At 44.4% G+C, this 922,746-nt stretch carries 912 protein-coding genes, 3 tRNA genes, 1 other RNA gene, 3 pseudogenes, 11 riboswitches and 8 other annotated features (2 of these 938 only partly in view); of the genes and pseudogenes, 243 read left to right on the forward strand and 676 right to left on the reverse strand.

What is annotated here, in order from left to right:
* The 17 genes from ilvE to BLT53_RS11000 form a co-directional block, all read right to left on the reverse strand.
* Positions 1–743 carry the 5' portion of a branched-chain-amino-acid transaminase gene (gene ilvE, locus BLT53_RS10925; RefSeq protein WP_090234809.1) on the reverse strand. It extends 163 nt beyond the left edge of the window, so only the first 743 of its 906 coding nucleotides appear in the window; its start codon is at positions 741–743; its stop codon lies beyond the left edge, outside the window.
* Between the two features lie 298 nt (positions 744–1,041).
* Positions 1,042–1,118 (reverse strand) — tRNA-Arg (locus BLT53_RS10930).
* A 178-nt stretch (positions 1,119–1,296) separates the two neighbouring features.
* A tRNA-Gly gene (locus BLT53_RS10935) sits at positions 1,297–1,370 on the reverse strand.
* Between the two features lie 189 nt (positions 1,371–1,559).
* Entirely contained in the window at positions 1,560–1,691 is a 132-nt protein-coding gene (locus BLT53_RS25625; RefSeq protein ID WP_280138802.1) for a hypothetical protein, read from the reverse strand.
* A gap of 138 nt (positions 1,692–1,829) precedes the next feature.
* A complete protein-coding gene (locus BLT53_RS10940; RefSeq protein WP_090234811.1) occupies positions 1,830–2,345 on the reverse strand; it encodes a metallophosphoesterase family protein in 516 nt (171 codons plus the stop codon).
* A 13-nt stretch (positions 2,346–2,358) separates the two neighbouring features.
* Positions 2,359–2,949: an XTP/dITP diphosphatase gene (locus BLT53_RS10945; protein WP_090234813.1), complete on the reverse strand. Its 591-nt coding sequence runs from the start codon at positions 2,947–2,949 to the stop codon at positions 2,359–2,361.
* Complete coding sequence (rph, locus tag BLT53_RS10950; RefSeq protein ID WP_090234815.1) at positions 2,946–3,701, reverse strand: ribonuclease PH; 756 nt, start codon at positions 3,699–3,701, stop codon at positions 2,946–2,948. The genes BLT53_RS10945 and rph overlap by 4 nt, the downstream gene beginning before the upstream one ends.
* A gap of 120 nt (positions 3,702–3,821) precedes the next feature.
* A complete protein-coding gene (locus BLT53_RS10955; protein WP_090234818.1) occupies positions 3,822–4,871 on the reverse strand; it encodes a GerMN domain-containing protein in 1,050 nt (349 codons plus the stop codon).
* A 147-nt stretch (positions 4,872–5,018) separates the two neighbouring features.
* Positions 5,019–5,825 (reverse strand): glutamate racemase, encoded by an 807-nt coding sequence (gene racE / locus BLT53_RS10960; protein ID WP_090236830.1) that lies wholly within the window; start codon positions 5,823–5,825, stop codon positions 5,019–5,021.
* Positions 5,826–6,035: 210 nt separating this feature from the next.
* The gene (gene ptsP / locus BLT53_RS10965; protein ID WP_090234819.1) at positions 6,036–7,748 is read right to left on the reverse strand and encodes a phosphoenolpyruvate--protein phosphotransferase; all 1,713 of its coding nucleotides are present in this window, start codon (positions 7,746–7,748) and stop codon (positions 6,036–6,038) included.
* Positions 7,748–8,014: a phosphocarrier protein HPr gene (locus BLT53_RS10970; protein ID WP_090234822.1), complete on the reverse strand. Its 267-nt coding sequence runs from the start codon at positions 8,012–8,014 to the stop codon at positions 7,748–7,750. Before BLT53_RS10970 ends, ptsP begins: the two co-directional genes overlap by 1 nt.
* A gap of 22 nt (positions 8,015–8,036) precedes the next feature.
* A complete protein-coding gene (gene ptsG, locus BLT53_RS10975; RefSeq protein WP_090234824.1) occupies positions 8,037–10,073 on the reverse strand; it encodes a glucose-specific PTS transporter subunit IIBC in 2,037 nt (678 codons plus the stop codon).
* Positions 10,074–10,273: 200 nt separating this feature from the next.
* Entirely contained in the window at positions 10,274–11,107 is an 834-nt protein-coding gene (gene glcT / locus BLT53_RS10980) for a glucose PTS transporter transcription antiterminator GlcT (protein WP_090234827.1), read from the reverse strand.
* A gap of 144 nt (positions 11,108–11,251) precedes the next feature.
* The gene (locus tag BLT53_RS10985) at positions 11,252–11,476 is read right to left on the reverse strand and encodes a helix-turn-helix domain-containing protein (RefSeq protein ID WP_007202417.1); all 225 of its coding nucleotides are present in this window, start codon (positions 11,474–11,476) and stop codon (positions 11,252–11,254) included.
* A 214-nt stretch (positions 11,477–11,690) separates the two neighbouring features.
* A complete protein-coding gene (gene sdhB / locus BLT53_RS10990; RefSeq protein ID WP_090234828.1) occupies positions 11,691–12,449 on the reverse strand; it encodes a succinate dehydrogenase iron-sulfur subunit in 759 nt (252 codons plus the stop codon).
* Positions 12,450–12,452: 3 nt separating this feature from the next.
* The gene (gene sdhA, locus BLT53_RS10995; RefSeq protein WP_090234830.1) at positions 12,453–14,216 is read right to left on the reverse strand and encodes a succinate dehydrogenase flavoprotein subunit; all 1,764 of its coding nucleotides are present in this window, start codon (positions 14,214–14,216) and stop codon (positions 12,453–12,455) included.
* A 16-nt stretch (positions 14,217–14,232) separates the two neighbouring features.
* Entirely contained in the window at positions 14,233–14,841 is a 609-nt protein-coding gene (locus BLT53_RS11000) for a succinate dehydrogenase cytochrome b558 subunit (RefSeq protein ID WP_061972564.1), read from the reverse strand.
* A 317-nt stretch (positions 14,842–15,158) separates the two neighbouring features.
* On the opposite strand from BLT53_RS11000, the gene BLT53_RS11005 reads away from it, so the two are divergent.
* A complete protein-coding gene (locus tag BLT53_RS11005; RefSeq protein WP_090234831.1) occupies positions 15,159–15,641 on the forward strand; it encodes a YslB family protein in 483 nt (160 codons plus the stop codon).
* Between the two features lie 48 nt (positions 15,642–15,689).
* On the opposite strand, the gene BLT53_RS24715 is transcribed toward BLT53_RS11005, so the two are convergent.
* The gene (locus BLT53_RS24715; protein ID WP_139168393.1) at positions 15,690–16,028 is read right to left on the reverse strand and encodes a hypothetical protein; all 339 of its coding nucleotides are present in this window, start codon (positions 16,026–16,028) and stop codon (positions 15,690–15,692) included.
* A gap of 94 nt (positions 16,029–16,122) precedes the next feature.
* Between BLT53_RS24715 and bioB the strand changes: the two genes are divergently transcribed.
* Positions 16,123–17,112 (forward strand): biotin synthase BioB, encoded by a 990-nt coding sequence (bioB, locus tag BLT53_RS11015; RefSeq protein WP_090234835.1) that lies wholly within the window; start codon positions 16,123–16,125, stop codon positions 17,110–17,112.
* Positions 17,113–17,149: 37 nt separating this feature from the next.
* Here the strand turns inward: bioB and BLT53_RS11020 are convergent, their stop codons facing one another.
* The 9 genes from BLT53_RS11020 to BLT53_RS11060 form a co-directional block, all read right to left on the reverse strand.
* The gene (locus BLT53_RS11020; RefSeq protein WP_090234838.1) at positions 17,150–18,385 is read right to left on the reverse strand and encodes an aspartate kinase; all 1,236 of its coding nucleotides are present in this window, start codon (positions 18,383–18,385) and stop codon (positions 17,150–17,152) included.
* 185 nt (positions 18,386–18,570) lie between these two features.
* A riboswitch (Lysine riboswitch) is annotated at positions 18,571–18,761 on the reverse strand.
* Between the two features lie 76 nt (positions 18,762–18,837).
* Positions 18,838–20,559 (reverse strand): excinuclease ABC subunit UvrC, encoded by a 1,722-nt coding sequence (gene uvrC, locus BLT53_RS11025; RefSeq protein WP_425284701.1) that lies wholly within the window; start codon positions 20,557–20,559, stop codon positions 18,838–18,840.
* 195 nt (positions 20,560–20,754) lie between these two features.
* Positions 20,755–21,066, reverse strand: coding sequence for a thioredoxin (gene trxA, locus BLT53_RS11030; protein ID WP_061972561.1), 312 nt, complete (start codon positions 21,064–21,066; stop codon positions 20,755–20,757).
* A gap of 259 nt (positions 21,067–21,325) precedes the next feature.
* Positions 21,326–21,466, reverse strand: a complete 141-nt coding sequence (locus tag BLT53_RS11035) for a histidine phosphatase family protein (protein WP_090234843.1) — start codon at positions 21,464–21,466, stop codon at positions 21,326–21,328.
* Between the two features lie 90 nt (positions 21,467–21,556).
* A complete protein-coding gene (locus BLT53_RS11040) occupies positions 21,557–22,534 on the reverse strand; it encodes an electron transfer flavoprotein subunit alpha/FixB family protein (protein WP_090234844.1) in 978 nt (325 codons plus the stop codon).
* Positions 22,535–22,547: 13 nt separating this feature from the next.
* On the reverse strand, positions 22,548–23,318 hold the full coding sequence (locus BLT53_RS11045; RefSeq protein ID WP_090234846.1) for an electron transfer flavoprotein subunit beta/FixA family protein: 771 nt from the start codon (positions 23,316–23,318) through the stop codon (positions 22,548–22,550).
* Between the two features lie 20 nt (positions 23,319–23,338).
* On the reverse strand, positions 23,339–24,109 hold the full coding sequence (locus BLT53_RS11050) for an enoyl-CoA hydratase (protein WP_090234847.1): 771 nt from the start codon (positions 24,107–24,109) through the stop codon (positions 23,339–23,341).
* A 40-nt stretch (positions 24,110–24,149) separates the two neighbouring features.
* Positions 24,150–24,743, reverse strand: a complete 594-nt coding sequence (gene fadR, locus BLT53_RS11055; protein WP_090234850.1) for a fatty acid metabolism transcriptional regulator FadR — start codon at positions 24,741–24,743, stop codon at positions 24,150–24,152.
* 144 nt (positions 24,744–24,887) lie between these two features.
* Entirely contained in the window at positions 24,888–26,594 is a 1,707-nt protein-coding gene (locus BLT53_RS11060; protein WP_090234851.1) for an AMP-binding protein, read from the reverse strand.
* A gap of 183 nt (positions 26,595–26,777) precedes the next feature.
* Between BLT53_RS11060 and BLT53_RS25715 the strand changes: the two genes are divergently transcribed.
* Complete coding sequence (locus tag BLT53_RS25715; RefSeq protein WP_170834314.1) at positions 26,778–26,945, forward strand: DUF6254 family protein; 168 nt, start codon at positions 26,778–26,780, stop codon at positions 26,943–26,945.
* A 383-nt stretch (positions 26,946–27,328) separates the two neighbouring features.
* Here BLT53_RS25715 and BLT53_RS11065 read toward each other — a convergent pair whose 3' ends face one another.
* The 5 genes from BLT53_RS11065 to zapA all read right to left on the reverse strand — a co-directional run bounded on the left by BLT53_RS11065 (position 27,329) and on the right by zapA (position 32,754).
* Positions 27,329–27,733, reverse strand: coding sequence for a DUF350 domain-containing protein (locus BLT53_RS11065; RefSeq protein ID WP_090234853.1), 405 nt, complete (start codon positions 27,731–27,733; stop codon positions 27,329–27,331).
* Between the two features lie 13 nt (positions 27,734–27,746).
* Positions 27,747–30,116 carry an endonuclease MutS2 gene (locus BLT53_RS11070; protein WP_090234854.1) on the reverse strand — a complete coding sequence of 790 codons (2,370 nt, stop codon included), beginning with the start codon at positions 30,114–30,116 and terminating at the stop codon, positions 27,747–27,749.
* Between the two features lie 28 nt (positions 30,117–30,144).
* Positions 30,145–31,866, reverse strand: coding sequence for a DNA polymerase/3'-5' exonuclease PolX (polX, locus tag BLT53_RS11075; protein WP_090234856.1), 1,722 nt, complete (start codon positions 31,864–31,866; stop codon positions 30,145–30,147).
* A gap of 66 nt (positions 31,867–31,932) precedes the next feature.
* On the reverse strand, positions 31,933–32,472 hold the full coding sequence (locus BLT53_RS11080) for a CvpA family protein (protein ID WP_090234860.1): 540 nt from the start codon (positions 32,470–32,472) through the stop codon (positions 31,933–31,935).
* Positions 32,473–32,754, reverse strand: a complete 282-nt coding sequence (gene zapA, locus BLT53_RS11085) for a cell division protein ZapA (protein ID WP_139168394.1) — start codon at positions 32,752–32,754, stop codon at positions 32,473–32,475.
* Between the two features lie 140 nt (positions 32,755–32,894).
* Here zapA and rnhC point away from each other — a divergent pair, with 140 nt between their 5' ends.
* Positions 32,895–33,839, forward strand: coding sequence for a ribonuclease HIII (rnhC, locus tag BLT53_RS11090; RefSeq protein WP_090234865.1), 945 nt, complete (start codon positions 32,895–32,897; stop codon positions 33,837–33,839).
* Positions 33,840–33,897: 58 nt separating this feature from the next.
* Here the strand turns inward: rnhC and pheT are convergent, their stop codons facing one another.
* The 3 genes from pheT to BLT53_RS11105 all read right to left on the reverse strand — a co-directional run bounded on the left by pheT (position 33,898) and on the right by BLT53_RS11105 (position 38,491).
* Positions 33,898–36,327: a phenylalanine--tRNA ligase subunit beta gene (pheT, locus tag BLT53_RS11095; RefSeq protein ID WP_090234868.1), complete on the reverse strand. Its 2,430-nt coding sequence runs from the start codon at positions 36,325–36,327 to the stop codon at positions 33,898–33,900.
* A gap of 14 nt (positions 36,328–36,341) precedes the next feature.
* The gene (gene pheS / locus BLT53_RS11100) at positions 36,342–37,376 is read right to left on the reverse strand and encodes a phenylalanine--tRNA ligase subunit alpha (RefSeq protein ID WP_090234869.1); all 1,035 of its coding nucleotides are present in this window, start codon (positions 37,374–37,376) and stop codon (positions 36,342–36,344) included.
* A gap of 39 nt (positions 37,377–37,415) precedes the next feature.
* Positions 37,416–37,655 (reverse strand) — a binding site (T-box leader).
* A 71-nt stretch (positions 37,656–37,726) separates the two neighbouring features.
* Positions 37,727–38,491, reverse strand: a complete 765-nt coding sequence (locus BLT53_RS11105; RefSeq protein ID WP_090234871.1) for a TrmH family RNA methyltransferase — start codon at positions 38,489–38,491, stop codon at positions 37,727–37,729.
* A gap of 133 nt (positions 38,492–38,624) precedes the next feature.
* Between BLT53_RS11105 and sspI the strand changes: the two genes are divergently transcribed.
* Positions 38,625–38,831: a small acid-soluble spore protein SspI gene (sspI, locus tag BLT53_RS11110; protein ID WP_053357619.1), complete on the forward strand. Its 207-nt coding sequence runs from the start codon at positions 38,625–38,627 to the stop codon at positions 38,829–38,831.
* A gap of 34 nt (positions 38,832–38,865) precedes the next feature.
* Here sspI and BLT53_RS11115 read toward each other — a convergent pair whose 3' ends face one another.
* Together BLT53_RS11115 and BLT53_RS11120 are read right to left on the reverse strand one after the other, a co-directional pair.
* Positions 38,866–39,351, reverse strand: coding sequence for a dUTP diphosphatase (locus BLT53_RS11115; protein ID WP_090234872.1), 486 nt, complete (start codon positions 39,349–39,351; stop codon positions 38,866–38,868).
* Positions 39,352–39,451: 100 nt separating this feature from the next.
* Positions 39,452–40,042 carry a TVP38/TMEM64 family protein gene (locus tag BLT53_RS11120; RefSeq protein ID WP_090234874.1) on the reverse strand — a complete coding sequence of 197 codons (591 nt, stop codon included), beginning with the start codon at positions 40,040–40,042 and terminating at the stop codon, positions 39,452–39,454.
* A gap of 159 nt (positions 40,043–40,201) precedes the next feature.
* On the opposite strand from BLT53_RS11120, the gene BLT53_RS11125 reads away from it, so the two are divergent.
* Both BLT53_RS11125 and BLT53_RS11130 read left to right on the forward strand, forming a co-directional pair.
* Positions 40,202–41,548 (forward strand): cytochrome ubiquinol oxidase subunit I, encoded by a 1,347-nt coding sequence (locus BLT53_RS11125; protein WP_090234876.1) that lies wholly within the window; start codon positions 40,202–40,204, stop codon positions 41,546–41,548.
* Positions 41,549–41,568: 20 nt separating this feature from the next.
* Complete coding sequence (locus BLT53_RS11130) at positions 41,569–42,594, forward strand: cytochrome d ubiquinol oxidase subunit II (RefSeq protein WP_090234878.1); 1,026 nt, start codon at positions 41,569–41,571, stop codon at positions 42,592–42,594.
* A gap of 5 nt (positions 42,595–42,599) precedes the next feature.
* Here BLT53_RS11130 and BLT53_RS11135 read toward each other — a convergent pair whose 3' ends face one another.
* The 28 genes from BLT53_RS11135 to BLT53_RS11270 all read right to left on the reverse strand — a co-directional run bounded on the left by BLT53_RS11135 (position 42,600) and on the right by BLT53_RS11270 (position 70,035).
* Complete coding sequence (locus BLT53_RS11135; RefSeq protein ID WP_090234880.1) at positions 42,600–42,857, reverse strand: DUF1294 domain-containing protein; 258 nt, start codon at positions 42,855–42,857, stop codon at positions 42,600–42,602.
* A gap of 67 nt (positions 42,858–42,924) precedes the next feature.
* Positions 42,925–43,284: a 50S ribosomal protein L20 gene (rplT, locus tag BLT53_RS11140; protein WP_090234882.1), complete on the reverse strand. Its 360-nt coding sequence runs from the start codon at positions 43,282–43,284 to the stop codon at positions 42,925–42,927.
* A gap of 33 nt (positions 43,285–43,317) precedes the next feature.
* Positions 43,318–43,521 (reverse strand): 50S ribosomal protein L35, encoded by a 204-nt coding sequence (gene rpmI / locus BLT53_RS11145; RefSeq protein WP_090234883.1) that lies wholly within the window; start codon positions 43,519–43,521, stop codon positions 43,318–43,320.
* 25 nt (positions 43,522–43,546) lie between these two features.
* Positions 43,547–44,050, reverse strand: coding sequence for a translation initiation factor IF-3 (gene infC / locus BLT53_RS11150; RefSeq protein WP_090234885.1), 504 nt, complete (start codon positions 44,048–44,050; stop codon positions 43,547–43,549).
* A 65-nt stretch (positions 44,051–44,115) separates the two neighbouring features.
* Positions 44,116–44,241, reverse strand: a sequence feature (ribosomal protein L20 leader region).
* A gap of 193 nt (positions 44,242–44,434) precedes the next feature.
* Positions 44,435–46,366: a threonine--tRNA ligase gene (gene thrS, locus BLT53_RS11155; protein ID WP_090234888.1), complete on the reverse strand. Its 1,932-nt coding sequence runs from the start codon at positions 46,364–46,366 to the stop codon at positions 44,435–44,437.
* Between the two features lie 75 nt (positions 46,367–46,441).
* Positions 46,442–46,670: a binding site (T-box leader), on the reverse strand.
* Positions 46,671–46,723: 53 nt separating this feature from the next.
* Positions 46,724–47,563: a sporulation protein YtxC gene (gene ytxC, locus BLT53_RS11160; protein ID WP_090234890.1), complete on the reverse strand. Its 840-nt coding sequence runs from the start codon at positions 47,561–47,563 to the stop codon at positions 46,724–46,726.
* A gap of 109 nt (positions 47,564–47,672) precedes the next feature.
* Positions 47,673–48,329 carry an amino acid ABC transporter permease gene (locus tag BLT53_RS11165; protein ID WP_090234892.1) on the reverse strand — a complete coding sequence of 219 codons (657 nt, stop codon included), beginning with the start codon at positions 48,327–48,329 and terminating at the stop codon, positions 47,673–47,675.
* A gap of 26 nt (positions 48,330–48,355) precedes the next feature.
* Complete coding sequence (locus BLT53_RS11170) at positions 48,356–49,117, reverse strand: basic amino acid ABC transporter substrate-binding protein (protein WP_090236831.1); 762 nt, start codon at positions 49,115–49,117, stop codon at positions 48,356–48,358.
* A gap of 183 nt (positions 49,118–49,300) precedes the next feature.
* Positions 49,301–50,407 (reverse strand): cyclic dehypoxanthinyl futalosine synthase, encoded by a 1,107-nt coding sequence (gene mqnC, locus BLT53_RS11175; RefSeq protein ID WP_090234894.1) that lies wholly within the window; start codon positions 50,405–50,407, stop codon positions 49,301–49,303.
* Positions 50,408–50,557: 150 nt separating this feature from the next.
* A complete protein-coding gene (locus BLT53_RS11180) occupies positions 50,558–51,346 on the reverse strand; it encodes a glucose-1-dehydrogenase (protein WP_090234896.1) in 789 nt (262 codons plus the stop codon).
* A 15-nt stretch (positions 51,347–51,361) separates the two neighbouring features.
* Entirely contained in the window at positions 51,362–52,213 is an 852-nt protein-coding gene (locus BLT53_RS11185) for a GRP family sugar transporter (protein ID WP_090234897.1), read from the reverse strand.
* Between the two features lie 115 nt (positions 52,214–52,328).
* Positions 52,329–53,267: a primosomal protein DnaI gene (gene dnaI, locus BLT53_RS11190; RefSeq protein WP_090234899.1), complete on the reverse strand. Its 939-nt coding sequence runs from the start codon at positions 53,265–53,267 to the stop codon at positions 52,329–52,331.
* A gap of 15 nt (positions 53,268–53,282) precedes the next feature.
* The gene (locus tag BLT53_RS11195; RefSeq protein WP_090234901.1) at positions 53,283–54,653 is read right to left on the reverse strand and encodes a replication initiation and membrane attachment family protein; all 1,371 of its coding nucleotides are present in this window, start codon (positions 54,651–54,653) and stop codon (positions 53,283–53,285) included.
* A 92-nt stretch (positions 54,654–54,745) separates the two neighbouring features.
* Positions 54,746–55,207: a transcriptional regulator NrdR gene (gene nrdR / locus BLT53_RS11200; RefSeq protein ID WP_090234903.1), complete on the reverse strand. Its 462-nt coding sequence runs from the start codon at positions 55,205–55,207 to the stop codon at positions 54,746–54,748.
* Between the two features lie 75 nt (positions 55,208–55,282).
* Positions 55,283–55,678: a hypothetical protein gene (locus tag BLT53_RS11205; RefSeq protein WP_090234906.1), complete on the reverse strand. Its 396-nt coding sequence runs from the start codon at positions 55,676–55,678 to the stop codon at positions 55,283–55,285.
* Between the two features lie 89 nt (positions 55,679–55,767).
* Positions 55,768–56,151, reverse strand: coding sequence for an adenosylmethionine decarboxylase (gene speD / locus BLT53_RS11210; RefSeq protein WP_061972525.1), 384 nt, complete (start codon positions 56,149–56,151; stop codon positions 55,768–55,770).
* 310 nt (positions 56,152–56,461) lie between these two features.
* Positions 56,462–57,499 (reverse strand): glyceraldehyde-3-phosphate dehydrogenase, encoded by a 1,038-nt coding sequence (locus tag BLT53_RS11215; protein WP_090234909.1) that lies wholly within the window; start codon positions 57,497–57,499, stop codon positions 56,462–56,464.
* Positions 57,500–57,632: 133 nt separating this feature from the next.
* Complete coding sequence (coaE, locus tag BLT53_RS11220; RefSeq protein ID WP_090234912.1) at positions 57,633–58,223, reverse strand: dephospho-CoA kinase; 591 nt, start codon at positions 58,221–58,223, stop codon at positions 57,633–57,635.
* Between the two features lie 17 nt (positions 58,224–58,240).
* Positions 58,241–58,873, reverse strand: a complete 633-nt coding sequence (gene ytaF / locus BLT53_RS11225; protein WP_090234915.1) for a sporulation membrane protein YtaF — start codon at positions 58,871–58,873, stop codon at positions 58,241–58,243.
* Between the two features lie 59 nt (positions 58,874–58,932).
* Positions 58,933–59,754, reverse strand: a complete 822-nt coding sequence (mutM, locus tag BLT53_RS11230; protein WP_090236832.1) for a DNA-formamidopyrimidine glycosylase — start codon at positions 59,752–59,754, stop codon at positions 58,933–58,935.
* 62 nt (positions 59,755–59,816) lie between these two features.
* Entirely contained in the window at positions 59,817–62,456 is a 2,640-nt protein-coding gene (gene polA, locus BLT53_RS11235) for a DNA polymerase I (RefSeq protein ID WP_090234917.1), read from the reverse strand.
* A 216-nt stretch (positions 62,457–62,672) separates the two neighbouring features.
* The gene (gene pnpS, locus BLT53_RS11240) at positions 62,673–64,412 is read right to left on the reverse strand and encodes a two-component system histidine kinase PnpS (RefSeq protein WP_090234919.1); all 1,740 of its coding nucleotides are present in this window, start codon (positions 64,410–64,412) and stop codon (positions 62,673–62,675) included.
* Positions 64,412–65,122, reverse strand: a complete 711-nt coding sequence (locus BLT53_RS11245) for a response regulator transcription factor (protein ID WP_090234921.1) — start codon at positions 65,120–65,122, stop codon at positions 64,412–64,414. Before BLT53_RS11245 ends, pnpS begins: the two co-directional genes overlap by 1 nt.
* A gap of 181 nt (positions 65,123–65,303) precedes the next feature.
* On the reverse strand, positions 65,304–65,780 hold the full coding sequence (locus BLT53_RS11250) for a MaoC/PaaZ C-terminal domain-containing protein (RefSeq protein WP_090234925.1): 477 nt from the start codon (positions 65,778–65,780) through the stop codon (positions 65,304–65,306).
* Positions 65,781–65,866: 86 nt separating this feature from the next.
* Positions 65,867–66,808, reverse strand: a complete 942-nt coding sequence (mdh, locus tag BLT53_RS11255) for a malate dehydrogenase (RefSeq protein ID WP_090234927.1) — start codon at positions 66,806–66,808, stop codon at positions 65,867–65,869.
* Between the two features lie 87 nt (positions 66,809–66,895).
* A complete protein-coding gene (icd, locus tag BLT53_RS11260) occupies positions 66,896–68,167 on the reverse strand; it encodes an NADP-dependent isocitrate dehydrogenase (RefSeq protein ID WP_090234928.1) in 1,272 nt (423 codons plus the stop codon).
* A 104-nt stretch (positions 68,168–68,271) separates the two neighbouring features.
* Complete coding sequence (gene citZ, locus BLT53_RS11265; protein WP_090234930.1) at positions 68,272–69,387, reverse strand: citrate synthase; 1,116 nt, start codon at positions 69,385–69,387, stop codon at positions 68,272–68,274.
* A 189-nt stretch (positions 69,388–69,576) separates the two neighbouring features.
* Entirely contained in the window at positions 69,577–70,035 is a 459-nt protein-coding gene (locus BLT53_RS11270; RefSeq protein ID WP_090234932.1) for a DUF441 domain-containing protein, read from the reverse strand.
* 46 nt (positions 70,036–70,081) lie between these two features.
* Between BLT53_RS11270 and ytvI the strand changes: the two genes are divergently transcribed.
* A complete protein-coding gene (gene ytvI / locus BLT53_RS11275) occupies positions 70,082–71,209 on the forward strand; it encodes a sporulation integral membrane protein YtvI (RefSeq protein ID WP_342027854.1) in 1,128 nt (375 codons plus the stop codon).
* 110 nt (positions 71,210–71,319) lie between these two features.
* On the opposite strand, the gene BLT53_RS11280 is transcribed toward ytvI, so the two are convergent.
* The 8 genes from BLT53_RS11280 to BLT53_RS11315 form a co-directional block, all read right to left on the reverse strand.
* Positions 71,320–71,715 carry an FxsA family protein gene (locus tag BLT53_RS11280; protein ID WP_090234933.1) on the reverse strand — a complete coding sequence of 132 codons (396 nt, stop codon included), beginning with the start codon at positions 71,713–71,715 and terminating at the stop codon, positions 71,320–71,322.
* 76 nt (positions 71,716–71,791) lie between these two features.
* Positions 71,792–73,543, reverse strand: coding sequence for a pyruvate kinase (pyk, locus tag BLT53_RS11285; protein ID WP_090234935.1), 1,752 nt, complete (start codon positions 73,541–73,543; stop codon positions 71,792–71,794).
* 42 nt (positions 73,544–73,585) lie between these two features.
* Positions 73,586–74,545, reverse strand: coding sequence for a 6-phosphofructokinase (gene pfkA / locus BLT53_RS11290; protein ID WP_090234937.1), 960 nt, complete (start codon positions 74,543–74,545; stop codon positions 73,586–73,588).
* Positions 74,546–74,661: 116 nt separating this feature from the next.
* On the reverse strand, positions 74,662–75,639 hold the full coding sequence (locus tag BLT53_RS11295) for an acetyl-CoA carboxylase carboxyltransferase subunit alpha (RefSeq protein ID WP_090234938.1): 978 nt from the start codon (positions 75,637–75,639) through the stop codon (positions 74,662–74,664).
* 2 nt (positions 75,640–75,641) lie between these two features.
* Positions 75,642–76,496 (reverse strand): acetyl-CoA carboxylase, carboxyltransferase subunit beta, encoded by an 855-nt coding sequence (gene accD / locus BLT53_RS11300; protein ID WP_090234939.1) that lies wholly within the window; start codon positions 76,494–76,496, stop codon positions 75,642–75,644.
* A gap of 32 nt (positions 76,497–76,528) precedes the next feature.
* Positions 76,529–77,158 carry a FadR/GntR family transcriptional regulator gene (locus BLT53_RS11305; protein WP_090234941.1) on the reverse strand — a complete coding sequence of 210 codons (630 nt, stop codon included), beginning with the start codon at positions 77,156–77,158 and terminating at the stop codon, positions 76,529–76,531.
* A gap of 25 nt (positions 77,159–77,183) precedes the next feature.
* Positions 77,184–78,422, reverse strand: coding sequence for an NADP-dependent malic enzyme (gene ystJ, locus BLT53_RS11310; RefSeq protein ID WP_090234942.1), 1,239 nt, complete (start codon positions 78,420–78,422; stop codon positions 77,184–77,186).
* 167 nt (positions 78,423–78,589) lie between these two features.
* Positions 78,590–81,979: a DNA polymerase III subunit alpha gene (locus BLT53_RS11315; RefSeq protein ID WP_090234944.1), complete on the reverse strand. Its 3,390-nt coding sequence runs from the start codon at positions 81,977–81,979 to the stop codon at positions 78,590–78,592.
* 117 nt (positions 81,980–82,096) lie between these two features.
* On the opposite strand from BLT53_RS11315, the gene BLT53_RS11320 reads away from it, so the two are divergent.
* From BLT53_RS11320 to BLT53_RS11330, 3 genes are all read left to right on the forward strand, one after another.
* Entirely contained in the window at positions 82,097–82,426 is a 330-nt protein-coding gene (locus BLT53_RS11320; protein ID WP_061972504.1) for a YtrH family sporulation protein, read from the forward strand.
* A 1-nt stretch (position 82,427) separates the two neighbouring features.
* The gene (gene ytrI / locus BLT53_RS11325) at positions 82,428–82,931 is read left to right on the forward strand and encodes a sporulation membrane protein YtrI (protein ID WP_090234945.1); all 504 of its coding nucleotides are present in this window, start codon (positions 82,428–82,430) and stop codon (positions 82,929–82,931) included.
* 122 nt (positions 82,932–83,053) lie between these two features.
* Entirely contained in the window at positions 83,054–83,236 is a 183-nt protein-coding gene (locus tag BLT53_RS11330; protein ID WP_061972502.1) for a YtzJ family protein, read from the forward strand.
* Positions 83,237–83,342: 106 nt separating this feature from the next.
* On the opposite strand, the gene BLT53_RS11335 is transcribed toward BLT53_RS11330, so the two are convergent.
* Complete coding sequence (locus BLT53_RS11335; RefSeq protein WP_090234946.1) at positions 83,343–84,293, reverse strand: DHH family phosphoesterase; 951 nt, start codon at positions 84,291–84,293, stop codon at positions 83,343–83,345.
* A gap of 96 nt (positions 84,294–84,389) precedes the next feature.
* Between BLT53_RS11335 and BLT53_RS11340 the strand changes: the two genes are divergently transcribed.
* Positions 84,390–84,692: a YtpI family protein gene (locus tag BLT53_RS11340; protein ID WP_090234948.1), complete on the forward strand. Its 303-nt coding sequence runs from the start codon at positions 84,390–84,392 to the stop codon at positions 84,690–84,692.
* Between the two features lie 45 nt (positions 84,693–84,737).
* On the opposite strand, the gene BLT53_RS11345 is transcribed toward BLT53_RS11340, so the two are convergent.
* The 3 genes from BLT53_RS11345 to BLT53_RS11355 form a co-directional block, all read right to left on the reverse strand.
* The gene (locus BLT53_RS11345; protein ID WP_090234949.1) at positions 84,738–86,054 is read right to left on the reverse strand and encodes a DRTGG domain-containing protein; all 1,317 of its coding nucleotides are present in this window, start codon (positions 86,052–86,054) and stop codon (positions 84,738–84,740) included.
* 85 nt (positions 86,055–86,139) lie between these two features.
* On the reverse strand, positions 86,140–86,397 hold the full coding sequence (locus BLT53_RS11350) for a hypothetical protein (protein WP_139168395.1): 258 nt from the start codon (positions 86,395–86,397) through the stop codon (positions 86,140–86,142).
* Between the two features lie 58 nt (positions 86,398–86,455).
* The gene (locus BLT53_RS11355; RefSeq protein ID WP_090234952.1) at positions 86,456–87,133 is read right to left on the reverse strand and encodes a metal-dependent hydrolase; all 678 of its coding nucleotides are present in this window, start codon (positions 87,131–87,133) and stop codon (positions 86,456–86,458) included.
* Positions 87,134–87,328: 195 nt separating this feature from the next.
* Between BLT53_RS11355 and BLT53_RS11360 the strand changes: the two genes are divergently transcribed.
* Entirely contained in the window at positions 87,329–88,429 is a 1,101-nt protein-coding gene (locus BLT53_RS11360) for a M24 family metallopeptidase (RefSeq protein WP_139168428.1), read from the forward strand.
* Between the two features lie 53 nt (positions 88,430–88,482).
* Here the strand turns inward: BLT53_RS11360 and ald are convergent, their stop codons facing one another.
* The 5 genes from ald to BLT53_RS11380 all read right to left on the reverse strand — a co-directional run bounded on the left by ald (position 88,483) and on the right by BLT53_RS11380 (position 93,429).
* Positions 88,483–89,604, reverse strand: a complete 1,122-nt coding sequence (gene ald / locus BLT53_RS11365; protein WP_090234954.1) for an alanine dehydrogenase — start codon at positions 89,602–89,604, stop codon at positions 88,483–88,485.
* 93 nt (positions 89,605–89,697) lie between these two features.
* Entirely contained in the window at positions 89,698–90,459 is a 762-nt protein-coding gene (locus tag BLT53_RS11370; RefSeq protein ID WP_090234957.1) for an SDR family oxidoreductase, read from the reverse strand.
* 151 nt (positions 90,460–90,610) lie between these two features.
* Positions 90,611–90,775 (reverse strand): hypothetical protein, encoded by a 165-nt coding sequence (locus tag BLT53_RS25045; protein WP_170834315.1) that lies wholly within the window; start codon positions 90,773–90,775, stop codon positions 90,611–90,613.
* Between the two features lie 75 nt (positions 90,776–90,850).
* Positions 90,851–92,224 carry an argininosuccinate lyase gene (argH, locus tag BLT53_RS11375; protein WP_090234958.1) on the reverse strand — a complete coding sequence of 458 codons (1,374 nt, stop codon included), beginning with the start codon at positions 92,222–92,224 and terminating at the stop codon, positions 90,851–90,853.
* Positions 92,221–93,429: an argininosuccinate synthase gene (locus BLT53_RS11380; RefSeq protein ID WP_090234961.1), complete on the reverse strand. Its 1,209-nt coding sequence runs from the start codon at positions 93,427–93,429 to the stop codon at positions 92,221–92,223. Before BLT53_RS11380 ends, argH begins: the two co-directional genes overlap by 4 nt.
* Before the next feature lie 224 nt (positions 93,430–93,653).
* Here BLT53_RS11380 and BLT53_RS11385 point away from each other — a divergent pair, with 224 nt between their 5' ends.
* Complete coding sequence (locus tag BLT53_RS11385; protein ID WP_090236835.1) at positions 93,654–93,968, forward strand: hypothetical protein; 315 nt, start codon at positions 93,654–93,656, stop codon at positions 93,966–93,968.
* Between the two features lie 73 nt (positions 93,969–94,041).
* Here BLT53_RS11385 and BLT53_RS11390 read toward each other — a convergent pair whose 3' ends face one another.
* Positions 94,042–94,878: an EcsC family protein gene (locus BLT53_RS11390; RefSeq protein WP_090234963.1), complete on the reverse strand. Its 837-nt coding sequence runs from the start codon at positions 94,876–94,878 to the stop codon at positions 94,042–94,044.
* Positions 94,879–95,030: 152 nt separating this feature from the next.
* Between BLT53_RS11390 and BLT53_RS11395 the strand changes: the two genes are divergently transcribed.
* The gene (locus BLT53_RS11395; RefSeq protein WP_090234964.1) at positions 95,031–95,912 is read left to right on the forward strand and encodes an AraC family transcriptional regulator; all 882 of its coding nucleotides are present in this window, start codon (positions 95,031–95,033) and stop codon (positions 95,910–95,912) included.
* Positions 95,913–95,960: 48 nt separating this feature from the next.
* On the opposite strand, the gene BLT53_RS11400 is transcribed toward BLT53_RS11395, so the two are convergent.
* From BLT53_RS11400 to BLT53_RS11420, 5 genes are all read right to left on the reverse strand, one after another.
* Positions 95,961–97,148 (reverse strand): acetate kinase, encoded by a 1,188-nt coding sequence (locus BLT53_RS11400; RefSeq protein WP_090234966.1) that lies wholly within the window; start codon positions 97,146–97,148, stop codon positions 95,961–95,963.
* 190 nt (positions 97,149–97,338) lie between these two features.
* Entirely contained in the window at positions 97,339–98,334 is a 996-nt protein-coding gene (locus BLT53_RS11405) for a class I SAM-dependent methyltransferase (protein WP_090234968.1), read from the reverse strand.
* A gap of 123 nt (positions 98,335–98,457) precedes the next feature.
* On the reverse strand, positions 98,458–98,955 hold the full coding sequence (tpx, locus tag BLT53_RS11410; RefSeq protein WP_090234970.1) for a thiol peroxidase: 498 nt from the start codon (positions 98,953–98,955) through the stop codon (positions 98,458–98,460).
* A 153-nt stretch (positions 98,956–99,108) separates the two neighbouring features.
* Entirely contained in the window at positions 99,109–99,564 is a 456-nt protein-coding gene (gene ytfJ / locus BLT53_RS11415; protein ID WP_090234972.1) for a GerW family sporulation protein, read from the reverse strand.
* Positions 99,557–100,237 (reverse strand): DUF2953 domain-containing protein, encoded by a 681-nt coding sequence (locus BLT53_RS11420; protein ID WP_090234974.1) that lies wholly within the window; start codon positions 100,235–100,237, stop codon positions 99,557–99,559. The genes ytfJ and BLT53_RS11420 overlap by 8 nt, the downstream gene beginning before the upstream one ends.
* A gap of 132 nt (positions 100,238–100,369) precedes the next feature.
* Here BLT53_RS11420 and BLT53_RS11425 point away from each other — a divergent pair, with 132 nt between their 5' ends.
* Positions 100,370–101,173, forward strand: coding sequence for an NAD kinase (locus BLT53_RS11425; RefSeq protein WP_090234975.1), 804 nt, complete (start codon positions 100,370–100,372; stop codon positions 101,171–101,173).
* Between the two features lie 42 nt (positions 101,174–101,215).
* Here the strand turns inward: BLT53_RS11425 and BLT53_RS11430 are convergent, their stop codons facing one another.
* The 6 genes from BLT53_RS11430 to ezrA all read right to left on the reverse strand — a co-directional run bounded on the left by BLT53_RS11430 (position 101,216) and on the right by ezrA (position 109,211).
* A complete protein-coding gene (locus tag BLT53_RS11430; protein WP_090234976.1) occupies positions 101,216–102,811 on the reverse strand; it encodes an amidohydrolase in 1,596 nt (531 codons plus the stop codon).
* A gap of 113 nt (positions 102,812–102,924) precedes the next feature.
* Positions 102,925–104,511, reverse strand: coding sequence for an acyl-CoA synthetase MbcS (mbcS, locus tag BLT53_RS11435; RefSeq protein WP_090234979.1), 1,587 nt, complete (start codon positions 104,509–104,511; stop codon positions 102,925–102,927).
* Between the two features lie 135 nt (positions 104,512–104,646).
* Complete coding sequence (locus BLT53_RS11440; RefSeq protein WP_061972481.1) at positions 104,647–104,844, reverse strand: alpha/beta-type small acid-soluble spore protein; 198 nt, start codon at positions 104,842–104,844, stop codon at positions 104,647–104,649.
* Positions 104,845–104,960: 116 nt separating this feature from the next.
* A complete protein-coding gene (thiI, locus tag BLT53_RS11445) occupies positions 104,961–106,166 on the reverse strand; it encodes a tRNA uracil 4-sulfurtransferase ThiI (RefSeq protein ID WP_090234982.1) in 1,206 nt (401 codons plus the stop codon).
* Positions 106,167–106,172: 6 nt separating this feature from the next.
* A complete protein-coding gene (locus BLT53_RS11450) occupies positions 106,173–107,312 on the reverse strand; it encodes a cysteine desulfurase family protein (RefSeq protein ID WP_090234984.1) in 1,140 nt (379 codons plus the stop codon).
* A gap of 207 nt (positions 107,313–107,519) precedes the next feature.
* Positions 107,520–109,211 (reverse strand): septation ring formation regulator EzrA, encoded by a 1,692-nt coding sequence (gene ezrA, locus BLT53_RS11455; RefSeq protein WP_090234985.1) that lies wholly within the window; start codon positions 109,209–109,211, stop codon positions 107,520–107,522.
* A 274-nt stretch (positions 109,212–109,485) separates the two neighbouring features.
* Here ezrA and hisJ point away from each other — a divergent pair, with 274 nt between their 5' ends.
* Positions 109,486–110,325 (forward strand): histidinol-phosphatase HisJ, encoded by an 840-nt coding sequence (hisJ, locus tag BLT53_RS11460; protein WP_170834316.1) that lies wholly within the window; start codon positions 109,486–109,488, stop codon positions 110,323–110,325.
* Here hisJ and refZ read toward each other — a convergent pair.
* Entirely contained in the window at positions 110,290–110,976 is a 687-nt protein-coding gene (gene refZ, locus BLT53_RS11465; RefSeq protein ID WP_170834317.1) for a forespore capture DNA-binding protein RefZ, read from the reverse strand. The two genes, hisJ and refZ, sit on opposite strands and share 36 nt — an antisense overlap.
* A gap of 154 nt (positions 110,977–111,130) precedes the next feature.
* Between refZ and BLT53_RS11470 the strand changes: the two genes are divergently transcribed.
* Complete coding sequence (locus BLT53_RS11470) at positions 111,131–111,616, forward strand: GAF domain-containing protein (protein WP_090234989.1); 486 nt, start codon at positions 111,131–111,133, stop codon at positions 111,614–111,616.
* A 45-nt stretch (positions 111,617–111,661) separates the two neighbouring features.
* Here BLT53_RS11470 and megL read toward each other — a convergent pair whose 3' ends face one another.
* Complete coding sequence (gene megL, locus BLT53_RS11475) at positions 111,662–112,867, reverse strand: methionine gamma-lyase (RefSeq protein ID WP_090234991.1); 1,206 nt, start codon at positions 112,865–112,867, stop codon at positions 111,662–111,664.
* Positions 112,868–113,221: 354 nt separating this feature from the next.
* Between megL and rpsD the strand changes: the two genes are divergently transcribed.
* A complete protein-coding gene (gene rpsD / locus BLT53_RS11480) occupies positions 113,222–113,824 on the forward strand; it encodes a 30S ribosomal protein S4 (RefSeq protein ID WP_090234994.1) in 603 nt (200 codons plus the stop codon).
* Between the two features lie 267 nt (positions 113,825–114,091).
* Here rpsD and tyrS (BLT53_RS11485) read toward each other — a convergent pair whose 3' ends face one another.
* Complete coding sequence (gene tyrS / locus BLT53_RS11485; RefSeq protein WP_090234997.1) at positions 114,092–115,351, reverse strand: tyrosine--tRNA ligase; 1,260 nt, start codon at positions 115,349–115,351, stop codon at positions 114,092–114,094.
* 58 nt (positions 115,352–115,409) lie between these two features.
* Positions 115,410–115,624, reverse strand: a binding site (T-box leader).
* Positions 115,625–115,766: 142 nt separating this feature from the next.
* On the opposite strand from tyrS (BLT53_RS11485), the gene BLT53_RS11490 reads away from it, so the two are divergent.
* Positions 115,767–118,649, forward strand: a complete 2,883-nt coding sequence (locus BLT53_RS11490; RefSeq protein ID WP_090234998.1) for a transglycosylase domain-containing protein — start codon at positions 115,767–115,769, stop codon at positions 118,647–118,649.
* A 29-nt stretch (positions 118,650–118,678) separates the two neighbouring features.
* Here the strand turns inward: BLT53_RS11490 and acsA are convergent, their stop codons facing one another.
* On the reverse strand, positions 118,679–120,394 hold the full coding sequence (acsA, locus tag BLT53_RS11495) for an acetate--CoA ligase (protein ID WP_090235001.1): 1,716 nt from the start codon (positions 120,392–120,394) through the stop codon (positions 118,679–118,681).
* A 170-nt stretch (positions 120,395–120,564) separates the two neighbouring features.
* On the opposite strand from acsA, the gene BLT53_RS11500 reads away from it, so the two are divergent.
* Genes BLT53_RS11500 through BLT53_RS11510 form a run of 3 tightly spaced genes read left to right on the forward strand, consistent with a single transcriptional unit; the run spans position 120,565 to position 123,056 of the window.
* Positions 120,565–121,197: a GNAT family N-acetyltransferase gene (locus tag BLT53_RS11500; protein ID WP_090235004.1), complete on the forward strand. Its 633-nt coding sequence runs from the start codon at positions 120,565–120,567 to the stop codon at positions 121,195–121,197.
* A 54-nt stretch (positions 121,198–121,251) separates the two neighbouring features.
* Complete coding sequence (locus tag BLT53_RS11505; RefSeq protein ID WP_090235006.1) at positions 121,252–121,899, forward strand: acetoin utilization AcuB family protein; 648 nt, start codon at positions 121,252–121,254, stop codon at positions 121,897–121,899.
* Positions 121,896–123,056: an acetoin utilization protein AcuC gene (locus BLT53_RS11510; protein ID WP_090235007.1), complete on the forward strand. Its 1,161-nt coding sequence runs from the start codon at positions 121,896–121,898 to the stop codon at positions 123,054–123,056. Before BLT53_RS11505 ends, BLT53_RS11510 begins: the two co-directional genes overlap by 4 nt.
* A gap of 30 nt (positions 123,057–123,086) precedes the next feature.
* On the opposite strand, the gene BLT53_RS11515 is transcribed toward BLT53_RS11510, so the two are convergent.
* From BLT53_RS11515 to BLT53_RS11540, 6 genes are all read right to left on the reverse strand, one after another.
* Positions 123,087–123,788: a 5'-methylthioadenosine/adenosylhomocysteine nucleosidase gene (locus tag BLT53_RS11515; protein ID WP_090235010.1), complete on the reverse strand. Its 702-nt coding sequence runs from the start codon at positions 123,786–123,788 to the stop codon at positions 123,087–123,089.
* A 25-nt stretch (positions 123,789–123,813) separates the two neighbouring features.
* Complete coding sequence (gene ccpA, locus BLT53_RS11520) at positions 123,814–124,821, reverse strand: catabolite control protein A (protein ID WP_090235011.1); 1,008 nt, start codon at positions 124,819–124,821, stop codon at positions 123,814–123,816.
* 219 nt (positions 124,822–125,040) lie between these two features.
* The gene (locus BLT53_RS11525; protein WP_244520398.1) at positions 125,041–126,957 is read right to left on the reverse strand and encodes an LTA synthase family protein; all 1,917 of its coding nucleotides are present in this window, start codon (positions 126,955–126,957) and stop codon (positions 125,041–125,043) included.
* A gap of 330 nt (positions 126,958–127,287) precedes the next feature.
* Positions 127,288–127,614: a bacillithiol system redox-active protein YtxJ gene (gene ytxJ, locus BLT53_RS11530; RefSeq protein ID WP_090235013.1), complete on the reverse strand. Its 327-nt coding sequence runs from the start codon at positions 127,612–127,614 to the stop codon at positions 127,288–127,290.
* 85 nt (positions 127,615–127,699) lie between these two features.
* Positions 127,700–128,131, reverse strand: a complete 432-nt coding sequence (locus BLT53_RS11535; RefSeq protein ID WP_090235015.1) for a YtxH domain-containing protein — start codon at positions 128,129–128,131, stop codon at positions 127,700–127,702.
* 14 nt (positions 128,132–128,145) lie between these two features.
* A complete protein-coding gene (locus BLT53_RS11540) occupies positions 128,146–128,604 on the reverse strand; it encodes a DUF948 domain-containing protein (RefSeq protein WP_090235016.1) in 459 nt (152 codons plus the stop codon).
* A gap of 191 nt (positions 128,605–128,795) precedes the next feature.
* On the opposite strand from BLT53_RS11540, the gene BLT53_RS11545 reads away from it, so the two are divergent.
* Entirely contained in the window at positions 128,796–129,908 is a 1,113-nt protein-coding gene (locus tag BLT53_RS11545) for an aminopeptidase (RefSeq protein WP_090235018.1), read from the forward strand.
* 88 nt (positions 129,909–129,996) lie between these two features.
* Here BLT53_RS11545 and murC read toward each other — a convergent pair whose 3' ends face one another.
* The 7 genes from murC to BLT53_RS11580 form a co-directional block, all read right to left on the reverse strand.
* On the reverse strand, positions 129,997–131,325 hold the full coding sequence (gene murC / locus BLT53_RS11550) for a UDP-N-acetylmuramate--L-alanine ligase (RefSeq protein ID WP_090235019.1): 1,329 nt from the start codon (positions 131,323–131,325) through the stop codon (positions 129,997–129,999).
* Positions 131,326–131,520: 195 nt separating this feature from the next.
* Positions 131,521–132,618 (reverse strand): nicotinate phosphoribosyltransferase, encoded by a 1,098-nt coding sequence (locus BLT53_RS11555; RefSeq protein WP_090235021.1) that lies wholly within the window; start codon positions 132,616–132,618, stop codon positions 131,521–131,523.
* Between the two features lie 206 nt (positions 132,619–132,824).
* The gene (locus BLT53_RS11560) at positions 132,825–135,656 is read right to left on the reverse strand and encodes a DNA translocase FtsK (RefSeq protein ID WP_090235023.1); all 2,832 of its coding nucleotides are present in this window, start codon (positions 135,654–135,656) and stop codon (positions 132,825–132,827) included.
* Positions 135,657–135,931: 275 nt separating this feature from the next.
* The gene (locus tag BLT53_RS11565; RefSeq protein WP_090235025.1) at positions 135,932–136,735 is read right to left on the reverse strand and encodes a DUF1444 domain-containing protein; all 804 of its coding nucleotides are present in this window, start codon (positions 136,733–136,735) and stop codon (positions 135,932–135,934) included.
* A gap of 57 nt (positions 136,736–136,792) precedes the next feature.
* Complete coding sequence (queF, locus tag BLT53_RS11570; protein WP_211516909.1) at positions 136,793–137,209, reverse strand: preQ(1) synthase; 417 nt, start codon at positions 137,207–137,209, stop codon at positions 136,793–136,795.
* Between the two features lie 69 nt (positions 137,210–137,278).
* Positions 137,279–137,608 (reverse strand): thioredoxin family protein, encoded by a 330-nt coding sequence (locus tag BLT53_RS11575; protein ID WP_090235026.1) that lies wholly within the window; start codon positions 137,606–137,608, stop codon positions 137,279–137,281.
* 15 nt (positions 137,609–137,623) lie between these two features.
* A complete protein-coding gene (locus BLT53_RS11580; protein ID WP_090235029.1) occupies positions 137,624–138,631 on the reverse strand; it encodes a PTS sugar transporter subunit IIC in 1,008 nt (335 codons plus the stop codon).
* Positions 138,632–138,788: 157 nt separating this feature from the next.
* On the opposite strand from BLT53_RS11580, the gene BLT53_RS11585 reads away from it, so the two are divergent.
* Positions 138,789–140,846, forward strand: coding sequence for a methyl-accepting chemotaxis protein (locus BLT53_RS11585; protein ID WP_090235031.1), 2,058 nt, complete (start codon positions 138,789–138,791; stop codon positions 140,844–140,846).
* 59 nt (positions 140,847–140,905) lie between these two features.
* On the opposite strand, the gene BLT53_RS11590 is transcribed toward BLT53_RS11585, so the two are convergent.
* From BLT53_RS11590 to queD, 5 genes are all read right to left on the reverse strand, one after another.
* Positions 140,906–141,403, reverse strand: a complete 498-nt coding sequence (locus tag BLT53_RS11590; protein WP_090235033.1) for a DUF84 family protein — start codon at positions 141,401–141,403, stop codon at positions 140,906–140,908.
* Positions 141,404–141,421: 18 nt separating this feature from the next.
* Complete coding sequence (locus BLT53_RS11595; protein WP_090235035.1) at positions 141,422–142,486, reverse strand: M42 family metallopeptidase; 1,065 nt, start codon at positions 142,484–142,486, stop codon at positions 141,422–141,424.
* A 92-nt stretch (positions 142,487–142,578) separates the two neighbouring features.
* Positions 142,579–143,250 (reverse strand): 7-cyano-7-deazaguanine synthase QueC, encoded by a 672-nt coding sequence (gene queC / locus BLT53_RS11600; RefSeq protein WP_090235037.1) that lies wholly within the window; start codon positions 143,248–143,250, stop codon positions 142,579–142,581.
* Positions 143,251–143,256: 6 nt separating this feature from the next.
* Positions 143,257–143,988, reverse strand: coding sequence for a 7-carboxy-7-deazaguanine synthase QueE (locus tag BLT53_RS11605; RefSeq protein ID WP_090235038.1), 732 nt, complete (start codon positions 143,986–143,988; stop codon positions 143,257–143,259).
* Positions 143,972–144,454 (reverse strand): 6-carboxytetrahydropterin synthase QueD, encoded by a 483-nt coding sequence (gene queD / locus BLT53_RS11610; protein WP_090235039.1) that lies wholly within the window; start codon positions 144,452–144,454, stop codon positions 143,972–143,974. Before queD ends, BLT53_RS11605 begins: the two co-directional genes overlap by 17 nt.
* Positions 144,455–144,742: 288 nt before the next feature.
* On the opposite strand from queD, the gene BLT53_RS11615 reads away from it, so the two are divergent.
* Complete coding sequence (locus BLT53_RS11615; RefSeq protein WP_170834318.1) at positions 144,743–145,072, forward strand: PepSY domain-containing protein; 330 nt, start codon at positions 144,743–144,745, stop codon at positions 145,070–145,072.
* 44 nt (positions 145,073–145,116) lie between these two features.
* Here BLT53_RS11615 and BLT53_RS11620 read toward each other — a convergent pair whose 3' ends face one another.
* The 3 genes from BLT53_RS11620 to trmB all read right to left on the reverse strand — a co-directional run bounded on the left by BLT53_RS11620 (position 145,117) and on the right by trmB (position 147,527).
* Positions 145,117–145,653, reverse strand: coding sequence for a hypothetical protein (locus tag BLT53_RS11620; protein ID WP_090235042.1), 537 nt, complete (start codon positions 145,651–145,653; stop codon positions 145,117–145,119).
* A gap of 106 nt (positions 145,654–145,759) precedes the next feature.
* Complete coding sequence (locus BLT53_RS11625) at positions 145,760–146,596, reverse strand: YtnP family quorum-quenching lactonase (protein ID WP_090235043.1); 837 nt, start codon at positions 146,594–146,596, stop codon at positions 145,760–145,762.
* A gap of 283 nt (positions 146,597–146,879) precedes the next feature.
* Positions 146,880–147,527, reverse strand: coding sequence for a tRNA (guanosine(46)-N7)-methyltransferase TrmB (trmB, locus tag BLT53_RS11630; RefSeq protein ID WP_090235044.1), 648 nt, complete (start codon positions 147,525–147,527; stop codon positions 146,880–146,882).
* A 199-nt stretch (positions 147,528–147,726) separates the two neighbouring features.
* Here trmB and BLT53_RS11635 point away from each other — a divergent pair, with 199 nt between their 5' ends.
* The gene (locus tag BLT53_RS11635) at positions 147,727–148,008 is read left to right on the forward strand and encodes a YtzH-like family protein (RefSeq protein WP_090235045.1); all 282 of its coding nucleotides are present in this window, start codon (positions 147,727–147,729) and stop codon (positions 148,006–148,008) included.
* Between the two features lie 51 nt (positions 148,009–148,059).
* Here BLT53_RS11635 and BLT53_RS11640 read toward each other — a convergent pair whose 3' ends face one another.
* The 4 genes from BLT53_RS11640 to thpR all read right to left on the reverse strand — a co-directional run bounded on the left by BLT53_RS11640 (position 148,060) and on the right by thpR (position 152,863).
* Positions 148,060–148,854 carry a phosphotransferase family protein gene (locus BLT53_RS11640; RefSeq protein ID WP_090235047.1) on the reverse strand — a complete coding sequence of 265 codons (795 nt, stop codon included), beginning with the start codon at positions 148,852–148,854 and terminating at the stop codon, positions 148,060–148,062.
* A gap of 166 nt (positions 148,855–149,020) precedes the next feature.
* The gene (gene pulA, locus BLT53_RS11645; protein ID WP_342027873.1) at positions 149,021–151,189 is read right to left on the reverse strand and encodes a type I pullulanase; all 2,169 of its coding nucleotides are present in this window, start codon (positions 151,187–151,189) and stop codon (positions 149,021–149,023) included.
* A gap of 172 nt (positions 151,190–151,361) precedes the next feature.
* The gene (locus tag BLT53_RS11650; protein WP_090235049.1) at positions 151,362–152,288 is read right to left on the reverse strand and encodes a diacylglycerol/lipid kinase family protein; all 927 of its coding nucleotides are present in this window, start codon (positions 152,286–152,288) and stop codon (positions 151,362–151,364) included.
* On the reverse strand, positions 152,285–152,863 hold the full coding sequence (gene thpR / locus BLT53_RS11655; RefSeq protein WP_090235051.1) for an RNA 2',3'-cyclic phosphodiesterase: 579 nt from the start codon (positions 152,861–152,863) through the stop codon (positions 152,285–152,287). The genes BLT53_RS11650 and thpR overlap by 4 nt, the downstream gene beginning before the upstream one ends.
* A 144-nt stretch (positions 152,864–153,007) precedes the next feature.
* Here thpR and cysK point away from each other — a divergent pair, with 144 nt between their 5' ends.
* Positions 153,008–153,940 carry a cysteine synthase A gene (gene cysK / locus BLT53_RS11660; RefSeq protein WP_090235052.1) on the forward strand — a complete coding sequence of 311 codons (933 nt, stop codon included), beginning with the start codon at positions 153,008–153,010 and terminating at the stop codon, positions 153,938–153,940.
* Between the two features lie 62 nt (positions 153,941–154,002).
* Here the strand turns inward: cysK and pepV are convergent, their stop codons facing one another.
* Positions 154,003–155,403 carry a dipeptidase PepV gene (pepV, locus tag BLT53_RS11665; RefSeq protein ID WP_090235053.1) on the reverse strand — a complete coding sequence of 467 codons (1,401 nt, stop codon included), beginning with the start codon at positions 155,401–155,403 and terminating at the stop codon, positions 154,003–154,005.
* A 464-nt stretch (positions 155,404–155,867) separates the two neighbouring features.
* Between pepV and BLT53_RS11670 the strand changes: the two genes are divergently transcribed.
* Positions 155,868–156,086, forward strand: coding sequence for a DeoR family transcriptional regulator (locus BLT53_RS11670; protein ID WP_074440559.1), 219 nt, complete (start codon positions 155,868–155,870; stop codon positions 156,084–156,086).
* Positions 156,087–156,157: 71 nt separating this feature from the next.
* Here the strand turns inward: BLT53_RS11670 and BLT53_RS11675 are convergent, their stop codons facing one another.
* Both BLT53_RS11675 and BLT53_RS11680 read right to left on the reverse strand, forming a co-directional pair.
* A complete protein-coding gene (locus BLT53_RS11675) occupies positions 156,158–156,805 on the reverse strand; it encodes a PRC-barrel domain-containing protein (RefSeq protein ID WP_090235055.1) in 648 nt (215 codons plus the stop codon).
* Positions 156,806–156,840: 35 nt separating this feature from the next.
* Positions 156,841–157,569, reverse strand: coding sequence for a pseudouridine synthase (locus tag BLT53_RS11680; protein WP_090235056.1), 729 nt, complete (start codon positions 157,567–157,569; stop codon positions 156,841–156,843).
* Positions 157,570–157,677: 108 nt separating this feature from the next.
* Between BLT53_RS11680 and BLT53_RS11685 the strand changes: the two genes are divergently transcribed.
* Positions 157,678–158,112, forward strand: a complete 435-nt coding sequence (locus tag BLT53_RS11685; protein ID WP_090235058.1) for a DUF6884 domain-containing protein — start codon at positions 157,678–157,680, stop codon at positions 158,110–158,112.
* A gap of 70 nt (positions 158,113–158,182) precedes the next feature.
* Here the strand turns inward: BLT53_RS11685 and BLT53_RS11690 are convergent, their stop codons facing one another.
* Complete coding sequence (locus BLT53_RS11690; protein ID WP_090235060.1) at positions 158,183–159,811, reverse strand: putative polysaccharide biosynthesis protein; 1,629 nt, start codon at positions 159,809–159,811, stop codon at positions 158,183–158,185.
* A gap of 203 nt (positions 159,812–160,014) precedes the next feature.
* On the opposite strand from BLT53_RS11690, the gene BLT53_RS11695 reads away from it, so the two are divergent.
* Positions 160,015–161,271, forward strand: a complete 1,257-nt coding sequence (locus tag BLT53_RS11695; RefSeq protein ID WP_090235061.1) for a BaiN/RdsA family NAD(P)/FAD-dependent oxidoreductase — start codon at positions 160,015–160,017, stop codon at positions 161,269–161,271.
* Positions 161,272–161,321: 50 nt separating this feature from the next.
* On the opposite strand, the gene BLT53_RS11700 is transcribed toward BLT53_RS11695, so the two are convergent.
* From BLT53_RS11700 to BLT53_RS11720, 5 genes are all read right to left on the reverse strand, one after another.
* Positions 161,322–161,513, reverse strand: a complete 192-nt coding sequence (locus BLT53_RS11700; RefSeq protein WP_090235063.1) for a sporulation protein Cse60 — start codon at positions 161,511–161,513, stop codon at positions 161,322–161,324.
* A 128-nt stretch (positions 161,514–161,641) separates the two neighbouring features.
* On the reverse strand, positions 161,642–161,950 hold the full coding sequence (locus tag BLT53_RS11705) for a rhodanese-like domain-containing protein (RefSeq protein ID WP_090235064.1): 309 nt from the start codon (positions 161,948–161,950) through the stop codon (positions 161,642–161,644).
* 20 nt (positions 161,951–161,970) lie between these two features.
* Positions 161,971–164,388 carry a leucine--tRNA ligase gene (gene leuS, locus BLT53_RS11710; RefSeq protein WP_090235065.1) on the reverse strand — a complete coding sequence of 806 codons (2,418 nt, stop codon included), beginning with the start codon at positions 164,386–164,388 and terminating at the stop codon, positions 161,971–161,973.
* A gap of 82 nt (positions 164,389–164,470) precedes the next feature.
* Positions 164,471–164,704: a binding site (T-box leader), on the reverse strand.
* Between the two features lie 69 nt (positions 164,705–164,773).
* Positions 164,774–165,451, reverse strand: coding sequence for a site-2 protease family protein (locus BLT53_RS11715; RefSeq protein WP_090235067.1), 678 nt, complete (start codon positions 165,449–165,451; stop codon positions 164,774–164,776).
* Positions 165,452–165,466: 15 nt separating this feature from the next.
* Positions 165,467–166,660, reverse strand: coding sequence for an MDR family MFS transporter (locus BLT53_RS11720; protein ID WP_090235069.1), 1,194 nt, complete (start codon positions 166,658–166,660; stop codon positions 165,467–165,469).
* Between the two features lie 184 nt (positions 166,661–166,844).
* Between BLT53_RS11720 and mnmL the strand changes: the two genes are divergently transcribed.
* Together mnmL and mnmM are read left to right on the forward strand one after the other, a co-directional pair.
* Positions 166,845–167,807, forward strand: coding sequence for a tRNA modification radical SAM protein MnmL/YtqA (mnmL, locus tag BLT53_RS11725; protein WP_090235070.1), 963 nt, complete (start codon positions 166,845–166,847; stop codon positions 167,805–167,807).
* A complete protein-coding gene (mnmM, locus tag BLT53_RS11730) occupies positions 167,804–168,376 on the forward strand; it encodes a tRNA 5-(aminomethyl)-2-thiouridylate-methyltransferase MnmM (RefSeq protein WP_090235072.1) in 573 nt (190 codons plus the stop codon). Before mnmL ends, mnmM begins: the two co-directional genes overlap by 4 nt.
* A 33-nt stretch (positions 168,377–168,409) precedes the next feature.
* On the opposite strand, the gene BLT53_RS11735 is transcribed toward mnmM, so the two are convergent.
* Both BLT53_RS11735 and BLT53_RS11740 read right to left on the reverse strand, forming a co-directional pair.
* The gene (locus BLT53_RS11735; protein ID WP_090235073.1) at positions 168,410–169,474 is read right to left on the reverse strand and encodes a tetraprenyl-beta-curcumene synthase family protein; all 1,065 of its coding nucleotides are present in this window, start codon (positions 169,472–169,474) and stop codon (positions 168,410–168,412) included.
* Positions 169,475–169,506: 32 nt separating this feature from the next.
* A complete protein-coding gene (locus BLT53_RS11740; RefSeq protein WP_090235075.1) occupies positions 169,507–170,286 on the reverse strand; it encodes an alpha/beta hydrolase in 780 nt (259 codons plus the stop codon).
* 102 nt (positions 170,287–170,388) lie between these two features.
* Here BLT53_RS11740 and BLT53_RS11745 point away from each other — a divergent pair, with 102 nt between their 5' ends.
* On the forward strand, positions 170,389–170,907 hold the full coding sequence (locus tag BLT53_RS11745) for a gamma carbonic anhydrase (protein WP_090235077.1): 519 nt from the start codon (positions 170,389–170,391) through the stop codon (positions 170,905–170,907).
* Here the strand turns inward: BLT53_RS11745 and BLT53_RS11750 are convergent.
* Positions 170,880–171,281: a VOC family protein gene (locus tag BLT53_RS11750; RefSeq protein ID WP_090235078.1), complete on the reverse strand. Its 402-nt coding sequence runs from the start codon at positions 171,279–171,281 to the stop codon at positions 170,880–170,882. The two genes, BLT53_RS11745 and BLT53_RS11750, sit on opposite strands and share 28 nt — an antisense overlap.
* A 177-nt stretch (positions 171,282–171,458) precedes the next feature.
* Here BLT53_RS11750 and BLT53_RS11755 point away from each other — a divergent pair, with 177 nt between their 5' ends.
* From BLT53_RS11755 to BLT53_RS11775, 5 genes are all read left to right on the forward strand, one after another.
* Complete coding sequence (locus BLT53_RS11755; protein WP_090236840.1) at positions 171,459–171,674, forward strand: spore coat associated protein CotJA; 216 nt, start codon at positions 171,459–171,461, stop codon at positions 171,672–171,674.
* Positions 171,675–171,678: 4 nt separating this feature from the next.
* The gene (locus BLT53_RS11760) at positions 171,679–171,942 is read left to right on the forward strand and encodes a spore coat protein CotJB (RefSeq protein ID WP_090235080.1); all 264 of its coding nucleotides are present in this window, start codon (positions 171,679–171,681) and stop codon (positions 171,940–171,942) included.
* A 24-nt stretch (positions 171,943–171,966) separates the two neighbouring features.
* Positions 171,967–172,536, forward strand: coding sequence for a manganese catalase family protein (locus BLT53_RS11765; RefSeq protein ID WP_090235081.1), 570 nt, complete (start codon positions 171,967–171,969; stop codon positions 172,534–172,536).
* Positions 172,537–172,667: 131 nt separating this feature from the next.
* The gene (locus BLT53_RS11770) at positions 172,668–173,210 is read left to right on the forward strand and encodes a phosphatase PAP2 family protein (RefSeq protein ID WP_090235083.1); all 543 of its coding nucleotides are present in this window, start codon (positions 172,668–172,670) and stop codon (positions 173,208–173,210) included.
* Positions 173,211–173,237: 27 nt separating this feature from the next.
* The gene (locus tag BLT53_RS11775; protein WP_090235085.1) at positions 173,238–173,465 is read left to right on the forward strand and encodes a hypothetical protein; all 228 of its coding nucleotides are present in this window, start codon (positions 173,238–173,240) and stop codon (positions 173,463–173,465) included.
* On the opposite strand, the gene metK is transcribed toward BLT53_RS11775, so the two are convergent.
* On the reverse strand, positions 173,443–174,642 hold the full coding sequence (gene metK / locus BLT53_RS11780) for a methionine adenosyltransferase (protein ID WP_090235087.1): 1,200 nt from the start codon (positions 174,640–174,642) through the stop codon (positions 173,443–173,445). The genes BLT53_RS11775 and metK overlap by 23 nt on opposite strands.
* A gap of 180 nt (positions 174,643–174,822) precedes the next feature.
* Positions 174,823–174,942: riboswitch (SAM riboswitch) on the reverse strand.
* Positions 174,943–175,213: 271 nt separating this feature from the next.
* Here metK and pckA point away from each other — a divergent pair.
* The 3 genes from pckA to BLT53_RS11795 all read left to right on the forward strand — a co-directional run bounded on the left by pckA (position 175,214) and on the right by BLT53_RS11795 (position 178,794).
* Complete coding sequence (gene pckA, locus BLT53_RS11785) at positions 175,214–176,797, forward strand: phosphoenolpyruvate carboxykinase (ATP) (protein ID WP_090235088.1); 1,584 nt, start codon at positions 175,214–175,216, stop codon at positions 176,795–176,797.
* 136 nt (positions 176,798–176,933) lie between these two features.
* Entirely contained in the window at positions 176,934–178,199 is a 1,266-nt protein-coding gene (locus BLT53_RS11790; protein ID WP_170834319.1) for an MFS transporter, read from the forward strand.
* Entirely contained in the window at positions 178,153–178,794 is a 642-nt protein-coding gene (locus BLT53_RS11795; RefSeq protein WP_170834320.1) for a TetR/AcrR family transcriptional regulator, read from the forward strand. The genes BLT53_RS11790 and BLT53_RS11795 overlap by 47 nt, the downstream gene beginning before the upstream one ends.
* Here the strand turns inward: BLT53_RS11795 and BLT53_RS11800 are convergent.
* Positions 178,783–179,586 (reverse strand): alpha/beta hydrolase family protein, encoded by an 804-nt coding sequence (locus tag BLT53_RS11800; RefSeq protein ID WP_090236841.1) that lies wholly within the window; start codon positions 179,584–179,586, stop codon positions 178,783–178,785. The two genes, BLT53_RS11795 and BLT53_RS11800, sit on opposite strands and share 12 nt — an antisense overlap.
* A gap of 122 nt (positions 179,587–179,708) precedes the next feature.
* On the opposite strand from BLT53_RS11800, the gene BLT53_RS11805 reads away from it, so the two are divergent.
* Genes BLT53_RS11805 through BLT53_RS11815 form a run of 3 tightly spaced genes read left to right on the forward strand, consistent with a single transcriptional unit; the run spans position 179,709 to position 182,317 of the window.
* Entirely contained in the window at positions 179,709–180,722 is a 1,014-nt protein-coding gene (locus tag BLT53_RS11805) for an ABC transporter substrate-binding protein (RefSeq protein ID WP_425284677.1), read from the forward strand.
* Positions 180,723–180,750: 28 nt separating this feature from the next.
* Positions 180,751–181,530 (forward strand): ABC transporter ATP-binding protein, encoded by a 780-nt coding sequence (locus BLT53_RS11810; protein WP_170834321.1) that lies wholly within the window; start codon positions 180,751–180,753, stop codon positions 181,528–181,530.
* Positions 181,508–182,317: an ABC transporter permease gene (locus BLT53_RS11815; RefSeq protein WP_425284678.1), complete on the forward strand. Its 810-nt coding sequence runs from the start codon at positions 181,508–181,510 to the stop codon at positions 182,315–182,317. The genes BLT53_RS11810 and BLT53_RS11815 overlap by 23 nt, the downstream gene beginning before the upstream one ends.
* A 77-nt stretch (positions 182,318–182,394) precedes the next feature.
* Here the strand turns inward: BLT53_RS11815 and hmpA are convergent, their stop codons facing one another.
* The gene (hmpA, locus tag BLT53_RS11820) at positions 182,395–183,630 is read right to left on the reverse strand and encodes an NO-inducible flavohemoprotein (protein ID WP_090236845.1); all 1,236 of its coding nucleotides are present in this window, start codon (positions 183,628–183,630) and stop codon (positions 182,395–182,397) included.
* A gap of 178 nt (positions 183,631–183,808) precedes the next feature.
* Complete coding sequence (ytkD, locus tag BLT53_RS11825; RefSeq protein ID WP_090235095.1) at positions 183,809–184,285, reverse strand: RNA deprotection pyrophosphohydrolase; 477 nt, start codon at positions 184,283–184,285, stop codon at positions 183,809–183,811.
* Between the two features lie 513 nt (positions 184,286–184,798).
* Between ytkD and cudC the strand changes: the two genes are divergently transcribed.
* Both cudC and BLT53_RS11835 read left to right on the forward strand, forming a co-directional pair.
* Entirely contained in the window at positions 184,799–185,356 is a 558-nt protein-coding gene (cudC, locus tag BLT53_RS11830) for a choline uptake/conversion transcriptional regulator CudC (protein ID WP_090235096.1), read from the forward strand.
* Positions 185,357–185,717: 361 nt separating this feature from the next.
* Entirely contained in the window at positions 185,718–187,400 is a 1,683-nt protein-coding gene (locus BLT53_RS11835; RefSeq protein ID WP_170834403.1) for a high affinity choline transporter 1, read from the forward strand.
* A gap of 112 nt (positions 187,401–187,512) precedes the next feature.
* Here BLT53_RS11835 and BLT53_RS11840 read toward each other — a convergent pair whose 3' ends face one another.
* Positions 187,513–188,025, reverse strand: coding sequence for a hypothetical protein (locus BLT53_RS11840; protein WP_090235099.1), 513 nt, complete (start codon positions 188,023–188,025; stop codon positions 187,513–187,515).
* Between the two features lie 201 nt (positions 188,026–188,226).
* The gene (locus tag BLT53_RS11845) at positions 188,227–188,502 is read right to left on the reverse strand and encodes a holin (protein WP_090235101.1); all 276 of its coding nucleotides are present in this window, start codon (positions 188,500–188,502) and stop codon (positions 188,227–188,229) included.
* Positions 188,503–188,729: 227 nt separating this feature from the next.
* Here BLT53_RS11845 and BLT53_RS11850 point away from each other — a divergent pair, with 227 nt between their 5' ends.
* A complete protein-coding gene (locus BLT53_RS11850) occupies positions 188,730–188,942 on the forward strand; it encodes a hypothetical protein (RefSeq protein WP_090235103.1) in 213 nt (70 codons plus the stop codon).
* A 35-nt stretch (positions 188,943–188,977) separates the two neighbouring features.
* Here BLT53_RS11850 and abbA read toward each other — a convergent pair whose 3' ends face one another.
* The 3 genes from abbA to BLT53_RS25050 form a co-directional block, all read right to left on the reverse strand.
* Entirely contained in the window at positions 188,978–189,157 is a 180-nt protein-coding gene (abbA, locus tag BLT53_RS11855) for an antirepressor AbbA (RefSeq protein ID WP_090235104.1), read from the reverse strand.
* An 81-nt stretch (positions 189,158–189,238) separates the two neighbouring features.
* Positions 189,239–189,418, reverse strand: a complete 180-nt coding sequence (locus BLT53_RS11860; protein ID WP_090235106.1) for a Fur-regulated basic protein FbpA — start codon at positions 189,416–189,418, stop codon at positions 189,239–189,241.
* A gap of 61 nt (positions 189,419–189,479) precedes the next feature.
* The gene (locus BLT53_RS25050; protein ID WP_170834322.1) at positions 189,480–189,650 is read right to left on the reverse strand and encodes a hypothetical protein; all 171 of its coding nucleotides are present in this window, start codon (positions 189,648–189,650) and stop codon (positions 189,480–189,482) included.
* 138 nt (positions 189,651–189,788) lie between these two features.
* Between BLT53_RS25050 and BLT53_RS11865 the strand changes: the two genes are divergently transcribed.
* Positions 189,789–190,400, forward strand: coding sequence for a DNA-3-methyladenine glycosylase (locus BLT53_RS11865; RefSeq protein WP_090235108.1), 612 nt, complete (start codon positions 189,789–189,791; stop codon positions 190,398–190,400).
* Positions 190,401–190,410: 10 nt separating this feature from the next.
* Here the strand turns inward: BLT53_RS11865 and BLT53_RS11870 are convergent, their stop codons facing one another.
* Together BLT53_RS11870 and BLT53_RS11875 are read right to left on the reverse strand one after the other, a co-directional pair.
* Positions 190,411–191,112 (reverse strand): hypothetical protein, encoded by a 702-nt coding sequence (locus tag BLT53_RS11870; protein WP_090235109.1) that lies wholly within the window; start codon positions 191,110–191,112, stop codon positions 190,411–190,413.
* 159 nt (positions 191,113–191,271) lie between these two features.
* Positions 191,272–192,510 carry a dicarboxylate/amino acid:cation symporter gene (locus BLT53_RS11875; protein ID WP_090235110.1) on the reverse strand — a complete coding sequence of 413 codons (1,239 nt, stop codon included), beginning with the start codon at positions 192,508–192,510 and terminating at the stop codon, positions 191,272–191,274.
* Between the two features lie 156 nt (positions 192,511–192,666).
* A riboswitch (cyclic di-AMP (ydaO/yuaA leader) is annotated at positions 192,667–192,817 on the reverse strand.
* 171 nt (positions 192,818–192,988) lie between these two features.
* Between BLT53_RS11875 and BLT53_RS11880 the strand changes: the two genes are divergently transcribed.
* Positions 192,989–193,183: a hypothetical protein gene (locus BLT53_RS11880; protein ID WP_090235111.1), complete on the forward strand. Its 195-nt coding sequence runs from the start codon at positions 192,989–192,991 to the stop codon at positions 193,181–193,183.
* A 61-nt stretch (positions 193,184–193,244) separates the two neighbouring features.
* On the opposite strand, the gene BLT53_RS11885 is transcribed toward BLT53_RS11880, so the two are convergent.
* The 4 genes from BLT53_RS11885 to BLT53_RS11900 form a co-directional block, all read right to left on the reverse strand.
* On the reverse strand, positions 193,245–194,024 hold the full coding sequence (locus BLT53_RS11885) for a GDSL-type esterase/lipase family protein (protein WP_170834323.1): 780 nt from the start codon (positions 194,022–194,024) through the stop codon (positions 193,245–193,247).
* Between the two features lie 170 nt (positions 194,025–194,194).
* Positions 194,195–194,374 (reverse strand): hypothetical protein, encoded by a 180-nt coding sequence (locus BLT53_RS11890; protein ID WP_090235115.1) that lies wholly within the window; start codon positions 194,372–194,374, stop codon positions 194,195–194,197.
* A gap of 90 nt (positions 194,375–194,464) precedes the next feature.
* Positions 194,465–194,719, reverse strand: coding sequence for a PqqD family protein (locus BLT53_RS11895; protein ID WP_244520480.1), 255 nt, complete (start codon positions 194,717–194,719; stop codon positions 194,465–194,467).
* A gap of 110 nt (positions 194,720–194,829) precedes the next feature.
* Positions 194,830–196,719, reverse strand: a complete 1,890-nt coding sequence (locus BLT53_RS11900) for an OPT family oligopeptide transporter (RefSeq protein ID WP_090235118.1) — start codon at positions 196,717–196,719, stop codon at positions 194,830–194,832.
* A gap of 242 nt (positions 196,720–196,961) precedes the next feature.
* Between BLT53_RS11900 and BLT53_RS25055 the strand changes: the two genes are divergently transcribed.
* Entirely contained in the window at positions 196,962–197,117 is a 156-nt protein-coding gene (locus BLT53_RS25055) for a hypothetical protein (RefSeq protein WP_170834325.1), read from the forward strand.
* Between the two features lie 78 nt (positions 197,118–197,195).
* Here the strand turns inward: BLT53_RS25055 and BLT53_RS11905 are convergent, their stop codons facing one another.
* Together BLT53_RS11905 and BLT53_RS11910 are read right to left on the reverse strand one after the other, a co-directional pair.
* Positions 197,196–197,423 (reverse strand): hypothetical protein, encoded by a 228-nt coding sequence (locus BLT53_RS11905; protein ID WP_090235120.1) that lies wholly within the window; start codon positions 197,421–197,423, stop codon positions 197,196–197,198.
* A gap of 219 nt (positions 197,424–197,642) precedes the next feature.
* On the reverse strand, positions 197,643–198,296 hold the full coding sequence (locus BLT53_RS11910; RefSeq protein WP_090235121.1) for a 3'-5' exonuclease: 654 nt from the start codon (positions 198,294–198,296) through the stop codon (positions 197,643–197,645).
* A gap of 257 nt (positions 198,297–198,553) precedes the next feature.
* On the opposite strand from BLT53_RS11910, the gene BLT53_RS11915 reads away from it, so the two are divergent.
* The 5 genes from BLT53_RS11915 (at position 198,554) to BLT53_RS11935 (ending at position 204,063) form a co-directional block, all read left to right on the forward strand.
* Positions 198,554–199,927, forward strand: coding sequence for a sigma-54 interaction domain-containing protein (locus BLT53_RS11915; protein WP_090235123.1), 1,374 nt, complete (start codon positions 198,554–198,556; stop codon positions 199,925–199,927).
* Positions 199,928–200,034: 107 nt separating this feature from the next.
* Positions 200,035–201,345, forward strand: a complete 1,311-nt coding sequence (locus tag BLT53_RS11920; protein WP_090236847.1) for an aspartate aminotransferase family protein — start codon at positions 200,035–200,037, stop codon at positions 201,343–201,345.
* Between the two features lie 15 nt (positions 201,346–201,360).
* Positions 201,361–202,329, forward strand: coding sequence for an agmatinase (gene speB / locus BLT53_RS11925; protein ID WP_090235125.1), 969 nt, complete (start codon positions 201,361–201,363; stop codon positions 202,327–202,329).
* A 33-nt stretch (positions 202,330–202,362) separates the two neighbouring features.
* Positions 202,363–203,778, forward strand: a complete 1,416-nt coding sequence (locus BLT53_RS11930) for a sodium:solute symporter family protein (protein WP_090235127.1) — start codon at positions 202,363–202,365, stop codon at positions 203,776–203,778.
* 120 nt (positions 203,779–203,898) lie between these two features.
* Entirely contained in the window at positions 203,899–204,063 is a 165-nt protein-coding gene (locus BLT53_RS11935; RefSeq protein ID WP_090235128.1) for a YjcZ family sporulation protein, read from the forward strand.
* Between the two features lie 143 nt (positions 204,064–204,206).
* On the opposite strand, the gene nagE is transcribed toward BLT53_RS11935, so the two are convergent.
* The 11 genes from nagE to BLT53_RS11990 form a co-directional block, all read right to left on the reverse strand.
* Complete coding sequence (gene nagE, locus BLT53_RS11940; RefSeq protein ID WP_090235129.1) at positions 204,207–205,613, reverse strand: N-acetylglucosamine-specific PTS transporter subunit IIBC; 1,407 nt, start codon at positions 205,611–205,613, stop codon at positions 204,207–204,209.
* Positions 205,614–205,648: 35 nt separating this feature from the next.
* Positions 205,649–206,551 (reverse strand): N-acetylmuramic acid 6-phosphate etherase, encoded by a 903-nt coding sequence (murQ, locus tag BLT53_RS11945; RefSeq protein ID WP_090235131.1) that lies wholly within the window; start codon positions 206,549–206,551, stop codon positions 205,649–205,651.
* A gap of 11 nt (positions 206,552–206,562) precedes the next feature.
* Entirely contained in the window at positions 206,563–207,606 is a 1,044-nt protein-coding gene (locus BLT53_RS11950; protein ID WP_090235132.1) for a DUF871 domain-containing protein, read from the reverse strand.
* 27 nt (positions 207,607–207,633) lie between these two features.
* A complete protein-coding gene (locus BLT53_RS11955) occupies positions 207,634–209,001 on the reverse strand; it encodes a PTS transporter subunit EIIC (protein ID WP_090235134.1) in 1,368 nt (455 codons plus the stop codon).
* Positions 209,002–209,183: 182 nt separating this feature from the next.
* A complete protein-coding gene (locus tag BLT53_RS11960; RefSeq protein ID WP_090236849.1) occupies positions 209,184–209,906 on the reverse strand; it encodes a GntR family transcriptional regulator in 723 nt (240 codons plus the stop codon).
* An 8-nt stretch (positions 209,907–209,914) separates the two neighbouring features.
* Positions 209,915–210,655: a glucosamine-6-phosphate deaminase gene (gene nagB / locus BLT53_RS11965; protein WP_090235135.1), complete on the reverse strand. Its 741-nt coding sequence runs from the start codon at positions 210,653–210,655 to the stop codon at positions 209,915–209,917.
* 1 nt (position 210,656) lies between these two features.
* Entirely contained in the window at positions 210,657–211,841 is a 1,185-nt protein-coding gene (gene nagA, locus BLT53_RS11970; RefSeq protein ID WP_090235136.1) for an N-acetylglucosamine-6-phosphate deacetylase, read from the reverse strand.
* Between the two features lie 108 nt (positions 211,842–211,949).
* A complete protein-coding gene (locus BLT53_RS11975) occupies positions 211,950–213,212 on the reverse strand; it encodes an exo-beta-N-acetylmuramidase NamZ family protein (RefSeq protein ID WP_090235138.1) in 1,263 nt (420 codons plus the stop codon).
* A 10-nt stretch (positions 213,213–213,222) separates the two neighbouring features.
* On the reverse strand, positions 213,223–215,265 hold the full coding sequence (locus tag BLT53_RS11980; RefSeq protein ID WP_090236851.1) for a glycoside hydrolase family 3 protein: 2,043 nt from the start codon (positions 215,263–215,265) through the stop codon (positions 213,223–213,225).
* A gap of 259 nt (positions 215,266–215,524) precedes the next feature.
* A complete protein-coding gene (locus BLT53_RS11985) occupies positions 215,525–215,863 on the reverse strand; it encodes a spore coat protein (RefSeq protein ID WP_090235139.1) in 339 nt (112 codons plus the stop codon).
* A gap of 13 nt (positions 215,864–215,876) precedes the next feature.
* Positions 215,877–216,155 (reverse strand): hypothetical protein, encoded by a 279-nt coding sequence (locus tag BLT53_RS11990; RefSeq protein WP_090235140.1) that lies wholly within the window; start codon positions 216,153–216,155, stop codon positions 215,877–215,879.
* Positions 216,156–216,387: 232 nt separating this feature from the next.
* Between BLT53_RS11990 and BLT53_RS11995 the strand changes: the two genes are divergently transcribed.
* Positions 216,388–216,463, forward strand: a tRNA-Ala gene (locus BLT53_RS11995).
* A 376-nt stretch (positions 216,464–216,839) separates the two neighbouring features.
* On the opposite strand, the gene BLT53_RS25060 is transcribed toward BLT53_RS11995, so the two are convergent.
* Positions 216,840–216,989, reverse strand: a complete 150-nt coding sequence (locus BLT53_RS25060; RefSeq protein WP_170834326.1) for a hypothetical protein — start codon at positions 216,987–216,989, stop codon at positions 216,840–216,842.
* Positions 216,990–217,295: 306 nt separating this feature from the next.
* Complete coding sequence (locus BLT53_RS12000) at positions 217,296–218,576, reverse strand: MFS transporter (RefSeq protein ID WP_244520399.1); 1,281 nt, start codon at positions 218,574–218,576, stop codon at positions 217,296–217,298.
* Positions 218,577–218,950: 374 nt separating this feature from the next.
* Here BLT53_RS12000 and rpe point away from each other — a divergent pair, with 374 nt between their 5' ends.
* Positions 218,951–219,643, forward strand: coding sequence for a ribulose-phosphate 3-epimerase (gene rpe, locus BLT53_RS12005; protein ID WP_090235142.1), 693 nt, complete (start codon positions 218,951–218,953; stop codon positions 219,641–219,643).
* A 9-nt stretch (positions 219,644–219,652) separates the two neighbouring features.
* Entirely contained in the window at positions 219,653–220,603 is a 951-nt protein-coding gene (rbsK, locus tag BLT53_RS12010; protein WP_090235143.1) for a ribokinase, read from the forward strand.
* 51 nt (positions 220,604–220,654) lie between these two features.
* Here rbsK and BLT53_RS12015 read toward each other — a convergent pair whose 3' ends face one another.
* The 7 genes from BLT53_RS12015 to BLT53_RS12045 form a co-directional block, all read right to left on the reverse strand.
* On the reverse strand, positions 220,655–221,653 hold the full coding sequence (locus BLT53_RS12015) for a LacI family DNA-binding transcriptional regulator (RefSeq protein ID WP_170834327.1): 999 nt from the start codon (positions 221,651–221,653) through the stop codon (positions 220,655–220,657).
* Positions 221,654–221,791: 138 nt separating this feature from the next.
* Positions 221,792–222,721 carry a UDP-N-acetylmuramate dehydrogenase gene (murB, locus tag BLT53_RS12020; RefSeq protein WP_090235146.1) on the reverse strand — a complete coding sequence of 310 codons (930 nt, stop codon included), beginning with the start codon at positions 222,719–222,721 and terminating at the stop codon, positions 221,792–221,794.
* 17 nt (positions 222,722–222,738) lie between these two features.
* Positions 222,739–223,617 (reverse strand): pirin family protein, encoded by an 879-nt coding sequence (locus tag BLT53_RS12025; RefSeq protein WP_090235148.1) that lies wholly within the window; start codon positions 223,615–223,617, stop codon positions 222,739–222,741.
* Between the two features lie 646 nt (positions 223,618–224,263).
* Entirely contained in the window at positions 224,264–224,551 is a 288-nt protein-coding gene (locus tag BLT53_RS12030) for a hypothetical protein (protein WP_090235149.1), read from the reverse strand.
* A 184-nt stretch (positions 224,552–224,735) separates the two neighbouring features.
* Positions 224,736–225,929 (reverse strand): thiolase family protein, encoded by a 1,194-nt coding sequence (locus BLT53_RS12035; RefSeq protein ID WP_090235150.1) that lies wholly within the window; start codon positions 225,927–225,929, stop codon positions 224,736–224,738.
* Entirely contained in the window at positions 225,907–226,590 is a 684-nt protein-coding gene (locus tag BLT53_RS12040) for a 3-oxoacid CoA-transferase subunit B (protein WP_090235152.1), read from the reverse strand. The genes BLT53_RS12035 and BLT53_RS12040 overlap by 23 nt, the downstream gene beginning before the upstream one ends.
* Positions 226,583–227,272 (reverse strand): CoA transferase subunit A, encoded by a 690-nt coding sequence (locus BLT53_RS12045; RefSeq protein ID WP_090235154.1) that lies wholly within the window; start codon positions 227,270–227,272, stop codon positions 226,583–226,585. Before BLT53_RS12045 ends, BLT53_RS12040 begins: the two co-directional genes overlap by 8 nt.
* A 376-nt stretch (positions 227,273–227,648) precedes the next feature.
* On the opposite strand from BLT53_RS12045, the gene BLT53_RS12050 reads away from it, so the two are divergent.
* Together BLT53_RS12050 and BLT53_RS12055 are read left to right on the forward strand one after the other, a co-directional pair.
* On the forward strand, positions 227,649–227,975 hold the full coding sequence (locus tag BLT53_RS12050; RefSeq protein WP_090235156.1) for an ArsR/SmtB family transcription factor: 327 nt from the start codon (positions 227,649–227,651) through the stop codon (positions 227,973–227,975).
* A gap of 49 nt (positions 227,976–228,024) precedes the next feature.
* Positions 228,025–228,543, forward strand: a complete 519-nt coding sequence (locus BLT53_RS12055) for an SRPBCC domain-containing protein (protein WP_090235158.1) — start codon at positions 228,025–228,027, stop codon at positions 228,541–228,543.
* A 46-nt stretch (positions 228,544–228,589) separates the two neighbouring features.
* On the opposite strand, the gene BLT53_RS12060 is transcribed toward BLT53_RS12055, so the two are convergent.
* The 5 genes from BLT53_RS12060 to BLT53_RS12080 all read right to left on the reverse strand — a co-directional run bounded on the left by BLT53_RS12060 (position 228,590) and on the right by BLT53_RS12080 (position 234,239).
* A complete protein-coding gene (locus BLT53_RS12060) occupies positions 228,590–229,342 on the reverse strand; it encodes an ATP-binding cassette domain-containing protein (RefSeq protein ID WP_090235161.1) in 753 nt (250 codons plus the stop codon).
* 16 nt (positions 229,343–229,358) lie between these two features.
* The gene (gene ssuC, locus BLT53_RS12065; protein ID WP_170834328.1) at positions 229,359–230,114 is read right to left on the reverse strand and encodes an aliphatic sulfonate ABC transporter permease SsuC; all 756 of its coding nucleotides are present in this window, start codon (positions 230,112–230,114) and stop codon (positions 229,359–229,361) included.
* Positions 230,114–231,265: an FMNH2-dependent alkanesulfonate monooxygenase gene (gene ssuD, locus BLT53_RS12070; protein WP_090235164.1), complete on the reverse strand. Its 1,152-nt coding sequence runs from the start codon at positions 231,263–231,265 to the stop codon at positions 230,114–230,116. The genes ssuC and ssuD overlap by 1 nt, the downstream gene beginning before the upstream one ends.
* An 18-nt stretch (positions 231,266–231,283) precedes the next feature.
* Entirely contained in the window at positions 231,284–232,258 is a 975-nt protein-coding gene (locus tag BLT53_RS12075) for a sulfonate ABC transporter substrate-binding protein (protein WP_244520400.1), read from the reverse strand.
* Between the two features lie 289 nt (positions 232,259–232,547).
* Positions 232,548–234,239, reverse strand: coding sequence for a glycoside hydrolase family 13 protein (locus BLT53_RS12080; RefSeq protein WP_425284679.1), 1,692 nt, complete (start codon positions 234,237–234,239; stop codon positions 232,548–232,550).
* A gap of 303 nt (positions 234,240–234,542) precedes the next feature.
* On the opposite strand from BLT53_RS12080, the gene BLT53_RS24720 reads away from it, so the two are divergent.
* The 3 genes from BLT53_RS24720 to BLT53_RS12090 are packed head-to-tail and all read left to right on the forward strand — an operon-like array spanning position 234,543 to position 235,329.
* Positions 234,543–234,803: a hypothetical protein gene (locus BLT53_RS24720; protein ID WP_139168396.1), complete on the forward strand. Its 261-nt coding sequence runs from the start codon at positions 234,543–234,545 to the stop codon at positions 234,801–234,803.
* 23 nt (positions 234,804–234,826) lie between these two features.
* Positions 234,827–235,102, forward strand: a complete 276-nt coding sequence (locus BLT53_RS12085; RefSeq protein WP_139168397.1) for a hypothetical protein — start codon at positions 234,827–234,829, stop codon at positions 235,100–235,102.
* Positions 235,099–235,329, forward strand: a complete 231-nt coding sequence (locus tag BLT53_RS12090) for a hypothetical protein (protein ID WP_090235167.1) — start codon at positions 235,099–235,101, stop codon at positions 235,327–235,329. Before BLT53_RS12085 ends, BLT53_RS12090 begins: the two co-directional genes overlap by 4 nt.
* A 48-nt stretch (positions 235,330–235,377) precedes the next feature.
* Here the strand turns inward: BLT53_RS12090 and BLT53_RS12095 are convergent, their stop codons facing one another.
* Both BLT53_RS12095 and BLT53_RS12100 read right to left on the reverse strand, forming a co-directional pair.
* Complete coding sequence (locus BLT53_RS12095) at positions 235,378–236,961, reverse strand: response regulator (protein ID WP_090235169.1); 1,584 nt, start codon at positions 236,959–236,961, stop codon at positions 235,378–235,380.
* The gene (locus BLT53_RS12100; protein WP_090235170.1) at positions 236,958–238,778 is read right to left on the reverse strand and encodes a sensor histidine kinase; all 1,821 of its coding nucleotides are present in this window, start codon (positions 238,776–238,778) and stop codon (positions 236,958–236,960) included. The genes BLT53_RS12095 and BLT53_RS12100 overlap by 4 nt, the downstream gene beginning before the upstream one ends.
* A 277-nt stretch (positions 238,779–239,055) precedes the next feature.
* Here BLT53_RS12100 and BLT53_RS12105 point away from each other — a divergent pair, with 277 nt between their 5' ends.
* From BLT53_RS12105 to BLT53_RS12115, 3 genes are read left to right on the forward strand one after another with little or no spacing between them, the layout of a single operon-like run.
* On the forward strand, positions 239,056–239,940 hold the full coding sequence (locus BLT53_RS12105; protein ID WP_090236856.1) for a carbohydrate ABC transporter permease: 885 nt from the start codon (positions 239,056–239,058) through the stop codon (positions 239,938–239,940).
* Positions 239,940–240,767, forward strand: coding sequence for a carbohydrate ABC transporter permease (locus tag BLT53_RS12110; protein ID WP_090235172.1), 828 nt, complete (start codon positions 239,940–239,942; stop codon positions 240,765–240,767). The genes BLT53_RS12105 and BLT53_RS12110 overlap by 1 nt, the downstream gene beginning before the upstream one ends.
* 51 nt (positions 240,768–240,818) lie before the next feature.
* Positions 240,819–242,120: an ABC transporter substrate-binding protein gene (locus tag BLT53_RS12115; protein WP_090235173.1), complete on the forward strand. Its 1,302-nt coding sequence runs from the start codon at positions 240,819–240,821 to the stop codon at positions 242,118–242,120.
* Positions 242,121–242,156: 36 nt separating this feature from the next.
* On the opposite strand, the gene BLT53_RS12120 is transcribed toward BLT53_RS12115, so the two are convergent.
* Both BLT53_RS12120 and BLT53_RS12125 read right to left on the reverse strand, forming a co-directional pair.
* Entirely contained in the window at positions 242,157–242,384 is a 228-nt protein-coding gene (locus BLT53_RS12120; protein ID WP_090235174.1) for a hypothetical protein, read from the reverse strand.
* A 4-nt stretch (positions 242,385–242,388) separates the two neighbouring features.
* Positions 242,389–244,311, reverse strand: a complete 1,923-nt coding sequence (locus tag BLT53_RS12125; protein ID WP_170834329.1) for a lamin tail domain-containing protein — start codon at positions 244,309–244,311, stop codon at positions 242,389–242,391.
* A gap of 418 nt (positions 244,312–244,729) precedes the next feature.
* On the opposite strand from BLT53_RS12125, the gene BLT53_RS12130 reads away from it, so the two are divergent.
* The 3 genes from BLT53_RS12130 to BLT53_RS12140 all read left to right on the forward strand — a co-directional run bounded on the left by BLT53_RS12130 (position 244,730) and on the right by BLT53_RS12140 (position 247,760).
* Positions 244,730–246,094: an MFS transporter gene (locus BLT53_RS12130; RefSeq protein WP_090235177.1), complete on the forward strand. Its 1,365-nt coding sequence runs from the start codon at positions 244,730–244,732 to the stop codon at positions 246,092–246,094.
* Complete coding sequence (locus tag BLT53_RS12135; protein WP_090235178.1) at positions 246,078–246,854, forward strand: sugar phosphate isomerase/epimerase family protein; 777 nt, start codon at positions 246,078–246,080, stop codon at positions 246,852–246,854. Before BLT53_RS12130 ends, BLT53_RS12135 begins: the two co-directional genes overlap by 17 nt.
* A 117-nt stretch (positions 246,855–246,971) precedes the next feature.
* On the forward strand, positions 246,972–247,760 hold the full coding sequence (locus BLT53_RS12140; RefSeq protein ID WP_090235179.1) for an HAD-IIA family hydrolase: 789 nt from the start codon (positions 246,972–246,974) through the stop codon (positions 247,758–247,760).
* Between the two features lie 24 nt (positions 247,761–247,784).
* Here the strand turns inward: BLT53_RS12140 and BLT53_RS12145 are convergent, their stop codons facing one another.
* The 4 genes from BLT53_RS12145 to BLT53_RS12160 form a co-directional block, all read right to left on the reverse strand.
* Positions 247,785–248,348, reverse strand: coding sequence for a glycerol-3-phosphate responsive antiterminator (locus BLT53_RS12145; RefSeq protein WP_090235181.1), 564 nt, complete (start codon positions 248,346–248,348; stop codon positions 247,785–247,787).
* Between the two features lie 194 nt (positions 248,349–248,542).
* Positions 248,543–249,031: a hypothetical protein gene (locus BLT53_RS12150; protein WP_090235182.1), complete on the reverse strand. Its 489-nt coding sequence runs from the start codon at positions 249,029–249,031 to the stop codon at positions 248,543–248,545.
* A gap of 71 nt (positions 249,032–249,102) precedes the next feature.
* Positions 249,103–249,600, reverse strand: coding sequence for a hypothetical protein (locus BLT53_RS12155; protein WP_090235184.1), 498 nt, complete (start codon positions 249,598–249,600; stop codon positions 249,103–249,105).
* Positions 249,601–249,811: 211 nt separating this feature from the next.
* Positions 249,812–251,038: a putative glycoside hydrolase gene (locus BLT53_RS12160; RefSeq protein WP_244520401.1), complete on the reverse strand. Its 1,227-nt coding sequence runs from the start codon at positions 251,036–251,038 to the stop codon at positions 249,812–249,814.
* Between the two features lie 206 nt (positions 251,039–251,244).
* Between BLT53_RS12160 and BLT53_RS12165 the strand changes: the two genes are divergently transcribed.
* From BLT53_RS12165 to BLT53_RS12185, 5 genes are all read left to right on the forward strand, one after another.
* Positions 251,245–252,606, forward strand: a complete 1,362-nt coding sequence (locus BLT53_RS12165) for an amino acid permease (RefSeq protein ID WP_090235185.1) — start codon at positions 251,245–251,247, stop codon at positions 252,604–252,606.
* A gap of 343 nt (positions 252,607–252,949) precedes the next feature.
* Positions 252,950–255,907, forward strand: coding sequence for a formate dehydrogenase subunit alpha (gene fdhF / locus BLT53_RS12170; RefSeq protein WP_090235187.1), 2,958 nt, complete (start codon positions 252,950–252,952; stop codon positions 255,905–255,907).
* Positions 255,907–256,386 carry a helical membrane plugin domain-containing protein gene (locus BLT53_RS12175; RefSeq protein WP_090235189.1) on the forward strand — a complete coding sequence of 160 codons (480 nt, stop codon included), beginning with the start codon at positions 255,907–255,909 and terminating at the stop codon, positions 256,384–256,386. The genes fdhF and BLT53_RS12175 overlap by 1 nt, the downstream gene beginning before the upstream one ends.
* A 28-nt stretch (positions 256,387–256,414) precedes the next feature.
* A complete protein-coding gene (locus tag BLT53_RS12180) occupies positions 256,415–256,792 on the forward strand; it encodes a phosphate-starvation-inducible protein PsiE (RefSeq protein ID WP_342027856.1) in 378 nt (125 codons plus the stop codon).
* Between the two features lie 13 nt (positions 256,793–256,805).
* Positions 256,806–257,165 (forward strand): Na-translocating system protein MpsC family protein, encoded by a 360-nt coding sequence (locus tag BLT53_RS12185; RefSeq protein WP_090235191.1) that lies wholly within the window; start codon positions 256,806–256,808, stop codon positions 257,163–257,165.
* A 161-nt stretch (positions 257,166–257,326) separates the two neighbouring features.
* On the opposite strand, the gene mgrA is transcribed toward BLT53_RS12185, so the two are convergent.
* From mgrA to BLT53_RS12200, 3 genes are all read right to left on the reverse strand, one after another.
* Entirely contained in the window at positions 257,327–258,337 is a 1,011-nt protein-coding gene (gene mgrA, locus BLT53_RS12190; RefSeq protein ID WP_090235192.1) for an L-glyceraldehyde 3-phosphate reductase, read from the reverse strand.
* Between the two features lie 330 nt (positions 258,338–258,667).
* On the reverse strand, positions 258,668–260,449 hold the full coding sequence (locus BLT53_RS12195; protein ID WP_090235194.1) for an ABC transporter ATP-binding protein: 1,782 nt from the start codon (positions 260,447–260,449) through the stop codon (positions 258,668–258,670).
* A complete protein-coding gene (locus BLT53_RS12200) occupies positions 260,450–262,201 on the reverse strand; it encodes an ABC transporter ATP-binding protein (RefSeq protein ID WP_090235195.1) in 1,752 nt (583 codons plus the stop codon). It lies immediately after the preceding gene.
* A 268-nt stretch (positions 262,202–262,469) separates the two neighbouring features.
* Here BLT53_RS12200 and BLT53_RS12205 point away from each other — a divergent pair, with 268 nt between their 5' ends.
* The 4 genes from BLT53_RS12205 to BLT53_RS12220 are packed head-to-tail and all read left to right on the forward strand — an operon-like array spanning position 262,470 to position 266,244.
* Positions 262,470–263,576, forward strand: a complete 1,107-nt coding sequence (locus BLT53_RS12205; RefSeq protein WP_090235197.1) for an ABC transporter ATP-binding protein — start codon at positions 262,470–262,472, stop codon at positions 263,574–263,576.
* Complete coding sequence (locus tag BLT53_RS12210) at positions 263,566–264,369, forward strand: ABC transporter permease (protein ID WP_090235199.1); 804 nt, start codon at positions 263,566–263,568, stop codon at positions 264,367–264,369. The genes BLT53_RS12205 and BLT53_RS12210 overlap by 11 nt, the downstream gene beginning before the upstream one ends.
* Before the next feature lies 1 nt (position 264,370).
* Entirely contained in the window at positions 264,371–265,174 is an 804-nt protein-coding gene (locus BLT53_RS12215) for an ABC transporter permease (RefSeq protein WP_090236859.1), read from the forward strand.
* A complete protein-coding gene (locus BLT53_RS12220; RefSeq protein WP_090235201.1) occupies positions 265,171–266,244 on the forward strand; it encodes an ABC transporter substrate-binding protein in 1,074 nt (357 codons plus the stop codon). Before BLT53_RS12215 ends, BLT53_RS12220 begins: the two co-directional genes overlap by 4 nt.
* Before the next feature lie 43 nt (positions 266,245–266,287).
* On the opposite strand, the gene BLT53_RS12225 is transcribed toward BLT53_RS12220, so the two are convergent.
* Together BLT53_RS12225 and BLT53_RS12230 are read right to left on the reverse strand one after the other, a co-directional pair.
* Positions 266,288–267,115, reverse strand: a complete 828-nt coding sequence (locus BLT53_RS12225) for an alpha/beta hydrolase (RefSeq protein ID WP_090235202.1) — start codon at positions 267,113–267,115, stop codon at positions 266,288–266,290.
* A gap of 246 nt (positions 267,116–267,361) precedes the next feature.
* Entirely contained in the window at positions 267,362–269,791 is a 2,430-nt protein-coding gene (locus BLT53_RS12230; RefSeq protein ID WP_090235204.1) for a M14 family zinc carboxypeptidase, read from the reverse strand.
* 278 nt (positions 269,792–270,069) lie between these two features.
* On the opposite strand from BLT53_RS12230, the gene BLT53_RS12235 reads away from it, so the two are divergent.
* The 5 genes from BLT53_RS12235 (at position 270,070) to BLT53_RS12255 (ending at position 274,861) form a co-directional block, all read left to right on the forward strand.
* Positions 270,070–271,284: a S1C family serine protease gene (locus BLT53_RS12235; RefSeq protein WP_244520402.1), complete on the forward strand. Its 1,215-nt coding sequence runs from the start codon at positions 270,070–270,072 to the stop codon at positions 271,282–271,284.
* A gap of 116 nt (positions 271,285–271,400) precedes the next feature.
* Positions 271,401–272,717 (forward strand): alkaline phosphatase family protein, encoded by a 1,317-nt coding sequence (locus BLT53_RS12240; protein ID WP_090235207.1) that lies wholly within the window; start codon positions 271,401–271,403, stop codon positions 272,715–272,717.
* A gap of 40 nt (positions 272,718–272,757) precedes the next feature.
* Positions 272,758–274,092, forward strand: a complete 1,335-nt coding sequence (locus tag BLT53_RS12245; RefSeq protein WP_090235209.1) for an MFS transporter — start codon at positions 272,758–272,760, stop codon at positions 274,090–274,092.
* Between the two features lie 51 nt (positions 274,093–274,143).
* Positions 274,144–274,296 (forward strand): YpzG family protein, encoded by a 153-nt coding sequence (locus BLT53_RS12250; RefSeq protein ID WP_074440556.1) that lies wholly within the window; start codon positions 274,144–274,146, stop codon positions 274,294–274,296.
* 106 nt (positions 274,297–274,402) lie between these two features.
* Entirely contained in the window at positions 274,403–274,861 is a 459-nt protein-coding gene (locus BLT53_RS12255; RefSeq protein WP_090235211.1) for a nucleoside 2-deoxyribosyltransferase, read from the forward strand.
* 495 nt (positions 274,862–275,356) lie between these two features.
* On the opposite strand, the gene BLT53_RS12260 is transcribed toward BLT53_RS12255, so the two are convergent.
* The 11 genes from BLT53_RS12260 to BLT53_RS12315 form a co-directional block, all read right to left on the reverse strand.
* On the reverse strand, positions 275,357–275,815 hold the full coding sequence (locus BLT53_RS12260) for a 2-thiouracil desulfurase family protein (protein WP_090235212.1): 459 nt from the start codon (positions 275,813–275,815) through the stop codon (positions 275,357–275,359).
* Between the two features lie 266 nt (positions 275,816–276,081).
* A complete protein-coding gene (gene scpC / locus BLT53_RS12270; protein WP_090235215.1) occupies positions 276,082–277,596 on the reverse strand; it encodes a succinyl-CoA:acetate CoA-transferase ScpC in 1,515 nt (504 codons plus the stop codon).
* A 129-nt stretch (positions 277,597–277,725) separates the two neighbouring features.
* Positions 277,726–278,370 (reverse strand): LytTR family DNA-binding domain-containing protein, encoded by a 645-nt coding sequence (locus BLT53_RS12275; RefSeq protein ID WP_090235216.1) that lies wholly within the window; start codon positions 278,368–278,370, stop codon positions 277,726–277,728.
* 86 nt (positions 278,371–278,456) lie between these two features.
* Positions 278,457–278,738 carry a DUF3219 family protein gene (locus BLT53_RS12280; protein ID WP_090235217.1) on the reverse strand — a complete coding sequence of 94 codons (282 nt, stop codon included), beginning with the start codon at positions 278,736–278,738 and terminating at the stop codon, positions 278,457–278,459.
* Positions 278,739–278,767: 29 nt separating this feature from the next.
* Entirely contained in the window at positions 278,768–279,487 is a 720-nt protein-coding gene (locus tag BLT53_RS12285) for a DsbA family oxidoreductase (RefSeq protein WP_090235219.1), read from the reverse strand.
* A gap of 197 nt (positions 279,488–279,684) precedes the next feature.
* A complete protein-coding gene (locus BLT53_RS12290; protein ID WP_090236860.1) occupies positions 279,685–280,080 on the reverse strand; it encodes an acyl-CoA thioesterase in 396 nt (131 codons plus the stop codon).
* Positions 280,081–280,190: 110 nt separating this feature from the next.
* A complete protein-coding gene (locus BLT53_RS12295) occupies positions 280,191–282,257 on the reverse strand; it encodes a catalase (protein ID WP_090235220.1) in 2,067 nt (688 codons plus the stop codon).
* 120 nt (positions 282,258–282,377) lie between these two features.
* Positions 282,378–282,860, reverse strand: coding sequence for a (2Fe-2S)-binding protein (locus BLT53_RS12300; RefSeq protein WP_090235221.1), 483 nt, complete (start codon positions 282,858–282,860; stop codon positions 282,378–282,380).
* Positions 282,857–283,693: an FAD binding domain-containing protein gene (locus BLT53_RS12305; RefSeq protein WP_090235223.1), complete on the reverse strand. Its 837-nt coding sequence runs from the start codon at positions 283,691–283,693 to the stop codon at positions 282,857–282,859. The genes BLT53_RS12300 and BLT53_RS12305 overlap by 4 nt, the downstream gene beginning before the upstream one ends.
* Entirely contained in the window at positions 283,680–286,016 is a 2,337-nt protein-coding gene (locus BLT53_RS12310; RefSeq protein WP_090235224.1) for a xanthine dehydrogenase family protein molybdopterin-binding subunit, read from the reverse strand. The genes BLT53_RS12305 and BLT53_RS12310 overlap by 14 nt, the downstream gene beginning before the upstream one ends.
* A 25-nt stretch (positions 286,017–286,041) precedes the next feature.
* Positions 286,042–287,022, reverse strand: a complete 981-nt coding sequence (locus BLT53_RS12315) for an XdhC family protein (protein ID WP_090235225.1) — start codon at positions 287,020–287,022, stop codon at positions 286,042–286,044.
* A gap of 447 nt (positions 287,023–287,469) precedes the next feature.
* Between BLT53_RS12315 and BLT53_RS12320 the strand changes: the two genes are divergently transcribed.
* The gene (locus BLT53_RS12320; RefSeq protein ID WP_090235227.1) at positions 287,470–287,856 is read left to right on the forward strand and encodes a sporulation protein; all 387 of its coding nucleotides are present in this window, start codon (positions 287,470–287,472) and stop codon (positions 287,854–287,856) included.
* 160 nt (positions 287,857–288,016) lie between these two features.
* Here the strand turns inward: BLT53_RS12320 and BLT53_RS12325 are convergent, their stop codons facing one another.
* From BLT53_RS12325 to BLT53_RS12385, 12 genes are all read right to left on the reverse strand, one after another.
* Positions 288,017–288,394 (reverse strand): Fur family transcriptional regulator, encoded by a 378-nt coding sequence (locus tag BLT53_RS12325; RefSeq protein ID WP_090235228.1) that lies wholly within the window; start codon positions 288,392–288,394, stop codon positions 288,017–288,019.
* A gap of 140 nt (positions 288,395–288,534) precedes the next feature.
* Positions 288,535–289,992, reverse strand: a complete 1,458-nt coding sequence (gene katA, locus BLT53_RS12330) for a catalase KatA (protein WP_090235230.1) — start codon at positions 289,990–289,992, stop codon at positions 288,535–288,537.
* Between the two features lie 872 nt (positions 289,993–290,864).
* Positions 290,865–291,872 (reverse strand): LLM class flavin-dependent oxidoreductase, encoded by a 1,008-nt coding sequence (locus BLT53_RS12340; protein WP_090235233.1) that lies wholly within the window; start codon positions 291,870–291,872, stop codon positions 290,865–290,867.
* Positions 291,873–291,970: 98 nt separating this feature from the next.
* The gene (locus BLT53_RS12345; RefSeq protein ID WP_090235234.1) at positions 291,971–292,975 is read right to left on the reverse strand and encodes an LLM class flavin-dependent oxidoreductase; all 1,005 of its coding nucleotides are present in this window, start codon (positions 292,973–292,975) and stop codon (positions 291,971–291,973) included.
* 183 nt (positions 292,976–293,158) lie between these two features.
* Positions 293,159–294,475 (reverse strand): Na+/H+ antiporter NhaC family protein, encoded by a 1,317-nt coding sequence (locus BLT53_RS12350; protein WP_090235235.1) that lies wholly within the window; start codon positions 294,473–294,475, stop codon positions 293,159–293,161.
* Positions 294,476–294,567: 92 nt separating this feature from the next.
* A riboswitch (SAM riboswitch) is annotated at positions 294,568–294,678 on the reverse strand.
* A 105-nt stretch (positions 294,679–294,783) separates the two neighbouring features.
* Positions 294,784–295,608, reverse strand: coding sequence for a carbohydrate ABC transporter permease (locus BLT53_RS12355; RefSeq protein ID WP_090235237.1), 825 nt, complete (start codon positions 295,606–295,608; stop codon positions 294,784–294,786).
* 11 nt (positions 295,609–295,619) lie between these two features.
* Positions 295,620–296,522: a carbohydrate ABC transporter permease gene (locus BLT53_RS12360; protein WP_090235238.1), complete on the reverse strand. Its 903-nt coding sequence runs from the start codon at positions 296,520–296,522 to the stop codon at positions 295,620–295,622.
* Positions 296,523–296,544: 22 nt separating this feature from the next.
* Positions 296,545–297,795 (reverse strand): ABC transporter substrate-binding protein, encoded by a 1,251-nt coding sequence (locus tag BLT53_RS12365; RefSeq protein WP_090235239.1) that lies wholly within the window; start codon positions 297,793–297,795, stop codon positions 296,545–296,547.
* 27 nt (positions 297,796–297,822) lie between these two features.
* Positions 297,823–299,916, reverse strand: coding sequence for an amylo-alpha-1,6-glucosidase (locus BLT53_RS12370; RefSeq protein WP_090235240.1), 2,094 nt, complete (start codon positions 299,914–299,916; stop codon positions 297,823–297,825).
* 135 nt (positions 299,917–300,051) lie between these two features.
* Positions 300,052–301,071 (reverse strand): LacI family DNA-binding transcriptional regulator, encoded by a 1,020-nt coding sequence (locus BLT53_RS12375; RefSeq protein WP_090235242.1) that lies wholly within the window; start codon positions 301,069–301,071, stop codon positions 300,052–300,054.
* 87 nt (positions 301,072–301,158) lie between these two features.
* Positions 301,159–301,950, reverse strand: a complete 792-nt coding sequence (locus tag BLT53_RS12380; RefSeq protein ID WP_090235243.1) for a putative hydro-lyase — start codon at positions 301,948–301,950, stop codon at positions 301,159–301,161.
* 116 nt (positions 301,951–302,066) lie between these two features.
* Positions 302,067–303,239, reverse strand: coding sequence for a glycosyl hydrolase family 18 protein (locus BLT53_RS12385; RefSeq protein ID WP_090235245.1), 1,173 nt, complete (start codon positions 303,237–303,239; stop codon positions 302,067–302,069).
* Positions 303,240–303,392: 153 nt separating this feature from the next.
* Between BLT53_RS12385 and BLT53_RS12390 the strand changes: the two genes are divergently transcribed.
* Complete coding sequence (locus tag BLT53_RS12390) at positions 303,393–304,295, forward strand: DMT family transporter (RefSeq protein ID WP_139168398.1); 903 nt, start codon at positions 303,393–303,395, stop codon at positions 304,293–304,295.
* A gap of 51 nt (positions 304,296–304,346) precedes the next feature.
* Here BLT53_RS12390 and BLT53_RS12395 read toward each other — a convergent pair whose 3' ends face one another.
* The gene (locus BLT53_RS12395; protein ID WP_090235246.1) at positions 304,347–304,667 is read right to left on the reverse strand and encodes a c-type cytochrome; all 321 of its coding nucleotides are present in this window, start codon (positions 304,665–304,667) and stop codon (positions 304,347–304,349) included.
* Positions 304,668–304,815: 148 nt separating this feature from the next.
* Between BLT53_RS12395 and BLT53_RS12400 the strand changes: the two genes are divergently transcribed.
* A complete protein-coding gene (locus BLT53_RS12400) occupies positions 304,816–305,784 on the forward strand; it encodes a quinone oxidoreductase family protein (RefSeq protein ID WP_090235247.1) in 969 nt (322 codons plus the stop codon).
* Between the two features lie 45 nt (positions 305,785–305,829).
* Here BLT53_RS12400 and BLT53_RS12405 read toward each other — a convergent pair whose 3' ends face one another.
* Entirely contained in the window at positions 305,830–306,294 is a 465-nt protein-coding gene (locus BLT53_RS12405; protein WP_090235248.1) for a hypothetical protein, read from the reverse strand.
* A gap of 512 nt (positions 306,295–306,806) precedes the next feature.
* Between BLT53_RS12405 and BLT53_RS12415 the strand changes: the two genes are divergently transcribed.
* Together BLT53_RS12415 and BLT53_RS25065 are read left to right on the forward strand one after the other, a co-directional pair.
* Complete coding sequence (locus BLT53_RS12415; protein WP_090235250.1) at positions 306,807–307,043, forward strand: hypothetical protein; 237 nt, start codon at positions 306,807–306,809, stop codon at positions 307,041–307,043.
* A 170-nt stretch (positions 307,044–307,213) separates the two neighbouring features.
* Complete coding sequence (locus BLT53_RS25065) at positions 307,214–307,357, forward strand: hypothetical protein (RefSeq protein WP_170834330.1); 144 nt, start codon at positions 307,214–307,216, stop codon at positions 307,355–307,357.
* 49 nt (positions 307,358–307,406) lie between these two features.
* Here the strand turns inward: BLT53_RS25065 and BLT53_RS12420 are convergent, their stop codons facing one another.
* The gene (locus tag BLT53_RS12420) at positions 307,407–308,357 is read right to left on the reverse strand and encodes a polysaccharide deacetylase family protein (RefSeq protein WP_090235251.1); all 951 of its coding nucleotides are present in this window, start codon (positions 308,355–308,357) and stop codon (positions 307,407–307,409) included.
* Positions 308,358–308,490: 133 nt separating this feature from the next.
* The gene (locus BLT53_RS12425) at positions 308,491–308,739 is read right to left on the reverse strand and encodes an atypical membrane-integrating protein (Mistic protein) (protein ID WP_090236862.1); all 249 of its coding nucleotides are present in this window, start codon (positions 308,737–308,739) and stop codon (positions 308,491–308,493) included.
* Between the two features lie 145 nt (positions 308,740–308,884).
* Between BLT53_RS12425 and BLT53_RS25785 the strand changes: the two genes are divergently transcribed.
* Both BLT53_RS25785 and BLT53_RS12435 read left to right on the forward strand, forming a co-directional pair.
* Positions 308,885–309,112 carry a CotD family spore coat protein gene (locus BLT53_RS25785; RefSeq protein ID WP_090235252.1) on the forward strand — a complete coding sequence of 76 codons (228 nt, stop codon included), beginning with the start codon at positions 308,885–308,887 and terminating at the stop codon, positions 309,110–309,112.
* A 188-nt stretch (positions 309,113–309,300) separates the two neighbouring features.
* Positions 309,301–310,146 carry a YitT family protein gene (locus tag BLT53_RS12435; RefSeq protein ID WP_090235253.1) on the forward strand — a complete coding sequence of 282 codons (846 nt, stop codon included), beginning with the start codon at positions 309,301–309,303 and terminating at the stop codon, positions 310,144–310,146.
* Positions 310,147–310,203: 57 nt separating this feature from the next.
* Here the strand turns inward: BLT53_RS12435 and BLT53_RS12440 are convergent, their stop codons facing one another.
* From BLT53_RS12440 to BLT53_RS12465, 6 genes are all read right to left on the reverse strand, one after another.
* Complete coding sequence (locus BLT53_RS12440; RefSeq protein ID WP_090235254.1) at positions 310,204–311,070, reverse strand: Cof-type HAD-IIB family hydrolase; 867 nt, start codon at positions 311,068–311,070, stop codon at positions 310,204–310,206.
* Between the two features lie 14 nt (positions 311,071–311,084).
* Positions 311,085–311,840, reverse strand: coding sequence for a DeoR/GlpR family DNA-binding transcription regulator (locus BLT53_RS12445; RefSeq protein ID WP_090235255.1), 756 nt, complete (start codon positions 311,838–311,840; stop codon positions 311,085–311,087).
* Between the two features lie 128 nt (positions 311,841–311,968).
* Positions 311,969–312,508 (reverse strand): flavodoxin family protein, encoded by a 540-nt coding sequence (locus BLT53_RS12450; protein WP_090235256.1) that lies wholly within the window; start codon positions 312,506–312,508, stop codon positions 311,969–311,971.
* 72 nt (positions 312,509–312,580) lie between these two features.
* Positions 312,581–312,880 (reverse strand): hypothetical protein, encoded by a 300-nt coding sequence (locus BLT53_RS12455; RefSeq protein WP_090235257.1) that lies wholly within the window; start codon positions 312,878–312,880, stop codon positions 312,581–312,583.
* A gap of 115 nt (positions 312,881–312,995) precedes the next feature.
* A complete protein-coding gene (locus BLT53_RS12460) occupies positions 312,996–313,412 on the reverse strand; it encodes a MerR family transcriptional regulator (RefSeq protein WP_139168399.1) in 417 nt (138 codons plus the stop codon).
* A 126-nt stretch (positions 313,413–313,538) separates the two neighbouring features.
* Positions 313,539–315,212, reverse strand: coding sequence for a serine hydrolase domain-containing protein (locus tag BLT53_RS12465; RefSeq protein ID WP_090235259.1), 1,674 nt, complete (start codon positions 315,210–315,212; stop codon positions 313,539–313,541).
* A gap of 280 nt (positions 315,213–315,492) precedes the next feature.
* On the opposite strand from BLT53_RS12465, the gene BLT53_RS12470 reads away from it, so the two are divergent.
* Positions 315,493–315,903, forward strand: a complete 411-nt coding sequence (locus BLT53_RS12470) for a hypothetical protein (protein ID WP_090235260.1) — start codon at positions 315,493–315,495, stop codon at positions 315,901–315,903.
* 12 nt (positions 315,904–315,915) lie between these two features.
* Positions 315,916–317,703 carry an anti-sigma-I factor RsgI family protein gene (locus tag BLT53_RS12475; protein ID WP_090235261.1) on the forward strand — a complete coding sequence of 596 codons (1,788 nt, stop codon included), beginning with the start codon at positions 315,916–315,918 and terminating at the stop codon, positions 317,701–317,703.
* A gap of 37 nt (positions 317,704–317,740) precedes the next feature.
* Here the strand turns inward: BLT53_RS12475 and BLT53_RS12480 are convergent, their stop codons facing one another.
* Positions 317,741–318,829, reverse strand: a complete 1,089-nt coding sequence (locus BLT53_RS12480; protein WP_090235262.1) for a CotH kinase family protein — start codon at positions 318,827–318,829, stop codon at positions 317,741–317,743.
* A gap of 208 nt (positions 318,830–319,037) precedes the next feature.
* On the opposite strand from BLT53_RS12480, the gene BLT53_RS25070 reads away from it, so the two are divergent.
* The 3 genes from BLT53_RS25070 to BLT53_RS12500 all read left to right on the forward strand — a co-directional run bounded on the left by BLT53_RS25070 (position 319,038) and on the right by BLT53_RS12500 (position 321,404).
* On the forward strand, positions 319,038–319,577 hold the full coding sequence (locus BLT53_RS25070) for a hypothetical protein (protein WP_090235263.1): 540 nt from the start codon (positions 319,038–319,040) through the stop codon (positions 319,575–319,577).
* Complete coding sequence (locus tag BLT53_RS25075; protein ID WP_170834331.1) at positions 319,578–320,510, forward strand: hypothetical protein; 933 nt, start codon at positions 319,578–319,580, stop codon at positions 320,508–320,510.
* 114 nt (positions 320,511–320,624) lie between these two features.
* Positions 320,625–321,404, forward strand: coding sequence for an ion channel (locus BLT53_RS12500; protein WP_090235266.1), 780 nt, complete (start codon positions 320,625–320,627; stop codon positions 321,402–321,404).
* A 10-nt stretch (positions 321,405–321,414) separates the two neighbouring features.
* Here BLT53_RS12500 and BLT53_RS12505 read toward each other — a convergent pair whose 3' ends face one another.
* The 3 genes from BLT53_RS12505 to BLT53_RS12515 all read right to left on the reverse strand — a co-directional run bounded on the left by BLT53_RS12505 (position 321,415) and on the right by BLT53_RS12515 (position 324,586).
* Complete coding sequence (locus tag BLT53_RS12505) at positions 321,415–321,822, reverse strand: YugN-like family protein (RefSeq protein WP_090235268.1); 408 nt, start codon at positions 321,820–321,822, stop codon at positions 321,415–321,417.
* A 112-nt stretch (positions 321,823–321,934) separates the two neighbouring features.
* Positions 321,935–323,284, reverse strand: a complete 1,350-nt coding sequence (locus BLT53_RS12510; protein WP_090235269.1) for a glucose-6-phosphate isomerase — start codon at positions 323,282–323,284, stop codon at positions 321,935–321,937.
* A gap of 138 nt (positions 323,285–323,422) precedes the next feature.
* Positions 323,423–324,586, reverse strand: coding sequence for an iron-containing alcohol dehydrogenase (locus BLT53_RS12515; RefSeq protein ID WP_090235270.1), 1,164 nt, complete (start codon positions 324,584–324,586; stop codon positions 323,423–323,425).
* Positions 324,587–324,825: 239 nt separating this feature from the next.
* Between BLT53_RS12515 and BLT53_RS12520 the strand changes: the two genes are divergently transcribed.
* Positions 324,826–325,062 carry a DUF378 domain-containing protein gene (locus tag BLT53_RS12520; RefSeq protein WP_061972296.1) on the forward strand — a complete coding sequence of 79 codons (237 nt, stop codon included), beginning with the start codon at positions 324,826–324,828 and terminating at the stop codon, positions 325,060–325,062.
* Between the two features lie 49 nt (positions 325,063–325,111).
* Here the strand turns inward: BLT53_RS12520 and yugI are convergent, their stop codons facing one another.
* The 4 genes from yugI to BLT53_RS12540 all read right to left on the reverse strand — a co-directional run bounded on the left by yugI (position 325,112) and on the right by BLT53_RS12540 (position 327,846).
* On the reverse strand, positions 325,112–325,510 hold the full coding sequence (gene yugI / locus BLT53_RS12525) for a S1 domain-containing post-transcriptional regulator GSP13 (protein ID WP_090235272.1): 399 nt from the start codon (positions 325,508–325,510) through the stop codon (positions 325,112–325,114).
* Between the two features lie 180 nt (positions 325,511–325,690).
* A complete protein-coding gene (locus BLT53_RS12530) occupies positions 325,691–327,073 on the reverse strand; it encodes a class II fumarate hydratase (RefSeq protein ID WP_090235273.1) in 1,383 nt (460 codons plus the stop codon).
* A gap of 227 nt (positions 327,074–327,300) precedes the next feature.
* Positions 327,301–327,570 (reverse strand): hypothetical protein, encoded by a 270-nt coding sequence (locus BLT53_RS12535; RefSeq protein ID WP_090235275.1) that lies wholly within the window; start codon positions 327,568–327,570, stop codon positions 327,301–327,303.
* A 111-nt stretch (positions 327,571–327,681) separates the two neighbouring features.
* Positions 327,682–327,846 (reverse strand): sporulation protein YjcZ, encoded by a 165-nt coding sequence (locus BLT53_RS12540; RefSeq protein ID WP_090235277.1) that lies wholly within the window; start codon positions 327,844–327,846, stop codon positions 327,682–327,684.
* 173 nt (positions 327,847–328,019) lie between these two features.
* Between BLT53_RS12540 and BLT53_RS12545 the strand changes: the two genes are divergently transcribed.
* Positions 328,020–328,898 (forward strand): alpha/beta fold hydrolase, encoded by an 879-nt coding sequence (locus tag BLT53_RS12545; protein WP_090235278.1) that lies wholly within the window; start codon positions 328,020–328,022, stop codon positions 328,896–328,898.
* Between the two features lie 17 nt (positions 328,899–328,915).
* On the opposite strand, the gene BLT53_RS12550 is transcribed toward BLT53_RS12545, so the two are convergent.
* The 4 genes from BLT53_RS12550 to kynU form a co-directional block, all read right to left on the reverse strand.
* Complete coding sequence (locus BLT53_RS12550; RefSeq protein WP_090235280.1) at positions 328,916–330,052, reverse strand: conserved virulence factor C family protein; 1,137 nt, start codon at positions 330,050–330,052, stop codon at positions 328,916–328,918.
* A 12-nt stretch (positions 330,053–330,064) separates the two neighbouring features.
* Entirely contained in the window at positions 330,065–330,352 is a 288-nt protein-coding gene (locus tag BLT53_RS12555; RefSeq protein ID WP_090235282.1) for a hypothetical protein, read from the reverse strand.
* A 140-nt stretch (positions 330,353–330,492) separates the two neighbouring features.
* The gene (gene kynB / locus BLT53_RS12560) at positions 330,493–331,113 is read right to left on the reverse strand and encodes an arylformamidase (RefSeq protein WP_090235283.1); all 621 of its coding nucleotides are present in this window, start codon (positions 331,111–331,113) and stop codon (positions 330,493–330,495) included.
* Entirely contained in the window at positions 331,113–332,378 is a 1,266-nt protein-coding gene (gene kynU / locus BLT53_RS12565; RefSeq protein ID WP_090235285.1) for a kynureninase, read from the reverse strand. The genes kynB and kynU overlap by 1 nt, the downstream gene beginning before the upstream one ends.
* Positions 332,379–332,664: 286 nt before the next feature.
* Here kynU and BLT53_RS12570 point away from each other — a divergent pair, with 286 nt between their 5' ends.
* Complete coding sequence (locus BLT53_RS12570) at positions 332,665–332,820, forward strand: anti-repressor SinI family protein (protein WP_090235286.1); 156 nt, start codon at positions 332,665–332,667, stop codon at positions 332,818–332,820.
* 79 nt (positions 332,821–332,899) lie between these two features.
* Positions 332,900–333,226, forward strand: coding sequence for a helix-turn-helix domain-containing protein (locus BLT53_RS12575; RefSeq protein ID WP_090235288.1), 327 nt, complete (start codon positions 332,900–332,902; stop codon positions 333,224–333,226).
* Positions 333,227–333,252: 26 nt separating this feature from the next.
* Here the strand turns inward: BLT53_RS12575 and BLT53_RS12580 are convergent, their stop codons facing one another.
* From BLT53_RS12580 to BLT53_RS12600, 5 genes are all read right to left on the reverse strand, one after another.
* Positions 333,253–333,486 carry a hypothetical protein gene (locus tag BLT53_RS12580; protein ID WP_090235289.1) on the reverse strand — a complete coding sequence of 78 codons (234 nt, stop codon included), beginning with the start codon at positions 333,484–333,486 and terminating at the stop codon, positions 333,253–333,255.
* Positions 333,473–333,814, reverse strand: coding sequence for a helix-turn-helix domain-containing protein (locus tag BLT53_RS12585; protein ID WP_090235290.1), 342 nt, complete (start codon positions 333,812–333,814; stop codon positions 333,473–333,475). Before BLT53_RS12585 ends, BLT53_RS12580 begins: the two co-directional genes overlap by 14 nt.
* Before the next feature lie 100 nt (positions 333,815–333,914).
* Positions 333,915–334,496 carry a CalY family protein gene (locus tag BLT53_RS12590; RefSeq protein ID WP_090235292.1) on the reverse strand — a complete coding sequence of 194 codons (582 nt, stop codon included), beginning with the start codon at positions 334,494–334,496 and terminating at the stop codon, positions 333,915–333,917.
* A 97-nt stretch (positions 334,497–334,593) separates the two neighbouring features.
* On the reverse strand, positions 334,594–335,151 hold the full coding sequence (gene sipW, locus BLT53_RS12595) for a signal peptidase I SipW (protein WP_090235293.1): 558 nt from the start codon (positions 335,149–335,151) through the stop codon (positions 334,594–334,596).
* Between the two features lie 41 nt (positions 335,152–335,192).
* Complete coding sequence (locus tag BLT53_RS12600; RefSeq protein WP_090235294.1) at positions 335,193–335,786, reverse strand: hypothetical protein; 594 nt, start codon at positions 335,784–335,786, stop codon at positions 335,193–335,195.
* Positions 335,787–336,060: 274 nt separating this feature from the next.
* Here BLT53_RS12600 and BLT53_RS12605 point away from each other — a divergent pair, with 274 nt between their 5' ends.
* The gene (locus BLT53_RS12605) at positions 336,061–337,224 is read left to right on the forward strand and encodes a CapA family protein (protein ID WP_244520404.1); all 1,164 of its coding nucleotides are present in this window, start codon (positions 336,061–336,063) and stop codon (positions 337,222–337,224) included.
* Positions 337,225–337,271: 47 nt separating this feature from the next.
* Here BLT53_RS12605 and BLT53_RS25080 read toward each other — a convergent pair whose 3' ends face one another.
* From BLT53_RS25080 to BLT53_RS12610, 3 genes are all read right to left on the reverse strand, one after another.
* Positions 337,272–337,424, reverse strand: a complete 153-nt coding sequence (locus BLT53_RS25080; protein WP_156412578.1) for a hypothetical protein — start codon at positions 337,422–337,424, stop codon at positions 337,272–337,274.
* A 90-nt stretch (positions 337,425–337,514) separates the two neighbouring features.
* A complete protein-coding gene (locus BLT53_RS25085; RefSeq protein WP_170834332.1) occupies positions 337,515–337,667 on the reverse strand; it encodes a hypothetical protein in 153 nt (50 codons plus the stop codon).
* Between the two features lie 403 nt (positions 337,668–338,070).
* Positions 338,071–338,667, reverse strand: a complete 597-nt coding sequence (locus BLT53_RS12610; protein ID WP_090235296.1) for a sulfite oxidase-like oxidoreductase — start codon at positions 338,665–338,667, stop codon at positions 338,071–338,073.
* Positions 338,668–338,783: 116 nt separating this feature from the next.
* Between BLT53_RS12610 and BLT53_RS12615 the strand changes: the two genes are divergently transcribed.
* The 4 genes from BLT53_RS12615 to BLT53_RS12630 all read left to right on the forward strand — a co-directional run bounded on the left by BLT53_RS12615 (position 338,784) and on the right by BLT53_RS12630 (position 343,525).
* Positions 338,784–339,377: a biotin transporter BioY gene (locus BLT53_RS12615; protein ID WP_090235297.1), complete on the forward strand. Its 594-nt coding sequence runs from the start codon at positions 338,784–338,786 to the stop codon at positions 339,375–339,377.
* 354 nt (positions 339,378–339,731) lie between these two features.
* Positions 339,732–340,385 carry a TetR/AcrR family transcriptional regulator gene (locus tag BLT53_RS12620; protein ID WP_170834333.1) on the forward strand — a complete coding sequence of 218 codons (654 nt, stop codon included), beginning with the start codon at positions 339,732–339,734 and terminating at the stop codon, positions 340,383–340,385.
* Positions 340,363–341,028 carry an MBL fold metallo-hydrolase gene (locus BLT53_RS12625; RefSeq protein WP_090235300.1) on the forward strand — a complete coding sequence of 222 codons (666 nt, stop codon included), beginning with the start codon at positions 340,363–340,365 and terminating at the stop codon, positions 341,026–341,028. Before BLT53_RS12620 ends, BLT53_RS12625 begins: the two co-directional genes overlap by 23 nt.
* Positions 341,029–341,551: 523 nt before the next feature.
* Complete coding sequence (locus tag BLT53_RS12630; RefSeq protein WP_244520405.1) at positions 341,552–343,525, forward strand: M6 family metalloprotease domain-containing protein; 1,974 nt, start codon at positions 341,552–341,554, stop codon at positions 343,523–343,525.
* 38 nt (positions 343,526–343,563) lie between these two features.
* Here BLT53_RS12630 and BLT53_RS12635 read toward each other — a convergent pair whose 3' ends face one another.
* The 3 genes from BLT53_RS12635 to BLT53_RS12645 form a co-directional block, all read right to left on the reverse strand.
* Positions 343,564–344,502, reverse strand: coding sequence for a cation diffusion facilitator family transporter (locus BLT53_RS12635; RefSeq protein WP_090235301.1), 939 nt, complete (start codon positions 344,500–344,502; stop codon positions 343,564–343,566).
* Positions 344,503–344,642: 140 nt separating this feature from the next.
* Positions 344,643–346,148 carry a leucyl aminopeptidase gene (locus BLT53_RS12640; RefSeq protein ID WP_090235302.1) on the reverse strand — a complete coding sequence of 502 codons (1,506 nt, stop codon included), beginning with the start codon at positions 346,146–346,148 and terminating at the stop codon, positions 344,643–344,645.
* A gap of 36 nt (positions 346,149–346,184) precedes the next feature.
* Positions 346,185–346,598 carry a DUF309 domain-containing protein gene (locus tag BLT53_RS12645; RefSeq protein WP_425284680.1) on the reverse strand — a complete coding sequence of 138 codons (414 nt, stop codon included), beginning with the start codon at positions 346,596–346,598 and terminating at the stop codon, positions 346,185–346,187.
* A 138-nt stretch (positions 346,599–346,736) separates the two neighbouring features.
* Between BLT53_RS12645 and BLT53_RS12650 the strand changes: the two genes are divergently transcribed.
* Together BLT53_RS12650 and BLT53_RS12655 are read left to right on the forward strand one after the other, a co-directional pair.
* Complete coding sequence (locus BLT53_RS12650; protein WP_090235303.1) at positions 346,737–347,219, forward strand: divergent PAP2 family protein; 483 nt, start codon at positions 346,737–346,739, stop codon at positions 347,217–347,219.
* A gap of 13 nt (positions 347,220–347,232) precedes the next feature.
* A complete protein-coding gene (locus BLT53_RS12655; protein ID WP_090235304.1) occupies positions 347,233–348,027 on the forward strand; it encodes a cobalamin-binding protein in 795 nt (264 codons plus the stop codon).
* Between the two features lie 36 nt (positions 348,028–348,063).
* On the opposite strand, the gene BLT53_RS12660 is transcribed toward BLT53_RS12655, so the two are convergent.
* The 5 genes from BLT53_RS12660 to BLT53_RS12675 form a co-directional block, all read right to left on the reverse strand.
* Entirely contained in the window at positions 348,064–348,726 is a 663-nt protein-coding gene (locus BLT53_RS12660) for a 3D domain-containing protein (protein WP_090236869.1), read from the reverse strand.
* 133 nt (positions 348,727–348,859) lie between these two features.
* A complete protein-coding gene (locus BLT53_RS12665; RefSeq protein ID WP_090235306.1) occupies positions 348,860–349,177 on the reverse strand; it encodes a YuiB family protein in 318 nt (105 codons plus the stop codon).
* A 108-nt stretch (positions 349,178–349,285) separates the two neighbouring features.
* Complete coding sequence (locus BLT53_RS25090; protein WP_162264551.1) at positions 349,286–349,420, reverse strand: YuiA family protein; 135 nt, start codon at positions 349,418–349,420, stop codon at positions 349,286–349,288.
* Positions 349,421–349,562: 142 nt separating this feature from the next.
* Positions 349,563–350,045: an NUDIX hydrolase gene (locus BLT53_RS12670; RefSeq protein WP_090235307.1), complete on the reverse strand. Its 483-nt coding sequence runs from the start codon at positions 350,043–350,045 to the stop codon at positions 349,563–349,565.
* Between the two features lie 94 nt (positions 350,046–350,139).
* The gene (locus BLT53_RS12675) at positions 350,140–351,342 is read right to left on the reverse strand and encodes an NAD(P)/FAD-dependent oxidoreductase (protein ID WP_090235308.1); all 1,203 of its coding nucleotides are present in this window, start codon (positions 351,340–351,342) and stop codon (positions 350,140–350,142) included.
* A 347-nt stretch (positions 351,343–351,689) separates the two neighbouring features.
* Here BLT53_RS12675 and BLT53_RS12680 point away from each other — a divergent pair, with 347 nt between their 5' ends.
* The 3 genes from BLT53_RS12680 (at position 351,690) to BLT53_RS25100 (ending at position 353,293) form a co-directional block, all read left to right on the forward strand.
* Positions 351,690–352,670, forward strand: coding sequence for an NAD(P)/FAD-dependent oxidoreductase (locus BLT53_RS12680; RefSeq protein WP_090235309.1), 981 nt, complete (start codon positions 351,690–351,692; stop codon positions 352,668–352,670).
* 162 nt (positions 352,671–352,832) lie between these two features.
* The gene (locus tag BLT53_RS25095) at positions 352,833–353,003 is read left to right on the forward strand and encodes a hypothetical protein (protein WP_170834334.1); all 171 of its coding nucleotides are present in this window, start codon (positions 352,833–352,835) and stop codon (positions 353,001–353,003) included.
* A 128-nt stretch (positions 353,004–353,131) separates the two neighbouring features.
* A complete protein-coding gene (locus BLT53_RS25100; RefSeq protein ID WP_170834335.1) occupies positions 353,132–353,293 on the forward strand; it encodes a hypothetical protein in 162 nt (53 codons plus the stop codon).
* Between the two features lie 4 nt (positions 353,294–353,297).
* Here the strand turns inward: BLT53_RS25100 and BLT53_RS12685 are convergent, their stop codons facing one another.
* From BLT53_RS12685 to BLT53_RS12700, 4 genes are all read right to left on the reverse strand, one after another.
* Positions 353,298–353,564 (reverse strand): hypothetical protein, encoded by a 267-nt coding sequence (locus tag BLT53_RS12685; protein ID WP_090235310.1) that lies wholly within the window; start codon positions 353,562–353,564, stop codon positions 353,298–353,300.
* Positions 353,565–353,809: 245 nt separating this feature from the next.
* On the reverse strand, positions 353,810–354,676 hold the full coding sequence (locus BLT53_RS12690; protein ID WP_244520406.1) for a DUF1259 domain-containing protein: 867 nt from the start codon (positions 354,674–354,676) through the stop codon (positions 353,810–353,812).
* Positions 354,677–355,171: 495 nt separating this feature from the next.
* On the reverse strand, positions 355,172–355,528 hold the full coding sequence (locus BLT53_RS12695) for a HesB/IscA family protein (protein WP_090235312.1): 357 nt from the start codon (positions 355,526–355,528) through the stop codon (positions 355,172–355,174).
* A gap of 80 nt (positions 355,529–355,608) precedes the next feature.
* Positions 355,609–355,794 (reverse strand): aspartyl-phosphate phosphatase Spo0E family protein, encoded by a 186-nt coding sequence (locus BLT53_RS12700; protein ID WP_090235313.1) that lies wholly within the window; start codon positions 355,792–355,794, stop codon positions 355,609–355,611.
* A 337-nt stretch (positions 355,795–356,131) separates the two neighbouring features.
* Between BLT53_RS12700 and mqnE the strand changes: the two genes are divergently transcribed.
* Positions 356,132–357,226 (forward strand): aminofutalosine synthase MqnE, encoded by a 1,095-nt coding sequence (mqnE, locus tag BLT53_RS12705; RefSeq protein WP_090235315.1) that lies wholly within the window; start codon positions 356,132–356,134, stop codon positions 357,224–357,226.
* 31 nt (positions 357,227–357,257) lie between these two features.
* On the opposite strand, the gene BLT53_RS12710 is transcribed toward mqnE, so the two are convergent.
* Positions 357,258–357,452 carry a hypothetical protein gene (locus BLT53_RS12710; protein WP_244520407.1) on the reverse strand — a complete coding sequence of 65 codons (195 nt, stop codon included), beginning with the start codon at positions 357,450–357,452 and terminating at the stop codon, positions 357,258–357,260.
* A 724-nt stretch (positions 357,453–358,176) separates the two neighbouring features.
* Here BLT53_RS12710 and BLT53_RS12715 point away from each other — a divergent pair.
* Complete coding sequence (locus tag BLT53_RS12715) at positions 358,177–358,755, forward strand: ECF transporter S component (protein ID WP_090235318.1); 579 nt, start codon at positions 358,177–358,179, stop codon at positions 358,753–358,755.
* Positions 358,756–358,800: 45 nt separating this feature from the next.
* Here the strand turns inward: BLT53_RS12715 and BLT53_RS12720 are convergent, their stop codons facing one another.
* On the reverse strand, positions 358,801–359,037 hold the full coding sequence (locus BLT53_RS12720) for a YuzB family protein (RefSeq protein ID WP_061972243.1): 237 nt from the start codon (positions 359,035–359,037) through the stop codon (positions 358,801–358,803).
* 230 nt (positions 359,038–359,267) lie between these two features.
* Here BLT53_RS12720 and BLT53_RS12725 point away from each other — a divergent pair, with 230 nt between their 5' ends.
* Entirely contained in the window at positions 359,268–360,332 is a 1,065-nt protein-coding gene (locus BLT53_RS12725) for an NAD(P)/FAD-dependent oxidoreductase (RefSeq protein ID WP_090235319.1), read from the forward strand.
* A gap of 68 nt (positions 360,333–360,400) precedes the next feature.
* Here the strand turns inward: BLT53_RS12725 and BLT53_RS12730 are convergent, their stop codons facing one another.
* A complete protein-coding gene (locus BLT53_RS12730; RefSeq protein ID WP_090235321.1) occupies positions 360,401–360,727 on the reverse strand; it encodes a YuzD family protein in 327 nt (108 codons plus the stop codon).
* Positions 360,728–360,890: 163 nt separating this feature from the next.
* Between BLT53_RS12730 and BLT53_RS12735 the strand changes: the two genes are divergently transcribed.
* The gene (locus BLT53_RS12735; protein ID WP_090235323.1) at positions 360,891–361,130 is read left to right on the forward strand and encodes a NifU family protein; all 240 of its coding nucleotides are present in this window, start codon (positions 360,891–360,893) and stop codon (positions 361,128–361,130) included.
* 45 nt (positions 361,131–361,175) lie between these two features.
* Here the strand turns inward: BLT53_RS12735 and thrB are convergent, their stop codons facing one another.
* The 5 genes from thrB to yutH form a co-directional block, all read right to left on the reverse strand.
* Entirely contained in the window at positions 361,176–362,099 is a 924-nt protein-coding gene (gene thrB, locus BLT53_RS12740; protein WP_139168401.1) for a homoserine kinase, read from the reverse strand.
* Positions 362,084–363,145: a threonine synthase gene (gene thrC, locus BLT53_RS12745; RefSeq protein ID WP_090235326.1), complete on the reverse strand. Its 1,062-nt coding sequence runs from the start codon at positions 363,143–363,145 to the stop codon at positions 362,084–362,086. Before thrC ends, thrB begins: the two co-directional genes overlap by 16 nt.
* A complete protein-coding gene (locus BLT53_RS12750) occupies positions 363,142–364,440 on the reverse strand; it encodes a homoserine dehydrogenase (RefSeq protein WP_090235328.1) in 1,299 nt (432 codons plus the stop codon). The genes thrC and BLT53_RS12750 overlap by 4 nt, the downstream gene beginning before the upstream one ends.
* A 203-nt stretch (positions 364,441–364,643) precedes the next feature.
* The gene (locus BLT53_RS12755; RefSeq protein WP_090235329.1) at positions 364,644–365,618 is read right to left on the reverse strand and encodes a 2-hydroxyacid dehydrogenase; all 975 of its coding nucleotides are present in this window, start codon (positions 365,616–365,618) and stop codon (positions 364,644–364,646) included.
* Positions 365,619–365,706: 88 nt separating this feature from the next.
* Positions 365,707–366,732: a spore coat putative kinase YutH gene (gene yutH, locus BLT53_RS12760; RefSeq protein ID WP_170834336.1), complete on the reverse strand. Its 1,026-nt coding sequence runs from the start codon at positions 366,730–366,732 to the stop codon at positions 365,707–365,709.
* 142 nt (positions 366,733–366,874) lie between these two features.
* Between yutH and BLT53_RS12765 the strand changes: the two genes are divergently transcribed.
* The gene (locus tag BLT53_RS12765) at positions 366,875–367,372 is read left to right on the forward strand and encodes a phosphatidylglycerophosphatase A family protein (protein ID WP_090235332.1); all 498 of its coding nucleotides are present in this window, start codon (positions 366,875–366,877) and stop codon (positions 367,370–367,372) included.
* A 77-nt stretch (positions 367,373–367,449) separates the two neighbouring features.
* Here BLT53_RS12765 and BLT53_RS12770 read toward each other — a convergent pair whose 3' ends face one another.
* Positions 367,450–368,220: a TIGR01457 family HAD-type hydrolase gene (locus BLT53_RS12770; protein ID WP_090235334.1), complete on the reverse strand. Its 771-nt coding sequence runs from the start codon at positions 368,218–368,220 to the stop codon at positions 367,450–367,452.
* A gap of 145 nt (positions 368,221–368,365) precedes the next feature.
* Here BLT53_RS12770 and BLT53_RS12775 point away from each other — a divergent pair, with 145 nt between their 5' ends.
* On the forward strand, positions 368,366–368,551 hold the full coding sequence (locus BLT53_RS12775) for an alpha/beta-type small acid-soluble spore protein (protein WP_090235336.1): 186 nt from the start codon (positions 368,366–368,368) through the stop codon (positions 368,549–368,551).
* Between the two features lie 65 nt (positions 368,552–368,616).
* Here BLT53_RS12775 and BLT53_RS12780 read toward each other — a convergent pair whose 3' ends face one another.
* The 3 genes from BLT53_RS12780 to BLT53_RS12790 all read right to left on the reverse strand — a co-directional run bounded on the left by BLT53_RS12780 (position 368,617) and on the right by BLT53_RS12790 (position 371,425).
* Complete coding sequence (locus BLT53_RS12780; protein WP_090235337.1) at positions 368,617–369,921, reverse strand: homocysteine synthase; 1,305 nt, start codon at positions 369,919–369,921, stop codon at positions 368,617–368,619.
* A 92-nt stretch (positions 369,922–370,013) separates the two neighbouring features.
* A riboswitch (SAM riboswitch) is annotated at positions 370,014–370,116 on the reverse strand.
* A gap of 136 nt (positions 370,117–370,252) precedes the next feature.
* Entirely contained in the window at positions 370,253–370,894 is a 642-nt protein-coding gene (locus BLT53_RS12785; RefSeq protein WP_090235339.1) for a helix-turn-helix transcriptional regulator, read from the reverse strand.
* An 81-nt stretch (positions 370,895–370,975) separates the two neighbouring features.
* A complete protein-coding gene (locus BLT53_RS12790) occupies positions 370,976–371,425 on the reverse strand; it encodes a DUF86 domain-containing protein (protein WP_090235340.1) in 450 nt (149 codons plus the stop codon).
* A 153-nt stretch (positions 371,426–371,578) separates the two neighbouring features.
* Between BLT53_RS12790 and BLT53_RS12795 the strand changes: the two genes are divergently transcribed.
* Entirely contained in the window at positions 371,579–371,848 is a 270-nt protein-coding gene (locus BLT53_RS12795; protein WP_090235342.1) for a DUF3055 domain-containing protein, read from the forward strand.
* Between the two features lie 88 nt (positions 371,849–371,936).
* On the forward strand, positions 371,937–372,230 hold the full coding sequence (locus BLT53_RS12800; RefSeq protein ID WP_170834337.1) for a hypothetical protein: 294 nt from the start codon (positions 371,937–371,939) through the stop codon (positions 372,228–372,230).
* An 18-nt stretch (positions 372,231–372,248) separates the two neighbouring features.
* On the opposite strand, the gene BLT53_RS12805 is transcribed toward BLT53_RS12800, so the two are convergent.
* Positions 372,249–372,530 carry a YutD family protein gene (locus tag BLT53_RS12805; protein ID WP_090235343.1) on the reverse strand — a complete coding sequence of 94 codons (282 nt, stop codon included), beginning with the start codon at positions 372,528–372,530 and terminating at the stop codon, positions 372,249–372,251.
* Positions 372,531–372,641: 111 nt separating this feature from the next.
* On the opposite strand from BLT53_RS12805, the gene BLT53_RS12810 reads away from it, so the two are divergent.
* A complete protein-coding gene (locus tag BLT53_RS12810; RefSeq protein ID WP_090235345.1) occupies positions 372,642–373,289 on the forward strand; it encodes a YhcN/YlaJ family sporulation lipoprotein in 648 nt (215 codons plus the stop codon).
* Positions 373,290–373,321: 32 nt separating this feature from the next.
* Here BLT53_RS12810 and lipA read toward each other — a convergent pair whose 3' ends face one another.
* Positions 373,322–374,215: a lipoyl synthase gene (gene lipA, locus BLT53_RS12815; protein WP_090235346.1), complete on the reverse strand. Its 894-nt coding sequence runs from the start codon at positions 374,213–374,215 to the stop codon at positions 373,322–373,324.
* Positions 374,216–374,409: 194 nt separating this feature from the next.
* On the opposite strand from lipA, the gene BLT53_RS12820 reads away from it, so the two are divergent.
* Positions 374,410–375,411: a M23 family metallopeptidase gene (locus BLT53_RS12820; protein ID WP_090235347.1), complete on the forward strand. Its 1,002-nt coding sequence runs from the start codon at positions 374,410–374,412 to the stop codon at positions 375,409–375,411.
* 44 nt (positions 375,412–375,455) lie between these two features.
* On the opposite strand, the gene BLT53_RS12825 is transcribed toward BLT53_RS12820, so the two are convergent.
* The 16 genes from BLT53_RS12825 to BLT53_RS12900 form a co-directional block, all read right to left on the reverse strand.
* Complete coding sequence (locus BLT53_RS12825) at positions 375,456–375,563, reverse strand: methionine/alanine import family NSS transporter small subunit (RefSeq protein ID WP_090235349.1); 108 nt, start codon at positions 375,561–375,563, stop codon at positions 375,456–375,458.
* Positions 375,563–377,065 carry a sodium-dependent transporter gene (locus BLT53_RS12830; protein ID WP_090235350.1) on the reverse strand — a complete coding sequence of 501 codons (1,503 nt, stop codon included), beginning with the start codon at positions 377,063–377,065 and terminating at the stop codon, positions 375,563–375,565. The genes BLT53_RS12825 and BLT53_RS12830 overlap by 1 nt, the downstream gene beginning before the upstream one ends.
* 172 nt (positions 377,066–377,237) lie before the next feature.
* A complete protein-coding gene (locus tag BLT53_RS12835; protein ID WP_090235352.1) occupies positions 377,238–377,714 on the reverse strand; it encodes a dihydrofolate reductase in 477 nt (158 codons plus the stop codon).
* The gene (locus BLT53_RS12840) at positions 377,711–378,505 is read right to left on the reverse strand and encodes a thymidylate synthase (protein ID WP_090235353.1); all 795 of its coding nucleotides are present in this window, start codon (positions 378,503–378,505) and stop codon (positions 377,711–377,713) included. The genes BLT53_RS12835 and BLT53_RS12840 overlap by 4 nt, the downstream gene beginning before the upstream one ends.
* Positions 378,506–378,907: 402 nt before the next feature.
* Entirely contained in the window at positions 378,908–379,210 is a 303-nt protein-coding gene (locus BLT53_RS12850; protein WP_061972220.1) for a YunC family protein, read from the reverse strand.
* A 59-nt stretch (positions 379,211–379,269) separates the two neighbouring features.
* Positions 379,270–380,664: a bifunctional metallophosphatase/5'-nucleotidase gene (locus BLT53_RS12855; protein ID WP_090235356.1), complete on the reverse strand. Its 1,395-nt coding sequence runs from the start codon at positions 380,662–380,664 to the stop codon at positions 379,270–379,272.
* A gap of 83 nt (positions 380,665–380,747) precedes the next feature.
* Complete coding sequence (locus BLT53_RS12860; RefSeq protein ID WP_090235358.1) at positions 380,748–381,593, reverse strand: DUF72 domain-containing protein; 846 nt, start codon at positions 381,591–381,593, stop codon at positions 380,748–380,750.
* 284 nt (positions 381,594–381,877) lie between these two features.
* A complete protein-coding gene (locus tag BLT53_RS12865) occupies positions 381,878–382,843 on the reverse strand; it encodes a polysaccharide deacetylase family protein (protein ID WP_090235360.1) in 966 nt (321 codons plus the stop codon).
* A 140-nt stretch (positions 382,844–382,983) separates the two neighbouring features.
* Positions 382,984–383,448 (reverse strand): DinB family protein, encoded by a 465-nt coding sequence (locus BLT53_RS12870; protein WP_090235361.1) that lies wholly within the window; start codon positions 383,446–383,448, stop codon positions 382,984–382,986.
* Positions 383,449–383,569: 121 nt separating this feature from the next.
* Positions 383,570–384,967, reverse strand: a complete 1,398-nt coding sequence (sufB, locus tag BLT53_RS12875; RefSeq protein ID WP_090235363.1) for a Fe-S cluster assembly protein SufB — start codon at positions 384,965–384,967, stop codon at positions 383,570–383,572.
* Between the two features lie 121 nt (positions 384,968–385,088).
* A complete protein-coding gene (gene sufU, locus BLT53_RS12880; RefSeq protein WP_090235364.1) occupies positions 385,089–385,529 on the reverse strand; it encodes a Fe-S cluster assembly sulfur transfer protein SufU in 441 nt (146 codons plus the stop codon).
* A complete protein-coding gene (locus BLT53_RS12885) occupies positions 385,519–386,739 on the reverse strand; it encodes a cysteine desulfurase (protein ID WP_090235366.1) in 1,221 nt (406 codons plus the stop codon). The genes sufU and BLT53_RS12885 overlap by 11 nt, the downstream gene beginning before the upstream one ends.
* Positions 386,739–388,037, reverse strand: a complete 1,299-nt coding sequence (gene sufD / locus BLT53_RS12890) for a Fe-S cluster assembly protein SufD (protein WP_090235367.1) — start codon at positions 388,035–388,037, stop codon at positions 386,739–386,741. Before sufD ends, BLT53_RS12885 begins: the two co-directional genes overlap by 1 nt.
* 21 nt (positions 388,038–388,058) lie before the next feature.
* Positions 388,059–388,844 carry a Fe-S cluster assembly ATPase SufC gene (gene sufC / locus BLT53_RS12895; protein ID WP_090235368.1) on the reverse strand — a complete coding sequence of 262 codons (786 nt, stop codon included), beginning with the start codon at positions 388,842–388,844 and terminating at the stop codon, positions 388,059–388,061.
* Positions 388,845–389,050: 206 nt separating this feature from the next.
* The gene (locus BLT53_RS25105; RefSeq protein ID WP_170834173.1) at positions 389,051–389,188 is read right to left on the reverse strand and encodes a YuzK family famiily protein; all 138 of its coding nucleotides are present in this window, start codon (positions 389,186–389,188) and stop codon (positions 389,051–389,053) included.
* Positions 389,189–389,456: 268 nt separating this feature from the next.
* Complete coding sequence (locus BLT53_RS12900) at positions 389,457–389,831, reverse strand: carboxymuconolactone decarboxylase family protein (protein ID WP_090235369.1); 375 nt, start codon at positions 389,829–389,831, stop codon at positions 389,457–389,459.
* A gap of 177 nt (positions 389,832–390,008) precedes the next feature.
* On the opposite strand from BLT53_RS12900, the gene BLT53_RS12905 reads away from it, so the two are divergent.
* On the forward strand, positions 390,009–390,854 hold the full coding sequence (locus tag BLT53_RS12905) for a metallophosphoesterase (protein ID WP_090235370.1): 846 nt from the start codon (positions 390,009–390,011) through the stop codon (positions 390,852–390,854).
* A gap of 53 nt (positions 390,855–390,907) precedes the next feature.
* Here BLT53_RS12905 and BLT53_RS12910 read toward each other — a convergent pair whose 3' ends face one another.
* From BLT53_RS12910 to BLT53_RS12955, 10 genes are all read right to left on the reverse strand, one after another.
* Positions 390,908–391,342, reverse strand: a complete 435-nt coding sequence (locus BLT53_RS12910; RefSeq protein WP_090235371.1) for an RDD family protein — start codon at positions 391,340–391,342, stop codon at positions 390,908–390,910.
* Between the two features lie 94 nt (positions 391,343–391,436).
* Positions 391,437–392,264 (reverse strand): MetQ/NlpA family ABC transporter substrate-binding protein, encoded by an 828-nt coding sequence (locus tag BLT53_RS12915; RefSeq protein WP_090235372.1) that lies wholly within the window; start codon positions 392,262–392,264, stop codon positions 391,437–391,439.
* A gap of 24 nt (positions 392,265–392,288) precedes the next feature.
* A complete protein-coding gene (locus tag BLT53_RS12920; RefSeq protein ID WP_090235374.1) occupies positions 392,289–392,954 on the reverse strand; it encodes a methionine ABC transporter permease in 666 nt (221 codons plus the stop codon).
* Positions 392,947–393,972, reverse strand: a complete 1,026-nt coding sequence (locus BLT53_RS12925; RefSeq protein ID WP_090236873.1) for a methionine ABC transporter ATP-binding protein — start codon at positions 393,970–393,972, stop codon at positions 392,947–392,949. Before BLT53_RS12925 ends, BLT53_RS12920 begins: the two co-directional genes overlap by 8 nt.
* A gap of 79 nt (positions 393,973–394,051) precedes the next feature.
* Positions 394,052–394,165, reverse strand: a riboswitch (SAM riboswitch).
* A 58-nt stretch (positions 394,166–394,223) separates the two neighbouring features.
* A complete protein-coding gene (locus BLT53_RS12930) occupies positions 394,224–394,547 on the reverse strand; it encodes a hypothetical protein (protein ID WP_090235375.1) in 324 nt (107 codons plus the stop codon).
* A gap of 99 nt (positions 394,548–394,646) precedes the next feature.
* Entirely contained in the window at positions 394,647–395,948 is a 1,302-nt protein-coding gene (locus BLT53_RS12935) for an anti-sigma factor domain-containing protein (RefSeq protein WP_090235376.1), read from the reverse strand.
* Between the two features lie 104 nt (positions 395,949–396,052).
* Positions 396,053–396,796, reverse strand: a complete 744-nt coding sequence (gene sigI / locus BLT53_RS12940; protein WP_090235378.1) for an RNA polymerase sigma-I factor — start codon at positions 396,794–396,796, stop codon at positions 396,053–396,055.
* A gap of 399 nt (positions 396,797–397,195) precedes the next feature.
* Positions 397,196–397,525: a thioredoxin family protein gene (locus BLT53_RS12945; RefSeq protein WP_090235379.1), complete on the reverse strand. Its 330-nt coding sequence runs from the start codon at positions 397,523–397,525 to the stop codon at positions 397,196–397,198.
* A 16-nt stretch (positions 397,526–397,541) separates the two neighbouring features.
* On the reverse strand, positions 397,542–398,579 hold the full coding sequence (locus BLT53_RS12950; RefSeq protein WP_090235381.1) for a PQQ-dependent sugar dehydrogenase: 1,038 nt from the start codon (positions 398,577–398,579) through the stop codon (positions 397,542–397,544).
* 9 nt (positions 398,580–398,588) lie between these two features.
* The gene (locus BLT53_RS12955) at positions 398,589–398,936 is read right to left on the reverse strand and encodes a toprim domain-containing protein (RefSeq protein ID WP_061972166.1); all 348 of its coding nucleotides are present in this window, start codon (positions 398,934–398,936) and stop codon (positions 398,589–398,591) included.
* A 302-nt stretch (positions 398,937–399,238) separates the two neighbouring features.
* On the opposite strand from BLT53_RS12955, the gene BLT53_RS12960 reads away from it, so the two are divergent.
* Positions 399,239–399,628: a KGG domain-containing protein gene (locus tag BLT53_RS12960; RefSeq protein ID WP_090235383.1), complete on the forward strand. Its 390-nt coding sequence runs from the start codon at positions 399,239–399,241 to the stop codon at positions 399,626–399,628.
* Positions 399,629–399,718: 90 nt separating this feature from the next.
* Here the strand turns inward: BLT53_RS12960 and BLT53_RS12965 are convergent, their stop codons facing one another.
* The 6 genes from BLT53_RS12965 to BLT53_RS12990 all read right to left on the reverse strand — a co-directional run bounded on the left by BLT53_RS12965 (position 399,719) and on the right by BLT53_RS12990 (position 406,435).
* A complete protein-coding gene (locus BLT53_RS12965; protein ID WP_090236874.1) occupies positions 399,719–399,970 on the reverse strand; it encodes a YusG family protein in 252 nt (83 codons plus the stop codon).
* Positions 399,971–400,057: 87 nt separating this feature from the next.
* Positions 400,058–400,444, reverse strand: a complete 387-nt coding sequence (gcvH, locus tag BLT53_RS12970; protein WP_061972160.1) for a glycine cleavage system protein GcvH — start codon at positions 400,442–400,444, stop codon at positions 400,058–400,060.
* A gap of 67 nt (positions 400,445–400,511) precedes the next feature.
* Positions 400,512–400,874, reverse strand: a complete 363-nt coding sequence (locus BLT53_RS12975; RefSeq protein ID WP_090235385.1) for an arsenate reductase family protein — start codon at positions 400,872–400,874, stop codon at positions 400,512–400,514.
* A 162-nt stretch (positions 400,875–401,036) separates the two neighbouring features.
* Positions 401,037–402,821, reverse strand: coding sequence for an acyl-CoA dehydrogenase family protein (locus BLT53_RS12980; RefSeq protein ID WP_090235386.1), 1,785 nt, complete (start codon positions 402,819–402,821; stop codon positions 401,037–401,039).
* Between the two features lie 21 nt (positions 402,822–402,842).
* Positions 402,843–404,024 (reverse strand): acetyl-CoA C-acetyltransferase, encoded by a 1,182-nt coding sequence (locus BLT53_RS12985; protein WP_090235387.1) that lies wholly within the window; start codon positions 404,022–404,024, stop codon positions 402,843–402,845.
* A gap of 14 nt (positions 404,025–404,038) precedes the next feature.
* Positions 404,039–406,435: a 3-hydroxyacyl-CoA dehydrogenase/enoyl-CoA hydratase family protein gene (locus BLT53_RS12990; protein WP_090235389.1), complete on the reverse strand. Its 2,397-nt coding sequence runs from the start codon at positions 406,433–406,435 to the stop codon at positions 404,039–404,041.
* A 201-nt stretch (positions 406,436–406,636) separates the two neighbouring features.
* Between BLT53_RS12990 and BLT53_RS12995 the strand changes: the two genes are divergently transcribed.
* The 6 genes from BLT53_RS12995 (at position 406,637) to BLT53_RS13020 (ending at position 413,021) form a co-directional block, all read left to right on the forward strand.
* Positions 406,637–407,515 carry a hypothetical protein gene (locus BLT53_RS12995; RefSeq protein WP_090235391.1) on the forward strand — a complete coding sequence of 293 codons (879 nt, stop codon included), beginning with the start codon at positions 406,637–406,639 and terminating at the stop codon, positions 407,513–407,515.
* Between the two features lie 224 nt (positions 407,516–407,739).
* Positions 407,740–408,429 carry a CoA transferase subunit A gene (locus BLT53_RS13000; protein ID WP_090235392.1) on the forward strand — a complete coding sequence of 230 codons (690 nt, stop codon included), beginning with the start codon at positions 407,740–407,742 and terminating at the stop codon, positions 408,427–408,429.
* 18 nt (positions 408,430–408,447) lie between these two features.
* Positions 408,448–409,125 carry a CoA transferase subunit B gene (locus BLT53_RS13005; protein WP_090235394.1) on the forward strand — a complete coding sequence of 226 codons (678 nt, stop codon included), beginning with the start codon at positions 408,448–408,450 and terminating at the stop codon, positions 409,123–409,125.
* Between the two features lie 51 nt (positions 409,126–409,176).
* Entirely contained in the window at positions 409,177–410,571 is a 1,395-nt protein-coding gene (locus BLT53_RS13010) for a GntP family permease (protein ID WP_090235395.1), read from the forward strand.
* 43 nt (positions 410,572–410,614) lie between these two features.
* The gene (locus tag BLT53_RS13015) at positions 410,615–411,397 is read left to right on the forward strand and encodes a 3-hydroxybutyrate dehydrogenase (protein WP_090235397.1); all 783 of its coding nucleotides are present in this window, start codon (positions 410,615–410,617) and stop codon (positions 411,395–411,397) included.
* Between the two features lie 85 nt (positions 411,398–411,482).
* Positions 411,483–413,021 carry an alpha/beta hydrolase gene (locus BLT53_RS13020; RefSeq protein WP_090235398.1) on the forward strand — a complete coding sequence of 513 codons (1,539 nt, stop codon included), beginning with the start codon at positions 411,483–411,485 and terminating at the stop codon, positions 413,019–413,021.
* 38 nt (positions 413,022–413,059) lie between these two features.
* On the opposite strand, the gene BLT53_RS13025 is transcribed toward BLT53_RS13020, so the two are convergent.
* The 13 genes from BLT53_RS13025 to BLT53_RS13080 form a co-directional block, all read right to left on the reverse strand.
* Positions 413,060–413,977, reverse strand: coding sequence for a proline dehydrogenase family protein (locus BLT53_RS13025; RefSeq protein WP_090235400.1), 918 nt, complete (start codon positions 413,975–413,977; stop codon positions 413,060–413,062).
* A 230-nt stretch (positions 413,978–414,207) separates the two neighbouring features.
* Entirely contained in the window at positions 414,208–414,462 is a 255-nt protein-coding gene (locus BLT53_RS13030) for a YusU family protein (protein ID WP_090235402.1), read from the reverse strand.
* Between the two features lie 97 nt (positions 414,463–414,559).
* Entirely contained in the window at positions 414,560–415,642 is a 1,083-nt protein-coding gene (locus BLT53_RS13035) for a copper resistance D family protein (RefSeq protein WP_090235404.1), read from the reverse strand.
* An 82-nt stretch (positions 415,643–415,724) separates the two neighbouring features.
* A complete protein-coding gene (locus BLT53_RS13040; RefSeq protein ID WP_090235405.1) occupies positions 415,725–416,240 on the reverse strand; it encodes a PIG-L family deacetylase in 516 nt (171 codons plus the stop codon).
* Positions 416,241–416,264: 24 nt separating this feature from the next.
* Positions 416,265–417,377 (reverse strand): GNAT family N-acetyltransferase, encoded by a 1,113-nt coding sequence (locus tag BLT53_RS13045; RefSeq protein ID WP_170834338.1) that lies wholly within the window; start codon positions 417,375–417,377, stop codon positions 416,265–416,267.
* 83 nt (positions 417,378–417,460) lie between these two features.
* Positions 417,461–418,237: a hypothetical protein gene (locus BLT53_RS13050; RefSeq protein WP_090235410.1), complete on the reverse strand. Its 777-nt coding sequence runs from the start codon at positions 418,235–418,237 to the stop codon at positions 417,461–417,463.
* 252 nt (positions 418,238–418,489) lie between these two features.
* Entirely contained in the window at positions 418,490–418,627 is a 138-nt protein-coding gene (locus BLT53_RS25110) for a hypothetical protein (RefSeq protein WP_156412573.1), read from the reverse strand.
* A gap of 117 nt (positions 418,628–418,744) precedes the next feature.
* Positions 418,745–420,064, reverse strand: a complete 1,320-nt coding sequence (locus BLT53_RS13055) for a nucleobase:cation symporter-2 family protein (RefSeq protein WP_139168402.1) — start codon at positions 420,062–420,064, stop codon at positions 418,745–418,747.
* The gene (locus BLT53_RS13060; RefSeq protein ID WP_090235412.1) at positions 420,064–420,657 is read right to left on the reverse strand and encodes a xanthine phosphoribosyltransferase; all 594 of its coding nucleotides are present in this window, start codon (positions 420,655–420,657) and stop codon (positions 420,064–420,066) included. Before BLT53_RS13060 ends, BLT53_RS13055 begins: the two co-directional genes overlap by 1 nt.
* A gap of 138 nt (positions 420,658–420,795) precedes the next feature.
* Positions 420,796–420,897: riboswitch (purine riboswitch) on the reverse strand.
* 166 nt (positions 420,898–421,063) lie between these two features.
* Positions 421,064–421,636: a superoxide dismutase family protein gene (locus BLT53_RS13065; protein WP_090235413.1), complete on the reverse strand. Its 573-nt coding sequence runs from the start codon at positions 421,634–421,636 to the stop codon at positions 421,064–421,066.
* Between the two features lie 138 nt (positions 421,637–421,774).
* Positions 421,775–422,641 carry an STAS domain-containing protein gene (locus BLT53_RS13070; protein ID WP_090235415.1) on the reverse strand — a complete coding sequence of 289 codons (867 nt, stop codon included), beginning with the start codon at positions 422,639–422,641 and terminating at the stop codon, positions 421,775–421,777.
* A 121-nt stretch (positions 422,642–422,762) separates the two neighbouring features.
* Positions 422,763–424,088, reverse strand: coding sequence for an ABC transporter permease (locus tag BLT53_RS13075; protein WP_090235416.1), 1,326 nt, complete (start codon positions 424,086–424,088; stop codon positions 422,763–422,765).
* Positions 424,072–424,776: an ABC transporter ATP-binding protein gene (locus BLT53_RS13080; RefSeq protein ID WP_090235418.1), complete on the reverse strand. Its 705-nt coding sequence runs from the start codon at positions 424,774–424,776 to the stop codon at positions 424,072–424,074. The genes BLT53_RS13075 and BLT53_RS13080 overlap by 17 nt, the downstream gene beginning before the upstream one ends.
* 180 nt (positions 424,777–424,956) lie before the next feature.
* Here BLT53_RS13080 and BLT53_RS13085 point away from each other — a divergent pair, with 180 nt between their 5' ends.
* The 3 genes from BLT53_RS13085 (at position 424,957) to BLT53_RS13095 (ending at position 429,191) form a co-directional block, all read left to right on the forward strand.
* Positions 424,957–426,570, forward strand: coding sequence for a M20/M25/M40 family metallo-hydrolase (locus BLT53_RS13085; RefSeq protein WP_090235419.1), 1,614 nt, complete (start codon positions 424,957–424,959; stop codon positions 426,568–426,570).
* A 93-nt stretch (positions 426,571–426,663) separates the two neighbouring features.
* On the forward strand, positions 426,664–427,500 hold the full coding sequence (locus BLT53_RS13090) for a dimethylarginine dimethylaminohydrolase family protein (protein ID WP_244520408.1): 837 nt from the start codon (positions 426,664–426,666) through the stop codon (positions 427,498–427,500).
* Positions 427,501–427,823: 323 nt separating this feature from the next.
* Positions 427,824–429,191 (forward strand): murein hydrolase activator EnvC family protein, encoded by a 1,368-nt coding sequence (locus tag BLT53_RS13095; protein WP_090235423.1) that lies wholly within the window; start codon positions 427,824–427,826, stop codon positions 429,189–429,191.
* Positions 429,192–429,236: 45 nt separating this feature from the next.
* On the opposite strand, the gene BLT53_RS13100 is transcribed toward BLT53_RS13095, so the two are convergent.
* Positions 429,237–430,007, reverse strand: coding sequence for a hypothetical protein (locus BLT53_RS13100; RefSeq protein WP_090235424.1), 771 nt, complete (start codon positions 430,005–430,007; stop codon positions 429,237–429,239).
* Between the two features lie 196 nt (positions 430,008–430,203).
* Between BLT53_RS13100 and BLT53_RS13105 the strand changes: the two genes are divergently transcribed.
* The gene (locus BLT53_RS13105; RefSeq protein WP_090235426.1) at positions 430,204–431,046 is read left to right on the forward strand and encodes a hypothetical protein; all 843 of its coding nucleotides are present in this window, start codon (positions 430,204–430,206) and stop codon (positions 431,044–431,046) included.
* Between the two features lie 304 nt (positions 431,047–431,350).
* Here the strand turns inward: BLT53_RS13105 and BLT53_RS13110 are convergent, their stop codons facing one another.
* Complete coding sequence (locus tag BLT53_RS13110; protein WP_090235427.1) at positions 431,351–432,718, reverse strand: sigma-54 interaction domain-containing protein; 1,368 nt, start codon at positions 432,716–432,718, stop codon at positions 431,351–431,353.
* 63 nt (positions 432,719–432,781) lie between these two features.
* Positions 432,782–434,413, reverse strand: coding sequence for a long-chain fatty acid--CoA ligase (locus tag BLT53_RS13115; protein WP_170834405.1), 1,632 nt, complete (start codon positions 434,411–434,413; stop codon positions 432,782–432,784).
* Between the two features lie 195 nt (positions 434,414–434,608).
* On the opposite strand from BLT53_RS13115, the gene BLT53_RS25115 reads away from it, so the two are divergent.
* On the forward strand, positions 434,609–434,767 hold the full coding sequence (locus BLT53_RS25115) for a hypothetical protein (protein ID WP_170834339.1): 159 nt from the start codon (positions 434,609–434,611) through the stop codon (positions 434,765–434,767).
* Positions 434,768–434,817: 50 nt separating this feature from the next.
* Here the strand turns inward: BLT53_RS25115 and BLT53_RS13120 are convergent, their stop codons facing one another.
* The 3 genes from BLT53_RS13120 to BLT53_RS13130 all read right to left on the reverse strand — a co-directional run bounded on the left by BLT53_RS13120 (position 434,818) and on the right by BLT53_RS13130 (position 438,817).
* The gene (locus BLT53_RS13120; protein WP_090235430.1) at positions 434,818–435,909 is read right to left on the reverse strand and encodes a low temperature requirement protein A; all 1,092 of its coding nucleotides are present in this window, start codon (positions 435,907–435,909) and stop codon (positions 434,818–434,820) included.
* 49 nt (positions 435,910–435,958) lie between these two features.
* Positions 435,959–436,690, reverse strand: coding sequence for a DUF4931 domain-containing protein (locus BLT53_RS13125; RefSeq protein ID WP_090236877.1), 732 nt, complete (start codon positions 436,688–436,690; stop codon positions 435,959–435,961).
* Between the two features lie 99 nt (positions 436,691–436,789).
* Positions 436,790–438,817, reverse strand: coding sequence for a penicillin-binding transpeptidase domain-containing protein (locus BLT53_RS13130; RefSeq protein ID WP_139168403.1), 2,028 nt, complete (start codon positions 438,815–438,817; stop codon positions 436,790–436,792).
* 217 nt (positions 438,818–439,034) lie between these two features.
* Here BLT53_RS13130 and BLT53_RS25120 point away from each other — a divergent pair, with 217 nt between their 5' ends.
* Positions 439,035–439,178: a hypothetical protein gene (locus BLT53_RS25120; protein WP_170834340.1), complete on the forward strand. Its 144-nt coding sequence runs from the start codon at positions 439,035–439,037 to the stop codon at positions 439,176–439,178.
* Between the two features lie 50 nt (positions 439,179–439,228).
* Here the strand turns inward: BLT53_RS25120 and BLT53_RS13135 are convergent, their stop codons facing one another.
* Genes BLT53_RS13135 through BLT53_RS13150 form a run of 4 tightly spaced genes read right to left on the reverse strand, consistent with a single transcriptional unit; the run spans position 439,229 to position 442,366 of the window.
* Complete coding sequence (locus BLT53_RS13135) at positions 439,229–440,125, reverse strand: aldo/keto reductase (protein WP_090235433.1); 897 nt, start codon at positions 440,123–440,125, stop codon at positions 439,229–439,231.
* Between the two features lie 43 nt (positions 440,126–440,168).
* Positions 440,169–440,780: a flavin reductase family protein gene (locus BLT53_RS13140; RefSeq protein WP_090235435.1), complete on the reverse strand. Its 612-nt coding sequence runs from the start codon at positions 440,778–440,780 to the stop codon at positions 440,169–440,171.
* A gap of 27 nt (positions 440,781–440,807) precedes the next feature.
* Positions 440,808–441,416 (reverse strand): alpha/beta hydrolase, encoded by a 609-nt coding sequence (locus BLT53_RS13145; RefSeq protein WP_090235436.1) that lies wholly within the window; start codon positions 441,414–441,416, stop codon positions 440,808–440,810.
* Entirely contained in the window at positions 441,416–442,366 is a 951-nt protein-coding gene (locus tag BLT53_RS13150) for a ring-cleaving dioxygenase (protein ID WP_090235437.1), read from the reverse strand. Before BLT53_RS13150 ends, BLT53_RS13145 begins: the two co-directional genes overlap by 1 nt.
* A gap of 293 nt (positions 442,367–442,659) precedes the next feature.
* Here BLT53_RS13150 and BLT53_RS13155 point away from each other — a divergent pair, with 293 nt between their 5' ends.
* From BLT53_RS13155 to BLT53_RS13165, 3 genes are all read left to right on the forward strand, one after another.
* The gene (locus BLT53_RS13155; protein ID WP_090235439.1) at positions 442,660–444,126 is read left to right on the forward strand and encodes an NAD(P)/FAD-dependent oxidoreductase; all 1,467 of its coding nucleotides are present in this window, start codon (positions 442,660–442,662) and stop codon (positions 444,124–444,126) included.
* A gap of 105 nt (positions 444,127–444,231) precedes the next feature.
* Positions 444,232–444,906, forward strand: a complete 675-nt coding sequence (locus BLT53_RS13160; protein ID WP_090235440.1) for an SOS response-associated peptidase — start codon at positions 444,232–444,234, stop codon at positions 444,904–444,906.
* A gap of 36 nt (positions 444,907–444,942) precedes the next feature.
* Positions 444,943–445,192: a binding site (T-box leader), on the forward strand.
* 42 nt (positions 445,193–445,234) lie between these two features.
* The gene (locus BLT53_RS13165) at positions 445,235–446,236 is read left to right on the forward strand and encodes a tryptophan--tRNA ligase (protein WP_090235447.1); all 1,002 of its coding nucleotides are present in this window, start codon (positions 445,235–445,237) and stop codon (positions 446,234–446,236) included.
* 41 nt (positions 446,237–446,277) lie between these two features.
* Here BLT53_RS13165 and BLT53_RS13170 read toward each other — a convergent pair whose 3' ends face one another.
* Positions 446,278–446,898: a DedA family protein gene (locus tag BLT53_RS13170; RefSeq protein ID WP_090235450.1), complete on the reverse strand. Its 621-nt coding sequence runs from the start codon at positions 446,896–446,898 to the stop codon at positions 446,278–446,280.
* 160 nt (positions 446,899–447,058) lie between these two features.
* On the opposite strand from BLT53_RS13170, the gene BLT53_RS13175 reads away from it, so the two are divergent.
* Positions 447,059–448,615, forward strand: a complete 1,557-nt coding sequence (locus tag BLT53_RS13175; protein ID WP_090235455.1) for an oligosaccharide flippase family protein — start codon at positions 447,059–447,061, stop codon at positions 448,613–448,615.
* 164 nt (positions 448,616–448,779) lie between these two features.
* Here BLT53_RS13175 and BLT53_RS13180 read toward each other — a convergent pair whose 3' ends face one another.
* The 5 genes from BLT53_RS13180 to trpE form a co-directional block, all read right to left on the reverse strand.
* Positions 448,780–449,376, reverse strand: a complete 597-nt coding sequence (locus BLT53_RS13180) for a DedA family protein (RefSeq protein ID WP_090235456.1) — start codon at positions 449,374–449,376, stop codon at positions 448,780–448,782.
* Positions 449,377–449,401: 25 nt separating this feature from the next.
* On the reverse strand, positions 449,402–450,223 hold the full coding sequence (proC, locus tag BLT53_RS13185) for a pyrroline-5-carboxylate reductase (RefSeq protein WP_090235457.1): 822 nt from the start codon (positions 450,221–450,223) through the stop codon (positions 449,402–449,404).
* 79 nt (positions 450,224–450,302) lie between these two features.
* Positions 450,303–451,361: a M42 family metallopeptidase gene (locus BLT53_RS13190; protein ID WP_090235461.1), complete on the reverse strand. Its 1,059-nt coding sequence runs from the start codon at positions 451,359–451,361 to the stop codon at positions 450,303–450,305.
* Positions 451,362–451,569: 208 nt separating this feature from the next.
* The gene (locus tag BLT53_RS13195) at positions 451,570–452,352 is read right to left on the reverse strand and encodes an SDR family NAD(P)-dependent oxidoreductase (RefSeq protein ID WP_090235463.1); all 783 of its coding nucleotides are present in this window, start codon (positions 452,350–452,352) and stop codon (positions 451,570–451,572) included.
* Between the two features lie 618 nt (positions 452,353–452,970).
* Positions 452,971–454,476 carry an anthranilate synthase component I gene (gene trpE / locus BLT53_RS13200; RefSeq protein WP_090236879.1) on the reverse strand — a complete coding sequence of 502 codons (1,506 nt, stop codon included), beginning with the start codon at positions 454,474–454,476 and terminating at the stop codon, positions 452,971–452,973.
* A 241-nt stretch (positions 454,477–454,717) separates the two neighbouring features.
* On the opposite strand from trpE, the gene BLT53_RS13205 reads away from it, so the two are divergent.
* Together BLT53_RS13205 and BLT53_RS25125 are read left to right on the forward strand one after the other, a co-directional pair.
* Positions 454,718–455,656, forward strand: coding sequence for an NADP-dependent oxidoreductase (locus BLT53_RS13205; protein ID WP_090235464.1), 939 nt, complete (start codon positions 454,718–454,720; stop codon positions 455,654–455,656).
* Positions 455,657–455,797: 141 nt separating this feature from the next.
* Positions 455,798–455,971: a hypothetical protein gene (locus BLT53_RS25125; RefSeq protein WP_170834341.1), complete on the forward strand. Its 174-nt coding sequence runs from the start codon at positions 455,798–455,800 to the stop codon at positions 455,969–455,971.
* Here the strand turns inward: BLT53_RS25125 and BLT53_RS13210 are convergent.
* The 3 genes from BLT53_RS13210 to BLT53_RS13220 form a co-directional block, all read right to left on the reverse strand.
* Positions 455,966–456,484, reverse strand: coding sequence for a GNAT family N-acetyltransferase (locus BLT53_RS13210; protein WP_090235466.1), 519 nt, complete (start codon positions 456,482–456,484; stop codon positions 455,966–455,968). The two genes, BLT53_RS25125 and BLT53_RS13210, sit on opposite strands and share 6 nt — an antisense overlap.
* Before the next feature lie 166 nt (positions 456,485–456,650).
* On the reverse strand, positions 456,651–457,430 hold the full coding sequence (locus BLT53_RS13215) for a class I SAM-dependent methyltransferase (protein ID WP_090235467.1): 780 nt from the start codon (positions 457,428–457,430) through the stop codon (positions 456,651–456,653).
* A 12-nt stretch (positions 457,431–457,442) separates the two neighbouring features.
* Positions 457,443–458,210, reverse strand: a complete 768-nt coding sequence (locus BLT53_RS13220; protein ID WP_090235469.1) for a class I SAM-dependent methyltransferase — start codon at positions 458,208–458,210, stop codon at positions 457,443–457,445.
* Between the two features lie 201 nt (positions 458,211–458,411).
* Between BLT53_RS13220 and BLT53_RS13225 the strand changes: the two genes are divergently transcribed.
* Positions 458,412–459,626, forward strand: a complete 1,215-nt coding sequence (locus BLT53_RS13225) for a cytochrome P450 (protein ID WP_090235470.1) — start codon at positions 458,412–458,414, stop codon at positions 459,624–459,626.
* A gap of 45 nt (positions 459,627–459,671) precedes the next feature.
* Here the strand turns inward: BLT53_RS13225 and BLT53_RS13230 are convergent, their stop codons facing one another.
* Entirely contained in the window at positions 459,672–460,268 is a 597-nt protein-coding gene (locus tag BLT53_RS13230) for a VOC family protein (protein WP_090235471.1), read from the reverse strand.
* Positions 460,269–460,368: 100 nt separating this feature from the next.
* Between BLT53_RS13230 and BLT53_RS13235 the strand changes: the two genes are divergently transcribed.
* A complete protein-coding gene (locus BLT53_RS13235; protein ID WP_090235472.1) occupies positions 460,369–461,001 on the forward strand; it encodes a LysE family translocator in 633 nt (210 codons plus the stop codon).
* Between the two features lie 45 nt (positions 461,002–461,046).
* Here the strand turns inward: BLT53_RS13235 and floT are convergent, their stop codons facing one another.
* The 9 genes from floT to BLT53_RS13280 form a co-directional block, all read right to left on the reverse strand.
* Positions 461,047–462,603 carry a flotillin lipid rafts scaffold protein FloT gene (gene floT, locus BLT53_RS13240; protein ID WP_090235474.1) on the reverse strand — a complete coding sequence of 519 codons (1,557 nt, stop codon included), beginning with the start codon at positions 462,601–462,603 and terminating at the stop codon, positions 461,047–461,049.
* 23 nt (positions 462,604–462,626) lie between these two features.
* Positions 462,627–463,163, reverse strand: a complete 537-nt coding sequence (locus BLT53_RS13245; protein ID WP_090235475.1) for an NfeD family protein — start codon at positions 463,161–463,163, stop codon at positions 462,627–462,629.
* 451 nt (positions 463,164–463,614) lie between these two features.
* Complete coding sequence (locus tag BLT53_RS13250) at positions 463,615–464,226, reverse strand: NAD(P)-binding protein (protein ID WP_170834342.1); 612 nt, start codon at positions 464,224–464,226, stop codon at positions 463,615–463,617.
* Position 464,227: 1 nt separating this feature from the next.
* The gene (locus BLT53_RS13255; protein ID WP_090235477.1) at positions 464,228–464,974 is read right to left on the reverse strand and encodes a sirohydrochlorin chelatase; all 747 of its coding nucleotides are present in this window, start codon (positions 464,972–464,974) and stop codon (positions 464,228–464,230) included.
* Positions 464,975–465,763, reverse strand: coding sequence for a uroporphyrinogen-III C-methyltransferase (gene cobA, locus BLT53_RS13260; protein WP_090236880.1), 789 nt, complete (start codon positions 465,761–465,763; stop codon positions 464,975–464,977).
* Between the two features lie 34 nt (positions 465,764–465,797).
* Positions 465,798–466,397 carry an adenylyl-sulfate kinase gene (gene cysC / locus BLT53_RS13265; protein WP_090235478.1) on the reverse strand — a complete coding sequence of 200 codons (600 nt, stop codon included), beginning with the start codon at positions 466,395–466,397 and terminating at the stop codon, positions 465,798–465,800.
* A gap of 11 nt (positions 466,398–466,408) precedes the next feature.
* A complete protein-coding gene (gene sat, locus BLT53_RS13270; protein ID WP_090235480.1) occupies positions 466,409–467,557 on the reverse strand; it encodes a sulfate adenylyltransferase in 1,149 nt (382 codons plus the stop codon).
* A 25-nt stretch (positions 467,558–467,582) separates the two neighbouring features.
* Positions 467,583–468,293, reverse strand: coding sequence for a phosphoadenylyl-sulfate reductase (locus tag BLT53_RS13275; protein ID WP_090235481.1), 711 nt, complete (start codon positions 468,291–468,293; stop codon positions 467,583–467,585).
* Positions 468,294–468,416: 123 nt separating this feature from the next.
* The gene (locus tag BLT53_RS13280) at positions 468,417–468,533 is read right to left on the reverse strand and encodes a YezD family protein (RefSeq protein ID WP_420889652.1); all 117 of its coding nucleotides are present in this window, start codon (positions 468,531–468,533) and stop codon (positions 468,417–468,419) included.
* Between the two features lie 115 nt (positions 468,534–468,648).
* Positions 468,649–468,756: riboswitch (SAM riboswitch) on the reverse strand.
* Positions 468,757–468,986: 230 nt separating this feature from the next.
* Between BLT53_RS13280 and BLT53_RS13285 the strand changes: the two genes are divergently transcribed.
* A complete protein-coding gene (locus BLT53_RS13285; protein ID WP_090235482.1) occupies positions 468,987–469,877 on the forward strand; it encodes a sulfite exporter TauE/SafE family protein in 891 nt (296 codons plus the stop codon).
* 51 nt (positions 469,878–469,928) lie between these two features.
* Here the strand turns inward: BLT53_RS13285 and BLT53_RS13290 are convergent, their stop codons facing one another.
* The 7 genes from BLT53_RS13290 to BLT53_RS13320 all read right to left on the reverse strand — a co-directional run bounded on the left by BLT53_RS13290 (position 469,929) and on the right by BLT53_RS13320 (position 476,922).
* Positions 469,929–470,762: a hypothetical protein gene (locus BLT53_RS13290; RefSeq protein ID WP_090235483.1), complete on the reverse strand. Its 834-nt coding sequence runs from the start codon at positions 470,760–470,762 to the stop codon at positions 469,929–469,931.
* Between the two features lie 16 nt (positions 470,763–470,778).
* On the reverse strand, positions 470,779–473,196 hold the full coding sequence (locus tag BLT53_RS13295; RefSeq protein WP_090235484.1) for a heavy metal translocating P-type ATPase: 2,418 nt from the start codon (positions 473,194–473,196) through the stop codon (positions 470,779–470,781).
* Positions 473,197–473,278: 82 nt separating this feature from the next.
* Entirely contained in the window at positions 473,279–473,485 is a 207-nt protein-coding gene (copZ, locus tag BLT53_RS13300) for a copper chaperone CopZ (protein ID WP_090235486.1), read from the reverse strand.
* A 24-nt stretch (positions 473,486–473,509) separates the two neighbouring features.
* Positions 473,510–473,824: a metal-sensitive transcriptional regulator gene (locus BLT53_RS13305; protein ID WP_090235488.1), complete on the reverse strand. Its 315-nt coding sequence runs from the start codon at positions 473,822–473,824 to the stop codon at positions 473,510–473,512.
* Positions 473,825–473,935: 111 nt separating this feature from the next.
* Positions 473,936–474,157 (reverse strand): hypothetical protein, encoded by a 222-nt coding sequence (locus tag BLT53_RS13310; protein WP_090235489.1) that lies wholly within the window; start codon positions 474,155–474,157, stop codon positions 473,936–473,938.
* A 172-nt stretch (positions 474,158–474,329) separates the two neighbouring features.
* Entirely contained in the window at positions 474,330–475,484 is a 1,155-nt protein-coding gene (locus tag BLT53_RS13315) for an acyl-CoA dehydrogenase family protein (protein ID WP_090235491.1), read from the reverse strand.
* 157 nt (positions 475,485–475,641) lie between these two features.
* Complete coding sequence (locus BLT53_RS13320; RefSeq protein ID WP_090235492.1) at positions 475,642–476,922, reverse strand: ArsB/NhaD family transporter; 1,281 nt, start codon at positions 476,920–476,922, stop codon at positions 475,642–475,644.
* A 242-nt stretch (positions 476,923–477,164) separates the two neighbouring features.
* Between BLT53_RS13320 and BLT53_RS13325 the strand changes: the two genes are divergently transcribed.
* The 3 genes from BLT53_RS13325 to BLT53_RS13335 all read left to right on the forward strand — a co-directional run bounded on the left by BLT53_RS13325 (position 477,165) and on the right by BLT53_RS13335 (position 478,676).
* Positions 477,165–477,902 (forward strand): hypothetical protein, encoded by a 738-nt coding sequence (locus tag BLT53_RS13325; RefSeq protein WP_090235494.1) that lies wholly within the window; start codon positions 477,165–477,167, stop codon positions 477,900–477,902.
* Between the two features lie 104 nt (positions 477,903–478,006).
* On the forward strand, positions 478,007–478,312 hold the full coding sequence (locus tag BLT53_RS13330) for a DUF3243 domain-containing protein (RefSeq protein WP_090235496.1): 306 nt from the start codon (positions 478,007–478,009) through the stop codon (positions 478,310–478,312).
* Positions 478,313–478,475: 163 nt separating this feature from the next.
* Positions 478,476–478,676: a KGG domain-containing protein gene (locus tag BLT53_RS13335; protein ID WP_090235498.1), complete on the forward strand. Its 201-nt coding sequence runs from the start codon at positions 478,476–478,478 to the stop codon at positions 478,674–478,676.
* Between the two features lie 40 nt (positions 478,677–478,716).
* Here the strand turns inward: BLT53_RS13335 and BLT53_RS13340 are convergent, their stop codons facing one another.
* Together BLT53_RS13340 and yunB are read right to left on the reverse strand one after the other, a co-directional pair.
* Entirely contained in the window at positions 478,717–479,490 is a 774-nt protein-coding gene (locus BLT53_RS13340) for a GDSL-type esterase/lipase family protein (RefSeq protein ID WP_090235499.1), read from the reverse strand.
* 105 nt (positions 479,491–479,595) lie between these two features.
* Complete coding sequence (gene yunB / locus BLT53_RS13345; RefSeq protein ID WP_170834343.1) at positions 479,596–480,330, reverse strand: sporulation protein YunB; 735 nt, start codon at positions 480,328–480,330, stop codon at positions 479,596–479,598.
* A 188-nt stretch (positions 480,331–480,518) separates the two neighbouring features.
* On the opposite strand from yunB, the gene BLT53_RS13350 reads away from it, so the two are divergent.
* On the forward strand, positions 480,519–480,722 hold the full coding sequence (locus BLT53_RS13350) for a hypothetical protein (RefSeq protein ID WP_061972082.1): 204 nt from the start codon (positions 480,519–480,521) through the stop codon (positions 480,720–480,722).
* Positions 480,723–480,789: 67 nt separating this feature from the next.
* On the opposite strand, the gene BLT53_RS13355 is transcribed toward BLT53_RS13350, so the two are convergent.
* From BLT53_RS13355 to treP, 7 genes are all read right to left on the reverse strand, one after another.
* Positions 480,790–481,812, reverse strand: coding sequence for an STAS domain-containing protein (locus BLT53_RS13355; protein ID WP_090235503.1), 1,023 nt, complete (start codon positions 481,810–481,812; stop codon positions 480,790–480,792).
* Between the two features lie 165 nt (positions 481,813–481,977).
* A complete protein-coding gene (locus BLT53_RS13360; protein ID WP_090235505.1) occupies positions 481,978–482,688 on the reverse strand; it encodes an FTR1 family iron permease in 711 nt (236 codons plus the stop codon).
* A 148-nt stretch (positions 482,689–482,836) separates the two neighbouring features.
* Positions 482,837–484,012, reverse strand: a complete 1,176-nt coding sequence (locus tag BLT53_RS13365; RefSeq protein WP_090235506.1) for a NupC/NupG family nucleoside CNT transporter — start codon at positions 484,010–484,012, stop codon at positions 482,837–482,839.
* Between the two features lie 136 nt (positions 484,013–484,148).
* The gene (locus BLT53_RS13370; protein ID WP_090235508.1) at positions 484,149–484,982 is read right to left on the reverse strand and encodes an STAS domain-containing protein; all 834 of its coding nucleotides are present in this window, start codon (positions 484,980–484,982) and stop codon (positions 484,149–484,151) included.
* Positions 484,983–485,111: 129 nt separating this feature from the next.
* On the reverse strand, positions 485,112–485,828 hold the full coding sequence (treR, locus tag BLT53_RS13375) for a trehalose operon repressor (RefSeq protein WP_090235509.1): 717 nt from the start codon (positions 485,826–485,828) through the stop codon (positions 485,112–485,114).
* A 25-nt stretch (positions 485,829–485,853) separates the two neighbouring features.
* Positions 485,854–487,518, reverse strand: coding sequence for an alpha,alpha-phosphotrehalase (treC, locus tag BLT53_RS13380; RefSeq protein WP_090235510.1), 1,665 nt, complete (start codon positions 487,516–487,518; stop codon positions 485,854–485,856).
* A 72-nt stretch (positions 487,519–487,590) separates the two neighbouring features.
* A complete protein-coding gene (treP, locus tag BLT53_RS13385; protein ID WP_090235511.1) occupies positions 487,591–489,000 on the reverse strand; it encodes a PTS system trehalose-specific EIIBC component in 1,410 nt (469 codons plus the stop codon).
* A gap of 500 nt (positions 489,001–489,500) precedes the next feature.
* Between treP and BLT53_RS25630 the strand changes: the two genes are divergently transcribed.
* The 3 genes from BLT53_RS25630 to BLT53_RS13395 all read left to right on the forward strand — a co-directional run bounded on the left by BLT53_RS25630 (position 489,501) and on the right by BLT53_RS13395 (position 491,411).
* Entirely contained in the window at positions 489,501–489,632 is a 132-nt protein-coding gene (locus BLT53_RS25630) for a hypothetical protein (RefSeq protein ID WP_276203856.1), read from the forward strand.
* A gap of 117 nt (positions 489,633–489,749) precedes the next feature.
* Positions 489,750–490,199 carry a MarR family winged helix-turn-helix transcriptional regulator gene (locus BLT53_RS13390; protein WP_090235513.1) on the forward strand — a complete coding sequence of 150 codons (450 nt, stop codon included), beginning with the start codon at positions 489,750–489,752 and terminating at the stop codon, positions 490,197–490,199.
* Between the two features lie 6 nt (positions 490,200–490,205).
* Positions 490,206–491,411, forward strand: a complete 1,206-nt coding sequence (locus BLT53_RS13395; protein ID WP_090235514.1) for an MFS transporter — start codon at positions 490,206–490,208, stop codon at positions 491,409–491,411.
* Positions 491,412–491,475: 64 nt separating this feature from the next.
* Here BLT53_RS13395 and BLT53_RS13400 read toward each other — a convergent pair whose 3' ends face one another.
* From BLT53_RS13400 to BLT53_RS13425, 6 genes are all read right to left on the reverse strand, one after another.
* Positions 491,476–492,555 (reverse strand): AbrB family transcriptional regulator, encoded by a 1,080-nt coding sequence (locus tag BLT53_RS13400; RefSeq protein WP_090235516.1) that lies wholly within the window; start codon positions 492,553–492,555, stop codon positions 491,476–491,478.
* Between the two features lie 38 nt (positions 492,556–492,593).
* On the reverse strand, positions 492,594–493,301 hold the full coding sequence (locus tag BLT53_RS13405) for a response regulator (protein ID WP_090235517.1): 708 nt from the start codon (positions 493,299–493,301) through the stop codon (positions 492,594–492,596).
* Complete coding sequence (locus tag BLT53_RS13410) at positions 493,294–494,895, reverse strand: ATP-binding protein (protein WP_090235519.1); 1,602 nt, start codon at positions 494,893–494,895, stop codon at positions 493,294–493,296. The genes BLT53_RS13405 and BLT53_RS13410 overlap by 8 nt, the downstream gene beginning before the upstream one ends.
* A 75-nt stretch (positions 494,896–494,970) precedes the next feature.
* Positions 494,971–496,497 carry a tripartite tricarboxylate transporter permease gene (locus BLT53_RS13415; protein ID WP_090235521.1) on the reverse strand — a complete coding sequence of 509 codons (1,527 nt, stop codon included), beginning with the start codon at positions 496,495–496,497 and terminating at the stop codon, positions 494,971–494,973.
* 28 nt (positions 496,498–496,525) lie between these two features.
* Positions 496,526–496,981: a tripartite tricarboxylate transporter TctB family protein gene (locus tag BLT53_RS13420; RefSeq protein ID WP_090235522.1), complete on the reverse strand. Its 456-nt coding sequence runs from the start codon at positions 496,979–496,981 to the stop codon at positions 496,526–496,528.
* 61 nt (positions 496,982–497,042) lie between these two features.
* Positions 497,043–498,059, reverse strand: coding sequence for a Bug family tripartite tricarboxylate transporter substrate binding protein (locus BLT53_RS13425; protein WP_090235524.1), 1,017 nt, complete (start codon positions 498,057–498,059; stop codon positions 497,043–497,045).
* A gap of 173 nt (positions 498,060–498,232) precedes the next feature.
* On the opposite strand from BLT53_RS13425, the gene BLT53_RS13430 reads away from it, so the two are divergent.
* Entirely contained in the window at positions 498,233–499,669 is a 1,437-nt protein-coding gene (locus tag BLT53_RS13430) for a magnesium transporter CorA family protein (protein ID WP_090235526.1), read from the forward strand.
* Between the two features lie 150 nt (positions 499,670–499,819).
* Positions 499,820–500,185, forward strand: coding sequence for a hypothetical protein (locus tag BLT53_RS24730; RefSeq protein WP_139168406.1), 366 nt, complete (start codon positions 499,820–499,822; stop codon positions 500,183–500,185).
* Between the two features lie 47 nt (positions 500,186–500,232).
* Here the strand turns inward: BLT53_RS24730 and BLT53_RS13440 are convergent, their stop codons facing one another.
* From BLT53_RS13440 to BLT53_RS13450, 3 genes are read right to left on the reverse strand one after another with little or no spacing between them, the layout of a single operon-like run.
* On the reverse strand, positions 500,233–501,372 hold the full coding sequence (locus BLT53_RS13440) for a Ger(x)C family spore germination protein (protein WP_090235529.1): 1,140 nt from the start codon (positions 501,370–501,372) through the stop codon (positions 500,233–500,235).
* Entirely contained in the window at positions 501,369–502,469 is a 1,101-nt protein-coding gene (locus BLT53_RS13445; RefSeq protein ID WP_170834344.1) for a GerAB/ArcD/ProY family transporter, read from the reverse strand. Before BLT53_RS13445 ends, BLT53_RS13440 begins: the two co-directional genes overlap by 4 nt.
* On the reverse strand, positions 502,466–503,947 hold the full coding sequence (locus BLT53_RS13450; RefSeq protein WP_244520410.1) for a spore germination protein: 1,482 nt from the start codon (positions 503,945–503,947) through the stop codon (positions 502,466–502,468). Before BLT53_RS13450 ends, BLT53_RS13445 begins: the two co-directional genes overlap by 4 nt.
* A gap of 204 nt (positions 503,948–504,151) precedes the next feature.
* Here BLT53_RS13450 and BLT53_RS13455 point away from each other — a divergent pair, with 204 nt between their 5' ends.
* From BLT53_RS13455 to BLT53_RS13465, 3 genes are read left to right on the forward strand one after another with little or no spacing between them, the layout of a single operon-like run.
* Positions 504,152–505,324 (forward strand): MFS transporter, encoded by a 1,173-nt coding sequence (locus BLT53_RS13455; protein WP_090235532.1) that lies wholly within the window; start codon positions 504,152–504,154, stop codon positions 505,322–505,324.
* A gap of 48 nt (positions 505,325–505,372) precedes the next feature.
* On the forward strand, positions 505,373–506,107 hold the full coding sequence (locus BLT53_RS13460; RefSeq protein ID WP_090236883.1) for a threonine/serine exporter family protein: 735 nt from the start codon (positions 505,373–505,375) through the stop codon (positions 506,105–506,107).
* A gap of 11 nt (positions 506,108–506,118) precedes the next feature.
* Positions 506,119–506,562, forward strand: a complete 444-nt coding sequence (locus BLT53_RS13465) for a threonine/serine exporter family protein (RefSeq protein WP_090235534.1) — start codon at positions 506,119–506,121, stop codon at positions 506,560–506,562.
* A gap of 47 nt (positions 506,563–506,609) precedes the next feature.
* Here BLT53_RS13465 and BLT53_RS13470 read toward each other — a convergent pair whose 3' ends face one another.
* From BLT53_RS13470 to hxlR, 13 genes and pseudogenes are all read right to left on the reverse strand, one after another.
* The gene (locus BLT53_RS13470; protein WP_090235535.1) at positions 506,610–507,140 is read right to left on the reverse strand and encodes a chromate transporter; all 531 of its coding nucleotides are present in this window, start codon (positions 507,138–507,140) and stop codon (positions 506,610–506,612) included.
* A complete protein-coding gene (locus BLT53_RS13475; RefSeq protein WP_090235537.1) occupies positions 507,137–507,721 on the reverse strand; it encodes a chromate transporter in 585 nt (194 codons plus the stop codon). The genes BLT53_RS13470 and BLT53_RS13475 overlap by 4 nt, the downstream gene beginning before the upstream one ends.
* A gap of 24 nt (positions 507,722–507,745) precedes the next feature.
* A complete protein-coding gene (ggt, locus tag BLT53_RS13480) occupies positions 507,746–509,392 on the reverse strand; it encodes a gamma-glutamyltransferase (protein ID WP_090235539.1) in 1,647 nt (548 codons plus the stop codon).
* Positions 509,393–509,586: 194 nt separating this feature from the next.
* Positions 509,587–510,561, reverse strand: coding sequence for an ABC transporter ATP-binding protein (locus BLT53_RS13485; RefSeq protein WP_090235540.1), 975 nt, complete (start codon positions 510,559–510,561; stop codon positions 509,587–509,589).
* Positions 510,533–511,543, reverse strand: coding sequence for an ABC transporter ATP-binding protein (locus BLT53_RS13490; protein WP_090235542.1), 1,011 nt, complete (start codon positions 511,541–511,543; stop codon positions 510,533–510,535). The genes BLT53_RS13485 and BLT53_RS13490 overlap by 29 nt, the downstream gene beginning before the upstream one ends.
* 8 nt (positions 511,544–511,551) lie before the next feature.
* The gene (locus tag BLT53_RS13495) at positions 511,552–513,084 is read right to left on the reverse strand and encodes an ABC transporter substrate-binding protein (RefSeq protein WP_090235543.1); all 1,533 of its coding nucleotides are present in this window, start codon (positions 513,082–513,084) and stop codon (positions 511,552–511,554) included.
* 17 nt (positions 513,085–513,101) lie between these two features.
* A complete protein-coding gene (locus BLT53_RS13500; RefSeq protein WP_244520412.1) occupies positions 513,102–514,004 on the reverse strand; it encodes an ABC transporter permease in 903 nt (300 codons plus the stop codon).
* Positions 514,005–514,020: 16 nt separating this feature from the next.
* The gene (gene nikB / locus BLT53_RS13505) at positions 514,021–514,962 is read right to left on the reverse strand and encodes a nickel ABC transporter permease (RefSeq protein ID WP_090235545.1); all 942 of its coding nucleotides are present in this window, start codon (positions 514,960–514,962) and stop codon (positions 514,021–514,023) included.
* A 227-nt stretch (positions 514,963–515,189) separates the two neighbouring features.
* Positions 515,190–515,515, reverse strand: a pseudogene (locus BLT53_RS24735) (aldo/keto reductase); the annotation flags it as partial.
* Positions 515,516–515,601: 86 nt separating this feature from the next.
* Positions 515,602–516,051: a hypothetical protein gene (locus BLT53_RS13510; RefSeq protein WP_244520413.1), complete on the reverse strand. Its 450-nt coding sequence runs from the start codon at positions 516,049–516,051 to the stop codon at positions 515,602–515,604.
* A gap of 404 nt (positions 516,052–516,455) precedes the next feature.
* Positions 516,456–516,593, reverse strand: coding sequence for a hypothetical protein (locus BLT53_RS25130; protein WP_170834345.1), 138 nt, complete (start codon positions 516,591–516,593; stop codon positions 516,456–516,458).
* 96 nt (positions 516,594–516,689) lie between these two features.
* Positions 516,690–517,139 (reverse strand): Lrp/AsnC family transcriptional regulator, encoded by a 450-nt coding sequence (locus BLT53_RS13515; RefSeq protein ID WP_090235546.1) that lies wholly within the window; start codon positions 517,137–517,139, stop codon positions 516,690–516,692.
* 103 nt (positions 517,140–517,242) lie between these two features.
* Positions 517,243–517,599, reverse strand: coding sequence for a transcriptional activator HxlR (gene hxlR, locus BLT53_RS13520; protein ID WP_090235548.1), 357 nt, complete (start codon positions 517,597–517,599; stop codon positions 517,243–517,245).
* Between the two features lie 191 nt (positions 517,600–517,790).
* Between hxlR and hxlA the strand changes: the two genes are divergently transcribed.
* The 4 genes from hxlA (at position 517,791) to BLT53_RS13540 (ending at position 521,030) form a co-directional block, all read left to right on the forward strand.
* Positions 517,791–518,423 carry a 3-hexulose-6-phosphate synthase gene (gene hxlA / locus BLT53_RS13525; RefSeq protein ID WP_090235549.1) on the forward strand — a complete coding sequence of 211 codons (633 nt, stop codon included), beginning with the start codon at positions 517,791–517,793 and terminating at the stop codon, positions 518,421–518,423.
* Between the two features lie 11 nt (positions 518,424–518,434).
* Complete coding sequence (hxlB, locus tag BLT53_RS13530) at positions 518,435–518,989, forward strand: 6-phospho-3-hexuloisomerase (protein WP_090235551.1); 555 nt, start codon at positions 518,435–518,437, stop codon at positions 518,987–518,989.
* A 66-nt stretch (positions 518,990–519,055) separates the two neighbouring features.
* Positions 519,056–519,772, forward strand: coding sequence for a 3-ketoacyl-ACP reductase (locus BLT53_RS13535; RefSeq protein ID WP_090235552.1), 717 nt, complete (start codon positions 519,056–519,058; stop codon positions 519,770–519,772).
* Positions 519,773–519,890: 118 nt separating this feature from the next.
* Positions 519,891–521,030 carry a zinc-dependent alcohol dehydrogenase gene (locus BLT53_RS13540; protein WP_090235553.1) on the forward strand — a complete coding sequence of 380 codons (1,140 nt, stop codon included), beginning with the start codon at positions 519,891–519,893 and terminating at the stop codon, positions 521,028–521,030.
* A 39-nt stretch (positions 521,031–521,069) separates the two neighbouring features.
* Here the strand turns inward: BLT53_RS13540 and BLT53_RS13545 are convergent, their stop codons facing one another.
* The 7 genes from BLT53_RS13545 to BLT53_RS13575 form a co-directional block, all read right to left on the reverse strand.
* Positions 521,070–522,215, reverse strand: a complete 1,146-nt coding sequence (locus BLT53_RS13545; RefSeq protein ID WP_090235554.1) for an ABC transporter permease — start codon at positions 522,213–522,215, stop codon at positions 521,070–521,072.
* Positions 522,216–523,337, reverse strand: a complete 1,122-nt coding sequence (locus tag BLT53_RS13550; RefSeq protein WP_090235555.1) for an ABC transporter permease — start codon at positions 523,335–523,337, stop codon at positions 522,216–522,218.
* A gap of 180 nt (positions 523,338–523,517) precedes the next feature.
* Positions 523,518–524,453, reverse strand: a complete 936-nt coding sequence (locus tag BLT53_RS13555; protein ID WP_090235556.1) for an ABC transporter ATP-binding protein — start codon at positions 524,451–524,453, stop codon at positions 523,518–523,520.
* Between the two features lie 121 nt (positions 524,454–524,574).
* Positions 524,575–525,675 carry a sensor histidine kinase gene (locus BLT53_RS13560; RefSeq protein ID WP_090235558.1) on the reverse strand — a complete coding sequence of 367 codons (1,101 nt, stop codon included), beginning with the start codon at positions 525,673–525,675 and terminating at the stop codon, positions 524,575–524,577.
* The gene (locus BLT53_RS13565; RefSeq protein WP_090236888.1) at positions 525,676–526,314 is read right to left on the reverse strand and encodes a response regulator transcription factor; all 639 of its coding nucleotides are present in this window, start codon (positions 526,312–526,314) and stop codon (positions 525,676–525,678) included. It abuts the gene before it with no gap.
* Positions 526,315–526,458: 144 nt separating this feature from the next.
* Positions 526,459–527,763, reverse strand: a complete 1,305-nt coding sequence (locus tag BLT53_RS13570) for an Nramp family divalent metal transporter (protein ID WP_244520414.1) — start codon at positions 527,761–527,763, stop codon at positions 526,459–526,461.
* Positions 527,764–528,079: 316 nt separating this feature from the next.
* Complete coding sequence (locus BLT53_RS13575; RefSeq protein WP_090235559.1) at positions 528,080–528,424, reverse strand: DUF3870 domain-containing protein; 345 nt, start codon at positions 528,422–528,424, stop codon at positions 528,080–528,082.
* Between the two features lie 220 nt (positions 528,425–528,644).
* Between BLT53_RS13575 and BLT53_RS13580 the strand changes: the two genes are divergently transcribed.
* Entirely contained in the window at positions 528,645–530,039 is a 1,395-nt protein-coding gene (locus tag BLT53_RS13580) for an alkaline phosphatase family protein (protein ID WP_090235560.1), read from the forward strand.
* Between the two features lie 60 nt (positions 530,040–530,099).
* Positions 530,100–530,777 (forward strand): hypothetical protein, encoded by a 678-nt coding sequence (locus BLT53_RS13585; protein WP_090235561.1) that lies wholly within the window; start codon positions 530,100–530,102, stop codon positions 530,775–530,777.
* A 39-nt stretch (positions 530,778–530,816) separates the two neighbouring features.
* On the opposite strand, the gene BLT53_RS13590 is transcribed toward BLT53_RS13585, so the two are convergent.
* The 9 genes and pseudogenes from BLT53_RS13590 to BLT53_RS13630 all read right to left on the reverse strand — a co-directional run bounded on the left by BLT53_RS13590 (position 530,817) and on the right by BLT53_RS13630 (position 541,859).
* On the reverse strand, positions 530,817–531,425 hold the full coding sequence (locus tag BLT53_RS13590; protein WP_090235563.1) for a DedA family protein: 609 nt from the start codon (positions 531,423–531,425) through the stop codon (positions 530,817–530,819).
* Positions 531,426–531,506: 81 nt separating this feature from the next.
* Complete coding sequence (locus BLT53_RS13595; protein ID WP_211516910.1) at positions 531,507–532,892, reverse strand: MATE family efflux transporter; 1,386 nt, start codon at positions 532,890–532,892, stop codon at positions 531,507–531,509.
* Complete coding sequence (locus tag BLT53_RS13600) at positions 532,889–533,245, reverse strand: GIY-YIG nuclease family protein (RefSeq protein WP_090235564.1); 357 nt, start codon at positions 533,243–533,245, stop codon at positions 532,889–532,891. The genes BLT53_RS13595 and BLT53_RS13600 overlap by 4 nt, the downstream gene beginning before the upstream one ends.
* A 19-nt stretch (positions 533,246–533,264) precedes the next feature.
* Positions 533,265–534,017, reverse strand: a complete 753-nt coding sequence (locus BLT53_RS13605; protein WP_090235565.1) for a DUF2087 domain-containing protein — start codon at positions 534,015–534,017, stop codon at positions 533,265–533,267.
* 127 nt (positions 534,018–534,144) lie between these two features.
* The gene (locus tag BLT53_RS13610; RefSeq protein WP_090235567.1) at positions 534,145–535,338 is read right to left on the reverse strand and encodes a nucleoside transporter C-terminal domain-containing protein; all 1,194 of its coding nucleotides are present in this window, start codon (positions 535,336–535,338) and stop codon (positions 534,145–534,147) included.
* A 146-nt stretch (positions 535,339–535,484) separates the two neighbouring features.
* Positions 535,485–535,593, reverse strand: a riboswitch (purine riboswitch).
* Positions 535,594–535,672: 79 nt separating this feature from the next.
* Positions 535,673–536,548 (reverse strand): formyltetrahydrofolate deformylase, encoded by an 876-nt coding sequence (gene purU, locus BLT53_RS13615; protein ID WP_425284681.1) that lies wholly within the window; start codon positions 536,546–536,548, stop codon positions 535,673–535,675.
* A gap of 559 nt (positions 536,549–537,107) precedes the next feature.
* A pseudogene (locus tag BLT53_RS25790) lies at positions 537,108–537,421 on the reverse strand (nuclease-related domain-containing protein).
* Between the two features lie 401 nt (positions 537,422–537,822).
* Positions 537,823–538,530, reverse strand: coding sequence for a DNA alkylation repair protein (locus tag BLT53_RS13625; RefSeq protein ID WP_090235571.1), 708 nt, complete (start codon positions 538,528–538,530; stop codon positions 537,823–537,825).
* A gap of 95 nt (positions 538,531–538,625) precedes the next feature.
* Positions 538,626–541,859, reverse strand: a complete 3,234-nt coding sequence (locus tag BLT53_RS13630) for an efflux RND transporter permease subunit (RefSeq protein ID WP_090235572.1) — start codon at positions 541,857–541,859, stop codon at positions 538,626–538,628.
* Positions 541,860–542,039: 180 nt separating this feature from the next.
* On the opposite strand from BLT53_RS13630, the gene BLT53_RS13635 reads away from it, so the two are divergent.
* Positions 542,040–542,927, forward strand: coding sequence for a TetR/AcrR family transcriptional regulator (locus BLT53_RS13635; RefSeq protein ID WP_090235573.1), 888 nt, complete (start codon positions 542,040–542,042; stop codon positions 542,925–542,927).
* A 41-nt stretch (positions 542,928–542,968) separates the two neighbouring features.
* On the opposite strand, the gene BLT53_RS13640 is transcribed toward BLT53_RS13635, so the two are convergent.
* Genes BLT53_RS13640 through BLT53_RS13650 form a run of 3 tightly spaced genes read right to left on the reverse strand, consistent with a single transcriptional unit; the run spans position 542,969 to position 544,691 of the window.
* Positions 542,969–543,493, reverse strand: a complete 525-nt coding sequence (locus tag BLT53_RS13640) for a ferric reductase-like transmembrane domain-containing protein (protein ID WP_090235575.1) — start codon at positions 543,491–543,493, stop codon at positions 542,969–542,971.
* The gene (locus BLT53_RS13645) at positions 543,490–544,365 is read right to left on the reverse strand and encodes an FAD:protein FMN transferase (RefSeq protein WP_170834346.1); all 876 of its coding nucleotides are present in this window, start codon (positions 544,363–544,365) and stop codon (positions 543,490–543,492) included. The genes BLT53_RS13640 and BLT53_RS13645 overlap by 4 nt, the downstream gene beginning before the upstream one ends.
* 11 nt (positions 544,366–544,376) lie before the next feature.
* A complete protein-coding gene (locus tag BLT53_RS13650) occupies positions 544,377–544,691 on the reverse strand; it encodes a hypothetical protein (protein WP_090235577.1) in 315 nt (104 codons plus the stop codon).
* A gap of 214 nt (positions 544,692–544,905) precedes the next feature.
* Here BLT53_RS13650 and BLT53_RS13655 point away from each other — a divergent pair, with 214 nt between their 5' ends.
* From BLT53_RS13655 to BLT53_RS13665, 3 genes are read left to right on the forward strand one after another with little or no spacing between them, the layout of a single operon-like run.
* Positions 544,906–545,340 (forward strand): MarR family winged helix-turn-helix transcriptional regulator, encoded by a 435-nt coding sequence (locus tag BLT53_RS13655; protein ID WP_090235578.1) that lies wholly within the window; start codon positions 544,906–544,908, stop codon positions 545,338–545,340.
* A 44-nt stretch (positions 545,341–545,384) separates the two neighbouring features.
* The gene (locus BLT53_RS13660; RefSeq protein ID WP_090235579.1) at positions 545,385–546,020 is read left to right on the forward strand and encodes a nitroreductase family protein; all 636 of its coding nucleotides are present in this window, start codon (positions 545,385–545,387) and stop codon (positions 546,018–546,020) included.
* Positions 546,021–546,048: 28 nt separating this feature from the next.
* Positions 546,049–546,342: a putative quinol monooxygenase gene (locus BLT53_RS13665; protein ID WP_090235581.1), complete on the forward strand. Its 294-nt coding sequence runs from the start codon at positions 546,049–546,051 to the stop codon at positions 546,340–546,342.
* Positions 546,343–546,533: 191 nt separating this feature from the next.
* Here BLT53_RS13665 and BLT53_RS13670 read toward each other — a convergent pair whose 3' ends face one another.
* The 11 genes from BLT53_RS13670 to BLT53_RS13720 form a co-directional block, all read right to left on the reverse strand.
* Positions 546,534–547,058 carry a PepSY domain-containing protein gene (locus tag BLT53_RS13670; RefSeq protein ID WP_090235583.1) on the reverse strand — a complete coding sequence of 175 codons (525 nt, stop codon included), beginning with the start codon at positions 547,056–547,058 and terminating at the stop codon, positions 546,534–546,536.
* Positions 547,055–548,434, reverse strand: coding sequence for a sensor histidine kinase (locus BLT53_RS13675; protein ID WP_090235584.1), 1,380 nt, complete (start codon positions 548,432–548,434; stop codon positions 547,055–547,057). The genes BLT53_RS13670 and BLT53_RS13675 overlap by 4 nt, the downstream gene beginning before the upstream one ends.
* Positions 548,424–549,125 (reverse strand): response regulator transcription factor, encoded by a 702-nt coding sequence (locus tag BLT53_RS13680; RefSeq protein ID WP_090235586.1) that lies wholly within the window; start codon positions 549,123–549,125, stop codon positions 548,424–548,426. Before BLT53_RS13680 ends, BLT53_RS13675 begins: the two co-directional genes overlap by 11 nt.
* A gap of 88 nt (positions 549,126–549,213) precedes the next feature.
* On the reverse strand, positions 549,214–549,732 hold the full coding sequence (locus BLT53_RS13685) for a PepSY domain-containing protein (RefSeq protein WP_090235587.1): 519 nt from the start codon (positions 549,730–549,732) through the stop codon (positions 549,214–549,216).
* Between the two features lie 124 nt (positions 549,733–549,856).
* Positions 549,857–551,311, reverse strand: coding sequence for a DHA2 family efflux MFS transporter permease subunit (locus tag BLT53_RS13690; RefSeq protein ID WP_090235588.1), 1,455 nt, complete (start codon positions 551,309–551,311; stop codon positions 549,857–549,859).
* Between the two features lie 35 nt (positions 551,312–551,346).
* A complete protein-coding gene (locus BLT53_RS13695) occupies positions 551,347–551,922 on the reverse strand; it encodes a TetR/AcrR family transcriptional regulator (protein ID WP_090235590.1) in 576 nt (191 codons plus the stop codon).
* Between the two features lie 124 nt (positions 551,923–552,046).
* Entirely contained in the window at positions 552,047–553,051 is a 1,005-nt protein-coding gene (locus BLT53_RS13700) for a FecCD family ABC transporter permease (RefSeq protein ID WP_090235591.1), read from the reverse strand.
* Positions 553,051–554,091: a FecCD family ABC transporter permease gene (locus BLT53_RS13705; protein WP_090235593.1), complete on the reverse strand. Its 1,041-nt coding sequence runs from the start codon at positions 554,089–554,091 to the stop codon at positions 553,051–553,053. Before BLT53_RS13705 ends, BLT53_RS13700 begins: the two co-directional genes overlap by 1 nt.
* A gap of 27 nt (positions 554,092–554,118) precedes the next feature.
* Positions 554,119–555,057, reverse strand: a complete 939-nt coding sequence (locus tag BLT53_RS13710) for an iron-hydroxamate ABC transporter substrate-binding protein (protein ID WP_090235594.1) — start codon at positions 555,055–555,057, stop codon at positions 554,119–554,121.
* A gap of 70 nt (positions 555,058–555,127) precedes the next feature.
* Positions 555,128–555,940, reverse strand: a complete 813-nt coding sequence (locus BLT53_RS13715; RefSeq protein WP_090235596.1) for an ABC transporter ATP-binding protein — start codon at positions 555,938–555,940, stop codon at positions 555,128–555,130.
* Between the two features lie 181 nt (positions 555,941–556,121).
* Positions 556,122–556,511 carry a cupin domain-containing protein gene (locus tag BLT53_RS13720; protein WP_090235597.1) on the reverse strand — a complete coding sequence of 130 codons (390 nt, stop codon included), beginning with the start codon at positions 556,509–556,511 and terminating at the stop codon, positions 556,122–556,124.
* A 47-nt stretch (positions 556,512–556,558) separates the two neighbouring features.
* Here BLT53_RS13720 and BLT53_RS13725 point away from each other — a divergent pair, with 47 nt between their 5' ends.
* Positions 556,559–556,936, forward strand: coding sequence for a TetR-like C-terminal domain-containing protein (locus tag BLT53_RS13725; protein ID WP_090235598.1), 378 nt, complete (start codon positions 556,559–556,561; stop codon positions 556,934–556,936).
* Positions 556,937–557,062: 126 nt separating this feature from the next.
* Here BLT53_RS13725 and BLT53_RS13730 read toward each other — a convergent pair whose 3' ends face one another.
* Entirely contained in the window at positions 557,063–558,103 is a 1,041-nt protein-coding gene (locus BLT53_RS13730) for an NAD(P)-dependent alcohol dehydrogenase (RefSeq protein ID WP_090235600.1), read from the reverse strand.
* Positions 558,104–558,323: 220 nt separating this feature from the next.
* Between BLT53_RS13730 and BLT53_RS13735 the strand changes: the two genes are divergently transcribed.
* Complete coding sequence (locus tag BLT53_RS13735; RefSeq protein WP_090235601.1) at positions 558,324–558,731, forward strand: MerR family transcriptional regulator; 408 nt, start codon at positions 558,324–558,326, stop codon at positions 558,729–558,731.
* Positions 558,732–558,863: 132 nt separating this feature from the next.
* Here BLT53_RS13735 and arsC read toward each other — a convergent pair whose 3' ends face one another.
* The 4 genes from arsC to BLT53_RS13755 form a co-directional block, all read right to left on the reverse strand.
* Positions 558,864–559,283: an arsenate reductase (thioredoxin) gene (gene arsC / locus BLT53_RS13740; RefSeq protein WP_090235602.1), complete on the reverse strand. Its 420-nt coding sequence runs from the start codon at positions 559,281–559,283 to the stop codon at positions 558,864–558,866.
* A 21-nt stretch (positions 559,284–559,304) separates the two neighbouring features.
* A complete protein-coding gene (locus tag BLT53_RS13745; protein WP_090235604.1) occupies positions 559,305–560,603 on the reverse strand; it encodes an arsenic transporter in 1,299 nt (432 codons plus the stop codon).
* Between the two features lie 16 nt (positions 560,604–560,619).
* Positions 560,620–560,967, reverse strand: a complete 348-nt coding sequence (locus tag BLT53_RS13750) for an ArsR/SmtB family transcription factor (RefSeq protein ID WP_090235605.1) — start codon at positions 560,965–560,967, stop codon at positions 560,620–560,622.
* A 188-nt stretch (positions 560,968–561,155) separates the two neighbouring features.
* Positions 561,156–561,560 (reverse strand): ArsI/CadI family heavy metal resistance metalloenzyme, encoded by a 405-nt coding sequence (locus tag BLT53_RS13755; protein ID WP_090235607.1) that lies wholly within the window; start codon positions 561,558–561,560, stop codon positions 561,156–561,158.
* A 178-nt stretch (positions 561,561–561,738) separates the two neighbouring features.
* Here BLT53_RS13755 and BLT53_RS13760 point away from each other — a divergent pair, with 178 nt between their 5' ends.
* From BLT53_RS13760 to BLT53_RS13765, 3 genes are all read left to right on the forward strand, one after another.
* A complete protein-coding gene (locus BLT53_RS13760; RefSeq protein ID WP_090235608.1) occupies positions 561,739–562,062 on the forward strand; it encodes an ArsR/SmtB family transcription factor in 324 nt (107 codons plus the stop codon).
* A 78-nt stretch (positions 562,063–562,140) separates the two neighbouring features.
* Positions 562,141–562,314, forward strand: a complete 174-nt coding sequence (locus BLT53_RS25135; RefSeq protein WP_170834347.1) for a hypothetical protein — start codon at positions 562,141–562,143, stop codon at positions 562,312–562,314.
* A 12-nt stretch (positions 562,315–562,326) separates the two neighbouring features.
* A complete protein-coding gene (locus BLT53_RS13765) occupies positions 562,327–562,524 on the forward strand; it encodes a hypothetical protein (RefSeq protein WP_090235610.1) in 198 nt (65 codons plus the stop codon).
* A 1,288-nt stretch (positions 562,525–563,812) separates the two neighbouring features.
* Here the strand turns inward: BLT53_RS13765 and ssrA are convergent.
* The 6 genes from ssrA to secG all read right to left on the reverse strand — a co-directional run bounded on the left by ssrA (position 563,813) and on the right by secG (position 569,028).
* Positions 563,813–564,173: a transfer-messenger RNA gene (ssrA, locus tag BLT53_RS13770) on the reverse strand.
* 126 nt (positions 564,174–564,299) lie between these two features.
* Positions 564,300–564,767 (reverse strand): SsrA-binding protein SmpB, encoded by a 468-nt coding sequence (smpB, locus tag BLT53_RS13775; RefSeq protein ID WP_090235611.1) that lies wholly within the window; start codon positions 564,765–564,767, stop codon positions 564,300–564,302.
* 101 nt (positions 564,768–564,868) lie between these two features.
* A complete protein-coding gene (rnr, locus tag BLT53_RS13780; protein ID WP_090235613.1) occupies positions 564,869–567,169 on the reverse strand; it encodes a ribonuclease R in 2,301 nt (766 codons plus the stop codon).
* Positions 567,170–567,195: 26 nt separating this feature from the next.
* On the reverse strand, positions 567,196–567,948 hold the full coding sequence (locus BLT53_RS13785; RefSeq protein ID WP_090235615.1) for an alpha/beta hydrolase: 753 nt from the start codon (positions 567,946–567,948) through the stop codon (positions 567,196–567,198).
* Between the two features lie 15 nt (positions 567,949–567,963).
* On the reverse strand, positions 567,964–568,659 hold the full coding sequence (locus BLT53_RS13790) for an alpha/beta hydrolase (RefSeq protein ID WP_090235617.1): 696 nt from the start codon (positions 568,657–568,659) through the stop codon (positions 567,964–567,966).
* Between the two features lie 138 nt (positions 568,660–568,797).
* On the reverse strand, positions 568,798–569,028 hold the full coding sequence (secG, locus tag BLT53_RS13795; protein ID WP_061972021.1) for a preprotein translocase subunit SecG: 231 nt from the start codon (positions 569,026–569,028) through the stop codon (positions 568,798–568,800).
* Positions 569,029–569,151: 123 nt separating this feature from the next.
* Between secG and BLT53_RS13800 the strand changes: the two genes are divergently transcribed.
* Both BLT53_RS13800 and BLT53_RS13805 read left to right on the forward strand, forming a co-directional pair.
* Positions 569,152–569,799, forward strand: coding sequence for an ABC transporter ATP-binding protein (locus tag BLT53_RS13800; protein WP_090235618.1), 648 nt, complete (start codon positions 569,152–569,154; stop codon positions 569,797–569,799).
* On the forward strand, positions 569,789–570,568 hold the full coding sequence (locus BLT53_RS13805; RefSeq protein WP_090235620.1) for an ABC transporter permease: 780 nt from the start codon (positions 569,789–569,791) through the stop codon (positions 570,566–570,568). The genes BLT53_RS13800 and BLT53_RS13805 overlap by 11 nt, the downstream gene beginning before the upstream one ends.
* On the opposite strand, the gene BLT53_RS13810 is transcribed toward BLT53_RS13805, so the two are convergent.
* The 23 genes from BLT53_RS13810 to cspD all read right to left on the reverse strand — a co-directional run bounded on the left by BLT53_RS13810 (position 570,560) and on the right by cspD (position 591,967).
* A complete protein-coding gene (locus tag BLT53_RS13810) occupies positions 570,560–571,276 on the reverse strand; it encodes a hypothetical protein (RefSeq protein ID WP_090235621.1) in 717 nt (238 codons plus the stop codon). The genes BLT53_RS13805 and BLT53_RS13810 overlap by 9 nt on opposite strands.
* Positions 571,260–571,763, reverse strand: a complete 504-nt coding sequence (locus BLT53_RS13815; protein WP_090235623.1) for an ECF transporter S component — start codon at positions 571,761–571,763, stop codon at positions 571,260–571,262. The genes BLT53_RS13810 and BLT53_RS13815 overlap by 17 nt, the downstream gene beginning before the upstream one ends.
* Positions 571,750–572,337 carry a cob(I)yrinic acid a,c-diamide adenosyltransferase gene (locus BLT53_RS13820; RefSeq protein WP_090235624.1) on the reverse strand — a complete coding sequence of 196 codons (588 nt, stop codon included), beginning with the start codon at positions 572,335–572,337 and terminating at the stop codon, positions 571,750–571,752. The genes BLT53_RS13815 and BLT53_RS13820 overlap by 14 nt, the downstream gene beginning before the upstream one ends.
* Positions 572,338–572,351: 14 nt before the next feature.
* Positions 572,352–572,786, reverse strand: a complete 435-nt coding sequence (locus BLT53_RS13825; RefSeq protein WP_090235625.1) for a bifunctional adenosylcobinamide kinase/adenosylcobinamide-phosphate guanylyltransferase — start codon at positions 572,784–572,786, stop codon at positions 572,352–572,354.
* On the reverse strand, positions 572,738–573,367 hold the full coding sequence (locus tag BLT53_RS13830) for a histidine phosphatase family protein (RefSeq protein ID WP_090235627.1): 630 nt from the start codon (positions 573,365–573,367) through the stop codon (positions 572,738–572,740). The genes BLT53_RS13825 and BLT53_RS13830 overlap by 49 nt, the downstream gene beginning before the upstream one ends.
* Positions 573,325–574,137: an adenosylcobinamide-GDP ribazoletransferase gene (gene cobS / locus BLT53_RS13835; protein ID WP_170834348.1), complete on the reverse strand. Its 813-nt coding sequence runs from the start codon at positions 574,135–574,137 to the stop codon at positions 573,325–573,327. The genes BLT53_RS13830 and cobS overlap by 43 nt, the downstream gene beginning before the upstream one ends.
* Positions 574,106–574,708, reverse strand: a complete 603-nt coding sequence (locus tag BLT53_RS13840) for a bifunctional adenosylcobinamide kinase/adenosylcobinamide-phosphate guanylyltransferase (protein WP_090235629.1) — start codon at positions 574,706–574,708, stop codon at positions 574,106–574,108. Before BLT53_RS13840 ends, cobS begins: the two co-directional genes overlap by 32 nt.
* Positions 574,702–575,787, reverse strand: a complete 1,086-nt coding sequence (gene cobD / locus BLT53_RS13845; protein WP_170834349.1) for a threonine-phosphate decarboxylase CobD — start codon at positions 575,785–575,787, stop codon at positions 574,702–574,704. Before cobD ends, BLT53_RS13840 begins: the two co-directional genes overlap by 7 nt.
* Complete coding sequence (gene cbiB, locus BLT53_RS13850) at positions 575,762–576,721, reverse strand: adenosylcobinamide-phosphate synthase CbiB (RefSeq protein WP_170834406.1); 960 nt, start codon at positions 576,719–576,721, stop codon at positions 575,762–575,764. The genes cobD and cbiB overlap by 26 nt, the downstream gene beginning before the upstream one ends.
* Positions 576,721–578,187, reverse strand: coding sequence for a heme ABC transporter ATP-binding protein (locus tag BLT53_RS13855; protein WP_090235633.1), 1,467 nt, complete (start codon positions 578,185–578,187; stop codon positions 576,721–576,723). Before BLT53_RS13855 ends, cbiB begins: the two co-directional genes overlap by 1 nt.
* On the reverse strand, positions 578,184–579,248 hold the full coding sequence (locus BLT53_RS13860; protein WP_090235634.1) for a FecCD family ABC transporter permease: 1,065 nt from the start codon (positions 579,246–579,248) through the stop codon (positions 578,184–578,186). Before BLT53_RS13860 ends, BLT53_RS13855 begins: the two co-directional genes overlap by 4 nt.
* Positions 579,211–580,170, reverse strand: coding sequence for an ABC transporter substrate-binding protein (locus tag BLT53_RS13865; protein ID WP_425284682.1), 960 nt, complete (start codon positions 580,168–580,170; stop codon positions 579,211–579,213). Before BLT53_RS13865 ends, BLT53_RS13860 begins: the two co-directional genes overlap by 38 nt.
* 132 nt (positions 580,171–580,302) lie before the next feature.
* A riboswitch (cobalamin riboswitch) is annotated at positions 580,303–580,492 on the reverse strand.
* Between the two features lie 35 nt (positions 580,493–580,527).
* The gene (locus tag BLT53_RS13870; RefSeq protein ID WP_170834350.1) at positions 580,528–581,094 is read right to left on the reverse strand and encodes a GNAT family N-acetyltransferase; all 567 of its coding nucleotides are present in this window, start codon (positions 581,092–581,094) and stop codon (positions 580,528–580,530) included.
* Positions 581,095–581,260: 166 nt separating this feature from the next.
* Complete coding sequence (locus BLT53_RS13875) at positions 581,261–582,334, reverse strand: tartrate dehydrogenase (protein WP_090235637.1); 1,074 nt, start codon at positions 582,332–582,334, stop codon at positions 581,261–581,263.
* Positions 582,335–582,538: 204 nt separating this feature from the next.
* Entirely contained in the window at positions 582,539–583,831 is a 1,293-nt protein-coding gene (gene eno, locus BLT53_RS13880; RefSeq protein ID WP_090235638.1) for a phosphopyruvate hydratase, read from the reverse strand.
* A gap of 93 nt (positions 583,832–583,924) precedes the next feature.
* Complete coding sequence (gene gpmI, locus BLT53_RS13885; RefSeq protein WP_090235640.1) at positions 583,925–585,460, reverse strand: 2,3-bisphosphoglycerate-independent phosphoglycerate mutase; 1,536 nt, start codon at positions 585,458–585,460, stop codon at positions 583,925–583,927.
* Positions 585,453–586,214: a triose-phosphate isomerase gene (gene tpiA, locus BLT53_RS13890; RefSeq protein WP_090235641.1), complete on the reverse strand. Its 762-nt coding sequence runs from the start codon at positions 586,212–586,214 to the stop codon at positions 585,453–585,455. Before tpiA ends, gpmI begins: the two co-directional genes overlap by 8 nt.
* A 108-nt stretch (positions 586,215–586,322) precedes the next feature.
* The gene (locus BLT53_RS13895) at positions 586,323–587,507 is read right to left on the reverse strand and encodes a phosphoglycerate kinase (protein WP_090235642.1); all 1,185 of its coding nucleotides are present in this window, start codon (positions 587,505–587,507) and stop codon (positions 586,323–586,325) included.
* Between the two features lie 192 nt (positions 587,508–587,699).
* Entirely contained in the window at positions 587,700–588,707 is a 1,008-nt protein-coding gene (gene gap, locus BLT53_RS13900) for a type I glyceraldehyde-3-phosphate dehydrogenase (RefSeq protein WP_090235644.1), read from the reverse strand.
* 82 nt (positions 588,708–588,789) lie between these two features.
* Complete coding sequence (locus BLT53_RS13905; protein WP_090235645.1) at positions 588,790–589,812, reverse strand: sugar-binding transcriptional regulator; 1,023 nt, start codon at positions 589,810–589,812, stop codon at positions 588,790–588,792.
* 168 nt (positions 589,813–589,980) lie between these two features.
* Positions 589,981–590,232, reverse strand: a complete 252-nt coding sequence (locus tag BLT53_RS13910; protein WP_425284683.1) for a glutaredoxin family protein — start codon at positions 590,230–590,232, stop codon at positions 589,981–589,983.
* A 96-nt stretch (positions 590,233–590,328) separates the two neighbouring features.
* On the reverse strand, positions 590,329–591,648 hold the full coding sequence (rpoN, locus tag BLT53_RS13915; RefSeq protein WP_090235647.1) for an RNA polymerase factor sigma-54: 1,320 nt from the start codon (positions 591,646–591,648) through the stop codon (positions 590,329–590,331).
* A 118-nt stretch (positions 591,649–591,766) separates the two neighbouring features.
* Positions 591,767–591,967, reverse strand: coding sequence for a cold-shock protein CspD (cspD, locus tag BLT53_RS13920; protein ID WP_061971998.1), 201 nt, complete (start codon positions 591,965–591,967; stop codon positions 591,767–591,769).
* Between the two features lie 262 nt (positions 591,968–592,229).
* Here cspD and yvfG point away from each other — a divergent pair, with 262 nt between their 5' ends.
* The gene (gene yvfG / locus BLT53_RS13925; RefSeq protein WP_090235648.1) at positions 592,230–592,442 is read left to right on the forward strand and encodes a protein YvfG; all 213 of its coding nucleotides are present in this window, start codon (positions 592,230–592,232) and stop codon (positions 592,440–592,442) included.
* 236 nt (positions 592,443–592,678) lie between these two features.
* Positions 592,679–593,278 carry an ATP-dependent Clp endopeptidase proteolytic subunit ClpP gene (gene clpP / locus BLT53_RS13930; RefSeq protein ID WP_061971996.1) on the forward strand — a complete coding sequence of 200 codons (600 nt, stop codon included), beginning with the start codon at positions 592,679–592,681 and terminating at the stop codon, positions 593,276–593,278.
* 218 nt (positions 593,279–593,496) lie between these two features.
* On the opposite strand, the gene BLT53_RS13935 is transcribed toward clpP, so the two are convergent.
* From BLT53_RS13935 to BLT53_RS14010, 16 genes are all read right to left on the reverse strand, one after another.
* The gene (locus tag BLT53_RS13935; protein ID WP_061971995.1) at positions 593,497–593,754 is read right to left on the reverse strand and encodes an HPr family phosphocarrier protein; all 258 of its coding nucleotides are present in this window, start codon (positions 593,752–593,754) and stop codon (positions 593,497–593,499) included.
* A 41-nt stretch (positions 593,755–593,795) separates the two neighbouring features.
* Entirely contained in the window at positions 593,796–594,740 is a 945-nt protein-coding gene (gene whiA, locus BLT53_RS13940; RefSeq protein ID WP_090235649.1) for a DNA-binding protein WhiA, read from the reverse strand.
* 84 nt (positions 594,741–594,824) lie between these two features.
* Complete coding sequence (locus tag BLT53_RS13945) at positions 594,825–595,769, reverse strand: gluconeogenesis factor YvcK family protein (RefSeq protein WP_090235650.1); 945 nt, start codon at positions 595,767–595,769, stop codon at positions 594,825–594,827.
* The gene (gene rapZ, locus BLT53_RS13950; protein ID WP_090235651.1) at positions 595,770–596,645 is read right to left on the reverse strand and encodes an RNase adapter RapZ; all 876 of its coding nucleotides are present in this window, start codon (positions 596,643–596,645) and stop codon (positions 595,770–595,772) included.
* A 72-nt stretch (positions 596,646–596,717) separates the two neighbouring features.
* Positions 596,718–597,176 carry an NUDIX hydrolase gene (locus BLT53_RS13955; protein ID WP_090235653.1) on the reverse strand — a complete coding sequence of 153 codons (459 nt, stop codon included), beginning with the start codon at positions 597,174–597,176 and terminating at the stop codon, positions 596,718–596,720.
* A 239-nt stretch (positions 597,177–597,415) separates the two neighbouring features.
* Positions 597,416–598,360 (reverse strand): thioredoxin-disulfide reductase, encoded by a 945-nt coding sequence (trxB, locus tag BLT53_RS13960; RefSeq protein WP_090235654.1) that lies wholly within the window; start codon positions 598,358–598,360, stop codon positions 597,416–597,418.
* 100 nt (positions 598,361–598,460) lie between these two features.
* Positions 598,461–600,062: a tetratricopeptide repeat protein gene (locus BLT53_RS13965; RefSeq protein ID WP_090235655.1), complete on the reverse strand. Its 1,602-nt coding sequence runs from the start codon at positions 600,060–600,062 to the stop codon at positions 598,461–598,463.
* 279 nt (positions 600,063–600,341) lie between these two features.
* Positions 600,342–601,586, reverse strand: coding sequence for a tyrosine--tRNA ligase (gene tyrS / locus BLT53_RS13970; protein ID WP_090236895.1), 1,245 nt, complete (start codon positions 601,584–601,586; stop codon positions 600,342–600,344).
* 48 nt (positions 601,587–601,634) lie between these two features.
* Positions 601,635–601,857: a binding site (T-box leader), on the reverse strand.
* 153 nt (positions 601,858–602,010) lie between these two features.
* Positions 602,011–602,694: a bifunctional phosphoribosyl-AMP cyclohydrolase/phosphoribosyl-ATP diphosphatase HisIE gene (gene hisIE, locus BLT53_RS13975; protein WP_090235656.1), complete on the reverse strand. Its 684-nt coding sequence runs from the start codon at positions 602,692–602,694 to the stop codon at positions 602,011–602,013.
* Complete coding sequence (gene hisF / locus BLT53_RS13980; RefSeq protein WP_090235658.1) at positions 602,691–603,449, reverse strand: imidazole glycerol phosphate synthase subunit HisF; 759 nt, start codon at positions 603,447–603,449, stop codon at positions 602,691–602,693. The genes hisIE and hisF overlap by 4 nt, the downstream gene beginning before the upstream one ends.
* Positions 603,450–604,178: a 1-(5-phosphoribosyl)-5-[(5-phosphoribosylamino)methylideneamino]imidazole-4-carboxamide isomerase gene (gene hisA, locus BLT53_RS13985; RefSeq protein WP_090235660.1), complete on the reverse strand. Its 729-nt coding sequence runs from the start codon at positions 604,176–604,178 to the stop codon at positions 603,450–603,452.
* On the reverse strand, positions 604,175–604,810 hold the full coding sequence (hisH, locus tag BLT53_RS13990; protein ID WP_090235661.1) for an imidazole glycerol phosphate synthase subunit HisH: 636 nt from the start codon (positions 604,808–604,810) through the stop codon (positions 604,175–604,177). The genes hisA and hisH overlap by 4 nt, the downstream gene beginning before the upstream one ends.
* On the reverse strand, positions 604,810–605,400 hold the full coding sequence (gene hisB / locus BLT53_RS13995) for an imidazoleglycerol-phosphate dehydratase HisB (RefSeq protein WP_090235664.1): 591 nt from the start codon (positions 605,398–605,400) through the stop codon (positions 604,810–604,812). Before hisB ends, hisH begins: the two co-directional genes overlap by 1 nt.
* Positions 605,393–606,673 (reverse strand): histidinol dehydrogenase, encoded by a 1,281-nt coding sequence (gene hisD / locus BLT53_RS14000; RefSeq protein WP_090235666.1) that lies wholly within the window; start codon positions 606,671–606,673, stop codon positions 605,393–605,395. Before hisD ends, hisB begins: the two co-directional genes overlap by 8 nt.
* Positions 606,670–607,314 carry an ATP phosphoribosyltransferase gene (gene hisG / locus BLT53_RS14005; RefSeq protein ID WP_090235668.1) on the reverse strand — a complete coding sequence of 215 codons (645 nt, stop codon included), beginning with the start codon at positions 607,312–607,314 and terminating at the stop codon, positions 606,670–606,672. The genes hisD and hisG overlap by 4 nt, the downstream gene beginning before the upstream one ends.
* The gene (locus tag BLT53_RS14010) at positions 607,311–608,492 is read right to left on the reverse strand and encodes an ATP phosphoribosyltransferase regulatory subunit (RefSeq protein ID WP_090235670.1); all 1,182 of its coding nucleotides are present in this window, start codon (positions 608,490–608,492) and stop codon (positions 607,311–607,313) included. Before BLT53_RS14010 ends, hisG begins: the two co-directional genes overlap by 4 nt.
* Before the next feature lie 216 nt (positions 608,493–608,708).
* On the opposite strand from BLT53_RS14010, the gene cax reads away from it, so the two are divergent.
* On the forward strand, positions 608,709–609,767 hold the full coding sequence (gene cax, locus BLT53_RS14015) for a calcium/proton exchanger (protein WP_170834407.1): 1,059 nt from the start codon (positions 608,709–608,711) through the stop codon (positions 609,765–609,767).
* 52 nt (positions 609,768–609,819) lie between these two features.
* Here cax and BLT53_RS14020 read toward each other — a convergent pair whose 3' ends face one another.
* The gene (locus tag BLT53_RS14020; RefSeq protein ID WP_090235673.1) at positions 609,820–609,963 is read right to left on the reverse strand and encodes a zinc ribbon domain-containing protein; all 144 of its coding nucleotides are present in this window, start codon (positions 609,961–609,963) and stop codon (positions 609,820–609,822) included.
* A gap of 151 nt (positions 609,964–610,114) precedes the next feature.
* On the opposite strand from BLT53_RS14020, the gene BLT53_RS14025 reads away from it, so the two are divergent.
* Positions 610,115–611,125, forward strand: a complete 1,011-nt coding sequence (locus BLT53_RS14025; RefSeq protein ID WP_090235675.1) for a peroxiredoxin family protein — start codon at positions 610,115–610,117, stop codon at positions 611,123–611,125.
* Between the two features lie 99 nt (positions 611,126–611,224).
* Here BLT53_RS14025 and BLT53_RS14030 read toward each other — a convergent pair whose 3' ends face one another.
* The 9 genes from BLT53_RS14030 to BLT53_RS14070 form a co-directional block, all read right to left on the reverse strand.
* Entirely contained in the window at positions 611,225–611,806 is a 582-nt protein-coding gene (locus BLT53_RS14030) for a hypothetical protein (RefSeq protein WP_090235676.1), read from the reverse strand.
* Between the two features lie 87 nt (positions 611,807–611,893).
* Positions 611,894–612,409 carry an acyltransferase gene (locus BLT53_RS14035; protein ID WP_090235677.1) on the reverse strand — a complete coding sequence of 172 codons (516 nt, stop codon included), beginning with the start codon at positions 612,407–612,409 and terminating at the stop codon, positions 611,894–611,896.
* Position 612,410: 1 nt separating this feature from the next.
* Entirely contained in the window at positions 612,411–613,052 is a 642-nt protein-coding gene (gene ppaX / locus BLT53_RS14040; protein WP_090235679.1) for a pyrophosphatase PpaX, read from the reverse strand.
* A 22-nt stretch (positions 613,053–613,074) separates the two neighbouring features.
* Positions 613,075–613,890 carry a prolipoprotein diacylglyceryl transferase gene (gene lgt / locus BLT53_RS14045; RefSeq protein WP_090235680.1) on the reverse strand — a complete coding sequence of 272 codons (816 nt, stop codon included), beginning with the start codon at positions 613,888–613,890 and terminating at the stop codon, positions 613,075–613,077.
* Between the two features lie 35 nt (positions 613,891–613,925).
* A complete protein-coding gene (hprK, locus tag BLT53_RS14050; RefSeq protein WP_090235681.1) occupies positions 613,926–614,861 on the reverse strand; it encodes an HPr(Ser) kinase/phosphatase in 936 nt (311 codons plus the stop codon).
* A gap of 76 nt (positions 614,862–614,937) precedes the next feature.
* Entirely contained in the window at positions 614,938–615,468 is a 531-nt protein-coding gene (locus tag BLT53_RS14055; protein ID WP_090235682.1) for a GNAT family N-acetyltransferase, read from the reverse strand.
* Between the two features lie 54 nt (positions 615,469–615,522).
* Positions 615,523–615,897: a phage holin family protein gene (locus tag BLT53_RS14060; protein WP_061971970.1), complete on the reverse strand. Its 375-nt coding sequence runs from the start codon at positions 615,895–615,897 to the stop codon at positions 615,523–615,525.
* Between the two features lie 34 nt (positions 615,898–615,931).
* Positions 615,932–616,999 (reverse strand): DUF4097 family beta strand repeat-containing protein, encoded by a 1,068-nt coding sequence (locus BLT53_RS14065; RefSeq protein WP_090235683.1) that lies wholly within the window; start codon positions 616,997–616,999, stop codon positions 615,932–615,934.
* Positions 617,000–617,096: 97 nt separating this feature from the next.
* Positions 617,097–617,399 carry a hypothetical protein gene (locus BLT53_RS14070; RefSeq protein ID WP_090235685.1) on the reverse strand — a complete coding sequence of 101 codons (303 nt, stop codon included), beginning with the start codon at positions 617,397–617,399 and terminating at the stop codon, positions 617,097–617,099.
* Positions 617,400–617,612: 213 nt separating this feature from the next.
* On the opposite strand from BLT53_RS14070, the gene BLT53_RS14075 reads away from it, so the two are divergent.
* On the forward strand, positions 617,613–617,816 hold the full coding sequence (locus BLT53_RS14075) for a hypothetical protein (RefSeq protein WP_090235686.1): 204 nt from the start codon (positions 617,613–617,615) through the stop codon (positions 617,814–617,816).
* A 49-nt stretch (positions 617,817–617,865) separates the two neighbouring features.
* Here the strand turns inward: BLT53_RS14075 and uvrA are convergent, their stop codons facing one another.
* Together uvrA and uvrB are read right to left on the reverse strand one after the other, a co-directional pair.
* Positions 617,866–620,742 (reverse strand): excinuclease ABC subunit UvrA, encoded by a 2,877-nt coding sequence (gene uvrA, locus BLT53_RS14080; protein ID WP_425284684.1) that lies wholly within the window; start codon positions 620,740–620,742, stop codon positions 617,866–617,868.
* A gap of 11 nt (positions 620,743–620,753) precedes the next feature.
* Complete coding sequence (gene uvrB, locus BLT53_RS14085; RefSeq protein WP_090236898.1) at positions 620,754–622,736, reverse strand: excinuclease ABC subunit UvrB; 1,983 nt, start codon at positions 622,734–622,736, stop codon at positions 620,754–620,756.
* A gap of 276 nt (positions 622,737–623,012) precedes the next feature.
* On the opposite strand from uvrB, the gene BLT53_RS14090 reads away from it, so the two are divergent.
* From BLT53_RS14090 to BLT53_RS25140, 3 genes are all read left to right on the forward strand, one after another.
* Complete coding sequence (locus BLT53_RS14090) at positions 623,013–623,297, forward strand: hypothetical protein (protein WP_090235688.1); 285 nt, start codon at positions 623,013–623,015, stop codon at positions 623,295–623,297.
* A 75-nt stretch (positions 623,298–623,372) separates the two neighbouring features.
* The gene (locus BLT53_RS14095) at positions 623,373–623,645 is read left to right on the forward strand and encodes a hypothetical protein (RefSeq protein WP_090235689.1); all 273 of its coding nucleotides are present in this window, start codon (positions 623,373–623,375) and stop codon (positions 623,643–623,645) included.
* Between the two features lie 67 nt (positions 623,646–623,712).
* Entirely contained in the window at positions 623,713–623,859 is a 147-nt protein-coding gene (locus BLT53_RS25140) for a hypothetical protein (RefSeq protein ID WP_170834352.1), read from the forward strand.
* A 94-nt stretch (positions 623,860–623,953) separates the two neighbouring features.
* Here BLT53_RS25140 and BLT53_RS14100 read toward each other — a convergent pair whose 3' ends face one another.
* From BLT53_RS14100 to rpsN, 9 genes are all read right to left on the reverse strand, one after another.
* Entirely contained in the window at positions 623,954–624,370 is a 417-nt protein-coding gene (locus BLT53_RS14100) for an anti-sigma regulatory factor (RefSeq protein WP_090235691.1), read from the reverse strand.
* A gap of 311 nt (positions 624,371–624,681) precedes the next feature.
* On the reverse strand, positions 624,682–624,969 hold the full coding sequence (locus BLT53_RS14105; RefSeq protein WP_090235692.1) for a hypothetical protein: 288 nt from the start codon (positions 624,967–624,969) through the stop codon (positions 624,682–624,684).
* 75 nt (positions 624,970–625,044) lie between these two features.
* A complete protein-coding gene (locus BLT53_RS14110; RefSeq protein ID WP_244520487.1) occupies positions 625,045–625,944 on the reverse strand; it encodes a cation diffusion facilitator family transporter in 900 nt (299 codons plus the stop codon).
* Positions 625,945–626,121: 177 nt separating this feature from the next.
* Positions 626,122–626,571 (reverse strand): GtrA family protein, encoded by a 450-nt coding sequence (locus BLT53_RS14115; RefSeq protein WP_244520415.1) that lies wholly within the window; start codon positions 626,569–626,571, stop codon positions 626,122–626,124.
* Complete coding sequence (locus BLT53_RS14120; protein ID WP_090235695.1) at positions 626,568–628,274, reverse strand: DUF6044 family protein; 1,707 nt, start codon at positions 628,272–628,274, stop codon at positions 626,568–626,570. Before BLT53_RS14120 ends, BLT53_RS14115 begins: the two co-directional genes overlap by 4 nt.
* Positions 628,275–628,306: 32 nt before the next feature.
* Entirely contained in the window at positions 628,307–629,191 is an 885-nt protein-coding gene (gene galU, locus BLT53_RS14125; RefSeq protein WP_090235697.1) for a UTP--glucose-1-phosphate uridylyltransferase GalU, read from the reverse strand.
* A gap of 224 nt (positions 629,192–629,415) precedes the next feature.
* Complete coding sequence (locus BLT53_RS14130; protein ID WP_090235698.1) at positions 629,416–630,402, reverse strand: Gfo/Idh/MocA family protein; 987 nt, start codon at positions 630,400–630,402, stop codon at positions 629,416–629,418.
* Positions 630,403–630,461: 59 nt separating this feature from the next.
* Positions 630,462–631,454, reverse strand: a complete 993-nt coding sequence (locus BLT53_RS14135; RefSeq protein ID WP_090235700.1) for a CobW family GTP-binding protein — start codon at positions 631,452–631,454, stop codon at positions 630,462–630,464.
* 205 nt (positions 631,455–631,659) lie between these two features.
* Positions 631,660–631,929, reverse strand: coding sequence for a 30S ribosomal protein S14 (gene rpsN, locus BLT53_RS14145; RefSeq protein ID WP_090235703.1), 270 nt, complete (start codon positions 631,927–631,929; stop codon positions 631,660–631,662).
* A gap of 237 nt (positions 631,930–632,166) precedes the next feature.
* Between rpsN and BLT53_RS14150 the strand changes: the two genes are divergently transcribed.
* On the forward strand, positions 632,167–633,096 hold the full coding sequence (locus BLT53_RS14150) for a metal ABC transporter substrate-binding protein (RefSeq protein WP_090235704.1): 930 nt from the start codon (positions 632,167–632,169) through the stop codon (positions 633,094–633,096).
* Positions 633,097–633,131: 35 nt separating this feature from the next.
* On the opposite strand, the gene BLT53_RS14155 is transcribed toward BLT53_RS14150, so the two are convergent.
* From BLT53_RS14155 to BLT53_RS14170, 4 genes are all read right to left on the reverse strand, one after another.
* Entirely contained in the window at positions 633,132–634,022 is an 891-nt protein-coding gene (locus BLT53_RS14155) for a manganese catalase family protein (protein ID WP_090235705.1), read from the reverse strand.
* 57 nt (positions 634,023–634,079) lie between these two features.
* On the reverse strand, positions 634,080–634,304 hold the full coding sequence (locus tag BLT53_RS14160; protein ID WP_090235706.1) for a YuzF family protein: 225 nt from the start codon (positions 634,302–634,304) through the stop codon (positions 634,080–634,082).
* A 111-nt stretch (positions 634,305–634,415) separates the two neighbouring features.
* Positions 634,416–636,158, reverse strand: coding sequence for a glycine betaine ABC transporter substrate-binding protein (locus BLT53_RS25635; protein ID WP_090235708.1), 1,743 nt, complete (start codon positions 636,156–636,158; stop codon positions 634,416–634,418).
* On the reverse strand, positions 636,155–637,363 hold the full coding sequence (locus BLT53_RS14170; protein ID WP_090235710.1) for a quaternary amine ABC transporter ATP-binding protein: 1,209 nt from the start codon (positions 637,361–637,363) through the stop codon (positions 636,155–636,157). The genes BLT53_RS25635 and BLT53_RS14170 overlap by 4 nt, the downstream gene beginning before the upstream one ends.
* 378 nt (positions 637,364–637,741) lie before the next feature.
* On the opposite strand from BLT53_RS14170, the gene cls reads away from it, so the two are divergent.
* The gene (cls, locus tag BLT53_RS14175; protein ID WP_090235712.1) at positions 637,742–639,205 is read left to right on the forward strand and encodes a cardiolipin synthase; all 1,464 of its coding nucleotides are present in this window, start codon (positions 637,742–637,744) and stop codon (positions 639,203–639,205) included.
* A 157-nt stretch (positions 639,206–639,362) separates the two neighbouring features.
* Here the strand turns inward: cls and cccB are convergent, their stop codons facing one another.
* Together cccB and BLT53_RS14185 are read right to left on the reverse strand one after the other, a co-directional pair.
* A complete protein-coding gene (gene cccB, locus BLT53_RS14180; protein ID WP_090235713.1) occupies positions 639,363–639,686 on the reverse strand; it encodes a cytochrome c551 in 324 nt (107 codons plus the stop codon).
* An 18-nt stretch (positions 639,687–639,704) separates the two neighbouring features.
* Positions 639,705–640,583 carry a LysR family transcriptional regulator gene (locus BLT53_RS14185; RefSeq protein ID WP_090235714.1) on the reverse strand — a complete coding sequence of 293 codons (879 nt, stop codon included), beginning with the start codon at positions 640,581–640,583 and terminating at the stop codon, positions 639,705–639,707.
* Positions 640,584–640,694: 111 nt separating this feature from the next.
* Here BLT53_RS14185 and BLT53_RS14190 point away from each other — a divergent pair, with 111 nt between their 5' ends.
* On the forward strand, positions 640,695–641,804 hold the full coding sequence (locus BLT53_RS14190) for a citrate synthase/methylcitrate synthase (protein WP_090235716.1): 1,110 nt from the start codon (positions 640,695–640,697) through the stop codon (positions 641,802–641,804).
* Between the two features lie 42 nt (positions 641,805–641,846).
* Here the strand turns inward: BLT53_RS14190 and BLT53_RS14195 are convergent, their stop codons facing one another.
* The 10 genes from BLT53_RS14195 to BLT53_RS14240 all read right to left on the reverse strand — a co-directional run bounded on the left by BLT53_RS14195 (position 641,847) and on the right by BLT53_RS14240 (position 652,548).
* Entirely contained in the window at positions 641,847–642,404 is a 558-nt protein-coding gene (locus BLT53_RS14195) for a bifunctional transcriptional activator/DNA repair enzyme AdaA (protein ID WP_090235718.1), read from the reverse strand.
* A gap of 22 nt (positions 642,405–642,426) precedes the next feature.
* A complete protein-coding gene (locus BLT53_RS14200) occupies positions 642,427–643,413 on the reverse strand; it encodes a methylated-DNA--[protein]-cysteine S-methyltransferase (RefSeq protein ID WP_090235720.1) in 987 nt (328 codons plus the stop codon).
* A gap of 131 nt (positions 643,414–643,544) precedes the next feature.
* Complete coding sequence (locus tag BLT53_RS14205) at positions 643,545–644,174, reverse strand: YcnI family copper-binding membrane protein (protein WP_090235722.1); 630 nt, start codon at positions 644,172–644,174, stop codon at positions 643,545–643,547.
* 22 nt (positions 644,175–644,196) lie between these two features.
* The gene (locus tag BLT53_RS14210) at positions 644,197–645,777 is read right to left on the reverse strand and encodes a copper resistance CopC/CopD family protein (protein WP_170834353.1); all 1,581 of its coding nucleotides are present in this window, start codon (positions 645,775–645,777) and stop codon (positions 644,197–644,199) included.
* Positions 645,778–645,898: 121 nt separating this feature from the next.
* Positions 645,899–646,936 carry a hypothetical protein gene (locus BLT53_RS14215; RefSeq protein WP_090235725.1) on the reverse strand — a complete coding sequence of 346 codons (1,038 nt, stop codon included), beginning with the start codon at positions 646,934–646,936 and terminating at the stop codon, positions 645,899–645,901.
* Between the two features lie 70 nt (positions 646,937–647,006).
* Entirely contained in the window at positions 647,007–648,311 is a 1,305-nt protein-coding gene (locus tag BLT53_RS14220; RefSeq protein WP_090235726.1) for a murein hydrolase activator EnvC family protein, read from the reverse strand.
* A gap of 434 nt (positions 648,312–648,745) precedes the next feature.
* Positions 648,746–649,051, reverse strand: coding sequence for a cytochrome o ubiquinol oxidase subunit IV (cyoD, locus tag BLT53_RS14225; RefSeq protein ID WP_090235728.1), 306 nt, complete (start codon positions 649,049–649,051; stop codon positions 648,746–648,748).
* Positions 649,052–649,651, reverse strand: coding sequence for a cytochrome o ubiquinol oxidase subunit III (cyoC, locus tag BLT53_RS14230; RefSeq protein WP_090235730.1), 600 nt, complete (start codon positions 649,649–649,651; stop codon positions 649,052–649,054). It abuts the gene before it with no gap.
* Positions 649,651–651,609: a cytochrome aa3 quinol oxidase subunit I gene (gene qoxB / locus BLT53_RS14235; protein ID WP_090235731.1), complete on the reverse strand. Its 1,959-nt coding sequence runs from the start codon at positions 651,607–651,609 to the stop codon at positions 649,651–649,653. Before qoxB ends, cyoC begins: the two co-directional genes overlap by 1 nt.
* Before the next feature lie 21 nt (positions 651,610–651,630).
* On the reverse strand, positions 651,631–652,548 hold the full coding sequence (locus BLT53_RS14240; RefSeq protein WP_090235733.1) for a cytochrome c oxidase subunit II: 918 nt from the start codon (positions 652,546–652,548) through the stop codon (positions 651,631–651,633).
* Between the two features lie 263 nt (positions 652,549–652,811).
* Here BLT53_RS14240 and BLT53_RS14245 point away from each other — a divergent pair, with 263 nt between their 5' ends.
* Positions 652,812–653,411 carry a cupin domain-containing protein gene (locus BLT53_RS14245; RefSeq protein WP_090235735.1) on the forward strand — a complete coding sequence of 200 codons (600 nt, stop codon included), beginning with the start codon at positions 652,812–652,814 and terminating at the stop codon, positions 653,409–653,411.
* A 328-nt stretch (positions 653,412–653,739) separates the two neighbouring features.
* On the opposite strand, the gene BLT53_RS14250 is transcribed toward BLT53_RS14245, so the two are convergent.
* The 6 genes from BLT53_RS14250 to BLT53_RS14275 all read right to left on the reverse strand — a co-directional run bounded on the left by BLT53_RS14250 (position 653,740) and on the right by BLT53_RS14275 (position 660,910).
* On the reverse strand, positions 653,740–654,936 hold the full coding sequence (locus tag BLT53_RS14250) for a PDZ domain-containing protein (protein ID WP_090235737.1): 1,197 nt from the start codon (positions 654,934–654,936) through the stop codon (positions 653,740–653,742).
* Positions 654,937–655,138: 202 nt separating this feature from the next.
* Positions 655,139–656,599 (reverse strand): S41 family peptidase, encoded by a 1,461-nt coding sequence (locus tag BLT53_RS14255; protein ID WP_090235739.1) that lies wholly within the window; start codon positions 656,597–656,599, stop codon positions 655,139–655,141.
* A 153-nt stretch (positions 656,600–656,752) separates the two neighbouring features.
* Positions 656,753–657,958 carry a murein hydrolase activator EnvC family protein gene (locus tag BLT53_RS14260; protein ID WP_090235741.1) on the reverse strand — a complete coding sequence of 402 codons (1,206 nt, stop codon included), beginning with the start codon at positions 657,956–657,958 and terminating at the stop codon, positions 656,753–656,755.
* Between the two features lie 35 nt (positions 657,959–657,993).
* Positions 657,994–658,887, reverse strand: coding sequence for a permease-like cell division protein FtsX (gene ftsX / locus BLT53_RS14265; protein ID WP_090235742.1), 894 nt, complete (start codon positions 658,885–658,887; stop codon positions 657,994–657,996).
* Positions 658,877–659,563, reverse strand: a complete 687-nt coding sequence (gene ftsE / locus BLT53_RS14270) for a cell division ATP-binding protein FtsE (protein WP_170834354.1) — start codon at positions 659,561–659,563, stop codon at positions 658,877–658,879. Before ftsE ends, ftsX begins: the two co-directional genes overlap by 11 nt.
* A gap of 474 nt (positions 659,564–660,037) precedes the next feature.
* Positions 660,038–660,910 (reverse strand): YitT family protein, encoded by an 873-nt coding sequence (locus BLT53_RS14275; RefSeq protein WP_244520416.1) that lies wholly within the window; start codon positions 660,908–660,910, stop codon positions 660,038–660,040.
* 230 nt (positions 660,911–661,140) lie between these two features.
* Here BLT53_RS14275 and BLT53_RS14280 point away from each other — a divergent pair, with 230 nt between their 5' ends.
* Entirely contained in the window at positions 661,141–661,395 is a 255-nt protein-coding gene (locus BLT53_RS14280) for a hypothetical protein (RefSeq protein ID WP_090235744.1), read from the forward strand.
* Between the two features lie 105 nt (positions 661,396–661,500).
* Here the strand turns inward: BLT53_RS14280 and prfB are convergent.
* The 5 genes from prfB to hpf form a co-directional block, all read right to left on the reverse strand.
* A protein-coding gene (prfB, locus tag BLT53_RS14285; protein ID WP_139168408.1) for a peptide chain release factor 2 occupies positions 661,501–662,602 on the reverse strand; the annotation gives its coding sequence in 2 pieces (ribosomal slippage) (positions 661,501–662,529 and positions 662,531–662,602; 1,101 coding nt in all).
* Between the two features lie 129 nt (positions 662,603–662,731).
* Positions 662,732–665,245 (reverse strand): preprotein translocase subunit SecA, encoded by a 2,514-nt coding sequence (gene secA / locus BLT53_RS14290; protein WP_090235745.1) that lies wholly within the window; start codon positions 665,243–665,245, stop codon positions 662,732–662,734.
* Positions 665,246–665,589: 344 nt separating this feature from the next.
* The gene (locus BLT53_RS14295) at positions 665,590–666,843 is read right to left on the reverse strand and encodes a dicarboxylate/amino acid:cation symporter (RefSeq protein WP_090235747.1); all 1,254 of its coding nucleotides are present in this window, start codon (positions 666,841–666,843) and stop codon (positions 665,590–665,592) included.
* A 68-nt stretch (positions 666,844–666,911) separates the two neighbouring features.
* Positions 666,912–667,748, reverse strand: a complete 837-nt coding sequence (locus BLT53_RS14300) for a GNAT family N-acetyltransferase (RefSeq protein ID WP_090235749.1) — start codon at positions 667,746–667,748, stop codon at positions 666,912–666,914.
* Between the two features lie 147 nt (positions 667,749–667,895).
* The gene (gene hpf, locus BLT53_RS14305; RefSeq protein WP_061971924.1) at positions 667,896–668,450 is read right to left on the reverse strand and encodes a ribosome hibernation-promoting factor, HPF/YfiA family; all 555 of its coding nucleotides are present in this window, start codon (positions 668,448–668,450) and stop codon (positions 667,896–667,898) included.
* A gap of 173 nt (positions 668,451–668,623) precedes the next feature.
* Here hpf and BLT53_RS14310 point away from each other — a divergent pair, with 173 nt between their 5' ends.
* Positions 668,624–670,048: an amino acid permease gene (locus BLT53_RS14310; RefSeq protein WP_090235750.1), complete on the forward strand. Its 1,425-nt coding sequence runs from the start codon at positions 668,624–668,626 to the stop codon at positions 670,046–670,048.
* Positions 670,049–670,113: 65 nt separating this feature from the next.
* Here the strand turns inward: BLT53_RS14310 and BLT53_RS14315 are convergent, their stop codons facing one another.
* Positions 670,114–670,311 (reverse strand): cold shock domain-containing protein, encoded by a 198-nt coding sequence (locus BLT53_RS14315; protein ID WP_061971922.1) that lies wholly within the window; start codon positions 670,309–670,311, stop codon positions 670,114–670,116.
* 322 nt (positions 670,312–670,633) lie between these two features.
* Here BLT53_RS14315 and BLT53_RS14320 point away from each other — a divergent pair, with 322 nt between their 5' ends.
* Positions 670,634–670,906 carry a YqhV family protein gene (locus BLT53_RS14320; RefSeq protein ID WP_090235751.1) on the forward strand — a complete coding sequence of 91 codons (273 nt, stop codon included), beginning with the start codon at positions 670,634–670,636 and terminating at the stop codon, positions 670,904–670,906.
* 750 nt (positions 670,907–671,656) lie between these two features.
* Here the strand turns inward: BLT53_RS14320 and BLT53_RS25795 are convergent.
* From BLT53_RS25795 to BLT53_RS14345, 5 genes and pseudogenes are all read right to left on the reverse strand, one after another.
* Positions 671,657–672,200: pseudogene (locus tag BLT53_RS25795) on the reverse strand (site-2 protease family protein); the annotation flags it as partial.
* Between the two features lie 131 nt (positions 672,201–672,331).
* A complete protein-coding gene (locus BLT53_RS14330) occupies positions 672,332–673,300 on the reverse strand; it encodes a bile acid:sodium symporter family protein (protein WP_090235754.1) in 969 nt (322 codons plus the stop codon).
* A 155-nt stretch (positions 673,301–673,455) separates the two neighbouring features.
* Positions 673,456–673,596, reverse strand: coding sequence for a Fur-regulated basic protein FbpA (fbpA, locus tag BLT53_RS14335; protein WP_082635796.1), 141 nt, complete (start codon positions 673,594–673,596; stop codon positions 673,456–673,458).
* Between the two features lie 18 nt (positions 673,597–673,614).
* Positions 673,615–674,316, reverse strand: coding sequence for an LrgB family protein (locus BLT53_RS14340; RefSeq protein ID WP_090235756.1), 702 nt, complete (start codon positions 674,314–674,316; stop codon positions 673,615–673,617).
* The gene (locus BLT53_RS14345) at positions 674,313–674,675 is read right to left on the reverse strand and encodes a CidA/LrgA family protein (protein ID WP_090235757.1); all 363 of its coding nucleotides are present in this window, start codon (positions 674,673–674,675) and stop codon (positions 674,313–674,315) included. Before BLT53_RS14345 ends, BLT53_RS14340 begins: the two co-directional genes overlap by 4 nt.
* A gap of 209 nt (positions 674,676–674,884) precedes the next feature.
* On the opposite strand from BLT53_RS14345, the gene BLT53_RS14350 reads away from it, so the two are divergent.
* The 5 genes from BLT53_RS14350 (at position 674,885) to dhaM (ending at position 679,009) form a co-directional block, all read left to right on the forward strand.
* Complete coding sequence (locus tag BLT53_RS14350; RefSeq protein WP_090235759.1) at positions 674,885–675,214, forward strand: MerR family transcriptional regulator; 330 nt, start codon at positions 674,885–674,887, stop codon at positions 675,212–675,214.
* Between the two features lie 131 nt (positions 675,215–675,345).
* Positions 675,346–676,941: an APC family permease gene (locus tag BLT53_RS14355; protein WP_244520417.1), complete on the forward strand. Its 1,596-nt coding sequence runs from the start codon at positions 675,346–675,348 to the stop codon at positions 676,939–676,941.
* Positions 676,942–677,057: 116 nt separating this feature from the next.
* On the forward strand, positions 677,058–678,044 hold the full coding sequence (gene dhaK, locus BLT53_RS14360) for a dihydroxyacetone kinase subunit DhaK (RefSeq protein WP_090235762.1): 987 nt from the start codon (positions 677,058–677,060) through the stop codon (positions 678,042–678,044).
* A 1-nt stretch (position 678,045) separates the two neighbouring features.
* A complete protein-coding gene (gene dhaL / locus BLT53_RS14365) occupies positions 678,046–678,648 on the forward strand; it encodes a dihydroxyacetone kinase subunit DhaL (protein ID WP_090235763.1) in 603 nt (200 codons plus the stop codon).
* Positions 678,641–679,009, forward strand: a complete 369-nt coding sequence (gene dhaM, locus BLT53_RS14370) for a dihydroxyacetone kinase phosphoryl donor subunit DhaM (protein ID WP_090235764.1) — start codon at positions 678,641–678,643, stop codon at positions 679,007–679,009. The genes dhaL (BLT53_RS14365) and dhaM overlap by 8 nt, the downstream gene beginning before the upstream one ends.
* A 130-nt stretch (positions 679,010–679,139) precedes the next feature.
* On the opposite strand, the gene BLT53_RS14375 is transcribed toward dhaM, so the two are convergent.
* Together BLT53_RS14375 and BLT53_RS14380 are read right to left on the reverse strand one after the other, a co-directional pair.
* Complete coding sequence (locus BLT53_RS14375; protein ID WP_090235766.1) at positions 679,140–679,466, reverse strand: hypothetical protein; 327 nt, start codon at positions 679,464–679,466, stop codon at positions 679,140–679,142.
* A gap of 170 nt (positions 679,467–679,636) precedes the next feature.
* Positions 679,637–680,812 carry a styrene monooxygenase/indole monooxygenase family protein gene (locus tag BLT53_RS14380; RefSeq protein ID WP_090236905.1) on the reverse strand — a complete coding sequence of 392 codons (1,176 nt, stop codon included), beginning with the start codon at positions 680,810–680,812 and terminating at the stop codon, positions 679,637–679,639.
* A 253-nt stretch (positions 680,813–681,065) separates the two neighbouring features.
* Here BLT53_RS14380 and BLT53_RS14385 point away from each other — a divergent pair, with 253 nt between their 5' ends.
* Positions 681,066–682,316, forward strand: a complete 1,251-nt coding sequence (locus BLT53_RS14385; RefSeq protein ID WP_139168410.1) for a tetratricopeptide repeat protein — start codon at positions 681,066–681,068, stop codon at positions 682,314–682,316.
* Between the two features lie 93 nt (positions 682,317–682,409).
* Here the strand turns inward: BLT53_RS14385 and BLT53_RS14390 are convergent, their stop codons facing one another.
* Positions 682,410–685,790, reverse strand: coding sequence for a hypothetical protein (locus BLT53_RS14390; RefSeq protein WP_090235768.1), 3,381 nt, complete (start codon positions 685,788–685,790; stop codon positions 682,410–682,412).
* Positions 685,791–686,119: 329 nt separating this feature from the next.
* Positions 686,120–686,467, reverse strand: coding sequence for a hypothetical protein (locus BLT53_RS14395; RefSeq protein ID WP_090235770.1), 348 nt, complete (start codon positions 686,465–686,467; stop codon positions 686,120–686,122).
* Positions 686,468–686,908: 441 nt separating this feature from the next.
* Here BLT53_RS14395 and BLT53_RS14400 point away from each other — a divergent pair, with 441 nt between their 5' ends.
* Together BLT53_RS14400 and BLT53_RS14405 are read left to right on the forward strand one after the other, a co-directional pair.
* Positions 686,909–688,726: an acyltransferase family protein gene (locus BLT53_RS14400; RefSeq protein WP_090235771.1), complete on the forward strand. Its 1,818-nt coding sequence runs from the start codon at positions 686,909–686,911 to the stop codon at positions 688,724–688,726.
* Positions 688,727–688,776: 50 nt separating this feature from the next.
* Positions 688,777–689,361: a YjgB family protein gene (locus tag BLT53_RS14405; RefSeq protein ID WP_090235772.1), complete on the forward strand. Its 585-nt coding sequence runs from the start codon at positions 688,777–688,779 to the stop codon at positions 689,359–689,361.
* Positions 689,362–689,406: 45 nt separating this feature from the next.
* On the opposite strand, the gene fliT is transcribed toward BLT53_RS14405, so the two are convergent.
* From fliT to BLT53_RS14490, 17 genes are all read right to left on the reverse strand, one after another.
* The gene (fliT, locus tag BLT53_RS14410; protein ID WP_090235773.1) at positions 689,407–689,757 is read right to left on the reverse strand and encodes a flagellar protein FliT; all 351 of its coding nucleotides are present in this window, start codon (positions 689,755–689,757) and stop codon (positions 689,407–689,409) included.
* Positions 689,757–690,158: a flagellar export chaperone FliS gene (gene fliS / locus BLT53_RS14415; protein ID WP_090235774.1), complete on the reverse strand. Its 402-nt coding sequence runs from the start codon at positions 690,156–690,158 to the stop codon at positions 689,757–689,759. Before fliS ends, fliT begins: the two co-directional genes overlap by 1 nt.
* Positions 690,159–690,186: 28 nt before the next feature.
* On the reverse strand, positions 690,187–692,247 hold the full coding sequence (fliD, locus tag BLT53_RS14420; RefSeq protein WP_090235775.1) for a flagellar filament capping protein FliD: 2,061 nt from the start codon (positions 692,245–692,247) through the stop codon (positions 690,187–690,189).
* Between the two features lie 14 nt (positions 692,248–692,261).
* On the reverse strand, positions 692,262–692,606 hold the full coding sequence (gene flaG, locus BLT53_RS14425; RefSeq protein WP_090235776.1) for a flagellar protein FlaG: 345 nt from the start codon (positions 692,604–692,606) through the stop codon (positions 692,262–692,264).
* Between the two features lie 139 nt (positions 692,607–692,745).
* On the reverse strand, positions 692,746–693,645 hold the full coding sequence (hag, locus tag BLT53_RS14430; protein WP_090235778.1) for a flagellin Hag: 900 nt from the start codon (positions 693,643–693,645) through the stop codon (positions 692,746–692,748).
* Between the two features lie 146 nt (positions 693,646–693,791).
* A complete protein-coding gene (gene csrA / locus BLT53_RS14435; protein WP_090235779.1) occupies positions 693,792–694,016 on the reverse strand; it encodes a carbon storage regulator CsrA in 225 nt (74 codons plus the stop codon).
* A gap of 2 nt (positions 694,017–694,018) precedes the next feature.
* Complete coding sequence (gene fliW, locus BLT53_RS14440) at positions 694,019–694,462, reverse strand: flagellar assembly protein FliW (protein WP_090235780.1); 444 nt, start codon at positions 694,460–694,462, stop codon at positions 694,019–694,021.
* Positions 694,463–694,474: 12 nt separating this feature from the next.
* Positions 694,475–695,050, reverse strand: a complete 576-nt coding sequence (locus BLT53_RS14445) for a DUF6470 family protein (protein ID WP_090235781.1) — start codon at positions 695,048–695,050, stop codon at positions 694,475–694,477.
* Positions 695,051–695,099: 49 nt separating this feature from the next.
* Positions 695,100–696,014, reverse strand: coding sequence for a flagellar hook-associated protein FlgL (gene flgL / locus BLT53_RS14450; RefSeq protein ID WP_090235782.1), 915 nt, complete (start codon positions 696,012–696,014; stop codon positions 695,100–695,102).
* Positions 696,015–696,025: 11 nt separating this feature from the next.
* On the reverse strand, positions 696,026–697,483 hold the full coding sequence (gene flgK / locus BLT53_RS14455; protein WP_090235783.1) for a flagellar hook-associated protein FlgK: 1,458 nt from the start codon (positions 697,481–697,483) through the stop codon (positions 696,026–696,028).
* A gap of 15 nt (positions 697,484–697,498) precedes the next feature.
* The gene (gene flgN / locus BLT53_RS14460; RefSeq protein WP_090235785.1) at positions 697,499–697,957 is read right to left on the reverse strand and encodes a flagellar export chaperone FlgN; all 459 of its coding nucleotides are present in this window, start codon (positions 697,955–697,957) and stop codon (positions 697,499–697,501) included.
* Between the two features lie 9 nt (positions 697,958–697,966).
* The gene (gene flgM, locus BLT53_RS14465) at positions 697,967–698,230 is read right to left on the reverse strand and encodes a flagellar biosynthesis anti-sigma factor FlgM (RefSeq protein ID WP_090235786.1); all 264 of its coding nucleotides are present in this window, start codon (positions 698,228–698,230) and stop codon (positions 697,967–697,969) included.
* Positions 698,231–698,334: 104 nt separating this feature from the next.
* Positions 698,335–698,721 carry a TIGR03826 family flagellar region protein gene (locus BLT53_RS14470; protein ID WP_090235787.1) on the reverse strand — a complete coding sequence of 129 codons (387 nt, stop codon included), beginning with the start codon at positions 698,719–698,721 and terminating at the stop codon, positions 698,335–698,337.
* 153 nt (positions 698,722–698,874) lie between these two features.
* On the reverse strand, positions 698,875–699,588 hold the full coding sequence (locus BLT53_RS14475; RefSeq protein ID WP_090235789.1) for a ComF family protein: 714 nt from the start codon (positions 699,586–699,588) through the stop codon (positions 698,875–698,877).
* On the reverse strand, positions 699,585–701,084 hold the full coding sequence (locus tag BLT53_RS14480) for an ATP-dependent helicase ComFA (RefSeq protein WP_090235790.1): 1,500 nt from the start codon (positions 701,082–701,084) through the stop codon (positions 699,585–699,587). Before BLT53_RS14480 ends, BLT53_RS14475 begins: the two co-directional genes overlap by 4 nt.
* Positions 701,085–701,138: 54 nt before the next feature.
* The gene (locus BLT53_RS14485) at positions 701,139–701,987 is read right to left on the reverse strand and encodes a DegV family protein (RefSeq protein WP_090235792.1); all 849 of its coding nucleotides are present in this window, start codon (positions 701,985–701,987) and stop codon (positions 701,139–701,141) included.
* 126 nt (positions 701,988–702,113) lie between these two features.
* Positions 702,114–703,085 carry an ROK family protein gene (locus BLT53_RS14490; RefSeq protein ID WP_170834355.1) on the reverse strand — a complete coding sequence of 324 codons (972 nt, stop codon included), beginning with the start codon at positions 703,083–703,085 and terminating at the stop codon, positions 702,114–702,116.
* Between the two features lie 197 nt (positions 703,086–703,282).
* On the opposite strand from BLT53_RS14490, the gene BLT53_RS14495 reads away from it, so the two are divergent.
* Positions 703,283–705,064, forward strand: a complete 1,782-nt coding sequence (locus BLT53_RS14495; RefSeq protein WP_090235795.1) for an ATP-binding protein — start codon at positions 703,283–703,285, stop codon at positions 705,062–705,064.
* Between the two features lie 50 nt (positions 705,065–705,114).
* Here BLT53_RS14495 and BLT53_RS14500 read toward each other — a convergent pair whose 3' ends face one another.
* The gene (locus BLT53_RS14500) at positions 705,115–705,855 is read right to left on the reverse strand and encodes a response regulator (protein ID WP_090235796.1); all 741 of its coding nucleotides are present in this window, start codon (positions 705,853–705,855) and stop codon (positions 705,115–705,117) included.
* Positions 705,852–707,012: a sensor histidine kinase gene (locus BLT53_RS14505; protein ID WP_090235797.1), complete on the reverse strand. Its 1,161-nt coding sequence runs from the start codon at positions 707,010–707,012 to the stop codon at positions 705,852–705,854. The genes BLT53_RS14500 and BLT53_RS14505 overlap by 4 nt, the downstream gene beginning before the upstream one ends.
* Before the next feature lie 314 nt (positions 707,013–707,326).
* Here BLT53_RS14505 and BLT53_RS14510 point away from each other — a divergent pair, with 314 nt between their 5' ends.
* A complete protein-coding gene (locus BLT53_RS14510; protein ID WP_090235798.1) occupies positions 707,327–707,962 on the forward strand; it encodes a YigZ family protein in 636 nt (211 codons plus the stop codon).
* A 104-nt stretch (positions 707,963–708,066) separates the two neighbouring features.
* Positions 708,067–709,143: an LCP family protein gene (locus BLT53_RS14515; RefSeq protein WP_090235799.1), complete on the forward strand. Its 1,077-nt coding sequence runs from the start codon at positions 708,067–708,069 to the stop codon at positions 709,141–709,143.
* A gap of 41 nt (positions 709,144–709,184) precedes the next feature.
* Here BLT53_RS14515 and BLT53_RS14520 read toward each other — a convergent pair whose 3' ends face one another.
* The 13 genes from BLT53_RS14520 to BLT53_RS14580 form a co-directional block, all read right to left on the reverse strand.
* Positions 709,185–713,375: a GH92 family glycosyl hydrolase gene (locus tag BLT53_RS14520; RefSeq protein ID WP_244520418.1), complete on the reverse strand. Its 4,191-nt coding sequence runs from the start codon at positions 713,373–713,375 to the stop codon at positions 709,185–709,187.
* Between the two features lie 229 nt (positions 713,376–713,604).
* On the reverse strand, positions 713,605–714,687 hold the full coding sequence (locus BLT53_RS14525) for a glycosyltransferase family 4 protein (RefSeq protein WP_090235801.1): 1,083 nt from the start codon (positions 714,685–714,687) through the stop codon (positions 713,605–713,607).
* Positions 714,688–714,911: 224 nt separating this feature from the next.
* On the reverse strand, positions 714,912–715,580 hold the full coding sequence (locus tag BLT53_RS14530) for a hypothetical protein (RefSeq protein ID WP_090235802.1): 669 nt from the start codon (positions 715,578–715,580) through the stop codon (positions 714,912–714,914).
* A 12-nt stretch (positions 715,581–715,592) separates the two neighbouring features.
* Complete coding sequence (locus BLT53_RS14535) at positions 715,593–717,080, reverse strand: O-antigen ligase family protein (protein ID WP_090235805.1); 1,488 nt, start codon at positions 717,078–717,080, stop codon at positions 715,593–715,595.
* Between the two features lie 73 nt (positions 717,081–717,153).
* Entirely contained in the window at positions 717,154–717,876 is a 723-nt protein-coding gene (locus BLT53_RS14540) for an acyltransferase (protein WP_244520419.1), read from the reverse strand.
* A 21-nt stretch (positions 717,877–717,897) separates the two neighbouring features.
* Positions 717,898–719,046, reverse strand: a complete 1,149-nt coding sequence (locus tag BLT53_RS14545) for a DegT/DnrJ/EryC1/StrS family aminotransferase (protein ID WP_090235806.1) — start codon at positions 719,044–719,046, stop codon at positions 717,898–717,900.
* A 30-nt stretch (positions 719,047–719,076) separates the two neighbouring features.
* Positions 719,077–720,333, reverse strand: a complete 1,257-nt coding sequence (locus tag BLT53_RS14550; protein ID WP_090235808.1) for a glycosyltransferase family 4 protein — start codon at positions 720,331–720,333, stop codon at positions 719,077–719,079.
* Complete coding sequence (locus BLT53_RS14555) at positions 720,266–721,489, reverse strand: glycosyltransferase family 4 protein (RefSeq protein ID WP_090235809.1); 1,224 nt, start codon at positions 721,487–721,489, stop codon at positions 720,266–720,268. The genes BLT53_RS14550 and BLT53_RS14555 overlap by 68 nt, the downstream gene beginning before the upstream one ends.
* A 362-nt stretch (positions 721,490–721,851) precedes the next feature.
* Positions 721,852–723,192, reverse strand: coding sequence for a nucleotide sugar dehydrogenase (locus BLT53_RS14560; protein WP_090235811.1), 1,341 nt, complete (start codon positions 723,190–723,192; stop codon positions 721,852–721,854).
* On the reverse strand, positions 723,192–724,226 hold the full coding sequence (locus BLT53_RS14565) for a Gfo/Idh/MocA family protein (protein WP_090235813.1): 1,035 nt from the start codon (positions 724,224–724,226) through the stop codon (positions 723,192–723,194). The genes BLT53_RS14560 and BLT53_RS14565 overlap by 1 nt, the downstream gene beginning before the upstream one ends.
* 288 nt (positions 724,227–724,514) lie before the next feature.
* Positions 724,515–725,438 (reverse strand): NAD-dependent epimerase/dehydratase family protein, encoded by a 924-nt coding sequence (locus tag BLT53_RS14570; protein ID WP_090235814.1) that lies wholly within the window; start codon positions 725,436–725,438, stop codon positions 724,515–724,517.
* A gap of 15 nt (positions 725,439–725,453) precedes the next feature.
* Entirely contained in the window at positions 725,454–726,782 is a 1,329-nt protein-coding gene (locus BLT53_RS14575; protein ID WP_170834356.1) for a flippase, read from the reverse strand.
* Position 726,783: 1 nt separating this feature from the next.
* Positions 726,784–728,061, reverse strand: a complete 1,278-nt coding sequence (locus BLT53_RS14580) for a glycosyltransferase (RefSeq protein WP_170834357.1) — start codon at positions 728,059–728,061, stop codon at positions 726,784–726,786.
* Positions 728,062–728,488: 427 nt separating this feature from the next.
* Here BLT53_RS14580 and BLT53_RS14585 point away from each other — a divergent pair, with 427 nt between their 5' ends.
* Both BLT53_RS14585 and BLT53_RS14590 read left to right on the forward strand, forming a co-directional pair.
* A complete protein-coding gene (locus BLT53_RS14585) occupies positions 728,489–729,514 on the forward strand; it encodes an LCP family protein (RefSeq protein WP_090235818.1) in 1,026 nt (341 codons plus the stop codon).
* Between the two features lie 239 nt (positions 729,515–729,753).
* A complete protein-coding gene (locus BLT53_RS14590) occupies positions 729,754–731,094 on the forward strand; it encodes a polysaccharide pyruvyl transferase family protein (protein ID WP_090236910.1) in 1,341 nt (446 codons plus the stop codon).
* 46 nt (positions 731,095–731,140) lie between these two features.
* Here the strand turns inward: BLT53_RS14590 and BLT53_RS14595 are convergent, their stop codons facing one another.
* From BLT53_RS14595 to tagD, 6 genes are all read right to left on the reverse strand, one after another.
* Complete coding sequence (locus BLT53_RS14595; protein ID WP_170834358.1) at positions 731,141–734,491, reverse strand: CDP-glycerol glycerophosphotransferase family protein; 3,351 nt, start codon at positions 734,489–734,491, stop codon at positions 731,141–731,143.
* Between the two features lie 129 nt (positions 734,492–734,620).
* Positions 734,621–735,454, reverse strand: a complete 834-nt coding sequence (tagH, locus tag BLT53_RS14600; RefSeq protein WP_090235821.1) for a teichoic acids export ABC transporter ATP-binding subunit TagH — start codon at positions 735,452–735,454, stop codon at positions 734,621–734,623.
* 19 nt (positions 735,455–735,473) lie between these two features.
* Positions 735,474–736,298 carry an ABC transporter permease gene (locus BLT53_RS14605; RefSeq protein WP_090235822.1) on the reverse strand — a complete coding sequence of 275 codons (825 nt, stop codon included), beginning with the start codon at positions 736,296–736,298 and terminating at the stop codon, positions 735,474–735,476.
* Positions 736,299–736,327: 29 nt separating this feature from the next.
* On the reverse strand, positions 736,328–738,544 hold the full coding sequence (locus BLT53_RS14610; RefSeq protein WP_090235824.1) for a CDP-glycerol glycerophosphotransferase family protein: 2,217 nt from the start codon (positions 738,542–738,544) through the stop codon (positions 736,328–736,330).
* Positions 738,528–739,727 (reverse strand): CDP-glycerol glycerophosphotransferase family protein, encoded by a 1,200-nt coding sequence (locus BLT53_RS14615; protein ID WP_090235826.1) that lies wholly within the window; start codon positions 739,725–739,727, stop codon positions 738,528–738,530. Before BLT53_RS14615 ends, BLT53_RS14610 begins: the two co-directional genes overlap by 17 nt.
* A complete protein-coding gene (gene tagD / locus BLT53_RS14620) occupies positions 739,720–740,118 on the reverse strand; it encodes a glycerol-3-phosphate cytidylyltransferase (protein WP_090235827.1) in 399 nt (132 codons plus the stop codon). The genes BLT53_RS14615 and tagD overlap by 8 nt, the downstream gene beginning before the upstream one ends.
* A 401-nt stretch (positions 740,119–740,519) precedes the next feature.
* On the opposite strand from tagD, the gene BLT53_RS14625 reads away from it, so the two are divergent.
* Both BLT53_RS14625 and BLT53_RS14630 read left to right on the forward strand, forming a co-directional pair.
* Entirely contained in the window at positions 740,520–741,278 is a 759-nt protein-coding gene (locus BLT53_RS14625) for a WecB/TagA/CpsF family glycosyltransferase (protein WP_090235829.1), read from the forward strand.
* A 170-nt stretch (positions 741,279–741,448) separates the two neighbouring features.
* A complete protein-coding gene (locus tag BLT53_RS14630; RefSeq protein ID WP_090235831.1) occupies positions 741,449–742,492 on the forward strand; it encodes a glycosyltransferase family 4 protein in 1,044 nt (347 codons plus the stop codon).
* Positions 742,493–742,556: 64 nt separating this feature from the next.
* Here the strand turns inward: BLT53_RS14630 and BLT53_RS14635 are convergent, their stop codons facing one another.
* From BLT53_RS14635 to BLT53_RS14655, 5 genes are all read right to left on the reverse strand, one after another.
* Complete coding sequence (locus BLT53_RS14635; RefSeq protein ID WP_090235833.1) at positions 742,557–744,062, reverse strand: glycosyltransferase; 1,506 nt, start codon at positions 744,060–744,062, stop codon at positions 742,557–742,559.
* A 113-nt stretch (positions 744,063–744,175) separates the two neighbouring features.
* Positions 744,176–746,071, reverse strand: a complete 1,896-nt coding sequence (locus BLT53_RS14640) for a CDP-glycerol glycerophosphotransferase family protein (RefSeq protein WP_244520420.1) — start codon at positions 746,069–746,071, stop codon at positions 744,176–744,178.
* 55 nt (positions 746,072–746,126) lie between these two features.
* Positions 746,127–747,290: a CDP-glycerol glycerophosphotransferase family protein gene (locus BLT53_RS14645; protein WP_090235834.1), complete on the reverse strand. Its 1,164-nt coding sequence runs from the start codon at positions 747,288–747,290 to the stop codon at positions 746,127–746,129.
* A gap of 47 nt (positions 747,291–747,337) precedes the next feature.
* The gene (locus BLT53_RS14650) at positions 747,338–748,363 is read right to left on the reverse strand and encodes a ribitol-5-phosphate dehydrogenase (RefSeq protein WP_090235836.1); all 1,026 of its coding nucleotides are present in this window, start codon (positions 748,361–748,363) and stop codon (positions 747,338–747,340) included.
* Positions 748,360–749,073: an IspD/TarI family cytidylyltransferase gene (locus BLT53_RS14655; RefSeq protein ID WP_090235837.1), complete on the reverse strand. Its 714-nt coding sequence runs from the start codon at positions 749,071–749,073 to the stop codon at positions 748,360–748,362. The genes BLT53_RS14650 and BLT53_RS14655 overlap by 4 nt, the downstream gene beginning before the upstream one ends.
* A 401-nt stretch (positions 749,074–749,474) precedes the next feature.
* On the opposite strand from BLT53_RS14655, the gene BLT53_RS14660 reads away from it, so the two are divergent.
* Entirely contained in the window at positions 749,475–750,557 is a 1,083-nt protein-coding gene (locus BLT53_RS14660; protein ID WP_090235839.1) for an acyltransferase family protein, read from the forward strand.
* Positions 750,558–750,595: 38 nt separating this feature from the next.
* On the opposite strand, the gene wecB is transcribed toward BLT53_RS14660, so the two are convergent.
* From wecB to BLT53_RS14680, 4 genes are all read right to left on the reverse strand, one after another.
* A complete protein-coding gene (gene wecB / locus BLT53_RS14665) occupies positions 750,596–751,750 on the reverse strand; it encodes a non-hydrolyzing UDP-N-acetylglucosamine 2-epimerase (RefSeq protein WP_090236916.1) in 1,155 nt (384 codons plus the stop codon).
* Between the two features lie 240 nt (positions 751,751–751,990).
* Positions 751,991–753,439: a C40 family peptidase gene (locus BLT53_RS14670; RefSeq protein WP_090235840.1), complete on the reverse strand. Its 1,449-nt coding sequence runs from the start codon at positions 753,437–753,439 to the stop codon at positions 751,991–751,993.
* Positions 753,440–753,735: 296 nt separating this feature from the next.
* Entirely contained in the window at positions 753,736–757,248 is a 3,513-nt protein-coding gene (locus BLT53_RS14675) for a S8 family serine peptidase (RefSeq protein WP_170834359.1), read from the reverse strand.
* A 204-nt stretch (positions 757,249–757,452) separates the two neighbouring features.
* Positions 757,453–759,078: a S8 family peptidase gene (locus tag BLT53_RS14680; RefSeq protein WP_170834360.1), complete on the reverse strand. Its 1,626-nt coding sequence runs from the start codon at positions 759,076–759,078 to the stop codon at positions 757,453–757,455.
* A gap of 186 nt (positions 759,079–759,264) precedes the next feature.
* Here BLT53_RS14680 and BLT53_RS25145 point away from each other — a divergent pair, with 186 nt between their 5' ends.
* The gene (locus BLT53_RS25145; protein ID WP_170834361.1) at positions 759,265–759,561 is read left to right on the forward strand and encodes a hypothetical protein; all 297 of its coding nucleotides are present in this window, start codon (positions 759,265–759,267) and stop codon (positions 759,559–759,561) included.
* Between the two features lie 55 nt (positions 759,562–759,616).
* Here BLT53_RS25145 and BLT53_RS14685 read toward each other — a convergent pair whose 3' ends face one another.
* Complete coding sequence (locus tag BLT53_RS14685; RefSeq protein ID WP_090235846.1) at positions 759,617–760,279, reverse strand: DUF975 family protein; 663 nt, start codon at positions 760,277–760,279, stop codon at positions 759,617–759,619.
* A gap of 7 nt (positions 760,280–760,286) precedes the next feature.
* Entirely contained in the window at positions 760,287–761,129 is an 843-nt protein-coding gene (locus BLT53_RS14690) for an alpha/beta fold hydrolase (protein WP_090235848.1), read from the reverse strand.
* Positions 761,130–761,300: 171 nt separating this feature from the next.
* Here BLT53_RS14690 and BLT53_RS14695 point away from each other — a divergent pair, with 171 nt between their 5' ends.
* Entirely contained in the window at positions 761,301–762,182 is an 882-nt protein-coding gene (locus BLT53_RS14695) for an AraC family transcriptional regulator (protein WP_425284686.1), read from the forward strand.
* Positions 762,183–762,346: 164 nt separating this feature from the next.
* On the forward strand, positions 762,347–763,378 hold the full coding sequence (locus BLT53_RS14700) for an acyltransferase family protein (protein WP_170834362.1): 1,032 nt from the start codon (positions 762,347–762,349) through the stop codon (positions 763,376–763,378).
* Positions 763,379–763,418: 40 nt separating this feature from the next.
* Here the strand turns inward: BLT53_RS14700 and ltaS are convergent, their stop codons facing one another.
* From ltaS to BLT53_RS14720, 4 genes are all read right to left on the reverse strand, one after another.
* A complete protein-coding gene (gene ltaS / locus BLT53_RS14705; RefSeq protein WP_425284703.1) occupies positions 763,419–765,431 on the reverse strand; it encodes a lipoteichoic acid synthase in 2,013 nt (670 codons plus the stop codon).
* 201 nt (positions 765,432–765,632) lie between these two features.
* Positions 765,633–766,994: a sensor histidine kinase gene (locus BLT53_RS14710; RefSeq protein ID WP_139168411.1), complete on the reverse strand. Its 1,362-nt coding sequence runs from the start codon at positions 766,992–766,994 to the stop codon at positions 765,633–765,635.
* Positions 766,984–767,655 carry a response regulator transcription factor gene (locus tag BLT53_RS14715; protein ID WP_090235855.1) on the reverse strand — a complete coding sequence of 224 codons (672 nt, stop codon included), beginning with the start codon at positions 767,653–767,655 and terminating at the stop codon, positions 766,984–766,986. The genes BLT53_RS14710 and BLT53_RS14715 overlap by 11 nt, the downstream gene beginning before the upstream one ends.
* Before the next feature lie 766 nt (positions 767,656–768,421).
* A complete protein-coding gene (locus tag BLT53_RS14720) occupies positions 768,422–769,396 on the reverse strand; it encodes a bile acid:sodium symporter family protein (protein WP_090235856.1) in 975 nt (324 codons plus the stop codon).
* A gap of 221 nt (positions 769,397–769,617) precedes the next feature.
* A riboswitch (SAM riboswitch) is annotated at positions 769,618–769,724 on the forward strand.
* 131 nt (positions 769,725–769,855) lie between these two features.
* On the opposite strand from BLT53_RS14720, the gene BLT53_RS14725 reads away from it, so the two are divergent.
* The gene (locus tag BLT53_RS14725) at positions 769,856–770,665 is read left to right on the forward strand and encodes an alpha/beta hydrolase (protein ID WP_090235857.1); all 810 of its coding nucleotides are present in this window, start codon (positions 769,856–769,858) and stop codon (positions 770,663–770,665) included.
* A gap of 116 nt (positions 770,666–770,781) precedes the next feature.
* A complete protein-coding gene (locus BLT53_RS14730; protein WP_244520421.1) occupies positions 770,782–771,552 on the forward strand; it encodes a thermonuclease family protein in 771 nt (256 codons plus the stop codon).
* Between the two features lie 49 nt (positions 771,553–771,601).
* Here the strand turns inward: BLT53_RS14730 and BLT53_RS14735 are convergent, their stop codons facing one another.
* From BLT53_RS14735 to BLT53_RS14745, 3 genes are all read right to left on the reverse strand, one after another.
* Positions 771,602–772,375 (reverse strand): putative protein N(5)-glutamine methyltransferase, encoded by a 774-nt coding sequence (locus BLT53_RS14735; RefSeq protein ID WP_170834363.1) that lies wholly within the window; start codon positions 772,373–772,375, stop codon positions 771,602–771,604.
* Between the two features lie 24 nt (positions 772,376–772,399).
* Entirely contained in the window at positions 772,400–773,731 is a 1,332-nt protein-coding gene (locus tag BLT53_RS14740; protein ID WP_090235860.1) for a TIGR00366 family protein, read from the reverse strand.
* Positions 773,732–773,894: 163 nt separating this feature from the next.
* Positions 773,895–774,875, reverse strand: coding sequence for a quinone oxidoreductase family protein (locus tag BLT53_RS14745; protein ID WP_090235861.1), 981 nt, complete (start codon positions 774,873–774,875; stop codon positions 773,895–773,897).
* A gap of 117 nt (positions 774,876–774,992) precedes the next feature.
* Between BLT53_RS14745 and BLT53_RS14750 the strand changes: the two genes are divergently transcribed.
* Positions 774,993–775,958 (forward strand): D-2-hydroxyacid dehydrogenase, encoded by a 966-nt coding sequence (locus BLT53_RS14750; RefSeq protein ID WP_090235863.1) that lies wholly within the window; start codon positions 774,993–774,995, stop codon positions 775,956–775,958.
* Between the two features lie 26 nt (positions 775,959–775,984).
* Here the strand turns inward: BLT53_RS14750 and BLT53_RS14755 are convergent, their stop codons facing one another.
* A complete protein-coding gene (locus tag BLT53_RS14755) occupies positions 775,985–776,329 on the reverse strand; it encodes a YkgJ family cysteine cluster protein (RefSeq protein WP_090235865.1) in 345 nt (114 codons plus the stop codon).
* Between the two features lie 213 nt (positions 776,330–776,542).
* On the opposite strand from BLT53_RS14755, the gene BLT53_RS14760 reads away from it, so the two are divergent.
* Positions 776,543–780,427, forward strand: coding sequence for a bifunctional 2',3'-cyclic-nucleotide 2'-phosphodiesterase/3'-nucleotidase (locus tag BLT53_RS14760; RefSeq protein WP_090235867.1), 3,885 nt, complete (start codon positions 776,543–776,545; stop codon positions 780,425–780,427).
* Between the two features lie 227 nt (positions 780,428–780,654).
* Here the strand turns inward: BLT53_RS14760 and BLT53_RS14765 are convergent, their stop codons facing one another.
* Positions 780,655–782,274, reverse strand: coding sequence for a M14 family metallopeptidase (locus BLT53_RS14765; RefSeq protein ID WP_090235868.1), 1,620 nt, complete (start codon positions 782,272–782,274; stop codon positions 780,655–780,657).
* A gap of 293 nt (positions 782,275–782,567) precedes the next feature.
* On the opposite strand from BLT53_RS14765, the gene BLT53_RS14770 reads away from it, so the two are divergent.
* Both BLT53_RS14770 and BLT53_RS14775 read left to right on the forward strand, forming a co-directional pair.
* On the forward strand, positions 782,568–783,278 hold the full coding sequence (locus BLT53_RS14770) for a L,D-transpeptidase family protein (RefSeq protein WP_090235870.1): 711 nt from the start codon (positions 782,568–782,570) through the stop codon (positions 783,276–783,278).
* A 65-nt stretch (positions 783,279–783,343) separates the two neighbouring features.
* Positions 783,344–783,775 carry a hypothetical protein gene (locus BLT53_RS14775; protein WP_090235871.1) on the forward strand — a complete coding sequence of 144 codons (432 nt, stop codon included), beginning with the start codon at positions 783,344–783,346 and terminating at the stop codon, positions 783,773–783,775.
* Positions 783,776–783,803: 28 nt separating this feature from the next.
* Here BLT53_RS14775 and BLT53_RS25445 read toward each other — a convergent pair whose 3' ends face one another.
* From BLT53_RS25445 to BLT53_RS14785, 3 genes are all read right to left on the reverse strand, one after another.
* Complete coding sequence (locus tag BLT53_RS25445) at positions 783,804–783,932, reverse strand: DUF3789 domain-containing protein (protein ID WP_244520422.1); 129 nt, start codon at positions 783,930–783,932, stop codon at positions 783,804–783,806.
* A 232-nt stretch (positions 783,933–784,164) separates the two neighbouring features.
* Positions 784,165–784,962: an SGNH/GDSL hydrolase family protein gene (locus BLT53_RS14780; RefSeq protein ID WP_090235873.1), complete on the reverse strand. Its 798-nt coding sequence runs from the start codon at positions 784,960–784,962 to the stop codon at positions 784,165–784,167.
* Between the two features lie 66 nt (positions 784,963–785,028).
* Complete coding sequence (locus tag BLT53_RS14785) at positions 785,029–785,517, reverse strand: VanZ family protein (RefSeq protein ID WP_090235874.1); 489 nt, start codon at positions 785,515–785,517, stop codon at positions 785,029–785,031.
* Between the two features lie 251 nt (positions 785,518–785,768).
* On the opposite strand from BLT53_RS14785, the gene BLT53_RS14790 reads away from it, so the two are divergent.
* Complete coding sequence (locus BLT53_RS14790; protein WP_090235875.1) at positions 785,769–786,293, forward strand: DUF2179 domain-containing protein; 525 nt, start codon at positions 785,769–785,771, stop codon at positions 786,291–786,293.
* Positions 786,294–786,334: 41 nt separating this feature from the next.
* Here the strand turns inward: BLT53_RS14790 and BLT53_RS14795 are convergent, their stop codons facing one another.
* The gene (locus BLT53_RS14795) at positions 786,335–787,537 is read right to left on the reverse strand and encodes an FtsW/RodA/SpoVE family cell cycle protein (RefSeq protein ID WP_090235876.1); all 1,203 of its coding nucleotides are present in this window, start codon (positions 787,535–787,537) and stop codon (positions 786,335–786,337) included.
* A gap of 536 nt (positions 787,538–788,073) precedes the next feature.
* Here BLT53_RS14795 and BLT53_RS14805 point away from each other — a divergent pair.
* Positions 788,074–790,260, forward strand: coding sequence for a bifunctional glycosyltransferase/CDP-glycerol:glycerophosphate glycerophosphotransferase (locus BLT53_RS14805; protein ID WP_090235879.1), 2,187 nt, complete (start codon positions 788,074–788,076; stop codon positions 790,258–790,260).
* Positions 790,261–790,303: 43 nt separating this feature from the next.
* Here the strand turns inward: BLT53_RS14805 and BLT53_RS14810 are convergent, their stop codons facing one another.
* Positions 790,304–791,650 carry a glycosyltransferase family A protein gene (locus BLT53_RS14810; protein ID WP_090235880.1) on the reverse strand — a complete coding sequence of 449 codons (1,347 nt, stop codon included), beginning with the start codon at positions 791,648–791,650 and terminating at the stop codon, positions 790,304–790,306.
* 598 nt (positions 791,651–792,248) lie between these two features.
* Between BLT53_RS14810 and BLT53_RS14815 the strand changes: the two genes are divergently transcribed.
* The gene (locus BLT53_RS14815) at positions 792,249–792,449 is read left to right on the forward strand and encodes a hypothetical protein (protein WP_090235882.1); all 201 of its coding nucleotides are present in this window, start codon (positions 792,249–792,251) and stop codon (positions 792,447–792,449) included.
* A gap of 379 nt (positions 792,450–792,828) precedes the next feature.
* Here the strand turns inward: BLT53_RS14815 and BLT53_RS14825 are convergent, their stop codons facing one another.
* The 4 genes from BLT53_RS14825 to BLT53_RS14840 all read right to left on the reverse strand — a co-directional run bounded on the left by BLT53_RS14825 (position 792,829) and on the right by BLT53_RS14840 (position 796,238).
* Entirely contained in the window at positions 792,829–793,182 is a 354-nt protein-coding gene (locus tag BLT53_RS14825; protein ID WP_090235885.1) for an avidin-fold protein, read from the reverse strand.
* A 551-nt stretch (positions 793,183–793,733) separates the two neighbouring features.
* Positions 793,734–795,104 carry a dipeptidase gene (locus tag BLT53_RS14830; RefSeq protein ID WP_090235886.1) on the reverse strand — a complete coding sequence of 457 codons (1,371 nt, stop codon included), beginning with the start codon at positions 795,102–795,104 and terminating at the stop codon, positions 793,734–793,736.
* Between the two features lie 23 nt (positions 795,105–795,127).
* Positions 795,128–795,511, reverse strand: coding sequence for an MmcQ/YjbR family DNA-binding protein (locus BLT53_RS14835; RefSeq protein ID WP_090235888.1), 384 nt, complete (start codon positions 795,509–795,511; stop codon positions 795,128–795,130).
* Position 795,512: 1 nt separating this feature from the next.
* A complete protein-coding gene (locus tag BLT53_RS14840) occupies positions 795,513–796,238 on the reverse strand; it encodes an ArsR/SmtB family transcription factor (RefSeq protein WP_090236919.1) in 726 nt (241 codons plus the stop codon).
* A gap of 66 nt (positions 796,239–796,304) precedes the next feature.
* On the opposite strand from BLT53_RS14840, the gene BLT53_RS14845 reads away from it, so the two are divergent.
* Positions 796,305–796,907: a flavin reductase family protein gene (locus BLT53_RS14845; protein WP_090235889.1), complete on the forward strand. Its 603-nt coding sequence runs from the start codon at positions 796,305–796,307 to the stop codon at positions 796,905–796,907.
* Here the strand turns inward: BLT53_RS14845 and BLT53_RS14850 are convergent, their stop codons facing one another.
* The 3 genes from BLT53_RS14850 to BLT53_RS14860 form a co-directional block, all read right to left on the reverse strand.
* On the reverse strand, positions 796,908–797,258 hold the full coding sequence (locus tag BLT53_RS14850; protein WP_090235890.1) for a DUF3147 family protein: 351 nt from the start codon (positions 797,256–797,258) through the stop codon (positions 796,908–796,910).
* The gene (locus BLT53_RS14855; RefSeq protein WP_090235892.1) at positions 797,242–797,658 is read right to left on the reverse strand and encodes a MarR family winged helix-turn-helix transcriptional regulator; all 417 of its coding nucleotides are present in this window, start codon (positions 797,656–797,658) and stop codon (positions 797,242–797,244) included. Before BLT53_RS14855 ends, BLT53_RS14850 begins: the two co-directional genes overlap by 17 nt.
* A 77-nt stretch (positions 797,659–797,735) precedes the next feature.
* Positions 797,736–799,004, reverse strand: a complete 1,269-nt coding sequence (locus BLT53_RS14860) for an MDR family MFS transporter (RefSeq protein ID WP_090235894.1) — start codon at positions 799,002–799,004, stop codon at positions 797,736–797,738.
* A 113-nt stretch (positions 799,005–799,117) separates the two neighbouring features.
* Between BLT53_RS14860 and BLT53_RS14865 the strand changes: the two genes are divergently transcribed.
* Positions 799,118–800,884 carry an ABC transporter substrate-binding protein gene (locus tag BLT53_RS14865; protein WP_090235896.1) on the forward strand — a complete coding sequence of 589 codons (1,767 nt, stop codon included), beginning with the start codon at positions 799,118–799,120 and terminating at the stop codon, positions 800,882–800,884.
* Positions 800,885–800,926: 42 nt separating this feature from the next.
* On the opposite strand, the gene BLT53_RS14870 is transcribed toward BLT53_RS14865, so the two are convergent.
* From BLT53_RS14870 to BLT53_RS14900, 7 genes are all read right to left on the reverse strand, one after another.
* Entirely contained in the window at positions 800,927–802,357 is a 1,431-nt protein-coding gene (locus BLT53_RS14870; RefSeq protein ID WP_090235898.1) for an amino acid permease, read from the reverse strand.
* A 306-nt stretch (positions 802,358–802,663) separates the two neighbouring features.
* Positions 802,664–803,629 carry a class II fructose-bisphosphatase gene (glpX, locus tag BLT53_RS14875; RefSeq protein WP_090235899.1) on the reverse strand — a complete coding sequence of 322 codons (966 nt, stop codon included), beginning with the start codon at positions 803,627–803,629 and terminating at the stop codon, positions 802,664–802,666.
* 90 nt (positions 803,630–803,719) lie between these two features.
* Entirely contained in the window at positions 803,720–804,370 is a 651-nt protein-coding gene (gene dhaL, locus BLT53_RS14880) for a dihydroxyacetone kinase subunit DhaL (protein WP_090235901.1), read from the reverse strand.
* Between the two features lie 12 nt (positions 804,371–804,382).
* Positions 804,383–805,387 carry a dihydroxyacetone kinase subunit DhaK gene (locus BLT53_RS14885; protein ID WP_090235902.1) on the reverse strand — a complete coding sequence of 335 codons (1,005 nt, stop codon included), beginning with the start codon at positions 805,385–805,387 and terminating at the stop codon, positions 804,383–804,385.
* Positions 805,368–805,850, reverse strand: a complete 483-nt coding sequence (gene rpiB / locus BLT53_RS14890; RefSeq protein WP_090235905.1) for a ribose 5-phosphate isomerase B — start codon at positions 805,848–805,850, stop codon at positions 805,368–805,370. The genes BLT53_RS14885 and rpiB overlap by 20 nt, the downstream gene beginning before the upstream one ends.
* 39 nt (positions 805,851–805,889) lie before the next feature.
* On the reverse strand, positions 805,890–807,164 hold the full coding sequence (locus BLT53_RS14895) for an MFS transporter (RefSeq protein WP_211516911.1): 1,275 nt from the start codon (positions 807,162–807,164) through the stop codon (positions 805,890–805,892).
* A gap of 63 nt (positions 807,165–807,227) precedes the next feature.
* Entirely contained in the window at positions 807,228–808,343 is a 1,116-nt protein-coding gene (locus BLT53_RS14900; protein WP_211516912.1) for an MDR/zinc-dependent alcohol dehydrogenase-like family protein, read from the reverse strand.
* 333 nt (positions 808,344–808,676) lie between these two features.
* On the opposite strand from BLT53_RS14900, the gene BLT53_RS14905 reads away from it, so the two are divergent.
* A complete protein-coding gene (locus tag BLT53_RS14905; protein WP_170834410.1) occupies positions 808,677–809,450 on the forward strand; it encodes a DeoR family transcriptional regulator in 774 nt (257 codons plus the stop codon).
* A 44-nt stretch (positions 809,451–809,494) separates the two neighbouring features.
* Here BLT53_RS14905 and BLT53_RS14910 read toward each other — a convergent pair whose 3' ends face one another.
* From BLT53_RS14910 to BLT53_RS14920, 3 genes are all read right to left on the reverse strand, one after another.
* A complete protein-coding gene (locus BLT53_RS14910; protein WP_090235912.1) occupies positions 809,495–810,265 on the reverse strand; it encodes an SDR family NAD(P)-dependent oxidoreductase in 771 nt (256 codons plus the stop codon).
* Positions 810,266–810,370: 105 nt separating this feature from the next.
* Complete coding sequence (locus BLT53_RS14915; RefSeq protein WP_090235913.1) at positions 810,371–812,029, reverse strand: ribulokinase; 1,659 nt, start codon at positions 812,027–812,029, stop codon at positions 810,371–810,373.
* Positions 812,030–812,107: 78 nt separating this feature from the next.
* Positions 812,108–812,983, reverse strand: a complete 876-nt coding sequence (locus tag BLT53_RS14920) for a LysR family transcriptional regulator (protein WP_090235915.1) — start codon at positions 812,981–812,983, stop codon at positions 812,108–812,110.
* Positions 812,984–813,113: 130 nt separating this feature from the next.
* Between BLT53_RS14920 and BLT53_RS14925 the strand changes: the two genes are divergently transcribed.
* The 4 genes from BLT53_RS14925 (at position 813,114) to BLT53_RS14940 (ending at position 817,122) form a co-directional block, all read left to right on the forward strand.
* Complete coding sequence (locus tag BLT53_RS14925; RefSeq protein ID WP_090235916.1) at positions 813,114–814,133, forward strand: YeiH family protein; 1,020 nt, start codon at positions 813,114–813,116, stop codon at positions 814,131–814,133.
* Between the two features lie 112 nt (positions 814,134–814,245).
* Positions 814,246–815,448, forward strand: a complete 1,203-nt coding sequence (locus tag BLT53_RS14930; protein WP_090235918.1) for an MFS transporter — start codon at positions 814,246–814,248, stop codon at positions 815,446–815,448.
* Positions 815,449–815,571: 123 nt separating this feature from the next.
* A complete protein-coding gene (locus BLT53_RS14935) occupies positions 815,572–816,339 on the forward strand; it encodes an SDR family oxidoreductase (protein WP_090235920.1) in 768 nt (255 codons plus the stop codon).
* 327 nt (positions 816,340–816,666) lie between these two features.
* Positions 816,667–817,122: a hypothetical protein gene (locus tag BLT53_RS14940; protein ID WP_090235922.1), complete on the forward strand. Its 456-nt coding sequence runs from the start codon at positions 816,667–816,669 to the stop codon at positions 817,120–817,122.
* Between the two features lie 5 nt (positions 817,123–817,127).
* Here BLT53_RS14940 and BLT53_RS14945 read toward each other — a convergent pair whose 3' ends face one another.
* Positions 817,128–818,060, reverse strand: coding sequence for an aminoglycoside phosphotransferase family protein (locus BLT53_RS14945; RefSeq protein WP_090235923.1), 933 nt, complete (start codon positions 818,058–818,060; stop codon positions 817,128–817,130).
* A gap of 24 nt (positions 818,061–818,084) precedes the next feature.
* A complete protein-coding gene (gene kynA / locus BLT53_RS14950; protein WP_090235925.1) occupies positions 818,085–818,942 on the reverse strand; it encodes a tryptophan 2,3-dioxygenase in 858 nt (285 codons plus the stop codon).
* 122 nt (positions 818,943–819,064) lie between these two features.
* On the opposite strand from kynA, the gene larC2 reads away from it, so the two are divergent.
* Positions 819,065–819,550: a nickel pincer cofactor biosynthesis protein LarC2 gene (gene larC2, locus BLT53_RS14955; protein WP_090236921.1), complete on the forward strand. Its 486-nt coding sequence runs from the start codon at positions 819,065–819,067 to the stop codon at positions 819,548–819,550.
* Positions 819,551–819,784: 234 nt separating this feature from the next.
* Here the strand turns inward: larC2 and BLT53_RS14960 are convergent, their stop codons facing one another.
* The 22 genes from BLT53_RS14960 to BLT53_RS15065 all read right to left on the reverse strand — a co-directional run bounded on the left by BLT53_RS14960 (position 819,785) and on the right by BLT53_RS15065 (position 843,551).
* Entirely contained in the window at positions 819,785–820,414 is a 630-nt protein-coding gene (locus BLT53_RS14960; protein ID WP_090235926.1) for an urease accessory protein UreH domain-containing protein, read from the reverse strand.
* A gap of 26 nt (positions 820,415–820,440) precedes the next feature.
* Positions 820,441–821,328 (reverse strand): fumarylacetoacetate hydrolase family protein, encoded by an 888-nt coding sequence (locus BLT53_RS14965; RefSeq protein WP_090235928.1) that lies wholly within the window; start codon positions 821,326–821,328, stop codon positions 820,441–820,443.
* An 81-nt stretch (positions 821,329–821,409) separates the two neighbouring features.
* Positions 821,410–822,876: an alpha-ketoglutaric semialdehyde dehydrogenase GucD gene (gene gucD, locus BLT53_RS14970; RefSeq protein WP_090235929.1), complete on the reverse strand. Its 1,467-nt coding sequence runs from the start codon at positions 822,874–822,876 to the stop codon at positions 821,410–821,412.
* Between the two features lie 22 nt (positions 822,877–822,898).
* Positions 822,899–824,074, reverse strand: coding sequence for a UxaA family hydrolase (locus tag BLT53_RS14975; protein ID WP_244520423.1), 1,176 nt, complete (start codon positions 824,072–824,074; stop codon positions 822,899–822,901).
* Positions 824,055–824,366 (reverse strand): UxaA family hydrolase, encoded by a 312-nt coding sequence (locus BLT53_RS14980; RefSeq protein ID WP_090235932.1) that lies wholly within the window; start codon positions 824,364–824,366, stop codon positions 824,055–824,057. Before BLT53_RS14980 ends, BLT53_RS14975 begins: the two co-directional genes overlap by 20 nt.
* 69 nt (positions 824,367–824,435) lie before the next feature.
* A complete protein-coding gene (locus tag BLT53_RS14985) occupies positions 824,436–825,338 on the reverse strand; it encodes a fumarylacetoacetate hydrolase family protein (RefSeq protein WP_090235934.1) in 903 nt (300 codons plus the stop codon).
* 84 nt (positions 825,339–825,422) lie between these two features.
* The gene (locus tag BLT53_RS14990; RefSeq protein ID WP_090235935.1) at positions 825,423–826,196 is read right to left on the reverse strand and encodes an IclR family transcriptional regulator; all 774 of its coding nucleotides are present in this window, start codon (positions 826,194–826,196) and stop codon (positions 825,423–825,425) included.
* Positions 826,197–826,323: 127 nt separating this feature from the next.
* Positions 826,324–827,274: a U32 family peptidase gene (locus tag BLT53_RS14995; RefSeq protein WP_090235936.1), complete on the reverse strand. Its 951-nt coding sequence runs from the start codon at positions 827,272–827,274 to the stop codon at positions 826,324–826,326.
* 18 nt (positions 827,275–827,292) lie between these two features.
* Positions 827,293–829,485 carry a dihydroxy-acid dehydratase domain-containing protein gene (locus tag BLT53_RS15000; RefSeq protein WP_090235937.1) on the reverse strand — a complete coding sequence of 731 codons (2,193 nt, stop codon included), beginning with the start codon at positions 829,483–829,485 and terminating at the stop codon, positions 827,293–827,295.
* A 29-nt stretch (positions 829,486–829,514) separates the two neighbouring features.
* Complete coding sequence (locus tag BLT53_RS15005) at positions 829,515–830,861, reverse strand: hypothetical protein (RefSeq protein ID WP_090235939.1); 1,347 nt, start codon at positions 830,859–830,861, stop codon at positions 829,515–829,517.
* The gene (locus tag BLT53_RS15010) at positions 830,858–832,120 is read right to left on the reverse strand and encodes a nickel pincer cofactor-dependent isomerase, group 22 (protein WP_090235940.1); all 1,263 of its coding nucleotides are present in this window, start codon (positions 832,118–832,120) and stop codon (positions 830,858–830,860) included. The genes BLT53_RS15005 and BLT53_RS15010 overlap by 4 nt, the downstream gene beginning before the upstream one ends.
* Before the next feature lie 29 nt (positions 832,121–832,149).
* Entirely contained in the window at positions 832,150–833,187 is a 1,038-nt protein-coding gene (locus tag BLT53_RS15015; protein WP_425284687.1) for a TRAP transporter substrate-binding protein, read from the reverse strand.
* A 27-nt stretch (positions 833,188–833,214) separates the two neighbouring features.
* The gene (locus BLT53_RS15020; protein WP_090235942.1) at positions 833,215–834,240 is read right to left on the reverse strand and encodes a C-terminal binding protein; all 1,026 of its coding nucleotides are present in this window, start codon (positions 834,238–834,240) and stop codon (positions 833,215–833,217) included.
* Positions 834,241–834,260: 20 nt separating this feature from the next.
* Entirely contained in the window at positions 834,261–835,535 is a 1,275-nt protein-coding gene (locus BLT53_RS15025) for a TRAP transporter large permease subunit (protein ID WP_090235943.1), read from the reverse strand.
* The gene (locus BLT53_RS15030; RefSeq protein WP_090235945.1) at positions 835,532–836,086 is read right to left on the reverse strand and encodes a TRAP transporter small permease; all 555 of its coding nucleotides are present in this window, start codon (positions 836,084–836,086) and stop codon (positions 835,532–835,534) included. The genes BLT53_RS15025 and BLT53_RS15030 overlap by 4 nt, the downstream gene beginning before the upstream one ends.
* A 33-nt stretch (positions 836,087–836,119) precedes the next feature.
* Positions 836,120–837,097, reverse strand: a complete 978-nt coding sequence (locus BLT53_RS15035; protein ID WP_425284705.1) for a TRAP transporter substrate-binding protein — start codon at positions 837,095–837,097, stop codon at positions 836,120–836,122.
* A gap of 469 nt (positions 837,098–837,566) precedes the next feature.
* Entirely contained in the window at positions 837,567–838,457 is an 891-nt protein-coding gene (gene larC, locus BLT53_RS15040) for a nickel pincer cofactor biosynthesis protein LarC (protein ID WP_090235946.1), read from the reverse strand.
* Positions 838,438–839,133 (reverse strand): nickel pincer cofactor biosynthesis protein LarB, encoded by a 696-nt coding sequence (gene larB, locus BLT53_RS15045; protein ID WP_090235948.1) that lies wholly within the window; start codon positions 839,131–839,133, stop codon positions 838,438–838,440. The genes larC and larB overlap by 20 nt, the downstream gene beginning before the upstream one ends.
* 13 nt (positions 839,134–839,146) lie before the next feature.
* Complete coding sequence (gene larE, locus BLT53_RS15050) at positions 839,147–839,983, reverse strand: ATP-dependent sacrificial sulfur transferase LarE (RefSeq protein ID WP_425284688.1); 837 nt, start codon at positions 839,981–839,983, stop codon at positions 839,147–839,149.
* Positions 839,949–841,232 (reverse strand): nickel-dependent lactate racemase, encoded by a 1,284-nt coding sequence (gene larA, locus BLT53_RS15055; RefSeq protein ID WP_090235949.1) that lies wholly within the window; start codon positions 841,230–841,232, stop codon positions 839,949–839,951. The genes larE and larA overlap by 35 nt, the downstream gene beginning before the upstream one ends.
* A gap of 29 nt (positions 841,233–841,261) precedes the next feature.
* Positions 841,262–842,392: a 2-keto-3-deoxygluconate permease gene (locus tag BLT53_RS15060; RefSeq protein ID WP_090235950.1), complete on the reverse strand. Its 1,131-nt coding sequence runs from the start codon at positions 842,390–842,392 to the stop codon at positions 841,262–841,264.
* On the reverse strand, positions 842,382–843,551 hold the full coding sequence (locus tag BLT53_RS15065) for a glycerate kinase (protein WP_090235952.1): 1,170 nt from the start codon (positions 843,549–843,551) through the stop codon (positions 842,382–842,384). Before BLT53_RS15065 ends, BLT53_RS15060 begins: the two co-directional genes overlap by 11 nt.
* A 143-nt stretch (positions 843,552–843,694) precedes the next feature.
* Here BLT53_RS15065 and BLT53_RS15070 point away from each other — a divergent pair, with 143 nt between their 5' ends.
* Entirely contained in the window at positions 843,695–844,810 is a 1,116-nt protein-coding gene (locus BLT53_RS15070; RefSeq protein WP_090235953.1) for a CdaR family transcriptional regulator, read from the forward strand.
* 102 nt (positions 844,811–844,912) lie between these two features.
* The gene (locus BLT53_RS15075; protein ID WP_170834364.1) at positions 844,913–845,374 is read left to right on the forward strand and encodes a universal stress protein; all 462 of its coding nucleotides are present in this window, start codon (positions 844,913–844,915) and stop codon (positions 845,372–845,374) included.
* Between the two features lie 66 nt (positions 845,375–845,440).
* On the opposite strand, the gene BLT53_RS15080 is transcribed toward BLT53_RS15075, so the two are convergent.
* Positions 845,441–845,992: a peptidoglycan-binding domain-containing protein gene (locus BLT53_RS15080; protein ID WP_090235956.1), complete on the reverse strand. Its 552-nt coding sequence runs from the start codon at positions 845,990–845,992 to the stop codon at positions 845,441–845,443.
* 153 nt (positions 845,993–846,145) lie between these two features.
* On the opposite strand from BLT53_RS15080, the gene BLT53_RS15085 reads away from it, so the two are divergent.
* The 4 genes from BLT53_RS15085 to BLT53_RS15095 all read left to right on the forward strand — a co-directional run bounded on the left by BLT53_RS15085 (position 846,146) and on the right by BLT53_RS15095 (position 848,665).
* Positions 846,146–846,628, forward strand: coding sequence for a hypothetical protein (locus tag BLT53_RS15085; RefSeq protein ID WP_090235958.1), 483 nt, complete (start codon positions 846,146–846,148; stop codon positions 846,626–846,628).
* A gap of 66 nt (positions 846,629–846,694) precedes the next feature.
* Positions 846,695–846,973 (forward strand): hypothetical protein, encoded by a 279-nt coding sequence (locus tag BLT53_RS15090; protein ID WP_090235959.1) that lies wholly within the window; start codon positions 846,695–846,697, stop codon positions 846,971–846,973.
* A gap of 240 nt (positions 846,974–847,213) precedes the next feature.
* The gene (locus BLT53_RS25640; protein ID WP_280138806.1) at positions 847,214–847,345 is read left to right on the forward strand and encodes a hypothetical protein; all 132 of its coding nucleotides are present in this window, start codon (positions 847,214–847,216) and stop codon (positions 847,343–847,345) included.
* Between the two features lie 213 nt (positions 847,346–847,558).
* Complete coding sequence (locus BLT53_RS15095; protein WP_090235961.1) at positions 847,559–848,665, forward strand: response regulator aspartate phosphatase; 1,107 nt, start codon at positions 847,559–847,561, stop codon at positions 848,663–848,665.
* Positions 848,666–848,836: 171 nt separating this feature from the next.
* Here BLT53_RS15095 and BLT53_RS15100 read toward each other — a convergent pair whose 3' ends face one another.
* From BLT53_RS15100 to BLT53_RS15140, 9 genes are all read right to left on the reverse strand, one after another.
* A complete protein-coding gene (locus tag BLT53_RS15100; protein WP_090235962.1) occupies positions 848,837–850,429 on the reverse strand; it encodes a long-chain-fatty-acid--CoA ligase in 1,593 nt (530 codons plus the stop codon).
* Between the two features lie 107 nt (positions 850,430–850,536).
* Positions 850,537–850,914 carry a glycoside hydrolase family 2 protein gene (locus tag BLT53_RS15105; RefSeq protein ID WP_139168412.1) on the reverse strand — a complete coding sequence of 126 codons (378 nt, stop codon included), beginning with the start codon at positions 850,912–850,914 and terminating at the stop codon, positions 850,537–850,539.
* A gap of 68 nt (positions 850,915–850,982) precedes the next feature.
* Positions 850,983–851,294 (reverse strand): AtuA-related protein, encoded by a 312-nt coding sequence (locus BLT53_RS15110; protein WP_090235964.1) that lies wholly within the window; start codon positions 851,292–851,294, stop codon positions 850,983–850,985.
* A 2-nt stretch (positions 851,295–851,296) separates the two neighbouring features.
* Complete coding sequence (locus BLT53_RS15115; RefSeq protein WP_090235965.1) at positions 851,297–852,634, reverse strand: acyclic terpene utilization AtuA family protein; 1,338 nt, start codon at positions 852,632–852,634, stop codon at positions 851,297–851,299.
* Positions 852,635–852,672: 38 nt separating this feature from the next.
* The gene (locus tag BLT53_RS15120) at positions 852,673–853,533 is read right to left on the reverse strand and encodes an HpcH/HpaI aldolase/citrate lyase family protein (protein WP_139168413.1); all 861 of its coding nucleotides are present in this window, start codon (positions 853,531–853,533) and stop codon (positions 852,673–852,675) included.
* A 10-nt stretch (positions 853,534–853,543) separates the two neighbouring features.
* Complete coding sequence (locus BLT53_RS15125; RefSeq protein ID WP_090235968.1) at positions 853,544–854,701, reverse strand: CaiB/BaiF CoA transferase family protein; 1,158 nt, start codon at positions 854,699–854,701, stop codon at positions 853,544–853,546.
* Between the two features lie 23 nt (positions 854,702–854,724).
* Positions 854,725–856,023, reverse strand: coding sequence for a CitMHS family transporter (locus BLT53_RS15130; RefSeq protein ID WP_090235970.1), 1,299 nt, complete (start codon positions 856,021–856,023; stop codon positions 854,725–854,727).
* Between the two features lie 51 nt (positions 856,024–856,074).
* Positions 856,075–856,995: a hydroxymethylglutaryl-CoA lyase gene (locus tag BLT53_RS15135; RefSeq protein WP_170834365.1), complete on the reverse strand. Its 921-nt coding sequence runs from the start codon at positions 856,993–856,995 to the stop codon at positions 856,075–856,077.
* Between the two features lie 33 nt (positions 856,996–857,028).
* Positions 857,029–858,207, reverse strand: coding sequence for a CaiB/BaiF CoA transferase family protein (locus tag BLT53_RS15140; RefSeq protein WP_090235973.1), 1,179 nt, complete (start codon positions 858,205–858,207; stop codon positions 857,029–857,031).
* A gap of 217 nt (positions 858,208–858,424) precedes the next feature.
* Here BLT53_RS15140 and BLT53_RS15145 point away from each other — a divergent pair, with 217 nt between their 5' ends.
* The 3 genes from BLT53_RS15145 to BLT53_RS15155 all read left to right on the forward strand — a co-directional run bounded on the left by BLT53_RS15145 (position 858,425) and on the right by BLT53_RS15155 (position 860,180).
* Positions 858,425–859,096: a GntR family transcriptional regulator gene (locus BLT53_RS15145; protein WP_090235975.1), complete on the forward strand. Its 672-nt coding sequence runs from the start codon at positions 858,425–858,427 to the stop codon at positions 859,094–859,096.
* A 103-nt stretch (positions 859,097–859,199) separates the two neighbouring features.
* The gene (locus BLT53_RS15150; protein ID WP_090235977.1) at positions 859,200–859,388 is read left to right on the forward strand and encodes a hypothetical protein; all 189 of its coding nucleotides are present in this window, start codon (positions 859,200–859,202) and stop codon (positions 859,386–859,388) included.
* A 63-nt stretch (positions 859,389–859,451) separates the two neighbouring features.
* Positions 859,452–860,180 (forward strand): Bax inhibitor-1/YccA family protein, encoded by a 729-nt coding sequence (locus tag BLT53_RS15155; RefSeq protein ID WP_090235978.1) that lies wholly within the window; start codon positions 859,452–859,454, stop codon positions 860,178–860,180.
* A 34-nt stretch (positions 860,181–860,214) separates the two neighbouring features.
* On the opposite strand, the gene BLT53_RS15160 is transcribed toward BLT53_RS15155, so the two are convergent.
* Together BLT53_RS15160 and BLT53_RS15165 are read right to left on the reverse strand one after the other, a co-directional pair.
* Complete coding sequence (locus BLT53_RS15160; RefSeq protein ID WP_090235980.1) at positions 860,215–863,262, reverse strand: efflux RND transporter permease subunit; 3,048 nt, start codon at positions 863,260–863,262, stop codon at positions 860,215–860,217.
* A gap of 498 nt (positions 863,263–863,760) precedes the next feature.
* Positions 863,761–864,462 (reverse strand): Cof-type HAD-IIB family hydrolase, encoded by a 702-nt coding sequence (locus tag BLT53_RS15165; protein ID WP_425284706.1) that lies wholly within the window; start codon positions 864,460–864,462, stop codon positions 863,761–863,763.
* A gap of 302 nt (positions 864,463–864,764) precedes the next feature.
* On the opposite strand from BLT53_RS15165, the gene BLT53_RS15170 reads away from it, so the two are divergent.
* From BLT53_RS15170 to BLT53_RS15195, 6 genes are all read left to right on the forward strand, one after another.
* Complete coding sequence (locus tag BLT53_RS15170; protein WP_090235983.1) at positions 864,765–866,162, forward strand: sigma-54 interaction domain-containing protein; 1,398 nt, start codon at positions 864,765–864,767, stop codon at positions 866,160–866,162.
* Between the two features lie 152 nt (positions 866,163–866,314).
* Positions 866,315–867,655 carry an aminotransferase family protein gene (locus tag BLT53_RS15175; protein WP_170834366.1) on the forward strand — a complete coding sequence of 447 codons (1,341 nt, stop codon included), beginning with the start codon at positions 866,315–866,317 and terminating at the stop codon, positions 867,653–867,655.
* A gap of 21 nt (positions 867,656–867,676) precedes the next feature.
* Entirely contained in the window at positions 867,677–869,053 is a 1,377-nt protein-coding gene (locus BLT53_RS15180; protein ID WP_090235986.1) for an NAD-dependent succinate-semialdehyde dehydrogenase, read from the forward strand.
* Between the two features lie 48 nt (positions 869,054–869,101).
* Positions 869,102–870,496, forward strand: coding sequence for an amino acid permease (locus tag BLT53_RS15185; RefSeq protein ID WP_090235987.1), 1,395 nt, complete (start codon positions 869,102–869,104; stop codon positions 870,494–870,496).
* Between the two features lie 177 nt (positions 870,497–870,673).
* The gene (locus BLT53_RS15190) at positions 870,674–871,897 is read left to right on the forward strand and encodes a Bcr/CflA family multidrug efflux MFS transporter (protein ID WP_090235989.1); all 1,224 of its coding nucleotides are present in this window, start codon (positions 870,674–870,676) and stop codon (positions 871,895–871,897) included.
* 44 nt (positions 871,898–871,941) lie between these two features.
* Positions 871,942–872,463 (forward strand): DinB family protein, encoded by a 522-nt coding sequence (locus BLT53_RS15195; protein ID WP_090235991.1) that lies wholly within the window; start codon positions 871,942–871,944, stop codon positions 872,461–872,463.
* A 151-nt stretch (positions 872,464–872,614) separates the two neighbouring features.
* Here BLT53_RS15195 and BLT53_RS15200 read toward each other — a convergent pair whose 3' ends face one another.
* The 29 genes from BLT53_RS15200 to BLT53_RS15330 all read right to left on the reverse strand — a co-directional run bounded on the left by BLT53_RS15200 (position 872,615) and on the right by BLT53_RS15330 (position 902,200).
* Positions 872,615–873,148: a helix-turn-helix domain-containing protein gene (locus BLT53_RS15200; RefSeq protein WP_090235992.1), complete on the reverse strand. Its 534-nt coding sequence runs from the start codon at positions 873,146–873,148 to the stop codon at positions 872,615–872,617.
* 15 nt (positions 873,149–873,163) lie between these two features.
* Entirely contained in the window at positions 873,164–874,102 is a 939-nt protein-coding gene (locus BLT53_RS15205) for an oligopeptide/dipeptide ABC transporter ATP-binding protein (protein WP_244520424.1), read from the reverse strand.
* A complete protein-coding gene (locus BLT53_RS15210) occupies positions 874,099–875,064 on the reverse strand; it encodes an ABC transporter ATP-binding protein (protein ID WP_090235994.1) in 966 nt (321 codons plus the stop codon). Before BLT53_RS15210 ends, BLT53_RS15205 begins: the two co-directional genes overlap by 4 nt.
* A gap of 10 nt (positions 875,065–875,074) precedes the next feature.
* Complete coding sequence (locus BLT53_RS15215; protein ID WP_090235996.1) at positions 875,075–875,956, reverse strand: ABC transporter permease; 882 nt, start codon at positions 875,954–875,956, stop codon at positions 875,075–875,077.
* 10 nt (positions 875,957–875,966) lie between these two features.
* Entirely contained in the window at positions 875,967–876,971 is a 1,005-nt protein-coding gene (locus BLT53_RS15220) for an ABC transporter permease (protein WP_090235997.1), read from the reverse strand.
* 21 nt (positions 876,972–876,992) lie between these two features.
* A complete protein-coding gene (locus BLT53_RS15225) occupies positions 876,993–878,579 on the reverse strand; it encodes an ABC transporter substrate-binding protein (RefSeq protein ID WP_090235998.1) in 1,587 nt (528 codons plus the stop codon).
* A gap of 41 nt (positions 878,580–878,620) precedes the next feature.
* The gene (locus BLT53_RS15230; protein ID WP_244520425.1) at positions 878,621–879,211 is read right to left on the reverse strand and encodes a M15 family metallopeptidase; all 591 of its coding nucleotides are present in this window, start codon (positions 879,209–879,211) and stop codon (positions 878,621–878,623) included.
* Positions 879,212–879,838: 627 nt separating this feature from the next.
* Positions 879,839–880,528, reverse strand: a complete 690-nt coding sequence (locus BLT53_RS15240) for an aspartate/glutamate racemase family protein (protein ID WP_090236926.1) — start codon at positions 880,526–880,528, stop codon at positions 879,839–879,841.
* Positions 880,529–880,686: 158 nt separating this feature from the next.
* Positions 880,687–881,955: an MFS transporter gene (locus BLT53_RS15245; protein ID WP_090236001.1), complete on the reverse strand. Its 1,269-nt coding sequence runs from the start codon at positions 881,953–881,955 to the stop codon at positions 880,687–880,689.
* Positions 881,956–882,049: 94 nt separating this feature from the next.
* Complete coding sequence (locus BLT53_RS15250) at positions 882,050–883,051, reverse strand: substrate-binding domain-containing protein (protein ID WP_090236002.1); 1,002 nt, start codon at positions 883,049–883,051, stop codon at positions 882,050–882,052.
* An 89-nt stretch (positions 883,052–883,140) separates the two neighbouring features.
* Entirely contained in the window at positions 883,141–883,977 is an 837-nt protein-coding gene (locus BLT53_RS15255; RefSeq protein ID WP_090236004.1) for an SDR family oxidoreductase, read from the reverse strand.
* Positions 883,974–885,053, reverse strand: a complete 1,080-nt coding sequence (gene uxuA / locus BLT53_RS15260; RefSeq protein ID WP_090236005.1) for a mannonate dehydratase — start codon at positions 885,051–885,053, stop codon at positions 883,974–883,976. The genes BLT53_RS15255 and uxuA overlap by 4 nt, the downstream gene beginning before the upstream one ends.
* A gap of 1 nt (position 885,054) precedes the next feature.
* Positions 885,055–885,690: a bifunctional 2-keto-4-hydroxyglutarate aldolase/2-keto-3-deoxy-6-phosphogluconate aldolase gene (locus BLT53_RS15265; RefSeq protein ID WP_090236006.1), complete on the reverse strand. Its 636-nt coding sequence runs from the start codon at positions 885,688–885,690 to the stop codon at positions 885,055–885,057.
* Positions 885,691–885,703: 13 nt separating this feature from the next.
* The gene (locus BLT53_RS15270; RefSeq protein WP_090236007.1) at positions 885,704–886,723 is read right to left on the reverse strand and encodes a zinc-binding alcohol dehydrogenase family protein; all 1,020 of its coding nucleotides are present in this window, start codon (positions 886,721–886,723) and stop codon (positions 885,704–885,706) included.
* 5 nt (positions 886,724–886,728) lie between these two features.
* On the reverse strand, positions 886,729–887,742 hold the full coding sequence (gene allD, locus BLT53_RS15275; protein WP_090236008.1) for an ureidoglycolate dehydrogenase: 1,014 nt from the start codon (positions 887,740–887,742) through the stop codon (positions 886,729–886,731).
* 12 nt (positions 887,743–887,754) lie between these two features.
* The gene (locus BLT53_RS15280; protein WP_425284707.1) at positions 887,755–888,684 is read right to left on the reverse strand and encodes a sugar kinase; all 930 of its coding nucleotides are present in this window, start codon (positions 888,682–888,684) and stop codon (positions 887,755–887,757) included.
* 438 nt (positions 888,685–889,122) lie between these two features.
* A complete protein-coding gene (locus tag BLT53_RS15285; protein ID WP_342027861.1) occupies positions 889,123–889,788 on the reverse strand; it encodes a zinc-binding dehydrogenase in 666 nt (221 codons plus the stop codon).
* The gene (locus BLT53_RS25725; RefSeq protein WP_342027862.1) at positions 889,785–890,135 is read right to left on the reverse strand and encodes an alcohol dehydrogenase catalytic domain-containing protein; all 351 of its coding nucleotides are present in this window, start codon (positions 890,133–890,135) and stop codon (positions 889,785–889,787) included. The genes BLT53_RS15285 and BLT53_RS25725 overlap by 4 nt, the downstream gene beginning before the upstream one ends.
* A gap of 23 nt (positions 890,136–890,158) precedes the next feature.
* Complete coding sequence (locus BLT53_RS15290; protein ID WP_090236011.1) at positions 890,159–891,652, reverse strand: UxaA family hydrolase; 1,494 nt, start codon at positions 891,650–891,652, stop codon at positions 890,159–890,161.
* 12 nt (positions 891,653–891,664) lie between these two features.
* On the reverse strand, positions 891,665–893,131 hold the full coding sequence (locus tag BLT53_RS15295) for a tagaturonate reductase (RefSeq protein ID WP_090236012.1): 1,467 nt from the start codon (positions 893,129–893,131) through the stop codon (positions 891,665–891,667).
* A gap of 211 nt (positions 893,132–893,342) precedes the next feature.
* Positions 893,343–893,525: a hypothetical protein gene (locus BLT53_RS24745; RefSeq protein WP_139168414.1), complete on the reverse strand. Its 183-nt coding sequence runs from the start codon at positions 893,523–893,525 to the stop codon at positions 893,343–893,345.
* 34 nt (positions 893,526–893,559) lie between these two features.
* The gene (locus BLT53_RS15300; protein ID WP_090236013.1) at positions 893,560–894,570 is read right to left on the reverse strand and encodes a LacI family DNA-binding transcriptional regulator; all 1,011 of its coding nucleotides are present in this window, start codon (positions 894,568–894,570) and stop codon (positions 893,560–893,562) included.
* Between the two features lie 107 nt (positions 894,571–894,677).
* On the reverse strand, positions 894,678–896,057 hold the full coding sequence (locus BLT53_RS15305) for an MFS transporter (RefSeq protein WP_090236015.1): 1,380 nt from the start codon (positions 896,055–896,057) through the stop codon (positions 894,678–894,680).
* Between the two features lie 130 nt (positions 896,058–896,187).
* Positions 896,188–897,609: a glucuronate isomerase gene (gene uxaC, locus BLT53_RS15310; protein ID WP_090236016.1), complete on the reverse strand. Its 1,422-nt coding sequence runs from the start codon at positions 897,607–897,609 to the stop codon at positions 896,188–896,190.
* Positions 897,610–897,789: 180 nt separating this feature from the next.
* Positions 897,790–899,112 (reverse strand): hypothetical protein, encoded by a 1,323-nt coding sequence (locus tag BLT53_RS15315; RefSeq protein WP_090236017.1) that lies wholly within the window; start codon positions 899,110–899,112, stop codon positions 897,790–897,792.
* A 224-nt stretch (positions 899,113–899,336) separates the two neighbouring features.
* Positions 899,337–899,429 (reverse strand): putative holin-like toxin, encoded by a 93-nt coding sequence (locus tag BLT53_RS25450; protein ID WP_240482436.1) that lies wholly within the window; start codon positions 899,427–899,429, stop codon positions 899,337–899,339.
* Between the two features lie 111 nt (positions 899,430–899,540).
* Complete coding sequence (locus tag BLT53_RS15320; protein ID WP_090236018.1) at positions 899,541–900,680, reverse strand: 2-keto-3-deoxygluconate permease; 1,140 nt, start codon at positions 900,678–900,680, stop codon at positions 899,541–899,543.
* A 58-nt stretch (positions 900,681–900,738) separates the two neighbouring features.
* Entirely contained in the window at positions 900,739–901,905 is a 1,167-nt protein-coding gene (locus BLT53_RS15325; protein WP_090236019.1) for a UxaA family hydrolase, read from the reverse strand.
* The gene (locus BLT53_RS15330) at positions 901,877–902,200 is read right to left on the reverse strand and encodes a UxaA family hydrolase (protein WP_090236021.1); all 324 of its coding nucleotides are present in this window, start codon (positions 902,198–902,200) and stop codon (positions 901,877–901,879) included. The genes BLT53_RS15325 and BLT53_RS15330 overlap by 29 nt, the downstream gene beginning before the upstream one ends.
* 250 nt (positions 902,201–902,450) lie before the next feature.
* Between BLT53_RS15330 and BLT53_RS15335 the strand changes: the two genes are divergently transcribed.
* Entirely contained in the window at positions 902,451–903,110 is a 660-nt protein-coding gene (locus BLT53_RS15335) for a GntR family transcriptional regulator (protein ID WP_090236022.1), read from the forward strand.
* Positions 903,111–903,255: 145 nt separating this feature from the next.
* Here the strand turns inward: BLT53_RS15335 and BLT53_RS15340 are convergent, their stop codons facing one another.
* A complete protein-coding gene (locus BLT53_RS15340; RefSeq protein ID WP_170834367.1) occupies positions 903,256–903,657 on the reverse strand; it encodes a hotdog fold thioesterase in 402 nt (133 codons plus the stop codon).
* A 294-nt stretch (positions 903,658–903,951) separates the two neighbouring features.
* On the opposite strand from BLT53_RS15340, the gene BLT53_RS15345 reads away from it, so the two are divergent.
* The 4 genes from BLT53_RS15345 to mngB all read left to right on the forward strand — a co-directional run bounded on the left by BLT53_RS15345 (position 903,952) and on the right by mngB (position 910,066).
* On the forward strand, positions 903,952–904,521 hold the full coding sequence (locus BLT53_RS15345) for a biotin transporter BioY (RefSeq protein WP_090236024.1): 570 nt from the start codon (positions 903,952–903,954) through the stop codon (positions 904,519–904,521).
* A gap of 85 nt (positions 904,522–904,606) precedes the next feature.
* Entirely contained in the window at positions 904,607–905,335 is a 729-nt protein-coding gene (locus BLT53_RS15350) for a MurR/RpiR family transcriptional regulator (protein WP_090236025.1), read from the forward strand.
* Between the two features lie 152 nt (positions 905,336–905,487).
* The gene (mngA, locus tag BLT53_RS15355; protein WP_090236027.1) at positions 905,488–907,422 is read left to right on the forward strand and encodes a PTS 2-O-a-mannosyl-D-glycerate transporter subunit IIABC; all 1,935 of its coding nucleotides are present in this window, start codon (positions 905,488–905,490) and stop codon (positions 907,420–907,422) included.
* A gap of 31 nt (positions 907,423–907,453) precedes the next feature.
* Positions 907,454–910,066 (forward strand): mannosylglycerate hydrolase, encoded by a 2,613-nt coding sequence (mngB, locus tag BLT53_RS15360; protein ID WP_090236029.1) that lies wholly within the window; start codon positions 907,454–907,456, stop codon positions 910,064–910,066.
* 39 nt (positions 910,067–910,105) lie between these two features.
* On the opposite strand, the gene BLT53_RS15365 is transcribed toward mngB, so the two are convergent.
* The 11 genes from BLT53_RS15365 to BLT53_RS15410 all read right to left on the reverse strand — a co-directional run.
* Entirely contained in the window at positions 910,106–910,807 is a 702-nt protein-coding gene (locus tag BLT53_RS15365) for a polysaccharide deacetylase family protein (RefSeq protein ID WP_090236030.1), read from the reverse strand.
* A 155-nt stretch (positions 910,808–910,962) separates the two neighbouring features.
* Entirely contained in the window at positions 910,963–912,687 is a 1,725-nt protein-coding gene (gene poxB / locus BLT53_RS15370; protein WP_090236032.1) for a ubiquinone-dependent pyruvate dehydrogenase, read from the reverse strand.
* A gap of 318 nt (positions 912,688–913,005) precedes the next feature.
* The gene (gene lacZ, locus BLT53_RS15375) at positions 913,006–916,191 is read right to left on the reverse strand and encodes a beta-galactosidase, LacZ type (RefSeq protein ID WP_090236034.1); all 3,186 of its coding nucleotides are present in this window, start codon (positions 916,189–916,191) and stop codon (positions 913,006–913,008) included.
* A 37-nt stretch (positions 916,192–916,228) separates the two neighbouring features.
* Positions 916,229–917,080, reverse strand: a complete 852-nt coding sequence (locus BLT53_RS15380) for a carbohydrate ABC transporter permease (protein ID WP_090236036.1) — start codon at positions 917,078–917,080, stop codon at positions 916,229–916,231.
* Between the two features lies 1 nt (position 917,081).
* On the reverse strand, positions 917,082–917,219 hold the full coding sequence (locus tag BLT53_RS25800; RefSeq protein WP_425284689.1) for a hypothetical protein: 138 nt from the start codon (positions 917,217–917,219) through the stop codon (positions 917,082–917,084).
* 230 nt (positions 917,220–917,449) lie between these two features.
* A complete protein-coding gene (locus BLT53_RS25805; RefSeq protein ID WP_170834368.1) occupies positions 917,450–917,701 on the reverse strand; it encodes a hypothetical protein in 252 nt (83 codons plus the stop codon).
* Positions 917,691–918,152 carry a hypothetical protein gene (locus BLT53_RS15390; protein WP_090236037.1) on the reverse strand — a complete coding sequence of 154 codons (462 nt, stop codon included), beginning with the start codon at positions 918,150–918,152 and terminating at the stop codon, positions 917,691–917,693. Before BLT53_RS15390 ends, BLT53_RS25805 begins: the two co-directional genes overlap by 11 nt.
* Before the next feature lie 135 nt (positions 918,153–918,287).
* Entirely contained in the window at positions 918,288–919,556 is a 1,269-nt protein-coding gene (gene ilvA / locus BLT53_RS15395; protein WP_090236039.1) for a threonine ammonia-lyase IlvA, read from the reverse strand.
* A gap of 130 nt (positions 919,557–919,686) precedes the next feature.
* Positions 919,687–919,913: a binding site (T-box leader), on the reverse strand.
* A gap of 184 nt (positions 919,914–920,097) precedes the next feature.
* Positions 920,098–920,550, reverse strand: a complete 453-nt coding sequence (locus BLT53_RS15400) for a C40 family peptidase (RefSeq protein WP_090236040.1) — start codon at positions 920,548–920,550, stop codon at positions 920,098–920,100.
* Positions 920,551–920,771: 221 nt separating this feature from the next.
* Positions 920,772–922,490, reverse strand: a complete 1,719-nt coding sequence (locus BLT53_RS15405; RefSeq protein WP_211516923.1) for an ABC transporter ATP-binding protein — start codon at positions 922,488–922,490, stop codon at positions 920,772–920,774.
* Positions 922,491–922,723: 233 nt separating this feature from the next.
* Positions 922,724–922,746: the 3' end of a carbon-nitrogen family hydrolase gene (locus BLT53_RS15410; RefSeq protein ID WP_090236043.1), read on the reverse strand. It continues 784 nt past the right edge of the window; 23 of the gene's 807 nt are visible here — the last part of the coding sequence; the start codon falls outside the window, past its right edge; its stop codon occupies positions 922,724–922,726.

A 922,746-nucleotide genomic window follows, 5' to 3' on the forward strand; every position in this document is an offset into this window, starting at 1 on the left:
CCTGTAAGGAACACTTCATCAGCCACATAGACATCGTGCCGTGTAAACGGTTCTTCAGAGACGTTATAGCCAAGTTCGGCGGCAATTTCCACGATGGCATTTCTTGTGATACCTTCCAGAGCCCCAAGGTAACCCGGAGGTGTTTTTACGTTGTTTCCTTTAACGATAAACACATTATCTGCAGAGCCTTCGGCCACATAGCCCTGGTCGTTCAGCATCAAGGCTTCACTTACACCGGCCAAATTGGCTTCAATTTTCACGAGAATATTGTTTAAATAGTTCAGTGATTTTACTTTCGGGCTAAGCACGTCTGCTCTATTTCGCCGGCTCGCTACTGTCACAATTTCAATTCCCGTTTCATAAAGTTTTTTCGGAAAAAGAGCTAGCTGTTCTGCGATGACGATAACTCCCGGCTTTTCACAGGTAAACGGATCCAGTCCCAGGTTTCCCCTTCCCCGTGATATCACTAAGCGAATGTAGGCATCACGATATTGGTTTTTCTGGAGCGTCTCAATAATAATTTGGGTTAGCTCCTCTTTTGTGTGTGGAATAGTTAACATGATGGACTGAGCTGATTCGTAAAGACGCTGCAGATGTTCATCTAGCCGATAAACATTTCCGTTGTAGACGCGAATGCCTTCGAACACCCCATCTCCATATAAAAAACCATGGTCATAAACAGAGATTTTGGCATCTTCTTTTAAGACAAATTCACCGTCTACATAAACCCATTGCTCTAACATCGTGATCCTCCTTTTCCTCAGTAGTAATTGTTCGAATATTTTAATTTAATCTGATAATTGTTGATTATGTTACGCCCCTTTTGGGCGCAGGTCAACCATCTTTTTAAAAAAAATGCAATTTTTCTGTTTATTCTGATTTTTTGTATGCGCTTACATGATTGCTGTACAAGAAATCGGGTCTTAATTAACTCATTTGTAAACATTTTTAAAGCGCTTACATACCGAGCAAGTTAACATTAGAAAATCACGCAAAAAAAGACACCCTTTAATTAAAGGTGTCTTGAATATGTAAGTAAAGTGGCGTCCCAGGAGAGATTCGAACTCCCGACCGTACGCTTAGAAGGCGTATGCTCTATCCGGCTGAGCTACTGGGACATATGTATTTTAGAGCCCATTCCGCCTAGCAGTGCAACTTCATGCGACTGCAAAACGCTGCGGGCACACAGGTTTGTTTTCCTCGGGGAAAACGTATGATCAATCACTCATTGACTTTTCCTGTTCCGTAAAAAAAGCCTTGCCTTTTCATTTCCATTGCGACGTGAGAAATAGCAAATGGAGCGGGTGATGAGAATCGAACTCACGACCAGAGCTTGGAAGGCTCTTGTTTTACCACTAAACTACACCCGCATATTTGATTAGGATGTCACTGCATCAGCGACATAAGTAAATATACTATACCCCTTTAAATATGTCAATAACTTTTGGGGAGAAAAAATCTATATCATTTATTTATGCTGTTTTTGAATACTGGAGCACCAGGAAGCAGTTGAATTCCGTTTCAGGACACTCTCTTTCCGCGGGGCGTGCGGTGAGCATCTACGGTGCAAGCGCCTGTGTACCGGCGTATACGCCTACTTTACCGGCGTATACGCCTACTTTACCGGTGTATACGCCTACTTTACCGGCGTATACGCCTACTTGCCGGCGTATACGCCTACTTACTCTCACCTGTCACGCCACTCCCGCAGGATAAAGAACGTTTCGTCAGCATTACATCGCACGGAAACAATCTATAGTTAATTCCGGGGATCTCACATCTTCCACTACAATCAACTTCGCATGTGCGTTTAAGTTCCAGAAAAAATTTTAATTCAGTTGAAATTCTCTTCTCAGGTCGTTTACTTCGTGTCCTTCAAGATCCAGGTAAGAGACGGAGACTGAATTTCCATGCACTTCGCATATGGCATATGTTTTCTCAAAACGCTCCCGCGGCATTCTGATGCTGCCTGGATTGATATAAACATGCCCATTCTGTTCAAAGCAATGAGCAGTATGGGAATGGCCGAAACACGCGATTTTGGCTCCGGTTTCTTCAGTGCGGTATGTCAGGGACACCAGCGACATTTTAACATCCATTAAATGTCCATGTGTGACATAAAATACGGTATCTCCAATCAATTCGATGACTTCAGTGGGAAGATCCGGTGCAGCATAATCCATATTCCCTGTCACAACGACAAAGTCTTTCAATTCTGGGGAATCCGACGTTAGCTCCGAATCTCCGCAATGAATCATGGCCTCCACTTCATGTCGGTGCCGTTCCTTGATCAGTTCGAGTTCTTTTTTATATCCATGGCTGTCACTCACAATTAATACTTTCACAGTTGGCTACCTCCTAAAACAGCAGATGCATCTGGTCCTTCAGTTTAGCCAATGCTTTCGCACGATGGCTGATTTGATTTTTTTCCTCTTTTGTAAGCTCGGCCATCGTATTGGATGTTCCCTGAACGAGAAAAATCGGATCATAGCCGAACCCATGGCTTCCTGTTTTTTTATAAGCAATGCTGCCTTCACAATGGCCCTCGACAATCACCGTTGCCTTACCCGGCCTGGCCACGGCCAATGTACAAACAAATCGTGCGGTCCGCTCATGTTCAGGAACGCTGCGCATTTCATCCAGTACCTTGTCCATATTTTTGTCATCGTCTTTCTCTATTCCCGCATAACGGGCAGAAAAAACACCAGGTCTTCCACCGATTGCATCAATAACAAGGCCGGAATCATCCGAAATTACGGGCAAATTATATAAATTTGCAATCTCTTCTGCCTTCAGCCGGGCGTTTTCAGCAAAGGTGGTGCCTGTCTCCTCTACCTCTGGTGCGTCTTCCACATCGAGCAAAGAGGAAACTTCAACACCCATTTCGGCAAACATGAATTCAAACTCTTTTACTTTGCCAGCATTTTTTGTCGCAATCAGAACTTTCATTTTTCATCCTCCGCTTCACATATAAGTTTCGCCCATTCACCGAGGACTTCCTTCTGTAATTCAATCAACTCACCAACACCTTTTGATCCAAGCTTCAGCAGGGACTGAAGCTCTGTATAAGAAAATGTTGCTTCTTCTCCTGTTCCCTGAAGCTCAACAAACTCCCCGCTTCCAGTCATCACGATGTTCATGTCCACATTCACGTTGGCGTCTTCCGCATAATTTAAATCCAAAATAGGACCTTCAGATTCATCAATGCCTACAGAAGTTGCAGCCAGAAAAGTTTTCACTGGCATCTTTTTGATCGTCTTGGCCTCGATCAGACTGGCAAAAGCCAAAACCATCGCCACAAAGGCTCCTGTTATGGATGCCGTACGGGTACCGCCGTCTGCCTGAATGACATCACAATCGATCCAGAGTGTCCGCTCGCCCATTTTAGGCAAATCCACAACCGAACGAAGTGCCCTGCCGATCAAACGCTGGATTTCCATCGTGCGGCCTGTTACCTTTCCCCTGCTTGATTCCCGCACTGTCCGTTGTTCTGTTGCCCTTGGAAGCATGGAATATTCAGCGGTTATCCAGCCTTTTCCCTGGTTTCTCATAAAATGTGGAACCCTGTCTTCTATGCTTGCTGTACAAATGACTTTTGTATCTCCAACGGTAACTAAAACCGATCCTTCCGCATGCTTTATGTAGTCTTTTTCTAAACTGACGAATCTGAGTTCATCGTGTGACCTGCCGTCATTTCTCATTATAACCCTCCCGATGTTCCTGCTCGCTTCCTGCTCTCTTAAAAAATACCAAAAGTTTTGTGAACAAAAAAGAGAAGGCAAGAAGCCGTCTCTTTTATCCTACCACAAGTTTTTATTTCATTAAAATTCTCCGGTGTTCACCATTTCAGGACGGGAAACAGGGGCAGTAATGGATTTCCCTTCTTCATTTTTTAATTTTGCTTTGCCGTCTACCTGTATCGCTACTTTTTTCACACCACTCAGTTCAGTCAATGATAAGACGATGGATTGGAGCACTGTATCATCGATGGTATGTTCCGATTTGTTTTCAAGAATGGCTTTATTGAAGTTTAAGGTGGCGACTCCATTTTTCAATACTGGAGGGTCCAGCAATTTTACATCATTTCTCATACCAGTAAGCAGCCTGCTCTGCTCACCCGGCCCCTGAACCAGTTCACTGATCGCTGCACTGATTTTGTCTGAGTCATTTTTGGCCACACGGCGTGTCACCGGCACATAGTAGGTTTGAGAATCATTTTGGGCAACAAAGTAGAGTGTTGCCGTGTCACTGCCTGTCATATCCACGACATTCCCATTTTCAATGTTGATTCCATCTGCCCGGCTGACTCCATCATTGATGGGGGTGTGGTTAACCGGCATTACTTTTTGATCCTTGCCGTCTATTTGTATCTTTACGTTTTTGATATTGTCAAATTGTGTAAGAGTAAAGGTAATCGCCTGAAGAAGTTTCTGCTCATCCTGTCCTCTGTAATCCATAAATTCTTTCGAAAAATTAGCTGTCGCCGTTCCATCCTTGCTGACTGCAACATCGAGCACCTGCGTGTCAGGGGGAAGTACAGCCTGAAAACCGTTCGGCAGAATATTGGAGACCGGCCCGTCCTTAACCAGATATTCGAGCACCTGCTTCGCAGCGGTTCCTGTCTTTGGCAAATTCAACATCTGAGGCACCACCAAACCATTGCTGTCGAGCAAAAACAGCTGGCGTTTTACAGCGTTCTTGTTTGCTTTTGCTGTTGCCTGTGCATCGAGAGACTTCCCGTCTTTAACATAGTTCACTTTCGGAGGATCGACCTCATTCTCTGCTTTATTTCCTCCCATTCCACATCCCGCCATCAATATGGAAACTGACAGCAGAAGAAGCGGCGCTCCTATTTTGAACCTTTTGTACATACTTTTCCCTCCCCAAGTGGTTGTACTACTATGTATACGGGCTGTCCCCCCATTTAGACCACTCTGTTGAGAAAAAAAAAAAGCAAAACGGTTACCCGTTTTGCCCTTGGCACAAATCGTTACCGATTTTGCCCCACGCACAAATCGTTACCGATTTTGCCCCAATGTAATAAAGTGTACTTTCTCGATATTTTGTTCCATCCAATGATTGGCGATTTCAAGAAAATGACCGTTATCCGAAGTAGAGAAAAATTCATGCTCAGGCATCCGCTCTCCCTTGTACAACATAGCGCTGTGATCGAGAATTGCCGACACTTCCCGTGCTGTTTCAGCACCCGAACAGATCAGTTTTATGCCCTCTCCCATGACACGCTGAATGACCGGGCGCAGCAAAGGGTAGTGTGTGCAGCCGAGAATCAGGGTGTCAATCGGTGTATCTTTTAATTCCTGAAGTACTTCGGATACCACTTGTACGGTTTCTTCCCCGTCAAGCTCTCCCTTTTCAACCAGTGGCACAAAAGGGGGACATGCAAGACTGTGTACTGTAATGTCCCCTTTGATGCCTTTTAACGCATTTTCATAAGCACGGCTTTTAATGGTCCCTACGGTGCCAATAACGCCCACCTGGCCATTTTGTGACACTTTAAGGGCCGTGCGTGCCCCAGGATTGATCACCCCAATGACAGGAATGCTCAGCTTTTCTTTGACTTCTTCCAATATAGCTGCCGTTGCCGTATTGCAGGCAATAACCAGCATTTTTATTTCCTTGCTCAGAAGGAATTCAATCATTTCCAGTGTATAGGTTCTAACTTCGTCCATCGGCCGCGGGCCATAAGGGCAGCGGGCTGTATCTCCCAGGTAATAGATTTCTTCCTTGGGCAGCTGCCGCATAATCTCTCTTGCCACCGTCAATCCGCCGACACCCGAGTCAATTACACCTATTGGTTTATCCATTTTTTCCGCCTCTTCTTTCTTCCGGTGTCTATTCATGTTGTATGCTCCTGCTTTGAAAAATGGTTAAATCCCTTCCATCTTCACTGCTGCATCCAAACATCCACCAGTTCAACACAAAATCCTTAAAAAGGATAAAAGAAAAATTCATGGTTGTCAACAAAGAAAAGCCGATCCTTTACTAAAGGATCAGCTCTTATCATTCATTTGCCATTAAAAATTTTCATTCACAAACTTTACAACTTCTTCAGCAGTATCCATGTTTAAAATCGTATCTACATGTCTTGCAGCTTCGGATTTGGAAAGTTTGGAAAGCTGGCTTCTGGCAGGAAGCACAGAGGTTGCGCTCATGGAGAATTCATCTAGTCCAAGACCGAGAAGAATCGGAATAGCGATTGGATCTCCTGCCATTTCTCCACACATGCCTACCCATTTACCTTCTTTGTGAGCAGCATTGATGACCATTTGAATCAAACGGAGAATAGCCGGGTTGTATGGCTGATACAAGTATGAAACTCTCTCGTTCATTCTGTCTGCCGCCATCGTGTACTGAATAAGATCGTTTGTACCAATGGAGAAGAAATCAACTTCTTTGGCAAATCGGTCTGAAAGCACCGCTGTCGATGGAATTTCGACCATGATTCCAAGTTCAATGGTTTCTGAAACATCAATATTCTCTTTTGTGAGCTTTTCTTTTTCTTCAAGAAGAACTTTCTTGGCTTCACGGAACTCGACCAGCGTAGCAATCATCGGGAACATGATCTTCAAATTGCCGTGTGCACTTGCACGGAGCAACGCTCGCAGCTGTGTTCTGAAGATATCCTGCTGTTCCAGGCAAAGTCGGATGGCACGGAAACCAAGAAACGGATTCATTTCTTTTGGAAGGTCCAAATAAGGCAGTTCTTTGTCACCGCCAATATCCAGCGTACGGATAACAACAGGCTTTCCTTCCATTTTTTCTAGAACTTCTTTATACGCCTTAAACTGTTCTTCTTCAGTTGGAAGCTGGTCACGGCCCATATACAAAAACTCTGTACGATAAAGCCCAACACCTTCAGCACCATTCTCAAGCACACCTTGAACGTCTTGAGGTGTTCCAATGTTGGCAGCAAGTTCTATATGCTGATCATCAGCCGTAGTTGTTTGCTCGTTAACAAGCTTCGCCCACTCTGCTTTTTGCTCTTTATATTGATCTTGTTTCTTCCTATAAAGGGCCAGTTCTTCTTCTGTTGGGTTAACAATAACTTCGCCGTCGAGTCCGTCAATCACAAGAATCGTGCCGTTTTGAATTTTTTCGGTCACCACTTTGGTTCCAACGACTGCTGGAATTTCCATCGAACGGGACATGATAGCGGAATGGGAAGTTCTTCCGCCAATATCCGTTGCAAAACCAAGAACAAATTGACGGTTAAGCTGGGCGGTATCCGATGGTGTTAAATCTTCAGCAATAATAATGACTTCTTCAGAAATGCTTGCAGGGGACGAGAATTGAACTCCCAGCAAATGAGCAAGAACACGTTTTGATACGTCGCGGATATCTGCCGCACGCTCTTTCATATATTCATTGTCCATTTGTTCAAACATGGTAATGAACATGCTGGATATTTCATCCATTGCACTTTCTGCATTTACATTTTCGCTTTCAATTTTCGTTTTTACTGCATCAATAAGCTCTGGATCTTCAAGAACAAGAAGATGGGCAGCAAAAATTGCTGCCTTATCTTCTCCTAAATCTCTTAGTGCATTTTCTTTAATAATCTGAAGCTCGCCTTTCGCCTTTTCAACAGCGGCGGAAAAACGGTTAATCTCAGAAGCAGTATCTTCCACCTGCTTCTTTTCGATTGTCAATTCAGGATTCTCAAGGATGAATGCTTTGGCAATCGCTATGCCCGCTGATGCAGCAATACCTGAAATTTTTTCAGACATTACTCACCAAGTCCTTCCTTTTTCATTACATCTTCAATCGCTTTCAACGCTTCGTCAGCATCGTTTCCTTCTGCTTTGATCGTGATTTCAGAACCGCTTTGGATTCCAAGGCTCATAACGCCCATGATGGATTTAAGGTTAACGTTTTTCCCGTTATACCCAAGAGTGATATCTGAGCTAAATTGTCCCGCCTGGTTAACAAGAACTGTTGCCGGACGTGCGTGGATTCCTGAATCGCTAGTTACTTTAAATGTTTTTTCTGCCATGATTAAAAACTCCTTTGATATTTTAGTGGATTGCAATGATATTTTCTTCACCTTTAGACACATTTCCTGTTTTTTCGAGGTGAATGCTTTCTCCTTCAGCAAGGTTGGTAAACACGATTGGTGTTATAACTGATGGAGCGTTTCCTTTTACAAAATCAAGATTAACTTTCATTAATTCTTGCCCTTGCTCTATGATGTCACCCTCATTCACAAACAATTCGAAACCTTCTCCTTTAAGTTTGACCGTGTCGATTCCAAAATGGACGAGAATCTCGCGGCCGCCATCGGATTCAATTCCAATCGCGTGCTTTGTAGGGAATACGTTGATGATCTTACCATTTACTGGTGATACTACTGTTCCATCCGAAGGTTCCACAGCAAATCCATCACCCATCATTTTACCAGAAAACACTTGGTCAGGCACTTCTGTTATAGGCATGATTTTCCCTTCCAGCGGTGAAACGAAACGTTCAGCTACGGCTGGTGCAGGTACTTCCATTTCTTGCTTTTCGGTTAATGGTTCTTTCGATGTTGCTACCACTTTACCATCCATAATATCTTTGATTTCACTCTTAAGGGTATCTGAGCGTGTTCCGAAAATGGCCTGAATGTTGTTGCCCATTTCAAGTACTCCAGATGCTCCGAGCTTTTTCAAACGATCTTTATCGACATTTTTTGCATCATTAACCGCAACACGCAGACGTGTAATACAAGCATCAAGATCACGAATGTTCCCTTTTCCGCCGAGTCCCTCAAGAATGTTGGCCGCTAAAGAACCTTCATTGCTCGCACTCACGTTTGTTTCTACTTCATCATCCACGACTTCGCGTCCCGGAGTCTTAAGATCCCATTTTCTGATCGCAAAGCGGAAACCGAAGTAATAAATTACAGCAAGAACCAAACCTACCGGAATAACAAGCCACCAGGCGGTACGGCCCGGCAGAACACCGAACAACAAATAATCGATAACCCCACCTGAGAAAGTCATACCGATTTTAACATTTAACAGCTGCATTGTCATAAATGACAACCCGGCAAAAATGGCATGAATCCCGAAAAGTACAGGAGCCACGAACAAGAATGTGAATTCAAGTGGTTCTGTAATCCCTGTAAGAAACGAAGTCAGGGCAGCAGAGCCCATGATGCCCGCTACGACTTTTTTGTGTTCAGGGCGCGCTTCATGATACATAGCTAGCGCTGCTGCCGGAAGACCGAACATCATGAATGGGAATTTACCTGTCATGAAAGTACCGGCTGTTAGTGGTGCACCATCTTTAATTTGAGCGAAGAAGATTTTTTGGTCACCGCGGATGATGTCACCGGCTTTGTCCGTATATTGCCCAAACTCAAACCAGAATGGAGAGTAGAAAATGTGATGAAGTCCGAAAGGGATTAACGAACGTTCAATCACACCAAAAACGAATGCTGCAAGTGTACGGTTGGAATCAAGCATAAAATGTGAAAATGAATTCAGCCCGTTTTGTGCATATGGCCAAACACCGATCATGATGATTCCAAGTACCAGGGATGAAACCGCTGTAATAATCGGCACAAACCGTTTACCAGCAAAGAATCCTAAGTATGGAGGCAGTTCGATCTTATAAAAACGCTTATATAGATACGAAGCAAGAATACCTACGATAATACCGCCAAAAACACCGGTTTGCAACGTGGGAATCCCAAGTACATTGGCAAACTCGGGACTGTCTTTGATCATGTCCGGCGTGATGCCTTTTAATGTGCCCATCGTCACATTCATGATCAAGTATCCGATGATGGCAGCAAGTCCGGCCACCCCTTCTCCACCGGCCAGACCGACGGCTACCCCTACCGCAAAAAGCAGGGACAGGTTGGAAAACACAATGTTCCCTGAGTTTTCCATAACACTTGCCACAAGCTGGAACCAGCCTGCTTTTAATGCAGGTATCTTGTCAAGCAATGCAGGGTTTTTGAACGCATTACCAAAGGCTAAAAGCAAACCAGCCGCCGGCAAAATCGCAACCGGTAGCATCAACGCCTTACCTACCCGCTGAAGCACCCCAAAAATTTGTTTCCACATGGGTATGTTCCTCCTTTAAATTTATTAAATATAGTTGTATTGGAAGCTGAATCAATAAAAAAAGGCATGAGTGGTTAAAAAAAGCGCATACAAAAGCCAGTCAGATATAGATTATCCGAATTAAGCTCTTACTACACTTTTTTCTTCACTCATGCCTGATCGAATCAGTAACACGTAAAGCAAAAGTACATTTATTAAATTTAAGTAAGCCTTTGCAAATGCATCGTCAGATACACCGATTCCGCTTCCGGAATGGGCTTGTTCAACGTATTCTGCATTACCTTAATTAACTTCCAAGCAAGATTGTAGCACAAAGGATATTCTTCTTTCAACACCTTTGCTAACTTTTCTTGTTTGTCCACCTTTTCGCCGGCTTCCACCCGTTCGATTGTATGCCGCAAATGCCTGACAAGCCTCAAGTAATTGATACTTTTCCGGTCCAGCTTAATTTCAAGAGACTCTTCGATTAATTCCGCCAGCCTGTTGATCAGTCGTGAATGCTGATTGATATCACTCAAACTTCTATTGGTTACGGCACTGTGGATATGAAGCGCAACAAAGCCGATCTCGCCATCCGGCAAATGAATGCCGAGAACCTGATTGATCTCCTCGATTACTTCTTCGGCTACAGTAAATTCCTTTGGATAGAGGGTCTGGGTTTCCAAAAGAAACGGATTCCGAATATCCATTCCTTGTTCCAGGCGTTTAACAGCAAAAGCCATATGGTCGGTAAGGGCCACATGGATATGTTCATTTAATGTGGTTTGCATCCGCTTCTCTATGTGGGTAATCACATCGTTGAGAAGTTCGATAAATGATTCATCAAGGGAACGGACCAGAGATACATACTGCTCCTGCTCTTTTTCACTGGTCAGAATATAGAGTTTGTCAATGACATCCCCCTTTATGATATCACCCTTAACCTTCCCAAACCCGATACCCTTTCCGATCAGGATCAATTCCATGCTTGAAGCATCTGTCGCGACTACTGCATTATTGTTGAGTGTTTTTTTTATGCGGAAGGGTGCATTCATCCTGTTTCCATTCCTTTCGAGCAGTAAGCCTAGAATTTTGCAATGCCTACATCATAGCCCAAAAAAGGTTGTTTAGCAATTATCAAAATCGGGTTTTACCACTTCAAAAAAGAAAAACGGCTTTCAGCGAAAGCCGTTTTCTGACTAAATTTCTAGTTCTCCAAGCCTCAATAATTCTACAACGGCTTGAGAGCGCCCTTTCACCCCAAGCTTTTGCATTGTGTTGGAAATGTGGTTGCGAACGGTCTTCTCGCTAATAAAAAGCTGTTCTGCGATTTCTTTGGTTGTCTTGTCTTGGACCAATAATTCAAAAACTTCTCTTTCTCGTTTTGTAAGTAGAGGCTTCGGTCGGTAGTGTTTCTCCTTCAATGATTTCACCCCTCCTTGCTAGGGTTTAAGAACTGCCAATGCACATTTGCAAATTGGAAGTATTTAGTCAACATATACTATGTCAGAAAGTTTTTAGGAGTGACTTGGTTCATTGAAAAAGTCTCGGATTTCCTTCCTGCTCTTTCCTTACTATGCGCCCGTTTTTAAAAATAGACATAAAGAAAACCCCTCCGATTCCGAAGGGGCTTTTCCATTATACTCGGTCGCTTCCAAAAAAGTTTTTGAACGCCTGAAATGTAGTGGCACGATTGAGAGCAGCAATTGAAGTTGTCAACGGGATACCCTTTGGACAAGACTGCACGCAGTTTTGAGAGTTGCCGCAAGATGCAAGACCTCCGTCTTCCATCAACGCATTCAAACGTTCTTCCTTGTTCATCTCTCCTGTTGGATGCGCATTGAACAATCGAACCTGAGACAAAGGGGCAGGACCGATGAAATCAGATTTGCTGTTTACATTCGGGCATGCTTCCAGACACACACCGCATGTCATGCACTTGGAAAGCTCATAAGCCCATTGGCGTTTTGTTTCCGGCATGCGGGGTCCAGGACCTAAATCATAGGTACCATCAATTGGAATCCATGCCTTCACACGCTTCAGAGCATCGAACATACGGCTTCTGTCGACAGCAAGGTCACGTACGACTGGGAATGTTTTCATTGGGGCCAGACGAATCGGCTGTTCAAGCTTGTCAACGAGAGCCGTACATGCTTGGCGCGGCTTCCCGTTAATGACCATGGAGCATGCTCCACATACTTCTTCAAGGCAGTTCATTTCCCACGTAACAGGAGTAGTCGCTTCCCCTTTTGCATTCACAGGGCTTCTGCGAATTTCCATCAGCGCGGAAATGACATTCATGTTCGCACGATATTCAAGCTCGAATTCTTCTTCGTACGGGGCCGTTTCAGGAGTGTCTTGTCTGGTGATGAGAAACTTAATTGTCTTATCACTCATGATTTATTTCGCCTCCGCTTTCTTTTTGGAATAGTCACGCTTACGCGGCTTGATGTATTGAATGTCCACTTCTTCATAAGAGAAATCAGGACCGTTAGTTGCAGGGTTAAAGGTTGCTTTAGTTGTTTTTAGCCATTCATCATCATTACGATCCGGGAAGTCCGGCTTGTAGTGTGCGCCACGGCTTTCATCACGGTTTAAGGCACCAAGCGTAATGACTCTTCCAAGCTGAAGCATATGCCACAGCTGGCGTGTAAAGGATGCACCCTGGTTGCTCCACTTGGCCGTATCATTGATATTGATTTTTTTGTATCGCTCCATCAATTCCTGGATTTTTTCATCGGTTTGCTGAAGCTTGTCATTATAGCGTACAACTGTAACGTTATCCGTCATCCATTCACCAAGTTCTTTGTGAAGAACATACGCATTTTCATTACCGTCCATGCTAAGAATGTTATCGTATTTTTCTTGCTCTTTGCGAACCTGCTGCTCAAATACAGAAGCAGAAACGTCATCGGAGCTTTTTTCAAGCCCATTTACATAAGCAGCAGCAGCAGGGCCCGCCTGCATTCCGCCGAAAATGGCAGAAAGAAGTGAGTTGGCACCCAAACGGTTGGCTCCGTGGTATTGATACTCACATTCACCCGCAGCGAAAAGACCAGGGATGGTGGTCATCTGGTTAAAGTCAACCCACATGCCTCCCATAGAATAATGGACAGCAGGGAAGATTTTCATCGGAACTTTACGTGGGTCATCCCCCATGAATTTTTCATAGATTTCTATAATTCCGCCAAGCTTGATGTCCAGTTCTTTTGGATCTTTATGAGAAAGGTCAAGATAGACCATGTTTTCGCCGTTGATTCCCAATTTTTCATCAACACACACATGGAAAATTTCACGTGTAGCAATATCACGGGGAACAAGGTTTCCATATGCAGGATACTTTTCTTCAAGGAAGTACCAGGGTTTACCGTCTTTATAGGTCCAAACACGGCCACCTTCACCACGGGCTGATTCACTCATAAGACGAAGCTTGTCATCCCCCGGAATTGCTGTTGGGTGAATTTGAATGAACTCACCATTTGCATAATCTACACCTTGCTGGTATAGAGAAGCTGCTGCTGCTCCAGTATTTATGACAGAGTTCGTAGATTTACCAAAGATAATTCCAGGTCCTCCGGTCGCCATGATAACAGCATCCGCAGCAAAGCTGTGAATCTCCATTGATTTTAAATTCTGGGAAGTTATACCGCGGCAAACGCCTTCATCGTCGACGATCGCGGACAAGAATTCCCAGCCTTCATATTTTGTAACCAGGCCGGCTACTTCATGGCGTCTTACTTGCTCGTCCAACGCATATAGAAGCTGCTGTCCGGTTGTTGCTCCGGCAAATGCGGTACGGTGATGCTGTGTTCCCCCGAAACGGCGGAAATCAAGCAATCCTTCCGGCGTCCGGTTAAACATTACACCCATGCGGTCCATAAGATGGATAATTCCTGGTGCCGCTTCGCACATCGCTTTTACAGGAGTTTGGTTCGCAAGAAAGTCTCCCCCATAGATCGTATCATCGAAATGGACGTACGGAGAATCCCCTTCCCCTTTTGTATTTACAGCCCCGTTAATTCCGCCCTGTGCACATACAGAGTGGGAACGTTTAACAGGAACCAGCGAAAACAAGTCAACCTTCATACCGGCTTCAGCTGCCTTGATGGTAGCCATAAGCCCGGCAAGGCCTCCACCAACAATAATAATATTTCCTTTACTCAAGATGGTTCACCCCTTCTTAAATGAATGCAAAAATAGTTCGGACACTCACGATCGCAAGCGCAACAAAAACGCCCATCGTCACGTAAGTAGAAATTCTCTGTGATCGAGGCGAAACCGTAAGACCCCAGCTGACAAAAAATGACCATAAACCGTTTGAAAAGTGAAATACGGCGGAAAGAACACCGATTAAGTAAAATGCCACCATGAATGGTGAGCTCAAAATGTCTGCCATCATCTGATAGTTTACTTCTGCTCCAAAGGCTGCTGCAATTCGAGTTTCCCAAACATGCCAGGAAACGTAGATTAGAGTAATAACTCCAGTCACGCGCTGTAAAAGATACATCCAGTTACGGAAATACCCATAACGGCTTGTGTTGTTCTTCGCCGTAAAAGTAATATAAAGTCCGTAAATCGCATGAAAATAGAGAGGAATAAAAATAACAACCGCTTCCAGAATATAACGGAATGGTAAGTTGCCCATAAAATCTGCTGCATTATCAAACGATGCTGCCCCTTTTGTTGCAAAATAGTTTACAACGAGATGCTCTAGTAGAAATAGTCCTACCGGGATTACACCGAGTAATGAGTGTAGCCTTCTTGTGTTAAAACTTCGACTGCCTGCCATTCAATTTGCCCCTTTCTAAATTACCTCTGTCTTTTTTGAAACCACTGGTTTCTCTCCGTCCCTTTTTGAAAGCTATTCCTCAGCGCTTAAAGTAAAAAGATGATAGTTAATGCGTTAACTTAATAACATGTTTCATTTTACTCCCATCGTTTGACACCGTCAAGAAAACGTTAACATATAAATTTCAAAAAAGTCTTGATTTAAAAGGGTTTTTTCAATGTCATCGCTCACGGGAAATTCGACAAATATGTGACTTTTTATAGAGTTCTCGTATTATTCAGGCTATAATGGAAAACGTAGAAAGCGGGGAGATCGAAATGGAACAACATGAGAACATCCAGCAAAGCGAGGAAAAAGCAACAAAAGAAACTCCACCTGCTGGAGGTGTTCCGGTTTTCGGCTATGAACTTTTGAAAAACATTCTGCTGCCGGAATTGCTTGGAAAAGAAGAACGCAACATCCTGTATTGGGCCGGACGCAGCCTGGCGAGGAAATTTCCTTTAAGCTCAACAGACGAACTGATTCACTTTTTTGCAGAAGCCGGTTGGGGAAGCCTGATTATTGCCGAAATGAACAAAAATGAGATGATACTGGAACTGTCTTCTCCACTCATTGACAAACGCTTTGAACTACAGGAAAACCCTACCTTCGGCCTTGAAGCAGGGTTTATTGCAGAACAAGTACAAAATCAGCGAAAGTGCATCTCGGAAACCTATGAAACGGTAAAGCGTAAAAATAAAATTCAGTTTACTGTACAGTGGGACCGAAAAGACGAAACTTCCACCGAAAAACTAGCTTAAATCCACTCACGATTGAAACCGGCATGCCGGTTTTTTTTATTTGCTCTTTTAGAAGATTGTTGCTCTCCATACACTTATCAAAATCTCTTTATTGATTAGATGAGTAATGCCAGGGGTGAGATCCTCGAAAATGAGCACCACATTTTCTTCGTACGGTGCTTCAATGCCGAAGCGTTTCTTCTCCAAGCGGGAGAGCATAACAGGTGCTTGCACCGGCAAAGGAGGTGCGGGCACCGGCAAGGGAGGTGCTTGCACCGGCAAGGGAGGTGCGGGCACCGGCAAAGGAGGTGCGGGCACCGGCAAGGCGTCTACGTGGTAAGACCCACAGTACGCACCATGGAAAGTTGGCATCCTGAAACGGAAATCAACCACTTCCGAGATCAACAAAGGTTAGACTGCCCTTAACCAATTTGACAATTTGATGCCCCGTCCCTTAATGTTAACTTATAAGTTTTTTAAGTTGACAATTAGGAGGAGTTCAATGGACTGGAACCAGCTTGGAAAAGATGTGATCAACGGAAAAATACTTAACCATCAAGAGGCCATGAGCATTCTGGAGTCTCCGGATGATGAATTGCTTCCCCTTCTTCATGGCGCATATATCGTGAGAAGGCATTACTTTGGAAAGAAGGTGAAATTGAATAAAATCATCAATACAAAATCCGGCATGTGCCCCGAAGACTGCGGATATTGCTCGCAATCCTCTGTTTCTGCAGCACCAATAGAAAAATACACAATGATGGATAAAGAAGCCATTGTCGCCGGGGCAGAGAAAGCCTATCAGCAAAATGTAAGAACCTATTGTATTGTAGCAAGCGGGCGAGGACCACTCCAGAGAGACTTGGCGACCGTGATCGAAGCCGTAAAGGAAATCAAATCCTCGTATACTATGAAAATTTGCGCCTGCCTGGGTATTGTCAGCGAAACACAGGCACATCAGCTTAAGGAAGCAGGCGTAGAACGATACAACCATAACATCAATACAGCCAAAGACCATCACAGAGCCATTACGACCACTCATACATATGCAGACAGGGTCACTACCCTTGACAAAATAAAAGAAGCTGGCCTTTCTCCTTGTTCAGGAGTCATCATCGGCATGGGAGAAAGCTACAACGATATTATAGCCATGGCCAAGGCTCTCCGGGAAATCGATGCGGATTCGATTCCCGTTAATTTCCTTCATCCCATCCCAGGGACTCCTCTTGAAAACATGGACAATCTGAATCCACGTTTTTGCTTAAAGGTACTGGCTTTGTTCCGGTATATAAACCCCGCGAAGGAAATCAGAATATCCGGCGGCAGGGAAGTAAACCTTCGCAGCCTGCAGCCTCTGGGCCTTTATGCGGCAAACTCCATCTTTGTCGGTGATTATCTGACAACCGACGGACAGGAAACTACTGCAGATCATCAAATCCTTGAGGACCTCGGGTTTGAGATCGACTTTTTGAATGAGAAGGCAAACGTATAGAAAAATAAAACGTCCGGGCAAAATTGCCCGGACGTTATTATGCGTGTTGAACTGGTACTCTGGCATCGAGTTCAAAGACATCATGAAGTGTTTCTATGGCATTAATCATGTCCTGCTGCCCCACCACGGTGGACACTTTGATCTCTGAGGTGCTTACCATTTTGATCATAATATCTTTATCAGATAAAGCCTTAAACATTTGGGCTGCGACACCAGGATTGGAGATCATTCCTGAGCCGACAATAGAAACCTTCGCCAGTCCATCTTCATGCAGAATTTGGCCGAAACCAAGCTGTCCCTTGTTCTGCTCCAAAAGCTGGACTGTCTCATCAAAAATGGCACTGTCAATGGAGAAGGAAATGTTGGTTTTTTCCTGCTTGTTTACACTTTGAATTATAATATCAACATTTATGTTATTGTCCGCGAGCAAGGAGAATACAGACGAAAGTGTATTCAACCCGTTCGGGAGATTCTCAATTGTGATTTTGGTAACATTGCCTTCAAAAGCCAGTCCTCTTACCACTAGATTGTTTTCCATTTCTGCTTCCTCCTCAACGATTGTTCCACGTTCCTCTTCCATGCTTGAACGGACTTCAAGCTTTACTCCATAATTCTTGGCAAATTCAACCGCTCTTGGATGCAGGACCCCTGCCCCCAAATTGGCCAGTTCAAGCATTTCATCATAAGAAATGGCGGCCAGTTTCCGTGCATGCTTCACAACGCGAGGATCGGTGGTAAACACACCTGTCACATCCGTATAAATTTCGCATTTGTCCGCACGAAGGGCTGCAGCTAAAGCAACAGCTGTTGTGTCTGAACCTCCCCGGCCAAGAGTCGTAATACTTTGCGAGGCTGTCCATCCTTGAAATCCGGCAACGACTGCTATTTTTCCTTCATTTAAAAGCAGTTCAATTCTTTTCGTATCAATGTCCAATATTCTCGCATTGCCATGAAGGCTCTCCGTTTGGATACCCGCCTGCCATCCGGTGAGTGATTCCGCCGGATGTCCCGCCTCCTCAAGAGCCATGGCTAACAAGGATATGGTAATTTGTTCACCTGTGGTGAGCAGCATGTCCATCTCCCGTTTGGATGGCTTGCTTGTCATTTCTCCTGCCAGCTTTACCAGTTCGTCAGTTGTCTTGCCCATGGCAGAAACAACCGCAATCACCTGATTTCCTTCATTTGCCGCCTGAATAATCCGTTTGGCCGCATTCCTGATTTTTTCGGGAGTACCAACACTCGTCCCTCCGAATTTTTGAACGATTAACGCCACAATGGTCCATCCTTTCTCATCCGCAAAAGTTATTATGCTAAAAGACACCCAGATATGGCCAGCCCGTTTCGGCTTCCACTTTTCAACAAACTGTAAAACTGTTTATGAATACAAAAAAGCAGCAATAAGGAAAAGACCTTATTGCTGCTTGAATAGGCAACAGTAAGCCAGCATGTTTTCCCCTCATGTGAGATAGTCCTCCACACATCCTCCGGGCAAGGAATGTGTGACAGCTCTGCATTTGTTCAATGCAGGTCCAGCCTTAAGAAAAAGGAAGTTTCTTAAAGCTTCGGCAAAAATCCCCTTTCAGCCACCGTCATAAGAGCTCCTTCTCTTCCGGTTGCTTACTATTGGTTTTTGCTCCTCTACCATCACTTCAAAAACTGAAGTATGGCGCTCTATTAAAATTTGTATTTAGTGTAGCAAAGCAAATTTTAAAAATCAACCCTTTTTTATGATGAATCCTTTTGCAGTGCCTGCATGATTTCTTCTGCTACCCCCATGGGGATGCCTGCTGCACGAAAATCCTCGATCGTTGCCTCTTTCATTTTTTTTATGGATCCAAACTTTCTAAGCAGCAGTTTTTTTCTTTTTTCACCAACGCCCGGAATATTATCCAGGCTGGAACGGAACATGCCCTTATCCCTGACCTGACGGTGGAACGAGACCGCAAAACGGTGCACCTCATCCTGTATGCGCTGCAAAAGATAAAACTCCTGGCTGTTTCTCGGCATCTCCATAATTTCCGGCGGATTTCCCATTAACAGCTGGGACGTGCGGTGTTTTTCATCTTTCGCCAAACCGCCAACCGGGATAAAGAGATTCAATTCGTTTTCAAGAACATCCTGTGCTGCGGCAATCTGTCCTTTTCCGCCATCAATAATAATAAGATCCGGCAGCTGTCCGTTTTCCTTCAGGATTCGGGAATACCTTCTACGTACAACCTCTTTCATGGAAGCATAATCATCAGGACCGGTTACGGTTTTAATCTTGTATTTACGATACTCTTTTTTGTTGGGTTTACCATCCTCGAAAACAATCATCGCCGAAACCGGACTCGTGCCATGAATGTTTGAATTATCAAACGCTTCTATCCGGTAAGGGGCCGGGATGTTCAGCTGCCTTCCAAGGTTTTCGACCGCTTTAATGGTCCGTATTTCATCACGCTCAATGAGTGCAAACTTTTCTTTCAGTGCATTTTGGGCATTTTTAGTGGCAAGATCAACAAATTCTTTCTTTTGCCTTTGCTTTGGCTGCGTCACCTTCACCTGAAGCAGCTCGTTCACCATATCCCCGTTTACCTCTTGAGGCAAAATAATTTCTTTGGGGAGGATATGATTTTTTTGCAGGTAAAACTGACCGATAAACGTTAAGAAATCCTCAGAAGCCTCTCCATAGAATGGAAAAAGCGAGACGTCTCTTTCGATCAGTTTGCCTTGCCTGATGAAGAAAACCTGAACACACATCCAGCCTTTGTCGTAATGATAGCCAAACACGTCTTTGTCCGCCATGTCAGCGGTCATCATTTTCTGCTTCTGCATAACCGCATCGATATGCTGGATCTGATCCCTGAGCTCTTTTGCTCGTTCGAAATTAAGCTCCTCCGAAGCCGCAAGCATTTTTTGGGTTAATTCCTCTCTTACTTCGGGAAATCCACCATTTAAAAACTTCACGATCTCATCGACCATCTCTTTGTTCTGTTCCTTCGAAATATCATAAACACAAGGCCCAAGACATTGACCGATGTGATAATACAGGCACACCTTGTTTGGCATATGATCGCATTTACGCAGCGGATACAAACGGTCCAGCAGCTTCTTGGTCTCCTGGGCGGCATAGGCATTGACAAAGGGCCCAAAATACTTGCCCTTATCCTTTTTTACCTTTCTGGTATATAAAAGCCTTGGCTGTTCCTCTCCGGTTATTTTCAGATAAGGATAGGTTTTATCATCTTTCAGCATGACATTGAACTTCGGATCATATTTTTTGATCAGGTTCATCTCAAGAAGGAGAGCTTCAAATTCCGAGGAGGTAATGATGTATTCAAAATCCGCAATGTTCGCTACCAGCCGCTGGGTTTTCCCATCATGTGAACCTGAAAAATAAGACCTTACCCGGTTCTTAAGGACCTTTGCTTTACCAACATAGATGACTTTTCCGAACTGATCTTTCATGAGGTAGCATCCTGGCTGATCGGGAAGTACTGCCAGCTTTTCTCTTATAATATCCAACGTGCCTCTCCCCCCCTTTCTATGTAATATCATAGCATGATACGCTTCATTTTGCAGTTCATAAGAACAGACGCTCTCCCTAGTTAACCAAGAAAAAGGCCAGCCATATCATGGCCAGCCCTTCCTTAGGTTTGGTTTTTATTTGTGTTTATTTAACAGTTCGCCTAATGCTTCTTTTGGCTGAAAGCCTACAACCTGGTCAACGACCTCACCATTTTTGAAAACGATAAGAGTTGGAATGCTCATTACTCCATATTTTCCGGCTACTTCCTGGTTTTCGTCAACATCAAGTTTTACTACTTTTAAATCTTCGTTCTCGCTGGCAAGCTCTTCTAGAACCGGCGCGATCATTTTACAAGGTCCGCACCATGGTGCCCAAAAGTCAGCTAGGACTAGGCCTTCGCTTGTTTCTTGGCTGAACGTCTGATCAGTTGCATTTACAATTGCCATATTAAAATTGCCTCCTTAATTTCAGCATGTAAACAGAGTATATCATCAAACCTAATTTACATCTATTTGTTTGCTCATGCTTTATCGTACCCAAATTGTGACACAATCAAACCCTGCCATTCATTGGTGAGGGAACCTTGAGATGAGCGTTGCAATTAAACAACTCGCACTCCCATTGCTGCTCCCTATAGTTCAGGATACTCACCGATGTATTAAAGAGTGAAGCTTCATACTCCACCATTTTTCAACATATCCCTGATCAGCATACCGATACCCGCCTGGCCAAAGCACCCGCCTGATCCCGTCCATCCGCATTGAGCGGAATATCCATGATTCCCTGAATTCTTCCCGCGGCATTCCAGTCGGTTGGGCCTTGTCTTACAAATGCTACTGTCGCCAATTTGCCCGCTCATTTCTTCGGATTTGGACCTATTTTATCATTGATGGTGCTGTAAAAACAAAAAGCCGGCAGAGACCGCCGGCGCTTTGCTTATGATTTCACCAAAACATTCTTGAATTCTTCAGTTAACAGGGGAACGACTTCAAACAAATCTCCTACGATGCCATAATCGGCAACAGAGAAAATGCTCGCTTCCGGATCCTTGTTAATTGCGACGATCACCTTGGAATTGGACATGCCGGCAAGATGCTGAATCGCTCCTGAGATGCCGCATGCTATATACAAGTCCGGTGTTACTACTTTGCCTGTCTGGCCAATCTGCAGGGAGTAATCGCAATAGTCTGCATCACACGCTCCTCGGGAAGCACCTACCGCTGCACCCAGAACATCTGCCAATTCCTGTAACGGTTTAAAGCCATCCTGCGATTTTACGCCGCGCCCACCTGCCACGATAATTTTCGCTTCAGAGAGGTCAACGCCGGTGGAAGCTTTGCGGACTACATCTTTAACAACCGTGCGTAAATCCTTTACGTCAACCGCTAAAGCAGCAACCTCTCCGGAGCGGCTTTCATCGATTTCAAGCGATGGGATATTGTTCGGGCGGATGGTGACGAATACAAGTCCGTCTGTGATCACTTTTTTCTCGAACGCTTTTCCGGAGTAAATCGGACGGGTAAATACCACATTCTCTCCGGCTTGCTCAAGCGACGTTACATCTGAAATCAATCCTGATTTCAGACGGGCTGCAAGTCTAGGAGAAAGGTCTTTCCCGAGCGCAGTGTGCCCAAGTACCAATCCTTCGGGTTTTTCCTGCTCAATCACTTGCAAAAGCGCTTGAACATAACCATCTGTTGAATAGGTTGATAACAGGCTGTGTTCAGCAAGTACCACGCGGTCGGCTCCATAGTGGATCAATGCTTTACCGGCTTCATTTAATCCTTCACCGCATAGAACAGCGACAATTTCTCCGCCTGAAGAAATTTCCTTTGCTGCAGCTACAGCCTCAAAGGATACATTTCTTAATTCTCCGTCACGAACTTCTCCGAGTACCAGAACCTTTTTAGACATGTTGTATTCCTCCTTATATCACTTTTGCTTCTGAGCGTAGTAATGAAACAAGTTCTTTAACTTGGTCGTTGACTTCACCACTTAGGATTTTGCCTGCTTCTTTCTTAGCCGGCAGGAATACCTCCACCGTCTTTGTTTTGGCTTCTACATCTTCTTCATCGATGTCCAGATCATCAATTTCAAGCGTTTCAAGCGGCTTTTTCTTGGCCTTCATAATTCCCGGCAAAGATGGATAACGGGGTTCATTCAATCCTTGTTGAGCGGTAACCAATAGTGGAAGCGACGTTTCGATTTTTTCCACATCACCTTCTACATCGCGCTCAATGGAGACATCCGTGCCATTTACTTCAATCTTAGTAATCGTGGTCACCTGCGGAATTCCAAGAAGTTCTGCCAGGCGCGGGCCGACTTGACCTGATCCATTATCAATCGCTACGTTTCCGCCAAGAATTAAATCATATTCCTTATCTTTGAAAAATTCAGCCAGCACAGCAGACGTGGTGAATTGGTCTGAGCTGTCAAGTTCCTCAGTATCGATCAGAACGGCTTTATCGGCACCCATGGCAAGTGCTGTGCGCAATTCTTTTTCGGATTCTTCTGTTCCGACTGTTACAACAGTTACTTCACCGCCATGTGCATCACGGAGTGTAATCGCTTCTTCAATCGCGTACTCATCGTACGGATTGATGATGTATTCGGCACTGTCATGGGAAATTTCCCCGTTAGAAATGCTGATTTTCTCTTCGGTATCGAACGTGCGTTTTAAAATCACATATAGATTCATGCGAAACCCTCCAATGAAAATTAGTTTTTAAAGTTTGGCTTTCTTTTTTCGATAAATGCCTGAATCCCCTCTTGTCCATCTTCGGAGACAAACACTTTTCCAAAATACTGAGATTCCTTTTTGGCTCCTTCCCCGTACTGACCCTTTGCAGCATACTGCAACAATTCGAGGGTGTAGCGGATGGAGAGAGAACTCTTGGCCGCTGCCTTTCCTGCCAGACTGTAAGCCTTTTCAAAAAGGTCTTCATCTGGATAAGCTGCTGTCGCCAATCCCCATGACACCGCTTCCTCTCCGGTTATCGGTTCGGAGGTGACCAGCATTTCAGCCGCTTTTGCAGCGCCTACATATTTCGGGAGCCTCTGTGTGCCTGCAAAACCGGGAATCAATCCTAGCTGCAACTCTGGCAAACCAAGCTTTGCTTCTTTTGAAACCAGACGGATATGGCAAGCCATTGCCAGCTCCAGGCCACCGCCAAGTGCAGCACCATGTATGGCAGCGATAATCAGTTTCGGATAATTCTCCATCCGGTCAAAAAGCTGCTGGCCAAACGCTCCCAGCTCTGCAAAATCGGCTTCATTCTGGATTGTTGTAAATTCCTTAATATCTGCACCTGCAGAAAAAAATCTACCCTCTCCTTTAAGCACGATCACTTTTGCTTCACCATCATGCTCAAGGTCATCAAACACCTTGGACAACTCGCGGATCAGCTGGGTCGACAAGGCGTTCGCCGGGGGCCGGTTGAGCTGTATGGTAGCAATGCGATTCTCTTTATAAACCTGTAAGAATTCCACACTCTCTCACTCCTTATTTATCTGGTTAATGCAGAGGTGGTTAGCTCCCTGCAATATTGCTTAATCCATTAACAAGCATTCGATGTACTGGAAGAGCCAGGGAAGGCAGATCATAACGGTGGTCGTTCATCACCCAGTTCGTCGCCGTTTCATCTATCGTCCCAAAAATCATCTGCCTTGCCAGCCGTGTATCCATTGTTCTGTCAAACACGTTTTCCTCCATACCCTCATTCAGGATGAGATCAATCAGTGACAGGTACCTCTTTAACACCTCACCAATTTTGGCACGAAGCGCCCGATTGGTCTGGCGAAGCTCGAGCTGGGTGACAATGGACAGCTGATGATCCTCATTCAGTAGTTTGAAATGCATCTCGATCAGTGTTAACAGTTTCTCAATGGCCGACGCTTTTCCTTTCAGCTCATTCCCCGTTTTTTCGATAAAGGTTCCCATTTTTTCGTTAAAAACAGAAACGAGCAGATCTTCTTTATTTTTAAAATAAAGGTAGATCGTCCCATCTGCTACAGATGCCTGTTTTGCAATCTTGGATACTTGGGACTGATGATATCCATGAATTGCGATGACATTCACCGCGGCATCAATAATTTGATCATACTTTGGGCCTTTACGCTTCACGATAATCTCCTCACTTCAAAACGAGCTGCTGTAAACTGAATGATTGTTCATTCATAATTTAATTGTAAAACAAGTCGTTTTTTTCTGTCAATTCTATTATTCATTTCTTTTGCTAAAAAAACAAGGACCTTTTTAAAAAGGCCCTTAAATCTCTTGTGCTTCCGTTGCTTGTGTGTGCCGTTCTTTTGCCTTCTCTTCCTCCAGCAGAACACGCCGCAATATTTTTCCGACCATAGTTTTAGGAAGCTCGGCACGGAATTCGTAAATCCGTGGCACTTTAAATGCCGCCATATGTTCGCGGCAAAATTGATTTAACTGCTCTTCTGTACATGTCATGTTTTCTTTTAACACCACAAATGCTTTTACGGTTTCCCCCCGGTAAGGATCAGGTACCCCGACCACCACTGCTTCTTTTACCGCTTCGTGTTCGTAAAGCACCTCTTCCACTTCACGCGGGTAAATATTGTAGCCGCCCGCAATAATGAGATCTTTTTTCCTGTCTACAATATAGAAATACCCATCCTCATCCATATAGCCCATATCCCCGGTCATCAGCCATCCGTCTTTCAGGACAGCGGCCGTTTCCTCGGGCTGGTTCCAGTAACCTTTCATCACTTGGGGACCGCGCACCATCAACTCGCCCACTTCACCGACATGTGCCGGCTCATCCCGTTCTGTGGAATAAATAGCTGCTTCCGTATCTGGCCATGGAACACCAATGCTGCCTTTTACCTTGTTGCCGTAAATAAAATTGCAATGGGTTACCGGGGAAGCCTCTGTCAGCCCGTAGCCTTCGACAATATTTCCCGAGATCACACCCTGAAATTTTTGCTGGACCTCCAGTGGAAGAGGAGCAGAACCGCTGATGCACGCCTTGATGGATGAAAGATCATACTTCCCTAAATCAGGGTGGTTCAGCAAGGCAATGTACATGGTCGGTGCTCCTGGAAACAAAGTTGGACGATGTTTATGAATCGTCTGGAGCACCTGCTTGGCATCAAAACGGGGCAGAATAATCAGCTTTGCCCGGGTCATGATCGCCTGGTTCATGACCACCGTCATCCCGTATACATGGAAAAACGGAAGTGCCGCAAGCACCACTTCTTCCCCGACCCGGTGTTTATAGATCCAGATACTGCATTGCTTTGCGTTAACGGCGAGGTTGGAATGCGTAAGAATCACACCCTTTGATGGTCCTGTCGTTCCGCCCGTATACTGCAGGAGCGCAATATCTTCCTTTGGATCGATGGTTAGGGGAATTCTTGCCATACTGCTGTTGTTCAGCAAATCTTTAAATGCATAAACACTGCCACCATACTGGACGTCAACCAAAATATACGGCTTTTGCTTTTTTTGGATAAACGGATAAACCACGTTTTTCGGAAATGGCAAATAGTCTTTAATGCCTGTGACAACCACATGCCTTAGTGAAGTTTCTTCTTTGACCGCCGCTACCCTTGAAAACAACTGGTCCAGACAAACGATCGCCACAGCTCCGCTGTCTTCAAGCTGATGGCTTAGTTCTCTTTCTGTATAAAGAGGATTGGTTTGGACAACAATTCCCCCGGCAAGGAGAATTCCGTAATATGCAATGACCGCCTGCGGGCAATTTGGCAGCATGATTGCCACCCGGTCCCCCTTCTCTATTCCCAGGGAAACCAATCCGTTGGCAAAGCGGAGCGCACTGATATGCAGCTCCTGATACGATAATTCTTTTCCTAGAAAATGAAGAGCAGTTTTTTCTGGGGTTATTTTAGCTGCTTCTTCCAGGTACGTGAATAAAGGCTTTTCTTTGTAGTCAACTTCACTGGGGATTTCGGGTGGATAATGGTTTAGCCATCTTCTTTCCACTTTTATCTCCTCCTTGATTCACGCCTTTCCTTAAAATACTCTCTCATACAATATTATAATGAAAACGCATTCAATTTAATATATATTTTTAAAATTTAAAAATTTTTTCACCGGATTTGGTACTTTTTTTCGGGGATTGACTGTTTTTCTAGACTGCATACTAAACGCAAAGGAGGAGAAAAAATGACACAGTCTAAAGCAAGAAGAGAAGGGGAACGAAGAGCAGGAAAAGAAAACCAGCATCCCCATGGCAAAATTAAATCACAGCATGAACTCTCAAGCGAAATTGGCATGAAGAACAACAACGAACTCACCACCCAGCCAGCTGATTATGATGAGATTGAGTATTAGGCAGAAAAGCTGAAGCATGCATCCAGTTGCATTGGAAGGGTTTGTTTGCAGTGGACATAACCCGATTTTGGAAGGTATTTTCAAATTATGGAGGGTATTCCATCCGTATGGATACAAGGCTCTCATCCATAAGCTAAAGGAATAACCTTCGCATGGCGGACCCATAAAAAAACAAAACTTTACTAAAAACCGGCCGAAATCAGGCTGGTTTCTTCTTCCTCCTGCATAAAAAACAACATAAAAAAGCTGCAATGCAAGAAGGTGCGCTGCAGCTTTTTAAATTTACGTTAAAAAAAGCAAATAAACGATGCCGAACAGAATAAAAAGGCCGCTTACTACAAATAAAACTTTCCATAATGTGTCCATCGATGCTTCACTCTCTCCTAGTGGATCCCTGAACCGATAACAAAGGACAATCCGATGGAAATGATCATGGAAATCAGCCCCACTGCCCGGTTATCGTTTTCAATCTCTTCGTCCACATTAAATTTCGGGGTTAGAAATTCAAAGATAAAATACCCTGCCAGCAGCAGCACGAAGCCGAACAGCCCCCACCCCATCATCTGCGGCAAGGAGTCGTTCTGGGCAATGGAGTACCTGAAGATGTTGGCAATGCCAAAAATCTTCCCACCAGTCGCCATGGCAACAGCCACGTTTCCGTTTTTTATTTCCACCCAGTTCTGATACCGGGTAACCAGTTCAAATATTGCAAGGAATATGACGAGAAAAAGGACGACTACACTGTAGTATGCTGCCGTTTGGATAAACGGATTCTGGGATACATCCATCTCTAACCTCCGATTATTTTAGTAAAGCGACTGTAATTCCGCTTCCTCCCTCATTAGCCGCCCCCATGCGGGTGGATTTCACATTGGGGTGGGTCTTAAGAAGCTGCTGGACACCTGAGCGTAGTGCGCCCGTTCCTTTTCCGTGGATGATGGAAACTTGAGGATATCCTGCGAGCATTGCTTCATCCAGGTATTTGTCCACTTCGATCATGGCATCTTCGTAACGCTTGCCCCTAAGATCAAGTTCCGGACGAACCGAGTCATCACTGCCCTGTACTTTGACAAAGGTTCGCGGCTCTGGCTTTTTCTCTTTTGATTGCTTGATCGGTTCAAGATCCCCTGCAGCCACATTCATTTTTAAAATACCAATTTGAACCTGATATTCTTTGTCGCTGACTTTGTTAATGATGTGCCCTTTTTGGCCGAAGCTCAGCACTTTAACTTCGTCACCCGGCATGAAGGAAACGGTCTTAGGCTTGACAGCACCTGTGGATTTCTTCTTTTTGGAGCGAAGGGTCGGTGTGGCGTCTTCCAGGCGTTTGCGTGCATCAATCAAACGGTGTTCCTTAACATTACCTGCCGCCTCTTTCTGATATTCGCGGAGTTCTTTAATAACAGTTTCTGCGGTCTGTTTAGCATTGGCGACTGCTTCTTCCGCTTTTCGCTCTGCTTCTTCCAGCAAACGGTCACGGTCCTGTTCGAGGTGGCGCAGTTCGGCTTCAAGATCCGATTTAAGCTGTTCCGCTTCCTTCCGGATGGCAATTGCCTTTTCGCGTTCTTCCTGGGCTCGTTTCTGGTTGTCCTCTAGGGAACGGATCATGTTGTCGATCTTGTTATCTTCATCACTGATTTGCGATTTCGCTTCGTCAATAATGGATGGCTCCAGGCCAAGACGTCTTGAGATTTCAAACGCGTTGCTTCGGCCGGGTACGCCGATCAATAGCTTATAGGTCGGCCGCAGTGTTTCCACGTTAAACTCTACACTGGCGTTGATCACCCCGTCACGGTTATATGCATATGCCTTTAATTCGCTGTAGTGAGTTGTAGCGATGACTTTGGCCCCGCGGGCATACACGTAATCCAGGATGGATATCGCCAATGCTGCCCCTTCCTGCGGATCGGTGCCTGCGCCCAGTTCATCAAATAAAACCAGACTTTTGAAGTTCACCTGCTTTAAAATGTCGACGATGTTGACCATATGTGAGGAGAACGTACTCAATGACTGTTCAATCGACTGTTCATCCCCGATATCTGCATAAATCGCTTCGAAAACGGTCATTTCCGATTCTTCTTCGGCTGGAATCTGAAGTCCCGATTGGGCCATTAATGACAACAGGCCGATGGTTTTGAGGGTCACAGTCTTACCGCCTGTGTTCGGTCCAGTAATAATCAGCGATTGAAATGAACCGCCAAGCTCCACATCGATGGGAACAACAGTATCCTGGTCGAGAAGCGGATGCCGTCCCTTATGAAGGGAAATGTATTCTCTGTCGTTCATGATCGGTTTTGTTGCTTTTAATTCCCGGCTGTACTGTGCTTTCGTGAAAATAAAATCAACCTCCGCCAAAATAGCTACATTATGCGCCAGAAGTTCGGCTGCTTCCCCGACAAGCACAGAAAGCTCTCTCAGGATCTTTTCGATTTCCCTGGCTTCTTTGGCTTTCGCTTCCTTCAGCTGGTTGTTAATCGTAACCACGGCCTGCGGCTCGATAAACAGCGTTGCTCCTGATGCAGACTGGTCATGAACCATACCGCCAAAATTGCCTCGGTATTCCTGTTTGACGGGAAGCACAAACCGTTCGTTCCGGATGGTGATGATTGCATCAGAAAGCATTTTTTGATAGCTGGAGGAGCGCACCATGCTCTCAAGCTTTTCACGCACTCTCGATTCAAATGTGCGCAGCTGGCCGCGAATCGTGCGAAGAGCAGGGCTCGCGCTGTCCATCACATGGCCATTATCATCAATACAGGCTTTGATTTCACGTTCAAGATCAGTCAGGGGTTCTATTTCGGCCACCAGATTATCAAGAATCGGCAGTTCTAATCCATCTTCCACCATTCCTTCGGTAAACCGCTTGAAGCGCCTTCCGCCATAAATAGTGGTGGAGATATCCAATAACTCATCCGTATTCAGCACACCGCCAATCTGGGTGCGCTTCAGGCTTGCCCGGATGTCCCGGATTCCCCCGAGCGGGGCCTGCCCTTTTAAACGAAGAACTTTTACGCCTTCATCCGTGCTGTCCTGCCAGTGCTTGATTACTTCAAAATCAACAGATGGCTGCAGCTGTTCCGCCTTTTGTCGTCCCAGGCTTGAGCTGGCATGCTTTTTTAGCTGTTCAATAATTTTGGTGTATTCTAAGACTCTCTGAACACGTTCTTGCAAAATGATTCCTCCTCCTTAGGAGCGTTCGCTATTCCTTATTCTCGTTTCGTTTTAAAAAGGAAGTCAGTTCTTCCAGTGTCATCGTGTTCAACACATTTTCAGGGCGTATATACCCTTTTCTTGCAACGGCTGCCCCCACTTCCATAAAATCGAGTGTATGTTTATAATGAGCATCCGTATTAATGGTAATTTTCACGCCCTTTTCCTGTGCAAGCTTCAACCATCGGGGGGCTAGATCCAAACGGCTGGGATGGGCATTCAGTTCAAGGGCAGTGTTCGTTTCTGCAGCAAGTTCAATCAGCATTTCCACATCCACGTCATAGCCCGGACGGCGTCCGATTATCCGGCCAGTAGGATGAGCTATTATATCCACATGATGGCTGGTTAGCGCTGTTTTCAACCGTTTCATGATGGTTTCCCTGTTTTGGGAAAATGAAGAGTGGATCGATGCAATCACAAGATCCATCTCAGCCAGCATTTCATCATCGTAATCGAGTGACCCATCCGGAAGAATATCCATTTCAACACCGGCCAGAATTTTAAAATCGGTGTATTTTTCGTTTAAACGATCAATTTCATGACGCTGTTTGCGGAGGCGTTCCGGTGACAGCCCGTTGGCGACAACAAGGTACTTTGAATGGTCCGTAATAGCCATGTGTGTGTACCCTTTAGCTCTTGCCGCTTCTGCCATTTCTTCAATTGTATTGGCACCGTCACTCCAGGTGGAGTGCATATGAAGATCACTTTTTATGTCATTTTCTTGAATAAGCTTTTGCGGTTCACGAAAAAGTTCCAGTTCATTTTCGCCTTCACGGACTTCCGGCGGGATGTATTGAAGGCCAAAATGAGCATAAAATTCTTTTTCAGAATCAAACGTTAACATTTCGCCGGTCTCTGAATTCTCTACGCCGTATTCGCTGATCTTTTCATTCCGTTCCTTGGCCAGCTGTCTCATCTGCACATTATGCTCCATGGAGCCGGTAAAATGATGCAGCGCTGTGGCAAACTGCTCTCGAGCCACCAGACGGAAATCAACAGAAACGGGGTAATCATATTGGAGCACGACCGATACCTTCGTATCTCCTTTGGCGATGATTTCGGAAACGTCTTCAAGCTCTACAAGTTTTTCCTTAATAATAGAAGGATCAGACACGGCAAGAATGAAGTCCAGATCTTTAATCGTTTCACGGCTGCGTCGCAGGCTACCTGCCCGCGAATACCGCTCGATGCCATCCATTTGGGACAGCTGCTTTTCTATTTTTTCGGCCACGGACAGCATGTAGACAATGGGCAAACGGTCCGGACGCTTTCCAAGCTCTTCAATGGCCGCAAGAATTTTTTCCTCTGTTTTTGTTCCAAACCCGGCAAGGCCCCTTACTTTCTCCTGTTGACAGGCCTCTTTTAAACTATCAATATCGGTAACACCGAGCTCCTGATAAAGCTTTGATATTTTTTTGCCGCCAAGACCAGGGATTTTAAGCATGGTTAACAGGCCGGAAGGAAGTGTTGCCTGCAATTCCTCAAGTAGAGAGGACCTTCCTGTTTCCATAAGTTCCGTGATGACGGAGGCGGTTCCTTTTCCAATCCCTTTTAATTTGGACGGATCCTCAATTTGCTCCATGTTCCGGTCGTCTGTCTCCAGAGCCTGGGCTGCTTTTCTGTACGCAGACGTTTTAAATGAGTTTTCCCCTTTGATTTCCATATAAACAGCGATAACTTCCAGCACATTGACAACTTCTTTTTTGTTCATCGAGAAATCCCTCCTCTAATTTGATCGACTCGTACGGTAAAAAAACTTCTCTGCTGGAGAGAAGTTTTATGCCATATTTTTGCTCCACAAATCTTTTATCGTATCCGAGAAGACCGGGGTGTTTTTTACCATGCTCTGTCCGATGAAGGAATCTTGAAATGCGGTATGGATGGAACCCGATGGTACAAGGGAAGCCACATAAAGCAATAAAAATAAAATCAGGTAAACTTCAACAAATCCGAGAATGCCTCCAAGCCAGCGGTTCACGGTACGGAGCAGCGGCAATTCTGCAATGAAGCTGAGCATGTTGCCAACAATCTGAAGCAATATTTTTGTTGCAAAGAAAAGGAGCGCAAAGGCAATCGCCCGGTAATAAACGTCCTCGAGTGAAATGCTGTTCAGGATGGATGACATAGGGCTGTCATTTCCAATCGATGGATATGGAATCCAAAGTTTCAGATGCGGTGCCAGATCATCAAAATACAGATAAGCCACGACATATGCGGCGATAAAACCGACAAGGTGGACAACCTGCATGACAAGCCCGCGCTTCAGACCGATAAAGAACCCTGCAATCAAAAGAACAATCAATATTAGATCTAACATTTATCTATCCTCTTTCCTAATCTGCTGTTGCAATTTTTCCAGCTCTTCTTTAGTCTTTAAGTATTCGTTCATGATGTTAACTGCAGTAAGGACGGCAAGCTGCTTCGTATCAAGCACAGCGTTATATTGCTGGATGTCCCTCATTTTTTCGTCAACCATTGCAGCGACCGAACGAATGTGGCTGGAAGTCTCAGTACCCATTACTGTATATTTTTGACCAAAGATCTCTACGATGGTCCGTTCTCTCTTGTTTTCTTCCGCCACAAAATTACCTCCATTCATAGCTCACTTTCTTATAAAAGGATGAAACTCTATTCATTATCTTAACAGAAAGCGAACACTTATGAAAATATTTGTTGTATCATCTGTTAACAATAAAGCAAAATTTTGTAAAACAAATTTTAGTGAAAAGGAAAATAAAAATGGCGAACACCGTATTGCAAGCAACTACACAAGAAATCCAGAAGATGAAAGAAGCCTACAAGGCATTCATTCCGGCCTCCTCCCCGCCTGGCAGCATTTTTACCGCAAAGCCGCCGGGATGCACGATTACTGCTTATAAATCTGGAAAGGTATTGTTTCAGGGAAAGAATGCTGAAGCGGAAGCCCTGAAATGGAACATCAAACCTGCTTCCTCAGCAAGCAAACCAAAGAAGGACAAACCAGCCCATGCCTACGCTCCTCCCGAAAATGTTGGCTCTTTATCCCTGATCGGCAGTGATGAGGTCGGAACCGGAGATTATTTCGGCCCGATCACGGTTGTCGCATCGTATGTGCCGGAATCCAAGCTGGAACTCCTCAGAGAGCTCGGTGTCAAAGATTCAAAGTTCTTGAATGATATCCAGATCGTTTCCATTGCCAAGGATCTCTTGCATACTATTCCATACAGCCTGCTGGTGCTGAACAACCGAAAATATAACGAGTTGCAAGCCAAGGGAATGAGCCAGGGAAAAATGAAGGCCCTTCTGCATAATAAAGCGCTTCTTCATATGCTCGAAAAAACGAAAAATGAAAAAGTGGACGGCATCCTGGTGGATCAATTCTGTGAGCCGGGCGTCTACTTCAACTATCTGTCACGGCAATCGACGGTGGTAAAAGATCAAGTGTATTTTGCCACCAAAGGCGAATCCCTCCATCTTTCGGTGGCAGCGTCCTCCATCCTCGCACGCTATGCTTTTATAAAAGAAATGGATAAAATCAGTGCCAAAACAGGAATTGAAATTCCAAAGGGTGCCGGCAGCAAAGTGGATATCAAGGCCGCCGAATTGATTCGCAAACATGGTCCGGATTTCTTGAACGATATTGCCAAGGTTCATTTTGCCAACACGAAAAAGGCAATGAACCTGGCACACGGAAAACGCAACTAGTCTCATTCTACGAAAAAACCCGCTGTCTGGTTTCAGACAGCGGGTTTTTTTTGCAGCGTTATTTACGCAGTGAGGCTCCAAATCGCTCTTCAAGGCTTCGCAGGATATTTTCATGAGCTTTTGTTACTTCTTCATCTGTTAACGTTCGTTCAGGATCGTAGTATTTTAGCGAGAACGCCAAGGATTTCTTTCCTTCTTCCATCCGTTCTCCTTCATATAAATCAAACAGACTGCTTTCCTTCAACAGCTCTCCTCCGGCTTCATGGATGACCGTGTTCAAATCGCCTGCCGGCAGATTTTGATCCACCACTACAGCAATATCCCGAGTGATGGAAGGAAAACGAGGAAGAGTTTGATACACTGTTGGTTCGACGCTTGCCCCAAGAAGCTGGTCAAGATCCAATTCGAACACATAGCTCTCATTTAAATCCCATTCCTTTTGTGTTCCTGGGTGAATCTGCCCAATGAATCCGACGACAATGCTGTCAAGTTTCACAACAGCTGTACGGCCGGGATGCATGCCCGGAAGGCTTTCACTTTCAAATGAAATCCTACTGTGCAGACCAAGCTCTTCAAACAGACCTTCCAGAATTCCCTTCACAACAAAGAAATCAATTTTCTTCTTCTCACCCTGCCAAGGGTGAATACTCCATAACCCGGTCAAAGCCCCGGAAAGATATGTTTTCTCTTCGGGAAGAACGGATAGGGATTGCTCATGGGCAAAAAATACGGAACTGATTTCAAAAATTCCCACATCATCAATCGAACGGTGATGATTATGCTTTAACACTTCAAGGAGCTGAGGAACAAGCGTACTTCTGAGCGTGCTGCGCTCTTCACTCATCGGGTGGGAAACCTTGATGCTGTGTACGTTTTCCTGCTCTTGTGAAAACGTAAAGGCATTGGATTTCTCTGGCGTTGTGAGCGCATAGGTGACGGCCTGATACAGACCGGTTCCTTCCATATAACGCATCACTTTCCGGCGCGCAGCCTGATATGGTGAAAGCCCGCCAGGACGCCCTTCGGTTAACAGGTAGGTGGTCGGAATTCGGTCATATCCATAGATTCGTCCGACTTCTTCCACAAGATCGGCATCAATCGTGATGTCCGGTCTTCTCGATGGAACAGTAACGATATAGTTTTCACCATGAACATCAAATTCAAAGCGAAGACGCTTTAAAATATCGCTGATCTGTTCGCCTTCAATCTCGGTTCCGAGCAAGGTGTTGATCCGCGTTTGCGTCACTTCAGCTTTTCCTTCAGGAACCAAACGCTCTCCGGCTTCAACGATTCCTTGTGCCACTTCACCCCCTGCGTATTGGGCCATGAGAGAAGCTGCACGGTATGCCGCATCATATACTCGGTTTCGGTCGATACCTTTTTCATAGCGTGAGCTTGCTTCACTTCTTAGTCCAAGATCCTTGGAAGCCGATCTTACACGGATACCTTCAAAATAGGCGGCTTCAAGCAATACTGTTGTTGTATCGTCCTGCACTTCGGATGTGGCACCACCCATAACACCTGCCACAGCCACAGGCTCTTTACCATTGGTGATCACCAGGTGATTGGCCCCCAGCTTTCTCTTGGCATCATCAAGGGTAACCATCTCCTCCCCGGCTTTTGCACGGCGGACAAGAATCTCCTTGGATCCAAGCCGGTCATAGTCAAACGCATGTAGCGGCTGGCCGTACTCAAGCAAAACGTAGTTTGTAATATCCACCACATTATTGATGGGTCGGATTCCCGCTGCAACCAGGCGGTTTTGCATCCATAACGGGGAAGGAGCGATTGTGATATTCTTTATGATCATGGCTCCATAATACGGATTATCTTCTTTTGCATCCACCGTAACGGATACATAGTCGGATGCTTTCTCTCCAGACGTTTGCACCTGCACTTCAGGAAGCCGCAGTTCTTCATTTAAAATAGCAGCTACCTCATAAGCAACTCCAAGCATATTGAGGCAGTCTGCACGGTTAGGCGTTAATCCAAGTTCGAGAACATAATCATCGAGATTCAGGTAAGACAATGCATCGCTTCCGATTTCCGCGTCGGATGGCATGACAAAAATCCCGCTGGAATATTCCTTTGGAACAAGTTTACCTTCAACGCCCAATTCAGTGAGTGAGCAGATCATTCCATTGGAGGCTTCTCCGCGCAGTTTCGCCTTTTTAATTTTGAAGTTTCCCGGTAGTACTGCTCCCACTTTTGCGACCGGAACTTTCTGGCCGGCTGCCACGTTAGGCGCCCCGCATACGATTTGAACCGGTGCTTCTTCACCGAGGTCCACTTTACATACACGCAATTTGTCTGCGTTTGGATGCTGAACACATTCCAGCACGTGGCCAACCACTACACCGGTAATCCCTTTATTGAGGGATTCAACGATTTCTACTTCAATTCCGCTTTTTGTTATTTTATCAGCAAGTTCAGCTGCTGAAAGATCAAGGTTCACATAGTCTTTTAGCCAATTATAAGAAACTAACACAGCATTTCCCCTCCTTATGCCTTTTTAAATTGTTTTAAGAAACGAAGATCGTTGGTGTAAAAATGACGGATATCATCAATCCCGTATTTCAGCATGGCGATGCGCTCAGGACCCATGCCAAATGCAAATCCGGTATATTTTTTTGAATCAAAGCCTGCCATTTCAAGTACGTTCGGGTGAACCATGCCTGCTCCAAGAATTTCGATCCAGCCTGTATGCTTACAAATGGAGCAGCCTTTTCCTCCACATTTAAAACAGGAGATGTCCATTTCCACAGACGGTTCTGTAAACGGGAAGAAACTTGGGCGTAAACGGATTTTGCGTTCTTCCCCGAACATTTTTTTGGCGAAGGTCTCCAAAACACCCTTCAAATCACTCAAACGGACATTTTCATCAACAACCAGGCCCTCAATCTGCATGAACTGATGGGAGTGTGTCGCATCATCATCATCCCTGCGGTACACTTTACCGGGCGATACGATTTTGACCGGGCCTCTGCCGTGATGCTTTTCCATTGTTCTAGCCTGAACCGGTGAAGTCTGGGTTCGAAGCAGAATGTCTTCCGTGATAAAGAATGAGTCCTGCATGTCGCGTGCGGGATGGCCTTTCGGAAGATTTAACGCTTCAAAATTATAATAATCCGTTTCCACTTCTGGTCCTTCTGCCACAGTAAAGCCCATCGTTAAGAAAAGGTCTTCAATTTCTTCAATAACGGCAGTTAACGGATGAGCATTTCCTTTTCGGACCGGACGTCCCGGAAGCGTGACATCAATGGATTCTTTTTTCAGCTTTTCCTCGATCACCGCTTGTTCCAGTTCGCTGATTTTTGATTCCAGCGCTGACGTAATGGCGTCGCGGATCTCATTGGCATAAGCCCCTACGACTGGGCGTTCTTCAGGTGAAAGCTTGCCCATTCCTTTCAGAACCTCAGTAATCGGGCCCCTCTTGCCCAAATAAGATACCTTAATATCCTGCAATTCTTTTAAATCACTCGCCTGCTGAATTTTCAGCAGTGCTTCTTCTTTTAGTGCTTGTAATCGGTCCTGCATTTCATCGGCCTCCTTTTGAAAATAAAAAAACCCCGTCCGAAAAGGGACGAGGATTCGCGGTACCACCCAAATTAACCAAGAGAAAAAGGCAAAAGGCCTTTTGTTCTTGTTCACTTCATTTCCATAACGGACTGGGTCCGGTTCACCCTACTGATAATTGTTCAGGCGACTGCTCAGGAGCGAATTCGATAAATTCAACCGTAGAAACACTTTCAGTCAAGGTGCTTCCTCCCTTTTACCGGCGAGCTTTTATGTACTACTCTCCATCATTGCATTTGGTTCATGCAGTTGTCTTCTTATTATAGTGGAACTTTGATTTCTGTGCAATTGAATTCATGTTTTCTATTCAGTTATTGCCGGTTTCTCATAAGTTCATACAGCATGATGCCCGCGGCCACTGCCACATTTAGCGATTCTGCATTCCCGAACATGGGAATATAAACCAGTTCGTCTGCTGCTTCTATGCTTTCCCGACGGACACCGCTTCCTTCGTTTCCGACAACAAGAGCAAACGATCGGGAAGACTGTATCTCCTGAAGCGGTTTTGCTCCCTTCAGGGCAGACACAAATACAGGGACACCTTCCGTTTTGCAATCTGTGATCCATTCGTCCAGACTTCCTTTCACCACAGGCAGATGGAACAGTGACCCTTGAGTGGAGCGGAGAACCTTGCTGTTATATACATCAACAGTCCCTTCTCCCAGAATGACACCATCTATGCCCTGCGCGTCTGCAGTCCTGATAATGGTTCCAAGGTTGCCGGGGTCCTGTACACCGTCAATCAAAAGATACTTCCCATCCTGCCTCGGTTTTAGAGGCTGTTCTTTCATGCGGCATATCGCCATTACCCCTTGCGGATGCTCGGTGTCACTAAGAATTTTCATGATTTTCTTCGGCACCACCCAGGGGTCCAGAGCAGACATATTCCAATTTTCGGGAAGTGTATAGGATTCTTCCACAATCAAATGGGCAATGGGAACGTGATGACGAAGTGCCTCTTCAATCAAATGAGGGCCTTCGATGATAAATTGGCCCGATTTATCCCGCTCCTTTTTCGTATAGAGCTTTTTCCATTGTTTTATCGATGCATTTTGTTCGGATTCAATCCGTTTCATTCCTCAACCATCCTTTATTACGTTCAACTTTTTTTATTATATCTTCAAAATGATACATAATCCATGAGCTCTTAATAAAAACTAGGAAATAGCAAAAACTTAAAAGAACTAAATTGATCCTGAGGTGATAAATATGGATATTGATATCCGTAAGGCAGTTCTTGCCAATGTTTCCGGCAACAATAAAGAGCAGCTCGAAAGCACGATTGTGGATGCCATCCAGAGTGGTGAAGAAAAAATGCTGCCTGGGCTTGGCGTATTATTCGAAGTTATCTGGAAAGAATCGGACAACCAGAAAAAAGAAGAGATGCTGTCCACGCTATCAAGCGGCTTAAAATAAACAACATCCCGGGAAACTTCCCGGGATGTTGTTTTTAATAGCCCTCATCCTGCCGTTGATGGTTAATTTGGTTTTTTTCCTTGTACCCTTCAATAATGGTTTCTTCCGAAAAACCAAGCATATCTCCCAGCCCGATGAATTCTGAAAAAAGCGTCCGGAACAACGAGATATCTTTTTCCCCCTGAAGCTCTCCAATGCGCTGATAGAGTGACAAAAACTGATCGGTGAGATTTTCCCGTTGAAGGGATTCATCATCTTCTATATCCTTTATGCCAAGATCAAGGCCGACCGAAAGAAGGAAATGAAGCCCGTCGACATACTCCTCGAGAATCACTTCATAGGAAGAGGGAGGCTTTAAACTCCAGTACTTAAAACAACGCGTTTCGTTTGCCAGCTCCCCCAGTTCAACTAGCAGAGCCAGCAGCCGTTTTTCGTAAAGATCCTCATTATGTAACTGATGCTCGTCCACAATTCGAGTATTCAGTATTTCCTGCATTTCAAATAGTTCTTTAAAACTCACTTGATCCCCTCCTATCGACCCATTATAGCAATCGTTCAGGCGAAATCACAAGGAGGAAGAATACCCGGCAGCCATGCCTGCCGGGACTCAAGCCTCTCCATTATGCGCTTTTGGCATTTGATTTTTCTTTTTCAAAAAACTCTTCCCATTTCATTACCCATTCTTTTTTTCGGAGAAGATGGAATAAAACGAACATCACAGCGGCAATTCCAATGCCCCATACAACAGAAATTTTAAAAATGTAATGCCCAAAGGTGGAATACATAAAAGCGAGAGGTACATTGGACACCGCACTTGCTTTTGTATACTCTTTAAAGCTCTTTGTTATTTCCAGAATCAACAGGGACAGCAGCTGAAAGTGAATAAAAGGGACGAGTTTCAAAATAGCGATCTGTCCAACCGAAAACGGCATGCGTTTTCCCACAACCTTGCGCTTGATCTTTAAGAACCGGTTTAGCGTATTCGGCATTTTTTTCAGAAGGCCATAAAACAGCACACTGGACAAGGTAATGCCGATGATGGAATACAGTGTTCCGTATACGGAACCAAACAGAACACCACCTGCCATACAGATCAAACCCACTGGAAGAAAAAGAAATTGTCTCATCAGATGAAGAAGAATAAAAAAGAGCGGAGCAAAAATACCGGCAAACTTCAAGATATCCAGAATCTCTGTGAGCTCATGCTGCATGATCCAACCCTCCTTATCGCCATCATATGACATAAGACGAGCTGTTATTCTTCGGAATTACAGGGACCATGAATATTTCGATTTGGTTTATGACAGGTTAACAATAGAAAAGATGGATTTCTTTAACAGATGAGCTGATGAATGAGGAGTGGATAAATAATGGATACGGTTGTACTTGCCCGGGCTTTCTTTGGAACCTCCCTGGCCTTTCACATTATATTTGCAACGCTCGGCGTGGGGATTCCTTTAATGATTGTCATCGCTGAAATTCTTCACCAAGTAAAAAACGACAATGATTATGCCATTATGGCCAAACGCTGGACAAAGGCTTTCGCTGTATTGCTTGGTGTCGCCATTCCATCCGGAACCATCGTAGGTGTCCAACTGTCATTATTGTGGCCGGGCTTCATGGAAATTGTGGGAAAAGTCATCTCCCTCCCGTTTCAGATCGAACTGTTTGCCTTTTTCATTGAAGCACTGTTCATGTCGATTTACGTCTATGCCGCTGACCGCTTGCCCAAATTCTTTCGCATCATTTCTGTCATTCTCGTTGCGTTTGGCGCTGTAGCTTCAGCCATTTTAATCACGGCCGTCAACACCTGGATGAATACACCGGATGGATTTAAAATCACCAAGGACGGGACCATATTTGATGTAAATCCCTGGGATGCATTTTTTAATCCAAGCTTCATTTCTTCCGCTTTTCACGTATCGGTGACGGCCTATATGACAGGCGCATTTGCCGTGGCGTCGGTCGGAGCCTATAGGCTTTTGAGAGGAAAGTTATCAAAAAATGAATCCATGTACCATAAAAAAGGCTTCTTGCTGGCAATGATCGTGGGATTGGTGTTTTCTCTGATTTCCAGCTTTTCCGGGCATCACTCCGCGCAAATTTTACACGAGCACTCACCCGAAAAACTGGCTGCGGCAGAAGGATTATTTGAAACCCAGCGGTATGCCCCTCTTTCGATCGGTGGATTTACAGATCCAAAAACAGAGGAAGTCAAATATGGAATCGAAATCCCCTGGATGCTGAGCTGGCTTGCAGCGGGAAAATTTGATACGAAAGTAAAAGGGCTATATGAATTCCCTAGGGAAACCTGGCCGCCATTTTATGTACATACCCTGTTCAATGTCATGGTGGGAATTGGTTTTCTATTGCTTGGATTGGCTGCTGTTGCCTTATTTTTCTGGTGGTATTACAGCAAAAGAAAGATGAGGCCATATCCGAGATGGCTTTTGTTCCTTTTAATTTTCTCAGGTCCGATGTCCATGCTCGGCATTGAATTTGGGTGGATCTTCAGTTGCAGCGGCAGGCAGCCATGGACCATCTACAGGGTGCAGACGACCGCTGAAGCCGCCACTCAATCCCAAAACCTGGCCCCGCTTTTTTTATTGTTTATTGGGCTCTATGTGATGCTCGGCGTACTGACTATACTGATTCTTACAAGTTATTTCAAACGGAATCCTGTTTCTAAGGAATTTGAAAAATACTCCGGCTATTAACCGAAGAAAGAGGGATCACTATGAACGAAGAAGTCATTGCCATCCTCGTATTATGGACCTTTATATTCATCTACAGCATCTTCGGGTCCATCGATTTTGGAGCAGGTTTTTGGGCCATGGTTTATCATGAGCACCGTACATCAGCGGGGAAAATCGCCAACCGGTTTCTTTCTCCGACATGGGAACTTACAAATGTGTTTCTCGTTTTGCTTGTTGTGGCCTTTGTCGGCTTTTTTCCAAAAGGAGCATTTACGTTAGGAACCGTGCTTCTTATTCCTGTCTCGCTGATCTTGTTTTTGCTGGCGGTCCGCAGCGCATTCATGGTGTTTTCCTATTCGGTGCAAGGCTATCGAAAAACCATGTTCTTTATCTCGGGGATCTGCGGTGTCTTAATACCTGCACTACTGATTACGGTACTCCCCGTCAGCCAGGGTGGATTTATTTCAGGATTTAACGGCAGAGATGTCCTCCTGATCGGGAAGCTGTTTACCAGTCCATCCCTTTATATGTATATTTTATTTGGGTTAACCTCTGAATTGTTTCTCTCCTCTCTTTTCCTTGCTGACTATTCCAAGGTATCTAAGCAAGAAGGAGCGTACAGGCTATACAGAGGAAATGCACTGCTGCTCGGACCCTTGACGCTTATTGCCGCCGTAGTTACTTTAATGTTCTTACAGCCGGAAGCCAACTGGCTGATTGACAATTTGTACGACCAGCGTATGTGGTTTATTTTGTCTTTCCTTGCCTTTCTCGTTGGCTACACTTCCTTGTGGATGAGAAACAGTGACATGGATACTGCCGGAAAACCGAGGCTTGCACTTCTGGCCATCGTAGCACAGTACGGTTTTGCAAGCTATGGCTATGGCATGGCACACCTGCCCTATATCGTCTATCCCGGCCTTACGATTTATGATGCCTTTACAGCAAAGGAAACCTTCTACTCACTTATGATTATGTATGCTGTGGGTCTTGCCATCCTTACACCAGGCTTCTATGTGTTCTGGAGATTGTTCTTAAAGGACAAGCGCTACCTCCAGCAGGAGTAGCGCTCTTATCCGATTAAATATCTTGCCACGATAAATACGTCAGCCAGCACGAGCAGCGGGACACCGATCTGAAAGCTCGTGTGTTTTGTTTTATGGCGAAACTGAATCATGCCTGCCCAGATGCCTGCAGCACCGCCGATGATGGCAAACAGCCACAGCCGCTTTTCCGGAGTGCGCCACTTCCTCGCTTTTGCGGCCTCTTTATCATGATGCATCAGCCAAAAAGCGAACACATTGACTACTACCAAGTAAATATAAATCATGGAATAATCCTTTCTTTTACAGCAAAAGCCATTTTCTAGTTTAGAAAATGGCTTTTGGGTGCTTAACTTATGCGTTTAGGCTGTTTTTTGCTTTAGAAGCAAGTTCAGCGAATGCTTTTTCGTCTGTAACTGCGATTTCTGCAAGCATTTTACGGTTAATGTCGATGCCTGCAACTTTAAGACCGTGCATTAAACGGCTGTAAGAAAGACCGTTTGTGCGAGCTGCTGCATTGATACGAGTGATCCAAAGTTTACGGAAATCACGTTTCTTTTGACGACGGTCGCGGTATGCATACATAAGAGATTTGAAAACTTGCTGTTGAGCAACTTTAAATAACTTATGTTTGGATCCGAAATAACCTTTAGCTAATTTTAATACTTTTTTACGACGACGACGTGACACATAGCCACCTTTTACTCTTGGCATTTTAAAACCCTCCTAGATATATACGATCAGTTATTATTTTTTCTTGTAAGTCAATAGTGTACGGATACGTTTGTAGTCTCCGCTTGTAACAATCTTTGCTTTACGAAGCTTACGCTTTGCTTTTGTAGATTTGTTAGCGAACAAGTGGCTTGTATACGCGCGTGCACGCTTAAGTTTACCTGTTCCAGTCTTTCTGAAGCGCTTTGCAGCACCTTTATGTGTTTTCATTTTAGGCATGATTGGATTCCTCCCTGGTAAGTAATTATTTTTCGGTAGTTGGTGCTAAAATGAGGAACATGCTTCGGCCTTCCATTTTAGGTCGGACTTCAATCGTAGCAACGTCTTCACATTCTTTAGCAAGTTTTTCAAGCACAGTTTTACCGATTTGGGAATGCGTGATCGCACGGCCCCTGAAACGAATGCTTGCCTTCACTTTGTCGCCTTTTTCAAGGAACTTACGCGCATTTTTCAGCTTCGTATTAAAATCGTGTTCCTCAATGGTCGGGCTCAAGCGAATCTCTTTGGTTGTAACAATCTTTTGATTCTTACGGGCTTCTCTTTCTTTCTTTTGCTGTTCAAACTTAAACTTGCCATAGTCCATGATACGGCAAACAGGCGGTTTGGCGTTCGGAGCAACAAGCACAAGATCAAGATTAGCGTTTGCCGCAATATCAAGAGCTTCATGACGTGTTTTAATCCCTAGCTGGCTGCCATCAGCCCCGATAAGTCTTACTTCACGAGCACGGATGCCCTCATTGACAGACATGTCCTTACTAATAGTAAGTCACCTCCAAGAATTTATGTGAGTCAGTTCCACTCAGCATTTTGTAAACAAATAAAAAAGCGTCGGCGCATACTGCACCCACACTACCATAACATCATCTCTGAAAGTTCGGTTGACCAGCCAACTGCAATTTGCGTTGAACAGGTGAGAAGCGGGTGCTTCTGCTTTGATTCGAAACTCAACTATTTAATTACCTAAGTTAATATACCATTGACAAGCACCACTTGTCAACTGACGATCTTGTTTTTTAACAACAAAATTTATTCTACCGTATAACGGAGTGTTTGGCAAGGAAAACCTTTTAAAAAAATGCGTACTCCCTCTAAAGAAAAAAGAACTGCGAATAACTCGCAGTTCTTAAAAATGTCAGCCTCTTTTGTTCACTTGTGCCACGATGCTTTCTTTGAATGCTTCGAAAGCTACCGTTTCGGACTTTTGCTCTCCGTATTTACGCACGTTCACGGTCTGATCGGAAATCTCCTGATCGCCGAGTACGAGCATGTACGGGATTTTCTGCATTTGGGCTTCACGGATTTTGTAGCCGAGTTTCTCATCACGGTTATCTACTTCCACACGGATGCCTTCTTCAAGGAGCTCTTCGCTCACCTTTTCCGCATACTCTTCATGTACTGAGGAAACTGGAATGATTTGAACCTGTACCGGAGCCAGCCATACTGGGAATGCTCCCTTGTATTCTTCAATCAGGAAGGCAACAAAACGTTCCATAGTGGATACAACACCACGGTGAATAACGACAGGACGGTGATCTTTACCGTCACGGCCTTTATATGTCAAGTCAAAACGCTCAGGCAAGTGGAAATCGAGCTGTACAGTGGAAAGCGTTTCGTCTTTTCCAAGCGCTGTTTTCACCTGTACATCAAGTTTCGGGCCATAGAACGCCGCTTCCCCTTCCGCTTCGACATAATCAAGATTCATGTCTTCCATTGTTTCTTTGAGAAGCGCCTGGGCTTTTTCCCACATCTCATCATTGTCCACGTATTTTTCTTTGTCTTCTGGATCACGGTAGGACAGACGGAATTTGTAATCAGTAATGCCAAAATCCTTGTATACTCGCTGAATCAGTTTTACCACACGGATGAACTCATCCTTCAATTGATCCGGGCGGGCAAAGATATGAGCATCGTTCAGCGTCATGGAACGAACACGCTGAAGGCCGGCCAATGCTCCTGACATTTCATGACGGTGCATGGTTCCGAGTTCTGCGATACGAATCGGGAGATCACGGTAGCTGTGCATGCTGTTCTTAAACACCATCATATGGTGCGGGCAGTTCATGGGACGAAGCACAAGTTGTTCGTTATCCATTTCAATCGCAGGATACATATCTTCCTGATAATGATCCCAGTGGCCTGAAGTTTTATAAAGCTCTACACTTCCAAGGTGAGGAGTGTACACATGGTCATAACCCAGCTTTACTTCAGTGTCCACAATATAGCGCTCGATGATGCGGCGAATGGTTGCTCCCTTAGGCAGCCATACTGGAAGACCTTGTCCGATTTTTTGAGAAATCGTAAAGAGATCCAGCTCTTTCCCGAGCTTCCTGTGATCCCGCTCTTTCGCTTCCTGAAGATAAACCAGATGCTGATCGAGTTCTTTTTGAGTTAAAAATGCCGCGCCATAAATACGCTGAAGCATTTGATTATTGCTGTCGCCACGCCAGTAGGCACCTGAAATGCTCATTAGCTTAAACGCCTTGATTTTTCCAGTGGACGGTACATGCGGTCCGCGGCAAAGATCAAAGAATTCACCCTGTTCATAAATGGTAATGACTGCATCTTCCGGCAAATCGCGGATCAGTTCCAGCTTCAGATGATCATCCAACTTTTCATAGATGGCCAGAGCTTCTTCTCTGCTGACTTCCTTTCGGACGATCGGAAGGTTTTCGCTGACGATCTTTTTCATTTCTTTTTCAATTTTTGGAAGGTCTTCCGGAGTTAAAGCTTCCGGCATATCGATGTCATAGTAAAATCCATTTTCGATCACAGGACCAATGCCGAGTTTCACGTCTTTGTACAGCCGTTTGATTGCCTGAGCCATCAAGTGGGCCGTGCTGTGCCTGGTCATTTCAAGTCCCTCAGGGGAATCCTGGGGAACGATTTCAATCGATGAATTCTCTTCTATCGGACGGGTAAAATCATATAATACACCGTTTACTTTTCCTGCCACTGATTTTTTCTTCAGGCTCGAACTGATAGAGTCAGCCACTTGTTCTGAAGTGGTTCCGTTCGGATATTCACGAACAGAACCATCTGGAAATGTCAGTTTAATATCTGCCATGGTTAATCTCTCCTTTTTTTACAATACAGTATGCACGCTAATGTTTAAATAAAATACAAAAAACACCCGTCCACAAAAAGGGACGAGTGTTGTACTCGTGGTTCCACCCTTGTTCCGCGGCAAATTATATGCGGCGGCACTCGGTCAAGATTTAACGGCTTTGGGCCGTCAGCGACTACTCCTGTTTTTCACCGCTGAAGTTCAAAGGGGGTACAACATTTTTCCGTGTTAGAATGCTTTCAGCCCTGGGCATTCCTCTCTATAAACCGTAAAAAATATCACATGTCCTTATCTTTACTCATTTTGGTATCCAATTGATACCTCCATTATAGGCATGCAGCCCCTCAAAATCAAGGGCTAACTTTGGCGGTTGATCCTGCCATAAAAGGCATGAAGCGGTTTTTTAACCAATCGTTCCTGGAAAATATTCTGCAAGGTATGTACCATGCCATGATTTTCCTCTTCCAGGTACAAATGAAGGATTTCCGGAGCAAGACCGATAATCGGCCCAAGGACTTCATCATCCAGGTCTAATTCCTGTGTCAGAACCAAGGCTCTTTCATGCATTAGCTCCAGCATTTTTTTACTGTACAGCCGGTAATGATTATCATACAACTTAAATTCACCGTCATAAGCCACATGAACCTCATCCGTAAGATACGGCTGACTCGCCGCACATTTTCGCAGCTGTTCAACGAATGCCTGATAGTCGAGCTCCAGTTTGTATTCATCGATTGCACATTCCACATATACCTGAAGCAACTCAAAATAATCCTTCAGCCGGAATTGTAAAAAAGAATCAAAAGTGAACGCCAGGTCTTTCTCTGACAGGATTTTTCTCCAGGCATCCTTCATATGGAACTCACAGGTATCCAACTCCCTGACAGCCGGCACATCTTCCCGCTCCTGTTCAATAAACTCCTTGACGATTGCTGCAATTTCCCTCTGCTCCTGCGTGTCGGTAAAATAAAAAAAATGCTCGATATAAAAAAGGATACGGGATTCCTCCACTTTTTTTCGGGTATATGCGGCCATAACATCTGCGGCACTTTCCAAATCATATGTTGTGTCCAGCACCAAGGAGTGATTCCTGCATACTACAAAGGAAGGTTGAATGTTAAGTGTTTTCGCCATCTGCTGCAGTTCCTTTTGTAATTGGTAACACGTTCTTTGATCTGCAAAAATAAGTTCTGCCAACCCTGTCCCTCCCCTAAACACTCGATGATACACTATATGGGACAACGTCGTGAAAAATGAGCTCTTTTCAAAGAATATTAAAAAACAGCAGGTTTCCCCTGCTGCCTTTTTAGTCAATGGCAAATTTTCTTTCAATGAAATTCAACAGATGAGTCAGCGTTAATGTAAGGATTAAATAAATAAACGCAACCGTTAAGAAAGGCTCCCATGGACGGTAGTATTCCCCCATCATTGCTCTTCCCCAATACATCAGCTCTTCTGTTGCAATGATCGCCGCAAGGGACGAATCCTTAATCAGCACAATGAATTCATTGCCAAGCGGAGGAATCATGCGTTTGGACGCCTGAGGTATGATAATATGTCTCATCGTCTGCCGGTGGGTCATACCCAGAGAACGAGCCGCTTCTGTCTGTCCTTTATCAATCGATTGAATCCCCGCTCTGAAAATTTCTGCAATATAGGCGGCCGCATTAAGGGAAAGAGCGGTAATCGCAGAAATAAGAGCAACCGGGGGCTTCATAAAAAGCGGCATGACCGCAAAGTGAATAAGCAATATTTGTACAAGCAGAGGAGTTCCCCGAAAAAAATTAATGTACCAGATAAATGGTTGGCGGAGAATGGCATTGGAAGACATTTTTCCAAGGGCAATCAGCAGCCCCAAAAGGGTTCCAATCACGATGCTCGCTGCCGAAATTTCTATGGTAATCAACGTACCTTTCAGAAATAAAGGCATGTATTTTTCAATCAGATCAAATTTAAAATCCATCTGTGCCTCCGGTCATTGTGTCAGGTTTATTTTTTCAATGCATCCAGGTTCGGTTCTACTTTAAACCACTTCTTATAGACCTTGGAGTAAGTTCCGTTATCAATGACCGTTTGTAATGCTTTATCAATTTTTTTCTTATTTTCGCTTCCTTTCGGGAAAGCAATGCCATAGTATTCAGACTCAAAATTGGTCTTATCATTCACCACTGTCAGTTTTTTGTCCGGATTATTTTTCGCATATTCATCTACCACCGTGTTGTCTGCCACCACAGCATCCACTTCTCCGTTCAACAGGGCCTGGATGGCCAATACGTTGGTTTCATATTTTTTCACATTGGCTTCGCCCTTGCCGAATTTCTTTTCAAGCGCGTCCTGTCCGGTCGTTCCGTTTTGAACACTGACTTTCTTTCCTTTCAGGTCATCCACGCTCTTAACAGGAGAACCTTCTTTGACCAGGATTTTGTTGATGGATTCAAAATATGGAGAGGAGAAATCATAAGTTTGTTTCCGTTTATCATTGATTGTGATGGCGGAGATGCCAGCCTGTACCTGTTCACTTTTAAGAGAAGCAAATAATGGCTCCCAGCCAGTATTTTTCAGTTCGTACTTCAGCTTTGCTTCTTTCATGACGGCTTTAAGCAAATCTGCGTCAAACCCGACGATTTTGCCGTCTTTCAAATACTCAAACGGGGCATAAGCCGCATCTGTCCCAACCACCAGTTTCTCGTTTTTACTTCCGCCTTCAGGCCCCGATGTAGACTGACTTCCACAGGCTGCCAAAGCAAGCATACTCACCAATAATAAAAATAAAATGGCTTTTTTCAATCTTTTTCCCCCTTAATGTATATATATTCTCTTCTATTATAACAAAATTATTAAAAATGAGAATATTCCCAAAATTATTTAGGTAAATCTGTCGTTTACAAACAAAAAAGCCAGGCCCCTTTGCTAAAAGGCCAGGCTTTTGGTTCATTAGTTTTGCATCACGAAATCTTTTTCGGCGGTTTCTTCGCCATCAAATACACGCAAGGTTTCATACTTCGTATTGCGCTGGGCCGGAATCTTGCCGGCTTCACGAATCAAACGCAAGGTCAGGTTCGTATTTACTTTATGAGTGGTCCCTGCTGCAGAAACCACGTTTTCCTCCATCATGGTGCTTCCGAAATCGTTGCATCCGTAATGAAGGGACTTCTTGCCCACTTCAGGTCCCATTGTAACCCAGGAAGACTGGAAGTTCGGTATGTTATCGAGGAACAGGCGGGAGATGGCCACGTTTTTCAGATACTCTCTTGGTGACGTCTTTTCCCCTTTTAAATTGGTATTATCCGGCTGGAATGTCCATGAGATAAAGGCAAGGAAACAATTGGTTTCATCCTGCGCATCACGTACCCGCTGCAAATGCATCGCCCGCTCTTCAAAAGTTTCACCAAAGCCAATAACCATGGTAGCCGTGGAATGAAGCCCGACTTTCTTCGCCGTTTTCATGCACTCCATCCATTCTGTCCATGACCCTTTCAACCGGCTGATTTTTTTTCTCGTCCGGTCATCCAGTATTTCAGCTCCTCCGCCCGGAAGGGAATCAAGCCCTGCTTCTTTCAGCTCTTTCAACACTTCCTCAAGGGGTAGTCCGGAAACTTCAACCATCTTCCAGATCTCTGCCGGTGAAAAAGAGTGCATTGTAATATCAAAGCGCTTCTTAATGTTGCGAAGCAGGTCAGTATAATAAGAGAATGGAAGGTTCGGATTGGTTCCTCCTTGCATAAGGATCTCAGTACCACCAACATCGATGGTTTCCTGAATCTTTTGGAAGATCACCTCATCATCCAATACATATCCTTCCTTACTTCCCGGCGGGCGGTAAAACGCGCAGAAACGGCAGTATGTATCACAAAAGTTTGTGTAATTGACGTTTCTCCCGATCACAAAGGTTGTAATGGGGTCCGGGTGCCAGCGCTTCATGATCACGTCGGCTGCTTCTCCCATCTTTTCCACTTCATCACTTTCATACAGAGCAACCGCATCTTCGACAGTCAAACGTTTGCCATCCAGTGCTTTTTGCAAAATTGCATCAATGCTCATCTATATTACCTCCAGTTACGGTACATCTTATGTAGCATTCTATAATCCTATCATAGTTTTATGAAATTTGTGAAGCAAACAAAAGGCAGCATACCTCCATAAAATATAAGAGCTCCCTGATCAAGGGAGCCCAATTTATTCTTATGTTTATTATCCTCTTCCCGCCTGGAAGGAAGGATAAAGCGTCATTCCGCCGTCAGCAACAAGCGTATGGCCCGTTACATATTTGGATTCTTTTGAAGCGAGCCAGACAGCTACAGAAGCAATTTCCTCAGGTTCTCCAATATAACCCATTGGAATCAGTTTTTCCACATCCGCCTTTTTTCCCGGATCCGCAAATTTTTCTGCATTGATGGGTGTATTAATGGCGCCCGGCCCAATCGCATTTACCCTGATTTTCTTTGGTGCATATTCCATGGCAAGAGTTTGGGTCATCAATTTCACCCCGCCCTTGCTTGCTGCATAATGGACAAAATGCGGCCATGGAATGATTTCATGGACACTTGACATGTTAATAATATTGCCCTCGATGTTATGCTTCAGGAAATAATCGATCGCTTCCCGGCAGCCGAGAAACTGTCCCGTAAGATTGGTGGAGATGACTTTGTTCCAGTCTTCAAGTGAAAGTTCATGTGACGGAACTTCATTTTCAATCCCCGCATTATTGATAAATATATCCAATGTGCCGAACGTCTTAACCGTTTCCTGAACCATTTGTTTAACATCTTCTTCTTTTGTTACATCAGCTTGGACCCCGATGGCTTCGCCGCCAAGGTCTCGTAGTTCCTGTAAAAGCTCTTCTACTTCCTTTCCTTTTTCACTTCGGTAATTGATGACTACTTTTGCTTTTTCTTTTGCAAACCTCTGGGCGCATGCTTTGCCGATGCCAGTGGTTGAACCAGTAATAATAACAACTTTTCCTTCTAAATCTGTAAACATAACTTCATCCGCTCCTTAAGATTTTGTAAATCCGAGCATAACACCGCCCGCAATAATGAGTAAACAACCTGCAATAACAAATATGACCTGACGCTTCGACTTCTTTTCCTTCAAAATGAAAATTCCGCCGAGGGTTGAAATTATAATCCCTGTCTGAGATAGCGAGAAACTGGTCGCCACACCGATTTTGGGCAATGAAAGCAGCAAAGTAATGTTTCCTGTGCTCCAGATCAGCCCCGTAATAATGTTTCTTATCGCAAATTTATTAAACGGTTTCCCTGTGAACGTCAGAAGTAAACCACCTACAAACATACCTGCCGCCTGGGGAAGTATGGCCTCCCAGCCTCCGATTTTAAACCAGTTGACAATCACCACATAGCCAACATACCCTGCTGTTGAAAGCAGGAGAATAAGCAAGCCTTTTTTGGTGTTTCCCCCGCCATCTTCATTGCTCTTATCCTTAATGGAAGTAAAAACAGCCCCCAAAATAATAACCACAATCGCAATAATGCCAACAATAATTTCAGTTTTGGTTTTCCACTCATGAAAAACGAGCACCCCAAAAAGAGTGGTTCCAAACAGCTGCATCCCTGTAGAAAGTGGTACAGCCTTGGCCACACCGAGGTGATCAACACTCGCGAATTGGAAGCGCTGACCGACAACCCACAAGGCACCGGATATTGCGCCAATCGTTAAGACAAGTGTATTTATATCGGGAGAAACGATAAAAAACGTAATGATGGAGAAAACCAGAGCGCCGAGGGTCATGCCAAGAGTCTGGCTGTAAGAATCTCCCCCAAGTTTTTGGCTCACCAGCACAATGCTTCCCCAGCAAACCGCTGTAACTACTGCTAAAAGTATTCCCATATTCATTTCCTTTCTTTCTGCTGATTCTATAGATAGTAGTATTAGCATCTTCCCGAAGAATCATCAGTTCAAACAAAAAACCTTTGCCAATGAATGACAAAGGTTTGCTTGCTCTTTATTGTATGGACCTGAAGTTTTTGTCTCCGCCAATAAAAATCGGAACCGTAAGATGGCGGATTCGTTCCATGATTCGCTTTCCCTTTGCCTCCTCGAGGCCCCCTTTTTGAGAGTAGGAAAAATGATCTTCCAGCAGTGTAAAATCATAATTGGAAGTATATAAGGTTGGCAGACGTTCCATCATGCGGTATTGCAAAATCACACCGATAATTTCGTCTCTGACCCAATTGGTCATATTTTCGGCCCCGATATCATCCAGCATCAATACCGGAACGGTTTTCAGCAGCTCCATTTTTTCATTGAATGATCCGTCAGAGAGACTGTTTTTCATCTCCCGAAGAAACTCCGGCGTATGCACTAACAGCGAAGGGATCTGACGCTCTGCCAGCCGGTTCGCGATCGCACCGAGGAGATATGTTTTCCCAACGCCAAATTTACCGTAAAAATAAATGCCTTTGGATTCCTCGCCAGCCGCCACTTTTTTTACAAATTCAGCAGCTGCCCCAATTGCCTCTTTCCGGTCCTGATCAATACTGTGTAGACGGTCGAAAGAAGCTTTAAGGATATCCTTCGGAATAAAATAACTTTTAATTAATGCAGTCATTGATTTTTGCTTTTCATCCTGCTTTTTCAGGAAGCATTTCTCATAAAAAATATCTATCTGATTTTTCTCCGCAGTGAGGACTGGCTGGTAGCCCTGCATCAAATTCGGGCACCTTTCCAGGCCCGGACAGTTGGAGCATTGATGCCTTTCTTTGGAGTACTCATACAGCTTAGTGAGCCCTTTTTCCAGGTTGACTTCATTGATGCCAGGGTTCGCTTCCATAAAAGAAGCGACATACGGATCTTGGAGTACCTGCTGCTTAATACGGTCAAGCTGTCTTCTGAGCTGGTCGTAACCTTCCATCTTTTTTACAGCGTCAGTAATGGATTCCAATGTTGATCCCCCCTTTTAAATATCCTTAAGCAAGTTTTCCAGCCATTGCTGGTTTTGCTCTTCTTCTTCGTTGATGTTCGGACTTGATTTCTCAGCCGGCACATTTTCATCCTTCAGCCAGTCTGGCAGTCTCGGTGACTTTCGTTGTGAGGTATTTCGTTGAAAGGACGTATTTTTTCGTTCCTGCCAGTCTTTGTATTTCTTTTGCTCGGACCTGGCGAGTGCCATGGCTTCGGGAACCGTTTTTACTTTTTTTCTCGCCCAATGGCTGGCGATTTTTTCGATAAATGACCGGGTCAGCTTAAGATCGTTGGTTTTTAACACATAATCGATTAATACGTTTACGACACCCGGTGTCAATTTTTGCTCGAGGATCAGGTAGCTGACAATATTCAAGTCGGCTTCGGCCGGCCTTGTTCCTGATTGATGTTCCAGGAGCTGAAAAGGAGAAACCTCTTCAAAGTATTTTATCATTTTTTCTTCTTCCGAAACAGGCTCGGAACCGATGGTTTTTAAGCCTTGCGGCTGAGTCCGGAGGGCCATTTGCGGAAGCTGGTTATTGTTTTCAATTCGGTACCATTTCTGAACCTCTTTCCGAAGATTTTCTTCGGTCAACTCCCCATGGATATGGTAGGCACTCTGAATTTGCCGGCTCATTTCCAGGGGCTCCATTTGGTACACATAGGCCAGCTTCACAATCGCTTCCCGGATAGCAGGCGTAATCACCTCTTTTGGAAGAATAAAGCTGGAAATGCTGGAAACCAGCAGATCAAAATCAAATTCCTCTGGCGAAATATCCAACGTTCTGCCAGGCATCCGATCTGCCAGCCTGCCATTGGCTCCTTCTTGTATTTCGGAATAGGTTCCGGCAGTCATCTCGGAAGGATGAAGGGAGGCAAATATGTCGCTGAACGATGCAGTAACCTCTTCATAGTCATCCACTTCCATTTCTTCCTGCAGAAAATGATCTCTCATCTCGCAATACTTCGTCTTCCCCAGCCGGTTGTACAAATAGATATTCAGCACACCGTCGTTGAAAAAAGCAGCCGGAGAAAGCGGAGTCTGTAATTCATACAGAAAAAGCTTTGATTCATTTTCTTCTCTTTTATAGGTTTTCAGCAGGCCAATGGCTTCAAGCTTCTTGCGCGCTGCAATAATATCTTTCAAAGAAAACTGGGTAACATTCATCAGACGCTGATGGGTTTGGGAGTTCTGAACCTCCATCTCCGCATCACACCAGAATGTCATATATAAACTATAGGCAAAAGCCCCTATTAACGGCTGGTACAGCATGGTCAATACTTTGCGGTCTAAATCATGAAGATAGCCGCTAAATTGAACCTCATATGTATCCACCGGGACAATTTCTTTCCAGTGTACACTCATGGTTCTCACCTTTCAAAAAGAATTTCTGTTGTTGCAGAGGATATGGGCCTGTCGATAAAAAAAAGCGTAAAACCGGTTCTGTCTTACGCAGGTTAGTGCTCGTCTTTTTTTATTAGGTCCTTCAGTTCCTGAATAAATACATTAATATCCTTGAATTGCCTGTAAACGGAAGCAAATCGGACATACGCTACTTCGTCCGTGTCTGCCAAATAATCCATGACTTTTTCGCCGACTTCCTGGCTGTTTATTTCAGATGTCCCCTGGTTCCGGAGATCCTTTTCTATATTATCGACAATATTTTCAAGCACTTCCAAGGGAACAGGGCGCTTTTCACAGGCTTTAATAAGTCCGCGGAGGATCTTTTCCCGGCTAAACTCCTCCCTGGTACCATCTTTTTTTACAACAATGAGCGGTATTTCTTCAACGGTTTCAAATGTGGTAAATCGATAGTTGCATGATTCGCATTCACGTCGACGGCGAATCGATCTTCCTGAATGAACGGGTCGTGAATCAAGCACTTTTGTACCGTTATATTGACAGGACGGACAACGCAATGCAGATCAACTCCAAAAATTAATGTTCCTCTACTATAATTCTATCTTAGACAAAAGGAAGGCGGGTGACAAGAATTAATTGTTTTCCATTAAAGATGTTCCAATATATTCAAGCTTCCCTTTTAATTCTTCCGTTACATTGGCAATGACTTTTTTGCTGTATCCAAAGTCGACAGGAAGGGCAGATTCGGTGGAAACATTGAAATCGATGGCTGTACGGTACGGCCTTAGCGTGGTTGCGGTTACAACAACGAACGCTTTTCGGGGGGAGGTCACTTGAAAGGAAAATTCGCCTCTTTCCCTGGATGAGCCGAGCAGCTTATAATTCTGTTTCTGACGGACTAAATCTTCCAAAGCATCCATGACGCTAGTGCGGTTTGCCTTAAAATACGGCGTTCTGAGCAATGGGTCATAATGATTTTCGGAAGTTTCTGAATTATTTTTTAAAACGTTTTGCAATCGTCGCAGCATGGTCTTCCTCCTCAGGGTTGTTATTTATAGAATAACATGTAAAAAAAGAGGTGCAAAATACACACCTCTTTTTTCATTTGACTTTTTTATTATTGATTTGCGGCAACTTTATTTTTAACTTTGACAGGACCCATTCCACGCGGAACCTCTAAATTTTCACGGCTGTTTGCTTCCAAAGCCTGTGAAATATAATCAGCAGCCACATTTGGATCAATTCGATCCCCACAAGTGTATACATCAATGCTTGCATAACCATGCTCTGGAAAACTGTGGATTGTCAGATGAGATTCTGAAATAATGACAACTCCGCTAACGCCGTGCGGTGCAAATTTATGAAAAGCCACCTCACGAACCTCTGCGCCTGCTCTTAAAGCAGCATCAACAAATGTTTCTTCAATAAATTTCATGTCATTCAGCTTTTCACTGTTGCAACCCCATAGTTCGGCAATTACGTGTCTTCCCATTGTATCCATATTAGCATAGTCCCCCTTAAAAAATTTTCATGCCTTCAAGCATGCGGTATCGAACATCTACCACGGGGGAAAGTTAGTCCTAAGAGGTCCTAACCCTTTAAGTAGAATCCAACGCCTTGGTTTGCTTTATTTGAAGTTCACGAATCATAGTATACTTGTTTTATTTTTCATTTGCAATAACCTGAATCAATTTTTTCTCTGAATATTTTATATGAAAAGTATTCGCATGTATTAGTCAAATTAAGTACCAGACCACACAAAAAAGAACAGCACCGAATATGTCGGTGCTGTCAGAGAGCCCCCCTTACGATCAGGAAGGAATTTTAATATTTTCTTCTTGTTTAAGACCTGCGGCAACCAAGCCAGCCAAATCGACGACACGGCAGGAATAGCCCCATTCATTATCATACCATGCCAGAACTTTAACTTTTCTATTCTCAATGACCATCGTTGACAATCCGTCAATAATCGATGAATTTTCGTTTCCATTGTAGTCGATGGAAACAAGCGGTTCATCACTATAGCCCAGAATCCCCTTCATGGATCCATTAGCGGCTGACTTCATTACCTCATTGATCCTCTCTTCTGTTACCTCTGTCTTGAGATCGGCAACGAAATCCACCAGTGATACATTTGGAGTAGGCACTCGAAGCGCCATCCCATTAAGCTTGCCTGAAAGGTGAGGAAGCACTTTGGCAATGGCCTTTGCTGCCCCGGTGGAAGTAGGGATAATCGATTGTCCGCACGCTCTTGCACGGCGAAGGTCTTTATGCGGGTTATCTATATTCTTTTGATCATTTGTATAAGCATGTACCGTTGTCATCATCCCTGATTCAATGCCAAAATGATCATCCAGTACTTTTACGACCGGTGCCAGGCAATTGGTTGTACAAGATGCGTTAGAAATAATATGGTGTTTATCCGGATTGTAATCGCTCTCATTTACTCCCATAACGATCGTTACATCCTCATCTTTTCCAGGAGCGGTTATAATCACTTTTTTAGCGCCGGCCTGCAAATGATAGCCTGCGGTTTCTTGACATTTAAATTTTCCAGTCGCTTCGATCACAATATCAATCCCAAGGCCTTTCCAAGGGAGGTCCCTTGGATCACGGGAATTGAGCAGCAGAACCTTTTGCCCGTTCACCATTAAGTATCCCTCGTGGGCAGTGACTTCACCTTTATAAGCTCCATGGATGGAGTCATACTTAATCATATGTGCCAGCGTTTCTGGAGGATAACTGGCATTGATTGCCACCACTTCAAATTCATTGTTTTCCTCCATCATTTTTCGAAAAACCATTCTTCCGATTCGCCCGAGTCCATTAATCGCTACTTTTGCTTTCATGGTATGCTCCCTCCAAATATGTGTTATACTTTTATCTCTCTTTTGCTATGATTAGTATAGCATAATTGAGCGAAAAAAGAACACTATTTTGTAAAAACGGGCAAAAAAATAACCCTCTGCCTATTCCAGAGGGTCAAATCATTTTCCATTCACGAAGCTGGATTTCCACTTGATTCTTTAATTCTTCTAATGAACCATTATTTACGATTACCGCATCGGCAAGCTGCACTTTTTCCTTCAGCGGCATTTGCGCCGCAATTCTGCTCTTGGCCTCTGCTTCTGTAAAGCCATCTCTTTTCATCAGCCGGCTTAATTGGGATGCCTCATCCACAAAAACAAGAAGGGTCCGGTCTACCATATGGGTCAATTCGCTTTCAAATAACAGGGGAATATCCAGAATGACATGTGAACTCTCCTTTAAATGAACTGCCGCCTCATTTTTCATTTCCAGTCGAACAGCCGGATGAACAATCCCATTAAGCACCAGTCGCTTTTCTTCATTCGTAAAAACAATGCTTCCCAGCTTTTTTCTATCGATGTTTCCGGCATCATCCAGGATATTTTCCCCAAAATGCTCCACGATTTTTTCATAGGCAGGATGGCCCTGTTCCACAACCTGACGAGCAATAACATCTGCATCAACAACTGGCAGTCCATAGCTCCGCAAAAGATTGGAAACTGTGCTTTTTCCACTGGCAATTCCGCCGGTCAGGCCAATAATCATACGTTAACATCCCTTCACTACAATTTCATCAAACCAATAATAATCAACAAAATTCCCGGAAGAAACGTCAGTTTTTTCATCCAGGTGACTTTGGAGACCGCAAATCCGAGTTTTATGCCGGCAAGCACAAAAATGGAGCTCATCGCTGCCACCGTGAAAGCCGTTGTAATCGGCGGCATATCAACCATGGCCGCCCCGATGCCTGCACCAAACGCATCGAGCGAAAGGGCTACACCGAGAAGCACGGCCTCCCAGCCATTTATGGATCCCGATTTATCCAGGTCCGCAATGGTCGGCTTTTTTAAGATCTGTATCATGATTCCGAGTGATTTTATTTCTAATTTTACAATAGTCTTCTCTTTGGGTACAGTTTCAGCCCTTTTGTCAGGCTTGGCAACTTGAAACAAGAAATATGAACCAAGACCCAGCAATATCAGGCCACCGGCCATTTGACCGGCTTGCGGAGACAAGAAACGCTCGAGGAAATGGCCGAACCCCATGGCCATGAAAAAAGTAATGGCGGAACAAGAGGAGATAATCAGTACCGATTTGATTGGTATTTTGATTTCCTTCATTCCGTAGGTCAACCCCGTACCAAAGCTGTCAAGGCTGACAGCAAACGCCAGCAAGAGCATCGAAAAGGATACCATGACTCTAAAAGCTCCTTTCATACCACGTATTGCAGTATATGAAAGGAGCCTGGCAACTGTTATTTCTGGCACTTTGAGCAAAAATGGGTACCCCGACCGGCCACGACGGACCGGTTGATTTCAGAGCCGCACGTTTTGCATGGTTCCCCTTTTTTCCCGTAAACAAACAGCTCAAGCTGAAATTTTCCAGATTTCCCCTCTGAATTGGTATAGGAGCGGATCGTGCTCCCGCCTTTTTCAACCGAGTTTTTCAGGATGGATACCATATGTTCATGAAGCTTCTTCAATCTCGGAAGCGACACTTCATTCGCTTTCTTTTCCGGATGAATGCCGGATGCAAACAAGATTTCATCTACGTAAATATTGCCAAGCCCCGTAATCAGGGATTGGTCCAAAAGCACCGCTTTAATGCTCCTGCTGGTCCTGGAAAACATCTTTTTCATAACCGAAGGAGTCAATTCCGCAGAAAAAGGCTCATATCCCAGCTTCGATAGCGGAAGCTCCTGCTCCTCTTTTCCAATGGGATAAAGATGCATGGTTCCAAATTTCCTTACGTCCCGATACCGCAGCTGTGTTCCATCTGTAAATGAGAAAAGCACATGGGTATGTTTGTCCGAGGGATCTTCCAGCTGATTCAGCCCGTATTTTCCTTCCATTCGCAAATGGGAGACCAGCACATCATGATCCAGGAAAATTTTCAGGAATTTCCCCCTGCGCTCCACATTCTGAATCGTCTGTCCCTTAAGCCGGAGTTTAAACTCATCCAGCTCCGGATGCTTTATAATGTTGCTCCATAGCACACTGACTTCTTTAATGGTTTTTCCCCCGACCAGCCGGTTCAGTGTATTCTTTACGTTCTCTACTTCTGGCAGCTCTGGCATATGATTCACCTCTCTAATCAAACGGAAAACAGCCCAGCGGCTGTTTTCCGTTTTTCTTTCTGTTATTTTGCGTCGTACCATGTATCTCCGTAGTTCAAGTCCACTTTTAATGGAACATCAAGGCCAAGGGCCGATTCCATGACCTGTGGAACCAATTTTGAAAGTTTTTCAATTTCGTGTTCAGGTGCTTCAAAGATCAATTCATCATGCACCTGAAGCAGCATCAAAGCTTCAAGCTTTTCTTCTTTTAATACGCGTTCCATTTCTACCATGGCTTTCTTGATAATATCAGCTGCAGTCCCCTGAATCGGCGTATTCATTGCGGTACGTTCAGCGAAGCTTCTGAGATTAAAATTTCGGCTCGTAATTTCAGGAAGATACCGGCGCCGGTTCATCAGTGTGGATACATATCCATCTTGTTTAGCCTGGAGGACGATAGATTCCATATATTCTTTGACACCCGGGAACGTTTTTAAATATTGCTCGATAAATTCTCCAGCTTCTTTTCTTGTGATATTCAAGCTTTGAGACAATCCGTAATCACTGATTCCGTATACAATCCCGAAGTTTACGGCTTTGGCGTGTCTTCTCATTTCGGAAGTAACTTCTTCCATTTCAACATGGAACACATCCATGGCTGTTTTCGTATGAACATCCATTTCCTTTTTGAAGGCTTCCATCAGATTCTCATCCTGAGAAATGTGGGCGAGTACACGGAGCTCGATTTGAGAATAATCGGCAGACAAGATTTTCCACCCTGAAGTAGATGGAACAAAGGCTTGTCTGATCTTCCTTCCTGCTTCAAGCCGAATCGGAATATTTTGCAGATTGGGCTCAGTTGAGCTTAAGCGGCCGGTTTGAGTAAGAGCCTGATTAAAACGGGTATGAATCTTGTCCGTCTGTTGGTCTACCACTTTCAGGAGGCCTTCGATATAAGTTGAGCTCAGCTTGCCCAACTGCCGGTAAACAAGGATTTTCCGGATGATTTCATGTTTTCCCTCCAGCTTTTCCAACACATCCACTGAGGTGCTGTAGCCGGTCTTTGTTTTTTTGATAGGAGGAAGATTGAGCTTTTCAAACAAGATTTCACCAAGCTGTTTGGGTGAATTAATATTAAAAGCGACCCCGGCAAGTTCATGAATTTCGGCCTCGAGTGCATTCAGTTGCTCCGTCAGCTCCTGTCCCATGGACTGAAGTCTGCCTACATCTACCTTAACGCCTGTCGTTTCCATCTCGCCAAGCACGAGCGATAGTGGAAGCTCCAAATCGGCAAACAGTTCATATTGCTCATTGTTCTTCAATTCATTCGTCAGCTTTTCCTGGAGCACATAAATGCTGTTGGCTTTACGGACCATATGCTCGGAAAGCACGCTTTCTTCTGGTACCCTCCGCTTGGCTCCCTTTCCATAAACCGCTTCTTCACTATCAGTGTCGTGGATACCATAGCGCTTGGCAATCACCGCAACATCATCCCCAGAGTCCGAGGGATTCAGCAGATAGGAGGCGATCATCAGGTCAAACGTCACTCCCTGAAGCGATATATTATTCCAGTACAGTGCGACATATGCTCTTTTCGCATCGAACACATACTTTTCTTTGCTTTTATCCTCCGCCCATTGCTTGAACTCGGGAGAAGACAGGGCAAGGTCTGCCGGAATGTAAAACCTTCCGTTTTCATTGACAATCGCCAAGCCGTTTACTGGCGCCCTGTGATAGGTTTCCGGTGTGGTTTCTACGATTAAGGCTGCAGGAGAAGATAAGATTTCATCATTTAACGCTTCAGCTTTTTCAAAATCGATCTCATCTTTTTCCTCTTTACTTACCAAAGCCTGCTCGCTGTCTCCCCCAATCCGTTCAAGCAGGGAGTTAAATCCAAGGTCTTTGAAGAGCGGAAGGAGCCGTTCTGCCTCATACCCCTGGTATCTGGCATCCTCCAGAGAAACCTCAATAGGAGCTTCGTGCGTAATAGTCGCCAATTCCTTGCTCATCAATGCCAGATCTCTGTTGTCACTCAACTTCTCTTTAAGCTTCGCTCCTGAAACCTGATCAATGGAATCTAGTGTTTGTTCCAGAGAACCGAATTGTTTGATCAATTTAATGGCTGTTTTCTCCCCGACTCCGGGAACTCCCGGAATATTATCAGAAGGATCGCCCATCAGGCCTTTCATATCGATGATCTGATGCGGTGTTAAGCTATATCTCTCTTCCACCTGCTTGAGATCATAGGCTTCAACTTCAGATATACCTTTTCTTGTGAGTGTAACTTTCACATTTTCCGTTACGAGCTGGAGTAAATCCTTATCTCCTGTATAGACATTCACATCCCAATCACCTTCTGCGGCCTGTTTTGAAAGGGTGCCAATGATATCATCCGCTTCATAGCTTTCAAGCTCGTACCGTTTGATTCCAAAACCGTCCAGAAGCTGCCGAATCAGCGGGAATTGTTCCGAAAGCTCGGAAGGCGTCTTTTGACGGCCTCCTTTATAGTCTTCAAATGTTTTATGCCTGAACGTCGTCTTGCCAGCATCAAAAGCTACAAGAACATGACTTGGTTTTTCGTCTTCCAATATACGAAGAAGCATAGTCGTGAATCCATAAACGGCATTCGTGTAAACACCTTTGTCGTTATTGAGCAGAGGAAGTGCAAAGAACGCCCGGTAGGCGATACTGTTTCCGTCAATCAATACTAATTTATTTGCCAAAATAATACCCCCTGATCAGATTTTCTGTCTATATTGTACCATCGGTTTCCCCGAAAACAAAATAACGCCGCCTTGCTCTGCCGTATGGTGTGCAAAAACAAAAAAAGAGAGAACCCGGTATCGGATTCTCTTAAAGGGGGTACTGAAAAAGGATACTTTCATATTACATTCAGACTGTTAAGCTGAAACAAACCCAGTGTTAATAGTTTGTAAAATTCACTCAACAAATTCTTTTCTAAAAACAAGGGTAAATGTCGAACCTTCACCTGGCTTGCTTTTCACATGGATTCTTCCATGGTGGGCCTCAATCAAATGCTTTACGATAGCAAGGCCAAGCCCAGTCCCTCCGGAATTGCGGCTTCTTGCTTTGTCCACACGGTAGAAACGCTCAAAAATACGGGAGATTTCTTCCTTTTGGATGCCAATCCCGGTATCCGACACACTGAACGTTACCTTTTCACTGCTCTCCTTCAGCCTGATGGTTACCCGGCCGCCCTTAGGCGTGTAATTCAGACTGTTGTTAATAAGGTTGATAAATACTTGCTTTAACCGCGGAGCATCACCTTCAACGGTGGTGTCCCCTTCAACCGAATACTTCAGTGTGATCTCTTTCTCCTTTGCCTTCGTTTCAAGCATGACGATCACTTCTTCAACAATGGCAGACAGATTGACCTTTTGCAGGTTTAACGAAAACCCTTGTTCGACTTTGGAAAGATCCAGCAGGTCCTGAATCAGATGCTGCAGCCGGTCGCTCTCCTTCCATATGATCGTTAAAAACTTTTTCCGGATTTCCGGGTTTCCATCCGCCCCATCCAGCAAGGTTTCAGCAAATCCTTTTAACGACGTAACGGGTGTTTTCAGTTCATGGGAAACGTTGGCGACAAAATCTTTTCTCATTTGTTCGAGCTTTTTCAATTCAGTAATATCATGGAAAACCAAAACTATGCCCCGCAGTTTTCCAAGACTGTTTAAAACAGGTGCACTGTATACATCAAAGTTTTTTCTTTCAATATGAATGGGCAGGACCACCTGCTTGCGGATATTGGTTTCCATTATAAAGGTATCTTCCACAATTTCCTTGATTTCCTTGTAAGGAAAAACCTCATGAAACAAATGCCCGCTCCAGGAATCTGTATACTCTCTAAAAATCTCTTTAAAGGCTTTATTGACGATATTGATGTATCCATCGGAATCAATCAGGATCAGACCACTGCCCATGTTTTCAATCAGGGTTTTCAAACGGTCCTGCTGTGACTCGTACGATTTTGTCATTTTTTCCAGGTTTCTTGCCAGTACATTTAATGAAAAGTTCAGTTCTCCTACATCACCTTTATATTCATAGGTTCTGGCTTTAAAATTTCCCCGGGCCAGTTCTTTCGCCGTACTGGTCGCTTCTTCCACCGGTTTGACAATGCGGTCCAGCACACGAATGGAGATGAAAAGAACGATCACAAGGCTGAGCAAAAAGCCAAGTGAAAGACTGAGCCATACGGTTCGTTCTGTTTGGTTGGCCGCTTGTTCGAGGATGATCAGCTGGACGTAGCCACGGATATTCCCGGAGGAGTCTTCTTTTACAGGGAGAGTATACAAAAGATGGTCCATATGTTTGGTGGAAACCAATATATCTTTTTTATACCCGTCCAGTCCCTGTAACGGCTGCCGGGGAACCGGTGGTTCTTCTTTGCCGGTTTGGGCAAGCACCTTGCCTTCAGGGGAAAGATAGACAAGTTTACCGTGTAAATCCTTTTCTGCCGCTTTCAGCTGCTTTTTAAGCAGTTCCTGATCATTGCCTCTGGCAGCAACCGCCACCAGCTCAAGCTCATGCTGATAGGATTGCACCCGTTTCTCCTTGATGGTGTAATGCACCAGCCCTCCCACAATTAAAGCAAGCAAAATAAAAACAAGCATAATGCCAACCAGGAAAAAAGAAAGTACCCGGTTTTTGAAATCAGGCATTACTGAGGAACCTCTAATTTATAGCCCATTCCCCGTATGGTTTTAATATAGATGGGCTTGCGTGTATTTTCTTCAATCTTTTCCCTGAGGTGGCTGATATGAACATCAACAATCCGTGTATCACCGACAAAATCATAATTCCACACAGCTGAAAGAAGCTGCTCACGTGTTAATACTCTGTTTTTATTTTTTGAGAGATAAACGAGGAGTTCAAATTCTTTTGGTGTTAATTCCAGTGCTGTACCTTTATAAAAGGCCTCATAATTTTCCGGATACACCTCAACCTCGCCAATCGTCAGTTTTTCTGCTTCTTCCACAGGGGCGGCTTCTTCCACGGCCATTTGCTTTGTCCTTCTTAAGATCGCCTTAACACGTGCCACCACTTCTCTCGGGCTAAATGGCTTTGTCATATAGTCGTCAGCCCCAAGCTCCAGCCCCAGGACTTTATCAAATTCATCATCTTTTGCAGTCAGCATGAGAATGGGAATAAAAATCTGCTTCTGCCGCAGGTTTTTGCAAACCTCAAGGCCATCCATCTCAGGAAGCATAAGATCGAGAACCATTAAATCCGGTTTTTCCATCTCTGCCAATTCCAGACCCTTGCGTCCATCCATAGCAGTGATCACTTCAAAACCAGCTTGTTCCAAATTAAATTGCAATAATGTTGAGATCGATAACTCGTCCTCGACTACCATAATCTTCTGGCTCATCTTTTCCCACCCTTTATATAGTTGCGTTTCACATGATTCATTACAATCATACTATTTTTTTCTTCAATGCACAAAAGGGGCAGAATAAAGATTTCGTAAAGTTTGTAAAATTTTTATAGAGATGGTGCTCTTTCTTTGACGAGGTGTCCAAATGATAAAAAGACCAGCTATGCAGCTGGTCTTAAAAATTTTCCAAGGTATGAGAAGTAATCGATTTTGGAGCATAGGGAGGACAAACTTCAAGTTCTCCTTCAATCACCTTTTCGTTCTTTTCATTTTTGCCCTCCACCGACATGGTAATAGAATGGGCTTCCTCATTGATGTTGGTCACCTGGAAGAGAAAATGTACTTTTCCATAATGGTGGACGGGTTTAATAAAGGTTAGGGATTGTTTTTTTATGCTGCTTCCTGGTCCCGGCAAATACTTTGATATGGCCGAGGTTACCATTCCTGTCAGCATGATTTGTGGAACAATCGGCTTTTTGAAAGGTGTCATAGATGCATAGTCATGCTGGATGAATAAAGGATTATTATCGTTGGTTAGTCCAAGATATAACAGGAGATCTTTATCTTCTATCGCTTCAGACAATTCAAGCTTCTCACCTGTTTTGATTTCATCTAATTTTCTGCCCAGTTTTCGTTTTTTTCCAAGCAGCATATAGAACACCCCTTCCCCGAGTTAAAAAGTAAACGCTTACATTTTGTTGCCAGAAAAAGATTCGGGAAATCCCGAACCTTCTATTATTATGCAAGCACGTTCATGACTGCTTTTACAGACTCAGCGGAACGGTCAAGAGCAGCTTTTTCATCTGCTGTAAGTTCCAGCTCAATGATTTCTTCCAATCCGTTACCTCCAATAATGGTCGGCACTCCAAGACAGATCCCCTGATAGCCGTACTCACCTTCAAGGTAAGCGATGGATGGAAGAACGCGCCTTTGGTCTTTAAGAACAGCTTCCACCATTTCAACCAAAGATGCCGCTGGTGCATAGTAGGCACTGCCGTTTCCAAGCAGGTTAACAATTTCTCCTCCGCCTTTGCGTGTACGTTCCACGATGGCATCCAGACGCTCCTGAGAAATTAACTTTTCAAGCGGAATACCGCCTGCGTATGAGTAACGAACGAGCGGAACCATGTCATCTCCATGTCCGCCAAGGACAAACCCGGTTATGTCTTTTACAGACAAGTTAAGCTCTTGTGAGATAAAGGTACGGAAGCGGGCGCTGTCTAGAATTCCAGACTGCCCGATGACACGGCTTTTTGGAAAACCGGATTCTTTCAAAACGGTATAGGTCATGGCATCAACCGGATTGGTTAAAACAATAATAACAGCATTAGGAGAATGTTTCACAATCTCTTGTGTAACACTTTTCATGACGTTTGCATTCGTGTTGACAAGATCATCCCTGCTCATGCCGGGCTTGCGCGCAATTCCGGCTGTGATAACCACCACATCAGAATCTTTTGTATCTTCATAGTTGGAAGTACCGATAATGTTGGCATCAAACCCCTGTACCGGACTTGCTTCAAGCATATCCAGCGCTTTCCCTTTTGTAGGGTTTTCAGCTTGTGGGATGTCAACAAGAACAACATCGCCAAGTTCTTTTTGTGCTGCAATAAATGCAGTAGTTGCTCCTGTAAATCCTCCACCGATGACTGAAATCTTTTTGCGCGAATTCACTGCCATTCTATTATCCCTCCAAGGTATTCAGGTTTTCTGTCCTGCAGCTCGTTAAATTTTGCAAAAGGCCCCGGAAGTCGGGGCCTTTTGTTATTATTTCATGTTGCTGATCAATGCGTCAGCAAACTCGGAACATTTTACTTCTGTAGCACCGTCCATCAGACGAGCGAAGTCATAGGTTACCACTTTTTCTGCAATGGATTTTTCCATAGCATTCGTGATAAGTTTAGCTGCTTCATGCCATCCAAGGTGTTCAAGCATAAGCACACCAGAAAGGATAACAGAAGATGGGTTAACTTTATCCAAACCAGCATATTTAGGAGCTGTACCATGAGTTGCTTCGAAGATGGCATGTCCAGTTTCATAGTTGATGTTGGCTCCAGGAGCGATCCCGATTCCGCCTACTTGTGCAGCAAGTGCATCGGAAATGTAGTCACCGTTTAGGTTCATTGTCGCTACAACATCGAATTCTGCTGGACGAGTAAGGATTTGCTGAAGGAAGATATCAGCGATCGAGTCTTTAACGATAATCTTTCCAGCAGCTTCTGCATCAGCCTGCGCTTTGTTCGCTGCATCTTTTCCTTGCTCTTCTACAATGCGGTCGTATTGTGCCCAAGTGAATACTTTATCGCCGAATTCTTGTTCAGCAAGCTCGTAACCCCAGTTTTTGAAGGCACCTTCTGTAAATTTCATGATGTTTCCTTTGTGAACAAGCGTTACACTCTTGCGTCCTTCGTTGATGGCATATTGAAGAGCAGCACGGACAAGACGCTTTGTACCTTCAGAAGAAACTGGTTTGATTCCGATTCCTGAAGTTTCAGGGAAACGGATTTTATTTACGCCCATTTCATTTTGAAGGAAAGAGATCACTTTCTTCACTTCTTCAGACCCGCTTGCATACTCGATACCTGCGTAAATATCTTCAGTGTTCTCTCGGAAGATAACCATATCTGTGTCTTCAGGCCGTTTAACTGGTGAAGGAACACCTTGGAAATAACGAACCGGACGAAGACATGTAAACAAGTCGAGTTCTTGGCGAAGTGCCACGTTCAATGAACGGATTCCGCCGCCAACCGGTGTAGTTAAAGGTCCTTTAATAGCGATTATGTAATCGCGGATCACATCAAGTGTTTCAGCTGGAAGCCATTCCCCAGTTTCGTTGAATGCTTTTTCTCCGGCAAGAACTTCTTTCCAGACAATTTTCTTCTCACCGTTATACGCTTTATCTACTGCAGCTTCCAATACACGAGATGCTGCCGCCCAAATGTCAGGGCCTGTCCCGTCTCCCTCAATAAAAGGAATAATTGCATGGTTTGGTACGTTTAATACCCCGTTATCTACTGTAATACGCTCTCCGTTTGACATGTTGTTTGTCCTCCTATCTGTAATCTATCCAAAAACTCTTACTTTTATATCCTACTAAAATACCGTTCAAATGAGAAGAGGAAGCCCTCTTCTCATACTCTTTTTTAACGCTCAGCAAGCGGTGTGTACTTTTGCATGGAAGGCCCGGTGTAATCTGCACGCGGACGAATCAAGCGGTTATTCTCATATTGCTCAAGAATGTGCGCGATCCAACCAGATACACGGCTTACTGCAAAAATCGGTGTGAAAATATCATGCGGAATTCCAAGGCTGTGATAAACGCTTGCTGAATAGAAGTCAACATTCGGAAGAAGACCTTTTTCTTCTTTTAGCAATCCTTCAAGCTTCACAGACATGTTATACCACTTTTCTTCGCCTGTTGTTGTCGTTAACTGCTTGCTCATTTCACGCAGATGCTTGGCGCGCGGGTCACCACTCTTATATACACGGTGTCCGAAGCCCATGATCTTCTGTTTGTTGTCAATTGCGTTTCTTAAATAGCTTTCAACATTTTCTTCTTCTTTAATTTCGCTGAGCATTTTCATAACCTGCTCGTTGGCACCGCCGTGTAATGGTCCCTTAAGAGCACTGATTGCAGCAGTAACACCAGAATACATATCAGAAAGTGTCGCAACCGCTACACGTGCTGTAAAGGTTGATGCATTCAGTTCATGGTCTGCATGAAGAACAAGCGCTTTATTAAACGCTTCCACTGCCACCTCATCCGGCTCATTGCCAGTCAGCATGTACAGGAAGTTAGCTGCGAAGCCGAAATCCTTGCGCGGAGCAACAGGGTCTTTGCCTTCCCGGATTCTTGCAAACGCTGTAACCACAGTGGAAATCTGAGCTTGAAGTTTTACCGCTTTTCTGTAGTTTCCTTCTTTAGACATATCTTCTGCTTCGTCATCGTATATGCCTAGCATAGAGACAGCTGTACGAAGAATCGCCATCGGATGTACCCCTTTTAGAGGAAGCGATTTCAATTGATTGATTAAATTTTCAGATACAGCCGCTTGTTCAGCAAGCTCTGCTTTAAACTGTTCCAGTTCTCTTTCGTTAGGAAGTTTGCCATTCCATAATAAATACACTACTTCCTCAAATGTTGCATGGTCGGCAAGATCATCGATGCTGTACCCTCTGTATGTCAGTACATCATCAATGATTGAGCTGACAGATGAGGTGGTAGCTACTACACCTTCTAATCCTCTTGTTGCTGTCATGGTTATCTCTCCCTTTCTAGAATCTCCTTCTCCTTTAATAGAAAAGCACAAAACCAAAAAACTCTTATAAGTAAGAGCTTACATTTCTGGCCTATTTAGAAATGTAGACTATTTAAAGGAATTGGTACATATAAGTCAATTATAAACAATAAATAGTACTTTGTGAATGCTTAAGCCCTTTTTCCTTCTTTATGCAGTGAAATATTCGACAATCTTCATGGCTAAATATGCAATTCCTGCTCCGATAAGCGGACCTACGGCAACGCCGTTCAGGAATGCTACGGCGAGAATAGTGCCGAAAACAAGAGCTGCTGTGATATGCGGATCTTCCTGAAGAAGGATGATTCCTTTAGAAGCAATAAGTGCGACAAATATCCCCGAGAGTAAGGCGATCCAGGCGAAGGATGACTTCGTTGCCTCCTGAAGCTGCTTGAAGCCGATATCGCCGGTTGCAATGGGAACAAGAACGGCAATAGTAATGATGGTGACTCCCCAGTTTATGCCTTTTTGTTGAATCAGCGGGAAAATCTTGTCTCCAATCCCGGTAAATTTCAGGACAAGCAATACCGCCAGCGCTACAATCAGCGACTGGTTCTTCGCGATTACTCCTATGATAAGCAAAATAACCAAAAAAATTGTGGATTGCATAATATACCTTCTTTCTAATTAAGCAATGGACGGGAAGTGGTGGTAAATGGTGAACAATGATTATTTGCACCGTATATTTCGTTTCTTTCTCATAGTATGTTTATTTGCCCTCGTCTTAATAGGCTGTTTTTTCCTCTCCAAAGTAACCTACCCTTTTATCCTGGGAGGAATCATCGCCATGGCAATTAATCCCTTTGTTAACTTCTTGGAGGAAAAGGGGAAAATGCCGAGAGCCTTGGCCGTTTTTGCTGCTTTGTTGCTGCTGATTGGAGCAGCAGCCGGCACCATCCTGCTGCTCGTCCGTGAAATTTTCACCGGCTTGGCATATCTGGCGCATGTTCTGCCCGATTACAGCAAGGAACTTGTACAGTATATAGAAATCTATTTCAAAACAAAAATTTTGCCCTTTTACAATGATATTAACGCCATGTTCAACAACCTCGAAGACGACCATCAGCAAACGATCATGAAGAATATTGACGCCATCGGCACCCACATTACCACAACCGTTTCCAAGCTTGCACAGGAAGCCGTGGATATTGTCTCCTCCCTGCTCGTCAGTCTTCCCACGTTTGTAACCGTTTTTGTTTTTTCCATTCTGGCTGCCTTTTTTATATGCAAGGATTGGTACCGCTTTTCCCGGTATTTGCGAAAAATCTCTTCGGACAAGTGGATGGCGCGCGCGCGGACGGTCTATCTTGAGCTCAGAAAGGCGTTGTTCGGTTTTGCGAAGGCCCAATTTACGCTGATTTCAATGACAGCCTGCATTGTTCTAATCGGTCTACTTTTGCTGCGGATTGAATATGCCATCACGATTTCACTTTTGATTGGTGCCGTTGACCTTCTTCCCTACCTCGGAACGGGAGCCATTTTTATACCCTGGATTGCGTATACCTTTGTATCAGGGGATTATCCACTAACCGTAGGGCTTTCCATTCTTTATGGAGTGGTAATCATTCAGCGCCAGCTGGCAGAACCCAAAATCCTGTCCTCCACGATAGGACTTGATCCTCTCGCTACCCTGATCGCCCTCTTTGCCGGTTACCAGTGGTTCGGCTTTCTTGGGCTGCTAATTGGACCAGCCTTCCTTGTCATCGTCCGTGCCCTCCACCAGGCCCAATTTTTCCACGAAATCTATGCGTTTATAAAAGGGAATGCTGACAGGCCTGATTAGAGACGGATATAATTTGAAGAATTTTCCATAAAACACCTTGGGAAAATCTCTTCCCTGCTATACGTTTTTTCCCCGTAAAAAAGAAGAGAGCGTCCAATCTGGATGCTCTTTTACCGTTTCCAATAAAAATGGTATTGCCCGGATTTGATTTTCCGCTGAAAATAGCGCAAAAGCCATGCTTTTGCCACCGCCCGGGTCGGCGGGATAAGCAGAAGCACACCGATAACATCTGAAATAAAGCCTGGCGTGAATAAAAAAATGCCCCCGGCCAGAATACAGAGGCCGTCAATAAGCACAAAGCCGGGAACCTGCCCGTTCTGCAGCTGGGTTTGTGCAAGCCTCAAAGCATGCAGCCCTTCTTTTTTGGCCAGCCATGCACCAAGCAGGCTGGTGAGGACAATGAGGATAAACGTGGGCAGTGGACCGATCAGGTGGCCCACCCATATCAAAATTGCAATTTCGGCAGCGGGTACGATCAGCAGCAATAAAAATAAAATCCTGAACATATATGTACTCCTTTACCATCTCACTTTTGTTTATAAAAAAAGAGAAGGACAAGAATCCCTCTCTTATTTGTATATCTTATAGTACGTTTTTACGCCCGTCATAAATGTCGCCTTTTGAAGCGTCCACGGTAATTTCCTGGCCGTCCTTCAAAATTTCTGTAGCATTCTGAAGTCCAACGATAACAGGAATCCCAAGGCTGATGCCCACTACCGCAGCGTGGCTGGTTAACCCGCCTTCTTCGGTAATAATAGCAGCTGCTTTTTCAATCGCCGGCATCATTTCACGGTCAGTGCCGATGGTTACAAGGATGTCGCCTTCCTGAACTTTGGAAGCTTCAGTGGAGTTTTTTGCCACTACAACTTTCCCCGTTGCGGAATTTTGCCCAATGCCTTGACCTTTGGCAAGTACATCACCAATCACATGCACCTTAAGAAGGTTGGTTGATCCGGTTTTACCCACAGGAACACCAGCTGTAATCACCACAATGCTTCCATGAGTAACTAGGTTGCTCTCAATAGAAGAGTCAATGGCAACCTGGAACATTTCATCTGTTGTTTCTGCCTTTTTGCCTTTTACAGGATACACTCCCCAGACAAGAGCAAGCTTTCTCATGACGTCATCATGGCTTGTTACCGCAACAAGAGGAGCCTTTGGACGATATTTGGAAATCATTCTGGCAGTATGTCCACGCTCGGTTGCTGTAATGATGGCATCCGCTTCAAGATTAAGAGCAGTAAAGGATACAGATTGAGAAATCGCATCTGTAATTGTTGTTTTGCTTTCTTTGCTTCGCTGTGACAGGATATTGCGGTATTCCAGAGAGGCTTCGGCACGGTTTGCGATCTTGTGCATGGTTTGTACCGCTTCAACCGGATAAGTTCCGGCTGCTGTTTCTCCGGAAAGCATAATGGCATCTGTGCCATCAAAAATGGCGTTGGCCACGTCACTCGCTTCCGCACGTGTTGGACGAGGGTTGCGCTGCATGGAGTCGAGCATCTGCGTTGCTGTAATGACAGGCTTTCCAAGCTCATTGCACTTTTTAATGAGCATTTTTTGCACAAGCGGCACTTCTTCAGCAGGAATTTCCACGCCAAGGTCACCGCGGGCAACCATCAAACCGTCAGATACAGCAAGAATTTCATCGATGTTTTCGACACCTTCCTGGTTCTCGATCTTTGGAATGATCTGAATGCTTTGGGCATTGTGCTTTTCAAGAATCTCGCGAATCTCAAGCACATCCGTCGCACGACGTACAAAGGAGGCAGCAATGAAGTCAATTCCCTGCTTAATGCCGAACTCGATATCCTTCGCGTCTTTTTCCGTAATTCCTGGAAGCTTAACGCTGACATTTGGGACGTTAACCCCTTTTTTATTTTTAAGCGTTCCGCTGTTAAGTATTTTTGTTGTGATTTCTTTGGCTCCGATTTTTGTAACTTCAAGCTCAATTAAGCCATCATCCAAAAGAATCTTGGAACCTACATGAACATCGTCCACAAGGCCAGGATATGTTACTGAGATTTTTTTATTCGTACCCATAACTTCTTCCATGGAGATGACAAGCTCTTCTCCTGCTTGAAGCTCTGCCACTCCGCCTTCCAATGTCTGTGTACGGATTTCAGGCCCTTTTGTGTCCAAAAGAATGGCAACTGTTTTTCCCAGCTTAGCAGCTGCTTCCCTGATATTAATCATACGTGCTCCGTGCTCTTCAAAATCTCCGTGAGAGAAATTAAGCCGAGCCACATTCATACCTGCATCGATCAGTTGAGTCAGTTTCTCAACGCTCTCACTTGCAGGCCCGATAGTACAGACTATTTTTGTTTTACGCATGGTCTTCCTCCTGTGTTTTGCACTTGTTCATGCAATGTGAAATTAGATTGATAGTTCCTGAGACAGACGGTACATTCCTTGATCCAGATGGTGTTTGCTTGCCAGCACTTCCGTTATGTCATGATCCACCAGAACGTTTTTCTGCACGCCAACGGTGCGCCCGGCTTTGCCTTCAAGCAGGAGCTCAACGGCTCTGGCGCCCAGACGGCTTGCAAGTACACGGTCAAATGCGGTTGGTGATCCGCCACGCTGAATATGTCCCAGCACAGTAACCCGTGTTTCCAAGTTGGTTTTTTCTTCGATCTGTTTTCCGATTTCCACACCGCTGCAGACACCTTCAGCCACGATGATGATACTGTGTTTCTTGCCGCGGTCAATGCCCAACTGCAGACGGTTGATAATGTGATCAATGTCATGCCTTTCTTCAGGTATAAGAATGGATTCTGCACCGTCAGCAAGACCCGCCCATAAGGCCAGATCCCCTGCATCGCGACCCATAACTTCAATAACATATGTTCTGTCATGGGAAGTGGCAGTATCTCGAATTTTATCGATCGCTTCAATTATAGTATTTAATGCTGTATCAAATCCAATCGTAAAATCGGTTCCCGGGATATCATTGTCAATGGTTCCTGGCAAACCAATCGTCGGAAATCCTGCTTCGGAGAGCTTTTTCGCTCCCTGAAAAGAACCATCTCCTCCAATGACAACCAAACCTTCAATGCCGAATTTTTTCAGCTGCTCAATCCCTTTGGCCTGTCCTTCAGACGTTTTGAATTCTTCACATCTGGCTGTGCGAAGCATGGTGCCGCCTCTGTGAATAATATCTCCCACAGAGCCCACTTCCAATTTAGTAATATTACCCGCAATCAAGCCAGCGTAACCATTATAGATGCCATAAACCTCAAGATCATGAAAAATCCCCTTACGAACTACAGCACGAATGGCAGCGTTCATACCCGGTGAATCTCCTCCACTCGTAAGAACCCCAATTCGCTTCATTTAGCTTCCACCTCTCATGTATTCTCATCTTATTAAAATATCATGTTCAAAACTTCAACACAATAGACAACAAACGACAAAAAATGTGCTTTCTCGTCACGGAGAAAGCACATTCTTTATTTGACAGCAATGGAATCGTTTACAAACGTAAATTCTCCCATATTTTTGTACTTTTCATAGCGTTGTTCCACCAGCTCTTCTTCTGACAAATTCATCAGTTCTTCAAGTGATGACTGAATAACCGCTTCGATTCGCTTCGCCTGTTCAGCCGGATCATGATGCGCTCCGCCTTTAACTTCCGGTATCATTTCATCGATTATTCCGAGTTCCTTCAAATCAGGAGCTGTAATTTTCATCGACTCTGCCGCAAGTTTGGCTTTTGTCGAATCCTTCCAAAGAATAGAAGCCGCACCTTCAGGTGAAATAACAGAGTACCAGGAGTTTTCCAGCATATGAACATGGTTGCCTACTCCGATGCCAAGTGCTCCGCCGCTGGCACCTTCACCGATGACGATACAAATAATGGGTACATTAAGACCCGCCATTTCCACCAGGTTTCTGGCAATGGCCTCACTCTGTCCTCTTTCTTCAGCTGACTTCCCGGGAAATGCTCCTTTTGTGTCCATCAGGCAAATAACCGGGCGAGAGAACTTCTCTGCTTGCTTCATCAAACGGAGGGCTTTGCGGTACCCTTCCGGATGCGGCATGCCGAAGTTGCGTCTGATGTTTTCTTTTGTGTCACGGCCGCGCTGCTGTCCAATCACAGTAACAGGCTGGTCATGAAACATACCAATTCCCCCGACAATTGCCTCATCCTCACCGTAGAGGCGATCACCATGCAATTCAATGAAATCTTTAAAAAGAAAAGAGATGTAATCAAGTGTTGTCGGACGCTCAGGATGGCGGGCAACTAGAACACGGTCCCATGCGCTCATATTTTCATACGTATCGTTTTGAAGAGCGCTCAGCCTTTCTTCAAGTGAAGTGATTTCATCAGTTAAGTCAATTCCCTTTTCATCCATAAACGATTTAAGTTCTGCAATCTTCTTTTTCAGTTCTGTAATCGGACGTTCAAACTCTAATTCTCCAACCAAGTCTATGCCCTCCTTCCTGAGTGGATTTTCAATACATTTGTCAGTGTTTCTTTCATTTCATGTCTTGGTATAACCTTATCGAGCTGGCCATGCTTCAGCAAAAATTCTGCTGTCTGGAAATCTTCCGGCAGGTCTTCACGGATTGTCTGCTCGATGACCCGGCGGCCGGCAAAGCCAATTAATGCTTTAGGTTCTGCAAAATTATAATCTCCAACAGAAGCAAAGCTTGCAGATACCCCGCCTGTTGTCGGATGCGTCATGACAGAAATAAACAGAAGCCCTCGGTCGCTGTGCCTTTTGAGCGCAACACTTGTCTTGGCCATCTGCATCAAGCTCAGAATTCCTTCCTGCATTCTTGCACCACCGGAAGCAGTGAAGATGATAAAAGGAAGCTCTTTCTCAATCGCCTGCTCAATAGCTCTTGTGATCTTTTCTCCAACCACAGAACCCATGCTGCCCATTCTGAAACGCGAATCCATGACCGCAATAACAACTGGATTTTCATTAATAGTTGCGTCTCCAGTGACAACAGCTTCATTGATTTTTGTTTTCATTCTGTCACTTTCTAATTTTTCCAGATATCCTGGAAACTCCAGCGGATTCTCCGATATCATGTTCCGGTCGTATTCTGTGAAACTGCCTTCGTCCACGAGACTTCCAATTCGTTCGAAGGAAGACATCGGATAATGATATTGGCAGGATTGGCATACAAGCAAGTTTTTCTTTAACTCTTTTGTATACATGATGTGTTTGCATTCAGGACACTTGGTCATCAGTCCCTCAGGCACATCCTGTTTCATTTTTTCGGTAGGAATCGTGGCATATTTCTTCTTCTTGGCGAAAAAATCCTTTAACAAAATAACACCACCCATACTGTGTAAACTTAATCTCACATGGTCTGTGACATTAGCTGAATTACATTCTTGCTGTCCCCGTTCTTTAAGTGCTCCAATAGTTGGGAGCATTCCCCTGAATGAAGAAGAAATGAATGTTGATGAACTGACAGTCCGTAGTCTGATAACTCAACCCACAGCCTGTACAGCAAATGATTGTTGCATAATTTGATAACAGATTCCTGGAACCGGAGAATCAGTTGCTGCAGATCACTCTCATGCTTCGTGCGTTCAATCTCCCGGATGAGGCCATTCAGGTACTCAATATCCTCTGGACGAACTCTCTGTACAGCTAATTCTATACAATCCCTGATAATTATAGACTTGGTTTCCAAAAGATCCTGTCTGGCCTTTTGATCGTGCAAAATAAAAGAAGCAAGAACCTCCACAAGCCGGTGGCCCGTGGCAGGCTTTATAAACGTCCCCTCGCCTCTGCGGGTTTCAATAAGCCCCAGAAGCTCAAGTGAACGCAAGGCCTCTCTTACAGAGGAGCGCCCAACATGCAGGCGGTCAGTAAGCTCTCGCTCCGACGGCAGTTTATCACCGGCTTGCAGATCGTCTTCTTCAATAATGGTTTTAATCTTTTTGATGATCTCAACATAGACCTTTTCAGATGTGCCTGACAACTGTCCAGCCTCCCTTGAGAATCGCTTATTCCTTACCTATCAATGAAAGCTGCATGGTTTTTTCAGCGATTTTTTCGGGATTCGCTTGAATTCTGGCCACACCCGTTTCCATAGCCGCTTTTGCCACTGCTGCGGCAACCGCTGGAGCTACACGTGGATCAAATGGTGCCGGAATTACATAATCAGGATTCAGTTCTGATTCTGCCACAAGATTCGCAATGGCATGCACCGCAGCGATCTTCATCTCTTCATTGATGTGGGTTGCCCGGACATCAAGAGCACCCCGGAAGATTCCAGGAAAAGCAAGCACATTATTTACCTGGTTTGGAAAGTCGGAACGGCCTGTCCCAATGACCATAGCCCCTGCTTCTCTCGCCTTTTGAGGCATGATTTCGGGCGTAGGATTCGCCATGGCGAAGATGATCGGATTTTCATTCATGGAGCGAACCATTTCCTCTGTTAATGCCCCTTCAACGGACACGCCGATAAACAAATCGGTGCCGGCGATGACTTCCTGTAAGGTTCCTTCCTTTTTGGAGCGGTTGGTGAATTTAGCAACCTCGCTTTTCACGCTGTTCATGCCAAACGGACGGCCTTCATAAATCGCACCCTTAGTATCACACATTACAATGTCTTTTACACCAAAGCGGTCCAAAAGCTTAATAATAGCAATCCCGGCAGCGCCTGCCCCGTTCACTACAACCTTGATCTCAGACATTTGACGGTTTGAGAGCTTTAAAGCATTAACAAGGCCTGCAAGTGTAACGATTGCAGTTCCGTGCTGGTCATCATGAAAAATAGGGATATTCGTCTCTTTTTTCAATCGTTCTTCTATCAAAAAGCAATTTGGAGCCGCAATGTCTTCCAGGTTAACTCCGCCAAAGGTAGGTTCAAGCAACTTAACCGTTTCAACAATTTTATCGATATCAGTTGTATTCAGGCAGATCGGGAACGCATCCACACCGGCAAAGCTCTTAAATAGAACAGCTTTTCCTTCCATAACTGGCATGGCTGCTTCCGGTCCGATGTTGCCCAGTCCAAGAACCGCTGTACCATCGGAAACTACAGCAACAGTATTGCCTTTCATGGTATATTCGTAGACCTTAGATTTGTCATCATAGATATCTTTGCATGGTTCTGCCACTCCCGGAGAATACGCAAGGCTTAAATCCTTTGCATTTCTTACCGGAACTTTAGGAGTCGATTCCAATTTCCCTTTGTTTACTCTGTGCATGTGCAGTGCTTCTTCTCGTAATATAGACATCCGTTCATCTCCTAATTTTAATGAATTAAGTTAGCGTAAAAAGAATTGGTGAAGCAATGTCTGTTTTAAAGGGGTGCAACTATCCAGCATATTTTATCAGCCTTTTATGGTGGTCTGACCACCATTGACCTATTTATTATAACAGATGAAGGCAAGCTGTAAAGACATTACCCTCCTTTTAACACTACGTTTTCCGCACCAATCAGCCCCCTGATTTCTGACAAAAATTCATAGGTTGGAGCAACTGATTGTGAAAGCTTAATACTTTTTCGATCCTGTTCATAGTACAGAATCACCCTGGCTTCTCCACGGCTTGAATGCAGCTTTGCTTTTAATTGGCTGAGCACAGACGGAGAAAGGTCCGTTTGAAGTTTGAGATACAAAATTTGTTCCCTGGAAGGCTGCTTTTTTTCACTTACTTCCGAAAGGAGACCGGCTTTATTGATCAATACCTGTCTTGATCCGCTCTTTTCTTCCATAGCTCCCTCAATCAGGAGGAAAGCCCCTTTTTGAAAAAGGTCATGGTAGGTTTTATAGGTATTGGGGAAAGCGACAAATTCCATCTCTCCCGACTCATCACTTCCAGAAATAAAAGCCATCAGGTCTCCCTTTTTTGTTTTTATCGCTCTGACCTTCGTAATCATGACGCCCAGGCGCACATTGGACTTTGCCGGGGTATTTGATGCTTCACTGATGGAAAGGACCCCATATTCTTCCATTAGGCGCTGGAATTTTTTCAGCGGATGGCCGCTAAGGTAAAAGCCAAGGGCTTCATACTCGAACTTCAAACGTTCCGCCTCCTTGAACGGAGGCACTTCTACATAGCCCGGCTTCTCTATGCTGTCATGTTCCCCAAACAGCTGTATCTGATTTTCTTCCCGGTACGCCTGGATCTTTTCTCCATACTCGATGGCCCGGTCCAGAGTAGCCAGAAGACAAGCCCTGTCCTGTCCAAAATCATCGAAAGCTCCGGCAAAAATCAGGGATTCAAGGGTCCGCTTATTCACCAGCCTGGCGGGCGAATACGCGCAAACATCAAACAAATCGGTGAACGGATGCTTGCTCCTTGTTTCAATCAGATGCTTGATCGCTTGATAACCTGCATTTTTTATGCACAACAGACCAAATCTAACACAATCTCCTTCTACAGTAAAATGGAGAAAGCTGTGTAGGATCGATGGCGGAAGCACCCGTATCTTCTTTTCGGAACATTCTTTCCGGTACTGTTCAATTTTTTCAGGATTTCCCGTTACACTGGACAATAAAGCTGCCATGAAGTACAGTGGATAATTGGCTTTCAAATAAGCCAGCTGATACGCGATAACACTGTATGCAACCGCATGGCTTTTGTTAAAACCGTAATCGGCAAACCGGACTATGAGATCATAAAGGCCGTTCGCCGTCTCTTGGTCATGCCCATGATCAAGACAGCCTCTAACAAAATGCTCTCTTTCCCGGTCGAGCACATCCCGCTTCTTTTTGCTTACGGCTCGCCGCAGCAAGTCGGCTTCCCCCAAAGAAAAGCCTGCCATTTTTGAGGCGATTTTCATGATCTGTTCTTGATACACGATAACGCCATAGGTTGGTTTTAGAATGGGTTCAAGATCCGGGTGACGGTATTCAACCATTCGCGTCCCATGCTTTCCCCCAATATAATCAGGAATATTCTGCATTGGGCCCGGACGGTAAAGTGCGTTCACGGCGACTATATCTTCAAATCCCGTCGGCTTCAGCTGCTGCAGGACCTTTCGCATTCCGTCAGATTCCAGCTGGAAAATTCCTGTTGTATCCCCTTTTCCCAACAATTCAAAGGTTGCCTTATCATCAAACGGAATGCTCCCAAGATGGACAGTCGTCCCTGTACCCTTTTCAACGAGCGTACAGATTTGCTCCAGCAGCGTTAAATTTCGCAAGCCGAGAAAATCCATTTTAAGCAATCCGATATCCTCCAGCCATTCCATGCTGTACTGTGTTAGAGGTATGCCTTCATGCCCGGTTTGCAGGGGAGTATACTGAGTAAGCGGCCGGCCGCTTATAATTACCCCGGCTGCATGTGTAGAAGCGTGGCGCGGTAAGCCTTCAAGCGTAGCAGCCACGTCCACCAGTTTTTGCACAGTCGGATTTTCACTCATCAGCTTTTGCAGCCCAAACGATTCTTCTGTTGCCCGTGCCAGTGTCATACCCGGCCGTGAGGGAATTTGTTTGGAAACCGAATCCACCAGATTCCCCGGCAGGTTAAGCACTCGGGCCGTATCACGGATTGCGGCTTTGGCCGCGAGGGTTCCAAACGTGATGATTTGAGCGACCCGTTCTTCTCCGTATTTCTCTTTCACATATTGAAGCACTTCATCTCTTCGAACATCCGGAAAATCAATATCGATATCAGGCATGGTTACACGTTCCGGATTAAGAAACCGTTCAAAGAGCAGATCATGCTCAATAGGATCCACTTCCGTAATATAGAGCACAAAAGCGACAAGAGAGCCTGCAGCCGACCCTCGCCCGGGTCCCGTGATCATACCGGAGCGATGAGCAAATCTCATAAAATCCCAGACAATTAAAAAATAATCATCAAATTTCATCTTCCGGATAATGTCGAGCTCATAGTCCAGCCGCTCAAGAACTCGGGCATCCGGTTCCCCATATCGGGCGGCCGCGCCTTTCAGGCAAATCGTCTTCAGATGGTCGGTGGATGATGTTCCTTCAGGCAGCGGATATTTAGGAATCAGCTGCTGATTAAAAACAAGTTCGACATTGCACTCAGACGCAATTTTTTCTGAGGCAGCCAAAGCCTCTGGAAGGTGGCTGAACCGAGTTTCCATCTCATCGGGTGACAGCAGATAAAACTCATCGGTCGGCAGCATTTCCCTGTCCAAATCCCCAAGCTTCTGACCGTTTTTAATACAGAGCAGAACCTCCTGCGATTCCGCTTCTTCCGGTTTTACATAATAGATTTCATGGGCAGCGGAAAGTGGAATGTTTTCCTCTTTGGAGAGCTGCTCCACCTCAAAATTGATATTTTTTTCTTTTCCTGTTCCGTGGTCTTCCACCCCGAGGTAAACGTGTGGACCGAACCAGCTTTGATAAAGCCGGCAAACTTCCCTCGCTCTTTCCTTTTCTCCCTGGAGAATCAGCTGCTGCACTTCTCCTTCCGTTCCAGAAGAGATGAGGAGCAGCCCCTCTTTATGAGCACTCAACACATCTTTCTGCAGACTTGGAAAAGAAGCCGGGTCCTGCATCAGCTTCGTGCTGATTTTCAATAGATTCAAATAGCCTGCTTCATTTCGTGCGTAAAGAAGCAGCTTGCCGGTTTCCGGTCTTTTTCTTGTATCAAACACCGGGTTTAAAAGAATGGTGACTTCAAGGCCAATGATAGGCTTAATGCCCTGCTTTTGACAGGCTTTATAAAAGGGGATCACCCCGTACATATTCAGCTTATCCGTAATCGCCAGCGCTTTGTAACCGAGCTCTTTTGCTCGGTTCACCAGAGAATTCAGGCGGCCGGAACTTTCAAGCAGACTGTATTCTGTATGTATATGCAACGGAACAAATGTCATTGCATCACTTCCTTATCGCTCATTTGTCTTCTATTATAGTACATCCTTGCCTCCTTTAGAAAATAAGCATATTCCGCAGAGCGTGTCCATAATCATAATAAAAAGGAGGAGTGACGTGTGAGAGAATTTCTTTCAAGTATTATCATTACCTTTTTTATTGCTTTCGGCGTCATTCTCGGCGGCGCCATTATCGGTGGCCTCGCCGCCTTCCTGGTCGGGAAAGCACCCCTCATGGAAACAGTGGATCTTGCCAAAAAGCTGAAAATCTGGGCCATCGTGGCTGCAATGGGAGGTACGTTTGACACCATCACAAATTTTGAACGAAGCTTTTTAAATGGTGCAACCTACGAAATCATTAAACAGCTGATTATCATCTTTATCGCCATGGCCGGTGCCAATACCGCCATGCTCCTATTACAATGGCTGACACAGGAGAATCTGAACTAAGATGAGAATCCCCCCTTTTTTTAACCGAAAAGGCTATCAGCGCTTTTTTGCCGGGCTGATGCTTGGAATTATACTGGGATGGGTCTTTTTTTTAATGCAGTATGGGTTGACGGTAGAACATTATGTCAGCACCATCAAGAATCAAGCGTCCCATATCGCTGACCTAAAAGAACAAATCGCACAATGGAAAGATACCTATGAAAAAAGCAATGAGGAAAACGAAAAGCAATTAAGGGTTCAGAAAATAAAAGTATACGTAACGAACAATAATACACTCAGACTGCCGCAGCTCAAAGTCTACGAAATTTCGGAATCCGTACAGGATCAGCTTGAAAATCTCCTCGGTGAAGAGATTGAATCCGTCTATAAAACCCGTATGCTCCTTTACAAGGCTATTGAAAACAAAGGGTATGAAGTCGACGGCGAAAGCTACAAAGTCATTGTTACTCAACTTTTTTTGTACACCTCACTTGAGGTTCACGTGAAAATCATTCCTGAAGGATAATCTGCTCATCACCAAAAATAATTCGTATTTCCTGTTTTTTGACAATTCAAATAATCTGTTGGCTTTTTGATACCGGATTGTTTACAATAAAAGAAAGCAAGAAAGAATAGGGGGTATTTCGCTTGATTATTAACCGTAAAGAAATCGCTCGTGAACAAGTCAAAAAAATCCAGAATGGTTTTTCTGCTTTTGCAGAAACAAAAGAAGTGGCAGAACTCATCAAAAAAGAACTGATGAAGCTGAATATTCCTGTTCACGAAGACACCACAGACCTAGGCTCCTGGTTTATTCCCGAGAAATCCTAATGAGTTTAAATGCGTGCATAGCAAACAAAAAACAGCCGTTGAACTGCTGACCTGTTACCAGGGGCAGTTGCATCGAGCTGTTTTTTCTTTATATCGTCCTGCAGCTTTAGCGGTTCGTTACAAACGCTTTGCACAATTCTACCAAATCGAAAACAACTTGTTTAGTTTCTTCTTCACTGTAAACTGTTGCCCCAGAAGCCATCGGGTGCCCGCCGCCGTTGTATTTCATTGCCAATTGGTTGATTACCGGGCCTTTTGAGCGAAGGCGGACACGAATTTGATGGGGTTCATCCACAAAAAACACCCATGCCACCATTCCCTCCACATTGGCAAACGCGTTCACGAGCTGGGAGGCTTCACTCACACTTACGCCGTACTCTTCGAGCGTCTCCTTCGGCAGATGAATGTATCCGGCAATGCCGTCAATCACTTTAAAGTTCTGAAGAACATAACCATTCAATCTCGCCGTATTTTCTTTCACTTTGTACAGATTTTCAAAGATTTCGCTTGTTGAAATTCCTTTCCTCACAAGCTCTCCCGCGGCATAATAAGTTTTTTCTGTGGTATTCCGGTATAAAAATCGTCCGGTATCACTCACAATTCCCGCGAACAACAACCGGGCAGCCTCTTTGTTCAGAATCAGACCATTCTCTTTTTCATGCTCAAACCACTCAAAAATCATCTGACTGACAGAACTGGCACTTGTATCGACCCAGACAAGGTCACCATATGGCTCTTCGTTGGGATGATGATCGATTTTAATCAGTCTGTCACCGAGCGAATATCGCTGATCACTGATTCGCGGCGAATTTGCCGTATCACATACAATCACAAGCGCACCGTTATAGGTATCATCTGTAATCTGATCCATTTGCACCAAAAACGTTAATGCAGGATCTTCTTCCCCTACCAGGTAAATCTCTTTTTCTGGAAAACTAGCTTTTAAAATGGCTCCCAGTCCACCCTGTGAACCTAGTGCATCAGGGTCCGGACGGATATGGCGGTGGATAACGATTTTATTGTACCTTCTGATCGTTTCAAGAATAGCCTCTTTCATTGAATTCTCTCCCTTTTCTTTGACTAACCATATGGCAATTCTTCTCTTTAACCATTACAATGGAAATGGACGACGAACTTGGAGGTTAGAAGACATATGCCGTTATTTGTTATCCTGGTTGTAGTTTCTCTTTCATTTTACATTTTTTATAAAGTAAAAGAAGTCAGATCCAGAGCCGTTTATGAAAAAAACTGGATTGGTTCCAAAGCCAAGATGGCACTTGGCCTCTTTTTGCTTTCATTTGGTTTAAACGAATTCACCATGGTCGAAGATAAAATCCAGCTTTGGATTGCTATCATTTTCTCTGTTTACGGCTTGTTTTTATTGGTTACGGGCTATAAAATGTACAAGCATTTTCTGCCTTTGGCCATAGAAGAAGCACAAAACGCACGGTCTTAGTTTAAAAAACGGCTCAGCGGATGATGATCCTGAGCCGTTTTTTCGTCAGGCGCGATGTCCGATCAACTGGGCAAGCAAAAGTGCTTTACCCACGACTGCACCCTCATGATACAATTCCACATCCACTTTTCCGAACTTTCGGCTGACTTCCAGTACGCGGGGGACGATTTCGATCGTACTTTCCATCTGCACAGGTTTGATAAAATAAAATGTCAGGTTCTCAACCACGATATCCCCTTTTTTAATCTTTCTTAAGGCCCGGCTGGCACCTTCAATGACAAGGGTTGTCATGACGCCGTATGAAACGGTACCGAGGTAGTTGGTCATTTGCGGCGTAACACCAAACTTGTATCTTGGAACTTGTCCGTCTTTGACTTCCGTAATGGAGGCGGTAATCAAATCGTCAAAGGTTTCCCCTACCTGAGGCTGTTTCTGGATCATTTGCATGGATTTCAATACGTCTTGCCGCGTCAGAATCCCGAGCAGCTTTTGTGCGTTATTTACCACAGGAAGAAGCTCAATGCCCTCCCAGATCATAATATGGGCGCAGGAAGCAACAGACGTTTTATGAGTAACTGTAATCGGTGAGCGGGTCATGACTTTATCAATCATTAAAGACCGCTCCATACCGATGATGTCTTTTGACGTTACGATGCCAACTACTTTCATCTGGCTGTCAATGACCGGATAACGGCTATGCTGTGTTTTTTGGTTCAGCTCGTACCATTTTTCCACGTTATCTGATGTGGTGAGCAAGTGGGTCTTTTCAGCCGATATGAGTATATCCGAGGCAAGTACGATTTCCTTTTTGATGAGCTGGTCATAAATGGCCCTGTTGATCATGGTTGCCACGGTAAAGGAGTCATAGCTCGAAGAAATAACCGGAAGTTTCAGAGAGTCCGCCAGCCGTTTCACTTCATCTGTTGTATCAAATCCTCCAGTAATGAGTACAGCTGCCCCGGAATTCAGTCCTAATTCATGGGCGTTTTCACGGTTACCAACGATTAGGAGGCTTCCCGGATCCACATATCTCATCATGGCATCCAGCTTCATCGCGCCGATGACAAATTTGTTTAGCGTTTTATGTAATCCCTCTCTGCCGCCAAGCACCTGGCCGTCCACAATGTTAACCACCTCGGCAAAGGTCAGTTTTTCAATATTTTCCTTCAGTTTCCGTTCAATACGGATGGTTCCAACACGTTCAATCGTGCTGACAACGCCTTGATTCTCTGCTTCTTTAATGGCTCTGTAGGCAGTGCCTTCACTCACAGAAAGCGCTTTGGCGATCTGCCGTACAGAAATTTTGGAGCCGATTTCAAGGGATTCGATGTATTCTATAATTTGTTCATGTTTGGTAGCCATGTTATCCACCGTTCCTTCTGGCTTCTGTTTTATCTGTTCTACTATAGTTGATTAATACAGATTATACAGACATTGAAACAGAAACTCAATGATTCTTCAGGAAGGACTGCCGGGAATGCTCAAGAACATTGCCTTTTAGACGATGATCCACTTCAAGAACAGTGTGAAGCGCAATCCAAATTTTCTTCGTCTGTGCTATCAATACCACAAGTGCGAAACCGAGCCAAACAAATGAGAAAACAAAAGCCGGACTTCCCGTCTGAGAAAAGTTTAAATGTGGGATGCCATAAACGAGCAGCGCCAATAAAGAAAGTGCTTTAAACATGGTGTGATTGGCCATCATAAAAACCCCCTTGTCTTATGCTATGCATGTTGACAAGGAGGCAGAAGCAGAGTGTATTCTATCGTTCAATAAATTCTCCCGGTTTAAGGACCTTGCCGTCTCTTTTTAGAGATGCGACAAACTTGTCGGGATCCTGTTCAATCACAGGGTACGTGTTGTAGTGAATGGGCACCGTCAAATTTGCATTAAGCCACTCCGAGGCGGTTGCCGCATCTTCAGGCCCCATCGTGAAATTGTCCCCGATCGGCAAAAAGGCCACGTCAATATCATTGCGTTCGCCAATCATCTTCATATCCGAGAACAAGGCTGTATCGCCTGCGTGATAAATCGTTTTTCCTTCTGCTGTAAAGAGAAGCCCCGCCGGCATGCCTGTATAGACAACCGTTCCGTCTTCTTCGGTAAAGCTGGATCCGTGGAACGCCTGTGTCCACTTTACATGTCCCCATTCAAACTGATAGCCCCCTCCAATATGCATGGGATGAACGTTCAAGCCCTTGGAACCAAAATATTCGGCGAGTTCAAACGGCGCCACAATCAGGCTGTTATTCCGTTTGGCAATTTCCTCTGCATCACCAGCATGGTCATTATGTCCGTGGGTCAGAAGAATAACATCCGGCTTTACATCACCAATCTCCACATCACAAAAGGTGTTGCCTGAAATAAAAGGGTCAACCCATATGGAATGTTTTTCAGTTGTAATCTCTAGTGCTGATTGTCCATGGAACGTTAATTTCATTTCTTCAACATCTCCTTTAATGGTTCTTGTACTTCAATTCGCAATTACTGCCTTCATTTCCTTCTCATTACCTGTTTTCACATGTCTTAAACGGACTTTTACAAAGGCGGTTCGTTTACAACCCAGAATTGAAGTGATACATTGAAAGCGTACTTCAAATATCAATTAATAGCCATACATAGGAAAGGAAGATACATTATGCAAAAAATCGAAGCACTCTCAACATGGCTGAAAGAACAAAACATCCAAGGCGCATTTGTAACTTCGACCGCCAATGTTTATTATTTAACGGGTTTTCGCTGTTTCCCTCACGAGCGCCTGCTCGGTGTATTTGTATTTCCGGATAAAGAGCCCGTTCTCATTTGTCCAGGAATGGAAGAACTTCAGGCAAAAAATGCAGGATGGGAGCATGAGATTCTGGGCTTTTCCGACACGGATAATCCATGGGATATGATTTCGGAAGCTATTTCCGGCCGCGGCATTTCTTCTGTGGAATCCATTGCTGTGGAAAAAGAGCACCTCTCCTATCATCGCGGTATGCAGTTGCTGAATCTTTTTCCAAACGCATCTCTTGTGTCCGTGGAACATGAGCTGAATGCCATGCGATTGATTAAAAGCAAAGATGAAATTTCCATTCTCCGCGAAGCAGCCCGTCTGGCCGACTTTGGTGTAGAAACAGGAGTCGCCGCCATAGGCAGAGGAGTAACGGAGCTTGAACTAGTCGCTACAGTGGAATATGCACTCAAGAAAAAAGGTGCGGCAGAAATGTCCTTTTCCACGACCATTCTGGCAGGAGAAAAGTCCGCGATGCCACACGGCAACCCTGGATTAAAAGAAATCCAGCCCGGGGACTTTGTCCTTTTCGATCTTGGTGTGGTGGTTGACGGATATTGTTCCGATATTACACGGACCGTTGCCTACCAATCGGTTTCCGAAAAGCAGAAAGAAATTTATGAAGTGGTGAAAAAGGCCCAGCAGGCCTCACTGGATCTGAGCAAACCTGGAACCCGCGTGGGTGATCTTGACCTTGCTGCAAGAAGGATCATTGAAGAAGCGGGATATGGCGACTACTTCCCTCACCGCATCGGTCACGGGCTCGGACTTGATGTTCACGAGCACCCTTCCATGAACGAAAAAAATAACGAAAAACTGGCAGCCGGAATGGTTTATACCATCGAGCCGGGAATTTACCTTCCGGATGTGGGTGGTGTAAGGATCGAAGATGATGTTTACATTTCAGAAAACGGCCACGAATGCCTTACACAATTCACCAAGGAACTTGTTATAGTCAACTAATCAGAAAAAACAGCGGATCCAAGATGGATTCGCTGTTTTCCTTTTGGTTTGCATCAATCTTTATCAATAAACTCATGTACCGACTTATATTCAAGACCGTGTGCTTCTGCCACTGCTTCGTATGTTACGTAGCCTTCAAGCGTATTGATTCCTTTAAGAAGAGCCTCATTTTTTCGGCAGGCTTCTTTATATCCTTTATTAGCAATTTGAACTGCATAAGGTACGGTGACATTCGTAAGCGCCATCGTGGATGTCCGCGGGACCGCTCCCGGCATGTTAGCAACCGCGTAATGAACCACTCCGTATTTTTCATACGTCGGATTATCATGGGTGGTGATTTTATCAACGGTTTCAAAGATACCGCCCTGGTCAATGGCCACATCCACAACCACCGAACCCGGCTTCATGGATTTGATCATTTCTTCTGTTACGAGCTTGGGTGCGCGTGCTCCCGGAATTAATACAGCGCCGATTACCAGGTCGGATTCACTAACAGCGAGAGCGATGTTTAACGGGTTGGAGATCAAGGTGTTAATCTCTGCTCCGAAGATGTCATCCAACTGCCTTAACCGCTCAGGGTTCAAATCGATGATGGTCACATCAGCTCCAAGTCCCATTGCTATTTTTGCAGCGTTTGTTCCAACAACACCGCCGCCGATGACGGTTACCTTACCGCGTTTTACACCGGGAACTCCTCCAAGCAGGATCCCCTTCCCGCCCTTTGGCTTTTCAAGAAATTGTGCACCGATCTGCGCCGCCATTCTCCCTGCGACCTCACTCATCGGGGTGAGAAGAGGAAGGGAGCGGTTTTGCAGCTGCACGGTTTCGTAGGCGATGCCCACTACTTTTTTATCAATCAGGGCTTTTGTCAGTTCCGGCTCTGGCGCAAGGTGAAGATACGTGAATAAGATCAGCCCTTCCCTGAAATAAATATACTCTTCAGGCAGAGGTTCTTTTACCTTCATTACCATGTCCATTGCCCATGCCTGATCTGCAGTCTGAACGATCGTTCCTCCCGCTTTTTCATACTCAGAATCATGAAAGCCAGATCCTTCACCCGCACCGCTTTGAATATACACTTCATGTCCGGATGCCACCAGGTTCAATACACCGGCAGGCGTCATTGCCACACGGTTTTCATTATTTTTCACTTCTGCAGGAACACCGATTTTCATTTTCCATCCTCCTCATTGAGACCAATGATTATTTATGTAAAACGTATCAATGTATAGTCTTCGCATTCGAGCAAAAAAATACCAAAAAACTTCCTATTTTCGGTGGCGGTTGATGACATCCAATCCGCCGGTCGCTGAAATGATGCTGCCTGTAATCATATCCGAATTTTTTTCACACAAGAAAGCGATCAGTCTGGCGATATCTTCTCCTGTTCCAGAACGGCCGATTGGTGTGTCCCTGTCTCCTACGATCCTTGCTTCTTCTATACCGGCTTCCTTCATCTCTCCAACAATGTTGCCCGGACAGACCATGTTTGCCGTGATGCCATGTTCCGCTTCCTCAAGCGCGATCGTTTTAGTTAACGATACCAGCCCCACCTTGGCAGCACTGAAGGCTGAACGATAGACCCAGCCAGGAGTATACTCTGCGTCTTGAAAACCATAGGTGATGATGCGCCCGAAACCATTCTTTCTCATAACCGGTATCGTACATTTTAAAAAGTGATACACAGAGCTTAAATTTCCGTCAATCATTTCATACCATTCATGATCTTCATAGTCAGCCAGTTTTTTTCGTTTAAATATATAAGGGCCGGCATTATTAATTAGATAATCGATACGTCCAAATTGATTCAGAGCACTTTCACAAATATGGGAGATATCCTCTTTTTTTGTTACATCGCCTTTTATGTATTGGATACGGTCTTCATATATCTCCCATTCCTGCTTGAGCTTGCTTACCGCGTGTTCGTCACTCCTATAGTTAACAGTGACGGAACATCCCTGCTTGATTAACTGCTCTGTTACTTTTTTGCCTAATCCTTTTGATCCTGCTGTGACAATGGCATGCCTCACTGTACCACCTCCAAAAACTCGAGTCTTTCATTATCATTGTAACCATTTCTTCTTAACTAAGTCTATTCCGGACACCGGCCAAATGTGTGGCACTTCTCATCTCTGCAAAACAAAAAAGCACGCTGGGTTATCCAGGTGCTTTTTTTATAAGTCAGGATTCAAGACTTTCTTCGTCCTCCCACTCTTTTTTCGAATGGCCTTGATCTACATAGTCAACGACTCCGCTCTGATACGATTCGTTGATTTGCTGCTGTATGGTTATCTCATCTTCCTGATCAAAGGATGTAAAGGAAACAGGTTTTTCTTGCTTGGGCATACTTTTGTCCTCCTTCTCGGGTTTATCTTAGTGTTCACCACGAGAGGTAAGATTAGCGTGCCATAATTTGGCTGGTTAAATTTTGGTCTTCGCCACTTTCAATTGAGATCTGACGGCTTCAAACCCGGTTCCGCCTGCTGAATTTCGTCGGGATACCACGGTTTTCGGCTGCAGTACGTCATAAACATCTTCCTCAAAACATGAAGAAGCGGATTTGTATTCTTCAAACGGCAGATCCAGTAAATACATCTGCTTCTGAATGCAGGTCAGCACAAGCTTTCCAACAATTTCATGCGCTTCGCGGAAAGGTATATTTTTATTTACCAGGTAATCGGCGAGTTCAGTGGCATTTGAAAAGTCCGAAGAAACGGCTTTTTGCATATTCTCCGTTTTAACGGTAAGTCCTTCAAGCATGCCGGTAAAAATGGCCACTGAACCTTTTAACGTATGCACAGCATCAAAGAGCGGTTCTTTGTCTTCCTGCATATCCTTGTTGTACGCAAGCGGCAGTCCTTTTAGCACAGTCAGCAAGGAAACGAGGCTGCCGTAGACACGGCCGGTTTTCCCTCGGATCAGCTCTGCCATGTCCGGATTTTTCTTTTGAGGCATCATGCTGCTGCCTGTGGCGAACGAATCACTGATTTCAACAAATTGAAATTCCTGTGAAGACCACAAAATCAGCTCCTCGCAAAAACGGGACAAATGCATCATAACAAGCGAAGCATTGCTGCAGAATTCGACCAGGAAATCCCTATCACTGACTGCATCCAGGCTATTGTGGTAGATATCATCAAACCCAAGAAGCTGTGCACTGTATTCACGGTCGATAGGAAACGTCGTCCCTGCAAGTGCACCGGCCCCTAATGGGGATACATCAATCCGCTTCATGCTGTCGGAAAGTCGTTCTTTATCCCGCTGGAACATCCAGAAATAAGCCATCAAATGATGGGCGAAAGACACCGGCTGCGCTCTTTGAAGATGGGTGTAGCCCGGCAGGATGGTTTCCACATGTTCCTCTGCCAGAGAAAGAAGCACCGTTTGCAGCTGATTGATCTGTTCGATAAATGCAGAAACCTGCTTTTTCATATACAAATGAATATCAGTAGCAACCTGGTCATTACGGCTTCTGCCTGTATGGAGTTTTCCCCCTACGGGTCCAACCTCATCTGTAAGAAGCTTCTCCAGGTTCAGGTGAATATCTTCATAGTCCACCTTGAATTCAAGCTCATTGTTTTGTGCTTTTTTCAAAAGGGATTGAAGTCCGTTCCGAATGGTTTCAGCTTCTTCTTCTTTAATGATCCCGCATTTGGCAAGCATCGTCACATGGGCGATGCTTCCGGCAAGATCCTCTTCTACTAGTTCTTTATCAAAAGAGATGGAAGCACCGAATTCATCGACCCATTGTTCGGCAGATTCGGTAAATCTTCCTCCCCATAATTTTGTGGTCATGCTTTCACCCCGTTTTGTTGCTTCACCTGGCTGCTTACTTTGGTTGGTAAGCCCCATAGGGAAATAAACCCTACGGCATCCTGGTGATTGAATGTATCTTCTGTTGAATAGGTGGCAAGTTTTTCATCATAAAGGGAATATGGTGACTTACGTCCTTCGACAATGGCATGCCCTTTAAACAGCTTCACACGTACCACGCCCGTTACTGTTTTTTGTGTTTGTTCAAGAAAAGCCTGAAGTGCAGGGCGAATTGGAGAATACCATAGCCCTTCATAAATGACTTCTGTCAATTTCTTCTCAACAACCGGCTTAAAATGGGCTACTTCTTTTACAAGCGTGATGTCTTCCAGCTCACGATGCGCTTTTAAAAGCGTTACTGCTGCAGGACATTCATAAATTTCACGTGATTTAATACCCACCAGTCGGTTTTCCACATGATCAATTCGGCCAATGCCATGTGCTCCGGCTATCTTGTTCAAATGTAGAATCAAATGCTCAAGGCTGTATGGAACCCCGTTCAGTGCAACAGGAACTCCTTCTTCAAATGCAATTTCGATGATTTCAGGTGTGTTCGGTGTATCTTCAAGTGCAGCCGTTAAATCATACGCGTCCTCTGGTGGTGCAACCCATGGATCTTCCAGAATGCCGCATTCATTGGCTCTTCCCCACAAGTTTTGGTCCACTGAATACGGGCTGTCAAGTGTAGCTGGAATCGGAATATTATGTTTTCTTGCATATTCAATCTCTTCATCACGTGACCAGCCCCATTCACGAACCGGAGCAATCACTTCAAGATTCGGATTCAAGGCAGAAATGGAAACTTCAAAACGAACCTGGTCGTTTCCTTTTCCTGTACAGCCGTGGGCTACCGCCTGCGCTCCATATTCCTCAGCTACCTCAACCAGCTTTTTGGCGATTAACGGTCGTGATAACGCAGAAAGCACCGGGTATTTTCCTTCATACATTGCATGACTTTGAAGAGCGGGAAGGACAAAATCCTGTGCAAATTCTTTTTTCACATCGAGGCTGATGGATTCAACAGCCCCAACAAGCAAGGCTTTTTCTTTAACAAAATCCAGGTCCTTTCCTTCTCCTACATCCAGTCCAAGAGCGATGACATCGTAGCCTTTTTCCTGAAGCCACTTGATCGCTACTGAAGTATCCAATCCGCCTGAATATGCCAATACTACTTTTTTGTTCGCCATTCTGTAAAAACTCCTTTGTATTAAAATACTTTAAATTTTATTTTTATGCATAACCGATTAAATAAAAGAAGCTGCTCTTTGCAACTTCAATTTTTCTTCTGAGACCACTATACCAACTCTTGAATCATATTTCAATAATTATTTATAAAAATGTATAAATATTAATAGGAATTCAGTTTTACATCTTCTTTATATTATGTATGATGGAAGCAGAGGTGATGGAAATGACATCTAATTTTGAATATAATGGGCGGCTCGGCATTGCTTTGCCCCGCCTGGAGCAGCCCTGGGAAGACTATACGGCAGCCAGACAGTCGGAAATCCTTGCCGAGTGGGAAACCGTCCGCGGAACCATTCCCGACCGAATTGCACAGATTGAAGAAACCATAAATCAAAAACAAGACGCGCTTGGCGAAGAAGACAATTTTGAAACCTCCTGCCGATTAAATTGGGAAATCGCTGAGCTCGCTTCCATAATTAACGATTTGTGGCTCTGGTACCGGACCCATCAGGATATTAGCGCAAGGCTTCATCCATAATAAAAAAACACCCGATAGTGATCTATAGATCATCGGGTGTTTTTTGTATGTTGTATACATAAAATGCATAAAATTATAGTTGTTTTTCTATTAAAAAGCGTTTTTGATAAAATTTATGGGCAAACTCTGTAACTTCTCTCGATTTCTGGTAGTTCATGCCGGCGCCAAACAGGACTCCAAGAAGCGGTATCCCTTGGACAACCTTCTTTTTCAGCATCGTAATGATCAGACCCTTTATTCCTTGTCTTAGAGGCATGGAAAGCCATGAAATATCAGCTACCGACTCATCCCCAACATAAAAAAAGGAATCGGCTTCTCCACTGCTGATTTCCTCCATCAGTTCATCCCAGCTCTCATGCTGATAGCGTTTGGGAAGAGTAGAAGCATGGAACACTTTGAGCGACATCATCATTTCATACGGTTTTTGAATGTCATATCCATAATTCATTGCAATGTATTGAATCGAACGAACCTGCAGGGCAATCATTGCCGGAATGTCGATTCCCAGCAGCAATAAACCACCCGTTCCTGAAAGTCCTCCCTGGGCAAGCGACAGCATCCGGCTTCTGGCAATCTGCTGTTGGGCAATATATGTAAGCTGGTCAACGGAACATGCTTTTAAATCTTCAATTTCTTCCGCATCCGGATGAAAAATTCTCGCCTCTGATAACAGCCTTTCCCGAACATCCATTTGATGCCTGGAATTTTGGATGAGCGCATGAACATGGAATAAAGCGGCATCAATCCCATTGTTCATCTTTTCAATCAGGGTGGGGTTCAATTGGTTCAGCTGCTGCTTCACCCATCTCTCGTACGTTGCTTCAAAGTCTGTCGGCTCATATTCAAAATAACTGGATTCCCATTGAAGAATGGAATTCAATACTTTTTCCTCTCTTGGCGTTAGGCTCACAATTCAACCTCCTGCGATTTCGCATTTGTTATAGTTATTATACAATCTTTTTATCCTTTATAACATATATCCCCTGCACCCTGCATCTTCGTGCACGGAAAGTCGGATGCCCATTCATTTCTTCTGCTATTGTAGCAGTTAAGGAGGTTATTATGGACCAGCTGAAAAATATGAACGCGGCAATAAGCTATATCGAAGAGCATTTAACAGAATGTATCGATTTCAAACAAGTGGCCCAAAAGGCCTTTTGCTCCGAATATCATTTCAAACGAATGTTTTCCTTTCTCGCAGGTATGACGCTTTCTGAATATATTCGCCGGCGGCGCCTGACACTTGCTGCCTTTGAGCTCTGCAACACTTCATTGCGGGTGATTGACATCGCGGTAAAATACGGATACAGCTCTTCAGACGCGTTTACGAGGGCTTTTCACAACCTTCACGGAACCACTCCCTCAGAAGCCAGGCAGAACGGCCATTCATTAAAAGCTTTTCCACCAATGACCTTCCATCTATCGATAAGAGGAGGAAATGAAATGAATTACCGTATCGTAGAAAAGGAAGCCTTTCATATTGTAGGTATCAAAAGGCGAGTCCGGCTCCAGTTTGAGGGTGTAAACCCCGAAATACAATCCATGTGGGAAAGCCTGAATGAACAGAGAATTAAAGAATTAAAAGGCTATTCCAATATTGCTCCGTATGGACTGATCAGTGCTTCAACCCATTTTTCTGAGGAAAGAATGGAAGGAAAAGGAGAACTGGACCATTACATTGGTGCGGCAACTACAATCCGGACATCTGATGACTGGACCTTGCTTGAAGTCCCACAAGCCACGTGGGCTGTTTTTGAAGTGGTCGGACCTTTTCCACAGACCCTGCAGCAAACCTGGGGACGCATTTATTCGGAATGGTTCCCGTCTTCTAGCTATGAACAAATAGAAGGACCCGAAATTCTGTGGAATGAACAAAAGGATATCACATCGCCAACCTTTAAAAGCGAAATTTGGATTCCAGTTAAAAAGAAGGACCATCTATAAAAGAAAAAGGACAGCTCCCATCAAGGGCTGTCCTTTGGTTTGTCATGTTTATTTAGAAAGTCGTACAGTATCGCGGGCAATCATTACTTCTTCGTTGGTTGGAATCACGATGACCTTTACTGGTGAATGCGGATAGCTTATGAAAGCTTCCTTGCCGCGAATTTTATTTAATGCAGGGTCCCAATATACTCCCATGAATTCCAGGCCGCGAAGCACTCTTGCGCGAACGGTGTCACTGTTCTCACCAATTCCGGCAGTAAAGATGATTGCATCGATTCCAGCCATGCGTGCAGCATAAGAACCGATGTATTTATGAATGCGTGAAGCAAATACTTCTAGTGCAAGCTCTGCTCTCTCGTTACCTTCATTTGCTTTTTTCTCGATATCGCGAAGATCGGAAGAGAAACCGGAAACACCAAGCATACCGCTCTTATTGTTGAGTACGTTCAGTACCTCTTCAGCGGTTTGACCTGTTTTTTGCATGATATACGGAATAAGCGCAGGGTCAATGTTTCCTGAACGGGTTCCCATGGTCACACCCGCAAGTGGCGTAAAGCCCATAGAAGTATCGATCGATTTTCCACCTTCAATGGCAGCGATACTTGCTCCGTTTCCCAAATGGCAGGAAAGGAGGCGAAGCTGTTCAATCGGGCGGCCCAGGAGTTCAGCCGCACGCTCGGATACATATTTATGAGATGTTCCGTGAAAGCCGTATTTACGGATTCCGTACTTTTCATAATATTCATATGGTAAACTGTACAGAAATGATTGTTCGGGCATGGATTGATGGAATGCCGTATCAAACACAGCAACAGCCGGAACATCGGGCAATATTTCCTTGAATGCACGAATGCCTACTACGTTGGCAGGATTGTGAAGGGGAGCAAGGAAAGAAAGCTCCTCAATTTCTTCTAGAACTTGATCTGTGATAACTGCAGAATCATGAAATTGCTCTCCCCCGTGGACAACCCGGTGCCCTATTCCTTCAATTTCATCATATGAGGAAATGATATTGTGGTCTGTCAGTTTGTTGAGCAGCATTTTGACCGCTGCGCCGTGATCAGAAATATCGGTTACTTCTTTTATTTTTTCCCCATTCACTTCAATCGTGAAGATGGAGTCATTTAATCCGATTCGTTCAACCACGCCTTTTGTGAGAACCTGCTCCTCAGGCATTTCAAGCAATTGAAATTTTAAGGAAGAACTCCCGGCATTGATTGCAATAATTTTAGCCATTCTTTTAGCTCCTTAACAGCAATGAAAAAGAAGTACATGTAACCCATGAACTTCTTCTCATTATAAATTCAATATATCCTTAACCATTTAACCATCGTTATCCGCTTATTTCAAGTTTGTAAAGGCTTTCCGGGCATATTCGTATTTTTCAGAAATGAATTCGTTTGCATTGTGGATAGAAGCCTTTAGATTATGAACGTTTAAGTTCTTTGCTAAACCATTCATTCATTTGGTCCATCACGTTAGCAATGGCCTGCTTTTTGGAAAACGACGGCAGATCCACCAGCAATGCCTGTTTTGGTTTCACTGTATTCTCCCCATTTTTCTGCAGAATAAGGATGCTTTTTGCCTGTGATTCCTGTTTAAAAAGACTTAGGGGCAGCTGAATCATTCCAATGATGACGGCCTTTTCTTTGATCATTTTTTGAAGAAGAGGCGCCTGTTCACTGGAAAACAGCCCATTGGGTACAAGAAATACTCCAAATCCCGATTCCTTCAGATAATGAAGGCTTTGCTCAATGAGCAGATGATGGGCATAGGTATGTCCTTCTTCAGCATGTACAATAAATTCCTTTGCTGTTTCATCATTTGGATAAAAACCGACAGGAAGATCGGAGACCACAAGATCCACAGGTTCCACATAGAGCGGCTTAATGCTGTCTTGATGATAAAACTCCACATTATGCTTTTGCAGATTGGAAATGATCCATGCCAGCCTCAGAAGGGTTTCATCCACCTCTACGCCAAAGCTTTTGATATTGCCTTCCAATTGATTCAATAGTGTTGTCAACAAATTACCCGCTCCTGCAGCAGGATCCAGCAACGAAAAATCTTTGGCAGAAGGCATCAGCTTCTGGACAAGATAACTGATAAAAATACCAACCGCGTCCGGTGTCATGGCATGATGAGGCTGTATGGCCTCCTTCATCCCTTTTAATACGGCCAGCTGAAAGGCCTTTCGGATTTCTTCCCGATTCATGGCTTCAAGCTTTACCTTGGCGTATTCCTTCTCTAAAAATACTTTGGTGACTTGCGACACGTGTTCGGGGATTTCTTTATGAAACATGTTTTCTCCGGTTTCCACAAGGGCATCCAAATAGGTCAGGTTCTCTTCCTGTTTAATTCTTTCTGCCGATTGGTCGATAACCGTAAATAACTTTTCTACATTCGAAAGATTGCTCTTCATTGTCGTTCCTCCTAAATATCTTGCAGCCCGCACTGTTTATGCGTTTAATCCTATATACAAAAGCTGATCATGGGAGATTATACCGCTAAAAAACTCCGGAATCAGAATCCGGAGTTTCTTGTTTTACTTGGCAGCTTTTGCAGCTTCAATGGCAGCCTCATAATTTGGATGGTTGGTTACTTCATCCACGTATTCAACGTAAGTTACCTTGTCTGAGCTGTCTACAACGAAAACCGCTCTTGCAAGAAGGCGAAGTTCTTCAATCGCTACACCGTAAGCTTTGCCGAAAGAGAGATCGCGGTGATCGGATAGCGTTTGAACGTTTTCAACACCTGCTGCTGCGCACCAGCGTTTTTGAGCAAAAGGAAGGTCAACAGATACGGTGAGAATTTTCACGTTGTCCAATTGGGAAGCTTCCTCATTGAAACGGCGGGTCTGTGCATCACAAACTCCTGTGTCAACTGAAGGTACTACTGAGATTAAACGAACAGAACCTTTTGAATCCGCAAGCGTCACTTCCGATAGATCATTGGCAAGCACCGTAAAATCCGGAGCCTGGTCACCTACCTGTACTTGCTTCCCAGCCAGTGTAACCGGTTTTTCTTTAAATGTAACTCCCATGAAAACAGCCTCCTCTTATTTAATTATGTACATGTCCCATCATATAGCGAAGAACCAGAATGTGCAAATGAAAAGCTGAGGCAGGCTTTGCCTTCCGAAGCTGGATTATGCCAATCAACGCAAAGAAAAAAGCTAACTGTAAAAACAGTTAACTCAAAAAGGGTTTTCCGGTTGATTCGGATTGTTCTGTACATTGCGTTGTCTGTTTTTATTGTTCATCATTTGCTGGATTTTCTCCACAACGCTTGGTGCAAGATCAAGCAGCCGCTCGTACAAATGAGTGCTGTTGTCCAAATGAATGGTTTTGATGCCATTTGAGCCAACAATTAAGAAAGCAATCGGTGTAATAGATACGCCGCCACCGCTTCCTCCGCCAAATGGAAGTTCTTCTGAATCCAATGGATTTTGCTGGCTGCTTCCATTTTGCTGATCTCCACCTCCAAATTCACTTCCCCCTGCTGCAAAGCCGAACCCAACTTTAGAAACAGTCAGAATGACACTTCCATCTGGTGTTTCAACCGGATCACCAATAATGGTATTCACATCGATCATTTGTTTCAGGTTTTCCATCGCGGTTTTCATTAAGCCTTCGATAGGATGCTCAGACATGTGATGTTCCTCCTGCTACATATTTTTTTGATTTTTTGTTTGCGTTGGAGCTGATGGATCTCCAGTGCTTCAACACTTGTAACATGACGACAATAGCATGCCCTATTTTAAAAGAAATCATACAAGACAGCCGGGTTTGCGTAAGGGTTCCCTGATAAACAGGTATCACTCCAATGGTTGGAATGCCTTTTAACCTTACGATATGAGATAACAAGCCAAGGACGTTTCCCTTTAATGCCCATACCAAACCAGACGCCACTGCAGTAGATGCCGCGTCTCCAAGCCCAAACCGGCTGTTCCATTTCACATCCGTAATCGTCACCTTTTTAAAAAAAACCTTAAGAATACGATAAAAGCCTCCAACATGCCGGAGTAAATTTCGATAATTATAATAGCTGTTTAAAAAGGCATGCAGCGTAATGCTTTTTCTCTTCTTTTTTTCTTTAGACGCGCCTTTTGATTTTTGCTTAAGGTCCAACTTCTTTTCTGCAAGATTTATTTTGATCTCCGGCAGCTCCAGCGTATAGGAAATCACTTTCCAAAGAGTAATCTTTAATCGAAGAAAATCGTCATCTCCCTGATGGCTGAACAAAAAAGTAATGTGGAGCGTCGAAAGCGGTAGGGCAACAAATAAGAGCAACAACAAAATAAGAATACTATATACAATAAACACAGGCCATTCTTCCTTTCACAACCATTATGGGCTTGAAGGGAAAAAATAAACCTGCTGTACGGTAAAAGGATTTATGAAACAAGAGTAGAAATGGATAAAGGACACCAGATACATTCGACAGGAGGACATCCCATGACAGATGATCGCAGAAATTTATTTGTAGCGTACAAGCAGGAGGATGAGGTTTTAAGAAAGGTAGAGCCCCTCTTGGAGCTTGCTCAAAATTACGGTTTTACCCTTGTGGATGATTATAAAAAAGCGAATATTATTGCGTCCATTGGCGGTGATGGCGCGTTTTTGCAGGCAGTAAGAAAAACGGGATTCAGGGATGACTGTCTGTACGTCGGGGTAAGTACAGGAGAGCTTGGCTTTTATTGTGATTTTCATGTGGATCATCATGAAAAAATGATTACCGCCATGGACAACAACCAAGTGGAAGTCCGTAAATATCCAACACTGGCGGTCACGATGGATCATGACGATTCAACGTTCTATTGCTTGAATGAATGCTCTATCCGCTCTTCCATCATCAAAACACTAGTGATGGATGTGTTCATCGATGATTTATACTTTGAAACTTTCCGGGGGGATGGCATGATCGTCTCTACGCCTACCGGAAGTACTGCTTATAACAAGTCCGTAACGGGAGCTGTTGTAGATCCCAAACTGCAATGTTACCAGGTAAGTGAAATGGCATCCCTGAACAACAACCTGTACCGAACGCTCGGTTCTTCTTTTGTTTTGAGCAACGAACGAAAACTCACCTTTAAAATCGAACAGGACAACAACCAGTACCCCATCATCGGCATTGATAACGAAGCATTGAGCATAAGACATTCTGAGTCCATCCGTTTTCACCTGTCCGACCGTGTAGTAAAAACAGTGAAACTAAAAGACAATTCATTCTGGCATAAAGTGAAACGAAGCTTCTTATAGAAACACAATAAACCGCCTGCTGCGTGGCAGGCGGTGTTTATTTTAGGTAATAGCCCTGTATTCGATCGAATTGTTAATAATCGTATAAACCACTCTGGCTTGGCGGATGTCTTCTGGTTCTGATGTCAGGATATCCCGGTCGAGTACGGTAAAGTCCGCTTCAAAGCCAGGGGCAATCTTTCCCCTTGCCTCTTCCTTATTGATTGCATAGGCACTGCCTGCAGTATAGAGCTGAACTGCTTCATAAGGAGTGAGTTTTTCTTCAGGCCGGTAGCCCTCATGCGTCTCCTCCGGTTTTTTCCTTGCAACTGCCGCATAGATTCCTTCTAAAGGGTTGGCTGTTTCAATCGGGGCATCCGATCCGCCTGCGCAATGCAGCCCATTCGACAGAAGCGTTTTCCAGGCCAATGCATAAGGTACCCTCTCCATTCCTAGCCGCTCAATAAGCCATGGAAAATCTGAAGGAACAAAGCTTGGCTGGATGTCGATAATTAAAGAAGGCTGCTTCATCCTTTCAATCAGCTCGGGCCGAACGAGACCTGCATGAATGATCCGGTCCCGCTCTTTTGTGACTGGCGGATATGCACCAATTGCATCAAGTGTGTATTCCAGAGATAGATCACCGATTGTGTGCACAGCCACCGGCATTTGATATTCTCTCGCCTGTTTTACCAGTTCCTTTAGAGCTTCTGGCGAATGAACAGCCACGCCGGATGTATCAGGCGCATCATTATAAGGCTTGCTCAGAAGTGCAGTTCGTCCCCCAAAGGCTCCGTCACTAAAGATTTTCATCGCTCCGAACTCCAGGTATGGTGAGATGCTTTTATGCAGGCTGGATGTTTGATAGTCCCCGGCCACACTGTGATGAACAAGAAGATGCGCCTTGAATTTCAGTGATCGATCGTTAAGAACGTTCTGAAATACGGAGATCGTTTTATCAAATCCACCGTAATATCCGAGATCCTCGGTATGGCCGCCGGTCAGCCCCATAGAAAGCAAATCCTTTACCGCAGCGGTTAATGCGGTGAACAAATATTCCTTTGTTGCAGGCGGAACCACATCTTTCACAAGATCTGAAGCACTGTCAAGCAGATAACCTGTCGGCTCGCCATTTTCATCGCGTACGATAATTCCGCCCTCCGGATTTTCCGTTTCTTTCGTAATTCCCGCAAGCGCCAGCGCTTTTGAATTGGCCAATGAGGCATGACGGCATACTCTTGACAGCAGCATCGGATGATTGGGAACCAACTCATCCAGCTCCTGGCGGTGAAAAATTTTTCGGTCGAGAAAGTTGTTTTCATTCCAGCCGTCTCCGAGCAGCCAATTTCCGGGCTTCTCTTTTTCAGCTTCTTTCTTTAGGTACGATCCCATTTCTTCTGCAGATGTAAAATGAGACAGATTCCTGCGGATCAGCTTTTCTCCGTGCCCAATGATATGAAGATGACTATCCACAAATCCGGGAAACATAACTGCTCCTTTCAGGTCTACTTTCTCTTTGATATGACATCCATATTTCTCGGACAGGTCTTGAAGGGAACCGGCATCCCGAATATCCTTTCCTTCAGCAAAGACGGCTTCCACTGTTTCCCCTTCCCTCATCATCGTATAGATTGTTCCATTGAAGTATAATGTTCCCATATTTCACCTCGTATGTACGGATTTCAGCTATGCTTTTTCCTCATTTACCATATTTCATGCCATTAACGGAATTTTCTTCACTCAAAAGGCAGGCTTTTTGCCTGCCTTTGTCATCAACTGCCACTGTTTTCTTTTAGCCTCAGTTCTATTCTCCTGATTTTGCCGGATGTTGTTTTGGGTAAATCGGATACAAACTCAATACTGCGCGGGTATTTATAAGGAGCAGTGAGTGCTTTTACGTGTTCCTGCAAATCTTTGACCAGTGATTCAGACGCTTCTTGCTGATCATCTTTTAAAATGATATATGCCTTTACAATATGGCCCCTGATCTCATCCGGACTTGCCACGACCGCGCATTCCTTTACTGCGGGGTGTTTAACCAGTGCATCTTCCACTTCAAACGGTCCGATGGTATAGCCGGAACTGATGATAATATCATCGCTTCGGCCTTCAAACCAGAAATAGCCATCCTCATCTTTTTTGGCTTTGTCGCCTGTTAAATAGTAGTCTCCCCTGAATGCCTTTTTTGTACGTTCAGGATCCTTGTAGTATGTCTTAAACAAAGCTGGAGAACTGTTGTGAACGGCAATATCCCCTACTTCACCAACAGCAGCAGGCTCTCCATTTTCATCGACAATTTCCACACGATTCCCTGGCGTCGGTTTTCCCATGGATCCCGGCCGCAGTTCCATGCCCTCCATCATGCCCACCAACAATGTATTCTCAGTCTGACCGTATCCATCACGGACCGTGACATTGAAGTGACGCTGGAAAATATCAATGACTTCCCGGTTTAGTGGTTCTCCTGCGGACACAGCACTGCGCAGCGAAGGAAGCTTATATTGGTCCAGATGATCAGTTTTCGCCATCAGACGGTATTCAGTCGGTGTACAGCATAAAACGGATATGTCCTGCTCTTCCAGTAGTGCCAAATACTTGTCTGGATCAAATTTTCCATTGTACACGAAGCCTGTAGCTCCGCAGCCCAATACGGAAACAAAGGGGCTCCATATCCATTTTTGCCAGCCCGGTCCGGCAGTCGCCCATACTTGATCTTGTTCTTTTATGCCGAGCCAGCCTTTTGCTGCTGTCTGCAAGTGTGCAAAAGCCCATCCATGGGTATGTACCGCTCCCTTGGGAAGTCCGGTCGTTCCTGATGTATAGGATAAAAATGCCATATCATCTTTACTTGTTTTAACTGTTTCAAATGAACCGCTTTCATTTTTTGCTAATTCATCAAGGGATTGCCAGCCTTCTTTACTGCCGCCAATGGACAATTTGTATTGTAGCGAAGGTAGTTCGCCAGTGATTTCATCTATGCCGGATAGAAAAGCAGCGTCAATAATTACAGCCTTTGCTTCGCTATGTATAATTCGGTAACTCAAATCCTTTGGTCTGAGCATTTCGGAGGATGGAATGACCACAATACCTGCTTTTAAACAAGCCAGATAAACCACATAGGTTTCCACTTTCCGCGGCATTACTATTAATGCTTTGTCTCCCTTGGAAAGTCCTAATTTTGTCAGTGCGTTTGCACAGCTATTGCAGCATTCAAAAAGCTTGCTGTAGGTCATTTCTTTCTTTTCCCCCAGGTCATTTTGCCAAACAATGGCTCTACGCTCAGGGTTTTGAGCAAATTTCTCCATTTCCTCCGTCACATTGTAAATCGGCGGTGCCTGCAGATCCAATAGGTTATCCATTTTACGTCCTCCTCCGTGTAAACCAAGCATATTATCCTCTTTATTATACAATAAATTTAGAATATTTTAAAATTGCATAAAAAGAGTGGGTACGAGCCCACTCTAAAGCCATATATGAAGTTGGTTAGGAATGAATTATTTTTGTTGTCCGCTGAATTGCTGCTGAGACATTGCAACAAGACGCTTTGTAATTTCTCCTCCGACAGACCCGTTGGAGCGGGAAGAACCATCAGCATTTAAATTAACGCCCAATTCAGATGCGATTTCAAATTTCATCTGATCGATTGCCTGTTGTACACCAGGTACAAGAAGTTGGTTTGAGTTGTTTGACATGTTGTGTTCACCTCCTGTACTTATAGGTTGTGAAAGAAACAAGCTTTCAATCGTGGTAAATATTAAGTTGAGAACCAAAAAAAATCCTGAAGATGCAAGGCACCTTCAGGACAGTTTTAAAATAAGTCTTGAAATTCCGTTCGTTCTTTTTGCTCTTCAAGGGTTACGGTTTCGATGGTATCCACGGCTTCCTGGATGAGCTCATCCATGTTCTCAATGGCCTGTTCAAATCGATTGGCTTTTTCGCGCTTTGGTTTTGTTTTGGGTGCTGCCGGAACAAAAATGGTACAGCAGTCTTCATAAGGACGAATGGAAATATCATACGTTCCAATTTTTTGTGAAATATCAATAATTTCCAATTTATCCATTGTAACCACCGGCCGGATAATCGGAAGGTTTGTCACTTCATTGATGGTATGCATGCTGTACATCGTTTGGCTGGCCACCTGGCCCAAGTTTTCACCATTCGCAATAGCCATTGCATTTCGCTCTTCTGCGATCCGCTCGGCGATGCGCAGCATCATCCGCCTCATAATCGTCATGCTGTAGCTTGCCGGGATCTTTTCCTTAATGAGCTGCTGGATTTTTGTGAAATGAACGATATGAAGCTTCATTTTACCACCATATCTTGTCAGCTCCTGCATGAGGTCTTCCGCTTTTTGCCTTGCCCGTTCACTGGTAAAAGGCGGGCTGTGAAAGTGTACCGCTTCAAGACGTACACCACGCTTCATGGTAAGGTAGCCTGCCACCGGGCTATCAATGCCACCAGACAGCATCAATAGCGCTTTACCGCCAACACCGACTGGCAGTCCGCCTGCCCCGGGATAGGTCTCACAGCTGATAAATGTTCCATTGTCTTTGACTTCGACTTTAACTTCGATGTCCGGGTGATGGACATCCACCGATACATTTTCGGTATTTTTTAAAATGTGGCCGCCCACTTCTCGATTCAGTTCCATGGAACCGACCGGAAAAAGTTTGTTGCTCCTGCGTGCAGAAACCTTAAAGGTTTTAGGACCTTGCCCATTTTTCAAAAACGTGGCAAGCGCTGCTTTTTTAATGCTTTCAAGCTCATTTTCTGCCCGGATGGCCAGACTGATGGCATGAATTCCGAAAACTTCCTGCAGTTTTGCGATTATTTTCTCATGATCTTCCCCATTGATTTCCACTAAAATCCGGTCGTATGACTTGAGGACGACCGCATTTGTAAACGAAGACAGCTTTTTGCGAACCGTTTCCCTCAGTTGACTTTCAAAATGTCTTCTATTCTTCCCTTTTAGCGACAACTCACCAAAACGGATAACAATGTGATTATATTGCATGTTTATTTACCCCATTACTGTCTGCAGCTGAACCACTGCATTTTTTAGTTCTTTAAGGACAATCTCTGCTTCTTCCAGTGTATTTTCATACGAAAGACTGATTCGTATGGCCGTGTTCGCCCTCTTTTGCCCCAGTCCCATGGCCATAAGTATTCTGCTCGGTCCCGTTTGCTTTGAGGAACAAGCTGAACGGGTGGATACATAAATTTCCTTTTGATCTAGTGTGTGGATCAGCACCTCGGGCTTCACTCCATCAACCGAAAAATTAATAATGTGAGGAGCTCCTTCAGACGGTGAATTGATTGAAATTCCCTGAATGTCCGAAAGACCTTCCAAAATCCGCTCTTTTACACTGTTCATAACAGTCACGCCGGCATCCATTTTATCATAAGACAAACGGAGTGCCTTGGCGATGGAAACGATGCCTGCCACATTTTCGGTTCCAGCACGTACATTGATTTCCTGCTCTCCGCCCGTAAGCAGCGGCGAAAGGCTTACCCCTTCACGTTTATACAGAATGCCGGTTCCTTTCAAGCCATGAAATTTATGGCCTGACATCGTACATAAATCAATAGCAGCTTCTTTCAAGTTCAAAGGCACCTTGCCAATTCCCTGCACATGGTCGACATGGAAGAACACTTTTGGGAATCTCTTTAAGATTTTACCGGCGTCCACGACAGGCTGAATCGTACCGACTTCATTGTTCACATGAATGAGCGAAACCAAAATGGTATCCTCCCTGATGCTGTTCTCCAACTGTTCCAGTGAAATTTCACCCTTGCCGTTGACCGGCAGGCAGGTGACTTCAAAACCCAGGGATTCGAGATAATGAAACGTTTCATAGGATGAAGCATGCTCCACTTCACTCGTGATCAAATGCTTGCCCCGTTCCTGATGTTTTAATGCGATTCCTTTGATGGCTGTATTGTTTCCTTCCGTTCCTCCGGAAGTGAAGATAATTTCATTTGGTTTAACACCCAGCAGCCCAGCTACTGTTTTCCGGGCTTGAAGCATCAGACGTTCTGTTTCTCCGCCTTTGGAATGAATGGAGGATGGATTGGCGAAATACGTTTGAGAAACCGTCACGAACGCATCAAGAACCTCTTTATAGGGTTTGGTTGTTGCACTGTTGTCAAAATAAATCATGGTCGAGTCCTCCGCATAACTCACTTATTCTACACATCAATCTATAATACCATAATGGATGAAAAGAAAAAATTGTATTTTTCCGTGCTTTTAGCATTCCATCATCGCAAGAAACTAAACCTCCTGTTCTGCTTCCATGTCTACGAAATTCCGCTTCTTTTGTGAATATAAAAAAAACCGGAACCCGTTTTGCGGATTCCGGTTTTATCAAATTTTTTGTTTCAAGTTAACTTCGAGTTCTTTCAGGATTCCCGGCTGAACACTTTCTATGGCATTGGCTGCCAGATTGAGTGCTTCTTCATATTGAAAGTTGCGGAAGGCAATCTCCGCTTCAATGAGACGGACCGAAACGGATGAATAGGAGCTTCTGTAACGGTTTCCATATTGTATGACTTTTTCCGCGAGCATTGCTGTTTCAATGATTTCTGCCGTTTCTTTATAACCCTCTTCCACTGCTTCAAGCGCATTTTCAAGCACTTCGGTAATTTCAGCAATTTCAAGCGGTTTATCATCAAGGCGTTTGGACACCTCAATAATGTAGTTTTCTGCCTTTTCTATAGTCATCAGATAATGATCGGGCAGTCCAGGCAGGTTGCTTTTTTGCATCATTCTTCTTGCTTCAAGCAGCCGTCTTCTAAGTTCTTTCAGCTTCTCCTTGGTTTCAAGCTCGTCCTTTCGGAGATTAACCAACTTTTCCTGATATTCCTGATTGGATTTTTTCAAATCCTCCAGCTGAACCGCCATCTCCTCCATCATCTCACGGATGACGGAATAGGAGTCCTTTTTTTCCTCAATCGACTGTTCAATCATAGCAAAACGGGTCTGCAATTTGTTAAACAGCTTCTCCAACCGCTTATGCACCTCTACGTCAGACTGGTCAAGCTGGTAACTTAGAGAAACCATATCTGCTTCGGTACGAATCTTTTCCATATCCAGCTGAAGGTCGGCCAGCGACTGAAGCATGACTTCCTTCTCTTTAATCACAAACTGCTTGGATATCACTTCATTTTCAAGCAGGTCATACAATTGGTCAATCTCTGTGTTTAAATGATCAATGCCTTTTTGGGTTTCATCAATTTCCAACTCATACACTTTTTCAAGTAAAGCGGCGATCCGCTCGTTCATGGAGCTTATTTCTTTATCGATGCCGATATGATTCAGGATATACCCCTGCTCTTCCATATCGGAGAATCCGTCCTTGAGATCTTTCAGGCTCGATGGAAGATCAGATAAAAGCAGGACAAGCAATTCAGGAACTGACTCCATTTTCTCGCGGACATCTTTTAAACATTCGATACTGTTTACGAGGATTTTGCGGGCTTCGAGGTGGTTGCCCTGTGAGGTCATTTCGTCAAAATGCGCAAACATCGTATTGACTTCCGAGAACTCAGCTTCAAACAGTGCAGCTGTCTTCCCCAACGAGCGGGAGTGTGTGAGAAAATACTTTTTACCCTCACTGAATTGTTCCTTGGCTTCAATGATGTCTTCTCTGTTCAACTCTTCGCTTGTTACCAGCTCATCTATTTCTGTGGAGATGGCTTTGATTCGTGATTCCATCCCCTGAAGCTGTGATTCAATTTGTCGAAGGATTCCTTTTGCTTTGTTGAACCTGTATTTATCTGCACTTTCTTCCGCATCAAACAAGGCCTCATCCATATTTGGCAGCCCGACAGTCACCATCTCATCCCAATCATTTCGCCAGGATTCAAACTTTTCTTCGGTTTCGCCTACCATGGTAAGCCCTTTGACCTTTGAAATTTCCTCTGTCAGAGGACGGTTCATAATCTCCATTTTCCAGGATTCCAGCCGGTCAATCTGCTTGTAAATCCGCTTGCGTGAAAAGGAGCCGAAAACAACTAAAGCAATTAAAAGAATTACTGCGGCAATTATGTATGTCATAGGAAGCACCCTTTCTTCCTTTCTGCAAAACTGTGAAATCTATGTAATAATCATGTTACAATGATTTACGTTTTATTGTAATAATGATTTAATCCTGTATTTACTTCGAGACGGCATTTTTTCTTTCCCTTAAACCATGTTAAGTGCTGACTCAATGTTCTAATGATAACATGTAAACCCGAATTTTGACCAAAAAAAAATGAAAAAAATGAATAATTTTTTTCCAGAATTATCAAAGTTATTTTTCACATAAAACCAATTTAGGAGGTTAAGCATGACAGGAATATATGACGGCCATATTCATACCCCCTATTGTCCCCATGGTTCAACCGATCCACTGACAGAGTATATCGAAAGGGCCATTCAATTGGGTTACTCAGGCATGACCTTTACTGAACACGCCCCGCTTCCAGAAGGATTCAGAGATCCCGTGCCGGATAACGATTCGGCGATGGAAATGTCCAGGCTTCCGGAATATCTTGACGAGCTTACTTCATTAAAAAAATATTACAGCAGTGCCCTCACTCTTAATATCGGCCTGGAAGTGGATTATATTGAGGGCTGGGAAAACGAAACCAGATCTTTTCTGGATGAATTCGGTCCCCGGCTGGACGATGCTATTCTTTCGGTTCACTTTTTAAAACAAGCTGACCGTTATTTTTGCCTCGATTACAGTGATGAGATGTTTGGAGAAATTGCCGCAATATTTGGCAGCACAGACCACGTCCATTCATCATATTACAGGACAATGGCCCAATCGATCACTTCCGATCTTGGCAAGTACAAACCAAGTAGGATAGGCCACATGACACTGGTAAACAAATTTCAGGCTCTCTATCCGACAGAAACCTCTTTCGACCGTGAAATCAAGGATATATTACAACTTGTCAAAACTCACGGTATGGAGCTGGACTATAATGGGGCCGGACTTTCAAAGCCTTTCTGCAAGGAACCTTATCCCCCGGACTGGGTGATTGATGCCGCTGTAAAACAAGAAATCCCTCTCGTATATGGATCGGATGCCCATAGTGTAAAGGGATTGGGCCAGGGCTTCGATTCACTCATCCATACCCAAAGCTTAACCGTTCCACTTTTCCTGGATGGTAGCGAATAATGGATTTTGCACGGCAGAAAGAAGAGAGCCTTTCCTTTGCGGCACACATACAGACTGTTCCAGCCATTTATGGATAAAACTCATATAAGAAGTAACAAATAACGGGTCATGAGGCGCGGTATAAAACACTTCAGAAATATATAATGGATGAAGAAAAGGCAGAATAATCAGGTTGCGCAGCTGCAGGGTCAGCAGCATAACCGGCTGTTTGTGAAACTCTTTTTGTTTCATTCCTTTTTCAAAAATGGAATCATAATAATATTTTTCTTTTGCCAGGTAAGTGGTCATTACTTCGCGAACGAGTGTTGAGTCCAGGGTCATTTCACGATGCACAAACCGGGACAGATAAGGCTGCCGGAGTTGATAGTTCAGGACACTCTCAATCACTTCCAACATTCGCTCCTTCTCGGGCTGATCGGCGGAGGTATGGTAGACGACTTCGATTTTACGGATGTATCCTTCATAAAACGAGGAGATCAATTCTTCGAGAAGTCCTTTCTTGCCTCCGAAATGGTAGGAAACAAGAGCGAGGTTCACTCCCGCTTTTTTTGCAATCTGACGGACAGAAGTCCCCTGATATCCCTGACTTGTGAACAGTTCAACTGCCGCTTCGGCAATTTTTATCTTTGTGGCCATCTGATCTTTTGACATATTACAACCACCGCCCTTCTTAATACTTCTTTTTTCTTTCATAGAGGTGTTTTTCCCTTTAAGATTCGCTCGACAAATACATCTGTTCGGATGTTTTCTTCTACAATTTTTGATAAGATGGTAAAAGACGGCTAGCACATAAAGGGGGATGTTCATGTTTACAGTCGAAAAATACAGTCAGAACCGCGAAGAGGGATACGAACAGCTGCTTAAACAGGCACGTGCTCTTTTAGAAGATGAAACGAGCATCACGGCTAATCTGGCCAATGCTTCCGCGCTTTTAAACCAGTTCCTTCCCAACATCAACTGGGTTGGATTTTACGAATACGAAGAATTATCGGATCAGCTTGTGCTGGGGCCATTTCAAGGTCTTCCTGCCTGTGTTAGGATTCCAATCGGCAAAGGTGTTTGCGGTACAGCAGCAAAAGAGCAAAAGACCTTTGTTGTTGAAGATGTTCACCAATTTCCGGGACACATCGCCTGCGATGCAGCGTCACAATCTGAAATTGTGGTGCCAATCGTAAAGGACGGACAGCTTTTTGGTGTACTTGATATCGACAGCCCTGAAAAAAGCAGATTTGATCAAATCGATCAAGAGTGGCTTGAAAAGTTTGTGGATGAACTGAATAAACACATTTAAGACAGACACAAAAAAACGGCACCGGATCATTCCGGGCCGTTTTTTTCAGGATACCGCCTGATCCTCTTTTTGTATGAGCGAATGCAGGGCCTGCTCGAGATCAGCCCAGATGTCCTGCCATGCTTCCAGCCCTACAGACAGGCGGAGCAAATTTTGGGGAATTCCCATGTTCTCCCGTTCGTGCTCCGGGACTCCCGAATGGGTCATGGTGGCTGGATGCTGAATCAATGTTTCTGCATCACCAAGACTAACCGCAATTTTAATGAGCTGAAGCTCGTTCATGAGCTGCTGTGCCTCCTCTTTGCCTCCCTTAATTCTGAAACTGATCATTCCCCCTGACTTTTTCATTTGCTTACAGGCAATACCATACTGAGAAAAATCCGGATCACCGGGATAAAAAATGCCCTCAACATAAGGATGCTGTTTTAAAAGGACGGCAATGTGTTCAGCATTATCACAATGGCGGTCCATCCGCACCGGAAGCGTTTTTATTCCTCTCAGAAGCAGCCAGGCGTCAAATGGAGACATAATGCCGCCAATGTCTTTTTGTGCGGTGTGGGCAATCTGTTCCATCACCTCTTGGCTGCCAACAGCCACACCCCCCACCACATCTCCGTGGCCGCATAAATATTTGGTCGCACTGTGAACAACGAGATCACACCCTAATTCCAGCGGCCTCTGCAGGTATGGTGAACAAAATGTATTATCGACAATGACTGGGATCCCTTTTTCTTTGGCTATAGTCACCACCATCTCGAGGTCAACCAGCTTCATCGTCGGATTGATTGGGGATTCAATGTAAATCAGTGACGTATTTGACAGGATTCCCGTATTGAGCTCTTCTGCGCTTTCCATGGAGAGAAAGGAATGACTGATTCCCAGTCGCTCCTCCATGAATTGCAGTAGTCCGTACGTACAGCCATAGACACCTTCTGAACAAAGAATATGCTCCCCGGTTTTCGCAAGTCCCAGCAAAACGGCAGAAACTGCTGCCATCCCGGAAGCAAACGCCAATGCTTCCTCACCGCTTTCGAGCACCGCCATTCTTTCTTCGAATTGGCGGACGGTCGGATTTTTCAGCCGGGAGTAGACGTAACCTTCCTCTGCTCCGGCAAATCTCCGTTCTCCCGTCTCTGCATCCGGAAACACAAAGGTGGAAGTTTGAAAGATGGGCGGGGAAAGACTGCCGCTATGCTCCCTGTCATCATATCCAGCATGAATCGCGTGCGTCTCAAAATAATTAGACTTCATATATATGCACCCCTTCTCCATTTGTAAGCGCTTACTATAATAGCTTCTTCTTCAGAAAGGTGAATCCTCCCCTTCCCTTACTAATGTATTCATCCGTTCAGGCCGATGTCTCCTTTTCTCGAAGGCAGCCCTTGACTTCACCTTCAAAAAAACATATACTATTCCTTGTGTAAAATAAAGCGGCACTGTGTTCGTCACTTGCTGTTATTTTGTTACATGCCCCTCTGGCATGGTATATCGCGTAGCTTCATGGCTGCTGAAGTGAAGGTATAGGCCAACAAAATAAACAAGTGGAAAGAAAACAGTCACTGTTCTTGTTTTACAAAAACAAAACACGTGAAGGAGGAGTCATTCATGGCTCGATATACAGGCTCTACATGGAAGATTTCCCGTCGTTTAGGTATTTCCCTAAGCGGAACTGGAAAAGAATTAGCAAAGCGTCCATACGCTCCAGGACAACATGGTCCTAACCAACGTAAAAAACTTTCTGAATACGGTTTACAACTTCAAGAGAAGCAAAAGCTTCGTCATATGTATGGTGTAAACGAGCGCCAATTCCGCCGCATCTTCAACGACGCTGGCAAAATGGCAGGAATTCATGGTGAAAACTTCATGATCCTACTTGAGTCTCGTTTGGACAGCATCGTTTACCGTCTTGGTCTTGCCCGCACTCGCCGTGCAGCTCGTCAATTGGTAAACCACGGACACGTTACTGTAAACGGTAAGCGCGTTGATATCCCATCATTCCGCGTTGCAGTTGGTTCAGTAATCGGTATCCGTGAAAAGTCTCAAAACCTAAGCGCAGTTAAAGAAGCAATCGAAGTAAACAACTTCGTTCCTGACTTCTTGACTTTTGACGAAAACAAACTTGAAGGTACATTCACTCGCTTGCCAGAGCGTTCTGAATTGCCAGCTGAAATTTCAGAACAACTTATCGTCGAGTACTACTCTCGTTAAGTTTAAGAAAGCGTTCCGTTTATGCGGGACGCTTTTTTTGTTGCTTTATATCTGGATAAATGCGGACTGCACCCGTTTATTTTCAATAGTGCATGATTTATTTTTAAAACAGTAAGTTGATTTTCAATTGTCATACTTTTTTTTCAAAAGAGGCCGATTTGTTTTCAAATCGAATATTCGGGACCGATGAATCTGTTTCGATGCAATCTTTCCCGTTTGAAAATTCAAAAAACCGGCCACCATTCTGGTGAGCCGGTTTTCATCTATTTAGTAGCGGATCAAGAAGTACTTCTTTTTACCACGGCGGATAACGACAAAGCGGTCATCGATTCGTGAGTCTGCTCCAACAACTTTTTCAAGGTCCTGGCAGCGTTCGCCGTTAATGGAGATCGCTCCGTTTGTGATATCCTCGCGCGCCTGGCGTTTGGAAGGAGAAATCTTGCTTGCCACAAGCAAATCAATGAGTCCGATGTCCCCTTTAGATTCCATTTGAAAGGATGGCACATCTTTAAATCCTTGTTCAATTTCAGCTCCGGAAAGCTCGGAAAGCTGACCGCTGAACAAAGCTTCTGAGATTTTGATGGCTTGTTCGAGGGCTGCGTCACCGTGAACGAGGGCCGTCAGTTCTTCGGCAAGCGCTTTTTGAGCCGCTCGTTTTTCAGGAGCGCTTTGTACTTGCTCCTCTAGTGCCCCGATCTCTTCTTTACTTTTGAATGAGAAGTACTTCAGGAATTTGACGACATCGCGGTCATCCGTGTTGATCCAGAACTGATAGAACTCATACGGTGTGGTTTTTTCCGGATCCAGCCAGATTGCCCCGCCTTCCGTTTTACCAAACTTGGTTCCATCGCTCTTTGTAACAAGCGGGATTGTCAGACCAAATGCCTTTTCTTCTTCCCCTGCTTTTCGGATTAGTTCAAGCCCTGCAGTAATGTTCCCCCACTGATCGCTTCCTCCCAGCTGAAGGCGGCAGTCCTTCTGGCGGTATAATTGCAGAAAATCATAAGATTGCAGAATCATGTACGTAAACTCGGTAAAGGAAATTCCTGCTTCCAAACGGGATTCAACCGATTCTTTCGCGAGCATATAGTTCAGCGGGAAGTATTTACCCACATCACGAAGGAAGGTAATCACATCCATGTCCCCGATCCAGTCATAGTTATTGGCAATTTGCGCAGGATTGTTCTCAGCTTCGAAATCCAAAAACTTGGAAAGCTGGCCTTTGATGCGCTCGCTCCATTGCTCGACGACACTGGATTCATTTAGTGTGCGCTCCGCCTTTTTTCCGCTCGGATCACCAATCATCCCAGTGGCGCCTCCCACCAATGGAATAGGCTGGTGTCCTGCCTGCTGAAGGCGGCGCATCGTCATGATGACGAGAAGATGGCCGACATGCAAACTGTCCGCTGTCGGGTCAAACCCGCAGTAAAATGCGGTCTTACCGTTGTTCAGTTTTTCTTCCAGACCTTCACGGTCGGTCATCTGGTTAATCAGATTCCGGTATTCTAAATCTTGCAAGATTCCCATTAATGTTGCTCCTTTCATTGCATCCAATTAAAAAAGACAAATAAAAAACGCCCCCTGAATAAGGGACGTGATTATCGCGGTACCACCCTTGTTGAAGGAAAAATCCTTCCACTCGTATCGATTAACGGCTTTTCAACCGGTCTTTGCTACTTTATGTTCACAAAGAAAGCTCCAGGGTGTACTTCATAATCCGTCTGTGTGCTGGTTTGCAGCGGCCACCAGCTTTCTGAAACAGGGAGACAGTTACTACTCAATTCCTATCTTCGCTTCTTACTTATCCAATTAGCATATATTCTTCTTTTTACCATAGCTGAAGGACGATGTCAATTCCTCTTTCATTGACAAAATTGTACCCTCACTCCCTTCAAACGACAGCGAATATGATATAATTAGTCAAATAGGGGGGAATTTACATATGTCTCATCTAGAGGTAATTAAGGAAAAATGGAGGCGCTTTATCGCCTACCTTAATGAGAAGAAAATTATCCAGGCCGCCGATAAAACATACACTTTTACATGGAACTTATTTTTAATCATCGTCGTTTTGATCGTACTCGGCGGCTGTCTGGCAGCTGGAGCCGGGGCAGGCTTTCTGGCTTCACTTGTAAAAAATGAGCCGGTCAGGGCCGAAGCTACCATGAAAGAAGAGATTTACAACTACTCGACGACGAGTATGATGTACTTTAATGACAAATCAAAGCTGGGCAACCTTCGGGCGGATCTAAACCGCGACGAAGTATCGTTAAAGAACATCTCTCCTTTTGTTAAAGATGCGGTCATCTCAACAGAGGATGAATATTTTTACGACCACGAAGGTGTTGTTCCTAAAGCCATCATACGTGCCGTCATTCAGGAAGTAACCGGTTCGGCAAATCGCTCGGGAGGAAGTACACTGACCCAGCAGCTGATCAAGAACCAAATCCTGACCAACGAAGTCTCCTTCGACCGGAAAGCAAAAGAAATTCTGCTGGCTCTCCGTCTGGAGCACTTTTTTACGAAAGAGCAAATTCTCGAAGCATACTTGAATATCGTTCCTTTTGGACGCAGTTCTTCCGGCCACAATGTCGCGGGCATACAGGCGGCTGCACAAGGGGTTTTTGGTGTGGACGCGAAGAAACTAAATCTTCCGCAAGCCGCGTTCCTCGCGGGAATGCCGCAGAATCCGTTTGTGTATTCTCCGTTTACGAACAGCGGGGATGTAAAAAAGGATATCAGCGCCGGAACAAACCGTATGAAAACCGTGCTCAAACGGATGCTCACTGCTGAAAAAATCACTCCAGAGCAGTATGAAAAAGCTATAAAGTATGATGTGAAAAAGCATTTTACGAAGAAAAAGGAAAATTCCTATGAAAAATATCCGTATTTAAGCATGGAAGTCGAACGGCGTTCAGCGTCCATTTTGGCGGCACAGGCTGCGAAACAAGACGGTAAAAACTATTCCAAGCTGAAGCAGGAGGAAAAGGACGAATACCGCCAGAACGCTTATGTGCGGCTTCGCCAGAAAGGCTTGAAAATTTATACCACCATCAATAAAAAGATTTATGATGAAATGGAGAAAACGGCAAAGAACAACTATCTTTTTGGCTCTCCGCACACAGTGCGCGTCAAAAATGACAAAGGAAAATGGATATATGTCCAGCAGCCCCAGGAAGTAGGATCCATTTTAATCGAAAATAAAACGGGAGCGATCCTCAGCTTTGTTGGCGGCCGCGATTATAAACGCGAGCAACTTAACCATGCGACACAGGCACTCCGACAAAATGGTTCAACTATGAAGCCGCTGCTCGCCTATGCGCCAGCCATTGAAGAAGGAAAAATGCAGCCCGGTTACATTATACCGGACACCCCTTTGACAATAGGTAAATATAATCCGCACAACTATGATAACCGGTACCACGGTCTGCTTTCGGCCAGAACTGCGCTCGCCAAATCCTATAATATCCCTGCCCTGAGAAGTTACATGATGGCTGACCACGCCGATGCGTTCAACCGCCTGGAAAAAATGGGATTCTCAAGTATTGCGGAAGCAGACCGGTCAGCACCTTCAGTTGCCATCGGTGGTCTTACCCACGGAGTAACGGTAGAAGAAAATACCAATGCCTTCGCTACCTTCGCGAACCAGGGGAAATTCGTGGATGCATACCTGATCAGCAAGATCGTAGGTAAGGACGGAAAAGTCGTATATCAGCACAAATCTAAACCCGTTTCTGTCTATTCCCCACAGACGTCATATCTGATTCTTGATATGATGAGAGATGTATTGAAACCAGGCGGGACAGCAGCGAGCATTCCAGGCAGGCTGAATTTTTCTGCCGACTGGGCAGGTAAGACCGGAACAACTTCCTCCGCGAAGGATTCCTGGTTCGTTGCCACCAACCCTAACGTAACTCTCGGTGTGTGGCATGGCTATGACAAGCCGGATGCCCTTCCGGCCGGGCAACAGCATATCAGCCAGACGCTGTGGGCTGCTTTTGCGAATGATGCCTATAAATACGCGCCTTCACTGATTGCTCCCAGAGAGCGGTTCAGCATGCCGTCTGGAATTGTTAGAAAAGAAATCTGCGGCATTTCCGGAAAGCTTCCATCTGGTCTTTGCCGAAAAGCCGGATTGGTCACAACCGATTTATTTAATGTGAAATATGCGCCAAATTCGAAAGACAACAGTCTGGATACCGGCCGATATGTTATTGCAAATGGCAAAAGATACAAAGCGTCAGATTCTACACCAAAAGAGTTTACGAAAAATGGTGTAATGGTCGATGATGAATTATTTAATGGTGTGGATTTGAAGAAAGCTGCCGGCGTAGATGCCGGAGATCTCCTCCCTGACAAAAGCTTGCCGGAAAACGGCAAAGCGCCTGGTGCCGTCAGCGGAATATCCGTTAAAGATGGAAAGCTATCCTGGTCGTCCTCAGGTGAGAGCGATGTGATCGGTTACCGTATCTACCAGGCTTCCGGCACCAGCGGATCTTTTAAGAAGATTGGTAGCGTGACGTCAGACCAGACCTCCCTGTCAGCCCCTTCAGGTGTACTCTATGTCACCGCAGTGGATATTGCAGGCAAGGAATCGTCTCCGTCAGAAAAAGTAACATATGGTACGAAAAAACAGGAAACCCCTGATAAAGACAAGAAAAAGGAGGATTCTAAGAAAGAATCCGAAAAACAGACGCAAGAAGAGCCCAAGAAAGAGAAACCAAAGGACGAGAAACCATCCGAAGAAAAGCCGTCCGACAAGCCAAAGAAGCCATCTGATGAACAGAATACTGATAAAAAGGAAACAGAAAACCCCTCGAATTGATCGAGGGGTTTTTTTGTATCTTTTTTCTTTTAATCTTCCATTGTGGACAGGTCGCCTGTCGGAAGGTCGAGCTCCCAGGCTTTCAATACGCGCCTCATAATTTTACCGCTTCTTGTTTTGGGAAGCTTGTCACGGAATTCTATTTCTCTTGGCGCTGAATGGGCAGCAAGGCCGGATTTTACAAATGAACGAATCTCTTCAATCAATTCATCGCTTGGTGAATATCCTTCCCTTAGCGCAATAAACGCCTTGATCACTTCACCGCGTACCGGGTCCGGTTTGCCGATAACACCCGCTTCTGCAACCGCCGGATGTTCCACGAGCTTGCTTTCCACTTCAAACGGGCCTACACGTTCACCGGACGTCATAATCACATCATCAATTCTGCCCTGGAACCAGAAATACCCATCCTCATCCATATAGGCCGAGTCGCCGGAAACATACCAGCCGCCTGGTGTAAAATAAGATTCATACTTTTGCGGATTGTTCCATATGGCCCTCATCATGGACGGCCAGCCTTTCTTAATGGCCAGATTCCCCATTCGGTTTGGCGGAAGCACGTTATCCTGGTCATCGATAATGGCCGCTTCAATACCCGGGAATGGTTTCCCCATGGAGCCAGGTTTAATTTCCACTGCCGGATAGTTACTGATCAGCTGGGCCCCTGTTTCTGTCATCCACCAGTTATCATGAATTCTAAGATTAAAGACCTTCATTCCCCAACGTACAACTTCAGCATTGAGCGGTTCGCCGACACTCAGCACATGGCGCAGGGAAGAAAGATCAAAGCGCTTCACAACTTCATCTCCTGCTCCCATCAACATACGGAAAGCCGTTGGTGCACTGTACCAGACGGTTACACCATACTTTTCGATCGTGCCATACCAATCTTCCGGACTGAAGCGACCGCCGCGGATCACATTGGACGCCCCGTTCAGCCATGGGCCGAAAATACCGTAGGATGTTCCGGTCACCCAACCAGGATCGGCGGTGCACCAGTACACATCGGAATCTTTCAAATCCAGTACCCATTTGGCTGTCTGGTAATGCTGAATCATTGCATTATGAACATGCAATACGCCCTTAGGTTTTCCGGTGGACCCGGAGGTATAGTGAAGGATCAAACCGTCTTCGCGGTCTACCCATTCGATATCTAGATGCTTGTCCGCTTTTTCCATCCTGCTGAAAAAGTCGACATACGGCCCCTCTTCTTTCACATCCTCCCCTACTAGAACAACATGCTTGAGATGAGGCAGTTCGCTTACAGGTACTCGCTCCAGGAGCTGAGGAGTGGTAATGAGTACTTTGGCCTCACTGTCTTCCAAGCGGTCCCTGACAGCGCCCTCCATGAATGCTTCAAATAACGGGCCGACGATCGCTCCAACTTTTACCGTACCCAAAAGTGCAAAGTACAGCTCGGGAGAACGAGGCATAAAAATAAACACCCTGTCCCCTTTTTCAACATCAAGCTGACGGAGCATGTTCCCTGCCCGGTTGGACATTTCCTTCAGATCACGGAATGTGTATTTTTCATCTCTTTTTTGATCTGAAAAATAAAGAGCGACTTTATTTTTTCTGTGCCCTTCCGCATGCCTGTCCACTGCTTCATAGGCCAGATTGACCCGCCCCGTTTCATACCAGGAGAATTCTTTTTCAACTTCGGTCCAGTTAAATGCATCATATGCTGTTTGATAATCTTCCAGGTTAAAATTACCTTTGATACTAGGAAGCGCTTCCACCTTCATCTGTCAATCTCCTCCTATGCCAATAAATATATACATACTAAGTATATCATATAGGTTCAAAATTTTTAAATTTATTAGAATTGTCAAATCTGACCGGCTTGAAACCCCTTACAAACCTTTTTCGTTATGTATAATGGAAGTAGTTGAATTTTTACATGGGTGGTGTATACATGAATCATATTAAAACTTACAATTGCCTTGCTGTTGATACACCTTCAGGCAAGGTTATTATTGAGGGTCCCATCTCGCCGGAACATCTGGCTAGTTATGAATTTCATACCGGATTAAAAGCGTTCAGACCCTCACCCCAGCAGCATGAAGCACTTATCGAGATCGCAGGCCTTGATGAAGGAAGGATTATCATCGCCAGAACAAAGGATACCATCATTGGTTACGTTACATACGTTTATCCTGATCCAATGGAACGATGGTCACATGGCAATATGGAAAATCTTCTTGAACTTGGAGCGATCGAGGTCATTTCTGATTACCGAAACTATAAAATAGGGAAAAGCCTGTTAAGGGTGTCCATGATGGATGACAGCATGGAAGATTATATTATAATTACAACGGAGTATTACTGGCATTGGGATTTAAAAGGCACTGGTTTATCGGTGTGGGATTACCGAAAAGTAATGGAAAAAATGATGAACGCCGGCGGTTTGGAATATATGGCAACGGATGATCCCGAGATCAGTTCCCATCCTGCAAACTGCTTAATGGTCAGAATCGGCAGCCGGGTTTCTATGGAATCCGTCCAGGAGTTTGACCGGATTCGGTTTCAAAACCGTTTCATGTATTAAAATTCCTGCCCAAAGATGTAGCGTTCCAGAAAGCCGCAGAAAGGGGAAATAAAGATGATTGTTCAGGATATGATGAATAAACAGCCCGTTACCGCACGACCGGAGACAACCATTATGGAGACCCTGCTTACGCTTAGAAAACACCGGATCAGACACCTGCCCATTATTGTCGACGATGGATCATTGGCAGGAATCATTTCCGACCGTGACCTCAGGGATGCCAGCCCTTCCATCTTTGATGCAGCTGATCATGCCGATAAATTTGAACGGCCGGTATCGGAAATCATGGTAAGAGACGTGATTACCGCCCATCCCCTTGATTTTGCAGAAGATCTTCTCAGTATTTTTTATGAGCATCAAATCGGTTGTATCCCTGTCCTTGAGCAGGAAAAACTGGTGGGGGTCATAACAGAGCGGGACATGCTGTACACATTGATCCAATTGACCGGTGCCCACCAGCCGAGCTCGCATCTGGAAGTTAAAGTTGAAAACATAGCCGGACAGCTGGCGGATGTTGCCTCACTGATCAAAAAATTTAAAATCAATATCAATAGTGTGCTTGTGTATCCCAGCAAGCAGGACGACAGCCAAAAAATCCTGGTCCTGCGCATTGGAACGATGAATCCTTACCGAATTGCTTCAGAATTAAGGCAAAATGGTTATGATGTCATTTGGCCACAGGAACCGGAAGTGGGACAATGAAAAAGCCTGTTTTTGTTTATTCCGATGACCTGCTGCGTTACAAATTCAATGAAGGGCATCCCTTTAACCAATTGCGCGTCAAGCTGACCTATGACCTGCTGAGCATGTCTGGTGCACTGGATGACAGCCAAATCGTACAGCCACGAATGGCAACCGATGAAGAGCTGGCACTCATCCATGATACGTCGTATATCGAAGCCGTAAAAAAAGCGGGTGATGGGACCTTAAAAGGAGCTGCTGCAGAAAATTACGGACTTGGAACTGAGGACACCCCGATTTTTCCCGGCATGCATGAAGCAAGCGCCTGGATAGTGGGTGCAACCCTGACTGCTGCTGACATGGTGATGGAAGGCAAAGCAACGTATGGATTCAATGCAAGCGGGGGGCTTCATCACGGATTCCGCGGAAAAGCTTCCGGTTTTTGTGTGTACAATGACAGCGCTGTAGCCATTGCATATTTGAAAAAGAAATACGGTGCGAGAGTGCTCTATATCGACACGGATGCCCATCATGGAGACGGGGTGCAATGGTCCTTTTACGAAGACCCCGACGCCTGTACCCTTTCAATTCATGAGACTGGCCGGTATCTGTTTCCGGGTACCGGAAACGTCACGGAGAAGGGGCAAAGCGACGGCTATGGCTACTCCTTTAACCTCCCCGTGGATGCCTTTACGGAAGATGAGTCATGGCTTGAATTGTATGAAACGGCGGTTCATGAAGTGGCCTCCTTCTTCAAGCCGGATGTTATTCTGTCTCAGAATGGTGCAGATGCCCACTATTACGATCCACTGACCCACCTGTCTGTAACGATGAAATCCTATCATGCCATCCCCAGGATCGCAAAGGAAGCGGCCGACCGGTTTTGCGGCGGAAAGTGGATCGCCACCGGCGGCGGCGGTTATGATATCTGGAGGGTCGTTCCGCGCGCCTGGTCTGAAATCTGGCTGGCGATGAACGAAATGGATTTGGAAGGATCACTTCCAATGGAATGGATTGAAAAGTGGCAAAAGACTGCTCCAGTCACCCTGCCGCTTACATGGGAAGACCCGCCCGGTTTGTATAAACCGATTCCCCGAAAACCTGAAATCATGGAAAAAAACAGTCTTACCTTAAACAAGGCACTCCACCATATCCGGGACAGCAGAAAAAAGACCTGACGCCAACGTGCATCAGGTCTTTCCTATTTATTAAATGGCTTTGAGCATCTCTTCTATCATGTCAGAAGACCGCTTCGCCGCAAGCTTTGTAAACTCAGTAAAGTTGACCGCTGCTTCGCCATTGGCCTTGTCCGAGATGGAACGGATTACGACAAAGGGAACGTCATTTAAGAAAGCTGTCTGTGCAACAGCGGAGCCTTCCATTTCAATGCACGCACCGTCAAAAAGCTGATAATACTTTTCCACAAGTGTTCGGCTTGCAATAAACTGATCCCCGCTTAAGACCCTTCCCATTCTGACAGAAACCCCGGACACCTTTGAAGCTGCTTTTTCCGCCAGGTTCACAAGGCTTGGGTCTGCCGCAAAATCCGACTCATACCCAAACATGGGAATGGTTCCTTGCGGAAAATGGGGACTTAATGCGGAGGCATCGATATCATGCTGCATGGCGCTTGTTGAAATCACAATATCGCCAATTTCAAGCTCAGGGTGCAAGGCCCCTGCGACGCCGGTAAACATGATATGTGTCACGTTAAACCGGTCCACCAAAAGCTGTGTCACTACGGCCGCATTTACTTTTCCCACTCCCGACTTGCAGAGGACGACTTCTTTGTTCGCGTAGGTCCCTTCATAAAAGGTAGTCTTCGCGTAATTGCTTTCCCCATAAATATCAAGAGCCTGTTTCATATAATGGATTTCTTCATCCATCGCTCCTATAATGCCGATTCTCAAAACTCTCCCACCTCTGTTGCGTCTATTAGCCGTTGTTCTTTGTTGTATTTCTAAATTGAATACGGTGAGGAAGCACCACAGTGTTCTCCTCGACTTTTTCTTTGTTCATGAGTTTTGTCAATAGACGCATTGCTACAGCTCCGATATCGTACATAGGCTGCACCACAGTTGACAGGGTTGGCCTTACCATTGTCGCCAGACGTGTATTATCAAAACCGATGACTTCAAGGTCGCCAGGAACAGTGATTCCTTTATCCTGTGCGCCATGAATCACTCCCAGTGCCATTTCATCCGTTCCTACGAAAATGGCTGTTGGCATATTTCCGCTTTCAAGGAATGTTTCCACGGCCTCAATGCCTGAATCATACGTGTAATCGCCGACAAAAATCTGTTTTTCATCCACCTTTTTCCCGGCATCCTCCATTGCTTTTCGGAAGCCTGTAAACTTGTGATAGCCGTTGATTGGATCCTCGAGAGGCCCGGTAACCATCGCCACAGAGTCGTGTCCTGATTTTAACAGATGCTCAACCGCATCATACACAGCCTGCTGGTAATCAATATTAACCGACGGAATTTCATTATTCATATCAACGGTCGCCGCCATTACAATCGGTACGGGAGACTTTTTAAATTCCTCCACGTGTTCATCTGTAATTTTACCTCCCATAAAGACGATGCCATCCACTTGCTTTCCGAGCAATGTATTCAAAAGATGAATTTCTTTATCTTTGTTCTGATCAGAGTTGCACAAGATAATATTGTATTTATACATGGTCGCGATATCTTCGATTCCCCTTGCGAGCTCAGCAAAAAAGATGCTCGCGATATCGGGAATAATCACGCCCACAGTTGTTGTCTTTTTACTGGCAAGTCCTCTTGCCACTGCGTTTGGTCGGTAACCGAGGCGCTCAATCGCTTCAAGCACCTTTTTCCGTGTTGATGGTTTAACATTTGGGTTTCCATTCACGACACGGGAAACAGTTGCCATTGAGACGCCTGCTTCACGGGCCACATCATAAATTGTTGTATTCAATTTAGTAATCCTCCTTTAATTCCACAATCCAGACAGGTTATGTAATGTTATTGCTATCATACAGTAAAGGACTGCTGTTAGGCAACGAAAAGCCCGTACAACTGCCATATTCCACTGTATAAAAGTGAACATTTTCCAACTTTCTCTGTTTAGTTTTATCCAATCCTTAAAAGTCCATTCAAAACAGGAAAAAGCCGGCTGAAATCAGCCGGCTTCCTTTTATTTGTTTGATTCTTGCTGATTAATAATTTTCCCATCCTTAAAGAAGCGAAGCAAGTCACCATACACCACTTTATCAGAAAGGTTTAGATCTTTGGCTGCCTTTTCTTTTGCAGGCTTACAGAGTTTATTTGCTACCTCCTGCCCATCGGACTGTCTGTAGCATTTCTCTTTTTCACCAGCATAGACATAGTCTTTCGCTATGGCACTGCCGTCTCTCTGAACCGTAAATTCGTCACGGTCCGGAGAGAAGAGGTCGGATCCAAACTGGATATCACCTTTGGTTTTAATGCCAAGCAGATGCAGGATCGTAGGCTTCAAATCAATTTCTCCGCCAATGGTATGCATCACTTTACCTTTTTGCCCCGGCACATGGATGAACAAAGGAGTTTCCTGAAGCTTAAGGTGTTCATATGGTGTTACTTCCTTGCCCAGGATTTTGCTCATTGCTTTATTATGGTTCTCAGAGATTCCGTAGTGGTCACCGTACAGAATGATGACCGAATTGTCATAGAGCCCTGAAGCTTTCAACTGCTGGAAGAATTGCTTTAGTGCTTCATCCTGATAGCGGGCAGTTACAAAGTAATTATCCACGGTAGGGTCTCCGGTATCCGCCGGCTGGATACTCTTCTCCTGATCATTATTCAAAATGAACGGGTGATGGTTGGTCAGCGTGATGAACTTACTGTAAAACGGCTGTTTCAGATTCTGAAGCATCGGCATGGACTGCTTGAAAAATTCCTTATCCTTCAGGCCGTAGTTTACCGAGTTCTCATCGTTCACATTATAGTAAGGCTTAGAGTAAAACTTGTTATAACCGAGCGTATTGTACATCATATCACGGTTCCAGAAACTTTTATTGTTCGCATGGAACACCACCGGGTTATATCCTTTTTGTTTCACAATCTCCGGTGTGGCATGAAATTTATTTTGCGCTTTCGTTGAATACACAGATCCTCCAGGCAGTCCGTACAGTGAGTTATCAATCAAAAACTCCGCATCGGACGTTTTACCCTGTCCTGTATTGTGATAAAAGTTATCAAAGTAATAACTATTTTTCGTGAGGTCATTCAAGAACGGTGTAACTTCTTGACCATTGATTTTTTTATTGATTAAAAAGTTCTGGGTAGATTCCATGGATACAAGAATTACGTTTTTACCTTTGGCGGCCCCAAACATTTTTGGGTCTGGTTTTTTGTATTGTGAATCCGAATAGTTCTTAACTTCAGCCAAATCATTGCTGTCTGCTAATGCACGCTGTGTAGACGACTTGGTGTTTAATACAGCGTCATATACGTGATAGTTATATACACCCATTAGCTTAACCAGAATGGCCCGGTCAAATGTACGGGTCAGCAGCTCGGGACGCTGAATTTCCGCCATCCCAAGGTTCGCCAAAAAGATACTGAATGCAGTAACAAAAACAAGACCAATGGTTTTCTTTTTCAATTTTTCCACCGGTTTTACTTTCTTGGTTAATACAATGGTCAATAACAGTAGAAAGTCCAGAAAAAATAAAATATCAAGCGGATGCATCAGGCTTTTTGCACTTCCGCCAAGATCGCCAAAGTTTTTAAATTGGAACAGGACCGGTATTGTAATAAAGTCATCAAAGAACCGGTGGTACACAATATTGGCGTATAAAACAAAGGACATTATAAAATGAATCGTAAGCAATGCTTTGTTCCTGCTTTTTGCGGGAGCAAACAAACTAAGCCCCAGGAAGAACAGTGCGGAACTGAGCGGTGTAATCACCAGGATGATCTCTTGCATCACATTCTCAAGATCGAGATTCAAGCCAACCCTGAAGGCGATATACGATTTTACCCAAAGAAGGATAACGGCCAGCAGAAAAAAGCTCAAAGATTGTTTTGTTGAATTTTGTATATTCGTTTGTCGTTCAAGTTTATTCATCATTCATTTTCCTCCTCAAAAAAAAAAGAAAAGGACCCTGCTACAAATTGACCATTTGCAGTGTTTCAGGTTCACCCTACCCATTATACGGAGTTCAATGAGGAAGTAAAAAAACCGTTATCGTGATTATTTGAGGTATATTCTTCTGTAACTATCAGTGTAGAACTCATACCGGTCATTCTTTAAATCCCTTTATTATGCTTTGTTATCCTCCAAATTGCACAAAAGGCGTTTCCTTAATATTCTTGGCCATCCATATAAAAGAAAAGCCCTCCATTTAACAGAGGACTTTATCCTTATGCCATTACTTTATTATGTTTATATAAACCACCCTTATTTACCCAACTGCTCGTTGAGCGCTGCGTAGGTAATGGAATAATGGGAAGCGTCCCACTTCAGCTCTCCTTTTTCAAAAAGAAGGGCTTGAGGCGATTCGTGTTTCACTCCATAGTTCTCCGCAATTTCATTGGACAGCGGACGCGCTTCCTGAACATTTAAATAAAATACAGGCATATCCTGCTCTGCGGCAAAATTTTGATATTCCTGAAATGCGGCATGGCTGATCGGGCAGGTTGTACTGTTCTTTAATAAAAATAATTTGTTATTTTCACTTACTGCCTGTTTGAATTCCTCTGTAGTTGAAAGTTTAACGAGTGACATATGTACTCCTCCTTAGGTGAATCATAAATCCATGAAAAAACGAAGAAGGACGCTTCTTCGTTTGTAATCATCTGATTTTGAGTAATCAATACTTATTTTTTACCAAATCTTCTTCAGTTGCAAGAGGATCCGGCTGGCGTGCGGCTTCTTCTTCCACTTGAGTGGTAATTTCACCATACGCGTCGGCGCTCTCATCGAGAACCTCTTGTCCTTTGTTTCTCCAATTGTTTAAATCACGGCGGATGCTGGTTGATAGTTCCTTCACCTTGCCTGCCACTTGATTGGACTGTTCAGATACCGTGCGGGCAATAGTAGAGGATTTGTCTTTTGCCATTGAAGACCATTCTGAGCTTTTGTCTCTGATCGTACCTGCTTGATCTGAAAGATTATTTCTCAATTCTTTGCCGCTTTTAGGCGCCATGAGGAGGGCGGAGGCTGCACCTACAATTCCGCCAACTAGAGCTCCAATAATAAAATCTTTACTGTTGATGTTTTGATTATTGTTTTCGTTACTCATTCTAAACTCCTCCTTTATTGATATTGTCTTCTTTGGGATGTTTGCTGCGTAGAATCGACACTGGCTTTCTTGATTTTCCACTTTTCCCATAAATTGATGGCTACATTTCCCCATTGAACAGCCTGGGAAATATTTTCTGACTGGCGTTCAGCCCCGGTTGTGATTTTCTCTGTGACCTTGCGTACAGATTCGTTGACATTATGAATTGAACTGCCAAGATCCTGCACTGCCGAGAACACAGTGTTCAATGAAGCAGCTTTCGTTTGTACATCTTCTGCCAATTTGTTGGTTTTGTGAAGCAATTGAGCCGTCTCTGATGTAACACCATTCAATTGAGTTTCAAGGCCGTCTACAGTCTTAGCCACGTTATCAAGCGTTACTGTAAGTGATTTGAGCGTACGTGCCAAGAAGATTACTAGGACGACAAAAGCAAGGGCAATGATGAGTACACTGATGGGTATAAGTATGTTCATGTTTCCACGACACCTCCTGAGTTAGATGCTTTTAAAATTACCCTATGCCAGTAAAACTAAACATGTATGCTATATTCTATACTATTTTATGAATTCCTGCTAAGGACAAGGGTTAGAACATTACAAATTATTTAAATTACGTTAAAATAAATACGTTAGGCTTATTCACCATATATAAGGGGGAAATTGCAGTGAGAGATCCACGTATCCAGCAATTGGCTAAAAACTTAATTACATATTCAGTTAATCTGCAAAAAGGGGAAAAAGTTCTGATTGAAAACTTCGGCTTTCAAAAAGAGCTTGTGAATGCACTCGTTCAGGAAGCTTATGCCGCCGGCGGTTTTCCGTTCGTATTGCTGAAAGACCATTCCGTTATGCGCCAGCAGTACATGAACGCTTCAGAAGAACAGATGAAAATCATTGCCAATCACGAAGGTGACCTGATGGCTCAAATGGATGCCTATATCGGACTTCGTTCAGGCGACAATATTAATGAATTGTCCGATGTTCCGAGTGAACAGATGGCGTTATATGAAAAAACGGTCCTTGCCATGCACCGTGAAATTCGCATCAAGAAAACAAAATGGGTTGTTCTTCGTTATCCGAATGCAGCCATGGCACAGCTTGCCAGCATGAGCACCGAAGCGTTTGAAGATTTCTATTTCCAGGTCTGCAACCTTGACTACAGCAAGATGAATGAAGCCATGAAGTCTCTTGAAGATTTGATGAACCGTACAGATAAAGTTCATTTGAAGGGACCAGGAACTGATCTTACCTTCTCCATTAAAGATATCCCTGCTGTACGATGTGCAGGAGAGGCAAACATTCCGGATGGTGAAGTATACACAGCCCCTGTCAGAGATTCCGTAAATGGAACCATCACATATAACACACCATCTCCCTATCAGGGCTTTACATTTGAAAATGTGTCCTTGACATTTGAAAATGGAAAAATCGTAAACGCAACAGCCAACGATTCCGAACGAATCAACAAAATTTTTGATACCGATGAAGGCTCCCGATATATTGGTGAGTTTGCAATAGGTGTCAACCCTTATATTCAGCACCCGATGAAAGACATTCTGTTTGATGAAAAGATTGACGGAAGCTTCCACTTTACACCGGGACAGGCGTATGAAGAAGCATACAACGGCAATGAGTCCAACATCCACTGGGATATGGTCATGATTCAGCGCCCGGATTATGGAGGCGGGGAAATCTATTTTGATGATGTTCTTATCCGTAAAGACGGTCGTTTCGTACTTCCTGAACTTGACGTGCTTAATCCTGAAAACCTTAAATAAACCAAAAAAACGCCGGCTGCATACCGGCGTTTTTTATCTTTAAGACCTTATTGAAAAGGAGACTCATTTTGAGCCTCCTTTTTCGCTTCTATCCAATTTGTGTGCTTTTCCCTTGATGACCTTCCACTGTCTGTTCATATGATTTTTGGAATTTTTGGATATCCCCTGCTCCCATGAACAAAAGAATTCCGTCGTTATGCTGCTCGAGAATACCTACTTCTTCTTCGCTCAACAGCACCGCATTTGGAATTTGTTCCTGCAGGTCCTTAATGGAAAGACTGCCGGCATTTTCACGTGCCGATCCAAAGATATCGCATAAATAAACATAATCAGCTTTTCTTAAGCTCTCCCCGAATTCATGAAGGAACGTTTTCGTCCTTGTGAATGTATGGGGCTGAAAAATAGCGACCACATCGCGATTTTTATACTTGTATTTTGTCGCTTCAATGGTTGCACTGATTTCGGTTGGATGATGAGCATAGTCATCAATCAACACCTGATCTCCGAATGGCTTTTCAGAGTATCGCCGTTTAACGCCGCCAAACGTTTTTAAACGGTCGGCAATAACATCCACATCCACATTTTCGTAATGACAAAGAGCGATAACGGCCAAAGCATTAAGAATGTTGTGTGTTCCGTATCCCGTAATCGTAAACGTATGGTAGAACGTATTTCTTACAAACACATCAAATGTAGTCCCGTTTTCATCGCGATGGATGTTTGTCGCCTGAAAATCATTATGATCTCCTAGTCCGTAAAAGACGACGGGTACATTTGCATGAATTTGCTGAAGATATTGATCATCACCGCATGCGATGATTCCTTTTGTAACCTGCATCGCCATTTGCTGAAATGCGCTGATGACATCATCAATATCTTTAAAATAGTCAGGATGATCAAAATCAATATTTGTCATAATTCCATATGCAGGCTCATAAGAAAGGAAGTGACGGCGATATTCGCATGCTTCAAATACAAAATACTTGCTGTCTGCCATTCCTCGTCCTGTCCCATCTCCGATCAGGAACGAAGTCGGCTCTGCTCCGCCAATCACATGGGCAAGCAATCCTGTTGTTGATGTTTTTCCGTGAGAACCTGTCACCGCAACTCCGGTATACTTCTTCACAAAGTCACCAAGAAAATGATGGTAACGGTAAATCGGCAGGCCGAGTTCACGCGCTGCTACCAGTTCTTCATTGTCATCCGAAAACGCGTTTCCAGCAATGATGGTCTGGCCCTGTTTAATGTTATTCTTATCAAATGGCAGTATTGTAATCCCGCGCTCGTCTAAAGCCTGCTGGGTAAAGAAATACTTTTCAACATCCGATCCTTGAACTTCATGCTTCATGTCATGAAGTATTTGTGCCAAGGCACTCATCCCCGTACCTTTGATTCCCACAAAGTGATAATGTGTCATGTAAAGACCTCCACAATCAAAAACCTTCTCAAGAATCACCTTTTTAGGCAACCCACTTTTCAAGGCCTATTTTCTGTTAGTATATGCATGCTGCGATAGAGTGATATTCATCGAGCAAGCTGCACCGACTCATTTTTCCATTATAGCAAAAAATGAAGTCTAACTCCATTACTTCGGTTAACGACTATTCTACTTTTATTCTACTTTTTCGAGACGTGCATTCGGTCTGAAAACCCGTCCCGCTTTGGCTTGATGCTTTCCGTTCATCATTACATTGTCTCCGGTAAACCCGATGTTAATTTTAAGAAGATTGCTGCCTACTCCGTAAATATCAACAGGTACACCGCGTTTTTCGTAATCAGTGATCCGCTCCTCGGTAAAACCGCCGCTGACGACGATTTTCACATGCCCAAACCCTTCCTGGTCGAGAGCTTTGCGCAGCGCAAAAATAAGTTCCGGATTCGCACCACGCGGATCGAAACTGCCGAGCACCTCTGGATTACGGAAGAAGTATTGGTCAACCATCGTCCTTGAGGTATCCACTCTGACTCCTTTTAATACATCTCCAAATTCTCTCGAAACTTTAAGGGCATCGGTAATGGCGTCATTATTGTAATCCACCAATGCCATCAGTTCATCTTCAGGATACGTTTCATGATACGCTCTCGTCGCTTCAACAATGTCTCCATTAAACATCTGGAGCAAGGCGTGCGGCATCGTTCCCATCCCCTGTTTGCCCCACCATTCATTCATCGCATGGGTGGCCTGTGCCGTAGAGCCGCCGATATAAGCCGCATAACCATCACCTGCCTGCTGGGCAAAGTGATCGTCCCGGTCCCCCATAAAGATGACCGGCTTTTGGACACCTGAAATACTCGCTGCTTTAACAACATTATAAACATTCGTTGCCACTGACGTTCTTCTGGCCAAAATGCCATCCAGCATTCCTTCCAAAAAGCCAAAATTTTGATAAGGGCCTTTAATGGTAAAGACAGTTTCAAATGGAGAGATCTTGTCTCCATCTTTCAACGAGTGAATCTCCAGATCGTCTGCATTTTTAGCAAATGTCTTAATTAAGGCAATTGCTTCGTCTGTTCCGCAAAGAACGGCATCGTTTTTTTGAAAAAATTGCATGGTTACTATATTATCAGGTTTGAATTTTTTTACGATCTCGCATGTTTTCAGGAAATAAACAGCTGAAAACCAGCCGTCACCTGCCCTTTCATCAAATTTGAATGTTTGATTGGTCAAGCGTTTGATTTTACCCTGCAGCTTTAATTCTATTTCTTTCATATAAACTCCTCATCACCTGGTCAAGAAATTCATGGATTCTTTCTGTCTTTTAAAATGGGCATTTCGAACTCATCCCTAACTATCATATAGAAGTACACCTCAGAACACAAGAGAAAGTGGACAAGCAGGCATTTCAAGGACTTCCCCACAAAAAAGACGGCCCATTGCCTGTCTCCATGGACAGGCAATGGGCCGTCTAATTCATTTTATACTTCCGCTTCGCTATAAAGCTTGCTTTGGAATTCTTCGTTGGTCATGAGAACTGTACGGGGCTTTGAGCCCATGGCTTCGGAAACTAGACCGAATGCCTCCATCATCTCTACAAGGCGTGCAGCACGGTTGTAACCAACCCTGAAGCGTCTTTGGATGCTTGAGGAAGAAGCGGCGCCCATATCGAGTACATAATAGCAAGCTTCTTCAAACAGATCATCTTCTTGCTCGACCGTTTGATTAGACTGGATCAATTCCTCTCTGCTAAATAAATAATTGGTTGAATGCTGTTCTTTTACAAACGCAGTAACCCGTTCGATTTCATCATCCGATACAAAATTACCCTGAATACGGACCGCCTTGCTTGATCCATTTTCAAGAAACAGCATATCGCCTCTGCCGAGCAGACGTTCCGCACCGCTCATGTCGATAATGGTACGGGAGTCGACCGCAGATGAAACAGCAAAGGCAGTCCTTGTCGGGATGTTCGCTTTAATCAGACCAGTTATAACGTCCACGGAAGGCCGCTGGGTTGCCACCAGCAAATGAATTCCACATGCTCTCGCTTTTTGAGCAATCCGGCAAATCGCTTCTTCCACGTCCTGTGGTGACACCATCATCAGGTCTGCAAGTTCGTCAATGACTACGACGATATATGGCATTTTGTTGGCATACAATTGTTCGCGTTTCATTTTGTCGTTAAACCGTTTTATGTCACGCACGCCATGTCTTGCAAAGGCTTCATACCTTCTCTCCATTTCCTCTACCGTCCATTTCAAAGCCGTGGTCGCTTCCTTTGGATCGGTAATGACCGGTGTAACCAAATGAGGAATGGCATTGTACGGAGCCAATTCCACCATTTTCGGATCCACAAGCAGCAGGCGTACATCATCCGGCGATGCTTTGTACATCAATGAAACGAGAATGGAATTGATACACACGCTTTTTCCAGATCCTGTGGCTCCTGCGATCAACCCATGAGGCATTTTTTGAAGGTCGGTCACAATCGGATCACCGGATAAATCCAATCCCAGCGCAACAGTAAGTGGTGAACTGCTGTTGCGGAATTCCTCGCTTTGCAGGATTTCCCTTAAGAAAACAGGCTGGCTGTATCGGTTGGGCACTTCAATGCCAATCGTATTTTTTCCCGGGATTGGCGCTTCAATTCGTATGTCCTTTGCCGATAAACTCAACTTAATATCGTCGCTTAGATTGGTTATCTTATTAACTTTAACACCAGGTGCGGGTTGCACTTCGAGACGGGTAACCGACGGCCCTTTTGTCATGTTGACTACTTTGGCATTCACATTAAAGTTATCAAGAGTCAGCTGAAGCAGATCTCTTTGCTCTTCCATCCAAAAACTGTCGTCCTCCTCCTGTATCGGGGGATTCTGCAGTAACTCGAGCGGCGGAAATGAGAGATCAGCGTCTTCTGCCGGAATTGGAGCAACCGTGCTCCCTGTTGCTTTTGATTCCACAGGTGCTGGTGTTTTTTTCTCAGCTGGATGATTGGCAGTACGATTCCGGTCTTTCTTGAGCATCAGAACATTAAACGGAATATAGGTTCCTCCAGGTTTTTTCTCAGGCTCCCGGCGGGTAACCTCTTCTTCTTTTAATGATGGTCCCTTTGCAGGCTCTGCCGCTAGGTTTGCACCTTCCTGATCGTTTCTGATACGATTCGCGAATGCAGGCGCTCCCTCTTCTTCCGGCTCCAAAGCTGTTGCTTCTTCAACTGCTTCACCGTTTAGCCCGATTTGTTCGTCTTCAGCTTCTTTAAGGTCCATCCTTTCAGGCGGAAGCTCAAAAATCATTTCATCTTCTTGCACGTCATCAGAAACAGGCTCAATTCTGCGTTCTTCAAATGGTTCAGCTGGCGGTTCTGGTTGCGGTTCCGGCAGCAATTCTGTTTGTGCGGGTTCAATGGTTTCTTTTCTGAATTCATCAATAAGGAGCACAGGCTCCTTCTCCATTTGGGGAACAGACTCCGCAATGAGATCTTCATTTTTTTCTTCCGTTACAGGCATGTTCCTGACTTCTTCTTCACTCAGAATGACAGGTTCTTTGCTTGATACAGGTTCTGTTAGCAGTTCTTCCATCAAAGCCGGATCCGGCATCTTCTGTTTCTGAATTTCGGATAGCTTCCATAATCCAGGGTTGATAATCGTATCTGGTTTCCGTTCACCATAACCATAAATCGGCGACGGGACCTCAGAAGGCATGAAGCTGCCCTTTGGACGTTCCTCCGTTGTCTTTGAGGGATTTGGTCCATTTTTGTTACGGCCGCTAAATCCATAAACCGGAGATGGAATTTCCGAAGGCCGAAACTTGCTGTTGGATTCTTGCTCCCTATACCGGTTTTCACCAGCTTGTCCAGACTCAACACGATGGGTTCCGTTTCTGCTTCCAAACCCATATATGGGTGACGGGATTTCGGAAGGCTTAAATGGTTGTGTTTTCTCTTCTTTTAGGGGTGGCTGTGACAGATCTTCCTTGGCCGGAGTCTCTTTCTGCCGTTCCCTGGAGTATTTTATTGCCTCCTGTCCTTCTCTATCCGCTTGCTTTTTCGTATAGCTTTGTTTTCTTGCCGGTGTATGTCTTCCAATCTCTTCTTGATCATCAATCAACGGGAATCGAAATTTCCCTTCTGCCGGATAGCGGCTGACCATTCTGGCTGCAGAGCTGTTTTGATGGTTCTGAAACCGGCCGACTGTACGTTTTTTTACGGGTTCTGTTTTCTCATCCTTATGTAGGGCTGGATCTATTGTTTCTTCTGTCTCAGAAGGTTCATCATCAAACATTAAATTCATTAATTTTTTAAACCACGACATTGCTTCACCTTCTTTTTCTCTGGGTCTGTCTTTATATTGTAGCGGAATTCGGGCCATACTTTAAGAAAAATTTGCCACCGAAAGTAAAAAATATAAAAACCACTAGATTGCTCTAGCGGTTATGAAAACATAAGCTCATTTCTGGTATCCAAACAGCTTCATTGGCAAATATCACGAAGGGGACAGCACCGACATGCCCTATCATAAAAATTCGGTCCATCAATGGCTTTTATGACTTTTTTCACCACTTTTTTACCAACAATTTCATGATTTTTTTATGTTTCGTCCACCGGCTTGTTTTTCGCCAGAATAAAGATGGGTTCAAGCTCTCCTTTTTCATATAAAAACGGTAATGCAGTTACAGGAACTCGGCCGTTCATGAAAAATTGCATCGCCATCTGGGCCAAAATGTCATAGCCCTGGTTATTGCGGATATCTGCCAAAATAAGAACATCCTGATGCGGAATGGCAACTGCGAGTGTACCTGATGCTTCCTGTTCCATTCGATCCAGCAGAGAGGCATTCAATATTCTGCTCGCATCATACCCGTCATTATGATTGATAAAGTAAAAGGTGTTGCCCGCCACCTCATCTTTTTTCATCGAGGTGTCCAGAGATCTCACATTAAAACGGGCCACTTCCTTCAGCTTCTCCCTCGTTATGTTCATTTCTTCCAGCATCGTTTCATTGATTAGCCGGTAGGTATTTCCAAGATCCACCGCATAAAAGACTGTCGTTTCTGCCGTATGCTCCTCGTTAATCAGGGCATCTCCCTCGGGTGACTCCTTTGGAAAAGAGGTGGAACGGATGACTGGGAAAATTTGATTCTCTGCTTTATTGGCAGGCGTTTCTTCAATTGCCTTCAGTGCTTCTTCGACATGGTAGACAAGTTCATCCAAAAACGCATCCTTCTTTTTATCCCATTCCACCGTTAATCCTGATAAAGAAAGGGTAATTCCCTTTCTAATGTCCTTATGTTCAATTCTAAGCTGTTCATTTTCCCGGTCATAGGACAGATCCCATTCCGGACGTTTCAGCCGGTCCTCGAGCACCTTTTTCAGCTTCAGACTTGTACTCATTCGAAAATCCCTCCATTAATAAAAGCATAAAAAACCTCCTGGACGGAGGTTTTTTTATTAGTCTTGTTTGTATTCCACAACCACTTCTGTACCCAACCCTCCGCGAGCGTTCCAGGTTGCGACAATTTTAAGATACTTCGGTTTAAGAAGATCAACGAGATCTTCCTTGATTTTGTTGGTTGCGTGTTCCTGATAAATTCCTACGTTGCGGTAAGAGGTCAAATAGTATTTTAATGACTTCATTTCAACCAGGTCTTCGTTTGGAATATAGCTGATGATAATATCCGCGAAATCAGGAAGACCTGACCATGGACAAACAGAGGTGAATTCTGTTGTAGGGATGGTAACCAATGTATCCTTACCCACATACTCGTAAGGAATAGTTTCAAGAATATCTACCAAAATAACACTTTCATCTTCTATATCAAAACGAATTCCTTCGTATTTCTGATGATTTACTTCTACCTTTGCCATTGCTAACGCCCTTTCTTAATATGATGCTCGACGTTTTCACGTACTATTTATGAGTTTAACATATTTCTTCTATTCATTGGTATGAACAGGTAAATTATTTATAAACGATGAAATTTGTTCCTTCGTTTTTCGCTCTTTGTCCACATACCGACCGATCTCTTTTCCATCCTGAAAGGCCACAAAACTCGGAATTCCAAAAATATCAAGGTCCTGGCACAATTCAATCAACTGATCCCGGTCCACATACACAAAAGTAAACTGCTTGGATTCCTGCTCCAGCTCAGGAAGAAATGGTTTAATAAACACACAGTCAGGACACCAGTCCGCTGAAAAAACAGCGAGGGTTTTTCCTGCTCCTGTGATCTCTTTAAACTCTTCTATCGTTTGTACCGTTTTCATCAAGATTCGCTCCTCTTACTGATTTATTTTCATATCTCCAAAGGCGATATACCCTTTTTTTCTCATCCATTCTGAAAGTACCAGACTGATCATAATAGGTCCAGCAAAATGCAGCAGCACGATATATAAAAAAACATCCCAGCTAAAACCCATCGTTCGAAACGTCATAATTTGCCCGACCAGGCCGCTGGTACCCATACCCGCGCCTGCCGGTATGTTCGTCATCTGGAAAACAAGGGTACCAATCGGCGCAAGAATCATGCCGGCAACCGTTGGAGGAATAAGGATTCTCGGATTGCGTACCACGTTAGGAAACTGAAGCTTTGAGGTTCCAATCCCCTGCGTGATCCAGCCCCCAAAGCCGTTTTCCCTGAAGCTGATTGTGGCAAACCCGATCATCTGGGCCGCACATCCGATGGTCGCTGCACCAGCTGCGGTTCCTTCAAGGCCGAGCATAATGGCAATGGCTGCACTTGAGATCGGGCCAGTGAGGGCAAGGCCAAGCAAAAGAGCTACAAGAATGCTCATGACCAAAGGACGCTGGTCGGTAGCCCACATAACGAGATGACCAAATCCTTTCATAAACTGGTCGATCCCCGGCCCCGCAAAATAGGCGACCGTAAAACCTGCAAAAACAGTGACGGCAGGTGTCACGAGAATATCCACTTTTGTTTCCTTTGAAACAAGCTTTCCTGCTTCTACCGCGATGAGGGACGCCACAAAACAGCCAGCCACACTTCCAAGTTCAGCCCCTGCTGCTCCTGCAGTTACGGTCGCAAACAACACGAGCGGAGGTGCTTCAAGCCCATAAGCGACAGCCGCTCCAATAGCCGGCCCAAGCATGCTCATGGCGACGGTCCCCATTTTAATAAAAAATGGCCATCCCGCCTGCTCTCCAATCGTTTTTAAAATAAGTCCGATCACCAACGAGGACATTAATCCAAGCGCAAAATAGCTGAACCCTGTAATGAAATATACTTTCGGGGATAATGTTACTCCCTTTCTTTCCAAAAATTGACCCACACCAATTCTCCTTTATCATCAAATGTTGAATGCAAAGTATAACCTATTTATTATACAAGAGGATTAACATCTGTAAAGACACTATAAAGAATTGCTTAAAATTTCAGATATAAACAAAAAGAAGATTCCTCCGATATTAAAATTGGAGGGGAGCAAAATGAAAATGTCCATTCGAAACAGAGTCAGAACCATGCTATTGATCAGTTTGTGCGGATTGCTTATTATGACCATTTTTATGGCAGCCTATATTTGGCTGAACGGAAAAATGGATGCAGAAAAAGACCAACTGCAGCAAAACAGCATCCAAAGCAAGGAAATTTACAGCAAATTATCAGCCATCCGTAAGAAGGAACAGGAATATTTAAAAACGCCTTCTACAGAAAAAGCCAGAGAAATTGATTCATCTGTTCTTACATTGCAAAGGAAGGTTGAAAATTATTCGAAGAAAGCCAGCACTTCTTCAGTAAAAAAGGAATACAAAAGCATTCTTGATAAAATCGGTCAATATAAAACGGCGTTTAGTTCCACTTCAGCCATGACCGTGCAAATTATGGAACTAAAAAAATTGATGTCCGATACATCAGCCGACTTTGAAAAAAGAGTGAAAGATTTAAAGGATGAAAAGCTGTACAACCGCTTCTTGATCATGAACACATATGAAAAAGAATTCTATTTGGCCTTAAATGATGAAAATATCACAAAATTTGAAGAAGCTGCCCAAAACTTCGAAAACCAGCTTGATCAGTCTTCCCTGTCCGAAAAGGAAACAGGCGACTTCAAAACAAAACTGCTGAAGTATACATCATCTGCCGGTAATATCCAAAACGTATCCAAGCAAATCAGGGGAATCAATGCTGAATTTGAAACGATCGCGGACAAGGTGGATACTTCAATCATCACTATAGAAAAATCAAACGATCAAAAACGGGCCGAACTCGCAGACCAGCAGTCAGGATTAAAATCCTTGCTCACCTGGCTCATGATCGGGATTGCAGTTGTGATTATCACCGGCCTCAGTTTTGCAGGGGTCTGGCTGATCCGCTCAATCGTCCGTTCCATTTCATTGCTTAAAGAAGGGGCAACAATTATCGGAAACGGAAATCTGGATTACCGGGTAAAGGTTACGACCAATGATGAAATGGGTGCACTGGCTGAAACCTTTAACGGAATGGCTGAAAAAATGCAGCGGTCGCTCAGTGAGGTACAAAAGGCTTCTGAACAATTGGCAGCTTCATCACAGCACCTCGCCGCCATTTCTCAAGAGACAACAGCCCAGACTGAAGAAGTTTCAGAAGCTGCACAACAAGTATCTCTCGGAGCACAGAATCAGGCAGACCATTTACACGAGAGCACCGAGCTGCTGAATGAGGTAACTGAGGCCATCCAGGCAACTGCTGCTTTCAGCGAACAAATCGCTGATGATACATTGCGCGCAGAAGAAGACGGAAAATCGGGTATGGAAACGGTACAGCAGCTCAATCACCATTCTGAAAAATTTATTGCTCTGGCCAACAACCTTATTGCTCAAATTCAGGAAGCGAGTAAACAATCAAAACAGATCCAGCCGATTGTTCATACCATTCAGGAGATTACTAGAAGCACCGATCTGCTTGCACTCAATGCAGCCATTGAGTCTGCAAGAGCCGGAGAAGCCGGCAGGGGATTTGGCGTCGTTGCCGCCGAAGTCCGTAAGCTTGCCGAACGTTCAAAGAATGAAGCGGCACAAATCCAGGAGCTGGTTAAAATGATGGCAAAGCAAATGGAAAACCTCACCCAGGAAGCCGCAAGTTTTCAAGAATATCGAAACGAACAGCTGCAATCTGTCTCCATGACCCGAGAGGCATTTGAATCAATCGTCACAAATGTAACCGCGGTTCACAGCAAAATCAGCCGTATTCAGCAATCGATTCAACATGTGGGAGCAGCCAATGTGGGACTCTCAGAAAAACTTCATAAAGTAAGCGCCATCTCACAGGAATCCGTCGCAACAAGTGAGCAGGTCAGTGAATCAAGCCTGCATCATAAACAGGCCATTAATGAGGTGAACGACGCTGCCAACGAGCTTCAAGAAATCGCTCTTAACCTTCAAAACGAAGTTCAGCAGTTTCATCTCGGAGAAACTCATTCAAAGCCTTCAAACGAAATGCCTGACGCTCTGCAAGACGGCTTGCTTGAAGCCTCAGCATCTATGGACGATGAAGAAGCCGTTTCCTAGACTTCCAAACCTAAAACCTCAAATTTAAAAAAGCTCCCCAAAAGGAGCTTTTTCATTTTTTATGATTTTTGAAATTTGTATTGTCCAAAGAGGAGCTTGACGATGTGCTTGAACATCTCATCCCGTGCCAATGCTCCATTTGTCAAAACACCGATCGCCCCTGCTTTTTTTCGAATATCTTTGTCGGATGTAAAACTGGCCATCACTTCACCCAGTTCACTTCCCTTTCGGATAGGAGCAGCAATCTCATCGGGCAGAGGAATTTTTGCCCCGCTCGCAACGACCAGGTGGCCGTCCTGATCAGCTAGTGCTCCCCAGTTGCAAAGATAAAGCGTTCCTTCCATTTCAGTAACGCCGCCTTCGAGGCCGAATCCAAGCTCCGCTCCTTTTTCCACGCACGCTTTTGCACGGTTAACGGCTCCAAGCCGTGTTTCCTCATCAGAGAAAGGCTGCGGGGATACACCTGAAGGAACATCCAAGGACTGGACCGGCTCGTTTACTATTTGTATCACCGCTTTTACTTTCGCAGGATTCGCGGAACCTATTGCATATTTCATTTGATCACCAACCAAACCTTAGTCGTTCAGTATACTGTCCAGCATGGATTGATCTGTCGATTTAACAAGCTGGATCAGCAGTTCTTTAGCCGCTGCATAGTCATCCACATGAACAATGGAAGCATGAGTGTGAATATAACGGGAACAGATGCCCACAACAGCAGATGGGACGCCTTTTCCTGAAAGATGAACACTGCCCGCATCTGTGCCGCCCGGAGAAACAAAATATTGATAAGGAATATTGTGTGTTTCGGCGGTATCCAGAATAAATTCACGCAGACTTTTATTCGTAATCATCGTGCGGTCCAGAATACGAAGCAATGTCCCCTTCCCAAGGTGTCCAAATTCATTTTCATTTCCCGTCATGTCATTGGCAGGACTTGCATCCAGGGCATAAAAAATATCGGGTTCAATCAAATTTGCAGCCGTTTTTGAACCTCTTAATCCGGCCTCTTCCTGAACAGTTGCTCCAGAATAAAGCTGGTTTGGCAGCTTTACATCTTTTAATTCCTTTAAAAGCTCAATGGCCAGTCCGACACCATATCGGTTATCCCAAGCTTTTGCCATAATCTTTTTGGGATTCGCCATTGGGGTAAACGGACAGATCGGAACAATCTGCTGTCCCGGACGAATGCCGATCTTCTCTGCATCCTGTCTGCTGTCAGCTCCGATATCAATATACATATGCTTGATGTCCATTGGCCGCTTTCGTTGATCTTCACCTAAAAGATGCGGGGGAACAGAACCGATAACACCAATCACCGGACCGTGATCCGTAATAATCTGAACTCTTTGGGCAAGCAATACCTGACTCCACCAGCCGCCAAGTGTTTCAAAATGAATCATGCCGTTCCGGGTAATACGGGTCACCATAAATCCAACCTCATCCATGTGGCCGGCAACCATGACTTTTGGGCCTTCTCCATGTCTGACGCCAAAAATGCTGCCCATTCCGTCCTGAATGATTTCATCACTATACGGTTCAATTTCTTTTCTTACAAATTTACGGACATCATGCTCAAATCCGGGTGCACCGGGAAGCTCTGTTAATGTTTTAAACAATTGCAATGTTTCAGTATTCATTGGTTCTCCTTTCAATAAACGGATATATGTAATACCCCTATTGTACCGCTGGCAATCAAAATTTACCAACCTTCAATAGGGGACAGGTCTTATTATTTGTATGGGATGGGATCTTTTGCGCCTGCTTCCTCAAATCCTTTTAAGCGCAGCTGGCAGCTGTCACATTCGCCGCATGCTTCTTCTTCTCCGTTGTAACACGAGGTGGTTAAATGATAAGGGACCTTTAGTTCCAGTCCTTTTTCTATGGTTTCTTTTTTCGTCAAATGCATTAACGGAGCACAGATGGCAATTCGCTCTCCGGTCGTGCCGGCTTTTGTTGCAAGATTAATCGTTTCGTTCATGCTTTTGATAAATTCAGGCCGGCAATCTGGGTAACCACTGTAATCGACAGCAGACACGCCAATAAAGACGGCCTCCGCACCTATTACTTCTGCATAGGCGCTTGCCAGAGACAAAAAGATCATGTTACGGGCTGGAACATAGGTTGATGGTATCTCTTCTTTGTCTTCTTTTTCAGTTGGAACATCGATTGAAGCATCTGTAAGGGCACTGCCTCCAATTTGGTTCAGGAAAGCAATGTCTACAATGCGGTGTTCGTTTACCCCAAAATATTCAGCAACTTTTTTTGCTTGATTCACCTCACGGCTGTGTCTTTGTCCATAATTGAACGTTAAAGGATAGAGTTCATACCCTTCATGTTTTGCAATTCCCATGCACGTCGTGCTGTCAAGTCCTCCACTTAAAACAATTACTGCTTTTTTCATGTTTGTTTATACCCCTCTCTTCTCCGGATCCCAGATGATTTTATGAAGCTGCATGCTGACTTTGACATCCGGCATGCGTGCGGTTAATACTTTGTTTACCAGTTTTTCAGGAGGCATGGTCTCCCAAACTGGGCTGAATAATGCAAGACCTTGCTTGTGATGCTGCTCCAGTACCGATGAAGCAATGTCAAAATCATCGTCACTTCCAATCACGAATTTAATCTCATCATTCGGCTTCAAAACATCAAAGTTTTCATGGATCATGCGGTTCATTTCACCGGAAGCCGGCAGCTTGTAATCCATAACGAATCGTACTTTACTGCTTAGCATAGGGTCGCTTTCACGCAAAAGCTGAAAGGGTTTTAGAGCAATCGCTCCGTTGGTTTCCACATGAATATCCTCAATTCGTTCGATGCCGGCCATCGCCTTTAAAAGAGCAGCGGACTTTTCTCTGTGAATTAACGGTTCTCCGCCGGTAAAACAGATGCGCTTTGAGGCGAACGTGTTTATGCGTTCAATGATCTCCTCAATTGTTGCTTCAAATTCCGGTTTTGCCGGAGCATAACTGTACGGTGTATCACACCAGGTGCATCGCAAATTGCAATGAAACACGCGGACAAAAATGGTTGGAAAGCCTGCAGCCATCCCTTCTCCTTCAATGGTTTCAAAAATTTCAACCATGGGAAGCTTCCATTGGGAGTACACATCAGATAAAGGAAGCTCAAAGTGATTCGTCATGTTCCATCCACTCCCTTTTCATGGTTGCATAACTAGTTGGGGTTTCATACAATACAATTTCCTCAAGACGGAAGCCTTTTTCTTTCCATTGGTATTGATCCAGTTTCTTATCGAATTCTTCCCAGATCCATACAATCATATTTTCTGCGGTCGTATTCATTGGCGGCATCACGTCATTTAAATAACGATGGTCCAGCCTGCTTTCGATCGCCTCTTTATAAATTTTCTTTATATCTCCAAAATCCATGGAAATGCCTACCGGATCTACAAAACCGCTTATCGTCAGGACCAGCCTGTAAGTATGGCCGTGCAGGTTCTTGCACTTGCCTTCATAGCAATGGAGATGATGAGCCGCATCAAACGTAAATTCTTTTGTTACAGCCACCCGCTTATGATGGTATTTCAGCTTATCGCGCTGAATATCTTCATCTATTTTTTGCACCTTTTTCGGAATTTCGAATTCCATTTATTCTCGACATCCTTCCAAGAACATGAAAAAAACCATAAAAAAAGCTCCCTGCTTACAAACGTATCGGGAGAGAGTGAAAGGTTTATGGTTTTCCACGCTCCCTAGTTTTTTTTAATGAGGGGTGGGAATTTCGAACCCTCGTACTAACACTTTATTAGCATAGCAAAAACCCCCTGAAATGCGCAAGCTGCTTTTACGCTGACAGCAGGGGGCCTGTTTTTGTTCACGGCTTTGTTTCTGTTATACTGTATGGGAAAAGCATACACAAAAAAGGAGATGCTGAACATGAAAGCAAGCAAATGGATTCTTGCCGGAGTTGCAGGATTTGCGGCAGGATATATCGCTGCAAAACGTTTACCTCAGACATTGACTCCTGAAAAAGCATTAAACCTCATTAAGGACCAGGCCAGGGATGAATTTATGATCACCGGTTCATGGATCAATGTTCATCCAGAAGAGGTTAAGCGTTTCGGGCTTCCCTACACCGTATATAAAGGAGGTCTTTCCAGCAGACTTCATTCTACATTGACACAATATGATTTCATGGTCGATGCAAAAACCGGAAGTATTCTTGATATTTCAAAACATGGAGAAAAAGTGGCTGCTACCGTATAAAGCACCATAAAAAAACACCGCTCAAGCAAGCGGTGTTTTCTTTTTTAGTTAAATTCTTTGGTGTGATTGTACAAGTTGTTTTTAATTTTGAACTTAGTAGTAAGGTACTGTCCTTTTTCCCAAATGGTAAGAAGGTATAGAGGTACAAGCAATACTAAAGCAAGAAGCAGGAGAACAACCACATAGTCCATTTTGGTTCCTGTCTGGCTTTCGTGGTCTTCCTTGTACTTTTGCAGTTCAGGACCCGCCTTGGCAACTTCCTGTTCGGTCAGCATCTTATTGTCTTTTGCATTGTAGAAGACAATTTCTTTGTGCGTGAAAGAAAAGATGTTGTCTCTCATCGTTTTGTAGGAACCCATACCGACAACAATTTCAGACGTATCCAATTTCTTGTCCTCATTCGGCACCGTTTGTACATCACTGATTTCAATGCTGCCTTTTTTGTAGTCATAGTGAGCTTCTTTCAATCCTTTTTCAATAGCTGCTTTCATTTCTGTAGTTGCTCCAGCAGCGGAAGCAATCGAAGCAAAGGAAAAAACAAGAGTAAAAACGGAAAATAGGGCAAAAATCTTTTTTTTCATAAATAATCCTCCTTGCTTTCAGTCCTAATCTCTTCCATCATATCATAGATTTCATTTTTGTTTACCCACTTGAATCTGGAAATAATGTGACGAAAATTCGACATCGTTAACTATTTCCCATTCGTTTAATGCTATCTGAGATCACGCCGTCCTCATTCCACTTCACCGCCCGGTATACGGCATCGTGATAAAAAAAGTACCAGGTATCCGGCTTGATCCATTTTTGCTTTTCATAAATGGAGGTCATCGGGTAATCATCATAAGCCAGCACCCACAGGGGATTCTTGTGGGCATGAGTAGGCATAATGTCACCTAAATGATACACCGTCTGCTCATCCGTTTGTATTTCAATTACACTGTGTCCATCGCTATGCCCGCCGGTGTGTACCATTTTTATTCCATTAATTGGTTCAAATGTTTCGCTGAACGTGTAGACCTGATGTTGAATCGGTTTCCAGTTCTCTTCCCAATACGTGTTCCGGGAGCGAATATTCGGGTTTTTCAATTCCTCCCATTCAATGTCAGAAGTATGTATGGCAGCGTTTTCAAAAACAGAGACAAATTCTTCCCCGTTTTTCCGGGTTAATCCTGAAGCATGATCAAAGTGCATATGTGTCATTAACACTACATCGATATCCTTCACGGTCAATCCCAGCTCGTTCAGGCTCGTTTCAATCGATGCCTCTTCATGTACTCCATAATTTCTTTTTTGCTTTTCACTTAATTTGCCGCTGCCTATTCCAGCTTCAATCAGAATATTTTTTCCAAACCCCTGGACCAGGATCGGCTCGGTTCTCAACTCAATCTGATTCAAATCATTGACCGCATACTTTTTACTCCACAGCGGTTTAGGGACGACTCCGAACATGGCGCCTCCGTCCATATGAGTAACACCGCCATCCAGCCAGGTTAACGTGATACCTCCTATTTTCCATTGATCCATTCCTTCACACTCCTTTTGCAGTAGTAACAATAGTCTGAATTTAGTTTAACATACTTTGTATTCCCGTCCGACAACATTTTAGACAAATTCTAGTGGTTGATTTCCGTTCCGGTTTGCTCGCTTTTACCGGAGCAAGCGACTACTTGATCCCAGCTGGACAAGGATGCCGAGGCAGCAAAATGGGAGTTTACTTTTGGGGATCTCCAATTTCACACTCCATCAACTGTCAATGAAGAAATTACATAAGGCAGGCAAATAAAAAAACCCGGCAACGTGGTCCGGGTCAATTCTTTGATCGGAATTGGGCTTCTGTGCGATAGATCCTGAAGCCTTTGGAAGAGAATTTTTCTTCGTATTCCGTCATAATGTTTCCTTCATAATCACTATTGTGCAAATCAAGCCAAACCTGATTTAAAACCATTCCGTATTTTGAAAAGCTGTGAAGCGAGTACTCAAACAGGCCCTGGTTGTCGGTTTTAAAATGAATTTCACCGTTTTCCTTAAGAATAGTTTCGAATATCGCAAGGAAAAATTCATGAGTCAACCGGCGTTTTTCATGCTTGTTTTTTGGCCATGGATCAGAAAAATTCAGATACACCCTGTCCACTTCACCCGGCTCAAAAAAGTCAGTCAGCTTTTGTGCATTTTCACGAATGATTTTAACGTTTCCGATGTTTTCCTCAACGATTTTTTCCAAAGCGGAAACGATAATGCTATCGTAAATTTCCATTCCGATATAATTAATGTCCGGATGGGCTTTTCCCATACCCGTGACAAATTGGCCTTTTCCTGTTCCAACTTCAATATGGATGGGATTGTTATTCCCAAAGTACTCGTGCCATCTGCCCTTTAATTCGGCAGGATTTTGGGCAACAATTTCGGGATACTCCTGTAGTTTTTCTTTTGCCCACGGTTTAAAACGCTGACGCATTATAATCTTCCTTTCTTAACTCAGTGCCAGTTCATAACCCCGACATTTTATCATGAAGTATATAAAAAGAGAAAGCGACTCCTGCTGGTTTTCCTTCCAAAAAAAAGAACTCTAACCGAGTTCAGCCATGGATAAATTCAGGGGTTTTCCATACCCTATATTTACTTGGATCACCCACTAAAAAAAGGATGTGAACAACATGCCTCTTGATTATACTCACCAGTTAACACTGCTTCGTGATATTCTTCAGGATCACCATACGGACTGCAATGGCACCCCACAGGAATGTGCTCAATTGGAACGCCTGGCCAACCATCTTATGCAGCACGGAAGCGTGAACAGTGACGTAAAAAACGTGCTTGGACTGATCAACACCTACAGCCATGATGGCTCTACCCATGATAACCTCCAACAGCATATAACCGATCACAAGATGCATATTGAAACCTGGCTGAATACCATTCAGGGTCCCCAGGGCTGACCACTTAAACACATGGATTCCCCGGGCAATAAATGGAAAAAATGTCGAAACTTAATTAATATAGTAGCTTTCTCGCAAAATTTGTTTTAAAAAATTATACCAGTACTCTTTTTCGGCATCTTGCTTTCGCTGCCCATGCCAGAAAACAGACTGGATGGTTTGAGCGACAATGTACCAGTGCATTCTCCGCTGAAGGTCAACGGTCAAGTCAACGCCATAGACAGAAAGCCATTGCGCCCAATTGTCACGCGGGATATACCAATACAGCAATAATCCGAGATCCAGTGCAGGGTCGGCAATCATCGCTCCATCCCAATCAATCAGGAAAAGCTCGTTGGTTTCGCTCACCATCCAGTTGTTATGATTCACGTCACAGTGACAGACAACTTTTTTATCATGATGAATTACGTTTTTCTGCATCTTCAAATAAGAAACGGCTTCTTTGATTTTAGGCGGGCATTCCTGCTCCGATTGGATATTGGCTTCAATCTCATCAATAATCAGTTCAGGAGTAAGCGGCTTTTTCCCCAAACGCTTTAACATATCAAGCAGTTCAGAAGATCCGTGTATTCTGCCAAGCAGTCTTCCAACGGCATCGTTATTCATTTCCGAAGCCTTTAGTTCCCTGCCGTTCAGCCATTTTTGGGCGGTAATGACATCTCCGTTGCCCAATCTCTTTGTCCATAACAATTTCGGAACAATTCCCTCCGCAGAGAGTACTGCAAGAAAAGGTGATGAATTGCGCTTTAGAAAAAGGGTCTGATCTTCATATTTAGCTTGGTATGCTTCTCCTGTTGCTCCGCCGGCTGGCATGATTTGCCAGCCTTTGCCTAGTAAATGTTCCAAAACGTTCACCTTCAATCTCATGCGGAAAATTATGTCCTATATATATCGGTCGATTCCCACGTTTACCGTACACAATTTTATAAAAACCTCTACGAATACATTATTTTAACACAGCCTCATCAAAATTCGTACATATTTATATGACAACCTGTCTTTTCGCGGGTTTTTATACTGAAAGCTGCACGGCCATTGTAAATCCAAGAGGCGGAAGCAACAGCTTTCGTGCTTCAGTCTCATACAGGCCATCCTCTTTAACTTCCATGTCTTCTGCGATTACCTGCCATTTTCCCGGCTCAGGAAGAGACACATTTTTTTCTTCAAGATGACCATTGAACAATAAAACAATATCCTGCCATGTGTCCATTTCTTCCACCTTTTTTAAGAAAACCCCAAACACACCATCGGGCAGTTCCCCAAGGTTGGAAACATGGGCCGCAATATCTGCTGGATGATCCATTCGAAAGGCTGGATGATGCTGTCTGATCCGGATTAGCTCCTGTATATATTGAACATCTGCTGCAAATTTCGCCCGCCTCTCCCAATCCAGACGATTGATCAGATCTCCCGACCGATAGCTGTTTCCATCGCCTTGCTTTGTCCGGAAAAATTCCTGCCCCGCATGGATAAAAGGAACTCCCTGAGAAAAAAGGGCCAGTGCGGTTCCCAGCAAATGACGCCTGCGGAGAATAGCTTCGTCCTCGTGGGGATGGAGGATCTTAAGCCGGTCCCATAAGGTATGGTTGTCATGACACTCAATATAATTGATGCTTTGGCCTGGAGTTCTAAAAAGTCTGTGATCACCGCTGTTGCCGGAAACATTCTCAAAAAGTCCATTCAGCATGCCCGCATTTCCGTTGATAAACCCGCCCTGGGCTTCGTTAAAAATGTTGCCTTTCACATGATCACGGAAACGATCATTAAAAAATGAGATGCCAGGCATTCGTACAGCAGAATCTATACAGGCTTTTTGGTCTTCGTCAAGCCATGTATCCATCTTCCAGCCTTCACCCAACAGGAAGATGGACGGATCTTCTCTGGACAGCTCTGTAAACAGGAGGTTCATTGTATCAATATCATGGATGCCCATCAAATCAAAACGAAAGCCGTCCACGTGATATTCGTTTTTCCAATAAAGAACCGAATCCAGCATAAATTTTCTCATCATAAATCGTTCTGAGGCAGTATCATTTCCCACACCCGTCCCATTAACAGGATTTCCGCCATAATCGAACCTGAAATAATAGCCGGGAACAATTTTTTCAAAATCAGAGGTTTCTCGGATAAAAACATGATTATACACAACATCCATAATTACACGCAGCCCTTTATTATGGAGGGCTGCAATAAGCGCTTTATATTCGCTGATCCTGGTAACCGGATCAGTCGGGTCCGTGGCATATGATCCTTCGGGTACATTGAAATGCAAGGGATCATAACCCCAGTTATACTCGGTGTCAGCCTTTAATTCATCAATGCTGCCATAATCGTTCACCGGCAAAATCTGCACATGAGTTATGCCAAGTGATGATAAATAGTCGAGCCCAGTGCTGAACTGTCCGGGGGCGGTGGTCCCGCTTTCCGTAAATCCCATAAACTTTCCTTTGTATTGAATTCCGCTTAACGGATGAATGGAAAAATCCCTGACATGCACTTCGTAAATGATGCTGTCGGTCTTTTTAATCGGAGGAGGCACCGACGTTTTCTCCCATCCAAGGGGATGGGTTTTATTCATATCCACAATGACTCCCCTTGTTCCGTTCACCGTTACGCCTTTTGCATAGGGATCCACCGCTTCATTCACACTGTGATTGACGCGCACGAGAAAGGTATATTCATGCAAATGATGATCCCCTTCAAGATCTGCTGACCAAACGCCCTTCTCTCCTCTGTTCATGGGATATTCAAAAGCTGTGCTTGAACTGGTAAACAGCTTTAAACGGACAGAGGAAGCAGTTGGAGCCCACAGCTTAAATATGGTCCGTTCCTGTGAATAAGTGGCTCCCAAATCCCGCTTATCGTAGGCATATAATTCATCGAACTCCTTGGTTCTTACGACAGCACCCGTTTTCAGAGGAATCCTGCTGCCGTCCGGGCAAACCACCCAATAATCACGGTAAAGGGGAATTTTCTGATCGAGCACCATATGAAAAAGAAGACGATCCTCCAGCCGTTGCTCCGAGATTTTTTTGAGCGGGTAAACCTTTTCATTATCCGTCACGTCAAATTGGGCTTCTCTTGATACCTCAGTAAATATCACGATCGTAATCATCGTGAAGGTATCCAGATAAGCTTCGATTTGATCTGTATTGCTGATTCTCTTTTCCGTATCCAGTATACTGCACCCCCAGTTTCAACCATGGCTTCATTAAACAATCCCAGCGTTTATGTATTGCCTGCTCATGATTGTTATTTACCTTTAAACGAGCCTGTTTGAAACCATTCTCTCTTACTTATTTTATCCAAAGATAAAGAAAACAGAATTGGCTTTTTGAAACTTTATGCGAGAACTACATTTTTATGGTCAGCATGGAGGGCAGCACACTGCAATCCACAGGCGTAGAACCAATGACTTCCCCATCGGCCTGTACAGTCAGGGGAGTTTGGCTGACAATGCTGAGATCGGTGCCGGTAAGCATTGTGACTCCTTTTTTATTTGAGTGGCGACCAAAAAAAACAGTAAGAAAAAGAAACAGCACTTGCACAGGACTCAAATTATGTACAATACAGATTTCCAGTTTTCCGTCATAAGGCAAAGCTGATGGACATATTTTCATTCCGCCCCCATAATAGGGCAAATTGCCGGCTGCAATCAGCCAGACTGATGTAAACTCATAGGTTCTGCCATCAACCTTCACCATCACATCGCCAGGTTGGTAGGAAAAAAGCAGCCGCAGCGTACTGATTGTATAGGAAAGACTTCCGAGTCCGAACCGCTGCAGCCAATCTTTATACCAGGAGGCGTTCGTGAGTTTGGTTACTTCCCCGTCAAATCCAATTCCCGCCACACTGACAAATCTTCTGTGGAATCTTCCTTTACCTGCACTCCGCAAACAACCAACATCAATTCTCCGTACACTGGTTCTGGTGTTTAAAATGGATTTAATTAACCGGTCCAAACGTTTTCGTTTACCAAGCCCGCGCATAACATCATTACCAGAACCGCAGGGCAAAAACCCAACCGGTATATCCTTTTTATGAAGCCCGTTAATTACCTCATGAATGGTTCCGTCTCCACCCACTATTATAATGGCCTCCGCCTGCTCGCCGTGGATGCTTTGGACCGTTTCAGCAAGCTTTTGGGCGTGCCCTTTGTCTTCCGTAAAAAAAGAGCGGTAAGGAACTCCTTCTGCTGCAAGGACCTCCTTTACCGCATTCCAGATTTTTCTGGCTTTCTTGCTTTTTGAATTAATAATAAAAAAGTAACCTTTTTTCATGAATCATTACGGGCCCCTTTTAGAGGAATTTTTTCTATCACCTGATATTTTGGGATTTTGTCCAAATGAGTTTCGTAAAGAACGATATCTTTCACATTAAAAGACCGTCCGGCCAGCGAAGCAAGCTCTTGCTCTACAAACCCCTCATTTATAGTGGTCTCCGCATCCTTCCACCGTTTGGCCAGAGTAATATGTGGAGAATAGGCTCTTGATTCGAGGGTGAACCCTGCTTGTTCGCATGAGGCATGCACCTTTTTTTGCAGTTCGATCAAGGCCGGCTGTTTCTCTATTCCCAGCCAGAAAATACGGGGCTGCTGTTTTTTTCCAAAGAAACCGGATGTGGAAAGAGTCAACAAAAAAGCAGGACACTCCAGAAGCTCCTGATGCAAGATTTCTCGCAGTGAATCCAATTTCGTTTGATCTGCCTGTCCAAGAAAAGACAGCGTCAGATGAAGATCTTCAGGATGAACCCACTGTTTAAAAGGAACCCTGCCTTTTAGCAAAAGGGTTCCTTCATGGATGGCATTTTTTATATGTACAGGCAGAGGAACTGCCGCAAAAACATGTCTGTTCAAAAGGGACCATCTCCATTATCAGGAATTAATTTAATTTTACCAAAAAGAGCGCAAAAACCCAAAAAAGCCGGAAGATTTTCATTTAAAAGCTCCATTTGATATACTTTTACACATAATCAGTAAAAGACAGGGATGTGCAAATCAATGAAAGTTGTTCAAAACATCGCGGACTTGATCGGTGATACTCCACTTGTCCGTTTAAACCGTCTGCCCGATCCTGAAGGAGCAGCCGTTTATGTAAAACTCGAATTCTATAATCCAAGCCGAAGCCTGAAGGACAGGGCTGCGTATAATATGCTGGTTCAAGCTGAACAATCCGGCCAGTTAAAACCGGGTGATACGATTATCGAGCCAACCTCCGGCAACACAGGAATCGGTTTGGCCATGAACGCCGCTGCCAGAGGATATAAGGCGATCATTGTGATGCCCGATACCATGACAGCTGAACGAATCAATCTTTTGAAAGCCTATGGAGCAAAAGTTGTTCTTACCCCTGGTGATGAAAAGATGCCAGGAGCGATTAACAAAGCGAAAGAATTACTGGCGGCCAATCCGGATAAAAGCTTCATGCCGATGCAGTTTGAAAATGAAGCGAACCCGGATGCTCACCGCACCACAACCGCAGTTGAAATTATTGAAGCTATGAACGAACTTGATAAGCCACTGAGCGCGTTTGTTGCTCCAGCAGGCACAGGCGGTACGATTACAGGCACTGGTGAAACATTAAAAGAAGCTTTTCCTGAAATGACCGTCCATGTGGTTGAGCCTGCAGGATCGCCTGTATTATCCGGCGGCAAGCCGGGTAAACATAAACTTGTGGGAACCAGCCCTGGTTTTATTCCTTCGATTCTTAATCAGAAGGTGTACGATGAAATTATCAGGGTTGAAGACGAGCCGGCCTATACAGCCGTGAGAAGGCTGGCTGCCGAGGAAGGCATTTTGGTCGGCCCTTCATCCGGAGCTGCCGTTCACGGAGTCATCGAGGTGGCTAAAAAACTTTCCAAGGACGATATTGTCGTTTGCATGACATGTGATTCAGGAGAACGCTATCTGTCCTCTGATTTGTTTCAATTTTAATATTCACAGCAAAGGTGGCCATCATCCGCATCAAACAGATGATGGCCACCTTTTTCTTTGCTTTATTTAGCCAGTTCATAAATCGCCTCCGCATAGATAGCAGCAGCACTGAACAAATCCTCCAGAAACATATATTCATCCTTCTGGTGGGCCACGTCTTCCCTTCCCGGGAACAGGGCTCCAAACGCTACTCCTGCCACAAGCGATCTGGCATACGTTCCTCCCCCTATGGCAATCGGTTTTCCGGAATGCCCCGTTTGCTCTTCATATACTTTTTTCAGCGTTTGAACGACGGTATGCTGCTCATCCACAAAATGGGGGGTGGTGTGCTTGGTAACCTTAATCGTAAACCCTTCTCTTTTCGCCAATTTTCCTAGGATCTCCAAGACCGCATCACCAGAGTGTGTGACCGGGTAACGGATATTGAGTCCGATAGAACCTCCATCTTCCCTGTGATAGTTAAACACTCCAGCATTAACGGTCAGCGTCCCGCTCACTTTATCTTCTGCCATGATGCCTAATTTTTCTCCCGAGTTGTCCATCAGGTGTTCTTCTATAAATTGAAGGAATGATGAACCTTGGTGATCCAAAGTAAGCTGAGATAGAAAACTCGCCAGCATGCCCCCGGCATTCACACCAAATTCAGGGGTGCTGCCATGGGCGGACTTTCCTGTCAGATAAAAGCGCTGCACGTCCCCTTCTTCCTCTATTCCACCCGTTAAGTGGTTCTCATTCAAAAAATCCTGAAAACGGTCCTGCCATTTATTTGCTGTTATCACATGAGCTTCGGCCCGGTCAGGAACCATATTTAATCGTAAACCAGACTGAAAGGATTGTAAAACAGCCTCCGACTGCTCCCCCTCTTTGACCATTTCTTGTTTCATCGTCACATTCATCATGCCCTTTTCTGCATGAATAATTGGAAAATCCGCATCCGGCGCAAAGCCGGCCGATGGCATTTCTTCCTGCTTAAAATAATGGTCTACACATCTCCATTGGCTTTCTTCGTCTGTTCCAAGAATCAGCCGTACGCGCTTCGATAAAGGAAGATTTAATTCTTTAATAATTTTCATTCCATACCACGCGGCCATCGTTGGACCTTTGTCATCAATGGCTCCTCTGGCAAAAATTTTGCCGTCCTTAATTTCACCACCAAATGGATCCACTGTCCAACCGTCTCCTTCTGGAACGACATCCAAATGCCCGAGAACGCCAATCAGTTCCTTCCCGGTCCCCATTTCAATATGGCCGGCATACCCATCCACATTTTTGACAGTCATCCCCGCGTTTTCGCCAAGCCCCAGCATATATTCCAGAGCGGCAGCGATTTCAGGACCAAAGGGCGCATTCTTGGTTGCATTGTCTTCATCCAAAATACTTCTGATTTGCAGCAGTCCCTGTGTGTCGTTCAGAAATGCATCTTTTCTTGTCTCGACTTCCTTTTTCCAATTTACATCGTTCATGTTATGATTCACCTTTCTTATAGATCTATATGTATGATTTACCATTTCCGGATGGTACATCCTGATGATGGACAAAACCTTCTTTTATTTTAGCCGATTGGGTCAAAAAGGTGAAAAATTTTAAAAAACGTTCGGAAAAGAGCCAACTTGTTTGCTTTTTTCACTATAATGAAGTATAATATCGCGTAAATAGGAGGTGTGGTTGTTATATTCGTACAAATGAATGCCTGTTTTTGTAACTATAAACAGTGACATTTCTATGCTGCAAAGCCGCCAATCATCCGAGATATAGAGAAACATGATACTTAAGATCATGGCCAAGCAGCGAAGAACCAGAAAGTGGAGTCTTCGCTTTTTATGTTCATTCTCGTATTTAAAGAAAACTTAAACAATTCATCATAATAAATTAAAGAACGGCCACTATAATTTATTATGAACAACAATACTGTATAGGGAGTGGTTTTTTGAGTCCTTCAACTAACCGTATGTTGAACCGTGTAAAATCCATGTATCTTTTTATCAAAAAGAAAGGGACTGTTACAACACGAGAATTGGTTGAAGAATTTGGGACTACGCAGCGTACGATCCAAAGAGACTTAAATGTTTTGGCGTATAACAACCTGGTTACAAGCCCTAGCCGCGGATTGTGGCAGGCAACTTCTAAGAAAGTAAAAGTATCTTAAGCAAGAAAATTTCTTCTTGCTTCCATAAGTTAACCCCTGTTCCGATTGGACAGGGGTTTTTGTTTCCCGATTTAAAACAGCGGCTGAATTTCATCCTTTGTATTCACTAAATGATCTTTGAGTTCGGGTTCTACAATCCATTTCTCCTCTGCCCAGTGAGGTTCTCCTGCAATAGGCAAATACTTGTTGCCTTCCCCCATCAGCTTTGACCAAAAGCCTTCGGTAATTTCAAGAGCTACCGCTTTCTTGGCAATGGTATCAAGAATCAGATCATGAATTTTTCCAATTTTATCTCCTTCAATGGTTTCCACGGTCCATCCCTTAAAAATGGTGGATTCCAAACATTCTTCAGGTTCATCCAATTGACGTTCGTTCCCTTGATAGACAATATCCTCATCCAATGAAACAATCTCATGCCAAGGAATATAATACGTTTCTTTAATCCTTGTTTTTGTGGAAACAGGATAGCCTGTTCCGCTTAAGGGCGTGCTCTGTGAGCCGATGCCGCTTGTCGCTGCCTGCATGTTCAGGACACTCCTGTCTACAGCATCAAATGACTTATCATTTCCCGGATCTGCTGGTACGGCCTCTTCAAAAGTAAGGTAGCATAGCGTAAAGTCATATTTATTTAGAAGAATGCCATTTAATTCAATATTATCTTCATTCGCTTGGGCATGACGTACTTTTTTATCGAGTAAATCTGTTCCTTTTATCAGCATGAAACATTCCTCCTTTTGGAGGGTTTACCCCAATATCAGCCAGAAAAAACCTTTTCATCCTGCAGCTTGTTCAATTCATCCTCCGTCAGCTCCCGGTATTCCCCCAATTTTAATTCTTTATCAAGATCAAGACCGCCCATCCGGATCCGCTTCAGGTAGGTTACTTTTTTTCCGACCGCCTCAAACATTCGTTTCACCTGATGAAATTTGCCTTCGGTAATCGTAAGCCGAATTTCGGAATGTTCTCCTGATTGAAGAATGACAAGATCTCCAGGCTTCGTGTGGTACCCATCCTCAAGCGTTACACCTTGTTTAAACGCGTCCACATCTTCTTCTGTAACACAGCCGTCTATTTTTGCAAAATAGGTTTTAGGCACATGCTTTTTAGGGGATAAAAGCGAGTGGGACAATTGTCCGTCATTCGTAAGTATGAGCAGCCCTTCTGTATCTTTATCCAGCCGCCCCACCGGAAATGGAGAAAGAATCCGGTCTTTCTCTTCCAGAAGATCAATTACTGTCTGCTGAACATGATCCTCCGTTGCAGAAATGACTCCCGGCGGTTTGTTCATCATCAAATAGATGGTTTCCTGATAAACCACTTCTTCACCATGAACGGTAACCTTTTGCACGTTCGGATCCACTTTTGTTTTGCTGTCTTTTACAACCGCTTCATCCACTTTAACAGCACCTGATTTCAATAATTGTTTTACTTCCTTCCGGCTTCCAAAGCCCATATTTGCTAATAATTTATCAATACGCAGCATGGCGCTACCTCTTTTCTGTTTATAAGTATATTTTCCTATATAATTTGAAATTTTTGCTTTATAATTATAAAATGCGGGTATTTTAGTACTATAGGAGGAGATTATGTGATGAAGCGGAAAATTGGCCTGCTGGCAACTGCCAGAAAAAAACTGCACCATCCCGCAACTGCGATCGAATTATACATAAGCCCACTGTTTGTAAAATCGGTTCATTATGCCAAGGAACATTACGATGCGTTTTATTTTTACAGTGCAAAAGAAGGGTTTCTCACACAGGATAAGCGGATAGAGCCCTATAATGTTTCCATTAAAAATTTTTCATCCAAGGAAAAACAGGAATGGGCAAGAAAGGTCATCGATGAACTGCTCACGCATGAAAAACCGGAAGAAACCACGGTTTTCCTCCATGGCGGCTGGGTATATCGCGAACATCTTCAGCCTGCACTCACCCGTGCAGGATACCAATTTGAGGTACCCCTGCAAGGATACAGCATTGGCAACCAGTTAAAGTGGTATGATGAACAAAACGAAGATCCAAAATGAATACGGTATTTTAGAGGCGATTTGCCAAGCTATCATTGCAGAAAGAAGGTCCTTTCAAAGGACCTTCTTTCTATGTGGCTTTTTGATTTTTTCGTTTCAGGAATTTAAACCTCTGGCCCAGCACAAGGCCAATCAGACCCGAACGGTAAGAGAGGAAGAAATAAACAAGTCCTCCAGAAATAATGCCGGCAGTGAGCACCACTACGCCTCTAGCTTTTGTATACACGCCATCAAAAGAGTGTTCGATCGGCGCTTTTACGAGGTAAACGACAATGGCCATTGCCAAACCAAAAGTAAGGATCAAGATGGAACGGCGAATGACCCACTTATAAGAAAATTCACCGTATTTCTTAATAACATACAGGTTGATTAAAATCGAAACCGTATAGCCGATATTAGTCGCAATAATTGAGCCTATCCCCTGCCACAAAAGAACAAGAGGGATGTTCAATGACAACTTAAACAATATTCCTACAAGCATGCTGAAAAGCGCAAATTTTTGGCGGTTAAGCCCCTGCATAATGGCTGCAGTTACAGTGAACATGGCAAACCAAATGCCAGACAAGGAATACCACTCGAGAATTTGTCCCCCGAGCTTAATGTCCCCAAGAGTAAAGAGCGTTCCATACGCCGGATAAGCTAGTACCGAAAGCCCGATGGCTGCCGGTACCGTCAGGAACAAGGTGATTTGGAAGGACTGGGTGATCTGTTTGTTCAAGGTCTCTCTGTCATCTTCTGTATAAGACTTCGTGATCACTGGGATGAGGGTCAGCGCAAAGGCGGTGGCAAGCGACACCGGAATCATAACCAGCTGGTGGGATGTCTGGGTTACCATCGCAAACACGGCTTCTGCTTTTTTCAAGCTGTACCCCGCATTTTGCAATGTACTGACCACTGTAAACTGATCAATATTTTTATAAAGCGGAATGGCTAGTCCAACCGCTACAAATGGAACGGCATACGAGACAATTTCCTTATAAATCGCAGGAAGCGACACTGTGGACTCGACCTTGGATTCTGCATACAGTTTTTTCAGATACGGACGTCTGCGGTTCCAGTACCAGAGCAGAACAAGCAAACCGCCGACTGCACCGACTGTTGCCGCAAACGTAGCCAGACCGACAGCGGTTGTTAAATCGCCATGCATCACTTTAATAACAATATAGCTGGCAATCAAAATGAACAAAATACGGACAAGCTGTTCAATAACCTGTGATACCGCCGTAGGTCCCATGGATTGAAATCCTTGAAAATATCCCCTGATCAAACTCATGGAAGGAACAAAAATCAGGGCGGTGCTTACCATTCGGATGACAAACGTGATATCCTCGACCGAATTTCCGACACCATCATGTTTTCCCAGTATATTTGAAGCCAGGCCTGGAGCCATTAAGTACAGAATAAGAAAAGCGATACAGCCGGTGGCCGTCATAATCCAAAGTCCCGATTTTAATAATCTTCTTCCCGTTTCATAGTCTCCGAGCGTATTGTACTTCGATACAAATTTTGAAACCGCCAGCGGAACTCCCATCGTGGCGATGCTTAGCAGCACCGTATAGGGATTATAGGCATATCCATATAGCGCAAGCCCCTTCGTACCGACAAGCGCATTGAAAGGGATAATGTATAACATTCCGATAAACTTTGAAAAGAATGTTGCTGCTGTTAAAATTAACGTTCCTCGCAATAACCGAGACATGAATCCATCTCCTACTATTAAATGCTGCAACCAAGCAATTTTTATGTGTCTTCTTAAAACAACATTAGTATTGTAACACAAGCAATCAAATGAAACAGAATTTTTAATTTGATAAAATTTGTGGTATCTTTTTGATTGTATCAAATGATCGTGTTTTGAAGACCTGGTTGTAAAGCCAGTCAGAAAAGGAAGCAGGTGCAAAAATGAAATATGATGTGGTTGTCATCGGCGGAGGACCTTCAGGGCTTATGGCCTCAGTCGCAGCAGCATCAAAGGGCAGAAAAGTGCTGCTTATCGATAAAGGGGACAAGCTTGGCAGGAAGCTGGCCATTTCAGGCGGAGGACGGTGCAACGTCACCAACAGGCTGCCCATTGATGAAATCATCAAACACATTCCCGGAAACGGGCGTTTTTTATACAGTGCGTTTTCCATCTTTAATAACGAGGATATTATTTCTTTTTTTGAAGGATTGGGTATTGCGTTAAAAGAAGAAGACAATGGCAGAATGTTCCCTGTCAGCAATAAAGCCGGCGATGTGGTTGCGGCATTGTTACAGAGAATTGAATCCCTCGGTGTGAAAATCTGGACCAACTCTCCTGTCGTAACCATCAATTATACAGACCAGGCAGTAAAGGAAATCGTTTTGAAAAACGGCACCATCATTCCTGCCAGGTCAGTAATCATTGCCGTCGGAGGAAAATCGGTACCGCATACAGGATCAACCGGGGATGGCTATGCCTGGGCAAAAAAAGCTGGTCACACCATCACAGAACTTTATCCCACAGAGGTTCCCATTACGTCTTCTGAACCCGTTATTAAATCAAAAACCCTGCAGGGTCTTTCACTGCGCCAGGCAGAGCTATCTGTCTGGAATCCAAAGGGCAAGCTGATCAAGTCGCATAAAGGTGATATGATTTTCACCCATTTCGGCATTTCAGGACCTGCTGTTCTCAGGTCCAGCCAATATGTAGTAAAAGCTCTTAAAAAGTTTAATACAAAAACCATTTTGTTGAGTGTTGATGCCTTTCCTGATCAAAACGAGGAGGAACTCTTTCAACAAGTAAACAACCTATTGAAAACGGATCCGAAAAAAGCCATAAAAAATGTCTTAAAAGGGTTTCTTCCCGAGCGATATCTTTTGTTTTTGCTGGAAAAAGCAGAAATACCGCTTGAGATAACGGGTGAGCATCTGAACAAGCAGGGTCTTCGCAAGTTTACTTCACTCCTTAAACGGTTCCCTTTGGAAGTAAACGGAACACTCTCCATTGAAAAAGCCTTTGTCACAGGCGGAGGCGTATCCATTAAGGAAATTGAGCCAAAAAGTATGGCTTCCAAAAAGAAAAAGGGCTTGTATTTCTGTGGAGAAGTACTCGACCTTCACGGGTATACCGGAGGATTCAACATTACTGTTGCTTTTGTTACCGGGCACCTGGCCGGAACGAGCGCCGCCGTGTTATAAAATCAGTAAGGCTGAGAGGAAGTGAAAACACTTGCCTCTCAGCCTTTTGGCTACTCACTGTAAATTACCATAATGGAATAGGAGTATATGGTCGGTTCCTCTTCTGCTCTTAGACTGTCACTGATAGAAACCTGGTACTTAACATCTTTGATTTTGGACTCAGAAATATTCTCCAGAAAAGCATTAACCGTTTCTTCCAGGTCTTCCTCATGTTCTTCATCAAATAATTTGATCTTTAACATACCCCACCTCCTGCCTAACTAATTCCCTCCCGGTTTCGTCGAATCCTTTGTAAAAATCCCTCTAGTTTTGCAGTTTAAAGCAACTCATAAAAAAAACCGGCTGCGCATTTTCACAGCCGGGTCTTGATTTATTCGGAATCTCTTTCATATGCCAGCATACCGCCGACCATGTTTTTTACTTTATATCCGTGATCATGGAGGAAGTAAGATACGTTCTCACTCCGCTTCCCGGAACGGCAGATGATGATATGCTCTTCGTCTTTCTTAATCTCATCCAACCGATCAGGGATCTCCATCATCTTAATATGCTTCGCTTCAGGAATCTTTCCCGCAGCGATTTCCTCATCCTCTCGAACATCAATAAGAGAGATGGCCTCACCCTTTTTCAACTTGGCTTTTACCTCTGCAGGAGTAATTGTTTCAATATGCTCTGTCAATTATTTCACCTCTTTGCGGATTAATTGGCAACGATATTCACGAGCTTGCCTGGAACTGCAATGACTTTGCGGACTGTTTTCCCTTCAATACTGCTTTGAACTGCGTCACTGTCCATTGCTGCCTGCTCCATATCTTCCCGTGTAATATCAGCTGGTACACTGAGCTTAGCTTTTACTTTACCGTTAATCTGTACAACAATCTCGACCTCTTTATCCACCAATTTGGCTTCATCCCATACCGGCCAAGCTTCATAGGCAATGGTTCCGCTGTGGCCAAGCTTTTCCCAAAGCTCCTCCGTAATGTGTGGAGCAATCGGGGAAAGAAGCTTCACAAAGCCTTCCATGGCGTACTTCGGAAGAACCTTTTGCTTGTTGGCTTCATTTACGAATACCATCAATTGAGAAATACCGGTGTTAAACCGAAGTCCCTCAAAATCCTCCGTAATCTTTTTTACGGTCTGATGATATACCCGCTCAAAAGTATCTGTACCCTGCTCATCTGCTATTGCAGGGTTAAGCTCTCCGTTATCTGTGACAAACAAGCGCCACACACGGTCAAGGAATCGGCGTGATCCGTCAAGTCCCGTAGTGCTCCATGCGATGGAGGCATCGAGCGGTCCCATGAACATTTCATACATACGAAGTGTATCTGCACCGTGCGAACTTACGATTTCATCCGGATTAACCACATTGCCTTTGGATTTGCTCATTTTTTCATTGTTCTCACCAAGAATCATTCCCTGGTTGAACAACCGCTGAAACGGTTCTTTTGTCGAAACAATGCCAAGATCATAAAGCACCTTATGCCAAAAACGTGCATAGAGCAAGTGAAGAACCGCATGTTCTGCACCGCCGATATAAATGTCTACCGGCAGCCAGTGCTGAATTTTCTTAGGATCTGCAATTCTTTCGCTGTTTTTCGGATCGATGTACCGCAAATAGTACCAGCAGCTTCCTGCCCATTGCGGCATCGTATTGGTTTCGCGGCGTCCTTTTTTACCGGTTTCGGGATCTACTACATTTACCCATTCTGATACGTTGGCGAGCGGGGATTCTCCTGTACCTGATGGTTTGATTTCTTCAACCACAGGCAATTGCAAAGGAAGTTCTTCTTCAGGAACATGAGTCATTGTTCCGTCTTCCCAAAGGATGATCGGAATTGGCTCACCCCAGTAGCGCTGGCGGGAGAACAGCCAGTCACGCAAACGGTACGTGATTTTCTTTTCGCCCTTTTTATTTTCTTCTAGCCAACTGTTGATTTTATTGATGGCTTCCTCTTTACCAAGACCGTCCAGGAAGTCGGAATTCACATGCTTTCCATCACCTGCGTACGCTTCTTTGCTCACATCTCCGCCTTCTACAACTTCAATGATTGGCAATTCAAATTTCATCGCAAATTCATGGTCCCGCTCGTCATGTCCCGGTACCGCCATAATGGCACCCGTTCCATACGTTGCCAGCACATAGTCGGCGATCCAGATTGGCACCTGCTTGCCATTGACCGGATTGACTGCATAGGCACCTGTAAAGACGCCTGTTTTTTCCTTAGAAAGTTCGGTGCGTTCAAGGTCAGACTTTGTAGCCACCTCATTTTTGTATTGCTCGACTGCCTGCTTTTGGGTTTCTGTAGTAATCTCGTTGACATATGAATGCTCTGGAGCAAGCACAAGATAAGTCGCTCCGAACAAGGTATCCGGACGCGTTGTAAACACGGTTACTTGCTTGTCATATCCGTCAATACTAAAGTGAACTTCAGCACCTTCCGAACGTCCGATCCAGTTGCGCTGCATTTCTTTCAAACTTTCCGGCCAATCCAACTCTTCCAAATCTTCAAGAAGGCGGTCGGCATAAGCAGTAATTTTCAGCATCCACTGCCTCATCGGTTTTCTTACGACCGGATGGCCACCGCGTTCACTTCTTCCATCGATGACTTCTTCGTTCGCAAGAACGGTTCCAAGTGCTTCACACCAGTTCACAGGAACTTCATCAACGTACGCCAATCCTTTTTTATACAGCTGGATAAAAATCCATTGGGTCCATTTGTAATATTCCGGATCAGTCGTGTTGACTTCACGATCCCAATCATAGGAGAAGCCAAGCTCCTTAATCTGCCTGCGGAAGGTATTTATGTTCTTTTCGGTGAACTCAGCCGGATCATTTCCCGTATCAAGAGCATACTGCTCTGCCGGCAAGCCGAATGCGTCCCATCCCATGGGATGCAGCACATTGTAATCCTGCATGCGTTTCATGCGTGAAAGGATGTCAGTGGCTGTATAGCCTTCCGGATGACCAACGTGAAGTCCTGCTCCGGACGGATAAGGAAACATATCCAGAGCATAAAATTTCTTTTTTGAATAATCCTCTTCGGTCTTAAATGTTTTATTGTTTTCCCAATATTGCTGCCATTTCGGCTCGATCTTTCGGTGATCGTAATGCATACTGTCTTTTCCTCCCTGTCACTATCATTCACCCTTTAAAGTAATAAAGACAAAATAAAAAACCTTCCGCCCCTAAAACTCATTCAGGGACGAAAGGTTGTGCATATTTATTAACCTGCCGCGGTACCACCCACATTAGCGTGTAAACGTGCCACGCTCTCTCATTGGACCCTTAACGCGGGCTTTACGACAGAAGCTACAAATGTTCACTTCCGCAACTACAAGGCGAGTTCAAAAAGGTTTGGGGTTGACTTGCACCATCCGTCAACTCTCTGCTTCCTTCTGCTTTTTTACTAGTCCCTATCATCGTAATTTACCATATTTAACTTGTATTGTATGAATACCAAAGCAAATTGTCAAGTGTAGCTTAGCCCTATTTTCCTAGTTATATACCAGATTCAAAGAAAGGACGGATCCAGTTGTCCACTGTATTGGCAACAGCAGGCACGATAGTATTAAAAATTGGATAGATAGTATAACGGTCGAGTGGGGTTAAAACGAGAATCAGGAAAATGATAACTCCAAAATGCTCATATTTCATCATTTTCGCCCGGACTCTATCCGGTGCCAGGTCCTCGAGAACGCGGTAGCCATCAAGCGGCGGAACCGGAAGCAAGTTAAATACAAACAGCAAGACATTTAAATAGACAAGCATGTTGATCAGCCGGTCGATAAAATCAATACCTTTTTCCGACACACCGTCCACAACACCCGTTGTAAAAAGAGAATAAAAAACAATGATGCCAACAACAGCAATCAATATATTGCTAAGCGGTCCTGCAATCGAAACAAGAATGCCATATAAGTGAGGGCGCTTGAAGTTACGGCGGTCTACCGGAACAGGCCTCGCCCATCCAAAACCGGCAATCAGCAAGAGAATGGTGCCGATGGGATCAAGATGGGCAATCGGCGAAAGTGTCAGCCGGCCCTGGTTCTTTGCTGTGGGATCACCGCATAGATAAGCGGTAAACGCGTGGGCAAATTCATGAATGGTAAATGCAATAACCAATGAAATGATGACAAACGGCAGTTCCTGAAAATTAAAAGCCATAAAATTTTCCATTCAACTCTCCTTAATTCAAACGGTCTTTTTCTGAGAAAGTTCACCGGCAGCAATCTTTCTGTCGTACACTTGCGTAAGTGCCATGCTAATCAGGTACAAACCAAAAATGACACCAAAAACAGCGTTCATTCCCCAGATGTCCGCGAGAATGCCGCCAAATGATGGTCCGATCATACGTCCCGCTGTAGCCGTGCTGTTCACGATTCCCTGATAAAAGCCAGCCCTGCCAGCAGGAGCAAGTTCATTGGCAATGGAAGGAATCCCTGGCCAAACCAGCATTTCCCCAAGTGTCAGAACCACCATCGCTCCAAGAAAACCTGAAAATGACTCAGCCTGGCACACTATAACAAACGAAAGAATAAAGATGACATAGCCTGCAAGAATTTGAGTTTTTGCGGCAGCGGCCCATTTTTTCAATACGTAGGCTAAGACCGGCTGCAAAAGGACAATCAACGCACCGTTCACCGTCCAAAGCAGACTGTACAGTTTCAGGCTGATGCCTGTTTCCTGCGTAAAGACTGCAATCGTGGATTGCCATTGCACATAACAGATCCATGCCAGCAAATAGCCTGCACATAAAATGAGAAGACCGGTAAACATTGTTTTGTTCTGTATTCTCCTATTTTGCGTCAGAATGGTTTCAGGAGCAATCTCTGAAGCTTTGCTGCTCATCTCTTTAAAACCAAACAAAACAAGCAAGAAAAAAACAGCACAAAGGCTGGCATTTCCGATGAACGACCATTGAAACGAATAGGAAGCGACAAATCCGCCCGCAGCAGCTCCGAGCGCCACCCCCACATTCTGAGCTACATAAATGGCGTTAAATGCTTTTCTTCCGCCTTCTTTCCAGACGGTTCCCGCCATGGCATACATCGATGGAAAGGTCATTCCCATCCCGAATCCTATCACCGCAAGAAGAAAGGCATAAAAGAGAAATGTATGATAAAACACCAACAGTACCAGGGCCACAAGGGTGATTGAGACTCCGGAAAGGATGGCACGGTAACCACCAAGCCGGTCAAATAACAGGCCGCCAGCCAGATTGCCAAGCACCCCGGCACCCGAATTGATCATGAGCACAATTCCCGCAACAGTCAGCGACTTTTCGAGATGCTCATGTATGTAAATTGTATTCACTGGCCACAAAAAACTTGATCCTGTCACATTCAGGACCATGCCGATAATCAGCAGCCAAAGCGACTTTGGCAATCCAAGCCCCCCCATTTCAGCAAAAGAATACCCTTAAGTATTGTAGTGCTTTTTCTGCGTGCTGACAATTGTAAACGCTGTCTTCCTCTCCTTTTCCCCTATTGTTGGAGAATAGCCTCTCCCATGCTAAAATGGCATATAGTGCGTTAGTAAGGATTTTTGTTAAGTTAAGGAGTGAACCCATTTGCCAGACCTAAGCGTTCCCGCCTATTTTGGCGACAAACGTTTTTATACATGGAATACCCATCTACGGAACCATTTTCATGAAAAAATAATCAAAGTCCCTCTCGATGGCGGCTTTGACTGTCCGAACCGTGATGGAAAAGCAGCATACGGCGGCTGCACCTTCTGCTCACAGAGCGGGTCCGGGGATTTTGCAGGGGACCGTCGTGATGATTTGATCACCCAGTTTCATACAGTAAAAGAACGTATGCACCGAAAGTGGAAAAAAGGGAAATACCTTGGCTATTTCCAGGCTTTTTCCAACACCTATGCCCCCGTGGAAAAGCTGCGGGAAATGTTTGAATCCATTCTGGAGCAGAAAGATGTCGTTGGCTTGGCCATTGCGACCCGTCCCGACTGTTTGCCTGATGATGTGGTTGAATATCTTGCCGAGCTTAATAAACGGACTTACCTGTGGGTCGAACTGGGCCTTCAAACGGTCCATGAACGGACTGCCCTTCTCATCAACCGTGCCCACGACTACCCAACCTATGTTGAAGGTGTGCAAAAGCTCCGTCAACATAATATTCGGGTGTGCTCCCATATTATTAACGGGCTTCCACTGGAAACACCTGAAATGATGATGGAGACGGCAAGAGAAGTAGCCAGACTGGATGTGCAGGGCATCAAGATCCATTTGCTTCACCTGTTGAAAAAAACACCGATGGTCAAGCAATACGACAAGGGAATGCTTCAGTTCCTGGACTTTGATACCTATGTCAATCTCGTATGCGACCAACTTGAGATTCTCCCCCCTGAAATAATGATTCACCGCCTCACGGGAGACGGGCCCCCTGATTTAATGATTGGCCCGATGTGGAGCATGAATAAATGGAAAGTTCTTAACGCGATTGAAAGCGAACTAGAACGAAGAAACAGTTACCAAGGAAAATATTATACTAAAGAAATGGTGAGGCCGCTATGAATCTACAAGGAATACTGCCATTTGCCAGAACATTGCTTTCAGCGGCCGCATCAGAGGGAAGTACTGTTATCGATGCCACATGCGGAAACGGGAATGACACGCTTTATCTTTCCCGGTTGGTCGGTAAGAGCGGCCGTGTGTTTGGATTTGACATCCAGGAACTTGCGATTCAAAACACCACCCGCCGTCTGTTGGAAGAACACGCTTTTGACAATGTAACCCTTTTTAACGCCGGCCACAATACGATGAAATCCATCATTCCACTGGAATACCACGGCTCGATTGCAGCTGCTATCTTTAATCTCGGCTATTTGCCCGGTGGAAATAAAGAGATTGTTACACAAAGCGATTCCACAATAGAAGCACTGGAACAGCTTTATGATCTGCTTGCTCCCGCGGGAATCGCCGTACTGGTCATCTACCACGGGCATGAACAAGGAAAAAAAGAACGGGATGCTGTTTTAAAGTATGCCAGGCAACTGGATCAGCAAAAAGCCCATGTCCTGCAATACGGGTTTATTAATCAAAAAAACAATCCTCCTTTTATTGTGGCGATTGAAAAAAGATAAGAGCGGAAACTGCATGCGCAGTATCCGCTCTTTTTATACAGAAGGCTTTAGTCGTTGCATCAATCTTCGGTTCATGTAAAAGAAATAGGTTATTCCTCCGCCCATTTTCATGATCTTGCCTGCCGCCTTTTTAATGCCAGGGTGGCGGTCGACCTTCTGATCGGCAAGATAGATACCAAGCAGTCCTCTGTTGATGAGTTTGTGAAATTTGCTGTCCGGCAGCCGCTGAATGCTGTGGTCAGCCTGTTCAACAAAATGGCCAAACCGCTCCAGAAGCTGATTTCCGTTTTCGTAGTACGAGCAAAAGTTAAGGTCGCCCCCCTCTTCATCTTCCTGCTGGTCCACAAAATAATCGAGCAAAATATGCAAACCTTGAACCCAGGGAAAATAGCCGTTTTTAATGACCTGAACCTGTTCAGCAGTCAAACTTTTCTGTGAAGCATAGGAGACCAGGCAAAAAATACCCAGTGTCGAGCCTGTACAGGCCGAAAATTCATACCAGCTCATGGCAGGCAGCGAATCCTTGTGGCTTCGGTACCAGGCCTGCAGCCTCGGTACCCGTTCCTCAATCATCACATGCTTATGTATTTGCAAATCACAATAATAATGTGCGAGATCAAGCAGTGAATCCGCGATGGAAGAATAATGCGGAATTTCAGACAGAATGCGCTGACATGTCTGTACCAGGCTCCAAAGGTAATCCCCATCATTTTGATCTTCTCTCAGGCGATAGTAATTTTTCCTTTCAGCCCCCGGTGTCAGTGCATGAATCATAGATTCATGCAACGCTTCAAAATCTTTGGGATCGAGTGAAGTGCTTCGGTCACAGAGATTATCCAAATAGTCGCTGATTGTCTGATAGGCTACCACAAATTCAATAACCTTTTGCCGCTGTTCACCTGCCAGAAGAGCCAGTATGGCTCCTCCCTGGCAATGGAATTCCTTTGTATCAATACTCATAAGAGCCTGTTTTCTAAGTTCGTCATTGGGGATGGTCTCTGCCTTTTCCCGCCAATTCTCTAAATAAAGTGCTACATCGGGCAGAACATTGCGATAGATGCGATACATTAATGCCCAAGGTTGATTCGGTACATTCATTTCAATTTTCCACCCCTTGCAATCATCAAAAATCAAAAATAAAGATTTATATACGATTTCATAAATTTAAAAACATCATCCCGTTCCGGCTCGTTCAGCACTTCATGATACAAGCCCGGGTATTCTTTATACATTTTATCATGGAGTTCAAGCCGGTTAAACCAACTGCGGACCTCACGTTTATCCACAATCCGGTCGTCTCCTCCTTGTATGACCAAAAGCGGCACGTTCGGAAAGCGGTCCGTCTCCTGGTGAGCTTGTTTCATGGCGCTTACAAGCTCACGGTACCATCTTACTGACACCTTCTCCACCAGCAGCGGATCGGAAGCATCCCGCAGTAGAACTTGTTCATTTCTTGTTTTGTTGACAGGATCAAGATTGGCAGAAAATTTAATGGAAGGAGCCACTCGGTTCAGGACCCTCGAAAGTGTTTCAATTCCCTTCTTGGGTGGACTCGCGATGCCCAAGCAAGGTGACGAAAGGATGATGCCTTTTAAGTTAAAGTTCTTCTGCGTTGCCGCACGAATAGCGGCAAGTCCTCCCATGCTGTGGCCAAAAAGGATTACAGGAAGGGAGTACCGATCTGCTTCTGTAATCCATTCTTCTATCGTGCGAATATATTCATCAAAAGAATCGATGTGCCCCCGGCGGCGGGTGGTCGTTCCCTGTCCGGGAAGGTCTCCCATTACGACGTGGAAGCCTGCCGCATTAAACTGCTGAATCAGCCATTCATAGCGGCCATGATATTCTCCCGCACCATGGACCATGATGACAACACCTTTTACTTCATCCTCAGTTTCCCACTTCCACATAACAGCATCCCCTTCTCGAAATAATTATCCTTTGATAGAATAAAATGAAAAGCTAAAAACAGTTTAAAACCCGATTTTATTTGAAAACAGGATGTGATACGTATGATCTACCCTTACAATGGAAAAAATCCAGTCATTGCAAAAAGTGCCTATATTGCAGATTATGTAACCATCACCGGCGATGTGACCATCGGGGAAAACAGTTCCATCTGGTTTAACACTGTCATACGCGGAGATGTTTCTCCGACGATTATCGGCAATGGCGTAAATATTCAGGATAACTCGGTTCTTCACCAAAGCCCCAACCGTCCCCTGATCCTTGAAGACGGAGTGACGGTTGGACACAGTGTTATTTTACATAGCAGTCTCATCCGGAAAAAGGCTCTGATCGGAATGGGCTCACTGGTTCTTGATGGTGCTGAAATTGGCGAAGGCGCATTTATCGGTGCCGGCAGCCTTGTTCCCCCAGGAAAAAAGATACCGCCAAATTCACTTGCGTTTGGCCGTCCAGCCAAAGTGATTCGGGAATTAAACGCTGACGACATCGCCGATATGAACCGCATTCGCCGTGAATATCAGGAAAAAGGCCAGTATTACAAGTCGCTTTCCGAATCCGATTGACGATCACCGTTAAACTCGATTAAGTTACCGTCCGGATCACATACATATACCTGGTGCCATGGCGTCTTATTCTCCGGTTTATTATGGTATGGCACCTTGAAGTGATCCAGTTTTTTCAATAATCCTGAAATATCGGTCACCCGTATGGCAAAATGGCCATCCCGGCTGTCCAGGTCATCCGTTCCTCTTAATGCTTTTCCCTGCGGGTTTACAATCAAATGAAGCTGTGTGGCGCCAAAAGTGTACCATACGCCTGGAAAACCAAACTGCGGACGCTCCTTGTCTGCTTTAAACCCCAATATGCCTTCATAAAAATACAATGCTTTCTTCAAATCAGTTACCACTAGTGAAACGTGATGGATTCCTTCGTACATGGCTTCCCCTTTCATTCATCTCTAAATTTTTTCCGTTCATATTGCATGTTCTGGATAAATCATACCACAAGATGATTTCCTATTTAAATGGATAAACCCCAGAAGCCCTTTTTCCCTGTAGTCATATTCCCCCCTCTTGTTCAATAAAGTAGTAAGAGCCCTTTTTTGGAGGTGAACCTGTTGAAACCTATAAAATCCTATACCCCTTATCACAGTCCGTTTGATCCCTGCCCTCCCATCGGGAGAAAGTACTACCGCACTCCACCTCAACTGTACATGACGTTCCAGCCGCCAAACCTGCCGCAGTTTTCTCCGAGGGAAGCATTGCAGAAAGGAACCCTTTGGCCGGCGTTCTACGATTTTTATGAAAACCCTTATGATCGGAGGAGTTAAGCAAATGGAAAATAGCCTTCCTGCCGACTATTACAGACTTCTGGAAGAATTGCAGGCTGTGGATTTTGTGCTGGTTGAATTGACGCTGTATCTTGATACCCATCCTAATGACACCGCAAGCATTCATCAGTTTAATCATTATGCACAAGAGCGAAAAAAACTGAAAAAAGCCATTGAATCTAAATACGGTCCCATGCAGCAGTTCGGAAACAGCTATTCAGGTACACCATGGGACTGGAACAAAGGGCCTTGGCCGTGGCAAGTGTAAATGTAATTTTATTGGAGGGTGACCATGTGGATTTATGAAAAAAAACTTCAATACCCGGTTAGAGTCAGTACCTGTAATCCCAGGCTCGCTAAATTTTTGATTGAACAATATGGAGGAGCGGATGGAGAGCTTGCGGCGGCGCTTCGTTACTTGAATCAGCGGTACAGCATTCCCGATAAGGTCATCGGGCTGTTAACGGATATTGGAACTGAGGAGTTTGCACATCTTGAAATGATTGCCACGATGGTCGTAAAACTAACCAAAGACGCCACGCCTCAACAGATGCGTGACGCCGGACTGGATGCCCATTATGCGAACCATGACAGTGCCCTTTTTTATCATAATGCAGCAGGTGTTCCATGGACCGCTTCTTACATTCAGGCCAAAGGAGATCCAATTGCAGACCTTTATGAAGACATAGCAGCTGAAGAAAAGGCGCGCGCCACCTATCAGTGGCTGATTGACATGTCGGACGATCCGGATCTCAATGACGGTCTCCGTTTCTTGAGAGAGCGTGAAATTATCCATTCCATGAGGTTCCGGGAAGCTGTGGAAATTCTGAAAGAAGAACGCGACCGAAAAACCGTTTTCTGACAGTCATTCTTAAAACCGCTGATTCATCAGTGGTTTTTTATTTTTACAAACTCTTCATACTTCCTTAAAACTGGGACAAACATCCACTTGTATGCTAAAGGAGAAATCAGCATTAAGACAGGAGGATGTTTATGGCGAGGGTGACCGGCTGGATTTATGAAAAAGAATGCAGGTTGTTCAAATGGGTAAACAACAGACTCCAGCATCGTTTGTTGGACAGGTACTTTAATGCCATTACCCACTTGGGCGGTGCAACCGCCACGATCATTACCACTCTTCTTATACTGCTCTTCGCACCTGATGGAGCAAGAATGTTTGCAGCTGCAGGTTTCCTGTCTCTCCTTCTCAGCCACATCCCTGTGGCCATCTCTAAGAAATGCTACCCCCGCAAGCGCCCATACCTCATGATACCAGGTACAAAAACCTTCAGCCATCCGCTGAAAGACCATTCCTTTCCGTCCGGACATACAACAGCGGTCTTCTCTGTTATCATTCCGCTGTCTCTGATTCACCCTGGTCTGCTCTGGATTCTTCTTCCGCTGAGCTTCTCTGTCGGAATCTCCAGGATGTACCTTGGCTTGCATTATCCCACGGATGTCCTCGCAGGCATGATGCTCGGGATCAGTTCAGGAATCTTTTCCGTTTTCTTGATTCATTCTTATATCGGTTACTAACCATCTATAATGTTCAGGAGGGGTTACATGAAAAGTGCGCTTCAGGAACACCGTTTGATGATTGTAAAAGAAATAAATCCCACTATCCATTCAGGATTCAATCTGCCAACAATCCTCAAGCTTCCTGTATTCATGAAATCCCTGGAGCATAAACCTCCTGATGATCTGCCGCTAAAAAAAGAAAAGCCGGCCCTTCCAGTGAGAAATCCCATTGGAAGGCCGGCTTTTTTATTTATGCGTTTGCTTGTTCTTTAAGTGCTTCTGCTTTATCTGTGTTTTCCCAAGGAAGCTCAACGTCTGTACGGCCGAAATGTCCATATGCAGCTGTCTGCTTGTAAATCGGTCGGCGAAGATCGAGCATTTTGATGATTCCTGCCGGGCGAAGGTCAAAGTTCTTGCGCACAAGATCAACCAATACCTCTTCGGAAACTTTCCCTGTTTCAAACGTGTTTACAGCAATGGATACAGGCTGAGCTACACCAATGGCGTAAGCAAGCTGAACTTCAACTTTTTCAGCAAGACCGGATGCAACAATGTTTTTTGCAACATAACGTGCTGCATATGCTGCAGAACGGTCTACTTTGGTCGCGTCTTTCCCGGAGAACGCTCCACCACCGTGACGGGCATATCCGCCATACGTATCAACAATAATTTTACGACCAGTTAAACCGGCATCACCTTGTGGTCCGCCAATTACAAAACGGCCAGTCGGGTTAATGAAGTACTTTGTATTTTCGTCAATCAATTCAGCAGGTACAACAGGCTTGATTACTTGTTCTTTAATATCCGCCTGGATTTGTTCAAGTGAAATCTCAGGGTGATGCTGAGTTGAAATAACAATCGTATCAATTCGAACCGGCTTGTCATCCTCATCGTATTCAACGGTTACTTGAGTTTTGCCATCAGGACGAAGGTATGGCACTTCTTCGGTTTTGCGCACTTCAGCCAATCGGCGGGACAGGCGGTGTGCTAATGAAATCGGAAGTGGCATAAGTTCAGGTGTTTCGTTGTTGGCATAGCCAAACATAAGACCCTGGTCACCAGCACCGATTGCTTCAATTTCTTCATCAGTCATCGAGCCTTCACGAGCTTCAAGTGCCTGGTCAACCCCCATCGCGATATCAGCAGACTGCTCATCGATGGATGTCAGAACTGCACACGTTTCAGAGTCAAAACCATACTTCGCACGGTCATACCCGATTTCTTTGATTGTTTCCCGAACCACTTTCGGAATATCAACATATGTGGATGTAGTAATTTCTCCTGCAACGAGCACAAGTCCGGTCGTTACAGAAGTTTCACAAGCTACACGGGCATTTGGATCGTTAGCCAGGATTTCATCCAGGATCGCATCGGAAATTTGGTCACAAATTTTGTCCGGATGCCCTTCTGTAACTGATTCAGATGTAAAAAGACGACGACTTTTAGACAATTGAGATCCTCCTTCTCTATTCAACGCATAGAGCAATATTTTTATAAGATACGGTACTCATTCCTATATGGATACTTTGTTTTTGTAAAATATTCAGGTTCAAACCATTTTGAGACATAAAAAAAGCCTTTCCCTAAATCATCATACACGAGGGAAAAGGTCTTATGTCTACGCCTTCACCTCTTATTTTCAAGGTTTGTTCACCTTGCAGGTTAGCACCTTTTCACTTCATTTTTTTGGCACGAAGTGTCGGTTGCTGGGTTTCATAGGGCCTGTCCCTCCACCTACTCGGAATAAGAGTAGCCGTTCCCGAAATATAATAGCGCAGTTCGACAAACCTGTCAACTTGAAATGGCATTCCTTTCACATCCCGAAAGGAATTTCACCCTCCTTTTGTCTGATAATAATGTTTGCCACAGCTGATCTGGGGATAGTGCCTGATTTTCGAACCAAATCGTAAAATGTTAAATAAAATAGTATACATTATTTATTTTAATGTGCTATACTAATTTCGAATTTAGTCATGTTGACGGTGATTAATATATTTCTTTAAAAGGACGGTTTTGCGAACATGAATACGGTTGATTCAACGACGACTTTAGATGATATTCTAAACAGCGCTGCTACTCATGAAAATCTCCCAGTACCTATGCTTGTTGAAAAAGCACTGCTCCGCAACGAAGCCATTTTATCTTCGACAGGTGCTCTCAGGGCCACAACTGGAAAATATACTGGACGCTCTCCGGAAGACAAGTTTATCGTGGACGAAGCCGGTTCACGCGAAAAAATAGACTGGGGCAAAATCAATAAGCCTTTTAATGAAGAAAAGTTTGATAAGCTATACAAAAAAGTACTTCATTACTTAGGCCAGCAAGAAGAACTTTTTGTGTTTAAAGGCTTCGCTGGCGCTGATCATGCTTATCGCCTACCCATTCAGGTCGTGAACGAATTCGCCTGGCACAATCTGTTCGCCCGGCAAATGTTTATCCGCCCTACAGCTGAAGAGCTAAAGGGACTGGATGCGGAATTTACAGTGGTCTCCGCTCCTGGATTCCAGGCTGATCCTGAGGTGGACGGCACAAATTCAGAAACTTTCATAATTATATCATTTGAGAGAAGGATTGTTTTGATCGGCGGAACAGAATATGCCGGTGAAATCAAAAAATCAATCTTTTCCGTTATGAACTATATCCTTCCCGAAAAAGGGATACTTTCCATGCATTGTTCAGCAAATGTCGGACAGGAAGGCGATGTCGCCCTTTTCTTCGGCTTATCCGGAACCGGTAAAACGACGCTTTCCGCTGATCCCCACCGCTCTCTGATCGGAGATGATGAACACGGCTGGGCCAATACAGGCGTCTTTAATATCGAAGGTGGATGCTATGCCAAAACCATCAACCTGTCGCAGGAAAAAGAGCCACAAATCTGGGATGCTATCCGATTTGGAAGCGTTCTCGAAAATGTAGTACTGGACGATGTGACCCGTGAAGGAAACTATGATGACGGCTCATTGACCGAAAATACAAGAGCAGCCTATCCAATTCAGGCTATTCCAAATATCATACAGCCAAGTGTTGCCGGACACCCGAACACCATCATATTTTTGACAGCTGATGCATTTGGAGTATTGCCTCCGATCAGCAAATTGACGAAGGAACAGGCAATGTACCACTTCTTATCCGGCTACACAAGTAAGCTTGCAGGCACAGAGCGTGGAATTACGTCTCCACAAGCCACCTTCTCCACTTGCTTTGGTGCTCCATTCCTGCCGCTTGAGGCAACGGTGTATGCGGAAATGCTCGGTGAGAAAATCGATCACCATGAAGTAGAAGTTTATCTAGTGAACACCGGTTGGTCCGGAGGGGCATACGGCGCAGGTAAGCGTATGAACCTTTCCTATACCAGAGCCATGGTACAGGCTGCGCTTCAGGGTGAGTTAAAATCTGTGGAAACGGTAACCGATCCGATCTTTGGATTGAACATTCCGATTCACTGCCCGGGTGTTCCTGATCAGGTTCTCCAGCCGAAGAAAACGTGGAGCAACCCTGAAGAATATGACCTTAAAGCCAAAGAGCTTGCTGCGCAGTTCAATGATAATTTTTCAAAGTTCAATAATGTTCCTGCTGAAATTAAAGGTGCAGGCCCGCTCGTCTAATAAGAAACTATCTAAAATGTACCGCTTCCTTTTTGGGAGCGGTTTTTGTTTTTTCCATAAAAAGGTTGAAAGCGACAAGGGTGTCGTTTATAATAACGACAAGGGTGTCATTTTTGTAAAAAAGGGAGTGATTCACATGGAAAAGAATACTCTATTACGTAACCGTCCCTACTTGTATTTAATGGCCGCACAGGTGGTTTCAAACCTCGGTGACTGGCTAAGCCTCATGGCCATCTTTTCGTTAATGGCCTTCAAATGGAATGCCTCTCCTCTTGAAATATCCTTTGTCGTCATCTGTCTGGGTCTTCCCATGACGATGCTCGGACCTGTATCCGGTGTGATTGCAGACCGCATGAACCGTAAAGTCATTATGGTGGTTTCTGACCTTTTTCGTTGTGTCATTCTACTTGGTTTGATTGTTGCCACCGTTCCATGGCATATCTACGTTCTCCTGTTTCTTCTTGGCAGCTTCTCCTCTCTCTTTACACCCGCGAAAAGTGGAATGCTCAAAGAAATTGTCAATGATGAAGAGATGCAGCAGGCGGCCTCGATCAGTTCCGTTATTCAGGACGGGGCGAAGATTATCGGACCTGCCATCAGTGGTGTTTTGGTGACGGCTGCTGGCTTGAACAGTGTGTTTCTTCTCGACTCTATAAGCTTTCTGGTATCCGCCCTACTGCTTTTTATGCTTCCAAAAACCCGCACTTTTGGAAGCAAGGAAAAGGCAGAGCATCCACCCATGATTTCCGATTTAAAAGAGGGATTTCTATACATTAAAAAAGTGCCTTTTATCCTGTATGGAACGGGTCTCATGTTTGTTTCCATGCTTATTCTGCAAATGGCCGATGCACAGTTTTCGGTGCTGATTCGCTTATTAAAGGAAGGCAGTCCTGCTTTGGTCGGACTGGTTGTCACATGTTCAGGGTCGGGATTTCTTATAACTGGTCTCTGCCTTGCCAAATATAAGGTGCGCTCGCCCTGGCTTGCCATGACAATGGGACTCTTTATACTCGGATCAGGCTTTGTCATTGTGGGATATTTAGCACACATCCAGCTTCCCCACTCCTTTATCTGGGCTCCAGTCATTACCTTTCTGGCTGCATCAGGCGGCGGATTCATCTTCATTCCTTTCAATACGGCCGTACAGAAGCTCACCCCCGTTCATATGACCGGCAGAGTATTTGGACTTACCGGAAGCATGATAATGACAGCTACACTCATTGGTCCTGTCGCCGGAGGATTTGCGGGAAATCACTGGGGTGTGATCTCGGTATTTATTGCATCTGGTGCGGGACTTGTTACAATAAGTCTAACTGCATTACTATTGCGAAAACGAACAGAACGGAGCGATCATCTTGTCACCGAAAGTGCCGGACCAACACAAGGAACAACGCCAGCGTGAAATTTTGAGTGCTTCCAAGAAAGTATTTGCCAAAAAAGGGTACGAAGCCACCAGCATCAAAGATATTATGGAGGCTACAGGGATCAGCCGTGGTGGTATTTACGATTACTTTTCCAACAAAGAGCATATTTTCCTTTCTCTGCTGGAGCAGTCCATGGAAGATAACCGCAAAGAAATAGATACACTCCTCCAAAAGAACAACGGATCCGTTTGGAAAACACTGCTTGCCATCTGGGATGATTACAGAGAGGCAAAAAACGAGGATAAGGAAGATTCTTTCAGTGCGGCTATTATTGAATATGGAATTGCCCATTGGCGGAAACCCGAGAATAGAGGGTATATCGAAAACCGGTATGGGAAAGCGGCTGGAATATTTTCATCATTGATTCAAAAAGGGATCGACAACGGTGAATTTGATCCTGTTACATCTGTCGATGACATCAGCCGGTTTATGATTAGCTTTTTGGACGGAATTGCGATTTCTGCAATTACTCTGACTCACGGCTTTATGCAAACAGGCAAGCAGATCGACCTTTTTGAAAATAGCATGAAATCCATGCTGAACGTTAAAGAGCCGGATTTGTCACAACGGTGACAGCTCCGGCTTTTCCTTATTTCGGGTTTTCATCCATTCACAAAACGCAAAGGTAATCTTCCTGTTTTCCTGGGGCGGGAAGTGGTGGGTGTATTGGGGATAAAACCAGGTTTCCACGAGGCTCTTGGAGTCCAGGCATTCTTTTAACATTAACGAGTGTGTAATGCTGACATTTTCATCCATACAGCCATGAATTAAAAGAAGCGGAACAGTAAGTCCTTCACAATAATGAACAGGCGATCTTGTCCTATAGCCTTCCGGAACTTTCGCCGGTGTTCCCCCGATGACCCGTTTCATCATTTTTCTCAAATCTATCCGCTCTTCATAGGTCAGGGCCATGTCTGAAACCCCTCCCCAAATGACCACCGAACGCGCTTCTGGGTACTGCAGAGCCGTAAAGAATGCCATTGGCCCGCCGCGGGAGAATCCAAAAATATGAAGCTGATCATGATCAACGATGGATAAAGAACGAAGAACTTCAAAGGCATGGAACGCATCCTGCCGGTCTTCTCCGCAAAAGTCTTCTCTTCCCTCTCCCCCTTCGTTTCCACGGTAAAAGGGAGCCATCACAACAAACCCCTGGGAAGCAAGCTGTATAATCCGTGGAACCCGTACCATTCCCACTTTTTTTATGCCGCCCCGTAAATACAAAAATCCCGGCAGCCGTTCTTTCCCGCTTCTCTTGGGAATGGCCAGAAGCCCTTTTACGGTCAACCCTTCACTTTTATAAGAGATTCTGAATAACGTAATCTGTGGATGAGGAGAAGGATACCGTTGGGCATGAGTGATCAGGCTGCTGTCCAGCACATAAATTCCCCCTTTTTTTATTTAGGCCAACACACAATTTTACCATTCACATATAAAGTATTACATGAAACTTTATCCTTCATTCGAATATAAAGGAGGCTAACCATTTGAAACGCATAAAAGCCCGGCTTATGCTCTTCTTTTCACTGGTCTTGACCGCATGCCTGCTGTTATCGGCATGTTCTTCCGATAACGCGGAAAAACAAAAACGTGATCATGTTCGGGTGGCTGAAGTAACCCGGTCCATTTTCTATGCACCCCAATATGTTGCGATTGAAAAAGGCTTCTTTAAAGACGAGAACATTGATGTGGACTTAAAGACCACATGGGGCGGAGATAAAACCATGACCACGCTTTTGTCCAACGGAGCAGATATTGCACTTGTCGGCTCTGAAACATCCATTTATGTGGATGCCCAGGGAACGAGCGATCCTGTCATTAACTTCGCACAGCTTACCCAAACGGACGGAACTTTCCTTGTGGCCCGGAAAAAGCCGGATTATTTTTCCTGGGATCAGCTCAAAGGCAGCACCTTCCTCGGACAGCGCAAAGGCGGAATGCCACAGATGGCAGGTGAATTCAGCTTGAAGAAGCACGGAATTGATCCTCATAAAGACATGAAGCTGATCCAGAACATCGACTATGCCAACATTCCAAACGCCTTCGCTTCCGGTACTGGGGATTACGTGCAATTGTTCGAACCACAGGCAAGTCTGTTCGAACAAAAAGGCATCGGTCATGTGGTGGCCTCTTTCGGTGAAGCATCCGGAAAGCTGCCATATACATCCTATATGTCCAAACAAAGCTATATGAAAAAGAACGGTGATGTCCTCAAACGCTTTACCAAAGCGATCTATAAAGCGCAGCTTTATGTAGAAACCCATACGGCAAAGGAAACAGCAGAACTGATCGCTCCGTATTTTGAAGACACACCCGTTGATCTGATTGAAAAGGTTGTGGACCGCTACAAAGGACAGCACAGCTATGCGGTGAATCCGATCCTTGAACAAGATGCCTGGAATAACTTGCAGTCGGTCATGAAAGCGGCAGGAGAGCTTCCAAAAAAAGCGGATTACAAGAAACTGGTTAACACCACCTTTTCCCGTGATGCCACAAAGTAAATCATAAAATTACGATGGAGGGATGACAGTGGCCTTCTTACAATTAAAATCGGTTGGTCAAACGTACTTTTCCAAGCAAACGGCCACGACTGCATTAGAAGACATTACACTCTCTGTCTCCGAGGGAGAATTTGTTTCCTTTTTAGGACCGAGCGGATGCGGAAAGTCCACCCTGCTTTCCATTATCTCGGGTCTAATACAGCCAACGAACGGCACAGTTTCCTTGAGAAATCAGCGGATTACAGAACCCCATCCGAAAATTGGATATATGTTGCAGCAAGACTACCTTTTTCCCTGGAAGACAATTAAAGACAATATTTTGGTAGGATTAAAACTTCAAGGTTGCCTGAACGATGAGCGCATCTCATATGCCCTATCCCTGATGAGCGAAATTGGTTTATCTGATACTCTGGATAAATACCCAAATGAATTGTCCGGCGGCATGAGACAGCGTGTGGCACTTGTCCGCACACTCGCAACCAACCCGCAAATTCTCCTGCTGGATGAACCATTTTCCGCGCTTGACTATCAAACCAAACTTAAACTTGAAGATCTGGTCTCAACTACGCTGCGTGAACATGGCAAAACAGCGGTTCTGGTCACACACGATATTGGGGAAGCCATCGCCATGAGCGACCGGATCATTTTATTTTCCACAAAACCCGGCAGAATCTTTCGGACTTTTCCGGTATCCGGCCATCTGAGAAAGCGTCTGCCGTTTGAAGCGCGCCAGCATCCTGATTATTCCGTGATGTTTCAGCAAATTTGGGAGGAGTTGGAACAAATTGAACAAAACGACACCGAGTAAAACCCACTCCGACTACTTGCTGAACCTGCGCAAACAAACAATGAATGTCAGACTATCTCAGCTTTTGATTTTCGTTCTCTTTTTCGGTCTTTGGCAGTACAGTTCTGACCAAAAATGGATCGATCCACTTCTCTTTAGTTCTCCACAGAAAATCCTTACATTGCTTGCTGATAAAATAGCGGACGGTAGTATTTTCGTTCATATAGGTATGACCCTTACCGAAACAGTTATTGGCTTTTTGCTTGGGACATTGTTAGGAACCCTGCTCGCTGCCCTGATCTGGTGGTTCCCCTTTCTCTCCAGAGTTCTTGATCCGTACCTCGTCATCCTAAATGCGATGCCAAAAGTCGCCATTGGCCCTATACTGATCGTAGCTCTCGGGCCCAATCTAACATCAATTGTGGCCATGGGGATCTTAATCTCTGTTATTATTACAACCATCGTGATCTATACGTCATTTAAAAATGTAGAACCAAACTATGTAAAAGTCATCCAGTCGTTCGGAGGTTCAAAATATCAATGTTTTAAAGAAGTCATCCTGCCCGCCTGTTTTCCGGCGATTATCTCGGCGCTGAAAGTAAATGTCGGCTTATCCTGGGTTGGGGTCATTGTTGGAGAGTTCCTTGTTTCCAGACAAGGACTGGGCTATCTTATTATTTACGGTTTTCAGGTGTTTAATTTTACCCTCGTATTGATGAGCCTTCTGATTATCGCCTTGCTGGCAACTCTTATGTATCAGCTTGTCGAAGTTCTTGAAAAAAAGCTGATCAAGAACCGCACACTGTAAATTCTACGTTAAATCGATCAAGATAAATCAAGAACATGACAAAAACCCCTCCACAAAAAACGGAGGGGTTCTAGTCTTTACGCCTCTTCCAGGTTGCCGAATGATCCAAAGAATTCATAGTGAATATCCTCTTCGGGGACTTCCCATTGCTTCAGTGCAGAGTTGACCACCTGCATGAACGGTAATGGACCGCAAAAGTAAAATTGGGCATCTTTTGAGGGTAATACCTCCTGAAGCCATTCAAGTGTAATGTATCCTTCACGGTCAAAATACTCTTTTTCACGGTCCTGGTTTGATGGCTGTGTATAAATAAAATAAGATGTGATATTTGGATTTTGTTCACTTACCTTGCGAACTTCTTCCCTGAACGCATGGACGCTTCCATTTTGCGCCGCTTCAATATAAACAACCCTTCGATCAGGCTGATTGGAATTGATAGTATGCAGCATGCTTGTAACCGGAGTCAGACCAACCCCTCCACTGATGAGCACAACCGGCCGGTTACTGTTGACATCCAAGTAAAAGTCGCCCGCAGGAGCAGAAATGGGAAGAACATCCCCCTCATTGTATAACTGATGCAAATCCGTGGATACCACACCGGGTCCTATGTCTTCCCCTTTTGGCCCTTCACGCTTTACACTGATTCGGAAGTAATCCAGTCCCGGCCGGTCAGACAGGCTGTATTGTCTCAGGTGTGTATATTCTTCCTGGGGGATTTCCACTTTCACTGTAATGTATTGTCCCGGAAGGAATGATGGCAATGCTTGTCCATCTTCAGGCTTTAGGTAAAACGAGGTAATGACTTCACTTTCCCTTACTTTACGGTCAATGATAAAATTTTTAAATCCTGCCCAGCCGCCAGTCTGAGTCTCTGCACTTTTATAAAACCCTTCCTCCATTTTAATAAACGCACTTGAAATAATCTGGTATGCATCTGCCCATGCATCAAGGATTTCGTCAGTTGCCGCATCACCGAGGATTTCTTTAATTGCCCCCAGCAAATGTTCGCCTACAATGGGATAATGCTCTGGTTTTACCTGCAGACTTCGGTGCTTCTGGCCAATCCTCTCCAGGACAGGCATGATCTGACTGAGGTCTTCGATGTTTGCTGCCGCTCCATACACAGCATCCGCCAATGCTTTTGGCTGATGGCCGGTGATCTGGTGGGTCATATTAAACATGTTTTTCAATTCGGGATGACTTTCGAATAACCGCTGATAGAATTTCTTGGTAATTGCCTCACCATGTTCTTTGACAACCGGAAGTGTCTGTTTGATCACTTCTAATTTTTTTGGATCCAGCTGTTTTACCATTTTAGTTACTTCTTCGAACTGTTCCTGTTTGTTTCTATCCACTAGAAAAGCCTCCTTTTCTACACTACACGTACCCCAATTCAGCTTTAGCAACGCATGGTATTTTTATACAAATTTCAACTTTTACGGAACAAAAAAACAGCCAACATCCCTGGGATGCGGCTGTACAATGAAGGCTTTACAAAAACCTTTCCTTCGTATGCTGGAGGCTTTGTATAAGCACCTGATCTTTCATCATGAAGCTGAACTTCTGTTGTCCTTCAAAGGATTCTGGCAGTTCCTCGAAAAAGACAGGCCCGTTTGTTTCATAATAACGGTCTTTCAATAATAATTTATCAACTGTAGCATAATATATGTTTTTAATGATGATGCCGCCCTTGCCATCAACCTTATACTGTCCCAAATAATGAAGGGAAGAAACATGTCCCCCTGTCTCTTCAAAAACTTCACGAACAGCAGCCTGTTCTGCATTTTCTCCCGGTTCAACCTTTCCGCCAGGAAATTCGATTCCCCGCCGCGGATGCTCTGTCAGGAGCCATTGCCCGCGAAACCGGCACAGTACCCAGACATGCTTTGGTTCAGCAGAAAATGGGTGGTCATCAAAGGAAAGTTTAACTGTATTATCATAATAATCTTTAAAAGTAATGGGTTCCATTGTTTAGTTACTCCAAATCACTAGGTTAATTCTATTGTAAATAAGGAAGCCTACATTTGTCCAATCCCTAAAAATGCTTTCCTTCCTATTATGAAATACCGGTACCCTTTTTATAAGAGAAAGAATCAATTTTTAGTTTCTTTATCTATTATCCCATATTTATAGAAAAAATGAAAAAACTCCTGTCCAAGCGGACTGGAGTTTTTTCATGTTATAAATCCACTCATCATTTTCAAACGCGATGTTAGGATTTCCAACTCGGAGTTTAGTTTATTAAATTTTATTTTAATGTATTGAACAATATTTAACTTAACATCCCTTTTTTCATTTGTAAACCCCAAAATAGCTCGATTTTAGAAATATAAAAAAATGAAAAAGTGCCATTTAATGTAGGAATTTTATATTTTTCTCTGATTTTTTTTGAGCATTTGACATAAGAATTAATTCCTGTAACATAGATGAATGTAAGAAAAATTTTTAACGAATTAAATTTTTCTAATAAGGATGGTTGGAATGCAAGATCATAACGATAGGGCTCGGGAAGCGATTGAACGAGCGAAGGGAAACGTTGTCCATTCCATTGCAGAAACGATGGATCTTTATGGAGTAACTCCTTCAGCAGGCAGACTCTATGGAACTATGTATTTTGAAAACGCCATGACGCTTGATGAAATGAAGGAAGAGCTGAAAATGAGCAAACCGAGTATGAGCACGGCTGTTCGGACACTTCAAGAGATTAATGTGGTTCATAAAACGTGGCAAAAAGGTTCACGTAAGGATGTTTTTGTTGCGGAAAAAAATTTTTTCAAATCACTTATTCATTTTTTCTGTATTAAATGGATGCGTGAAGTGAGGCTTAATCTGAAAGCCATTGAACTGTCGGAGGTGGATTTACAGGCCGTGATTCAAAATACAAAGGTGGATAAAGCTATTCGTGCCGACGCACATCGCCATTTTGAGCTGATCCATGAATCAAAGAAGTATTATTATTGGCTTGAAATGCTTGTTGACAGTTTTGAGACCGGAGACATTTTCCGCTATCTGCCCATACCGGATGACGATAAAAAGTAAATCACCCTGGTAATTCCACAAAACAGTAAGATCGCTTAATCCCCATCGCATGAGTGGGGAGCGGGGAATTTTGTTTCTTACAACAAACATTCACTGGAAAAGCGGGTACTGCACCCCCTGTCCCTTTTAACCTCGTATGCATGTGGAAAGAAAAGGTTTCTTCATGAGAAGCCCTCTTCTACGCGCTGTTTTCTGATTTTTTCCCCTTCCCGTATTTTTCTTACTATTTATTACAATTGAATGAAACCAACATCCAGAGCCAGGCTGCATTATGAATGCTCCCTGCAAATTCAAGCGTTTTAATTCTATTCCAGACCTAACACGAAACACTAGACTATAGGAGGTTGGTAGAAACATGAGTATGAATGCACCAAAACAACCAAATTCAGGTGGCGTACCCCAGGTAGGCCGCAAAAGCAGCAAACCACCGTTTTGGAATCCCTTAACGGTCGCCGTTACCGGATTTATTGTCTTTTCATTAATCACCCTTGGTTATTCCTTATTTGCAAAGAAAACCATCTATTGGCCAGGATTGTTCATCATGCTTGGACTGTATTGCCTGTTTTATTACATTGGCGCCAAAGCCGTTGAAAAACGCAAAGGAAAAACGGACGATATGCTGGTCGCCGGCAGGTCCATGCCGCTCTGGCTGTCGATGTTTACCATGACGGCGACATGGGTGGGTGGTGGCTATATTGCCGGGACTGCAGAAACTGTTTATTCCGATGGTATTGTGTGGACGCAAGCGCCCTGGGCATATGCGATCAGCCTGATCCTGGGCGGCATCTTCTTCGCCCGTAAAATGCGAAGAATGGAATTCATGACCATGCTGGATCCTTTGGAGTCAAGGTTTGGGAAGAAGATGGCTGGATTGCTTTATATCCCTGCCCTTCTAGGTGAGTTATTTTGGAGTGCAGCCATTTTAACAGCTCTTGGTACAACATTTGGTGTTATTTTAGGCTTAAGTTTTACGGTTTCCATTATTTTCTCGGCGATCGTCGCCATCGCTTATACCGTTGTTGGAGGACTATGGGCGATTGCTCATACAGATGTACTGCAAATCACCATTATGTTTGCAGGACTTCTACTTGTGTTGCCTTTTGCATTTTCACACGTTGGAGGGTTCCAGGAAGCCTTCAGTAACTATTCGGGAAATATGAAAGGTGCCACAAGCATGTTCCCGCCGCTTACCGGGTGGGATGATCCTGAGTGGGGCAAAAAGTATTGGTATTGGTGGGACTATGCGCTGCTCCTGATCTTTGGAGGAATTCCTTGGCAGATCTATTTTCAGCGGGTTCTTTCGGCCAAGAACGAAAATGTTGCGATGTGGTTATCCATCTCTGCTGGAGTGCTTTGTGCTCTCGCAGCGATTCCACCGACTTTGATCGGAATCGCCGGATTTAATGCAGACTGGGCTTCCCTTGGTACTGCCAAACCCCAGAATGCTTCATTAATCCTGACCTATGTATTCAAATACATGACCCCGGAAATGGTTGGAGCGATTGCACTTGGCGGTCTGGCAGCCGCAGTTCTTGCAGCCGTTGCTGCTTCATTCCTGTCCGCTTCAGGCATGGCTTCATGGAATGTTTACCGTCCATTAACCAAAAAGAAAGCGACGCCACAGCAGCTGCAAAAAGTCATTCGCCGCTGTGTAATCATCATCGGTGTTGGGGCCACATTGATTGCATTGAATACGAAAAGTGTTTATTCACTATGGTATTTATCAAGCGACATGGTTTATTGCATCCTTTTCCCGCAATTAACCTGTGCACTCTATTACAAATGGGCCAATAAATATGGATCTATAGCGGGATTCTTGGTGGCAATTATCTTAAGATTCGGCGGAGGGGAACCTGTGCTGAATATACCAGCATTTATTCCTTATCCATTGGTCGAGAATGGAACCATCTACTTTCCCTTCCGTACGACCTCCATGCTTGCCGGGCTTTTCACGATCCTTGTCGTGTCTTACCTGACACGTCATAAATGCCCGCCGCTCCCTCTTACCAACGTAAGAAGGAATAAACAAGAAACTGTTCAATAAGAATAAAAAGACCGGGACTTTCCCCGGTCTTTTTATTTTTAGAACCATGATGTTATTACCATTTTCATCACATAAAAAGCCGCATGGAGCACTGACCATGCGGCTTTTGGCATTATGAAATCGATGCAAAAGTAATGACCCACTGGCTATTAACTTTTTCAAATCCAAGTGTTATACTATACTCCCCATATAAATCGCTTTTGTTATGTTGAACAAGATGATACGATGATTCGCTTAACTTCTTCAACTCAAAGGGCTGGCCTTTTTCTACCCATGGAGGAAGATCAGTAGGAACCACGTACAACTTTCCATTTCTCTCTTCAAACAGTCCATTTACATAATCACTTGCCATTTGTTTGGAGGCAACATGCCTTACATCCTTAACCAGTTCCGATTTGCTGGAATAATCTTTTACTCTATACTGGCTGTCTGTTTTGGTCTGCAGTTTATTTATGAATTCCTGGGATAATTGCATAGCCTTCGCTTTTGTCAACGACACTTCCTCAGCCTGAGCACTTAGTTCTGCGAACGAGCTTTCTTTCATCACCGAAGAGTCTTTTAACGGACTTGGAGAAGCAAATACAGCCAACATTACTATTAAAAAACTGGTTGCATAATATCTCAAATCTGTTCACCACCCTGAATTTTTAATAAAAATGATTACGTTAGATGAACTATTCCTTTAATGAAAGACAAGGAAACCTCTTTTTTTGTTTTCGTTAAATTCTTTACTCCTAGAATACTTCACATCTCAGCGATTCCCTGCAGGAAGGGTGAGATTCATAAAAAATACGACTATAGTTATAGTCGTCAAGTTAAGCGTGTATTATCCGGCTTTCCGGCTTCGTCCCAAACGGCCGGCTCCTCTTTTACCTACTTCATATAAACCGGTGGCCGCAAGTCCTGCTAGCCCGCCCGACCAAATGCGAAAATCTGCTGTCATATCAGTGAAAGGATAGGCAAAAAGTCCAATGAAAATCCCAATGAAAAAGCTGATTATTGGAATGAATCTTTTCCGAATAGGGAAAGTACGTTTTAAGAGCTGTACGAGACTCGTTACAAGAGGCGTTAAAAGTGAGGCAAACGTCACAATTTGTTCCATTCCTCATCCTCCTTTGCTTTTCCATCTTCTGTTATTCAGTTTAAAGCATATACGTTATAGTTCAACTTCCATTTGCAAATACCTTCTATTTCGATAAAAACAGCCCTAACCTATACCATTTATGTTCTACTGCATAAACTATATTTGCTGGAACAGATTTACTTTCCAGCTCTTTGCACATACTAAAGCTAGAAAAAGAGAAACAATGCATAACAGGAGTGAAACGCATGAGAAGAGAAGATGATTTATATTTAATTATGCTGGAATCGAATGAACTGACGTGGTGGGAGTACGCGAGAAAAGTGTCACCAAACGTACGGCCCAAACAGTACAAAACCTATTGGTCTTTTCTAAAAAATAAAGGCAAGCTTCCAAAACGGCTAGTGAAAGAAGCCGAATGGAGGATGGAAGCGCGCCGTAAAGGATTACTGGATTCATAAAAAAATAACCCCTCTTTTAAAAGGGGTTATTTTAGTTAATAGCCTGTTTTATGTAAAACCATAAGCAAATCATTCAATTTTTTCACCCGGTCATCTTCCGCTTCCTTTAAACCCAGTTCAATTTCCATCAATTCAGACTGAACCAGCTCTTTCGCATATTTTTGCGTTAACGTAAGATCCGCCAGCAGCAATTTGTCAGCAACGCTAAGACTCATAAGAAATCCCTCCCTTTTTTTATTATAAAGGGAGAAAGTTCGCAGCAGAATGCTAAAATTCTGGTAATTTTCTGAGTAAGGTTATAAGCTCACGTTATCCTGCGCCTGCATCGAGTTCCATTCTCGTTCCAGTTCGGATAATGTAAACTCCTGCAGCAACCGCTGTTCTTGCATCATAAATCCATGGTGAAGCAACTTCTGGATAAGAAACTGTTTTCTGCTTTCAACCGCCCTGCGCAATTGTCCTTGAGGAACATTCATTGTTTAGAGTGATCCTTTCTTTTTTATCTACAGTTCTCTCCAGTTTTCGTGTATTTCATTCCTATACCGATTTGGCCACAGAATTGCTCCACTCTTCGAAAACGGCAGGCGGAGCATTCCAGCATAGCCAGGAAACCATGGTTTTCAGTCCCGATTTGCTTACATACCAATATTCATAGCGTCGTTTCGAAAGGTTTTCATAGATGCCCGTTTTTTTAACTTTTCCATCCATCGTTATTCGCCTCCCGTCTTTACACTAAACAATTCTACTTTGCCCGCTTACTTCCTTCCTTGGTCTATTAAAAATTTTACAGATATAAACATCCAGGAACTCGGGTATAGAAGAGAAGAATGATATTGGAGGAATACAATGAACGAATTATTTGAATACCCAACCCTTCAACTCGCCCAAAAGCTGTTGGGAATGGAACTTGTCCATGAAACGGGTGAAGGGCTGACATCAGGAATCATCGTCGAAGCCGAAGCCTATATGGGACCGGAAGACCGGGCCGCCCATTCGTTTGGGGGCAGACGAACACCCCGGACAGAAATCATGTATGCAGAAGCCGGCCATGTATATGTTTATTTTATTTATGGCATGCATACATGCTTTAACATTGTATCAGGTCCTCTTCATAAGCCTGAAGCTATTTTAATCCGTGCACTTGAGCCAAAAGAAGGCATCCCTCTGATGATGAAGCGCCGCAACATGGAAGTTTCGTTAATGGACAATGGTGCCTGGAGCCTTAAGGAATTAAAAAAACTGGCCAACGGGCCAGGTAAATTGTGCAAAGCCATGGGCATAACGCTTGAAGACTATGGGGTGAAACTCAATTCCGATCATCTTTATTTACGAGAATATATGGACGTCCCGGTTCAAGACATTGTAACTGGACCACGGATTGGCGTGGAATACGCCGGAGAAGCAGCACGTTTTCCCTACAGATTTTGGGTCAAGGATAATCCCTGCGTATCAAAATAAGAGCACCCCGTCAGGAGTGCTCTTTCATCATTCTCTCTTCAAATAACAGGTCATCATCGGTTTCTTCTTCAGGGTCAAAAGGATCCGTTAGCTTTTCATTCAAACAGGCGAGGACAATGCCATCCAACTGTGTAAAAGAGCGGATGCGCTTGTTCATCCACAGATGAACAATAATAAACCAAACGACCACAAGCAACACGGTTTTCACTGTGCTTTCCTGGGAAAAAGCAAGGTTATTGATCTTCAGGATGTCCATTGCAAAACTGGTAAACAGGCCAATTAAAATCCCGACAGCATAACCGATCGGTTTGCCACCCTTCAGCGTCCTGATATTCGTCCTCAGATAGGTGTGGAACAATCTCAATTCGGTTCTTCTCATTTGTAAAAAAAGGCTCCGCATAAAGCGCAAATTGGGAAGCAGACCTCGGGAAATATCTCGTTTCATCGTCGTTTGAAAAAACAGATCAAGGTCAGCAGGTGCGCCCAGGCTGTTTTTTAACTTTCTGTGCACAAAATTATGATAATAATAGTATCGAATACTAAACTCAATGAGTTTCACCAGGACCATTACCACTACGATTGCACTGGCAAATTGCACCCAAAAGTTTTGGAACACAGCTTCTGCCAGCACGCTCAATGCAAAAGATCCAGCCGCAGCTTTTGCCCATAGCAGTTTACTAACTAAAACAATTAATTGCCAAAATTGATCCATGCCAACTTCCTCCTGACAGAAGCATTTCTATTTTTCATGATACCACCTTTTTTGGTGGAAAAGGCAATATTTTACGATATCACGGAAAATTAACAAGAAAAAAGATGATGCACAAACCATAAAAGGCTTAGACACCATCCTATATTTTCAGAAGTAAAATTATACACTTGCACTAACGGATGACCGATTCATGTGTTTTTCCTCAGTTTTTGCCACCATTACCGCACATGCGGCATCGCCTGTGATGTTTACAGAAGTACGAAGCATATCAAGCAACCGGTCAACACCAAGAATAAGCGCGATCCCTTCTACCGGAAGGCCAACCGATTGAAGTACCATGGCCAGCATGATCAACCCTACTCCCGGAACACCAGCTGTACCGACTGAAGCAAGAACAGCGGTCAAAATAACAGTGAGCATTTCACCTAACGTCAGGCTGTGATTGAACACCTGCGCAATGAAAATGGTGGCAACTCCCTGCATGATGGCTGTTCCATCCATATTGATGGTGGCTCCGAGAGGCTGTACAAAACCGCTTATTGGCTCCGGAACATCCAAATTTTCCTGAGCGGTCTTCATGGAAATTGGAAGTGTCGCATTCGAACTGGATGTACTAAAGCCAAGGGCCATCGCCGGGGCAAAGCCTTTAAAGAACCAGATCGGACTCTTTCTGGCAACGAGAGCAACAGTTCCTCCGTACGTAACAATAGAATGCAGGAATAATGCCAATACAACGACAATCATATAAAGCCCCATCGCTTTCAGCGCATTCAGTCCGTAGTTTCCGATCGCCGATGCGATCAGGGCAAACGCGCCGTACGGAGCCACTTTCATGACCACATTCACCAGGTACATCATAATCACATTAGCCTCTTCAAAGAGGGTAAAGATCCCCTTTGTCTTGCTCCCAAGCATCGTTATTGCAAAACCCACGAATACAGCAAACGCAATGATCTGAAGCATGTTTGCATCCGTCATGGCAGCCACGGGGTTCTCCGGGATAATACCCATCAGTGTTTCGGAAACAGGCGGGGCCTTTTCTGCCTTAAATTCCAGGCCTGAAGTATCAAATCCTCCGCCTGCTCCCGGTTTTATGGCAAGAGACAGCAACAAGGCGATAACAATCGCAAATGTTGTGGTCCCAAGGAAATAGACAATCGTTTTCACACCAATTCTGCCCAACTTCTTTGGATCTCCAAGTCCTGCTGTTCCAAGAACAATGGAAAAGAAAACAATCGGTACGACCAGCATTTTGATCAGCTTTAAAAAAATCTGGCCGACCGGTGTAAGTACATAGGAGTTAATTTCATCAAAAGCTGTTGGAAAAGCAAGGTTTAAAATTAACCCCACGATAACCCCCAACACAAGACCAATGATAATTTTTACTGATAAGTTCATCTCATCTCCTCCATACCTATAATATAAATCTATAAAATCTGTAAATCTGAAAGACTGGTATAAAATTACCCTGTTTCAAGAAATTTATTCCAAATAAAAACCCACGAAAAGAGCGAGACTTCTCGTGAGCAGACTTGTGGCCTAATTTGCACAACGTATCACTCTCCAAAACGCTTCCGAGGTAAGCTGTCGGATTAGGCAACGAGATTTATGCCCTCTAAATTACATTAGATTCACCCCCAGGCTAAAAATAGCCGTTGATTGGTTCCCCCGGTTTCTATGTCAAGAAACTCAGCGATTGTACTTTATTCAGTTACTGTTATCGTAACAGTGTTCCGAAAATTGTGTCAAGTTTCCTCGAAAAACATTAAAATTTACCAATGTAAATTAATTCAATACATAACCCCACCAGCTTTTTGCCTTAGGGCGAAATATATAAAGAATAGACAGAAATTCCTAAATAGGAGGCAAATAAGAAATGAGAATTGTTTTTTTTGAAAAAGGAGAACTCAGCATTATCGTTGGATCTTCACGCTTAAAAGGTGAATTGACGATAGAGCAAATTAAAAACGAGAGTGAAAAGAAAGCAAAAGAACTTAGCCAGCTGCTTGGCCGGGAGATCGGTTTCATGATCGATATGAACGGTAAACTTGAAAATGATATTAAACGCTAAATCCATATAAGAAATGCAAAAAGAAAAACCGGACAGCTTCTGCTGCCCGGTTTTCTTATAATCATCTGATCTTCAGTTCTCCAATTACCCGTTGGGCAATCAGATAGTATCCCCGGGGATTTGGATGGATGGCATCCGAGAAATATTCCCGCTTTGGAATCCCATTAAATAACTCATACGTAGAAATATAAGTGGAATTAGGGGTTTTTTCGCTGATTTCCTGAATGGATATATTCCATTTCTTAATCACTTGCGCAGAAACTGCATCATAAAAATTTTCGGTATAAGGGTTATACAGCCCTAAAATATAAATATGTGCCCTTTTGTTTTGCTGCCGCAGTTTCTTAGTAATCTTTCCAAGGTTGCTGTACAGCATTTTTTGGCCGATGGCCATCTCCTGCTGATTGATGTTCCTGAAGTTCCAGCCAGCTGTTTTTCTGTAATCATTTGTCCCAATAAATAAAAAAATATAATTGGCCTGATGGACGGAACGTGATACCATCCCGTTGCTGAGCTGTTTATACAGCTGATCCGACCTTTGCCCGCTGATCCCGTAATTATTGAGTACGACAGGACGCTTAAGTTCTCTCTGCATTCCCTGTCTCACCAGACCGATGTAGCCTTTTCGTTTCGGATCTCCCCGACCGTATGTCAGTGAATCCCCCAAAGCCACAATCCGGATCTGTTTCGGCCGGGGTTCCTTCCCTTGAACCTGAGGAGATTTCCGATGTTCGCTCCCCTGGTCACCGCTATACTCTTTTACGAAATAAAATATAAAAAACAATGCTGTCACTAAGACAACAGCACCAAGTAGGTATATGACCTTTTTTCGGTTTCCCAAAAAAATCCTCCTCTTTCTGCATGACCCTAGATGTCAAAATTGCTTTGTTGTCTCTCTGAGTTCCCTTTTGCTTATCCATTAAAACAGCAATACCGGGATATTATCAAGTTTTACTATTATAACGCAAATAGAAGAAGTTAGCACATTGGACACATAAAAAGAAAAAACCCCTATTTCAAGGAGTCTTCTTCATCGATTAAAAGGTAGTCTTCGGCTTTGTAATGACGGTCTTCCCACAGGTTTTCTAAATCATAATTACCCGTATCTCTCCGCACAAATGAACCAATCAGACCAGCTGTACCCACCAGGACCAAAGCCACGGGCAGGAGTACAATGACCAGCGCCCCCATAACCACTCTCCCTTTCTTTTTTCACATGTATATGAATCAAAGAAAGCAGTTATGTGGGAGTGAAACTCAAAAAAAAAGAGAAGAGAGAAATCAATTCTCTCTTCCCCAGGTGATCCAATCGTTAACCTCAAGCATTTCTATAAATTTGGCCAGCCTTGGAACAACCGGCGAGGCCTTTTCTCCAAATTCAGCCGAAAGATTCGAGCTGATCTCATCAATGGTTTTCACGCCATCGATTTGTTCTGCAACAAAGGCACCAAGCTCGTCGAGTTTGACCGGAAAAAAGGAGGGCTGTTTTAGAAACCGGATGGACAGCTTTTCAATCGGGTTCGTTCTTGGAATCATCAAGTAAACAAACCCGTCCTTGCGTTTTTCCGTATGAATACCTTGTTTGAAATGAGGCATCATTGTTAAAAGGTTTTGGCTACTTCTTTTTTTCGATCCAAAAAGACTCATTATTTTAACTTGTCCGCTTTCGTCCGGGTGGAGAACCAATAAAGCAGCCAGCAGACAAACAGGAAGATCAGGAATGGAATCAACCGGTTATTTGTGAGCGGGGTTTCCGGAATGCTCACGTTAAAGAAGATAAGCACGGCGATGAGCACACCAAGCAAGGACTCCCCTGCAATGAGACCAGAAGCAAACAATACGCCCCTATCGGCACGTGCCTGGCGCTCTTCTTTTGTCTTCGCCGTTACATCCACCAGCCAGCGAACCGCGCCGCCAAACATAACTGGTGCAGAAATATGAACCGGCAGATATAAGCCAACGGCCACAACGAGCGAATTCAACCCAAGAAATTCAATAACAATCGCAATGGCTGCACCAATAAATATCAGGCTCCATGGCAGATCACCGCCAAAGATCCCTTGAACAAGCACTTTCATAATAGCGGCTTTAGGTGCAGGAAGCTGCTGCGAACCCATACCATAGGATTTATCTAAGACAATCAGAATAATACCGATGACAAGACCTGAAGCAATAACTCCGATCATCATGGCAACCTGCTGCTTCCAAGGAGTACCTCCAACAAGGTGACCTGTTTTTAAATCCTGTGAAATATCACCGGCAACGGCAAGTGCTGTACAAACGATGGCTGCCACTGTTAATGCTGCTTTCATGCCATCAAGGCCGGTCATTCCGGTTACTTTATATACGAGGGTTACAATCAACAAGGTAGCGATCGTCATGCCGGAAACCGGAGAGGATGAACTTCCGACAATACCCACGATTCTGGAAGCTACAGCAACAAACAGGAAGCCGAAGATTGCAATGGCAATCGCACCAATGAACCCAACGTTTGTCACAGGTGCTGCACCAATTATAATAACGAGGACAACCACACCTAAAATAACATAGCGAAACGGCATATCTTTATCCGTACGCTCAATTCCTCCGCTAACCGAACCATCAGACAACCCTTTCATGGTCTTGGCAGCCGTTGAAATCAATGTTGGCATCGTTTTTAGCAGCGTAATCAATCCGGCTACTGCCACGGCACCTGCACCAATATACTTAATATAGCTATCCCAGATTCCCCAGGCATCCAGCTTGCCGATCGGATCTTCTGCAGGGAAAATAGCTGTTGTGCTGTCCGCACCAAAAAATGCGATGGCAGGAATTAATACAATCCACGCCAACAAGCCGCCAGCAAGCATCTGTCCGGCAATTCGCGGCCCAATAATATAGCCCACACCAAGCAGGGCAGGGAATATATCCATACCAACCACAGTATTCTTAAGTTTGCCCACTTGTGTTTCGATTTCTGTTTTAAAGAGCATGAAGCCGTCTCCCAAAACTTTTACAAGACCGCCGAACAAGAATCCGATGGCCACTGTCTTGGCATTGGCTCCGCCCTTTTCACCGGACTTTAGAACTTCGGCACACGCGGTTCCTTCTGGATAAGGCAATACACCATGCTCTTTGACAATCAGCATCTGACGCAATGGAACCATCATAAAGACGCCGAGCAGTCCACCTGTAAGTACAATAAATATAATAACCGTCTGTGATAAATTAATATCCAGAAGGAAGAAGGCCGGAAGCGTAAATACAGCTCCTGCTCCAATCGCTTCCCCCGCTGTTGTCATCGTCTGTACGATATTGTTTTCAAGGATCGAATCCCTTCGGAAGATCCCTCTCAATACCCCCATGGAAATGACCGCCGCAGGAATGGAAGCGGAAACCGTCAAACCAACTTTAAGTCCCAAATATGCATTTGCCGCACCAAAAACAATCGCCAGAATGACACCAAAAATGATAGCAACCGCAGTTAACTCCGGCAATGATCGTGATGACGGAATATAGGGAACAAAGGATGAGGACTTTTCTTGTTTGTTGTCCATCATTAACACCGCCTAATCATCAGAAATTTTGAACAAAGACCATTATACCATAATTCGACAAAAACCGAGTTTTCCAAATGTTCCTTCTTTTTTCAGTCAACTATTTTAAGCTTCCCTATTCTAATGAAAACTTATCCACTTTTTGAAAAAATTGAAGCTATCATTCAGTGATGATCATAAACCATGTTTATAAACAGCCAGAGAGGGAACGTTAGATATGTGTATAGTAGGAGGGATAAACCATGACAGATGAACAAAAGAATCAAAATCAAAAAGGCAATGAAAAGACCAAAAAGAACGTTGAGGACGTTTTTGAACAGGGAGCAATCGAACAGCGAGAATCATTCGATACCGAATCCCAGAAAGAAAAAGACCAGAAGCAAAAAAATAAAGAATAGCAAAAAAAAGGGGCAGCAGATGAGCTGTCCCTTCTTTTTATTAAGTTCAAAAAACAAAACCTGCAAGCACCCTGCAGGTCATGATACTTCTTTTATGTATGTTGGGACGAATTTCAACAGGATTGAGATGATACTGTTATACTGCTCCGGTGACACATGTATACCATCCTTAGCGATCAGTTCTTCCTTTAGCCTAACAATGCAATCCAATTCCTCTACCGTTGCTTCAGTGGCCATATAATCAATGGTGTTAATTAATTCCAGAAGCTGGTTATTCTTGTTCGTAATAAAATACGTGGATTCCAACTTGAACACCCCCTCCACTTTATTATCAGAGATATGAGGTCATTTTCCTATAAAAACATTTCGTCAAATGCCGACATATCTTACTTTTTCTGGTTTTACGCAACTTTATCCCTATTCCTTCTGTCGGTTTCTGTCGGTTTGATCAACGTATTTTCCTATATCAGAAGAATATTTGGAAAGACAAAGTTTTATAAATATAGTGCCCGCAACTCCCGAAAGTTATCCAAATAATTTGGACAAAGAGGCAAACGGAGAGGATGTTTTGTCCTCTTCTTCATCTTTTGATTGATAGACCAGCTTTTCGGGTTCAAAAATTTTGGATTCCAGGTAGGAGCGGGGATTTTTTTCAAGCTTTATTTCCTTATGAATGGCCAGAAAGATTTTTGCAGTATTCATCGCGTCATCCAGTGCTCTGTGCTGGGACCCCTCCAGTGAAATTTGCAGCTTGTTCAGCGCCCGTGATAGCCCGTACCGGAAGCCTTTATCGCTTTCATGAAGAAGGCTGAACAAAAACTGAAGGTCATTGTGATTGATGATCCAGTCAATGGGAGTTTTATGATAAGTAGAATCTGTAATCAGTGCCCATTTGTCTTCCGGGCCCCATGAACACAAATAATACTCCTTTTTTCCGATCCAATCCCTAAAGTCTTTGATGACCAGGGTAAACGGCTGCGCATTGATCAAATCCTTTTTAGTAATCCCGGTCAAGTTGGTAATTCGCGTATTTAAACTATCCATCTTGGGCTGAACAAAAGACTGAAAGGTATCTAATACCACCAATTCACTATTTATCCATCCCAGACGCACCGCCCCAATCTCAATGATTTCCGACAGCCTGTTTGTCATTTCCAGATCATACACAATATAATCCATCTTCTTCACTCCATCTCATTCTTCTTGCCTGCTCTGCCTGTCCTTTATCTTTAATTTTAGTAAATTTTTGAATGTATTGGAATGATATCGTCATTCATTCTACCGTTTCTTTGATTTGTATTTTTTATTGTATGTGTAAAAAGAAGATTATTGCCTATACACCGAAGAAAATCAGTGGTTGGCAGGCTGAATTCCTTCGTTTATACTATTCAGAAATAAATAACTATTCGAAAATGAATAATAGAAGGTGATTAATCATGAGTTTATCGTCATGGAATGAAAACGAGGCTATCCTTCATTCCCTTCAGGATGATATTTTGGTTACCAATGTGGATGGGACCATATTGAAGGTCAGTGAAGCCACCGGTAAAATTTACGGGGTTACTTCTGAAAGCCTGCTCGGCAAATCGGTCTATCAGCTTGCGGCAGAAGGATTGTTTACACCAATCGCAACACCGATGGTATTAAAGGAAAAGAAAAAAATTACGTTTGTTCAAACGACTAATAAAGGAAAAAAGCTGCTTGTGACCGGAATCCCTGTTTTGAACGAGAACGGCCAAATCTTTCGGGTCGTAAGTTATTCGCATGATGTGACAGAGCTGTTGGAGCTTCGCAAATTCCTGCAAACGATGGAAGGAGAAATGGAGCGGGTCAAAAGTGAACTCGACCTCCTGCGAAGCCTCCAGCTTTATGACAGCGGAATTATCGCCAACAGTGCCGGGATGAAGAATGTTCTGACCACTTCTCTGCAGGTAGCGGACGTAGATGTGAATGTTCTTCTTCTCGGTGAATCGGGAGTCGGGAAATCACTGATTGCACGATTTATACATAACAAAAGCGCAAGAAACAAAGGGCCTTTCATCGAAGTTAATTGCGGGGCGATTCCGGAATCTCTGTTTGAAGCAGAGTTTTTCGGCTACGAGGCCGGAGCGTTTACAGGTGCTAGCCGCAAAGGGAAGCTCGGTCTTGTTGAATTGGCGGATGGCGGCACTCTTTTTCTTGATGAGATCGGCGAACTCCCCCTGGCCCACCAGGTAAAGGTTTTGAAGTGCATTCAGGAAAAGAAGTTTTACAGAGTCGGAGGAACAAAGCCGATTTCTGTTGACTTCCGGCTGATTTCTGCAACCAATAAAGACCTGGAAAAAGCCATTGCAGAAAAGGCTTTCCGGGAGGATTTGTATTTTCGGCTGAATGTGGTGCCTCTGACCATTCCACCATTGCGACAAAGAACAGAAGACATTATTCCCTTGATTCACTACATTCTGGAAAGGCTTCAGGAGAAATACAAACGGGAAAAACGGCTGGATGAAGCAGTCATTCATCACCTGCTTCAATATGACTGGAAAGGCAACGTGCGAGAGCTCCTTAACCTGATGGAACGGCTCGTGGTCATCTCCCCCGCCTCTCTTATCACAACGGAACATCTCCCAGACTATCTCAAAGTATCCTATCCTTCCCCCGTTTCCTCTGCTCCTCTATTAAAGCCGTTAAAAGAAGTTTTAGAGAATGTGGAAAAACAAATGATTCAGGACGCCAGAGATCAATACAAAACGACAACCAAAATGGCCCATGCGCTCGGTATCAGCCAGCCATCAGTGGTTCGAAAAATGCAGAAATATGAGATTTCATGAGGAAGTTGGCACAAAACTTGCAAGATAAATGTACAAGACTGCAAGTTTCCTCTTTAGACCTATCACAAAAGGAGGTACGTTTTGTGCCAAACAAACTCAATGAATTGATGAATGAATTGTCCGATCTGCTGGCCCCAACGATGGCAAAGGACCATCCCAACCTTCCCGTCGTAAAGGAAGAAGGCTGTTATTACTATGGATTGGACGGAAAAACGTATTTGGATTTCACATCTGGCATTGCCACTGCTAACACGGGCCACCGCCATCCCAAAGTGGTGGAAGCTATTAAAAAGGGGGCCGACGAGCTCATGCATGGCCCGTCCGGTGTCATTATGTATGAATCGATTTTGAAGCTCGCCAAGGAGCTCACGACCGTTTTGCCGCAAGGGCTCGATTGCTTCTTTTTCGCCAACAGCGGAACAGAAGCGATTGAAGGAGCGATCAAACTGGCCAAGCATGTGACCCGCCGGCCCTATGTGGTTTCTTTTACCGGCTGTTTTCACGGCCGAAGTCTCGGTGCGCTGAGTGTTACTACTTCCAAAGCGAAGTACAGAAAGTTTTTGCAGCCGAATGGCCTGACCTATCAGGTTCCTTATGCGTCGGTTGAAGGCTGCCCTGAAGGCACTGATCCTGGTGAATATGCCGCAAGGAAGCTTGATAAAGATCTGAACTCGCTGTTTAAACACCAGGTGACGCCTGAAGAAGTAGCGTGCATGATTGTTGAACCGGTGCTTGGAGAGGGCGGTTATATTGTTCCTCCAGCCGAGTGGCTGAAGAAAATGCGTGAAATTTGCAGTGAACATGGCATCCTGCTTATCTTTGACGAAGTGCAGACCGGCTTTGGTCGCACCGGGGAATGGTTTGCTGCGCAAACCTTCGGCGTAACTCCTGATATTATGGCAATCGCCAAAGGGATTGCCTCAGGCCTTCCGCTGAGTGCAACGGTTGCATCCAAAGAGCTGATGAAACAGTGGCCGCTCGGCAGCCACGGCACCACGTTTGGCGGCAACCCAATCGCCTGTGCAGCAGGCCTCGCCACCCTTGAAGTACTAAAGGAAGAAAAGCTCGTGGAAAACGCAAAAGCGATGGGTAGTTATGCCACGAACCGGTTGCTGGAGATGAAGAAGCGGTATGCCTCTGTAGGCAGCATCCGTTCGATCGGACTTATGATCGGTATTGAAATTGTGGATCCGGTAACGGGTGTTCCTAACGGAGAAGGCGTCATTAACATTCTGAACAAGAGCCTTGAAAAAGGAGTGCTGTTTTATCTGTGTGGGAACGAAGGTGAAGTGATCCGTATGATCCCTCCGCTTACCGTAAACAAAGAACAAATCGATGAAGGGCTATCCTTGCTTGAAGCTTCCATCGCCGAGTATGAAGCAGAAATTCAACCACTCCGCAAACTTCAAAATGTATAGAAAGGAGCAAATAAGATGTATAAACCAAAAGATTCCTCCGCTTCCCCCCGCTTTTGCGGTGTGAAAACCTTCATGAGACTGGAGCACATCCAAACCACTGAAAACGTGGATTTCGCCGTACTTGGGGTGCCATTTGATACCGGTGCCTCCAATCGTACAGGCCAGCGGCTCGGTCCGCAGCATATACGGAACTTCTCATCCCTGCTTCGTCCCTATAACCCGGATCAGGACATCAACATTTTTGATTACTGCAGCGGGGTTGATTATGGAGACGTAGATGTTGTGCCCGGCAATATTCATCGCACCTACAGTAATATGGAGGAGGTTTTACAGCCTCTTCTGTCATCCGGCATCACCCCTGTCATTATGGGCGGAGATCATTCCATTTCACTTGGGAATCTGAGGGCATTCACCAAGGAATACGGACCGGTTTCCCTCGTTCATTTTGATTCCCACAGCGATACGTGGGACCACTATTTCGGTGAAAAGTATACACATGGTACTCCGTTCCGCCGGGCTGTGGAAGAAGGATTAATCGATACGGCGCATTCCATCCAAATCGGTATGCGGGGTCCGCTTTACGGCAAAGAGGACATCCAAGATGCCCGCGACCTCGGGTTTGAGGTGCTGACGATGAGGGATGTACGCCAGCTTGGCTACGAGGCGGTCGTTCGTAAAATTCATGAGCGCGCAGGGAACAAGCCGGTGTTCGTTTCCTTTGATATCGATTTTGTGGATCCTGCGTACGCACCTGGAACCGGTACACCTGAAGCAGCAGGACCAACAAGTCATGAAGCATTGGAGCTGGTGAGAAACCTGGACGGGCTCAATCTTGTTGGCTTTGATCTTGTGGAAGTACTGCCCAGCTATGACAGCGGTGAGATTACCGCCATGCTGGCAAGCTCGGTCATGTTTGAGATGATTACCCTGGTCGCTTTAAAGAAAGCAAGAACGCATTCGACCATTGTACAAACACAGCTTTAATTATTCATAAATGAATAAAAGGAGGGTTTTGATATGGGTACGTTGGACACGGTAATCATTTTTCTTTATTTCGCAGTTCTGATTGGGGTAGGCATTATCGGTTCCACGAAGGCAAAAACGACAGAGGATTTTGCCCTTGCCGGACGAAATCTTGGGCTTTTCATGTATCTTGGTTGTCTGTCTGCCGTTATTTTGGGCGGAGCTTCAACCATCGGCACAGCCAAACTTGGGTATGAATTTGGTCTTTCCGGCATTTGGTTCGTCTCGATGATCGGGCTTGGAATCATTGTTTTGGGAACCTTTTTCATCAAAAAAATCGCCAAGTACAAGGTAACAACGATCAGTGAATTGCTCGGCAAAAAATACAAATCCGAAGCCAGACTGATCACCGCCGTTGTTGCTTCGATTTATACACTCATGGTCGCCGTAACTCAGGTCATCGGAATGGGCACCATCATCAATGTGCTGCTCGGCTGGAATTTGACCATCTCCATGTTTGTAGGCGGCGGAATTGTTCTTTTCTATACTATCCTCGGCGGAATGTGGAGCGTTACGGTTACAGACATTATTCAATTCGTCGTCATGACTGTCGGTATTTTTGCGATCATGCTCCCAATGAGCATCGCCAAAGCAGATGGAATCGGAAGTCTGCTCTCGAAATTGCCTGAGTCTCATCTCAGCTTAACATCCATCGGTTATGCACAAATTTTTCAATACTTTCTCCTATACACCCTGGGAATGGTTGTTTCTCAGGATATCTGGCAGCGTGTATTCACCGCCAAATCACCGTCCATTGCCAGAAAAGGTTCTCTATATGCCGGCCTTTATTCCATCGCCTACGCGCTTGCCGGCAGCATCATCGGAATGTGTGCGTTTGTGATTTTGCCAAATATCGGCGATACACAAAATACGTTTGCCACACTCGCATTGAACATCCTGCCAGCCGGAATTCTTGGCCTGGTGCTCGCGAGCGTCATTTCTGCGCTTATGTCCACCGCGTCAGGAACGCTTTTGGCCTCTTCCACCCTGATCACCAACGATATTCTCCGTCAGTATTTTATGAAGGATATCAGTGATAAAAAGTTTCTTGTCATTTCCCGAGTCACTACTCTATGTGCTGGTCTGCTTGCCATCAGCTTTGCAGTCTGGATTCAGGATGTGCTTGTTGCCCTCGATGTGGCTTATGCTATCCTTTCCGGCGCCATCTTCGTTCCGGTGCTGCTGATGTTCTTTTGGAAAAAAGCCACACCAAATGCCGGTTTTTACTCTATTCTCGCCAGCACAATCGTTGTAATTGGCGGATTGCTTATTGAAGGCATTGCATCAACCAACCCAATCATGTACGGGATTGCAACTGGTTTAGTAGTGTTGGTCGGCATTTCACTGACCACAAACTACCGCAACAAAGAATCGCTTGTAACCCCGCTCGGTGATACAAAGCAAGGCTGATATCAGGGCATGGCCACCAAAATTCCGCATATGCCCCGGTTTCATAGCCCGCCTGAATTCATATGATGTATGGAGGAAGAGGGAAAGCCTCTTAAATACAATAATCCGGGAGTGAACAATATGTCAGGTGGTCACGGAATTTTTAACAACTTTAGTTTAATTGTCGTCCTATTCATCCTGTTGATTATTATCGGATGCGCTTGTTACGGCGGATATGGCGGATGCGGTGGCTACGGCTACGGTTACGGCGGCTATGGCGGCTACGGCGGCAAAGGCTGGTACTAATCAGTAATGAAAAAACCGGTCTTCTCTTGGAGAAGGCCGGTTTTTTTCGTTTGGTTAGGGTCAATTATCGGTAATCGCAGAATTCCCCCTCCTTCAAACCACACAAAAAGCCTCCGGCACCGCCGAAGACTCTGATTCTCCCCTTATGAAACTCGTTTTTCCTTAGAAACAATCTTTCTCATCGCCTCAGCAACCGCTTCGACGTCTGTACCGACCACAACCTGGACATCAGTCGAACTCAATTTGAGCACAGCCTTAGCGCCTGCCTTTTTCAAATCCGGCTCATTGACTTTTCCAACATCGTTCAGCTTCATACGAAGCCGTGTTACGCAGTTGTCGAGCACGTCAATATTATCTGTTCCGCCGAGTGCCGCAATATAACGGGCAGCAATGCCATCATATTTGTCAGTGCCTTCTTCACTGTCAGATGCTCCTGCACTCGCGTCTTCCACAATGTTTTCATTCTCATCTTCACGTCCAGGGGTTTTAATATTGAGCTTCATAATCATCACGTAGAAGACCACATAATAGATTACCGCATAGACGAGCCCAATCGGAACAAGAAGCCATGGCCGCTGGGCAATTTTCAGGTTCAGGAAGAAATCCAGCGCCCCTGCCGAGAACGTGAAACCCTGGTGAATATCAAACATAACCGCAACGGCCATGGAGATGGCTGTTAATAAGGCATGAATCCCGTATAACAGCGGTGAAAGAAACATGAACGAGAACTCAATCGGTTCAGTAATTCCTGTTAAGAAAGAGGTAAACGCCAATCCGCCGAGCATCCCGGCAACGGCTTTTCGCTTTTCCTTTTTCGCCGCCATGATCATCGCCAAACACGCTGCCGGCAATCCGAACATCATAACAGGGAAGAATCCGGACATATAAAATCCTGCAGAAGGGTCCCCGGCAAAGAAACGGCTTAAGTCGCCATGTGCCCCTTTAAAGTCACCGAAGATGAACCAAAGGAAGTTATTGAGAATATGATGCAGCCCCAGCGGAATAAGCAAACGGTTAAGGAATCCGAATACGGCAGCACCAAATGCACCTGCGTCAACGACCCATTGGCCGACCGCATTGATGCCATCCTGGATCGGAGGCCATACATATCCAAAGATTCCGGCAAGAATAATCATGCTTGCCGCTGTGACAATCGGGACAAACCGCCTGCCGGCAAAAAAGCCGAGATAATCTGGCAGCTTTACATTATGAAACCTGTTATAAAGGAGTCCGGCGACGATACCCGAGAGAATCCCGCCGAGCACACCCATGTTAATATCTTTATCAATGGCTTGTGTCCCGCTTGTCAAAACAAAGTAACCAATAGCTCCTGCCAGGGCGGCAGCTCCGTTTCCATCCTTTGAAAATCCGATTGCCACCCCGATGGCAAAGATGATCGCCAAGTTGGCAAACACTGCGTTTCCTGCGGCGGCCATAAACGGGATGTTCCAAATATCCTCTGAACCTAACCGAAGCAATAGACCGGCAGCCGGCAATACGGCAATCGGCAGCATGAGCGCCCGGCCAATTCGTTGTAAAAACCCTAACATAACAGGTCCCCCCTAATTTTCAAGAATAATAGGTTTTAGCGTTTCTTTTCCTGCAATGCCTGTTTCAGCATTCCTTTATGTTTTTTCAGAAGATCCTTTGCCTCCTGTGGAGAACACCCCGTGAGCACCTGCAAAATGGCGGCCTTGGCGTAGCCATCATGATCGGAGAGAGCCTGCTCCGCCTCTTGGTGCGTACAGCCGGTCGCTTCCATGACAATGTTTTTAGCCCTCTGAATGAGCTTTTTGTTGGAAGGCTGAACATCTACCATAAGGTTGCTGTACACTTTTCCTATTCCGATCATCGATGCCGTGCTGATCATATTCAGGACGAGCTTTTGCGCGGTTCCTGCTTTCATCCGGGTGGATCCCGTCACCACTTCAGGGCCAACAACAGCGGCAATTGTGTGCTGCGCTACCTTGCTCATCTCAGAATCTTGCGAGCAAACCAGAGCAACGCTCACTGCCCCCACCTCATTGGCGCACTTCAGTGCACCAATCGCATATGGTGTTCTTCCGCTCGCTGCAATGGCAACCACCACATCATTCTTGGTAAGCTGAAGGTTTAAGAGATCATTTTTGCCGGCTTCTATATCATCCTCTGCCCCTTCCACCGCGGTATGAATCGCCTGGTCCCCGCCAGCAATGATGCCAATGACCATTTCTGAAGGTGTACCGTACGTTGGCGGACATTCGGATGCGTCCAAAATGCCGAGACGCCCGCTCGTTCCCGCTCCTGTATAGATGAGACGCCCTTCTTTACGGAAGGCAGCCACAACCTGCTCCACAACCGAAGCAATTTCCGGCAATACTTTTTCAATCGCTTCCGGAACCTTTTTGTCTTCCGTATTGATTTTTCTTACCACTTCTAGACTTGTGACTTCATCAATGTCCAGTGTATTTTGATTACGTTTTTCCGTTGTTAAATGATTGATTTTCATGGAATTTCCTTTCACTGCACTAAAAATTTTTGTCCGGGGCCGATGTGGGCAAGCAGCTTCAGCTCCTCTTCTCTCACACGGCCGAGCACGTTCACTCGTTCATCAGCTGGTAAATCCCGCTTCGTGATTTGCAGCTCACCGGCGTATCGCCCATACCGTTCATTGTCGATGGTGATGCTTCCTGCCGGCCGCGGTTTTGGCGGAATCTGCGGTGACACTTTGAGTCCGTTTGCTTCAGCATAGGACCTTGACTCCACTGATCGAATCACATCCCGTGCCACATCCTGGCGATTGGTATGCACCTTCGCCATATGCTCTTCATCCAACCCGCTTGTTCTGAGTGTAATCACGCCACCCTGCCAGTCCGACAACCGCTTAAGTACCGAATCAGTCGCTTCCACATCACCGATGACAATGTGATCCGTAAAAAAGCGGTTCAATTCCACAGCGGCCACAAACGGATCTTCTGTCCGATGTTTTTCAAGAGTTGGGAGCCCTTCATAGACAGGTCCCCTCAATGTTTTGTCCCCTGGCACAAAGGCTACTGTCGTTAATCCCCGTTTCTTTAAAAAGCGGTTTTTTTCCATTAAAAAAGACGACGCAATACCAGTGTTTTGCCGGGGGTAGAAGTTATGCCAGGCTTCCACATTCTCACTCTTTAACCCTCTAGCTTTCCATGCGCTCACCATGTCTGCATCAATCGTGCTCGCATTTAATCCAACCTTTAAGGTTTGCGACAAAGCCACGATCTCTTCATCAGAAAATCCATAATCGGCGCGGAGTCCGGTGATGTTCCAATCTCTTAACTCATCCACCCTGTTCATGCTGATAGCAAGGTTCTGTAATGAATGCGGACCAGCATCCGCCATGATTTCCATGCCGGCTTTTCCGGCCGCTTTTCCCAAAAGAATGAGCCTCTCCCGTAAAAGAGAGGCATCTTCTTCTGGAATATGAAGCGAGGTGAAGATTTTAGAGAAACCATAGGAGCCGGCTTTTTCGATCCACTGGGAGTACTTTTCCGGGTCACTGCCCAGATACACTGAGATGCCTAGCATGTCTGCCACTCCTTAAATACAATAGTTTTAAATATCCTTCGCCATGGACTCTTTAAAGCCAAAGAGCCATGTGAAAAGGAATCCGAAAATGTAAGCCAATAAAAGTCCGGCAATGTATAGAACAATCTGGTTCGTTTCTTTAATCAGGAACGCCAGTGGCAGTCCAGAAACACCGATGGCAATCGTACCAACTTTAAAGAACGCCTGGAACGCTCCCCCAACCGCTGCGCCAAGACAAGCGGTTAAAAACGGACGCCCGAGTGGAAGAGTTACCCCGAAGATCAGCGGTTCACCGATACCAAGAATACCAACCGGCAATCCGCCTTTGATGACACGCTTCAGCTTGGCGTTTTTTGTTTTAAAGTAAATCGCGAACGCCGCGCCAACCTGCCCTGCTCCACCCATTGCAAGGATTGGAAGCAGCGGATCTGATTTGATGCTATTCAAAAGCTCCATATGAACCGGCGTCAAGCCTTGGTGAAGCCCTGTAACAACAAGCGGCAGGAACGTTCCGGCCAATACGATTCCGGCAAAAATGCCACCCATATCAAGGATGTTCAAGAGACCTTTCGTAATCAGGTCAGAGATGAATCCTCCAACCGGCTGAAGAACGAATATGGTCGCGATTCCAGTAGCCAGCAAAGCAAGAGTAGGAGTTACAATGATATCAATTGCAGCTGGTACGAAACGGCGGATCCGTTTTTCACTCCAAGCGATAAAAAAGGCAGCAAGCATAACACCGATCAGACCGCCTCGTCCTGGAACGAGCTTTTCACCAAACAGTGTAATGTTGGCAAGCGCCGGGTTGATCAGCATAATACCGGCGACACCACCGAGAGCAGGTGTGCCCCCAAATTCCTTGGCCGTGTTTATTCCCACAAAGATGGCCAGATATCCAAAGAGACCCCAACCGATCATATCGATCATCTGCATGATGGCAAGGTCTTTTGGAACACCGCTGCGCAGAAGAACGTTTGAAATACCTGCGATCAGACCGGAGCCCACGATGGCCGGAATAAGCGGAATAAAAATGCTGGCAATTTTGCGAAGAAACAGCTTAAACGGTGTAGCATTCTTTCTGTTAATGGCATCTTTCGTCGTTTTGGCAAGATCGTCCTCACCGTCCTCATCAAGAGCAGAAGCGGTAAGCCCCGTGGTGCGGGTCATCTCATCGGCCACCCGGTTGACCGTTCCGGGTCCAACGATGATCTGAAGGGTTTCATCCCCCACAACGCCCATAACACCTTCAATGTTCTTGATTCCAGCCAGATCGACCTTGGATTCATCCTTTGGCATCACGCGAAGGCGTGTCATACAGTACGTTAAGCTGTGTATATTGTCGGCGCCACCCAGCTTTTCCGTAATTTCCTGTGCCATTCGTTGTTCTTTCTTCATTTGACTTATCCCCCTTATTAAGAAAAGCGTAAGCGTCCCGTTTAAGCCCGACAAGCGCTGGAACTCTTACACAGCAACACTGATTTTGTGTTGAGGAGTAAGAGTGAAGCGACCAATGACGAAATGGAAGTTAATTTCGTTCTTCGAGGACTTGGACGCTGAAGCTAGATCTCACAACTGCGCTATCCCCGCTGCATATCGATGATGAATTTGTAACGGTCACCCCTGTAAATGGATTGAACGAGCTCCAGTGGCCGTCCGTCCTTCAGGTAGGTGTACCGGCGGATGAGCAGAACCGGAGTTCCTTTTGCAATTCGGAGCACTTCGCTCTCGGTTTCCCGTGCGACCGAGGCTTCGAGCTCCTGTGTGGCATAATCGATGTTCAACCCCAGTTCTTCTTCCACAAACTGATAAAGCGATCCTTGTACGATTCTTTGGTTCAGCCCTTTGACCAGATCGGCGGCGAGATACGTCGTCTCGAGCGCCATCGGAATGTTATCGGCCAGCCTCACTCTTTGGATTTCATAAATCTCATCTCCCGGATGAATGCCCAATCCTGCTGCAATCTTTCCCTGGGCCTGACTGATCTGAAAATCGATCAGCTTGGTCGAAGGCTTAAGCCCCCTTGCCTTCATGTCTTCTGTAAAACTCGTCAGGCCGAGCTTTTGTTCTATTTTCTGGTTGGCAACAAACGTGCCTTTCCCCTTTCGGCGGGTCAAATAGCCGTCATTGACAAGATTGGTAATGGCCTGCCTGACGGTCATCCGGCTGATGCCATAGGTTTCGGCATATTCCCGCTCGGACGGGATCATTTCCCCTTCCTGCAGTTCCCCTTTTTCAATTCGTCCCTTGATGGCTTCCTCGATTTGATAGTAGATCGGCAGAGGCGAATATTTATCAATCATGTTCTTCATCACTTCCCTAACGAGTTTACCAGTTTCAACGCTTGCGAATCTGCAATAATTGTCACACGATCATGCATGTTCAGCGCAGATGCCGGCACCGATTCAGTTACTTCTCCCCGCAAAAGATGAAACAGCGCCTCCTGCTTCCGTTCTCCGGATGCGAGCAGCAGAATTTCCTTGCTCTTTAGAATCGTGGCAATTCCCATCGTAATGGCCTGTGTCGGCTGTTTGGACGGATCCTTAAAATATTTTGCATTCGCTTCCAGCGTTGAAGGAGTTAAATCGACCACATGCGTAGAGGTGGAAAACAGGGTACCCGGCTCATTAAACCCGATATGACCGTTCTCTCCAATCCCCAGCAGCTGCAGGTCAACGCCTCCTATACTTTCAATGAGCATGTCATAACGCAGGCATTCCTGAAGCAGCTCCGGTGCCGCTCCGTTTGGAATGTTTGTCTGCTCAAGCGGCAGATTCACCGGGTGAAACAGATGCTCACACATATAGGCGTGATAGCTTTCCTGATCATCCGGCGTCAGTCCTACATACTCATCCAGGTTATACGTATGAACATGGTCGTAACTCGTTTCGTTTTCCTTGTGATCCTTCACCAGCTCCTGGTAGGTGCCGAGCGGTGTACCGCCCGTCGCCAAGCCCAGTGTCACTTTCTCCGATCCTTTAATCTTTTTCAAAATGAAATCGGCAGATGCTCTGCTCATTTCCTCGTAGTTGGCTACCTCGATAATGTTCATGTTACTTCTCCTCCTTCCGGTGATATGAGAGTTTTCCACGGCAGAAAGTGAAGATAACATCTTTTTCCTCATTCAGCACAACTACATCCGCATCTTTTCCAGCTGACAGACTGCCTTTCCGGTCATACACCCCAAGCTCCTTCGCCTGGTTGACCGCAGTCATCTGAATCACCTCTTCAGTGGAACAGTTTGTGAAATCCTGCATGTTCCGTACCGCGTCTTTCATTTTTAAAATACTGCCTGCGAGCGTGCCATCCGCAAGGGTTGCTTGGTTTCCGTTGACCGTCACGTCCTGTCCGCCAAGTGTATACGAGCCATTTCCCATACACTTTGCCCGCATCGCATCGGTGATCAGCACCACTCGGTCTGCGCCTTTATTCCGGTACGCAAATTTCACCATTTCCGGTCGGGAATGAATGCCGTCGACGATGATTTCTGTAGTAATCGCATCATGCAGCATTACACCTCCTGCCACACCCGGCTCCCTGTGGTGCAGCCCCCGCATGCCGTTGTACAGATGGGTTGCGTGGGTAACGCCTGACTCAATGCTTTTCACGACTTCTTCATACACAGCATCAGAGTGGCCAATCGATGCCACAACTCCTGTCTTCTTCAAATAAGAAGAAAGCTCGTAGCCGCCTGGTTCCTCCGGTGCCAGAGTAACCAGTTTAATATGGTTGCCCGAAAGCTCCTGCCATTCCTGAAATTGCTTCACATCCGGATTCCTGATATGGTCAAGAGGCTGTGCTCCCGCCCGCTTCGGCGAGATGAACGGCCCTTCCAGATGAAGTCCAAGAATCTCGGCTTCGCCGGGAGGATTGCTGCCCTCCATGTAGGTGTTGACCGTCTGCAAAGCGCTTTCAATCTCAGGTACAGCCTGTGTCATGGTTGTCGCCAGAAAGCTCGTCGTTCCTTCCTCAGGCAGAATTTCCGCCATTGTTTTCAGCGCGTCCATCGTCCCGTCCATCACATCGGCTCCTGCAGCACCATGAATATGCAGGTCAATCATACCTGGCACAACCGTGTCGCTCTCCGAAAGCTTTAGAACCTCATACGCTTCCAATTGAAGGGCATCCACTCCTTCTCCTACCTCTTTGATCTCTTGGTCTTCCATGACGAGGTACCCATTTTTTATAGATCCTTTTTCTGTAAAAACGGTTCCGCCATAAATCAATAATGGTTTCATACTCCACTCACCATCCTTATTATCTCTATGCACAGGGTACCACGCTTATAACTAGTTGTCTATACCAGTCGAACTATTTTAATTACTCAAAAAACGGTACTTATTTCCTCATTTGTAGAGAAGATAGTTCTTTCTAACCTTTTTGAACAGTTCAAGCTCTACTTTCCACTTTGCTTTGATCTTCACAAGCGGAGTTCCTTTTTCAATTTCTTCGCGAACCCAGCCATTGCCGATCAGATTATCAAAATAGGAAATGCCCTGGCTGTTCTCAGCTCTGAACTGAAAATCCTTCGGATACATGTCATGAATCGTTTTAACGATGGCCAGTCCTGTGTCTACGGAGTTATAGGAATTATAATCGGTCACATGAATCTGAACGCCGTTACACAGTTGATTGGCAAACTTGGAGAACGTTGGCGTAAATGAGTTGGAGCGGAAAATAACACCCGGCAGCTTCAAATCATTCAGTGCTTTTGCCAGATCATCGCCATCAATAAACGGTGCTCCGATGGTTTCAAACGGACGAGTCGTTCCTCTTCCTTCTGATACGTTCGTTCCTTCAATCAAACCGGCTCCCGGATAAACAAACGCTGTATCCACGGTCGGCATATTTGGTGATGGCAGAACCCATTGCAGCGGTGTTTCATGGTACGTCTTCCAACGGTGCCATCCTTTCATTTTCACCACTTTTAAATCCGCGTTAATCTTGAATTCTTTGTTAAACAGCTTTGCAAGCTCACCTACTGTCATTCCGTGGCGAAGAGGAATCGGGTAAAGTCCTACGAATGTAGCATATTTCGGTTCAAGAATCGGCCCTTCTACCTTTTCTCCACCTAGCGGATTCGGACGGTCGAGCACGACAAATTCAATGTTGTTTTCCTTTGCTGCTTCCATTGCATACGCCATCGTATAAATGTACGTATAGAAGCGTGTCCCCACATCCTGAATATCAAACACGAGAACATCAATGTCCTTGAGCATTTCAGGTGTTGGTTTTTTGGTCGGTCCGTAAAGGCTGTATACCGGAAGATTCGTCTTCTTATCAATGTAAAACTCGACATAAGAGCCGGCCTGTTCGCTTCCCCGCACCCCATGCTCCGGTCCATACAATGCTTTCAGTTCAAAATCTTTGCTTTTGTACATGGAATCCACGATGCTGTTCAGCTTGCCGTCCACACCAGTCGGATTTGTGATGAGGCCAACCCGCTTTCCTTTTAAAATATTATTTTTACCGTTCAGCAGCACATCCACCCCAGTTTTAAAATTCTGTGGTGAATTTTTCTGCTGTGTGTCATTCTTTGCCATCGCGGACGACAGCAAAGAAATGACCAGGACAAACAGTATCCCTGCACTTAACCACTTTTTCAACATCATTCACCCCTTAATAAGATAATCCGTGTCCAAATGGGTAGAGCACCTCTTTGTTGCTGTCATAAATTGTTACCGGAAGCTTTCCAGCCGGCTGGTTCAGCCCAAAAATGGTATCCACGCTCGCGGCAAAGCTGGCAGTTTTGAAGTTATATTGTGCAAGGTACGCATCCACATTCGGATAAGCCATAATGTCGTACGGATTACGAGTTCCGATGCCAATGACCGGCGCAGTGCTTTCATTGATCACTTGATTCACCAGCTTCATTTGTGCGCTTTCCGGAGATCGGGCCGATACCGTTGATGTATAAGTTCCCACGATCACTGCTTTAGCATTCTTCACAAGCTGAAGCTGCGCCGATGTCAGGGATGGGCCTGCTGATTTGATCATCACGCTGTTCGGATACACCCGTTTGACCTGGGAAGCCAGATCTTCCACGTACGTATTGCCGATAACCACCACTTGTCCGTTGTCTTCGTTCGCAAGCGGAAGTGCATTTCCGTCATTTTTTACAAGTGTGATGGATTTGTTGGCCGCTTCTTTTTCAAGAGCTTTATGTTCTGGAGAGCCAACGACCTTTTCTGCATTTTCAATCAGCTGGTCAATATCCTGCAGACGTTCCTGCTTGAAGATGGAGCGCTTTACTTTTAAGGTCAACAAACGCTCAACGGATTGATTCAAACGTTCCTGAGTGATTTCTCCTTTGTTAACCGCGTCGTAAAGTCCATTTGCCACACTTTCAAGACCTACCGGCATGAGGACGATGTCAGTTCCCGCATTTACCGCACGGATGGCTGCATCCACCGCTCCAAAGTGATCGGCAATTGCCTGCATATTGAGAGCGTCAGTTGTAATAACTCCTTTAAAGCCCATGTCATCTCTCATCAGTTCGGTCAGTACTTTATGGGAAAGAGTCGCCGGAATGGCAATAACACTGCCGTCTTTTTTTGAGATGGCTGTTCCCGGCTCAATTTTCGGGAACGTAACATGAGCTGTCATAACAGCGTCGATTCCTGCATTCATTGCTTGCTGGAACGGATAAAGCTCCACTTCCTTCAAGCGATCCAGATCATACGGGACTTCAGGCAGTCCGAGGTGGGAATCTACCGCGGTATCCCCATGACCCGGGAAATGTTTGGCTGAACCGGCAGTGTTTGTGGATTGGAGACCTTTAATGTACGCAATTCCGAGTTCTGATACGAGCTTAGGATCCTCACCAAAAGAGCGGGTACCAATAACCGGATTGTCCGGGTTGTTGTTTACATCCAGAGAGGGAGCGAGGTTAAAGTTAATTCCGAGTGCACTCAACTCCTCACCGATCGCTTTCCCGACTTTTTCAGAAAGATCGGCAGAGCGTGTTGCACCAAGTGCCATGTTTCCAGGAAAATCGGTTCCGCTTTGCAGACGGGTCACGATCCCGCCTTCCTGATCAATAGAGATCAGCAGACCTTGCTTTTGGGCGGCTGCCTGATAATCGGCCACGAGCTTGGTCGTCTGATCGGTTGTCACGACATTCTCACGGAAAAGAATCACGCCGCCAAGATGATATTTTTTCACAAGTGCTTTAATTTCCGGTGTTAACTCGGTAACATTTTTTCCATTGAAGGTTCTGAAGTCTGGCATCAGCATTTGGCCGACTTTCTCTTCCATCGTCATCTTGTTGATGGCTTGAGGAATCACATCATATTTCTTGCCTTTTTGCTTTTGAATGGTCGATTGGCCATGCTTCACTTTGATGGCAATCCGGTCTGTGATTTTGCCATCCGTTGTGTAAATGAATGTTTTGCCGTTGTGATCATTCAACGTAACGAGACCATTACGGTCGACTGTGGCTACATTTTTGTTTGAAGACCACCAGGTTCTTGCTTTCGTTTCCATGAAGTATCCTTCTTTATACACGTGAAGTGCATGAAGCTGGATTTTGTTATCTTGCACGAGCGGCTGGGCCTGTGGAATGTTTCCACTGATAATCAGCGATTTCACCCCATTGGTGCCCTTGGATGCCGCTTGAGCGGAACGGGCTTCCGATCCGAAGAACACGGAAACCGCGAGCATACAGATCAAGGCATAAAGCACTAGACTTTTTTTCTTTTTCACAAAAATCCTCCTTTAGAATTTATTGGAACGTTAACCTCATTCTGGAGGAATTTGTCGTATCCTTTCGAACAGAACAAAAACGGAGCAATAGGCCCAGTAAGAATTTCTGACTATAGTTCTAGTTGTCTATACCAGTTATCGTATATGTCGAATTTCATAGTAAAATTCTCCCGGCATGAAAACAAGCCATGGAATTCTCCATAGCTTGTTGGTCGCTTTATTGCATTGGCGGATTGTGTGGAAACTGGGACATATACCCTGTAAATTGCTGGGCCGCCTGCTGCAGCTTTTGAGACTGTTCCGGTGACAGGGAGTACCAGCCTTTTTGGAACATGAGCGTATAAAGTTCCCGCTGCACGTTTTTCGTCTCATCAAAGATCGAATGAATTTCCTGATACAGCGCATCATGGCTCGCTTCGTTCATTGCCGTGGAATATGAAGCTGTCATGTACTTTTCGTAGGACAGGATATCATTAAGGAAATCGCGATCGTTCATCTGGGGTGTTTTCGGTACCTGTGACTCTGGGTTTTGAATTTTGTTTTGATTATTGTTCATGGGTTCTCCCCTCCTATTGATTCATCTGTTGGCTTCCGCCGGACTGGAGTTTTTGAAGAAGCTGCTGATAGTGCTTTTCATGCATGTGACAGGCCTTCTCAAGTGCTGCGCTCACCTGTTGGTCCTGGCACTGGCTCGCGGCAAAGTGTGCCTTTTTGAATCCAAGCAAATTCCATGAAAGCATGTCGGTCAGATAGTTAAAATCTTTTCCTGTGATGACGTTTGGGGGCTGCTGAAATATAGGCTGCTGTTGCTGGTTTTGTCCTGGGCTTGGTGGTTGCTGCTGTTGCATAATTACTCCTCCTTTATTCCTTGATTTACCATGTTAGCATTCCAACTTTCCAAAAAACTATGCTTGGACACTAGAAATTTTAGAAGGTATTATTAGAAAGATAAGCGTTCACCATACACTAGTTCATGAAGCTTCTGGCAACAACCATTTGAAAACTAAAAATAATTTCAAAAAAGGACTTGCTTTTAGTAAGGCTTGTATTATATAATTTTTCTTGTCAGCAACACATCGTGGGGGCTTAGCTCAGCTGGGAGAGCGTTTGGCTGGCAGCCAAAAGGTCAGCGGTTCGATCCCGCTAGTCTCCACCAAATACATCATTTCAACCATCTCACTGCGTGAGATGGTTTTTTATTGCACATTACATAATTTGACAAAAATTGGAATCTCTTGATTAAGAGATTGGGTTTTATTTTATACTGCCTTACTTCTTACGTTATTAGCACCTTTGAATTAAAACATTACACTTCATTGTTATGAGAATTCTATTAAAGTATAGTTTAGTCTATTAATTGTTCAGAAAGTATCAGAATAATTGGGGTATATGATGCTGTTTGTTTTTTAATTCCATCTCCAAACAGGATCCATAATAAAAAGCACTGCACACCGCAGTGCTCTTCATATTTAATGAAAAAGAAATATCAAACCCTTTTTATTATTTATCTATATTGGGTACCTTTAAGGCCATTAGTTCTGGATCGGTTCGGGATTCAGCTGTTGGTATAAAGTGATGATTTCGTGCACGTCAGCTACATGAACAAACGTAACTGAACTATTTTGAATCTCCTGCACTTTCCGGGAAATCTCCTGCTTGATTGCTTCCTTATCTTTAACCATACTAACTCCCCCTTTACATAATCTTAAACTTCTTAATCATGTATTTCGTCATGGTATGACGATAATCCTTCTTATTTCAAACAAATTGTCAGAATTAATTATTTACAGAGAAACACCCTTATGACAATTTTCTCATAAGGGTGTTTCTTTTTAATGGACTTTGCCTGCCAATCGAAAGGTAATCTCAGCAAAAGTGGCAGCATTATTCTACTAAAAAGGGAATAATCAGCCGTCTGTGCGCACACAAAAACACCCTTTAGGAAATGATTTTCCAACGGGTGTTTCAGTAGTTCAATTTCTCAATGGTTACGCATACTTCTTCATATCTTCTACTGCTACCGACGTTTCCTTCTCCACTTTTAAAAAGTGAGCAAGAACGAACCCAATTAAGTAAAGACCCGCTAAAGCCCAAACGAACCCCTTGGTACCAAATGCTGTGAACAGTACTCCCGCTAGTGCTGGTCCGATAAATTGACTTAGACCCGCTGAAAGATTATGAATAGACATTGCTGCTCCTCGGTTCTCAGGATCAATAGCAGCAAAAATGGAAGACATTTGAGCGAAAGCCCCTAATACTGCTCCGAAGAAACCGGATACACAAACCATTAGCCAAAAGTTGTCACCAAATGTAATTGGTACATAATAAAACAAGAGGCATGACAGAGCTACACCAATACAACCAAAATATTGCACCACTTTGTTCCACGCCATTTTATTCGCCACAAATCCCCAAATCAGGTTAAAAATAATATTTACCATGTACATTGCAGACCAGATCTGCAGCCATTCAGATGTGGTAAAGCCTACTTCCTTGCTCGTTAAAAACAACGGCATGGCTACAACAAATCCATAAACTGCGAGCTGGTTAATGATTCGCACCACAGAGGCAATTGCAATTTTAGGATTCGTAAACAGTATTGTAATTCCCTTTTTGATTGTATCTCCTGTTTCTTTTTCTTCGCCTTGCTGCTTATCAATATTCCCTTTCGTAAATAAAACACCAATAACACCGCCTACTATTACAAATGCCAAACCTAACCATAGAGAGCCATTATAACCGATGCTTGGAATGGTATAACTTGGCAAGTAGGAACCAAAGACTCCAAGTCCTAATGAATGGGCAAACCAGAACCAGCCCATTGCACTTGGCAGCTTTCTGTAAGGAGTTGCATAGGCGATCCATACTACAAAGGAGTATGCGAAAAGTGGAAATCCAAATCCACGCAATCCATACATTACCCTCATCATAGTCAAGCTCTCAGGTACTGTGCCCAGTGAAATGAAACCAATATGAAAGATCACCCATATGATTAAGCCCGCTAACATTGTTTTACGCGGACCCCAAATATCTGCAAAAAGTGCAGCCAGCCAAGAGGCAATGGCTACCGTAATCCCATAAATGGTAAATACGGATGCTGATTGTGACGGAGAAAATCCCATATCAACAATTTGCTTGGATAAAAAAGCTTGTTCAATTCCATCTCCTGTCATAAAGATTATGATCGCCACAAATCCCCAAATAAGTGCTTTCGGCATTCCAAATAACGTTTTTGGTTCCTGAACAGACAAAGCGCTTACATTTTTCACAGTAACCCCTCCTATTTTCTTACTCTTTAAATAGCCATGATCACCAACTGCAATACCCAACTTTTAAAATCTAAAAAAACAAATGGAATTGTAATCTTTTACAAAATTCCACGTAACCGGTTACATATGAGGGGAAAAAATTTTCCGCTTCATAACATGGAATTTTTTTAAATTGATGTTTGTATATTAGCACAGGATTTTTAAAGAGGCAACCGGTTACGTAAATATATTTTTTATTAGCATTTCGTATTATCCTATAAATTTAAAATACATTGATACAGCTACCATTATGGTTTGTATTGACATGTCATCAACTCAAATGATAAGGTTTTCGTAACCGGTTACGTAAAAATAAACTTGGAGGCTGCAAACTAATGGCTTTAATTGGACCTTCTTTGATGTGTGCTGATATGGGAATTTTAAAAGAAACTGTCATTCGTCTTGATGAGGCAGGAGTAGATTTTTTCCACCTTGATGTGATGGATGGAAGCTTTGTTCCGAACTTTACATTGGGACCTGATTTAATCAAAAGCATTCGTTCCTATACATCCAAACCTTTTGATGTTCATTTGATGGTGAAGCATCCCGAGAATCACCTGGATCTTTTTGCAGAAGCGGGTGCAGACATGATTTCTGTTCATGCTGAGGCCACAGAACATTTACAGAGAACACTGCAAAGCATACGAAAAAAAGGCTTAAAGGCTGGAATCGCACTTAATCCTTCCACTCCTATTGCTCACTTGCGATATGTTTTGGATACGGTAGACTACATTACTCTGATGACTGTAAATCCAGGCTTCGCCGGACAAAAGTTTATCCCTCTCATGTATCAGAAAGTAAAAGATTTAAAAGATTTAATAGATGGAAATGGATATAAAATCGACATTCAAGTTGATGGAAATATAGGATATGAAACCATCCCTGGTGTATTAGAAAACGGAGCAACTATGCTGGTATGCGGTACCTCCTCTTTATTCAGGCCTGAGCTAACCTTTGAAGAAGCAGTAGAGAGATTAAATCATTTTATCCGACAGTTCGAAGCAGAACAGCTTCACGTCAAACTTTGAGGTGAGAAAATGGGGGAAATAACCGTAGTTGGAAGTATTAATATTGATATTGTAGCGTATACGAATAAATACCCAAATCATGGAGACACCAATTTTGGGGAAAGAATGACGACACTCCCTGGTGGCAAAGGGGCCAATCAAGCCGTCGCCAGTGCAGTACTTGGTAAAACAGTCAACATGATTGGTTCAATTGGCAAAGACCTATATGGAGACAATATCCTTCAGTCATTGAATAATAAAGGAGTTAATACAACCCACATTAAACGAATAGATACGAGCTCAACAGGTTGTGCTATTATTACCGTTGACCAAGGGGCAGAAAATACAATGCTCGTTGTAAAAGGGGCAAATGACGAACTGAGCAAAGAAGATATCAAACTGGCATTTAACACCATTACAGACAGCAAGGTTCTTCTTGTACAAATGGAAGTTTCAGAAGAATCTGTAATAGAAGCGTTGATACAAGGTAAGAACAAAGGGATGTTTGTCATATTGGATCCTGCACCAGCTGATGGCATTACCAAACATGCTCTTCAGTATGCGGATCTTATTGTTCCGAATAAACAAGAAACAAAAGAACTGACTGGAATTGATGTTCTTGATCTCCCATCAGCACAACAAGCAGCAAACATTTTTCATCAAATGGGCATCAAAAATTCCATCATAAAAATGGGCTCTCAAGGTTCCTTTATTTTTATAAATGGCACAACAAGCTATATTGAACCTATTACTGTAAACGCGGTAGATACAGTTGGAGCTGGAGATACATTTGCCGGTGCCTTGGCATTCGCTATAGCAGATGGAGCGGACATTCAGGAAGCAGTACAGTTCGCAAATATAGTTGCGGCTTTAAAAGTAACTCGACAAGGGGCACAATCGATCCCAACTTTAGATGAAGTAAATGAGTTTTGTAAGCAAAAAGGGCTCTCTCACTATATTCAAGAAATGGCAAAAGCGTAAATCTGTCTAAACTAAAAGAGACTCAAATTAGAGTCTCTTTTGTCTCTTCTTTTATCGCATAGAGGATTCCCGAAGAATAAATTCCACATCCAGTTCTTGCTTTTTCGCATACCAATTGTGTTCATCCAACTTTTTCAACCTCAAAAGTTCTTCAATAGCCATTCTTCCCATTTCATAAGCCGGTTGTTTCACCGTAGAGATCGGAGGGTTTGTATATTGTGTCATATCAATACCATCAAAACCTACGATGGCCAGTTCGTCAGGAACCTTCCTCCCCCATTCATGCGCCGCTTTTAATAGCCCAATCGCCATTAAATCATTGGCGGCATAAACTCCGTCAATATCCGGATGGCGCTGGAACAATTCTTTCATGCAAAGGTAACCACTTTTCACACTAAAATCTCCAAGAGCAATCCAGCTCTGATCGAACCAATCAAAATTTTTTACACAATCACGATATCCCCATAAACGTTGAATCGCCGTTGAATCATCTTCCGGACCCCGAATGATACCAATCCGCTTACAACCAATGTCAATTAAATGGCTAGTAGCAAGCCGGGCTCCTTCACGATGCTTTACTCCGATGGAGGAAAACTTATGAGAAGAAAACGTTCGGTCCAACGTAACAGTTGGTATACCATGGGAATGTAGTTCTTCCAGATCCTCTTCGGTCACATTCAGGGAATTGACAATGACACCATCTACATATCGATCTCGTAAAGAAATGAGATAATTGCGGACTTTTTCCCGTTCATCATCAGTATTACATAAAAAAATGTTCAATCCGTAAGAATTTGCGCTATCCTCTACTCCCCGGGCAAGTTCCGGAAAAAATGGATTGCTTATGGTAGGTACAAGCAAAGCAATCGTATTTGATTGACGGCTTGTCAGGCTCCTTGCAACCACATTAGGTTTGTAACCCATTTCCTTGATGACAGCATGAACCCTAGCGATCGTCTCTGGAGTGGCTTGGCCTTTCCCATTAATTATCCTTGATACAGTAGCTGCTGAAACACCTGCTTTAGCGGCAACATCTCTGATAGTAACCAACTTAACGACCTCCATAAAATGTTACAACTGTTACGCTAAAAGAAGGTATAAAGCATTAAAAAATCCTTACGTAACCGTTTTCCAAAAGCGTACCATTCTCTAATCTTCCATGTCAAATAGAGAAAAAGGCAAGGACGATCAAGAAACCTCCTGATCCTCCCTGCCTCTGATAATCACTTCAGTTTCCAGGTCGACATCAAATTTTCGTTTGACCGTTTTTTGGATGATCCTGATTAAGTCGGTGTAATCTTTTGCAGTCGCTCCGCCGACATTAACGATAAAGCCTGCGTGCTTGGTAGAAATCTGGGCACCGCCAATCCTCAAGCCTTGAAGGCCGCAGTCCTGGATCAGCTTGCCTGTATAATGCCCTTCAGGCCGTTTGAACACACTTCCGCAAGATGGATATTCAAGGGGCTGTTTACTTTCTCTGAGGCAGGTAAAGTGATCCATTTTTTCTTTTATCTCTTTATATATTCCCGGCTCAAGTCCAATTTCAGCTTCCAGCACGATGTAGTCTCCGGTTGCGATAAGGCTTTTTCTGTACCCCATGTTCAGCTCGTCCTTACTCATGATCAGCAATTCACCTTCTTTGTTCATGACCAGCGCTCTGTTCAGGACATCGGAAACTTGTCCGCCGTACGCACCGGCATTCATGTACAGGGCGCCGCCGATGGTTCCGGGAATTCCGCAGGCGAACTCCAGCCCGGATAATTTCATTTCAAGCGCCTTGCGGGATACATCAATGAGCCCTGCTCCTGCCTGGGCGTAAATGGAATGATGAAGTGTACTGATTTCGTTCATATGCTCCAGATTGATGGTCAGCCCCAGCAAACCGTTGTCCTTAATGATCAAGTTGGATCCATTTCCCATGACAGTTACCGGTGTCTGATATTCTTTAGCGACCTGCATTATTTCTTTAAGCTGCCCGATTGTGGTAGGGGTGACAAAGATGTCGGCTTCCCCTCCAAGTTTGGTATACGTATGTTTCTTGATCGGTTCAAAAAAGATACTATCCTCCGGCGGCAATACTTCCCGCAGTCTCGCTTTGATTTTAGAATATTGTCTCATGCTGTCCTTTCCTCCTGTTAGATGGCAGGCGGTCCAAACTTGCCATCCCGAAAATCTCTATATGCCTGTTTGATTTCTTCCATTGTATTCATCACAAATGGTCCGTACGGCACCACCTCTTCGTTAATCGGTGCTCCTGAATATACGAGCAGCCTTGTACGTCGGCTGTTGGATTTTATCTTTAGCTCACTGTTATTCTTTTCATTTCCCTCTTTATCAAAAGTTAAGGTGGCAACACCATGTTTTTTTAACGAAACACGAGAATTGCTTAGCTCCACATCTCCTGACAAAGCATACACAAAGGCGTTGTGGTTCTCCGGCAGGGTGTGAACATATTCTGCCCCCTCGCTTAATGAAATTTCTGCCAATGTAATAGGAACAATCGATTTAAGCGGGCCCTTCACACCAGCTGTTTCACCCGAGAACACTTTTATACGGCCTCCTTCAATGGAAACAGATTGTGCCTCTTCGGCATAAACGTTTTGATAAGACGTTTCGGTTTGTTTTAATGTTTTGGGCAGGTTGAGCCATAGTTGGAGAGTATGTGCAATATCCTCGTCCACCCCTTCCTCGGCATGACGTGCCGCCCAGCCCGCATTCATGTACTGGACGTCACCGGGTTCAAGAATGTCCCGTCCCCCTGCATTATCGATGTGTTCCAGTCTTCCATCAATGACATAGGTAATCGTTTGGAAACCTCGATGCGGATGGTCCGAGAACGTTCCCCGCTTAAACCAATCCTCTGCCATTAAAATAAATGGGTCAAAATCGTACCAACGCCCCGGCGGCAACACCCATCCTTTTTGTATCGCCGGAAAATCCACCTCTTCATAATTCACATACCAATGATCCTTTACATCCCGCTGAAAAATATCTGTTGAAGATGAAACTGACATATATGAACCTCTCTCAATTCGCCGTTATTGTAAGAAAGTTACTTTTTAAAATCGAAATATTCACAAACTAATTCAATCATAGTTACTTACTAAAATCAATTTATTTGTCATATTAAAGAAGGTTGTTTTTCCTTATATAGGGAATGATTGTGAATAATTAACTGAATAACTGTCTATTTTTCAGAAAGAGTGTGGAATATGCAAAAGGATATAGGAGCGGGTTTGTTACTCGGCATTATGTTTTTCTGAAGATTCGATTGCATTCTCGCTTTTACTTGCCCTGATCGATCGATAGAGCATGGATTACCCAAAGATATTAACAGTCTCCTTACTATATTTTTTTCCAGTGCCTTGAAGCTACACCCTTTCTAAATATTTTGGCAAAATAAGAATTAAAAAAGTAAACGGCGAAAAAGGGAGTTTACTAGATTAACCTCGGCTCTTCTGCACAAAATATTAACAACACCGTCAACTTTAACGTAAACCAAGATACTGCTGTGGTTGAGACAGTAAATGGCAACAAATAATAAACTAAAAAACTCGTCATTTATGACGAGTTTTTGTCATGTCACAGGTGGACGGACAGTAAATGATCTGGGCGGGCGATTTTTAAAAGGCTCTAGTCTGGAAACTGCCTAAAAGTAAACTAATCCTCCAACCTGTCTGCCCTTTTCACCTCTTTTTCGGTAAAAAAGCTCGCAATAAAAAGAATAATAGCCCCAATTAACAATAAAAAATGACCGAGCATCAGGCTTGCCACTCCATCCAGCCCCTTCCACTTTCCTACCATTGGAACTAGCCAGGGATACATAAACACGGCATACAGCATAAGAAGGATGCTGACGATCGTTCTCCTTATTCGTCTTCTTACAGTGAAGCAGGTTGCCAAACTGATGATAATAATGAAATAAAAGATAAAAAGTACTAAAATCACGGTCCTTCTCCCCTCTCTTATTCCTATCATACTGTGAATAACTACACATTTTTCCTTTTTATCTCGTTATTTCAAACAATCGGAATCAAAATCTAAAAAACCTCTCTCTAGAAAATGTCTAAGGAGAGGTCTTTCCTTTTAAATGCACAGTCTTTCTTGCTCTTTCTCTGTTTTGGCAGATAAATCAAATTTGTGTATTTTCAATAATGCTTGTAATTCCTAAGCCGCCTGCAATACATAAAGTGATTAAGCCATACCGCTTGCCTGTCCGCTCGAGTTCATGGAGCGCTTTAGTGGCAAGAATGGCTCCTGTTGCTCCAATCGGATGCCCAAGTGCAATCGCACCGCCATTCGGATTGACTTTATTGATATCGAGCTTCAATTCTTTAATAACGGCCAGTGACTGGGCAGAAAAAGCTTCATTGAGCTCAATAACATCGATTTCCCCCGCCGAAAGGCCTGACTGTTTAAGTGCTTTCATAGTGGCTGTGACCGGACCGATTCCCATGTATTCGGGAGAGACACCAGAGGCTGCTTGAGCAATAATGCGTGCTTTCGGCTTTTTACCCAGAAGTTGTGCTTCTTCTTCCGACATTAATACGAGTGCAGAGGCTCCATCATTGCGGCCGCTTGAGTTGCCGGCTGTAACCGTTCCGTTTTCCTTGAACACCGGCTTGAGCCTGGCGAGCTTTTCCATCGACGTTTCCCGCGGATGTTCATCTGTTGTAAACTCTATCACCCCTTTTTTGGTGTTTATCCGATAAGGAACGGTTTCTGCTTCAAATTTTCCACTGGAGATCGCGTTTCTTGCGTTTTCCTGGCTGCGTAAAGCAAATTCGTCCTGCTCGGTTCTTGAAATATTATATTTTTCCGCCAGGTTTTCAGCGGTCAATCCCATCGTTAGTCGGCCATAGTCTTCCGCCGGCTGAGAGCCTGGCTGGCTTTCGGTGTTCGGATCGAGCAACTGTCCGTTACCTGACTTCAGGCCAAAGCGTATGTTTCTCATATAATAAGGCGCTGTGCTCATAGATTCCGCACCGCCTGCGACAACAATGTTTGCCAGTCCGCATTGAATCTGCTGAGCAGCAGAGTTAATGGCCTGCAGACCCGAGCCGCATTGCCGGTGAACGGTAAAGCCCGGTACCTCAACAGGAAAGCCTGCCCGGAGGGAAGCCACCCTGGCGAGGTTGGACGCATCCGAGCTTTGTTTTGCCTGACCCATGATAATTTCATCCACCCTATCTTTTGTTATGCCTGCCCGCTGTACCGCTTCTTCCAATACCGCTGCTGCGAGAAAATCTGCCGGTACGGTTTCCAATGCACCGCCAAGCTTTCCGATGGCAGTCCGGACAGCGTCAATAATGACTACATTCTTCATTTAGGTTCCCTCTTCCAAATTGTCTTTGCTTTAGGTGAATGGAAAACTCCGCTTCTGTTTTTTCTTCCACTTCATCAAGGGTGGCACCCGGCATAAGTTCCACAAGCTCCAGCTTTTTCTCCTTCACTTCAAAAACCGCCAATTCCGTAATGATCATGTCCACACTTCTTGTAGACGTAATAGGAAATGTGCACTCTGTTAACAGCTTGCTGCTGCCATCCTTTGTCGTATGTGTCGTTGTGACGATGACTTTTTTGGCCCCGACGAGAAGGTCCATCGCGCCGCCCACTCCCATGATGTTTTTTCCGGGAACAGCCCAGTTCGCGATCTTTCCTGTTTGATCCATTTGCAGCACACCGAGTATAGCAACATCCACGTGACCGCCACGAATCATGCCAAATGATTCGGCACTGTTAAAAAAAGAGGCACCGATCGTTTCACCGACTGGCAGCTTACCGGCATTCACCAGGTTTGGATCTTTGTTTTCTTCGTCTACATCGGTCACACCGAGCAAACCGTTCTCAGTGTGAAAGTAGACCTGTTCATCGTCAATGTACTTTGCAACCAGGGTGGGAATCCCAATTCCCAGATTTACCACACACGGTCTATTGAGCTCCTTTGCCGCCCGTCTTGCTATGGATTCCTGTATTTCGTTAGCCATGTTGGACAACTCCTTCGTTCGTGAGAATCTTGGATGCCAAAAGTATGCCATCAACAAAGAGATGCGGCGTAACAATTGCTTCAGGAGATAATTCTCCCGCCTCTACAATCTCATCGACCTCTGCAATCACCACATCTGCGGCCGTCGCCATGACCGGATTAAAATTCCTGGCCGTTTTATAATAGACAAGATTTCCAAGCGTATCGGATTTCCAAGCTCTGATCAGTGCGATGTTCGCCCGGATTGCCGGTTCAAAAATATACGTTTCGCCATTGATTTCCCGCTCTTCCTTATTTTTGGCCAGATCCGTTCCGACACCAGTTTTGGTGTAATATCCTCCAATTCCCGCTCCTCCTGCCCGGATCGATTCCGAAAGTGTCCCCTGAGGGAGCAACTCCAATTCAATTTCACCTCTTTGATAGGCATCTCCTACATCCCGGTTACTTGTAAAATAGGACCCGATGCCTTTTTTAATTTTTTTCTGTCCCAGCAATATGCCCAGTCCCTTTCCCTTTTCACCTAAATTATTGCTGATGATCGTTAAATCCGTTACATCCTTGTTCGTGAGCGCATCAATCAAAGTTAGTGGAGCACCAATCAGCCCAAATCCACCAACCATGATTGTGTCACCCGTTTTAACGGCTTTAAGAGCTGCAGTGCCATCCTTTAACAATTTTGTCATGATAATCATCCTTTATTTGATTTAATGGATCACTTGCTGCCAACAAAAAAGGCCGCCCTGAACATTACTATCCAATGAGAGATAGCAAGGCGTTCAAGACAGCCGGAAGTTCACTAGTTTAAAATTAAAAAAGGGCATTTTTTAATCGCTAATGAGTAGGCAAGCCATGTTTAATTATCTATATAGTACAACGGAAATTTAAAGATTACAACAATGGATATAAAATCTGATTCAATCGCTCTTCTGAACAACGGAACGATTGTCCCCTTTTTTCCTCTTGTTTAAATCGTTAAAAATTTTTTCTGAATTTATAAAATATTCCTTTACAAGAATATTCCTTTCGGGGTATATTGGTGATGAAAGGAGAACACTTGATATGAGCGCGAACATCAATGCCACATTATCTGCACTTGCCGAGCCTAAGCGCCTCCAGATTGTTGAGCTTTTACGGGAAGGACCCCTCACAGTGGGGGAGATCGCAGAAAAGCTGGAGCTTCTCCAACCTCAGACGTCGAAACATCTTGGTGTATTAAATAAGGCCGGTCTTGTTGAGGTCAAAGCTCAAGCAAACATGCGGATTTACAAGCTTTGCCAGCAGCCGTTCAAGGATTTAGATGGATGGCTTTCCTCCTTCGGGCATGTATGGGAGGAACGATTTGACCGTTTGGATGAGTATTTGCAAAAACTGCAAGGAAAAGACTGACCCTTATTTCAAGAAAAGCAGTGACTAACCATTTAGGAGGAAATTGTTCATGTCCAACTCTTTAAAAACGAGCACTGAAGGCCGAGTATTAATTGTGGAGAGAGTCTTTGACGCTCCAAGAACGCTTGTTTTTCAAGCCTTTTCTGATCCCAAACACCTGGCCAACTGGTGGGGGCCAAAAGGCTGGCAGACAGAAATACGGGAATTTGATTTTAAGCCGGGCGGTGTGTGGTATTACAGCATGAGGTGCACGGACAAAAATCAGGGAGAGTTTTACGGTCAGGAATCCTGCGGCAAAGCATTTTACGAGGAAATTTCCGCTCCTGAAAGGCTTGTTTATAAAGACACCTTCGTGGACAGTGACGGCAATCTTATGGAGAACATGCCCGAGCTCCTGATCACGATGGAATTTGTGGAACAAGGCGACAAAACCAACGTTATTACGCGAACTACCTTCGCAACGGAAGAAGCACTGCAGCAGGTCAAAGAGATGGGCATTATTGAAGGTGTTACCTCCCAATATGAACGGTTGGATGAATTTTTGGAAAAAGAACTGGTTGATCAATAACCTGAAAAGAAAGGCAGCTCACATGATCGGGCTGCCTTTTTCAGGTTTACCGTGTTAATTTCAATTCCGAATTTCTTCCCATAATGTGGTTCAGTATGTTTGTCACCGTTTTGGCAAATATCGGATTGTCTTTTTTTCGGGGGAAGGGCATTTTAATGGTTTGATTCAAGGCAATCTCTCCATCATCGATTAAAATGACCCTGGTGGCAAGAGCCACAGCCTCCTCCACATCATGCGTAACCAAAACCGCAGTAAACTCTTTTTCCTCCCATAAGTTTCGGATGAGTTCATGCATCTCCAGTCTGGTTAAAGCGTCTAATGCGCCAAGCGGCTCATCCAGCAACAGAAGTTCGGGATGATGAACGAGAGCTCTTGCCAATGCTACCCGTTGTTTTTGTCCCCCGGATAACACCGCTGGCCACTCATCCGCTCTGTCACTGAGCCCTACCTGGTGGAGCATCTGCAGAGCTTCTTTTTTCTCCTCCTCCTTCTTTAACCCTAAAGCCACGTTGTCTTTTACTTTTTTCCAGGGAAGCAGCCTTCCGTCCTGAAACATGATTTTGACCTTTTTGTTTTGTCCCTTTACCGTTTCACCATCCAATCTTACCTCACCGTCTGTCGGCTTCTCAAGACCCGCAAGAATTCGCAGCAATGTGCTTTTTCCGCATCCGCTCTTACCGACCACAGCGACAAATTCTCCTTTTTCAACCGTTAAGTCCATTTGTTTTAACACTTGTTTATTCCCAAACGATTTTCCGAGATCCGATAATTCAAGAAAAGCCTGGCTGCCTTGATTCATATTCCATCACCTCCATTTATTTTTGATAATTCGGATGCCATTTTAAGCACTGCTTTTCTGCAAGCTTTGCAGCAAAATCAGATAGTTTTCCAAGAATGGCATATAGGATGATGCTTAGGATGACCACATCCAACTGCATAAACTCACGGGCATTCATCGCCATATAGCCAATACCGGAATTGGAGGCAATAGTTTCAGCAACAATGAGTGTGACCCAGGTGATTCCAAGAGCAAAGCGGATACCCACGAGTATGGATGGAAGGGCACCCGGCAGCACGATGTTCCAGAACAGAGAACGTTTGCCCAATCCGTAGACACGACCCATTTCAATCAGTGAACTGTCGACCGTTCTGATTCCATGATACGTATTTAAATAAATGGGAAAGAAGGTTCCTAAAGCGACGAGAAAAAGCTTTGCTTCCTCACCAATTCCAAACCACAAAATAACAATCGGAATTAAGGCAAGATGCGGTATGTTTCTCACCATTTGGATGGTCGTATCCAGCAGGTTTTCCGATACTCTTGACAGACCATTCATAAGGCCCAGTACAAAGCCGATGCCGCCTCCGACTAGAAAACCAAGTGCGGCCCGTTTAAAGCTGATCCAGATGTTTTCAAATAACAAGCCTGACTTTCCCAGTTCAATGGCTGATTTGACAATGTCCACCGGATTGGGCAAAACTCTCGTTGAGAGCAGCCCAGTTGAAGAAAGACTTTGCCAAACCACTAGTAAAAGCATCGGTACGATCCAAGGGACAAATGATTTTCTCATCACCTGTTCCCCACCCTTTTATCCTTTGGATAAAGCTCATTGGCAACAATCTCACCAAAAGGACTGATGATAGATGACTCACTGCTTGGTTTCTTGCTCTTTCCAACATCTAGAAGAGGAAATAATTGCTCCGCTACCCGGTACGCTTCTTCCAGGTGGGGATAGCCTGATAGAATAAAAGTCTCAATTCCGATCTCCTCGTATTCTTTCATTCTCTTTGCCACATTCTCAGCACTGCCTACCAGCGCCGTTCCTGCTCCACCGCGGACCAATCCTACTCCCGCCCATAAGTTTGGACTGATCTCCAGATTGTTTTTACTGCCCCTATGCAGTTCGGACATTCGTTTCTGGCCTTCGGAATCAAACCTGGAAAACACTTTTTGCGACGAAGCAATCGTTTCGTCATCCACATATTTTATGAGGTCATCGGCTGCCGCCCATGCTTCCTTTTCTTCCTCTCGTACAATCACATGAAGTCGAATGCCAAACTTCACTTTACGGCCTTTGGCTTCAGCCAGCTTCTTTACTTTTTTGATTTTCTCTTCCACCCGATGCGGAGGCTCTCCCCAGGTTAAATAAACATCCACATGATCCGAAGCAATTTGCTGCCCGATGTCTGAGGACCCGCCAAAATAAATCGGGGGATAGGGCTGCTGAACTGGAGGATAAAGGAGTTTACTTTGATTCACCTTTAAATAGTTGCCGCTGAAATCTGCGGATCCCGTGTCCAGGAGAGAACGGTAAATAGCAAGAAATTCATCTGTCAGCTCATACCGCTCCTTATGCGACAAATGGAGACCATCACCTGCAAGTTCAACAGGATCCCCTCCTGTAACTACATTGATCAGCAGTCTTCCATTTGATAACCTGTCAAATGTTGACGTCATGCGTGCGGCTTGGGAAGGCGATGAAATACCCGGGCGAACGGCCACAAGAAATTTCATTCGAGAAGTCACTGGGATTAATGTAGAGGCAACCACCCACGCATCTTCACAAGATCTTCCGGTAGGAAGCAGCGCTCCCTCATATCCCAGGTGATCAACAGCCTTTGCGATCTGCTGAAGGTAAGGTGTATCGATGGCCCTTCCTCCCTTGGAAACACCCAGATATCTTGAATCGCCATGTGTTGGAATAAACCAGAATACATTCATCACAAACTCTCCTCTTTATTATTGTTGGGGCAGTGCGTCTTTGACTTTAATCTCATTAGGAATTAATTTCAGATCGAGAAATTGATCCGCAATATCCTGTTGGTCACTGGCTACCTTTTGATTGATCTTTTCCAATCCATACGTTCGCCGCTGCAGGACAAGCTCCAGCGTCTTTTCATCCATTCCAAGCTGTGGAGCAAGGAATTTTGCAGCTTCTTTTTTGTTGCCCGATACCCATTTTTCTGCGCTTTGAACTTCCTTTAAAATGATATTGATGATATCTTTGTGGTCCTTTGCAAACTGATCAGAGGCCAGAAAGAATTCACGGTTGTTCACCAGGTCTGTTCCATCTTGCAGAATTTTTGCTCCTGTTGTTCGCTGGGCTTCCGCCAGGAATGGGTCCCAGATCACCCAGGCATCTACTTCCCTTTTTTCAAAAGCCGCCCTCGCATCTGCCGGGGGAAGAAAGGCGGTTTGAATATCTTTATACTGAACTCCGGCCTTTTCCAGCGCCTTTACGAGAAGATAGTGCACATTGGAGCCTTTATTCAAAGCAATCTTTTTACCTTTTAAATCTTTAACCGATTTGATGTTTGACCCTTTTGGCACGAGAATAGCTTCACCCTTGGGATTTGGCGGTTCATTTGCCACATATACTAAGGGCGCTTTTGCTGCCTGCGCAAAGATTGGCGGCGCTTCTCCCGTATGTCCGAAATCCAAACTGCCTACATTTAATGCTTCAAGAAGCTGTGGCCCCCCGGGAAACTCGGTCCACTTTACTTTGTAACCTTTTGGCTCCAGTTTCTTTTCCAGGCTTTTTTGCGCTTTTAAAAAATTTAAGGTGCCGAATTTCTGGTAGCCAATTTCTATAACCTTATCTGAATTTTTCTTTTTTTCTTCCGAGCCTGCATGCGATGAATGGCCGCACCCTGCGAGGAATAACAGCATCAGACTGAAAAACAACCCCATGAGTTGATGACTTTTTTTCTTCAAAATAAATCCCCTCCTGTACCTGCTCTATATATAAAATAAAAAGGCTCCCCCTCAAAACATCTTGAGAAGGAGCCTTTGGTTGACCAATCAGCTCTAACCTTGACTGTATTTTTATTTAATAAAACGGATCCGTAAGCGTTGACCTTCGGTTTTTCCAATCGGTCATTATATTCAAAGTATTTAGATTACTACTCATTATACATAATTCCTATCTATTTACAAGGAATTATATGAAGCGATAATAAAAAGGTTCCCAGCCTTAAGGCAAAGAACCTTTCTTTTTGTATTACTAGCTCAATAAATACACCCTCGTTTCATAGGGCTGAAGGGCAATCTGCTTAGACAGCATAGTGTCTGTCTCCTTGTAATTGTTGAGCACCAATTGTGATGATTCAAATGCCAGATCGTCCGGCACTTCAAACTCCGAAGGCTGGCCACTGAAATTGTTTATGACAATAGCACACTTGTCATCAAGTGTTCGCGTATAAACAAAAAGTTCAGGATGATCCTCAAGCAACAATTCGTATACGCCGTATACCCAGATTGGATTTTCTTTGCGCATCCTGATCAATTTTTTGTAAAAGCTTAAAATGGAATCCGGGTTGTTCCATTGTCCTTCTACATTAATTTCTTTGTAGTTCGGATTAACGCCCAGCCATGTTTGATCCCCTGTAGTGAAGCCTCCCTTATGCTCAGCATTCCATTGCATCGGGGTACGGGAATTATCGCGCCCTGTTTTCCAAATGATGTTCATAATCTCATCATGCGAGCGCCCCTTTGCCGTTTCAATGCGGTAATAGTTCACCATTCCCACATCATTGTAGTCTTCTATCAAAGGAAACTGAACGTTGGTCATGCCAATTTCCTGTCCCTGATAAATGAACGGAGTTCCTTTCATAAGAAAGTACAGCGCGGCCAGCATTTTGGCACTTTCTGACCAATAGTTCTGATCATTCCCCCATGTGGAAACGCGGCGCGGCTGGTCATGGTTTTCAATGAAAAGCGCGTTCCATCCTCTGCCTTCAAGCCCTGTTTGCCACTTGCTCAATACCTTCTTCAGCCCAACGACATCAATGCCCTCTTCTGCATCTTTATCCCAAAGATCCAGGAATTCAAACTGAAAAATCATATTAAAATGGCCATTCTCTTCGCCAACCCATTTTTCAGCTTCTTCAATTTTTACACCATTGGCTTCTCCAACTGTCATAACGTCGTATTGCTTAAATGTTTTTTGTGAAAGCTCGGTCAGCCATTCATCAATGCCTTCCACGTTCATCATATACGGGAAACAAGAGACACACTCCAACTCGTCAGGATTCTCCATATCGGGAAAGCCCGGTTCTTTTTTAATATGTGAAATGGCATCTACACGGAACCCATCGATTCCCTTTTCAAGCCACCAATTGACCATGTCATAAAGGGCGTCTTTAACCTCCGGATTCTCCCAGTTCAGGTCAGGCTGGCGTTCGGAGAAAATGTGCATGAAATACTGGTTGGTTTGTTCATCATACTTCCAGGCCGGCCCGCTGAAAATGGACTCCCAGTTGTTTGGCGCTTTACCATCTTTTCCATCACGCCAGATATACCAGTCCCGCTTTGGATTATCTTTGGAAGAACGCGATTCAATAAACCATGGATGCTCATCACTGGTATGATTGATCACCAGGTCAAGGATCAGCTTCATGTCCCGCTTGTGCACTTCTGCCAGCAGCTCATCAAAATCGGCCAATGTTCCGAACTCACTCATGATGTCCTGATAATCCGAAATATCATAACCATTATCGTCGTTTGGTGATTTAAACATCGGACAGAGCCAGATGACATCAATCCCAAGTTCTTTTAAATAATCAAGCTTTGTTGTAACTCCTTTCAAATCCCCGATTCCGTCGCCGTTGCTGTCCATAAAGCTGCGGGGATACACTTGATAGACGACACTTTCTTTCCACCATATTTTGCTCATGTCAAACCTCCAACTTTTCATCAAAAACTTTACCTATCCATTTTACATTTTAGAGGATCAACACCGTAATGAAACGGCTTACATTGACGGATAAGGTGGAATATATTGAACCCTGTTTTTCCAGAAGCCATCCTGCTCTCACCCAGGCAGAAGACACAGAGATTTTAAAAATGGAAACCAGCGCTTAAATTTTGGATACCTTTCTGTCGGGAGGTCTTTTAGTGAACAAGTTTTCCTGCTCCCCCATTACATCGAAAATATGGATAAAAATCCCAAGTACATGTAAAATGGAAGAAGAAACCTTTTTTGCAGGGAGGATATCTGTTGTTTAAGTATGGGGCAATATTTTCTGTTATTTTTTCTGTCATCGGATTGGCGACACCTCTATTAGCGTCTGTCATTCCCTTTTTCAACCATTCTAAGATCCTGATCGTATCGGCTTCCTTATTGTTGTCTTTACTGTTTTCTCTCTTGGATTATGACTCGGATTGGAGAAAGGTAGCCTTTTTATTCTCATTTGGCGTGATCAGTATGATGGGCATATGGTACTTGTTGTGGTCAGTACTCTTCCCGCCTTTGCCTTGAACCTTCAGATAAAGGAGATAAAGATGAATTTTAAGAATACGCTAACAGCAGGATTAATTATTAGTTTAATAGGACTCCTATTTTTGATAAAGAGTGCCACCTTTGGTTATTCCATGGCAGTCAGTTGGTTAAGTGATTTCGGAGATGGGGGCGCAAATCCAAGTGATTATAATACTATCTTAAAAAGCTACATAACTATTTTCGTAATTTTAGGCAGTCTGCTGTTTGCGTTCGGCCTTTTCTTCATCAGCTTTTCTTTCATCAAATTGTGTGAAATGAAGGGAGTTGATAAACTATGAAAAACTCTTTCTCAATCGCTATCATTGCCTCAATGATTATTTTGGCTGCAGGGTTCTTTTTAACAAATTCCATAGTTTGGGTTTATGCATTGGCTGCGGTATGGGCTATTGACATCCTCATAAAAGGAATCAAAGCCGTCAAGCAAAAAAACACGTTGGATATTATGGGTTCCGTTTTTTTGATCGGTGTTTACGTTTTTGTTATGAAGGACGTTTTGACCAGCTAAATACAAAAGAAGAGGGGATCTCCCTCTTCTTTTTTTGTGCAGCAATTGTTATTTTTCCGAAGATTGATCGCGGTATTCGTTCGGGGTAATGCCCTCAACCTTTTTGAATACTTTGCGGAAATATTTATCGTCCTGGTAGCCGATCATGCCAGCAATTTCATAGATTTTCAGGTCACTGTTTTTTAATAACGATTTCGCTTTGTTCATGCGGATTCTTACCAAATAATCCGAAATGTTAACATTGAGTTCCTGCTTGAATTTCCTCGAAATGTATTCCCTGCTGATGTAAAAATGGTCCGAGATCTCCTGAAGTTTTACATCCCGGTCAAAGTGGGATTGCAAATACTTTTCAATTTCATGTATGATGTTGCCCTTTTGTTTTGAAGCTTTCTTTACTTTTTTCAGAAAGACGGAAATTTCCCGGCGGATTCTTTTCTTGTAGTCTTCCAGATTAAACGTGCCCTCAGCATCAAAATAGGGGTCGATCCGTTTTTCAATGCTTTCACTTGATCCGATTGGAAGATTGTAATGTTTGAACCATGTATTGCTGATCACCTGATATTCGTTTTCAAAATGCAGCAATTGCTTCAATGACAAATAGCGGTCCTCGGTAAAATCGTTTGTCACATCCTCAATGAGATCGTCAAACGCTTCGATTCGTCCGGCCATCATTGCGCCTTCAATGTCGGAACTATAGGACATCAGGCTTTTCGGTGAGATAATTTGAATCGCATCCTGTCCATAGACCCGCTTTTCTTTACGCTCCAACAGATTGCTCGAAAGCAGTACTTGCTTGGCATGCTGATATGATTGCAGCAACCCCGCGGTACCGGTAACTGCTTCCCCAATTGCGATCGGACAAGAACGATTCAATACCTTCTTCAGTGTCTGATGAATTTGGGACAGACGGTCCTCGATCTGGTCGAGCTTGTTCCAGTAAATCATAACAATTTCACCTTTGCTGGAGAGGTAGCGGAAGCCGATTCCGCAGTCACACTCCATAAGAATTTCGTTGATCACATTTAAAATCGTAAAGTAAGCAAGATCCCTGTCTCCCTGAAACGATTCAATCGTTTTGCCATCCATCCGCATGAGAGCAACCATATAGGTTTGAGACAATTGAAAGCCAAGCTCTTTGTACAGCTCATCCTTGATACTGTCACTGCTTACAAGCTGGGTAAGCTTCCGGTCACGAAACACCGGTTTCATTTCATTGATCATCTGGTAGCTGCTTTCCTTGCTTTTGCGGTCTGCTTCTTCTTTCTTCCATTCCTCTACGGCGTTTTTCAACGTCTGATTCAGGATTTCCGGATCAATCGGTTTAAGAAGATAGTCATAGCTCCCAAAATGAATCGCTTTTCTCATATAGTGATAATCATCATAACCGGTTACCACGATGGTTTTGCTTTTCGGATGATTCGCCTTAATCCATTCGAGAAGCTGTGTGCCGTCCATCTTTGGCATCTTCATATCGGAAAATATAATCTCAGGCCGGTGCTCCTGAATCAAATGAATGGCATCTTCCCCATTTTCGGCTTCATAAAATTCACCGATACCGTTATCTTCCCAGTCACCAAGCAGCCGGATTCCATCTCGAACGTGTTTCTCATCATCAATAATCAAGACTTTCAAGATTGTTTCACCTCTTTCGGCATTACCCTGGGAATCTCAATGGTCACTATAAAGCTTCCTGCATCTCCGCTTTCCACTGACATTTTTGCCTGATTGCTGTAATAGATCTGAAGCCGGTCATAAATGTTTTTTAACCCGATGGCATCGCTGCGTTCTTCTTCTGATGGATTTTCCTCGAAAAGCGCACGCTTCAAATCCTTTAATTGCTGAGTATCAATGCCCCTTCCGTTATCGCTCACGGACAGTTTAATTGTTTCTTCGTCTATGGCATGCCCTTTGATTGTGATAAAAGCTTCCTCGATCTGCTGATCAAAACCGTGCTTGAAGCTGTTCTCCACAATGGGCTGTAAAATCATTTTCGGAACCATAATCTGATCAACTTCTTTTTCAACCTGAAGCTCATATTCAAATTTGTCTTCGAACCTCTGCTTTTGCAGCACCAAATACGATTTCACATGTCTCAGTTCAAGATTCAATGGAACAACATCTTCATTCATGTTCATGCTGTACCTCATGATGTTGGATAAGGAGGTTAACAGCGAATAGACGGGTGCAGCATTTGATTTAAGTGCCAGCGTACCAATCGACTGAAGTGCATTGTAAAGAAAATGAGGGTTGATCTGAGAACGCAGCACCCTGAGCTGAGATGATTTATTTTCAATCTCCAATTTGTATTCCCTGTCAATCAGCTGATTAATTTTGGTGATCATCGATTTAAAGTTGCGGCCAAGCATGCCAATTTCATCATTCCCCAACGAATCAAAGTCAGCTTCAAGTTCCCCATTCTCCACCTTTTTCATGTTGTTGCTTAATACTTTTATCGGCGCGGTCAGCTTAAATGAAACAAAAAATGTTGCCAAAAGTACGATGAGCAAGGTAATAATACCGATAAAAATATTCATCAATGCCGTTTCCCTTGCGCTCTTGTAAAGAACGTCATACGGAATCCTTTTTATAATATACCAGTTTTTATACGGCGCCGAAAAACGCTCGTACACAATCTCTCCCGAAAATTTCTTGTCCTGCCATTCCAGGCTTTTACTGCCTTTTCTGCTTTTCTTAACCTGAACGAACCATCTGTCTTTATTTTTGTTTCCAATCAGATGTTCATTGGACGAATAAACGATATTCCCTTGATCATCCATAATGTATAGATCTTCAACACCCTTTGTATACAGACGGTTTGAAAGAGAGCTAATCTTTGAAAGGTTTATATCAATCGACAAGAAGCCAAGAAACTTATCTGAAGGAACGTCACGGATCATATTATGAAAACTCAAGACTTTTTTCTTTTCGGAGTCTGGAATATCTGACAAATGATTATAAGGATAAATTTTATGAGGCGGCTCAATGATGGAGAAGGTGCTGCTCTTTTTCAACTCGGCATAATACGGATGTGAAAAAATGTTCTCATACTTCCCTCTTCCGCTGATGGAAGAATGAAAATTGGTATACGAATCCTTTTCTTTATCGATGTACAGATGCATCTGTTCAATTTCCGGACGAGTGTTAAATAAATAGGCGAGCAGCCGGCGAACCTCTTCCTGGTTGTTGTTAAAGTCGGCCGATACTCCACCCCTCATTACATTCATAAAAGGAGTATACCGGTATAAAACCGTACCCATATCTGCTACTTCATCAAAGTAAGCAGCGAGGTCCTCTTCTCCCTTTTCAATTAAATCATGGTTTGTGGAAACAAAGCGGTCATTAAGCGCTTGTGTCGTTTGATAATACGTGACGGCAATCGAGGTTCCAAACGGAAGCACGGTTGCTACAAGCAATAAGATGATGAGTTTCTTGCGGATCCCCCACTGCATACCAATTTGGTCAGCTATACTTCTGGCTAACCTTCCTCCCTTTCATTATATTGCTTACAGAATTTTCTTTATTGTAGCATAATCTTCTCATTTCTTTATTCAAAAATCACTGTTCAATATTTTCCACCCTGTTGGTCAATGTAAGCCGTTTCATAAATTTCCAGAATCCCTAAAATAAGAGGTACGGGAGGTGCTTTATGTGAATAGTCAGACGAAAGCTACAAATCTTCAAGGTGGTGCCTTACAAAAAAACACCAATGTATCAAAGCCTGTTTCCATGGCTTCCAAGAAAAAATGGAAAGATGCAGGATTATTCACTCTTTTTGTTGGCCCTGTTCTGTTAGCGTTTACAATAATCGTTTTAATCCCTTTCTTTACAGGGATCTATTACGCCTTCACCGATTGGAACGGAGTAACAGGGAATATCAATTGGGTCGGATTCGATAACTTCAAATACTTATTCACGGAAGACAAGCAATTTCAGGCTTCGTTTCTGCTAACCGCTAAATACACAGTCGTTGCCATTATACTTACCAATGTGATTGGATTTGCGCTTGCCATTCTGGTCACACAAATGCTTAAGACAAGAAACATTCTGCGTACCGTATTCTTCATGCCGAACTTAATCGGCGGATTGCTTTTAGGCTTCATCTGGCAGTTTATTTTCGTCAAAGGGTTTGCATCCATCGGGCAAATCACAGGTATTCCACTTTTTGAAATGGCCTGGCTTGGAGACGCAAAAACGGCGTTTTGGGGAATCGTAATTGTCAGTGTATGGCAGGGAGCCGGCTACATTATGATCATCTATATTGCCGCTCTGCAAAATGTTCCTCAGGAAATAGTGGAAGCTGCTCGTATCGATGGTGCCAACCGATGGCAGATCCTTCGCCATATTACCATCCCGATGGTAGCACCAGCGGTAACCATTTGTTTATTTTTAACCACTGCATCATCGTTCAAAATCTTTGATGCCAACCTGTCCCTGACGAATGGCGGTCCGTTCAAATCAACCGAAATGCTGGCACTGAACATTTACACAGAAGCCTTTGTCAACAACCGTTACGGAATTGGTGAAGCAAAAGCGTTGATCTTCTTCATCGTTGTTGCAGCCATTACGGTCATACAGGTTATGTACACGAAGAAAAAGGAGGTTGAATCGTGATGGAAAATAAATATACGGGCAAAACATTCATTGTTGAAATCCTTGCGATTCTGCTTGGCCTGCTCTTTCTGGTTCCTTTCTATTACGTAATCTCAAATTCTCTGAAGCCGTTCGCCGAAATCCTGACCAATACTTCGGCGCTTCCCAAGGTCTTTCAATTTGAGAACTATGTAAACGCATTTGAAAAGCTGAACTACCTGAAAGTATTTTCAAACTCACTGATCATTACGGTCGCCAGCAACGTTGTTCTTGTAGTGTTCTGTTCCATGGCCGCCTACATGTTGGTCCGGACCAAAAAGAAAATCAGCAATATCATTTTCATGATGTTCGTTGCAGCCATGATCATTCCGTTTCAGTCCATTATGATTCCCTTGATCAAAACGGCCGGAACATTCGGCCTTCTCAACAGCATCTGGGGACTGGTCATCATGTATCTTGGATTTGGATCAGGGATGACGATCTTCCTGTACCACGGCTTTATTAAAGGAATTCCAAAAGAACTGGAAGAAGCTGCAATTATCGATGGGTGTTCCCGGTTCGGAGTATTCTGGAGAATTGTGTTCCCGCTGCTAAAACCGATTACAGTAACCATTGTAATTCTGAACAGCCTGTGGATTTGGAATGACTTCTTGCTTCCGTCACTCGTTCTGCAAAATCCGGAATTACGAACGGTACCACTCGCTACGTTCTTCTTCTTTGGACAGTATACGAAGCAATGGGATCTTGCACTAGCCGCTTTGATCCTGGGTATCATTCCTTTGCTTATCTTCTTCTTCTCTATGCAGAGGCACATTATTAAAGGCATTACCAGCGGTTCCATCAAATAAGGTTATTCTTATATCAAACTATAAATGAACCATTTTCAGGAGGGTAAAATCATGGTTAAAAACATGAAGAAGTTTTCATTAGCAGCAGGTGTCCTTTCCGCATCACTTCTTTTTACAGCAGCTTGTTCAAGTGACGGCGCATCAGGAGATAAAACAAGCGGAAGCAAGGGCGACAAAGTCGTCATTGATATGTTCCAGGGAAAAGTGGAAATTGCCGACCAGCTTAAAGCATTGACCGATCAGTATACAAAAGAACATCCTAACGTAACCTTTAACATCGAAACCGTAGGCGGCGGTGCAGATGGTGGTGCAGCTCTTAAAGCGAAATTTGCTTCCAACAAAGCGCCTGATATTTTCACCAGCTCTGGTTATCAGGATGCCGTCACATGGAAAGACAAACTGGAGGACCTTTCCGATCAGCCATGGGTAAAAAATGCATATCCTAATGCATTAAAGCCAATGACACTGGATGGAAAAGTTCTTGGCCAGCCGGTAAACCTCGAAGGCTACGGATTTGCATACAACAAGGAATTATTCAAAAAAGCAGGAATCACCAAGCTGCCTACTACATTCTCTGAGCTGGAAGCGGCAGCAAAAAAATTAAAAGCCAAAGGCATCACACCTTTCTCAGTGGGTTATGGCGAGTGGTGGGTGCTTGCAAACCACGGCTTGAATGTTCCATTGGCGTATCAGGAAAGTGCTGACAAGAACTTTATCAATGGTTTGAACGAAGGTAAATCAAAAATCGCAGACAGTAAATACTTTGACGATTATTTCAAATTGCTTGACCTGACGATTAAATATGGCAACAAGAACCCGTTAACTACTGACTACAACACACAAGTCACGCTATTTGCCAGCGGTGATGCAGCGATGATCCAGCAAGGAAACTGGATTCAGCCGATGATCGACAAAATCACACCGAACATGGATGTTGGTTTTATCCCAATGGCACTGAACAACAATGAAAAAGAAGCAGATAAGCTTATGGCAGATGTACCTAGTAACTGGGTCGTATACAACAAAGCGCCTGAGGCCGATAAAAAAGCAGCAAAAGACTTCTTGAACTGGATGGTGTCCTCTAAAGAAGGAAAAGAAGCGTTGACGAAGGAATTCAAATACATCCCTGCCTTCAAGAACATTGACGCAAAAGCAGAAGATATCGGACCACTTGGTGCCGAAATCCAGAAGTACTCCAAAGAAGGAAAAACCTATACTTGGCAGTTCATGAAATACCCTGATGGTGCTGGCCAAGAGTTTGGATCTGCTCTTCAAGCCTATGTTGGCAAGAAAAAATCCGAAAAAGAAACATTGGAAGCTCTTGATGCAACATGGAATAAATTAAAGAAATAATAGAACACAAAACCCCTGAAGCTGAGCTTCAGGGGTTTACTTATTGATTCTGGTAATTTTTTCAGACAAAAAAAAGGCAAGCATAGCAATTAATAACGTTCCGATGAAAAAAGAAATCCGGCCAAACACTTGATAACCCACGGTTTTGCCCTGGTCCATGATTTCCGGTGAGTAACCCGCCGTTAGAAAAAGGCCGGATACCAGCTGTTTGTTTTTGTTTGAGTAAAACAAAAACCAGCTGCCTTTTAACAGACAGCTGGTCATCCTCTTATTTTTCCGTATTCCTGTCATCCTTCATTAAGGTTTTCATATCAATCTTAAGCATCCGGTCTCTTGGATAAGAACCTGTATACCGATATTTGTTAGCGCCGGATTCAAAAGACACATACAGATCACTTTTTACGAGTACAGCTCCCTCTTTCATAGGAATGGCCGTAATACTCTTAACCGGCTTTGCATTTTCCCCGTCAAGGAACCAAAGAGGCACTTCTTTCCCCCCAATGGTTACATATTCATGCGGTTCTTCTTTCATCGGATCATTATATCGATACAGAACACTGTCATTCGCCCGACCGTAAGACGTTACCAGAGAAATTCCCTTCTTCTGGACGATTGCTCCCTGTACCTTTCCAATAGTGGAAAAAACATAGTCTGGTTTTGCGGGCTCATTGCCTGCAGGATCCCACTGCTCGCGAGTCAGCATATCGTTATTCGGTCTTAGCTGGTATCCTACCATCCACGCATACTGCATTTCACCGGCCCGGTTTACGAGATGATGAGAAGGATCGGTAGGATAGGCATTTGGCTCATAAAACTCACCGACCCACAGAACTTTTTTGTCATCATCATAAACATCATAAGCCGCCTCTACGGGTACCGGGATCTCGTTTGTGAACGTAAGCTCATCATTATTTTCTGCGGAGACAATGTCGTTAACATCCAATGTAAATAGGGATTCTTCGGAGGATATCCATACATGGTCCATACTTACGGTAACACCCCCTGCGTGTCCGGTGTAAGGTGTCCCATCCTGATTGTACAGCACCAATGATTTTACTAGTTTTTCAGTTGTGGCATCTACCACACAAAGTGTCCCTGGTCGGCCATCATCCAAATAATTGATGGTAAACAACCAGTTCTTTTTCTTATAATAACCAATTCCTTGAGGAACGAGGTCTTCTGCCAGTCCGGGGATAACAGGGCCATCCTTGGATATATCCCATAGTGTTTGATACGCGGGATTTCTGTCGTTTGATGATCTTTCGGTTTGCGTGATCAGCTGATGATCGGGCTGAACGCGCAATACGGGAGATTTCGGTGATTCATTTCCCGAAGTATCTTCAGCCGTGATCTGGAGATCATAATTGAGATGGCCAATCAGTGCAGACATGCGGAATGAATTTTTTGACGGATCAACCGAATATTCGAGAGTGCCGTTTTTGTAGATGTTATAACGATAGAGGTCCGTTTCTCTATTGGGATTCCAGGTTAAATTGATTTCACCGTTTCCTGCCTGTGCCTGAATACCTGCTGGAACAGCTGGTGCCGCATCATCCAGTTTTGGTCTTGCCGGGCTTTGCCCTGATACCACCCAGCCAGGTGTAGGCGATTGGCTTCCTGCCAAGGTTTTCATCGTAGTGCTGCTGTCTGTCGGAAAGCCGAACGTAATGGACTTGTTTGCACTTACCTGGCTTCCGGTATACTTCGCTTTTACGATCTCTTTTCCACCCGGATCGTAAACGGAAACCGTCTGGTTGTTACTGTTTACCAGACCGCCCACATTTTCAATTGGTTGTATATGATCTTGTTGTATGTATTTACTTGAATATGAGGAAAAGTAAAGGTGGTTAAATCCTTCCAATGTCATAGACTGGACTTCCTGCCTTCTTGGCCAAAACAGGACGGTATCCCACGGAGCGATTTTAATCGGATTCTCGATTGCCGCATTCCAGTTGCTGGACGCAATATGATAGCCTTGAAGATTGATCTCCTGATCGCTGTTATTATAGATTTCAATGTACTCGAACGCATCAAATCCTGCATAATTGTCCGTGTCCGGAACGACCTCTGTGATCAGCAAACGGGGAATCGCACTTTCAGCCGCTGCCGGTTTAATCGTGTTTAATCTTAAATCCGTACCCAAACCTATAGCACATGCCATCATACCAATCAGCCACTTCCTGCCTCTCATTCCTTTTCCTCCTCGAAATTTTTTCCCACCAGATAACCACCTCCGACCACACGAAAAACCCCATGACCAAATGGTGTGCTGCTCATTTTGCAGTACACATCTGTTCACAGGGTTCTCCCATATCTCTACCCATACGGATATTAAACTCGTTATCTGATTATTCATAATCATACCTAGATGTTAAACGTTTTACAATAGAAAATTGTTTAAGCCTATGATTTAAATGCCCTCGAAAATTACGTTGACAGACTTATTTGAATATTGTATAAATGATTTAGCAATCCAAAAAATTTAATGTAGCTTTATGGCCGGAGATGAAGAGAAGCCATAGTCATTAAAAACATGGTACATGTTTTTTTGGCTATGGCTTTTATTTGTTCTTTTCCATAATGTTACACAGAAAAAGGGGGAAAAAGTAATGAGCTTTGAGCATTTGGATTCTCCAAAACTAAAGCGCTTTCAAAGGAAGGTCACCCTGCTGTCGGCTGCCGGTACGTTTCTTGATGGTTTTGACTTAACCGTCATTGCCGTAGCCATGCCGCTCATTTTAAGCCAGTGGGAAATCACTCCTGGTCTTCAGGGGCTAATTACTTCGTCTGCAGTCATTGGCTCGTTAATCGGTGCTTTATGGCTCGGAAATTTAACAGACAAATACGGAAGAAAAGCGATGTATGTGGTTGATTTGGTCGCATTTGTCGTCTTTGCTGCCTTAACTGCTTTCGCACAAGCCCCGTGGCAGCTCATTCTGTTCCGCTTCTTACTTGGGATTGGTATCGGAGCTGACTATCCGATCTCTGCCACCCTTGTGTCTGAATTCAGTTCCACCAAAAGCCGCGGCAAACATAGTACTTCACTTGGTGCCATGTGGTTCGTCGGAGCGGTAACCGCCTACCTTATCGGAATGCTGATGCTTCCTCTTGGTCCGAGTGCGTGGAGATACATGCTGCTGGTCGGTGCTGTATTTGCTCTTATTGTTTTCTTTTTCAGGGTTACACTCCCCGAGTCACCGAGATGGCTTGCCTCAAGAGGACGTGAAAAAGAAGCGGAAGAAATCATGCTGAAGATCACAGGGCAAAAAGTTATCATCAAGCCGGATGCAGCACCAAAGCAAAAGGTCGGAGCTCTTTTTTCAAAATCTCTTTTCAGACGAACGTTCTTCGTTTGCGGTTTCTGGTTCTGTTATGCGGTCGCGTACTATGGAATTTCCATGTATACACCAACGATCTTAAAACCGTTTACCAATGGTTCACAAATGATGGTATATACAGGTTCCCTGACGGTGAGTGTACTGGGCTTGCTTGGAGCCATTGTCGGATTGAATCTGGTTGAAAGAATCGGCAGACGGCCGCTTATTATTACATCATTTACGGGATTATCCATCGCGTTAATCATTCTCGCATTAAATCCCCATCCTACCATGGCCTTTTTAGTTATTCTTTTTAGTTTAGCTGTTCTGTTTGCCAATATGGGTGGAGGCATCCTGAACTTTGTCTACCCGACGGAACTGTTCCCAACCAGTATCCGGGCAAGTGCTTCAGGTCTGGCTACCGGGGTAAGCCGTATCGGTTCCATTCTCGGAATCCTTGTATTTCCGAATCTTGTCGCCGCATGGGGAAATTCCAAAGCACTTTGGTTCTTCGCGGTAATCAGCATGGCCGGCCTGCTTGTTTCTGTATTGTTGGCCCCGGAAACAAAAGGCAAAAACCTGGAGGAGCTCAACAACGAATTAAACGTAAGTCCAGGAACAACATTGAAAGGAGAGAATCATGGAGAAATGGCTTAACAGCTGGTCACTTGGATTGGATGCTGGTTTGAGTGACTTTGAACGTCTAAAAGAAGCCAGGTTCACAGGCATTGAAGTCCTGGCAGAACAGAGGAAAGCAGCAGACTATCTGGAATTTGCGCATCGATCCGGTTTCAACGTGGGACTGCACCTCCCCTTTCATGATCTGAATTTGGCTACTCCCGATTCAGTAGTCTATGAACGTACATTTTCTATTTTAACGGATTGGATCAAAAGGCTCGCTGACTACGGAGGGACACATGCTACCTTTCATGGCGGATATGCCTGGTTTTCTGAAGAAAAGCATGAATGCTTAGAAAGGGTGGCGGAACGGATCCTGCGGCTGGATGAGGTAGCAAAACCGTATGGAATTGACCTTCTGCTGGAGAATTTGATCCCCGATCATTTGAACTATTGTCATCAGGTTGCTTCCAGCCTGGATGAATGGGTTGATCTCATAAAAAACACACAGGTCAAGGCTTGCCTGGATACAGGCCATCTGAATCTTATGGGCAATGAATTGAAAGAAGCGGTCGACCGGCTCGGCGCCTGTCTTGGGGCTCTCCACCTATCAGAGAATGATGGAAAAACAGACCTTCATTTACTCCCGGGTGACGGCAACCAATTTACAAAAAACGCAGGGGAGCATTTAACCAACTGCCAATTTAGCGGGCCGATAATCTATGAAATCAACCCATACAAATACTCGCTTCAGCAAATCATTGATCATCAGTCAAACACCAAGTCAGTCTTGACGTAATACACTATCGCAGGGAAGAGATGAAGAGAACCCCCAGCTATTTTGCCTTTACTCAATAGGAGGCTTCTTTAGCTGGGGGTTTTGCATCATTAGCTCATACGTATCGGAGGTATCACAATGGCAAAAGGTTTTATATTGGATTTGGATGGGACCGTCTATGTGGAGGAAAAAATCCTGGAGGGTGTTAAGGAATCCATCGACTATTTACGGCAGTGCGGTCACAAGGTGGTCTTCTTTACCAATAAATCCATAGCCACACGGAAAGATTATGTAAAAAAACTTCGGGGATTGGGAATTGATGCATCCATTGAAGATGTCATTAATTCGAATTACATTACAGCTATGTTCTTAAAACAAAAAATGGCACCGGAAGAAGCTGTGTACGTGATTGGAGAGGCTGCTTTATTCGAGGAACTGCAAAATGAAGGAATCCGGTTGACCGCTGTTCCGCGCGAGGCCAACTATGTGGTTTTGGGATGGGACCGGCAATTTAATTACCGCAAGCTGAATGATGCCTACCAGGCATGGGCTGCCAATAACGCGATGATTATCGCCACAAATCCTGACCGGACGTGTCCGATGATGGACGGACAGCTTCCTGATTGCGGGTCCATCATTGGTGCTTTTGAAGGAACAACCGGTCAGCCTGTTGACTATATTATGGGAAAACCCTCCAAACTTGCAGCCGATATTGTGATCAGAGAAATCTTAAAGTTGTCACCCGAAGATTGCTATATTGTCGGAGACCGTCTGGAAACGGATATACGAATGGGCATTGACCATGGCATTCAGACAGTGCTGGTCATGTCAGGCATCACCACGGAAGAGATGGTCAAAACCTCCATTCATAAGCCTTCTTATGTACTTCCAAGCATGAAAGACATCCATCAATTACAAATCAGTTAAAAAGGGGAACCCGGTTCCCCTTTTTTATATATCAAAGTTCCAAAGCCCAGGATCCCCGGTGGACATGGCAAGCGCCCCTGCTTCCAGTCCTTTAACAATATCCTCCTTGGAGCTTATGAGGCCACCTGCAATGATGGGCAGGTTGATCCGATGGGTGAGGTGATCAATAATATTAGGCATCAGCCCGGGCAAGACTTCAATGGCATCCGGGGCAAACGTCTCACAAATGCTGATTCCCTTTTTTAAGGCCGTATGGTCGATAAGAAACATACGTTGAATAACCATTAATTTCTCTTCCTTTGCAAATTTAATCAAGGAACTTTTTGTGGTAATAATGCCTGCGGGCTTCCACTTTTTAGCGATATACTTAATGGCGCTTTTCGTATTGGACAGGCCTTCAATAAAATCAATATGTATGAAAACACTTTTCTGAGCACATTTCAACCGGTGCAGGTGCTCTGTCATGTTCAATAGATTACCGGTTAACAGAAAAACGATATTGGATGTGCTGTTTATCGCTTTCTCAATATCGTCCTCTTCTTTTACAGACGCGATCACTTGTGACTGAACAAGGTCAACAATATTCATGTGAAGTGCAGCTCCTTATGCAAGTTTTAGGTACATTTACGAGGTATTCGATAGGACCATACCTTTTTCCTTGTTTTTAGAAGCACTCCTAAAGTAACAAAAGAAGTGCCGGGGGAAGCCGGCACTTCTTTTATTGCTCGATTAACAGTTCGGATAAACAAAGGAGAGGCTGTTGCCTGTCTCCTGTTATATCATTAACGTTCCGGCGAAGTCGGGGGAGCTGGAATGGATGAATTGGTTTCCCGAATGAGCTGGTCAACGGTTGCTTTTGCATCTGAATCAATCTCCAACTTGGCGTCCGATACCTCTTTGGTTACCTTTTCCTGGATACTCGATTTTGCTAGAGCGGTATTTTCGTTGGTCGCAGCCGTAATGGCCTTTTTGTATTCCTCGGCATAGCTGTTGATTTGTGCATTGCCATCCGCCACCGTTTTACTGTACGCATTGCCTACTTCCGTCTTTCCTCTCTGATATTCGCTTTTCACGTGGGCGTTCACTTCATCTTCCTTCTTTTCGGCGTTATCTGCCACTTGATACCCTGCCCATGCCGCCACTTTCCCAATCAGCGGGGCTACCCCCGCCTTTACATGATCCACAAAGCTGTCAGAGGCCGCTCCTGCAAACAAAGCCCCAGTTACCGTGAGTCCGATAACTGCTGCTGCTGCTTTCTTTTTGACTGACATTTCTAGATTCTCCTTCCGGCTTCCGCCACGTCGATGTATAGAAAAAGTACATCTGTACTCTATTCCTGTATTTATTGGCCGCTTTTCTGTATTTGTCCGGCGGCCACTGCATCTGCAGCTTGATCGATTTGCTTTTGTGCTTCTTCTATTTTTTCATTGGTGGATTGCCTAATTGCCTGCTTCGCTTTTGCTTCACTTCGTATTCTTTTTCTTTTAATAGATTGCTTTTTTTGTTCCTCATATTTCTTTACTTCTTTTTTGTAGCGCTCAAGCTCCAAATTTGCATAGGCAGACATCTCTTGATTCATCGCTATCGATTCATTTTGTACCGTTTGTTGCACGTCTGTGGAAGATTCTTCAATCACTTGTTTCATTTCGGGTTGCAGCCGGGCCAAAAGTTGACCGAGAATTTGCTGGGACTGATTGGAAAGGTAATCTTTTATGCTACTACTCTCGGCATAGGCGAATGTTCCGCATCCCGAGAGAATGAGAAATGAAAGAATAATAAGGAGTCTTGTTTTCAACGTTCTTTGCCGTTCTTTTCTCCGCTTTTCTTTTAAGCTTTCCAAAAGGCTTCCTCCTCTACACCAAAACAAATGGGACTTTTTACACATCACCACAAGTAATTTATCACAGTCGCAATACTCTTTTCTAGTATTTATTACCTATAAAAATGAAAAAATTTATAAATTTGCATAATTATGTATGTAAGCTTATAAGTACCCAACAGTAAAGAAACAGAACAGCCACCTATCGGCTGTTCTGTTTCACAGTAAGTTTCTATTTTTTTGGCTGAAGCGCTTCTTTAGTATATTCATTCTTCGCGTTCCATAGTAAATAGCCGTCAATGCCCAATTCTTTACCGGCGCGGATTTGATCTTTAACTTGCTGAGAGCCATATGTAATATGGCCATCCACCCAGGTCGCTGTAAAATCCTGATACCACGGCCTGATTTTTGCTGCATGCTTCTTTTGTTTTTCCAGTACTTTGTCCCTTTGGACCGCGGGCTGAAGGGCGCTCTTGATTAATTTGTAGGGCTCTGCATCAGGAACTTTGATGCCATAGTCCCCTGGTCCGTAATGAGATGGATATGTCATCGGGCTCAAGATATCGACAGCCTGTGTCAAAGACTCCCACTGCTGTCCAATTCCCGTATCTCCTTTCGCGCTTGTCGAAACCCCAAACACATCGGCAGACACATTGACTCCATAAGGCTTCAGTTCTTTTTTGGCATAGGTGAGAAAGTCGTGGATGTTCTGCGCTTTTGACTTCTTGTTCGGGTTATCGAATTTCACTTCCCGGTCAACCTTTGCTCCGTTATCCGGAAAGCGGACATAATCGAACTGAATCTCATCAAACCCGAGTTTGGCGGCTTCCTTTGCAACAGATGTGACATACTTCCAGTACTGTTCTTTATACGGGTCAACCCAAGGAATGCCGTCATTGTAATACAATCCGCCGCTTTTCTTCTTCATGGCGAATGCCGGCTTCTTTTTGGCCATGTATGGGTCTTTAAAGGTAACCACCCTGGCAATGGTATATATATCTTTGTCTTTCATGACCTTTAGCCGCTGCTTCATGTTTTTAATTGGCGGATGTTGATCAGAACCATATGAATTTACTTCTTTAACGTTTGAATCGTATGTAATTTCACCGCTATCCCCTTTTACATCTACTACAAGTGAATTGAGTTCCGTGTCGTCCACCAGCTTGATCAGCTCATTGAACTTGCTGTTCATGCCTGCTGCAGCACCTGATACGTATACGCCTTTAACCGTCATGTCCTTTGGCTTGGGAGCAGGCTTTGGTTTTGGTGCTTCGGCTTGTTTTTTCTCCTCCTCTTTTTTTCCTTGTGCTGATTTTTCCTGGTCTGCTTTCTTGTCTTCTTTTTCCTTAGCCGGTTGCTTGTTTGTCTCATCTCCTGCTGCATCTTGTGCATTGCAGCCGGCAATCCCTCCAAACAAAAGCACGCTTGCCAGCGAAATACTCGACCATAGTTTTCTCATCCAAAACCCTCCTGTGATGTCGTTATCTTGCAAGACTTCCATTAAAGTCTTCGAACAACGTTTGGCATTACGTTGTGTCTATACCCTCTTTTTTCATGATTAACCGTTATACAATTGGTTTTGCAAGGGAATAGTAAAGGGAAATAAGGACAATAAAAGCAGAAAATAATTTTTCCAGAGATCATGTTGAAAAGGTTGGTGTATCTATGAAAAAGGAAGAAGAGTTGCACCGCGGTTTGAAAAACCGGCACATCCAATTAATAGCCATAGGCGGTGCCATTGGCACTGGTCTGTTTTTGGGTGCAGGCAAGTCCATTCATCTGACAGGCCCGTCCATCATGATCAACTACGCGATGATTGGCATCATGCTTTTCTTCATGATGCGCGCATTGGGTGAAATGCTGCTGTATAATCCGACATCGGGTTCCTTTACACACTTTGCCGAATCCTTTATCGGTCCCTGGGCTGGTTTTATTACAGGCTGGACGTATTGGTTCTGCTGGATTGTGACCGGTATGGCAGAAATTACAGCGGTTGGTGTGTACGTAAAGTATTGGTTTCCTTCCATTCCTCAATGGCTGACAGCACTTGCTGTGGTTCTCATCTTACTGCTGATCAATATGTCGGCGGTCAAAGCGTTTGGAGAAATCGAGTTTTGGTTTGCCATTATTAAAATCATCACCATTATTGCATTGATTGTGATCGGTATTGTACTCATCGTCATGGGACATGAAAGCCATGGAACACAGGCTTCCTTTTCCAATCTTGTCAGTCATGGCGGATTTTTCCCAAATGGCGCTTCAGGTTTTGTTCTGGCCTTTCAGATGGCCCTTTTTGCATTTGTCGGAGTTGAACTTGTTGGGGTCACTGCCGGTGAAGCACAGGATCCGGATACCACGCTGCCTAGCGCGATCAACAATATTCCGGCCCGGATCCTTCTCTTTTATATCGGATCCCTGATTGTGATCATGTCGATCTATCCTTGGGATAAAATCAACCCGTCGAGCAGTCCATTTGTTTCGGTCTTCTCGCTGATTGGAATACCAGCTGCAGGTGGTGTCATTAACTTTGTGGTTATTACTTCTGCCATGTCATCCTGCAACAGCGGCTTATTCAGTACAGGGCGAATGTTGTATACACTGGCCAATGAAGGAAAGGCACCGAAGCGCCTGGCTTCCCTGAACGATAAAAAAGTACCGGCTGCTGCACTGATTGTATCTACCTTTTTCCTGTCATTTGGCGTACTGCTTAACTACTTATTGCCGGAAGATGTTTTTACCCTGGTTACGAGCATTGCGACCATCTGTTTTATCTGGGTATGGGGCATTATTCTGATCGCTCATCTTCGTTTCAGAAAGCAAAAACCCGAAGAGGCAGCAAAAAGCAAGTTCAAAATGCCGCTCGCTCCCTTTATCAATTGGATAGTCCTTTTGTTCTTTGCCTTTGTTGTAGTGGTGCTCGGGTTTGCAAAAGATACCCGGATCGCCTTGTTTGTCACTCCTGTCTGGTTTATCATCCTGTTCGTTGCTTACCTGTTAACCAAACGAAACAAGCCCAGCGCTTCCTGAAAAATGGAGGAACTGACATTAACCCGTCAGTTCCCTTTTTGATGCTAATCTAATGCTAGATACATATGAACAGGAAAATTTTCACTTTCCCTTTGAGCTCCTGGACCAGGCCATTAAAAAGTAAATTTACCCGATTGCATGAAAGTGGTATAATCGAAAAAGGAAACGTTCATTGTTCTTTGGTAACGATCAGCTGCCAGAAGTTCATGGCGTGCAAATCACATAGCGGGATGGATTGCTGGTATAAATAATGCTTAGCTATTAACCCACTGTAAAGGAATTTGTGTCAATCGGCACAGATTGTTTTATAGTGGGTTTTTTTAGTTTTAAGGAGGAAATTAGAGTGGAAAATACGTTAACCGTACAGATCAACGGTGTAACACAGCAAGTCAAAGAAGGAACAAGGGTACTCGATCACCTTTTGCAGCAGGGAGTAGAGCATCCTCATATTTGTTATACGGAAACGCTTGGACCGATCCAGACATGTGATACATGCATGTGCGAGATTGATGGAAAAGTAATGAGAGCCTGCTCCACCGAAATAAAAGAAGGGATGAACATTCTCACCTCTTCACCTGCAGCAAAAGAAGCGCAGAATGAGGCGATGGACCGTATCTTGGAGAATCACCTTCTCTACTGTACCGTATGCGACAACAACAATGGCAACTGCAAGGTCCATAACACCGCTGAATTGCTCGAGGTCGAACATCAGGAACGCCCATTCCGTGAAAAAGGTTATGAGGTGGATATGTCCCACCCTTTTTACCGCTATGACCCCAACCAGTGCATCCTTTGCGGAAAATGCGTGGAAGTCTGCCAGGACCTGCAGGTTAATGAAACACTGACCATTGATTGGGAGCGCAACATGCCACGCGTTATCTGGGATAATGACACATCGATCAATGAATCTTCCTGTGTTTCTTGTGGCCAGTGTGCCACTGTCTGCCCTTGCAATGCCTTGATGGAAAAATCCATGCTTGGAGAAGCGGGCTTTATGACCGGAATCAAACAGGACCTGCTCAACCCGATGGTCGACTTAATTAAAGAAGTAGAACCGGGCTATGGAAGTATCTTTGCCATTTCTGAAGTGGAAGCTGCAATGAGGGAAACACGTACGAAAAAAACCAAAACGGTCTGTACCTTCTGCGGCGTAGGTTGTTCGTTTGAAGTATGGACAAAAGGAAGAAAAATTTTAAAAATTGAACCAACGGAGGATGCCCCTGTTAACAGTATCTCCACATGTATTAAAGGTAAATTCGGCTGGGATTTCGTGAACAGCGACCAGCGCCTGACTCACCCGCTCATCCGTAAAGGCGATGAATTTGTCACAGCGACATGGGAGGAAGCACTCTCAGTAATTGGGGAAAAAATGGGCAGCATTAAACAGCAGTATGGCGGCAATGCCTTTGGATTTGTCAGTTCTTCGAAAACAACCAATGAAGAAGCTTATTTGATGCAAAAGCTGGCACGTCAAATCTTTGAAACCAACAATGTGGACAACTGCTCACGCTACTGCCAGTCTCCTGCGACCGACGGATTGCTTTCCACAGTCGGTTATGGCGGTGATTCCGGTACCATTAAAGATATAGAATGCGCCGGACTGGTTATCATTATCGGTGCAAATCCAACGGAGGGACACCCAGTTTTGGCCACCCGCGTCAAACGAGCGAAAAAATTGAACGGGCAAAAGCTGATCGTTTCTGATCTTCGCAAGCATGAAATGGCAGACCGTTCTGATTTATATCTTCACCCAAAACAAGGTTCCGACCTCGTATGGCTGGCAGCAGTAACCAAATACATCATCGACCAGGGATGGCATGACGAAGCGTTTATCCGAGAGCGGGTCAACCAGTATGACGAATATTTGGCAGTGCTTGAAAAGTATACTCTCGATTATGCGGAGGAAGTCACCGGCTTATCCAAAGAGCAGCTCATGGAAGCAGCCAAAATCATTCATGAAGCAGACGGCACATGTGTCCTTTGGGGAATGGGTGTCACTCAAAACATTGCCGGCTCTCATACTTCAGCAGCGATTGCCAACCTTCTTTTGGCAACCGGAAACTTTGGACGGCCCGGTGCAGGTGCCTATCCATTGCGCGGGCACAATAATGTTCAGGGTTCCTGTGACATGGGTACACTCCCGCAATGGCTTCCAGGCAATCAAAGACTGACAGATGCTGCGGCACGTGCCGTTTTTGAAGAAGCCTACGGTGTCTCCATTTCTCCCGAGGCCGGTCTCACTAACATTGAAATGCTTCAGGAAGTGGAAAAAGGCCGGTTGAAAGCCATGTACCTTATGGGTGAAGACATGGCGTGGGTGGATTCGAACTCCAATCATGTTCATGAAATGCTTGGCAAGCTCGACTTTTTTGTCGTGCAGGATGTATTTTTTACAAAAACGGCCCAATTTGCGGATGTGGTTCTTCCAGCTTCACCGTCTCTTGAAAAAGATGGAACCTTTACAAACACCGAACGCCGGGTTCAGCGACTGTACCAGGCACTTGAACCGTTGGAAAAATCCAAGCCGGACTGGTGGATCATTCAGCAGGTCGCCAAAGCAATGGGAGCTGACTGGAACTATTCTCACCCGAGTGAAATCATGGATGAAATCGCAAGTCTGGCTCCGATCTTTGCCGGAGTTTCGTATGATCGCCTCGAAGGATGGGACAGCCTCATCTGGCCGGTTCAAAAGGATGGCAGCGATGAGCCTCTTCTCTATACCGAGCGCTTCAACTTCCCGGACAACAAGGCCAGATTTTCTCTTGTCGATTATGTTCAGCCGGTTGATTATGAAAAAGAATTTGATTTAACTTTGAACAACGGCCGCCTGCTCGAACATTTCCATGAAGGAAACATGACCAATAAATCCAAGGGTATTCAATACAAGCTCCCGGAAGTATTTGTAGAGGTTTCACCTGAGCTCGCACGAGAACGCGGCGTGCAGGACGGGTCCACTGTCCGTTTGATATCGCCATACGGATTCATTAAACTGCGCTCCATCGTAACCGACCGGGTACAAGGCAACGAATTATATGTGCCGATGCATTCCGTCAGCCACGAAAATGCCATTAACATTCTGACCGGCAGTGTCGGTGATGTCAGGACCCAGACTCCAGCCTACAAACAGACGAAGGTGCGTATGGAAGTGATTAACGTCAAAGGGCGGACTCCGCTTCCTATGTACAATCCGCGTTATGCGGAGCGAAATCCGCAAGCCGGTGTTCAGGTTGAACGCAAATGGGCACGTGCTGATTATGAACCGATTGCCGATGTCAATATACCTGTAGGAGGTCAGAGATAATGGCACAGCCGATTACGAAAATTGTACATCCTGCCCGTACGGAAAAAGAACTGCAGGAACAAAGTCTGGAAGCGATTCTGACAGATTTGGCAAAAAGCGCAGAAGGAATCAGAGAAATGATCAAGCTGTTCAATGAATTGCACGAAAGTGGGATTCTTGGATCGGTAAACGGTCTTGTTGAAGCAAAAGAAAAAGTGGCGGGCATTGCTGTAGAGCAGTTGCTCCGCCCGCAAATTACCAATGCCATCAACAACATGATGGCCGCAGCTGGTGCTTTGTCAGATACCAATCCGGATATGACCAAAAAACTAATGGGTGCCATGGGCAACGGACTGGACAAAGCGGAAAAAGGACTGCAGGCCAAAGAAAAGGTAGGCGTTTTTGATTTGATGAAGGCACTGAAGGATCCTGACATCAACCGGGCCATAGGCTTTGGACTTAACCTTTTAAAAGGCGTTGGAGAAGGTTTGAAAGAATAATATGAGACACATAATGGGATGGAAAACATTGAGTAAAGGGTTTCAATATCTGTTAAATCTTTCTCTTGTCCTGCTGGCTTTCGCTTTGCTGTTTTTTCTGTTCCGCGAGCTTTTCTATATCATCAGCGACGCCCTGCATCAACAGACCAATGTGCATGTTATACTGGGAAAAGTATTGGTTTTCTTCCTCTACTTTGCCTTTATATCAATGATCGTGAAATATTTTAGTGAGAGCCATCATTTTCCCCTGAGCTACCTTTTATATATTGGCATTACTGCTAGCGTAAGGTTTATTATCGTGAACAACCAGAATCCGAAGGAAAACTTTTGGCTGTCGCTTGTCATCCTTGTGCTCACTTTCAGTTACCTGCTGATGATGCGTAGGGGAAAACCTTTCGGCGGTTAAAGGAGATGAAACAATGAGCAGAAATATGGAACATCAATTCAGTATGCTTGTACGTGAAATTCGAAAAGAATTTGTCGGCAACGGCCCTAAAGAAATCAGTACCCGCTTTATCGGTTCATGGGCGGTCAGTGAAATGAAGGGGAATCTCACAAATATCGAAAAGTTCATGATGAATTCTAAAGATGGCGAAAAAATGGTGCATGAAGCGCGGACTGAATTTGTTAAAAAAATCTACAACGACAAAGGCGTGCGCCAGAGGTTTGAAGAACTTATGGGCGCCAATATCGTTCGTATCTTTTCAGATATCGATATTGAAGCTGATATTGCCATGACCGTTTTTGTCTTTGATAAGCCGCTGCATTCAAAAGAGTGATGGTATTGTGAAATACCCGACATTTCAGATGCCATGCGAAAATAGACGGTTTACCGCCATTATCCAAGTTTCACCCGCCAAAGCAAGGTTATGTTAACCAACCACTTATCAAGCACGAAAAAAGAACTGATACCCGCATCGTATCAGTTCTTTTTTTGTTGTTAAGAACGAACCGAGCTATTCACCATCAGGATGTCATCAATTCGCTGAAGTTCTTCATCACTAAAGTCAAGATTATCAAGGGCTTTCACATTGTCTTCGATTTGGCTCACCTTACTGGCGCCAATTAGTGCAGAAGTCACTTTCCCGCCGCGAAGCACCCAGGCCAGCGCCATCTGTGGAAGGCTTTGGCCACGATTGGCTGCAATATCGTTCAATCGCTTTACTTTTTCAATAACCTCTGGTGTTACACTGTTTTCATCAAGGGCTCCACTAGATTTAGCCGCCCTTGAATCTTCTGGAACACCGTTTAAATACTTTGGTGTCAGCAATCCTTGAGCCAGTGGACAGAAGGCGATGGAACCGACACCATTTTCCTCCAGTACATCCTGCAAGCCGTCCTCAATCCAGCGGTTGAGCATGGAATAGCTCGGCTGATGGATTAAAAGAGGAGTTCCAAGGTCGTTCAGAATTCTGATTGCTTCTTCAGTCTGTTCCGGGCTGTAGCTGGAAATTCCCACATAAAGCGCTTTTCCCTGGCGGACAACCGCATCAAGCGCTGCCAGCGTTTCTTCAAGGGGCGTGTTTGGATCCGGACGGTGAGAATAGAAGATGTCCACATAGTCCAGCCCCATCCGCTTCAAGCTCTGATCAAGGCTGGCGGTCAAATATTTCTTGGAGCCCCACTCGCCATATGGCCCTGGCCACATATAATAACCGGCTTTGGTCGAAATAATCATCTCATCGCGATAGGGTGCAAAGTCCGTTTTCAGGATATTGCCAAACATTTCCTCTGCTGAACCGGCTGGAGGGCCATAATTGTTTGCCAGATCGAAATGGGTGATGCCTAAGTCAAATGCCCGTCTCAACATGCCACGGCCGTTTTCATACGAATCGACTCCGCCGAAATTATGCCACAGGCCCAGTGAGATGGCGGGGAGCTGAAGGCCTGAACGGCCGCTCCGGTTATATTTCATCGTCTCATAACGATTGTTGTCTGCACTGTATACCATTAAAAAAGCCTCCTCTGAATGGTTAGATTTCTTCTCCATTTGTGTGGACCACATTTTTATACCAGTAATACCTCTTCTTTTTTATGCCCCCCGAGGTCATGTTCCCCTTCATCATGCTGGTTTAGTAGACAAAACCATATCTATGTATTGTATTGGGAGTCACCCTCGGCTGTATCACCTTCTTTCATTTCATGATTCTCTTAATCTTGTACCTATTCAAATCGGGGAACTTGATCCGGATATAAGATAGCGCTTTCCATCTCTATTATAAGACTACCCCGATAAAATGAAAAATAGGGAGCATCGAAATGCTCCCTTAATGGATCTCACTTATCCTGTCTCGGAAGGAAGACGCTGAGAGTTATACAGCTTCCAATACCAGCCCCTTTTTCCAATCAGCTCTTCATGTGTGCCTTCTTCCACAATCCGCCCGTCATCAATATAGAGGATTCGGTCCGCATTTTGAATGGTGGAAAGGCGGTGGGCGATGACAAAGGACGTTCTCTCTGCCAGCAGGCGCTCCAGTCCTTTTTGAATCGCAAGCTCTGTTTCAGTATCAATGGATGAAGTCGCTTCATCCAAAATAAGAATTTTCGGGTCGGCAAGCAGTGCCCTCGCAAATGAAATAAGCTGCCTTTGGCCCGTGGAAAGCCTGGTTCCTCTTTCATTTACTTCTGTGTAATATCCATGCTGCAAACCACTTATGAAATCATGGGCCTGAACAGCCTTGGCCGCTTCCAATACTTCTTCATCCGTAGCATCGAGTCTGCCATACCGGATGTTCTCCATAATTGTTCCAGAAAAGATGAACGGATCCTGAAGCATGACGCCCATTTGTTTACGGAGTGAGGAAAGAGTCACACCCTGAATGTCCGTTCCATCGATTTTGATTCTGCCTAGCGTACAGTCGTAAAATCGGCTGATCAAACTGACAATTGTCGTTTTTCCAGAACCGGTTGCACCGACAAGAGCGACCGTTTCACCGGGATCGGCTTTAAATTGAACGTTCTTCAGTACTTGCTCTTTTTCTCCGTAACCGAAATCAACACTCTCAAACTCTACTTTTCCTTCAATGGTTTTCAAGACCTTTCCATCGGGATTATCTTTAACGGCCGGCTGTTCATCCATCATTTCAAATATCCGTTCCAAATACGCCATAGCATTTATGATGGCATTGTAAAAGTTCCCGATATTCGCAAGCGGCGTCCAAAACATCCAGATGTAGCCGATAAAGGCAATCAAAGCTCCCACTGTTACACTATGGCCGATCCAGGCGATCCCAAACACATAGATGACAGATACAGTCAGTACCGAAATGTTTTCAATTGAGGGCCATAACAGGAATTGAACGTACATTGCCTTCAGCCACGACTGTTTATAACCGGTTGAAACTCTGTGGAAAATTCGTTTGTTTTCTTGTTCACGTGTAAACGCCTGAGTCACCTTCATGCCGTTTATGCTTTCATGGATGTATGCGTTCATGTTGGACTGCTTGTTGCTCAGCGTCTGCCATGCTTTTCGTTGTGCCGTTTTAATAAAGAAGATAACCGCCGCAAGAACAGGAAATCCAGCCAGGGTAAGCAGCGTCAGCTTAACATCGATCGCGAGCATAAATCCGAAAATAACGGCCAGGCTGAATAGATCGGTAATCAACTGAATCAACCCATTGGATAACAGGTCACTTAATGAATTAACGTAGTTTACAACACGAACAAGAATTTTCCCGTGCGGACGGCTGTCATAAAAAGAGAACGACAAAGACTGCAAGTGCGAAAAGAGATCTTTGCGGATATTTTGAATAATGCTCTGGCCGATTTCGGCCATCATCCTTATCCGCCACTTCATGCAAATGCCCGATATCACCAATGCGGCTAGAAAGACACCGGAAAGCAGGGTAAGACCTGTAATGTTCTTGTCCGGAATTTCACTATCGATTGCGTGTTTGATGATAAAGGGGCCAATCAGATTGGCCCCGCTGGCGATCAGCATAATCAGCACGGTCAAAATCATTTTCTTTTTGTATGGCCGGATATACACGGTCAAGCGCTTTAAATGTTTGAGATTAAACGGTGTTTCCAATTCTTCATCCACATTAAACGTATTGCGTGCCATCTATATCACTTCCTCACCAAGCGGTGTCAGATCAAAATTGCCCAGCTGGTTGTTGTAGACATGCCAGTAATATCCTTTTCTTTTCATCAAATCAGCGTGTTTCCCTCTTTCGATAATGCACCCTCCCTGCATCACCAGGATCATGTCGGCATCCTTTACCGATGAAATCCGGTGCGCAATGATAAAACAAGTTTTGTCCTTAAGAATAGATTTCAGCGTTTTTTGGATCTTGAACTCAGTTTCCATATCCACACTTGACGTGGTATCGTCCAAAATTAAAAGAGAAGGATTCCGCAACAGAGCACGGGCAAGAGCGATTCGCTGCTTTTGGCCGCCCGAGAGCCCCACGCCCCTTTCCCCGACCACTGTGTCATAGGCTAAAGGAAGCGACTCTATGAACCGGCTGGCTTCCGCCTTTTCCGCTGCATCATACACCTCGTCCATTGGTGCATCCGGATTTCCATAAGCGATATTTCCTTCGATGGTATCGGAAAAAAGAAAAATATCCTGCATAACCATCGCCATTTTTTCCCGCAGCTGATGAATGTTCCAATCCTTGATGTTGATGCCATCCACTCGGATCTCCCCTGCATCAACCTCATAAAAGCGGCCAAGAAGGTCAACCAGTGTTGATTTACCGGCACCTGTAGGACCGATAATGCCGATGGTTTCGCCAGCATGGGCCTGAAGTGTGATGTCACGAAGAACCGGGCCGTCTCCATAACTGAAATGAACATGATCAAATTCAAGAACGTTATTCGACGGCTGTACAGCCCTTTCTTCTGTTACCGATTTGATCTGTGGTTCTGTTTCCAGTAGCTCTTCCACTTTTTCGGCCGATGAGATAAACCGCTGCACATCATTGATCAGCCATCCAGCCAGCCTCATTGGATTGTTCAATGCCCAGATGAGAGAGTTAAAGGTTACAAGCTCTCCCAGGGAAAGGGATCCACGGATGACCATGATACCCCCGGCCAAGGTCATAACAACGGTCAATACACCTGCCAGCGAATCCAGTACCGGCAAATACTTTCCCCAAACTTGGGACGACATCAGATTCTTCTCTTTAAAGGCCTTGTTCTCAGCAGAAAACTTTTTAATCTCATACTCTTCTTTGGCAAAGGCTTTTACCACCCGGTTGCCTGAAATATTTTCCTGTACAACAGAATTCAGCCGGGCAAACTGGTTTCGTATCTCGGCAAAGGTTGGCCGTACATCTTTTGTCAGCCTGTAGGCAAAAAAACCAATGGCCGGTGTGATCGCCAGCATAGCCAGCGCCAAAGGCGGATGAATGTAGAACATGAAACAGAGAGCAGACAGCAGAATGGCCAGGTTTTCAACAACCATGTAAATGGTCCATGCGGCAAAATGCCGGACAGCCTCCAGATCACTTGTCATCCTCGCCATAATATCACCTGTTTTCGTCCGGTCATAAAAACCCGGTTCCAACTGGTTCAGATGGTCATACAGCTTCTCTCTCATCGTAAAAATCACGTTCTGTGACAGGTTTTCAAACAACATCTGGTACCCGTAGCGGACACCTGTGCGAATAAGCGTGGAGCCGATCATGATGGCCAGCAGCTGCAAGAGCAGCCCATTCTGATTTCCATAAATGACCCGGTCCACAATTTTGCCCGCCACATAGGGATTGATCAGGTTCATGCACGCAACTGCCAGCACGAGCAGCAGCCCCAAAGCCAATCGTTTGCGATAAGGCAGCAGGTTTCCCCAAATCCAGCGCAAGCTATGCAAATTTCTCCTACCTCCACTTCTATTGACGCTTGTGTTTGTTTTAACCGACCGTAATATTCTATAGAAGAAAAAAACAAATATTACTTTTTCATGTAAAAAGAAATAAATTGTGAATGGTTTACCAATTATCGAGAAAGACGATATTTCCAGGTTTTTTATTAAAAATGATCGGGTTTTCAGGTATAATTGTTCAGAACAAAAAAGTTCAGTTTATTTAACGATGGAACAGACAAACAGTCAATGAAATTGGGATAGATGAGGGGTTGCGATGACAAACGCTATTATTCAATTTAAACAGGTTACCAAACAATACGATAATGATCCGGCTGTGCTGGATCAAGTAAGTTTTGAAATTGAACGTGGAAAGTTTTACACCCTGCTAGGCCCGTCAGGATGCGGGAAAACGACCATTCTTCGCCTGATTGCCGGATTTACGGAAGCCACAAAGGGAGACATCTTTTTTAATGGCAAAAAAATCAATGATGTTCCGGCCAATAAACGTCAAGTGAACACAGTCTTTCAGGATTATGCTCTTTTTCCTCACCTGAATGTATTTGAAAATGTAGCTTTTGGGCTGCGCATTAAAAAAATGAAGAATGCTGATATTCAACAAAAGGTTAAGGAAGCATTGAGTTTCGTAAACCTGGAAGGTTATGAAACTCGCGAAATCCGTGAAATGTCCGGCGGCCAGCGGCAGCGTGTGGCCATTGCGAGGGCCATCGTCAATGAGCCTGAAGTGATTTTGCTCGACGAGCCTCTTTCTGCTCTTGACTTAAAGCTGCGGACAGAGATGCAGTATGAGCTTCGTGAACTGCAGCGGCGGCTGGGCATCACCTTTATTTTCGTTACTCATGACCAGGAAGAAGCCCTTGCCATGTCTGACGAGATTTTCGTCTTGAACAAAGGAATCATCCAGCAAAGCGGCACTCCGATCGATATTTATGACGAACCCATTAACCGCTTTGTTGCTGACTTTATCGGAGAATCCAACATTGTCGAAGGAAAAATGATCAAAGATTACCTTGTGGAATTCGTCGGCGGCCAATTTGAGTGCGTGGACAGAGGCCTCAATCCGAATGAATCCGTGGACATCGTTATCCGTCCGGAAGATTTGGAAATCACTACGCTTGAACGCGGAAAACTTCAAGTAAGGGTAGATTCCCAGCTGTTCCGTGGCGTTCACTATGAAATCAGCTGCTATGACAAAGACGGCAACGAATGGCTTGTCCATTCCACCAAGAAAGCGGCAGTCGGTGATGAGATTGGATTGTACTTTGATCCGGAGGCGATTCACGTAATGCGGTTCGGGGAAACAGAAGCCGATTTTGACCGGCGTCTAGAAGCCTACTCTGCGGGAGATGCTCATGAACAATAAAGTAACCCGCAATTTGTACCTGTTTCCGTACGCCCTTTGGATTGTTCTGTTTGTAGTGGCTCCGCTGCTGCTCGTTCTTTATTATTCATTTTTTGATATCGAAGGACATTTTTCACTGGTCAACTACAAGACGTTCTTCACTCCGGTCTATTTAAAAATGACCCTGAGTTCCTTCTGGTATGCGTTTTTGATTACGGTTATTTCATTAATCATTGCGTACCCCACGGCCTACTTGCTGACAAAAACCATACATAAGCAGCTTTGGCTACTGCTGATTATTGTGCCGTCGTGGATTAACCTTCTTCTGAAGGCTTATGCGTTTCTCGGTATTTTTGGCACAAAAGGCATTGCGAACAGCTTTTTGGAAGCCGTCGGCATTGGTGCCAAGCAAATTTTGTTTACCGATTTCAGCTTTGTTTTTGTATCGGTCTATATTTTTATTCCATTTATGATCCTGCCAATTTTCAATGCGCTGAATGAGCTGAATCCGACGCTGCTGGACGCGGCAAATGATTTGGGTGCATCCAAATGGATCACCTTCCGCCGAGTCATTTTCCCGCTGACGATTGACGGTGTAAAGGCAGGCTGCCAGGTCGTTTTTATACCGGCCTTGTCTCTGTTCATGCTGACGCGCTTGATCGCGGGAAACCGTGTCATCACACTTGGAACAGCCATTGAACAGCAGTTTCTCGTAACACAGGACTGGGGCATGGGCTCCACCATCGCTGTGTTCTTAATTCTTATCATGTTTCTGATCATCAGCCTGACCGGGAACCGAAAGCGTGGTGTATAAATTGGATCAAAGAATCACACCTTTATCACGAATATTTCTTGTGCTCATCTTTTTTATCCTTTATGCACCGATTTTCTTTCTTGTGTTTTATTCATTTAACAGCGGCGGAACCATGTATAACTTTAAAAGTTTTACACTCGACTGGTACAGGGAACTGTTCCAGGATTCCAGGCTGCTGATCATTGTACTGAATACCCTGGTCATCGCACTCGTTTCTTCGCTGTTTGCAACGATCATTGGTACACTCGGTGCTCTGGGTATCCACAGCATCCGCAAGCGTCAGACAAAGAATACGCTTCTCTCGCTCAACAATGTGCTGATCGTGAGTCCGGATGTTATTATTGGCGCGTCCTTTCTCATTCTGTTTACGATGGCAGGGATTAAATTGGGGATGTATTCGGTGCTTCTTTCGCATATCGCGTTCAGTATACCGATTGTGGTGCTTATGGTATTGCCGAAGTTGTCTGAAATGAGCCCCACTTTGATTGATGCGGCAAGGGATCTGGGCGCAAGCCAGTGGAACGTGCTGACAAAGGTTGTGCTTCCATTCATTACACCTGGAATCTTTGCAGGGTTTTTCATGGCATTAACCTATTCACTCGATGATTTTGCTGTTACTTTTTTCGTGACCGGAAATGGCTTTACCACCCTTTCCGTCGAGATCTACTCGCTTGCACGCCGAGGAATATCGCTTAATGTCAATGCTCTGTCCGCCCTTCTGTTTTTATTTACACTTGTGCTCGTCGTTGTGTATTACTTTATTTCACAGCGCAACCGGCCGGGAAGATGGGGGGTTAAAAAATGAGCAGCCTTCTCCGCTTTTTTCTGGGTATCATTCTTGTTTCTGCCGTTTTCTTTTATACACTGTCTGAGCTTAATTCATCACAGGGTTATTCCGGCAAAAACACACTCACCATCTATAACTGGGGAGATTATATTGACACGGACTTGATTAAACGCTTTGAAAAAGAGACCGGCATTAAGGTCATCTATGAAACCTTTGACTCCAATGAAGCGATGCTGACCAAAATTGAGCAAGGCGGAACAACGTACGATATTGCTGTTCCATCTGAATATATGATCGATAAAATGCGGAAGGAGCATCTCCTGATTCCACTGGACCACTCCAAGCTTCCGAATCTGAAAAATATTGATCCGCGTTTTATGGACCTTCCGTTTGATGAAAACAACAAATATTCCGTACCTTATTTCTGGGGAACCGTCGGAATCGTCTACAATCCGAAAATGCTGAACGGCAAAAAAATCAACAGTTGGAATGACTTGTGGGATCCTGATTTGAGGAATAAAATTCTGCTGGTTGACGGCGCCCGCGAGATCATGGGGATGGGGCTGAACAGTCTTGGTTATTCCCTGAATGACACGAACCACGCCCACCTTCAGGAAGCGAAACGAAAGCTGGATACCTTAACGCCGAACATTAAGGCCATCGTCGGCGATGAAATCCGCCTGCTGCTTCAGAATGAGGAAGCTTCCATTGGTATCGTATGGTCGGGTGTTGCCTCCGAAATCATGAGTGAGAACGAGGACCTTGAATATGTCGTACCAGTAGAAGGTTCGAATCTCTGGTTTGACAACATGGTCATTCCAAAGACAGCAAAGAACAAAGAAGCTGCACTTAAATTCATGAACTTTATGCTCGATCCGAAAGTAGCGGCACAAAATGCGGAATACGTGAACTATTCCACACCAAATAAAAAAGCCCTGGCATACATGCCGAAAGAAACAGTCAACGATGAGCGCTTTTACCCGTCTCCCAAACTGACGGAAAAACTTGAGGTGTATGAAAACCTCGGTAAAAAGAATTTAGCGTATTACAATGAGCTCTTCTTAGAATTTAAAATGCACAGGAAGTAAAAAAAGAGGGACTGCAGCCAGGCTGCTCCCTCTCTTTTTTGCTTTAAAACAGACTCAATACCTGGTGCAATTTGTCCGAGAACTTCTTTGGATGCACGCTGCTTCCCAAATGATTGCCGGGGAAATCGATCACTGGTGTTCCGAGCTTTCCGGCAAGCCCTTGTGCATATTGATACGGAATGTAACCCCTTGATTCTTCCCCACCGGCTGCAATGATCAGCCCTGGTTTGTCATATAATGCCACTTTTAATTTTCCTTCATCCATCGAATAGTTTCGTATGCCCGGAACTTCCTTCTTTATAAAATACTGAATGTTCCCCATTAACCGCTCCATGTTGCGGGGCGGCCTTGGCGGACCTTCTCCTGTCATTTTCAACCCCATCTTTTCCCCAAAGTCAGCCATAGCTGAAAGCCCGTTCCTGTTGTATCCTTCCTCAAGCTGGATTAGGCTGTCCATCGCAGCGGTCCTATCCTCTCCAGACAAAAGGAGGGGAAGCGGCGGCTCATGCGCAACCATCATACGTATTTGTTCAGGATACCGAATGGCAAGGTCCAGACCGACCACTGCTCCTGTACTTGCACCAAAAACATAAACTGGTTCCTCTGTAAGGTGTTCCAACAGGTACTGGGCATCATCCCCGTGAGTTTGGACACGATAGTGTTCATCAGGGTTTTCGGGCAGACTCCTGGAATGCCCCCGCCGGTCGTAGGTGATCACCGTATACCGGTCAGAAAGAAGAGTGGCCATCGGAAAAGACTGGGCATCGCCATTGCCTCCATGAACCATAAGAAGCACTGGACCCGAGCCTTGCACCTCATAATAGAGTTGTGCTCCAGGAACCTTAAGCGTTCCTTCTTTTACAGCATCCATTTGTCTCGCTCCTTTTCCTCAATAGTGCTCCTGTTTTTCTGCATATTGTTCCAATTCCTTTCGCTTTTTCACTTCCTTCGGAAGAATTTCCTCCGAAACTTGGACCAGCCGTTACTGCCATGCTGCATGACACTCCTATTGGAACAAAATATCATTTTGTTTCAACAAAGATACGTATTTCGATTCAAAAAAGATTAATCCTTCAAAAAATAAAGCAAGCCTCTTTAACAGAGACTTGCTCATTCATTACTTGCTATAAACAGCGTTGGAAAGCAAGCGGAACAGATAATCGGTATGATCCCGGAAACCTGCTTCAATTCCCATCAGGGTCACATCTTTGGACTGGTCCTTGATGATAACCGGTTGTCCTTGAGCGGCTTGGCGATTTTTCCAATGACCGGCCACAAAGAAATCGGAATTGTTTTTAAAGGCTGCCACTGTATCATAGCCATCAGTGTTGGAATACCATACTGGGCCATATACGAAGCCATAATCACTTGTTTTATAACCTTGTGTCAACGGATGGTTCTTATAGTCCACTTGTACAATACCATTAGAATCACCATTACCTTTGTTGATGGTTACGTTTGTCAGTCCAAGCGTTTTTGCCGCACTGGCTGCTCCGGCTCCGACTGCGATATATTTTCCTCCGCCATTTACAAATTCGGTAATCTTCTTTTTGAAGGATTCGAACTGTGCTTCGTTTTCCAAACCAAACTCGGCATTGGCTTTGCTATTTTTGTAGGAAATCAGATTGGATGTTCCACTGTAGAAAAAGACATCGGTATTGCCAAGTCCTCGACTGGCAAGCTCGCTTGGTGTAAATTCTTTTACGTTGAAGCCCAGTCGTTCAAGAGCCAGCTTTGTTCCTGAATGCGACTGTGCCTTGTTCATCCCGCCATCTTTTAAAATGGCAACATTCACCGATTGCATTTTTTTCGCACCCGCTGGAATCTTGGCACTCTTGATCGTCAGCCCGGAATAACGGACAAGTCTCACAGCATCAAGGGTGATTTTGCTATTAAGGTAGAAATCACCCTTTTCATCACGCTTGACCGCATATCCGTTGTTCACCAATTTATTGGCAAGCTCGACCGCCTTCACAGATGTATTCGGAATCTTGTATGGGCCTGTCCCTACTAGATGACCGTGATCGCCGGCTTCTTTTACCGGAGCAAGAGAAAAAGTTGCGCTGCTGTCGGCCGGTACTTGAATCGCATCAAAGCCCCAAAGCTCAGGCAGGCTCCATGCCGAAATATCGTACATGGCCGGTGTATCATTCGTGATATCTTCCCCATCCCAGAGCATGGTGTTGGCCAAGCCTGCTTTTGCCTGGCTCATATTCACCACATACGTTCCTGCTGGATACGTTTTTCCGTTGAAGGTGAATGGCTTGACGGATTTGCTTACGTCAATGTCATTCTTAATCAAGTGGTTGACCGCTTTTTCTGTCGCTGTTGAATCGTGTGGATCTGAAGGCAAAATATAGGCTTTCGGGAAAAATCCTTTTTTGTGGAAAGGATGGTCAAAATTAATGCCGCGCTTGAACACCTCGATCTGATCCTTCACCATTCCCGTTTTATTCTGCGCTGCATAATTCAGTGCACCCATAACCGCATCATAATGCCACTTTACACCATCCCAGTCATTGGTCGGTGTTTCCAATGTATAGCCATAGGAACCGTGATACATGGCGTACATCGGGGTGAAAATCGGAGGATAATCATCCCAGCCTGCTGTATCATCACGCTGTGGTATGTACGCACCCGTCATGTTCTGGTAATCTACCTTTGAAGTAGAGGTATTGGTGTTTTGATAGTCGCTTCGGTTGCTGACAATTTCAGCTTCCATGGCTTCCGCCTGATTCATGGACCATTTGGAGAACAAATCATATTCATAGTTCGGGTTATGGGGCGGTGTGCATGGTTCAATCAATCCTGGATGCCCAGGCCCTCCATATGCTTTTACATAACCATGCAGATCCAGGAACACCATTGGGTTCCATTCCGTGATGAGCGACACCATTTGCTGTGTTTCCGGCTGTGATTGGGTGATGAAATCACGGTTCAAATCGATGCCATTGCCATTAAAACGAGTAGCATTCACGCGCCCATCCGGATTCGCCACCACATTAAAAATTAATATTTGCGAGCTGAGGATTTTTTTAGTTTCTGCATCATTCTCTTTCGCAAATCGCTCGATCAGCTGAAGCACGGCATCCGATCCCGAAAACTCTGTTCCATGAATGGAACCGTTGATCATGACCGGCACCTTTACATCGGGATGCTTCTCAATAAATTTCTGTGCCTTTTCGGGATTCTTAAACATTTGCTTTCTCAGTTTCTTGTAATATCCCATTTTTCCATTAGCGGACGGCTCTGCAATCGTCACGACATACATATCCTTGCCATCCGCTGATTTCCCCTGTTTTTCAACCTTTACACGCGGACTTTGTTTTTGAATGTCCATCAGCTTCTGTCCGATTTTGCTGTATTTCACAAAATCATAGTTTTCACTGTTAAACAGGCTGCCATCTTTCTCATCTTGCGTTTCATAAACGTTGACATTATGCCATTGATTCTGTGCTTTGGCCGGTGACTCCGCCAGCGCCGCATACGGTGCAGCCAGAATGCTGAGCCCGATTAATCCCGCGGCCGCCTTCTTCTTTAATCCCATCAACCCATCTCCTTTTTCTTTTTTGTGGAAAACTATTACAATATTCATAGTATCGCATGAATATTCAAATTCACATCGTAACAAAGTACTAATTATTTATTTTAAATAGGATTAAACAACTTAACCTAAAAGGATATTCTCATTCTATTTTACTATCAGAGACACATACGAAAATATGAATATACATGTATTAAGAAAAAGTTAAGGAAGTTCCTCCATACTAACTATACAAACAACAGCCTGTTTAACAGCTGAATAATAAAAGGATGGTGGAGAACATGGAACAAGAACGACGTTCAACTGGTAAAAGAAAAGGAATCTTGATGCCTTTTCTATCTGGACTGACAGGAGCTGTGGTCGGCGGAGCATGCGTCCTGTTTATGTACACGGGTGGTATCGCTCCATCCATTGGGCAAACCCAATCAACCAATACAAAGAATATCATCACATCCCAACAGAATTCCAAAAACAACGCTGTCAAAACTCTTCCTGTTTCAACCCCGTCCAGTACAAAGGATGTTTCATCCATGGTGGAAAAAGCACTTCCGTCAGTGGTAGGTGTCAATAATTATCAAGCCTCCTCCTCTTTATCCGGCTCCGGTTCAAATGAACAGGAAGCAGGATCAGGGTCAGGGGTCATTTACAAGAAAAGCGGAAATAAAGCGTACGTGGTTACCAACCATCATGTTGTGGATGGCGCAAACAAGCTTGAGGTGAAACTAAACGATGGGTCTACCCTTTCTGCCAAACTGCTTGGATCTGACCAATGGCTGGATCTTGCCGTTCTCGAAATTGACGGCAGTAAAGTAAAGAGTGTGGCGAACCTCGGAAATTCGGACTCGGTAAAAGCCGGGGAGCAGGCCATAGCGATTGGGAACCCGCTCGGCTATTTGGAGGGATCCGTCACACAGGGTATCATCAGCAGCAAGGAACGTGATTTGCCTGTCGATATCGACCAGGATGGCCAGGAGGATTTTACCGCCCAAGTGATCCAGACCGATGCATCGATTAATCCAGGTAATTCCGGAGGCCCTCTGCTTAATGCCAACGGTGAAGTTATCGGCATTAATTCCAGCAAAATTGCCCAGGAGGAAGTAGAAGGCATCGGCTTTTCCATACCCATCAACACAGCTAAGCCAATCATCAAAACACTGGAAAAGCAGGGAGAGATTAAGCGTCCACAAATGGGAATCGTCCCTCAGTCTCTGAATCAAATCCCAACAGCCTCCAGCCAGAACTATTTGAATCTTCCGGATGCCGTTCAAAATGGCGCGGTGGTTCTGAATGTTGAATCAGGCAGTCCAGCAGAGAAAGCCGGTCTGCAAAATTACGATGTCATTACTGGATTGGATGGGAAGGAAATTGACACTGCAGCGAGCCTGCGGGAATACATCTTCAAGAAACAGGCCGGCGATCACATTACTGTCACCTATTACAGGGATGGCCAAAAAGCTTCAGCAGAACTTACACTGGAAGACATATCAAAGGAATAGGAAAGACCAAAAGAGCCGTTCACATTTGAACCGCTCTTTTTTCTTTCTTCTTTTTAAAGGTTAGCCTTCCCTCATGTAGAAACCGTTATTGTAGAAATTAGTTTAGGGAGGCCCTCATGAACCGCCTGACTGACCATTTAATTGTCATCTCTTTTGATTGTCTTTCTTCACATGATTTCCCTGTTATTAAGAAGCTTCCCCACTTTCAAGAGCTTCTGAAGCGGGGATCATATTGCCCCAATGTTGAATCCATTTATCCTACCGTCACCTATCCATGCCATGCCACCATCGTGACCGGCAATTATCCGAAGCGCCATGGTGTTGTGAACAATACTTATCTTCAGCCTGGAAGAATTTCACCTGACTGGCATTGGCACCGGCGGCATATTCAGGGCACTACCCTTTTTGATGAAGCCAAGAAGGCGGGAATGAAGACGGGTGCACTGCTCTGGCCGGTCACAGCAAAAGCCGATATTGATTACCATATGCCCGAGATCTTTGCGAACCGGCCGTGGCACCACCAAATACCTGTCTCACTGATGAATGGCAGTGTCTTTTACCAGCTTGACATGAACCGGCGTTTTGGCCATATCCGCAATGAGCTCAACCAGCCTGAGCTCGATGACTTTGTACTGGAATCAGCCGTTCATACGATCAAAACAAAAAACCCTCACCTTCTGCTAATTCATTTTACCGACCTTGATACCCAGCGCCATTACCATGGATTCTCTTCAGAGGAGGCTATGAATGCACTAAAGCGCCATGATAACCGGCTGGGCAGGCTTCTGGCAGCGGTAAAAGAGAATGGTACTTCTGACAACACAACCATTGCGGCACTCGGTGACCATAGTGCACTCGATGAAACAACCTGTATTCAACTAAACGTCCTATTTAAAGAACAGGGCTGGATTTCTGTTACTCCAATTGGAAAGGTGACAAATTGGCAGGTCTACTGCCATAGCTGTGATGGCTCGGCATATATATACATAAGAAGCAAAAGCGATAAAGACCTCACAAAAAGGGTCAATGCACTCCTTCTTCAATTAACAAGGGAGGAAGAAAACGGCATCGAACAAGTGCTGACTGGAGAGGAAGCCGGAGCATTGGGAGCCGATCCTCACTGCGATTTTATGCTGGAGGCGCGTGATGGCTATTATTTTAAAGAAAATCTGGAGGGAGACTTTCTTCACCACGTCACAAAGGAGGATGTTCGTGCCAAACGATATACGTATGCCTGTCATGGCTATTCTCCCAAAAAAGAAAATTATGCCACATTTTTTGCCGCAGCCGGAAAAGGAATCAGACCCCATCAGAAGATTCCTGCGATGCGCCTGATCGACGAGGGTCCGACATTTGCCAGATTGCTCGGACTGGATTTGGGAGACACAGACGGCTCAGTGGTTGAAGGATTATTGACAGAAGAACGAGAATAACAAGCTAAGAAAAGAAGACGAAGGTAAAGGGGATATGAGAATGAAACATTTCTCAAGGGAAGAAAGCAGCTGGATGTATTATGATTGGGCAAACTCCGCCTACTCGATTATTATTACCACCGCTGTATTTCCGCTTTTTTACAAAAACGCTGCCATGAAAGCCGGTGTAAGCGCCGCGGATTCTACTGCGTATTTGGGATACACCATTGCCATTACCACCTTTATTCTGGCAATGCTCGGACCGATACTGGGAACGATCGCTGATTATCGAGGGATGAAGAAAAAGTTTTTCGCCTTCTTTTTTACAGTTGGCATCGCTTCAACCGCTTCTCTCGTGCTTATTCCCAGTGAGCAATGGCTTCTATTGCTGATCTTGTATACGCTGACTGCTCTTGGCTTTAGCGGCTCCCTCGTTTTTTATGACGCTTTTTTGATCGATATTACCACCGCAGAGCGGATGAACAATGTATCTGCCCGTGGATTTGGCCTCGGCTATATCGGCAGTACCATTCCATTTTTAATCAGTATTGCAATCATCGTTCTCGCACAAACCAAAACGCTACCCCTTTCCACTGTCATCGCAAGCAAGCTGGCCTTCTTAATCACGGCTGTGTGGTGGGGGGTGTTTTCAATCCCGCTCTTCAAACATGTTCACCAAAAATATTATGTCGAGAGGGAACCCCGAATTGTTCGCAGCAGCTTCAAACGGCTCGGCCAGACCTTAAAACACATCCGCAGCTACCGTGCCCTCTTTTTGTTCCTGCTTGCCTATTTCTTTTATATCGATGGAGTCGGTACAATTATTTCTATGTCTACCGCTTATGGATCCGACCTTGGCATCAGCTCTACCTCCCTGCTGATTATTTTATTCGTGACCCAGGTAGTCGCTGCTCCATTCGCGGTATTGTATGGAAGACTGGCTGAAAAATTCACCGGCAAAAAAATGCTCTATGTTGGCATATTTATCTATATCATTGTTTGCATTTATGCCTATTTTTTAAAAACCACGCTGGATTTCTGGATCCTTGCCATGCTTGTCGCCACATCACAAGGCGGTATTCAGGCGCTGTCCCGTTCCTACTTTGCCAAACTTGTGCCAAAGCGGAACGCCAACGAGTTTTTCGGATTCTATAACATTTTTGGAAAATTTGCTTCCATTCTTGGACCGCTCTTGGTAGGAGTGACCGCCCAGGTGAGCGGCAATTCGAGCAGCGGTGTGTTTTCCCTGATTCTTTTATTTATCATCGGCTTGATTTTGTTAAAGTTTGTTCCGGAAACCCGTACGGATGCTGCAGATCATGCAAATGATAAAAATGTAGACCCATCAGGCATAAATTTGCCGATAATGACTCATAATAATCAGGATATTCCTTGAATATCACCCTTGTTTCTGGATTGTTACTCTTAGCGGATGAGGTGAAAAGCCATGAGTTACAAAGATCATTTAGATCCTCACTCTAGTAAGTTTCACCACAATTGGACACGGCCAAAGCGTCAAAAATCTCAAGTGAATGGACATACTGAGATGTCTCAGCAGAACATCATCTTGAGAAGCAACGCCAAAGCCCACCACTGGTAAGCATGACGAAAAGGAAACAGAAAAAAGAAGGCCTCTTCGGTCTTCTTTTTTTGTTTTTTCATAACATATAAAGGGATTAATGCTTCATCAAGAAAGATGGTGTCCTATGAACGGAGACACAAGAAAGGTCAGAGTTTTTATCGCCGGTCCCTTTTTTGATCAGGAACAGATCGCCCGTATCCAAAGACTCGAGAATGCCTTGTCCCGCAATCCCCAGGTTGCTGAATTTTACTCCGCCCGGCTCCATCCGAACCAACAGTATCCGTGGGGTTCAAAGGAGTGGCGGAAAGTCGTGTTTAACTTCAATCTTTCCGCACTTCGCCGGGCTGATGTCGTCGTGGCGATTCACGATTACGAAGGAAAGAGCACCGATAGCGGGACAGCGTTTGAACTGGGCTACGCCTATGCTTATCAAAAGCCAATTATTTTAATTAAGGAAAAGGAAAGTGTCCCGAACCTGATGCTCATTGAAAGCCTTCATGCCTACTTTACCAATGTGGATAGCATGGCCACGTATAATTTTATCCGAATGCCTGCCTACCCCTACGAAGGTCCATTAATTTAATTTTTTCCCAATCCTGTAATGTGTCCAAGCCAATTCTAGCAATCCCCATAGGATATAGAAGAGAAAAGAAATTTCCTTTTCTTATTTTTCGATTCAGATATGGGGGATGAAGTATGTCAAGAAGAAGAAAAGCAGTGAGATGCAGAGTAAGAAACCGCCGCACAAGAGGTGGTAACGTGGTTACCATTCGTTGCCGAGTTAGAAATAACCGAAGACGACGCTCCAGCTCAAGCTCAAGTTCAAGTTCAAGTTCCAGCTTTTAGGTAACTCATAACATGCAAAGGATGCTGTCTCTATAAAGGACAGCATCCTTTGTCTTCTCAAAGCATTAGTAAAAAGTCCGCGGAGTTCCTTGGAGGTTTATTATGGCTGATTTACTGATAATCCATCGTCAAGTTGACTAACGTTGGTGCACAGCCGCTTGTGAATAAAGATTCGTTAAAAACAAACTGTCATTGAACCAAAGCTGCTATCCCTGCTGCGATTCAGTAATAACTAAAAGAAATTTTCAATAAATTGTTCTTCTGAAATCACTTGTAAACCATTTCTTTTAAGTAAGGCTGCAGTAACTCCGTTTCCAACCATTTTGTTACCCTTAAATTCACCGTTATAAATCATTAGACTGCCACAAGATGGGCTATTCTCCTTGAGAACAACTAGTGTTGCGTCCATTTTTTTAGCCTTTTCTAAAGTAGCATAAGCTCCTTTTATGTAGAGTTTGGTTACGTCGTCACCAGATTTCTCAACTACTTTAGCCTTCCCATCCAGTACATCTTCTCCGTCTCCGCCTACTATCTCAGCAGGTTCCCTTGGGGTTAATAACCCACCAAGCAATTCGGGACAGATAGTAACAGCTTTATTCTCATCAACTAATTTACTTATCCTATTATCTAAGCTATGTGTACCGTTATACCTTACTTCTAATCCAGCTAAACAAGAACTGACCAAAATCATTAATTACCACACACCTCTCAAATAAATCCACACATTGCCGGCACCCAAGTGACATTGAAATGGACAGCCATTTTTTTACAACATTTTAAAGGAACATTACTTATTGTCCATTATAAAATATCTATGCCAAAAATGAAAAAACAAGCTAAAAACCTTAATAAAATGACCTTTACCATTCACCTGTCATTTATTAAAAAAGCACCCGAAAACGAAATCCTAAAAAAAAAAAGCTGACTTTCCCAAATGGAAAGTCAGTTTTTTTATGATTAGACAAGCTGTACTGCCTTTTCGAGCATGGTTCCCTTCTTTTCAAAATTGGTATGCCACGAAAGAGCCTTTTCAAGCACATGCGGCGTCTGTCCGCCTTTTTTTAACGCCTCTTGGTAATATTCATTCAGCTGGTCACGGTACAGCGGATGCGCACAATTTTGGATAATCTTCTGCACACGCTCTCTAGGCGCGAGCCCCCTTAAATCTGCGTATCCCTGTTCTGTGACAATCACATCCACATCATGCTCTGTATGATCCACATGGGATACGAATGGAACGATGCTTGAGATTTTCCCGTCCTTTGCAATCGACTTGGTCACGAAGATGCCAAGTCGTGCATTGCGGGCAAAATCTCCTGAACCGCCAATGCCATTCATCATCTTCGTTCCCATCACATGGGTCGAGTTAACATTACCGTAAATATCCAGTTCGAGCGCGGTATTAATAGAAATGAGCCCCATACGGCGGATAAGTTCCGGGTGATTGGAAATCTCCTGTGGTCTCAGGAGCAAACGGTCTCTGTACGTTTCAAAATTGGAAAACACGCTTTTCATTTTCTCTGAAGACAGGGTGATCGAGCAGCAAGACGCAAATTTCACTTTACCGGCATCCAGCAAATCAAATACCGCATCCTGAAGAACCTCAGAATAGACTTCCAAATCCGTAAACTCCGAATCCAGCAATCCGTGAAAAACCGCGTTAGCCACCGAACCGATTCCTGACTGAAGCGGAGCCAGATTTTCTGTCAGACGGCCTGCTTTGATTTCTTCTCTTAAAAATGTGATCAAGTGCTGCGCCATGACAACCGTTTCCTCATCGGGATCAACGATGGTGGACGGCGAATCCTCTTGATGGGTGAAAACAATTCCTTTGATCTTTTCCACATCCACCTGGATCCCTTTCACACCAATCCGGTCGGAAGGGGCAGAAAGCGGGATGGGCTGCCGTTCACCCTGCGGCCCTGGTTCGTACAAATCATGAATACCTTCTAGCAACTCTGTCTGTGCGGTGTTGATCTCAATGATGATGTTTTTGGCATGCTGTGAAAACACCATAGAGTTGCCAATTGATGTGGTTGGAATTACCATACCCTCCTCGGTAACTGCAATTGCTTCCAAAATCGCAAAATCGATCGTGTCCAGTACATTTGAGCGGACCCATTCCGATGTATGGGACAAATGCTGATCAACAAATTGAAAATCCCCGGCATTGATGCCTTTTCTCATGGTCGCATCTGCCTGAAACGGCAGCCGTTTGTTGATCATGTTCTTCTCGGCAAACAATTTATCAACATCTGATCCGAGGGAGGCACCTGTGAACACATTGACTTTCAGGGGACTTTCTTCCGCCCGTTTGGCAAGAGCAAACGGTACGGCTTTCACATCTCCTGCCCGCGTAAATCCGCTTAAGCCAAGTGTCATTCCATCTTCGATCCAGGATGCGGCTTCCTCTGCAGATACAATCCGATCATGTAAGCGCTGATCTCTAATTCGTTTGCAAACGCTTTCCATTCTCTCCACTCCTTGTCTCTCTCTTTTCATAAGTGTAGCAAACCGGATGATAATCGAGAGAGAAAGGGAATAAATCACAAAAAATTGAGATAAGACAGAACATTCAGTTCACCAAACAGAAGGATCTGGTCAGAAGCCAAGCAATGTTCTGAAATAGCTTGCATAAGACTGGCTGACAGGCACTTGTTCACCGTTTTTCATTTTTAATAAAAAGGTTGAATGGCTGTCTGGATAGATTTCCAAAATGTGATGAACATTTACGATGAACGAGCGGTGACAGCGGACAAAGTTATCCTTAGGCAAAAGAAAATCAAACTCATTCAATGTGTCCTTATGGCTCCCCGTATGCTTTTCCCCTACGACGTAGGTCTTGCGGTCTTTGGCTTCCAAATAAAAGATATCCGAGAACGGGATTGGAATCCAGCCATCCTCGCTTTTTACGGTAACCACCGTTTTCCCGCTTGTCAGCGCCGGAAAAATTGCTGTCACACATCCTTGCAGATCTTCCTGATCAAATAACGGAACTGCCATCCCATAATAAGGCGTTCCAAAAATATCGCGGTTAATAAATTGCGAGACTTTTTGCCGGGACACCAGTGCTTTATGTGTAATGGTCCCCTCTTTGATCCCATCGCCTGGTTTAATTTTTAAATTGATTCGTCTGCTGGGCTGATAATAAATATAATGTTCGGTATCCGTAATCGCAATTGAAGCTTCGTTTGAAAACAATTCACTGATGACATCAAGAAGGGCTGATGTTTTAAACCGTTCCATAGCTCACACCTTTTCTTTTTACCTTGTTGTTCCTCTGATATTGTAGCACGAAAAAAGAGAACGGAAATCCCGCTCTCTTCGTGTTTTTACTCCTTTTCCGTAAGCTCCAGGTAAAAATCCCCTACCGCATTTTCCTCGTACAGGTTGGTAACGGAAGTAGAATAGTTGCTGATGGAAGCCCTGAACGAGAGTTTTTCTTCAGGAACCTTTACATCGAAATCATTTTTATACAACAGCGTGGTAATGTCGTGATAGTCTTTATGTTCGACCTGAAATAGAAAAGAAATTTGCCTTCGTCCGTTCACCGTTGTTTGTTGAAAATCACGGACCATGATTTTAGTGTCATTCAGAAAAACACTGTTCGCCATAAGTTTCACTCCTTATCAGAGGAATCAGACTAGATGGTGCAGGAACCGTCACTGCAGTCATTTTCCTTGTTTTCTTGATTTCCTGTTTGGTTCAGCACTTGAATCGGAGAAGCTTCCTGTTCCTCCTGCTTCACCTTTTCAAGGACCTCAGTAAACACGTCCTCCGGCTGCGCCCCTGATACTCCGTATTTTTGGTTAAATACGAAAAACGGAACACCTGTAATGCCTAGCCGGGAGCCCTCTTCCTCATCGGCACGAACATCCTCAGCGAATTGTCCTTCTTTTAAAACAGCAAGGGTCTCCTGCTCATCAAGTCCCGCTTCTCCAGCTAGTTTTGCAAGGACCGTGTGATCATTAAGATCAAGACCTTCCGTAAAATACCCTTTCAAAATCCGCTCTGTCACTTCTTTTAACCGCCCATTCTGTTTGGCAAAATGAGAGACCCTGTGGGCATCAAACGTATTGGCTGGAATCGCGCGGTCAAAGTCATACGCCAACCCTACGTCCTTTGCCCGTTCTGTCATCTGGTCATTCATGCTTTTTCCCTGCTCATACGATGTACCGTATTTCTGGGCTAGCACAGCATGAATATCCTGATCCGTCACTTGAAACGAAGGATCCAATTCGAAGCTTTTGTATACAACCTCTACCTGCTCGCGTCCTTCAAACGCGCTGAGTGCATTTTCGAAGCGCCGTTTTCCTATATAACAAAATGGGCAAACATAATCTGACCATATTTCTACTTTCATTATATACCTCCTCGTACCTTATTCTCCCCTATTGTAAAGGGAATACGCCCATTTGGCTCTCATCCTGCTCACAAGAGTAGTTAATGACTTAAAGCTGACGTCGTCGTGTTGCGGGATTACTGTTACTTGCGATTGGACAAGAACTAGTTGCATATCACGTCATTTTCATAAAAAAAGCTGGGACTCCTCGTTTCCACTTACGCCAATTTTATATGCTTTTGAAGCTCCTGCCGGATGTCCACCGGAATAGGCTCCGAGGTTTTGCTCTTCATATTATGATTTACATAGACGGCCGTTCCCCTGGCACAAAGCCTGTTTTCCTGATGAATTTCTTCATACAGCTCCAAACTTGTGTTTCCGATACGCTTGACCCACGTATAAACCTTGACATCCTGCCCGAAATAAATTTGGTCTACAAAATCAACATTCATATTTAAGAGGATCATTCTCCAATTTTGAAACGAGCTGTCAGGCATGAATAATCTAAACAGCTGATTGCGCCCTGCTTCAAACCAAATGGGAATGGTTGTATTGTTAATATGACCGACACCGTCTGTTTCAGATACACGCGGTTCAATGATGGTTGTATACATAGATTCCTGCCCTTTCTTCTTTTGCTCCATAATTATTTCTCGGTATCCATTCCTGTTTCCTTTAACGAAAAAGAAGCAGCAAAATTTGCTGCTCCTTTCATAAGGTTTCTTTATACCTGGCGTGCCCAATGGCGGTGCTGGGCAACGGCTTGAATGAATTCATCGCTGTTTCCGCCTTGCAAAATCACGACACCATTTGCACCTGAGCTGGTTTCTACCCCAGCCGCCGCGAGAAGTTCTGTCCCTTCTGCTGAGGCACCTACAGCTTTATAGTGGCTGTATGCCTCATTCACAAACGTTGTCGCCTCTTTAATTCCTTTTAAGGTGCTGACACTGTCTGCTCCGCCTGCCACATATACGGCATCATACAGAACAGAATCACTGGTCAGCAACGTCTGATCCACCTGAAATTCCTCTCCTTGACTGCCCGAGATAGGAGCCAGTGTTTCACTAATAATTTCAGAAGCAATTCCTGCATTTTTCAATGCATCCTGAAGTCCTTTTACTTCTTCTCCGTTAAATCCGTCTTCTGCCAGAATGGCTACTTTTCGGGTAGCTGGTATTTTTACCGTATTTACCTGGCTCAATGCTGGAGAAGACATGGTTTCATCGGATGGCTCAATCCCTTCCGGAGCTGTCACACCGATTCCTGCCGCCACCTGCTTGGCAAGTGCTGTATCCACATGACTGATCACCTCAACCACCTGTTGCTGAACACTTTTGCTTTTAACTTTTCCAAGCTCAAAACGGAAGGCTTTAATGATATGCTGTTTTTCCACATCAGACATACTGTTCCAGAAAAGTTTAGCCTGGCTGTAGTGGTCTTTAAAGCTTTCACTACGCTGTCGGACCTTGCGCCCTTCTACTTTTTCCTGATAGTGAACATAGCCGCCTTCTTCTTCTGTTGCTGGCGCGGGATCATTATTGTCCAATGAATTTTTGTGATAAGCAACCGGTCCCTTGTTTATGGTCATGCGGTGCATGCCTTCGCGCTGATTGTTATGGAATGGACATACCGGACGATTAATCGGGATTTCGTGGAAGTTCGGGCCGCCCAATCGTGAAAGCTGGGTGTCCGTGTACGAGAACAATCGTCCTTGAAGAAGCGGATCGTTCGTAAAATCAATCCCTGGCACTACATGGCCCGGATGGAATGCGACCTGTTCCGTTTCTGCAAAGTAATTATCCGGATTTTTGTTGAGCGTCATCTTCCCGACAATCTTCACTGGGACCAGCTCCTCCGGCCAAACTTTCGTTGGGTCGAGCACATCAAAATTGAAGTTAAATTCATCCTTTTCTTCAATCATTTGCACGCCAAGCTCCCATTCCGGGTAATCGCCATTCTCGATAGCCTCATAGAGATCCTGGCGGTGGAAATCAGGGTTTTTGCCGGCAAGGCGCTGGGCTTCATCCCATACCAGTGAATGGACGCCAAGCTTCGGCTTCCAGTGGAATTTAACAAAGCGCCCTTCGCCTTTTTCATTTACAAACCGGAATGTGTGTACACCGAAACCTTCCATCATCCGGTAGCTGCGCGGAATCGCACGGTCGGACATTGCCCACATCATCATATGAGCCGATTCGGTATTGTTGGCAATGAAATCCCAAAATGTATCATGGGCCGTGGATGCCTGTGGAATTTCATTGTGCTGCTCGGGCTTAAAAGAATGAACAAGATCTGGAAACTTCACTGCATCTTGAATAAAAAAGACTGGAATGTTGTTTCCGACAAGGTCATAGTTTCCTTCCTCGGTATAAAATTTTGTAGCAAATCCACGAACGTCGCGTACTGTATCTCCTGAACCGCGCGACCCTGCCACCGTTGAAAACCGGACGAAAACCGGTGTTTTTACGGATGGATCCTGCAAAAATCCTGCCTTTGTATATTCTTTCATGGATTCGTAGACTTCGAACTCTCCGTGTGCAGCATATCCTCTGGCATGGACAATCCGCTCAGGAATCCGTTCATGGTCAAAGTGAGTCATTTTTTCACGAAAATGAAAGTCTTCCATTAAAGTAGGACCCCGCACACCCGCTTTTAACGAATGCTCGTCCTCGGAAACCTTGAGCCCCTGGTTGGTTGTAAGTTTCTTGCCTTTGTTGTTAACGCGGAATGCATCAAGCTGCTGATTTTTCTTGTTATCTGCTCCATTTTTGCTGGAATCGTTGGTATTGATAATGTTCTCCTCCTTTTTATTCGGTCAAATTTGATGATTGGGATTATGTACTACTCATAGACGTACCCTTCATGGCTGAAGTTAAACTAGATGTTTAGCTTCCAAGCAAAAAAAGCCGGCTTACTCGTCATTCTGTAAGCCCGCCTTATCTTCCCGGTTTATTTTGAGCAGAGATTTTACCGCCTTCTCAATTTCCTGATACCCGGTACACCTGCAAATGTTAGAGCTTAAAAATTCTTTAATGGTGGAATCGTCCGCATTCGGATGCTTTTTCAGCAAACTGTTGATATTCATGATAAAGCCCGGCGTGCAATACCCGCACTGAAAGGCAAAATGTTCAATAAAGGCATGCTGAATGGGCGAATCCTTTAACCCTTCAATTGTAAGTATCGTTTGGTTCACCCCTTCAACCCCAAGCATCAGGCACGATTTCATGGCAGTGCCGTTCACATTGACTGTACAGGCTCCGCAATCGCCGTTCAGACAGCCCGGCTTTGCCCCAGTCAAACCAAGCTTTTCCCGGAGCACAAAAAGAAGTGTGTCTGATGGCCGAAACGCAACTTCTCTTTCTTCATCATTCACGGTTAATCGGGCTGAAATCATGGATGGTTCCCCTCCAGTTCCCTTAACATATCTTGAAGCATCTGTTCCAGAACGAACATCCGGTATCCGGAAGAACCTTCTACATCATCAAGCACTGGCTGCGGCACATGCCGAAGACCCTCTTGAATCCTGTCACCCAATGGACCACCTTGTTGAATGGCTTTTTCCATTTCGAACGCCCGGAACGGAAATGGACAGAGACCGCTAATAGCTATCCTGGTTTCGTTTTCTGTTTTTATAACAGCGACCGTGATCAGCGGATAGCCTGTATCCCATTGCTGTCTTCGTTTAACACACACATACGGCATCGTTAAAAAGCGCCGGTCCGTGTGCAGTTGAACGAGGAATTCTCCTTTTTGAAGCTTAAGTTTTTGATTGAAAAGCTGATGAATAGGCGCCTGCCTGAGTCCGCTTTTTCCTGCGATTACAGCATGGCTGTCAGTAAGCAAAAAAGGAAGCACGGCCTCGCGGTAAAAAATTTGTCCGCAAATATTTCCTCCCACCGTAATTTTATTTCTGGCCGTATGATCGGCAACCCCGCTTGCTGCTTTGCTTAACAATGGGAACACATTTTCTTCCTCAATTGCCGTTAAAGAGAGAGCAGATCCGACGATCAACCGCTGATCTTTTATGGTTAGCTCCTTGCATTCTCCAATGGCTTTAATGTCAATAACCGCGTTTGTTTCCACAAGATTCAGGCGGCCCAGGGTAATAATTTCAGTTCCTCCAGAATAATAGACCGGATTCTTACCTTCACGTTCGAGCTGCTGAAAGAGCCGGACCCCCTCCCCCACGGTTTTGGGCAGGTAATAATCAAAATCATAAGGAAGCATGGGAATGTCCTTCTTCTTGTTTCATTTTCCAGATCTTTTCCGGAATAAGGGGCAATTCGTTCAATTTCACACCCGCGGCCAGGGAAAGCGCGTTTCCAAGAGCAGCAGGCATCCCCAACAGACCATGTTCTCCAGCTCCTCTGGCGCCGTAAGCCGCATCAAGCTGTGGAGTTACAACAAATTCCACGTGATACCCTGGATGTTCCCCAAAACGGAGCGGCCTGTAGGTCCTTAACTGTGGATTCAAAACCCTGCCCCACTTATCAAACACAAAGGTTTCCCTTCCTCCAAAGGCAAGCCCCATACTCATCGCCCCCATTACCTGTCCCCTTGCTGCTTTTTCATTTAAAACCGTTCCAATATCAATCGCTGAAAATGCACGGACGATTCTGTAGGTGAGATGTTTTTTGTCATATTCAATTTCGACGGCCTGGGCACCGACCGACCATTCAGGTCCCGGCTTTCCTGCCCCCGTCTCTTTATCCAGATACGTAAGCCTTCTGAGGTTGTAATGTCCTCTTCCAATGATCTGGCCGCCAATACCGTTTCCGTTCGGATAAACATAGCCATAAGCTACATCTTTCACATCGACATGAGTTTCCGGTTCATCTCGTAAAAATACTTTTCCGTATCCTACCTCCAAATCAGCGGCTTGAACCCGCAACACACACGAAGCAATGCTTTTTAACTGCGAAATCAAATCTTCAGCTGCCGATAGTACGGCGCGTCCCGCCATAAACGTTCCCCGGCTGGCCACCGTTTTCCAATGTTCAGGTGTACTTTGTGTGTTTACTTTCATTTGGACATGAATCATCCGTATATCCATTTTTAGCCGTTCGGCCAAAATTTGTGCCAAAATCGTTTTTGTTCCTGTGCCAATTTCTATGACGCCAGAAATGAGGTTGATGCTTCCGTCAGGATTGAAGCTCAGGGTCACTCCGGAACCTGCATCTGATTCAATCGTGGAGGTTTTCCATATACAGCTGACCCCTTTAACCCTTAGCTTATCGTTGCCGAGGTCCTGAATCATGCCCCTATCCCAGTCAATCATTTTTTTTAAGCGATCAATGCATGCCGGTAAATTTCCTACATTGCTTTTATTCAGTTTCACTTGTGTCGGAGTGGTATCTCCCGGCCGGATCGCATTGATATACCTGAGCTGTAAACGGTCCATTCCAAGTTTATCAGCAAGCACATCCATAGTCCGTTCCACGGCGAACAGGAGCTCTGAATGGCTAAACCCTCGAAATGGAGCTGCATACGGATGATTTGTATAAACACAGAGTGAATCACACCATACATGATCAATATCATAGGGACCCGTACAGTCGACTGCTGCAGCGCGGTTTAAATCAGCACCTTTGTCAGAATACGCTCCTCCGTCAAATAAAAAAAGGAGCTCTGCCACCTGTATTTTCCCATCTCTGGTACTTCCGAGCTTCACGGTGGCATCCAGGCCTATATGGCATGGCGAAGTCAGCATATCTTGTTCCCTGATATTTAAAATCCGTACTTTTCGCCCTCCTACCGCCATGGACGCGATAAAGGCAAGAAGTTCGAGCTGAATGGACGCCTTACCTCCATATGCACCTCCTACCAAGGGGGTTTCTACTATGATCTTCCCAATGTCCACGCCAAAGTATTCATGGATTAACCGTTTCACCATGAATGGCGCTTGTGATGATGTCATGATGTATACATTTCCATCAGGATGAATTTCAGCGGTTGAACACCTAGTTTCCATTGCCGCATGATCGGAGGGAGAAAATGAAAAGCGCTCTTCCACCACTACCTCTGACAGATTCCATCCTCTCTCCATGCTGCCTTTGCGGATTTTGGTCCGGTTGGCCACGTTGGTTCCCGGCTCAGGATACACCCGCTCTTCCTTTTTATAACTGCCGAGCTGTTCATGAACGAGTGGCGCGTTTGGGTTTAAGGCCTCTGTCGGTGAATGTACGACCGGCAATTGTTCGTATTCCACTTCAATCAATTCTGCTGCCCGTTTGGCCTGATGCGGAGTATCTGCCACCACAAGTACGACAGCTTCTCCGTGATGTCTCACTTTATCTTTTGCCAGCACCGGACGGTCCCGAATTTCCTCACCGGTTAATGGAAAATGCTCGCCTGTTACAACGGCACGGACACCAAAAACCTCTTTGGCTTTTTCCGTATGAATACTCTTGATTACGGCATGGGCATAGGGACTTACAACAATTCTGGCATGGAGCGAGTCAGTTGCCGGATAATCCGCTGTATACCTGGCTGTTCCGGTGACTTTTTCCCATGCTTCTTTCCGAAACACACTTTTTCCGATCAACCCCAATGCTACCCTCCCCTTTATCTGTTACTTATATCTGCCGGCATGTTACTTGACGCGAAACTTTAATCATTTCGGCAAGGATGCTTACGGCTATTTCTTGAGGACCTCTCGAGCCGATGGACAGACCCACAGGCGAATGAATAAAATCTGGCAGTTCTTTTGTTCCCAATAACCTTTCCGTACGCTCCTTCGGCCCCAGCACACCAACATAGAAAAGCGGTTCTTTCAGCAGACATGACAAAAAATCTTTATCTTTTTGAAAGTTATGAGACATTACTACGATAAAGTCCCGTTCATTTATCATACATAAATCACTTAAACCGTCCGATTCCAAACAGAAGGTCTCCACCGGAAATGAATAGTCCTCTTTGCACAAGAAAGCTGGCCGCCAATCAACCATCATGATCGTCCACCCTGTTTTATACGCCAGCTCAGCCACTGTTCTTCCATCAAACCCAGCACCAAATACGATCAATCGCGGTTTAGGTTCGTAAAGATGGGTATAAACCATTCCTTCATGGTCCATAAAATGAATACCGCTTGAAAACAAAGATGCCTGGTCCGTATCTTCCACTTTTATAAATTCATTGACTGTTGAGGGGTAGGGCATGAGAGAAATTTCTTTCCGGTGCAAAATCGACTTTCCCTTTTCCAGCATGGATTTCGCATAAAGGAGCTGACGCCTTAATTTATCATCGACCACCTCCAGCCAGACATGCAGAACTCCATTGCAGCCGGCTCCCTGTCCCCAGGAAAGATCATCTTCCTCTTTCATGTTGTACATAACATATTGAGGGATACGATCTGCCGCAACTCTGCGGGCTCTTTCCATGAGATCAGCCTCTACGCAGCCTGCACTGATCATTCCCGCCTGGTTCTCTTCCCAGAAAAGCATCATCGCCCCTTCTTTCAGATAGGACGAACCTTCCACTTTAATTAACGTCGCTGCTACACACCCTGCTTTCAACTCATCCATCATAGAAATCAATTCATAAAAGCCAATCATCATGTTCACCCCCAGATGGTGCCGAGTCCATCCCTTCTTTCCATCAATGCAAATCGCCCATCAACACAATATATTCAGAGGATGACCCTGGTTAGAATACCGGATTTCACATGGTCATAAAAAGTTAACAATTGCTCATGAAAAAGTGTGTTGACATCACTATTCCAGGCGTATACAATGGGTATCGAATCGATGAAGTGATGTACTAAAACGACTATTAAATTGATATAAATTTGAAACTCCAAAGGGGAGTAGCTGACAGTTATGTCGACATCCCGTGATTGTTTGATCACCGGCTTAACTGGCAACATCTAGTTGTAGCGAGACCTTTGCCACCTGGTAAAGGTCTTTGTAGATGTTAAAACCTTTACCAGGATATACAGGTAAAGGTTTTTTACTTGAACAATCACTTTCTTCAATTGGCTATTATCAACTGGAGGTCTGATCGCCGTGTTAAAAAAATGTATGAGCTTCTTCAAGCTCGGGCAGGCAAGTATAGATTTAGTACTGGATTCTAACGAGCTGAAGCCCGGTCAAAATGTAAATGGCTACTTTCGCTTGAAAGGCAAATGGATGAAGCAGATTATTAAAAGGCTCGAGTGTGACCTTATCCTTCATAACACCGAAGATAAAACGGAACACATGATTGAGTCTGTCACCACCATCTACATGTCCAAAGAGCTCGCCTCCGATGGCAGTATCGAAATTCCACTCACGTACCAACTGCCAGAGAATCTTCTATCCTCCTCATCAACGGTCTCCTACCGTTTTCAAACAAGACTCATCTGTGACAACATGCGTTGTGTGGATCACGATGAAATTACAATATGCAGCTAAATTAAAAAACCCAATCGGTTATCCGATTGGGTTTCGTTTGTTTATTTTCTTTTCATTCTCATTCCGCATTTGCAGCGGACACTGTGTTTTAATTGTTTAATTTCACTGTGGCATCGTGGACATTCAGCCGGAACAGGTACATTCATGCAAAAACCTCGCTTTATTCGTTATTTTTTCTACTACATTCCTGACATAGGCCGTAAAACTCGAGCGTGTGACGGTTTACTTTAAAATGCGCCACCTGGGCGGCTGCGTACTCCACTTCATTCAGTAAAGGATAATTAAAATCTGCAATTCGCTGGCACGATTCACAGATTACATGGTAATGCCGGGAATTAGCCAGTTCATATTTACTGCATGAACTTCCAAATGAAAGCTCGTTAATGAGCTTAAGCTCTGCAAAATATTTCAAATTATTATAAACGGTAGCCAGAGTAATGAATGACGGGAGTTCCCTGTGAATTTCCTCAGCAGTTAAATGGCGGTTCATTGATATGATGGTTTTCAGGATCAGTACACGCTGAGGGGTGATCCGCATTTTTTCAGCTTGGTTTTCGCTACTTGTTCCGCATCCACGATCAACATCCCTTTAAACATTTTTAAATACGCACCTGTACGTAGTATATTGCCATACGTACTACGCGCACATCAATTGAGAAAATCATTTGTAAATGAGAATTAACGAGTTTCTTGTGGAAGCGGTAAACCCAGACCTTCAGCCACTTTCCTTCCATATTCAGGATCAGCTTTAAAGAAATGCTGAATCTGTCGAAGCATGATTTCTTCTTTTTCAACAGGCTTCATAGCTTCTACAATATTATTTACAAGCCGTGTACGTTCTGCATCAGTCATTAGACGGTAAAGATCGCCTGCTTGAGTGTAGTGGTCGCTGTGGTCATAAGCCACACTGTCGGCAACTCCATAAACCGGGTAGGCAGCTTGCTTATTCTCAGGAGACTCTTGCGGTCCTCCAAAACTGTTTGGCTCATAATACACGGAGCCGCCGCCATTGTTGTCAAATCGCATCTGGCCGTCTCTCTGATAATTTTTCACTTCATTACGCGGACGGTTGATCGGTAGAGCCTGATGGTTGGCGCCTACACGATAGCGGTGTGCGTCAGAGTAAGCAAACAATCGTCCCTGAAGCATCTTGTCAGGAGAAACGTCAATTCCCGGTACAAGGGTACCTGGTGAGAATGTCGCCTGCTCTACTTCAGCAAAATAGTTTTCAGGGTTTCTGTCCAATACCATTTTGCCCACCTCAATTAGCGGATAATCTTTTTGGGACCACACTTTTGTTACATCAAATGGATCAAAACGATAGGTGTTTGCATCTTCAAGCGGCATGATCTGAACATACAGCTTCCATGCCGGGAAGTCACCTTCTTCGATGGCATTGAACAAATCCTCTGTATGATAATCAGGATTTTCCCCTGCAATTTTAGCGGCAGCATCAGGAGCAAGGTTCGCTACACCTTGTTCTGTTTTAAAGTGATATTTAATCCAGACCCCTTCTCCTTCTTTGTTCACCCACTTGAAGGTATGGCTCCCAAACCCGTGCATATGACGGAGTGTGGCCGGAATCCCACGATCTGACATCAGAATGGTCACCTGATGAAGAGATTCTGGAGAAAGCGACCAGAAGTCCCAAACAGCGGTTGGATTTTTGAGATGTGTTTTCGGGTCTCTTTTCTGAGTATGAATGAAATCAGGAAACTTGATGGCATCTCTGATAAAGAACACTGGCGTGTTGTTGCCCACAAGGTCGTAGTTTCCTTCTTCAGTGTAAAATTTCACGGCAAACCCACGAGGGTCCCGAACGGTATCTGCAGAGCCGTTTTCTCCGGCTACCGTTGAAAAACGGACGAAAAGCGGTGTGCGTTTTCCGACTTCAGATAAAAAGTCTGCCTTTGTGTAATTGGAAACATCATTGGTGACTTCAAAAAATCCGTGAGCCCCCGCTCCTTTCGCATGAACAACACGCTCAGGCACCCGTTCGCGGTTAAAATGTGCGAGTTTTTCCAAAAGGTGGACATCCTGGATGAGCGTTGGTCCTCTTGAACCTGCAGTCATAGAATTTTGGTTATCTCCAACTGGTGCGCCCCAGCTTGTTGTTAAACGATTCTTGTTCGTCATTCGAATCACCTCGTAAGTTATTTAGAATTATTATAAATATAATAATAACAGCTATTACTATAAAATCAATACTTTTTTATAATAATTATAAACAAATAATTTGAATAGATAGAACTCAGAAATATGTTTGGCAAAAATAAAAAAAACGAAACCGTTTACGATTTCGTTTACTGCAGCATGTTCCATCATGGTTGGCATCTCTCTTAATTGCTTCTGCTGCAAAAACAACCAAATGGCTCTGTTCCAGGAGAGATTATTCACAAAAAATAAATTTCCACCTTTTTAAAAAAGGTATTTACGAACACATGTTCCTATGTTATCCTTTAAAAGAAGGCGCGGATGGTAGCCGCACCTCCCCCGAATAACTCTCTTTGGCCAGTTGTTACCTAGCTGGCCGCTTTTTTTACTATTGGTCTGCCACGATACCCAAAAATGGGTGTAGACACTCAATAACCCATTAAGAGAGCAAACATAAAAAAAGCACTGCATGAGCAATGCTTTTTAAATAGATGAAACCGTATAATCAGTTCAAAAATCTTAAAATTTATGTAATCACCAAAATTTCCTAGCGCTGACGATTAGCTGTGACCAGTTGAGATAAGTAATCATTCAAGTCGAACGTTTCACCTTTAACGAATTCACTGATTTCAACTTTGTTATAATTCAACATCTCGTTTCATCTCCTTTAAAGGTATTATGAACTTAATATACCCCGACTATTAAATTTATAATCTATTATTTTCAAATCCAAATTTAACCTTAACGTTCATCTTTTTTTGCCTAAGTACAGATTCTGTCACTCCTCATTAAACAAAATTTATTTGATAAAACAAAAAAGCCTGCCCTCCATGGTGGAGGGCAGGCTTAAACCGTTACTTGCTAAATATTTCAGATACAATTTCAAAAGAACGAAGCCGGTCTTGATGATCAAATATTTGCGCGTTGATGATCATTTCATCCGCCTGTGTCTCATCCAGGAATGCCTGCAGTTTAGCTTTAACGGTTTCCGGGGTCCCAATCATCGTTGTGCGAAGCTGCTGGTCAATGGAAGCTTTTTCGTAAGGAGACCAGATACCTTCCATGCTTTCCACCGGCGGCTTCAGCTTAGAAGGAATTCCGCGCACAAGGTTTAGGAACTGCTGCTGCATGGACGTCGCAAGATAAGCGGCTTTTTCTTCAGTATCTGCCGCTATAACGTTTACGCCAACCATCGCAAATGGCTTATCCAGCACCTCTGACGGTTTAAAATTACGTCGGTACACATCCAACGCAGGCAACGTGTTATCCGGCGAAAAATGGCTGGCAAATGAGAATGGCAAACCAAGCTGTGCAGAAAGTCTTGCACTAAAACCGCTCGAGCCAAGAAGCCAGATTGGGATATCCAGTCCTTCTCCTGGAATGGCACGGACTCTGTTTCCGCCGCCATCAGCTTTTAAGTACGCACGGAGCTCATCAACCTGTTCCGGAAAATCTTCCCCGTTGCTCATATTCTCACGGCGTAAGGCATGGGCAGTGACCTGATCGGTTCCCGGTGCTCTTCCCAGACCAAGATCGATTCTCCCCGGATACAGGGATTCCAGTGTACCGAACTGCTCAGCAATGACAAGAGGGGCATGGTTTGGCAGCATGATCCCGCCTGAACCCACACGGATTCGTTCGGTTCCGCCTGCCACATGCCCAATCACAACAGAAGTTGCTGAACTGGCGATTCCGGGCATGCTATGGTGTTCTGCCAGCCAATAGCGGTTGAAACCCCACTTCTCCGCATGCTGGGCTAAGTCCAATGTTTTCTTTAATGAATCTGCAGGAGTTTCTCCCACAATGACTGGAGAAAGATCCAGCACAGAGTATGGAATTTCATGAAGCTGCTTACTGGACATTTGAATAGTCCCCTTTCTGTATATCAACGACAGATTAAATTATTTTTTACCTTCTTTTTGATTGTAACAAGTAAATGTAAAGCTTCTAAATTTTTTGCTCATGATGGATCGAGGCATACGTTTGAAAGCAGTTCATAGGAACGAATGCGGTCTTTGTTATCATGCGCAATAGTTACAATCATAAGTTCATCTGCCCCATAATGAGATTGCAACTCTTCAAGACGCCTTTTTACTTCTCCCGGACTGCCCGGTATGGTTCTGTTTTTCATCCGCGCAAGGTGTTCCTTTTCCTCTTCCGTCAGCGGATAACTTTTCGCTTCTGCCAAGGAAGGAACGCCTTTGCGACCTTCTCCCTTTTGCAGCTGCAGCTTCCATATGTGGTTTGGAAGAGCCAGTTCTTCTGCTCTTTCAGATGTTTCTGCACACAAGAGAGATACGGTTACGATCGTGTACGGATCAGCCATCCAGGAACCTGCTTTATACGCCCAACGGTATTGCTGCAGTATTTCCAAACCTTCCTGATCACTCATAAACTGCCCGAAGACATAGGGCAATCCATGCTTCGCCGCGAGAACAGCGCTCTTTTTACTCGTTCCCAGCATCCAGGGCAATGGTGCCATTTCAGGTACGGGAGAAGGAGATATCTTAGAAAACATATGATCCTTTGGAAAATCATTTTTGAAAAAATGAAGCAGCTCTTCGACAGATTCTGGCATCCGGCGAACTTTTTCCAAATAGTTATCCGATAGAGCCATGGTCGCTTCGGCCGAACCACCAGGGGCCCGTCCGATCCCAACATCAATCCTGCCTGGAAATAACGTGGCCAGCAGATTATACGTTTCCGCCACTTTATAGGGTTTGTAGTGAGGAAGCAAAACAGCACCAGATCCGATTCGAATGGATTCTGTCTGACCTCCGATATACCCCAGCAACACTTCAGGAGCAGGGCAAGACAATCCCGGAAAATCATGATGTTCAGCAATCCAGTATCGGGCGTAGCCCAATCGGTCTCCCGCCTGTGCCAAGGCGAGTGAACTTTCCAGTGCCTGCTTGGCCGTTCCCCCGCTTGATGCCGGTGACTGGTCAAGAATGCTTAATTTCATATAAAGCCTTCTTTCTTATACTCTTTTTTACTATCATACCTCTCCAGTAGAAAACCTAAAAAAAAATTGCCTGTCAGGATGGCAATTTTATAATTGACAATATTTCAATTGTTTTGTTTAATAAAACAAAATAATTATCTAAAAAAAAACTGCTCTCCAATTATTGCAAGAGCAGTTTTAACTTCAGGCATGTTTCTTTTCTGTATGTTCTTTTCGTTCTTTCAGCTTGGGATAACCGATCAAAATGGCAATCACTCCGCAAACGGCGATTAAAATCGGGTAAAACGAATACGGCAGCAGGCTCACTGGTGAGATCGAGCCGATTTTGGCCGCCGTCAGCATTTGAGCACCATAGGGGATCAAGCCTTGAACAGCGCACGAAAAGATATCAAGAAGACTCGCGGATTTGCGCTTATCTATGCCATATCGATCGGATATCTGCTTGGCGAGAGGGCCTGCTGTAATTATGGATATGGTGTTGTTGGCGGTGGAAAGGTTGGTTGCGCTCACCAATCCTGCAATGCCAAACTCTGCGCCCTTTTTTGTTCGAAGGTTCTTGGTTAATACATCAAGAAGATACTGAATTCCCCCGTTATAGCGGATAAGCTCTACCGTTCCTCCAATGAGTAAGGCCAAGAAAACAAGCTCAGACATGCCAAACATTCCGTCGGTGATTGTTTTTAAAAAGGCTGATAGCGTATAGGCTCCATCCGCCAGGCCGATCACCCCCGCCAGTATGATTCCGCCGCTTAATACAACAAATACATTCATGCCAAGGAGGGCTGCCAGCAATACACCGACATACGGAAGGATTTTTACCGCTTGAAAGCTGTCAGCCGATACGCCGGAATTACTGCCCATCGTTACGATAAAAAGGATCACGCACGTAACAATAGCGGCAGGAAGAACAATGAAAAAGTTCACCTTGAATTTATCCCTCATTTGGGTCTGCTGTGTGCGGACTGCAGCAATGGTGGTATCAGAAATAATGGATAAGTTATCTCCGAACATGGCTCCGCCTACGACGGCTGCCATGGTCAAGGCCATTGGAATATCCGTTTGTCCGCTGATTCCTGCACCAATCGGTGCCAGTGCGGCAATAGTTCCCATTGATGTTCCCATCGACAACGATATAAAGGCACCGATTACGAAAAGCCCGACAATCAGGAAATTTTCTGGTACAACAGACAACGCGATATTCACTGTCGCTTCCACTGCTCCCATTCCTTTTGCGGCTTCCGAAAACCCACCGGCAAGGATAAAGATAAAGACCATAATGATAATATCAATATGCCCCGCGCCTTTGGCAAAACGCTCAATTTTACTGTTCAGCGTTTCCTTTCTATTCATCAACAGGGCTGCCGCTGCCGCAACAAGTATGGCCACAACCACTGGCATTTTGTAAAAGTCACCGGTGATCAACCCTGAACCTATGAATAGTACGAGGAAGATAACAAGCGGCAATAACGCCAGCCCACTCCCTTTTTTTACTGCATCCATCTAAAAACACCTCTACGTTTGTTATTGCTGCATGTACAAATATGAAAAAAGACCCCTTCCAAGAAGAGGTCCTATATGCTCATAGGGAACCCTTCTCATCTCTCAAGCATGAACTGCTTGCTGGATTTGGCACAGCACCTTCAAACTTCAGGTCCGCTGCCGAGACGTCTCAGGGCCAGTCCCTCAGTCTCTCGTGATAAGAAGTATCCAATTTTCAGTTATTACAGCTTTTACTACTGTAAAGGGTTTATGCATTCTTGTCAAAAGTTAGTTTTTGGCAATGCTTTTCTTTGCCTTTGATTGCCTACCTACTTCTCTCCTGTAAACTTAATGCCTTTGACAAAATAGCGGTTAAAGAAAGCATACAGTATCAAAATCGGCAGGGTAAAGACCATAGAAGCTGCCATAATGTAATTCCAGAAGCTGATAAACTGTCCTTTGAATGAGTTCAGTCCTAATGGAAGTGTGAACATACTTTCATCAGACAGGATGATCAACGGCCGCATGAAATCATTCCAAAAGGCCATAAAGACGAAGATGGTTTGTGCCGCTAATGCCGGCTTGGCAAGCGGGAGAACCATCCGGAAGAATGTACCGAATTTGCCCAATCCATCAATGGCTGCCGCTTCCTCCACTTCTTTTGGAAAGTTAATAAAGAACTGGCGCATCATGAATATGAAGGTAGCGTTGACTGCTCCGGGGATGATCATTCCCTGATACGTATTCAACCATCCGAATTCTTTTAGAATCAAGAAGTTAGGAATGAGGGTTACCTGAAACGGGATCATCAACACCGCCAAAATGATAATAAAGATACTTTTTTTACCCGGAAAGCTAAGGCGGGCAAGAGCATAACCGGCCATTGAGTTAAAAATCAAGTTCAAAAAGGTTCCGATCACAGCAATAAACAAACTGTTAAACAACCAGCGGCCAAAAAGAGGCTCACGTGTGAAAATCTCCCTATAGTTATCGATCGTAAAGTTTTTCGGTATAAAGTTGATGCTTCCGCTTACGATTTCTCCCAATGATTTAAAAGAAGATGAAAGAGCCCATAAAAACGGAACAAGGGTGATCACCGCGTAGACAATTAAGATTACATACAGAATGTTTTTTCCAATCGGTCGTTTTTTCATGGTTCCCCTCCTCAATAAAGTGACTCTTCCTTGGAAAATTTCCGCTGCAGAAGTGTAGCGATCAAAATAATGATGGCAAGCATAAAGGCGAGTGCTGTCGCATAGCCCATGGTACCAAGTGATTTAAAGGCATATTGATAGATCAGAAGAACAACCGTCAATGTCGAGTTGTTCGGTCCACCCGATCCTCCTGAGAAGATGTAGGATTGATCAAACAGCTGGAAGGTTCCAATCAGACCCATGATCACCACAAAAGAAGTCACCGGCCGCAAATTGGGAACCGTAATGTGCCAGAATTTCTGAAGTCCGGTTGCACCATCGAGTTCTGCAGCTTCGTAGTGGCTGTCCGGTATATCCTGAAGGGCTGCCAAATAAATGACCATGAAAAACGGCGCAGTCGCCCAAATGTTCATAATCATAATCGCCAATAAAGCAACACTGGGGTCACCAATCCAGTTATAGGTTGGCAGGTGCAGCATGTGCAAAATGTGGTTGATCAGACCGTTCTGGTTGTACATCCACATGAAAATCAAAGTTAGAACTGCTGATGAGGTCAGCGTCGGCAAAAAATAAACGATTCGGAAAAACTTCTGCCCCTTCATGCCCGCATTCAGGGAAGCTGCCAATACAAGCGCAAGCAGCGTCTGGAGCGGCACAACAATCACCACATAAAGGACAGTATTTTTAAGAGCGATATGTGCCCTGTCGTCGAACGTTATCTTCAGAAAGTTATCAAGTCCCCTGAATTCCAGGTGGGTACCGCCAAGCAACTCTACTTTATGGAAGGAAAGATAGATTGCACAAAGGATGGGAGCGATTACAAAGATGCCAAGAATGATGAGTACTGGTGCCATGAAAAGGTACCCCTGCCCCGCTTCCCTTCTGCTTTTTTTGGAAGAATTGCCTTTTACCATGTTTCTTCACCTCTCTTTTTTGTTATTCCGCTACTTTAATCTCTTTATTGGCCTGTTTTTGTGCGTCTTTCAAAGCTTTCTTCAGTGGCCGTTCACCAAGGTACGCACTTAAAAACTGGTTGTTGAAATTATTCATAACGATCGGCAGCATCGGGCCGTCCTGCCATACGGTTGCATATTCGGCTCCTTTAACAAGAGGTCCGCGCAATGGATCCTTGTCATAGCCGAGTTCTTCGGCTACTGACTTGCGGGTGGGCAAGGCAAAGCCTTTACTTGTCCACGTTTTCATGCCTTCTTTTCCGGTCAGGTACTTGATGAGTTCCCATGAAGCCTTCTTATGCTTGGATTCCGCATTCATGGCATAACCGACCGTGAAGGACATGGTTCCCTTCTTTCCGTTGACGGTTGGCAGCTCTGCCGTTCCATACTCTATTTGAGGAAACGTGTCTTTCATGAACGGAATGTTCCAGTTTCCTTCCATCACCATGGCAGCCCTTCCCTGCCCAAACATTTCTCCACCAGAACCTGAACCAACCTCTGAAGCCTGAGCTGCGGTTTTATCTTTTAGATGCATGTCCAATATCGGCTGAAGTGCGCGCGACACACGGTCCTCTGCGAATGTCGCACGGTCATTGGTGATGACCTGCCCGCCCTCTGACTCAGCCATATAATACAAACGCTCGATCTGCGGCATTACACCCAATCCGTAGACTTTGTTGCCTTTGGTGAGTTTTTTCGCATCTCTCTCCAGCTCTTCCCATGTTTTTGGAGGACCGCCAATTCCCGCTTCCCGGAACATTTTTTTGTTGTAAAAAAGAGCAAGTGTAGAGTAGTCCTTTGGAAAGCCGTAAATTTTACCGTTGTCCTTAAACGCATCTAACATCGGCTTTTCAAAATCATCCACATCAAAATCATCAGTTACATATTTGTCCAGCGGTTCGATGGCACCTGTTTCGATAAGGCCGGGTGCTTCAAACGCATCCAGGTAAAAAACATCGGCTGCTGTTCCCCCAATCAGCCTGGTTTTCAAAACGTCCATGTACTGATCACTAATCTGATTAAACTTTACGTCGATGTTCGGGTGGGATTTTTCAAAATCGTCCAGCACTCCTTCCAAAAGCTTTTTCTCGACCGGATTTCCTCCCCAGCCGCTCAGTGTAATGACCGTTTTACTGCTGTTTTCTGATTCACCCGGATGGCTGCATCCTGCAAGCAGAGAAGTAGCCAGCAGGGCAGTTAGCCCCGCTGTTGAAACATATTTTTTCAACTTCATAGAAACCTCTCCCTTCCTATGCGTATTTTATTTATCGGTATGGATCGTATAGCCCGTTGTATTTTCATTTACGGTTAAGATACTCTTTCCACTTTCCTTTCGAACACCAACAGACAGGTGGCCGTTTCCTATTTTGATCGAATCTACGGTCAGTTCATTCACACCTTCCGGAAGCTCAGGAGAAACAGAGATCACTTCGTTCAAAGCATCTGGAAACAATCCAAGAATCGTCTGGATAAAGACAAGCGGTGTTCCGGCAGCCCATGCTTGAGGTGAACAGGCAACCGGGTACTTTACTGCACGCCCGCCAGAGGCACCATAACCGCAGAACAGCTCCGGCAGCCGGTCATATTCAAAGTGCTGTGCCGCGTCCATCAAGCCTTTAATCACCAGGTTCGCCTGTTTCTGATGGTTCAGCTTGCTCATGCCCAGCAAAATCATGCTGTTATCATGCGGCCAAATGCTGCCATCATGGTAGCTCATCGGGTTATAGCCGGCCTCGCCTTCTGCCATTGTGCGTATGCCATAACCGGAAAAGAATGCCGGTGATACGAGCTTGGATACGATCTGGTCTGCCTGTTCTTCCTCCAGCATGCCGGAAAACAACACATGGCCAGGATTGGAGGTTAACGTCCCAACTTTCCTTTTTTCATTATCGAGCGCAATGGCATAGAAGGATTCGTCCTCCATCCAAAATTGCTCGTGAAACTTGGATTTTAACTCTTCTGCTTCTTTACGCAGTCTCACCGATACATCTGTCCTGCCCTGTTTTTCATAGATGGAGGCAATCCCAGTCTTGGCCTGATACACATAGCCTTGGACTTCCGAGAGCGCAATCGGTGTCTCTGCATAATCGCCGTTTCTGTGAACAACTGAATCTGCGGAATCCTTCCAGCCCTGGTTAGCTATGCCCTTGCAGGATTCCTGATGATATTCCACAAATCCGTCGCCGTCCCGGTCACCATACTGGTCGATCCACATGAGGGCATTTTCGATCGTTTGCTGAAGCTCTTCTGCCAGACATAGATCTCCGGTCCATTTCGTGTATTCCGTTAGCAGCATTAAAAATAACGGAGTAGCATCAATTGTTCCGTAATAAGGAGTGAATGGAATTTGCCCTGTCCCTGCCAGTTCTCCATAACGGATTTCATGCATGATTTTGCCTGGCTGTTCATCCCGCCAAGGATCCACTTTTGTGCCTTGTTGAGAGGCGAGAGTCCTTAGCGTGCCTTTTGCAATCTCTGCGTTAAACGGAAGCATCTGCAACGCAGCAATCAGGCTGTCACGCCCAAATGGGACACCGAACCAGGGAAGGCCTGCCACCGGAAACTGCCCGTACCCGATATCTGTCATTAACACCCTGAGGTCAAGGATTCCCCGGTCAACGAGGCGCTGCAAGCGGGAGGAATCGGTTTGAACACGTGCTGTATTCTTTCCCCAGTTTTCATAAGATGCCTTCAGGTTCTCAAGAGCTTGTTCTGGTGCCATAATTTCACCGGATACTCCATCCACTTCAGGAGCAATCGTGAAGGTGACTGATTGGATTTCCTCATGCTCCAATGAAAAGTGGAAGGTGACTTCGGAATCTGAAGTGTTTATTGCCTCACGGTCCCAGCCCACGCGTGTAGACCGTTTGACTCCGTCGGCTCCTTCATAATGGTAAGTCATGCTCTTGGCTTTATGATCGATGCCCGTTCGTTTGCCGGTTTCCCCGGATTGAAAACCGCGGACAATAAACATATCCGTAAAATCCACATCCAGCTGCATGCTGATATCAAACTCAACAGGCTTCGGATAAAAGCTTTTCACTTGAACGGTCTCATACAACACGCCATCATAAATTAAGCGCTTTCGTTGGAGCTCTACTGACTCCCTCCAGAGAATCAATTCTCCGTTCTCTTCCATATGAGGATTGGTCATCAATATATTGGCACTGTAATTTTCGTCGGCGGATGAAGAAAGCAGGATCGGGTTTTCGTTATTTATTTTTAAATCAAATTTGCTTAAAAAGCGTGTATCCTTTGTATATAGTCCTAACCCGTAATCGTTGTCCAAAGGAATGTTTCCTTTATCATCCGTTAATAAGAACAAATCATTTTCCTTTATTACTCGATAATCCAATCTTCTTCCTCCCATTATTCCGAAACGTTTTGGAAAGTGCTGAAAAAATATATTCTTTCATCCGAAACGTTTTCAGTTTTTTCTTAAAGTAAAACCAACAATCGTTTTATTTAAACGACCTTGTCGGTTTTATTCTCAAATATTCTTTGTTTTACTGGTTGATTCACGTTTTACTAATGAGGTTTTCAGCACTTTTTTGTGCGTTCCCTCTTTTCCTTCGAGCATATCGATCAGCAAAATAGCAGATTCAAAGCCAATCTGGTATCGGTCCTGAGCAATGGTTGTCAGGGTGGGCGATGAATAAGAAGCCAGCATAATGTTATCAAAGCCTGCCACAGAGAGATCTTCAGGAATTCTTTTGCCCATCCGGCGTGCTGCCTTCATCGCACCGAGCGCCATGAGGTCACTTGCACAAAAAACAGCCGTAATCTCCGGATGTGCATGGAGCAGCTTTTCAGCTTGCACTTCCCCTTCCGATTCCAAAAAAGAACCATTAACCACGTATTGCTCCTGATAGCCGATCTTCGCTTGATCCAGTGCTTCCTGATACCCCTGTAACCGCTGTTTGCTGACAAAGGCTTGCTCGTGCCCATTGATCATGCCAATCTGCCGATGTCCAAGCTCGATGAGATGATCCACTGCCATCTTTGCTCCTTGTTTGTTGTTGGTCGTAACATAACCCACACTTTCGCTTTCAATGGGGATATCGACAAGGACACAGGGAATGTCACTTTCCACAACTTCTTTTAAATAAGGATCATCCGTTTTAATCCCCTGCAGGATCACACCGTCAACCTTCCGCTCCTGACAAAGCTGATTGTACGTTTTTTGCTGTTGCTGCTCAGAATTGGTGCTGAAGAGAATAAGATCATATCCCCTCTCTCCCGCACAGTCATTGATCCCACAAAGAACTTCATACGTAAAATTATCTTTGCTGCCTTCGATCCGCATCCCAGAAACAAGCAAACCAATCGTTTTTGTTTTCTTCATGACCAGGCTCCTGGCCAATAAATTTGGACTGTACTGAAGTTCACGAGCCACAGCTTTAATTTTTTCTCTTGTTTTCTCATTCACATCAGAGTATCCGTTCAATGCCCTTGAAACTGTGGTCACAGAGACTCCAGCATGTTTTGCAATATCTTTGATTGTCGCCACGTTCAATCCTCCAAAACGTTTCGGAAAGTGATGCTTATACTATACTCTTCTTAGAAGGCGCTTTCAACCCCTTTTTTCTTTGTTTCCCTAAAGTACTCCGAACTCTTCATCCGTCCAATTCGTGATAAACATATGTCCCGGTGAATGGGTAATCACGAGTTCAGGCTTAATGTTCATTACCACGGCCTGAGGAGTTACACCACAAGCCCAGAAAACGGGCACTTCTCCCTCGTTAATGGTCACTGAATCGCCAAAATCCGGTGCATCAATGGACTCGATCCCTATGGAGCTGGGATCACCGATGTGTACAGGTGCTCCGTGCACCGATGGAAACCGCGAAGTCACCTGAACGGCACGTACCACATCTTTTTCGGGAATAGGACGCATGCTCACAACCATGGGACCTTCAAAACGTCCGGCTTTTGTGCAGCTGATTGAGGTTTTGTACATCGGAACATTGCGGTTCTCCTGGATATGACGTACAGGAATTTTATTTTGCATAAGAGCTTGTTCAAATGAAAAGCTGCAGCCAATAAGAAAGCCGGTCATATCATCTGTCCAGTATGGATGAATATCCTGTACTTCATCAGTTAGGATGCCATTGCGGTAAACCCGGTAGCTTGGCAAATCACTCCGCAAATCTGCTGAAGGAGCGGCAAGCGCAGGAACTGGGCTGCCTGGCTCAGTTACATCCAAAACCGGACAAGACTTGGGATTCCGCTGGCAGAATAATAAAAACTCAAACGCCAGATCCTTGGGAAGGATGACCAGGTTCGCCTGTGTATAGCCGTTGCACATGCCCGCGGTGGGACGGTTCCATTGATTTTTCCGGATCATTTTACGGGCTTCTTCTGGGTGTAGCAGACTGTTGTTCAGCAAGCTGTTTCCTCCTCATTTTTTGTTCTTTACAAATAGTCTAACACTTTTCTCGTTTTGTGCATGTCAGGATAAAAAAGAGACCTCCATGGCCTTGTGCCATAAAAGTCTCCTTTTTCTTATTTCGCTTTTCTTACATTGAACTGGTCCTCAAGCATGCTCCAGTTTTGCGGGAAGGGCTCCCCGAGTACCCAATAGGCAATCCCTCGAAGATTGTAGTACTTAACTTGATTGAATTTCGCTTGTGCGCTTTCTTCATTTTCAAACCAAACGACGTGTTTCTTGCCTTGATCATCTGTGTAATTGAAATATGGAGAATGTGACTTATTGTCATATTTAATTTCAGCGCCTTCTTTAATCGCCAGTTCTGTTGCTTCCTGCGGCGCAATACGCTTGGCGAAAGGGTTTCCTTTTTTATAGGGAAGAATCCAGTCATACCCATACAGCGGCGCACCCATCACAATTTTTTTGCGCGGAATCACAGATACCGCATAGTCAATGACTTTACGTACTTGGGGAACGGGTGAAACAGCCATCGGAGGACCGCCGGACCATCCCCACTCATACGTCATGAGAATAACAAAGTCAGCAAGCTCTCCATGGCGTTTGTAATCATGGGCTCCATGCCACGGGCCCGATTGCTCATCACTCGTTTTTGGGGCAAGAGCAGTAGATGTAATGAATCCTTCTTTTTTCACTTTTGGTAATATCGTTTCAAGGAATCCATTATAAAGATCCCGGTCTTTTGCACGAATATGTTCAAAATCAATATTTAATGCTTTATAGCCTTTTGCTTTCATGGTCTTGATTACATTGTTGATCAGACGATTGGATACGGTTTTATCCGTAAAAATGGTGTGTGCCACCTCAGGAGAAAAGTTCCCCTCCGTAAAGTTTGTGAGTACAAGCATCGGGACTGCGCCCTGTTTTCTGGCTGCAGCGAGCGCCTGATCATCTTTAATGCCGATCAAGGTGCCATCGGGTTTTACACGATAGCTGAAAAAAGCTACATACGATAAATGCCGTCCTACGTCCTTTACTTCTTTTACGGCTGCCTGGGGATCAACCGGCTCTAAAAACCCAATTGATGTAATTTTGGTCTTCTTATGTTTGGTCTCAGACGGTGTTACTTCCTTTTGTTTGCTGCCATTATACTTTACCTGCTGCAGTCTCGGATGCTCGCTGCCATTTTTCCCCGCATCTGCTGTTCCTTCCTGCTGCCCTTTTACATTTCCGCATCCCGAGAGAACAAGGGAAAACGTGAATAGTAGTGCTAAAATGGTTCTCAACATTCGGTGCCTCCTTTTTTCCTTATGCTTCCTTGCCCCTAATCCCGTTATACAGGAGAGAAACGAGAAAAATTTGGAAGACGAGGCTCCTCGTTTGAGAACTTGTTGATTGTAGGATACGCTAAGAGAGTCTAAACGCTATGGAGGTGGATTTGCTTGAAATGGCCGTATCTTTGGATTGCCGGGGGAGCAGCTTTGTGGGGGACGATCGGCATTTTTATCAAAGAACTATCTTCTATGGGATTTACTCCCATCCAAATTGTTGTTTTACGCGCTTTGAGCGCGGCAGTTTCCTTTTTCATTCTTACTTTTTTTCTAAACCGGTCACTTCTTAAAATACGCATCAGGGACAGCTATTATTTTATCGGAACCGGGCTTCTCAGCATCGCCTTTTTCAATTGGTGTTATTTCAAAAGCATGGAAGAAGTATCTTTGTCGGTTGCTGCTGTTCTGCTGTATACGGCGCCCGCCTTTGTCCTGATTCTATCGAGGATTTTCTTCCGTGATTTTATTACAAAAAAGAAAGTGGCCGCGCTTTTGGTTACATTTCTCGGGTGTGTGTTTGTCGTGGGCTATTTGCCAGCCTCTAACGGCGGTATAACGTGGACCGGATTGCTCACGGGGCTCGGATCAGGATTAGGCTACTCGTTATACAGCATTTTCGGTAAGGCAGCCTCCGCCAAATACAAAACCTTAACCATCACAACCTATACGTTTATTTTTGCCGGGTGCGCACTCTTTCCGATCAGCGGATTATCTCATTCTGCCCACCTTTTTGAAGACACGAGAGTCTGGCTTTATATCATTGGGTTGGGTATAGTCCCCACTGTTCTTGCTTATATTTTATACACGGTTGGCTTACGCCAGGTAGAGCCAAGCAAGGCAGCGATTGTCGCAACGGTCGAGCCGGTGGTAGCGACTCTGGCCGGTTTCTTTCTTTTTCAGGAAAAACTTACACTTTGGCAATGTGCAGGAATCCTGCTCGTCATCTTTTCTGCTGTCCTCGTTCAGGACAAACAAAAGAAGACTCCCCTTGACAATGGGGCTTCACTTACTTAGCGTTCATTAAAATAAGAGGCCCTTACACATGTTCAGGGGGCCTCTTTCCACTTATTTTTTACTGGCCAGCCATGCAGCCACATTCTCTGCTTCATCACCATTGATCAAACCGGCTGGCATGCCGCCTCCGCCATTTTTAATTTGCTTTAAAATTTCATCTTTACTGTGCTCTTTGCCAATCTCTTTTAAAGCAGGTCCTGTCCCGCCTTCCAGGTTGTTTCCGTGGCAGCTGGCACAATTTTGCTTAAACGACTTTTCTGCTGCTGCGGAATCTACCGAGCCTCCGTCTTTTCCTCCTCCGCTATCGCCCCTGGAAGAACATCCTGCTATAAGAAAAACAATACCCGTTGCCATTACAATATTTTTTAGCATTATAAAATGCCCCCCATCCAAGAATATTAACCGATTCCACAACGATTAACCCATTAAACCTTTTTCTAATTTAATCACGTTCCTAGTGAAATTGATTCATTTTGTATACAATGAATCAGGAAACAATATTTGAAGTAAGGAGCATAAAATGAAAGCACTGACCTTCCATACATTTGGAGGACCTGAAGTCCTTCAGTATCAGGATGTTCCAACACCGGAACTTAATTCGAATGAAATTTTGGTTGAAATGAAGGCAATTGGACTTAATTTTGCTGACGTTTACCGAAGAAAAGGAAACTATCACTTACTGGGGGATCCTCCCTATATTGCAGGCTATGAAGGAAGTGGCGTGGTCAAAAGCGTGGGTTTTTCCGTGCAGAATGTGAAAGAAGGTGACCGTGTCGCATTTGCGGATGTTCCATATGCCAATGCCGAATACGTTGCCGTGCCCGAGGATCATCTTATCCCTTTGCCAGAGGAAATATCCTTTGAAACTGCTGCTTCCATCCTTTTGCAAGGCTTGACTGCACAGTATTTAACAAGGGACAGTTATGCAGTCGGGCAAGGAACACTTCTTGCCCTTCATGCGGCAGCAGGCGGTGTAGGCCAGCTTTTGATCCAGATTTCAAAAGCGCTTGGAGCAGAAGTCATCGGACTCACTTCAACAGAAGCGAAAAAGGAAGCAGCCCTTGCTGCAGGAGCTGATCATGTTTTCCTGTACAATGAAGAGTGGGTCAAACAAGTAAAAAACGTTTCATCTGCCCAAAAAGGGGCTGATGTGATTTATGATTCTGTCGGCAGCACGCTTATGGACAGTTTTGAAGCGGTGAGAACTGGTGGTACTGTTGTTTTTTATGGTATGGCTGGCGGTGACCCCTCTCCAGTTGATCCCCGCATGCTGATGGATACGTCGAAAACCTTAACCGGAGGCGACCTTTGGAATGTCATTACCTCCCATAAAGAGCGTGTATCACGGTCACAGGAGCTTTTTGATCTGATTCTGTCCGGTTCGGTAAAAGTACCCGAAATGACCTGCTATCCACTTGAACAGGGAGCAGAAGCGCATCGTTTTTTGGAAAGCAGAAAAAGTACCGGAAAGATTTTACTTATTCCTTAAACAAAAAAAGCGGAGGGATCCGCATCGGATCCCTCCGCTTTTCTATTAACTCATTAATAACCGTAAAGCCTTTAACCGCTCGTCCGTCATGTTAATCAAAAGCTGGTTGTTTAATGTTTTGGCCATCTTGTATGTTAAATTCAAAAAAGCCTCCAATCCTGCTTTGTATCCTTTATGAAACGCGAGCTCATCACATTTTTTCTCCGAATACAAATCAATATTCCCCTCGGTTACTGGAAATTCCGCATGGCCGATTTCGTGCCAGATAATGGCTTCTTTCATTTCCTGATCTTCACAAAAATATGAATAATCATATACAACAATGAACCGATCAAATGCCGGATCCAATGAATGATAACACAAAGTTAATATCCGGTTATCAATGTTCCAAAGCTGAAGCCAATCTTCCTTTTCAAGGCCAAAGGTTCTCATAATTTCATGCTTGTCTTCTATAATGGCAATCCGTTCACGATAGATTGCTTGATCCAGTACCTCGCCCAAACAAATCATCAGAATTCCCCTTCCCTTGCCTCGTCTGAATTTTTTACTATGATATGTTGGCGGGTATCATTCTATTCACTATGTCATGGCCTTCCTGAGCCTTTTTTTCTCCTGATAGGATACTTGTCCCTGTCTATGAGACAAGGGGCTGAATATAGTATTTCGAAAGGGGTGAAATAATATGTCAAGAAGAAGAAGTGATTCCTCAAGCAGAAACCGGCGCAGCTCTTCCTCAAGCAGCAGCTCAAGCTCTGCCCGTTTCGAGTTTGAAATTGAATCATCATCAAGCAGTTCTCGGACCTCCAGCAGTTCACGTGGTCGACAGAGGGCACAGAATCGACGAAACCGAAACCGAAATCGTCGTCAGGTTCAGATTGTTCAATGTAATTGCGGCGGCTCTCGACCCTCCAATGAAAATCCGGTGATGGGAGCTATGAATCAACGGCCAACGCAAGTCACTCAAAATTGCAACTGTGGCGGCTCAAGACCTACCAATGAATATCCGGTGATGGGAGCAATGAATGAGCGTCCAACACAAATTACTCAAAACTGTAATTGTGGAAGGCCTTCCAATGAAAGTCCGGCTCAAAACCGGCGGCCAAGCTGCCGACGCTTCTGTGAAAACGTTTGCCGTTCACAATTCGGCAGTCGCCGAAGGCAATGTATCCAGGATTGTCTTGCCTGCCGTGGCAATACAATGGGTGAGATGGATGACAATGATTGCGACTGGAGAAGTCCTGGCCCGCGAGGCGATGTAATGGGTGTTCAAAGCGACATGAATGACGGCCATTACTGGGATTTTGATTATTAATTGAATTAACCCAAAAATTCCACTGCCCGCTAAAGGCAGTGGAATTTTTTTTGGTAGGATAGTTTCTATCAAACGCGGGCATTCTTTTGGTATAACCAAATGGAGGTGCATACATATATGAGAGCATTTGACCTGGCTCACTTAACAAGTGAACAAAAAGCAAAATTGGATGCCATGGAAAAGGAATTGGATGTCGTGCTGATCGCCTGGGATCAAAAAGAACAAAAAAATTCTCAGGAAAATATGAATTATGATATTTAGTCAAAAAAGCTCTTCCGTGTCGGAAGAGCTTTTTAACGAGTAAACCCCTTTAGGAGGCTGCCTTGGAAACCCGGAATGTGACAGGCTTCATGTTTTTTTCAATTCTCTTCATCGTATATCCATTTTTCTTTAAATAATCCAGCAGCTGGGGCAGATTTTCGAGCGTTTCTTTCCGTTCATGCATTAATATGACAATCGGCTCGGTACGGTGCTCCATTTTTTTTAATTGGCTGATTGAATTCTTCACATATTGCGGGCTTCGATATGACCAGTCCATGCTGTCAATCGTCCAGTCCCAGAGCTCATATCCTTTGTCTTTGACCGCCTTCTGGTAATCCGGCTTCATGTATGGAGCACTTCCGTACGGCGTTCGGATCAGCGCTGTTCTTTTGCCGGTAATCTTTTGGAGTGCCTGGTTGGCCTGATCCATTTCCCGAACGACGGTTTTCTTCGAGCGATAAATCTTTTTGGCATCATGAGAAACTCCATGCAGCCCCAGACTATGTCCTTCCCGGTTCATCCGTTTCACTTGATCCTGAAACTGCAGCATATTGGGTTCAAGCATAAAGAAGGTTGCTTTCACTTGATATTTCTTGAGCACATCCATAATACCGTTTGAAACCCTTGACGGACCATCATCAAAGGTTAAATATACCGTTTTCGCCTGGTTTTGCCCGGTCGCCGTTTTTTTATGGACCGGTACTGCATCTGCGGCTTTTTCCTTGGTCTTTTTTTGTTTTTCCGAAACTCTTTTTGAAGAAACTTTGGAAGTTACTTTCTTTTCTTTATCGTTTTGTTTTGAAGCTCCCTTTAGTTTTGGATCGTATTTTTCCTTCTGAATCTTCTCGGTATAATGCTTCTCCTCCAAAGTGGTTGCTTTAATCTTATTGGCATGCCATGAACCAAAAATAAAAACCAGACCAATCACGGCCAAAACCAACAGAACCGCAGCTTCTCTTTTTCCTGCATTTTTTCTTGCTTCCCCTATGTAACCTTTCACCCTACCATCACCTTATCTTTACAAAACGTTTATACCCTTTAAGTATAACGGATTTTTTGTAAAAAAAGGTAAAAAAATAGGAAATTTTATGAAAAAATAACGAATTTTGTTGACAATCTTTGGTTACCCTGCACTACTCTTGCTGATCTGGCGGCAAAAAGGATAGCACTTCTTTTACGATGGCATTGATTTTGTCATCAATAAAGTCACTTCCATATTTAGTTTTTGCTTTTTCGATTTCTTCCTGAACCTCCTTTTCAAAATTGATCAGAGGGATGTCATCCTCTGCTTCGTTATAGAGATCAATCATGGCCTCCAGCCCTTCTTGCATGCGATCAATGGCATCACTGTACAGCTTCTTGCTTTTTTTATTTAGCTTCATGTTATCACCTGTTCTCATTATCTCCTTTTTTCCCCGCCTAAATCCTATTTTATAGACAGGTACCCTTACAGATTGTTAGCACCCGTCATAAATTAGGGAGTGAAGCAACAGTCAATAATGAAAGAGAAAAAGGAGAGAGCGCATTATGTATTACGGCTATGGCTGCTACCGCCCGCAGGTCATTGTTCACCCCACCCAGTGTTGTGTTCAGCAGTATTATCATACGGAAGAGGTTATCCACGTTCATCCTGTACAAATTCAGCATGTGAACCACGTCTGTTACCAGCATGTTCATGAATATCCTGTTTCCGAATACGAGACCTGTCAGGTTTATCATCAGAACATCTCCTGTGGTGCACCCCCTTGCTGCTAGACCCGGTTTTAGCCTGCATGCCAAAAGAGCATGCAGGCTTTTTACATAATTCTGTTTGAAACCCGCTTCAAGGCATGATATATTGATTTCTGGATTCGTGAGCCGTTTATTTTCATTATCATACACATGCAGCCAACCCTGTGCGGTTGGTTTCTTTGCTTGAATTTTTTTATTTAGGGGGTTTTACGATGAACAGCACTGTAAAAGAGTTCACTCTCATTATTATTGGATCCTTTTTTTTCGCTCTCGGCGTGAACTGCTTTGCCATACCAAATGAACTTGGAGAAGGGGGAGTCACCGGTGTCTCCATGATTTTTTACTATCTTTTCTCCTGGTCGCCCAGTTATACGAACTTCATCATGAACGGAATTTTATTAATGATCGGCTATCGCCTGCTCAATAAGCGGGTAACAATCTACACCGTTTTTTGCATTGTGTTTACTTCTGTATTTCTTCACCTGACTGAAGGTTGGGGTTCACCCGTTAAGGATACAATTCTAGGCACCGTTTTTGCCGGAATCTTTATCGGAATCGGGCTTGGTTTGGTGCTTCGTTCTGGAGGAACCACCGGAGGGTCAACCATCCTGGCACGGATGGCCAACCAATATTTTGGCTGGAGCATCAGCGGGGCTATGCTTGGCATCGACCTGTTGGTAGTCATGAGCTCTTATTTTGTTATCGGAGCGCAAAATACAATGTACACAGTGATTTCCATTTATATTTCCACAAAGGTTCTTGATTATATTATTGAGGGCTTCGATACACGAAAAGCGGTCACGATCATCTCTCAGCATGCGGAGCAAATTGCCCAAAAGGTGAACAACGATATGAACCGGGGCGTAACGGTTTTTTCTGCCCATGGCAGTTATACGAAGCAATCAAAGGAGATTTTATACGTAGTCATCAATAAACAGGAATTGTTTCAACTGAAAAAGATCGTTCAAAAAATGGATGAAAAAGCGTTTGTGGTCGTCCATGATGTCAGGGATGTTTTCGGTGAAGGGTTTACGTTCCCGAAAACAGAAGCTTCATAAACAAAAAAAGGTCTGCCGTCACGCCCAAATAGGTTACGCCGGCAGGCCTTTTTATTTTTACACCAATGCTTGTTTAAGGACAAACTCCCGAATGGCATGAGCTACACCATCAGCATCGTTCTCAAGGGTGGTATAATGGCAGATTTCCTTAATTTCAGGAAGTGCATTTCCCATGGCAATAGCCATACCTGCTGTTTTCATCATGGGCCAGTCGTTCATATTGTCTCCGATAGCAACAGTGTTGTCTTGCTGAATTCCAAAGTGGTCAGCCATACCCAGTATCCCGTTGCCTTTGTTTGCCTTTTCATCGTTAATTTCAAGGTTGTGCTGAGCAGAACTCGTTACAGACAAACCTTCAAACTGTTTAGCAAAACGGAAGATTTCTTCCAGCTTTTTCTCGGAGTAAGAGAACGGAAGGATTTTATTGACGGTGAGGCCTTCTGTCCAGATGGACTGAAAAGAATCAATGGAAATCTGACCGAATTGCTTTAAATAACCTTGAGCTGCATCCCACAATTCTTCTGCATGTAATTCCGGATTGGCTGATTTCGCCATATCGATTTCCACCTGAATTCCCTCCTGACCGAATTCCGGGGTATGGATCCCTTTATTGGTATGAAGATGGTAAAAAACCTGAAGTTCCTCAAGCTTCGTTAGAATGGAAGCAGCATGTTCCTTATGAAGCGGATGGTGGTCCACCACCTTGCCATCAGCGTAAAGAACTGCTCCATTCGCACCGATGACTGGACATTCTACGTCCGCTTCCTGAAGCAGATTCATCACATCTTCCACTGCACGTCCTGTACAAATTGAAACAACATGCCCCATCTCCTGGGCTTCTTTTATGGCCAGCGCATTTTCATGACTGATTGAACCCTTTTTGTTCAACAATGTACCATCCAAATCGATTGCAATTAATTTCATAACTTCCTCCTTTTTTATAGTACGATGATTTCGATTTCAAACTGATCCAGCTGTTTTTTCAGTTTTGGCTCCATTTCCTGATCTGTTACCAGGATGTCGATCTTGTTCCACCCGCATACTTTTTGAAAATAGGTTCGGTTGAACTTAGAAGAATCAGCAAGCAGTATGACTTGGTCCGAGCGGCTGATCATTTCTTTCAGCAAAAACCCTTCTTCTTCAAAAGGAATGGTCAAGCCATCAGAAGAAATACCGCAAGCTCCCAAAAACAGCTTGTTTACTTTAAAATCCAACAGATGCTGTATGGTTCTTGATCCATAGATCGAACGATGGCTGTTATTGAGCAGCCCTCCAAGCAAATGAATGAAAATATCTTCTTTTTTGGATAAAATCCCTGCTATATCTATCGAATTTGTGACAACCACGTTGTCTTTTGTTTGAATATTTTCTGCTAAAAATTGAACGGTGGTAGAGGCATCCAATAAAAGATGGTCGCCATCCAAAATCAAGCCAGCCGCATATTTACCGATACGCTTCTTTTCCTCAGAAGCTTTCTGCAGCCGCTCATCATAATTAGACACATCATGAAAAAGGGTTGGTGACTTTGCCCCACCGCGAAGCCGTATAATTTTCCCCTCTTCCTCCAGTTTCACCAGGTCGCGTCTGGCGGTATCCCGTGAGACATTATTCATGGAGCAGATGGTTTCCATATCGACCCTTTCGTGCTCTTTTAGGTAATGCAGAATTGCTTCCATGCGTTCATCCTGATACATGTCTCATTCCCCCTTACTTAAGTAAGTATAAGTAATATTAAGCAATTCTGCAATGAAATATGCATATCTTTACAAAAAATAAGCAAAAGTAAGGAAAACTTCCCACCTTTGCTTAAAAACAACTTAACTTATTTTAGAAACGTTTCGTTCCAGCGTTTCGCTTCAGCAAGTGCCCTTTCATCTTTTAAAATATCGTATGGTGCATTGGCTGCTCCAATGATGTAGTCAGCAAATGAAACACCCATAAAGCTGAATATGTATTGAAATTGCTGAATTAAAGGCAGTGCCTTTATTCTCGGCTGATCCCCGCCACAGGTAATTACATAGGCCGTCTTTTGGCTCATCTCTTTTTTAAAAGCAAAACGGTCATCACGTAAACTCTGGGACCACCGATCCACAAAATTCTTCATAAGGCCGGACATCCCGTACCAATATACAGGTGTGGCAAAAATCAGGACATCATGCCCAAGTACAGTATCGATCACGTTCTCATAATCATCAGTGACGGGTTGAAAGCCGCCTTCTGCATGCCTCAAGTCATCGATGGGTATGATCTGTTTTTCTTTTAAAATAATCGGTGTGTAGTCTATCCCTTTAAGTGCCAGCTTGGTTAACTGCTGTGTGTTTCCTCCCGCTCTCGAACTCCCGATAATTGCTGCAATTTTCATCGTTTACCCCCTGTTGTCTTTCTATGTGAATCATAATGCATCCTCCGATTTTTTTCCCAGCAACCGGCTCAGTTAGCGAAAATGTTCCTTTTTTCTCAGTTTCTCCTTAAAAGCATGCCATGAATTCTTCGATGACGAGTAGCTGCCGATTGCCGCATATCCATAAAAAAAGCCCATAAACACCCCTGCGATCAAATGATGGCGGTGGCTGTACAAAATGGAAAGAAGAAGGCCAAGCAAAAGCGCAACCGAGGGGATTAATGCCTTGGGAACAGGCGTTATCCATTTGATGATTTGTGTCAGCAGGAGAACCAGCGGCACGGCAAGCACTCCATCCCAAACGTTTGTATGTATGACCGGAAAAACTTCCATGCGCATTCCTCTCTTTTAGCTGAATTACTCCAAGTATCACCATATTCATGAACTTTTATCATAAAATAAGAGGCAAAAACCCACTGTTCATGACAGATCGTTTTGCCTCCTTTCATTAAACGTTTAGCAAGCTGTCCACCTTTTGGATCAAATCCTTTAATTCTTCCTGAAAGGATTTCATTTTCTCCATCTTCTGCTGAAGCATCTTCTCCTGCTCTTTCAGTCCGTCAGCAATCTCTTCCAATTCCGACTGCTGAATGGTTGTATCTTTCGTCGACTCGTATTGATCCTTATGTTCGAGCACCCGTTCTTTTATACTTAAGAAGTGCTGCAATTCCTGCAACGAAAAACCGAGTACTTCCTTTGCATCAACCACTCGCTTTAATTGTTTGATGTCTTCATCGGTATACAGGCGCACTTGCCCGTCACTTCTCTCCGGAGGCTGAATCAGCCCGATCTCTTCGTAATAACGGATAGCACGCTTGGTAATTCCAGTAATTTTTGCTGCTTCATCAATTTTAATCCAGTTCACCCGACTCACTCCCTTATGAAAAGTATACCTTTACTATGACGCGAACGTCAAAGGTGCCGGTTGTGGGTAGGCAATTTATGAAAATAACATAAAAAAACCGCCACAGAAGCGGCGGTCTTACATTTCTTAATGATTTCGTTTCGTCCACTGGCTGTCGGTTACCTTTTTTGCGATTCCTTTCCCCAGTGCATCCTGTGCTTTCACGTCTTTAATATACCAGCCTCTTCCGTTAACACTGGCATCTGTCGTATATAGAAAACGGACAAACTGTGTGCCAGCCGGCAAGGCGGTGGTTTGCATCTTCCAGCCGTTGCTTTTTCCTGTAAAGGAAGAAGCTGTTTTCTTCCAGTTGACACCATCTGCGGACGCTTCAACGGTTCCATTGTCGCTTCCTTTTTCAATCTCAAACCATGTTTCAAAGCTTACCTTTGAGGCTGGTTTATTTAATGCATAAACCAACGGCCGGGAAACCTTATCGCCATAGCCCGCAAACCAGGCTTTTTCTTGATTAGGCAGAGATACAGGAATAGCATCTGCTGCAGCACGTGCCACATCTCTGCGAACCGGATTAATCGATGGCATTGTTCGTGTTGGATGTACACGGTTGGTTAATGTTAAAACAATAGTCTGATTTTTGGGACTGACGACCATCGTAGTTCCGGTAAATCCGGTATGGCCAAGTGTGGCCGGGTCAGACAGGGCATCCATATACCACCCCTGATCCAATTCCCAGCCAAGTCCGTGAGAGTCGGAAGGGAATTGAGGAAGCTGATTCTCTTCCAGTAATTTGACAGTTGAAGGTTTTAAAATCCTTGTGTGGCCATATTTCCCATCTTGCAGGAACATATGGGCAAAGACGGCAAGGTCATGTGCCGAAGAAAAGACACCGGCATGTCCCGCCACCCCGTCCAGAGACCATGCGTTTTCATCGTGTACTTCTCCCCACACCATGCCTCTGTTAATATAAGGTTCATATTCGGTTGCGGCAATTCTTGGCTTCAAATAAGCCGGAGGGTTGTACATCGTATCCTTCATCTTCAACGGGCCGGTTATGACTTCTTTCACATATTCATCCAGACGTTTACCGGAAAGCCGCTCGACCAGCACCCCGAGGGTAATCATGTTCAAGTCACTGTATGTATAGGTAGTTCCAGGCGCATTTTTAAGCGGATAGGTTAAAATAATATGCAGCCGGTCTTCCCGGTTTGTTCCCATCTTGTAGACCGGGATAAACGGCTCGAAACCAGATGTATGTGTGAGAAGCTGGCGGATGGTCACCTTTTCTTTTCCGTTTTCCTTAAATTCAGGAATATATTTGTATACAGGATCATCCAGTTGAAATTTTCCTTGTTCGTACAGCTTCATGGCAGCCGTCGTTGTAAAAATTTTGCTGATAGAGGCTAAATCAAATATTGTATCTTTCCTCATGGGAACCGGATGTTCCAACTCCGTGTACTGATCGTCGGTATAACGGGAAGCATAACCATAAGCATCCCACTTGGCAATGGCTCCTTTTCTCGCGATTAAAACCACCCCGCCGGGAAACATCTTTGTTTCCATCGCTTTATTCATGGTCGTGTCAATACTGTTCAACGCTTCCGGATAAAGCCCGGCACTTCTTGGTGTGCCATTGTGGATAACAGGTGATGAGGAGCCAGGATAATTCCAGTCACCCGGCTTAAAAAAGCTGATCGGGCTGCTTTGCTCTTGCTTGCCTTGGGCGAATACTGGTGTCCCTGCCGACAAAATCATACTCAGGCCAACGATCACTACAGCCGGCTGTTTCCATTTTTTCATCATTGCATTCCTCCATTTTCAGAAAATTCAATCCTTTATTAAAGAGTAGCAACGATATACTGAAAAAGCCATGGAACGAAGGTCCCGTTCTCATTCTAGTCCTTTCCTATCTTTTGGAAGCCCCCTGTCGGAAAATCTAGTAAGCTGTAATCATTACCAAACTTTTTTCCTCCCCACAAATCAATAAAGCACGACTATTGTACCTGTTTTTTTTTAACTTTCCATACTATAATCTGAGAGTTATTATTTTCTAAATATAGTACAGGAGAAATGGAGGGTGGTTATGATCAGCTGGCTTAAACGGAGAAAAACGAATATCAAGACCCATTCATCACCTGACATTGCTTCCCGTTCTTCTGCTGCAGCTCATCTGCAAACGAAATCCATTTCACCAGATAAGGAAATCGAACATTACAAAAGCAGACTTTTGCAATTTGGCATTAAAGTTTACGAGATGCCAAAGTTAACTCCCCAATCGAAGAAAAGCAGACTCGATGCCTACACCATAGCCTCATACGTAGCAAACAATACAGAACTTAAATCTCTTTTTCTTACAAAAAAAGGTCTGCCTGCATCCCAGCTTTCAGAAAAATTTCCAAGCAAGTCCATTAAACGATACACCCCTTATATTATTGCTGTTGCTCTCATTATTATTGAAGATTATGACTATCTTAAAGGCTATTTGCCGGAATAGGAGGCCCTTACGATGACAAAAGGAATTGTGGTAGAAGTCAAACGGCACCACATCATCGTTCTATCTGAGGGCGGTGTGTTTCGCAAGGTGAAGAACAATGGACAGCTTTACGCGGTAGGAAGTGATATTCTCCTGCCTAATGAACCGAACCGAAACTCAATGTTCAGCCTTCCCGTGTTTAACTGGAAATCTGCAAGCGTGTTTACCTTTGCCATCCTCTTATTATTTTTCCAGCTCGCACCTAATACTGGTCAAGGGGTTTACGCTTATGTAGGCATAGAGATGAACCCAAGCATCGAATTGTCCATCGATGATGACATGAGGGTTCAGCAAATTACTGCCTATAATTCGGACGGTAAAAAACTAGTTGCACTACTGGAAAATTACCATGGGCAGCCTCTTGAGAAAGTGACTGAGGAAATTTTCAGGATCTGCCGTGCCAAAGGGTTTATTAAGCCCGATCAGGAAGTAATTGTTACCACTACTCTAACAAAGGACGTTAGTAAAGAAACACAGCAGAAAATTGAGCAGAAAATCAATTCCTTAATGGAACAAAAAGCGTTGGAAAACAAAATAGACATGACTTCATTGATCATTTCCAACAAAGAAAGAAAACGGGCCAAAAAAAGCGGCCTTACACCTGCGAAATATGCTATCCTCATGGCGGCAAAAGAAGCAGGAATACCCATTAAGCAGAACGATATCAAGAAAAAAAGCATTCAGGAATTATCAGATAAAGTTGGACCAATCAGCGACCTGCTTTCCACTACACCTCTTGGAGAATATCAACATGTCTCTGTTTTTGTTCATAACGAACCTTCCCCGGATGACAAAACAGAAACCTCCTCTATGGTTACTGCCGATCCAGTCCTTATTCTAAAGGATGACGAAGACGTGAAAAGCAGTGGGCCAACGGAGACTGCGGTTGTTCAAACCACTCCAGTAAAGATGGAAGCAGAAAGCAGCATGAATAAACCAGCATCTGCCGAATTCCCTGCTCAGGCACAATCCGGACAATCAGTATCCGGGAATAACAGCACCAAAAAAGCTATAACAGAGAATCAGCCGGTTTCTTCTCCCGTTTCTGAACCAGCTGCTGAGCCGGTAAAACAAAAGGCTCCGTCAGAGACACAGGCACCAGAAAGGAAAACAGACAAACCTTCATCGGCCTCTGCCAATGAAGAAGCAAAAGGACCTGCCACTGTCACACTTCCTAAGGAAAAGGATCAAGAAGAAAAAACTGCTCCTGCCCCTGTTTCGGTTTCAAAAGAAGAAGGAAAACAGACAAGCCCGAAAGGCTATGAGGAAAGTAAGGGCTCAGATAGACCCCAAGCACCAGCAGCATCTGCCAATGAAGAAGCAAAAGGGCCCGCCACTGTCACTCTTCCTAAGGAAAAGGATCAGGAAGAAAAAACCTCTCCTACTCCTGCTTCGGTTCCAAAAGAAAAAGCGAAACAGGCAAGCCCGGAAGGCAGTGAAGAAAGTAGGAATACGGATAAACCTAAACCCGCAGGGCAAGGCAGCGCAAAACAACCAGCAAACAGTGATGGTGTTGAGCGATCTCGGACAAATGAGCCGCAAGAAGAAAAGACTGATCCGGTCAGTGAAAAGAAAGGCACCACTCTTTCAGAGACATCAACGGATTCGGACTGTTCCGGGGTTATTCACAACGAACAAGAACCAGCCGAGGTTGACTCCGCCCCTGTTCGGGAAGGCTCCCTTCCAGACACGGAACAGGAAAATGAACTGCCCTCAGAAGAAGTCAATACACCTGCACCCAATGTAGATGATGCAGCATAAAAAAATCCTGTCTGAACAACATGTTCAGCAGGATTTTTTATTGAAGGCGATGAAGCCGTTTTTTTAAATATTTATTTCTTTTCTTAACGAAGGCAAGAATGTATTCTGGCTCCTGATCGAATTTGGACAGGGAGTAGTGCTTATACGGATCTTTAATGATATGAGGCCGTATGGACGCATAAAGTTTTTCAATTTTCCCTTCCATGGAGTCTATTGTGAGTGCTTCTTCAAGCAATTGTTCCATCACGCGTCTGTATTGTCTTCGATAATTCCCGTGAAGCAGCAGGCGTGCTGTCAACGTATTGTACCCTTCGATCGGTACATACTTGTTCTCCATCACATCTCCGTGAATATCCCTTCCCCATGTGGCATCATAATCCCATGGCATGATTTCAAACTGGCCGGTCTTCCCATTTCTGTAAAGTGAATAGTTGTGAATAAACCCATCAAAATTTTGTGTACAGACCGCACCGCCAAGCCATCGAAAATAACTTTCCAGATTCAGCAGAGATTCAATTTTTGATGGAAATTCTTTATCCGTAGAAGTCAGCACGCAATTCAGCAGCTTTCTTAAGTGATGAAAAGAATGTTCGGGATCATACTTAATTTCATATCCTGATGTGACTGACCGTTTCGCTTTCCCGGTTGTAGGATTGTACTTTGAGAAATTGGCATTTTCTGAAATAGCATAATAGATACTGCCATCAGGGAGCCCTCTTTTTTTCAAAAATAGCTGGTCGACGGATTCCAATTGAAGATAAACACCTTGATATAAGCCATTGATGTACAATGTGACATGGTTTGCTTCCGGCGACAATACGCCAATATCGCGAAAAAAGTCCATGGACAGCTTATTCCTCATTAAGGAAGGATCATTGTACTCGGCATTCATATGAACCCTTTTAGCTCCTGTAAACATCCTCGAAGATGGAAAAACAAAATCATATGATTTTTTGGGAAACTTGCGGATGTGTGCTCCTCTGTATTTTACAGTGGTTTCATACGATTGATTTTCGGTTTTTAATGTACCTTTAACTGGTTGGCTGGCCCACCTTCCCTTTTCTATTGTCTTGGCCCCTTTAATGGGGACAGAGAGACGATACTCAGGCAACATACCTTTAGACATGATTCTTCAATCTCTCCTTAGGTTGATACTTATCTCTATGTTAAAAGGAAGGTAAGCGCCACAAATCAATGCTAAAAAGGGCCTCCTTTCTGTGACGTTTATCCAAGCAGAACGTAAAAACTTACGTACATTATATGTGAAAAGAAATAATACTCCGTTCTTTTCACATATTAGAGTATTGGAGGTCTACTCATGAGCGTATGGCATAATGATCCACGTGAAGAAAGCTCAAGCTCAAGCTCAAGTTCCTGCTCCAGCTCGAGCTCAAGTTCTAGTTCCTGCTCCTGCTCGAGCTCAAGCTCAAGAAGAAGCAGACGTTCCAGCAAGAGATCTGGAAAACGTTCCAGCAAAAGATCTAGCAAACGTTCCAGCAGAAGATCTGGAAAACGTTCTGGCAAAAGATCTGGAAAACGTTCTGGCAAACGTTCTGGTCGTTCCAGTCGCTCTGGACGTACTGGAAGAAGATCCAGCAGTTCCAGCAGTTCCAGCAGTTCAAGTTCGAGCTCAAGAAGAAGAAGAAGAAGAAGAAGAACCAGAAGAACACGCCACTCCCGCAGATCGAGCTAATCAGTTAATAGAGTACTCTTTTACAGATAGAGCTCAAGCTCTATCTGTTTTTATGTCGATTAGGCAAGCGTTGTTTTTCATGGAAAAAGGCGCTTGTACCAGCGCCGAACGATGGTTGTCTACATATATTTTTACTATGCAACAACAAAATCGAATCTACGGTTCTGAAAGGAGAACATGAATGTCTGATTTTCATATCAACTCAATGGTTGGCAAAAGGATTAATGTCAATAAAGGAGGTCCCGAAGCCAAAGCTGGACAACTGCTTCATTCAGGCTATAACTATATGGTTGTTGGAACGGATGAGGGAGTCGTCTATTATGCGGCACGTCACTTAAAAAGTGTCGGAGAAGACCTTCAAAGCGACAACAACGGTGAGAAAAGTGGAACTGGGGAATTTTATGACTATCTTACACCGAGCTGTTTTTCCGCCATTATGGACAACATGATTGGCCAAAATGTAAAGGTTAATCGCGGTGGCCCCGAATCCAGACAAGGAGTCCTTCTGTTAAGCACATATGATTATATTGCGCTAGCCACGGAGAAGGAAGGTGTCGTTTACTACAAGACCGATCATGTGAAAAGTGTAAGCGTTATTCAGGAACAGAAAGAAAACGAGGCAAATACGGATGAATCTGAAAGTGGAAGCCGAACCGGACGCGGTTCTGGTCGGGGGACGGGACGTGGCACCGGCAGAAACGAAAGTCCAGTGAAGGGACGCGGTACCGGCAAAGGTACTCGTCGTGGTAGTAGTCGTGGTAGTAGTCGCGGTACCGGTAAAGGCACTGGTCACGGTACTGGCAAAGGTACTGGTCGCGGTACTGGCAAAGGCACTGGTCGCGGTACTGGTGGATGCACCACTGAACGCATGACAGGCAGAACAACCGGCCATGGTCCAGCCGCTGCCGCAATGGATGTAACGTATTATCGGGAATATGGGTTCAACAGTTTATTTGACCGTCTGGCAATGAGAAAGGTTAAAATCAACCGTGGAGGCCCGGATGCCATCGAGGGTGTCCTAACTGAATGTGCCAATGGCTATGTTGTAGTCCTTGCGGACAATGTAATTCACCGCATCCTGACTAAACATGTTAAAAGCATTAGTGCATTGTAATTTTACAGTTAACGCAAAAAGAAGCTGCTCTTGTCCGAACAGCTTCTTTTTTGCTGGTTTTACTCCGTAAATTTCCGGGCATAATGGTAAATAAATTGCCCAAGGATGTGCACTATGAAATTTGAGGAGTTTATTTTTTCATATCTTCGTCTGCCTATGCTCATTCGGCTTTTCAGCATTATAGGCTCACTTATGATCTTGTTTGGCATACTTATTCATTTGATGGAGCCAGGCAGTTTCCCTACTATATTTGAAGGCATTTATTGGGCAGTAATGACTGCTGCAACCGTTGGGTTTGGCGACTTTGTTCCCAAAAGCTCTTACGGGCGTTTTGTGGCCATTATTTTGGTTTTTATTGGAGGTTCCTTTATTGCCTTTTTTACTGTCAATGCAGCCTCAGCTGTCATTCAGGTTCAAAATAAGTACAGAGAGGGGAAACTGATGTTTAAAGGAAGCGGACACCTTATCATTGTGGGATGGAACGAACGGGCCAAAACCACCATTCTCACCCTGCAGAAGGAACAGACCGGACAAAAAATCATTCTTGTAGATGCCTCTCTTAAACAGAATCCCTTGAATGATGAAGGTGTGCTTTTCATAAAAGGAGATCCTGCAGCAGATGACACCTGGCAAAAAGCCAATCTGACCGAAGCCAAAACCGTGCTGTTGACAGCGGATCAAAACCTAAAGGAATCGGAGGCAGACATGCACACCATTTTATCGATCATTACCATAAAGGGCATTTATCCTTCAATCCCAGTCGTGGCTGAAATTTTGACCTCCGAGCAGTTGAATAACAGTTTAAGGGCGGGAGCAAATGAACTGATCAAAACCACTTCCTTGGCAGGTGAAACAATGGCTCAAATCTGTCACCGTTCATTGCAAAAGGAGTAAGGATTTCCCCTTACTCCTGCAACAACTGGCTCTCGGCTTTTTCCACTAGCGTTTTTCCAATGCTAATCCATTTATCGTCAATGGGGGCATCAGGGTCCCTCGGTTCCGCGAACTGATTAAAACTCCCTTCAACAGCCCCCACGTTGGCATGATCATCGAGTCCGATTTTGTATTTATGCGTTAACAGGAAAGGCTCTCCAACCGTCACTAAAGAACCTTGCTGGTCAATCTCCTTTTCATAAGCTGTAAAAGGAACTCTTACAAACGTATATCCTGCCTCATCGTCAAGTTTATAATCAAAATACCCATGATTATAATCCCAGTTTCCTCCGATGGTAAATCCCAGCTCTTTCAGCTTATCCTCGAGCTCATTAAATGCAAATATCTCATTTTCAAGCTTGCTTTCCAAAGGAATCATGGCTTCGCTCCTTTTCTTTGGTTTTATTTTATGCTTATCATCCCCAAAAGAAAAAAAATAAGCCCTGAAAGGAATGAAAAAAGATGACCCCCATCGAGGTCATCTCACAGAATTATAAACGTTTTTCCAGTTCTTCTTTTTCCTTTTCAAAACCTGGTTTGCCAAGCAGTGCAAACATATTTTTCTTATATGCTTCAACTCCCGGCTGGTCGAATGGATTTACTCCAAGAAGGTATCCGCTGACCGCGCATGCTTTTTCAAAGAAATACACCAGATAGCCAAAATGATATGGCGTTAATTCAGGAATGTTAACCACCAGGTTAGGAACGCCGCCATCGGTATGAGCAAGAAGTGTGCCTTGGAATGCTTTTTTATTTACAAAGTCCATGGTTTGTCCAGCCAGGAAATTCAGCTTGTCGAGGTTTTGCTCGTCCTCTTCAATCGTGATTTCCTCGCGTGCATTCTCCACATTTAGCACGGTTTCAAAAAGGTCGCGTCTTCCTTCTTGAACATACTGACCCATGGAGTGAAGATCAGTTGAAAAGTCAACGGACGCTGGATAAATACCTTTATTGTCCTTACCCTCACTTTCACCGTACAATTGCTTCCACCATTCGGATACATAGTGAAGACTTGGCTCGTAGTTCACCATTAACTCGATGGTTTTTCCTTTATTGTACAACGCGTTTCGCGCTGCAGCATACTGGTATGCTTCGTTTTCAGCAAGTTCCGGAGAAGAATACGCCTTGCTCGCATCTGCTGCACCGCTCATCATTTCTTCAATATTCACGCCGCTAACCGCGATTGGAAGAAGTCCTACTGCGGTCAGGACGGAGTAACGTCCTCCTACATCATCAGGAATAACAAAGCTTTCATAGCCTTCTTCATCCGCCAGGGTTTTCAATGCACCTTTCGCACGGTCGGTTGTCGCATAAATGCGTTTGCGGGCTTCTTCTTTTCCATACTTCTCTTCTAGCAGCTTGCGGAAAATACGGAACGCAATAGCCGGTTCGGTTGTTGTTCCTGATTTTGAAATGACGTTTACCGAAACATCTTTGCCTTCAATCAATTGAAGCAAGTCCTTCATATACGTAGAAGAAATATTTTGCCCTGCAAAGATAACCTGTGGAGCTTTGCGTTCTTCTTTGGAAAGCATGTTAGAGAAGGAATGGTTCAACATTTCAATCGCTGCCCGTGCCCCCAGATAAGAACCGCCAATACCAATGACGATCAATACATCGGAATCATTTTTAATTTTCTCTGCGCTTTTTTGAATGCGGGCAAATTCTTCTTTGTCGTATTCGGTCGGAAGATCCACCCATCCTAAAAAGTCACTGCCTGCGCCTGTTTTATTATGGATTTGTTCGTGTGCGGCTTTAACCAATGCTGACAAATTCGTTACTTCATGGTCTCCTAAAAAAGGTAAAGCTTTGCTGTAATCAAAACGTAGTTTGCTGGCCAATGTACACGCCTCCGTTTTTTGTAGTAGTCTTCTTTACTTTACAGAACGAAAAAGTACAATTCAAGAAAACCGTTAGGAAACGGTTCTCCTGATTTGTTTTGAAAAATAAAGCCGGTCATCTGTTACTTTCCCTATCCTTTATAGGGACATGCGTAAAATTTCAAGCACATCTTCTTTATTTAATTTTTTAAAGTTTCCAAACTCGCCATTGGCCATTGCTTTATCAGCAATAAGGTCAAGCTTCGAGTCATCAATATCATAATCCGCAAGACGGTTCGGAGCACCAATGGAAGTCCAGAATGCAGACAGCTTATCAATTCCTTCAAGAGCGACTTCACGGTCTGATTTACCTTCAGCGTCCACATTGAACACTCGAACAGCCAGCTGCTTTAAGCGGGCAGGATTTTCGTCCAGAACATGTCTAAGCAGATTAGGAAACAAAATAGCCAATCCTCCGGCATGAGGAATATCATATACAGCAGAAACGGCATGCTCAAGATTATGGGTAGCCCAGTCACCCTGTACACCCATTGCGATCGTTCCGTTCAATGCCATTGTTCCGTTATAAAGGATCGTTTCGCGAAGATCATAGTTCTCAAGATCTTCCACCATTTTTGGTGCTGTTTCAATTACCGTTCTCAAAATGGATTCAGCAAAACGGTCCTGAAGAAGCGCATTCTCTGTATGGTTGAGATACGTTTCAAGTACGTGGGACATCATATCAACCATGCCATAAATGGTATGGTCTTTTGGCACAGTAAAAGTGTTTACTGGATCAAGAATTGAAAACCGAGGGAAAACAAGCGGGCTTCCCCAGCCATACTTTTCATTGGTTTCCCAATTGGTAATAACCGATCCGGAGTTCATTTCAGAACCTGTTGCAGCAAGTGTCAGTACGGTTCCAAATGGGATAGCTTCTTTTGGTGTACTTTTTTTCGTGACGAAATCCCAAACGTCGCCGTCGTATTTGGCCCCCGCCGCAATAGCCTTGGTACAGTCAATAACACTTCCGCCACCAACGGCCAAAATGAAATCAATATTATTTTCCTTGCAGATTTCCACACCTTTTTTAACGGTGGTTAATCGTGGGTTAGGCTCGACTCCGGAAAGTTCATGAACCTCAGCTCCCATTTTTTCCAGTTCACTTGTTACCTGATCATACAGGCCGCTTCTCTTAATGCTTCCACCGCCGTAAACAAGCAATACCTTTTTGCCATACGGCTCCATTTCATTGGAGAGCTGGCTGAGTTGTCCCTTCCCGAACACTAATCGAGTTGGGTTATAGTACGTAAATGAATTCATAATTTTACCTCCCAGTGATCCAATACTTCGTTAGTATTATCCATCATGCCGATTTTAAAAGTAAAGAAATTGGCTTGAATCCAATATAATGTGTACAAATATTAAACAAGATACTAAACAAAGGTTACATACAAGTGGAAAATGGGTTTATTCTTCTCGTCTATGTGGAAATGTATAAATGTAACAAAAAGAAGTCATCCTATTACTGCAATTAATTTCATTTTTAAGGAGGTAATACCATGAATGGATTACAACGTACTGCATTAGCTTTGGTCATTATCGGTGCAATCAACTGGGGTCTTATTGGTTTCTTCCAATTCGATCTCGTGGCGGCCATTTTCGGCGGCCAGGATGCAGCACTTTCCCGAATCGTTTATGGATTGGTTGGACTTTCCGGATTATATTGCCTGACTCTTCTTTTCAAACCCTCTCATGAAGTTGAACGTGAAGACCGCGTTGAAACCAATCGCGTATAATACACCGCTACAAAAAAAAGCTCTTCCCAAGAGGAAGAGCTTTTTTTATTTATTTCTTAAGACGTTTGTTAAGTTGAGCTTGACGGTCTGTAGATTCTTTCAACCATTCTTTAAGCTTAGCTTCAAGTGTGTTGAAGCCTTTGGAAGAATCTTGAGCCGCTTGCTTCTTAGGTGCCGGACGACGGTCTTTTTTAGGAGCTTGAGCTGGCGCTTCCTGAGTTTGACGAATGGAAAGAGAAATCTTTTTGGAATCTTCGTCAACAGAAAGGATTTTTACCTGTACGATATCCCCCACTTTTAATACGTCGTTAATATCTTTAACAAAGCTATGAGAAACCTCAGAGATATGAACCAATCCCTGAACTTCGTCGTTTAAAGCGACGAAAGCACCAAACGGTTTAATTCCAGTTACTTTACCTTCAACGATGCTACCTACTTCAAAATTCATGAAAACACTCCTAACTATTTTTTAACCTATTAAGTATAACACACACGGGGAATAAAAGAAAATGAATGTAACAAAGATAAAACCTATTGATCCTGACCAATTTCAAGCAAATAGGGCATAAGTTTGAGTTTCACCTCATTCCCATACCCATATTTGGCGTTATTGGAAACTTTTTTCTCGTTAAACCAACCGTTCAGGATTTAGCAATGTTTCTGCCTCTTCTTTAGTAACATATCCTTTTTCTATGGCAATTTCCTTGACCGTCTTACCTGAGCTGAAGCTTTCTTTCGCCACTTCAGCAGCTTTTTCATAGCCTGTTTTTGGATTCAGTGCAGTCGCGATGGCCAGACTCTGCTCCATTAATTCTTTAATCCGGTCTTCATTGGCTTCCAAGTCCTTAAGGCAGCGCTCCGTGAAGGTCCTCATCCCTGAAGAAAGAATTGTAATGGAATGAAGGAGGTTGAGACCAATCACCGGCATCATGACATTGATCTCCAACTGGCTCCCAATTCCCGCGGTTGTCACACACGTATCATTGCCAATAACCTGAGCACAAATCATATATAAATTTTCAAGAATGACCGGATTCACCTTTCCTGGCATGATCGAAGAACCAGGCTGTACCGCTGGCAACAAGATTTCTGCAATGCCCGTTCTCGGTCCGGAACTCAGCAATCGCAAGTCCGAGGTAATTTTAATAAGATGGATGGCCAATTCCTTTAAATGTCCGCTGACCTGGATCGCTGCGCCATTATTTTGCATGAAACGGAAGCGGTCGGTTGGCTGTGCAAACGGAAGACCGGTACGCTTTGCCACCTCATTAATTGCCTTTTCACTATACTCGGGATGCGCATTGATACCTGTGCCGACTGCGTTTCCTCCCAGGCCAATTTCAAACAGAAAGGGTTCACTTTGCTTAAGCGCATCTTGCACTTTTTTAAGACTTTCCGCGTAACCGCCAAACGACTGGCCAAGCCTCATCGGAACGGCATCCTGTAGATGAGTCCGGCCGGATCGGATGATGTCATGAAATTCCTCTTGTTTTTTTCGGAGAACTGCAATGGTTTCTTCAAGAGCAGGATACAGGTTTGCATACAGTTCCTGTGCAGTACTGATGTTGATGGCCACATGAATCGTATCATTCGTGGATTGTGCCATGTTCACATGGTCATTAGGATGGACGTTGCTCCAATCCCCTTTTTCACCGCCAAGAAGCTCGGATGCACGGCTTGCAATAACTTCGTTCGCATTCATGTTCTGCGAAGTACCTGCTCCTGCCTGATAAGCATCTACCACAAATTGATCGACAAACTTACCTTCCATCACTTCCTCCGCTGCCTGAATAATAGCGTTGGCTTTCTTCTCATCCAGTTCCCCGCAGTCCCGGTTTGCGGCGGCTGCACTCGCTTTAATGATCGCTTGTGCTTTTACAAAAGCAAAAGGAAGCCGTTGCCCGCTGATCGGGAAGTTTTCCACAGCCCGCTGGGTTTGAGCCCCATAATATGCCTCTTTTGGCACCTGAACTTCACCTAGCGTATCTTTCGCTGTTCTGTATTCCGTCATAAATGCATCTCCTTTCATCACTTTACGGATAGTCCGCATATCGTCATTTTCTGTATTCCCTCTTTTTTCCCCTTTTATGGTTTATCTTTTCAGAGCCTGTCCATACTGATAAGGCAGCATTCAATATCCCCTTTTTCTTCGCAGGTATGCCACCACATACCTGCTTTTTTTATCCAAAAATCTGTTTTTATTCCACCAAAAAAAGCCTCTATGCAAGAGACTTAAGGCTAGCTTGATTCAATAGATGCCAGGTTATCCCTTTCCTTATGTAAAGAGATGACCACAGCTGGAGATTTTTTTATTTTTCGGTGTTCTGTCCGGAATCCGGCCTTTTTCTGTTTCAAGTAGGTCGCTTTTGAAATGGGACGGGGGCGGGACCACGAAATAGACTCAGGATTTCTCCAGGAATCATGGGTAATCAGCTCGGTTTTGTAATAATAACAATTGCCGCTTAAGTATTCTTCACATATATATATTACGGTATGTTTGCTATGCATTCGCCGATCGCTCCATTTTTTTGATACATTATCCCCTTTTTCGCCAGCTTTATTCATGGAAAGGGCCTGAAGCCCGAAACTTCAAGCCCTAACTTCAAGCCCTTCACATCCTTATCTAAAGAACCACCATAGACCTCCAAAGATAAGGAGAAGTATAAATATGATAATCAATACGGCCCAAACCCAGCCGAAACCATATCCGCCGCCACCACCGGCTACGCCATAGCCATAACCATAGCCATAGTATGGAAAACCGCCACCATAAGGATATGCCATATTACAAACCTCCTTCATCTGATACGTCCTCACATTAATAAAATATGTTAGAGCGGGGTAAAGAGGAAGAGAGGCAAATGCGGATTTTGTGCCTGTTCAAGGAAATTATTTCTTTCGTAAAGAAAAAAGGATGGGGCAAAGTAAATAAGACGAAAAGATGATGGAGGAATGCAATGGAAACGAAAAAAACGCCGCTGCTTACTCCGGCATTTCGGAAAAGGATCGGCGATGTTACGATTCATTATGAAGATTTTCATCAACCAAATTCTGATGCACAGGTTCTGATCCTGATTCATGGATTTTTGTCTTCGACCATCAGTTTTCGCCAGCTCATCCCCTATTTGACTGATCAGTACCATGTGGTGGCCATCGATCTCCCGGGATTTGGCAAAAGTGAAAAATCAAAGCAATTTACGTATTCACTGGCGAACTATGGAAAGCTGGTATTGTCGTTCATTAAGGAAATGGGCTGGTCCAATGTGGTGCTCGTTGGCCACTCGATGGGAGGCCAGGTAGCTTTGCACGCCTCCCGCCAGGACGGTAAACTCATTGATAAGCTCATTCTTATTGGCTGCTGCGGTTATATTAAGCGGGCCGGCACTCCCATTATTTGCTGCTCTTATCTTCCTTTCTTTTCTTGGGGATTGAAGCAATGGGTATTGAAAAAGGATATCAGGAATGATCTTAGCGGCGTCCTTCATAATATGAACCTGGTGACAGATGAACTCATTAAAGATTACAGGGAACAATTTTTGGAGAAAGGGTTCTTCGACAGTTTAATCCGTCTGCTTCGGCACCGTGAGGGAGATTTAAAACCCTTCGAACTCAATTCCATAATGCATCCCATTTTGCTGATACATGGAGATGACGACCGGGTAATACCACTTTCGACAGGGAAACGGCTAAATAGTGATTTGAAAAATTCCAGGCTAATCGTATACAAGGATACCGGACACTTAATTATGGAAGAAAAACCAGAAGAACTGGCACAGGATATAAAAAACTTCCTTTCACAACCTGACAAAAAAGAAGCGATCCAGACTCCGGTCTAAGATCGCTTCTTAATCGTTTATTGATTTTCTCTGCTTCTCATCATCTGCTGCCAGACAGAACCGGCCGCCTCTTCTCCACTTTGGATTCGCTCAAGCGCAATTTTAGCCTGCAGCCGAACCTCAAATTCAGGGTCATCCTCTGCCACTTTAAGAGCCGGAACAGCGGTTTCATCTCCTGCTTCAAACAGGAATCGTGCCGCCCGCCATCGAACCAGTTTATTTTTATCCTCCAATGCTTCACACATGGCAGGAATTGCTTTTGGATTTCCCAGGTCTGACAGACAGTCTCCTGCAGTTCGTCTTACAGCAACATTCTTGTCTTTTAATCCTGCATATAACAGCGGAAGAACAGCTTCATCTTCAATCATGCCAAGATATACGACGGCCAGCCGGCGTATGGAAGGCTTTGGATCCTTAAGCGCCTGTTTCAGTACCATAATATCGTCTACTGTTGGATTCATGCGTTCAAGAGCCGCATACCGTGTTTGCCAGTCTTCATCTCGCATTTTTTCTGCTACTTCAGTGGAGGTTACGGTCTCCTCTGGCGCTTTTTTCCCTTCCTCGCTGATAAACGCCTGCTTCACAAGTTTCTGTACCCGTTCTTCATCATATGCAGCTGAAATCTCATCGACAACTTCCTGACCGATTTGCTCAAAAGTTCCATAACGGACACCCTGTTCTTCCCACTTTCGCTCCATGACCAGGTTGTCTGATGCTTTTTGTGCTTCGAGAGCAGCCTTCATGAACCGTTCAGGCAAACCGGCACGGCGCTCTTCCTTGTCTGTTTTTAATTTAACCTGCATCGGCAATCCTCGGAACATTTGAATCAACACGGTAATTTCGAGATACTCATCGTCCTTTTTCTCTTCAGCGTTATTCTGTTCAGCTGTTGATTCTGAATCTCCAAATACTTCCCTTACGCCTGCGAGTACATCCTCCCAATCGGCACGCGGATGGCGGTCGAGGGCGATAAAGTCTGCCACATGATATACACTTTTAACCCCTTCTACCTGAAAAATTTCTTTAATGTAATCAGGTGCGCCCTCCAGGTTATCCTTTGTATAGTTGTACCTTTCGTTTCCCGGCAGGCTTTCATCCATATTTATTTTCATGGAGTTTGGACTTGGCGTTGGTTCAATGCCTTTAATTCTCATGCTATCACTCCCTCAAATCAATTTCTGTTCGGTAATAAAATCCAGCATTTTCTTCTTTTCGGTATCCGTGAATTTATACTCACTGTCTACCCCTTCATCATGGACAATAAAATCATGTACCTCGCCATCCTGATCAAACACAACCAGTGCGCTTGGATCAATCAGATCAGCCGGCAGATTCGTGTCTTTTGAAAACTCGAAGTTCAGATACACATTGATCCAGTGTCCTCTTTGCATGACTTCAGGAAAAAATGCAGTAAAATTCGCTTCGAAGTAATTTTGAAACCCATACTTGTACATCGTGTTCCCCCGTATGACATTTTGCTCACCTCTCATTATAAACAATCCATGTTCAGGAAACAAAGATGGCGGGTTGGGAACCTTTTCATAAAAAAAAGACACCGGCGCATCAGAAACAATGCACCAATGTCCAGGTTGATTTACCGGCTTAATACCGCACGTACCGGGCTGCCGTCCCCTTCTTTTAAGGGAAGAGGCAGCGCCATGAGATGGTATTTTCCAGGCTCGATATCGTCGAGCACAAGCCCTTCAAGGATATGAATTCCTTTGCCATGAAGCGCATGGTGAGCAGGCAGCTCTTTGCTGTCAAGGGGATCCACTGAAGGCACGTCAACTCCAATCAGACGAACTCCCTTTTCAAATAAATAAGGGGCAAGGGATTCATGGAGACAGGCGATCCTTACCGGAAACACGCTTCGATCCTTCCATGAATTGGTTTTAAGCAGCACCCTCTGAGTACCGTCAAGACGTTCGCTTTCCAAATCTTCCGGCCTTACACAGTCTCTCCCGCTGACGTCAACAACGAGCGCTGTTCCCGCGTATAAATCAAGATCTAATTCCAACACCCGTTCTCCTTGGCTGTCAAAGTGAAAGGGGGCATCAATATGTGTGCCTGTATGGGTACTCATTGTAATTTGGCCAACGTTTACAGAACCTGATTCTTCTTTCGTCCATGTCAATTCATAGGCAAATAGCGTATCACCAGGCCAGATAGGAACAGTTGAACTTAACGGCATGGAAACATCGATCAGTTTTCCCATTATGCAATCACCTCTCTTACATTGGGGAATTTCTCATACTGCTTTTCACTCATGATTTTCTTCAAACGTGCGATTGTATCATGCACATCTTGGAATGAAGTATAAAGAGGAACCGGCGCCAGCCGAATCACGTTCGGCGCCCGGAAATCTGGTACAACTTGATTTTCCTTTAATGCTTTGCAGATTCTTGCTGCTTCAGGGTGTTCAAGACATACATGTCCTCCGCGGCGTACATCTTCTCTTGGATTGCCAATGTGAAAGCCAAAAGAAGATAGCTCCGATTCGATCAATTCCATCATAAACCGGGTAAGCTGAAGAGATTTTTTCCTTAAGCGATCCATTCCTGCTTCTGCAAAAAGTTCCAATGATCCAATTAGTGGTGCTGTGCTCAATACATGAGGTGTTCCCATTTGGTATGCGCCCGCCGAATCTGACGGCACAAATTCATGAGACATATCAAACTGCTTCTCTTTATTTGAACCAAACCAGCCGGCAAGACCGGGGGCTGTTTTAAAATGTTTGCGGTTTACATAGAGTCCGGCAACACTGCCCGGTCCTCCGTTTAAATATTTGTAATTGCACCAAAAAGCGAAGTCCACCTCCCAATGGGACAGTCCATGAGGAACGGCTCCAATGGAATGACATAAATCAAAGCCAATCAAAATTCCCCTTTTGTGTGCTTCTGCTGTCAGTTGCTGGATATCGAGTAGTTGTCCGCTACGGTAGAGTACAGAAGGAAGCACAATGAGGGCTATCTCCTCTGTCATCGCTGAGATAATATCCTCTTCCTCTATGAGTCTGCCATCCCGGCTTTTTACGGATATCAGATGATCAGCGGGACTTAAACTTTTTAGCTGGAGCTGGCTTTTTAGCGCATAAATGTCCGATGGAAATGTCAGTTCATCGGCCAGAATTTTGGTTTTGGTGCCAGCAGGCTGAAAAAAGGTAGATACAAGCTGGTGAAGGTTTCCGGTCGTTGACCCGGTAACAATTACTTCATCGTTATGGGCACCAATAAGCGGTGCCATTTTTCCTCCCAGTTCTTCGCTAAGTGTAAACCAGGGATGTTTACCAGCCATCCAGCCATCAATACCATATTCCTTCCAGTCGTTTAAAACCTCTGCAAGCGCCTTCTCTGCATTTTTCGATAGTACCCCTAATGAGTTGCCGTCCATATACAAGACACCTTTTTTGACATAAAATTCTTCTTTAAAGTGCTTGAGCTCATCTTTTCCGTCCATTTCAGTCGAATATGCCTGTTTCATTGGTTATGCGCCCCTTTTTTTATTTCTCCTTCTATCTTAAACAATTAAATGCCTCCACTCAATGCAATCGCTTTCCGTTTAAATGTTACAATTATGTAACAGTCAAATTACGACATAATTTCTGAGGAAACCCATTTATAATAAAAACTATGAAAAACGAACTACTATTTGGAGAAAAATGTATAATATGCATAGTTTCTTTCACTACGTAAAAATGACAAGTTTGTTTACCATTGAGAACGCTGGGAACTGACGATAATGAAGAAAGCAGAAAGAGGAGGAAATTATGATGACAAGTAAAGATTACTTGGACCAAGAGTGGATTAATTTGATCCTGCAAGCTAAAAAAATGGGATTAAGTATTGAAGAAATCCGTTTATACCTGCGAAAGACCTATATCACTCCTCCTGCGAAATCTTACATAAAAGCGACGTCCTTGTGATGCCGCTTTCCTTCTATTTACATGATGCTGGCCTTAATTTATAATATAATTAAATTCGTAGTAAAAAAGAGGGATAATAGTGATTGGTGAACTTGTAAAAAAGTACCGAAAAGAAAAAGGCCTTTCTTTATCAGCATTAGCAGAACGAGCAGGTATCGCCAAGTCCTATCTCAGCTCTCTGGAACGAAATATTCAAACCAATCCATCTGTGCAATTGTTGGAAAAATTATCAGCAGTACTCGATATTCCAGTAGAGAAGCTTTTGAATGAAAAATCAGAAGTCAATGAGAATGAACTTGATTATGAATGGGCGGAACTTGTAAAAGAAGCCATGGATTCAGGAGTCAGCAAGGATCAGTTTAAAGAGTTCCTTGAGTTCAATAAATGGAGAAATAATCAAAGTTAAGCCGACATTAGTACATGTCGGCTTGTTTAAATAGATACATCAATAATGGGGACAAATTCTTTATATTCATAGTGTTTATAATAAGCGGGTGCCATTTTTTTCTCTTGTTGATAAAGTTTCTGCCTGACATAATCAAAGGGGGCTATTCCTTTATAAACGTTATTGAGGTAGATTTCACAAACATTTGCCCCTTTGTATACAATCTCTACTGTATTTCCCTGTAGCCAACTCAGGTAAATTCCATCTTCAAACCGAATCATCTGTCATACCCCTCGTTTTGATTTTCCAGCTTTCATAAGCCAAAAACTCTCTGATTTCCTCACGATCAATCCCAATTTCCTTCGCTTGCACGATTAGCTCTACCCAACCATGATCAAGGGTATATTCATTATTATTCACTAATTTTTCCACCGGTACCTCCAAGGCTCTGGCAACCTTCATAATCATTTGCGCAGATGGATTTGTTTTATGGTTTTCAATACTGCTGACATACCCTTTGGATACGCCGGAGCGTTCTGCTAACTTAGTGATGCTCCATCCCTTTTTTTGCCGCATGCGTTTGATTTGTTTTCCGATGAAATTTTCCAAGTCTTTGACTTCCTTTGCTGAAACTCTAAAAAGCTGCTAGCCTTTACCTCTGGTTGTAAAAAGGAAAGGTGAGAATAAATTCCCACCTTTGCCTCAATCCTTACTTGGCTTCTCCAGCACCTTGTTGTGCATTGAACGTCCATTTCAAAGATAAAGAATCTCCCTGGAACTGATTTTGGTCTTCTCCATTATCCACAAATGTGAACATTACAAGCATTTCATCGCTAGTTCCTGCTTTAAGACCCTTCTTCTCACCCATCCATCCTTTAGCTACTGCATCCGGGTTTTTCATATCTTTAAGATCAGCCAACGTCGTGCTGTAAATCACATCGTTATCTTTGTCAGAGTTGTAAAGGAAATCAACCTGGATGTGTTTTCCAAAGTCATCCGAGTTATTTTTATTCGCATCAGTTACTGTGTAGTCAGTATCCAAAAGGACTTTCTTAATATCAAGAGTTCCATCATTCTTAAGGTCGAATGAACGGAGGATATAATCTCCCGGCTTTAGATTTGAAAGGTCAACAATGGTTGATGGATCTGTATTGATATCCAGTGTACCTGCTGCAAATGTGCTGGAAGCCTCTGCAGAATCACTGAAATATGCATATGTACCTCCACCGATTAAAGACAGTCCTAATGCTGCTGATGCTACACCCAGTCCTAATTTCTTTTTCAAACTCATTTCTAATCCTCCCTCTCCCATGTAATGGGATATCACATTTTATATATTGAACCTGCAAAGATAATCAGTGCAGTGAACAATCGGTCAGTGTTTCATGTTAGAGAGTACTTTCTTTTTTTGAGATTTCGATTTCCCGGAGGGCTCTCCAAATCGTGATGGCAGAATAGATGAGCAGCAGGATTCCTGGGACGATCATAAGTAACATAGTTCCTTTTTTGGATTGGGCAAATTCCATTCCATACCCGATATAAGGGATGGTAAAGCCGTTATACTGGGCAACAACATTGGCTGACAGAACCGGTTCTGGGTCCGGCGCGTTGTTGTTGTCACCCTTTGTGATATATCTGACGTTATCACCCTTGCCCTCCACCTTATAAATGCGGTGGGTAATCAATTTATTTTCAGAAGCCTTAAAGGTGATGACATCCCCTTTTTGAAAACGGGTCATGTCTCCACCAGGCTTTACTGCAATGATTGAACCGGTTTGAATACCAGGCTCCATGGAACCGGATAAGACGGTTTTCAGCTGGTACCCGTTGAAGGCGGGTTCTCCACCGGAAGCTTTCGATGAAATAACGACGAACAACATAAATAGCAAGGTAATAAAAAGGACACCTGTAATCAGATTACTGATCCATTTTCTTAGGGCTGCCATCAGCTGCACCACTCCTTATTAAAGGAATAAAGGCGGGATAATTAGGGTTTCTCCGTCCCTTCACTCCCTGTTGATTGGTCTTGCTTCACTTCTTCCTGCTTTTGCTCTTTAGCCTGGACAGATTGGCTGGAATCGGCATGATCAGTCGTTTCGTCTGTTTTTTTATCCGGTTGATCTTCTGGTGTTTTTTCTGGTTTCGGTTCTGGAGTAGTTTTGGAAGCTGGCTTCGTTTCTATTTTGGTTTCCTGTTGCTTCTGTGTTGGGGCTACCGGTTTGGCCGGTTGCTTTTTGTCAGCCTGATCCTTTTTTTCTGCTGGTTTTTCTTGCTTGCTTTTCACTTCCTGTTTTTTGTCTTTACTGTCCTCTTTCTTATCAGCTGGTTCACCGTCTTTGTCACAGGAGGCTTTTTTGTCACTTTGAGAAGAAGATTTTTGCTGCTCTTTCTCTGTGACACATTCGGCAGAGTCCATCACTTTTGCTGTGATTGTCCCGATAACTACTTCCCTATCATTGAAGGAAGCGTTCGTAGGCGAATACAAATGGATAAAGGTAAAAACGATACTATAACAAATGATTGACAGTTTTATAGTCAACTGCAAAAACCAACTGCTGTATGGAGAACGTTTGATGTTCATCTTCCTCCTTACAAACAAAATGTTTAATCTTCCGTTCTCTACTAAGAACAACATTCTTCCATAGTATGGCATGTTTTATTGAGAGAAGAAAACGTTAATTTACGGATATATGTTCTTTTTAACAGACATAATTTCCATTTTTCTCTATTTATCGCGATTTATCGCAATCTTTCGTAATATCCATAACTAATTTTGTTCATTTTATAGAACAACCAGTAAAATTATTCTTGAAATTCAAACAAAATCCCCTACTATGTAGGTAGGGGGACAATTAATGATGAAAAAAACAGTAATTTATGCAGGAATTGCCATGATCATTTTGCTGGCCATTTTTTTTCCGTTTTATGCAAATAAAACGGAAGCGCCTTCAGAAAATGAAAAAGAACAAACAAGCGGCCATAAAACAAACGACAATAACCAAAAGGTTCCCGCACCGCCAGAGAAGCCAAAAACCATTACTCATGAGGCCACCCTTGGAGCAGTCGGTGATATACTGATTCACGACCGGGTTTACAATAAAGCCAAAACAAAGAACGGTCCGTATGATTTTAATCCGATGCTAAAAGAGGTTAAGCCTTATTTGGAGAAACCCGACATAACCGTAGCCAATCAGGAAACAATGATCGGCGGGGAAGAAATCGGGTTATCTTCTTATCCTTCCTTTAATTCACCCCAGGAAGTAGGTGATGCGTTGAAGGAAAATGGCGTGGATTTGGTGACCTTGGCAAACAATCACACTCTTGACCGAGGGGAAAAAGCCATCCTTAGTGCCATTGAGCACTGGAACAAAATTGACATGCCTTATACCGGGGCATATAAATCCGCAGAAGATCAAAAAACCATTCGAACCTTAAAGCGCAATGACATTACGTTTTCATTCTTGAGCTTTACCTTTGGCACAAATGGAATTCCTGTACCCAAGGATGAACCCTATCTTGTCAATTTGATTGATGAGACTAAAATAAAAGAAGGAATCCAACAGGCGGAAAAGATATCTGATGTAGTCGTGCTGAGTCTGCACTTTGGTAATGAATACGAACGGATGCCCAATGAGGAACAAAAGAAGCTAACCCGTATGGCCGCAAATGCCGGGGCGGATATTATCATCGGCCATCACCCTCATGTCCTGCAGCCTGTTACCTGGATTAAGAAAAAGAACGGAGAGCGCGCCTTTGTCGCTTATTCTCTTGGCAACTTCTTTTCGGGACAAACCGGTCCCTATAAAAATATCGGGGGCATGATGGAGATTCAGGTAAAAAAGACAGTAACAGGGAAAAAGAAAAAGATTACGTTGGAGAAGCCATCCTTTTTGCCAACATGGGTTGACCGCTCCTGGCATGTGCATCCGATGGAGCAAGTTCCTTCACAGCAACAGAAATACAAAGAAATCAAAAAACATATGAACCAATATGTACCCGAATTGCAATTTTCGTTTTAATACCAAGAAAAAAAGGAGGTCCCGACACATGTGCCGGGACCTCCTTTTTATGCCTCACCTTTTGATTTCGGACTTTGGGTATCACGTGTTGGCAGATCATCCACAAACTTATCATCAGAGAATTCGATGTCTGTCATACTTTCCGTCGGGGTGTGATTATTCTTTGCAGCGGCGTCCTTGGACTGTTTCCGTTTAGCCATAATTTTATTTCCTCCTCATTGATCTTGTTTATAGTGTGTGAAAAAAGTGTCTATCTGATTCCAAAAGAAAAAGCATTCCGGTTTGGAATGCTAATCGCCAATGGCTTTACTGACACAATGGTCGCAAATGGATATTTCTTTTTCTTCCCAGCTCGAAAGCTCATTGTTGCATACCATGCAGTACTCTGACTGGGCCTTAAGATGATCGGCCGTATGGTTTTCTTCATTATTCACAAAATCCACGGAACCCGCCTCCTTCTCTCCTAGTATATTCTAAAAAGAAGACTGCTTATTCTTTACTATTGTTAGATATTTCTGACAAAAATCCTTCTTTCTTTTTTTACTTAATTTTTGTTTTCACCATCATTCTTTGAAAGCGTTTTCTTTAAATGAATTATAAAGATTTCTTCCTCTTTAAACAAGAAAGAAGATTATAGGTTTTTGGTTGATATTTTTAAGTTCGAATTCCTTCCTTCTTCTTCTTCAGCTCATTCAGCTCCTGACGGAATTAACCAACGACACGATCGAGATAACTGGAAGCAGTATTACAAGAAACATACAATTGTTTCTTAACCCTTTCCAACTGGTCGAAATTGGTTTATATAGATATTGATCCACAGGGACTTTCCATTTTTTAATTTACCGTCTAGTCCCAGCTAAAGCGTTCTTCTTTCCATGGATCTCCATACATATGATATCCGTTTTTCTCCCAGAAACCGGGTGCTTCCAAAGGCAGAAACTCAATTCCACGGAGCCATTTGGCACTTTTCCAAAAATACAGATGCGGAACAACCGCCCTCAGAGGATATCCATGTTCCGGTGTCAGGGATTCGCCATTATGTGTATGGGCGAGGAGACTGCTTTCCTTTAAGAAATCTTCTAGTGGGAGATTCGTCGTCCAACCCTCTTCGGCATGCAATAGAACGTATTTAGCAGATGGATGGATTCGTACATCTTTTACTACATCCTTAACTGCTACACCTTCCCAAACATTATCAAGCTTTGACCAGCCGGTGACACAATGGATATCATTCTGTACAGTGGCTCTTGGCAAGGCAAGAAGTTCATCGTATGTGAAGGTCGTTGGATTCTCCACCATACCATAAATTTTTAAATTCCAGTCTGTCAGGTCCGGATAGCAGGGAACATTACCGACATGAAGCACCGGCCATTTCGTTGTGACATTTTGATTTGGCGGTATCCGGTCATTATCTTTTTTAACTTTAGGTTTTCCAAAAAACATGTTCGTTCCTCCATCGGATTTTATTTGTCAACTTAACATAAAAATTAAGTTGACAATAGATGTACCCCTGAATTACCATCAGGATAGATCAATTATTTACTTTTGGGGTGAACAATATGAAATTTAAAGCGAGCGATTTAACCCTTGCAGCCATGTTTGCGGCATTAATGGCCGTGGGTGCAAACATTACTTCCTGGATTCCTGCACTGGCTTTCGGATCGGTGCCGATTACGCTGCAAACCTTCTTTTGTATCCTAGCAGGGCTTCTCCTCGGCAGCCGTCTGGGTGCCGTTTCAATGATTGTCTACATGCTGGTCGGACTCGCGGGTGCTCCTGTGTTTGCCAAGTTTTCAGGCGGCATATCCACCATCTTCAGTCCGTCATTCGGCTTTATTTTATCATATATTGTCGCAGCTTATGTTGCTGGAATGGTGCTTGAAAAAGCAAAGAAGCCTGGCTTTCCTGTTTTCCTAGCTGCCTCATTTATCGGCTTGATTGTTAACTATGCTGTTGGAACGACCCTCCTATATCTTGCACTCACCAACTGGGCAGCAATTGAAGGAGTAACCTACCTTGGAACATGGAAAGGAATGCTGATTTTTCTCCCGAAGGATATCCTTCTGACGGCTGTTACGGCGGTTATTTCCCCACGAATCTATAACGCTGTCTCAAAAAATAGAAAAAGCCGGTACAATCACAACGCAGCTTAACAAAGAAGAGGCAAACCCTTTTGAATTAGGGTTTACCTCTTTTTTTTATGCTATAACACCATTGCGGCAATAATTTTAAAAACAATTAACGGAAAATCACAGGGCAGGAATGTTGGTATACAGACTGCAATAACTACAGAATTCACCATACCTTCCTCCTGATGTTCATCACAGCTATACTTTATCTAGATAAATCACTAATGTGCTAAACCTATAACAAATTAACATGAACAGCAAAGGCTGTCAATGTAAACAAGAAGAAGTTTGTCGAACGCAAACATATTGACTTAAAAATAAAATTTGGATTATATTATAACCAGTGGTTAGTAACCAATGGTTAGGGATGTGATCAACTTGAAGTCTAAGCAGGAACGATCAGAAGAAACAAAGAAAAATATTCTAAACGCGGCCAAGAAGCTTTTTATGACCTACGGCTATGAAAGTGTCACCATACGGCAAATTGCCAAAGAAGCAGGGTGCTCACACACGGCCATCTACCTTTATTACAAAGATAAAGAATCCCTGCTGCATCATTTGGTCATGCCGCTTTTACAACTGCTATCCCAGCAGATGAAAAACATCATCCAGTTAAATGAGATGGATGATTGGACTAAATTAAAAAGATTGTGTTCCTCCTTTATCACTTTTTGTCTTCATCATAAGAGCATGTACTCAACCTTCATGACAGCAAGTGCCTCGAGAGTGGATGAAGAAGACCCAAGACTGCAGATCAATAACGTGAGAATTGAAATATTCCAACTTTTAATGCAGACATTGGAGAATGCTCTTGGGCTTTCAGACCCAAGACAATCGCTTGCCTTTGCCCGCGTTCTTTTTTATAACCTGCATGGGGTTATCAGTACCTATATCGATAATAAGGAACCGCTGGAAGATCTGACTGAACGCCTTTCTTCAACATTTGATTTGAGTGTGGAGGCTATGCTTCTGGGTCTTAGGGAAATAAAGAAACAAGGAGGAAAAAAGGATGAAAGTCGAACAAATTTCTGAGCATATTTGGAGTTTACAAACGTGGATGCTTATTCCTGTTCATATATGGGTGGTAAAAGACGGATCCGGAGTTACTCTCGTTGATGCAGGAATTCCATTAATGGCAAAGGGTATTTTAAAAACGGTCCAGGATTTGAATGCGGGCTCCTTAGAGCGGATTGTGCTTACACACGGCCATTCCGATCATACCGGTGCCATCAACAAAGTTAGACAAAACTATTCTGTCCCCGTGTTTGCCCATTCGATTGAGATCCCCTATCTGGAAGGAAAACTTCCCTATCCGCGTCGAAAAAAAGCAGCGGAAACCGTTGTACCCGGATTGACACAAGCGTTAGTATCCAATAATCAGGGTGATTTATCCTCGATTGGCGGACTAAAGCCGTATCTCACTCCAGGACACTCTCCTGGTCATGTTGTCTATTACCATGAAAAAGATCAGGTTTTACTGGCCGGAGATTTGTTCACATCGAAAAATGGAAAGCTGAAAAAGCCCATGCCGATGTTTACGGCCAACATGGAAGAAGCATTGCAAAGCGCCGAAATTGTCAGCCAGCTGAATCCAAAACGGCTGGAGGTATGCCACGGCAACAGTGTGCTTAATCCAAGAGAGCAAATGGAAGCCTATCGAAAGAGTATTCAATAGTGGAGAAGATCAAATAAACCAGCCTTATTTGGCTGGTTTCCTCTTTTTCTATTGAAAGCAGGCTCTCCTGCTTTACTGCCCAGTTTGGAACATATACTGGCGATAATTGAAGATGTGGTGACCAAAATCAATTTTACTGGCCAGATAGCTCCCCCCCCCCCGATTAAAAGATATACCTAAAAATAGCGACGATGGAAAACACAATAATCAAAATCGGTATAAGGAGAATGATCCCCCACAGAATTTGCGCTCCGATGGATTTTTTTTCGTTCATAATAAACCCCTTTACAGTAAAACAATTTGTTTTTATTTTAAAGGGAATCGTTCCTCTTGTCTAATGAATTTCTTTCTCCCCTTTTGCTTCGCCCAGGCCATTAAGCCTATAAACAACGCCCGCATACACAGTAAGAGAGGTAAAATTTTCCTATTCTTTCGACAATTGATAGTTTATTCAGGAATACAGCATCCAAATATGGTATTTTTTGAATAATCAAATAAATTATAGAAAGAGGTTTCTGTGCCTATGGTGAGAAAAAAGTCCTTTGTTTTTCCCCTCTCGTTTCTCCTGCTAATGTCTGTTTCTGCCCCTGCCTATGCGGATCAGCCTGGATTAAAAACGTTCCCTGAACCCGTGGACAAGGAGTCTTGGAAGCTCCCCCGTGACATGACCTGGAATGATTATCGCCCTGTACCCGGAATAGACTGGAGAAATTCAGATATCAAACCGGAAAGGGTACTGAAAGGGGCATTAATCATCGTTGACTTTCCAGATCGTGAATTTATGCTGAGTCAGCCTGAAGGCTCTGAAATTGCTGGTAATCCCATCAAAACAGGAAATATACCACGTGATAAAATGGGACAATTTTGGCTCGATTTTCTAAACAAGCCTCAAGCGCTGAATAACTACAGAACAATCAATGAATATTGGAGAGAAAACTCCTTTGGTAAATGGGCTGTGGACCTCGATGCTTTTGGTACATACCGCATGGATTTCAATGAATTTCAATATGGACTGAACGAATTTAACCAAATGCAAAATATGCCTCCAGGTTTTTCAGGCAAAAATCTTCGCTCTGAAGCCATCCAGAAAGCACAGGCAGACATCGATGCTTCTGGTGAAAAGTACGATTTTAAGTTTGTGGTTCACGCCGGCTATGACGAATCTGGAGTATGGCAGGAGCTTGGCGAAATGATGTTCCAGAATCCAGAAAGCGTGACAGATGCTTTCGGCCCGCCTGATCCTGCTATGCCAAATTCTGCGGTCACCCGCTATGTGCCATGGACGTCCTGGTATGCGGCGAAAGGCATCTGGTCGAGCGCAGGAGGCGGAACGTCCATACAGGGGGAAAATGACGGCATGGGGACGTTCGCCCATGAATTCGGTCATATCATGGCCCTTGGCGACAATTATAACAACCCATATGGAAAGCCGGTATCCCGCTCGTATTCCGGTCCATGGGAACTGATGAGCCGTGGAAGCTTCAACGGCCCGGGAGGCCCTCACACCCGCTGGATGGTTCCCGGAACTCTTGGTGCCTCGGCTCCTTCCCACCACATGCTCAGAAACAAAATTAAACAAGGATTTTTATCCGAAAATCAGTACTTGAACATTGATCGTGATGAACTTGCGCAGACAGGTCCTGCTTTTGCAAATATATTAGCCCGCGAAGTGCCAAGCGGAAAGGAATTCAGCAGGCAGGGCCTGTATGGCATCAACATTAAAATGGAAGATTTAACGCCACCTAATTCGCTAGAGGATGACTGGCGTGCGGATATGCAGCGGGGAGCCAAATGGTATAACAATTACACGCTCGAAGTCGTTGACCGTGTCGGCTATGACTCCTTTGTGCCAGACTCCGGTGTGTTGCTTGCCAAAACAAAAAATACAGAAGCGGCCCCGAATATCTGGGTGGTTGATTCCCACAAGGAGGACATTAATCAAACCGACTTTAAACGGCCAGACGGATCAACGGCCATGCTGTCCAAAGGAGATTTCCAGCAGCTTGCCGACTCCCTTTTTAAAGCCGGAACAGGTGACGGGGTCGTCAGTGAGTATGAAGATTCCTATAACCGGCTGCATTTTTACATCCTGAAAAAGAAAACCGATGATCAGGGCGCGCTCACCTACCGTGTGGCTGTCAGAAATCTGGATGGTGCAGGACCGTATGCACGGGGTGTCAAAGCCCAAAGAGGTTCTTATCAGTTTGCCGCTCCTGGGCGGGTTGCAGAATACAAGTATGTTGTAACCAACACAGGGGAAGCAAAAGACTTGATTCGTCTTCATGCCAAAACAGAAGCAGGATGGGAGGTTCAGTTACAAAACAATGTCATAGAATTAGCGCCTGGAAAAAGCGCCCAGATTCCTGTTTATGTTAAAATCCCAGACGGAAAAGACAACCCAAAACCGACAAGACTTACCTTTACAAGCACATCAGAGACTGACCAACACCAAAGCTCCACGGTTGTCCAGACCGTTGGGCCGGGAAATAAAAAATAACAAAAAAAGGGTCCTTCATGAAAATGAAGGACTCTTTTTTACGTTTTTTGTGCTTCTAAAAACTGCTTTCCGTATTCCCCGTGATGGTGAATCGTCGCATGTTCAATCTGTACAGTAGTATGCTTCAATTTGTACTTTTCTTTCAGCATTTCATTAATGGCGAGAATCACACAAAACGGTTGAATATGCTCATTGATAAAAACATGGGCAGTCAGAGAATGGTGATCAGTTGTAACTGTCCAGAGATGCAGTTCATGGACATCCTCGACCCCTTCCACCTTGGCAATGTCAGTGCGGATTTCGTCCAAATTCAGCCCTTCCGGAACAGACTCCATCAATATTAAATACGATTCTCTTAAGATTTTGAAGCCACCAGTAAAAATAATGGCTCCTACGATCAGGCTGATCAATGGGTCAAAAAAGTAAAAATTGGTCAATTTTATCAGAATGGCAGCCACAATAACTCCAATTGAACTCAGAAGGTCACCAATAAAATGCCAGAGCGCACTTTTTACATTTAAATTTTCTTCTTCCTTCATGCTGCGGCTCAAAACAATGGTCAACACAATATTGACAACCAAACCAATGAAAGCAATGATAAGCATAAGTTGGAAGTTAATGGCTTCCGGATGGATAAAACGCTTGATGCCTTCGATAAATATACCAAGTGCGATAACAACAAGTGCAAGACCATTTAAAAATGAAGCAATAATTTCAAAACGCAGAAATCCAAACGAAAACTTGGCGTTCGGCTGTCTTGTCGCAAGGTAAATGGCAAGCATACTCAAACTCAAAGCAAGTACGTCGGAGACCATGTGGGCTGAATCGGATAAAAGCGCCAGCGAGTTGGAGATCAAACCGCCGATCACTTCAACGACAGTAAAAAACAAGGTTAACAGCAAAGTGATCCACAGCGTCTTCTTTGAGCGATTTTGCACTTTGACATGAGGGAGGTGGTGATAATCGTATTCAGCCATAAACGAGTCCCCTTTCTCTCTTTTTAAAATTATTATAAAGTAATAATAATTATATTATAGTACAGTATTCTACTTACCGCAATCCTTTTCTTGCCTATTTTATGTAAAAAAGCATGACGTGTGCCATGCTTTTTAAAACGTTATTCTTCTTCTCTATTGGCTTGAAAATTCATGGCTAAACCTGCTAACGTCCTCACCATTACTCCTGTAGCCCCTTTGGGTCCCAGTGCAGATGGCTTGGATGAGTAGGCGGTTCCTGCGATATCCAGGTGAACCCATGGGGTCTTTCCCGCGAATTCCCCTACAAAAAGACCTCCAGTTATCGCATGGCCCAATCGTCCGGTGGAATTATTCAAATCTGCTACATCACTTGAGCGCAGCATTTCTCTAAAATGAGGATGGCTGGGCAATTGCCAAAGATATTCTCCCTCATGATCCGCTGAGGCCCTGACCTGCTGGAAGAATGCTTCATTATTGGTCACTGCTCCTGTCGTAGTATCACCTAAAGCGACGACTACTCCTCCTGTCAGTGTCGCCACATCGACCAGATAATTGGCCCCCATCTCTTTTGCATATGTTATAGCATCAGCAAGGATCAGCCTTCCCTCCGCATCCGTGTTTCTTACTTCAATCGTTTTACCACTGAGTGAGGTAAAAACATCCCCCGGTTTCATCGCTTTCCCGTTTATCAGGTTTTCACTCGAGGGAATGACAAAAAGGATATTCGTTTGTGGTTTCAGCTGTCCGACAATCTCCATTGCGCCAAGGACTGCCGCGCTGCCTCCCATATCACTTTTCATCTCATGCATATTAGATGCCGGTTTGATCGAATAACCGCCAGAATCAAACGTAAGACCTTTTCCAACCAGGGCCAGCACATGATCCCATGTGTCCCTCCCCTTGTATTTGACCGTAATTAATTTTGGCGGTTCATCTGATCCTTGTGAAACAGCAAGAAGTGCCCCCATTCCAAGCCGCTCCATGTCTTCCCTCTCAAGAATCTCATAGTCCATTCTGTATTTCCTGGCAATCCCCATAGCAGCCTGTGCCAAATCGGTGGGGGTCATCAGATTGCCTGGTGTATTGATGAGGTTGCGTGCCGTATTAATTCCTGTTCCAAAGGCGTAACCGGTCGAAAGCCCTTTCCTCGTCTGGCTGTCGGAACTGTACACACTGATCTCTGTCAGCTTTTTGTCCCGCTCGTTGGTCCGCTCTTTGTAATTTTCAAATGCGTAGCTTGCTGCAGTAACAGCCTCAGCCAAAGCATGTGCGAGCCTTTCAGGAGGAATCCGCTCATTTTCAAAGGTTTCCATAACAATGGCCGCCTTTTCCCGCTTTTCCCGGGTTAGCTGTCCAACCGCTCTTCCAAATGCCTCTCTCAGTGTTTCATACTTTGCTTCATTCCGGCGTCCTAACCCTATAAAGTAGATTCGCTTGGCTCCGACGATTCCGAATGTATGGACCTTGGTCACAGCCCTGGCATGTGTCTGTATATCCCCTTCACGCAAAAGCTGTGTAATGTGGCCGTTGAACACTTCATCCAGCTCTGCAGGAATGCCTTCCAATTTCTTGTGATCTGCCCAAAGCCCGACAAGCAGTGCTTCCTCTGTATCTGCTTTCTTCCAGTTTTCTTTTACCGTAAACATGCAAATCCTCCTTTTGCGAGGTGTGTTAAACTCAGTTTATTCTTCTTCGTTCTCTTTTAGTAGCAGGATCAGCTCCGGCAGTTCCGGTAAGGAATCCACCTTTTCAAACGAAACCCTGTCAATCTCTTTCGGCATTCTCCGCAGACACGCTTCAATAAAACTACAGACACGCTCCAAATCGATTCCCCAATGAAACGGGCGATAGTCGGTCAAATAAGTACGGGCAGCCTCCATCATGACTCGTGCTCCCTTTACATTTCCATATTCGTAATGATACACAGCCACTGACAATTGCAGCAGCCCCTTCAAAAAATAATTGCTTTTATCCGTCATCCACATTTCCTCAAGGAGATCATGGCAGGTATAGTAGTCTCCTTCATTGAATGATATAAAAAACTGATAGTATTCCATTGGATATTCCATTCCCCCACCTGCTTTCATTCCTATCATACCAAATTGCCCCTGCATCACCTTATTTTTTCCCGAAAGAACAACAAGATTGCAGACGGGGAAAAAAGGGTATTATGAGAGCATTAGAACAAACTTATCTCGATACATTGAAGATAAAAGGCTGCGAGGAGACGATCTATGGACCTGTTTTTTAATTTTCCTTTACTTGCTTCCTTATTAGGAATATTAATGGCTCAATTTTTGAAAATACCAATTACGTACCTGGAGACAAAACAAGTGAGATGGGATTTGTTTATCAGTACAGGAGGGATGCCAAGTTCACACTCTGCCGCCGTTACCGGGCTTGCAACTGGAGTTGCTCTTAGAGAAGGCCTGGGCAGCTCGATATTCGCCGTCGCTTGCATGTTTGCCATCATTGTCATGTACGATGCAAAAGGAATACGGTGGCATGCAGGAGAACAAGCAGCCGTATTGAATAAGTTAGTAACTGATTTTCGCGAGCATGTGGAAGTCAGCGAAGCAATGAAAAAAACCGACGTAAAAGAAAAGCACAAGCAATTAAAAGAGCTTCTTGGACATCAGCCAGACGAAGTATTTTACGGCGCCTTGCTTGGGATTGTCCAAACACTGATTGTCTACTGGCTTTTCTTCGTTCTTTAAGGGGTGAAGATTCATGAGATTAGTGTCTATTTGTCCGAGCAATACTGAGCTTGTTGATTATTTGGGGTTAACGGAACAGCTGGTGGCTGTTGACGATTTTTCCGACTGGCCGGAACGGGTCCGGACGCTGCCGAAATTGGGCCCTGATTTGTCGATCAATATGGATATGGTGGAAGAATTAAAGCCGGATCTTGTGATCGCTTCCCTAAGTGTTCCTGGAATGGAAAAGAACATCGCTGAGCTGGAACGCCGCAACATTCCGCATGTCGTGTACAACCCAAACACGCTCGAAGACATTGCAGAGGATCTAAAAGACCTCGGCCGACGAACAGGTGTCGAAAAGCGTGCGGATTATCTTGTTTCTCAATATAAGGAATTGATAAATGAATACAAAACGTTCGCTGCAGGCGTAAAGGAAAAGAAAAAGCTTTACTGGGAATGGTGGCCAAAACCCGTATTTACACCAGGAAAGCAAAATTGGCTGACCCAGATCTCCCACTTGGCTGGTGCTGTTAACGTATTTGAGGATATGGAGCAGCCAAGCATCCAGACCACCTGGGAAGACGTAATTAAACGCGATCCTGACGAGATTTGCATCGCTTGGGTGGGAGTAACAAAACAAAAAGTGAAGCCGGAAGTATTGGAAAAACGTCCAGGCTGGTCAGAACTCCGGGCGGTCAAAGCGAATAAGGTACATATTCTTGAAGAGCACCTTTTTTGCCGGCCATCTCCCCGTCTGATCGACGGACTTCAAAAGCTGCATCAAGTATTATGGAAGCAGAAGCAGCCCACCCAAACGGCCAATTAAAGGAAAAAGCTTCAAGCCATCGTGCTTGAAGCTTTTTTAATATAATTGTTTACGGTAGTGCTGGATGTACTTCTGTTCGTTCCATGTTTTAAGTTCCTTTTCGGTTAGTTTGCCGGACCCTTTTTGGACGACATACACACTCAAAGTTTTTTTGCCCCACTTTTCGTAAACATCCTTGATGGTTTCAAAATACAAATCTATCTTTTTGCCCTTAATGGCCGAACCGGTATCAGCGACCACGCCAAAACCGTAGCCCGGTATGAACAGAATGGTGCCAATAGGAAAAATATTCGTATCCGCTGCGATTGTAGAATAAAGGTCCCGCTTGACCCGGAGCCCAGATTTAGTGATTCCGTAAGCAGGATGCGCCTTGCTTTTACCGGTGGACTCCACCCCGGCAGTATAACCGGTCGCCGTTACTTTAACAGATGGATAAGGTGAAACGTCAAATTGATCCAAGACTTTCGTTTTCGGGTCCAATGACTCCGCATTCACCTTAAATTCATGCCCCCATATACCGGAAGTCTTTTCCATGGCTTGAGACAAAACCAGAATTGTTTTTGTTCCTGCACACTCGAAGATATGCTTTTGCGGTTCCTGCAAACGCGCGGCTGCCCAGTTTGAGACATCTGCTGCCTCTACTCCTGAAATCGAAGACAATGTAGCAAGCATTGCCCACACCAATAGCATAGTCATCATTAGCCTTTTGGCACTCTTTATAAGATAACGCAAACCCTCACTCCTCTCTTCACGTAGTATTTTCCAAGAGAAGTAAATTTTATACTGCGATAGGAGGCACAAAAAAAGAACCTTCCTGTATAAACAGAAGATTCTAAAACATTTGATATCCCCTTACCCGCAGCATACGGATAGCGACTCCGGCCATCAGGGCACCAATCATCCCGCATGCCAATATAGCGATATCGACAGCTTGCAAATGAATAAAGTCCTGTCCAAGCTGGGAAAAGCTTTTGGCTGGACTTGAGAAATATGTAAAGAATTTAACATGATCCACAATCATGACAACGACAACGGGATAAATCACAGCCATTACCCATGTCGAGCGCAACAGCATGTTTAAAAGGAAACCGATTCCAAAGAACAGCACAATAAATAAAAGCATGGAAATAAACAACTGCGGTAAATACATCTCTTCACCCCCGTATTCAAAGCTAGTTTACTGAAACAGGCGGTTAAAGTCAATATAAGGATAATAAAAGAGGAGCATCACGAGGTTGCTGATGCTCCTTCTTCTTTATTATGCTTTTCTCTTTTTACCGCTGCCGCAGCACTCTTCACAAGTCTCAGAGCCACCTAATAAAAGTTGGAAATAGCCTTTCCCCTCACAGTATTGGCACTTCTCTTGTGTTTTTGTACGAGTTGATGTTGTCATTAGACGGCACTCCCCTTGTTTGAATTTTCTGATAATATAACAGGAAATGAAAAACTTGAAAAGGGAGCATTTTCGTTCATATCGCTTATGTAAGCGCAAACATCCAATAATATCTGAATCTTTGTACGATTTTCTTACAATATCAACGGTTATCAAATATTTTATAAGAAGTGTATCCAAAAATATCACCTGGGTTGATGTGCTCCAGCAGGGTTGCCTCCTTTTCATTTAAAAAATGGTGGACCATTACAGAAGTTGCCGGATCCTCCCGCAGTTCCTCAGGACTCAAAAATTGCGCCTCCTGGATTTCTCTATCCTGCGGAATAAGGGATCCTCCTTCAGGTTCAAGAAGAAAAATAATCATGTTGTCACTGATTTCATCATTAATCACCCCTGTTCTTATTCCCAAGATTCCAACAGGCCTGCTTGCAATTCCTGTTTCCTCTTTTACTTCACGGACTGCTGCTTCATCCACTGTCTCTCCAGCGTTCACAAATCCTGCCGGAATGGACCACTTTCCTTTAAGCCCTCCATAATTCTTTTTAACCACCAGCCATTTTCCATCTTGGATGACCAGTCCGGCTGCTGCGAGCCACACACTGCCCCTGTCTTTCTTTTTACTCATGTCCCTTCCTCTCCTTCACCATGCCTTTATGCTCAATTATATAAAAAAACAGAGCTCCGAAGGGAACTCTGCTTTAATCTGTTATTTCTACTAATTAAAATAATTTAAGCTTACCTTTTTTAACGACCATTGGTACGCCACCAAGTAAGAAGAGGTAACGGTTATCAATGACTTTTTTCATTGCAGAAGCAGTGGAACCGAACAACTTCTTGTTTCCGACTACTCCAATCGCTTCACCTTTACCAAGAGAAGCTACTGTACCTTTGTTGTCGAACGTGAATTCTTCCATCTTTCCTCCACCGTTGATCAACGTTTTCAGGTTGCGAGCGAGCGTATATGCCTGCTGGATCGCAATCTGTGCAGTTGGAGGATATGGGCGGTTGATTTCTTCATTAATAATTAACGCACAGTCACCAACTACGAAGATGTAGTCATAACCAGGCATGCGAAGGTCTTTGTCCACTTTTACACGTCCGCGCATGGTTTCAAAGCCGGCTTCTTCAACAAGATGGTTACCGCGTACTCCACCCGTCCAAACAACAGTTGCAGCTTTAATTTCTTCACCAGATGCCAGAAGTACTCCGTCTTCGTTACACTCTTTAATCGGAGTGTTCACAAGAAATTCCACACCACGGCGTTCAAGGTTGTTAATTGCGTATTCCACAAGTTCTTCATCAAATCCTGGCAGTACGTTTGGTGCTGCTTCAATATTGATGATGCGTACTTTTTCGCGTGGAATATCGTATTCCTTGCAGAGTTCAGGAACACGGTCTGCCAATTCACCGACAAACTCGATACCAGTGAAGCCAGCTCCCCCGACTACAATATTGATGAGTTCCTGTTTTTGTCCTTCATTGTTGTATCGTGCGAAATTATAATCGATATGCTCGCGGATTTCACGAACAGAGTTAATGCTTCGAATGCTCATTGCATTTTCCTTAAGGCCTTGGATACCAAATGTTTCCGGATCAGATCCAAGCGCAATAACAAGGTAATCGTATGTTAATTCACCATTTTGGAGAATAACTCGCTTTTCATCTTTTTTGATTTCAACTACTGTATCTTGTACAAAGTTGATTTTATTTGTATCAATGATGTCATCGATCATGATACGTGTTCGGTCATGGTGCAACGTACCGGCTGCGTTCTCGTGCAACCATGTTGTTTGGTAGTGATAGTTGTGCTTGTTTACAAGCGTAATCTCAGCATTGTTCAATCCAAGCTCTTTCTCCAGGCGTACAGCGGACATCATACCGCCATATCCTCCACCAATAATCAAAATTTTTGGCTTACTCATATGATCACTTCCACTTCAGATTTTTTTTAGTTTGACCTAACATGGATTGAAATATGAAAGGCCAAAAAAGTTTGTGACGTATTTCACGTAGTAGGATAGATAAAGACGAAAATTGTCACAATTTCACCATATTTTCCTCTATAATCTTATTCCTTTTCCGGCCAAGTTTCAACCGTTTTTAAGAAAATTTTAAGAAACGATGCGCATATTTTTGAAATAAGAAAGATAAAAGCCCTTTCAAGTCCCATAAGGGTTTTGATGGAATGCTGAATATGGTTTTATCCTTTCTTTTCATACTCTTTCTATCTATAATGAAGAGAGAGTAAATTTACCCCGGGGGTGGAAATATGACGAAAGAAAATCTGTATGATATCACAATAATCGGCGGCGGTCCCACCGGTATGTTTGCGGCATTCTATGGGGGGATGCGGCAAATGAAGGTTAAAATTATTGAAAGCATGCCGCAGCTTGGCGGACAGCTTTCCGCGTTGTACCCTGAAAAATACATCTATGATGTGGCTGGTTTCCCTAAGGTACTGGCTCAGGATTTGGTGAATAATCTTAAAATCCAGGCTGAACAATTTAATCCTGAAGTGGTGCTTGAAGAATCCGTTCAGACTGTGGAGAAAAAAGAAGACTACTTCGAATTGACAACTGATAAAGACACGCATTATTCAAAAGCGGTCATCATCACAGCAGGCGTTGGGGCTTTTCAGCCAAGACGAATTGAACTGGAGAACGCCAAACAGTTTGAAGGAAAATCACTTCTTTACTTTGTAAACGACCTCCAAGCCTTTGCCGGAAAAAAGGTTCTAGTGGCTGGCGGCGGTGATTCTGCACTCGATTGGTCTCTTATGCTTGAGCCAATAGCTGAAGAGGTGACACTGACCCACAGGCGTGCCAAATTCCGTGCTCACGAGCACAGCGTGGAGCAGCTCTTCAATTCATCCGTGAAGGTGAAAACACCGTATCAGATCAAAGAATTGATCAATGATAATGAAAAGATCACCCATGTGCTTTTGGAAAACGAAGATGTGGAAGAAAAAATTGAAGTGGACGCTGTGATAGTCAACTATGGCTTCGTGTCCTCTCTTGGTCCAATTAAGAACTGGGGCCTTAATATTGAACGCAATTCCATCATTGTCAATTCCAAAATGGAAACCAATATTCCGGGTATTTATGCTGCCGGTGATATTTGTACGTATGATGGCAAAGTTAAACTGATTGCTGCCGGATTTGGGGAAGCTCCTACCGCTGTTAACAATGCAAAAACGTATATTGATCCAAAAGCAAAAACACAGCCGCAGCACAGCACAAGCTTGTTTTAATTTCCGAGCCGGTTACGCCGGCTCTTTAATTTTGGTTTTTTTCTAAAATTGCGGACCCCACCCTGTGGAAAGCGGACAACCTGAAGCAGAAAGCAATCTATTCCGAAGTACGACAGGGATAAAAAGATCAGCCTTTAATTTGCGAAAAGGAGGAATGACAATATGAACCGCCAATGGACCGAAGAGGAAATTGAAGTGGCTGAGCTGCTCCAGGAGCTACAGCAGAATACCGCCTCTCTACACATTACCGACGAATCATTTCTAGAAGATGTGAAAGAAGCACTGCCCAAGCTGAAGCAACTGCTGGATGAAATTGGGCGCACACTGGAATGAGTTAACAGTTGGTATCATGGAAAGTGTATGTTATACTATTTTTAGCAGACAAGTGCTGCTCATAAACCCATAACGATCACCCGGTGCTGGCACACCGGGTTTTTTTATTGAAAAAGGAGTTTGCCTGTATGAACATCTTCATTATCATCGGTATTGTATGCTTTATCCTTGGAACAGGACTCATGATGGCCAGCAGCCGCCATGTTGGCCGAAAAAAGTGGTTGTATGTGGGTGGCTCCATTCTTTCTGACTTGGTGGGCCTAGTGTTTCTTTTATTTTTGGGAAATTAATCATTCACGTTTTCATATAGGTTGTAAGTAATAGACTGAAAATGGTTTTTCCCTTTTCATTCCGTTTGCGGACAAGGATTTCTTTTTGATACTGTTCTACACTATATGTGACGGTTTCATAATCCACTTGACCTTCCTGACCTTTTACATAATCATCATAAACCGTTTGAATGTAGGCTTCGGCTTCTCCTTGTGTTGGAAACTCAATTTCAACAGCAAGGCCCGGCCTGTTTTTTGATTGTCTTCTCACTTCAACAACATATTTTGTCATTCCCGCTATGCTTCCTCCTTTAATGATACAAGGGTATTCAAAACGGCATCAAAAGGTTCACACAAAAAACCCCTGGATTCGGGGTTTTTTAATGTATATGAAGGGGTTTAGCACTCTTCAGGAATTCCGGCATTGACGGTTGTACGGAATGAAGATCCGTGTTTTCGCAAAAAAGACGCCCCAAAAGAGACGTCTTTTTTTTGCTCGTATTTCACTGAAGAACGCTGACGGCTAAATTTTATCAGTTAGCAATCGCCCCGGACCTTTTTAGTGGTAAGCACGCTTAAGGCATCCCTTACTTTCCTTGCAAAGGCCAGTGGTTGATCAATTAATTCGAAATGCATAAACATAAGCCGGGGACTTTCAAAGAGCCAGTGATTATGAACGGCAGTAACTATAATCCCATGTTCACGTAATTTACTAATAAAGGGATTAATTTCTTCTTGAAGGATTACAGTTTCCCCACTACAAAGCGCACGACCATCTTTTGTCATGGACTCAAAGGTAAACATTTGAGGAATGAGTAAAAATGACCTTCCTCGTCTTCCAAGGACAACAGGTTTTATATTGTTACGCAATTTCATTACCGTACAAATGCCATTTTCAAAGGTGTGCATTGCCCCACCAAGAATGTCATTGAATTCATCACAAAGACCTGGATTACCCATTATTACCTTCTTTTCGTACTCACAGTTACCATAAACATCTCGGGTAATTAAAACCTTCATCGCTTCTCTAACTTTTCTGGCAAATGCAAGTGGTTGATCAATTGATTCAAAATGCATATACATAAGCCGTGGCTTATCAAAAAGCCAGTGATTATGAACAGCAGTAACAATAATACCAAACTGGCGAAGCTTGGTTAAAAATGGGTTGATTTCTTCTTGAAGAATAACAGTCTCCCCTAGGCATAGTGCATTCCCTTTTTTGTCCATATTTTCGAACGAAAACGCTTGGGGAATAAACATAAAGGACTCCGCTTTTCTTCCTAAAACCACGGGATGAATGTTCGTGCGTGACCGCGTAGCCAAGCAAACACCATTAACTACACTAGGTGTGGAATTGAGGATCCTTGCAAATTCTATGCATAGATCTGATGGGTGCATGTCCATGTTTCTAATTTGGAACTCCTCCTAAGATTATATTTATACTAAAATATGCTCAAGTCTGCTTTACGAAAGGTATATATGCCTGAAATCGAGATAAAATCCCCTTTCACACCAACGACATTCCAGATAGTAATATGCGAACACCTATAGCTCTAAAAAACGGCTTCCTGTCTATTGGATTGCCCCACATAAAAAGACACCCCTGTTAGGGACGTCTCTAAAATTTCAACCTTGTTAATCCGTGCTGCTGCTTTGCGTTCGTTTAACGCGTTTCGTTAACAGCATAAAAAATACGACCTCCTGGACGTTTATTCCGTCAAGAAAGTCGTAGTTATGAACCCTTATTGCGCCAAATCGGGGATGTGTGCCCGATTCGGGATTGTTTATCGTCATTTTTGTACTGGTATCCGCAACCCTCCGACATCCAGAAAAGTTGCAGATGAGATTAACGAAAGAATATCCCGGACCCAAAAACGTTGATATATCGGGCTTTATCGATTAGCATTCTTCAGGAGTTCCGGCATTGACCGCTGTACGGAAGGAAGATCCGCATCCGCAGGACGCGATGGCGTTCGGGTTGTTGATGGTGAATCCTCCACCCATCATGTTCTGCTTGAAGTCAACAGTAGTTCCGTTAAGAATTTTTGCGCTTTCCGCATCAACGACAATTTTCAGTCCATTGATTTCTTCTTCGTGATCTGTGCTTTGTGTTTCTTTATCAAACCCCATGCCATAAGAAAGACCGCTGCATCCGCCGCCTTTTACACCAACACGGAGAAATAGTCCTGTTTCCTCTTCAGCAGCCATCATTTCTTTAATTCGGCCGACTGCAGCATCAGTAAAGTTTACGATCATTTTATCCACTCTCCTTCATCGAAGGTTTTATACTTATAGTATACAAGTGCTAAAGAAAACTCTCAAGGCATCTGCCTTTATTAATATAGCTTTCCCTGTTCCAATTTTAAGATTAAATTGTGCGTCTCATCTATTTTCCGGCTGTAATTCAGTACTTGAGGGTGATTAAGGCCTAAGCTGTTGGCCGTATCAATCATTTGCTGGCGCAGGTGTTCGATCTGTTCATTATATTTATCAAGTCGTTCGCCATTCAATAACTTTGTCATGTGCAACACTCCCTGGTTCGTTCCTTACGCTGCTCCATAATTTTACTCTAAGTTGAATATATTGACAATCATCTGGCATCCCTTTGTATTTTGCAATATTTTTTGATGTTTGTGGTTGCTCTTTCCAAAACGTAAACAAGCCGTAACCTATGTTACATTCATGTGACAAAAGGGGGAAATGGTTCCTTTCTTGTCCTTCCAAATAAATGAGCGTATAATAGACTCCGTATTCGCCGGTCCCTGGGGGCTGTCGGAATACTTCTCATGTTTGAGTCAGCAGGTTCAGATCCTGCACAATAAAACATATATACATACCAATAGGAACGGGGGAAAAGTAATGGCCATCATTACACAGGATACAAAAATTCATGACATTGCTGAGAAAATCCGTCACGGTGAACGTCTTTCAATTGAAGACGGTTTGTTTTTATACGAAACGAACGATATTTTAGGTGTCGCTCAATTGGCAAACGAGGCTAACCTTCAGAAAAACGGCGATCGTGTTTATTTCATTGAAAATATGTATATTAATCCGACGAATGTTTGTGAAGCTTCATGCAGCTTCTGCGGCTTTAAACGCAAGCCGGGTGAAGAAGGCGCCTATACAATGAACGAAGAACAGCTTCTGGAATATGTAGAAAAACGCTGGAACGATAACATCCGTGAATTCCACATTGTAGGCGGCCATAACAATGAAGTTCCGTTTGATTATTATTTGGACACCATTCGCGTTCTGAAGAAACATTATCCAAACGCTACAGTCAAAGCCTATACAGGAGCCGAAATTGAATTCTTCTCCCGAATTTCCGGTCTTTCCATGAAAGAAGTTCTCGAAGAGCTTGTCAAAGCCGGACTTGACACCCTGCCTGGGGGCGGAGCTGAAATCCTTACCGAGCGTTACCGTGAGAAAATGAGCCCTGACAAAGCCTCCACTGATCAATGGCTTGAAGCACACGAGCTTGCCCATGGCCTTGGTCTCCGCACGCATGCAACCATGCTGTACGGCTCCATTGAATCTAAAGAAGAGCGTTTGATCCATATGGACCGTGTGCGCCAGCTTCAAGATAAAACGAATGGATTTATGGTGTTTATCCCGCTTGCGATGCAGCCGCGAACAGCTGCAATGGGACTGACTCGCCGTACATCGGCTTATGATGATATGCGTACCATTGCCATTAGCCGTTTGATGCTGGATAACTTTGATCACATTAAAGCATACTGGATCAATATTGGCGTACAGTTAACACAAATGGCACTGTCTTTTGGTGCGGATGACATTCACGGAACACTGATCGAGGAGCGAATTTCCCATTCCGTTGGAGCGTTGACTTCCCAGGGAATTACTCGAAAAGAATTGGTTCACCTCATTAAAACAGCCAATAAAAAACCAGTTGAACGCGATACATTCTACAATGTCATCAAAGAATATTAAAAAGTAAACTGCCGGCCTTCCGGCAGTTTTTTTATGATCTTAACTTCTCCTCTGTCCAAAAATAATCTTCATCAGCATTCAGTATTGTCAGCTTGCTGTGGCAGCAGGGCATAACAAGCAGCTGCTTGATCCCTTCCTTTGCATTGTTCAGCTTTTCTTCCGAAAATGCGGTCAGAACATTGGACGTGTGGCAGTAGGGGCATTCATTTATATATATATCATCCATCATTTTTTCATAGGGCCAAGAATGTTCGAAGTTTAGCATAACGACTGGCTTTTTTCTTACTTAGCCAGATTTCCCTCCTTTTATTTTTTATGTTCTTCTATTGTATACTACATGCCAACAATGCTGTGTGATTTCTTTTACCCAAGTCTCACATAAAAGTAACCTGCAGACTCAAAAATCATCACTAAACTTTTGTAAGTCAAAATGGTTTCCAAAATCTTTTTTCTGCAGTATAATAATCACAGTATAAAAAAATAGCGATCCATCTTCGGGGCAGGGTGAAATTCCCGACCGGCGGTATTTGAAGATTCCCTCTTCATCAGCCCGTGAGCTTTTAAGAAAAGCTACAGACGCCTCGCTAAGAGCCGACAAGCACTGGATCTCACTGACAAAAAAACGCTTTTTGTTTTTTGAAGGGAGTAAAGTGACTAGAGACTCTAGGCGTTTAGGCTAGACATTTTGGCATTTCTTATTTGCTGATCTGGTGTAATTCCAGAGCCGACAGTACAGTCTGGATGGGAGAAGATGACGGTGCACGGTTCGGTTGTTTTGTAATATGACTGAGCCCTCGCTCAGTACGTTTTAAGGACTAACCACCTTAAAATGTTTATTTGACGATGCCTGACTACTCTCCCTTAGCGATCTGACCGCTAAGGGTTTTCTATTGTATCAGCGTGCACTGCATTTGAAATCAGAGATGGCGCAACAAAGGAGAGATTTCAACATGCACAGGGGAAAAGTGTATAAGATGGTGGCTGTTTCCATGCTAAGCAGCATTGCGTATGTACTACAATTATTGGATTTTCCATTTCCGGGATTGCCTGCCTTTTTGCAGATTGACTTCAGTGAAGTTCCTGCATTGCTTGCAGCAATCGTATTCGGCCCTCTTGCCGGCCTGGCAGTTGAGGGAATTAAAAACGTTCTTCATTATGGAATTGTCGGCAACCTGACCGGGGTGCCAGTTGGTGAAGTTGCGAATTTTATCGCCGGAGCCATTTTCATCGTTCCTGTGTCCTACTTCTACCGAAAGCATCGTTCAACGAAAAGTCTTTCTGCCGGTTTAATTGTCGGTACAATCCTGATGACGTTTATGATGGCATTACTGAATTATGTACTGATTCTTCCTGCCTACACCTGGTTCCTGAATTCCCCGCAAATGTCCGGGGAAGCGATGCTAAACCTCATACTGGTAGGTATTGCGCCATTTAATGTAATCAAAGGCCTGATCATCACTATCTTATTTGTGATCTTGTATTCAAGGCTCCAGCCTTGGCTGAACAAACAATATCAACATTCATCATAAATAACACAAAGCTGGCTCAATGGATGAGCCAGCTTTTTATTATGATTAAAACATTGGATTTTCTTCAAGAAATTTATAAACATTTTCGACCAGCTCGTCCGGCGTCTCACCGCGCACAATATCACCATTAACCAATGCGAATAGAGAACGGGCACACTGACCACAATATCCAAGACAGCCGTATTCAATCACATCGAGATCATAATCCTGTTCCAGTTTTTCAAGTGCACGCTGCGAACCGTTGGCCAGGTTGCTGACACAAAATTCAATAATCGGTCTCATCTTTTCACCTCGCCTTATTTTTCTATCGTATATCGCTCCGACTTGTCCGTCAAACCCTTTTACTTCTTCCTTTTGTTTTTAGGAAAACAGTTGAGAATTTATAGTAAAATGCTATACTAAGAAGTGTTTGAATGTGAAATCGCTTCCTGTGAAGCCTTATAAACTGCGGTATTACTGCTATTATTGTTGCCATTATTTACACATAGTGCCATAGAAAGAAGGGAAAGACAATGAAACACCTTGTATTGCTTGGCGGAGGATATGGAGGAATGCGAATCTTAAAGCGTCTGTTAAATTCGCCTGAGCTTCCATCCGACGTCCAAATTACCTTAATTGACAAGCAGCCTTATCATTGTTTAAAAACAGAATATTATGCACTGGCGGCTGGAACGATTTCTGACCACCATATTCGTGTTCCTTTCCCGGAACACCCACAGCTTAAAATAAAATACGGAATCGTGACTGAACTTGATTTTAACAACAAACAAGTCCAGCTTGCAGACGACGAACCCGTGCCATATGATGAATTAATCATTGGCCTTGGCTGTGAGGATAAATACCATAATGTCCCTGGAGCCCAAGAATATACCTTGAGCATCCAAAGTGTGGACAAGTCTCGTGAAACGTATCAGGTTCTGAACAATCTTCCTCATAATGGAGTTGTGGGTGTGGTAGGCGCTGGCCTGAGTGGCGTGGAGCTTGCCAGTGAATTGCATGAAAGCCGTTCAGACCTTAAAATTATTCTGTTTGACCGAGGTCCAATCATACTTAATGGTTTTAAACCCCGTTTAAGCAACTATGTTCAGAACTGGTTCATTCAGCATGGCGTTGAAGTGGTTAACAATTCCAACATCACCCGTGTGGAAAAGAATGTTCTGTATAACCATGATACAGCCATTGAATGTGATGCGATTGTTTGGACTGCCGGCATCCAGCCAAACAAGCTGGTTCGCGACCTTGATGTGGATAAAGATCCACAAGGCCGTGTTAAATTGACGAAATACCACCACCTTCCAAATAACGAAGACGTGTATGTGGTAGGCGACTGTGCGAGCATGCCTTTCTCACCAAGTGCCCAGCTTGCTGAAGAACAAGCAGAACAAATTTCAGATATTCTTCTTAAAAAGTGGAAAAATCAGCCGATGCCTGAACTTGAAGAAATCAAACTTAAGGGAGTTATGGGTTCTTTAGGGAAGAAGAGCGGCTTTGGAACCATGGGCGGCGCTTCACTGATCGGACGTGTGCCTCGTCTTTTGAAATCCGGTATTCTATGGCTTTATAAATATCAAAACTAAAAATGATTGAAAAAAAACCCCGCAGGGCTCAACCCTGCGGGGTTTTCATATGATGGGTGAGACAATTCTCATCCTGCATCCTTATAACCGTTTAGTTCCATGATGGCATAAATATCCTTAAGCCTTGGGTTGCCTTCAGCAACAATTTCCTCATTAATAACAACTACAGGATAGAAGAGGTCTTCTTCTACAATTTGATTGGCAAACTTCTGATTCTCCCCTTCAACCGGTGAAAAGATATCAATATACTCAATGGTAAAAAGTTGATCGGGATATTTACGTGAAATGGCCGCTTCAAGCCATTCCGCTGTTTCTTTGGAAGACGGCAAATTCACGCAGCTTGCACATTTCTGCTCACCGCCGAATACCTTGATCGTAATCTGTTTCATGTCCATTCGCCTCACCCCAGCTTAAAAGTCCCTGCACGTTTTATTGTAATCGATTCCGGGAAGTTAATAAAGGTGAATTCTTTTTAAATGTTGTGATGCACGCACATGGATTTTTTGAATTAAAACCCGTATAATAAGGGTAAGTTGTTTATGAAAGGAGTTTTTTATTATGGCTACTGAAGTTTCTATGCGTGAGCAAGTTGAAGAAGTTCTAGATAAATTACGCCCATTTTTGCTTCGTGACGGCGGAGACGTGGAGCTCGTTGACATTGAAGATGGAATCGTAAAAGTCCGTCTTATGGGTGCTTGCGGAAGCTGCCCTTCCTCCACTATTACACTAAAAGCCGGTATCGAACGTGCTCTGCTTGAGGAAGTACCTGGCGTTGTAGAATTGGAACAAGTATTCTAAAAATCGCCGATAGAAAACCCCTGTGCCTAGGCACGGGGGTTTTATTTATGCTGGAAGACAAAGCTGCTGGACAAGAACGCCTTTCACATCTGGCAAAACCGCCTTGCAATCATAGTCTTCAAACGCGTTGGCGATCTGCTCGCATACCCTTTCGCCTGAACCCGCAGGTACAAAAGAGACCATGGCAGGTCCCGCACCACTGATAGCGGTCCCGTATGCACCGGCTTCAGCGGCTTTTTCTTTGATCCCTGTAAAGTCGGGAAACCACTGCTGACGGTATGGCTCGTGAAACCGGTCCTTATTCATCATCTTCCCTGCCGTTTTCCAATCGTCCCTGAGCAGTGAAGCTACCAATACATTGCTTACCGCACTGGCCTGAACAGCCTCCGGGTGCGCCAAACTTGGGGGCAGTGCTTCTCTCGCCATGCTCGTGGCCAGCTCAAATGAAGGAATGGTGAGAACCAATTCAACTGATAAATCCGTGACATGAACCGTTTCCACCTGATTTTCATCATACCAGCTGATCGCCAGTCCACCAGTTAATGAAGGCACTACATTATCGGGATGCCCCTCCATCTTGCAGGCAAAGAGCGCTTTCTCCTCCTTAGAGAGCGACAGAGAAAGCAGGTGGTTTGCCCACTCAATCCCTGCCACAATCGCTGCTGCACTGCTTCCCAGCCCTCTGGACAAAGGGAGCTCGCTTTCCACCTCAAGTGAACAGCAAGGCAGCTCTTTATCATAGGCATCGGCTACCATGGATGCCGCTTGGAGTATCAAATTATCCTTTGCACCATTCAGGCTTTCAAGCTCTTTGCCAAAGTATTTGATCTTCTGCTCGTGCGATGGAAAGACATTGACTGTTAAATACATCGAAAGCGCCATACCTACAGAATCAAATCCAGGCCCTAAATTAGCGGTACTACCTGGCACATGGATGGAAAATGGAGCAAAGGTCATTGCAATACACAACCCTTCATGGCCTCCCTCAAATCTTCCAGTTGATTGGATACTTTTACAGGATTGACCGTAACTGTGTCCATCGCTGTTTCCGGGTCTTTCAATCCGTTTCCTGTCAATACCGCTACAACTTTAGTTCCCCGGGCAAGCTGGCCGCTTTTGACGAGTTTCCATACACCTGCGATAGAAGAACATGAAGCCGGCTCTGCAAAGACGCCTTCCTTCCTGGCCAACAGATGATAAGCTTCCACAATTTCTTCATCGGATACGCTGTTAACACCACCGCTTGACTGCTCTACGGCTTCCAGCGCAAAATGCCAGCTGGCAGGGTTTCCAATACGAATGGCAGTCGCAATGGTTTCAGGGTTCTTTACAACAGCATTGTTTACAATCGGTGCTGCTCCCTCTGCTTGAAATCCTTGCATACGCGGAAGCCCGCTTCCTAATTTTTCATGGTATTCTTTGAAGCCTTTCCAATATGCAGAAATGTTTCCGGCATTTCCCACAGGAATGGCAAGAACATCCGGAGCAGAGCCAAGCGCGTCCACAATTTCGAAGGCTGCAGTCTTTTGGCCCTCCAGACGGAATGGGTTTACTGAGTTGACCAGCGTTAATGGTTCTTCTTCACTCAACTTGCGCACCATTTGGAGCGCTTCATCGAAATTCCCTTCGATCTCGAATACTTCAGCACCATACATTTTTGCCTGCGCCAGCTTGCCAAGGGCAACTTTTCCGGACGGAATAACAACAAGACAGCGAAGTCCTGCTCTCGCCCCATACGCAGCCGCTGCTGCACTTGTATTCCCTGTTGAAGCACAAATGATCGCTTTGCTGCCTTCTTCTTTGGCTTTGGCCACGGCCATTACCATGCCACGGTCTTTAAAGGATCCTGTTGGATTGGCTCCTTCATATTTAACAAAGAGCTCAATTCCCCACTCTTTGGAAAGATGTTCAAGTGGAATAAGCGGTGTATTTCCTTCCTGTAAAGAAAGTTCCGGTGTTTTATCTGTAACCGGTAAAAAGTCCCTATACTTATGAATTAATCCTTTGTAGCTCATTGTGCTCCTCCTTCTACGCGGTAGTGGCTTTTAATTTGATTGACAACTCCGGAATCCCTGAGCTGCTGATAGATGTTGTCGTTTTGCTGCTTGCTGGTCGTATGTGTCACCAGGACCACCTCAGCCACACCATTATCTCCAACCGGCTTCTGAAGCAGCTTTTCCAAGCTTACTTCATGATTGGCGAAGATCGATGTCAGTGCAGAGAACGTGCCTGCTTCATCCTTCACATGCAGACGGTAAAAATACTTGCCTGCAATCTCATCGTCCTTCTTAAGCTGTTTATCAAATTGGGGAGCTACAACGCTTTTGCCATTGACGCCCAATCGCATATTCCTTACGACAGCTACCAAGTCTGAGACAATGGAGGTTGCGGTTGGCAGCTGGCCGGCACCCGGGCCGAACAGCATGGTCTCTCCGACAGCCTCGCCATAAATGTAGACGGCATTGTATTCATTTTGCACGGAGGCAAGCGGATGTGTATCCGGCAGCAGTGTCGGTTCTACACTCACTTCCACCTTGCCATTGTCTTTTTTGGCATTTCCAATAAGCTTCATTGAATAGCCAAACTGCCGGGCATATTCCAGGTCTTCGCTTGTGATGCTTGAAATGCCTTTTACCTCCACGTCGTCCAGATGAATGTTCATGGAAAAACCGAGGGAAGCCAGGATGGCCATTTTGCGTGCCGCATCTATTCCCTCCACATCAGAAGTGGGATCTGCTTCCGCATAACCAAGCTCCTGTGCTTCTTTTAATACTTCTTCAAAGGTTAAATTTTCCTTGTCCATTTTCGTTAATATATAATTGGTGGTTCCGTTAACGATCCCCATCATTTTCGTTATCCGGTCGGATGCCAGTCCATCCACCAGCGTACGGATAATCGGAATTCCACCGGCTACACTCGCTTCATAAAATAAGTCGCATCCATTTTCTTCAGCTGCTGATAAAAGTTCAGCGCCGTGGAGTGCCATCAGGTCCTTGTTGGCCGTGATTACATGCTTTTTATTGCTGAGTGCCTGCAGAATATATTCTCTGGCCCGCTCAATACCTCCGATCACTTCGATCACTACATCAATTTCAGGATCACTAACGACCTCATCCGCCTTGCTCGTCAATAGCTCGGGGTTGATGTGGCATGACCGCTCCTTGTCGAGATTTTGAACAAGCACTCTTTTTATGTAGACAGGACAGCCTACACGGTGGAGCAATTCTTCCTGATGCCCTTCCACCATTCTAACGACACCGCTTCCTACTGTCCCAAGCCCCAATAATCCTACTGATACGTTCTGAACCATTGCCAACACTCCTGTCCTTACTAGAAATACATTTGTTTTTATATTAAGGACAATTGTAGACGTAATTTACGCTTGGCACAACCAGTAGTTTTGTAAAGATTTTGAAAGCGTTTTCAAAAAGAGGTCAGACAAAGGCAGCTTAAACTAAAAGCTACCATTGTATCCTGTTTCTTTATCGGGTAAGCTCATAAAAGATTTGCCCATTATGCATCCTTGCCATTTACCGCCGCAGGAGGTGTAAGCCCCTGCAGAACATTCTCAATATTTTTGCACGCTAACCGGACCATTTGTATCCGCGTCTCCAGGCTTGCGCTACCAATATGGGGAAGGGCAACCAGATTGGCATGTCTTAATAGGAAATGATCAGGCTGAATCGGTTCTTCAACGAATACATCCAGCCCTGCCCCTTTGATCCAGCCCTCTGTCAAGGCTCTGTCCAATGCTTTTTCAACCACTACTCCCCCGCGGGACGCATTGATAAACAAAGCGGAAGCCTTCATGGTTTGAAATGACTTTTCATCAAACAAATCTTTAGTCTCTTCGGTTAGGGGGGCAAGACAAACCACATAATCAGACGTTTTTAGCAAGTCCTCAAACGAACGGTAGGACAATCCGAGCTTTCGTTCCGCTTCTTCTTTCCGGCTGCGGTTGTGGTACAGAATGTTCATGTCAAAACCGGCCGCTCTTTTGGCAACAGCTTCCCCAATGCGCCCCATCCCCACAATGCCCAACGTTTTATGGTGAATATCTGTCCCAGCAAGCAGCAGAGGACTCCAGCCCGTCCATTTTCCTTCTTTTATATACTGTGCAGCCTCCGTAATCCTCCTCGCCGTGGCCATCATTAGAGCAAACGTTAAATCAGCGGTTGTATCTGTCAGAACATCTGGTGTATTACAGATTGTAATCCCTTTTTTAGCAGCATAAGGAATATCAATATTATCATAGCCGACTGCCAGATTGGCAACTACTTTAAGATTTCGCGACTGATCTATCAGCTCTGCATCAATTTTGTCTGAAAGCATGGTAAGCAGGCCGGTTGCTTTTGCTGCCTCTTTAAGCAGACGTTTACGGGGTACCGGCTTCATTTCGTCTTCCCACATGGTCACATAGGCAATCTTCTGTAATTCGTCCAAGGTTGCTTCAGGAATTTTTCTTGTAATGAAAATATACGGTTTCATTCTAGCACTCCAAGCGTTTTTCCTTATTTTCTCATGTTCCCGCTTTCATTTCAAAAGAAAAAAGCGCTCTTTAAAGAGAGCACTTTCATCAGTTGGGGATCAGCCAATCCACTACGGGGATCTGCAGACGGTCTGCAGGAAGACCAATCATTGGGAAAAAGGAGCGCAAAAATGCTTCGTTCTGCTCTTCCCTCAGCAAATACTCCGTAAAAGTATGCTGGGAAAGTTCTTTGCCAATCTCCCGTTCATTTTTGTAATGGTTTTCGATCATATCATAGTACCAGACAGGGAAAAGGAGCCTTCCGTACAGCAATCTCCACCCTTCTCTTTTTAACGGAGTCACCTTTTCATACTCATCCAGGAAGGTAGTCACACTTTCCGGGCTGAAGTTTCTTTGATACACGCATGAGCGGATCCATTCCGCCATATCACGGACAGGATGATCAAGCACCCAGCCGGTAGGAAGTTTTACATAATCGTTGTCATACTGCAGCCAGGAGTTCTCCTGAAAACGTTCGTGCACGATGGAGGGCCCTTCTTCCTCCCTCATGGAATCCTCCAGGTTGTAATCAATAATGTACTGAATGGCATTTTCGGATAATCCTTCAAAATACGGAAACGTGGTTAAAAACAAGGTATCAAACTCGTTTTTAACCGGTTTGGCAAAAACCTCCTGGTACCATTCCTTCGCCTGATCAACCCGGTTCATCCAAAGCACCGCCCAGCTTCCAAACAAATAACTTTCAGTCGGAACAGGTGGAGGAGGCAGGTCCTTACCGTTTCTGTGAAAAAGGGCCAGTTCCTCACCCATTGGCTTTTTCTCTGAAGCATCCCGCTCTGATTGTTCAATCTTAAACAGCAGGATGGATTCGCCTTCAATGTTCGCGTTGGGCATGTTGGTCATCGTTGGAAAAAGCCCCGCAATTCCGCTTTCTCCCTTATATCTTAAATAGTCGCTGAAGTACATGATCTCTTCGATCCGGTCGATCGTGATCTTTTTTTGTGGAACAACGAGGTACGGTTCCCCGCCAGAAACAAAATACCGGTATCCGCTGATGCTTCGTTTGCCTTCGCAATATAATTGATAATGATGATACACGTCTCTTTCGAACACAGCCCTCACCTCAAGTTCTTCAATAATTATAGTCTATGACCCAGCTGCACTGTTGGTTATTAATTTTTGGGTGGACTCATAAGTTAGGTATGGACACATATACTATAAAAACCCAAACGTCGCGGAAGATAAGGAGATTTTTATGAGAGAGAAAAAGGTAGAGAATGTTGAGGAAACGGCCATGCGCCTGCTGACTGAGCGTGGCGTAACATTAAAGGATATCGCGGAGCTTGTTTATTTTCTTCAGGTACCTTACCATCCGGACCTGGAATTGTCCGTCTGTCTGCATAACGTGGAACGGGTTGTTGCCAAGCGGGAAGTACAGAACGCCATACTGACTGGAATACAGCTTGACATGCTCGCCGAAAAAAAGTTGCTTGAGGGACCTCTTCAAGAAATTTTGGAACGGGATGAAAGCCTGTACGGTATCGATGAAGTGATTGCACTATCCATTGTTAACATATACGGATCGATCGGTTTTACCAATTACGGATTTATTGATAAACAAAAACCAGGCATTCTGGAAAAGCTGAATGATAAATCCAGCGGAAAAGTTCACACCTTTCTGGATGATATTGTGGGGGCGATTGCGGCCGCAGCATCGAGCCGGCTTGCCCACCGTGCAGCAAACGCTGAATAAAAAACAGCACCTTTTAGGAAGTTGCTTCCCATTGTTGAAAAACAATAGGACAGTATCCTTTTAGGGTGCTGTTTTTTTTATTCAAAAGCTTTCCATTCATCCAGGCCATTGACGGTATAGGTCGGCTGAATCTCGACCTCAGTGAGATGTTCTTTCAGAGTGACCCCTGTATGGACAAGAAGAGTATCAAGACCGGAACGGACTCCGGCAAGTATGTCGGTATCGTAATTGTCGCCGATCATTAAGGTTTCCTCTTTGGATGTGCCTAGCTGTTCAAGCGCCATTTCCATTATGACCGCTTCAGGCTTGCCGATAAACACAGGCTCGGTTCGTGTGGAAACAGCAACAACTGAGGTTAGTGAACCGTTGCCAGGCAAAAGACCTCTTTCGGTCGGCAATGCAATGTCCCCATTGGTCGAAATAAAATGGGCGCCGCCTCTTACAGCCAGACAGGCCAGTGCCAATTTTTCGTAATTAATGGAGCGGTCGATCCCCATCACAACAAAGTCGGGTTGTTGAGAGGTCAAAGTGAAGCCTTTCTCTTCAAGAGCCTGGCGAATCCCTTCTTCCCCAATACAATATACGCTTGCTCTCGGTTTCAGCTTTTCAATGTAATTGGCCGTTGCCATGCTTGTCGTATATACATGTTCAGACGTTGCGGGGATATCAAAATTTTGGAGCACTCTTGCCACTTCTTCTTTAGTTTTGGAAGAATTGTTGGTTACAAACAGATACGGCAATTCTCTGCGGTTTAGTTCTTTTACAAATTCCACCGCTTCATCAATTCGTTCTTTTCCTCTGTACATGGTTCCATCTAGATCAATCAAATATCCTTTATAGCTTTTCATCATCTTGACTCCTTTTTTATTAACGGCTTTAGTGTACCAAATATGAACGGTTTCTAACAAAGATTGAGATTGTCAAACCAAATATTTTCCTCATCATGTATATTTTCCCATAAAATACACACTCTTTAAAAAAGGAGGTCATCATATGGCTAAAAATACAAACCAAACGGTTGTTCCAGGCGTACAAAATTCGCTGGATCAAATGAAAATGGAGATCGCAAGAGAATTTGGCGTTAACCTTGGGCCGGATACGGCTGCAAGACAAAATGGATCAGTAGGCGGAGAAATTACAAAACGCCTCATTCAATTGGCAGAACAACAGCTTTCATAGAAAAACAGGAGGGTAACTGAAGTGACCCCTCCTGTTTTTTTCTTTTCTTTGTTGGATGCGACGTCTTATTGACCGCTTGGAACAGGGCTGATGACAGCAAGTGCCTGTTCGAGATCATAAATAATATCATCAATTGTCTCAATTCCAACTGAAAGCCTTACCATCTCAGGCGCAACTCCTGCTTTGCGCTGCTCTTCCTCGGTCAGCTGCTGATGCGTAGTACTCGCAGGGTGGATAATGAGGGATTTCGAATCACCCACATTGGCAAGGTGAGAGAAAAGTTTCACATTTTCGATGAGCTTGCTTCCTTCTTTGGCCCCGCCTTTTACACCGAACGTAAGAATCGCACCAGCACCTTTTGGCAAATATTTATTTGCCAGCTCATGGTACTGGTTGTCTTCGAGTCCTGGATAGTTGACCCAATCGACTGCAGGATGCTGCTGCAGGAACTTTGCCACTTTCAATGCATTTTCGCAATGTCGTTCCACCCGCAGAGCCAGTGTCTCCAGCCCCTGAATGAACAAGAAGGAGTTGAATGGTGATACGCAAGATCCAAGGTCTCTTAAAAGCTGAACACGCGCTTTAATGATATACGCCAATGGTCCGACTGCTTCTGTATAAACTACGCCTCCGTAGCTGTTATCCGGTTCTGTCAATCCTGGAAACTTGCCGTTGGTCCAGTCAAATTTTCCGGAGTCAATAATCAGTCCACCAATGGAAGTACCATGTCCGCCGATAAACTTGGTTGCAGAATGAACAACGATATCGGCTCCATGTTCAATCGGCCGGCAAAGGTAAGGTGTGGCAAACGTGTTGTCCACAATCAGCGGCACACCCGCTTCGTGTGCAATGTCTGCAATCGATGAAATATCAGCCACATCAATCTTTGGATTTCCGATGGTTTCGATATAAAGGGCTTTTGTTTTTTCTGTGATTGCATCCCTGAAGGATTGCAGGTTATCAAGCTCGGCAAAGTTCACTTTTATTCCGAGCTTTGGCAGTGTATTGGCAAACAGGTTATACGTTCCCCCGTACAAGGAACCTGAAGCAACAACCTCATCTCCGGCGCCGGCAATATTTACGATGGAATAGGTAATGGCTGCCTGACCGGAAGCTACAGCAAGCGCCCCAACTCCTCCTTCAAGCTTGGCAATGGTCTGCTCAAACGCGTCCTGCGTCGGGTTCATGATCCGGCTGTAGATGTTTCCGAATTCTTTAAGTCCAAACAAATTCGCTGCATGCTCTGTGCTTTCAAACTGATAAGAGGTTGTCTGATAAATCGGAACCGCCCTTGCCCCTGTCGTTGGATCTACTTTTTGACCCTCGTGCAATGAAATTGTTTCAAACCCGTATTCTCTTTCTTCACTCATTTTTCATCTCTCCTTCTTAATATGTATTTGTTTTTTAAGAGCCTATAAAAAAGACCCCTTCCAAAAGAAGAGGTCGCAGTTTACACCGTCGGCTCTCATCTTTCAGAACATACTGTTCTGCTGAAATTAGCACCATGCATAACTGCTGGTTGCCGGGTTTCATAGGGTCAGTCCCTCCACCTCTCTGGATAAGATACATCTGAATATTAAGTTAGTTTGAATAATACTGAATTTTATCCTTCGTGTCAATTGTTTTTTTACCAGCAAAAACGGACCTCTTTCTTTATTTACTACAAAAAATAAATCCCATCGGCTGCATTGCCGTTAGGATTTAAGCATTTTTATCTTCAGAAATCAGGTATTTGCAATAGGTGCCGCCTTTTGCCAAGCACTGTGTCCGTTCGACCTTCTCTGTTCCAAGCATTCTTTGGAACAGAGACAGTTCACAGGAACAGGCCTGTTGGTATTCATTCGCGACTTTGGCAATAGGGCAGTTAAACTCCTTTAGTTCAAACTGTCCGTCTGCGGTCTTTTCCCATTCCACCATATAGCCGGCTTCATTTTGGATCGCGGCGAGTTCGGCAACTTTTTCCTCGAAGCTTTTATTCTCCATCCGTTTTTTATACTTTTCATTCAAGCGGTTTTCCCGGCGTACAAACAGTTCGTGGACCGTTTCATCGCCTGCAATTTCCTGGATATCCTTCATAAACTCCACTGTCAGACCGGAGTAATTGCGGGGAAACTGTTCATCCGCTGCTTCGGATAACTGATACACACTCAGCGGGCGGCCCATTGCCTGCCGAACAAGAGTGGATTCTATCAGTCGGTCTCTCTCTAATGTATTTAAATGGCGGCGTACAGCCATTTCGGTAATCCCGAGCTGGCCCGCCATTTCCGTAACGGTTAATTTTCGATATCGCTTCAATAAATGAATGAGTTCTGAACGGGTAGAGGTGTTATTAGCTATAGCCATAAACCATCACCTTCCTTACCCCTATCTTACAATATCAATCATCAAAAGTACATTTTAAACAAAAATGTTTAAAAACGCTGCTTATTGTTGATCCTCCGGTAAAAACGCTGAAACAGGACCCAGTTCTTTTTCAATGTAGCTTCGTACTCTGAAAGGGAAGTTCTTCAGTGGCTCTCTGTTGGCTGCCAGTATAGAATGGATGGCATCATGATCCACATTTGAGAACTCCTGCACAAGCATCTTCCTTAGTGAGATGACCTGTTTTAAACCTTTTGCGTCTGACGTGGTGATGACTTTCTCATCTTCCAAAATATCAAGGATGTCATCATAGCTGCCCGGGTCCCTCATAATAAATCCATCAATCATTGCATTCCCCACATCCATCATGCCTTCAATAATGACATGTGCCGATCGTTCCAATGCCAATTTCTCAATGGAAGATCCGCTGGCTGAAAGTTCATCCAGATGCTTCAGCAAAAATTCAAGATATACCAGGTTTTGTTCGATTTTCTTTCTGTCTACAAAATACATAGCATCCACCCTGCCTTGTTAATGTCCTTCCTTTTTAGTTTATCACAAAACGGAATACAAATTGGGTGAGCAGGCTGCTATTTGCAACTTTTAAGTTGTCTGCTATGATGAAATGGAAAAGAAGCAACTGGCCGATGGCAAGGAGGGCTGAACATGGCAGAAGAACGTTTTTTTCTATACGACGATACAGAAAAATCAGAAACGCGATTTGTCAGCTTCATGGGTACAAACACGCGATTTGATCTAGCCATTGTCAAAACAGGAAGACACTATGGCAAGAGCTTAATCCTCGATATGCAAGGCAGCCGTTTTGCCATTATTGGAGAGGATGATCTGGATGAAGAAGGCTATCTTGAGCATGCCTACAATCTGACGGAGGAAGACGCTCAGGAACTTCGGGAATTTTTATATGAAACCCTATAATGGAAATTTTTAAAACCTGAACAAAAAAGCCATTCCGTGGGCAATGTAAGAAGGATGGAAAATTCCATCCTGATCCTGCCTGAAGGGAATGGTTGTTTTGTATAACAAGGATGAAGAAACCTATACGGACTTTTCCAATGTTGAAACGGGAAGGCGCTATGTTCTTCCAGAAGACCTTCCGGAAGGGCCTTATGGCTCGCCCATCAATGCAAAACTTGGAAAATCAACACCATGGAAGGAAAACCAACGGACTTATAGTGCATTTAACTATGAGTACAAAAATCTCCACGAAGGGCTGGAACGCCAATTTCCGGGTGCCCATCCAACGCATGATGATCCCGATGAAAATACAGAAGAACCATACCAAAACTTTAAGGCGTAAGGCAATGCAAATAACCCCCTATTTACCGGGGGTTATTTTTTTCAGGACAAAATAAGGACAGCCAAAATTGCAGTACTCATAAATGTATTCCGGAAGAGTGCTGATCTTTGTGTCATATGTCGCTTTATCATGGCCATCGTCAAAAAAGCCGCGCAGACGAAGCTGTTCATAGCCAATATCGCCAACCAGATAATCGTATTTATGTAAAATTTCACTATACCTTGACTTCAACTGTTCCTCGTCAAAGGCCTCTTTGTTATTTTCTACCAGTTCGTAGCAATGCTCACCGATACAAATCATGAACTCACCTCACCCTTATAGTTTACCACGTCCGTTAAAAATACAGCCAACAATTTCTTTGTAAAAAGTTCATTATTGTGGTCACCCTAAGGGGAAGGAGGTGAAATCCACATGAAAAAGAAACTGGCTGCTCCCCTGATTTTTTGTATTGCTTTGTTAGCGGCCTGCTCAGATGATGATACAAGAAAAGAAACAACAACCGGATATAAATTTTCCAATACCAATTATAAAAAGTACAAAAATGATAATGATACGATGGGAACCGACAGAAGATATGGGGATTTTGGCTATGTGCGCCATGAATACAAAGGAGAAAACGCGAAACCCCTTTCCGCCAACCAAATACCGAAAATGGACCGCCAAAAATTGGCGGACATGATTACCGACATGGCCGTCCGCCTGCCGAACATCAAGGACATGGCTGTCCTGGTGACCGATGAAGAGGTTCTAATGGCCTATCAAACGACCAGCAAGAACAGAATGGCGATCGCCGACAACGTAAAAAGAACAGCTTTCTCAGTTGTCCCCCGCTATTACCATGTCTATGTGTCCGATAAAAAAGGGATGATCGGGAAGCTTGAACAGTACCGCTCCGTGAACTACGACACCGACAATGCGGAAGGTATTATTGACCGGCTGATCAAAGAGATGAAGCAGTCACCACAAGGCTACAAAGTGAGTGATGGCGAGAATCCGAATGGTGAAATGAAGGGTGAAAATGAAAATATGTCCAATACGGATATGAACAGAAATAAATAAAAAAAAGCCGGATGCAAATCCCGGCTTTTTCTTTAGTTGCTTTGTACTGCTTTATTGGCTGCATTAACCTGCTCATCTGCATGATAAGAAGAGCGCACAAGCGGCCCAGCTTCACAGTGCTTAAACCCTTTGCTAAGCGCAATTTTGCGAAGTTCAGCAAACTCATCAGGGTGGTAGTACTTTTGAACCTTTAAATGTTTTTTGGTTGGCTGCAAATACTGCCCTACCGTTACGATATCCACATTGTTGGCACGGAGATCGTCAAAAGTTTCAATAATTTCCTCCCACGTTTCTCCAAGTCCAATCATGATACTGGATTTTGTAGGAATGTTCGCGTTCATTTCTTTTGCTCGACGCAAAAATTCGAGTGTCCGCTCATATGTCGCACGTGCACGGACTCTTGGAGTCAGGCGTTTGACGGTTTCAATGTTGTGGTTCATGATATCGGGTTTGGCATCCATCAATGTTTCAAGATTCTCATAAACCCCCATCATGTCAGAAGGCAATACTTCAATAGAGCAGAACGGATTGCGTTTGCGGATGGCCCGTACAGTTTCAGCAAAAACTGTTGCTCCGCCATCTTTCAAATCATCTCGTGCAACCGCTGTAATTACCACATGTTTTAATCCCATTTGTTCCACCGATTCGGCCACGCGTTCCGGTTCCTGTAAGTCAAGCTCTGTCGGCAGTCCTGTTTTCACCGCACAAAAACGGCATGCACGCGTGCACACATCACCCAGTATCATAAATGTTGCTGTTTTTCTTACTGCCCAGCATTCATGAATATTGGGACATCTTGCTTCTTCACAAACGGTATGTAACTTCTTCTCGCGCATCATTTTCTTGAGGCCCTTATAGTTATCATTTGTGTTCAGCTTTATTTTTAGCCATTCCGGTTTCCGGATGTGCTCTTCCTTCTTAGCCAAGATCCTCACTCCAATTCTTCATCATCCAGCACAACAGATTTCAGTCATGCTGTAAAAGTAGAGATACATTAGAACTTTAACATACATGCGAAAAAAACTCCAATCACGGATATTTCCATCATTTATATAAAATGAAATTTCTTATAGCAACCAAACTAAAGGTATGATGCAGGAAAGGAGTTGATATACTCACCATGAAAAAATGGCTAACATTTTTCTTAGTTGCTTCATGCATCGGGTTCATTCTGCCCGTTAAACAAGCACAGGCTGTGACTCCTTCATACAGTAAAGAAGACGTCCAGCGGCTCGCTCTTTATAAAAAAATGGAAACCATCACCAACATACCCTGGTACTACTTTGCAGGTGTTGACCAGTACGAAAGAAGTGTCCGGCGTGCAAGAACCGACCTGCCCAAAGTTTCAGGGCTAGTGGGCATTTATTTCTCCCCCATTCAGTGGTCCGGGCCTCTTAATCCCAATATGGATGATAAGAACCCTGGTTCCATCCGGATTTTTGGCGGAGCCGGCATGGACGGAAATAACGACGGAATTGCTGACCGTAATAATGATGAAGATTTGCTTTATACCTTTTCCGATTTCATTGGTAAATACGGCTTTGATGAAGAGAATTTTAAAATCGGCTTATGGGACTTTTACAGACGAGATAAAGCCGTCAGTATCATCATGGAAAACGCTAAAATCTATAAATCGTATGGAACGGTGGCACTCACCCGGCACGCGTTTGTTGTTCCTCTTCGCTCCAATTACAGCTTCAAAAATACTTGGGGAGACCGGCGGGGATATGGTGGTCTGCGCATCCATGAAGGCACCGACATTTTTGCCAATTACGGCGTTCCTGTTAAAGCAACCTCATATGGGGTTGTAGAAACAAAAGGATGGAACCGGTTTGGCGGCTGGCGGATCGGAATTCGTGATATCAACAATGTTTATCACTATTTCGCCCACCTTTCCAGCTTTAATAAAGGCATAAAAAAGGGAAGTATTGTTGAACCAGGGATGATCGTCGGTTATGTGGGAAGTTCCGGATACGGGCCACCCGGCACCTCCGGTAAGTTTCCACCTCATTTGCATTATGGCATGTATCGGGATAACGGCTATACCGAATGGGCATTTGATCCCTATCCTTACCTGCGTGCCTGGGAACGGCAGGAGCGACTAGCAAGCAGAAGCCATTAAAAAAATCCACCCGGCATTTGAGACCGGGTGGATTTTTTTATTCGTTATCGGGATCGCCTGGAAACACGTACCACATTCAGAATACTTGCCACCAGTCCGCCCCAGATGATCACCATACCAACAAGCATCATGATAATTGCACTTCCTGACATCAGATGACCCCCCTTTTCTCTTCCTCTGCCTGTGATTTCCATCCTTTGATTGAGAAGAGGATCCCAATAATAATAACAGCTGCAGCGACAAGCCAGCCTGCATAAGTCACAAGTTCAGTGGGATATTTGCCATAATTGGCTGCAATGTTTTGCTTGATGTTGTCATACATCATGTAGCCCAGAACAAAGGGTGTGATGATGCCGAGGCAGAATTTCCACCACCATCCTGTCCGGAGATCAGATACGTCGTTCGCATGGCTCTGTAAACCTTTCAGTTGTTTGAAGAACCAGCCAACGAGGATGACTTCAACTAAACCAGCCATGGTGATACCAAAGTTATTAATAAAATAATCCACGATATCGAGGAAATACATGCCTCCGTTTGTCGCGTAAAGAAGCGAAATTGCGGTGGCGATAATGCCTCCGGCCAGTACTGCTTTTGTACGAGAGACATTAAACTTTTCCTGTACTGCAGCTACATACGTTTCACAGATGGAAATTAGAGATGTCATTCCGGCAAAGATAAGGGAAAGGAAGAACAAGATTCCGAACAGCCCATTTAGCCCCGGGAATTCATTGATAATGCTTGGAAACACTACAAAAGCAAGTCCAATACCGCTCTTTACCACCTCATCCACCGGCACGCCCTGCTGCATGGCCATGAAACCTAATGCAGCGAACACACCAATCCCCGCTAGCAATTCAAATCCTGAATTCGCAAAAGCCGTAATAAATGCATTGTTATTGATATCCGACTTTTTCGGAAGATAACTGGAATACGTTACCATAATGGCAAAAGCAATGGATAAAGAGAAGAAAATCTGGCCATACGCGGCTACCCATACTTTCCCGTCTGCAATCTTACTCCAATCCGGCTTGAAGAATGCCTCCAGTCCCTGTACCGCTCCATCAAGGGTCAAGGCTCGGATGACAATGATTAAAAACATAATCACAAGTGATGGTATAAAAATTTTATTTAGTCGCTCAATCCCTTTGGATACGCCTCTATAAAGTACAAAAAGAGTAACCATCCAGACGAAAAGAAGCGGAACCATGATTCCTGGAACCAAACCGCCAATTTCTCCCTGCTTTTCAGAAAGTTTTAAAACCTTTCCAAAGAAAAAGCCTTCTGTATCCGTTCCCCACTGGGTTCCGAACGAATAGATACAGAACTTTACCGCCCAAGCGATAATGACCGCATAATAGGTCGAAATGACAAAGGCAATCAATACCTGCCACCAGCCTACCCATTCTGCTTTTTTACTGATTCTGAAAAAGGAAAGCGGTGCCGAGCCTCTAAACTTGTGCCCGATCGTAAATTCCAGAATCAAAATAGGAATCCCTGCTGTCAAGAGCGCAAATAAATAAGGAAAAAAGAAGGCTCCTCCACCATTATCATAGGCTACCGCGGGGAATCTCCAAATATTACCCAGTCCAACAGCCGACCCTACTGCTGCGAGAATAAAGCCATATCTTGATCCCCATTGTTGTCTCTTTTCCATTGAGTGCCCCCTAACTTGCAAGATATATGAAATAATTCAGATAATTTCGTCTCTAACTATACGCAGGTCTAGGCAAAAAGTCAAAGGTTTTTTGAATATTTTGTCGAATACCGCCCTTTATTACCTATAAAAAAGTCCTCCTTCCTGTGAGCGGAAAGAAGACTTCATGATTTTAATTTTTTTCTAACGTGAGAAATTCATGCGGATATTTATTTTTTTCATCAAGAATCCCCGTTGTTCGGTCAATAATGTTCCATTCCGATTCATCATATTCCGGGAAGTAGGTATCGCCATCAAAAGACTCATCAATACGAGTAACGTACATACGCTCCACATAAGGCATAAATAGACGGAAGACCTCTGACCCTCCAATTACGCAAAGCTCCGTGTCCTGCCTGTCCAGTGCATCCTGGACCGTGTGCAAAACGGTGCACCCCTCCGCCTGAAAGGATTCATCTCTTGTTAAGATAATGTTCTCACGTCCAGGCAGAGGTTTCCCAATGGATTCATAGGTCTTTCGGCCCATAAGAATAGGCTTGCCCATGGTTACTTTTTTAAAATGTTTCAAATCTGCGGGCAGATGCCATGGCAAATCATTCTGCTTTCCAATCAACCGGTTCCTGTCCATTGCGAACACGTAGGAAATCATACCGAAACCTCGCCCTTGATTTTAGGATGATGTTCATAATTCACAAGCTCAAAATCATCAATCGTGAAATCAAAAATGGACTTCACGTCAGGGTTGAGCTTCATGACCGGCAGTGGCTTTGGATCTCTTGTCAACTGCAGCTTTACCTGATCCAGATGATTTGAATAAATATGAGCATCACCGACCGTATGGATAAATTCTCCCGGCTCGAGGTCGCACACCTGCGCAATCATCAGGGTTAACAAGGCATATGACGCAATATTAAACGGCACCCCAAGAAAAAGATCCGCCGACCGTTGATAAAGCTGGCAGGATAATTTTCCATCTGCAACATAAAATTGAAAAAGGGTATGGCATGGCGGGAGTGCCATATTTGGAACATCAGCCGGGTTCCATGCAGAAACAAGCAGCCGTCTGGAGTCCGGGTTATGTTTGATGTCATGAATCAGATTGGAAATTTGGTCGATCGTTTCCCCATTCGGTGCCTGCCATGAACGCCATTGATGGCCGTACACCGGGCCGAGATCGCCATTTTCATCAGCCCATTCATCCCAGATGGTTACGTTATGTTCACGCAAATAGGCAATGTTCGTATCTCCTTTTAAAAACCAAAGGAGTTCATGAATGATGGAACGCAACGCCAGCTTTTTGGTGGTCACTACCGGAAATCCATCCTGAAGGTTGTACCGCATCTGACGTCCAAACACAGAGACGGTTCCAGTACCTGTCCGATCTTCTTTTTTTGTTCCGTTTTCCAGTGTATCCTGCAGCAAATCCAGATATTGTCTCATTCCAGCCGTGCACCTCTCTTAATCATTTCTACTTCCTCTATCCTACCCTAAATAATACGAGGATTAAAGTCGAAAAAAGTTTGTCTCATTTTCTTTACATTTTTGAAATTTTCGCGCATTTTGTCTCTATCATTGGTATACTGATAGTGGAGTTAACTTGGTATTGAAATACAGGGGGGATGACCTTGGATTTCAAAAGGCTTTTACAATGGATGTATTACTTGCAGGTTGCCTTTTTTGTTAGCGGCATTTATCTTTTGTTTGTATATATCCTTACCAGCAATACGAAACGGATTCAGGTCATGATAGGCGTACTTTGCTTTAACCTCATATCGATAAAATTGATGAAAAACCGTTATAAAATTTAAAAAACTGTACTCGAAAATGGAGTACAGTTTTTCTTTATACCATTTTTAAAAGTGCGTCCCTGCCGGACATGCCCACTTCTATGCCTATGGCATAAGCTTCGGTTGTAATGGATTCCAACGGTGCGTTTATGAGCTGTTCAATCGTGCGCACACCGACAGCTCTGCCTGCAATAATTTTGCGGTCAGAGAGCTTTTCATTAAGGAGGCCAACATCCAAAGCCCCGCACATGATATAGCCTTTGTCATTGTAGACCGCTAGCAGATTTGTTTTGGGCAGCTGGACGGTTACCGCAGTAAATGGGTTTCCGTCAATGATAACCGGGTTCAATTCAATCACGCTTCCACCCCTTTCCTCCTATACTTTATGTACAAGATGAGAAAGAGTGCGTCCACGTTTTACCCAATCATGGATGCAAGCTTCCATTCCAGCAAATCACGGAGCGTTTCTGGAAGCATAAAGGTTTTATTCTCGTTCCGAGCAATCGCAGGATACAGCTTTCCAAACGTAAACATGTCAATCACGGCAACCCTGTAAACCTCTTCATCTACGATCGGTTCACCGTTCATTTCAATCCGTCTTACATGCAGCTGCCGGTCTTCAAGCAGCTCTTCCTCTGCTGTAATTCCGGAAAAGGCCATGCGCCCCATCACTTTGCCTCGAAAGCCAAATCCCTTCACTTCCCTGTGAATCATTTCCTGGCTCAGCCCAGCATTCACAATCTCCTTTATTTCATCTCCCGTCAGATCCACCAGACAAGGATTGATCGGATGCGGACAGATCCGGTGCAGGTCTCCTTTTGTTACCGGCCCTGCAGGAAGGCTTTCCAGGATGACGCCGGAATTAATCATGGAATAAGAGGTCTGGCACCATTCCTTCAACGCATCTGCCATCAACTGGGAAAATGGCGATGGCTCATACCATGAGATATTAAGAGGGTTCTTTAGCGTGCCCACTTCCTGCTTCAGTTCCGTTTCACCTTTTATCATCAGTTCGCTTAAAAGCTGTTGTCCCTCACGATCTTCCTCTTCATCGAAGGGATCAATCAGCACAGCAGATTTAGATGTGATTTTCTTGGTAGACGGGTCATATTGAACATTAACTTCTCCCAGATACATTCCGAATTTACCGGTCTGGACAATCAGGGTTCCATTGATCTCTTTGCCTTTTGGAAGCACATGATGCGTATGGGCACCCAGGATCAGATCTATCCCTTCAATTTCTTCTGCCATTCTTTCATCAAAATTCAGTCCCAGATGTGATAGCACAATGACAATATCACTGGTCTTCTTTAATTCGGCGACAATTTCTGGCAATAGAAGAAAAGGATCTTCCACCTGCCATCCGAGAGATTGATAGAACGCCTGAAAAGCGATTGTTACGCCAGTGACACCAACCTTCAGGCCATCTTTTGTCGTAAAAATCTCAGACGTTTTCGCCCACGGCGGACGCTCTCCTTTTTCGTTGAAAATATTGGCAGCAAGAACCGGAAAGTCCGCCTTCGTATAGAGTTCATCCAGTTCTTCCTTAGTCAGTGTAATCCCTTCATTATTGCCGATGGTCGCTGCTGCGGTTCCTGCCTGGTTTAATAAAAGCGTGTTTCCCTGACCGAGCGTCCCCTCGGTAAGCGGATTCGCCCGGTCCATAAAATCACCGCAGTCAAAATAAAATACGGATTCTTCTTTATCTTGCGTTCTTTTTTGTGCCGTTTTTATATGGTGCACGATACGCGTCCAGCTTTCAAAATGGCTGTGAATATCATTCGTGTGATAAATGGTTAATGTATTTAGCATAATGCCCCCTGAACCTTAAGAACCTGCCAATGATCGGCAGGCCAAGCTGTATAGTTTCGAATATAACGCAAGGCTTCTGTGCTTTAAAACAAATCCAGCTGCCTTGGCGAAAGCCCTTCATAATCCAGATGAAGCATATCAATAAACTGTCTGGCATTATCGGCTGCATCCCCGCCGGAATTATTGTTAAACAGCACTACAATCTCCTTGGACTCCTTGTCTAACGCTTCGATATGTTGTTTCCATTCCAGCAGCTCATTTTCATTGTACCGGTACAGATACCGTACCTCTCTCCAGTTAGCTTGTCCATGATTGTTCCATCCATGTACATTTCTCCCATGCAGCCGGATAATTGTTACATCTGAAGACGTGGGTGTCAGAACGGTTGGGACAGAACCTTGCCCTGCCTGCGGTTCATCGCAGATGGTATGGATCCATTGTTCGTTTTTCATAAAATCCAGCGTTTTGTCCTTCATTTCATCCGTAAACCAGGATTGGTGCCGGAATTCCAGTGCTACCGGAATTCCTTCCATCATCTCCCGCGTAAACCTGAGCATCTGAACGCTTTCCTTGTTGCATTCAAACCAGGGTGGATACTGAAATAGGACAGCCTTCATCTTTCCTGCTTCGATCACAGGTTTGATGGACTCTTTAAAAAGGTCGAACATTTCCTTTGTCGTTTCAAAAGGAATCTTTCCCCGGGCATGTCCGGTCATTCCCTGATAGGCCTTAATGACAAATGAAAAGCGGCCCGGTGTATCCTTAATCCATTTTTGATAATTCTTCAGCGGCTGTATGGCATAAAACGATGCATCTACTTCCACAACGGGAAAATAACCGCTGTACAGCTTTAACTTATCGGTAGATTTTGTCCCTTCCGGGTATAACGACTGGTGATCCCCCCAGCCGGTCACTCCAACTAATATCATTGGGATTCTCCTCTTTGGCCATAAGTTTACTATTCTATTCCCCAAAAATTCATTATGTAAAAAAGCGAACCCCTTTTGGCGTCCGCTTGTATTCATATCTTCTCATAAAAAAAGAAAAAGAGGGAACATAACGTACCCACTTCTCCAATAATTATCTCAAAATTTGAAATCGATATCAAGTATTTACTTCCCGTCTATGAAGCAAGAAGGAGCCTGCATTACTAATGGATGCAGGAATGTTTCCCAGCCGTTTGTATAAAACGGTGCACCCCGTTTCATTTCAACTATTCACTTGTCAGTGTTGGAACGGTAACAAATTTATAGCCTTTTGCACGCAATTGATCAATCATCTTCGGCAGGGCTTTAACCGTTTCAAATTTACCTTGTTCATGATATGAATGTTGGAGAACAATGACTCCGGGACTGGCATTTTTGTTCACAGCCGATAAAATTTCTTCTGCCGACTTTCCATCCCAGTCCTTTGTATCTACCGTCCACATGACCGACTGATAGTTTCGATTAAGCAGGTCTAACTGATGATCGTCGATTTCACCATATGGTGGTCTGAACAGATTGGTTTTCTTACCCGTAATTTTTTCAATTTCAGTACTCGTAGATTCTACGGTTTTCTCCAGTTCCTGATCCGTCAGATGTGTAATATTTGGATGATCCCATGTATGGTTTCCAATGGCATGTCCTTCACTTGCAATCTGTTTTAACTGGTCGGGATATTTCTTTGCTCTTTCTCCCATAACAAAAAAGGTAGCTTTTACTCCTTTATCTTTTAAAATCTTTAAAATTTGTGGAGTATAATGGTTATCAGGTCCGTCATCAAATGTAAGGGCGATTTGTTTCTGGTCGGTTTTCCCCATATAATAGCCAGTTTGCTTTTTCATTGGCACGTTGACGGTTTGACCCGGATAAATCATTTGATAGTTATCGATTTGTCGATTGGCCGCCTTCATTTTGGATGTGGTGACCCCATATTTAACCGAGAGCTTCCAGAGCGTATCTCCTTTTTTCACCTTATGGCTGGTGGGGTTGGGAATTTCCAAATACTGTCCTTTTGCAAGTTTAGTGGAAAATAACTTGTTCAGATTTGCTATTCGTTCCTCGGACGTATGATTCTTTTCTGAAATTTCTTTGAGGGTATCGCCTGTCTGTACGGTATAAGAGGCGGCCATGGCAGATGGGTTAACCATCAGTTGGCCTGCCAAGCAAATCCCCAGTATGGTGCTCAATCTCTTCACTTGTTGTTCCTCCCGGTTGTTTTTTGCTTAAGGAGCTTTATCTCCCTTATGGATTAGTTTTCGGAAGGCTAAATTCTTTTTGACCGTTTATTTATTGACACAAAAAACCAAACCTGGTTTCTGGTTTGGTTTCTTTGTTCTTATCGCACATAAAATTCTGGAGGCTCGATTCCGAGCAGGCGAAGATATGTAAAACCCTGGCCACGATGATGAATCTCATTTTCCAGCCCGTATTGAAGTCGTGCAAAGTGGCTCATTTCCGGTCCAAAAAAAGGATCTTGCATCACAACTTTCAATCTTTCCTCATTCATTTCCTCAAACAGCCTTCTCGTTTGATCACGAACTTCCTGGCTGATTTGAAGAAATTCTTCTTTTTTATTTGCCCCTTCAAACACATCCTTGTACTCCCATTTGTCCAATGCCACTCCATGTATATAGCCATTTTCGATATTCACAATTTCCTTTATCATTTCTGAGAAAGGACGCAGCTTTTTATCCGGCGTATACTCGAAGAATTTGTCATCCGGAAAAGACTCAATGGCTCTTAGAGTCAATCTTCTGTTGCCTTCCATAATCTCTAAAAAATCGTTTTTGGTCAGGAACATTTCAATCTCTCCTTTTCGTTCATTTCAGTTTCCAACTACAAATTCCACCAAAAGCATGAAAAATCCTGTTTTTTTGCAATAAAAAAAGCCCTGGTATAATAACCAGGGCCAGCTTTAACAATTATCCAATAGAACCTTCCATCTCGAACTTGATGAGACGGTTCATTTCAACCGCGTATTCCATTGGAAGTTCTTTTGTAAATGGCTCGATGAAGCCCATTACGATCATTTCTGTTGCTTCTTGTTCAGAAATACCGCGGCTCATGAGATAGAACAACTGATCTTCTGAAACTTTAGAAACGGTAGCTTCGTGCTCCAGTGTGATGTTGTTATTTAAAATTTCGTTGTACGGAATCGTATCTGATGTGGATTGGTTATCCATAATCAGCGTATCACACTTGATGTTGGATTTGGATCCTTCAGAACGCCGTCCGAAGTGTGAAATTCCCCGATAGGTTACTTTACCGCCATGTTTTGAAATGGACTTCGAAACAATGGTGGAAGAGCAGTCAGGTGCCAGGTGGAGAACTTTTGCCCCCGCATCCTGATGCTGTCCTTTACCGGCAATCGCGATAGAAAGGATGGTGCCTTTTGCTCCGCGGCCTTTCATGACAACCGCAGGATATTTCATGGTTAAGCGTGAGCCGATGTTTCCGTCGACCCATTCCATTGTTGCATTTTCTTCGGCAACCGCACGCTTTGTAACCAGGTTGTAGATGTTGTTTGCCCAGTTCTGAATCGTTGTGTAACGCGCATAGGCATTCTTCTTTACAATGATTTCAACAACCGCACTGTGAAGTGAATTGGTTGAATAAACTGGTGCTGTACATCCTTCTACGTAGTGTACAGAGCTGTCCTCATCGGCAATGATCAATGTACGCTCAAATTGACCCATGTTTTCCGAGTTGATTCGGAAATAGGCTTGAAGCGGAGTGTCACATTTTACGCCTTTTGGCACATAGATGAAGGATCCGCCGGACCATACAGCTGAGTTCAATGCTGCGAACTTGTTGTCGGATGGAGGGATAACAGTACCGAAATACTGCTTGAAGATCTCTTCATGCTCACGAAGCGCTGTATCTGTATCGGTAAACAGGATCCCCAGTTCAGTAAGATCTTCTTTCATGTTGTGGTATACCACTTCTGATTCGTACTGTGCAGAAACACCCGCAAGGTATTTTTGCTCAGCTTCAGGAATTCCAAGCTTGTCGAATGTCGCTTTAATTTCTGGCGGCACTTCGTCCCATGACTTTTCAGATTTCTCAGACGGCTTTACATAGTACGTAATGTCATCAAAGTTCAAGTCTTTTAAGTTTCCACCCCATTGAGGCATAGGCATTTTATAGAATTGCTCTAACGATTTCAAACGGAAATCGAGCATCCATTCTGGTTCGTTTTTCATTTTGGAGATTTCTTCTACAACTTCTTTTGTCAATCCGCGTTTTGAGCGGAAGATCGAAACGTCTTTATCGCGAAATCCATACTTGTATTCGCCGATTTCAGGCATTTTTTTAGCCATCGTTTCATCCCTCCTTAAAGGATACAGTTCTCTTGCAATGGCACTTATTATTATTGTAGCACATCATGCATTTATCACAAGGAAACAGGCAGGGGACCGTGCTCCTGTCCTGTTCGTTTTATTAAATCTCGTCTTCGTTTCCGACACCCTTCTCCATTGCCTTCCAGGCAAGCGTTGCACATTTGATTCTGGCAGGAAATTTGGAAACCCCTTGAAGGGCTTCGATATCTCCCAAATCAAAAGAGGTGTCGTCATAATCTTTTCCAAGCATCATATCATAAAAGATATGGGCAAGCTTGATCGCATCCTCAACAGATAAGCCTTTTACCGATTGCGTCATCATGCTGGCAGAGGCCAGGCTGATGGAGCAGCCCTCGCCATCAAACTTCGCGTCAGCAATCTTTCCATCCACCACTTTCAGATGAAGCTGGATGCGGTCACCGCATGTCGGGTTATTCATATTAATGGTCACTGTATCTTCACCAAGCTGACCCTTATTACGCGGGTTCTTGTAGTGATCCATAATGACTTGGCGGTAAAGCTGATCTAAATTAGAAGACATGGCCGAAATACTCCTTTGTCGTGACCAATCCTTTTACGAAAGAATCAATCTCGTCTTTGGTGTTGTACAGATAAAAGCTTGCACGGGCAGTGGAAGACGTATTTAACCATTTCATCAGCGGCTGTGCGCAATGATGTCCGGCACGTACGGCAATCCCTTCTGCATCAAGAACGGTAGCCACATCATGAGGATGGACATCGTCGATATTGAAGGTTACAATGCCCGCACGCTCTTTCGGTCCGTAAATCGTAATGCCCTCTATTTCAGACATCTGTTCAATCGCGTACTTCGCAAGCTCTTCCTCATGTCTGTGGATATTGTCCAGCCCAATATCCGAAAGGAAATCAATTGCGGCACCAAGACCGATGGCACCGGCAATAATAGGGGTGCCCCCTTCAAATTTCCACGGGAGTTCTTTCCATGTTGAATCGTACAGATCAACGAAATCAATCATTTCACCACCGAATTCAACAGGTTCCATCTTGTTGAGAAGCGCTTTTTTCCCGAATAGGACACCGATGCCTGTTGGACCGCACATCTTATGGGAAGAAAAAGCAAAAAAGTCACAATCGAGGTCTTGAACATCGACCTTTAAATGAGGTGTGCTCTGCGCTCCGTCAACCACCATGATCGCCCCGTGTTTATGGGCAATGGCGCCAATTTCCTTCACAGGGTTAATGGTGCCAAGAACATTGGAAACCTGCATGACCGATACAATCTTAGTATGTTCGGTTATTGTACTTTCCACGTCTTGGAGGTCAATGGAACCATCTTCTTTTAATGGAATATATTTAAGCGTCGCCCCGGTTTTCTTTGCCACCTGCTGCCAGGGAATAATGTTGCTGTGATGTTCCATCGGCGTGATGACAATCTCATCACCCTCAGACAGATTGGACAGACCGTAGCTGGCTGCAACTGTGTTGATGGAAGTTGTTGTCCCCCGTGTAAAAATCACTTCCTGCGTGGATTTTGCATTGATAAAACGGCGGACTTTTTCGCGTGCACCTTCATAGGCATCCGTTGCCCGGGTACCCAAAGTATGGACACCACGGTGAACGTTTGAATTGTATTCGCGGTAATACTTTTCCAGCGCTTCAATGACAGGTACCGGCTTTTGGGAAGTAGCGGCACTATCAAAGTAAACAAGCGGTTTTCCATTGACTTCCTGATGCAGGATCGGAAACAGCTTTCTTACTTCTTGTGCGTTCATTATCTTACTTTCCTTTCTATTACCTCAACCAAACGTTTTTTCACGGATTCAAGCGGCATCTCGTTCACAACAGGGCCAAGGAATCCATGGATGATCAATCGTTCAGCCTCAGCTTTTGATATTCCGCGGCTCATAAGATAGAACAATTGAATCGGATCAATTCTTCCGACTGAAGCAGCATGGCCCGCTGTTACATCGTCCTCATCAATCAACAGGATCGGATTGGCATCACCACGTGCTTTTTCACTCAGCATCAAGACGCGTTCTGTCTGTTCACCGTTCGATTTTGTTGCACCATGCTCGATCTTCGTAATTCCGTTAAAGATAGAACTCGCAGCGTCCTTCATGACACCATGTGTCAGGATATAGCCTTCTGAGCTTTTTCCGTGGTGGAAGATTTGAGCCACAAAGTTTTGCTTTTGGTCACCTTTGCCGATATTTACCGTTTTCGTATCAGCAAATGAACCATCGCCTACAAGGTGCGTTGTATTATCCGAAACCGTATTTCCGTCATTCAGCTGACCCAGAGCCCATTCAATTCTGGCATCGCGTCCCGCACGGCCTCTTCGGTTAATATAAGAAGTCATGCCTTTGGCCAAGTTATCTACAGCACCATAAACCACTTTGGCCCCAGGACCTGCAAAGACTTCTGAAACGATGTTGGAAACGGAATCCCCTTCATTGTTGGTGGAAAGGTAATTTTCAACATACGTTACAGAACTGTTGTCTTCGGCTGCCACGATCACGTGGTTTACTAGTCCTGACTGCTCATCATCATGGAAATAAATCGCTTGAAGCGGAGATTTTACTTCTACGTTTTTAGGAACATAGATGAACGCTCCATTGTTGACCAAAGCTGCGTGAATGGCTGTCAGACGGTTTTCATCAACGCTGACTCCATCCTGCATGAAATATTTTTGAAGAAGGTCTCCATGTTCTTTCACAGCCGTCACAAGGTCAGTAAAAATAACGCCTTGTGCCGCCAACTCTTCAGTTACTGAAGAACGAAGCGTTTTACCGTTTTGAATCACAAGAAGGTTTCCTGCTTCCCCATCTTCTCCAATTAGGGCTTTTACTTGTTCAGGCAGCTCAGTTCCGTTCTCTTTGCTGCTGATATGGTTAAATTCAGTAAGATTCCACTTATCAATCTTTGTTTTGTCCGGCTTTGGCATAGGCAGCTGCTGTGCCAGCTCCAAAGCGCGCAAGCGAAGGTCTAAAAGCCACTGTGGTTCCTGGCGGCTTTCAGAGAACTTGCCTACATAATCTTTGTCGTATTTAAATGAAGTTTCAACTGACATGTACAAATCCTCCTAACTTGCTTACGCCTCTTGGCCAACAGTTTCGTCTTCGATTCCAAGTTCTTCTTTGATCCAGTCATAGCCTTCTGCTTCAAGGCGCTGTGCAAGCTCAGGTCCTCCTGATTTAACAATGCGGCCTTGCATCATTACGTGGACTTTATCCGGGGTAATGTAGTTAAGCAAACGCTGGTAGTGAGTGATGATCAAGCAGCCAAATTCAGGGTTTCTCATTTCATTTACACCCTTGGCAACAACTTTAAGTGCATCAATGTCTAGACCGGAGTCAATTTCATCAAGAATCGCAATTTTTGGTTCAATCATCATTAATTGAAGAATTTCGTTACGTTTCTTTTCACCACCGGAGAAGCCTTCATTCAGGTAACGGTGTGCAAACGAGCTGTCCATTTCAAGAAGTTCCATTTTCTTGTCAAGCTCACGGATAAATTTCATAAGAGAAATTTCTTGGCCTTCCTCACGGCGGGCGTTAATCGCAGAACGCAAAAAGTCTGCATTCGTAATACCGCTTACTTCGCTTGGGTATTGCATTGCAAGAAAAAGTCCTGCTTTTGCACGTTCATCAACTTCCATCTCAAAAAGATCTTCTCCGTTAAATGTAACGTTACCCTCTGTCACTTCATATTTTGGGTGCCCCATTAACGCTGAAGATAAAGTGGATTTACCTGTTCCGTTCGGTCCCATGATTGCATGGATTTCCCCGCCATTTATTTCAAGGTTTAACCCTTTGATAATTTCCTTGTCTTCGATAGAAACACGCAGGTTTTCAATCTTTAAGTTTGGTGTAGACATATGCATTTACCTCCATCTTATATTTCAATGAAATATATTGTTAATGTGAACAAGAATGAAAGCTTCTCTCATTCCATTCTCAATTTATTCTCATTCTAATATTATAACAAATTTATTCTATCTTCAACCTTAGGAGCTTTCCGGAAAAAGATAAATCAAACAGAAAAATCAGCATTCAACGGTGAATGCTGATCCCACTTCATATACTATAGGATTTTTCGTTCCATTTCATTACTTACTTCCAAACTTTTTTGATATTCTTTTTCACGTTCTTGTTCAATATCCAATCGCTTGTCAAGGTTGCGTTCATACTCGGCGTAACCAATGCCATGATTCTTATGCATAGCCTTTTCCATTTCAGAAGTGTGGTTAACTTTGATCGAGTGAATAATAAATCATCCTTTCGTATTATGAACCCTAATTGTGAATACCCTTAGATTAACAAACCTATGCTTCCTCATCAATTTCCATATCATTTGATATAAAAAAAGCCTATACGGTATAAACCGGATGCATCATAATGTCTTCCATATCCTTATAAATCCGGTTATATCCTCATCTATTCTCTCATTTTCTGAAAAGCGAAAAAAGAAGCTCCCTCAGGAACTCCTTTTAATGCATGGGATTATTTAATTCCTGAATGCATTCCTGTACCAGTGTCACTCCCTGGCTCATCGCCGCTCCGCCGCCAAAAGCTGCTGCTACCCCAACCGCTTCGAGGATCTCATTTTCACTTGCTCCCTGGTCCAGACACCCTTTTGTATGATAAATAATGCAATATTCGTCCTGGGCGCAAATACTGATTCCCAAAGCAATCAGCTGCTTGTTTTTCTCTGAAATTTCACCTTCTTTAAAGCAGTGCCGGGTAAATTCGTTGTAGGAATGGGCCAGTTCCGGCATATGATCCGTATACTTTCCAAGGCCTTCCTTATACCTGATTAAATGAAATTGTGTTGAATTCTTTCCGGGCATTTCTTGATGTTCCATTTGTTTCATCCTCCTGTCCTTAAAGTAGACAAGCCTTAGTATGGGTTAATGCTTCTTGTCTTATGCCCTTCACTTTTTCCAGCAGAAATTTTTGTTTCCACTTGAAAAGGGAATATAATGAGAGAAAAGACATAGAATTTTTTAAAATTTTTTGCAAGAAAACTGAAGGAGAAAAAAATGGAAGAAAAAAAAGTAAAAAAATCATTGATGGCCGGAGCAGTTGGAATAGGGACAATAGCAGCTGCTGCAGGCACTGCCGCAATTTATTCTTCATTTATAGAGCCTTACTGGTTTGACATTAAGAAAGTAAAAATCAAACTGCCGCGCCTTCCCGAAGCCTTTAAAGGGCTTCATATTGTTCAGATCAGTGATTTCCACCTGGGATTCCATTTCAGGGCAAGACATATCAATAAGATGGCTGAAAAAATACATGAGTTACAACCGGATCTTGTCGTTTTTACCGGGGACCTGGTCAATTCAAAACGTTCTCGCAGGGCTGCAGTAAAAAGCATACCTGGGTTAAAGAGTATTGTTGCACCGCTTGGGAAATTCGCTGTGCTCGGAAATCATGATTATCTTGAAGACATTGATACAATCTCAGAGCTATTGAGAAAAAGCGGCTTTGAACTGCTTATAAATGAGAACAGAGAACTGACAAAGGGGAATGACAGCTTCCATATCGCAGGACTTGATGACTACCTGCAAGGAGAGGCCGATATCGAGAAATCACTGGAGGGCATACCAGAGGATCAATTTACGCTTCTTCTTGCGCATGAACCAGATTATTTTAAGGTAAGTTCAAAGTTCCCTATTGATCTTCAGCTGTCTGGTCATAGCCACGGCGGACAAGTGCGGATGCCGCTGTATGGGCCAATCATCACGTCCCGTATGGGAAGAAAATATCACACCGGCCATTACCAGTCAGAAGAAAAACATTTGTATACCAACAGAGGAATGGGAACGACCCACCTTCCTTTTCGCTTCTTTTGCCGGCCGGAGATTACATCCATCACGTTAAAATAGAAAACAGTCATAAAAGAAGACGGCGCCTGGACTTAGGACACCGTCTTTTTTTCTTATCCTTCCTTTTGAGGGGGAAGATGGGTGACATAGGTTCCTGCGATAAAATCGTGGATGCTTCTTTTGTCTTTTCGGATACCCACCATAAAAGCACTGACAATCAATGCGATTCCAAGCGTTACCGCGTAAATGATTCCGCCGACCAAAACTCTCATCAGCATGGCACCGATCCCCAGTTTGCTGCCGTCCGCTTTAACGACCCGAATCCCGCAAATTCTCTTTCCTACCACGTATCCTTGCCAATAGATGGGCAGCAATAGTGCATAGAGGAAACTGATGATATCGAGGTACCAATTTTCTCCCGGTTGATCGGAAGCAAAGTCTCCGGAAATTAAAAAGCCAATGATAGCTAATGGAATGCCGATAATAATGCCATCCAGCAAACAGGCTCCTACCCTGATCCAAAATCCCGCTGGCTGTTGAATGTCCATCCTGTACCCCTCCCTGATTGGTTACTTTAAGTCATCTAACTTTATTACAATGGGACAAAAAAAAGAACAGCCTGTGGCTGTCCTTTTATCGCACTTATTTGTTTACAGGTACAACTGCTCCTTTGTACTTCTTCTTAATGAAATCCTGGATTTCTTTTGAATGAAGAACCTGTACAAGGGTTTTGACTGTTTTCGTATCCTTATCGCCTTTACGTACAGCGATAATATTAACAAACGGTGAATCTGCTCCTTCAAGTGCAATCGAATCTTTTTGAGGATTCAATCCAGCATCAATTGCATAGTTAGTATTGATCAGTACCGCATCTCCTTCACCATTTTGGTAGGCTTTTGGAAGAAGTCCGGCTTCAACATCCGCTTTGAATTTAAGGTTCTTTGGATTTTCTGCAACATCCTTAATTTGAGCATTATAGCCTTTGCCTTTTTTGAGCTTGATGAGCCCTTCTTTTTCAAGAAGTGACAACATACGGCCATGGTCGGCTACAGAGTTGCTCATAATGATGGTTGCGCCCTTTGGAAGGTCTTTTAGCGATTTATACTTTTTGGAGTATACACCGATCGGCTCAATATGAATTCCGCCTGCATTTTCAAATTTGTAGTTTTTATTTTCCTTCATTTGTGACTCTAAATAAGGAATATGCTGAAAGTAGTTGGCATCAATCTCTTTATTTGCAAGAGCTTTGTTCGGTAATACATAGTCCTGAAACTTTTTGATTTCAAGATCGATTCCTTTTTTCTTCATTAGCGGTACAGCCTGTTCAAGAATTTCCGCATGCGGAACGTTGGATGCACCCACAACGATTTTGTCATCAGCTAGCTTTTTGTCTCCTCCGCCATTTGCCCCGCAAGCAGCAAGTGCTGTTGTCATGGCCAGCAAAAGAACAAGTGTAATCAATTTTTTCATGGTGTTCCTCCTGATTGTTTATTTTTATCGTTTATCCAGGCGTCGGGTAATAGTATCCCCGATAAATTGGATAAGAAAGACGATAATCAAAATAATAACAGTGGCAACGAATGTTACATCATTTTGTGTACGCTGGAATCCGTCAAGAAAAGCCCGGTCACCCAAGCCTCCTGCACCAACCACACCCGCCATGGCGGTATAGCCCACAAGTGCTATGGAAGTTACAGTGATTCCTGATACAAGAGCAGGCATGCTTTCAGGAATCAGCACTTTAAATATAATTTGGGCATTGCTCGATCCCATGGATTTCGCAGCTTCAATAACTCCTTTATCCACTTCGCGGAGAGCAATCTCAACCATTCGTGCATAAAACGGCGCTGCTCCGATAATCAGTGCCGGCAGTGCGGCATTGGCACCAAGCATGGAACCGACCAAAAAGAGTGTAAATGGTATCAGCAAAATGATTAAGATAATAAAGGGAATCGAGCGGAAAATATTGACGATCCCCGCTGTAATCACATTAAAAAATCTGTTCTCCCACAGATTTCCTTTGCCCGTAAGAAATAAAGCCAATCCTAAAAATAAGCCAATAACGAAGGTGGCAATAACAGCTACTGCTGTCATGTACAGCGTCTGACCTGTAGAGGCTAACATCACATCCCATTCTACATTCGGGAAAAGATTACTCATAAGAAACCACCTCCACTTCCACCTGCTGTTGATTCATGTAGTTGATTGCCCCGGAAACCTCTGAGTCGGCCCCTTCGAGCTGAATAAAGAGTGATCCATATGCCCCGTTTTGTGTTTGGGAAACCTTGCCCTGGAGAATGTTAACCTGAACGTTGAATTTGCGGATAACATCTGTGACAACAGGCTGCTCGGCTCGTCCCCCGACAAATGTCAGCTGTACAATTTTGCTTTGCGGCTTTTCTGAAGCCAGCTGCTTAATCACATCGGTTGTTTCCTCAGGTTCTGTGACTTGCTTCACAAAATCCTTCGTAATTTCCTCAGAAGGATGACGGAATACATCCAAAACTGGCCCCTGCTCTACCACTTTTCCGTTTTCCATCACCGCCACCCGATGGCAGATCTTCCGTATGACATGCATTTCATGAGTAATCAAGACGATCGTCAATCCGAGTTTTCCGTTAATCTCGACGAGCAGATTCAGGATGCTGTCGGTGGTTTTCGGATCAAGCGCCGATGTCGCTTCATCACAAAGAAGCACTTTCGGATTATTGGCCAATGCCCGGGCAATACCGACCCTCTGTTTTTGCCCTCCGCTCAATTGGGACGGATAAGATTCTCCCCGGCCTTCGAGTCCAACCAGTTTAATCAGTTCATCCACCCGTTTTAAACGTTCCGCTTTTGCCACCCCGGCAATTTCAAGCGGGAAAGCAATGTTCTCCCTCACGGTACGAGACCAGAGCAAATTAAAATGCTGAAAAATCATGCTGATTTCCTGACGGGCCTTCCGAAGTTCGTTTTTGCTCAGCGTGGACAAATCCTTTCCGGCTACCGTTACACTTCCGCTCGTAGGCCGTTCCAGCATGTTAAGCATACGGATCAACGTACTTTTTCCGGCACCGCTGTATCCAATTATTCCGAAAATTTCACCTTGCTCTATTGTAAGATCGACCTGGTCAACCGCATTGACCGGTCCGTCCTTCGTCTTAAAAATCTTGCGTACTGCATCTAAAGTTATCAAAAGACTGGATTCCTCACTTTCATAAAAAATGCCCTTCTGCGAATATGAGCAGAAGGGCATTAAATAGATATGTGCCATTCTCTCATCTCCCAAAGCTTATGCTTTGCAGGAATTGGCACCTTTTTAAACAGGATTGCTGTCTAACGGTTGCCGGGTTTCATCGGGCCAGTCCCTCCACCTCTCGCGATAAGAACGAAATGTTTTAAGTTTTCAGCTTGCTGTATGGATTTTATCATCACGTACTTTTGCTGTCAAACCATTTCTTTTGGTCTGCTTTGTTCACTGCGGGCCAAGTAAAGCAATGAGTCGAGTTTTAACTGTTCCCGGTATGTACCTGTAAAAGACAGCTTTCCTTTTTTGATCAGCGTGCTCAAGGTGCATTCACCTGTGCAAACAAGCCGTAATTCCTCATCATGTCCTGAGAGCAGTATACTTCTTTCCTTCCCTGTGATCGTATTGGTAAAAGTGAAACAGATGGTTTTCCCTTCAGTTGACACCTTTGCTGCCTCGTTGCCGACAAGCGGACGGAGAAACTCTGTTTTTTGAATATCATTTACCCACTGATCCCAATTCATCAAGCATCCCCCTCATAAATTCCCTTAAGTAAGGGTTCGGGGAGACTGGATCTTCTTCCTGTAAAGATCCTTCGACAGTTAAATTACTTCTGTCGATTTTTAGCTTGCCTTCTTTTTTTGATGACGGTGACCAGGATGTTTCTTTTTAGCCGGGGCTTGGCCTTTGCTCCACTTTTTCTCATGCTTAAACCGCTGTTTTTGCGGCCCCGGTTTGCCTTTGTTCATCTTTTTCTTATGAATGGGGTTGGTTTTCACCTTTATCTTGTTTTGATTCTTCGGTGAATTTTGGAACTGGGACTCCGGCTTTAAATCGTTTGGCCGGGCTCGACCTGGTCGATTCTTCCTTTTTTTGTCCTGATGTTTATGTTCAGGGTCTACAAATTGAACCTTAGCCCGATTATTTTGACTTATCATTTTCCTATCATCCGGCTTGCCAGGTTCAGCAGATTTAACTGCCATTTTTTTATTGTTTTGAACGGTATCCCTTTTTTTCTTCGTTTTATTATATGATGTTTTTCTTACTGGTTCAGGTTTGGTGGATAATTGTTTAACCGTCCTTTTTTCGTCAATCTTTACAGGCTGGAGATTTCTTTCGTTCCGCTTAATTTTTTCGGGTACTTTCATGGTTTTCTTATTCTTTCCGCGCTTCGTACCGCTTTTGTTCTCCATCTTTTTTTTCAGCTCAGAAAATGACATCTTTTTGACATCTTTTAAGGAAAGCGGATTGTGCTTTTGTTTCGCATCAAGATACATCAAATATTTCCCTGGCGATACTCCATTTTTGCTTGCGGCATTTCGCTTTTTTACATCAAGTTTCTTGATGACGATGGCTGCTTTCTCATTATAGACGGCAGCATTGCGTTTAATGGCTGTTACAGCTTCCTGGATGGATGATGATACCTTTTTATCGCTTTGATCCACAACAGCAGAAGCAATCAGCACGTCCGGATGCTTGGACAGATATCCTTGATGGTCATAAGCATTAAGCAGTGAAGAAGCAAATTGAAACAGGCTGACATCCTTCGTATACTGAAGGGTTTGGATCAGGTTTTCTCCTTCAGGGTTGAACGCTTTTACTTGAACAACCTGAAGATTGTCATTAACGGCAGCCTCGAGGCTTGGATTCACGTCAAAACTGACATAAGCCGCAACAGTTTGGTCGTTGCGGCTCAACGGGTTTACACCCGAAAATAACACAAATATAAGTAGTGCACCTATAGTCAAAGAAAGTGAAGGAAGAAAAAAACGCCTGGTCCTGCTTCTGTAAAAACTAGAGACGTCATATTCCATTCCCGGCACCAGTTTTTTCCCTCGTGGCAGTTTAACCGAGACAAATGACCCGTCTTTTGTTAAAAGGATCGCTTTTCCTTTCTTTACTTCCATCAAAATACCGTTCTTCATTCCACATATCCCCCCTGAAGGCGAAGGATCTGCTTCGTATCATAACCATCATGAGCCCGCTTTTCGGCCACACAAATAATTACAACCGTTTAACTTCCCCTTATTTAAGGCTGAATATAAGACTTTAACGCTTTAAAGTCTCCTAGATATATTAGCGATACCGCTATTATATACTTTCGATTTCGCTCTATCGTTTTACGACTGCAGGAGACCATGCTTAACAAATCTTTTATGGGAAGTTGTTTTTTCTCCAATAAAAACTCAGCCATTTCCCGGTTTTCAACGAGCAGCCGGGCAATTTCTTTCGCATTTTCGCGTGCATCAACGTGCTTAGGACAATGTTTGCTTAGCACTTTGAAATTCAAGCTGAAATCTTTAAGCAGCTTTTGATACTCTTCAATTTCATACACACGATTTTCAGCCTGAATGCTTTCTTCATAATGATCCATCGCCGCTTTTTGTTCAGCATAGCTGTCCTCAACGCGGCCTTCTTCGTCCTCTTCATCAGGCTGGAGATAAATTAACCGGTTCTGCCTTACTTCTTTACGAATATAATCAATCACTCTTCTGCGGATCACCATATCGGCAAAAGAGAGGAATCGGCTTCCCTGTCCCTCCTGATATTGATCAATTGCCTCATTGAATGCATACAGACCTACACTAAATTCGTCCATTGTTCGATCTATATATTGACTGCAAACCTTTGATGTCACCTTTTTAATAAAGGGCTGATAGGCTTCAATCAGTTCATTTCGTAAAAAATCATTTCCTCTTTGGATATTCATCACTTTATCTTCAATGTTATTTATAGTGCTGTTCTTTATTCTTGATACAAATGCAGTAGACATTATTTCACCTCTTAAATCCAGGTTGTTTTAACTTTTGGAGGTCGAAATTTCCCCAAAAGTCGACAGGAGCAAACAAGTTTCAAGCTCTCCTATACATTTATACCATTGATTTGAAGGTTTGTAGGATACAGTTGTATAACAATATTACAGGACTACTGCCTTTTTGTAATCTTTCTGTCACGTTTCTGAAAAACACAAAACCATCTTTTGTGCCCAGAATTCGTAAATAACCACTGTCTTGCTTGGTATCATAGCTTTTTTAAGGGTATCTCATCTCATTTAATGGCTGAAATGTGATGTAAAACGATTTACACATTTTTGTTTTATTTTACCACACCAACCATGTATTACATGAAAAAACACCCCCTAAAAAAGAAAAAAAGACACTGAATGTGCCTTTTACAGGTACTTTTTTAAGTTTTGATACAAAAAATCAACCGATTGCATGGCATAAATCTTGCGTACCGCAATCCCCCGGTTTAAAAAAAGGAGACAAGGCACACTTGTAATGTTATATTTTTCAGCCAGTTCGGGCATGGCATTTAAATTGATTGCACCCACTTTTGGCTGTTTTTTTCCGGGCTGGTCCAGCGCTTCCAAGGTGATCTCCAGCATTCGTCTGCCCATTTTACAGGTGCCGCAAAGTGGGGTTTGAATATAGAGAGCAGCCGGTTCCTCTGCCGACTCTTCAATATAACCCTTTGTCTCTAAGTTGGTTAAATCCTTCATACTTCTCCCCAATCCTTTAAAAACTGCTCATTTCGAGCATCTTGTCATCATTTTGTTTCGGTGTTCCCCTGCCATCTTTATTGTTGGTTAAAAAATAAAGCGTTCTGTTATGAACTTGAACATCCCTGAGGCGGCCATGATTGCTCGCTATCGTTTCCATTTGTTTACCAGAGATGTTTACTCTGATAATTTTTTCTCCGCGCAGACAGGCAATATAAATCTCGCCGCCCTGGATGGCAATGCCCGACGGCGCCCATGTCTCTCTTCCCGAATGAAGAAGAGGCTTTTCCATATTTCCTTTGGATTCATCCCCTTTGATGACCGGCCATCCGTAATTTCTTCCCGCTTTGATCACGTTTATTTCGTCATAGTTGGCTGAACCATGCTCACTTGAAAACATTTTGTCTCCATCCCATGCAAGCCCCTGTGGATTGCGGTGTCCGTAGGAATAAACGTAGGAATGTTCAAAGGGATTATCCTTTGGTATAGATCCATCGGCGTTCATTCTTAAAATCTTTCCGGCAAGACTGTCCTTTTTCTGGGCAAGCGAATCATCCCCTGAATCTCCTGTAGTTGCATACAGTTTACCGTCAGGTCCAAATTTGATTCTTCCGCCATTATGAATCGACCCTCCCGGTATCCCTTCAAGCAGCACATGATCTTCTATCAAAGATTTCTTTCCTGCTTTTAAAGAAGTGATTCGATTGTACACTTTTCCCTTTTCCTTGTAAGTGTAATATGCATACGCCCTATGATTCTCCCTGGCCTTCGGATCAAATACAAAGCCAAGGAAACCACCCTCCCCTTCTGAAAAAACCTTTTTGGATAACGATAATGGCACAGGAACCTTCTTACCTTGTTTCGTCACTTTCGTCATTATCCCGGTCCTTTCAGAAATATAGGTCTCTCCATTATAAAAATCGATCTGCCAGGGGACATTTAAATTCTCTGCAAAAATCTTTGTTTTTTCCTGTAGTTGCTTTTCGTTTTTCCCGGTTTTCTCAGAAGAACATGCAGTCAAGATCAGCAGGAGCAACAGGCAAAAGCGGTACATACATTTCTCCTATCCCAAACAATTTTTATTTATCGTAAAACGGGCACCCAGCAAAATATTTGCTAGGTACATGAGCGGTGTCTTTGCCACTTCCCGGTACATTTTATGAATGTATAAATGTTCAGCGTTCGGAAGTTCTCTTTGCAGCATTTTCCGCAGTTTAGCACCAGCTTCATCTGCATCGACCAATATATAAACATCTCTGTTTTCAATTTCGATTGCCAGCTCTTCAAGGCGTGAAAGCCCCATTGTTCCATTCGTACAGATAATTTCAACAGGCTCATTCAATATGGAGATCAGCTTATCCTTGTCAGATTTCCCTTCAACGATTATAACTTTATCACTGTTGTTATCCATCAATCATCTCTCCTATTTCTTCTAAAGAACAAGTATTAAAACGATTGATATTCCTCTTAGTTATTATAATACCCTTTATTTTATTAGAATCCTCTTTCAAATGTTAATTAAAACTGGCCGTTTCTTCTGGGTTCCCACCCTTTTTTACCATAAGAAAGCAACCCAGTAAGGAAAATCGTACTAACTTCTCTTAAAGTCGTTTAACGAGAACGAAAAGGGGATATTGTTTCTCTAAGTTCAACAGTACCATGCAAAAATAGCTGTTGAAAAATTACTTTTTACCATAAGAGGAGGAATTAGAAATGGCTAGAAACAATAATGACAACAGAGATGGAATGAGCAGAGAAGAAGCAGGTCGCATGGGCGGAGAAAAGACATCCAAAACCCATGGGAAAGATTTCTATCAGGAGATCGGCAAAAAAGGCGGGGAGTCTACTTCCGAAAGCCACGATAAAGACTTCTATCAGGAAATCGGTCAAAAAGGCGGAGAGTCAACTGCTTCCAGCCATGATAAAGATTTCTACCAGGACATTGGTAAAAAAGGTGGGGAATCCACAGCCGACAGCCATGATAAAGATTTTTATCAGGAAATCGGTAAAAAAGGCGGAGAAGCTACTTCCCAAAATCACGATAAAGATTTTTACAGAGAAATTGGACAAAAAGGCGGTAACAGCCGCAATAACAACGATTAATATAAATCAAGCAAAAAAGGACAAGCCCTCGGCTTGTCCTTTTTTGTTATAAAATAATCATGAAAGTGTGCCGGACTTACAGGGCGTTAACTAACACCAGCCCTCATCGCAACCCTGAACATAGCTTTTGGGATATTTCTGTGCTGAATTATTCTTTTTATAGATTTTATCAGCATCAAATTCAAACCCTTCAGCCATTTCATATTGATTGCCCTGATTGGAAAAAACGACGCGTCCGATTTTTTGGTTGTCATGGAACAAAGACATATAGCCTGCATCCATTTTTCCATACACTTTGGCAGTGATATCTGATTTAGCATCCTTTTGATTTGAATCGTTCATGTTCAATGAAGTCACTTCCTTCCGGAGATGATGTTTCTATTGTCTCCGTAAAGAAGCGACCTACTCATTGAAATTTTTTGTAAGGGATTAATCCTCTTTTGTCATTTCTTCATATTGTTCAGCAGACATGAGGTTTTCTGTTTCAGAAAGATCAGATGCTTCAACCACAATCATCCAGGCCTTTTCATAAGCAGATTCGTTTACGAGTTCAGGGCTGTCATCCAGCTCTTCATTGATCTCAACTACTTTTCCGGAAATTGGAGCATAGAGCTCGGAAACAGTTTTCACGGATTCAACGCTGCCAAATGGCTCGTCCGCTTTGATTTCGTCTCCTACTTCCGGAAGTTCTACGAATACGATATCTCCCAGCTCATCTTGTGCAAAATCGGTAATACCAATTCTTACTTTATTTCCTTCTTCAACTTTTACCCATTCATGTTCTTCTGAATAACGCAATTCTTTTGGAAAATTCATTCGTATCCCTCCAGGCTTTCTTGTTATTTATAATAACTATAATATTAAATTTATTATAGTTAAGCAACTATTTTGATGCCCATGTCTGTTGATATGTATCTTCTTTAAATCCAACGGTCACCTGTGTTCCATCGGTGGCAATCGGGCGCTTCAGCAGCATACCGTCAGAAGCCAGTAAATCAAACAGTTCCTCATCGGAAGCACTTTTGATTTTATCCTTTAAGCCGAGCTCTCTGTACTTCATTCCACTCGTATTAAAGAATTTTTTTAAATCCAGTCCGCTTTTTGAGACAAGCTCCTTGATTTCCTCTTTTGAAGGAGGGTTTTCAACGATATGGACAGATTTGAATGGAACATCATGATTTTCCAGCCATTTCCTTGCTTTCTGGCATGTTCCGCATTTTGGATACTGGTAAAAAGTCAGGCTCATTTGTTTCACTCCTTCCTTTCCATAGTAACACAAAATAGTGTTGCCACGTAAAGGGAAATTAATCATCAGCCTCATCAGAGATGAACACAAAAAAATGCTCCGGCTATGTACCGGAGCCAAATGAGAGAGTACTTTCAAGATAAGGCAGTGGTAGTATGAAACTTAAATAACGTAACGTTCTTCCTCCAATACAACAGCGGCAATTTCACGTTTTTTCTTGATGACATTGGTCGGTGTATGGCGTGTGAGCTTGCGCAGCGCAGACAGCATCATGCGAAGGGTATCCCCTTCTTCCACTCCGATAATCGATTCTTTGGCATGAGCTTCCATACGGTTAAAGGCTTCCTGGCAGAACACCTCGGTCATTAACAGCTTTTGCGTATTCTTCTCAAGGCCGGTTCGGTTGATGGCTTTTTCCGTACGCAATACGGTTGATTCCATTGCGTATACCTCGCTTACCAAATCTGCAAGGTTTGCAAGAATCTCCTGTTCATTTTCAAGCTTCGGCCCAAACTTTTGCACCGCAAGACCGGCCACCATTAAAATGATCTTCTTGCCCATGCTGACGAGATACTTTTCCTGTTCGAGTGGTTCTGTTCCCACTTCCTGTGGCATCATCATCATTAATTCATTCTGAAGGGCAGTTGCCTTTTCAATCAGCGGCAATTCACCTTTCATCGCTTTGCGGACAAGCGTTCCCGGAACAAGCAAGCGGTTGATTTCATTCGTTCCTTCAAAAATCCGATTGATACGGGAATCCCGGTAGGCTCCCTCTACTTCATATTCAGCCATAAAGCCGTATCCACCATGGATTTGTACGGCTTCGTCCACCACATAATCTAGAACTTCTGAAGCAAAGAACTTATTCAGGGAGCACTCAATGGCATATTCAGCAATGGCTTTTGCCACTTCTTTTCCATCTTTTTGAGCCTCGGCATCCAATCCGCCCAACCGTTTTTCAAAAAGGCCTACCGTACGGTAAACAGAGCTTTCGGAAGCATAGGTCTGGACTGCCATGTTGGCGATTTTCTCCTGAATAAGTGGGAAGGAACTGATTTTGCGTTTGAACTGGGAACGTTCATTGGCATATTTGGCTGAGACCTCAATTCCGCGTTTTGCCCCGCCCACGCAGCCTACCGCAAGCTTATAACGGCCAATATTCAAGATGTTAAAGGCAATCACATGGCCTCTTCCCGCTTCTCCGAGGAGGTTTTCCTTCGGCACAGGAACATCCTCCAGGATCAAGGTTCTTGTTGAAGAGCCCTTTATCCCCATTTTCTTTTCTTCGGGGCCTGTAGATACTCCAGGAAAGCCCCGCTCCACGATAAATGCAGAGAATTGTTCGCCGTCAATCTTCGCGTATACAATAAATACATCCGCAAATGCCGAGTTGGTAATCCATTGTTTTTCACCGTTCAGGATATAATGAGTCCCCTCTTCATTCAGCTTTGCAGTGGTTTTAGCACCCAAAGCATCTGAACCTGATCCAGGTTCTGTCAGAGCGTATGCGGCAATTCTGGTTCCAGTGGCCAGATCAGGAAGGTACCGTTGTTTCTGGTCTTCGTTTCCGAACAGTACTATAGGAAGAGAACCAATTCCTACGTGCGCGCCGTAACTTAAAGAGAAGCCTCTGGCACGGGCAAACCTTTCCGTGATCAGGGAAGATGAAATTTTGTCGAGCTCAAGGCCGCCGTAAGCTTCCGGAACATCTGCACCCAACAGGCCAAGTTCTCCCGCTTTGGTCAGCAATTTTCTTGAGATATCAAACTGATGGTTTTCAATTTTGTCAATTTGCGGGACCACTTCTTTTACAACATAATCTTCCGTGGTTTTAGCAATCATTAAATGTTCTTCTGAAAAATCCTCCGGTGTGAAAAGATCCTCCGCTTGTATATCCTCCACTAAAAAACTTCCGCCTTTAAACACTTTTTCCATTGTGTTAGACATGCTTTTCCCTCCCGTTTTGGCTTAGCCCACTAGTTCAAAAACGCCGGCAGCACCCATTCCGCCGCCAATACACATGGTTACAACTCCAAATTGTTCTCCTCTTCTCTTCATCTCATGAAGCAGAGTAAGCGTCAATTTGGCCCCGGAGCATCCAAGGGGATGGCCTAAAGCAATTCCCCCTCCATTAACGTTCACTCTATCCTCAGGAAGACCCAGCTCACGTATCACCTGAACAGCTTGTGAGGCAAATGCTTCATTCAATTCAAATAACCCAATATCAGCTACCTCAAGGCCCGCAAGTTTAAGTGCTTTTGGGACAGCAGCTACAGGGCCGATTCCCATAATTTCCGGAGGCACGCCTGCCACAGCAAAACTTCTGAATTTAAGAAGCGGCGTTAACCCTTCTGCCTCTGCTTTCTCACGGTCCATTACAAGTACTGTGGCTGCTCCGTCGCTGGTTTGAGATGCATTGCCTGCTGTTACTGAACCTCGTACCGAAAAGGCCGGGCGCAGTCGTGCAAGTCCTTCTAACGATGTATCAGGTCGAACGCCCTCATCCGTATCCACTGTAAATTCCTTTTCGTTCAGTTTATTGTCTTCACCCAGCCATCGTTTCGTGACGGTAACTGGAACGATTTCATCCTTAAATTTCCCTTCCCTGATGGCCCGCGCTGCGTTTTGATGGCTCCTGACCGCAAACGCATCCTGGTCTTCACGGGTCACACCAAACCGGTTGGCGACTTCTTCCGCTGTATATCCCATTCCCATGTAATATTGCGGGACGGTCTCCACCAACCGCGGATTCGGTTTGACCACGTGCCCCTCCATCGGTAGAAGGCTCATCGATTCCGCTCCGCCGGCCAATACAGCCTGTGCATGGCCAAGCATGATTTTTTCTGCGCCATAGGCAATACTTTGCAGTCCTGAAGAACAGAACCGGTTGACCGTGATTGCCGGAACGGTATCCGGAAGACCTGCGCGTGCACCGATCAGCCGGGCCATATTCATTCCTTGTTCGGCCTCCGGTATGGCACAGCCCATAATCAGATCATCAATTGGACCATCATATCCGCCTGCGCGACGCAGCGTCTCTTTTACTGTTATTGCTGCCAGCTCATCCGAACGCATTTGAGCGAAGGATCCTTTTTTTGCTTTGCCTATCGGCGTTCTTGCTCCTGCTACGATTACAGCATCTTTCTGCATGTTTTCCCCTCCTTTTAGTTGCGAAGCGGTTTTCCTTTTGTCAGCATGTGCTGCATTCTTGCCTGTGATTTTGGTTCTCCGGCAAGACTCAGGAAGGCCTCCCGTTCAAGATCCAGTAAATATTGTTCATCAACCAATGTCCCTTCAGGAACTCTTCCTCCTGCAAGCACAAAAGCAAGCTTTTTCGCGATTTTCAAATCATGATCCGATACATATCCCCCGAAACGCATGGTTTCTGCGCCAAGACAAAGGGTTGCATAACCCGCTTCGCCGACCACCGGAATCTTTGAGCGCTTTGGCGGCTGATAGCCCTGTTTTGCCAGAGACAGCACACGCTGCTTGGCATCATATAACAGGTGATCCCCATTTACAGAAATACCGTCTTGAGGACGCAGGTAACCAAGTTTTGCAGCTTCTTGTGCAGAAGTGGACACTTTGGCCATGGCGATGGTTTCAAATACTTGATTGACGACTCCCTGCAGATCAAGCTTTGCACCTTTAGGCAGGCGCTCCACTTGGCGGCGAAGAAGCTCTTTGTTTCCGCCTCCGCCAGGTATCAGTCCGACGCCGACTTCCACGAGACCCATATACGTTTCAGCGGACATTTGCATTTCGGCTGCAGGCATGGAAATTTCTGCTCCGCCACCAAGACTCATGCCAAAGTTTGCTGTAACCACCGGCTTTTTACTGTAGCGAACCATGTTCATCGTATTCTGGAACTGGCGGACCATCATATCGAGTTCGAAAAAGTTATCATCCTGTGCCTCCATCAGGATCAGCATTAAGTTTGCACCGACACAAAAATTCTTGCCCTGGTTTCCAATGACCAGACCTTCGTAATTTCGTTCTACTTCCTCCAGTGCTTTATGAATCATCATAATGATGTCCGGCCCAATGGCATTGTTTGGTGATGTGAATTCAAGGCAGGCAACACCATCGCCCATATCTATCAGGCTGGCGCCCGTATTCTTAGTTATTAGACCGCCTTTATTTTTAAGCAGTGACAGATGAACGGTTTTTGGATTTTCATCGACTTTTTTGTAGTCGCCTTTATGGTAGAACGAAACCCCGCCATTCTCAGTCTGATAAAACGAGGTATTTCCACATCCCACCATCTCATGAATCCAGGCAGGAACGGTTTCGCCTTCTTCTTCCATCCGTTTGACCGATTCACTGACACCAATGGCATCCCAGATTTCAAATGGACCATGCTCCCATCCGAATCCCCATTTCATTGCATTATCAATGGCTGCAATATCATCTGCAATTTCGTATGCTTTTTCTGCCGAGTAGATTAATACCGGTTTGACGATAGACCACAGCATCTCGCCTGCCCGGTCTTTACTGTATAAAAGCGCTTTCACTTTTTGCTCTGTTGTCTTCAACTGTTTAGCTTGTTCTGTCGTTGGCGTTTTCAGCTTTTGCCGTGGCTTGTATTCCAGAGTTGATGGATCAAGCTCAAGGATTTCTCCTCCCTGCTGGCTCTTTTGTTTCATATAAAAGCCCTGCCCGGATTTGCTTCCCATCCAGCCTTTTTCCACCATCTCATTTAAAAAAGGCGGAACATCAAATACTTCCTTTTCTTTGCCCTCCACCTGGTCATACACGTTTTTGGCTACATGAAGGAAGGTATCCAGTCCAACTACATCGAGTGTCCGGAACGTAGCACTCTTCGGACGGCCAATGAGAGGTCCAGTGACGGAGTCGATTTCACCAACACTGTACCCCTGTTTCATCATTTCCTGCACAGTGACCATCAGTCCGTATGTTCCAATCCGGTTGGCAATAAAGTTCGGTGTGTCTTTAGCGACAACAACGCCTTTGCCGAGTATGTTTTCCCCAAATCCCTTCATAAAAGATACTACTTCGGGGCTGGTATCGTCCGTTGGAATGATTTCCAACAATTTTAAGTATCTTGGCGGATTAAAGAAGTGAGTTCCCAGGAAATGCCTTTTGAAATCATCTGACCGATCCATCGCCATTGCATCAATGGAGATTCCCGATGTATTCGAGCTGATAATGGACCCTTTTTTTCTGAACTGCTCCACTTGCTCAAAAATTTGGCGTTTGACATCAAGCCGTTCAACTACTACTTCAATAATCCAGTCCACATCATTCAATTTGGATAAATCATCTGTAAAATTCCCGACTGAAATCAAATCCAGATTTTCTTTTACTGCCAGTGGTGCCGGTTTTTGTTTCAGCATGCGTTCCTTTGCCTGCAATGTGAGCCTGTTTCGGTATTGAGGACTTTCTTCTGTCAGACCCTTGGATTTTTCAGCGTCTGACAATTCCCTCGGCACCATATCCAGAAGTAATGTAGGAATTCCCACATTCGCAAGGTGTGCTGCTATTCCTGCACCCATCACACCAGACCCTAATACAGCAGCCTTTTGAATGGTTATGGCCATCTTATTTCCTCCTTTAGCTATTGAATGAATACTCATTCATTTTTAGCCCAAAAAAATAAATGACTACTTTTTAAATTTAGTTCTACCCTCATCATAAGACATTTCAATTATTTTGACAACATAGAATTTTCTTTCTTTTTTAAAAGCTTTTTGTCATAGTTAAATGGTAAAAAGTTTCCTCTATTGAAAGGAAGTGGCATGATGTCCATAAAACTTAGTGTTCTTATTCTGCATGGGATCGGCAATCAAGATGAAACCTATGCCGACGACTTTATGAAAGCACTCCGCAGCCACTTTGCAAAAAATATTGCCTCCCTCCACCCTGCCCCAGGATCACAGGTGGAGATGGTGCCCGTTTATTGGGGTGGCGTTTTTAATGAACGGGAGGACGAATTATGGGCAAAGGTCAATAAGGAAAATACGTTAAACTATGCCTTCCTTCGTCAATTTGTTATTCGTTTTTTCGGTGATGCCATTGCTTACCAGCCATCGCCCGTTTCATTTCCACATTTGAATCCAAACTATGAAAAAGTGCATGAAGCGGTGGCTTCCGGCATGAACAAGCTTCGGGAAAAGACAGGTGATCTATCCCCTCTTACCGTTGTTTCCCACAGTCTTGGCACGGTGATCGCCAGTAACTATTTTTATGATCTGCAATATCTTCAAGAAAAGGTCCCTGAAGCCATTAAGCAATTAAAATCGGATACTCCTCTGGAAAATGGAGAAACCCTTGCCAATTTTTACACCCTGGGAACTCCTATGCCTTTATGGACCCTCAGGTATAACGACTTTGATAAGCCGATTGAAGTCCCTTCTCCTCAACTCAAAAAACACTTTCCCCACTTAGACGGGGAATGGCTCAACTATTATGATCAAGATGACGTAATTGCCTTCCCCTTGAAATCATTAAATGAAGTGTACAACCGGTTGGTGAAAAAGGATATTGAGGTTAGCAGTGGAAATATTTTTACCTCCTGGTCCCCATTCTCCCATATCTTTTATTTCAAGACCGACAAAATCATTAAAGAAATCGCACGTTCTCTCTCCGAACAATGGAAAATGGTGAATAACGTTTCATAATTTTCCGAAAAGCCGGAACCCTTTCCGGTTTTCCGGAAAGGGTTCCGGTCTTACTAAGACCCTTGTTTTTTAAAAAGAAAAGATAAAGTATTTCCGGTTTCCCGGAATTATTGGAAGCTTAAATTGTTCACACATCGTTCAACTCTTTATTCCACAGGTTGAATTAGCTTTGGCATGAAACTTGCAAGACTACTGACCGAGTCTGAAAAAGGAGTGAACATCACATGAAGCCTGTATTATCTTCGTTTCAAGAAGCTGTTAAAGAAATACCAGACGGATCCGTTCTAATGGTGGGCGGTTTTGGACTGGTTGGCATTCCGGAAAATTTGATTCTTTCTCTTGTTGAAGCAGGAACCAGGGATTTGACCATTATTTCAAATAACTGCGGAATAGATGACTGGGGGCTTGGCCTGTTGCTGAAAAACAAGCAGATCAAGAAAATGATTGGTTCCTATGTGGGAGAGAACAAAGAGTTTGAACGCCAGGTGCTGGCTGGAGAGATTGAAGTGGAACTCATCCCCCAAGGAACATTGGCCGAGAGAATTCGGGCAGGCGGCGCAGGCATTCCGGCTTTTTATACACCTGCTGGAGTAGGAACGCCTCTTGCTGAGGGCAGGGAAATCCGTACATTTAATGAAAAGGAATACATGCTGGAGACAGGGCTTCAAGCCGACTTCAGTTTGATCCGTGCCGCGAAAGCAGACAAAATGGGGAATCTGGTTTATCACAAAACTGCCCGAAATTTCAATCCCATGATGGCTGCAGCCGGAAAAGTTACGATTGTGGAGGTTGAAGAGCTATGTGAGACAGGAAGTTTGGGTGCCGACGAGATCCATACTCCTGGCATATATGTTCAATCGCTAATCGTTGGGATACAGGAAAAAAGAATTGAAAAGCTGACTGTAGCAAACTAGAAGATTGGAGGAAAGCATATGAGTACAAAAATACTAGACAAAAAAGCAATTAGAGAAAAGATTGCAAAACGAGCTGAGCAGGAAATTGAAAGCGGTTTCTATGTCAATTTGGGAATCGGCATGCCTACCATGGTTGCAAATCACCTTTCAGCAAACAAAAGCGTGGTCCTACAATCTGAAAACGGGCTTCTTGGGATCGGTCCTTATCCTGCTGAGAAAGACGTTGATCCTGACTTAATTAATGCCGGGAAAGAGACAATCACCGCCATCAAAGGTGCTTCTTATTTCGACAGCGCGGAATCCTTTGGCATGATTCGAGGGGGACACATCGATATCGCCATCCTTGGCGGTATGGAGGTGTCAGAGAAAGGCGATCTTGCAAACTGGATGATTCCAGGAAAAATGATCAAAGGAATGGGCGGCGCGATGGACCTTGTTCATGGGGCAAAACAGATCATTGTCATTATGGATCATGTCAGCAAGGACGGTACAAGCAAAATCTTAAAGGAATGTACTCTGCCCCTTACCGGCAAGGGTGTTGTCAACCGAATCATTACTGAACGAGCCGTCATTGATGTGACTGAAGATGGGCTGTTGCTTGCAGAAGTAGCCACAGGCTACACCATTGAGGACATCAAGGAATGCACCGATCCGTCTCTCATTATTTCAGAGCACATTAAAATGGATGCCTATTAAAGCTTTTTTAAAAAGAAAACTTGGTCATGAAAAGTATAGGGGGTTTTTGTTGTGGATATTATTATTATCTTACTGGCGCTGTTTTTTCTTATGTTTGTCGCCTACCGTGGCTTTAGCGTTATCCTGTTTGCGCCAATTGCGGCCCTGTTTGCCGTATTGTTAACCGACCCGGGCCATGTTCTACCGTTTTTCTCGGGTGTATTTATGGAGAAAATGGTTGGGTTCATTAAACTGTATTTCCCGGTATTCTTACTGGGTGCAATTTTCGGAAAAGTTATTGAAATGTCCGGCTTTGCAAAGTCCATTACGAGAGCTGTCATTAAACTCATTGGACCAAGCCGGGCCATGCTCGCCATTGTTCTGGTTGGCGCCATCCTGACATATGGCGGGGTTTCACTATTTGTAGTAGCTTTTGCTCTTTATCCTTTTGCTTCCGAACTTTTCAAAATGGCAGACATCCCGAAACGCTTAATACCAGGAACCATTGCTCTTGGGGCGTTTACGTTTACGATGGATGCTTTTCCTGGTACTCCACAGATACAAAACATCATCCCCACCACCTTTTTCAAAACCGATACATGGGCTGCCCCATGGCTTGGATTGATTGGCGGACTGTTTGTTCTCGGCGTCGGAATGACGTATCTGGAATGGAGAAGAAGGAAGGCTGCAAGAGCGGGAGAGGGCTATGGGACCGGCCACATCAATGAGCCGGATCAGATTCCTGACGAGAACCTCCCCAACGCATTTATTGCCATATTGCCGCTCCTTCTTGTAGGAATCTTCAATAAAGTATTCACCTCTATGATTCCTAAATATTACGGAACCGTTTTTGATTTTTCGAAGATCGGAATGAAGGATGTTCCGCCTGTTGAAATCCCTAAACTCGCAGCGGTTTGGGCGGTGGAAGGTGCTCTTGTCATCGGAATTGTAACCGTTCTTATTTTTGCCTTCAAGCAGGTCAAAACAAACTTTAATGCCGGTATCAACCTCTCCATCGGTGGGGCATTGCTTGCAACCCTGAATACAGCTTCTGAATACGGATTTGGTGGCGTCATCGCTGCACTGCCTGGCTTTGCATCTGTTAATAAAGGAATGGCAGACACCATCCAGGATCCCCTCGTAAACGAAGCAGTGACAACAACCGCCCTGGCTGGTATTACGGGTTCTGCATCAGGTGGCTTAAGCATCGCGCTAGCGACCATGGGTGATAAATATGTGGAACAGGCAGATAAACTCGGGATCGATCCTGAAGTGCTTCACAGGGTCGCATCCATGGCGAGCGGAGGAATGGATACCCTTCCTCATAATGGAGCGGTAATTACCCTTCTTGCTGTTACAGGTTTAACACATAAACAATCATACTTGGACATATTCGCCATGACGATCATAAAAACCATTGCCGTCTTTTTTGTTATCGGTCTCTATTACCTGTTTGGAATTGTTTAAGAATAGAGAGAGAAATAGTCATACACCAAAAGGAGAATCAGAAATGGCATTACTTGAAAATAAAGTTGCATTCATCACAGGCGCCGCAAGCGGGATCGGACTGGAAATCGCCACTGATTTTGCAAAAGAAGGAGCAAGAGTGGCCATTTGCGACCTGAACGCTGATAAAGCAGAACGCGCGGCTGCCTCCCTTAAAGAACAAGGCTTCAAAGCCATTGGCATTGCATGTGATGTTAGTAACGAAGACGCCTTAAAGCAAGCCATGGATGACACCGTCAGTGAGTTTGGCAGGCTGGATGTGGTGATCAACAATGCTGGCCTACAGCATGTGTCACCATTGGAGGAATTCCCGACAGAGAAGTTTGAGCTTCTGATCAAGGTGATGCTCACTGCTCCGTTCATGGCTACAAAACATGCTTTTCCCATTATGAAAAAGCAAGGCTTTGGACGTATCCTTAATATGGCATCTATCAACGGACTCGTTGGATTCGCCGGGAAAGCCGCTTATAACAGCGCCAAGCACGGTGTCATCGGCTTAACTAAAGTAGCAGCACTTGAAGGGGCTCAACATGGCATTACCGTCAATGCGATCTGCCCCGGTTATGTCGACACTCCGCTTGTACGGAACCAGCTGTCAGATCTGGCCCGCACGCGCAACGTGGAGCTTGAAAAAGTACTTGAAGAGGTCATCTATCCATTAGTTCCGCAAAGACGATTGCTTACTGTTAAAGAAATCTCGGATTATGCCATCTTTTTGGCAAGCGATAAAGCCGCTGGAGTGACCGGGCAGGCCGTCGTAATCGACGGCGGTTATACAGCTCAATAAATACGTGAGTTCGAACAAAATAACAACGAGAAGAGTCCGCTTAAATTTACCCGGGCTCTTCTTTGTTTAAATGGAGGAAGCATTTATGAAAAGAAAATGTTTTGGAATCATCGCGGCCGCTTCACTGTTAATCTTCTCCAGCATGCAAACCGCACATGCCGACAAGAAAGACTCCCCCTATCCCGAATTTAAAGGCGCACATGATGTTAGAGAAACAATATTTGATGGAAAAGATGGTAACTGGCTGACGACCAAAAATCCAAAACAATATGAAGCGGCTACCGTTTATGGAAACCTGGGCCTTGCTCCCTACAATTGGGGAGATAAAGCGAAAGGCACTGGCTGGAATAAGCTGTATCAGCCTGCTGAAATTACAGGAACACAAGTAAATGGCGCATTCGAGGATGCACAATTTGTAATCAGGGTGCCCCATAACTGGAACGGAAAACTAGTCGTGGCAGGCATCCCGGCAACCAGAAATGAAACCTCAACCGATCTTCTGTTCAGTGATTATATGCTTTCGAAAGGTTATGCTTTTGCAGCCATTGATAAAGGCACACAAGGAACATCCGATCCTGACGATCCTTTTGCAAAAGTGAAGAATGCGCTTGCCAGTGAAGAAGACAGCATCTCGGAATGGCATCAGCGATTCAGGCAGATAACGATTGCTGCCCAGCACTATCTTGAAAAGAATTATCCTCACCAGCTGATCAAGAAAAGTGATAAGGACAATCCGGCGAGCAAACTCGTTACAAAAAAACACCGTGTTCCCACCTATGCTGTGGGTATTTCCAATGGCGGTTATGTGGTCCGCTATGCACTCGAACATGACGGCATGAAAAAATCCGGCAGGCCTTCTTTATTTGATGGCGGAATTGATTGGGAAGGCGTTTTATGGAGAACGCATGATCCAAATTTAATTACGTCTCTCACCCCTGTAGTAAATTCTGCTGAAAAGGCATTGTACGGGACACCATCAGAGCAGGCAAAGGCGAGAAAAGAACTGTATAAAGCCGGCGTTCCGAAAGGTTCTGAAAATCTATGGTCCTATCATGATCAGGTCTACTGGTTTGTTACACTAAACATATACAGGGACGAGCTTGATCCTAGTGCACCAAATCGGATACCATGGCAAAATTACTTGAATTTTATCAACGGTGTCCGGGATCGGACCTATGATTCTATTTTTCAAAACTATGACTACAACACCCGCCCCGCTTCTGTAAAAAGGAATGTGGAAGCCATACAGAACACTGGCAGAATCAATGTTCCATTAATCAGCCTGACAGGTTCCTGGGATTCATTGATTTTCCCTTCCGTTCATGCGGATCCCTATGACAAGCTGATCAAGAAAAACGGCCGCGGCAATCTCCACCGCCTGTACACCATCGAGAAAGGAAACCATGTGGACAGCTTGGTATGGAATACAGCAACAGATCCAAAAAAAGAATTGCAGCCTTTGCTTCCGTATGTGTATCAATCCTTTAACATGCTGGTGGACTGGGTGGAAAATCACAAGAAGGCGCCAAAAAGCAAAACCGTTCCCGTACCGAAGGATAACACGAAAGTGATCGATATAAAGACAGGGGAAGAGCATGAGCCTCTCACAACGGCAGGAAATTAAAGCTAAGAAAAAAGGATACCCAGACGGGCATCCTTTTTTTACTTTCCAAATACACCTTTCACGACAAACATGACGTTCGCCGGGCGTTCAGCCAGGCGGCGCATGAAATAACCGTACCAATCGTTACCGTATGGTACATAGATGCGCATTTTATATCCTTCCTGCATCAGCTGCTCCTGCCGCTCTACTTTAATGCCGAAGAGCATTTGGAATTCAAACTGGTCATATGGGATGGAATGTTTCTTAACCAGGTCTTTCGTATAATTGATAATCTCATCATCGTGAGTGGCAATGGCTGTATAATTGCCATTCAGTAAATGAGTTTCTATCAGCTTCTTATAGTTTTCATCCACATCTGATTTCTCAGGAAAGGCAACTTCCTGTGATTCTTTATATGCGCCTTTCACGAGCCGGAGATTGGGATGATATTCATTCAGATTCTTAACGTCTTCCAGCGACCGGTAAAGGTACGCCTGGATCACTGTTGATATATTATCAAATTCGCTTTTTAGCTTTTTAAAGATTTCCAGTGTCTTTTCACACCGGCTGTAATCTTCCATATCAATGGTCACAAATACATTGTATTTTTGGGCGGCTTCCATGATTTTTCGCATGTTGGCCATTACCAGGTCATCACTGATGTCCAGTCCCATGGACGTGAGCTTTAAGGATAACTGGGAATTTACATTTTCCTTTGAAATGGCTTTAATGGCATCAATACAATGCTCTGTCATTTCTTTCGCTTCGAGTTCGTTGTCAACAAACTCACCGAGATGGTCAATCGTGACAGGCATTCCTTTTTCATTCAATTTTTTGATGGCCGAGATTGAGCTGTCCAGTGAAGCTCCGGCGACAAAACGGCTTGCCCCAAATTTCAGGCCGTACCTTTTTGCCAGTTTTGTCATCGTTTTGTTTTTTGCCAGAAACAGAAAGAAATCTCTCATCGCCTGTTCCATCGTTAATTCCCCCTATAGATTCAGTCTCTCTCTTTCATGGTGCCAGGCACCGAAGTTTACTGAACTTTCAATGATGTATGCGCTTTAATCATATCATTAGTTTTTCCTATATTGTCTTTTTTGAAAAATTTCGACATTTTTTTCTTGAAAAACCTGCTTGGGTATTGTTTTTTCCTTATATCAGTATATGAAAGAAAAAGGAGAAGCTCCTCTATGTCACTGGCAAAAAATTAAGATTTCCCGCTATTCCTGCGGTGCTTTTCATTCAGCTGCTTAATCTCGGATACTACTTCTTTTATGCCTTGTTTTCCTTCCGGATATTTCTCATTCCAATGTTTTGCCAAGGCAGGCATCGTTTTCGATATGTAGGAATACAAAGCCCACATTTTCACCTTTTCTTTTTTGTCATCATCACTTTCACCAAGAAGCAATTCCGTATATTTCTCCAACAGACTCTCAAACTGTTCCTGAAGCTGCTGTTCCATCGCTGACCCCTCCTGTTTCCGCCATTGTAACAATGGAACTCGCAAAAAGAAAGGCAACGGGTATTAAAAAAAGGATCCCGGATGGAATCCTTTTTTGTTAAATAAAAGCCGAGAACATGACAGCCAGATAAAACGAAAGAGCGGCGCCAAAAGATAGCAGTAAAACCACCAGCATTGAAACGTTACGGCGGATCGCTAAATAGCTGACGGCAAGCAGCAGCAGACCGGCAGCCAAAAATCCTGCGCCGATCAAAGTGGGAACGATTTCTACAGTGGAGTTGATGTTCACCTTGCCTTCAACAAACGCAGTGAACAGCTCCGAAGGCTTTTGAAAGGCCAATGTCTGCGAAACATCATGTGGTGGCTCCTGCTGGGTCATAAAGCCGGTTACCGCAAAAATAATAAGGAGAATCATACCTTCAAGTCTCATCCATTTGTACGGAACAAAAGACGTGTCAGCCAGGTTTTTCCGTACCCAGATGGTGTTGATTCCTGCGTAAAAGACCACAACGATCAACAGTACATGCTTGATCAGAAGAGCCTGTCCATAATTGATCATCCATGAGTTAAAATATTCGGGCACAATATAGCTCATCAGCCAAATGCCAGCTCCAATTGTTGACAGAAGACAAATGAAAGCAAAAGGAGTAAACCATTTAAAAAAGGCAGGCAGCTTTTCCCTGTCCTTTGAAAACCAGCTGACGATCAGCAGCGTTCCCGTCCAGCCTGTAACGGAAAGAAAGTGAAGGGCATGTGCTGATAGCCCGCCCCATTGATTTAATGAAGCCGCATGACTTGTATATCCAATCGCGATGGTGAGGACGACGCCTATGCCTAAAGAAAGCCTGGACAAAAAACGGTCCCTCGAAACATCGTTAAAGTAAACCATCACAAATAGAAGCAATGATAAGGCAAGAATAAAAAACCACCCTTTGCCGATGTCAAAGGAAAATAAGATATCATTAAGTGTTGGCCAGAAACCGAAATCCTTCCCAAGGCTTAAAGCCAGTTCGAGAACTTGAGAAAATGCCGTCACAGGGACGAGGGCAATCCACAGCAGAAGTCCTTTCTTGGAAACATGAATGGAGGGGCGCCGATTATCAGATAGGGAATAGAGAATAAAAGTACCGATAAAAAGAGAAAAAACAAGATATAAAACAGCCTTTGCTACAAACAGCATATGAAAAAAAGTCCCCCTGTGAGTTTTTATGTATCGTTAGTAACTTACCATAAAATCACAAGGGAAACTACTCTGTTCACATTTATTTGATTTTTATGGTCCTCGCAATGGCAATAAGATCAAGCAGCTCAATCACGGCCGGTTTTTGGCTTTTATACAATTCCAAAATTTCCAGTTTACGTTTGAGAATATCAACAAAAAGAAGCTTCTTAATCGTAAAATCAAACATATAAAGATTTTCATCAACCAAATTATACATAATTTCTGACAGGGCTTTGTGCTCGGGATGGCCATACTCCCCTTTCAGATTGTGGGTGACAATTTTCTTATACTCTCTTTCTGCCAGCACCCGGCGTAAATCAGCCTCTAATTTAGGACGGTTCACATGTTCGGTCCAGGCATCCCGGTAGCTCCAGATCTCATAATCCGTCACTTCAACTTGTTTCATAACGGTTTCAAATTCCTTTTTGCGGGTAGCATCATTCCGGTCGGAAATACAAATCACTTTCCAGCCTTTTTCCTGGATCAGTTCATCTCCCCCGAAAAATATCTCATCATCGGGGTGTGCTACGACCATTAGTTTATTTGGTTCTTTCATTGTGATTGTTCCTCCTTGTACAATTTAAAACCGGTCTTTGGACCAGAAAATATACGATGACTCAGGAAATAGCTCCCTAATCTCGGAATGCCGGGCAGGGATCTCATCTGCTCCCCTCATAAGATAGTGAAGAAACTCGGATTGCTTTAACTCTGTATTGCCGTTCTCCCAGCTGAAAAGCCAAGAATCTTCCAGGAATGATAACTGCAGATGATCCATGCCAAGATGTCTTCCCCGCTGCTCAAAAACGGATTGAAATTGCTGCAGCACTTCATCCTGATCGATCATCTTCCACATGCCTTCTTTATTTTCTTCTATCTCATAAGGTACATCTTTCAAGATAAAATGATTCATGGGAAGCAGGCACCTTACCGTTTTTATTTGGGTATCGAGCAGGGAAAGAACTAATGGGATCATGCTGTCATTTTCGTCGTCCAAACTGCAAAGTTCATGGATCGTAAGCACGTCATTCTTTTTTTCAGCCCAAATATATGACAACACTGTATTGTCCCTTACTGCCTTTTGAAAAATATCATTATCGTTCTTATTTTCTATTTGTTTCTTCCAATAATCTTCAGACCGGATTCGTGGTCCATTCAAGGGAGTTGAAAACGCTTCGTAAATGGCAAGGATAGATTCCAGATCATTTCCGGTCACCGCTTGAATGTCCAGCTTACCGTCCGGAATCGCACCGTCCCATTCTTGTTTCATGTGACCGGCTTGTATAATGGGAACGGGTTGATTTACCGTCTGCCATCCAGCCTTTTCATAAAAGCCCGGAATACCGGTGAATAAGTTGGACAAACCATATTGTCGTTCTAACAGCTTTTGTTCAACTTCCTCCAAAATCCGGTGGGTCAACCGATGACCGCGATAGTCGGGATGGGTGGCCACGTTCCCTATGCCGGCTGTTTTGACCTCAACACCCGACACCCAGATGGAAAAAGGAAAGATTTGAACGACAGAGGCCATATCCCCCTCCTTCTCGGCGATCCATGTGGTATTGAATGAGTAGGCGGGTTCTTTATTCAGGCGGCCCTCAAAGAATGTCTGCTCTTCAGGGAAAACCGTTCCCAAAAGATGAATCGCATTCTCCAGCTCCTGATGATCATTTACGGTTCGAATGGTAAATTCCACTGTACACCCTCCTTTAATGCATCCATTCCCGTTCTAAAAGAAAAAAAACAAGCTCCCGTTCACGGGAGCTTGCAAAATAAGCATTATGCTCTTTTTTTCATTTTCTTTGCGGTACTGCGAAATTCTTTAAGCCCTTTGCGTGTAATGTTGAAATGCTGGTCAACCAGTCCGGCATCCAAAAGAGCTTCGGAAGCAGAACTGCTCATTTTTGGCTGTACTGCTTTAACCTTTTGATTAAGTTCGTCAAACGTCGCGCTCAAGATTACATCTTTTCCCAGAACGGCCGCTACATCATTCACACTATTGATTTCCTTGCCATCAGCCAATCCTTCATCATCTGATGGTTCATCCTGCCGGGAAAGCTGTGTGAGCACCTTATCCATGTCGAGCTGGATAATTGCAGCCTCTTTTTCTTTTTGCAAGAGATAGCCGATATAATCGCGTCTATCTTCTTCAAGGAGATCCTGATTGGCCATCAGGCGATCAATGATTTCGTTTTGCACTTTTTTAACCCGCTTCAGCTGGTCTTTATGTTCTTCAAGATCCATTTGCAGTTCAGCTTCATTTTTCGCAGGCTCAGAAGCATCTGTTACAGAGGTTCTATCATTTTTTTTGTTTCGCGTAAACAGACTGCCGGTGTTTCCTCCCAGCAGTTGAATGACCTCATTCACCTTGGAGTAATACAGTACAGAAATCGCAATCGCAAATACAGCCAGAATAAATGATAATAAATCCGAAAAATGAAACGTGAATTTGGCCGTGGCCACTTTAAACATGAGTACCATGCAAAATAAGCTGATTAAAAGGATTTTAAACCAGCTGTTCCTGTTTTTTATTTTGTCATCCATTGATTGTTTCATATAAAACGTTCCTCCCAACTTCTATACAACGGCGTTACGCCGGTAACTTCACAACAATTCGATGCGTCTTGAGCGAATATGGCGATATCTGTATTGTAAACAAAAGGAAATCCATTGAACAAATGTAATTTATGCCTCCATTACCTTTTTACAAAAATGAATGGATGACTTATTATACACTTTTACTGCAAATCCTACAGTAAAATGGGAGAAGTTATGCAATTGCAAAAAAAATAAGACATATCATATGTCTTATGCACCTTGCTTATTTCGTTCATTGCTTAACACGGTGATTACGATATCCTGCGTATTGGTTCCTTCACAAACAGGGCACCCTTCACTTCCATGATCGTGATGAAGAATGGTTAAACAGTCTTTGCAGTATTTCATTTTTTTTCCTCCTTTTACTTACTGACTTGCTCTATCCATCTATACCCGAATATTTGAAATGAAAACCTTTTTGATAATGGAAGCCGGGCAGCACTTACATGCTGGCCCGGCCAATGATTATTTAACGGAAAGGGCCTGGACAGCTGCTTCCTTCCGCTGTTTCGCATTTACCTTTTTTCTCTCTGAATTAAAAACAAGGTTTAAGACAATAGCTGTTAAGCTTCCGGCCACGATGCCATTGTCGGTTAAGATCTGTATACCCTGCGGAAGTTTCGCGAACAAATCGGGTTCAACGGTCACGCCAAGACCGAGCCCGACAGAACAAGCGATAATCAACAGGTTTTCCTGTTTTCCAAAATCTACTTCACTTAGCATTTTGATGCCGGAAGCGACAACCATACCAAACATGGCGACCGTTGCGCCTCCCATGACAGGTGTGGGAATCAATGTCGTCAGCGTGGCCACTTTTGGAACAAGGCCGAGCACGACAAGCATTCCTCCGGCAGTATAGATTACATTTTTGGTGCGGATGCCTGAAAGCTGTACAAGCCCGACGTTCTGAGAATAGGTCGTATATGGGAAGGCATTGAAGATACCTCCAAGAATGATTGCTAATCCTTCCGCACGATAACCTTTTGTCATTTGTTCAGGTGTAACATCTTTGCTGCAGATTTTTCCAAGGGCAATAAATACCCCGGTCGATTCAATCATGCTGACAATGGCAACAAGAACCATTGTAAGGATGGCACTTGCATGGAAGGTTGGAGCTCCGAAGTAGAAAGGCTCTACCATATGAAACCATGATGCATCTGCTACCGGTGCGAAATCGACTTTTCCCATAAAGGAAGCAGCAACTGTTCCTGCCACCAAGCCGAGCAGTATGGAGACAGCCCGTATAAATCCAGTGAATAAACGGTAAACGATAATGATAAATGCCAACACGCCAAACGAAAGCATGAGGTTTTCCGGTGAGCCAAAGTCTTTGCTTCCCTGGCCCCCCGCCATATCCTGAATGGCAACCGGGATGAGAGTAACTCCAATAATCGTGACAACAGACCCGGTTACAATCGGCGGGAAAAGTTTAAGGATTTTGCCGAATAAACCAGCCAATAATACAACGACAACGCCTGCAACCAGAATGGAGCCATAGATGGCAGATATGCCGTACTGGGAGCCGATAGCAATCATTGGCCCAACTGCTGTAAACGTACATCCGAGAACCACTGGAAGACCGATCCCGAAAAAACGATTGTTCCATACCTGCAGCAGGGTTGCAAGGCCGCACGTTAACAAATCAATGGAAACGAGATAGGCGAGCTGTTCGGTTGAAAGCTTCAAAGCCCCTCCCACAATTAAAGGCACGATTACCGCCCCTGCATACATTGCCAAAACATGTTGAATGCCAAGTGAAAACAACTTACCATTTGTCATTTTCATCAGATCCGTGCCTCCTCTGTCTGCCGTGTAAAGGTGATGGAGCCATTTGAAAGTGATGCTACTCGTGCCAGTGATTCAACCCGGTAGCCTTTTTTAAGAAGCTTCTCTCTTCCTGACTGGAACGATTTTTCGATGACAATACCAAACCCTGCGACGTTCGCGCCTGCCGCTTCCACCAAATGGGCAAGCCCCAGCGCAGCTTCTCCGTGAGCCAGAAAATCATCAATAATCAGCACGTTTTCACCAGCCGTCAGCCATTTCTTTGAAACCGAAATTTCATTTTTCTCTTCCTTTGTAAATGAATAGACATTGGCCGTCAGCAAATCCTCATTTTGGGTCAACGATTTTCGTTTTCGAGCAAAAATCACCTTCACCCCAAGCTCAAGACCTGCCATGACAGCTGGAGCAATACCCGACGATTCGATGGTAAGGATTTTGGTGATTCCAGTCCCTTTAAATCTCCGGGCGAATTCTTCCCCGACTTTTCGCATGACGTCAGGATCGACCTGATGATTTAAGAAAGAATCCACTTTAAGCACCTTATCTGATAATGCCTGTCCTTCTTTTAAGATGACTTCTTCAAGAAAGTTCATAATTTATCTCCTTTATACGGGTTTACTGATAAAAACATGAAAAAAAGACCCGGAGAAACGCCTCTCTACGAATGAAGCGTTCCCCCAGGTCTTTATATCCCCCGAAAGAGAAACGTGAAGTTCACTAAACTAAAACAACACGTTTTAAGCGACACCCGTAGTCGGATCATTTACGGCGATCCGGTAGAGACTTGCAGGCCATATCCCTGCTATTATACGAGTCTATGAAGTTAGACACATTATAAAATAATTTACGAAAAAAAGAAAGTATCGTTCGGAAAAAAGTTTGTATTCCGGACATTTTTTTATATTTCCAAGAAGAAAACGACTAAAATCCAAACAATCTGGCTGCTTTACACCCGAAAAAGAAACAAAACCGGCTTCTATTTACAGAAGCCGGCTTTTTTTATTTTTTGATAACGCCACAAAGTATACGATCCCCCGAATTGCCAGATGGGTCCGTTTTATAATCATCCGCCTGGGCGTGAACAACAAGAGCCGTACCGCCTTCTTTTAGCAGTGAATTATCCTTGCCCTCCTGGAGCGTAACAAGAGATGACATTAAATCAGCGCTTGCGTTTCCAGACTGGTCCGCCGTAATATTTTTCAGATCTCCCACATGCGGTCCTTTCGGATTTTCAAAACCATGCAGTTTTTTTGTCGTGTTAAAATGCTTGCCGGCTGATTCGAATTTTGGCACTTCACATACGCCGTTTTCATGAAAGTGGATACCGTGCTTTCCTGGTGCAAGACCTTTGGCTTCCACTTTTACTTTTACTCCTTCAGCGGCTTGTTCAAGGGTCGCAATCCCTGCCTTCTGACCATGCGAATTCATGAGCTGGACCGTAATCGGCGAAGATTTGGACATGCTTGATGCCCCTTCCGATTTTGGGTCACTTTTCATATTATTATTACTGCTGCAAGCTGAAAGCAGGATGCCAAGCGAGAGTATGCCAACACTCCTTGCCCATTTTTTCATAAAAATACCTCCTTTAAAAGTCAACTCATTTAGAGTGTTGACGGAAAAGGAGGGCATTTAAACCTTTAACAGTAGAAATAAACTGTTGGAAAGATATTTCTTCGTTTTCCGAAACGTTAGACCCCATTGCTTATTCGTTTACTTCATGGTTATATCATCCAGTGTGATGTTCTTCTCATGAACCAAATACGTTAATGCACTTTTGAATGATGAAAATACCGGGACATTTAAGGAAATATCAGCTTGTACAATGCCCTGGCTAAGCTCTGGACTGAATCCTGTTAAAAGTGCTTTGACCCCCATGAGCCGCATGGAAGCAGTCAACTGTTCAATTTGAAGAGCCAGTTCCTGTATACCCAATGCCGAAACCTGGAGCGAAGTAATTCCTGTAAAATCTACCACAACCGTGGTCATGCTCTGGCTGGCTACAGCATACAAAAGTTTGGTACGAATTTGCTCCAGCCGGTATACGGAAAGATCACCTGCTAAAGGAACAAGGATGGTATCGGGAATAATAGAAGGAATAATAGGCACCGAAAGTTCGGAAATCACGGATTCTTGCTCCTTCAGCAATTCTTCTTTATGAGCCACGACATCTTTATATTTATTTTCAAAGGCCAGGCTTAAGGAGTAGATGGTAAAATCATTATTTCTAAACAACAATGAACCCATCTCAAAAACATTGAAACCAGTAAAAAGCTCTTGTTGATAGGCGTACTCCAATTTGCTCCATATTTCCTGGCGCAACAAACTTAACTCCTGGATGGCCGTCTCCACCTCTTTTTGATAATGGTAATAGAAATCCGCAGCTCTCTTTGTCCATTGATCGATGCTTTTTTTAAAGTCTCCCTTATTTTTATGCAAACTTTGGCCGATCAAATCGATAAATTCAGAAATCATTTCAGCATCCATAAGAAAGTCATGGTCTCGTGTATCTTGATTCATGAACTCCTTTTTGCTTTGGCTGCTAATCCAACGGCCGATTTCCTCTATTGTGTCTACCATTGATTCGCTTCCTCTCCACAATTAACAACTTCTTTTCTATCCCTTATTTTATCAAATAAACATTTGATTTTGTTTATATCGCAATTTAAAAGCCACCTTTTTTTAAAAGGCGGCTTCATTTTTATATATCCCTTCTCAGTGCTTTCAAAACATCCACTTGTGTTGCACGGACGGCTGGCCGCAATCCGGAGATCAAAGTCACGCTGAAGCAAATGGCAATACAGATTAATGGTAAGGATACCGGAATGTAGGAGAAATAAAAGTTTTCAGGTGGTTTCTCATGAAAAAACTGCTCAATCAGTACAGGAAGAATGAGGTTCACGCCATAACTGAACAAATAGGCAATCGCCGTTCCAATTAATGCGCCCATGATCCCAATAAAACTGCTTTCCATCAGAAAGATTTTTTTGATCACACCCGGATGGGCACCAATCGCTTTCATAATACCAATATCTTGCGCTCTTTCAGTTACAGCCATCGTCATCGTGTTGAAAATACCAATGGAGGCAATTAAAACCGCAACAGTCCCAACCGTAATCAGGCCAATTTTTATAATCAGGAAAATTACGTTGATCTGCTTTAGTTCATTTTGTGCAGAATAAGTGCTATAGCCCATCTTTTCAATTTTTTTTGAAACACCCTCCACCTCATCTGCTGTATGAGTGTATACTTTCACATTATTAAATACATTGTAATCCATCTTTATAGGCTTATTTTCCGGCAGATTCATGATCCCTCTTGGTGTTTTGGTAAAACGCTCAATGTCTTTTAACAAACCTTCAGAAATAAAAACGGACTCATTCAGCATCCATTGCTTGGATGGTTTCTTTCCAATACCGGCAATGGTGAGCGGAAAGTTTTTCTTTACTATCTTTTTGCCCTTCATCTGCTGAATTTCCAGTTGAACGGTTTTCCCCAGCAGGTCCCCTTTATATTGGCTTTCCTTCAACTTGTTCTGCAATTCCTTTTCTGAGAGATTTTTCGTTTCCTCATCGGGAATCTTAGCAAGACCCTGCGCAAAATCATACCCGACTATGATTTCATTTTTATGTATCGGCATTCTTCCCCTGCTCAATTCAAATCCTGCCTTCTTTTCTGCAGGAATATCAGCAACCATGGTTTCTGAACGGGATTCATATTTTTCCAGGTGATACGTTAAATTATTTTCAACAATCTGTTTGCGAGTGACCGTTTTTGTGTTTTTTAGCTCATCGAGCTTTTGGATATCCTTCCGAGTAAAAGGCTTTTCCCCATGCACTTCAATTTCCGTCATCAGCCTGCCGTTCGTAATATCCTTTATCGCTGTTTTGTGGATGCCAAAACCGATTGAAGCCAGAACGATTAAAAATGCACAACCAATCGTTGCTGCCAATACCGTCATGATCACGCGTGTTTTATTCTTTTTCATATTTGCCCGGACAAAACGATACCTATCCTTGAACTTCATAGACGCTTTCCCCCTCCATTACAAACCCATCCGCTATTTCTATCGTTCGGTGTGCGATCTGTGCCACTTCCTGATCGTGAGTGATGATCAAAAAGGTAATCCCGCGTTCTCTGTTCAATTTCTGAATGAAAGCAAGAAGCTCCTTTTCATTGTCACTGTCCAGGCTGCCGGTAGGTTCATCCGCCAGTATAATCGGAGGATGCACGATAAGTGCCCTTGCAATACTCACCCGTTGCTGCTGGCCCCCGGATAATTCACCCGGATAATGTCCGCCATATTCTAATAACCCCACTGTTTCAAGCATCCCCTGGGTCTGTTTTTGCCTTTCCTTTTCATTCACCCCTTTTAAAATAAGCGGCAATTCCACGTTCTCGAAAGCCGTCATGCTGGGGATCAATTGAAAGCTTTGAAAAATAAATCCCATCTGGTTCAAGCGGAAATCCGCCCATTGCCCTTCATTAAATGATGTAACATCCGTACCATTAATTCGAATCATTCCTGAAACAGGTTTGATATAGCCGCTGATTAAGTTAAGCAAGGTGGATTTTCCTGAACCGCTTTTGCCGACAATTGCTGCAATTTCTCCCTGTTTTACATGTAAATCCACATGATGAAGGACAGGTACCACTTTTTCCTTTCCTTTTTGCCCGATTCGAAATTCATGAGAAAGCCCATTAACCTCTATCATTCTTTTCCCCTCCGCCATTGTATTGCTTGTTACAAAACCGATGTTACAGAGCACGTGTGAAGGAGTCAATAAATCCCAGTAAACCTTCAATCTTTCTTAAGATTCTTAAGAATTTACAATATGTGTTAGGATAATATCAATTACTAGAAAGCAAGCTACTTCATAGAAAAGAGGGATTATATGAACAGATGGCAAGACAAGGAATCGCTAACGGCACTTGTAAAAGAACTCGTGGAAATACCAAGCATCTCAACTGAACCGGCTGAAATTGCGATGGCTGAACATCTCTACTACACGCTAAACTCTCTGGATTATTACAAATACAACCCTAGCCATTTGCAGCTACACCCTATGCCGGATGGACGCAAGCTATTAACAGCCTTTGTCCGAAATGGCCCCCATGAGGATACTGTTATTCTGTTAAGCCATTTTGATGTGGTGAACATAGAAGACTATGGCGACTTGAAGCATCTGGCCTTTCGTCCGGCAGAACTGACGGAAAAAATCGAACAACTGCCAAATCTTCCGGATGAATTAATGGAAGATTTGGAGAATGGCCAATGGCTGTTTGGACGCGGCACCATGGACATGAAAGCCGGTGTGGCCCTACACCTTTCCATGATTGAACAGGCGGCCGAGGGCCACTTCCCGGGAAACATTTTAATGGTTTCCGTTCCAGACGAAGAAGTGAATTCCGCCGGTATGCTTGCTGCCATCCCTGCGCTGGAGCAATTGAAACGCCAATACTCAATTTCCTATAAAGCCTGCCTGAACGGGGAACCCGCTTTTACCCGCTACCCCGGGGACAAAAATCATTATTTATATACCGGTACAGTGGGCAAACTACTTCCCGGTTTTCTTTGTTACGGCCGGGAAACCCATGTGGGCGAACCCTTTGGCGGATTAAACGGAAACTTGATGGCAGCAGAAATGACAAGAATGCTGGAGCTTAACCTCGATTTTTGCGAAACGCTTGGGGATGAGGCGATACCGCCTCCTGCTAATCTGCTGCAGAAAGATTTAAAAGACCATTACTCCGTTCAGATCCCACATGCAGCAGTCACGTTGTTTAATTTGCTGATGATGGAAAAATCCTTTTCCGAAGTGAACCTGCAGCTGCTCAGGCTTGCAAAAGAGGCGGCCAAAAATGTGGAATCCTTTTTTTATGAAAAAGCGCTTGCTTATTCAAAGCTGGTACCGTTTGACGTAAAAAAGCCTGCCATAACTGTCTTTACGTTTCAGGAGCTGTTTGAAAAAGCACTTGAACTGCATGGTCAGGAGGAGATTACACGGAGGGAAAACTATATTTTATCCACTCATCCCCATCTCGATGACCGGGATGTAACCACCATGCTGGTCAATGATCTGGCCAGTCTTTGCAAGCAATATGCGCCAATGATCGTTCTTTTTTATGCCCCTCCCTTCTATCCAGCCGTATCATCCAGGGAGGATTCATTGATTCAGAAGGTTTCAGGAGATGTCATCCAGTTTGCTGAAAGCCAATTTCAAATCACATTAAAAAAACAAAACTATTTTGCCGGACTTTCCGACTTGAGCTATGTTGGACTGTCCTATAAACAAGAGGAACTGCGCCCGCTTCTCGACAACATGCCGGTTTACGGTGAACGGTACCATCTTCCATTGAATGATATGAAGGAGCTGACGATGCCTGTGATGAATTTAGGCCCAATGGGACGGGATGCGCACAAATGGACCGAGCGGCTTCAACTTTCCTCCCTATTGGCAACTCAGCATATGATTTCCTATACCATTTCAAAACTCTTGGAAAGCTAGAACCTTTACGCATATTTTTCTTATTTATGAGAAAAAATATAGCAGGAATCTTTACAGATGCGATGAGAAAATGATTAGAAAATGAGGGATCAAATGGCCTGTTTTAGCGAATATGATCGATTGAAAGATGTAATTCTGTGTGAGCCCAAGTTCATGAAAATTCGTGAAGTCATTAATGAAACACAGAAATACTATGCCGACGAAAATATCGACACAGAGCTTGCGGTAAAACAGCATAAGACATTTATCAAAGCCCTTGAAGAGAAAGGGATTACGGTGCACTGCCTTCCCCCTTTACAGGAATATCCAGAGCAGGTTTTCACGAGAGATATCGGCTTTACCATCGGACATACGCTGTATATCTCGGCAATGGGGCGGGAAATCAGGCAGGGAGAAGAAAAGATACTGAAAGAGTGGATAAATGAAGAACACATTACGATTAAAGATTTGCAGCACGACAGTATTGAAGGCGGTGATGTGCTGCTGGACCGAAAAACCGTGTATGTTGGCGTGAGCCACCGCACAAGCCGGGAATCGATTGCCAATCTCCAGAAGCACGAGCGGGATTATACCATCATCCCGGTTCCCTTCAATGAGAAATATTTGCATCTTGACTGTGTGTTCAACGTTTTATCACCCGAGGAAGCCATCATTTATCCCCCTGCATTTCATGAAGAGGAGTTAAAATTGCTGACTTCACGGTACAAAACGATTGAAATTGATGAAGATGAGCAATTTACGCTTGGCACAAATATATTGTCGATCGGAGACAAAACCATTTTTGCCCTCCCGGTAAATAAAAAAATCAATGCCAAACTCAAAGAAAGAGGCTATCACGTGATTGAGGTGGACATTACCGAGATTATTAAATCAGGCGGTGCTTTCCGGTGCATCACACTTCCGCTGGACCGCCAAAAACCAACTCCATAACCTTGGAACAGCATCCGCTGCAACCTGCAGCGGATGCTTTTTTTGCCTTATTGGTTTCCGACCATTATAAAACAATTTTATTTTCTAAATGCTGAGGTTCTGATAAAACTCGACAGAATTACGTTTCACCATTCAGTAAATAATGTCCTCTATCCGGGTGAATTGGCTCATTTATCCAGTTTAATGTCAAATTACAACGATTGCTGTAACATTATGAAACACAAATGTAATATTATTTCACGAAAACTTGTCGATTTTAAATGCTATAATAATCTCTGTGATTAATAGACTGGTAACATTTGCACGAAGAGGGGGACTTATTGTTGAAGAGGAAGATTTTAACAGCTGCTTTATCAATTAGTATTGGACTATCCGGGTTTACATACACATCAGCATCTGCAGAAACGCTGAAAGAAGTTCAACAAAAGCAAGCCGAAAACCATGCAGAACAAGCTAAGAAAAACAAGCAGGTTAAAAAAGTACAGGGTGAACAGGACCAGCTCCTGAAGGAATTGGATAAGCTCCAAGCATCGTTAAAAAAGACAGCGGACGATATTCAAAACAAAAAAGATGAAATCGCTCAAACAAAAGCGGACATTGAAAAATTGAAAAGCGAAATTGCAGAACTTGAAAAGCGCATTAAAGCACGTGATGCCTTACTGAAAGAGCGTGTTCGCAATATGTACGAAACAGGCGGCCCTGTAAAATACATAGAAGTGCTGCTTGGTTCACAGGGATTCGGTGATTTCCTTGACCGCATGATCAGCCTGAACATCATCGCGGAGCAGGATAAAACGATTCTGGAAGAACATAAGCGTGACAAAGAAGCAGTCGAACAAAAAAAGCAGCAGGTGGAGTCAAAGCTTTCTTCACTGAACGGCCAATTGGATGAGCTGAATTCATTGAATAGCCAGCTGAAGGATCAAAAAAGCAAGAAAAATAAGATTATGAAGCAACTTCGCAGCGAAGAAAACCACCTTCATGATGACATCGGAAAGCTTGAAGAAAAAGATGCTCTTCTTGCCGATCAGGAAAAAGCAATCAAAGCAGAAATTGCACGAGCGAAAAAAGAAGCGGCTGAACGTGCGCGCCGTGAAGCAGCAGCTAAAGCTGCCGCAGCCAAAGCAGCAAAAGAAGCGGCAGCAAGAGAAGCCGCCCAAAAAGCAGCGGCTGAACGTGCAGCAAAGGAAAAAGCAAGCCAGCCGGCTCATGAATCTGCACCAGCACCAGCTCCGTCAAAACCTGCTCCAAAGCCTGAGCCAAAACCTGAACCATCGTATACACCGCCTAGCTCTTCCGGAAAATTCATCTTCCCATCAGCAGGGGTTGTTACTTCACAGCTTGGTTCAAGATGGAACAAGTTCCATGCAGGAGTTGATATTGCAGCCGGAGGTATTGTTCCAATCCATGCAGCCGCATCCGGAACGGTAATCCGCTCTTACACCTCATCTTCTTACGGAAATGTGGTCTTCTTGTCCCATTATATCGATGGACAGCTTTACACAACGGTTTACGCCCACATGAGAGACCGCGCAGTAAGCACCGGCCAGACGGTTTCCCAAGGACAAACTCTTGGCCACATGGGCAACACCGGTCATTCCTTTGGACAGCATCTTCACTTCGAGCTTCATAAAGGACCTTGGAATGTTGGTAAAACCAACGCGGTTAACCCGCTTCCTTACATTCAATAAAAGAACAGTAAAAACCACCCGGTTATCATTTGCCGGGTGGTTTTTCTATACAAGCAGACGCCGAAGCGGATGTCCTGTATATTCCGCCATTCTTCTAAAGTTCGGACGGATGATCTGCGCGGTCAAAAAGGCAGACGTCGTGGCTCCCGGACGCCTACGCTGGTTGAGAATTTCAATGAATTCACCGAGCATTCCCACTCCGATGCCATGGCCGAAAAACATCCCGTTTCCTAAGTCAATCAAATTCTCGCCCTGCCACTGAGGAGTCGCAGGATGAAACTCCGGATTCTGAATGTAGCGGATGTCCCCAGGCAAGGAATCCCCGCTCGTCACAGCAGTCAGCTGAAGGTCCTCATCATGTTCAGTGCTCCACAACAACAATCCCCGAAACAGCTGATTAAAGGTTGTCGGTCCAATCGTCTCCAGCAACCCTTTATAGAGGATAATCATCATGGAGGTGGTACATTCGAAAGCATATTTTCGCCCATTAACAAAAATATCGGTAATCGCATCCGCCGGTGTAACATCCGGACGGATCAGAAATCCACCATAGGCCGTTAAAATCCAGAATTTCCGGTTCGCTCTTGCTGTTTGAAACGTCGCAAACCGCGCTCCGCTGTTCTTCAGCGCATAAGCAGATGAAACAATGTTTGCACGATATGTGATTTCGAATTGAAGCTGCCTGGAACTATCATAAAAAAAGGACTCCCTGCTGTTCAGCAGTCGTACCGCAGTTGCACGCTGGGCCTCAGAAAATTGTCCGAATCCCGGTATATCTTCTAATGTGTTCAGTTGCTTCCCTTTTATATAAACCAACGTTAGCCCCCCTGTTCCCACAGGATAATATACAAGATATGGGATAGGGAGAAGAAAGGTGATTACTTGGCCCAAAGTGATAAGCCCGAAATCTTAAAATGTGGCTCTTTTGCCATGGTAAACGGAAAAAAAACGGTTATTTTCAGGAGATCATTGAGATATTAAAAAAGAAAAAATTTTCAAGGAGATAAAAGACATGGACAGCCGAAAAAACCGCCTTACTTTTCTTTTTGTTCTTATGCTAATGATCCTTCCCTTCCATGCAGCAGAAGCAAGCGAATTCCCTTTTACCGTCTATCCTGTTCCCGAAAAAGGAACCATTTTAAAATGGGAAAAAGTGAACCGGCTTTTGCCTACCGGAAAAAAATTCAAGGTCATTGACCTGGAAACCGGCTTTTATTTTTCTGTGCAGCGCCGCGCCGGGAACAAACATGCCGATGTTCAGCCGTTGACCTATAAAGACACCGCAGTCCTGAAGCACCTTTATAACGGGAAATGGAGCTGGCGCCGGCGGGCTATCCTCATACCAGTTAAGGGGAAAATGCTGGCCGCTTCCATGCATGGCATGCCCCACGGAGCGGGAGCGCTACAAAACGGCTTTCCGGGCCATTTTTGCATTCATTTCGCCGGAAGCACCACGCATAAAACACGCAACGCGGATCCTTCCCATAAATTGATGATCCTAAAAGCAGGGGGAAAACTTGAAGATTACGCCCATCACGCCAACCCGCATCAGATTGTTCAAATGTACTTATTGTCACTCAAAGAAAATGATCCAGATTTGATGAAACCGGTTCTTCCTGAAAAAGGGGCGGAAAGCAAAAAGCTTTTGAAAACGGGTAAAGGCGTAACCGCCATCCATTATGATATCCGGGGGAAAGAATCAAAAAAGCATCGAACGTTTAAAACCGTTATTCCCGTTAAAACGGTGATTTACAGAGAAAATAAAGGTGTGGAAAAGACGATGATTCGCATCACAGTGGCGAGGCTGACACCATGGTCCGCTTGGAAAATCAACAAAGTGGATTGGGGTAGATGAGCTTACTCAGGAAAAGTTAACAAGTATTTTCGTTTTTTGAAGGAGCCAGTTTCTTGCAGTTTAAGGGATCTCACCTTTTGCTAGCTGCGGAGGAGGACGGTACAAGAAGAAAATGCAGGAATTTGCTGTGGCTGCTGTATTTTTTGTGATTCAGGGGATTTTAGTAAGTAAAAATCCCCTGTTTGAGTTTCCAAAAAATAAAATACAGCGTGTTTGAATGATTTACTTGCGGAATTTGAAATTTACTGACCAAAAAACCATATTATGCCAACTACACTTACTCCCTTTCGACTTCACGCCCCTGTCACTCCACCCCATACTTTTTCAGCTTGTCATACAAGCTTGTCTTGCCGATACCAAGGGTTTTGGCTGTTTTCAGCCGGTCGCCATGGTGCTCCCTTAGCGCAGCCTGCAGCACCCGCCTTTCTGTTTCCTCCAAGATCTCCTTCAGGCTCCGTTTTCCCAGGGACAGAACGGAGACTTCTTTTAAATAATCTGGAAGGGCATCCTTTGTAATCCGATCGCCATGGCACAAATGCACGGCGGCTTCGATAACGTTCTCCAGCTCGCGCGCGTTGCCGGGCCAATTGTGGCTGTCAAACAAACCGGCTACCTCTTCCTGGAGGCCAAGGATCCGCCTTCCGGAGCGCTTATTGATTTTGGCAAGAAAATGCCGGGATAGCTCTTTGATATCTTCCGGCCGGTCACGCAATGGAGGGATGTTCACCTGAATCACATGAATCCGGTAAAACAGATCCTCCCGAAACCGCTGCTCTTCCACCATTTTCTCCAGCGGCTTATTGGTGGCCGCGATCACACGCACATCCACCTTTATCGGCTTCACGCTGCCGACCGCTTCCACTTCCCGATCCTGAAGCACGCGCAGCAGCTTCACCTGCATGTGAAGGGGCATATCACCGATCTCATCGAGAAAAATAGTCCCCCCGTCAGCCAGTTGGAATTTGCCAAGCTTTCCTCCCTTTTTGGCGCCAGTAAATGCTCCTTCCTCGTAGCCAAACAGCTCCGATTCCAAAAGATGTTCCGGGATGGCACCGCAATTGACCTTGATGAAAGGCTTATTCGAGCGTTCACTTAATTGATGGATGCTGTGGGCAAACAGTTCCTTGCCCGTCCCGCTTTCACCCCGAATCAGCACCGAAACGTCACTGGCTGCTACTTTTTTGATCCGCTCTTTCAAAACCTTTATCTCAGATGATGAGCCTACAATATCATGAAGAGAATATTTTGCGCCGGTATTCTCCTCCTGAACACTCCGGTAATATTCCAGTTCCGTTAACAGATTTTTGATATGGGAATTCATGGTCCGCCACTCCTCAGTATCTCTAAAGGTAACGGTTCCGACTGCACCAACAACCTTGCCGGCCTGGCGGATGGGAAGACGGTCCGCAATCATATAATTGCCTTCAATGAACTGCAGATCGGCAATCTCCTCTTTTCCAGTTCTGGCCACAATATGCATTCTCGTATTTTCAATCACATCGGTCACATGTCTGCCGACCGATCCGTGCTGATCCACTTTAATAAAATCGCAATATGCCTGATTTAAGTATGTGATGATGCCATTAATGTCAACGACAACCACACAATGAAAGGCATTATCAATAATCGTTTTCAGGAGTTCATCTTTAAACTGAAGTTCTGTAATCAACACGTCCGACACCTCTACTCTTTCATGAAGAAGCCGCCTTTGCTAAAGCAGAGGCAGCCTGATGGTTTATTTCGTCTCTACTCTACCTTCACCTGCATAGTGATCACGAACCTGGTCTCTGAGGGCACGCTTTAAAAACTTGCCGACCGATGTTTTCGGAATTTCATCCATAAACAAAACATCGTCGGGAATCCACCATTTGGCAAACTGCGGTTTTAAATACTCTTTGATGTCTTCCTTAGTAACCTGGCCACGTTTTCCTTCCTTCAACACCACACAAGCAATCGGCCGCTCCTGCCACTCTGGATCAGGAACCGCGACCACGCATGCCTCGAATATATCCTCATGAGCGATGAGAGCGTTTTCAAGATCAACAGAAGAAATCCACTCTCCCCCGCTCTTTATCAAATCCTTCGTGCGGTCTACAATTTTTATTGTCCCTTCCTCATCCACTGTGACAACATCACCGGTATGAAGCCAGCCATCTTCAAATGCGGAAGACGGCTCTTCACCGTAATATTCATCAGCGATCCAATTGCCCCGGAGAAGAAGCTCTCCCATTTCATTGCCATCCCATTTAACGTCTCCGTTTGCGCCTTTTATCTTCATTTCCACACCCGGTACTAGGTAGCCCTGCTTCGCCCGGATATTCAGCTTATCTTCATTACTGAGATCCTGCTGGTAGCTTTTAATTCGGGAAAAAACCACAAGTGGACTGGTTTCTGTCATACCATAAGCGTGTGCAAACGGGATGTTATGCTTGGATTCAAACGCTTGGATCAGTCCTTTAGGGGCGGCTGAACCCCCGCATAAAATACAGCGAAGACTGCTTGTATCGTATTCTCCTTCATCAAGCACTTTCAGCAATCCGAGCCAGATCGTCGGCACCCCTGCAGTAATAGTGACTTTCTCCTGTTCAATCAGATCCGCAAGTAGCTTTGGAGTAAACTGTGGTCCCGGAAGCACTTGGGTGGTTCCAAACCAGACGGCGGCAAACGGAAGACCCCAGGCGTTCACATGGAACATTGGAACAACAGGCATACAGATATCGGATTCTGAAACACTTCCTCCATCCACATGCCCGAGCGCCATACTATGAAGAACAATGCCGCGGTGGGAATAGACAACACCCTTTGGATTTCCTGTGGTGGCTGATGTATAGCACATGCCCGCTGGTTCATTTTCATCGATATCCGGATTAAAAGCAAAGTTCGGATCACCTTCATCGAGCAAGGCTTCATAATGATAAAGCGGCTCTAAAGACGATTCGGGAAGTTCCGGCTCATCGGTCATCAGGATAAACGATTGCACACCTGTAATCTCTTCCCTGATTGCTTCAATCAGCGGCAATATATCCTGATCAATCAAAAGCACTTTGTCTTCTGCATGATTGATGATATACGCAATATGAGCAGGTGACAAGCGGATGTTGATCGTATGTAGAACAGCTTCTGCACCGGGAATCCCAAAATAAGCTTCGAGATGGCGGTGATGGTTCCAAGCCAGTGTTCCTACCTTGTCTCCCTTTTGGACACCTATTTTTTTTAGCGCACTGCTAAGCCGCCTTGTACGATTGGCAATTTCACGGTATGTAAATGTTCGAATTCCAGAAGCCGTCCGGCTGACCACCGTTTTTTTAGGGAAAAACATTTCAGCATGCTCCATCATCGCTGTAACGCGTAAAGGCACATTCATCATCATTGGTTACCTCCCCTGGATTGATAAAAATGTAAAACCCTTGCGGTTGTGCATCCTCAATTGTACCTAGATTACTACTTCACCACAGGCTTTAAAATCCCTTGTTTAACCTGAAGAAAAGGGCTGGATGGGAGTAATTTCCTAATTAAAGGGGATACTTTGAATACCAGACAAAAAGAAAGGAGGAACAGCACCATGAAAAAGGAACGCAAAGACGAACCCACTGTTGCACCCGGAATGAATGATGCAGAGGAATTGAATCAGGAGGCAACTGAAGAAGAGGTTGAAAACGGAGAGTTTACTGAAGTAACCACCATGTCTTGGGATGAAGTCGATCCCAGTGGATCAGAATAAAAAGGAAAAAGGCGCTGTGTGAAATAAAGCACAGCGTCTTTTTCCTATGATTATCTTGTGGTTATTGCAGCATAAAGGATAAAAAACAAAGCCAGTTCTCCAATAATCATAATATTTGGGGTTACAACGATAAGATTAATGATAAAGAAAGCAACAAGAATTCCAAAAAAAAGTACAAGATGATGGTAGCCTAAACGATCTTTTTCATACCTATACTGATGAAAGACAAGAGTGGTAGACACAAAGTAAACGAATACAGAACTAAATACAAAATACACGATAAATAAATAGTCGACTTCGTGCAGAAACAACAGCTGTATGGAAGCAGCAATCATGCTCAACGACATTAAAATAAACAAATGTCCGTATATGATGGTTTGCCCCGCAGTTTGAATTTCTTTATTCACTTTCTTTTCCACGTTGTCAAAATACTGCCACCACATGGCGATGATCAGGATGAATGAAAGAATGGAAAATGAGATGGAGTTCCAATCCCCTTTTTGCGGCTGCATTACGGCCAGCGTACTGACAACCGTTTCCCCAAAAAGAATTAAGGTTAATAAAGCAAACCGTTCCAGCAAATGAGCAGTATGTGGCGGGCCTTTTACAAGATAACGGCGCCCCGCAACGGGCATCAACATATCAATTAAAATGCCTGCATACAGTACTGCATAGCGAATCCAGGAATCAAAGAAAAGGGACAGGGAGGACACGGCAATACCAATCCAAAAGGTTCTGCCCAAATACCAGGCAACGCGCTTTACATCTCCCTCTTCCACATTCTGAACAACCAGATATTGAATGGCCGTTAGTCCTCTAAGGCCCATATAGCCGATCAGAAATGAAAGATAATAGTGATCAAAATCTACAGACAGGCTGGAGATCATGGTCAATACGAACACCATTTGAAGAATCATAAACAGGCGCTGATATGAAGAGTCTTCTCCAAACCGGTTAACGAACATTGTCTGCCCTGTCCATGCCCACCAAATTGGAACAAACATCAATACAAATTTCACGAGATATTCAGTATGAATATAACCATCTTCAACATGCAGTATCGCATGTGTTGCCTTAGCTACTGCTGCTACAAACAACAAATCGTAAAAGAGTTCCAGCCACGTTACTTTTTTCTCCTCCAAATTTCCTTTTCCCCTTCCCGTCCACCATACAAAATATGTAATTACCGTCCTATATATAGAGCGATTTGATCTTTTCTGCGATTACATCAATATTGCTTGCAACTTGCGGGAAGGAATAACCGACATACAAAGGGGAAGCGGCAAAGCGCGGAACCACTTTGGCGATGATCGTTTCATCCATCCGGTAAAAGAAAAGGTTGTAGCTGTTGCAATTTTTATTAAAATGATTCAACAGGAAGTGTGTGGACAACTGAATATAATCCGCCAGCTCCTTCGTTTTTCCCTGGTCCTCCATAAGAATATTCAGCTCATAAAATCCCATTTTTGGCTTGGTGGAAATGTTAAATTCGATGCCTTTTTGCTGGTCAATTGTTATGCCCTCAAACTGGGAGGCACTGATGTTCTCATGGTAATCCGCTTCCTTGAAGCCAATAATCTGCATATGGGGGTGGCGTAGTGTTCCTCCCGAAAACGGCCCATGATTTTTAAAGAAGATAACGGATTTGTAATCCCCGCTTTTAATTGTTTTTTCCCATGCCTGAAGTCCAAAATCGATCAGCGCGTATAGATGGTCTTTACTGTACTCGGAAAGCTCTGAAAAACAGTCCTTCGTTTCAATCAACACAGTTTGAAAGGCATCGGCCAGCACAGGATATTTGTTCTTCAGCCAAATGATATCTCCCTTTTCTTCGAGGATATCTGTAAGGCTTTCCCGCTCACAAAACGGGCACTTGGTTGCCGTATTCCTGATGCTTTCCGGTTTTTGAGTGCCGATATTCATATTAAAAAGCAGAGGAGTTTGCACGAAAATCACCCTTTGTATAATGGATAAAGAAATGTACTTACTATCTTTCTTCCCTTAGGCAGGAAAAACCTCTTCTTAGCGAAGAGGCTTTTCTTTCATATACGATTTAAATGAATTTTTTACTTTCGGAATGACGTAGTGGCTGCCGCCTTTATCCTGAACCCCTTCGATCATCATGGAAATCAGAAGACTCGGATCTTTTTGGTTGAATGCCACGAAGTAGCCGTTTTCCTTACCCTTTTCACCAATCTTGGACTTCAGTTCGGCGGTGCCCGTCTTGCCGGCTAGAACTAAATTTTTCAAAGGCGGCTTATAGCCGGTCCCCCTCTTGTCCTCCACCACCTTCACAAGATCACTGCGGATTCTTGAAGCTGTTTCAGATGAGATTACATTTTTCTTCCAGATTTTTTGTTCAGGCTTGTCTTCTTTCTCCAGTTTTGGAGCGATCAGGTTGCCATTGTTGATAAATGGTGTATAGGAGAGCCCGAGGTGCAAGATGTTCATTTCCACTCTGCCCTGCCCGTAACCTGTATCAGCCAGCATGCCTTCTGAATTGATATCATCCTTTGTCAGTGAAGAATTTTCAAAATCCAGTTCAAAGGGTATATCTTCATTAAACCCAAACTTTTCTGCTCCTTTTACCATATCGTCTTTTCCAATGGCCAGTGCGGTTTGAGCAAAATAAATGTTATCGGAATACATCAGTGCCTTCTCCAAATCAACGGACGGCACTGTCGCCACACGGGTTACAAATTTCTTGTCCCAGCCCTTTTTCTGCCACTTTTTGCCTGATATCTGAACTTCCTTGTTCGGATCCAGCTTGTTGGTTTCAAGGCCGATGGATGCTGTAATCGGCTTGAAGGTAGAGCCAGGTGCGTACGTATAAGCGAAACGATTTAGCATCGGCTGCTTTGGATCTTTTTCCAGGCTTTGATATTTCGACGAGGAAATGCCAAGAACAAAATCATTCGGATCAAATCCAGGGCTGTTGACAAGCGCCAATACTTCCCCGGTTTTTGGATTGATGGCAGAAGCGGTGCCGACATCCTTTTTCATTTGATTGTACAGATCAGACTGAAGATACATATCAATGTTCAAGGTTACGGATTTTCCGTCAACTGCTTCTTTTTCGGCCACTTTCCTTTTTTCATTTTCCCCCGAATCAACAATACGGATGACACCGCCGTTTGTTCCTCGAAGCTGTTTCTCATAAAACTTTTCAAGTCCTCTTCTTCCGATCATATCGGTAGATTCATAGCCATGAGATTGGAGTTTTTTTAGCTCATCGGCTTTGATCGGCTGAACGAATCCGGTAAGATGGGACGCGGCTTCCTTATAAGGGTAAACCCTTGTCTCAATCGATTGAGTGGAAACCCCTTTAATTTTCTCCACCTTTTTCAGGCGCGGATCACCTTCTGCAATGGTTTTAACAGGAACAAAGAAACCAGGCTGCACCCATGAAGCATTCAGGGCATTATCAATGGTTTTCTTATCGATGCCAAGCACTTTTGCGAGTTCTTCTTTGCTTGCCTCTTTGTTTTCAGGAAGGTTCTGCGGAACAATTCCGACCTGGTAAGCCATCCCATTAACGGCAAGTCCATTGCCGTTGCGGTCCAGAATTTCTCCTCGTTTTGCTTTATTGGTCTGTACTCTCACCTTATCCCCCTTTTCCATTCCCGGGAAGATCAGTGAGTAGTCCCAATTAATGTACCAATTCTTCTTGTCGTTCTTTTCCTGTTCCTTCATTTTTATCTTGTGCTTATAGTTTACAGGGCCAGCTACTGTATCCATTTTCACGTTGTATGTATACGTAATGTTTCCATTTTTATCAGGTTCCGGCTCTTCTTTTGGAATCACTGGCTTGATCGAAATCTTTTGGGCGTTGACTCCTCCGTAAATCGCAGAATATTTTTTTACAAAGTCATCCTTTTTGATGGCTTTCTTACTGCTGTCAGACAGCATATCGTACATCTTATCGAAGTTCATAGACTGCCAGTTTTTCATATAGTCTTTAATTCTGGGCTCGGGATTTGGAGTGTCGGAACACCCGGCAATCACCATGAGCAGCAACGCGATCAACATTATACCTAATCTCTGTTTCACTTCAACTTTCCCTCCTGGCTTTTCACTCTCTTTTTCTATTTTAATCCATTTAAAAGGATAATCGTAGCGATAACTCTTTTTTTCTCATTTCATCTCCCACTATGCTACCACAATTTCGTTAAAACTCGCCGGTTTCTGTCGAATATGAGGTTAAAAACATGTCGTTTTCGGGAAACTTCAAAGTAATAAATTCCACACATAAAAGAGGTGCATTATCATGAACAGCGGTAATTGGTATGTGAAAAAACGTTCGGCTTACAAGACATGGAAGGAAAGGCTGGATAGGGAAATGACCTTTCAGCAATCCCTGATATACGGAATCCCCACCATTGTTATGATTGGGTTTATTTTTCTAAAATAAAGCAAGCCTTCATCTCCCTTTGCGGGATGAAGGCTTGCTTTTGGATTCCTTTATACTTGGCCAACCCAATTTTCCTGAGATTGTTTTCTCCATTCGGTGCGGATGGCATCATATTCATCTTTCGGCAAGGCCCCTTTTGCAAGCAGCTGTGCGTTTTGGGTCCAGCGCTCCGGATTCTGGGTTCCAACAATTGCTGTATGAACACCAGGAGTGCTTAATGTAAAACGAAGAGCTTTCTCCACAGATGCCGTGAATTCATTGTCCAGAAAATCATATTGTAGATGTTGCAGCCGCTCCCAATACTCCTGAATATATTCATTGTCCGGCTTTTCCCCCGACTTCCAGGCCACATTGGCGATCGGGCGCTTGGCAATCACACCCATTCCCCGCTGTTGCGCTTCTGGAAGCGTCAATTCTATGGCTTGCTGATCGGCTATGTTCAAGGAGGTTTCAAACACATCAAAGGCATTGGTTTGAATAGCGAACAAAGCGTCGTCACTATCCCCGCTGTAGCCGATATAACGGGTTTTACCCTGTTCCTTCGCCCGTTCAAGAACTTCGATAACGTCTCCCTGCTTCAATAAATCCTTTGAGCAGCTGTGCAAAAGAACAACGTCCAGCCGATCGGTGTTCAAGCGTTTCAGACTGCGGTCAATGCTCTCTGAAAGCATTTGGGGATCCCAGTCCGGCGCATCAAAACCTGACGCATGTCCACATTTGGTAATCAAGTAGAAGTCGTTCCTTCTGTGAGACATCGTTTTTCCAATCAATTCCTCGCTGTTACCATAGCATTCTGCAGTATCAATAAAATTTAACCCTGCATCAAGCGCACTGCCCAGCAGCCGGTCCACCGTTTCTGCAGTAGCGCCGGAATATCCAATTTCCGCCCCGCCAAACCCCAATACTGAAACTTCCATATCCGTTTTTCCAAAAGCTCTTCTTTCCATTAAAGATCCCTCCTGAAAAAATATACGGCATACGATTCAGCTGCTATTTCGGCCGATCCAATGTAAATATATCACCAAGCCTGGAGTAATTATTGCCTGCCAGACGGCTCACTGGTTTTAAACCAACAGCATCAATCCGTCCCTTTTCGTAGAGCTCCTCTTTAATATGGTAGTGGACGACACGCCCGATCAACAGGTCACAAGCGGGATTTTCACTGGTTCCGCCAAGGGGGATGGATTGGTCCAGCACACATTCAAGACGGATGTTTGCTTCCTGAAGCCCTGGAACTCCGACAGACGTACTTTCTACCGGGGTGAGGGAAGCGAGCTCCACCTCGCTTTCGTCTGGTGGAAGGCTGGCAGCCGTTATGTTGATGGCCTCCACATAGCTTTCATCGGAAATGTGAACCACGAACTCCCCTGCCTCCATAGCGTTCCTGGCGGTATCCTTTTGATTGCCGTTTGAGCGCTGAACAGATACAGAGATGAGCGGCGGTGATGAACAGACAACATTGAAATAGCTGAAAGGTGCCGCATTCAATATACCCTCTTTTGATAAGGAAGTAACAAAAGCAACAGGTCTCGGAATGACGCTTCCCGTCAGAAATTTATAGTTCTCCCGATCAGATAGGTGTGATGGATCGATGGATTTCATGAAGGTTCTCCTTCCCCTGGGTTAAATTTACAAGTAGTATGTTTGAAACCAGCCCGCAGCTCGCTCTGCTTCTGGCTGTGTAAGCTGATGGCCATAATTTTCCCAATGCGTTTCCACTTTGGCTCCTGCCTCTATCAGAAGGTGTTCCAGCTCTTCAGTTTCCTGCGGCGGGCAGATCGGATCGTTCTTGCCAGCTCCGATAAATACGCGAACTCCCTTTAAGTCCGGAAGCTGAATTCCTCTTAGCGGGACCATTGGATGATGGAGAACAGCACCGCGCAAACTTGTTTTATAATGAAACAATAAGCTGCCGGCAATATTGGCACCGTTGGAGTAACCGACTGCAACCACGTTATTTCGGTTAAATTCATATTTGCCTGCGACTTCATCCAAAAAATCGTGCAATTCTTTTGTGCGGAACTTTAAATCTTCTTCATCGAAAACGCCTTCCGCCAATCGTCTAAAAAAGCGGGGCATGCCATTTTCCAATACATTTCCTCTTACACTTAAAATAGATGACTCCGGAGAAAGGAGGGAACCAAGAGGAACAAGGTCCTCCTCGTTTCCTCCGGTTCCATGCAGCAAAAGCAAAACGGGTGCATCTTCGTTGGTTCCTTTTTTAAAAATATGCTTCATTATGCTTGGTCCTCCTTTAAAACACGGGCTTCAGCTGGCAGCAAGACCGCTTCAATTTTTTCACGCTCAGGCTCAAGCCACGGCGGGAGAAGAAGATTTTTTCCCATAACATCTTTTGGCTCATCACGTGCAAATCCGGGAGGATCAGTCGCAATTTCAAAAAGAATACCGCCGGATTCCCTGAAATACACCGCATTAAAATATTGTCGGTCAATAATCGGAGTAACTTCATAACCGTTATTTCCCACATGGTTTCTCCATTGCTCGTGGTCTTCGTAATCGGAAGCACGCCAGGCAATGTGATGGACCGTACCTGTACCCATCATACCTCTTGGTTGTGCAGTTGTTTTCACATCAATGATATTTCCCAAATCAGAAGAGGTTCTAAAACGGACATACTCTCCTTCTTCTCCTACTTTTTCCATCCCCATTACATCTGACAGCAGGTTCATCGTTTTGTGAGGAGCACCTGATAATAACACAGCGCCTCCAAATCCTTTGATCGCCACATCGGCTGAAACACCGCCAAATGACCATTCACTGTTCTTTCCTTCGCTGCGGCTCACCAATTCAAGATGAAGACCATGCGGATCGTCAAACGTAAGGTATTTTTCACCAAAGCGTTCCGTTTTTTCAAAAGATATGTTGAAGGTGGTCAAACGAGTTTCCCAAAAATCAAGTGAGTTCTCCGGCACGACGAAAGAGGTTACTCCCACTTGTCCTGCTCCCGTTCTTCCGCTATAAGCTCCAGGCCAGGGGAAGAATGTCATGATGGTTCCTGGTGATCCCTCTTCATTTCCAAAATAAAGATGGTATGTGCCTGGGTCATCAAAGTTAACCGTTTTCTTAACGAGCCGTAAACCAAGCACACCTGCATAAAAATCTACGTTCTCTTGTGGATTGCCTACAATGGCCGTAATATGATGAATCCCGCTAGTTCTTTTTTCCATCGTTCTCTCTCCCTTCATCGGTTTAACTTACTTTATGTAAGTATTGTAACAAATGTAACTTACTAAAGTCAAGCGTCACTCTGCCCATACAAAATTGCAAAAACCAGTTACACTTAAATGATAGCTTCTTCACACCGAAATTAGAGATAAAAATGAAATTTATTCCAATTAACCACCTAAAAACCGAACATTAAATATAAAAATTTATAAAAAGTTCGTAAAATGTATTGTTTTTATTTTTGGATTTTGCTATAGTTACTAAGGTTGAGACAAACGTGTCTGGAGGTTTTTTGATGAATACTACCTATGATGTGATCGTGGTTGGCGCAGGACCCGCCGGGATATTTGCTTGCTATGAACTGACCCGCAAAATGCCGCATGCCAACATTTTATTGGTTGATAAAGGACATGATATATATTCTAGAAATTGCCCAATCTTGCAGAAAAAAATACAAAAATGCCCACCTGCTGCCGGCAGAAAAGAATTTGCCGGATGTCTCCCCGCCTGTTCCATTACGAACGGCTTTGGAGGTGCAGGGGCTTATTCCGATGGAAAATTTAACATTACAAGCGAATTTGGCGGCTGGATGACAGATTACCTGCCGGAAGAAACGGTTGTTGATCTTATTAAATATGTAGACAGTATTAATCTTGAACACGGGGCGACAGATACCATTACCGACCCATTGACAGCAGAAGTTAAAGATATCGAACGGCGAGCATATGCTGCCGGGCTGAAATTACTTCGTGCACAGGTGCGCCACTTGGGAACAGAACAAAACTTGGAGATCCTGACCAGCATCTATGAATATTTAAAAGAAAAGATCAGTATGCGCTATAAAGCGGAAGTGCTGGATCTTGTTACAGAGAAAGTGGATGGCACCCACAAGGCTGTTGGTGTGGAATTAAAGGACGGCACCATATTGAATGCAGATAAAATTGTGATTGTCCCCGGCCGTGACGGTTCATCCTGGCTGACTAAGATTTTGAAAAAACGCCGTTTGAAAATGGCTGCCAATCAGGTCGATATCGGCGTTCGTGTGGAAACTTCCAATGTGGTGATGGAAGAAATCAACACGCATTTATATGAAGGAAAATTTGTTTTCAATACATCGGTCGGAACACGGGTCCGTACATTCTGCAGCAATCCTTCCGGTCACGTGGTCGTCGAAAACCATTCCGGAATCATGCTTGCCAATGGACATGCATACAAAGACCCTGCCCTTGGGAGCCCAAATACGAACTTTGCCCTTCTCGTCTCCCATAAGTTTGATGATCCGTTCGATGAGCCGACTGAATATGCCCACGAAGTATCAAAGCTGGCCAACCAGCTATCGTCCGGCGGGCTTGTTGTTCAAAAATACGGAGATATCAAGAAAGGACGCCGCTCTACGGAAAAACGTTTGAAAGAGGGATTCCTTAATCCGACACTAAAAGAAGCCGTACCCGGCGATCTCGGGCTTGTTCTTCCATACAATACGATGAAAAGCTTGATCGAAATGACCGAAGCGCTGAACGAAGTAACACCTGGTATAGCCTCAGAACACACTCTTTTTTACGGAGTGGAAGCCAAGTTTTATTCTGCGCGTCCAAAACTTAATGAAAAATTCGAATCTGAAATTTCCGGTCTGTATGTAGGCGGAGACGGAGCTGGCATTACCCGCGGTCTTGCTCAGGCCAGTGCCTGTGGCGTCTGGATTGCACGGGATATCGCTGAAAAGCTGGAAACCAAAGAAAAAAATCTTGCGATTGTTGGATAATGACCAATTAATGGACTCATGGATTTTCATGGGTCTTTTTTGTTTTTGTTAAAAACACAATGATGCGATAAACTGGAGGTACCACAAATAAAGGAGCTGTTTCTTATGTGCGGCAGATATTCGTTATATGCCGATATGGATTTTATTCAGGAAGAGTTTGATGTGATCATTCCAGGCACGTTGCCTAAACGTTTCAACATTGCACCTTCTCAGGATGTTCTTGTGGTTACCGCAGACGGCGGGGATCGAAAAGCTCACTTGTACCGTTGGGGATTGATCCCATTTTGGGCAAAAGACCCTAAAATCGGTTATAAAATGATCAATGCACGAGCAGAAACAGTCGATGAAAAATCATCCTTCAGAGGGCCGCTAAAAACAAAGCGCTGCCTCGTGATTGCAGACGGATTTTATGAGTGGAAGCGCGAAGACAAGTTAAAGCAGCCGTTTCATATCCGGTTAAAAAGCGGCAAGCCTTTTGCCTTTGCCGGACTTTGGGATCAGTGGAATCACAAGGGGGAAATCATCACCTCCTGCACCCATATTACGACCATGCCAAATAAGCTTATGGAAGACATTCATGACCGCATGCCGGTTATTCTCAACCGAGAAGCACAGGACAGCTGGCTGGATCCCTCGATTCAGGACACCGAGTATTTAAAATCGCTTCTTGTTCCCTATGAGAGCGAACAAATGGAAGCTTTTGAAGTCTCACCTGTTGTCAATTCACCCAGAAATGATGTAGCAGACTGCATTGTTCCCTTATCCAATATTTCTACTTGATTTTTCCAGTTCCATACTATAACATGAGAACCATCATATTCAGCGTTGAAGAAGAAGAGTAAATATCAAGTTACACGTCAGAGAGCTGACGGGCGGTGCGAGTCAGTGTGGAAATGATATTGAATGGGCTTCTGAGCTTTCAAACCAAAACCTGTTGGGAGTAGGCTTTGACGGAAGGGTCTCGCCGTTATAAGGAGACAAGTATTCGGCTTTTGGATACTATTTAAGCGGACTGCTTTTGGAGCGGTTCAATTAAGGTGGCACCACGGGGTAACTCGTCCTTTTTATAGGGACGGGTTACCTTTTTTTATTGACAGGAGGAGAAGAGATGGAAAAAAAAGTAGTCCTGACAGGTATTAAATCAACCGGCCGGCCGCATGTCGGCAATTACATCGGTGCGATAAAACCGGCGCTGCAGCTGGCTGCCAGTAATGAATACTCGCCTTATTATTTTATCGCTGATTATCACTCACTGACTACCGTGCAAAATAGAGAACAGTTTAAGGAATATGTGTATGGGATTGCAGCGAGCTGGCTTGCTTTGGGTCTGGATCCTGAGCAATCAACGTTTTACAGACAGGCGGATGTACCTGAAATTATGGAGTTGTCCTGGATTCTGTCCTGTCTGACACCGAAAGGCTTGATGAACCGAGCCCATGCTTACAAAAGCGCTGTAGAACAAAACCTGCAGAACAGCCTTGATCAGGATGCCGGCATCAATATCGGCGTATACTCTTATCCCATTTTAATGGCATCCGATATATTATTGTTCCAGTCAGATATCGTCCCTGTTGGAAAGGATCAGATTCAGCATGTGGAGATTGCAAGGGACATCGCTACCCACTTCAATCATGTTTTCGGAGAAACCTTCCCGCTTCCCCAATACTTGGTGGATACATCAACAGCGGTGGTTCCTGGTCTTGACGGCAGGAAAATGAGCAAAAGCTATAATAATACGATCCCTCTCTTTTGTGGGGAAAAGGAATTGGAAAAATTGACCAAGAGGATTGTCACAGATTCCACTCCCCCACAGGAACCAAAAGACCCGGATCATTCCTCTCTCTTCTTGCTCTATCAAGAATTCGCCTCCGAAGACGAGGTGAAGCAAATGCGGAATAACTATCACTCTGGAATTGGCTGGGGAGAAGTGAAAAGGGAGCTTTTCCAGGTCATGAACAGGTATTTGGAGCAGCCCAGACAGCGCTACAAAGAACTGATGAGCAACCCTCGGGAAATTGATAAAATCCTTCATTATGGAGCAGAAAAAGCGAGACACGAGGCAAATCATTTTCTTAAAAAAATCAAAGAAAAAATTGGTTATTCAGGCTAAAAAATCAGGAAACACTGAGAGTAGCAGTGTTTCCTGGTTTTTTACCATTTTGAAATGTCATATCTTTCCGATTTTCTTCCCCTTGTTTTGAATGAATAGTAGGTTATGCCTGCCACTATAATCAAAAGGGCCAATCCGCCAAAGCTTGCTTTATGTACGAATGACGTAACGAGATACCATTTAGAGCCTACAATCCTTCCAATCATAAGAAATAGTAAACTCCAGATAAATGCCCCTATGTAGGCATACAATGCAAAGACCCGGTAGGAAAGCGAAGACATTCCGGCAAAATAAGCGGTCAGATGCCGGATCCCAGGGATAAAGTAGCCGAAAGTAATCAACGGCTTTCCGAAACGCTGAAAATAGGTCTGAGATATTTGTATTCGCTGTTTAGTTAAATGAAGCTTCGGTCCATATTTTAGAAGCAGAGGCAGACCGAAACTTCTGCCCAGCCAATAATTAATCGTTATGCCTGTTGCCGACCCCAAAAAGGCAGCGAGTAGCGTAAGGGCAAAAGAAACTTCACCGGTGTACACAATATATCCGGCAAAGGTCAGTAAAAACTCATCGGGTATGGGAAGCCCGACAACTCCCAGGGCAAGAAGAAAAAACAATGCAAAGTATCCGTAATGATGAAACAGGTTTTGCAAAATGATTTCCATACAACACCAACTAGTTTAGGATATAACTTTATTTTACCGAAAATATACAATTTTGTATCGTTTTTTTACAATATTTTAATTTTTTCTGTTGAACTTGTCTGGAAATTCGACAATTAAGGTCCTTCTTTTTTTCATCCCCTATCATATAAATGGTAAAGAAATGAATAGGACAAAGGGTGAAGTCATGGGCACATTTTTAAAAGGAACACTTATCTTATCATTGGCAATGCTTTATACCAAGGTTGTTGAATTTGTTGTCAGCATTCTTCTTGCACAGTCACTCGGCAGTGAGGGCATGGGTTTTTACATGATGGCGCTCCCTGTCATTGGATTGCTGATCACAATTGCTGCCCTTGAATTTCCTACCGCTCTTTCCAAGGTACTCGCCGAAGAAGAAGTTCACCAGAATGAAAGGGCCAGACTGCAAATTGTAAAAGTATCGTTTTTCGTCATTATGGGACTTAGTCTGCTTCTTGTGGCGGTCAGTGCGGCCATTACCTTGCTTTTGCTAAGGTGGAAAAACATCGATATCCGGCTGGGGTATCCGCTGCTTGCGCTGATTCCGATTGTTCCTGTGATTGGGACCAGTTCTATTCTAAAGGGATATTTTAGCGGCCTTCAGAAAATGAAACCCATTGCTATTGCTCAACTATTAGAAAAGACGGCCCATTTAAGTTTTATTTTTTATGTGCTTCATTACGTGAAGGACCTGCCCCTGGAGTACCGGGTAGTTGCTGCCGTGCTTGGCCTGGGGGCCGGAGAGCTCGTTTCCCTGTTCTTCTTTTCTGCTTCATTTTTGCTCGGGGAGCGCACAACGGGAGAGGCAGCAACCGAAACAACAGCTCCTGTATCCAAAAGAAGTATATTAAAAAAATTATTCCAGGTCAGTCTCCCTACCACCGGTGTGCGAATCCTGAATGCACTGACAGCAGCAGTAAACCCCATACTGATCACCCAAAGTTTACTCTTTGCCGGCATTGCCGCATCCGTTGCGACCAAACAATACGGGATGCTCACAGCCTTTGCCATGACCATTGGATATTTCCCCGGTTTTATCGGGTATTCACTGTATGTATCACTGGTGCCTTCCATCTCCGAAGCACGTTCCAAACAGGATGATCATGCCTTGCATCAACGGATTCATCAGGCATTCCATATTACCCTTCTTTATGGAATCCCGTGTTCCATTGTGATGTATTTTTTTGCAGATGAACTGACCGTCCTTTTTTATCATTCACCACAAGCCGGCCAGTTTCTTATGCTGTTATCACCGTTTATTCTGTTTCATTATCTGCTTTCACCGCTGCAGGCTATTTTGTTTGGGCTGGGACGCGCCAGGGATGTATTTTCACAAACGATCTGGGTCAACATCCTGTCCATCCTGCTGATTGTTTCGCTTGCATCCCAATCCTCATTCGGAATCCACGGCGTTATCATTGCGGTCAATTTCAGCGGCGTGCTACTTTCCTTTTTGCATTATCACACCATTGTTGAAGAGGTACATTTCAAGCCAAAGCTGATGGATTATGCGATCTTTCTGGCTTCAGGAGCGTTCATCATCGTCATATGCGAATTGATGCACAGAACCCATTATGAGGACCATATATCAATTATCATTGTACTGGCTGTCGTATTTGCTGTTTATTATGGCACTTTATTCTTTCTGCGACTGTTTCAATCCGGCCTATCCCGGCTTTGGGTCAAGCCCGAGAAATAAGCATAGGACACTCTGTCTGGAATGAGTTGCACCTTCAATCGTTACAATTGAAGGTGCAGCTCTTTTATACGCACTCATAAACCTCAAAGGGTCTGTTAAGAAAAATGAAAAGCATGAGCCCGGTAGATTGCCAAACTCATGCCAAATCCGTTGATTCTCTTTTGTTATGTCCTTTTAACCATTGCTTTGTATAAAACCCAGGCAAGCAATGATGCCGCCACTGCTGCAAGCAAGACATATTTCCCAAGGTGATGAAAGTACTGCTCGACGATTCTCCAGTCAGGGCCAAGCATTTTGCCGACCACAATGAAGGTGAAGCTCCAAATGATACCGCCCGAATAAGCGTAAACAGCAAATTTCTTGAATCTCATGGCGGAAAAGCCAGCCATATACGCAGAAACATGCCGGATTCCTGGGACAAAATAGCCGAACAGAATCATTACACTTCCATACTTTTGAAAATAAGACTGTGTTTTTTTTATTTTCTCTTCCGGAATCCCGATCTTCGGGCCGAATTTTTCCAGGAATGGCAAGCCGAGCTTATAGCCTAACAAGTAACTTAGCGAAATACCTGACATGGCGCCAAAAAAAGCAGAAAGCAGGGCCAAAGTGAAATGAATGTCTCCCTTGAAAACAAGGTAGCCGGAAAACGTTAACAACACTTCATCAGGAACAGGCAAGCCGATTAAGCCAAGGGCCAACGCCAAAAAAATACCGGCATATTCATAGTGTTCAATCCACGGTAAAACACTGTTGCTCATCAACATCACCTATTTTACTGTATCTTTATTTCTCTTCGTTTTCCTGTTTACCACCCAGTTCGGCGGCCTTCTCATTGGTCGCTTTTACCGCGTTTTCGATCAGCATTCCAAAGCCAGCCTGATTTAGGACATCCAGACCCGCAGCTGTCGCACCGCCTGGAGTGGTCACAGCGTTTCTCAGATCAATAGGGGACACTCCGCTCTGAAGCATCACCGCTGAACCGTAAATCATTTGAGAGACAAGCTTTCTCGCCTGAGCTTCCAAGATGCCATAGCCTGCAGCAGCATTGATAAGGGCAGAAGCAAACTCATAAAGAAACGCTGGAGCGCTTCCTGTTACAGCCGTTAGCTTGTGAATTTGTTCTTCCGAACAATACTCTGACTTCCCAATGCTGTTTAAAAGCAGTTCCAAAAGCTTGACCTGATTTTCATTTAAAGTGTCGGCATACGTATATAACGAGATGGATTCACCGGTTTCGGCTGCCGTATTTGGCATCACCCATGCCACTGGTGTTCCTGGCGGAAGCGGGTTTTCCAGTTTTTTAAGTCCAATGCCTGCCGCAACAGATATCACAAGCTGACCTTCAATCATTGTTGATAGCTGCTCCAGCACGGCTTCGTGTGCTTCAGGAGGCATCGCCAGGACAATGACAGAGCTTTCTTTCACATGATGCAGCCAATCCGTTGTTGTTTCTACCCCATACATGGAAAACAGATGCTGCAGTCTCTCTTTATTTCCTTGATTGGCAGCAATGATCGAAAGGTTTTGGCCCTTCGCTGATTGTAATCCTTTAATCATTGACTCTGCCATACGGCCAGCGCCAATAAATAAAAATGTGCTATTCATTCAAATCTCCCTTTTTGCGGTTTAAAAAATAAAAGGCGTCCTAAAAGACACCTTTTCCCTCTATTGTAGCTTATTTTTTCTAAAAATCTATCAAGGACTTCATTTTGTTTTCGTCCATTTCTTTTACAAAAGCAACCAGCAGCTTTACGGTGTTTTCAAGGTCACTTTTTGAGACCATGGAAACATGGCTGTGAATATACCGGGAAGCAACACCAATGACAATGGATGGAACGCCTTTTTTAAACAGATGGAACCTGCCTGCGTCTGTCCCGCCACCAAGCATAACATCCACCTGGTAAGGGATGTTATTTTTCTCCGCAATGTCCATCACCAGATTCCGAAGCGGTACATGCGGCACCATGGACGAGTCAAGGAACGTTATAAGCGGACCCGCTCCAAGCTTCGCCTTATTGGAATTGTCTCCTGGTCCATCCTGGGCGATTCCTACATCCATGGCGATGGCAAGATCAGGCTCAACTGCATAAGGAGCCGTGGCTGCCCCTCTGAGCCCCACTTCTTCCTGAACGGTGGCCCCGCAATAAATGCTGTTCGGATGTTCGCTGTCTTTCAGCTGCTTCAACACTTCAAGTGCTAAATAGCAGCCTGCCCTGTTATCCAGTGCTTTTGCAAGAATGGTATCATTATCCGGCATGATCTCGAAGGGGCATATTGGCATAATCGGATCACCCACCCGGATTCCCCATTCTTTAACTTGATCTGCACTGTTCGCTCCAATATCGATAAACATTTCGCGCATGGGAACGACTTTTTTTCGTTCTTCAGCCGTAAGGATATGCGGCGGCTTGGAGCCAACTACTCCGGTAAAGGTTTTCTTTTCCGTAAGAATGTGCACGCGCTGGGACAGAATGACCTGATCCCACCACCCGCCAAGCGGCACAAATCTCAGATATCCATCCTTTGTCACTTCACTGATCATAAAGGCAACTTCATCCATGTGGCCGGCCAGCATAATTTTTGGTCCCGTTGACGAGCCCCTCTTTTGGCCAAAAATGCTTCCCATATGATCATATACAAGCGGGGCGCCTGTCTTATCAATCTCGCGCTTCATAATGCTGCGGATCGGGTGTTCAAACCCTGGCGCCCCGTTTGTTTCTGTTAACTCTTTTAAAAGATCCATTACCATCACACTCCTATAGTCTATATGATGGTGAAAGTTCCCTTTTTTTATTACACAAAATCCTGAGTATTAGCATCCTAAACGGAAGAAATACTTAAATCGTAAAGAAAAGGAGGGTATTGATAACCCCCATGAACGAAAAACCGCAAAAAATATGTCTCTTTCTCTATTCATTCATATTGCCAAAGAAGAGGTCTCTTCACTCATTTTATTTGGTTCTATTTTTTAACCAGCTGCCAAATTCGGTTGCGACTAGGCGTTCACCTGTTAATCCTTCAGATTGCTCGGAAGCAAGATAAACGATAGGTTTTGCCATGATATCCGCCTTCAGAAGCTGAGAGTTTCCTTCAAGTTCCCTTCTCACTTCATCAGGTATCATTCCGGTTACGGTGGCCCCGCCAGGGAGAAGCATATTTACCGTCACACCAAATTCACGCAGGTCTTCAGCCATGATAAAAGATAGGGACTCGGTTGCGGCACGAGAAGGGCCGTATGGGACAAATCCTTTTCGTTTCATGGTTTCATAATTCATCGATATATTGATGATTTTTCCCCTTCCCTGCTCGACCATCAGAGGAGCGAATCCCCGGGAGGTTAGGAAATAGCCGGTCACATTTGTATCGATTAAATTTCGAAACCCTTCGGAAGAGACCTGATAGAAAGGCTGTGGTTCTGTAAGGAATTTTGGGTTGACAGTCCTCATGCCTATCCCGGCATTGTTCACTAGGACATCGATCTTACCCCATTCCCTTTTTACCCAGTTCACTGCATCTTGTACCGATTCCTCTGACCTGACATCCAATGGACATTCAAAAACATTCGAATATCCCTTATCTTGAAGGTTTTTTACAGCTTCCGTCATTTTTGCTCCTGGACGGGATGCCACTGCAACCGTTGCTCCTTCATCAAGAAGTGCTTCTACCATGGCATATCCTAAACCGCTTGATCCTCCTGTAACAACGGCATGTACGCCAGTTAATTCTTTTGCCATTTTTCCACCTCATTTGGTTAAAATTCAAATCTTCGAAAGGATTATGATTGTATGTACAGTTAATATATATCAGTTCCCCTGCAATTAAAAAATTATAGATGCATCGGAAGCGCGACTAAGTTTTTCCAAACTCATTCTTATGGCCAAGCCAAATAATCCATTATTTTAAAAACCCAGAATGGTTAAAAATCAGGAAAATCCTGACCACTAATTTAACCCTTTTTCATAGAAATAAATTCCTTCCAAATTCCAGGATATAACTTTATTATATCTCAAATTCTCAAATTCCTCTGAAAATAAAAAAGCTGACCCTGTAAGTGTGCATAAGAATCTCCGGGACAGCCTGACTTATTGATGAATCGATTGGATGATTTTGCTTCAACAGTCGTTGATGGGATGCGGCAGAAGGGTTTTACCCGTCACTTCAGGTACCTTCTAAAGCATTCTTTGATTTTTTTGCATCACGTCTGTATGATGTCCAAGACAGAGGAATTCCAAGGCTTTTCCGGCCTCCCTCACACTAAGGTTACGCTTACAAAACCAGGCTACTCTCATTAGTCCTGGTCATAATGAGTGAATTGAATATCCAAAGTAAAAAAGAGCCGTCCGGCTCTTTTTTTAAGCATACAGTTCCATGGCTTCAGCCACTTGTATGGCCTTCAGCAGCGCTTTGGCTTTGTTGAACGTTTCATCATATTCATTCTCAGGAACAGAATCAGCGACGATGCCGGCTCCAGCTTGGATATAGGCTTTATCATTTTTAAAAAGAATGGTACGGATCGTTATGCACGAATCCATGTTGCCTGAAAACGAAAGGTAGCCGATGGCTCCGGCATAGGTTCCCCGAGCCTGTGTTTCCAGTTCTGCGATAATCTGCATGGCCCTGATTTTTGGTGCTCCGGACAATGTTCCAGCAGGCAGGCACGAGATCAAGGCATCAAAGAAATCTTTGTCTTCACGAAGCAGTCCGCTAACATCAGACACCATGTGCATGACATGAGAGTATCGTTCAATTTCCATAAAAGAAGAGACTTCCACACTTCCGTACTCCGACACCCTTCCTATATCATTCCTTCCCAAATCGACAAGCATCAGGTGCTCGGCAACTTCCTTTTCGTCAGCAAGCAATTCCTCAGCTAAAGCTTGATCTTCATCCATGTCTTTCCCACGGGGCCGTGTTCCCGCAATTGGACGGGTTCTCACCCGCTGCCCTTCCACTTTTACAAGCAATTCCGGGGACGAACCTACAATGGTTTCATCTGGAAGCTTGAGCAAATACATATAAGCCGATGGATTCACAATCCGCAGTACACGATAAACCGTCAGTGGATCGGCCTTGGTCTCACTCTCAAAACATTGGGACAGAACCACCTGAAATATATCTCCGGCTGTAATATATTCTTTGGCCTGGTCTACCATCGAACAAAATTCTGATTTGCTCAAATTGGATTTTACTCCGCTGATATCCACTTCCTGCTGAGGAAGATAGCGAAATGACGGCACCGGCTGTTTTACGCTTTGCTCAAGGTGTTTCATGGTAGTCTCAATGGCTAAGCGTGCCTCTTCATAAAGTTCTTCAATTTGTTTTTCGGTATAATTTTGGGGTACGTGAAGGTTGCAAATAATATTGATTGACTGCCTCAAATGGTCAAAAACAACCAGTTCATCAACAAACAGGAATTTCATGTCATCGGTGTTGAGAATATCTTTGCTGTGAGGCGGGATTTTTTCAAAATACTGGAGAATATCATAACCAAAATAGCCAACAGCTCCACCTGTGAACTGAGGCAAATTTTTGTGCGCGGGACTTTTATATTGGTTGAGGAGAGATTTAAGGATTTCAATCGGATGGCCTGAATAGGTTTCATCCTGATCTTTTTTCTTTACATGAGTCTGCCCTTTTTTGCAGGAGACAACCATAAAGGGGTTCTTTCCAATATAGGAATAACGGGCCCATTGCTGTCCACCTTCTACACTTTCAAGCAAAAAAGAGTAATCTTCCTGATAATACGTTTGATACAGTTCAATCACTGTATGTACATCAGCAAATAATTCAATGCTTACAGGAATCAAATTGAAGGTTCCTGCCAATTGTTTCACTTCTTCCAACGATGGTTGAATCAATACGATCATCCCTTCTTCATGAGAGACGAAGATTAGCAACCATAACCGCTAATCTCAGCTCGGCTCTGCTCTTAATCTGTAATTGTTTTCTTAAAACTTCTCTACTCTTCTCAACTAATCTCGTGCGATTGTAAATCACTATATAATGCATTCGGAAAACTGTCAACCACTTTTCTGATTTAACACGGCACAATAAGGGAAACCTCTTTGAGATCCATCTATATATAGAAGAGGTGAGAAAATGAAAGCTATCATTATTAATGAATACGGCGGACGTGATCAGCTGGTAGAGAAGAACGTAAATAATCCCAAACCCGGTCCAAAAGATGTTCTCATTGAGGTTTATGCGACGTCAGTAAACCCGGTGGACTGGAAAATCCGCGAAGGTTATTTAAAGGACAATCTTCAATTAAAATTTCCTGTCATTCTCGGCTGGGATGCTGCTGGAGTAGTAAGAGAAACGGGCTCAGCCGTTACGAAATTTAAAACGGGGGACGAGGTATTTACAAGGCCCGCAACAGAGCGGGATGGAACGTACGCAGAACTGCTGGCGGCGGATGAAGATCTTGTTGCATTAAAACCGAAGAATTTGACGTTTAAGGAAGCTGCCTCTATCCCCCTTGTCGGTTTAACTGCATGGCAATGCCTGGTGGATTTCGCACAAATTAAAGAGGGACAAAGAGTTTTGATTCACGCGGGAGGCGGAGGCGTTGGCAGCTTTGCGATTCAGCTGGCCAAGGCCAAAGGAGCTCACGTTATTTCTACAGGAAGTGAGGACTCCGAAAGTATCATTAATGATTCCGGTGCAGATGAATTCATCAATTACAAAACAGAGGATTTCACTGAAGCAGTTCAACCGGTGGACATTGTTTTTGATACGATTGGAGGCGATGTACAAAAGAACAGCTATAAAGTGATCAAACCCGGAGGCGTACTTGTATCGATCGTAAGCCCTCCTGTTCAAAAAGATGCTACAAATCATTCAGTAAAAGCAGGCTTTGTCTTTCTTGATCCTGACGGTGAAGAACTTGCTGAAATCGGCAAACTGATCGAAGAAGGCAAGATCCGGCCATTTGTAGGAGAAAACTTCCAACTGACACAGGAAGGCGTCAGGGCAGCACATGAATTAAGCGAATCCCACCATGCGAAAGGAAAAATCATTATCACCGTTAAAGAATAATAGTCTTATAAAAAAAGCCCGGATAGAGGATCACGACCTTCACCGGGTTTTTTACGTTAGATAATCTCACGCTTTTGTAGATAAAATGACAATTTCCATGGTAAAGTATCTCAACAACATCCCCGTTAGGAGGAGGATATTATGATCCTTTCCCACCAATTAACACCAGACGAAAAAGAAAAAGTAAGACAACTGAAGAAAAAAATTAACAGTTCTATTAGTGCAGATGAAAGGAAAGATTATGAAACACAGCTGATCTCTTTGATGGAACGTATTTTTATTCGTTATAAACTGCAAAGAAGAAATGAATTATAAATTCAGCAGCCTGGCCAGGTCAAAACCGATAACTTCCTCCACCAACTCTTGATCTCCAATCTGAATCTCTTCTTTTCCCAATAAAACTCCACCCCATCTTTCATAGGCAATTTTACATGGATTATCCTGAAGAACGCATACCATCATCGTATGATAACCTGTATCCAAATGACTTTGCGCCAGCCGCCGGATCAGGCTGGTTCCAATCGAGCGCCGCTGATATTCCTGTAGAATATAAATGGCATAAAGCTCTCCATCGTACGGATACCGGCCGGAACGGTTAGGACCTCCTGAGCAGAACCCAATAATTTCCTGATTGATGGAAGCCACATATAAATAACTTTCCGGCAATGGTTTTTCTATTATTCCTTTCCACATTTCCTTTCTGTCCTCAACGGACATGTTCTTCAAATATACCTCATCTACGATTCCTTTGTATGTGGTCCGCCAGCTGTCTACATGAACAAATGCGATGGCTTCTTCATCTCCGGGCAGGGCTTTGCGAATTTCCAAGGTCCTTACCTCCCTTTTGCGATAATTAGCTCTCAAAATCATTAACTTAGTAAACAATACCCAATACTGCAGCAAAAAACTGCAAATTTCATAAAAGTTGGTCGTTTACGTTTTGATTACAAGCTCTTTGCATTTTTATTTCCCCGGAAATTGACGTATTTTGAAGTTAGGGACGAACAGCAAACCAGATGGTCCATCGGTCACGTTCATTGATAGACTTTTCGTTTTTCAGTTTGTCTTCAATGAACGCTACCAAAGCATTCAGCTGCTCATCATTTAGCTCAAATAAAATGGAGCGTCCGGTACGGCTTTTCAGATCACTGGCCAATTCCTGAAACGTGGAAAATGATTTTCTTGTTTCCCACAGCTTTATTTCGTTAAGACCGGTAAAGCCCGCTTCTGTTAATGCCGACTGAACACGTTCGCTCGAAAACCGTCTTTTTATTTCCTGTTCGATAAGTAAAGGTTCTTTCTCAAAAAAGTAACCACGGATATGTTCACGCGATCCGGGCAACAGACAATCCTCAAGAGTTCTGTCTTGAACAATGAAGATTCCGCCTGGTTTTAACAAACGGAAAGCTTCCTCAAAAGGTGACTCTAGATCGTTCAAGTGATGAATCACCGCCCGCTCGAGCACGATATCAGCTACCGAAGAAGGCAGGTGGGTACAGGAGGCTTCGCCCTGTTTAAAACTGATTCGGCTATTATAAGCCAAACAGTTTTCCTTTGCAGCAGTCAGCATGGATTCAGAAAAATCAAGTGCTGTCACGTGACTGGCGCCCATCTCCAGCAAAGCTTTTGTATAAATCCCCCCACCGCAGCCGATATCCACGGCATTCCATTCCGAAGATACAATATATGGTTTAATGATGGTTATCCATTCATCGGATACCATTCTTGAAGCATAGGAAAACGTAACAGAAGGATCGTGAAAATCAATTCCCATTCTTCTTTCCTCCTATTTTCTTGTTTTCATAAAAACAGCGTCACCTGTGAAAGCCTGTACATGACCTTCTTTTTCCTTGATCATGAAGTACTCTTTTACACATTCAGAGGCTGATAACATGTCCTTCTCCAATTCTTCTTTGTCTTTTGAAGCCAGCTGCATCCGGCTGCACCAGCTGTCGAAAGTAAAATCCTTTTTAAAGGCGTGCATCTGTTCAAATGTAAATCCCGTTTCTTCAAGAAGCTGAAGCCACTCTGACTTTTTCCAGGCACGGTAATGGCTGGGATCTCTCTTTTTTTCAATACGATTATAAAATTGATCATATTCCGGGAGTTCCGGAGCCGTGTTATCGATTAGCAGGAATCTTCCTCCAGGTACTAACACCCGGAATGCTTCTGACACAAAAGCTTTCACATCCGGAAAATGATGCGGGGCGATCCGGCAGGTGACCAGTTCAAACGATTCTTTTTCAAATGGGAGGTTTTCAGCATCTCCCTGTACAAACGAAACATTGGACCGGCTCTGTTCACTTATAAACCGCTTAGCGGCTACAAGAATTTCACTCGTCAGATCAAGAGCGGTTACTTGCTTTACATATGGAGAAAATGCATTTGCCGTATGGCCGCCACCTGTGGCAATATCGAGCAGACGATCTTGTGCGGTGACATTTGAAAGCATCACCATGAGTTCAAGATCCTTTCCTTTTGCGTGGATCGGACTTGTAATGTAATTGTCCGCATTTTTGCCAAATTGCTCTTGAACCTTCGCTTTAATATCCATGGAACCCTCTCCCTTCTTATTTATCATATGCAACCCACTACTCTATGAAAATTACTAAAAAACTCGTTGTTTCCATAAGTAAAACTAATTAATTCCCGAATATTTGAAATAGTAAAGGATTTAAAGGGATATTCTTTGTACTTTTTGGGAATTGCACGTATCCTTTTAAATGTAACCACCAAAAATTGGAGGGAAGCGACCATGGATAATTCCATTCAAACAGCATTTCGACAAGTATCAGAAATCTCAACGAAAGAAGAACGTTATGAACCGTTTGCCTGGTATGAAAAGATGCGAAAGGATAGTCCAGTGCGTTGGGATGAAAAACGGGGAGCATGGGATGCTTTTGACTATCAAAGCGTAAAAAATGTACTGGAAAATAAAGATTTATTTTCTTCCAACCGCTCAAGAAGGCGGGAAGGAGAACAAGCCTCTCCCATTGAGCTTAGCTTGATCAGCATCGATCCTCCGAAGCATACCCAAATGCGTTCCCTCGTGAACAAGGCATTTACTCCAAGGGTTATGAAGGACTGGGGGCCCCGCATCGAGCGGATCGCAAACCAGCTGCTTGACGAAATGCAGGACCCTTCTGAAATTGATTTGGTCAAGCAGTACTCTTATCCGCTGCCTGTAATGGTGATTGCTGAAATCTTGGGCGTACCGATTAAAGATCAGGCTAAATTTAAGGACTGGTCGGATTGGGTGGTTGCCGGACCAACGGACAACAGCCCCGAGGCAATTAAGCGACTGGAGGAAAATCAGCAGAGAACGTATTACGAGCTTTATGTGTATTTTAAAGAAACCATTGCCATGAAAAGAAAGCAGCCTGGTGAAGACATCATATCTGTACTAATTGATGCAGAAATGCAGGGAACCATGCTCTCAGAAGATGAGATTATTGGTTTTTGTATTCTCCTTTTGGTTGCAGGAAATGAAACCACAACAAACTTAATCAGCAATGCTTATTATTGCTTTACTGAGTTCCCCGAGATTTATGAAGAGATTTTGAAAGATCCTGGAGGAGCCCTTCCGCTTACCATTGAAGAAGTGCTCAGGTATCGTTCCCCTGTGCAATCCATGAGCCGTGTTGCAAAAGAAGATACGGTCCTAAATGGCGCCCAAATTAAAGCAGGTAATATTGTTGTTGCCTGGATGGGGTCAGCAAACCGTGATGAACAGCAATTTGAGAATGCTCATCAATTCAATATACGAAGAAAACCCAATCCTCATCTAGCGTTTGGAAAGGGTATTCACTTTTGCCTGGGAGCCCCCCTCGCACGGCTTGAGGCCGAGATTGCGATGGCAGAATGGATCAAACGCTATCCTCGTTTTGAAAGAAGCTCCGGCTTTTCCCTTGAGCCGATTGAGAGCACATTTGTTTACGGTCTTAAGGAATTAAAATTATCCATTTTATAATAGAAAAAAGCTGGAGGCCTCCAAATAGAGGCTTCCTGCTTTTTTTTAGCAGCCTGTGACGATAACCTTATTCGGGTCTTTGCTTCTGCCCTCCACGCCATTCATCAACACTTCCTGAAGTTGAATCTGCTCTCCTTCTTCAAGAACAATTTCGTCCACATTTCGATGAAAGAGCCTTTCAAGATCTCTTTTAAAGGACTCATTGGGACCTTTAATCATCATCCTGGTGATCGATATATTCTCATCATTCACCGTTTCTTTTCTTGTTTGGAGTTCAATCTTAAAACGGTACGGCGTAAAGATAAACGTTCTGCGCGCTCCACTCTCTGTCTTCCAGCCCATAACGTCCGCGCGATTGCAAATGTGTTCAAGCTCTTCCTCGCTCACAAGATACCCGATATGGTCAAAGATCGGTTTCTTGCCCGCACCAAATGTAATATTCACCTTTCCTCTTCTCACTTCAATGATCCGAAAAAGGAGGGCATTCTCCCGAAAGTCTTCCCATTCAAGCGGCGGATGATAGGGCGTGACCTCACCCTTTTCCATGGCATACCGCGCTGCAACAGTAAAACCCAGTTTTCGATAAAAATTTTCCGTTTCTTCTACTCGATCGGTCCAAAAATGATAATGGAATAATTTCATTGTTTCACTTCCCGTCTGCCTAATAGATCCTTTTGTGTCTGAAATGCGATGGACAAACATATAGTGAGAGTATACAAGCTACTATACCTGGAGGCCAATTATGCTGATTCTGTTTTTACTCGGACTGGCTCTTGCAGCTTCTCCCGGCCCTGATTTTCTGTTAATGACAAAGCATACGCTGAGCCATGGAACACGTATGGGCTATGCCACGTTTCTTGGAAATCGTACTAGCTTCATCCTCCATCTAACCCTGGCAGTTCTTGGATTGTCAGTCATCTTAAAGGAATCAGCTCTATTATACTTGTTAATCCGCATGGCCGGGGCTTCATATTTAATTTATTTAGGCCATCACAACTTGTTTAGGCGAATTTCACCTGCACATGAATCATCGAGCATTACAAATATTGCCCTTTCTCACCTTCTAGCCTATCAGCGCGGATTTTGGAGCAATCTTTTAAATCCAAAAGTCAGCCTCTTCTTTCTGAGCATTTTCCCTCAGTTCGTTACTGCCCAACAACTGGCCTCCGATCCGTTTGGCAGTGCCCTGGTTTTTCTTTCGGGCAATTCATGCTGGTACCTGGCCATTTTGCCGGTTGTCGGCATGCAGCACATTCGCCAGCAGGTAGCCCGCTTTCAATCCCTTTTGGATATCCTTTTTGGTGTGCTGTTTATCGGATACGGCGGAAAAATAGCTCTAGAAGACCTTCAGCTAGTCATTGGATACCTGCATTAAAATAGGATAACCTGATTACCAGGCTACCCCTTCCTTACTTGCTTACTATTCCACCGGCACTGGGTCTTCGCTGCGGTCTATGGATCCCGGCTCTTTGCTTTTTTTCGCCAGGTCGTATCTTAGTCCATCAATGCTTTGCCGTACATTGCCCTTACCTGAAAAATTCTCAATCAGTTCCTTCATATCAATTCCGGATGAAGCCTTTAAAGTTTCCTGAAGGGAAGCCATAAGGTTAGTGGCATAGCCGGTCACCTTATTCGCTCCTCCGTTCTCACCACTGCCGCCGGTATCCACTACTGTAATTTTATCGATGTTGGAAAGCGGGCTGGCAACTTCCTTCGCGTAAGCCGGAAGCATGGATACAATCATATCGAGAATGGCCGCTTGACCAAACATTTCAAAGGCTTCGGCAATCTTTTCTTTTGCCTCTGCTTCAGCCAGTCCCTTCAGCCGGATAACCTCGGCTTCGGTTTCCCCTTTTGCACGTTCTGCTTCTGCTTTAGAAAGCCCTTCGAGCCGCACTTTTTCGGCTTCTGCTGCTGCCATTGCCTCTACTCTGTACTTATGGGCATCTGCTTCAGCCACCTGTTTGCGTTTTTCGGCCTCTGCCGCTTGCTCTACAGAGTAACGGTCTGCATCCGCTTTTTTCTTCACTTCAGAATCATATTGTTTTTCTCGCCTCGCAATCTCTTTTTCTTCCAATTCAATTTGCTTTTGGCGTTCAATAATCTTGATCTGCATCTGCTGCTCCGTTACTTCCTGCTTGGCGCGTGCTTCTTCCAGATGGTAGGCTTGGTCCGCCTTCGCTTTGGCAATATCCTGCTCTCTTCGGTATTCAGCTATTTTCAGCTGATTGATTTTTTCAGCTTCCGCCACCTCTGTTGCTCGCTCCAGCTCTGACTTTTTCGCTTCTTTATCCGCTTCTGCCCGTTTGATTCGTGTTTCTTTCTCCGCATCTGCTGTTGCAATATCAGCATCACGTTTTACCTGGGCGATTCTCGGCTTACCGAGTGCTTCCAGGTAACCATTTTTATCCCTTACATCCTTGATTGTAAAAGAAACTATGACAAGGCCCATTTTGGCCAGATCTTGTGAAGCAATCCGTTGTACTTCCTGAGAAAATTTATCACGGTTTTTATAGATTTCTTCCACGGTCATGGAGCCGAGTATGGAACGCAGATGCCCTTCCAGAACTTCTCTTGCTTCAAGCTCGCGGTCTTGTTTGGTTTTTCCAAGAAACTGTTCTGCTGCTGTTGCGATTTCTCCTATGGAACTGCCAATCTTGATAATGGCGGTTCCATCAGCCGTAACAGGAACCCCCTGTTCGGTGTAAACTTCGGGAGTTTGCACTTCTAGTTTGCTGGAAAGAAGGCTCAGTGGTTCAGACTGCTGAAAAACCGGGAATACGAAAGTTCCTCCGCCCCTGACAATCTTTATCTTGTTTCCTGATTCATCGATATTTACATTTTTGTTCCCGAGAAAGCTCCCCGTAACAATCAGTGCCTCATCCGGACCTGCCGTCTTATACTTGGTAACAAAAACTGCAATTAACGCAATTACGATAAATACGGCAATACCTGCAACGATAAAAATAGGTGTCATCTTGTTTCCCCCTGTTCATTTATTTACAGCATTGCGGCCTGTTCATATGGCAATACATGAACGACTCCGCTTTTTACATCCACAATAAGAATTTTTTCTCCTTGTCCGATTGGGTCATTATTCAAACTGACCGCTGTTTTGGCGATATTACCGCTGATTCCTTCTATAAATACCTCACCAAATCCATTGGATGGGATAGAAGTTATGACCTTTCCAATCCTTCCGCGCAAATCCTCTTCCGAGTAGTTTAAAGACGCTTCTGCAGAGGCAAGAGGAATCAGAACAAAGATATTCAGCAGCGACACAAGAATAAAAGAGGCACCAGCTGCCAAACCCATAATTAACCAGCTGCTGAATGTTGTTACCATTTCCAGAATATATCCCCCCGCACTCAGCAAGGTGAAAAAGGAAAGCACAAGCGTCGGGTTCAGAATATGGGAAAATACATCAAATGCCCCGTGAATCAAATCACTTACCAGTACATATAAAAACGTAATACATCCAAAAATAATAAGTCCTGTCAGGTAGACTGTTTCCATTGGATATCCCATGATCTCCATTCGGCGCTCTCCTTTTTCAAATAACTTAAACCTCTTTTTTATCCATTATATGGGATAATTATAGCATACAACTGATCCAGTTTTGGAAAAACATGTTTCTTTTTCATAATCCTTCAAGCGCGCTTCGTATATATAAACGGAAATTGAAAGAAAAGGTTTCGCTTTTCCGTGAAAAATTTATCATATTTATATTTTGGTATATGTACTAACCGATGTTGCCTTTTAAAGATTGGTTGCCGTTCTTGGTTGCCCGCTTTCCGCGTGGCGGGTGGTGAGCTCAGCAGGTTTCCATCGCACGATGAAAAATATGGTGTTCATTTTCAAGGGGTTTCACACCTTTCACTACACTCAGCTCTTCTGCGAAAATTTCATATAACATTTTTGAAAACAACCAATTTTTTAGCATAAATAAAAAAGCCACCTGGGAATTTGCACTGTGTGCAATTCCGAATCAGGTGACTTTTTGGTCAAGTGTATTGATGAATGCCTGTTGTTTTTCAAAAGAGTGAATGTACTGTTCGTTCAGTATTTCATGAAGAAGTTTCTGCTTTTCTTCAGGGGAGGCCTTCCATTTTTTCAGCTTTTCCCGACAGTAAAAAAGGAATTCAGTATAAGCTGCGTAATCCTCTGGATAAGCGGCCAATAAATCATTCCTGATTCGTTTGGCAAGAATGGGACTTGCTCCCCCAGTAGAAACGGAGAGTACTAATCGGCCTCTTCTTGCTACCGCAGGAACGGTAAAACTGCCCAGTGAAGGCTGATCGACGACATTAACCAGACGGAATGGGCCGGCATGCCGGGCCACCTCCTGGTTCACTTCACGATTATTGGTAGCCGCAAAAATGATGAAGGCATGCTCGTAGTCCACAGGCTCGGCTTTTTTCCGTTTCCACATTACCTTATTGGCAGCATGAAGAGTTTTAATATCATCAATGACTTCGGGGCTGATGACCTTCACGAAAGCACCGGTTTCCAATAGACCTTGGATTTTCCGAAAAGCTACCGTCCCACCCCCGACAACAACAGCTTGCTTTCCCTTCAGCTCAAGAACAATCGGATACATCCTACACAACCGTCCGCTGTCTTTGAGCTTCATCTACTCTCGAAAGCAGTACTTCTTGAAGAACCGGATGATAGCCAAGCGCCTCACACAGGATTAACTCCTGGCCAGTCTCCCTTGCCTGCTCGGCAATGGCCTTTTTCATTCCACTTAAAAGGATACCGGGAAACAGTAAATAAGGCACAATAATCACTTGTTCATATCCCCATCCGGCGAGTCTCAGCATTTCCTCAAAGCTGGGCTGGGCTGCTGTTAGAAAACAGGTTTCAATGGGAGGAATTTTATAGGTTTCCTCAAGATGAGCAGCAATGGCCTTCAAATCCCTTTTAACGTCAGGATCACTGCTCCCTCTGCCGACAAGCAGAATGAGTGACTTTTCCTTAAAAGCATTCGTGGATTCTGTAATCCGCTCCCATAATAATGAAGAAATGGATTCATGAACACCAAAAGGCTTGCCATAAGAAAACTCGATTTGAGGAAAACGTTCTTGCTGGATCTTCAGCTCTCCGGGAATGTCTTCTTTTGCATGAGCCGCTGTCAATAAAAGGACAGGAATAGCACAAATGGAAGTGGCACCTTGCCGTACGCAAGATTCGACACCTTTGGCAATGTCCGGCTTGGACAGCTCTAAAAAACAAACTTCTTTAATAGGATAATCAATATGCCTCATACACTGCTCGGCAAATTCCCTTGCCTTTTCAGTACCAGCTTTTGTTCTGCTGCCATGGCAGATGAGGAGCAATGCTTTCATTTACAACGCCTCACTTATCATAATAGAAGAAGGTTCGTTTTTGGCCAGTGTCTTTTCAAACCAGCTGATTTTGTCACGGAGTCCCACGACTTCGCCAATAATAATCATACTGGGATTCTCTATACCTTCCTGCCTGGCCACTTTTTCAATGGTAGCAAGCGTGCCGGTGACCGTCCGCTGTTCCGCTGTTGAGCCCCATTGAATTAAAGCTGCAGGGGTATATTTGCTCTTACCATACTTTATCAGACTTTCGCAGATATAGGGAAGATTTTTGACTCCCATATAAATAGCGATCGTATCAATACCTTTGGCCAGGCTTTTCCACTTTTGCACTTCATCCTGTCCGTCTTTTCTGTGGCCGGTGACGATGGCAAAGCTCGCACTGAAATCCCGGTGCGTAACCGGAATCCCTGCATAAGCAGGGACAGCAATGCCAGATGTAATCCCTGGTACCACCTCAAATTCGATCTGCTGCTTAACAAGGACCTCTGCTTCCTCCCCGCCTCTGCCAAACACAAACGGATCTCCACCTTTTAAACGGGTGACAACTTTTCCACTTTTGGCATGCTTTACGAGAAAATGATTGATCGTTTCCTGCTGCATGGTATGAAAATCCGGCAGCTTCCCGCAATAGATCAAATCGGCATCCGGACGGGCATAATTCAGCAGCTCTTTGTTCACCAGCCTGTCATAAAGGATAATATCCGCTTCCCGGATACATCTGACACCTTTTACGGTGATAAGTTCCGCATCACCCGGCCCTGCTCCTACCAAATACACTTTGCTCATGTTCATCACCTGCCTCCCATTGAATATCTATAAGTTAAATCAGATTTTTGCTTTCGAGATACGCAATAACTTGTGCCGTACATTCTTCAATGCTGTAGGCTTGTGTATCCACTACAAATTCCGGTGAAGCTGGTTCTTCATATGGGGAATCGATTCCGGTAAATTCCCGGATCTCGCCTTTTCTTGCCTTTTTGTATAATCCTTTTGGATCCCGGACCTCACATTCCTCAAGTGGGCATTTTACATAAATTTCATGAAACTCGCCTTCACCAAGGATCTGTCTTGCACTTTCCCTGTCTTCAATAAAAGGAGAGATAAAAGCCGTAAGAACGACCGTTCCGCTGTCAACGAATAATTTGGATACTTCTCCGATCCGACGGATGTTTTCTTTCCTGTCCTCATCTGAAAACCCAAGATCTTTATTTAACCCGTGGCGGATGTTGTCACCATCCAACACATAGTTTCTGACCTGGCGCTGATACAGCTCTTTTGCGAGTTCATTTGCCAGAGTGGATTTACCGGAACCGGACAATCCTGTCAGCCAGATGACAAAGCTCTGGTGGGCATTTTGTTTTCTTCTGTCTTCTTTAGTTACAGCCGACTGGTGCCATGTAATGTTTTGTGCCTGACTCATTTTGCTCCTCCTTATGCCTTCGCTGTTTTTTTTTCTCTAAGTCCTTTAATCAGGACTTCAACAACTTCTTTGCGGCTGAATTCGGCTGGCGGAAGCTCTCCGTTTCTCAGCAATTCCCTTACTTTTGTTCCGGAAAGGATCACATGATATTCCTTGTCGTGAGGGCATGTTTTGGATGATGCCATTCCCTCGCACTTAGTACAGTAGAAGCTGTGTTCGAAAAACATCGGCGTAATGCCGAGCTCTTCGGATGTAAATCGGCTGAAGATTTTCTGAGCATCATACGTGCCATAATAGTTACCGACTCCGGCATGGTCCCTTCCGACAATAAAGTGCGTACAGCCGAAGTTTTTACGGACCATAGCGTGAAAAATAGCTTCACGAGGTCCGGCATATCTCATGGCTGCCGGAAATACGGCCAGGAACACACGATCTCTCGGGTAGTAGTTTTTAAGCAAAATTTCATAGCTTTCCATACGAACATCCGCCGGAATATCATCTGATTTGGTTTCACCAACCAGCGGATTTAGGAAGAGGCCGTCCACTGTTTCAAGTGCTGTTTTTTGAATGTATTCATGGGCACGGTGAACTGGGTTCCTTGTTTGGAAGCCAACAATCGTTTTCCATCCGCGTTCCTCAAATTCTTTGCGGGTTTCCGCTGGATCAAGACGGTACTCATTGAATCGGTCCTTTTTCGGACGTTTTACAAGTTTAACCGGACCGCCAATATAATAGGAAGGGCGTTCTAGGATTTTCTTTACTCCAGGGTGCTCAACATCGGTTGTTTGATAGACTTGCTGTGCTTCATGTTTAATATCCGGACGATAAACATCCTGCACCTCGATGACACCGTAAGTTTCTCCGTCAAACGTAAGCTTTACTTCGTCTCCGGTTGTAAGGGTACGTGCTGTTTTTTCCTGCACTGGCAGTACGATCGGAATACTCCAGACTGCACCATCTGCCAGGCGGAGATCGTTAACAACTGATAAATAATCTTTTTCTGTCAGAAATCCGGTAATCGGACTGTATGCTCCTATCCCAATCAGCTCAAGATCGCTCAATGAGGTGGCATCCAGTTCCACTTCTTTTTGAATATGGTTTGTTGGATAGTCTGGTTCATATCGATTAATGAGTTTTCCTCCATGCGGTAAGATAGCCATTAAATTGTTCCTCCTGTAGTTGAAATTATTGGTGAAGACCACATTCTGTTTTTCCCTGACCGGACCAACGGCCAGATCTTGCATCTCCTGAAGCCCAATCGGCAGGAAGAGTACAAGGCTGGCACCCGATGCTTGGATACCCTTGGTCATGCAATGTATTGTAAGGCAGACTGTGCTTATGTGCGTATCTCCAGATATCTTTATACGTCCAATGGATGAGCGGACATATCTTAATGGATTTAAAGCGGTTGTCTTTATTCACGTATTGCGTATTCCGCCTTGTTTCCGACTGTTCACGTCTGAGCCCTGAAAGCCATGCTGAGGCACCGCTCAGTGTTTCTTCAAGCGGAATGACCTTTCTGATCTGGCAGCATAGGTTCGGATTTCTTTTCCATAGTTCATCTCCATGCTCCCCCGCCTGCTCGGCGACACTAAGTGCAGGTTGTTTCATTTCAATATTAAGTGACGGATATTTTACTTTCGCCTTTTCGATAACTTCATAGGTTTCCTTAAAATGAAGGCCTGTATCAAGAAAAACAACACGTGCATCGGGCTTGACCTTTGAAATCAAATCTACGAGCACGCTGCCTTCGATGCCAAAGCTGCAGGCATATACCAATTCATCTCCATAATAGTCGTAGGCCCATTGCAGGACTTCCATCGCACCTTTTGTTTCACTGTCTGATGGGAATGGAAAGTCATGTTCTTGCTCTTCCCACGTATCATACATAAGCATAGTAAACCACCCCTTTTAGTAAGCATATGGTTCTCGATACAAAATGTTTATCCTTTTGCACATCTTTATAAAAAAAGGCTGATATATCCACAATCCGCCTCTAGTTTTCTAGTCAGCGAATGGTTATTTGAATCGAACCTTTTCATTTTTTTCAATCTGGATCAGTTTCCCATCTTGAACAATCAATGTAATAGAACCATATCTTATACTGTTCAGCATTTCTTTCAACTGCTCAAAAATTTCATCATGGTTTGGACCGTTTACCACATCAGAACCTCCTTATTCTCTGGTTTCTCGCTTTTTGAACAATAAAAAAAACTTCCCATTTCGGAAAGGCTGACGAGGTAAACTTATTACCTTATCTTCCAAAATGTAATAAACATTCTGCTGGAGTTAGCACCTTGCAAAAATGCAGGTTGCCGGGTTTCATCGGGCCAGTTCCCTTCACCGCTCTGGATAAGTTTTTTTATTTTTTTAAATAATACCACATATTTATTCCAAAGGAAACCCTATTATTCGTATCGGAATAAAAAATATTTATTGAAAATTTGCTTAAATATTATTGACAGAGTTCCCTGTTATTGAATATAGTAAATAATAATTTAATCACACTAAGCTGATCGGAAAAACCGAAGGCTCTTAACAAACAGTAGTTAGGAGTCTTTTTTTTTTACGTGACAGGAGGAGTAAACCATGAAAAAATTGATTGTCTTGGCACTAATCGGCCTGGTGGCCCAACTTATTGACGGATCGCTCGGAATGGCCTACGGACTGACTTCAACTTCCCTGCTGCTTGCCTTCGGAATCGCACCCGCCGTTGCCTCGGCTTCCGTGCATTTTGCTGAAGTCGTTACCACTGCAGCTTCTGGGGTTTCTCATATACGTTTTGGAAATGTGGATAAAAAGATTATCTACCGGCTCATTATCCCGGGATCTATCGGTGCCTTCGCCGGCGCTTGCTTCTTGTCAAGCCTTCCCGGTGACATTGTAAAGCCTTATGTTTCCTTTTTCCTGCTATTTTTAGGGTTTTATATTCTTTACCGCTTTTTATTTAAAAAGAACAATAAAGTAACGGATCACGAAAAAGCTTTCAGCCGCAAGCAGCTGATTCCCCTGGGATTGGTTGCCGGATTCCTTGATGCGACAGGCGGGGGAGGATGGGGGCCGGTAGCCACTCCGGTCCTGCTGGCTAAAAACGGAACGTCTACAAGAAAAGTCATTGGCTCTGTTGATACAAGCGAATTTGCGGTTGCCTTGTCCGCAACAATCGGTTTTCTGATCTCTCTTGGTTGGCATCAGGTGAACTGGATGTGGGTCATTGCTCTTATGGCCGGCGGATTGATTGCTGCACCGATTGCAGCTTATCTTGTTAAAATTATTCCTTCTCATATTCTCGGTGTTGTCGTGGGCGGACTGATTATCTTTACAAATGCTCGCACTATCCTTCAAACGGTTGGGGTTTCGGGAATATCTTTACAGTCTGTGTATACGATCCTTGCAGTACTCTGGCTGGCTGGTATCGTGTACAGCATCCGTAAAAACAAAAAAACCAATAATCTTTCTCTTTCAAAAAGAACAGGTTGATTCATACAAAAAAGCTTCGGCATGCTGAGCATGACCGAAGCTTTTTTGTGATTATCTTTTTACATTAACGATAAAAGGATAGGTGATCACTTTCCCTTTTAGTTTAAATTCTGCCCACAGTTTATATAAACCCGGCTCTTCAAATTTAGTTTCAAAAACAGTCTCTGTGTCTGATACCGGGTGGACGTGTACGTATTTTTCACCTGTATGATTAAGAATCACCACATGGCCCCGTGCCCCAAGATAAGGTTCAGGGTGGCCGTTTTTCACTTTAAAGGACAGCGTCACCGGCTCCCCTGCTTTAAACGAAGAAGGGGACATGGATAACTGATATCCGCTTACCGTTTTTGTAAATTTCGAATCCGGTGTCAATTCCGGACTCTTCGTTTTACCATTACCAACCTGAAGATTAACCGGCGCTACCGCATACGCTTTTGTTTTTGGCTTAATGTCTACAAAAGAACGATAAGATCCCGGAGCCAGCTTATGTTGAACCTTAAACAAACCGCTTCCCGCCTTTTGGGGATGAAAGTGGTAATACTGTTTTAGATCCCGGCTGACCACGATGAAATGCATTAGTTTTTCGTGATTAACCTCCAGCTGGTTCACAGGATTTTCCTTTATGTCCTTCAGTTCAATCGTCACCTCTCCGCCATGATAATCCACATCCGCCTTTACTTCACTCTGATTATGTTCGGATTTACTGCCATGATCGCTGTGCGCTTCTTGCTCCACGGTTTTATTCATGGCCTGCATGTCATTATGCTGTGTCTCCGCGCCATTTTCCGGCATACGTGCAGCAACATTATATACACCGTAAGCGGCCATGATCAAAATCAGAATCCCTGCAGCTGACAGTACCCATTTTCTGATGATCGTAGGCATCACCCAGTCTCCTCCTTTATAATTTGATCTTTTGCAATCTTAAGGCGTTTAGCACAACGGATACCGAACTGAAGGCCATAGCCGCACCTGCCAGCCAGGGTGCCAAAAATCCGGAAGCAGCAAAAGGGATTCCAATTGCATTGTAGGCAAATGCCCAAAACAGATTTTGTTTAATGTTGCGAATGGTCTTTCGGCTCATAAATATGGCGTCGGCAATGCTGTTAAGATCGCCCCGGATTAGTGTAATATCCGCAGCTTCCATGGCTACATCCGCACCCGTACCAATGGCCATTCCAATATCCGCCAAAGCCAGAGCCGGTGCATCATTTATTCCGTCACCGACCATCGCTATTTTTTTCCCTTTTTCCTGCAGCTTTTTCACTTCTTCCGCTTTTCCTTCCGGCAGTACTCCGGCGATTACATGCTCGATTCCAACCTGGCGGGCGATGGCATTTGCGGTGCGCTCATTGTCACCGGTGATCATCCAGACGTCAATATTCAGCTCCTTCAAACGCTCAATCGCTTCCTTCGATGTTTCTTTTACCGTATCAGCAACAGCCAACATGCCTGTGAAGCTCCCATTTACACCAATAAGCATAACCGTTTTTCCCTGTTCCTCTAATTTCTCCATTTTTCCAAAGGCATTATCAGGGGTAATCCCGTATTCTTTCATCAGCTTGCGGTTGCCGATAAGAACAGTCTGGTCTCGAATATCAACCTTAATTCCATGCCCGGGCAACGCTTCAAATTCTCGTGAAGGAAGGGCAATTAATTTTTTCTCTTTCATGGCTTCAACAATCGCTTGTGCGAGTGGATGCTCTGAATTTCTTTCAGCACTTCCCGCCAGTAACAGAAGGTCTTCCTTTTTCATTCCGTTTGCTGGCAGGATATCCGTAACAACCGGGCGTCCGTAAGTCACCGTGCCGGTTTTATCCAGTATGACCGTATCAATGCGATGGGTATTTTCCAGATGCTCTCCGCCTTTAAAAAGGATGCCGTACTCGGCTGCCCTTCCAGATCCTGCCATAACGGACGTAGGCGTTGCCAGCCCAAGCGCACACGGACACGCAATAACAAGAACCGCAATCAGTTTTTCAAGTGATTCCGAAAAATCACCAGGGGAAACCCCAAGAAACCAAATCAAGAAGGTCAGGATGGACAATCCAACGACAATAGGCACAAATAATCCAGAGATGCGGTCAGCCATCCGCTGAATCGGCGCCTTTGACCCTTGCGCTTCCTCTACTACTTTAATGATCTGGGATAATGCCGTATCTTTTCCAACCTTTGTCGCCTTCATCTTTAAGAACCCATTGCGGTTGATCGTTGCCCCGATCAGAAGGTCACCGGCTTCCTTATCCACAGGTACACTTTCTCCAGTCAGCATAGACTCATCAACTGCAGAACGGCCTTCCACCACTTCTCCGTCCACCGGCACCTTTTCTCCCGGCTTAATGTAAACGATATCTCCAGGAATTACTTCTTCCAATGGCACTTCAACTTCACTGCCATCCCGCTCCACGAGTGCGGTTTTCGCTTGAAGACCCATCAGTTTTTTAATTGCATCAGAAGATCTTCCCTTCGCCCTTGCTTCAAACCACTTCCCAAGAATAATCAATGTAAGCAATACAGCGGAGGTTTCAAAATACAGTTCAGGCATATGAAGTCCTCTGACAGCCGAACGGATACTGAGGTAAAGGCTGTAAAAATAAGCGGCTGACGTTCCAAGTGCGACAAGAACATCCATATTGGCGCTCTTATTTTTCAACGCTTTGTAGGCCCCAATGTAAAATTGTCTGCCGATGACAAACTGAACCGGGGTGGCTAAAGCAAACTGCACCCAGGGATTCATGAACATTTCAGGTACATAAAGAAAGGATGTAAAAGAAAAATGACTGGCCATCGCCCATAACAGCGGCATGGAAAGAATCAATGAAAAAAGAAATTTACCCAGTTGATTTTGAATTTCCTTTTCCCTCAGCTCGGCCGTTTTTTCGCCTTCGCCTTGCTTGAGATGGGCACCATACCCGAGGTCTTCTACTTTTTTAATCATATCCGCAGTAGAAATCTGCGAAGGCAAATAGCTCACCTTTGCCGTTTCAAGAGGAAGATTGACAGCAGCTTCAATGACACCCTCCAGCTTGTTCAGCCCTTTTTCTATTCGTGCAGAACAGGCGGCACAGGTCATTCCTGTAATTTCTAAGTTTGCTTTTTCTCCGGCAACCCCGTACCCGAGATCCTGTATCTTTTGCTGAAATTGTTTGGATGACACTTTTTGGGGATCATACACGACCTTTGACTTTTCCAAGGCCAGATTAACGTTGGCATCTTCAACCCCATCCAATTTTTTCAGTCCTTTTTCTATACGTAATGCACAGGCGGCACAGGTCATTCCGGAGATTGGCAGAGTAGTTTCTTTGAGTTTCGGTTCCATGAAAAGTCACCTCTTTATACCCTTATAGGGTATATTTTTATCCAAAAAGAGAACGTGCATCCGCACGTTTCTCATTATACCTTCAGGCTACATCATACCCTTGGTCATCGATGGTATCCTTTATTTTATCAAGTCCAACTTTATTGGCATCATATTCAACTTCTACTGTTCCTTCTTCAAGCTTTACTTGAACTTGTTCTACGCCCGGCAGTTTGCCGACACTTCCTTCTACAGCATTTACACAGTGGGCACAAGACATTCCTTTAACATTCAATGTTACTTTTTCCATGGCAGTCTCCTCCTTAACTATTGGTTATTTCATTAATTTCTTTACAGTAACCAAGAGCTCATCAATAACTTCGAGCTCTCCTTCTTGAATGCGCTCTACTACACAACTTCTCATGTGGCCTTCAAGAAGAAGTTTTCCGACGCTGTTGAGGGCAGATTGAATGGCAGAAAGCTGAGTAAGAACGTCATCGCAATACGTATCCCGTTCAATCATACCTTTTACTCCCCGGATTTGTCCTTCAATACGGTTAAGCCTGGTCAGCAGATTGCTTTTCATTTTATCCGAATGATGGCTTTTTCTTTCGGTAGAACAGTGTACATCTTGCTCTTCAATCTCCATCGCAATCATCTCCTTATCTTTAATTTACTATACCCCCCTACCCTATGTAAAGAGCAAAAATTACTTTTTTTTTTACTTTACCCATTTTTATAAAAAAGGAACGGGTGACTGTTAACTGCACGATTTCCCAAAGGATCTCCAGGTGGCCAATTTCTTGGCCGCATGAAACAATTCCTTTTTCAGCCGTCTGATTTCCAGTTCAGAATTATTTTTTACGGTTTGGAGTTCATTCCATTCGTCCTCACTGATAACTAAAAGACCATTCTTGTGGAGCAGGTTAAGCGAAGGTTCACCCAGAATTTGTCCCGCTCTTTCTTCAGAACTGTTTCTCATCCTGCACACCCCGTTTCATAATAATTGATTATCCAACTTATTCTGCGCTAAATGACCATTCTCCTTTCATCACCAAAAACAATATTTGCCAATCCAGGCGAGTACATCATCCATCACAAAAACAGGAGAAAAAAGAGAGGCTGGATAAATCCACCCCTCTCACCGTTTATAGTTAATCTGATAGGGCCTGCCTTGCAAACAGGGCGATGACTGCATCATCCATTGGAGGATTATGCAATCCTGCCCGGACATCCCTATAATATCGCTGCAGCGGATTATCCTTGAACAAGCTGTGTGCACCGACAATTCTCATGGCCTGGTCCACCACTTCATTGGCACTGTTGGTAGCCACATATTTCACTGCAGCAAGAGAGCTGCCGAGGTTTTTTCTGTTTCCTGGTTCAGCTTCCCAGCGTTCAATCACACCATACATGAGCTGGCGGGCTTTAAAAAGCTCCACATCCATTAATCCGATCTTTCGCTGCACTTCAGGAACTTCTTTGATCGGACCCTTCAGACTGTTTGGCTCATACGTTTTCGCAAATTCGACAGCGAAATCCCTGGCTGCTCTTGCAATGCCAAGATAGCACGCAGGAATGTGGAGAAGCCAGCCTTTTGGCAGCTGCTGGTTGCCCTCCTGATCTGCGGTTTCTACAAGATGCTCAGACTCAACCGTTACATTATTCAGGACAAGGTCATCACTTCGTGTGCCGCGCATCCCTAATGTATCCCACCTTTCTTCAATGGAAACTCCAGGCTGCTTATGAGAGACAAGGAATGAAGAAACCTGATCTGAATCTTTGACCGAAGCAGAGATGATCGAGTAATCCAGGGCCGGGGCCATGGATGTAAAGGATTTTCGGCCATTTAAAATCCACTGGTCTCCCTTTTTTTCTGCTGTTGTTAGAGGTTTTCCTCCTCTGGTCGGACTTCCTGTAGCAGGCTCTGTCGATGCACGGTTTACGAGACTTTGTGAATGTACAATGCTTTTGCAAAGCTTCTCAAAGGTTTGCTCTTTCCATGACTGGCGGTCATCCAGATCCATAACCACGCCAAGATGCCAGCCGACAGACAGGGCTGTTGATCCGTCTCCACGGGCAATTTCTTCTTGAAATAAAATGTAATCATACAGGCTTATTTCCTGTCCTTCATACTTTTTCGGTACAGTCAGTGACAAGTAGCCGGCATCTCCCAAGTTTTTAAAATTTTCAAATGGAAATGTACCTTCCTGATCATGTAAAGGTGCCCGCTCTGCAAACCGTAAGCGGAGTTCTTTTAGCTTTTCCATCCATCGGGCCTGAAAGTCAGTTTTAACAAAATCAATCATTCTCTCACCATCTATTCTTATAGTAATTTCCGCTTTTATCCGTCAATGCGTTAGTATATTTACCCTACTTCCTTTATGTATACTAATCAACTTTTATGCTTGTGCCTTTCAGTGAAACAGGGCAAAAAACCCCTTCTGAACAGAAGAGGTTCATTATTTACATAAGGTAGCGCAAATAAACATAAATACTGGAAATGATAATGGATACAATCATAAGCGGGAAGCCAATGATTAAGTATTTTACAAAGGAAATATGGTATCCTTCCTTTCCTGCAAGACCGGCCACGACCAGGTTCGCACTTGCCCCGATTAGTGTGCCGTTTCCGCCAAGGCATGCGCCAAGTGCCAAGCTCCACCATAACGGATCAAGATTAGTAATTCCAATGTTCCCCATCTCTTTGATCATGGGAATCATCGTGGCTACAAATGGAATGTTGTCCACAAAGGCTGAAGCAATCGCACTCATCCACAAAATCAAAAAGGTTGTTGCCTTAAGATCACCGCCGGTCCACTCCATCGCCTGTTTGGCCACACTCGCAATAATGCCGGTTTCAACAAGGCCGGCGACAATGACAAACAATCCGATAAAAAAGAAAAGGGTTGTCCATTCCACTTTTTCCAATGCGTACTCCAGATGTTTTTCCCCTGCCATAAGCAGCAGCAAAAAGGCGCCGAAAAGAGCAATGGTTGCTGTTTCGACATGAATAAACTGATGAAGAAAAAAGCCTGCAATCGTTAGCCCCAGTGCAAAAAGGCATTTGCGAAGCAGTCTATGATCCACAATTTCCCTCTTCTCATCAAGTTTCATTAAATTGGCCACTAGTTCCGGCTTTGTTTTTAAGTCTTTACGGTAAAAGAACGCCATGATCGCCAGAGTGACCACCAGTATAATGGCACAGATCAAAGAAAGATTTTTAATAAAGGCTAAAAAAGTAAGCTCCTTGACCGCGCTTCCAATCATAATATTGGGAGGATCGCCGATCATCGTGGCGGTTCCCCCAATGTTGGAGGCAAAGATTTCGGTCATTAAAAAAGGAATCGGGTTCAGGTTCAACCTTCTTGTCACGCTGAAGGTAACAGGAACAACGAGCAGAACTGTTGTTACATTATCCAAAAAGGCGGATCCGACTGCCGTAATCAAACCAAGAGTAATCAAGGTTTTAATCGGATCTCCTTTTACCTTTTTCGCCGCCCAGATTGCGATGAATTTAAAAAGGCCGGTTTCGGCGGTTATGGTCACCATTACCATCATCCCGACAAGAAGCCCAATTGTATTAAAATCAATATGGTGAATGGCCACTTCCTGGTCAATGACCCCGAGAGCAACCATGAGGGCACCACCAAGGATGGAAACGATGGTACGGTGTACTTTTTCAGAAATGATTAAGCCATATGTAATTAAAAAGATGCTTAGTGCAATAATTGCCTGCTGTCCCATGATATCTACTTCTCCTTTTGCTATTTTGAAGAAGACCGGTGCACAAACTGTCCCCGGCCATAGACCTTAATTAAAATAATACTCTACATTTTCGTGAGGGGAAATGAATTTTTTACATGTATTGAAGCAGCCTTCGATGAAAATGTATATTTTTCCAATTCATTTTAAATTCGGGGGTTCTTTGTTTTAAAAACCGTAAACAATGGAATAAATGAAGAGACACGATTAATGGAGGCTGTAATATGGGCTATTTTTTTATTCTTCTTTATCTGATTATCGTTGGACTCGTCATTGAAATTGCATCAACCCTACTGGTGTTTACAGGATTGAAAAAAAGCATCTCCCGGTATCAGGTCATCTCTATGCTGACCGGTACAGGATTTACCACTGACGAGTCAAAGCTGATTATTGACCATCCCCTCAGGAGAAAGATCAGTGCCTTTCTTATCCTTTTTGGCGCCTTTTCCCTTGCAGTGATCATCTCTTCCATCAGCAACATTTTATCCAATGATTTTAAAACGACGGAACTCATGGTTATTTCTTCAAGTTTGCTTGCCTTGCTGTTTATCTTAAAGATCCCCAAAGTCTCACGCTTCTTTTCCCATAAAGCAGAAGAGGAAACAAAAGACAGCTATCCACTATCTGAACTGCCTATAAAAGATGTACTTTATTTTGATCAAGATGATTTTATTACGACTCTTGAGGTAAGGGATGACTTTCACTATGTGGGTAAAAAAGTTCATACCTTAATTAAGCGGGGAGAAGATGTTCACATCATCCTCTTGATTCGAGGAGATATGCCGGTTCGAGAAAATTTGTACGATCAGGAGATTCAGGAAGGTGACCGGTTAATCGTATATGGAAATGAACCCTTAATACGCAGTAAATTCTTCGATGAAGACGAGGAACCAAAAGATAAAGAAGAAAGCCGCCGTGATCAGCGACCGCAGGAACCGAAAGATCCCGAAGCTAAACTGTAGAGATTTTGTATAACAATTGTAATATTTTTATTCAAAAAAACAGGATTGACTTTTTATCGGAGCGGGTACTACTCTACTATCTTACATTTAGGAGGAATGCAAAAATGGCTGACACAAATGTAAACAATGTGGACCAGAAAGTAGCACAAATGGACTCCGAAAAGAAAGAACAGATTTTACAGGATTTTGAGCAATTTAAAGGATATCTTTCCGACAAAGTAAGCAAAGGTCAAAAACTGGGATTAGACGAAGAGCAATTAGCAAAAGCCGCTGAAAAAGTTGCTGGTTATCTTGCTGCACATGAGGAGCCCAAGAACTCCGAGGAAAAGCTGCTTCAGGAGCTTTGGAAAGTCGGCGACAAAGAGCAACAGCATGCCCTCGCCCACATGCTCATCCGTTTAGTAGGATAATAGCGATGATTAAACGCACCTGATATTGGTTCTGGTGCGTTTTTTTATTGCGCTCTTGTCCTCTTATAAAATTTGAAAATCACTTTTATGTTTTAGAAAACTCACACCGGGTACACATAACTACGGCCAAAGTAAAATGAATTCTATAAAGGAGTGATTTCAAATGGCCAAGAACAATGATCATAACATGTCCAGAGAAGAAGCCGGTAAGAAAGGCGGAGAAGCTACTTCCCGCTCTCACGACAAAGAGTTTTATCAGGAAATCGGCCAAAAGGGCGGACAGGCAACATCCAAGGCCCATAATCGTGATTTCTATAAAGATATCGGCAAAAAAGGCGGGCGAACATCCCGCAATACTCAATAGAGAAAAAAGCAGCTTCGATTCCGAAGCTGCTTTTTCGAGTTCAGTTTAATTTTAAGCGCTTATACACTTGATTCCCAATAAGGCTATATCCCTTTTTGTTCGGATGCAGCTCATCTGAAAAATAGACCTGTTTGTTTTTACCAGTAAACACATCCTCAACCGGAACAAATGTGGTGTTTTTTTGGCGGGAAGTTGCCTTCACTGCCATGCGGTTCCACTTGTGAATCAGCTTGCTTTCCTGCAACTTGTCTGTTCGATTCGGAAATGGATTATAAATGCCAACCATATAAATGTGGGCTTTCGGGTTTTCTTTTCGTATTTTTTTGAAAGAAACCGTTAGATTATGCTCATAGTTCAGCAGTGCTTTTCGAATGATTTGCTCTGCTTCTTTTGGTTTCGACTTTGATAACATCAAACTGTTAAGATAATCATTCATCCCAATGTTTAAGAAAATCATATCGGCTTTGTTTATGGATGATTTAAGCTGTTTAGACCGCATCCTTTCCAGCAACTGCGTACTGGTGTCATCTGGAACACCGTAATCTTCAACCGTAACTTCTTTCTTCAATTGTCCTTCCAATCGCTTTTCCACATTTCCCATATACCCGCTGTTGGCAGAATTCCCAACTCCATAAGATAAGGAATCTCCTAGGGCAATCATTGTAAAATCATGCCCTTCATTCTTCATCTTCGAATCTTTGTAATGGGAAAAAGAAGCAAAAGCAGAAAGAATATTAAGCTGTTTGATCGAAAATAGAATACCTCCTGCAAGCAAAAGGAAACAGGCTGCGATAACTATAACTTGCTTTTTCATGTTGAACTCCTCCGTCTGGTAGCTTATGAATTTCCCTGTTGTGTAAAAAAGAATATTTCCCGGATTCGTTCAGAAATAAACAAGAACTGCAGTAGGTTTCCTGTCCTATTCATTTTTTTTAGGTACAACCGCTGGAGGGGGCAGACTTTTGTTTTCGCCTCCATAGTAATCGGGAACACTGCCAGGAATAAAAATATCCCCAAGCTTTATTTTAGTTTCCAGAGGCTCTTTATGCGTGGCAAAAGGAATGACGACCTGGATATTCATTTTGATATGAACAAATATCTCTAAATATACGTTATTGATTCCCGCATCGGTTACCTTTGTTTTGACCTCCGGCTCTACCTCTCCCAACAAAGACATGGAAACGGGAACTTTGGGGCCAATATCTGAAAAAAACGCATTTCCTGTCAGGGCTCCGAGCGGAATATAGTAATCAACCGACTGGAAGTTTTCCTGGCCCGGCATGTGCTTTGTTTTTTTATTTCCAAGCTTTTTTTGAATATCCTTCGTAATGCTGGTAATGAGAGAGTTATAAGTGTCAGGATTAAAGCTGTAAGTCGGGCTGCCTCCCTGACTTGCCTGACGAACAATAACAAGACTGTTAAGGTCTATACGTTTCATGCTCTCTGCAAGCGAATCATTTACCGTTTCTGTAGCAATTCCCTTCATTTCACTCTCAGCAATATTCATTAATAGCGGATCTACAGCTTTATTTGCAAACCATAAACTGAACAGGACGATCACTGCGAAGATTAAGAAGGAATATTTTACTACTGTCTTAAAAGGCAGTGGCCCATGAAAAGGTCGTCGTCTCACCCTAAACCGTTTTTTGAACATCATACCCCTCCTTCCACTAATACTTATGCTTGTTTTGGAAGGATTACATCCATAAGACAACCTTTTCTTTGGAAGATAGAGAGGGGAAAAATAAATCAAAATTTTTTTACAATGGTTGATCCCGTTGTAATACCCTTGAAACATTAATATGTTAGGATAGAACCAAGCCAAATTACTGGGGGTTTTTTATGTCCCGCTATCTCGTGGACCATAATATGCTGGTCATTCACCAAACGGCTTATATTTGTCAATCCTGCCAGCATCATTTAATTTTAATCGACCATCGAGATTTTACAAACAGCGAAGAAAAAGTGGAGGCTCTTGTGAACGATGAGGAATACACCTATTGTCCTAATTGTACTCAAAAGTTAATTCCGCCACCGTTTCATTAATAACTTAACCAATAAATGAAAAAAGTTTTTCTCATATAAAAAAATCGCAGCCATGGCTGCGATTTTTTTATATGATCCGTTTTCCTTTTTCACCTAGAGCATAATGGATCCCGTGTTTTAAGTTGGCAAAGTATTTGATTTCAGCGGTCTGATAGTTTGAATGCGTCATTTTCATGCTGTGTCCCGGTGTGATCCCTACCATGATCGTTTTAATTCCGAGCAGGTTGGTCGCTGCGATCAGCTGATGAAAAAGAGAAACGGTCAGTTCGCTGATGTCTTCATCTAACCCTGTTACATCCAAAATTAAAAAGTCAGGATCGTATTTCGGTAGTTCATGAATCGTTTTTTCCAGCAGTTCTTTTGACCGATCTTCATTGTACTTACCCAGCAAAGGTATGACTACAATATGATCCAACACAGGGATAATGGGTGAAGAAATTTCCTTTATGAGATCGGAGAGCTCCCTGGTCCGCTCTTGTACTATGGTCTCAAGCTTATGAATTTCCACCTGTTCCTTGCGGCGGGCCAGCTCATGAATATTTTCATTAACCGTAATGGAGGAAGGGAAAAATTCAAATTCACAATACCCTTCACCTTCCACTTGGCTCGATGTTACACGGTACCAAATGTTTTCACCGAATAAACCGCTAAGCACCCCCGCCCAGTGGCCGGGAATAAATGTTCCATGCTCCTTTTTGTTCTGCAGTTTATTTATACGGTATTCCCAGCTGTTGGTCATCCGTAATACAGCCTTCTTTTCATTTTGGCAGAAACGGACAACGTCGAGCGTTCCCCATCCTGCTGACGAATAGATACCCGGAAGCATTTGAATGACTTCCCCGGGACTTGCCTCTTCATTATAAAAAAACTCTCCAACGATTAATCCCATACGGAAACCCGTCGTTTCAAGAACAACACTGGCTGACTCATCGCCGGACACTTCTTCTATCGTATCGAGAAATGTTTTAAAAGCAGAGTTGATCCAAAAGAGGATAGCATCTTCTCCTTCAAACAAAAAACTTCCTTTTCCGGTCTCCCAACCAAAATGGGCTCTGCCAACATTAATCTGCTTACTTTCCAAGTTATTCATTGCAGCCATCCTTTCGGCACATCCAGCAACCATCCTTTATGGCCTGTAAAATAGCAAATGTTGCAACTTGCCACAATTTATTTTACTAAAGTTATTAAAAAAAATCATCTAATTACGCGTGCTTTCCATAAAAAAGCACTATGTGCAATGACATAGTGCTTTTCGTTACATCGATTTTCCAACTTGTTTCCTCTGGAAAATCCGCTGGATATCTTGTTTTAAGAAAATATAGAAAGAAGGAATTATAAAAATAATCAGGCCGGTAATTTCGACAGCTTCTCCGCCAATCAGCTTTTCAAGGCCTTCCGCAAACATCTCTCCCCCCAATACGATTAATATGACGCCTAATGCTTTAAACACAAACTGGAGATTGAGCTTAAGTGTTGTTTTAAACAACAGATAAGCGACAAGTACAGCACCTGCTATACCAAGAATACTCCCTCCTGCCACGGCTGAAGCATGCTGGCTGATCTGTGTCATGTTAAAAACAGCCAGTTCCATTCCTTCCCGGAAAACAGATAAGAACGAAAGAATTAAAATACCGGCACCCGTAGATCGATTGGCGACTTGAGACTGTATTGACTGGGAAATGTTACTGCTTTTATGAAGCCACAGGATAAAGAAAGCGATCAATCCCGCAGCAACCAGCATCATAACACCTTCGAAGACTTCCTCTGCCATTCCTTCCATTTCTTTTGCTTCATTAAAAGTAATGAATCCTCCGACCAGACTGAAAAGTAACCCAACTGATGCTCCTATGTATACCATTTTCTTCATATGGGGTTTTTCCATTTTTACAATCTGTGTCAGGATGATGCCAATAACCAATGCTGCTTCAAGTCCTTCTCGAAAAGAAAGCCAAAAGTTTGCAAACATTTTAAATCCTCCTTTTATTAATGATAACGATAATCAATATCAATGATAATTATTTTCAATTACAACTATAAAAGGCTGAAAAGCTTTTGTCAACAAAGTTTCAAAAAAAAAAGATGAACTCTGCAGTTCACCTCTTTTCCATCTTATTTTACAACATGAGGCCGACCACAGCTGCCGATAAAAGGCTGACAAGGGTTGCCCCGTACAGTAATTTAAGCCCAAACTTTGCTACTTCATTCCCTTTTTGCTCATGCAGGCCTTTCACAGCCCCTGTAATAATCCCAATGGAAGAAAAGTTCGCAAATGAAACCAGAAATACCGACACAATACCCAACGTTCGTTCAGAAAGCCCATTTATTTTTGACAAGTCCAGCATAGCCACAAACTCGTTGGATACAAGCTTTGTCGCCATAATCGTGCCAGCCGTAACAATTTCTGAAGATGGTACACCAACAATAAAGGCAAACGGCGCAAATACGTAGCCGAGCAACTTTTGAAACGTAATGCCAAACGCCAGATTGAATACATCGTTGATGGCACTGATGAGGGCAACAAACCCGATCAGCATTGCACCGACGATAATGGCCACTTTAAATCCATCCATAATGTACTCACCAAGCATTTCAAAAAACGTCTGTTTTTCTTCCTGAATTTCAATAATATCTTCGTCCGCTTTTACTTCATATGGATTGATGATGTTTACAATAATAAAGCCGCCAAGCAGATTCAGCATGAGTGCGGTCACCACATATTTGGGATCGATCAGAGTCATATACGCTCCCAGAATGGATGCAGAAACCGTTGACATTGCTGATGTACAAAGTGTATACAGACGGTGTTGCGGCATATATCCGAGAAGCTTTTTCACTGAAATAAAGACCTCTGATTGTCCGAAAACAGCAGATGCTACGGCGTTATAGGATTCAAGACGCCCCAATCCGTTTATCTTGCTCAGGAGCCATCCAATCCACTTGATAATAACGGGAAGAATTCGTAAATGCTGGGCAATCCCGATCAATACCGATATAAACACAATCGGAAGCAGCACATTAAAGAAGAACGGCATGGCTCCTTTATTGGCGATACCACCAAAGACAAAATTAACACCATCGGCTGCATAACCGAGAAGTTTTTCAAACAAATTGGCGATGCCCCGTATAAGAACCAGACCTATCCCCGTATTTAATAAAAGGTATGTCAGCACAATTTGCAGGACCAGCATGATCAAAATGGGCTTGTACTTAATCTGTCGGCGATTATTGCTGACAAGATAGGCGAGTACGAAAACCACTGCCAGACCTAAAAGAAAGATCGCATACTTCATAATGTAACCTCCTTCAACGTCCTTATTGAGCACATAAACTTATACTACCCCCATTTTGCCATGCTTTATCCTTATATAGGATTGAGTACCAAAATAAAAACCACCTTATATAAAGGTGGTTTTGTAAGAAAAATCTTTATGAAAGGTGATGTTCGTTTACAATGACAGGAAGCGCCTGGCTCAAATGAGCGTAGGTTGAAATGTTGGAAAAATCAATTCCGAGCTGTACTGCCGTCTGGGCAATTTCAGGACGAATCCCGGTGACCGTCGTTTGAATGCCAAGCAGCGCAAGCGCCCTTACGACCTGAAACAGCTCATTGGCCACCATTGTATCCATGATGGGCACACCGGAAAGGTCGATAATCAAATGTTCCAGCTTTAACTCTGTGGATTTATCCAGGCTGCTCTCTTTGATCATTTGAGCCCGATAGGTGTCAATTTCCCCGACTAGCGGCAAAACACCGATCTTCGAGTACACGGGAATGATCGGAGCACTCAATTCCATGATCATCTGCTGCTGGGAATGAAGCCGGGCATCACTGACCTGTTGAAAATAGATCGTGAAAAGCTCAATCACATGATCAAAGCTTCTGTTCACTTTTCTGCTCCATTCTCCAAGCATTTCCAAAGAAATGGAATCTTCGTTTTCATGGACGAACTTCATAATCCATTCCCAGAAGACCACTCTGTAATTTTTAAAGTTCTCGAGCGTTTCATGGAGAGGAATATCCAGATTTGCCCGTTTTACAGCTACTTGTTCCGACCATGCAGAAAAGTTAACTTCGTCACTCAAAAAAATACCTGAAATAATCTGGTTAAATGTTCGATTTTGCTCTAGTCTCTCATTCCTTGTATCTTCTGCTGAAGCATTATACGCTGTAAACTTTTGCTCTTGCAGCTTCACCCATTCATTGCTTAATGTATCGTTGTTCCGCAGGATAAATTCCTGTAAATCATGTTCGATTGCCAATATGTACCCTCCTCTGTTTCCGAGTATCCATACCTATTCTAACATTTTTTCAGGTTTACTGGGACCATCCTCTGGATGTGATGAGGCAGCAAAAAAATCCAGACAATGAATGTACACTGTCTGGAAGCATTAATGATTTCTTCTGGCAAAGTCAACAAAACGAAATTTATCGGGGCGGTGCCTGGATTCTGTATATTGCAGCAGACTGGCATCATCCAGATATACATGGTTTTTTACCACGACAATATTATGAAAACCTTCGAGAGACAATAGGGCACGGTCTTCTTCTGTCGGCTGTTCCACCACAATTTCTTTTTTGGCAAAGCTGATGTTTAACCCCAAATCATTCTCGATATATTCATAAACCGAGTTTTCGCAAATTTCATAGGTTAACTCTGTTACATATCGCTGGTTAAAGAAATCCTTGTCGAGGATAATTTTCTCCCCGTTCATTTCCCTTACTCTTGTAACTTTCCAGACACTGTCTTCTTTCTTTACCTTGAGCTGCTGCTGCAGAAAGCGGTCCGGTGACACCACATTCACCTCATGGACCTTCGTTTTCCATGACTTTCCGGATTTCAAGGCAAGCTCTTTAAAGCTGACAAGTCCGGATACTGGAAAATCAAATTTTGCTAAATCGAGTACAATGGAACCTTTTCCCCGGATTTTTTGAATAAAACCCCGTTGAGCCAAAAGAGTTAATGCCTTTCGAATGGTTTCACGGGAGGTTTCATATCGTTCGGCAAGCTCGTTCTCTGAAGGCAGCTGAACACCGGGAGCCCATTCTCCTCTTTCAATCTGTTGTGAAATTTCCTGATAGATCATCAGGTATTTATTTGTTTTCATGTTTACCACCAAGAATATTTTATCACTACTTTTTTATATGATAAACAATGGATTCGTAGGGTTTTAGTACGGTTTTTGCAAGGGTTGGTGAATCCTCATAGTTGGATAACAGCACGGTTGCTTTATGACGGGCAAACTCCATTTCCTCGGGAAGAACCCATTCCGTGTCCGTTCCATAAAAGTTATTTACCACCAACAAGCTTTCATTTTCTGTATTCCTTGTATAAGCGAAAATGGCCGGGTGTTCTTCATCGATCCATTGATAGTCTCCATCGGTCAAAATATTCATCGTTTTTCTCAAGGAAATTAATTTTTGATAGTGGCTGAATACTGAATTTTTATCCTGTACTGCGTTCTCAGCATTGATGTGCTTATAATTTTGCGCCACATTGATCCAAGGGGTGCCTGTTGTAAATCCGGCATTTTCCGTGGAATTCCATTGAACGGGAGTTCTGGAATTGTCCCTGGATTTTTGGTTCAAAATGGCCAAAACTTCTTCCTCATTCATCCCTGCCTGGGTTAATTCTTTATAGATGTTTAAACTTTCAACATCGCGGTATTCATGAATATGCCCAAAACCGGGATTCGTCATTCCGAACTCTTCCCCTTGATAAATATATGGAGTGCCCTGCATGCAATGAATGACGGTAGCCAGCATTTTTGCTGATTGTTCCCTGAACTTTCCATCATTTCCGTAGCGGGAAACAATTCTCGGCTGGTCATGGTTGCACCAGAACAAGGCGTTCCAGCCTCCCCCTTCATGCATCCTGATTTGCCACTCGGATAAGATACGTTTTAGTGCCACAAAGTCAAAATCAGCGACTGCCCATTTTTCGCCTTCTGGATAATCCACTTTTAGATGATGAAAATTAAAGGTCATACTGAGCTCTTTGTTTTCAGGATTGGAATACTGAATGCAGTGATCGATGGAAGTAGATGACATCTCTCCCACTGTCAAACTCTCATGCTTGGAAAAGACTTCCCTGTTCATTTCCTGCAAGAATTCGTGAACCCTTGGTCCGTCTGTATAAAACCTACGGCCGTCCCCGGGCTTTACTGTACCGTCGTCATCAGGGAAGTCCTGATTTTTGGAGATCAGATTAATCACATCCAGCCTGAAGCCATCCACACCTTTATCAAACCAGTAGTTCATCATCTCATAAACTTTTTCACGGACCTTTTCATTTTCCCAGTTTAAATCCGCTTGTGTTACGTCAAAAAGATGAAGATAATGCTGATTGGTTTCTTCATCATATTTCCATGCGGAGCCGCCAAATTTTGATTTCCAGTTGTTTGGCTTATCCTTCCAAATGTAAAAATCCCTGAATACGTTGTCTTTGGATGAGCGTGCTTGCTTAAACCAGCCATGCTCGGTTGATGTATGGTTAACTACGATGTCCATGATGATTTTAACGTCCCGGTGGTGCGCTTCCGCCAGCAGTCTCTCGAAATCCTCCAATGAACCATATTCTTCATGAATTTTGTAGTAATCACTAATGTCATAGCCATTATCTTTTTGTGGTGATTCATAGATCGGGGTAAGCCAAATTACATCGACCCCTAGAAGCTTTAAGTAATCAAGCTTTTCAATAATTCCGTTTAAGTCGCCTGTTCCGCTGCCGGTCGTATCCTTAAAGCTTTTTGGATAAATCTGATAAACCACCGACTTTTTCCACCATGGTTGTTCCACATTGCCACCGCCTTACGTGATTTAAAACAATGTCAAGCCGGCTCAGATTATCAGAGCCAGCTCACATGTCATTTATTTTACTTTCTTTATCCTTCCGAACACGTATGTTAATACGAACGGAACCACAATGGCAATTGCCATGCCGATAAAAAATGGTCCCCATTTATCAGGAAAGATCGATAAAAATCCGGGTATACCGCCTACCCCGATGGAAGAGGCTTGTACTTTATTTACTGTAATCAGGATGCCCGCTATGGCTGAACCAATAATGGCACAGATAAACGGGAACCTGAAGCGCAGGTTTACACCAAAAAGCGCAGGCTCGGTTATTCCAAGGAAAGCTGAAATCGCTGAAGTAAAGGATAAGCCTTTCACTTTTTCATCCTTTGAAAGGAACATCATCGCAAGGGCTGAAGATCCTTGCGCAATATTGGAAAGAGCAAGCATCGGCCATAAAAAGGTTCCGCCTTTGCTTCCAATAAGCTGAAGGTCAACCGCCAGGAAGGTATGATGCATACCTGTTACGACAAGCAAAGCGTAGATACCGCCGTAAATCAAGCCCCCTAAAGCTGCATATTGATCGAAAATACCAACAAGTCCATCTGTTAGCCAGTTTGCAATTCCAAAAGTAATCGGACCGATCACAATAAAAGAAAGGAATCCTGTAACGAGCAAAGCGACAGGTGCAACCACGAGCAATTGAAAAGCATCAGGAATCTTTTTTCTTAAAAACATCTCAATTTTTGCTAATACATAGGATGCTAGCAATACAGGCAGAACTTGTCCCTGGTATCCGATCTTTTGAATTTCAAGCCCGAACAAATTCCAGTGCGGCACTTTTCCTGCTTCAAGCGCTTTCCCATAATCCCAAGCATTCAGAAGACTTGGATGGACGAGCATCAACCCGAGCACGATTCCAAGCAAAGGGTTACCGCCAAACTTTTTGACAGCCGACCAGCCAATAAGTGCAGGCAAGAACGCAAACGCCGTATTGGCGATGACATTGATCATATCAGCGAAATCTTTCCAAGCTGTATTCACATCAACAAATGATTTTCCATCATAAAAAATGCCGGGGCCTGTAAGAATATTATTAATACCCATTAAAAGACCAGCCGTTACAATGGCAGGCAGGATCGGGATAAAAATATCTGCCAACGTTTTAACAGCTCTTTGAAGAGGGTTTAATTTCTTTTCTGCCGCATTTTTGATGTCTTCTTTTGTTGCTGTACCGATGCCGGTAACCTCAACCAGCTCTTGGTAGACCTTGTCAACGGTCCCCTGGCCAATTACCACCTGAAATTGACCATTAGTAGAGAAAGAACCTTTGACCGCATCAATGTTCTCCAGCTTTTCTTTACTAACCTTTGCTTCATCATTAAGCGCAAAGCGAAGCCGGGTTACACAATGAGTCGCTGCTGCGATATTTTCTTTTCCACCTACAGCTTCTGCGATCTGTTCCGCTGTTTGTCTGATATCCATACTGACTTCCCCCTTGTTACCGTTTACATCATCTTCTTCAAAAAAAGCTCTGTACAATCATTAAGTTGCCCATAGCCCATTATCTTTAAAGTGTGTGTTCAACGGTTTTTAAGTATTAAATCGCTTTCAAACAAAAGCGAAACTTGTATATACATGCATTACGCATCTCATTGTAACTTGTATATACATGTAGGTCAACACTTTTTATCTGGATTCCTTTTTTAGAACGGAAAACGATAGTTGTGTGATTTTTTTCAAAAGTCAACTAAAACGACTTGCTCGCGTTATACTAAGAGTGTGATAAGCAATGATCGGCAGCATGGTAAAGATCTGATGAATCCAATAACCATTGACCTTAATTCTAATAAAAAGGAATGAGATGGAATGACTAAAAAATTAAAGGAGCTAATTGAAAAACTTCAAAAGCAGGGAGTAAATATTGACTTCTGTTCCCGAACGGCACTGCTTGCCATTCAAAACGATTTTGGAAGTGCAAAAAAATGAAGGTATGGATTGGGGAATCATTCGAAAAAAACATTGACGGTGAAAAAATGATGATTATCGATATTTACCCTGATACCGAAAAACCAGCAGATAAAATATATCAAAAACTCATATATAAATGGGTATGACCCTTTCTCCCCCGCAGGATTTCCTGCGGGGGTTTTTACTTTCTTGCATTTTCAGAGTTGCATGTTATACTTATAGTTGTCATAACAAGTATTTTGTTAAGAAAGGAAAATTCAAAGATGGATTCTCCAAATCAGCACGTTTCAATTGGCTTTTTAATGAATCAGACAAGCCGGAAGATCATTCACCTGCTTATGCACCGATTTCGGGAATATGACGTAACACCGGAGCAATGGTCTGTCCTTTATCAGCTGCATAAAGAAGGGGGCATCAATCAAAAAGAGCTCGCACGACGGACGGCCAAGGACCAGCCGACCACAGCACGTATTCTGGATTTGCTTATAAAGAAAGCCTTAATCCAAAAGCAAATGAGCGAGAATGACCGCCGTGCCTTTATTGTTTCCCTGTCCGACAAAGGAAGAGAGATCACGGAACAGATCGCCCCTATTGAAGAAAGTACCATGAGTGAAGTGGTTGCCGGATTGGAACCAAAGCACGTTGAACAAATAAAACAATGGCTGCACCAAATGAATGAAAATATTGATGCCGCCATGAATCGTAAGGAGTAATGTTTATTGAATACCCATCAAGAAAAACTGTGGAGCAAAGAGTTTATTCTGATTACCCTATGTAACCTGCTTTTATTTCTTAACCTGCAAATGCTTCTTCCCTCGTTCCCTGTATATACAAAAGATGCGTTTAATGCCAGTGATTTCACAGTCAGTCTAGTAACGAGTCTTTTTGCTTTATCGGCCATCGCTACACGTTTCTTTGCGGCCGGGATCCTGCGAAAAGGAAAAGTGTCCGTCATTCTGTACACAGGCACGGCAATTGCTGTATTGGCAACAGCCGGTTACTACTGGTGCGGTTCGATTGCCCTTCTCCTCGTCATGCGAGTACTATTTGGCATTGGTTTCGGATTGGCAAGCACTACACTGCCAACCATGGCCGCACATGTCATCCCGCCGCGCCGGATGGGTGAAGGTATCGGATATTTCGGTCTCTCCACCAGCCTGGCCATGTCCATCGGGCCAATCATTGGCCTTTCATTGCTTGGAAGCTTCGGCTTCGGTACATTGACTACTGCAGGTACCATCGTACTTATCCTTATTTTCCCGCTTGCATTTGCCAATCGGTCAGTGGACTTGTCCCAAGACGGATCCGCCTCCTCTACTTTTTCATCAAAAAAGAATACCGGTGCTGCATTAAAAAAGATTGCTATACCAGGATTGTTGAATTTGCTGCTTTCCGTTACCTATGGGGGATTATTGAGCTTTCTTGCCCTCTATGGACAAGAAGCTCACCTTTCCCACATCGGCAGCTTCTTTTTATTTAATGCATTGGCTATTTTTCTTGTACGTCCTTTTTCCGGAAGGATTTTTGACAGCAAAGGCCACTTTGGCATCATGATTGCAGGGGCAATTTTTACAATGGGCGGTCTGGTTACCCTTTCCCTCGCGACGTCCACTTTATATATTATTTTAGCTGCCCTTCTTTATGGACTGGGCTATGGAATGATTCAGCCGTCCATTCAGGCATGGATGATCAAAGAAGTTCCTGTCGAGCAGCGCGGTCTTGCAAACAGCATGTTCTTTAATTCACTGGATTTTGGTGTTGCTGCTGGCTCCATGCTGCTTGGTGTGATAGCTATGCATGCCGATTATTCAGGGATGTACCGCATTTCTGCCCTGTTTATGGGGTTGTTCCTTGTTCTTTATTTGGTTGTTTCCATCTGGCAGAAAAAGAAACGAATCTCCCAATCAGAACAAAGAACGGCATAATCGGAATTGACCCAATCAAAAAAGCTTGAAGAATCATCGATTGATGGCTCTTCAAGCTTTTTTTTCAGGCTGTTTTCGCCAGCTTTTTCCACCTTTTCACACCCCATTGTGCAAATGGCAATACAGCAAACATGATAAAAAAGATACGAAACAGCTGATAACTGGTTACCATGGAAAGATCTGCATGAACGGTTGATGCTGTTACGCCCATTTCAGCAATTCCACCCGGCGCTGCGCTTAAAAATGCAGTCGTAAAATTCATTGGTGTCCATTTTGTGAGAAGAAATGCAATGATCAGTGAAAATAAAACAAGAAGCAGGCTGTTGCCAATCGTGTAGAACCCAAGTTTTCTTATCTTGCCCTCCATTTGAGGATTAAACTGACGCCCGATATGGATCCCTAAAATAACCTGAGCAATAATTATGAGATAAGACGGGATATGCGGTGCATCAAGACCGGTTAACATCGTGAGAGCGACCGCAATCAACGGACCGGTCAGAAAACCGGCAGGAAGTTTAACTTTTCTTCCCACCCATGCGCCTGTAAGTGCAATCGCAACGAATAAGGCATAGTGGGTCCAGCTTCCTGTATCAGCACTGTTGACATGTGGAGATACAGAAGGACGGACGTCACCTCCTATGCCATGAATCGTCAAAAAGGGAACAAAAAATATGACGGAAACCGATCGGATCGTCTGCATGAGCACAACGGTGGTGGTATCAACTTCCTTTGTTTCCTCACTCATCACAACCACTTGAGACATTCCGCCAGGTACACTTCCGAATATGCTGCTTGCCAGATCAATTTTGATATGTTTCACCGTGAAATAAGCCAGTACCAGGCAAAACAGCACTGTGATGACCGTGGATGCTGCCATAAATGGAAATTGCAAACCCATCTCTTTGATTGTTCCTGACGTAAATGACGTACCAAGCATCGCTCCCAAAAAGATGATGGCTGTATGCCTGAAGCCCACCGGCCACTTCAATCGAAGCTTCAGGAATTTCCTTACAAGCACGACTGCGGTGAGTGACCCCAACAGCCAGGGCAGCGGGCTATGTATCAACAAAAACAAAAGAGCACCGGCACTCCCAATCATAGCGGTACGTAAAATTTCAGCTATATCATTGCTGTTTTGTTTCATAGGTATAACATCCTTCTTTCTTCGCACCAAGGGACCAGTCAGTGGTTTACATATCGGTAGATCCGTTCAGGCCGTCCGACAGATCCGTAGGCGAGATCAGCATCAATTTCGAATGTGGAAACCAGATATTCAAGATACCGTCTCGCCGTTGTACGGCTTGCTCCTATATCTTTTCCCACTTCTTCAGCAGTCAGGCCTTTTTTATGTTGTTGAATAACAAGCAATACCTTTTTTAAGGTCAGTTGATCAATGCCTTTGGGTAAATGGCATTCCTGTTTTGCTTTTGGCTCTTTTCCGAGCAGCCGGTCAATTCCCTCCTGGTCCACCCATTCGTTGGTGCAGGTTAGTTTGTTAATGGTTTCCTTGTATTGCTTATATTTTAACAGAGTTTCTTTAAAACGATCGAACATTACTGGTTTTACGATATAGTCAAAAATTCCTCTTTTCATGGCTTGTTTGAGCACATGAATCTCTTTTGCCGCCGTGACCATAATAACGTCGCTTTCGGGTACTTCTTCCCTGATCCATTTCAGCAGCTCTATTCCGGTCATATCAGGGAAATAATTATCCAGAAGAATCAAATCCGGCTGGAGGCAAGTAATCTGTTCATGTGCTTCTTCCCTCGTTGTGGCAATCGCCACAACAGAAAATCCGGACACCTTCTCAACAAACCTTCGATTAATTTCAGCAATTCGAATATCATCTTCCACAATTAATAAATGCAGTGGAAACTGAGATTTAGCCATGCTTCTCCCCCCAGATGCTTTGTTGTTTTGGCATACTGATAATAAAAACCTTTTGCCCGCCATCCATTGGCTTATAGACAAGTGTTCCACCTAGTACATTCAATGCCCTTTTAACCAGATCAAGTCCATACCCTCTGCCTGTATTACCTTTGGTTGAAAATCCTCGTTCAAACATTCTCTGCTCCACGTCTTCTGAAATACAGGGACCATTGTCCTCGATCTCTATAAGGCATTGACGGCCGGCATCCGACAGATAGACGGCAACCCGCCTTTCACCGGGTTCATTTTCAAGGACGGAATCCATCGCATTATCTAAGACGTTGCCAAGTATGGTAATCAGTTGTTCAGCAATTAAATCCGGGATGTCGATAAAGCGGCTGTCACGGTCTACCTGAAAATCGATTTTCAGTTCACTGGCCCGGTTAAATTTGCCAATGAGCAGACCGGCGATGACAGGGTGAGGAATATTCTTCATCATAAAGCGGATGAGGTTCTGATGGTGGTCCGATTCCTTTACGATCAGTTCCAAAGCTTCTTCATACGACTGAAGCTGTATCAGACCCGAAATCAGATAAAGTTTATTTGAGTATTCGTGCGTTTGGGCGCGCAGAGAATCGGCATAGCTTTTCACCTGGGAAAGTTCCTGAGTCAGGCGGTAGAGATCTGATTTAATTCTGAAAGAAGAAACCGCACCAATAACCCTTCCCCGGTTATTAAAGATCGGGATCCTGTTTGCCACGACAATATGGTCTTGAATGATAAATTCCTGGTCATATTGTGGTTCTCCCTTTTCAATGACTTCAAGAAGCTTTGATTCAGGAAGGACCTCAAGAATAGGCAGTCCATAAATTTCCCCTGTATTATTTGCCTTGAGGAGGCTTATGGCAGCAGAATTAACCAGTGTTATTCTCCCGTGTTCATTAACCGCAATGATTCCTTCCTTAATGGCTGCCAGTATGGTTTCTTTTTCTTGGTACAGCTGGCCAATTTGGCCCGGTTCAAGACCATGAATCTCTTGTTTCACCCTTCTTGCAATAAGGATCGATCCGATTACGCCTAAAATAAGACAAAGAGTTCCCATTAAGAAAATCTTCACTTTATAAGGCTGCGAGATTTCTTCGATTCCTTTGAGCAAAAAACCGACAGAAACAATGCCGATCACCTTGCCTTGATCATCGATAACCGGTGCTTTCCCCCGAATCGACGGTCCCAGTGACCCGGTTGCTTCAGAAATGTGCTCCCTGCCGGTTAATGCCTGTTCATTATCCCCTCCGACCATCTTTTTGCCTATTCTGTCAGGAAGGGGATGAGAATAACGAATGCCTTCTCTGTTTCCAACTGTAATAAATTGGGCACCCGTTTTTTTTCTGATTTGTTCCACGTATGGCTGAATGGTTTCAGAAGGGTTTTCGCGCTGGAAACCTTCAATCACTGTACGGCTGACCGCAACCGATTCAGCAACATTCAGCGCTCTTTGCCCCATTTGTTCTTTTAAGGTGGCCGAGAACATGGCCTGATAAAGAAATGACAAGATAATAATTACACATACAAGGAGAAAGACAATAAACAGCATTAATTTTGTCTGAAGCTTCATTGGACACCCCTGTGCTCTCCCTTTATCTTCTTCCTAACGCAAAGAAAAGACCAGCTGCAAACAGCAGCAAGTCTCCTACGCTTCTTCATTAATAATAACCTCCTTGCCCCGTAATTTCATCAGTACCGGAATCAAGATCCACAAGATTGCAATTACGAGAAAAACGAGGGATACCGGTTTCTGGACAAACACCAAAAAATCACCATTCGATGAGGTCAACGCCCTTCTCATGTTATTTTCGATCATTGGCCCGAGCACCAGGCCAAGCACGAGCGGTGCAAGCGGAAAGTCATTGGAAGCGAGAAAATATCCTACAAGCCCGCAAGTAATCAAAAGAAAGAGATCAAACGTATTAACCTGCACGGCATAAACGCCGAAAACCGATATGGCAATAATCATAGGTAGCAAATATTTGGAAGGTGTATCGATAATCTTTGCAAATATTTTTACTAATGGCATATTTAAGATCAGAAGCATGAGGTTTCCGATAAACATACTCGCAATCAATCCCCATGCTACATCGGGATGATCCTGAAAAAGAAGAGGGCCAGGCTGGATGTTATACATAATGAGTGCTCCCATTAGAATCGCTGTTGTTCCTGATCCCGGAATTCCCAAGGTTAAAAGAGGGATCATCGCCCCGCCTGAAGCTGCATTGTTAGCTGATTCCGGAGCTGCAACGCCTGCTATTGTACCTTTCCCAAACTTTTCGGGCGTTTTGCTTATCTTCTTCTCCATAATATACGAAAAGAAAGAGGCCAGCGTTGCACCTGCTCCAGGAAGCACACCCACAAAGAAACCAAGGAGAGACCCTCGGACAATCGGCCCTGAACTTTCTTTGAAATCCTGCCTGGTGGGTAAAATCCTCCCCACCTTCGCAATTTTTCCATCACTATTTTCTTTATGAAGTATGGTTCTAAAAACTTCCCCCAAGGCGAACAATCCAACGGCAACCGTAAGGAATTCCAAACCTCCATAAAGAGAAGAGATTCCATACGTAAAACGTGAAACACCTGATACAACGTCCATTCCAATTGTGGAAAGCATTAATCCGAATACCGTCATGATCCATGCCTTTGTCATGGAATTGCCAGCCAGTCCGCTGACCGCAGCCAACCCGAGCAGCATCAATGAAAAATATTCTGCCGGTCCAAATTTAAGAGCTACATCGGACAGCGGGGCAGCCAATAGAGCAAGGGCAATTAATGCGACAATCCCTGCAAAGAAAGAACCGATCGCAGCAATCGCAAGTGCAGGGCCTGCTCTGCCTTGCCTTGCCATCTGATACCCGTCAAGCGTTGTAACCACAGATGAAGATTCACCGGGTGTATTTAAAAGAATCGAAGTTGTCGATCCTCCGTACATAGCTCCATAATAGACACCTGCGAGTAAAATGATAGAGCTGGTGGCAGCAGAGGCAGGATCCATACCTCCTGTCATTGAGGCGGTAACGGGGATAAGTAAAGCCACGCCGCTCATGGGTCCGATTCCCGGCAGAACACCTACTGCCGTTCCGATCAACACCCCGATGAATGCGAATAAAAGATTATGAGGTAAAATAGCCGTTTGAAATCCTTCTGAAAGAAACTGGATGGTGTTCATAACTGTCCCCCTTTTTCACAATACATTTTCATCCCAGCCAAACCGGCCAACCAGGCAGTGTTCCCTTAAGAATGACAGCAAAAAGGACATACACACCTGCTGAAAACAATAAGGATACCAAAATCGATTTTAGGATGCCGCGTCTCTCAAGTGTCTGAAACCCAACCAGCAAAAATAAAAATGTGCTGATTACATAACCGACGGGCTCCATCAAAAACACATAAAGAACCGCAGCTGCTACTATGATTCCAAAACTCTTATAGTCCAGCTTTCCTTTTTCCTTAGTGGAATTTTCGTATTTCAGCGTTTCAAAAAACAATTTAATGCTTAGCAGTCCGAGAATAAGACCGAGCAGAAAAGGAAATACATCCGGTCCTACTTTGCTGCCATAAGCGGTATGTGTAATCCGCTGGCTTTCTATCATGAATGCCGCGCCAATCACAAAAAAGAGGAGACTGGCATAGCGGTCAAATGATTTACTCATGATTTATCCCCCATTCATTTGGATACAGAAAGGAGAAGAGCCCACCCCTTCTCCAAGAGCACTACTTCTTTTCCATTCCAAGTGATTTCAGCATATCTGTAATTTGGGTTTCCTGTTCCTTCAGAAAGCTTGCAAACACCTTTGAATCTTTATAATCCGCTTCCCAACGATTTCGTTCAAGCTCAGCTTTCCATTCTTTGCTCCCAGATAGTTTTTTCAGCTTTTGCTCCCAATACTTCTTGGCATCAGGTGTCATTTCTTTTGGGCCAAAGATTCCCCTCCAAATGACAAACTCAGCATCGATACCCTGTTCTTTTAATGTTGGTACATCTTTAAAATCACCTGCAAGACGTTCGGGAGATTCTACAGCAAGGAGCTTAATTTTTCCTGATTTTAAATATTCCCCTAAGGATGATACATCCGTGGCAATGACGTCACAATTCCCCCCCAGCAAGGAAGCTACTGCTTCTCCTCCCCCATCATACGCGACATATTTTATAGCTTTTGGATCAATTCCTGCCTTATAAGCCGGAAGAATGGCTACAAGGTGGTCCATTGACCCTGGAGCAGAGCCCCCAGCGACAGTTAATGATTTTGGATCTTTTTTAAGCTGGTCCAGCACTTCTTTTAAAGAATTGAATTTGGAGTCTGCCTTTACTGCTACGGCTCCATAATCCTTTGTAAGCTGTGCCAGAGGCGTTGTGTCTTTAAATCCAAACGGACTGTTTCCTTCACTTTTAAGATTATTTACCAGGATCGGCGGAGAATTTACAAATAGCTTGAAATCATTCTTTTTATCCTTTGTGGCATATTGAGCCATGAATACTGTTCCGCCACCGCCTGGTTTATTTTCAACCGTCATCGTCTGGTCAACGATCTTGGTCTCTCCCAGTACTTTCACCAGGGATCTTGCGGTTAAATCCCAACCTCCACCAGCGCCAGACGGTGCGACCACCGTAATGGCTTTTTCCGGATAATTCGATTTGTCAGTCCCATTTGCCCCGCTGCTGCATGCCACTAAGCCTAATGAAAGAGCACTTGCCAAAAGTGCTTTTGACCATAGATATTTTCCTTTCATCCCTAACATCCCCCTTAGAATATGATAGCGCTTTCAAATATCATAACAATAGTTTTCGGAATTTATAGTTTTTATGCATAAAAGGCATTTTGTTCATAAAGTTCACAACGTGCAAAAAATGGAGGTTATTTCATTTTACGTTCAGGGAAGGATGTAGAAGAGGTGAAATTTGAATGACAACGGTATTGAATAAAGAAGATCCCCCTTTGGATTCCTCCTATTTTCATTTTATCTTTCCTTTTTCAATGAAAGAGGATTGTGCGGGGGAAGCCATCAATTACTTAAAACATAAAGGGTATGAATTCTTTTCCTTAACAAGCAAGACACAGGAAAAGGCCTACTACGGTGGAAACAATAAAATTTCTCATAAAGAATTGGAGCATTACTTCCTGCCATTTACTTCAGACGTGCTTTTTCCCCAAAAAGAACACCGGTTAACCTTTCGAAGGTATTCAAAAGCAACAGGGGTAACCGCTGAACTCCATTCCGATCTCATCAAAGTGCCTTTTACGATTAATTCCATCGATGTGTTTCTCCTGCCGTTTGAGCTGGGGTTCATTACCTTGAGGATCAGCATGAAGGATGTTTCCTATTCAGAAGCGATTGAATTTGCAGCACGTTTCAGAGTGCTTGAAAACCGTACAAGAGATGACCGTGAGGCTGTGGTAGAGTTTGAAAATAAAAGTTACCAGCAGGTAGAAACATTTCTTTTTAACGTTCTTCTCCCCGACTTTACCCGTTACCTGGATGTTGGTCAGGTAAATGGATCTCATTTCGAATCATTACCTTTTTTTATTGATGAAAGAATGTATGTACAGGTACTGTTTCAATTTGAAAAAGGAGCCAAATTGCATGAGAGCGACCTGTTCAGAGGATCCCAGCTTGATGGTTTAAATGATGAGGGGCAACCTGAGATCAGTTCCAGCAATAAAGACTTTATCCACAATTATTGCATAGAAAATGGTTATCACCGGTGGGCCCCGGACACCTATTATCTGATCGATGAACACGTCTTCAGTTGCATGACCAACGCCACAGGGGTGGAAAGGGAGAACAAGCGGGATCAGATGTACGGAGAGTTTTATTACGGATTATTGCTGAATCTGTTTCATAAAATTGTGCTTCTTCGTTTATCCAACCGCTATTCCCAGGTGCACCTTGAAAAGGATAATGAAGAAACGGAAAAGCTCATTGGAGAAATTACTCTCTTTTCGGCACGATTCTTCTTTTTGGAGCTTGCTGCGCAAAGCCAGGGTAGGAATATATTTATTAAGCTGAAAGAAGTCCTGCAAAATCAAGAGCTTTATGATGATGTAAAACAAACTTTGTCCACCCTCTATCAATATCAGGACCAAAAATCAGCTAAAAGAAATAACTATCTTATTTCCATTTTAACCATTTATACAGTGATTACCGGAATCTATGGTATGAATATGGTGATTGAGGAGTTAAAGAGGCCCATCAAATGGAGCAAAATATCTTCTTTTGGTTTTTTTGAGTATCTCGCGTTGTTTGTCACGATTACCGGCATTGCCGCAAGTCTATTGCTTGGTATTTCCTTTTTGAAAAAATGGATTCGGGAAATGCGCAACCGTAATAGCATGGAATAAAAGCCTCTAAAGATCGCCGAATCAAGATTTTTGGATAAGCTAAAATTATTTCAAAAATTAGAGCAGGGGTCTAGTCCACCTTTTGCAGTCCCTCATATGATATCTTAACCGGAATGAATTTCTGGAAATTAATTCAAGGGGGATGCTCTGATGGGCTACGAACCAAAACACGAAAAGCACTTTAAGCATGAAAGCAGCTCTTGCAGCTCTAGCAAGTTCTATCGTGTGGAAAAGGCGCACATTCCGCCAACCTACTCCAAAAACGTTAACTACTCTGTTAACTACCAAAAACAATCTGCTGACTACAGCCAATTGTTAGACGGTGGAAAAGGTGGCGGCAAGCAATCATATGATGGAGGCCACCACGGCGACAAAAAGAAAAAGCATAAAAAATGTCAATGTGAATCTTCCTCTTCCTCTTCCTCTTCTTCCTGCTGCTTCAAAAAGAAGAAAAAGAAGAGATGCTGCAGACGCAGAAGACACTGCTGCTGCAATAACTGGGGATGGATTTTCTAATCCTTGGGCAGTAAAAGAAGGACTCTTTAGGTCCTTCTTTTTTGTGTTCAGTTAATAATCCCATGCTGAACAATGGTTACTTTAATTTCGGGTTCAATGGAAATGTTTCGATAATCTTTTTCCCAATTCATTTTTTTCCAATCTCCGTAATGAAACGAACGGATTCGTTTGCCGATTCCCAGCTCATCACAATTAGCCTTTTGTGTTTTTGCCAGTGTTTTTTTAGCGAGTGCGTTCATCTCCCGGGTCAGTGTCTTGTTTAACTGATTTGCTTTCCTTGCGCTGTCAAGATGATCCACGGGTAGCTCGTTCACGTTGACATCCATTTTCAATGCGAGATTTACCCTTACTTTCTGGTCCGGGGTGATGTGTATTTTCATTTTCCGATCGATATCATTGACAAGAACCGTAATATAATTTCGTTCCTTCATGTCCTTATTGTCATTAATCTTAAAGGTAAACCTGGGATAATCCTGTTTCACTCCATTCAAAAGAAGCAGCATCGTCGATTCTTTTCCGGTTAAGGTTCCGGTCATCTTTCTTTTATGAAACATGGCTGTGCCGATCACTTCCGCACGCTGCTGCTGTTCATTAATCCTCAGGTACGGAAGCAGATAATCGTTTCCTTCATCAAACATCAACGTACAAATCGACTGCACCGTTTCAATTTCAAATAAACCAATGGCACTGGTGCTCCGCAGAAGTTCAGGATAATAGATATCCAGAAGAGTAGAATCCTTGGGCTGAATTTCAAGACTTTTTTTTGCCTTGCCTTTCACAACCGCCACCATTGCATTTACCGAACCTCTGGGATCCCGGTAGATGACATCGAGACTTGAATAGATATCTTTTTGGGCCAGTTTTTCACCGAACAAAAAGACCCTGTTTCTGGAGGCATCAAATATCTGGGAAACCTTTTTATCCAGATTGAAACGGGCATCCCTTGTTGTTACCCCAGTGGATGAAACGACTACACTTTTCACCATTGACATCGCGTTGGAGCCTTTGTTTACGACCGGATAAACCACCGTATCAATGATTTTCCCATCTGGATCCACATCCAGTCCCGCAGCCAGAATTAGCCTGGATTCTTTGATCAGGCGCTGATCCCAGCAACCGGTAAGCAACACGATGACTATTAGCGTACCAAGGAGCAACCCTTTCTTTTTTGTCAACAATGTTTTCATGATTGCTGTTTCTCCTTTCGATGAGTAAGTAATGAGAGCAACAAAAGCAAAACAGGCAACCCCAGGACAAAGATATAGCTCAAATGGGTGACAAACGTCGAAAACTGCCCCACTTTGTAAACGCCCTCCGGCATCAGTGAAATAAGGACAGACACAATGGCCACATAGAAAACATAAGGTGAATGGTCTTTATTTTTTGGGAAAAACGACATCAGCCCCCGTGAAGCAGCGAACAAATAGGCCATGTAAGAGGTGCCAACAGACACGATCCACACGGATAAAAACAACAAATCAATTCGCTCCAATACTTTGAATGAAAACGATTTGATCATGTATAACAGCGGCTCCGGAACGAGGCTGAATTCCTTTATGCCAAAAAACAAAATACAAATCAACGTTAAAAAGGAATAAAATATGGTAACCACGACATTGGAAATACTGGCTGATTTCAACTTTTTGATAGCTGTGGACTGGACATAGGGAGCCATGATCAAATACATCTCAAAACCGATCATTGAAAAAAGCGCTTTTTCGGTTCCTTTTAAAACAGGCATGACCCCTTTTTCTCCAATGGGAAAAATATTTAAGTAATCTACTTCCCAAAATGAATAAACGACAAGCAGCACAAAAACGATAAGCAAAAGGGAGACAAAAACATAAAATCTCGCTAAAAACTTTACCGGTCCTCTTACGGCATAAATCCCTATCCCTGACATGAGAACGATCAGCAACCAGCGGGGGGTTAACGGGAGGATCCATAAATTGATGATTTCGGCGAACAAAGAAAGGATGCTGGATCCTACGAGAGTAAAATAAATGATATATAAGCCTTTGATGCCCCCGCCGATGAAGCTACCGGTTGTGTTATCCAAAACCTCATATAGCGTCATGGACGGAAACCGTTTCATCAGAATCCAAAACAAAATAAGCAGGACTTGTATGATGCACCCGCTAATTAGAACGGAAATCCAGCTATCATGCCCCGCTGCTGTGTAAATGTTAAACGGCATGGACAATATCCCGACACCCACTTGAGCCTGAATGATGAGAAAAATGAATTGAAAGGACGTAATCGTGTCTTCTTTTTTCAACTTCATTTGTTTTTCCATCCTCTTGAATTACGCTGTCTTTTGCTCTGCGGCAGCGCGTCCTTGGCCCGGCTTTCCATTTTCCATAGCGGAAAACGAATGACAGCATCTTTCAGGCCACTTAAATTCATCGGTGCAAACGGAGCAAAATACGGTGTGCCAACGGATTCCAGTTTGCACAGATGAAGCAATATCACCATCAATCCCATTACGATCCCCAGGAACCCGAGAAGAGACGCGGCAATCATTAATGGAAAGGTCAAAATCCGAATGGAAGCTCCCATCTCGTAAGTAGGCACGGTGAATGAAGCAACCGCTGTTACAGCAATTACAATGACCATAACATTGGAAATAAAGCCAGCGCTGACCACCGCATCCCCGATCACCAAACCGCCAACAATACCAATGGTCTGGCCGATCGGAGTAGGAAGCCTGACCCCCGCCTCCCGGATAAGTTCAATGGTAAACACCATAACAAACGCCTCTATAATCGGCGGAAACGGTATTCCTTCCAATGAGGCTTTAACTGGAAGGATTAATTCGTTCGGAAGGATTTCAAAATGAAATCCGATAATTGCGATATAAAATGCTGGAAGCGTCATTGCAACAAGAAAACTTACCATTCTGAGCAGCCGGAAAAACGACCCTGCCAGTACCCTGCTGTTAAAATCATCCGGGGACTGAAAAAAGGATAGAAATGTAACCGGAAGAATTAATGCAGTTGCACTGCCTTCCGATAGAACCGTCACCCTGCCGTCCAGTAAATGGGCCATCGTACGGTCCGGCCGCTCCGTTGGCAGCATTTGGGGAAAGGGGGAAAATGTTTTGTTCTCCAAAAACTCTTCTAAATAGCCCGGACTAAACTCCATGTCAACCGATATGGATTCGATTCTCCTGAATATCTCTGACAGCACCTCTTTATTCACGAGGTTCTCCATATAAACTACGGCCATTTTTGTATTAGTGGATTTTCCGATAACATATCGTTTGATCACCAAGTTTTCATTTTCAAGACGCTTTCGGATCATTCCAAGGTTTTGAGTCAGACTGTCCACGAATCCTTCGTGGGATCCTCGGACCACTTTTTCGTTGGACGGTTCCTCCGGAGTCCTTGGCAATTGGTTGGTAACATTGACCGCATACATGCCGCTCATGCCATCCAGTGATAAAAGACAGGAGCCGTTCAGCAGTTTTCCGACTCCCTCATGCAATTCTTCAATATACGAAAGCTCCGTGTTGGTGATTACATTCTCAACGGTTCCCTCTTCATCCATCGCCTTGTTTAATGGTTCAATCACGCTTTGCTGTATTTTCTCTGTATCCACAATGGATTCTAGATAGATAATAACTCCTGAAGATTTCTGATAGGTTATGGTTCTCGTTTTTAAATCACTTGTTTCATGAAGGATAGATTGAATACCACGCAGGTTTTCATCCGCATTCATTGTTACCGGCTTTGAGTTTTTATTGCTTCGATGGTTCTTCATTCGTTCACCTGCCGTCTAAAGCCTAGTATTTCTATGTTTTAGATTGAACCAAAGAGAGGTTATTTATTCTTTGCCAGACGTACGTAAAGGTGTAAAATGAGAAAAAGAAAAGTACATATAATGAATAGTTAAAGGCTGCTTCTATGTAATGATTGCACACAGTTTACGTAGAACGTTTTTTTCTTGAAAGGCGGAATTTGTTCATTGAATAAAAAAATCATTCTTTATTGTGTGGGGTTTGCTGCGTTTTTCGGGCCGTTTACTCAAACAATTTACACTCCGATCCTGCCCGAAATCCAGCATGATTTTCAAACGTCAGGATTTATTGTAAACCTGACAATTTCTATTTTTACGTTCGTACTGGCGATGATGCAGATGGTATACGGCCCCCTGACAGATAAGCTTGGACGGCGCAGAATTTTGCTCCCGGCCATCTTACTTTATATCGTTGCTTCTGCAGGCGCTGCCTTATCCACTTCCATCTGGGTTCTGTTGTTTTTCCGTGCTGTTCAGGCAGCTGGTATTGCGGCTGGATCGGTAGTGGCCACAACGGTCATCGGGGACTTGTTTGAAGGTAAATCACTTGGGCGCTCCATGGGAACCTTTCAGACTCTCGTTACACTCGGACCCGTGATCGGCCCCGTTGTAGGCGGCTTTGTTGGAGGGTATACTGGATATCAAGGAGTTTTCTGGGTGCTGACAGGCACCGGACTAATCATGTTTCTTGCCAATGTGAAGCTGCTTCCGGAAACTAAGCCCGAGGGTCCGGAGCGAAAGGGATTCAGCTTTTCTGATTTTACAATCGTTTTAAAGGATAGGACCGGAATTGCTGTTATCCTTCTTGGATTTATTCAATACTATTCGTTTTATAATTTCCTTGTTTTTCTTCCCAATCTTTTAGCCTCCTTTTATGGGCTGTCAGCAGGACAAAAAGGGCTTGTTTTTCTTCCCATGTCGCTTTTTCTTGTGCTTGGCAGCTTTACCGGCGGACGGCTTCAGGAAAAAAGCAATCCAAGGACATTTTTGTTAATCACCTCATCGTTGAATGTCCTGGCAACCGTATTATTCGTCATTCTTTCACCGGTATCTTTGCCCGTTTTGATCGTCAGCATCTCATTGTTCGGGTTATGCCTCGGCCTTTCGCTTCCTGTCCAGACAACACTACTGGCCAGAGCCTTTACCCAAAATCGGGCGACAGCGATTGGTGTTTATAACTTTTTCAGGTACCTGGGGATGGCTGCTGGTCCAATTTTTGGTTCTGTTTTTTATCAGCTTGGAAACCGTGTGGAATTTTTGTTTGCGGCCTTTTTGTTCGCTCTTACTGTTCTCTTTGCCCGGCGCCAGTTTTCAAAGACTGATCGCTATCAATTGAACTAATTTGCTGAAAGGGGACTTACATTGACCCAAAATAAAATTGAAGACGTAATGGAAGTCTGCCTTTTGGCGGGCAGGCTTATGCTTCAAAACGGTGCAGAAACCTATCGTGTAGAAGATACCATTACCCGCCTTGCGCAAAATTACGGAATGAAAGCCGCTCAAGTTTTTGTTACACCGACAGCGATCATTCTTTCTCTCTTTGAAAAAGGACGCACCATGGATTATACAAAGATTGTAAGGATTGTTGACCGCTCCACTGATTTGCATGTGGTCGTCCTCGTCAATGATCTTTCAAGAAAAGTGGCGAGCGAGTCACTTTCCTTGGATACAGCAAGAAAAGAGCTTAAAAAAATAGAAAAAACACCCGAGGCATATCCAGCATGGGTGCAAACGTTGGCCGCTATTCTTGTCAGTGGCTGCTTCGCCCTCATGTTTAAGGGAAGCTGGCGTGACTTTATGCCGGCCATGATTGCCGGAGGCGCGGGATATGTTGTTTTTCTCGTGATCAAACGCTATATTTCGGTCCGTTTTTTCGCTGAACTGCTTGCCGCCTTTGTTATCGGATTAGTCGCGAAACTGGCGATAACATCGGGGATGGGAAACCAACTGGATAAAATCATTATTGGCGCTGTCATGCCGCTTGTGCCTGGTGTTTTAATCACCAATGCCGTACGGGACCTGATGGCCGGCCATCTGGTATCCGGAATCTCTTTGGGTGCAGAGGCCATGCTCACAGCCTTCGCCATCGGCACAGGCATTGCCTTTGTCATTGTAACGCTGTAAGGAGGAACCCTATGCACATCTTTGAAGCCATTTGGACGAGTTTTATTGCTTCAGCAGGCTTCGGTATTCTTTTTAATGTACCGAGAAAAGCGGTAATTCCAGGAGGTATCTGCGGCATGATCGGCTGGCTGATTTTTGAAGGGATGTCAGGCAACAATCAATTCGACCTGGTCTTGGCTACCGCGCTTGCCTCTTTTGTCGTTGCAGCCATCAGCCATCTTTACGCAAGGATTTACCGTATGCCCGTCATTATTTTCAGTGTCTCCGGTATCATTCCGCTCGTTCCCGGTGGCGGAGCTTATGATACGATGAGGCAGCTGGTTGAAAATGATTATAATGAAGCGATTCAGCTTGGATCCCAAACCTTTTTAATTTCCGGGGCAATCGCTTTTGGGCTGGTGCTTGCCGGTACGATTCTTCCTATTATCCTGAGAAGCACAAGAACCGTAAAATAATAAAGAAAGAGGACATCCTGCAACGCACAGAATGTCCTCTTTTTGATTTACGCCATAAAAAGGGCTCCATACCCAATGGCGGCGACAATGATGATCACTGGTGAAACTTTCAGCCTTTCCATTAACAGAAAACTGAGAAGGGCAATGGCCGCTGTTTGTATCCATCCGGACGTATCCACCGATTCCTTAAAAAAATTATACGTCATAATGCCAAGAAGCACGGCGATGGTTGGTTTAACAAACAAGGTCATTTTTTTTACCCGGGGTGAATCCTTGTATTTGTAAATCACACCGAGAAAAACAATCATCAAAATTAATGACGGGCCCACCGTTGCGAATGTAGCAACGATTGAACCAAGAACGCCTCCCTGCATGTAGCCGATATAGCCTGACATCTTGGTGGCAATCGGTCCTGGAAGCGCATTTCCCAGCGCAAGAACTTCGGTAAACTCATTCACCGTCATCCAATGATAACGTCCGACCACTTCATTTTCGATCAGTGGAATGGAGGAAGGACCTCCTCCATATCCCAGTATGCCCGGGATAAAGAATGCGAGAAAGATATGCCACAGAATCATCCCATACCCTCTCCCCTCTTTGCCTCCTCAAAAGGTTCTTCCTGTTTCTTTTTTTCCGGCTTCAACAGCGCATATGCGAGCAGGGCACCAATGAGAAAAGCCGGATGAACCCCGAGAACCTGAAGTAAAATCACTCCAACTACAATATGGATCAGGCTCAGTTTAATGCCCAGACCCTTTTTAGAGCTGGTAAAGAATTGCCAGGTCAATACTCCCATCATCACAGCTACAACAGGAAGCACACCTTTGGTCATGCCCTGTACCCATGGTTGGTCCTTGTATTGTGCCAACGAAGTGAGAAGCACGATCATAAGAATGATAGTGGGCAGAATGGATGACAGAATGGCAACCAGCATTCCTAATATACCTGCCACACGATAGCCGATATAGCCGGCCATTTTCGTATTGATCGGCCCGGGAAGCGCATTTCCAAGTGCCAGCACGTCACCAAATTCTTCATCATTCATCCAGTTAAAGTTTCCTACCACTTCTTTATGAACAAGCGGTATGGAGGAAGGTCCTCCTCCATATCCCAGTATGCCCGAACGAAAGAAAGCGATAAATAAATTAAGATATGTCATTTCATCAAATCCTTACACATATTCCTACCAGGCAGCTACAGCTCCATCTGTTCGTCCTTCGGTTCCTCCTGTCAGCACGCCAGTTTCTGAATTTCTCCAGATCATCTGTCCCCGCCCGAAGGCTCCGCCTTCCGTCGCGACTTTTACATCATGGCCTTTTCGCACCAGTTCCTCTGCGATGTGCTGCGGCACCGAGCGTTCCACAAGAACTTCTTTTCCTTCTATCCATTGCCATCTCGGCGCATCCAGTGCAGATTGCGGGTTGAGGCTGAAATCAATGGTGTTCATGATCACCTGGACATGACCTTGCGGCTGCATGTAGCCCCCCATAACACCAAACGGGCCGACCGGTTTTCCATCCTTGGTCAGAAAGCCGGGAATAATTGTATGGTACGTTCTTTTTCCCGGACAAAGACAGTTGTGATGATCCTCATCCAGTGAAAAATCATGTCCTCTGTTTTGAAGACTGATTCCTGTATCCGGCACCACAATCCCTGAACCAAAGCCCATGTAATTGCTTTGTATAAAAGAAACCATATTTCCTTCTTCATCTGCTGCTGCCAGGTAAACGGTTCCCCCTTTAGGCGGAGTACCGGGTTCAGGAAGAAGGGCTTCCTCCCCAATCAACTGTCGCCGTTCTTCCGCATATTCCTCGGACAAAAGAGCATCAGCTGTCACCTTCATATGGGTAGTATCTGTTACATATTTTTTCGCATCCATAAAGCTAAGCTTAATGGCTTCAATCTGTTTGTGATAACGTTCTGCAGATTCTATCTCAGGGAAATCATACTCTTTTAAAAGATTTAATGCCATTAAAGCGACAATGCCCTGTCCATTTGGCGGAATTTCCCAGACCTCATATCCTTTATACTCCACTTTGATTGGCTCCACCCATTCAGGATAAAAAGCCGCCAGATCTTCTTTTCTCAAAAAACCGCCTTCCTTCTCAGATGCCTCACTGATCTGATCAGCAAGCTCTCCACGGTAAAACGATTCAGCCTCTGTTTCCGCAATCTCCCTTAATGTCGCGGCATGACCCGGTGAGCGCCATACTTCCCCGATTTCGGGAGCTCTTCCATTTGGCGCAAACGTATCAAACCAGCTTTGGAATTCGTTATGTTTTTGCGCTTTCTTATATGCATGATAAGCCTTATTCCAATACTTTCCTAAAACAGGCGAAACCGGATAGCCTTCTTCTGCATATGAAATGGCCGGCTTCAGCACTTCTGTAAGGGGCAGCTTGCCAAAACGCCGGGATAATTCTGCCCAGGCTGCCGGTGCACCGGGTACAGTGACAGGATCCCAGCCAAATTTTGGTATCTTATCATATCCTCTTTCTCTCAAAGCATCCGCAGAAATACCTTGCGGAGCGGGGCCACTGGAATTCAACCCATGGAGTTTCCCTTTTGTCCACACCATTGCGAAGGCATCACCGCCAATTCCATTGGATGTGGGCTCCACAACCGTCAGACAGGCAGCTGTTGCAATCGCAGCATCAATCGCGTTGCCGCCCTTTTTTAGCATATCAAGTCCTGCCTGTGCTGCAAGAGGCTGGGACGTCGCTACCATTCCTCGTTTTCCATACATAGCTGAACGCTGTGAGGCATATGGGTACCGCTGATGATTAAATAGCAATTGTTTCTCTGTTTTTTCAATCGTTTGCTGATTCATTCTGATCCCCTCTCTTGCCATTTGATCATGAGGATATGAATAGTCCTCATCATTCTAACATTAGGTAGAAAAAACAAACAAATAAATCACATTTGTTAGCAAAAATATATTTATTCATTTACATATGTTTATCATATGTTTTTTAATTATAGTATTAATTCAGAATTTTTCATATAGATTTTCTGATTAACGTATTATCTTTCGTGGCATGCGATATAATGACCTTTTTCAATTTCCCGCCATTTCGGACGTTCAACTGCACAATGGTCTTTGGCGATTGGGCAGCGGGTATGGAACGGACACCCTGTTGGCGGATTTGTGGGACTTGGCAAATCACCCTGCAGGCGAATCCTCTCCCGCTTCACTCCCACCACTGGACGCGGAATGGAGGACAATAACGCTTCGGTATACGGGTGAACCGGATTTTCATAAAGTCTGTCAACCGGTGCAAGCTCCACCATTTGACCAAGGTACATGACAAGCACTCTGTTGCACAGATGCCGCACAACACCCAGATCGTGCGAAACAAACAAATAAGTTAGTTCATGTTTTTCCTGCAAGTCTTTTAACAACTTGATCACTTGAGCCTGAATGGAAACATCCAGTGCAGAAACGGGTTCATCACAGACGATGAACGAAGGATTGATGGCAATGGCGCGGGCGATGCCGATCCTTTGTCTCTGTCCTCCGGAAAACTCATGTGGATACCGGTCAAAATGCTCCTCGGTAAGCCCCACCTCTTTCAAAAGCCGTATGACCTTTTCTCTCCGTTCGTTTCCCCGAAGATCCGTATGAATAATAAAGACCTCTTCCAGCGCCTCTCCCACCGTCTGTTTAGGATTGAGTGAGGCATAAGGATCCTGAAAGATCATTTGCATTTCTTTTTTAAAAGGCTTCAGTTCCTTTTTTGAATAGCCGCTGATGTTGGTTCCATTATAGACGAGGTTTCCTTCAGTAAGCTGCTCCAAACCCAGGATGGTTCTCCCCAATGTAGATTTTCCGCAGCCGGATTCACCGACCACACCCAAGGTTTCTCCTTTTAAAATGTCCACGGAGATACCGTCCACCGCTTTTACATGATTCTTGACACGGCGGAGGATACCTCCTTTTACAGGATAATACTTTTTCACACCTTTAACGCTATAAAGTACCTGCGCGCTGTCCGCCATGTTGCCTTACCTCCTCGTCTTCCATCAGCCAGCATCTGGCACTGTGGGTTGGTGTCGCTTCAAATGTGACTGGCGAAACTGCTTTGCATTTTTCCATGGCATGCGGACACCTTGGATGAAACCTGCAGCCGGAAATTTTCTCATTTAAAAGCGGCAGCGAGCCTGCGATCGGATTCAAGTGAAAATCAGGATCATCCACATTTGGCACGGATGAGAGCAATCCCCTTGTATAGGGATGTTGCGGGCTATTAAAAATCTCGCTGACAGTGCCATTTTCTATGATTTCCCCGGCATACATGACGATGACACGGTCAGCAATCTCAGCCACTACTCCCATATCATGAGTAATCATAATCAAACTCATTTCAAAATCCCGCTTCAAATCATTCAATAAATCAATAATTTGCGCCTGGATGGTAACATCAAGAGCGGTTGTTGGCTCATCGGCTACCAGAAGCTTTGGATTGCACGAAAGTGCAATAGCGATCATCACCCGCTGGCGCATGCCGCCGCTCAGCTCATGAGGATACTGGTTCATCCGGGATGCCGGGGATGGAATGCCAACTCGTTTTAAAAGTTCGATTCCTTTTTGGTGAGCCTCTCTTTTTGAAAGTCTATGATGGATCATCAATGGTTCTCTAATCTGATAACCTACTGTAAAAACTGGATTCAGGGCCGTCATCGGCTCCTGGAAAATCATAGAAATTTCATTACCCCTGAGACTTCTCATATCTTCCTTTTTCAAAGTGAGCAAGTCTTTATTTTCAAACATAACTGAGCCTTCAGTCACTTTTCCGTTGGAAGGGAGAAGGCCCATAATGGACAGAGCTGTGATGCTTTTTCCGCATCCCGACTCTCCGACAATACACAAGGTTTCCCCCTTTTTTACGGAAAAGGAAGCACCTCGGACGGCTGGCAAAAGGCCATCCGAGGTTTTAAACGCAGTAACCATGTTGTTGACACTTAAAATGGATTCAATCATGTAAATTCCTACTCTCTGTGAACATTATATAAGGACCACTGTCCAGTAGGTTCGATTTCAAACCCTTTCACTGATTTATCATAAGCTGCTGAAGCAACTCCATGATAGACCGGGAAGACAGGCAGCTGAGTCATAACCAGTTGATCAGCTTTTTTGAGAAGGTCTTTTCTTTGCTGCTCGGCAATGGTGGTGCGTGATTCTTCGATCAGCTTATCAAGCTTGGCGTTCTTATAGCGGCTCAAATTGGTAACATCCACATTATCAGAGTGAAGACGCGGATAGAGAAGCTCACTGCCGTCAGCCGTTACATTGGACCAGCCGGCAATAGTGATGTCAAAGTCCCCTTTTTTGGAAACATCCAGGTAAGTTCCCCATTCGAGTGTTTCAATTTTTGCATTGATGCCAACTTCTTTTAATTGGGACTGAATGACTTCAGCCATGCTCATATAACTGGCCGTATTCGCCACCAGCAGCTTGACCGTTTTATTGCCAAACCCTTTATCTTTTACTAGTTTTTTGGCTTTTTGCTGATCATACGCAGGACCTGAATCTCCGCTGTGGCCAAACACTTCGGGACCGATAAATGAATTGGAATATACCCCGAGTCCATTCAGCTTTTTCAAATAACTCTTTGTATCTATGGCTTCAGCCACTGCCTGGCGGAAGGCAAGATCCTTCATCGGGCTTTTTTCCATGTTAAAGGCAAGATAATAAACAGGTGTTCCTTCTTTTTTCTGGACCTCTACATTGTTCATTTTGTCAAGACGGGGCATCAACTCGGTTGTCAAGCCATCCAGCAGTTGTACTTTTCCCGTTTGAAGCATGGATACGGCAGTAGTGATTTCTGGAACCACTTTAAATGTAACCTGATCAAGCTTGGCCGGTTTCTTCCAATACTTTTCGTTTTTCACAAGAACGATGTCTTCTCCATTTTCTTTTTTAGAAAACTTGAACGGGCCTGTACCAACAGGCTTGGTCATCAGGTCCTGTTTTTTATCAGCTGTCGGAGAAACGATCGCTGCATTGCTGTGTGTCAAAGCGGCAAGCATTGGACCATACGGTTTATCCGTTTTTAAAATCACCGTGTAATCATCCGGTGCTTCAATGGATTTGACTGGCTCGAGAAGCGACGCACGAGGTGCAGCTGTCTTTGGATCTTTTAATTTATCAAATGTGTACTTCACAGCTTCAGCATTAAACGGTGTTCCATCCTGGAATTTAATGTTCTTTTTCAGTTTAATCTTCCAGGTGTTTTTATCCGGATTTTCATAGGATTCAGCCAACTGGGGAACAATCTTTCCTGTTTTGATATCCCTCACAAAAAGTGTTTCGTAGATTTGTTCAATCACGCTGGAAGATACTGAGTCATTCGTGAGAATCGGAGACAGCCCAACGACCTTAGATGTTGTTGCATACGTGATTTCCTGCTTTCCATCGCTTTTTCCACCGGAAGATGATTTGCTCGAACAGCCTGATAATGCCAGGCTTGCTGCAAGCATTCCTATTCCGATCCATGATGCGAATTTGTTTCCTTTACCCATTTGTTTACTCCCCCTTTTTACTTGTCCAGGTTCATGCCCGGATCGAGTGCATCTCTCAATGCGTCGCCAACCACATTAAAGGCGAAAACAACCAGCATAATGGCAATGCCTGGTATGATGATCATGTGTGGTGAAGACCACATAAAATCCTGTCCGGCAGCGATCATCGCTCCCCATTCTGGTGTCGGAGGCTGTGCCCCCAGGCCAAGAAAACTTAATGAAGCGGTGGATAGAATAGCCGTAGCCATTCTCATTGTGGCAAAAACAATGATAGGCGCAATGCAGTTGGGCAGAATATGCTTGAACAGAATTCTCCAATCACTTGCACCCAATGATTTCATCGCCAAAATGTACTCTTGTTTTTTTACAGAAAGGACACTTCCTCTTACAATTCGCGCACAGGTCGGAATGGACCAGATGCTGATGGCTATCACCACGTTCACAAGGCTTGTACCCAGAATGGCAATGATAAGCATGGCCAGGAGAATACCAGGAAAAGCAAACAGCAGATCAACAAACCGCATAATAATCCCATCGAGCCTTCGATAATAACCCGATAAGAGACCTAGCACGACTCCCCCGATCAGCCCAAGGCTGACAGCACCCAATCCGACAAACAAAGAAATTCTTGCTCCATACACAAGCCGGCTCCATATATCTCTTCCATAGTTGTCCGTTCCCATCCAATGGCCCTCAGTGCCCGGAGGCAGCTCGCTCATGGCAAGGTTTTGTTTACTCGGGTCATAATCGGCAATCAAAGGTGCAGCCACCGTCATGATAAGCTGAAGTGCAATAATAACGAGACCAACAACGGCCATCTTGTTTTTAATCAGCCTTTTCCACGTTTTCACGAAGTTCTTTTCTCTTTTTTTGTTTCTGGAGGTTGAGGCCATGGAAGCAGTTACTGTTTCAGTCGACATCCCTTTCACCCTCTTTCTATTCGTAGCTGATTCTTGGATCAATGAAGGCATACACAATATCCACAATCAGGTTCACAAGCACAAACAGCGTAGCAACAAGGAGAACCGCGCCCTGTACCATGGGGAAGTCTCTCGCCGCGATTGACTCGATCATCAGCCTGCCGACTCCGTTAATGGCAAATACCTGTTCCGTAATAATGGTTCCCCCAAGTAGAAATCCGAAATTCAAACCAATGACGGTTATCACCGGAATCATCGCGTTTCGCAGACAATGCAGCATAATGACTGACTTTTCCCGGACACCCTTTGCTCTTGCTGTTCTGACATAGTCAGCCCGGATCACTTCAAGCATGGCTGAACGGCTCATACGGGCGATCATTGCTGCCGATCCGGTGCCAAGCGTGAGAGCCGGCAAAATAAGCTGTTTTATTCCTTCAATGGTCCAGAAAGGATCGGTGAGCCCTCCAACAGGAAGCCATTGCAAGTTCACGGCAAAGATGAGAATAAGAACCGCGCCAAGCCAGAAATTCGGAATGGAAATGCCGCCAAGAGCAATCATTGTGCTTAATGCGTCAAACAGTGAATTATGTTTAAGAGCTGAAATAATTCCGGCTGCTACCCCAATGACCACCGCAACTATGATGCTGGCAATGGCGAGATTAAGCGTGTTGGGAAACCGCTCGGTTAACGCTTCTGTGACCGATTGCTTGGTCTGATAGGAGAATCCGAGATCTCCGCTAAACACGCCTTTTAGATAATCCCAATACTGAACCAGGATGGGTTTGTTAAGCCCCAGATTTTCTTGAATCGCTTCTATATCTGCCTTTGAGGCGGTGGGACCGCCAATGATACTGGCAGGATCACCCGGTGCAATGTGCATGCTCAAAAAAACAATGAATGAAATTCCGATCAACAGCAATATCAACTGCATAAACCGTTGAACAATTAAACCAGCCAACTTCATGCCCCCTTCTAACATTTGTTTATAATAATAAAAACTAAATTACGTTTGTTAGCTAAAAATGAATTTTAAATTTACAAACGTCATTGTATTGTTTTAGATTATAAAATAAATTCTGAATATTTTCTACATAATTTTGCAAATTTCTTGAATAATTTTTCATCGGCCTCAAATAAAAAAACACCTCCTTTAAAGGAAGTGTTTAAGCAAACTCTTTTTCGTATTTAATAAGCTCCTCTGATAAATTTCTTTCCGTTAGAGTCATAAAAACTTTTGATGCGCTCAAGTTCTTCTTGTGAAAATGGGCGTGAATCAAGCGCCTGCAGATTTTGTTCGATCTGCCTCTCGTTTCTAAACCCTGGGATCACACAGGTGACCTCTGCTGGTCCATAATCCAGCGAAGGGCGGCACTTGCCATGGAAGGTCTGCCATCCGCAATCCACTTCAGCTGATCAGACAGTTCCACACCTTTATTGAAACCCAGCCCTGCGAAGGTTTCACCCACATTGAATGCTTCCCCGTTTTCATTAAAGTTCCGGTGATCTTCCTTTGTGCCAGGCCCCCCCTTTTCACACTTATGTAATGAGAGGTGCCTGGCACCTTTAATGTGGCACCTTTAATAGCACCATTTCATATCTAGCAATCAGTGTTTCGAGCATCAATTACGGTACATTGCATGGCGCCTCTGCGTATTAAACGCTTAGCTTCATCCAAAGAAATTCTCACAAAAACCGCCTCGTCAAAATCATCTTCTACATCAAACAATGCAAACGCTTGGTTTTTATTGATAAAAATACATTTGAACTCTACATTTACACCCTCTGTTGCTTCCGGTATTCTATTCACGATTTCACAAAATTCCAATCCTGCATCGTGGAGTTGCATAGCGGTTTGTTCATCTATACGGATGATCACAAACACTTCTAGATCAACCCCTGGAACCTCCGACTCTATTTCTACGACTGCAAAAAAGCGGTTTTTTAATACTAACAGGCAATTAGCGCCAATTTCAAATACCTCGTCTGATGACATGTTGTTCAAATTGTTAAATAGGCTTAAATTCCTTGTGTTCCTCATTTTCCCCATTTTACCAACCCTTTACCGTATCAGTTAAGTGAATAAATGCTATGCTTGTCCAATAAGCCTTTCCTATGGCAGCACTCTTGCATCATTCAATAACTAGCATATTCCGTAAAGGTTGTTTTGCTACTAAAATAGTAAGATAATCTACTATTTTTTTGAATCTCTACTCATTCGTGAATATCTTTTATAACCCAATCGATAGCCTCATCAAGCGTATGAATGCCCAGCTTCTTTCTAGACATCCACTTACCGTTAGATTATAAAATAAAACTGAAACCATTAGGATAGATATCCCCAATTACATTCTTTCTTCTGCTCTTAGCGCTGCTCGTAATGGCACTCTCCTTTGTGTCGCTTGTTTTTTTATGTTTATTAATTTTTAAGTTCGGGAATTTCACTCAGCCTTTTCAATAAAGTACCGCATACTGCGATTGACTTTTCATAATCTCAAAATCTTCGTCCGTCAAGCGCCCTGGTTTGTGCAGGATGCCCGGATCGATCTTGAATTTGCCCACATCCTGAAAGATGCCCATCTGTGCCAGCATGTTTTATTCATTCTTGCTTAAATAGATAGCCTATTCGTTAAATGGCAAAAAGCCACCGGGTAATGGTGACCCGAGTGGCTTTTGTATGTAAATTGCCTACAGTTTTAATCCCGAACGGCTTTTGAATCTCCGCAGCAGAATATGGGATTCAACTCGTGTAATTCCTTCTATACCGTAAAGTTCATTATTGATGAAGCTTTCCAGTGACGTAAAGTCTTCTACCAGCACGTGCATATGCAAGGTGCTAGGACCTGTCATCTGATAGCAGCTTGCGACACTTGGATTGTTTACCAGCTTCTCTGCAACGGTCACGAGATATGCGGGTTCACAGTCCACTTCAAAAAAAGCAGATACCGTTTTTCCAACCATCTCCGAATTGATGACAACACTGAACTTCTCAATGATGCCAGCTTCCATCATCTGATGCACACGATCCCGGATGGATACTCGGGATATGTTCAATTCCTTGCCAATTTCCGCATAGGACATCCGTCCATTGTGCGAAAGAAGCTCTAAAATTTTCCGGTCAGTTTCACTTAATTTCAATTTTAATCACCACGGCTTTTGAATAATACCCATTGTAAGCGTTGCTTTGACGAAATACAAATAGTTTTTGACAGAAAAAAACCCCGTCCATGGAAAGACGGGATTATTTTGCGTCATCAAGCGGTTTCATATCCATGGTGACCATGTAATCTTTTCCCCACTTGTACATGGCATCCAATATCGGCATCAGGCTTTCGCCTTGTTTTGTTAACGAATATTCCACTTTGGGAGGAACAACGGGATATACTTCCCGATGAATAATCCTGTCTTCCTCCAACTCTCGTAATTGGTTGACAAGCATGCGCTGGGTTATGCCAGGAATCAACGCTTTCAGTTCACCAAAACGTTTTGTTCCTTCTTTCCCTAAATGCCATAAGATGATCATCTTCCATTTGCCCCCGATGACGGACAGTGTTAATTCTTTTTCACAGTTAAACATTTTCCCATCCATTCTAGACATCTTAAATCACCTCCATCCTTAGTATAACCCATAGTATACTTTTTGACACTATGTAATATTAAAGTCAGTACTTCACAAAATGTAAATGAAGAGTATACTTACAACTATCCTTTACTAATGAAAATTATCGTTTAAGGAAATATTACAGGTTGCATCAACCTAGATAAGACACCACAGGAGGAGAACTAACAATGGAATTACAACTAGCGATAGACCTTGTCAATACAGAAGAAGCCATCAAACTGGTGAAAGAAGTAGAAGAACATATTGATATCGTTGAAATCGGTACCCCTGTTGTTATTAATGAAGGCCTTGGAGCTGTTAAAGCTATGAAAGAAGCATTCCCGAATTTGAAGGTTCTTGCCGACCTGAAAATTATGGATGCTGCAGGATATGAAGTGATGAAAGCCTCAGAAGCGGGTGCCGACATGATTACCATTCTTGGCGCTGCTGAAAATGCATCCATCCAAGGTGCGGTTGAAGAGGCAAAAAAACAAAACAAAAAAATTCTTGTCGATATGATTGCTGTTAAAGATATCGAAACACGCGCGAAAGAGCTTGATGATTTTGGCGTTGATTATATTTGTGTTCATACCGGCTATGACCTTCAAGCAGTCGGGAAAAACTCGTTTGAAGACTTGAAAGCCATCAAACGTGTAGTTAAAAATGCAAAGACAGCCGTTGCTGGCGGAATCAAGCTTGAAACCATTTCTGAAGTTGTGGCAGCAGAGCCTGATCTTGTTATCGTCGGCGGTGGAATTACCGGACAAGACGACAAAAAAGGAACTGCAGCGAAAATCCAAGAATTAATCAAACAAAACTAAGGATTTAAAATATGGAAGCTTCACATTATTATTCAGAAATTGTGAAAGAATTAAGCAGAGCTGCCGACTTTATTTCTGATCAAGAAGCAGAAAAGTTAGTGGACGAAATTTTGCATGCCAAAAAGATCTTTGTTGCAGGAGCCGGCCGAAGCGGATTGATGGGAAAATCCTTCGTTATGCGGATGATGCATATGGGGCTTGATGCCTATGTTATCGGTGAAACGGTGACTCCCAACTTTACCGAGGATGACCTTATCATTTTCGCCTCAGGCTCCGGGGAAACGCAAAGCTTGATCTCCATGGCCGAAAAAGCGAAAAGCGTTGGCGGCAAGGTGATGGCCGTTACCATTTTTCCAGAGTCAACGCTCGGCAAAATAGCGGATGCCTGCGTGAAACTGCCGGGCTCTCCAAAAGACCAATCGGACAAATATAAAACCATACAGCCGATGGGATCCCTCTTCGAACAAACCCTGCTGTTGTTTTTCGATGCGGTGATTCTGCGTTTTATGGAAAAGAAAGGGTTTGAATCGGACACCATGTTCGGCCGCCATGCTAATTTGGAGTAGAATAAGATTTAACAGGATGGGACTGCTTTTAGCGTTCCTTCCCGTGTACATAAAGGAGGAATATTCATGCAGACATTAAAGGGAAAAACAGCGCTAATTACTGGAGCCGGCAGGGGTATCGGACGGGCTGCAGCGATCGCATTTGCAAAAGAAGGTATTCATGTCGGCCTGATAGGAAGAACCCTTACCAATCTGGAAAAAACGGCGAAAGAGCTTAAGCCATATGGCGTAGATGTATCCATCGCTGAAGCGGATGTAAGCGACTATGATGCGGTAGTAAAAGCCGTTGAAACCATTACTTCCGAGTTAGACCAAATTGATATTCTGATCAACAACGCCGGGATCGCCCAGTTTGGCGGATTCCTTGAACTTTCACCTGAAGAGTGGAAAAACATTATAGATGTGAATGTAATGGGTGTCTATAATGTCACAAGAGCGGTCCTTCCAGGAATGATTGAACGAAAAGCGGGAGACATCATTAATATTTCATCCTCTGCAGGACAAAAAGGAGCACCGGTAACGAGTGCCTACAGTGCCTCCAAATTTGCAGTCCTTGGATTAACAGAATCTCTCATGCTCGAAGTAAGAAAACACAATATCCGGGTCAGTGCTCTTACACCAAGTACTGTCGCAACAGACCTGGCGATTGGAACCAACCTTACGGACGGCAATCCAGAAAAAGTCATGCAGCCGGAAGACATGGCAGAGTTCATGGTCTACCAACTTAAATTAAATCCGCGTATTTTCATCAAAAATGCAGGCATGTGGTCAACCAATCCATAAACGAATGACGAAAGCAGCTTCTCCTTGCGAGAGTTGCTTTTTTTAACGTTTAAGTAAATGGTGGATAAAAAATCTCACAAAGGGTATAGAATTTTATACCATATTTAGGAGGTTGATTATGAAGGCCGTTACGTTCCAGGGAGCAAAAGAGATCGAAGTAAAAAATGTAGAAGATCCCAGACTGCAGGAAAAAGAAGATATTATTGTACGCATTACCTCCACTGCCATCTGTGGATCGGATTTGCACATTTATCAGGGAGCTCTTCCTGCGCAAAAGGATTATGTGATTGGACATGAACCAATGGGCATAGTGGAAGAAGTCGGGCCTGATGTTACCCGTGTGAAAAAAGGGGACCGTGTTGTTCTACCATTTAACATTTCATGCGGCCACTGTTATTATTGCCAGCATGAAATGGAAAGCCAATGTGATAATTCAAACCGAAATCCTGAATTTGATACAGGCGGATACTTCGGATTTACCGAGCGCTATGGTGACTACAGCGGCGGACAGGCTGAGTACCTGCGCGTACCATATGGGAACTTTATGCCGTTTGTCATTCCGGAATCCGCTGAACTCGAAGACGAGGCTGTCCTCTTCATGTCCGATGTTCTGCCTACTGCCTACTGGAGCGTAGAAAACGCCGGGGTACAAGAAGGAGATACGGTTGTTGTCCTTGGCTGTGGTCCTATTGGTCTGATGACGCAAAAATTCGCCTGGATGAAAGGTGCCAAGCGAGTCATCGCTGTGGACAATCTCCCTTACCGTTTGAACCATGCCGTCAAGATGAACAATGTAGAAGCCTTCAACTTTGATCAGTTTGATGATATGGGCGCCCATGTTCACGAAATTACCCATGGGGGAGCAGATGTTGTCATCGACTGTGTTGGAATGGATGGCAAAAAGTCAGCCGTGGAAGCCATCGAGCAAAAGTTAAAGCTTCAGGGCGGGACACTGAGTGCGGTACAGATCGCCATCAGAGCTGTAAAGAAATTCGGCACCATTCAGATGACCGGGGTTTACGGGTCTATGTACAACATGTTCCCGCTAGGAAATATCTTTGAACGGAACATCACACTAAAAATGGGACAGGCCCCAGTGATTCATTACATGCCGATGCTTTTTGATAAAATCGCCAATAAGGAGTTTGACCCAACAGAAATTATCACCCACCGCGTACCCCTGGACCAGGCAAGTGAGGCGTATAAAACCTTCAACGATCATGCGGATGAATGCATAAAGGTGATATTAAAACCATAAAGCAAAATCCCCTTTGGGTATCCAAAGGGGACTTTGCTATTAGATAAAGTTTCTTACATTATTTCCGCGGCTGAATTTGTAGATCGCGATCATGAAGAAGGCCATCGCAAAGGCGAATAGGATCGAAATGTTCATGGAAAGGCTGCTGAGTGTATGCCCTTTTTGCAGTTGGGTAATGGTGTCAAGCAGCCATCTCTGAGGCAGGAATTCTGCAATTTTTTGCATGGTCTTTGGCATAATTTCCACCGGCCAGAAGCAGCCTGCCAAAAGGCAGGTTGGCGTCATGATCAGGTTTTGCATCGCTCCTGCTGAAGCTGTAGTAGATGCAAAGGAAGTAATCACAAGCGATAATCCTACTCCGGCAAGTGCGAAGATCAATAGTACTCCAACCATCGTCCAGAAAGAAACCCCTGGTGAAATATGAAATACCTTTGTCATTACTGTGAGCGTAATCAAAATTTGCACAAACATGATGATCATGTTCACAACCACATTGGAAAAGACATAGATTCGGCTGTTGATCGGAGAAGACATTAAGCGTAAATATGTTCTGTTTTCCTTTTCACGAATAATAATCTCTGATAATCCGCCTGCACTTGAAAGCATGATCATGATAAGGAAGCCAATCGTCTGACCTGTAATATCATTATTTTTGGAAGTATCCTTCAATGAATGACCTTCTAATTTAAAGCTTGATGCTTTGTACTGATCGTACATTTGTTGGAATGCCGCCTGGTCTCCTCCTGCCGCTTTGTTCAAGGAAGCCACATTGGACAGATAATTGTTCACATAGGATTTTACAAAGCCTGTGATAGAGGCACCTTTAATCGAAACAATCTCAATATGGTCCGGGTCTCCGTTCATCACACTTTTTGAAAAGCCTGAATCCAGGATGATTACACAATCCAGTTTTCCAGATGCAATCTGGTCTCTTACTTTTGAAGAATCGATATTCGTGACCTTAACATTATTTATTCCGCTGATGAATTTCACGGTATCTTTGGCTATTTTTCCATTGTCATGATTAACGACACCTGCATACATTGTAGTCGGGCCCGTATTCCCGTAAGCAGCGATCCCAATAAGAATACCAATCAGCGGAACAAACAGGTAGGTAAATAATCTTTTTTTGTCTTTAATAATAGATCTCAACGAATTTGAGATGAGCCAAAGGACTTCTTTCATTTAAAACCCTTCCCTTCTTTTAAACGAAACGATGGCAATGCTTAAAAAGACAATCGCAATACCCAGGTTTAAACCAATGACTTGAAGAGAGGCAGTGAAATCATTGTTATAGATATTTTTGGTGATGGCTGTATTCGCCCATGTAATCGGGGAAAGGTTCATGATGAACTTCATCATCCCGTCTGCGCCTTCAATTTTGAAATATGCACCACCAAAGAATGAGGCAAGCTGAAGGATAATCAGAATGAGGGTCCTTGCAGCCTCACCGGTTTTGACCATATAGCTGACGCCAAGGCCGAAGCTGACAGCAAGGAAAACTTCAGACAGCAAAATGATGAAAACGAAACCAAGATGATCTCCCCAGTTCGCTTTAAACAAGAATGAACTTACAGCAACGATTAAAAAAAGAGACAAAAGGTTCAGCACAATGCTACCGATGATTTTCCCAATAAAGATTTCAGCTTTGGTGATCGGTGCAACGGCAAGTCGCACTGCAGTATTTCGAGTTCTTTCTCCTCTAAGCAGGAAGGTTGCTCCAATCGCTCCATATAGGGCAATCATTGTAGTTACCGCTACCGCATAATAATCCATCGACCCTGGTGCTTTTTTGGCGTTTAATGACATTTCTTTTACATAATCATGAGAGGTTCCGCCCGCCAGCACCGCCTGGGTTTGATTGGGCTTCACTTTAGCCACCTGGCTGACAAGATTATATTTATCCGCAAAAGCAGTCAGCATCCCTTGAATAATACTGCTCTCGATGCTGTTCCGTTCACTGCCGTAGAAATTCATTCCCTTATTGGAAACCTCTACATAGGCATCATAGTGGTTTTGCCTTACCGCCTTTTTCCCATCGGTTATATCCGACGCTTTATAAAAATGAATATTTTCCTTTTTAGCCGCTTTCATGAATTGTTCAAAGTATGGTGCAATGCTCGTGTTGTGGGTTTCTTTATATAGGACTTTCATTTTATCTATTTTTACTTGATTATCAAACGCATTGGATAACGCTGATCCAAGAACCAGCATCATGACGATAGGAAACGCCAGCATGAAGATAATCGTTCGTTTATCCCTGATGCTGATTTTTAACTGCAGAAGTGCAATATTTAACACGTTCACAGGGGGACCTCCTTATATGGATAGGAACTTTTGGCTTTGCATTTTTTAAAGCAGGAGATTTTGGCTTACGCCAAAACTCCCTTTAAACAAATCGGCTTCTCTGTTAGCCCTTGTATGGTAGGAGATTTTGGCTTACGCCTTTTTCAAATGGTAGGAGATTTTGGCTTACGCCAAAACTCCCTAATCCCTCAAATTTCTTCCGGTTAGGGTGAGGAAGACGGTTTCGAGGTTGGGTGCCTGCTCCTCGAGGGAACGGATTTCAATGTTGCGGTTGATAAAATATTGGATGATTTTATTCAGGTTGCTTACTTCAGCCTGGGAGTTGATTTTTACGACGTTGTCTTCGACTTGAACGGTATTTACTCCGTTAATTTCTTTAATCACATTTTCTTCAAGGTTTTCATTGGATTTTACGTCGACCCAGATGTCTTTCGTATCTGTGATGATGGCTTTCAGCTGTTCTTTCGTACCTTCTGCGATGATTTTGCCGTGATCCACGATGGCAATTCTCGAACAAATTTCTTCAACTTCCTCCATGTAATGGCTGGTGTAGATGACGGTGCATCCCATTTCGTTCAATTGCCGGACGGAATTCAGGATGTAATTTCTGGACTGCGGATCAATCCCGACAGTCGGCTCATCCATAATAATGAGTTTGGGCTTATGGGCAATGGCACATGCGATGTTCAGCCTTCTCTTCATGCCGCCGGAAAAGTTTTTTGGCAAGCTCTTCTGTTTATCCACCAATCCAACAAACTTTAGCGCTTCCTCTACCCGGTCTTTCAGTTCTGCCCCTCTGAGGCCATAAAGTCCGGCAAAAAAGCGGACATTCTCAAAGGCTGTCAAATCTTCGTAAATGGCCAAATCCTGTGGAACGATACCGATGTTTCTTTTTGCAAATTTGCTGTGGTTCGCAATGTTTTTGCCAAGAATTTTGATTTCTCCTTCGTTGCTCCTCAGCAACCCTGCAACCATATTGATTGTGGTACTTTTCCCGGCTCCATTCGAACCAAGAAAGCCGAAGATTTCTCCTTCTTTAATGGTTAGGGACATATTGTCTACAGCGATGAAGTCACTGAATTTTTTTGTAAGATTATTGATTTCCAAAACGTTCATCCATCTCACCTCGGGTTATTCTTTATAGTGTCAGTATACGGAAAAAGAGCGAACCAACGCAGTGCATTAGTTCACTCTTTTCATATGAGAATTCTCATGTTCTTTCCATGAGTACCTTCCTTTAGCCCATGGGAAGAAGTGTCGTAACGGAAAATCCGTTCGTCCCATCAACAATGACGGTACCGTTCACTGATGCGGTCCTCTCTTCCATCCCCATGATGCCAAGGCCTTTTACAACCTTTTGTGCACCTTTTCCATTATCTTTAACCTCTGCTTTGACCATCCGGTTAAGAACATGAATTTCAATCGAAATCTCCGTTGCTTTGCTATATTTTAATGCGTTCGTCAATGCCTCCGCAACGTTTTCTGTGATAATCTTCCACTGGATCGGTGTAATCATATCCATATTGCCTTTATAGACAAACGGCACCTTTATCTGGTGTTTGATGGAAAACTCTTCAAGAATCAGCTTCAACCGTTGTACTCCCATCTGTTCTGTTGGAGGCTTCATGTTCTTTAAAGTGATCCTTATATCTTCAATTCCTTGTTTGGAAATGGAAATGGCGTTTTGCATAAGCTCCTTTGCTTTTTCCGCATCCAGGCCAAGCAGGCTTTTTGCCGCCTCCATCTGGATCAGGGCTCCCGTCATGGAATGTCCGATGCTGTCATGAATTTGCTGGGAGATCCGGTTCCTTTCCTCCAGTCGGTTGGTGTATTCCGACTGTTTAATGAATTCCTGATTCTCGTTGAGACTGGCACTCAGGCGCTGAATATTATGCCTCATTTTATCGAGCTTATTTTCATACATCATTATTTGTTCTGAATATCGCATAGCCATCATAAACGACACGAAGCTAAAAGCGGACACCAGGCCATAAAGATATTCTGCTTCCGGCAAGTATAAAACCGGAATTAATCCCAGCGCCAGAAGGACTGACTTCACTTTAATAAAAGGAGATGCCAACTCATAAAAATTGATGGGCAGCAGCAAAATCAACAGCGGATTCACATCATAAAAGGACAGGAAGATGAGGATGACTGACCCCAGCAGAATCCCCTGCCTTATCCTTTCCTTGCTGAATACATACATGATACTATTCATGCTGATATACAAAAGAAGGCAAAAAACGATGTTCGGCAGGTTGTCCACATTGGCGTGGGCATAGCTGACCGCAAGAAAAAGAACAACGACCAGCTTGGTGTAAATGATCCATAGTTCCATTTACCCAACAGACCCGGTTAAATAATAGATGGCAATCTGTGTCCGGTGCTCCAAACCGGTTTTGCCTAAAATAGAAGTGATATGGTTTGCAACCGTACCTTCCGATATGAAGAGCTGCTTGGCGATGGATTTATTGGAGTGTCCTTTGGCGATCAGTGCCATGATGCCCATTTCACGCTCGGTAAACAAGCTGGCATCAATCTTGTGCTCATCTTTTTTGCTTCCGTCCATATTTGACTTTAATTTATCCAGCACCACATCCTGCATCACGGTATTGCCATGATAAACACTTTTTATGGCCTCTCTGATCCGCTCGGGCTCTGTATTTTTTAACAGATATCCTTTTGCCCCGTTTTTAATGGCATCAAATATGTATTCATCATCATCAAAGGTAGTAAGGATTAACGGCTTTGTCACCGTCTGTTCCGCAATCAGCTTTGTCGCCTCCACTCCGTTCATGTTCGGCATCCGTACATCAAGCAAAGTGATATCCACTTTATTCCATTTGCAATAGTCCACTGCCTCCTGTCCATCATTTAGCGTCGCGAGCACCTCAAAATCTCCATAAGTGCTCAAGATGATTTTCATGCCCTCCCGTATAAAGGAATTATCATCCGCAATCACAATTTTTATTGTCATTTTCATTCAGCAGATCGTATCTGCTGCTCACATCCTTCTATAATAATCTTACTTTCCTCTATAGTTAATTGGCTCTATTTTACCAAAAATCCTTTTTTCCATACAAAAAGGGCCTGTCCCTTTGAACAGTCCCTTCCTTGAGGATTATTTAAAGATATTTTGCAGCTCATTGATTCCAAGAAAAGCAAACATCAGTATACATCCAATAAGCACGGCATTGGCGAGCCACTTGTTACGATATTCCGGCTCGACCCGCTTCGAATTCAGGAGAACAACAAGAGATATGGCCAGAAACGGCATGAACAACGCGCCAAGTGCTCCATACAGGATAATCAATTCCACCGGTTTTCCGAAGAAAAAAATCAGCATTGGAGGAAACGTCAGCCATGCAAGGTATAGACGATACATCGGCTCCTTTTCCGAGACTGGCTTTATCGCTTTCACTTCTCCTTTTTTCAAACGAATCGTTTTAATAAAGTCAGCAAACAGGTACGGCACACCGTTCCATACGCCAAGAAGCGAAGTGAAGGCCGCTGACCAAAAGGCAACCAGGAAGAGCCATCTCATCGGAGTTCCAAATTCTTCACCCAGCATTAGGGCAAGGTTGATCAGCCCCTGGTCTCCACGAAGTTCAACATCTGTACCATATAAAAATTTAGCACCAATAATGAGTGCTGCCATGCAGAAAAGGCCCGTCATGGCATAAGCAGCTTTGGCATCCAGTCTCATTATCGAAATCCATCCCTTGCCGTTCCATCCTTTTTCCTTCAGCCAGTAGCCATAGGATGCCATGGTAATGGTTCCGCCTACTCCGCCAATCAAACCGAGCGCAAGCACGAAGGATCCATCTGGAACTTTGGGAACAATACCACCCGCAAATTCTCCCAAGCTTGGCAAAAAGAGAACGGCAGTCCCGATAATCGTAATAAACATAACACCAATCAGCACAGTCATAATCCGTTCAAACAAAAGGTAACGGCCTGTCCAAACGAGGGCAAAGCCCAATAGCGAATGAACAACCGCCCAAGCCCAAACCGGCATGATGGGAAACATCGCATGCATGCCAAGACCGCACGTTAAGGCTGCCGCAGCGCCATAAATGTATCCCCAGATGACAGTATAAACACCGAAATAACCTGTTGCCCATCTTCCCAGTGAATGCCACCCTTGCAATATCGTTTGTCCGGTGGCCAAATACCAGCGTCCTACTCCTTCATTCAAAAAGTATTTTAAAATGGCTCCTACGATAACCGCCCAAACAAATGCCATCCCGAACGATGTTCCGATGACGATCGCTGTGATCATATCCGCAGTTCCTACACCGGTAGCGGCCACAACAAAGCCCGGACCGATCATTTTCAGTTTCTGGCCCCATGTCTGTGGCGGAGATCCCGCGTTTTTCATTGTGGTATGGTTGAGTTCCGTGCCTGCACTTGCTTCACTTTTCATCTCCAGTCCCCTTTTCGCAATTTAGTAAAGCGTTTTCTAAACTCGTCACGATAAAACTTTTCTTACAAATTTATTATGTCATTAGTAAAGAAAATTTTGAATACTTAATAGTTAAATATCCATCTCCTTTCCAAAGAGCATCAAAAAAAGCCCGCACTAAACCATAGGCATAAGGAGTCAGATGCGATTCCCTACTGCTATGGATAGCGGGGCTTTCCTAATTACTGTGAAATGGGTGTGTTTCACCATTAAGAAGACACTTTCCAATCGTATACTCTTAAATTATTGTTTATTATAGCAAGATCTGCAAACGGTTTCAATGGGTTGTTTGCGACTGTCGCATCTTTTCCATATATCTTTTGTACGCCGCTTTTACCGCCATAATGACTGAATTGGTGGACGGAGTATAATAATAATCTTCTATTCTCTGTACCAAACCGTCAATCCCTTGAGAAAGATCATAACCAACGATCACTCTTCTTAAGAAGTCCCTTGCCAGTTCTGTAACAAAGGTAAATTCGGCATTTACAATCAAATTGCTCTCTGTATCAATTTCCATAACAATGCCGGAAGTTTTGTACAGTTCAAACATGGAACTTCCCTGTGGCGCTTTCGCATACCCTGTAACAAGCACCGTTTTCATCTTTACTAATTCACTCATTTTGCCAGACCCCTTCTTTGTCTGTGATTTGTTTTTCATTTCTATTGTAACAAACCTTATGTGCTATCTTACGGTGAATGGGGCAAAAATATAAACACAGAAAAAGAAAAAAATATGGATTCTTCTTTTTAACAATCAATTTACAATTCTATGATTAATATTTAACATTCATTCATTAAACTGGTAACTGTTAAGGAAAAAAGGTTAGGAGGAATACATATTGTTTAAAAAGAAGATCGGTAAAAAATTCATCCCTCTGGCTGTATTAACCACTGTGGCATTCGGAGGATTGGTCGGCAGTTATCCAAATGCCCATGCACAACCACAGCAGCAAAACAAAACGAATGGCAAAATCAAAAATGTCATTGTTCTGATTGGGGACGGAATGGGTGTTTCTTATACGTCTGCCTATCGCTACCTGAAAGATAACCCTTCCACAAAAGTTGCAGAACGAACGGCCTTCGATAAATATCTTGTTGGCCAGCAAATGACCTATCCCGAGGATCCGGCACAAAACGTAACCGATTCCGCTTCAGCTGCCACTGCCATGTCAGCAGGAGTTAAAACATACAACAACGCCATTGCTGTTGATAATGACAAATCAGCGGTCAAAACCGTGCTGGAGGCAGCCAAAGAAGAAGGTAAAGCCACCGGTTTAGTAGCCACTTCCGAAATCACTCATGCGACCCCTGCTTCCTTCGGTTCACATGATGAAAGCCGCAAAAACATGAACGCCATTGCCGATGATTATTTTGATGAAAAAGTAAAAGGCAAGCACAAAATCGATGTCCTTCTCGGCGGAGGTCTCAGCAACTTTGACCGCCAGGACCGGAATTTGACCAAAGAATTTAAAAAAGACGGATACAGCTATGTGACAAAACGCGACCAAATGCTGAACGATAAAAATGATCAAATTCTTGGCCTTTTTGCTCCTGGAGGGCTGCCAAAGAAAATTGACCGTCCAGATGAAGTTCCTTCCCTAAAAGAGATGACAACCGTTGCGCTTAATAAGCTAAACAAAGACAAAGACGGATTTTTCCTTATGGTGGAAGGGAGCCAGATTGACTGGGCAGGACATGACAATGATATTGTGGCTGCCATGAGTGAAATGAATGATTTTGAGCAAGCGTTCCAAACAGCCATCAATTTTGCCAAAAAGGACAAGCATACCTTGGTGGTGACGACAGCTGACCACTCTACCGGAGGCTATTCCATTGGTGCAAACGGCATCTACAACTGGTTCGGTGAACCGATCAGTGCGGCCAAACGGACTCCGGATTTTATGGCTGAGGAAATTTCCAAGGGCAAAGACGCAGAACAAACATTAAAACAATATATTGATCAAAAGATTCTTCCTCTTTCCACAGCTGAGATTCAATCGGTCAAAAATGCGGCTAAAACAAACAACGTGCTCGACATCGACAATGCCATTGAAGAAATTTTCAACAAGCATTCCAATACCGGTTGGACAACAGGCGGCCACACTGGCGAGGATGTTCCTGTTTATGCCTTTGGGCCTGAAAGTGAAAAGTTTGCGGGACAGATTAATAATACTGATATAGCAAAGAATGTATTCAATGCGTTGAAATATCCAATTCATATTAAAGATAAGTAAAAAGAAACTTCCCGTTTCGGCGGGAAGTTTTTACAATGAAGAGAAGTGAAAGGAGGAACCATGAAAAAATTTGCCTTCATTCTTTCTGCAGCCTTGTTACTGGGCGGCTGTTCGCAGAATACAAAGGAAAAAGCTGATGCAGAAAGTAAACCAGCACAGACGGAAAAGACTGAAACGGAAAGCCTAACACCGAAAGCAAACAACAGCTATCAGCCTAATCCACAGGTTACCGATGACCGGACACTTACAAAAATAGGACAAACCTACCGGGATGATAAAGGACAAGCTACGCTGAAAGCCATAAAACAAATCAATAAAACCTATAAACAGGGACCCGTTGAACTGACAATCAAGGATATCAAATTAATTCATTTGAGACCGGACTATGGTATGATTGATTACTTCCATGTGCTGACTCACAGGGAAGAGTTTGATTTTGTGAAAATTAGTGCCAAGATCAAAAATACTTCATCAAAACCTGTGAATTATGCCCCCGTCGCTCTCCTGAAAACCAATACGGACAAAACCTTTGATTGGGAAAAAGATATCTATCTTGAAAGGCTTGAGGGAAAATTACCGGGTAACAGCGATAAATCTGGCAACCTCGGATTTATCGTGAATCCCGAAGAAAACGAATCGGCAGATAACGTGAAATGGATCGAAATTACTACCAGCGATGTGTTCAACCAGTCCAAACAGAAGATCAACGACTCGAAGAAGATCAAATTGAGCTTTTAAACAAAAAAGGGAGGCCATGATACAACATGGCTTCCCTCTTTACTGTTTTCTTTTCTTCTTTACAAAGTAAAACACAAAGACCGCAAACGCAACAGCCAGCAAGGCATACATCACGTTGGAATAGATGTCCATAAAATAAACCACCTGCTCCCAGTTTCGGCCAAACGCGGCACCGACATAGACCAGAATCGTATTCCAAATCAATGTGCCGAGCGTTGTGAACAACAGAAAAAGGCTGAACCTCATGCCTGACATCCCCGCCGGAATGGAAATCAAACTTCTGATTAAGGGAACGAGCCGACAAAGGAACACCGCCCAATAGCCAAACCGGTCAAACCACCTGTCCGCTTTATGAATGTCTTCCTTTTTCAACCTTAGAATATACCCCCAGCGCTCCACAATTCGTTCGAGCCGTGGGACATCGAGATAGGTCCCAATTTTAAATAGCACCGCTGCTCCAAATACAGAACCTGCCGTGGAAGCCAGAATCACACCCCAAACCGTAAGCTTGGAAAAGGAAGTCATCATTCCCCCGAATGTAAGAATAACTTCGGAGGGAATCGGCGGAAAAATATTTTCAAGGGCAATCATAAAGAACACGCCGATATACCCGAATTGTTCGATCACATCAGTAATCCAGTTTTGCATAAAAACCTCCTGAACGCTTGCACTCCCATACTTACTACGAATGAAAACCGCTTTGGTTTCATCCCCAAGCGGTTTTTTTTACTAATCAATCAAACGGATAATCTGTTTATTCTTCCATGACAGCCGGTAATACGCATACTGCAGGGCAAGTGTAACAATAAAGGCAGCCGGATACCCGATCCAGATTCCCCTGATTTCAAGACTGGTATATAGGGAGAGGTAATAAGCAAGCGGAACTTCAACCAGCCAAATAGGCAGGATACTTAATATGGTCGGCCACAAGACAGTACCGCTCGCTCTCATTGTAGCGTTTAATATCGCGGAGTGCCCCATGATCACATAGCTCCATAACGTGATCACCAAAAGGCTGTGAGCGATATCCACTGTCTCACCGTTCGTCAGGAACAAACTCAAAATCGGCCGCGAGAAAAGGTAGATCAGGATAATGATGATTCCTCCAAGTAAGTAGTTAAGCAACAGTCCTGACCGAATGACCAGTTTCAGCCGTCCCATCTGGTTGGCTCCAATCGATTGAGCCGCAAAAATTGATACCGCGATACTCAATGAGATGGCCGGCATCTGCACATAGCTTGCCACCTGGTTAACGACCCCGTAGGCGGCCGTAGCATCCGATCCATATCGGTTAACGAACGAAATGACTGCAATCTCCGATATGGACAGCAGGATCATGCTGATACTGGATGGAATGCCCAGCTTTAGCAACAGCTTCAGCAGTTCCTTGTTGATTTTAAGTTTGCTGGCAATTGAGGAATCAAACTGAAGAGGATGCTTGGTTTTTCGCAAATAAACAACCATCGCGATAAAGGCAACAACGGTAGAAACTACCGATGAATAAGCCGCACCGTACACACCCGTCTTTGGAAAACCAATCCAGCCAAACACAAACACCGGCATAAAAGCAATGTTCAGTACCGTGCTTACTACCAGAAAGTAAAACGGAGTCTTGGAATCGCCGGTTCCCCTCATGAAGGTTGTGTACACCGAATAAAGAAACAAAACTGGGAGCGACCAGAAAAGAATCCGGGCATAATGGGCGCTCACCTGAATAATGTTGTCAGGTGTACCAATGATTCGCAATACTTCATACGTGAAAATGCCGCCCAGTATAGCAAGCATCACCCCGAGTATAAAGGTAAAAGTTAACGTGGTGCCAACGATCGCCTTGAGCTTTTCTTCATTCTTTGCCCCGAACGCCTGCCCGATCAGGATAGAGCTTCCCGAACCGATGCCGATCACAAATGATATGAGCAGAAAGAACAATGGAAAAAAGGCAGAGATCGCAGCCACGCTTTCAACTCCAAGCCATCTCCCGATAATGACCATGCCCACCAGCTGTCCGGCGGATTGCATCACATTGCTGAACAGCAGTGGTACAAGGAAAAGCAGCATCGGCTTCATAACCATCATCTGTGACGGCTGTTCTTGTAACGCTTCGTTTCCATTCATCGCGGTTTCTCCTTATTATAGCCACGGTTTCCAAATGGCTTCAGCTCTTGTAGCCATTTGTTCTCCAGAATTTCAAGTTCCCGTTTTTCATTAAAGTAACCCGTTTCTTTTTTCTCCAGCGTTTCGAGTACCTCGAATTGGAACGCATCTTTTCCGTAGAGATTCCAGTCAGCCTGAAGCTCTCTGTTCGTACTGGAACCCTGCTCCAGCTCAAACTTTCGACCGTTTAATGTTTTTAAATTTCGGGTGCTTCCCACAAACACTTTTTGATTCACGGTATTTTTAATGACGTACACACCCGCTTCAATTTTTGTTTCAAGATATTGCTGCTTTAATTCTTTCTTTCTGTTCAAAACTGTTTCCTTCCTTCTTTTATTTTTTCAGCCAATAGGCGCTTCCATCCGGTTTTCGATCCAGAAACCCATACTCGATCATGTATCTTCGCAACGTGACAAAATCGTAATACACACTTTTTAATACTTCATTGACATCCTTTTCAGCGTAGGTCTCTTTTGGATGAAATAAGGTTGAGATTTCACGCAAAACCACAAGCTTTTGCTTTTCTTTTGCCGGAAAAGTTTTTAATGACTTGCTTCCCTCTATAAAATACTTTTTAAGCATCTTCTCCTGCTCTTCTTTCGTCACATTGTACCGGTCATCCACCATGGTGGCCGTCTGGTGAGGGGGGATCAGTGATGGCGCATGCTCATCCTTTTCCTTCAGAAGTTCCATCAGTGTCAGCAGCATTTTCGCCTGTCGTTCTTTTTCCTTTAAAACAAACCGGTGGTTCCGGATGGTGGAGGTACTTCCGACTTCCATCACCTGCTTGATTTCGTTGTCATTTTTTCCTTCATAAAAAAGACGCAGCAGCCGGTTTTGATGATCCGTAAGTCCGGTCAGCTTTTTATTAAGACCGATTAGATAATCAAAAACCGATCCATGTTCTCTTTGAATATGAAGGTTCATGAATTTTTCTGCTTCATATAAGGTGTTGTCCTGTGGATAAATAATGCCCTTCTCTACTTGATTTCCGCAGAGCAGACAAACAAATTGTTCCTTTTCTTCGAGATACCCTTTTTTCAGGTCCTCAAGGGGGGCTTCCCAAAAACGATCAGATATAACCATTTAATAAACAACTCCTATTAACGTTTACTTATTTACAAACATATTATGATATCGTTTGTTAACTGTCAATTAAAAAAATGAAAAAAAGACCTTTCGGATAATAATTCCGAAAGGTCTTCTTTTATTTTTACCAAACAAAAAGTCCAACAAGCATCGCACTTAACAGCGAAACGGCCATTCCGCTCACAAGCAGTTTCCACACGTTCTTACCGATCACCACAGACTTTTCTTCTCCGAGGATAGAGTTGTACGTTCCATAAATCATACCGACCGTACTAAAGTTCGCAAATGATGTTAAGAAGGTTGTGGCAACCGCCACGGTGTGCGGCGGGAGTGATTTCAATTGTGTTTTCAAATCCATCATGGCCACGAATTCATTGGTTGCAAGTTTAATACCCATTAATTTTGCCACGTATAAAGCATCATGTTTAGGAAGCCCCAGCAGGAACGCAAACGGACTGAAGATGAATGAGAATATTTTTTGAATCGTAAGACCATGGATGAAAAAGCCGAGAATGCCGTTTACCGCAGACGTTAATGCCACATATCCGATGACCATGGCGAGAATGACAATTACCATACGAATACCGACAAGCATACTGTTTGAGATGGTGGAGAAGAAATCTTTCTTTTCTTCCTTCGGTGGAACGTAAACCACGTCCTCTTCTTTCGATACATCCACCGGGTGCAAAATACTAGCAAGCAACAGCGCGTTCAGGCAGTTAAGCGGAATCGCCGCAAATACATAGGTTGCCGGCACCATCGTTAAGTACGCCCCGATAATGGATCCGCTGATACTGCTCATGCTCATCAAACCAAACGTCAAGAGCCTGTGCTGTTTGAGCACCACCAGCTGCTGCCGGATCACCGCAAGCGCCTCTGTATTGCCAAGAAACATCATCTGAATGGAGAAGAAGCTTTCAAGCTTGGGCAGTCCGGAAATTTTCGAAATGACCCAGCCGACCTTATCAATGATCCACGTTAAGATACCGAAATACGAAAGAATATCAAAAAAGGTAACTACAAAAATAATTGGAAGCAAGGCACTAAAGAAAAAATCAACGTTTTCGTTCGCCATGACCGATGGAAAAACAAACGCGGTACCGTCATTTGCACATTGAATGAGCCAGGAAAAAAAAGCTGCAAACCGGTCAATGATCGTCGTACCAATTTTTGTTCCGAGCATAAACCACGTAATCAGCAGCTCAACGACAAACAAAACGCCGATCGATTTCCATTTCACATTTCTCCGGTTCGGGGAACACGCAAAAACAACGCCAACCACAACCAGGATGCCAAGCAGATTAATCAAAAAATACAAACCAACCACTCCCACTTTTTCCGTATATAAAAAGCCCTTATTTCCTGCTCGCCGTCTACCGGACAGAAAGCATGAAAACAAGGGCAATGGGATTATCCATTTGGGAAAATGGTTGTTTCCCAACAAAGATAAATGACCAATCCATTGATGTATTCATACTTCCTTGTAGTCCGGCATTTAACGGCTGCCAGGTAGAGACTATCAGACCGAATTCGACTGTACTGATATTATACAAGGATGTTATTTATTATTTGCGAATAATGGTCATTTTAGTACATATGTCATAGTTTGACAATATCTGCAGAAAAAGTCCTATTTTAAAAAACTTTTTGAATTAATTAAAAACAATGGTTTTGTTTTCGTGAACGAGCACACGATCCTGCAGATGCCAGTTGACCGCACGCGCCAGCACACTTCGTTCGATCGAACGGCCAATTTTCTTCAGATCATCCGCATTATGATGATGGCTTACGCGCTCTACTCCCTGCTCAATGATCGGACCTTCATCGAGGTCATTGGTTACATAATGAGATGTTGCACCAATCAGCTTCACACCCCGGTTATACGCCCGTTCATACGGCTTGGCCCCGATAAAAGCCGGCAGGAAGGAATGATGAATGTTGATAATGCGGTGCGGATGTTTTGAAACAAAATTTGGCGTTAAGATTTGCATGTAACGCGCCAGTATGATGAGTTCAATATTATATTCATCCAGCAGCTGAAGCTGTTTTTCCTCCACTTCCTGGCGAATGTCCTTGTTCGCCGGTATGTAATAAAACGGGATGCCGAGCGACTCCACCAACCCTTTTGAGGTTTCATGATTGCTGATGACAAGCGCAATATCTGCGTCCAAATCCCCGTTTTGATATTCCCATAAAAGTTCAAGGAGACAGTGCGGTTCTTTTGAAACAAAAATGGCGGTCCTTTTTCGTTTGGATGCCAGTGACAACCGCCAGTCCATGTTAAATTCAGAGGCGATTTTCGAAAACGCCTGTTTCAGCCCTTCCGCCCGCTCGTGCAGGTTATCGATTTCGAACTCCACGCGCATGAAGAACATTCCCGCTTCCGGGTCTGTGGAATGCTGGTTGGATTCCACAATATTGGCTCCCTGTCCATATAAAAACTGGGATACCGCCGCCACAATCCCAGGCTGGTCTCCACAGCTGATCAGCAGTCTCGCTTTAGTCGTGTTTCGTGCTTGTTCAATCATTTGCCTAATCTCCATTTCTTTGCCTTTTAGTATCTGAGTATACGGCATTGGAGCGGAAAAGTGAAATGAAAAAGGGGGCTAGTCGTTGGAGGGGAGGTGGTACATGGTGGATTTGTGATTTCCATCATGGTGTGTGGTGGTAGAGCGAAGTAATCGAGTCGTTAAATGAACAGAAGAAATAAGAAGAAAATTCCTTGCTTGCTGGTTGGTAATCGTTGGGCCTATTAACAGGAATAATCTTAAAGGGCATCAACATGAGCATTTTTGCAGGTACAAAAGCAATTTTCACAAAACCAGCTTCCATGTCTTCTTTCCATCGGTAAAAGGCCGCAATCTTTGCACTGTACTCCTTTTAAAAGTTCATGTCTTCCAATGCCAAACTGCTCCAGGATATCAGAATTTGCCTCACTGTGTTGTTTTATAAGAAGACGGATTATTTTCTTTAACTGCTTGTCTGTAAGAACATCCTGATGACAGGCATCTAATTCAGTGATTTTAAGTGGAAGGGCTTCCCGATGAAGGATCGTTCTACGCAGATAGTTATGTTCAGGAGAAATTGTTATTTGGGAGTTTGGATTACTAAAATTACTACAAAAGATTTAATAGGAACTTCAGTAATCTTATGTTTTGTTAACCAAGCTCCAAGCTGAGTCTCATGCCGTTTTACTTGAAGGATCGGGTCGGGAAAGACTTCTTCCATCGTTCGATGGAATTCCTGGTCAAAAAATAGTTTACCGGCGATGTTTTCGCGATGTTTTTCACTTCTAACATGAGGATGAACTTAGGGGAAATGAGCAAAGTATCAATTTGAAAGAAATAATCGTTATGAGGCAGACGGAGATCGTGAAGTATGAAGTAGTTGTGAAAGGTCAGGAAGCTAAGGGATAGTCTATGGAGTGCTCTCCTCTATACCCGGCCATCTTTTTTGCGAGATTTTCTTATATATAGGGGATTTTCGGATGATTTTTTGGCAGCCGGCGCAACAATGATTGTAATTTTAGATCATTAGCGGCAATTGCCGCTTTTTAACGATCATTTTATCACTCCCTTTGCTTAATTTAATACGATTATAAGGGAGAACAGATCCCAGAATTTAACTTACTCTCAAAAATCCTGTATTTATTCTCAAAAAATTTTATTTATTCTCAAAACAGGTCACTTTTTTCTCATATTCCGGTTAAATATTCTCAAACTGATTAACCTCAATGCATTTCGACTAATTTCGACACATTTGTTCGCAACTTCCCCCCACCTCCTTCCCTCAGGCATCCAATCTAACAAATACACGTCTTCTTTTTCACCCCGATCTTGCCGCGGTTCTTCACTTTTAAGATATAGTCAGCAGCAAGTGGGACTTTACAGGCGGTATTGCCGACATTTACATCAACCTTGCCGATCCGGTCTGCTGCGGCCAAGGCTTCGTCATGCAAGTCGGATACGGCACTTCCGGCCATGATCACAAAGCCGTTCATGGCGTAGCGAACACGATTTCGTTCCCCGTGGATGGTATCTTCCACCCGTTTCAGCAACCCGCGAATTTCCTGCAAGTCTAGTTCTTCGTCCGGAGTAATCGACATATAGCCTGCATAGGTGCTCCAGCCGCATACGGCCACCATCTCCCGGTCGTCGTCCATCCACTTGCGTGCCAACTCCAGCGCAAACGGACTTTCTGCTGCCGCATTGGCTACAGTATACTCCGCAGGCATGTACCAATTCGCTTTTTCCACCCACTGTTCCAGCCGCTCTTTAGTCAGCTTTAACGGATCTACCGCAAGTCCAGCGAGGTACATCGCATCATGGTTACCGGTATCATACAACGCCAGAGCCAGTTCCTGATCCTTTTTCACGTATTTAACCAGCTTCTTAAGATCCCCTACCTTCACGCCAAACAACGGTTCCTTTGCGCCATGCCTCATAAAGGTTTTTTTCGTTTGCTCTGAGCCCATTTCTTCCAGCTGGCTCATGATTTCTTCAACTGTCATTCTCACATCACCTCTTCTGCAATAATTCGCTTCCCCCTCAAATAATCCTCCACAAAAAAAAGGCCCGCCCCAATCAGACAGACCTTTTAAAACAATTATTCAGCGGTTTGGCGCTTTCTGTTTTTTCTTGTTAATTTCATTAAAAACTCATAAACCACTGGCACGATGATCAGGGTCAGCAGCGTGGAGCTGGTGAGACCGCCGATAACCGTAACGCCAAGGCCTTTGGAGATTAAGCCTCCGCCTTCAAATCCGAGGGCGAGCGGAATCAATGCACCAATGGTGGCCAATGCGGTCATCAGAATCGGACGTAAACGGGTGGCAGCTGCTTCCAAGAGCGCTTCACGCGTTGGCATTCCTTCGTTCTCCATATGGATCACTCGGTCAATCAGCACGATTGCGTTTGTAACCACGATTCCGATCAGCATGAGTGCGCCGATCATGGCGGAAATGCTGATGCTTTCATCCGCGATATATAGTGCCAAAAGCGCACCGATCACGGTAAATGGCAGGGAGAACAAAATCGCAAATGGTGCAAGAGCGCCGCCAAATGTCACGACGAGTACAAAATAGACAATTGCAACTGCGGCAAGCATGGCCAGACCAAGCTGAGTGAAGGATTCGTTAATATCCTCAGTAACGCCGCCCATCTTGACGTCCACTCCATCCGGAAGATCCAGTTTGTCGATATCCTTTTGGACATCCGTGGACACTTTGTTCACATTCTTACTTGTCACATCACCGCTTACACTCGCATAAATCTTATCATCCTTACGCGTAACGGTATCTGCGGTTTCGCCTTCTTTTACTTTGGCGACATCACTGATGGCTACTTCTTTTCCAGTCGCTGACTGCAGCTTCTTGTTGGTTAGATCATCAATATTCTTGTAGCTGTTTTTATCCACTTTCACATAAACGTTGACGTCTTTTCCATCTTTCTTCAGGGTTGTTAAGGCGGATTGATCACCTGAATCGTTCAATGCCATGCCGATCTGGCTGGCTGTAAGACCAAGCTTGGTTAACTTTTCCTGATCTGCTGCAAGAGTGTATTCTTGATACGCTTTGGAAAGGCTGGAACCAACGTTTCTCAAATCGTTCCGGTCGTTGAGAATCTTTTGGACCTTCTCAGTTACCGGCTTAATATCGTTCATGTTATTTCCGTAGACTTGGATTTCAAGCTTGTTGCTTCCACCGGTAGCGCCAAAGTCCTGCGCCTTCCATTCTCCTTTGTCGGTGGTTCCCTTAAGATCGTCAATGACCTTCTTCTGTTCTTTTTCAAAGTTGGGCGTATCTTTGTCATACTCCATAAAGAACATGGCCTGATTGCTGGCCGCAGGGTTCATCGGGTTCTCCCCGCCAACGGAATATTGGATCGTTTTAACATGGTTTCGGTCAAGCAGAAGTTTCTCTGCTTTTCGTGCTTCATCTTCCACTTCCTTTTTCGTCTGGCCTGGTTCCGGATTAAAGGTAGCAATGACCATCTTCTGTTCATCGGACGGCAGGAAGCTGACGCCGATCTTCGGTACCAGGAACAAGCTGCCGGCAAGCAAAAGAATAGCTAGGCCGAACGAAACAATTTTATGGCTGAGCGACCAGTTCAATACTCTTCTGTAAAAACCGGCAAGTGCGCCAGGCTTTTCGTGGTCCACTTCATTCTTTTTGCTAAGTCCGTTTTTGAATAAAGAATCCGCAAAAGCCGGTACGACGGTAATCGCCACGATTAAGGAGGCCACAAGGGCAAAAACAATCGTCAGAGCAAACGGCATAAAGAGCTCACCGACGGGCCCTTTTACTAGACCCAATGGTAAAAATACGGCAATGGTCACAATCGTGGAGGACATGATCGGGATAAACATTTCGCGGGTAGCGGCTGTAATGAGCTGCTTGCCTCGGATCTCTTCCCCTTTAAGTGACATCCTGCGGTAGATATTTTCGATAACGACGATGGAGTCATCCACTACCCGCCCGATGGCGACCGTCATGGCTCCAAGGGTCATAATGTTCAGCGTGATATCCATTTGTTTTAACGCCAGAATCGCCATTAACAGCGATAGCGGGATGGAAATGACCGCGATAATGGTAGAGCGGAAATTCCGTAAAAACAGAAGAATAATGATGATGGCAAACAATCCGCCGATCAACGCTTTATTCAGCATCGTGCTGACCGAATCCTTGATTGGTGTTGCCTGATCAAAGACGTTGACCGTCTTCAAACCTTCGTGCTCTTTTTTCAGCTGCTTTAATTCTTTATTTACTGCATCAGCTACATTTACCGTATTGGCATCCGCAGATTTGATCACTTGAAGACCGATGGATTCCTGGCCATTCGTTCTTGAAATAGACTCTGCTTTTCCGATGGTTTTGATGGAAGCAACATCTTTTAACTTTACAGTCGGAAGATCTGTTGGCTGTGCTTGCAGCGTTGCATCTGCCTGCTGGGAAGCTCCTTTACCGCCAGCTTGCTGCTGGGCTCCCTGACCGCCCGTCTGCTGCTGGGCTCCCTGACCGCCCGCCTGCTGCTGGGCTCCCTGACCGCCCGCCTGCTGCTGGGCTCCCTGACCCTGTCCTCCTGTACCAGATGCTTGAGGTGTTACCGGGATTTCAAGGTTTTTCAGTTCTTTTACAGTAGTGATACTCCCATCAACAACCACCGATTTTTCGGTGTTGTTAAAATTGTACAATCCTAGCGGCATCGAGGAATTAGCGCCTTTAATGAATTGCTTGACGCTGTCTTCCGTCAATCCGTTTTTCTTTAATTCATCGTCTTTAAAATTAAGCTGGACTTCTTCTACGTTTTGTCCGGCTACCTGTACGGATGAAACGCCCTCCACTCCTTCAAGGGTTGGAACGACATCATCTTCAACAACTTTGGTAAGATCCTTCAGCGATTTGTCCTTGTCGGAAACACTTAATGACAAAATCGGAAGGTCATTAAAGCTTTGCCGTGACACGCTTGGATCGTCCACTGAATCGGGGAGATTAATGTTGGCAAGAGCTTCTTGCACTTCCTCTTTTGCTTTTTCCATGTCTTTATCAAAACTGTATTCGATTTGTACCGATGAGACGTTTTGATAAGAAGAGGAAGTGACCGAATTCACTCCTGACAGATTCTTGACCTTCTTCTCTATGGGAATGGTCACTTTATCTGCTATCTCTTCAGGAGTTGCACCTGGATATGCTGCTGATACAGACACAATCGGTGTGTTGATGTTCGGCATCGTCTCGAGTTTCATATTTAAACCGGAATACAACCCGGCCGCTACAACAAGCAGCGTTAACAGCCAAACGGCAAATTTATTCTTTAAACAGAATCGGATAATTGCACTCATTTTTCCTGCTCCCTCCACTAATGACTGACCAGTCGGATTATGCTATAATATAAATGAACGGTCATAACAGTTTTAAATATATCGGACCGTCAGCTGTAATGCAAGGAATTATACAGAACGAATAATGAATAGATATCTTTTGGCAATTTAATTAGAAAAACAGTTACTCGGAGGTTTGGGATGAAACAAAGAAAAGTCGAAATTATTGAATCTGCGATTGCTTTGTTTGCGGAGAAAGGTTTTCATTCAACATCGATCCAGGACATAACCGATCATGCTGGAATGTCTAAAGGAGCATTTTATAATTATTTTTCTTCAAAAGAAGAATTGATGGTAGCGCTTTTTCATTTCTATAATGATAAAATCACCCATAGAATTTCAGAGATCGAAGGCCAAAACCTGCCTCCACGTGAAACGATTAAAAGGCAGATGATTGCGCTATTTACTTCCTTTACAGAACATAAAAACTTTATCATCATGCATTTCAGGGAACAAAATTCCACGATCAACGAAGAAATGCGGAAGCATATGCTGAAAACGCAGTACAAGTCTATGAAATGGCTGGAGAAAAACCTGCTCGCACTGTATGGAGAGGGTATTATCCCTCATTTGGGAGACTTAATCCTGATGGCTCAGGGGCTGCAAAACACCTACATTCGTATTTTTGTTTTCGATGACCAGCTGCTCCAGCCGGAGGCATTGGCAGAGTTTTTGCTTCAGCGGCTTGATGATATTGTAGAGGGTTTGAAGAAAAAGAACTCGGTGATGATCTCCAGCGACAATCTGGAAAACCTTTTTTCGCGATTGCATCTTCATAGCGAACAGTCCTTGCAGGATACCATTCACCAACGCCTTTTTACGATGGCACAAACAATGGACAGCCTTCCCCTTTCGGCCGAAAAAAGGGATGAAATGAAAAGCGTCATCGAATTTTTACTGAGTGAGAACGAAAAAGAAACACCGAACAAAATGGTGTTCCAAGGGATGCTCGCCAACTTAAAAGGTATCAAAGAGCTGGAAAGTGACCGAAAGGATATCGCCCGGATTATGGGCATTGAACTTCTTTAAACAAAAAAATGCCAACGGTATTTGCCGCGGGCTTTTTTTTATTAATGGCTAAGTTTTTTTGAACGGGTCATGACGGAACCAAGATAGACGGTTCCTCCGATAACGACAGTGAATGTACTCCAGTAAAAAACAGGTGCCCAAATGGCCGATGAATCAGTACCCATCAGGATTCCGTGCAAAAAGGAAACCAGCCAAAGCGGAAAAACAAGATAGTGTGTTTTCTTCCATGCTGACCGGCCGATCATCTTCATGAAATCCGATGTGAAAAGAACGATGAGCAGTAAGTAAGCGCCAATGGTTCCCAACGCAGACAGAAGCGGCTCGTAGGATGATGCAAAAGGAATAAAAATCTCTGCCAGCGTGTATGGCTGGAACTGATCAAATAGCAGAAGAAAAGCATGAATGCCGATAAAAAGCATCGCAACCTGGCCGATGATCTGGTGAAACGAAAGATAAAATCCTTTGTTTCGCGGGACATGGCGCAGAATTCCTGCAAGAAGAGACAGGGTAAGCAAGAAATAAGCCGTCAATCCTGTCACACGTACGAGTATCCAAATCCAGTTCATTGTGCCACCTCCATTTCTCTATATAATGTTTGATTTCCACCCGTCACAAGCTGATGGTCTTCGAAATAAATAAAGTACGCGATCCGCGGGAGGTTTTTCTGCAATAGGGCTCTCGCATCCTTAAACGGAAGAATACAAAAGATTTTTGCAGCCATTTCTGCCTCCATCACGGTATCCGCAATAACACTCGCCTGCAAGACCCCATTGTTTGCCGGTTTTCCTGTTCGGCCATTCAGGATGTGATGCGAATTGTTCCACTTTCTATAATTCTTTCCTGAGGTCGCAAGGGCAGCATCCTTTAGCTGAAGGCAAATCATATCTTGTCCCATGTATACCGGATGCTCTATACCTGCAGTCATTGTGCCCGTAACGAGCAGGTCACCACCCGCATTAATCAGCCAATTCTCTGCTTTTGTATAAAAACGCTCCTTCATCCGGTCAATAATAAATCCTTTTCCAAAGCCGCCAAAGTCAAAAGAGAAGTGCTGCTTTTTCATGATCCAGCGATCCGTAAGTACCTCGATCGGCAAGCGAAACGGAAGAGACCGCTCATTTGAGGAAACAGTCATCGGCTTTTCCATAAATGGCTCTCTTTCTTGAAATGAGGAAACATACCCTGCGCTCTTCATATCCTCGCCGACAAAAGGGTGAACATAGTAATGAGCAAGCTTCGCGAGTATTAATGACCGCTTTAACAGGTCAAACAGTTCGTGTTTCAAAAACACCGGTGAATGCAATGACGCGTTATTTACAAAATCCAGCGAATTTCCCTTGATAAAACGGCTGGCGTTTTGTTCAAAGCTCAATATCTCTTCTTTCATCCGCTCTTTGATCTCCATTTTCATACCTTCCAAAATAATTTTACTGTTCATGGCTTGAAACATCATCGCGACGAACCTGAACTTCCATGCCCCTGTTCAAATCCTCCGCTAGGAGCTTGCTGAAAATTATCCTGTCCCCAGTCAGATGATTGCCCTTGATCAAAATGATCGTTATCCTGCTGGCCGCCGTCTGTAAAACCGAATGAGCCGCCCTGATCTTTGTTAAGGTCATCATCTTGATACGCGTGCCGTTTGCCGTTCTGCGTGGAGTTATTTGGTACAGCTGTGCCCGTCTGATGCTTGGAAACCAGCCCTCCGAATGTAAAGAAAGTCACAGCGCTAACGGAGATGACAGACCACTTCACTTTTTTATTCATTTATCACACACTCCTCTATTTAAAGGTGAATTATCGCTTTGTTCTTCTTGAGGTATAAACAAAGTTTAATTCGTAAAGCTTAATAAATCCTTAACTTTAAAACACTCTTGTTGACAAACCATTTTAATCGCGTTATATTGTTTGACGTATCAAACATTGAGGTGTCAAAGATTATTCCCTCACTCTATTTTTTGGATAGGAAAGAGGAGATTCCATGGACCATTCATGCACGTCAAAAGCGCAAATTGCTTATATATTACGGGAGCTTCACTACCAGATCAGTCCCAAGTTTGAACGTTGTACCGGGATCAGCCAGTCCCGTCTGGAGCTTCTTCAGCATTTATATGATGCCGAAGAGATCAGCCAAACAACGCTGCAAAAAGTGGTGCATATTGATAACGCAGCTGTCACCAGGCATTTAAAACAACTGGAGGCTTCAGGGATGGTGAACCGGCGAAAGAATCCACAGGACAACCGAGTCACCCTTGTAAGCTTGACGAAGCAGGGCCGCAGCAAAATCCTTTCCTATCGAAAGGAAAAGGATCAATTTGTCACTAACCTTCTTCAAGGCTTTACAGAAAAAGAACTTCCTGTTCTTGTTGATATGCTTCAGCGCATGCAGCAGAACGCCGAACAAATTGAAGGTTAACCTTTAGACACCATAGAACAACATAAATAAAGGAGAATGTACTCATGAATACAACACTCATCAATGACTATAATGAAATCTTAACAGGACGCCGTTCCATCCGGTATTACGACCCTTCTGTTAAAATCAGCAAAGAAGAAATGACAGAAATTCTGTCAAAAGCGACGTTGGCGCCTTCTTCTACCAACATGCAGCCTTGGCGTTTTCTTGTAATTGAAAGTGACGAAGCAAAACAAACCCTATTGCCTTTGGCGAAATTCAATTCTTCTCAAGTGGAAACATCCGCTGCCATGATCGCTGTCTTTGGCGATCTGAACAACTTTGACAACGGAGAAGAAATTTACAGCACTGCAGTTGAAAAAGGATTTATGCCACAAGAAGTGAAAGAACAAATGATGGAAAAGCTTTCTGCGCATTTTGAAAACATCGATCCAGCAGACAATAAGGACGTTGTTCTCGTTGATGGCGGAATTGTATCCATGAGCCTTATGCTGGCTGCCCGTGCGCATGGCTATGATACATGCCCAATTGGCGGTTATGAAAAAGATCAAATTGCTGAAGCTTTCGGATTGGACAAGGAACGATATGTACCAGTTATGCTGGTTTCTATTGGTAAAGCAGCAAATCCCGGATACCAATCTGTTCGCTTACCTGTTGAAAAAGTGGCAGAATGGAAATAAACCAACATTTACAAAGGGGAGAATGAAAATGATAATAATTCACGCAAAAATGTTCGTTAATCCAACAAAAGAAGAAGAATTTCTTGAAGAAGTACAGCAGCTGATCTCCGCCTCTCAGGAGGAGATCGGCAACGTTTCCTATGATCTTTTTAAAGATACAGTCGAAGACAGTGCTTATCTAATGGTAGAAGGATGGAAAGACTTAGAGGCAGTAGACGCTCACAACAAGAGCAGCCATTTCACTGAGTTTGTAGGCAAAGCCCAAAACTATTTGATCCGTCCACTGGATGTAAAAGTATTTAATGCCCAGCAGGTTAAATAAAAAAATGAGAGCCTCAACTAGCTGAGGCTCTCATTTTTTTCTCTTATTTATTAAATTGACCGTAATCTTTGCGGTTATATGGCACTGAAAGCCTTAAAGGGCTGAAAAAGTAGAGCGTCTGGAAAGAGAAATTGCAGCATTCAAGAGTCACAATTAAAAATACTTGCTTTGAACTGAGGTCTTTTTCACATTCAATCATTATCGTCGTCCCAGACAATGGCACCGACTTTTCCCGTGTAGACGTTAACATACACCTTGGCTTCTTTGGTTTTCGTATTCACTTCCACCTCGTACACCTGATCGGAACCCACTCCTTTAAGCTCCACATCATCGATTTTACCTTTTATTTCTTTAGCTGCAATCATTTTTGCTTCCTGTTCCGTTATTTTCACAGAAGGATTTCCCTTTTGTTCACGATCAACCTTCTTCCCGCCCTGATTGTTTATTTTCTGGATGGATAAAATGTTTCCTGTTTTTGCATCCGCATGAATGGTGTATTGCCCTTTTGCACCATCAAGCAGGATATCGAAATACTTTTCGTTCACCAGCCGGGTTCGCTTTACATTTCCATCGTAGGTTGCTTTTACAAGCTCCTCGGCTTGCAACTGACTTAGCGTTTGATTCTTATCCCGGACATTCAGGTAATATCCTATTCCCACTCCGGCCAAAATTACTAGGGTTACCATCCCGACCAACCATCTCTTTTTTGCCGTCATACTCTCTCCTCAATCCCGCCCTCCACTGCCTTTTTCAACAACAAAGTTACAGTTGTTCCTTCGCCTTCTTTACTATGAATGCGCATGTTGCCATTCATGTTTTGAATCATCTGCTGAGCGATGGAAAGCCCCAGACCGTTGCCCCCGGTTTCTCTGTTTCGTGCTTTATCCACCCGGTAAAACCGCTCCGTAACATGGGACAAATCTTTTTCCGGAATCCCTTCTCCATGGTCCCTAATCGTTATAGTAGCCGAAGGGCCTTCACTGCCTACGGTTACCTCGATGTGTTCCTTGCTGTATTTTTGAGCATTGTCCAACAGAATAAAGAGGATTTGCTTTAACCCTTCCCGGTTTGCCCAGACCATCGGCCGCTCCTTCATGGGATAAAACTGAAAATCTCTATTGTGTATGGCAGAAAATGAAGAGATGGATTGCCCGCAAAATGCATTGAGTTCTATCTTTTCAGCTGGCAGCTGAAAATCTGACGTGCTTATCGCCACCTTTAATAATTGCTGTGTCATCTCTTTCATATGAACGGCTTCCGCATCAATCGCATCCACGGCTTCCTGGAAGAGGTCTGGCCTTTCCAAACCGCGGCGTTTCAGCAGCTGTGCATAACTTTGAATGATGGTTAGCGGTGTTTTTAATTCATGGGAGGCATCGGAAACAAACTGCTGCTGCTTTTCATAGTTTTCCTGCAGCCGGTCCATTAAATGGTTATACGTGACCGCCATGGTATAAAGTTCATCCTTGGAACGGTATGCAAGTGGAATCTTTTTATAGGAACGCTCTTTTTGTGCTTCCTTCATCGTTCCAACCATGGTCCCAATAGGCTTGAGGATTAAATTCCCCAGAATTCTGCCGCTTGCTATTGAAGGGAATAAAATGGCGAGTGATGCAGCCACCAAAACCCAGCGCAGGGTATACAAATTCTCCTCCACCAGGCTCAACCCTTCAACTACTTCCAGCGTCACTACATTTCCGTCGCTCCAGATCAATGGAATCGTACTTTGAATAGAAAGCTTTCCATCATTTTTAACAATGTCAGCAGATTGGCTGCTGGTAAAACGAGGTCTCAGATCTGTGAGCTGATGGTTATCTTTTTCGATGACAAGGACAGCGTTGTTACTTCCTGAAATAATACGAATCATCCCATTGGAGGGAATGTAAGCTCTCAAGAGATCAACCGCGTCAGCCCTTGATGACAAATGAGGCTTTACCGCCTGAGCGATGATTTCTGTTTGCCTTGTCAGCCGGTCTCTTTCCGATTCCGTTGATAGTTTATAAAACATAAAGTAAATACACGAGTTGATGATCAGGATCATAATAAAAAGCCATACCGTAGAAAGCATTTGAATCTTGGTTTTAATTTTCACCGTTGCTGCTCCTTATACAATAACCCACTCCCCGGACCGTGTGGATCAGATCCTCTTGTTCATGATCGCCCAACTTTTTGCGCAGATAACGGATATAAACATCCACCACATTGGTGTCACCATAATAATCAAATCCCCAGACTTCGGTAAGGATTTGATCACGGGTGAGCACTTGATTTTTGTTTTTCACAAGATAGCTTAAAAGGTCGAATTCTCTTCTTGTCAGTTCAATCTCCCGGGTTCCCCTTTTCACGGACCGCGATTTTCCATTTACTTTCAAATCTGAGATGGTAAAGAGGTCTTCTGAGGATTTTTCCTTCGCTCCTTTAAACCTTAGGGCGGTTCGGATCCTGGCCAGCAGCTCCTCAGTCTGGTAAGGCTTGGTGACATAGTCATTGGCTCCGAGATCAAGACCGCTTACAATGTCCGGTATCGAATCGCGGGCTGTCAGCAAAATGACCGGCGTTGCATTTTTAGCCGCTCGTAAACGCCTCAGCACCTCCATACCACTCATTTGTGGGATCATGACATCAAGCAGGATCAAGTCCCACTCCTGCTTCGTCGCTTTGGCTAACCCCTCAAGCCCATCGTAGGAAATATCGTATTGATATCCTTCAAACTCCAATTCCAGTCCCAGAATGCGGGCGATTTTCTTTTCGTCTTCTATAATTAAGATGTTTACCGGGTCCAAGATGAGCCTCCTTGTTTTTCCACGATCTTTTCTCAACTGTAGTATGCGGGTTAACCAAAATCAACGATAAGCTTCAGATTTTTATTTCTTAATCTTCATCCCCAGACTTACTTTCCATGCTGATCACTTTGCCTGTATTTGCATCTATAGTCAACTCGGTTTCCTTTGTTTTTGTCTTTACTTCTGCTTCATAAAGAAGTTTCCCTGATTCATTGTCCAATTCAATTTCCATTAACGTTCCTTTGCCTTTTTCCTTTGCAATGTTCGCTGCTTCTGTCAAATCAATTTTAGGTGGTGATACTACGTCATCCTTTTCAAGGGCTTCTTTCTCCACAGAAACCACTTCACCGGAGTCTGCCTGGATGGTCAGCTCAGATTCATTTTCTTTTCCTTGAAGGCTGACTTCATAAAATTCCTTCCCCTTTTCTTTATCAATCTCAAAGCTTACGGGAGTTCCGCTTCCCTTCTCCAGCGCCTTGAAAACAGCGTCTTCCACGTTCGCGCCTGAATTGGAATTGGCAGCATGTGCAGTATAGCTGTACGCACCTCCTCCTGTTACAAGAGATAAAGCCAATGCACCTGTCATCATTTTCGTTTTCTTTTTCATCCTATATTCCTCCTTAGTGGTTATAATTAAATCCTACCCATGCCACATTAGAACAACTTTGGAGAAAGATTAAAATTTGATGAGAAAAAAGAGTGAGCGCCAAGGGCACTCACTCTAAACATCATTATGCTTCTCGATAGACTTTTACACGCTTGATGAAGAATGAAATGATCAATCCGACAATCGTGATGATAATCGCAAATAGAAATGCCTGCTGTACCCCTTCTGTAAATGCCAGAAGCGGATTCAACGGGTTGGTCTTATCATCGGTTGTTTCCATATAACGCTGTACCCCAGAAGATAAAATAGAAATCGCAACTGCGGTTCCGATTGCCCCAGCCACTTGCTGCAGGGTATTCATGATCGCCGTTCCGTCCGGATATAATTCCTTGGGAAGCTGATTCAAGCCATTCGTTTGGGCAGGCATCATCACCATAGAAACTCCGACCATCATTAAAATGTGCAGAATGACAATCATTCCTGAAGTTGTGTCCAATGTGATTCTTGAAAAGCCAAGCATGGACCCCAGGGTAATCACCAGTCCGGAGATCACGAGCCACTTAGGTCCAAATTTATCAAAAAGACTTCCCATAACAGGAGATAGAAGACCATTGATCACACCTCCTGGAAGGAGAAGAAGCCCTGCGGCAAACGTGCTTAGTGCCAAAGAAGTTTGAAGGTAAAGCGGTAATAGGATCATGGAAGACAAAATAACCATCATGCTTACAATAACCATAAGCACGCCAAGCGAGAACATCGGATAGCGGAAAGCTTTCAGATTCAGCATTGGCTTTTCCATATTCAGCTGGCGAGTGACAAATAAAAGCAGGCCAATCGCACCAACAACGAGTGCAATAATGACCGGCGTGCTGCTCCATCCGCCGCTTTCTCCAGCAGAACTGAATCCATATACAATCCCGCCAAATCCAATAGAGGATAGTACGATAGAAATCAAATCAATTTTTGGTTTAGTTGGTGTTGTTACATTTTGCATAAAAAACAGACCAAAAATGAGGGCCATCACTAAGAGCGGAAGAGATATCCAGAAGATCCAGTGCCATGTTAAATTCTTAAGAATCAGGCCGGACAGTGTTGGACCTACTGCCGGTGCAAACATGATCACCAAACCTATAATCCCCATGATTTTTCCCCGTTTATAAGGCGGCACAATGAATAAGATCGTATTAAACATGAGCGGCAACAGCAATGCGGTTCCAAGTGCCTGCACAACGCGTGCGATCATCAATACGCTGAAGGCAGGTGCTATAGCGGCTATAAATGTACCTACAATTGAAAATATCAGTGAAGTAATAAACAGCTGCCGGGTCGTGAACCATTGCAGAATAATGCCGGATACAGGAACCAGGATCCCGAGGGTAAGCAAATACCCCGTTGTCAGCCATTGTGCTGTCGTTTCGTGGATTCCCAGACTATGAATTAAATGGCTTAACGCCATATTTAAAGCTGTTTCACTGAATAACCCGATAAACCCGGCTACCACAAAAGAGATGATTACGGGTGTTACTTTTATATGATCAAGACCGCTTTCACTTGCGGTTACTTGTGATTCAGATGCCATTTGTTTATTCCCCCTATACTAGTGATACTTTTTCTTTATTCTTCATTCATAAGCAAAAATGGTATTTGCTTTGCAATTGAACGCAATGGTTCCCCACTGCCATTTGTCATCGATAAAATACAGCCTCCTTCAATCAGCGCATTAATGGTCACACCCAAATCGGCTGCTTTATTTTCATTAAAACCGAATCCCACAAGCACCTCAGCGTACAAAGACTGCCAGTTTGCAAAAGCGGAATTGCATGCTTCCCGGAGTTTCGGATTGGTTTCAGCTGTTTCCGAAGCGATCAGTCCAATTGGCAGCCCTGTGGTCTTCTGCTCAGAATCAAATAAAAAAGAAACCTTCTCAATATGATATCCAAAGGCTTCCACAGCGGTAGCTTTGCCGTTTAAGTCCATTCTTGCTGCCTGCAGTACGTGCTGTTTCATCAACTGAATGGCTTCAAAAGCGATCTCTTCTTTACCATCTGGAAAATGATAATAGATGGATCCCTTCGGTGCTCCGCTTTCCTCTATGATCTGCTTCAAACCCGTCCCATGGTACCCTTGGCATTGAAACAAGCGGGAAGCAGTTCCTAATATACTATTCCTCGTGCTTTCCTTTTTATCCAACGTTTCCACCTCGAAATTATAGTGATCGGTCTACATAATAATAGGGCAATCATTTCATCATGTCAACTTTTACATCCGATAAAATAGAGGCCGGTTAACAACCAGCCTCATCTTCATGCATCACTTATTTTCTTGCCAACAGGTACATAAAATATGGCGCTCCAATTAAAGTAACGATAATTCCAGCCGGGATGCCGCTCGGATCAAGAACGACTCTTCCAATCGTATCCGCAGCAAGAAGCAGAATGGCTCCGATCAGCGCTGCAAGCGGCAGAAAGGACTGGTGCCGCGGACCAACTAGTGACCGTGCAATATGCGGGGCCATAAGGCCAACAAACGCAATGCCCCCGCTGACAGCCACTGACGCTGAAGCAAGGGCAACTGCCATTATAATCAGCACAATTCGTTCTCTCCCCGCATTCACGCCCGTTCCGATTGCCACGTTTTCGTTCAAGTTCAGCATATTCAATACATTGGATTTCATCAAGGATAATGGAAGAAGCACTACTATCCAAGGAAGCAATGAAACAACGAAAACCCAATCATCACCCCAAATCCGTCCTGCGAGCCAATTGGCCATGAACGCGTAGTTCTCCATATCCAGCCTGGTCGCCAGGGTCAGGGTAGCTCCCGCAAGAGCGGCTGCCAAACCGACCCCAACCAGCACAAGCCGTGCGGGTTCAACCCCTTCCCCTTTTTTGTAAGACATAATATAGATGATCGCAGCGGTTGCTCCCCCTCCTGCCAGAGCAAAAAGCGGAAGAATATACAGCGAACTTGATGATTCCACAGTAAAGAACATAATATAAACGACCACCATCAGTCCGGCACCGGCATTTATACCGAGGATGCCTGGATCTGACAGCGGATTTTTCGTTAAGCTTTGAAGAATGGCACCTGAAACCGCGAGTCCCATTCCTGCAAGAATAGCTACAAAAATACGCGGCAGCCTGAATTCAAACAGAATAAGATTTTCTTTCGGTGTTCCTTGTCCAAAAATCGTCCGAAACAGCTCTGCAGGAGTTAGTGAGGCAAAACCGGTTCCCACACTAATAATCAATACTGCGATCAGTAATACAATCGCGGAGATAGTTGTTACTCTTACCTTTTTGGTATGACCTGGATTCATCAACGGCTTATTCCTCCCCTTCTCGCAAGGTAAAGGAAAAACGGAACGCCAATCATCGCTACGACCGCTCCTACAGGAGTCTCATAGGGCGCATTGATCACCCGTCCAAAGGTGTCGGCCAAAACCATCAGCACACTTCCAAATACAGCGGAACAAGGAATGATCCAGCGATAATCCGTGCCAACCAAAAATCTGACAATATGCGGAACCATTAATCCCACAAAGGCAATCGCGCCCACCAGTGATACGGCTGCACCAGCCAAAATCAGCACCACAGTCATCAGAACAATTTTCGTGAGGAGCGTATTCTGTCCAAGCCCTTTTGCTACTTCTTCACCAAAACTAAGCATCGTTAATTGCCTTGAAAACAGGACAGCAACCACAATTCCCATCAAAGTCACGGGAACAATTAATTTAAGCTGTGCCCAATTGGTGCCCGATACTCCGCCAGCCGTCCAAAACGCAAGGTCTTGCGAAAGCTTAAAGTATAAGGCGATGCCTTCTCCCAGTGACGAAAGAAGGGCGGAAACTGCGGCACCAGCGAGCGTAATCCGGATTGGAGAAAGTCCGCCTCTCCTCATCGATCCCAGGCCAAATACCATTCCCGCTCCAATACCGGCACCGATAAAGGAGATTACCATGACCGTTAAATAGTCTGCTCCTGAGTAAAACGCAAACACACAGGCAAGAGCAAAACTAGCTCCGGCATTCAGGCCGAGCAAGCCGGGATCAGCAAGCGGGTTGCGGGTCATTCCCTGCATGATCGCACCGCTGACGGCAAAAGCAGCTCCAACCACCGCCGCTCCGAGCTCTCTTGGCAAACGAAGACTGACAATAATCCGGTCGGCTTCCCTGCCAGGGTCATAATTTAAAACGGCATTCCAAACGGTAAGAATATTGATCTTCGCTGCTCCGACGGAAATAGCTACCCCGACACTTACGACAAGCAGAACAAGGCCGAGCAGCAGGATGGATGTTCCTGCTGTCGGCCTAGAATATACAGTATGATCTTTTATTTGTTTGGTTTTTGTCTTGAACATGGCTTGCTACCCTTTTCTTTATGCAATTTAGTTCTTTTTGGTTAGTTCTTTTACGACAAAGTCCAGTTCTTTTTCAAGGGAAATTGGGTCATTGAAGTAGAACGATTCTGAATCAAATTTGATTGCATGTCCGTTTTTCACAGCAGGAAGCTGCTTCCATACGTTTGACTTCATAAAGGAATTGTCGGGATTGCCTGCACCGGTTCCAACAAAAATGTAATCGCCTGCGTATTTTGGAATGACTTCCGTAGAGATCGCTTTCCAGCCAGGCCCGAACACATCTTCTTGCAGCTTCTTAGGTGCTTTTAGGCCCAGAGCCTGGTAAATAACCTCAGTTCCGCGTCCCCAGTTCTTTCCGTAAACATACATGTCTTTTCCATAAGCTTCCATAACCATAAACGTTTTATCTTTACCGATGGCTGATTGTACTTTTTCCCGGGCATCAGCGGCTTCTTTCTTCCACTCTTTTACCCATGCTTTTGCTTCCTTTTCTTTACCTACCATTTTTCCAATTTCAATATGCTGCTCAAGGTAGTCATATTTGTCGTACGTCATGGTAACGGTTGGTGCAATCTCTTTGTATTTCTTGAGGTTTTTATCATCGGAGTAGGTAATGATCAAATCAGGATTGAGCTCAAGAAGCTTTTCATATGAATCGGCTGTTACCACTTCCGCCTTGTCCAATTTATTTCCGTAAAATTTGTTTTGCTTCGGATATTCGTTAACGGCCACAGGCGTAATACCAAGCTCAAGCAGGTTTCCTGCATACGTCGCTGCCATCATGGCCACTCGCTTTGGATGAGCCGGAACCTTCACATCGCCATTTTCACCTTTATAGATTCTTGTTTTGGATTCTTTTTTACCAGAATCGGCGTTTTCTTCAGATTTATTGCCGCAAGCTGACAGTGCCAGCATAAGAACGACGGCGATCAGGCCAATGAACAGTTTTTTTGTATGCTTTTTCATCTTATGAGTTCCCCCTATAGTTAGCAATAATAATCATTCTCAATTGAAAGTAAACAAGAAAGGCGTAATATTACGCCAAATTCTCAACAAGCTCTACAGGCTTTATGATATCGTACGTCAGACAAACTGGCTTTCTCGTTCTTGGATCCGTACCGATCTCGGCATCGATATTGAATACGTTCCGAAGCACCTGTCGTGTCATTACCTGTTCAGCTGTTCCCTCATTCATAATAGCACCGTCTTTCATGGCCACCATGTGATGAGCAAAGCGGGCAGCGTGGTTCAGATCATGAATGACCATGACAATCGTCCGCTTTTCCACTCTGTTTAGATGGTCCAACAGTTCAAGTACTTCCAACTGATGGCACATATCAAGGTATGTGGTCGGTTCATCCAAAAGGATAATGTCAGTTTCCTGCGCCAGTGCCATCGCAATCCATACCCGCTGGCGCTGTCCGCCTGAGAGGGCATCTACAGGACGATCCTTAAACTCATGAATGCCGGTAACCTGAAGTGCCCAGTCGATGACCTCATAATCCTTTTTCGTAAGCTTTCCAAGTCCCTTTTGATAAGGAAATCTTCCGTAAGAAACAAGCTCACCCACTGTCAGTCCTTCAGGAGCGTCAGGGGACTGAGGCAAAATCGCCATCTTTTGGGCAATTTTCTTCGTGGGTTCTTTACTGATTCCTTTCCCATCAAGATACACCATGCCGGTTTTCGGGTTCAAAATACGGGACAACGTTTTCAAAAGCGTTGACTTTCCGCAGCCGTTTGGCCCGATAATCGCCGTAATTTGTCCATCCGGAATGGAAACTCCGAGATTCTTCACTATATCCCTTTCACCGTATGTAACCGTCAAATTCTCAGCGTGCAGCCTGGACATCAATGAGGCCTCCTTTTAAACCTTAACTAAAATCTATATAATTTCATCTATTGAAAATGATTATCAATCTCGAGTTCAATTTTATGAGAATACCAGAAAGATGTCAACCATGTTTCCAAAATTGTCAAAAAAAAACCGTCCTTCTCTTATATGAGAGGTCGGCTTTCTTCTAAATCATACTTTAATCTTGCAGCTTATTATAGGTTTCTTCGCCGACTGCTTCCAGCCAAACGGTTTCACCCTGGGTTAGTGCCAGGTGTACAAACCAGCTGTCTTTTGTGGCGCCATGCCAGTGTTTCACATGAGGCGGAATATTGACCACATCACCTGTTTTTAGTAATCGAGCTGGTTTCCCTTCCTCCTGATACCAGCCCTCACCACCTGTAACCAACAAAACTTGTCCAACTTTATGAGAATGCCAATTATTGCGGGATCCTGGAGCAAAGGTTACATTTCCAATGGCTGTATTTAGTGGTTTTTGGTCGGTAAATATCATTTGTAAGTATGCATCACCGATAAAATTGGCTGCATCTACTTTTTCTCCTAAAGGAAAGATGGTGCTATTTTTAATTGTTCATTTTTCATTTTTGTCCCTGCTTTCTCTAATTTATTTTTATCGTGAAATCGCCTTCTCGTAATTCCTTAAACCAGCTTAAGGAGACAGATGAATGGGCATGTCAGGAAGAATGGATCGATGCCACTCAGATATTTTTTGAATACTTTGAGAAACATTTTTTATTTTTTTCAACGATGTTAGCCAGCAAAGGAGCAGCCCCTTCTTTTCGCAGTCAATTCTTGGAGTATATAATGGATGGATTTAAAGATGAATTGCAAAAAACAAACGGAAAAAATGAAGGTCTTAGTGACGATGTAGTTGTTCAATTCGCTGCAAATGCTTATGTAGGAGTATTGGAATCACGGCTAAAGGATGGAATGCCTTCTCCACCTAAAACCATAGCAAGAGAACTTGGAATTTTGTTAGAGGGAATTTTATAATTAAAAGGCCGGGAAACTTTTTTACCTGGCCTTTTGGGGATATAAACTTTCACCTGGAAAGTTATTGTGCTTAAAACAAAAAAGAAGCCCCAAAAGACAGGCTTTGGGGACTTCTTAGAACATCACTCAGATTGTGCTTGTGTCAATGACGAAACGATACTTCACATCAGAAGCCAGCACACGTTTGTAGGCTTCGTCAATTTGGTCAGCTGAAATGACTTCAATCTTAGGAGCAATGTTATGCTCTGCACAGAAATCCAGCATTTCCTGTGTCTGACGGATTCCCCCGATCATAGAACCGGCAAATGAGCGGCGATGACCGATCAGTGAGAATACATTTACTTCTAGTGGCTCTGCAGGCGCACCGACATTTACAAGTGTACCGTCAAGAGTAAGTAGTGAGAAGTACGCGTCCATGTCAATCTTTGCACTTACCGTATTGATAATCAGATCAAAGGATCCCGCAAGCTTCTGGAAGGTTTCTGGATCTTTTGTGGCATAGTAATTTTTTGCACCGAATTCCAAACCGTCTTCTTTTTTGTTCAAGGATTGGGATAGAACTGTAACCTCAGCACCCATGGCATGTGCAATTTTAACCGCCATATGGCCAAGGCCGCCCATACCTACAACCGCTACTTTCTTTCCTGGACCAGCTCCCCAATGATGTAATGGAGAATAGGTCGTAATTCCTGCGCAAAGCAGTGGTGCAGCTGCGTCAAGCTCAATGTTATCAGGAATTCTGACCACAAAGTCCTCCGTTACGACGATGTGGGTAGAATAGCCGCCCTGAGTTGGTTCTCCGTACTTGTCAACCCCTGCATAAGTAGGAACATTTCCTTTAAGACAGTATTGTTCTTCTCCTTTCTGGCAGTTCACACATTCACCACAGGAGTCGACCATACAACCAACACCAACTCTGTCACCGACTTTGTACTTTGTGACCTCTCTGCCTATCTCTGTAACAAATCCTGCAATCTCGTGTCCTGGCACAAGTGGATAATTCACTTCGCCCCATTCACCGTGAGCAGTGTGGATATCAGAATGGCAAATTCCTGCATATTTAATTTCAATTAGTACATCATGCGTATCAAGATCGCGCCGATTGATTTCAGCTGCTCGAAAGGGGGTGTCCGGACCATCTACAGCTCGTGCTTTAGCAGTTATCATGAAAGAAACCTCCAAGTATGTATAGATTTCAAGAGAACACTTTTCTCTTGTATGCCCATGTTAATCCTTCGAGTTAACTCTAGGTCAAGCAATTACACCATAAATTCAAAAACAATTTTTACTTTCCTCCAAGTGACTTTGACAGGCCATAAATTCAGTGATAGAATTTTCCGAACCATAGAGTTAACTCGAAGTCGAAATCAGGGCAAGGAGATTCGTAATGAAGACATATACGATCAGCGAAGTTGCAAAAGAATTGAACCTTACCGTTTATACGTTGAGGTACTACGACAAAGAGGGCCTTATGCCATTCGTAGAACGGACACCAAACGGTAACCGTTTGTTTAAAGAATCCGATATCAGTGCGTTAAAAGTCATTGAATGCCTCAAAGCTACCGGGATGCCGATTAAGGAAATTAAAACGTTCATAGATTGGTGTTCAGAGGGAGATTCCACGTTAGAGCAAAGATATAATATGTTTTTGGAACGAAAAGCCAATGTGGAAGCCCAGATGGCAGAATTGAAAAAGACAATGGAGGTTATCCAGCATAAGTGTTCCTATTACAAAACGGCGATGGATGCTGGAACTGAAGACATTCACAAAAACGAAAAATTAGCGAAAGTGTAATTCAAAAAAGCCTAAAGTTTCCCACACGAAACTTAGGCTTTCATTACTTTTTAGAAAAGTACTTTGAACATACCTTTGGGCTGTACGAATTCAAAGTCAATACGGCTAAGACACAGAATTGCTGATTTAGCATTATTCTCCTGTTTTCCCAAACGTCTCGATTCGTTCACCGATTTCATCGCGAACTCGCTGGAAGAACTTCCATTTTTCCTCTTCTGTACCTTGAGCTTTCGCAGGATCGTCAAAGCCCCAATGGTCTCGTTTTACATGAGGAGGAGTCATCGGGCATTTATCCGCTGCATCCCCGCAAAGCGTAACCACAAAGTCTGCATTATTTAAGATTTCAGGGTCAATGAGATCAGAGGTTTGGTTCGTGATGTCGATATCAATTTCTTTCATAGCTTTCACCGCGTTCGGGTTCAAGCCATGAGCTTCGATACCTGCACTTTTTACCTCCCACTCGTCACCAAGCAGTTTCTTACCCCAACCTTCAGCCATCTGGCTTCGGCAAGAGTTTCCTGTACATAAGAAGTAGATTGTTTTTTTCGCCATTTGAAACACTCCTTTAAGGAATTAATGAATAATGGTTAACCAGATATAAAGCCCTGTCAGGGTAATAAACAACGTGGGTACTGTTAATACGACGCCTACCTTAAAATAGTATCCCCATGATATTTTGACGCCTTTGGTGTTCAATACATGCAGCCAAAGCAGTGTGGCCAACGAACCGATCGGTGTGAGCTTTGGCCCTAGATCTGAACCGATAACGTTCGCATAGATCAAGGCTTCTCTCATTGCTCCTGTGGTCTGGGTATCTGAAATCGCTAATGCATCAATCATCACGGTTGGCATGTTGTTCATAATCGATGAAATAATGGCAGCAATAAAGCCCATACCAATGGTTCCGACAAACAATCCATGGTGGGTGACGTTCTCAATGACATCGGCCAAAAGACTCGTGAGCCCGGCGTTTTTAAGTCCATAAACGACCACATACATCCCGATGGAGAAAAAGACCACAGCCCACGGAGCCCCTTTGATTACGGTTTTCGTGTGAACGGCGGAACTCTTTCTTGCCGTCTGTAAGAAAACGATCGCGATAATCCCCGCGATAATCGAGACAGGAACGGAAAATAGTTCCCCAACAAAATAACCAATCACCAGTACGGCGAGTACAAACCAAGAAGATTTGAACATCTCCATGTCTTTGATCGCATCCACTGGCTTCTTCAGCTGGTTGACGTCATACGATTTTGGGATACTTTTTCTGAAATACAGATACAGCACCAAACTACTGGCCAATAAGCTAAAGAGGTTCGGGACGATCATTCGGCTTGCATACGTGGAAAAGCTGATGCCGAAAAAGTCAGCCGATACGATGTTCACCAGGTTACTGACCACTAACGGCAGTGACGTTGTATCAGCAATGAATCCACCGGCCATGATAAACGGCAGAATCATCTTGTCCTCAAACTTTAGATTGCGTACCATAGCAAGGACGATCGGCGTTAAGATCAATGCTGCTCCATCATTCGCGAAAAATGCAGCAACAACTGCACCAAGTATGGTGACGAGCAAGAACATTTTGAGGCCACTGCCTTTGGCATAACGGGCCATGTGAAGAGCGGCCCATTCAAAAAATCCGATCTCATCTAAGATGAGTGAAATGATAATCACAGCAACAAAGGTCAGGGTCGCGTTCCAAACGATTCCTGTTACGTCAATAACGTCCTGAAATGAAACCACTTGGAAGAGGAGGGCTAAAACAGCTCCCCCACACGCACTCCACCCGATACTTAGTCCTCTCGGCTGCCAAATGACAAGCGTCAAGGTAACTAAGAAAATGATGCTGGCTATAATGACTGAACTCACAACTAAACCCTCCTACTTACTCACAAGTGATTCGCTTTCCTTGTGCTTCTAATTCTTCCATACGAAAACGCTGACTCGGTATATCTTGAATGATGGTTATCAAATACGAAAGATAAGGGTAAGAAGGATTGACGGAGTAATATACCCACTGTCCTTTTTTCCGTTCTTTTACAAGCCCGCTGTCTCTTAATTTCCGTAAATGCTGACTTACCGCAGGCTGGCTCATTTGAAACAGCTCCACAAACTCACAAACACAACACTCATTCTCAGACAAGATTTTGACTATGGTAAGTCTTGTCTTATCACCGAGCAGTTTCAGGATGGTTGCCGCTGTCTCAATTTCCACTGCTTGTTCGTTCAACATGAAGCACCTCCCTTTCATCTTTTCCATCCATCATTGTATAAGTATATTCTTATGTATACAAGTGAAAAAGTTCACCCCTTTTAGGAGGTGAACTATTAGCAAGCTATTAAGAAGCTTTATAGAAAAATAATTCTTGCTGCTGTTAAAACATTCTTGAAAAGAGAGCTTCTGCTCTTGTTTTTTTGTTCCTAGCAGCAGGCTGTGGTGTTCGCATATGGAGACTGTTCCTCTACATCACTCTTCGTATAAAAGAACTCCCATTCGTTGCCGTCTGGATCAGACACCCAGAATTTGTCCTGAGTGGCATAGCAGCAGGTCACATCCATTTCCTCGCGCGCAAAAAAGCCGAGCTTCTCCAGACGGTCTTTATGCCTTTGTACTTCTACTGCATCATCTACTTGGAACCCGAAGTGGCCGACCTGGTTTCCCGATACTTCATTTTTTAGGTTTAACGTAAAGTTAAGGCCTGGATTCTCTAGCAGGAATTTCGCATAGTCGGATTTTACTTTGACTGGTTCTGAATCAAATACCATTGAGTAAAACGCAATGGACTTTTCTAGATCTGTGACATTTACACCAACATGAACTTTCATTGTAATCCCTCCAATAATTGTTTATGCCAACCTATTAATCAAATTTTCTTGATTAATTAAAGTATATTAGCAACTTTATCCAAATACAACCTGTTTTATCAATTTTTTTTGATTAATAAAAATTGACAACTCCTGGATGACAATATACGATAAATTCATGAAGACGAGGTGATGTACGATGCAAAAAGAAATTGCGCTTCAAGACCTTTCACAAGACAAAGAGTTCGAAAGGTACGAAAGCCAGTTTAAAGCGTTGGCCGATAAAAAGCGGCTTCACATTATGAATATCCTTACTCAACGAGGAAAGACCTGTGTTTGTGACCTGGCTCCTTTAATGGGGATGACGCAATCCAAACTGTCTTATCATTTAAAGATCCTTTGGGACGCTGGCATCATCCACAAAGAGACAAAAGGAACCAACAGCTATTATAGCATCAACATGAAAGAAATTAACCATTTGCTTTCCCATGAACTGTGCTGTATTTTTAAACCCAGTTGCTAGCTTATATCTTTTTCTAGGATTTTAATCAATTTTTTTTGATTAATAAATCAACTTTATTTGATGAAGAAGGAAATTAGTATGCTTAATGAATATGCTGTTTACCTTTTGGCTAAAGCTCGTCAGGAAAAAGTGGAAAGACAAGCACAGGTGGCTTGGATGCATCAGAATCAAAAAGAAGACAACAAAGCAAAGGAACGAGTGGTTTCTAAATCATCCTTAACCCTGGATCCATGCTGCTCATGTGCATCCTAAGGAGGGAATGAAATGATTGTCAATCGCGGGGGAGCTTTAGGAAAGGATTATTTCGTATCATATTTGCGGTTAATCATGAATGCTCGAAATTGTTCAGTGATGGATGCTCACGAAGTAGCAATGGACATTTTCTTTCATGGAGATAACACACGCTTTGGAATATCAACTTTTGAACAATTTCAATCCGCTTTCCACGAACTTTCTAAATAATCAAGATTCACAATGCTAAGAAAGAAGCCTCTTCAATCATAGTCGGTTCTTTCTTTTGCATGTATTGAATGCAAATATCGTTTTAGTTACAATATGTGACTTGAGGCATTAACTTTCCAGGAATATTTTGTAGTATTAAGTGGAATTATGCTTAAATCCTGATTTAAATTATTACTCGAAGAAAGTATATGCTTCATAATTAAACTTTCTGAAAACATATGTTTCTTCAGAATTCTTTGATATAAATAAAGGCTCTTCATTGTTTGTGTAGGCCAATAAACCACCAACGATGACTTTTCCATTCCACCAATGAGCACTTATAGACTGAATGTTTTATTCGGCAAGATAGACCCATTAATAAAAACCATGTTTAACGCGATCATGGTTTTTTATTGTGTATTTTTCTTATGGAGAAAACATAAGGGTTAGATCGCTAAGGAAATCAAGAATAAAGGAAAGCAGCTTGTCGTATGGTTGTCTTTGCTACAAAAATGATTTGTGAATTCGTTATAGAAACCTTCTTTTCCCAATCATTTCGTATGCCTATTTTTTCTCTTACAGATACTTGTCCAAACGAAAAAGGACATACCTGAATAATCTAAAGAACAGAGCAAAATCATTATATTTTCTCTGTACTTTAAGGAGGGATATCTATGCCAAAAAGGTCTGGAAAGAGAAGTTCGAAACGTTCTTCTAAACGATCTTCTTCTCATCATAAGCATTCTTCTAGACGTTCTTCAAAACGTTCTTCAAGTTCTTCTCATCATAAGCATTCTTCTAGACAATCTTCAAAACGTTCTTCAAAATGCAGACGTTCATCAAGTTCATCAATTTTTGTTTGTAAAAAGAAGAAAAAACGCCGTAGCAGTTGCTAAGATTGATGTCTAGTGTACAAACATTTATTACGATAAATGCATAATATAGAGTGGAAAAGTGAATAAAAGTTTTCACTTTTCCACTCAACGCCCATGAGAACGCCTAATATGTGAAAAGCAAAAGAGGGAGACCAATAACTGGTTTCCCTCTTTTGACTACCTCCATTATAAGAGTTCTAACAATATTTCATTAATTTTCCCAGTAAAAGGAATTATTTATCGACTGCCTTGTTTTCCACCAAAATAAGGAAATTCCTCTTTTAAAACAAATTCTCGGCAAAAAAAAGATGCTAGTTAATAGCATCTCTACTTATGATAATTTTAAAAACATCAATTTTCCCAGAGTATGTTGAAGCATATGTTAAACTTTTGGTTCAAGTCAAACAATAAAAAACCACCAAACAGTTATGTATTGGTGGAGACGGTGGGAGTCGAACCCACGTCCAAAGATAACGGCACTTAAGCTTCTACGAGTGTAGTCGATATATTCGCGTTTCGCGACTTCAGCTGCCTATCGACAGGCGTTTGAAGTGCTAGCCTGATTGTGCTCTTCCTTCGTCCTCAGGCGGAGGACAGCCGGCGTAGCCCACTAAGAGTGAGACCCTTACCCTACCACATGGGCGATGGAGGGAGGATCAGCTAAAGTGCTATTACGCAGCTAAAGCTAGGTTGTTGTTAGTTTTGCCAGTTATAGGCGTTGGCGTTTTAACGAGGCCGACCCCCTCGACTCGCAACTTAAGCTCGAACTACCCCTGTCGAATCCGTAACGTCCCCATGATAGAAATCCCGGGGTGAATCTTACGGGAAGTTAAAGCTGCTGCAACTTTTTATTCAGTTGTTAGCAACACAATAAAGTATAGCATTTTTACGCGATTTTTTCAATCGGACACACTATCCAGTTTATGCCTTTTGACGATCCCTGAATGCGCGTTCGATCTCGCGTTTGGCATCTTTTTTCTTCAGATCCTGCCGCTTATCGTAATTCTTTTTACCCTTGGCCAAGCCGATTAAAACCTTCGCAAATCCGTTTTTCAGATACAGCTTCAACGGTACGATTGAGTACCCCTGCTCTTTTGTCTGGCCCAATAGCTTGGTAATTTCCTTCTTATGAAGCAGCAGTTTCCGTGTTCTGAGCGGATCATGGTTATAACGGTTTCCCTGTTCATACGGGCTTACGTGCATGTTGTGGAGAAACAATTCTCCATTTTGCACACGGGCGAATGAATCCTTTAAATTGATCCGGCCTGCACGGATGGCTTTGATTTCTGTCCCCTGGAGGACGATGCCTGCCTCAAAGGTTTCTTCTATATGATAATCATGCCGCGCTTTTTTATTTTGAGCGACAAGTTTTCCTTCTCCTCTTGGCATGTTTCATGACCTCCCCAAAACAAGTGCAACCTTAATTATACCTAATTGGTCAGGAAACGTCAAATACAGTTGGAAGCTGTATGACGTTTCCATGCACCGGTTTATCTCTTTTTGTTCTTCTTTTTCTTTTTTGTGATATTTCCTTTATAAAATGGCTTTTTCTTGCCTTTTGTTGAGCCGCCTTTGTCCCCTCGTTCAGCTTCCGGACGGCGTGTTTTTCGTTTTCGTCCTCCGCCTTCGATAACTTTTGGACGGTCCTTGCCCCGTTTGCGAGGTGTTCCCTTCATGCCGACGATCTCAAAATCAATGGCGCGCTCGTCGAGATTCACATTGATGACCCGGACAGCCAGTTCATCTCCGATTCGGAATACGTTCCCTGTGCGTTCCCCGATCATGGCCATGTGCTTTTCATCATAGCGGTAGTAATCATCCGCCAGGTAGCTCACATGCACGAGTCCCTCAATCGTATTCGGAAGTTCGACAAACAACCCGAAGTTGGTTACGGAACTGATGACACCTTCGTACTCTTCCCCGATTTTATCCTGCATGAATTCTGCCTTTTTCAGGTCATCCGTTTCACGCTCGGCATCCACCGCGCGGCGTTCCCTGTCAGAAGCATGCTTGGCGATTTTCTCAAGCTGTCCCTTCCATTTTGCCACCGTGCTAGGATCGGTCTTTTTGTTAATAAGATACGTCCGGATCAATCGGTGAACGATTAAGTCCGGATAACGTCGGATCGGTGAAGTAAAGTGCGTATAGAACTCGGTTGCCAGTCCATAATGGCCCAAGCTTTCCGGATAGTATTTCGCCTGCTTCATGGAACGGAGCATGATTTTGCTGATCACCATTTCTTCCGGCTCGTCTTTTACTTCTTCAAGAAGTTTTTGCAGAGAACGCGGATGAACTTCTTCCACTCCACCTTTTAGGACATAGCCAAACATGGCGATGAATTCAAGGAAACGATGCAGTTTCTCTGCATCCGGATCTTCGTGGATCCGGTACATGAACGGAAGATCGGCTTTATGGAAGTGCTGGGCTACCGTTTCATTGGCACACAGCATGAACTCCTCGATCAGGCGTTCCGCTACCGACCGTTCCCGAAGCACCACTTCCTGCGGCTCGCTATTTTCATTGACGATGACACGCGCTTCACTGAAATCGAAGTCAATGGCACCACGGTCAAAACGGCGTTTCCGCAGAATTTCCGCCAATTCGCCCATTCCATCAAAAAACGGAATAAGCGGCTCATACCTTTTTAACACTTCGTCGTCTTCACGCTGAAGGATTTTCCGTACATTCGTGTAGGTCATCCGTTCAACCGTTTTGATGACGCTTGGGAAAATTTCGTGCTTGATTACTTCCCCTTTAGGTGTGATTTCCATCTCACAGGAAAGCGTCAGGCGATCCACCCGCGGATTCAATGAACAGATCCCGTTCGACAGGCGGTGAGGAATCATCGGAATCACCCGGTCTACGAGATACACACTTGTTCCCCGTTCCAGTGCTTCCACATCGATCGGTGATCCTTCGGTTACATAGTGGCTGACATCGGCGATATGAACCCCAAGTTTATAATTGCCGTTATCAAGCTTGATTACATTAACAGCATCATCCAAATCCTTTGCATCTTCTCCATCAATCGTGACAATGGTTTGGTCACGCAGGTCACGGCGGCCTTCAATGTCTTTCGGATCAATGGTGTCAGGCACACTGTTTGCCTGTTCCAGAACCTCTTCAGGAAACTCTCTTGGCAGCCCGTGTTTAAAAATGACAGAGAGGATATCCACGCCCGGGTCGTTTTTATGGCCGAGAATGTGGATAACTTCACCTTCTGCACTGTTGCGCCCTTCAGGGTACTTGGTGATTTTAACAACGACTTTATGACCTTCAATGGCACCATTTACCCCTTCAGCCGGGATGAAAATATCATTTGGAATCCGTTTGTCATCAGCGACCACAAACCCAAAACTGCGGCTTTGCTGGAACGTTCCTACTGTTTCTGTTACACCACGCTCCAGAACGCGGATAATGGTGCCTTCCGGATGGGAGCCTTTTGAATTGGTGTTAAGGCGTACGAGCACCACGTCATTGTTCATGGCACTGCCCATGTCTCCCTGAGAAATGTAGACGTCTTTTCCTTCTCCTGTTTCAGGGAGGACAAAAGCAAACCCTTTCGCATGAGCCTGCACCTTTCCTCTAACCAAATTCATTTTGTCAGGAAGACCGTATCGATTTGTTCTTGTTCTGACGACAAGCCCCTCATCTTCCATCTCGTTCAGTGTCCGAACCAAAATTTTAAAATCATCCGTTTCCCGCAGCTGGAAGGCATCTTCCAGTTCCTGAACGGTAAGCGGTTTATATGCTTCTTCTTTCATGAATGCAAGCAGTTGCTGCTTATCCACTACATCTCCTCCTTATGGGAAAAACCTTACTCCACGGACCAGTCCAGCTTTTCCAGGAAGGTGTAGACATCCTCATGCAGCTGTTCCTTTTCCTTGCCAAGTGTGATTACATGAGTGGATTCTTCGTACCATTTCAAATCCTTAATGTCGCTTTCCACTTCATTGTAAATAATATTGGCAGAGTCCGTATTAATCATTTCATCATGTCTAGCCTGTACAACAAACGTAGGTGCGTATACCATGTCAATGGAATTTCGCACATCTCCCAGAAGCTGTTGAAGGCCCTTTAAGGTATTCATAGGGGTTTTTTTGAACGCCTCCATCTCCTGATCAACTTGCTCCTGCGACTTGTTTTCACGGCTTTTGTATTCACGGGCATACTCCAGTACACCCCGGTAAATCGTTTCTTCACTTTTTACATGCATGGGTGCGCACATCGGGACCACACCGACCACCGGCTGCTCTGTTGCCAATTTTAATGAAAAGACACCGCCGAGCGATAATCCGCAAACGGCAATTTCCGTATGTCCCCTTTCTTTTAGAAGGTTGAACCCATCCATGACATCCTTCCACCAGTCATCCGGGCCTGTATGTACGAGCTCTTCAGGTGGGACCGCGTGCCCTTTATACTGAGGAGCATGGCAGGTGTATCCCTTCTTTTGCAGAAAACGGCCCAGCATGCGAACGTCTGCGGAGCTGCCTGTAAAACCATGTAATAATAATACCGCCCGTTTTCCTCCTTCAAACATAAATGGTTTTGGTGCTGTAATTTTCATCATGTTGCTTACTCTCCCTTACTTCGTTGGTTCCATTAAAAATTGAAAAACTTCTTCGATCAGCTGTTCCTGGTCTACATCGTGGCAGATCATATGCTTCGATTCTTTTAAATAACAAAGCTTCTTACGTTTCGATGGTATAGTTTTATAAATATACTCGGCGCTCTTGCGCGGCACCAGTCCGTCGCACTCCCCCTGGATAATCAGCGTGGGTACTTCAATGTCACGAAACGAGGGCTTGAGCGTTTTGACGAGCTTCCGGAATTCAAACGTGGCGGAAAGCGGAGTATCCATAAACTTTTTCCGGTATCGCAGGTACAGTTCATCATCCTTCAGCGTACCCCGCACACCTTTTATGATCATGTCCTTGATATCTTTCACCATCTGTGCCGGGTTCATATAATAAGCGCTGGCACTGAGCAGGATAAGTTTATCGCATCCGTACTTCGATGCAAGATAACCGCCGATTATTCCGCCCATGGAGAAACCGAGTATATAGAGCGTGCCGCTCTTTTTTCGCAATTCCAAGAAGGCTCGTTCTGCTTCATCGATCCAAAGCTTGTGTGTGATCCCCTTCAGCATTAATTGCTCTCCATGTCCCGGATAGGTTGGCACTGAAATCAACCAATCGGTATGTTCTTCTAAATAGCGGGTAACCGGCTCTACTTCATACGGACTGCCGGTAAACCCGTGAAGACAAAGACAGCCAATCATATTATCACCTTTTTTATCATTAGTTACCCTATAATGTCCGTAAAAAATCATACCATATCCCTATCGGAAAAAGCTTTCAAACTGCCAGACAAAAAAATAAAAACAGCAAGTGAAAATTCACCTGCTGTTGGGGTATCATTAAATAAAATACGCTACCGCAATCGCCAACAAGAAGAACAATGTGGCGAGAATAATCGTCAGCCTGCTCAGGACGGCATCCATTCCACGGGCTTTTTGCTTTCCAAATAACTGCTCGGCGCCACCAGTAATCGCTCCTGATAATCCTGCCGAACGGCCAGATTGAAGAACAACGACTATAATAAGTGCGATCGAAACAATCACCAATAAAACTGTTGCTGCTGTTTGCATTTGTCACACCTCCACGGACAACGTTACACTATACATAATGTATCATACGGGCATTCGTTCGGCAATGTATTCCAAATAATTTATCATGCCATAAAAGGACTGTCGGGAAGGAGGAAATCACCCATGTTTGAACTAAAAGATATTCGCTATAAAGATATTTTGAAAATTGGACATTTACGTATTGAAGAAAATAAAGTGAGCATTCTTACCGGAGAAAGCGGCAGCGGAAAAACAACGGTGCTTAAACTGCTGAATCACCTGATCAGCCCTGATGAAGGCACGGTGCTTTATAAAGGAAAGGATATCGCCTCGCTTGATCCCGTACAGCATCGAAGAAACGTTATCATGCTTCAGCAAATGCCCGCCATATTTCCCGGGACCGTTAGAGATAATCTTATTGCCGGACTGATGTTTTCGGAGAAACCCGTGCCAGATGATCGAGTGCTTGAAGAAGCTTTACATAGTGTGTATTTACGAAAATCGCTAGAAACAGTTGCAGAGGGATTGTCGGGTGGAGAGCAGCAGCGGCTTGCGCTGGCCCGAGTTCTCTTGCTTGATTCGGATGTTTATCTGCTGGACGAGCCCTCATCGGCCCTTGATGACGAAACAGCGGATGAGGTCATCTCATCTTTTTTAAAAAAGGCCAAACAAAAGAATAAAACTGTCATAATGGTCACCCACTCCAAGCAAATTGCAGACCGTTACGCTGAGGTGCCGGTCCATCTTGAAAAGTACAATCAGAAAATAAAGGAGGCTGCACATGAAGGATAAAATTATTGATATCTCATTGTGGCAGCTTCTGTCTGCCTATCTCTTCATCGTTATTTTGACGGTTATTGTGAAGTGGAGAGGGATCGCGAGGGAAAAAGAAATCATGATCGGGACACTAAGGATGACGATTCAGCTTGTGCTTGCGGGGTATATCCTCACCTACGTATTCAAGCACCCGCATCCTCTTCTGACTCTTTTCATTTTCGCTCTCATGGAGATCTTTGCGATTTATAACGTTTTTAAGCGGATCAAATACGATTTATCTTCTTCATTAAAAAAAGTCATCGCTGTTTCGATGACAGTCGGCACTCTGGCCAGCCTTCTCTTTTTCAACTATGTGGTCATTCAGTTCTCTCCCTGGTTTGAGCCGAGGTATGTTATACCGATTGCCGGGATGATCATCGGGAATGCCATGACAGGGATAACGCTTGGGGTAAATCACCTTGTGGAGGGCATGGAAAAGCAAAAACGCATGGTGGAAGCAGCCCTGATGCTTGGAGCAACCACGAAAGCTGCTTCCAAAGAACTGGTCGACCGTGCGTTTGACTCCGCCATTCTTCCCACGATCAACTCCATGGTCGGCATGGGGATCGTTTTCCTTCCGGGCATGATGACCGGACAGATCCTATCCGGTATCTCACCGCTTACCGCAATTGAATACCAGATTGCCATCATGCTGGGGATTGCCGGCTCAGTTTCGTTCAGCGTCATTCTTTTTGTCCAATACGGCTACCGAACGTTTTTTAATGAGAGGTCACAATTAAAGTAACGGGTCAAGTTCATGAAACAGCATCCCGCACAAATTCCTGATGGCTGAATGCTGTTTTTCATCATAACTGATCAGCACGCATGTGGAAGGTCCGGCTGACTTATATAGAGGCAGGGTACTCCTGAACTTTGCTGATAAACCACACATCACCCCAAGTTCGTGGTCAATGCCTTTTGAGCCGACCGGCAGGATTTCATAAATCCCCTCTGTTTTCAGCAGCTGACGGAAAAGGGACAATAAAATCATTTCTCCAGAACGCGATAGCACTTCCTCCCCGACAAGCGGTGCACCTATGACGGCAACTTTTGCATGAGATGGAGTAATTCCAAGCCTAAGATCATGCTGTGCCGCCCTGCCAATCATCATGAAAGAAGAAGCGGACTGGACCATGTTCATATTGCTCTCTGTGCTTCCTGTGATTTCAATACCGTCCAGACCAAGTTCGGCAAACGTCTTTTGTGCTCCTGTCACGAGTTCATTCCATGCCCCATCACCATTAAAGGAGTGGATAATGAACGAAACGGGCACAGCCCCGGCAGCCAGCACTTCCATCGCGCAGACCCGGGCGCCAAACCGCGCGACTTCCTCATAAGGTACCTTTACTTCATCCATCGGAAGGCTGCCAATTCCACCTGAGTTGTCTGCAGCTATCACCGCCACTTGCCCAGAGCCAAAGTCTTGCACGATAATATCACGATTTCTTTTCATGGTTGATCCTCATGGCTGACTGGCGGAAGACCGGCTTAATTCGTGGAATGATGACAAGAGCGGTCAAAGCATTAAGAATAGCGGCTGCCAGCAGGCTTGGGATAAGTCCAAGAACGGCCGCTTTTCCCAAAACCGGCCAAAAGCAGAGTGGAGCCAGGATACCATTTCCTAGTACAAACATTATTGTGGCAGCCGTTTTCGCATTCTTCCCGTACAGCACGCCATAAAAGAATGCTAAAAACCCCATCTGAACCGCTACCACTACATGCAGCGGCCCCAAAGGAAAACCGGCCAGGGCAGCTGTAAGTAAATGTCCAAAACCGGCTACAGCAAGCCCAGACCATGGAGACATTAAAGCCGCCGCAGCCAGAGCGGGCATGGAATCAAAGGCCACACTGCCTATGGGCGAAGGAATTTTGATAAATGAACCGGCTACTGCCAGAGAAACAAACGCCGTAAACAGCGCGATATTTTTATTTCGTATCATTTTCTTTTCTCTTGCCTCCACGGAAAACGATGGCACTTCGTTCGTATTCCACGTCCTTTACACCTTCCCGGAAATTAATCACCCGGGCAATGGCAAAAAAGTAATCGGACAAACGGTTCACGTATTTTAAAACAACGGGGTTGATTTCATTCTCCTGTTTCAGCGCCACAATTTCCCGCTCTCCCCGTCTTGCTACCGTACGGCAAACATGAATCGCGGCTGAAGCCTCTGAACCTCCCGGAAGAATAAAGCGTTCCAGCTCTGGAGCTTCTATAATGTATTCATCAATGCGCTCTTCCAAAAAGGTGATCATGTCGGTGTTTGCTTTATATGGATAATCCTTTTTTACAGCTGAAAGATCGCCGCCGCAATCAAACAACTCATGCTGGATTTTCACCAGTTCGTTCCGGATATCGTCATACTTGGCATCCTGGAGCTTTGTTATGGCCACCCCAACAAAGCTGTTCAGCTCATCCAGTGTTCCATAGGCATTAACACGGATATGGTTTTTATCCAGCCGGCCTCCAATCACACTTGTTTTCCCTTCATCTCCAGTACGTGTGTAAAGCTTCATTCCGGTCACTCCCTTTATTTTATCGTCTGTTCCATCCCATACCAGACCACATGCACTTTTTCGGCCGCCATGGCAGCATCTTGAAAAAACCAGCCGGAAACATCACGCCATCTTCTGTTTTCTTCCTCCATCGGCACTATGCCTTTACCGATGTCCGTTCCAATCAGAACAAGCTGTCGGCCGGGCACTTCTGATTCCCATTTCAGCCAGGCTTGCAGGTTTTTCTTAAGCACTTCTCTTGTACCCTTTTCATTCTCCTGTACAACCTTCTTCACGAGTTGTTCCATTCCTTCAATGACAACAAGAGAAGTTTTAAATTTAAACTCTTCGGCCTCGGGGCACACAGCATCATACAGATTACACCAGCCCTCCATCTTCCGGGAGGCTGAATAAGTATCCATCACCCATTTTGCTTTACCGTGGAAGGCGCCTCCTGTAACAAAGTGCATAATGCATTCCACCTCCCTTTGTTTTCGTTCCAAACCAGTGTGTATCCTCTTCCATGAGAAACACCCCACTCCCACTTTTCTTTTGGTTCAGGAGCGAACACGGATAAATAAAAGCGGACCGGACCCCCATGGGTGACCACTGTCACATGTCCGCTTTGCTCCGCCAAGGGCCATATCTCCTCTTCCCAGGATGAAAGCAGGCGTTTTTTAAACTCATGAAAATGCTCCCCTCCTGGGGGACAAGTTCCAAATGGATCATCAATCCATTCTCTATAATGACGGTCATGGCACAACTCTTCATACGTTTTATTTTCCCATTCGCCAAAATGGATTTCCCGAAGTGCCGGGCTAGCGATAATCCGCTGGTCTGGAAAAAGAATTTCTGCGGTCTCCATGCACCGTTTCCGATCACTTGACAGGATCAAATCGGAAGGTAAATAGATTGCCTTCCCCTGTATTTCTCTCAGTTCATTCCTGCCCTCTTCGCAAAGAAGAGGATCACTGTATCCGATGTATTTCTTTTGCTGATTCTCCAGCGTCAGCCCGTGACGAAGGAGAGTAACAGCCACCCTCCGAGCCATAATACGGTTTCCATCCCTTCTGAACTCGCACCAAGCGTGTCTCCTGTGATTCCGCCAAACTCAATTGTCGCAAACCGTTTGCTCACAAGAAAAAATAAAGCGCCCAAAATCGTAAGACCTGTAAATAAAAAAAGCATGCCCGCAAGCCATGAGCCAACACCCATACACAAAAAATATACCGCGTAAATCCCAAAACTCATTTTTGAAACATTCTGTTTCATTGCAAAAGCCATGCCTTCCTCCTTTGCCAGAGGAGCAGAAACCAAGAGGCAGGCCATTCCGGTGCGGGCCAGAAACGGAATGAGCAGAAACAAAATCCAGCACTTCCCAGGTTCAATCTTCAAGCTTTCATGGATCAATAGAAAACGCCAGCTCAGAAGGAACAGAACGGATAAAACGCCAAAAGCCCCGGTCCTCGGGTCCTTCATGATTTCCAGTCTCTTTTCTTTACTGCTGTATGAAAAATAGGCATCACTGCAATCCATCCATCCATCGAGATGCAGTCCGCCTGTCAATGCGACAGAAAAACTAAACGAATAGAAACTGACCAGCAGAGGGGATATAAACGATTGCTGATTCAGAAAATGCACCTGAACGGCAGTTAATCCGCCGAGCAACAGTCCAACAACCGGATACCAGTACACGCTCCATTTACTTGTTTCCTTCGTCCACGGGAACGCTGTCCGAATAGGGAAAGCCGTTAAAAACTGCAAAGCCAGCCCAAAACCGTACAATGAACTAAACCGTACAGGCTGTGCATTGGTTTTCATCCGCATCATATCCTTTGCGTAAAATCGGCATGCCAAATTCTACCTGGTACACCCAGTGTGATTGCCTCACAATATGCTGATGCAGATGCCCCATCATCTGCATAAAGTAAAACGTTCCGCTGTCATCTGGCAGCAGGCCTTGAAACACTTCATTGGAAACGATAATCAGGACTTCGCATTGCTTCTTTAGCTCCGTGATTCCATCCATGATTTTTTGAAAAACCATTTCCCGAAACGCAGCCTCTTCCCACTGGTTCCTGTTTTCCCGCCACCCGGCAAAAAGCTCATTGCTGACAAGATTGGTTAAACAGTCGAGCAGAATCACATCTTCATGTGCAAAAGCTGCACTCAAGTCATGAATATCTCTGGGCTGTTCCCACGTTTTCCATGCGTATCCGCTTTTCTCACGGTCCTCCCTGTGCCGGTTGATGCGCTCGGCCATCTCCGCCCCATTTTGCTCGCATGTGGCGACATAATGAAGGCGATACCCTTTATTGCCGTGGTATACCGCTACCATTTCAGCAAATGAGCTCTTTCCGCTTCTTACGCCTCCGGTTATAAAAATCAGCATGATGCCGCCCACCCTTCAAGAGTATCCAGAAGCACATCATTTTCTTGGGCTGTCCGGATCGCCAGACGGATGAACCTTCCTTCCAGACCTTTAAAATTGAAGGTGTGCCTGACAATAATCCTTTTTGAGAGCAAATATTTAATCAGGCTCATCTGGTCCTTTTCTTCTCCCTTTTCTCGCAAAAGATAAAAATTAACAAGAGAAGGAGAGGGCTCGAAGCCCAGGCGGTGCAAGGCAGGAAAAAGCCGTTTCCGTTCGCTTGCCGTCTTTTCGGCACTATCAGCAGCAAATAATTTTTCATGCTCGAGACAAAGCATGCCGATTTTTTGTGCAGGCCCATTTACGCTCCAGGGCGGCTGGTATTTCTTCATTTGTAGAATCAAATCTAAAGACGACATAGCGTAGCCAAGGCGCAGACCTGGCAAGTGAAACATCTTTGTTAAGGAACGCAATATGATCAAGTTGTTATGTTGAGCAAGTAAAGGTACAGCAGTAACCGGATTCTCCATGAAATGAACAAACGCCTCATCGACAACCAGGGTCACCTTTTTCTCTGAACATAAATGCAGAAGCCGCTCCAATTGAAAAGAATCAAGGGCGGTACCCGTAGGATTATTTGGGTGGCACAGAAAACAAAGCTCTTTGTCTTCAAGGCATTTTTCTAATTCCACAAATGAAATCCCCCATTTTGATTCCTCCTGCGTTATAAAACTCTCAACCCTGCATCCATTCGCTTCACATGCTTCCCTGTATTCAGAAAAAGCAGGTTCAATAATCAGCACATTGGCGCCTCTGTACGCCTGGGCTATGAGAAAAATAAGCTCTGCCGCTCCATTTCCCGCCAGAACCTGTTCAGAACCGAGACCTGCCATTTTCGCTGCCAGTTGTACAAAAGGAGCTGCAGATGGATGAGGATAGTGCAGAATATCTTCGTAAAGGGAATCCCAATCCTCCTTCAGACAGGAGAGCGGAGGATATGGATTGACATTCACACTGAAATCCAGACTGTTTTCCTTCAGTTCGGTCTCAAGCGATCGGGCCAGCAGTTCCGGATTAGCTCCATGATTGGGCAGCAACAATATAGATCCCTCCCGCTGCAAGTAATATAATTGTGAACCATGTGACTGCTTGTTGCATGATTACAATCGTTTTTTCAATATGTATCGGATTCAGGCTGTTTTGTGCGCGGCCGATGAACGGGCGATATGATACCTGGCCTTTGTAATAATTGGTTCCTCCAAGCCTTATGCCGAGCAGGCCGGCAACAGCTGCTTCTCCCCAGCCGCTGTTGGGACTCGGGTGATGGCGGGCTTGTTCCTTCAGCCAGGCAAACGTCAGACGCTTCTTCATCATTGCATTGAATACCATCAAAAACGCTGTAAGACGGGCGGGGAGATAATTCAGCACATCGTCCAATCTGGCCGATGCCCAGCCAAAGTCTTTGTATCTTTCATTCTTGTAGCCTACCATAGAATCGCACGTATTTACGGCCCGGTACAGCAAGGCAAGCGGCGCCCCGCCGATAAAAGCAAAGAAAAGAGGGGCAGTCACGCCATCGCTCGTATTCTCTGCCACGGTCTCCACCGTACCTCTCACAATTTCCTGAGAGGGAAGGCCTTGTGTGTCTCTGCCCACAATCCAGCTTAATTTCGTTCTGGCTTCCTCCAGATCTCCCCGGACAAGCGGTTCATATACCGAGCGACCTGCTTCTTTCAGCCCTCTTGCAGCGATGGTCGTTGAGATTAAAAGGGACTCAACACAAACCCCTACCACCAAATGAATCGAGTACGCAAAAGAAACAAGAACATACGAGAATAATAGAGTAACAGCCAAAATAAGAAAGAGCATACAGAGCCCCTTCAACCTTTGGAAGTTTCCACCGTTCAATGACCGGTCCAGCCAGCTGATCATCTTGCCGAACCCTTTCACCGGATGCGGCAGCCAGCGGGGATCGCCGATCAGCTGGTCAATGATCAGTGCAAGGACAATCGACAATAAATGCAGAGAAATCATCATGGTTGCAGCATTCTCTTTCTATAGTTTTTAATGGCAATGCCTACTGTTTGATAGACCGCTTTTCCAATCGCTTTACCAGCCGGTGTAATCGTCCCCGCGTACCTCATTTCCTTTCCGTTTTGGGTTGAGGCTATACAAACGCTGTCAGTCGATGTGCCGGTCGCTGGAGTTCCTGTTACCGGATCTTTAATGCCATAGTCGCGGAGTGCCCCCGCTTTGGCTTCTGTCGCCGTCATCATTGCCTGAACAAATGCTTCGTCCGATAGCCTGCCCTCCATAAAAATCCAGATGTTGATCGTACCAATGGGCATGGGCTGATCCTTCCGTTCCCACGAACGTCCCGCATCCACTGCATTGCCGGTTCCCACCGTGGAGGCGACAAGCAGTTTTACACCTTTTTCATCCACAGATACCATTCCAGCATCCTGAAGCCTCGCCGCAGTCATCATGCCAACCGTATCATTTGGATTGATAGAAAGCGAACTCAGATAATCCTCAAATTCTTTTTGGGCGTCATTCACATTATAATTTTTGTCCACGTGGCGGTTTACAAATGTGTTGGCCCACTGATATCCTCCCCCTATGACAGCAGATGACATGGTTTTCAGCGAAAAAGGACTTCGGAAAATCATGGTTTCAGGTGTAGCCTCGAGGACAATCTCAGACAAGTCCTTACGTTCGTCCTGATGCCGGGGAACGAGCGCAATGAGCGGCTTTGCCTTTTGCGGATGTTCCTGACGGCTTAAGTTCGTCTTGTATACCGACTGAAGCATCCTGCTGTCCATAATGTCACCAGGCTTTCCAATCGCCTTCATTTTCCCTTTATCCAGAAGAAGAACCTGGTCACAATACAGACTGGCAATATTCAGGTCATGGAGAATAGCCACAACCGTCAACTGGCAGCCTTCCACCCAATCCTTTAACAGATCCATCAGTTTCATTTGATAGGCTAAATCCAGATGGTTGGTCGGTTCATCCAGCAGCAAAATTTTCGGCTCTTGTGCGAGCGCCTTGGCCAGCAGAACACGCTGGCGCTCTCCTCCGCTTAACAGCTGGATACTTTTATCCGCAAACTCCTCAACCCCTGTAAATTCCATGGAGTTTTGAACCACTTCATCGTCCCGTGGTGTTGAATGCTTTAATAATCCTTTATAAAACGGATAGCGGCCAAGCGCCACAGCCTCTCTTACCGTAAAATCGAACGAGCTCTCGGCATGCTGTGGCAATACGGCGATCATTCTTGCCAGTTCCTTGGCGGAATAGCTGCTGATCGGTTTGCCTTTGATCAAAACTTCGCCAGATTGAAAAGGAAGCATTCCATTGATCATTTTCATTAGGGTGGTCTTCCCGCTTCCGTTTGGCCCAATGATCCCGGTAATTTTCCCCTTCTCTACGGAAAACGAAAGATCATCGACAACCTTTTTCCCGTCGTAGCCTCCGGAAAGCTGTTGTACGTTAATCATGTAGTCACCTTCTTTCGCCGATAACGAATAAAGATTACCGCAAAAATCGGACTTCCGATGATGGCGGTCAGTACACCGATAGGAAGTTCCGTCGGTGCAATAATGGTCCGTGCCAGCAAATCAACCAAAACCATAAACACTCCCCCAAGTATCATGGAAAGCGGAAGCAGATGGCGATGATCGACTCCCCAGATCATGCGGGCCATATGGGGGATCACAAGACCGACAAACCCAATGGTCCCGGACACAGCGACGGCAGATCCAGTCAGAAGCGAAGCTCCAAACAAAACAAGGGAGGTATGTTTTTTAACATCAACACCAATGGTCCGTGCATCCTGCTGCCCAAAAGAAAGCGCGTTAAGTTCACGCGCGCTTGCCAGCAAAATAAGCAACCCTGCGAATAAAAAGGGAGCAATCAGTTCTACATAGGCCCAGCCTCTCATCGATACACTGCCCAGCAGCCAGCCGATGATCTGCCTCAGTTCATCTCCGGTTAAAGCAATCAACAGTGACGTGACCGCACCGAGAAAGGAACTGCATAACACCCCCGCAAGGATGATGGTCTCAACAGAAAGATTTCGCTGTACAAGCCTTGAAAAATAAATCACACCGATCAATGTAAGAAACCCCATGATAATACTGAAGACCGGCAACGTAAAACTGCCAAGAAACGGCAGTTGAATACCAAAGAATAAAACAATAACCGCTCCCAGTGCCGAGCCTGACGATACACCCAGCGTATACGGATCAGCCAGCGGGTTCTTCAGCAAACCCTGAAACGCCGTGCCCGAAAGCGCCAACGCACATCCGACAAGCATGGCCAGTACGACCCGTGGAAACCGGATCGCCATGACGATATTCACCATCGATGTATCAATGTTATCTGGAACAGGATAGTGGAAAATAGTAGCTCCTAATATCTGAATGACATGAAAAAGGGGGATAGGTATGGAACCTACCGATATCCCCAATGAAACGGCGAAGCACAATAACAGCAGCACTGCGCCGTATGAAATAATTAGTTTACTTTTTGTATACGTCCGGATAGATGGCTTTTGCAAGCTCCTCCACTCCTTCAATCAAACGCGGCCCCGGTCTTGTCACCTTGTCTGAGTGCACATCATAAATGTTTTTATTTTTAACAGCCGGAATGTCTTTCCATCCTTTACGGGAAAGGATCTGGTCTTTAGGATTTTTAGAATAATATCCATACGTGGTCACGATCACATCGGGATTGTATTTGACTGGCTGTTCTTCTGAAACCTTTGACCATCCCTTCAGGCTTCCTGCGGCATTTTTTGCATGGATGGCAGTCAGCATATCATCAATGAACGTACCTTTACCTGCTGTATAAATTTCAGGGGCCGGTGCCACTTCCACCCAGACTTTCTTTTCCTTTTTCACTTGCTTTGCTTTTTCTTTAATGTCGGCAAGATCATCCTTCATGGACTTAACGATCTTATTCCCCTGTTTTTGGGTGCCTGTTGCTTTTGCAATCATGTTTATGGACTTGTACGTATCTTGAAAGTTCTGTGCTTCATTAATTACAACAACTTTTATGCCTGCGTTTTTGAGCTGTTCGATTCCTTGCTTGGAAGTGTGTGCACTTGAAGCATGAGCAAGCACAAGATCAGGTTTCATGCCAACAATCTTTTCGACGTTAAAGTCCATGCCGCCAATCTTCGTTTTTTTTGTGGCAGCTTCCGGATAATTATCGAAGTCAGAAACACCGACAATTTCCTTGTCCAGACCAAGTGCAAATGCGACCTCGGTATTGCTCGGAATCAGCGAAACAATTTTCTTTGGCTTCTTCTCTATTTTTACATTTTCGCCAGATGCATCTTTAATGGTTACGGGGAATTCACTTTTTGGTGAATTGGCACCATTTTCTTTTTTGTCTGCTGACTGGTTTCCGGCTGAACAGCCGGCCATGACGGCGATGACGAGCAGCAGCATCATGGTAATCTGAGTTAATTTCTTCACGTTTTCCACACTCCTGTATGTACTTCTTTTAGCTGGTCGTTTTGTGCAACAAAAAAAGCCCTCCCTTCGGAGAGCGAATCAACAGTAACTCATTTTTCAATGATTACAATTGCTTCACCTTTTCCTCGAAGGATCGCACATGAGGCTAAGGCAGGTCTCCTGACTCTCGGTCATCGAACATCTTCTCCTTCCCATTCTTTTACGAACAGTGGATATAAAAAAAGCTCTACCGATTACAGTGGCGGGACCGCGCTGGACTTGAACCAGCTTCCCTTTTAACGTTTTATTTGACATAAAACAGACCTTAACCGTTATTCAGCTATTTTCATTATAACGCTTTGCCATAAAATGAAAAGGTTAATTTACGGCCGCCTGACGGGCAGACTTAATTACGTGCTCCTGCCAGTCTGATTTCAGGAGGCCAAGCACATGTATATCATAATAATTGTCTTCATCATAATGAGCCAGCCGCCGGATCCCTTCTCTTTTAAAACCAAGAGATTCAAGGAGATGCAGGCTTCTCTCATTATATTCGTATACCTCTGCATCAATCCTGTGGGTTTCCTCCTGAAATAGATGGTGAAATATCCCTTTCAAAGCTTCGCGCATATATCCTTTTCCCCGCTCTTCGCCCAGTCCGAACCGAAGCCACCCGAAACGCTGATTGCTCCCCATCCAGTTAAAGCGAATATATCCCACCGGCTTCCCGCTTTTCTTTTCCATTACCATGACATAGGTTTCATTTGGGTGTACAAGGCTTTTTTCAATATCCTGCCTCTGGTTGCCTTCATTGATTATGGTCATGCTTCCCGTAGACATCTTCCGAAATAAAGGATCGCTTTTCCAGTGAGCAATGACCCCTGCATCACTCGTTAGGATGTCGCGGATGTAGAGCCGCTCAAGGTTCATTTCGAACATCGACATGTACCTCATTCCCCCTTCCATCTCAAAAATACTAGTGCTGTACTTATCATAATATGAGTCTATGTAACAAGGAATATCTTTCTTGATCATTTTCATCAAACCTGTTTAATTAACATATATGGAATCAGAAAAAGCAGGCCACATTTTAACATGACCTGCTTCTTTATCATTTTGAAAGTGCTTCGCTTTTTAGCAGCCGTGCGCAAATCTCATCTGCAACCGCATTGGTTGTAGATGTCCCACCGATATCCGGAGTTTTAAATTGATCCTCTGTGACTTCCTCAATGACTTCAAGCAATCTTTTCCCAAGTTCAACTTCACCGAAATGATCCAGCATCATTTTGGCTGTCCATATCTGCCCGATCGGATTGGCAATATTTTTTCCAACAATGTCAGGAGCAGAGCCATGGACCGGCTCAAACATGGAAGGATACTTTCCATTTACATTCAAATTGGCAGCCGGAGCAATTCCGATGCTTCCCATAATGGCTCCGCCGATATCGGTTAATATATCACCGAACAAATTACTTGCCACGATTACGTCAAAGATTTCCGGTTTCGTGACGAAGGCCGCTGCCAAGGCATCGATATGATAAGAGGCGGTTCCGATATCAGAATAATCCTTTTGTACATCCCGAAACACTTCATCCCAGAACGGCATCGAATGAACAATACCATTGGATTTGGTAGCAGACGTCACATGTTTCTTACGCTGTTTGGCAAGGTCAAATGCATACCTCATTGCCCTTTCTGTACCCTTTCTTGTAAAAACCGCATTCTGTATCGCTGTTTCATCCTTGCCGCTGTGAATCCTTCCTCCAACTTCACTGTACTCCCCTTCACTGTTCTCTCGCACAACTATGAGATCAAAATCTTTTGGGTTGACGAGTGGTGATCGAAGTCCTTTGAAATATTTAGCCGGACGAATATTGATCGTTTGCTCAAATGCCCTTCTTATTTTAATGAGAAGGCCCCATAAGGAGATATGATCGGGAACGATATCCGGATTTCCCACAGCTCCCAGAAAGATGGCATTAAAATTTTTTAGCGTTTCAAGGCCTGTCTCCGGCATCATTACTTCATGCTCAAGATAATATTCACAGCTCCATGGAAATTCAGTAAAGGTAAATTTCAAGCCGCCGTGGAGCTCAGCGATAGTGTTCAGAACGTTTAGTGAAGCCGGAACCACTTCTTTACCTATCCCGTCTCCCGGTATAACAGCAATTTCAAAATACTTCAATACCATTTCCTCCTCTTTCCGTTAACTTACGTGTCCGTTTTCATTATGGGCCTTGTTGTTTAAATTTTCAATCTTATTGATGCTGCTGATCGTCGTTGCCGCCTGGCTCCCCATCTTCTATTAGCTCTGGATTTCGTTTACTACCTAATAAATTAAAAACCAGGCTGGAACCATATGGTTCCAGCCTGGTTTATGTTACTAAATTTACTTTTTAAGGTTGTAGAATGCGCTCAAACCAGGGTAGCGGCTGATACTTGCCAATTCGTCTTCGATACGAAGCAATTGGTTATATTTCGCTACACGGTCCGTACGGGACGGAGCACCTGTTTTGATTTGGCCGGCGTTTGTTGCTACAGCGATGTCCGCGATTGTGCTGTCTTCACTTTCACCAGAACGGTGAGAGATAACTGCAGTGTAGCCTGCACGTTTTGCCATCTCGATCGCGTCGAATGTTTCAGTCAACGTACCGATTTGGTTCACTTTGATCAGGATGGAGTTACCCACGCCTTGCTCAATTCCTTGAGCCAGTTTGTTTGTGTTAGTTACGAAAAGGTCATCCCCAACAAGCTGAACTTTGTCGCCAAGACGGTCAGTCAACAACTTGTGGCCTTCCCAGTCGTTTTCATCCAAGCCATCTTCGATTGAGATGATTGGGTACTTAGAAACAAGATCTTCATAAAAAGCAACCATTTCTTCAGAAGATTTAACTACACCCTCACCAGAAAGGTGGTATTTTCCGTCTTCTTTGTTAAAGAGCTCGGAAGAGGCAACGTCCATTGCCAAACGAACTTCTTCACCAGGCTTGTATCCTGCTTTTTCAATAGCTTCCATGATTGTTTGAAGCGCTTCTTCGTTAGAAGAAAGGTTAGGAGCGAATCCGCCCTCGTCACCAACAGCTGTATTCAATCCTTTATCTTTAAGAACGGATTTCAGGCTGTGGAAGATTTCAGCACCCATACGAAGTGCTTCTGAGAAAGTCGGTGCGCCAACAGGCATTACCATGAATTCCTGGATGTCGACGTTGTTGTCCGCATGCTCTCCACCGTTCAGGATGTTCATCATTGGAACTGGAAGAGTTTTAGAGTTGAATCCTCCAAGATACATGTATAGAGGAATACCAAGAAGGTCTGCAGCAGCTCGCGCAACCGCCATGGAAACACCAAGGATAGCGTTAGCTCCCAATTTCCCTTTGTTTTCAGTTCCATCAAGCTCGATCAACGTTTTGTCGATTCCGACTTGATCCAATGCATCGTAGCCAATCAATTCAGGAGCGATAATGGTATTTACGTTATCTACTGCTGTTTTTACACCTTTGCCAAGGTACCGGCCTTTGTCACCGTCACGAAGCTCAACTGCTTCATATTCACCTGTTGATGCACCGCTTGGAACGATGGCACGGCCGAATGCACCGGACTCTGTGTAAACTTCTACTTCTACTGTTGGATTCCCGCGGGAGTCCAATACTTCTCGAGCGTAAACTTCAATAATTGCTGACATAGTTATTCTCTCCTTTTCAATTGTGGTTAATATTTTAGGATCAGGCGAACTTCCAGGGGCCCTCTGTCGGTTGCCAAATCCCGGTTCCATGAATCAATCTTTGATTAATGTTTCGCCTGTCATTTCTTTCGGCTGCTTGCCGCCTAGCAATGTCAGGAATGTCGGAGCGAGATCGGCAAGTTTGCCTCCGTCCCGAAGTTCAATATCTTTTTTCGTTACAATAACCGGCACGGGGTTGGTAGTGTGAGCGGTCATCGGCTTGCCTTCGAGCGTTACCACTTCATCAGAGTTTCCGTGGTCTGCTGTAATAATGGCATAACCGTCTTTTTCAAGAATGGCATCGACTACTTTGCCAAGACATTCGTCGACAGCTTCAATTGCTTTAATTGTAGGCTCGAGCTTCCCGGAATGTCCGACCATATCCGGATTGGCAAAGTTCAAAATAATCGCGTCATGCTTTTCAGCTTCGATCTCTTTCACTAAAGCATCGGTTACTTCATATGCACTCATTTCCGGCTTCAAGTCATACGTCGCTACTTTTGGAGAGTCAATCAGAATCCGAGTTTCACCTTCAAATTCAGCTTCGCGTCCGCCGCTGAAGAAGAACGTGACGTGCGGGTATTTTTCTGTCTCTGCAATACGCAGCTGCTTGTAGTTTTGCTGAGACAGGACTTCACCGAGTGTGTTATCGAGGTTCGTCGGCTTGAATGCAACATCCCCTTTTACCGTTTCACTGAAGTTTGTCAGGCAGACAAAGTGAATGTCCTTGGGAAACTTGTCTCCACGGTCAAATCCGCGAAAGTCTTCGTTTGTGAACACCTGGGAAATCTGAATGGCACGGTCCGGACGGAAGTTACAGAATATAATTGAATCTCCATCCTGAATGGTAGCCACCGGTGTTCCGTCTTCGTTCTTGAGAACGGAAGGAAGAACGAACTCATCGTAGATTTCATTTTTGTAGGAGTCATCCACAACTTCAAGCGGATCGGTATAATCAGGTCCTTCACCATAAACCATGGCACGGTATGATTTTTCTACACGATCCCACCGCTTGTCGCGGTCCATTGAATAGTAACGGCCGGACAAGGTGGCAATTTGTCCTACACCAAGTTCTTTCATTTTATCAAGCGTCTCTTGGATGTAGCCTTTTGCTGATTGCGGAGGAACGTCCCTTCCGTCCAGGAAGCCATGAAGGTAGACCTTTTCCACTCCCTGTTTTTTGGCCGTTTCAAGCAAGGCAAAAATATGGTCGATGTGACTATGGATTCCGCCATCTGAAAGAAGACCGAAAATATGAAGCTTTGTCCCCTTTTTCTTCACAACGTCCATGGCATCAATGAACGTTGGGTTTTCATAGAACTCCCCTTCTTTAATCGCAAGGTTTACACGGGTCAGACTCTGGTAAACAATGCGGCCTGCACCAATATTCAAGTGCCCGACTTCAGAGTTCCCCATTTGTCCCGGAGGAAGCCCAACAGCTTCACCACATGCAGTCAAATGATTGTGGGGATACGTTTCCCAATATCGGTCAAAGTTTGGTTTCTTTGCATGCGCTACCGCATTTCCTTTTTTCTCATCGCGGCATGCAAATCCATCAAGAATAATCAGTGCTACAGGTTTGTTAGGCATTGTTTACACCTTCCAAAAGTTGAAGGAAAGACTGCGGTTCAAGGCTTGCTCCTCCAACAAGAGCTCCATCAATATCAGACATGCCCATCAATTCTTTGATGTTGCCTGGCTTTACACTGCCGCCGTACTGGATACGGACTGCGTCTGCCGCTTCTTGTGAGAACTGTTCGGCAATGACATTGCGGATATAAGCGCATACTTCATTCGCATCTTCAGAAGAAGCCGTTTTTCCAGTGCCGATAGCCCACACTGGCTCATAAGCAACCACTGTACGTTTGACTTGTTCTTCAGAAAGGCCTTGAAGTCCTTTTTCCGTTTGAGTCTTAACGACATCTTTTGTCTGGTCAGCTTCACGCTGTTCAAGCGTTTCACCAACACACACGATTGGAGTCAATCCATGTGAGAATGCCGCCTTTGTTTTTTGGTTAACAAGCTCATCTGTTTCACCAAAATATTCACGGCGTTCAGAATGGCCAAGAACAACATAGCCAACTCCAAGATCCTTCAGCATAACCGGGCTGATTTCCCCCGTAAATGCTCCGCTTGCTTCATAGTGCATGTTTTGTGCACCTACTCCAAGTTCTGTCCCCTTTGATGCTTGTACAAGAGCGTCAAGGAACAATGCCGGAGCACAAACGACAGAATCCACTGTGTCAGCAGACGGGATGGATCCTTTCACTTCCTCGACAAATGCTTTTGCCTCTGAAAGTGTTTTGTTCATTTTCCAGTTTCCTGCAATAATCGGTTTTCGCATGTTTTTCACCTTCCTAAGAACGTACAAAGTGCCCGCAAGGTTCAGGGGACAATGCGGGAAATTGCACAAATCTTCGTCGATTTCGTTTCAAAAGCAATACTAAAGAACTTACTTGTCGTTCAGTGCGGTAACTCCTGGAAGCTCTTTGCCTTCCATGAATTCAAGAGAAGCACCGCCACCTGTGGAGATGTGGCTCATTTGATCAGCATAGCCAAACTTTTCAACGGCTGCTGCAGAATCTCCACCGCCAATCACACTGTAAGTGTCTTTTGCTTCAGCAAGTGCTTCTGCAATGGAACGGGTTCCTTTAGAGAACGCATCAATTTCGAAAACGCCCATTGGACCATTCCATATCACAAGCTTCGAATTTTTAATGGTGTTTTGGTACTTTTCAATCGTTTTCGCACCAATATCAAGACCTTCCCAGTCAGATGGGATGGAATCAATGCCTACTACTTTTGTATTGGCATCATTAGAAAAATCGTCCGCAACAAGGATATCTTCAGGAATCAGGAAGTTCACGCCTTTTTCCTTCGCTTTCTCCATAAAGCTTTTCGCAGTTTCGATTTTGTCTTCTTCGAGCAGGGATTTACCAATATCATAGCCTAGCGCTTTGATAAATGTATAGCCCAAACCTCCGCCGATGATCAGGTTGTCCACCTTATCAAGAAGGTTATTGATAACATCAATTTTGTCCTTTACTTTTGCGCCGCCAATGATGGCTGTAAACGGACGTTCAGGATTGGAAAGAGCTTTTCCAAGTACATCAAGCTCCTTTTCCATCAAAAAGCCTGCAACTGCCGGAAGAAGCTTTGCAACTCCCTCCGTGGATGCATGAGCACGGTGAGCAGCACCGAACGCATCATTCACATAAACATCTGCCAATTCAGCAAACTTTTGCGCCAATTCAGGATCATTCTTTTCTTCTCCAGGATAAAAACGGACATTTTCAAGAAGGATGACGTTTCCGTTCTCAAGGCCAGTCAGCGCCTTTTTCACTTCTTCCCCGTACGCTTCATCTGTTTTAACAACTTCTTTTCCAAGAAGATTGCTCAAACGCTGGGCTACCGGGTTTAAACGAAGCTCTTCCACCACTTGGCCTTTCGGTCGTCCAAGATGGCTGGCCAACAGCACTTTGGCCCCTTGCTCTGTTAAGTATTGAATCGTTGGGAGAGCCGCACGAATTCGAGTATCGTCGGTAATTTCCCCTTTTTCCATCGGAACGTTAAAGTCAACGCGGCAGAACACCACTTTGCCGTTAACATCGATGTCACGAACTGTTTTCTTGTTCATAAGTATAACCTCCTGACAGTCTTGAATAGAGAAGAAGAGAATCCTTGGTTCACAACCTAGTTTAACCTAAAACAGGCATGAGAAAACGGGAAGTTCAGATCAATACCCGCCTCCCATAAAATCTGTGGTTTCAAAGGAAAGAGGGTAAGGGCTTTTAACAACCCTTCCCCTCCAGTTTAATTCTCTCTTTTATTAAAGTCCTTTTTTAGCAATAAAGTCAACAAGGTCTACAACACGGTTGGAATAACCAGTTTCATTGTCATACCAAGAAATAACTTTTACCATGTTGCCTTCCATAACCATTGTAGAAAGACCATCAACTGTAGAAGAGTTAGTGTTTCCGTTATAGTCAGTTGAAACAAGCGGCTCGTCGCTGTATCCGAGAATTCCTTTAAGCGGGCCGGCTGCGGCTTCTTTCAATGCTGCATTTACTTCGTCAGCAGAAACTTCTTTGTCAAGCTCTGCAACAAGGTCAACTAGTGATACGTTTGGTGTAGGTACACGCATTGCCATACCGTTAAGTTTTCCTTTAAGCTCTGGAAGTACAAGTGAAACGGCTTTTGCAGCACCAGTTGTTGTAGGAATGATGTTTTCTGCAGCAGCACGTGCACGACGGTAATCTTTGTGCGGAAGATCAAGGATCTGTTGGTCATTTGTGTAAGAGTGAACAGTAGTCATCATACCGCGTTTGATACCGAATTTTTCGTTAAGAACCTTAGCGAATGGTGCAAGGCAGTTTGTTGTACAAGAAGCGTTGGAAAGAACGTGGTGGCTTCCAGCTTCGTATTTGTCTTCGTTAACACCCATTACGATTGTGATGTCTTCATCGCTTGCAGGAGCAGAGATGATAACTTTTTTAGCGCCAGCTTCAAGGTGTTTAGCAGCATCCGCACGTTTAGTGAAACGTCCAGTAGATTCAACTACTACTTCTACACCAAGGTCTCCCCATCCCAATTGAGCCGGGTCGCGCTCAGCCAATACTTTGATTTCTTTTCCGTTTACGATTAGTGAATTTTCACCAACTTCAACAGAAGCATCAAGTTTGCCATGCACAGTGTCATGCTTTAATAGGAAAGCAAGCATGTTTGCATCCGTTAAATCATTTACAGCCACTACTTCAACCTCAGGGTTGTTTAGTGCTGCACGAAATACGTTACGACCAATACGGCCAAATCCATTAATACCAACTTTAGTTGCCATTTAAAATGACCTCCTTAATTTTTAGAAGAAAAAATATAGTTAAAGAGCAATGCCCTTTAGTCACAAAAAGTTACATAGATTTTCATGTTCCTGAAAGAAGTTTATTAGCGGCTCCTTCATCAGTCACCAGCACTTTTTTCGGACCATGCTTCATAAATGCTGCAATGGCTTCTGCTTTTGAAGAACCACCGGCAACAGCCATGATAAAATCACTATGCTTCAGGTCGTTCAATTGAAGACCTATTGTTCGAACGCGGTGGACGACTTCTCCTTTTTGATTGAAGTAGTAGCCAAACGCCTCCGCTACGGCTTTTTCGCGTTCGAGTTTTTCGAGCACAGCAGAAGAAGAATTTCTTCTGTTTGCCATTGTTTTAGCATCGCCAATCCCATGGATGACTATACTTGCGGAATGAATCAGTTCCATCACTTCTTTTACCCCGGGTTCTTCCATTAGTGAGAGGTAGGTTTCCTTGCTCAGCTGATCGGGCAAATGAAGCAGACGGTATTTTCCCCGGGCTTTTGCCGCCATGGTCGAACAAATGGTGTTCGCCTGGTTTTCGACTTTTTCACCAAGACCGCCTCTGGCCGGTACAAACAGAAGGTCCTGGTCTTTCGTCCCGGGTGTCATCATTTCAGCGACTGAGGCAGTGGTAGTTCCACCAGTTACCGCAATCACATGGTGACCGATGAGCTCCAGCTTAAGCCTCATGGCAGCCGCTTTCCCCATTTCGTTTTTAATCCATGGCTCTTTATCACTATCGCCCGGAACAATAATCACTTCTGACAAACTTAAGTTTTCCCTTAACCTCATTTCTAAAACGCGAAGTCCGGAAAGTTCATTAATAAGAACTTCAAGCCGTTCAAGAACACTTAATCCTTCTTGTGTCAGTGACATTCCTCCAGGAAGAATGGACAGCAGCCCCTGATCTTTCAAAAAGTTAACTTCGGAACGGAGAACCCTTTCCGTCATATTAAGGTTAACTGCAAGATTTCGTCTGCCGATTGGTTCATGGAAACGAACAATTTTTAAAATGCTGTACCGTTTTGTCATGACTTCCAGAAGATCTGGTAAAAGCTTCTTCTGTACTTCTATTAAATCGTTCATCGTGCATTCCCCTATCTTGTAAACGGCAGAACATCAGAGGAGTCCAATACCACAGGGACATAAATCGTCCCGGATAGTCATTTAACGTCCCGACTGGGCAATAAAAAAATGACTATCGTTTAAGTCTTCTTCATTCTAACAAAAGATGTGACAACATTTCAACAAAAATTACTTATTAATTGTTAGTAAGCGCTTTCTTAGGCTCTCTTTATTGATTTGTCCGTATTGAAGCTCTTCACCCTCTGCCGCTATTACCGGGATCATCAGCCCGTATTTTTCAATCAGTTCGTCTGACTGGTAAATATCAATCTTGCGGATCTCCAATGGCATTTCTTCCTGGAGCTCCTTTAATATCATATGTGCTTTATCGCAAAGAGGACAGTGCTTTTTTGTATAAAAGGAAATGGTAATTGGACTCATTTAGTTGTTCCCCCATTGGCTTCGTTTTATTCATCTAATTTTACCATGTTTTTCTTTTAACAAAAAAGAAAAAACAGCTCTATGGGTTAAGAGCTGTCATGAGTACCTTTTCCGTTTGGATGAAGAAGGAATATTCAATTCTTCTCTATATTTCGCTACAGTTCTTCTTGAAATACTTAACCCTTTTTCCGAGATCAGCTTTTCGGCGATCGCCTGGTCCGAAAGAGGTTTGGCTTTGTCCTCGGAATCAACCAGTCTTTTGATCGCGAGCTTTGCGGTTTGTGCAGATGCATTCTCTCCGCCTACTGTTTCGATCTTGGCTGTGAAAAAATACTTTAGTTCAAACGCTCCTCTTGGCGTCTGAATGACTTTGTTTTTGACTGCCCGGCTGACAGTCGATTCGTGCATACCGATCCGGTCAGCGACTTCCCTCAAGGTCATGGGAACAAGGTGCTCCGGTCCCCACTTTAAAAATCGCTGCTGAGCTGATACAATCTCTTTGGCAATCATGATCAGCGTATTTTTCCGCTGTTCCAGGCTCTTTTGCAGCCATTGAAGCTTTTGGAAGTGTTCCTGCAAGTATTGGGCAGCCCCGCCGGCTTTGGTTTGAAGAAGATCGGCATAGCCTTCATTCAACCGGATTTTGGGCATGAATTGTTCGTTAACGGCAAGGGAATAGCTCCCATTGTTCTCAGTGACGGATAAATCGGGATACAGGTAACCCAAATCAGATGGCTGTGAGAGTTTCCTGCCTGGTTTAGGATCAAGTGACTGAATAAAGTCTGCTGCCTGTTCAGCCTCCTGGACGGTTACAGCGAGCAAACTTGCAATATGCCTCAGTTTTCTCTCTGCAAGCAGATCCAGATAGTGATCCGCCACCTGATACGGCAGATCGTGCTCTGACATCCCCAATGCCCTCATCTGAAGAATCAGGCATTCCCTTAGGTTTCTTGCTCCTATTCCAGCCGGCTCCAGCTGATGCAGCCAATCTATGCACTCATGAAATAAAGCAGAAGAAATGGAAAAGCGTTCAAGCATTTCCTCCTTGGTAATGTCCAGATACCCTGCCTGGTCTATATTCAGTATTAAGTAACGCACCACAGCCGCCTGGTTTTCAGGAATAGGCATATCAAGCACCTGATGAAGAAGATGGTCATGCATGGTTAATTCGGCCGGCTGCATCCTCCCGATCATGTCGGCATCCTGGTGAGAACGGTCTTTTTGAAGCGCTTTCTTTTTACTGTTCTCGAAAACAGCGGATGATTCGGATAACTCGATTAGCGGGTTCTCTACCGCCTGTTCCTGTAAAAAACGAGAAAGTTCATAGCAAGGATATTGCAGGATGGCAATGGCCTGGCGAAGCTCAGCTGTCATAACAAGACTTAAGTTTTGTTGTTGGAATAAACCCAGCTCCATACGAATCCCTCCTATAGCTATGATACTACAGATTCGCAAAGCACAACACTGTTTCTTAATAGAAGCTGTTTCAAAAAAAAACAAAAAAGAGCCAAGACTGGCTCTTTTTATCACGCTATTAAAGTTTAGTAACGTTAGCAGCTTGTGGTCCGCGAGCACCTTCAACGATTTCGAAAGATACTTCTTGACCTTCGTCTAAAGATTTGAAACCTTCAGATTGGATTGCAGAAAAGTGTACGAATACATCGTCTCCGCCTTCAACTTCGATGAAGCCGAATCCTTTTTCTGCGTTAAACCATTTTACTTTCCCGTTTTGCATGGGTATATCCTCCTGTCAGCGCGTTTAAAGCGCTTTAAAAATTGGAACCATGTTACATTGCTACTAACTAAAAGCAAAACATTTACCGTTTACATCCAGCATCATAACACGTATATGGTCAGCACAACTATATCACGGGAATTTCCAATTGTCAAAAGAAGGAGAAATATTATTTAATGTTTATACCATGAAATTTTTCATTAGGGTAGTAACAGGGAATCTGATACGATATAGACAGTTGGAAAAAAGGAGTGCTAAAACAATGGCTGAACAATTTTCAGTGAAATTTTTTGAAGAGAACTTTTCGCAATATATCGAGCGGAACAAAGATGTGTTCACAAAATCCCACGCCATGAACGCCTACTACCGCTCTATTGTGGGAACCCTCATCAACGACCATTTAAATAAGAATGGAGAAATTGTCAGGCGGATCCGCAACCTGGAAGAGGCGTACAACAATATTAAAAATTCGTAAACGGCGGACGGTTAGATACCTGACAACACTCTTTATCTATGAAAACTTTAGGTGGGATACGTTTAAATCCCGGCAACCCGGGAATGATGATGATAGTCCAAACATATTGTTAAATAAAGGATTGTTACGCCTCTACATAGAATTAACAACTAAGAAGCTTTTTGTTTGACCTTTTTTGACCTTTTTTGTATGATGGCAGTAACACATGAAAACACACCCTATAAGGAGGATTATTCATGAATTTAATTCCTACAGTTATTGAACAAACAAACCGTGGCGAACGCGCATATGATATTTACTCCCGTCTGTTAAAAGACCGTATTATCATGCTTGGAAGCGGGATTGATGACAATGTGTCAAACTCCATCGTGGCCCAGTTGCTCTTCCTGGCTGCCGAGGACCCTGAAAAGGATATTTCCCTTTACATAAACAGTCCTGGCGGATCCATTACAGCTGGTATGGCGATTTATGACACCATGAACTTTATTAAGCCCAATGTTTCAACGATCTGCATTGGTATGGCTGCTTCCATGGGAGCATTCCTGCTCGCAGCCGGTGAAAAAGGAAAACGTTATGTCCTTCCGAACTCCGAAGTAATGATTCACCAGCCGCTCGGCGGAACACGCGGTCAGGCAACGGATATCGAAATTCATGCCCGCCGTATCATCCAAATGCGTGAACAGCTAAACAAGATTCTTTCTGAAAGAACTGGCCAGCCGCTTGAAGTCATCGAACGCGACACCGACCGCGACAACTTTATGCTAGCTGAAGATGCTGTAAAATACGGATTGGTTGACCGAGTGATTTCCTCTGTCGAAGATCCAAAAAACCTTTAACACAATAAAAAAGCCGCTCGCCAATGAGCGGCTTTTTTCAATTTGGAGGGTGGAATGAATTTTTACAACATCCTGATTTCAATCGGCGTGATTGTTATCGTATTGCTGATTCTTGCGATGTTTGCCAAAATAAAAAAATAACAAAAGGGCAAAAGTGAAATAACGATGATCTCGTTTCATCGCAAGCCGCTTTTGCCCTTTTTTATTTGTTGCTTGTCCTAGTCACGTTCTGTAATAAAAGCTTCAAGCCCTTTCATGGCTTCTTCTTCATCATGGCCGCTCACAGAGATGGTAATATCCACGCCCGAACCAATGGCAAGACTCATGATACCCATAATGCTTTTTGCGTTTACACGCTTTCCGTCTTTTTCAACAAACACTTCAGAATTGTAACGGTTCGCTTCCTGAACAAACAAGGCTGCGGGACGAGCTTGCAGTCCAGTTTTCAATTGAACGGTTACCTGCTTTTCAATCATGGCTGTTCCTCCTTAAAAAATATATAAAATGATGGGATGCTTTATTTAGAAATGGGTTGGCCTAAACGAATTTTGTTAGCGATTTCATCGATCTTACGCAGACGGTGATTGACACCGGATTTGCTGACAGGTCCGGAGGAAACCATTTCCCCAAGCTCTTTCAAAGTAATTTCCTGATGAGCCACCCGGAGTTCGGCAATTTCACGGAGCTTATCGGGAAGCACCTCAAGTCCAACCTCATTTTCAATAAACTTAATGTTTTCAACCTGCCTCATCGCCGCACCGACGGTTTTATTCAGGTTGGCTGTTTCACAGTTTACCAGACGGTTCACCGAGTTTCTCATATCCTTTAAAATCCTTACATCCTCAAAATACAGCATCGCATTGTGCGCCCCGATCAGAGTCAGGAATTCGGATATTTTTTCTCCGTCCTTCAAATAAATAATATATCCCTTTTTTCGCTCTAGCATTTTTGCTTTAAGGTCAAACGTATTCATCAATTCGCAAAGAGCAGCAGTGTGCTCTTCATACATGGAAAAAATCTCGAGATGATAGCTTGTCTCAGGATGGTTAATGGAGCCGCCTGCAAGAAAAGCTCCTCTCATGTATGATCGGCGGCAGCACGCTTTCTTTTGAATTTCATCTGCAATGCCGCGATTAAATGTAAAGGTTTCATTTATAATATTTAAATCCTCAAGCAGAGTCCTTGCTTCCCGGGTCAGCCTGACAATATAGACATTGTTCTTTTTCAGCCTCATCTTTTTTCGGACAAGAAGCTCCACATGAAAGGAATATACTCTCTTAATCAATGTATAAATCCGACGGGCGATTGCTGCATTTTCAGTTGGAATGTCTAAAACGATCTGACGGTTGGAAAAAGAAATGGAGCCATTCATCCGAATCAATGCCGCCAGTTCCGCCTTTGCACAGCAATCTTTGATCTCGAGCTTTGTTAGTTCTTTCTTGGTTTCTGCTGCAAATGACATCTTTTTCTCACCCCTCTCCTGTCCTGTACGGTAACGTGAGGGTAACTCTGCTGCTGTCAGCCTGAATTTCTGATTATATTCTCCTTACAGCAACGAAAGAAGAAGTTCAGATACACGTCTCGCATCATGGCGTACTAATGTTCCGTATTGAATTATATTATCACTAATAATGTCAAAACCAAAAGATTTTAAACGTTCCATATCACATAGAACCTGCTCGGCTCCTTCTTCCCGATAAAGCTCAAGAAACTCGGCAGGTATAATTTCATTGTTCACAATCACTACATCAATGATTTTTTTCCCAAAATGATCAATCAGTGCCTGCACATGGTCACTGGCTGAAAAATGGTTGGTTTCTCCTTTTTGGGTCATGGCGTTGCAGACATAAACTCTAGGCACCGTTGACTTAGAGACCGCCTCCCGAATACCCCCAACCAATAAATTGGGAAGGATGCTCGTATAAAGGCTTCCCGGTCCAACAACGATTAAGTCTGCCTCATTGATCGCATCTACGCTTGCCTGAAGAGGTTCTATATGGTCAGGTGTCAAAAATACACGTTTGATTCGTTTGTTCCGCAAAGGAATTTTTGATTCACCTGTGATGATCGATCCATCTTCATATTCTGCGTTTAAAATAACACTTTTATTAGCTGCCGGAAGCACTTGTCCACGTACATTTAAAACTTTGCTTAATTCCTTGATTCCCATGACGAAATCCCCTGTGATATCATGCATGGCAGCAAGCAGCAAATTGCCGAGGGAGTGCCCGGTAATGCCGTCACCCGTTGTAAACCGGTGTTGGAAAAGCTGTTCCACAAGCGGTTCTACCTCTGATAAGGCGGCAAGAACATTGCGTATGTCGCCAGGAGGGGGCATGTCGTAATCTTTTCTAAGACGCCCTGAGCTTCCGCCGTCATCAGCGACCGTTACGATGGCTGTGATATCAACCGGAAACCTTTTTAAGCCCCTTAAAAGAACAGAGAGCCCTGTCCCCCCACCCAGGACGACGACTTTTGATATTGGTTTCATTTATGACTTATCCTTTCCCATGTCCCGATGGCTGCTTAACGTTACAAATTCCTTGGACAGAGCGTTTTTAATGTACTCTGCCAGAGCAACCGAACGGTGCTTGCCTCCTGTACAGCCGATTCCGATGATCAGCTGGCTTTTTCCTTCCCGCTTATATTGCGGGATCATGAAGTTTAACAAATCGATCAGCTTTTCAAGAAACGTCTTGGTTTCCGGCCAGCGCAGTACATATTCTGAGATATCCGGTTCAAGCCCCGTCCTTGGACGCATATGATCGATGTAATGCGGGTTCGGCAAAAACCGTACATCGAACACGAGATCCGCATCAATCGGCATTCCGTATTTAAACCCGAATGACATAACGTTCACTGTAAACGGATGCGATTTTTCCGGTGAAAAACGCTCAATGATTTTTTCGCGCAATTGAATCGGTTTCAGGTCAGTCGTGTCGATAACCTGCTGTGCACGGCCCTTCAGTTCTTCAAGCATTTCCCTTTCCTGCATGATGCCCTGAAGAGGGTTTCCGCTTTTCGCCAGCGGATGCGACCGCCGTGTTTCTTTATATCTGCGGACAAGTGCGGCATCTTTGCTTTCCAGATAAATAATTTGCGGCTGAATGTGCGAATGAACAGGAAGCTGGTCCAGCGTTGTAAACAGCTGGTCAAAAAACTCGCGGCCCCGTAGGTCCATAACAAGCGCCACCTTGTTCAGCTTCCCATGCGACTCTTCCATAAGCTCTACAAATTTAGGCAGAAGTGCGGGCGGAAGATTATCAACACAGAAGAAACCAAGGTCTTCAAAGCTCTGCATCGCTACGGTTTTTCCGGCACCTGACATCCCTGTAATGATTACCATTTGTACATCCTGCTTTTCCATGGCCGCTCTCCCCCTTGTCGGATGGTTTTGTCTATAATGTATGTGAAGTTCCGGCTCTTTGATAACCGTTTGTTATGCCGGATCAAGGCGATACGATAAAAGTTCAAAATCCGGTGTATACGTGAACGTTCCAAAAATCATGCCTGTTCCGGTGAGGACATAGTCAAGAATGTGATGATCACCAGGAGCCATCGGCAGGTTTCTCACTTCTGCAGCAGGTTTCCAGGCAAGCTTCCCTTCTTCACTTTCTTCCAATGCTTCTCCTTCAGCTTCGGTTGCTAAAAAGGTGAACATCATCCATTCAGAAATAATCTTGTCCTGCTCTTTAATAATAAAATTAAATACGCCTTTCAATTGTGGATTCTTGATATAGATTCCTGTTTCTTCCCGATATTCCCGGATGACTGAATCTCTGATGGATTCCTCTGACTCCATCTTCCCGCCTGGCGCAACCCACCAGCCTCTTCTTGGTTTTTGCAGGAGGAGCACTTCATTTTCTTTAACTAGCACACAGTTTGTTACTCTTTGCACAATGTTCACCTCGATAAGCTGTTACATTAACTTTAGTATACTAAAAATGGGGGTCCCTAACAACGAACTCGTTCCGTCATTTTCCGAGGGTTTTTGCCAGCCTCCACAAAAAAAGGGCGCGGAAGCTATCCGCGCCAAAGTCTTGCACTTTTATAAAAAGGGGGTCAATTTCTTACTTTTCATAGTACTCCTTTTTTATTTCACCACTGTTACATTCTGATTAAAACACAATTACGGATTCACGCTTTGATCCGTTCCTTCAATTCCTCAACATAATGCTGTGCAGACTGCGCCGCGATACTGCCATCACCAGTTGCGGTTACAATCTGGCGCAATGTTTTCTCCCTGATATCTCCGGCAGCGAAAATTCCGGGAACTCTGGTTTCCATTAACTCGTTGGTTTCCACATAACCTGCCTCATTTGTAATTCCGAGGTTGAGGAACGCTCCGTTTAACGGAAGCATACCAACATAGATAAATACGCCATCCGCACCAAATTCACGTTCTTCACCTGTTTCCGTGCTTACAAGGATCAATTTGTTGACCTTGTTGTTTTCTCCGTGAATTTCCTTTACGGTGTGGTTCCACAGGAAATCCACCTTGTCATTATCAAACGCACGCTGTTGAAGAATTTGTTGTGCACGCAGTTTGTCACGTCGGTGTACGATTGTAACCTTGCTCGCAAATCGGGTGAGATATACTCCCTCTTCTACTGCGGAGTCTCCTCCGCCCACCACGACAAGTTCTCTGTTTTTGAAGAACGCTCCATCACAAACCGCACAGTAGGAAACACCGCGTCCTCCGAATTCTTTTTCTCCGGGCACGCCAAGTTTTTTGTACTCTGCACCAGTTCCGATGATAATGGAACGCGCCTTGAATTCTTTGCTTCCAGTCACAACTGTTTTATATTCTTCACCATCGATAATTTCTTTTACATCGCCATAGGCATATTCTGCCCCGAACTTTTTGGCATGTTCAAACATTTTATTGGATAACTCAGGCCCCAGGATGGTTTCAAATCCCGGATAGTTCTCTACATCTTCGGTATTGGCCATTTGTCCACCCGGAATTCCGCGCTCAAGCATCAATGTGCTGAGGTTTGCCCGTGATGTATAGACAGCAGCTGTCATACCGGCGGGACCTGCTCCGATGATTAGTACGTCGTAAATTTTCTCTTCACTCATCTTGATCCACTCCTTTTGTCCATCCCCAGAACATGTCTTTAGATATCGGTTATTGTACCTACATGGTATAGGGCAAAAGCGATTTCGTCCATCGATTTGCTCAATCCACCCGTTCCAGGCCCCTTTTAATAAACTGAATACGGGAGGCTAGCATGGAAACCGTGATTCCATACAACTCTGCAATTTGGCGCTGCGAAGCTCCGTCTTTTCTTTTCCTCGCTACATAATCGATCGCTGCAGCAATAGCCGTATGATTCCTTAAAAGGGAACTGTCGGAACGGGCCAAAATCATGGTTTCAAGCCACAGAAACGTAACATCATCATCAATCGATGCGCCATTTTCCTTTAAAATAGACAAAATGTTTAATCCGCTTGCCACAATTGGTGACATGGATTCAACCTGTTGTTCACCGTCTTCTCGTTTAATGGAAACTGGCATTTCAGGGTCCATTTCTAGTAAAAGATGGGCTGCAACTTCCTTCAGAACCGAATGCTCTTCAAGCCTGCCGCAAAATGCCTTGAGCATTTCAATGTTTTCCTCGCTATTGTTCCCCCTCATCAGGGTTAAATGCACCAATTTATTTTTTTGAAGGCCGCGCGCCACATTGTTAAATCGCTGCACAAAGTCGCCTTTTTGCGCCATTTCCTGTTTGACCATCCAAGGCACCCGATACTGGTAATCTGTTCCTGTGACCGTAAGTAATCCTTCTCTTGCCTGTTTTAAATAGTAAGGCGCCACCTGTCCATCGGGATCGATTTCCTGGGCCTTTGACCAGCAATTGAGGGCCCGTTCCTGCTTTCCTGTGGCAAAATAAGAAACTGCCAGGAAATGAAGATAGGCCGGGTCATTCAAATAGTAATGCTTGTTGATGGAAGCCAGCCAGCGGTTCGCATAGTCATGCTCATTGAAATACCCGAAGGTACTGCCCAGCTTGTAACGATGATCGGGATGGATGGGGAAAACTTTCTTCAGGCTCTCCACCAGCTGTGCTGCTTCATCGATCCGGCCAAGTTGTTCATAAAAAATAGCTAGGTTGCACAAAGCATTTAAGTTGCCTGGGTTTTTCTCAAGAATCTGGTTCAGCACGCCCAATGCTTCGTCATATTCTTTTAAATAAAAATGGGTCAATGCAAGATTGTTATAGGCCGCCCAGAACGAAGGATGCTTGCGGATCAAGTCTGCCAGCTGACCCTTTGCTTCGGCAAGATCACCGTTTTCAATACTGCTCCGTGCCTCTTCATGCCCGACAATCAGCTCCTCTTCTTCTGTCAGCGGCTCGCTTCCGGTTTCAAAGTGGATGAGATCCAGCAACTCAAGTGCATCATCAACAAATTCGCCGTCCGGGTCCTTTCTCATGTAAAGAGAAGCGTATGTTTCGGCCTCTGCAAACATTCCCATATGCGCATAATTGTTTGCCATAAAAAAATAGCATTCACTAATGTCCTGTCCCATTGTTTCAAGAACCTGGTCCAAATACAGGTTTGATCTATCATATTCACCCAGCTCGGCCAATGTGGTGGCCAGCTGGCAATAAAATGTCGGTTCTTCCGGCTGTAAATACACTGCCCGTTCAAAAAAACGCTTTGCTTTATTTAAATCCTTTTTCTGATAAGCTTTAATACCCCGGTGGAAATAGTCTGTTCCATCCTGCATGAAAGGAAGTATTCGCATGTCACTTTCCGCGTGTTTTTCCTTTTTCATTCTTTCCTCCAACTCTATGTAAAAAGGTCCATTACATAGCCTTTTTTTCTCTCCGTTCAATTCAACCCAAAAAAGTATACCACACACCAAAAGTGTCTTGCATACCCTTTTTGTAACTTTGTCAAGGAAACTTTCGACAAAGGTTTTTTTTCAACTTCATATTCCTTTATAAACAGATAAAATCGATTTCGCAATATGGATGTTGCAGACACTTTTTGTCATTAATTTCTTCTTGACAGAACATCACCGCCTCCCAAAAAGGGAAACGGTGATGATGATCTATAACGTAATTTTTAAAAACTTTCTTTTTCCTACTTGAATGATTGTATCATTTTTTATTTCAATCTCAAGTGATATGTTTGCCACTTTTTCCCCGTTCAGTTTAATTCCTCCGTTTTGGATCATTTTGCGCGCTTCGCTTTTCGATGGAAGCAGTTCCAGCTCAACAATCAGATCGACTACCAGGATTTTGGGAGCTTTTTTCCATACGATGGTTGGTAGATCGTCAGGAAGATTTCTCTTTTGAAAAACCTGCTGAAAATGCTGGACCGCTCCCACTGATGCCTTCCTTCCATGAAACATCGTCACGAAGTTTTCACCAATCATGATTTTGGCATCACGAGGATGAAGATTGCCGCTCTTCAAATCCTTCTTCAGCTGTTTCTTTTTCTCAAGATCAAAATCGGTGGCCAAATCGATGTATTTAGGAATCAACTCGTCAGGAATACTCATCGTTTTCCCAAACATATCATTGGGTTCATCCTGAATGCCAATGTAATTGCCCTTGGATTTTGACATTTTTTCCACCCCGTCAAGCCCTTCTAATAAGGGCAGCAGTATGACCGCCTGCTTTTCTTTTTTGTAGTGCTCCTGAAGCTGCCGCCCCATCAATACATTAAAATGCTGATCGGTTCCGCCTAGCTCAATATCGCTTTCCAAAACGACTGAATCATATCCCTGCATTAACGGGTAAAAAAATTCGTGGAGTGAAATGGGCTTTCCTGTGGAGATTCGCTGGCTAAAATCATTCCGTTCGAGCAGCCTGGCAACAGTGATACTGCCCGCCAGCCGAATGACTTCCTCAAAGTTCAGCAGGCTCAGCCAATGGGAATTATAGTGAAGATCCACTTTCTCCATATCCAGCACGTTTCCAAACTGCTCAACGTACGTCTCTGCATTATGCTTCACCTCTTCATCTGTCAGCTGCTTTCGGGCGGCTGACTTACCGGTGGGATCCCCGATTTTCCCTGTAAAATCGCCGACAATCAGTTGGATGATATGACCGTTTTGCTGAAACTGCTTCAGTTTTTGCAGCACGACGGTATGCCCGATATGAACATCCGGAGCGGAAGGATCCACACCCAGCTTTACTTTTAAAGGCTTCTTTTCAAGCAGCGATTTGGCGATCTTCTGCTTCAGCTCAAGGGCAGGAACGATTTTGTTCACGCCATTGGCATACAAAGCATACTGCCTCTCCATCTCTTTTCTTTGGACTGCAGACAGCTGTTCAATACTTTTGTTCATGAAAACCATTCCTTTCTGATTAATATAAAAAAACCACATCCCTCCTATAAAAGGGACGTGGTTTTTCACGCGGTACCACCCTTGTTGAAGCATCGCTTCCACTCGGTGAAATAACGGTTCATGCCGTTCTTTGTTACGATCCACAGGATCCGGACCTTCACAAAGAAAGTTCGAGGAGGTAATTCATAAGGGTCTGTGTACCGGTTTGCACCTGCCACCGGCTCTCTAGAACAGGGAGACCGCTACTACTCGTTCCTCTCATTACTTTTCACGAAATTGGTTTCTCATAAGTTTAGTGTATTGGGCAAGTGATTACAAGTAGAAAATTAACATATTTTTGAAATTAGTTTAGGCTGCACGCAATTCCCATCATCACTCCACAAAAAAGACCCCCGAATCATCCCCGGCGGTCTTGCTAACACTCTTATTTACGGTCTTTCGATGTATGGCGTTCCTCTAAAACTCCCAAAACTTCAGCAAACGGCAGTTTTTGTTCCTGCAGAAGTACAAGAAGGTGATAAATCAAATCGGCCGCTTCCCATTTCAGCTCTTCTTTATCGCGGTTTTTTGCAGCAATGATGACTTCTGACGCTTCTTCTCCCACTTTTTTCAGTATCTTATCCACGCCTTTATCAAACAGATAGGTCGTGTAGGCCCCTTCTGGCATTTCCCGTTCGCGCTCGGCAATAAGTCCCTCCAGCACATTTAAAATATCCTGCGGTTTTCCTTGGCTTCCCTCTTTACCAGGAACGATATCGCCATAAGAAGTTTTCCCGCTCGTTTCTCCCTCAGAATGGTCGGCAGCACCAAAACAGCTCTCGGCACCGGTATGGCAGGCCGGTCCCTTCGGATCCACAAACACTACCAGGGCATCCTGATCACAATCCACATGGATATCAATCACTTTTTGAGTATTACCCGATGTTTCCCCTTTATGCCAAAGCATTTGGCGGGAACGGCTATAAAATACCGTCTCACCGATCTCCAGCGTTTTTTTCAGTGACTCTTCATTCATATAAGCAAGGGTCAATACGTTTTTTGTCCTCGCGTCCTGGACAATAGCAGGGATCAATCCTTTTTCATCAAACGTAATGGAAGACAGGTTCATCGGATCACGACTCCTTTATCTTTTAGATCTTTCTTTACTTCCCGCACCGAGGTTTCCTTATAATGAAAAATACTTGCGGCCAAAGCAGCATCCGCTTTTCCATCTGTAAAAGCTTCATAAAAATGATTGGCGTTTCCGGCTCCGCCTGAAGCGATGACAGGCACGGTTACCGCCTCGCTGACGGCTTTGGTCAGAGCAAGATTAAACCCGGTTTTTTCCCCGTCCTGATCCATGCTTGTCAACAGGATTTCACCGGCTCCGCGCTTCACGGCTTCCCGGGCCCAATCGGTCACTTCCCAATCGGTCGGCTTGCGTCCGCCATGCGTGTACACTCTCCAGGAATCCAGGCTATCATCATACTTGGCATCAATGGCCGTAACGATACACTGGGAACCAAAATAGTCCGCCCCTTCTGTAATTAGCTCGGGACGCAGCAAGGCTGCTGTATTTACCGACACCTTATCTGCTCCGGCCCGAAGAACTCGTTTCATGTCCTCGAGCGAATTGATGCCTCCTCCGACTGTAAAAGGGATGGCCAGCTGGCTCGCTACCCGTTCCACCACGTCAATCATCGTCTGGCGTCCTTCATGTGAAGCTGAAATATCCAGAAAAACCAGCTCATCGGCGCCTTCTTTGTCATAAAAAGCCGCAAGCTCCACAGGGTCACCTGCATCAAGCAAATTCAAAAACTGAATTCCTTTTACCACCCGGCCTTCTTTTACATCCAGGCAGGGAATGATTCGTTTTGTCAGCATTTATTTCACCTTCTCCAATGCTTCCTGCAGTGTAAACCGTCCTGTGTAAAGAGCCTTTCCAATAATGGCACCACCGATGCCGCGGTGATCTGCCTTTAAGGCAGCCAGGTCATCAAGAGAACTTACACCACCTGAAGCAATAACATTTTTACCGGTTAATCCAGCGATCTCCCCGATGGCTTCCGTATTTGGCCCTTTTAGTGTACCGTCTTTGGAGATATCCGTGAAAATAAACGTCTCAGCGCCTTCATTCCCGAGCTTTTCCGCCAGCTCGGACGCTTTGATCTCTGAGGTGTTCAGCCAGCCTTCTGTAGCAACATAGCCGTTACGCGCATCAATTCCGATGGCGATCTGGCTTCCATACTTCCTGAGCATTTTAATAACAAATTCAGGATTCGAAATGGCGGCACTTCCCAGAATCACCCGGTTTACGCCTTCCTTCAGGTAAAAAGCGACATCTTCTTCATTGCGGATGCCCCCGCCGATTTGCACCGACACATCAAGTTCATTAGCCACCCTGACCACATGCTGATGATTGACCCGTTCTCCTGCTTTCGCGCCATCCAGGTCGACCATGTGAATCCACTTGGCTCCCGCTTCTGCAAATTGTTTTGCCATTTCAAATGGAGAATCTCCGTATACGGTCTCCTGGTTGTAATCTCCCTGCAGCAGCCTTACGCATTTTCCGCCGCGCATGTCAATTGCAGGGTACAAGCTAAATTCGCTCATGCCTTTGCCCCCTCTGCCAGATTGCAAAAATTACTTAAGATTGTCATGCCGACTTCCGAGCTTTTTTCCGGATGAAACTGTGTGCCGAAAATGTTATTCATGCCGACGACAGCTGGTACAGCCCTGTCCCCGTAGTGCGCCTCGGCAATCACGGTTTGGGGATCATCGCTTTGAACCACATACGAATGAACAAAGTAAACAAAACCTTCCTCAAGGTTTACAAGAAGAGGAGAACTGCGGTTGTATTGCAGTTTGTTCCATCCCATATGAGGCACTTTGTATGCTTCTCCATCATCCGTAACGCCTGAAAACCGTTCAACTCTGCCTGGCAGAAGTCCCAGTCCTGTTGTGAGTCCATTTTCTTCGCTCTCTTCAAATAACAACTGCATACCAAGACATATACCCAGAAGCGGTTTTCCGGCTGCCGCTTCTTCTTTTATAAAATCGGTAAGGCCTGTACCATTCAGAATCAGCATGGCATCCTTAAACGATCCGACGCCTGGCAAAAGAAGCTTATCCGCTTTGGCCAGCTCTTCTTTTTTATCGGACAGAAAATAGGGCTGCTCCAGCCGTTTGAGCGCTGAGCTTACTGAATGAAGATTCCCCATTCCATAATCAATAATGCCGATCATTACAACATCCCCTTTGTGGAAGGAACACCCTTCACCCTCGGGTCGATGAGGGTTGCTTCATCCAGTGCCTTGGCAAACGCTTTGAAAACTGCTTCGATCATATGGTGCGTATTGGTGCCATAGTGAACAATCACGTGAAGATTCATTCGTGCTTCAAGCGCCAGTTTCCAAAAGAATTCATGTACAAGCTCAGTATCAAATGTTCCTACCTTTTGGGAAGGAAACTCTGCCCGGAATTCCAAATGCGGGCGGTTGCTTAAATCGATGGCAACTTGTGCAAGGGTTTCATCCATTGGCACAAACGCGTTGCCATAGCGCTTGATCCCCATCTTATCTCCCAGCGCTTCTTTAATCGCAGTTCCCAGGCAGATCCCCACATCCTCCGTCGTATGATGGTCATCAATTTCGGTATCGCCAGTGGCATTTACCGTTAAATTAAAAAGCCCATGGCGGGCAAAGCCGTCGAGCATATGGTTTAAAAACGGAACAGGTGTATCAATTGATGCCTGTCCGTCTCCATCGATATTAAATGAAAGGGCAATTTGTGTTTCTTTTGTATTGCGTTCGATTGAATACGTCCGGTTACTCATGTTCATGTTCCCCCAGTCTTTTCTCTACTGCCCGGGCATGTGCTTCCAAACCCTCAAGCCGGGCAAAGGCTGCAATTTTTTTTGCGTTTTCCTGTATGGCGCTCTCACTGTACATAATGATGCTTGATTTTTTTGTAAAATCATCTACATTGAGAGGCGAGGAAAAGCGGGCCGTTCCGCTCGTCGGCAATACATGGTTGCTTCCGGCAAAGTAATCTCCTACGGGCTCTGACGAATTAGGCCCAAGAAAGATAGCCCCGGCATGTTTGATTTTCCCTAAAAGCTCCATTGGATGCTCTGTCATGACTTCCAAATGCTCGGGCGCGATTTCGTTTATGACGTCCACCCCTTGGCTCAGGCTGTCTACCAGATAGATCGCTCCGTACGTTTCAATCGATTCCCGGGCAATCTCTTGTCTTGGCAACGTTTTGAGCTGTAATTTCACTTGCTCCGCCACCTGGTTTGCCAGTTTTTCAGAAGTGGTAACCAAAACGGCTGCTGCACGCGGATCATGCTCAGCCTGTGACAGTAAATCGGCAGCCACATAAACCGGACTGGCAGTTTCATCGGCCAGCACGGCAATCTCACTCGGTCCTGCAATCATGTCAATATCCACTGTGCCGAAGACTTCCCGTTTCGCCAATGCTACATATACATTTCCCGGGCCGACGATTTTATCCACCTTATGAATGGTTTCTGTACCGTAGGCAAGCGCGCCAATCGCTTGGGCACCGCCAGCTTTATAAATCGCGCTGATCCCGCTTTCTCTGGCGGCAACGAGGACACCAGCCGGAAGCTTTCCGTCCTTTCCTGGAGGGGAAACAAGTACGATCCGCCCGACTCCAGCTACCTTCGCGGGGATGACACCCATAAGCACCGAGGATGGATAGGCTGCCGTTCCGCCTGGCACATACACGCCGACTGAATCAAGCGGGGTTAATTTTTGTCCAAGCAGTGTTCCGTCTTCTTTCGTAATAAACCAGGACTGCTTCTTCTGCTGAACATGATATTCTTCAATATTCTTTGCCGCTTCCTTTATAATGGCAATCATTTCGTCATCGACTTCACTATAGGCCTGCTCGATCTCTTTTTCCGTTACTTCCAGCTCACTCAGCAGAACCTTGTCAAATTTCTCGGTAAGTTCGTATAATGCCGCATCCCCCTGTTCACGTACTTTGTTTAAGATGCTCTTTACGGCTTTCAGCTGGGCTTCTGAGTTCTGATCAATATTTCGTTTCAAGTTGTTTAGATTTGTTGCCCGTTCAATTCTCACTTGATCTCCTCCTTGCTCTCCACCACTTTGCTTAAACGCTTGACCAGTTCGTCGATTACGCCAGCCTTCATGCGGTAGCTTGCAGGATTTACAATAATCCGGGAAGTAATCTCCCTGATTTTCTCCAGCTCAACCAATCCGTTTTCCTTTAATGTTCTACCGGTGGATACAATATCCACAATTCTGTCAGCCAGTCCAATCAGTGGAGCGAGCTCGATGGAGCCGTTTAATTTAATAATTTCCACCTGTTCGCCTTGTTCCCGGAAATAGTGGGCTGCCACATTCGGATATTTCGTGGCAATTTTCGGGGCGACGGAATGCTCCTTCTGCTCCGGGAGACCAGCCACCGCCAGGTAGCAGTCACTGATTTTCAGATCAAGAACCTCATACACGTCCCTTTCTTCTTCCAGCATGACGTCTTTTCCTGCGATCCCGACATCCGCCACACCGTGTTCCACGTAGGTTGGGACATCCATCGGCTTGGCCAGGATAAAACGCATACCAGCCTCTTCGATCTCAATGATCAGCTTTCTTGAATCCTCGAACTCGGGAGGCAGCGGATAGCCAGCCTGGCGCAACAATTCTACTGCTTCCTGAAAAATACGGCCTTTGGGCATCGCCACTGTAAGTAAACTGCTCATTGTGCCCCTCCTTTCTCGCTTTTACCGATGACATAAATCACTTCTTGAAACCGGCCGCTGTATTCATCCACATTACCTACACCCGATATATCCTGAACCACGACTGAACGTCCCTGTTCCCGAAGTTCCCGAGATTTGGCAATGGCTTCTTTTCGGTTTTCCGCACTAAAGATGATGCATGACCGTGAAGCGGATGGTTCCTTTGCACTGAGTGCCTCAAGGAGGTAATCCAGCCGGATGCCAAACCCGATCGCCTGGGCACTTCGCCCGAACTCGCCCAAGAGCTGATCATATCGTCCTCCACTGCATAGCGGGAATCCCAGTTCATTGGTATACCCTTCAAAAACAATTCCTGTATAGTAGCTCATATGGCTGAATAACGTGAAATCAAGGACGATCTTATCCTGCACACCATACAGCTCAAGAATGTTAAAAAGTTCTCTTAGATCACTGATCGCTTTTCTTCCTCCAACTGCGGTTAAATCCTCAGCCAGCTTCAGTACTTCCTCTCCTCCGCGGAGATGAAGTAGATCCAGCAGTCGTTTTTTATCAATCGAGGATAAAGGAAGGCTCTTCACATGGCTGGCATAGCCCACATAATTTTTTTCATATAAATAACGTAACAATTCTTCAGCACGGTCTTCGTTTCCAAGAATTTCAACAAAAAGCTCATTCAAAAAACCAATATGGCCAACAGCCACTTTAAACTCCTGCAATCCTGCCTTCGAAAGCGTAGATACCATCAGTGCAATCACTTCGGCATCCGCACTTGAAGTACCGTCTCCGATCAATTCAACCCCAACCTGTTCAAACTCCGCCGGACGTCCGCCCTCCCGCTGTTGGGATCGGAACACCGCTGAATCATATGCCAGCCGGATCGGATAGGAAACATCTTTCATGGAGGAAGAAACAACACGCGCTATCGGAGCCGTCATATCCGGTCTCAGTACGAGTGTCTTCCCTTCTGAATCCAGTAATTTGAAAAGCTGCTGATCCAGTATGGCGGAAGCTTCACCCACCGTATCGTAATATTCGAGTGTAGGGGTTTGGATGAATTGGTATCCCCATTCACGGATTTCCTGTTCCATTACGGTTCGAACCTGTTGCTTTACTTGATATAAAACAGGAAGTGTATCCCTCATTCCCATTGGCTTTTCAAAAACAAATGGCTTCGACATCGACTCACACCTTCGCTTATGCTTTAGTTCGCTAATATACTACCGAGGTAAATTATACGTTGTAGTCTACACTTCTTTCTGCGGTTCGTCAACATCCCACTCTTTAACCCTATTGCATGCATTCTTTTAAAAGCGGTAAAATACGTTACAGAAGATAAAAAGAGGGAATAATGCTACAGGATCATTAAAAATTATGATAAAGGAGCTTACTCTGTGATCAACCGAATATTTTTTATATTAATTTTAGCTGGCATTCCTTTGTCTGTGGCAGCGGCCTTGCTCCACTGGCCGGCCGTAATCTCGTTCGTTCTTTATTGTGTCACGATTATAGCCCTGGCCTCTTATATGGGGAGGGCAACGGAAAGTTTGGCAATCGTGGTTGGACCGCGGATCGGTGGACTGCTTAATGCTACCTTTGGAAACGCAGTTGAACTGATAATTTCCATTTTCGCCTTAAAAGCCGGCCTGGTTTCTGTAGTGCTCGCTTCCCTGACCGGTTCTGTACTTGGAAACCTTTTGCTGGTGGGAGGGTTATCCTTCTTTATTGGCGGGCTCAAGTTCAAGCGGCAGAGGTTCAATGTTCATGATGCCCAGCACAATGCAGGTCTGATGATCTTTGCTATCGTCGTCGCTTTTGTATTCCCTGAAGTCTTCTCCATGACACTAAATGATCAGGAATCATTTACTCTCAGTATCTGGGTTTCTGCCATTATGATCGTTCTCTATCTCGCTGCTCTATACTTTAAACTCGTCACACATCGCGGAGTTTATGCCTATGACGAAGAAAAAGGAGAAAATGAGGAGCAAGAAACGGCGGAATGGACCAAGTCAAAATCCATCCTTGTTCTGGGACTTGCCACACTGGCTGTTGCATACATATCCGAGAACCTTGTCCATACCTTTGAAGAGGTAGGCGAGACGCTCGGCTGGAGTGAAATCTTTATCGGTATCATCATTGTTGCTATCGTGGGTAATGCGGCAGAGCATGCCTCTGCCGTGATGATGGCCTATAAAAACAAAGTGGGCGTCACAGTCGAGATTGCCGTTGGTTCCACCCTTCAGATTGCCATGTTTGTCGCACCCGTTCTGGTACTGGTTTCCGTATTTTTCGAAAAACAAATGTCCCTTGTATTTTCGATGCCGGAACTGGTATCCATGGTCCTGGCCGTCTTTTTAACCATTTCCCTGACAAATGACGGAGACACCAACTGGTTTGAAGGATTGACCCTGCTTGCTGCCTATATGATTATGGGCGTGGGATTTTATCTGCTGTAACAAGACAAAAAGGAAAAGCTTCAGCACATGCCCTCTTTGTGCTGAAGCTTTTTTATCCACAGAAAAGATCCGGAATCGTTCCAGGCTGACCTTTCTTTCCTTCCAGAATGGATGGATTGTACACTTCAACATACCCGCAGTTCTCACACGAAACCAATAATGATTTTGCTGGAACCAAGCTCTTTGTTTTGCAGATGCCCTGGCCGCACTTTACACATTTAACCTTTCACGAATTTTGTTTTCTACAATGCCCACTGACTTTCCTCCCAACCAAATGTCATAACATACTTGTCCTTTATTGCGTATATGGTAATACTAGACGTACGCAGTGAAGGAGGAGACAGATTTTGAAAAACTATATTCAATGGGGAACCCTGCATTTGGATGTACAAACAGGCTGTTTGCTGGTTTCCTTTCTGGCCGCCTTTGGTACCGTTTATCTAAAGCAAAGAATAAACCAAGTTAAAATGGAGGAATGGCAACTCACATGGAATGCGGTCCTGTTGCTGATTTTCGTATGGAAAATCAGCTATTTCATGCTGCACCCTTTCCTGTCCATCAAACATCCCGTCTATCTGCTCTATTTTTCTGGGGGCAAACCGGGTATCCTGATCGGAGCAGCCGCAGCACTTATTTATGTATTCATTCAGCTTTCTCGATCTTCTCTTTCGCTTTCCGCCCTTTTACATATTCTCTGTCTGGTGGGATGTTCCTTTTTCCTCCTGTACGGAATCCTTCAAGCCTTTCTCGTAAAAGATGCAGTTGCTTCTCTATTCTGTTTGGTATCATCAGGTATACTGACTGTCTTTATAGGCAGAAAAAAAATCCGCCTTGTTCCAATCTATGCTGTCTTGGTTTTAATGCTGGGCTTGAGCAGTTCACCCTTTTTTTGGCTAAAGAGTGATGAAGCAAAAGGTAAAGCGGCAGCCGTTTCAACCACCGGTATTAAACAAGGAGATGTTCCTCCTGATTTCATGCTGAAAACATTGGATGGCCGGAAGGTGACCCTGCTGCAGTTTAAAGGAAAAACCGTATTTTTAAACTTTTGGGCGAGCTGGTGCCCTCCCTGCCAGGCAGAAATGCCGGAAATGGAGCGTTTTTATAAAGAGAACAGCCAAAAACCAATTGAAATTTTATCGGTTCATCTTACATCTGAAGATTCTGTGCAGGCCGCACGCGCCTTTGCCAATAAACACAAGCTGACGTTTCCCATTCTCCTCGACGAGACAGGTGAAGTGAGTAAAAGGTTTCATGTGGTGACGCTTCCGACCACGTTTGTCATTAGTCCCCAAGGCCGAATCGTTCAGCAACACATCGGACCATTGAACCGGGAGATGATGGAGTCCTTAATGGAATAATTCATTGTAAAACAAAAACCCCAACGCCTCCTCTGAGGCGTTGGGGTTAAATTAGGACCCAGCCGCCTCCTCTGAGGCGTTGGGTTTTGTTATAATCTTCTATTGTTTTCTGCGCATGCGTTTCTTTTTAACAAAACGGGCGGCAAAATTCTTTACCTCATACTCGCGGCAGAGCAGGTAAAAGCGATGGTGATGCCCGTCTTTCATCTCCGAAAGCTCACAATTCAGGTGCTCATTGAGTTCGGTGCGGGAAACACTGACGGTATACTTTTTTCCATGGTTAGGAATTTCAATCGTTATATGGTTAAGGAAATGGAGTTCTTTTAGCAAGTAAACGGTGGAATCCAGGAGGAGCTGACAGACGGCTTCCTCTGACCCCAGATAATGCAGGTAATCTTCTTTTGTATGAGAAGTCTGAGGAACGAACTTTCGATAGGATGTATAATCGCCAAAATAATACACGCTGGCTTTATCGTCATGAAGTTCATAATGCTTCACAAACGAGCTTCCTTTTAATTTGGAAACTGCAGCACGGAAACGGTAAGCATCCCTTGTCGCAAGATGTTCTGTATTGTTGCTCGCCTGGGCTGCAGGATGCTGGCTCACGCTGCACTCATCCATTAAATGCCCAACTTTGAATGTATCTCTGACAAAAAAAATAGAAAAAGATTTCCGGTTCAAGTTACTTCCCTCCTGCTTACCGAGTTGTCTTACTTTAAGTATACTCCTATCGTTCATAAAACCCAATAGCCGAAAGCACGACAAAATTCAACTTTTTTCCCGCTCGCGGCCTTCACGTTCTTCTTTCGTATAAATCATCTGCATTGGATTTCCCCCAACAAAGGCACCCGCAGGTACATCCTTGTGGACAAGCGTTCCAGCGGACACGATCGCTCCATCCCCAATGGAGACACCAGGCAAAATGGTGCTGTTCGCTCCGATCATGACTTCATCCCCAATGTGTACATCTCCGAGACGATACTCGGAAATGAGGTATTCATGAGCAAGGATGGTCGTGTTGTAGCCGATAACGGAATTTCTCCCAATGGTTATCCGTTCCGGAAACATGATATCCATCATTACCATCAGAGCAACTGCCGTGTCCTCACCCACCTTCATGCCCAAAAAGGTCCTGTACATCCAGTTTTTCACCGGAAGAAAAGGAGTATAGCGGGCGATTTGGATGGCCATAAAATTCTTTGCCACCTTCCAAAATGGAACGGTAGTGTAAATTTGATAGAGCGAATTTTTGCCTTGGACTGGATACCGTTCCGTTTTTCTCACGTTATCTCTCTCCTAATATCGTAAGCAGATCTGTCATGTGATCCAGCATATAGTCAGGAGAGAACTCCTCAAGGTATTCCCTTCCTCGTATAGTCCACGAAACACCGGCGGTTTTTGTCCCGGCATTTTTCCCGGCCAAAATATCATATTTGCTGTCACCTACCATGATGGCTTCCTCCGGTTTGGCGTTCAGCAGCGCAAGCGCTTTTTCCACCGGTTCCGCATCAGGCTTAGCGCGTTCTACATCATCAAGCGTTACAATGGTTTCAAAGTACTTGTCCAGTCCGACAATCTTCAGTCCAAGATTAACAGAATTCCTCATTTTAGTCGTAACGATTCCTAATTTATATCCATTTTTGTGGAGGGATTCAATCGTTTCAATCACACCTTCAAATTCGGTCACCAGTTCTTCATGATGTGAAAGATTATGATCCTTATAGGTTTCGATCAGTTCCTTCACCTGGTTTTTGTCGAAATGCTCCATCGTTTCGGTCAATGGCATTCCCATGAGAGGTATGATATGTTCCCTGTTGTATTGTTCAGGAAAGAATTTATCAAGCGTGTGAAGATAGGATGCGATAATCAACTCGTTCGTGTTGATCAGTGTCCCATCCAAATCAAAAAGTGCAGTATTGATTTTCATAATGTGTCAGATTCCTTTCTTGTTATCCTTCGAGATAGCGCTTCTCTGCCAATCCGGTTTTGCGGCGATACACAATGAGAATGATGGACAGGGCAATTAAAACGAGGGAGATGACTTGTGCAATCCGAAGGTTCGAAGTGAGCATCAAGCTGTCTGTACGCATGCCTTCCACAAAATAACGGCCAATGGAATACCAGATGACATAACTGAAAAAGAGTTCTCCCCTTTTCAGGTTGACCCGCCTGAGCAGCATCAGAATGACAAACCCGGCAAGATCCCATAACGATTCATACAAAAACGTAGGATGATAATAGACGCCATTTATGTACATTTGGTTCACAATAAAATCGGGCAGATGAAGTGTATTTTCCAAAAAGCTGCGGCTCACCTCACGCCCATGAGCTTCTTGGTTCATAAAATTGCCCCAGCGTCCGATTCCCTGTCCGAGAATAATACTGGGAGCCGCGATATCGGCGAGCTTCCAAAAGGAAATGCCACGCAATTTTGAAAAGATAAACGCGGTTAAAAACGAACCGATAAGTGCTCCATGAATAGCGATTCCGCCTTCCCAAATGGCAATGATCTTTCCAGGATGCTTGCTGTAGAAATCCCATTCAAATAACACATAGTAAATTCTTGCGCAAATAATTGCGATCGGAACCGCCCACATGACAACATCCACAAACGTATCTTTTCCAAGCCCTCGTCTTTCCGACTCTCTAACGGCAATCCACAGTCCCAGCAGGGCACCTAAACCGATAATCACACCATACCAATACACAGTTATCGGCCCCAGCTCAAAGGCAACACGGTCGATTGGTTGAATACTTGAATCCACGGTTCCACTTCCTTTTGCTTTCTTATTCTGATATATTACAATTCGATATCGTCACCTGAAGCAATGGCATCAGTTAATCGGTCATTAAATTGTTTGGCCGCATTCATCCCCATTCGCTTCAAGCGGAAGTTCATGGCAGCCACTTCTATAATAACAGCAAGGTTTCGTCCGGGGCGGACAGGAACCGTTAAAATGGGAACTTCTGTTTCCAGAATTTTCATCGTTTCTTCTTCCAGCCCGAGCCGGTCGTAAACCTTTTTAGAGTCCCAGGTTTCAAGATTAATAATCAGGGAAATCTTTTTGTAGTTGCGGACGGCTCCGGCTCCGAACAGGGTCATCACATTAATGATTCCCAGTCCCCGGATCTCCAGAAGATGCTGAATCAGCTCAGGTGCACTGCCGACCAGTGTCTCTTCGTCTTCCTGGCGGATTTCGACCGAATCATCAGCGACCAGACGATGGCCCCGCTTGACAAGTTCGAGTGCCGTCTCACTTTTACCTACCCCGCTGTCCCCTTTTATCAGGACACCGATTCCATATATATCAACAAGAACACCATGGACAGCTGTCATTGGCGCCAGTCTGCTTTCCAGGTAGTTGGTCAGTCTGCTCGACAGCCGGGTCGTTGTCATTTTCGTGCGCATAATTGGAACGCCTGTCCCGTGTGAAGCGATAAGAAGTTCTTTTGGGACCTCCATTTCACGGGAGATGATAATTCCCGGTGTTTCATCCGTGCACAGCTGCTCCATCCGCTCTCTTCGGATCTGCGGCGGCAGCTCACTGATAAAGGTTAGTTCCGTTTTACCCAAAAGCTGAAGGCGCTCTGCCGGATAATATGTAAAATATCCAGCCATCTCCAGGCCCGGCCGGGAAATATCGCTAGTGGTGATGGTTCTGTGAACGCCTTCTTCCCCGCTGACCAGTTCAAGCTGAAACTTATCGATCAACTCTTTTGTATGTACTTTTGCCATAGTATCCTCCTAGTTCTTGCATTCCTTTTTATTGTAACACTATCATCGATACAGAAACAAAACACAATTTACAGGGTTATTCGCAAGTAAATGCTTCCCATAAGGTTAGCGGCTGGCCGGTTGCATAAACACGTGTACGGCTTCCATTAAAAAATACTGTTTTTTCATAGACCATGCCCAGCTTTTTCACCACCGCAATGGAGGCTGCATTTTTGGGATGGATCAATGAGATGAGTCTGCTTTGGTGAAGCTGTGATTTTCCGTATGACATAAAAAAACCAGCTGCTTCAGAAGCATACCCCTTTCCCCAGAATGGCTTTTTAAGCCAGTAGCCAATTTCTGTTTCTTTTCGTCCTTCCACAGTCTGAGGAATGAGACCTGCATGTCCGATGGGTTCCCCGGTTTCTTTCAAAATGATTACAAACAGCCCCATTCCGTTTTTATACCCCGGAAGAATCCAGTTCTCCAAACTGCGGTCCGCTTCCTTTTTCGTTTTGGTTAGTCCCTTGCCTATGTAACGGACAATATCCGGCTGTCCCCACATGGAAGCATAGAATTCATCGTCCTCTTTGGTGTACGCTCGATAGATCAGCCTTTGCGACTCCATGTTTCCCCTCCTTTTTACAGCAGGAACGTATTGTATCTTCTAAAAAAAGCGCCCCTAGCTGGAACGCTTCCTTTTTTGCATCGGTTCAATAATGAAGTTTTGGATCAGCAAATTCAATATTGAAATGATAATCGCGGCCAGAAAAGCAGCACCAAATCCGTCAATTTCAAAGCTTGATCCCATCACTTCAGCCGTAAGCATTAAAAGAACCGCATTAATGACAATCAAAAATAGCCCGAAAGACAAAACCGTTACAGGAAGTGTCAATAAAACCAATACGGGCTTGATAAAGAGGTTGAAGATGGAGAGGATAATACTGGCCAACAGGGCCGCCCCTGCACCCTCCAGCTTAAACGGTTCATAATAGCCCGCTACCACCATTAGGACGACGGTGTTAACAAGCAAAGAGATGATCCAATTCATAAACATTTACCGCACTTCACTTTCTTTCGGAATAATCTAATCAGCCTTCCTGCTTTGCCTTGAGTACAGCAATGGAGCCTGTCTTCGCCTCGGCTTCCATCCGGTAGGCTGGTTCACTTCCCTTATTTGCAATAAAACGGAGAAACTTCTTCGTGACTTCCTTTTTTTGTTCCAGCACTTCCATACCGTCAAAGTCGCTGACAAGTCCGCCAACATAGGTTTTGAGGCTTGCCTCTACTTCAAGAGATGCCGGTAACTCTGCTTCTATTTTACCCGTCACTGTTTTTAAAGATGCATACCCTGAAGCGGGTGTGTCTAAACGGTAATAAATGGATCCGTTTATGGTCTCAATCCGGATTTGCTCTGCTTTTCCGTTCAGCCGGACTGGGCCATTCATTGTTTCTGCAATGAGATCCTTCCAATTGCTTTCTTTTAGCGTAATACTGCCATTTGAAGCTTCCGCTTTTAATTTATCGCCACCGCACCGGTTTACAAACAGGGATCCTATAGTAGATTTCAATTCCAGATGGCGGCTCTGACAATCACTGGTTTTGATTCCGCCGTTGAATGTCACACACTTGATCTCGTGATAGTGCTTTTTTGGAATAGAAACAACAGCATTCACTTTTTGATGTTTATTTCTCGCATAGAAACGAAGCCGTGTGGCATCGCAGTCATAGAAGGTTTCATTGCGGAATTTCGTTTTTGCTGCTGTCCCTTCCGGAATTTTATACACTTCCGCTTCGCATTCAATTTGAACATCATTTCGTTCCCACGGTACAAGGGTGATAGAACCATTATAAATTTCTATATCAATGTCCTCAAACATAACATGCCGGTCTTCAAAAATATAATGGACATCCTCATGAGGACCAAAATTCAGATCAAAGTCTGCCGTCTTGATCCGCTTAACCACCCGGTTGAAGAACTTCCCCACTTTAAACCCTTGGGAAGGTGCCTTTTTATGGTCTTTGTTTTTTTTGCCCAATGTCCCCGAAGGCAGCGCAAACGTTTTTTTATGATTAACTGCAAGCAATAATTTTTCAGCTTCCTCCACTGATATTTTGCCTTCGTTAAGCATGTTTAAAATCATTTTTCGCTCTTCCATATACCTTGACGCCTCCTTCAAAGTTTAAAAACCGGCGCCGGCTGTTTCTGGATGAAGGGTTCTTTTCTGTTCCAGTCGGTGGGTACCGCACTACCTTTTATGCTTTTAAGGTTTTTATTCCCTGAACAATATTCCATGCCATAATTACGAGTGAACTCAGGCCAAACAGAATGGCGCATACCACAATGGATGTGATGCTGAATTCGGTTTCGGCCACAATAATGATGCTTAATGGAATAGCAATGACCGGAAAAAGATGCGAGAGAAACGAACGCTTTGCATGTCCCATGACCTCTTGATCCTGCACGGCTAAATAAATGACGACAGGAAATAAAAACGGGGCAAAAAACATGCTGAAATAACAAAGAGATGACAAAATACGATTTAAATTTGAACTCATGCTGCATTTCCTCCTGGTTTACTGCTCCAATGAAAAGGATTACCTTTTGTAATTCTACCAAAGAAAAAGACATCCTTTTAAAAATAAGGTGAGGATTTGTTTTTTTCCCTTATTATAAGCTATCTTAGAAGAGGATATTTGTTTTTGCCCCCCCACAGTTTTTATGGGTAAGTGGCTCCCCAGCTAAAAAGGGAAATCATAATGGAGGATAACATGTTTTCAACCGAAAAAGGAATTAAATTTTTTACGATTTTTTTAACCGTGCTTATGGCGGCAGGAATTGTATATAGTGCGTTTTCCGACACAGGAGCCGGCTATTCTGCTGGTGAACGGATTCTGGCTGCCCTGGTCGGCAGTTTGATCGTCCTTTTAATCAACTTTCTTATATACAAGCTATTACTATTTCTAAAAAAATAGAAGAGCTCTGCGAGGATTTTCTCGCAGGCTCTTCTTTTTTAGCCTCGGCTTATTTTGTTACTGATTCTTTTTGTTTCAGCAATGCTTCCATCCGCTTTTTATCCCGTTTTATAATCGGCGCCAAATAGCGGCCGGTATGAGATTCGGGAACCTCGGCAAGCTTTTCGGGCGTTCCTGCACCCACAAGGGTACCGCCTTTATCTCCGCCTTCCGGTCCGAGGTCAATTAAGTAGTCACATTGTTTAATAACATCCAGATTATGCTCGATTACAACCACGGAATCTCCATTATCCACAAGGCGCTGAAGCACCTTGAGCAAACGTGAAATGTCATCAACGTGCAGTCCTGTTGTCGGCTCATCAAGAATATAGATCGTTTTTCCAGTTGAACGCTTATGAAGCTGGGAAGCAAGCTTCACCCGCTGCGCTTCTCCACCGGAAAGGGTGGTCGCGGACTGGCCCAGCTTGATGTATCCTAATCCAACATCAAGAATGGTGGACAGTTTGCGGTTGATCTTTGGAATGTTGGCGAAGAATTCAACCCCTTCTTCCACTGTCATATCCAGAATATCCGCAATATTTTTTCCTTTGTATTTCACTTCCAGCGTTTCACGGTTATAGCGTTTTCCGTGGCACACTTCACATGGCACATAAACATCCGGAAGGAAGTGCATCTCGATTTTAATGATTCCATCCCCGCGGCATGCTTCACAGCGCCCGCCTTTTACGTTGAAGCTGAATCGGCCTTTTTTGTAACCGCGAACCTTTGCTTCGTTGGAAGAGGCAAATACATCACGGATGTCATCGAACACACCCGTATAGGTCGCCGGATTGGAACGGGGAGTTCGACCGATCGGGGACTGGTCGATATCAATGACCTTGTCAATATGCTCCAGCCCTTTGATTTCCTTGTGCTGTCCCGGTTTTACTTTCGCTTTATGAAGTTTCTGGGCCAGTGCCTTATGAAGAATTTCATTAACGAGCGTACTTTTTCCCGAACCAGAAACCCCGGTTACGCCGGTAAAGAGCCCCAATGGAATTTTTACTTTAACGTTTTTTAGATTGTTTTCGGTAGCTCCCACAATTTCTATGTTCCGTCCGTCCGGCTTCCTTCTTTGGGACGGCAGCGGAATAAACCGTTTGCCTGACAGATACTGCCCGGTCAGGGAGTTTGGATCATCCATAATTTCATTCGGCGAGCCCTGTGCCGTAATCGTTCCGCCGTGGGCACCTGCTCCGGGGCCAATATCGATAATGTAATCGGCCGCCAGCATGGTGTCTTCATCATGCTCGACAACAATCAGCGTATTTCCGAGACTTCTCATCTCTTCAAGCGTACGGATCAGCCGGTCGTTGTCCCGCTGATGAAGTCCGATGGACGGTTCATCCAGAATGTACAAAACGCCCATCAGCCTTGAGCCCACCTGTGTGGCCAGGCGGATTCGCTGAGCCTCCCCACCGGACAACGTTCCTGCTGCACGGTTCAGGGACAGATAATCAAGGCCGACATTGACGAGGAATCCGATCCGGTCAACAATCTCTCGAAGAATAAGACGAGCGATTGCGCGTTCTTTATTGGTAAGATCGAGGTTCTCGAAAAATTCTTTGGCTTCAGTTACGGACAGCGCGGTCGCTTCACCTATATGCTGACCGTTAATTAACACAGCCAGCGCCTCTTTTTTCAAACGGTACCCTTTGCAGGTCGGACATGCTTTTTGGCCCATGTAGCCTTCCATCTGCTCACGGATGTAATCAGAGCCTGTCTCTTTGTAACGGCGTTCTACGTTCGCCAGTACTCCTTCAAAGTAGATATCGCTCGTTTTAACCTGCCCAAAATCATTTTTATAGCGGAACCGGATACGCTCCGTATCGCTGCCATATAAAATTTTATCAAGCTGATCTTTTGGCAGGTCCTTTACGGGAATATCCATATCGATTCCAAAGTGGCTGCACACGCTTTTTAGAAGCTGCGGATAATATTGTGAACTTACCGGTGCCCATGGTGCAATGGCATTCTCATTTAACGTCAGGTCCCAGTCCGGAATAACGAGTTCCGGATCCACCTCCAGTTTCATTCCGAGTCCGTCGCATGACGGGCAGGCTCCGAAAGGACTGTTGAAGGAAAATAACCTTGGCTCCAGTTCCCCAATGGAGAATCCGCAATACGGACAAGCATGGTTTTGAGAGAACAAAAGCTCTTCTTCTCCCATGACATCCACCGTAACCGTTCCGCCTGCCAAATTTAATGCCGTCTCAAGCGAATCCGCCAGACGGGTGGAGATTCCTTCCTTCACCACAATACGGTCGACGACCACATCAATAGAATGCTTCTTATTCTTCTCGAGCTTGATGTCTTCGCTGACATCCAAAAGTTCTCCATCCACTCGAACACGAACATAGCCCTGTTTCTTGATATCCTCAAGAATTTTGACATGCTCCCCTTTCCGCCCGGAAACGACCGGAGCTAAAATTTGAAGCTTGGTGCGTTCAGGATATTCAAGAATGCGGTCAACCATCTGCTCAATGGTCTGTGAGGTAATCTCAATTCCATGATTGGGACAGACCGGCCGCCCGATCCTGGCAAAGAGAAGCCGTAAATAATCATAAATCTCTGTGACCGTTCCTACCGTGGAACGGGGGTTTCTGCTTGTGGTTTTCTGGTCGATGGAAATGGCGGGAGAAAGCCCCTCAATGGAGTCAACATCCGGCTTATCCATCTGCCCCAGGAACTGCCTCGCGTAAGCCGAAAGGGACTCGACATAGCGCCGCTGTCCCTCGGCATAAATGGTATCAAAAGCAAGCGAGGATTTCCCCGATCCAGACAATCCCGTCAGAACCACGAGTTTGTCACGGGGAATCGTAATATCTATATTTTTCAGGTTATGGGCGCGGGCACCCTTAACCGTAATGTTTTGATTCGTAGACACTTGTTATCACCTTACCCTTCAGCTTTTAGCTCAAGTATCAAATCCCGAAGTTCTGCCGCCCGTTCAAACTGCAGATTTCTTGCCGCATCCTTCATTTCAGCTTCCATACGTCCGATAAAGGCTTCGCGGTCTTTTTTGCTCATCTTCTGTTTTGGTGCCTTCGATGCGTACTCTTCGCCATCCTCTGCCGCCTGAGTGGCCCTGATGACATCGTGAACTGCTTTTTTAATCGTTTGAGGCACAATGCCATGTTCCTCGTTGTATTGCATCTGTACGTTTCTGCGCCGCTGTGTTTCTCCGATGGCAATCTCCATGGACCTGGTGATCTTGTCGGCATACATAATGACATGTCCGTTGCTGTTACGTGCCGCACGCCCGATTGTCTGAATCAGGGACCTTTCGGAACGAAGAAATCCTTCCTTATCCGCATCGAGTATGGTAACTAGAGAAACCTCAGGAATGTCGAGTCCTTCTCTGAGAAGGTTAATCCCCACAAGCACATCAAACACACCGAGCCTCAATTCCCGGATTATCTCAATCCTCTCCAGCGTCTTAATCTCAGAATGGAGGTATCTTACCTTTATACCCATTTCTTGCAGGTAATCAGTCAGATCTTCAGACATTTTTTTGGTGAGCGTGGTCACGAGCACGCGTTCATTTTTGGCGACACGGTCGTTAATCTCACCAAGAAGATCGTCAATCTGCCCTTTGCTCTTACGCACTTCAATGGTTGGATCAAGCAATCCGGTAGGCCGGATAATCTGCTGGATGGGTTCTGGAGCATGCTCCTCTTCATATGGGCCTGGTGTTGCAGATACATAAATGTGCTGAAAGTTATCCTTTCCTTCAAATTCATCGAACGTCAGCGGCCGGTTGTCTTTCGCTGAAGGCAGGCGGAATCCATGTTCAACCAGTACATTTTTACGTGCCTGGTCACCATTGTACATTCCGCGGATTTGCGGCAATGTCACATGCGACTCATCGATCACGATCATAGAATCATCGGGAAAATAATCAAGAAGTGTATATGGGGTGGATCCGATGGGGCGCAATGTCAGATGAAGAGAATAGTTCTCAATCCCCGAGCAGAAGCCCATTTCACTCATCATCTCAATATCATAGCGGGTACGCTGCTCCAAACGCTGGGCTTCAAGCAGCTTGCCGGCGTCATTTAATTCCTTCAGCCTCTCCTCGAGTTCGGCTTCAATCCTCTGAATGGCCAACTTCATTTTCTCTTCCCGGGTGACGAAGTGGGATGCCGGAAAAATGGCTACATGATTACGTTCACCAACAATTTCGCCTGTGAGGGCATCCACTTCTGTAATCCGGTCAATCTCATCACCAAAAAACTCTACGCGCAGGCAGCGTTCATCACGGGAAGCGGGGAAGATTTCCACAACATCTCCGCGCACACGAAAAGTACCGCGGGTGAAATTAATATCATTGCGGTTATACTGAATGTCCACCAAATCCCTCAAGAGCTGATCGCGGTCACGTTCCATTCCAGTACGCAGCGAAATCACCATGCTCTTGTATTCTTCCGGGGACCCGAGGCCATAGATGCAGGACACACTGGACACGATAATGACATCTTTTCTTTCAAACAATGAAGACGTGGCACTGTGCCTTAGCTTATCGATCTCATCATTAATGCTTGCATCTTTTTCTATAAATGTATCAGACTGCGGAATATAGGCTTCCGGCTGATAATAATCGTAATAACTTACAAAGTATTCAACAGCGTTATTCGGAAAAAATTCCTTGAATTCGCTGTATAGCTGCCCGGCAAGCGTTTTGTTATGGGCAATAACCAGTGTCGGTTTGTTTACTTCCTTGATGACATTGGACACTGTAAAGGTTTTTCCTGTACCTGTAGCCCCAAGAAGCGTCATTTTTTCCTTCTTCTCATTAATCCCATTTACAAGCTGACGTATTGCCTCAGGCTGGTCTCCTTGAGGTTTATAAGAAGATACGAGCTCAAATGTTTCGCTCACATTCATAACCTCCGTCCTAAATTTTGCTAATAAGATTATAACACAGCTAACCTGTGAAACTCTAATTTTTGCGAACAAATATTCGCGCGTTAAATATTGGAAATCGATACCTCATGCAGAAATGTATAGTATGCTACTGTTTTTCACATTTTTAAAGAAATTCGCTCATGAGAGCAAAAAAAATGCCCGCCCTTTGAAATGGCAGACCTTTTTATATAACTTTATGTGCCTGTTTTTTATGGTTGCCAACCAGCCAAAATCCAATCACAAGATCGTATGCCGCAATGGCTTGCAGATACCGGGTTGTTCCCATCCTTTAAATGCAAAGAGCATTATCATCATAAGGGAAATAATTACGGCTGGGATTGGAAAAAAAGCACTCTTTTTACCTCTATTCTTTCAGGTTTCCTCTGGACACCTATTATATATATTGTTGCAGAAAAAAAACCAAAACCTATAGGCTTTGGAAATAAAGGGGGTGAGTTGCTTCACAAGCTTATTTCCCTAATTGACTCTTGTTCAAACATAAAAATGAAAGAAGTTTTTAAAAAAGAGTTTTGAAGCTGCCTGAAAAGGGAATTTACAGAATATCCCCTTTTTACTTTATAATTTGACAATTAAACAGGAGGTTTTTCCATGAACACTCGCAGGGTTATTGGTATTTATCCTTCAGAAAATAAAGTTCTCAATAAACTTAAGTTACTTAAAAAAGATGGCATGGAAACAGAACACATGATTATCGTCAACCCCTCTGAGCCTCAAAAAAACCCGCCAGCCCCAACAAATATTCTGCAAAAACTTATGATGATTGGCGTTTCGGAAAACGAAGCTAAATTATATGCGGATGTGTTAAAAGAAGGACAATACATCTTGCTCAACACCGTCACCCACAAGGAATACTTAACCTGATTCTTGTTCTCCAAACATATCAGCCCTCACTTCTCCATATAGTGTTGAAAGAAGGAGGCGCATCCGCATGAACGAAACCGACCAGTTAAAAGCACTGAATCAACTGTTGGAGATTATTCATTACAAGGGAAATGCCCGGAAACTGTCTTTTATGAACCGGCCCCTTTTTCATTCCAAAAAAATTAAATCAAAAAACATCACCCGCCTTCGGTAATGAGGGAGGGTTTATTTTCATCCCTAACACGGGTAAGAAATCAAAAAACAAAAATAAGCCGCCTATTCCCTCTTCTATAAGGAATGGACGGCTGTTAATTCAGTCCTTGTATACACCATTTGATGGCGGTAATTTCGGTTCCTACTTCCAGCATGGTATGGACGTTCAAGATGTCCATTAGCTTCTGTACACCCGGTAAGCCTGCTCCCAATCCTCCCGAACTGGTGTAACCGGATTGCAGCGCGAGATTAATATCTTGGATACCCGGCCCTTGGTCAACAGCAGAAACCCGGATACCTGCCCTGTGGTTTTCCCTGATCGCTTCTACAATGATTTTTCCTTCCCCGGCATAAAGATAGATATTTCTTGCAAGCTCGGATATTGCTGTCTTAATTCTTACTTGATCAACTGCACTAAATCCGATCTCCCTTGCAAGTTCCTTTCCTTCCTGCCGGGCGATGGAGATATCGAATTCACGTTTTATTTCAACCGTAACCTGGTGATAGTTCACGGTAAGCACCTCTATTCATGGATTATTGGTAGTGCTTACTTCCTACTGGCACGGGATATGGGATTTTTGGATAGAAATAATAAATAGTACTCCACACATATCTTTCAACAATTTAAGTATTATTCCTTTTTATTTCAACAAAAATGTTTTTATTTGAGGATATATTACTACATATGTAGCTGATAACGGGGGCACTGCTTATATCGACATTTTTCTTCTATTTCCTTCCCATACAAATTTATTCTTGTGCTCCTGCCTCTTGAGACAAAAAAAAGCCCCATCCGAAGATGAGAAGCTTAGTGTTTTGTTTGCTATTTTCCGGAATTTTCATGGCCAGGTAGCTGTTCATCAGGAGTGGACTGGCCTCCCGCCGATGTATTGTTATCAGGGATAATGTCGATCTGATTTCCTGAAGCGTCAGATTTTGCTTTTCCGGATGCCGAGCTTGGAAGGTTATCATTTGATGAACCAAAATCTCCGATTGATACTACTTTCAGCCCTAAACTGTTTAGATTATCATTTAACTTGTTACGAAGGTCCTTATCAAACGTTTCAGGGGCCTCTGCCGTATATTCAAGCTGGACATTAATCGTTTTCATTTGAGATCTCCTCCTTCATTTCCTATGCAAAACCTATTCCCGTTTTTCTACAGCATAAACAAAGAGTGACCTCAGTCACTCTTTATCGGGAAAGTATGGATTGATATGGATAAATACCTCTGATATGTCCGGAAATCTTGTTTGAAGGTCATCTCTCAGGTTTCTGGCGATATCATGCCCTTCTTTAATGCTCAAATCAAAATTAACCGATATGCGCAGGTCCAAAATAATGTAATGCCCATGTGTTCTTGCTCTCATGCGGTCGATCCGCTTGATATCTGGAAACTCCATGACGACTTTTCGATATTGAGAAAGAACCGGCTTCTCAATATTTTTGTCCATAAGGATGTCGATCGATGAGCCCAGAAGCTTCAATGAAATTCTGAGTATGAGAAAGGCTACGATTAAGCTCGCTGCTGCATCACCATAAAGAAGATAGTGTATATTGTATTTCTCGCCGATAATGGAAAGAATCACACCAAAAAAAGCGGCCAGGGAAGCCACAATGTCGGCTTTATGGTCAAAGGCGATCGCTATGATCGCTTTACTGTTATACTTCTCTCCGAGTTTCATTGAATTGCGATACAGAAGATGCTTTGCCACATAGGAAAACAAGGCGGCTATCAGTGCAATGTATTCAGGAGCTTCAGGCTTTCCTAAAAAACCAAGAACTCCTTCAACGACAATATAAATGCTTACCAGAAACAGAATGATGCCAACAAAGCCTTCACTCAGAACTTCTGCTTTCCCATGTCCAAACGGATGGTCCTCATCTGGCGGCTTATTGGAAATGCCGACCACAGCGAGAACAGCTATAGAGGCCACAATGTCCGCAGCAGAGTGAATACCGTCAGCAAACACAGACTCACTTCCGGCCAGCAGTCCCACTGCTACTTTCCCTATGGTTAATATACAGTTGCTGATCAGCGCAAGCCAGGCAACTCTTTTTCCAACCTTCTCTCTTTCATGTACGATTTCCATGTTCCCCTCCTAAAATAATGTTTCCCTTAGGAAAAAAAAATCCCGAACCGCTTTGCGGTTCAGGATTGGCCGGTCAATTTAAAGTTTGAAGTCATCATATCCATCATTCCTTTAATTATAAAAAAACCCAGTTTTATAATTATACTCTTTTCAACCTCAAAAATCAAGCAACTAAAGATGGTTGCCGATACCTTTTTCGGGGGGAAACACGAGCCATCTTTGTCCCGCATAATTCAACACCGTATAAAGCCCCGTTCCAATTAAAACCGCTGCATCATCCGCAGCCTGGCCATATTCGGGCAACAGGGCATGAACGCCCCAAACAGCCATCCGAATCGCTGCATAATATGCAAGAACATAGCAAGCCAGGATCACAGCGGTAAAGCGCAGAATGCTACCGCGAACAGGAGACTGGCTTCTAAATGTAAATACCCGGTTTAATACATAGCTGACACATGCACCAATGGTATTTCCTAAAAACGTTGCCACCCAATATGTGGCGCCTGTACCATGCAGCAAAAGGTAGATAGTCCCCAATCCAACAAGTGTATTGACCACACCTACCAATAAGAAACGCACAAATGAATGATTCATCCACTTTCCACCTGTTCTGTTTTTCATGATGGATCCTCATTCAACACACGGTAAAGATAAATGGTCCACGCCGATTCACGCTGAGTAAATTTCCTTATGTATTGGAGGTTATTTTCCTTTGCATTGATAATCGGTACTGCAGAAAAAATGTATTCTCCACCCATCCGTGTAAAAACAGTCGTGTTAAGCTGAAGATGCTTAATCCTCTTTTTGGAGTATTTCGTGTAGTTATACCGCTTTCCCAGCTCTGCCGAGAACAAATAGCAGCGGTTTCCCCATTCGTCATAGTAAGCGGCAAGCCGCGGACTCTTTTCCAATTCCTTCTGAATGATTTTACGGAACTCGTGTTTATAGGACAACGGATAATAATTATTGTACGTATCCAGTGTGTAAAATCCATTATATTGAGCGATAGCAGGATGAATGCCCAAACTGGCTACTCGATAGGAGGATTGAGGCTCTCCAATATAGCTTTCAATCTGCTGGAATTGCTTCTTTGCATAAAATTGTTTAAACGAAGGGGTTTGCCAGAAACGATAATAAATTTCCTCATTAAAACAGCACAGGATAAAAACCTGTAGCATCAAACCGGCCCGTATCCACGTCCGCCATTTCTCTTTATCCCATAAGAGCCAAATGCCCAATGCAAAGAGTACATAAATGACAAGCGGGCGCAGAAAATGATACCTTGCAAAGTTAAACGTAGCAAGAAAGTGAAAATGATCTTTAATGGGAACCCAACCTTTATAAAACCAGAAAGCATACCAAACAGACAGGAAAACATTAAGTAAAAATAAAAACTGAAAGAGCTTTACCTGCTTTTCACCTTTTTTTCTGTCCCAGGATTTATAAAGCGCTACAAACAACACAGGTAAAATGACGGCTGTATGTACCGTCATGTCATGGGTATGTCCCAAAAGAAAGTTTTTGAACACGAGCCGGACGGAATGCAAGAATGTAAGCGTCGAAATCTGGAATTCATCCCGGCTGGTTGGGGATTCCGGAACAATCAGTGAATAAACAAGCCTGTATTCAATCAGAAGATAAATGGCCGTCATCAGTGCAATGCTGCCCAAAAAACGTAAATTCCACCGCTTTTTTGTGACCAGTTCCCAGAGCCAAAACACACCCAAAGCACTGAGAAAAAAGAAAAATCCAAGAACAAAACTGGAGTATAAAGGAAGAAGAATAAGTGTTAGCCACTCCTTCCATGTGTCCCCATGCTTCCTAATCGTCAAAAAAGCCCATAAGGCAAGAGGCTGACCAAGCGTGCTGAGCATTCCCGAGGGCCAGAACGGAGTGAGTGCGAAGGCAACCGATACCCAAATCGTTACAGGATAGGCTTCCTTGTTTTGCAGAATGTGTTTTTTCAATAGAAAGTACATGCCAAGAAAAGCAAAAATCCGTGTGACCGCCTGGCTCAGCGCATAGGCGGTCATCGATGGAAACCAATTGTGCAGCCATTGAATCAGGCTGAGCTCTGTTCCAAACGCATTGCGCGGAAGGCCATTAATGATCTGGGGAATGACACTGTCCATTGGGCCGAATAACTGGCCGCTTTCTTTCAGCACTTTGTACCATGCAATGTTCGAGTCCATATTATCATGCACTCTGATGTGTGCATCCTCACCAAGAATAAAAGGAGGGGACATAATAATTAAAATTAGCGCCCATGCCAGTATCAGATGTTTTTTTTCAGGATGTAGATCTGACCAGTACTTAGCCATCATGCAACTCCTCACCTTTTATCCTTAGTGCTGTTTCAAGGCTGTTTCAGTATTCTTTCTTTTAAATAATGAAGGAGAGGTTCACGAAGCTCTTCATTCTGCAGAGCAAATTCAACTGAAGTTGTAATAAAGCCCAGCTTATCTCCCACATCATATCTATTCCCATCAAACTCATAGGCATATACGTCTTGAATTTGATTGAGTTTTTGAATGGCGTCGGTCAGCTGAATTTCACCGCCGGCTCCTGCTTCCTGGTTTTCCAGAAAGGAAAAAATTTCGGGTGTCAGAATATAGCGGCCCATGATCGCAAGGTTGGAGGGTGCTTTCCCCTGAGGCGGTTTTTCCACAAAGTTCGCTACCTCGTACAGACGCCCGGACTTTGAACTCGTTTCCACAATTCCATACCGGCTGGTCTCTTCGTCAGGAACCGGCTTTACTCCTATCACGGAGGATTCCGTACGTTCAAATTGCTCCATCATCTGGCGGATACAGGGAGTTTCTGCCTGAACGATGTCATCCCCGAGCAACACGGCAAACGGCTCATCCCCGATAAATTTCCGAGCGCTCCAAACCGCATGACCGAGCCCTTTCGGCTGTTTCTGGCGGATATAATGGATATCAGCCATTTCCGAAGAGCGCTGCACCTCTTCCAGCAGCTTGACCTTGCCTGTAGAGAATAAACTGTGCTCAAGATCAAATGAGTAATCAAAATGATCCTCAATCGCCCGCTTTCCTTTTCCGGTAACGATCAGTATATCCTCAATCCCGGAATTGATCGCCTCTTCCACGATATATTGAATGGTTGGTTTATCCACGATCGGAAGCATTTCTTTCGGCATGGCTTTTGTCGCCGGCAAAAAACGCGTACCCAGTCCCGCTGCCGGAATGATCGCTTTTTTCACTCTCTTTGTGGTCGTCATCTATATCTCTCCTCAGCTATGAAATTCCCTGGTTTACAGTTATCTTTTTCAAGCCAAACCGAATAGTCTACTTTTCCTCTTATTCACCTTTTCCTCCATTATAAATAAATACTCAAATACATCTTTATCATTCTTAAAAAGTCGTAAATAATTCGGAGTGAGAAAACCTTGCCTACAAAAATAAGCTGCCCCAAAAACAGCATTTGAGCAGCTTAATCTTTCTATTATTTACGGTCATTCGGATAAACAACGCCCAGTTGGCTGCGGACCTCGTCCATAATTTCCATTACGGCAAGAGAGTTATCGTGCGAATTAATATCCGACTCCAGTTTTCCCTGCTGAATCAAGGAGATGAATTCTTTCGTTTCATAGTACATCGGTTCATGTTCAAGAGAAGCTGAGATATTCCGTGACTCTCCGCCCCTGTACCGTAATTCAACCTTCTCCGGTGTATGGATCCGGTCAATGACAATGCTTCCCTTCTCCCCTTGAATCTCGGAAGGAAGGGAGGAATCGGTAATTTTTGAATACGTTACGACAGCTTCCATCGTGTCATAGGTCAGCAAAATGCTGCCTTCCCCGTCCACCCCGGTCTCAAGCTTAATTCCGCTCGCCTTAACCGATTTTGGCCGGCCGAACAGCACCACCAGTGGATAGATGCAATATGTGCCAAGGTCCATGAGCGCTCCATTTGAGAACTCTGGTTTGAACGCATTAAGAATCATTCCTTCCTTGTAGGCATCATACCGCGAAGAGTACTGACAATAGTTGCCAACATACCTTCTTATGGTTTCAATCTCTGACAAATGCTCCCTGATGGCTTTGAAACCCGGAAGGAATGTTGATTTCATTGCTTCCATCATAACCACGTTGTTTGCCTTGGCAGATTCAATCATTTCCTTGATTTCATGGGCATTTGAAGCAAGTGGTTTTTCGCAAAGCACGTGCTTGCCATGGTTCATCAGCTCAATGACCTGCCGGGCATGAAATGAGTTCGGGCTTGCCACATAAACCGCGTCAATTAAATCGGATGAGGCAAACTCGTCATAATCCGTGTAAACCGTAGAAACTCCATGTTTCTCTGCAAATTCCCTGCCTTTTTCCTCTGTCCGCGAATAAACAGCATTCAGCTTAAACTCTTCGAGATCACCTGCCGCCTTCAGAAAGGCATCTGTAATCCAGTTTGTACCTATCACACCAAAACGTATCACTCATGTATCCTCCTTCAATTGACTGTTCAACAGCCAGTTTACCATATTCCCGTTCCGTTTTATGCATACAGCGTTTGCAGAACTTCCTTCTGGAATGATGTTTGAAGGTCATCCACCGGCATGTTGTAGCCAATCAAGATCAAACAAGTAGAGCATTCCTGGTCTTCCATCCGTTCCATCTCTACTTCTTTTGAGGCGAATTGAAATTGATAAAGTCCACTTGGAGAAGCCAGTTGCACCATGCCCTTAGCCCGAAGCACACTTTCCGGCAATTTTTTCAGCCACTTTTCAAAGCGTATCCTTTCCACTGGCGGAATGTCTTCGATTTTAACCGCTTTAAACGGATGCTCATGGTGATGGTCAGTATGATGCTCGTGAGTATGTGGGTAATATTCCTCCTGCTTTCTAAGAGATACTGATACGGTGCTCATCCGCTGTTTTAACAGCTTATCCAGAGGGATGTTGCCATACACCGTCTCCATAATTTCCACATCGCCTTTTACCAGCTTTCTCAATTTTTTATAGATTTTATCTTTACTTTTTTCCTGAATAAGGTCCATCTTGTTCAAAAGAATCAGCGTGGCGCTGCTCATCTGTTCATTCAACATCTCCCGGATCTCCCTCGAACTGGAGAAAATGCTTTGGTATTCAAGAAATTTGCTGGCGTCTGCCAGACTGATGACCGATTGAGTTTCAAACCCGTTATGAAGCCGCGGATCAGTGAGGGCCTCCAAAATTTCCTTCGGATTGGCCACGCCCGTTCCCTCGATCAACAGAACATCCACCTGATTTTCTTCCTGCAAAAAGAATTGCAGCTCCTCCCTCAGGTCATCCTGAATCGTACAGCAGATGCATCCGTCCAGCATTTCCAGCATTTTTTCACCTTTAAACAGATGCCCTTCCACATTGACTTGCCCCAGCTCATTCAATACAATTCCCGGTTTAAGGCTTCTGGTTTTAAAGTCGGCAAGCATTTTCAGCAATACCGTCGTTTTACCTGAACCAAGAAAGCCGCTTAATATGTATGTTGGAATTTTTTTATGGATTGTCATCTTCTGGTTCCTCCCTTAATAGCTTTATATAAATCGTAATCATTATGGTTTATCTTAACATGAAAATGGAGCAACCATCCAGAAAAAGCAATAACCATGACTTCTGAAAACTTTCTTGATATTATAGGTGTATTTGATATGGATCTTTCCGCAAAATGACAAAAAGCATTCTTTCCTGCTTTGGAAAAAATGCTTTTATCCTTCATTACCAGCTGGATTTTTTAACACCAGGGATTTGGCCTTTATGGGCAAGTTCCCTGAAAGCGATTCTGGACATTTCAAACTTGCGGAGTACGCCTCTTGGCCGTCCTGTTACTTTACATCGATTATGAAGCCGTGTGGGACTCGCGTTTTTAGGAAGCTTGCTTAAGCCCTCATAATCTCCGACGGCCTTCAGTTCAGCCCTTTTCCCTGCGTACCGGTCAACGATGGCCTGACGCTTCAATTCCCGTTCAATCATTGCTTTCTTTGCCAATTCAGTCAATCCTCCTTATCATAAATCGTACTCATTTCGTTTTGTAGTTTACTCTTGATAAACATAGTTGTCAAAGAAGCTGCTTTTAAACGCTTTTTGTTATCATTTCTAGCGAATACCACTAATAGAAATGGTGGGCATCTTTTCCAAATCCCTTTTAATAAACAAACACCTTTACAAATCGTAACGATTACGATATATTTTGAAAAGAGATTTTACGGAGAGGCTGATTATTCAATGAAATATCTTAAACTTATTGCGATGCTTTCTATTTTTTCCTTCCTTCTTGCTGCCTGTTCCGGCCAAAAGGAAACAAGTTCGAATAAAGATCCTAATAAATTAACAGTAAATACGACCATTTTTCCTCTCAAGGATTTTGCAAGTAAAATCGGGGGAAAATATGTCTCGGTTAAAAATGTGGTTCCTGCAGGCGTGGAACCCCACGATTACGAGCCAACCATACAAACGATGTCAGAACTGTCAGATGGGGATTTGTTTATCTACAATGGTGCTGGTCTCGAGGGATTTGCCGATAAAGCGATTGACACACTTGATCGAAATAAAACGACTGTCATTAAAGCTACACAGGGGATAAGGCTTGAGGCAGAACACGCAGAAGGTGAAGAAAGTGATCATGAGCACAATCACGGCGATACCGATCCGCATGTTTTCATCGATCCGGTGCACTCTGTCAAAATGGCTGAAAATATTAAGGATGCTTTAATAAAAAAGGATCCCAAACATAAAAATGAATATGAAAAGAATTTTGCAGCATTAAAATCAGAGCTAATGAAGCTTGACAAAAGTTACAAAACAACCATACAGAACAGCTCTAAAAAAGAAATTCTCGTTTCCCATGCAGCATACGGCTATTGGGAAAAACGATACGGTTTAAAGCAGATTCCGATTTCCGGTCTTTCTCCTTCCAACGAGCCGACGCAAAAACAGCTGCAGTCCATCATCGAGCTCTCTAAAAAACATAACATTAACTATGTACTGTTCGAGGACAACGTGAAACCCCGGGTAGCCGATACAGTTAAATCCGAAGTCGGTGCTGAAGCACTGTCCTTTCATAACCTTGAATCGCCAGCTAAAAAAGACAGCGGTAAAGACTATATCAGCTTAATGAAAGGCAACTTGGATATTTTAAAGAAAGCCCTTCAATAAACAGAACCCTGGCAGCTTTGCCAGGGTTCTTTCGTTTACAAATTCGACATCAGCCGCTTTAAAATCCGTTGATAATCGTCCCGGTCAATACCTGGGGCAAACTCCTCGGGCAGTTCCTCAAAGTCTGGCACCTCTCCCCCTTCCGGCATGCCGTCAATGACCGTTAACTGCTGTCCGGTTTCAGGGTTCTTTCCTTTCCAGATCTTGCTGATGTCCCGGTACTCCGGTTCCCCCCATGTATAGAGCACATTATAGAGTCCCTGGTCCATGAATGGCTTCGCATAATCAAATTTGTTGTTATCAAGGCTCGGTACTGGGAGCATCTTTCCTACCTCCACACCTGTTGCCACTTCAATGGCTTTTGCATAAGCAATAATATGCGTCCCTCCGCGGACGAGCAAGTAGCCGATCATCGTCCGTGCTGTCGGATGGTCGGTCATTTCATAGACCCTCATTTTATGAGTGCGCGCACCAATTTCAAGCAGATAGTTATGAAGCAGGTCCGCCACCAGATTTCCCGAGTTTGTCACGTATTCCCCGTTCCACGGACGGCCCATTCCATCCCCCGGATAAGCCGCCTGCGCCGTGGTTGTAAAATGCAATGAATAGCGTGCATCCTTTCCGTTTTGTAAAGGCGTCATATCTGGGTCCCCCGGAAAGGTATTGCCAAATGACAACAAATTGATTGCATTTGCCACGAGCTCCACATGGCCGAACTCTTCGGCTGTTATGCTAGCTATCAGATCATAAAACGGTTTAAACCTTTTCTTTCCGCGAAAATTAAACGATTGGTACATGTAATTATTAAGTGTGGACATTTCCCCAAACTTTCCGCCCAGCAGCTCCTGAACGGCCGCAGCTCCATTCATATCTCCATGCTCTGGCCTTGGAAGCTCAATTGCCAGTTTATTGACACGTTTCATCATGTTGCTCCACCTCCGCTGATTTCCGCTTGTTTCTCCGGCAAACTTTTCCTGGCTATTTTACTCTGGAACAAGCTGCGGATTCGGAACTACCCAGATGATTTGCTGAGTTCGGATATAAAACGAATTGCCGCCAGATTCTACCACAATATGGTCCGGCACCACCTGTTTAAGCGTTCCCCGGACAGAACCCCTTTCCGTTTGAACAACAACGGGCTTTCCAACTACAGCCTGAAGGGTTTGAAACACGTATGGATCACTGACAGTCCAATTGATGTTATTCATGCTGACCTCCCCATTCACTACTTTTGCGTATTCCTTTATATATTTATTAGCAGGGTGAATGCATTAGTCTAAATAAAAAGAGGACAGCCTGAAGCGGCTGCCCTCTATGAATTATTTGCTTTTTTTCAAATCTTCAATGGAATCAATGTTCATATACTTTGGAACGGTCAGGCCAAGCTTTGTACCTTCAAGGTTTGGTCCAAGATCCTCAAACTTGCCTTTGTACTTGTCGTAGTAATCCTTGTGAGTGGTTGGCAGCCAGGCCGCAACCATCGCATCAGCACTTCCGCCTGCCACACCGGCAAACATCGGACCGGCTTCTACTTGCTGAAGTTTTACTGTATAGCCTTCTTGCTCAAGAACTTTGGCAATGACATTCGTACTCGCGATTTCGGATTCCCAGGCTACATAAACAAGGCTGACTTGCTTGCCGTTGCCCTTTTGTGCGCCTTTGGTCCATTTCGCCACTTGCTTTTTATGTGATTTAACCCAATCTGCTGCAGCATCTGCAGGTTTTGCGCCATCCTGGACTTTCACCATTACATTTTCCATATCGGCTGGTTTCCAGTAGAACTGATCCAGAATTTGGTTGGCACCCGGATTGTCCTGTTTGAATCCTTTACGGGTTAGCGTATGGATGGACTCACCCTTACCATACGAACCTTTAGGATCCTTCAAATACTTCAAATCATATTTGCTGAACATCCAGTGCGGCGTCCAGCCGGTAACGATAATCGGCTCTTTCCTTTCATACGCCTTTTTCAATTCTGCCGTCATCGCTGCAGATGAACCTTCTTTCAGCGTCCAATCGTTTTTTAAGCCATAATCCTTCATCGCCTTTTCAGTGGCCTTCATTAAGCCTGCTCCAGGATCAATACCTGTAATTTCATAGTTCACCTGGTCACCGACATTTTTAGAACCTGTTTGGTTTGGGCCGGCGGCTTGACTGAATGCAGTTACTGCATAAGCGATAACAAGAACTGCAGCGAGAACAGAATACACCCATTTCTTGCTGATGGTGTTGCCCAAAAGCGGTTTACGAAGGTTTTGCGAAACACGGTCAAGAATAATCGCGATGATAACGATGGACAGACCCGCTTCGAAACCTTGTCCCACTTTAATCTGAGTTACAGCCCGGTATACTTCTGCTCCCAGTCCGGGTGCACCTACTAGCGAAGCGATAACCACCATGGATAACGCCAGCATGATACTTTGGTTAACCCCTGCCAAAATGGTTGGAGCAGCAAGCGGCAGCTGTACTTTAAACAGCTTTTGGCCTGTGGTTGAACCAAATGCTTCTGACGCTTCAATCAGGTCTCCAGGTACTTCCCGAATTCCAAGATTCGTCAGACGGATTGTTGGCGGTACAGCAAAAATAACGGATGCCAGAATACCTGGCACGACTCCGATACCAAAAAACAGGATCGAAGGAATTAAGTAAACAAATGCTGGCATTGTCTGCATAAAGTCCAAAATAGGAGTAATGATTTTTTTTGCGGTATCGTTCTGAGATGCCCAAATCCCAAGCGGAATACCAATGATAATTGTCAGAACGACTGATGAAAGCACGAGTGCGATCGTTTGAACCGTCGCATCCCAATACCCAAGGTTATCGATCAATAATAACCCGATCAAAGAAAAAATGGCTACACCCCACCGGCTTGTATAAAGCGCGAAAAGTGTAATGATCAAGATCAGTAAGATTGGAGGACCGATGTCAAGAACCTTAACAAGAGTGTCCAGCAGCCCTTCAATAAAACTTGTAATCGCACTAAAAAGCGGGTCAAACGTACTGGTAATCCAATCTACTAAGTGGTCAACCCATTGTGCTAAAGGAATTTTCGGAAAATTCATTCGTCATCCTCCTTTCCGTTCAGCCCATCACGGTTTCCAGCGAGTGCCCCGATGACTGCACCTCGAATAATAATTCCCTTTAGCCGTTTTTCTTCATCGATGACGGCGAGTGGAATATTGGTGTTGGCCATTGGCTCAAACAAATCGGAAAGCAATGTTTCCTCCGTTACTGTCAACACGTCTTTATGCATTACATCTTCTATCGATTTGCCCTCTTTTACTGCCATGGACGCTGCATCCGCAGTAACTGCTCCAAGCAGGCGCTGCTTGCGGTCTACGATAAAGATGCTGGAATAACCCTGGTCTTTCATGATTTGGAGAGCCACACGCGGTCCTCTGTCCGGTGAGATCTTTTCTGCACGTTTCATAACATGTGAAGCGGTAAGTACACGTGATAAGTCCACATCTTCAACAAACCGCTCAACGTATTCATTAGCAGGATTCATCATGATTTCTTCAGGAGTTCCAATTTGAATAATGCTTCCATCCTTCATAAGGGCGATTCGGTCGCCAATTCGAAGAGCCTCATCCAAATCATGTGTAATAAAGATGATTGTTTTATGCATAGAATCTTGAATTTCAAGAAGCTCATCCTGCATATCTTTACGGATCAGTGGATCCAGTGCACTGAACGCTTCATCCATCAACAGGATATCTGTATCGCTCGCCAATGCTCTTGCCAGACCTACCCGCTGCTGCATACCTCCGCTCAGCTGGGATGGAAGCTGGTTTTCAAACCCTTTTAATCCAACAACCTCAAGGGATTTCATTGCTTTTTCTTTTCGCTCTGCAGCAGAAACGTTTTGAATTTCCAATCCGTATTCCGTGTTCTCAAGCACGGTTTTGTGAGGGAAAAGTGCGAAGTTTTGAAAGACCATGGAGATGGTTTTTCGGCGTACCTCTCTTAATTTTGCTGGAGGCATTTTAACGATGTCCTGATTATCAATCAAAATTTCACCGCTTGATGGATCGATCAGCCGGTTAAGCATTCGGATCAGGGTAGATTTACCACTTCCGGATAACCCCATAACCACAAAGATCTCACCGGGATAGATATCAAACGATGCATTGTTGACACCTACCGTACTGCCTGTTTCTTTAAGAATCTCTCTTTTGGAATATCCTTTTTTCAGTAATTGTACGGCTGTTTTCGGAGATTTCCCGAAGATTTTCGTTACATTTCTTACACTGACTTTTGCATCCATTTAATCACCTCTATTTTTTCGACATTCTACGACAACAAATAACAGCAACTTTTTTATTGTATAGAAGTTTCCTTGTTACACCAAATTATGTATTCTAGGATATATAAGTATGTGACAGGTGCTATTAGGAATGCCTAGAGTTAGCCATAATATACTTACATATCTTAAGTTATCCTTCCAAATGCTCTTATATGCTTTCTTACGAGGGGACTATATGTCCGAATAAATGGAAAAAAGTGCTGGTTCCTATATAATAGAAGGAGGCAAAAGAAGGAGTTTCCTCTTCTTTATATATAAAGAATTACGACTCTGTCTGAAGAATATGATATGGTAAACATCGAGGTTTTTACACAGATCCTGTTCAGGTAAGGAGAAACTATGCAAATATTTTCAACGCACATATTTTCTTACGTTTTAATGTTTTTTTCTATCTTAAATATATTGCTTGCCGCCGTCATCGTTTTTAAGGAACGAAGGGATGCCAGCTCCACCTGGGCATGGCTCCTTGTCCTTGTTTTCATTCCTTTAGGCGGCTTCTTTCTATATCTCATGCTCGGTCAAAATTTGAACAGGCACCGGCTTTTCCATTGGGATGACCGCAAGAAGCTGGGACTTGAGCAGATGTTAAAAAAGCAGATCACCCACATCCGTGATGGCTCCTTTGAATTTAGCAGTGAGCCTGAACGGACGAGCCAGGATTTAATCTACATGCAGCTTCTAAACAATGAAGCTCCATTTACAAGCGACAATGCCGTCGATATTTATACGACAGGCGGAGAAAAGTTTAAAAACCTTCTTCATGATATTGATCAGGCACAAAACCATATCCATCTTCAGTATTACATTATTAAAAAAGACAATCTCGGCCGAAGGATTCGGGATGCTCTTATTGAAAAAGCCAAACAGGGAGTAAAAGTCAGAGTTCTTTATGACGAGCTCGGATCAAGAACTCTACCTAATAACTTCTTTGCGGACCTTCGAAAAGCGGGAGGAGAAGTGGAAGTCTTTTTCCCGAGTAAATTTGCCTTCATTAACTTTCGTATGAACTACCGCAATCATCGCAAAATTGTTATTATCGATGGAAAAATCGGGTATGTTGGCGGGTTTAATATTGGAGATGAATACCTTGGCCTAAGTCCGAGATTTGGAAATTGGCGTGACACCCACCTGAGAATTCAGGGGAAAGCGGTCCTTTCCATGCAAACCCGCTTTATTCTTGACTGGAACCAGGCATCGTATGGACACGATATTGATTATGATCCAGTTTTATACCCCAAGGAAAAAGCCAAAGGAACCGTCGGGATGCAGATTGTTACGAGCGGTCCGGAGTCGGAGTGGCCGCAAATCAAGGATGGCTATATAAAAATGATTTCGATGGCCAAAAAGTCCATTACCATACAGACACCCTATTTTATCCCTGATGCGAGCTTGCTGGACACGCTGCGAATTGCCTGCCATTCCGGCGTAAATGTGAATATCATGATTCCCAATAAGCCTGATCATCTTTTTGTGTACTGGGCCTCACTGTCCAATATCGGCGGTTTGCTGAAAGCCGGAGCCAACGTCTATATTTATGACAACGGCTTTATCCATGCCAAATCCATCGTAGTAGATGATGAAATCTCCTCTGTCGGTACGGCTAATTTCGATATTCGGAGTCTGAAGCTGAATTTTGAGATTAATGCTTTTATCTATAATAAAGAGGTAGCGAAACAGCTGATCGATGCCTTCCAGGAGGATGTCAAACTGTCCCGTAAACTGACATGGGAGGAATACCAGCACCGTTCCCGCTCGATCCGCTTTAGAGAGTCCATCTCCCGGCTCCTGTCTCCAATCTTATAAAACAAACAAAAAAACCGCCCTGGCGGTTTTTTGCTTGTTGTATCTCTCTGTGGAAAACCGCCCTGGCGTTTTTTGCTTGTTGTGGCTCTCTGTGGAAAACCGCCCTGGCGTTTCTTTGCTTGTTGTGGCTCTCTGTGGAAAACCGCCCAGCGGCTTTCTATTTATGCTCCTTTTTCAGCCACTCGGCTACAAGCCTCGCATCTCCACCGGTTAATATCCCGGCAGGCATTCCATTTCTTCCTTTCAGAATGACGCTCATGATCTCTTTTTCGGAATATTTACTTCCGATTTTCTCAAGGGACGGACCGGTTCCGCCTTCCAAATTGTTGCCATGGCACGAGGCACAATTTTGCTTATAGACGCTCTCAGCAGCCTCCATATTTTGTCCTTCATGGTACTTCTTCTTTTCATCAGCATTGTTAGACGAGCATGCGGCAAGTAAAAGCATCGCCAAACTGCACATCGCGAGTTTCTTTTTCATATTGGTTTTCTCTCCTTTTTATATTCTGTGGCCGGCTACAAAGGTAAGGAATTCCCTTTGTTTTCGGTGGTCGTACTTTCTGAGCGCATAGGTGTTAGCTTCGGGAAGCGGAATTGAAGGGCAATCCACTTCCAGCATCCGTCCCTCCAGCAATTCCCTCCTGACCGTCGAAGCAGGCAAAAAGGAAACACCAAGCCCTTCCACAATAAATCTTTTTGTAATATGCACCTGTGATACTCTCATCATTCTCACTCCCGGATATCGGGTCTTTATACTTTTGGTTAACGTACCCCAATAGCCCGGATGATTGTGTGTCAGCAGGTACTGAGATTCCAAAATCTCCTTTTCATCCAGTGGCGGTGCGGATTCCAAATCCCTTCCATCATGGGCACAAATAAACATCACCCTGTCTTTATAGAGAAGATCACAGATCAGATCGGGATTGGCAGTGGGCAGGCAAGACAAACCGATGTCCACCTCTTCATTCAGTACGGCTTGTTCAATTTGCTCAGACTCTATAATTTTAACCTCTATTTCCGTTTCCGGATGCTGATTTAAGTAACGTTTTAGCACAAATGGCAAAATCGTATCGGCAATAAGCGGTGAAATGGCCAAAATCAACTTACTGCTGTAACCCTGGCTGAAGGACGCCATATCTTCCAGACCGTTTTCATAAAGAGCAATCAATTTCTTCGCATGATCCAAGTATCGTTTTCCCTCTTCCGTCAGTTTAATTTTCTTTCCCTCCCGATGAAAGAGTAACACCCCGATGTCTTTTTCAAGCTGCTTAATATGGACAGTAACCGAAGGCTGCGATATGTAAAGCTGCTCTGCCGTTTTTCTAAAATTCCCCTTTTCCGCTGCCGTTATGAACGTATAAAGCCAGTTAAACTCCATAAATTTCTCCTTATTATATTTCTTAATTAATCTATTTAAAAAGATTTAATTTTCCTAATTATATATCCATCATACAATAGGATCAAAGAATTAAAGGAGGAGAGATTTTCAATGAATGCAGCCAAGGGACTAAAAGGGGTTGTCGCGGTGGAGACTTCCATCAGTTCGGTAGACGGAAAGAATGGCATTCTCTTATACAGAGGAATCGAGATCAGTGAAGTAATGAAAATAGCTTCCTTTGAAAAAGCGGCCTATTTTTTATGGTACGGAAAATGGCCCGATGACCATGAATTAAGGAAGTTAAAAAATGAACTGAGCAAACATCGCGTACTTTCTCCAGAAATGAAAAAAATCATTGACGGACTTCCCGAAAACATGGACATGATGAGTGTGATCCGGACAGCGGTCTCTTCTGAAGGCACAGTGGACTACAACTGGAAGCCTACCACCGGACAAGCGGTTCGATTGACAGCTCAGGTGCCTTCCATCATTGCTTACCGTAAACGCACATTGGAAGGGAATGCTCCGGTATCTCCTATTCCCGACTTGAGTCATGTTGAAAATTACCTTTACATGCTCTATGGTTCACTTCCTATAAAAGCACATGCAGATGCGCTAGAAGCCTATATGATACTGACACTGGAGCACGGAATGAACGCTTCCACTTTTGCTGCGCGGGTGACGGCTTCCACCGAATCTGATCTGGTATCAGCAGCCACATCCGCCATTGGGACCATGAAAGGCCCACTTCACGGCGGAGCACCATCGGGCGTGATTGATCTTCTTAATGAAATCTCGGAAGTAAACGATATTGAAAAGGTGCTTAGACACAAATTAACAAGGGGAGAAAAATTGATGGGATTCGGCCATCGCGTATACAAAACGCATGATCCGCGGGCCATCGCCCTAAAAGAACGATTGCTGCAAACCGCGGGGGAAGATCCATGGCTTGACCTGGCTTTGGAAACCGAGCGCATGGCGGTTCAACTGCTGAATGAATTTAAACCTGGACGTTCATTGTATACCAATGTGGAGTTTTATGCTGCCGCCATCATGAAAGCCATCCAGATGGAACCTGCACTGTTCACCCCCACTTTTACCGCAAGCCGGATGGTCGGATGGAGTGCCCATGTGCTGGAGCAGGCCGAAGACAACACAATCTTCCGTCCGGAGTCTGTATATGTAGGACCTGACCGCCGTGTAGAAGAAAAAATGAACTGAATAAAAACGAAAAAACACTTTCGCTCCCATTGAAAGTGTTTTTTATGTGCCCTCTTTTATGTTCCTGAACTCACTTGGAGAACAGTTCTTGGCAGTTCGAAAGACTTTATAGAAGTTTGACGTGCTCTGAAAACCTGCCTCATAGCAGATCTCAAGATTAGTAAGACAGGTATGCGTAAGCAAGTGCACCGCTTTATCAAGCCTGACCTTTTCCAAATAAGTCCGGGGAGTTTCTCCTGTCATTTCCTTAAACTGCCGCTCCAGATAAAACGGGCTGACACCTGCATGTTGGGCAACGCTCTGTAAAGTGAGAGGTTCTTTAAAATGCTCGACAAGAAAGCCTTTCACCCTGGTGATGAGCTCAGCCTGTGGAGAAAGCCCGGCATCCGGCTGGCACCTTTTACACGCCCGAAACCCGGCTTTTAGTGCTTCAACCCTAGTAGCATAGAATTCGACATTCACCTTTTTCGGTTTCCTTGACCGGCAAGAAGGACGGCAATAAATTTTTGTTGTTTTAACAGCCGTATAAAATAACCCATCATAGGAACTGTCGCACGCCATTATTTTTTCCCACATTTCATTAAATGAAAGACTGGCCATCCCTTTTGCCTCCTTTTCCCTCTTATTGTAATCCTTTGCTTTCTTCAAGCTCAAGAAGAAACTGTTTCCTGTCTAATCCACCTGCATATCCCCTTAGGTCTCCGTTGTCCCCAATGACCCGATGGCACGGGATCAGGATACAAATTCGGTTCTTTCCATTCGCATTTGCAACGGCACGGACGGCTGTCGGACGTCCTAGATGCTCTGCCTGCCCTTTATAGCTGCGTGTGGTCCCGTATGGAATCTCTTTCAACGCATCCCAGACTTTCAGCTGAAAATCGGTTCCGATACTCGCAATGGGAACCGTAAAAGTTTGGCGATCGCCAGCGAAATACTCCTCCATCTCCTTCCCCAATTGTCTGCTTACTGCACCTGCTCTTTTTTTAAGATTGGCATTAAGCTTCTTCTTCAGAAAAAGAAGTTCGGTTTCAAGCGCACGCCGGTCCATGAATTCCAGCAAACAGCACTCTCCTTCATAAAAACAGGCGATAAGCACCCCGATCGGCGTCCAGTATCTTTGATAAGTAATGATATTGGAATGTTCAGGATCCTGATTGTTCTCACTTTTTAACAGATGGTTCACACGTTTAACATACATGTACTTCTGCAGGTCACCGTCATGCTTCTGTTCAAACCACCTTCTCGCCGCACGATACGAGGTATCTCCGGGAGACACCTGCTTTAAATATTTTTCGGGATGATCAGCCTTTTGGATCAGCTCGGCGAACGTTTCGACATCATCTTGTTCCGTACCGTGAGTCAGTGGCCGGCAAACCTTGCATTCCCGAAAACCAAAAGCAATGAGGTCAAACAGCCTTCTAGAGAAAACTGTGTTTTCCTTTTGAGGCGGAGTGGCACTGCACCCGAAACGGCAGGCAATCCCGGTCGTTGTTACCCCGATATAATATCCCGCCCTCTCCTCCTTTTTCAACATCTTTTCATACAATGCATCATGCTTTGGATCCCCGGGTTCAATAAAATCATACCGGTCCTGAAGTTTCATATCCATTTTGCTATTCACCTCTTCCTTTATTCTGCCCTTATTCTAACAGTCCCCAACCCCGTAAATCGTCCTCATTCTTGCGCTTATGGTCGGAGTGATATTAAAAAAAGATCCGCCGGATATGCGGATCCTTTCTATCATTTACGTTTTCTGGCAGATAGAACAAGTGAGATCAGGCTAAGCAGAACAGCTGCACCTGAAAGATAGAGCGGTAGTGTGGCTGAGCTTGCGTTTTCATCACCTGTTGCCATCTCTTTATGTTCAGCAGCGGTTCCGTTCATACCGCCATGCTCGTCTCCGTTTCCTTTCATCACTTCAGTAACTGAAGCAGGTGTATCCGAACTTTCTGGCCCCTCCCATGCGACAGTGCTTCCATCCTTATACGTTTGGTAGGCCTTCCACACCATTTTATTTGCCTTTTCCCCTACCTTCCCCTGCATATTAAACTCAGTAAATTCTGTTGAAGAAAGCCCTTTTCCTTCGGCCGTCCAGGTGACGCTTTTGATCAGGTCCGTAGAGTCTTTTTCAACCGTATATTTCCATCCTGGCATGGGTTGGAACCGCGAAATCTCTACATTCTTAGGAATTTCGACCTTGATTTTAACGGTTGGTATATCTTTTTCATTCGGTACCCGCACAGAAAACTTTTCATACGTCCCTTGAGTGGTTTGCTGTGGAAAGACCACCACATGGGCACTTGCCGGGCCTGCAAACATAAAAAGAGCAGCAGCACAGGCACCTAACATGGAAATCCATTTTTTCTTCATTATAAATACATCCTTTCAACTGCTAAAGCTGCAGTTTATAAATCTTAATGGTTTTGGTGATTAAAATTTCATCTACATCTTCATTAACAACAGCAATGGTCATTTTCCATTCACCCGGAAATGGGGGATAAGCTCCGGTTTTATAAAATATCTTTTGATGTCCATCAGATCCCTTTTCCGGTTTCAGGGGAACGATGATCTCTGGGACTTTCGGTCGGTCTATAGACTGAAAACGCAGTTCAGCCTTTTCAATAGATGGCTCCCCTTTTGAACTCGTGGCCTTTATGTGAAAATCATTGATCCCCGGCTGAAGGACATGCGATTTCGTTTCAAAATGAATGCCGCCTTTGCTTTCATTCCAATTCAGTGGCTTGTTTTGCGGGGTCGGGTTAAGCTGTGTAAACAAAGCAACAATCACCAGGATCATCCCCATTAAGGTCAGATCCACTTTCAGAAGAGCATGAACCGCATTTCTGTCCTTTTTTCTATAAAATCGGAGGAGTGCACCGGCAATAAGAACAAGAAGCACAATAACCACTTTAATGGTTAAAAAAATGCCCCACATCGTGTCCCAGAGATAAGATATTTTGGGCAGCAAGAAAACGGTGTACACCACACCGCTGAAGATCAGCACAATCAAGCTGATTAAAGCCACTACCGAAAATCGTTTAAAAAAGAAAGTACTATGATCCTGATCTCTTTTCCAACTGAAAAACAAATAGCTCAACCCTCCCGCCCATAGAGCAGCAGCCAATAGGTGAAGGGTATCCAGCCCCATGGTGACCGGGGCCATTTGTTGCCCTGCCGCATGCCCATTTAAGCTTTTGGCCAGAAGCAGCAGGATGACCCAGATTAAATCAAACCATGTCCGTCTATACGTTAAAAACAGCCCTGCTGCAGATAATGCAAATGAAAGGAGCCAAGACCATCCGATTGCCGTATGGAACAGGAGGTCAGGAAAATTTGTCCAATTTTGTCCATTTAGCAATATACTGGCCTGGATGCAAATGAATCCTGTCAGTAGAAAAAGATGAACCCTCTGAATGAGTCGCCCGTGTTTTATGTACACTTCTTTTTGTTCTTTTTCCGAATATGGAATGAAAGATTTCCAGATCACCCAGCCGGAAGCCAGCAGCAAAACGACGTAATACAGGGTTCTTATAGCCAGGTAAGCCAGGTTATATTCGCTGCCCGGATGTCCAGATTCACCTGCTGGGTCATCGGACGGAGCCTTATTACCTTGCGAAGGCTGCCCCACAGTGAATAAATAAGCGCCAGATACGGGATGACCGTCGGAAGAAATCACCGAGTATTGGACAGTAAAGACCCCTTTTTTTCCTTGTGGCAGGTCTAGCGTCAACTTACGTTGGTTCTGACTCATCTTTGTCGGTTTTTTCGTGATCGGGTTTCCTTGGTCATTCAGAACTTTTAATGAATATAATTCCTTCTCAAGCCGTTCATTAAATGTCAGTTCGACTTTGGATGGCAATTGGCTGATTGTGCTCTCCGGAGCAGGATTGGAATTGACCAGAAAGGCATGTGCCTCCGTTTTGTATGGCAGGATGAGCAACCATGCTGATAAAAGAAAAATAAGGACTCGCAAAAGCGTCACTCCGAATCTAGTAATAATAAAGCCCTTCTCAGTATAGACAAATTTCAATGATTTAAATATCGCTCTAACGAGTGATTTACATTATAAAAGGCATGCCTCAAAACAGGCATGCCTACTTATCTATAATTTCAGGATTTGCGTGAATGATCTTCTCAGCTGCATCCCAAACATCGGGTAAAAAATCGAGGATCTGCTGGGACTTCTTGATGATATCGGGAAGAGAGGCTACTCCAAGCTCATTCAGTAACTCGTGAAAGGAAGGGAAAAATGAGGAATGCAAATCGGCATCCGCTGCCAAAATGGTATGGCACCGGGTAAATGTTGCTGCAATCCAGAAGACAGCTTCCCTGTGTAAGCCTTTTTTGATGAGTTCCCTGCTGCCTTCCATTACAATCGGCCGGCTGTCTTTTGAAATATCTGTACTGAAAAGGCAGGGTGTCCTTGATACATTAACGGCCGCATCAAACGTCTTTTCAAGATGGTTTAAATGATATTCCACTCGTTTGGGTGTGAAATGACTGTAGCCTAACAGTGTGAGTAACTCCTCATAAAATCCTTCTAAATGATAATTTTCAAGTACTTCTTTCGCTTTGGCAAAACGAAGCCGAATGGTCGGATTGCGGAGCGCAGCAACCAAGAGAATGTGGGTCGTTACCCCTGAAGGAAAGAGAAAGCTCATCACCTGTTCGTGCAGCGGCACGTTGTTATGGATAGAAGCCAAACCCGTTTCCACCCGTTTTCTCGCATCCTCACATCGTGTGAGCACCCATTTTTTTTGAGCAAACTTTTTAGAAATGTCGTGCTGTAAGTTTTTCAGAACGTTGGAGGAATCATAAATGATCGTATCAAACCGAAAGCTCCCTGCGAGGTGATACGAAGAAAGAACCCTTTCTGACGAGGAAAACTGACTCTCCGAAAGGTAGGTTACGTCAAGCAGTGTTCCTCTATATAGAAATTTCCCTAGTTTCATAGGCGGATCCTGAAGTGATGTCAACACCATTATATCCACATCCGAACCCACGGGCAGTTCTTCGTCATCACACATTTGAATGGTAGAACCGCTAAAATAAGCACCGAGCACCCATTCGCTCGACTTCGCAAAATTTATGGCCCACTCTGCACCATTTTTCTTTGCCTCACCAACCTTCATCCTGCTCACCTCTTTTACTAGATTACAAAAGGGAAGCTGGAGTTGTCTCCTGCTTCCCTCATATTGTGGATTAATGCAAATATGGAATTGGATTAACCGCGTTGGATTTCGCGTAATTCCATTGTCCTTTATGGAGTTCAAAATGAAGATGCTGACCAGTAGAGTGCCCAGTATTACCCATTGTTCCAAGTCGCTGGCCTTGTTTTATAGATTGTCCTGTGCTGACCATACGCTCGCTCATATGTGCATAAACGGTAGTGTAAAGCTGTCCATCAATGTAAGATGACACAAATACACAATTTCCGTAAGAAGATGACAGGTAAGAACGTGCTACCGTACCATCAGCTGCTGCTACGATCGGATTCCCTGATCCTGCTTCTGCAATATCAATACCCGGGTGGAAGTCACTTCCTCCAAAACGTGTCCCGAATGGAGAGGAAACATAACCTTTGGTCGGCCAGATAAAGTTTGCTGATACACTTGGTGTGCTTGTTTTCGGAGCAGGCGCCGGTGCTGGTGCCTGACGATTTTCTTTTTCAGCCGCACGTTTTTCTGCTGCCTGTTTTTGCGCGGCCTTTTCTGCTGCCGCTTTGCGTGCTGCTTCTTCACGCTTTCGCTGTTCCGCTTCGCGCTTGGCTCTTGCGATTTCTTCTTTAATCGCTTTTTCCTGTGCTGCAAGAATCTCATTTTTCTCTTCGATGCTTGTCACATCTTCATGAAGATGAGTCTCTTTTTTCTTCAAGGAAGCAGACAATCTATCTTTTGCCTCTTTTTGCACTTTTAGCTTGTCATTTAGTCCATTAAGATCCTGGAGCTTCGCATTGAGTGATTCCAGCTTTTGTTCCACATCTTTTTTATTTTCTTCCACTTGGGCTTTATCCCGCTTTTGTTCTTCGAGGAGAGCCTTATCTGATTCAGCAATCATGTTCAGGGAGATCAATCGATCGAGAAAATCACCAAAGTTTTGTGAACCAAGAACTACTTCCAGGTATTTTACAGCGCCTCCGCTTTCATACATGGAACGTACACGCTCTTTCAAAAGCGCGTCCCGCTCTTCTATTCGCTTTTGAATCTTGGCAATCTCATCTTTCAGTCTGTCAATCTCTTTTTTTGTATTATCGATTTCTGTTTTTTTCGTCTGGATATCTTTCTTTGTTTGCTCGAGATTAGACTCGATCTTTTCAAGTTCACGGACTACCTGATCCTGTTGTCCTTGAACTTCCTTGATTTCTGCATTCTTTTTCTGTTTTTTCGCGTCATTTTCGGCTTGTTTCTTATGTATATCACTTAAGGATTGCGCATGTGCTGAAGTGTATGTAAAAACGCTAAAGCAGATGCTAAGTGATAAAAAAGCCTTTAAAACTCTTTGCTTCAATTACATTTCCTCCTTAACCTTACTCCTACAACCCACGTTAATTCCCATCCGTAATTATATCATTAACAAATTGAACTTTTAGGACAGTTATATTACATCTATATTTCAATATGTTACAAAGTTCGCGGTTATGGGACAAAAATTGTAAGTTATCGGATGGTATTTACAGTTGTTTTGGTTAAGGAGGGTAATTAAAAGTAGTGTGAAAGTTCAGTCATGATCAATTATCATGATTTACGCCCAAACTATTTTTCTTTTATTGACATCAAATGGTTTTTTTACCGCCTGTCTACACTACTCAAGCGATGCACACATCCTCTCTTTACAAGATTATTATCTACTATTTCAAACGAAGATCACAGTTCCGACAATTTCCTCCAACTGAATTCCTTTCAACCTCCGGATCCACCAAGGGACGGGCTAGGTCTATCACCTTAGTGAACTTGAGAGTTGAAGGTCATGATCCAGATGGAGCCGGCGACAATGGTGAACACCATGACCGCGCCGAGCACGAGTGCCATGACATGATACCTTGGCTTCTCACCGTCCCTGATGTGCATGAAAAAGAAGAATTGGATGATCAATTGAAGCACGGCGATCAACAATATTGTAACGGTCAGCACCGTTTTGCTCATTACATGCTGAATGACTAGCCAAAGCGGAATGGCCGTTAAGATCAGAGAAAACAAGAATCCGAGAATATACGTTTTAGCTGATCCATGATTTTCAGAAACTCCCATTTACATCACCCCCAGCAAATAGACGACGGTAAAGATGAAGATCCAGACAACATCGAGAAAGTGCCAATACAGCCCGACGATGGTGACTTTTTCTTTTGTCAGCGAGTCAATGCCGAACCGTGCGATCTGCACCATCACACCAATCATCCAAATCAATCCAAATGAAACGTGAAGGCCGTGCGTGCCAACCAGTGTGAAAAAGGAAGATAGAAATGCATTCGTTGAGATTCTTGCCCCTTCGGACGCCATCTTGGCAAACTCTGTGATCTCAAGCCCTACAAATGACAATCCAAGCAAAACAGTGACCGTAAGCCAGCCCAGGAGCTGCTTTTTACTTCCTTTATGCATGGCAAGTGAAGCAAGCCCGCTCGTAAAGCTGCTCGCGAGCAAAATAAGAGTTTCAGCAGTGAAGCCTTTCACCTCGAACAGCTCGCGGCCGGTTAAATCGCCGTCCGTATGTGTTCGCAACACAGCGTATACGGCAAATAGACAAGCGAAAATAATACAGTCGGTGACGAGAAATATCCAAAATCCAAGCAGTTTAAATGTATCATGCTGGTGCTCCTGAGGAGCATCCATTGAGATAGCTGATTGTGCCATCACACAACCCTCCCTATAGAAGCCTCTGTCCGTTTGATTTCATCTACAGGAATGTAATAATCCGTGTTTCGCTGGAAGGAACGAGCCAGCAAGCAAATCCCTATACCGGCAAGCCCGGCAATTCCCAGCCAAATCCACTCAAACGTAAGTCCGAATCCGGCCACAAACCAGCACGCCGACATCAGAAACGGAATCCCTGAGTTTTTTGGCATATGAATTGGTGCATACTCTTTGATCTCGTCCTGACCCGCTGCTCCGTATCTGTGCTTTTTCATGTCCCACCAGGAATCGTCACTTCTCACTGCAGGAAGATGAGCAAAGTTATAATGCGGCGCAGGCGATGGGATCGACCATTCCAGTGTCCGGCCGTTCCATGGATCGCCTGTAAGATCCCGCTCACCATGCTTGATGCTGTAGAGAATCTGCCACACCTGAAAGATGAATCCGATTCCCATCAAAAATGCACCAGCCGTTGAAACCAAGTTATACGGTGCCCAGCCCATATCCCAGCCGTACGTATATACACGGCGGGTCATGCCCATAAATCCGAGAGCATATTGAGGCATAAAACACACATAAAAACCGATATTCCATGTCCAGAATGCCCATTTTCCAATGCGGTCGTTCAGTTTGAAACCGAACATTTTCGGCCACCAATAATAGAGTCCGGCCAAATATCCGAAAACGACACCGCCAATTAGTGTCTGGTGGAAGTGAGCGATCAGGAAGTAGCTATTGTGGTATTGGTAATCTGCAGGCGCTGCTGCGAGCATCACACCGGTTGCTCCGCCGACGAGAAAACACGGAATAAATGCGAGCGTCCAGAGCATAGGCTGTGTCATCGTGATTCGTCCCCGGAACATGGTGAACAGCCAGTTGAATATCTTAACCCCTGTCGGAATACCGATTGCCATTGTTGTGATCGCAAAGAACGTATTCACATCGGCTCCCGCCCCCATTGTAAAAAAATGGTGGACCCAGGTGAAATAGCCGAGTACAGAGATGATTATCATCGAGAAGACCATTGATTTGTAGCCAAAGATTTTCTTTTTGGAGAACGTGCTCACGATCTCAGAATAAATGCCGAACGCCGGAAGGACAACGATATAAACTTCGGGGTGTCCCCACATCCAGATCAGGTTTACATACATCATCGGGTTTCCGCCGCTGGCCGCCGTAAAGATATGAGCACCGAAAAAGCGGTCAACAAACAACAAAGCGAGTGTTACTGTCAATACCGGGAACGCAAAGATGATCGTGATGCAGCTGGAAAGAACCGACCAGGTAAACAGGGGCATCTGCATCAGTTTCATTCCAGGTGCTCTCATTTTTAAGATCGTGACGAGAAAATTGATGCCGGTCGCCAGGCTGCCGATCCCGGAAATTTGAATTCCCCAGATATAAAAGTTCTGTCCCGGACCGGGGCTGCCGGCCAATTCGGAAAGCGGCGGATAACTGAGCCAGCCTGCGTCAGGAGAGCCGCCAATCACAAAGGACAAGTTAAAGAGCAAGGCTCCAAAAAAGAACAGCCAGAAGCTCATCGCATTCAGGAACGGATATGCCACGTCCCTGGCTCCGATTTGCAGCGGAATAACTATGTTAAAAAGTGCAAACATGAATGGCATCGCCATGAAAAGAATCATGATCGTTCCGTGTGTCGTGAAGATTTCATTGTAGTGCTGCGACTGCAGAAAATGAGTGTTCGGCATCGCAAGCTGCATTCTCATCAGGAGGGCATCCACCCCTCCCCTGAACAGCATAAGCAAGGACGACACCAGGTACATAATTCCGATTTTTTTATGATCGACGGTTGTGAGCCATTCGCTCCACAGCCAGCCCCATTTTTTGAAATACGTTAGAAAAACAAGAATGCCAAGCAGCGTGATGATTATGGATACATCTGCGCCATAGATAAGCGGGTCACCCGTTACAAAAAATCCTTTCGCTTTTTCTCCCACTTGTTTTTCCCCCTTTCGTTTTTATTCGTTGTCGTGGTCCATCATCGACATATCGTGTCCGCCGTGTTTCATTTCAGGCTTCATGTATTTGCCACCGTTGCGGTCGATCGTATCAAGGAATAACCTCTCGGGATATGAAGAGTAGGTTTGCTTCTCTGACAGGCCTTTTTGGGCAAGCTGCTGATATTTTGCCTCAGTCAGTGCAGGGGCGGTCTTTTTTACCTGTTTGGCCCATTGATTAAATTCAGCCTGTGGCTTGGCTACCACCTTAAACTTCATATGTGCAAAGCCTTTTCCGGTAAAGTTGGCACCGGAGCCGTAATAGGTTCCCGGTTGATCCGCCTGCAGCCACAGCCTCATCGCCATGCCCGGCATGGTGTATTCCTGGCCGCCAAGTTCAGGAACCCAGAATGAGTTCATCATCTGATCCGACGTTAGATGAAACTGGACCGGAACACCGGCTGGGATCTCGGCATAGTTGACGGTCGCAATTTTTTGGTCAGGGTATTGAAACAGCCATTTCCAATCAAGAGAAGTTACCTGGATGGTGATCGGCTTCACATCCTCCACTGGTGGCTTTACAAGGGAATAGGTTGTTTTTGCTGTGTATACACCCAAAATACCAATAATAATAATCGGGACTCCCCACCAGACAATTTCTAAAATTTTGCTGTCGCTCCACTCCGGTGTGTAAGGAGCCTTATTGCCGGGTTTGTCACGGTACCGGTAAACGATAAAGATAAGCAACGCCAACACAGGAATGACCACAACGGCACACAGCACCGCGGATAAAATAATTAAATGAAGTTCCTTTTCCGCCACTGGGCCAGATGGATTAAAGATCAGATAACGCCGGTCACAACCGGATAAAAGCACCAGCAGACCTGCCGCCAGAACGGAAACCATCCTAAGACGGCCAGACGACAATCGCTTGCTCATTTGAACCTCTCCTTTCGTGCATTTACGTTTTCTCTTATGTGAAATAAGTACTATCTCATGCTATAACGATAGGGCTTATCTCATATGTGATAAATGTCACTGTTCCAGTCTGTTTTTCTTTGTTGTGTGCAGATTGTCACAAAGTGGACAAACGAAAATAAAAAGTTTGTCCATAATGCAGGCAGGCCGATTAAAGATTCACGTTATATGGGCATTCGCATAGCCTAATGTAATCATGTCATGAGGGAAAGAAGGAATGGAATATGGCTCAAAATTTGAATTATACATCCCCTTCCGTGCAATTCAGCGCGACCATCAATACGAACGTCGTGACGAAAGACCGGCAAAATTACATTAATGTGCTGGGAATCAACGAGCTGAACACGCTGGACAATGTATCCCTGCTGGATATTTTTTTGAGCAGCAATAATGTGGTGGAACCGCATTATCACCAAAATGCGGCTGAATTGGTGTACTGCATTTCGGGTGCTGCTGTCGTTTCCATTTTCAACCCGTTCACCAAACAATTTATGCATTTTTCCATCGCTCCCGGGCAAGTGGCCAACGTTCCTCAAGGCTGGTGGCATTATGAAGTAGCCACCACGGATCAAACCCATCTGCTGGCCATTTTTAACTCGCCAACACCTGATGTCATTTTGGGGTCAGATCTGCTCAAGTTTACCCCTGCCAATATTATGGCCCACACCTATTGCATGAACGAAAATCAGTGGCAGAAAACGATAAATCCCGTGCAGCCCACCATGTTCATCGGCCCTCCAAAAGATTGCGGCAATCGTCCGGACCCACAAAACGCTATCCGATATTATCAACAACCGTATTACCAGCCGCCATACGGTTCATAACCAAAAAGGCATACCCGCGAATGGGTATGCCTCTATCTTTATCACTTTCCTGTTTTGGCGATCTCAGCAATCCGGTTGCCCATTTCATCACGTACTCGCTGGAAGATCTATTTAGCCCAACCTTCTGCCATCTGGCTTATGCACGAGGTTCCTGTACATAAAAAGCATTGTCCAGCATTTGGTTGGTGACCACTTCATATCCTCTCCCCGCTGTTTATTCAATCAAGCCATTGTGTAAGTATATTCTTATATATGCACCTACCATTTTCACAAAAAAAGATGGCCAGCTTACGCCGGCCATCTTCCTAGCTTTTCAGGGTCATCTGAATTATGAAACTTCCACACTCTTTTTCTCGGTTACTTCGTGAACGAACAGCAAGCCCAATTCATGGTGTTCGTTTTCATAAAGTGAACGCTGGGCAAAGCGGATTTCCCCTTGGTGGTCAAGAATCTCGAGTTTACAGAACGCGGCATTGATCTGCAATGCTTGATAAAACTCACGCTCATTGTTCAGGGAAACACCATTTGCCTTCATGATTACTTCTCCAACCTGAATTCCCATCTTAGCTGCAGGGGTTCCCGGTACAACACCGAGAACCACAAGCCCATTGTTTCGGCGGGTAAAGAAGGGTTTCCCGTGATCATCCTTCTGGCTGTTTATTACGGTGATCAGTTCCCGGCCAAGCATTCCTCCAATAAGGGCAATAACAGCAAGCAAAGGTAAATCAGTAAACACACCGACAAGGGTGATAACCACAATCAGTGCGCCAAGCGCCAACACCTGCTTTCCTGTAGCTTTAATCGCTTCCTGTGGCAGCGAATGGGCATTCAACTGACGAAAGCCGACAGCAAACGGAACCAGCAGGATGGAGTAGCCAACAGCCTGCATTCCGAACATTGGCCAGTCTCCCTGCGCCGGAATAGCGCCCATCGGGATCAGCAGAAATTGCGGGACCAGCCAAAACCGTGTAGCTTCATGGGCACCGATATACTGCCCCCTTTTTCCTTTCAGCAGCCGGGGGGATGTTCGACTGGAGCCTTTCCAGATAATCAATATTCCTTCCTGTATGACCAGCATGGCCATGAGGATGCCAAGTGAATCAAGCGGTGTGCTTTGTACATCCCGGACCCATTTGTCAATAAAATCAGTACCTGTCTCAAATCCCGGAAGAAAAAGGGCAATAATGGAAGCCAGTCCGATCGCATAAGCAGGGTTAAGAAACCTGGTTTTCAGGGTCAAACCGAGCAGCAAATACATTAATCCGATCAAGGCAACCATTCCCATCGGAATTGCCACACCTGTCCCAAGCAGGACAGCCGAGAACAGGATACCGATCAACAGACCAGGAAAAAAGGATTGAATCAAGTTATCCATCACCGGATGGACCCTTACTTTAAATTCTTTCCTTTCCCGTTTAACCCGCTTAAAACCGATCACAAAGGCTACAATCACAAATACGTATGAAAGCGGATGTAAAAAAAGACCCGCTACTCCATCAAGCAGTTCTTTCAAGTAAATATCCATGCAACAAATCTCTCCTTAAAGCATCTTCTCATTCATTATTATTCGTGGATTCCGGCCTCCGCCTGGAATGTTATTTTCAAAAAGTTTATCACATTAACTTTTTAAGTATAACCTGAAAAGATGTCGGGGTGTTAGAAAATGTGTGGATTTTGTAAATTCATTTATTAAAAAACCCGCAGCCTCAAGCCTGCGGGTTTTTTCTTTATTTCTTTTTGTTTGCGGCAATTTCCAATGCCGTTTGAAGCTGGAGATCGTTTTTCTTGTTGCGGATTTGAGTAATGATTTTGCTTTCGATCTCACCAGCTGTCTTTTGATCAATTTTTCCCGATGGAGTCAGTTTGTTTGCTTTCTGGAAAGCTGTAACGGCGGTTTCTGTTTTTTCATCAAAATATCCATCCGAACGGCCAGGATCAAAGCCTAAACCTTTCAGCATTTTTTGTGCGGTTTTGACTTGTTCGCTGTTCATGTCATATGCAAGCGGTTTTTCGATGCTGAGCGGACTGGAATAGAAGTAAGCCGGCTGTTTCACCGCATAGTTCGGTTTAATTCCTTTTTTATGAATCCAGTTACCATCCGGAGTCAGCCATTTGGCGAGGGTCAGCTTGACATTGCTGCCGTCCCCAAGATCAATGGTCTGCTGGACGGTTCCTTTACCGAACGTTTTTTCACCAACAAGCGGATATCCGCCCGCTTCTTTCAACGCTCCTGCCATGATTTCAGAAGCGGATGCACTTCCCCCGTCAACGAGTCCGACGATCGGATAGTCTTTCTTTTCTTTCAGTTCGGAAACATAGCGCTGCTTATTTCCTTTTCGGTCTTCGATCTGAACAAACGGCTTGCCTTCAGGAATAATTTCCTTCAGCATGCTGTCCACTGCGTCCAGGTACCCGCCCGGGTTCCCACGGACATCGATGACCAGGCCTTGAATATCCTGGCCTTCCAGATCACTCAATTTTTTCTTAAAGTCCGACCCGGTGTCTTCCGAGAAGGAAGTAATGTTCAGCACGCCGACCTTCTTCCCGGCGACTTTCTGGACATTCGAATAGACCGTTTCGATCGGAATGGTATCTCGTTTCACATCAATTTTCAGGGTGTCATTCACACCTTTTCGTTTGATGCCAAGTGTTACGGTTGACCCTTTTTTTCCACGTATTTTGAGGACTGCCTTGTACAGGTCGAGACCCTCCAAACTTTTTCCGTCCACTGAAACAATTTGGTCATTCGGCTTTACTCCTGAACGTTCGGCAGGAGAATCCTTAAATGGAGCGATGACAGTCACTTTGCCATCGACCATGCTGACTTCCGTTCCAATTCCTTCAAAAGACGAATCAAGCGATTGGGTGAACTGGCTCGCCGTATCTTCATCCATATAGACCGAGTAAGGATCTTTCAAGGTTTTTACCATTCCATCAATGGCACCTTCCAGCAATTTATCCGAGCTCACCTTTTGGTAATACCTAGAGGATATCAACTGATAGGTTTTCTGAAGCTTGGCAAATTCCTCATCTTGGCTGACTGGTGCTTTCGTGCTCTTCAGTTCATTGACCGTTCCTGCATTGCCGATGGACTGGTCATTCTGTGACCACTTCATCCAGCCATACATGCCCCCCGCTCCAATTACAAGCGATAATACCATAAGAAGTGCAACAACTTTTCTTTTCAATTTCGCTCACCTCATTTGTTTGCAGAAAAAGGCATCACACCTTGCGGATGCGATGCCACTTTCAAAGTAAGAGATGGACCTGATGTATGTCCGCGTGACTCCTACTTTATATTATGAACAGCTTGTATTTTTATGTCCATATTTTTCTTCTGTTTACATATATGGACGAGGGTCAACTGCATTAGACTTGGATGCATTCCAAGGCCCCTTGTGAAGTTCAAAGTGCAGATGCTGACCAAATGAATGTCCCGTGTTCCCCATATAGCCAATCAGCTGTCCGCGTTTTACCGAACCGCCTTGCACGACACGCTCTCTCATATGGGCGTAAACCGTTGTCCAGGTCTGGCCGTTAATGTTATGCGTAACAAAGATTACATTTCCATAAGAGGAAGAGTAATCAGAACGGATCACTGTTCCGTCAGCCGCTGCATAAATCGGAACTTTTCCAGCTTGGGCGATATCCACGCCGGCATGGAACTTGTTCCAGCGGGAACCAATGCCAGAGGTGAATACACCGGCTGCCGGCTTCATGATCATTCCAGAGCCTGTATTGGAAGCATTTTTCCCTGCGCTGCCGCTGGTGCTCTGTTGTTCACTTGCCTGTTTGGCGCGTGCCTTCTCTTCTTTAATGGCCTGTTCCTGGCTGTTTAACAACTCAGCCGCATTTTCGTATTTTTCAACGTCGTCTTCAATCTTGGAATGCTTTTTCTTTAAGGATGCCATCAATCTTGTTTTCTCTTTCTTTTGAGCATCCAGTTGTTTTTTCAAATCTTTTAGTTCTTTCATTTTATCTTCCAAAGCAGCCAGCTTGTCTTCAACTGTCTTTTTCTTATCTTCAAGCAGTTCTTTGTCCTTCTTTTGCTCTTCAAGAAGCTGGCGGTCCTGATCGGCAATCAGATTAAGCGCCACTACCCGGTCAAGGAAATCACCGAAATTCTTGGATCCTAGAACTACCTCAAGATACTGGACTGCTCCGCCGCTTTGATACATGGAGTTGATCCGGTCCTTTAAGAGCTTGTCACGTTTGTCAATTCTTTTTTGAACAATCTCAATTTCCTTTTTTAGCTGCTCCACTTGATCTTTTGTATTATGAATCTCTGTTTCTTTTTTGCTGATCTTGCTTTCTGTATCAGCAGTTGATTGATCGATTCGTGCAATTTCGTTTCGAGTTGCTTCCTGGTTCTTTTCATTCAGTCTGAGCTTTGCGTTTGCTGCGTCTTGTTTCTTCTTATTCGCCTCTTTTTTCTCTTTAATGCTCTTTAGCGTTTCTGCGCTGGCTGTTGTAGATGATTGGTATGCTGTAATACCGCTAAGAGCGAGGCTCAATGATAGTGTTAATCCTGCGATCTTTCTATTCAACTCAAGTCCTCCCCTTTTCTACCCCTGTCAATGGCTTATACTTTTAGGAATTTGCGTACGGAAGTCATGCTTCCCCATACTCCAATCAATCCGCCAATTACAGCCAGCATTACAGAAAGCTGCAGCACCATCGGATAGACCGGCAATAATTTAACAAACACGGTATCAAGCTGGTTGTTCACTTGTCCATGCAGGAACTGGTACCCGAACACCACAACGAGAATCGGGATGATCGCTCCCATCAGACCAAGCACAAATCCTTCAATGAAGAACGGCCAGCGGATGAATCCGTTTGTTGCCCCTACCAGTTTCATAATTTCAATTTCTTTGCGGCGGGAAACAATTGTAAGTTTAATCGTGTTGGAAATGAGGAACATTGCTGTAAAGATTAATCCAACAATCAGCACGAGTCCGACATTTCTGGCTACGCCTGTCACTTTGAACAGCCGCTCAACGGTTCCCTGTCCGTAATCTACTTTCTTGATATGGTCATACTTTTCAATTTCAGAAGCGACAGTTGATGTATCCTGAGGCTTCTTGGTTTTGATGATAAAGGCATCAGGTAATGGATTCTCATTTTTTAAGGAAGAGAAAGCCTTCCCTTCATCTCCAAGACTTTTAATCAATTCCTGAAGTCCGTCTTCCTTGGACTGGAATTTAACTTCATTCACATTTGGAATTTGCTCCATTTTTTGCTGCAAATCGTTATATTCGGTTTGTTTGGTCGTGCGGTCAATATACGCCCGAATTTCCACATCGCCTTCAATCTGGCTGGCAAGATGGTTCAAGTTCAATAGCACCACTAGAAAAACGCCGACAAGCAATAAAGTAACCGTTACCGCACTAACGGAGGCAAATGACATCCAGCCATTTCTTCCGAGACTTTTAAATGCTTCTGCAAAGTGACGTTTTAGGGTTCTAGATTTCATAGCCGTATTCCCCCTTCTGTTCGTCACGCACGATTCTGCCGCCTTCAATGGCAATTACGCGCTTTTTGAAACTGTTCACAATGTCTTTATTATGAGTGGCCATCACTACCGTTGTGCCACGCTCATTGATTTCTTTAAAAATGTCCATGATCTCCCAAGCCGTTTCCGGATCAAGGTTTCCTGTCGGTTCATCCGCAATGATAACCGGAGGACGGTTGACGATGGACCGTGCAATAGATACACGCTGCTGTTCTCCGCCTGATAGTTCATCAGGGAAAGAGCGTGCCTTATTCTTCAAACCTACGAGATCAAGCACTTCCATGACCCTCTGGCGAATGACTTTTGGCGATTCCTCAATGACTTCAAGCGCAAAGGCAACATTCTCATATACGGTCAGCTTCGGCAGCAATTTGAAATCCTGAAAAATGACGCCAATTTTTCTGCGCATTTTCGGAATATGCCGTTCTCTCAACTTCGCTAGATCGGTCCCCTGAATAAGAATGGAACCTTTTGTCGGTTTCTCTTCACGGTACATGCACTTAACGAAAGTGGATTTACCTGCACCGCTTGGCCCGACTACATAAACAAACTCACCTTTATCTATGTAGATATCAATCCCATTTAAGGCCATCACGCCATTGGGATATGTTTTCCATACATCCTTCATTTCTATCAACGTCATTCACTTCCTTATTTCATGAACTCTAATTTCCCCAACCACATTTTTCATTCGACAATCTATTTTAACCAATTCATATAAAACTGGTGTTTTTTCCCGTAATTCCTATTATAACATCGGATTTTGCGATTTTTATTACAATTTGATTTCAAGTTGGTAACTTCCCGATCCAAAACAAGGGACTATTTACCTATCTTTCGGGTCTGACGCCAAAGAAAATCCGACAGCTTTCGCATTTTTTTAGAAAACAGACGGGGATGGCCTGTTTCCTTGCTATGCCGATATTTAACGATCTTGAACAGACTTTTTTCTTAAGCTAACAAACATACCCTTTCGCCCGTACATGTCCTGTCTTGTCGGTAGAAGTGAAAGAAATAAGCCATATCCATAATTTCTCAATATTCCGCAACTTTTTTCACCGAAAAAAAGAAGCGGTTGAAATTAAGACTCAACTGCTTCTTTTTGTTAAACTTATGCTCGTTTGAATCCTTCCCCGAGCACTTCGTTTGCATTAAGCAGGATGACGAATGCGGAAGGATCCACTCCTTTTACATACTGTTTTAATTTTGTCACTTCGTATTGTGCAACAACGCACATCAGCATCGGGCGCTCGTCCTGTGTATACCCGCCAAGCGCATTGATCTTTGTCACACCACGATAAAGGTCAGTCAGGATTCCTTGCCTCAATTCTTCTTCCTGATCGGAAATAATCAAAGCCACCTTGGATACCCCTAGCCCCATCTGAACCACATCAATCGTTTTTGCGGTTAAGAACATGGCGATCAGTGCGTAAAGGGCTTTTTCCAGACCGAAAACAAGGGCAGACGTCAGCACGATGGTTCCATCAATAAAGAGGATGCATGTTCCAAGCGATATTCCTAAATATTTATGAGCAATCTGCGCCAGCAAATCAACACCGCCTGTTGAAGCCTTGCCTCTGAATACAATGCCAAGGCCAGCCCCAACGCCCAATCCGCCAAATAAGGCACCGAGCAAGGGGTCATTGGTTGCGGCTCCCCAGCCATTGAAAAGAAAAACAAATAAGGGCAGTACCACAGTACCGATCAGTGTTTTTGCGCCAAATTGCTTTCCGAGAAAAATAATACCGGCAAAAAACAACGGAATGTTCAATGCCCATTGCACGTAGGAAGGATCCCAGCCGGCCACCCATTTCAGGATGGTGCTGATTCCGCTGACACCGCCGGAGGCAATCTTATTAGGCAATAAAAAAACCGAAAATGCCAAGGCCACAAAAGCGGATCCGATAACTACAAAAATATATTCCAAAGCTAATTCTGCTTTTGGCGGCAAAACTCCTCTGCGCCTTCGCAAAGCTGTCATCATTCGTTCATTTACCTACTTTCCGAAAGTTCTCTAGTTGTAAAACCATAAAACCCGACTCATTATATCACTACTAGTCTGCCCTGTGAATGAGATTCCGATGACGCGGTAAAGGAATAAACGGAAGAGTCATTTCCACTTTTTTACTTTTGTCGAAAGATTCTTAACATTTTTGGACAGGATTCGGTTAAAATTGAACTAAACTCCGAGACAGAAAGGGCGATGTGTAAAAAATGGATGAGAAAAAGATGTATCTTCTCATTTTGCAGCGTATGGAGGAAGCACTGAGCAGACTGGATGTGTATCAAAAAAAGCTGGACACAATGGAACACAATTTTGATCGGTTTGAACAGGATTTAGACCATTATCATTCGGCGGTGCTGCAACGCTTTGAACAGATGGAACATTATATTTCCTACCTTGAACATGAAATTGAGGTTCTGCAGCGCAATATCCCTGTGCCTGAGCAATCCCTGCCTCTTCAATAAACTACATATCCATGCAAAAAAGCAGCCCCTTGAAAAACTCCGGGCTGCTTTTTCATCATTTCATAAAAAAAGCCAGGCCCTGACCAGGACCGGCTTTTACAAAAATTATTTAATCTGTGAACGAAGGTATGCGTCAATAAAGGATTCAATATCTCCATCCATTACCGCTTGAACGTTCCCCATCTCAGTGTTGGTGCGATGGTCTTTTACCATGCTGTACGGGTGAAACACATAAGAGCGGATCTGGCTTCCCCAGCCGATCTCTTTTTGTTCCCCGCGGATTTCTGCCAATTCGGCTTGCTGTTCTTCAATCTTGCGCTGCAGCAATTTGGCCTTCAGCATTTTCATGGCACGATCACGGTTCTTGATCTGTGAACGTTCCGTTTGGCAAGATACGATCGTGTTTGTCGGGATATGCGTAATCCGAACGGCTGAGTCCGTCGTATTTACGTGCTGCCCGCCTGCTCCGCTCGCGCGGTACGTATCCACTTTCAAATCTTCTGTGCGAACTTCAATTTCTGCATCATCATTAAGTTCAGGAACCACATCGCAAGAAACGAAGGATGTATGTCGGCGTCCTGATGAGTCAAACGGGGAGATTCGCACCAAACGGTGAACCCCTTTTTCCGCTTTCAAATAGCCATAGGCATTGTGGCCTTTGATGCCAAGAGTAACACTTTTAACACCTGCTTCATCTCCCGGAAGATAATCCAGCGTTTCTACCTTAAATCCTTTTCGTTCCGCATAGCGGGTATACATGCGAAGAAGCATGGAAGCCCAGTCCTGTGACTCCGTTCCGCCGGCACCCGGATGAAGCTCAAGAATCGCATTGTTTTTGTCATGCGGCTGGTTTAAAAGCAGGGAGAGCTCAAACGTATTCAGCGCATCAACCAAATCTTTCAGATCACGTTCCAGTTCTTTCTGCATGTCTGCATCAAACTCTTCCTTCAGCATATCATGCGCGACTTCCATGTCTTCATAACGGCCGTTCAGATCTTCAAACTGGTTGACTTGATCCTTTAATCCGTTGGCTTCACTGATCACGGTTTGTGCAGCGTTTTGGTCATCCCAAAATTCCGGTGCGCTCATTTTTTCGTCAAGCTCGGCTATTTTTGCCTTCTTTTGATCGAGGTCAAAGAGACCCCCTGAAGTCCGCTAATCGCTTAGCCATAATATTGAGCTCTTGCTTAATTTCTACTAATTCCATCTCTGCCACCTCGTATTTTTGGTTCATAATCGTGAGTATATGCTTAGCTGTTGTAAATAGACACAGCAAAGAGAGTCTGGATCCTCCGACTCTCCCTGCACCTTTTCTTATTATATCATCCCGGAGGAATTAATTCTCCGCTCCGTGACATTGTTTGTATTTTTTACCGCTTCCGCAAGGACAAAGAGCATTGCGTCCGATGTCCTGTTTCTTTTTCACGGGTTTGCGCTTTGTTTCCTGCTTATCGCTCGGAACCACGGCTTTTCCTTCTGCCACCTGCTCACGCTGCATGTTTTGCTCAACCTGAGCCTTCATGATATACATGGAAACCTCTTCTTCAATGGCCGCAACCATCGCTTCAAACATTTCAAAGCCTTCGAATTGGTACTCGCGAAGCGGATCATTTTGGCCATAGGCACGGAGGTGAATCCCCTGGCGGAGCTGTTCCATTTGGTCGATATGATCCATCCATTTGGAGTCTACCGCACGAAGGATAACCGCTTTTTCAAACTCGCGCATGTGCTCAGGTTCAATGAGTGATTCCTTCTCAGCAAAAGCAGAGTGTGCTTTTTCTTTCAGAAGTTCGATGATCTCTTCCTGATCAAGACCTTTAAGATCATCAGCAGATACATCATCTTCATTCAGGAAGGTTGCAACGGAATAGTTAACAATCTCATCAAGATCCCATTCTTCCTGCACGATTTCTTCCTGTGTATGAGCTTTTACAATGCGTTCGATAACGGAGTCTACCATCTTCAGAACAATGTCACCAAGGTTTTCAGCATCCAATACTTCCTGGCGCTGTTTGTAGATGATCTCACGCTGCTGTCTCATAACATCGTCATATTGGAGCAACTGCTTACGAGCATCAAAGTTAGAGCCTTCCACGCGTTTTTGTGCGGATTCGACCGCTTTGGTAACCAGCTTGCTTTCAATAGGAGTATCTTCATCCATTCCAAGGCGTTCCATCATGTTCATCATGTTGTCGGAACCAAATCGGCGCATCAATTCATCTTCCATGGAAATGTAGAACTGGGAAGATCCAGGATCTCCCTGACGTCCGGAACGACCGCGTAGCTGATTATCAATCCTGCGGGATTCATGGCGTTCCGTACCCAGGATGTGAAGGCCTCCCAGATCACGGACTCCTTCTCCAAGCTTGATATCCGTACCACGACCTGCCATGTTGGTTGCAATGGTCACCATGCCTTTATGGCCGGCATTTTCAATGATTTCTGCCTCACGTTCATGGTTTTTCGCATTCAATACATTATGCGGGATACCTTTTTTGCGAAGCATTTGGGAAAGAAGTTCGGATGTTTCAACAGCAACCGTACCCACAAGAATTGGCTGGCCAGTTTCATGGCGTTCCTGGATTTCTTTTACAATCGCACGGAATTTCCCAGCCATGGATTTATAGACAAAATCGGAATTGTCGATACGGGCGATCGGACGGTTCGTTGGAATCGCCACGACTTCCATATTGTAAATATTGCGAAATTCTTCTTCTTCCGTCTTCGCTGTACCCGTCATACCGGCAAGCTTGTTATACATACGGAAGTAGTTCTGGAACGTAATGGTCGCAAGCGTCATGCTTTCACGCTGAATTTCCAGGCCTTCCTTTGCCTCGATGGCCTGGTGAAGCCCCTCACTGTAACGGCGTCCTGCCATCAGGCGGCCAGTGAATGGGTCAACAATAACAACCTCACCGTCCTGTACCACATAATCCACATCCAGGATCATGATGATATTGGCTTTCAATGCCTGGTTAATATGGTGGTTCAGCGTAACATGGTTATAATCGTACAAGTTATCGATATTGAAATATTGCTCCGCTTTTGTAATTCCCTCTTCCGTAAGCTGAACGTTTTTGGTTTTAATATCAACCGTGTAATCTTCTTCTTTTTTCAACGTACGGACAAACATGTTGGCCATCATGTAAAGCTCGGTCGATTTTTGAGCTGAACCGGAAATGATCAGCGGTGTACGCGCCTCATCGACAAGGATGGAGTCAACCTCATCGACAATCGCATAATTGAGTGGACGCTGAACCATTTGTTCCTTATAGACCACCATGTTGTCGCGAAGGTAATCAAATCCATATTCATTGTTTGTTCCATAGGTAATGTCCGCAGCATACGCTTCCTGTTTTTCTTCTCTGGACATATCGGAAATGTTCAATCCGACAGTAAGGCCAAGGAAGTTATACAACGGGCTCATTAATTCGGAGTCACGGCGTGCAAGATATTCGTTGACCGTAACAACATGGACACCCTTGCCTTCAAGTGCATTCAAATACACCGGCATGGTCGCTACAAGCGTTTTACCTTCACCTGTTTTCATTTCGGCAATGTTGCCTTCATGAAGAGCAGTTGCCCCCATGATCTGAACAGGATAAGGACGTAATCCGAGAACACGGTCAGCCGCTTCACGTACTACCGCGAATGCCTCAGGAAGAAGAGCATCAAGAGATTCTCCGTTGGAGACGCGCTCTCTAAATTCTTCGGTCTTTTGGCTCAGTTCCTCATCCGAAAGACCTTTCAGGGCATCTCCCAGTCCGTCCACCTGGTCGGCAATTTTTTGGTATCTATTTAAATTTCGTTCATTCGTGCTCGGGAATATCTTTTTAAGCAATCCTATCATCTGCTAACGCTCCTCTGTTCAGGAAATAAGTGCTATTACTTATTCTATCAGTTTGTGAATTTTACGACAAGAAAGCTGAAACTTCTATAGCTGTCAATTCAATTATTTTACACGCTCTTTCACAAACACTCTGTTTCCCAGTATAAAGAAAATAAGATACAAGTGGGGAAATGTAAAAGAATTTACAAAAAGCTTTAAGGTGACTTTACCCTGTTCCTTCTTGTTTTTAGAAGGAGTTCCAAAAGGAGTGGAAAGTAATTTCCATCTAGGATGGACGTTCACAGGGCGTTTTAAACCCACAATTATGTAAAAAGGCACAGCCGTAATTGGCCGTGCCCAAGGGATTATGCTCCCTTTTGTTCGCCAAGTTTCATGACGGTTTCCTTCATCCTTTTTTTACCTTCCACCAGACGTGCAGTAAGCATGCTCGCTACATTATCCCCCGTTGCATTGAGAAGGGTAGCCGGCGGATCGATAATGGTGGAGATGGCAGCTGCGATCGGCAGTGCCTCTACTGGAAACCCGAACAAGGAAAGAATGAGCATTTCGCCAATCATGCCGCCTTGTGGGATAGCGCCCATTACCATGCCAACAAGCAGGGAAACGACGAGCACGAGCAGGTAATTTCCGATACCGGAAAAATCATGGCCGAAAATCCCGAAAAGGAACGTAATTTTTAGGACACCGCCCATAACTGAACCGTCCTTATGAAGCGTTGCACCAAGCGGCACAGCCGTTTCACTAATATCATCCGGAACACCCATCTTTTTTGTGGCCTCCAAGTTAACCGGGATGGAGGCTGCGGAACTGCAGGTTGCCAAAGCGGTTAACGAGGGAGAAAGCATGTTTTTCCAGAAAAGGCGCACTCCGTCTTTTCCGTTGGCCATAAACGCATAAAGCGTAAAAAATCCAAAGAAATAAATAATAGCAAGCGGGTAATAGTAAAGGACCGCTCGGAAATAGGAACCAAGCAGTGTGGGTCCAAATTCCCCGATCAAGGCGGCAAAATAAGCACCAAGCCCGATTGGAGCATAATACATGACCAGGCTGACCATTTTCAGCATCACTTCACTGCCCGATTTCAGGAAGGAGGCGAAAGGCTTTCCTTTTTCGCCAATCATAGTAACAGCGATACCCATAAGGACTGAAAATAAAATGAGAGCAAGCATGTTGTTGCGTGAAAACAGCTCGGAGAAATCCGAAACCGTCAGCGTTTGAACAATTTGGTCCCCAATGGAAACTTTATTTCCGGCATCTTCTGGTTTAACAAGATCGATGTTTACTCCTTTGGACGGTGAATAAATTTTCACACCGGCCATTGCAATCACAGAAGCCACAACACCTGTAAAAAGGAAGACGACCATCATCGAACCCATTACTTTTCCGAATCGCTTAACACCGCCCATTGATGCAATGGCCGATGAAATGGAAAAGAAGACAAGCGGAACAACGATCATAAACATCGCATTCAAAAATAAATCACCGAACGGCTTCAAAACAGCGGCATCCTTGCCCTGTGTAAAACCGATGATGCTTCCGATCACAATGGAAAACAACAGTATGAGCGGAAAACGGTAGGTCTTTAGAATTTTTTTCATCTCAATATCCCCTTTTTCATGTTCATGTAGATTATAGGCATCAATTGTCAAAAAACACAATGCGTTTGTCAGCCGTTCATGTTCTGAAGCGAAAGGCGATAATAGTCCTGCATGTTATAGGACGTAAAACCACAAGATTCATAAAGTTTCAGGGCGTGTGCATTTTGTGTTTCCACTTCCAGGAACAGCGAATGGCCTTTCGACTGTTCCAAGGAAATAAGAGAATTCAATACACTCCTGCCGATCCCTTTTCCTTGCTCTGCCGGAGAAACTGCAAATCCGTAGATCCAGGCTTCTCCCGCTGCAGCGGCCACTCTTACCTTTCCTACCGCTTTTCCGTTTTTCTCAATGACATACCGGTCATGCCCTTTTTCATTTTTTATTCGCTGATTATATTCTCGGGCCTTTGAAAGCGAAAAGCCAAAGCATTCAACATCCAGTTGCATCTCAAACTCAAAATCGGAGGTCCTTGTTGGTCTTAAAGAGATGTCACGTGATCCTTCAACGGCTTTTCCCTGCCGCTTCATCTGGTGTTCGGAAAAGGCATACGCACATGGCACTTGTTTTAAAAAGGCATGGCCGGATGTTGAATTGGCTGGTGTATTAAGCAGGATTTCATCATACTCTTGTGCGGCAACTTCTATGGCTCCTCTTAAAAGCTTTGTAAAAATTCCTTTTCTGCGGTATGCGGGCAGCACCATTCCACATAGTTCAGCTTTGCTCCCAAATCCATAGATCCCCAGGAAAGCACAAAGCTCTCCTTCCTCATAATGAAAAAAGTCCTCCTTTCTATTGCCATCCCGCCGTTCAAGCATGTCCCAGTTCAATTTTAATTGCAGATTTTCTTCCGCTTCGCATTGCTGCTGAAGTTTTTTTATCTCTGACAGCTTCTGTTGCAATTCCATGAAAAACCCCCATTTCTGTATCCTTTTGTTTTCTCGCCCCACACGGAAAAGTCCTTTCTAATTAAAAGAAATACGCAGAAAAGCCGGCAAAGGAACACATTTGCGTGTTCGTTTGCCGGCTGTTTTGTTCGTTAATTAAGTTAATGGTTATTCCGGGCTGATCAGTCCGTATCTTCCATCTTTTCGTTTATACACTACATTAGTCGTGCCCGTTTCTGCATGATTGTAAACAAAAAAGTTATGTCCAAGCAGATCCATTTGAAGAATGGCTTCCTCGGTATCCATTGGTTTTAGGTCAAAACGTTTTTCACGGACAATCTCAAATTCGTCTTCCTCTTCATCCAAAACAACAGTTGTAGTGGCGTCTGCACTGTTGGCAATCATTTCATGAATGCCTCCATTTTGTTTGGAACGACGGTTCACCTTCGTTTTATGTTTACGAATCTGACGCTCTAATTTTTCAATTACGAGGTCAATTGCCGCATACATATCCGTGTGGCTTTCCTCTGCTCTTAGCAGCAACCCTGTCATCGGAATGGTTACCTCGACTGATTGAGTGTTGTTGTAAACTTTCAGGTTAACATATGCGTCAGTGTTCGGAGTTTCGTTAAAATAGCGCTTTAGTTTTGCAACTTTCTTTTCAACATATTCCCTTAAAGCTGGAGTCACCTCAATGTTTTCTCCACGAATGTTAAATTGCATATCTTAACTCCTCCTTCCGTGATGTATATATATTTCGATATACCCGTTAACAATTCCTTCATAAACTTTAAAATATCTTGACAATAAAATTACTTTTTCGACAATTTTCGATCAAATCGATAGAAAAATAAGTTTCGGGCACAATGGGTATGTAGGGTATAGGAGGGATTGATATGCATAATCAAAATGTTGTTAAGCAACGTGTGAAAAACGTCCAACAAAGCAAAGTTAAGAAAGGGAAATCTCATAAACTCGCCTGGTGGCAGCTTTCACTGATCGGCATTGGCTCAGTAATCGGTGCGGGATTTTTTCTGGGATCTGGCCTTTCCATCCATTCAGCCGGGCCATCTGTGCTGATCGGCTACCTCCTTGCCGGTTTAACGGCCTATTTTGTTTTTAGTGCACTTGCTGAAATGACAGTACAGGATCCACAGCCAGGTTCTTTTCGGACATATGCCGGTCAGGCATTCGGCCATCCTGTCGGATTTATGAGCGGCTGGATCTACTGGACAGCCGGTGTTTTGATCATGTCCAGTGAAGTAACTGCCCTGGCCATCTTTACACAGCTTTGGCTGCCCCATGTGCCTCTCTGGCTCTTATCTGTCGTTTATTCTGTGCTTGCACTTGGGATCAACCTGCTCGGTGTAAAAAACTTCGGCAGCATTGAATCGTTCTTTGCTGTGATCAAAATAGCCACTCTTGTCGCATTTATCGGTTTTGGTATTCTGGCTGTGGCAGGAGTCATTTCCCCCGACAGTGCGAAAGCAGGACTTTCTTCTGCTTCCTTTGCAAACGGCTGGTTTCCAAACGGCTTCTCCGGATTCTGGTCCGCCATGATATTTATTTTATTTTCCTACGGCGGAATTGAAGTGCTGGGGGTTCTTTCCACAGAGTTAAGAAATAAAAAAGATGTACCAAAAGCCGGCACATTTCTCGTCATCGCATTAACGGTGCTGTACGCCGTTAGTATTCTCTTTATATTAATGATGGTTTCTTTTCACATCATTAATGAGGACAAAAGCCCGTTTGTCAAAGCGCTGGCAAGTTTCCCTATTCCTTACCTGGACACGATTTTCAACGTCATATTGATCAGTGCTGCATTCTCTACCATGGTAGGAGCTCTGTTCTCCATCACCAGCATTATGGTTTCTCTGGCCAAAGACGGTGATGCCCCCGGCCGTCTTCAGAAAAAGAACAGCCGCGGAGTTGCTGTCGGTGCTCTCGGCTTGAGCGGGATCGGACTTGCGATTTCTGTACTTTTCTCCTTTTTATTGCCGGACACAGTATATGAATATATGACAACCTCTGCCGGTATCATGCTGATTTTGAACTGGGTGATCATCCTGTCATCCCATATCAAAAAACGAAAGCAGATCGGCTCCAGCGAAGAGCATTACCGATCTGCCTCTTACCCATTAACATCCTGGCTGGGCATTGCTCTCATTACTTTTACGATCGCAGGATCTCTGCTGCACGCCAATCAGCGGGTAGGTTTTTTTATCAGTCTTGGCTTTGTAGCCGTTATTCTCGGCGCCTATTACCTCGGTTCACGGTTTGGCAAGTTTAAAAAGGTTCACAAATCCGAAGAAGAATATTGATTCACATAAATAACCCAGCATTCCAAGAATGCTGGGTTATTATCCGAAGTATCGGCTAGTTAATATTATAGTTTGGTTACGTTAGCTGCTTGTGGTCCACGAGCTCCGTCAACGATTTCAAACTCAACTTCTTGGCCTTCGTCAAGAGACTTGTAACCTTCAGAATTGATGGCTGAGAAATGTACGAAAACATCATCTCCATCTTCTCTTTCGATAAAGCCAAATCCTTTTTCTGCATTAAACCATTTTACTTTTCCTTGCATGTACTTTCACTATCCCTTCGTCATGACAATCTGTATAGGAGCCCTATACATTCATAGTATTACACATTTAAAAAAATGTTGTCAAACGCATCATTTAGCGAATAGTAAGAAGTTTTGTCGAATAATCTTTTTCTTTAAACAATTTTGTAAACTATCAATTAAATGACACACTTTACAGGAAAATTCAGCCCTTTGAAAAGGCAATGGCTTTCAACTTCTACTTTGCGGTGGACAACATATAGTATAAGGACAGCCATTTTATTGTACGGTTACATATCGGCCGGCGACTACGTGCAGCATGCACATCATGGGGGTTGACTGTATGTTTCAAGTATTTGAGAAAATTGTCCTGGGCATGGCCATGATCAGGATTCTCTCGGGAGTGTGCGAGGTAAGTGCCGCATTCTTGATGCTCCGTTTCAATTCAGTTGAAAAGGCCCTGCTGATCAATTCCACGCTGTCCATTATTGGACCCTTTATTTTCTTTTCGACCATGTCCTTAGGATTGGTCGGCATTACGGCTAAGATCAGCACGGCAAAATTGCTATGGATTGTTGCCGGGCTGGGGCTTATCGTTTACGGGATACGAAAATAATAAACTAGCCCGGCTTCCGTAAGAATGGTAAGCCGGTCGATTTTTATTACCGCTGAAGCAGCTCGCGGTGGACTTCCATAATGGTATGTCCGTACATTGCGAAATAAGACAAGACACCAGCCAGGGCAAGATATAAAAGAAGGACCACAATTTTTGTTTTTAAGCTGGCCACATAATAATTCTTGCGGCGGTCCACTTCCTCTTGCTGGGTTCCCGCCTCCTCCTTTACTGCCAAAAGATAGGCTTCCACGACCTTTTCAGGACGGCCGCCTTCGGGCTCAGCACCCATAACATCTTCCCCGTACTGAAACTTCTGTTCAGCAAGCAGACGTTCCTTTTCCCTTTCTTTCATCACTTCATGCTTGTATAGAAAAAGAAAATATTTTTCCCTCTTTTGCAACAGGTTAATTTCCGTCAGCATCGCGCCTTTTTTCAGTCGTTTTTTATCATGAACAAAAGGCAAGGTAAAACCTGAAGGAAGATTGCGGATCAACCGTTCCTTTTCAACTCTCCCTTCATCGATAAAGGTATCTACGATATATGGGAAATTGGGAAGATCGCGATATTCCTCCATCTCTCGAACCAGATCATGAATTTTTTCTTCTTCATTCTGATGAAGCTCCAGCGACTGCCTGCTCTCCTGCAGTACATAATCCTCTCTCACTCTTCTCCACCACGTGGCAATCCCAAACAGGAAGATAAGAAAGATAATCGGGTCAGGAGAAATAAACATGTACGGAATCATACAGATCAGGCCAAGCAGCCATAGTTTGGTAGAAAGGACACCAACAATTCGTCCCCCGTCAAGGGGAGAGACCGGGAACAAGTTGAACAGATTAATAAATGCGCCCAAAAAGACAACCAAGCCCCAGAAAGGCGACCCTTGCGTTTCATACAGGTAAACCGCGGGAAGGAACGAAAGCAGGCCGAACAATGGGCCGGCATAAGCCACAAACGCTTCATCCTTTGCATTTTTCGGCATTTCTTTCATGCCGATCACCGCTCCCATAAACGGTATAAAAATAGCCGGTGAGGTCGCTATTCCCTTCCGTTTCATGGCCACCAGATGACCCATTTCATGCACAAACAGCAAATAGACGAGGGCCACGGCAAATTTCCACCCGAAAAACATGGCATATGCACCTACGGATACAAACATGGAAGCCAATGTTGCAAATTTCCCCAGCTTTAATAAACCAAAAACCCATTTTAATTTACCTAATAAAAACAATCCGATCCCAGCCAAAACCGTCCAAATCCTCGACTGGTTTTTCTTTTCAGCTCTTTCAGCCATTCATCATTCCTCCAATAAAATTCACGGAAAGAAAGTAAGAAACTGTCATTCTTCTAAAACCATACCATATATACGGTTGAAAGAGAAAAAAGTTACAGAACACAAGAAAAACTGCCGAAGGTTCGGCAGTTTTACGCTGTTTTAGATGAAGGGCGGTCTCCCTTTGCCTCCAATTTTTCAGCCTGCTTTCTGTAATAGGTCGCCACCAGAGCGCCTGAAATGTTATGCCAGACACTGAATATCGCACTCGGTACAGCAGCAAGCGGAGAGAAATGGACACTAGCCAGTCCTGCTCCTAACGCGGAATTCTGCATGCCCACTTCGATGGAGATCGCTTTTTGTTTTGGCGGGCTCATCTTGAACAGACGCGCAGCCCAGTACCCAAGCAATAATCCAAGCATGTTATGCAGAACAACCACCGCGAAAATAGCAAGCCCGGTGGATGCAATCTGCTCTTTGCTTCCGCCAACAACCGCTCCAACGATGGCCACAATACAGATAACCGAAACAAGCGGAAGGACCTTCACACCAGCTTCCACTTTTTGGCCAAGCAGCATCTTTACGATAATGCCAAGAACAATCGGGATGATGATCATTTGGGCTATTGATACAAATAAATCACCGGGTGAAACAGGAAGCCATTTGCTTGCAAATAATAAAATCAATGATGGCGTCAAAATGGGGGCAAGCACCGTGGATACAGACGTTACAGCAACGGACAGCGCAGTGTCCCCTTTTGCCAGATAGGTCATCACATTGGAGGCAGTTCCGCCTGGACAGCAGCCAACAAGAATAACACCAACCGCGACTTGCGGCGATAACGGCAGTAAGGTTGCCAGCCCGAATGCAAGCAGCGGCATAATGATAAATTGAGCCGCCACACCAATCGCTACGTCTTTGGGCCGTTTGGCGACTTCCTTAAAGTCAGAGCCGGACAGGGTCAATCCCATGCCGAACATAATAATCCCCAGCAGCCACACGATATAGTTTCCGATCCATGTAAACCCTTGAGGATAAATAAAAGCGGCCGCTGCCATTAATAGCACCCAGACCGCAAACGTGTTGCCGAAAAAAGCACTGACTTTCTCTAACGCTTTCACACTTCTCACTCCTAAATTTTTGTATTCTTTGTATTATAACGTATTTTCTGAATATAACAACAACCACTTTCCTTAAAAAAGACCAAAAAAAAACAAAGGATCCTTCCATGAACATGGATAGATTCTTTGCTCTTTTATTGAATTCTATTATTTTACTAACAAAAAGGCTTCATTTTTAAGGTTTGATATTCTTTCAAAAGCTCTTCTAATGTCAATTCATGAAGATGCCCATTTTCTGATTTATAAAAACCTGCTTCGATCAGTTTTGTAATCAGAATTTCCTTTTTCTGTTCCATTACAAAAATCCCCTTTCTCTATAGATATGCTGTTAACAGCATGCCCATAGGAATTGTTACTGAAACCAGAATGGCGGTTGTTGTCATTCCCACACTTCCCATTGCTCCTTCTTCCTCTCCCCATTGGAAGGAACGATTTGCGCCAAGCGCCTGAGCAGATATCCCCATCGCCAGACCGCGTGCCGTTTTGCTCTTAATGTTGCACCCATCCAGCACATGTGGACCGACGATCAACGAAAAAAGAGCAGAAATCAGCACAAAAAGAATGGTTAGCGGTGCTGTTCCGCCAAGGGTACTGGCCACAGACAAAGCAACTGGCAGTGTGGCGGTTTTGGGCAGCAGCGACGCCACAACATCCCCCTTTAAACCAAGGAGGAACGCAACTACTAAAGAAGAGGCAACACCTGCCATCCCGCCGCTTACTATTCCAACGGTGATTTTTTTGATGTTTTTCTTAATCATCGGAAATTGCTTATAAATAGGAATGGCCAATGAAACAATTCCCGTCTGGAGCAGAAGAGAAAAGATTTTGCTTCCCTTTTCATAAGATTTCACATCCATATGCAGGAACGGTAGTAAAAGAAAAAGAAGTAACGTTACCGTATATAAAGGATTGAGCCAGGACTTCTGATTGGATTTGCGGTAAATTCTCAGACCGAATAAATAGGTCAATGCTGTAGCCACTACACTTAACAGGGTGTTGCCAAACATGATAATCATCCGTTTCTCCTCCTTTTTCTCTTTTCATATAATTCCACAGAGTAGCCTGTTCCTAATAAAATGCACAAACTGCTCAATGAAAGAACAAGGAGCACTTTCCATAGCTGGATGTGAACCGCTCCCCAGTTCAATAACAGGCCCACAACTGGCGGAATAAAAAGCAAGGTCATGTGACGGAGATGGGAATTTGCGACACCTTCCACCCATCTTAATTTTACAACTCCAGTCAGCAGGCCGAGCAACAGCAAAAACATCCCCAGTATACTTCCGGGAATCGGCAAGTGAAAAACAGATGACAGTGCGTTTCCGGCTGCCAGGGTGGCGAGGATGATCACGAACTGCATGATGAAACGTAACAAAGGCTTCTCTCCCCTCGTCCGGAATAATTGATTTCAGTATACGAAAGGAACAGGAAAAAATCTCTCAACCTGTAAGATAACCTTCCGGCTTTTTTTCACACCTCCAATTCCTATGTCAGAAAATCTAACATACCACTTTTCATTCTATTCAGAAAGCTTTATAGTAATGGAAAGAACTTCGTGCCACCACTGATAAAGGAGTGATGTGGGTGTCTTATGAGAGTTCATCATATAAAGAGAAAAAAGTGATTTCCATCGGCACGGTTAAAGACTTAACAGGGTTATCAGTGAGACAAATCCGGTATTATGAAGAGCGGAATTTAATCTTTCCCGCCCGTACGGAAAAAGGCACACGCAAGTATTCCTTTTCAGATGTGGAGATGCTGATGAGCATAGCAGACAAGAGAGAAGACGGGGTTCAGACGCATGAGATCAGGAAGGAGCTGAAAAAAGCACAGGAGCACATCCAAAAGGAAAAATTGCGGGATACGATGATTAGGGGGCAGTTGAACGCGCATTTCAATATGATAAAAAGATAAAAAAACCAGTTTCTCAGAACCCAGACCTGAGAAGCTGGTTTTTCTATTTTGTCCCGTGTTTACAGCTGGATGATTCAGGGAATTTTCATTCTAATCATGAAACAACATTAACCGTTCAGGAGATGAAATGTATGGTGTCCAATCAAAACAATGGAACATTTAAACGAAGGTTAAGCACACTCGATCTCACGTTTCTCGGGCTTGGCTCCATCATTGGATCGGGCTGGCTTTATGCTGCAGCCACAGGAGCCCAGTATGCGGGCCCCTATGCCTGGGTTTCCTGGATCATTGGGGCAGTCATCATCATGATGATCGGGCTGGTATACGCTGAGCTTGGGGCAGCCATGCCTGTAGCGGGAGGTTTTGTCCGCTACCCGGATTTTACCCATGGATCTGTCGTCGGCTTTTTGATCGGTTTCATCTCCATGCTGGCCTACTCGGCAGTCATCAGTATTGAATCCCAGGCCGTCCGGGGCTATTTGGAGTATTGGTTTGACAGTCTCGGCCACAAGGATGGAACACCAACCATTGGGGGATTTGCTGTACAGATCGGATTAATTCTTCTCTTCTTTATCCTTAACTATTGGAGTGTCGCGTTGTTTGGAAAGATCAATACCTTTCTTACCGTTTTTAAATTCGTTGTTCCCTCTATCATCATCATCGTTTTATTTATGCATTTTGATGCTTCCAATTTTGCCGTCACCGGCGCATCGCCCGGGGGAACAAAAGGAATCTTCGCAGCGGTTACTGGTGCCGGAATCGTATTCGCCTTTAACGGCTTCCGTCAGCCGATTGAATTTGCCGGAGAAGCCCGCCGCCCCGAGAAAAGTATCCCTTTTGCCATTATTTACTCGGTCCTGATTGGTCTAATGATTTATATGCTCCTGCAGATTGCGTATATCGGGGCTGTACCTTCCGGCATGCTCAGCGAAGGCTGGAGCGGCCTTCACTTCGATTCTCCTTGGGCAGATTTGGCTACTGCACTGGGTGTTGTCTGGCTCGCCAATCTTGTACTTGTAGATGCCGTCATCTCTCCTTCAGCCACCGGAAATATCTACTTTTCGGCAACTGCCCGCTCATTGTTTGCCTGGGCAAAAAACGGCTACTTTTTTAAAATTTTTCGTAAGATCGATAAGAAAAGCGGACTCCCAAGAGCTGCTCTTTGGCTTACATTGGCGCTGGCGATCATTTGGATGCTCCCTTACCGCTTTCAGGCGTGGGCTGATTTGGTCGATGCGAGCACCTCGTTAAAAGCGCTGACGTTTGTGGTTGGTCCCGTGTCGCTCATGTCGCTCAGGAAAAAGCTTCCGGAGCTTAAACGCCCCTTCTTGCTAAAAGGTGCCCAAGTGGTTACCCCGCTGGCATTTGTGGGAGCAACCCTGGTGATTTATTGGAGCAAGTGGAAGGTTGTTTCTTTTATCATTCCGATCATCATCCTCTCCCTCATCCTTTATTTTATCGCTGCTTACCGTTCCTCTTCCTTTTCAAAAGAAGAGATAAAATTGCACCTGAAATCCGGATGGTGGCTCATTATCTATTATTTGTTCCTGCTCGCCATGTCCTTTGTTGGCAGCTATGGCCCTGGAACAAAGACAGATCATCTTATTCACGCCCCGTGGGATACCCTTGTTGCTGCTATTCTTTCTCCCATTTTCTATTACTGGGGCGTCCATGCCGGACTTGAAGATCCGAACATTGAAACGGATGATGTTGAACCCACTCATTAATGCACCCTGCATTTGCAGGGCTTTTTCTTTGTATGTAAGAAGGTGATTGATAAGATAAGCAGAAGGGAATACAATGTAAGCGTTTCGAATTTTCATACTGATAAGGAGAGATGACGTTGGATAAACTCTTGCAGGATCCTAATCAATTTGTAACAGACATCGTTGATGGACTCGTTCGCTCCCATCCTGATTACTATGAAAAGGTAGAAGGTGTAAATGTCATTAAACGCAAAGACGGCACCCCTTCAGGCCAAGTGGGGCTGGTTTCGGGAGGAGGCAGCGGCCATGAACCCGCACATGCAGGCTACGTGGGTGAAGGCATGCTGAGTGCAGCCGTGTGCGGTGAGGTATTTACCTCACCGACGCCGGATATGGTGCTTGAGGGAATCAAGGCAGCTGACGGCGGCGCAGGCGTGCTGCTGATCGTCAAAAATTATTCAGGTGATGTTATGAATTTTGACATGGCCAAGGAACTCGCCGAACTTGAAGGCATACAGGTTGAAACGGTTATTGTTAATGATGATATTGCTATTAAAAATATGGAAGACCGGCGCGGTGTGGCAGGAACGGTTTTTGTTCATAAAATTGCCGGCGCAGCTGCCGCAGCGGGAAAATCGCTCGCAGAAGTCAAAAAGGCAGCACAAAAAGCCATCGATCAGGTTCGTTCCATCGGCATGGCCCTTTCCCCGTGTTATATGCCCGAAAGCGGCAAGCCCGGCTTTGAGCTTCACGAAAACGAAATGGAAATCGGCATCGGCATACACGGTGAAAAGGGCATTGAACGGAAAGCTGTAGCTCCCGTGAATGAGATTGTGACAGAGCTGCTCGATCGGCTGACCGCAGAAGTGACCGACAAACGAATTGCCCTGATGGTGAACGGAATGGGCGGCACTCCCATCTCAGAACTGTACCTGGCCTGCACCTATGTAAGTAAACAATTAGAGCAAAGAGAATACTTGATTGCCCGCAGCTATACAGGAAACTATATGACTTCATTGGAGATGCACGGTTTTTCCATTACCCTGCTGGCTGTGGATGATGAGTTGCTCGGGTACCTGGATGCCCCTTCAAAAACCATTGGATTTCCAGTGAGGAGTGAATAAAATGAAACTGACTACACAAGGTCTAAAAACCGCATTGTTGAATACCGCAGATCAAATTGAAAAGCAAAAAGATAAACTGACGGACCTGGACCGTGAAATTGGTGACGGCGACCATGGCATCAACATGTCACGGGGATTTACCGCCGTTAAAAAAGAACTGGAGGATAAAGATTCCTTTGCAGATCTTGGGGAGCTTTCCAAGCTTGTGGGCATGACACTGATTAAAACGGTCGGCGGCGCATCCGGTCCCCTTTTCGGTACTGTCTTTGTAAAATTCGCGACCAAGTGGAACGGCAAAAGTTCTGTAGAGGGCGATGAATTATACGAGGGATTTAAAGAGGCTGCGGACGGTGTGGCGGCACGCGGAAAATCCAAAGCCGGCCAGAAAACCATGCTCGACGTGTGGGAGCCCTTTACCAATGCGCTTAAGAGCGATGAACCGCTTGAGACGGTGATTGAAAAAGCGCTGGCAGATACAAAAGAATTGAAAGCGGAAAAAGGACGGGCTTCATACTTCGGCGATGCCTCCAAAGGCCTTCAGGATCCTGGCGCATTGTCCAGTTCCATTCTGCTCCGCCAGATTACGGAGGTTCTGAATGGTTAACCTCATCCTTGTTTCGCACAGTGAAAAATTAGCTGACGGTTTGAAAGAATTGCTTGCCGAGATGGCAGCCAATGTGGAGATCCATAATGCCGGCGGTCTTGACGGCGGAAAAATCGGCACTGATGTCTCCCGAATCGAAAAAGCCTTCTCTTCCATTACAGATGACGCTATTATTCTAACCGATATAGGATCTGCCACCATGAACGCCGAAATGGCCCTCGAATTATATACCGGTGACCGGGACATTCAATTCAAGGATGTTCCGCTTGTAGAAGGTGCCTTCCTGGCTGCCGTGCAGAGCGGCCAGGGCCTGTCTGTTGAGCAGATCGTCAAGGCGCTGGAAGCAGAGTTTGCTAAATAGGAAATAAGAGAAGCCCCGGAGGTGAGAAGATTCCGGGGCTTTGTTTTTATCTGTAACGAAAATCTATGTCTCCATTTAATGAAATAGCAGGTAAATAAATTCCTCTTTTACTATAGCCAGGTCTTCCAGTTCATCGGGAGTGACTCTGATTCGACTCATGCAGCTTCTCCTGTCTCTCCATCTCATCGGCCTGCTCTCTCAGCCGGACCGCTTCCCGACGCAGCGCATCTTTTAGCTGCTCTCCAAGGCTTGCCGAAGCAAAGTGGGTGCTTGCCGCTTCCGACATAATTTGCTGATACGATGCTTTGCTTTTGCTTTCCCAGCTCGAAGCCTTGGTCAATACCCGGTTTCGGTCCCATCTCAGCTGGTCCAACTTTTGCATCGACTCCTGAACTTTACCGTAATACCAGTCCAGCATCTCAGCCTGCATCCGGTATTTTTGCTTATCAAAAATCATACGTTCACCGCCTGCTCAATCTCTTGTGTTTCTATTGTAAAAAACAAAGAAGGATGGAGGTACTAGACTAAGTTCCTAATAATTGTAATCATTCGGGATGTTTGGACTAGAAACGACAAAAAAAGCGCCGTTCCTCCTCTATATGGAAGATCGGCACTAATTTTGTTGTTTTACACTTTTGCCAGAAAAATCTGATGGGCACTCGAAGGATTTTCAAACCAGCGAGCTACCTGATCGGCTGTTTCCTGATCCTGTGCCCCGCCAAGCAGCATCTGAATAACATGGCCGGGAAGCGGCTGGGTCATCGCATTCGTCCATTCTGTTACTTCTTTAACGAAAGGCTTAATTCTATTCCAATATAAAATACCCAGCTTTTCACCCCACTGGTCATCATGTTTATGTTCGACCAGCAGGTCAGACAGCTGCTCCGCACAAAAGGAAGACAAGTTGCATCCTTGTCCGGTAATCGGATCGTTCAGCACCACACTGTCTCCACATCCCAGAACGAGTTGATGATCCTGTATTACATAAGGCCTTCTCACTTCAGGCGTAATGGCAACTTGTAAAAACCCGTTTTCATCACTTAACGCGAACTGTTCATCAACAATGCGGCTGTGAATCTCTGGAAAGAACATCTCTACCGCTTCCCTCATTTTAATCGTAAAAGCTTCTGGAGTTTTAATCCCTCTAAACATATCAAGAGGACCAGCAGGGACAGCTGTGATAAACAGGATTGTGACCGGGCCGGACTCTGCTTCAGCCGGTATCTCAAACATTTCCCCCAGTTCCGGAATCACCGTTACACTCACTCCACAGGGGGAGACCGGCTTAACTCCCTTAAAGTAGCCTACAATGCATTTTCGCTGTGGCACCTGAAACGGAGTGAGTTCTTTTTCAATTGGAAATGGAAAGATCGGACCATTCTTTCCTGTACAATCCACCACAAGATCAAATTCTCCAACTAATGTCTCCCTGTCCTGGTCCATGATCTTTCTTTGCTGAAACGTAACACCCTTTCTCTCCAAATCCTCCGCATACGTTGAATAAGAAAGCCGCTGATCAACAGATAATGCCTGCTTTTCCAGCCTGCCTGCAAACAGCTTTTGGTCCCCTACCGTTATGTGAATGCTCTCAATCATATGCCCGCTCTTCCAATCGGGCATATGAAACCTCTTTTCCCGTTCACGTGCCGGGCCAAAATGGACTTGCGTGGACATGATTCTCCCGCTTCGCACCTGTTCCGGTGTGCGGTGAGAAATGATCGTGACATCGAAATCCTCTATTAAAGCATAAGCCAGCTGCAATCCAGTCGTTCCGCCGCCAATAATACCAACCCGTTTTTTCAAGGACCCCACTCCCTCTCCTTATTTGCCTTATGCCTAATTTCTTTTTAAAAGCAAAAGTTCCTGTTCCCTCAGAGAAAAACAGGAGAATAGAACAGCATTCGCCAATCTATTTCCTAGGAAATATGGCATATTCCTTCTCTTTTCCTGCCACCTCCCCAATTATTGACAAAAGACTGCCAAATGCCCCGCAAATATGTGTATAATAGGAAAAATCAGTTATTTAATGTGATATGATGAAAAGGATGAAGAGGGATTGAGGTGGATTATGATTAGAGGAGAGAAGATCAAATATTTCAGAGAAAAAAGTAAACTAACCCAAAAACAACTCACTTCCGGGATTTGTTCCGTTCCTTATCTTAGTAAAGTGGAAAACAACAGCATTGTTCCTTCCAAAGAAATCCTTGAGTTGCTTTGCAAAAAACTAAACATAGAATACGACGAATTGCTGCAGTCCTCCTCTACCGCTGAAATACGAAAATTAATCTACACCTGGTATGACGACATAAAAGCGAGGAAGCGGTCTGCCACAAGGGACCATTACATCAATATCGAAAAAAAAATGAAGGGCATTAAGGATATTGAGCTCTTGTCCATGTTTCATTTGTGCGCCACCCGGCACTATCTCTTGTTGCGGGAATTCGAAAATGCGGAAGAACAACTGGCCCAAGCGGAAAAATACATTGAATATACGCCGAAAGAAACAGTAGCCTACTACTTTTATTTTTCCGGCCTTTACGAATATTTAAAAGGGCATTTTCAAAAAGCACTTGAGCTGTACTTAAAAGCAAAGGATTATGTCAGTGAACCTGAATACCATTACCAGCTCGCCCTGATTTACAGCCGTCTGGGCAAAATCACCCTTTCCATTTTCCATTCCGAAAGGGCGATGGAGGAATTTCATAAAAACATTCAATTCAAGAAAGTCATTGACTGCTATATTCTCCTTGGGATTGATTATAACCGGATCAATGAGCATTCCACCGCCATTACATACTTTGAAAAAGCGCTTAAAGGCATTGAATCATTGCCGGATATCGGCCATTTACGAATACATATTTATCATAATATGGGAATCGTCTATCACAAAATGAAGAAACCTTGGGAAGCCATTGAATACTTTCTAAAATCGTTGAATGCACGCAATGAACTGCAAGGCGGAGAACTGACCATCTATCTCTTGGCCAACAACCTTTTCCAGCTCAATGAAACCGAAGATGCCACCCGCTGGATCACCAAGGGCCTTGAGCTGTTAAAAGGAGAACTTAACGAAACCTATTGTCTGCTCAAAGTTCTTCAATTTCAGGTTTCAAGGCGCCGAAACGACGAAGACTACAAACTATTTTTGGAAGAAATTGCCCTTCCTATCTTTCAGAAAAAAGATGAGTTTATGTATATCCGGATGTGCTATGAACAGCTTGGCGATTATTATTACCGAAAAAAACAATACAAACGCTCCAGTGAATGCTACTGCTCTGCCAACCAGGTAGAAAGCTCGTTCATTTAGAGGAGGCTATTTATGATAGAAAGCCTTTGAAGCAGGCGGGTGGATCCGCTGATACAAAAAGGACAGTTCCTCACACGGAACTGTCCTTCTTCCTTATTTCCAGGCCCCAAACCATGTCCCCCATTTTCGCTGAAGCTGCTCTTTCAATGATGGAGATTCAATCCCCTTCTGTTTTTTGAACTCATGGTAGCCCGCAAACCCGATGAGCAAAATACCGGCGATGAGGAGATACACCCACCAAGGCATATTGCCCCAGTAAGGGCGTGTCTGCACGAGCACATTGACAATGAGCACAATCAGACCGCTGAAGAAATAGCTTTTCTGCTTGGATATAAATCCATACAGAATGCTGAGTACAGCGAGAGAACCTAAAATGACGGCATCGGCAATTTTGTAGCTGTACATGGCATCCAGCATCAAAATGATGGAAATCAGGCATATGAGGCTATATTGAACAATCATGATCGCTTTTTCGTTCAGGTTCCACGTTTTTCGCGTAATTAAATAGCTTAATAGAATCCATGGAAGCACATAAAGTTCTGTGATGATTACACTTGGAACCTGAAACATATCAAGAATCGTGTAGTAGGTTAGCAGTCCGACCGCCAAAGAAACGGTTTGAAGGCTCTTTTGAACCATCGGAAAAGCTGCAATCCGTTTGGAATGATGGTACAGCAGCACCCAAACCAAGAACAGCCCGCCAATAAACACCCACTCTACCGCCTGCAGGCAGCCGGTCCACACATAGATGATTCCTGCAATTCCGTACAAATCTACTTTTTCACCGTTTTCAGGATGATAGAGTTTTTCATAGATAAACATTCCTACAGCTGTGAACAGAAGCCCAATCGCATACCAGACAAGCGCACTTAGTTGTGCGGATAAGCTGTACAGGTCAATCATGTTGGCCATCATCAGCCAAAAATAGATTAACGGGAACGCCACAGCAATTCTCCAATTTCCTTTAAGAGAGTGGAAGAACGCCATGAATACAAGGACTACCCCTACATAAAACCACAGAGGCAAAACCTCTCCTGCATAATACGAATCCGCAAGATACTCGGCCATGACCAGAATTGAAAACGGAACAATATACCATCGTAGCCGTTCCTTCCAAACCGATGAAACAACAAAATAAGCGGCGAGCAGCACCAGGCTGTACAACAAACGAATCTCATTAGGGAACCATTCGTTTACAGTAAAACCGAATGCCATGGATAAAACGGTCAGTCCCGCATACAGGCTGTATTTTAATTCTGATTCATGGACAGAGCGCCAGACATACAGTCCGTATAGAACCGTAAGAAGAAAATATGGCAAGGTTTCCCCTGAAGTAATAAACGTATAAAACACTGAATACAGCAGAGCCGCCTGGCTGACCACCAGTGTTGGAAGATGGCTTTGCCGGTCCACCCGTTTTAATGCCTCTCCCGAAACAAACAGCAGAGCGGACAAAATAATAAGCGTGAGCCGTTCACTGACGGGTTCTGCAATCAAGTGAAGGAAAGCGTAAAACACAAAGAACAAGCCCGACTGCACGATGCCAAACCCAATGTATTGCTTAAAATAGCGTGTACCGGCAAACACCATAACCGCAAACAGCACGCTGCATAAAAGCCGGATCCAATCGGTATCCGTACTGAACGAAGCCAGGAAGCTGATGAACGACGCAGTGATGGCACCTATCAACGCATATTGACCAAGGATTCTGTCATTCTTTCCCCAATAATAAAGGGCCGCAAGAAGAAGGGTTCCAATGCCGATTGACAGGGCCCTGTCCGGGTCAGGGATCAAGGCCATCCCCGCTGAAAATCCTGTAAAAAAGCCAAAGACAGAAACGCCTGCACTTGCAATCTTTTTGGCAAGATCCTTTTCAAGCTGGTAATGACGTGCTGCCATCCCTGTCAGAACTATCGATAGCAGTGCCGTCTGCCAATATTCCGGGATTATAAGGGTGCACCCAAAACCGATCAGAAGAAAGGCTCCTCCGACAAACAAGCCTGAACGCCGGAGAGGTTTGATCCATTGACCAGCCGCATAGGTCACCAGTCCTGATAATCCAATGGCCAGCGCCCAATACTTCATATCGTTTGGACTGGTGATGTGATAGACCTCGGATGACGCAATAAAAATATAAAAGGACGCCAGGTACGGAAACAATCGAAACGCCGTGCTGTAGCTTAGATAAACGAAGTTTCCGGCAACCACCAGATACCCCAGCAGCATCCATACGTTTCCTTCTCCTCCAGAAAGCATAAGTCCTTTGCCTGTTACAAGTAAAAAGGCAATGACAGATACGGCTGCGTTGGCAACCTGGTAGTATTTTTTCAAATTGCCCTTTGAAAAACGCGCCACCGCAAGCAGAACAACTGGCACCACAGGAATCAGGACAAGCGTCAAGCCGGCTCCTGCCGCCTGTTCAACGAGCTGGTACAAACCGTAGGAGATAAATGCCATAAAAAGCAGTTCGTACTCCACCCGCTTGTTGACCATTCTCATTGCCAAATACAGTGCAGCGGTCAAAATTAAATTAAAGCTTTGGGACAGCGGCTGCTCAAAAGAAACAATAATGAGAACGGATGATAAGATAAGGTTCGCCTGAATAAAGACCGGCAGCACCTTTTGATAGATCTCTTTCCTGTCCCTCGTTTTCCTGACATGATACAGATAAATGTAAGCCGCGTTTCCAAGTGCATACAAAAAGTAAAATACATTCTTCTTTGAACCAAGCGCGAGAAGAATAAATCCATAGCCGATGGCCGAAGCAATGAGCGTAAACCAGGCAAACAGCCTGGAGCCGAAGGACTTGGCAAATTTCCAATAAATCGGCAGACATACCAGGCTTGTAATAGCACCCAGGACATACTTCCCGCCTCCGGAAAAACTCAGCCAGCTGCCAAAAAGTTTAAAAAATCCTGCGGATAAGATCGTGATCGGCAGAAAGAGCGCAAAGAGCACAAAAAAGGCAAACGCTGTCTTTTTAATGTGAAGCACGTGTTGAGAAAGAGCTCCCAATGCGCCAAACAAAGCCGCAATTCCACCAACAAGCATCGTTTTGGCCAACGCCGAGAACACATCCCATTGGCTGGTAGCCAGCGTAAGGCCGCCAATCAACAACAGAATGACACCTGCTGCCATAAGCAGGGTCAGGTTGCGCTCCCGTTTTTGTTCAGCCGTCAGCGCTGGTTTTGGAGGAGCTGTGGGAACAGGTCTTGGCTTTGGCAAAGGCCCGGCAGCCGGCGCAGTACTGGAGAGAATGGGTTGTTGAATCGGGTAAACAAGGTCCTTATCTTTCTCAAACTGTGGCTCTTGTTCCCCCCTCGTCTGTATAGAAGGTTCTTTTCCTTCAGCGATGTGCCGCTGATCTTTTTCATAGCGATTGATCCCTTCAACCACTTTTAAATAATCGTCATACTGTATATATCCCTTTTCTTTTAGTTCGAATAAGTCCTTAATGATTTCTGGACCCTTCATGTCACACCTCTCTTTGCCTCATCTTTCAGCAGATGAATCCTTATTCATTTTATGTATCCTCAACATTATACATCACTTTTGGAAATTAAATGGTTACAAATGACGGAGAAATTAGAGAAAATTAAAAAGCCTTAGAGACATATTCCTAAGGCTGATGTTACAATATGAACCGTTCTCTATTTCATGCTGCCATTCCATTCTTTTAAAATATTCAAGAACCGGAACCTTACAGTTGGATTCAAACATAGTGTTCACATAATCGTAAATGTCCCGCGTTTCCATGGATAACTCCTTGTTTCCTTTCTTAAAACCTATGTAGTAAAACAAAATTATCTAGGGCTATGATTCTTTTTTTCTTCTTCAAGTTTTTTTGCCCCTTCCAGCTTTTCCTTCATTTCCAGTTCATTTGCAAACTGCCTTAAACGATTCGCTTCCCGTTTCAATGCTTCTTTTAGCTGTTCTCCCGTTCCCGTTGCTGAATAATGAGTGCTTCCTGCCTCCGACATAATCTGCTGGTAGGTCTTCTTGCTTTTGCTCTCCCAGCTCTGGGTCTTTGTGAGAACATGTGCCCGTTCTCTTCCCAACTGATCCAGCTGGTTCATGAATTCGGATACTTTTCCTGAATAAAAGTCGAGCATTTCTGCCTGCATTCTGTACCTTTGCTTAGCAAATAACATCCGTTTCACCGCCTGCCTTTTCTCTACCTTCCTATTTAAAGAAGGAATATCGCCTTATGTACTAGTCGTTTTTACCAATTTCTTTCATCTTTTAGATATTTTTACCTGTTACACATGACATTTCTCTCATTCCCGTTGGATGGGCATTATAATCCTTGAATGTCAAAAACCAATTGAACTATAGTTGAGAATAGGAAATATTCCCCTGTACTTCGGCAGTTTTTAGCAAATGCGTTTGTCGAAATAGTAGATTCGGTTTGTTTCCATCCTCTCTAAAAAGCACTAAACTATTATGGGAGATTATAAGACATGCTTATTGTGAAGGGAGAACGATGATGTTGATCAACAAGGGCTTTCCGCAAAAAAGGAAGAGAGTAAATATAGCGGAAGCAGCGTTTACATATATCCGAAACAACCTTTTTTTGGTTAGGGGGAATTTGCATGCCTGAGCCTACCCAGAAAAATAAAAGGTATATGCCCGGCATAGACGGGCTACGAGCATTGGCAGTGCTGGCGGTTATCGCCTATCACTTGAATCTCGGCTGGGCGCCAGGCGGTTTGCTTGGGGTAGGTATCTTTTTCGTTTTATCCGGCTACTTGATTACAGACATTATTGCAACCGAGTACCTCAGGACTGGAAAAATAGATTTCAGGAAATTCTGGATCAGAAGAGCACGAAGGCTGCTTCCGGCATTGCTTTCCATGCTGTTCATTGTTATCGTGTGGATCCTCATGTTTGAGCGTTCCTTTTTACTGGACCTCTGGGGAAACGTGCTCTCTGTTCTTTTATATGTAAGCAACTGGTGGCTTATTTTTCATAAAGTCTCCTATTTTGCCCAATTCGGACCGCCGTCACCACTTAACCATCTCTGGTCCCTGGCGGTAGAGGAACAGTTCTACTTAATATGGCCGCTTCTGCTTCTGACTGGCTTACGGTTTATTGGCATTCGAAAAGTCATCCTGCGGTTCATTCTTGGAGCTGCAGTACTCTCTGCCGTTTTGATGGCAGTTCTTTATACACCCGGACAGGATCCAAGCCGTGTGTACTATGGAACCGATACGAGAGCTTTTTCACTGCTCATTGGTGCGACACTGGCTCTGATCTGGCCAAGCCGAAAGCTTTCCATTCATCTGCCAAGAGAACCCAGGATTGCGTTGGACATTTCAGGAACCGTTGGCCTTGTTGGTATTCTGCTGCTGATTATGCTGACCAGCCAGTTTGATTCCTTTTTGTACCGGGGCGGCATGGTGCTGCTATCCATATGTACGGCTCTTCTTGTCGCAGCCCTAGCCCACCCCGCAAGCAAGCTTGGGGCTATCATGGGGTGGCAGCCGCTTCGCTGGATCGGTGTCCGCTCATATGGTATTTACTTATGGCACTTTCCGGTTATTGTGCTCACCCAACCGTCACAGGCGGCAGAGCACGCATCTTGGCTTGGATGGGTACAGTTTGGGATAATTATTCTTTTAGCAACCATTTCCTGGCACTTTATCGAAGAGCCTGTGCGGCGAAGTGCATTAATTACGGGTCAAGAAAAACGGGCAGTAACAGGATTTTCATGGAAAAGGGCCACCCTATTTCAGAAATCCATTCTCGGATGCTCAGCCGTAGCTGTTTTGATTATGCTATATACGGTTGTTGTGCCCGGCATTCAAAAACTTGAAGCTGCGCAGGAGAAAAAGGAAGCTCAAAAATATGTTCATCCTGTACCAGAAACACCTAAGAAAAAACCATCACATACTGAAAAGGAGCACCCTGAAAAGGATCCGAAGCCTTCACCTGCTCCAAAGCAAGAAGAGCACAGAATTACAGTTATTGGCGACTCCGTCATGGTCAATGTTGCTCCTTATCTGAAGAAAAAATTCCCGGATGCCACGGTGGATGCAAAAATCGGAAGACAGCTGACAGACGCACCAAAAGTCATTGATCAGATGAAGGCAAAGGGCAGTCTCGGTGATACCATTGTGATTGGACTCGGAACAAATGGCCCTTTCTCTAAACAACAGCTGATCAGTGTACTGAATGATGCAGGCAAGGATAAGAACATTGTCCTTATTAACAGCAAGGTGCCGCGTCCATGGGAAAAAGAAGTCAACCAAACCATTCAGGAAGTAGCTTCCCATCATCCGCACACGAAGCTTGTCAATTGGAACCAGGCGAGCAACGGTCAATCATCTTATTTTTATGAAGATGGAGTGCATCTTAAACCAGAAGGTGCACTCGCCTACGCAAGACTGGTGGAACGGGCAGTAAATTAAAGTTTCAATTTTTAACAAACGTGGAAGAAACGATCTATAGGAGGGATACAATGTTACCGAAAAAACGAGCAAATTTACTGATGACTGCTTCACTGCTCACGGGCTCCGTTTTAGGAACAGGCATGATCTCCTTTAACGACACAGCACATGCTGCTTCTTCCACCGCGTCAGACCAGAGCACTGCCAAAAAGGATGCTGCAGAAAAGCTGAACACCACCTATTACAGTGCTTATGAAGGCCACTTCCCGAACAATGCGTTCGACTTTTATATCGGGAAATCAACAAAGGCGGACGTTCATGAAAAATGGGGACCGCCGGGCACGCCTATTTCAGGAAACAGCGACTTTGAGATTTATCATGCCGAAATGGGAAATCCGGGATATGCCTTATCTTATGACAAAGACAACGTCCTTAAAGAAATCCGGAACTTGGGAACCAATGTTGAGCGTGAACACAGCATCGGCGGTATTACCGTGAAAATGCTCGGTGAAGAAATTGGAAGCGCGGACCACATCCGTCACCTTCCAAACACGGGAGAAACGAGCTACATTTATGAAACCGGTGATTTTGAACTGGAATTTATCATGGGCAAAGATGGAAAAGCAGATCATGTGAACCTCGTAAACCACCAATAAGAGAAAGAGCAACGGCCATTGGGGTCATTGCTCTTTTTTTCATGTTCAATTCTTTTTATCAAAAAACATCCCGTCACCCGAAACCGAGGCATACGGATTGGCATAGTGCGCCGACTGGGTTTTCTTTTGATTCATCAGCATAATGTCCATTTTAATTTCCTTCAGTTGACGATCCAGTTCCGGCTCAAAGCCTTCATTCAGTTGAAGGATGGCAAGTCCCTGGCGCTTCTCTTCCTCGGTAAAATGGGCCGGAATTTCCTCCAGAAAGGCTTCCCGCTGATCGAGAAGTTCATTCACACGTTGAATGTAAAGCTCGCGGTCGTCTTTCGGAAGACCTTTCATAACATGAGCGCTCAACTGCTGGGTGATTTCGAGAAGACGTGAAATGGTTCCCATCAGACACGACCACCCTGGCCATATTGCAGTCGGCGGTTAATCTGGATAACTTCCTTCCACGCATCACGCAATTCCTTCACAAAACCTTCCACCTCATCCAAAATCTCCACATTGCTTTGAATGTTAGCTTCAATCAGCCGGCGGTTCAAATAATCATACATCGGCAAAAGTGTGCCGGAGACCGAAGCATCCATGTTCAGGGTCACCATCAGCTCCTGAATGATCTTTTGTGCTTTCAGGCAGTTCGTATTCTTTTCTTGGATGTTTTTATGTTGAATGGCTTGTTTTGAAAGCTGGATAAATTTCAAACAGCCGTTATAGAGCATCAGCGTCAGTTCACCAGGCGATGCCGTTTGAACCGAGTTGTTCTGATACGATTGATACGGATTGGGTAAACTCATGATCTTACTCCTTTATTGGGTGTTAGAATCAGCTGCTAAAAAACTGGGAGAGGTACGTGCTTTGCTGGTTCGAACGCTGAATCGCCTGCTCCATAGCCGTGAACTGGCTATAGTAACGGTCTTCAATTTGCGACAATCGCTTATTGAAGGCATCGATTCTTGTGTTCAAATCATTTAATTCCTTTCCGATCACAAACTGATTGTTTACAAGCAAAGACGATCCCGCTTTATCTTTTACACGGTTGATCGATTTCGTTAACGTGTCATACATCCGCTGCATCAATCCGTTTTCACTGCTAACGCTGCTTGTTGCAGTAAACAGCTTTTCCACGGATGACGGATCATCCTCGATCGCTTTCTTCAATTTCGCTTCATCAAGAACGAGCTTTCCGCCTTCCAGGTAATTTGCGCTTGTTGTAATCCCGATTTTCGCAAGCTGATTGTAATTTGAACTGATCGAGCTGTCAGTTACCGTCGCATACAGGTTTTGGCGCATTTCAGTTAATGCCGAGGTAAGAACAGAGTCACCTTTAATTAATCCACTCTTCGCCTTATCATCCCAAAGCTCTGCCTGCTTATCGGTCATTCCTTGACGTTCCTCGTCTGAAAGCGGCTGATAGCTTCTGTATCGTTCTTCCGAGACCTTGTCTTTGATCTTTGATATCGTCTCATTGTACTTATCGACAAAGTTTTTGATGGTTTTTACCACATCATCCGCATTATTTCCAACCGCAAGGGAAACTGTTCCTGTGTCAAAGGTTTGCTTTAAGGTAAAGGTAACGCCGTTCATGGCGAACGTATTGGAGTTCCGCTCGGTTCTCAGCCCATTGACCGTGAATACTGCATTCTCTCCCCCGCTCTCTGTCGCCGTATCATCAAAACGGGCCGCGGACGTTAAAAATGCACCTGCTGTAATGATTTCATTCCCTGCAGGATTGAAGTTCCCGGTTTGGGACCGTGTCAGGGTCATCCGGTCGGTTTGCGTATCATAAAACGCCGTTACCCCGACAGAGGAAGAATTGATTTGATTGATGACTGTATTTAAAGAGGTGGCTCCATTGACCGCAAAGGTTTGGTTGACCGCTTTTCCCTCATCATTAAAGGTTTGAATGCCAAAGGTGAAAAAGTTTTCTTTGTAGGTCGCGGAAACCCTTGCATCCTTTTCAATATTGTCAGCAAATGAAAGCTTGCCTGTCTTTTCGTCCACATACACATTGTTGGAGCCACTCGTTAGAAGGCTTTTATCCGTCACAATATTGTAGGTATCCTTGGTTCCATCCGCTTTTTCTACGGTTACGGAAGATAAAGATCCCTGCGCGATGGAGGACTTCGTCAGTTGAAAATCTTTTGTTTCTCCGGATGTTGTAAAGGTGTCTGTATGGTCAGGCGTGAAATAAGTAACAGACACTGAGCTGTTTGGTGCCAGCTGCTCGCTGAACGTCAGCCTGCCGTCCTGGCCGACCATGACCTGTCCTGGTGTTTTCGGATCTGTTAACGAATCTACTACCTGAAAGTCCTTACCGTTTACTTTGATAATGCTGCTGGAGAGCAGTGAACTGTCAAGATTGGCTTGTTTCAGCTGGACTGTATCTGTTGCAGTGGTGACGTTAATCGATTCCTTTTCAATGCTTCCCTGCTTCCAGTCAAACCCCGTGCTTGTACCGTCGGCATAGCTCGAGAACTTTGCCATTTGATCGTAAAGCCCGGCATTGGCATCAATTTTGTCAGAAGCTGATTTGGAAAGTGAACCCCCGTTCACCTTTGTTGCCGCACTGGCCAGCTTTTCAACCGAAGATATGTTGTATGATGCCTGATTGGCGGCTGAGCTCGCGGTTGCTGTCACTTTGCTTTCGTCTGATGAAGTGACCGTTCTTGCCCGGTAGGATGACGTTAACTTCATGGAGAAGGTCAGATCCTTCAAGGTGGAAAGCAGTGTATTCATCGACCGGTAGTCATCCCGCTGCCATTCCAGGATCTGTTTCTTTTGATTCAATTTATCGAGCGGCAGGCGCTGAGCCTTCATCATTTCTTTCACCATGGAATCCACATCCATTCCACTGGCCAGGCCGCTGATGCGCAATGTACTCATTCACTTCACCTCGCTTAAATTTTTCGATTTACGAATATCCCCATAAAATCGAGCATATCGGCATACATGTCCAAAAACTTCTTGGAAGGGATTTCTCGTACCACTTCATTCGTCTGGTCGTCCACCACCTGAACATAATAATCGTTCAGCTTTTCATGGAAAACGAACTTGGATGACGTATGTGAGGGAATCAGCATGTTATTGATCCCGTTAATAATGTCATGGAGTTCCTTTTTGGTTGGTTGAGTTGAGCCATTTTCCTGTGATGTCAGTTCCTTTGGTTGGGACTGCGGCTCGCCCTGTGTTCGGTTATATAGAGGATTGACAAGCGTAACAGAAGAAATCGGGTTAATACTCACTAGAACTCCTCCTATTTGGTTTCTACTTAATGTATCGGCGAAAATGCGAAAAATTGAAGGCGGTGAAGGTAGGACCAATGGAGGAATTGAAGGAAAAGAAAAAAGACCCTGGAAAGTACCAGGGTCTTTTTTAAGTAGATTAACGAAGAAGTTGAAGAACTCCTTGTGGTTGTTGGTTGGCTTGGGCCAGCATTGCTTGTGCTGCTTGAGAAAGAATAGAATTCTTTGTTTGGTTCATCATTTCTTTCGCCATGTCGACATCCCTTACACGAGACTCAGCAGCAGTTAGGTTTTCAGAAGAAGTACTCAGGTTATTAATAGTGTGTTCTAATCTATTTTGATTTGCACCTAACATGGAACGCTCATCTGAAACCTTTTTAATTGCTGAATCTATTGTTTTAATAGCAGCTGAAGCTTCTTCGGCCGCTGTAGTTCCAGTTCCAGCAACTGAAATATTGATACCTTTTCCAACAACTGCATCTCCACCCGCAGTAGTTGCAGCTGCCGCAGTAGTATCGGCCGCATCATGTACTCCTAAGGAGAAAGCATCCATGGCCTTGATAGATAAATCCATCATTTGATCCTTATTGGCACCAATTTGAAATTTTAACGAACTCGCCCCTTGGCCATCAATGAGCTTTTTGGTATTGAACTCTGTTTGATTAGAAATTCGAGTAATTTCCTTTGCTAATTCATTAGTTTCTTTTTGAAGTTGTGCACGATCATCATCAGTATTTGTATCATTAGAAGATTGTACAGCAAGTTCTCTCATGCGTTGAAGAATATCATGTGTTTCATTCAATGCACCTTCAGCAGTTTGAATTAAAGAAATTCCATCTTGTGCGTTTCGTGAAGCTTGATCCAATCCTCGTACTTGAGAACGCATTTTTTCTGAAATTGCCAACCCCGCAGCATCATCCCCAGCTTTGTTAATGCGAAGTCCTGAAGACAACTTCTCCATAGATTTAGATTGCGCATTAGAAGCGCTGTTCAATTTGTTGAATGTGTTCAACGCTGCGATATTGTGATTGATTTGCATTTAATTTTCCTCCTTGAAATGTGCCCCGCCCACGTCCTTGTGGTTGGATGTGTTTTCAAACAAAAAAGACGATTGCGGCCGTCAAACATCTTTCTCGTTTGCTTACCTTTAATATCGTCTTTAGGGCTTAAATGTTTAATAGTTTTTTATTTTTTGAGTGCCTTTAATTGATCCATGATATTCAGGCTGGTATTCGCCGCATCGCTGTTTTCCTGTTTGATGGAAAGATAAATTTCCTTGCGATGGATCTCCACCTGACTGGGGGCAGTGATCCCAAGCTTTACCTGATCTCCTTCAATCCCTATAATGGTGATCTCTATATCGTCACCAATCTTGATCGCTTCATCTGTTCTTCTTGTCAGTACGAGCATTTCTACACACCCCGCTCTGCCGCTGCTTCGGCAAATAATTCATGCCTTGGCGTATAATTGCGGTCGTTTAACACAACTTGTTTCCCCTGGTTGTTTACCTTGTTAATCACAACCGGTGCCTGCAGATTAGCAGTAGACTTTGACAATTCGTCCCGGAGCGTTACGATCACCTGAACAAACACATCCTGCTGTTCCTTGATTTCCAAACCTTCGACTACTGAATCGGGAAGCGTAAAATCATAGTCTTTGAAGTACATAAACGGATCAGTTGTCACAAATGCAAGTTCAGCTGTTTTTACAGACTGTAGAATAGAAAAAGGTGTATCCTCAAACGGAAGAATAATAAACTCCCTTTCCTCTTCAAATCCGGGAATGCCATGCTCAAAGGTAATGATGTTGCTTTGTTCCATTTCAATTTCTCCATGAAATTTTGTTTTCAGCTTCATTTTTTCACCACTTTATTTTAATTGATTGATTTTTGGTTCTGCTATTTGAATCATTAATGTTGGGTACTGCTTCATTTCCGTGTGGACCTCGCCCGGTTTGTAGCTGTGCTGCGGACGATTGATGGTCGCTTCTATCACCGGCTTATGGACCTGCCAGTCGATATTGACCTTCGATGGTTCATAGTTTGTTTTTACACTAAAAGGCGAGGGAACAAACCCGATATTGAAATCGAGCATCGGGTCTTCGCTGTTTTCCTTCGCCTGATCAGCAATCGGCAAACCGCCGTCTTCAATCCTCATCAGCTGGTCTCCCTGCTCTGCCATTCGAGCCAGCCCTTCAAGCCAATCGTTGTATCCATTTTGCGCAAACTCCTCGATCCGCTTGGAAACAGGCTTCAAGTCCATATCCGCCCATGCCTGAGATTGATCAATCGTAAGCTTACCGGGCGTTGTTTCAATCCGAAGATCCGCCTTTGGCTGCTGGATGCTGAGATCTGCAGGGTGCTGCTGAATTTCCTGGACAGGTGGAGTCGTTGTAATGGAGATCTGTGCTTTTGTCGATTGCATCGTTAGCTGTGGAATGGCCATTGGGTATCCTCCTTCAAAAAGAAAGAGCTATCCAAGAGATAGCTCCATTTTAGCGTAAAAAATCCAGCAGTGACGGCTGAATAATGCGTGATCCAACGCCAAGAGCAGCACGGTACACGCTTTCCTGTGATTTCATATCGGTTATGACGCGTTCAATATCGGCATCCTCATTGTCAGAAAGAATACGGCTTGCGATCACTTCCTGCTCATCCACCCGGTCTTCCATCAACTCCAGGCGGTTGCTTTTTGCTCCGAGTTCTGCCCGCTCTGCCACCACTTTGGTAATATGCCCATCGAGCAGTCCCAGAAAGTTACCGATCTCCTTGGAATAACCGTCCGGCGTATCCTGGCTGTTCAGTGCTTTTTCCAGGGCTGACAAATCGCTAAACAATCCCTGCCCAGGTTGATCACTCATTGTGAAGAGTTCCGTTCCCTTAACATTTACTCCAAGCTGAATGCCCTTGGATAGCTCAATCTTTACATCGTTCTTGTTTCCAGAAACCTTTGTCACTATTCCGTCTTCTATAGTTACAGGAGCAGTGGTTGTATCATTTCCGTTAAAAATGTACTTGCCGGAGACTTGGGTGTTGGCGATCGTAGCCAAATGTTCCTTTAACTGCTGGATTTCTTGACCGATGGCAGCTTTTTGGTTTTCTTCATAGGTGCCATTGGATGCCTGAACGGCAAGCTCGCGAATGCGCTGCAGTGCGCTTGTTGCTTTATCAAGAGCTGCATCCGTGCTTTCCACCCAGTTGTATGCTTCAGAAAAGTTTCTCTTATATTGCTCGACCTGTGTGAGGTTCGTGCGGTAGCTCATCCCCTTCATAGCCACAACCGGATCCTGTGATGCCCTCGTAATCTTCTTTCCTGTGGAAAGCTGATCCTGCAAGCGCCCCATCTTTTCATAGCTGCTGCTTAAGTTGCGCAGCATGTTTCCAGCCAGCATGCTTTGTGTTACCCGCATTTGTGTGTCACCTACCTTCCTGAAATCCCCATGCCGTTAATGATTTTATCGAGCATCTCATCGACCATTGTAATCATACGGGCCGATGCGTTATAGGCATGCTGAAATTGAATCATGTTCGTCATTTCTTCATCCAATGATACCCCGCTCACGGACTGGCGGCGCTGGTCAACCGAAGTGGCAAGCGTATCGGCGTTTGCACTCATCCGGTTCGCCTGCTCGGCATCAACGGCCATTTTGCCGATTGCGCTGGCATATTTTGATTTTAATTGCATCGTATCCATCACATTGCCCAGATTCAGGGCGTTCTTACCGTCGCCTGCCGCCTGTGTGGATGCAGCGGCGATATTTTTCAGATCATCCATGATGGAGGTTGAAACCTTGATCCCTTTGGCGGCACCTTTTGCCTCACTGCCGACTGTAAAGAAATCAAGCTGGCTTTGTGTGTTATTGTTGATATCATTCAGGCTCCAGCCGTTTTGATGAACCTCATTAAATTCCCTGGCAAAATCAAACGCCAACTGATCCAGCTGATTCAGCATCTCAGGGTAATCGTTGTTATAGGCGGATGTCATTCCTTCCAGCTTTCCGCCTACATTTGTTGAGGCAATAGAGGTACCGCCTAAAGTAAAACCGGAGATGTTGCCTTCACTTTCCGAGATTCCTAGCTTTTGAATGGACGTGTTGCTGTCCACCAGCTTTCCTAATGAGGCTCCGGAAGAATCCATTAATTCAATGGTATAGTTTCCTTCCGCAAGCTTGGATGAGGTATCACTGCTAGGAGTCTTTGTAACTTTGATATTTACGAGCTGGGACAAACGGTCGACGAGACGGTCTCTTTCATCATACAGATCGTTCGGCAGGTAGCCGTGGGGCTCGATCTCACTGATCTGCTGGTTGATGCCGCCGATCTGTTCAACAATCGAATTCACTTCATTGACCGAAACATCAACCTGGCTTTTTATATCATCACGAATGGAAGTAAGTGAGTTTGATAGATAGTTAAAGGTTTCTGCGACGGCCACACCGCGCTGGCGGACGACCGAGCGGGCTCCGTCATCTCCCGGGTTGGATGAAAGATCCTGAAGGGATTGCCAGAACTGGTCCAGCGTCTTTGACAAACCATTGTCACTTGGTTCATTCATGATATCTTCCATTTTCTCGAGCGCCTCGCTCCGTGCTCCCCAGTAGCCGGATTTTGTATTTTCACCCCTGAACTGTACATCCAGGAAGTCTTCCCTTACCCGCTGGATGGAGCCGGCTTCGACACCGGTTCCCATTTGTCCGGGGATTTGCGGCCGGTTTCGGGAAGGAGCAGGGTAAGGCTCAGTCTGGTTAAAGTTCACCCGCTGCCTTGTATAGCCCGTTGTATTGGCGTTGGCGATATTCTGTCCGGTCACTTGAAGGGCGTACGATTGAGCTGTCATTCCCCGCCTGGCAGTTTCAAGTCCGTGAAATGTTGATACCATGAATGTTCCTCCGTTCTAGGCTTTTGAATCGAATAACGCAATGCTGCTTGCTCCTGTATATCCGTTTGCTTTTGACGAACTGTAGGTCAGTTTTTCCGGCTCGGGAATCAGCATATTCATCGACATATTCACAAATTGCAGGGATTGGTGCAGCAATTGTTGATTCAATTGATTTTGCTGTTTTAACAACAGGTATTCTTTCTTCAGCTGCTCCTGAAGGTGTCGCAGCTGTTGTATTTCTTCTGGTGCTGCCTGTTCGATCAGCTTAGACATCGTAAGTGTACTGGTTTGGGTTCTCTGTTCTTCCAGGTTTCTCAACGTTTTGACATACTCATTTTCTTTTTCAAGCAAGACATCAAGTGCAGCCACGTCCCCTTTTTTCAGGGTGTCCGTTTTTTCTGCAGCAAGATGGTTTAATTCTTTATGGACATAAAGCAATTTTTGCAGCATGGGAATCATTTGTGCGGATGCCATGATTTCCTCCTAGTTTTTCCAGTACTCATAGAATTTTCGGGCCACTTCCATCGGATCAGCATGATACTGGCCGGCCTCGATTCTGTCTTTAAGATCTTGAAGCTTTTCCTGCCTGCTGGTTGAAATTTGCTTTGAGGATTGGAGTTCTTTCGCTTCTGTCGAGATTTGAAGTTCATCACTCTTGTTCATCATTTCCTCTTTTTTCATAGAGTAAGGCTGGTTTTGCCTTGTATATGGATTCATATTAACGTGATTGATGCTGTTAATCTTCATAAGTTACACCTCTTCTGCAGGATAAAAGCTTCTGCTTGACTATTCTTTATATCGGCTTCAAACGGGAGAGATGAAGTTTTCGGACAAAAAATAGGAAGCAATGATCACTTAAGGTGGTACGACTTTCCTAATTTTTCATGATTTTTCTCCATTGGGCGGGTTTCCAGTTCTGTTCTGATTTCCATTTTGCAGGATTGGCATAACCGTCCTTCATTGATCAGCTGCTCGCACATCTCACACTCATAATAAAAATGGGGAAGATGCGCAACCTGAATTCTTCCCTGCCGGATAAACGAGGTGATCTTCGCCTCAGGAACGCCGGTGCTTTCCTGAACTTCATGCAGTGTTGCCTGCCTGTTCTCCTTTTTTCGGATATAGGAGGCTACTTTTTCAAACATCGCCTCTTCCTTTTTATAACACGTGTCACATAGCACACGGAGATGCTTAACGAACAGATTTCCGCAGTTGGGGCAGTTTTTTAACTCTTTCACTCAGGTTCACTCCTCTGTAGCTTCTATCTGTTATATCGGAGTTTAAGATTAAAATTTGATAGTTCGTTCGCACCCTTCCTTTCGGCCGAAGCGATCAATAAATAAAAAAAGTGCCAATCCCCCGGCACTTTTTACCTATTTCGCATTGGGCCACTATCTGCCCACCGTCATAGACGAAACCTCTAAAGCCCCAGCTTCTAGCATCACTTTCGCCGCCTGTCGGATGGTGGCACCTGTCGTATAAACATCATCAATCAGAAGAACGCTCTTTCCTTTTATTTTCTCTGCTTCCTTTGATGCTTGAAAGATGTTCTCCTTGATATCCAACCTCTCCTTTCTCGACTTTTTGCTTTGCTTCTTCTCATGAATGATTCGTTCTATAGGAACAATTATTTCGTCTCCCAGCAGCTCTGCCAGAAGCTGGGCCTGGTTAAACCCTCTCTCGTAGTGCCTTTCAACACTCAACGGAACAGGAACAATCAGCATTCCTCTGAATTCCTGTTTATACAGCTTTCGGAAGGGTGCCCTAAACCCTTGGATGAGCTCGGCATCGCCTCTGTACTTGAGCATGCTGATGATTTGTTTTAAAAAGTCATTGTAGACATACAATGAGCGATTTTTCGTCAGTACTCCGCTCCATTCCTTGCCTTCTTCCCAACGAATGCAGTCGGTGCAGCAGTGTTTCTGTCGATATTGCTCGGGAAATAAGGTGAATGACCTTCCACATATTCCACAAAATTCCCCGTTAATTGCCTCAAAGGATGAAGAGCAATCGTCACAGAAAGGCATCGCCTCCGAGAGTCTGGTTATAAATCGCCAGCTAACCGGCTCATAAAATGCTTCATGGCAGTACAGACAATAATTCACAAACCCGCCTCCCTGTTCATTTGTTCGATATGCCGCTTCGCCTGTACCATGGCAGTGGTTTTACCATAGTGGTAAAACAGCACCTCTCCAGCAGGATCATCCTTGCTGCGACCGGCACGGCCGGCAATTTGGACCAGCGCACTTTCAGTGAATATCTCCTCTTCTGTTCCAAGGACTGCCACATCAGTAAACGGGACCGTAACACCGCGTTCCAATATCGTGGTCGTCACCAGAATAGGTGTCTCTCCATTCCGAAACCTTATTACTTTTTCCTTTCGATCCGGGTCCTCTGCATGAACACCTTCTATCAAAGGGTTCATTTCCTTCAATAACGGCACAATTTGTTCCAACGTTCGGACTGAAGGCACAAAAAGAAACCCCTGCCTGTTCCTCTCCAGCTGATGGTTGATCCAGTTCATCACATTTCCTGGGAGCTTGTTCTTCTTCAGTTTTTTCTTCCAATGACCGCACCATAGAAAATGGGGAACAGGCAGTGGAAAACCGTGATACCGCTTCGGGATTTTTACAGATGGCAGCTTGCCATCTTCTGCCCGTTGTTTCATTTTCCTGTCAGGAGTTGCACTTAAATAAACGATCAGTGCTTCTGCTTTTTGGGCCTGCTGTACGGCATACGCCAAAGTTTTATCATAGGAAAACGGAAAGGCATCCACCTCATCGACAATGATCAAATCAAAGGCTTTACGGAAACGAAACAACTGATGAGTCGTTGAAAGGATAAGCTGGGCACCGTCCATATGATCCATACTTCCTCCATAGAGGCCTGATAAAGTAACACCGGGAAACACTTTTCTTAACCGGGGAAGCAACTCTAGAACCACATCTGTCCTTGGAGTGGCGATACAGACCCGCTGGCCAGTCTTCAACGCCTTTTCGATCCCTTGAAAAAGCACTTCGGTTTTTCCCGCACCGCACACTGCCCAAATCAGCAGCTCATCTTTTACGCCAATCTTCTCTTCCAGCCTCAGGGAAGCATTCTCTTGGGCGGATGACAGCATACCTTCCCATACCGATTCACAATTCCTGTCCTTCCAGTTCAAACTGGGGCCGATCCAGGAAACGAGCGGTGTACACTGGCTGACCCGGCCCATCATGATACAATTTCGGCAGTAGACGCATTGCATTTCCTTGCAGCGATAGCAGGAAAAAGAGGCGAACAAACGGGGTTCGTTGTTTCCACACCGGTTGCATTTCCACTTTCCCTGTTCATTGTCTATTCCTTTATTGTACCGAATATAGCCATGATCATAGTGATCATGTACCTCATTTAAAGAGAGTGAAAGTTCATCCAATAAGAGGAGTTTGCCGGCAAGTTCTGCTTGAAGGGTGGTGTTAAAAGAGTAGCCTTCATTCAAAGGGGGCGGATCAACATTGTGAAGATTGTAAAAGGAAGTGGAAATAGAATGGTGGTGGCGCGGTGCCAATGGTTCGGGAGCTATCCTGTTTTTCCCATCAACAAAAAAGGAGACAAACCTCATGCTGGTGTCTCCTGTTGGTAAGGAATTTTCATAAAAATCCCTCCGTGTGATGATTTAATTTTTCATCCAAGTAATGCCGAGCGAGCCTTCTCCGAGATGGGTGCCGATAACCGGACCAAAATAATCAACAGCAACATTCGCGTTCGGGTATTTTTTCTGAATTTCAGCTGCGATTTCTTTTGCTTCTTCCTCACGCTGGGCATGGATTACGCTGACGTGGAAGGCTTCATCCGGACTGAGGGATTGCTCCATCAATTGATGAATCCGCCCGATCGCTTTTTTCTTTGTACGGATCTTTTCGAAAGGAACAATCTTTTTATCCTGAAAGTGAAGGACCGGCTTGATTTGAAGAAGGTTTCCGACTAATAGCTGAGCCGCATTCATTCGTCCGCCCCGGTGCAAGTGATTGAGGTCATCCACCACAAAGTAAGCTGGAATTCCATACGACTTGATTTCATTCAGCTTCTCCATGATCTGCGCTCCGTCCGCACCATCACTGGCCATATCCACCGCAGTATAAGCGTAATGGGCCTGAGGGGCACAGCTGATTTCAGAATCAAACACATGGAGCTTTATGTTTTCCACCATATCCGCAACACTCAATGCACTTTGATAGGTACCGCTAATGCCGCTGGATAATGTAATCATGACCGCTTCATCATAATCCCTGGATAAAGCCTCAAGCATATCCGCCAATTCACCAATCGATGGCTGTGACGTTTTCGGAAGGTCGCCTCCCTTGCCTACCATCTCATAAAAATCATCTTTTTTGAGTTCCACTTCTTCTTTGTACGTTTCATTGCCAAAAATAACGTTGAGCGGAATCATTACAATGTTTTTTTCTTTTCTTACGTGCTCTGGTATGTAGGCAGTGCTGTCAGTAATAATAGCTACCTTATTCATTGTAATTTCCTTTCCTGAAAGGAGATTTTTTTCATCCTCTCTTCTACGATAGTAGTTTACACGAAACAGGCGCCGTTTTCATCAAAACGGCGCATTTCTCTGTTTTTATTAACATTCTCTGCCTCGTTAAAACTTTCCTGCTTCCACTTCTTCTTTATGCATCACCTGGCAAAGCGCTAATGCTCCGTAAATCGCAGACTGGTCCTCCAAACCTGCCAGTTCCAGTTCTGTCGGGCATGGAACAAACTCTTCCAGCATGCTTCTGATCTTTCCAATAAACCACTTGCCCGATAACGCGACTCCTCCGCCCAGAACGATGATTTGCGGATTGAGAAGAGCGGCTGCGTTGACAATGGCCATCCCCATGTGAATGATTCCTTCGCGGATGATGCCTTTGGCAAGTTTATCACCTTCATCCGCCAGCCTGAAAACGTCTGTTGTACTAATATCTTTAAGTTGTTCTTCCGAAAGATCACCTTCGAGCAGTTTCGCTTCCTTGTAATGATGGGCAATGGCGACGCCTCCCATCTTGCTGCTCAAAAATCCGTAGCCTTCTCTAATGGGAGCGAATCCTCCAGAAGCTGCCTCAGGGTCACTAATCATATGCCCTACTTCCCCTGACGCCCAGTGTGCGCCTCTGTAAATTTGTCCGTTCACCAGCATGCCAGCTCCGATGCTTGTTCCGATCATGAACAGCAGAACGTTTTCTTTTCCTTTTGCAGCTCCGTAATAGACTTCTCCCAATAACCCTGTATTCACATCATTATCTACATAAACCGGAACACCAAATAAAGCCTCAGCTTCCTGTTTCAATTTATAATCCTTCCATTTCAGGTTGGGTGCATTAAACACAATTCCTTTAGCAGGGTCGATTACGCCAGGTGCCCCAATGCCTGCAGCTGCTATGGATGCCCAAGGGATATTTTTTTCCTCTGCCATCTCTCTTGTCTGTTTGACCAGTTCCTCGAGGACACCCGAATCCACATAGTCCTGTGTGGGAAATTCCCGGCTCGCAAGAATCGCGCCATCCGGAGTAAAAAGGGCACTTTCCACGTTTGTTCCTCCGATATCCACACCAATATAATATTTTTCTCCCATGTATGGCCCACTCCCATAATTATTAATTTTTATAGAGTTTACCCCCAACCGCGGTGTAAGAAACGGCTGAAGCATTTGATTCAGCTCAATGTTAAAAGATTCAGCAAAAAAGGTGGCAATTTGTCACATACAGAAGGAAATTGACGACCTGTAAGAAATTAGTAAAATATATTCATAGGAGGAGGGACTTTCTTACCATGGAGCATAATCTTTACATCGCAGCCTTGTCTGTTGTCGTAGCCATCATCTATTCTTTTGTGGCTCTTGATTTTGCCCGAAGAAGTAATCGTAAAACGAAATCATCCCGCCAGCTTTGGTTGTTCAGCGCGTCAATCACCTTGGGAATCGGATTATGGGGTATGCATTTCGTCGCGATGATGTCCGTCTTTTTGTCACTTACCTCACATCATTACCTGCCCGATCTTTTACTGTGTATGCTGCTGTCGATCGGGGGTGCAAATGTGGCCTTTTATTTTGCGAAGAGGAACCTGCTGGTCTCAGCCATGATCATGGGGACAAGCATCATCGGACTCCATTATTTTGGTATGATGGCCATTTTTCCCGCTTCTGCCATTCACTACGATCCAGTTGTTTATTCACTTGCGGCCTCATTCGCCTATCTCTTTTCAGGACTGGCACTATACCGCTATTTTAAATCGGACCGTCCTTCCTTCTTGTCCCATTTTATAAGCAGTCTACTGATGGCCGCTGCAATCGCAGGTTTGCATTATATAGCTGTAAAAGCCATGATGATGAAATCCCAGCATCTATTTTTTATGAGCCAAGATCCATCCATGGGGAGTCTCGCGATAATCGCCACCGCGATTGTGGCAGTAGCCACCCTCTTTATTTCCCTGCTTTATATGGTGGGAAAATGGAGCGACCAGCAGCTTAAGCTTAAATCTGCCTTGCTGAAAGAAAGTAACCAGCAAAACCACTCCTTAATTGAACTAAATCCTGACGGCGTTTATATTATTAACAAAGACAGGAAATTAACTGTAGTGAACCATTCGTTAGAAAAACTTACAGGCTATGCATCTGAGGAATTGATAGGACGACCATATACGTTTCTCCTGGCTCATGCGGATCCTGATCAGCTGGAATCACTGTTTCAGCGTACACTTGGCGGAGAATCCCTGCAGGCTGAAACCCGTATTTTGAAAAAAGATGGAAGTGTATTTGACGTAGAGATGACCAACATTCCCTATTGCGTGGACAACGAAATCCGGGGAATTGTCGGAACATTGAAGGACTTGACCGTCGTACAAAAAATTCGCGAGTCAGAAAAATTAGCTGTTGTCGGGGAAATGGCTGCAGGGGTCGCGCATGAGATCCGCAACCCATTGACAACGCTGAAAGGGTTTACACAAACGATGATGAACGCGCCTTCTTCTCCTGAAATGAAGACCTATTTGACCATTATGCTGGACGAGATTGAGTCCATTAATCTCATTACCAATGAATTTATAGTACTGGCCAAGCCGCACATGACCATTACAAAGGCCATCGATGTGGTTCCCCTCATCAAGCAGGTGACAAAGCACTTAAATAGTCGGGCAAACCTCAACAATATCATGATCCACAGTAAATTTCTGATTGAAAGCGGAAGGATCAATGGCGAGGAAAATCAAATCAGGAAAATGCTTGTCAATCTGCTAATAAATGCGATTGAATCGATGCCTGAAGGAGGGAATGTGACCCTAACGGCTACAACGGGAGACCATAGAAATTTACTCCTCTATATAAAGGACGAAGGCGTGGGCATGTCTTCAGCTGAGCTTCAGCAGCTGGGCCGTCCGTTCTATACCACCAAAGAAAACGGAAAAGGTCTTGGACTGATGGTCAGCCAAAAGATCATTAAGAACCATCATGGGAGTCTGCGATTTAAAAGCACGCCGGGAGAAGGGACAACCGCAGAAATCTCCTTGCCCGCACTGGAAGAGAAGATAAAAGAGGATGACACGCCATTAATCAGCTGAAACAAAAAAGCCAGGTCCACTTAAGTCCCGGCTTTCATCACATGTTCCGTTTATTTTACTTTCACCCAGCCATTTTTGATTGCTTCAACAACAGCTTGGGTACGGTCATTTACATTCATCTTTTGAAGAATATTGCTCACATGGTTCTTCACTGTTTTTTCGGAAATAAACAGATCTTCCCCAATGCCGCGGTTGCTCTTTCCGTCAGCCAGTAACTGCAAAACCTCACATTCGCGGCGGGTCAGGATATGCAACGGCTTTCTGTATTCCACTTCCTGAAGCCCAATTGTGTTAGGGTTTGAATTATTGGTCTTTGTCGTTGTTGACAGCCGGCGGAACTCATTAAGCAGGTTATAGGTAATCTTCGGATGAAGGTACGCTCCCCCTTCAGCCACAACCTTAACCGCTTCGATAAGAGAATCTGCATCCATTTCCTTTAGCAGATAACCAGATGCACCGGTTTGAACCGCATGCGACACATAGGTCTCATCGTCATGAATGGAAAGGATGATAACTTTTGTCTCGGGAGCTTTTTCAACCAGACGGCGTGTGGCTTCCACACCATTAATATTCGGCATGTTAATATCCATCAGCACGACATCCGGATGATGTTCACTTACGATATCCTCTGCTTCGGAACCATCATCACCTTCTGCGACAACAGAAAATTCGTCTTCCATATCTAGGATGCGTTTCACACCTTCTCTGAACAAACGATGATCATCAATAATAGCAATTCTTGTTTTTTCCGGTGCCTCTGCACTGGACTCATAAACATCTAGACTTCTCATTCTGAACCCTCCCGATCTCGTATAGGTATTTGAATATAAACCCCGGTTCCATAATTTAAGCGTGATTGAATCCTGAGCGTTCCCTCCAGGAGTTCCACGCGTTCTCTCATGCCAATTAATCCAAACGAATTGGTTTTTTGCTGCCCTTGGGCATCAAAACCTTTTCCGTCATCTTTTATAAATAAAGATACTTTGCGGTCTGTGAATTCTATTTTTACCGAAATGTTTTTCGGATCAGCATGCTTGCATGAATTCTGGACAGCTTCCTGAATTAACCGAAATAAAGCTATTTCCATCTTCGTATGAAATCTTCGTTCATTCCCCATTGGCACAAGCTCGATTTCAATACCCGTACTTTCCTGGACATTGCGCAGGTATTTTTTTAAGGTTGGGATGAGTCCTAAGTCATCAAGCGCCATGGGACGGAGATCGTAAATGATTCTCCTAACCTCCCTTAGTGAGGCACGGACCATCTCGCGTAAGTCTCTGATTTCATTGACTGCTGCTTGTGTACCTTTTTCCTTGAACACCTTTTCAACGAGTTCAGAACGGATCAGCACATTGGCCATCAGTTGGGCAGGGCCGTCATGAATTTCACGAGATACACGGCGGCGTTCTTCCTCTTGGGCTTCAATGATCTGCAGGCCGAACTCCTGTTTCTGCTTGGCGTCTTCCACAAGCTCATTAATTTTCAAAAGATCCCCGCTTAAGTAATTCAGGACAACCGAAATTTGGCCGACAAGCGATTCCGCCTTCGACACGGTTTCCTTCAGTCCGTTTAAGCGCCGTTCTAGATCATCTCTTTTTTCACGTAATTGTTTCTCAGTCTGGCGGGCGATCGACATTTCTATCTGAATGGCGTTTGCACTTTCATAGGCCTCACGGATGTCGCCCTCGCTGTACTTTTCAAAATGCTTGCTGACTTGCGCAAGTTTTGATCTGGCAATTTTTGATTTCTCTTCGAGCAAATCCGACCGATCGATAGCCTCAAGCGCTTTTTCTTTTACATCATCCAGTTCTCTGGCCAGCCGTAAAAATTCTTGTCTGGATTCTTCGCTGATATCAAAAACTTGGGTCTGGCTTACTTTAACGGTATTGATGGTTTCCGTAAGAATGCCATCTAAAAGCTTTGGGTCAATTTGTGTTTTAGCTGCCATCTTGTAAATATCCTCCAATTAAAACGATAAAGAAGAACAGACTTTAGTTCGAGAACCATCTTACCTAATTTGCATCTAGGACTTTCTTACTACAAATCCAAATAAAAACATTTATTCCATATAATCTTCGGTACAAAAAGGAATTTTATGTCTATTACTCAAAGAAATTTGTAGGAAAGACTATCCCGCCTTATAATGAAGGATAGCACTAAATTCCTTGTATTTGTAGCTTTTCAGGAGAATTTCCACGTTAAATTTTCATTACTTGCCTAAGTGGCTGATTATTAATTTCATAAATAAGGAGCACCCTAATTATGTTATCCAACTATCTTACCGTCAAAGAAACCGGAGAACACGAAATTGTGATCGAACGTTCCCGATTTATTGCCCATATCTCCCGTGCAACCACAGAAGAAGAAGCCAACGAGTTTATTCAATTCATAAAAAAAAGGCATCACAGCGCCAATCATAACTGTTCAGCCTATCTGATCGGGGAGCACGACCAAATCCAGAAGGCAAATGATGATGGCGAGCCGAGCGGCACAGCTGGTGTACCGATGCTCGAAGTGCTCAAAAAACGCCGATTAAAAGATGTCGTTGTTGTGGTTACCCGCTATTTTGGCGGAATTAAACTGGGAGCAGGCGGGCTCATTCGTGCATACGGAAAAAGTGTGAGTGAAGGACTGAACGCCATCGGGGTCGTTGAACGCAAACTGATGCAGATGGTTCATACGAAAATTGATTACACTCTCCTCGGAAAAGTAGAAAATGAATTGAGGTCATCCCCCTATCTGATTAAAGAAATCAACTATCTGGAACAAGTTGAAATCGTTACGTATGTGGCGGCTGAAAATATACAAATTTTTAAAGAATACGTAATAAACCTCACAAATGCAAATGCTACAATAGAAGACGGCTCTCTGGAATACCTGGAAGAAAAAATTCTGTAATACTATCCCCAATTAACTCAGATTATGTCGAAGACTATGGACTGTAGGGCAAAATTGTTGACAGACTAATCAGGGAATTTTCCCGTTAAAGTGAGGAATAAAACATGAGTTATTATAATGAAGAAAGGCAGCCGACACGGCTTGTCAGAAGGAAAGTCAGGAAACGGAAGCGCCGTCCATTCCGCCGTTTACTCCGCCTGATGCTCGTTCTTTTGGTATTCTTAATGCTTGGCGGCGTAGCATATGCCGGTTATTTAGCATATAAAGTGAAAACAACAGCTGATGAAAGCTACCAAGGCCTGGCTAATGGCAATAAATCCGATCTTCGCATGGATAAAGTCGCGATGGGGAAAGACCCTGTTAACATCCTCTTAATGGGCGTAGAAAGTTACAAGGGCTCACCGGGGCACACCGATGCATTGATGGTGCTCACCGTTAACCCGGATACGAAGGAAGTCGCCATCACAAGTATCCCGCGGGATTCCCGCACGTATCTGCCAGTAATCGGCCGCAAAAGCAAAATTACACACGCGTATGCGTACGGCAAGAAAGGCCATAAGGAACAGGCAACCATTGATGCCGTTGAAAATTTCCTCAATGTGCCGATTGACTATTATGTTCGTACCAACTTCCAGGGATTCAAAGAAGTGGTGGACTCTGTTGGCGGCATAGACGTCAATGTGCCGTTTGACTTCGATCAGAAAAACCTGAAAGGCAAAAAGCTATATTTCCACAAAGGAAAAATGCATCTGAATGGTGATGAAGCATTAACATATGTTCAAATGCGTAAACAAGATAAACGCGGTGACTTTGGACGTCAGGACCGACAGCGGCAAGCAATGGAGGCTGTTGCCCATAAGGCCCTCTCGATCAAATCCATCTCACGTGCGGATAATTTGCTGCAATCCGTAGGAAGTAATGTTCAAACGAATATTTCGCTTAAAGAATTGTTCGGTATGAGGAACTTCTACAGCAGCATCCAGAATAAAAAACTGGAACAAATCAAAATTGGCGGACAGGATGAATACATCAATGGTCAGTATTTCTTTGAACCAGATCCGGCCACTGTCCAGAAAGCCAGCGAACGCATCAAGGAAATCCTGGATTACAAAGGAAAAGGAGCTGCTTCATCGAACAGCAATGGTGACAGCAGTGAACTCGGACAAGAATCCAATCAATAAGATAAAACAACACCCGCCGGATCGGCGGGTGTTGTCTTTTTCTATTTCAAAGAATTCAGCAGAGCGTGTGCATCGGCTGCCAATGATGTTTTGGCCTTTCTGGTAATCTCTTTCCCCACTGCTGCATTGATTTGTGTGATTCCTTTTTTCATATAAGCTGCAGCATTCATATACTGTCCTTTCTCTACAAAAACTTTAGCCACCTTTACATTCTCAATCAGGTCATTTTTCAAAGGATTCTTTAGTTCCCCGGCCTGTGCAAACGTTCGTAAAGAGGACTCCAGTTGATCAATATCACCTGCAAGGTCTCTGCCCAGCAGTTCAACCTCTGCTAATTTAGTGCTTGCGCTTCCCGGGAATTCCAGCCTGTAATAGTTGTACTTCCCAGGGTGTTTAATCGAATAAGCTTGAGTCTGAAGCCGCCATGAAAACTTCTCATCTGTCCTCTGATCCAGTATTGTCCAGTGTTCACCGTCAGTTGAACCTTTGACCACCCAGTTTACCGGGTCAGCCTCACTTCCATCCGCTCCTGACGTCAAGGTGTACATTTGTACCCTTTTGCCTTCATTAAACGTGTATTGAACGATTGGCTTTTCACCATTCAGCGTTGTTCTCGTTGATGAAGTATTATCGAACAGAGCTTCCAGTGTACCAGCCTCCCCATCGCTCGCTTTCCCGGCGCTATGGTCTGTCAAGTCACTCATTGGATGCGGCGAGAGACTTGATCCATCAGTGGAAGACGGTGTGATGGAAGCTGGAGCATCCTTTTTGCCGCTTCCCCATGAGGAAGGCTTTGGCCCCATATCAAAGTCCAAACGCGCGCCAGCTGCAAGGTCGGAATGGAGCAGGTAGGTTTTGCTGTAGCTTTTCCCGTTAATTTTTAGTCCCTGTACATATTTATTTTTCTTGCTGTTCTTTGGCGCGTTGATGACTATTTTCTTGCCGTTTTCCAGATGAACGGTTGCCTTTTTGTAAAGCGGGGCGCCAATCGCGTATTCCGGGCTGCCCATCTTTAACGGATAAAAACCGAGTGCACAGAAGATTTGCCAGGCCGACATTTCACCATTGTCTTCGTCTCCGGCATATCCTTGTCCGATTTCACTTCCGATGTACAGCCGCTCAAGTACCTCTCGTACCTTCTCCTGCGTTTTCCAAGGCTGTCCTGCATAATTGTACATATAAGCAATGTGATGTGCTGGCTGGTTGCTGTGGCCGTACATGCCCATTCGGACATCACGCGCCTCTCTCATTTCATGAATGACGCCGCCATAGGCTCCTGCATGCAGCGCAGTTTCCGGGGTGCTGAAGAACTCGTCCAGCTTGTCGGCGAGCCCTTTTTTGCCGCCATACAGATTGGCCAGTCCCTGTCCGTCCTGCGGAGCATGGAAGGCCATGTTCCACGCATTCGTTTCTGTATAATCTCCGCCCCATTCACGGGCATCAAAGTCTTGTGCAGACGTGCGCCACTCTCCATTTGCCTTTTTTCCCATAAAAAATCCTGTGTCAGGATTGAATAGATGAACATAGTTCTGTGCCCGGTTCATGTAATATTTTGCATCGGCTTTATATTTGGCACGATCCGAATCATTCTTGCCTGCTTCCTTGCCGAGTGCCTTGGCCAGATTTGCGATGCCATAATCGTTGATATAGCCGTCCATCGACCAGGATAATCCCTCACCGGTTGATGTATTGGTATAACCATCAAAAATGGACTGTGAGATTCCCTTTCTTCCGGTTCCTGCATTCGGGCTGAAAACAGAAGCGTTTTTTATGGCGGATTGATAGAAGCTCTTCACATCAAAGTTGTGAACACCTTTTAAATAGGCATCAGCAAATGCCACATCCGAGCTGGTGCCGACCATCAAGTTTGCATAGCCCGGGGAGGACCATCTGGATACCCATCCGCCGTCACGGTATTGCTGTACAAATCCGTCGATCATTTCCCCTGCCATTTTGGGGGTGAAGAGTGAATAGGCGGGCCACGCCGTACGGTACGTATCCCAAAAGCCATTGTTCACGTATGTTTTTCCGTCCACAATCTTTGCTCCGGTTGCCTCAGGCGTACTGCTGCCGGCAGTCGGTGAAAACGGACTTGCATATTGATAGTGCGGGTTATCCTTTGTTCCAGTATTTTCAAAGCTGGAGTTCGGATACAAGAACAGCCGGTACATGTTGGAATATAACGTTACAAGCTCGTCTTCACTGGCACCCTCTACCTTAATTTTGCTCAACAACGTTTCCCACTTTTGCTGCGCTTTTTCTTTAATGGATTGGAAAGTATCGTCCGGCTGAATCTCCTGTTCCAGGTTTTTCTTAGCCTGGGCTACGGAAATCAGGGAAGTCGCAATTTTCATGGTAACTGCTTTCTGGGATTTTGTATCGAACCTGACATAAGCGGTTACGTTATCCCTTCCTTCCCCTGTCAGCTTGCCGCTGTCCGCAATCGGCTGGTCAAACGTGGCATAGATGTACATGCGGGAAGCACCCGTGGACAGTCCGCTTTTCACATCCGAATATCCGGTTACTTCTCCTTTTTCCTTGTTGATTGAGATTCCCCCGTTGTTGTTTACATTGTCAAATATGAGACTGGAAGTGTCCCCTGTAAACGTATAACGCTGCATGGCAGCATGGTCAGTCGGCACAATTTCCGCCTTCATCTCATTATCAAACTTTACGCTGTAATAATGGGGCTTTGCGGTTTCATTTTCATGCTTGAACGGCAATGCTCGTGCCTTTCTGTCCGCATCCGGCTTTTCAGCTTCTGATGCAGACGGCATAACCTGAAACGTCTGCCGGTCTCCCATCCACGGACTTGGCTCATGGCTTAAGGAGAAAGCCTGGATTTCAGGCTGGTTGTTACCGTTATTGCTTTGGTTGAAGCTGTATAGCCAGCTCGTGGAGCCAGCGTCTGTAGCCGGTGTCCAGAAATTAAAGCCATGCGGAACGGCAATGGCCGGAAAGTTATTGCCTCTTGAAAAAGTACTGTTAGACTGTGTTCCGCGCAAAATATTAACATAATCGGTCAGATGATTGTAGCTCTTTTGCACAGGTTTTCCCGAGATCTTAATATCATCAACCGTTCCTCTGAATACCCCCTCCCCTTTAGGGTTATCGTAGGCAATCAAAATGCGTTTAATTGTTTTGCCTGCAGAAACGGCGCCAATGTTGGAATACTTATAGTTCCACTGATTTACATAAAGGGTTTTTGATTTTCCTTGCTCTTCAGGAGTTACCGGAATGCCGTGTTGATCTACCGCACCCAGATCATGGAGGTAGGTGCCATCGGAGAATGCGAGATCCACCGATGCGAAGGAACTGGAGTAATCGTTCTGGTCACTGTCCGTAAATTCGGGATGAATGAAATAAGAGAGTTGCGTTTTTGAATTGACTTTGATATTTACGTCAAAAACTTTGTTGTAGGAGTACGCACGGCCCTTTTCAAGATGTGTGCCGGAATAGGTAAAGGCCTTTGTCCCGGTCCAGCCTGCTTTTGTTTTCGCCGTATAGGACGTCAGTGGCCCGCTGCTTACCTCAGACTTCATATCAGCTGCCGGCGGCTTAGGAACGTCAATTCCGTTGGAGAGGGCAACTTCAGCCACCTGTGTCAGACCGTCTCCCGAATTTTTTGTGATGTTAAGCCTGTAATACAAATAAGGTGTGTCATTGTCGAACGAGTAAAGCTTGCGTTCAAAGCGCTTGGGGAAATCCTCATCACTTCTTGTGTCCAGCACGGTCCAGTCCTTGCCGTCATTGGACCCCTGAAACTCCCATGCTTTCGGATCACGGCCATCATAATCGTTGGCCGATGTAACAGCATATTTTATCACCTTCTCCGGCTCGGACAGCTTGAACTGAAGCCAGCCTGTCGGTTCAAAAGCCAGCCATTTTGTATTGACATCCCTGTCAATCAGTTTTTCTCCGATTTCGTTCGGTGGGTTTTCCGCACTGACCCGTACCGCCTCTACTTTGTTCGTAATGTCCCCTTGAATGCCGTCATACTGAATATTTCCGTCAATCCCCGATGACATTTTGTGGCCGTTTGAATCGGTCTCCACCGTATTTTCCCATGTTGGTTTTTGTTGATCATTTTCAAATGAGGTGAAAAAATCTTTCACTGCCTTTTTCTCCGGTTCAGCGTGTACCCGTGAAAGCCCTGGTGCATTCAACATGCCAACCGCAATAGCAGAGGAAAGAAGCACATGCGCAACCGCTTTACTTTTCATCTTAATCATGCGTGGTCCTCCTTTTTAATAGTGACACTTTATTAAAACGGGATAACTCACCTCCTGAAATAAAAATCCTTCAAAATATGAAAGCGTTTACATATAGTATAAGAATAAATTCTTCCGAAAACGGACCAAATATCTGTATTATTTTAGGATTTTCTTCATTATTTTAAGGCAAATAAAAAAGTGCCAGGCTCTGGTGAGGGCCTGACACTATCATCGGTTAATTTTGCTGTTAGTCTTTATCCGGGCTGTTTACCTGCACGGTCCCGATAAACTTTTTGTAAAGGTAGAGCACCGGGCGGTATTTATGATGCACGAGGCCGATGATTTCAGCAATTACTTCAAGCATGAGCAACAAACCGATAACAATCACCACAGAGCCCCATAATGTACTGGATTCAAAAACCACGGCGGCAACGCTGAAAATAATGCTGAGTGCATAGATAACCAGTACGGTTTTTCGGTGCGACCATCCGAGGTTGATCAGACGGTGATGCAGATGGCCTTTATCCGGAGCGGAAATCGGCGTTTTGTTTGCCATTCTTCGTATAATGGCAAAGGATGTATCAAACACCGGAACGCCAAGTATGATAATGGGTACGACAAAACTGAAAAGCGTTACGCTTTTGTACAATCCCAGCAAAGATAGAATGGAAATGGAGTAGCCGAGAAACAAGGAACCCGCATCCCCCATGAATATTTTAGCCGGACTGAAGTTGTACATCAGGAAACCTGCCGTTGAAGCAGCGATGATCAATGCCAATGTAAGAATCATCATGTTTCCGTTTAATCCCGCCATGATCGCAATGGTAATCATTACAATGATGGACACGCCTCCTGCAAGGCCATCCAGCCCATCGATCAGATTGATTGCATTGGTGATGGCGATGATCCAGAAAATCGTCGTAATGTATGCCCATGGACCTAAATGAAATGTACCAACAAAAGGTATGGTTATCAATTCAATCGTTAACCCGGTAGAGGCAACGATAAGGGCGGCAAAAATCTGGCCGACCAGCTTCACTCTCGCGCTTAACTCAAATTTATCGTCAATCATGCCAATCATGACAATAAGAACAGCGCCAACAATGATCCCGGTTAGCTGCATTTCATACAGGCCCGAGACAAAATATCCGACAACCACTCCGAGGAAGATCCCAACTCCTCCCCAGCGGGGCATTAGTTTATCGTGAACTTTTCGTTGATTTGGTTTGTCCGTCACACCCAGCCGGATCGCCAGTTTAATAATGAAAGGCATGGCAATCGCGACCACTGCGAAAGACACCAACGCAGCAATGATCAATTGAACATTCATGTTATCCCTCTTTTTTAACTCTTCAATGGATTTTAAGCAAGTTCCACCCTGCTTATGTTGCCCAACAACGCCCCATGAAAATTCGCATTCATCTCTTCAGAAATTATATCTCGAAACGGCCATAAACAAAAGTAAAACTATGCTTACGATTTTGATTCCGGCTTCATCCCTGCCTTTTTCGTTTGGCCATCTCTTCTTTATACCACCAATTGAGAGAGATGACGCTACTTTTTAAAAATTTCTGGAAGCAGGAGCAATGAAGCACTGAGAATTAATCCCACCAGTAGACCTAGTATAGCTTTTCGTTTCGGATTGGCATTCGTGTCTGTTGTTTCAACTTTTTCAAGCAGTTTCGGATCTTTTATTTTAAGCATTCTTGTTTTGAGATCAAACAGGTACTCTTCTTTTTTAATCGTGCCTTCACCTGAAACCTGGGTTCCCTCTACCCTTTTAATTTGATCATCAAGGGTTGTTCTCCATTTTTCAGACTGATTTCTGCTCTCATTCAAAAAGGCCTTTACAACAGACTTCAACTGGTTTTTTGCTTTATTTTTGTTCTGGTCGCTCAAGCTCAGGGTGATGATGGTGTCGGTTTCAGGCACCACCTGAAGCTTTTCTTTAAGCTCCTTTTCCTCATCCTTGCTTAAACCTTTGACCGAACGGAGGAACTCATCACTCAATAGATACTCTTTCGCACTGTCAGGAGTATTCAGCGTTGCATTTTCAGCAGATCCCAGTTTTACTTTTGCATCGGCCTGGGAAGTGCCGGGTTCTCTGGACGCTAAAAAATAAGCGATCACAGTGGTTAATATCGGTATCAGCAACAATAAAATAAAGAACTTTTTAAATCGGTGCCAGATGCTTTCTGTAATTTCTTTCATTTCCTTGTCCATACACTTACTCCCTTACTTCATTGGTCGATATGACCCCTCGTTTTGTTTCACTCTCCAATAATTAATGAAACTCAAGGAGAATGCGAAGAGAAGCCAAAGATAGTTTAATGATATTTGTGAGCTTGGGCTGATGCAGGAAAGCGAAAAAGCGATCATGCCGCCAAGAAGCCCTTCACTGATCATTTTTTCATAGCGGGTATGAGATTGTCTGAATATGTGAAAAAGCTGCAGGATGACCCATAAATACAAAAGCACATACCCGATAAAAATAAAGGCGCCATAATTGACCAGAATTTCCATCCACCAGTTATGAACATTTATGATTCCCTTTGTCGGGTATTCGGCAAAATGCATCAGATAGTATTTGGCATTTCCTGAACCAATTCCAAATCCAAAGCTTCTCTCAAAAAATAACCATCCGTTTTTGATCAGATTGGACCGGATGTCCACAGAGGTGATCTCCGATTCGGGAGCATTAGTGGTCAAGAGCGACACCAGCATGCCTTCTACTTTTGAAACAGCCGCCATAAGCTTGGACGGGTATACCACGGCCAAAGCAGCTCCCCCCGCTGCCCCAAGCAGCATCAGGACTTTTTTGACGTTCCTGTTCGTTAAAAAAACAAACCAGAAGAACAGCCCCAGTGGGATGGCAATAAAATTTGCCCGGGATGACGTGTAAACAAGTACATAAAGAGAAACAAGCATTACCGCTCCACCTGCTGCTTTCAACAGCCATGATTTTGTGCGGTGCACAAAGGCCAGGACCAGAAAAAAGCTGACAGAGAGAAAACTGGCAAAATCATTTTCGTTCACAAACACGGAGGTCGGGATTCCTTTTTGATACTCTGCCACCAGATTGATTCTTGAGATGGCAAGATGATTGTGCGTGACATGGTTCCAGAGCCCGACTGCCGTCAGTACTGCAAACATTACGAGCCAAATCCAGTACACATGTATATATTCCTCTTCTTTTTTCATGAAAAATACCATAAAAAAGATGAGGGAAACACCAATTACGAGAAAGATCAGATCAACTGCCCCCATGGAAAAAGAGCGTGTCCAACTTAAAGAAAACAGAGCATACAGCACCCAAAACAGGTGAAAATACAGGGCCAGCTTGATTTTCACCTTGTCCCATTGCAGTCCTTCCTTTTGAAAAAAAGCGAGGTAAAGGAAGACAGGCACCATGACCATATACAGCATCCTGTACGGAAACATGGTGACCGGTCCGGCCGGGATGCTGAGAATTCCGGCTCCCAGAAAGGAAGTAAAAACCAGAAGATAAAGCAGCAGCGTCGTAAAAGGAATCTCCTGGATGACCGGTTTGGCTGCAAGAAATACGGCAATGAGTATGATGTAGCCCACAAACGCGCCTGAAAGCAGAACCGGCGATTGGACAGGTACTTTGCCCAGCAGCCAGTTGCCTGCAAACACGGCAAACAGAAGCGCAAGAATGACTTGAGTTATCTTTGATTCAAGAATATTACGCAAATCCGGCATTTTATTCCCCTCCCCTCGCCTTCCTCCAAAGTTGTGCGTTCCTGGCTGTGATTGAGGAAAACACTGCAGAAGGTTACACTTCCTGATTTTTGAGCAGTTGATCTTCAGGTACCAACCGGAACATTCTGGCCGGCTGTCCGGCTACAAGGTTCTCGCTCTCTACATCCTTGGTCACGAGGCTCCCCGCAGCAACTGCTGCTTCCTGCCCGATTACCTTGCCAGGAAGAATGGTTGAGTTGGCCCCTATTCTTCCTCCTTTTTTCACGGTAACCCCTTTAAAATGCTTAAATCGTTCCTTCGAACGGGCCATATAGTTATCATTTGTCGTAACGACTGCTGGTGCGATAAATACCAGATCTTCCAATTCCGAATAAGCCGTAATGTAGGCATTGGTTTCAATCTTGCATTTCACACCGATCACACAGTCATTTTCTATGGCAGCTCCACGGCCGATAATCGTTTTTTCACCCACCGTTACCCGCTCGCGCACGGTTGCCAGATCCGCAACAAAAACATCATCCCCTAATTCGGCACTGGCATAAATAATAGAATTGGTTCCAATCGTTACACCTGAACCGATTTTTGCAGGCGGCAAGGTTTTTAACTCCGGCAAAGCCGAATTCTTTGCACGTGCCGGCTGTTTGCCGATCACGGCATTATCCTGGATGATGCAGTTATCGCCGATCGTAACTCCGTTATAGATGACGACGTTATGCCCGATCATCACATTCTCCCCGAGCTGTACATGTTCTCCAATTACAACGTTTCTTCCCTGGCTGACTGTCACTGGATTCACCTCTTTTTCCCCTTGTCCTTATTATGCAAAAGATGTTTCTTTCTTTACCTTGGCTGGATGATTGCTGAAGTAAGCTGCGATCTGGTCGATCACATACTCCTGCTGCTCTCTTTTCAATTCCGGAAACATGGGAAGAGACAATACGGCTTCGGCCGCTTTTTCGGTTTCAGGCAGATCGCCTTCCTTGTAACCAAGCTCACTGAATACTGGCTGAAGGTGAAGTGGCTTTGGATAATAAATCATCGAACCGATGCCCTTCTCTTTCAAAAATTCCTGCAAACCGCTGCGGTCAGGCACCTGAATCGTATATTGATGGAAAACATGGTAATTGTGTTCTTCCACAAAAGGCGTTACTACGAGATCCCCAAGCTTTTCGTTCAACAATTCTGTATACACTGCCGCCTTTTCGCGGCGTGCTTCGCTCCATGTATTTAAATGAGGAAACTTTACATTCAAAATGCCAGCTTGAAGTTCATCCAAACGACTGTTGTAGCCTAAAATATGATGATAGTATTTCGGTTTGCTGCCGTGGACACGGATTACACGCATGGTTTCAGCAATGTCGTCATCATTGGTAATGATCATGCCTCCGTCCCCATAGCCTCCCAGATTCTTTGTTGGGAAAAAGCTGTAAGTTGCCGTCGTGCCAAGCTCCCCGACATTTTTTCCTTTGTACTTGGAACCGATGGCTTGTGCTGCATCTTCAATGATCGCCAGGCTGTGCTTTTTGGCGATTTCAGCAATTGGTTCCATGTCCGCCATCTGTCCGTACAGGTGTACAGGAATGATGGCCTTCGTTTTTTCAGTAACTGCTGCTTCAATTTTCGCCGGATCAATATTGTAGGTTTTTGGATCAATGTCCACAAATACAGGTACTGCGCCAGCTCTTGCTACTGCTCCTGCAGTGGCAAAAAAGGTAAAAGCAGGTACGATGACTTCATCCCCGGCTTTCACTCCGCATCCCAGCAGGGAGATATGAAGGGCATCGCTTCCATTCGCTACCCCGACTCCGTATTTCGCAGAGCTGTAATCCGCCACATCCTGCTCCAGTTTTTTCACGTTATCCCCAAGGATGAAACGAGATCCTGACATGATTTCCTCCAGGCTTGCAAAAATCTCCTCTTTCAATGACTGATACTGTTCTGATAGATCAAGCATTGGCACTTTCATTCATGATCCCTCTTTCTCTGTAGTATTGGCTTAGTTTCTCGAAAGCTGGTATGACGGAGCTTCCTCTTCACGCTCGCGGTAGGCGCAGATATCCAGGAAACGGTCTGCCAGCTTTGTAATGTTATGTTTATCGTTCACATACCGATAGCTGCTGCGGGCGATCTCCGCTTTTTCTTCCCCGCTCAGGTTAAGCAGTTCAACCAGCCCATCAGCAAATGCTCCCGGCTTTTCGGGAGGTACAGTTACCCCCGCTTTTGCTTCGGCTACAATATCATTGGATACATTGCCGGCAAAAAGAATCGGCTTTCCAACCAAAAGATAGTCATTCAGCTTATTAAGTGAAATACCATATTTATAGAGTGTGGTGTCCAACATGGAAACCATAAGAACATCTGCGAGATCAAGCGTTGGCATGACTTCCTTTTTAGTAATGCCATCAAAAAAGTAGACATGCTCATAATCACTGGCCAGCTTCTTTAACTTGTCTTTTTCCGGTCCGTCTCCAACAAAAACGAAAGCGGCCTGGTCTGTCGAAATAAACTTCGCGCTCTTGACGACAGTTTCCAGAGAATTTGCCACCCCATGAGAACCGACATACATGGCGACCTGGCCGTGCTTTTCTTTAATGCTCTCAATTTCATTCCGAAGAGAGCTCTTGCCTTCCTTTTCTTGCATACGGTCCATATTAATGCCGTTTGGAATCACATGGATGATGCTCTCGTCCACACCCATTTCCTTGATATATTCTGCAGCTCCCGGCAGTGTGACGATGATTTGATCTGCCCGTTTATATACGAACTTTTCAATCGCTCCGAACATGAGAACGGCTGGGTGGTATTTTGACATTGACCCAAGTTCAATCAGGGTCCTTGGCCATAGGTCCCTGATTTCGACAATGTAGGAAGCCTTTTTCCACCGGCTTAAATAATAGGCAGCCAGGCAGGCGAACAAGTGCACCGAAGAACCGACGATGGCGTCCGGGCGTTCTTTCTTCATCATCCCTCGCCACAGGGCCATGAAGAAAAACGAGATCATGTTCAAAATCCGCAGGACTCCGTTCCCGTGGTAGGGAAGAGTCCACAGCCACTCAAAAATGACGCCATTCACATTTTCTTTGTAATTTTTTTTGTGCTTGTTTCTCCAGACAAACCGGTAAGCCAGAAAGCTGCTTGCGAAAATCCTGATTTTATGGTCTTTTTTTACCAGTTCATGAGCAATGTCATAGTGTCTGGTTATTCCTGTTTCCGACGGTTTTAATGCTACGTGATTTAAAATCCATACCTTCATCTGACTCACTCCATATTAAAGACCTGTTGCCGGCTCCGGCCAGCCGTTCATATAAAGCAACCAGTTCCTGGCTTTCCTTTTCCCAGTTGTATTTCTCGATGACGGCTTTTCTTCCGTTCTCGCCCATCTGCCTGGCTTCCTCCGGATGCTCAATCAGCCATTTCATCGCATTGGCGATTGCCTCTTCGTCCAGCGGGTCCACACATAATCCGCATTGGTTGCCGATCACGAAATCCTCCCATAACGGAAAGTTGGAAGCAATGGATGGAATACCGGCAGCCATGTATTCGAACAATTTAATCGGATACGATACCATATAGCGCGGTTCAGGCCGTATCAAAACAAGGCCTGCGGTGGACTGGGAAAGCACGTCTTTTACTTCGCTTCTCCCAAGCCAGCCTTTATGGTCAACGTGCTGCCATCCATCTTTCTTCTTCACTTCCTGTTCAAGAGCTGGAGGAGCAAACTTTCCGGCAAGGACCAATTCGCCCGCATCTCCCCGGCCATTGAGGAATTCAATCGCAAGCACCATTTCCTTAATGCCCCGAAGCTCCGTAATCCCGCCAATATACAGAAAGCTGTTGTCTTTTCTTTTGTTACGTTCCGACTGAGGCGAGTTTTCTATCAGTTCTTGCAAGATCGGAAAGTTGTGAACCGTCACCGTATTCGCATTATAGGTTTTAAAGCGTTTGGTAATGGTAGGTGTTGCCGTTACGACGGCATCAAACTTGGCTGCAGCGAATTTTTCCATCCTTCTGACCGATACCGAGATATTTTTTCGGAGCGGCTTTGGAATCCACTGCTTGGACAATACTTGTTCCGGTACATCTTCATGAACATCATAGATTACCTTTTTGCCTTTTCTTTTCAGAAGAAGGCCAATGACCATGAGCTCGGGATCATGAAAGTGATACACCTCCGCATCAATCTCAATGGCCGCCCTGTAAACAGATTTGGCTGCATCCACCATACGCTTGTAACGATTGCTTGTGGCTGGCGTTATGCCAACTACTTTTACGTTATCTATGATCTTATTTTCGGTATTGGGAGCTACTAAATATACATCGTGTCCCGCAAGCGCAAGTGACCGGCATTCTTTTACAAAAATACGGATGTCATCTGCGGGATGGACGGAAGTTAAATGACAGATTTTCACGGTGGTTCACTACCTTCAGTTTGTGAGTTTACCATTGGTATGGAAAACCAGACCGGATAGGCCTGGTTTTTTCTTTTGTGACTGTTTGCGTAACCTTGTTGCGTTTAGAAGTGGTTCATTTCCGTTCCAGGACGCCCGCTTTTACCGGCGCGAGCGCCTCCTTTCGCGGGGCGTGCGCTGAGCCCATCGGGCGCAAGCGTCTCCTCGGTCTCACCTGTCACGCATATCCCGCAGGATAAGGAACACTTCGTCAGCGATACATCGCACGAAGAAAATGTGATATTCATTTTCGAGGAGGCTCGCACCTTCCACTCCAATCAACTTGCAATGATGGTTCTTCACGCAATTTTTCCCAAAGCCTATTACAGCAGGTGGTACGTTTTTACTTTGGAGGAGTGCTCTTTCATTGCGTTTCTTGTATCGAACAGGACCGGGCTGTGTTGGGCGATCAATTCATAGTCAAATGCGCTGTGGTCGGTTGTCAGCAGAACAAGATCGGCATTCTCCAGCACCTCTTTTGACAGCTCGTGTGTTTCCACAATGCCCCCCATGTAGCGGAAGGTTTTGACGTGAGGATCAACCACTGTAAATCGCGCACCCGCTGTATCGAGCTTTTCCAGAATTGGAATCACCGGTGATTCTCTCATATCCTCGATATCCTTTTTGTAGGCAACGCCCAGGATAACAATATTGGCACCATTCATGGCTTTCTTTTCCTGATTGAGAATCTTCATGCTGCGCTCGAGTACAAAGTCAGCCATGCTGTTGTTGATTTCTCCTGCGGTTTCGATAAGGCGGGTATGATAGTTGTACTCACGCGCCTTCCAGGTAAGATAGAAAGGGTCGATCGGAATGCAGTGTCCGCCAAGTCCTGGACCCGGATAAAAGGCCATGAAACCATATGGCTTTGTTTTTGCTGCATCAATTACTTCCCATACGTTGATGTTCATTTTGTCGCACAGGATAGCCATCTCGTTTGCCAAGCCGATATTGATGTTTCGGAAGGTATTCTCAAGGATTTTTTCCATTTCGGCTACGGAAGGGCTGGTTACTTCATGAACTTCACCTTCCAGCACTGCACGGTAAAGAGCGGAAGCAACCTTTGTACAAGCAGGTGTTACGCCGCCGACAACCTTTGGTGTATTCTTCGTATTAAACACTTTATTGCCCGGATCCACCCGTTCCGGCGAATAAGCGAGATGAAATTCTTTTCCGCACGTGAATCCGGAAGACTCAAGGATCGGGCGAAGCAGTTCCTCTGTTGTACCGGGATAGGTTGTGCTCTCAAGAACAATGAGCATGCCTTCATGGAGAAACCTCGCAATTTCTTTGCCTGAGCTTTCCACATAGGATGTGTCAGGCTGGCGATAAATATCAAGCGGTGTTGGTACGCAGATAGCAACTGCATCCACTTCTGAGATCAGAGAATAGTCAGTGGTCGCCCGGATCTGCTTTGTGGAAGTGAGCATTGCCAGCTCCTCGTCCACAACGTCTCCGATATAGTTAATGCCGTCATTCACCATGTCAACGCGGCTCTCCTGTACATCAAAACCAATGACCTTATATCCTGCCTTTGCCTTTTCAACAGCGAGTGGAAGCCCCACATATCCAAGTCCAACCACTCCGATGACTGCTTCTTTTGTTTGAATCTTGTTCAGCAATTGCTGTGTTACATCCCGATGTGTTCGCTGTAGGGTTTCCATTAGTTTAAAACCTCCTGAGGTTGCATTTTTACCGGCTGATTGTTTTCGGAAGATTCATACAGTGCGAGGACCAGCTCCAGTGCTTTCTTTCCGTCCTCACCCGTTACAATAGGTTCCCGGTTCTCATGAACCGCTTCGACCATATCCTCAATGATGCATTGATGGCCCGGCTTTCCAAATGGGTCTGCCTTAATGGATTTCATAAGTTCTTCTGTTTCTAGTTCAGTTGTTCCTTCGACCACCCAGTGTTCCACGTTGACCGCGGTTGGCCCGCCAATTTTGATGCTTCCTTTTTCGCCGAAGATGGCGAGGGATTCTTCAAAGTTTTTTGGATAAATGGTGGTGGCTGTTTCGATCACACCCAGCGCCCCGCTCGTAAACTTGACGAGACCGGTGCACACATCTTCTGCTTCTATATCACGAATGCGGGTTGCGCTCATGCTGAATACCTCATGAATACCGCCCATCATCCAGAGCATTAAATCCAGGTTATGGATCGCCTGGTTCATCAGTACGCCGCCGTCGAGCCCCTTTGTTCCTCTCCAGGGAGCCTGATCATAGTAAGCCTGGTTTCTATTCCACCGGACCGTAGCGTTCACGTGGCTGATTTTGCCAAGCTTCCCGCTCTCAATTACTTCCTTCAGCTTTTTCATCGCCGGACGGAACCGGTTCGGATGAACGACTGCAAGTTTTACGCCATTCTGTTCACACGCATCAATCATTGCGTTTGTATCCTTCAATAAAAGAGCAATCGGCTTTTCTACGACAATATGTTTTTTCGCTTCTGCTCCCTGTACAGCCAATGAGGCGTGAAAGCCGCTTGGTGTGCAGATGTTGATGACATCTATATCCTTGTTGGCCAGCATTTCCGTATAATCCGTGTAAATTCTGGCATTATACGTATTTCTGTAGAATTCCATATTCTCCGGGATTGTGTCACAGACAGCGATAAGTGCTGCTCCTTCTGCCCGTTCAATGGCTTCTGCATGTTTTTTCGCAATATGGCCGCATCCTACAATCGCAAAATTAAGCATCGACAAAACTCCTTCATTCTGGCTTGCTTTTCACTAGATTTCTTCGTCCATTTTATAGTATTTCCAAGCAAATTCAGGTAAATTCTCGGTTAAGAGATTGTTAAGACGATTTACAAAAAACCACCGTTTTCACGGTCTTTTTCTTCAAAGACTTATGCTGTCTGCGATTCAGGATTTACATATTCTTAATAAACAGAAATTAATCGGTACACATATCTCAATTACATATGAAAAAGCACCCTCCTAAAAAAGGAGAGTGCTATATATATATTCTTGCCCTGTATTCAATTATGTTATTTTCTCGGGACGCTGCATTTGTCTGACCGTTTCCTCGATCCCTGCGGTCAGCGATGTTTCGGGTCTCCAGCTGGAAATGCCCAGGAACCTTTGATTGTCCAGGCAACTGCGGTAAATATCCCCTTCACGCGGCTCACCATAAACCGGCTCAAGCGGACTGCCCATTTCCCTTGCCATAATCCGGTATAGCTCATTCACTGAAATTTCCTCATTGGAGCTCACATTATAAATCCCGTCTTCCACCCGCAATGCAGCACAATTGGCACGTGCAATGTCCTCTACATAAATAAAGTCGCGGGTCTGTCCTCCGTCTCCAAAAATGGACACTTGCTCCCCGTTGAGCAGTTTATCCAGAAAGATTTTAATAACTCCGCCTTCCCCGTCCTTTGTTTGCTTCGGACCATAAATATTGGAATAGCGAAGAATGGAATAGCCAATTGCATTCGCCTCGCAAAAAGCCGTAACATACATTTCGCAGGAAGCCTTGGAGACGCCATACGGTGCGGTTGGCACCAGATGTACACTTTCCTTAAGCGGTACTTGTTCATTGTTTCCATAAACCGCTGCTGTGGAGGCAAAGATAAACTTCTTTACTGAAAGAGAGCGGGCCAATTCCAGCATCCTGACCGTTCCCTCAATGTTCAATTGCAAGTCGTTTACCGGGTTTGCTACAGAAGCCGGCACACTGGTCTGGGCCGCCAGATGGATGATCGCATCAATCCCGTAAGGTTCAAGCACCTCATATAGCGAGCCATCCAAAATATCGCCTTTAATGATCACATCATCCAGTTGGACATTGGCTGTGCTGCCTGTCAGAAAATTATCCAGCAGAATCGGGTTGTGCCCCTCATTTTTCAATGCCTTCTTCGTAAAAGTGCCTACAAATCCGGCACCGCCTGTAATCAATACATTCATGCTCTGTTCCCCCCGCTAATACCTGAGTTTTAGTTTGCGAATGACATTCTTATAAAGCCGCAGATCGCTTTTCTTTACGAGCAAAAAGCGGTGGTATGGTTCGTTCGTTACTTTTTTGTAGAGAAAAATCTTAACCACAAAGCTGACAAAATAGGTAATGGTCGCCGAAAGCGCTGCACCGTTAAGACCGTACTTCGGAATAAGGACAACGTTCAGAAGCAAATTAAACAGCACATTGAAAATAGACAGATACATGTTTAACTCCGGCTTTCCTCTTCCCGCGATGTCGTTGGACAATATCTTTTCAACGGAAAGCAGCGCTACACCCGGCAAGATGATCCGAAGCAGGTTTGCGCTGTTTTCATACTGCTCACCAAACAGTGTAACAATCAGGTCCTTTGCGATGAGTGTACCGGCCAATGCAATCACAAATGTAATCGCCAAAATATTCCGTGACACGAGTGAGGTCAGATGGTTACGTTCTTCTTCGGTTTCGATGGCGGCAATTTTAGGGTAAAGAACATTTGACACCGATGCCGCAAAAATGGCAAGTCTCTCCCCGATATTCATCGCGGTAACATAAATCCCCACTGCCGAATCCACCATGAAAAAGCCGATAAGAAAAATAACAATCCGGTAGTTCAGAAAACTGGCAAAGTTACTGATATGCGCCTTCAATCCATATTTGACGGACTTTCGGAAGTACTCCCATGAAAATCCCCTGATATCAAAGCGCAATTTATGCCTTTTTTTCAGCTGATAGACCATATAAACAACGTTAATCAGGTTCCCGGCAATAAACGCCAGAATTGCGCCTTCCAGGCCAAGTCTGAAGATCAGTACAAAAACAGCAACAAAGGCCAATATGCCAAGCTGGTTCACCACCATCGCGGTGTTGAACACCTTAAAATCCTGCAATCCTTGAAAGACCGTCTGAAAATATTCGCGCAAAAACATGAACGGTAGGGCAAGCAGGCACAAGTACAAGAGGACATGCGGTGTCTCATTAAAGAACTTTTCGGAAAAAAAGAAGATGACAACCGCTCCAAGCCCTATGCTTACAATGCTCAGCAATGTTCCGATGATAATATTGTTGTTATAGACAGTATTGAGCTTAACCTCCCCTTTACTGATGTAATAAATGGTGGAGGTGTTGATGCCCAGGGTCAAAAAAGTGAGCAATACCGTAGGAAGAAGGGTGATCAGCGAGTATTTACCCTGCCCGGCTGGCCCCAGAATCCTGGCAAGCACCACGAGCAGGAGAATGCCGATCACGATATTGGTCACCTGTCTTGAAAACGTTAAGAAACTGTTTCTGACAAAGCTTCGGTTGTCGTCGCTCATATCAAGAACCGCTCCCATTCTTCACACTCAATAAAAAGCTGAGGTAATTTTTCTGAGCATTGTATTCCTGTTCCCATTTGCTATATGCATGGGCACGATAGGTTTGTTTCTGCTCAACGGGCAAAGCCGCAAATTTCTCGATATAACCCGCAAGTTCATCTGCAGCGACATCAGATGGGATTAAAAAGCCGTTCCTCTCATCGACCAGCTCCCTCACTCCCCCGACATCCGTCGCAATGACTGGAATTCCTGTACTAAAGGCTTCCATAATAGTCACCGGGATTCCTTCACTTGCACTGACGTTGACAAAAAGGTCCACCGGTCGGGTCCGGTAAAATTTAAAGATTTGCTGCTGGGTCCAGTGGCCCTTAAAATCAATGACAATCTGGCCATTCAGCTCTTCTTTTGCTCTTCTTTCCAGATTTTCACGATCCTCCCCATCCCCTATATGGGTCCAATGGATCGGAATGGTGGTCTGCTTCAAAGCATCAACAAGCAGGTCCAACCGTTTCACAGGCTTCACATACGAACAAGTTACAATCCGCAAGATCCCATCAGGGGATGGAGATGACATAAACCCTGGTTTTTCTGTACCCAAACGGTGTACAAGAAGATTCGCCCCTGCGCCAGAATACTTACCTTCCAAAAATCGTTTCCCATCCTCGGAAATCATGTTCACTGAATTTAATGCGTTAATCACTCTTCCCTGAAATGGAAGATACGGAGGTGAATGCCTGTAATCATATACATCCCCGCCGTGAGCCCGTGAGACGGCGAGAAGTTCGGGAAAGGTTTCCTTCAGCATGGCCAGTGCCACTGCGGCCGGTGTCAGCCAGTAGGAATAAAACACGGCATCGTTTAGTGCAAAGCCGGGATCATCGAGCCATTTTTTCCTTATTTCATCACGGATCCTGAGGGCATGGCTGAGCCAGTTGGCCAGCTGCATCAATCCTTTGCTTCCAAAAGCCCTGGCCTTCGGGAGCTCCGCCGAAAACCAGCGGCGTCCCTGTGGATCGGCAGTCACACTGTAAAAGGTATGAATATACTTTTTTGTGCCTTCCGGTCTTCCCGGTATGGAATGCAGCTGAATATGATCAGGCACCTTACGCCGTTCACCGCTGCCATTCACTGAAGCAATTTCTATTTTTTCAAATAGGTTCACCATATACTTCAATTCAGTTTCCAAGAACTGCTCCCCGGGCAGATAGGGATAACGGTTGGTTATAAGAATCATGTGCTTTCTTGCTGTTCCATTCACGTTTTGCAATGTGTTCACCATCCTTGGTATCCTTGCTGCTCTTTTCATTCTTTCCAAAAACTGACCCGTATAAGGCCGTTCTCTTAATCTTTCGAAGGCCATTTCCTTTTGTGAAACCTTACTTTTTTCATAAGGAGGCCTGAGTTCTTATGATAGGGGTTGATTGTTAACGCACCTTAAATTTATTATGAAACTTTTGTAAAATAACGCGATATAAGGCTTTACAGCACGTGTATTCTTCATTAAAATGTAATATTCTTTATAATTTTTTTATTGAATTTACACAACTTTAAAGGTATCTTTATTGTATGCTTCCAAAAATTTACGTTCCTTATGTCGAGGGTATTCGACAAGGGACGGGAAGATACTCTGTTGTTCCAGCAGTTAAAACGAACCAAGATATTAACTCATATAAATAAAAGAAGAGACAAAAAGGAGAATATAATAGATGGACCGTCAACAAATGCGGAAAAAGAAGAAGAAAAAAAGACGCATTAAATTTATCGTCTTTCCACTAATTCTTATTCTTTTAGGAACAGTCGGTTTCGGATCTTATTTAACCTATAAATTAGCGAATGCTTCATCAAAAGCGCAAGAGACGCTTTCACGGGGAGAAAAATCAAATCTTCGCCTCAATGCCATTGATCCAGGAAAGGACAACTTTTCTGTTTTGATTGCAGGTATTGATGACAGCAAACACCGGAAGGGTAAAAAAGGATTTGAAGGCAACCGTACTGATGCCCTTATTTTAGCCACCTTCAACCGGGAGCAGAAATCGGTAAAAATGGTCAGCATCCCGCGTGATTCTTACGTTCAGATACCTGGGCGGATCAACAAGGATAAAATCACACATGCCCATGCTTTTGGCGGCATCGACCTGACGGTTGATACCGTGGAACATTTGTTTAACCTGCCAGTAGACTACTATGTACGTGTTAACTTTGACGCTTTCTTGCAAATTGTAGACACGCTTGGCGGCGTGGATGTGGATGTGAAAAAGAAAATAGTCGAGCAGGATAGCCAGGACCGTCCGAAAGCAATTACCATTGAACCAGGCAAGCAACGATTGAATCCGGAAGAAGCTCTTGCATATGCACGTACCCGACATGCAGACTCTGACATTATGCGGGGCGACAGGCAAAAACAAATCGTGGAAGCGATCATAAAAGAATCCACACAAATTAAGTCAATTCCAAAGTACGGACAGCTGATTGAAAACATCGGAGACAACATGTCCACCAACTTTACGCTGGGTAACATGATTGCACTCCTTAAATACGCAAAATCAGTAAATAACATTGAATCGTTAAGCCTGAAAGGCAACGATTCAAGAATCAATAATATTTATTATTATTCCTTAGACGATCAATCAGTACTGGATATTTCAAACAAATTGAAAGAACACCTGGACTACTCAGGAACAGGAACAACAGATACAAATTCAAACAGCAGTACTGACAGCACTGCAAATTAAGATGCTCAAGTAAGCTGGCCAATCATGGCCAGCTTTTTCTTTTTCCGTTTATTGAAATAACTGGATTATTACCCCTATTTTTCAAAATAGAGATCAATTGACATTTTTCGACTAATCCACTAAGATTTTAAGATGGCAGAGAACGGGTATAAGTAAGATGGATATAAATTTATTCTAAAATAACGATAGAAAACAGGGGGATTTAGAAATTGAGTAAAAATATCATAATTCGCGCCGGCATGGCGCCGTATGACAATTACGATCCAACGCAGATTATTGTCAACAATTCGATCGGCGGAAACGTAGGTAACCTGGTTTATCAATACAGTGTGTTCCGAACCTTAATGACAGACGGGACTACTATAACACCAGACCATTATGATTTTGATCCCAAGTATGCCGATGAGATCAACGAAAAATACGATGCGTACATTATTCCTTTGGCAGATGCGTTTCGGGAGGACTTTGTTCCGTCATTGCGCAAATATACGAAATTGATCAAGAAACTTAAGATTCCAGTGGTAGTGATTGGTGTAGGCCTGCGCGCGCCATTTGAACCAAAACTCAATGAAGGCTTCTCTTTTGATGAAGATGTAAAAGCCTTTGTCAGTGCGGTATTGGAAAAGTCATCCATTCTGGGTCTGCGCGGCCAAATTACTTCTGACTATCTTTCAAGACTCGGCTTCCGGGAAGGAACCGATCATACAGTAATCGGCTGTCCTTCCATGTATGCGTACGGCCGGGAGCTGAAAATACGTGAAACAAATATTACACCAAATTCCATGGTAAGCGTCAACTCTTCACGCCTTTCACCTAAAAATGTGCTCGATTTTATCGATCGAAGCATGAAGGAATTTCCAAACCACTACTTTATTCCTCAGTGGATGAAGGAAATGGTAATGACCTATGTGGGTGCTCCTTCTGTTTCCAATGCGAAAGATAACTATCCTAATCGCATGTCCCACCCATTGTATCTTGAGGACCGTGTCCGTTATCCTCTCAATGCTACAGGATGGTTTGATTTCCTTAAACAGGCAGACCTAAGCTTTGGTGCCAGACTGCATGGAAACATTGCCGCTGTTCTGGCAGGAACACCAAGTATCCTCATTCCAAAGGATGCACGTATGAGAGAGCTGGCAGAGTACCATAACCTTACTCATATTATGGCCAACGAAATTACCGATCAAACCAATATCATGGACCTGGTCGAAACACTTGATTTCCAATCCGTCACCAAAAATCAGGGCAAAAACTTTGATCATTATATTGATTTCTTAAACAAAAACAATCTTGATCATATTTATAAAGAAACCCTGACTCCTTCTTCAGTACCGCTTGATGACAAAATGGATCAGATTAAGGTTCGTCCTCCAATTGGCACCATTACAGGCTGTACGAAAGAAGAAATGGCTCAACGCTGGGAAAGCTATTATCCAAAGGTCAACGAAAAGGCTGAAAAAGCAAAGAAAAAGCTGACAGCGAAAATCAGCGAAAAAGATAAAATCATTAAAAAGCAACGCGGAACACTAAACCGCAAAAGTGTAAAGCTTGCCTTAAAAGTCGCCAACATGGTCAAATAACAAAAAAACGCCCCGAAAGCCAAATGGCTTTCGGGGCGTTTTTACTTTAAGCAAAGAAACGGTCGACGACCCGGCTCGCTGCGCCGCCGTCTTCGAGGCTGCAGTATTTCTCATGAAAAGCCGCATATCTCTCACTGTAATCATGCTTTACACGCTCAATATTTTTAATGGACTGCGTCACTTCGTCTGATGTTCTCAGCAAAGGCCCGGGTGCTTCTTTTTCAAAATCCATGTAGAATCCCCGCAATTGGTCACGGTACATCTCAAAATCATACGTAAAGAAGAGGATTGGCCGCTTCATATTCGCAAAGTCAAACATGACCGAAGAATAGTCGGTGACCAATATGTCTGTCACCAGATACAGATCCTGGATATCCGGATAGCTTGAAACATTGTATATGAAGCTCTTGTATTCTTCAGGAATGGACACCTTGCTGCTGACAACCACATGCATACGAAGCAGGAGCACATAGTCTTCTCCCAGTTCCCGATGCATTTGTTCAAAATCAAATTGCAGTTCAAAGGTGAACTTGTTGTTTTTGGACGTTTGATTGTCCCGAAAGGTCGGTGCATACAGAATCACCTTTTTACCCTCCGGTATTCTCAACTGCCGGCGAATGCTTTCTGTCAGCTGGCTTCGGTCCTCCCTGTAAAAAATATCGTTACGGGGATAGCCGATCTCGAGCATCTCGCCTTTATAGCGAAATGCACTTCTGAATGCCTGACTGGCATAAGCACTCGGAGAAATAAGATAGTCCCACGTCTTGGTTGCCTTATGCACACGCTCGACATATCCCTCATCCCGCCCTTCCACCTGTTCAATATCAAAGAGCATCTTCTTCAGTGGTGTTCCGTGCCAGGTTTGGATATAGGTCGTTTGTTTCCGTTTCCCAAGATAGGTCGGGAAGTTCTGATTGTTTACCCAGTACCGTGCTTTTGCAAGATAATAATAATAGCTTGGACTAAGCCGTTTAATGACTTTCGTGTCCGGATCCATAAACGTGCCCTTTGGATTGTAGATCCAAACCTTTTTATATTTCAGTCCGCGCCTGAGGATTTCCTCATAAATGGCGCGCGGGCTGTCGGCGTACTGCTTGCCCACCCCACTTTCGAAAACAATCAGATTTTCATCAACGGGAAGAATGCGCTGTGCCACTTTATAATAGAACCGCATGGAGGGAAAATAGTATTTGCTTTTGCGGTACCGCCGCAAAAACGCCTGAATGAGCTCATCATCCTGAATAGTACGGACCCAATGCTTTTTCTCAGGAAATTCTGATACAGCTTTATATATCCTCTCATTATGATGCCTGTCCCTGTACTTTAAAAATTTATACGATCGTCTGATATATTGTTCTTCTGCAGCAAAGTCGTTTTCTGCATACTTTTTCACCTCTTCAAGAATCTCCTCTGCATCAAGAACGATTCTCCCCGGCAAATCATTTTCCAGATCAAGATGAGAGGGACGTTTTCCAATAAAATGGTTTTGGTCAAATTGATAATAGAGAATTGGTTTGTGAAGGAAGCTGAAATCGAATCCGACTGATGAATAATCAGTAATCATCATGGCACTTTCCTTCAGCAGCCGCTGTACATCCACTTCTCCCTGGCTGATGATTCGTACAGGAGAATCGGCGAAAAAGGACGTAAACTTCTGCATGTTTGGATGCAGGCAAAATACGATTTCGAAGTTTAGCAAATCCGCCAATTCATGCAGCTGCGGGTGATTGATCAGCTCCCGGTAGCGCTCAAAATACTCACTTTCGATGAACACTTCATCGGTTATAATCCAGTCCCGCCAGGTTGGAATAATCAGCAGCTGCCGCTTTTTCTCAACATCCTCTGCGAGCAGACTGTCAAACCTGGAAAGCCCGGTAACGGCCACCTCGTTCGGATCATATCCAAAATCATGAACAATCATGTTTTTTTCAAAGTCCGAGCTGACCAAAAATAAATCCGTGTCAAATCCCGGTGCCCGTTTTCCATAGTTGGCCACCATATTTTTGGTTCCCATGACTCCATGCTGCAAAAAGATTTTTGCCGCCTTTATGGCTTTTTTATACTGCTTGGTCCGCAACGGATATAAATAATCCGGGTGATGCGAGCCAATTATCTTTTGTGCCATGAAGGTATGAAAAATGTGTTCCTTTGATTTAAAGTAAAGAATATTACCCAGCTCTTCTACGTTTCTTACTTCCGGGGAATCCTTCTCGATCACATAATACACATTCTTCTCTGGATGCTGTGTTCGTACATAATTGAAGAAATGGTATCCTGTGTCCTGTGCTTTATAGGGACGTTCTCCGACCAGCCAGATACTCCGTTTTTTGTAAAACGGCCTTAATAGCCATGCCCAGCGTTTGATTCTTCTAAGGTAATCGTAGGTGCTCTTCTCGAATTCATCCACTTGAAGGGAAAGGTTAAACCCTTTAAAGGTAAAGTAAGGAGCAAGGGCATACGTGCTTTCTCCAGCCCTGGCATAACCATCCCTTAAAAAATACTTCACCTGAAATCTTGGCCGGCCAATCCTGACCAACACAGGTGGATGCGGAAAACCAAAGCTTAGTTCAAAGAAGAAGTCGTAAATATCCTGGCCGTACACCGGGTCGTTAAATAACGGCTGAAAATCGACATTCACTCCATATTTGTAGCGGTGCATTCCAAACTTCAACCGGGTTTCTTCATGCATCTTTTCGATTTCGACAGGAAGCCGTTTTTCTACGTTGGTATCACGGCCTTTTAACAGAAGCTGAATGTTCTTGATGCTGGCGTCCCTTGTAAAAAGTTTTCCATTAAAAGAAAGCTTGTCTTTTCGAAAGTACATCTCATCGATCTGCACTTTCGGCTTTATGTTTACCATTCCCCGGGTCACAAAGGAAACATTCCCCTTTTTCGTCACATAGAGATATGAACTTAAACCTTCTTCGGTTTGGTAAGGAACAAATTCCTTATAGTCCATTTCAGCAAATCGGCCCAGCCGGATTGGATAGCAAATATCCTGCCCGCCATCTGCACGGGGATAAAATACCGCCTGGTACTGCTTCCCCTCCAGCAAGTCTTCCTTTACCTCTTCAGCAGGGCGCTGTATTCCAAGGTACAGATCAAAGTTTGTTCGTTCTTTACCAGGAAAAAGGGAATTAATGTCACCCACCCGGACTTCAAACAAAAAACGGGAGGATGGTTCAATCTCGGCCAGCTTGATCATTTCACCGGTATTCCGGGATAAAAACAGAAGCTCCCTGACACGTGCATGAGAATTCAGGTGCCCTTCAATGGTCAACTTCTCCTCCGTTTGCATGATCATCAACCGTTGCTTAAATGTCTTCCTTTTGCCAACCTTTTTTTCCGGCCGCAGCATATGTATGATTCGATTTAAAATGCCGGTTCGATTTTTCATACTTTTCCATTCCTCCCATGTCATATCTCACTGCTTCTCAGGTAGGTGTAAACGCTTACTAAAGGTATATTAGAAAAAGGGTGCCTGACGTTTTATGAACGCAGCACCCGTTCTCTTTATCCTGGACGATTACTTTGCAGATGAGGCTTGCAACTTATCTCCAGGCTTCTTCTGTCCGCTCTGCTTAAGCTGCACTTGTTGCTTGAAGCGTTTCTTCTCTTCCTTCGACATGGCTTTGTATTCCTTCAGAAATTCCTGATACTTCGGAAGAATCTCTTTCATCGGCCCATAGGCCCGAACTTCACCATACTCCAGCCACAGAATTTTTTCACAAAACCTTTTCACCTGGCCCATGGAATGGCTAATGAAGAAAATAGTCTTGCCCCGTTCCTTGAATTCGTTCATTTTATCCAAACATTTATCAGCGAAGGTTTGGTCACCTACTGACAATGCTTCATCAATAACGAGGATATCGGGGTCCACCGTTACCGAAATGGCAAATCCAAGGCGCGACTTCATTCCGCTTGAATATTTCTTGACAGGCTGGTCAATGAACTTTCCAATCTCGGCAAATTCGATGATTTCCGGCTCAAGCCGTTTGATCTCCTGCTTGCTGAAGCCAAGCATCAAACATTTCAGCTCAATGTTTTCCCGTCCGGTGAGCTCGTTGTTCAATCCCGAGGCAATCGCAATCAGTGAAACTTCACCATTTAATTCAATCGTCCCGGAGGTCGGAGGAATAATCCCGGATATGAGGTTGGATAACGTCGACTTTCCCGATCCATTCACACCGACAATCCCGATGACATCACCCTGGTTGGCTTCAAAGCTAAGATTTTGAATCGCATAAAAGTCCTCGCCATAGCCATTCGGCAAAATAATATCCAGCAGCTTTTCAGCTGGCTTTTTATACATTTTATATTTTTTTGTGACATCGCGTACAATAACGGTTTTGTTACTCATGTCCATCTCTCCTGTATTCTTACAAGTAATCCACGAATCGGTTTCTTAATTTCACATGGAGTGCGGAACCTATTATAAACAGAACCAGAACAAAGCCCCAGAAATACAGCGTGTGTTCCCCGTGTTCAAAAAACCATGCCCTGCTTAAGAGCGCGTCGCGGTATCCTTCAACGATATAATTAAAAGGGTTCCCTTTTAGAATAAGATTAATGAATTCTGGCAGGCTTTTCGGGTTTGGAACCCATAAAATCGGCGTAATGTAAAACAACATCCGCATAATTGACTGCACAAACATCTGGACGTCCCGCACGATTGTAGAAAGAGTTGACGTAATCAGGGAAAGTGAAAATACAAGAGCTATGGCAGCGAACATATAATAGGGAAGCTGCAGGTAATAAAGCGAGATCTTTCCGTGATCCGTGAACTGAAAGATGACCGCAATCACTGCGAGCAGCATCACATTCGGGTAAAATATCGAGAAGATGACATAGCTCGGAATGACGCTCAATGGAAAATTCATCTTGGCGATAATCTTGATTCTTGTATAAATCGCTTTGGAGCCGTTTAAAATGGCAGGACTGATAAAAAACCAGACGATAATCCCTGCGACCAGCCATTGCAGGAAGGGAACCTCATTACCAGCCGTTCCTACACTTTTTCCTTGCCGGATACCCATCCCAAACACCATCCAATAGACGGCAACTTGGATAGCGGGATTAATGACCTCCCAAAGCATTCCCAAATAGTTGTTGTTATTCTTTATCTTAAGCTCATACATCGATAAACGAATCATAAGGTAAAAGCTGTTGATTTGTTCTTTTAGTACTTTACAAGCTGAAATCATGTTTGTAATCCTCTCCCAAAGAGATTGGTTTAGAATACTTTTTGAACGGCTTTGTGAGAAGATTGTCCACTTTCCAAATAGCAAAATCGTTCATAAAAGTCGTCAAAGATCTCTGATTGAATCTCAAATCCATCAGACTCAATTTTCTCTATGGCTGAAATAACCTCATCTGTTGTCTTCACTAAAGGTCCTGGTGCATATGTTTCAAAATCAAAATAGAAGCCCCTTAATTTATCACGATAAGATTCGATATCATATACAAAGAAAAGCATCGGGCGCTTAAGGTTTGCATAATCAAAAAACACAGAAGAATAGTCAGTTATCATGATATCAGATACCAGATACAGCTCATTTATGTCGCCATGGTAAGAGAAATCAAAAGCAAATCCTTCATATGGCGACAAATCAAAGTTCTCAGCCACCAGATAATGCATCCTTAACACTATAACATAATCTTCCCCGAATTTATCCTTTAGCTGCAGGAGATCAAGCTCGAGGTCGAATTTATATCGCCCTTTACCGTAGAATTGATCATCACGCCACGTTGGTGCATAAAGAATAACTTTTTTATCCTGTGGAAGTTGAAGTTTTTCTTTCAATTCTTTAATATCACTTGGATTGTTCTTCGTATAGAGCACATCGTTCCTGGGATATCCCACTTCCACTACTTCTTTATGAAAATTAAACGCACGGCGGAAAATTTCAGTTGAATAAGCATTAGGGGACAATAGGTAGTCCCATTTACTTGATTCCTTATGAAAGTTGGCTTTGTACTTTTTGGTATTTGTTCCCGGCATATGGACTTCATCCATGTCAGCCGCCAAACGTTTAAGCGGTGTTCCATGCCACGTTTGGAAATAAACCGTGTGTTTCGCCTTTGGGATCCATAGCGGCATTCGGCTGTTCGTTACCCAGTAGCGTGCACGCGCCATTTTAAACAGCCACTTAACGGAGAATCGTTTGGCATAAGGAATGCCAGCGTCCTCAAACTTGCTTATGCTTCTGCCGTCAACACTCCAAACCAGTTCGAGATCAGGACGGCTCTCTTTTAAATATTCGTAGATCGCTCGAGGATTACAGCTGTACTGCTTACCGAGAAAGCTTTCGAACATTACGAGATTTTTTTTAACCGGCAGATATCCTGCTAGTTTGAAGGCCACCATATATGCTTTTTTCGTCTTTTTATGCTGCTTTACCTTCGCAACCGTACGCCGGACCTTTTTCTTCAGTTCTTGCAACAAACTGTACTGAACCACTTTAATAACAAGCGATCTCGTTTTCTTGCGTGTAACGAGGGAGACCTTTTTCTTCCCGCTGACAGTGCTGATGATGATGGACTGGTTAACCCTTCGTTTAAAAGAAATCAACTGAAGCGGAATCGCCAGATCATCTTGATCAGGGCCTGCTGAGTCCTCATCCTCCCATTTAAAATACAAACGAAACGTCGAATTTGTATCCAGATTGCAGAATCCTTTACTATCAAGCTGTGCCATAAAGCTCATGATCTTAAATGGCTGCTGCTCCTGATTGAAAGGATTGAGGTCTTCGCGCTCTGCAGTCTCAAAAGGAATCACACGTTCCTCAAATCCTTCTGGTCCTCCAATGACCATTGTTCTTTCCAGCCCTTCCTTTTCAGAGGAGAAGGGAAAAAAGTAAAAGCCCTCTAATGTTACGTTGCCTCTTTTATCAAGCTCCGCGTTCTCAACTTTTATAACTGGACGGCGCTCATAAACTTTAAAGGATAAGTTCCCCTTGTTTGTCGTATACGGTGTAATGGCTTGTTTGGTTTCAGGCTGCACCATGGTACTGAGTTCCAGGTAAGCGTGTTTTGTTTTCATACGGTATTTCTTTTCAACCACTTCATATTCTTCGATCGTATCTTCCTGTTTAAGTTCATCTTCGCCATTCTCATTTTCATACTGAGACACTACCTGTTTTGCATGAATAATCACGTATGCATCCCAAACAGACCCTTTTCCAATTTCTAATGGATCTAACGTAGATTCAAGGACATAATACTTCTCGCCTGCTTCTATAGCTGTGAACGGGAACTCCAATTCCCGCCCAGTTATACGTTCTATAAGTAAAAGGTGTCCAGCTAATGGTTCCTGAAAGATTGCATTGTTCTTTAAAAGATATTTTATAATAGCAACATTTTCATTGAATTCGATAGTATGAAGGATGCACTTTCTTTTTTTCGTTGGTGCAAAGCCTTCTTGGATCTGTATGTTAGCTTCCGCTTGCATTTACGTTTCTCTCTCTTTCTGCATCAAGAATATATTCAGCCAATAACCGGCTAGAGTGTCCGACGTGATATTGGTTCCACATCGCCGAAAATTGCTGAACATTATTCATGTCATAACCCTTTTCTTTAATAACCTTTACCAATTCATAACTGTCAAAAACGATTGGTCCGGGAACCAAATTTTCATAATCATCCCACAGACCCCTTGTTTTACAATACTCCTCAAGATCATAGGGGTAAAAGACCATCGGCCGGTTTAACAGTGAAAATTCATAAGGAATTGAAGAATAATCACTGATTAAAATATCGGTAATCAATAAAATTTCGTTGACGTCCCATCTGGAGGAATAATCGTAGACAAATCCTGGATAACGTGATTCTACATCTATCTTATGCGCGAGAACAGGGTGGCTGCGTACTAATAAAACATAATCATCGCCTAATTCCCGATACATCAGATCAAGATCAAGCGGCAGCTCAAATTGGTTCAAAAGATGGTCGCGATAGGTCGGTGCATACAAAATCACTTTTTTTTCTTTTAATGTGATGTTTTCCTGATATAACTTTTCTTTGATATCGTGCATTTGTTTTTCATCAAAAAAAAGATCGGTTCTAGGTACACCGGTCCGTAAAAAATTTGAGGATGAAAGTTGGAAGGCTTCTTTAAAGATACTAGCCATCGTATCAGATCCAACAACAACTTTGTGAAAGTTTTTGTAAACATTTAAAAACCGCTTATGAGCGCGCCGGCTTCTATAGGTGATGGACTCATCTTTCAATCCGAATGTTTTAATAGCCCCAGCGGCATGCCAAAGTTGAATACATTCTGCCTCATTCTTAAATTTGATTGTTGAAAGAAAACCAAAATAATTATCCACAAGCACTATTCTGGCAGTGGCCAGGTGATAGGCCGATCTGGCTATACTTATTATTGAATTATCAAATGGAATAACTTTCGCACCTGATTTATAAGGATTCAATTTAGGAAGTGCATTTTTTTTCGCCAAAAAAACAATAGGGCTATCCGGCTGCATCTTCTTCAATTCTTCATAAAGAAAAACCGAATTGTCTCCAAACGAAACAACAAAGGTTACTTTATTTTTCCTTAGCGGAAACAATTTGAAAAAATCAAACTGAAGCTTGAAGTAAAATAAATACAGCCAGATAGCAATTTCTTTAACCATTGTTCACCGAGAATAAATCTTTTTTGATTTGGGAAGTAGAGATTCCGATCGTACGCGGCAAGTAAATCACATCGCAATACTCCTTCAAAAAATCAAATTTCCCTTCCCAATCGTCTCCCATAACAAAGATGTCCACATTGTGATCCACTACGTCTTTTACTTTTTGATCCCAGCTTTTTTCCTCAATTACTTCGTCCACATAACGAATGGACTCCAAAATCATTTTTCGATTGTCAAAGCTGTGGTATGATTTTTTATTTTTAATCGCGTTAAATTCGTCACCGGAAAGACCAACAATCAGATAGTCTCCCAAATCTTTTGCTCGTTTCAGCAAATTGATGTGTCCCCAATGAAGCAAGTCAAATGTCCCATAAGTCAATACTTTTCTCATGGCCTTCACACTCCTACTAAATAGAATGAAAAAATTACCTGTCCGACGTTATTCGGTCCATGTTTTAAATCTATGATAAAAAGGTAAATTTCACGTAAAGTTTTATCGAGAGTCTCCGCAACAATAAAGCCTTACTTCATGGACAAAATACAAGGTTCATTTACAAAAAATTAATCACACTTTTACAAAAGCAGCTCATTCATGATATAATAATTCGTAAAAATACTTGCATTTTGGTACCCTTACTCATAATATAATCTTTAAGTTTTTTTTACAAGCTCTTAATGAAGTTTTTACATTTCCTTCTTTTTTTAGGGAATGGGCCTATTTTAATAGGTTGATAGTAAGGTAGTTTAAGAGCCTACATACGTAAACGTATGAAAAAGTGAGGATCTGATGTTATGAAAAATACAGTGAATATACTAGGAATAAACTTTATAAATACAACCGTAAAACAATTCGTCCACACACTTGGATCTCACATCGAGAATCGTGAAAAGACATTTGTTGTAACTGCGAATCCCGAAATCGTCATGGATGCCCGCAAAAATGAGACGCTGATGAATATTATTCAGGGAGCAGATTATGTGACAGCCGATGGCATTGGGATAGTAAAATCGGCAGGACTTCTCGGAGTTCCTCTTCCTGAACGGGTACCGGGATTTGATGTCACCATGAGACTGCTGAAGCTTGCGAATAAAAAGGGGCTCAGCGTTTACTTGCTCGGCGGTAAGGATCGCGTCGTGGAAAAGGCAGCTGACCGAATTAAAAGCGACTTTCCAAATGTGAAGATTGCCGGCTATCATCATGGTTATTTCGACTTGGCAGATGATCAGATCATGAAGACGGTGGAAAGCACAAAGCCTGATATTATCCTCGTGGCATTGGGGGCTCCCCGCCAGGAACAATGGATTTCAGAGAGCATGCCATTGTTTGACCATGGGATCTTTATCGGTGTTGGCGGCACCTTTGATGTCATTGCGGGCGAGGCAAAACGGGCCCCGGAAATCTGGCAGAAAATGAACCTGGAATGGTTTTACCGACTGGTTAGGCAGCCATCCCGCTGGAAACGCCAAATGGCACTGCCGCAATTTGCGTTTAAAATTTTGCAGCAAAAGCTTCAGAAAAATATTACACCAGCTGATAAGCCCTTCATGTAGGGGCTTATTTTTTTGTTGTCCGATCTTAACAGCATTTACAAAAAATGTAGATTATATACGTTTATTTTTAATGATTATGATATAATCCATAAAGAGATATTCTTCAACAAATAATCAAATGAATCGACAATCCCTTTCGTAATAAACTGGGATCGATATGAGGTGTACGAATGTTATTTTTGACATTGCTTATATGTTTTTTTGCCTCTTTTTGTCTTACTCCATTAATAAAAAAATTGGCACTGGCGGTGGGAGCCGTTGACCGGCCATCTGAGCGGAAGGTTCATGCCACAGTGATGCCCCGTCTTGGCGGACTGGCCATATTTATCAGCTTCATTCTTGGCATCCTGATCGCTCATCCACCGAATAAAACCGTTTGGCCCATTGCTCTTGGGGCATCAGTGATTATACTTACAGGCTTCCTGGACGATAAATTCGAGCTTTCTCCAAAACTTAAGCTCCTGGGACAAATCACTGCGGCATTAATCATTGTTTTCATGGGGGATATTCAAGTCAATTTTATTAACCTTCCCTTTAATGGAAGGCTTGAACTTGAATGGTTGAGCGTCCCTGTCACGGTGATTTGGATTTTGGCCATCACGAACTCGATCAACCTGATTGATGGATTGGACGGGCTCGCTGCAGGTGTTTCCTCCATTGTGTTGATTACCATCTCGATTATGGCGATGATCATGGGTGATGCATTTGTCCTGATGATTGCGTCTGTAACGTTATTCAGCACGCTCGGCTTTCTTTTTCATAATTTTTATCCGGCGAAGATTTTTATGGGAGACACAGGCGCCCTCTTCCTGGGCTTTATTATCGCCGTCGTTTCCCTTCTCGGATTTAAAAATGTAACCATGTTTTCATTGGTTGTTCCGGTTATCATTTTGGGGGTTCCCATTTCCGATACGATTTTTGCTATCATTCGTCGGATCGTTCATAAGCAGCCCATCTCATTGGCAGATAAATCACATCTTCACCATTGTTTACTTCGATTTGGGTTCTCACATCGAAAAACCGTTCTTATTATTTATGCCATGAGCTCGGTTTTCGGACTTGCTGCCATTATTTTTTCCACCTCCACGCTTTGGGGATCCATGATTATACTGGCGCTTCTCACCATCGGGATTGAACTGGTAGTGGAGGCGGTTGGACTGGTCAGCCAAAATTACAAACCTGTTTTAAACGCGATAAAACGACCTCAAAAATAAAAACAAGCTGCATCCCTCTGCAGCTTGTCCGGCTTTCAGACAACGTTTAGGTCTGGAAGCTTTTTTAATGGCTGATTTTTCCAAACAGTGTTTCCCAATGCTGGAAATGAAGCTCTTCATTCCACTTTGCTTTTACCTTTTTATACCCTTCCTCCCCCATCGTCTTAGCTTTCTCAGGGTTCTTGAGCAGTTCAAGCATATAGCGGGCCAATTCATCCAGACTGCGGTTTTGAACGAGATATCCATCAACGCCATGGTCAATGAGGTCAGAAGGGCCATATTTAATGTTGTAACTGATCACGGGAGTGAAGTTCGCCATCGATTCCATGATCACAAGGCTGAGACCCTCATATTTGGAGGTAAGGACCGTAAAAAGGGATTGTTTGAAAACCTGTCCCACTTGATCGCAGTACCCTTTTAACTGCACATGCTGCTGTAAATCCAATTCATCAATCAGTTCCGCCAGTTCTTCCTCTGCGGGTCCCGATCCATGTATTTCAAGCCGGGTTTCCGGGCATTGGCCAACCACCTGTTTAAAGCTTCTGATTGCCTCATCAAGCCCTTTTTCTTCGTGCAGCCTGGACACAATCGAAACCAAATGAGGATCCTTTTGAATAGAAAACGTATCCTCCATGGGTGTAACAAAGTGAGGAATAACATATATGTTCCCCGGATTTCCGTATTGCTCCGCAATGTCCCGTTTCTGTTCTTTGGTTAACAGCACTAGAGCGTCTGCCTCCTTGAACCGGTCCAACAGTTCTTTATGATTCTTTTTAACGTCACTGCCCTTCTGATGAGGAAAAGAAAAATGATTGGTATGCACAGCAAGAATCCGGTAAGCCCGGTCTTTGTCGATATCCAAAACTTTGGCTGCGCTGCCAGGCCCGTCACAAATGACATAGGGTTTCCCTTCCGCCTGCTTGCACATTTCATTCAGCCAGCTGACGTGAAAATCCTCATTGGATGTATACATCTTACAGCTTAGGTCCTGTGCATTAAATAGAAAAAGTTTCTCGAGCTCCCCTGTTTCTCCGCTATACCAGCGGCTTAAATAACAAAAACCGTGCTCTGTGCAGTAATTTTTCACTGTTGCCTTTTGTGTTGAAGGATGATAATGAGTTGTTCTATACAAATGGCCCTTGTAAAAATCTTCTCTCCTCGACCTTAATCTGTTTTCACTGTAATAATCTATATACTCCAGTTCTCCATTGGCATCACGTTTTTCATCTTTAAACAATACACCATTTCTGAAATAGCGGTCATGATGCTTTCCATGGTTGATAAAGTAATCTTCTTCTGCCTCTGAGTGATCTTCTTCTGCTTTAAAGGCAACCGTACTTTTCATTTTGTAAAAATCATGGATATCGAGAATGTCCACGTCTGGATGCAGCCGCCCCATCCCCTTTAGGGCGGCTTCCACCTCTGAGTAGTTCTTTTTGAAATTCAATGTTAAAAGGGTAACACTGTATCCCCTCTCACAAAGAAGCCGGGAGCGGTTCAGCATCACCCTTGTAATTCCACCTTTATCAATGTCAATGTTGCCGATGACCATATATACCTTTTTCTTCATGTCTGACAGACCTTTCTGTACGGATATTTCTTGTTTATTTCCCCTTCGGCTCTTCAATCAATCCTAAATGTAAAAAAGGATGAAAGAGAGGGATTCTCTTTCATCCTTAAAATTTATGATTGAAGTTCTTCTTCGTCCTCTTCCCCAATTCTGAGAAAAATACGGTCAACCACCCGTTCACTCGCTTTTCCGTCAATATCATCAAAGAAGTAGTTTACAAACGGCTGCACCTTTTCCATTTTAAAGTCTTCCCTTTTGATGGTAGAAACCAGCTGGTCTGTTGTTTTGACAAGCGGTCCCGGGATGAAGGAATGGTAATCAAAATAAAAATCCCTTTTTTGAATGTATTCCTCCACATCATACGCAAAGAAAATCATCGGTTTGTTTAACAGAGCGTACTCAAAGCAAACGGAAGAATAATCGGTAATCAGAATATCAGTTACAAACAAGAGATCATTGATTTCCCGGTAGGACGAGAAGTCATAGAAAAATTCGCTGTATTGATAAGGAATGCTAAAATCATTTTTAACAAAAGGGTGGACTTTAAATAAGAAGACATACTCATCTTTGAGTTCTTCATAAATCTTGTCAAGATTCAGCATTTCCATATTATAATGTGCAGATTGTTGGCCGTTCCCCCTGAAGGTAGGCGCAAAGGTAATCACCTTTTTATCCCTTAAGAACGGAAATTCTTCGTATAATCGTTCTTTCACTTCTCTTTGGTAGGCTTTATCAAAGAACACATCAGTTCTTGGTATTCCCGTCGGGACAACATACTCGTCTGAAATGCCGAAGCCTTCCGCATAATATTTGCCAATATTATGTGAGCTGACAATTGCTTTCGTGTAATTCCGGTGGTTTAGCGACTTCGGAGAAGGCCCACCTGGTCTTCCCAAACGGCTGAATCCAAACGTCTTAAATGCACCAACCGCATGCCAGAGCTGAACAAGTTCAGCCTTATCCCTGATCTTCAGCGGATAGACTAGCGGATAAAAGTCATCCAGGACAATAAATTTAGAGGTTGCCATATCATACGCAAGCCGGATCAGTTCAGTGTAGCTCTTTTTGACCCCTACACCCTTTTTTAGCATAAAATGATAATCAAAATCGAGATTTCGCTTCAGCATTTCTTCATATACAAACTGAAAATTCCCGCTCATATCTTCACGGCTGTCAGAGGCAAACAACACCTTTTTCTCCTTGATCGGGAAGAGGCAGCAAAAGTTATAAATTTGCTTGAACACTTTGGAATAAAAGAATCGGTAAAATGGCGTTCTTCTGATGGCTTCATCCATATCAAGCTCGGCCGGATCAAAGTCCTTCAATTTGGACGAAACCAATTTTAGTGTTTTTACTTCCCGGTCATACGTGGCCAAAAGGTTATATTTCAAGTGCCTTCTTGCAGAGAAGTACTCCATTTTGGCAGAATAAAAACCATTTGGCAGGAAAGACTCGATATTTCCAAGCGGAAACCTTTTTCTCACAATATCGTGTCCTGGTACATTCATTTCGATTTCGATATAAAACGCATATTCGGAATCAATCAGCGGTTTGTTGCCCAATTCAACGCGGGAAAAATTAATCTCCCCCTGAAACCCGGCCCATTTATAATCCTCACTGATCGTTTCATTCAGACGCAATCCGTCAACTTTTATATCCTGCAATGGAATATGAATGTCCGGAAGGTTCTTCTTATTGACCACATTGACCAGTATCAATCTTTTTTTCACATAATCATCTTCGTGAATAGGAATATTATCCAAGTAATAATAACCTTTGATTTTCATTACTGGCCCCGTAAAGGACAAATGAGTAATTTTCCGCCGGGGCACCAGATTATCTCTGACACCTGCCATTTCCTTTATGAGAGGAAGGGTGGGCTCCAACTTGTCTTTTTTTATGATAACGTGCTTGTCATTAATTATTAAATCCTGGTCAGGAAGTTGCTGCTGCTGGTTATTATTTCTGCCTAGCATCCTTCTCAGTTTTCTTTTAACCCTCGTAATCATTTACTGAACTCCAATCTATTCCTCATTTCTGCTGTATCAAATCGAATGAATGCTTTTATTTCATAATCGCGTTTACTAAGCGTTCTGCGGCTTTGCCATCCGCATAGTCAAAGAATCGGTCTCTGAAGGCATTGATTTTTTGATAATCATACTCACCCTGCTTAATCCAATTCCCAAGCGCCACGGTTTCATTAAAAAACGGGCCAGGGATAAAAGACTGGTAATCATAATAAAAGTTGCGTTCAGATTTATATTCTTCCAAATCCGTCGCAAAAAATGCGATAGGACGCCCCAGCAGGCTGTATTCAAAGATAACGGATGAATAATCTGTAATCAAGAGATCCGAAATAATCATTAATTCATTGATCGTAAAATTCTGCTTGATTTCAAATACAAACTGCTCGGCAGAAGGCTCGATTGTCACCGGGGTTGTAATATACGGATGCAAATGCACAAGCAGGGCATACTCGTCTCCAAGTACTTTTTGGAGTGCTTCAAAATGGATCGGACATTCAAATTGATCCTGGTAATGGCTCTTTCCCCGAAAGGTCGGCGCATACAGGAGCAATTTCTTATTCTTCAGCTGCGGATATTTTTCATAAAAACGTTCTTTCACCTTCGCATGCTTTTCTTTCATGAAGAAGTAATCCGTTCGGGGTATGCCCCATGGCATGACTTTTTCTTCATCCATGTCAAAAGCCTCCGCATAAAAAGGAATAACCTCTGACGAACTGACAGCCACCTTAGAATAGTTCGAATGGATCTTCACATGCTCCAAATAATTCCGGCTTGGGCCAAACGAGTTGTCAATTGTACTGTACCCAAACTTTTTAAACGCGCCGGCTGCATGCCATAACTGTATGATTTCCGAGCCTTTTCTCGGCTTGATGCAATATACCGGAAAGTAATAGTCATCAATAAAAAAGTATTTGGAAGTCGCCAGATGATAGCTGGCCTTTATCATGTGCAACACGTAATCCAGTTTTCCCGCAAACGAGGAATCGAACTTCTTTAATAAGAAATACATATCATATTGATGCTTCCTGGTTCGTTGAATCTCTTTATAAACATAAGCAAGATTACCCGTGAGCTTATCGGCTCGATAAGACGCAAAGGTAACCTTGTTCATTTTTAATGGAAAGAGGATGGAACAAAGGAAGAAGATCATACGGATAAATTGCTTAACTGTTATGGTGGGCAGCAATTTCAAAAATGACATTTTCCATCCTCCCCTTTCATTTTTTTATGGCAGGGAAAGATATTCAATTAAATTTTCCACTCCATAATTGTTTTTCCCCAAGATGTTGTCAAATCTTTCTCAAATGCATCGATGATATCCTGAATCGTACGTACTTCGTGCACTGAACCAACCAGCAACTCGAGGTACTCAATAACTTCAGGAATCTCTTTCATAAATTCAACGGTGTTGACAAAATCGGCTCTGCCGCTTCGGCTGCTTCCTATGACTGTCAACCCCTTTTCCAGGATCATACGGGTGTTGATTTCCACAGGATATTCGGAAACTCCGAGGATCGCAATGGAACCCTCCGGATGGATGTAATCAATGATTTGATTTATCGCGTCCTGGCTCCCTTTGCCGCCTGCACATTCAAATGCATGGTCAATCCGGAGATCATCCGGAATTTCATCAATATTATATGCTTCATCAATAAAGGAAAAGTGCTCCATCTTGTATTTTGTTTTTCCAAACAGATAGACCTTGCTTTCCGGGTAACGCTTTTTGAGAATGAGAGCCGAAATAAATCCAAGGTTCCCGTCTCCCCATACACCGAACGTATCCCTTCTGCTGTGTGCCTTCTGTTCAAAACGTACGAGCGAGTGCATCGCAATAGTAATCAGCTCAATAAAAGCAGCCACATGAGGGCTCATGCCTTCCGGAAGCTGCACCAGCCTGTCTCTTTTAAGAAAAACATAATCCTGCATAAAACCGTCATATCCGCTGGAACGAAACTTACTGGACCTTAAATAGTTTTCTCCTATAATGTCATCTTCTTCTGTCGGTATATTGGGAACCATAACAACCGGAGTTCCTGTTTTGAATTCCCCTTTTGAATCATAGACCACCTTGCCGATCCCTTCATGAATCAGAGCCATCGGCAGTTTTTTGGCCATGGCCTGTTTTCCGCGGGTGCCTGTGTAATACCGCTGGTCCGCAGCGCAAATGGATAAGTGTGTAGGGCGAACTACCACATAATCAGTCTGAAGCGACTCATCATTGTATGTCACTTCAAATTGGCGGGGAGAAACTAAACGATAGACTTGATTAATCATCGTCCAATGCTCTCCTGGATAATGGCATTTGCCACTTTAAGATCATACGGTGTTGTTACTTTGATATTGAAAACTTCGCCCTTTACCAACTTCACGTTCTCCCCTTTGAGCGCGCAGATTTTACAGGCATCAGTCAGGATGTTTTTTTGTTCATCACTTAGGGAATGATAGTGATCCACAAGCATTTTTATATTAAAGCTTTGCGGTGTTTGTCCTTGATACATTGAGCTTCTGACAGGAATATTGGAGATGATTTCTCCGTCTGTGGATTCAATAATAGTATCGATCGCTTCAATCACTGTATCGACAGCTCTGTACTCCAATGCGAAATCAATATTTTCTTCAATAATCCTGTGAGTCAGAAACGGACGAACCGAATCATGTGTAACAATAACATCATCATCATTAAGGCCAAATGTTTTTTCAATATAGTTAATTCCGCTCATGATGGAATCATTTCGGTCCTTTCCGCCTTCAACCACAACAATGCGGTCATCACCGGCTATATATTTTCTGATGATGTCTTTTGTATGAATAATCCACTCTTTTGGTGAAACCACCAAAATTTTGTCAAAGCGGTCGTTTAGAATAAACTTCTCAATTGTATGAATAATGATAGGTTTATTGTTTAATGTTAAAAATTGTTTGGGCATGTTGATATTCCCCATACGGGTTCCTTTTCCGCCCGCAAGAATTTCTGCATAGATCACAATTGTCAGCTCCTTTTTCAGTAATACACCCTCTGATTTCTTTCTCTATTTAAAGTACCCTTACTTACATATTCGAAATCCAGTATATTTTTTGACGTTTTTTATCACATCGTGTTGATTGATGTCAAAATGTCTAAATTAAAATATAACACCAACCATATACACTTGACAATCAATAGACAATTATTGTCAAAGTTTTGTAATAGGTCATACTACCTCGACAACAAATCAATCTTTTTGACGAAAAATGTGAGGATAAAGGTTTAACTTACACAGAAAAAGGTTACTAACAGTATGGCTGGTAAATTCATGCGCGCAGTTGACGCCTTTTACCGCCATTCGTTAGAATAAATAACCGTATATTGCTCGGAGTTTTTGGTAAACAGGGGAAGGAGGAAATTATGGCCAGCAAACGCATACCATGGTTTGACAACATAAAAGGTCTGTTAATATTCATGGTCGTATTCGGACATTCAATCGAAATATACAGGGACTGGGATGGAAACACCCTGCCTTTGTACTTGTACAACGCTATTTATACATTTCATATGCCCTTATTCATTATCATTAGCGGCTATTTCTACCGGCCGAATAAGTTTAAGCGAACCGTCCAGCTTTTTGCCGTCTTTTTAATCTGGCAGTTGATCAATGGGGTGTTCTCAAAATTAATCAATGACCAGGAGATGATTACTCTTCACTCAGACAGCAGGGTTCTGGATTTGCTTCAGCCTTACTGGACGATGTGGTTTTTATTGGGAATTATCGTCTGGGGGATGATTACTCCTTATGTGACCAAATTACGTTTTCCACTGATTACAGCTATTGCACTTGCGATTTGGGTCAGTTACGTAAATGATGTAACCAGCTGGTTTTCGCTGAGAAAGCTCGTTAATTTCTATCCTTACTTCTTGATTGGCTATTTATTGGCTGAAAAAAATGTCTTAAAAGCTTTGGCTGCGCGCTCCAAAACGTGGAGAATGCCAGGAAAATGGGTTTCAGCAGCTGTCATTCTTGGCTTTCTTGGGTTTATGGTCTTTTTCACCAACAATAATTGGGATACTGCCATTACGTTCATGAGGGATTCATACAGCCATTTTGAATGGCCATTCGTAAAGGGCGCTCTCATTCAGATTGCCATCTACGGTGGAGTTACGGTTTTATCCATTGCCATTATGCTTTTAACGTCTCAGGACAAGCAGCTTGTTCTGTTCAATAAATTAGGGATCTATTCGATTTTCATTTATTTGATTCATTCATCCATTGTACGTGTGTATCGAGGCTTGCTTCCTGATCAGGTTGCCGAGCATCCTATAGCACTTATCGCGGTAGCCGCTCTATTTGCCCTCTTCACTTGTTGGCTTATCACCAGAAAATTCATCATTGGTCTATTTAAACCCCTGGTTGAGCCGAAAATGGATTGGCTGTTAAGAAATGAACCGAAGCCACAGCCAACATCGTTAAAAAATAAAGAATTTGTTTCCTAAAAAAGGGATGCCAGCATGGTTTGCTGGCACCCCTTTTATTATGGCTTTAACGCACGAAAAGCATCTGGACGTTCAGTTCTGAGTCCGTAATGATACAGGATGGCTTCAACAATTCGTCGGGAGGCCTGGCCATCCCCATAAGGGTTGGAGGCTTTCGCCATTTCATCATACGCAACGCTGTTGGTAAGAAGTTTACTGGTGATGGAGTAAATGTTTTCTTCTTCCGTTCCAACCAGCCTTAACGTACCGGCCGCAATTCCCTCCGGCCGCTCTGTATTGTTCCGGAGCACCAGTACAGGGACTCCGAGAGAAGGAGCTTCCTCCTGCACCCCGCCGCTGTCAGTCAAAATAAGATAGGCCCGGGAAGCAAAATTATGAAAATCGATTACCCCAAGCGGCTCAATCAAATGAATTCTCGGGTCGCTCCCCAGCATTTCAGCTGCAAGTTCCCTTACGGCAGGGTTTAAATGAACAGGATAAACAACCTGTACATCATCATAATCTTCTACAAGCCTTTTAATCGCTTTGAAAATATTCCGCATCGGCTCACCCAAGTTTTCTCTTCGGTGAGCCGTAACGAGAATCATCCGGTCATTCCCGACTTTCTCCAGCACTTCATGAGTATAAACCTCTTGAATGGTCGTTTTCAACGCATCAATGGCTGTATTACCCGTGATAAAAATAGTGTCCCCGTTTTTGTTCTCATCCAGCAGGTTCTTTGCAGCCGCCCCGGTTGGCGAAAAATGCAAATCTGACATCACCCCTGTGAGCTGGCGGTTTAACTCTTCAGGAAATGGGGAGTATTTATTCCACGTGCGAAGCCCCGCTTCAACATGGCCAACTTCGATTTTCTGGTAGTACGCAGCCAGGCTTGCTGCAAAGGTCGTCGTTGTATCACCATGGACAAGGACAAGGTCCGGCTTTACTTCAGTAAGGATCCCTTCGAGACCTGCCAGAGCTTTGATCGTAATCTGGCTTAACGTTTGACGGTCCTGCATAATATTTAAATCATAGTCCGGTAAAATGCTGAAAGTATCCAGTACCGCATCGAGCATTTGTCGATGCTGCGCTGTTACCGTAACGACAGGTTCAATTTCTTCAGCATATTTTTTAAGTTCCATGACGAGAGGAGCCATTTTCACAGCTTCCGGACGGGTTCCGAAGATCGTCATGACTTTAATTTTCTTTTTCATCATGTATTACCTCGCTCATTCACGGCAGTGTTTACCTGGTTTCATTAGTGTATCATGCTACCTTTATTTTAACTTTCCGTCAATCCTGCTACAAGAATCAGAAAAAAATATTTCAATTCGATGTTTAACTTCAGGAAGAGGCGGGTATTTTCTTATTATAAGCCACCACCTAACCCCTAACCCCAAAAAGAACGTCCATCCTTCGGGATGGACGTTCTTTTTGTTTGTCTGTTGTTCATTTCAATATAATTGCTTAGACCCAAGATAACGACTGCTCCAATACGATAATCCCAGATCACTTACGGTCACACCGGATGATCCGCTGTGCACGAAACGGTTGTTGCCAATATAAATCCCTGCATGGGAAGGACCCTTTTTGTACGTTTCAAAAAAGACAACATCCCCTACTTTTGGGCTGCTGACAGCTTTACCCACATTCCATATGGAAGCGACTGTCCGCGGAAGCTGGATATTTTGCTTTTTGAATAGATAAACCAAAAATCCGCTGCAATCAAACCCTTCGGATATGGTATCACCGCCCCAAGTATACGGTGTTCCGACTAGCTCTGCTGCGTCTCCCACAAGGTTAATGACATTAAAAGACTTTGCAGGCGTTTGCGGTTTAGCTGGTTCAATCCCCTTCTTTTTCACTTCTGCCTTGATTTTTTCAATGGTCTTGCTGTCTGCGATTCCGGTCGTGGAAAGAGCGTTTGCCTTTTGGAATGACTTCACGCTCATTTCAGTTATCTTTCCGAAAATTGAATCGACTTTATATGTATAAAAACCAAGTACCTTTAAGTTGGACTGAAGCTGATAAACCTCCTGGCCGGTGGAACGAAGCTTTAACGCCTGAACAGCTGGTGTGGTGCTGGCAGGCTTTTCATTCCTTTTTCCAACTTCTGCCCTGATTTTCTCCATTGTTCTGCTGTCCGCAACTCCTGTAACGGGGAGTTTGTAGGTGCGCTGAAATGATTTTACACCTGCCTCTGTAATTCTTCCAAAGATGCTGTCCAGGTTGTACTTGTAATATCCGAGCGATTTTAAACTGGACTGGAGTTCATACACCATTTGGCCTCTGTCATTCTTTTGCAGCCCGTCAGGAACGGCTTGTGCCGGCGTTTTAACAGGTGCAGGCGAAGCAGATGAAAAAATGGCCTTTTGCGTTGTATCATCTGCAATCCCTGTCACGGAAAGGTGGTTTGCCCGCTGATACGACTTGACTGCTTCTGCTGTGATTCTTCCATAATAGCCAGTGATTTTGGAGTAGGTAAAAAACTTAAGTTCCTTCAGGCGCTTTTGAAGCCGGTCTACCTCATAACCCTGGGAGCCTTGTTTCAGGGTGGTGTAGCCTGTCGCCTTTTTGGGAGCAGAAGCTGCTGTTTTTTGAGTGATTGCCTTTACCGTCATCTTCCCTGTCACACCATCAATCACAAGATGATGTTTTCGTTGAAACTCTTTGACTGCATTGGTAGTAAGTGGTCCATAGTAGCCGGTAATATACTTGGACTTTAAATAACCTTGCTTCATAAGTTCCCGCTGCAGTTCTTTGACATCAGGATTATTCATTCCGTTTTTCAACACTTGATCTCCTAATGCTGCCTCTCCTTTTGATGGAAGCAAAAGAATAGCCCCCGCGCATGCCGAGGAAATGACCAGAGTTTTGACCGCATTTGCGTTACCCTTTTTCAAATGTGAGTTCCTCCTTATTCGACCATAAGTGCCATATACTTCTAAATATAGCGGAATTAAACGTCAGAACACAAGAGAATTTTTAATTTTTTGTATATTTAGGAAGAAAGATGGGAATTTACCCGCTTAATTCCTCCACCATCCAAAAAACCGGGACTGGAATCCTCACTTTTTAAGTATCGGCATAACCATTTGTATCTTTAGTCACTTCTCTTTTTTAATCCGGAGCACCTAAAAAAACAAAGACCGGATACCCTTTTGGTTACCCGGTCTTTGCTAAATTGTAGTGCTAACGATTAGCGGATTACCGCTTTCAGCTTATAAGAATGAACAGAAGCATTTCCATTAAGGTCTTTCACTTTAATGTGGTATGTTCCTTTATCCAGTGTGACATAAAGGACTTCAGCGTCTCCGCTGCCGTAATAATCACTTTTTGCCACTTGCTTGCCATTCTTGTAAACCGTAATCACACCATCAATATCGAGTGAGGTATCGAGCGTCAGCTTTACTTTTGACTTTTTGCTGAGCGTCCATTTGTACCAGTCCGCATCTCCCCCACTTTGCTTGACCACATTGAAATATCCCGTTCCACTATAGGATTTGCTGTTTATTTTTTTCAGTGAGAGTGGTTTGGACGGTTTGTTTCCTTTCAGGACCGATTTGGCATCTTCATCCTTTTTCATGGCCGATTGCACTTGCAGGGTATACGGAATGAAGGAAAGTTCTGGCGTGTTATCGAAAAAGCCCATTCCGACCAAGAAATATCCCTTGCCCTTTTTCGTTTGGAATGATCCCCTTGTTTCGGAGCCATAAATCCCTTTATAGACTTCACGCGCGGTATCTGCTTCGAAGTCATCCAGTTTGCGGTTGCCGTTTTCATCATCAGCCAATAAAACCAAGCCATAATAATCCTGCAGCAGTTCACTTGGATACTTCGCTTTCAATGCTTTCGTTACTGTTCCCTTTGTCAGGGACACGTTGGAGATTCCGGTCTCTTTTGCCCTGAAGTAGAATGCATCAACGTCTCCAGTTGTAGAGAACATCCCGGTCGCTTTGTTGTTTTTAAGATCTTTGACATGGTTGAGATCATTATTTGGCTCATTCTTATCATTCGGATTGGCTACCATGACCTTGGAGCTGAATTGATAGGGATCATACAGCATAGAATCTGTCATATAATCGTTGCTGACACGGATATAATATTTTTTTCCTTTCTTAAAGTCAGCAATTACATGGTCCTTCAACTTATCAGTCCACCAGTCCAAATTATCTGCAACATATCCAAGGTCGAGATAAGAGTCTCCGTTTTCATCCTTTTCCTTGATCAGTTGATACACCTCAAAGCTATACTTTTCCCCTGTTCCCAAGTTGAAATGATAGATGCTGTCCTGCTTTGGTGTGAAGGTATACCAGTCTTCGTCAATTTGCTGCTGAAGGCCGCCTGTTTTTTTGTTTCCAAGGGAGTATGGCAGCGCATTGTTCACGATATCCTGGACCTCGATCCACTCCCCATCTTCTTCCTCATCCATGATGACTACAACGCTTTGTGCATGCGACTTTTTACGTTCTTTCTGTTTGAGTGACACGTATTCTCTTACCGTGATTTTCCTGGCTGCCAATTCCCCTTCAGGTGATCCATCTTCATCCGTATATGGCAGGCCGTCCTCATCCTTGCCAATTTTCTTGCTCTCTACAGCAATGGCATACGGAATAGCGGAAGGCTCAGGAACATCTGCTTCCAACATGGACTCATCCATGAAAAAGTCAAACATACCGTCCATAATCTCTGCCTGGTTGGTTGTGCTCACCATGTAATTCACACCAGGGACCGCTTCAAAACTAAGAATCTCTCCTTTTCCATAGCCATTGGCATTCTGATAGAACATTGGCTCCATCAGTTGGTCTCCAGATTCCTCATCACTGAGCATGCCTTCTTCCGGCTCCTCATTACTATAAGGATCTTCAGCATACACCTTCAGCATGCTGTTCACACCTGGTACACCGCTTGTTTTTACTTTAACAACCTGTGGCTTGTCTACCTTAAATGTGTAGAAATCCTCATCTTCATTTTCTCCGGTAAACGTCCCATGGGCTCGGTATGGAAACTTTGAAATGTTAGCCGGCTTTTCCATCGTGTTCTTATCCTGCGGAATATCTTGAAGCCGCTTGATTTTCAAAGAATAACGGGAGGTGGCTGCTCTGGAATCATCATAGTTTCCATTCACATCACTTACCCCGATGGCAAGGGTTCCGCTGAATGGCGCTTTAAAGAGCTTTCCTTCCGTGCCATTTTTCTTCAGCTTATCAACATCCGCCATTGTCCTGCTGTCTGTCCCGTATAGATGGATTTTGTACTTTAGGTCATAGTTTTTGGATCCTGTAAGTGACGTTTGAATATATTCACCTTTCTTCACTTCAAACTTTACCCATTTTTCTTCATAGGCTTTTGTGATCTTGCCTTCTTTTACATACTCCTTGTTGATTTTAGGAGAGATGGATGAGGCAGCTTGAAGTACTTCACGCTCGGTTTGTGGCCGCTTAACACTGGCAGGTATTTTCTTTACATTAAATTTCATCGCTGCCAATGGCTGAACAAGTCCGTGTGCGTACCTCGAGTCAAAACCTTTTGCGCCCAAATCCTTGGTGGTGTGTTCTAAAATATACTCTACCTGTGCCGGTTTCAATGTTGGATATTTTGATAGAATGAGTGAAGCCGTTCCCGCAACTACAGGGGTTGCCATACTGGTTCCGCTCATGGTCTCAAAGGTTGATTTCTTTTCATAATCATACAGAGGAGCATAGACGTTTTCTCCAGGCGCTACAATGTCCACAGACGGACCATAATTGGAGTACCAGGAAAGTTTGTTTTTGGCATTTGTGGATGCGACACTGATGACTCCTTCATATGCGGCTGGATAGGAAAGTTCATCTGTTTCCTCATTGCCGGCCGCCGCTACAATCGTTACGTTTGCCTTTACGGCCGTTTTTACGGCTTCTTCAATCAGCGGAGAAGACGCATAGCCGCCAAGGCTCATGTTGATCACTTTGGCTCCATCCTTAACGGCGCGCAGGATTGCATCGGCAATGGAGTAATCATAGGCTCCGCCCGCACGGTCAAACACGTCGTAGGACATAATTTTCGCGCTTGGATTGACACCATATCCGCCAACCCCGTTTCCTTTTTTAGCTGCGACGATTCCACTGACATGTGTACCATGGAAATCCGGCAGCGCCTGGTTCATTGGGTCATCCACATTTACGCTTTTGACGACCTGGCCTTTAAGCTCGGGGTGGTTTCGGTCTACACCCTGGTCAATGACAGCCACTTTCACCGCATGTTTGCCGGCAAGCTTTTGCGCCTTTTCAATTTGCAGAAGGGACAAGCTGTATTGCTTGTTTACCTTAGGGTCGGGTGTGGAAAGTGTTTTGGACAGTACACTTGGAGAAACACCGGTGACTTTCCCCATTTTTTGATAAGCTTGCATTGCTTGATTAAATTTCTTTTTATTGCTCACTTTAACAACCGTCATATTGTACTGGCTGAATGAGCGGATCACCCTTGCTCCGGCTTTTTTATGATCGTTTACCGTCAGTGGCTTGTTGTACTTGATGACCAGTGTATCATCACTGAACAGCGGCTTGTGATTATCCTTTTTGTTTGCTTTTTTAACATTTTCAATTGCAGTCGATACACTTGATGTTTTTCCCGCGGATGGTACCTTGACCTCCGCATGCACGGCAGAATAGCCTGTCACCAGCAAACTGGCAGACAAACCTACTGCAGTCATTTGTTTTTTCCAATTTTTCATCTGTGCTCCTCCAAAATTCAGCATACTTACTTTTTCACTGTGCTTTCCAATGGTTGCTTTTCCTCCCACCCCGCTTTTCAAAAGCATTCTTTTTCATTTGACAAAAATTAGTAAATCCCTCTTTTTTTTACAAAAAATATCAAACTTTTTTTAACAAGGAAAAAGACTCTCCGTTTAAGGAAAGTCTCTTCGTGTATCAACCACTTATTTAAGTTTCATAGTATATGATTTTGTGGACCAATGATTATTTGCTTCGTATACCGTTATATAGCTCGTGCCTGATTTAAGCTTGGCAGACCACACTTCCCCCTTGCCAACCCCATTCCTATCCTGGATTTTTTCATAGGTAAGGCGTCCGTTCTTATCCATGCGGTTTACAGCAATGACTGGGTCTATTCCTTTAACGGCTGATACTTCAATTCTCACATTTTTTTCTTTAGATAACTTAAATTTGAACATATCGCCGTCAAACGGCAGATTAAAGCGGTCGGTATAGGATTTCCCAGGACTAACCAACTTGGCCTTGGAAGGCTTATCGGCCGCATCACCTGCTGTTGATGGCATTTTAACCTGCAAAGCCTTTGCAGCCTCCACTCGTCCATAACCATACAGATCGGAAAGACCAGCCGAATTTTTATACCTGTCTGGCGTAAACGCGGATTTCTCAAGCATATACTCGATTTGCTGAGGCTTCAAAGACGGGTTCTTGCTTAATAAAAGTGAAGCTACGCCCGATACCATCGGTGCTGAAAATGAAGTACCCGACACGTCCTTGCTGCCATACGTACCGTTCCTCTTGGTTGTCATAATCTCTGTTCCCGGTGCTGTCAAATCAAGCTGCGGTCCGCGGCTTGAAAAAGGAGCAATCACATCATTATACCGTGTAGCACCGACACTGATTACCTGTGGATATGCCGCAGGATAATTGACACCATACACCGGATGTTCATTTCCCGAGGCCGCAACCAGCGTAATCCCTTTACTCACCGCCTCAAGAATGGCATCGTACTGGGCCTGGCTTGGTTCTCCTCCCCCAAAGCTCATGTTAATCACTTTGGCGCCATGATCTATCGCGTAATGAAGGCCGGCCACAATGCTTGAGCTTGGGAAGCTGACCTTGCCGCCGACACGGACAGGGAGAATCCTGACGTTGTTATTGATTCCGCTGATGCCCCTCTTGTTGTCAACCGTAGCTGCAATAATCCCCGACACTTCAGTTCCGTGCCCTACTGTGTCATCCGCTGTTTTAAAATGATTCACAAAATCCTTGCCTTTTAATACCTTGCCTTTTAGATCAGGATGATCCGCATCTACCCCGGTATCCAAAACGGCAACAATAACCGGTTTCTGTCCGGCAGCCGGGTTGGCCAGATTTTTTGTCCAGTGAATCTTTTTCAGCGCCCACTGCCTGCTGTACAGCCGGTCGTTAGGGTCCCCTGAAACGGCTGTTTTTTGAGCAAGATAGTTCGGTTCTGCATAATCAACTGCCGTGTCTTTCTGCACCTTGGCAAGTACCGTTTCGTAATCACGTTGAGCCGGAACAGCGAAAACCTGTATTCCTTCTTCCTTCAAGATGTCAGGTTCCGTAACAGATGCCAGCCCGTGGGAAGCAGGATTGAATTTTCTTGTTTTTTTTGTTTTCACGATCAGTTCTCTCTTGTTTATCCTGGCTAAATCGATGGCCGCTTTGGACTGATTAATCGTTTGTGTACTGAAATATATATTCTGTTGAGAAAGTCCGTTGTCCTTTGCATACACAGAGGTGCCAAACAGACCTGCCCCCATGATTCCTGCAGTTAAAACCGCGAGCGAACGTTTAAATGTTTTCATGCTTTTTCTCCTATTTTTTGTCTGGTTATATTGGATTATTATATCACTTTTCTTTTCTAGTAAAATGAAATTTTTTAAAAATATTGGAAGTAGTCTTTGAGACATTATGTTACAAATAGACACAAATCGGGTATTGATTGGAAAGTTATTTTCATTATTTAAATAACAGCTGGGAGGGGAACAAAAATGTTGAAGGTAATCGGTGTTTATAAAACCGAGCAGGAAGCGGTTGATCAGCGAAATGACATTAAAGCGGAACATGAAAACGGAACTTTTATCGTGGTTGGCCCCTATGAAACCATTGAAGAAAAACAAGATAATGAACAAATCATCCAGCATTTTTTGGACCAATCCGACAACTCCTCTTTTTCACAAAATCTTTCCGGAAAAGAGCGCCTTGTGTTTCTCGGAGTTTCCCATGAAGAAGCTGAACATTATGGATCCCATTTGGAAACCGGAGAGTTTTTGTTATTGGAGGATTAACAAGAATTTTTTAATTTAAAAAGGCATTCTGCCATTGCAGAATGCCTTTTATACGTTATTCGTTTATCCCGTCACCGGCTTTGGCCTGGCGGATTTCATTATAGAACTCAGCAGAAGATGCCGTCATATAAGGTGTCAGCCAGAGAAACCCAAGTCCAAAGGTGATCACCGCCAAAATGATCCAGCCAATAAAGCTGAGCTGAAGAAGGAAGAACTTCCATTTATAACCGTTCATCAGCCGGCGGCTTTCTGTAATCGCATGTAAAATTGGCAGATCCGGATTGTCCTTTAGCACATAATAGGTTTGTGAATAGGCCAGCCCTTTGATTATGCCAGGCACAATTAAAAGCACGGTCCATAGTGCTGTAAACAGCCAAATCAGGATGGTCGTTCCTATCAGTTTTAAATAGGTTCCGATGACTGCAAAAGGACGGAACATGCTTTTGACGCTTTGCGGCTCCCTCCGGATCAGGCTCAGAAACACCCAGTTATAGCCGATCACCGCAGGATAAAGAATGAGTCCCACAATGAGGGAAGTAACATCCCCTTCATAAGTATCACCTAAATAATAATTGGACCAGCCCCCACTTGCATATACACTAAGCAGTTCCGGAATAACAAACGTAAAAATCCCCAAAATAACTGTTAACAGGACTGCCAATCCCCATTTGTTTCCCAGCGCAATCCGTGCTTCTTTTTTTATCTCTCTAAGTCTCATGCAGCATTCACCTTTCTGTTTTTCTTTGACCTTCAAGTACTGCTTTATTTGCCCGGTTTAACCAATCGTCCACGAGTGCATGAAACACGGCGGGCTGTTCAATCTGCAGATTATGCCCCGCTCTGTCCAGTATGGCAAAAGAGGCTCTCGGGAATTGGTCCAGAATGTCCCAATGGTCTTTATACCCTACAACCGCATCCTGTCGTCCGGTTAAGAATAATGCAGGCTTTACAAAGGGCTCTGGTAGATCAATGGGGAAAGAAAGGGCGTAATTTTGCTGGATTTTTTCCAAAAACGCAGAATCAGCCATCTGGATTCCAGGAGTAATCTCCTTTCTCATCCGATCCAGCGTATATTGATCCTGTACAACCGCTATAGAAGCAAATTCCAGCTCTTCTTCCTCAGAAAGCGATGCAATCAGTTCGTCATCTCTTTTCAAAACCGTATGCTCAGGCAGGATCCGTTTCTCATGCTCCGCATATATCGGCGAGCATATGGTCAACAGGCCATCCACCCTCTCACCAATTTTAGCCACGATTCCTCTTGCCAGGTAGCCTCCATAGGATTCTCCGGCGAGCAAAAACGATTGTTTCGGAAGAATGGCATCAATAAAGCGCAGCACAGCATCGAGCATATCATCCGTTCCTTTTATCCATTCTTCACCTTTGGTACGGCCCATTCCCGGCAAATCCAGATAAATCCGCTCATAGCCTTCTCTGCCTGCAAATACCGGCTCCATGCAGCCTGCCATCAAACGATAATCGGGAGTAAACCCGTGAATCATAACGACCGGCTTCCCTTTTCCGTATCTTTCATAATGGACTTGAATATCTCCCAAGTCACAGAACATACAACCTCGCCTGCCTTTTTAGAAATCGTACTTTTTCATACAACACTCTTATATTACCATTAAGATGGAAGAAAAGGCGTTTATTCTTTCAATCGCGAATACCTAAACAATAGCAAAAAAGGTTAAGAATTGTTGATTGGCATCTTTTAAGATAGAGATAAGGGGGCAGTCATGATGGATTATGGCAAAAGCATACAAGACACCATTGATTATATTGAAGAAAATTTGGAGGAACCCATGACCTTGCCAGTCCTGGCAAACATCGCATGTTTTTCGCCTTTTCACTTCCATCGGGTTTTTTTGATGCACGTTGGGTACCCGGTTATGGAATATATCCGGAAAAGAAGGCTGGCTCATGGTGCTGAACTGCTTGTTCATTCCCGGCAAAAAATTGTAGACATTGCATTTTCTTGCGGGTTTTCCTCGCATGAATCCTTCAACCGTGCATTTAAAAAGCAGTTCAACGTAACACCGACGCAGTTTCGCAGAGCAAAGCCTCATACCTTCACACTGCCTCAAAAGGCAGCCCTCACCAATCAACCCATAATAGGAGGACCGTTTATGCACCCAAAAATCATGGTAAAACCCGCATTCAGCGTGCTCGGCTACGAGCTGAAAACAACCAGTGAGGAAGGGAGAAACTTAAGGGAAATACCTGTATTCTGGCAGGAATATCTCAAGAATCCGCAAATGAGAAAATCGATACCCAACAAAAAAGACCCCTCCGTGGAGCTTGGCATTTGCACAAATTTCAACCCGGAGAACGGAACCTTCAGCTACTTGATCTGTTCAGAAGTAACGGCCTCAGAAAGTGTTCCTTCTGATCTGGTTCTAATGCATATTCCCGAAACCAAGTTTGCGGTGTTCACCACCCCGAGTGTTCCGAATGATGAGTTTTCCAACAGCATCCAGGCGACCTGGCAGTATGTCTTTAAAGAATGGTTTCCCTCTTCGGGCTACGAACATGCTGGAGGTCTGGAAATTGAATGGTATGACGAACGAAGCGCAAACCCGGATTCCATGCAGATGGATATCCTAATCCCCATTAAATAACAGGAAAAGAGACGGCAGGTTCTTTTAAGCGCTGCCGTCTTTTCTGTAAAGGTTTTATAAAAATTCTATAAAGCATTGTTAAGATTGGCAGATTCCATTGCTCCCTCATCTTCTTCATTGGTATGGTGATGGTGACCTGTTTTAGTAAAAAGGGGGAGAAACCCGTGATTAAAGAATGGAACCTTTTGCGAACCATCGCCTGTTTGAGCATTATTTTCCTGCACAGCACCTCCCAAACTGCAGTCTCGGTTGGAGGTTATCCGGCATCAGAAGCATACAGCGTTCTTCGTGTAGCGCTATGCTATGCCACCCCTACCTTTGTCATCTTATCCGAGATTATTCTGGCGAACCGGTACCCGGATGAGCTTCCAAAAAACTTCTGGAAAAAGCGGCTGAAATGGATACTCGCTCCGTTTCTAGCATTTGCAGTGATCGACGCCCTTGTGAGCTATCACCTGAATCCGGCTGTTGATATCGGATTGATGATTCAAAAGAACCTTCTGGGAAATTACGAAGGATATTTTGTCCTTATTATTTTTCAGTTTTACGCCCTGCATTTTTTGGTGACTAAGTATAAGATCCCGGTCTCCTGGCTGCTTCCTGTCAGTTTGATTGTAATGAGCCTTCACTTTCAATTCATGGAGGGATCACACCAACGCATCAAAGAAAATCTGTCGTATTTAAAAGTGCCTTTTACCGCCTGGTTTGCTTATTTTGCCGTAGCCTACGCGATTGGCAAGCATTATAAAAAAGTCGCAGCAAAGCTCCAGCAATACCGGTACCTGACGATTGCCGGTGTAGGGTTAAGTCTGGCTCTTGTTTATATCTTTTTCAAAGCGGGATATACAGGAGTAGGCTCCAAACGCATTGACTTGTTTCCGCTGACGGTGGCTATCAGCCTGTTTATTCTGGCCTGGGGTCAGCTTTTGCCAGGAAGCCGAGTAATTAATCTCATCAGCAATTACTCCTTTGGCATTTACCTGGTTCATTGGCAAGTGCAGCGGTACCTCGCTTCCTATACGGCTCAACTATTCGAACAAACCTATCTTCAGGTATTTTCACTCTTTTTCATTACTCTTATTCTTTCCATGGGCATCATTAAACTGGTTTCCCTGCTGCCAGGAGGAGCCTATCTTGTCGGCAATATCCGGCGAAAAAGCAAAACAGTGTCCGCTCCGCTTCCCAAAACCGCATAAATCAAAAAAAGCATTGCCACAAAGGCAATGCTTTTTCCAATTATTGCTGTTCTTGTTTCTGTTCAGAAGCAGAAGTGTCTTCCTGCTTTGGCTGATCTTCTGACTTCGTTTTACTGCTGTCCTGGTCTCGGTTATTGTAATCATACTTCGAACGATCCACCGGCTTAAAGTCACGTGGTGTGTAGAATCGAAGCAAGTCACCATAAACGACTTTGTCAGACAGTTGAAGCGCATTTTCAGTATATTCCTGTTCTTTTTGAATTTCTTTATCTTTTTTCACGGGTTCTCCCGTTTTACTGTCAAAGTATTTGCCGTTGATGGCTGTAACCTTCGGACTCACAAAGCTTCCGTTACGGAAAGGAACAACCTGTTGATGCTGTTTGGACATTAAGTCAGTACCAAACTGAACATACTCTTTTGTATCAATTCCCAGCAGGTGAAGCAGTGTTGGAAGAAGGTCAATTTGTCCGCCATATTGATGCTGTACGCCACCCTTCATGCCGGGAACATGAATCATTAACGGCACACGCTGCAGCTGGGCATTGTCATATGGCGTAATCTCTTCTTTGTTCAATACTTTTGCCATTGCTTCGTTATGATTTTCAGAGATACCATAATGGTCACCATACATGACAATGACAGAGTTGTCATAAAGACCGGAAGCCTTTAGTTGATCAATAAAGCTCTTTACACCTTCATCCAGGTAACGTGCGGTCTGGAAGTAGCGGTCAACAGATCCGTCACCTGTATCATCAGGTCCAATGGACGCTTCTTTTTCATCGATCGGATAAGGGAAGTGGTTTGACAATGTAATGAACTTGGTATAAAACGGCTGCTTCAATGTTTTTAGCATTGGAATAGATTCTTCAAAGAATGGTTTATCCTTAAGTCCGTAGTTAACCACATCTTCATCATTCATATCATAATGGCTGGCATCAAAAAACTTATCATAGCCAAATGATTTATATGTTTCATCCCTGTTCCAGAATGTTTTGTAATTCCCGTGGAATACCGCAGAAGTATATCCTTTTTGCCCTAAGATGGCAGGGGCAGCCTGGAATGTGTTATTTCCATTTGTGGTAAATACAGAACCTTGCGGAAGACCATAAATGGAGTTTTCAAGCATAAATTCTGCATCCGATGTTTTACCTTGTCCGGTTTGGTGGAAAAAGTTATCAAAGTACAATGTATTCTTATCTTTTGTAAATGAATTTAGATACGGTGTAACTTCCTGGCCGTTCAATTTATAATTGATCAGGAAATTCTGGAATGACTCCAGGTGGATGTAAATCACGTTCATGCCTTTGGCTTTACCGAAGTATTTAGGGTCTGGCTTGGCATAATTTGCATCTTTATAATTCAATACGTCTCCCATATCACTGGAGTCCGCAGATGCTTTTTGAGCTGAAATACGCATGCTCTGGATTGCATCATAAATAACATAATTGTATGTTCCCAAGTATTTAACCAGGTAGTTGCGGTCAAATGTTCTTGTCAGCAGCTGAGGACGGTCGGTTTCCGCAAGCCCAATATTAATGACAAGCAACGCAATCGCCGATACAAGCACGACTTGAACCTTGCGGCGGGCCATGCGTACAGGTTCGGGTTTGATAAACTTTGCGAACAGCAGGACTGCCAAAATGATCGTGTCGATGAAATAAAGCGGATCATACGGCTTAAGCAGTTCCCAGATGCTGCCGCCAAGGTCACCAAAGTTTTTCGTTTGGGTAAGTGTCGGCATCGTAATAAAATCATTAAAGAACCGATAGTACACAATATTTGCATATAAAACAAAGGAAAGGAAGAAATTAAGTACAATCGTCCATATATACGCTCTCCTGCCTTTTGCAAAAAGCGCTAATCCAAAAAAGAAAATGGCTGAACTGATCGGATTGATCAGCAGCAAAAATTTCTGCATTTTATTTTCTATACCAAGATTAAATTCAACAAGATAGCCTGTATACGTTTTTAGCCAAAAAAGAACAACAGCCAAAAGGAAAAAACCAATATGTTTCTGAACAACATTTTGGCCAGCTTTTAAAATACCCTTCAATTCTTTCACCTCTTCTAGTACCTCTATAAACATTAGGGTCTTCTTAGATTGTTTGTTGGAGCAGTGTTTAATCGCACCTGTAAATTTTAGTCTATTTTATTATAAATAGCAAAAGTGAAAATATGATGAAAAGCAAAGATTTAATTTTATTTTTGTTTATTTTTTCTTAAAAAAGCACCGTTTAGCCGTCCTTTTCGTTTATTATTGCGGAATTTTAATTGTAAAAACGCTTCCTTTACCTCGCTTGTCCCCAACATGGATCCATCCTCCATGTGAATCGACAATCCACTTGGCGATCGCAAGGCCCAGACCATGCCCCCCGAATTGTTTTGAGCGGGATTTGTCTGTTCTGTAAAACCGTTCAAAAATATGAGCGCGTTCTTCCGGCTGTATCCCTATACCCTCATCTTCAACCGAAATAACAAGAAACTTTAATTTTTCTTTACGTTCCATTTTTGAATCCAGTCGGACTTCCGCTTCTTCCGGTGAATACTTTATGGCGTTTTCAAGCAGGATATAAAGCAGTTGGTCAAGCCGTTCCCGGTTACCGTATACAAACAGACGGTCCTCCACGTTCATCTTTAATGTTATACGCTTTTCGCCGGCAAGAGTTTCAATGGATTTTGTGACCTTTTCCGACAGCTCTTGAAAATCAAATACCTCTTTTATCAATTCGGTATTTTCCGCATCCGAACGGGCAAGCGTAAGCAAATCTCCGACAAGCTTGATCATGCGCTTTACTTCATACTTCATATTGGAAAGAACAGAATGTGAAAATTCATCTTCGTTTAATTTCTTCTCCATTTCCAATGCATTGATGGAAGAAAGCAAAACACTCAAAGGCGTCCTGAGCTCGTGAGAGGCATCCGCCGCAAATTGGCGCTGTTTCATATAAGAACGGGAAATGGGAGACATCGCTCTTCTGGACATAAAATAGCTGGTAAAAAAAGCAACAAAAGCAAAAACAACAAGTAATACAGCAAAAATATTTAAAAGACGGTCAAACAATTCCACCCGGTTGGAAATACTTTTACCTACATATAAAATACCTATGAACTCATTGCCCTTGTAGATTTTTCTTCCAGCCATCATCAAGTCGATATGCCGGTTGTTCGGGCTTTCTTCCCAGGGCACATAATAAGTAACATTCAATTTCTCGTATTTAATCTCATTCGGATCAGGGTTCCATCCCTCAAGCTTTCGGTAAAGCTTCGGACGCAGCTTGTGATAGAGTTCATCCCCCGTCAAAAGCTTCCCTTTTGCATCCACCACATAATAGAAAAACTGTTCATCCGACAGCATGACAAAATTCTGAATGGAGGGTTTTTTTCCCTTTATCAGTTTTTCCTTAATGACGGTAACTTCTTGATCCACAAGTTTCTTCAACTGGGTCTCCTGGCTGTTGACGATCACCCCGTACATTAGAAAATATACAATCACCATAAAGAGGATCAAAAACAGCATAAGGATTCCCGTATAAATCATGGTCAGCCTCCATTGTGTCCGGCTGATCAAATTCAAATTCCTTAAGGGGTTCCAGCGGGCTATGAATTTAGTTTTCAAGACGATACCCCACCCCGCGCACGCTTTCAATGACTTCCTTTTTCGTCAGCTTTCCCAACTTTTTACGAAGCAATTTTACTGTGGCGTCCACCGTTTTAGCAGAAACATCAGCATCAATTCCCCATATCCTGTCCAAAATGGTTTCCCGCGGAAGAACTTGTCCTTTATTGCGGACAAGCAGATCAAACAACTGAAATTCTCTTGGTGTCAGTTGAATTTCCCGCTTGGAGGAGTTCACTTTATAACTGGTCCGATTCAATACAATATCAAAGAGAACAACCTTTTCTTCAACAATGGGAGCAAAGTTTCTTCTGGAAAGTGCACGAAGCCTGGCCAAAAGTTCATCAATCTCGAACGGCTTGACCAAATAATCATCCGCACCCGCATCCAGTCCACTGATTCGATCCTGTACCGCATCTTTTGCAGTAAGCATTAAAATCGCCTGGGAACAGCCCCCGTTTCTCAATCGCCGGCAAACGTCCAGGCCGTTTTGACCCGGCATCATCCAATCAAGAATCAGAATATCAAAATCACGGGCAAGAGCTGCCTCATAGGCATCCTCACCATTGGTCACCCACTCCACATGATATTCATTTTTTTTGAGCATATGGACAATTAACTTTCCAAGATGGATGTCGTCTTCAGCAACAAGAATGTTCATGAAAAAGCAGGCTCCTTTTCTTTAATCATTTCAACAATTGATGATAGCATATTTACTGCCCGGAAGAACGAAAATCCTGACGAATTCACATAATCTCCGTGTTTAATCGTTCTTCAAGATTCAACAGTTTAGAAAGAAATGGTAGACAATAACCACGTTACGTGTCAAAATCAAACCATACACGAACACGCGTTCTGTTAAATTTGTAAAAAAAAACGGTGATCATCATACCTTATACTGTTCCATCACTTCATCAATATTTTCAATCATTCGTATCACATCTTCACTGACCCTTTACTGCGGAGCTCGGACTTCCTCTTCTATATTAATATAAAGCCCTCTGAGTGTAATCCCGATAGTTTTCCAGATCGTAAAAAAACAAAACATCTTGGGTTTAAAAGGGATAAAAATCCGTAAGCACTTTTTTCTTCAAAAAGGTTTCAATCTCTTCAAATCCGGTAATATAAACAAGCAATAATGGTAATATAATCACAAAAATTCAAATTTCGTACATATATCGGATAAGACATATTACCCCTTCTTTCGACAGCAGGCAGGGATTAACTAAAAAAAACAAGAAAAAAACAGTAAAACAAAGAAGAAAGGAGAATGGTGATGAGCAATGAAGTGCTAAAAAAACACATTCACCAGCATTTCAACAGAAAAAAGATAAAGGATGAGCAGCTCGAAACATTGCTGGTACGTTTCATCCTATCCGTAAAAAAGGATAAATAATGACAAAAAGGAGCCTTAGGGACTCCTTTTTTTATGCCGATGTGCTTTCTTTGTTTTGAAGCTGGGACTGTCTTCCAAAATGTCTGGACAACACCAAGCCATAGACCGATGCAAGGATTTGCTGAAACAGCATCCCGATCACGACAGGCACGGCTGTCATGGGAGAAAAATAAGTGAGAGCAATAACCGAACCCGCACTGATGTTTCTCATTCCACCGCAGAAAACCGTGGAAACCATTGTTTCTTGATCATATTTCAGCAAAATACTGACTAAAAAAGACACTAAATATCCGCTGGCTGCAATGAAAAAAACAATGATTCCAATCCACACCAGTTTTTTATCCACATGCTTCAGATAAGGAGCTGCCACCGATGCATTAATCGAGACTACAACTACCATACAAATTTTCGATACAGGGGCTATCCTTTTTCCCAACGTCCATTTGATGTTTCCCTTGGTCTTATGATTTAGAATCATACCTACAATGGAAGGGATGACAATCATGATCAGCAGGTCCCTGACCATTGGCCATTCCTCGATGGCTACAGACTCTCCGACAAAGAGAGACAGGCTGTACGGAACCACAATGGGCGATAGCAATGTATCAATTAATATAATTGATAACGCAAGGGTACTGTTTCCTTTATAAATGGAAACCCACATGCTGCTCGTGATTCCGCACGGAATGACCATGGCCAGCACCAGTCCAGTAATGGTGTAAGGATCCGTGGAAAATGCAATGTGCCCCACTGCCCACGCCCACAAGGGCATAATAACGTGCAAAATGGCCAACCCAATGAAGATGGGGACCGGACGAGACAACGTGTTGCGCAAATGAGTAAAATTTGAGCCCAGGCTGCCTGAAAACGTCATAAACGCAAAAATCCACGGAACGAGAAACAGAAAGTTTTTTAGCTCATGTGTCAAAAGCATGCCCAAAAGTACACTGAAAGGGGTAATGAGTGGCATGAATCGCTCTAGCTGATGATTGATCTTTTCTAACACGCTTAGCCTTCTTCCTTATCATTCTAATAGCCTATTATGTTAGTATTTTACAATATAAAAGATTTAATGCCAACATACTTTAATGTAATACTGCAGAAAAGGCTGGGACAAATGCATTATTTTTGATACCTTTTCTGAAATGGTTCATATTCTATAATCAACTTATCTTATACAATTGACAAACTATTAAAAATATCATACATTAAATTAAAATTATATACTTCTTATCCAGAGAGGCTGAGGGAATTGACCCAGTGAAGCCTCGGCAACAGACTCCCCTGTGAGCACTGTGCCAATTTCAACAAGCTGCTTGCTTGAAAGATAAGAAATGTGTTGATGTGATTCGTTCATTCAACTCCTTCTTATGTTTCAGGAAACATAAGAAGGAGTTTTTATTTACATTTAATTCCTACTAAAAAGATAAGATTAGTTAATTATAAAGAATGAGGAGCTGGTTATATGGAAAAACACGGTTATTTTCGATGGAAGGATTGCAAGTTAACCGCCACCGTTCATTATCCGCGGCACACATTAGGGATTCCCCAGGCCAAATTGCCGATCGTCATCATCTGCCACGGTTTTACAAGTAACCGGATCGGTGTGGACCGCCTCTTTGTTAAAACGGCCCAGCAGCTTTCCGCGAGCGAGTTTGTCGTTTTGCGTTTTGACTATGCCGGCTGCGGAGAAAGCGAAGGCAGCTATGGAGAAAATACATTTCAAGATTTAATCAGTCAGACACAGGCTGCGATTGATTTTGCCTCAAAGCTGCCCTGCGTCGATTCCAGGGAGATCATCCTCCTTGGCCATAGTTTGGGAGGAGCTGTGGCGGTTCAGACTGCTGTAATCGATCCGAGGGTAAAAGACTTGATTCTATGGGCTCCGGTAGGAAATCCCTACGATGATATCGTAAATATTGTTGGAAAGGACGAATGCCAAAGTTTAACTACAAAAGGGTATGTTGATCATCTGGGATATTCATTAAAAGCTGATTTTCTCCAGTCCCTTCAACCCTATCGGCCCATGCTGGAACTGGCACAATTTACAGGAGACATTTTACTTCTCCATGGAACAGAGGATAAAGACATTCCAAGCGAATACTGCACCCAGTTCTATGACAGCAGCTCCCATAGAATTTATGGGAATAGTGAATTGAAGCTCATTAAAGGAGCAAATCATACCTTTTCTTCTATCAATCATTTTAATGAACTTGTTGCCCAAACATTAAACTGGCTCAACCGCCAGTCAGCCTCGGACCGCATCACGATCTAATCGATCATGATGCTTTTTTTATTGAAAAACACTCTGTGAGTGAATAACGTAGTATAATAACTTTTGTGATTTTACAAGTCATCGGCAATACATAGACAGAGGAGAGAAAAAAGATCGTGGATAAAAAGTTCCTTAAAAAGCTGCTCAGTACAGCCATGGTATGTTTACTTGCTGTGTTGGCTGCAGCTTGCTCACCAGTCCAAGAGAGCAGCAGTCCCGCTGGGCAGAGCGGTGCGATTAAAGGCACACCCGCTACTGTAACCTATGTAGTAGATGGAGATACAATCGATGTTAAATTCAAGAACGGAAAAACAGAACGTGTCCGTATGCTGCTCGTAGATACCCCCGAAACGAAACATCCAAGGCTTGGTGTTCAGCCATTCGGCCCAGAGAGTTCAAAATTCACAAAGACACAATTAACAGGTAAAAAAGTAGGCGTTGAGCTGGATGTTTCCGAACGCGACAAGTATGGAAGACTGCTTGCTTACATATGGATTGGCAAACAAAACTTTAACCAGCTGCTTTTGGAAAAAGGATTGGCCCGGGTCGCCTATGTGTATCCGCCCAATACAAAATATGTAGACCAGTTCCGGGCCACACAGGAAAAAGCCCAGAAAAAAGGCATTGGAATCTGGTCCATCGAGAACTATACCCAGGAGGACGGTTTTCATGAAAATTCCAAGAGCCAATCTTCTAAAGAAAACAAACCGCCTGCCACTACCCCTTCAAATGAGAACCCCAAAGGAAAATGCAACATAAAAGGCAATAAGCAGTCGATGATCTACCATGTTCCCGGCGGCCAATCTTATAATGTTACGAAAGCTGAGGTCATGTTTTGCTCAGAGGCAGAAGCCCAAAAAGCAGGTTACCGAAAAGCAAAAAGATAAGCCTCCAAACAAAAATCCAGATCAGCAAAAACGCGCTGATCCGGCTTTTTTACTTGGTGCCAATAACCACCGTTGCTTCGAGCTCTGAAGAAGAGACCACTCTTGAACTCAAGCCCTGCTCCTGAAAAATCCGCAATGTTTCTGAAGATTGTCCTGAACTCGTTTCCATGAGCAGACTTCCTCCAGGTGCGAGCCAGCATCTTGCTGCAATTGCTGTCTCCCGCTGGATATCATGCCCGTCCAAGCCCCCATCCAGCGCTATCCGGTTTTCATACATACGCGCTTCTGCCGGAAGCGCTGACAGAGCATTCGTGGGAACATAAGGGGCGTTTACCACAAGAACATTGACACTTCCAAGCAAGACTTTTGGCAGAGGCTCATACAAATTCCCTTCAAAAACCTTCCCGCCGGACTTGCTAACATTCCGGCGCGCACATGAGACAGCTCCCGGATCAATGTCAGCAGCATACAGCCTGATGCCGGGCTCAAGCTCGGATAGTACGGTCCCTACCGCTCCCGAACCACAGCAGAGATCCACCACAGCATCCCCCGCCTTTATGATCGACGCAGCCTGGTGTACGAGAAACTCGGTACGCCGGCGGGGGACAAATACATGGGGATCTACCTCAATCCGAAATCCACAAAATTCCGCATAACCCACTACATGTTCAAGAGGCAATCCCTCTGCCCGCTTTTCTATCATTCTGTCCAATTCTGCAGGAGACATGGCAGCAGAGCGCAACAGCTGTGCTTCTTCTTCCGCGTAAACACAGCCCGCAGCCCGCAGCCGTGCTGCAATCTCGTCAAAACCTGTAACATCCACCAGCACATCCCCCCTTGCAAATCCCTAAAAGAACGATAAACCTACCGCAAAGATAACACCAGAAACCAGGAGCGTGGTAACACAATAGCCCATAATGTCCCTCGCCCCGAGCCCTGCAATTGCCAGTGCAGGCAGCGCCCAAAATGGCTGAGCCATGTTCATCCAGGCTTCACCGTAGGCAATCGCCATGGCAGCAATGCCAGAGTCAACGCCAAGCTCCTTGGCCGCAGGCATGATGAATGGGCCTTGCACCACCCAATGTCCGCCGCCTGAGGGAACAAAAAAGTTTACAAATCCCGAGCTTAGGAAAGCAAAAAACGGAAAGGTTGAAGGATTGGAGATGGAAATAAATGCATTGGTAATCATGCCTCCGAGTCCCGAAAGCTCCATCATCCCCTGGATACCTGCATAAAAAGGAAATTGAATCAAGATACCTGCCGTGCCTTTTGCGGCGTTGGCAACAGCATTCATGTAGGAAAGCGGTGTACCGTGCAGCAGGAGACCCGTCGTAAAAAACAGCAAATTCACCGTATTAATATCGATTTTAAATCCATTTTGAACTATGTAATAAACAATATAAGAATACCCAAGTACGGAGATGACCAGGCTGAGAAGCCGGCTGTTTTCCATGGAAACCGCAAATGTTTTTTTCGTTTCAACAGGAGCAGTGGCGGTGGCCGCAGAAACCTCGTCTTCTGCTAACAATTTCGGATTAATACCAATTACGTCCTTTCCTGTTGGCATCATCATCTTGGCCATGACCGGCAGAACAATAAGCAATGCCAGAGTGATAAACAAATTATAGCTGGTAAAAATCGTATGGGTGAGCGGAATCAGCCCTGCGGTTTTTTCCATTGGATTTCCCGGAGTCGCTGCCACAAGGGGGACAGATCCCGATAACCCTCCATGCCAGGTCAGAAACCCGATATAGGCACAAGCAATGAGAAACCTGTAGTCGGATCCCGGAATACGCTTGGCCACTTCCTTTGCAAACAACGCCCCTACGATCAATCCGAAGCCCCAGTTGATGAAACAGGCGATTCCTGAGCCTACAACAACAAGAATCACACCCTGTACCGGAGTCTTGGCCACTCCAGCAAGTTTGACCATCCACTTTTTAATAAGCGGGGAGCTCGCAAGTGCATGTCCGGTTACAAGGACAAGGCTCATTTGCATGGCAAAGGCAAGCAGGTTCCAGAATCCAGATCCCCAGAACTCCACCATGTCGATCGGGCTGTGATGGGTGAATATCACTCCTGAGAGAAAAAGAATGATTGTAAGAATTAAAGCAAACACAAATGGATCCGGTAAGAACCGTTGAACGAGAGCGGTAAAGAAGTTAGATAGCGCTTTCATTATTTTCGCACGTCCTTTCTGCCTGAACAGGCTGGTTAAGTCTATGAATAGATTTACTCGTTAACTATTCAGTTTACAAGCCTGAAAATCCTGTCTGTTTTACGTAAACATTGTAAAAAATTATCGAGTCTCACGAACAGTACGCCATACAGAACGTAAGAAACTACGCATTTGCCATCAGCAAAACTTTACCGGTGCTTTTCCTGCTTTCCACCCAGTCATGGGCTGCTGCTGCCTCCTCTAGACGGAATTTCTTTCCAATGTTGATCTTCAGACGTCCTGACTCTAATAGTTGAAACACATGAGGAGCCATGTTCTGCAGTACTTCAGGCCGCTCTTTCCTTGTCGTGCCAAGACTGAAGCCCAAAACCGAGCGGCAGCTCGAATGCAGCTTTCCGGCTGAAATGTTTCCGTACTCTCCGCTCGAATTTCCAAATGCCGCAAGCCGTCCGTACTTGGCCAGGCAGTCAAAGCTCTGATCCGTTAATTTTCCCCCTACTGAATCAAGAACAATATCGGCCCCTTTTCCATTCGTCAGCTCGTTTACCTGATGAGAAAAAACTTCTTTTTCATAATTAAAAACATAATGAGCACCGGCATCCTTTGCGATTTGCCGTTTCTGCTCGTTTCCTACTGTCCCAATCACCATTCCTGCGCCAAGGGCAAGAGCTGTCTGTATGGCCGTAGTGCCCACACCACCGGCTGCAGAGTGAATGAGAACCGTTTCCCCTTGTATCATTTTTGCACTGTTAGCCAGAAGAAGATACGAAAGAAAGGAAACAATTCCGCAGGAGCCTGCTGTCTCAAATGTCATGCTGGCCGGGATGGGAAATGTCAATTGAGCGTCCGCTCTCACGTATTCCGCGTATGAACCATCATGAGGAAAAGCAAGCACCCGCTGGCCTTCATGGATGTTCAGCACATCTGGACCAACCTTTTCCACAATCCCGGCTGCCTCCAGTCCTGGTATAAATGGAAGCTTCCCCTTCCCTTTTGTCCCTACCCTTGCTTTAATATCGGCAAAATTGACTGAAGTGGTTTTTACTTTGATCAATACCTGATTGGAACCAATCTGAGGAACAGCTGTATCCGACCACACCAAGTTTTCTGAACCTCCAAAGTTTTTAACTGTAATCGCCTTCAAGTGACTTCCTCCTTTTTCTTATCGTAACAGAACCACTAATCCCCTAGAGCATGTTTAAACAAAACTTTCTCACCTTCTGGTAAACTGAACAAAAACAAACAGACAGGATGGGATAAGATGACGGCACGTAAATTGCTCATTGCTCAAAATATTGATGCTGCTTATGTTGAAAAGGTACAGAAAATCATTCCCGATTGGACCATTGTGACCGGAAAGGACAAGGAGACTTGGCAAAAGGAAGCTCCTAATGCAGAGATCATTGCCGGCTGGAAAAAAGGGATGGAAGAGTACACGCTGAACCGTGAAAATGCGCCATTAAAATGGGTACAAACCTGGAGTGCCGGGGTCAACAATCTTCCGCTCGACCGCCTTTCCTCTCACAATATTCAGCTGACCAGTGCCAACGGCGTCCATGCTTTCCCTATTTCAGAAACCATCTTTGCGCTCATGCTCGGCCTCACACGAAAAATACATACCTACGTGCGCCACCAGCAAACCAAAACATGGGACCATTCCAACCTGAAGTTTGAGATACATGGTAAAACCCTGGGAATTCTCGGTACAGGCGCTATAGGGCGTGAAACGGCCAAGATTGGCCAAGCCTTTGGAATGAAGGTGCTTGGTATGCGCCATTCGGGAAAACCTGAGCAATATATTGACGAAATGTACACATCCGACAGACTGCACGATCTACTTCCTGAATGTGACTATGTGGTTGTGACCCTTCCATTAACCAAAGAAACGAACCGCATGCTGGGCAAAAAAGAATTTCAGCTCATGAAAAACACCGCTTTCTTTATCAATATCGGCCGGGGTGACATTGTGGTGGAAGAGGATTTGATCCATGCACTGCATACCGGAGAAATTGCCGGAGCGGGTCTAGATGTGTTTGAAAAAGAACCGCTCGAAGACAACAGTCCGCTTTGGAACATGGAGAATGTCATTATCACCCCCCACACAGCAGGGTCAACCGAATATTACGATCAGCGCGTCATCGAGGATATCTTTATTCCCAATCTCAAAGACTATCTCGTTGATAAATCCCTTTCCATTAATGCGGTCGATTATAATAAAGGATATTAAAAGAGAAGGGCATCTCCCTTCTCTTTTTATTTAAAATCGTTCCATGTATAATCCACCGACAAAATCCCGATCGTTTTGTGTTCAAGAGGCTGACCATCAACTGCCAGTCCGGGATTTTTGAAGCAGACCAATTCTTTATGGTAGCCAAATTGTTGACAGACCTTCGGCCGGGCTGAATAAATTCCGCACCGGTCTTTTTCCATGTCATAAAAAATGCACGTTCCGAAATAGCGCGTTTGTTGCTCAAGTTCATTCCGTAGTTTACCAGGCATGCTTTTTACTCTCTTTCGGATTTTCTTCAACTCTTTTTCAGTTATCGCTACAGGACCGCAGCATAATCCCTTACAGCCTTGGCATGGAAGGACGCTCATCCACTTATTCCTCCTTCTTTATAGAACATCATAAACATCGATCAGCCGCCAGCAAAAGAAATTTCTACATAAAACGCCATAATCCTTCCTCCATCTGCAGCCTTGCTTTTTCCCATACCCCATCTTCAAAATAATTCAAAAAACGCTACAAACTTCTAGGACTTTCGTGATATATTATTTGAGCAGTGCAAAATAAGGAAAGGCTGTGAATCTATGTCGTTTACTGGAACTTTCAAGAAGTTACTGGCCTCATCTCTCGCCATTGGACTAGTTTCCTCTCAATTGGCAAACCCAACGTTTGCGGCAGCAAAACCTGCCAAGAAATCTGCGCCAAAAGAACCATTTAAAATATCTGCTCCATATGTGGATTTCTCCAATGGCACAAATGCTTCTGTCACTGTTACTCCTCAAAAAGGAAACCCTGGCAAAGAAGCAGTTGTTTTCCAGCTGATGAAGGGTAAAAAACCCGTATCACAAGCAGTTGTTAAAACCGACATTAAGAAAAGCTCCAAGTTTTCAGCACACTTCAATTCCAAAAACCAATCCTACTGGGTTCAGGTTTCTGTCGTAAAGAATGACAAGGGCGATACCAGCAATTCTGGCAAGAATCTCGCAACACCAGTTTCCACATCACCTACCAATCTTCGGATCATGGAAACTACTGACATTCATACAAATCTTGTAGCCTATGATTATTTTAAAGCTGCACCTTCCGATGTTCTTGGGATATCCAAGACTGCCACACTTGTAAAACAAGCACGTAAAGAAGTAAATAACAGCGTCCTCGTAGACAATGGGGACTTGATTCAGGGAACACCGCTTGGAACGTATAAAGCCAAAATCTCCCCTCTGAAAAAAGGCGAGATCCACCCCGTCTATAAAGCAATGAACCAGATGGGCTATGACATGGCTACATTCGGCAACCACGAATTTAACTATGGATTGGACTACTTGCAGAATGCGATTAAAGGCGCCAACTTCCCTTATATTAACGCCAACGTCTTTAAACTCGACAAAGATGACAATCCTTACAACAATAAGAACAAATTCACGCCTTATAAAATTGTAAAGAAAAAAGTAGTTGACCAGAACGGCAAGAAAACCACACTAAAAATCGGTTACCTCGGTCTTGTAACACCCCAAATCATGGATTGGGACAAAAACAATCTTGAAGGAAAAGTAATGACTCGGGGAATCATTGAAACCGCAAAACGCTTTGTTCCGCAAATGAAAAGAGAAGGTGCCGATATCATCATTGCCATGACGCACTCAGGGTTCAATGGTGATACCAAGAACGAGGAAGATGTCATCTACTCACTGAGCAAAGTGAAGGAAATCGACGCCATCACCTTCTCGCACACACATAAAGTGTTCCCTGCAGCGGATGAAAAATCGCTCGATCCATTGTTTAAAGATGCACAAGGAAACGTTCTTCCCGGTGTCGACAATGCAAAGGGAACCATTAATGGTGTACCGGCTGTTCAAGCGGGGTACGGCGGAAGCAACCTGGGGATCATTGACCTCAACCTTCAAAAAGTAAAAGGAAAGTGGAAGGTTTACAACACGCAATCCTCCACAAAGACCATCTACGATAAAGCGACCGGCTACAAAGCACCTGAAGACCCTAAAATTGTGGATGCGGTCAAAAAAGACGTTGATGCAACCATTAAGTATGTCAATACACCGATCGGCAAAACAACCGACGATATTTACAGCTACTTTGCGCTGGTAAAAGATGACCCATCCGTTCAAGTGGTCACCAATGCCCAAAAGTGGTATGTAGAAAACTATATACAAACCAACAAACCGCAATACAAAGATTTACCGGTTCTATCTGTCGGCGCTCCATTTAAAGCAGGACGCAATGGCGTCGACGAATACACCGAAATCAAAAAAGGCGACCTGACCATCCGCAGTGCAGCTGATTTGTATTTATACGATAACACGCTGAAAGCCATTAAAATCAAAGGATCTGATGTAAAAGAATGGCTTGAAATGTCAGCCGGGAAATTCAATACCATTGATCCGAAAAAATCCGGAGAACAAAAGCTGTTAAATGACAACTTCCCTGTATACAACTTTGATGTCATTGATGGGGTAACCTATCAAATCGATGTAACAAAGCCTGCCCGTTATGATGTCAAAGGCATAAAGATTTCGGATTCCAACCGTATCAAAAACCTTGAATACAACGGACAGCCGATTGATTCGGATCAGGACTTTATCGTTGTCACCAACAATTACCGTGCCTCTGGCGGCGGAAGCTTCCCAGGCATCAAAGGTGCCGAATATGTCGTGGATTCCGCAGATGAAAACCGTCAGATCTTGATGGACTATATCACGGAAAAGAAAGAAATTACTCCAACAGCCGATAACAACTGGTCGATCGCACCCATCCAGGGAGATGCTGAGGTTACCTTCACTTCCTCGCCAAACGGTGCACAATACTTAACACCTGAAAGCAAAATTTCCTACACGGGAAAAACGGATGACAAAGGCTTCGGCATCTACAAGTATGACCTGAAAGGCAGCGCGCCAGAAGACTTTACCTTATCCATCATGCATACAAACGATACACACGCTCATCTTGATAATGCAGCCAAACGCATTACAGCCATTAAAAATGTGCGTGCCCAAAAGCCAAGCTCTTTGCTGATTGATGCGGGAGACGTATTTTCCGGGACCCTTTACTTTAACGAATTCAAAGGACAAGCAGACCTTGATTTTATGAATCTCGCAAAATATGATGTGATGACATTCGGCAACCACGAATTTGATCTTGGCTCAAGTCCGGACGGTCACAAAGCATTATCCGACTTTATCCAAAAAGCCAACTTCCCATTCGTCAGTGCAAATGTTGATTTTTCAAAAGACAGCCTGTTTGACGGACTGCAATCCAATGAAATTACCTCTTCTCCGAAGAACGGAAACATCTACACTGGCATTGTAAAAGAGGTGGATGGAGAAAAAGTAGGTATTTTCGGATTAACGACTGAAGAAACAAAGGATATTTCCAGCCCTGAAGCGGTGGTATTCAAAAACTATAAAGATGAAGCAGAAAAAGCAGTAAAATCATTCGAGGACCGTGGCATCAACAAAATCGTTGCCGTAACCCACATCGGGTATGACGATAATCCTGCGTATGATAATGACCTGGAGCTTGCAAAACAGGTCGATGGCATTGATGTTATCGTTGGCGGACACAGCCATACAGAGCTTGATCAGCCGGTTGTTGTATCAGCAGACGAAAATGGAAAAGACAAAGATCCAACCGTTATCGTTCAAGCCTATCAATACAGCGATTTCCTCGGAACACTTGATGTTGATTTCGATGAGAACGGAAAAGTAGTGAAGGAAGACGGCAAGCTGATTAAAGTGGCTGACCAGCAGGAAGACCCTGCGGCAGCAGATCTTCTGAAGAAGTATTCTTCAAAAATCGATGAACTAAAGAATACATCAACGGGTGCTACAGCGGTTAAAGCATTGGAAAACCCCCGTTCATCCACTGGTGGTCCAAGTGTCCGCAGCAACGAGACACCGCTTGGCAACCTGATTACAGATGCAATGCTTGATAAAGCTAAGCAGTTTAATTCAAAAACAGTCATTGCCTTCCAAAATGGAGGCGGAATCCGCTCGGAAATCAATGCAGGTGACATTACACTTGGCGAAGTGTTGACCACTCTTCCTTTCGGCAACACATTGGCCACGATGAATTTGACCGGAGCAGAAATTCTGCAAGCGCTTGAGCACAGTGTAGATCAAGTACCAAATGAAAGCGGTGCGTTCCTGCACATGTCCGGTATGAAAGTTAAGTATGACAGCTCAAAGCCAGCTGGAGAGCGTGTCATATCTGCAGAAGTAGAAGAAACGCCTGGTCAATTTACTACCCTTGACCCAGCAAAGGAATATGTTGTAGCAACCAATGCCTTTACAGCGAAAGGCGGCGACAACTATCAGGTGTTCAAAAAGGCGTATGAAGATGGCCGTGTAACCGATCTTGGTTTTGCTGACTGGGAAAACCTTCGAGACTATGTCGCAAAACTAAAAACGGTAGATCCAAAAGATGAAGACCGCATTGTTGATGCAGCAAAACAATAAGCAAAAAAAGAAAGTCCACATTTCCCGTGGACTTTCTTTTTTAGTGTTTAATGATGACCAAAACCGTTGAAGTCCTTCTTGCCTCCTCCCAATTGGACCGAACCCGCCAACAGGTTCGGATCGCTCATTTAGACGAACGTGTTCCTTTCTGGTTTTAAGCGCCTCATCCTTTTTCAAACTTTTTGAATTGAAAAGGACTGCCAAACGGCAGCCTTTTTTGTTATTTTTTATTGTTTGATCCAACCTTTCACAGCCCTTTTGTCTTTGTCCTTGCCTTCGACATAGAACCAGTTGTTCCACTTTTTCGTTGCGGTTACGGTCTGAGGTGTCAGGTTCGTATCGGTTTTCTTGGAATCAAGCGGTAATGAATACAGCAGTGTGGCGTCCGGTTTCAGAGCAATTTTCTGATTGACCGCTGCCGGATTGAATTCAGTCATTTTGCTGTCCTTTTTAATCCATAAATCATAATTAAATTTCGTCTTTACCGCGTAGTAGCTGCCATATGATTTAATGGCCTTCACTTCACCCGGGTAAAGGTTACTGGTGGATTTCTTGGTTGATATCGGAGAATAGTAGAGCGGTGTACTCTCCTTTACCAGGAAGTTCTTTGGCTTTGTATGGAAATCGGTCACGGTGCCTGATACATAATTGTCTTTTAAAATCCACTTTTTGCCGTAATCCTTTGTATTGATTCTGAAATAGTTTCCTTTCGTTCCGATGACGGTCAGCTTTTGGGCTTTAAGCTTTGTACTGGTTTTATAAGCTGAACTCGGGCGATCGTATAGATTAAACGGCGCGAAGGTTGTAATTACTTTGCTTGTTTTTGTAAACTTTTTTTCCCACAGCTTTTTCCCTTCACTGGCTACAAATAACGCAGCTTTCCGGTTGCGTTTCCATTCTTCATTAATGACGGAAACCGGAGGATTGGTTGCGCCGACATGATAACTCAACTCGGGGGTAAAGGCCGGACGTCCGTATTGGGTGATGAACCAGTCTTTATAGCCTCCGCCCTTTTTGCTGTCATTCGGTTTTACCAATGGATAGCCAGTCATGGACGAGAAGGTTTTTGCCATCGCATAATCTCGGTTATAATTTTCCTTTTTATTCAGGTAGTGCCAATACAGAACACGTCCTGACGTATGATATGAAATGGTGACTTCAGGGTTAACATAGGATGTGAAATTATAGAGCAGCTTCACTTCCGGTGCTTCGAGCGGTTTTGTTCCTTTGTACATTTGATAAGAAGGGCTTGGTGCTTCACTGCGCGGAATCTCATTCCAGCCTGCTGGATATTGGCGGTTAAGATCAATGCCTTGCGCATTGGCTTTCCACCTCTTGAAATTTGTGTTTCCTTTATTCATTTTAATCAACCCGCTGTGGGCCGATTTTGGAAACTCCTTTAGACCCGACTGCTGAAGAGTGACGCCGTCAGGATTCACCATTGGTACGATCCAGATCGACACATCATTTAATAGATTGCGAACATTATAGCCCTGATAGGTTGTGTTTTTTTTATACGCATCCGCATAGGCATCTACCATTTCCATCGCAATGTTCGTTGTGATCCATTCCCTGGCATGATGAGAGGCATTATAGAAGACAGTGGCATCCCCTTTTCCGAGCTTAACCGCCCACACCGTCCTTCCGTATTTGGTGGTGCCAAGTGCACGATATTGAACCAAACCCGGATAGGCTTTTGCCAGTTGTTTCATATCAGTGGTCATTTCCGAGTATGTATACGTCTGTATCGGGTCAACATAGCTGGCTGCCGAAGCAGACGGTGTAAAGCTGAATGCAGACAAGCCGACAACAACGGCCAGTACTAGAGACCATAATGCTTTTTTCATCCCTCTTCCCCCTTAAAATTCGTCATTTACTCCTTAACTCTCTAATTATACTTGCTTAGTGCGAATTCAGAACATAAGAATAATTGCGTATCTTTTTGTTAAATAAAGGTCGCGGGTTTGGTTTGATTTGTTACAGACGCATACACCCTCTATTCTTCTACTTTTTCGTCTAGTAAGAAATACACATTCTCTGCAAGACTACTAGGTTCTTTTGCTTAAAAACAGCACACGCGCTTTCCTGATATAGAAGAAATTGTATAATAAAAGAAAAACAGTTATGAAAGGAATGAATGATGAAAAAATTTCTAAGTTTTCTCGTTTTAGGTATCCTCGTGTTTAGTGTGTTTACACCCGCTTCTGCCGGTTCAATACCCTCTCACCAAAAGAAACTGCTCAATAAGGTTTATAAAGAAAAGAAAGCTAAACAAGTCGTTTTTGTCACAGCAGACAAAGCTGATGAATTCACAGGCAGAATTACAGCGTATGAATACGTAAAGAAAAAATGGGTCAAGAAATATTCCATGCCGGCCGTAATCGGCAAAAATGGAATCAGCTCTGCCAAAAAGGAAGGGGATGGCAAATCTCCCGCCGGTATCTATGATATTGGGAGAAGCTTTGGAACCGTCAAAAAGCCTTCAGGAATTACCCTAAAGTACACGAAAACCGATCAGTACGACTATTGGGTGGACGATGTAACGTCCAAGGATTATAACAAATGGATTGTTTACAAAGGAGATCCGAACAAACGATGGAAGTCATTTGAGAGAATGCAGCTGGAGCCACTGTACCATTATGGTGCCGTTATTGAATATAATATGGATCCTATCGTCAAAGGTGACGGAAGCGCCATTTTCTTTCATGTATGGAGAGCTTCCGACAAACCAACAGCAGGCTGTACGGCTACTTCCAAAGAAAACGTACTAAAGCTGCTTCGATGGATGGATCCCTCAAAAAAACCAGTATTTATCCAGGGGACTGAAAAGCAGATGAAGGAAATGTACTGATAACCGTCAGGAAGTTTTAAAAATCCTGGTATCTAATTAAGACAAAAAGCCTGGGGGCAATTTCTATGATGAAGTGGGTACTTGTGTTTGTCCTGTTAATTGGCGGCATTGGGTACTTCGGCTATAAAGCTCTTATGACCTACGGAGCCAACAAGCTGATGAACGAGGTTTCAACACAAATCGTGGACAACAAGGATATCGACAAATTGATGGATGATCCCGCCATTCAACAATACGTGGAAGATGGCAGAGACCTTGATTCGCTTGCAGAGGAAAAGGACCTCCCGTTTCACACCAAGGAGAAAGCAATGAAAACGGTGATTAACAAGGTTGGTCTGGATCAGTTAAAAGAAATGAAAAATAAAGCACTGGATGGCGTCTCTCCTGATGAAAGACGTGAAATGGAAGCAACGTTAGAAGAGAAGCTGTCCGCCAAAGAAATGGAAGCCCTGAAATTGGTGGCCCTTAAAGAGATTAAGAAAAGGCAGTCCCAATAGTGAAAATAAAAAGGTGCAGTGCACCTTTTTATTTTTCTTTTTTGTCCCTGTGCTGTCTATCGCTAATTTCATCTGAACGTTTGGACACAAACATCAGACTCATGATAAAAACAGTCAGGATGGATCCGACAAAACATCCAGCGATAAACATGAGCATCATTGACCCTCCAATACCATCTTTTCTAAAGTCTTCGTCCTCTAAAGGAAACTTTAGGGTTGATTGGCCAAGCTGTACCCTTTTATCATAGAATGTTTGTCATTAAAAAGCTGTCGAAGCTCATGGGACGGCTCAATGAAAATCCCGACAAAAAAAGCAAATCACACAAAAAGCTCCCGGCATATCGTGAACGGCCAGCAACATAGCAGCCTGTTCAGTGCCGGGAGTTTAATTACTTTCCTGTAAACAGGATGGCCAAATCGTCTGCCCACAACTGCTGACCTTTTTTTGTCGGCTGATGATTCTCTGTATTCACATACATCTTCAGCTCTTCTGATTCCTGATCCGGCCAGGCAGACCAGTGGTCAATATATGCAATTTCCTTTTCTTTTGCAAATTGCGTTAGCTGATTCACCTGGTCAAGATAAAAGCGCGGCTTATAAATCGGATTGGGCGGCTGAAGGAAAACAACGGTATCAGAATTTGCTCTTTTCACATCAGCAAGCAGGATATCCAGGCTTGCCAGCGTATCCCTTATGTTAATTTTTCCGTTGTCATTGAGCAAAAAAGGCTCAATCAACAGAATATCCAGGTTTTGATCCAGCAATGGCTGATACTTTTTATTTTTAACTACCGTAATGGACCATTCATTATTAAATCCTTGTGGTAAAAACTCTATCCGTTCTTTACCATACGCCGATTGGAGTTTTTGCCGAAAAAGCCGGCCCCAGCTTTCTTCCCCAGAGGTAGTTTCAGAACCGATTGCTCCCACCTTTACGGTTTCTCCAGCCATTATTTTCTCCGTGATGACCGCTTGAGCATTCTTCGGAAGATTCTTGGTCAGTGCACTGACATCAGGCATTGTGCTTTTCTCGTCCATTTCATTGCTGCCTGTGCGTTGATCCTCCAGTTCCTTTTTCGCAGCCTCTGCTTTATCTTCCAGCTTCAGCTCGTATTGGATATTTCCGTACCCGAGGCTGGCCAGGCAAATGATAAAAATCAAAACATATAATACTTTTTTCTTTTTCATAACAAGCCACCGCCTTCTTTCTCTCATGGATAGTATCGGCTGATGGCGACTGATCATGAACCCTTATTACGGGTTTCTTCTGAAATACCGTCTGTATAACAGGAAAGAAATAAGGATGCCTACTGCTCCCCCGCAAGCATCAATCACCACATCTTCCACGTGTGGAGAACGTCCAGACGTGAAATGCTGATGAATTTCATCAGACGCAGCATAGGCAACAGTTAGAACAAAGGAAAAGAATGCCGTTTTTCCTTTTGGGAAATAAAAACGGAGAACCCTGAAAAGCAGAAATCCAAGCAAAAAATACACAGAGAAATGAGCACATTTACGGATAAAAAACTCTACAAATCCAGCAGGTCCCAATGCTTCTACACTTACTTCACTGCCCGCATACTGAAAAGATACCGAAGAAAAAATACTGGCTATCTTTTCATGATTCAAAAATTGGGAGAGGGTCGGCCTCATATCTTGTTGTTTATAAGGGGTGGCTGACGAATAAAATATTCCTCCTGCGACAAGCAGAACTGGCAGCCAATACCATGTGAACCGTTTCATCCAAACACCAGACTTTCACTAAAGAATTCTTTCTCAATTCTACTATTATAGCAGGGTTCTTTCTATTATTTTTGTAATGGCAACGCTTACATCTGTAGATGGCGTTTTGCTGCTTATCTTTAAGGTTAAATATAAACAAAAATGCGTGGCAAATAGATGACAAATCAAAAACACAGACTACCGAATAGGAAACCTATACGAAGCTGTGTACCACTGTCACGATAATTCAACGATAGAAGGAGGATCCCCATATGTGGCAGCCGTTAATTATCTTTCTGATGCAGTTATCCCTTCTCCCCATCGTGACTCTCCGGACCATACTTCTTGTTAAAGGAGAAACGCGAAAGGCCAGTGTAATTGGAGTCGTAGAAGCTGCAATCAATGTGCTCTCACTCGGTATCGTGTTTCAGGATATGGCGAACATTTGGAACATTATCGCTTATGCGATTGGTTTTGGGGCTGGCCTGATGCTTGGCGGTGTGCTGGAAAATAAATTAGCCATCGGTTATGTAACCCATCAAATAAATTTGCTGGACCGTTCTGAGAAGCTGGTCAACCGTCTGCGTGCAGAAGGGTTTGGTGTAACGGTGTATCAGGGTGAAGGGCGAGAAGACAATGCCCGGTTCCGGCTTGACGTACTTTCCAAGCGCAGCAGGGAAAAGGAACTTCTGCAAATAGTCAATGAACTTGCGCCAAAAGCCTTTCTTGTCTCCTTTGAGATTCGTAGCTTTAAAGGCGGATATTTAACAAAAAGCATGAAAAAGAAGCAAAATTAAAAAGAGGCATGGCCTGCCAATAGGGACAGGCTGTGCCTCTTTTAGTGAGCCGGTTTCTTTTTTTGAAAGGAGACGACTGTACTTGCGGAAGGATAGTTCGCGGGCTTGGCGGCAGGAACAGGCTGTTCATCTGTTGCTTTCCTTTTCATATTCACAAAAGCAGATACATTGGCCAGGACGCCCATTGAAAACATTAAAACAAGGAGTGAAGATCCTCCGTAACTCAAGAAAGGCAGCGGAACACCGGTTACCGGCAAAAGCCCTGTAGCTGCGCCTAAGTTAATGAAGGATTGTACACCGATCATGCTTGAGATCCCAAAGGCAAGAAGGCGGCCAAACGTGTCCTTGCTTCTCAGGCCAATAATAAATCCTCTAATCACAATATAAAATAAACCGATGAGGGCAGCCAGTACACCTGCAAACCCAAACTCTTCGGAGACATTCGCAATAATAAAATCCGTTTGTCCCTCTGGCAAATACCCGTATTTCGTAATCCCATTGCCAAGACCAACACCATTCATCCCGCCCGCAGAAATGGCGACATACGAATTGATCAGCTGATATCCTTCTTTCTGGTACTCAAACGGCGCATACGCTCCTTTAAAACGGGAGATCTGTTCATCACTTGCAACAAACATAAAAAATACCGTCATTAAGAGGATGGAAGATAAGGAAAGAAACATCAGATGCCGAAAACGTAGCTTTGCACAGATTAGAATGCTTGCTGCTATCGAAACGAGAATCAGCATGGACCCAAAATCAGGCTGCATAAGAATAAGGAAAGAAATCAAGGCGACCACTACCAACGGAGGCGCAACCGCACGGTTAAAATCAGAGATATAAGATTGCTTTTTTGCAAGAATAGAAGACAGATAAATAATAATCGCCAGTTTGGCCACTTCAGCCGGCTGCAGGTTGAACCCTCCAAGGCTGATCCAGGACTGCGCATTATTTACCACTTTTCCTAATAAAAACACCAGAACAAGCAATGAGATGGTTACCAGGATCAGCGGTTTGGTCAGCTTGATATAGGCCTTATAAGGAAAAATTAATGCAAAGAAAAAGACAAGCAGGCCTGCGAGTATAAAAATCAACTGACGTTTAAAGAAATAATCAGCTTCTAGATCATAATGAAAGGCTATCCAATAGCTGCTGCTGTAGATCATAACTAAGCCGAATACACACAGTCCAACCGTGGCAATAACCAAACTGTAATCTACATTTCTCAGTAATTTTTTTAGCATAATCTATCACCCGATTTTATTCTACTATATATTGGAACCTGCCGGTTGAAAAAGTGTGCGACAAAATCTTTTGAATGAAACAAAAAAAAGACAACGTTCGAGGAGGCGACTGAAAAACTACTTGTTTTTCTATGCCATCGTTGCTTAATACAAAAGCCTGCCTTTTTTGTGTTATTAGGATAGACTATTCTTTCATCCCCATTAGCTTTATGATCCTCTTTAAACTGACAGTGACTAGGGTCATCTCCCTGTAACTCCATGCCGATTCACCCCGAGGTTGGGATTACATCCATGAATTAATATCTACATTATACAGAAAAAAGCATAACTTTCTTATAGAAATGAAGCCGTATGCCTTTTTGTTTAGGGAGCACTTTTTTTCAGGGGCCTCTCTGATGACGGTCCTTTTCGGTTGCAGGACAGGTTTAAGGAAAAAAGGACCATAATTTACTTTTATATCATTAATACCTGGTCCTATCTCCTATTTACATATGATATAATAATTTGTGTTATTTAAAGTAAAGTGAGGAATTTTAATGCAATATGATATAAGTGTAATTATACCTACTTACAATGCGGAACGCTATATTGTCGAATGTCTAGACTCAGTAATCAATCAAAGCTTCAGAGGTACAGTAGAAATTATTTTGATTGACGATTGTTCAACAGATCAAACTCACCAAATCATAGAGGATTATAAATTAAACCATAGTGAATTTCCAATAGCCATTTTATATCAGGAAAAAAACATGAGACAAGGAACTGCCCGAAACCGCGGTGTCAGAGAATCAAAGGGGAAATATATTTTCTTTTTGGACAGTGATGACTTCCTTGATCTCAATGCTTTTGAAAAAATGTTTACCAAGGCTGAAGAAGGTTCCTGTGACTTCGTTCTATGTGACTGGGCTTATTATTATCAAGAAAAAGGTATTGTATATGTAAATAATGATCTTTTCCTCTTTAAAGATTATCTTATTGGTGAGGAATGCGAAGACCTTTATCAGGCAGTTACTTATTTTAGTGTTAACAAGCTATATAGCAAGGAATTTTTAGTGAACAATAATATAAAGTACGGAGAAGGGTACATTTACGAAGACTTTGAATTTTATGTCAAAGTAGCACAATGTGCCAAAAAAATTGGAATTATACAAAATCCATTCTATCGTGTGCGGGTAAATGACTTTTCCACAACAAAAACTGAATCAAAAAGCCTGATACATATCGAATCTTACTTAAAAGCCGTCACCCAAAGTATCAGCGCTTTTAACCCTAGGTCAGAACAGTCCTATTATCATCTCTATAAGCATCTCGTACAAAAAACTCTGTACTATGCCAAAGCGAGGGCGCCATTTGGGCATAAAAAGAAGACTCTCCAAAAAGTATTGAATATCGTGAATAAACAAAATACAGACTATTTTGTTCCTAAGAATATTATTGCCTTTAATCATTTTTTATTCAGAAGAAAATATGTTCAAAATGGAAAAGTAAATCATATATTAGTGGTAGATTATCTTCAATCAAAAGGAAAACTGACTAGCCTATTTAAATTTGCTCAAAAGGCAAAACAAAAAATATTAAAATCAAAATTGGTTGAATCCCAGCGAAGAAAGAGAAGAGCAAAAAAAATAGATGGGTATTTTAAAAGGCCGGTTGATCCAAAAACGGTTCTCTTTTTGGGATTTGATTATCGATATATCGGAAATTCCAAATACTTTTTTGATTATTTGGCAGAAACAGCACAAGACTTGGAGCTGTACTTCGTAACGAAGAATAAGAATGTTCCAAAAAAGTACAGGGTTACCCCGCGAAGCATGAAGTTCTGGGAAGTATTGAGCAAGGCCAAAGTCGTTTTTGCGGAAAGCTGGATTCCACTTGATTTTAGAAAAAGAGAAGAAACAAATTGGATCCAATTTTGGCATGGAACACCTTTTAAAAAGCTGTTCTTTGATAGCCATGAACGATATATTTCCCTGTACAACCGAAATCATAAACGACAAAAAAGGAAAGACATCAGTAGATGGGATTATTTGCTGGCAGATTCAATCGCAGGCCAAGAAAAGCTGGCATCTTCCTTTGCCTATGAAGAAAGCAATATATTAAATTTGGGCTATCCGAGGGTGCAATGGCTAAAAGATAATCAAAATAATGAGCAATTGAAACAATCAATAAGAGATAAGCTGGGTATACAGGATGGCCAAAAGGTAATCTTGTATGTACCGACTTGGCGAGATTACAATTACAAGCAGCGAAATCCGAAATTGTCCTATCTGTTGAATTTAAATTATGTAAGTGAAAACATTCCAGAGGACTATGTAATTTTAAATAAAAATCACAGTATGGGGAACTTTCGGTTAAATCATCCATCTATCATTACTCCAAGTGATGATATCGAAGTGCAGCAGCTAATTTTAATTAGTGATTTTATTATAAGCGATTTCTCTTCCATTATATTTGATGGAATGGCTATTAACATACCATTCTATTTATATATCAATGATTTCGACCTGTATGAAAAAGCCAGGGGAGTCTATGCGGATATGTATGAGAATCTTAAGCCGTTCTGCATAGATAATGAAGATGAATTAATCGAGGGTATTTTAAGTTTTGAAAAAGACTACCCAGTTAAAAGTTATGAAAAGACGAAGATTTTATACAGCAATATAAACGAAAACAACTCCAATCAGGATTTAAAAGCAAAAGTTGACCTTTTATTGTCAGAATAAAAAAAAGAGGGGTATCCATAAAAGGATATTCCTCTTTTTTGTTTTAATAAATCATTTTTTTGATTTTACGCCATAGTTCGCTAAATAGGTTTATGTTCTGAATCAGGATGGTATTTTGATCGGTCTTAATTCCGAATTGAAACCGCCAGTTCCAGATAGGAATTCTGATATCAAAACCGGCATGCTCATAATCCTTTATAACGTACCCCCATATGTCAATCTGTTTTTCAGGATTAATTGCTGCGGCATAAATGATTTTTTTTGAAGGCGTTTTTATAAAGACCTTATCTTCCTTTTTCATCGAATAAGAGTCGCTGTGAAAATAACCTTTTAGCATCAATTTTCCATGCCTTATTTTTTTTTGGGTGATTCTTATTGAATGGGTAGGAGTGTTTAAGGAATCATCCAAACGATAATCACGGCCATATTTTAGCTTAAGCAAGAATTCTTTATGATAGGTCCTCATATTCTGATTTAAAATATAGGAGTCCGAAACAAATCTAAGAATCTGCTTGAACGCAGTAACAAAGTCTTCTTTTTCTTCGGTTGTCAAAATTTCCATAAGAATCTTGCTGTTCTTTTGAAATAAAAATAACTTCATATGATACACGAGCATGTATTGTACATATGGAATGATATTGCCGTATAAATCCAATGAGCGATTTATCATGTGAGTGTATCCATTTTTTAAAAGGTCCGTATAACGGTATTTGCTAAACCATGACAGATCTACAAGCGAGGTTGTGTCATTTCTCTTTCTATACCAATAGGCAGCATCTGCTATAACGCCATATTTACCTTCAGCAAGAATGATTTCATTGACGAATAAGGCGTCTTCCCAGAACAGCAGATTTTCATTAAAGGAAACTTTGGACTTTTTATAATAATCGTTTTTGATAAATACTCCGCCAATATAGTATTGAGGAGAGTAATATTCATTAAAAATGTTAATAACTCTTGAGCCCTGAAGAAAACGATTGTTTAATTTGTTTTGTCCTTTTTCTTTTTCAAAGTAATAGACAGGTATGGTTGCAAGATTCACTTCATGGTTTTCTTTGAAAAATTGATTCACAGTCTCCAATGTATTGGCTTCTAACTTATCATCAGAATCTAAAAAAGTAATATAAGAGCTGTTTTGAGAGACTAAATTCAAGCCTTCATTTCTTGCGGTACTAGGTCCGGAATTTTCAATATAAATATACTTGATATTTCGCGGGTACTTTTTTTTATACCGTTTACAAATTTGTTCGCTCTTATCCGTACTTCCATCATTCACTAAAATAATTTCAACATTTTCTTGAAAGGAAAACGTCTGGCTGGTTAAGCTGTCAATAGCCTCAGATAGATATTTTTCAGAGTTATAGATTGGTATAATTATAGAGAATACCATTGAATTACTTTGCTCTCCTTTTTAAAACCATATACATACAGTGTTTATTATACTGTTTATTCCTATTTCATACAATGATAGTAGAAGAAAGGGAATTGTTTAAGAATTATGTTTAAATGTTAAATCCCCCCACTTCACTCTCTTAGATCTTTGAGTCACTTATTAATCCCTTCTTCTGTCATTTTTCCAAGGATGCCATCCACAGAAATTGGGAGGCCTTTTTTATTCAGGTGTTTTGAACCGTTCGAACATCTTTTCTACTGTCTCCCCTTCAAATGGCCAGGATATGGTTTTACTTGCTGAACAACTTCGTGCGAGCATTCATCATGCGCGGTAAGGGGCACCACTCAAAGTTCTAGCTGCGTTAAACAAACAACGGTTTTCTTCACAGTCCATTCATCGGCCTCCCATTTTTTATCTTAAAATAGTGTTTCATTTACCAGTCACCTAACAGTATGGCAGCGAAACCTATTAATCACAAAACAGCAAAAAATACCCATCAGCTCCTTTTTAAAGGATATTTTACTTTTTTGTAACATGCAGGAGTTTGTAAAGAGTTGAAGAATGTTATATCCATAATGTTATGGGGGTGCGATTGTTGAACAAAGATACTTTTGAACTCTTTCTGGTTGAGGCTTCAACCGAAAGCAAACGTCAACGGGCAGTCTACACTGTTTCCTCTGTGCAGGAAGCGTATGACAAGTTTATGACTGAACTGAAGGCCAATCCGGAAGCCAACCAAAAATTAAAATCACTCACGATTAAAAGCGGTACTGTGTCGTACGATATCTTCAGATAAAAAACGAAGAGATGGCCTCCCAAGGCTTTCTCTTCGTTTTCGTTTTTCCAGGAGTATTTTTTATAATGGAACATTCATTTGTATGTAAGAAATGTGATACAGTTTCTTGTTCCAGCTGTTTTCTCCATCGGGAACGTCATAAAATTGCTTTGACAATACATACACCATTTTATCACGGGGCAAGACGAGATTGCATTGTAGTTTATTTTCCGTATGAACAACCGGAAATATCAGAAATACCATGATCAGAATAAGAGTCCTATTGTTTTCCCCTCTGCTTCCTCCTTGGTATATGTAACAATGCCTCTTATAAAGATACCATACATTCCCAGAAGGAAATGGCGGGCAAAAGAAAACGGTGCAAAAGCACCGTGGGACCTTAAACACTTGTTTTCAGTTTATTTGCGCTTTGGGAATAACATAGCATGCTTTCTATGGCCCAGCCATTCATTCCCTGCCAGCTCCCTGATAATTTCAAGGATCCATCTGAAAGACGTTCAGGAAACAGTCTGCCTTCACCGCTCCGCAGTTCATTTTTAGTATTTACGTGATGGTACGTAAAATGCAGTTCTCCGTGCTGGTTTACCATACCAACAAACCTTCCGCATTGGATTTCTTCCCCTGTATAAGTGGCATGTACAATCAACCCTTCCTGAATGCAGGTGAAAAAAATAGGTGAATCCGCATCGTGTACCGGCACAGACACAAACTTTTTATTGTGATAGGTAGCCATTGGTTTACACGCCTCTCCTTTTATTCTCAGGCTTGTAGTACTTATCTTTATGCAACTATACGGAATTATGGCTATAAAAAATAGAAATCCGTTACATTTTCTAACCGTAAATTTCAATTGATAAATCTCTTATGCTTAGATTATGACACTTCTGGAAAAATCCTTGTCAGATTATCGTGCATGAATTGTCTACTTCTATTTTCTTATCGCCTGTACTTATGTGTATCCGCCTTTCCATAGAAATAAACGACATAAGCTAACATATTTCCCGGAAAATAATCGACATCGTGTATTATCTAGTCTTTTACAGCTGCACCGGCTTGTTCGTTCCTGAGCAGCCTTTGCAGCTTCCTTTCTGTTGTCCAAATTTGATTACATTAATGGGCTTATGATTATCTTGAGGTCTACGCCCTGAACAATTACATCCTTTTTTCACCACAACTGTCACCTCCTGCTACTAAACTATTCAGTTTCCACTACCCCTGCTTGTACATGACCAGCACAAAAAAACCCTTGCTGTCTAAACAACAAGGGCATTCCGGAATTTATTATTACATTTTGGCTAGATCGTTCCAATAATGGCACAGCACACGCAGTCCCTTATCAAAATTCTCTAAATGAAAATGCTCATTTGGTGCATGGAAATTTTCACTCGGCAGGCCGAACCCCATTAAAACAACCGGCAAATTAAACAGTTGTTTAAAAGTCGCAACAATGGGAATGGAACCTCCACTTCTGATATAGGTCGTTTTGACATCATATACTTGTTCATAAGCAGCTCCGGCGGCTTGGACATAAGGATGATCAATCGGTGTTAGAAAAGGGTAGCCCTGGTCAAATGGTGTAAATTCCACGTCCACACCGGCAGGAAGGTGTTGATTGATATGCTGCTTGAGCAGCACCACTATTTTGGCAGGGTCCTGATTGGGCACCAGGCGGCACGAGATCTTTGCATGTGCAGAGGAGGGCAATACGGTTTTCAGACCACCGCCTTGATATCCGCCATAGATGCCATTCACTTCAAGTGTCGGACGTGTCCAGGTCTGCTCAAGGTAGGTATATCCTTTCTCTCCGGCTAGCTCATTGACCCCAAGTTCCTGTTTTACCCCCTCCTCATTAAACGCCAGTGAGGCAAATTCCTCTTTTTCCTGTTCGGTAGCTACTAAAACATCATCATAAAAGCCATCCACAAGAATGCGACCGTCCTCGCTGCGGAAGGAATCCACAATTTGTACAAGGGCATGTATTGGATTTTGCACTCCCCCTCCATAAAGTCCGGAATGGATGTCTCCTTTCGGTCCCCTGACATCGATTTGAAGTCCGCATAAGCCTCTTAGCCCGTAAGTGATCGATGGTTTTCCTTTTTCAATCATTCCTGTATCGGAGACAACCACAAGGTCAGCCTCCAACAGATCTTTATGTTCTTCTGCAAACGCAGGAAGATTCGGGCTTCCCATTTCTTCTTCTCCTTCAATACAGAACTTGAAGTTAAGCGGCAATGTCCCTGCCGTTTCAAGAATGGCCTCCAGGGCTTTCAAATGCATAAAGGTCTGTCCTTTGTCGTCACTCGCTCCACGGGCATAAATCTTTTCATCACGGATTTCCGCAGAAAAAGGAGGGCTGTGCCAGAGTTCCACAGGATCCACGGGCTGTACATCATAATGGCCATAAATCAGCACGGTTGGCTTGCCTTCCGCTTTCATCCAATCTCCATAGACGACCGGATGCCCTTTTGTTTCATAGACTTTAACGTTATCCATTCCCAATCTCTTTAAGGACTCTGCCATCCATTCCGCCGCTTTTTCAATATCACCTTTATGTTCGGGCAGGGTGGAAATACTCGGGATCGCCAAAAAGTCTTTTAATTGGCTCAAATGGGTATCTCTGTTGTTCACCAGGTAATCTTCTATTTTTTGATTCACGTTATGTACTTCCTTTCCTTTATTTAATGGCCTTCCTGCATCATTTTAATCAGCCGTTTGGGTGCTGTCCGGCAATAGGCTTCATGGATAAGACCTCTAATTTCTTCCCAATTTATCTCTTCTGAATTGTAAACCGAGGTCCAGCCATGATGGCCGATATAGGCCGGCCTGAAGAACCGCTCCTCCTGCAAAAGGATTTCCTGTGTTTCTGGCAGTGTCTTAATCGCCATGGAGGTTCCGTGTTCGTTCTCTCCCATAATGATGAAAGGTTTATCCTTCACCCTGAATGAAGTATGGCCAAAGCCATCCATATGCTCCACTGTTTCTGGAAATAAAGTACAGATTCCACGGACGTTTTCAAGCATTCTCAGTCCTGACTCTGATTGAACTTTTTTATGGACAGACATTTTATTTTTCCTCCGATGAAAGATCTATTCCAAATGTTCTCTTGAATCCGTTTATCCCAGCATCCGTAATTTTTACCGCACGATGATGTGGAACCCGCTGCATCCACCCCAGCTCCAGAAACCGTTCCAACAGAGCATTTCCTAATGATCCAGCCAGATGATGGCGCCGTTCACTCCAATCCAGGCACCGGTGAGAGAAAGAGCGGCGCTTCTTGCTTATTCTTTCGAGATCAATACCCATTTCACCAAAAAAACGAACACCTTCTTCCGGTATGATGAAATTCTCTTTTTCTTCTTTCAGAAATCCAGCTTTCAGCAGGGCATCTGTCAGCTGAACGCCAACATTTCCAGCAAGGTGGTCATAACATGTTCTCGCATATCGAATCGCCTTATCCTGAGAGGACTGTTTCAGCGATTTTATTTTTACAGGCGGCGCAATGAAAAGCAGTGATTCCATCACCTTTGCAACCTCTTCATTAAGGATACCGTAATACCGGTGCCGCCCTTGCTTTTCTAATGCAATCACACCAGCCTCTTGCATTTTAGACAAGTGAAAGCTGGCCGTCTGTGGTTTTATACCTGCCCTATACGCTAGTTCACTTGCTGTATGAAACCTTCCATCCATTAAGACGGTCAGCATAGCGGCACGCGAAGATTCACTTACGATCGATGCGATTTCCGCCACATTGGATTGTGCCAATTGATCATCGCCTCCATTTACATCCATACTTCGATGAATATCGAAAAATTCCTGCTCTACAATAAATACAAATAAAGAAAAGGGGAAGAACCAATGAAAAATACCCAAACAATTACACCAAAAATCCTCTACTACGGTACACCGGTCATCCTTCTTACCACCTTAAATGAAGACCACACTACTAATATCAGCCCGATCTCATCGTCATGGGCGCTTGGAAATAGTGTTGTTTTAGGAATTGGGCTTGGCGGAAAAGCCATTGAAAATCTGAAACGCACTTCTGAATGTGTGTTAAACATTCCTGATGCTTCGCTCTGGAAGCAAGTCGAGATGCTCGCTCCTTATACGGGAACTGATCCAGTCCCAGACTTTAAAAAGAACTTAGGGTTTACCTACAAGAAAGACAAATTCGCGGTTGCTGGCTTCTCATCGTCCTCATCTATCAGCGTTAAACCTGATCGAATTCTGGAATGCCCCTTGCAAATTGAAGCCAAAGTAATGCACATTCGTATCCCGGAATATTCACCATTCTTTGCTATCGTAGAAACGGAATCCGTTCATGTTCACGCCCATTCAGGCATAGTAAAAGGAGAAAATCATATCGATCCTGCCAAATGGAATCCATTAATCTATAATTTCCGGCACTATTTTGGCCTTGCAGAAGAGCTTGGCAAAACGTATCGTTCGGAAACATAACTAGCGGAAGTTGAACAGTACACCTGATAGAAGGAATTTTTGCAGAAGCAGGCACAATCCCCAGCCACCTACACCAAGTACGACTGACAGTAAGAAAGGGAGCGAATGCTTTAAAGAAAGGGCTACAATAAAAATTAGAACAATAGTGCTCGGAAGTCCATAAAGCACGCCATATAAAAACTGGCTTAAGTGTTCACCCCGCTCGCCCTGTGTGTAGAGCCAAAAGAGACTGAGGAGGCTGACAAGCGGCAGGGCGGCAAGGATTCCTCCAAAACGAGGGGAATGTTTGGCTAATGCCGTAATGATACCAATGACGAGAGCGGAAACGGTAATTTTAACGACCGTATACATTCCTGGCCTCCTCTCTCAGTTTCTTAAAAACAGCCATTGCACTCAGCTGTTCCTCCTCACTTAAATGATCGAGAACAATTTTTAGTTTTTGGTCGTCCAGTTCCGAGTTTCGTTTTAGTACTTCTTCACCCGTTTCTGTCAGCTTTACATACACCGTTCTTTTATCTATGGGGGATCGTTCCTTTTGGAGATATCCTTTTTCCATCAGCCGCTTTACATGTTCGGAGGCAGAGTGGTGTGTAACCCCAAGCACTTTTGCAAGATCGGCGACAGAAGCTTTTGTCTTCTTTTTGACTGCCTGCATGCAGCGCACGTTCTGATGGGTCAATTTTTCCTCGTGTTTGTAATGGAGAAAATAATACAAGTCTGTCCAGCATTCATTAAAAAACTCAACATCCATTTTGTTGTCACCTCATTTTATATCGTATAACACGATATAAAATTCTGCAAGAAGGAGCACTTTATAGCCCCTCCTTTTTAGATAGCAGCTGCTTTTTTGGTTCCTTTTTCACCTTCTTTTTTCAATGGCCCTGTCACTTTTGTAAAGCAGTAGATTCCGAGCATTCCAGAAACGAGATAGGCAAGTGCCATTCCCCATGAGGGAACAAAGGAACCGATCGTGATTCCGGCAGCACCAAGAATTTTCGCCACCTGAAAGGTTAGTCCCTGTACAGCCATATATGAGCTCCGCGCATCATCATTCACGATGTCGGCCATCATCGATTGTTTAACCGGCACATACATAAGTTCACCTATGGTTGCGATGAAAATGCAAACCACCAGCAGGATGGCAGAGTTGCTGTATCCAAGTACCGCATAGCCTGCGGTGTACATCCAAAATCCTGTATAGATCACTTTATGGTCAGAATACTTTCGCATCCATCTGGTAACCAGTATGGTACCAGAAACGACGAGCAAGGTGTTGAATGTCCGAAGCCAGCTGATCATTCGTAAACCGTCAAGGCGATACGTGAACATATCGCCCAGCGATACACTGTGTGATACGAACTCTTCTTCAAGCCGGACAGAGATATAATTACCCATTTGGAACTCAATACCTACGATCAGGGTTGAAGCGATACAGAACCATAAAAACAATTGATCCTTCATCACTGTTTGGTAATTAGCTGCCATGTCCTTGAAGACATTGATCTTTTCAGAAACAGAAACTGTCTGCGTAAACGATTCCTTCATTACAAAGGTAACAAGATACAGCGTGATAATGCTTACTGTCGTGATGGCGATAAACAGCTCGAAGCGGTGCGACTTGAACAGAAAGCCGCCGACAATGGAACCAAGCGCGATCGACAGGTTCACTGCCCAATAATTAATACTGTACATAAATTTCCGGTTTTCCTTCGTACTCACATCAATCAGCATCGCTTCAGCTGCCGGGTTCATCAATCCGGAGCTGACACTTTGGATAAGCATCATAAAAGAAGTAATCCATGCGGAGTCATACCATGGTGAATTGGCCGCTGTCATAAACAAAAAAGCAATGACAGTGAACAGCTGTCCGATCACCATCACCTTTTTCCGTCCCACGCGGTCCGCTACATATCCTCCGTAAAAACCCACCAGGATGGAGACGAATACGTTGATCAGCAGGATGATTCCTGCCAGTGCTTGACCAATCTTATCCGATAGGTAGATTGCCATGAACGGAAAGATCATCGTCCCTACCACACGCGTCATGAAAGAAGTAATGATTCTGATTTTAATATTCGGGTGCAAATTTTTAAACATGCATTTCCCTCCTTTTTCCAACCCTTTATCTGCTGTTTATTTTCCTCTAGTAAAAGGGGAAGAAAAAGTGTAAAATTCAAAAAAGAATTTCACCTTTTAAGGAGGGAACCAGCATGGAAATCCTTGATTACTACATTACCCTTCGTCTTCAGCATTCTGAGCATAATGACGACCATCCCGCAGAAGTCACCGTCAGCCAGCTGGAATCCTTGTTTTATTGCACGAAACGAAACGTCAACCTGCTTTTAAAGCGGATGGGCGAAGAAAGATGGCTTACCTGGGTTCCAGGTAAAGGACGGGGCAACCGATCGAAAGTGCATTTTCATTACAACCTGGAGGAAGCTGCAGAAGCTTATTTTTCAAAACTTCTCACAAAAAACCAGATTGCAGAAGCAGCGGAGTTTATTAAACGTCCCCTCTTGCCGGAACCTCTCGCTCAAAAACTGCAGATGCAGATGCAGAACAACTTCGGCCTACAGGTAAAGCAAACTGTCTCGAGTTCCGTGGACTTGCTTAAAATTCCGATGAGGCGGCCTCTCGCTGCCCTGGATCCTGCCTTTTCCTACACAGCAGCCGAAGCCCACTTTGTCCGTCAGATCTTTGATACACTGATCAACTTCAATTCGGTCACTGAAACCTTCGAACCTCACCTTGCCCATCACTGGGAAGTGAATTCAGAGCATACCGAGTGGACGTTCTACTTGCGAAAAAGCGTGAGGTTTCACCATGGCAGACATCTTACTTCACAGGATGTCAAATACTCGCTGGAGCGATTAAAGGACCCTGCTGTTCAATCACCGTTTCGCCACCTTTTTTCTGAGATTCAATCGATTAAACCATTTCATGAATACGGAATTACAATGACGTTAAAACGGCCGAATGTTTTCTTTCTGCATTATCTCAGTTCCTTCAACGCGGCTATCCTTCCTCAGGATGTCCCTATCGTGACAGGGAGGGAACTGAGTGGTACTGGCCCATTTAAAGTGACGGAATATAACGATCGCGTATTTGTGCTCGAAGCCTTTGATGACCATTTCAACGGCAGGCCGCTTCTAGACCGTGTCGAGCTTTGGTTTGTGGAACTTGATCCTGACCGTATCGTCGATTATGAACTGCCCGGAAGCGGAACAACCAAGAACCGGCATATGAAAGTAAACAATACAGGGTCCCGCTATCTCGTCTTTAACTTCCAAAGGGAAGGACCGCATCATGACCTTTATTTCCGCCAGGCAATCGATGAGCTGATCGATCCCAACCAGCTTATTTCTGAACTCGGCGGACGCCGGGGCAGTCCGGCCAGCAGTTTATGGCCGGAACGCAGTGAACGATCATCATTTCCCCCATCCTCAATAGCGCGCGCCCGCTCGCTATTGAAGAAAAGCTCGTACAATGGAGAAGTACTTACGTTTAAATTTCTGGATTACACGAGTGAAGGACTTCGAGAGGCGGAGTGGATTCAGGTTCAGTTTCGCGAGGCGGGTATTCACGTTAATTTGTCGCCCTATTCACTCCTGGATGCCGAGCAGCATGATGGAGAAATTATATCCAAAGGGGAGGTGCTCGAACGGGATGCCCAATATGGCTTTCTTTCCTTTTTGAAAGGCGAACGCAGCATGCGGACCCTCCTAACTTCTGAGCAAATTGGGGTGCTTGACCGTTACTTGGGGGAGTTTTTACAAGAAGAGGATTATGAAAAACGGGAAGAGATCATCGACAGTATTGAAACATATTTTTGTGAACAAAAGATCCTTCTCCACCTGTATCACATCGCAAAGGAATGGAACTATCCTGCTTTGCTGAAAGGTATCCGGCTGAACGATTTTGGCTGGGCTGATTTCAGGAAGCTGTGGGTGAAGCCGGAGATTAAAAAAACGAAATGAAAAAAGGACCAACCTCCAGTGGGTTGGTCTTTTGTAATCCATTTAGTGTTCAGCCGAAACGGAAGATACCGTCTCTTTCTGACGCTTTTTTTTGGTAATAAGGGGATAAATAATAAAACCGGCAAGGAACAAGCCAATGCCAAGGCCGAATGTTTTCAAATCTGCGGTCCCGGTTTTGATGACCCAGATGGAATAAACAAGAGCAATAATGGCAATCAATCCATCCTTCCACCTGCTAACTTTCATGCCTTCCAATGCTTCCCCTTTGAGTGTAAGCTTCAAGAAGAACGCCGCTGAAACAAGATATGGAATCAAATAGGCGAGCGTAGCGGCGGTCGTTAAGAACGTATAGGCCTGACTGATTGTTCCTGAGATGGTTGAAAAAATTAATAGTTGTGACATGGCATTCGTTACAGTCAAGGAACGGACAGGGCTCCCTTTTTTATTTACTTTTGCAAAATAGGAAGGAAACACTCCTTTTTTTGCTGCCTGAAAGGGGACTTCAGAACTCAATAGGATCCATCCGATCGTTGCACCGAACAAGGAAACAAGCGCGAGCAGTGCCATGATGTTTGCACCTGCGCTTCCAATCAAGGCAGAAAGAGCATCAACGAACGGTTTGTCTGATGCCTTAAGCACATCTTGCGGCAATATCCCCATCATGAGAAGTGTGATTGCCATATAAATCACAAGAGCCACGATAAGCCCAAAGATTGTTGCACGGCTTACATCACGCTGGGATTTGGCACGTCCGGACAAAACAACAGCCGATTCGATCCCGATAAACGCCCAGAGCGTGGAAATCGCGGCCATTTGGACCTGGCTGAACAATCCGTGTGAAGCACCGGCATTATCAGTAACCGGCGTGTAAAACTGACCAAAATTTGAAGATTGAAACGCAAAAACAGCTGCGACAATAAAGAGCGTAAATCCGGCCACCTTAGATGCTGTCGCAATAAAGTTCAGCTTTCCGGCACCGTTCATACTGCTTACTAAAATAAAGTGAATCCCCCAAAGCAATACCGTACAAACCACAAATGTGACCAGATGTCCGAGAGAAATTTTTTGTGAACCGATAGAGAAAACGGTGTTCCCTGCTTTCATGATCGGGAAAAACGTGGAAAGATAGCCGGCAAAACTTGTTACCATTGCCACATTACTGATCCAGTTGGCAATCCAATAGCCCCATACCATGCTGAAGCTCGCTATGTTTCCAACCTTTTCTGATTGAAATAATGCCTTCGCGTAGCTTTGCGGACCCGCTGTTAAATCGGGACGACGGATCGACAGTTTACTGAAGATAAGAGCGACCATCATGACTCCAAAACCCGTAACTAGCCATGCAATCGTTACCCCCAGCGGACTTGCAGTCTGGGCCAGGGTACTCGGCAGCATAAAAATCCCCGACCCAACCATATTTCCAATAACGAAGGCGGCCAACAGCCAAAACCCCCATTTTTTCGTTGTATCCATTGAACATTTCCTTCCTTATATATGAAAACGCAAAAAAACGCATGGTTTTTCACCACCGCGCCTCTTGAGAAACCATTTTAAAATATTTTATTACTTTACCATGGTAGAATATCAGATAACTAAAGATAAGTCAATCCTATTGAATGGTGAGCTGATTAAAGTCACGGTCAAAATGAGCGATTTGCAGTCAATTTTTTAAGGTTTGCGGACAACTTTGCCGGATTTCCTTCAGGCAACATTCTCATTTTTCCGGGCAAGTGGCATCACCACACCCTGCCCCATTACAAAAAACAACCCGCCATTTACCTAGTGGCGGGTTTCAACAAACTGAAAGTTATTTCCTCGTCCTCCGATGGTGATGAATGAATGCGTCAGCATAGAGCCATCTGCCTTTTTACGAACACCGTTCAGCAAGATGCCATCAGTGATGCCTGTCGCGACAAAAAAACACCGGTCACTTCTCACCATATCATCCAGCCGTAAAATACGATCTGGATCGCTCAACCCCATTCCAACACAGCGATTGAACTCCTCCTCGTTCTGGCAAATGAGCTGCGCTTGAAAATCTCCTCCAAGACTTCGCAAAGCAACTGCAGCAATGACCCCCTCAGGCGCCCCACCTGTACCTACAAGCAGATCGACATCAATGTCCTCAATTCCAGTGGCAATCGCCCCTGTAACGTCACCGTCCGAAAAGAGTTTCACTTTCGCTCCTGCCTCAAACACCTCTTGAATCAGGGACTGGTGACGGTTCCGGTCTTGAATCATGACCGTAACCTCACTTATGTCTTTTCCAAGGCAGCGAGCGACCGAGCAGATATTCTCCGTTAATGGTGCCTCAATATCAATCTTTCCTTTAGCTTTCGGACCAACTGCAATTTTTCTCATATACATATCCGGCGCATGAAGCAAATGTCCTTTTTCGGCAACAGCAATCACCGTCAACGCATTATCCATTCCTTTTGACATTAAGGTTGTCCCTTCCACTGGATCAACCGCAATGTCTACCAGTGGGCCTCTGCCTGTTCCTACTCGTTCACCGATATAAAGCATTGGAGCCTCGTCCAATTCGCCTTCTCCAATCACAACGGTCCCGTCCATCGCAATAGATCCCATTCTTGTACGCATGGCTTCGGTTCCAGCACCATCCGCTTCATTTTTCTTTCCTTTGCCGACCCAGGGATACGAAGAGAGGGCCGCTTCCTGTGCAACGGCGAGAAAATCCATCGCCAATTGCTGAATATCCTCTTTGTTATCCAATTTCATGCTCATGCTATTCCTCCCCACCTTTTTATGGACATAGAAAAAGAGGGCTGCATCCTGACGATTTTTCAGTTCAGCTGCCCTCTTGCTTTTTACGTATTAAGCCGTCTGGACGGATGTCATTACCGATTCAAATGCTTTTAAAATAAGGTGGGAAGAAGTGGCGCCCGGGTCCTGATTGCCGAGTGAACGCTCTCCCAAACGGCTGGACCTTCCTTTTTTTGATATAAGATCTTTCGTCGATTCCATGCCTTCCTTTGAAGATGCAACCGCTTTTGAAAACGCCTCTGCAAAACTGCCGGAACTAGCATATTCCTGTTTTAGCGTTTCCAGTGCAGGCTGCAACGTGTCGATCATTGTTTTATCTCCCACTTCCGCCTGTCCTCTTTCCTTTACTCCTTCAATAAAAGCGGTCCAGAAATTGTAAAGATCTTCTCCGGTAAGCTCATTTTTGCCCTGAAGTTCCTTTCCTCCCCGGAGGAATCCTGTCGCATAAAGAGGACCTACGGTTGAACCAACCGCACTCAGAAAGGTACGGCCGGCGGAGATGCTGATTTTTCCGCAATCATTTTCATCTTTCAATTCATTGTTCAACTTTCCCAGAACTGCCTGCCAGCCAATGGACATGGTCACACCATGGTCCCCGTCCCCAAGCTTGCGGTCAAGCTCCGACAAGTAGTCTTTATTTTCCTCAACCGTTTCCACAACACGCTGTAAAAAGGCTTTTAAATCCTTTGCTGAAAAAGACATGTGATCTCCTCCTTATCGTTGAACATACATCGGACAATCCGCCGCTGCATCCACAAATTCTGTTAGTTCATCATCAAGCTTAATCAAGCTAACGGAACATCCACCCATTTCAAGTGAAGTACTGTAATCACCCACAAAAGAACGGTGTATGGTGATGCCCTTTTCGCTTAAGATCTGTTCGACTCGCCGGTAAACAATATAAAGTTCCATTTTGGTGGTCGATCCTAAGCCGTTTACAAGAACAGCGACTTTTTCTCCTTCGCCAACTGGCATATCAGCCAGAATATCCTGAACGAGGCGGTCCGCCACCTGGTCTGCAGGCTGGAGATCTCCCTTTTCCACTCCTGGTTCTCCATGATGCCCCAGACCGATTTCCATCTCGTTTTCTTCCAATTCAAAGCTTGGTTTTCCGGTTTGCGGAAGTGAGCAAGGTGAAAGTCCGACTCCCATCGTACGGGTATGATCATTTGCCTTTTTGGCTGCCCGAACCACTTCTTCCAGACTATATCCTTTTTCCGATGCGGCACCCGCTACCTTCGTGACAAAAAATTCTCCCGCAATGCCGCGGCGCTTCTCCTTTTCTTCTTTTGGAGCTGAAGCGACGTCATCCGTGACAATGACTCTTCCGACCTGGATGTCCGCTTCAAGCTCAGCCAATTCAGCAGCCATGCTAAAGTTCATGAGGTCTCCTGCGTAATTTCCATATACGTAGATGACACCGGCTCCTTTATCAATCGCCTTTGTCGCTTCAAGAATCGGATCTGGCGGTGGTGAAGCGAAAATATTTCCCACCGCAACACCGTCAGCCATCCCGGTACCGACATAGCCCATAAAGGCTGGTTCATGTCCGGACCCGCCCCCGATTAAAACACCGACCTTTCCTTCTGCTGTTTCCTTAGCGGTTACAATCGAGCGCCCGTTTTCCTCCAGTACCCGGACATGATGTGGGTGAGCTTTCGCATAGCCTTCGATCATTTCTTCAACGACTCGGTTTGGGTTATTTATAAGTTTTTTCATGCTGAGCACTCTCCCCTTTTAAAAACTCTTGCTCCTTGTCTGTGATCTGCTGTACCTTTCTTCCGGAATTGCCCCCGGAGAAGTGAGAATCAAGATATACTTTCACAACCTGTTTGGCGACTTCAACACCAATGACTTTTGCTCCCATCGTCAAAATCTGGGCGTTGTTGCTCAGTTGTGCCCGTTCTGCTGAATACGTATCATGGCAAAGCGCTGCCCGGATGCCGGGTACCTTTCCTGCAGCGATGGCTACACCAATCCCTGTACCGCAGCATAAAATTCCACGGTCCAGCTTGTTCTTCATAATGTCCTGCCCAACTTCAAAAGCCACTTCCGGATAATCCACCTCAGAGCATGAATGGCAGCCATAATCAATGACTTCGTGCCCCAATTCTTGTATATAGCTTTTTACGCTTTCTTTCATGTCAAAGGCATTATGGTCGGAACCCAATCCTATCCTCATTATGCAACTCCCTTTCTCTCTATTTTAGATGTATCGCTACTACGCTTTTTGCGCGTTTTGGAATTCCTCCAGGGAAACTCTTTCCGCTTCTTCTGCTTCTTTCTTGGAAAGAGTGACAAATTTCATCAGCACAGCACTGATCAAATAAAGGCCTGTGTAAATCCAGATCACACCCACTGTATCCACCAATCCGATAAAAGCTCCAACAATTGCAGGACCAACAAAGGTACTCAATCCAGCACCAAGATTAAGGATGGACATCGCTGCACCGCGGTTTTCCGGTGCAAGTGATGGGATCAGTGCAGACAATGGAACGAAGCCGGCAAGACAAGCACCGTAGCAAGCGGCCACTGCGGTAGCCACAAAATAGTTCGGACCAGCCGCCAGCGGAACATAATAGAAAGCGACTGTGAAAACGGCACATCCCACACCGCCAAACCACATGACCGTGTTTCTCCAGCCCAACTTGTCACCTACAATACCGAATATCAGGTTAAAAATGATGTTGCTCGTCCACAGTGAGCCATAGATCTGCAGCCATTCGGAACGCGTAAAGCCCAAGTCCATCATAAATGCAGGCATGAACACCACAAATCCATAAGCAGCTGAAGTGTTGATGGTTCGAACAATTCCGCCCATACCGATTTTCGGATTTTCAAAAGCAATGGTTACGCCCTTTAAAAGATACTTTAAGGCTTCACTTTTATTTTCAAATTTCTTGCTGTGGTTTTTGTCCTTGTTCAGGAAAATCGCCACAGTTGCACCAAGAAGTACGAAAATGAGCGCACTCCAAAGGGTTTTCATTTCCCCCAAAACCGGAAGTGCAAAGCTTGAGTAGTAGGCTCCAAGCACGTTCAATCCGCCGCTAAAGGCAAACCAGAACCAGCCCACTGCCGTGCCAAGCTTATCGGATGGCGCATAGTACGTTACCCATACGAGGAACGAATACGCGAAAAGCGGATAGCCGAGTCCGCGTAATGCATAAGTTGGCAGAATGATGGCCAGGTTCATGCTGGTGATTCCGAACGTAAGGAAAACCAGTGTGCCGGCTACAAACAGGGAAAGTCCAAGCATCATCGCTTTTCTTGGACCGAGCACTTCCGCAAGCACCCCGGAAAGCCAGGCCGCTACCGCTACCGCAAAGCCATATACACTAAAGACCAGCGCGGACTGCTGCACGGATAACCCATGATCTGTAAAGTAGGAAGATAACCAACCCAGTTCAAGGCCGTCTCCCATCATAAAAATCAATACACCGAAATAACCTAATGCCATTTTCCGGTCCATGCCCAATTTACCTAATAGCCCGTCCATTTTGCTTCCTCCCTTGCTCATTTTTATAGTGAAACGGCTGCCTCTTCATCAGCCGCACGATGGTTACAGATTTGGGTTAAGCACAACTTTCAGAGATTTCGCTCCATTTTTCACCAACTGGAATCCTTCCTCAAACTCCTCCAAAGGAAGCGTGTGGGTGACCACACCTTCTGTTGGTAAATCTCCATTGGAAATGCCTGTAATGACATGTTCATAGCAGTATGGTCCTAGGTGGGATCCAAGCACATCAAGCTCCTTCCGGTCGCTGATGATGCTCCAGTCTACCGTCACAGGCTCCTTGAATACGCTGAACTCCACAAAACGGCCGAGCTTGCGGATCATCGTTAACCCTTGTTCTACCGATTTTTGTGCTCCTGTGGCTTCAATATAAATGTCACAGCCATAGCCGTCGGTCAGTTCTTTTACAATTGCATTCACATCATCCTTCGCCGGATTGAGTACCATGTCCGCTCCAAACTTTTTAGCCAGCTCCAGCCTCTCTTCAAAAAGATCGAGAACAATCAATTTTCCCGGGCCTGACTTCTTGATAGCACCAATCATGCCAAGTCCGAGTGTACCCGCACCTGCCAGCACGACGACATCACCGAGCTGAATCTGTGCACGCTGTACTGCGTGGAAGGAACATGCATACGGTTCAATCAGAATGGCTTTTTCGATTGGAAGTTCATCAGGCACCTTGTAGTTAATCGCTTCCTTCGTAAATTTCATGTATTCTGCCATGGCACCGTTTACATTACTCTGAAAGCCGTATAAATCATGCTTCTCGCACATCCAGTATTGTCCTCGGTTACAAAAGCGGCAATCCCAGCAAGGAACGATTTGTTCTGAAATGACGCGTTCCCCCACTTCAAATTCGGTAACCCCTTCTCCAAGCTCCACCACATGACCGATAAATTCATGACCCGGAATCATAGGCGCTTTAATATAAGCAGGCTGCTTTTCATCACCCCAGAAGCTTGGTGCCCCGTCAAATGCTTTTAAGTCTCCTGCACAAATCCCGCAAGCTTCGACTTTTACCAAGATCTCACCTTCCCCAACTTCGGGAACCGGAACGGTTTCAAAGCGGTAATCCCCCGGTGCATAAGCGACTACAGCCTTCATGGTTTTAGGAATACTCGTATTCTTTGCTTCTTGATCCGCTACCGTTTTCATGTTCATTACAATCTCTCCCTTAAATTGATTTTTAAAGACCCTTTTTAGATAACGCTTTCATTTCTCTTAGAATAAATTCCTTTCCACCTCTTTTTTATTATTATATTTTTTCTTTTTCTATCGTTTGTTTTCGATAATACGCTGTATTGGGTCCATTATAATCACCATTTGTTTAAATAGTCAATTAATTTTTGATTTTTTTATAATTTATTTTCACTTTGTTTTGTTTTATTATTGATTTACAATGTTTATGAAAGATGGTGTAATAGAATAATAAAAGTAAAACGATTACAAAAATAAATTTTACTAATTGATTTGTAGGTGATCATAGTGGGAAAAATGTTTGTGCCTGAACGCCGGAGAGTCATTCTTAATAGATTGAATGAAAGCCAGCGAGTATCTATTAAAGAACTCGCGAAGGAAATTCAAGTATCGGAAGCGACCCTGCGTACCGATTTGACAAAGATGGAAGAAGAGGGATTGCTCAAGCGCACACATGGAGGTGCAGTGCTCGCCGACTCCTCCGATAACGAAACAAGCTTCTCCATCCGTGAAAAGAAAAATAAAATCGAAAAATCCGCCATCGCCAAGGAAGCGGCAGCCATGCTTGAAAACGGACAGTGTATCATGCTTGATGCAAGTTCTACCGCTCTTGAACTGGCCAGAATTCTGAAAGATAAGCCCATCCGCCTGACCGTAGTGACCAGTGGCATCAATACCGCTCTTGAACTGAATGAGCACCCGGACATTACCGTGATTTTACTGGGCGGCATCGTAAAACGGGGTTCTCATTCTTTAGAAGGAACCCTTGGCGTAAATATCCTGAACCAGATCAACATCGACCTTCTGTTTACCTCGGCCAACGGCTTTTCACTCGAGTCCGGTTTGACCGATTTTAGTGTATACGAAGTTGAATTGAAAAAAGCCATGGTGAGGGCAAGCAAAAAAGTTATAGCTCTGCTCGACCACTCCAAATTTTTCAAAAACTCGATTGCGTCCTTTGCCTCTCTCGGCGATATTGACATCATCATTACGGACAGCAGCCAGGCAAACAGCCAGAAACACGTTTTAGCGGAACATGGAGTAGAACTAATTACGATAGAAACGGAATAAAGAAAAGCAGCCGCACTAGTGATTAGTGAGCTGCTTTTTTTGTTTTACCAGATGGTATACCCGCCATCCACAATAAAGGTAGAACCGGTTGCGAATGTGGAAGCATCGGATGCCAGATAGATGGCTAATCCGCCGAGTTCATGAGGTTCACCGAGCCGTTTCATCGGCACCAAGTCCAGGACATGTGCCAGTTCACCGCCAGGAGCAAAAATCGGTTTTGTCATTTCCGTTTTCATATAGCCGGGGGCAATAGCGTTAACCCGGATGTTATAAGGTGCCCATTCAGATGCCAGACATTTGGTCATCATGGATACAGCCGCTTTTGATGCATTGTACGCGCATTGCGCTTCGGTGTTGGCAATGAAGCTCGACATGGAAGCTATATTGATGACGGAGCCGCCACCCTGTTCCTTCATCACTTTTCCCACATATTTGGATAAAAGGAAAACCCCATTTACATTCACATCCATGGTTTTCTTCCAATCTTCCAGACTCTGTTCTTCAACCGTGATTTTCTGGCAAATGCCGGCATTGTTAACGAGAATATCAATCTTTCCGAAACCGCTTACAATTTCATCGACACAGCTTTTGACTTCTTCCTCCTGTGTGACGTCCATTTTAAGTCCAAGTGTTTTCACCTCATGAGTGGTAAGCTCTTTTGCACACTGCTTCGCCGTATCACGATCCATATCCGCCATTACAACGTTGGAGCCTGCCTGGGCAAGGGCATCGGCCATTGCTTTTCCAAGCCCTCGTCCTCCCCCGGTAACAAGAGCTGTCTTCCCTTCCAAGCTAAAAAGCTGCTGATAGTCCATACATATCCTCCTCCAAATAAAAGTTATGTAGAATTCTATCATTTGTTTTCGTTTTGTCAATTTTATTTTTATTTTATTTCATTTAAATCAGGATGTTTACCTTACTCACTTCTTCAATTTCTTTAACCCATGCATCAGAGCCTTTTTTTCCTGTCCGAAAAAATCATGAACCTCCAGATAGTAACTGTATAATTCCTCGTAAATCTTCACATGTTCAGGAATAGGCTTGTATGTCTCTTCCTTCACGCGAGCCATATGTTGGGCCGCATCAAAAATGGAATCATAGCCCCCTGCCTCGCTTCCGGCCGCTACCGCCCCGTACATCGCAGCCCCAAGTGCTGTTGTCTGGCTGGAGTCAGCGACCTTGATTTCGCGATTGGTCACATCCGCATAAATTTGCATCAACAGGCGGTTCCGTTCAGGCAGGCCCCCTACCGCAAAAATTTCATCTACTGCCACTCCGCCCTTAACAAAGCTTTCAATAATCTTTTTTGTGCCATAGGCGGTAGACTCGATTAAGGCCCGGTATACTTCTTCGGGTTTGGTGGCCAAGTTAAATCCGATGATTGCTCCTGATAACTGAGAGTCGACCAATACCGAGCGGTTTCCGTTCCACCAATCCAAGGCGATCAGCCCGGTCTGTCCCGGTTGATATGCAGCCGCTTTCCTTTCAAGCAGCTGATGCACATTCAACCCCGCTTCCTCAGCTTCTTTTTTTACATAGTCTGGAACAGCCTGATCTACATACCACGCAAATGAATCACCGACGGCAACTTGTCCTGTCTCAAAGCTGATGTATCCGGGAATGATGCCATCCTCTACACTTCCGCACACCCCTGCAATCGGTTGATCTTTATCCGTAATCAGCATGTGGCAGGTGGAGGTGCCCATTGCCATAACCATCTGTCCCGGCCGGACAGCACCGGCTGCAGGAACACCCGCATGGGCATCAATAATCCCCACTGCTATAGCTGTACCTGGTTTCAGTCCCAGCGCCTGAGCCATTTCTCCGGTCAGCTCGCCTGCTTTTTCACCAATGGAAAGAACGTCTCCGCGCATCTTCGTTCCCAGTATATCTTCAAGGCGGGGATCCACCGCAGTGAAAAATTCAGACGAAGGATAGCCTTCTTTTTTGTTCCAGAATGCTTTGTATCCGGTGGTGTTGCTGCTTCGGTGCAGGTTCCCGGTCAGCCTGCTTGTCAGCCAGTCACACGCCTCCATAAACAGATCCGCTTCCTCAAACACTTCAGGTACCTCCCGCAGAATCTGCAATATCTTTGGAAACATCCACTCTGATGAAATTTTTCCGCCATAGCGCTTGAGAAAAGCTTCCCCTCTCACTTCAGCCACTTCGGTAAATTCATCTGCTTCTGGCTGTGCCGCATGGTGCTTCCACAGCTTTACATAGCTGTGCGGCTCGTTTTTCCATTTTTTCATAAAACAAAGCGGCTCCCTTTCGCGATCGAGCGGCAAAATAGTGCTTGCCGTAAAATCAATTCCCAAACCAATAACATCATCTGCAGATACATCAGCCTTTTCAAGAACTGCAGGCACGGACTCGGAGAGCACATCCAGATAATCCCCAGGATGCTGCAGCGCCCAGTCCAACTCAAGTGGTACCCCTCCAGGCAATGTGTTGTCCAATACTCCGTGCCTGTAAGCGGTCACATTTGTGGCAACTTCTTTTCCCGAACCCGTTTCCACCAGTAAAACCCGGCCTGACTCGGTTCCAAAATCAACGCCAATTACGTATTTTTTATCCAAAACAGCGTCCCCTCTTCTCCATTTTCTCTTTTGTAGAATACTACTATATTTTTTTGATCAACGCACAAAGAAACAACCTCAAGTTGCTTTTATAGCTTTAAAAAATACGTCCATAGCCTTTGTCCGAAACTCTGTATCCTGCGTAACCAGCGTGAAGGGGCGCTGGATAGGGAAACCTGGGATATTAAGCACCTTCAGCCTTTCTAATTCCAGCTCCTTGCGGATTGCTGATGTCGAAAGAAAAGATATTCCCAGTCCCGCCTCAACGGATTCCTTAATGATCTGTGTGCTTCCAAACTCCATTATGGTTTCCGGAATGAGCTTATGATCTGCAAACATTTGCTCCGTCACCTCACGGGTTCCAGAACCTTGTTCCCTTACAATCCATACTTCTTCATCAAGGTCAGAAAAAGAAACAGATTCCTTCCCGGCCAGTTCATGTTCAGCTGAAACAACAACCACCAGGCTATCCATTAAAAAACGCTCCATCACCACATGTTCATCTGTAATCATACCTTCAATAATCCCCACATCAATGTCTCTCGCTCTTACTTGCTGAACAATTTCCCGTGTGTTGCCAATCACAATAGACGGTGTAATCTTCGGAAAATCAGTTCGGATCGAAGCAATAATGTGAGGTAAAATATATTCCCCGTAGGTATAGCTTGCCCCTATGTTTAGCATCCCGCTCGGTTCGCTCATTAAATCCGTCACAAGGACATTCATCTTCCCGTACAGGTTTAAAATTTCCTTTGCATAGTGGTAAACAATCTCCCCCGCTTTTGTCATTTGCACCATCTTATTGCTTCGTTCAAGCAACTTCGCATTCATCGAGCTCTCCAGATTTTTAATATAACGGCTTACTGCCGGCTGTGTAATATGCAATGCATGGGCCGCATGTGAAAAGTTGGCCTTTTCAACAACCGTTACAAATACATGCAATTCCTGATTCATGTTTCCGCCCCCAATCGATTACATTTCAACTCATCATTTATAACAAAATAGTTATCATCAGTATCCAAAATAGTTATTTTACTTATGGTTGGTCTCAGCATAGCATAAAGACATAAAGGAGGAAATAACGATGCAATACAGCGAATCACCGAATCATATGTTAAAAAGCTGGCCACTGCCGTTTCTGGGAGGTATCGCCTTCACATTTTTTATTGCTTTACTTGGAATGGGTTTATCCAAACTGCCGGGATTTCACTATATTGGACCGCTGGCAAGTGCCATTCTCATCTCTGTTGGATATCGGCAAGTATCAGCATACCCTGAAAAATTCCGCCCTGGCATTGAATTTTCTGCGAAAAAGCTGCTGCGATTTGCCATTATTTTATATGGGCTAAAACTGAATATTGGTGTTGTTTTTCATCAAGGACTGCCGCTCTTGCTCCGCGGTATTGGAACGGTTGCCTTCTCGATTCTTGTGATGTATGCCCTCGCTAAATGGCTCAAGGCTGACGCGCCTATTTCTCTTTTGCTTGGCATTGGCACAGGAGTTTGCGGTGCTGCCGCAATCGCTGCTGTTTCACCCATTCTTAAATCAAAGGAAGAAGATACAGCGATCAGTATTGGAATTATTGCTTTAATGGGGACTCTGTTCTCCATCCTTTATACCGTCATTCAACCGCTGCTTCCTCTTTCGGACAGTACGTACGGCGCATGGGCCGGACTTGCTTTGCATGAGATCGCCCATGTGGCACTGGCATCCGCGCCAGCGGGCCAGGATGCTTTGGCGATGGCTCTGCTCGCCAAGCTGTGCCGTGTTTTCCTGCTTGTACCGCTTTGCTTTTTCTTCATGTTGCGGATGAGAAAATGCGCGCCGGGAAACCAAAAACGCCGAACAAAGATTGAATTTCCATGGTTTCTTATCGGGTTTATCATGACGAGCCTGTTGGGCAGTTATCTGCTTGGAGACATCACTCCAGCGCGTGTTTCAGAGATGATCTCAAATTTAAATACTTATATCCTTGCGATGGCAATGGTTGGTCTCGGCTTGAACGTCAATTTGGCGACCTTAAAAAACCGTGCATTTCGTCCCCTTATCGCAATGACTATCACCTCTATTCTTTTATCAGTGCTGATCTTTTTCACCTTGTAAGCCTTTTTGATCTCGATTCAAGAAGGTTTTTTTATGCAATAAAAATACTTATTTGCTATATTTAATAATGTGAAATAATTAACATATTGATTTTAGTAAGGAGATAACTGCTATGAAAAACAACTGGATTCGGCCGGTTACTGTTGTCGTGCTTGTGTGGATGACGTATATGTTTTCGTTTGTGGACAGATTGTCGTGGCCGCCTGTCATTCCGCTCGCCTCCAAGGATATGGGCTTGTCGGCCGCAAATGCAGGCAGCTACATGACCGCTTTTTACATCGGCTATTGTGTTACACAATTTCCGGGTGGTCTGTTGACCGACCGGTTCGGCTATCGAAAAGTTTTGCTGGGCTCCTATTTAACGATGGGCGTTTTTACGCTGAGCATGTCCTTGGTTCATACGTTTGAACAAGGATTCGCTTTCCGGCTGTTGGCCGGCCTTGGCTCGGGTGCCATCTTCTCTGCTTCTTTGGCGGCAATCTTTGACCATGTATCAGCGAAAAGAAGAGGCATTGCCATCGGTCTTTTCATGACAGCAACTTCCCTTGGGGTCACCGTCGTTAACTTGTTTGTTCCCACTGTCGCAGAAAACCATGGCTGGCGCTCTGCCTTTTTGGCCGCAGGAATGCTGCCGATCGCCGGTATCATTCTGAGCTTCTTTTTTCTGAAAGAAAGCAGCACCTATCATGGAACAAAGACAAAGGGCGTTTCGCTAAAAGAGATGTTCGAGGTATTAAAGAATAAAAATCTGCTGCTGGCTGGGGCCGCCGGTTTTGGCGGGTTATGGGCGACGTGGGGAACGGCCACCTGGGCCAACACCTATTTGAATCACAATCTTCATCTATCATTGGTGGAAGCGGGGAAAATGATGGCGGTCTATGGTATCGCTGGTCTGTTATGCAAACCGCTCATTGGGTTTATTTCAGACTATCTTAACAAAAAGACGATTGCCTTTTGGGCGCTGTTCTTATTTGCCCCTGTTTTGGTTTGGTTCGGTACCAACACCCAAACAGGCATTCTTGTGCTTTTGACCGCCATTCTAGGAATCACTGCGTTTATATACAGTCCCGTCATGACCGCCATTATTGGCGAACTGGCGGATGAAACGCAAATCGGAACTGCTATGGGGCTTGTAAATGCAATCTGGCAGCTCGGCTCTCTCATCTCTCCGCTCGTTGTAGGAGTAGTTGTAGATACTACTTCAAGTTATTTGTTCGGTTTTATGGCTCTTGCCGCAGGCCCGCTGCTGGGCGCCATTATGATGCTGTTTGTAAGGATAAAAACGAAACCAGCAAGAAAATGGGATGCTGCCTAAACAATTAGTAGTATTTAAAAATACCCCCCTCTATTCAAAACGGGTAGACACTTCGTTTCTTAAATACGGGTTTACGGGTATATTAGATTCATGTGCAATCTTTAATAACAGGGAGGAACATCAATGAAATTGTCTGGTAACACCATTCTGGTTACAGGCGGAGCCTCAGGCATTGGATTGGCTTTTGCCGAACGTTTCTTAAAGGAAGGCAACAAGGTCATCATTGTTGGACGACGCCAGGAGAAGCTGGAAGAAGCAAAAGAAAAATTCCCTGAACTTCATACAAAAGTTTGTGATGTTTCAAATGAAGAGGAACGCATCGGTCTCGTTGAATGGGCAACCAAGGAGTTCCCGGATTTGAATGTTCTGGTAAATAATGCCGGCATTCAGCAGCGGGTCAACCTGTTGAATGCTGCAAAAGACTGGAAGTACTATCAAAATGAATTGGCTATAAATGTGGAGGGACCGATCCATTTGACCATGCTTCTTATCCCTCATTTCGTTAAAAAGGAGCGGGCCGCCATCATGAACGTGACCTCCGGTTTGGCCATTCAGCCTGGGGTATGGGTTCCGGTTTACAGTGCAACAAAGGCAGCCATGCATTCCTATACGGTGACCCTGCGCCACCAGCTCGCTGATACCGGTGTCGAGGTCGTGGAAATTCTTCCTCCAGCCGTCAATACCGATCTGGGCGGCGTTGGACTCCATACCTTTGGCGCTCCGCTTGATGATTTTGCGGATACCATTTTTAATGGACTGAGAGAGGAAAAATTGGAAGTCGGCTATGGAGGAACCGAAGAACGCCTCCATGCGCCAAGAGAAGAAATTGAAAAAGGTGTCTTGAATGCCTGGCTTGGCTTTCAGAAGAACAATCCTCACTTTCGAAAATAAAAAGATGACTCCCCTTTCTTTTAGGAAAGGGGAGTTTTTTATTGCGGCTGGTGTACCTCATCACTTGGCTTGGGCTGTGTAAAGAAAAAAATGAAGATAATAAGAGGAAGCGCAAGCAAAAATACTCCGGCCTTCGCCGGCCTGACAGTTGGAATATCGGTTAATGACAAAGCCAATCTTATCATTCCTTTTTGCTATGGATGTTGTTATCACTTTATTTCAGGGACGTGTATCCTGTACCTATGAATGACAAAAAAATCTTTTGAAGTTGTCTTGCATTCCCGTTCCCGGCAGTCAGGAATAAGATACAACTGTGGGGGGAGGCAAATGGTGAAAGCAGCAGATCAGACAGAAAAAGAACTTCATATCATTGGAGCGATTCAGCGGGGACTTGATTTGGCCACGGCGGCTTTACTTCTCAGCGGACAAATAACCATAATAGGTGTCTTTGTGACTCCCCGGGGTTTTCGGGTTTCTTTGGGCGGGCCACTGACAGGAGAAGACCGGCTCGAAGGAATTGGAGGAAACCAGGCGGCAACAACGCTTGTGGATGTAATTGATATTGGTCTGGCCATCCTCTTGATCAGTGACCAGATTCGTGTCAGCGGAAGCTTTATTGCGCCCGGACGGTTTACCATTAATGTAAGCGGCCCGATTTTTGGCGTTCCCTTAACCGTTCCGAGCCTTCCCCAGTTGAAACGGGAATCTGCTTTTTTTCAAAAAATCGTCTCCAGGCATTTTGATGTGGATCCCCATTTTTTCAAACCAGATCAAGAGTATTAAATGTCTTATACAGCATTCCAATAGGTATTGTTATTGATGTTTTCAACACACCATCGATAATGACCATCTGAGCAATCTTCAGAATAAAAATTCGCCGTGATGAAGCTGTAGACGAGTACATAAAAATACAAATCTTTTCTGGCTCCTTCACCTAGCGTTGAAAGGATGATATTTAGATATCTATCACGGATATTTGAGTTTAGTTCATCGTACATATCAAAACATATCCATCCGATGGCAATATCGAATAACGGATCACCATACATGGTCATCCATCCAAAATCAATTAAACCCGTAACCTGGCTATTTGTATTCATTAATAAATTGCCCGGAAAAAAATCTCCGTGAATTAATGAATGTTCCCCTTTATACCCCTTAGATAAGATCTTCATTAGATCATTTACTTTTGCTTCATAATCCGGAACATCTTTTTTAAAATAGGGCTTTAATCCCGGTTGCTTTTGACGTATTTTTTCTTTCAATACATCATACCAGTTGTCTATTTTTATCGGGGACAAACTGGGTTCATCAAATAAAACAAACCTTTTGATCGTAGATTTTCCTTTAATCTGCTGCAGGTCCAGGTGGGCTTTCAGGTAGATTTCCAACATTGTGCTTTGTTCGTTAAAGGACAGATCTGAGAGCAGACTTTGCATATTACTGCCTTCAATTCGTTTTTCAATCGTAACTACTATTCCGTTTTCCAGAAACACATCGTAAATGTAAGGGAGCTCATAGCTTAAACCATCAGAATGGATCCCGGCATAAAATTCTTTTAAGCTCCATTGCTTATTAAGATCAGACATGTGATTATAAACTTTCAGTACCTTATGATCGGATAAAGCATAAACCTCGGCTTCCATTCCCGATCCTAAAAAATCAGACCGTGTAATGTTATATCTATCCAAAATTGCTGATCTAGCATCGTTATTCATCATTTCATCATTCCTGACACTTTTATTCTACAACTCTGTACGAAGATCCCAGAGTTCCGGAAAAAATCGCTGGTCCAGCACCTTTTTCAAGTACCCTACCCCCGAAGATCCGCCTGTTCCCCGCTTGAAACCTATTACTCTCTCAACAGTCTTCATATGACGGAAACGCCACTGCTGGAGCCAGTCCTCAATATCCACCAGTTTTTCGGCAAGCTCGTAGAGATCCCAGTACAGCTGTGGATTTTGATAGACCGTAATCCAGGCTTTGCGGACAGAATCGTTCTCCTGATACGTTCGCGTAACATCACGGTTCAGCACTTCTTCATCGATGGAAATTCCCGCCTTGTTCAGCGCCTGGATGGCAACGTCATAGAGTCCTGGTGCTTCATATGCCTGCCTCAGTTCTTTTAAAAGCTCTGGATCCTTTTCGTAGATTTTCAGAACATGAGGTGTTTTGTAGCCAAGAGCGAACTCGATCATCCGGTATTGGTAAGACTGGAAGCCGGACGCCTGGCCGAGTGAATCCCGGAATTCCATATATTCAGATGGTGTCATGGTGGACAGCACATCCCAAGCCTGGATGATTTGTGACTGCGTTTTTGATACGCGGGCCAGTTTTTTGAACGCACTGGACAGGTCGTCTTTCTTAATACAGTCAATGGCGGCATGCATCTCATGCAAAATCAGCTTCATCCATAGCTCGCTGACCTGGTGAATCACAATAAATAACACCTCGTCATGGTGTCCGGATAACCTGCGCTGGGCCGATAAAATTTTATCCAGCTTCAAATATTCCCCGTATGTCATATTATTTTTAAAATCCGTATGGATGCTGGTTTCTGAAGTTGTGGCATTGACCTCTACTCCATTTTGGTTATCCTTCATGTAAAAATCCCCCTTTTTTGTTACCGCTTTCAACCATCCCTATCATACCTTATTTCCACAGTACAATTAAATAGGTGTACGCTATAATGAAAGAAGCGAGTGAAAAGGAAAGGAGAAGCCACATGAATGAATTTAGCGCACATCATGCCCAAGAACATATTGACGATGAGATGATAATCATAGAAGTGAATCTGGATGACTGCAGCGGAGAAACACTGTCATACACGATGGACAGGCTGTTTGCGGCCGGTGCGAACGATGTGTACTATACGTCCATCTATATGAAAAAGAACCGCCCTGCCTATAAATTATCCGTACTTTCAGACAAAAAAAAGCAGACATTGCTTGAAGAAATCATCTTTCGTGAAACTTCAAGCTTTGGTTTACGCTATTACCCGGTATCCTGCCACCGCCTCGGCAGGGAGTTTTATAGAGCCGAAACTGCATACGGTGAGGTATCTGTGAAAATCGGTATCTATCAAGAGGAACCGATTAAATTTTCACCGGAATATGAGGACTGCAAAAAAGCAGCGGAAAAATACAATGTTCCTCTTCAAAATGTGTATGACGAGGCAAAATCGATAGCAATGAGGCATTATAAGGCTTGATGGCCCTTAATAATCATGCTTGCGGTGCCAATTGGGAGCTTCATCCGTTTCCATTATTTAACTTACTCTCAAATTCCACGTCATTATTCTCAAAAAACTGGATTTATTCCCAAATCGCGCCACTTTATTCTCAAAACCTATGATTTTATTCTCAAACCGTTTAAGCCATATGGATTTCGACAACATTCGACACCTCCATTTACCACAACCCAAGCATGAAAAAACCCTGTTTCATCAAGAGATGAACAGGGTTTTATACAAATAATAGACGCCAAAGGAGACGCTCAGCACACCTGTGCAGCGGGTCAGCAGAAGATTAATTTTTTTATGGTTCGATGACCAGGAATACGGCAGCCCGATCAACAGAGTCGCAAGCACCATACTGATCAATGTTCCTGCGCCAAAGACAAGCAGATAAATCACGCCTAAATATTTATCCTGGATGGTGCTTAAAAACAAATACGCTACTCCTGTGCTTCCCGCCAAACCATGCAGCAGGCCAACAATCAACGGTCTGAGCATCCACCTGCTCCCATTTCCTGAAACGGCATGTTCATGTGTATGGTGGGATGTGCGCAGGGTATAAAACGCCTTCACACCAAGGTAGATGATCATAACGCCAACGACACCTTCCAACAGCTTTTCTACTGAATGGGAGACGAAGAGATTGAAATAGATAATGGCACTTCCGATGACCAGAATGGTGGTCATATGGCCGACTCCCCACCAAGCACCGACCAGTGCGGAAAAACGGGCTTTTTTCTTTTCGCTGACAATCGTGGTGACAGCCACAAGATGATCCGGATCGAGCGCATGCTTTAAACCAAGCAGCATGGCCATCAATAAAATCGTGAGTAATTCCATATGCAGGCTTCTGTTTTGTTTTTTCTCTATTTTCTCATAACTGTGGTCAACTTTCCTAGCCCTTCTACCTCAACAGTTATTTCATCCCCATCTTTCAGCCAGTTTCTTTCTCCTTCCGGCTCTCCCATAATGACGCCTTCTGGTGTACCAGTCAAAATGAGATCCCCCGGCTGCAGCGTCATATGTTCTGATACATAGCTGATAATTTGCTGACAGTTGAACACCAAGTCTGCGGTATTCGAGTTTTGGCGAACGGTTCCGTTAACCTCAGTCTTTAACGACAGGGCGTTTGGATCTTTCACTTCTTCCGCACTAACCAGATAAGGACCGACCGGACAGAAGCCATCACACGATTTTCCAAGCAGCCATTGTCCGGTTTTAAACTGCAGATCACGTGCCGACAGATCGTTCGCCGTGCAATAGCCGTATACATGATCAAGAGCATCTTCTTCACTCACCTGGCTGGCTGTTTTTCCAATCACAATGGCCAATTCCACTTCATAATCCACCTGCAATGAGCGCGCCGGCAATTTGACTTCCTGCTGGTGTCCCGCCAGCGCATTATTGAACTTGCTGAAAAGGATGGGGGATTCAGGAAGCGGCATGTTCGATTCTTCGGCATGCTTTTTGTAGTTTAATCCAACACATATAATTTTCTGCGGTTCTGTGACACATGGCCCCATCTTCAGCGAATCCTCGGTGTAAAGAAATTCTTCCCTGACCGCCATCTCGGAATCTGCAAATTGCTGCAGGGAGGCTTTCCCCTGGTCTCCTTGAGCAATGAGTTCTGTTACACTTTGCGGCACCGCATCTGAACCGAGCGAACGTGCAGCCGCCCCCACATCCAGAATGCCGCGCTCCGTTTTTACTCCCAATACCCATTGTCCGTCTTTTTCAAAGGTAACCGTGATCATTTTCATCTACTCCTTTTCACATAAAATAGGAGGGTCGATCAGCGGAATCCTGTCCGCCGATCACCCTCATCTAAGGCACTATCAGCCTTTGACAAATACTGTTTTAATGGATGTGTAAAATTCAATGGCAGCCTGCCCCTGTTCTCTTGAGTGGGAGCTCGATTGCTTCATGCCGCCGAAGGGAGCCTGAAGCTCTACACCCGCTGTTTCGGCATTAATACGTACAAGCCCGGCGTCCATATCGTTAATGAAGGAAAGCATATGGCTAATGTTGGTCGTATAAATGGAGGCACTCAAGCCAAACTCCACATCGTTGGCCATCTCAATCGCTTCCTCAAGCGTTCCTACCTTGATCAACGCAAGAACCGGCCCAAAGATTTCCTCCTGGGAAATGGCCATGCCGCTTTCCACATTTTCAAAAACAGCCGGCTCGACATAAAAACCATCCTTCGTTTCAGGTGACTCGAGGCGCTGTCCGCCGTAAAGAAGGGTTGCTCCTTCTGCCTGTCCTTTTTCAATATAGGAGAGAACGGTTTCCAGCTGCTTTTCACTGGAGCACGGTCCCATCCAGGTTTCACCTTCAAGTCCAGGCCCAACCTTTAGCTCGCGGACTTTCGCAAGCAATTTTTCTTTGAACGCGTCATACACATCTTCATGAACGATCACACGGCTTGTTGCCGTACATTTTTGTCCGGTTGAGCGAAGACCTCCGCTGATGGTCCCGTCCACCGCAAGATCAAGATCGGCATCAGCCGCAATAATCACCGGGTTCTTTCCGCCCATCTCCAGCTGGTATTTTGCGCCGCGCGCCAATGCGGCCTGGCCAATCGCTTTTCCTGTCTGATTGGAGCCGGTAAACGTAATACCGTTGACCTGCGGATGATCGACAATAGCCTGCCCGACCTGTGAGCCGGTACCTGTTACCATGTTCACCACTCCGGCAGGAATACCTGCTTCATCCAGACACTCGATCACTTTTACTGCTGTTACGGCTGCTTCCTGTGCCGGTTTAATGACGATCGTATTTCCGTAAATGAGCCCAGGTGCCATTTTCCAAACCGGGATCGCAACTGGAAAGTTCCATGGAGAAATAACGCCAACAACGCCAAGTGGAACACGTGTCGTGAACATTAACGCTTCACTGTCGCTGGATGGAATGACATCGCCTGTTTTGCGCATGCCCTCTCCCGCATAATAGCGAAGGATGGCCACGCCTCTGAGCGTTTCGCCCTTGGCTTCACCCAATGTTTTTCCCATTTCTTTTGTCATCGTTTCAGCAATTTCATCGGCACGGCTTTCCAGGATATTGGCTGCCTTGTAGAGGAATTCTCCTCTTTGAGCACCGGACAGCTTTTTCCATGAGGCGAGAGCGTTGTGTGCTGCAGCAACCGCCTGGTCCACATCTTCTTTCCCTGATTTTTGTACATTGCCCACCACATCATGTTTGTTTGCCGGATTGATGCAGGAGATGGTTTCATTCGTTGAGGCTTCCACCCATTCTCCGTTTACGTAGTTCAAAAATGTTTTCACCTGTGTTTGTACTGCCATTGTTCATCGCTCCCTTTCATTTTTAAAATGTAGGCCCAATTCTCCAAATGCCAAAATCATGCTGCTTTAAAATTTCCGACTTGGTCAGTTTGCCTGAAGAAACCTCCTTGATCTCTTCAAAGATCCGCTGGCCAACTTCCCCGATTGTTTCTTCTCCTTCGATGATCGTCCCGGCATTCAAATCCATGTTATCGCTCATGTTTTCAAACATGGCGGTATTCGTTGAAATCTTGATCACAGGGGCAATCGGTGAACCGGTTGGTGTTCCGCGTCCGCTTGTAAACAGAACCACTTGTGCACCGCCTGCGACCATTCCGGTCAGTTGTTCGATGTCATGCCCTGGGGTATCCATCCAGACGAGGCCCTTTTGCGAAGGCGGCTCCGCATAATTGATCAATTCCTTAAGAGGGGTTGTTCCTGATTTGTTGGATGCGCCGAGTGATTTTTCCTCCAGTGAACTCAAGCCCCCTTCAATATTGCCCGGGCTCGGATTGCCCGTACGGATATCCACGCCCATCAGGATGGCGCGGTTTTCCATCTGTTCAATCACTTCATAAACCCGTTTGGCCACTTGATCATTGACTGCCCGTTTCGCCAGCAGGTGCTCCGCTCCGATCAGTTCAGTCGTTTCAGCCAAAATCGCGGTGCCTCCCGCCTCCACGACAAGGTCGCTCACCACGCCAACTGCCGGGTTGGCAGAAAGGCCCGAGCAGGCATCTGAACCGCCGCACTCTGTTCCAATGATCAGCTCGCTGAAGTCAAACGGCTCGCGGCGCTGTGCTGAGGCATCCTGCACCATTTTGGCAGCCACTTTTGCGCCTTGGGCAATCGTCATCAAGGTACCCCCGTTATCCTGAATGGAAACGACCTCGACGGGCTTTCCGCTTTTGGCGATTTCACCTGCCACGCTGCGTGCCTGATGAGTTTCGCATCCCAGTCCAAGTACGACAACACCATAAACATTGGGATTCAACCCCATTCCGACATAGGTTCGAAATGTCTGGTCATAGTCCTCTCCCACCTGGGCGCATCCGTGCTGGTGAATGAAACTGACGGTTCCCTGCACGAGCTCGGTGATCTGCTTGGCGGCCTGTGTGGCGCACGTAATCGTCGGCAGGATCAGCACATGGTTGCGGACACCGACCTTACCGTCAGGACGCCGGTATCCGAGCAATTGATTATTGTACTCGAGATTCAACTTTATCTCCCCTTCCTCTAATGCCTTCGAGATTATGTACATGAACATGTTCGCCCATGCTGATTTCAGAGGATGCCCGGCCAATGATTTCTCCATATTTCAGAATCTCCGCTCCCTCTGCAATCGGCTTGACCGCGAATTTATGGCCAAAGCGGATGTCCTGAACCAACTGCACCTCCTGTTGATGCCCTTCACAAACAACTGGAACAACAGCTCCCTTCGGCAAATCCATCAGCGCAATGGCCACATTGTCCGAAGGCTTCATCATTACCGTTTTATATTGAACTCCCATGCAACGATCCTCCTTTCCAATAAATGTTTCAACATTCCTATCATACCTAATTTTCAGTCTTTTTACTGGTTAGCGGATCGCTGAAATTTTACTTTTTTGTGTTTTTACCGGATTATTCAACGTACCGATAGAAGAAATTTCGATCTCGATGCGGTCTCCGTCCTGCAGTGTGAATTCATTTGGAGGAACAATGCAGGTTCCCGTTAATAATACGGTTCCGTCAAAAAGATCATTGTCTTTTGCCAGGTAATCCACAAGTTCATCTAACCGTCTCTTTAACTGTTTCGTATTGGCCGTGCCTTCCACCACTTTTTCTTCCCCACGGTAAATGCGGCAGGCAAAATCAAAGTCATAAGGATCTTCCACTGCCTCTGCAAGTAAAATCACAGGACCTAAGGCGCAGGAATTTTTCCATACCTTTGCCTGCGGCAGATACAACGGATTCTCTCCTTCAATGTCCCGGCAGCTCATATCGTTTCCAGCAGTGTATCCCAGTACTTTACCGTTCTTATCGAGTACCAGCCCAAGCTCCGGCTCAGGGATTTGCCAGCTGGAATCACTTCGAAGGTAAACCGGCTGATCCGGTCCGACAGTGCGTGCCGCTGTGGATTTAAAAAAGATTTCGGGACGTTCGGCATCATACACTTTATCGTAAAATGTTTCCGCATCAAGCTTCCCGTCAGTCGCTTCATAGTTCCGTGCCTCTTTGCTCTTTTCATACGTTACACCCGCTGCCCAGACCTCAGGAGCCAAAATAGGAACCCCAAGCTCCAACTCACCATACCTGGCGTTAAGCGGCTCCTGCCCCGCAATTAATTCCTGGACATGTTTCAATGGGGTGGTTTCTGCTTTTTCTGCTTCTGAAACCAGTTCCAAAAAATCGCCATAAGGCAAATCATATACTCTTTCATCGTTTGCTAAAGCAGCTAGACTGTAAATACCTTCATTGTTTTTATAACGTAAAATGCGCATCTCATATTCTCCTTTTAATTGGTTTTATATTATAAAACTGCGTTCTCATTTGAGGGTACACTCCTGGCATAAGGAGTGCTTGTTTTAAATGGATGAGGCTTTTACACCGAATCCAAGTTCCCTTGAAATATTTTCTGCTGTTTCCTTCAGCATCTCGGCAATCTCTTTAATCGCTTTTTTATTAATGCGGTGTACCGGCTGTGACATGCTGATGGCTGCAATCACATGCTCCGAGTGGTCTCTGATTGGAACCGAAATACACGAAACCCCGGCTTCATTTTCTTGATTATCCATGGCGAAGCCTTCTTTTCTTACATTGTCGAGTTCAATCAAAAAATCCTTTTCATTGGTAATGGTTTTTGGCGTTTGACTGATGTACTCATAATCCTTGAGTATGGCAGCAAGTTCTTCCTGGCTTTTAAAAGCCACAAGCGCCTTCCCTACCGCACTGCAGTGCACCGGTATTCTGCGCCCGATCCTGGAATAAAGAATGGTCGCTGCTGATCCTTCGACTTTGTCGATGTAAACGCCTTCCTTTCCATCCAAAATAACAAGATGGATGGTGTTTCCCGTTTTCATGGACAGTTCCATTAGGTGTTTTTTCGCAACAGACCGGATATCGAGATTATGGATCACAAAATTCCCGCGCTCGAAAAGCTTCATTCCAAGCTTGTATTTTCCGTTTTCAAGATTTTGCTCAATATAGTTGTAATGCTGCAATGTTTTAAGCAAAGAATGGACTGTGCTTTTGTGCAAGTTCATTCGTGAACTGATGTCGGTTATTTTTAATTCCGATTCATATTCGTCAAAAAGATCCAGAATACGAAGCGCACGGTCTACGGATTGAATAATTGGCATGTCTCAATCACCCTTTGATAAAGTTTGATGGCTTGTCTTTTCCTTATAGTACCACACCTCAAGAGGGATACAACCGGATTTGTATGCCAAGACATGCCAAAACCTGCCAGTTGCCTGCAGCTTTTGATCAAGGCGTTACTACTTTTCCGCCCGGCACGGGAACGGCAATGCCCTCGGCCCCTTTTTCTGAAACTTTAAGATCCGGTGCATATCGCTTGATCATCTCGAGGCCAAGCTTGGCTCGTCTTACACGCTCTTTGGAAAGCGCGATCGAGGTCGGCTCAAGATGGGTCCCGGAAGGATAAATGTTCGGAGCATTGCGCAAGCCGAATTTGATATAGACAGGAGCAGCCACCCGAATGATTTCCGGTATTTCATAATGGCGGATAAAGCCACCGACATCATCAGGCACTTCCACATAAATATCAATCGGAACGTCAACTGCCTGGCGAATCGCTGCGAGCCTTGAAAGTGTCAGGTCGGTCGGCACGTTGTACGTTCCAGCCCCGATTTGCTCCATCAGACGGATGGAAATTGGATTGGCCTGCGCCACCTGCACCGAAACTTTAACCACAAGGTCAGCAGGAAGTTCCCCCGTCTTTTTCAATTCATTAACGAGCCACAATAATCCTTCATCCGCCACTAAAATCCCCCGGATTCCGGCTTGGCAGGCACGCTTGATATCCTCGATGGAATAAATGAGCTGGTCCATTCCCTGTACACGAAGGCCGGCAATTTTTCCGGCACTGGCCCATTGCATGGCCGATACATCCCAGCTGCCCCGCGGACCGACAAACAAGCTGACTTCAAGGTTTTCTCTTCTGCCGATAGCCGACATCTGCTCAAGCTCGTCATCGGTCAACAGCATAATTCCGCTTCCTTGCGAGATCCGGTGGATGCCAACGTCATATTGCTCGCAGGCCTCAATGACCGCTTCAAATGATGCCGGGCCCTCCACACTTGGAATTTCAACACGGTACTGTGCTCCATCAGGAAACGTTTTTTCCGAGGACGGGAGGTCATGACAATCTCCCGGCGGGAACCCCAATTTTTCAATGGCTCTTTTCGTTTCTTCCATTAGATATCTTCCTTTCGATTAATATTGGGCAAGATTCAGTGAAACAACATCATTTTGATAGTCCAAATCGGCTTCCTCAAACACTTGAAGCGGAACCACACCATGGGCGGCATCTGTATGGCTTGACATCCTGTTGCTTGCGGCTACCTGGCGCTGGCGCTTGGAGATGGCCTTCATGCGGGAAGCTGCCAATTCTTTTCTCTGCTGGCGGATGTGATCGAATTCAAATACCTGTTCTCCACGCTGGAATGCCGTTTCTTCCAGAAACTGAATGGTACGCTCACGGAAATCAAGAAACAGTACATCCCCCGTTTGGAGATAAAGAATTCCTCCATCTTCCTTGGCTTCGGGCGTCATATGGCCCACTGCCGCTCCATATGTAACGCCTGAATAGCGTCCGTCACTGATCAGTGTTGCCATCCTTTTCAGCTTGCGGTTTGCATTGATGTGCTGCATTGGTGTAAACATTTCCGGCATGCCAAATGCGACAGGTCCCTGGCCGGATACAACAACTGCGAGTTTGAGGATTCCCTTATCCACCATGGCGTCAAATAACGCATCATAAGAATGGGTTTTCAAAGCTTCATATTGGTCCGGCGCATTTTGTTTTACAGCAGCAAGCAGGTTTTCATGGGCAAATGCTTTCCTATTTCTTAGCTTGTCAACCAGCTCGGCGTCAAGAAGTCCATGGTTGGCGTCCTCTTCGTTGTCATAGTAAAGAACAAAAGCCGCCTTTTTATCAAACTCATCAAGCTGCAGGGTCGTCATGCCGCTGATCTTAACAACGGCGCTTTCAAAAAAGTTTCCGCTGAGTACGTCAACACCGCTGTAAGGCCGTCTTGGCTTGTCAAGAATGACCGGATTTTCGGCAATTTTCTCAATGGACACCTTGTGTTCTTTTTCAAGCCGCTCGCGCCAGCTCGTGCCGGTTACTGTTGGGGCATCCACATCCATCGGCACCCCGTTTTGGAGCAGTTCGTAAAATAATGATTCCATGCCGCGGCTGTTTCCTGAGCAGCATTGCATCGCCAGTGCAAAAATGTCCCTGCCCTGGGTGAGACTGTAGTCAAACAAATCAGGCACCGGCACCTCGTGATGAATGCGGTCCATTTCATGCAGGCTGAACTTGAATCCGCCATAAAGCATTCCGGCTACGATATGCATCATCAGATTGGTGGAACCGCCTGATGCGCTGTGGATGCGGACGGCATTTTTTATGTTGGAAGCCATAATGTTGGAAGCACCGAAGGCTTGCTGGTTAATCATGCCCGCCAACGGATCGAGCGCTGCATTGATCTGTTCCTGTGTCGGAGGGTCGGTCAGCAGCTCAAGCTCGGGGTGAACAAGCCCCATACCGGCAACCAGATGCCGCGAGCTGTTTCCGGTTCCATTAAAGGCACAAACACCGCCAAGACCATCACATGTATTGACCGCCAGACGCTTTTCATAATCATCGTGTTCCGCCTGGGAGATGAATCCTTTTTCTTTGGCCCGCTGAAGAACACCCTGGAATGCTGTATTGGAAGAGCATTGAAGAATGTACGCCATCGCATCACGAAGATCATAAGCAATGTCATCCGCTCCGTTTTGCTCCGCTTTTTGGGCAACCGCTTCAAGCTCTTCAAAAAGGCCTTCTGGAATGGTTCCTCCCTGTAAAACATGAGCAGGAGCAAATGTCGCAAAGAATGGTGCTTCCCCGCGATAGTTCCGGATGCGGTCAAGATGAGCCATCGCACTTACCACTCCAAGCGGCTGCTTGTCACAGCCCTGGATGACAAAAGCGCCATGATAGCTGTGCGCCTCGATCTGGTTGACAACCATTTCGGCCACCGCGTTTCTGCTTTGCAGGGAATAGCTCATCCCCTGATTGCTTTGCGCAGTTCCGTCGCACATGACCGGTGTGGAAAAATAAAAAGGAACCCCTCCATTTTGCCAGATGCGCAGCGCAGCCCTGGATGATGTTTGAAAGTCCATAATATGGGCCGGATGGTCGGGAGACCCCCCGATAATGGCAATACGCGGCGCATTTTCATGAAGCCGGTTATAAATTTCCTCCAGGGTCCAGTCTGGCGCATCGCCTTCATAGGTTGGCCCGAGAATCTGTTTTGCCCGGTCCAATAGGCCCGCAACACAAATGGGCTCATTGGCCTTTCCCTGAACATTGTCACGATATGGATTATAGGAATTTTCAATAAATGGATACAACACAATCTTTCGCCACCTTTTAAACTAATAAACTGCTACAGCATCAGAAGCGCAATTATTGTCCCCATACTGCTGTAGAGAAATGCAAATCCGATGTTCCAGAAGGAAACACGGTATGGATTCTGATGCAAAAGACTGCCTGTTAATGACACCGTAATGTTGTAAGGGCCCGCCATGACGGTGGACAGTCCTGATGATATAAGTACGACGGCAAAGCTTAAAGGATTGATTTCTCCCAAAAGAGGCTGTATGACCTCCCCCAAAATACTGATGGTCACGAGCGGATGAAATCCAATCATCGCCAGACCGAGAAAAAGAACCTGAATCAGCAGAAAGAGCAAAACGGGCCAGTGCTCCACGGCTCCGAAGGGCTGCTGAAGCCATTTTAAAAATGGTGAAACTTTAAGTGTACTAATTAAAAATCCTGCGGAGAGAAACAGAACCATAAAGTTTTGCTGGGACGATGCCCTGTTCTTCCAAACTCGCAAACTATAAACCAGATAAGATCTGATTCTTTTTACAAGAAGAGCCCAGAGAACCGAGTAGGGAACAATGACAAGCGTAACGGCCATCAGAAAATCGGTACCCAGCACCCGCCTCGCACCGATGACTGCTGCAATAAAAACACTTAAATTAAGAAGCAGCACCCCGGCTTTTTTAATGATCCTTCCATCCAAAGGCGCAGCTTCTGCCGTTGCAGCCTGTTCCACCTGATACTTGCGGTACCTCAAGCCGATCAGCCAGTCGGCACCGAGCAGCGTGACCGAGAACAAAAGAAGCCACGGAAGCAGATGAACATAATTCGAATGGGTGATGTCTACACTGATCGCCACGAGAATCTCCATCGGACTCCAGGCGAGGCACAGGGCATAGCCTCTCAGCATCGCACGGCTGATAAAGATATCTCTTAATTTGTCCTCTGCTTTTTGCAGATTGCGGCGGAGAACCGATTCAACCAATGGGATCGTAGCGATATTTAAAAACGACCCCAGCAAAAAACTGACAAGCGAGCTTCGGTAATACAACTGCCCCAAATTTCCCACCCTCCGCTTCAGCAGCTGGTTCACACTTTTGTCGTACCGCCCCACAACGATGATGCTGTTGATGAAAGGCAGCACATAAAAGATGGCGAGCAGGACAATTGTTGACGTCATGTAATGCGGCAGCTCCAGCAGAGGCTTTCGTAAATAAAAGTAGAGTAGTCCGCCTGCCAGGATAAAAACTGTGCCTGTTGCACGGTATAGCCCGTTTGCTTTCGGAAATGAAAAGACAAGTGCCATTATGGCGAAAATACCTGTCACCTCATCGAGAAACGAGCTGCCGGCAAACAGGCTGATCGTATAAAAAACGACCATCAGGCTGTAAATGACAAGCAGGATCACCGGGTTTCGCCAGTTGTGTACATCTCTGCCGGATCAGACAGGATTTCAATATCCGGATGGGCTTCCGCTTCCTCTCTCAGGCTCTCGGAAATCCATATATATTGAAGATCCAGCGTGTTGGGAATCCGAACGACTCTTGCTTTTGTAAGGTCACGTGCATTGCACGTTTTGATGGCGGCTTTTATGGCCATCTCTTCGTCCTCAAGAACCATCGGGACTTTAATCACCGAAGTCACCGTACTGGTGAGCGCATTGGCGTAGCCCTTTTCCCAGGAGATGCTGTTAAATAGCTTCCTGGTGGTCGTATCAGCCAGCCCAATTCCGTTGGCATTTCCATGAGTTTTCTCGGTTAAGCCGAGGACGACAATGCGTGAAACTTCAGGTCCCCCGTGAGCATAAGGGGTGGCATAACGTCCCGTAATGTTCGGGTCCATCCCGTCCCCTGAAATGTCTTTGCCGATTTCTTCAACAATCAGCACATCCATCGGATTAAACAAAATTTTTGGCATCAGTTCTTTCGCTTCAAGCAAAAGCCCCGGCTCTCTTTCTTCCATTTCCTCAGCAGGAACCGCAACAATTTTGGCCGGACGGTCATAGGCGTTCTCTATGGAGCCGAGACCGAAAATAATCGGAATTTTGGACATGACCATCTTGGCCATTAGAGGCACATGATCTGCCATGTATTTAAAGCTGTAGGCATGGGCTGCCTCCGCCCCTTTTTGCTTTCCAAGCCCAATCGTAATCATCTTCATCAGGCCACTTTCAACCGGGCCGCGGAAAGCGGTATGCGGCTTGATCCGGTTAATAACAATCACCTTGTCTGCACTGGCGGCATTTTTGTCTGTGTAAACTGGCAGGCCGTTTTCTAGCGTGCCGGTTTGCACGACCTCCATGCTGGATACAATCGGTGCACCGACCGACGCCTCGGTAACACCGAGCTGCTCGAGCACTTCACGCTGCCCTTCAGCCGTGGCCCCGCCATGGCTGCCCATAGCAGGCACGATAAAGGGAGAACCTCCGGCTGATTTGACAGCGTTGACCGTTTCCCTCACAAGTATGGAAAGGTCGGCCACACCGCGGCTTCCCGCGGCGATGGCTACCCGGTCACCAGGCGATATCCTTGAGAGTACACCTGTTTCCTTTAACGTCTGCTGAACGGCCTCTGCCGTGTCCTCAAGTTCAGGAGCATGAAAGGATTGCTTCACTTTCATCATCTTTGGAAGGGCTATATCCTGCAGCAGCTGTGATATGATCTCCATCCCTCTTCCTCCTTATCTGGCTTTTCTCTTTATTCTTTTCTCGCTTTTTCCACTTCTGACATCATTTCATCGACCAGTTCTTGTCCAAACTTTTTAGCATATTTGTCGGTGACCGGCTTTACGATTTCCTTCATTTTTTCTTTTTCAGCGTCGGAGACCTCATTCACCTTCATGCCTGCTTTTTTCAGATCTTCGAGGGCTTTTTCGTTTTCTTTTCGATTCAGGTCACGTTGGTACTTCCCTGCTTCTTTCGCGGAATCTCTCATGATTTTTTGTTCTTCCTTTGAGAGCTTGTCCCAGAACTGCTTGCTCACAAGAAAGACAAACGGTGTGTATACGTGCTTGGTCATGCTTAAGTAGGGCTGAACCTCGTCATACTTGCTGGATTTGATGGTTGCCAGCGGATTTTCCTGACCATCTACTGTTTTCCCCTCAAGCGCGGTAAACACTTCGGAAAACGCCATTGGCGACGGATTAGCACCCAGCTTCTTAAACGCATCCAGATGAACCTCGTTTTGCATGGTTCGGATCTTCAATCCTTTAAAATCCTCCGCAGTCTTCACGGGATGTTTGCTGTTTGTCAGGTTGCGGAATCCATTCTCCCAATACCCAAGGCCAATCAGCTTGTGTTCCGGCAGCTTTTTCAACAGCTCTTGCCCCACTTTTCCGTCAAGAACGGAGTACGCTTCTTCTTCGGTATTAAACACAAATGGAAAATCGAAAATCCCGTATTCCTTGATCATCCCAACAAGCGGTGAGGTGGAAGGAATGGTAACCTCCTGAAGGCCGCCCTGCAGCGCCTCGGTCATTTTCTGGTCATCGCCAAGCGTTGCGCTGTAAAAGTTTTGCACTTTCATTTTCCCGCCGCTTTTCTTCTCAACCAGCTCTTTAAACTTCTTCAAGCCTTGTCCTTCCGGATGATCTTCATTCAACCCGATTCCGGCTTTAATCGTCCGTTCCTGTATACCGCCTGCAGATCCGCCGGATTTTGCCGCACCACATCCTCCAAGAAGCAGCATACCGGGAAGCGCAACCCCAATGGCCAGCTTTTTCATCCAATTCTTCATTCTATTTCCCCCTCTTCATCCAATTGTCTAACTCATTGCATAGCGGCTTTCGGGCTGATTGCTCTTCAGCACCGACCGCTCCTCTACCTGCTTGTTCACTAGATACTTTGGATACTCCTTACATATCAGAACGTCCACAACACCGAGCGCTGCTTTTGTTCTCATTTCTTTGGCAGCCTCCTCGGAATACCAGGCCACATGAGGCGTCAGGATCACGTTATCCATGGACAGGAAGGGATGATCCTCCGTAATCGGTTCTTCCTCAATTACATCCAGAGCTGCTCCTCCGATTTCCCCTGTTCTGAGCGCCTCAACCAGTGCCTCTTCATCCACTACCGGCCCTCTTGACGTATTGATGAGAAGGGCATCATTTTTCATTTCGGAAAACAGGGAAGCATTGATCATGCCTTTTGTTCCTTCTGTTAACGGAGCATGGACGGAAATGATGTCAGACACCCGGCACAATTCCTCCAGAGAGACGAGCTGAACCCCCTTCTTTTCCGCTTCTGCAGCAGGATAATAAGGATCAAACGCGGCCACCCTTAAGCCAAGCGGCTGTACCTTTTCAGCAAGGCTTTGCGGTATCTTTCCAAACCCGACAAGACCGAGCACCTGCCCCCTGAGCCGGTGAATCGGCTGGGTCACTTTAAAATCCCAATTTCGGTTTTTTACCTGCTCATTCGCTTTGACGACCTTTCTTCTTGCAGAAAGAAGGAGCGCGAGCGCATGGTCAGACACTTCATCCATGCAATAGTCAGGAACATTGGCAACGCAAATCCCCTTATCGGTCGCCGCCTCGAGATCAATGGTATTCACACCAACCCCGTAGCGCGTAATCACCTGGCATTTTTCAAGCTGATCAATGACCTCCTTGCCAAGAGGTGCGTACTGATTGATCAATGCATCCGCATCCCGGCAGGCCTCAATGACTTCTTCCTCTGTCCGGCATTGGGCACCGATCAATTCAACTTCTGAATATTTTTCAAATACAGCTTTCTCATATCGCAAATCATCGTATTCCCAGTCTGTAACAACCACTTTCAACTTGGACATCACTTTCACTCCTTAATAAATCAAGTAAACCATTTGAGAGGAACGGTAACCAATGACGGAAAGAGGATCAGCAGGATCAGGACTATTACCTCCACCAGCAGAAACGGCCATATTCCCTTCATAATGTCTTCCATACTAATCTTACTGACTCCACAAACGACATTTAGCACTGTACCAACCGGAGGAGTCAGCAAACCGATGGCATTATTGATGATAAACAAAACACCGAAATATACAGGGTCGATACCCGCCTGCTGAATAACCGGCATCAGCACAGGTGTCAGGATTAGGATGGTTGGTGTCATATCCATCGCTGTACCGATCAGAATGATCAAAAGGTTAATCATTAAGAGTATGAGCAGCGGGTGCTCCATGAAAGGCTCCAACAGCCCGATGACTTGTGCCGGGAGATTGGCAACAGTAATCAGCCACGAGGATACAAGGGCTGCCGCGACCAGAAACATAACGACGCTGGTCATTTTCGCTGCCCGTACCAGCAACTGATACAAGTCCGCCACTTTTATTTGCCGGTAAATAACCATCCCCACGAACAAGGCATACACGGCTGCAACAACAGCGGCTTCAGTCGGAGTGAAAATTCCACCGCGCAATCCGCCAATAATGATGACCGGAAGCAAAAGCGCCCAAAAGCCTTGCCTGATGGAAATGAGAATTTCTTTTATGGATTTGCGGGGTGCCACTTGAACCTTGTCCTTATGGGCCACAATCGCCCATGTCACACAGAGGCCGACTGCAAGCATAACCCCAGGAACAATACCTGCCATGAACAGTTTAGTGATGGATACCCCACTGGTTACACCAAAGATGATGAACCCGATGCTTGGCGGAATGATCGGAGCTATAATTCCTCCTGAAGCGATTAAACCGCTGGACCGGTTAATGTCATAACCGCTCTTGACCATCATGGGGATCAGAATAGCCCCGAGGGCAGCGGTATCCGCCACAGCAGAGCCGGAAAGACTGGCAAATAGAACACTGGCAATAATGGCTACATAGCCAAGTCCGCCGCGGATATGCCCTACCATTGACATTGCCATCTGTACAATGCGCTGGGAGAGTCCTCCTGCGTTCATTGCCTCGCCCGCAAGCATAAAAAACGGGATGGCCATCAGTGGAAAATTGTCCGCACCATTGATTAAGTTTTGTGCAATAATCTGGCTGTCGAATATCCCTAAAAAGAACATGAGGGCGACTCCGCTAAGCAGCAGAGCAAAGGCAATCGGCATGCCAAGCGCCATTGTGCCGAGAAGTGATCCAATAAACACACCAATCATGCTTGTTTTTCCTCCTTTCCAACACTGATTTCCTGGTAATCCACCAGTTCTTCCGACTCACTGATGACAATCAAATCTTCATCGCGCACTTTATTCAACAAAATCTTAAACACATTGTTGATCAGGATGAGGCCCATAGCTAAACTGACTACGATCCCCGTACCGTACACAAAGGAAAGCGGAAGTCCAGTTGCAGGTGCTTTGCTGTCCATATTAATGACAGTCATCTTCCAGCTTCCTTCCAGCACCAGGAAAAGAACAAAGAGCATGAGCAGATCACTGAAAACCAATACGACTTTTTTTGCTTTCACGGGCAAACGCCTGACCAACATGTCGACACCGAGATGTTCCTTGGCTTTAAATGCACCAATAGCTCCTAAAAATGTGAGCCAGATAAACAAATAGCGTGACATCTCTTCAGACCAAGTGATACCTGAATTAAAAAGGTATCTTAGAACCACATTGCCAAACACCAGTATGACCATCAGGCCCAAAGCCACAGCCATAAAAATATTTAGAAGCGTTTCCAAGTACCGTGAGATCTTTTCCATCTTCTCCCCACCTCTTCATGCAATTGTCATTGCTTACTGCTCAGCCTTTACCTTCTTGACCAGCTCTTCTGCCCAGTCATACTTCTTATAAAAATCGTCATACATAGGTTTTGACGCTTCTTCCATTTTCTTCTCAAACGCTCCATCCGGTGTATGGAACTTCACGCCCTTTTTGGTCAAAAACTTTTTATCCGTTTCATAGCTTTTTTCCATCAGATCAAACTCGTAATCAGCCGCTTCCTTAGATGCCTTTTCAATTACACTTTGCTGTTTTTTGGAGAGACTGTTATAGAACTTGCTGTTTATGATGTAAATATTTGGGCTGAACATATGATTGGATTCCAAAACATCGCTTTGAACCTCATACCAGCCGGAAGCACGGAGAGTAGCAATCGGGTTGTCCTGCCCGTCCACAACTTTCTGTTCCAATGCTGAGAATACTTCAGAGATCGGCATTGGTGTCACATTCATGCCAAGCAGCTTACCGAGTTGTATGTAGTTTGGTATGTTGGGCATTCTCATTCGCAAGCCATCGAAATCCTTCATGGTTTTTACAGGTTTGTTACTCGAGAACATCCGGAATCCATTCGCACTCCAGGCAAGCGGTTTAACACCATGCTTCTTTTCAAGATCCTCAGTCAGCTCTTTGCCTATGGGTCCGTTGAGCACTTTTTTGACATGTTCATAATCTTTGAAAAGGAACGGCCATTCCGGAACCGCCATTTTTTCAATATCGGACTGCATGATCAGTCCGGGAATCCCCATTTCGATCGTACCGTTTCGGACACCGTCGTAAAATTCCTTTTCGGCACCGAGTGTGCTGTTGTCATAAATCTGAACTTTCAGCGTGCCGCCGGATTCCTTTTCAACCATGGGCTTGAATTTCTCACGCAGTGCCACATTCTGTGGATGATCCTTGGCGAAATAATTGGCGATCTTTATTGTCTTTGTCTTTTCGCCCGACGAGGAAGTCGATTTGCTGCCGCATCCTGACAGGATCAGGGAAAGCATCAGCATGATGCCCATTAAAATACCCAAACTTTTTTTCACCTTCACCCTAACCACCCTTTCGTTTACCTTTTTCGTCATTTTGAAAGCGTTACCATCGTGCCGCAAAAAAATAGAAAAGTAGAATAGCGGAGGACTGACAGTTTTACATTATAAAACTCCGTTCTGTTACATTCACAAACAAAAGACACTGCCTTCCTTACAGAAATGATAATTGTTTTCTGGAGATGCAATGTCCGGGTTGTTTTATAATATAAAACCGTGTTCTGTTTAACTGAGAATATCATAGTATATCTGGTCGAAGGATGTCAATCCGTTTTTTTATTTTTCTGAAAATAGTTGCATTTTACTATTTTTAATACAAAAGTGTTGGATGATTTTACTGGTATTTGAAGTAAATTGGAAAGTAAATCTCTGAATTTGGACAGTAAAATGCACGGGAGATCGCTGTTCCGCTCTCTCCCATGCTTTTCTACTTCGCTTTCTCTTCAAAAAGGATTGCTCTCAGCACATTCGGATGCTCAAAGTCCTTTTGTCCTGCTCCATATCCGATTTTCTCGATGACAAAAGGCGGCATGTAGCCATAGTTGTCAGCAAGCGCCTTTAAGAAGCCTGCTCCTGTTGGTGTGGTCAGTTCGCCTTTTACATGGAAAGCTTCAAGCGGCACTCCTTTAAGAATCTCGGCCGTCGCGGGGGCCGGGATGGGATAGAGCCCATGCGCCATTTTCACCTTGCCATAGCCCGTCGGGACTGGTGAGGCTATAATTCTATCAACCTGCAAATCTTCGAGCGCCAGGCATACTCCGATCACATCGATAATAGAATCCATGGCGCCCACCTCATGAAAATGAACCTCTTTTGGATCCATTCCGTGAATCTTACCCTCCGCTTCGGCGATAACTTCAAATACATGCCGGCTCCGTTCCTTTACCCGAACAGGAAGCTCACTTGTGTCAATCATTTCCAAAATCATTGATGCTTTTCGATGAACATGGTCATGGTGGTGATGATGTTCATGTTCATGCTCATGATCGTGATGGTGATGATGTTCATGCGAGTGGCCGTGGTCATGATGATGATGATGGTGATGGTCATGCGAGTGGCCGTGGTCATGGGTATGGCTGTGGCCCTCTTCTTGGACATGTGCGGTACCTGCCAGTTCCGCTTCCTTAAACTGGAGATCAAGCAGGTTCGCTGAAATCCCTCTCTTATCGACTTTCTTTGTATCCATGTGAAACGAATCAATCGGAAGCTGCTTCAGCTGCTCTGTTACGTAGGAAAGATCAGCGCCAAGGTCAAAAAGCGCAGCGAGTGTCATATCACCGGAAATGCCGTACTGGCAATCAAGATAAAGCTGTTTCATTGGCAACCCCCTCATTTGCGAGTTTTAAAATAAGAGCCGCCTGATAGGCCGCACCAAATCCATTATCGATATTCACGACACTCATTCCGGACGCACAGGAGGTGAGCATGGCGAGAAGTGGAGTAAGACCCTGTAAATGAGCACCATATCCCACAGAAGTTGGCACCGCAATAACCGGACGCTGAACCATGCCTCCGATCACACTCGGCAGAGCTCCTTCCATACCGGCTACAACGATCAGCACGCTTGCTTTTGTGATGTCTTCCCGATAGGCCAGCAGCCGGTCAATGCCCGCTACCCCAACATCATACAGCCGGTTGACTTTGCAGCCCATCCAATCAGCAGTAATGGCCGCTTCCTCTGCTACAGGAAGGTCGGAGGTGCCTGCCGCGACAACCATGACATCTCCGCCGTATTTATCACGCGGAAGCCCGTATAAAAGTATTCTGGAAACGTCGTGATAGTCTGCATCAGGATATACGGCGAGCAGCACTTCTGCCTTCTCTTTGGAAAGTCGGGTAACCATAGCTTTTCCATGGGTCTCAATCAGGGTTTCCATGATTTTTTTAATCTGATCTGCTGTTTTTCCTTCTCCATAGATGACTTCAGGATAACCGGTACGCTTCTCGCGGTCCAGGTCCACCTTGCTGAAGCCGAGGTCTTCGAATTTTTTCATGAAATCTCCTTCTCTACGTTGTTTTGGTTTCTGCCAGCACTTTGTTCATACTGCCGCTTTTATAGCCGGTCAAATCCATTGTTACATAGCTGTAGCCAAACTCCTGCAGCTGCTTTGTAATTTCTCCGTGATGTTCAAGAAGCATTTTCATTTCGCCAGGTTCTACTTCAATTCTGGCAATGTCCCCATGCGTACGGACCCGTACCTGACGGATGCCGATGGCACGAATGGCCTGTTCGGAACGGTCTACTTTTCTCAGCTTCTCGATGGTAATTTCTTCTCCATAAGCAATTCTTGATGAAAGGCAGGCAAAGGAGGGCTTATCCCACGTAGGAAGCCCCATCTGCTGAGAAAGCTCACGTATTTCACTTTTGAACAAACCAGCCTCCTGGATCGGCCCCCGCACATTGTACTCTCTTGCCGCTTTCGTTCCCGGCCGGTGTTCTCCCATGTCATCAGCTATAAGGCCAAACGCAATATTTTCGTAGTGATATTCATGCATGATCGGGATCAGATGCTCAAACAAACTCTTCTTGCAAAAGTAACAGCGGTTGGAGGTATTTTCTGAATAGCCGGGAATACTGAGCTCTGATGTCTCTATAACTTCATGGCGTGCGCCAAGCATCGCTGCGTACCGTTTTGCCTCCTGCAGTTCCTCAAACGGATAGGTCTCACTGTCTGCGGTGACCGCCAGCACGTTTTCCTTTCCAAGCGTATCAATCGCGACTTTCAGCAGAAAAGTGCTGTCCACCCCTCCGGAAAAGGCGACCACAACGGTTTTCATTTCACGTAAAATCTCCTGCAGCTTTTCATACTTATCCAACAACAGAACCCCTCCGTTCTTCCACATAAGGAATGGTTAGCGGCCCGAGTGGAAGCACCGCTATGGTCATCTCAGGTCCGTATTTCTCTTTTAACTCTTCCAATGTCTTCTCAATGTCATGGGTCGGCATCAGGATGGCTCCCTTCACCTGCTCATCGGTCAGCTTCGAATACACATAAACATCCGCCCACACCTGGGTAACTGCCTGCTTTTGAACCTGCCACTGATCGAACATTTTAAATTCGGGATCGTTGATCAGATCCAGCAGCTCCTGAGGTGTTTCGGCGAATTGAAAAATTTTCGAGTAATTCCCGTGGTCCGGCAGACCGTCGGAGCATTCGGAGGCAACGATGATCGACCCTCCCTCTTTAACAATCTTGTGAGCCGCACTCATTCCTTTAACCGCTTGATACAAATTTTGGTCAAGCGGATAACCGGAGTTGGAGGTGATTACCACGTCAAACCGCTCCTTGCAGCGGATCATGGCATGTTCCTTGGCAAACGCACAGCCTTTGTCATGGGCCTCATACAGCTCGCCGGCGAATACATTGGTAATTTCCTTTTCCCGGTTCAGCGTCACGTTCAGCATAAAATGCGGCTTGCACATCGCATTGATTTCCCGTGTCATCTCCTGAACCGGGTTATCCTCCATGTTGCCCCAGGTGGAGCGCGGATCCCCAATCATTCGTGCATTATGAAAGGTCATAATGGTTTCTATACCGGCAATGCCAGGCATGATGCCTTTTGGGCCGCCCGAAAATCCGGCAAAAAAGTGGGGTTCAATGAATCCCGTAACAATGCGGAAATCCGCTTCCACATAGTCCTTATTCAAATAGACGTCGCAGCCGAACTTGCTTCTTCCCACGTTGACGAGTGAATCCAGGTCATGACAGTGATTATTGACAATCTTGATATGGTCGACGACCCACTGGCCGAGCATTTGCACAAACTCTTCCTCAGTCTGGTCGCGGTGAGTCCCTGTCCCGTTGATGATTACAAAGTTTTCAAGAGGCACGTGATCCAGTTCCTCAATAAGCAGAGGAACAAGCACGTCATTTGGTGTCGGTCTTGTAATATCGCTGATTACAATCGCTACTTTGTCTGTTGCCTTGACACTTTCCTTTAGTGAAGGTGCACCGATCGGATGCCTCAACGCATTCAAAACCGCCTGCTCTTTGTTCTCAACTCCCGGAAGGTTGCTCGGTTCCACAACAAACGAGTTTTCAGGAAGATTCAGTTTCAGCCCTTCTTTTCCGTATAACAAAGTTGTCTCCATATATTGTTCTCTCCTTTTTTAACTGTCCATTACGCTGAAGTTGGAGGTGCGCTTCTCTCTTTTTGGTCCCTGCCTTCCAATTCAAACTTCTCCAGCTTGCCGTCAATTCCTCTCGTCTTTTGCCATTTATCTACAAGAATTACCGCAATCGGACATAAAATGGCCGTTGTCAGTGTGGCGATGGAAATTTGTGCGGTGGCAATGTTTACAATATCCTGGTAGGATTGGGCTTCTGCAGCACTCATCATTCCAGATCCGGCTGCAACAGAGGCTGCTGCCGCAATGGCCGCAGGGGTACCTGCCGCATTTCCTGCCGTGGATGCTTCCGATACCGGTGCAATGAAGCTCTTTTCTTTAAATAATTTAAATACAAGGATTCCCGTAAATGCCGTTAAAATCGTGGTCATGAATCCAATGGTCAAACCCGCTGTAACCACGGATGGATTGAAGAAGCTTGCAAGATTCATTCCGGCTCCAAGAGCAAAGGCGAAAAACGGTACAGGCAGGATTTCTCCCGCTTTCAGGAAATCCCGGATATCTTCATCCAGGTTTCCGAGGATCATTCCGATGGCAATCGGCAGCAGTACGGCAATAAAGGCTATGATCGGAAAGCTTGACCCCAGCAGTCCAAGTGACATGAGTGTAAAAAACGGCCCGTCATTCAGTGAAAGCACCGCCACCGCCCCTACATCGGAACGGTTCCCGTACTGGCCGGTAAGGGCCGCATACATTCCGCCGTTTCCATTCGTCATGGCCGCAATAATCGCCAGTGTAGAAAGTCCGAACAGCCCGTCCATCGGATCGAAAAAATAGCCAAAGAGCAAACCGACGGCCAACCCCGTTAAATACTTCGAAGTGGTTAGCATGATCCCTTTTTTCAGTGCTGCTCCTCCAACCCGCAAGTTCATCTGGCTTCCCGCACAAAACAGGAAGAGGGCAATCAAAACGAGCGCACTGTCTTTAAATAGTTCCTGAGAGAAGCCTCCTATACGCAAAAATTCGTAGTAGCCCTCTTCTGTTTTAGCAACTCCAAGCGATTTTAAGAAATTCATCACCGGCTTCAAATGAAGCTGGTCAATAGTATTCAGTAACGCCCCGAATAGCAATGGAACGACCATTAGTCCTCCAGGTACTTTTTCAATCGTTTGTTTAAGTTTCATAGTGTAGAACCTCGCTTTCGCTTGTTGGTTTATCATAAATAAACGTTCGTACAACCTGTTCTGCACTATACTCCAGCAATTGGGATGATTGTTCCATTGCTTCTCGAAGGGTTAGTGGCTGCTGAATGATGCTCGTGATGCTGATAATGCCATATTGATAAAGAATGTCCACGCCATCACCGACCGAGCCGGCAAGGATAACGGTTGGAACGTCCTTTTCTTTTGCCTTCTGCGCTACGCCCATCGGCGTCTTTCCGGAGGCCGTTTGAAAATCGACCCTGCCTTCTCCCGTTATGACCAGATCAGCACCATCAAGAGCTTTAGGGAGGCCTGCATACTCCGTCACGATATCAACGCCACGCTTCATCTGAGCGGAAAAAAAGGCCTGAAATGCTCCTCCGATTCCGCCCGCTGCCCCGGCTCCTGGCAGGTCATGCAATCTTGTTCCTGTTAGTTCTTCCACTTTATCCGCCCAATGAAAAAGGTTTTGATCCAGCACGCTTACCATATCTGCTGTTGCTCCCTTTTGCGGGCCAAAAACGGCTGAGGCACCGGTTCTCCCTACAAGCGGATTCTCGACATCCGACGCAATGAGGAAGGTACTGTCCTTGATTCTCCGATCAAATTCTGTGTCATCAATAACCTCCAGATGGCTAAGCTCTCCGCCCCCCGGTCCGATGCCGGCTCCATTTTTGTCCAACAGCTTCATACCAAGCGCCTGGAGCATACCTGCACCGCCATCATTGGTGGCTGACCCGCCAATAGCGAGAATAAAGGAGCGGAATCCATCATCCAGTGCCTGTTTGATCAGTTGCCCAGCCCCGTAAGTGGTAGAGGCCAGCGGATTAAGTTCCTCTGGTGTAAGCAAGCAAAGCCCTGAAGCTTCAGCCATTTCGATCACACACATGCGGGTACCGCCCAATACGCCATAGGATGCGACAACCTCTTGTCCCAGCGGACCGGTTACCTTCACTTCTTTTTTCTCACCGGCAGTCGCAGCAACTAGTGTGTCCATGGTTCCTTCTCCGCCGTCAGCGGCCGGCACAAGGACTGTTTCAATTGAAGGGTCCGCCTTCTTTACCCCGCGTTCGATCGCTGCTGCTGCTTCCATTGCCGATAAACTTCCTTTATATGAGTCTGGCGCAATAACAATCTTCAACCCTGAACCTCCTCAGAAAACGCTTTCATTTTGTGATTGACTATAGTATACTTGTCTGAATATTATAAATCTATGGTTAAAACCTCTATAAATCACTTTTAATTTTTATGATTTTTTGTAGAAAGTAACTAAAGGAGAACATCATGCTAACGACGGAAATCGCGGAAATGATTGTAAAAGAAACCTCTGCCCGGCTAAACCGCAATGTGAATATTATGAGCAGCAAGGGCATCATCATCGCTTCTTGTGATTCATCGCGCCTCTATCATATTCATGAGGGTGCTCTGGAAGTGCTGCGAAGCGAACAGACTTTTACTGTTCCTATGGATCATGAGGGAAAATGGAGAGGCGCCCAGCCAGGGATTAATCTGCCTATTGTCTTTGACCAGCAAATTGTCGGGGTCATCGGCATCACCGGTAACCCCAAAGAAATAAAGGATGTAGCCGGACTGGTGAAAATGACCACAGAGCTCATGGTGAAACAGTCGTATATGACCACCCAGACGGAATGGCAGCAGCGGACAAAGGATATGATTATCGAGGACTTGCTTAGCGAACAGCCGTCTATCGAGCATGTTCTCCGGCGGCTTGCCCTTCTGAAGATTGAGCTGCCCCCCATCCTCCAGACACTTGTTATTGAACTGGATGAAGGCCAATCCTTGTCCCGTTCGGTGCTTATACAGCAGCTTGAAAAAGCAGCAGGATCCAATCATTGCCTGGCAGGATTTGTTCATACCAAACGGTTGTGTATAGCCTTTTCCTATCAAAAAGAATACGAAGGAAAAAAGAAGCGAGAGGCGGTCCTGCAGGTATTGAAATTCAACCATTTCAAATTCCGAATGGCCTCCAGCACCCCGTTTACAACTCTGGAATTATTTCAACAATCGTATGAAGATTGCATCCTTGCTCTTGAAATTGGTGATCCGCAAGAGGAGGTACTCTCGTTCGCAAAGCTCGAAGCCCAGGCACTGATCCATCAGTTGAATCCTGTGGCAGCTGCCAGGCTTTCACGCCGTGTATTGCTAAACTCTGTGCTTTCATTAGCCGGTACACTGCAATGCTTTTTAGATCACCATCTGAATTTGCAGCAAACCGCAGACAGCCTCCACATTCACCGGAATACACTCATCTACAGACTCAACAAAATAAAAGAAGAAACCGGGTATGATCCCAGGAAGTTCAAGGATGCCTTTGCCCTTCAAATGGCACTCTGGATTCTGGAAAAGGATAAAAAAAGGAAAGAGCAAGTCCACGGTTAGGACCAGCTCTTTCCTTTTTTGTTTAGGAAAACCCAAAACAGGCTATGGGATAAATACAGGAACATCTCGGCCCGCCGGTATTTTGCAAAGGAGGAGAGTCAGGTGAAATACGGAAAAGTTTTGATCGCGCTTGACGGCTCGGATGGAAGTCAGCAAGCCCTGCAATATGGAGCAGAACTGGCAAAAAGCACAGGAAGCGAGTTGACGCTCGCCCATGTCTTGGCTGAACCCGCCTACCCGCTTTATGGGGAAGGGTTTACAATGGCAGCCTACAAGGGATCAATCGAGCAGGAAGTAAGGGACGCCGCCACTTCCGAAAAAGGACACGGCGAGGAGCTTTTGGAGGAAGCAAGAAACACAGCATTACACTATACAGATCATGTAAAAACTGAAATTCTAGAAGGAGAAGCAGCACGGTCCATTTGTGACTATGCAAAAGTTCATGATATTGACTTAATCGTCATGGGGAGCCGGGGCCTGAGCGGACTGAAGCGTATGGTCCTTGGCAGTGTAAGCCAACAGGTGTTATCAGAAGCGGAATGTCCAGTGCTCGTAACCAAGTAAAGAGAAAGAAAAGCTTGCAGACTAGTAACTATAGCTGCAAGCTTTTTCGGCTGCCCAAACGCTAGATTAGTCGTGCAGTACTTTATCCAGGAGAATTCGTGTAGGAGCATCAAAAACACCTGTATCCTTCAGCTCTGGATATTTCTTTTGAAACTTGAGGACCGCCGCTTTCGTTTTCGGGCCATAAATGCCGTCCACACTGAGTGAAGATCCAATTTCATTCAGTGCTTTTTGAAGAATTTTTACCGCGTTCCCCTTGCTGCCTTCCTTTAACACGATTTCCGGAAAGCCGTAAGAGTTTACTTTTTCAGATAGAGCAGCATGCGTTTTTTTCCCATAGATTCCATCCGGCACCAATTTTGCGCTCTTTTGAAAGGCAATGACAGCTTTCTTTGTTTTTGAACCAAAGATTCCGTCTGCTTTCAATCCGGCATTCATCACTTTATTTAATGCCCATTGAAGGATTTTTACGTTTTCTCCGTGGTCACCGGATTTCAAAACTCCTGACTTTGGCAGTTGAAATATGGAGTAATCGGGGGCAGTCTGGGCACCGGCCACAGAAGGAACTCCCATAAGCAATGCAGAAGCAGTTAAAACAGAAGCAATCATTTTTTTCATTTTTAAGACCCCTCTCTTTTTATCACCGTGAAAATTGGATTACACCTTATTAGTCGATCAAAACCAATAAAAGTTACACAAAAGTTGGAAATCAAAAAAATCGAGGGAAGTGAGTGTTTGACGATTATAAAGGACCATAGGAAGCTTTTCATATTGGCTGCCGTGCTTTTCGTCAGCCTGGCCGGACTGGGATGGTATTACTTGTCAACAGCTTCTGTAACCGAAGAGGTCGAAGCCACAGAACCCGGAGGGGAGGTGCCTTATAGCACACTGATCGCTTCCACCCATCAGTACTACAATAAAACGCTTTGCTATGACAAAGATAAAGCAATCAACTGGGCGGATCAGCAAACTCACGCCCTTGAACTGGTGAATGAACTCCATTCTGTTATGGTGAAAAATAAAACGGTAAACAAGGATTTCCAGAATGCCAGAAAACTGGCTGAAATCGTATCCAAAGAGAAGGACAAAACAGCCTTGCTTTACTTGCACAGAATCTTTCATGATCTGGACAAGGCCGTTAATCATTACAAACAAAAAGATGATTTCGGATACACCTACACCGGAACAGGAAAACGTCTATTTGGCGGTGGTGTTAACAAAGTCGAGCATTACCTTGCTGAGAATAAAAAATGATGGGTTTACACAGAAAACGGGTATAAAAGAGTATAGATCACTTAACTTAGCTGATGGAGGTAAATTATGAAAAGCTCAACCAGAAACATATTGATAGGATCAGCACTGTCTACAAGTGCCGCACTTGCCATTAACTCCTACCGGTTAAAAAAACGCTCACCAAATGTTTTGCCGGACGTGGATCACAAAAGAAGCCTGCGGGTTGACAGAATGGAAAGCGTGGATGCAAACAAAGATCCTGAGGAAAAAGGATTAACACAGCTTGATTCTGCCTACAGGTCGGACTGGCAGGCTAACGGCTTTCCGCAAACTCATATGGAATTGGAAGAGCTTGAAAAGAAATAACCCAAAAACGAGATCCCCTGCTAACTTTGTGCGGGGGATCTTTTCATTCAGGGAAAAATTAGTAAATAAGACCAGTGTATTTTTTTAGAAAATTGAAGCGAATTACCCACACTTATCCTATTAATATTTGCTATTATTGTTGTAAATTGTAAAACCTTGTTGAAGGAAGGAGGTCAGGGGGGTCTGACATCTTGTAGCTTCAGCAGACTGAAAACTAAAAATATTTTAAGGGGTGTCAATATGAAGAAAATGACAGGTGCTCTTGTTGGTATTGCAATAGCTGGCGCTTTATTGATTGGTGGCTATATCGCGGAACACTCAGCCGTACCGAATGCTGAACACGGGAAAACATTTTCTACAACGATTGGGTAACCAGAAGGTTGCACTTGTGCACACCCAGACATTCACATAGCATCCAGGGAAGAGAGAGAGATCTCCTTCCCTTTTTTATTTGGCTTAAAAAGTAGGAGAAAAGGAACGGGTAATTTTTCTATCAATTGCGACAATTGACTCAATCGTCAAAAAGCACGATATGCTAAGATTGTGTTAAAATGTAAATTTATGCAAAAAGGTGGGGCGAATGTTATGGAAGTAGAGTTGACGAGTACGGATCAGATGATTCAGCTGCTAAACAGCTGGTACCGTGAAATTCTTTCACAAAACCTCGTAGAATCCCGCAGACTCAAGCTGGAAATCGACGAAAAGATTGAAAACATGGAGATTGATCCTACCCAGACTCTTTTTATCTATTACTCTTTATTATGCTTCAGGTATCAACTGCTGATCGACGATTTATGGGAGGCCAGGTATACTCTGAACCATATGAATGAAGGGCAAAAAAGAGAAACCGATGACTTTTTATCCTATTACTTTCACTTTTTCAAAGCCATTTATGCCACAGAAACCGGAAATTATCTCGAAGCTAAGCTTCACTACCAGCTCGCTGAAAAACGTTTAAACCTTTTTACGGATGACATTGAAAAAGCGGAGTTCAACTATAAAGTCGCCACCTTTTATTATCATATACGCCAGCCTCTGCTTGCTGTCCGTCATGCCCTTAAAGCCAAAGAGTATTTTGAGGACAAGCCCGGTTACGAAGTAAAGCTTGCCGGCAGCGAAAATGTCATTGGCCTGGCCTCCACTTCGTTAAAACAATTCAGAGAAGCTGAAGATCATTTTCTTTCTGCGCTCGACATCCTTCGTTCCAGCACACTGAAAAAAGAACCGTTTGAACTGAAAATCCGATATAATCTGGGAATGCTGTATGCAGAGCAAAACTACTCCGAAAAAGCGCTCGCTCACTTAAGCGAGGCATTTGAAGAGAAAAGCACAGATTATAAAACCACCTATCTGATTGCCCGTGAACAAGTAAAGCTAAGAAATTTTGAACTGGCCAATGAGTGGATTACACTTGGCTTAAAAATCGCACGGGATGCACAAAACGAAGAATATATTCATCACTTTTCCATTCTTAGCGACTGCAATCATTCGGCTACCGCAGAACAGCTTGAAAAAACAGCATCTGATGCTCTTACCTATTTCGAATCCATGCAGTTATGGGGTTATGTGCAGGATTATGCGGAAATGCTCGCCTCCGAGTTTTACATTGTCTCAAATGACAAAAAAGCGAGCAAATACTTTCATATCGCCTATACGGCCAAACAAAAATTGCTTAAGGAAGCAGGCAGCTGACACGTTCAGCTGCCTTTTTTACGTTTTTCGGGGGCTGTGGAGGTGTGCGACTGTTGGTTGCGGAAATGTGCCCATTCGTTGCGGTTCGACAAAAAACAGTTGCATATCACATCATTTTCATAAAACACCAAACCAAAAAGAGGCCAGGCAAGCCCGGCTCTCTCTGCAAAACTAGTTTACCAGCTTTCCTTTATTCTCCCAGTAAGCTTTTCTGAGATGAACCTTCTGGATTTTGCCGGATGCGGTCTTTGGAAGGTCATCGACAAACTTAATGATCGTCGGTGCCTTAAAATGGGCCATCCGGCTTCGCGCAAAAGTAATGAGTTCATCTTCACTCACCACATATCCCTCCCTGAGCACAACAACAGCCTGAGGAGTTTCTCCCCACTTATCGTGCGGTACGGCAATCACCGCTGCTTCAACTACAGCCGGGTGATCATACAGCACCGCTTCCACTTCAATCGATGAAATATTTTCACCACCTGAGATAATAATATCCTTTTTACGGTCGGCGATCTCGATGTTTCCTTCCTCATCAACGAACGCCATATCGCCTGTATGATAAAATCCATCGCGAATCGCCTTATGGGTCTCTTCCGGGTTATTCCAGTACCCTTCCATCACCGTGTTGCTGCGAACAATGATTTCACCAATCTCTTTTCCGTTCGGTGTTACTTCTTCACCGTTTTCATTGACCACCTTCACTTCGCTGCCAATAAACTCATAGCCGGCCTTGGCTTTAAGCCGATACTTTTCTTCCGGAGACATATCCTGCTGGGTGTCCCGGATAATCGAGGTGGTGATCAGCGGAGCAGCTTCTGTCATGCCGTAGACCTGAATGAATTCCCACTTCAGCTTTTCTTCCACCGCTTTAACAAACACTGGAGGCGGCGCGGAACCCGCAATCACAATTCGGATATTTTGTTTTGTTTTGGCTTCCTCAGCCTGCTGTTCGGCATACTGAAGCAGTCCGTTTAAAACCGTTGGCGCCATATGCATAACCGTGACACTGTTCTCTTTTACCTTTTGAAAAATATCAGCCGGCACTACCTTTTTCAAGAACACTTGAGTAGCACCGTTTGCCGTGTAATAAAAAGGCGAGCCCCAGCCATTCACATGAAACATTGGCAATACATGCAGCAGGACATCATGATCCGATACACGCAGGTGATGCTGTGTTGTAAGCGCATGCATAAAATTGCTGCGGTGTGAGAGCATAACCCCTTTCGGTTTGCCTGTCGTTCCACTCGTGTAAAGCAGTGTGGCCAGATCATTTTCATCCATATCCGGCCGATCAACGGGATCTGATTCAAAACTGCTGAGCCATTTTTCATACGATCTCAAGGCATCCTGATCCTCTTCCAAACCATGGACGAAAACCGCTTCTACAGTAGTTAACTCATTAAGAACCGGTTGGATAAGCTGAAGGAGCTCATCATCAACAAATAATACTCTTGTGCCACTGTGATTGAGGATATACAAATAATCCTCTGGCTTCAGGCGTGTGTTCAGAGGCACCATAACCGCTCCCAGCTGAAGCACTCCATAGAACCCTTCATACATCTCGGATGTATTCGGTGCCAGATAGGCCACACGGTCACCCTTGTTAATCCCCGCTTCCTGCAATCCGCGTGACAGCTGATTAACCCGGTCGTTGATCTCTCTGTATGTATACGTTCGTTTTTCCCCTACAATCGCTGCTTTCTTTCCATAAACCTTAACAGCACGATCCAAAAATTGAGGCAACAGCATTGGTACATTCAAGAATCTATCCCTCCAGGTTCTAAATTTTCTAAATTTTTACTCATTATATCATAGACCCATGAAAAAACTGACCCAAAAGCCTTTTACAGCGCCCGGGTCAGCCCTATTTACCTTTTCATAAAATCATACATGGACCGAGCGTCCATGCTCCCTGTCACCCCAGTGACAAGCGCTCCATCTTTCCGCTCGAAAAATTGAATCCTCTTTGGTCTTCCAGGAATCAAATCAAAATAGTTATCAGAGAACACACCCTCGATTTCCGTGGAAAGCCAAACCTGCTTGGCCAGCGTTTTCGTTTCAATCATGTATTCAGTGTCACTGACCCTTGTTATAGACAGCACCGGCTTCTCAAGCTTTAATTCTTTTCCCGACAAAAAATAGTGTTCCTTGCAATCTATAACATTTTCATCTGCAACAAGCTCTGTCAGCAAGACCAAGGTTGATAATCCAAAAGAATTAAGATAGCATCCTAATTTTTCACTCATTTTCCGTTATTTTTGATTTTTCAAAAAATAAGAGATGGACTTAAAGGCACCTTAAAATCCACCTCGCGTCAGCTTTCCAAACTGATTTCCATTTCCAATAAATAAGAACTTAAGCTTTTTCCATGCCGGTCGAGTGAAAGGGACCGGGTTACCCCTCCCCCTAAGGCTTCCTGCATCACAAAATTCATCGCTCCCATTTTAGGAAGCTCATAACGGATTACTTCTCCTTTTACAATATCTTTGAAATGATTTTTTACCCTTTCTGCTGTAACGGCTTGCCTGAGACGCTCGTAATCTTCTAAATGATAGACGATTAAAGAAACGTTTGAAATATTTCCTTTATCCCCGGTGCGGGAGTGGGCCAGTTCTTTTAACTTCATCCTTACAACTCCTCAAATACAACATCTACCCGTACATTCGCCTCTGGTATTAGAATGGAAGCTATTGAAATGACTTCTTCCACATGTACACGGACACCCCCGCCCCCTGCTGGGCCATTGGTATATAACGCCTCAACTTCTTGCCCGATTGCCATGGCCTCTTTTCTTTCTTCACACCTTGCAGCCACACGCAAACGAACCTCAGGGATGAGATTCGTGGATGTCTGCTCTCCGTACAAGGAGGAGGTTCCAATAAAATCCGTTTGTAATTCTTCATACGAAAGGTCCGTGTACGCTATTCTTTTTCTAACGATTTCCTCTGCGAGCCTTGCACGGTTCATACATCCTGAACCGCCATAACTAATTTCTGCTTCCACAATATACCCATCCTGATAGCCAACACTCGTTTTATAGTAGCTGCTCTTTTGTTTACCTGAAATTCCTTTTATGATTATGTTGTTTGCACTAATTTCTTCCACTGTTGCTTGTGAGAAATCTGCAACAACATCTGGTGTTAAATAATTTTCGGGATCATGAATTTCGTAAAGCAGTTGTTCTTTTACTGTAGCTTTTGAAATCAATCCTCCTGCTTCATCAAGCTTGCTTACTGTAAAATCGCCATTCTCACTGAATTCTGAAATTGGGAAACCCGCATTCCACAGTTCAGGTACATCCTTATAGCCAGGTTCAGCAAAATAGCCTCCTGTAACTTGCGCTCCGCATTCAAGGAGGTGACCGGCTGCAGTAGCTTGTCCCAAACGTTCATAGTCGGTCCATTCCCAGCCGAATTCATGGATCAGCGGGGCGACCGTCAATGAAGGATCGGATGCTCTCCCCGTAATAATAATATGGGCACCTTCCTTTAAAGCCCTGGCGATCCCCTCAGCTCCTATATAAGCATTGGCAGAAATAATGTCAGGATAGCGTTCTCTTAACGGCTTTCCTGTTTCCATTATGGTTGAATCCAGGTATTGCTCTATGTTTAAAAAAACATCATCTCCGGTAACTGCCGCTATTTTCAGGTTCTGAAGGCCCATTTTTAAGGCCATTTCTTTGACTGCTCTGGCAGCACCAACCGGGTTTGCAGCTCCCATATTGGTGATCACTTTGCAGCCCTTTGAAACACATAATGGAAGCACCTTTTCCATTCTGTATTCCAAAAGCGGGTTGTAGCCTTTTGAAGGATTTTTTTGTTTTTCTTTTTGGGCCAGTGCAATGGTCCGTTCAGCTAAACATTCAAAAATGATATAGTCAAGGTTCCCCTTTTCCATTAAGTCCAGTGCAGGCTCAATCCGATCACCGGCATATCCTGCACCCCCGCCTATTCGTATGGCTTTCATGCTTTTTTCTCCTCACCTTTACCATGTTTAGTTGATTATCATGAATGAGTTTCAACAGCAGCCAGCATTTTTTTTGCTTTGTCCACAATGGGCAAGTCGACCATTTTACCATCCAGCTGCAGTACACCCTCTCCCTTTAAAACAGAGGTTTCAAACGCTTGAATCAGCCGTTTGGCATGAGCGATTTCTGCTTCCGTCGGTGCATAGACTTGGCTGAGAAGCTCAATTTGGGAAGGATGTATGAGCAGTTTTCCTTGAAAACCCAAGCCTTTGCTGGCTCTGGCCTCCTTTATAAAGCCATCCGGATCTTTTATATCAGCAAAAACCGTATCAATTGGCGCCTTCAAACCAGCTGCTCTTGATACAACAACCAGTTGCGAACGCGCATATAATAATTCCGTCCCTTCCTTGGTTAAATGGGCCCCAATATCCAATGCAAAATCCATGGAACCAAATGCGAGACGCTCGACTCGCCGGCTGGCTGAAGCAATTTTATATGCGTTGTACAGACCACAGCCTGTTTCAATGATAGGAACAATTTTGATTGTTCCAGTATCAATCTTTCGTTCCTCTTCCAACTCGCTGATCATTCTGTCCAGTAACGCAATTTGTTTTGTGTTTTCTGCTTTCGGCAATACAATCCCGGTAAGGTTATTGTGTATCATATCAATAACATCTTCCTGAAAATAATCAGAATCAAAGCTATTTATCCTTACATAATTCACTCGGCCGGCATGTTCAATCGTTCTTTTCACATGGGTTCGAGCCGCTTTTTTTTCATGTGGAGAGACAGAGTCCTCCAAATCGTATATAAGAACATCTGCATGCAGTGAGACTGCCTTCATTAACTTCTTTTCATCCGATCCCGGAACAAACATCCATGAAAAGGATTGTTCCATATTCTTCACCTCACCTTTTTCCCATTTCAACTGCCATACCGAATTCTCTTAAAATGGTATCTGTATGTTCCCCGACAGCTGGAATGGGACCCATAACTGGCTTCATATCAGCAAACGTAACTGGCGGAATAAGAGCTTTCAGCGGTCCTGCTGGTGAACCTATCTCTTTCCAGCGGTCTCGAAAAGCTAATTGAGGGTGCTCAATAAATTGTTTTATGGTATTTAAATACGCGTTCGCTATTTCAGCTTTCTCCAGCCTGGTTACGATTTCTTCCGAAGTGAGATTGTGAAACACCTTAGAGATCAGTTGTTGCAGCTCTGTTTTGTTTGACAGCCGTTTTTCATTGCTATGAAAGTTCTCATTGTCTTTTAAATCCTGATCCTCCAGCACAAAGTCACAAAACTTTGCCCATTCCCGTTCATTTTGAACGGCCAGGAAGATGAACTTTCCATCTCCTGCCAAAAAAGGCCCATAAGGAAAAATCGTGGCATGGCTTGCACCTGTTCGCTCCGGTTCATGTCCTCCATACTCTGTATAATAGAGAGGATACCCCATCCATTCCCCAAGTGCCTCGAGCATGGATACCTCAAGCACGGTTCCTTTGCCCGTCCTGAAACGCGAAAGCAAGGCCGTTAATATTCCTGAATAGGCGTACATGCCTGCTGCTATGTCGGCAATAGATATCCCTGATTTGGAGGGTGTTTCGTCTGTTCCGGTTATTGAAACGACTCCTGTTTCACATTGGATTAAAAGATCATATGCTTTTTTATCTTTGTAAGGTCCATCAGACCCATATCCGGAGATGCCGCAGATAATCAGATGAGGATATTTTTCCTTCAGCACACTGGCACCGAACCCCAGCCGGTCGACAGCCCCCGGCTTCAGGTTCTGGATAAAAACATCCGCCTCCGCGAGAAGTTTGTCCAGAATATCCCGTCCCTCAGAAGTTTGTAAGTCTATAGCAATCGATTCCTTGGACCGATTAAGCCAGACAAAATGACTGGAAAGACCTTTTACCGTCCGGTCATACTGACGGGCAAAATCTCCGGTTCCCGGCCTTTCCACTTTAATCACCCTTGCACCGAGATCAGCCAACTGCCTGGACGCAAAAGGTGCAGCAACGGCCTGTTCAAGAGAAACAACTGTAATTCCTTGCAGCGGCAGCATTTGTATGCCTCCTTTCCTATTCTTTACAGAGAGATGGCACCGGTAAGAAGCGCCACTACAGTCATAACGATGGTGGTTCCAAATGCCCATAAGAAAATACTTTTTTGAAGATCACCCAATTCCACCTTACATAAACCGAGAAGTACAAAAATGGAGGGGTTCATTGGGCTTAACGGGAAACCGGTTGTTGCATTGCCTAACAGGGCTGCTCTTCCTATTTCCAAAGGATCGATGCCGAAAGAAGCTGCCGATTTACTCACAATAGGAAGAACACCATAATAAAAGGCATCAGGAGAAAACACCAAACTGAGCGGCATACTGATCACAGCGATTAATGCCGGCAAATGCGGGCCCATCCATTCCGGGATCAAAGATACAAAAGACACGGCCATTGAATCCAGCATTTTGGTTCCAGAAAGAACTCCTGTAAAGATCCCCGCTGCAAATATGGTAAAACAAACCATAACCATACTTTTAGCATGAGTTGCAATTTGTTCGTTTTGTTTTTTAACATCTGGAAAATTAACAATTAAGGCGAGAGCGAAGGCAAGAATAAACAACACGGGGACAGGCATAATGTCCATAATGAGTACGGTGACCAATACTGCTGTAAGAATGAAATTAAACCAGAACATTTTGGGAAGAACCGCTGACGGGGCTTCCAATGAAGCAGCTGTCTCTTCAGCTGCACTTCTCCCGGACCACTGTACAATGCCCAACCGTTTACGCTCTTTCTTACCAAGAACATAAGAAACAAATACGACCCAGATCATGCCCGAAAGCATCGGAATGATGATGGGATTAAACAATTGTGATGACGAAGCATCCAGGGAAACCATGGCTCTGGCAAGCGGTCCACCCCATGGAATGATGTTCATCACTCCTGCCCCAAGTGCAACCGTACTGGCTAAGATTAGAGGGTTCATCCCAAGCTTCTTATAAATTGGAAGCAATGCAGTAATCGTGATCATAAATGTGGCAGAACCATCTCCATCCAGTGCCACAATTAAAGTGATAACTGCCGTGGCCATTACAATTTTGAGAGGATCTCCTTTGGTAAGTTGAATTAATTTTGCGATCATGGGGTCAAATAGCCCCCGGTCAATCATCAATCCAAAGTACAAGATGGAAAATCCAATCATAATTCCAGTAGGCGTTACTTTCTGAACGCCTTCAAGCATCATTTCTCCCATTTCAAGCCTGAATCCGCCAATCAAACCAAACACAATAGGGACGAGTGCGAAGGCGATTAAAACAGACACCTTCTTGGTCATTACAAGGTAAAGAAATGTTGCAATCATAAGAAAACCTAAAATAGCCATGCCTAACCTCCTTATTTTCTAAAATGGAAAGCGATTACACTTCGGGACGACTTATGAAACCGTCTGTACATGCCCTTTATTAGTGATCTGCTGTAAATGACCCGTCAATGAACGCTTTGTCATTGATTTGACCAATTTTACACAGTCCATTAATTTTTCAAAATGAACACCTGTTTGGATTCCCATCTCATGAAGCATGAAGACAAAGTCCTCTGTGGAATCATTGCCCGCTGCTCCAGGAGCAAATGGGCATCCTCCCAATCCGCCAATAGCTGTATCGAATGATGACACGCCAGCATGAAGGGCTGCCAGGGAATTCGCCTTTGATAAGCCGTATGTATCATGAAGATGAGCGGTAATTTTTGCTGTAGGTCCTTGATCCAAAACTCTGGAAAAAAGTTCATAAACCTGTTTCGGATTGGCGCGGCCAATCGTATCACACAAGACAATTTCATTAACTTTCATTTCTTCCAGTTCTTTTACCATGGCTAATACAGTTTCCTGTGACACAAGACCCTCATATGGACAGAAAAAAGAGGTGGCAATACTAAAACGCACAAACATTCCCTCTTCCTTTGCAGTCTCATTAACAATGGAAAGCTGACGCAAAGATTCTTCCACAGACATCCTGACGTTGTTCTTATTAAATGTTTCGCTCGCTCCTGCTACCAAAGCAATTTCTCTTACGCCGGCCTTCTTCGCCAGTTCAAACCCCCTCAGATTAGGGATAAGAGCCAAATATTGAATGTCATTTTTCTTCATCATGTTTTGATATACCTCTGTGGCGTCTGCCATTTGAGGTACATGTTTAGGAGAAACAAAGGATGTTGCTTCAATTCTTTTAAGCCCGGTTTCAGACAAAGCATTAATGAGCTCCAGTTTTTTTGCCGTCGGTATAAACGTTGTTTCGTTTTGTATTCCGTCCCTCGGCCCTGATTCGAGTATGTCCACTGATTTAGGCAGGTTTATCACCTTTTGTCCCCTCCGCTTCCGCAACTGAATTTCCTATGAATCTATTGGTTGTTTTGCAATTTCCAATTTTTTGAGCACTTCATCCGTATGTTCTCCAAGTTTGGGGCCAGCCCAGTTAATTCGTCCTGGAGTTTTGCTCATTTTCGGAACAATACCCGGCACTTTCAGTTTTCCTAATCCTTCAACCTCCATTTCACAAATCATATCCCGCGCATTAAAATGAGGATCCTTGAACATATCTTCCACGTTATAAATTGATCCTGCAGGGATGTGATGTTCATCAAGAATCTTTAATGCATCCTCTAAATTATGCTGAATGGTCCATCCTCCAATGACTTTATCCAAATAGTCAGCATGCTGCGCCCGGTCAAAATTCGTAGCATATTGCGGCTGATCTCGCATGTCTTCACGTCCAATGGCATCCATCAGCCTTTTAAAGATTCCATCCCCATTTGCACCAATCACAATATACTTACCGTCTTTGCACATATACGTGTTCGATGGGGTAATTCCTGGCAGCGTGCTACCCGTTCGTTCCCGGATGATCCCATACTGGTCATACTCCGGAATGGCGCTTTCCATCAAGCTGTAAACCGCTTCATAAAGCGCAACATCCACATATTGCCCTTCTCCTGTCATACTTCTGTGGTATACTGCCATCAATGCGCCTATTACTGCATATAAAGCGCTTACAGAATCGCCCAAACTGATTCCAACCCGTGTAGGCGGCCGGTCGGGATAGCCTGTGAGATATCGAATCCCTCCCATGGCTTCTCCGATGCTTCCAAATCCAGGCTTATTTCGGTACGGTCCGTCCTGGCCATAACCTGAAACACGAATCATGATGAGACCAGCATTCACCGCCTTTAAATCCTCATAGCCAATATTCCATTTTTCCAGCGTGCCCGGCTTAAAATTTTCAATAATGATATCCACTTCTTTGGCCAGACCTTTAATGATTTCCTGACCTTCTGATGAGCGCAGGTCCAATGACACACTTTTCTTGTTCCTTGATTGTACATACCACCATAAAGACGTATCTTCATGGAGCATTCTCCACTTTCTTATCGGATCGCCCTTTTCAGGCGGCTCCACTTTTATAACCTCTGCTCCAAAGTCGGCCAGTAATCTGCCGGCAAACGGGCCTGCAATCAAACTTCCTAATTCCAGTACTTTTAGCCCCTTTAAGGGTCCCTCTTTAATTCCTGCCATTTCAACACCTCGTTTCAATTAAAAGCAACTTTTTATTGATTAAATTTTCTGAATAGTTATAATAATAACTATTCCATTTCTTATTGTCAACGGTCAACCGTTTACATTTTTTCATTGTACTTTTAGTAATTGTTTAATAACTGATCTAGTTATTGTAAACTGAAGTAGTAAATAGCAAAGATCGGTTGAAATACCTGTAGTCTAGGAGGTCTTGGATTTGAGGGAAATTCAGAAAACAGAGCTGCTTCACAGCCAGGTTTATACCATTTTAAAAACGATGATTATGGAGCGTGACTTTGCTCCAGGGGAACGTTTAGTGGAAACAAAAGTTGCAGTACAGCTTGGAGTCAGCAGAGGGACTGTAAGGGAAGCCTTTCAAATGCTTTTAAAAGACGGGCTGTTAACACGGAACAACAACGTCATTTCTGTTTATAACCCAACGGTGCAGGATATTGTTGACGTATACCAGTGCAGAGAAAGCCTTGAATCATTAGCAGTAAAACTGGCCACTTTTCATATAACAGATGACCAATTAAAACGCCTCGGCACCGTCCTAAAAGAATCTAAAAAAGCAGTGAATGAAAATAATACTCAGACTCTTACTAATCTGAACCAGGAATTTCACGATTTAATAGATATTGCTTCCCACAATCAACAGCTGATTCAGTTATGTGATGTCATTAAAACTAAGACACTCTATATTCGAAACAATGTCTTAAAAAACCATTTCAAAAACTTTTCTGATTTTGTTGATGATCATGAACGGATTTATCTTGCTATTAAAGACCATGATGCGCAAAAAGCTGAAAATGAAATGAAGACACATATTGAAAAAAGCTTTAAAACCATTCAAAGTGCATTAGGTGCCATTCCAACAGCTGACCATTGACAATGAGATAAAAAAAGGGTAACCGCAACGACTGCCGTTACCCTTTTTTGATGAATTATTGTATGCTAAATAAACCAATTACTTTAGAAAAGAGGCGGTTTTTATGAGTTTAGCAGGTTACAACTCCTTTGACCGGTATGTCCTCCCTCATCTTCCCCTGTTCGCCATCTGTGCTGCGGCTGTATTGATATATGCCGGCATTCTTTATTACCGGGCGAAAGCGACCGGTATGGGTTTTGGTTTTATTATTGTTGCTGTGATTCTTGTAATCGTGGCCAATCTTTACCGGTAGTTCTAACATGAAGTTAGAACCTCCGAATACGTTTTAGTATGATGGACAAAAAGGAGGGTATCCGTGAGAAGCGCCAATCCTAGTTTAAAAGATTCAACATTTGCGAATCTGAAAAATCAGGGACTTAACCGCCCGATGACCCTGCAGGGAACGGTGAACAAAACGTTCATCCTCCTTGTACTCATTTGTGCTACAGCCTTTTATACCTGGAATCTGTATTATGACGGAAAGGAGATTCACGGGTTGCTTCTTGTTGGCGTGATTGGTTCTCTGATCGTATCCCTTTTTACGATATTCGTTCCCAGGGCGGCTCCCTTTTCAGCCCCGCTTTATGCTTTATTGGAAGGACTGGCCCTCGGCGGCATCAGTGCTATGTATGAAGACAAGTATTCAGGGATTGCCACGCAGGCGGTAGTGCTCACGTTCAGTGTGCTTTTTGCCCTGCTGATCGTATACAAGCTGGGGTGGATCAAGGTCAACAGCAATTTCAGGACAGGTGTCCTTTCCGCCACACTCGGTGTCTTCATTGTCTATCTGGTGGATCTGATGCTCCGCTTCTTTGGTCTTCAGGTTCCCTATCTTCATGAAACCGGCTGGCTGGGTATTCTGATCAGCCTCGTGATTGTGGGTGTAGCAGCTCTTAATCTTGTCCTGGATTTTGATTTTATCGAACGCGGAGTGAACCGGAGAGCCCCCAACTATATGGAGTGGTATGCAGGCTTTGGTTTAATGATTACGCTCGTCTGGCTCTACGTTGAAATTCTCCGTCTTCTGTCAAAATTACGAAGATAAAAGCCAGTACCCCAAAGGGTACTGGCTTTATTTGTTATGCATTTTTGGTTAGTGGAACGGTATCCTGTGCGGCTTCCACACGCTGGCGCTTAGATTTCCGGAAGTGAAGCAGTTCATAGAAAACCGGAACGATAACAAGCGTCAGGGCAGTCGCACCCGTCAGTCCGCCAATCACGACCACAGCGAGTGATTTGGATACGAGACTGCCGTCTTCCGTGTGGGAGAAGAGGAGCGGAAGCATCGCAAAAATCGTGGCAACAGCGGTCATAACAACCGGGCGGAGACGCGTTCCGCACGCTTCAATGATGGCGTCGCGAATGATCATCTTTTCCTCATTCTGCTTCACGCGGTCGATCAGCACGATCGCATTCGTGATAACGATTCCGATCAGCATGAGTCCGCCAATCAGTGCGGTCGGATCTGCCGGTACACCTGAGATTAAGAGACCAAGAACCGCACCAATGGAGGCAAGCGGAAGGGTCATCAGGATCGCAAGCGGTGCCCGGAACGTTTTAAACGTGATAACCATGATCAGATAAACGATCAGGATGGAAGCAAGCATCGTCATTCCAAGATCCGCAAAATCACTGGATTGCTGTTCTGCCGCACCGCCCTTTTCAAGATTTATGCCTTTTGGAAGATCTAGCTTTTTTACTTTCTTGTCGATGGCTGCAGCTACCGCCGAAAGGTTATCAGGCTTTACTTCCGCGGAAATACGGATGTACGGCTTTCCATCCTTATGAAGCTCTGTGCTTGGTCTGTTTTCCATCGTGATGTCCGCCACTTTGGACAACGGCTGAATGCCTTGTGCCGTCTGAACAGAAAGATCTTCAAGATCCGAAGCCTTCGACGGGTTGATCCCAGCATCCAGCAAAACCGGTGTGGTTTTATCGTCAAGGGTGATGGTTCCAATCGGCATCGGCTGAATCAGGGAAGCAACCTGATGTGCGGCCTGCTCGGTATTCATTTTTTCCGTATCAACTTTGACCGTATAAACAGGGGCGGTTTTATCCTGGTTGCTAGAAACCTTCCTGACCCCCTTCACATCCTTGATTTCATTCATCAGCTCTTTGGATGTGCTTGCCAGTTCATTTTTGTCATTGCCCTGGATGTCATACGTTATTTCAGAAACTCCCGAGCCGGAACCAAACATCGTTCCAGGTGAGGCGGTAATCCTTACTCCGCTTTCCTCTTTTTTCGCTTTGTTCACTTCTTTGATGAAATCGTCCGCACTCGCGTCTTCCTTCATGATGGCAGTATATTTCACCACATCAGATGAACTCACGCTGCCATATTTCGCTTCGTCTTCACTGACTCCGTATTGTGTCAGCAAATATTTGTAGCCTTTCATGTCAGCAAGCTTGCTTTCAAAGGCTTTCATTCGATCCTTGATTTCATCTGTAGGGGCATTGGATGGAAACTCCATATTCACAGCTATCATACTGGCATCCTTGGCATTTACCTCACCCTTTGGCAGGGAGACATACATGCCAACCGAGCCGACCAGCACACCAACAGCTACAATAATCGGTACATACTTGTGATTCAACGACCATTTTAACACGTTCAAATATCGCTTCGGCTCTCCGTGTGCCGGAAGCTTCATATTTTTCAGCATCCCCTGGCTCATCAGCGGAACAACCGTTAACGCTACTAAAAGGGAAGCCAGCAAGGAATAGGTAACGGTCAATCCGAACGGCAATAAAAACGCCCTCAGTGAACCGCTGACCAGACCCATCGGCAGGAACACAGCAACGGTGATCAACGTGGAAGATGTGATCGCACGCGTAACTTCTCTTGTCGCCGCAAGCACATTTTCTTTCGTAAAGGCGTTGCCCTGGCTTCGTCTGAAAATGTTTTCTACCACAACGATACTGTCATCCACCAGGCGGCCAACGGCAACCGCTACCCCGCCAAGCGTTAAGATGTTTAATGTAACGCCGGACAGCCAGAGAAGAAGCAGTGTAATTGCAAGCGAAAGTGGAATGGATACAATCGTTACCAAAGTAGGCTTTATTCGTCTCAGAAATACAAGAATTACGATTGTGGCAAACAATGCGCCAAGCAGCACTTCCTTCATCATGCTGTTTACTGAGTTTTCCACCATTTCTCCTGTTGTAAATATGGTTTTTGCTTTTACGCCAGGGTATTCCTTATTGATTTTGCTGACCGTATCATTGACATCTTTGCCCGCTGTTACGGCACTCGCGCTATTTTCCTTAAATACCGTGATGGCCAGACTTTCTTTTCCGTTAATGCGTAGTACGGTATCTTCCATTTTACTTTGCTTAACGGTTGCTACATCCTTCAATCTGGCCGGCTGTGCCTTCGGATCGGCAACCTGAACCGGTATAATCAATTTTTCCAACGCACCGACAGAAGTCAGGTTATCCGTCACATTAATCGTGCTTTTTTTGCCGTCAATGGTGGCACCGCCTGCCGTTACAGAGGCATTCTGTCCTTGCAGGACGCTCATTACACTATTGACCGGAATGCTTTTTTCTTTCAGCTTCTTTGTGTCCAGCTGAACTTCCACACGGGAAGCATTTTCACCAAAAATACTGGCCTGTGAAATACTTTTCTTGCTGTCAAATAACGGAAGCAGTTGTTTTTTTGCTTTTTCCATATTCTCTTTGTTCAGACCATCGGCAAATGTAAAGGAAACCTGCCCTACAGGAATCATGGACGTATTCAGCTGTGACACCTGCAGTTTTCCGATGGTTTCAGGGAATCTCAGCGAGCTTACCGCATCCTGCACTTCTCGCTTTGCTTCTTTCATATCGGTTTTCGAATCAAAATTAATCGTAATTTGTGAATAGCCATCACCCGTTGTCGACAGAACGGATGACTTTCCTTTTACACCGGATACTGCTTGCTCTACTGGCTCGGTCACTTTTTCTGTCATTGATCCTGCATCATATCCCTGGCCGATCGTAACCACGCTCACCTGCGGATTATCTGCTTCAGGAAGAAATTCCATCGGCAAACGAAAATAGCTTACCGCTCCAATGATAAGCGCTATGATCACAAACAACGTGACCGGGGCTTTATTACGAAAAGCCCAATTGGTAATAGTCTGCATACATTTCCCACTCCCCATTCTTCATTTCACCGTGTGTATCGTCTTGTTGAAAAGCAACTTCTTATTTTTCAAGTCCCCCTCCTATGTATGTGAGGCAAAGGCCAGCTCATGTATAGTTCTTTATACCTAGCACCCTAAGCCCCACAACCCAGTATACTTACAATTTTGGAAATTATAAACCATAAATTGTAAATCTTTATTAAAATTTTCCTATTCCCATCATAAGGTCCGGTAAATTCTCCAGAAATGTACTGCGGCTGTATTTCAGCTACGCCTTAAGGCTTATTTTTGGTGTGAGCTGTTTGATTGAGGAGTTTGCGGGCAGGTCTTTGGAGAATTTTGCGGGCAAATTAACGGGGTTTTCGGGCACGTTTCAGCATTTCCCGGGCAACTTTTCAAGATTTCCAGACAGGTTTGTCGAAACGCTCACCCTTTCCTCTCCGTTTAAAAGCACAAAAAAACCATCCGGATTGACTCGGATGGTCTTTTCTTCCTGTCTTATAACGCCCATTTTCTGATGGCTTGCGCCACGCCGTCTTCCACGTTGGTTCCTGTGATCCAGTCGGCTGCTTCTTTAACCGTATCTTGCGCATTGCCCATGGCTACGCCAATTCCCGCCTCTGTGATCATGAGGATATCGTTCAAGCTGTCACCCATCGCCATCACATTATCCATCGTGATACCGAGTTCCTTACAAACACGGTTGAGCGCTTTTGCCTTTGTAACGCCGACCGCGTTGATCTCGATGTTGGTCAGGCTGGAGTTGCTGATCTCTAACTCCTTATTCATGGCCAGCTCCTCCAGCACAAGTTTGCGGACTTCATCATCTGCAATATTAAAACCAAATTTCAGCCATTCCATCTCAGCCGCATTTTCCGGAAAGTTCTCGCGCCAAACCTTATCTGTGGAAACGGCCCAAAACTTGGCCGAATGCTTCTTCGTCATCTCGATCAGTTTTGCAATTTCATCGTTATGAAGTGAATTCCGCTCAACCAGGTTTCCCTCTCCATCATAGATTTCACTGCCGTTTACCGTTATCAGGTATGATTTTAGCTCAAGTGATTTCGCGTAATCCCGGCATGTAAGAAGTGATCGGCCCGTACTGAGCACTACATGCACACCTTTTTCCTGTGCCTCCCTGATCGCCAGCCGATTTTTTGGTGAAATTTCCAGTTCATCATTCAATAACGTTCCATCCATATCCAGGGCAATCAGCTTAATCTCTTTTTGTTCCAGTTCCACTCCCACTCATAACATCCCTTTCTTCAATTTACTCTACCATCAGATTAGCATAGTTTGTCCTCTTTTTCTTTTACTAGACGCTTTATACTCTATGATAAGTTCCTGAAAAAAATGATTTTCAGAAGGATGTCTCTGCATGTGACGCTTTCTGAGCTTGTAAAGTAAAGAAAGCCCCTGTCCTTCCACTCCCTTTCACTGGAAGCTATGTTATCCTAATTAATAATCAGAATAATGTTTCTATAAATCAGGGAGTTGTAGCCATGGATGAACAACTAAGACTGTTGGAGATGGAAATCGAGGGAATCATCAATGAATCCAGCGAAAATATCATTGTAACGAACTCTGAAGGGATCATTTTAAGGGCGGTTAAAAACAGCAAAGAGATGTACGGGATTACTTCCGAAGAGCTCGTTGGCGCATCCGTTAAAGAGCTCGAGCAGAAGAAGATTTTTAGTCCTTCGGTTACGCTCAGTGTACTTCAGCAGAAAACACCGATCACGTTTATGCAAAAAACGGGGGCTGGAAAAGTCATCATGACACGCGGAATTCCCCTCTTTAATGAAGATAACGACATTATCCGCGTCATCAGCTTTTCGCATGATATGACAGAAATGGAAGAGCTGAAGGAACAATATGAACAGCTGCAGCAGAAAATGATGCGGTACGAATCAGAAATCGAGCAGCTTCGTGTCCGGGGATCGGTACCTGCGGATGTGATCATCAACAGCCGTCCGATGCAGACGGTTTGGGAGCTCGTCAACAAGGTGGCGCAAAGTGATGCAACGGTGGTGCTGCAGGGTGAGTCGGGGGTTGGAAAAACGGTGTTTGCCAAAGCGCTTCACAGCGGAAGTGACCGCCGGGAAAAACCGATGATCGAAGTGAACTGTGGAGCCATTCCGCAAAACCTTTTTGAATCGGAAATGTTTGGCTACGAGCCGGGTGCTTTTACCGGTGCCAGTGCGAAAGGGAAAGTGGGATTAATTGAACTTGCGGATCAGGGGACGCTTTTTTTGGATGAAGTCGGTGAACTTCCCCTTTCCATCCAAGTGAAGCTTCTAAAAGTACTTCAGGAAAAGAAAATCACACGAATGGGCAGCACAAAAACCCGTACCGTCAATTTCCGGCTCGTGGCCGCGACCAACCGAAACCTTGAGGAAATGGTAAAATCCGGCACCTTTCGTGATGATCTCTACTATCGGCTGAATGTCGTCCCAATCAGCATTCCCCCTCTCCGGGAAAGAAAAGAAGACATTCATCAGCTGACTGAAACCTTTTTAAGGTCGTTTAACGAAAAGTATGTCAGCGAAAAGACCATCCATCCTTCAACACTGGAGGCGTTTTGGCAGCATGACTGGCCTGGTAATGTGCGGGAGCTTGAGAACCTGATGGAACGTCTTGTCGTTACCCTTGAACATAAAATGATCCTGCCGGAACATCTTCCTTTTTCACCAAAAAGGGAATTGGATCAGGTTCCGGAAGTAGATATTTCAGCTTCCTCCCTTCAGGAAGCGTTGGAAGCTGTGGAAAAAAGCTGGCTCCTTCGGGCATGCCGGAACTGCAAATCCACGTATGAAATGGCCGAATATTTGGGTTTAAGCCAGCCGACTGTGTTCAGGCGGCTAAAAAAGTACGGCATTAATTCAATATTGAATCGATAATTCATAAATGAATCATTTTTCCTCTCTTTTAATTCACTTATGAATTAAAAGAGAGGAAAATTCCCGTCAAACCGCTTGGCACAGAACTTGCATATGTAGTTATGAAAGCGTTATTAAGTCAGAAAACTATAATTATTCAACAAAGGGTGGTTATGATGGAAAATCAAAAATCCTATGAACAATTGGCAGATCTTGATAAAAGGCATTTCTTGCATCCAACAACCGCAATCAAACAGCAGCAGGCGAACGGCCCGGAATTCATTTTAACCAAGGGAGAAGGAATCCGCCTTTATGATCTGAAAGGCAGAAGCGCGATTGACGGCTTATCCTCTCTCTGGAATGTGAATATCGGCCATGGGCGGGAAGAGATTGCTGATATTGCGTACGAACAGATGAAAACACTGGGCTACAGCTCCTGTTTCGCCACTTTCTCAAACGAACCGGCGATCAAGCTCGCAGCCAAGCTTGCAGAAATTGCACCAGGTAACCTCACCGCCACGTTCTTCACCTCCGGCGGCTCAGAGTCCAATGATACGGCCTATAAGCTTGCCCGCCATTACTGGATTTTAAAAGGGCAGCCGAAGCGCAAAAAAATCATTTCCCGTTCACAGTCCTACCATGGGGTGGCGATGGGAGCCACAAGTGCTACCGGCCTGAAGCCGTTCCGTGATTTCACCAACTCACTGGCACCGGACTTTTGTTATGTGGACCATTTCTCACCGCAGGCACTGCGAGACAAGATTAAGGAGGAAGGCCCTGAAACCATCGCTGCTTATATTGCGGAACCCGTTCAGGGAGCAGGCGGCGTGCACATTGCACCCGAAGGCTACTTTAAAGAAATCCGAAGCATTTGCGACGAATTTGGCATTCTTTTTATTACGGATGAAGTCATCACAGCGTTTGGCCGTACCGGCAAATATTTCGGAATCGACCATTATGATGTCGCCCCTGACATGATGTGCTTTGCCAAAGGAATCACAAGCGGCTATGCCCAGCTTGGCGGTGTCATGATTTCGGAAACGATGCACAATGACTTCATCGAGCTGTCTGAAGGAACGCTTCTTCACGGCTACACGTACAGCGGACATCCAATGGCTTGTGCGGTTGCGCTTAAAAACCTTGAAATCCTTGAGCGCGAAAACCTGATCGATAATGCCCGTGTGATGGGTGATGAGTTGCTGGAAGGCTTTAAGAAAATTCAATCCGAGCGTTCCATTGTCGGAGATGTAAGGACTCTCGGCCTGATTGGTGCGGTTGAGATCGTAAAAAATAAAGAAACGAACGAACGCTTCCCTGAGCCATTAGCGCCTAAGGTGCTGGCAGAAGCCGCAAAACGAGGACTGATCGTGCGTTCCGTCGTGTTCGACAATCAGGATACCCTTGTCTTCGCACCACCATTGATCATTAATCAGCAGGAAATCCACGAACTGATCCAAATTTTAAGTAAGTCCATTGAGGCAGTAGAGCGTACAGCCGTTTCCGCATCCAACTAACAGCACCGAGGAGTGATACACATGCAATCTGTCATTGAAGTAACGAATCCCGCAAACAACACGGTCGTCGCTACCGTACCAAACGGAGGATTTGAAGAGGCGCGAGCGGCGGCAGATGCTGCTCACCATGCCTTCAAAAGCTGGTCGAGGCGTACAGCTGAAGACCGCGGCGCCCTGCTCATGAAGTGGCACCAGCTGATCGAAGAAAACAAACAAGAACTCGGGGAATTGATGACCCGGGAACAAGGAAAACCATTGAAGGAAGCGATTGGTGAGGTAACTTACGCCAACAGTTTCATCTCGTGGTACGCAGAAGAAGGCAAGCGGATTTATGGTCAAACCATTCCCGCTTCCCATACCAACAAACGGCTGCTTGTCCAAAAGCAGCCGGTCGGTGTGATTGCAGCCATCACGCCGTGGAATTTCCCGGCCGCGATGATCACAAGAAAAGTGGCGCCTGCGCTTGCAGCTGGCTGCACGGCCGTCGTCAAGCCGGCTGAACAAACGCCGCTCACCGCCATCCGGCTGGCAGAGCTGGCTGTTGAAGCAGGCATTCCAAAAGACGTGCTGCAGGTGGTTACCGGTGACGCAGCCGCCATTTCCGATGCGTGGATGGAAGACACCCGCGTCCGGAAACTATCGTTTACCGGCTCTACTGAAGTCGGCAAGCTGCTCATGCGAAAAGCGGCAGACACCGTAAAAAAGATTTCTCTTGAGCTCGGCGGCCATGCTCCTTTTATTGTATTGGAGGATGCCAATATTGAAAAAGCTGTGCAGGGGCTGCTTGCTTCGAAGTATCGCAATGCCGGCCAGACGTGTGTCTGCACCAACCGTGCTTATGTACATGAATCCATCGCCGAGGAGTTTACCGAAGCGTTTATCCGAGCTGTTTCGGCCTTAAAAGTGGGAGACGGACTGGAAGAAGGAACCGACATCGGGCCACTGATCGACGACAGCGCAGTCAAAAAAGTCCAAAACCATATTCAGGATGCCCTTGAAAAGGGAGGAAGCCTGGCATGCGGAGGATCTGCCAAAAGTGATTCTCTGTTCATGGAGCCTACGGTTATTGCTAATGCAACGGATGACATGCGTTGCATGAACGAGGAAACCTTCGGACCTCTTGCGCCGATCACCACGTTTAAAACGGCAGTAGAAGCGATTGAACGGGCAAACAATACGCCATATGGTCTGGCAGCATATCTTTACACGGAAAATTTGACACAGGCGCTTACCCTATCCGAAGAACTGGATTACGGCATTGTCGGTCTCAACGATGCGTTGCCGTCCGTTGCCCAGGCACCATTTGGCGGAACAAAACAGAGCGGATTGGGACGTGAAGGCGGCCACTTTGGGATTGAAGAGTATTTGGAAGTGAAGTATGTTTCCATTGGCTTGTAATCGCTGATATTCTATTCCGCACAAAAAAGTCAAGGAGGCGAAATATCAATGAAAAATAGAGAAGGACTTCAGAAACAACTGAAAACAAGGCACATTACGATGATTTCCTTAGGTGGCATTATCGGTGCAGGACTGTTCGTTGGAGCCGGATCTGTAATCAATACAACCGGACCGAGCGCCGTTCTCTCCTATGCCTTTGCCGGCCTGCTCGTTGTATTTTTGATGAGAATGCTTGGTGAAATGGCGGCACGAAATCCTGACAGCGGTTCGTTTGCCACGTATGCCCGTGAAGCCATCGGGCCGTGGGCAGGATATACCATCGGATGGCTCTACTGGTTCTTCTGGGTCATTGTTATCGCCATCGAGGCTGTTGCCGGTGGAGCGATTGTCCACGGTTGGATTCCTTCCATTCCCATCTGGACGTGGAGCCTGGTTCTAACCGTTTTGTTGACCTTAACAAACATCTTCTCAGTAAAATCATTTGGAGAATTTGAATATTGGTTTGCATTGATTAAAATTGTGGCCATCACACTCTTTATGGGACTTGGGCTCGCTATTATTTTCCACCTCTTTCCTGGTGTCAAATCGCCTGGCACGGAGAATCTGATCGGCCGCGGCGGCTTTTCGCCCAATGGCATGGGTTCCATTTTCCTTGGGGTTGCCACTGTCATTTTTGCCTATTTTGGAGCCGAAATTGCCGCTATAGCGGCAGGTGAATCAGAAAATCCGAAGAAAACGATCCGGGTTGCCATCAAAAGTGTCGTGTGGCGGATTCTCATTTTCTACATTGGTTCCGTTGCCATTCTTGTTACCCTGCTGCCATGGAACTCTACGACAGCACTTGAGAGCCCATATGTCACCATGCTGAAAATGGTGAATATTCCGGGGGCGGGATTGATCATGAACATCGTCGTATTAATATCGGTTCTTTCCTGTTTGAATTCGGCACTTTATACCAATTCACGTATGATCTACTCGCTTTCCCGGCGTGGAGATGCGCCAAAGGCTTTTCTTAAATTAAGCAAACAGGGTGTTCCCGTACGCGCCGTATGGGCAGGAACGGTGGTGGCCTTCATCGCGGCCATCTTTAACTTCGTTTCACCGGACAAGCTGTTTCAGTTTTTAATTAACGCCTCTGGTGCCATTGCGTTAGTCGTGTATCTGGCCATTGCCATTTCGCACATCGTTATCCGGCGCCGAGCGGAGGCGGCAGGTGAAACCCTTGAGCTGAAAATGTGGCTCTTCCCTGCTTTATCGTATTTTGTGATTGCCAGCATTACCGTGATTTTAGGATCGATGGCCTTCATTGAGTCGATGCGTTCGCAGCTTTTCCTCACCTTACTCGTTACGGCTGTGGTGATTGGCTCCTTCTTCCTTTTAAAAAAGAGAAACGCAGCAAGAGCGCCATATGAAAATCAGTCAGCGAATACCCTTGTAGATTAAAAAGAACCCCGCCTGCAAAAAGGGCGGGTTTTTTCTTTTTTTTATAATATTGGAAAAGTCAGTTTATAAAAGTTTAAATCTGGTAATCTATCCTCTATAATTAATAAAAGTCTCCCGCTTGTTCATTATCATAGAACACGGTTTATATAAAACTAATAGAGAAGAAAGGCGATAACATTGACAGAAATAACAAAAAGAAAACGACTGCAGCTTGCACTTCTTTTAGGTTCTCTTGCCCTTTTAGGCCCTTTCACCATTGATACATACCTGCCCTCCTTTCCTACGATTGCAAAGGAATTTGATACGACCGCGTCCTTGGTGCAAATCAGTTTAACTACCTGTTTGCTTGGTCTTGGCGTGGGACAGCTGATCATCGGCCCCATGAGTGATGTTCAGGGCCGGCGCAAACCCTTGCTTATTTTTCTGATTTTATATTTGGTGGCTTCCCTTACCTGCGCCTTTGCCCCGAATATTTATTTCTTTATCGCCAGCCGGTTTATCCAGGGCTTTTCGGCAGCAGGCGGGCTGGTCGTCTCACGGGCTGTCGTTCGTGACCTTTACAGCGGCAGGGAACTCACCAAGTTCTTTGCTTTGTTGATGCTGGTCAATAACCTTGGCCCCATCCTTGCCCCGGTAACTGGCGGCACCATTCTGGCATTTACTGACTGGACCGGTGTGTTTATTGTTTTGGCCTGTATCGGCTTGATCTTGTTTTTGATTGTTTCTGCAAAATTGGAAGAAACGCTGCCGAGTGAAAAGCGCACACCAAGTGATCCGCTTCAGGTTGTCCGCAATTTCGGTTCTTTATTGAAAAACCGTCAGTTTCTTGGCTACGCGTTTACACAAGGCTTTATTATCGCAGGAATCTTCGCCTATGTATCCGGTACACCGTTTGTCTACCAAAATATATATGGCGTATCTCCCCAGGTTTTCAGTATTTTATTTGGGATCAACGGATTTGCCTTAATGCTTGGCAGCCAGTTAGTCGGCCGGTTAACAGATATCATCCCAGAGACGACCTTTTTAAAAATCGGTTTACTCGTTTCCAACCTGGCGGGAGCTGTTCTTCTCATTTCAGTACTGTTAAAAGCACCGTTGGCAGCCGTCGTTATCCCGATTTTCTTTTTTGTCAGTTCACTTGGCATCATTTCCACCACTTCTTTTTCGCTCGCAATGGATGCACAGGGACATATTGCCGGAAGTGCGTCCGCCCTGCTCGGTTTATTGCCGTTTATCCTCGGTTCGCTTGCGGCACCGCTTGTCGGAGTTGCCGGCGAAAATTCAGCGGTCCCGATGGGAATGGTCATCTTTTCCGCAAGCTTTCTTGCCTTCCTCTCCTATTTCGGACTGGTCAGAAAACCTTCACAGCGAATTCAAGTTCCAAAGAGTAGAGGAATTTAACTCATCACCATTGAATTTCTTTTCGAGAAAGGAAAGGTGATGATATGAGTTTTGCATTGAACGAAGTGATCGAAGTGCTGGAGCGCACACCCCGGACATTGCAGCATTTTTTGTCCGGATTATCTCCAGGCTGGCTTCACTGCAATGAAGGAGAAGGAACATGGAATGCGGTTGAAGTCGTCAACCACCTCATTGAAGGAGAAAAAACCAACTGGATTCCCAGGCTGGAATGGATTCTTCAAGAGGGAGAAGAGCGTCCGTTTCCTCCGTTTGACCGGTACGCCCATTTGAGCGTACAAAAGGAAAGCACAATCGAACAAAAGCTGACCGAATTTACCCAGCTTCGTGAAGAAAGTGTTGCGAGACTTAAAGCGATGATGCACGATGAGGTGCTGGAACGGACAGGCACTCATCCGGCTTTTGGTACAGTAAAGGCCAGAGAGTTGATCTCCACATGGGCGGTGCATGATTTAACTCATATTGCCCAAATCGTCCGGATCATGGCGGAACGTTATCGTGCCGATGTTGGCCCGTGGGTTGAATATCTGGGAATATTGAAGAAGTAACCGGATTTGAATGTGGCTTTAGAGTAGGGGATTTACATAATCTGGTTTTGGCGGGTAACTGAGTTTAACGGACCAAAATTATATCCAACAAGCAAAAAAGCCTCTTTTTCGGAGGCTTTTTTCCTTATAATCTATCGTTTTCACCACAAAATCAGGTACTGGTCATCGCCCAAATGGATAATGAGGCATCATTGCCGGGATTCACATACCGATGGGGCGTCGTACTGGAAAAATGAATGCTGTCGCCTTCCTGAAGGTGAATTTTCTGATCCCCGAGGATAACGATCAGCTCTCCCTGAAGTACAATGCCGCACTCCTCACCTGAATGGGCGACCAGTTCAGCTTCCCGCATCTCACCGGCTTGGATTTCCACCATAAGAAAATCAAGTTTTCCGCTGCGATTGGGTGTCAGCTCATGGTACCTCACCTTTTCGTCAGACAGCTGAATCTTTCGGCGCTGATTTTTCCTCACAACCACCCGGTCCTCATCCACTCCTTCAAAAAGGTAGGTTAGAGGAACGTTCAGGCAAGTGCATATTTTCCAAAACGTGCTTACAGTCGGGTCCACCAGTCCCCGCTCGATTTGAGACAGCAGGCTTGAGCTTAAGCCAGTTTGTGCCGCTAATGCCTGAAGTGTAAAATTCCGCTGCTTACGCAGTTCCCGAAGCCGCTCCCCCTGAATCAATGCGATACCTCCTCCCTATCCTTCACCATGGCAGGCTACACCATGCTCCTCGGTGATTGCTTCGAACGCGGGGGCTTTCAGGCACGCTTCCATCCGGAAGGGACATCGGTCAAAAAATCCGCATGCCCCCGCCCCCGATTCCATTTCTGGAGGAGGAGCAAAACTTAACGCCGGCCCCTTCTTTTCAAAAATACTCGGCAGTGAAGATAAGAGAATTTTTGTGTACGGATGGCGCGGAGATTCAAACAGCTCCCGCGCCGGTCCCGATTCCACAATTCGTCCCTTATACATGACTGCGATCACATCACACATGTACCGGATGACCGACATGTTGTGGGAAATGAACAGATATGTTAAATTACGCTCATTTTTCAGTTCCTTCAGCAGGTTGAGCACCTGTGCCTGAACCGAAACATCAAGTGCAGAAGTCGGTTCATCCAGAACAATAAAAGATGGATCGGTAATGAGGGCACGGGCAATGGCAATCCGCTGCCGCTGTCCGCCGCTGAACTCATGGGGATAGCGGTCAAGGTGTTCCGCCTTCAGACCCACCCTCTTCATCAGTGAAGTGAGCCGTTCCCGCCCGCCTTTTTCCTTCCGCTCTCTGCTGTCCAGCGCCAAAAGAGGTTCAAGAATGATTTCTTTGACACGCATCCGCGGGTCAAGGGAAGATTGCGGGTCCTGAAAAACGGTCTGAATATCACCGGGACGGGGACGCATGAATTTCTTCTTTTTCCAAAGCGGTGCGCCTTCATAGTGAATGCTGCCCTCAGACGGCATCTCCAGACCTATCAGCATCTTCCCGAGCGTACTTTTACCTGATCCCGATTCACCGACAAGGCCGACGACACTTCCTTTTTTCACCGTAAGGTTAGCATCGACGACCGCTTTCACCGACTGCTTTCCTTTTTGAAACGATTTATCCACAGAATGAAAATCAATGAGTGTGCTCACCGGATATCCCTCCTTAACCAGCAGGCCGCTGAGCGGTTGTTTGATACAGGCTCCAGGGCCGGAACCGAAATACCGCAAATGTCCATCGCCTTCGGACATCTCGAGGCGAAGGCACAGCCGGCAGGACGGTTTTGCAAATCAGGAACTTCACCCGGAATGGCCTTTAGCGGCTCCCCCGGATCGGCGAGGTCGGGCAGAGCATGAAGCAGTGCCTCCGTATAAGGATGCGAAGGCGCATTCAGCACCTCTTCCGTTTTCCCTTCTTCCACAACTTCTCCGGCGTACATCACCATCACCCGGTCGCACACATTTGATACTACACCCAGATCATGGGTGATCAGCAGCACGGATGTGCCCCGCTTGTGATTCAGCTCTTTGATCAATTGTAAAATTTCTTTTTGGATCGTTACGTCAAGTGCAGTTGTCGGCTCATCGGCGATCAAAAGGTCAGGAGGTGCGGACATCGCGAGGGCGATGACAATTCGCTGCCGCATCCCGCCGCTCAGTTCAAACGGGTACTTTTTAGCAACAAGTTCGGGATCGTGAATATGCACCTCTTTTAACGCTTCAACTGCAAGCTTGTAGGCTTGCCTTTTCGTTACACTCCGGTGGCGTTTGATCACTTCAGCCAGCTGGTTGCCGACCTTCATGGTCGGATGCAGGGCTGTCATTGGCTCCTGAAACACCATGCCGATCTTTTTACCTCGCAGGCTCTGCATTTCTTTTGGGCCGAGCGTTAAAAGATTTTGCCCCAAATAGGAAATTTCACCGGTTGAAATGTTGGCATTCGAGCCAAGCAGACCGAGGATGGATAAAGCGGTGACGGATTTTCCCGATCCCGATTCACCAACAACGCCAAGCACCTCCCCTTTTTCAATCGAAAGGCTGACATTGCGCAGAGCTCTGACTTTTCCTCTCATGCCGGTAAAATCCACGCACAGATCTTTCATTTCCAGTACCATGATGTTCCTCCTAGCGTCCGGTTTTCGGATCCAAAATATCACGGATTCCGTCACCAATTAGATTGAGCGAACCTGCAGACAAGAAAAGGAAAAGGCCCGGAAAGGTTGGGTACCACCAATAGTCAAGCAGGTACTTCCAGCCGATGCTGATCATTGCCCCCCATTCCGGTGTTGGCGGCTGGGCCCCGAGACCAAGGAATCCAAGCGTCGCAATCATGAGAATCGCATCACCGACATCAAGCGTAGCCTGAATAATGACAGGAGAAACCGAGTTAGGCACAATGTGCTTGCCGATTATGCGCCATGGATTGATTCCGAACGACTGTGCAGACTTCACGAACAATTTTTCACGGAGAACAAGAGACTCCCCCCGGGCCAGGCGGACATAGACCGGAATTTTTACAATGGCAATGGCGAGCATGGCGTTTTGCAGGCTCGGCCCTAATGCTGCCGCCAATGCCATGGCCAGAATCAGCGTTGGGAAGGCCATCACCATGTCCATGATCCTCATGATGATCACGTCAATCACACCGCCAAAGTAGCCGGATATCGTTCCAATCAGGATTCCTATTATACTTGCCATGATAATGACCGTAATGCCAACACCGAGAGAAATTCGTGCGCCATATAAAATCCTTGTTAAAATGTCCCGGCCGACTTCATCGGTTCCAAACCAATGATGAAGGGAAGGACCCAGAAATTTTTGCGAAATATCCACCTGTGTGGGGTTATAAGGCGTGAGAATGGGAGCGATCAGCGAGCACAGAACAATCACACCCAAAATCCCCAATCCTATCCAGGTCATCTGATTTTGTTTCAGCTTGTACCAAAACGGCCGGACCGGGGTAATCGGTTTCGGCCGGCTCATTTCCGTTTGCAGTGGGGTTTCCATAACCGACCTCCTATCCCTTGATTTGCGGATCAAGGACATAATAGGTGAGATCCACAATCAGATTAATGATCACATAGCCGACCGCAATCAGCAGTGTAAAGCCCATCATCGCCGGAAAATCAAGATAGGCGATCGAGTCGACCACATATTTTCCCATGCCAGGCCAGCCGAAAATGGTTTCTGTCACAACCGCCCCTCCCAAAAGAGAGCCAAACGAAATCCCGACAACCGTTATGGTGGGAATGAGGGCATTCCTGAGGGCGTACCGGAAAAAGAGAAACGGTCCGTGGATTCCGTTCGCGATCGCTGTACGAATGTATTCCTGTTCCATAATTTCTAGCATGCTCGCGCGCACCTGGCGGGTAATGACCGCAAGCTGGGCGTAAGAAAGCACGATAGCAGGCAGCAAAATATGATGGAGACTGCTTTTTAACGCCACCATATCCCCGCTGAGCAAGCTGTCCACGATATACAGGCCAGTAATGTGTGTGGGTGGATGAATGTTCATATCCAATCGCCCGTTTGCAGGAAACCAGTTTAGATAGCCGTAAAAAATGAGGATAATTACAAGGCCGCTCCAAAACACGGGGGTAGAAACCCCGCCGATGGAGAAGATCCGGCTTGCATGGTCCCAGAAGCTATTCTTTTTTACCGCCGCCAATACGCCAAGGGGAATGCCGATCACCAAAGCAAAGATAAAGGCAATGATGGCCAGTTCCATGGTCGCCGGGAAAAAGGCCTCCAGGTCATCGATTACCGGTTTTTGCGTACGGATGGATGTGCCAAGATCACCGCTTAAAATGCCTTTCATGTACGTTTCATACTGAATTAAAAGAGGCTGGTCCAGTCCCAGCTGCTGCCGTACCTGCTGCAATGTTTCCTCATTCGCCCGCTGCCCCACCATCATCCGGGCAGGATCACCCGGGATGACGTGTGACAGCAAAAAGGAGATAAGAGTGACACCAAACACCACAAAGATCAGGAGGCCCAGCCGGTTAATTATCATTTTCTTCATGGTTAACACTCCACTTTTTGGTTATTTGGACATATCTGCAAGATTGTACATGCTCTCAAGCATCGGGTTGTACACAAACCCTTTCACACCTTTGCTGATCGGCATCAAGAAATCCTTTTGGTAAAGAAGAATGTAAGGAGCATCATCAATCACTGTGTTCTGTGCTTCCTGGTACAGTTTCTCGCGCTGTTTGGCATCATTTAAGGTGGCCGCTTTTCTAAGCTTCTGATCGACGGCGTCATTTTTATAAAATGCGCGGTTTCCAGCCAGACCGAAGTTTTTGGAATCGTACCAGTAGTTCATGAACGCATACGGATCACCAAAGTCAGGGCTCCACATACCAAGTGCCAGATCAAATTCGCCTTTGTCCATCATTTCCCTTGAGGTCGCATACGCTACTTTTTTCAGATTTACTTTGACGCCAATGTCTTTCAAATTCGACTGAATGGTCAATGCTTCTGTTTCCCACCATGTTTTGTTGTCCGAATACAAGAGGTCCAGGCTAAGATTGGAAGCTCCCGCTTCTTTCAACAATGCCTTTGCTTTATCTTTGTCATACGTATACTGTTTGGCCTGGTCATCATGGCCCCAGAGTCCTTTTGGAATCGGACCGCGCATCTTGGTTCCGTAGCCCTGCTGTACCGCATCAATCAACTTGTCATAATCAACCGCATAACTGAGTGCCTGGCGGACTTTTTTGTTTTTGAGCGCTTTATTGCCTTTGGTTGAATTCACGTAGACGTATTCAACAAGCAAGCTTGGTTCCTGAAGCAGCTTCGCATTTTCAATCTTTTTAACCGCGTTGATTTGATCGACTGGAATGCCTTCGGCGATATCAATTTCTCCTTTTTCCAGCTGCAGGCGCTGTGCAGAAGGATCAGCCACGATTTTGAAATAGACCTTTTTAAAGGAAGGCTTCTTAGAGGCATATTTGTTTTGATCCAGTCTTACATATTCTCCTTTTTTCCACTTTGCCAGCTTGTACGGGCCGCTTCCCATCGTGGCGGTGGCCAGATAGTTTTGGCCCAAGTCGCCGTTTTGTTCATGATCCATCACTTTTGGATTAACGATACTTCCATAGTTGGCTGCCAGTGTCGAGATAAAAGGCGGGAAATTTTCTTTGAGTGTGAAGATAACAGTCGTTGGATTCTCCGCTTTAATGTTTGAAATCACACTGAATACTTCTGAAGGACCTTTGCCAATTTTTCTCAGGCGCTCAAAGCTCTTTTTGACAGCATCCGCATTAACCGCTGTACCGTCGGCAAATTTATGTCCCTCGTTTAAAGTGAACGTCCAGGTTTTTCCGTCCTTGCTCACTTTCCATTCTTTGGCCAGTCCTGGTTTGACCTTCGTGCTCCCCCCGTCATATTCCACAAGGCGTTCGTAGGCCGGATATGTAAGTTTCCATGCGGAATTATCCATCGTTACGGCTGGATCAATCGTCCCCTGTTCTGCTGTTGTCGCAATCGTTAAAACATCCTTGCCGCTAGCCGCTTCTGATTTGGGGTCCGAGCTCCCGGACGGCTTGGCGTTTGAATTTTTCACACAGGCTGATAACAGCGCAACGATCATCACGGCAATCAGCAGTACACTCATTTTCCTTTTCATTGTTTTCCTCCATAACCCTTATTTTTATTGATTCTCGCTGTCTACCTTTCGATCCCGTAATACAGAATGGGCCTGCCGGTTGCATTCGCCCATCTCCTGTTGCCATAATCGAAATGCCACCACTCTTCTGAATTGGAAACAAAGCCTGCAGTTTCCATCACCTGCCGCAATAAGCGGCGGTTGTCACGGATGGTTTCTTCCTCATGGGAGAGATTCGTCTTTCGTTCATACCATTCCAATTGCGCTTTTTCAGTAAAATCATCAAAACCGGTTCCCATGTTAAGCCAGACCTGCTCGTTCGCCAAGGTAAGGTCAACGGCTCCGCCGGTCAGATGGGGCGACGGCTTCATCAGGTCGCGAGTGGGAATAGCCACATATTTAGAGATTTCGATCTGCATTTCTTCTGGGGTGAGGTGCTGGGTTTCAAGATCTTTCTTGATAGTTTCATAGATGGCAAGCTGTGTTTCATAGGACCTCCAGCCGTCTAGAACGACCAGTTTCAGGCCTGGTGGCAGCTGTTCTGCCGCGTTGATGAGTTTTTCCACTGTTCCCTTGCGCAGAAAACTATCGTTCACTGAACCGGGCAGATGGTTGTGGTAATAGAATGGATAGACATCAATTCTGGGGGACACACCCGTTAAGGAGACGAGAGGCTCTTGCTGTGGTGTCGGGGGCGTGCTTGGATCTAAGTTGGGTACTTCCGACAAATACTTCCACCTCATTTCAATAAATTGAATATTCTTACAATATATTTAAATATAATGATACAGTTTATGACAAAATATTGCAATGCGTTAATTAGAAAAAGGAGGGGAGATTATCTGACAAAAAAGGCAGTCCACCCCAGAGGATGAACTGCTTTTAGGTTACTGCTGATTATTCTTGTTTCGGGTGTTTTAAGAACACGCCGTATGAAATGGCTCCTACCAAAAGGAATCCTGCTCCCAGCAAGAAGACATTATTGAAGCTTCCTGTCGAATCCTAAATTAAGCCTGTCATAATAGGTGCCAATGCCGCTCCAAGAAATCCACCAAAGTTTTGAATCGCACCTAAAGATGAGACTTGATTGCTTGGTGCAATATCGGCAGCCAGCGTTCAAATGACTCCGGACGGGAGCTGAGGAGCAAAGTAGCCAACGCTCAACAGTACGATACACTCCGCAGTATCCTCAATAAAAGGAATCGGAGCGACAGAAGCAGCCGCCAAAATGTCTCCTCCAACGATTGGCACTTTACGAGCAGTAACTGGCTTAGCGCCATTTATTTTAAGGACATGTTTACGGCTTCCAGTGCATGTATGTTCGTCGTGTCAAAAAGAGGAACTGACGAATCTTCTGGCTTGATCAATAGACCGATTTCTGTACAGCCTAAAATAACTCCTTCGGCACCTGATTCGATTAATCCCTGGATCACTTTTTTATATTCATCCCTTGATTCTTGACGAATTTTCCCCAAACATAATTCCTCGTAAATCACCTTGTTTACCATTTCCCTTTCAGTTTCCTTTGGCACAATAACCTTTATACCTTTACTTTCCAAACGTGACTTATAAAAATCCTGCTCCATTGTGTACCTTGTACCAAGTAAGCCAACTGAATGAAATCCGTTCTCTATGATTCGTGCCGCTGTTGCATCTGCGATATGTAAAAGAGGAATTTTAACTGATGCCTGAATAGCATCCAGGACTTTGTGCATGGTATTCGTACAAATGACAATAAAGTCAGCTCCGCCTTTTTCTAAAGAGTGCGCAGCCTTACTCAACACTTCACCCGCCTTTTGCCATGCTCCTTCTGACTGATAGCGTTCAATTTCTTGAAAGTCAACACTATACAAAATGCATTTGGCCGAATGTAAGCCTCCTAATCTTCGTTTTATTTCCTCATTAACCATCCGATAATATTCAGCCGAAGATTCCCAGCTCATTCCGCCAATAAGACCAATAACTTTCATTTTATCCACCCCATGACCTCTTCATTTTTTCCAACTATCTTCAGTTCACAAAATCCACTCAACTATATTCTGTTCGACTCAGATAAATCCCTTTTTACAAACACAAATAAAAACCCGGACTCCATTCCAAGGAGTCCGGGTACTATCGATTCCACTAATTAATAAGTTACCGTATCTTGTACGTTCACTTCCGATTTCTTCACAATAATAGGACGGACAAAGCGGATAACCGCAAGGGATGCAAATATAGCAAGGCCGCCGGCAAGCAGGAAGGCACCTGAGAATGTTCCTGTCTTGTCCACAATAAAACCGGTTAGTGCAGGCCCTATGATTCCTGCTGTGTTGGCCAAAAAGTGCATGAAACCACCAACGGAACCAACATTCTGCTGATCGACCACATCCTGGACGATCGCCCAGTAGATGGCTCCCGTCAAATACAGAAAGAACACAGAAAGCGCTACCAAAGTTACAGCACTTACTGTCGTGGTAACCAATCCTGCAAATCCGATACAAACAGCAGAAGCGAACAAACAGGAAACAAGAACAACTTTACGTGAGAACAGCACGCCTTTTCTGGCGACTTTCTTGAACACATAGTCGGATACAAATCCGCCAGCTGCGAGGCCGATAAATCCTAAGATCCAAGGAATGACGGTGATCACACTCATTGATTTTACACTTAAGCCCCGTTCTTCCACGAGATAGCTCGGAAACCAGGTAAGGAAAAAGAAAAGAATGTAATTGTAAGCAAAGAAAGCAAAGGCAGTAAAGAGCACCGTTTTCTGTTTAAGATAGAACGTTAACGGAATTTTCTCTTTAGGAGCCACTTCCGTTTTCATGGCAGGAGCATCGCCCATGCGCTTCGCCGGCTTGTCTTTGACAAACTTGAACCAGCAGATCGCCCAGACTAAACCGATGATCATAATCAGCACGAAGGAAACCTTCCAGCTGAAGGCGACCGCGATCATACCAACGATTGGCCCGGAGATTGCTCCGCCAAGCGGGGTACCGCTGTTCGTCAATCCGATAGCAGAAGCACGCTGGGTCGGGGGAAACCAGTTATTGACCATCTTATTGATAGTGGCCGAAAGCGGGCCTTCTCCCATTCCGAACAAGATACGGATGATCATCAAGCTGACAAATCCGAAAGCAAGCGCAACCGCGCCGCTAAACAAGGACCAGACAATCATGGCCACAAAAAGGGTCATTTTTGCCCCATAACGGTCAGATGCCATTCCGCCCAAAAAGTTAAAAATCGCGTAACCTACCGAGAAACTACTAAAAATCAGACCCATTTGTGTGGCAGACAGTGTCAGATCATCCTGAATAAATGGCGCTGCAATGGATAATGCTGAACGGTCCAAATAATTTATGACTCCGGCTAAAAATAATAAGAGAATAACTGGAAGCCTTTCTTTTGTAAACATCTAAAAACCCTCCCCTATACTGTGTGTGAATCTTCTGACTGTTGAAAGCAAACCGGGGTAAACCGGTTTATTTTTACAGAAAAAGTTATCCTTTTTATCCTGAATGTCTTGAAATAAGTGTCGGCTCATAACGGTACATCCATTGCTCTGCCTGCTCACTGTTTTTAATCTGATTAAAAAGAATATTTCCGGCCTGTTTTGCCATTTCCACAGCCGGCTGGGCGATTGTCGTTACCGGCGGAGTAAAGAAGCTGGCAAAGGAAACGTCGTCAATTCCGATAACGGAGGTATCCCCAGGTATCGCAATATCCTTTTCCTTCATGAACTTCAATACCTCAACGAGAACGATATCATTGCCTGCCAAAATCGCTTGCGGCGGCTCGGGCAAAGAATACAGTTCCGAAAGCACTTCTGAGATTTGGCCAACATCCGCTGTTTTAATGTACTCCTCCCGAATAGGAAGACCGCGATTTTCCATCGCCCTTTTGTATCCTTCAATCCGTTCCACCCTCGGGCTGATGTTGCGGATAATGGACGTTGTTACGATGGCAATCCTGTCCAGCCCATGGTCAACAAAACGGTCTACAGCCAATTTGGCCGCGGCATGGTTATCGAGCATCACCGTTGATATTTCAAGGTCCTCAATCGTCCGGTCCATAAACACGATCGGAAAACGATCCTGCTTCATCTTTTCATATAAAGCCCGGTTTTCACCTGTCGGAAAAATGATAATTCCGTCTACCTGTTTGGCACGAAGCATTTCAATGTACTTCTTTTCCTTTGCCGGCTCATCATCTGCATTGCAGACAATAATGTGAAAGCCCTGTTCATGAAAATAGTCTTCAATGGCCCGGATCACCTGCGTGGAAAAGGTATGCAGGATGTTGGCGACCACCACACCCACTGTAAAGGTTGATTTCTGCTTCAGGCTGCGGGCAACGAAGTTCGGCTGGTAATTCAACTCCTTAATGGTTGCTTCAATTTTTCGTTTTGTTTTTTCACTCATATAATCAAAGCGCTGGTTTAAAAATTGTGAAACCGTGCTTTTGGAAACGTTGGCATGTCTGGCTACGTCTGCAATCGTAATGGTTTTCATTGTGTCATCCCCGTCTAATTCGTCATATTTCACTAGTATAAGCGACCTGTAAGCGCTTTACAATCAGCCGGAGAAAACAGCATAACCGGTCAGACGCCGGAATATGCCATAAATCCTCCATCAACAGGGACGGTAATGCCTGTAACAAATCCAGAATACGACTCATCTGCAAGCCAAAGCAGCGTGCCGAGCAGATCTTCCGGCTTTCCAAACCTCTTCATCGGTGTGCCTGTGATGATTTTGTTCGATCGGTCCGTATAGCTGCCATCTTCCTTAAGAAGCAGGTCCCGGTTCTGTTTGGTTAAAAAGAACCCTGGTGCAATTGCATTGACCCGGAGGCCCGTTTCCGCAAAATGAACCGCCATCCACATCGTAAAGTTGTTAATGGACGCTTTTGCTGCGCTATAGGCCGGAACCTTGGTCATAGGAGAATACGCACTCATGGACGAAATGTTGATGATGGCAGGTGATTCTGATTTCAACAGGTCTTTTCCGAAGACCTGGGAGGCAAGGAATGAGCCTGTAAAATTTGTCGCAAACACTCTTGAAAACCCGTTCTCATCCATATCGAAAAAGGATTTTCCTTGCCCTTCCTCTTCATAGGTTTCCACGTCCGTAATAGCGTCAGGATGGTTGCCTCCTGCCCCATTGATCAGCAGATCGACGGAGCCGAACTGGCTCAGGACTTCCTCTTTTGCTTTCTCCAGAGACTCACGGTTCAGCACATCAGCAGAAACCGAAAGAGCCGTTCCGCCTGCCTTAACAATTTCATCCACCACATCTTTACCTTTTTCCGCAGTGCGGTTCAGTACAGCCACCTTAACACCATGACGGGCAAGCTCTCGGGCCATCTCGGAACACAGCACTCCGCTTCCGCCGGTAATTACGGCTGTTTTGCCATTGAGATTTTCATGGACCGGGATCATACTTCCACCTCTTTTTTCGCTGCCGTGACATAGGCGTCCCACAGGCCGTTTAAATACATGATCCCGAGAGCCCGGTCGTACAGTCCATAGCCAGGACGGCATTGCTCACCCCAGATATGGCGTCCGTGATCGGGACGTACATATCCTTTGTAGTCCTGCTTGTGCAGTTCTTCGACCACCCCCTGAACATTGATGGAGCCGTCCGTTGTCAGGTGGGACGTTTCCACGAAATCTCCGTTATCAAAAATCTTCACATTTCGGATATGTGAAAACGGAGCGATATTTGCATACTTCCTGGCAATATTGACCATGTCATTGGCAGGATTGGCCCCCATGGAACCTGTACACATTGTAATACCGTTCGCCGGTGAATCGGAGATCGCCCGCAAACGTTCATAGCTTTCTGCTCCTGTAATGATGCGCGGCAATCCGAAGATAGACCATGGCGGATCATCCGGATGGATGGCCATTTGAATGCCATGTGCCTCAGCTACCGGCAAAATTTCATCCAGGAAGATCTTCAGGTTATCCCAAAGTTTCTCTTCATCAACTTCTTTATAGGCTTCAAAAAGCTCTTTAATCCGTGCCATCTTTTCAGGCTCCCAGCCCGGAAGCGTAAGGTCTGACGATTCTGCCACTGTACGGATCAGCTCTTCTGGATCGAGATTTTCAACTTTTGCTTTTTCAAAAAACAAAGCCGTTGAACCATCCTCCAGCGGACGGTACATGTCCGTCCGTGTCCAGTCGAAGACCGGCATAAAGTTGTAGCAGATGACCTTTACACCAAATTCAGAGAGATTGCGAATCGTCTGTTTGTAATTTTCAATGTAGCGATCGCGTTCACTGTTTCCGAGTTTTATGGACTCATGGACGTTCACACTTTCCACGACATCGGTATGAAAGCCATGGCTCTGAATGTACTCTACTTCTTCTTTAATCTCATCCTTTTCCCACACTTCACCTACAGGCTTTTGGTGCAGGGCCCAAACAATTCCCTTCACGTTAGGAATTTGCTTGATATGCTCCATTGTTACGGTATCATTGTCCCGCCCGTACCATCGAAACGTAATATTCATGTTACACCTCCGTACGTTGATTCATTTTTGCGATATACTCTCTGCTTAACGATACCGCTTCATCATATCCGCCCTTCTGGAAGGCTTTCGTTAAATCACTGCCTACTCCGACAGCCACAGCACCGGCATCCAGCCAGTCGTTCATATTTTTCAATGAAATTCCGCCTGTTGGCATGATGCGGACATTAGGGAGAGGGCCATTTACAGATTTGATAAATGACGGGTCAAATGTATTGGCCGGGAAAAGCTTCAGCACATCGCATCCTGCTTCAAGGGCGAGCGCCATGTCGGAAATGTTCATGCACCCTGGCAGATACGGAACACTGTAGCGGTTACAAAGTGCTGCGATCTCTTTTACAAAATGGGAGCTTACGATAAATTTCGCTCCGGATAAAATGGCGTGTCTTGCCGTTTCAGGATCCATTACTGAACCTGCACCCAAAAGCACATTCATGTGGCGCAGTTCTTTAAACACTTCCTCCACTTCCGGAGTGGTATAGGTCAGTTCAATAGCGGTAATTCCGCCTTCAACGGCTGCTTTTGATACCTGAATGGCTTCGTGGCCGTTTTGTCCGCGGACAACCGCAACCACTTTTGCGTCCATCAACTCTTGATACACTGAATACTTTGGCAGCATGCTCTTTCCTCCTTTAATCAAACGTAATAATCGCCTTGCGCACCTGATCCGGATGCTCTTCAACAAACCGGAAGGCGTCTTGAACCTCATTTACCGAAAATGTATGGGTCACAAGCCCGTCATGTGTAAGCTTTCCATTATTCAATAATTCTACGACTCTCGGAAACTGGTTGGTCTGCAGTCTGGAACCGGTAATCGTTACTTCCTTTTTCGTAATCGGAAGCTGAGAGATTCCCGCTTCTTTTTCATCAAAGCCTAGAACGACCACATTTCCTGCAGGACAAACCGCATCAACGGATAATTTAAACGTCGATGGAAGGCAAACCGCATCGATAACGACATTAGCTCCCTCATTGTCAGTCCATTCCTGAACCCGCGCCAGCACATCCTCCTGCTGAACATTGACCGTTACATCTGCACCGTTTTCTTTCGCAAATACCAGCCGCTCTTCATTCAGGTCGGTCACCATGACAGACGCGCCCTTCAGCTTTGCCATTTTCAAAATACAAATTCCAATTGGTCCTGCTCCCTGAATAAGAACCGTGTCGCCTTCTCCCACCTGGCCTCTCCAGACTGCCTGCGCGCCAATGGTATAAGGCTCAGCCATCACCGTTTCTTCCCAAGGCAGTTCTGCTGATACCGCATGCAGCTGTTTTTCGGGCAGCACCAGGTATTCCCTCATGCCTCCATCCTCATGAACGCCGAAAACAGAAAGGGATAAGCAAACATTTGGCCGTCCTTTGCGGCATGCATAGCATGTTCCGCAATACGAAATCGGCTCTACCACCACGTGGTCTCCAGGCTGAAGATGCTTAACTGCCGCGCCCACTTCTTCCACCTGGCCAGTCACTTCGTGGCCAATCACACGTGGAAGTGTAGCGAGAGGGTTTGTACCATGATAAATATGCATGTCCGATCCGCAGATACCTACCCGCTTTACTTTGACCAGAACGTCATTATCGTTTACAATGACTGGCTTTTCGATTTCCTCTGTGACGAGGTCATGCGCTTTCCGTACTTGAACCGCTTTCATTTTCCTCACCTGCTTTTCAAGAATTCATACACTGGCTGTGCAATCGTAATCCCGTTCTTTACGTTTCTCTCCTCGTGAAGCTGTTCTATTTCTCCTGGTACATATACTCGATCAAAGCCTGGTGCAGGCGGAACCTGCTGCAGTTCCTCCATCATTGCATCCATTTGTTCTAGAAATGCGTCTCTGTCTGTAAAAAATGATGGATTGATGGCACAGAAGTAATGTCCAAGTTTTCTTTTTTGATCTAAATTTTCATACATCCGGCTGATATGCGGGCCGAAGGCGGCACCTGCCAAAAGACCTGAGAAAACATCAACAATCACAGAAAGTCCGTAGCCTTTCGGGCCGCCGAACGTTGAAAGAGAAACGACTTGATGCGGATCAGTAGCAGGCACACCATGTTCGTCCACTCCCCATCCCTCAGGTATTTCTTTTCCTTCTTCACGCGCCTGAAGGATCTTTCCGAACGCAACGTTCGAGGTAGCCATATCCAAAATAAATGGTTTCTTCTCCTTGGCCGGTACACCATAGGCGATTGGGTTTGTTCCAAGAAAAGAGGATTTTCCTCCAAACGGAACCACAATGCTGTCGGTGTGTGTCATGGCAATGCCAATTAATTTCTCTTCGGCTGCTTTTTGCACGAAATAACTGAGTGCACCGCAATGGCTGCTGTTCATGGCGGTTACCATGCCTACACCATTTTTTTTCGCCATATCCATCGCATGCTCCATAGCGATATCAGCAATCACATGACCGAATCCATCGTCTCCATCCAATACCCCGGTTACCGGTCCTGTTTCGTTAAACACAGGCTTCGCATCCGGATTGATGCTTCCCATCTTCAGACGGCTCACATAATGCTCCGTCCGCAATACACCATGCGAATTCACATTTCTGAGGTCCGCGTGGACAAGAACATCCGCCACTTTTTCGGCATCCTTTTCGTTCAGCCTGGCATCCACCAGCTTTTGTTTTACCAGTTCTTTTGCTTCCTGCGCTGACAATGTTATAGTTGCCATTATTCTTCCTCCCTATCGTTCAACAACTTCTTCTTGGTTTACAAAGGACAACACTTCTTCCAGGAGCGGCAGTCCCTCATTATCTCCTGATACGGTCGTAACCAGTGCACCAACCGCATTGGCGAACTCGAGCCGTTTTGCCGGTTCAAACTCATGAAGGTAACTGTACAGGTAACCCGCATCAAAGCCATCTCCTGCGCCTACTGTATCTACCGGCGTAACGGAAAAAGCTTCTTTACGGACCCATTGTCCATCGATGTATAGCGCCGAACCTTCACCGCCGTCTTTGATCACCAGCTGGCTGATGGAATAGCGCTGGGCGAAATCTGCCAGTTCTTTGTCATCATCTGTACCGATAATGCTTTTGATTTCATCCCGGCCGGTTAAGAGAATATCCACATAAGGGAACACATCATGGTAAGCCGCCCGGGCATCCTCAATACTCCACAGCTTCAGGCGGATATTCGGATCGAAGGAAACTAGGATTCCTTTTTCTTTGGCAATGGACAGTACGCGATGGACGATATCCAGATTCTTGCGGTCAATCGCCATAAACACACCGGTGAGATGAACAATGTGAATGTCCTTGAACATCTCCTCTGTGATGTCTTCCGGTTCCATCGTCAGCACCGGAGAATGGTATCGATAGTAAAACGTTTTGCCGGATCCGTCTTCACGGATTTCTTTTATGTTCAGTGAAGTGGGATGGCCTTCAACATAAGCCACATCGGTCATGTCCACGCCTTCTCCCTTGGCAAAATTGTAAATAACACGGCCGAATTCATCTTTCCCAAGGCGGCTGATCCATTTGGAGCGAAGGTCCAGCCTTGCACAGCCGATCGCGAAATTGAGTTCTGCTCCTCCTACTTTTCGTTCAAAATTGGCAACAAAGCGCAACGGCCCTGTTGTCGCAGGGTTCAGCGTAATCATCGCATCTCCCATGGTTAAAATCCCAAACTGTTCTGGCACAATCCTACCCCTTTCTTTTCTTTGGGCTTTTTCTCTATTCTTAGTCGTCCATGGAAGCGGTTGATTTTCGTTACAGGATGCTCGCTTTCCTAGGGCGGGCGCTGAGCCTTACCGGCGTAAACGCCTACTTTCTCGTCGCAAGCTCCTGGGGTAACGGCGCGAGCGCCTCCAGGGTCTCATCTGTCCCGCTTTTCCCTAAGGAGTCTGGCACCTTGCACTACAATCAACTTGTCATGAAGAATTCCCATTGCAACCAACTGTTAGAAAAGAGCCTTTTAAAATAATGCAAAATGTAAGGGCTGTTTCACAGATAACCGAACTAAATCGGTTTGGTAAACCGGTTTAGTAACATCGTATATGAAAACCCTTACAAACGCAAGACAAAAAAACTATTAATTTTAAAAAATCTGTTTAAAATTCGACAATCGCTTTAATCACTTTAGATTCCGGCTTGAGCCAGCCCTCAAAATCAGAGATCATTTGATCCAGATTTGAGCGGTGCGTAATGTATGGCTTCAGATCCACTTCCCCGCTTTTTACCGTGTTCAGTACCTTTTCAAAATCTTCCCGTGTGGCATTTCTGCTTCCCATCAGAGTCAGTTCCTTTTTATGAAAATCAGGATCTGAAAAGGTCAGGTCACTCTTCACCAATCCTACATACACGAGGGTTCCGCCATGAGCCGCATAATTAAACGCACTCATCATAGACCGTGCGTTGCCTGTAGCATCGAGAACAACAGTCGGAAGTTCTCCGTTTGTCAGCTCCATCAGTTTTTCGATTGGCTGATCTGCTGCATCTACAATCCCATCAACATCCGCCCACTTTTGGCAAAAGTTTAACCGCTCAGCATCAAGATCCATGGCAAGGACCCGGGCACCTTCCGCTTTGGCAAACGCCATAACGCCAAGACCAATCGGCCCTGCCCCGATCACGAGCACATTCTCGCCTTTTCTCAATCGGGAGCGCCTTACCGCATGCGCGCCAATGCTTAAAGGCTCAATCATAGCTGCCTCATCCAGGCTCATCCCATCCGTATTGATCAGATGATCGACCGGAACAGCCATCCATTCTCTCATACCGCCATCCGCATGGACCCCAGCACTTTCATATCTGTGCAGCAGTTGGTTTTGCCGGTTCTGCAGGCCACACATGTGCCGCATTCCAGATAAGGAATAATGCTTACCTGATCGCCTTCCTTATAGCCAAATGGGTTGGCGCCGATGGTTTCAATCACACCGGAAAGCTCATGTCCAAGGATGCGGGGATAGGTGAAATACGGTTGGTTTCCGCTGAATGCATGCAGATCCGTGCCGCAGATGCCAACTCGTCGAATCCTCAGCAATGCCTCTCCTTCCCTGGGCACGGGCATTTCCACCTCAATTTGTTTAAAAACATTTGGTTCTTTGCAAATGATTCCCTTCATATCTAACCGACCCCTTCCTATGATTAAAGTGTTACACCTGACTTAAAGATGGAAATTTCTCTGAAGTCATTTTTCTCGTTATTTACTTGTTCACCGCTTGCCACTTTGATGACATAGTGAAGAAAATCCTTTGTCACTTCTTCGCTCGAAACATCGTCATCAAGGAGCGTTCCTGCGTTGTAATCAATCCAGTGCGGCTTGGTTTGAAACAATTGAGTATTGGTCGAAATCTTCATGGTTGGCACGAATGTTCCAAACGGCGTTCCACGACCGGTGGTGAAAAGAACCATATGACAACCTGCAGCAGCCAGCGCCGTTGAAGCAATCAGGTCATTGCCTGGTGCGCTCAATAAGTTTAATCCATTGTTCTTTAATACTTCTCCATATTTCAGCACATCCACAACAGTGGATGTTCCGGCTTTTTGGGTGCATCCAAGCGACTTGTCCTCCAATGTCGTAATACCGCCAGCTTTATTGCCTGGGGATGGATTTTCATAGACCGGCTGATTGTGCTGTAGAAAATAGTCTTTAAAATCATTCACCAGATGCTCGATTTTGTGGAAAACCTCTTCGTCCTGCGCCCGTTCCATCAATAACTTTTCGGCACCAAACATTTCCGGAACTTCGGTTAATACGGTCGTGCCTCCCTGTGAAACCAAATAGTCTGAAAACCGTCCAAGGAGAGGATTGGCTGTAATGCCGGAAAAGCCATCCGATCCGCCGCACTTCAAGCCGATCTTCAATTCTGAAACCGGAACCTCTTCGCGCCGGTCTTCCTGAGCTGCTGCATGGATTTCTTTGACCAGCTCGACGCCAGCTTCAATTTCATCTGAAACTTCCTGTGACACCAAAAATTTGATGCGGTCTTCATTGATTGGTCCAAGTGCTTCTTTAAAGGCAGGCAGTTCATTATTTTCGCAGCCAAGGCCCAGCACAAGAATTCCTCCTGCGTTTGGATGGTTCACAGCATCGATTAGAATTTGCCTTGTGTTTTCATGGTCATCCCCGAGCTGGGAGCAGCCATAGCTGTGCTTCAGTACGAGCACGTTATCAAAAGGTGCGATGTCCCCGACTTCCTTTTCAAAGCGCTTAATGATTTTTTCTGCAATGCCGTTAACGCACCCTACGGTGGGAACAATCCATAACTCATTGCGGATGCCCACTTTGCCGTTTTCCCGGCGGTAGCCTTGAAACGTCAGATTTACTTTTGGATAGGCCAGCTCTGTTTTCTTTGGATGATACTCATACTCCTCGGTTCCAGACAGGTTGGTTTTCGTGTTGTGGGTATGCACCCATTCTCCCGCTTTCACCGCTTCAGTCACATGGCCGATAGGATAACCGTATTTGATCACATCGCTGTTGGCAGGAAGATCGGTAAGTGCCACCTTATGGCCCCGGCCCACATCCCTCTTTAACACCACTTCTTTTCCTTCTGCGGTCAGCATCATTCCCTCTTTCAAATCACGTAGAGCCAAGATAACATTATCATTTTCATGAATTTGCAAATAGTCCTTCATGATACCACTCCTTTATTTGGTGAAGGCAGCATTGACTTCGAGAAGTGCAGCCTTCATCCCTTTGTCTTCAATGAGTTTTAAATGTTCGGCGACCGCTGTGGTCAGCCCGGAAATGGACGAAAGATCTCTTCCCCACCACTGCTCTTTAGAAAGGATGTTCTGAACGAAAGCAGTCAACTGCAATTCTTTACTGTCAACTTTCTGCCAAAGCTCTTTAAATTCTTCTATAATTTCAGGACTGTCATCCAGCGGAATGTCTTCCTCTCCTCTTTTTCCTTTATAAAAGTAGAAAAGGGCGCTGAGAGAAAACGTGATACGCTGCGGCAGCTCTTGCTTCTTTTTCACATAATCCACCAGGGTCGGAACATTACGCGCATTAAACTTTGAAACCGCATTAAGTGCAAGTGAACTTAAAAAATGGTGAATGTACGGATTTCTAAAGCGCTCCAAAACATCTTGGGCGTAAGCCTTCATCTCTTCCTCGCTGTACTTCATCGCCGGGATGATTTCTTCTGCGATCAGCTCTTTAACGAATGCTCCGGTTACCTCATCATTTACTGACTGTGACACGGTATCCAATCCGTACAAATAGCAAACAGGAAGCATGGCTGTATGGGCACCGTTTAAAATCCGCACCTTGCGTTCACGGTAGGCGGTGAGGTCATCCACGATGAAGCTGTTCAATCCTGCTTTTTGAAATGGAAGCTCATTCTTTAGCCACTCTGGCCCCTCAATCACAAAAAGATAATATTGCTCAGACACCACCATGAGTTCATCGCGGTATCCCAGCTCTGCTTCTTTTTCATCATCTGAGTCTTTTGGATACCCCGGTACGATCCGGTCTACAAGACTCGAGCAAAACGTGTTGGCCTCATGAAGCCATTCCACAAATGCAGGTTCCAGGTTCCAGTGCTTCGCATACTGCAGCACGACTTTTTTCAGCTCCGGCCCGTTGTTTTCGATCAATTCGCATGGAATCAACACACAGCCCATGGAAAAGTCCCCGTTGAACCTTTGAAACCGATGATAAAGAAAAGCGGTCAATTTCGCCGGAAACCCTTCCTGCGGACGATCTTCCAATCTCGCATTCTCGTTAAACCGGATCCCAGCTTCTGTTGTGTTGGAGATGACAAACCGCAGCTTGTCACTTTCCGCAAGCTTCAAATATTGGTCATAGTCCTGATCAAGGTTGATGCCGCGGCTGATGGAATCTACCACGAGGTGTTCATTAACTTCATGGCCCTCTTTAATCCCTTGAAGATAAAGGGTGAAAAGGCCATCCTGCCGGTTCAGGCGCTCAATCTTGCCAGACCCTCTCGGCTGGACAACGACAACGCTGCCATTAAAGTCTGCTTTTTCGTTCATCTCCTGAATCTGCCAGTCCGCAAACGCTCTCAAAAAGTTGCCTTCTCCAAACTGCAGCACCTTCTCGGGATAGCGGTTTACAACCCCGGTAATGCTTCGATTTAATGTTTCCAATCCAACCCCTCCTATTGTCTTTTTTTGCACACGTGAACAATATATTTTAAAAAAAGGCCCGTTTAGGTTTAAACGGGCGTTTATCTTTTGGCTTTGTTGCTTTTGAAAGTGGTTGGTTTCCGTTCCAGATTGCTCGCTTTCCGCAGGGCGGGCGGTGAGCCTGTTACCGGCGTAAACGCCTCCTTTACCGGCGTAAACGTAAACGCCTCCTTTACCGGCGTAAATGCAACGCCTTCTTTACCGGCGTAAACGTAAACGCCTCCTCTACCGGCGTAAACGTAAACGCCTCCTCTACCGGCGTAAACGTAAACGCCTCCTCTACCGGCGTAAACGCAACGCCTCCTTTACCTGCCTTAGTCTCACCTGTCCCGCTAATCCTGCAGGAGTCTCCCATCTTACACTACAACCAACTTCATCAATGAAGAATCTTACCTTGCATCCTCTTTTAGTTCCTTTACTGAATCCCTGACGATTAATGATGTGTTTTCGTACAGCTTGACACCCTGCCCAGGGGTCTGGCTGATGGCGGCCAGTAGCCGCTTTGCCCCTTCTATGCTGATTTTTTCAACGGGGCGTTTTACGGTAGTGAGTCTTGGTGTAGTGTATTGGGCGAAGCCAATATCATCAAAACCGACGATTGATATATCATCAGGTACCCTCAAGCCCCTGGCAAATACGGCATTCATGGCTCCGATAGCCATATCATCATTGGAACAGAACACTGCGGTGGGGGGACGGTCCAGGTCCAGCAATTGATTCATCGCTGTGTACCCGCTCTGCATATCATAATGGCCCTCCACCTGATACTCCTTATGAATCAAAAGCTCATTTTCAATGAGTGCAGCCATATACCCGTCCTTGCGGGCCTGTGCCGATTTGAATCCTCTTTTCCCCTCAATTAAAGCAATGTCTTTATGTCCATTGGCAATTAAATGTTCAACCGCCTGCCTGGCCCCCACCTGGTCATTGGAGAGCAGATTGATCAAGCCTTGTTCCTGTATCTCCCGGTTAAGAACAACAAGAGGAATCTTCTTTTGCATGACATGATAAATGAAGGTGTTGTCGATCTCACTCTGGCTCATTAAAATGATACCGTCAAACCTCATATTATTTATGGAAGAAAAGTCATCGTAATCATCGATTCCCCGGACGAACAGGTTGAATTCCTGCCCGATCACACTGTTTACCCCTTTGATCGTATCTGCCAGAAAGATCGGTGATGTTCCGTTTGTGATGCTTGTGAAAAAAAGGCCGACCGTATGCGACTTCTGCATCACCAGGTTCTTGGCATTGTAGTTGGGCGTATAGTTGAGCTGGGAAGCGATTTCAAGAATTCTCCGCTTGGTTGGTTCCTTAATGTAAGGACTATTATTAAGCGCTCTTGACACTGTTGTATGAGAAACATTAGCCAGTTTAGCGATATCTTTTATTGTTACCATACTTGTTTCATCCTTTTGCCATAGTCCTTGAACTGCAATCTTTGTCTATAGTTTAACACGTACGCTCCCTAAAGCTAAACCTGCATGTGTCCCGTTTTCAAAAAACTTTAACTTCTTTGATGAAGTTCCCTAACAATCACGGCATGCTGTTTGTCTGTGAGCTTATACATAAAACCAATGATGATCATGGCCAGTGTAAGCGCAAGCGCAGGATACAAAAGCAGCAGTGCCTTGATTCCAATAAGAGCACCTGCGGTCTGTGCTACATTCGGCACATAGCCCACAAGCCCAAGGCCAATTCCAGAAAGAAAACCGGATAATGACTGTGCCAGCTTGCGGGAAAAATTAAACAGGGAATATGTAGTTGCTTCTTTACGCTCGCCTGACTTCCATTCTCCGTAATCGATAATATCAGAGACAAGCGCCCAGGTGATGCCGTTTGGAATACTGATTCCGATAAATGCGATACTTGCCAGAATCGTAAAAATATACACATTGGACGGAATCAAGAAGTTGATCAGGTCGGCCGCCACACTGATACCAAAACCAATCATGGCTGTTTGTTTCTTGCCAAAGATCTTTACAAGCTTCGGCAGAAACACCACGCCAAGGAAAGACGAACCGATAATGATAAAGTTCATGTACGCCATAAGTTCCACGTTTCCAAGATTATACTGTGCAAAATACACAAGCATGGCTGATTTAATGTTGTAGGCGGAGATCGAAAAAATCGTCATCAGAACGAGGGTCAGCAACGGCTTGTTCTGCACAAACGTTTTGATAACAGACTTAAACGTCAGCTTTTCTCTCGGTGCTTCTTTAACGACGACACGTTCCTTGCAATTTCGGTAGCATACATAAAACCAGATCACTCCGATGGCAGCAAACAGCCCCATCACCACCGGATAGCCTACTTTCGGGTTATCAAACTTCACAAGAATCGGCATGACAGCGACACTCGTAATAAACAAGGCGCCAAGAGAACCGATCTGGCGGAAGGTTGAAATGGATGTTCGGTCATCTGCATTCTGGGTCATTGCTGCACCTAGTGACCCGTACGGTATGTTAACAAATGAGTAGCCCAGTCCCCACAGCATATAGGTAGCATACGCATAAACCAGCTTTCCGGTGGTTGACAGATCCGGAGAGAGGAAGATCAAAATGGTTAACAGCGCAAGAACCATACTGCCAATCAAAAGGTAAGGACGGAATTTGCCGCGGCTCCCAATATTCTTCCTGTAATCGATGGAAGAACCGACAATCGGGTCAGTAATGGCAGCGAACAGCTTACTGACCAAAAAGATGGTACCCGCAAATGCTGCCGGAATGCCTGCCACATCGGTAAAGAACTTTAACAAATAGATTTGGCCGAGGTCAAACATGAAACCGTTGCCAAAATCACCAAAACCGTAAGACACTTTTTCCTTTAGAGACAGTCTTTTTTCTGTCTCCATTGGCACGACTTTTTTTGCCAGTTCTGCACTCATTTTCGCACCTCTGTGATTATATTTGAACTTGCCTTTTTTGTACGATATACTTCTAGTCTATCGTTTTTCTAAGAGATCCCCATCCAGTATATTGTTGGCCCTCTATGCTGAGCAGGGGATCTTTTTTTGCTTATACGTTTACTTCACTCGCTTGAAACTGAAAATATTCTTTCGCATTGTTGTAGGAAATGCCCTGGACAATGCTGCCAAGCAGTTCGAGATCCTCTGGCACTTCCCCGTCTTCCACCCATTCACCAATCAGGTTACATACGATTCTTCGGAAATATTCATGGCGTGTGTAAGAAAGAAAACTTCTGGAATCTGTAAGCATTCCGATAAACCGGCTGAACAGACCGACGTTGGACAACGCTTTCATTTGTGCGAGCATGCCGTCCTTCGTATCATTGAACCACCACGCTGTTCCATGCTGAATCTTTCCTGGTGTTACACCATCCTGGAAACTATTAATCATACTTGCGATGACATAGTTATCATTCGGATTCAAGGAATAAAGAATCGTTTTTGGCAGCTTGTTGTTTGCATCAAGCGAGTCGAGCAGCTGAACAAGCGGCTTTGCAATTCCTTCATCGTTCATTGCATCAAAACCGGTATCCGGCCCGATGGTTTTAAACATTCTGCTGTTGTTGTTACGCAAGGCGTTAATGTGGAATTGCATGGCCCAGTCCAACTCTGCATACAATTCACCCAAAAAGCGAAGCGTATACGTTTTGTATTTGATTTCTTCCTGAAAAGATACTGTACCCCCGGAAAGACGGTTTGCAAAAATCTCCGCCACTTCCTCCTTGCCTGCTTCTTCAAAGCCCATGGAATCAATGGCGTGATCTGAGACACGTCCTCCTAAAGAGTGGAAGAAACGAACTCTGGATTCAAGGGCTTCAAGAAATTCATCGTAAGTCTCAATGCTGCGTTCAGCAGATTCTGCAAGCTTTTCTACCCATGGAAGGTACGAATCTCTATTAATCTCTAGGCCTTTGTCCGGACGGAACCCTGGCAAGATACTTACTGGAAAGTCGGCTTCATCCTTCAAAAGAGAATGATATTCAAGGGAATCTGTCGGATCATCGGTTGTGCAGATTACTTTTACATTGGATTTCACGATCAAGTCTCTTGCTCCGAATGATCCGCTGCCCAGCAACTCATTTGTCTTCTCCCAGATTTGCGGTGCGCTTTTTTCATTTAAAATGTCATAGATTCCAAAAAAGCGCTGAAGCTCAAGGTGTGTCCAGTTGTAAAGCGGGTTTCCGATCGCCATTGGAACCGTTCTGGACCAAGCCAGGAATTTCTCGTAATCTGGTGCATCTCCGGTTACGAATTCTTCGGAGATGCCGTTTTCCCTCATCACGCGCCACTTGTAATGGTCGCCGGAGAGCCAGGCATCGGTGATATTTTTGAAGGTCTTGTTTTCATAGATTTCCTTCGGACTCAAATGACAGTGATAATCGATAATCGGCATTTCGCTTGCATAATCGTGGTACAAAGTAACTGCAATATCATTTTTGAGCAAAAAATTCTCATCCATAAACTTTGCCATTCTTCCACCAACTTTCCTAATTTTCTAAAATGTTAACGCTAACAATAAAAAGGTTTGAAAAGCGGCTTCCCGGATGAGAATTCACCAAAAAAACCGCTTTCATAAAAAGATAACATGTTCACGTTAACATTTTCCTCGTGGTTAATTGTACAACTTCACTTTTCCAAACACAATACCTTTTTAAAAATATTCCGACATTCCTGAATCAGGATTTTTTCGTTGGGTGACCCTCCGGACCACTTGATAAACCGCCAGCAAGCCCGCCAATTCACCAATTGAAGCAGCAATGGCTCCTGCACGGCCATTCAAATCAGGCAGGAAGTAGACCAATGGCACGATAAAAACACACACGGTAATGATGTTCAAAATTTGAGGTTTCAGCATGCTTCGTGTACTTTTTTGCAGCATAAGGATGCCTCCCAGGAAATCCACCCATGGAAAAACCAATGTTTTGATAATAAAAAACTTCAAAACACTTAAACATTCCCGCCCGAGTGCTTCGTTGGTGCCCATTATATGGCTCATGAACCAAAGCCCCACCGGTGTAAAACAAAGCACGCAAAGAAGCATTGAAGGGACAAGACTGAAAACCACGACACATTTGATAACAGTTCTTCTGTTTTTCTTGAAGAACTGCAGCACCAGCTGATGGGTATACATAAAAAAGCTTAACACGAGATTGGTGATGCTGAAGGCAAGGGCAAACGAGGCAATTCCGATATGAACATTTTCGATTTTTCCAAGAAACGCATAGATGATCGGGATGATAACGGTCTGAAAAGACAGGTAGAATACGAGCGGCGTATAAAACGAATAAATTTCTTTTTTCTTTAGCTCCGGTTCATCAATTTCTCCCTGTTCTGCCAGTATGGTGCGCCCTCTCCACACACTAAACCCGCATTCGATCGCCATTCCTGTCAAGAAAATGAGCGCGCCCGCCGAGCTGGATTGAACCAAATCGAAATGGACCAGGCTAAACGAGATGAGCAGCATGCCTGCCAGACGGAAAATAACTCCGGCCGTAATCCACTTTGTTTCGTAGTGATTGATGATGATTCCCTGATAGAGGCAGCGCAACCCGGAAAAAAGAATCACAAGGGCGATGATACGGAAGGTGGAAAAGAGCTGATTCAGTGTGGCAGGATCGGAATCAAACAGCGCCAGAAAAATCCAATTTCCGAGCGGTGTAAATCCAATCAGGGCGCAAACGAGAAAGATCGCAATCGTCACCTTCACAAAGACAGAGAACAACACCTGAAATGACGCTTTGCCTTTGACCAGTGCCGAGCAGGTTTGCCTGAAAACAAGAACCGGACGTTCAATAATGCCAAACAGGGACAGTGCAATCGCATAATTGGCAATAATAATTTCCGCATGGTCCGCACGGCCGAGTGTCCCGTTGATAATCACATGGGTAATGGACGTCAGGCTCGCCGAGAAACCCAGCGGGATAAAAAAAGCGAGCATCTTCATCAGTGAAAAATTGGGATTTACCTGTTCCAAGGTTGTTAGGATCCCTCCTTCCTGTTCATTTACATTTACGCTATACCCAAATTCACACTATTTCAACTTTTTAAACTCGGCTGGTGGAGGTTAGCAGTATTGAAGTTCCATAAATTTACTGAGGTTATAGAACATTTCCGAACAAAAACAAACCTCTAAATGGATCACAAAAAAAGGCCCGCTTTTAGGGCCCTTTTCGGTGCGGATCATTTTCTGGGTCTGGATCAGGAGTTTTTGTCGTGATTGTGAAAGTCGAGAACAGCGATTACAAACATTCCAAAGCTGAGCATTAACGAGATGACTTCAAATGTGTTCATCAGCATCGTCCTCCTTTACCTTCATTGTCCCCGGGACCAAACTTGTCCTATACGCGAAATTAGAAAATTTTTATTAAAAAGAAAAAAGGCCCTGAACAGGCCTTTTATGAATCAGGAAACCGGTACATCTCCTGCTGCAATTTCTTTTTCCCCGTTTCTGTCACCGGTTTTACCATAAAACTCTACTTTGCCATTGATGCCTCTTTTCGTTTGATAATTGTTTACTAAAATCACGGCAACTGGGCAAAGCAGGGCTGTTGTGATCGTGGATATCGATATTTGGGCAGTTGCGACAGCCACTAGGTCCTGATATACCTGTGCTTGGGATGCGGTCATCAAACCCGATCCGCTGGCCACTGTTGCAGCTGCAGCGATAGCAGCAGGTGTAGCTGCGGCATTACCAGCTGTGGAGGCTTCCGCCCAAGGAGCAATTTTGCTTTTTTCCCGGAACAACTTGAATACAAGCGCCCCCATTCCACCAGTAAAAATGATCGTCATTAAGGCCAATACTAGGCCGGCCCCTACCACTTCGGGGTTAAAGAAGTTGGATAAATTCATGCCTGTTCCCAGAGCAAATGCGAAAAACGGAATAACCAGATATTCACCTGCTGCCAAAAACGAACGAATCTCTTTGTCCAGGTTTCCCAGAAGCATACCAATTAAAATCGGCAACAGCACGGCAATAAAAGCGATGAACGGGAAATTCGCCCCCATCATTCCCAGCGCCATCAGTGTGAAAAAAGGGCCATCATTCAAGGATAGAACGGCAGTCGCTCCTACATCCGACCGGTTGCCATATTGTCCGGTGAGAGCAGCAAACATTCCACCGTTACCATTGGTCATAGCGGCGATAATGGCCATGGTGGATAAGCCCAAAAAGCCGTGCACCGGATCTGATAGTAAACCCCAAAGCACTCCGATAATAACGCCTGTTGCATATTTCGAGGAGGTCAACAGTACTCCTTTTTTTAGTGCCCTGCCACCAACCCTCAAATTCATCTGACTTCCGGCACAAAACAGAAACAGAGCACACAGAGTGAGTGCACCATCTTTAAAAAGTGCCTGGGAAAAGCCACCGATTCGTAAAAGCTCATAATTCCCATCTTCTGTCGCAGCTACACCAATATCTTTTAGGAAGTTCATGATGAAAGGGATATGCAATTGATCGATTGTGTTAATTAAAGCACCGGCGAGTAAAGGAATGACCATAAGTCCACCAGGGACTTTTTCAATCGATTGTTTAATATTCACAGCTTTACCTCCTCATTTCTCTTCCGATTATCAGTAGTGAACACTTACAAACGGTTATTTAAAATGTGGGGCCAATCCGCCAGATACCAAAATCATGCTGTTTTAAAATTTCTGATTTAGTTAGTTTCCCATTGGCAGTTCGTTCAATTTCATTTAGAATACGCTCGCCAACTGACTCCAGATTTTCCGTTCCCTCGATAATCGCACCTGCATTTACATCCATGTTTTCTCTCATTTTTTCAAACATGGATGTATTGGTCGCGATTTTAATTACCGGGGCGATGGGTGAGCCCGTTGGTGTACCTCGTCCGCTTGTAAATAAAACGATTTGAGCACCGCCCGCTACCATTCCCGTTAACTGCTCAATGTCATGGCCAGGCGTATCCATCCAAACAAGCCCTTTTTCAGACGGACGTTCCGCGTAATCGATTAACTCTTGTAATGGCCGCGTTCCCGCTTTCGCTGCGGCTCCCAATGACTTCTCCTCAAGCGTAGTCAATCCGCCTTTCCGGTTACCAGGACTCGGGTTTCCAGTTCGGATGTCGACACCCATGTGTATCGCACGGCTCTCCATTGCTTCAATGACCTGGTATACCTTTTGCGCCACCCGGTCATTTACCGCACGTTCCGCCAACAGATGCTCTGCGCCAATCAATTCTGTTGTTTCTGCTAAAATGGCTGTGCCGCCCCGATCAACAATCCTGTCACTCACATAGCCTACGGCAGGGTTGGCAGAGAGTCCGGAACAGGCATCAGAACCTCCACATTCAGTAGCGACAATTAATTCACCCATGTCAAACGGTTCCTTTACGAGAGCAGAAGCATCTTGAACCATTTGTGCTGCAATCTTGGCCGCTTCTGCTGTTGCAGCAAGAGTTCCCCCATGGTCCTGAATCGATACAAGTTCCACAGGCTTTCCGCACTTGGCAATTTCATCAGCGACACTTCTTCCCTGGTGAGTTTCACAACCAAGTCCCATCACAATAACTCCATACACATTGGGATTGGTCCCCATTCCCACATAGGTGCGGAAAGTTTGATCATAATCAACCCCAACCTGCGCGCATCCATGCTGGTGTATAAACGACACTGTGCCCTGAACAAGTTCTGTTACATTCCTGGCGGCTTGCGTAGCACAAACAATGGTCGGTAAAATCAGCACATGATTTCGGATGCCGATTCTTCCGTCTGGTCGCCTATATCCCCAAAGCAGATTCTTTTCCATGTGTTATATCTCCCCTTCCTCTTTTTCCATCCACATTGTGAATATGAACATGTTCGCCTGCCTCAATGGTTTTCACGGCTACACCAATTACTTCGCCGTATTTGACCACATCGCTCCCCTCTGTAATGCGGACGACGGCAAACTTGTGCCCGAATTCGATGGTGTCTTTTGCTGTTACTTCAAGCGTTTGTTGATTACACCTCACGCTTACCAAGCTGCCCAAGGGAATATCTGTAAGAGCTGTAGAGACATTGTCATTGGGCTGCATCATGACATTTCTAAAATCTGTGTTCATCATTAGCCTCCTTTTTGTAAACGCTTTCTTTTTAATGCAACAAATTTATTAAGGTGTCCCAGTGAGTCTTGTTGTATGTAATAAAAATAATGACAGATTATAGATCGTATAATAATATATCATTATACGATCTATCCTAATACACAATAGGAGATTGCACAATATATTTTTAGAAAATTTTGATAAAATTAAATAGAGTCATAGAATCTTCTATCTTTCATCAACGATTTAACCCTAAGGAGGAAATGATATGGTTATGCAATTGGAGAAACAATCGGTCGTAAGCCAAATACGTGAATACATTAAAGGTGAAATTCTGGATCAACGATTAAAACCTGGTGAAAAGGTAACAATCAATCAAATTGCAGGAGAATTAAGCTGCAGCATTGTTCCGGTTCGTGAGGCTTTATCCAGTCTCTATGCTGAAGGTCTGGTAAACTTCACGCCATACCGGGGATATATTGTGACTCCTCTTCTTGATCAAAAAGCATTTAAACAATTATACGAAACACGAAAAATCCTGGAATTAAAAGCTATGGATTTAGCAGTGGGACACATAACAGAGGAAGCTATCCTTCAGTTGGAAAACATTTTAGAAGAAAGCCAGATTGCCACTCCTGATTTGCCTGTCTATGCACAATTTCGTCCCTTTATTGATGCAGATGAAAAGTTTCATATTTATTTATTTGAAATCGCAGGTAACCCTTATCTTTTGCAAGCCTGGAAGGGACTTAATATTCATCTTCATAATTCCCGCCTATACCATCCAAAGGGCCAGGTTGATGTTAAAGAAGGAACAGAAGAACATCGCCAAGTTATTACTGCTTTAAAAAACAAAGATGTTCAGCAAGCCATTCAGGCTATGGAGTTGCATTTGGAAGGTTCATACAGCCGGCTGGCGCTCTCATAAACAGTAAAAAACAAGAGGACAGGCTCCTCTTGTTTTATTGTGCAATGAATTCGACAAACCTGCCCGCAAACCCAAAAAGCTCGTCCGAATCCCATATCAACACCCTTCTAAAAACACAAAAAAAGGCCCTCTACAGGCCTTTTTCTTATTTCTTTTTCATGATGGCCATGGTGCAGCGGGACACGCACACCAATTTCCCGCCTTCATCGGTAATTTTAATGTCCCAGACCATAGAGGTTCTTCCTTTATGTAGCGGTGTTGCAGTAGCAGTTACCAATCCGTCCTTTTTGCCGCGAAGGTGGTTGGCATTGATCTCCATTCCTACGGCCATCTCGGTGTTTTCATCAATAAAGTGATAGGTTCCAATGCTTGCAATGGTTTCCGCTAACGCTACGGATGCTCCGCCATGCAGCAGTCCAAACGGCTGGTGTGTCGCCGAGTGGACCGGCATGGTCGCGACTGCCTTCTCATCGGAAAGTTCAATAATCTCAATACCCAGCGCACCAAGCATCGTGTCTTTCAAATCTTTCATTTCCAGCTCACTCATCCCCTCTCTGTTCCCATACCTTCAGCATACCTCTCAGAAACGAGAAAAGGAAGAAATCGCTTTCAATTCTTTTCGTTTATTTCCATTAAACACTTGTTTAAAACAATAACAGAGTAAGGAAAGTACCGATTACAACACACAGATCGTATTCAATGCATCAAAGATTTCAAATATCTGGAATGAGATTTAAAAAGAGATGACTTGTAAATAAAAAATTTTGCTTATCAATTTACCCTTATAATGTTAACCTTTAATTATATAAGGTTAACATTAATTAAGAAGGGAAGACACGCTATGGACCAATCCACACGTCTGCGAACGACCATCATTTGTGCCTTGTTTGTGGCAATGACAGCCATTTTGGCGCAAATTGAAATCCCGCTTCCGCTTGTGCCGATCAGCGGACAAACGCTGGCGGTTGGAATCACCGCTACCATTTTGGGAAGCCGTTTTGGTGCACTGGCCATGATCGGCTATATGGCCGTCGGGGCTGCAGGAGTACCAGTTTTTGCCGAAGCAAAAAGCGGCTTAAGCGTCATAATCGGACCAACAGGAGGCTACATCATTGGTTTTATCTTTGCTGCATTGATTACCGGACTTATCCTTGAAAAAACATCTTTTACTCTTACAAACGCCATGCTGGCCAACACTGCCGGCATGGTCATCACGCTTTTATTCGGAGTCATCCAGCTCAAATTTGCAGTCGATCTCAGCTGGGCCAAAGCACTGGCCGCTGGAGCCTATCCGTTTATCGTAGTCGGGCTGATCAAAGCATTCCTCGCCAGCTGGATCGGCATTACCGTTCGTTCCCGGTTGGAAAAAGCACGGCTGCTGCCAAGGAATGCGTTTAAGAAGGCGCTATAATAGTGGTGTCACCTGTACGAAGACCGCATGTATTTTTGATATAATGAGATATTAAGAATATCAGCTGGACGGCAGGTGAATGCTTATGCGGTTCGAGGAACGGGCCCATCAATATGAATACAAGCTGAACGACACAGATGATCAAATTATTGAATACATCCTCAACAACAAGCAGGAGGCAGTGAAGTTATCCATTCAAGCACTGGCCTCTGCTCTATTTACCGTTCCCAACACGATTACACGTCTTTCAAAAAAGTTGGGGTATGACGGCTATTCCCAGTTAAAGAATAATCTAAAAGAGGAACTGCAAAACAACATTGATCAAGAGGGCCCCTACAAAAACGTCATGAAAACAATGGAATTAATTGATGCTGACAAGCTGTCCCAAGTGGTCAGATGGCTAAGGGAAGCCAATCATGTTCTTTTATTTGGTGTGGGAGATACAGCTCCTTTTTGCGAAATGATGGCAAAAAATTTAAAGGTCACCGAAAAGGCAGCCGACTTTGAACTACACCGTCATGAAACGGTTCACGAAATTGAACGGATGAACGCTGATGATGTTTTATTTGTCATCAGTCTTTCGGGTGAGACACCTCTTGTGCTGGAGATGACGACCCTTGCCAAGAAAAGAAGAATAAAAATCATCTCGCTGACGCACTTCAGCCATAACTCCCTTGAACGCATGGCCGACCTTCAATTGTACTGCTATGCACCACGCGAAGAGTACAATGGCTATAACATTACCGACCGGACACCACTAATGATTGTCCTCAGGGCACTGTCAGAAACTTACTGGTCTTCTAGTAAAAAGTAGGTTAAAGTCCAGCCCTGTCAGTGTGTATAATTACACATGAAAGCGCTATTTAAAATGAAGAGAGTGTAAAAATAAGAAGAAAACATCTTCTTATTTTTTTTGTGCTAGGATGAATGCACATTAAGAAAACCTAGCGAAAGGGAGGTTTCAGCATGCTGCTGCAAAGGCTTACATCCCCGAGTTTAATCGGTACCCATAAGTCTTTTACGTCAAAGGAAGAAGTCATTAAATACATGATTGATCAGTTGGACCAACAAGGAAAACTTCATTCAAAAGAAGCTTTTTACCAGGCAGTCATACAAAGGGAGAGCTTATCACCTACCGGATTTGAAGGCGGGCTGGCGATTCCACATGGAAAATCCACTGCTGTAAAGGAAGCCGCCTTTGCGGTCCTTACATTAGACAAGCCCCTGGATTCCTGGGAGAGCATTGATCCATCCAATCAAGTGGAAATTATTTTCTTATTGGCCATACCCGAAAATGAATCAGGGTCCACCCACCTCTCTCTGCTGGCAGAGCTGGTAACACGGTTATCGGACGAATCATTCAAAAACTCGCTGATCGATTCCAAAGACAGCAATGAGCTTTTTCAAAACCTTGATAAGCATGAGGATACAGAAGAAACAATTCGTACTGAAAAAGCGCCGCAAAACACTAAAACTGTGTTGGCCGTAACAGCCTGCCCCGCCGGCATCGCACACACCTACATGTCAGCCGAAGCCCTTATTAAAGCAGGCAAAGAACTCGGTGTGGAGGTCATAGTGGAGAAACAAGGGGCAAATGGCATTGATGGCCGACATACGAATACCCAGCTGCGGGAAGCAGATGCCGTCATCTTTGCAACAGATGTGGCCGTTAAAGATGAAGAGCGCTATGCCCATCTTCCAAAAGTGAAAACTTCTGTAGCTGCACCCTTAAAAAATGCGAAAAGGATTGTAAACGAGGCACTTGAAAAATCCGAAAAAAGCAGCAAAAAAGAATTTACCGCGATTCTCACACAAGAAAATGAAAGCGATTCAAAAAGCTTCAAAATAGAAATTAAAGATTCCATCTTAACGGGAATTTCCTATATCATTCCTGTTATTGTAGCCGGTGGAATGACCCTGGCGGCTGCCGTCCTGTTCTCCCAGGCATTTCACATGCAGGATCTTTACAACCAGGAGGGCTCGTGGCTATGGCTCTTGCGCCAGCTTGGCGGAACGTTGCTTGGCACATTGATGGTACCGATTTTAGCAGCCTACATGGCCTATTCGATCGCAGACAAACCCGCATTGGGACCTGGTTTTGCAGCAGGTGTAGCAGCTAATCTGATTGGCAGTGGATTCCTTGGCGGCATGCTTGGCGGACTGCTCGCCGGTTATTTCCTTAAGTTTTTGAAGCGAAAGGTAAAACCAAAAGGAACCTTTGCCGGATTCATCAGCTTTTGGCTGTACCCGGTCGTCGGCACACTTGTCGTCGGCTCCATTATGCTGTTTCTCATCGGAAAGCCTCTTGCTTTTTTGAATGAAGGACTGATCGAATGGCTGAAAGGCATGTCCGGAACCAACGCTTTAATCATGGGGGCGATCATCGGGGCCATGGTTTCCTTCGATCTCGGCGGACCTGTGAACAAAGCGGCCTACACCTTCTGTATTGGTGCCATGGCCAGTGGAAATATTGTGCCTTATGCTGCCTTCGCTTCGGTCAAAATGGTTTCTGCTTTTTCAGTCACCGGAGCCACGATCATTGGAAAAAAATATTTTACAAAAGCAGAACAGGAAATCGGAAAGCAAACCTGGCTATTGGGATTGGCAGGTATTACGGAAGGCGCTATTCCTTTCATGATCAATGATCCACTGAGGGTCATTCCTTCCCTCATTGCAGGGTCGGCTGTGACGGGAGCTATTGTCTCCTATTTTCACATCGGATTAAATGTACCAGGTGCAGGAATTTTCTCTCTAGCTCTCCTTAAAGGGCAGCCATTACTTGCCGCAGCCGGAATCTGGTTTGGTGCCGCACTTATCGGCGCTGCCATCTCGATGTTCCTGCTCATTGCCACACGCCAGCGAAAAAACAAAAAAGAACAGATAACCAAAACCGCCGCATAATTGCGGGATTACAGAAAAATTGGAGGACATCATGAAAAAGGTTCATATCGTTCCCCATATGCATTGGGATAGAGAGTGGTATTTTTCCACAGAAGAATCACGCATATTGCTTGTGAACAACATGGAAGAAATCATGGAAATGCTCGAGAACCATCCGGACTATCCGTATTACGTCCTTGATGGGCAAACGGCCATCCTTGAAGACTACTTTGCCATTAAGCCTGAAAACAAAGAAAGGGTAAGGAAGCTTGTTCAATCCGGAAAACTTATTATTGGTCCATGGTATACACAAACCGATGAGATGGTCGTTGGCGGAGAGTCCATCGTCAGAAACCTGCTATACGGGCTGAAAGATTGTGAAGAGTTTGGCAGTCCAATGAAAATTGGCTACCTGCCCGATTCATTCGGTCAATCGTCACAAGTGCCCCAAATCCTAAATGGATTTGATATTAAATACTCTATTTTCTGGCGTGGCACCTCCGAGCGGCATGGTACGGATAAAACAGAATTTTACTGGGAAGGCGACGAAGGCTCAAGAGTGCTTGTGCAGCTCTTTCCATTGGGGTATGCCATCGGCAAGTACCTGCCGGAGGACGAAGAGAAGCTTCAGGAGCGCATGGATAAGTATTTTGCGGTCCTTGACCGGGGAGCTACCACCGAAAACGTCATTCTTCCAAACGGCCATGATCAGATGCCGATTCAAAAAAATATCTTTTCCATTATTGAAAAGCTGCAAAACTTGTACCCTGACCGGGAATTCTTTTTAAGCCGCTATGAAAACATTTTTGCAGAACTTGAAAAAAATCATCACCTGCCAACGTTAAAGGGAGAATTTCTTGACGGCAAATATTCCCGTGTCCATCGCAGTATTTATTCCACTCGCATGGACATTAAAGCAGCCAACACGCGGATTGAAAATAAAATAACCAACATTCTGGAGCCGCTCGCATCACTCGCTTACAGTCTTGGCTTTGACTATCACCACGGTCTGCTTGAACCGATCTGGAAGGAAATCATGAAAAACCATGCGCATGACAGCATCGGCTGCTGCTGTTCAGACAAAGTTCATCAGGAAATATACAACCGCTTCTTCCTGGCTGAAGAGCGAGTTGACCAGCTTATTCATTTTTACAAACGCAGAATTACGGATGCCATGGATACAAAGCGGGAAAATGACCGGCTTTGTGCTTTTAATCTTCTTCCCTATGAACGTGAAGAAGTTCTGACAACAACGGTTATTACCAAGCTGAAGTCGTTTACGCTTACGGATGAGAACTCCTCTCCTGTTGATTTTGAAGTACTCGACCGTGAAATCATGGACCCTGGCCTGATCGACAGGCAAATTGTTCATTACGGGAACTATGATCCTTTTATTAAATATACTGTGCAGCTAAAAGACAGAATTCCCGCTCTCGGCTATAAAACCTATTTTGTTGAGGAAGATGATCAGGAATTGAGGATCGCTTCATCAAGAACAGACAACGTTGAAACAGACGATTATATGATTACCGTAAATTCCAACGGAACACTGAATATCTTTGATAAAAGGTTAAAGAAAAACTTTGAAAATGTATTCTTGCTGGAAGATGGGGGAGATGACGGGGATGAGTATGATTTCTCTCCACTTCCGGATGAAAAACGAATTTACAGCAAAGATGTACAAGCCGATATTGAAATCAAACAAAACCAATTTAATTCGGTTATCAGCATCCAGTACAGCTTGCCAGTTCCAGAAGATTTAAACGAGCGAAAAGTACAAAAGGTTAACAGTTCGGTAGATGTTCACATAACCCTGACAGTCCCTCGCCATAAGCCTGTCATCGAAGTAGTATTTGATATTGATAACCATGCAAAAGACCATCGGTTGCGGGCATTGGTTCCAACAGGAATCGCTTCCTCCTTTTCGGTTTCCGATAATCAGTTTGGGACCATTAAACGTGATGTAGTGGACCCTGCGATGGATATCTGGCAACAAGAGGACTGGGATGAACGGCCGGATTCTATCTATCCGATGCTCAGTTTTGCCGGACTTTCCAATGAAGAACATGGCGTGAGTGTTCTGACAAACAGCTCCAGGGAATTTGAAATTGTCGGTAATCAATACGATACCATTGCTATAACCCTGTTTAGAAGTGTTGGTGTGCTGGGTAAGGAAAACATGTTGAGACGGCCGGGGCGCCCTTCAGGCATTAAACTTCCGACACCTGATTCACAGCTGCTCGGCAAAGTCCAGCTCGATTTGGCACTTGTCATTCATCCTGAATCTACGCTAAAAGCAAATGTAGCACGGGTGGCGAAGGAATATTTAACACCGGTTCAGTTTTATAACAAAATTCCGTTCAATGCCATGAAATTGAATGATTCACAAGTCAAGACACCCATCAGCTATAGCTTTTTGGAAGAAGAACAGCCAGGAGCCATAATGAGCACCTTGAAAAAAGCAGAGAAAGAAGACCGCTACGTACTCCGGTTTTACAACGGGGCTCATCAAGAGCTTACTGCCTCCTTCCATGCCCGGCACCCACTTGACCGTGTTCAATTGGCTAATTTAAATGAGCAGCCGCTGGAAGACAACGAGGTGCAAAACAACCGTTTTGAAACAGTGGTACAGCCGAACCAGGTGAAAACAATTCTTTTCCATTAAAATAAACAGCACAAACTTTCTGAGTTTGTGCTGTTTTTATCATTTCATCTTCTGCAGTTCATTCACCGTGACAAATCGGTACCCCTTTTTACTCATAGCATCGAGCGTTTTTTCCACCGACTTTAGTTCATTCCCCGTTTTATCATACATCGGATGGAAAAGGATGATGGAACCGGGCTTCGCATTTTTCACAACATAATGAATCTTGTCTTCCACTGAGGTGTAATAGGTATCCGGCTCGAGGCTCCAGGTGATGGTTTCCATATGAAATTTATTCGCGTAATACGGCAATCCGACCAGTTTTTTTCCGTTTGGCGGACGAAGATCAATCTCTCCCTTATAGCCGGTCTGACGGATCAACGCATTTGTCTTTTTCAGTTCTTGCTTGATAAAAGAAGGTGATTTGAAGATCATCCGTTTGTGGGAATAGGTATGGTTGCCGATTTGATGACCTGCTTTTACCAGCTTCTTTCCTTCCGCTGCATTCTTCTCCAGCTCATTCCCGATCAGAAAAAATGTTCCTTTTGCGTGGTATTTGTTAAGTACAGAAAGAAGAGCATCCACGTTTTCCGTTGGTCCGTCATCAAAGGTCACGGCGACCACCTTTTCCTTTGTTTCTACATGGCTTGTCAGCCCACCGAACACCTGAAAGTTCCGGGCATTCATAAGCTTATACATTCCGAACAATACAAGAAAAATAACGAGTAATACGGCTATAGTTACAACTATTCTTTTTTTCATCGCCAACCTCTTGGTTTTTTATTCATAGTATAACAGAGGTTCTTTTTGCGCCAAATCGAATGCCCGAAACTGGCAAGCAAGTCAGTTGGTTGCAAAGGAGATCATCAAAACGTAAAAAAGTGACATGAGATTCCCTCGCATGTCACTTTACCTTTTTATCTGAACAGGTTGGTCTTTGCCAGCTCGATCAGTTCGTCTCCTTTACCGTTCAGCACGGTTTTGAGCATCCACAGTGTAAAGCCGTGTGCCTGCTCGAACTCGATTTTCGGCGGAAGGGCAAGCTCCTGGCGGTTGACAACCACATCCAGCAGCACCGGACCGTTATGATTAAACGATTGTTTAACCGCATCCTCCAAGTCACCTGGATCCTCTACCCGAATGCCTTTAATGCCCATTCCTTCAGCGATTGAGGCATAATTGAATTCTCCAAGTGAAGTCCCGGTCTCCAGATATCCGGCTGCCTTCATCTCCAATTCCACAAAGCTTAATGAAGTGTTATTGAAGACCACCACTTTGACCGGCAACTGATGAACCTTTAGGGTGAGAAGATCCCCCATGAGCATGGCCAGTCCACCGTCTCCTGATAAGGAGATAACCTGGGCATCTTTTCTTGACACTTGGGCGCCAATGGCTTGCGGCAAGGCATTGGCCATCGTTCCATGGTTGAAGGAACCAAGCAGGCGGCGTCCTTCACTCATTTGAAGGTAGCGGGCAGCCCATAACGTCGGCGTTCCTACATCACATGTAAAAATCGCGTTTTCCGAAGCATAGTCACTAACCACCTTGGTTAAGTATTGAGGGTGGATTGGCCCTTTGCCTTTTTTACCGGTTGCCATCTTATCAAGATCTTTACGCACCTTGGCATAGTCTTTGACATGCTTGTCCAGATGGCCGGTATCTTTCTTCACCTTCAACATCGGAAGCAGGGCCTCAATCGTATGCTTTACATCGCCAACCAGACCATAGCTGAGCGCAGCTCTTCGTCCAAGGTGTTCCCCGCGGATGTCGATCTGGAGAATATCTGCTTTTTCAGGGAAGAACTGGCGGTATGGAAAGTCGGTTCCGAGCATGAGCAGCACGTCGCACTCCATCATGGCATGATAGCCTGAGGCATACCCGATGAGCCCAGTCAGACCAACCGAATACGGATTATCGTATTCCAAATGCTCCTTCCCTCTGAGTGCGATAACCATCGGAGATTTCAGCGCATCACAGAGGGCCATAACTTCTGTGTGGGCGCCTGCACAACCAGCACCGGCAAGGATGGTCACTTTTTTCCCTTTATTTAAATAGCCTGCCAGCTTTTCAAGCTCCTCATCTGTAGGACGCACAACCGGTTTGGTCACATGGATCACCTGCGGTGGAACGATTTCCCCGTCATGAAGAGCAGCAACATCACCTGGCAGGATGATGACAGATACTCCTTCCTGGCTAATCGCATGCTGCATGGCCATCGTTACCATGCGCGGCATTTGTTCGGGACGTGTCAGCACCTCGCAATAATGGCTGCAATCCCGGAATAAAAGCTCCGGACGGGTTTGCTGGAAGTATTGCCCGCCAAGCTCATTACTCGGAATATGAGCCGCAATCGCAAGAACCGGAATCCGGTTGCGGTGGCAATCATAAAGCCCGTTGATCAGATGCAGGTTCCCCGGACCGCTGCTCCCTGCACATACCGCAATACTGTTGCTTAACATGGCATCGGATCCGGCTGCAAAGGCAGCAACTTCCTCATGGCGAACTGAAATCCATTCAATTTTTCCGGAACGGCGGATGGAGTCCAGCACAGCGTTCAGTGAATCTCCCACAATTCCGTAAATTCGTTCAATACCGGCACTTCTCAATGACTCGACCAACAGATCAGCAACTGTTCTCTTCATAAGCACTCTCCTTTTTTTGAATACTGTCTCAAATAGTACAAATACTTCCATATTATCCCTTGGGCGGGAGAGAATATGCGGCTTTTTTCCGTACAAACCACCTCGAAGAGACACTACCCAAACCAATTAAAACGAAAACCTTTGCATGAGGCCTCCAGAGACAGAGCAGAAGCATCAGAACAACGGCAATGCTCACGGTTTCAGGCGGATGACTCACTGATTTTTTTGTCTGGCTCACCATTTTCCTTCAATTACTCACCAAACCCATCATGTTCATAAAAAAAGATGACGCAGAACTTCCGCGTCATCCTGTTCGTTTTAGTTATTCACTGTACCAACCTTTTCTTCAAAACTGATCTTTCCAAGCTCCGTCGCCGGCATTTGCCCCTCATTAAAAGGTTTCAGGCGGACGGCAAACTGAAAATCTTCAGTGTGCAGCTGATATTTATTTAATACATCCGGTCCGCAGCTGGCAGATCCCAGCCCATGCTGCTGGTAATCCAGATGCAGCACAATATGATCCTCTTTTACCAGCTCGTACGTATGCTTGGCAGCTTCAAGGGTTCCCACTGCATAACGGGAGGCTCCGAAATCAATTACCGGCATTCCTCCTGCGAACAGGCCTGTGCTATGTTGGTTGGTAAACGAAGCCCAGCGGACCTCGTGCCGGTTGCCACTTTCCTGTGGCAGCACGTATGGTGTGTAAAGCCCATCTACATTGGTGGTCCAAATTCCAAATCTTGCGGCCAGCTTGCTGTCAATGTAGCATTCCCCCGGTCCGCGGCCATACCACTTCACCTGATCCAATTCGTTCGGCAGCTCAAGCTGCAGTCCGATTCTCGGCAGTGTGGCAGGATAATTCCCTTCAGGCCGCCCCTCTGCTTTCACTAGCATATCTCCGCTTCCATAAATTTCGTACGTTAGCGTTGCAGAAATCCCCCAGCTTAGCTTAGCCGGTGCAATCCGGTACTTTGCCTCAATTACAACGCTCTTATCATCAGCAGAACCCTTATAAGTGAAAGAGAGCAACTTCTGCTGCAGTTGATTCACGCCGAACTCCACCCACTGGTCATAGGAAGATACCGCCTTCCATCCCGAATTTGCCAAAGAATCATTGTCAATCGGTGCCCTCCAGAAGTTTAGCTTTGGTCCTTTTTCCAGCACAGAAGTCCCTTCATGTGTCCATGATTCCATCCGTCCATTCAGCTTGTTAAACACGGCCTCAAACATCGGGCCTTTTACATGCACTTTATGTGGCTCTTCCACTGTTTTCAAATCGGGCATGAAACGTCTGTCAATGACCTGTGCTTCTGACTGAACAGGAAGCTCGAACTGGGACCAGGCAATCTCATGGCCTGCTTTTGCCCATGCAGTATCAAAGACTAAGGTAAACGAAAGGTTCAGCCAGTAATCTGTGCCAGGCTGAATGACAGCTGGTAGAGCATATGGAACAACTACTTCCTTCTTTTCACCAGCTTGAATATCCTCCAGTACCTCAACTCCACAGCTCATTCGTTTGCCATTGGCTTCAATGGACCAGTTTAACTGCAAGTGATTAAGTGAAAGAAAATCATAACGGTTGAGAATGGAAACTTTTCCGTTTTTCAAATCCCGCTCTTCCACCAATACCGGCTCAATGACTTTTTTGTACTCGGCCAATGCAGGTGACGGAGTATGGTCCGGCATGACCAAACCATCGATTACAAAATTTCCATCGTGTGGCTGCTCACCAAAATCTCCGCCATAGGCAAAGTACTCTTCACCATCCGGCGTGTGTTGGCGAATGCCGTGATCAAGCCACTCCCAGACGAAACCGCCCTGCAGGCGGGGATGGATATAGAACGTTTCCCAATATTCCTTTAATCCTCCAGGCCCATTTCCCATGGCATGCGCATATTCACATAAAATATGGGGCTTTTCCAAATCGGTCCGGCTTCCCAATTGGTCCATTACCTCGACTGCCGTATACATGGTGGTAAACACGTCGGAAGCGACAGGTTCGCTTGTTGGGTTGTTGTCATCCTTCACCATGATTTCACGTACTTCTCCTTCATAATGGACAAGACGTGATGGATCTCTTTGTTTTGCCCATTCTGCCATCGCCACATGGTTTTGTCCGAATCCCGACTCATTGCCGAGAGACCACATGATAATGGAAGGGTGATTTTTATCCCGCTCGACCATTCGCCGCATCCGGTCCATATATGCTTCCTGCCATTCCGGATCCTCACTGAGCTGGTGTGCGTTATCGGTAAACACAAAACCATGGCATTCGAGATCCGCTTCATCTATTACATACAGTCCATATTCATCACACAAGTCATAAAACTTCGGATCGTTTGGATAGTGTGAGGTTCTTACAGCATTGATGTTATGCGTCTTCATCAGCTTGACGTCTTCGATCATCCAGTCCAGCGGAACCGCTCGCCCGAAGTCCGGATGATGATCATGCCGGTTAACCCCTTTCAGCTTGATCGGTACTCCGTTAACAAGGAATAATCCGTTTTTCAGCTCAACCGAACGAAAACCGGTCTTGGCTGAGATCACCTCAATCGTATTTCCTTGATCATCTTTTAGTGTCAGAAGAAGATGATACAGGTAAGGGTACTCAGCAGACCATTTTTCAGGGTTCTCTACGGGCAGTGAAATGGACAGGCGGGTCTCCCCGAACGCATCCACAGCTACTTGCTCTCCAGCATGAACATTGTCGACTGCCTGAAAATCACAGTCCAATAAAGCGACTTCCAATCGATAGTCTTTCAACTGATCTTCACTGTGATTATGGAGTACTGCGTCGAGATGAAGCACCGCATCCTGATAATTTTCGTCCAGCTCTGTTCTGATAAAATAGTCGTTCATATGAACCCGAGGCTGTGAAATTAAAGATACATCCCTGAAAATTCCGCTCAGCCACCACATATCCTGATCTTCTATATAACTCGCTTCAGACCATTGATAGACTTGTACCGCCAGGGTGTTTTGACCGTCTCGGACCAAAGAGGTGATGTCAAACTCTGACGGAAGACGGCTGCCCTGGCTGTACCCCGCTTCCTCACCGTTTACCCATACATGAAAACTGCTGTCCACCCCTTCAAACCGGAGGACGATGGTGTCATCTTTCCAGCTGTCGGATACATAAAAGTCCCGTCTGTAAGAACCCGTAGGATTCTCATCAGGTATATGAGGCGGATCAACAGGAAACGGATACTGCACATTTGTATAGTGAGGCCGTCCGTAACCATTCATCTGCCAGTTGGAAGGTACGGAAATCTCATCCCATGCTGTCACATCAAACTCATCCTTTTGGAAGCCTTCTGGCGCCAGTGCCGGCTGCTTTGCATAATAAAATTTCCATTTTCCGTTCAGCAGCTGATACCTGCCAGATCTCCCTTTTTCATAAGATAATGCTGATGCTTTATCTTCATAGGGTGTAAAGCACGAGCGTTCAGGCTGCCGGTTCCTTTGCAGGATCGAAAGATTTTCCCAATCATTTTTTGTGTTCAACTTCTTCACTCCTCTGCTCATTTTTATAAAATAAACACTACTTTAAGGCAGACCCAAGCATCCCAGAGATAAAATGGCGTTGCAGGGTCAGGAAAAAGATAATCATCGGAATGGTAGCGATGGTGACTCCCATCAGGCTTGCGATAGCCACTGGAAACGTATACATTTCACTGGATGTGGTTGCCACCAACGGCCACATAAAGTTGTTCCACTGTGACATGAATAAAAAGATCGCGGTCGCTGCGAGAGCCGGTTTCATGGACGGCAATACGATCGACAGGAATATCCGCAGTTCGCTCGCGCCATCCAGACGGGCAGACTCCATCAGCTCGTTAGGAAAAGCCATCAAATTCTGTCTCATTAAGAAAATGGCAAACGGAAAACAAAGGCTGGGTGCGATCAAAGCGAAGTACGTATTGAGCAAGTGAAAATCTGACATCATTTTGAACAACGGAATCATAGTGGCCTGCCCCGGGATCATCATGGACAGCAAAAAAGCCGTAAAGATCGTCTTCTTGCCTTTGAATTCAAACTTCGCCAGAACATAGGCTGCGGCTGTTGAAATCGCCAGTGCCAATATCACAAAAAGAAACGAAACAAAGACAGAGTTAAACAGAACCCGGCCAATCCCGACTGCCTCATTCAGATGTGAAAGGTTCGACATAAATTCCTTGCCCGGAAGCAATGTCGGCGGACTTGTAAACATTTTTCCGGAATGGTTGGTCGCTCCGATGATCATCCAGTAAAACGGAAAGATCGAGATAAAGGCAAACAGTCCCAGAAAGAGATAGACTCCGCTTTGTCTGAAAAGGCTTTTTTTCTTTCGTGTTTTTACCTTTGACGGCAGAGCCTGTGGATTATTCAGTGTTACTTTTTCGATAACATTCATCTTAATCCTCCCCCGTTACTTTAAATTGAAGAAATGAAAGAACAGCGACCATGATGACGACTACATAAGCAATCGCTGACGCATAGCCGGAATCAAAGTATTCAAAGCCATTTTGGTAGATATAAAGACCAAGTGTCATCGTAGAATCAGCCGGCCCCCCTTGGTCAGATTCATAGGCTCATCAAATAACTGAAGCGTTCCAATGGTTGACAAAATGCTTGAAAACAAAAAGCCTTCAGGCATGAGCAGAATTCCCTTCAAAAAAAGGGCTGGGAAGTTCCCAACCCTTACCCTTATTCCTTTGGCTTAACCGGTTTTCCAGGCGCTTCTCCGCTGCTTTTAATGCGGTTGGAATGTCTTTACCACTTGTCAGGATTTCGGATTGAGCTTTAACCGCTTCATCCTTTGCAATGGCATAGTTTCCAGTATAATTTGCTGCTTTAATCTCCTTCGTTTCATTAGCAAAGATTTGCCAGATTTTTTGGTTGTTAAATAATTATCCGCTTCGGTGAAAAGAGGCGACGTATACACGGTACTTAACGTTGGGAATAAGCCACCCTTTGTTGCAATCTCCTGAATCTTGTTGGTCGTGGAGAAGAACTTCAGGAAGTCATAAGCCAACTCCTGATTTTTGCTTGCGGTTGGGATGGTCCATGCGCTTTTGGTAAGAGGCAGAAGGGTCAGTGGATATTACTTTTTTGACACTGGGGTAATACACGTAGAGCAGATTTCTCCAGTTCGTTGAGTTTGACAGAATCCCCAATTTGTATTGGATTTGCTTAATCACGGTAATGGCATCCAAATCAAGGATGTCGCTTTTCAGAAATTCATTCTGCTGCCGCAGCACGTCGGGGTCCTCAACCAGAAGGTTTGGAAAAAGCGACAGGCGATTGATATTGGCATCAAGCTGGTTTTGAAAGTAAATGAGCTGGCTTTTACTCGATTTGCTGATTTCGTTTTCTACCACATCGGTCCCCACGCGGTTAGAGTATATGTATAAAAGAAGAATAGGGAGAAGCATCGCCACAATAAGCAAATTGACCTTTGCAAATATGTTAAAGTTCTTGAACATGATGTACCCCCATGGACTGCCGGCAGCCCCGTCATTTATCTTCGCTTATTTTAAAGAGTTTTCAGAGAATAGTAAATATGTTCTTCTTCCTTCCATAAAAAAACAGCGCACATTTCTGTACGCTGTCGTCCTCCCTTAGACCAGGAGCTGAAACAATGTTTTGTCCTGATTCACATTCTGATAGGCAAATCCTTTGCGGTTCATCCGCTCGATCAGCTCCGGATAGTCCTCTTTATGCTTTAATTCGATGCCGACCAAGGCCGGCCCGCTTTCTTTGTTGTTTTTCTTCGTATATTCAAATCGGTTAATGTCATCATCCGGTCCGAGAACTTCATCCAGGAATTCACGAAGCGCACCGGCCCGCTGTGGAAAATGAACAATGAAATAATGCTGCAAGCCTTCATAGATCATGGAACGTTCCTTGATTTCCTGCATGCGGCCGATGTCGTTGTTCCCTCCGCTCACAACACAAACAACGGTTTTGCCTTTGATCTGCTCGGCATACTCGTCCAGTGCAGCAAGTGCAAGCGATCCGGTCGGTTCAGCCACAATCGCATTCTTGTTATAAAGCGATAAGAGTGTGGAACAGACTTTCCCTTCAGGTACGACCACGATATCGTCCAGAATCTGCTGGCAGATTTCATACGTAATTTCCCCTACATTTTTTACAGCAGCACCATCCACAAACGGATCAATACGGTCGAGGCATACATGTTTTCCCTTAAGCATGCATTCGTTCATCGCTGCCGCCCCAGCCGGCTCCGCGCCAATGAGCCTTGTTTGCGGAGACACACTCTTCATAAATGTGCCCATTCCAGCTGCCAGTCCCCCTCCTCCAATCGGGACAAACATGTAATCGATGTTTTCCTCACAGTCATTCAGAATTTCCACTGCCACTGTCCCTTGCCCGGCAATCACGTCCTCATTGTCGTAAGGATGGATAAACGTCCGGTTTTCCTCGCGGCTGCAGGCAATCGCTTGTTCGTAGGCATCGTCAAACGTGTCTCCTGTGAGTACCACCTCAACGTGCTCGCCGCCGAAGAATTTTACCTGGTTCACTTTTTGCTTCGGCGTAGTGGTTGGCATAAAAATCTTGCCGTTGCTTTGCAAGAGGTGGCAGGAATAGGCAACACCCTGCGCATGGTTCCCGGCACTCGCACAAGCGATGCCGTTGGCGAGCTCCTGCGGGCTGAGCTTCTTGATCCGGTTATACGCCCCGCGGATCTTGAAGGAACGGACCACCTGCAAGTCCTCCCGTTTCAAATATAATTTACAGTCATACTGTGCGGATAATAAAGGATTATATTGCAAAGGGGTATGAAGGACCACATCTTTGATACGCTGATTGGCGATCATAATGTCTTCGACCAGCACCGTTCTTTGTTTTTGCTGTACCTGTTCCATGTTCCTCTTCCTTTCCCGTTCGTTTTTTACTCAATAAAAACACTCATATTTTTTTACTCAATAAAAAAACTCATATTTTTTACTCAATAAAAAACCCATATTTTTTACTCAATAAAAAAACTCATCCCTTTTTAGGGACGAGTTTGGCTCGCGTTACCACCCTAGTTCCGAAGCGAAAGCAGGCTCCGGCTCTTAGTCAACCGACATTTTAACGGAAACTACCGACAAAGCTTACTTCATAGTTCAGCTTTGCTTCTCAGAGATGATTTTCAGATAATGTTTGTTCACCGGCTCCCACCCATTCCGGCTCTCTTTGGAACAAAAATATTATCCTACTGTTCTCGTCATTGAATTTTCTGATCAATTTTAAAATTAAGATTAACAGCTTAAAAATGACAAGTCAATAAGTTTATTATGAATTTTGAATATTCTTTAAATGTAAGCGCCATCATTTTATCGTATGGCCAAGTTGTTTTTTTAGAACCTAAAATTGATGAAAAAAATTATAAAAAACCGCCCACAAGGTGAGCGGTTTGAAAAATTATATTCTTTTTGCGCCAATATAGCGCGGGTGCCAGTAGCTGTTGCTTGTTGTTGTGATGGAGACTCCATGAGAGGTGGCAGCCTGAATCATTTTTCCGCTTCCCATGTACATGGCAACATGTGTAGGTCTTGAAGCTCTGTTAGGTGCGAAAAACATAAGATCGCCGACCTTTAGAGATTTTACCTTTGTTCCTTTTTTATACATTTCAGCTGCAGTACGAGGCAGCGTTTTTCCTGATTTGCTATATGAGTATTTCACAAGTCCGGAGCAGTCGAACCCTTTTGGAGACATGCCTCCCCAAAGATAGCGGACGCCCAGATTAGACTTAGCGACAGAAATGGCTTTTGTGTGGTATGTAGTCGAAGCAGCTTCACTCTTGGATGGTGATATTAGGACTGTAGTAAAAATTGTGGCGAGCAACAATAATGCCAGAAGATTCTTTTTTAACATCGAGTTGTGTTCCTCCTGTTGTTTTCTACCTGTCTAACTATATAGCACTAAGGTAACAGGAATATAGCACCACCATTACATTTATATTACAAAATAAAGCAAGATTATCCAACGTTCGCTAAACTCTTTGAAACTAGCTGTCTTATTCATCAGACATTTTTACTAAAATCACAAAAAAAAGCTGCCGATTGGCAGCTTTTTCAATGCGTTATTACCATTTCCTACACCATCTGCGTCTGCAGCAGCTGATAATAATCTCCTTCACCCGCAACCAGGGCTTCATGGCTGCCTTCTTCCTGAATGTGTCCGTCTTTGACGACAATGATTTTATCGGCATTGCGGATGGTAGATAAGCGGTGGGCGATGATAATGGTTGTACGGTCTTTTGACAGTTCGTCGAGTGCCGCCTGGATTGCACGCTCTGTTTTCGTATCCAGTGCGGAGGTCGCCTCATCCAGAATCAAGATCGCCGGGTCTTTCAGGAACATGCGGGCGATGGAAATCCGCTGCTTTTGCCCGCCTGACAGCTTCACGCCGCGTTCGCCGATCATTGTATCTAGTCCTTCAGGCAAACTCTCGATCAACTCTTCCAGCTGGGCGCTTCGGATTGCGTTCCACAGCACCTCTTCACTCGCTTCAAAATCTCCATACATAATATTGTCGCGAATCGTTCCGTCAAAAAGATAAATATCCTGCTGAACGATGCCGATCTGGCTGCGCAACGATTGCAAAGTCAGGTCACGGACATCCATACCATCGATGGTGATCTTTCCTTCTGTAATATCATAAAAGCGCGGAATCAAAGAGCATAGCGTGGTTTTTCCGCCACCAGATGGCCCTACCAGAGCCAGCGTCTCTCCAGCGCGAACACGAAACGAGATATCCTCAAGCACAGGCTGATCCTCTTCATAATCAAAGCTAACATTTTTAAAGGCGATGTCACCACGCACATGGGCAACCTCAATCGCATCTTCTTTATCCTTAATGGAAGGTTCCATATCCAATACCTCAAGATACCGTCTGAAGCCCGCATACCCCTTTGGCAGCAGCTCGAGAATCTGATTGATGTGTTTGATCGGTGCGATGAAGACATTGGACAGCATGACGAAAGCGACAAACTCTCCGTAGGTCATTTGGTCATTAATAACAAACCAGGATCCGCAGCCAAGAACCAGCAGTAAGATAATCTTCATGAGAGCGAAGTTGATGGAACTGCTCCACGCCATGATTTTGTAGGCAACAAGCTTGGCAATGCGAAAGCCTGCGTTTGTGCCTTTGAACAAGTTGATTTCGTGCTCTTCCTTTGTAAAAGATTGCACGATGCGGATTCCTCCGATGTTGTTTTCAATCCGGGCGTTGTAGCCCGCAATCTTTTCATACATCGTATGGAACGCTTTGGACATTTTTTTGCTGTAAAAAAGAGAGACAAAAATGATGATCGGAATCGCAACAGCCAGTATTAAAGCCAGCTGCCAATGAATGTTAAACATAATGGCAAAGGAGCCGACAATTGTCATCATGGCAATGAACAAATCCTCCGGACCATGGTGAGCGACTTCACCGATATCCATTAAGTCATTCGTCAAACCGGAAACAAGATGGCCGGTCTTATTGTTATCAAAAAATGAAAAGGACTGCCTCTGCAGCTTGGCAAACAAATCTCTGCGAAGATCGGTTTCAATCCCTACTCCAAGCCGGTGACCAAAATAGGTCACCACATAGTTCATGAACGTGCTCAAAATAAAAACAAACAGCAAAATGATACATGCGATGGAAATCCAGCGCCAGTTGTTCGTTGGAAGCAAGTCGTCAATCACACGGTTCATGGCGACAGGAAACGCAAGCTCCAGCAGAGCAACGAAAACCGCACAGCTGAAGTCCAGAATAAACAGCCCTTTATAAGGCTTATAATATGAGGCGAAACGCTTGATCGTATCGATGGATGCCCCCTCCTTCTTGTTAAACTATGAATCTCCATAAAAATGAGAAGGAGAAACTTCGTAATCTATTACCATCCTATCCTAATTGAGAATAATATTCAATTAAAATTACATAAATAGGGAGAAAAAACACCTTTGAACGAGCTTCACTCGCGTTTCTACATAAGAAAAAACTACCGTTGTGAGACACAGTAGTTTTTTCTGTTTATAAGCTATATATGGTATACAAATCTCTATTTTGCATGTTTATATACAT

This window comes from Fictibacillus solisalsi (genome assembly GCF_900103485.1).
GTDB classification, from domain to species: Bacteria; Bacillota; Bacilli; order Bacillales; family Fictibacillaceae; genus Fictibacillus_C; species Fictibacillus_C solisalsi.

Bases quoted from the DNA above. Each gene is read 5' to 3' on its own strand.
- BLT53_RS14280 (WP_090235744.1), top strand. From the start codon at position 661,141: ATGGATGAGAAAAAGATGTATCTTCTCATTTTGCAGCGTATGGAGGAA.
- BLT53_RS12130 (WP_090235177.1), top strand. From the start codon at position 244,730: ATGAGCTTTGAGCATTTGGATTCTCCAAAACTAAAGCGCTTTCAAAGG.
- BLT53_RS11765 (WP_090235081.1), top strand. From the start codon at position 171,967: ATGTGGATTTATGAAAAAAAACTTCAATACCCGGTTAGAGTCAGTACC.
- BLT53_RS13015 (WP_090235397.1), top strand. From the start codon at position 410,615: ATGGCATTACTTGAAAATAAAGTTGCATTCATCACAGGCGCCGCAAGC.
- BLT53_RS13450 (WP_244520410.1), bottom strand. From the start codon at position 503,947: ATGAAGAACCATCGAAGCAATAAAAACTCAAAGCCGGTAACAATGAAT.
- BLT53_RS13545 (WP_090235554.1), bottom strand. From the start codon at position 522,215: ATGAAAGAAGTCCTTTGGCTCATCTCAAATTCGTTGAGATCTATTATT.
- BLT53_RS14495 (WP_090235795.1), top strand. From the start codon at position 703,283: ATGGAGCATAATCTTTACATCGCAGCCTTGTCTGTTGTCGTAGCCATC.
- BLT53_RS11990 (WP_090235140.1), bottom strand. From the start codon at position 216,155: ATGCAACAGCAGCAACCACCAAGCCCAGGACAAAACCAGCAACAGCAG.
- BLT53_RS13425 (WP_090235524.1), bottom strand. From the start codon at position 498,059: ATGAAAGGAAAATATCTATGGTCAAAAGCACTTTTGGCAAGTGCTCTT.
- BLT53_RS14585 (WP_090235818.1), top strand. From the start codon at position 728,489: ATGGACCGTCAACAAATGCGGAAAAAGAAGAAGAAAAAAAGACGCATT.
- BLT53_RS13190 (WP_090235461.1), bottom strand. From the start codon at position 451,361: ATGGATCTTTTAAAAGAGTTAACAGAAACAAACGGGGCGCCAGGGTTT.
- BLT53_RS14275 (WP_244520416.1), bottom strand. From the start codon at position 660,910: ATGATGACAGCTTTGCGAAGGCGCAGAGGAGTTTTGCCGCCAAAAGCA.
- BLT53_RS13575 (WP_090235559.1), bottom strand. From the start codon at position 528,424: ATGAGTGAATTAGTAAAGATGAAAACGGTGCTTGTTACAGGGTATGCG.
- BLT53_RS12395 (WP_090235246.1), bottom strand. From the start codon at position 304,667: ATGCTAAAAAATATTGTAATGGCAACGGGTATTGTTTTTCTTATAGCA.
- tyrS (WP_090234997.1), bottom strand. From the start codon at position 115,351: ATGGGAATCTTGCAAGATTTAGAATACCGGAATCTGATTAACCAGATG.
- BLT53_RS15345 (WP_090236024.1), top strand. From the start codon at position 903,952: ATGGACCAATCCACACGTCTGCGAACGACCATCATTTGTGCCTTGTTT.
- cccB (WP_090235713.1), bottom strand. From the start codon at position 639,686: ATGAAAAAGAAACTCGCGATGTGCAGTTTGGCGATGCTTTTACTTGCC.
- hisIE (WP_090235656.1), bottom strand. From the start codon at position 602,694: ATGAACCTGTCTTCCATTACGTTTGATGAAAAAGGATTGATCCCTGCT.
- BLT53_RS15115 (WP_090235965.1), bottom strand. From the start codon at position 852,634: ATGAAAGCCATACGAATAGGCGGGGGTGCAGGATATGCCGGTGATCGG.
- BLT53_RS13585 (WP_090235561.1), top strand. From the start codon at position 530,100: ATGAAAAAATTTGCCTTCATTCTTTCTGCAGCCTTGTTACTGGGCGGC.
- BLT53_RS15180 (WP_090235986.1), top strand. From the start codon at position 867,677: ATGCAATCTGTCATTGAAGTAACGAATCCCGCAAACAACACGGTCGTC.
- BLT53_RS14250 (WP_090235737.1), bottom strand. From the start codon at position 654,936: ATGGATATTTACTTGAAAGAACTGCTTGATGGAGTAGCGGGTCTTTTT.
- BLT53_RS25800 (WP_425284689.1), bottom strand. From the start codon at position 917,219: ATGACACTTGGTCTTTATATCTACCAAAATGGCTTTGAATACTTTGAT.
- sufU (WP_090235364.1), bottom strand. From the start codon at position 385,529: ATGTCTTCTAATTTAGATCAGCTTTACCGCCAAGTCATTATGGATCAC.
- hxlR (WP_090235548.1), bottom strand. From the start codon at position 517,599: ATGTCTAGAATGGATGGGAAAATGTTTAACTGTGAAAAAGAATTAACA.
- BLT53_RS11835 (WP_170834403.1), top strand. From the start codon at position 185,718: ATGAATGCACCAAAACAACCAAATTCAGGTGGCGTACCCCAGGTAGGC.
- BLT53_RS13420 (WP_090235522.1), bottom strand. From the start codon at position 496,981: ATGAGTAAATCATTTGACCGCTATGCCAGTCTCCTCTTTTTTGTGATT.
- BLT53_RS12965 (WP_090236874.1), bottom strand. From the start codon at position 399,970: ATGAACGATTCAAATCAAAAGGATGCTAAATCAGATATCACTGCCAAA.
- BLT53_RS13250 (WP_170834342.1), bottom strand. From the start codon at position 464,226: ATGTATCCGATTGTTCTTGAGCTGAAGGGAAAGCAAGCTGTTGTTGTC.
- BLT53_RS15300 (WP_090236013.1), bottom strand. From the start codon at position 894,570: ATGGTAACAATAAAAGATATCGCTAAACTGGCTAATGTTTCTCATACA.
- BLT53_RS25135 (WP_170834347.1), top strand. From the start codon at position 562,141: ATGCTTAATGAATATGCTGTTTACCTTTTGGCTAAAGCTCGTCAGGAA.
- BLT53_RS14155 (WP_090235705.1), bottom strand. From the start codon at position 634,022: ATGATGAAACGTGTCAATAAACTGGCAATTGAGCTTCCAAGGCCAGAG.
- BLT53_RS11775 (WP_090235085.1), top strand. From the start codon at position 173,238: ATGAAAAGTGCGCTTCAGGAACACCGTTTGATGATTGTAAAAGAAATA.
- BLT53_RS12680 (WP_090235309.1), top strand. From the start codon at position 351,690: ATGACGAAAGAAAATCTGTATGATATCACAATAATCGGCGGCGGTCCC.
- BLT53_RS12415 (WP_090235250.1), top strand. From the start codon at position 306,807: ATGAGCGTCCAACACAAATTACTCAAAACTGTAATTGTGGAAGGCCTT.
- BLT53_RS12820 (WP_090235347.1), top strand. From the start codon at position 374,410: ATGAAAAAATGGCTAACATTTTTCTTAGTTGCTTCATGCATCGGGTTC.
- BLT53_RS11575 (WP_090235026.1), bottom strand. From the start codon at position 137,608: ATGAAAACGGTACAAACGATAGAAGAGTTTAAAGAGATCACAGGAGCA.
- BLT53_RS12475 (WP_090235261.1), top strand. From the start codon at position 315,916: ATGACAAAAGGAATTGTGGTAGAAGTCAAACGGCACCACATCATCGTT.
- hisF (WP_090235658.1), bottom strand. From the start codon at position 603,449: ATGCTGACAAAACGAATCATTCCCTGCCTGGATGTAAAAGAAGGCCGG.
- BLT53_RS15255 (WP_090236004.1), bottom strand. From the start codon at position 883,977: ATGATCCCGGTCCATGAAAATCTCAATGGCAAAACAGCCGTAATTACC.
- BLT53_RS13540 (WP_090235553.1), top strand. From the start codon at position 519,891: ATGAAGGCCGTTACGTTCCAGGGAGCAAAAGAGATCGAAGTAAAAAAT.
- glcT (WP_090234827.1), bottom strand. From the start codon at position 11,107: ATGAATGCACCCTTCCGCATAAAAAAAACACTCAACAATAATGCAGTA.
- glpX (WP_090235899.1), bottom strand. From the start codon at position 803,629: ATGAGCATGAAATTGGATAACAAAGAGGATATTCAGCAATTGGCGATG.
- BLT53_RS11380 (WP_090234961.1), bottom strand. From the start codon at position 93,429: ATGGCGAACAAAAAAGTAGTATTGGCATATTCAGGCGGATTGGATACT.
- BLT53_RS11425 (WP_090234975.1), top strand. From the start codon at position 100,370: ATGACAGATGATCGCAGAAATTTATTTGTAGCGTACAAGCAGGAGGAT.
- icd (WP_090234928.1), bottom strand. From the start codon at position 68,167: ATGTCAAACGGAGAGCGTATTACAGTAGATAACGGGGTATTAAACGTA.
- BLT53_RS12910 (WP_090235371.1), bottom strand. From the start codon at position 391,342: ATGGACATTCAACAGCCAGCGGGATTTTGGATCAGGGTAGGAGCCTGT.
- BLT53_RS12975 (WP_090235385.1), bottom strand. From the start codon at position 400,874: ATGAGCCTGACTTTTTACCAGTATCCAAAATGCGGAACATGCCAGAAA.
- BLT53_RS13035 (WP_090235404.1), bottom strand. From the start codon at position 415,642: ATGCTGTTTGTAGCAAAGGCTGTTTTATATCTTGTTTTTTCTCTTTTT.
- purU (WP_425284681.1), bottom strand. From the start codon at position 536,548: ATGATTGAACAAGCACGAAACACGACTAAAGCGAGACTGCTGATCAGC.
- BLT53_RS11700 (WP_090235063.1), bottom strand. From the start codon at position 161,513: ATGTTAAAGATCAAATTATTTGATGAAGAACATGAGGAAGACCTGGAA.
- BLT53_RS12545 (WP_090235278.1), top strand. From the start codon at position 328,020: ATGGAAACGAAAAAAACGCCGCTGCTTACTCCGGCATTTCGGAAAAGG.
- BLT53_RS12115 (WP_090235173.1), top strand. From the start codon at position 240,819: ATGGTTAAAAACATGAAGAAGTTTTCATTAGCAGCAGGTGTCCTTTCC.
- BLT53_RS11695 (WP_090235061.1), top strand. From the start codon at position 160,015: ATGAAATATGATGTGGTTGTCATCGGCGGAGGACCTTCAGGGCTTATG.
- BLT53_RS12345 (WP_090235234.1), bottom strand. From the start codon at position 292,975: ATGAAATTAAGCATTCTTGACCAGTCACCGGCATCAAGCGGGGGAACG.
- kynB (WP_090235283.1), bottom strand. From the start codon at position 331,113: ATGGGAAAACTGATCGATGTTTCCATGCCGTTAAGTTCAACTGTTCCT.
- BLT53_RS11980 (WP_090236851.1), bottom strand. From the start codon at position 215,265: ATGCTCGCGGTTTCCGTGTTCTTCGGATCGGAAGCCCGTTCCGCTCAA.
- tyrS (WP_090236895.1), bottom strand. From the start codon at position 601,586: ATGAACAAAAGTATTGAACAGCTGTCTGCAGTCCAAAGAAAAGAGATG.
- BLT53_RS12110 (WP_090235172.1), top strand. From the start codon at position 239,940: ATGGAAAATAAATATACGGGCAAAACATTCATTGTTGAAATCCTTGCG.
- BLT53_RS12720 (WP_061972243.1), bottom strand. From the start codon at position 359,037: ATGAGACCGATTATTGAATTTTGTGTCAGCAACCTGGCCAACGGTTCG.
- BLT53_RS15285 (WP_342027861.1), bottom strand. From the start codon at position 889,788: ATGAGAGAATGGATGGCTGTTCCGGTCGATCATCTGATCAATACGGAT.
- BLT53_RS12235 (WP_244520402.1), top strand. From the start codon at position 270,070: ATGGAACAAGAACGACGTTCAACTGGTAAAAGAAAAGGAATCTTGATG.
- BLT53_RS25115 (WP_170834339.1), top strand. From the start codon at position 434,609: ATGAAAAAGGAACGCAAAGACGAACCCACTGTTGCACCCGGAATGAAT.
- BLT53_RS14590 (WP_090236910.1), top strand. From the start codon at position 729,754: ATGGCGCCGTATGACAATTACGATCCAACGCAGATTATTGTCAACAAT.
- BLT53_RS15325 (WP_090236019.1), bottom strand. From the start codon at position 901,905: ATGGAAAAGAATCTGCTTTGGGGATATAGGCGACCAGACGGAAGAATC.
- BLT53_RS14070 (WP_090235685.1), bottom strand. From the start codon at position 617,399: ATGAGTTCAAATTTAAATCGTATTTTGTCATCTCTTTGTTATTTCAGC.
- BLT53_RS13535 (WP_090235552.1), top strand. From the start codon at position 519,056: ATGCAGACATTAAAGGGAAAAACAGCGCTAATTACTGGAGCCGGCAGG.
- BLT53_RS12160 (WP_244520401.1), bottom strand. From the start codon at position 251,038: ATGAGAAAACTATGGTCGAGTATTTCGCTGGCAAGCGTGCTTTTGTTT.
- BLT53_RS14900 (WP_211516912.1), bottom strand. From the start codon at position 808,343: ATGAACATGAAAACGGTAGCGGATCAAGAAGCAAAGAATACGAGTATT.
- BLT53_RS12280 (WP_090235217.1), bottom strand. From the start codon at position 278,738: ATGGCGAACAGTGTTTTTCTGAATGACACTAAAATCATGGTCCGTGAT.
- BLT53_RS12550 (WP_090235280.1), bottom strand. From the start codon at position 330,052: ATGAGAATTAAAGGCATTGAACCAACGCCAAGTCCAAACTCCATGAAA.
- BLT53_RS11170 (WP_090236831.1), bottom strand. From the start codon at position 49,117: ATGCTTGCTTTGGCAGCCTGTGGAAGTCAGTCTACATCGGGGCCTGAA.
- BLT53_RS11315 (WP_090234944.1), bottom strand. From the start codon at position 81,979: ATGACATTTGTTCCGTTGCATATACATACAGAATACAGTCTGCTTGAA.
- secG (WP_061972021.1), bottom strand. From the start codon at position 569,028: ATGCAAACAGCAGCAACAGTTTTATTGGTGATTGTTTCGATCGCACTT.
- BLT53_RS25100 (WP_170834335.1), top strand. From the start codon at position 353,132: ATGAACATCTTCATTATCATCGGTATTGTATGCTTTATCCTTGGAACA.
- BLT53_RS15220 (WP_090235997.1), bottom strand. From the start codon at position 876,971: ATGAAGAAAATGATAATTAACCGGCTGGGCCTCCTGATCTTTGTGGTG.
- BLT53_RS14065 (WP_090235683.1), bottom strand. From the start codon at position 616,999: ATGGAAGAGCGAAAAATGATTTTAAACATGCTTAACGAAGGCAAAATA.
- scpC (WP_090235215.1), bottom strand. From the start codon at position 277,596: ATGGAAAGCGTTTGCAAACGAATTAGAGATCAGCGCTTACATGATCGG.
- BLT53_RS14595 (WP_170834358.1), bottom strand. From the start codon at position 734,491: ATGAAAAATCGAACCGGCATTTTAAATCGAATCATACATATGCTGCGG.
- rpsD (WP_090234994.1), top strand. From the start codon at position 113,222: ATGGCTCGATATACAGGCTCTACATGGAAGATTTCCCGTCGTTTAGGT.
- hmpA (WP_090236845.1), bottom strand. From the start codon at position 183,630: ATGGTAAAACAGCTGGATCCAAAAAAATTAGAAGTGATCAAACAGACA.
- BLT53_RS13685 (WP_090235587.1), bottom strand. From the start codon at position 549,732: ATGAAAAAGAAAACGAAAATGATGACAGGTGCATTGGCTTTATCTCTT.
- cysK (WP_090235052.1), top strand. From the start codon at position 153,008: ATGAAAGTTGTTCAAAACATCGCGGACTTGATCGGTGATACTCCACTT.
- BLT53_RS12480 (WP_090235262.1), bottom strand. From the start codon at position 318,829: ATGTCTAAAGGTATGTTGCCTGAGTATCGTCTCTCTGTCCCCATTAAA.
- BLT53_RS12775 (WP_090235336.1), top strand. From the start codon at position 368,366: ATGGCTAAAAATACAAACCAAACGGTTGTTCCAGGCGTACAAAATTCG.
- BLT53_RS13945 (WP_090235650.1), bottom strand. From the start codon at position 595,769: ATGAAACCAATATCAAAAGTCGTCGTCCTGGGTGGGGGGACAGGGCTC.
- treR (WP_090235509.1), bottom strand. From the start codon at position 485,828: ATGAAAACAAATAAATACCTGATGATCTATCAGGAAATTTCACAACAG.
- BLT53_RS13590 (WP_090235563.1), bottom strand. From the start codon at position 531,425: ATGCAAAACTGGATTACTGATGTGATCGAACAATTCGGGTATATCGGC.
- BLT53_RS15390 (WP_090236037.1), bottom strand. From the start codon at position 918,152: ATGTTCAAGAACTTTAACATATTTGCAAAGGTCAATTTGCTTATTGTG.
- BLT53_RS14870 (WP_090235898.1), bottom strand. From the start codon at position 802,357: ATGGATACAACGAAAAAATGGGGGTTTTGGCTGTTGGCCGCCTTCGTT.
- larA (WP_090235949.1), bottom strand. From the start codon at position 841,232: ATGGAGACAACTTTGTTATACGGAAAAGAAGGGCTGAAACTGAATCTT.
- fliW (WP_090235780.1), bottom strand. From the start codon at position 694,462: ATGAAGCTGAAAACAAAATTTCATGGAGAAATTGAAATGGAACAAAGC.
- BLT53_RS11590 (WP_090235033.1), bottom strand. From the start codon at position 141,403: ATGAAATATGCAATAGGTTCCGCGAATCCTGCGAAAGTAAAAGCGGTG.
- BLT53_RS11450 (WP_090234984.1), bottom strand. From the start codon at position 107,312: ATGATTTATTTTGACAACAGTGCAACAACCAAACCCTATAAAGAGGTT.
- BLT53_RS14930 (WP_090235918.1), top strand. From the start codon at position 814,246: ATGAAAAACAACTGGATTCGGCCGGTTACTGTTGTCGTGCTTGTGTGG.
- BLT53_RS13320 (WP_090235492.1), bottom strand. From the start codon at position 476,922: ATGGGACAGCAGGCAATTATTGCACTAAGCATCTTTTTAATTACATAT.
- BLT53_RS13790 (WP_090235617.1), bottom strand. From the start codon at position 568,659: ATGATTGGCTGTCTTTGTCTTCACGGGTTTACCGGCAGTCCGTATGAA.
- BLT53_RS14010 (WP_090235670.1), bottom strand. From the start codon at position 608,492: ATGTCGAAGCCATTTGTTTTTGAAAAGCCAATGGGAATGAGGGATACA.
- BLT53_RS12625 (WP_090235300.1), top strand. From the start codon at position 340,363: ATGAAAGTCGAACAAATTTCTGAGCATATTTGGAGTTTACAAACGTGG.
- BLT53_RS14640 (WP_244520420.1), bottom strand. From the start codon at position 746,071: ATGATTACGAGGGTTAAAAGAAAACTGAGAAGGATGCTAGGCAGAAAT.
- BLT53_RS12440 (WP_090235254.1), bottom strand. From the start codon at position 311,070: ATGAAATTAATTGCAATCGATTTGGATGGTACATTGTTGAACAAAAAG.
- ytrI (WP_090234945.1), top strand. From the start codon at position 82,428: ATGAGAATCCCCCCTTTTTTTAACCGAAAAGGCTATCAGCGCTTTTTT.
- BLT53_RS11615 (WP_170834318.1), top strand. From the start codon at position 144,743: ATGAAAGCAAGCAAATGGATTCTTGCCGGAGTTGCAGGATTTGCGGCA.
- BLT53_RS13175 (WP_090235455.1), top strand. From the start codon at position 447,059: ATGAATAGGACAAAGGGTGAAGTCATGGGCACATTTTTAAAAGGAACA.
- BLT53_RS12735 (WP_090235323.1), top strand. From the start codon at position 360,891: ATGGCTACTGAAGTTTCTATGCGTGAGCAAGTTGAAGAAGTTCTAGAT.
- BLT53_RS12530 (WP_090235273.1), bottom strand. From the start codon at position 327,073: ATGACGGAATACAGAACAGCGAAAGATACGCTAGGTGAAGTTCAGGTG.
- BLT53_RS12360 (WP_090235238.1), bottom strand. From the start codon at position 296,522: ATGGTAAAAGGCAATTCTTCCAAAAAAAGCAGAAGGGAAGCGGGGCAG.
- BLT53_RS13225 (WP_090235470.1), top strand. From the start codon at position 458,412: ATGGATAATTCCATTCAAACAGCATTTCGACAAGTATCAGAAATCTCA.
- BLT53_RS12990 (WP_090235389.1), bottom strand. From the start codon at position 406,435: ATGGCCATAACCATTCAAAAGGCTGCTGTATTAGGGTCTGGTGTGATG.
- BLT53_RS11595 (WP_090235035.1), bottom strand. From the start codon at position 142,486: ATGAATACTGAAACATTGCAATTGTTTAAAACATTAACAGAGCTTCCC.
- pheS (WP_090234869.1), bottom strand. From the start codon at position 37,376: ATGCAGGACCGATTACAAGCACTAAAAGAAGAAGCACTGCTGAAAATT.
- ytaF (WP_090234915.1), bottom strand. From the start codon at position 58,873: ATGGTATCCTTTTCGATGCTCTTGCTGGCGTTTGCTGTCAGCCTTGAC.
- BLT53_RS13805 (WP_090235620.1), top strand. From the start codon at position 569,789: ATGAAGGATAAAATTATTGATATCTCATTGTGGCAGCTTCTGTCTGCC.
- BLT53_RS12590 (WP_090235292.1), bottom strand. From the start codon at position 334,496: ATGAGTTTGAAAAAGAAATTAGGACTGGGTGTAGCATCAGCAGCATTA.
- BLT53_RS13465 (WP_090235534.1), top strand. From the start codon at position 506,119: ATGCACATCTTTGAAGCCATTTGGACGAGTTTTATTGCTTCAGCAGGC.
- BLT53_RS13135 (WP_090235433.1), bottom strand. From the start codon at position 440,125: ATGGAAAGAAGAGCTTTTGGAAAAACGGATATGGAAGTTTCAGTATTG.
- BLT53_RS14170 (WP_090235710.1), bottom strand. From the start codon at position 637,363: ATGGATGCAAAAGTCAGTGTAAGAAATGTAACGAAAATCTTCGGGAAA.
- BLT53_RS13660 (WP_090235579.1), top strand. From the start codon at position 545,385: ATGAATACAACACTCATCAATGACTATAATGAAATCTTAACAGGACGC.
- BLT53_RS13655 (WP_090235578.1), top strand. From the start codon at position 544,906: ATGGACCATTCATGCACGTCAAAAGCGCAAATTGCTTATATATTACGG.
- BLT53_RS12125 (WP_170834329.1), bottom strand. From the start codon at position 244,311: ATGAGAGGCAGGAAGTGGCTGATTGGTATGATGGCATGTGCTATAGGT.
- BLT53_RS14075 (WP_090235686.1), top strand. From the start codon at position 617,613: ATGTTTTCAACCGAAAAAGGAATTAAATTTTTTACGATTTTTTTAACC.
- BLT53_RS12710 (WP_244520407.1), bottom strand. From the start codon at position 357,452: ATGGATGATATATATATAAATGAATGCCCCTACTGCCACACGTCCAAT.
- hisJ (WP_170834316.1), top strand. From the start codon at position 109,486: ATGACAGGAATATATGACGGCCATATTCATACCCCCTATTGTCCCCAT.
- BLT53_RS14135 (WP_090235700.1), bottom strand. From the start codon at position 631,454: ATGACAATCCATAAAAAAATTCCAACATACATATTAAGCGGCTTTCTT.
- ssuC (WP_170834328.1), bottom strand. From the start codon at position 230,114: ATGAGAAAATCATTTGTCCCTTGGATCGTACCGATGCTTTTACTAGTG.
- BLT53_RS12905 (WP_090235370.1), top strand. From the start codon at position 390,009: ATGGAAGAAAAAAAAGTAAAAAAATCATTGATGGCCGGAGCAGTTGGA.
- BLT53_RS11910 (WP_090235121.1), bottom strand. From the start codon at position 198,296: ATGGATTATATTGTGTATGATCTGGAAATGACAAACAGGCTGTCGGAA.
- BLT53_RS13460 (WP_090236883.1), top strand. From the start codon at position 505,373: ATGGAAGTCTGCCTTTTGGCGGGCAGGCTTATGCTTCAAAACGGTGCA.
- BLT53_RS13690 (WP_090235588.1), bottom strand. From the start codon at position 551,311: ATGGCATCTGAATCACAAGTAACCGCAAGTGAAAGCGGTCTTGATCAT.
- BLT53_RS12260 (WP_090235212.1), bottom strand. From the start codon at position 275,815: ATGATTTTGGTCAGTTCTTGTTTAGCTGGATTAGAAGTAAGGTATAAC.
- BLT53_RS14990 (WP_090235935.1), bottom strand. From the start codon at position 826,196: ATGCCAATTATTCAATCCGTAGACCGTGCGCTTCGTATTCTGGATCTT.
- ystJ (WP_090234942.1), bottom strand. From the start codon at position 78,422: ATGTCTATATTACGAGAAGAAGCACTGCACATGCACAGAGTAAACAAA.
- BLT53_RS12630 (WP_244520405.1), top strand. From the start codon at position 341,552: ATGGTGAGAAAAAAGTCCTTTGTTTTTCCCCTCTCGTTTCTCCTGCTA.
- fbpA (WP_082635796.1), bottom strand. From the start codon at position 673,596: ATGGAACAGAAAAAGGAAATTCTGATTACAAAACTGATCGAAGCAGGT.
- csrA (WP_090235779.1), bottom strand. From the start codon at position 694,016: ATGCTCGTACTGACAAGAAGAACAGATGAAGCGATCAAGATTGGTGAC.
- BLT53_RS11065 (WP_090234853.1), bottom strand. From the start codon at position 27,733: ATGGATGTATCCCAGAATCCGTTTATCCAAACGGCAGCATACTACAGT.
- yunB (WP_170834343.1), bottom strand. From the start codon at position 480,330: ATGTTCAAAAAACGGTTTAGGGTGAGACGACGACCTTTTCATGGGCCA.
- BLT53_RS14740 (WP_090235860.1), bottom strand. From the start codon at position 773,731: ATGAAAGCGCTATCTAACTTCTTTACCGCTCTCGTTCAACGGTTCTTA.
- BLT53_RS12135 (WP_090235178.1), top strand. From the start codon at position 246,078: ATGGAGAAATGGCTTAACAGCTGGTCACTTGGATTGGATGCTGGTTTG.
- thrC (WP_090235326.1), bottom strand. From the start codon at position 363,145: ATGAGCTACAAAGGATTAATTCATAAGTATAGGGACTTTTTACCGGTT.
- speB (WP_090235125.1), top strand. From the start codon at position 201,361: ATGTATAAACCAAAAGATTCCTCCGCTTCCCCCCGCTTTTGCGGTGTG.
- rph (WP_090234815.1), bottom strand. From the start codon at position 3,701: ATGAGAAATGACGGCAGGTCACACGATGAACTCAGATTCGTCAGTTTA.
- BLT53_RS13820 (WP_090235624.1), bottom strand. From the start codon at position 572,337: ATGAAGCTTTACACACGTACTGGAGATGAAGGGAAAACAAGTGTGATT.
- BLT53_RS12175 (WP_090235189.1), top strand. From the start codon at position 255,907: ATGGCACAGCCGATTACGAAAATTGTACATCCTGCCCGTACGGAAAAA.
- BLT53_RS11510 (WP_090235007.1), top strand. From the start codon at position 121,896: ATGAAAAAGCCTGTTTTTGTTTATTCCGATGACCTGCTGCGTTACAAA.
- cls (WP_090235712.1), top strand. From the start codon at position 637,742: ATGCAAATATTTTCAACGCACATATTTTCTTACGTTTTAATGTTTTTT.
- BLT53_RS12060 (WP_090235161.1), bottom strand. From the start codon at position 229,342: ATGAATCAAGGCAGCCAGGCTTTTCTTGAATTATCGGATCTCGGAAAA.
- ftsX (WP_090235742.1), bottom strand. From the start codon at position 658,887: ATGAAATCTAGAACCCTAAAACGTCACTTTGCAGAAGCATTTAAAAGT.
- BLT53_RS14570 (WP_090235814.1), bottom strand. From the start codon at position 725,438: ATGAATGTATTGATTACAGGCGGTGCCGGATTTGTAGGCACTTTTACG.
- BLT53_RS12105 (WP_090236856.1), top strand. From the start codon at position 239,056: ATGGCTTCCAAGAAAAAATGGAAAGATGCAGGATTATTCACTCTTTTT.
- BLT53_RS11930 (WP_090235127.1), top strand. From the start codon at position 202,363: ATGGGTACGTTGGACACGGTAATCATTTTTCTTTATTTCGCAGTTCTG.
- BLT53_RS13145 (WP_090235436.1), bottom strand. From the start codon at position 441,416: ATGAAGCATATTTTTAAAAAAGGAACCAACGAAGATGCACCCGTTTTG.
- BLT53_RS12090 (WP_090235167.1), top strand. From the start codon at position 235,099: ATGAAAAACTCTTTCTCAATCGCTATCATTGCCTCAATGATTATTTTG.
- BLT53_RS14825 (WP_090235885.1), bottom strand. From the start codon at position 793,182: ATGGCTACCTATCACAATAAAAAGTTTGTGTCTGTGCCGGTACACGAT.
- BLT53_RS11245 (WP_090234921.1), bottom strand. From the start codon at position 65,122: ATGAGCCAGAAGATTATGGTAGTCGAGGACGAGTTATCGATCTCAACA.
- BLT53_RS12985 (WP_090235387.1), bottom strand. From the start codon at position 404,024: ATGCAGAAAGATGCTGTAATCGTAGCAGGAGCAAGAACGCCGATAGGC.
- racE (WP_090236830.1), bottom strand. From the start codon at position 5,825: ATGGATAAACCAATAGGTGTAATTGACTCGGGTGTCGGCGGATTGACG.
- BLT53_RS25070 (WP_090235263.1), top strand. From the start codon at position 319,038: ATGATCCACGTGAAGAAAGCTCAAGCTCAAGCTCAAGTTCCTGCTCCA.
- hisB (WP_090235664.1), bottom strand. From the start codon at position 605,400: ATGAGTAACCGGACGTATTCAATCGAACGCAATACAAAAGAAACACAA.
- BLT53_RS12500 (WP_090235266.1), top strand. From the start codon at position 320,625: ATGAAATTTGAGGAGTTTATTTTTTCATATCTTCGTCTGCCTATGCTC.
- BLT53_RS11195 (WP_090234901.1), bottom strand. From the start codon at position 54,653: ATGAGTGTACACTGGAAAGAAATTGTCCCGGTGGATACATATGAGGTT.
- BLT53_RS14055 (WP_090235682.1), bottom strand. From the start codon at position 615,468: ATGGAGTCGCAAAGGCTGATCTATCGAGCGTACACCAAAGAGGACGAT.
- BLT53_RS25095 (WP_170834334.1), top strand. From the start codon at position 352,833: ATGAACCGCCAATGGACCGAAGAGGAAATTGAAGTGGCTGAGCTGCTC.
- refZ (WP_170834317.1), bottom strand. From the start codon at position 110,976: ATGTCAAAAGATCAGATGGCCACAAAGATAAAAATTGCCGAAGCGGCA.
- BLT53_RS11745 (WP_090235077.1), top strand. From the start codon at position 170,389: ATGATCTACCCTTACAATGGAAAAAATCCAGTCATTGCAAAAAGTGCC.
- BLT53_RS13440 (WP_090235529.1), bottom strand. From the start codon at position 501,372: ATGAAAACATTGTTGACAAAAAAGAAAGGGTTGCTCCTTGGTACGCTA.
- hxlB (WP_090235551.1), top strand. From the start codon at position 518,435: ATGGAAGCTTCACATTATTATTCAGAAATTGTGAAAGAATTAAGCAGA.
- sipW (WP_090235293.1), bottom strand. From the start codon at position 335,151: ATGGCAGCCCTAAGAAAATGGATCAGTAATCTGATTACAGGTGTCCTT.
- larE (WP_425284688.1), bottom strand. From the start codon at position 839,983: ATGTGGAAGAACGGAGGGGTTCTGTTGTTGGATAAGTATGAAAAGCTG.
- BLT53_RS13000 (WP_090235392.1), top strand. From the start codon at position 407,740: ATGAAGCCTGTATTATCTTCGTTTCAAGAAGCTGTTAAAGAAATACCA.
- BLT53_RS11900 (WP_090235118.1), bottom strand. From the start codon at position 196,719: ATGGACAACAAACAAGAAAAGTCCTCATCCTTTGTTCCCTATATTCCG.
- BLT53_RS11585 (WP_090235031.1), top strand. From the start codon at position 138,789: ATGAAAATGTCCATTCGAAACAGAGTCAGAACCATGCTATTGATCAGT.
- BLT53_RS14485 (WP_090235792.1), bottom strand. From the start codon at position 701,987: ATGAATAAGGTAGCTATTATTACTGACAGCACTGCCTACATACCAGAG.
- BLT53_RS14500 (WP_090235796.1), bottom strand. From the start codon at position 705,855: ATGAGAAGTCTAGATGTTTATGAGTCCAGTGCAGAGGCACCGGAAAAA.
- BLT53_RS12655 (WP_090235304.1), top strand. From the start codon at position 347,233: ATGAGATTAGTGTCTATTTGTCCGAGCAATACTGAGCTTGTTGATTAT.
- BLT53_RS12755 (WP_090235329.1), bottom strand. From the start codon at position 365,618: ATGAAACCGTATATTTTCATTACAAGAAAAATTCCTGAAGCAACCTTG.
- BLT53_RS12455 (WP_090235257.1), bottom strand. From the start codon at position 312,880: ATGGAAGTTTTTCCGGTCATACATACAAACGTTTGGGATGGAGTGCTT.
- yugI (WP_090235272.1), bottom strand. From the start codon at position 325,510: ATGAATTTTGAAGTAGGTAGCATCGTTGAAGGTAAAGTAACTGGAATT.
- BLT53_RS15125 (WP_090235968.1), bottom strand. From the start codon at position 854,701: ATGCTGCCGCTGCAAGGAATTACAGTTGTTTCTCTTGAACAGGCCGTT.
- yvfG (WP_090235648.1), top strand. From the start codon at position 592,230: ATGGCTGAACAATTTTCAGTGAAATTTTTTGAAGAGAACTTTTCGCAA.
- hag (WP_090235778.1), bottom strand. From the start codon at position 693,645: ATGCAAATCAATCACAATATCGCAGCGTTGAACACATTCAACAAATTG.
- BLT53_RS14445 (WP_090235781.1), bottom strand. From the start codon at position 695,050: ATGGCCATTCCACAGCTAACGATGCAATCGACAAAAGCACAGATCTCC.
- flgK (WP_090235783.1), bottom strand. From the start codon at position 697,483: ATGGTATCAACATTTCACGGACTTGAAACTGCCAGGCGGGGAATGACA.
- BLT53_RS13140 (WP_090235435.1), bottom strand. From the start codon at position 440,780: ATGAAATCCATCGATCCATCACACCTATCTGATCGGGAGAACTATAAA.
- BLT53_RS12120 (WP_090235174.1), bottom strand. From the start codon at position 242,384: ATGACCAGCTGTCTGTTAAAAGGCAGCTGGTTTTTGTTTTACTCAAAC.
- citZ (WP_090234930.1), bottom strand. From the start codon at position 69,387: ATGACAGCAACAAGAGGATTAGAAGGTGTAGTAGCTACCACCTCATCT.
- BLT53_RS25630 (WP_276203856.1), top strand. From the start codon at position 489,501: ATGAAGGTATGGATTGGGGAATCATTCGAAAAAAACATTGACGGTGAA.
- BLT53_RS13220 (WP_090235469.1), bottom strand. From the start codon at position 458,210: ATGGATATTAAAGCGAAGGTTCAAGAGCAATTTGGCAAAAATGCGGAC.
- BLT53_RS13060 (WP_090235412.1), bottom strand. From the start codon at position 420,657: ATGAACTTTCTTGAAGAAGTCATCTTAAAAGAAGGACAGGCATTATCA.
- BLT53_RS11880 (WP_090235111.1), top strand. From the start codon at position 192,989: ATGAGAATTGTTTTTTTTGAAAAAGGAGAACTCAGCATTATCGTTGGA.
- BLT53_RS13105 (WP_090235426.1), top strand. From the start codon at position 430,204: ATGGACAGCCGAAAAAACCGCCTTACTTTTCTTTTTGTTCTTATGCTA.
- poxB (WP_090236032.1), bottom strand. From the start codon at position 912,687: ATGAAGAGAACAGTTGCTGATCTGTTGGTCGAGTCATTGAGAAGTGCC.
- BLT53_RS14795 (WP_090235876.1), bottom strand. From the start codon at position 787,537: ATGCTAAAAAAATTACTGAGAAATGTAGATTACAGTTTGGTTATTGCC.
- mnmM (WP_090235072.1), top strand. From the start codon at position 167,804: ATGAATCTACAAGGAATACTGCCATTTGCCAGAACATTGCTTTCAGCG.
- BLT53_RS11525 (WP_244520398.1), bottom strand. From the start codon at position 126,957: ATGATGAATAAACTTGAACGACAAACGAATATACAAAATTCAACAAAA.
- BLT53_RS14845 (WP_090235889.1), top strand. From the start codon at position 796,305: ATGAAAAATACCCAAACAATTACACCAAAAATCCTCTACTACGGTACA.
- ggt (WP_090235539.1), bottom strand. From the start codon at position 509,392: ATGAATCAGCAAACGATTGAAAAAACAGAGAAACAATTGCTATTTAAT.
- BLT53_RS25450 (WP_240482436.1), bottom strand. From the start codon at position 899,429: ATGAACACATTTGAAGTCATCTCGTTAATGCTCAGCTTTGGAATGTTT.
- murC (WP_090235019.1), bottom strand. From the start codon at position 131,325: ATGACACATTATCACTTTGTGGGAATCAAAGGTACGGGGATGAGTGCC.
- BLT53_RS11535 (WP_090235015.1), bottom strand. From the start codon at position 128,131: ATGAGTAACGAAAACAATAATCAAAACATCAACAGTAAAGATTTTATT.
- BLT53_RS14610 (WP_090235824.1), bottom strand. From the start codon at position 738,544: ATGCAAGCGGAAGCTAACATACAGATCCAAGAAGGCTTTGCACCAACG.
- BLT53_RS25050 (WP_170834322.1), bottom strand. From the start codon at position 189,650: ATGGATGGAAAAGTTAAAAAAACGGGCATCTATGAAAACCTTTCGAAA.
- BLT53_RS13020 (WP_090235398.1), top strand. From the start codon at position 411,483: ATGAAAAGAAAATGTTTTGGAATCATCGCGGCCGCTTCACTGTTAATC.
- BLT53_RS13245 (WP_090235475.1), bottom strand. From the start codon at position 463,163: ATGGAGATCATGGGATATCCAATGGAAACAGTCTACCTGACAGGACTT.
- BLT53_RS13825 (WP_090235625.1), bottom strand. From the start codon at position 572,786: ATGCACTTTGTTACAGGAGGCGCCTTCCACGGTAAAGCAAAATGGGTG.
- BLT53_RS15035 (WP_425284705.1), bottom strand. From the start codon at position 837,097: ATGCTTTCCCTGATCCTGTCAGGATGCGGCAGCAAATCGACTTCCTCG.
- BLT53_RS11750 (WP_090235078.1), bottom strand. From the start codon at position 171,281: ATGTACGAAGGAATCCATCACGTTTCACTAGTGGTAACTGATTTGAAG.
- BLT53_RS11130 (WP_090234878.1), top strand. From the start codon at position 41,569: ATGAACGAAGAAGTCATTGCCATCCTCGTATTATGGACCTTTATATTC.
- BLT53_RS11675 (WP_090235055.1), bottom strand. From the start codon at position 156,805: ATGCTGATAAAAGGAACAGATTTACTCGATAAAAAAGTACGTCATGCC.
- BLT53_RS13750 (WP_090235605.1), bottom strand. From the start codon at position 560,967: ATGTTGAACGAACAAGCAGTGGAAATTGAGACAGCGGCAACCATCCTG.
- BLT53_RS12660 (WP_090236869.1), bottom strand. From the start codon at position 348,726: ATGATGACTATGCTATTGGTGTGGGCAATGCTTGCTACATTGTCTTCG.
- acsA (WP_090235001.1), bottom strand. From the start codon at position 120,394: ATGAAGGTGGAAGCGCTTCCTAGTATCAAAGGTAATTTTAACCTGGAA.
- BLT53_RS13230 (WP_090235471.1), bottom strand. From the start codon at position 460,268: ATGAAATTATTCCATTATCATTTTTGGACCGATCGAGTAGAAGAAACG.
- BLT53_RS11560 (WP_090235023.1), bottom strand. From the start codon at position 135,656: ATGTCGTGGTTTAAAAAATTAATGAATTTAATGTTTGATGATGAACCT.
- pepV (WP_090235053.1), bottom strand. From the start codon at position 155,403: ATGAACGATGTAAATTGGAAAAAGGAAGTCGAGACAAGAAAAGATGCA.
- BLT53_RS12385 (WP_090235245.1), bottom strand. From the start codon at position 303,239: ATGTTGAGAACCATTTTAGCACTACTATTCACGTTTTCCCTTGTTCTC.
- BLT53_RS11875 (WP_090235110.1), bottom strand. From the start codon at position 192,510: ATGAACTTATCAGTAAAAATTATCATTGGTCTTGTGTTGGGGGTTATC.
- BLT53_RS15365 (WP_090236030.1), bottom strand. From the start codon at position 910,807: ATGAAAAAAAGAATAGTTGTAACTATAGCCGTATTACTCGTTATTTTT.
- BLT53_RS12315 (WP_090235225.1), bottom strand. From the start codon at position 287,022: ATGATGATTGGCTTTTATGAATTGATTTCTATGATGGATGAGTTGAAA.
- pnpS (WP_090234919.1), bottom strand. From the start codon at position 64,412: ATGCCTGATTTCAAAAACCGGGTACTTTCTTTTTTCCTGGTTGGCATT.
- BLT53_RS12835 (WP_090235352.1), bottom strand. From the start codon at position 377,714: ATGATTTCCTACGTGTTCGCAATGGACAGGAACCGGTTGATTGGAAAG.
- BLT53_RS13830 (WP_090235627.1), bottom strand. From the start codon at position 573,367: ATGGCTCGGAGGGTGGCTGTTACTCTCCTTCGTCACGGGCTGACGCTG.
- BLT53_RS11915 (WP_090235123.1), top strand. From the start codon at position 198,554: ATGAGTTTATCGTCATGGAATGAAAACGAGGCTATCCTTCATTCCCTT.
- BLT53_RS13870 (WP_170834350.1), bottom strand. From the start codon at position 581,094: ATGTCGATGTTCGAAATGAACCTTGAGCGGCTCTACATCCGCGACATC.
- sat (WP_090235480.1), bottom strand. From the start codon at position 467,557: ATGGCTATCTTACCGCATGGAGGAAAACTCATTAATCGATATGAACCA.
- BLT53_RS25075 (WP_170834331.1), top strand. From the start codon at position 319,578: ATGTCTGATTTTCATATCAACTCAATGGTTGGCAAAAGGATTAATGTC.
- cspD (WP_061971998.1), bottom strand. From the start codon at position 591,967: ATGCAAAACGGGAAAGTAAAATGGTTTAACGCAGAAAAAGGATTCGGC.
- BLT53_RS15020 (WP_090235942.1), bottom strand. From the start codon at position 834,240: ATGTCCAAGTTGAAAGTGGTTGTTACAGACTGGGAATACGATGATTTG.
- murB (WP_090235146.1), bottom strand. From the start codon at position 222,721: ATGAGACAATATTCTAAAATCAAAGCGAGACTGCGGGAAGTATTGCCG.
- BLT53_RS12290 (WP_090236860.1), bottom strand. From the start codon at position 280,080: ATGTATACAACCATCATTGAACCGCGTGTATCTGAAACAGACGGTGTC.
- BLT53_RS12960 (WP_090235383.1), top strand. From the start codon at position 399,239: ATGGCTAGAAACAATAATGACAACAGAGATGGAATGAGCAGAGAAGAA.
- BLT53_RS12425 (WP_090236862.1), bottom strand. From the start codon at position 308,739: ATGAAGCTAAATAAAAAAAGCAAGAAGCTGTACAGTGATGCCATTGAT.
- BLT53_RS12700 (WP_090235313.1), bottom strand. From the start codon at position 355,794: ATGACAAAGTTATTGAATGGCGAACGACTTGATAAATATAATGAACAG.
- BLT53_RS12860 (WP_090235358.1), bottom strand. From the start codon at position 381,593: ATGATATTAGTTGGAGTGACCGGCTGGGGGGATCACCAGTCGTTATAC.
- BLT53_RS13365 (WP_090235506.1), bottom strand. From the start codon at position 484,012: ATGAAGTATGCGATCTTTCTTTTAGGTCTGGCAGTGGTTTTCGTACTC.
- BLT53_RS13700 (WP_090235591.1), bottom strand. From the start codon at position 553,051: ATGAATCCAGGTCATACCAAAAAGGTAAGAGTAACAACTATCTCCGCG.
- BLT53_RS25120 (WP_170834340.1), top strand. From the start codon at position 439,035: ATGAACAGCGGTAATTGGTATGTGAAAAAACGTTCGGCTTACAAGACA.
- BLT53_RS12210 (WP_090235199.1), top strand. From the start codon at position 263,566: ATGAACAATAAAGTAACCCGCAATTTGTACCTGTTTCCGTACGCCCTT.
- hprK (WP_090235681.1), bottom strand. From the start codon at position 614,861: ATGGCAAAAGTACATACAAAAGAGTTGATCGATAAGTTTCAGCTTGAA.
- BLT53_RS25065 (WP_170834330.1), top strand. From the start codon at position 307,214: ATGAGAGCATTTGACCTGGCTCACTTAACAAGTGAACAAAAAGCAAAA.
- BLT53_RS11205 (WP_090234906.1), bottom strand. From the start codon at position 55,678: ATGCTGCGACGATTGCAAAACGTTTTAAAAAATAATTCAGAAACTTCC.
- BLT53_RS14095 (WP_090235689.1), top strand. From the start codon at position 623,373: ATGAACACTCGCAGGGTTATTGGTATTTATCCTTCAGAAAATAAAGTT.
- BLT53_RS14240 (WP_090235733.1), bottom strand. From the start codon at position 652,548: ATGAGCAAGCGATTGTCGTCTGGCCGTCTTAGGATGGTTTCCGTTCTG.
- BLT53_RS25725 (WP_342027862.1), bottom strand. From the start codon at position 890,135: ATGAAGGGAATCATTTGCAAAGAACCAAATGTTTTTAAACAAATTGAG.
- BLT53_RS25060 (WP_170834326.1), bottom strand. From the start codon at position 216,989: ATGGTTAAAGATAAGGAAGCAATCAAGCAGGAGATTTCCCGGAAAGTG.
- BLT53_RS13235 (WP_090235472.1), top strand. From the start codon at position 460,369: ATGCTGATTCTGTTTTTACTCGGACTGGCTCTTGCAGCTTCTCCCGGC.
- BLT53_RS14575 (WP_170834356.1), bottom strand. From the start codon at position 726,782: ATGAGCGACGACAACCGAAGCTTTGTCAGAAACAGTTTCTTAACGTTT.
- BLT53_RS12610 (WP_090235296.1), bottom strand. From the start codon at position 338,667: ATGTTTTTTGGAAAACCTAAAGTTAAAAAAGATAATGACCGGATACCG.
- BLT53_RS14690 (WP_090235848.1), bottom strand. From the start codon at position 761,129: ATGTTCTGTGACTTGGGAGATATTCAAGTCCATTATGAAAGATACGGA.
- BLT53_RS12605 (WP_244520404.1), top strand. From the start codon at position 336,061: ATGATGAAAAAAACAGTAATTTATGCAGGAATTGCCATGATCATTTTG.
- secA (WP_090235745.1), bottom strand. From the start codon at position 665,245: ATGATAGGATTGCTTAAAAAGATATTCCCGAGCACGAATGAACGAAAT.
- BLT53_RS11985 (WP_090235139.1), bottom strand. From the start codon at position 215,863: ATGAACAATAATCAAAACAAAATTCAAAACCCAGAGTCACAGGTACCG.
- BLT53_RS14995 (WP_090235936.1), bottom strand. From the start codon at position 827,274: ATGGAAGAAACGAAAAGAGCCATTGAAAAATTGGGGTTCCCGCCGGGA.
- BLT53_RS15250 (WP_090236002.1), bottom strand. From the start codon at position 883,051: ATGAAAACCATTACGATTGCAGACGTAGCCAGACATGCCAACGTTTCC.
- BLT53_RS11000 (WP_061972564.1), bottom strand. From the start codon at position 14,841: ATGGCAGGCAGTCGAAGTTTTAACACAAGAAGGCTACACTCATTACTC.
- BLT53_RS14550 (WP_090235808.1), bottom strand. From the start codon at position 720,333: ATGAAGGTATGGATTTTAAATCACGTAGCATTAAAACCGTCGGAAACA.
- BLT53_RS12915 (WP_090235372.1), bottom strand. From the start codon at position 392,264: ATGAAAAAATTGATTACACTTGTTCTTTTGCTGGCCATGACAACAGCA.
- BLT53_RS12930 (WP_090235375.1), bottom strand. From the start codon at position 394,547: ATGAATTGGGATCAGTGGGTAAATGATATTCAAAAAACAGAGTTTCTC.
- BLT53_RS12840 (WP_090235353.1), bottom strand. From the start codon at position 378,505: ATGAGACAATATCTGGATTTGCTGCAGGATACACTGGAAAACGGAACA.
- BLT53_RS25080 (WP_156412578.1), bottom strand. From the start codon at position 337,424: ATGGCTAAACGGAAACAGTCCAAGGACGCCGCTGCAAAGAATAATCAC.
- BLT53_RS13760 (WP_090235608.1), top strand. From the start codon at position 561,739: ATGCAAAAAGAAATTGCGCTTCAAGACCTTTCACAAGACAAAGAGTTC.
- BLT53_RS12955 (WP_061972166.1), bottom strand. From the start codon at position 398,936: ATGGATAACAACAGTGATAAAGTTATAATCGTTGAAGGGAAATCTGAC.
- BLT53_RS11540 (WP_090235016.1), bottom strand. From the start codon at position 128,604: ATGAACATACTTATACCCATCAGTGTACTCATCATTGCCCTTGCTTTT.
- uvrC (WP_425284701.1), bottom strand. From the start codon at position 20,559: ATGAAAGATCAGTTCGGAAAAGTCATCTATGTTGGTAAAGCAAAGGTC.
- floT (WP_090235474.1), bottom strand. From the start codon at position 462,603: ATGACACCTATTTTTATCGTTGCAGGTATTGCCGTATTTATCGTAATT.
- BLT53_RS12690 (WP_244520406.1), bottom strand. From the start codon at position 354,676: ATGGACATGCACCCATCAGATCTATGCATAGAATTTGCAAGGATCCTC.
- BLT53_RS11650 (WP_090235049.1), bottom strand. From the start codon at position 152,288: ATGAAAAAAGGTTACTTTTTTATTATTAATTCAAAAAGCAAGAAAGCC.
- cudC (WP_090235096.1), top strand. From the start codon at position 184,799: ATGCAAGATCATAACGATAGGGCTCGGGAAGCGATTGAACGAGCGAAG.
- tpiA (WP_090235641.1), bottom strand. From the start codon at position 586,214: ATGCGAAAACCGATTATTGCAGGAAACTGGAAAATGAACAAAACACTT.
- BLT53_RS14215 (WP_090235725.1), bottom strand. From the start codon at position 646,936: ATGAAGGTTGGTGAGGCAAAGAAAAATGGTGCAGAGTGGGCCATAAAT.
- BLT53_RS25045 (WP_170834315.1), bottom strand. From the start codon at position 90,775: ATGCCCAAGCAAGAAAAACCTGTTTCCTTTACATCCTTTGATCAGGAA.
- BLT53_RS11685 (WP_090235058.1), top strand. From the start codon at position 157,678: ATGAAGCGGAAAATTGGCCTGCTGGCAACTGCCAGAAAAAAACTGCAC.
- ytkD (WP_090235095.1), bottom strand. From the start codon at position 184,285: ATGGAACCCATTACTTTTAAAGATTATTATGATAATACAGTTAAACTT.
- BLT53_RS13445 (WP_170834344.1), bottom strand. From the start codon at position 502,469: ATGAAGTTGAAAAAAGAAGACACGATTACGTCCTTTCAATTCATTTTT.
- arsC (WP_090235602.1), bottom strand. From the start codon at position 559,283: ATGGCGAAAAAAACAATCTACTTCTTATGTACAGGAAACTCTTGCCGA.
- BLT53_RS14685 (WP_090235846.1), bottom strand. From the start codon at position 760,279: ATGAGACTTAGAGAGATAAAAAAAGAAGCACGGATTGCGCTGGGAAAC.
- BLT53_RS14760 (WP_090235867.1), top strand. From the start codon at position 776,543: ATGTCGTTTACTGGAACTTTCAAGAAGTTACTGGCCTCATCTCTCGCC.
- BLT53_RS14525 (WP_090235801.1), bottom strand. From the start codon at position 714,687: ATGAATGTTCAATTGATCATTGCTGCGTTGGTGTCTTTCGCAGTGGTC.
- BLT53_RS14750 (WP_090235863.1), top strand. From the start codon at position 774,993: ATGACGGCACGTAAATTGCTCATTGCTCAAAATATTGATGCTGCTTAT.
- BLT53_RS15170 (WP_090235983.1), top strand. From the start codon at position 864,765: ATGGATGAACAACTAAGACTGTTGGAGATGGAAATCGAGGGAATCATC.
- BLT53_RS25445 (WP_244520422.1), bottom strand. From the start codon at position 783,932: ATGCTCATGTTTATCGCTGGATGTTTTGTCGGATCCATCCTGACTGTT.
- mdh (WP_090234927.1), bottom strand. From the start codon at position 66,808: ATGGCAGTGAATTCGCGCAAAAAGATTTCAGTCATCGGTGGAGGATTT.
- BLT53_RS11870 (WP_090235109.1), bottom strand. From the start codon at position 191,112: ATGGATCAATTTTGGCAATTAATTGTTTTAGTTAGTAAACTGCTATGG.
- BLT53_RS12285 (WP_090235219.1), bottom strand. From the start codon at position 279,487: ATGAAAGTAGAAATATGGTCAGATTATGTTTGCCCATTTTGTTATATA.
- ilvA (WP_090236039.1), bottom strand. From the start codon at position 919,556: ATGGAACAGGTACAGCAAAAACAAAGAACGGTGCTGGTCGAAGACATT.
- hisH (WP_090235661.1), bottom strand. From the start codon at position 604,810: ATGATCGGCATTATTGATTATGGAATGGGGAATCTTCATTCAGTAAGC.
- megL (WP_090234991.1), bottom strand. From the start codon at position 112,867: ATGAAGTCTAATTATTTTGAGACGCACGCGATTCATGCTGGATATGAT.
- BLT53_RS13735 (WP_090235601.1), top strand. From the start codon at position 558,324: ATGAAGACATATACGATCAGCGAAGTTGCAAAAGAATTGAACCTTACC.
- BLT53_RS13895 (WP_090235642.1), bottom strand. From the start codon at position 587,507: ATGAACAAGAAAACAGTTCGTGACATCGATGTTAACGGCAAAGTGGTG.
- BLT53_RS12635 (WP_090235301.1), bottom strand. From the start codon at position 344,502: ATGGCTGAATACGATTATCACCACCTCCCTCATGTCAAAGTGCAAAAT.
- BLT53_RS14605 (WP_090235822.1), bottom strand. From the start codon at position 736,298: ATGATTTCAGCTTGTAAAGTACTAAAAGAACAAATCAACAGCTTTTAC.
- BLT53_RS11690 (WP_090235060.1), bottom strand. From the start codon at position 159,811: ATGTCTCGGTTATTGCGAGGAACGTTAATTTTAACAGCAGCAACATTC.
- BLT53_RS11355 (WP_090234952.1), bottom strand. From the start codon at position 87,133: ATGAAATTAACGTTCCATGGACAATCAGCACTAGAGATTACAACTGAA.
- BLT53_RS14850 (WP_090235890.1), bottom strand. From the start codon at position 797,258: ATGTATACGGTCGTTAAAATTACCGTTTCCGCTCTCGTCATTGGTATC.
- BLT53_RS14625 (WP_090235829.1), top strand. From the start codon at position 740,520: ATGAAAAATACAGTGAATATACTAGGAATAAACTTTATAAATACAACC.
- BLT53_RS11960 (WP_090236849.1), bottom strand. From the start codon at position 209,906: ATGATTGATAAATATTCGCCTCTGCCGATCTACTATCAAATCGAGGAA.
- ald (WP_090234954.1), bottom strand. From the start codon at position 89,604: ATGAAAATCGGTGTTCCTGCAGAAGTGAAAAATAATGAAAACCGTGTG.
- BLT53_RS11620 (WP_090235042.1), bottom strand. From the start codon at position 145,653: ATGAAAAAAAAGATTTTTGCCCTATTTTCCGTTTTTACTCTTGTTTTT.
- BLT53_RS25110 (WP_156412573.1), bottom strand. From the start codon at position 418,627: ATGAAATACTGCAAAGACTGTTTAACCATTCTTCATCACGATCATGGA.
- mgrA (WP_090235192.1), bottom strand. From the start codon at position 258,337: ATGGTATACAGTGCAGACAACAATCGTTATGAGACGATGAAATATAAC.
- BLT53_RS13255 (WP_090235477.1), bottom strand. From the start codon at position 464,974: ATGAAAGCATTGCTCCTCATCTGCCATGGCAGCAGAACAAAAGCTGGT.
- BLT53_RS25635 (WP_090235708.1), bottom strand. From the start codon at position 636,158: ATGAATTTTCCGAAAATTCCTTTAGCACAATGGGTTGACCACTTAGTA.
- BLT53_RS14060 (WP_061971970.1), bottom strand. From the start codon at position 615,897: ATGTTTATGAATTGGATCATCTCTTTGCTTGTTAACACCGTCGTCCTA.
- BLT53_RS14630 (WP_090235831.1), top strand. From the start codon at position 741,449: ATGTTATTTTTGACATTGCTTATATGTTTTTTTGCCTCTTTTTGTCTT.
- BLT53_RS12465 (WP_090235259.1), bottom strand. From the start codon at position 315,212: ATGATGAAAAAATGGAAACAGCCGGCTGTAGTGATCGTTGGCCTGAGT.
- BLT53_RS12800 (WP_170834337.1), top strand. From the start codon at position 371,937: ATGGTTGTTTTGTATAACAAGGATGAAGAAACCTATACGGACTTTTCC.
- BLT53_RS12685 (WP_090235310.1), bottom strand. From the start codon at position 353,564: ATGACAAAATATGTTGTTGAAGTGAGAAGACAATCAAAAAACAGGCCG.
- BLT53_RS11895 (WP_244520480.1), bottom strand. From the start codon at position 194,719: ATGATTCCAAGAACGAACCCGATTGAAAAGCTGTCCATCCGGTTTCTA.
- BLT53_RS11955 (WP_090235134.1), bottom strand. From the start codon at position 209,001: ATGAAGAAAGAACAACGAATGGCACAGGAAATTACGGAAAAGCTGGGT.
- BLT53_RS13090 (WP_244520408.1), top strand. From the start codon at position 426,664: ATGGCCTGTTTTAGCGAATATGATCGATTGAAAGATGTAATTCTGTGT.
- BLT53_RS13275 (WP_090235481.1), bottom strand. From the start codon at position 468,293: ATGCTTATGTATGATACGTGGGAAGAGCAAGAACATGACTTTCCATTC.
- BLT53_RS15400 (WP_090236040.1), bottom strand. From the start codon at position 920,550: ATGTTAAAAAAGAATCTTCTGGCATTATTGTTGCTCGCCACAATTTTT.
- BLT53_RS13490 (WP_090235542.1), bottom strand. From the start codon at position 511,543: ATGATTGAATCCATTTTAAGTGTCAACAACATGGTTACTGCGTTTAAA.
- BLT53_RS13475 (WP_090235537.1), bottom strand. From the start codon at position 507,721: ATGACATATCTTAATTTATTTATCGCTTTCTTTCGTTCGGGCATACTG.
- BLT53_RS11680 (WP_090235056.1), bottom strand. From the start codon at position 157,569: ATGCTGCGTATTGATAAATTATTAGCAAATATGGGCTTTGGAAGCCGG.
- BLT53_RS11470 (WP_090234989.1), top strand. From the start codon at position 111,131: ATGTTTACAGTCGAAAAATACAGTCAGAACCGCGAAGAGGGATACGAA.
- ssuD (WP_090235164.1), bottom strand. From the start codon at position 231,265: ATGAATGTATTCTGGTTTATTCCAACACATGGCGATTCAAGATATCTG.
- pfkA (WP_090234937.1), bottom strand. From the start codon at position 74,545: ATGAAGCGAATTGGGGTTCTTACGAGTGGAGGAGATTCACCGGGTATG.
- BLT53_RS13065 (WP_090235413.1), bottom strand. From the start codon at position 421,636: ATGAAAAAATGGGCAAGGAGTGTTGGCATACTCTCGCTTGGCATCCTG.
- BLT53_RS13295 (WP_090235484.1), bottom strand. From the start codon at position 473,196: ATGGAACCGAAACTCAAAGAAACTACTCTGCCAATCTCCGGAATGACC.
- queD (WP_090235039.1), bottom strand. From the start codon at position 144,454: ATGGAATTCGAAATTCCGAAAAAGGTGCAAAAAATAGATGAAGATATT.
- BLT53_RS13500 (WP_244520412.1), bottom strand. From the start codon at position 514,004: ATGTCGACTGAAACAGTAACTGCTTCCATGGCCTCAACCTCCAGAAAC.
- BLT53_RS12615 (WP_090235297.1), top strand. From the start codon at position 338,784: ATGAAATTTAAAGCGAGCGATTTAACCCTTGCAGCCATGTTTGCGGCA.
- sufB (WP_090235363.1), bottom strand. From the start codon at position 384,967: ATGGCTAAAAAAATGCCTGAAATCGGCGAATACAAGTATGGATTTCGC.
- BLT53_RS12035 (WP_090235150.1), bottom strand. From the start codon at position 225,929: ATGAAGAATGTAGTCATTATTGACGCTGTCCGGACTGCCATCGGAAAG.
- BLT53_RS13205 (WP_090235464.1), top strand. From the start codon at position 454,718: ATGAAAGCTATCATTATTAATGAATACGGCGGACGTGATCAGCTGGTA.
- BLT53_RS12505 (WP_090235268.1), bottom strand. From the start codon at position 321,822: ATGATTCCTTTGGAAAGCAAGCTTGAAAATGAGATATTTGCATTTAAT.
- BLT53_RS14310 (WP_090235750.1), top strand. From the start codon at position 668,624: ATGCATAATCAAAATGTTGTTAAGCAACGTGTGAAAAACGTCCAACAA.
- BLT53_RS11340 (WP_090234948.1), top strand. From the start codon at position 84,390: ATGCCGTTATTTGTTATCCTGGTTGTAGTTTCTCTTTCATTTTACATT.
- BLT53_RS14920 (WP_090235915.1), bottom strand. From the start codon at position 812,983: ATGAATCAGGAATTGCATGTATTTGTAACGGTTGTTGAAAAGGCCAAC.
- BLT53_RS11270 (WP_090234932.1), bottom strand. From the start codon at position 70,035: ATGCAATCCACAATTTTTTTGGTTATTTTGCTTATCATAGGAGTAATC.
- wecB (WP_090236916.1), bottom strand. From the start codon at position 751,750: ATGAAAAAGAAAATTAAAGTCATGACGATCTTCGGAACCCGTCCGGAA.
- BLT53_RS13025 (WP_090235400.1), bottom strand. From the start codon at position 413,977: ATGGAACAGGCGATGAGAGATTTCTTTCTGTTTCTGGCAAAAAACAAA.
- BLT53_RS12855 (WP_090235356.1), bottom strand. From the start codon at position 380,664: ATGCTAAATACATTAACCATTTATCACACGAATGATATTCACAGCCAT.
- BLT53_RS13605 (WP_090235565.1), bottom strand. From the start codon at position 534,017: ATGGTTATATCTGATCGTTTTTGGGAAGCCCCCCTTGAGGACCTGAAA.
- BLT53_RS11215 (WP_090234909.1), bottom strand. From the start codon at position 57,499: ATGAAAGCAAAAGTAGCGATTAATGGACTCGGGCGAATCGGAAGAATG.
- hisG (WP_090235668.1), bottom strand. From the start codon at position 607,314: ATGAGCAGTTTACTTACAGTGGCGATGCCCAAAGGCCGTATTTTTCAG.
- BLT53_RS15195 (WP_090235991.1), top strand. From the start codon at position 871,942: ATGAGTTTTGCATTGAACGAAGTGATCGAAGTGCTGGAGCGCACACCC.
- BLT53_RS14770 (WP_090235870.1), top strand. From the start codon at position 782,568: ATGAAAAAATTTCTAAGTTTTCTCGTTTTAGGTATCCTCGTGTTTAGT.
- BLT53_RS12935 (WP_090235376.1), bottom strand. From the start codon at position 395,948: ATGAAGAACGGTATTTTGATGGAAGTAAAGAAAGGAAAAGCGATCCTT.
- ppaX (WP_090235679.1), bottom strand. From the start codon at position 613,052: ATGAAAATCAATACTGCACTTTTTGATTTGGATGGGACACTGATCAAC.
- BLT53_RS12650 (WP_090235303.1), top strand. From the start codon at position 346,737: ATGGACCTGTTTTTTAATTTTCCTTTACTTGCTTCCTTATTAGGAATA.
- BLT53_RS13765 (WP_090235610.1), top strand. From the start codon at position 562,327: ATGATTGTCAATCGCGGGGGAGCTTTAGGAAAGGATTATTTCGTATCA.
- BLT53_RS15350 (WP_090236025.1), top strand. From the start codon at position 904,607: ATGCGGTTCGAGGAACGGGCCCATCAATATGAATACAAGCTGAACGAC.
- BLT53_RS14925 (WP_090235916.1), top strand. From the start codon at position 813,114: ATGCAATACAGCGAATCACCGAATCATATGTTAAAAAGCTGGCCACTG.
- BLT53_RS15280 (WP_425284707.1), bottom strand. From the start codon at position 888,684: ATGGGAGATGCGATGATTACGCTGAACCCTGCGACAACAGGGCCGTTG.
- BLT53_RS14960 (WP_090235926.1), bottom strand. From the start codon at position 820,414: ATGGAATTACTCACGATTTTATTGATGGCCATGCTGCTTGGTTTAAAG.
- BLT53_RS14115 (WP_244520415.1), bottom strand. From the start codon at position 626,571: ATGAAAAACAGAACAGGTGGAAAGTGGATGAATCATTCATTTGTGCGT.
- BLT53_RS14840 (WP_090236919.1), bottom strand. From the start codon at position 796,238: ATGGATGTAAATGGAGGCGATGATCAATTGGCACAATCCAATGTGGCG.
- BLT53_RS14895 (WP_211516911.1), bottom strand. From the start codon at position 807,164: ATGGACGGGCTATTAGGTAAATTGGGCATGGACCGGAAAATGGCATTA.
- BLT53_RS12535 (WP_090235275.1), bottom strand. From the start codon at position 327,570: ATGCATAGCAAACATACCGTAATATATATATGTGAAGAATACTTAAGC.
- BLT53_RS13340 (WP_090235499.1), bottom strand. From the start codon at position 479,490: ATGAAAAAGCAAGTTATAGTTATCGCAGCCTGTTTCCTTTTGCTTGCA.
- larC (WP_090235946.1), bottom strand. From the start codon at position 838,457: ATGAAACAGCTTTATCTTGATTGCCAGTACGGCATTTCCGGTGATATG.
- BLT53_RS12470 (WP_090235260.1), top strand. From the start codon at position 315,493: ATGATCAGCTGGCTTAAACGGAGAAAAACGAATATCAAGACCCATTCA.
- BLT53_RS11500 (WP_090235004.1), top strand. From the start codon at position 120,565: ATGAATCATATTAAAACTTACAATTGCCTTGCTGTTGATACACCTTCA.
- BLT53_RS12785 (WP_090235339.1), bottom strand. From the start codon at position 370,894: ATGGCTATAGCTAATAACACCTCTACCCGTTCAGAACTCATTCATTTA.
- BLT53_RS12670 (WP_090235307.1), bottom strand. From the start codon at position 350,045: ATGAGTAAAAAGAAAGACAGGGGCAGTGTGTGGCTCGCAGCAGCCGGA.
- BLT53_RS25055 (WP_170834325.1), top strand. From the start codon at position 196,962: ATGACAGATGAACAAAAGAATCAAAATCAAAAAGGCAATGAAAAGACC.
- BLT53_RS13715 (WP_090235596.1), bottom strand. From the start codon at position 555,940: ATGTCCAGGCTGCACGCTGAGAATTTGACGGTTACATACGGTGAAAGG.
- galU (WP_090235697.1), bottom strand. From the start codon at position 629,191: ATGACGACCACAAAGAGAGTGAAAAAAGCGATCATTCCGGCAGCGGGA.
- BLT53_RS13625 (WP_090235571.1), bottom strand. From the start codon at position 538,530: ATGACAGTTGAAGAAATCATGAGCCAGCTGGAAGAAATGGGCTCAGAG.
- gpmI (WP_090235640.1), bottom strand. From the start codon at position 585,460: ATGCCTAACAAACCTGTAGCACTGATTATTCTTGATGGATTTGCATGC.
- BLT53_RS11180 (WP_090234896.1), bottom strand. From the start codon at position 51,346: ATGTTTACAGATTTAGAAGGAAAAGTTGTTATTATTACTGGTTCAACC.
- BLT53_RS15105 (WP_139168412.1), bottom strand. From the start codon at position 850,914: ATGAGTGAAAAATTAGGATGCTATCTTAATTCTTTTGGATTATCAACC.
- BLT53_RS13180 (WP_090235456.1), bottom strand. From the start codon at position 449,376: ATGAGCAACAGTGTTTTACCGTGGATTGAACACTATGAATATGCCGGT.
- gcvH (WP_061972160.1), bottom strand. From the start codon at position 400,444: ATGAATTTTCCAAAAGAATTGCGTTATTCAGAAGAACATGAATGGGTA.
- rplT (WP_090234882.1), bottom strand. From the start codon at position 43,284: ATGCCAAGAGTAAAAGGTGGCTATGTGTCACGTCGTCGTCGTAAAAAA.
- copZ (WP_090235486.1), bottom strand. From the start codon at position 473,485: ATGGAAAAAGTAACATTGAATGTTAAAGGAATGTCTTGTGCCCACTGT.
- rpe (WP_090235142.1), top strand. From the start codon at position 218,951: ATGGCTTTAATTGGACCTTCTTTGATGTGTGCTGATATGGGAATTTTA.
- BLT53_RS12165 (WP_090235185.1), top strand. From the start codon at position 251,245: ATGAAAAAGGAAGAAGAGTTGCACCGCGGTTTGAAAAACCGGCACATC.
- BLT53_RS14695 (WP_425284686.1), top strand. From the start codon at position 761,301: ATGATGGATTATGGCAAAAGCATACAAGACACCATTGATTATATTGAA.
- mqnE (WP_090235315.1), top strand. From the start codon at position 356,132: ATGGCCATCATTACACAGGATACAAAAATTCATGACATTGCTGAGAAA.
- BLT53_RS11715 (WP_090235067.1), bottom strand. From the start codon at position 165,451: ATGGAAAATTTTATGGCTTTTAATTTTCAGGAACTGCCGTTTGTCATC.
- BLT53_RS11920 (WP_090236847.1), top strand. From the start codon at position 200,035: ATGAATGAATTGTCCGATCTGCTGGCCCCAACGATGGCAAAGGACCAT.
- BLT53_RS12205 (WP_090235197.1), top strand. From the start codon at position 262,470: ATGACAAACGCTATTATTCAATTTAAACAGGTTACCAAACAATACGAT.
- BLT53_RS11045 (WP_090234846.1), bottom strand. From the start codon at position 23,318: ATGAATCTATATGTGATTTTAAAACGCACGTTCGATACCGAAGAGAAA.
- BLT53_RS12325 (WP_090235228.1), bottom strand. From the start codon at position 288,394: ATGCGGATCACCCCTCAGCGTGTACTGATCCTGAAAACCATCATATCA.
- BLT53_RS12725 (WP_090235319.1), top strand. From the start codon at position 359,268: ATGAAACACCTTGTATTGCTTGGCGGAGGATATGGAGGAATGCGAATC.
- uxaC (WP_090236016.1), bottom strand. From the start codon at position 897,609: ATGGCAAAGTTTATGGATGAGAATTTTTTGCTCAAAAATGATATTGCA.
- BLT53_RS14865 (WP_090235896.1), top strand. From the start codon at position 799,118: ATGGAAATCCTTGATTACTACATTACCCTTCGTCTTCAGCATTCTGAG.
- flgN (WP_090235785.1), bottom strand. From the start codon at position 697,957: ATGGCATCCGCACAAATGATTCCCATGCTGCAAAAATTGCTTTATGTC.
- BLT53_RS12355 (WP_090235237.1), bottom strand. From the start codon at position 295,608: ATGAAAAAACGACCGATTGGAAAAAACATTCTGTATGTAATCTTAATT.
- BLT53_RS14985 (WP_090235934.1), bottom strand. From the start codon at position 825,338: ATGCGCATTTTACGTTATAAAAACAATGAAGGTATTTACAGTCTAGCT.
- BLT53_RS13115 (WP_170834405.1), bottom strand. From the start codon at position 434,413: ATGATGAATGTGCCTTTACGCGTTACAGCGATGATGGAGCATGCTGAA.
- BLT53_RS13935 (WP_061971995.1), bottom strand. From the start codon at position 593,754: ATGATTGAAAAGCAGGTAACCGTTCAATTGAAAACTGGACTGCAAGCT.
- BLT53_RS12365 (WP_090235239.1), bottom strand. From the start codon at position 297,795: ATGAAGTTGAAAAAATATGTTTCAACAGCGGGGCTAACTGCCCTGCTG.
- zapA (WP_139168394.1), bottom strand. From the start codon at position 32,754: ATGAATGGAGGTAATTTTGTGGCGGAAGAAAACAAGAGAGAACGGACC.
- BLT53_RS11105 (WP_090234871.1), bottom strand. From the start codon at position 38,491: ATGAAACGGATTGAATCCGAACAAAATGCATCGATAAAACAATGGAAA.
- BLT53_RS15340 (WP_170834367.1), bottom strand. From the start codon at position 903,657: ATGAGTGAGCTGGAAATGAAAGATTTGAAAGACACGATGCTTGGTGCG.
- BLT53_RS12520 (WP_061972296.1), top strand. From the start codon at position 324,826: ATGAATGGATTACAACGTACTGCATTAGCTTTGGTCATTATCGGTGCA.
- BLT53_RS13910 (WP_425284683.1), bottom strand. From the start codon at position 590,232: ATGAGTCCAATTACCATTTCCTTTTATACAAAAAAGCACTGTCCTCTT.
- BLT53_RS15290 (WP_090236011.1), bottom strand. From the start codon at position 891,652: ATGAAGGACTATTTGCAAATTCATGAAAATGATAATGTTATCTTGGCT.
- BLT53_RS14510 (WP_090235798.1), top strand. From the start codon at position 707,327: ATGTTATCCAACTATCTTACCGTCAAAGAAACCGGAGAACACGAAATT.
- BLT53_RS13355 (WP_090235503.1), bottom strand. From the start codon at position 481,812: ATGAATAACTTGGAAAGTAAGCAGATTAATGTTGGCAGAGCCCATTTT.
- flgL (WP_090235782.1), bottom strand. From the start codon at position 696,014: ATGCGGGTAACACAAAGCATGCTGGCTGGAAACATGCTGCGCAACTTA.
- BLT53_RS11555 (WP_090235021.1), bottom strand. From the start codon at position 132,618: ATGAAAGAAATAGAATTAAAGCTGCAGGGTAAAATCAAACGCTTGACC.
- BLT53_RS12140 (WP_090235179.1), top strand. From the start codon at position 246,972: ATGGCAAAAGGTTTTATATTGGATTTGGATGGGACCGTCTATGTGGAG.
- BLT53_RS15160 (WP_090235980.1), bottom strand. From the start codon at position 863,262: ATGCAGACTATTACCAATTGGGCTTTTCGTAATAAAGCCCCGGTCACG.
- BLT53_RS13815 (WP_090235623.1), bottom strand. From the start codon at position 571,763: ATGATACGAAATAAAAATATCGCGCTGTTTACGGCGTTTGTTTCTCTG.
- BLT53_RS14675 (WP_170834359.1), bottom strand. From the start codon at position 757,248: ATGAAAAATTGGAAAAAACAAATGACTGCAGTAGGTTTGTCTGCCAGT.
- BLT53_RS12245 (WP_090235209.1), top strand. From the start codon at position 272,758: ATGAAACATTTCTCAAGGGAAGAAAGCAGCTGGATGTATTATGATTGG.
- mbcS (WP_090234979.1), bottom strand. From the start codon at position 104,511: ATGGATAACCTATTGGATCTGCAGGCACCGCCGATTTACAATGTGACG.
- BLT53_RS11865 (WP_090235108.1), top strand. From the start codon at position 189,789: ATGAACGAATTATTTGAATACCCAACCCTTCAACTCGCCCAAAAGCTG.
- dhaL (WP_090235763.1), top strand. From the start codon at position 678,046: ATGAAACTGACTACACAAGGTCTAAAAACCGCATTGTTGAATACCGCA.
- BLT53_RS12085 (WP_139168397.1), top strand. From the start codon at position 234,827: ATGAATTTTAAGAATACGCTAACAGCAGGATTAATTATTAGTTTAATA.
- sigI (WP_090235378.1), bottom strand. From the start codon at position 396,796: ATGTCTACTGCATTTGTATCAAGAATAAAGAACAGCACTATAAATAAC.
- BLT53_RS12405 (WP_090235248.1), bottom strand. From the start codon at position 306,294: ATGATTTGTTTGGGCGAGGTACTGGATCAAGCAATCTATCGTGAACGG.
- BLT53_RS12025 (WP_090235148.1), bottom strand. From the start codon at position 223,617: ATGTCAGTTTCATCTTCAACAGATATTTTTCAGCGGGATGTAAAGGAT.
- BLT53_RS15210 (WP_090235994.1), bottom strand. From the start codon at position 875,064: ATGGTACTGGAAATGAAAGATCTGTGCGTGGATTTTACCGGCATGAGA.
- BLT53_RS13030 (WP_090235402.1), bottom strand. From the start codon at position 414,462: ATGGAACAGCAGCTTCAGGAACAGTTTGAGAGTCTGTTGGAGAAATAT.
- BLT53_RS13050 (WP_090235410.1), bottom strand. From the start codon at position 418,237: ATGAAACAATCAATGGATGACAAAATAAAAAACAGGAACAGCTGGTTT.
- BLT53_RS13350 (WP_061972082.1), top strand. From the start codon at position 480,519: ATGTCCCGCTATCTCGTGGACCATAATATGCTGGTCATTCACCAAACG.
- BLT53_RS13705 (WP_090235593.1), bottom strand. From the start codon at position 554,091: ATGTTCAAGACAAAAACCAAACAAATAAAAGATCATACTGTATATTCT.
- larB (WP_090235948.1), bottom strand. From the start codon at position 839,133: ATGAAAAAATTCGAAGACCTCGGCTTCAGCAAGGTGGACCTGGACCGC.
- BLT53_RS14295 (WP_090235747.1), bottom strand. From the start codon at position 666,843: ATGAAAAAAATTCTAAAGACCTACCGTTTTCCGCTCATACTGTTGTTT.
- BLT53_RS13570 (WP_244520414.1), bottom strand. From the start codon at position 527,763: ATGAAAAGTGAAGCAAGTGCAGGCACGGAACTCAACCATACCACAATG.
- BLT53_RS12240 (WP_090235207.1), top strand. From the start codon at position 271,401: ATGAACCGCCTGACTGACCATTTAATTGTCATCTCTTTTGATTGTCTT.
- tpx (WP_090234970.1), bottom strand. From the start codon at position 98,955: ATGGGAGTTACATTTAAAGAAAAACCGGTTACACTGGCTGGGAAGCAA.
- nagA (WP_090235136.1), bottom strand. From the start codon at position 211,841: ATGAAACCATTATTGATTTATGGCGGAACCGTTTTTACAGAAAAAGGA.
- BLT53_RS12220 (WP_090235201.1), top strand. From the start codon at position 265,171: ATGAGCAGCCTTCTCCGCTTTTTTCTGGGTATCATTCTTGTTTCTGCC.
- BLT53_RS15015 (WP_425284687.1), bottom strand. From the start codon at position 833,187: ATGAAGAATTGGATGAAAAAGCTGGCCATTGGGGTTGCGCTTCCCGGT.
- BLT53_RS25090 (WP_162264551.1), bottom strand. From the start codon at position 349,420: ATGACAACATCAACTCGTACAAAAACACAAGAGAAGTGCCAATACTGT.
- BLT53_RS14120 (WP_090235695.1), bottom strand. From the start codon at position 628,274: ATGATGGCTAAGTACTGGTCAGATCTACATCCTGAAAAAAAACATCTG.
- BLT53_RS12675 (WP_090235308.1), bottom strand. From the start codon at position 351,342: ATGAGTAAGCCAAAAATTTTGATTATTGGTGGAGGATATGGCGGTATG.
- BLT53_RS14755 (WP_090235865.1), bottom strand. From the start codon at position 776,329: ATGAGCGTCCTTCCATGCCAAGGCTGTAAGGGATTATGCTGCGGTCCT.
- BLT53_RS14300 (WP_090235749.1), bottom strand. From the start codon at position 667,748: ATGGAATTGCAACAGAAGCTGTCAGAGATAAAAAAACTTCAGCAGCAA.
- BLT53_RS13125 (WP_090236877.1), bottom strand. From the start codon at position 436,690: ATGAATATCGGCACTCAAAAACCGGAAAGCATCAGGAATACGGCAACC.
- abbA (WP_090235104.1), bottom strand. From the start codon at position 189,157: ATGAGTCTTAGCGTTGCTGACAAATTGCTGCTGGCGGATCTTACGTTA.
- BLT53_RS14715 (WP_090235855.1), bottom strand. From the start codon at position 767,655: ATGAACATTCTTGTTGCTGAAGACGACATCCATCTTGGAAAGTTAATT.
- BLT53_RS11625 (WP_090235043.1), bottom strand. From the start codon at position 146,596: ATGGATCAATGGAAAATAGGAGGTATCACGTTAACCTGGCTGGATGGC.
- queF (WP_211516909.1), bottom strand. From the start codon at position 137,209: ATGGCAAAGGTAGAAGTAAATCATCAGAAATACGAAGGAATTCGTTTT.
- mqnC (WP_090234894.1), bottom strand. From the start codon at position 50,407: ATGAGCATTGATGCAATTTTGCAAAAAGCACTGGATGGCAAACGTTTG.
- BLT53_RS10970 (WP_090234822.1), bottom strand. From the start codon at position 8,014: ATGGCAGAAAAAACATTTAAAGTAACTAGCGATTCAGGAATCCACGCA.
- BLT53_RS11335 (WP_090234946.1), bottom strand. From the start codon at position 84,293: ATGAAAGAGGCTATTCTTGAAACGATCAGAAGGTACAATAAAATCGTT.
- BLT53_RS11890 (WP_090235115.1), bottom strand. From the start codon at position 194,374: ATGGGGGCGCTGGTCATTGTACTCCTGCCCGTGGCTTTGGTCCTGGTG.
- ptsG (WP_090234824.1), bottom strand. From the start codon at position 10,073: ATGTGGAAACAAATTTTTGGGGTGCTTCAGCGGGTAGGTAAGGCGTTG.
- murQ (WP_090235131.1), bottom strand. From the start codon at position 206,551: ATGAAAATCAATCATTTAACAACGGAAAAACGTAATCAAAATACACTG.
- mngB (WP_090236029.1), top strand. From the start codon at position 907,454: ATGAAAAAGGTTCATATCGTTCCCCATATGCATTGGGATAGAGAGTGG.
- BLT53_RS11735 (WP_090235073.1), bottom strand. From the start codon at position 169,474: ATGAATGTACCGAATCAACCTTGGGCATTAATGTATCGCATCTATCGC.
- BLT53_RS12400 (WP_090235247.1), top strand. From the start codon at position 304,816: ATGAAAGCACTGACCTTCCATACATTTGGAGGACCTGAAGTCCTTCAG.
- BLT53_RS13810 (WP_090235621.1), bottom strand. From the start codon at position 571,276: ATGAAAAGAAATCGTGATATTATCGTGCAAGACTTTGGCTCTGGGCAA.
- BLT53_RS14520 (WP_244520418.1), bottom strand. From the start codon at position 713,375: ATGATTAAGATGAAAAGTAAAGCGGTTGCGCATGTGCTTCTTTCCTCT.
- BLT53_RS12080 (WP_425284679.1), bottom strand. From the start codon at position 234,239: ATGAAAAGTTGGAGGTTTGACATGAGCAAAATATGGTGGAAAGAAAGT.
- coaE (WP_090234912.1), bottom strand. From the start codon at position 58,223: ATGATTATTGGCCTGACCGGCGGAATTGCCAGTGGAAAAAGCACAGTT.
- BLT53_RS14885 (WP_090235902.1), bottom strand. From the start codon at position 805,387: ATGAAAAAACTTATAAATAACCCAAACCGAGTCGTTGAAGAAATGATC.
- BLT53_RS12050 (WP_090235156.1), top strand. From the start codon at position 227,649: ATGAGCGCGAACATCAATGCCACATTATCTGCACTTGCCGAGCCTAAG.
- fliD (WP_090235775.1), bottom strand. From the start codon at position 692,247: ATGAGTACATTGCGCATCAGCGGCCTGGCCAGTGGAATGGATGTGGAT.
- BLT53_RS11950 (WP_090235132.1), bottom strand. From the start codon at position 207,606: ATGCTAGGCATCTCAGTGTATCTGGGCAGTGACCCGGAAAAGTACTCC.
- BLT53_RS25715 (WP_170834314.1), top strand. From the start codon at position 26,778: ATGACACAGTCTAAAGCAAGAAGAGAAGGGGAACGAAGAGCAGGAAAA.
- rpiB (WP_090235905.1), bottom strand. From the start codon at position 805,850: ATGAGGATAGGATTGGGTTCCGACCATAATGCCTTTGACATGAAAGAA.
- ezrA (WP_090234985.1), bottom strand. From the start codon at position 109,211: ATGACATACATAATTGCCGCAGTAATTCTTTTAATTGCTTTAGTTGTT.
- BLT53_RS12230 (WP_090235204.1), bottom strand. From the start codon at position 269,791: ATGGGATTAAAGAAGAAGGCGGCCGCGGGATTAATCGGGCTCAGCATT.
- BLT53_RS14785 (WP_090235874.1), bottom strand. From the start codon at position 785,517: ATGAAACGGTTCACATGGTATTGGCTGCCAGTTCTGCTTGTCGCAGGA.
- BLT53_RS11080 (WP_090234860.1), bottom strand. From the start codon at position 32,472: ATGTTAGATCTAATATTGATTGTTCTTTTGATTGCAGGGTTCTTTATC.
- BLT53_RS14805 (WP_090235879.1), top strand. From the start codon at position 788,074: ATGCAATATGATATAAGTGTAATTATACCTACTTACAATGCGGAACGC.
- BLT53_RS11250 (WP_090234925.1), bottom strand. From the start codon at position 65,780: ATGCTGCTTGGAAAAAAACGAAAACTGGGCAGAAAATTAGATGAAATC.
- BLT53_RS12450 (WP_090235256.1), bottom strand. From the start codon at position 312,508: ATGAAAATTGCAGCAATTATCGGGAGTTCGAGAGCGGGAGGAAACACA.
- BLT53_RS25140 (WP_170834352.1), top strand. From the start codon at position 623,713: ATGAACGAAACCGACCAGTTAAAAGCACTGAATCAACTGTTGGAGATT.
- BLT53_RS11185 (WP_090234897.1), bottom strand. From the start codon at position 52,213: ATGGGAATACTTTTAGCAGTAGTTACAGCGGTTTGCTGGGGAAGCATT.
- BLT53_RS14580 (WP_170834357.1), bottom strand. From the start codon at position 728,061: ATGGTGAACACATTGCAAAACGTGAATGGAACAGCAAGAAAGCACATG.
- BLT53_RS13405 (WP_090235517.1), bottom strand. From the start codon at position 493,301: ATGGCTAAATCTCAGTTTCCACTGCATTTATTAATTGTGGAAGATGAT.
- pckA (WP_090235088.1), top strand. From the start codon at position 175,214: ATGAATACGGTTGATTCAACGACGACTTTAGATGATATTCTAAACAGC.
- BLT53_RS13495 (WP_090235543.1), bottom strand. From the start codon at position 513,084: ATGGGTAAAGGAAACAAATTCGCATCATGGATCGGAATAGGAATGCTT.
- BLT53_RS15060 (WP_090235950.1), bottom strand. From the start codon at position 842,392: ATGAAACTTAAACAAACGATTGAAAAAGTACCTGGAGGACTAATGGTC.
- ptsP (WP_090234819.1), bottom strand. From the start codon at position 7,748: ATGTCTGAAAAAATTTCAGGTATTGCTGCATCAGCGGGCATAGCGATT.
- BLT53_RS11860 (WP_090235106.1), bottom strand. From the start codon at position 189,418: ATGAATGTTCCTCAAGGACAATTGCGCAGGGCGGTTGAAAGCAGAAAA.
- hxlA (WP_090235549.1), top strand. From the start codon at position 517,791: ATGGAATTACAACTAGCGATAGACCTTGTCAATACAGAAGAAGCCATC.
- BLT53_RS10945 (WP_090234813.1), bottom strand. From the start codon at position 2,949: ATGAAAGTTCTGATTGCGACAAAAAATGCTGGCAAAGTAAAAGAGTTT.
- BLT53_RS13150 (WP_090235437.1), bottom strand. From the start codon at position 442,366: ATGGAAAAAAGAACTAGCGGGATTCATCATATTACGGCCATTGTAGGC.
- BLT53_RS14390 (WP_090235768.1), bottom strand. From the start codon at position 685,790: ATGAAGGGTCCAGAAATCATTAAGGACTTATTCGAACTAAAAGAAAAG.
- BLT53_RS12300 (WP_090235221.1), bottom strand. From the start codon at position 282,860: ATGATTTCAGCCCGATTAACCGTGAATGATGAAGAAAGAGAAGTTGCG.
- cbiB (WP_170834406.1), bottom strand. From the start codon at position 576,721: ATGATTTCTCTGCATTTATTGTCGATTGTCCTTGCACTGATCATTGAC.
- smpB (WP_090235611.1), bottom strand. From the start codon at position 564,767: ATGCCAAGAGGAGAAGGAAAACTTGTCGCTCAAAATAAAAAAGCGCGG.
- BLT53_RS14190 (WP_090235716.1), top strand. From the start codon at position 640,695: ATGAATGCAGCCAAGGGACTAAAAGGGGTTGTCGCGGTGGAGACTTCC.
- BLT53_RS12795 (WP_090235342.1), top strand. From the start codon at position 371,579: ATGGCAGAAGAACGTTTTTTTCTATACGACGATACAGAAAAATCAGAA.
- BLT53_RS14105 (WP_090235692.1), bottom strand. From the start codon at position 624,969: ATGAAAACGATTAATGTCCAGCTTGAATATACGGCAGAGGCCCCTGAA.
- sufD (WP_090235367.1), bottom strand. From the start codon at position 388,037: ATGTCAGTTGAAACTTCATTTAAATACGACAAAGATTATGTAGGCAAG.
- rpoN (WP_090235647.1), bottom strand. From the start codon at position 591,648: ATGGAGCTGGGTTTATTCCAACAACAAAACTTAAGTCTTGTTATGACA.
- BLT53_RS13330 (WP_090235496.1), top strand. From the start codon at position 478,007: ATGGCTGACACAAATGTAAACAATGTGGACCAGAAAGTAGCACAAATG.
- BLT53_RS11165 (WP_090234892.1), bottom strand. From the start codon at position 48,329: ATGGATTTTAAATTTGATCTGATTGAAAAATACATGCCTTTATTTCTG.
- BLT53_RS14400 (WP_090235771.1), top strand. From the start codon at position 686,909: ATGCCTGAGCCTACCCAGAAAAATAAAAGGTATATGCCCGGCATAGAC.
- nagE (WP_090235129.1), bottom strand. From the start codon at position 205,613: ATGTTAGGGTTTTTACAACGAATTGGCCGGGCGCTCATGCTGCCGATT.
- BLT53_RS14860 (WP_090235894.1), bottom strand. From the start codon at position 799,004: ATGTTTAAAAATTTGCACCCGAATATTAAAATCAGAATCATTACTTCT.
- BLT53_RS13640 (WP_090235575.1), bottom strand. From the start codon at position 543,493: ATGAACTGGATTTGGATACTCGTACGTGTGACAGGATTGACGGCTTAT.
- BLT53_RS13415 (WP_090235521.1), bottom strand. From the start codon at position 496,497: ATGAACACCATCCAGTTTCTTTCAGAAGGATTTCAAACGGCTATTTTA.
- BLT53_RS14405 (WP_090235772.1), top strand. From the start codon at position 688,777: ATGTTACCGAAAAAACGAGCAAATTTACTGATGACTGCTTCACTGCTC.
- ytxJ (WP_090235013.1), bottom strand. From the start codon at position 127,614: ATGTCACTCGTTAAACTTTCAACTACAGAGGAATTCAAACAGGCAGTA.
- BLT53_RS12640 (WP_090235302.1), bottom strand. From the start codon at position 346,148: ATGTTTACGGTAAAAGAAAACTGGAAGAAAGCAGATACAGAGGAAGCA.
- BLT53_RS14480 (WP_090235790.1), bottom strand. From the start codon at position 701,084: ATGAGGTTTGTCTCCTTTTTTGTTGATGGGAAAAACAGGATAGCTCCC.
- BLT53_RS14965 (WP_090235928.1), bottom strand. From the start codon at position 821,328: ATGATCACGGTTACCTTTGAAAAAGACGGACAATGGGTATTGGGAGTA.
- BLT53_RS13310 (WP_090235489.1), bottom strand. From the start codon at position 474,157: ATGAGAAACAGTTCTGAAGAAAGAGCGGGACAAATTCTGGGTGAACCT.
- BLT53_RS11405 (WP_090234968.1), bottom strand. From the start codon at position 98,334: ATGAAGAGCAATCTTTCGAATGTAGAAAAGTTATTTACGGTTATCGAC.
- BLT53_RS15335 (WP_090236022.1), top strand. From the start codon at position 902,451: ATGGTTATGCAATTGGAGAAACAATCGGTCGTAAGCCAAATACGTGAA.
- BLT53_RS12305 (WP_090235223.1), bottom strand. From the start codon at position 283,693: ATGCTTCCTTATGATTTTGATTATTACCTGCCCAAAACCGTGGGGGAG.
- BLT53_RS12600 (WP_090235294.1), bottom strand. From the start codon at position 335,786: ATGAACATCAAACGTTCTCCATACAGCAGTTGGTTTTTGCAGTTGACT.
- cobS (WP_170834348.1), bottom strand. From the start codon at position 574,137: ATGAAAACCAATGCACAGCCTGTACGGTTTAGTTCATTGTACGGTTTT.
- BLT53_RS13710 (WP_090235594.1), bottom strand. From the start codon at position 555,057: ATGAAAAAGCATACAAAAAAACTGTTCATTGGCCTGATCGCCGTCGTT.
- BLT53_RS11005 (WP_090234831.1), top strand. From the start codon at position 15,159: ATGGAACAACATGAGAACATCCAGCAAAGCGAGGAAAAAGCAACAAAA.
- BLT53_RS12555 (WP_090235282.1), bottom strand. From the start codon at position 330,352: ATGTACAAGTATGGGTTTCAAAATTACTTCGAAGCGAATTTTACTGCA.
- BLT53_RS11740 (WP_090235075.1), bottom strand. From the start codon at position 170,286: ATGTGGAAGTGGGAAACTGAGGATGAAGTAAAAGGTGTTGTCATCATG.
- BLT53_RS15305 (WP_090236015.1), bottom strand. From the start codon at position 896,057: ATGAGTGCAGAACTGGCAAAAAAAGTCGTGCCAATGGAGACAGAAAAA.
- BLT53_RS25640 (WP_280138806.1), top strand. From the start codon at position 847,214: ATGAAGAAAATGACAGGTGCTCTTGTTGGTATTGCAATAGCTGGCGCT.
- BLT53_RS15330 (WP_090236021.1), bottom strand. From the start codon at position 902,200: ATGAACACAGATTTTAGAAATGTCATGATGCAGCCCAATGACAATGTC.
- BLT53_RS13080 (WP_090235418.1), bottom strand. From the start codon at position 424,776: ATGATAGAGGTTAATGGGCTTTCTCATGAATTTCGAATCGGGCAAAAA.
- fliT (WP_090235773.1), bottom strand. From the start codon at position 689,757: ATGGGAACCATTTCACGTCTTCTCGAAATCACCCAGCAGTTGAGCGCT.
- allD (WP_090236008.1), bottom strand. From the start codon at position 887,742: ATGGCAACTATAACATTGTCAGCGCAGGAAGCAAAAGAACTGGTAAAA.
- BLT53_RS24730 (WP_139168406.1), top strand. From the start codon at position 499,820: ATGGGCTACGAACCAAAACACGAAAAGCACTTTAAGCATGAAAGCAGC.
- BLT53_RS14725 (WP_090235857.1), top strand. From the start codon at position 769,856: ATGGAAAAACACGGTTATTTTCGATGGAAGGATTGCAAGTTAACCGCC.
- BLT53_RS13155 (WP_090235439.1), top strand. From the start codon at position 442,660: ATGAATACTACCTATGATGTGATCGTGGTTGGCGCAGGACCCGCCGGG.
- BLT53_RS25130 (WP_170834345.1), bottom strand. From the start codon at position 516,593: ATGCTGGCACAGATGGGCATCTTTCAGGATGTGGGCAAATTCAAGATC.
- BLT53_RS15380 (WP_090236036.1), bottom strand. From the start codon at position 917,080: ATGAATGTTATCGAAAAAGTAACACTGAATAATCCACAGGCTCTGCCG.
- BLT53_RS14775 (WP_090235871.1), top strand. From the start codon at position 783,344: ATGATGAAGTGGGTACTTGTGTTTGTCCTGTTAATTGGCGGCATTGGG.
- argH (WP_090234958.1), bottom strand. From the start codon at position 92,224: ATGACCACAAAATTATGGGGAGGAAGATTTACCGAATCTGCCGAACAA.
- BLT53_RS13055 (WP_139168402.1), bottom strand. From the start codon at position 420,064: ATGAAAATGACAAATGGTAAGTTGTTTTCACTTGGCATTCAACATGTT.
- BLT53_RS12540 (WP_090235277.1), bottom strand. From the start codon at position 327,846: ATGGCATATCCTTATGGTGGCGGTTTTCCATACTATGGCTATGGTTAT.
- BLT53_RS14205 (WP_090235722.1), bottom strand. From the start codon at position 644,174: ATGAAGAAAAAATGGATTTCCATGTTAGGTGCCTGTGCTGCTGCTCTT.
- BLT53_RS11400 (WP_090234966.1), bottom strand. From the start codon at position 97,148: ATGGCTAAAATTATTGCAATCAATGCCGGGAGTTCTTCCTTAAAATTT.
- nagB (WP_090235135.1), bottom strand. From the start codon at position 210,655: ATGAACATTATCGAGGTAGCCAACTACGAGGAAATGAGCAGAGCATCT.
- BLT53_RS15025 (WP_090235943.1), bottom strand. From the start codon at position 835,535: ATGATTGGTGTGTTTATTGGATCACTTCTCGGCACAATGGCGCTTGGC.
- BLT53_RS12275 (WP_090235216.1), bottom strand. From the start codon at position 278,370: ATGGAACGGTTTAAAACATCAGCCCTTCTTGATGTCATCAGTGAATTG.
- sufC (WP_090235368.1), bottom strand. From the start codon at position 388,844: ATGTCTACACCAAACTTAAAGATTGAAAACCTGCGTGTTTCTATCGAA.
- BLT53_RS12445 (WP_090235255.1), bottom strand. From the start codon at position 311,840: ATGTATCAGGATGAACGCATGGAAGCAATTCTGCATTACCTAAAAGAG.
- BLT53_RS13840 (WP_090235629.1), bottom strand. From the start codon at position 574,708: ATGCTGATTTTTATAACCGGAGGCGTAAGAAGCGGAAAGAGCTCATTT.
- BLT53_RS13965 (WP_090235655.1), bottom strand. From the start codon at position 600,062: ATGAAAAAGGAAAAACACGCGGAAAGTGACATGCGAATACTTCCTTTC.
- BLT53_RS12225 (WP_090235202.1), bottom strand. From the start codon at position 267,115: ATGGATGCTGTAAAAGAAGGAACGCTTAAGGTTCCTGGAGCACAACTC.
- BLT53_RS13360 (WP_090235505.1), bottom strand. From the start codon at position 482,688: ATGTTTGCAAACTTTTGGCTTTCTTTTCGAGAAGGACTTGAAGCAGCA.
- thiI (WP_090234982.1), bottom strand. From the start codon at position 106,166: ATGCAATATAATCACATTGTTATCCGTTTTGGTGAGTTGTCGCTAAAA.
- dhaL (WP_090235901.1), bottom strand. From the start codon at position 804,370: ATGTCTTTTTCAGCAAAGGATTTAAAAGCCTTTTTACAGCGTGTTGTG.
- BLT53_RS14150 (WP_090235704.1), top strand. From the start codon at position 632,167: ATGAAATATCTTAAACTTATTGCGATGCTTTCTATTTTTTCCTTCCTT.
- BLT53_RS11350 (WP_139168395.1), bottom strand. From the start codon at position 86,397: ATGATGGCCAATCACACCATGTTTAAAGCACTTTCTTTATTGGCGCTG.
- rnhC (WP_090234865.1), top strand. From the start codon at position 32,895: ATGGCGAACACCGTATTGCAAGCAACTACACAAGAAATCCAGAAGATG.
- hisA (WP_090235660.1), bottom strand. From the start codon at position 604,178: ATGAGCGAATTTAGCTTGTACCCTGCAATTGACATGCGCGGCGGAAAA.
- cobA (WP_090236880.1), bottom strand. From the start codon at position 465,763: ATGAGCAAAGTGTATTTGGTAGGAGCAGGGCCGGGTGATGCGGAACTT.
- BLT53_RS14515 (WP_090235799.1), top strand. From the start codon at position 708,067: ATGAGTTATTATAATGAAGAAAGGCAGCCGACACGGCTTGTCAGAAGG.
- BLT53_RS12645 (WP_425284680.1), bottom strand. From the start codon at position 346,598: ATGATAGGAATGAAAGCAGGTGGGGGAATGGAATATCCAATGGAATAC.
- BLT53_RS11490 (WP_090234998.1), top strand. From the start codon at position 115,767: ATGTCTCATCTAGAGGTAATTAAGGAAAAATGGAGGCGCTTTATCGCC.
- queC (WP_090235037.1), bottom strand. From the start codon at position 143,250: ATGAAAAAAGCAGTAATTGTTTTAAGTGGAGGACTTGACAGCACGACG.
- BLT53_RS14195 (WP_090235718.1), bottom strand. From the start codon at position 642,404: ATGGCCAGTCTTTCATTTAATGAAATGTGGGAAAAAATAATGGCGTGC.
- BLT53_RS11760 (WP_090235080.1), top strand. From the start codon at position 171,679: ATGGAAAATAGCCTTCCTGCCGACTATTACAGACTTCTGGAAGAATTG.
- BLT53_RS15165 (WP_425284706.1), bottom strand. From the start codon at position 864,462: ATGGATGGAACGTTATTGAATGATGAACTGGAAATTTCACCAAAAAAT.
- BLT53_RS14505 (WP_090235797.1), bottom strand. From the start codon at position 707,012: ATGGCAGCTAAAACACAAATTGACCCAAAGCTTTTAGATGGCATTCTT.
- BLT53_RS12885 (WP_090235366.1), bottom strand. From the start codon at position 386,739: ATGAACGCACAAGAAGTAAGAAAGCTGTTTCCGATCCTGCATCAGGAA.
- BLT53_RS14910 (WP_090235912.1), bottom strand. From the start codon at position 810,265: ATGGACTATCAGCAGCTTTTTAGCTTGGAAGGGAAGACAGCTCTTGTT.
- BLT53_RS13470 (WP_090235535.1), bottom strand. From the start codon at position 507,140: ATGATTCTGTGGCATATCTTTCTCGCATTCTTTATCCCGGGCATACTG.
- BLT53_RS13510 (WP_244520413.1), bottom strand. From the start codon at position 516,051: ATGGGGAAAATGAGGAACACAAGGAATTTAAGCCTATTTAACAATTTG.
- BLT53_RS13565 (WP_090236888.1), bottom strand. From the start codon at position 526,314: ATGACAATAAAAATTGTGATTGCGGATGATAATTCCTTTATACGGGAG.
- BLT53_RS15215 (WP_090235996.1), bottom strand. From the start codon at position 875,956: ATGGAAACCCCACTGCAAACGGAAATGAGCCGGCCGAAACCGATTACC.
- BLT53_RS14660 (WP_090235839.1), top strand. From the start codon at position 749,475: ATGGCCAGCAAACGCATACCATGGTTTGACAACATAAAAGGTCTGTTA.
- tagH (WP_090235821.1), bottom strand. From the start codon at position 735,454: ATGAGTAACAAAACCGTTATTGTACGCGATGTCACAAAAAAATATAAA.
- BLT53_RS11635 (WP_090235045.1), top strand. From the start codon at position 147,727: ATGCCTCTTGATTATACTCACCAGTTAACACTGCTTCGTGATATTCTT.
- ytvI (WP_342027854.1), top strand. From the start codon at position 70,082: ATGGTGAACAATGATTATTTGCACCGTATATTTCGTTTCTTTCTCATA.
- clpP (WP_061971996.1), top strand. From the start codon at position 592,679: ATGAATTTAATTCCTACAGTTATTGAACAAACAAACCGTGGCGAACGC.
- BLT53_RS14940 (WP_090235922.1), top strand. From the start codon at position 816,667: ATGGTGAAAGCAGCAGATCAGACAGAAAAAGAACTTCATATCATTGGA.
- BLT53_RS11505 (WP_090235006.1), top strand. From the start codon at position 121,252: ATGATTGTTCAGGATATGATGAATAAACAGCCCGTTACCGCACGACCG.
- cyoD (WP_090235728.1), bottom strand. From the start codon at position 649,051: ATGGGAGTTTCTGAAAATCATGGATCAGCTAAAACGTATATTCTCGGA.
- BLT53_RS14905 (WP_170834410.1), top strand. From the start codon at position 808,677: ATGTTTGTGCCTGAACGCCGGAGAGTCATTCTTAATAGATTGAATGAA.
- BLT53_RS12055 (WP_090235158.1), top strand. From the start codon at position 228,025: ATGTCCAACTCTTTAAAAACGAGCACTGAAGGCCGAGTATTAATTGTG.
- treP (WP_090235511.1), bottom strand. From the start codon at position 489,000: ATGGATATCAGACAAACAGCGGAACAGATCGCAGAAGCTGTAGGTGGA.
- BLT53_RS13070 (WP_090235415.1), bottom strand. From the start codon at position 422,641: ATGGTAGACACAATAGAGGAAATCGGCCGTTGGATTAGCAGCCAAAGC.
- BLT53_RS12195 (WP_090235194.1), bottom strand. From the start codon at position 260,449: ATGGCACGCAATACGTTTAATGTGGATGAAGAATTGGAAACACCGTTT.
- mutM (WP_090236832.1), bottom strand. From the start codon at position 59,754: ATGCCAGAGCTGCCAGAAGTAGAGAACGTAAAGAATACACTGAACCGG.
- pyk (WP_090234935.1), bottom strand. From the start codon at position 73,543: ATGCGTAAAACAAAAATAGTCTGTACTATCGGGCCTGCAAGTGAGAGC.
- BLT53_RS15095 (WP_090235961.1), top strand. From the start codon at position 847,559: ATGGAAGTAGAGTTGACGAGTACGGATCAGATGATTCAGCTGCTAAAC.
- BLT53_RS11125 (WP_090234876.1), top strand. From the start codon at position 40,202: ATGGATACGGTTGTACTTGCCCGGGCTTTCTTTGGAACCTCCCTGGCC.
- BLT53_RS14090 (WP_090235688.1), top strand. From the start codon at position 623,013: ATGCCGCAATGGCTTGCAGATACCGGGTTGTTCCCATCCTTTAAATGC.
- BLT53_RS13555 (WP_090235556.1), bottom strand. From the start codon at position 524,453: ATGAACGTTTTGGAAATCAATAATCTTACAAAAAAATTCAGTGACTTC.
- BLT53_RS12870 (WP_090235361.1), bottom strand. From the start codon at position 383,448: ATGTTCCTGACCAAAAACGATTTTTTAGAGATTATGGAAGGCAACAGA.
- BLT53_RS12825 (WP_090235349.1), bottom strand. From the start codon at position 375,563: ATGTCAGGAAGTGCAATTATCATGATGCTTGTTGGTATGGTGATCATC.
- uxuA (WP_090236005.1), bottom strand. From the start codon at position 885,053: ATGAATATTACGTTTCGATGGTACGGGCGGGACAATGATACCGTAACA.
- BLT53_RS13285 (WP_090235482.1), top strand. From the start codon at position 468,987: ATGAAAAAATTGATTGTCTTGGCACTAATCGGCCTGGTGGCCCAACTT.
- polX (WP_090234856.1), bottom strand. From the start codon at position 31,866: ATGAACAAAAAAGAAGTTGTCAATGTGCTGGAAGTTATCGCTGTTTAT.
- BLT53_RS14935 (WP_090235920.1), top strand. From the start codon at position 815,572: ATGAAATTGTCTGGTAACACCATTCTGGTTACAGGCGGAGCCTCAGGC.
- BLT53_RS13485 (WP_090235540.1), bottom strand. From the start codon at position 510,561: ATGGCGGACAGCGCGCAGGTACTTTATAGCGTTAAAGGTGTGAAAAAG.
- BLT53_RS13075 (WP_090235416.1), bottom strand. From the start codon at position 424,088: ATGAAGTTCAAGGATAGGTATCGTTTTGTCCGGGCAAATATGAAAAAG.
- trxA (WP_061972561.1), bottom strand. From the start codon at position 21,066: ATGGCAATTGTAAATGCAACTGATCAGACGTTCAGCCAAGAAACAAGC.
- BLT53_RS12995 (WP_090235391.1), top strand. From the start codon at position 406,637: ATGTCCATAAAACTTAGTGTTCTTATTCTGCATGGGATCGGCAATCAA.
- BLT53_RS14565 (WP_090235813.1), bottom strand. From the start codon at position 724,226: ATGCTTAATTTTGCGATTGTAGGATGCGGCCATATTGCGAAAAAACAT.
- BLT53_RS12750 (WP_090235328.1), bottom strand. From the start codon at position 364,440: ATGGTTCAGAACGTATCAGTAGGATTATTGGGGCTTGGGACAGTAGGA.
- BLT53_RS13305 (WP_090235488.1), bottom strand. From the start codon at position 473,824: ATGGAGATTGAAGAGCAAGATGTACACTGTTCTACCGAAAGAAAAAGC.
- gap (WP_090235644.1), bottom strand. From the start codon at position 588,707: ATGGCAACTAAAGTTGGTATTAATGGATTTGGCCGTATTGGTCGTAAC.
- BLT53_RS15030 (WP_090235945.1), bottom strand. From the start codon at position 836,086: ATGGAAAAGATCTCACGGTACTTGGAAACGCTTCTAAATATTTTTATG.
- BLT53_RS15070 (WP_090235953.1), top strand. From the start codon at position 843,695: ATGCTAACGACGGAAATCGCGGAAATGATTGTAAAAGAAACCTCTGCC.
- BLT53_RS13085 (WP_090235419.1), top strand. From the start codon at position 424,957: ATGAACAGATGGCAAGACAAGGAATCGCTAACGGCACTTGTAAAAGAA.
- BLT53_RS14645 (WP_090235834.1), bottom strand. From the start codon at position 747,290: ATGTCATTTTTGAAATTGCTGCCCACCATAACAGTTAAGCAATTTATC.
- BLT53_RS12950 (WP_090235381.1), bottom strand. From the start codon at position 398,579: ATGTACCGCTTTTGCCTGTTGCTCCTGCTGATCTTGACTGCATGTTCT.
- BLT53_RS11850 (WP_090235103.1), top strand. From the start codon at position 188,730: ATGAGAAGAGAAGATGATTTATATTTAATTATGCTGGAATCGAATGAA.
- BLT53_RS11345 (WP_090234949.1), bottom strand. From the start codon at position 86,054: ATGGCTACCAAACATGAACAAATTATAGAATACATCGAATCCCTTGAA.
- trxB (WP_090235654.1), bottom strand. From the start codon at position 598,360: ATGAGTGAAGAGAAAATTTACGACGTACTAATCATCGGAGCAGGTCCC.
- BLT53_RS11605 (WP_090235038.1), bottom strand. From the start codon at position 143,988: ATGACGAATCACTTTGAGCTTCCTTTATCTGATGTGTACTCCCAATGG.
- BLT53_RS12695 (WP_090235312.1), bottom strand. From the start codon at position 355,528: ATGATCGTAAACTTTACTGATGCTGCAGTCGGCCGAATTAAAGAAATG.
- BLT53_RS14945 (WP_090235923.1), bottom strand. From the start codon at position 818,060: ATGATGAATAACGATGCTAGATCAGCAATTTTGGATAGATATAACATT.
- BLT53_RS14375 (WP_090235766.1), bottom strand. From the start codon at position 679,466: ATGATTTTTGATAAGCAAAAATACCGGATGCAGGCTGAGATGCTGGAC.
- BLT53_RS13645 (WP_170834346.1), bottom strand. From the start codon at position 544,365: ATGAACAGTAAAATTATTTTGGAAGGTATGAAAATGGAGATCAAAGAG.
- BLT53_RS12255 (WP_090235211.1), top strand. From the start codon at position 274,403: ATGAACGGAGACACAAGAAAGGTCAGAGTTTTTATCGCCGGTCCCTTT.
- BLT53_RS11385 (WP_090236835.1), top strand. From the start codon at position 93,654: ATGACATCTAATTTTGAATATAATGGGCGGCTCGGCATTGCTTTGCCC.
- BLT53_RS12040 (WP_090235152.1), bottom strand. From the start codon at position 226,590: ATGGCTAACGAAATACAGGAATCCATAGCAAGACGGGCGGCAAAGGAG.
- BLT53_RS13410 (WP_090235519.1), bottom strand. From the start codon at position 494,895: ATGAAGCTTCAGACAAAATTAATGCTGTTTATTGTCTTTCTCCTTGTA.
- BLT53_RS11935 (WP_090235128.1), top strand. From the start codon at position 203,899: ATGTCAGGTGGTCACGGAATTTTTAACAACTTTAGTTTAATTGTCGTC.
- BLT53_RS12580 (WP_090235289.1), bottom strand. From the start codon at position 333,486: ATGATTCGGTTTGAAGATGGAATTTACCTGAGTTGGCTACAGGGAAAT.
- BLT53_RS12900 (WP_090235369.1), bottom strand. From the start codon at position 389,831: ATGGAACATCAAGAAATGCCCGGAAAGAATTCAACACAATTTCATTTA.
- BLT53_RS15140 (WP_090235973.1), bottom strand. From the start codon at position 858,207: ATGGCAGGAATTAAAGAGGGACCCTTAAAGGGGCTAAAAGTACTGGAA.
- larC2 (WP_090236921.1), top strand. From the start codon at position 819,065: ATGAATGAATTTAGCGCACATCATGCCCAAGAACATATTGACGATGAG.
- eno (WP_090235638.1), bottom strand. From the start codon at position 583,831: ATGTCAGCAATTATTGAAGTTTACGCTCGAGAAGTATTGGACTCCCGC.
- BLT53_RS13335 (WP_090235498.1), top strand. From the start codon at position 478,476: ATGGCCAAGAACAATGATCATAACATGTCCAGAGAAGAAGCCGGTAAG.
- BLT53_RS11395 (WP_090234964.1), top strand. From the start codon at position 95,031: ATGGACCAGCTGAAAAATATGAACGCGGCAATAAGCTATATCGAAGAG.
- BLT53_RS15245 (WP_090236001.1), bottom strand. From the start codon at position 881,955: ATGTTTACAAAAGAAAGGCTTCCAGTTATTCTCTTATTATTTTTAGCC.
- BLT53_RS14765 (WP_090235868.1), bottom strand. From the start codon at position 782,274: ATGAAAAAAGCATTATGGTCTCTAGTACTGGCCGTTGTTGTCGGCTTG.
- BLT53_RS12810 (WP_090235345.1), top strand. From the start codon at position 372,642: ATGAAAAAGAAACTGGCTGCTCCCCTGATTTTTTGTATTGCTTTGTTA.
- BLT53_RS12145 (WP_090235181.1), bottom strand. From the start codon at position 248,348: ATGAATATTGTTGACCTTGTTCAGTCACAAGTGATCGCGTCTGTAAAA.
- BLT53_RS12665 (WP_090235306.1), bottom strand. From the start codon at position 349,177: ATGTATTTACCGCAGTTGTTTATTTCCATGCTTTTATTTATTGTGCTG.
- BLT53_RS15150 (WP_090235977.1), top strand. From the start codon at position 859,200: ATGAGTTTAGCAGGTTACAACTCCTTTGACCGGTATGTCCTCCCTCAT.
- BLT53_RS15270 (WP_090236007.1), bottom strand. From the start codon at position 886,723: ATGAAAGCGGTTCAAGTACGGAAAGCGCATGACCTCGTCACAGAGGAA.
- BLT53_RS14245 (WP_090235735.1), top strand. From the start codon at position 652,812: ATGGCTCAAAATTTGAATTATACATCCCCTTCCGTGCAATTCAGCGCG.
- BLT53_RS13630 (WP_090235572.1), bottom strand. From the start codon at position 541,859: ATGAGTGCAATTATCCGATTCTGTTTAAAGAATAAATTTGCCGTTTGG.
- BLT53_RS11770 (WP_090235083.1), top strand. From the start codon at position 172,668: ATGGCGAGGGTGACCGGCTGGATTTATGAAAAAGAATGCAGGTTGTTC.
- BLT53_RS14855 (WP_090235892.1), bottom strand. From the start codon at position 797,658: ATGGATGTTGAGTTTTTTAATGAATGCTGGACAGACTTGTATTATTTT.
- gucD (WP_090235929.1), bottom strand. From the start codon at position 822,876: ATGGCAGTACAAACACAGGTGAAAACATTTTTGAACTACGTAAACGGA.
- BLT53_RS12830 (WP_090235350.1), bottom strand. From the start codon at position 377,065: ATGGAAAAGAGACAACAATGGGGATCAAGATATGGCTTTATTCTCGCA.
- BLT53_RS13785 (WP_090235615.1), bottom strand. From the start codon at position 567,948: ATGATGAAAATTACAGCACCAAAACCATTTATGTTTGAAGGAGGAAAA.
- BLT53_RS13665 (WP_090235581.1), top strand. From the start codon at position 546,049: ATGATAATAATTCACGCAAAAATGTTCGTTAATCCAACAAAAGAAGAA.
- BLT53_RS14315 (WP_061971922.1), bottom strand. From the start codon at position 670,311: ATGCAAGGAAAAGTAAAATGGTTTAATGCAGAAAAAGGATTTGGCTTT.
- BLT53_RS14650 (WP_090235836.1), bottom strand. From the start codon at position 748,363: ATGATTAATCAAGTCTATCGTTTAGTTTCTCCCCGCCAATTTGAAGTG.
- BLT53_RS12350 (WP_090235235.1), bottom strand. From the start codon at position 294,475: ATGGATGCAGTAAAAAAAGGGAGTGGGCTGGCGTTATTGCCGCTTGTT.
- BLT53_RS12730 (WP_090235321.1), bottom strand. From the start codon at position 360,727: ATGGACATGAAACAGATTACGATCAAGGTATTCGGCGGTGAGCAGAAA.
- BLT53_RS15120 (WP_139168413.1), bottom strand. From the start codon at position 853,533: ATGGAACAATCCTTTTCATGGATGTTTGTTCCGGGATCGGATGAAAAG.
- BLT53_RS14340 (WP_090235756.1), bottom strand. From the start codon at position 674,316: ATGATTATCATGTTTGGCAACACCCTGTTAAGTGTAGTGGCTACAGCA.
- BLT53_RS12435 (WP_090235253.1), top strand. From the start codon at position 309,301: ATGAACAGCACTGTAAAAGAGTTCACTCTCATTATTATTGGATCCTTT.
- whiA (WP_090235649.1), bottom strand. From the start codon at position 594,740: ATGTCATTTGCAGCAGAAACCAAGAAAGAACTAACAAAGCTCGAGATC.
- BLT53_RS14635 (WP_090235833.1), bottom strand. From the start codon at position 744,062: ATGAAGAAAAAGGTATATATGGTCATCGGCAACATTGACATTGATAAA.
- sspI (WP_053357619.1), top strand. From the start codon at position 38,625: ATGGATATTGATATCCGTAAGGCAGTTCTTGCCAATGTTTCCGGCAAC.
- BLT53_RS11280 (WP_090234933.1), bottom strand. From the start codon at position 71,715: ATGTTCAGGATTTTATTTTTATTGCTGCTGATCGTACCCGCTGCCGAA.
- BLT53_RS14780 (WP_090235873.1), bottom strand. From the start codon at position 784,962: ATGAAAAAGAAAAAAGTATTATATGTTTTGATTTTTATCATTTGCCTG.
- BLT53_RS14200 (WP_090235720.1), bottom strand. From the start codon at position 643,413: ATGGATATGAAACTTCAGGACCGGTATGATTTTATTGAACCCGGGGAT.
- BLT53_RS13670 (WP_090235583.1), bottom strand. From the start codon at position 547,058: ATGACGGCAAAAAAGAGATGGTTGGTCGGGATGGTAACCCTAGTAATT.
- trmB (WP_090235044.1), bottom strand. From the start codon at position 147,527: ATGCGTCAGCGTTTTAAACCGTGGGCAAAAGAAAAACTACAGGAGTAT.
- BLT53_RS14530 (WP_090235802.1), bottom strand. From the start codon at position 715,580: ATGGACAAGGAAATGAAAGAAATTACAGAAAGCATCTGGCACCGATTT.
- BLT53_RS25145 (WP_170834361.1), top strand. From the start codon at position 759,265: ATGTTGAAGGTAATCGGTGTTTATAAAACCGAGCAGGAAGCGGTTGAT.
- katA (WP_090235230.1), bottom strand. From the start codon at position 289,992: ATGACGAACAAGAATCGTTTAACAACAAGCTGGGGCGCACCAGTTGGA.
- BLT53_RS13160 (WP_090235440.1), top strand. From the start codon at position 444,232: ATGTGCGGCAGATATTCGTTATATGCCGATATGGATTTTATTCAGGAA.
- BLT53_RS13430 (WP_090235526.1), top strand. From the start codon at position 498,233: ATGACAACGGTATTGAATAAAGAAGATCCCCCTTTGGATTCCTCCTAT.
- BLT53_RS14490 (WP_170834355.1), bottom strand. From the start codon at position 703,085: ATGGGAGAAAAATATTATATTGGTGTGGATATCGGAGGAACAAACGTG.
- sdhB (WP_090234828.1), bottom strand. From the start codon at position 12,449: ATGAGTGATAAGACAATTAAGTTTCTCATCACCAGACAAGACACTCCT.
- BLT53_RS15225 (WP_090235998.1), bottom strand. From the start codon at position 878,579: ATGAAAAGGAAAATGAGTGTACTGCTGATTGCCGTGATGATCGTTGCG.
- BLT53_RS13595 (WP_211516910.1), bottom strand. From the start codon at position 532,892: ATGAATGGAAACGAAGCGTTACAAGAACAGCCGTCACAGATGATGGTT.
- BLT53_RS15175 (WP_170834366.1), top strand. From the start codon at position 866,315: ATGATGGAAAATCAAAAATCCTATGAACAATTGGCAGATCTTGATAAA.
- rbsK (WP_090235143.1), top strand. From the start codon at position 219,653: ATGGGGGAAATAACCGTAGTTGGAAGTATTAATATTGATATTGTAGCG.
- bioB (WP_090234835.1), top strand. From the start codon at position 16,123: ATGGACTGGAACCAGCTTGGAAAAGATGTGATCAACGGAAAAATACTT.
- kynA (WP_090235925.1), bottom strand. From the start codon at position 818,942: ATGAAGGATAACCAAAATGGAGTAGAGGTCAATGCCACAACTTCAGAA.
- rapZ (WP_090235651.1), bottom strand. From the start codon at position 596,645: ATGGAAAAGCAGGATGTACAAATGGTAATCATTACAGGGATGTCAGGT.
- BLT53_RS15090 (WP_090235959.1), top strand. From the start codon at position 846,695: ATGAAAAGCTCAACCAGAAACATATTGATAGGATCAGCACTGTCTACA.
- BLT53_RS14355 (WP_244520417.1), top strand. From the start codon at position 675,346: ATGGTGTCCAATCAAAACAATGGAACATTTAAACGAAGGTTAAGCACA.
- dhaM (WP_090235764.1), top strand. From the start codon at position 678,641: ATGGTTAACCTCATCCTTGTTTCGCACAGTGAAAAATTAGCTGACGGT.
- tagD (WP_090235827.1), bottom strand. From the start codon at position 740,118: ATGAGAAAAGTATTGACTTATGGGACATTTGACTTGCTTCATTGGGGA.
- BLT53_RS11040 (WP_090234844.1), bottom strand. From the start codon at position 22,534: ATGTCTAAAAAGGTTCTGGTACTCGGAGAAGTTCGTGACGGAGAATTA.
- proC (WP_090235457.1), bottom strand. From the start codon at position 450,223: ATGAATAGCACATTTTTATTTATTGGCGCTGGCCGTATGGCAGAGTCA.
- BLT53_RS15080 (WP_090235956.1), bottom strand. From the start codon at position 845,992: ATGAAAAAAATGATTGCTTCTGTTTTAACTGCTTCTGCATTGCTTATG.
- BLT53_RS14790 (WP_090235875.1), top strand. From the start codon at position 785,769: ATGTGGCAGCCGTTAATTATCTTTCTGATGCAGTTATCCCTTCTCCCC.
- hpf (WP_061971924.1), bottom strand. From the start codon at position 668,450: ATGCAATTTAACATTCGTGGAGAAAACATTGAGGTGACTCCAGCTTTA.
- BLT53_RS15185 (WP_090235987.1), top strand. From the start codon at position 869,102: ATGAAAAATAGAGAAGGACTTCAGAAACAACTGAAAACAAGGCACATT.
- ytfJ (WP_090234972.1), bottom strand. From the start codon at position 99,564: ATGTCTGAGCATCCTATCGAAGGCTTAATGAAAACCGCGATGGAAAAC.
- BLT53_RS12715 (WP_090235318.1), top strand. From the start codon at position 358,177: ATGCACAGGGGAAAAGTGTATAAGATGGTGGCTGTTTCCATGCTAAGC.
- BLT53_RS12185 (WP_090235191.1), top strand. From the start codon at position 256,806: ATGAGCAGAAATATGGAACATCAATTCAGTATGCTTGTACGTGAAATT.
- BLT53_RS14810 (WP_090235880.1), bottom strand. From the start codon at position 791,650: ATGGTATTCTCTATAATTATACCAATCTATAACTCTGAAAAATATCTA.
- BLT53_RS13170 (WP_090235450.1), bottom strand. From the start codon at position 446,898: ATGGAAATCATTTTGCAAAACCTGTTTCATCATTACGGATACTTTGCA.
- BLT53_RS13040 (WP_090235405.1), bottom strand. From the start codon at position 416,240: ATGAAAGAACCAAATAAACTAATGGTCGTAGCACACCCCGATGATGAG.
- BLT53_RS11790 (WP_170834319.1), top strand. From the start codon at position 176,934: ATGGAAAAGAATACTCTATTACGTAACCGTCCCTACTTGTATTTAATG.
- BLT53_RS13165 (WP_090235447.1), top strand. From the start codon at position 445,235: ATGGAAAAAAAAGTAGTCCTGACAGGTATTAAATCAACCGGCCGGCCG.
- BLT53_RS14615 (WP_090235826.1), bottom strand. From the start codon at position 739,727: ATGGTTAAAGAAATTGCTATCTGGCTGTATTTATTTTACTTCAAGCTT.
- BLT53_RS15010 (WP_090235940.1), bottom strand. From the start codon at position 832,120: ATGGAGATCATATCACAGCTGCTGCAGGATATAGCCCTTCCAAAGATG.
- BLT53_RS11845 (WP_090235101.1), bottom strand. From the start codon at position 188,502: ATGGAACAAATTGTGACGTTTGCCTCACTTTTAACGCCTCTTGTAACG.
- BLT53_RS11975 (WP_090235138.1), bottom strand. From the start codon at position 213,212: ATGTTGAAAAAGTGGTTAAGTGCAGGGATACTGTTTGTCCTGGTCATT.
- rpmI (WP_090234883.1), bottom strand. From the start codon at position 43,521: ATGCCTAAAATGAAAACACATAAAGGTGCTGCAAAGCGCTTCAGAAAG.
- BLT53_RS14835 (WP_090235888.1), bottom strand. From the start codon at position 795,511: ATGTCTGTCCATAAAAAAGTTCAATCAGAGTCAGGACTGAGAATGCTT.
- BLT53_RS12250 (WP_074440556.1), top strand. From the start codon at position 274,144: ATGAGTTACAAAGATCATTTAGATCCTCACTCTAGTAAGTTTCACCAC.
- BLT53_RS15265 (WP_090236006.1), bottom strand. From the start codon at position 885,690: ATGCTGCCAAAGTATTCAGTGTATCAAGAGTTGATGGACGCAAAAGTG.
- BLT53_RS12765 (WP_090235332.1), top strand. From the start codon at position 366,875: ATGAGAGAGAAAAAGGTAGAGAATGTTGAGGAAACGGCCATGCGCCTG.
- BLT53_RS15240 (WP_090236926.1), bottom strand. From the start codon at position 880,528: ATGAAAGTTATTGGTCTTATTGGCGGAATGAGCTGGGAATCTTCGGCT.
- BLT53_RS13755 (WP_090235607.1), bottom strand. From the start codon at position 561,560: ATGAAAGTTCATGTTGGTGTAAATGTCACAGATCTAGAAAAGTCCATT.
- BLT53_RS13315 (WP_090235491.1), bottom strand. From the start codon at position 475,484: ATGATTGATTTTGTTAAAACTGACTTTCAGGCCCGATGGATGGAAAAG.
- mngA (WP_090236027.1), top strand. From the start codon at position 905,488: ATGCTGCTGCAAAGGCTTACATCCCCGAGTTTAATCGGTACCCATAAG.
- BLT53_RS13560 (WP_090235558.1), bottom strand. From the start codon at position 525,675: ATGGAACTATGGATCATTTACACCAAGCTGGTCGTTGTTCTTTTTCTT.
- cysC (WP_090235478.1), bottom strand. From the start codon at position 466,397: ATGAGTCAGGCACAAAACATTACATGGCACCAGTCGGCTGTAACTAAA.
- BLT53_RS13650 (WP_090235577.1), bottom strand. From the start codon at position 544,691: ATGAATAAAAAAGTGAAGTGGTCTGTCATCTCCGTTAGCGCTGTGACT.
- BLT53_RS12920 (WP_090235374.1), bottom strand. From the start codon at position 392,954: ATGAGTAATCTTTTCCCGAATGTAGAATGGGATGTGATGTTAGCCTCT.
- BLT53_RS14160 (WP_090235706.1), bottom strand. From the start codon at position 634,304: ATGAATAACATCAATTGGACTGTCAGTGATCCATACGTGTTTCAAACC.
- BLT53_RS25785 (WP_090235252.1), top strand. From the start codon at position 308,885: ATGTATTACGGCTATGGCTGCTACCGCCCGCAGGTCATTGTTCACCCC.
- BLT53_RS14185 (WP_090235714.1), bottom strand. From the start codon at position 640,583: ATGGAGTTTAACTGGCTTTATACGTTCATAACGGCAGCGGAAAAGGGG.
- BLT53_RS14545 (WP_090235806.1), bottom strand. From the start codon at position 719,046: ATGAAAGTGCCAATGCTTGATCTATCAGAACAGTATCAGTCATTGAAA.
- BLT53_RS13005 (WP_090235394.1), top strand. From the start codon at position 408,448: ATGAGTACAAAAATACTAGACAAAAAAGCAATTAGAGAAAAGATTGCA.
- BLT53_RS14535 (WP_090235805.1), bottom strand. From the start codon at position 717,080: ATGCCGGATTTGCGTAATATTCTTGAATCAAAGATAACTCAAGTCATT.
- BLT53_RS15110 (WP_090235964.1), bottom strand. From the start codon at position 851,294: ATGAAGTTAAAAGAACTGGCCCACTCCCGCACCGGGGATAAAGGAAAT.
- BLT53_RS11135 (WP_090234880.1), bottom strand. From the start codon at position 42,857: ATGATTTATATTTACTTGGTAGTAGTCAATGTGTTCGCTTTTTGGCTG.
- BLT53_RS13800 (WP_090235618.1), top strand. From the start codon at position 569,152: ATGTTTGAACTAAAAGATATTCGCTATAAAGATATTTTGAAAATTGGA.
- BLT53_RS10955 (WP_090234818.1), bottom strand. From the start codon at position 4,871: ATGTACAAAAGGTTCAAAATAGGAGCGCCGCTTCTTCTGCTGTCAGTT.
- BLT53_RS12980 (WP_090235386.1), bottom strand. From the start codon at position 402,821: ATGTCTAACACAATGGAAAAAGTGTTTAAAGGCGGAAGTTTTTTAGTG.
- BLT53_RS12770 (WP_090235334.1), bottom strand. From the start codon at position 368,220: ATGAAAAGCTATAAAGGATATTTGATTGATCTAGATGGAACCATGTAC.
- speD (WP_061972525.1), bottom strand. From the start codon at position 56,151: ATGGATACAATGGGAAGACACGTAATTGCCGAACTATGGGGTTGCAAC.
- BLT53_RS12805 (WP_090235343.1), bottom strand. From the start codon at position 372,530: ATGATTTGTATCGGTGAGCATTGCTACGAACTGGTAGAAAATAACAAA.
- BLT53_RS15130 (WP_090235970.1), bottom strand. From the start codon at position 856,023: ATGGCTATTTTAGGTTTTCTTATGATTGCAACATTTCTTTACCTTGTA.
- BLT53_RS24745 (WP_139168414.1), bottom strand. From the start codon at position 893,525: ATGGGAGACTCCTGCAGGATTAGCGGGACAGGTGAGACTAAGGCAGGT.
- fliS (WP_090235774.1), bottom strand. From the start codon at position 690,158: ATGAGTTTACCCAATCCGTATCAATCGTATCAGAACAACTCGGTTCAA.
- BLT53_RS13195 (WP_090235463.1), bottom strand. From the start codon at position 452,352: ATGGCAAAAGAATTAACTGGCGTACATGCCGTTGTTACAGGAGGATCA.
- BLT53_RS13855 (WP_090235633.1), bottom strand. From the start codon at position 578,187: ATGATTAACGTACAACAGCTTTCCGGAGGCTACGACGGGAAAAAGGTT.
- BLT53_RS13400 (WP_090235516.1), bottom strand. From the start codon at position 492,555: ATGAAACAAAACAGCAATGATATAGCTGAAATTTTACGTACCGCTATG.
- BLT53_RS12570 (WP_090235286.1), top strand. From the start codon at position 332,665: ATGATGACAAGTAAAGATTACTTGGACCAAGAGTGGATTAATTTGATC.
- BLT53_RS13635 (WP_090235573.1), top strand. From the start codon at position 542,040: ATGAAACAAAGAAAAGTCGAAATTATTGAATCTGCGATTGCTTTGTTT.
- BLT53_RS12045 (WP_090235154.1), bottom strand. From the start codon at position 227,272: ATGACAAAATTGTTAAAGGATGGCACTGCAGCTCTTAAAGCCGTTAAA.
- BLT53_RS14560 (WP_090235811.1), bottom strand. From the start codon at position 723,192: ATGGAAACCCTACAGCGAACACATCGGGATGTAACACAGCAATTGCTG.
- BLT53_RS12790 (WP_090235340.1), bottom strand. From the start codon at position 371,425: ATGTATTTTGTAGACAGAAAGAAAATCGAACAAAACCTGGTATATCTT.
- BLT53_RS13905 (WP_090235645.1), bottom strand. From the start codon at position 589,812: ATGAACGATTTAATAGAAGTACAGAAGAAGCTTTTACCAGATCTTCTG.
- leuS (WP_090235065.1), bottom strand. From the start codon at position 164,388: ATGCATTACGATCACCGAAAGATCGAGCCGAAATGGCAGCAATATTGG.
- BLT53_RS12150 (WP_090235182.1), bottom strand. From the start codon at position 249,031: ATGTCAGTCAAAAAGAAAGCAGCAGCAGCAGTTATCGGACTCACGGTA.
- BLT53_RS12780 (WP_090235337.1), bottom strand. From the start codon at position 369,921: ATGAGTGAAGAAAGAGAATACGGGTTTGAAACAATTTCATTGCACGAG.
- BLT53_RS14395 (WP_090235770.1), bottom strand. From the start codon at position 686,467: ATGTTATTTGCTAAGCAAAGGTACAGAATGCAGGCAGAAATGCTCGAC.
- BLT53_RS13290 (WP_090235483.1), bottom strand. From the start codon at position 470,762: ATGCCTACGATCATCAGAAAATGGGTACTGTCAGCTGCAGGGATTCTG.
- flgM (WP_090235786.1), bottom strand. From the start codon at position 698,230: ATGAAGATTAACAGCATCAATCACGTTAATATGAATCCATATACAAGG.
- thrS (WP_090234888.1), bottom strand. From the start codon at position 46,366: ATGGCAGATATTAAACTGACATTTCCAGATGGTTCTGTTCGTGAATAT.
- BLT53_RS12340 (WP_090235233.1), bottom strand. From the start codon at position 291,872: ATGTCCAGTAAGCAGCTTCATGAAATTCCATACTCTGTGCTGGATCTT.
- kynU (WP_090235285.1), bottom strand. From the start codon at position 332,378: ATGAAACAGGCATATTCGACTGAAATGGACGGAAAAGATGAGCTCAAG.
- BLT53_RS14680 (WP_170834360.1), bottom strand. From the start codon at position 759,078: ATGAAAACATTTAAACGTTCGCTCGCGGTTTTAACTGCAGGAATCATG.
- BLT53_RS12100 (WP_090235170.1), bottom strand. From the start codon at position 238,778: ATGCAGTGGGGGATCCGCAAGAAACTCATCATCTTATTGCTTGTAGCA.
- BLT53_RS13325 (WP_090235494.1), top strand. From the start codon at position 477,165: ATGGGCTATTTTTTTATTCTTCTTTATCTGATTATCGTTGGACTCGTC.
- BLT53_RS11120 (WP_090234874.1), bottom strand. From the start codon at position 40,042: ATGCAGCATGAGCTCACAGAGATTCTGGATATCTTGAAGTTTGCCGGT.
- BLT53_RS14320 (WP_090235751.1), top strand. From the start codon at position 670,634: ATGTTTCAAGTATTTGAGAAAATTGTCCTGGGCATGGCCATGATCAGG.
- BLT53_RS13215 (WP_090235467.1), bottom strand. From the start codon at position 457,430: ATGGGAATTGATTTTCACGATCCTTCTGTTACGTTTTCCTATGCTTCA.
- BLT53_RS25125 (WP_170834341.1), top strand. From the start codon at position 455,798: ATGATCCTTTCCCACCAATTAACACCAGACGAAAAAGAAAAAGTAAGA.
- BLT53_RS13390 (WP_090235513.1), top strand. From the start codon at position 489,750: ATGGATTCTCCAAATCAGCACGTTTCAATTGGCTTTTTAATGAATCAG.
- BLT53_RS12945 (WP_090235379.1), bottom strand. From the start codon at position 397,525: ATGAAGGATTTAACCAACTTAGAGACAAAGGGTTATATTGAAGAGTCG.
- BLT53_RS11430 (WP_090234976.1), bottom strand. From the start codon at position 102,811: ATGGGAACATTATACTTCAATGGAACAATCTATACGATGATGAGGGAA.
- cyoC (WP_090235730.1), bottom strand. From the start codon at position 649,651: ATGGCACAATCAGCTATCTCAATGGATGCTCCTCAGGAGCACCAGCAT.
- BLT53_RS25105 (WP_170834173.1), bottom strand. From the start codon at position 389,188: ATGCATAAGAATCATGGCATTGGTTACGCCGAGTATGAACGCAACCTT.
- BLT53_RS11565 (WP_090235025.1), bottom strand. From the start codon at position 136,735: ATGAGTACAAGTCTGAAGCTGAAAAAGGTGCTCGAGGACCGGCTGAAA.
- BLT53_RS12515 (WP_090235270.1), bottom strand. From the start codon at position 324,586: ATGAATTCATTTACGTACTATAACCCAACTCGATTAGTGTTCGGGAAG.
- BLT53_RS14980 (WP_090235932.1), bottom strand. From the start codon at position 824,366: ATGGGAGTTCAATATAAAACGGTAATGATGAAGCCTTCGGACAATGTG.
- infC (WP_090234885.1), bottom strand. From the start codon at position 44,050: ATGTCTGTCAATGAGGGCATCCGTGCTCGTGAAGTAAGACTTATCGGG.
- BLT53_RS11440 (WP_061972481.1), bottom strand. From the start codon at position 104,844: ATGTCAAACAACTCAAACCAACTTCTTGTACCTGGTGTACAACAGGCA.
- BLT53_RS13730 (WP_090235600.1), bottom strand. From the start codon at position 558,103: ATGATAACTGCTAAAGCACGAGCTGTAGATGGTCCGGACACCCCCTTT.